This window comes from Emergencia sp. JLR.KK010, from assembly GCF_037018265.1.
GTDB classification, from domain to species: Bacteria; Bacillota; Clostridia; order Peptostreptococcales; family Anaerovoracaceae; genus Senimuribacter; species Senimuribacter intestinalis.
The window spans coordinates 1,549,979-2,472,724 of record NZ_CP143550.1 but is presented as its reverse complement, the minus strand read 5'-3'; the positions used below and the strand labels follow the sequence as shown (position 1 = coordinate 2,472,724).

At 43.8% G+C, this 922,746-nt stretch carries 854 protein-coding genes, 35 tRNA genes, 6 rRNA genes, 2 other RNA genes, 7 pseudogenes, 6 riboswitches and 1 other annotated feature (2 of these 911 only partly in view); of the genes and pseudogenes, 439 read left to right on the top strand and 465 right to left on the bottom strand.

Going from position 1 to position 922,746, the window contains the following annotated elements:
• The 3 genes from V1225_RS11915 to nadE all read left to right on the top strand — a co-directional run.
• Positions 1-383: the 3' portion of a hypothetical protein gene (locus V1225_RS11915; RefSeq protein ID WP_160200401.1), read on the top strand. Its footprint begins 64 nt before the window's first position; the window shows 383 of its 447 coding nt (coding positions 65-447); its start codon lies off the left edge, out of view; the stop codon is at positions 381-383.
• Between the two features lie 76 nt (positions 384-459).
• Entirely contained in the window at positions 460-996 is a 537-nt protein-coding gene (locus tag V1225_RS11910; protein ID WP_160200400.1) for an isochorismatase family cysteine hydrolase, read from the top strand.
• Positions 997-1,000: 4 nt separating this feature from the next.
• Positions 1,001-1,774 (top strand): NAD(+) synthase, encoded by a 774-nt coding sequence (nadE, locus tag V1225_RS11905; protein WP_251615922.1) that lies wholly within the window; start codon positions 1,001-1,003, stop codon positions 1,772-1,774.
• Positions 1,775-1,814: 40 nt separating this feature from the next.
• On the opposite strand, the gene V1225_RS11900 is transcribed toward nadE, so the two are convergent.
• A complete protein-coding gene (locus tag V1225_RS11900) occupies positions 1,815-2,963 on the bottom strand; it encodes a PucR family transcriptional regulator ligand-binding domain-containing protein (protein WP_338546561.1) in 1,149 nt (382 codons plus the stop codon).
• Between the two features lie 174 nt (positions 2,964-3,137).
• Here V1225_RS11900 and V1225_RS11895 point away from each other — a divergent pair, with 174 nt between their 5' ends.
• From V1225_RS11895 to V1225_RS11870, 6 genes are all read left to right on the top strand, one after another.
• Positions 3,138-4,418, top strand: a complete 1,281-nt coding sequence (locus V1225_RS11895) for a cytosine permease (RefSeq protein WP_161909120.1) — start codon at positions 3,138-3,140, stop codon at positions 4,416-4,418.
• Positions 4,419-4,449: 31 nt separating this feature from the next.
• Complete coding sequence (locus V1225_RS11890) at positions 4,450-5,547, top strand: DUF917 domain-containing protein (RefSeq protein ID WP_160200396.1); 1,098 nt, start codon at positions 4,450-4,452, stop codon at positions 5,545-5,547.
• A 12-nt stretch (positions 5,548-5,559) separates the two neighbouring features.
• Positions 5,560-6,303: an aspartate/glutamate racemase family protein gene (locus tag V1225_RS11885; protein ID WP_160200395.1), complete on the top strand. Its 744-nt coding sequence runs from the start codon at positions 5,560-5,562 to the stop codon at positions 6,301-6,303.
• A 63-nt stretch (positions 6,304-6,366) separates the two neighbouring features.
• Complete coding sequence (locus tag V1225_RS11880; protein WP_338546559.1) at positions 6,367-7,584, top strand: Sapep family Mn(2+)-dependent dipeptidase; 1,218 nt, start codon at positions 6,367-6,369, stop codon at positions 7,582-7,584.
• 166 nt (positions 7,585-7,750) lie between these two features.
• Positions 7,751-9,175, top strand: a complete 1,425-nt coding sequence (locus V1225_RS11875; RefSeq protein ID WP_160200393.1) for a UDP-N-acetylmuramoyl-L-alanyl-D-glutamate--2,6-diaminopimelate ligase — start codon at positions 7,751-7,753, stop codon at positions 9,173-9,175.
• Between the two features lie 108 nt (positions 9,176-9,283).
• Positions 9,284-10,330 carry a hypothetical protein gene (locus V1225_RS11870; protein WP_251615904.1) on the top strand — a complete coding sequence of 349 codons (1,047 nt, stop codon included), beginning with the start codon at positions 9,284-9,286 and terminating at the stop codon, positions 10,328-10,330.
• Between the two features lie 59 nt (positions 10,331-10,389).
• Here the strand turns inward: V1225_RS11870 and V1225_RS11865 are convergent, their stop codons facing one another.
• Positions 10,390-11,265, bottom strand: coding sequence for an Rpn family recombination-promoting nuclease/putative transposase (locus V1225_RS11865; protein ID WP_251615903.1), 876 nt, complete (start codon positions 11,263-11,265; stop codon positions 10,390-10,392).
• A gap of 233 nt (positions 11,266-11,498) precedes the next feature.
• On the opposite strand from V1225_RS11865, the gene V1225_RS11860 reads away from it, so the two are divergent.
• Positions 11,499-11,930 carry a DUF2383 domain-containing protein gene (locus tag V1225_RS11860; RefSeq protein WP_160200390.1) on the top strand — a complete coding sequence of 144 codons (432 nt, stop codon included), beginning with the start codon at positions 11,499-11,501 and terminating at the stop codon, positions 11,928-11,930.
• A gap of 4 nt (positions 11,931-11,934) precedes the next feature.
• Here the strand turns inward: V1225_RS11860 and deoD are convergent, their stop codons facing one another.
• Both deoD and rpsT read right to left on the bottom strand, forming a co-directional pair.
• A complete protein-coding gene (gene deoD / locus V1225_RS11855) occupies positions 11,935-12,639 on the bottom strand; it encodes a purine-nucleoside phosphorylase (protein ID WP_160200389.1) in 705 nt (234 codons plus the stop codon).
• A gap of 114 nt (positions 12,640-12,753) precedes the next feature.
• Positions 12,754-13,026 carry a 30S ribosomal protein S20 gene (rpsT, locus tag V1225_RS11850; RefSeq protein WP_160200388.1) on the bottom strand — a complete coding sequence of 91 codons (273 nt, stop codon included), beginning with the start codon at positions 13,024-13,026 and terminating at the stop codon, positions 12,754-12,756.
• A gap of 167 nt (positions 13,027-13,193) precedes the next feature.
• Here rpsT and gpr point away from each other — a divergent pair, with 167 nt between their 5' ends.
• The 10 genes from gpr (at position 13,194) to V1225_RS11800 (ending at position 23,231) form a co-directional block, all read left to right on the top strand.
• Positions 13,194-14,081 (top strand): GPR endopeptidase, encoded by an 888-nt coding sequence (gene gpr, locus V1225_RS11845; RefSeq protein WP_161909126.1) that lies wholly within the window; start codon positions 13,194-13,196, stop codon positions 14,079-14,081.
• 33 nt (positions 14,082-14,114) lie between these two features.
• Entirely contained in the window at positions 14,115-14,972 is an 858-nt protein-coding gene (gene spoIIP, locus V1225_RS11840) for a stage II sporulation protein P (protein ID WP_161909127.1), read from the top strand.
• A 2-nt stretch (positions 14,973-14,974) separates the two neighbouring features.
• Positions 14,975-15,133 carry a hypothetical protein gene (locus V1225_RS11835; protein ID WP_160200385.1) on the top strand — a complete coding sequence of 53 codons (159 nt, stop codon included), beginning with the start codon at positions 14,975-14,977 and terminating at the stop codon, positions 15,131-15,133.
• Between the two features lie 54 nt (positions 15,134-15,187).
• A complete protein-coding gene (gene lepA / locus V1225_RS11830; protein ID WP_160200384.1) occupies positions 15,188-16,996 on the top strand; it encodes a translation elongation factor 4 in 1,809 nt (602 codons plus the stop codon).
• Positions 16,980-18,104, top strand: a complete 1,125-nt coding sequence (hemW, locus tag V1225_RS11825; protein WP_338546555.1) for a radical SAM family heme chaperone HemW — start codon at positions 16,980-16,982, stop codon at positions 18,102-18,104. The genes lepA and hemW overlap by 17 nt, the downstream gene beginning before the upstream one ends.
• A 23-nt stretch (positions 18,105-18,127) precedes the next feature.
• Positions 18,128-19,618, top strand: a complete 1,491-nt coding sequence (gene glpK / locus V1225_RS11820) for a glycerol kinase GlpK (RefSeq protein ID WP_161909129.1) — start codon at positions 18,128-18,130, stop codon at positions 19,616-19,618.
• Positions 19,619-19,650: 32 nt separating this feature from the next.
• Positions 19,651-20,763 carry an acyltransferase family protein gene (locus V1225_RS11815; protein WP_338546554.1) on the top strand — a complete coding sequence of 371 codons (1,113 nt, stop codon included), beginning with the start codon at positions 19,651-19,653 and terminating at the stop codon, positions 20,761-20,763.
• Between the two features lie 9 nt (positions 20,764-20,772).
• Positions 20,773-21,153, top strand: coding sequence for a DUF4190 domain-containing protein (locus V1225_RS11810; RefSeq protein ID WP_160200380.1), 381 nt, complete (start codon positions 20,773-20,775; stop codon positions 21,151-21,153).
• Between the two features lie 85 nt (positions 21,154-21,238).
• Complete coding sequence (locus V1225_RS11805; RefSeq protein ID WP_160200379.1) at positions 21,239-22,204, top strand: cation transporter; 966 nt, start codon at positions 21,239-21,241, stop codon at positions 22,202-22,204.
• Between the two features lie 49 nt (positions 22,205-22,253).
• Positions 22,254-23,231 (top strand): alpha-hydroxy-acid oxidizing protein, encoded by a 978-nt coding sequence (locus V1225_RS11800; RefSeq protein ID WP_338546551.1) that lies wholly within the window; start codon positions 22,254-22,256, stop codon positions 23,229-23,231.
• A 58-nt stretch (positions 23,232-23,289) separates the two neighbouring features.
• Here the strand turns inward: V1225_RS11800 and V1225_RS11795 are convergent, their stop codons facing one another.
• The gene (locus tag V1225_RS11795) at positions 23,290-24,201 is read right to left on the bottom strand and encodes a D-2-hydroxyacid dehydrogenase (RefSeq protein ID WP_338546549.1); all 912 of its coding nucleotides are present in this window, start codon (positions 24,199-24,201) and stop codon (positions 23,290-23,292) included.
• Between the two features lie 126 nt (positions 24,202-24,327).
• Here V1225_RS11795 and V1225_RS11790 point away from each other — a divergent pair, with 126 nt between their 5' ends.
• From V1225_RS11790 to V1225_RS11750, 9 genes are all read left to right on the top strand, one after another.
• On the top strand, positions 24,328-24,876 hold the full coding sequence (locus tag V1225_RS11790; protein WP_160200376.1) for a manganese efflux pump MntP family protein: 549 nt from the start codon (positions 24,328-24,330) through the stop codon (positions 24,874-24,876).
• Between the two features lie 12 nt (positions 24,877-24,888).
• Complete coding sequence (rph, locus tag V1225_RS11785; protein ID WP_160200375.1) at positions 24,889-25,596, top strand: ribonuclease PH; 708 nt, start codon at positions 24,889-24,891, stop codon at positions 25,594-25,596.
• Positions 25,597-25,643: 47 nt separating this feature from the next.
• On the top strand, positions 25,644-26,246 hold the full coding sequence (locus tag V1225_RS11780; protein ID WP_161909136.1) for an XTP/dITP diphosphatase: 603 nt from the start codon (positions 25,644-25,646) through the stop codon (positions 26,244-26,246).
• A complete protein-coding gene (locus V1225_RS11775; RefSeq protein ID WP_160200373.1) occupies positions 26,247-27,074 on the top strand; it encodes a YihY/virulence factor BrkB family protein in 828 nt (275 codons plus the stop codon).
• Entirely contained in the window at positions 27,071-27,784 is a 714-nt protein-coding gene (locus tag V1225_RS11770) for a DUF1287 domain-containing protein (protein WP_160200372.1), read from the top strand. Before V1225_RS11775 ends, V1225_RS11770 begins: the two co-directional genes overlap by 4 nt.
• 17 nt (positions 27,785-27,801) lie before the next feature.
• On the top strand, positions 27,802-28,692 hold the full coding sequence (locus V1225_RS11765; protein ID WP_160200371.1) for a diacylglycerol kinase family protein: 891 nt from the start codon (positions 27,802-27,804) through the stop codon (positions 28,690-28,692).
• Between the two features lie 10 nt (positions 28,693-28,702).
• Positions 28,703-29,347: a phosphatase PAP2 family protein gene (locus V1225_RS11760; protein ID WP_338546547.1), complete on the top strand. Its 645-nt coding sequence runs from the start codon at positions 28,703-28,705 to the stop codon at positions 29,345-29,347.
• 170 nt (positions 29,348-29,517) lie between these two features.
• The gene (locus V1225_RS11755) at positions 29,518-30,702 is read left to right on the top strand and encodes a G5 domain-containing protein (RefSeq protein WP_160200369.1); all 1,185 of its coding nucleotides are present in this window, start codon (positions 29,518-29,520) and stop codon (positions 30,700-30,702) included.
• A gap of 26 nt (positions 30,703-30,728) precedes the next feature.
• The gene (locus tag V1225_RS11750) at positions 30,729-31,862 is read left to right on the top strand and encodes an NlpC/P60 family protein (protein ID WP_338546543.1); all 1,134 of its coding nucleotides are present in this window, start codon (positions 30,729-30,731) and stop codon (positions 31,860-31,862) included.
• Between the two features lie 154 nt (positions 31,863-32,016).
• Here V1225_RS11750 and V1225_RS11745 read toward each other — a convergent pair whose 3' ends face one another.
• Both V1225_RS11745 and V1225_RS11740 read right to left on the bottom strand, forming a co-directional pair.
• On the bottom strand, positions 32,017-32,460 hold the full coding sequence (locus tag V1225_RS11745; protein ID WP_338546541.1) for a hypothetical protein: 444 nt from the start codon (positions 32,458-32,460) through the stop codon (positions 32,017-32,019).
• Positions 32,461-32,464: 4 nt separating this feature from the next.
• Positions 32,465-32,662 carry a helix-turn-helix transcriptional regulator gene (locus tag V1225_RS11740; RefSeq protein ID WP_160200366.1) on the bottom strand — a complete coding sequence of 66 codons (198 nt, stop codon included), beginning with the start codon at positions 32,660-32,662 and terminating at the stop codon, positions 32,465-32,467.
• Between the two features lie 230 nt (positions 32,663-32,892).
• Between V1225_RS11740 and V1225_RS11735 the strand changes: the two genes are divergently transcribed.
• Positions 32,893-34,275: an ISNCY family transposase gene (locus V1225_RS11735; protein WP_338545996.1), complete on the top strand. Its 1,383-nt coding sequence runs from the start codon at positions 32,893-32,895 to the stop codon at positions 34,273-34,275.
• 365 nt (positions 34,276-34,640) lie between these two features.
• Here the strand turns inward: V1225_RS11735 and V1225_RS11730 are convergent, their stop codons facing one another.
• Positions 34,641-35,774, bottom strand: coding sequence for a 3-phosphoglycerate dehydrogenase (locus tag V1225_RS11730; protein ID WP_338546538.1), 1,134 nt, complete (start codon positions 35,772-35,774; stop codon positions 34,641-34,643).
• A gap of 174 nt (positions 35,775-35,948) precedes the next feature.
• On the opposite strand from V1225_RS11730, the gene serC reads away from it, so the two are divergent.
• The 5 genes from serC to uvrC all read left to right on the top strand — a co-directional run bounded on the left by serC (position 35,949) and on the right by uvrC (position 42,830).
• Positions 35,949-37,040: a 3-phosphoserine/phosphohydroxythreonine transaminase gene (gene serC, locus V1225_RS11725; RefSeq protein ID WP_251632194.1), complete on the top strand. Its 1,092-nt coding sequence runs from the start codon at positions 35,949-35,951 to the stop codon at positions 37,038-37,040.
• A 363-nt stretch (positions 37,041-37,403) separates the two neighbouring features.
• On the top strand, positions 37,404-38,618 hold the full coding sequence (locus V1225_RS11720) for a cofactor-independent phosphoglycerate mutase (RefSeq protein ID WP_161909143.1): 1,215 nt from the start codon (positions 37,404-37,406) through the stop codon (positions 38,616-38,618).
• Between the two features lie 137 nt (positions 38,619-38,755).
• Positions 38,756-39,658, top strand: a complete 903-nt coding sequence (locus V1225_RS11715) for a serine hydrolase (protein ID WP_160200362.1) — start codon at positions 38,756-38,758, stop codon at positions 39,656-39,658.
• A gap of 6 nt (positions 39,659-39,664) precedes the next feature.
• Positions 39,665-40,981, top strand: a complete 1,317-nt coding sequence (locus V1225_RS11710; RefSeq protein WP_338546535.1) for a D-alanyl-D-alanine carboxypeptidase family protein — start codon at positions 39,665-39,667, stop codon at positions 40,979-40,981.
• 1 nt (position 40,982) lies between these two features.
• Positions 40,983-42,830: an excinuclease ABC subunit UvrC gene (gene uvrC / locus V1225_RS11705; protein WP_275557855.1), complete on the top strand. Its 1,848-nt coding sequence runs from the start codon at positions 40,983-40,985 to the stop codon at positions 42,828-42,830.
• A gap of 57 nt (positions 42,831-42,887) precedes the next feature.
• Here uvrC and V1225_RS11700 read toward each other — a convergent pair whose 3' ends face one another.
• The gene (locus tag V1225_RS11700) at positions 42,888-44,270 is read right to left on the bottom strand and encodes an ISNCY family transposase (RefSeq protein WP_338546532.1); all 1,383 of its coding nucleotides are present in this window, start codon (positions 44,268-44,270) and stop codon (positions 42,888-42,890) included.
• 246 nt (positions 44,271-44,516) lie between these two features.
• On the opposite strand from V1225_RS11700, the gene V1225_RS11695 reads away from it, so the two are divergent.
• Positions 44,517-44,792: a DUF1292 domain-containing protein gene (locus V1225_RS11695; RefSeq protein WP_160202734.1), complete on the top strand. Its 276-nt coding sequence runs from the start codon at positions 44,517-44,519 to the stop codon at positions 44,790-44,792.
• 105 nt (positions 44,793-44,897) lie between these two features.
• Complete coding sequence (locus V1225_RS11690; protein ID WP_251632184.1) at positions 44,898-46,277, top strand: NAD(P)/FAD-dependent oxidoreductase; 1,380 nt, start codon at positions 44,898-44,900, stop codon at positions 46,275-46,277.
• 144 nt (positions 46,278-46,421) lie between these two features.
• Here V1225_RS11690 and V1225_RS11685 read toward each other — a convergent pair whose 3' ends face one another.
• On the bottom strand, positions 46,422-46,760 hold the full coding sequence (locus V1225_RS11685) for a hypothetical protein (RefSeq protein WP_160202736.1): 339 nt from the start codon (positions 46,758-46,760) through the stop codon (positions 46,422-46,424).
• Positions 46,761-46,806: 46 nt separating this feature from the next.
• Between V1225_RS11685 and V1225_RS11680 the strand changes: the two genes are divergently transcribed.
• Positions 46,807-46,889, top strand: a tRNA-Leu gene (locus tag V1225_RS11680).
• Between the two features lie 173 nt (positions 46,890-47,062).
• Here the strand turns inward: V1225_RS11680 and V1225_RS11675 are convergent.
• The 4 genes from V1225_RS11675 to V1225_RS11660 form a co-directional block, all read right to left on the bottom strand.
• Positions 47,063-48,703 (bottom strand): exosporium glycoprotein BclB-related protein, encoded by a 1,641-nt coding sequence (locus V1225_RS11675; protein WP_338546529.1) that lies wholly within the window; start codon positions 48,701-48,703, stop codon positions 47,063-47,065.
• A 143-nt stretch (positions 48,704-48,846) separates the two neighbouring features.
• Complete coding sequence (locus tag V1225_RS11670) at positions 48,847-49,920, bottom strand: glycosyltransferase (protein ID WP_338546528.1); 1,074 nt, start codon at positions 49,918-49,920, stop codon at positions 48,847-48,849.
• Between the two features lie 19 nt (positions 49,921-49,939).
• Positions 49,940-50,692, bottom strand: coding sequence for a hypothetical protein (locus V1225_RS11665; protein ID WP_338546526.1), 753 nt, complete (start codon positions 50,690-50,692; stop codon positions 49,940-49,942).
• Positions 50,693-50,893: 201 nt separating this feature from the next.
• Positions 50,894-51,796: a LysR family transcriptional regulator gene (locus tag V1225_RS11660; RefSeq protein WP_338546524.1), complete on the bottom strand. Its 903-nt coding sequence runs from the start codon at positions 51,794-51,796 to the stop codon at positions 50,894-50,896.
• 149 nt (positions 51,797-51,945) lie between these two features.
• On the opposite strand from V1225_RS11660, the gene V1225_RS11655 reads away from it, so the two are divergent.
• From V1225_RS11655 to V1225_RS11610, 10 genes are all read left to right on the top strand, one after another.
• Positions 51,946-52,197 (top strand): hypothetical protein, encoded by a 252-nt coding sequence (locus V1225_RS11655; protein ID WP_160202740.1) that lies wholly within the window; start codon positions 51,946-51,948, stop codon positions 52,195-52,197.
• Positions 52,187-53,332 carry an aldo/keto reductase gene (locus V1225_RS11650; protein ID WP_338546522.1) on the top strand — a complete coding sequence of 382 codons (1,146 nt, stop codon included), beginning with the start codon at positions 52,187-52,189 and terminating at the stop codon, positions 53,330-53,332. The genes V1225_RS11655 and V1225_RS11650 overlap by 11 nt, the downstream gene beginning before the upstream one ends.
• Positions 53,333-53,379: 47 nt before the next feature.
• Positions 53,380-53,790 (top strand): cupin domain-containing protein, encoded by a 411-nt coding sequence (locus tag V1225_RS11645; protein WP_338546520.1) that lies wholly within the window; start codon positions 53,380-53,382, stop codon positions 53,788-53,790.
• A gap of 10 nt (positions 53,791-53,800) precedes the next feature.
• Entirely contained in the window at positions 53,801-54,487 is a 687-nt protein-coding gene (locus V1225_RS11640; RefSeq protein WP_338546518.1) for a carboxymuconolactone decarboxylase family protein, read from the top strand.
• A 25-nt stretch (positions 54,488-54,512) separates the two neighbouring features.
• A complete protein-coding gene (locus V1225_RS11635; RefSeq protein ID WP_160202743.1) occupies positions 54,513-55,004 on the top strand; it encodes a flavodoxin in 492 nt (163 codons plus the stop codon).
• A gap of 137 nt (positions 55,005-55,141) precedes the next feature.
• Positions 55,142-55,636 (top strand): GNAT family N-acetyltransferase, encoded by a 495-nt coding sequence (locus V1225_RS11630; RefSeq protein WP_160202744.1) that lies wholly within the window; start codon positions 55,142-55,144, stop codon positions 55,634-55,636.
• Positions 55,637-55,675: 39 nt separating this feature from the next.
• Complete coding sequence (locus tag V1225_RS11625; RefSeq protein WP_160202745.1) at positions 55,676-56,368, top strand: GNAT family N-acetyltransferase; 693 nt, start codon at positions 55,676-55,678, stop codon at positions 56,366-56,368.
• A 104-nt stretch (positions 56,369-56,472) separates the two neighbouring features.
• Positions 56,473-56,913: a LytTR family DNA-binding domain-containing protein gene (locus V1225_RS11620; protein ID WP_160202746.1), complete on the top strand. Its 441-nt coding sequence runs from the start codon at positions 56,473-56,475 to the stop codon at positions 56,911-56,913.
• Between the two features lie 178 nt (positions 56,914-57,091).
• Positions 57,092-57,167, top strand: a tRNA-Pro gene (locus V1225_RS11615).
• 586 nt (positions 57,168-57,753) lie between these two features.
• Entirely contained in the window at positions 57,754-58,851 is a 1,098-nt protein-coding gene (locus V1225_RS11610) for a hypothetical protein (protein WP_160202748.1), read from the top strand.
• Between the two features lie 59 nt (positions 58,852-58,910).
• On the opposite strand, the gene deoC is transcribed toward V1225_RS11610, so the two are convergent.
• Positions 58,911-59,576 carry a deoxyribose-phosphate aldolase gene (gene deoC / locus V1225_RS11605; RefSeq protein ID WP_338546514.1) on the bottom strand — a complete coding sequence of 222 codons (666 nt, stop codon included), beginning with the start codon at positions 59,574-59,576 and terminating at the stop codon, positions 58,911-58,913.
• A 171-nt stretch (positions 59,577-59,747) separates the two neighbouring features.
• Here deoC and V1225_RS11600 point away from each other — a divergent pair, with 171 nt between their 5' ends.
• The 32 genes from V1225_RS11600 (at position 59,748) to V1225_RS11445 (ending at position 85,988) form a co-directional block, all read left to right on the top strand.
• The gene (locus V1225_RS11600) at positions 59,748-60,230 is read left to right on the top strand and encodes a hypothetical protein (protein WP_160202750.1); all 483 of its coding nucleotides are present in this window, start codon (positions 59,748-59,750) and stop codon (positions 60,228-60,230) included.
• Position 60,231: 1 nt separating this feature from the next.
• Positions 60,232-61,548 (top strand): Na+/H+ antiporter NhaC family protein, encoded by a 1,317-nt coding sequence (locus tag V1225_RS11595; RefSeq protein ID WP_251632180.1) that lies wholly within the window; start codon positions 60,232-60,234, stop codon positions 61,546-61,548.
• A gap of 32 nt (positions 61,549-61,580) precedes the next feature.
• Positions 61,581-62,294, top strand: coding sequence for a 4-hydroxy-tetrahydrodipicolinate reductase (gene dapB, locus V1225_RS11590; protein ID WP_251616796.1), 714 nt, complete (start codon positions 61,581-61,583; stop codon positions 62,292-62,294).
• 62 nt (positions 62,295-62,356) lie between these two features.
• Positions 62,357-62,974, top strand: a complete 618-nt coding sequence (locus tag V1225_RS11585; RefSeq protein ID WP_160202753.1) for a CYTH domain-containing protein — start codon at positions 62,357-62,359, stop codon at positions 62,972-62,974.
• A gap of 142 nt (positions 62,975-63,116) precedes the next feature.
• A complete protein-coding gene (gene tig / locus V1225_RS11580; RefSeq protein WP_160202754.1) occupies positions 63,117-64,427 on the top strand; it encodes a trigger factor in 1,311 nt (436 codons plus the stop codon).
• Between the two features lie 36 nt (positions 64,428-64,463).
• Positions 64,464-65,045, top strand: coding sequence for an ATP-dependent Clp endopeptidase proteolytic subunit ClpP (gene clpP, locus V1225_RS11575; protein ID WP_161909311.1), 582 nt, complete (start codon positions 64,464-64,466; stop codon positions 65,043-65,045).
• 20 nt (positions 65,046-65,065) lie between these two features.
• Entirely contained in the window at positions 65,066-66,346 is a 1,281-nt protein-coding gene (clpX, locus tag V1225_RS11570; protein WP_160202756.1) for an ATP-dependent Clp protease ATP-binding subunit ClpX, read from the top strand.
• 398 nt (positions 66,347-66,744) lie between these two features.
• Positions 66,745-69,069, top strand: a complete 2,325-nt coding sequence (gene lon, locus V1225_RS11565) for an endopeptidase La (protein ID WP_251617119.1) — start codon at positions 66,745-66,747, stop codon at positions 69,067-69,069.
• A gap of 12 nt (positions 69,070-69,081) precedes the next feature.
• Positions 69,082-69,690 (top strand): ribosome biogenesis GTP-binding protein YihA/YsxC, encoded by a 609-nt coding sequence (gene yihA / locus V1225_RS11560; RefSeq protein WP_160202758.1) that lies wholly within the window; start codon positions 69,082-69,084, stop codon positions 69,688-69,690.
• Positions 69,671-69,994, top strand: coding sequence for a DUF1232 domain-containing protein (locus V1225_RS11555; RefSeq protein ID WP_160202759.1), 324 nt, complete (start codon positions 69,671-69,673; stop codon positions 69,992-69,994). Before yihA ends, V1225_RS11555 begins: the two co-directional genes overlap by 20 nt.
• Before the next feature lie 3 nt (positions 69,995-69,997).
• The gene (hpt, locus tag V1225_RS11550; RefSeq protein ID WP_160202760.1) at positions 69,998-70,528 is read left to right on the top strand and encodes a hypoxanthine phosphoribosyltransferase; all 531 of its coding nucleotides are present in this window, start codon (positions 69,998-70,000) and stop codon (positions 70,526-70,528) included.
• A gap of 47 nt (positions 70,529-70,575) precedes the next feature.
• Complete coding sequence (locus V1225_RS11545) at positions 70,576-71,148, top strand: phosphate propanoyltransferase (RefSeq protein WP_251617115.1); 573 nt, start codon at positions 70,576-70,578, stop codon at positions 71,146-71,148.
• A 72-nt stretch (positions 71,149-71,220) separates the two neighbouring features.
• The gene (locus V1225_RS11540; RefSeq protein ID WP_160202762.1) at positions 71,221-71,886 is read left to right on the top strand and encodes a DUF1461 domain-containing protein; all 666 of its coding nucleotides are present in this window, start codon (positions 71,221-71,223) and stop codon (positions 71,884-71,886) included.
• A gap of 40 nt (positions 71,887-71,926) precedes the next feature.
• A complete protein-coding gene (locus V1225_RS11535; protein WP_160202763.1) occupies positions 71,927-72,469 on the top strand; it encodes a DJ-1 family glyoxalase III in 543 nt (180 codons plus the stop codon).
• 12 nt (positions 72,470-72,481) lie between these two features.
• Positions 72,482-73,258 carry a PHP domain-containing protein gene (locus V1225_RS11530; protein WP_160202764.1) on the top strand — a complete coding sequence of 259 codons (777 nt, stop codon included), beginning with the start codon at positions 72,482-72,484 and terminating at the stop codon, positions 73,256-73,258.
• 224 nt (positions 73,259-73,482) lie between these two features.
• Positions 73,483-74,034 (top strand): glycerol-3-phosphate responsive antiterminator, encoded by a 552-nt coding sequence (locus V1225_RS11525; RefSeq protein ID WP_161909316.1) that lies wholly within the window; start codon positions 73,483-73,485, stop codon positions 74,032-74,034.
• Positions 74,035-74,052: 18 nt separating this feature from the next.
• Positions 74,053-75,738 (top strand): MBL fold metallo-hydrolase, encoded by a 1,686-nt coding sequence (locus V1225_RS11520; RefSeq protein WP_338546506.1) that lies wholly within the window; start codon positions 74,053-74,055, stop codon positions 75,736-75,738.
• Between the two features lie 48 nt (positions 75,739-75,786).
• Positions 75,787-76,416 (top strand): uridine kinase, encoded by a 630-nt coding sequence (udk, locus tag V1225_RS11515; protein WP_160202767.1) that lies wholly within the window; start codon positions 75,787-75,789, stop codon positions 76,414-76,416.
• Positions 76,413-77,447, top strand: coding sequence for a hypothetical protein (locus V1225_RS11510; protein ID WP_338546504.1), 1,035 nt, complete (start codon positions 76,413-76,415; stop codon positions 77,445-77,447). The genes udk and V1225_RS11510 overlap by 4 nt, the downstream gene beginning before the upstream one ends.
• Before the next feature lie 21 nt (positions 77,448-77,468).
• The gene (locus V1225_RS11505) at positions 77,469-78,377 is read left to right on the top strand and encodes a DMT family transporter (RefSeq protein ID WP_160202769.1); all 909 of its coding nucleotides are present in this window, start codon (positions 77,469-77,471) and stop codon (positions 78,375-78,377) included.
• A gap of 148 nt (positions 78,378-78,525) precedes the next feature.
• Entirely contained in the window at positions 78,526-78,927 is a 402-nt protein-coding gene (locus V1225_RS11500) for a hypothetical protein (protein ID WP_251632328.1), read from the top strand.
• Between the two features lie 171 nt (positions 78,928-79,098).
• Positions 79,099-79,647, top strand: a complete 549-nt coding sequence (locus V1225_RS11495) for an SAF domain-containing protein (RefSeq protein WP_160202771.1) — start codon at positions 79,099-79,101, stop codon at positions 79,645-79,647.
• Positions 79,648-79,659: 12 nt separating this feature from the next.
• Complete coding sequence (locus V1225_RS11490) at positions 79,660-80,406, top strand: hypothetical protein (RefSeq protein ID WP_160202772.1); 747 nt, start codon at positions 79,660-79,662, stop codon at positions 80,404-80,406.
• Positions 80,385-81,836 (top strand): ATPase, T2SS/T4P/T4SS family, encoded by a 1,452-nt coding sequence (locus V1225_RS11485; protein WP_160202773.1) that lies wholly within the window; start codon positions 80,385-80,387, stop codon positions 81,834-81,836. Before V1225_RS11490 ends, V1225_RS11485 begins: the two co-directional genes overlap by 22 nt.
• A complete protein-coding gene (locus tag V1225_RS11480; RefSeq protein ID WP_160202774.1) occupies positions 81,829-82,773 on the top strand; it encodes a hypothetical protein in 945 nt (314 codons plus the stop codon). Before V1225_RS11485 ends, V1225_RS11480 begins: the two co-directional genes overlap by 8 nt.
• A 14-nt stretch (positions 82,774-82,787) precedes the next feature.
• Positions 82,788-83,381: a hypothetical protein gene (locus V1225_RS11475; protein ID WP_338546503.1), complete on the top strand. Its 594-nt coding sequence runs from the start codon at positions 82,788-82,790 to the stop codon at positions 83,379-83,381.
• 30 nt (positions 83,382-83,411) lie between these two features.
• Complete coding sequence (locus V1225_RS11470) at positions 83,412-83,570, top strand: hypothetical protein (protein WP_160202776.1); 159 nt, start codon at positions 83,412-83,414, stop codon at positions 83,568-83,570.
• A 2-nt stretch (positions 83,571-83,572) separates the two neighbouring features.
• Positions 83,573-83,722, top strand: coding sequence for a hypothetical protein (locus V1225_RS11465; RefSeq protein ID WP_201759595.1), 150 nt, complete (start codon positions 83,573-83,575; stop codon positions 83,720-83,722).
• Positions 83,719-84,120, top strand: coding sequence for a hypothetical protein (locus V1225_RS11460; protein WP_161909320.1), 402 nt, complete (start codon positions 83,719-83,721; stop codon positions 84,118-84,120). Before V1225_RS11465 ends, V1225_RS11460 begins: the two co-directional genes overlap by 4 nt.
• A complete protein-coding gene (locus tag V1225_RS11455; protein WP_338546502.1) occupies positions 84,117-84,473 on the top strand; it encodes a hypothetical protein in 357 nt (118 codons plus the stop codon). The genes V1225_RS11460 and V1225_RS11455 overlap by 4 nt, the downstream gene beginning before the upstream one ends.
• Positions 84,474-84,551: 78 nt before the next feature.
• Positions 84,552-85,046 (top strand): peptide deformylase, encoded by a 495-nt coding sequence (locus V1225_RS11450; protein WP_161909321.1) that lies wholly within the window; start codon positions 84,552-84,554, stop codon positions 85,044-85,046.
• A gap of 99 nt (positions 85,047-85,145) precedes the next feature.
• Positions 85,146-85,988 (top strand): DUF5688 family protein, encoded by an 843-nt coding sequence (locus V1225_RS11445; protein ID WP_160202780.1) that lies wholly within the window; start codon positions 85,146-85,148, stop codon positions 85,986-85,988.
• A 63-nt stretch (positions 85,989-86,051) separates the two neighbouring features.
• Here the strand turns inward: V1225_RS11445 and V1225_RS11440 are convergent, their stop codons facing one another.
• Positions 86,052-86,774 carry a NifB/NifX family molybdenum-iron cluster-binding protein gene (locus tag V1225_RS11440; RefSeq protein ID WP_160202794.1) on the bottom strand — a complete coding sequence of 241 codons (723 nt, stop codon included), beginning with the start codon at positions 86,772-86,774 and terminating at the stop codon, positions 86,052-86,054.
• 138 nt (positions 86,775-86,912) lie between these two features.
• Here V1225_RS11440 and V1225_RS11435 point away from each other — a divergent pair, with 138 nt between their 5' ends.
• The 5 genes from V1225_RS11435 to V1225_RS11415 all read left to right on the top strand — a co-directional run bounded on the left by V1225_RS11435 (position 86,913) and on the right by V1225_RS11415 (position 91,627).
• On the top strand, positions 86,913-87,917 hold the full coding sequence (locus V1225_RS11435) for a hypothetical protein (RefSeq protein WP_251617074.1): 1,005 nt from the start codon (positions 86,913-86,915) through the stop codon (positions 87,915-87,917).
• 318 nt (positions 87,918-88,235) lie between these two features.
• Positions 88,236-88,607, top strand: a complete 372-nt coding sequence (locus V1225_RS11430; protein WP_161909324.1) for a hypothetical protein — start codon at positions 88,236-88,238, stop codon at positions 88,605-88,607.
• Entirely contained in the window at positions 88,600-89,637 is a 1,038-nt protein-coding gene (locus tag V1225_RS11425; RefSeq protein ID WP_161909325.1) for a hypothetical protein, read from the top strand. Before V1225_RS11430 ends, V1225_RS11425 begins: the two co-directional genes overlap by 8 nt.
• Positions 89,638-89,948: 311 nt before the next feature.
• A complete protein-coding gene (locus tag V1225_RS11420) occupies positions 89,949-90,833 on the top strand; it encodes a LysR family transcriptional regulator (protein WP_161909326.1) in 885 nt (294 codons plus the stop codon).
• Positions 90,834-90,913: 80 nt separating this feature from the next.
• Complete coding sequence (locus V1225_RS11415) at positions 90,914-91,627, top strand: phenylalanine--tRNA ligase beta subunit-related protein (RefSeq protein ID WP_338546498.1); 714 nt, start codon at positions 90,914-90,916, stop codon at positions 91,625-91,627.
• A 63-nt stretch (positions 91,628-91,690) separates the two neighbouring features.
• On the opposite strand, the gene V1225_RS11410 is transcribed toward V1225_RS11415, so the two are convergent.
• On the bottom strand, positions 91,691-92,722 hold the full coding sequence (locus tag V1225_RS11410; protein ID WP_160202786.1) for a YeiH family protein: 1,032 nt from the start codon (positions 92,720-92,722) through the stop codon (positions 91,691-91,693).
• A 160-nt stretch (positions 92,723-92,882) separates the two neighbouring features.
• Between V1225_RS11410 and V1225_RS11405 the strand changes: the two genes are divergently transcribed.
• The 6 genes from V1225_RS11405 to V1225_RS11380 all read left to right on the top strand — a co-directional run bounded on the left by V1225_RS11405 (position 92,883) and on the right by V1225_RS11380 (position 99,467).
• Entirely contained in the window at positions 92,883-93,272 is a 390-nt protein-coding gene (locus V1225_RS11405; RefSeq protein WP_161909328.1) for a thioesterase family protein, read from the top strand.
• 701 nt (positions 93,273-93,973) lie between these two features.
• On the top strand, positions 93,974-94,477 hold the full coding sequence (locus tag V1225_RS11400; RefSeq protein ID WP_160202788.1) for a hypothetical protein: 504 nt from the start codon (positions 93,974-93,976) through the stop codon (positions 94,475-94,477).
• Between the two features lie 31 nt (positions 94,478-94,508).
• Complete coding sequence (locus V1225_RS11395; protein ID WP_338546497.1) at positions 94,509-95,021, top strand: hypothetical protein; 513 nt, start codon at positions 94,509-94,511, stop codon at positions 95,019-95,021.
• A 32-nt stretch (positions 95,022-95,053) separates the two neighbouring features.
• Positions 95,054-95,527 carry a hypothetical protein gene (locus tag V1225_RS11390; RefSeq protein WP_160202790.1) on the top strand — a complete coding sequence of 158 codons (474 nt, stop codon included), beginning with the start codon at positions 95,054-95,056 and terminating at the stop codon, positions 95,525-95,527.
• 55 nt (positions 95,528-95,582) lie between these two features.
• Complete coding sequence (locus V1225_RS11385; RefSeq protein WP_338546494.1) at positions 95,583-98,144, top strand: BspA family leucine-rich repeat surface protein; 2,562 nt, start codon at positions 95,583-95,585, stop codon at positions 98,142-98,144.
• Positions 98,145-98,777: 633 nt separating this feature from the next.
• On the top strand, positions 98,778-99,467 hold the full coding sequence (locus V1225_RS11380; protein ID WP_160203272.1) for a phosphoribosylaminoimidazolesuccinocarboxamide synthase: 690 nt from the start codon (positions 98,778-98,780) through the stop codon (positions 99,465-99,467).
• A 70-nt stretch (positions 99,468-99,537) separates the two neighbouring features.
• Here the strand turns inward: V1225_RS11380 and ychF are convergent, their stop codons facing one another.
• A complete protein-coding gene (gene ychF / locus V1225_RS11375) occupies positions 99,538-100,632 on the bottom strand; it encodes a redox-regulated ATPase YchF (protein ID WP_160203273.1) in 1,095 nt (364 codons plus the stop codon).
• A 3-nt stretch (positions 100,633-100,635) separates the two neighbouring features.
• Positions 100,636-101,382 carry a prolipoprotein diacylglyceryl transferase gene (gene lgt, locus V1225_RS11370; protein WP_160203274.1) on the bottom strand — a complete coding sequence of 249 codons (747 nt, stop codon included), beginning with the start codon at positions 101,380-101,382 and terminating at the stop codon, positions 100,636-100,638.
• Positions 101,383-101,497: 115 nt separating this feature from the next.
• Here lgt and sfsA point away from each other — a divergent pair, with 115 nt between their 5' ends.
• From sfsA to V1225_RS11325, 9 genes are all read left to right on the top strand, one after another.
• The gene (sfsA, locus tag V1225_RS11365; RefSeq protein ID WP_251617062.1) at positions 101,498-102,199 is read left to right on the top strand and encodes a DNA/RNA nuclease SfsA; all 702 of its coding nucleotides are present in this window, start codon (positions 101,498-101,500) and stop codon (positions 102,197-102,199) included.
• A 17-nt stretch (positions 102,200-102,216) separates the two neighbouring features.
• The gene (locus V1225_RS11360) at positions 102,217-103,449 is read left to right on the top strand and encodes an amidohydrolase family protein (RefSeq protein WP_160203276.1); all 1,233 of its coding nucleotides are present in this window, start codon (positions 102,217-102,219) and stop codon (positions 103,447-103,449) included.
• 439 nt (positions 103,450-103,888) lie between these two features.
• Positions 103,889-105,404, top strand: a 16S ribosomal RNA gene (locus tag V1225_RS11355).
• A 35-nt stretch (positions 105,405-105,439) separates the two neighbouring features.
• A tRNA-Ile gene (locus tag V1225_RS11350) sits at positions 105,440-105,516 on the top strand.
• Between the two features lie 311 nt (positions 105,517-105,827).
• Positions 105,828-108,718: ribosomal RNA gene (locus V1225_RS11345) — 23S ribosomal RNA — on the top strand.
• A 190-nt stretch (positions 108,719-108,908) separates the two neighbouring features.
• A 5S ribosomal RNA gene (gene rrf / locus V1225_RS11340) occupies positions 108,909-109,025 on the top strand.
• Between the two features lie 7 nt (positions 109,026-109,032).
• Positions 109,033-109,107: transfer RNA gene (locus V1225_RS11335), tRNA-Glu, on the top strand.
• Between the two features lie 47 nt (positions 109,108-109,154).
• Positions 109,155-109,229 (top strand) — tRNA-Gly (locus V1225_RS11330).
• A gap of 8 nt (positions 109,230-109,237) precedes the next feature.
• Positions 109,238-109,320, top strand: a tRNA-Leu gene (locus tag V1225_RS11325).
• A gap of 471 nt (positions 109,321-109,791) precedes the next feature.
• Here V1225_RS11325 and V1225_RS11320 read toward each other — a convergent pair.
• Positions 109,792-110,313, bottom strand: coding sequence for a hypothetical protein (locus tag V1225_RS11320; protein WP_251630513.1), 522 nt, complete (start codon positions 110,311-110,313; stop codon positions 109,792-109,794).
• A 261-nt stretch (positions 110,314-110,574) separates the two neighbouring features.
• Here V1225_RS11320 and V1225_RS11315 point away from each other — a divergent pair, with 261 nt between their 5' ends.
• Together V1225_RS11315 and V1225_RS11310 are read left to right on the top strand one after the other, a co-directional pair.
• Positions 110,575-111,360, top strand: a complete 786-nt coding sequence (locus V1225_RS11315; protein ID WP_338546492.1) for a hypothetical protein — start codon at positions 110,575-110,577, stop codon at positions 111,358-111,360.
• Positions 111,361-111,689: 329 nt separating this feature from the next.
• The gene (locus V1225_RS11310; protein WP_338546490.1) at positions 111,690-117,833 is read left to right on the top strand and encodes a SpaA isopeptide-forming pilin-related protein; all 6,144 of its coding nucleotides are present in this window, start codon (positions 111,690-111,692) and stop codon (positions 117,831-117,833) included.
• A 119-nt stretch (positions 117,834-117,952) separates the two neighbouring features.
• Here V1225_RS11310 and V1225_RS11305 read toward each other — a convergent pair whose 3' ends face one another.
• Positions 117,953-119,062 carry a hypothetical protein gene (locus V1225_RS11305; protein ID WP_338546489.1) on the bottom strand — a complete coding sequence of 370 codons (1,110 nt, stop codon included), beginning with the start codon at positions 119,060-119,062 and terminating at the stop codon, positions 117,953-117,955.
• 232 nt (positions 119,063-119,294) lie between these two features.
• On the opposite strand from V1225_RS11305, the gene V1225_RS11300 reads away from it, so the two are divergent.
• The 3 genes from V1225_RS11300 to V1225_RS11290 are packed head-to-tail and all read left to right on the top strand — an operon-like array spanning position 119,295 to position 121,724.
• Positions 119,295-119,768, top strand: a complete 474-nt coding sequence (locus V1225_RS11300; protein WP_161907978.1) for an HD domain-containing protein — start codon at positions 119,295-119,297, stop codon at positions 119,766-119,768.
• The gene (locus V1225_RS11295) at positions 119,758-120,258 is read left to right on the top strand and encodes a PH domain-containing protein (RefSeq protein ID WP_338546487.1); all 501 of its coding nucleotides are present in this window, start codon (positions 119,758-119,760) and stop codon (positions 120,256-120,258) included. Before V1225_RS11300 ends, V1225_RS11295 begins: the two co-directional genes overlap by 11 nt.
• Positions 120,258-121,724 carry a PH domain-containing protein gene (locus tag V1225_RS11290; protein WP_160203257.1) on the top strand — a complete coding sequence of 489 codons (1,467 nt, stop codon included), beginning with the start codon at positions 120,258-120,260 and terminating at the stop codon, positions 121,722-121,724. The genes V1225_RS11295 and V1225_RS11290 overlap by 1 nt, the downstream gene beginning before the upstream one ends.
• Here V1225_RS11290 and V1225_RS11285 read toward each other — a convergent pair.
• Positions 121,721-122,713: a ribonuclease H-like domain-containing protein gene (locus V1225_RS11285; RefSeq protein ID WP_251615835.1), complete on the bottom strand. Its 993-nt coding sequence runs from the start codon at positions 122,711-122,713 to the stop codon at positions 121,721-121,723. The genes V1225_RS11290 and V1225_RS11285 overlap by 4 nt on opposite strands.
• A 271-nt stretch (positions 122,714-122,984) precedes the next feature.
• Here V1225_RS11285 and V1225_RS11280 point away from each other — a divergent pair, with 271 nt between their 5' ends.
• Both V1225_RS11280 and V1225_RS11275 read left to right on the top strand, forming a co-directional pair.
• A complete protein-coding gene (locus V1225_RS11280) occupies positions 122,985-123,245 on the top strand; it encodes a stage V sporulation protein S (RefSeq protein WP_160203255.1) in 261 nt (86 codons plus the stop codon).
• Between the two features lie 118 nt (positions 123,246-123,363).
• The gene (locus tag V1225_RS11275; RefSeq protein ID WP_161907975.1) at positions 123,364-123,918 is read left to right on the top strand and encodes an NUDIX hydrolase; all 555 of its coding nucleotides are present in this window, start codon (positions 123,364-123,366) and stop codon (positions 123,916-123,918) included.
• On the opposite strand, the gene V1225_RS11270 is transcribed toward V1225_RS11275, so the two are convergent.
• Positions 123,872-124,402: a stage II sporulation protein M gene (locus V1225_RS11270; RefSeq protein ID WP_161907974.1), complete on the bottom strand. Its 531-nt coding sequence runs from the start codon at positions 124,400-124,402 to the stop codon at positions 123,872-123,874. The genes V1225_RS11275 and V1225_RS11270 overlap by 47 nt on opposite strands.
• 84 nt (positions 124,403-124,486) lie before the next feature.
• Here V1225_RS11270 and V1225_RS11265 point away from each other — a divergent pair, with 84 nt between their 5' ends.
• From V1225_RS11265 to V1225_RS11160, 22 genes are all read left to right on the top strand, one after another.
• Complete coding sequence (locus V1225_RS11265) at positions 124,487-125,377, top strand: tyrosine recombinase (protein ID WP_161907973.1); 891 nt, start codon at positions 124,487-124,489, stop codon at positions 125,375-125,377.
• An 83-nt stretch (positions 125,378-125,460) separates the two neighbouring features.
• Positions 125,461-126,252, top strand: a complete 792-nt coding sequence (locus tag V1225_RS11260) for a zinc ribbon domain-containing protein (RefSeq protein ID WP_161907972.1) — start codon at positions 125,461-125,463, stop codon at positions 126,250-126,252.
• 131 nt (positions 126,253-126,383) lie between these two features.
• On the top strand, positions 126,384-126,728 hold the full coding sequence (gene rplS / locus V1225_RS11255; protein ID WP_160201146.1) for a 50S ribosomal protein L19: 345 nt from the start codon (positions 126,384-126,386) through the stop codon (positions 126,726-126,728).
• Positions 126,729-126,847: 119 nt separating this feature from the next.
• A complete protein-coding gene (ylqF, locus tag V1225_RS11250; protein WP_160201145.1) occupies positions 126,848-127,684 on the top strand; it encodes a ribosome biogenesis GTPase YlqF in 837 nt (278 codons plus the stop codon).
• Positions 127,681-128,343, top strand: a complete 663-nt coding sequence (locus V1225_RS11245) for a ribonuclease HII (protein ID WP_161907891.1) — start codon at positions 127,681-127,683, stop codon at positions 128,341-128,343. The genes ylqF and V1225_RS11245 overlap by 4 nt, the downstream gene beginning before the upstream one ends.
• A gap of 24 nt (positions 128,344-128,367) precedes the next feature.
• Positions 128,368-130,044: a formate--tetrahydrofolate ligase gene (locus V1225_RS11240; protein WP_202620372.1), complete on the top strand. Its 1,677-nt coding sequence runs from the start codon at positions 128,368-128,370 to the stop codon at positions 130,042-130,044.
• A gap of 343 nt (positions 130,045-130,387) precedes the next feature.
• The gene (locus V1225_RS11235) at positions 130,388-131,497 is read left to right on the top strand and encodes an NAD/NADP-dependent octopine/nopaline dehydrogenase family protein (RefSeq protein WP_161907890.1); all 1,110 of its coding nucleotides are present in this window, start codon (positions 130,388-130,390) and stop codon (positions 131,495-131,497) included.
• A 138-nt stretch (positions 131,498-131,635) separates the two neighbouring features.
• Complete coding sequence (locus V1225_RS11230) at positions 131,636-133,039, top strand: TIGR00366 family protein (RefSeq protein WP_161907889.1); 1,404 nt, start codon at positions 131,636-131,638, stop codon at positions 133,037-133,039.
• A 27-nt stretch (positions 133,040-133,066) separates the two neighbouring features.
• Positions 133,067-134,083 carry an ornithine cyclodeaminase family protein gene (locus tag V1225_RS11225; RefSeq protein ID WP_161907888.1) on the top strand — a complete coding sequence of 339 codons (1,017 nt, stop codon included), beginning with the start codon at positions 133,067-133,069 and terminating at the stop codon, positions 134,081-134,083.
• A 115-nt stretch (positions 134,084-134,198) separates the two neighbouring features.
• Positions 134,199-135,641: a sigma 54-interacting transcriptional regulator gene (locus V1225_RS11220; RefSeq protein ID WP_160201140.1), complete on the top strand. Its 1,443-nt coding sequence runs from the start codon at positions 134,199-134,201 to the stop codon at positions 135,639-135,641.
• Positions 135,642-135,654: 13 nt separating this feature from the next.
• Positions 135,655-136,818, top strand: a complete 1,164-nt coding sequence (locus V1225_RS11215; RefSeq protein WP_338546481.1) for a pyridoxal phosphate-dependent aminotransferase — start codon at positions 135,655-135,657, stop codon at positions 136,816-136,818.
• 122 nt (positions 136,819-136,940) lie between these two features.
• Complete coding sequence (locus V1225_RS11210) at positions 136,941-137,507, top strand: DNA-3-methyladenine glycosylase I (RefSeq protein WP_160201138.1); 567 nt, start codon at positions 136,941-136,943, stop codon at positions 137,505-137,507.
• Positions 137,508-137,894: 387 nt separating this feature from the next.
• On the top strand, positions 137,895-138,527 hold the full coding sequence (locus V1225_RS11205) for a cyclodeaminase/cyclohydrolase family protein (protein ID WP_338546479.1): 633 nt from the start codon (positions 137,895-137,897) through the stop codon (positions 138,525-138,527).
• 9 nt (positions 138,528-138,536) lie between these two features.
• A complete protein-coding gene (locus V1225_RS11200; RefSeq protein WP_251615795.1) occupies positions 138,537-139,385 on the top strand; it encodes a bifunctional 5,10-methylenetetrahydrofolate dehydrogenase/5,10-methenyltetrahydrofolate cyclohydrolase in 849 nt (282 codons plus the stop codon).
• 24 nt (positions 139,386-139,409) lie between these two features.
• Entirely contained in the window at positions 139,410-140,828 is a 1,419-nt protein-coding gene (locus tag V1225_RS11195) for a sigma 54-interacting transcriptional regulator (protein WP_338546477.1), read from the top strand.
• 182 nt (positions 140,829-141,010) lie between these two features.
• Positions 141,011-141,979, top strand: a complete 969-nt coding sequence (locus V1225_RS11190) for a hypothetical protein (protein WP_338546476.1) — start codon at positions 141,011-141,013, stop codon at positions 141,977-141,979.
• 16 nt (positions 141,980-141,995) lie between these two features.
• Entirely contained in the window at positions 141,996-143,273 is a 1,278-nt protein-coding gene (locus V1225_RS11185; protein WP_338546475.1) for a hydroxymethylglutaryl-CoA reductase, degradative, read from the top strand.
• A 1-nt stretch (position 143,274) separates the two neighbouring features.
• The gene (locus V1225_RS11180) at positions 143,275-144,879 is read left to right on the top strand and encodes an amidohydrolase (protein WP_338546474.1); all 1,605 of its coding nucleotides are present in this window, start codon (positions 143,275-143,277) and stop codon (positions 144,877-144,879) included.
• Positions 144,880-144,960: 81 nt separating this feature from the next.
• Entirely contained in the window at positions 144,961-146,352 is a 1,392-nt protein-coding gene (locus V1225_RS11175) for an amino acid carrier protein (protein WP_338546473.1), read from the top strand.
• Positions 146,353-146,471: 119 nt separating this feature from the next.
• Complete coding sequence (locus V1225_RS11170) at positions 146,472-147,668, top strand: CoA transferase (protein WP_338546471.1); 1,197 nt, start codon at positions 146,472-146,474, stop codon at positions 147,666-147,668.
• Entirely contained in the window at positions 147,668-148,444 is a 777-nt protein-coding gene (locus V1225_RS11165; RefSeq protein WP_338546470.1) for an enoyl-CoA hydratase/isomerase family protein, read from the top strand. Before V1225_RS11170 ends, V1225_RS11165 begins: the two co-directional genes overlap by 1 nt.
• A 93-nt stretch (positions 148,445-148,537) precedes the next feature.
• On the top strand, positions 148,538-150,112 hold the full coding sequence (locus V1225_RS11160; RefSeq protein WP_338546469.1) for an amidohydrolase: 1,575 nt from the start codon (positions 148,538-148,540) through the stop codon (positions 150,110-150,112).
• A gap of 56 nt (positions 150,113-150,168) precedes the next feature.
• Here V1225_RS11160 and V1225_RS11155 read toward each other — a convergent pair whose 3' ends face one another.
• From V1225_RS11155 to V1225_RS11120, 8 genes are all read right to left on the bottom strand, one after another.
• Complete coding sequence (locus V1225_RS11155) at positions 150,169-151,317, bottom strand: DHHW family protein (RefSeq protein ID WP_160201127.1); 1,149 nt, start codon at positions 151,315-151,317, stop codon at positions 150,169-150,171.
• A 192-nt stretch (positions 151,318-151,509) separates the two neighbouring features.
• A complete protein-coding gene (locus V1225_RS11150) occupies positions 151,510-152,904 on the bottom strand; it encodes an MBOAT family protein (protein ID WP_161907876.1) in 1,395 nt (464 codons plus the stop codon).
• On the bottom strand, positions 152,891-153,352 hold the full coding sequence (locus tag V1225_RS11145; RefSeq protein ID WP_160201125.1) for a DUF4358 domain-containing protein: 462 nt from the start codon (positions 153,350-153,352) through the stop codon (positions 152,891-152,893). The genes V1225_RS11150 and V1225_RS11145 overlap by 14 nt, the downstream gene beginning before the upstream one ends.
• Positions 153,352-154,059, bottom strand: a complete 708-nt coding sequence (locus tag V1225_RS11140; RefSeq protein WP_160201124.1) for a GDSL-type esterase/lipase family protein — start codon at positions 154,057-154,059, stop codon at positions 153,352-153,354. The genes V1225_RS11145 and V1225_RS11140 overlap by 1 nt, the downstream gene beginning before the upstream one ends.
• 266 nt (positions 154,060-154,325) lie before the next feature.
• Positions 154,326-155,396, bottom strand: coding sequence for a 3-isopropylmalate dehydrogenase (gene leuB, locus V1225_RS11135; protein WP_338546467.1), 1,071 nt, complete (start codon positions 155,394-155,396; stop codon positions 154,326-154,328).
• A 15-nt stretch (positions 155,397-155,411) separates the two neighbouring features.
• A complete protein-coding gene (gene leuD, locus V1225_RS11130; RefSeq protein WP_160201122.1) occupies positions 155,412-155,900 on the bottom strand; it encodes a 3-isopropylmalate dehydratase small subunit in 489 nt (162 codons plus the stop codon).
• Entirely contained in the window at positions 155,900-157,180 is a 1,281-nt protein-coding gene (gene leuC, locus V1225_RS11125; protein WP_338546465.1) for a 3-isopropylmalate dehydratase large subunit, read from the bottom strand. Before leuC ends, leuD begins: the two co-directional genes overlap by 1 nt.
• 395 nt (positions 157,181-157,575) lie before the next feature.
• The gene (locus tag V1225_RS11120) at positions 157,576-159,285 is read right to left on the bottom strand and encodes a 2-isopropylmalate synthase (protein WP_161907873.1); all 1,710 of its coding nucleotides are present in this window, start codon (positions 159,283-159,285) and stop codon (positions 157,576-157,578) included.
• A gap of 511 nt (positions 159,286-159,796) precedes the next feature.
• Between V1225_RS11120 and ilvB the strand changes: the two genes are divergently transcribed.
• The 6 genes from ilvB (at position 159,797) to V1225_RS11090 (ending at position 167,325) form a co-directional block, all read left to right on the top strand.
• The gene (gene ilvB, locus V1225_RS11115) at positions 159,797-161,458 is read left to right on the top strand and encodes a biosynthetic-type acetolactate synthase large subunit (protein ID WP_160201119.1); all 1,662 of its coding nucleotides are present in this window, start codon (positions 159,797-159,799) and stop codon (positions 161,456-161,458) included.
• A gap of 12 nt (positions 161,459-161,470) precedes the next feature.
• A complete protein-coding gene (gene ilvN / locus V1225_RS11110; protein WP_160201118.1) occupies positions 161,471-161,977 on the top strand; it encodes an acetolactate synthase small subunit in 507 nt (168 codons plus the stop codon).
• A 21-nt stretch (positions 161,978-161,998) separates the two neighbouring features.
• Positions 161,999-162,994 (top strand): ketol-acid reductoisomerase, encoded by a 996-nt coding sequence (ilvC, locus tag V1225_RS11105; protein ID WP_161907872.1) that lies wholly within the window; start codon positions 161,999-162,001, stop codon positions 162,992-162,994.
• An 18-nt stretch (positions 162,995-163,012) separates the two neighbouring features.
• Entirely contained in the window at positions 163,013-164,683 is a 1,671-nt protein-coding gene (gene ilvD, locus V1225_RS11100) for a dihydroxy-acid dehydratase (protein WP_338546463.1), read from the top strand.
• 495 nt (positions 164,684-165,178) lie between these two features.
• Complete coding sequence (gene ilvA / locus V1225_RS11095) at positions 165,179-166,390, top strand: threonine ammonia-lyase (RefSeq protein WP_338546461.1); 1,212 nt, start codon at positions 165,179-165,181, stop codon at positions 166,388-166,390.
• 152 nt (positions 166,391-166,542) lie between these two features.
• Positions 166,543-167,325 carry a hypothetical protein gene (locus V1225_RS11090; protein WP_251630490.1) on the top strand — a complete coding sequence of 261 codons (783 nt, stop codon included), beginning with the start codon at positions 166,543-166,545 and terminating at the stop codon, positions 167,323-167,325.
• A gap of 324 nt (positions 167,326-167,649) precedes the next feature.
• On the opposite strand, the gene V1225_RS11085 is transcribed toward V1225_RS11090, so the two are convergent.
• A complete protein-coding gene (locus tag V1225_RS11085) occupies positions 167,650-169,383 on the bottom strand; it encodes an ABC transporter ATP-binding protein (RefSeq protein WP_338546460.1) in 1,734 nt (577 codons plus the stop codon).
• Positions 169,384-169,566: 183 nt separating this feature from the next.
• Between V1225_RS11085 and V1225_RS11080 the strand changes: the two genes are divergently transcribed.
• On the top strand, positions 169,567-169,725 hold the full coding sequence (locus V1225_RS11080) for a hypothetical protein (RefSeq protein WP_160201112.1): 159 nt from the start codon (positions 169,567-169,569) through the stop codon (positions 169,723-169,725).
• Between the two features lie 75 nt (positions 169,726-169,800).
• On the opposite strand, the gene V1225_RS11075 is transcribed toward V1225_RS11080, so the two are convergent.
• Complete coding sequence (locus tag V1225_RS11075; RefSeq protein WP_338546458.1) at positions 169,801-170,391, bottom strand: hypothetical protein; 591 nt, start codon at positions 170,389-170,391, stop codon at positions 169,801-169,803.
• A gap of 195 nt (positions 170,392-170,586) precedes the next feature.
• On the opposite strand from V1225_RS11075, the gene V1225_RS11070 reads away from it, so the two are divergent.
• The 15 genes from V1225_RS11070 (at position 170,587) to V1225_RS11000 (ending at position 186,640) form a co-directional block, all read left to right on the top strand.
• Positions 170,587-171,213, top strand: coding sequence for an aldo/keto reductase (locus tag V1225_RS11070; protein WP_251630488.1), 627 nt, complete (start codon positions 170,587-170,589; stop codon positions 171,211-171,213).
• Between the two features lie 168 nt (positions 171,214-171,381).
• Positions 171,382-172,083 (top strand): LytTR family DNA-binding domain-containing protein, encoded by a 702-nt coding sequence (locus tag V1225_RS11065; protein WP_338546456.1) that lies wholly within the window; start codon positions 171,382-171,384, stop codon positions 172,081-172,083.
• Complete coding sequence (locus V1225_RS11060; protein ID WP_338546455.1) at positions 172,080-173,381, top strand: GHKL domain-containing protein; 1,302 nt, start codon at positions 172,080-172,082, stop codon at positions 173,379-173,381. The genes V1225_RS11065 and V1225_RS11060 overlap by 4 nt, the downstream gene beginning before the upstream one ends.
• Before the next feature lie 125 nt (positions 173,382-173,506).
• Positions 173,507-174,175, top strand: a complete 669-nt coding sequence (locus V1225_RS11055) for a hypothetical protein (RefSeq protein ID WP_160201107.1) — start codon at positions 173,507-173,509, stop codon at positions 174,173-174,175.
• 44 nt (positions 174,176-174,219) lie between these two features.
• A complete protein-coding gene (locus tag V1225_RS11050; RefSeq protein WP_160201106.1) occupies positions 174,220-174,636 on the top strand; it encodes a hypothetical protein in 417 nt (138 codons plus the stop codon).
• Between the two features lie 906 nt (positions 174,637-175,542).
• Complete coding sequence (locus tag V1225_RS11045; protein WP_160201105.1) at positions 175,543-176,211, top strand: response regulator transcription factor; 669 nt, start codon at positions 175,543-175,545, stop codon at positions 176,209-176,211.
• A gap of 8 nt (positions 176,212-176,219) precedes the next feature.
• Entirely contained in the window at positions 176,220-177,065 is an 846-nt protein-coding gene (locus V1225_RS11040) for a HAMP domain-containing sensor histidine kinase (protein ID WP_161907860.1), read from the top strand.
• Positions 177,066-177,188: 123 nt separating this feature from the next.
• The gene (locus V1225_RS11035) at positions 177,189-177,869 is read left to right on the top strand and encodes an ABC transporter ATP-binding protein (protein ID WP_161907859.1); all 681 of its coding nucleotides are present in this window, start codon (positions 177,189-177,191) and stop codon (positions 177,867-177,869) included.
• Positions 177,859-180,411, top strand: a complete 2,553-nt coding sequence (locus V1225_RS11030; RefSeq protein ID WP_338546452.1) for an ABC transporter permease — start codon at positions 177,859-177,861, stop codon at positions 180,409-180,411. The genes V1225_RS11035 and V1225_RS11030 overlap by 11 nt, the downstream gene beginning before the upstream one ends.
• A gap of 78 nt (positions 180,412-180,489) precedes the next feature.
• Entirely contained in the window at positions 180,490-182,226 is a 1,737-nt protein-coding gene (locus V1225_RS11025) for a sigma 54-interacting transcriptional regulator (protein WP_338546450.1), read from the top strand.
• A gap of 146 nt (positions 182,227-182,372) precedes the next feature.
• Complete coding sequence (gene yfcC / locus V1225_RS11020) at positions 182,373-183,911, top strand: putative basic amino acid antiporter YfcC (protein WP_161907856.1); 1,539 nt, start codon at positions 182,373-182,375, stop codon at positions 183,909-183,911.
• A gap of 12 nt (positions 183,912-183,923) precedes the next feature.
• Positions 183,924-185,102: a beta-aspartyl-peptidase gene (gene iadA, locus V1225_RS11015; protein WP_330588261.1), complete on the top strand. Its 1,179-nt coding sequence runs from the start codon at positions 183,924-183,926 to the stop codon at positions 185,100-185,102.
• Between the two features lie 479 nt (positions 185,103-185,581).
• Complete coding sequence (locus tag V1225_RS11010; protein ID WP_160201099.1) at positions 185,582-185,812, top strand: response regulator; 231 nt, start codon at positions 185,582-185,584, stop codon at positions 185,810-185,812.
• The gene (locus V1225_RS11005; RefSeq protein ID WP_160201098.1) at positions 185,809-186,024 is read left to right on the top strand and encodes a hypothetical protein; all 216 of its coding nucleotides are present in this window, start codon (positions 185,809-185,811) and stop codon (positions 186,022-186,024) included. Before V1225_RS11010 ends, V1225_RS11005 begins: the two co-directional genes overlap by 4 nt.
• A gap of 373 nt (positions 186,025-186,397) precedes the next feature.
• Complete coding sequence (locus V1225_RS11000) at positions 186,398-186,640, top strand: hypothetical protein (protein WP_207708615.1); 243 nt, start codon at positions 186,398-186,400, stop codon at positions 186,638-186,640.
• A gap of 225 nt (positions 186,641-186,865) precedes the next feature.
• Here the strand turns inward: V1225_RS11000 and V1225_RS10995 are convergent, their stop codons facing one another.
• Positions 186,866-188,062, bottom strand: coding sequence for a DUF815 domain-containing protein (locus V1225_RS10995; RefSeq protein ID WP_161907854.1), 1,197 nt, complete (start codon positions 188,060-188,062; stop codon positions 186,866-186,868).
• Position 188,063: 1 nt separating this feature from the next.
• Positions 188,064-189,134 (bottom strand): branched-chain amino acid aminotransferase, encoded by a 1,071-nt coding sequence (locus tag V1225_RS10990; RefSeq protein WP_251615743.1) that lies wholly within the window; start codon positions 189,132-189,134, stop codon positions 188,064-188,066.
• Between the two features lie 246 nt (positions 189,135-189,380).
• Between V1225_RS10990 and V1225_RS10985 the strand changes: the two genes are divergently transcribed.
• From V1225_RS10985 to V1225_RS10845, 29 genes are all read left to right on the top strand, one after another.
• On the top strand, positions 189,381-190,181 hold the full coding sequence (locus V1225_RS10985) for a MerR family transcriptional regulator (RefSeq protein WP_160201094.1): 801 nt from the start codon (positions 189,381-189,383) through the stop codon (positions 190,179-190,181).
• Positions 190,145-190,525 carry a hypothetical protein gene (locus V1225_RS10980; protein ID WP_251630481.1) on the top strand — a complete coding sequence of 127 codons (381 nt, stop codon included), beginning with the start codon at positions 190,145-190,147 and terminating at the stop codon, positions 190,523-190,525. The genes V1225_RS10985 and V1225_RS10980 overlap by 37 nt, the downstream gene beginning before the upstream one ends.
• A 96-nt stretch (positions 190,526-190,621) precedes the next feature.
• On the top strand, positions 190,622-190,981 hold the full coding sequence (locus tag V1225_RS10975) for a YraN family protein (RefSeq protein WP_251615740.1): 360 nt from the start codon (positions 190,622-190,624) through the stop codon (positions 190,979-190,981).
• A gap of 24 nt (positions 190,982-191,005) precedes the next feature.
• Complete coding sequence (locus tag V1225_RS10970) at positions 191,006-192,532, top strand: YifB family Mg chelatase-like AAA ATPase (protein ID WP_161907851.1); 1,527 nt, start codon at positions 191,006-191,008, stop codon at positions 192,530-192,532.
• Positions 192,526-193,383 (top strand): DNA-processing protein DprA, encoded by an 858-nt coding sequence (dprA, locus tag V1225_RS10965; RefSeq protein WP_160201092.1) that lies wholly within the window; start codon positions 192,526-192,528, stop codon positions 193,381-193,383. Before V1225_RS10970 ends, dprA begins: the two co-directional genes overlap by 7 nt.
• A 55-nt stretch (positions 193,384-193,438) precedes the next feature.
• Complete coding sequence (gene topA, locus V1225_RS10960; protein ID WP_338546442.1) at positions 193,439-195,526, top strand: type I DNA topoisomerase; 2,088 nt, start codon at positions 193,439-193,441, stop codon at positions 195,524-195,526.
• A gap of 22 nt (positions 195,527-195,548) precedes the next feature.
• On the top strand, positions 195,549-196,088 hold the full coding sequence (hslV, locus tag V1225_RS10955; RefSeq protein ID WP_160201090.1) for an ATP-dependent protease subunit HslV: 540 nt from the start codon (positions 195,549-195,551) through the stop codon (positions 196,086-196,088).
• A 14-nt stretch (positions 196,089-196,102) separates the two neighbouring features.
• Positions 196,103-197,542 (top strand): ATP-dependent protease ATPase subunit HslU, encoded by a 1,440-nt coding sequence (hslU, locus tag V1225_RS10950; RefSeq protein WP_251615734.1) that lies wholly within the window; start codon positions 196,103-196,105, stop codon positions 197,540-197,542.
• A 60-nt stretch (positions 197,543-197,602) separates the two neighbouring features.
• Positions 197,603-198,382: a GTP-sensing pleiotropic transcriptional regulator CodY gene (gene codY / locus V1225_RS10945; protein ID WP_161907850.1), complete on the top strand. Its 780-nt coding sequence runs from the start codon at positions 197,603-197,605 to the stop codon at positions 198,380-198,382.
• Positions 198,383-198,455: 73 nt separating this feature from the next.
• Positions 198,456-199,118, top strand: coding sequence for a sporulation protein YunB (gene yunB / locus V1225_RS10940; protein WP_251615732.1), 663 nt, complete (start codon positions 198,456-198,458; stop codon positions 199,116-199,118).
• The gene (gene hflX / locus V1225_RS10935; protein WP_338546440.1) at positions 199,115-200,431 is read left to right on the top strand and encodes a GTPase HflX; all 1,317 of its coding nucleotides are present in this window, start codon (positions 199,115-199,117) and stop codon (positions 200,429-200,431) included. Before yunB ends, hflX begins: the two co-directional genes overlap by 4 nt.
• Complete coding sequence (locus V1225_RS10930) at positions 200,418-201,053, top strand: YigZ family protein (protein ID WP_251615726.1); 636 nt, start codon at positions 200,418-200,420, stop codon at positions 201,051-201,053. Before hflX ends, V1225_RS10930 begins: the two co-directional genes overlap by 14 nt.
• Before the next feature lie 176 nt (positions 201,054-201,229).
• Positions 201,230-201,305: transfer RNA gene (locus V1225_RS10925), tRNA-Val, on the top strand.
• A gap of 103 nt (positions 201,306-201,408) precedes the next feature.
• Positions 201,409-201,485, top strand: a tRNA-Asp gene (locus V1225_RS10920).
• Positions 201,486-201,505: 20 nt separating this feature from the next.
• Positions 201,506-201,580, top strand: a tRNA-Thr gene (locus tag V1225_RS10915).
• 66 nt (positions 201,581-201,646) lie between these two features.
• Positions 201,647-201,731 (top strand) — tRNA-Tyr (locus V1225_RS10910).
• A 17-nt stretch (positions 201,732-201,748) separates the two neighbouring features.
• Positions 201,749-201,823, top strand: a tRNA-Gly gene (locus V1225_RS10905).
• A gap of 4 nt (positions 201,824-201,827) precedes the next feature.
• A tRNA-Gly gene (locus tag V1225_RS10900) sits at positions 201,828-201,901 on the top strand.
• Positions 201,902-201,919: 18 nt separating this feature from the next.
• A tRNA-Arg gene (locus tag V1225_RS10895) sits at positions 201,920-201,996 on the top strand.
• 15 nt (positions 201,997-202,011) lie between these two features.
• Positions 202,012-202,086 (top strand) — tRNA-Gln (locus V1225_RS10890).
• 7 nt (positions 202,087-202,093) lie between these two features.
• Positions 202,094-202,169: transfer RNA gene (locus V1225_RS10885), tRNA-Lys, on the top strand.
• Between the two features lie 38 nt (positions 202,170-202,207).
• A tRNA-Ser gene (locus tag V1225_RS10880) sits at positions 202,208-202,296 on the top strand.
• Between the two features lie 44 nt (positions 202,297-202,340).
• Positions 202,341-202,432: transfer RNA gene (locus V1225_RS10875), tRNA-Ser, on the top strand.
• A 6-nt stretch (positions 202,433-202,438) separates the two neighbouring features.
• Positions 202,439-202,514, top strand: a tRNA-Trp gene (locus tag V1225_RS10870).
• Positions 202,515-202,537: 23 nt separating this feature from the next.
• Positions 202,538-202,614 (top strand) — tRNA-Pro (locus tag V1225_RS10865).
• A 13-nt stretch (positions 202,615-202,627) separates the two neighbouring features.
• Positions 202,628-202,704 (top strand) — tRNA-Ile (locus V1225_RS10860).
• Positions 202,705-202,728: 24 nt separating this feature from the next.
• Positions 202,729-202,804 (top strand) — tRNA-Phe (locus V1225_RS10855).
• Between the two features lie 173 nt (positions 202,805-202,977).
• Positions 202,978-203,562 (top strand): thymidine kinase, encoded by a 585-nt coding sequence (locus tag V1225_RS10850; RefSeq protein ID WP_160201085.1) that lies wholly within the window; start codon positions 202,978-202,980, stop codon positions 203,560-203,562.
• Positions 203,563-203,607: 45 nt separating this feature from the next.
• Positions 203,608-205,980 carry a cadherin-like beta sandwich domain-containing protein gene (locus tag V1225_RS10845; protein ID WP_161907848.1) on the top strand — a complete coding sequence of 791 codons (2,373 nt, stop codon included), beginning with the start codon at positions 203,608-203,610 and terminating at the stop codon, positions 205,978-205,980.
• A 66-nt stretch (positions 205,981-206,046) separates the two neighbouring features.
• Here the strand turns inward: V1225_RS10845 and V1225_RS10840 are convergent, their stop codons facing one another.
• The gene (locus V1225_RS10840; protein WP_338546437.1) at positions 206,047-206,928 is read right to left on the bottom strand and encodes a TIGR01212 family radical SAM protein; all 882 of its coding nucleotides are present in this window, start codon (positions 206,926-206,928) and stop codon (positions 206,047-206,049) included.
• A 167-nt stretch (positions 206,929-207,095) separates the two neighbouring features.
• On the opposite strand from V1225_RS10840, the gene V1225_RS10835 reads away from it, so the two are divergent.
• From V1225_RS10835 to rpe, 11 genes are read left to right on the top strand one after another with little or no spacing between them, the layout of a single operon-like run.
• Positions 207,096-207,749 (top strand): epoxyqueuosine reductase QueH, encoded by a 654-nt coding sequence (locus tag V1225_RS10835; RefSeq protein ID WP_160202409.1) that lies wholly within the window; start codon positions 207,096-207,098, stop codon positions 207,747-207,749.
• A gap of 37 nt (positions 207,750-207,786) precedes the next feature.
• A complete protein-coding gene (gene asnA / locus V1225_RS10830) occupies positions 207,787-208,797 on the top strand; it encodes an aspartate--ammonia ligase (protein WP_338546435.1) in 1,011 nt (336 codons plus the stop codon).
• A 1-nt stretch (position 208,798) separates the two neighbouring features.
• Positions 208,799-210,805: a primosomal protein N' gene (priA, locus tag V1225_RS10825; protein ID WP_338546433.1), complete on the top strand. Its 2,007-nt coding sequence runs from the start codon at positions 208,799-208,801 to the stop codon at positions 210,803-210,805.
• Positions 210,806-210,831: 26 nt separating this feature from the next.
• Entirely contained in the window at positions 210,832-211,314 is a 483-nt protein-coding gene (gene def, locus V1225_RS10820) for a peptide deformylase (RefSeq protein WP_160202406.1), read from the top strand.
• On the top strand, positions 211,314-212,246 hold the full coding sequence (gene fmt, locus V1225_RS10815) for a methionyl-tRNA formyltransferase (protein ID WP_338546431.1): 933 nt from the start codon (positions 211,314-211,316) through the stop codon (positions 212,244-212,246). Before def ends, fmt begins: the two co-directional genes overlap by 1 nt.
• 19 nt (positions 212,247-212,265) lie before the next feature.
• Complete coding sequence (locus V1225_RS10810; RefSeq protein ID WP_251615714.1) at positions 212,266-212,985, top strand: zinc metallopeptidase; 720 nt, start codon at positions 212,266-212,268, stop codon at positions 212,983-212,985.
• A gap of 1 nt (position 212,986) precedes the next feature.
• Positions 212,987-214,273 (top strand): 16S rRNA (cytosine(967)-C(5))-methyltransferase RsmB, encoded by a 1,287-nt coding sequence (gene rsmB / locus V1225_RS10805; protein ID WP_338546430.1) that lies wholly within the window; start codon positions 212,987-212,989, stop codon positions 214,271-214,273.
• A gap of 13 nt (positions 214,274-214,286) precedes the next feature.
• Positions 214,287-215,030: a Stp1/IreP family PP2C-type Ser/Thr phosphatase gene (locus V1225_RS10800; protein ID WP_160202402.1), complete on the top strand. Its 744-nt coding sequence runs from the start codon at positions 214,287-214,289 to the stop codon at positions 215,028-215,030.
• On the top strand, positions 215,027-216,835 hold the full coding sequence (gene pknB, locus V1225_RS10795; protein WP_160202401.1) for a Stk1 family PASTA domain-containing Ser/Thr kinase: 1,809 nt from the start codon (positions 215,027-215,029) through the stop codon (positions 216,833-216,835). Before V1225_RS10800 ends, pknB begins: the two co-directional genes overlap by 4 nt.
• A complete protein-coding gene (gene rsgA / locus V1225_RS10790; protein WP_251630470.1) occupies positions 216,810-217,703 on the top strand; it encodes a ribosome small subunit-dependent GTPase A in 894 nt (297 codons plus the stop codon). The genes pknB and rsgA overlap by 26 nt, the downstream gene beginning before the upstream one ends.
• Positions 217,704-217,741: 38 nt before the next feature.
• Positions 217,742-218,392: a ribulose-phosphate 3-epimerase gene (gene rpe / locus V1225_RS10785; RefSeq protein ID WP_160202400.1), complete on the top strand. Its 651-nt coding sequence runs from the start codon at positions 217,742-217,744 to the stop codon at positions 218,390-218,392.
• A gap of 123 nt (positions 218,393-218,515) precedes the next feature.
• On the opposite strand, the gene V1225_RS10780 is transcribed toward rpe, so the two are convergent.
• Positions 218,516-221,431 (bottom strand): transglycosylase domain-containing protein, encoded by a 2,916-nt coding sequence (locus tag V1225_RS10780; protein ID WP_338546426.1) that lies wholly within the window; start codon positions 221,429-221,431, stop codon positions 218,516-218,518.
• Between the two features lie 240 nt (positions 221,432-221,671).
• On the opposite strand from V1225_RS10780, the gene V1225_RS10775 reads away from it, so the two are divergent.
• The 8 genes from V1225_RS10775 (at position 221,672) to V1225_RS10740 (ending at position 231,191) form a co-directional block, all read left to right on the top strand.
• Positions 221,672-222,985 carry an IS30 family transposase gene (locus V1225_RS10775; RefSeq protein WP_338546425.1) on the top strand — a complete coding sequence of 438 codons (1,314 nt, stop codon included), beginning with the start codon at positions 221,672-221,674 and terminating at the stop codon, positions 222,983-222,985.
• A complete protein-coding gene (locus tag V1225_RS10770; RefSeq protein ID WP_251632575.1) occupies positions 222,982-223,308 on the top strand; it encodes a hypothetical protein in 327 nt (108 codons plus the stop codon). Before V1225_RS10775 ends, V1225_RS10770 begins: the two co-directional genes overlap by 4 nt.
• Positions 223,309-223,674: 366 nt before the next feature.
• Positions 223,675-225,891 (top strand): DNA internalization-related competence protein ComEC/Rec2, encoded by a 2,217-nt coding sequence (locus V1225_RS10765; protein WP_338546423.1) that lies wholly within the window; start codon positions 223,675-223,677, stop codon positions 225,889-225,891.
• Positions 225,873-226,919: a DNA polymerase III subunit delta gene (holA, locus tag V1225_RS10760; protein ID WP_338546421.1), complete on the top strand. Its 1,047-nt coding sequence runs from the start codon at positions 225,873-225,875 to the stop codon at positions 226,917-226,919. The genes V1225_RS10765 and holA overlap by 19 nt, the downstream gene beginning before the upstream one ends.
• Positions 226,920-226,940: 21 nt before the next feature.
• Positions 226,941-227,843 (top strand): DMT family transporter, encoded by a 903-nt coding sequence (locus V1225_RS10755; protein WP_338546419.1) that lies wholly within the window; start codon positions 226,941-226,943, stop codon positions 227,841-227,843.
• Entirely contained in the window at positions 227,827-229,092 is a 1,266-nt protein-coding gene (locus tag V1225_RS10750; RefSeq protein ID WP_338546417.1) for a sigma 54-interacting transcriptional regulator, read from the top strand. Before V1225_RS10755 ends, V1225_RS10750 begins: the two co-directional genes overlap by 17 nt.
• A 183-nt stretch (positions 229,093-229,275) precedes the next feature.
• Positions 229,276-229,986 (top strand): isochorismatase family cysteine hydrolase, encoded by a 711-nt coding sequence (locus V1225_RS10745; protein ID WP_338546415.1) that lies wholly within the window; start codon positions 229,276-229,278, stop codon positions 229,984-229,986.
• A gap of 17 nt (positions 229,987-230,003) precedes the next feature.
• A complete protein-coding gene (locus tag V1225_RS10740; RefSeq protein ID WP_338546414.1) occupies positions 230,004-231,191 on the top strand; it encodes a M20 family metallopeptidase in 1,188 nt (395 codons plus the stop codon).
• 107 nt (positions 231,192-231,298) lie between these two features.
• Here V1225_RS10740 and V1225_RS10735 read toward each other — a convergent pair whose 3' ends face one another.
• Positions 231,299-231,769 (bottom strand): hypothetical protein, encoded by a 471-nt coding sequence (locus V1225_RS10735; RefSeq protein ID WP_338546413.1) that lies wholly within the window; start codon positions 231,767-231,769, stop codon positions 231,299-231,301.
• Positions 231,770-232,096: 327 nt separating this feature from the next.
• Between V1225_RS10735 and nuoE the strand changes: the two genes are divergently transcribed.
• From nuoE to V1225_RS10720, 3 genes are read left to right on the top strand one after another with little or no spacing between them, the layout of a single operon-like run.
• The gene (nuoE, locus tag V1225_RS10730; RefSeq protein WP_160202391.1) at positions 232,097-232,609 is read left to right on the top strand and encodes an NADH-quinone oxidoreductase subunit NuoE; all 513 of its coding nucleotides are present in this window, start codon (positions 232,097-232,099) and stop codon (positions 232,607-232,609) included.
• 11 nt (positions 232,610-232,620) lie between these two features.
• On the top strand, positions 232,621-234,369 hold the full coding sequence (locus V1225_RS10725; protein WP_161909271.1) for an NADH-ubiquinone oxidoreductase-F iron-sulfur binding region domain-containing protein: 1,749 nt from the start codon (positions 232,621-232,623) through the stop codon (positions 234,367-234,369).
• Between the two features lie 15 nt (positions 234,370-234,384).
• Positions 234,385-237,900, top strand: a complete 3,516-nt coding sequence (locus V1225_RS10720; RefSeq protein ID WP_338546411.1) for an FAD-dependent oxidoreductase — start codon at positions 234,385-234,387, stop codon at positions 237,898-237,900.
• Positions 237,901-238,125: 225 nt separating this feature from the next.
• Here V1225_RS10720 and V1225_RS10715 read toward each other — a convergent pair whose 3' ends face one another.
• Positions 238,126-239,055 (bottom strand): Rpn family recombination-promoting nuclease/putative transposase, encoded by a 930-nt coding sequence (locus V1225_RS10715; RefSeq protein ID WP_338546410.1) that lies wholly within the window; start codon positions 239,053-239,055, stop codon positions 238,126-238,128.
• Between the two features lie 622 nt (positions 239,056-239,677).
• Between V1225_RS10715 and V1225_RS10710 the strand changes: the two genes are divergently transcribed.
• Both V1225_RS10710 and V1225_RS10705 read left to right on the top strand, forming a co-directional pair.
• Positions 239,678-241,531 (top strand): NAD(P)-binding protein, encoded by a 1,854-nt coding sequence (locus V1225_RS10710; RefSeq protein ID WP_160202387.1) that lies wholly within the window; start codon positions 239,678-239,680, stop codon positions 241,529-241,531.
• A complete protein-coding gene (locus tag V1225_RS10705; protein WP_251630459.1) occupies positions 241,525-243,258 on the top strand; it encodes an NADH-dependent [FeFe] hydrogenase, group A6 in 1,734 nt (577 codons plus the stop codon). Before V1225_RS10710 ends, V1225_RS10705 begins: the two co-directional genes overlap by 7 nt.
• 392 nt (positions 243,259-243,650) lie before the next feature.
• Here the strand turns inward: V1225_RS10705 and V1225_RS10700 are convergent, their stop codons facing one another.
• Positions 243,651-244,982 carry an MATE family efflux transporter gene (locus tag V1225_RS10700; protein ID WP_338546409.1) on the bottom strand — a complete coding sequence of 444 codons (1,332 nt, stop codon included), beginning with the start codon at positions 244,980-244,982 and terminating at the stop codon, positions 243,651-243,653.
• A 33-nt stretch (positions 244,983-245,015) separates the two neighbouring features.
• Positions 245,016-245,453, bottom strand: coding sequence for a winged helix-turn-helix transcriptional regulator (locus V1225_RS10695; RefSeq protein ID WP_161909276.1), 438 nt, complete (start codon positions 245,451-245,453; stop codon positions 245,016-245,018).
• A gap of 273 nt (positions 245,454-245,726) precedes the next feature.
• Between V1225_RS10695 and V1225_RS10690 the strand changes: the two genes are divergently transcribed.
• Complete coding sequence (locus V1225_RS10690) at positions 245,727-247,139, top strand: Sapep family Mn(2+)-dependent dipeptidase (RefSeq protein ID WP_251630458.1); 1,413 nt, start codon at positions 245,727-245,729, stop codon at positions 247,137-247,139.
• A gap of 61 nt (positions 247,140-247,200) precedes the next feature.
• Here V1225_RS10690 and V1225_RS10685 read toward each other — a convergent pair whose 3' ends face one another.
• Entirely contained in the window at positions 247,201-248,106 is a 906-nt protein-coding gene (locus V1225_RS10685; protein WP_251630457.1) for a LysR family transcriptional regulator, read from the bottom strand.
• A gap of 172 nt (positions 248,107-248,278) precedes the next feature.
• Between V1225_RS10685 and V1225_RS10680 the strand changes: the two genes are divergently transcribed.
• The 3 genes from V1225_RS10680 to V1225_RS10670 are packed head-to-tail and all read left to right on the top strand — an operon-like array spanning position 248,279 to position 252,004.
• Positions 248,279-249,424 carry an amidohydrolase family protein gene (locus V1225_RS10680; protein ID WP_251630456.1) on the top strand — a complete coding sequence of 382 codons (1,146 nt, stop codon included), beginning with the start codon at positions 248,279-248,281 and terminating at the stop codon, positions 249,422-249,424.
• Between the two features lie 2 nt (positions 249,425-249,426).
• On the top strand, positions 249,427-250,605 hold the full coding sequence (locus V1225_RS10675; protein ID WP_338546405.1) for an amidohydrolase family protein: 1,179 nt from the start codon (positions 249,427-249,429) through the stop codon (positions 250,603-250,605).
• On the top strand, positions 250,598-252,004 hold the full coding sequence (locus V1225_RS10670; RefSeq protein WP_251630454.1) for a hypothetical protein: 1,407 nt from the start codon (positions 250,598-250,600) through the stop codon (positions 252,002-252,004). The genes V1225_RS10675 and V1225_RS10670 overlap by 8 nt, the downstream gene beginning before the upstream one ends.
• A 45-nt stretch (positions 252,005-252,049) precedes the next feature.
• Here V1225_RS10670 and V1225_RS10665 read toward each other — a convergent pair whose 3' ends face one another.
• Positions 252,050-252,937, bottom strand: a complete 888-nt coding sequence (locus tag V1225_RS10665; protein WP_251630453.1) for a LysR family transcriptional regulator — start codon at positions 252,935-252,937, stop codon at positions 252,050-252,052.
• A 225-nt stretch (positions 252,938-253,162) separates the two neighbouring features.
• Here V1225_RS10665 and V1225_RS10660 point away from each other — a divergent pair, with 225 nt between their 5' ends.
• From V1225_RS10660 to V1225_RS10630, 7 genes are all read left to right on the top strand, one after another.
• On the top strand, positions 253,163-254,545 hold the full coding sequence (locus V1225_RS10660; protein ID WP_338545996.1) for an ISNCY family transposase: 1,383 nt from the start codon (positions 253,163-253,165) through the stop codon (positions 254,543-254,545).
• A gap of 210 nt (positions 254,546-254,755) precedes the next feature.
• On the top strand, positions 254,756-256,198 hold the full coding sequence (locus V1225_RS10655; protein WP_338546402.1) for a hypothetical protein: 1,443 nt from the start codon (positions 254,756-254,758) through the stop codon (positions 256,196-256,198).
• 19 nt (positions 256,199-256,217) lie between these two features.
• Positions 256,218-257,636: a glycoside-pentoside-hexuronide (GPH):cation symporter gene (locus V1225_RS10650; protein ID WP_160202380.1), complete on the top strand. Its 1,419-nt coding sequence runs from the start codon at positions 256,218-256,220 to the stop codon at positions 257,634-257,636.
• A 14-nt stretch (positions 257,637-257,650) separates the two neighbouring features.
• Positions 257,651-259,045: a hypothetical protein gene (locus V1225_RS10645; RefSeq protein ID WP_251614654.1), complete on the top strand. Its 1,395-nt coding sequence runs from the start codon at positions 257,651-257,653 to the stop codon at positions 259,043-259,045.
• Entirely contained in the window at positions 259,042-260,190 is a 1,149-nt protein-coding gene (locus tag V1225_RS10640) for a M20 family metallopeptidase (RefSeq protein ID WP_338546400.1), read from the top strand. Before V1225_RS10645 ends, V1225_RS10640 begins: the two co-directional genes overlap by 4 nt.
• A 17-nt stretch (positions 260,191-260,207) precedes the next feature.
• On the top strand, positions 260,208-261,380 hold the full coding sequence (locus V1225_RS10635) for an amidohydrolase family protein (protein ID WP_338546399.1): 1,173 nt from the start codon (positions 260,208-260,210) through the stop codon (positions 261,378-261,380).
• A gap of 119 nt (positions 261,381-261,499) precedes the next feature.
• Entirely contained in the window at positions 261,500-263,194 is a 1,695-nt protein-coding gene (locus V1225_RS10630) for an AAA family ATPase (RefSeq protein WP_160202376.1), read from the top strand.
• Between the two features lie 71 nt (positions 263,195-263,265).
• On the opposite strand, the gene V1225_RS10625 is transcribed toward V1225_RS10630, so the two are convergent.
• Complete coding sequence (locus V1225_RS10625; protein WP_160202375.1) at positions 263,266-264,150, bottom strand: LysR family transcriptional regulator; 885 nt, start codon at positions 264,148-264,150, stop codon at positions 263,266-263,268.
• Positions 264,151-264,297: 147 nt separating this feature from the next.
• On the opposite strand from V1225_RS10625, the gene V1225_RS10620 reads away from it, so the two are divergent.
• The 14 genes from V1225_RS10620 to V1225_RS10555 all read left to right on the top strand — a co-directional run bounded on the left by V1225_RS10620 (position 264,298) and on the right by V1225_RS10555 (position 281,807).
• The gene (locus V1225_RS10620) at positions 264,298-265,704 is read left to right on the top strand and encodes a hypothetical protein (protein ID WP_160202374.1); all 1,407 of its coding nucleotides are present in this window, start codon (positions 264,298-264,300) and stop codon (positions 265,702-265,704) included.
• Complete coding sequence (locus V1225_RS10615) at positions 265,704-267,320, top strand: M14 family metallopeptidase (protein ID WP_160202373.1); 1,617 nt, start codon at positions 265,704-265,706, stop codon at positions 267,318-267,320. Before V1225_RS10620 ends, V1225_RS10615 begins: the two co-directional genes overlap by 1 nt.
• A 27-nt stretch (positions 267,321-267,347) precedes the next feature.
• Entirely contained in the window at positions 267,348-267,761 is a 414-nt protein-coding gene (locus V1225_RS10610; protein WP_160202372.1) for a hypothetical protein, read from the top strand.
• 4 nt (positions 267,762-267,765) lie between these two features.
• Positions 267,766-269,694, top strand: a complete 1,929-nt coding sequence (locus V1225_RS10605; RefSeq protein WP_160202371.1) for an alpha/beta fold hydrolase — start codon at positions 267,766-267,768, stop codon at positions 269,692-269,694.
• Positions 269,695-269,794: 100 nt separating this feature from the next.
• Positions 269,795-271,210, top strand: coding sequence for a glycoside-pentoside-hexuronide (GPH):cation symporter (locus V1225_RS10600; RefSeq protein WP_161909292.1), 1,416 nt, complete (start codon positions 269,795-269,797; stop codon positions 271,208-271,210).
• Positions 271,211-271,223: 13 nt separating this feature from the next.
• Complete coding sequence (locus tag V1225_RS10595) at positions 271,224-272,612, top strand: hypothetical protein (protein ID WP_338546395.1); 1,389 nt, start codon at positions 271,224-271,226, stop codon at positions 272,610-272,612.
• Positions 272,613-272,621: 9 nt separating this feature from the next.
• Positions 272,622-274,088, top strand: a complete 1,467-nt coding sequence (locus V1225_RS10590; protein ID WP_161909294.1) for a hypothetical protein — start codon at positions 272,622-272,624, stop codon at positions 274,086-274,088.
• A gap of 52 nt (positions 274,089-274,140) precedes the next feature.
• Entirely contained in the window at positions 274,141-274,713 is a 573-nt protein-coding gene (locus V1225_RS10585; protein WP_161909295.1) for a GntR family transcriptional regulator, read from the top strand.
• A gap of 130 nt (positions 274,714-274,843) precedes the next feature.
• Positions 274,844-276,031, top strand: a complete 1,188-nt coding sequence (locus V1225_RS10580; protein ID WP_338546392.1) for an aminotransferase class V-fold PLP-dependent enzyme — start codon at positions 274,844-274,846, stop codon at positions 276,029-276,031.
• A gap of 19 nt (positions 276,032-276,050) precedes the next feature.
• Complete coding sequence (locus tag V1225_RS10575; protein ID WP_338546391.1) at positions 276,051-276,518, top strand: RidA family protein; 468 nt, start codon at positions 276,051-276,053, stop codon at positions 276,516-276,518.
• A gap of 69 nt (positions 276,519-276,587) precedes the next feature.
• Positions 276,588-277,937 carry an MATE family efflux transporter gene (locus V1225_RS10570; protein ID WP_338546390.1) on the top strand — a complete coding sequence of 450 codons (1,350 nt, stop codon included), beginning with the start codon at positions 276,588-276,590 and terminating at the stop codon, positions 277,935-277,937.
• Positions 277,938-278,431: 494 nt separating this feature from the next.
• The gene (locus V1225_RS10565) at positions 278,432-279,334 is read left to right on the top strand and encodes a LysR family transcriptional regulator (RefSeq protein WP_160202363.1); all 903 of its coding nucleotides are present in this window, start codon (positions 278,432-278,434) and stop codon (positions 279,332-279,334) included.
• A gap of 94 nt (positions 279,335-279,428) precedes the next feature.
• Positions 279,429-280,013, top strand: coding sequence for a LysE family transporter (locus tag V1225_RS10560; RefSeq protein WP_160202362.1), 585 nt, complete (start codon positions 279,429-279,431; stop codon positions 280,011-280,013).
• 102 nt (positions 280,014-280,115) lie between these two features.
• On the top strand, positions 280,116-281,807 hold the full coding sequence (locus tag V1225_RS10555) for an AAA family ATPase (RefSeq protein WP_338546387.1): 1,692 nt from the start codon (positions 280,116-280,118) through the stop codon (positions 281,805-281,807).
• Between the two features lie 165 nt (positions 281,808-281,972).
• Here V1225_RS10555 and V1225_RS10550 read toward each other — a convergent pair whose 3' ends face one another.
• The 3 genes from V1225_RS10550 to V1225_RS10540 all read right to left on the bottom strand — a co-directional run bounded on the left by V1225_RS10550 (position 281,973) and on the right by V1225_RS10540 (position 286,632).
• Positions 281,973-283,955, bottom strand: coding sequence for a S9 family peptidase (locus tag V1225_RS10550; protein WP_161909506.1), 1,983 nt, complete (start codon positions 283,953-283,955; stop codon positions 281,973-281,975).
• Entirely contained in the window at positions 283,942-285,990 is a 2,049-nt protein-coding gene (locus tag V1225_RS10545) for a Sapep family Mn(2+)-dependent dipeptidase (RefSeq protein ID WP_251614621.1), read from the bottom strand. Before V1225_RS10545 ends, V1225_RS10550 begins: the two co-directional genes overlap by 14 nt.
• A 69-nt stretch (positions 285,991-286,059) precedes the next feature.
• Complete coding sequence (locus V1225_RS10540) at positions 286,060-286,632, bottom strand: XRE family transcriptional regulator (protein WP_160202358.1); 573 nt, start codon at positions 286,630-286,632, stop codon at positions 286,060-286,062.
• 232 nt (positions 286,633-286,864) lie between these two features.
• On the opposite strand from V1225_RS10540, the gene V1225_RS10535 reads away from it, so the two are divergent.
• The 7 genes from V1225_RS10535 (at position 286,865) to V1225_RS10505 (ending at position 294,908) form a co-directional block, all read left to right on the top strand.
• Positions 286,865-288,151, top strand: a complete 1,287-nt coding sequence (locus tag V1225_RS10535; RefSeq protein WP_160202357.1) for a Xaa-Pro peptidase family protein — start codon at positions 286,865-286,867, stop codon at positions 288,149-288,151.
• Entirely contained in the window at positions 288,148-289,308 is a 1,161-nt protein-coding gene (locus V1225_RS10530) for an aminotransferase class V-fold PLP-dependent enzyme (RefSeq protein ID WP_160202356.1), read from the top strand. Before V1225_RS10535 ends, V1225_RS10530 begins: the two co-directional genes overlap by 4 nt.
• A gap of 52 nt (positions 289,309-289,360) precedes the next feature.
• Positions 289,361-290,749: a glycoside-pentoside-hexuronide (GPH):cation symporter gene (locus tag V1225_RS10525; protein ID WP_160202355.1), complete on the top strand. Its 1,389-nt coding sequence runs from the start codon at positions 289,361-289,363 to the stop codon at positions 290,747-290,749.
• Between the two features lie 24 nt (positions 290,750-290,773).
• Complete coding sequence (locus V1225_RS10520; RefSeq protein ID WP_160202354.1) at positions 290,774-291,229, top strand: RidA family protein; 456 nt, start codon at positions 290,774-290,776, stop codon at positions 291,227-291,229.
• A gap of 13 nt (positions 291,230-291,242) precedes the next feature.
• Entirely contained in the window at positions 291,243-292,844 is a 1,602-nt protein-coding gene (locus V1225_RS10515; RefSeq protein WP_160202353.1) for a PDZ domain-containing protein, read from the top strand.
• 69 nt (positions 292,845-292,913) lie between these two features.
• Positions 292,914-293,885 carry an ornithine cyclodeaminase family protein gene (locus V1225_RS10510; RefSeq protein WP_338546384.1) on the top strand — a complete coding sequence of 324 codons (972 nt, stop codon included), beginning with the start codon at positions 292,914-292,916 and terminating at the stop codon, positions 293,883-293,885.
• The gene (locus V1225_RS10505) at positions 293,886-294,908 is read left to right on the top strand and encodes a proline racemase family protein (RefSeq protein WP_338546382.1); all 1,023 of its coding nucleotides are present in this window, start codon (positions 293,886-293,888) and stop codon (positions 294,906-294,908) included.
• A gap of 68 nt (positions 294,909-294,976) precedes the next feature.
• Here the strand turns inward: V1225_RS10505 and recN are convergent, their stop codons facing one another.
• Complete coding sequence (gene recN, locus V1225_RS10500; RefSeq protein ID WP_338546380.1) at positions 294,977-296,605, bottom strand: DNA repair protein RecN; 1,629 nt, start codon at positions 296,603-296,605, stop codon at positions 294,977-294,979.
• Positions 296,602-297,069: an arginine repressor gene (locus V1225_RS10495; RefSeq protein ID WP_160201318.1), complete on the bottom strand. Its 468-nt coding sequence runs from the start codon at positions 297,067-297,069 to the stop codon at positions 296,602-296,604. Before V1225_RS10495 ends, recN begins: the two co-directional genes overlap by 4 nt.
• A 168-nt stretch (positions 297,070-297,237) precedes the next feature.
• Between V1225_RS10495 and ruvC the strand changes: the two genes are divergently transcribed.
• The 4 genes from ruvC to queA are packed head-to-tail and all read left to right on the top strand — an operon-like array spanning position 297,238 to position 300,514.
• Positions 297,238-297,741: a crossover junction endodeoxyribonuclease RuvC gene (gene ruvC, locus V1225_RS10490; protein WP_338546379.1), complete on the top strand. Its 504-nt coding sequence runs from the start codon at positions 297,238-297,240 to the stop codon at positions 297,739-297,741.
• A 9-nt stretch (positions 297,742-297,750) separates the two neighbouring features.
• Positions 297,751-298,347 (top strand): Holliday junction branch migration protein RuvA, encoded by a 597-nt coding sequence (gene ruvA / locus V1225_RS10485; RefSeq protein ID WP_160201320.1) that lies wholly within the window; start codon positions 297,751-297,753, stop codon positions 298,345-298,347.
• A 39-nt stretch (positions 298,348-298,386) separates the two neighbouring features.
• On the top strand, positions 298,387-299,454 hold the full coding sequence (gene ruvB, locus V1225_RS10480; RefSeq protein ID WP_338546378.1) for a Holliday junction branch migration DNA helicase RuvB: 1,068 nt from the start codon (positions 298,387-298,389) through the stop codon (positions 299,452-299,454).
• A gap of 16 nt (positions 299,455-299,470) precedes the next feature.
• Positions 299,471-300,514, top strand: coding sequence for a tRNA preQ1(34) S-adenosylmethionine ribosyltransferase-isomerase QueA (queA, locus tag V1225_RS10475; protein ID WP_338546376.1), 1,044 nt, complete (start codon positions 299,471-299,473; stop codon positions 300,512-300,514).
• Positions 300,515-300,581: 67 nt separating this feature from the next.
• Here queA and V1225_RS10470 read toward each other — a convergent pair whose 3' ends face one another.
• On the bottom strand, positions 300,582-301,094 hold the full coding sequence (locus V1225_RS10470; RefSeq protein WP_338546374.1) for a ferritin: 513 nt from the start codon (positions 301,092-301,094) through the stop codon (positions 300,582-300,584).
• A 141-nt stretch (positions 301,095-301,235) separates the two neighbouring features.
• On the opposite strand from V1225_RS10470, the gene tgt reads away from it, so the two are divergent.
• The 8 genes from tgt (at position 301,236) to V1225_RS10430 (ending at position 306,293) form a co-directional block, all read left to right on the top strand.
• The gene (gene tgt / locus V1225_RS10465) at positions 301,236-302,357 is read left to right on the top strand and encodes a tRNA guanosine(34) transglycosylase Tgt (protein ID WP_338546371.1); all 1,122 of its coding nucleotides are present in this window, start codon (positions 301,236-301,238) and stop codon (positions 302,355-302,357) included.
• Complete coding sequence (gene rlmD / locus V1225_RS10460; protein WP_338546370.1) at positions 302,344-303,513, top strand: 23S rRNA (uracil(1939)-C(5))-methyltransferase RlmD; 1,170 nt, start codon at positions 302,344-302,346, stop codon at positions 303,511-303,513. The genes tgt and rlmD overlap by 14 nt, the downstream gene beginning before the upstream one ends.
• A 13-nt stretch (positions 303,514-303,526) precedes the next feature.
• Positions 303,527-303,889, top strand: coding sequence for a RhuM family protein (gene rhuM / locus V1225_RS10455; RefSeq protein WP_338546368.1), 363 nt, complete (start codon positions 303,527-303,529; stop codon positions 303,887-303,889).
• A 42-nt stretch (positions 303,890-303,931) separates the two neighbouring features.
• A complete protein-coding gene (rhuM, locus tag V1225_RS10450) occupies positions 303,932-304,450 on the top strand; it encodes a RhuM family protein (RefSeq protein ID WP_338546367.1) in 519 nt (172 codons plus the stop codon).
• Positions 304,451-304,552: 102 nt separating this feature from the next.
• Positions 304,553-304,681, top strand: a complete 129-nt coding sequence (locus V1225_RS10445) for a hypothetical protein (protein WP_338546366.1) — start codon at positions 304,553-304,555, stop codon at positions 304,679-304,681.
• A 10-nt stretch (positions 304,682-304,691) separates the two neighbouring features.
• Complete coding sequence (locus V1225_RS10440; RefSeq protein ID WP_338546364.1) at positions 304,692-305,306, top strand: hypothetical protein; 615 nt, start codon at positions 304,692-304,694, stop codon at positions 305,304-305,306.
• Between the two features lie 85 nt (positions 305,307-305,391).
• Entirely contained in the window at positions 305,392-305,595 is a 204-nt protein-coding gene (locus V1225_RS10435; RefSeq protein ID WP_338546362.1) for a hypothetical protein, read from the top strand.
• Complete coding sequence (locus V1225_RS10430; RefSeq protein ID WP_338546360.1) at positions 305,595-306,293, top strand: hypothetical protein; 699 nt, start codon at positions 305,595-305,597, stop codon at positions 306,291-306,293. The genes V1225_RS10435 and V1225_RS10430 overlap by 1 nt, the downstream gene beginning before the upstream one ends.
• Before the next feature lie 89 nt (positions 306,294-306,382).
• Here V1225_RS10430 and V1225_RS10425 read toward each other — a convergent pair whose 3' ends face one another.
• From V1225_RS10425 to V1225_RS10410, 4 genes are all read right to left on the bottom strand, one after another.
• Positions 306,383-306,661: an integrase core domain-containing protein gene (locus V1225_RS10425; RefSeq protein ID WP_338546359.1), complete on the bottom strand. Its 279-nt coding sequence runs from the start codon at positions 306,659-306,661 to the stop codon at positions 306,383-306,385.
• Between the two features lie 136 nt (positions 306,662-306,797).
• On the bottom strand, positions 306,798-307,022 hold the full coding sequence (locus V1225_RS10420) for a hypothetical protein (RefSeq protein ID WP_338546358.1): 225 nt from the start codon (positions 307,020-307,022) through the stop codon (positions 306,798-306,800).
• A 383-nt stretch (positions 307,023-307,405) separates the two neighbouring features.
• Positions 307,406-307,738 (bottom strand): type II toxin-antitoxin system RelE/ParE family toxin, encoded by a 333-nt coding sequence (locus V1225_RS10415; RefSeq protein ID WP_338546357.1) that lies wholly within the window; start codon positions 307,736-307,738, stop codon positions 307,406-307,408.
• Positions 307,735-308,037: a type II toxin-antitoxin system RelB/DinJ family antitoxin gene (locus V1225_RS10410; protein ID WP_161908431.1), complete on the bottom strand. Its 303-nt coding sequence runs from the start codon at positions 308,035-308,037 to the stop codon at positions 307,735-307,737. Before V1225_RS10410 ends, V1225_RS10415 begins: the two co-directional genes overlap by 4 nt.
• A 352-nt stretch (positions 308,038-308,389) precedes the next feature.
• On the opposite strand from V1225_RS10410, the gene V1225_RS10405 reads away from it, so the two are divergent.
• The 8 genes and pseudogenes from V1225_RS10405 to V1225_RS10370 all read left to right on the top strand — a co-directional run bounded on the left by V1225_RS10405 (position 308,390) and on the right by V1225_RS10370 (position 314,229).
• Positions 308,390-308,941 carry a hypothetical protein gene (locus V1225_RS10405; RefSeq protein WP_338546356.1) on the top strand — a complete coding sequence of 184 codons (552 nt, stop codon included), beginning with the start codon at positions 308,390-308,392 and terminating at the stop codon, positions 308,939-308,941.
• A gap of 207 nt (positions 308,942-309,148) precedes the next feature.
• Positions 309,149-309,988 (top strand): annotated as a pseudogene (locus V1225_RS10400) (IS3 family transposase); the annotation flags it as partial.
• A gap of 275 nt (positions 309,989-310,263) precedes the next feature.
• Positions 310,264-310,932 carry a Crp/Fnr family transcriptional regulator gene (locus V1225_RS10395; protein ID WP_338546355.1) on the top strand — a complete coding sequence of 223 codons (669 nt, stop codon included), beginning with the start codon at positions 310,264-310,266 and terminating at the stop codon, positions 310,930-310,932.
• A gap of 92 nt (positions 310,933-311,024) precedes the next feature.
• Positions 311,025-311,231 (top strand): 4Fe-4S binding protein, encoded by a 207-nt coding sequence (locus V1225_RS10390; protein ID WP_160201330.1) that lies wholly within the window; start codon positions 311,025-311,027, stop codon positions 311,229-311,231.
• Positions 311,228-311,818, top strand: a complete 591-nt coding sequence (locus tag V1225_RS10385; RefSeq protein WP_338546354.1) for a 4Fe-4S binding protein — start codon at positions 311,228-311,230, stop codon at positions 311,816-311,818. Before V1225_RS10390 ends, V1225_RS10385 begins: the two co-directional genes overlap by 4 nt.
• Positions 311,819-312,011: 193 nt before the next feature.
• Positions 312,012-312,230 carry a DUF4854 domain-containing protein gene (locus V1225_RS10380; RefSeq protein WP_338548177.1) on the top strand — a complete coding sequence of 73 codons (219 nt, stop codon included), beginning with the start codon at positions 312,012-312,014 and terminating at the stop codon, positions 312,228-312,230.
• A 196-nt stretch (positions 312,231-312,426) separates the two neighbouring features.
• Entirely contained in the window at positions 312,427-313,602 is a 1,176-nt protein-coding gene (locus V1225_RS10375; protein ID WP_338546353.1) for an MBL fold metallo-hydrolase, read from the top strand.
• 21 nt (positions 313,603-313,623) lie between these two features.
• Entirely contained in the window at positions 313,624-314,229 is a 606-nt protein-coding gene (locus V1225_RS10370) for a class I SAM-dependent methyltransferase (protein ID WP_338546352.1), read from the top strand.
• A 71-nt stretch (positions 314,230-314,300) separates the two neighbouring features.
• Here the strand turns inward: V1225_RS10370 and V1225_RS10365 are convergent, their stop codons facing one another.
• Positions 314,301-315,434, bottom strand: a complete 1,134-nt coding sequence (locus tag V1225_RS10365; RefSeq protein WP_161908438.1) for a M20 family metallopeptidase — start codon at positions 315,432-315,434, stop codon at positions 314,301-314,303.
• Between the two features lie 92 nt (positions 315,435-315,526).
• Here V1225_RS10365 and V1225_RS10360 point away from each other — a divergent pair, with 92 nt between their 5' ends.
• The 5 genes from V1225_RS10360 to sstT all read left to right on the top strand — a co-directional run bounded on the left by V1225_RS10360 (position 315,527) and on the right by sstT (position 321,502).
• Complete coding sequence (locus tag V1225_RS10360) at positions 315,527-316,372, top strand: glycoside hydrolase family 25 protein (RefSeq protein WP_338546351.1); 846 nt, start codon at positions 315,527-315,529, stop codon at positions 316,370-316,372.
• 31 nt (positions 316,373-316,403) lie between these two features.
• The gene (locus V1225_RS10355; RefSeq protein ID WP_161908441.1) at positions 316,404-316,895 is read left to right on the top strand and encodes a DNA-deoxyinosine glycosylase; all 492 of its coding nucleotides are present in this window, start codon (positions 316,404-316,406) and stop codon (positions 316,893-316,895) included.
• Between the two features lie 86 nt (positions 316,896-316,981).
• On the top strand, positions 316,982-317,848 hold the full coding sequence (metF, locus tag V1225_RS10350; protein WP_160201338.1) for a methylenetetrahydrofolate reductase [NAD(P)H]: 867 nt from the start codon (positions 316,982-316,984) through the stop codon (positions 317,846-317,848).
• A 21-nt stretch (positions 317,849-317,869) separates the two neighbouring features.
• A complete protein-coding gene (locus V1225_RS10345; RefSeq protein WP_251614522.1) occupies positions 317,870-320,257 on the top strand; it encodes a homocysteine S-methyltransferase family protein in 2,388 nt (795 codons plus the stop codon).
• Between the two features lie 36 nt (positions 320,258-320,293).
• Complete coding sequence (sstT, locus tag V1225_RS10340; protein WP_251614520.1) at positions 320,294-321,502, top strand: serine/threonine transporter SstT; 1,209 nt, start codon at positions 320,294-320,296, stop codon at positions 321,500-321,502.
• Between the two features lie 83 nt (positions 321,503-321,585).
• On the opposite strand, the gene V1225_RS10335 is transcribed toward sstT, so the two are convergent.
• Positions 321,586-323,001, bottom strand: coding sequence for an aminoacyl-histidine dipeptidase (locus tag V1225_RS10335; RefSeq protein WP_161908444.1), 1,416 nt, complete (start codon positions 322,999-323,001; stop codon positions 321,586-321,588).
• A 165-nt stretch (positions 323,002-323,166) separates the two neighbouring features.
• Between V1225_RS10335 and V1225_RS10330 the strand changes: the two genes are divergently transcribed.
• The 4 genes from V1225_RS10330 to rpmB all read left to right on the top strand — a co-directional run bounded on the left by V1225_RS10330 (position 323,167) and on the right by rpmB (position 327,077).
• A complete protein-coding gene (locus V1225_RS10330; RefSeq protein ID WP_160201342.1) occupies positions 323,167-323,703 on the top strand; it encodes a GNAT family protein in 537 nt (178 codons plus the stop codon).
• A 179-nt stretch (positions 323,704-323,882) separates the two neighbouring features.
• Positions 323,883-326,228: an anaerobic ribonucleoside triphosphate reductase gene (locus V1225_RS10325; protein ID WP_160201343.1), complete on the top strand. Its 2,346-nt coding sequence runs from the start codon at positions 323,883-323,885 to the stop codon at positions 326,226-326,228.
• 6 nt (positions 326,229-326,234) lie between these two features.
• Entirely contained in the window at positions 326,235-326,759 is a 525-nt protein-coding gene (gene nrdG, locus V1225_RS10320) for an anaerobic ribonucleoside-triphosphate reductase activating protein (protein ID WP_160201344.1), read from the top strand.
• Positions 326,760-326,885: 126 nt separating this feature from the next.
• A complete protein-coding gene (gene rpmB, locus V1225_RS10315) occupies positions 326,886-327,077 on the top strand; it encodes a 50S ribosomal protein L28 (protein WP_160201345.1) in 192 nt (63 codons plus the stop codon).
• Between the two features lie 260 nt (positions 327,078-327,337).
• Here the strand turns inward: rpmB and V1225_RS10310 are convergent, their stop codons facing one another.
• Entirely contained in the window at positions 327,338-327,529 is a 192-nt protein-coding gene (locus V1225_RS10310) for a hypothetical protein (RefSeq protein ID WP_251614507.1), read from the bottom strand.
• A 175-nt stretch (positions 327,530-327,704) separates the two neighbouring features.
• Between V1225_RS10310 and V1225_RS10305 the strand changes: the two genes are divergently transcribed.
• The 8 genes from V1225_RS10305 (at position 327,705) to V1225_RS10270 (ending at position 333,143) form a co-directional block, all read left to right on the top strand.
• Positions 327,705-328,163 (top strand): GNAT family N-acetyltransferase, encoded by a 459-nt coding sequence (locus V1225_RS10305; protein WP_338546348.1) that lies wholly within the window; start codon positions 327,705-327,707, stop codon positions 328,161-328,163.
• Between the two features lie 121 nt (positions 328,164-328,284).
• Positions 328,285-328,479, top strand: a complete 195-nt coding sequence (locus tag V1225_RS10300; RefSeq protein ID WP_338546347.1) for a hypothetical protein — start codon at positions 328,285-328,287, stop codon at positions 328,477-328,479.
• A 112-nt stretch (positions 328,480-328,591) separates the two neighbouring features.
• Positions 328,592-329,008, top strand: coding sequence for a hypothetical protein (locus tag V1225_RS10295; protein WP_338546345.1), 417 nt, complete (start codon positions 328,592-328,594; stop codon positions 329,006-329,008).
• Complete coding sequence (recG, locus tag V1225_RS10290) at positions 328,995-331,037, top strand: ATP-dependent DNA helicase RecG (protein WP_338546343.1); 2,043 nt, start codon at positions 328,995-328,997, stop codon at positions 331,035-331,037. The genes V1225_RS10295 and recG overlap by 14 nt, the downstream gene beginning before the upstream one ends.
• Before the next feature lie 73 nt (positions 331,038-331,110).
• Positions 331,111-331,314 carry an alpha/beta-type small acid-soluble spore protein gene (locus V1225_RS10285; protein WP_160201351.1) on the top strand — a complete coding sequence of 68 codons (204 nt, stop codon included), beginning with the start codon at positions 331,111-331,113 and terminating at the stop codon, positions 331,312-331,314.
• Positions 331,315-331,496: 182 nt separating this feature from the next.
• Positions 331,497-332,084 (top strand): 16S rRNA (guanine(966)-N(2))-methyltransferase RsmD, encoded by a 588-nt coding sequence (gene rsmD, locus V1225_RS10280; protein ID WP_160201352.1) that lies wholly within the window; start codon positions 331,497-331,499, stop codon positions 332,082-332,084.
• Positions 332,084-332,569: a pantetheine-phosphate adenylyltransferase gene (gene coaD / locus V1225_RS10275; protein WP_160201353.1), complete on the top strand. Its 486-nt coding sequence runs from the start codon at positions 332,084-332,086 to the stop codon at positions 332,567-332,569. The genes rsmD and coaD overlap by 1 nt, the downstream gene beginning before the upstream one ends.
• Positions 332,570-332,582: 13 nt before the next feature.
• Positions 332,583-333,143: a hypothetical protein gene (locus V1225_RS10270; protein ID WP_338546342.1), complete on the top strand. Its 561-nt coding sequence runs from the start codon at positions 332,583-332,585 to the stop codon at positions 333,141-333,143.
• A 129-nt stretch (positions 333,144-333,272) separates the two neighbouring features.
• Here V1225_RS10270 and V1225_RS10265 read toward each other — a convergent pair whose 3' ends face one another.
• Positions 333,273-334,226: a DUF3137 domain-containing protein gene (locus V1225_RS10265; protein WP_338546340.1), complete on the bottom strand. Its 954-nt coding sequence runs from the start codon at positions 334,224-334,226 to the stop codon at positions 333,273-333,275.
• An 11-nt stretch (positions 334,227-334,237) separates the two neighbouring features.
• Positions 334,238-334,915, bottom strand: a complete 678-nt coding sequence (locus tag V1225_RS10260) for a LemA family protein (RefSeq protein ID WP_338546338.1) — start codon at positions 334,913-334,915, stop codon at positions 334,238-334,240.
• Positions 334,916-334,985: 70 nt separating this feature from the next.
• On the opposite strand from V1225_RS10260, the gene V1225_RS10255 reads away from it, so the two are divergent.
• The 4 genes from V1225_RS10255 to rpmF all read left to right on the top strand — a co-directional run bounded on the left by V1225_RS10255 (position 334,986) and on the right by rpmF (position 338,601).
• Positions 334,986-335,897, top strand: a complete 912-nt coding sequence (locus V1225_RS10255) for a hypothetical protein (RefSeq protein ID WP_160201357.1) — start codon at positions 334,986-334,988, stop codon at positions 335,895-335,897.
• A gap of 32 nt (positions 335,898-335,929) precedes the next feature.
• Complete coding sequence (locus V1225_RS10250) at positions 335,930-337,045, top strand: nucleotidyltransferase family protein (protein WP_161908453.1); 1,116 nt, start codon at positions 335,930-335,932, stop codon at positions 337,043-337,045.
• A gap of 78 nt (positions 337,046-337,123) precedes the next feature.
• Complete coding sequence (locus V1225_RS10245) at positions 337,124-338,329, top strand: acetate kinase (RefSeq protein ID WP_160201359.1); 1,206 nt, start codon at positions 337,124-337,126, stop codon at positions 338,327-338,329.
• A 92-nt stretch (positions 338,330-338,421) separates the two neighbouring features.
• Complete coding sequence (gene rpmF, locus V1225_RS10240; protein ID WP_160201360.1) at positions 338,422-338,601, top strand: 50S ribosomal protein L32; 180 nt, start codon at positions 338,422-338,424, stop codon at positions 338,599-338,601.
• Between the two features lie 117 nt (positions 338,602-338,718).
• Here rpmF and dapA read toward each other — a convergent pair whose 3' ends face one another.
• Positions 338,719-339,603, bottom strand: coding sequence for a 4-hydroxy-tetrahydrodipicolinate synthase (dapA, locus tag V1225_RS10235; protein WP_160201361.1), 885 nt, complete (start codon positions 339,601-339,603; stop codon positions 338,719-338,721).
• A 282-nt stretch (positions 339,604-339,885) separates the two neighbouring features.
• Between dapA and V1225_RS10230 the strand changes: the two genes are divergently transcribed.
• The 8 genes from V1225_RS10230 (at position 339,886) to recA (ending at position 349,449) form a co-directional block, all read left to right on the top strand.
• The gene (locus V1225_RS10230) at positions 339,886-340,212 is read left to right on the top strand and encodes a hypothetical protein (RefSeq protein WP_251614493.1); all 327 of its coding nucleotides are present in this window, start codon (positions 339,886-339,888) and stop codon (positions 340,210-340,212) included.
• Between the two features lie 170 nt (positions 340,213-340,382).
• On the top strand, positions 340,383-341,483 hold the full coding sequence (asd, locus tag V1225_RS10225; protein WP_160201363.1) for an aspartate-semialdehyde dehydrogenase: 1,101 nt from the start codon (positions 340,383-340,385) through the stop codon (positions 341,481-341,483).
• Positions 341,484-341,496: 13 nt separating this feature from the next.
• Positions 341,497-342,333 carry an undecaprenyl-diphosphate phosphatase gene (locus tag V1225_RS10220; RefSeq protein WP_161908457.1) on the top strand — a complete coding sequence of 279 codons (837 nt, stop codon included), beginning with the start codon at positions 341,497-341,499 and terminating at the stop codon, positions 342,331-342,333.
• Between the two features lie 55 nt (positions 342,334-342,388).
• Positions 342,389-345,031 carry a DNA translocase FtsK gene (locus V1225_RS10215; RefSeq protein WP_285813819.1) on the top strand — a complete coding sequence of 881 codons (2,643 nt, stop codon included), beginning with the start codon at positions 342,389-342,391 and terminating at the stop codon, positions 345,029-345,031.
• Positions 345,028-346,335: a 30S ribosomal protein S12 methylthiotransferase RimO gene (rimO, locus tag V1225_RS10210; protein ID WP_161908460.1), complete on the top strand. Its 1,308-nt coding sequence runs from the start codon at positions 345,028-345,030 to the stop codon at positions 346,333-346,335. The genes V1225_RS10215 and rimO overlap by 4 nt, the downstream gene beginning before the upstream one ends.
• 2 nt (positions 346,336-346,337) lie before the next feature.
• Positions 346,338-346,880 (top strand): CDP-diacylglycerol--glycerol-3-phosphate 3-phosphatidyltransferase, encoded by a 543-nt coding sequence (gene pgsA / locus V1225_RS10205; protein ID WP_160201367.1) that lies wholly within the window; start codon positions 346,338-346,340, stop codon positions 346,878-346,880.
• Between the two features lie 54 nt (positions 346,881-346,934).
• Positions 346,935-348,179 (top strand): competence/damage-inducible protein A, encoded by a 1,245-nt coding sequence (locus V1225_RS10200; RefSeq protein WP_161908461.1) that lies wholly within the window; start codon positions 346,935-346,937, stop codon positions 348,177-348,179.
• Positions 348,180-348,348: 169 nt separating this feature from the next.
• Positions 348,349-349,449, top strand: a complete 1,101-nt coding sequence (gene recA, locus V1225_RS10195; RefSeq protein WP_338546332.1) for a recombinase RecA — start codon at positions 348,349-348,351, stop codon at positions 349,447-349,449.
• Positions 349,450-349,526: 77 nt separating this feature from the next.
• Here recA and V1225_RS10190 read toward each other — a convergent pair whose 3' ends face one another.
• On the bottom strand, positions 349,527-349,955 hold the full coding sequence (locus V1225_RS10190) for a hypothetical protein (RefSeq protein WP_251614487.1): 429 nt from the start codon (positions 349,953-349,955) through the stop codon (positions 349,527-349,529).
• 384 nt (positions 349,956-350,339) lie between these two features.
• Here V1225_RS10190 and V1225_RS10185 point away from each other — a divergent pair, with 384 nt between their 5' ends.
• The 22 genes and pseudogenes from V1225_RS10185 to V1225_RS10080 all read left to right on the top strand — a co-directional run bounded on the left by V1225_RS10185 (position 350,340) and on the right by V1225_RS10080 (position 367,324).
• Positions 350,340-350,888, top strand: coding sequence for a nitroreductase family protein (locus V1225_RS10185; protein WP_251614485.1), 549 nt, complete (start codon positions 350,340-350,342; stop codon positions 350,886-350,888).
• Positions 350,889-351,059: 171 nt separating this feature from the next.
• Complete coding sequence (locus V1225_RS10180; RefSeq protein ID WP_251614483.1) at positions 351,060-352,073, top strand: SPFH domain-containing protein; 1,014 nt, start codon at positions 351,060-351,062, stop codon at positions 352,071-352,073.
• Between the two features lie 66 nt (positions 352,074-352,139).
• On the top strand, positions 352,140-352,400 hold the full coding sequence (locus tag V1225_RS10175) for a hypothetical protein (RefSeq protein WP_307726236.1): 261 nt from the start codon (positions 352,140-352,142) through the stop codon (positions 352,398-352,400).
• A gap of 173 nt (positions 352,401-352,573) precedes the next feature.
• Positions 352,574-352,876 (top strand): annotated as a pseudogene (gene rplU, locus V1225_RS10170) (50S ribosomal protein L21); the annotation flags it as partial.
• Between the two features lie 232 nt (positions 352,877-353,108).
• Entirely contained in the window at positions 353,109-353,369 is a 261-nt protein-coding gene (gene rpmA, locus V1225_RS10165; protein WP_148491958.1) for a 50S ribosomal protein L27, read from the top strand.
• A gap of 316 nt (positions 353,370-353,685) precedes the next feature.
• The gene (obgE, locus tag V1225_RS10160) at positions 353,686-354,978 is read left to right on the top strand and encodes a GTPase ObgE (protein WP_338546331.1); all 1,293 of its coding nucleotides are present in this window, start codon (positions 353,686-353,688) and stop codon (positions 354,976-354,978) included.
• Positions 354,979-355,029: 51 nt separating this feature from the next.
• Positions 355,030-355,536 carry a M23 family metallopeptidase gene (locus V1225_RS10155; protein ID WP_160201374.1) on the top strand — a complete coding sequence of 169 codons (507 nt, stop codon included), beginning with the start codon at positions 355,030-355,032 and terminating at the stop codon, positions 355,534-355,536.
• A 30-nt stretch (positions 355,537-355,566) separates the two neighbouring features.
• The gene (locus V1225_RS10150; protein ID WP_160201375.1) at positions 355,567-356,085 is read left to right on the top strand and encodes an HD domain-containing protein; all 519 of its coding nucleotides are present in this window, start codon (positions 355,567-355,569) and stop codon (positions 356,083-356,085) included.
• Positions 356,086-356,104: 19 nt separating this feature from the next.
• The gene (locus V1225_RS10145; protein ID WP_251614477.1) at positions 356,105-357,949 is read left to right on the top strand and encodes a TIGR03960 family B12-binding radical SAM protein; all 1,845 of its coding nucleotides are present in this window, start codon (positions 356,105-356,107) and stop codon (positions 357,947-357,949) included.
• The gene (locus V1225_RS10140) at positions 357,942-358,601 is read left to right on the top strand and encodes a TIGR03936 family radical SAM-associated protein (protein ID WP_338546328.1); all 660 of its coding nucleotides are present in this window, start codon (positions 357,942-357,944) and stop codon (positions 358,599-358,601) included. Before V1225_RS10145 ends, V1225_RS10140 begins: the two co-directional genes overlap by 8 nt.
• Before the next feature lie 81 nt (positions 358,602-358,682).
• Positions 358,683-359,375 carry a helix-hairpin-helix domain-containing protein gene (locus V1225_RS10135; RefSeq protein WP_160201378.1) on the top strand — a complete coding sequence of 231 codons (693 nt, stop codon included), beginning with the start codon at positions 358,683-358,685 and terminating at the stop codon, positions 359,373-359,375.
• A 43-nt stretch (positions 359,376-359,418) separates the two neighbouring features.
• A complete protein-coding gene (locus V1225_RS10130; RefSeq protein ID WP_161908474.1) occupies positions 359,419-359,919 on the top strand; it encodes a hypothetical protein in 501 nt (166 codons plus the stop codon).
• A gap of 4 nt (positions 359,920-359,923) precedes the next feature.
• Positions 359,924-360,952 carry a SpoIVB peptidase gene (gene spoIVB / locus V1225_RS10125; RefSeq protein ID WP_160201380.1) on the top strand — a complete coding sequence of 343 codons (1,029 nt, stop codon included), beginning with the start codon at positions 359,924-359,926 and terminating at the stop codon, positions 360,950-360,952.
• 173 nt (positions 360,953-361,125) lie between these two features.
• The gene (spo0A, locus tag V1225_RS10120; RefSeq protein WP_160201381.1) at positions 361,126-361,932 is read left to right on the top strand and encodes a sporulation transcription factor Spo0A; all 807 of its coding nucleotides are present in this window, start codon (positions 361,126-361,128) and stop codon (positions 361,930-361,932) included.
• Between the two features lie 59 nt (positions 361,933-361,991).
• Positions 361,992-362,171 carry a DUF896 domain-containing protein gene (locus tag V1225_RS10115; RefSeq protein WP_201759535.1) on the top strand — a complete coding sequence of 60 codons (180 nt, stop codon included), beginning with the start codon at positions 361,992-361,994 and terminating at the stop codon, positions 362,169-362,171.
• A 147-nt stretch (positions 362,172-362,318) separates the two neighbouring features.
• Positions 362,319-362,762 (top strand): hypothetical protein, encoded by a 444-nt coding sequence (locus tag V1225_RS10110; RefSeq protein WP_338546325.1) that lies wholly within the window; start codon positions 362,319-362,321, stop codon positions 362,760-362,762.
• Positions 362,763-362,836: 74 nt separating this feature from the next.
• Complete coding sequence (nifS, locus tag V1225_RS10105) at positions 362,837-364,006, top strand: cysteine desulfurase NifS (protein WP_338546323.1); 1,170 nt, start codon at positions 362,837-362,839, stop codon at positions 364,004-364,006.
• Positions 364,007-364,010: 4 nt separating this feature from the next.
• On the top strand, positions 364,011-364,457 hold the full coding sequence (nifU, locus tag V1225_RS10100; RefSeq protein WP_338546321.1) for a Fe-S cluster assembly scaffold protein NifU: 447 nt from the start codon (positions 364,011-364,013) through the stop codon (positions 364,455-364,457).
• The gene (gene mnmA, locus V1225_RS10095; RefSeq protein ID WP_338546320.1) at positions 364,435-365,514 is read left to right on the top strand and encodes a tRNA 2-thiouridine(34) synthase MnmA; all 1,080 of its coding nucleotides are present in this window, start codon (positions 364,435-364,437) and stop codon (positions 365,512-365,514) included. The genes nifU and mnmA overlap by 23 nt, the downstream gene beginning before the upstream one ends.
• Before the next feature lie 83 nt (positions 365,515-365,597).
• Complete coding sequence (locus V1225_RS10090; protein ID WP_160201386.1) at positions 365,598-365,786, top strand: hypothetical protein; 189 nt, start codon at positions 365,598-365,600, stop codon at positions 365,784-365,786.
• Between the two features lie 403 nt (positions 365,787-366,189).
• Positions 366,190-366,744, top strand: a complete 555-nt coding sequence (locus V1225_RS10085; protein ID WP_160201387.1) for a helix-turn-helix transcriptional regulator — start codon at positions 366,190-366,192, stop codon at positions 366,742-366,744.
• A gap of 94 nt (positions 366,745-366,838) precedes the next feature.
• A complete protein-coding gene (locus V1225_RS10080; RefSeq protein ID WP_338546318.1) occupies positions 366,839-367,324 on the top strand; it encodes a hypothetical protein in 486 nt (161 codons plus the stop codon).
• 70 nt (positions 367,325-367,394) lie between these two features.
• On the opposite strand, the gene V1225_RS10075 is transcribed toward V1225_RS10080, so the two are convergent.
• Positions 367,395-368,468: a hypothetical protein gene (locus tag V1225_RS10075; RefSeq protein ID WP_160201389.1), complete on the bottom strand. Its 1,074-nt coding sequence runs from the start codon at positions 368,466-368,468 to the stop codon at positions 367,395-367,397.
• 134 nt (positions 368,469-368,602) lie between these two features.
• Here V1225_RS10075 and V1225_RS10070 point away from each other — a divergent pair, with 134 nt between their 5' ends.
• From V1225_RS10070 to V1225_RS10025, 10 genes are all read left to right on the top strand, one after another.
• A complete protein-coding gene (locus V1225_RS10070; protein WP_160201390.1) occupies positions 368,603-368,845 on the top strand; it encodes a hypothetical protein in 243 nt (80 codons plus the stop codon).
• A 4-nt stretch (positions 368,846-368,849) separates the two neighbouring features.
• Entirely contained in the window at positions 368,850-370,100 is a 1,251-nt protein-coding gene (locus tag V1225_RS10065; RefSeq protein WP_160201391.1) for a pitrilysin family protein, read from the top strand.
• Positions 370,101-370,124: 24 nt separating this feature from the next.
• Positions 370,125-370,553, top strand: a complete 429-nt coding sequence (dut, locus tag V1225_RS10060) for a dUTP diphosphatase (RefSeq protein WP_160201392.1) — start codon at positions 370,125-370,127, stop codon at positions 370,551-370,553.
• Positions 370,554-370,555: 2 nt separating this feature from the next.
• Positions 370,556-371,563, top strand: coding sequence for a deoxyguanosinetriphosphate triphosphohydrolase (locus tag V1225_RS10055; protein WP_338546317.1), 1,008 nt, complete (start codon positions 370,556-370,558; stop codon positions 371,561-371,563).
• A gap of 98 nt (positions 371,564-371,661) precedes the next feature.
• Positions 371,662-373,413 (top strand): DNA primase, encoded by a 1,752-nt coding sequence (dnaG, locus tag V1225_RS10050; protein WP_160201396.1) that lies wholly within the window; start codon positions 371,662-371,664, stop codon positions 373,411-373,413.
• Between the two features lie 62 nt (positions 373,414-373,475).
• Complete coding sequence (gene rpoD / locus V1225_RS10045) at positions 373,476-374,615, top strand: RNA polymerase sigma factor RpoD (protein WP_161908532.1); 1,140 nt, start codon at positions 373,476-373,478, stop codon at positions 374,613-374,615.
• A 6-nt stretch (positions 374,616-374,621) separates the two neighbouring features.
• A complete protein-coding gene (locus tag V1225_RS10040) occupies positions 374,622-375,347 on the top strand; it encodes a class I SAM-dependent methyltransferase (RefSeq protein WP_160201397.1) in 726 nt (241 codons plus the stop codon).
• Entirely contained in the window at positions 375,340-376,122 is a 783-nt protein-coding gene (locus V1225_RS10035; RefSeq protein ID WP_160201398.1) for a Nif3-like dinuclear metal center hexameric protein, read from the top strand. Before V1225_RS10040 ends, V1225_RS10035 begins: the two co-directional genes overlap by 8 nt.
• Positions 376,123-376,274: 152 nt before the next feature.
• An RNA gene (gene rnpB, locus V1225_RS10030) (RNase P RNA component class A) lies at positions 376,275-376,620 on the top strand.
• A 67-nt stretch (positions 376,621-376,687) separates the two neighbouring features.
• On the top strand, positions 376,688-378,046 hold the full coding sequence (locus V1225_RS10025; RefSeq protein WP_161908484.1) for an MATE family efflux transporter: 1,359 nt from the start codon (positions 376,688-376,690) through the stop codon (positions 378,044-378,046).
• A gap of 1 nt (position 378,047) precedes the next feature.
• On the opposite strand, the gene V1225_RS10020 is transcribed toward V1225_RS10025, so the two are convergent.
• On the bottom strand, positions 378,048-378,608 hold the full coding sequence (locus tag V1225_RS10020) for a hypothetical protein (protein WP_338546314.1): 561 nt from the start codon (positions 378,606-378,608) through the stop codon (positions 378,048-378,050).
• A gap of 129 nt (positions 378,609-378,737) precedes the next feature.
• Here V1225_RS10020 and V1225_RS10015 point away from each other — a divergent pair, with 129 nt between their 5' ends.
• From V1225_RS10015 to V1225_RS09780, 48 genes are all read left to right on the top strand, one after another.
• On the top strand, positions 378,738-382,955 hold the full coding sequence (locus V1225_RS10015; RefSeq protein WP_338546312.1) for an acyl-CoA dehydratase activase-related protein: 4,218 nt from the start codon (positions 378,738-378,740) through the stop codon (positions 382,953-382,955).
• Between the two features lie 615 nt (positions 382,956-383,570).
• Positions 383,571-384,395 (top strand): hypothetical protein, encoded by an 825-nt coding sequence (locus V1225_RS10010; RefSeq protein ID WP_338546310.1) that lies wholly within the window; start codon positions 383,571-383,573, stop codon positions 384,393-384,395.
• A gap of 373 nt (positions 384,396-384,768) precedes the next feature.
• Positions 384,769-385,374: a superoxide dismutase gene (locus V1225_RS10005; RefSeq protein ID WP_338546308.1), complete on the top strand. Its 606-nt coding sequence runs from the start codon at positions 384,769-384,771 to the stop codon at positions 385,372-385,374.
• Between the two features lie 117 nt (positions 385,375-385,491).
• Entirely contained in the window at positions 385,492-386,220 is a 729-nt protein-coding gene (locus V1225_RS10000) for a YebC/PmpR family DNA-binding transcriptional regulator (RefSeq protein ID WP_160201402.1), read from the top strand.
• A gap of 480 nt (positions 386,221-386,700) precedes the next feature.
• The gene (locus V1225_RS09995; protein WP_251630384.1) at positions 386,701-388,365 is read left to right on the top strand and encodes a phospho-sugar mutase; all 1,665 of its coding nucleotides are present in this window, start codon (positions 386,701-386,703) and stop codon (positions 388,363-388,365) included.
• An 80-nt stretch (positions 388,366-388,445) separates the two neighbouring features.
• Complete coding sequence (alaS, locus tag V1225_RS09990; RefSeq protein WP_338546306.1) at positions 388,446-391,064, top strand: alanine--tRNA ligase; 2,619 nt, start codon at positions 388,446-388,448, stop codon at positions 391,062-391,064.
• Between the two features lie 49 nt (positions 391,065-391,113).
• The gene (locus V1225_RS09985; RefSeq protein ID WP_160201405.1) at positions 391,114-391,359 is read left to right on the top strand and encodes an IreB family regulatory phosphoprotein; all 246 of its coding nucleotides are present in this window, start codon (positions 391,114-391,116) and stop codon (positions 391,357-391,359) included.
• A 59-nt stretch (positions 391,360-391,418) separates the two neighbouring features.
• The gene (gene ruvX / locus V1225_RS09980) at positions 391,419-391,892 is read left to right on the top strand and encodes a Holliday junction resolvase RuvX (RefSeq protein ID WP_160201406.1); all 474 of its coding nucleotides are present in this window, start codon (positions 391,419-391,421) and stop codon (positions 391,890-391,892) included.
• A gap of 5 nt (positions 391,893-391,897) precedes the next feature.
• Positions 391,898-392,392 (top strand): 5-(carboxyamino)imidazole ribonucleotide mutase, encoded by a 495-nt coding sequence (gene purE, locus V1225_RS09975; protein ID WP_251630382.1) that lies wholly within the window; start codon positions 391,898-391,900, stop codon positions 392,390-392,392.
• A gap of 36 nt (positions 392,393-392,428) precedes the next feature.
• Positions 392,429-393,142 (top strand): phosphoribosylaminoimidazolesuccinocarboxamide synthase, encoded by a 714-nt coding sequence (gene purC / locus V1225_RS09970; RefSeq protein WP_160201458.1) that lies wholly within the window; start codon positions 392,429-392,431, stop codon positions 393,140-393,142.
• Between the two features lie 2 nt (positions 393,143-393,144).
• Positions 393,145-394,188, top strand: coding sequence for a phosphoribosylformylglycinamidine cyclo-ligase (gene purM, locus V1225_RS09965; RefSeq protein ID WP_338546305.1), 1,044 nt, complete (start codon positions 393,145-393,147; stop codon positions 394,186-394,188).
• A complete protein-coding gene (gene purN, locus V1225_RS09960; protein ID WP_251616467.1) occupies positions 394,182-394,766 on the top strand; it encodes a phosphoribosylglycinamide formyltransferase in 585 nt (194 codons plus the stop codon). The genes purM and purN overlap by 7 nt, the downstream gene beginning before the upstream one ends.
• A complete protein-coding gene (locus tag V1225_RS09955; protein WP_160201410.1) occupies positions 394,767-395,483 on the top strand; it encodes an IMP cyclohydrolase in 717 nt (238 codons plus the stop codon).
• A gap of 37 nt (positions 395,484-395,520) precedes the next feature.
• Complete coding sequence (locus V1225_RS09950; protein WP_338546304.1) at positions 395,521-396,705, top strand: phosphoribosylaminoimidazolecarboxamide formyltransferase; 1,185 nt, start codon at positions 395,521-395,523, stop codon at positions 396,703-396,705.
• Between the two features lie 338 nt (positions 396,706-397,043).
• Positions 397,044-398,312 (top strand): phosphoribosylamine--glycine ligase, encoded by a 1,269-nt coding sequence (purD, locus tag V1225_RS09945; RefSeq protein WP_251616452.1) that lies wholly within the window; start codon positions 397,044-397,046, stop codon positions 398,310-398,312.
• Positions 398,313-398,333: 21 nt separating this feature from the next.
• Positions 398,334-402,041 (top strand): phosphoribosylformylglycinamidine synthase, encoded by a 3,708-nt coding sequence (locus tag V1225_RS09940; RefSeq protein ID WP_338546302.1) that lies wholly within the window; start codon positions 398,334-398,336, stop codon positions 402,039-402,041.
• A gap of 92 nt (positions 402,042-402,133) precedes the next feature.
• Complete coding sequence (locus V1225_RS09935; RefSeq protein ID WP_161908497.1) at positions 402,134-402,580, top strand: acyl-CoA thioesterase; 447 nt, start codon at positions 402,134-402,136, stop codon at positions 402,578-402,580.
• A 74-nt stretch (positions 402,581-402,654) separates the two neighbouring features.
• On the top strand, positions 402,655-403,533 hold the full coding sequence (spoIIIAA, locus tag V1225_RS09930) for a stage III sporulation protein AA (protein ID WP_251630376.1): 879 nt from the start codon (positions 402,655-402,657) through the stop codon (positions 403,531-403,533).
• Entirely contained in the window at positions 403,526-404,041 is a 516-nt protein-coding gene (locus V1225_RS09925; protein ID WP_160201416.1) for a stage III sporulation protein AB, read from the top strand. Before spoIIIAA ends, V1225_RS09925 begins: the two co-directional genes overlap by 8 nt.
• A 25-nt stretch (positions 404,042-404,066) precedes the next feature.
• Positions 404,067-404,261 (top strand): stage III sporulation protein AC, encoded by a 195-nt coding sequence (spoIIIAC, locus tag V1225_RS09920; protein ID WP_160201417.1) that lies wholly within the window; start codon positions 404,067-404,069, stop codon positions 404,259-404,261.
• A gap of 2 nt (positions 404,262-404,263) precedes the next feature.
• A complete protein-coding gene (locus V1225_RS09915; protein ID WP_160201418.1) occupies positions 404,264-404,647 on the top strand; it encodes a SpoIIIAC/SpoIIIAD family protein in 384 nt (127 codons plus the stop codon).
• A gap of 3 nt (positions 404,648-404,650) precedes the next feature.
• On the top strand, positions 404,651-405,739 hold the full coding sequence (locus V1225_RS09910) for a stage III sporulation protein AE (protein ID WP_160201419.1): 1,089 nt from the start codon (positions 404,651-404,653) through the stop codon (positions 405,737-405,739).
• Positions 405,736-405,903 (top strand): stage III sporulation protein AF, encoded by a 168-nt coding sequence (locus tag V1225_RS09905; RefSeq protein WP_160201420.1) that lies wholly within the window; start codon positions 405,736-405,738, stop codon positions 405,901-405,903. The genes V1225_RS09910 and V1225_RS09905 overlap by 4 nt, the downstream gene beginning before the upstream one ends.
• A gap of 37 nt (positions 405,904-405,940) precedes the next feature.
• Positions 405,941-406,306, top strand: coding sequence for a hypothetical protein (locus V1225_RS09900; RefSeq protein ID WP_160201421.1), 366 nt, complete (start codon positions 405,941-405,943; stop codon positions 406,304-406,306).
• A gap of 5 nt (positions 406,307-406,311) precedes the next feature.
• Positions 406,312-406,944 carry a SpoIIIAH-like family protein gene (locus V1225_RS09895; protein WP_160201422.1) on the top strand — a complete coding sequence of 211 codons (633 nt, stop codon included), beginning with the start codon at positions 406,312-406,314 and terminating at the stop codon, positions 406,942-406,944.
• Between the two features lie 326 nt (positions 406,945-407,270).
• Positions 407,271-407,702, top strand: coding sequence for a hypothetical protein (locus tag V1225_RS09890; RefSeq protein ID WP_160201423.1), 432 nt, complete (start codon positions 407,271-407,273; stop codon positions 407,700-407,702).
• Positions 407,703-408,173: 471 nt separating this feature from the next.
• Positions 408,174-408,536 carry an Asp23/Gls24 family envelope stress response protein gene (locus tag V1225_RS09885; RefSeq protein ID WP_160201424.1) on the top strand — a complete coding sequence of 121 codons (363 nt, stop codon included), beginning with the start codon at positions 408,174-408,176 and terminating at the stop codon, positions 408,534-408,536.
• Positions 408,537-408,971, top strand: coding sequence for a transcription antitermination factor NusB (gene nusB / locus V1225_RS09880; protein WP_160201425.1), 435 nt, complete (start codon positions 408,537-408,539; stop codon positions 408,969-408,971).
• Complete coding sequence (locus V1225_RS09875; protein WP_251630374.1) at positions 408,964-409,929, top strand: hypothetical protein; 966 nt, start codon at positions 408,964-408,966, stop codon at positions 409,927-409,929. The genes nusB and V1225_RS09875 overlap by 8 nt, the downstream gene beginning before the upstream one ends.
• Entirely contained in the window at positions 409,920-411,065 is a 1,146-nt protein-coding gene (gene xseA / locus V1225_RS09870) for an exodeoxyribonuclease VII large subunit (RefSeq protein WP_161908502.1), read from the top strand. Before V1225_RS09875 ends, xseA begins: the two co-directional genes overlap by 10 nt.
• Complete coding sequence (gene xseB / locus V1225_RS09865; RefSeq protein WP_161908503.1) at positions 411,062-411,250, top strand: exodeoxyribonuclease VII small subunit; 189 nt, start codon at positions 411,062-411,064, stop codon at positions 411,248-411,250. Before xseA ends, xseB begins: the two co-directional genes overlap by 4 nt.
• A gap of 3 nt (positions 411,251-411,253) precedes the next feature.
• The gene (locus V1225_RS09860; RefSeq protein WP_243151181.1) at positions 411,254-412,150 is read left to right on the top strand and encodes a polyprenyl synthetase family protein; all 897 of its coding nucleotides are present in this window, start codon (positions 411,254-411,256) and stop codon (positions 412,148-412,150) included.
• 21 nt (positions 412,151-412,171) lie between these two features.
• Positions 412,172-414,016, top strand: a complete 1,845-nt coding sequence (gene dxs, locus V1225_RS09855) for a 1-deoxy-D-xylulose-5-phosphate synthase (RefSeq protein ID WP_161908504.1) — start codon at positions 412,172-412,174, stop codon at positions 414,014-414,016.
• Positions 414,000-414,797, top strand: a complete 798-nt coding sequence (locus V1225_RS09850; protein WP_251630514.1) for a TlyA family RNA methyltransferase — start codon at positions 414,000-414,002, stop codon at positions 414,795-414,797. The genes dxs and V1225_RS09850 overlap by 17 nt, the downstream gene beginning before the upstream one ends.
• A 39-nt stretch (positions 414,798-414,836) precedes the next feature.
• The gene (locus tag V1225_RS09845; RefSeq protein WP_160201431.1) at positions 414,837-416,027 is read left to right on the top strand and encodes a pyridoxal phosphate-dependent aminotransferase; all 1,191 of its coding nucleotides are present in this window, start codon (positions 414,837-414,839) and stop codon (positions 416,025-416,027) included.
• A gap of 352 nt (positions 416,028-416,379) precedes the next feature.
• Entirely contained in the window at positions 416,380-416,835 is a 456-nt protein-coding gene (locus V1225_RS09840; protein ID WP_161908506.1) for a GNAT family N-acetyltransferase, read from the top strand.
• A gap of 59 nt (positions 416,836-416,894) precedes the next feature.
• Positions 416,895-417,140, top strand: coding sequence for a DUF3791 domain-containing protein (locus tag V1225_RS09835; RefSeq protein WP_160201433.1), 246 nt, complete (start codon positions 416,895-416,897; stop codon positions 417,138-417,140).
• Complete coding sequence (locus tag V1225_RS09830) at positions 417,137-417,610, top strand: DUF3990 domain-containing protein (RefSeq protein ID WP_160201434.1); 474 nt, start codon at positions 417,137-417,139, stop codon at positions 417,608-417,610. Before V1225_RS09835 ends, V1225_RS09830 begins: the two co-directional genes overlap by 4 nt.
• Positions 417,607-417,837 carry a DUF3791 domain-containing protein gene (locus tag V1225_RS09825; RefSeq protein ID WP_160201435.1) on the top strand — a complete coding sequence of 77 codons (231 nt, stop codon included), beginning with the start codon at positions 417,607-417,609 and terminating at the stop codon, positions 417,835-417,837. Before V1225_RS09830 ends, V1225_RS09825 begins: the two co-directional genes overlap by 4 nt.
• 206 nt (positions 417,838-418,043) lie before the next feature.
• Positions 418,044-420,677: a DNA mismatch repair protein MutS gene (gene mutS / locus V1225_RS09820; protein ID WP_338546292.1), complete on the top strand. Its 2,634-nt coding sequence runs from the start codon at positions 418,044-418,046 to the stop codon at positions 420,675-420,677.
• Entirely contained in the window at positions 420,670-422,604 is a 1,935-nt protein-coding gene (gene mutL / locus V1225_RS09815) for a DNA mismatch repair endonuclease MutL (RefSeq protein ID WP_160201436.1), read from the top strand. Before mutS ends, mutL begins: the two co-directional genes overlap by 8 nt.
• Positions 422,605-422,609: 5 nt before the next feature.
• A complete protein-coding gene (miaA, locus tag V1225_RS09810; RefSeq protein ID WP_251630368.1) occupies positions 422,610-423,536 on the top strand; it encodes a tRNA (adenosine(37)-N6)-dimethylallyltransferase MiaA in 927 nt (308 codons plus the stop codon).
• Positions 423,518-424,645, top strand: coding sequence for a tyrosine-type recombinase/integrase (locus tag V1225_RS09805; protein ID WP_160201438.1), 1,128 nt, complete (start codon positions 423,518-423,520; stop codon positions 424,643-424,645). Before miaA ends, V1225_RS09805 begins: the two co-directional genes overlap by 19 nt.
• Entirely contained in the window at positions 424,642-425,532 is an 891-nt protein-coding gene (locus V1225_RS09800) for a DMT family transporter (protein WP_160201439.1), read from the top strand. Before V1225_RS09805 ends, V1225_RS09800 begins: the two co-directional genes overlap by 4 nt.
• An 84-nt stretch (positions 425,533-425,616) precedes the next feature.
• Complete coding sequence (locus V1225_RS09795) at positions 425,617-426,906, top strand: methionine gamma-lyase family protein (RefSeq protein ID WP_160201440.1); 1,290 nt, start codon at positions 425,617-425,619, stop codon at positions 426,904-426,906.
• An 18-nt stretch (positions 426,907-426,924) separates the two neighbouring features.
• Positions 426,925-427,698, top strand: coding sequence for a VTT domain-containing protein (locus V1225_RS09790; RefSeq protein WP_160201441.1), 774 nt, complete (start codon positions 426,925-426,927; stop codon positions 427,696-427,698).
• Between the two features lie 12 nt (positions 427,699-427,710).
• Positions 427,711-428,247 (top strand): flavodoxin family protein, encoded by a 537-nt coding sequence (locus tag V1225_RS09785; protein ID WP_160201442.1) that lies wholly within the window; start codon positions 427,711-427,713, stop codon positions 428,245-428,247.
• A gap of 154 nt (positions 428,248-428,401) precedes the next feature.
• Positions 428,402-428,704, top strand: a complete 303-nt coding sequence (locus tag V1225_RS09780; protein ID WP_251630365.1) for a LysM peptidoglycan-binding domain-containing protein — start codon at positions 428,402-428,404, stop codon at positions 428,702-428,704.
• Positions 428,705-429,201: 497 nt separating this feature from the next.
• On the opposite strand, the gene V1225_RS09775 is transcribed toward V1225_RS09780, so the two are convergent.
• The 31 genes from V1225_RS09775 to V1225_RS09625 all read right to left on the bottom strand — a co-directional run bounded on the left by V1225_RS09775 (position 429,202) and on the right by V1225_RS09625 (position 464,611).
• Positions 429,202-430,167 carry a M15 family metallopeptidase gene (locus V1225_RS09775; protein WP_338546290.1) on the bottom strand — a complete coding sequence of 322 codons (966 nt, stop codon included), beginning with the start codon at positions 430,165-430,167 and terminating at the stop codon, positions 429,202-429,204.
• Between the two features lie 122 nt (positions 430,168-430,289).
• Entirely contained in the window at positions 430,290-431,273 is a 984-nt protein-coding gene (locus V1225_RS09770) for a M14 family zinc carboxypeptidase (RefSeq protein WP_160201445.1), read from the bottom strand.
• Between the two features lie 33 nt (positions 431,274-431,306).
• Positions 431,307-432,038, bottom strand: coding sequence for an ABC transporter permease (locus V1225_RS09765; protein WP_202620401.1), 732 nt, complete (start codon positions 432,036-432,038; stop codon positions 431,307-431,309).
• Positions 432,038-432,871, bottom strand: coding sequence for an ABC transporter ATP-binding protein (locus tag V1225_RS09760; protein ID WP_160201446.1), 834 nt, complete (start codon positions 432,869-432,871; stop codon positions 432,038-432,040). The genes V1225_RS09765 and V1225_RS09760 overlap by 1 nt, the downstream gene beginning before the upstream one ends.
• Before the next feature lie 132 nt (positions 432,872-433,003).
• Complete coding sequence (locus tag V1225_RS09755) at positions 433,004-435,628, bottom strand: translation factor GTPase family protein (RefSeq protein ID WP_338546287.1); 2,625 nt, start codon at positions 435,626-435,628, stop codon at positions 433,004-433,006.
• Entirely contained in the window at positions 435,612-436,910 is a 1,299-nt protein-coding gene (locus V1225_RS09750) for a hemolysin family protein (RefSeq protein WP_251616396.1), read from the bottom strand. The genes V1225_RS09755 and V1225_RS09750 overlap by 17 nt, the downstream gene beginning before the upstream one ends.
• Before the next feature lie 28 nt (positions 436,911-436,938).
• The gene (locus V1225_RS09745) at positions 436,939-438,171 is read right to left on the bottom strand and encodes a U32 family peptidase (RefSeq protein ID WP_160201449.1); all 1,233 of its coding nucleotides are present in this window, start codon (positions 438,169-438,171) and stop codon (positions 436,939-436,941) included.
• Positions 438,164-438,829 carry an O-methyltransferase gene (locus V1225_RS09740; protein WP_160201450.1) on the bottom strand — a complete coding sequence of 222 codons (666 nt, stop codon included), beginning with the start codon at positions 438,827-438,829 and terminating at the stop codon, positions 438,164-438,166. The genes V1225_RS09745 and V1225_RS09740 overlap by 8 nt, the downstream gene beginning before the upstream one ends.
• Before the next feature lies 1 nt (position 438,830).
• Positions 438,831-439,877, bottom strand: a complete 1,047-nt coding sequence (gene mltG / locus V1225_RS09735; RefSeq protein WP_160201451.1) for an endolytic transglycosylase MltG — start codon at positions 439,875-439,877, stop codon at positions 438,831-438,833.
• Positions 439,878-439,967: 90 nt separating this feature from the next.
• Entirely contained in the window at positions 439,968-440,528 is a 561-nt protein-coding gene (efp, locus tag V1225_RS09730; RefSeq protein ID WP_160201462.1) for an elongation factor P, read from the bottom strand.
• Positions 440,529-440,597: 69 nt separating this feature from the next.
• Positions 440,598-440,936, bottom strand: a complete 339-nt coding sequence (locus V1225_RS09725; RefSeq protein ID WP_160201452.1) for a YlbF family regulator — start codon at positions 440,934-440,936, stop codon at positions 440,598-440,600.
• Positions 440,937-441,220: 284 nt separating this feature from the next.
• Positions 441,221-443,032: an RNase J family beta-CASP ribonuclease gene (locus V1225_RS09720; RefSeq protein ID WP_160202624.1), complete on the bottom strand. Its 1,812-nt coding sequence runs from the start codon at positions 443,030-443,032 to the stop codon at positions 441,221-441,223.
• 10 nt (positions 443,033-443,042) lie between these two features.
• Positions 443,043-445,514, bottom strand: a complete 2,472-nt coding sequence (gene leuS, locus V1225_RS09715; RefSeq protein WP_251632297.1) for a leucine--tRNA ligase — start codon at positions 445,512-445,514, stop codon at positions 443,043-443,045.
• A gap of 8 nt (positions 445,515-445,522) precedes the next feature.
• On the bottom strand, positions 445,523-445,867 hold the full coding sequence (rsfS, locus tag V1225_RS09710; RefSeq protein ID WP_160202626.1) for a ribosome silencing factor: 345 nt from the start codon (positions 445,865-445,867) through the stop codon (positions 445,523-445,525).
• Positions 445,857-446,441: a bis(5'-nucleosyl)-tetraphosphatase (symmetrical) YqeK gene (gene yqeK / locus V1225_RS09705; protein WP_160202627.1), complete on the bottom strand. Its 585-nt coding sequence runs from the start codon at positions 446,439-446,441 to the stop codon at positions 445,857-445,859. The genes rsfS and yqeK overlap by 11 nt, the downstream gene beginning before the upstream one ends.
• Positions 446,410-447,021, bottom strand: coding sequence for a nicotinate-nucleotide adenylyltransferase (gene nadD / locus V1225_RS09700; protein WP_160202628.1), 612 nt, complete (start codon positions 447,019-447,021; stop codon positions 446,410-446,412). Before nadD ends, yqeK begins: the two co-directional genes overlap by 32 nt.
• Before the next feature lie 2 nt (positions 447,022-447,023).
• Positions 447,024-448,787 carry an aspartate--tRNA ligase gene (aspS, locus tag V1225_RS09695; protein ID WP_160202629.1) on the bottom strand — a complete coding sequence of 588 codons (1,764 nt, stop codon included), beginning with the start codon at positions 448,785-448,787 and terminating at the stop codon, positions 447,024-447,026.
• A gap of 16 nt (positions 448,788-448,803) precedes the next feature.
• Positions 448,804-450,057 carry a histidine--tRNA ligase gene (gene hisS / locus V1225_RS09690; RefSeq protein WP_160202630.1) on the bottom strand — a complete coding sequence of 418 codons (1,254 nt, stop codon included), beginning with the start codon at positions 450,055-450,057 and terminating at the stop codon, positions 448,804-448,806.
• Positions 450,045-451,442, bottom strand: a complete 1,398-nt coding sequence (gene hemZ / locus V1225_RS09685) for a coproporphyrinogen dehydrogenase HemZ (protein ID WP_338546281.1) — start codon at positions 451,440-451,442, stop codon at positions 450,045-450,047. Before hemZ ends, hisS begins: the two co-directional genes overlap by 13 nt.
• Positions 451,432-452,052: an MBL fold metallo-hydrolase gene (locus V1225_RS09680; RefSeq protein WP_160202632.1), complete on the bottom strand. Its 621-nt coding sequence runs from the start codon at positions 452,050-452,052 to the stop codon at positions 451,432-451,434. Before V1225_RS09680 ends, hemZ begins: the two co-directional genes overlap by 11 nt.
• A gap of 111 nt (positions 452,053-452,163) precedes the next feature.
• Entirely contained in the window at positions 452,164-454,362 is a 2,199-nt protein-coding gene (locus V1225_RS09675) for a bifunctional (p)ppGpp synthetase/guanosine-3',5'-bis(diphosphate) 3'-pyrophosphohydrolase (RefSeq protein WP_160202633.1), read from the bottom strand.
• A gap of 48 nt (positions 454,363-454,410) precedes the next feature.
• The gene (gene secF / locus V1225_RS09670; RefSeq protein WP_251632292.1) at positions 454,411-456,660 is read right to left on the bottom strand and encodes a protein translocase subunit SecF; all 2,250 of its coding nucleotides are present in this window, start codon (positions 456,658-456,660) and stop codon (positions 454,411-454,413) included.
• Between the two features lie 299 nt (positions 456,661-456,959).
• Positions 456,960-457,355, bottom strand: coding sequence for a preprotein translocase subunit YajC (yajC, locus tag V1225_RS09665; RefSeq protein WP_160202634.1), 396 nt, complete (start codon positions 457,353-457,355; stop codon positions 456,960-456,962).
• 37 nt (positions 457,356-457,392) lie between these two features.
• Positions 457,393-457,479 (bottom strand) — tRNA-Leu (locus V1225_RS09660).
• 97 nt (positions 457,480-457,576) lie between these two features.
• Positions 457,577-457,658, bottom strand: a tRNA-Leu gene (locus V1225_RS09655).
• Between the two features lie 77 nt (positions 457,659-457,735).
• On the bottom strand, positions 457,736-459,373 hold the full coding sequence (locus V1225_RS09650) for an ABC transporter substrate-binding protein (protein WP_338546278.1): 1,638 nt from the start codon (positions 459,371-459,373) through the stop codon (positions 457,736-457,738).
• Positions 459,357-459,959, bottom strand: a complete 603-nt coding sequence (gene coaE / locus V1225_RS09645; RefSeq protein WP_160202636.1) for a dephospho-CoA kinase — start codon at positions 459,957-459,959, stop codon at positions 459,357-459,359. Before coaE ends, V1225_RS09650 begins: the two co-directional genes overlap by 17 nt.
• Positions 459,960-459,968: 9 nt before the next feature.
• Entirely contained in the window at positions 459,969-462,638 is a 2,670-nt protein-coding gene (gene polA / locus V1225_RS09640; protein ID WP_338546277.1) for a DNA polymerase I, read from the bottom strand.
• Positions 462,639-462,764: 126 nt separating this feature from the next.
• Positions 462,765-463,553, bottom strand: coding sequence for a formate/nitrite transporter family protein (locus tag V1225_RS09635; RefSeq protein WP_338546276.1), 789 nt, complete (start codon positions 463,551-463,553; stop codon positions 462,765-462,767).
• 196 nt (positions 463,554-463,749) lie between these two features.
• On the bottom strand, positions 463,750-464,076 hold the full coding sequence (locus V1225_RS09630) for a hypothetical protein (RefSeq protein WP_338546274.1): 327 nt from the start codon (positions 464,074-464,076) through the stop codon (positions 463,750-463,752).
• A 58-nt stretch (positions 464,077-464,134) separates the two neighbouring features.
• Positions 464,135-464,611: a hypothetical protein gene (locus tag V1225_RS09625; protein ID WP_338546272.1), complete on the bottom strand. Its 477-nt coding sequence runs from the start codon at positions 464,609-464,611 to the stop codon at positions 464,135-464,137.
• Positions 464,612-464,812: 201 nt separating this feature from the next.
• Here V1225_RS09625 and ssrS point away from each other — a divergent pair.
• A non-coding RNA gene (gene ssrS / locus V1225_RS09620) (6S RNA) lies at positions 464,813-464,991 on the top strand.
• Between the two features lie 12 nt (positions 464,992-465,003).
• On the opposite strand, the gene V1225_RS09615 is transcribed toward ssrS, so the two are convergent.
• The 8 genes from V1225_RS09615 to murI form a co-directional block, all read right to left on the bottom strand.
• Entirely contained in the window at positions 465,004-465,909 is a 906-nt protein-coding gene (locus V1225_RS09615; RefSeq protein ID WP_160202640.1) for an alpha/beta family hydrolase, read from the bottom strand.
• A 1-nt stretch (position 465,910) separates the two neighbouring features.
• Entirely contained in the window at positions 465,911-467,083 is a 1,173-nt protein-coding gene (locus tag V1225_RS09610) for a M20 family metallopeptidase (protein ID WP_338546270.1), read from the bottom strand.
• Between the two features lie 16 nt (positions 467,084-467,099).
• Positions 467,100-468,044 carry an MBL fold metallo-hydrolase gene (locus V1225_RS09605; protein WP_161908527.1) on the bottom strand — a complete coding sequence of 315 codons (945 nt, stop codon included), beginning with the start codon at positions 468,042-468,044 and terminating at the stop codon, positions 467,100-467,102.
• Positions 468,019-469,116, bottom strand: a complete 1,098-nt coding sequence (locus V1225_RS09600) for a hypothetical protein (protein ID WP_338546267.1) — start codon at positions 469,114-469,116, stop codon at positions 468,019-468,021. The genes V1225_RS09605 and V1225_RS09600 overlap by 26 nt, the downstream gene beginning before the upstream one ends.
• 3 nt (positions 469,117-469,119) lie before the next feature.
• On the bottom strand, positions 469,120-470,013 hold the full coding sequence (rarD, locus tag V1225_RS09595) for an EamA family transporter RarD (RefSeq protein WP_338546265.1): 894 nt from the start codon (positions 470,011-470,013) through the stop codon (positions 469,120-469,122).
• Between the two features lie 595 nt (positions 470,014-470,608).
• A complete protein-coding gene (locus tag V1225_RS09590; RefSeq protein ID WP_160202645.1) occupies positions 470,609-470,821 on the bottom strand; it encodes a hypothetical protein in 213 nt (70 codons plus the stop codon).
• A 310-nt stretch (positions 470,822-471,131) separates the two neighbouring features.
• Entirely contained in the window at positions 471,132-471,665 is a 534-nt protein-coding gene (locus V1225_RS09585; protein ID WP_338546263.1) for a hypothetical protein, read from the bottom strand.
• A 20-nt stretch (positions 471,666-471,685) separates the two neighbouring features.
• Positions 471,686-472,498 carry a glutamate racemase gene (gene murI, locus V1225_RS09580; protein ID WP_160202647.1) on the bottom strand — a complete coding sequence of 271 codons (813 nt, stop codon included), beginning with the start codon at positions 472,496-472,498 and terminating at the stop codon, positions 471,686-471,688.
• Between the two features lie 72 nt (positions 472,499-472,570).
• Between murI and pepF the strand changes: the two genes are divergently transcribed.
• Genes pepF through V1225_RS09565 form a run of 3 tightly spaced genes read left to right on the top strand, consistent with a single transcriptional unit; the run spans position 472,571 to position 476,256 of the window.
• Positions 472,571-474,370, top strand: a complete 1,800-nt coding sequence (gene pepF / locus V1225_RS09575; RefSeq protein WP_160202648.1) for an oligoendopeptidase F — start codon at positions 472,571-472,573, stop codon at positions 474,368-474,370.
• Between the two features lie 42 nt (positions 474,371-474,412).
• Positions 474,413-475,216 carry an NAD(+)/NADH kinase gene (locus V1225_RS09570; RefSeq protein WP_160202649.1) on the top strand — a complete coding sequence of 268 codons (804 nt, stop codon included), beginning with the start codon at positions 474,413-474,415 and terminating at the stop codon, positions 475,214-475,216.
• The gene (locus V1225_RS09565) at positions 475,213-476,256 is read left to right on the top strand and encodes an RluA family pseudouridine synthase (protein ID WP_160202650.1); all 1,044 of its coding nucleotides are present in this window, start codon (positions 475,213-475,215) and stop codon (positions 476,254-476,256) included. Before V1225_RS09570 ends, V1225_RS09565 begins: the two co-directional genes overlap by 4 nt.
• Before the next feature lie 6 nt (positions 476,257-476,262).
• On the opposite strand, the gene V1225_RS09560 is transcribed toward V1225_RS09565, so the two are convergent.
• The 6 genes from V1225_RS09560 to V1225_RS09535 all read right to left on the bottom strand — a co-directional run bounded on the left by V1225_RS09560 (position 476,263) and on the right by V1225_RS09535 (position 483,476).
• Positions 476,263-478,605, bottom strand: a complete 2,343-nt coding sequence (locus tag V1225_RS09560) for an ABC transporter permease (RefSeq protein WP_160202651.1) — start codon at positions 478,603-478,605, stop codon at positions 476,263-476,265.
• Positions 478,606-478,607: 2 nt separating this feature from the next.
• Complete coding sequence (locus V1225_RS09555; RefSeq protein ID WP_338546260.1) at positions 478,608-479,369, bottom strand: ABC transporter ATP-binding protein; 762 nt, start codon at positions 479,367-479,369, stop codon at positions 478,608-478,610.
• Between the two features lie 61 nt (positions 479,370-479,430).
• Positions 479,431-480,711: a HAMP domain-containing sensor histidine kinase gene (locus tag V1225_RS09550; protein WP_160202652.1), complete on the bottom strand. Its 1,281-nt coding sequence runs from the start codon at positions 480,709-480,711 to the stop codon at positions 479,431-479,433.
• Entirely contained in the window at positions 480,701-481,384 is a 684-nt protein-coding gene (locus V1225_RS09545) for a response regulator transcription factor (protein ID WP_160202653.1), read from the bottom strand. Before V1225_RS09545 ends, V1225_RS09550 begins: the two co-directional genes overlap by 11 nt.
• Positions 481,385-481,494: 110 nt before the next feature.
• Positions 481,495-482,607, bottom strand: a complete 1,113-nt coding sequence (locus V1225_RS09540) for an ATPase (protein WP_160202654.1) — start codon at positions 482,605-482,607, stop codon at positions 481,495-481,497.
• Positions 482,608-482,714: 107 nt separating this feature from the next.
• Positions 482,715-483,476, bottom strand: a complete 762-nt coding sequence (locus V1225_RS09535; protein ID WP_160202655.1) for a DUF975 family protein — start codon at positions 483,474-483,476, stop codon at positions 482,715-482,717.
• An 81-nt stretch (positions 483,477-483,557) separates the two neighbouring features.
• Here V1225_RS09535 and V1225_RS09530 point away from each other — a divergent pair, with 81 nt between their 5' ends.
• The 3 genes from V1225_RS09530 to V1225_RS09520 all read left to right on the top strand — a co-directional run bounded on the left by V1225_RS09530 (position 483,558) and on the right by V1225_RS09520 (position 485,867).
• Positions 483,558-484,175: a thiamine diphosphokinase gene (locus tag V1225_RS09530; protein ID WP_160202656.1), complete on the top strand. Its 618-nt coding sequence runs from the start codon at positions 483,558-483,560 to the stop codon at positions 484,173-484,175.
• A gap of 44 nt (positions 484,176-484,219) precedes the next feature.
• A riboswitch (TPP riboswitch) is annotated at positions 484,220-484,331 on the top strand.
• Between the two features lie 52 nt (positions 484,332-484,383).
• The gene (gene thiT, locus V1225_RS09525; protein ID WP_160202657.1) at positions 484,384-485,034 is read left to right on the top strand and encodes an energy-coupled thiamine transporter ThiT; all 651 of its coding nucleotides are present in this window, start codon (positions 484,384-484,386) and stop codon (positions 485,032-485,034) included.
• Positions 485,035-485,090: 56 nt separating this feature from the next.
• Positions 485,091-485,867 carry an enoyl-CoA hydratase-related protein gene (locus V1225_RS09520; protein WP_160202658.1) on the top strand — a complete coding sequence of 259 codons (777 nt, stop codon included), beginning with the start codon at positions 485,091-485,093 and terminating at the stop codon, positions 485,865-485,867.
• Positions 485,868-485,900: 33 nt separating this feature from the next.
• Here V1225_RS09520 and V1225_RS09515 read toward each other — a convergent pair whose 3' ends face one another.
• Genes V1225_RS09515 through V1225_RS09505 form a run of 3 tightly spaced genes read right to left on the bottom strand, consistent with a single transcriptional unit; the run spans position 485,901 to position 488,705 of the window.
• Complete coding sequence (locus V1225_RS09515; protein WP_160202659.1) at positions 485,901-486,938, bottom strand: lysylphosphatidylglycerol synthase transmembrane domain-containing protein; 1,038 nt, start codon at positions 486,936-486,938, stop codon at positions 485,901-485,903.
• A complete protein-coding gene (locus tag V1225_RS09510; RefSeq protein ID WP_160202660.1) occupies positions 486,928-487,668 on the bottom strand; it encodes a polysaccharide deacetylase family protein in 741 nt (246 codons plus the stop codon). Before V1225_RS09510 ends, V1225_RS09515 begins: the two co-directional genes overlap by 11 nt.
• Positions 487,665-488,705 (bottom strand): glycosyltransferase, encoded by a 1,041-nt coding sequence (locus V1225_RS09505; RefSeq protein ID WP_338546256.1) that lies wholly within the window; start codon positions 488,703-488,705, stop codon positions 487,665-487,667. The genes V1225_RS09510 and V1225_RS09505 overlap by 4 nt, the downstream gene beginning before the upstream one ends.
• Positions 488,706-488,899: 194 nt before the next feature.
• Here V1225_RS09505 and V1225_RS09500 point away from each other — a divergent pair, with 194 nt between their 5' ends.
• The 3 genes from V1225_RS09500 to V1225_RS09490 all read left to right on the top strand — a co-directional run bounded on the left by V1225_RS09500 (position 488,900) and on the right by V1225_RS09490 (position 491,460).
• Positions 488,900-489,616: an AzlC family ABC transporter permease gene (locus V1225_RS09500; RefSeq protein WP_160202661.1), complete on the top strand. Its 717-nt coding sequence runs from the start codon at positions 488,900-488,902 to the stop codon at positions 489,614-489,616.
• Positions 489,613-489,924 (top strand): AzlD domain-containing protein, encoded by a 312-nt coding sequence (locus V1225_RS09495; RefSeq protein WP_160202662.1) that lies wholly within the window; start codon positions 489,613-489,615, stop codon positions 489,922-489,924. Before V1225_RS09500 ends, V1225_RS09495 begins: the two co-directional genes overlap by 4 nt.
• A gap of 198 nt (positions 489,925-490,122) precedes the next feature.
• A complete protein-coding gene (locus tag V1225_RS09490; protein WP_338546076.1) occupies positions 490,123-491,460 on the top strand; it encodes an IS4 family transposase in 1,338 nt (445 codons plus the stop codon).
• A gap of 174 nt (positions 491,461-491,634) precedes the next feature.
• Here the strand turns inward: V1225_RS09490 and V1225_RS09485 are convergent, their stop codons facing one another.
• The 9 genes from V1225_RS09485 to trmL form a co-directional block, all read right to left on the bottom strand.
• The gene (locus tag V1225_RS09485) at positions 491,635-492,138 is read right to left on the bottom strand and encodes a GNAT family protein (RefSeq protein ID WP_160202663.1); all 504 of its coding nucleotides are present in this window, start codon (positions 492,136-492,138) and stop codon (positions 491,635-491,637) included.
• A gap of 11 nt (positions 492,139-492,149) precedes the next feature.
• On the bottom strand, positions 492,150-492,644 hold the full coding sequence (ybaK, locus tag V1225_RS09480; protein WP_160202664.1) for a Cys-tRNA(Pro) deacylase: 495 nt from the start codon (positions 492,642-492,644) through the stop codon (positions 492,150-492,152).
• 312 nt (positions 492,645-492,956) lie between these two features.
• Positions 492,957-494,972 (bottom strand): sodium-translocating pyrophosphatase, encoded by a 2,016-nt coding sequence (locus tag V1225_RS09475; protein WP_160202665.1) that lies wholly within the window; start codon positions 494,970-494,972, stop codon positions 492,957-492,959.
• A 104-nt stretch (positions 494,973-495,076) separates the two neighbouring features.
• Positions 495,077-495,310 (bottom strand): preprotein translocase subunit SecG, encoded by a 234-nt coding sequence (gene secG, locus V1225_RS09470; protein WP_160202666.1) that lies wholly within the window; start codon positions 495,308-495,310, stop codon positions 495,077-495,079.
• Between the two features lie 70 nt (positions 495,311-495,380).
• Positions 495,381-496,130 carry a triose-phosphate isomerase gene (gene tpiA / locus V1225_RS09465; protein WP_160202667.1) on the bottom strand — a complete coding sequence of 250 codons (750 nt, stop codon included), beginning with the start codon at positions 496,128-496,130 and terminating at the stop codon, positions 495,381-495,383.
• A 72-nt stretch (positions 496,131-496,202) separates the two neighbouring features.
• Complete coding sequence (locus V1225_RS09460; protein WP_160202668.1) at positions 496,203-497,387, bottom strand: phosphoglycerate kinase; 1,185 nt, start codon at positions 497,385-497,387, stop codon at positions 496,203-496,205.
• Positions 497,388-497,398: 11 nt separating this feature from the next.
• Complete coding sequence (gap, locus tag V1225_RS09455) at positions 497,399-498,418, bottom strand: type I glyceraldehyde-3-phosphate dehydrogenase (protein WP_160202669.1); 1,020 nt, start codon at positions 498,416-498,418, stop codon at positions 497,399-497,401.
• 179 nt (positions 498,419-498,597) lie between these two features.
• The gene (gene rpoN / locus V1225_RS09450; protein ID WP_160202670.1) at positions 498,598-499,959 is read right to left on the bottom strand and encodes an RNA polymerase factor sigma-54; all 1,362 of its coding nucleotides are present in this window, start codon (positions 499,957-499,959) and stop codon (positions 498,598-498,600) included.
• Between the two features lie 97 nt (positions 499,960-500,056).
• The gene (gene trmL, locus V1225_RS09445; RefSeq protein WP_161907509.1) at positions 500,057-500,530 is read right to left on the bottom strand and encodes a tRNA (uridine(34)/cytosine(34)/5-carboxymethylaminomethyluridine(34)-2'-O)-methyltransferase TrmL; all 474 of its coding nucleotides are present in this window, start codon (positions 500,528-500,530) and stop codon (positions 500,057-500,059) included.
• Between the two features lie 111 nt (positions 500,531-500,641).
• On the opposite strand from trmL, the gene V1225_RS09440 reads away from it, so the two are divergent.
• Positions 500,642-501,607, top strand: coding sequence for a homoserine dehydrogenase (locus V1225_RS09440; protein WP_160202672.1), 966 nt, complete (start codon positions 500,642-500,644; stop codon positions 501,605-501,607).
• 28 nt (positions 501,608-501,635) lie between these two features.
• Positions 501,636-502,130 carry an SEC-C metal-binding domain-containing protein gene (locus tag V1225_RS09435; RefSeq protein ID WP_338546249.1) on the top strand — a complete coding sequence of 165 codons (495 nt, stop codon included), beginning with the start codon at positions 501,636-501,638 and terminating at the stop codon, positions 502,128-502,130.
• Positions 502,131-502,817: 687 nt separating this feature from the next.
• Here the strand turns inward: V1225_RS09435 and V1225_RS09430 are convergent.
• From V1225_RS09430 to nth, 3 genes are all read right to left on the bottom strand, one after another.
• Complete coding sequence (locus tag V1225_RS09430) at positions 502,818-502,949, bottom strand: hypothetical protein (protein WP_279261703.1); 132 nt, start codon at positions 502,947-502,949, stop codon at positions 502,818-502,820.
• Between the two features lie 130 nt (positions 502,950-503,079).
• Positions 503,080-504,429, bottom strand: a complete 1,350-nt coding sequence (locus V1225_RS09425) for a hypothetical protein (protein WP_161907514.1) — start codon at positions 504,427-504,429, stop codon at positions 503,080-503,082.
• Positions 504,430-504,463: 34 nt separating this feature from the next.
• Positions 504,464-505,087: an endonuclease III gene (gene nth, locus V1225_RS09420; RefSeq protein WP_160202187.1), complete on the bottom strand. Its 624-nt coding sequence runs from the start codon at positions 505,085-505,087 to the stop codon at positions 504,464-504,466.
• A 137-nt stretch (positions 505,088-505,224) separates the two neighbouring features.
• Here nth and V1225_RS09415 point away from each other — a divergent pair, with 137 nt between their 5' ends.
• Positions 505,225-505,887: a GntR family transcriptional regulator gene (locus V1225_RS09415; protein WP_161907515.1), complete on the top strand. Its 663-nt coding sequence runs from the start codon at positions 505,225-505,227 to the stop codon at positions 505,885-505,887.
• Positions 505,888-505,953: 66 nt separating this feature from the next.
• Here V1225_RS09415 and clpB read toward each other — a convergent pair whose 3' ends face one another.
• Together clpB and V1225_RS09405 are read right to left on the bottom strand one after the other, a co-directional pair.
• A complete protein-coding gene (clpB, locus tag V1225_RS09410; protein ID WP_338546246.1) occupies positions 505,954-508,545 on the bottom strand; it encodes an ATP-dependent chaperone ClpB in 2,592 nt (863 codons plus the stop codon).
• A gap of 192 nt (positions 508,546-508,737) precedes the next feature.
• The gene (locus V1225_RS09405; RefSeq protein ID WP_243151064.1) at positions 508,738-509,454 is read right to left on the bottom strand and encodes a site-2 protease family protein; all 717 of its coding nucleotides are present in this window, start codon (positions 509,452-509,454) and stop codon (positions 508,738-508,740) included.
• 101 nt (positions 509,455-509,555) lie between these two features.
• On the opposite strand from V1225_RS09405, the gene V1225_RS09400 reads away from it, so the two are divergent.
• On the top strand, positions 509,556-509,915 hold the full coding sequence (locus V1225_RS09400) for a LysM peptidoglycan-binding domain-containing protein (RefSeq protein ID WP_338546245.1): 360 nt from the start codon (positions 509,556-509,558) through the stop codon (positions 509,913-509,915).
• A gap of 204 nt (positions 509,916-510,119) precedes the next feature.
• Positions 510,120-510,332, top strand: coding sequence for a hypothetical protein (locus tag V1225_RS09395; RefSeq protein ID WP_160202191.1), 213 nt, complete (start codon positions 510,120-510,122; stop codon positions 510,330-510,332).
• An 84-nt stretch (positions 510,333-510,416) separates the two neighbouring features.
• On the opposite strand, the gene V1225_RS09390 is transcribed toward V1225_RS09395, so the two are convergent.
• The 32 genes and pseudogenes from V1225_RS09390 to V1225_RS09235 form a co-directional block, all read right to left on the bottom strand.
• On the bottom strand, positions 510,417-510,680 hold the full coding sequence (locus V1225_RS09390; RefSeq protein WP_338546243.1) for a hypothetical protein: 264 nt from the start codon (positions 510,678-510,680) through the stop codon (positions 510,417-510,419).
• 16 nt (positions 510,681-510,696) lie between these two features.
• Entirely contained in the window at positions 510,697-511,455 is a 759-nt protein-coding gene (locus tag V1225_RS09385; protein WP_338546241.1) for a hypothetical protein, read from the bottom strand.
• The gene (locus tag V1225_RS09380) at positions 511,456-512,808 is read right to left on the bottom strand and encodes a MurT ligase domain-containing protein (protein WP_338546239.1); all 1,353 of its coding nucleotides are present in this window, start codon (positions 512,806-512,808) and stop codon (positions 511,456-511,458) included. It abuts the gene before it with no gap.
• A gap of 13 nt (positions 512,809-512,821) precedes the next feature.
• On the bottom strand, positions 512,822-514,285 hold the full coding sequence (gene cls, locus V1225_RS09375; RefSeq protein ID WP_251615533.1) for a cardiolipin synthase: 1,464 nt from the start codon (positions 514,283-514,285) through the stop codon (positions 512,822-512,824).
• A 419-nt stretch (positions 514,286-514,704) separates the two neighbouring features.
• Positions 514,705-515,058 carry an immunoglobulin-like domain-containing protein gene (locus tag V1225_RS09370; RefSeq protein WP_251631751.1) on the bottom strand — a complete coding sequence of 118 codons (354 nt, stop codon included), beginning with the start codon at positions 515,056-515,058 and terminating at the stop codon, positions 514,705-514,707.
• A gap of 361 nt (positions 515,059-515,419) precedes the next feature.
• Positions 515,420-517,180 (bottom strand): ABC transporter ATP-binding protein, encoded by a 1,761-nt coding sequence (locus V1225_RS09365; protein WP_251615537.1) that lies wholly within the window; start codon positions 517,178-517,180, stop codon positions 515,420-515,422.
• 4 nt (positions 517,181-517,184) lie between these two features.
• On the bottom strand, positions 517,185-517,964 hold the full coding sequence (locus tag V1225_RS09360) for a hypothetical protein (protein ID WP_251615539.1): 780 nt from the start codon (positions 517,962-517,964) through the stop codon (positions 517,185-517,187).
• An 11-nt stretch (positions 517,965-517,975) separates the two neighbouring features.
• Positions 517,976-518,572, bottom strand: a pseudogene (locus tag V1225_RS09355) (DUF1611 domain-containing protein); the annotation flags it as partial.
• 77 nt (positions 518,573-518,649) lie between these two features.
• Positions 518,650-519,321 (bottom strand): DUF4367 domain-containing protein, encoded by a 672-nt coding sequence (locus tag V1225_RS09350; protein ID WP_338546237.1) that lies wholly within the window; start codon positions 519,319-519,321, stop codon positions 518,650-518,652.
• A gap of 33 nt (positions 519,322-519,354) precedes the next feature.
• Positions 519,355-519,864, bottom strand: coding sequence for a sigma-70 family RNA polymerase sigma factor (locus tag V1225_RS09345; protein WP_251615542.1), 510 nt, complete (start codon positions 519,862-519,864; stop codon positions 519,355-519,357).
• Positions 519,865-520,231: 367 nt separating this feature from the next.
• On the bottom strand, positions 520,232-521,728 hold the full coding sequence (gene spoIVA, locus V1225_RS09340; protein WP_160202197.1) for a stage IV sporulation protein A: 1,497 nt from the start codon (positions 521,726-521,728) through the stop codon (positions 520,232-520,234).
• Between the two features lie 78 nt (positions 521,729-521,806).
• Positions 521,807-522,433 (bottom strand): precorrin-8X methylmutase, encoded by a 627-nt coding sequence (locus V1225_RS09335; RefSeq protein WP_338546236.1) that lies wholly within the window; start codon positions 522,431-522,433, stop codon positions 521,807-521,809.
• Positions 522,433-522,969 carry a cob(I)yrinic acid a,c-diamide adenosyltransferase gene (locus tag V1225_RS09330; protein ID WP_161907522.1) on the bottom strand — a complete coding sequence of 179 codons (537 nt, stop codon included), beginning with the start codon at positions 522,967-522,969 and terminating at the stop codon, positions 522,433-522,435. Before V1225_RS09330 ends, V1225_RS09335 begins: the two co-directional genes overlap by 1 nt.
• A gap of 13 nt (positions 522,970-522,982) precedes the next feature.
• Complete coding sequence (locus V1225_RS09325) at positions 522,983-524,428, bottom strand: cobyric acid synthase (RefSeq protein WP_338546234.1); 1,446 nt, start codon at positions 524,426-524,428, stop codon at positions 522,983-522,985.
• Positions 524,421-525,485 (bottom strand): threonine-phosphate decarboxylase, encoded by a 1,065-nt coding sequence (locus tag V1225_RS09320; RefSeq protein ID WP_338546233.1) that lies wholly within the window; start codon positions 525,483-525,485, stop codon positions 524,421-524,423. The genes V1225_RS09325 and V1225_RS09320 overlap by 8 nt, the downstream gene beginning before the upstream one ends.
• Positions 525,485-526,447 carry an adenosylcobinamide-phosphate synthase CbiB gene (gene cbiB, locus V1225_RS09315; RefSeq protein WP_161907524.1) on the bottom strand — a complete coding sequence of 321 codons (963 nt, stop codon included), beginning with the start codon at positions 526,445-526,447 and terminating at the stop codon, positions 525,485-525,487. The genes V1225_RS09320 and cbiB overlap by 1 nt, the downstream gene beginning before the upstream one ends.
• Entirely contained in the window at positions 526,423-527,796 is a 1,374-nt protein-coding gene (locus V1225_RS09310) for a cobyrinate a,c-diamide synthase (RefSeq protein ID WP_251631732.1), read from the bottom strand. Before V1225_RS09310 ends, cbiB begins: the two co-directional genes overlap by 25 nt.
• Positions 527,786-528,988: a precorrin-6y C5,15-methyltransferase (decarboxylating) subunit CbiE gene (cbiE, locus tag V1225_RS09305; RefSeq protein ID WP_338546232.1), complete on the bottom strand. Its 1,203-nt coding sequence runs from the start codon at positions 528,986-528,988 to the stop codon at positions 527,786-527,788. The genes V1225_RS09310 and cbiE overlap by 11 nt, the downstream gene beginning before the upstream one ends.
• A 9-nt stretch (positions 528,989-528,997) precedes the next feature.
• Complete coding sequence (gene hemL / locus V1225_RS09300; protein ID WP_338546231.1) at positions 528,998-530,260, bottom strand: glutamate-1-semialdehyde 2,1-aminomutase; 1,263 nt, start codon at positions 530,258-530,260, stop codon at positions 528,998-529,000.
• On the bottom strand, positions 530,260-531,240 hold the full coding sequence (gene hemB / locus V1225_RS09295; RefSeq protein WP_338546230.1) for a porphobilinogen synthase: 981 nt from the start codon (positions 531,238-531,240) through the stop codon (positions 530,260-530,262). The genes hemL and hemB overlap by 1 nt, the downstream gene beginning before the upstream one ends.
• Complete coding sequence (cobA, locus tag V1225_RS09290) at positions 531,233-532,708, bottom strand: uroporphyrinogen-III C-methyltransferase (RefSeq protein ID WP_338546229.1); 1,476 nt, start codon at positions 532,706-532,708, stop codon at positions 531,233-531,235. Before cobA ends, hemB begins: the two co-directional genes overlap by 8 nt.
• Positions 532,684-533,580 (bottom strand): hydroxymethylbilane synthase, encoded by an 897-nt coding sequence (hemC, locus tag V1225_RS09285; RefSeq protein ID WP_338546228.1) that lies wholly within the window; start codon positions 533,578-533,580, stop codon positions 532,684-532,686. Before hemC ends, cobA begins: the two co-directional genes overlap by 25 nt.
• Entirely contained in the window at positions 533,580-534,044 is a 465-nt protein-coding gene (locus V1225_RS09280) for a bifunctional precorrin-2 dehydrogenase/sirohydrochlorin ferrochelatase (protein WP_161907530.1), read from the bottom strand. Before V1225_RS09280 ends, hemC begins: the two co-directional genes overlap by 1 nt.
• The gene (cobK, locus tag V1225_RS09275) at positions 534,034-534,819 is read right to left on the bottom strand and encodes a precorrin-6A reductase (protein ID WP_338546227.1); all 786 of its coding nucleotides are present in this window, start codon (positions 534,817-534,819) and stop codon (positions 534,034-534,036) included. The genes V1225_RS09280 and cobK overlap by 11 nt, the downstream gene beginning before the upstream one ends.
• Complete coding sequence (gene cobJ, locus V1225_RS09270) at positions 534,800-535,531, bottom strand: precorrin-3B C(17)-methyltransferase (protein WP_251631723.1); 732 nt, start codon at positions 535,529-535,531, stop codon at positions 534,800-534,802. Before cobJ ends, cobK begins: the two co-directional genes overlap by 20 nt.
• Positions 535,532-536,536: a glutamyl-tRNA reductase gene (locus V1225_RS09265; protein WP_338546225.1), complete on the bottom strand. Its 1,005-nt coding sequence runs from the start codon at positions 536,534-536,536 to the stop codon at positions 535,532-535,534.
• On the bottom strand, positions 536,533-537,534 hold the full coding sequence (locus V1225_RS09260) for a cobalamin biosynthesis protein (RefSeq protein WP_161907534.1): 1,002 nt from the start codon (positions 537,532-537,534) through the stop codon (positions 536,533-536,535). The genes V1225_RS09265 and V1225_RS09260 overlap by 4 nt, the downstream gene beginning before the upstream one ends.
• Positions 537,534-538,283, bottom strand: a complete 750-nt coding sequence (gene cobM, locus V1225_RS09255; protein WP_251615581.1) for a precorrin-4 C(11)-methyltransferase — start codon at positions 538,281-538,283, stop codon at positions 537,534-537,536. Before cobM ends, V1225_RS09260 begins: the two co-directional genes overlap by 1 nt.
• Before the next feature lie 3 nt (positions 538,284-538,286).
• Positions 538,287-538,973 (bottom strand): precorrin-2 C(20)-methyltransferase, encoded by a 687-nt coding sequence (gene cobI, locus V1225_RS09250; RefSeq protein WP_251615584.1) that lies wholly within the window; start codon positions 538,971-538,973, stop codon positions 538,287-538,289.
• Entirely contained in the window at positions 538,970-540,142 is a 1,173-nt protein-coding gene (cbiD, locus tag V1225_RS09245; protein ID WP_161907537.1) for a cobalt-precorrin-5B (C(1))-methyltransferase CbiD, read from the bottom strand. Before cbiD ends, cobI begins: the two co-directional genes overlap by 4 nt.
• Before the next feature lie 187 nt (positions 540,143-540,329).
• Positions 540,330-540,519: riboswitch (cobalamin riboswitch) on the bottom strand.
• A 77-nt stretch (positions 540,520-540,596) separates the two neighbouring features.
• Positions 540,597-541,397 carry a sirohydrochlorin cobaltochelatase gene (locus V1225_RS09240; protein WP_160202215.1) on the bottom strand — a complete coding sequence of 267 codons (801 nt, stop codon included), beginning with the start codon at positions 541,395-541,397 and terminating at the stop codon, positions 540,597-540,599.
• Positions 541,398-541,410: 13 nt separating this feature from the next.
• Positions 541,411-542,442 carry a hypothetical protein gene (locus tag V1225_RS09235; RefSeq protein ID WP_161907538.1) on the bottom strand — a complete coding sequence of 344 codons (1,032 nt, stop codon included), beginning with the start codon at positions 542,440-542,442 and terminating at the stop codon, positions 541,411-541,413.
• 113 nt (positions 542,443-542,555) lie between these two features.
• Positions 542,556-542,736, bottom strand: a riboswitch (cobalamin riboswitch).
• A gap of 127 nt (positions 542,737-542,863) precedes the next feature.
• A riboswitch (cobalamin riboswitch) is annotated at positions 542,864-543,047 on the top strand.
• Between the two features lie 159 nt (positions 543,048-543,206).
• Between V1225_RS09235 and V1225_RS09230 the strand changes: the two genes are divergently transcribed.
• The 4 genes from V1225_RS09230 to V1225_RS09215 are packed head-to-tail and all read left to right on the top strand — an operon-like array spanning position 543,207 to position 545,922.
• Positions 543,207-543,956, top strand: a complete 750-nt coding sequence (locus V1225_RS09230) for an energy-coupling factor ABC transporter permease (protein ID WP_160202217.1) — start codon at positions 543,207-543,209, stop codon at positions 543,954-543,956.
• Position 543,957: 1 nt separating this feature from the next.
• The gene (locus V1225_RS09225) at positions 543,958-544,278 is read left to right on the top strand and encodes an energy-coupling factor ABC transporter substrate-binding protein (RefSeq protein WP_161907539.1); all 321 of its coding nucleotides are present in this window, start codon (positions 543,958-543,960) and stop codon (positions 544,276-544,278) included.
• A gap of 7 nt (positions 544,279-544,285) precedes the next feature.
• Positions 544,286-545,062: a cobalt ECF transporter T component CbiQ gene (gene cbiQ, locus V1225_RS09220; protein WP_251615590.1), complete on the top strand. Its 777-nt coding sequence runs from the start codon at positions 544,286-544,288 to the stop codon at positions 545,060-545,062.
• A gap of 17 nt (positions 545,063-545,079) precedes the next feature.
• Positions 545,080-545,922 carry an ATP-binding cassette domain-containing protein gene (locus V1225_RS09215; RefSeq protein WP_251631713.1) on the top strand — a complete coding sequence of 281 codons (843 nt, stop codon included), beginning with the start codon at positions 545,080-545,082 and terminating at the stop codon, positions 545,920-545,922.
• 38 nt (positions 545,923-545,960) lie between these two features.
• Here V1225_RS09215 and V1225_RS09210 read toward each other — a convergent pair whose 3' ends face one another.
• From V1225_RS09210 to plsX, 16 genes are all read right to left on the bottom strand, one after another.
• Positions 545,961-546,803: a KilA-N domain-containing protein gene (locus tag V1225_RS09210; RefSeq protein ID WP_251615593.1), complete on the bottom strand. Its 843-nt coding sequence runs from the start codon at positions 546,801-546,803 to the stop codon at positions 545,961-545,963.
• Between the two features lie 564 nt (positions 546,804-547,367).
• On the bottom strand, positions 547,368-547,934 hold the full coding sequence (locus tag V1225_RS09205) for an NUDIX hydrolase (RefSeq protein WP_160202221.1): 567 nt from the start codon (positions 547,932-547,934) through the stop codon (positions 547,368-547,370).
• Positions 547,931-549,247 (bottom strand): tRNA (N6-isopentenyl adenosine(37)-C2)-methylthiotransferase MiaB, encoded by a 1,317-nt coding sequence (gene miaB, locus V1225_RS09200; RefSeq protein ID WP_161907551.1) that lies wholly within the window; start codon positions 549,245-549,247, stop codon positions 547,931-547,933. Before miaB ends, V1225_RS09205 begins: the two co-directional genes overlap by 4 nt.
• A 26-nt stretch (positions 549,248-549,273) precedes the next feature.
• Positions 549,274-550,449 (bottom strand): M20 family metallopeptidase, encoded by a 1,176-nt coding sequence (locus tag V1225_RS09195; protein WP_338546220.1) that lies wholly within the window; start codon positions 550,447-550,449, stop codon positions 549,274-549,276.
• A gap of 56 nt (positions 550,450-550,505) precedes the next feature.
• A complete protein-coding gene (locus V1225_RS09190; RefSeq protein ID WP_338546218.1) occupies positions 550,506-551,492 on the bottom strand; it encodes a threonine/serine dehydratase in 987 nt (328 codons plus the stop codon).
• 181 nt (positions 551,493-551,673) lie between these two features.
• On the bottom strand, positions 551,674-552,795 hold the full coding sequence (locus V1225_RS09185) for a metallophosphoesterase (protein ID WP_338546217.1): 1,122 nt from the start codon (positions 552,793-552,795) through the stop codon (positions 551,674-551,676).
• Between the two features lie 9 nt (positions 552,796-552,804).
• Positions 552,805-553,008, bottom strand: coding sequence for a hypothetical protein (locus tag V1225_RS09180; RefSeq protein WP_338546216.1), 204 nt, complete (start codon positions 553,006-553,008; stop codon positions 552,805-552,807).
• A 9-nt stretch (positions 553,009-553,017) separates the two neighbouring features.
• Positions 553,018-553,785, bottom strand: a complete 768-nt coding sequence (locus V1225_RS09175; protein ID WP_338546215.1) for a GNAT family N-acetyltransferase — start codon at positions 553,783-553,785, stop codon at positions 553,018-553,020.
• Positions 553,786-553,808: 23 nt separating this feature from the next.
• Positions 553,809-554,618: an MBL fold metallo-hydrolase gene (locus tag V1225_RS09170; RefSeq protein WP_338546214.1), complete on the bottom strand. Its 810-nt coding sequence runs from the start codon at positions 554,616-554,618 to the stop codon at positions 553,809-553,811.
• Positions 554,619-554,676: 58 nt separating this feature from the next.
• Positions 554,677-555,678 (bottom strand): NAD(P)H-dependent glycerol-3-phosphate dehydrogenase, encoded by a 1,002-nt coding sequence (locus V1225_RS09165; RefSeq protein WP_251615623.1) that lies wholly within the window; start codon positions 555,676-555,678, stop codon positions 554,677-554,679.
• A 20-nt stretch (positions 555,679-555,698) separates the two neighbouring features.
• Complete coding sequence (gene plsY / locus V1225_RS09160) at positions 555,699-556,298, bottom strand: glycerol-3-phosphate 1-O-acyltransferase PlsY (RefSeq protein WP_160202232.1); 600 nt, start codon at positions 556,296-556,298, stop codon at positions 555,699-555,701.
• Entirely contained in the window at positions 556,298-557,623 is a 1,326-nt protein-coding gene (gene der / locus V1225_RS09155) for a ribosome biogenesis GTPase Der (RefSeq protein WP_161907559.1), read from the bottom strand. The genes plsY and der overlap by 1 nt, the downstream gene beginning before the upstream one ends.
• Positions 557,616-558,515, bottom strand: coding sequence for a signal recognition particle-docking protein FtsY (ftsY, locus tag V1225_RS09150; protein ID WP_338546211.1), 900 nt, complete (start codon positions 558,513-558,515; stop codon positions 557,616-557,618). The genes der and ftsY overlap by 8 nt, the downstream gene beginning before the upstream one ends.
• 45 nt (positions 558,516-558,560) lie before the next feature.
• Positions 558,561-562,109 (bottom strand): chromosome segregation protein SMC, encoded by a 3,549-nt coding sequence (gene smc / locus V1225_RS09145; protein WP_160202235.1) that lies wholly within the window; start codon positions 562,107-562,109, stop codon positions 558,561-558,563.
• Positions 562,110-562,173: 64 nt separating this feature from the next.
• The gene (rnc, locus tag V1225_RS09140; RefSeq protein WP_160202236.1) at positions 562,174-562,872 is read right to left on the bottom strand and encodes a ribonuclease III; all 699 of its coding nucleotides are present in this window, start codon (positions 562,870-562,872) and stop codon (positions 562,174-562,176) included.
• Complete coding sequence (gene plsX / locus V1225_RS09135; protein WP_160202237.1) at positions 562,865-563,878, bottom strand: phosphate acyltransferase PlsX; 1,014 nt, start codon at positions 563,876-563,878, stop codon at positions 562,865-562,867. The genes rnc and plsX overlap by 8 nt, the downstream gene beginning before the upstream one ends.
• A gap of 208 nt (positions 563,879-564,086) precedes the next feature.
• On the opposite strand from plsX, the gene V1225_RS09130 reads away from it, so the two are divergent.
• Positions 564,087-565,028 (top strand): DDE-type integrase/transposase/recombinase, encoded by a 942-nt coding sequence (locus V1225_RS09130; protein WP_251615363.1) that lies wholly within the window; start codon positions 564,087-564,089, stop codon positions 565,026-565,028.
• Between the two features lie 521 nt (positions 565,029-565,549).
• Here V1225_RS09130 and glyA read toward each other — a convergent pair.
• The 23 genes from glyA to V1225_RS09015 all read right to left on the bottom strand — a co-directional run bounded on the left by glyA (position 565,550) and on the right by V1225_RS09015 (position 584,484).
• Complete coding sequence (gene glyA, locus V1225_RS09125) at positions 565,550-566,785, bottom strand: serine hydroxymethyltransferase (protein WP_160202238.1); 1,236 nt, start codon at positions 566,783-566,785, stop codon at positions 565,550-565,552.
• A 109-nt stretch (positions 566,786-566,894) separates the two neighbouring features.
• Positions 566,895-567,521, bottom strand: coding sequence for a single-stranded DNA-binding protein (locus V1225_RS09120; RefSeq protein WP_160202239.1), 627 nt, complete (start codon positions 567,519-567,521; stop codon positions 566,895-566,897).
• Positions 567,522-567,582: 61 nt separating this feature from the next.
• Positions 567,583-568,194, bottom strand: coding sequence for a biosynthetic peptidoglycan transglycosylase (locus V1225_RS09115; RefSeq protein WP_160202240.1), 612 nt, complete (start codon positions 568,192-568,194; stop codon positions 567,583-567,585).
• Positions 568,195-568,298: 104 nt separating this feature from the next.
• Entirely contained in the window at positions 568,299-568,742 is a 444-nt protein-coding gene (locus V1225_RS09110) for a threonine/serine exporter family protein (RefSeq protein WP_160202241.1), read from the bottom strand.
• Positions 568,739-569,503 (bottom strand): threonine/serine exporter family protein, encoded by a 765-nt coding sequence (locus V1225_RS09105; protein WP_161907564.1) that lies wholly within the window; start codon positions 569,501-569,503, stop codon positions 568,739-568,741. Before V1225_RS09105 ends, V1225_RS09110 begins: the two co-directional genes overlap by 4 nt.
• The gene (locus tag V1225_RS09100) at positions 569,504-569,950 is read right to left on the bottom strand and encodes a GNAT family N-acetyltransferase (RefSeq protein WP_160202243.1); all 447 of its coding nucleotides are present in this window, start codon (positions 569,948-569,950) and stop codon (positions 569,504-569,506) included. It abuts the gene before it with no gap.
• Entirely contained in the window at positions 569,947-570,888 is a 942-nt protein-coding gene (locus V1225_RS09095; protein ID WP_251615637.1) for a YegS/Rv2252/BmrU family lipid kinase, read from the bottom strand. Before V1225_RS09095 ends, V1225_RS09100 begins: the two co-directional genes overlap by 4 nt.
• On the bottom strand, positions 570,863-572,161 hold the full coding sequence (locus tag V1225_RS09090; protein ID WP_338546205.1) for a folylpolyglutamate synthase/dihydrofolate synthase family protein: 1,299 nt from the start codon (positions 572,159-572,161) through the stop codon (positions 570,863-570,865). The genes V1225_RS09095 and V1225_RS09090 overlap by 26 nt, the downstream gene beginning before the upstream one ends.
• Before the next feature lies 1 nt (position 572,162).
• The gene (locus V1225_RS09085) at positions 572,163-574,904 is read right to left on the bottom strand and encodes a valine--tRNA ligase (RefSeq protein ID WP_161907566.1); all 2,742 of its coding nucleotides are present in this window, start codon (positions 574,902-574,904) and stop codon (positions 572,163-572,165) included.
• A gap of 585 nt (positions 574,905-575,489) precedes the next feature.
• Complete coding sequence (locus V1225_RS09080) at positions 575,490-575,999, bottom strand: helix-turn-helix transcriptional regulator (protein WP_160202247.1); 510 nt, start codon at positions 575,997-575,999, stop codon at positions 575,490-575,492.
• A 411-nt stretch (positions 576,000-576,410) separates the two neighbouring features.
• On the bottom strand, positions 576,411-577,178 hold the full coding sequence (gene folK, locus V1225_RS09075; RefSeq protein WP_338546203.1) for a 2-amino-4-hydroxy-6-hydroxymethyldihydropteridine diphosphokinase: 768 nt from the start codon (positions 577,176-577,178) through the stop codon (positions 576,411-576,413).
• A 48-nt stretch (positions 577,179-577,226) separates the two neighbouring features.
• On the bottom strand, positions 577,227-578,039 hold the full coding sequence (gene folP / locus V1225_RS09070) for a dihydropteroate synthase (RefSeq protein ID WP_161907568.1): 813 nt from the start codon (positions 578,037-578,039) through the stop codon (positions 577,227-577,229).
• Position 578,040: 1 nt separating this feature from the next.
• A complete protein-coding gene (locus V1225_RS09065; protein WP_251631679.1) occupies positions 578,041-578,532 on the bottom strand; it encodes an HD domain-containing protein in 492 nt (163 codons plus the stop codon).
• On the bottom strand, positions 578,532-579,131 hold the full coding sequence (gene folE, locus V1225_RS09060) for a GTP cyclohydrolase I FolE (protein WP_350339722.1): 600 nt from the start codon (positions 579,129-579,131) through the stop codon (positions 578,532-578,534). The genes V1225_RS09065 and folE overlap by 1 nt, the downstream gene beginning before the upstream one ends.
• A 119-nt stretch (positions 579,132-579,250) precedes the next feature.
• The gene (locus V1225_RS09055) at positions 579,251-579,760 is read right to left on the bottom strand and encodes a GNAT family N-acetyltransferase (protein WP_161907569.1); all 510 of its coding nucleotides are present in this window, start codon (positions 579,758-579,760) and stop codon (positions 579,251-579,253) included.
• Positions 579,761-579,847: 87 nt separating this feature from the next.
• Entirely contained in the window at positions 579,848-580,384 is a 537-nt protein-coding gene (locus V1225_RS09050) for a YgjV family protein (protein ID WP_160202251.1), read from the bottom strand.
• A 6-nt stretch (positions 580,385-580,390) separates the two neighbouring features.
• Entirely contained in the window at positions 580,391-581,149 is a 759-nt protein-coding gene (locus tag V1225_RS09045; protein WP_160202252.1) for a class I SAM-dependent methyltransferase, read from the bottom strand.
• Positions 581,150-581,226: 77 nt separating this feature from the next.
• Positions 581,227-581,469 carry a GNAT family N-acetyltransferase gene (locus tag V1225_RS09040; protein ID WP_338546201.1) on the bottom strand — a complete coding sequence of 81 codons (243 nt, stop codon included), beginning with the start codon at positions 581,467-581,469 and terminating at the stop codon, positions 581,227-581,229.
• Positions 581,470-581,487: 18 nt separating this feature from the next.
• On the bottom strand, positions 581,488-582,090 hold the full coding sequence (locus V1225_RS09035; protein WP_161907572.1) for an N-acetyltransferase: 603 nt from the start codon (positions 582,088-582,090) through the stop codon (positions 581,488-581,490).
• On the bottom strand, positions 582,074-582,556 hold the full coding sequence (locus tag V1225_RS09030) for an NUDIX domain-containing protein (protein ID WP_243151125.1): 483 nt from the start codon (positions 582,554-582,556) through the stop codon (positions 582,074-582,076). The genes V1225_RS09035 and V1225_RS09030 overlap by 17 nt, the downstream gene beginning before the upstream one ends.
• Positions 582,531-583,028, bottom strand: coding sequence for a hypothetical protein (locus V1225_RS09025; RefSeq protein ID WP_161907573.1), 498 nt, complete (start codon positions 583,026-583,028; stop codon positions 582,531-582,533). Before V1225_RS09025 ends, V1225_RS09030 begins: the two co-directional genes overlap by 26 nt.
• 24 nt (positions 583,029-583,052) lie before the next feature.
• Positions 583,053-583,892 carry an HAD family hydrolase gene (locus V1225_RS09020; protein ID WP_160202255.1) on the bottom strand — a complete coding sequence of 280 codons (840 nt, stop codon included), beginning with the start codon at positions 583,890-583,892 and terminating at the stop codon, positions 583,053-583,055.
• Positions 583,882-584,484 carry an MBL fold metallo-hydrolase gene (locus V1225_RS09015; protein ID WP_160202256.1) on the bottom strand — a complete coding sequence of 201 codons (603 nt, stop codon included), beginning with the start codon at positions 584,482-584,484 and terminating at the stop codon, positions 583,882-583,884. Before V1225_RS09015 ends, V1225_RS09020 begins: the two co-directional genes overlap by 11 nt.
• Before the next feature lie 534 nt (positions 584,485-585,018).
• On the opposite strand from V1225_RS09015, the gene trkA reads away from it, so the two are divergent.
• The 5 genes from trkA to V1225_RS08990 all read left to right on the top strand — a co-directional run bounded on the left by trkA (position 585,019) and on the right by V1225_RS08990 (position 590,394).
• Entirely contained in the window at positions 585,019-586,371 is a 1,353-nt protein-coding gene (trkA, locus tag V1225_RS09010) for a Trk system potassium transporter TrkA (RefSeq protein ID WP_243151069.1), read from the top strand.
• Positions 586,372-586,380: 9 nt separating this feature from the next.
• A complete protein-coding gene (locus V1225_RS09005) occupies positions 586,381-587,847 on the top strand; it encodes a TrkH family potassium uptake protein (protein WP_160202257.1) in 1,467 nt (488 codons plus the stop codon).
• 49 nt (positions 587,848-587,896) lie between these two features.
• The gene (locus tag V1225_RS09000) at positions 587,897-589,363 is read left to right on the top strand and encodes a potassium transporter TrkG (protein WP_160202258.1); all 1,467 of its coding nucleotides are present in this window, start codon (positions 587,897-587,899) and stop codon (positions 589,361-589,363) included.
• Positions 589,364-589,461: 98 nt separating this feature from the next.
• Positions 589,462-589,887, top strand: a complete 426-nt coding sequence (locus V1225_RS08995) for a CBS domain-containing protein (RefSeq protein ID WP_160202259.1) — start codon at positions 589,462-589,464, stop codon at positions 589,885-589,887.
• Between the two features lie 159 nt (positions 589,888-590,046).
• Positions 590,047-590,394, top strand: a complete 348-nt coding sequence (locus V1225_RS08990; RefSeq protein ID WP_160202260.1) for a PadR family transcriptional regulator — start codon at positions 590,047-590,049, stop codon at positions 590,392-590,394.
• Between the two features lie 326 nt (positions 590,395-590,720).
• On the opposite strand, the gene V1225_RS08985 is transcribed toward V1225_RS08990, so the two are convergent.
• From V1225_RS08985 to V1225_RS08920, 14 genes and pseudogenes are all read right to left on the bottom strand, one after another.
• Entirely contained in the window at positions 590,721-592,829 is a 2,109-nt protein-coding gene (locus V1225_RS08985; RefSeq protein WP_160202261.1) for a polyribonucleotide nucleotidyltransferase, read from the bottom strand.
• Between the two features lie 172 nt (positions 592,830-593,001).
• Positions 593,002-593,268 carry a 30S ribosomal protein S15 gene (gene rpsO / locus V1225_RS08980; RefSeq protein WP_160202262.1) on the bottom strand — a complete coding sequence of 89 codons (267 nt, stop codon included), beginning with the start codon at positions 593,266-593,268 and terminating at the stop codon, positions 593,002-593,004.
• 436 nt (positions 593,269-593,704) lie between these two features.
• A complete protein-coding gene (locus tag V1225_RS08975; protein ID WP_338546195.1) occupies positions 593,705-594,640 on the bottom strand; it encodes a bifunctional riboflavin kinase/FAD synthetase in 936 nt (311 codons plus the stop codon).
• A 5-nt stretch (positions 594,641-594,645) separates the two neighbouring features.
• Positions 594,646-595,605, bottom strand: coding sequence for a tRNA pseudouridine(55) synthase TruB (gene truB / locus V1225_RS08970; RefSeq protein WP_338546194.1), 960 nt, complete (start codon positions 595,603-595,605; stop codon positions 594,646-594,648).
• 3 nt (positions 595,606-595,608) lie between these two features.
• Positions 595,609-596,574, bottom strand: a complete 966-nt coding sequence (locus V1225_RS08965; RefSeq protein ID WP_338546192.1) for a bifunctional oligoribonuclease/PAP phosphatase NrnA — start codon at positions 596,572-596,574, stop codon at positions 595,609-595,611.
• On the bottom strand, positions 596,564-596,950 hold the full coding sequence (rbfA, locus tag V1225_RS08960) for a 30S ribosome-binding factor RbfA (protein ID WP_160202842.1): 387 nt from the start codon (positions 596,948-596,950) through the stop codon (positions 596,564-596,566). Before rbfA ends, V1225_RS08965 begins: the two co-directional genes overlap by 11 nt.
• 20 nt (positions 596,951-596,970) lie before the next feature.
• On the bottom strand, positions 596,971-598,893 hold the full coding sequence (infB, locus tag V1225_RS08955) for a translation initiation factor IF-2 (RefSeq protein WP_338548173.1): 1,923 nt from the start codon (positions 598,891-598,893) through the stop codon (positions 596,971-596,973).
• Positions 598,894-599,580: 687 nt separating this feature from the next.
• Positions 599,581-599,706: pseudogene (locus V1225_RS08950) on the bottom strand (translation initiation factor IF-2 N-terminal domain-containing protein); the annotation flags it as partial.
• 2 nt (positions 599,707-599,708) lie between these two features.
• Positions 599,709-600,035: a ribosomal L7Ae/L30e/S12e/Gadd45 family protein gene (locus V1225_RS08945; RefSeq protein ID WP_338546189.1), complete on the bottom strand. Its 327-nt coding sequence runs from the start codon at positions 600,033-600,035 to the stop codon at positions 599,709-599,711.
• Complete coding sequence (locus tag V1225_RS08940; RefSeq protein ID WP_243151099.1) at positions 600,028-600,309, bottom strand: YlxR family protein; 282 nt, start codon at positions 600,307-600,309, stop codon at positions 600,028-600,030. The genes V1225_RS08945 and V1225_RS08940 overlap by 8 nt, the downstream gene beginning before the upstream one ends.
• On the bottom strand, positions 600,299-601,420 hold the full coding sequence (gene nusA, locus V1225_RS08935) for a transcription termination factor NusA (RefSeq protein ID WP_161907581.1): 1,122 nt from the start codon (positions 601,418-601,420) through the stop codon (positions 600,299-600,301). The genes V1225_RS08940 and nusA overlap by 11 nt, the downstream gene beginning before the upstream one ends.
• Positions 601,421-601,435: 15 nt before the next feature.
• Positions 601,436-601,915: a ribosome maturation factor RimP gene (gene rimP / locus V1225_RS08930; RefSeq protein ID WP_160202846.1), complete on the bottom strand. Its 480-nt coding sequence runs from the start codon at positions 601,913-601,915 to the stop codon at positions 601,436-601,438.
• A gap of 235 nt (positions 601,916-602,150) precedes the next feature.
• The gene (locus V1225_RS08925; RefSeq protein WP_338546187.1) at positions 602,151-602,774 is read right to left on the bottom strand and encodes a flavodoxin family protein; all 624 of its coding nucleotides are present in this window, start codon (positions 602,772-602,774) and stop codon (positions 602,151-602,153) included.
• A 46-nt stretch (positions 602,775-602,820) separates the two neighbouring features.
• Positions 602,821-603,681 (bottom strand): LysR family transcriptional regulator, encoded by an 861-nt coding sequence (locus V1225_RS08920; protein ID WP_338546186.1) that lies wholly within the window; start codon positions 603,679-603,681, stop codon positions 602,821-602,823.
• Between the two features lie 135 nt (positions 603,682-603,816).
• On the opposite strand from V1225_RS08920, the gene V1225_RS08915 reads away from it, so the two are divergent.
• The gene (locus V1225_RS08915; RefSeq protein ID WP_338546184.1) at positions 603,817-605,007 is read left to right on the top strand and encodes a pyridoxal phosphate-dependent aminotransferase; all 1,191 of its coding nucleotides are present in this window, start codon (positions 603,817-603,819) and stop codon (positions 605,005-605,007) included.
• 336 nt (positions 605,008-605,343) lie between these two features.
• Here V1225_RS08915 and V1225_RS08910 read toward each other — a convergent pair whose 3' ends face one another.
• The 15 genes and pseudogenes from V1225_RS08910 to V1225_RS08840 all read right to left on the bottom strand — a co-directional run bounded on the left by V1225_RS08910 (position 605,344) and on the right by V1225_RS08840 (position 620,369).
• Positions 605,344-605,865 (bottom strand): nitroreductase, encoded by a 522-nt coding sequence (locus tag V1225_RS08910; protein ID WP_251631658.1) that lies wholly within the window; start codon positions 605,863-605,865, stop codon positions 605,344-605,346.
• 556 nt (positions 605,866-606,421) lie between these two features.
• Positions 606,422-607,699, bottom strand: a complete 1,278-nt coding sequence (locus V1225_RS08905; protein WP_338546181.1) for an amidohydrolase — start codon at positions 607,697-607,699, stop codon at positions 606,422-606,424.
• Entirely contained in the window at positions 607,696-609,177 is a 1,482-nt protein-coding gene (locus V1225_RS08900; RefSeq protein ID WP_338546180.1) for a PLP-dependent aminotransferase family protein, read from the bottom strand. Before V1225_RS08900 ends, V1225_RS08905 begins: the two co-directional genes overlap by 4 nt.
• 135 nt (positions 609,178-609,312) lie before the next feature.
• On the bottom strand, positions 609,313-610,569 hold the full coding sequence (locus tag V1225_RS08895; RefSeq protein ID WP_160202873.1) for an MFS transporter: 1,257 nt from the start codon (positions 610,567-610,569) through the stop codon (positions 609,313-609,315).
• A 336-nt stretch (positions 610,570-610,905) separates the two neighbouring features.
• Positions 610,906-612,024, bottom strand: a complete 1,119-nt coding sequence (locus V1225_RS08890) for a hypothetical protein (RefSeq protein ID WP_338546178.1) — start codon at positions 612,022-612,024, stop codon at positions 610,906-610,908.
• A gap of 12 nt (positions 612,025-612,036) precedes the next feature.
• A complete protein-coding gene (locus V1225_RS08885; protein ID WP_338548171.1) occupies positions 612,037-612,390 on the bottom strand; it encodes an AHH domain-containing protein in 354 nt (117 codons plus the stop codon).
• 168 nt (positions 612,391-612,558) lie between these two features.
• Positions 612,559-612,774, bottom strand: a pseudogene (locus V1225_RS08880) (RHS repeat-associated core domain-containing protein); the annotation flags it as partial.
• Between the two features lie 142 nt (positions 612,775-612,916).
• A complete protein-coding gene (locus V1225_RS08875) occupies positions 612,917-613,402 on the bottom strand; it encodes a hypothetical protein (RefSeq protein WP_338546176.1) in 486 nt (161 codons plus the stop codon).
• 96 nt (positions 613,403-613,498) lie between these two features.
• Positions 613,499-614,170 carry a hypothetical protein gene (locus tag V1225_RS08870; protein WP_338546174.1) on the bottom strand — a complete coding sequence of 224 codons (672 nt, stop codon included), beginning with the start codon at positions 614,168-614,170 and terminating at the stop codon, positions 613,499-613,501.
• A 202-nt stretch (positions 614,171-614,372) separates the two neighbouring features.
• Complete coding sequence (locus tag V1225_RS08865; RefSeq protein WP_338546172.1) at positions 614,373-614,690, bottom strand: hypothetical protein; 318 nt, start codon at positions 614,688-614,690, stop codon at positions 614,373-614,375.
• 358 nt (positions 614,691-615,048) lie between these two features.
• Entirely contained in the window at positions 615,049-616,734 is a 1,686-nt protein-coding gene (locus V1225_RS08860) for a recombinase family protein (RefSeq protein WP_338546170.1), read from the bottom strand.
• Positions 616,735-616,850: 116 nt separating this feature from the next.
• The gene (locus V1225_RS08855; protein WP_120480670.1) at positions 616,851-617,117 is read right to left on the bottom strand and encodes a DUF6870 family protein; all 267 of its coding nucleotides are present in this window, start codon (positions 617,115-617,117) and stop codon (positions 616,851-616,853) included.
• Positions 617,118-617,545: 428 nt separating this feature from the next.
• The gene (locus V1225_RS08850) at positions 617,546-617,968 is read right to left on the bottom strand and encodes a sigma factor-like helix-turn-helix DNA-binding protein (RefSeq protein ID WP_103238511.1); all 423 of its coding nucleotides are present in this window, start codon (positions 617,966-617,968) and stop codon (positions 617,546-617,548) included.
• 496 nt (positions 617,969-618,464) lie between these two features.
• Positions 618,465-619,310: a M23 family metallopeptidase gene (locus V1225_RS08845; protein ID WP_004055964.1), complete on the bottom strand. Its 846-nt coding sequence runs from the start codon at positions 619,308-619,310 to the stop codon at positions 618,465-618,467.
• Between the two features lie 3 nt (positions 619,311-619,313).
• Entirely contained in the window at positions 619,314-620,369 is a 1,056-nt protein-coding gene (locus V1225_RS08840; protein WP_004055962.1) for a helix-turn-helix transcriptional regulator, read from the bottom strand.
• Between the two features lie 179 nt (positions 620,370-620,548).
• On the opposite strand from V1225_RS08840, the gene V1225_RS08835 reads away from it, so the two are divergent.
• Complete coding sequence (locus V1225_RS08835) at positions 620,549-620,911, top strand: helix-turn-helix transcriptional regulator (RefSeq protein ID WP_023348513.1); 363 nt, start codon at positions 620,549-620,551, stop codon at positions 620,909-620,911.
• A gap of 186 nt (positions 620,912-621,097) precedes the next feature.
• Here the strand turns inward: V1225_RS08835 and V1225_RS08830 are convergent, their stop codons facing one another.
• Positions 621,098-622,444 carry a relaxase/mobilization nuclease domain-containing protein gene (locus tag V1225_RS08830; protein ID WP_338546162.1) on the bottom strand — a complete coding sequence of 449 codons (1,347 nt, stop codon included), beginning with the start codon at positions 622,442-622,444 and terminating at the stop codon, positions 621,098-621,100.
• Between the two features lie 158 nt (positions 622,445-622,602).
• Between V1225_RS08830 and V1225_RS08825 the strand changes: the two genes are divergently transcribed.
• Both V1225_RS08825 and V1225_RS08820 read left to right on the top strand, forming a co-directional pair.
• Positions 622,603-623,100, top strand: coding sequence for a hypothetical protein (locus V1225_RS08825; protein ID WP_285828426.1), 498 nt, complete (start codon positions 622,603-622,605; stop codon positions 623,098-623,100).
• Between the two features lie 104 nt (positions 623,101-623,204).
• Positions 623,205-624,122, top strand: coding sequence for a hypothetical protein (locus V1225_RS08820; RefSeq protein WP_338546160.1), 918 nt, complete (start codon positions 623,205-623,207; stop codon positions 624,120-624,122).
• A 144-nt stretch (positions 624,123-624,266) separates the two neighbouring features.
• On the opposite strand, the gene V1225_RS08815 is transcribed toward V1225_RS08820, so the two are convergent.
• The 49 genes from V1225_RS08815 to V1225_RS08575 form a co-directional block, all read right to left on the bottom strand.
• Complete coding sequence (locus V1225_RS08815; protein ID WP_285828424.1) at positions 624,267-624,602, bottom strand: hypothetical protein; 336 nt, start codon at positions 624,600-624,602, stop codon at positions 624,267-624,269.
• A gap of 145 nt (positions 624,603-624,747) precedes the next feature.
• Positions 624,748-625,056: a plasmid mobilization relaxosome protein MobC gene (locus V1225_RS08810; protein ID WP_338548170.1), complete on the bottom strand. Its 309-nt coding sequence runs from the start codon at positions 625,054-625,056 to the stop codon at positions 624,748-624,750.
• Between the two features lie 43 nt (positions 625,057-625,099).
• A complete protein-coding gene (locus V1225_RS08805) occupies positions 625,100-625,642 on the bottom strand; it encodes a hypothetical protein (protein ID WP_338546157.1) in 543 nt (180 codons plus the stop codon).
• Between the two features lie 124 nt (positions 625,643-625,766).
• Positions 625,767-626,123, bottom strand: a complete 357-nt coding sequence (locus tag V1225_RS08800; RefSeq protein ID WP_040438453.1) for a cysteine-rich VLP domain-containing protein — start codon at positions 626,121-626,123, stop codon at positions 625,767-625,769.
• A 171-nt stretch (positions 626,124-626,294) separates the two neighbouring features.
• Positions 626,295-626,957 carry a CD1107 family mobile element protein gene (locus V1225_RS08795; protein WP_338546155.1) on the bottom strand — a complete coding sequence of 221 codons (663 nt, stop codon included), beginning with the start codon at positions 626,955-626,957 and terminating at the stop codon, positions 626,295-626,297.
• Complete coding sequence (locus V1225_RS08790; protein ID WP_338546154.1) at positions 626,954-627,211, bottom strand: DUF4315 family protein; 258 nt, start codon at positions 627,209-627,211, stop codon at positions 626,954-626,956. The genes V1225_RS08795 and V1225_RS08790 overlap by 4 nt, the downstream gene beginning before the upstream one ends.
• Positions 627,212-627,225: 14 nt before the next feature.
• Entirely contained in the window at positions 627,226-628,932 is a 1,707-nt protein-coding gene (locus V1225_RS08785; RefSeq protein ID WP_338546152.1) for a C40 family peptidase, read from the bottom strand.
• Complete coding sequence (locus tag V1225_RS08780; RefSeq protein WP_350339721.1) at positions 628,913-631,255, bottom strand: VirB4-like conjugal transfer ATPase, CD1110 family; 2,343 nt, start codon at positions 631,253-631,255, stop codon at positions 628,913-628,915. Before V1225_RS08780 ends, V1225_RS08785 begins: the two co-directional genes overlap by 20 nt.
• Positions 631,224-631,598 (bottom strand): PrgI family protein, encoded by a 375-nt coding sequence (locus V1225_RS08775; protein ID WP_066535556.1) that lies wholly within the window; start codon positions 631,596-631,598, stop codon positions 631,224-631,226. Before V1225_RS08775 ends, V1225_RS08780 begins: the two co-directional genes overlap by 32 nt.
• A 2-nt stretch (positions 631,599-631,600) precedes the next feature.
• Positions 631,601-632,170, bottom strand: coding sequence for an MT-A70 family methyltransferase (locus V1225_RS08770; protein WP_338546150.1), 570 nt, complete (start codon positions 632,168-632,170; stop codon positions 631,601-631,603).
• Positions 632,167-632,961: a site-specific DNA-methyltransferase gene (locus V1225_RS08765; RefSeq protein ID WP_338546149.1), complete on the bottom strand. Its 795-nt coding sequence runs from the start codon at positions 632,959-632,961 to the stop codon at positions 632,167-632,169. The genes V1225_RS08770 and V1225_RS08765 overlap by 4 nt, the downstream gene beginning before the upstream one ends.
• Positions 632,951-633,724 (bottom strand): septation protein SpoVG family protein, encoded by a 774-nt coding sequence (locus tag V1225_RS08760; RefSeq protein ID WP_338546147.1) that lies wholly within the window; start codon positions 633,722-633,724, stop codon positions 632,951-632,953. Before V1225_RS08760 ends, V1225_RS08765 begins: the two co-directional genes overlap by 11 nt.
• A 53-nt stretch (positions 633,725-633,777) precedes the next feature.
• Entirely contained in the window at positions 633,778-634,644 is an 867-nt protein-coding gene (locus V1225_RS08755) for a VirB6/TrbL-like conjugal transfer protein, CD1112 family (protein WP_160254814.1), read from the bottom strand.
• A gap of 12 nt (positions 634,645-634,656) precedes the next feature.
• Positions 634,657-634,869 (bottom strand): Maff2 family mobile element protein, encoded by a 213-nt coding sequence (locus tag V1225_RS08750; RefSeq protein ID WP_016316823.1) that lies wholly within the window; start codon positions 634,867-634,869, stop codon positions 634,657-634,659.
• A gap of 92 nt (positions 634,870-634,961) precedes the next feature.
• Positions 634,962-636,803, bottom strand: coding sequence for a VirD4-like conjugal transfer protein, CD1115 family (locus tag V1225_RS08745; protein WP_338546144.1), 1,842 nt, complete (start codon positions 636,801-636,803; stop codon positions 634,962-634,964).
• Positions 636,790-637,269, bottom strand: coding sequence for a PcfB family protein (locus V1225_RS08740; protein ID WP_338546142.1), 480 nt, complete (start codon positions 637,267-637,269; stop codon positions 636,790-636,792). Before V1225_RS08740 ends, V1225_RS08745 begins: the two co-directional genes overlap by 14 nt.
• Positions 637,270-637,331: 62 nt before the next feature.
• Positions 637,332-638,033 carry an antirestriction protein ArdA gene (locus V1225_RS08735; RefSeq protein ID WP_338546140.1) on the bottom strand — a complete coding sequence of 234 codons (702 nt, stop codon included), beginning with the start codon at positions 638,031-638,033 and terminating at the stop codon, positions 637,332-637,334.
• 1 nt (position 638,034) lies between these two features.
• The gene (locus V1225_RS08730) at positions 638,035-638,376 is read right to left on the bottom strand and encodes a hypothetical protein (protein ID WP_016316827.1); all 342 of its coding nucleotides are present in this window, start codon (positions 638,374-638,376) and stop codon (positions 638,035-638,037) included.
• Positions 638,377-638,695: 319 nt separating this feature from the next.
• On the bottom strand, positions 638,696-640,204 hold the full coding sequence (locus V1225_RS08725; protein ID WP_338546134.1) for a ParB/RepB/Spo0J family partition protein: 1,509 nt from the start codon (positions 640,202-640,204) through the stop codon (positions 638,696-638,698).
• A 217-nt stretch (positions 640,205-640,421) separates the two neighbouring features.
• Positions 640,422-640,880 (bottom strand): hypothetical protein, encoded by a 459-nt coding sequence (locus V1225_RS08720; RefSeq protein ID WP_338546132.1) that lies wholly within the window; start codon positions 640,878-640,880, stop codon positions 640,422-640,424.
• A gap of 185 nt (positions 640,881-641,065) precedes the next feature.
• Positions 641,066-641,506, bottom strand: a complete 441-nt coding sequence (locus V1225_RS08715; protein WP_251631647.1) for a hypothetical protein — start codon at positions 641,504-641,506, stop codon at positions 641,066-641,068.
• A gap of 135 nt (positions 641,507-641,641) precedes the next feature.
• Complete coding sequence (locus V1225_RS08710) at positions 641,642-642,301, bottom strand: HEAT repeat domain-containing protein (protein ID WP_338546130.1); 660 nt, start codon at positions 642,299-642,301, stop codon at positions 641,642-641,644.
• A 159-nt stretch (positions 642,302-642,460) separates the two neighbouring features.
• Positions 642,461-643,561 (bottom strand): hypothetical protein, encoded by a 1,101-nt coding sequence (locus V1225_RS08705; protein ID WP_338546128.1) that lies wholly within the window; start codon positions 643,559-643,561, stop codon positions 642,461-642,463.
• A 118-nt stretch (positions 643,562-643,679) separates the two neighbouring features.
• Positions 643,680-644,165, bottom strand: a complete 486-nt coding sequence (locus V1225_RS08700) for a hypothetical protein (protein WP_338546127.1) — start codon at positions 644,163-644,165, stop codon at positions 643,680-643,682.
• An 89-nt stretch (positions 644,166-644,254) separates the two neighbouring features.
• Complete coding sequence (locus V1225_RS08695) at positions 644,255-644,785, bottom strand: hypothetical protein (RefSeq protein ID WP_251631533.1); 531 nt, start codon at positions 644,783-644,785, stop codon at positions 644,255-644,257.
• Between the two features lie 71 nt (positions 644,786-644,856).
• Complete coding sequence (locus V1225_RS08690; RefSeq protein ID WP_338546125.1) at positions 644,857-645,672, bottom strand: RHS repeat-associated core domain-containing protein; 816 nt, start codon at positions 645,670-645,672, stop codon at positions 644,857-644,859.
• 447 nt (positions 645,673-646,119) lie between these two features.
• The gene (locus V1225_RS08685) at positions 646,120-646,581 is read right to left on the bottom strand and encodes a hypothetical protein (RefSeq protein WP_338546123.1); all 462 of its coding nucleotides are present in this window, start codon (positions 646,579-646,581) and stop codon (positions 646,120-646,122) included.
• A 317-nt stretch (positions 646,582-646,898) separates the two neighbouring features.
• On the bottom strand, positions 646,899-647,315 hold the full coding sequence (locus V1225_RS08680) for a hypothetical protein (protein ID WP_251616522.1): 417 nt from the start codon (positions 647,313-647,315) through the stop codon (positions 646,899-646,901).
• Positions 647,316-647,631: 316 nt separating this feature from the next.
• Positions 647,632-648,441, bottom strand: coding sequence for a hypothetical protein (locus tag V1225_RS08675; protein WP_338546121.1), 810 nt, complete (start codon positions 648,439-648,441; stop codon positions 647,632-647,634).
• 8 nt (positions 648,442-648,449) lie between these two features.
• The gene (locus V1225_RS08670) at positions 648,450-648,749 is read right to left on the bottom strand and encodes a hypothetical protein (RefSeq protein WP_338546119.1); all 300 of its coding nucleotides are present in this window, start codon (positions 648,747-648,749) and stop codon (positions 648,450-648,452) included.
• Between the two features lie 396 nt (positions 648,750-649,145).
• Positions 649,146-649,397 (bottom strand): hypothetical protein, encoded by a 252-nt coding sequence (locus V1225_RS08665; protein WP_251631546.1) that lies wholly within the window; start codon positions 649,395-649,397, stop codon positions 649,146-649,148.
• Positions 649,398-649,448: 51 nt separating this feature from the next.
• Complete coding sequence (locus tag V1225_RS08660) at positions 649,449-650,666, bottom strand: hypothetical protein (RefSeq protein ID WP_338546116.1); 1,218 nt, start codon at positions 650,664-650,666, stop codon at positions 649,449-649,451.
• A 92-nt stretch (positions 650,667-650,758) separates the two neighbouring features.
• Positions 650,759-651,592 carry an RHS repeat-associated core domain-containing protein gene (locus V1225_RS08655; protein ID WP_338546114.1) on the bottom strand — a complete coding sequence of 278 codons (834 nt, stop codon included), beginning with the start codon at positions 651,590-651,592 and terminating at the stop codon, positions 650,759-650,761.
• A gap of 444 nt (positions 651,593-652,036) precedes the next feature.
• Positions 652,037-652,714, bottom strand: coding sequence for a hypothetical protein (locus V1225_RS08650; RefSeq protein ID WP_338546112.1), 678 nt, complete (start codon positions 652,712-652,714; stop codon positions 652,037-652,039).
• A gap of 173 nt (positions 652,715-652,887) precedes the next feature.
• On the bottom strand, positions 652,888-653,436 hold the full coding sequence (locus tag V1225_RS08645; RefSeq protein ID WP_338546111.1) for a hypothetical protein: 549 nt from the start codon (positions 653,434-653,436) through the stop codon (positions 652,888-652,890).
• Between the two features lie 66 nt (positions 653,437-653,502).
• On the bottom strand, positions 653,503-654,195 hold the full coding sequence (locus V1225_RS08640) for an RHS repeat-associated core domain-containing protein (protein ID WP_338546109.1): 693 nt from the start codon (positions 654,193-654,195) through the stop codon (positions 653,503-653,505).
• 35 nt (positions 654,196-654,230) lie between these two features.
• Positions 654,231-655,403 carry a hypothetical protein gene (locus tag V1225_RS08635; RefSeq protein ID WP_338546107.1) on the bottom strand — a complete coding sequence of 391 codons (1,173 nt, stop codon included), beginning with the start codon at positions 655,401-655,403 and terminating at the stop codon, positions 654,231-654,233.
• 131 nt (positions 655,404-655,534) lie between these two features.
• Positions 655,535-664,171 (bottom strand): DNRLRE domain-containing protein, encoded by an 8,637-nt coding sequence (locus V1225_RS08630; RefSeq protein ID WP_338546105.1) that lies wholly within the window; start codon positions 664,169-664,171, stop codon positions 655,535-655,537.
• Between the two features lie 147 nt (positions 664,172-664,318).
• Positions 664,319-668,152, bottom strand: a complete 3,834-nt coding sequence (locus V1225_RS08625) for a PolC-type DNA polymerase III (protein WP_338546103.1) — start codon at positions 668,150-668,152, stop codon at positions 664,319-664,321.
• Positions 668,153-669,205, bottom strand: coding sequence for a flavodoxin-dependent (E)-4-hydroxy-3-methylbut-2-enyl-diphosphate synthase (ispG, locus tag V1225_RS08620; protein WP_338546101.1), 1,053 nt, complete (start codon positions 669,203-669,205; stop codon positions 668,153-668,155).
• A complete protein-coding gene (gene rseP, locus V1225_RS08615) occupies positions 669,202-670,200 on the bottom strand; it encodes an RIP metalloprotease RseP (protein ID WP_338546100.1) in 999 nt (332 codons plus the stop codon). Before rseP ends, ispG begins: the two co-directional genes overlap by 4 nt.
• On the bottom strand, positions 670,200-671,330 hold the full coding sequence (locus V1225_RS08610; protein WP_338546099.1) for a 1-deoxy-D-xylulose-5-phosphate reductoisomerase: 1,131 nt from the start codon (positions 671,328-671,330) through the stop codon (positions 670,200-670,202). Before V1225_RS08610 ends, rseP begins: the two co-directional genes overlap by 1 nt.
• Before the next feature lie 44 nt (positions 671,331-671,374).
• Positions 671,375-672,163, bottom strand: coding sequence for a phosphatidate cytidylyltransferase (locus V1225_RS08605; RefSeq protein WP_161907594.1), 789 nt, complete (start codon positions 672,161-672,163; stop codon positions 671,375-671,377).
• 6 nt (positions 672,164-672,169) lie between these two features.
• Positions 672,170-672,898 (bottom strand): isoprenyl transferase, encoded by a 729-nt coding sequence (locus V1225_RS08600; protein WP_161907595.1) that lies wholly within the window; start codon positions 672,896-672,898, stop codon positions 672,170-672,172.
• 72 nt (positions 672,899-672,970) lie between these two features.
• A complete protein-coding gene (gene frr, locus V1225_RS08595) occupies positions 672,971-673,516 on the bottom strand; it encodes a ribosome recycling factor (protein ID WP_160200791.1) in 546 nt (181 codons plus the stop codon).
• Between the two features lie 10 nt (positions 673,517-673,526).
• Positions 673,527-674,231: a UMP kinase gene (gene pyrH / locus V1225_RS08590; RefSeq protein ID WP_161907596.1), complete on the bottom strand. Its 705-nt coding sequence runs from the start codon at positions 674,229-674,231 to the stop codon at positions 673,527-673,529.
• Between the two features lie 302 nt (positions 674,232-674,533).
• A complete protein-coding gene (locus tag V1225_RS08585; protein ID WP_160200789.1) occupies positions 674,534-674,797 on the bottom strand; it encodes a hypothetical protein in 264 nt (87 codons plus the stop codon).
• Positions 674,794-676,044 carry a DNA polymerase IV gene (locus tag V1225_RS08580; protein WP_160200788.1) on the bottom strand — a complete coding sequence of 417 codons (1,251 nt, stop codon included), beginning with the start codon at positions 676,042-676,044 and terminating at the stop codon, positions 674,794-674,796. Before V1225_RS08580 ends, V1225_RS08585 begins: the two co-directional genes overlap by 4 nt.
• Before the next feature lie 301 nt (positions 676,045-676,345).
• A complete protein-coding gene (locus V1225_RS08575; protein WP_251616555.1) occupies positions 676,346-676,801 on the bottom strand; it encodes a RidA family protein in 456 nt (151 codons plus the stop codon).
• A gap of 241 nt (positions 676,802-677,042) precedes the next feature.
• Between V1225_RS08575 and V1225_RS08570 the strand changes: the two genes are divergently transcribed.
• Positions 677,043-677,759, top strand: coding sequence for a helix-turn-helix transcriptional regulator (locus tag V1225_RS08570; RefSeq protein ID WP_160200786.1), 717 nt, complete (start codon positions 677,043-677,045; stop codon positions 677,757-677,759).
• A gap of 1 nt (position 677,760) precedes the next feature.
• Here V1225_RS08570 and V1225_RS08565 read toward each other — a convergent pair whose 3' ends face one another.
• From V1225_RS08565 to V1225_RS08550, 4 genes are all read right to left on the bottom strand, one after another.
• A complete protein-coding gene (locus V1225_RS08565) occupies positions 677,761-678,024 on the bottom strand; it encodes a hypothetical protein (RefSeq protein WP_160200785.1) in 264 nt (87 codons plus the stop codon).
• 82 nt (positions 678,025-678,106) lie between these two features.
• The gene (locus tag V1225_RS08560; RefSeq protein WP_251616557.1) at positions 678,107-679,486 is read right to left on the bottom strand and encodes a glycoside-pentoside-hexuronide (GPH):cation symporter; all 1,380 of its coding nucleotides are present in this window, start codon (positions 679,484-679,486) and stop codon (positions 678,107-678,109) included.
• Positions 679,487-679,541: 55 nt separating this feature from the next.
• Positions 679,542-680,738 (bottom strand): aminotransferase class I/II-fold pyridoxal phosphate-dependent enzyme, encoded by a 1,197-nt coding sequence (locus tag V1225_RS08555; RefSeq protein ID WP_338546094.1) that lies wholly within the window; start codon positions 680,736-680,738, stop codon positions 679,542-679,544.
• Positions 680,739-682,208 (bottom strand): hypothetical protein, encoded by a 1,470-nt coding sequence (locus V1225_RS08550; RefSeq protein WP_338546093.1) that lies wholly within the window; start codon positions 682,206-682,208, stop codon positions 680,739-680,741.
• 71 nt (positions 682,209-682,279) lie between these two features.
• Here V1225_RS08550 and V1225_RS08545 point away from each other — a divergent pair, with 71 nt between their 5' ends.
• On the top strand, positions 682,280-683,521 hold the full coding sequence (locus tag V1225_RS08545) for an amidohydrolase family protein (protein ID WP_338546091.1): 1,242 nt from the start codon (positions 682,280-682,282) through the stop codon (positions 683,519-683,521).
• 215 nt (positions 683,522-683,736) lie between these two features.
• Here V1225_RS08545 and V1225_RS08540 read toward each other — a convergent pair whose 3' ends face one another.
• The 8 genes from V1225_RS08540 to V1225_RS08505 all read right to left on the bottom strand — a co-directional run bounded on the left by V1225_RS08540 (position 683,737) and on the right by V1225_RS08505 (position 696,116).
• Positions 683,737-685,074, bottom strand: coding sequence for an IS4 family transposase (locus tag V1225_RS08540; RefSeq protein WP_338546076.1), 1,338 nt, complete (start codon positions 685,072-685,074; stop codon positions 683,737-683,739).
• 233 nt (positions 685,075-685,307) lie between these two features.
• Positions 685,308-685,628, bottom strand: coding sequence for a type II toxin-antitoxin system RelE/ParE family toxin (locus V1225_RS08535; protein WP_160200780.1), 321 nt, complete (start codon positions 685,626-685,628; stop codon positions 685,308-685,310).
• Positions 685,625-685,930, bottom strand: a complete 306-nt coding sequence (locus tag V1225_RS08530; protein ID WP_160200779.1) for a type II toxin-antitoxin system RelB/DinJ family antitoxin — start codon at positions 685,928-685,930, stop codon at positions 685,625-685,627. Before V1225_RS08530 ends, V1225_RS08535 begins: the two co-directional genes overlap by 4 nt.
• Before the next feature lie 115 nt (positions 685,931-686,045).
• A complete protein-coding gene (locus V1225_RS08525; RefSeq protein WP_338546089.1) occupies positions 686,046-688,022 on the bottom strand; it encodes a S9 family peptidase in 1,977 nt (658 codons plus the stop codon).
• Positions 688,015-690,060: a S9 family peptidase gene (locus V1225_RS08520; RefSeq protein WP_338546088.1), complete on the bottom strand. Its 2,046-nt coding sequence runs from the start codon at positions 690,058-690,060 to the stop codon at positions 688,015-688,017. Before V1225_RS08520 ends, V1225_RS08525 begins: the two co-directional genes overlap by 8 nt.
• A 165-nt stretch (positions 690,061-690,225) precedes the next feature.
• On the bottom strand, positions 690,226-691,569 hold the full coding sequence (locus V1225_RS08515; RefSeq protein ID WP_338546087.1) for an acetyl-CoA hydrolase/transferase C-terminal domain-containing protein: 1,344 nt from the start codon (positions 691,567-691,569) through the stop codon (positions 690,226-690,228).
• Positions 691,569-695,084, bottom strand: coding sequence for a pyruvate:ferredoxin (flavodoxin) oxidoreductase (gene nifJ / locus V1225_RS08510; protein ID WP_338546085.1), 3,516 nt, complete (start codon positions 695,082-695,084; stop codon positions 691,569-691,571). The genes V1225_RS08515 and nifJ overlap by 1 nt, the downstream gene beginning before the upstream one ends.
• Positions 695,085-695,192: 108 nt before the next feature.
• Positions 695,193-696,116 (bottom strand): LysR family transcriptional regulator, encoded by a 924-nt coding sequence (locus V1225_RS08505; protein WP_338546084.1) that lies wholly within the window; start codon positions 696,114-696,116, stop codon positions 695,193-695,195.
• Positions 696,117-696,285: 169 nt separating this feature from the next.
• Here V1225_RS08505 and V1225_RS08500 point away from each other — a divergent pair, with 169 nt between their 5' ends.
• Both V1225_RS08500 and V1225_RS08495 read left to right on the top strand, forming a co-directional pair.
• On the top strand, positions 696,286-696,495 hold the full coding sequence (locus V1225_RS08500; protein WP_160200774.1) for a hypothetical protein: 210 nt from the start codon (positions 696,286-696,288) through the stop codon (positions 696,493-696,495).
• A 51-nt stretch (positions 696,496-696,546) separates the two neighbouring features.
• On the top strand, positions 696,547-697,374 hold the full coding sequence (locus tag V1225_RS08495) for a metallophosphoesterase (protein ID WP_160200773.1): 828 nt from the start codon (positions 696,547-696,549) through the stop codon (positions 697,372-697,374).
• Between the two features lie 24 nt (positions 697,375-697,398).
• Here V1225_RS08495 and rnr read toward each other — a convergent pair whose 3' ends face one another.
• From rnr to V1225_RS08480, 3 genes are all read right to left on the bottom strand, one after another.
• Positions 697,399-699,357, bottom strand: a complete 1,959-nt coding sequence (rnr, locus tag V1225_RS08490) for a ribonuclease R (RefSeq protein WP_338546083.1) — start codon at positions 699,355-699,357, stop codon at positions 697,399-697,401.
• Between the two features lie 107 nt (positions 699,358-699,464).
• The gene (locus V1225_RS08485) at positions 699,465-699,770 is read right to left on the bottom strand and encodes a hypothetical protein (RefSeq protein ID WP_160200771.1); all 306 of its coding nucleotides are present in this window, start codon (positions 699,768-699,770) and stop codon (positions 699,465-699,467) included.
• Positions 699,771-699,858: 88 nt separating this feature from the next.
• Complete coding sequence (locus tag V1225_RS08480) at positions 699,859-700,872, bottom strand: suppressor of fused domain protein (protein ID WP_338546082.1); 1,014 nt, start codon at positions 700,870-700,872, stop codon at positions 699,859-699,861.
• Positions 700,873-701,078: 206 nt separating this feature from the next.
• Here V1225_RS08480 and V1225_RS08475 point away from each other — a divergent pair, with 206 nt between their 5' ends.
• Complete coding sequence (locus V1225_RS08475) at positions 701,079-701,918, top strand: MBL fold metallo-hydrolase (RefSeq protein ID WP_338546081.1); 840 nt, start codon at positions 701,079-701,081, stop codon at positions 701,916-701,918.
• A 55-nt stretch (positions 701,919-701,973) separates the two neighbouring features.
• Here V1225_RS08475 and V1225_RS08470 read toward each other — a convergent pair whose 3' ends face one another.
• From V1225_RS08470 to V1225_RS08455, 4 genes are all read right to left on the bottom strand, one after another.
• Positions 701,974-703,923 carry a bifunctional 4-hydroxy-3-methylbut-2-enyl diphosphate reductase/30S ribosomal protein S1 gene (locus V1225_RS08470; RefSeq protein WP_160200769.1) on the bottom strand — a complete coding sequence of 650 codons (1,950 nt, stop codon included), beginning with the start codon at positions 703,921-703,923 and terminating at the stop codon, positions 701,974-701,976.
• Complete coding sequence (locus V1225_RS08465) at positions 703,901-705,193, bottom strand: replication-associated recombination protein A (RefSeq protein WP_160200768.1); 1,293 nt, start codon at positions 705,191-705,193, stop codon at positions 703,901-703,903. Before V1225_RS08465 ends, V1225_RS08470 begins: the two co-directional genes overlap by 23 nt.
• Positions 705,194-705,242: 49 nt before the next feature.
• Entirely contained in the window at positions 705,243-705,752 is a 510-nt protein-coding gene (locus V1225_RS08460) for an SPOR domain-containing protein (protein WP_338546079.1), read from the bottom strand.
• Positions 705,753-705,975: 223 nt separating this feature from the next.
• Entirely contained in the window at positions 705,976-706,227 is a 252-nt protein-coding gene (locus tag V1225_RS08455; RefSeq protein ID WP_251616048.1) for a hypothetical protein, read from the bottom strand.
• A gap of 346 nt (positions 706,228-706,573) precedes the next feature.
• Between V1225_RS08455 and V1225_RS08450 the strand changes: the two genes are divergently transcribed.
• Entirely contained in the window at positions 706,574-707,911 is a 1,338-nt protein-coding gene (locus V1225_RS08450; protein WP_338546076.1) for an IS4 family transposase, read from the top strand.
• Positions 707,912-708,117: 206 nt separating this feature from the next.
• On the opposite strand, the gene V1225_RS08445 is transcribed toward V1225_RS08450, so the two are convergent.
• The 10 genes from V1225_RS08445 to V1225_RS08400 form a co-directional block, all read right to left on the bottom strand.
• A complete protein-coding gene (locus tag V1225_RS08445) occupies positions 708,118-708,648 on the bottom strand; it encodes a DUF6382 domain-containing protein (protein ID WP_160200766.1) in 531 nt (176 codons plus the stop codon).
• A gap of 1 nt (position 708,649) precedes the next feature.
• On the bottom strand, positions 708,650-709,411 hold the full coding sequence (locus V1225_RS08440) for a hypothetical protein (protein WP_251631593.1): 762 nt from the start codon (positions 709,409-709,411) through the stop codon (positions 708,650-708,652).
• Positions 709,389-710,609, bottom strand: a complete 1,221-nt coding sequence (locus V1225_RS08435) for a DUF5702 domain-containing protein (RefSeq protein WP_251631594.1) — start codon at positions 710,607-710,609, stop codon at positions 709,389-709,391. Before V1225_RS08435 ends, V1225_RS08440 begins: the two co-directional genes overlap by 23 nt.
• The gene (locus V1225_RS08430) at positions 710,596-710,925 is read right to left on the bottom strand and encodes a hypothetical protein (protein ID WP_161907619.1); all 330 of its coding nucleotides are present in this window, start codon (positions 710,923-710,925) and stop codon (positions 710,596-710,598) included. The genes V1225_RS08435 and V1225_RS08430 overlap by 14 nt, the downstream gene beginning before the upstream one ends.
• Complete coding sequence (locus V1225_RS08425; RefSeq protein ID WP_160200762.1) at positions 710,922-711,062, bottom strand: Flp1 family type IVb pilin; 141 nt, start codon at positions 711,060-711,062, stop codon at positions 710,922-710,924. The genes V1225_RS08430 and V1225_RS08425 overlap by 4 nt, the downstream gene beginning before the upstream one ends.
• A gap of 43 nt (positions 711,063-711,105) precedes the next feature.
• Positions 711,106-712,098, bottom strand: a complete 993-nt coding sequence (locus V1225_RS08420) for a type II secretion system F family protein (protein ID WP_251616052.1) — start codon at positions 712,096-712,098, stop codon at positions 711,106-711,108.
• Positions 712,088-712,834, bottom strand: coding sequence for a type II secretion system F family protein (locus V1225_RS08415; RefSeq protein ID WP_161907622.1), 747 nt, complete (start codon positions 712,832-712,834; stop codon positions 712,088-712,090). The genes V1225_RS08420 and V1225_RS08415 overlap by 11 nt, the downstream gene beginning before the upstream one ends.
• Positions 712,831-714,033, bottom strand: a complete 1,203-nt coding sequence (locus tag V1225_RS08410; protein WP_251616055.1) for an ATPase, T2SS/T4P/T4SS family — start codon at positions 714,031-714,033, stop codon at positions 712,831-712,833. The genes V1225_RS08415 and V1225_RS08410 overlap by 4 nt, the downstream gene beginning before the upstream one ends.
• Positions 713,981-715,030 carry a hypothetical protein gene (locus tag V1225_RS08405; protein ID WP_160200758.1) on the bottom strand — a complete coding sequence of 350 codons (1,050 nt, stop codon included), beginning with the start codon at positions 715,028-715,030 and terminating at the stop codon, positions 713,981-713,983. The genes V1225_RS08410 and V1225_RS08405 overlap by 53 nt, the downstream gene beginning before the upstream one ends.
• 71 nt (positions 715,031-715,101) lie before the next feature.
• A complete protein-coding gene (locus tag V1225_RS08400) occupies positions 715,102-715,782 on the bottom strand; it encodes an ATP-dependent Clp protease proteolytic subunit (protein WP_160200757.1) in 681 nt (226 codons plus the stop codon).
• 58 nt (positions 715,783-715,840) lie between these two features.
• Here V1225_RS08400 and V1225_RS08395 point away from each other — a divergent pair, with 58 nt between their 5' ends.
• The 9 genes from V1225_RS08395 (at position 715,841) to ribE (V1225_RS08355) (ending at position 723,978) form a co-directional block, all read left to right on the top strand.
• A complete protein-coding gene (locus V1225_RS08395) occupies positions 715,841-716,074 on the top strand; it encodes a YlmC/YmxH family sporulation protein (protein WP_160200756.1) in 234 nt (77 codons plus the stop codon).
• Positions 716,075-716,208: 134 nt separating this feature from the next.
• Positions 716,209-716,925 carry a phosphatase PAP2 family protein gene (locus tag V1225_RS08390; RefSeq protein WP_243150991.1) on the top strand — a complete coding sequence of 239 codons (717 nt, stop codon included), beginning with the start codon at positions 716,209-716,211 and terminating at the stop codon, positions 716,923-716,925.
• The gene (locus tag V1225_RS08385) at positions 716,915-717,964 is read left to right on the top strand and encodes a lysylphosphatidylglycerol synthase transmembrane domain-containing protein (protein ID WP_201759515.1); all 1,050 of its coding nucleotides are present in this window, start codon (positions 716,915-716,917) and stop codon (positions 717,962-717,964) included. The genes V1225_RS08390 and V1225_RS08385 overlap by 11 nt, the downstream gene beginning before the upstream one ends.
• Positions 717,948-718,595 (top strand): CDP-alcohol phosphatidyltransferase family protein, encoded by a 648-nt coding sequence (locus tag V1225_RS08380; RefSeq protein ID WP_338546069.1) that lies wholly within the window; start codon positions 717,948-717,950, stop codon positions 718,593-718,595. Before V1225_RS08385 ends, V1225_RS08380 begins: the two co-directional genes overlap by 17 nt.
• A gap of 13 nt (positions 718,596-718,608) precedes the next feature.
• Positions 718,609-719,490 carry a phosphatidylserine decarboxylase gene (locus V1225_RS08375; RefSeq protein ID WP_251616061.1) on the top strand — a complete coding sequence of 294 codons (882 nt, stop codon included), beginning with the start codon at positions 718,609-718,611 and terminating at the stop codon, positions 719,488-719,490.
• 364 nt (positions 719,491-719,854) lie between these two features.
• Positions 719,855-719,971: riboswitch (FMN riboswitch) on the top strand.
• A 436-nt stretch (positions 719,972-720,407) separates the two neighbouring features.
• Complete coding sequence (gene ribD / locus V1225_RS08370; RefSeq protein ID WP_251631597.1) at positions 720,408-721,526, top strand: bifunctional diaminohydroxyphosphoribosylaminopyrimidine deaminase/5-amino-6-(5-phosphoribosylamino)uracil reductase RibD; 1,119 nt, start codon at positions 720,408-720,410, stop codon at positions 721,524-721,526.
• Positions 721,508-722,173: a riboflavin synthase gene (gene ribE / locus V1225_RS08365; protein ID WP_160200752.1), complete on the top strand. Its 666-nt coding sequence runs from the start codon at positions 721,508-721,510 to the stop codon at positions 722,171-722,173. The genes ribD and ribE (V1225_RS08365) overlap by 19 nt, the downstream gene beginning before the upstream one ends.
• Before the next feature lie 25 nt (positions 722,174-722,198).
• Positions 722,199-723,407 (top strand): bifunctional 3,4-dihydroxy-2-butanone-4-phosphate synthase/GTP cyclohydrolase II, encoded by a 1,209-nt coding sequence (locus V1225_RS08360; RefSeq protein WP_160200751.1) that lies wholly within the window; start codon positions 722,199-722,201, stop codon positions 723,405-723,407.
• A gap of 103 nt (positions 723,408-723,510) precedes the next feature.
• Positions 723,511-723,978, top strand: a complete 468-nt coding sequence (gene ribE, locus V1225_RS08355) for a 6,7-dimethyl-8-ribityllumazine synthase (protein WP_338546063.1) — start codon at positions 723,511-723,513, stop codon at positions 723,976-723,978.
• Positions 723,979-724,119: 141 nt separating this feature from the next.
• On the opposite strand, the gene V1225_RS08350 is transcribed toward ribE (V1225_RS08355), so the two are convergent.
• Positions 724,120-726,078, bottom strand: a complete 1,959-nt coding sequence (locus V1225_RS08350; RefSeq protein ID WP_338546062.1) for a sigma 54-interacting transcriptional regulator — start codon at positions 726,076-726,078, stop codon at positions 724,120-724,122.
• A gap of 203 nt (positions 726,079-726,281) precedes the next feature.
• On the opposite strand from V1225_RS08350, the gene V1225_RS08345 reads away from it, so the two are divergent.
• Positions 726,282-727,739 (top strand): amino acid carrier protein, encoded by a 1,458-nt coding sequence (locus V1225_RS08345; protein ID WP_338546060.1) that lies wholly within the window; start codon positions 726,282-726,284, stop codon positions 727,737-727,739.
• 2 nt (positions 727,740-727,741) lie between these two features.
• Positions 727,742-729,340, top strand: a complete 1,599-nt coding sequence (locus V1225_RS08340) for an amidohydrolase (protein ID WP_338546059.1) — start codon at positions 727,742-727,744, stop codon at positions 729,338-729,340.
• Positions 729,341-729,412: 72 nt separating this feature from the next.
• Here the strand turns inward: V1225_RS08340 and V1225_RS08335 are convergent, their stop codons facing one another.
• From V1225_RS08335 to V1225_RS08295, 9 genes are all read right to left on the bottom strand, one after another.
• Positions 729,413-730,312 carry an EamA family transporter gene (locus V1225_RS08335; protein ID WP_338546058.1) on the bottom strand — a complete coding sequence of 300 codons (900 nt, stop codon included), beginning with the start codon at positions 730,310-730,312 and terminating at the stop codon, positions 729,413-729,415.
• Complete coding sequence (locus tag V1225_RS08330) at positions 730,303-731,712, bottom strand: hypothetical protein (RefSeq protein ID WP_160200745.1); 1,410 nt, start codon at positions 731,710-731,712, stop codon at positions 730,303-730,305. The genes V1225_RS08335 and V1225_RS08330 overlap by 10 nt, the downstream gene beginning before the upstream one ends.
• 2 nt (positions 731,713-731,714) lie before the next feature.
• The gene (locus V1225_RS08325; protein ID WP_160200744.1) at positions 731,715-732,893 is read right to left on the bottom strand and encodes an amidohydrolase family protein; all 1,179 of its coding nucleotides are present in this window, start codon (positions 732,891-732,893) and stop codon (positions 731,715-731,717) included.
• Complete coding sequence (locus tag V1225_RS08320) at positions 732,884-734,317, bottom strand: hypothetical protein (protein WP_160200743.1); 1,434 nt, start codon at positions 734,315-734,317, stop codon at positions 732,884-732,886. The genes V1225_RS08325 and V1225_RS08320 overlap by 10 nt, the downstream gene beginning before the upstream one ends.
• Positions 734,318-734,343: 26 nt before the next feature.
• Positions 734,344-735,732 carry a glycoside-pentoside-hexuronide (GPH):cation symporter gene (locus tag V1225_RS08315; RefSeq protein ID WP_160200742.1) on the bottom strand — a complete coding sequence of 463 codons (1,389 nt, stop codon included), beginning with the start codon at positions 735,730-735,732 and terminating at the stop codon, positions 734,344-734,346.
• A gap of 331 nt (positions 735,733-736,063) precedes the next feature.
• A complete protein-coding gene (locus tag V1225_RS08310; protein ID WP_160203208.1) occupies positions 736,064-736,630 on the bottom strand; it encodes a GntR family transcriptional regulator in 567 nt (188 codons plus the stop codon).
• A gap of 3 nt (positions 736,631-736,633) precedes the next feature.
• Entirely contained in the window at positions 736,634-738,370 is a 1,737-nt protein-coding gene (locus V1225_RS08305) for an AMP-binding protein (protein WP_338546053.1), read from the bottom strand.
• Positions 738,371-738,449: 79 nt separating this feature from the next.
• A complete protein-coding gene (locus V1225_RS08300; protein WP_338546052.1) occupies positions 738,450-739,112 on the bottom strand; it encodes a pentapeptide repeat-containing protein in 663 nt (220 codons plus the stop codon).
• Positions 739,060-739,356: a hypothetical protein gene (locus V1225_RS08295; RefSeq protein ID WP_338546051.1), complete on the bottom strand. Its 297-nt coding sequence runs from the start codon at positions 739,354-739,356 to the stop codon at positions 739,060-739,062. The genes V1225_RS08300 and V1225_RS08295 overlap by 53 nt, the downstream gene beginning before the upstream one ends.
• A 188-nt stretch (positions 739,357-739,544) precedes the next feature.
• Positions 739,545-739,802, top strand: a binding site (T-box leader).
• Positions 739,803-739,875: 73 nt separating this feature from the next.
• On the opposite strand from V1225_RS08295, the gene V1225_RS08290 reads away from it, so the two are divergent.
• From V1225_RS08290 to trpS, 3 genes are read left to right on the top strand one after another with little or no spacing between them, the layout of a single operon-like run.
• A complete protein-coding gene (locus V1225_RS08290; protein WP_338546050.1) occupies positions 739,876-740,004 on the top strand; it encodes a hypothetical protein in 129 nt (42 codons plus the stop codon).
• Positions 740,005-740,054: 50 nt separating this feature from the next.
• A complete protein-coding gene (locus V1225_RS08285) occupies positions 740,055-740,576 on the top strand; it encodes a hypothetical protein (RefSeq protein ID WP_338546048.1) in 522 nt (173 codons plus the stop codon).
• Between the two features lie 38 nt (positions 740,577-740,614).
• On the top strand, positions 740,615-741,595 hold the full coding sequence (gene trpS / locus V1225_RS08280; protein WP_338546046.1) for a tryptophan--tRNA ligase: 981 nt from the start codon (positions 740,615-740,617) through the stop codon (positions 741,593-741,595).
• A 128-nt stretch (positions 741,596-741,723) separates the two neighbouring features.
• Here trpS and V1225_RS08275 read toward each other — a convergent pair whose 3' ends face one another.
• The 25 genes and pseudogenes from V1225_RS08275 to V1225_RS08155 form a co-directional block, all read right to left on the bottom strand.
• Positions 741,724-742,521, bottom strand: coding sequence for an ABC-2 family transporter protein (locus V1225_RS08275; RefSeq protein WP_338546045.1), 798 nt, complete (start codon positions 742,519-742,521; stop codon positions 741,724-741,726).
• A gap of 5 nt (positions 742,522-742,526) precedes the next feature.
• Complete coding sequence (locus V1225_RS08270; RefSeq protein ID WP_251631612.1) at positions 742,527-743,330, bottom strand: ABC-2 family transporter protein; 804 nt, start codon at positions 743,328-743,330, stop codon at positions 742,527-742,529.
• 12 nt (positions 743,331-743,342) lie between these two features.
• On the bottom strand, positions 743,343-744,131 hold the full coding sequence (locus V1225_RS08265; protein ID WP_338546044.1) for an ATP-binding cassette domain-containing protein: 789 nt from the start codon (positions 744,129-744,131) through the stop codon (positions 743,343-743,345).
• A 283-nt stretch (positions 744,132-744,414) separates the two neighbouring features.
• Positions 744,415-744,490 (bottom strand) — tRNA-Arg (locus tag V1225_RS08260).
• Between the two features lie 136 nt (positions 744,491-744,626).
• Positions 744,627-745,502, bottom strand: a complete 876-nt coding sequence (locus tag V1225_RS08255) for a YitT family protein (RefSeq protein WP_251617002.1) — start codon at positions 745,500-745,502, stop codon at positions 744,627-744,629.
• Positions 745,471-746,826, bottom strand: a complete 1,356-nt coding sequence (locus tag V1225_RS08250) for a site-specific DNA-methyltransferase (RefSeq protein ID WP_338546042.1) — start codon at positions 746,824-746,826, stop codon at positions 745,471-745,473. Before V1225_RS08250 ends, V1225_RS08255 begins: the two co-directional genes overlap by 32 nt.
• On the bottom strand, positions 746,756-748,609 hold the full coding sequence (locus tag V1225_RS08245; protein ID WP_338546040.1) for a YgiQ family radical SAM protein: 1,854 nt from the start codon (positions 748,607-748,609) through the stop codon (positions 746,756-746,758). Before V1225_RS08245 ends, V1225_RS08250 begins: the two co-directional genes overlap by 71 nt.
• Positions 748,572-749,231 carry a CoA pyrophosphatase gene (locus V1225_RS08240; RefSeq protein WP_338546038.1) on the bottom strand — a complete coding sequence of 220 codons (660 nt, stop codon included), beginning with the start codon at positions 749,229-749,231 and terminating at the stop codon, positions 748,572-748,574. The genes V1225_RS08245 and V1225_RS08240 overlap by 38 nt, the downstream gene beginning before the upstream one ends.
• A 53-nt stretch (positions 749,232-749,284) precedes the next feature.
• On the bottom strand, positions 749,285-749,707 hold the full coding sequence (locus V1225_RS08235; protein ID WP_160203221.1) for a hypothetical protein: 423 nt from the start codon (positions 749,705-749,707) through the stop codon (positions 749,285-749,287).
• Between the two features lie 156 nt (positions 749,708-749,863).
• On the bottom strand, positions 749,864-751,426 hold the full coding sequence (locus V1225_RS08230; protein WP_251632238.1) for a hypothetical protein: 1,563 nt from the start codon (positions 751,424-751,426) through the stop codon (positions 749,864-749,866).
• A 34-nt stretch (positions 751,427-751,460) separates the two neighbouring features.
• Positions 751,461-752,831 carry a dipeptidase PepV gene (gene pepV / locus V1225_RS08225; RefSeq protein ID WP_251617022.1) on the bottom strand — a complete coding sequence of 457 codons (1,371 nt, stop codon included), beginning with the start codon at positions 752,829-752,831 and terminating at the stop codon, positions 751,461-751,463.
• A gap of 247 nt (positions 752,832-753,078) precedes the next feature.
• On the bottom strand, positions 753,079-754,101 hold the full coding sequence (rlmN, locus tag V1225_RS08220) for a 23S rRNA (adenine(2503)-C(2))-methyltransferase RlmN (RefSeq protein WP_160203224.1): 1,023 nt from the start codon (positions 754,099-754,101) through the stop codon (positions 753,079-753,081).
• A 988-nt stretch (positions 754,102-755,089) separates the two neighbouring features.
• The gene (locus V1225_RS08215) at positions 755,090-755,572 is read right to left on the bottom strand and encodes a hypothetical protein (protein WP_251617024.1); all 483 of its coding nucleotides are present in this window, start codon (positions 755,570-755,572) and stop codon (positions 755,090-755,092) included.
• A 26-nt stretch (positions 755,573-755,598) separates the two neighbouring features.
• On the bottom strand, positions 755,599-756,888 hold the full coding sequence (locus tag V1225_RS08210) for a hypothetical protein (protein WP_338546036.1): 1,290 nt from the start codon (positions 756,886-756,888) through the stop codon (positions 755,599-755,601).
• 414 nt (positions 756,889-757,302) lie between these two features.
• Positions 757,303-757,548, bottom strand: a complete 246-nt coding sequence (locus V1225_RS08205) for a hypothetical protein (protein ID WP_161880244.1) — start codon at positions 757,546-757,548, stop codon at positions 757,303-757,305.
• 223 nt (positions 757,549-757,771) lie between these two features.
• Positions 757,772-758,602 carry a hypothetical protein gene (locus V1225_RS08200; protein WP_338546034.1) on the bottom strand — a complete coding sequence of 277 codons (831 nt, stop codon included), beginning with the start codon at positions 758,600-758,602 and terminating at the stop codon, positions 757,772-757,774.
• A gap of 611 nt (positions 758,603-759,213) precedes the next feature.
• Positions 759,214-759,681, bottom strand: a complete 468-nt coding sequence (locus V1225_RS08195; protein WP_338546032.1) for a hypothetical protein — start codon at positions 759,679-759,681, stop codon at positions 759,214-759,216.
• Positions 759,682-759,782: 101 nt separating this feature from the next.
• On the bottom strand, positions 759,783-759,977 hold the full coding sequence (locus V1225_RS08190; protein ID WP_160203305.1) for a hypothetical protein: 195 nt from the start codon (positions 759,975-759,977) through the stop codon (positions 759,783-759,785).
• 14 nt (positions 759,978-759,991) lie between these two features.
• Positions 759,992-761,029, bottom strand: coding sequence for a hypothetical protein (locus V1225_RS08185; RefSeq protein WP_338546030.1), 1,038 nt, complete (start codon positions 761,027-761,029; stop codon positions 759,992-759,994).
• Positions 761,030-761,205: 176 nt separating this feature from the next.
• On the bottom strand, positions 761,206-762,000 hold the full coding sequence (locus tag V1225_RS08180) for a hypothetical protein (RefSeq protein ID WP_338546028.1): 795 nt from the start codon (positions 761,998-762,000) through the stop codon (positions 761,206-761,208).
• Between the two features lie 112 nt (positions 762,001-762,112).
• Positions 762,113-763,435 carry an ATP-binding protein gene (locus V1225_RS08175; RefSeq protein ID WP_338546026.1) on the bottom strand — a complete coding sequence of 441 codons (1,323 nt, stop codon included), beginning with the start codon at positions 763,433-763,435 and terminating at the stop codon, positions 762,113-762,115.
• Between the two features lie 11 nt (positions 763,436-763,446).
• Positions 763,447-764,181 carry a LytTR family DNA-binding domain-containing protein gene (locus tag V1225_RS08170; protein WP_160203088.1) on the bottom strand — a complete coding sequence of 245 codons (735 nt, stop codon included), beginning with the start codon at positions 764,179-764,181 and terminating at the stop codon, positions 763,447-763,449.
• A 538-nt stretch (positions 764,182-764,719) separates the two neighbouring features.
• Complete coding sequence (locus V1225_RS08165; RefSeq protein ID WP_338546024.1) at positions 764,720-764,914, bottom strand: hypothetical protein; 195 nt, start codon at positions 764,912-764,914, stop codon at positions 764,720-764,722.
• 377 nt (positions 764,915-765,291) lie between these two features.
• The gene (ileS, locus tag V1225_RS08160) at positions 765,292-768,411 is read right to left on the bottom strand and encodes an isoleucine--tRNA ligase (protein ID WP_338546022.1); all 3,120 of its coding nucleotides are present in this window, start codon (positions 768,409-768,411) and stop codon (positions 765,292-765,294) included.
• A 723-nt stretch (positions 768,412-769,134) separates the two neighbouring features.
• Positions 769,135-770,274, bottom strand: a pseudogene (locus tag V1225_RS08155) (MFS transporter).
• Positions 770,275-770,373: 99 nt separating this feature from the next.
• Here V1225_RS08155 and V1225_RS08150 point away from each other — a divergent pair.
• Together V1225_RS08150 and V1225_RS08145 are read left to right on the top strand one after the other, a co-directional pair.
• On the top strand, positions 770,374-771,036 hold the full coding sequence (locus tag V1225_RS08150; RefSeq protein WP_160203085.1) for a DUF421 domain-containing protein: 663 nt from the start codon (positions 770,374-770,376) through the stop codon (positions 771,034-771,036).
• A 1-nt stretch (position 771,037) separates the two neighbouring features.
• Complete coding sequence (locus V1225_RS08145; RefSeq protein WP_160203084.1) at positions 771,038-771,421, top strand: DUF4363 family protein; 384 nt, start codon at positions 771,038-771,040, stop codon at positions 771,419-771,421.
• A gap of 64 nt (positions 771,422-771,485) precedes the next feature.
• Here V1225_RS08145 and V1225_RS08140 read toward each other — a convergent pair whose 3' ends face one another.
• The 5 genes from V1225_RS08140 to V1225_RS08120 form a co-directional block, all read right to left on the bottom strand.
• Complete coding sequence (locus V1225_RS08140; protein WP_160203083.1) at positions 771,486-771,731, bottom strand: RNA-binding S4 domain-containing protein; 246 nt, start codon at positions 771,729-771,731, stop codon at positions 771,486-771,488.
• Positions 771,732-771,800: 69 nt separating this feature from the next.
• A complete protein-coding gene (locus V1225_RS08135) occupies positions 771,801-772,079 on the bottom strand; it encodes an HU family DNA-binding protein (protein WP_160203082.1) in 279 nt (92 codons plus the stop codon).
• 39 nt (positions 772,080-772,118) lie between these two features.
• Positions 772,119-772,928 (bottom strand): nucleoside triphosphate pyrophosphohydrolase, encoded by an 810-nt coding sequence (mazG, locus tag V1225_RS08130; protein WP_160203081.1) that lies wholly within the window; start codon positions 772,926-772,928, stop codon positions 772,119-772,121.
• A 2-nt stretch (positions 772,929-772,930) separates the two neighbouring features.
• Positions 772,931-774,532 (bottom strand): polysaccharide biosynthesis protein, encoded by a 1,602-nt coding sequence (locus V1225_RS08125; RefSeq protein ID WP_161907652.1) that lies wholly within the window; start codon positions 774,530-774,532, stop codon positions 772,931-772,933.
• A 15-nt stretch (positions 774,533-774,547) separates the two neighbouring features.
• The gene (locus tag V1225_RS08120; RefSeq protein WP_338546018.1) at positions 774,548-775,837 is read right to left on the bottom strand and encodes an amidohydrolase; all 1,290 of its coding nucleotides are present in this window, start codon (positions 775,835-775,837) and stop codon (positions 774,548-774,550) included.
• A gap of 165 nt (positions 775,838-776,002) precedes the next feature.
• On the opposite strand from V1225_RS08120, the gene V1225_RS08115 reads away from it, so the two are divergent.
• Both V1225_RS08115 and V1225_RS08110 read left to right on the top strand, forming a co-directional pair.
• On the top strand, positions 776,003-776,494 hold the full coding sequence (locus V1225_RS08115; RefSeq protein WP_160203078.1) for a stage V sporulation T C-terminal domain-containing protein: 492 nt from the start codon (positions 776,003-776,005) through the stop codon (positions 776,492-776,494).
• Positions 776,495-776,660: 166 nt separating this feature from the next.
• Positions 776,661-777,995 carry an MATE family efflux transporter gene (locus V1225_RS08110; protein ID WP_338546017.1) on the top strand — a complete coding sequence of 445 codons (1,335 nt, stop codon included), beginning with the start codon at positions 776,661-776,663 and terminating at the stop codon, positions 777,993-777,995.
• Here V1225_RS08110 and mfd read toward each other — a convergent pair.
• From mfd to murC, 5 genes are read right to left on the bottom strand one after another with little or no spacing between them, the layout of a single operon-like run.
• On the bottom strand, positions 777,934-781,374 hold the full coding sequence (gene mfd / locus V1225_RS08105; protein ID WP_338546015.1) for a transcription-repair coupling factor: 3,441 nt from the start codon (positions 781,372-781,374) through the stop codon (positions 777,934-777,936). The two genes, V1225_RS08110 and mfd, sit on opposite strands and share 62 nt — an antisense overlap.
• Entirely contained in the window at positions 781,367-781,957 is a 591-nt protein-coding gene (pth, locus tag V1225_RS08100) for an aminoacyl-tRNA hydrolase (protein ID WP_160203075.1), read from the bottom strand. Before pth ends, mfd begins: the two co-directional genes overlap by 8 nt.
• A 27-nt stretch (positions 781,958-781,984) precedes the next feature.
• Positions 781,985-782,935, bottom strand: a complete 951-nt coding sequence (locus V1225_RS08095; RefSeq protein ID WP_160203074.1) for a ribose-phosphate diphosphokinase — start codon at positions 782,933-782,935, stop codon at positions 781,985-781,987.
• 47 nt (positions 782,936-782,982) lie between these two features.
• Entirely contained in the window at positions 782,983-783,678 is a 696-nt protein-coding gene (locus tag V1225_RS08090) for a UDP-N-acetylglucosamine diphosphorylase (RefSeq protein ID WP_160203073.1), read from the bottom strand.
• An 11-nt stretch (positions 783,679-783,689) separates the two neighbouring features.
• A complete protein-coding gene (gene murC / locus V1225_RS08085) occupies positions 783,690-785,066 on the bottom strand; it encodes a UDP-N-acetylmuramate--L-alanine ligase (RefSeq protein ID WP_338546013.1) in 1,377 nt (458 codons plus the stop codon).
• A 431-nt stretch (positions 785,067-785,497) separates the two neighbouring features.
• Positions 785,498-785,600: riboswitch (glycine riboswitch) on the top strand.
• A gap of 94 nt (positions 785,601-785,694) precedes the next feature.
• Here murC and V1225_RS08080 point away from each other — a divergent pair.
• From V1225_RS08080 to V1225_RS08070, 3 genes are all read left to right on the top strand, one after another.
• Complete coding sequence (locus V1225_RS08080; RefSeq protein WP_251617274.1) at positions 785,695-787,107, top strand: sodium:alanine symporter family protein; 1,413 nt, start codon at positions 785,695-785,697, stop codon at positions 787,105-787,107.
• A 159-nt stretch (positions 787,108-787,266) separates the two neighbouring features.
• Complete coding sequence (gene spoVG / locus V1225_RS08075; RefSeq protein WP_160203070.1) at positions 787,267-787,542, top strand: septation regulator SpoVG; 276 nt, start codon at positions 787,267-787,269, stop codon at positions 787,540-787,542.
• Positions 787,543-787,717: 175 nt separating this feature from the next.
• Positions 787,718-788,905 carry a CapA family protein gene (locus tag V1225_RS08070; protein WP_338546010.1) on the top strand — a complete coding sequence of 396 codons (1,188 nt, stop codon included), beginning with the start codon at positions 787,718-787,720 and terminating at the stop codon, positions 788,903-788,905.
• A gap of 29 nt (positions 788,906-788,934) precedes the next feature.
• Here the strand turns inward: V1225_RS08070 and pyk are convergent, their stop codons facing one another.
• Both pyk and V1225_RS08060 read right to left on the bottom strand, forming a co-directional pair.
• Positions 788,935-790,377 carry a pyruvate kinase gene (pyk, locus tag V1225_RS08065; protein ID WP_338546008.1) on the bottom strand — a complete coding sequence of 481 codons (1,443 nt, stop codon included), beginning with the start codon at positions 790,375-790,377 and terminating at the stop codon, positions 788,935-788,937.
• Between the two features lie 2 nt (positions 790,378-790,379).
• Positions 790,380-790,781, bottom strand: coding sequence for a hypothetical protein (locus tag V1225_RS08060; protein ID WP_251617182.1), 402 nt, complete (start codon positions 790,779-790,781; stop codon positions 790,380-790,382).
• A gap of 149 nt (positions 790,782-790,930) precedes the next feature.
• Between V1225_RS08060 and V1225_RS08055 the strand changes: the two genes are divergently transcribed.
• On the top strand, positions 790,931-791,122 hold the full coding sequence (locus V1225_RS08055) for a (2Fe-2S)-binding protein (RefSeq protein ID WP_160203067.1): 192 nt from the start codon (positions 790,931-790,933) through the stop codon (positions 791,120-791,122).
• 22 nt (positions 791,123-791,144) lie between these two features.
• Here the strand turns inward: V1225_RS08055 and rbr are convergent, their stop codons facing one another.
• From rbr to V1225_RS08020, 7 genes are all read right to left on the bottom strand, one after another.
• Positions 791,145-791,762, bottom strand: a complete 618-nt coding sequence (rbr, locus tag V1225_RS08050; protein WP_160203066.1) for a rubrerythrin — start codon at positions 791,760-791,762, stop codon at positions 791,145-791,147.
• 67 nt (positions 791,763-791,829) lie between these two features.
• A complete protein-coding gene (locus V1225_RS08045; RefSeq protein ID WP_160203065.1) occupies positions 791,830-793,266 on the bottom strand; it encodes a basic amino acid/polyamine antiporter in 1,437 nt (478 codons plus the stop codon).
• A gap of 164 nt (positions 793,267-793,430) precedes the next feature.
• Positions 793,431-794,207 (bottom strand): arginine deiminase family protein, encoded by a 777-nt coding sequence (locus tag V1225_RS08040; RefSeq protein ID WP_160203064.1) that lies wholly within the window; start codon positions 794,205-794,207, stop codon positions 793,431-793,433.
• Between the two features lie 282 nt (positions 794,208-794,489).
• Positions 794,490-795,017 (bottom strand): methylated-DNA--[protein]-cysteine S-methyltransferase, encoded by a 528-nt coding sequence (locus V1225_RS08035; RefSeq protein ID WP_251632266.1) that lies wholly within the window; start codon positions 795,015-795,017, stop codon positions 794,490-794,492.
• Positions 795,018-795,089: 72 nt separating this feature from the next.
• Positions 795,090-798,824: an immunoglobulin-like domain-containing protein gene (locus V1225_RS08030; protein WP_338546004.1), complete on the bottom strand. Its 3,735-nt coding sequence runs from the start codon at positions 798,822-798,824 to the stop codon at positions 795,090-795,092.
• Between the two features lie 293 nt (positions 798,825-799,117).
• Positions 799,118-800,152: a glycoside hydrolase family 5 protein gene (locus V1225_RS08025; protein ID WP_338546002.1), complete on the bottom strand. Its 1,035-nt coding sequence runs from the start codon at positions 800,150-800,152 to the stop codon at positions 799,118-799,120.
• A gap of 57 nt (positions 800,153-800,209) precedes the next feature.
• Positions 800,210-800,461, bottom strand: coding sequence for a hypothetical protein (locus V1225_RS08020; protein ID WP_338546000.1), 252 nt, complete (start codon positions 800,459-800,461; stop codon positions 800,210-800,212).
• 137 nt (positions 800,462-800,598) lie between these two features.
• On the opposite strand from V1225_RS08020, the gene V1225_RS08015 reads away from it, so the two are divergent.
• Positions 800,599-800,907, top strand: a complete 309-nt coding sequence (locus V1225_RS08015; protein ID WP_160203060.1) for an MGMT family protein — start codon at positions 800,599-800,601, stop codon at positions 800,905-800,907.
• A gap of 83 nt (positions 800,908-800,990) precedes the next feature.
• Here V1225_RS08015 and V1225_RS08010 read toward each other — a convergent pair.
• The 8 genes from V1225_RS08010 to V1225_RS07975 form a co-directional block, all read right to left on the bottom strand.
• A tRNA-Met gene (locus tag V1225_RS08010) sits at positions 800,991-801,066 on the bottom strand.
• An 8-nt stretch (positions 801,067-801,074) separates the two neighbouring features.
• Positions 801,075-801,149 (bottom strand) — tRNA-Asn (locus V1225_RS08005).
• 13 nt (positions 801,150-801,162) lie between these two features.
• Positions 801,163-801,237 (bottom strand) — tRNA-Gly (locus V1225_RS08000).
• 47 nt (positions 801,238-801,284) lie between these two features.
• Positions 801,285-801,359 (bottom strand) — tRNA-Glu (locus tag V1225_RS07995).
• A gap of 7 nt (positions 801,360-801,366) precedes the next feature.
• A 5S ribosomal RNA gene (rrf, locus tag V1225_RS07990) occupies positions 801,367-801,483 on the bottom strand.
• 190 nt (positions 801,484-801,673) lie between these two features.
• Positions 801,674-804,564 (bottom strand): 23S ribosomal RNA (locus V1225_RS07985).
• 311 nt (positions 804,565-804,875) lie between these two features.
• Positions 804,876-804,952, bottom strand: a tRNA-Ile gene (locus tag V1225_RS07980).
• A gap of 35 nt (positions 804,953-804,987) precedes the next feature.
• Positions 804,988-806,503, bottom strand: a 16S ribosomal RNA gene (locus V1225_RS07975).
• Between the two features lie 575 nt (positions 806,504-807,078).
• Between V1225_RS07975 and V1225_RS07970 the strand changes: the two genes are divergently transcribed.
• On the top strand, positions 807,079-808,461 hold the full coding sequence (locus tag V1225_RS07970) for an ISNCY family transposase (RefSeq protein ID WP_338545996.1): 1,383 nt from the start codon (positions 807,079-807,081) through the stop codon (positions 808,459-808,461).
• Positions 808,462-808,553: 92 nt separating this feature from the next.
• Here the strand turns inward: V1225_RS07970 and V1225_RS07965 are convergent, their stop codons facing one another.
• The 20 genes and pseudogenes from V1225_RS07965 to V1225_RS07870 all read right to left on the bottom strand — a co-directional run bounded on the left by V1225_RS07965 (position 808,554) and on the right by V1225_RS07870 (position 824,792).
• Complete coding sequence (locus V1225_RS07965; RefSeq protein WP_338545993.1) at positions 808,554-810,326, bottom strand: ABC-F family ATP-binding cassette domain-containing protein; 1,773 nt, start codon at positions 810,324-810,326, stop codon at positions 808,554-808,556.
• Between the two features lie 26 nt (positions 810,327-810,352).
• Complete coding sequence (locus tag V1225_RS07960; RefSeq protein WP_161908194.1) at positions 810,353-812,605, bottom strand: U32 family peptidase; 2,253 nt, start codon at positions 812,603-812,605, stop codon at positions 810,353-810,355.
• Positions 812,606-812,884: 279 nt separating this feature from the next.
• Positions 812,885-813,097: pseudogene (locus tag V1225_RS07955) on the bottom strand (AbrB/MazE/SpoVT family DNA-binding domain-containing protein).
• 274 nt (positions 813,098-813,371) lie between these two features.
• The gene (locus V1225_RS07950) at positions 813,372-814,292 is read right to left on the bottom strand and encodes a carbon-nitrogen hydrolase family protein (RefSeq protein WP_160201173.1); all 921 of its coding nucleotides are present in this window, start codon (positions 814,290-814,292) and stop codon (positions 813,372-813,374) included.
• A gap of 145 nt (positions 814,293-814,437) precedes the next feature.
• Positions 814,438-815,391: a glutamine-hydrolyzing GMP synthase gene (gene guaA / locus V1225_RS07945; RefSeq protein ID WP_350339733.1), complete on the bottom strand. Its 954-nt coding sequence runs from the start codon at positions 815,389-815,391 to the stop codon at positions 814,438-814,440.
• 85 nt (positions 815,392-815,476) lie between these two features.
• Entirely contained in the window at positions 815,477-816,385 is a 909-nt protein-coding gene (locus V1225_RS07940; RefSeq protein WP_160201175.1) for a HAMP domain-containing sensor histidine kinase, read from the bottom strand.
• Positions 816,386-816,409: 24 nt separating this feature from the next.
• The gene (locus V1225_RS07935; RefSeq protein ID WP_161908195.1) at positions 816,410-817,237 is read right to left on the bottom strand and encodes an ABC transporter permease subunit; all 828 of its coding nucleotides are present in this window, start codon (positions 817,235-817,237) and stop codon (positions 816,410-816,412) included.
• On the bottom strand, positions 817,230-818,144 hold the full coding sequence (locus tag V1225_RS07930; RefSeq protein ID WP_161908196.1) for an ATP-binding cassette domain-containing protein: 915 nt from the start codon (positions 818,142-818,144) through the stop codon (positions 817,230-817,232). The genes V1225_RS07935 and V1225_RS07930 overlap by 8 nt, the downstream gene beginning before the upstream one ends.
• Before the next feature lie 101 nt (positions 818,145-818,245).
• Complete coding sequence (locus V1225_RS07925; protein WP_338545989.1) at positions 818,246-818,914, bottom strand: response regulator transcription factor; 669 nt, start codon at positions 818,912-818,914, stop codon at positions 818,246-818,248.
• A gap of 182 nt (positions 818,915-819,096) precedes the next feature.
• Complete coding sequence (locus V1225_RS07920; protein ID WP_251612502.1) at positions 819,097-819,789, bottom strand: zinc ribbon domain-containing protein; 693 nt, start codon at positions 819,787-819,789, stop codon at positions 819,097-819,099.
• 417 nt (positions 819,790-820,206) lie between these two features.
• Positions 820,207-820,281, bottom strand: a tRNA-Gln gene (locus V1225_RS07915).
• Between the two features lie 5 nt (positions 820,282-820,286).
• A tRNA-Cys gene (locus tag V1225_RS07910) sits at positions 820,287-820,361 on the bottom strand.
• Between the two features lie 18 nt (positions 820,362-820,379).
• Positions 820,380-820,455: transfer RNA gene (locus tag V1225_RS07905), tRNA-His, on the bottom strand.
• Positions 820,456-820,551: 96 nt separating this feature from the next.
• Positions 820,552-820,628 (bottom strand) — tRNA-Asp (locus V1225_RS07900).
• A 126-nt stretch (positions 820,629-820,754) separates the two neighbouring features.
• A tRNA-Val gene (locus tag V1225_RS07895) sits at positions 820,755-820,830 on the bottom strand.
• A gap of 4 nt (positions 820,831-820,834) precedes the next feature.
• Positions 820,835-820,911, bottom strand: a tRNA-Met gene (locus tag V1225_RS07890).
• A gap of 243 nt (positions 820,912-821,154) precedes the next feature.
• On the bottom strand, positions 821,155-821,808 hold the full coding sequence (locus V1225_RS07885) for a diphthine--ammonia ligase (protein ID WP_161908198.1): 654 nt from the start codon (positions 821,806-821,808) through the stop codon (positions 821,155-821,157).
• Between the two features lie 49 nt (positions 821,809-821,857).
• On the bottom strand, positions 821,858-822,766 hold the full coding sequence (gene trxB, locus V1225_RS07880; RefSeq protein WP_251612504.1) for a thioredoxin-disulfide reductase: 909 nt from the start codon (positions 822,764-822,766) through the stop codon (positions 821,858-821,860).
• Positions 822,766-823,605: an NAD(+) diphosphatase gene (gene nudC, locus V1225_RS07875; RefSeq protein WP_251630192.1), complete on the bottom strand. Its 840-nt coding sequence runs from the start codon at positions 823,603-823,605 to the stop codon at positions 822,766-822,768. The genes trxB and nudC overlap by 1 nt, the downstream gene beginning before the upstream one ends.
• 56 nt (positions 823,606-823,661) lie before the next feature.
• Entirely contained in the window at positions 823,662-824,792 is a 1,131-nt protein-coding gene (locus V1225_RS07870; RefSeq protein ID WP_251630193.1) for a helix-turn-helix transcriptional regulator, read from the bottom strand.
• Positions 824,793-825,357: 565 nt separating this feature from the next.
• Here V1225_RS07870 and V1225_RS07865 point away from each other — a divergent pair.
• The 3 genes from V1225_RS07865 (at position 825,358) to htpG (ending at position 830,329) form a co-directional block, all read left to right on the top strand.
• Positions 825,358-827,850, top strand: a complete 2,493-nt coding sequence (locus V1225_RS07865; protein WP_338545986.1) for a heavy metal translocating P-type ATPase — start codon at positions 825,358-825,360, stop codon at positions 827,848-827,850.
• A gap of 64 nt (positions 827,851-827,914) precedes the next feature.
• The gene (locus V1225_RS07860) at positions 827,915-828,223 is read left to right on the top strand and encodes a metalloregulator ArsR/SmtB family transcription factor (protein WP_160201184.1); all 309 of its coding nucleotides are present in this window, start codon (positions 827,915-827,917) and stop codon (positions 828,221-828,223) included.
• 174 nt (positions 828,224-828,397) lie between these two features.
• Entirely contained in the window at positions 828,398-830,329 is a 1,932-nt protein-coding gene (gene htpG / locus V1225_RS07855) for a molecular chaperone HtpG (RefSeq protein ID WP_160201185.1), read from the top strand.
• Between the two features lie 66 nt (positions 830,330-830,395).
• On the opposite strand, the gene V1225_RS07850 is transcribed toward htpG, so the two are convergent.
• Positions 830,396-831,223 carry a histidinol-phosphatase HisJ family protein gene (locus V1225_RS07850; RefSeq protein ID WP_160201186.1) on the bottom strand — a complete coding sequence of 276 codons (828 nt, stop codon included), beginning with the start codon at positions 831,221-831,223 and terminating at the stop codon, positions 830,396-830,398.
• Positions 831,223-832,710 carry a Na+/H+ antiporter NhaC gene (nhaC, locus tag V1225_RS07845; protein ID WP_160201187.1) on the bottom strand — a complete coding sequence of 496 codons (1,488 nt, stop codon included), beginning with the start codon at positions 832,708-832,710 and terminating at the stop codon, positions 831,223-831,225. The genes V1225_RS07850 and nhaC overlap by 1 nt, the downstream gene beginning before the upstream one ends.
• Positions 832,711-832,872: 162 nt before the next feature.
• Here nhaC and V1225_RS07840 point away from each other — a divergent pair, with 162 nt between their 5' ends.
• Positions 832,873-833,865, top strand: coding sequence for an inorganic phosphate transporter (locus tag V1225_RS07840; protein ID WP_251630196.1), 993 nt, complete (start codon positions 832,873-832,875; stop codon positions 833,863-833,865).
• Positions 833,866-833,889: 24 nt separating this feature from the next.
• Entirely contained in the window at positions 833,890-834,516 is a 627-nt protein-coding gene (locus V1225_RS07835) for a DUF47 family protein (protein ID WP_160201189.1), read from the top strand.
• Positions 834,517-834,530: 14 nt separating this feature from the next.
• Here the strand turns inward: V1225_RS07835 and V1225_RS07830 are convergent, their stop codons facing one another.
• The 16 genes from V1225_RS07830 to V1225_RS07755 all read right to left on the bottom strand — a co-directional run bounded on the left by V1225_RS07830 (position 834,531) and on the right by V1225_RS07755 (position 851,085).
• Positions 834,531-835,694: a PucR family transcriptional regulator gene (locus V1225_RS07830; RefSeq protein ID WP_160201190.1), complete on the bottom strand. Its 1,164-nt coding sequence runs from the start codon at positions 835,692-835,694 to the stop codon at positions 834,531-834,533.
• 103 nt (positions 835,695-835,797) lie between these two features.
• Positions 835,798-836,919: an aminotransferase gene (locus tag V1225_RS07825; RefSeq protein WP_160201191.1), complete on the bottom strand. Its 1,122-nt coding sequence runs from the start codon at positions 836,917-836,919 to the stop codon at positions 835,798-835,800.
• A gap of 20 nt (positions 836,920-836,939) precedes the next feature.
• Positions 836,940-837,956, bottom strand: coding sequence for an ornithine cyclodeaminase family protein (locus V1225_RS07820; RefSeq protein ID WP_160201192.1), 1,017 nt, complete (start codon positions 837,954-837,956; stop codon positions 836,940-836,942).
• A gap of 178 nt (positions 837,957-838,134) precedes the next feature.
• Positions 838,135-840,672: a response regulator gene (locus tag V1225_RS07815; RefSeq protein WP_338545979.1), complete on the bottom strand. Its 2,538-nt coding sequence runs from the start codon at positions 840,670-840,672 to the stop codon at positions 838,135-838,137.
• Positions 840,673-840,683: 11 nt separating this feature from the next.
• On the bottom strand, positions 840,684-841,034 hold the full coding sequence (locus tag V1225_RS07810) for an Hpt domain-containing protein (RefSeq protein WP_160201193.1): 351 nt from the start codon (positions 841,032-841,034) through the stop codon (positions 840,684-840,686).
• Positions 841,035-841,036: 2 nt separating this feature from the next.
• The gene (locus V1225_RS07805) at positions 841,037-843,127 is read right to left on the bottom strand and encodes a diguanylate cyclase (RefSeq protein ID WP_251630201.1); all 2,091 of its coding nucleotides are present in this window, start codon (positions 843,125-843,127) and stop codon (positions 841,037-841,039) included.
• Between the two features lie 105 nt (positions 843,128-843,232).
• Entirely contained in the window at positions 843,233-844,417 is a 1,185-nt protein-coding gene (locus V1225_RS07800) for a winged helix-turn-helix domain-containing protein (RefSeq protein ID WP_160201195.1), read from the bottom strand.
• 213 nt (positions 844,418-844,630) lie between these two features.
• Positions 844,631-845,029 carry a hypothetical protein gene (locus V1225_RS07795; protein ID WP_243151014.1) on the bottom strand — a complete coding sequence of 133 codons (399 nt, stop codon included), beginning with the start codon at positions 845,027-845,029 and terminating at the stop codon, positions 844,631-844,633.
• Positions 845,026-846,144: an AAA family ATPase gene (locus tag V1225_RS07790; protein ID WP_160201196.1), complete on the bottom strand. Its 1,119-nt coding sequence runs from the start codon at positions 846,142-846,144 to the stop codon at positions 845,026-845,028. Before V1225_RS07790 ends, V1225_RS07795 begins: the two co-directional genes overlap by 4 nt.
• Before the next feature lie 243 nt (positions 846,145-846,387).
• Positions 846,388-846,525, bottom strand: coding sequence for a hypothetical protein (locus tag V1225_RS07785; RefSeq protein WP_251630204.1), 138 nt, complete (start codon positions 846,523-846,525; stop codon positions 846,388-846,390).
• A 232-nt stretch (positions 846,526-846,757) separates the two neighbouring features.
• The gene (gene tsf, locus V1225_RS07780) at positions 846,758-847,687 is read right to left on the bottom strand and encodes a translation elongation factor Ts (protein WP_251630205.1); all 930 of its coding nucleotides are present in this window, start codon (positions 847,685-847,687) and stop codon (positions 846,758-846,760) included.
• Between the two features lie 38 nt (positions 847,688-847,725).
• Complete coding sequence (gene rpsB, locus V1225_RS07775; protein WP_160201235.1) at positions 847,726-848,478, bottom strand: 30S ribosomal protein S2; 753 nt, start codon at positions 848,476-848,478, stop codon at positions 847,726-847,728.
• 178 nt (positions 848,479-848,656) lie between these two features.
• Positions 848,657-848,998, bottom strand: a complete 342-nt coding sequence (locus V1225_RS07770; RefSeq protein WP_160201236.1) for a LytTR family DNA-binding domain-containing protein — start codon at positions 848,996-848,998, stop codon at positions 848,657-848,659.
• 288 nt (positions 848,999-849,286) lie between these two features.
• Positions 849,287-849,514 (bottom strand): DNA-directed RNA polymerase subunit omega, encoded by a 228-nt coding sequence (gene rpoZ, locus V1225_RS07765; protein WP_160201237.1) that lies wholly within the window; start codon positions 849,512-849,514, stop codon positions 849,287-849,289.
• Positions 849,514-850,134, bottom strand: a complete 621-nt coding sequence (gene gmk / locus V1225_RS07760) for a guanylate kinase (RefSeq protein ID WP_160201238.1) — start codon at positions 850,132-850,134, stop codon at positions 849,514-849,516. The genes rpoZ and gmk overlap by 1 nt, the downstream gene beginning before the upstream one ends.
• A 66-nt stretch (positions 850,135-850,200) precedes the next feature.
• Complete coding sequence (locus tag V1225_RS07755) at positions 850,201-851,085, bottom strand: YicC/YloC family endoribonuclease (RefSeq protein ID WP_161908210.1); 885 nt, start codon at positions 851,083-851,085, stop codon at positions 850,201-850,203.
• Between the two features lie 128 nt (positions 851,086-851,213).
• Between V1225_RS07755 and V1225_RS07750 the strand changes: the two genes are divergently transcribed.
• Positions 851,214-852,887 carry an NFACT RNA binding domain-containing protein gene (locus tag V1225_RS07750; protein ID WP_251630206.1) on the top strand — a complete coding sequence of 558 codons (1,674 nt, stop codon included), beginning with the start codon at positions 851,214-851,216 and terminating at the stop codon, positions 852,885-852,887.
• Between the two features lie 109 nt (positions 852,888-852,996).
• Here the strand turns inward: V1225_RS07750 and V1225_RS07745 are convergent, their stop codons facing one another.
• The 18 genes from V1225_RS07745 to V1225_RS07660 form a co-directional block, all read right to left on the bottom strand.
• A complete protein-coding gene (locus V1225_RS07745) occupies positions 852,997-854,976 on the bottom strand; it encodes a hydantoinase/oxoprolinase family protein (protein WP_161908212.1) in 1,980 nt (659 codons plus the stop codon).
• A gap of 31 nt (positions 854,977-855,007) precedes the next feature.
• On the bottom strand, positions 855,008-855,670 hold the full coding sequence (locus V1225_RS07740) for a GTP pyrophosphokinase family protein (RefSeq protein ID WP_160201242.1): 663 nt from the start codon (positions 855,668-855,670) through the stop codon (positions 855,008-855,010).
• Positions 855,671-855,680: 10 nt separating this feature from the next.
• On the bottom strand, positions 855,681-856,529 hold the full coding sequence (locus V1225_RS07735) for an alpha/beta fold hydrolase (protein ID WP_160201243.1): 849 nt from the start codon (positions 856,527-856,529) through the stop codon (positions 855,681-855,683).
• A 373-nt stretch (positions 856,530-856,902) separates the two neighbouring features.
• Positions 856,903-857,550, bottom strand: a complete 648-nt coding sequence (locus V1225_RS07730; protein WP_160201244.1) for a flavin reductase family protein — start codon at positions 857,548-857,550, stop codon at positions 856,903-856,905.
• Positions 857,551-857,553: 3 nt separating this feature from the next.
• Complete coding sequence (locus tag V1225_RS07725; protein ID WP_160201309.1) at positions 857,554-858,498, bottom strand: RluA family pseudouridine synthase; 945 nt, start codon at positions 858,496-858,498, stop codon at positions 857,554-857,556.
• 8 nt (positions 858,499-858,506) lie between these two features.
• Positions 858,507-858,962: a signal peptidase II gene (gene lspA, locus V1225_RS07720; protein ID WP_160201245.1), complete on the bottom strand. Its 456-nt coding sequence runs from the start codon at positions 858,960-858,962 to the stop codon at positions 858,507-858,509.
• A 45-nt stretch (positions 858,963-859,007) separates the two neighbouring features.
• Positions 859,008-859,739: a DivIVA domain-containing protein gene (locus V1225_RS07715; protein ID WP_161908213.1), complete on the bottom strand. Its 732-nt coding sequence runs from the start codon at positions 859,737-859,739 to the stop codon at positions 859,008-859,010.
• A gap of 21 nt (positions 859,740-859,760) precedes the next feature.
• Entirely contained in the window at positions 859,761-860,048 is a 288-nt protein-coding gene (locus V1225_RS07710) for a YggT family protein (RefSeq protein ID WP_160201247.1), read from the bottom strand.
• Positions 860,049-860,054: 6 nt separating this feature from the next.
• Positions 860,055-860,561 carry a cell division protein SepF gene (gene sepF / locus V1225_RS07705; protein ID WP_160201248.1) on the bottom strand — a complete coding sequence of 169 codons (507 nt, stop codon included), beginning with the start codon at positions 860,559-860,561 and terminating at the stop codon, positions 860,055-860,057.
• A gap of 31 nt (positions 860,562-860,592) precedes the next feature.
• Positions 860,593-861,297, bottom strand: coding sequence for a YggS family pyridoxal phosphate-dependent enzyme (locus tag V1225_RS07700; protein WP_251630208.1), 705 nt, complete (start codon positions 861,295-861,297; stop codon positions 860,593-860,595).
• 30 nt (positions 861,298-861,327) lie between these two features.
• Positions 861,328-862,311: an HlyD family efflux transporter periplasmic adaptor subunit gene (locus V1225_RS07695; protein WP_160201250.1), complete on the bottom strand. Its 984-nt coding sequence runs from the start codon at positions 862,309-862,311 to the stop codon at positions 861,328-861,330.
• A 14-nt stretch (positions 862,312-862,325) separates the two neighbouring features.
• Positions 862,326-863,069: a tRNA (guanosine(37)-N1)-methyltransferase TrmD gene (gene trmD / locus V1225_RS07690; protein WP_160201251.1), complete on the bottom strand. Its 744-nt coding sequence runs from the start codon at positions 863,067-863,069 to the stop codon at positions 862,326-862,328.
• Positions 863,069-863,566 (bottom strand): ribosome maturation factor RimM, encoded by a 498-nt coding sequence (gene rimM / locus V1225_RS07685; protein ID WP_338545971.1) that lies wholly within the window; start codon positions 863,564-863,566, stop codon positions 863,069-863,071. Before rimM ends, trmD begins: the two co-directional genes overlap by 1 nt.
• A 75-nt stretch (positions 863,567-863,641) precedes the next feature.
• Entirely contained in the window at positions 863,642-863,881 is a 240-nt protein-coding gene (locus V1225_RS07680; RefSeq protein WP_160201253.1) for a KH domain-containing protein, read from the bottom strand.
• Between the two features lie 17 nt (positions 863,882-863,898).
• Positions 863,899-864,141: a 30S ribosomal protein S16 gene (gene rpsP / locus V1225_RS07675; protein WP_160201254.1), complete on the bottom strand. Its 243-nt coding sequence runs from the start codon at positions 864,139-864,141 to the stop codon at positions 863,899-863,901.
• Positions 864,142-864,188: 47 nt separating this feature from the next.
• Entirely contained in the window at positions 864,189-865,529 is a 1,341-nt protein-coding gene (ffh, locus tag V1225_RS07670) for a signal recognition particle protein (protein WP_160201255.1), read from the bottom strand.
• Positions 865,530-865,532: 3 nt separating this feature from the next.
• Positions 865,533-865,892, bottom strand: a complete 360-nt coding sequence (gene ylxM, locus V1225_RS07665) for a YlxM family DNA-binding protein (RefSeq protein ID WP_338545969.1) — start codon at positions 865,890-865,892, stop codon at positions 865,533-865,535.
• Positions 865,893-866,046: 154 nt separating this feature from the next.
• A complete protein-coding gene (locus V1225_RS07660) occupies positions 866,047-866,856 on the bottom strand; it encodes a hypothetical protein (RefSeq protein ID WP_160201256.1) in 810 nt (269 codons plus the stop codon).
• Positions 866,857-867,310: 454 nt separating this feature from the next.
• Between V1225_RS07660 and V1225_RS07655 the strand changes: the two genes are divergently transcribed.
• The gene (locus V1225_RS07655; protein ID WP_251612561.1) at positions 867,311-868,513 is read left to right on the top strand and encodes an aminoacetone oxidase family FAD-binding enzyme; all 1,203 of its coding nucleotides are present in this window, start codon (positions 867,311-867,313) and stop codon (positions 868,511-868,513) included.
• Positions 868,514-868,529: 16 nt separating this feature from the next.
• Positions 868,530-870,995 carry a transglutaminase domain-containing protein gene (locus tag V1225_RS07650; RefSeq protein WP_251612564.1) on the top strand — a complete coding sequence of 822 codons (2,466 nt, stop codon included), beginning with the start codon at positions 868,530-868,532 and terminating at the stop codon, positions 870,993-870,995.
• Between the two features lie 42 nt (positions 870,996-871,037).
• Here V1225_RS07650 and V1225_RS07645 read toward each other — a convergent pair whose 3' ends face one another.
• The 10 genes from V1225_RS07645 to V1225_RS07600 all read right to left on the bottom strand — a co-directional run bounded on the left by V1225_RS07645 (position 871,038) and on the right by V1225_RS07600 (position 883,177).
• Positions 871,038-871,310 (bottom strand): DUF2007 domain-containing protein, encoded by a 273-nt coding sequence (locus V1225_RS07645; protein WP_251612566.1) that lies wholly within the window; start codon positions 871,308-871,310, stop codon positions 871,038-871,040.
• Positions 871,311-871,312: 2 nt separating this feature from the next.
• Entirely contained in the window at positions 871,313-873,058 is a 1,746-nt protein-coding gene (gene thrS / locus V1225_RS07640) for a threonine--tRNA ligase (protein ID WP_307726225.1), read from the bottom strand.
• Positions 873,059-873,085: 27 nt separating this feature from the next.
• A complete protein-coding gene (locus tag V1225_RS07635) occupies positions 873,086-874,408 on the bottom strand; it encodes an LCP family protein (RefSeq protein WP_251612568.1) in 1,323 nt (440 codons plus the stop codon).
• A gap of 16 nt (positions 874,409-874,424) precedes the next feature.
• Positions 874,425-875,201 carry an ABC transporter ATP-binding protein gene (locus tag V1225_RS07630; RefSeq protein WP_251612570.1) on the bottom strand — a complete coding sequence of 259 codons (777 nt, stop codon included), beginning with the start codon at positions 875,199-875,201 and terminating at the stop codon, positions 874,425-874,427.
• Positions 875,202-875,218: 17 nt separating this feature from the next.
• Entirely contained in the window at positions 875,219-876,025 is an 807-nt protein-coding gene (locus tag V1225_RS07625; RefSeq protein WP_251612573.1) for an ABC transporter permease, read from the bottom strand.
• 24 nt (positions 876,026-876,049) lie between these two features.
• The gene (locus tag V1225_RS07620) at positions 876,050-878,383 is read right to left on the bottom strand and encodes a sugar-transfer associated ATP-grasp domain-containing protein (RefSeq protein WP_251630212.1); all 2,334 of its coding nucleotides are present in this window, start codon (positions 878,381-878,383) and stop codon (positions 876,050-876,052) included.
• A gap of 3 nt (positions 878,384-878,386) precedes the next feature.
• The gene (locus V1225_RS07615) at positions 878,387-878,980 is read right to left on the bottom strand and encodes an NTP transferase domain-containing protein (RefSeq protein ID WP_251612583.1); all 594 of its coding nucleotides are present in this window, start codon (positions 878,978-878,980) and stop codon (positions 878,387-878,389) included.
• Positions 878,981-878,989: 9 nt separating this feature from the next.
• On the bottom strand, positions 878,990-880,042 hold the full coding sequence (locus V1225_RS07610) for a sugar-transfer associated ATP-grasp domain-containing protein (protein WP_251612587.1): 1,053 nt from the start codon (positions 880,040-880,042) through the stop codon (positions 878,990-878,992).
• Between the two features lie 32 nt (positions 880,043-880,074).
• Positions 880,075-881,220 (bottom strand): CDP-glycerol glycerophosphotransferase family protein, encoded by a 1,146-nt coding sequence (locus tag V1225_RS07605; RefSeq protein ID WP_251630213.1) that lies wholly within the window; start codon positions 881,218-881,220, stop codon positions 880,075-880,077.
• A 103-nt stretch (positions 881,221-881,323) separates the two neighbouring features.
• The gene (locus V1225_RS07600; RefSeq protein WP_251630214.1) at positions 881,324-883,177 is read right to left on the bottom strand and encodes an AAA family ATPase; all 1,854 of its coding nucleotides are present in this window, start codon (positions 883,175-883,177) and stop codon (positions 881,324-881,326) included.
• Positions 883,178-883,415: 238 nt separating this feature from the next.
• On the opposite strand from V1225_RS07600, the gene V1225_RS07595 reads away from it, so the two are divergent.
• The gene (locus tag V1225_RS07595) at positions 883,416-884,966 is read left to right on the top strand and encodes a hypothetical protein (RefSeq protein WP_338545960.1); all 1,551 of its coding nucleotides are present in this window, start codon (positions 883,416-883,418) and stop codon (positions 884,964-884,966) included.
• Positions 884,967-885,212: 246 nt separating this feature from the next.
• Here V1225_RS07595 and V1225_RS07590 read toward each other — a convergent pair whose 3' ends face one another.
• The 4 genes from V1225_RS07590 to V1225_RS07575 form a co-directional block, all read right to left on the bottom strand.
• Entirely contained in the window at positions 885,213-885,800 is a 588-nt protein-coding gene (locus V1225_RS07590; RefSeq protein WP_338545959.1) for a DUF5105 domain-containing protein, read from the bottom strand.
• A gap of 320 nt (positions 885,801-886,120) precedes the next feature.
• Entirely contained in the window at positions 886,121-886,699 is a 579-nt protein-coding gene (locus V1225_RS07585; protein ID WP_338545957.1) for an Ltp family lipoprotein, read from the bottom strand.
• 200 nt (positions 886,700-886,899) lie between these two features.
• Positions 886,900-887,883, bottom strand: coding sequence for an SPFH domain-containing protein (locus V1225_RS07580; protein ID WP_338545956.1), 984 nt, complete (start codon positions 887,881-887,883; stop codon positions 886,900-886,902).
• Positions 887,884-887,896: 13 nt separating this feature from the next.
• Positions 887,897-888,268 carry a TM2 domain-containing protein gene (locus tag V1225_RS07575; RefSeq protein WP_338545954.1) on the bottom strand — a complete coding sequence of 124 codons (372 nt, stop codon included), beginning with the start codon at positions 888,266-888,268 and terminating at the stop codon, positions 887,897-887,899.
• 136 nt (positions 888,269-888,404) lie between these two features.
• Between V1225_RS07575 and V1225_RS07570 the strand changes: the two genes are divergently transcribed.
• A complete protein-coding gene (locus tag V1225_RS07570; RefSeq protein WP_338545953.1) occupies positions 888,405-888,635 on the top strand; it encodes a helix-turn-helix transcriptional regulator in 231 nt (76 codons plus the stop codon).
• Between the two features lie 462 nt (positions 888,636-889,097).
• Here V1225_RS07570 and V1225_RS07565 read toward each other — a convergent pair whose 3' ends face one another.
• Positions 889,098-889,538, bottom strand: coding sequence for a hypothetical protein (locus V1225_RS07565; RefSeq protein ID WP_338545951.1), 441 nt, complete (start codon positions 889,536-889,538; stop codon positions 889,098-889,100).
• Positions 889,539-889,624: 86 nt separating this feature from the next.
• Between V1225_RS07565 and V1225_RS07560 the strand changes: the two genes are divergently transcribed.
• Complete coding sequence (locus tag V1225_RS07560; RefSeq protein WP_338545949.1) at positions 889,625-890,704, top strand: serine/threonine-protein kinase; 1,080 nt, start codon at positions 889,625-889,627, stop codon at positions 890,702-890,704.
• 2 nt (positions 890,705-890,706) lie between these two features.
• Here V1225_RS07560 and spoVAE read toward each other — a convergent pair whose 3' ends face one another.
• From spoVAE to spoVAC, 3 genes are read right to left on the bottom strand one after another with little or no spacing between them, the layout of a single operon-like run.
• Positions 890,707-891,060 carry a stage V sporulation protein AE gene (spoVAE, locus tag V1225_RS07555; RefSeq protein WP_160201267.1) on the bottom strand — a complete coding sequence of 118 codons (354 nt, stop codon included), beginning with the start codon at positions 891,058-891,060 and terminating at the stop codon, positions 890,707-890,709.
• A 36-nt stretch (positions 891,061-891,096) separates the two neighbouring features.
• A complete protein-coding gene (gene spoVAD, locus V1225_RS07550) occupies positions 891,097-892,179 on the bottom strand; it encodes a stage V sporulation protein AD (RefSeq protein WP_161908222.1) in 1,083 nt (360 codons plus the stop codon).
• A gap of 34 nt (positions 892,180-892,213) precedes the next feature.
• Entirely contained in the window at positions 892,214-892,690 is a 477-nt protein-coding gene (spoVAC, locus tag V1225_RS07545) for a stage V sporulation protein AC (protein WP_251630215.1), read from the bottom strand.
• Positions 892,691-892,771: 81 nt separating this feature from the next.
• Here spoVAC and V1225_RS07540 point away from each other — a divergent pair, with 81 nt between their 5' ends.
• Entirely contained in the window at positions 892,772-893,350 is a 579-nt protein-coding gene (locus V1225_RS07540) for a Maf family protein (protein ID WP_251630216.1), read from the top strand.
• Here V1225_RS07540 and V1225_RS07535 read toward each other — a convergent pair.
• From V1225_RS07535 to rny, 11 genes are all read right to left on the bottom strand, one after another.
• Positions 893,347-894,729, bottom strand: coding sequence for an MATE family efflux transporter (locus tag V1225_RS07535; RefSeq protein WP_251630217.1), 1,383 nt, complete (start codon positions 894,727-894,729; stop codon positions 893,347-893,349). The two genes, V1225_RS07540 and V1225_RS07535, sit on opposite strands and share 4 nt — an antisense overlap.
• Before the next feature lie 1,119 nt (positions 894,730-895,848).
• The gene (locus V1225_RS07530) at positions 895,849-897,132 is read right to left on the bottom strand and encodes an electron transfer flavoprotein subunit alpha (RefSeq protein WP_160201271.1); all 1,284 of its coding nucleotides are present in this window, start codon (positions 897,130-897,132) and stop codon (positions 895,849-895,851) included.
• An 18-nt stretch (positions 897,133-897,150) separates the two neighbouring features.
• Entirely contained in the window at positions 897,151-897,957 is an 807-nt protein-coding gene (locus V1225_RS07525) for an electron transfer flavoprotein subunit beta/FixA family protein (protein ID WP_160201272.1), read from the bottom strand.
• 20 nt (positions 897,958-897,977) lie between these two features.
• Positions 897,978-899,120, bottom strand: a complete 1,143-nt coding sequence (locus V1225_RS07520; RefSeq protein WP_160201273.1) for an acyl-CoA dehydrogenase — start codon at positions 899,118-899,120, stop codon at positions 897,978-897,980.
• A 211-nt stretch (positions 899,121-899,331) separates the two neighbouring features.
• Positions 899,332-900,066: a sigma-70 family RNA polymerase sigma factor gene (locus tag V1225_RS07515; protein ID WP_160201274.1), complete on the bottom strand. Its 735-nt coding sequence runs from the start codon at positions 900,064-900,066 to the stop codon at positions 899,332-899,334.
• Positions 900,056-900,496 (bottom strand): anti-sigma F factor, encoded by a 441-nt coding sequence (spoIIAB, locus tag V1225_RS07510; protein WP_160201275.1) that lies wholly within the window; start codon positions 900,494-900,496, stop codon positions 900,056-900,058. Before spoIIAB ends, V1225_RS07515 begins: the two co-directional genes overlap by 11 nt.
• A complete protein-coding gene (gene spoIIAA / locus V1225_RS07505; protein ID WP_338545945.1) occupies positions 900,486-900,815 on the bottom strand; it encodes an anti-sigma F factor antagonist in 330 nt (109 codons plus the stop codon). Before spoIIAA ends, spoIIAB begins: the two co-directional genes overlap by 11 nt.
• Positions 900,816-900,887: 72 nt before the next feature.
• The gene (gene thiI / locus V1225_RS07500; RefSeq protein WP_338545944.1) at positions 900,888-902,072 is read right to left on the bottom strand and encodes a tRNA uracil 4-sulfurtransferase ThiI; all 1,185 of its coding nucleotides are present in this window, start codon (positions 902,070-902,072) and stop codon (positions 900,888-900,890) included.
• A gap of 394 nt (positions 902,073-902,466) precedes the next feature.
• Positions 902,467-903,603, bottom strand: coding sequence for a cysteine desulfurase family protein (locus V1225_RS07495; RefSeq protein WP_251612623.1), 1,137 nt, complete (start codon positions 903,601-903,603; stop codon positions 902,467-902,469).
• 17 nt (positions 903,604-903,620) lie between these two features.
• Complete coding sequence (locus V1225_RS07490) at positions 903,621-904,970, bottom strand: MATE family efflux transporter (RefSeq protein ID WP_160201279.1); 1,350 nt, start codon at positions 904,968-904,970, stop codon at positions 903,621-903,623.
• Between the two features lie 130 nt (positions 904,971-905,100).
• A complete protein-coding gene (gene rny / locus V1225_RS07485) occupies positions 905,101-906,642 on the bottom strand; it encodes a ribonuclease Y (RefSeq protein ID WP_160201280.1) in 1,542 nt (513 codons plus the stop codon).
• 173 nt (positions 906,643-906,815) lie between these two features.
• On the opposite strand from rny, the gene V1225_RS07480 reads away from it, so the two are divergent.
• Positions 906,816-907,919: an FtsW/RodA/SpoVE family cell cycle protein gene (locus V1225_RS07480; protein ID WP_251630218.1), complete on the top strand. Its 1,104-nt coding sequence runs from the start codon at positions 906,816-906,818 to the stop codon at positions 907,917-907,919.
• A 176-nt stretch (positions 907,920-908,095) separates the two neighbouring features.
• Here the strand turns inward: V1225_RS07480 and V1225_RS07475 are convergent, their stop codons facing one another.
• From V1225_RS07475 to radC, 7 genes are all read right to left on the bottom strand, one after another.
• On the bottom strand, positions 908,096-909,121 hold the full coding sequence (locus V1225_RS07475) for a uroporphyrinogen decarboxylase family protein (protein WP_251630219.1): 1,026 nt from the start codon (positions 909,119-909,121) through the stop codon (positions 908,096-908,098).
• Between the two features lie 210 nt (positions 909,122-909,331).
• Positions 909,332-910,069, bottom strand: coding sequence for a septum site-determining protein MinD (minD, locus tag V1225_RS07470; protein WP_161908232.1), 738 nt, complete (start codon positions 910,067-910,069; stop codon positions 909,332-909,334).
• A gap of 23 nt (positions 910,070-910,092) precedes the next feature.
• Entirely contained in the window at positions 910,093-912,822 is a 2,730-nt protein-coding gene (locus tag V1225_RS07465) for a penicillin-binding transpeptidase domain-containing protein (RefSeq protein ID WP_160201284.1), read from the bottom strand.
• Positions 912,819-913,319, bottom strand: a complete 501-nt coding sequence (gene mreD / locus V1225_RS07460) for a rod shape-determining protein MreD (RefSeq protein ID WP_251612641.1) — start codon at positions 913,317-913,319, stop codon at positions 912,819-912,821. The genes V1225_RS07465 and mreD overlap by 4 nt, the downstream gene beginning before the upstream one ends.
• Positions 913,316-914,134 carry a rod shape-determining protein MreC gene (gene mreC, locus V1225_RS07455; protein WP_160201286.1) on the bottom strand — a complete coding sequence of 273 codons (819 nt, stop codon included), beginning with the start codon at positions 914,132-914,134 and terminating at the stop codon, positions 913,316-913,318. The genes mreD and mreC overlap by 4 nt, the downstream gene beginning before the upstream one ends.
• A 12-nt stretch (positions 914,135-914,146) precedes the next feature.
• The gene (locus V1225_RS07450; protein WP_160201287.1) at positions 914,147-915,190 is read right to left on the bottom strand and encodes a rod shape-determining protein; all 1,044 of its coding nucleotides are present in this window, start codon (positions 915,188-915,190) and stop codon (positions 914,147-914,149) included.
• Positions 915,191-915,218: 28 nt separating this feature from the next.
• Positions 915,219-915,899, bottom strand: a complete 681-nt coding sequence (gene radC / locus V1225_RS07445; protein ID WP_160201288.1) for a DNA repair protein RadC — start codon at positions 915,897-915,899, stop codon at positions 915,219-915,221.
• Between the two features lie 181 nt (positions 915,900-916,080).
• Here radC and V1225_RS07440 point away from each other — a divergent pair, with 181 nt between their 5' ends.
• Positions 916,081-916,245: a DUF1540 domain-containing protein gene (locus V1225_RS07440; RefSeq protein WP_160201289.1), complete on the top strand. Its 165-nt coding sequence runs from the start codon at positions 916,081-916,083 to the stop codon at positions 916,243-916,245.
• Between the two features lie 99 nt (positions 916,246-916,344).
• Positions 916,345-916,971 carry an RNA polymerase sporulation sigma factor SigK gene (gene sigK, locus V1225_RS07435; RefSeq protein WP_160201290.1) on the top strand — a complete coding sequence of 209 codons (627 nt, stop codon included), beginning with the start codon at positions 916,345-916,347 and terminating at the stop codon, positions 916,969-916,971.
• Here sigK and V1225_RS07430 read toward each other — a convergent pair.
• From V1225_RS07430 to tig (V1225_RS07400), 7 genes are all read right to left on the bottom strand, one after another.
• Entirely contained in the window at positions 916,965-918,551 is a 1,587-nt protein-coding gene (locus V1225_RS07430; protein WP_160201291.1) for a penicillin-binding transpeptidase domain-containing protein, read from the bottom strand. The two genes, sigK and V1225_RS07430, sit on opposite strands and share 7 nt — an antisense overlap.
• A gap of 74 nt (positions 918,552-918,625) precedes the next feature.
• Complete coding sequence (locus tag V1225_RS07425; protein WP_160201292.1) at positions 918,626-919,867, bottom strand: DUF1015 family protein; 1,242 nt, start codon at positions 919,865-919,867, stop codon at positions 918,626-918,628.
• Positions 919,867-920,520, bottom strand: a complete 654-nt coding sequence (gene cmk / locus V1225_RS07420; RefSeq protein WP_160201293.1) for a (d)CMP kinase — start codon at positions 920,518-920,520, stop codon at positions 919,867-919,869. Before cmk ends, V1225_RS07425 begins: the two co-directional genes overlap by 1 nt.
• Before the next feature lie 16 nt (positions 920,521-920,536).
• A complete protein-coding gene (gene nrdR, locus V1225_RS07415) occupies positions 920,537-920,992 on the bottom strand; it encodes a transcriptional regulator NrdR (protein ID WP_160201294.1) in 456 nt (151 codons plus the stop codon).
• Between the two features lie 178 nt (positions 920,993-921,170).
• On the bottom strand, positions 921,171-921,413 hold the full coding sequence (locus tag V1225_RS07410; protein ID WP_160201295.1) for a YlmC/YmxH family sporulation protein: 243 nt from the start codon (positions 921,411-921,413) through the stop codon (positions 921,171-921,173).
• Between the two features lie 137 nt (positions 921,414-921,550).
• Positions 921,551-921,988 (bottom strand): hypothetical protein, encoded by a 438-nt coding sequence (locus V1225_RS07405; RefSeq protein WP_338545933.1) that lies wholly within the window; start codon positions 921,986-921,988, stop codon positions 921,551-921,553.
• Between the two features lie 318 nt (positions 921,989-922,306).
• Positions 922,307-922,746 carry the 3' portion of a trigger factor gene (tig, locus tag V1225_RS07400; RefSeq protein WP_338545932.1) on the bottom strand. Its footprint extends 649 nt past the window's final position, so 440 of the gene's 1,089 nt are visible here — the last part of the coding sequence; its start codon lies off the right edge, out of view; it ends in the stop codon at positions 922,307-922,309.

Sequence of the window (922,746 nt, the reverse complement as noted above, 5' to 3'; positions counted from 1 at the left end):
TTTATATCGGGGAAAAAGGCGACAGTATTAAGGGGGAAAAACAAATTGCACAGCTGTTGGCAGAATATAAGCTGCAGATTACACCGCACGAATATGACTATTCGCTTTATGAGAACTATTTAAAAGAGAATTTTGATTTAGAAGAAATTAGTTTGGAAGAAATGATGGAGCAAAATCAAATTCATTTTGAAATCTTTCAATTTAATTATAGCAATTGCATCTTTTTTGCAGAGAGTAAGTTCGATCCGATCTTTTTTCGGATTGTAAAGAATCAAAAGAGCGCATGGCTGTACGACCAAGAGGGAGAGGAATACAGAACCGACTCCGTGAAGTTGCTGAACCTGATTAGTCTCATGCGGTGGAACGAAATCATTGCAGAATAAAGGCGGTATCGCATTGACCGCCTGGCTTTTTTGATGTAAACTGGAATGCAGAAAGAAAAAAGGAGAAATATAAATCATGGAAAAGAATAAAATTCTGCTGGTCATCGATATGCAGAAGGATTTCGTAACAGGAGCTTTGGCAAATCAAGAGGCACAGCAGATTATTGAAAATATAAAGAAAAAAATCGAAAGCTATAAAGAGCGCGGCTTGCCGGTATTTTTTACAAGGGATACCCATGGCGAGGACTACCTGAATACCCAGGAGGGCAGGCTGCTGCCGGTCCCGCACTGCATCAAGGGCAGCGATGGATGGCAGATTATTGATGAACTGGCGGATTACGTAGCCGAAGGAAACACGCTAGACAAACCGTCTTTCGGCTGTCTCGATTTACCAAAGTGGCTTTGCGATAAGCTGGCGGGAGCATCACCAGCGGAAATTGAACTTTGCGGCGTTTGCACAGATATCTGCGTGATTTCCAACGGAATGATTTTGAAGGCTGCTTATCCTGAGACGCCAATTACCGTGGAGGGTTCCTGCTGTGCTGGTGTAACGCCGGAGAGCCATAACAACGCCCTTGAAGCGATGAAAATGTGTCAGATTTTAGTGAGGTAGAAAGATGTATCAGTTTGATGTAGAAAAGGTAACGAGGGATGTGATTTCCTGGATTCAGGAATTTTTTGAAGTAAATGGCAAGGATTGCAAGGCAGTTGTTGCCATCAGCGGCGGAAAAGACAGTTCTGTGGTAGCTGCACTTTGCGTAGCCGCACTTGGAAAGGACAGAGTGTTCGGTGTGCTTCTGCCAAATGGCGAGCAGGCGGATATTGACGCGTCTAAGCTGCTGGTATCCCATCTTGGAATAGACCATACTATTATTAATATTAAAGCAGGATTTGACGGACTGCTCGGAGAAATTACAGATAAGCTACCTTGTGAGGTGACAAAGCAGACGAGGACCAACCTGCCGGCGAGACTTCGTATGGCGGCAACTTACGCTGTGGCGCAGTCCATGAACGGACGTGTTGCCAACACCTGCAATTTGTCGGAAGACTGGGTAGGCTATTCTACCAGATATGGCGATGCGGCAGGAGATTTCAGCCCGCTGTCCCATCTTACTGTGCAGGAAGTCAAAGCCATCGGCGCTTACCTAGGCCTTCCTGAAAAGCTGGTGCAAAAGACTCCAATCGACGGACTTTCAGGGCTTTCCGATGAAGAAAATCTGGGATTCACTTATGCGGCTCTTGACACTTATATCAGAACCGGTGTTTGTGAAGATGAGGAAGTCAAAGCAAAGATTGACTATAAGCGCAAAACGAACAAATTCAAGCTGGAACTGATGCCCTCCTTTGCTTATGACGGACCGGTGCTGGCAAAAGACGAGTCTCTGATGTAATCGTAGGGCAGCGCATGGCGTAAAAGCTATACAAAACGGCTCAGCGCTGCTTCATATAGTGGATTTTTGAGATGATAGAGATTGTCTCCAGAAAGTCCATATCACTTTTTCCATAAGGAATCAGCTCTTTTAGCTTACTGATACGATAGCGGATGGTATTTTCGTGTACGAACATTGCCTCCGCTGTTTTTTTGTAGTCCATTTCATATTCGGCAAAGATTCGCATGGTGTCAAAAAGACAGGTGTTGTTTTGTGCGTCAGACTTTTGAATCGGCAGCGCGATGTCATTGTAAAATTCTTCTAGCGCAGGGCTTCCCAAAAAATCCACAAGAATGCGGGCAACACCGAGTTCGCTGTAGTCAATTCGCCCTGCTGCATCAGGTTTGCCGGCAGTAATGCACAGCAGACTTTCTGAGATTGCTCTGCCCGCATCATCCAGTTTATGGGGATTGCTGACACCAATGCGTGCACCGGGAAAGGCAGTATGGATTTGGTCGGCAGTGTGCTGTATGGTTTTAGCGGCAGTATCGTTTCTGCTGTCCGGGTAGGAAAGTAGAAACAGGATTCCACCGCGAAATTCTGCAGCAAAATTTCTAAGGTCGCGAATGATGATAGAGATGAGATTGACAATATCGCTTGGCAGTACATCTGCTTCGGTCTGTGCGAATAGTGCCGTGATATTTTGCTGGAAGGAAGGGTTAAGTTCTCTCAGAAGATGGTGTTTTTCATCGGCGGAACTGTTGCGGCTTACAATGGTTTCCAGCTTTTCTTCCAGTGTATTTTTCTGCTCCATGGCAATTTTACATTCCACAATGCTTGCAATAACCAGAGAATAGGGGGTGCGGCAATTGAGAAAAATGACGGGAAGACCTGCAGCGTCGCAAAGGGCAATTGCATCTTTTGGCAGCGTATTCATATATTCGTCAAAGACAATGAGTGCAGCGCCTTTTTGTGAAATCAGATAGTCCAGCGTATGCATGATGTAAGAAGTATCGTCTTTCCCATAGTAAAAGAAGGTCAGATAGACATCGCCGGGAAAAAGCTGAATATCTGTATCAATCTCACTGATGGGATTGTCGTAGATATTGATATAGTGAATTTCATTCAGGAGCCCGCTTTTGCCTGCAACCAGACGGTAGCCGCTGAAGATATCCAGGTTCAGGATGTCTGAAACGGTGATTTTTTTCATTTTTTTCCTCTTTTCGACAGTGCTATTTGTATAAATTATAAATGAATCCTGGGAAAAAGCAATAACGAATTGTGAAATTTACAAAAATAAGCTTTCTTTCTTAGGCTTTTCGATAATGACAAGTTATCAGAAAATTGATATGATTGGTGCAATCAAAGAAAAGGAGTTTTTACTATGCTAGAAGAAAACAAAAAGTCAATGGAAGACTTTGCTCTAGAGAGAGTAAAGCCTGAAGACCGAAAAGGGTGGGTTTCACTGGCTGCTGTGCAGACAGGACTGTTTATCTGCGTTCCGAGCCTTCTGCTGGGTGCAATTCTGTCGGCATCTATGCCGCTGTGGCAAGCCCTTGCAGCGGGAATTATCGGGTATCTGCTTACGATTCTCATCTCTTTCTTTCTGGGGATGCAGGGAGCAGATTTGGGGATTCCCAGTGCGGTGATTACCTGCTCAACTTTTGGAACGAAGGGAGCCAGAATTTTAATCAGTTCGCTGCTGGCAATTTCCATGATTGGCTGGTTCGGCATCAACTGCAACGTATGTGGCGATGCATTTTCTAACCTGATGAAAATTGCAACCGGCTTAGAAATTCCAGTAACCATATCCTCTATCATCTGGGGTGTGATTATGCTTCTGAGTGCTGTGTTCGGTATGAATGCGCTGAAAAAGCTGGATTCCGTTTCCATTCCGCTGCTGGTTATCATCATGGTGCTGGGTACTGTGATGGCATTTAGAAAGTTTGGGTCTGGCGGGCTTTCTGTAGAGGTAGAACAGTCCATGACTATGATTCAGGGCATCGGTCTTTCCTTCAGCTTTACGGCAGTGGCTGCTGTCACTTGTTCTGATATTACCAGATTTCAGAAGAGCAGAAAGGAAACTATCAAATCCACTTTCTGGGGAATACTTCCAGCGGCTATTTTTACGCTGGTTTTGGGAATTCTCATGACAAAGGTAGCAAACGATTACGACATTTCGTCTGTACTGGCAACAGTGGGACTGCCGTTTCTGGGCATTATTGTGCTGATTCTGGCAACCTGGACCACGAATTCCCTCAATGCCTATTCTGCGGGACTGGATGTGGTGATGACCTTTAATCTGCCGGATAACAAGAGAAAGCTGGCGACCTTGGTGACCGGTCTTGTAGGCATCGTCCTGGCAGTGCTGGGCATTCTGGGACACATTGAATCGTTCCTGAGCCTGCTGTCCTATGTGTTCTCCGCCATGGGCGGCGTCATGATGGCGGACTACTGGATTGTCGGAAAAGGGAAACCGGAAAGCTGGCACAGAGTGGAAGGCTTCAACTGGACTGGTATTATTTCGACGGTAATCGCTATTGCCATTGCAGCTTTTGTGGTGAAAGTTGACTACTCTGGTTTGCTCTGGGGACTCATCGTTTACCTGATTGTTGAAAAATTCATTCCGTCAAAGTCGAGAGAGCTGGACGGAACAGTGGAATAATTTAGAAGAATTTTGATTGGAGGATAGAATTATGAGAAAGCTTGAAAAACAAGAAATTATTGATATTCTTTATGGTTGCACCATTGTAGGCACTGGCGGAGGTGGAGACTTAGAACTGGGACTTCGCACCATGGAGGAAGATTTTGAACAGGGTAAAGATTTGTACATAGCAAGTGTGGACGAAGTGCCAGATGACGCGTACATTGCAGTGCCGTATATGTGCGGCTCTCCTGCTTCGCTGGAAGGCGGCGGAGAGGAGTATGCCCACCTGCCGCTTCTGGACTATCCGGAATCGCTGCTGGCATTCCGCACCTTAGAGGATTACTTCGGTCAGAAGTTTTTTGGCGCGGTTTCTACAGAACTCGGTGGTGCAAACACTGCCTTTGCGCTTCACGCAGCCTGCCAGCTGGGTGTTCCTATTATCGACGCTGACCCGGCAGGGCGTTCTGTACCGGAGCTGCAGCACAGCACTTTCTTTGTGAAAGACATTCCTATGGCGCCGATTGCGTTGGCAACACAGTTTGGTGATGCTATGATTGTAAAAGATATTGTAGATGATATGCGTGCGGAGGATATTGTTAGAAGTGTGGCTGTTGCCAGCGGCAACAAAATCGGTGTGGCGGACCATGCTATTACCGGAAAACAGCTTCGCGGTGCAATCATCCCTGATGCCTTGTCTTACACGCTGAAGCTGGGGCAGGCCCTTCGAAAAGCAAAGGAAAATGGTGAAGATGTAGCCGAAAAAGTCTGCGAGGCAGGAAACGGCAAGGTACTGTTCCGTGGTATCGTAAAAGAATGGAAAGTAGAAGAAACTGGAGGCTTTATCTTTGGCGATACTGTACTGGAAGGTACTGGCGCATATGAAGGTCACGAGTATAAGTTCTGGTACAAGAACGAGCATCTAGTTTCCTATCTGGATGGTGAAGTGGACATTACAGTGCCAGATTTAATCTGTGTTGTGGACAAAGACGGCACACCGGTGACTAACCCTAATTACGAGAACGGCATGGAACTGACCGTATTCGTACTGCCGGCACCAGAAATTTGGAAAGCGGAAAGAGGTCTTGAAGTATTTGGTCCAAGAAGTTTCGGCTTTGACTTTGATTACGTGCCTTTTAATGAAAGATAAGAGGCGCAGGTGATGAAACTAAAATTTATCATCCCTGTGGTAGGAGATTTTTCTGCATACAGTGAAGAACTTGCCGCATATCTGAAACCTCATCTGACGGCGGAGACGGAACTGGAATTTTCCAGTCTGCAGTATGGGTTTGAAACGGTGGAGACAGAGCTTGCCGGCATGGTAAACGGCAGTCAGGTCGTCATGTCGGTGCGGGAAAATGCGGAGGATTTTGATGGCGTCTTTGTGGACTGTTTTGATGATCCGGGCGTGTATGCACTTCGAGAGATGGGGCTGATACCGGCTGTAGGACCTTATGAAGCAGCGGTAACTACTGCTCTTTCTTTGGGAGAGAGAATCGGCATCATTACTACTGATCAGGCAGGCATTTTAAATGAAGAGAAGAAGGCAAGAGCCTTTGGAGTCTCAGAGCGTATCACCTCTATTCGGGCGCTGGACTTGATGGTGGAAAATATCAAAGAGGAAAAGGAGAGAGTGCTTGCATCTTTGGCAGATCTCTGTGCTGATATGGTGCAGAAAGACAGAGTCAGTGTCATATGTCTTGGCTGTACGGCAATGTACTATATCTACGACGACTTGCTCCAGATTCTTTCTGAAAGACGGATTCGTGTCAATGTCATTGAGCCGGTATTGAACGGCTGTGTGACGCTGGAATCTATGGTGCGTATGGGATTTAACAACTTTGTACCGGGTGAAGTTGCTTTTGATTCGCTGCACTGGTCTCAGACTGAGGGTAGACGGAATTAAGGCTTTCGTGTATAATTGAGTGCATAGATGAATATTTTGCAAAATATCGGAGGATGATACAAAATGATTAAAAACTTACAGAAATTGCTTGCAATTCCCAGCGTAACCGGAACGCCAGAAGTTTTCGATGCGCTTGCCTGCGCACTAGATATTTGTAAGGAACTGGGATTTCGTACGAAGAATGTAGACGGAAAACTGGGCTATGCAGAAATCGGTGAAGGTGAGGAATTGATGGGTATTCTTTGCCACTTGGATGTGGTGCCGGCAGGAGAGGGCTGGACCTGCGAACCTTTTGCCGGAACGGTAAAGGAAGACCGCATTTATGGACGCGGAGTCATGGACGATAAAGGGCCTGCTATGGCAGCGATTTATGCTATGAAGGATGTGCTGGAATCGGGAAAAAAACTTAACAAGCGCGTTCGTATTATCTTTGGTGTGATGGAGGAATGCGGCGACTGGGAAGATATGGAGTATTACAAGTCCTGTGAGGAAATTCCATCCTTCGGATTCACACCAGACGCTGATTTTCCTGCGATTTATGGAGAAAAGGGCATTCTGATGGCAGTGCTTTCTATGGATGCAGCGAAAGCAGGATTTTTGGAGATTGCCGGCGGTGACGCGCCTAACATGGTGGCGGCATGGGCAAAGGGAAAGCTTTTGGACGGAAGTGTTTTTCAAGAGACAGGTAAAGCTGCTCATGGCAGTACGCCGGAGGATGGAGAAAATGCGATTACCAAACTGATGGAAAAGGCTGCTGCCAGAGATTGTCACTTTGCGAAGGTGTATATGGATAAAATCGGCTGGTGCCTGGACGGCTCTGGTTGTGGAATCGGTCTTTCTGATTCTGCCAGCGGTGGGCTTACCTTTAATGCCGGTAAGATTTCTATGGACGATGGAAAAGTGAAGCTGGCAGTGGATATTCGCTATCCGGTCACTTATGCAGAAGAAGATGTGGTGTCAAAACTGTGTGATAATTTTGCTGATGCGGAGATTGCGGTAGAAATTGAAGCGGCGATGAAACCAGTTTATATGGCTCAGGACGGATTCGTCATCAGTAAGCTGATGGAGGCATACCGAGAGGTAACCGGTGATGATACACCGCCGCAGCTGATCGGCGGAGGTACTTACGCAAGAGCCATGGATAATATCGTGGCGTTCGGTCCGGCATTTCCAGGCAGGGAACTGACAGAACACCAGGCAAATGAATGGATTTTTACAGAGGATCTGGAAAAAGCTAGAGAAATCTACCGGCTTGCCATCGAAAGACTGGCATGTGAATAAAAATACGACAGGCTGTCTGCAGAAAGAGAATTGCGTTCTTTCGTGCAGGCAGTTTGTTTTCATGGGTTTGCTGTGGAGAAACTGGAATATCCCGTTGTTATTTTTTCATAATGATGGTAAAATATAGACCATATGGGAACCATAAAATCCAGGAGGGTATGAAACTATGTTTTTATCAGAATTATTTTCGGGTCAACCCGATATTGAAATAAAAGGTCTTTGCATTGATTCCAGAAAAGCCGTAGCAGGGGATATGTTTTTCTGTTTAAAGGGACTGGAAGCGGACGGGCATCGCTTTGCAAAGATGGCATGTGAAAAGGGCGCAGTCTGCGTGGTTCACAGCGATGAGGTTGAAAAGCTCGCAGGGGTTACCTATGTGAAAGTCAGCGACACTAACAAAGAACTGAATCGCATTTGTGATTTGTTTTTTGGACAGCCAAGCTGTAAGATGACAGTCTTTGGTGTCACCGGAACCAACGGGAAGACCACTACAACCAGCATTATCAGTGATGTATATGAAAAGCCCTGCGGCTATATGGGAACGATTGCAGTTCGCTACGGTGATGTGAGCAGAATTCCTAGTCTGACGACGCCGGATGCACTGGAGATTCACGGGAATTTAAAGGAAATGGCGGATTATGGCATGGAAGCGGTCGCTATGGAAGTCAGCTCTCACGGTCTTGCTATGGGACGTACAGATGCAGTGGATTTTGATGTGGCTATTTTCACGAATCTGACTTACGATCATTTGGATTATCACAAGACCATGGAGCAGTATTTTGAGGCGAAGAAGCTGCTCTTTACGCAGATGAAAGAAAGCGGAGTGGCAGTGCTTAACGCAGATGAGGGGAGTTTTGAGGAGTTAGCAGCATGTACAGCTTGCAGATATGTGACCTACGGAATCGACAGAGATGCGGATTATAGGGCTGAAGATGTATGCCTTTATGTCAGCGGTTCGGAGTTCACGCTGGTACATGATGGAAAGCGGTATCCGGTAAAAACGAACCTTTCTGCCAAATATAATTTATATAATTTATTGGGCGCAATCGCTGGTATGCATCAGGCGGGTATGGCTATTGAGGATATGCTTCCAAAACTTTCGCACATTTCGCAGGTGGACGGCAGAATGGAAATTATTGATAAAGGGCAGGATTTTACGGTTATTGTAGATTATGCCCACACGCCGGACGGATTTGAAAAGGTCTTTCAGTATGCCAAAGAAATTGTCAAGGGCGGAAGAATTTTTTCCGTATTTGGCTGTGCCGGCAAGCGGGACAAGGTAAAGCGAAAGGTGCTGGGGCAAATTTCCGGCAAATATTGCGATACTGTCTATGTGACCGAAGAAGATCCGAGAGACGAAAGTGTCGCACAAATCAGCGAGATGATTTTGTCTGGCATGGAACACGAAAACGGTGTTGTGATAGAGGATCGCTATAAGGCTATTGAGGCAGCCATTACCGGTGCGAAGACCGGGGACTGCGTGCTGATTCTCGGCAAAGGGGACGAGACCTATATGTATCATAAAGATGGCAGAGTGCCTTGGATGGGTGATCACGAAGCAGCGAAAAAAGTGCTGAATGAGATGAAATAAGAAGAACGACAGGGTATATTGGAAAAAAGCAGCGGTGCAGATATTATATGATGGCTATTACAAAAAATACTAGAATCGTAAAGATATGATTCGGGAAGGAGCATTTTCTTGGAAAAGTTTAGAATCAAAAACAGATTGTGGATTTCTATTCTGCTTATTCTATCGATATGTATGATGTCAATTCATGTGTACGGCGGTGAGAAAAGAGAGTGGGCAAAAGTTAGTGACTGGACAGAAGTTATAGTAGCAGGAGACTCGGAAAGCGATCAAGTTAAGGTCGGAGCGGAGGGAAAGCTGCGCATTCAGTGTTGGGAAACAGAAGAATCTCCCGATTATGATGAAATGCAAACTGCACCATATCAATTAAAAGTTTCTTTAATTACCGGAGACCGCAATTACAATCAGACTTTTACAGTCAATACCTCTGAACGTGCAGACCGGGCTTATTACAAAGAATTTAATTTTACAGACTTGCCTGAGGGAACTTATGAGATCACAGTGATACCAGAGGCGGACGTATGTATTTGCTTTAGGTCGTATACCTATGAGACCGTATTTGTAGAACCAACTTATAAAGAATTATCCAGACTTGCAAAGTCGCTTGCGACAAAGAACATTGTTTATAAAAACATAGATGTCGGCGAACATGCCAGACTATATGGCAAAACTATTTCATCAGACGCAAAATTCAGTTATGAAACCATGTACATTTTGGGTGGTTCCTGTCAACCATATATAGATATAAAAAAGAAGGGAAAGACTGCAACCTTGAGACTTGCAGTAAGAGGGCGCGTTGCGCTTGTTTCTCCTATCGGCTATTATAATCTCAATCTGGAAAAGATTCGGTTTTATACAAGTAATCGAAGAGTTACCATGGAATTAGGAGATGAAACCGAATGGAGCAGGTACAACTACAAAAATGGAATGTATTCATCCTGTTCAGATTGGTGGGTGACACTGTCTAGCAATAGTAAAGACCGAGAAGAACAGTTGAACAAAATCATTAAGATTTTCGAACAAAAGAAGGTTCGCGTTCGTGTTTATGGTGATGATGGCGCGTCAGTTGTTTTGAAATTAACGGAATCCCAACGAAAAAATTGGCTTGGGGTATTTAAAAAATATAAAAAATTACTAAAAGAATATTGGTACGAGTAAGTAAGGAATATCAGTGATATATAAATCAAAAGAGTGCGAACGGTTTTCCGTTCGCACTTTCACTGTTTTAGATATTCTAATGCTTTTTCCTCTGTCAGATGGAAGAGGTTTATCAGTTTGGTGAAGATTCTATCGTCGGGTATGCCTTCCGTGCGATTATCCAAGATAAAGATTTTAATGCCTTGTTCGATGCCCTGCGCAAGTCCCTGCTCGGCGGCTTCCTTTGCAATTAAATTTCTGTATTCTTCCATCGTGAATTCATAAAACTTCATTTTCTCGATTTCCTCCCCATGTTTTTTTAAAAAGTCTACGATATGGCCTTCCTCAATACAACGCTGGACTGCTAATCTGATAGAATTTTCGAGAGATGCGCCACTGCTTAAATTGTTTTTTACATAAGTAACCAGCTTGCTGTAGCCCAGCAAGGTTTTGCTGCGATTTAAAATTTCGTTATCTTTATTGTATCGCAAATTGATGAGCTTGACTACTAAATTTAACGAGTTTTCGGGAGGCGCTTCGATAAAACTGTCAGCAAGGCTTAGGCTTTTGACGTTCCAAGGTTCATTTCCTGTATAGAATACATAAAAGACAGGCGTTGGCAGTTTGATTTGGGTGCTGCTGTAAAGCCTGTCTGTATCGATAAGTTTTGTATATGTATCTGTTGAATAACCCAGTAATCGCAATGGAATATTGGGATTGATCGTGCTTTGATGTTCTGCCATAACGATAATTCTGTCCTCGATAGTGAAGCTTAGATCGTTGTATTTTTCTAAGAATAGCACATTATTTAGTGTTGTAATTCTGATTTTTGTTTCAGGTCCATAGCTTGTTCCGCTCAGTGCATTGTAAAGTTCCAAAGCGGTTTCTTCATTGGAAAACAGTTTTGAGAAGACACTATCCTGGTAATTTCTGTTTGAATGAATCGTTTTATCCATATTTTTCCTCCTTGTGTGATTCTGTGGTGTTAAGTTTAAATTAGGTTTGAATTGACCTTATCAATCCGCACGCAAAAAGAGCAACCCAATTGGATTGCTCTCGTTAAAAAATTACTGAAATTTCCTTTTATACCTATAACTGTATTATAACTTGACTTCTCCCCAAATGCAAGTCTTTTTTGCATAAGTGTTGCTGAACGTGTGAATACTAAGTCAAAAAGGAGAATGAAATCATGAACGAAGATAGTATCAGACTTTTACGGGAAGTTAACGCGGGCTGCAAAAATGCAACCAATAGTTTTGATCAGGTTATTGAGTTTGTTAAAGAGCAGGATTTGAAAGACTTGATTGAAGAATACAGAAAGGAACATCAGCTTGTTGGAGATATTGCCCACCAGCTTTTGAACAACGATGGTGAAGATGAAAAGGACCCGCCGACAATGGCAAAAGCTATGATGTGGTTTACTACAGAAGTAAAGATGATGATGTCTGATGATGATAGCCGTGTTGCGGAGCTTTTGATTGACGGATGTCATATGGGGATGAAGTCCTTGGGAAAGTATTTACGTCAGTATGAAAATGCCGACCAGAAGGAACGTGCCCTGGCCGGCAGATTGATGAATATTGAAATGGAACTGTACAAAAAATTAATGGTCTTTCTTTAAAAGACTATTTGATTGCTGCTTCCAGCGCCAGCTTCATCATATCAGTAAACTGGTTTTGACGCTGCTCGACAGTAGCTTTATCACCGGTGATAAAGTGGTCGCTTACAGTCATCATAGCCAGTGCATTGCGGCTATGATATGCGGCGTTCATATAAAGAGCTGCGGCTTCCATTTCTACAGCTAGGACGTCCATAGACGACCATTCTTTCCACCATTTGGTTCCCAGCTCATAAAATACGTCACAGGATACGGTGTTTCCGGCTTTAAAGGAAATGCCGTTTTCTTTTCCAGCGTCCATGACTTTTGTTAAAAGTTCAAAGCTGGCGCTAGGGGAGTACTGCCCCGGTACATGAAATGCATGCTGATAATTGGAGTCAGTGGAGGCCGCCAGGCAAACCAAGATATCACCTACGGAAAGTTTTTCGTGGAAAGCGCCGGCAGTGCCGATTCTGATGATGTTTTCTACATTGTATTCTGTAAAGAGTTCCCAGGAATAAATTCCCATGGACGGCATGCCCATACCACTGCCCTGCACAGAGACGGGAACCCCTTTGTAGGTTCCGGTATAACCGTACATATTGCGGATCTCTGAGTATCTGACTGCGTTTTCCAAGAAGTTTTCTGCAATGAACTGGGCTCTCAGCGGGTCGCCCGGCATGAGAACGGTCTTTGCGATTTTGCCTTTTTCGGCGCCGATATGTAGTGACATAATAATCAGTCCTTTCTATTTTGGGTAAAAGTAAAACCGATGGGAGACACATCCATCGGTTTTGTTGCTCTCGCATGTGCATTTAACTTATGCACTGGTGGGGACGGGTGAGACTTATTTTGCTGCTTTTGCAGCGTTGAATCTTTTAGCTAATCTGGAAACTTTTCTGGAAGCAGCTTTCTTGTTAAGAGTACCTTTTGCTGCAGCCTGCATTAATTTCTTTTCAACTACTACAAATTTCTCTGCAGCAGCTTCCATGTTGCCTTCTTCTAAAGCAGCATCGAAATTCTTAAGAGCAGTCTTTACATGGTCCTTAACTCTTCTGTTTCTAGCCGTTTTCTTGTCGATTACTCTGATTCTTTTTTTTGCGGATTTAATGTTTGCCATAATTATTCACCCCACTATTTAAATTTTTAGCTTTGTTACGCTAAATTCGCACATTAAGTATAGCCTAAACAGTGGGAATTTGCAAGGCTTTTTTAGCAAGTTACATATTTACCGCCTTTGCGGGCATACTTTTTAAAGAAAAACTACACATCACGGAGGTGATTTTTTTGAAATACAGAACAGACCTTGCAGTGGAAGGCGTTGAAAATTTGGAACAGTCTGGTGTTCGTCCGGGAGAAAAGGACGGCATCGTGATGGACAAGGAAAAGATTGATGAAGACATCAAAGTAACGACCATTGACATAGTCAATCTAAAGGGTGAAGCCATGCTGGGAAAGCCTTGCGGCAGGTATGTCACCATGGAGGTCAAGGGGATTATCGATGAAAAAGAGGGGATTTCGGAAAGAGCGGCAAAGGCTCTTGCAAGGCAGCTCTCCAAGCTGGTGAAACATCGGTACGACCTAAAAGTACTGGTTGTAGGGCTTGGCAACGAGAAGGTTACACCGGACAGTCTGGGGCCGCATACCGTTTCTAAGATTAAGATAACCAGTCATCTTTTCAAAATTTTCGGCTGTGACGGCGATGAAGAAATGTCCAATGTCAGCGGATTGGCACCGGGGGTAACTGCAACCACTGGCATGGAGACGGCAGAACTTATCGAAAAGGCAGTAGAGATGACAAAGCCCGATGTAGTTATCGCCATCGATGCGCTGGCTGCAAGAAATATCGATAGAGTCAGTACTACCATTCAAATCAGCGATACAGGCATATCACCTGGTGCTGGTATGGGGAATGTGCGAAAGCAACTGAATGAAGCCTCCCTGGGTACAAAAGTCATCGCTATCGGTGTGCCTACGGTGATTGATTCAAAGACTGTTATTTTGGAGGCGTTAGAGGAGATGAAAATTCCAGAAGAAAAAGCATATCACTATATGGACAGCAGAGAATTTGACATGGTAGTCACTTCAACGGACATTGACCTTGTCATCAAATCTTTTTCGGACATCATTGCAAAAGCTGTTAATATTACCCTGCACCCCGGCATATACTCTTAGAGTACCTTAGATAAGCAAGGAGAGAGGAAGGCAATGAGACAAAAACAGACGATACTTTTTTTTGCACTGCTTTATGTGGTGTCAGTGGCAGGCTTTTTTTTCAAAATGACAGGAGAAGCGGTCAGTGGACAACAGCTGACGGCCATGTGTATCGAAAGCAGCTTGCCGTGTATGGAGCTCATTGCAGACAATGATACTGAACCCGGTGACGAAAACATCACAGCGGCAGTGCAGACCGAGACAGAGAAAAGCAAGGAAGATGAAAAAATAAAGCCCAAAAAGGTGAAGAAGAATAACGGCGCACCGAAGGTGCTTATTTATCATACCCATGCCACAGAAAGCTATCTTCCGGCTTCTTCCGGCAATTATCATACGACAAAAGAGGAAAACACGGTACGTGATGCGGGTGATGTGCTGACTGATGTGCTGGAAGAGCGGGGGATTGGTGTGGTTCATGACAAAACGCTTCACGACAATCCTTCGTATAACGAATCCTACTCCAGAAGTTTTGAAACTGTTAAGGCACTGCTAAAAAAATATCCATCCATAGAATGTATCATCGATTTGCACAGAGATGCAACGGCGGCAGAAGTCGCAGGTCCAGTACAGACTGTCGGCGGAAAAACCTGCGCCGTATATTCCTATGTGCTCAGCAACACGACGGAAACCTATGAGGAGAACAGCGCTTTTCTTGGGAAGCTGAATACTATTGCGGACAGCAAGTATGGCGGCTATACGGGAGAAATTCTGGAACGGCCTTACTGGTATAACCAGGAACTTTCTGGAAAATCCATCTTAATTGAAATGGGGAATAATCGAAACAATATTGAAGATGTCAGAAGATGTGCAGAGGTGTTCGGAGAAATTCTGGCAGATGCACTGGAGGAATGATTTTGAAAACTTTTAGAAATGCAGTGATTTTGTTCATGCTGTTTATGGTAGGCACCATGGCAGTAGTTCATGTGGACAGGCAGTGTGCCATGATGGAAAGAAATACTGATTCTTTTGCAGAAAGTCTTACAGAAAAACTAGAAAATTACATTGAAAAATAAGCCATCTTGCTATAAAATATATCTTGAAGAAGTACGTGCAAAGCGAGGAAATTTATGGATTATCAGAAATTTATCAGGAATTTTAGTATTATCGCTCATATTGACCACGGCAAATCGACCCTTGCCGATAGAATTATTGAGAATACCGGGCTGGTTGCCCATCGAGATATGAAAGAACAGTTTTTGGACAACATGGATTTGGAGCGGGAGCGCGGCATTACCATCAAGCTTCAGACCACTCGTCTTGTGTACAAGGCCAAGGACGGCAATGAGTATATTTTCAATCTCATCGATACGCCGGGTCATGTGGACTTTACATATGAGGTATCCCGAAGTTTGGCAGCCTGCGAAGGTGCGGTTCTTGTCGTTGACTCCACCCAGGGAGTAGAAGCGCAGACGATGGCGAATGTGTATCTGGCATTGGAAGAGGATCTTGAGATTCTGCCTTGCCTGAACAAGATCGACCTGGCAAGTTCCCGACCAGAGGAGACCAAGGAAGAAATCGAAGAGATGATCGGTATTGATGCATCAGAGGCGCCGCTTGTATCTGCAAAGGAAGGCGTCGGTATTACAGACCTTTTGGAGGCGGTAGTACAGACTGTGCCTGCGCCGACAGGCGATGTGAACGGCAAACTGAAAGCGCTGATTTTCGACTCTGTTTACGATAATTACAAAGGCGTAGTGATTTACACCCGTATCTTTGACGGTGCTGTTAAAGTGGGTGATACCATTCGTCTGATGAATACAAATAAGAAGTATGAGGTCACCGAGGTAGGCGTTATGGCGCCGGGTCATGTGCCGACTAAATCTCTGCGGGCAGGAGAGGTTGGCTACATCTGTGCCAGTATTAAGCAGGTTCGTGATGCAAGAGTAGGCGACACAATCACGCTGGATAAGGAACCGACAGAAGAACCCCTGCCGGGCTACAAGAAAGTGCAGTCTATGGTTTACTGCGGCATTTACCCTGCAGAGGGTGAAAAGTACGAGGGTGTCAAAGATGCACTTGAGAAGCTGCAGGTCAACGATGCGGCATTTCTCTTTGAACCGGAAACTTCTACAGCGCTGGGATTTGGATTCCGCTGTGGATTTCTGGGACTTTTACACATGGAAATTATCGTGGAGCGTCTGGAGCGGGAGTTTGGACTGGCGGTTATCACCACATCGCCGAGTGTAGTATATCGGGTTGTGCTGCAGGATGGCAGTGTGGAGATGATTCAGAATCCGACCAACCTGCCGGATCAGACAGAAATCAGCCATATCGAAGAGCCAATTGTAAAAGCGGACATCATGATTCCAAAAGAATACGTAGGCTCTATCATGGAGCTTTGTCAGGATCGACGCGGCAAAATGCTTCACATGGAATACATCACCGAAAACAGAGTACAGCTCCACTATGAGCTTCCCCTCAACGAGGTTATTTATGATTTCTTTGACGCGCTGAAATCGAAGACTCGCGGCTACGGCTCTTTAGACTACGAGTTTATCCGCTACGAGAAATCTCAGCTTGTCAAGTTGGACGTGCTGCTCAACAAAGATTTGGTGGACGCATTCTCCATGATTGTTCACGAGTCAAAGGCGTACAACAGGGGACGCTTTGTCTGTGAGAAGCTGAAGGAGATTATCCCTATGCACCAGTTCGAGGTGCCGATTCAGGCGGCGGTTGGGCAGAAGGTTATCGCTCGTGAGACGGTCAAGGCATATAGAAAAGACGTTATCGCCAAGTGCTACGGCGGCGACATTTCCCGGAAAAAGAAACTCCTTGAGAAGCAGAAAGAGGGAAAGAAAAGAATGCGTCAGTTCGGAAAGGTGGAAGTGCCACAGGAGGCTTTCACAGCGGTGCTGAAATATGACGACAACAAATAAAGAAAGACAGAAACTGGGAATCTACATTCACATTCCCTTTTGCCTGCAAAAGTGCCTGTACTGCGGATTTTATTCCAGCGGCGGCAGCAGTCTCGCTCAACAGGAGGCATATATAGAAGAACTTCTCGAAGACATCAAGGCCTATGGGGAGGTTTACGGACAGAAGTATCTTGTGGATACGGTTTTTTTCGGTGGAGGCACGCCTTCGATTCTGCCGGCTTCTCTAATCGGAAAAGTTATGGATCAGCTGCGCCAGTGTTTTTTCCTTGATAAAGAGGTGGAAATTACCATAGAGTCCAATCCGAAGACTTTGACCAAAGAGAAATTACTGGCTTACAGATCTTTTGGCATCAATCGGCTTTCTATAGGCATTCAGTCCTTTGATGATGGAATTTTAAAGAATCTAGGCAGGGCTCACGACAGCAGTGATGCGGTCTTAAGTTTTCAGATGGCAAGGCAGTGTGGCTTTGATAATATCAATCTGGATCTGATGTTTGCAGTGCCAGGGCATACTATGGAGATTTGGGAGAAGACACTTAAGCAGGCAGTCAATCTGCAGCCTGCGCATATTTCTTTTTACAGCCTGCAGATTGAAGAGGACACGCCTTATTATGAAATGTTTCAGCGAGGGGAAATTACAGAGATTTCCGATGAAGAGGATCGGCGCATGTATCATCGCGCTATAGAGGTGCTCAAAGAAGCTGGTTATGATCATTACGAGATTTCTAATACGGCAAAGGCGGGGAAACAGTGCAGACATAATCTGAAGTACTGGTCGCTTGCAGACTATCTGGGTATAGGCAGCGGCGCCAGTTCATATGTAGAGGGGGTTCGCTTTACTGAAGCACCTTTTCCGGAATTTCACAAGAACACAAGAGAAGACGATATGTGCGAGTTTGTCTTTACAGGTCTTCGCAAAACCTGCGGTATTGATCTTGCGGAATTTGAAAGACGATTCGCTGTAGCGTTTTGGGAAGTATATGCTGATAGAAGGACAGAACTTGCTGAATTTTTTCAAAGCGGCAGCCTTTTAGAAGAACATGGAAAGCTCAGGCTTTCGGAAGCAGGCATTGATATATCCAATCAGATTATGGCAGTATTTGTATAGCCAGAGATTATTAGGAGAATGAGATGGAAAAATACATATTAGCAATGGATCAGGGGACAACCAGCTCCCGGTGTATTATTTATGATAAGAAAGGAAACCAGATAAGCGCTGCACAGAAAGAGTTTCGTCAGATTTATCCGAAAGAGGGCTGGGTAGAGCACGATGCTGAAGAAATTTGGTCCAGCCAGATGACGGTTGCGCATGAAGCGATGCTGAAAGCGGGGCTCACTTATGAGAATATTGAAGCCATCGGTATTACCAACCAGAGAGAGACTACTGTGGTTTGGGACAAGCATACCGGTCAGCCTGTATATAATGCCATTGTGTGGCAGTGTAGGCGAACTGCCCAGTACTGCGATACCCTGATAGAAAGCGGGCTTTCCGATAAATTCAAGGAAAAGACAGGGCTCTTAATCGATGCCTATTTTAGCGGTACCAAACTGAAATGGATTTTGGAAAATGTGGCAGGCGCAAGACAAAAGGCGGAAGAGGGGAATCTGCTCTTTGGGACCATTGAAACCTGGCTTATCTGGAAGATGACTGGCGGCGCAGTACATATCACGGATTACTCCAATGCAGCCAGAACTATGATGTTCAATATCCATACGCTGAAGTGGGATGAGGAAATCCTGGAAATCTTGAATATTCCTAAGCAGATGCTGCCGGAACCAAGACCTTCAAGTCAAGTTTACGGACAGACGCTGGACACCATCTTTGGTGGCCCTGTAAAAATCGCCGGAGCCGCAGGAGACCAGCAAGCGGCGCTGTTTGGGCAGACCTGTTTTGAAGAGGGCGAAGCCAAGAGTACCTATGGAACCGGATGTTTTCTTTTGATGAATACCGGGCAGAAACCAATCTTTTCTAAAAGCGGGATGCTTACGACAATCGCTTGGGGACTGGATGGAAAGGTCACTTATGCGCTGGAAGGGTCGGTATTTGTCTGTGGTGCTGCCATTCAGTGGCTTAGAGATGAACTGGAAATTTTGGAAAAGTCCAGTGAGTCAGAAAAAATGGCGCTGTCTGTAAAAGACGCAGCAGGCGTATTTGTCGTACCTGCCTTTGTAGGGCTGGGTGCCCCTTACTGGGATCCTTACGCAAGAGGTTCAATTTTTGGACTTACTAGAGGAGCAAATAAGCATCATTTGGTGCGTGCCACGCTGGAATCTTTGGCATATCAGTGTTATGATCTGCTCTTTGCTATGGAACAGGACATGGGTCATGAGATGCGGGAACTTCGCGTGGACGGAGGCGCCTCTGCCAACAATTTCCTCATGCAGTTTCAGGCAGATATGCTGAGAAAGCAGGTGATAAGACCTAAGTGCATTGAGACGACCTCTCTGGGAGCGGCGTATCTTGCGGGTCTTGCAGTGGGATACTGGAAAAGTACGCAGGATGTTTTGGAAAACTGGCAGAGCGACAGGAAATTTGTACCTTCTATGGAGGAGAAGAAACAAAAAGAATTACTGCAGGGCTGGCACGAGGCGGTCAAACGCAGTCAGAACTGGGCTAAATAGATTGAAATAACAAATGAAGGAGAAATTTACCAATGGGAGAAGTAAAACAGAGAGATTATGTCTTTGATGCGCTCCGCGGTCTGTGTATGTGGTCTATTCCGATTTCACATTTTACCAGAATGGCGGGACATTTTAGTCAAGGCTCCTTAAGCGGAATTGTATACATAACCATCAACGTATTTGTCATGCAGGCTTTTATGTTTCTGTCAGGCTATTTTTCAAAGAAGCCAGACCGCAGCAGAGAAATCGCCTTTAAAGCTTTTCTGTGGCCGTACATTTTGAGCATTTTCTTTTTCTACGGCGTGCGGCTTTTGTTCTGGGGCAATGCAAATCTGTATTTTGATAGAGCGCCTTTTGCCATGTGGTTTATGGTGACGTTGTTTCTGTACAAAGTATTTCAGAAAAACTACATCAAAATTCCGTATTTCTTTGCCATGACCTTTGTGCTGTATCTCATAGCAGGCTGTCTGCCGTTTCTGACAGATTATCTGTCCCTCGGCAGAATTGTATCCTACTTCCCGTTCTTTTTCTTAGGATATTACTGCACACCGGAGCACATCGCAAAGATTAAGTGTCTGAAAAAATGGCAGTGTGCAGTGCTTGGCGTATTTTTAATCGGCGTATCGTGTCTTCTTGCATTCGGCATGCCGCAGGTACCGGTAGGCTGGTATCTGATGAAAGACCCGGGCTCCTTTACAGGCGTATGCTGGTGGCTGGATATTCTGATGAGAGCAGTGCTCTTTATCATCGGCGCACTTTGGATTATTCTGATGTTCAACATTCTGCCGAGCAAGGATACATATCTTGCTTATGTGGGCAGAAATACTATGCCAGTATATATTTTGCATTTGGTAGTGCGCCAGTGGATGAAGAAGCATGGCGGCATCAGTTTAGGGATTTTTCCAATGCCGGAAGCAAGCAGCCTTTTGTATTATGTGATGGTATTCGGCTTTGCCTCTTTGTGCGTGGTAGTTTTTGCCTCAAAACCGGTATCAAAGGGCTACGACTGGGTTGTTGATACGACTTACGCTATCTTTATGTGGGTGGTAAATCACATCATTCTGCCGCCGTTTGCGTTCCTAGAAAAGGGACTAAAATCCTGGGGTATCAGTACGGCAGAGTGGATTGAAAAACAGAAAAAGTAGGAGTAGAATATGGATAATTTTAGAGAAGAAAATAAATGTGAAGAAACGCAAGTGAAAGAGGAAAAAAGCGGCGGAGCAACTATCGTCGATTTTAACTATGAAAAATATGCGGAAGTAGAGCGAAAGGCGACACACACTGATGCGACAGCGGCGCTTGTTATGGGAATTCTTTCCATGGTAATGGCATTATTTGCTGCGGTGATTGCGGTTGTTCTAGGGGTAATCGGTATTGTTTTTGGAATCAAGGGAAGAAACGATGCGGAGCGCCAGGGTATGGCAACAGCGGGGCTGGTACTGTCAATCCTAGGCACGATTTTATCGGTTTTGCGGATTATCGCCACCATATTCTTTATTACGTTTTATGCGGTGGATTTGTTGAATTACTTTTAAAGTAAATTTCCATCTGCTTGGTCTAAAAGGAATTTTAGATCGTAAATTAGTAACATTATATTTATAAAATTTGAGGAGAACAAGATTGATTTATTTAGAGTATCTTGCAGCAGCAGTTATCGTTGTTGTTTTATCAATTAAAGCATCGGATTACATCGACCTTTTGGATAAGAATACGAAGCTTTCCGGCGCATTTTTGGGTGGGATTATGCTTTCGGCGGTGACATCGTTGCCGGAACTTTTCACCAGTATTTCAGCGACAGTTCTGCTGGAAAGACCCGGACTTTGCATGGGTAATATTTTGGGCAGCGACCTTTTTAATCTGGGTGCTCTGGCATTTTTTATCCTGCTGTTTTCAAAGAACTTTGCGAAAGGAAAGGTGTCAAAGAGTTATCGCCATGTGACGGTGGTCGTGCTTGTGATTTATATTCTGATTACCCTCAATTTTGCCGGGATTTTACAGTTCAGGATTCTTCATCTGTCCATCACGTCGGTTTTGATTGCACTGATTTACGGATTGGGAGCCAAGTACCTTGCGGTGGCTGACGATGTAACCTCTGATGAGGCTGTACTGGATTATCATTCGGAGTCCAGCACTTCGCTTTCGGTAAAACAAATCGGTGTGAGGTTCTTCTTCGCGGCAGTGGGAATCATAGCTTTTAGTATTATTCTGACCTATTTGACCGATGAAATTTCCGTCAAATTAAATTTGGGTCAGGGCCTTGCGGGGGCGATTTTCCTCGGTGTAGCCACATCACTACCAGAAGTGACTTCCACCATTGCCCTGTTTAAGATGAAGAACTTTAATATCGCTGTAGGAAATATCATTGGCAGCAATCTCTTCAACTTCATCATTTTAGTTGTGGCAGATGTGCTGTCCATGGGCAGCGGCGTTTACGCAACTTTTGATCACCAGATTGAAAACCTGCTGATTTTTGGAGGCACAGCAACAATCCTATTCTGGGTGATGCTGCGCTTTAAAAAAGCTACAATCCAGACTGTTTGTGCCCTGGGCATGGTAGCAAGCTATCTGGGATTCTTGCTGATATAAATTACAGATGTAAATTGTAGATATAAATTGTGGAAAGGAGAACGCACTTATGGAAGGACATTGTAAGCTGTGCCCGCAGTGTAACGGCAGGGCATGTAAGAACCAAATTCCCGGTCCTGGAGCAAAGGGAATCGGCGATACGGCAATTAGAAATTACGATAAGTGGAAGGAAATTCGTATCAACATGGATACGTTGACCGAAAAAAGAGAAGTCAGCACAGCCTTTTCTCTCTTTGGAAAAACTTTTGCTGCGCCATTTTTTGCAGGTCCTGTCGGGGCAGTGAATATGCACTACGGCGACAAGTACAACGACTTGGAGTATAACAACATTCTGGTTCCTGCCTGTAAGGAAAGCGGCATTGCTGCTTTTACAGGAGACGGTATGGACCCGGAGGTGATGAAGGCTGCCAGCATTGCTATTAAAGAAGCAGGCGGTCTGGGTGTGCCGACAGTAAAGCCTTGGAACAAAGCCATGATTGCAGAAAAGCTGGGGTTGGTGAAAGAATCTGGGGCCTTTGCGGTGGCTATGGATATTGACGCAGCAGGGCTTCCCTTTCTAAAAAATTTCCAGCCTCCCGCAGGGAGCAAGTCTGTGGAAGAGATGAGAGAAATTATAGAAGAGGCAGGAATTCCTTTTATCGTCAAGGGCATTATGACGGTGAAAGCGGCACGCAAGGCAAAGGAAGCAGGCGCTTCTGCTATCATCGTTTCCAATCACGGAGGAAGAGTACTGGATCAGTGCCCGGCTACGGCGGAAGTGCTGGAAGCAATCGCAGATGAAGTAGGCGGCTCCATGAAAGTGCTGGTAGATGGCGGAATCCGAGACGGTGTAGATGTGTTTAAGGCGCTGGCCCTTGGCGCAGATGCAGTGCTTTTGGCAAGACCCTTTGTCAATGCGGTTTATGGCGGAGAAGGACAAGCCGTAAAGGACTACGTTGCAAAGGTGCAGGCGGAACTTGCCGACACCATGGCGATGTGCGGGGCGTATGCCTTGGATGAGATTTGTAAGGATATGATTTGGAGATAAGATAGTAAAAAGCGCTGGCGTTATAAAGCTACCAGCGCTTTTAAAGTTTTCGATATAATTATACAATTCTGTTCAGTCTGCCGCCATCTAAGTAACTCTTCAGGTTGGCAGCGCAGATGTCGATGACTTTCTGTCTGGTCTCCTTTGGCATCCATGCGATGTGTGGGGTCAGAATACAGTTAGGCTGCCCAATGAGTGGGTGCGGCTCTTTCGGCGGTTCGCCGTCTATCACGTCTATGGCTGCCGCGGACAGTTTGCCAGAACGAAGTGCCGCCGCTAAATCTTCTTCGTTGATTAGTGCGCCGCGGGCGGTGTTAATCAGCACTGCGCCATCTTTCATTTTGGCAATCATTTTACTATTGACAAATCCTTTATTTTCAGCGGTCAAAGGACAGTGTAAAGTAACAAAATCAGATTTAAGAGCAGCCTCCTTGTCACGGCTGTAGACGTTGACAGTCATGCCAAAAGCTTCCGCAATGTGGGCAACCCGCTTTCCGATATTTCCGTAGCCGATGATACCAAGTGATTTGCCGTCTAAAAGAGTCAGCGGTTCTTTGATAAAGGTAAAATCGGGACTTTTGTACCACTGACCGGCTTGTATGGAACTGTCGTAGCTGCCGACTCTGTTGGTCAGCTCCAAAATCAGCGCAAAGGTATGCTGTGCAACGGCATCTGTAGAATACGCAGGTACATGACATACAGCTATGCCAAGTTCTTTTGCGGCTTTGATATCGACATTGTCGTAGCCCGTTGCGGTGACTCCGATAAATTTTAGCTTCGGACAGCTTTCCATAACTTCTCTGGTAATGAGACATTTGCTGACGAAGAAACCGTCGCAGTCGCTGATGCGATTTACAATTTCTTCCGGAAAACTTCTGTCATAAGTGCAAAAAGTACCCAGCGCTTCGATTGGTGCCCAGGATAAATCTCCTGGATTTATAGAATATGCGTCTAAAATTGTTAATTTCATCGTATTGAAAACTCCTTGTTACATATTATAATTACAGATAGCTGTAATTAGTATACCACATCAGGGCTTGCGGGAAAACCCATAAAATGGTATACTATAAGGTAAAATTGGAAATTTGGAGAGAGTATGGGACTGATTGAGATTACTTTGATTGGCGTAGGTCTTGCCATGGACGCAGTGGCAGTATCTATATCTAATGCCATGATTTTTAAACCCCTTAGAAAAACTGATTACATAGCCATGATTTTGGCATTTGGCATATTTCAGGGGATTATGCCGCTGCTTGGGTACTATGCGGGATCTGTCTTTGCCAGATGGATTACCAAATATAGCGGAATCGTGATTTTTCTCATCTTAGGCGCCATTGGCGGCAATATGGTGCGGGAAAGTTTTCGGAGCGAGCCGTCCAAAGTGTATGATGAAAAAAGACTGACTGCAGGAATTTTGTTTTTTCAGGCAGTGGCGACCAGCATTGACGCCTTTGCAGTAGGAGTAGGTTTTTGCGCAGCCAGTGTAGCAATTTTGCCAACGGTAAGCCTTATTGCATCTATTACGGGTGTGCTGGTCTTTGGAGCAATCTTAGTAGGGAAGAAATTTGGAAATATTTTTGAGAGTAAGGCGGGTCTTTTAGGCGGTGTGATTCTGGTAATCATCGGAATTAAGGGCTTATTATAAAGGAGAAAAAGTATGAGAACAGATAGAGCATTTGATGTGACAAGAGAAGTAAAAGTAACTGACCATTATCTGATGAGTCCACAGGGTTCAGTTTTGATAGAGATGGGAAATACCAAGGTGATTTGTACTGCCAGTGTCGAGGAATCGACGGCAAAACACCTTGTGGGAACAGGAAAAGGTTGGGTGACAGCGGAGTACGCCATGCTGCCTGGCTCGACCGGAACAAGAAAAAAGAGAGAAAAGGGAAAGGCGGACGGCAGATCTGTGGAGATTCAGCGTTTAATCGGAAGGTCTCTTCGCTCTGTTGTGGATATGGAAAAGCTGGGAGAGAGAACCATTTGGATTGACTGCGATGTCATTCAGGCAGACGGCGGCACCAGAACAGCGTCCATTACAGGAGGCTATATTGCAATGGTACAAGCTATGCAGTGGATGAAGGAGCAGGGGTTGATTGAGGAAATTCCTGTCAGCGCTGCAGTTTCTGCCATCAGCGTGGGTATTGTGGATGGTGAGTGTATTTTAGACCTTTGCTATGAGGAGGATTCTCATGCTCAGGTGGATATGAACGTGATTATGACCGACAAGGGCGAGTTCATCGAAGTGCAGGGAACCGGCGAAGATGCGCCATTTACGAAAGTGCAGCTTCTTGAACTTCTTGATTTGGCAACTAAGGGCTGTAGCCAGCTACACCAGATACAAAAAGAAATCTTAAACAGATAAGCTGCCAAGAAGCGAAACCTGCGTAAATTAAAAGAAAGGACAAAATCATGGAAACCATTATTGCTGCTTCCAGAAATCAGCACAAAATCACGGAAATTGAAGCAATTACTAAGAAATTTGGTATGAACATCGTTTCGAGAGATGAGGCGGGCATTCCCAAATTTGAAATTGAAGAGGATGGAGAGACCTTTGAGGAAAACTCCTTTAAAAAAGCAAATGAAATTATGAAAGTTTGCGGTAAAATTACCATTGCAGATGATTCAGGACTGATGGTGGATTATCTTGGCGGTGCACCGGGTGTCTATTCTGCTAGATTTGCAGGTGAGGATGGAAACGACACTAAGAATAATGAGAAACTGCTGATGCTTTTAGAGGGTGTTTCCTATAAGGAAAGAAGGGCGAAGTTTGTATCGGTTATTACGATGGTCTATCCAGATGGCACACAACTGGCAGCTCGCGGTGAGTGCGAAGGTCACATCATTGATGCGCCAGTAGGTGAAAACGGATTTGGCTATGATCCCCTCTTTGTTCCTGACGGATATCAGAGAACTTTTGCGCAGCTTTCAGCGGAGGAAAAAAATCAAATCAGTCACAGAGCGAAGGCGCTTAAGCAGCTTGAAAAGCTGCTTGAAGAAAGGGAGAATATATAGTTGTTAAAAAATAGATGGATCAAGATGATTCTTCTTGGAATCAAGCAGTTTAGCGATCCTTATTATCAGGGCTTTGCAGCACAGATGTCTTTTTATATTATGCTGTCTTTGGTGCCGACCATTATCGTTTTGTCGCAGCTTCTCGGTATTTTGGACATTTCACTGGATTTTCTGGATGAATGGATAGGAGAATACGTTGCGCCGGGTATGGGTGACACTTTGCGGGGGCTGCTAAATTATAAACCTGCGACTACAGCTAATATTGTGCTGGTGATTATGGCTCTGTGGGCATCTTCCAGGGCTCAGTTTTCCATGATGAGAATTACCAATTATACCTATTCAGACGGTAGAACAACTGGGAGTTTTTGGGGCGAGAGGTTTCGTGCAGTGAAAACTATGGCGCTGACGGTATTTACTCTTGCTTTTGTCGCCATTATTCTGGTATATGGGAAACTGATTTTACAGCTGTTCCTCGGAAAACTTGTTGAAGGAACCATAATTGATACCTTATGGACCTGGCTTAGATGGCCTCTTGCGTGGGTTCTGTACTTTCTGATGGTTTCGTATAATTATTACGTTCTGCCAAGCGAAAAACTGCCGTTTCGGGAGATCCTTCCAGGAAGTATTTTGGGCGCGGTGGGCATGCTGGTTGTAACCATCGTGTACTCCTATTATGCAGACTACACGGTTAACTACGATATTATTTATGGTTCCCTGGCGAGCATGGTAGCTTTGTTGTTTTGGTTTTACTTTTTATCTTGGGTGCTTTGTCTTGGAATTCTGTTTAATAAAGTATGGAAGGACACAAAAGGAGGAACGGCACAATGAGACAAAGAAAATATCAGATAAAAGCGAGATTCTATGTATTTCTGTCATTGTTTCTGGCGGTTGCTCTAGGCGTGACTGCTTATGTGCTGTTTTCGCAGGACGAAATAGATTTAGCGCCTTCTAAGGAGATAGAGCAGGGATTTATGATTACTATGGCGGCAAGGGCTTACATCAGCAATGAAGAACTGCGATATGAAGATACTTATTTTGCCGGCGGCTATCCGCCTGATGATATCGGTGTTTGTACGGATGTGGTCTGGAAGGCGTTTGAGGGTATTGATGTATCCATTAAAGATTTGGTTGACGCAGATACTTACTACTATCCAAAGGCTTATGTAGACGTTATATCTATCAGAGATACCAATATTGACTTTCGTTTGGTTCCGCAGCTGGAACGGTTCTTCGAACGAAACTCCAAAGTGCTGAGTACAGATGTGGATAATCTGATTGTTTGGCAGGCGGGGGATATTGTGACCTTTGAATCCAGTCATGTAGCGATTGTATCCCCGTTTCGAAATCTTTGGGGAAGAAGTTATGTGATTCAACATGGGAAGGATCCTGCGGCAGAGGAAGATCGTCTCTTTGCAGCAGACGGTATGAAGGTCTCAGGGCATTTTCGCTGGGACGAAAATGCAGTAAAGAAGATTTTATGGAATTGGCCGATTGAGGAACAGGAGGAAGCTAAGCTGTATATTGATATAGAAAGATAGAAAGGAACACGGGATTGATGAAAAAGGTATTAGTGATTTTGAATCCTTGCGCAGGAACAAAACAGGCAAACAAACATTTTGTAGAGATAATTGATATTTTTTGTAGGGCAGGTTTTGAGACGGTAGTAAAGACGACTGCGGCAAGAGGTGACGGCACGGAGATTGTAAAAGGACAAGCGGCTGATTTTGATTTAATCGTGTGCATTGGTGGCGATGGAACATTCAATGAGGTAATAGATGGGCTGCTGCTGTCGGGAGCAGACAAGCCTATTGGATATATTCCAGCTGGCAGCACCAATGATTTTGCAAACAGCCTTCACTTATCAAAAGATATTTTGCAGGCGGCAAGAGACATCGTGTCAGGCGAGGAACGAGCACTTGATATCGGCAGTTTTAATGGGAGATATTTCTCCTATGTTGCATCATTTGGTGCGTTTACCAAAGCTTCCTACGAAGCGCCGCAAAGTATCAAAAATGCTCTGGGACATTTAGCATATATTTTGGAAGGAATTAAGGATATTCCATCCATTAAGCCTCTCAGGTTGTGGCTGAAAATGGAGCAGGGCATCTATGGGGGTGATTATCTCTTTGGTGCAATTTGTAATTCCACTTCTGTGGGAGGTCTTTTAACTCTTGCAGATGATTTGGTGGATATGAATGATGGTCTGTTCGAGGTACTTCTCATTAAGGCGCCGTCTAACATTTTAGAACTAAATCAGATTTTGTTAGCACTGACTACACAGAATTACAGTTCGCCAATGCTGTCCTTTTTCAGCAGCGGTAAGCTGGAAATTACTGCGGACAAAGATATGCCTTGGACACTGGACGGGGAATATCAGGAAGGCTGTGAGACTATTGAGATTAAGAACATACAAGGCGCCATTCGGTTGATTGTGCCGAGGAGGTAAGAGGGTTGTTATGAAAAGAGGGTTTGTGATTAAGGAATACGGTCATGTGCTGCTAATTTTGTATGTGCCAGTTTATTTGGTTGGATTTTTTCTAATGGAGCAGTGTGTGCCGGAGACGGCGGACTATTGGGTGTCCTACTGCTTTCTAGATGATTTGATACCATTTAATGAATGGTTTATTATACCTTACTGCCTGTGGTATCCGCTTTTGTTTGTGACGGGATTTTGGCTTTTATTGCGTGATGTGCAGGGTTTTAAGCTGTACATGTATTGCATTATTATCGGCTTTACTGCAAGTATTATATTTTGTCTGATTTTTCCTAATGGACAGGATTTGCGGCCGGAGACTTTTCCTCGGGAAAATCTTCTGACGCAGGTAGTTCGGCTGATTTATGAAGCGGATACGAATACAAATGTGATGCCCAGCGTTCATGCAGAGGGTGCTATTTTTGCAGCTATGGGAATTTGTACCACAAAGTCGATTGAATCTATGTCGGTAAAGGTAACAGCAGTTGTGATTGCAGGACTGATTTGTATGGCTACCTGCTTTGTGAAACAGCACTCGATTTTAGATGTGTGTGCAGCAATCGTACTATGCGTGATTATTTATTCTATTTTGAGAATAAATATGAAATACAAAACTGTAAATTCTTAAGAAATATTAAGAAATATTAAATCGCCATAAACGTTGAAATTTAAACGTTTATGGCGATTTTTGTTTGTGAAAATTGTGTGAAAAAACCGTATAAAACTTGACTTTTTGATGCATATAAAGTAGGATAATAGCTGTGAGACAATTGAAAAACATGAAAAGGAAATAGTATTATGTCAAATCATTCTATGACGAGAGTCAATACTAAAATCAAAAGGGTGTTTAAAGCAACTGCCTCAGTTCTATTGATTATGTCCATGATGTTCACGGTTGTATTTGGTTTTACTGGTACGGCTCATGCGGCAGATCAGTTTGAAACCGAGTTATGGGCGGTCGTAATTGGAGATGAAGAAGTATTATATGTGGATTCTGAAGAATCTGCCAATCAGGTAATAGAGGGGTTATCGAATTATTACCTGTCCAAGGGCTCCAATGTACTGGAAGTACAGTTTGACCCTATCATTGAAATCAAGAAAATTACAGCCTACATTGATGAAGAGTTTTCGGCATTCAGTAGCAATGCCAGAACAATAGATGTGGAGGAAGCCATTGCTAAACTCAGCGAAGGTAAGGTGGAATATTACGTTTATAAGACAGAGGAAGGGGATACGCTGAAATCCATTGCAAAAGAAAAGGGAATTTCTGCGAAGAAGCTGGCGTCTTTGAACTTTGGTGAGTATGACACCGATGAGACTATCAAAGAGGGCACGTATATGGTACTGTATTCAGAGGTTCCATATGTAGAAGTAACGACGGTGGAAGAAATTATATCTACGAAGTCAATTGACTATAACACTGTTTATAAGAAGACAAGTTCTTTGACCAAGGGAACACAGAAGGTGAAGACCAAGGGCGTTAAAGGCAAGCAAGCAGTGACGGAAAAAATCACCAAGGTAAATGGCGAGGAAACAAATAGTGAGTTGATTTCTAAGCAAACTATCAAGAAACCAGTGGACAAGGTTGTACTGAAGGGTACGGGTTCTGTTACGGCAAAAGCTGGCAAGACTTTTGATTTTGTCGAAGGTTCTGAGGTTGTAGAATATGCGAAGCAGTTTGTTGGGAATCCTTATCGTTACGGTGGGACTAGCTTGACAAACGGAGCTGATTGTTCTGGATTTGTATATGCTGTGTATAAGCACTTTGGCATTGATTTGCCACGGACTGGGCAGTCTGGTGTTGGAAAAGCAGTTTCTTATAAAAACGCAAAGAAGGGTGATATCCTGATTTATTCCGGGCACGTTGCTATTTATGCAGGAAACGGCAAAGCAGTTCACGCAGTGAATGAAAGACTGGGAATCAGAGTTACCAGTGCAACTTACACAGGTCCGATTATTGGCGTGAGACGCATTCTTGACTAAGAGCAAGAGAAGGATTAAAGAGAGTCATGAGCTTAATAGAACGAATTAAATCAAAAAAATATTTGATTGCAGGGATAGTTATCCTTGCAATCACTGTTTCAGCCGCATTTTGCGCATCCACAATTAAAGCTAATGCCAGCGAAGATTACTGGGATGTAAAGATTGGCGAAAACACAGTTGCGGTGCTTACATCTGAATCAGCAGCAAAGCAGGTAATTCGTGCGGTGAAGAACCACTATGTGCAAGAGGGGGCTATTGTAAAAGCCATCGAATGCACACCGGAAATGACTGTAGAGATGAAGGCTTACAAGGTTTCAGAAAAACCAGCAGTATCTGACGTGGATGAGGCGGTAGACTATATTCTTTCCGGAACAAAAGAAAAACTGACGTATACTGTAAAGAGCGGCGACAGCCTCTGGAGTATTGCGCAGAACTATGACTTCACAGTGGAAGAGGTCATGGAAATGAACCAGGACAATGATTTTTCTACGATGTATCCGGGAGATGAGATTCGGCTCTATGAGATGAAGCCGATGGTAGACGTTCTCGTAACGCAGGAAATTACTTCGGAAAAAAAGATTAAGTTTAGAACTGTCAAAGAAACTTCTTCAGAAGTTTTAAAGAATACAACGGTTGTAAAGCAGGAAGGCACCTATGGTAAGAAAAAGGTTACCGAGCTTGTGACTTCCAAAAATGGCATTGTTACAGAGACCGAGGAAATCAACTCGGAAGTGATTAAAAAACCGAAAAAACGGATTGTTGTAAAGGGAACCGGTGTGCTTGCTGCACCGACTGGTGGTAAAACTTATCAGGGAAATGGTTCTGCAATTGCAAATTATGCGCTTCGCTTTGTGGGTACACCGTATGTGTACGGCGGCAGCAGTCTGACGCAAGGTGCAGATTGCTCAGGTTTTGTTCTTGCGGTCTATAAGCATTTTGGAATTACCATGGCGCATGATGCTGGTGCAATGAGAAACTACGGAAAGGAAGTTTCTCTCAGCGCGGCGATGCCGGGAGATTTGGTCTGCTATTACGGGCATGTAGCGATTTATATCGGCGGCGGGCAAGTTGTCCATGCGGTCAACGAAGGCATGGGTGTTGCGGTAACCGGCGTAAGCTATACAGGACCGGTTATCTGTGTGAGAAGAATTGTAGAATAAATTAAATACGCAAAAATGCAATATGAGGCAGATTCTTAGGAATCTGCCTCTCTACTTTTTTAAAGCCCATGACTGGAACGTTTTCCTGCATTCTGCTGATATGGATTTGTATCATACAACATAAGAAAGAGACTGAGTTCGACACAATAGGACATTACATCTTCTTTTCAAGGATTTTGTATGCAACGAGAAATATAATCAGTTCCACATACACGCCTGCAAGAATCAGCATGGATGGCAGGATATAGTTCAGTGCAGTGAGTACAAAGATGAGAACTGCAGAGAAAAGAACAGAACCAAAGGCAGCCCAGGACATGGCATAGCGGGTAATCTGCACATTTCTCTCGTCGTTTTGCTCTATTTCACGCTGTTTCCTCTTTTCGGCAGAGCCAAAGTGGCAGCGAAGGGTATTCAAGACACCGATGGCAAGAAAAGCACTGCCCATGCCGGTGAACATACCTGCCAGCATCTGCAGATGATGTACATCCTCTGGGGTAATATAGGAATACCAAATCCCAAAGGCGATAGCAACGACACCGGCAATGATTAAAATAAGATTGAACACGGGATTATCTTTCCCCAATATTTTACACAGCATAGTTTTATTCCTCCTCATAAATAAAGATATCTTCGATAGACAGCTTAAAGTATCTGGCGATTTTAAATGCAAGCAGTATAGAGGGATTATATTTCCCGTTTTCCAGTGAACTGATAGTTTGGCGAGAAACTTCCAATGCCTTTGCCAGTTCATCCTGCTTGATCCCCTTAGTCGTACGAATTTCTTCTAGACGATTTTTCATATAGTAACTCCTTTTGAATCCGTATGTAAAGCTAGCTTTACATAGAGTATACGATATTGAGAAGGATATGTCAAGTAAACTTTACAATTTTTCTCCGCCGTGTCTGCTCCAAAAGTGATAATGTCTTAAGAAAGCGCAAGAGAAAATGTCCCAAAAGGATTCCTAAAAAACACATATCATAGTAAACTATCTCTTCGGAGGTGGTTTTTATCAGAAAGGTTGAACTTAGAATGAAAGAACAGAAAAAGTACGAAGTGATTAAAAAGCTAAAAGAAACAAACGGAAACAAGAAAAGAGCTGCCGTCGAGCTAGGCTGTACCGTCCGCCACGTAAACCGAATGCTCAAAGGTTATGAGACGCAGGGAAAAGAATTCTTTTCCCACGGAAACAAAGGCAGAAGACCTGCATCTGCTCTCTCTGAGGAGTTAAAAGAGTCTATCCTGCTTCTCTACCAGAACAAATACTATGATTCGAACCTTACGCATTTCACAGAAAAATTGGCTGAGAATGAAGATATCCGGGTCTCAGAGGGAACCGTCAGAAATCTGCTTTACTCTCATGACATTCTCTCTCCCCTTGCATGGAAACGGACTCGCAGGAAACTCAAAGACAAGCTAAAAACCCAAAAGGATACTGCAACATCAAAGACAGAAAAAGAAAGCCTTCAGACTGCAATCGTTGACCTGGAAGATGCACATCCTACCAGAGCCAGATGTTCCTATGCCGGTGAGATGATTCAAATGGATGCGTCTGTACATCTTTGGTTTGGCGAAAACAAAAGCCATCTGCATGCCGCCATTGACGATGCCACGGGAACCCTTGTCGGCGCATATTTTGACAGCCAGGAAACCTTACATGGATACTACCAGGTCTTCCGCCAAATTCTTGAAAATTATGGCATTCCCTATATGTTCTACACTGACCGCAGAACCGTATTTGAATACAAAAAGAAAAATTCTCCAAATTTGGAGAATGATACATTTACGCAGTTTGCTTATGCATGCAAGCAATTCGGTGTCGATTTAAAAACAACCAGTATACCACAAGCCAAGGGCAGAGTTGAACGTCTTTTTAAAACCTTACAATCACGCCTGCCTGTCGAATTACGACTGGCAGGCGTGAAAAACCTGGAGCAGGCAAATGAATTCCTTCACTCCTACATAAAGAAATTCAACGCACAGTTCGCTCTACCCCTTAATCCTACCACGTCTGTATTTGAAACACAACCCTCAAAAGACAAAATCGACCTGTTTCTTTCCTTGCTCACACCCCGTATAGTGGATGCCGGTCATTCCATTCGGTTCAACAACCATCGGTACAAAATGTTGGATGAATCCGGCATGCATACAAACTACTACAAAGGAACGCAGGTGCTGGTAGCGCAGACCCTTAGCGGCAGGCTGTTTTGCAACGTAAACGGGCGAATTTACGCCTTGGAAGAGATTCCGTTGCATGAAGAAGTATCTCGGAATTTCAATACAGAAAAAGAACTTGCAGCAGCGAAGAAGCCAAAGAAGCAAAATATCCCGCCTATGCATCATCCTTGGCGCAAAGATAACTTTATGAAACATGTCTACGCTATGTATGGTAACGAAGCAACCTGGGCTGTTTAACTGCTCACGGTAACCCTTGCTTTTTGGTGCTAATATTGCACTTATTTTTGGACTTTTTCAATTACGGTTGACAGTAAACTTTACAATTTTTCTCCGCCGTGAAAAAAATCACTGTAATTCCTTCAAAATATTTAAGAAGGGCAGGTATGGATCTGCCTGGGGAAAGGTTTCAAAGATTGCTAAAAGACATTGGCAATGACAGCACTGACCAGAGAGATGTCATAGACGCGGCTTGGCATATCATCTTTGTTTCCAACTTGGATGATGCTGAATATTCTATTTTTCTTACTCAAAATAATCCTCCTTATAAAATAGCCCGGTCTGATGACCGGGCTGAAGTATATCTTCATAATGAATTTTGCGAATTAGATAACTCTGATTTTGATTACACCTTCAGCAGAAGGAACATTTGCAACAGCTTCGGCTACATTAGCCAGTACGTAGCCGTATGCGCCGCGAACATTGCCGGAAATTGCAGTAACTTTATAGTTTGCAAGTAAATCAGAGGCCAGCTTCAGCGGATTTTCAACGCCCTTGGTTGCAATGGCAACTCTGCAAGCACACGCTTTTGCACCTAAGTTTACAGCAGGGAAGTTTACTGAGTTTACAATATTTCCATTTTCGATATAATCCATGGTCTGTTCTACCGCCATGGTTGCACAGTTGTCTTCTGCTTCAGCAGTAGATGCGCCAAGGTGAGGCAGACAGATAATATTTTCCTTGTTCAGTACACCGTCTGTTGGGAAGTCGGTCACATATTTGCCGAGCTTTCCTGCTTCTAAAGCAGTCAGCAGGTTAGCTTCGTTTACTAGCTTATCTCTGGAGAAGTTGAGCAGGATTGCACCGTCCTTCATCAGTGCGAACAGTTCGCTGTTGAACATGCCTTTTGTAGAATCCATAGCAGGAACATGGATGGATATGTAATCACACAGAGGGAGTAGATCTTTGACATCTTCTTTAACTTCTATGCAGGAGCACAAATTGTGCGCTGCTTTCACGCTGAAATATGGGTCGTAGCCAATTACTTTCATGCCTAAATCAGCGGCGGCGTTAGCAACCAGCACGCCGATAGCGCCAAGACCTACAACTCCGAGAGTTTTTCCCTTTATTTCAGTTCCTGCAAACTGACTCTTTCCTTTTTCAACTGCTTTACCTACATTTTCGGTCAGGGTTCCCGCCCATGCGATGCCTGCAGGAATATTTCTGGCAGCAAGGAACAATCCGCCCAGCACCAGTTCTTTTACAGCGTTGGCATTAGCGCCTGGCGTGTTGAAGACAACGATACCTGCGTCAGCGCATTTATCAAGGGGAATGTTATTGACACCCGCACCTGCTCTTGCAATGGATAAAAGACTTTCAGGCAGCTGTATCTCGTGCATGTCCTGACTTCTTACCAGAATACCGTTTGCCTCAGAAATATCGTCAGAGACTGTATATTTATCAGAAAGGTGGGCAAGTCCCACGGGGGATATTTTATTTAAGGTTCCAATTTTGTACATGTAAAAGTACCTCCTAATGTATTTTCTAATTTAGAAAAATTATAACACCTTACCGCTTTACTTTCAAGGATTAAAGTGTTATAATAAGAAAATATTCGTTCTTATGTGGGCTAAGTGCAAATTTTGCTTTTGGCTGCGTAAGATAAATTCAAAAAACTAATGGAGGGCGACGAAATGACAAAACCAAATCGTGTATTTAACTTTTCCGCTGGTCCATCGATGTTACCACTTTCTGTCATCGAGGATGCAGCAGCTAACTTGGCTGATTATAAAGGTTGCGGCCAGTCAGTAATGGAAATGAGTCACCGTTCAAAAGAGTTTGGAAAGATCATCGAAGATGCAGAAGCTAACTTAAGAGAAATCATGAACATCCCTGATAACTACAAAGTTATGTTTTTACAAGGTGGAGGAACTCTTCAATTTGCAATGGTGCCATTAAACCTGCTTAGAGCCTCTAAAAAGGCTGACTACGTAGTAACAGGATCCTGGGCAAAGAAAGCTTACCAGGAAGCTTGTAAATATGGGGATATCCGCGTAATTGCAAGTTCAGAAGAAGATACTTATACATATATTCCGAAATTCTCAAAAGAAGATATCAGACCGGATGCAGATTATGTCTATGTCTGCTACAACAATACTATCTACGGAACGCACTTTAATGAGGTGCCTGATACAGGCGATATTCCGCTGGTAGCCGATATGTCCAGCTGTATTTTGAGCGAAGAAATTGATGTCAGCAAGTTTGGACTGATCTTTGCCGGCGCACAGAAGAACGTAGCGCCTGCAGGTGTAACTATCGTTATCATCAGAGAAGACCTGCTGGGATTTGCAGATGAGAAAGTACCGACTTATTTGGACTACAAGATTCATGCGGATAAGGATTCCATGTATAATACACCGCCATGCTTCCCGATTTATATTGCTGGTGAAGTATTCAAGCTAATCAAAGAGATGGGCGGAGTGCCGGCAATGCACGCGGCGGATGTTGCCAAAGCAGAGAAGCTTTATAACTATATCGACAGTAGCGCCTTGTTCAAAGGTCCTGTAGCGAAGGAAGACCGCTCCCTGATGAACGTGGTATTTGTAACAGGTGATGCAGAACTGGATAAGAAGTTTGTTGCGCAGGCCAAGGAAGAAGGCATGGTAAACCTGAACGGTCACAGAACTGTAGGCGGTATGAGAGCCAGCATTTATAATGCGATGCCGATGGAAGGCGTTGATAAGCTCATCGCATTTATGAAGAAGTTCGAAGAAGAAAACAAATAAAGTATGCAGAAGGAACTGTTTCAAAATTAGTTTTGCTTCTTTTGCACCATTTTCCTTAAAAATACCGAAAATGGTGCATTTTTTAGAATGTAAAACCGACATTCTGCATCATTTATGGTGAAATAGAGGCTTATGGTGCGGATTTTCTTGAATGGGCTTTAAAATGAACCATAATTCTGGATTGAAATGGAATATTATGGAGAATTCGATTCCGGATTTGATGTTTACAGTTTCCAGATGAAAGCGAATTAGCAGTAATTATAGGTTTTTGTGCACCATTGTTCTCGTTTTCGGGTAAAATGGTGCAAGTATCGTTTCTATTTTGAGACAGTCTTTTGCGTTAAAAATAAAAGGAGTAAATCGATGAAATATTTAATTTTGGTTCCCGATGGGGCAGGCGATGAAAATATTGAGCAACTGGGCGGAAAGACGCCGCTGGAAGTTGCCAATATGCCTTTTATCGACGGACTTGCGGCAAAGGGAGAAATCGGCATGGTAAGAACCGTGCCACCCGGTATTGCACCAGGTAGCGATGCCGCCAATCTTGCGGTAATGGGTTATGATCCTACGGTCTATTTGACCGGTCGCTCACCACTAGAAGCTGCCAGCATCGGTATTGAGATGTCTGATACTGATGTAGCATACAGAGCGAATATCATTACGCTTTCCGGCGAAGGCGCTTATGAGGATTTAATCATCAAAGATCACAGCTCGGGCGATATCACTACAGCAGAAGCAGATCAGTTGATTCAGGCGGTAAATGAGGCTTTTGCTGATGATGAAAAACTGTTTTATACCGGAACCAGCTATCGGCACTGTCTGATTGTACATAACGGTGAAACTGGCTTTGATCTGACACCTCCTCATGATGTGCTGGATCAGAAGGTAGGAGATTATCTGCCGAAAGGTGTAGGCAGCGAGTTTTTGACAGAGATGATGAGAAAAAGCTACGAGATATTAAAGGATCATCCAGTCAACAAGGCACGCATCGAAAAAGGACTGAACCCGGCTAACTCTTTGTGGATTTGGGGTCAGGGCAAGAAACCGCAGCTCTCTTCTTTCTACGATAAATATCAGATTACAGGGACTGCTATCAGCGCAGTAGATTTGATTAAAGGCATTGCAATCTGTGCAGGTCTTGACTCTGTTGATGTAGCGGGGGCGACTGGAACGCTCCACACTAACTTCGCTGGAAAGGCAGAAGCCGCTATCAGAGAATTTAGAGACGGCAAGGATTTTGTCTATGTCCATCTGGAAGGTCCTGATGAATGCGGACACCAGGGGGATATGGAAGGAAAAATTCAGTGTCTTTCCGACATCGATAGTAAAGTGCTGAAGCCGATTGTGGCGGCTCTTCGTGCTGATGGTGAGGATTTCAAAGTACTGGAGGTTCCTGACCATAGAACGCCTCTTGCAATCAGAACCCATTCATCTACGCCGGTGCCATACGTAATTTACGACAGCAGAAATGAAAAAACGGAAGACAGCAGTCGTCAGTTTAACGAAAAGGCAGGCATCGCAGCAGGTACTTATTTTGAAAACGGATTTGAGCTTGCGGATTATTTCTTTAAAAATTAAAAATTCTATCGAAGCAGTCAGCGGTGGGAAATTCCTGTCGCTGATTTTTTTATAGAGAAAGGCAAGTTCGCTATTCAAAAACGCATGGATTCATGTTAGAATAAATTTAGAGATAAAGATTTTAATAAGGTGGGTATATGATGGAGACTCAAAAAAATCACTTATGGAGAAATAAGGCACGAAAGGCGGCGGCGGTGCTGCTTTCTTTTTCTTTGCTTTTTACAGCGGTAGGTACAGGCAGTGCTGTTTACGCCGCGGAAAAACCGGAAAGACCCGAGATCAGCGCAAAGAGCGGCATTGTCATTGACGGAGAAACTGGCACTACTATTTATTCTAAAAATCCTCACATCAGACGGGACCCCTTGAGCACCACCAAACTTTTGACCTGTATGGTGGCACTGGAGCATTTATCGCCGAAGGATACGGTGACCGTAACAAAATGGGCGGCAAACACCGGCGGCTCGACAGCCTATTTAAAGGCCGGAGAAAAGGTAAAAGTCAAAGACTTGATTTATGCGGCTCTTTTGCCATCGGGCAATGATGCGGCTGTGGCACTGGCTCATGGTGTATCTGGATCTAAGGCTAAGTTTGCAGTGCTTATGAATCAGAAGGCAAAGGAACTGGGCTGTGTGGACAGTCACTTTTCAAACCCCCATGGATGGAAAGCAAAAGATCACTACGCTTCCGCATATGATATGGCAAAGATTGCAAAGGCTGCCATGGAGGTAGATTTAATTAGAACAGCATGCAGCACGGAAATGTATAAAATGTCGAAAACCAATAAACATAAAGCGAGATACATATCTACGACTAATTATTTGGTTGCGGGAAAGAAATACCCGAAGTCTGGAGTTTTTGCAGGAAAGACCGGCACCTGGGATGGCAAAAATGCGTCACTGGTTTCAGCCTGTCAGCGGAAAGGAAAACTGGTCTACGCAGTAGTGCTGAAAGATACTACTGGCGGAAGATACACATCGACCAATAGAATTTTGAATTACAGCTACAAAAAACTGACATGGCAGGCTGAGAAAGAGAATTGATAAACTATGAGTAATGCATTGAAGAAAACATTATCTATACTGATTGTCATGATACTGCTGTTTTTTGCAGAAGCGCATGCCTTTGGCGCACAGGTGGAAAAACCGGATGTGACGGCAGGAGGCGCTATTGTATATTGCCAGAATACAGGAGAAGTTGTTTATTCTAAGAATATGAACAAAAAAATTGCTCCGTATAGTGTAACCAAGTTGATGACGGTGCTCCTCGCAGTGCAGAATTTGCCTTTAGACAAAGAAGTAACTATTTCTCACACGGCGGCTTCCCAAAAAGAGGCTTCCATGAATTTAAAAGCAGGAGAGGTTTTAACCGTAAAGGATTTGATTTATGGCGCACTGCTGCCGTCTGGCAATGATGCTGCTTATGCTCTTGGCGAGGCAGTATCTGGAAATATGAAAGATTTTGTTAAGTTGATGAATAAGACGGCTGTAAACATCGGCTGCGAAAACACCCAGTTTAATAATCCAAATGGTATGAAACAAAAAGGTCATTACACTTCAGCCTACGACATGATGCTGATAACTAAGACCGCATTGTCTAACGATGTTATCAGAAAGGCGGCAGGAAGTACTTCCTACACTGTAAAAAAGACCAATAAGAGCAAGGAGCGAAACCTGAAGACGCATCTCAGTTTTTTAAAAGATAAGGATTCAGGCGTTTATGGTGGAAAGACAGGCTATTGGGATGCCAACAACTGCAGTATCGCTTTGGGCTACCAGAATGACGGACTGGAACTTTTTATTGTAGTGCTGGGAGATACGGCAGAAGAACGGACCAATGATGTAGAAAAACTGATTCGTTATGCCTGTGCTAAGGTAGAGGGTGTAAAGGTTATTGGCAAGGACAAAGAAAAAGGCAAGGTAAGAATCAAACACGGAGAAAAGACCAGTGTGGAGGCTTACACTGCAGAAACAGGTTATGCTTATTTGCCGAAAGAGGCGTCTAAGTCATTGGTTGCGACGCAGACTGTTATGCGCAGTGATATAGAAGCACCGGTTAAATCTGGAACTGTTGCAGGTAAGCTGGAAATCTATGTGGGTGATGAACTTGTTAATGAGGTCGACTTAATTATCAAAGAAGATATTGAAACTGGCTGGTTCACTTCTTATCTGGGTATTTCCAATTTGGCGGCAGTTTTAATCGGCATTTTTATCGTTGTGGCAGCTGTAGCTTATGTCTGGATTTCTGCGGCAAGAGCTAGGGCACGCCGTCGCAAGAGAAGACTGCGCCAGCAGAAGGTGATGGAAATCGCTTTAGAGGAAATGCGAAGAGAACAGGAACATAAGGAAAGAGATTGGCGGTTCTGACATGTTTGATATCAAAGAGAATTTAAAAAAGCTCCCGGATTGTCCGGGAGTTTATATGCATAAGGATAAACTGGGTCAGGTTATTTATGTTGGAAAGGCGATTTCTCTGAGAAATCGCGTCAGACAGTACTTTCAGAGTGCGGCAAAGACCAACCCCAAGGTACGGGCGCTGGTTTCTCATATTGCAGAATTTGAATACATTACCTGTAGTACGGAGATGGAAGCGCTGATTTTAGAGTGTAATTTAATCAAGAAGTATATGCCCAAATACAATGTGCTGTTGCGAGATGACAAGACCTATCCTTATATAAAGGTGACCACGACAGAGGATTTCCCCAGAGTTGTAAAGACGCGAATCATCGCAAAGGACGGCAATAAGTATTTTGGTCCCTACAGTGATGCAGGTGCAGTGAATCAGATCGTTGAGCTGCTCTCCAATATTTACTCGCTGAAAAGATGCAGCGCCAGAGAGTTTCCTGCAAGTCACAGACCTTGTTTGAATTTTCATATCAATCAGTGTCGTGGTGTCTGCGCAGGAAAGATCAGCCAAGCAGAATATAGGCAGCAGATTGACAAGGTGCTTGAGTTTCTCGGCGGAAAAGAAAAGCCGCTGCTTCGCAGTCTTTCGGAGAAAATGCAGGAGGCTTCGGAGAAATTGGAGTTTGAAGAAGCCGCCAAATATAGAGACTATATCTTGTCTATTGAGGCAATTTCCGAAACGCAGCGCGTTACCATGGTTCATGATAAGGACCTGGATGTGGTGCTGCCGGTCAAAGACCAGGAGAATTCTTTTATCGTACTGTTTACTGTCCGTGACGGTAAACTTTCTGGCAGAGAAAACTTTCAGATTCAAACTGGGGAAAACGATGCGAGAAGTGAAATGGTAATGGAATTTATCAAGCAGTATTACAGTCAGTGGGCTGTTGTGCCGCCGGAGATATTGGTAGAAGAGGAACCTGCTGACAAGGAACTTCTGGAAGAATTTTTGAGCAGGGATGGCAGAAAAGTACGGATTTTTGTGCCGCAGAAAGGGGAGAAGCGGGCACTTCTGAAAATGGCACAGAGCGATTGTATCGAAATGACTAAGACACTTTCACAGAAGGCAAAGCTCAACGAAGAAAAGCAGACGGCAGTACGGCAGCAGGTAGCAGATGTGATGCGGCAGGCAGGCTATATTCCGGAAGAAAAGAAGGCATATCGGATTGAGTCCTATGATATTTCCAACACTAACGGCGTGGATTCTGTCGGAGCAATGGTGGTCTTTGAAGGAACGAAACAGATTCGCAGGGATTACCGAAGGTTTAAGATAAAAACCATTGAAGGCCCTAATGATTACGGCAGTCTTCAGGAAATGATTTATAGAAGATTTAAGCGAGCGAAAGCAGGAGATCCGGCATTTGCAAAGCTTCCTGATGCAATTTTTATGGACGGCGGACAGGGACAGGTCACTGCAGCGAGAAAAGTACTCTTTGCGCTGGGGCTTGATATTCCGGTGGTGGGTATGGCAAAAGATGACAGCCACAGAACCAGAGCGATTGTTTTTGAAGACGGAAGAGAGATGGAACTTCGGGAAAGACCTATTCTGTTTAAATATGCAGGAACTATTCAGGAAGAGGTGCACCGTTTCGCGATTGACTATCACAGAAGTCTGAGAAATAAAAATGCGATTCGCTCTGTCCTCGATAATATCAGTGGTGTAGGGCCGACCAGGCGCAATGCGCTTTTGAATCATTTTGAGTCCATCGACAATATCAAAAAAGCCTCCTTGGAACAGCTTTCAGAGGTTCCCGGCATCACAGAAACAATCGCAAAGAACATAAAAGAATATTTTAGTGTCAACCGTAATTGAAAAAGTCCAAAAATAAGTGCAATATTAGCACCAAAAAGCAAGGGTTACCGTGAGCAGTTAAACAGCCCAGGTTGCTTCGTTACCATACATAGCGTAGACATGTTTCATAAAGTTATCTTTGCGCCAAGGATGATGCATAGGCGGGATATTTTGCTTCTTTGGCTTCTTCGCTGCTGCAAGTTCTTTTTCTGTATTGAAATTCCGAGATACTTCTTCATGCAACGGAATCTCTTCCAAGGCGTAAATTCGCCCGTTTACGTTGCAAAACAGCCTGCCGCTAAGGGTCTGCGCTACCAGCACCTGCGTTCCTTTGTAGTAGTTTGTATGCATGCCGGATTCATCCAACATTTTGTACCGATGGTTGTTGAACCGAATGGAATGACCGGCATCCACTATACGGGGTGTGAGCAAGGAAAGAAACAGGTCGATTTTGTCTTTTGAGGGTTGTGTTTCAAATACAGACGTGGTAGGATTAAGGGGTAGAGCGAACTGTGCGTTGAATTTCTTTATGTAGGAGTGAAGGAATTCATTTGCCTGCTCCAGGGTTTTCACGCCTACCAGTCGTAATTCGACAGGCAGGCGTGATTGTAAGGTTTTAAAAAGACGTTCAACTCTGCCCTTGGCTTGTGGTATACTGGTTGTTTTTAAATCGACACCGAATTGCTTGCATGCATAAGCAAACTGCGTAAATGTATCATTCTCCAAATTTGGAGAATTTTTCTTTTTGTATTCAAATACGGTTCTGCGGTCAGTGTAGAACATATAGGGAATGCCATAATTTTCAAGAATTTGGCGGAAGACCTGGTAGTATCCATGTAAGGTTTCCTGGCTGTCAAAATATGCGCCGACAAGGGTTCCCGTGGCATCGTCAATGGCGGCATGCAGATGGCTTTTGTTTTCGCCAAACCAAAGATGTACAGACGCATCCATTTGAATCATCTCACCGGCATAGGAACATCTGGCTCTGGTAGGATGTGCATCTTCCAGGTCAACGATTGCAGTCTGAAGGCTTTCTTTTTCTGTCTTTGATGTTGCAGTATCCTTTTGGGTTTTTAGCTTGTCTTTGAGTTTCCTGCGAGTCCGTTTCCATGCAAGGGGAGAGAGAATGTCATGAGAGTAAAGCAGATTTCTGACGGTTCCCTCTGAGACCCGGATATCTTCATTCTCAGCCAATTTTTCTGTGAAATGCGTAAGGTTCGAATCATAGTATTTGTTCTGGTAGAGAAGCAGGATAGACTCTTTTAACTCCTCAGAGAGAGCAGATGCAGGTCTTCTGCCTTTGTTTCCGTGGGAAAAGAATTCTTTTCCCTGCGTCTCATAACCTTTGAGCATTCGGTTTACGTGGCGGACGGTACAGCCTAGCTCGACGGCAGCTCTTTTCTTGTTTCCGTTTGTTTCTTTTAGCTTTTTAATCACTTCGTACTTTTTCTGTTCTTTCATTCTAAGTTCAACCTTTCTGATAAAAACCACCTCCGAAGAGATAGTTTACTATGATATGTGTTTTTTAGGAATCCTTTTGGGACATTTTCTCTTGCGCTTTCTTAAGACATTATCACTTTTGGAGCAGATCGCAAAGAACATAAAAGAATATTTTAGTTGATAAATTTCAGTAATAATGGTATATTATTAAGATAGTGAAGAAACAATTGGAAGCCGGTACAGATTCCGGCGAAATGGAGGATTAATATGGCAGAGAACAAGAACAACATGCAGGACGAGGCTGATATCATCACTTTAGAGTTTGAAGACGGCGTTGAACTGGAATGTGAAATTATGGGTATTTTCGATCATGCCGGTAAGGATTACATTGCACTGATTCCATTAGATGATTCAGATGATGTTTATCTTTATGGATATAATGAAGTTGGCGAAGACGAATTTGAGCTGGTTGATATTGAAGATGAAGAACTGTTTAACAGTGTTGTACAGGAATTCGATGCAATTATGGCAGAAGCTGAATAAAGTACTGCCGAACGAAGGCTTGTAATTCATAAGGACCGCTTCTATGAGGCGGTTCTATTTTTGCGTGTGCCTAAAGCAGGTACTGATAAAATAAGGAGAAGGACGATGAAAAAATATGATATCATCATCGCAGGTGCAGGAGCCAGCGGTGTTTTTATGAGCTATGAGCTGACAAAGCTTTCTCATAAGGCAAGTGTTTTAATGCTGGATAAGGGAGCGCCGCTTGAGAAGAGAGTCTGTCCGATTAAGACAGGCAAGACGAAAACCTGTGTGAAATGCAGTCCGTGCCATATTATGAACGGCTACGGCGGCGCAGGAACTTTATCTGATGGAAAGTACAATATCACGACCCAGTTTGGTGGTGACTTGCACAAATATGTCGGAATAGACGAAGCGCTGGAATTGATGGAGTATGTGGACAGCGTACTTTGTTCCATGGGCGGTTCTGAAGCTAAGCTTTATTCCACTGCCGATTCTGATTTGAAAACTCGCTGCCTGCAGAATAATCTTCATCTGTTGGAGGCAAAGGTACGCCATCTGGGAACGGACAGAAATATTGAAATTCTTGGCAGAATTTTTGACTATATTAAGGAGAGAATCGACACTCAGTTTTATACGACCATAGAGGATGTGGAGCGTGCGGAAGATGGCAGCTTTGTGGTGCATACCAATAAGGGCGATTTTATATGCGACAAGCTGGTACTTGCAACAGGGCGATCTGGGTCTAAGTGGATTTCCGGTGTTTGCGACAAACTGGGAATTGAGCAGAAAAAGAACCGGGTTGATATCGGCGTCCGTGTTGAACTTCCAGCTGAGGTATTTAAACATATTACCGATGCAGTTTATGAGGGCAAAATTGTCTATAAGACAGATCGCTACAATGATATGGTGCGAACTTTTTGCATGAACCCTTGTGGTGAGGTGGTATCAGAGAATACCAATGGTATTGTTACGGTCAATGGACACAGTTATGGAGACCCGTCTCTGCATACGGAAAACACCAACTTTGCGCTTTTGGTATCCAACACTTTCACTGAGCCCTTTGAGGACAGCAATGAATATGGTGAATCTATTGCTCGTCTTTCCAACATGTTGGGTGGTGGTGTGCTGCTGCAGAGATTCGGTGATTTAGTAAAGGGACGCCGCAGCAGTGCAAGGCGCATGGAAAAATGTTTTACCCGCCCGACCCTTGGAGCAACGCCGGGGGATTTGAGTTTGGTGATTCCAAAGCGACAACTTGATAGTATCATTGAAATGATTTACGCTTTGGACAAAATTGCACCAGGAACGGCTAATGAAGATACGTTGCTTTATGGTGTAGAAGTCAAATTTTACAATTCTAAGGTGCGAGTTGATGAAAATCTGGAAACCTGTGTACCGGGGCTTTATGCCTTGGGTGATGGTTCTGGTGTGACACACTCTCTGTCGCAGGCTTCTGCCAGCGGGGTACATGTGGCAAGAATTTTAGCAGAGCAATATCGGTAAAACGTAGAGCTGCCACAGACTTACGGAAGAGTGTTTGCACCAAGATTGCCCTCAGGGTGATGGTTCACATAGAGATGCTAAAATGAATTACAGAACTTTACCCTTAGCTGGTTCAAAAAAAGGAAAATCTAACAGAGATTACAGTTAAAAGAGCAGTGGAGAACGACTTCTTTGTACTAATTTATTTGTATGAGGAGAAAATATAGGATAAAATCGGGTTGCGGAAGCAATCCACTCCTTTTTTGCCTGATTTGTAGATATATTTTCCTTTTTTATGGCAAACAAAGGGTAAAGTTCTGTAATGATAAAAAAATTTAGTGAAGGTATCAAGCTGACTGATGTCTGGCTCAAAGTAATGGGATTTGCCAGGGCAGGTTTATTCAGCGAAAGGAAATCATTCTCAGTTACAGTCAATGTATCAGGAAAAATACGAAGAAACTCTAAAAAATTTAAAAATTTTACTTGCATTTTTTCTGTAGTCATGTATAATAGAATAGTCGGCAGGAACACAGCTGATAAAATTAAATATGCGGTCTTGGCGGAATTGGCAGACGCGCACGGTTCAGGTCCGTGTGGGAAACCGTGGGGGTTCGAATCCCTTAGACCGCACCAAAGAAATAGATAGGCTTAGCCTATCTATTTTGCTATATATGGAATGAAATTTAATTTGAAGTCATTCGACTATGCAATTTATGGGATTTGACAAAATGTAGAGCCAGTTTTCGGGCTGCATAAAGAAATAGCGAAGCAGCTGAAACTGCTTCGCTAAAGAGTTTATTTTAATCTTAATTAATGCTCAAGCCAGCACTTGCATATCCTACAACAGTATTAACCAGTGTTAGACCGCTTGCCGATGCTGAGAATACCAGCATCAGTCGGGTTCCAGCAGTTACTGGAATGTTGAGTCCTGTGAGAGAACCATTTAATAATGTTCCAATGGATATGATTCCAGTAAGTGATGGTGTTAAGTTGATTAAAGTTCCAGGAATCGGAGAGAACACATTATTAGGTGTTGTGGATTGATAGATTTGTGCATTTACGGCGACAGTGGAGCCCACCAGAGAGAGTGCTGCTGTTGTGCTGAAAAATGCACTGAATGAGGTAATTGTGCCAGCACGAGGAACCTGAAAAGCAAAGTTTGAAAGCGTTCCTGCAGCATTTGTAATATTAATGCTGGAACCTAGTACTGTAAGTCCTTGCGCACTGCTTCCGAAACCAACAAAGGCAGGAAGTCCGGCAAGCCCACCAGCTACTGTTGTTAAAGCAACTGGAAGTCCTGAAGCAAATGGGATAATGGCACCGGTACCAGCAGGGCCAGTAGCACCGTCTGCACCAGCAGGACCGGTAGGACCGGCAGGGCCAGTAACACCGTCAGCGCCGGCAGGACCGGTAGGACCAGCAGGGCCAGTAACACCGTCTGCACCAGCAGGACCGGTAGGACCAGCAGGGCCAGTAACGCCATCTGCACCAGCAGGACCGGTAGGGCCAGCGGGACCAGTAACGCCATCAGCGCCAGTCGGACCAGTTGGACCAGTAACGCCATCAGCGCCAGCAGGACCGGTAGGACCAGCAGGACCAGTAACGCCATCGGCACCAGCAGGACCGGTAGGACCGGCAGGGCCAGTAACACCGTCAGCGCCAGCAGGACCGGTAGGACCAGTAACACCATTAGCGCCAGTCGGACCAGTTGGACCAGTAACGCCATCGGCGCCAGCAGGACCGGTCGGTCCAGTTGCACCGTCAGCGCCAGCAGGGCCAGTAGGACCAGTTACACCGTTAGCGCCAGTTGGACCGATAGGTCCAGTTGGTCCGGTTGGTCCGTCATCTCCAGGGCAGCCCTTTGGACCTTGGGTTCCCATTGGACCAGTAACACCTTGAATACCTTGTGCACCAGTAACACCTTGCGGCCCCATTGGTCCAGTAGGACCAGTCGGTCCTGTGATGCCAGGAATGCCTCTTGGACCCTGCGGCCCTATATCGCCCTGTGGACCGATGGGACCAGTTGGGCCGGTATTTCCTACTGGACCTTGTGGTCCAATATCACCTTTCGGTCCTTCGCAGCCGGGATCACCTTTTGGTCCGACATCACCGCGAACTCCCTGAATCCCCTGGATACCCTGTGGCCCTGCGTATCCTCTTGGACCTTCAAGACCTCTTGGTCCGGTATTGCCAGTAGGTCCAACCGGTCCCGTGTTTCCCCTTGGTCCTCTCGCACCAGGTGCGCCAGGAATACCCTGTGGTCCCATCGGTCCCTGTTCTCCTCTGTCACCTTTTGGACCAGGGCAGCCAGGATCACCTTTTTCTCCTTGAGGACCTTGCGGTCCCTGATCACCTTTTGGACAATCCTGTTCATGATTACAGCAAGGAGAAAAATATGGGTTGTCGTACTGATTTGTATTATAATTATATGAATTATTTGAATTCATATCAAACATATCCTTTCTATATTATTAACAAAGGGTTTTCTTGAAAATCGAAAAACTTTTGACATATATATTATATGATATTTTTATATGTTGGTTACAATACGCAGCGCAAAGTTTTTCTCATTAATTATAGAAGGCACAGGTTATACGTTCAGGTCATCAAAATACTGTTTATTATAAAGGTATGCTTTTGAATGAGGCTTACAAATTCCAGCACGCTCATTATATTCTTTTGCTTTTTGTCTATCTCCTAATTTGTCATAGCACACGCATAACTGTAAAAAAGGAACGTAATCATAGCAATCAGGCAAAATAAAACCACCAGCATACTCATTTCGATTTGCCTGCAGTGCATTTTTATACCAATAGATAGCATTTTGGTAGTTTTTGCGCTCTAAGAAATGTTTCCCAATCTGGCAGCATAATTCAGCTCTTGGTAAATCGAAAGAGAGACTGCGAAATAGAGTCAGAAGAGCAGAGGTCTCTTGATTTAATTGGTAATAGCAGTCGGCACAGATAGAACATGCTTCTAATTTATTTTCAATCCATCCTTCCGATGATGACAGAAAACGTTCAAAAACTGAAATTGCTTCTTCATATTTTTGATGATAGTATAGTTCTCTTCCATAATAATATTGTTGCCTTGGATCCATAGGCCTTCCTGTGGACAGTTGTTTTTGGTATATTTTCAAGTTGCGATCAGGGTCTCCTGTACCGATCTTTCTGTGACAGACTGCAATGTCAGAATAAATTATCTTGCCATTTAGCGGAATTACTTCGTGAACGGCACCGACCCAACGGTGGTCTGGAGAGTTTTTTATCCAACGTTCTCTAAAATAGGAAAAAGAAGGATTGCCAGCTTCATCAAAGGCTGTATGATATTTCATCATTACGATATCGGTATCTAATGTTAGTGTCTGTTTGAGCTGTAGGAATTTTGGGGATTCTGTTTTTTCCAGAACATCGTCTGCATCTATCCACATGCAATAGTCCATAGATGCTTTGGAAAAAGCGTAGTTGCGGGCATCAGAAAAATCGTCTATCCAAGGATGGGTATAAATCTTCGATGTGTACTTAGATGCTATTTCTAATGTCTGGTCAGTTGAACCAGTATCTACAATAATTATTTCGTCTACAAGATTTGCGATATGATCAAGGCAGCGGGCAAGGTGTTTTTCCTCATTTTTAACAATCATACAAAGACTTATTGTGATCATATTTGGTCCTCCTATAGTTTTATTGTCTGTTGAGTTTTTGTATAATGATATTCATAGTCGTTCTGGCGGTATTGACAGAAGAAGACCATGTAAATTGCAAAGAAGTGTCATCATGAGTTTCAACGATAAAATATCTTGACAATTTTACCAATTCATTTCGTTTTTCAACATTGACGCATTCTGCATATAACGACTGATTAGAGTCATTAAAAAACGGCATCAATTCTATGGCGCCAGACGATTTTGCTGTTGTAGATAGATGATAATAAATTGTGTAATATCCTGGTTTTAAAATAATGGAACAGGAGTCATGGAGAGAAATATTCCCACTTGGATCCGGTATGTGGGTATTTAATGGAAGGAGAATCTCTTCTGGTAAAAGGGTTTCTGCATTAATGAATGATGCAAACACACTGTTTTGTGGATAGCCGGGAGGCCCTTGCGGCCCTTGTACTCCAGGATCGCCTTTTGGTCCCATCGGTCCGGTTGCACCTTGCGGTCCTTGCGGACCGGTAACGCCTTGTGGACCGGTTTTACCGCGCTCTCCCTGAGGACCGCAAGGGCCGGGCTCGCCTCTTTGACCCATTGGTCCAGGTTCGCAATAGTAAGGGGATGGCATGTTTGTATACTGAGAAGCATCGGGTTTAGATGTGTTTTCTTCGGGCTTAAAATCCAGCGAGTTTTGTAATATATTTTGACGATTTTCTTTGCTGGGACGACTTTTCATACAAAATAAGTCCTGCGAATGAAACCACAGATTATGGTTATCCAATTGAAACCACCTCGTTATTATTTTTTGTTGTATTATGATACATTATATGCAGTAAAACTGGTTTGGGGATACATTTAAGATATAAAAGATGAATCATACTGCGTAAAGATAAAAAGCTTGTCACTGCTTTGTCAAATTTATGGTAGTATATTTTGACAAAATGAAGACGAAAGTATAGATTGATAATGCAGTTAGCCTACGCTAATAAAGGGGCGGAGGCATTGCTGTAGAAAGATCGTCTTTCAAATACGCTAAAAATTTTTCCGAGGCTTTAGAAAATACCTGATATTTTTTCCAAATGAGATAAAGGTTTGCAGTCAGTTTTGGTGCAAGTGGTTTGAAACACAATGTGCTGTCGCCTGTGGTATTGATGAGACCATCAAGGGTGATGGCATAGCCGAGACCTTCCTCTACCATCAGAGCTGCGTTGTAGATGAGATTATAGCGAATAATGATGTTTAGTTGTTCAAAGTCTGAACCATACCAGTCGCTCAGATCTGATTTGAGCAGACTCTGTCTGGAACACAGAAGCGGCAAATCTTTTAAATCTGCAGGTTCTATATAATCCTTGTTTGCTAAAGGGGCATCACGCCGCATTAGAACACCCCAGACATCTTGATAAGGTAGCTGCAAACTGTCATATTTGCTGATATCCACAGGCTGAATGACAATACCAAAATCTAAAAGTCCCTTATCCAGTTTTTCCATGACATCATCGGCATTGACGCTGAACAATTGATAATGTATATGCGGCTGCTCATCGCCAAGGCGACAGGCAGCTTTTGCTAAGAGACGAATCGCCTGGGTCTCTCCTGCACCGATATGGACATTACCTGTAATCATATCTTCTACACTGTTAAACTCAGCTTGTGTCTTATCAGTCAAATCGATAATTTCCTGGGCTCGTTTACGCAGAAAACGACCTTCTTCCGTTAAGGTGATTTTTCGATTACCACGAATAAAGAGAGGACTTCCAAGTTCTTCTTCTAAATCCATTAGTTGTCGTGATAAGGTGGGCTGCGTCACATGAAGCTGCTGGGCGGCGGCTGTAATACTTTCTTCTCTGGCAACTGCCAGAAAATACCGTAACACTCTTAATTCCATTGAAGAACCTCCTTTTTCATGTTGAATCTATTATAAGCTGACATTTACTATACTGTCAACCATGCTTTTTGTCTATATGAGAGTATTCTTTATAAGTATTTGTTATTAGAAAGATGCGTAAGTATAATGGAAATGAAGGAGGCGAACAAATGAAAGAGCAGAGGGCATGTGATACAGGGCTGCTTCAAAATCTGGAAGATGCAGGATGTAGCAATGCGACCATCGAACAGGTTTTGGCATGCTGTGGAGAAAGAGAATACGACAGACGGCTGCAGATTTTATGCAGATACAGGTGCCAGCTTTTAGAGCAGGTTCATGAAGAGCAGAAGAAATTGGATTGCCTCGATTATCTCATTTACACCATAAAAAAACAGAAAAAGGAGAAGGAACATGATCTATAAAGATTTTCAGGACTTAAAATTGTCAGCTTTAGGCTTTGGCGCTATGCGGCTTCCGACCGTGGACGGAAAGGATGCTGAAATTGACAAACAGGCAGCATCTGCTATGGTCAGCGAGGCGATGAAAAAAGGAATCAACTATTACGATACAGCATGGGGCTATCACGAGGGAAACTCTGAACTGATTATGGGAGAAATTCTTTCAGAATATCCGAGAGACAGCTTCTACCTTGCGACAAAGTTTCCCGGCTACGACCTTTCTAACATGGATAAAGTCGAAGAGATTTTTGAGAAGCAGCTGGAAAAGTGCAGGGCTGACCATTTCGATTTTTATTTATTCCACAATGTGTGCGAGATGAATATTGACGCATATTTGGACGAAAGTCATGGCATCTTTGCATATTTGATGGAGCAGAAGAAAAATGGAAGAATTAAACATTTAGGATTTTCTGCTCACGGAGAAGCTCCTGTAATGAGACGATTTTTGGAAAAGTACGGCAAAGAGATGGAGTTTTGTCAGATTCAGCTGAACTATCTGGATTTGAAGTTCCAGGATGCGCAGGCAAAGCTGGAACTTTTGAAAGAATATGAAATTCCCGTATGGGTGATGGAACCTCTGCGCGGTGGTAGACTTGCAAACCTCACCGAAGAGGAAACTGCAAAATTAGCTGCACTTCGTCCTGACGAAACTGCGGTATCTTGGGCTTTCAGATTCCTGCAATCCATTCCGGAGGTTACGATGATCCTTTCCGGCATGTCAAACATGGAGCAGCTTCTTGCAAATATCGAAACTTTTGAGACTGAAAAGTCTTTGAATCAGAATGAGCAGAGAGTACTGCAGAAAATTGCAGATGAGATGGCGGCAAAGGTGGCGCTACCTTGCACTGAATGTCGTTACTGTACGACTCACTGTCCGCAGGGTCTTGATATTCCGTATCTGCTTTCTCTGTATAATGAGCATCGTTCAACCACTTTGGCAGGAGGTATGAGTTTCATCGCGCCGATGGCGCTTTCTGCTGTGGAAAAAGAAAAACAGCCGAGTGCATGTATCGGATGCGGAAGCTGCGAGGCTGTATGTCCGCAGCAGATTAAAATTTCCCAGGCAATGAAAGAATTCGTAGGTGCTTTGGGCATGTAAGAGCAGGCAGAAGATTGGGCTGAAAAGAATAGACGGAGGTTAAGAAAGTGGAAAGAAAAGAGTTATCCATATTTCCTATGGGAAATACAAATGATGGTTTTGCACAGTATTTTACGGGACAGAGCTATTTGAATATGCTGTCGTTGAAGCAGGTTGTCATCGGTAACGTGACCTTTGAGCCGGGTTGCCGCAACAACTGGCATATTCACCATGCCGATAAAGGAGGCGGACAGATTTTGCTGGTAACGGCAGGGCGCGGTTATTATCAGGCGTGGGGCGAAGAAGCAAGAGATCTTCATCCCGGCGATGTGGTGAATATTCCAAGGGGTGTAAAACATTGGCACGGTGCGGCAAAGGACAGCTGGTTTGCGCATCTTGCTATCGAGGTGCCTGCTGAAAACGGTAGCAATGAGTGGCTGGAACTGGTTTCCGATGAGGAGTATGGAAAACTGAAATAGGAGACGCATTATGAAGGAGTACGATAGCAGCTTTTATGAAATACAAAAAGCTTTTTTTGAAAATGAAATTGCAGAGTATGGTTTAGCGGATGGCAAACTCCGAGGCATGGTTGGGTTGGTTTGTTTGACAGCAATTCAGACCTTACAGGAGATTCCCGAAAAGGTGCAGGCGTGTATTGCTGCAGGAGTATCTGTGACAGAAATCAAAGAGGCGATGTATCAGGCAGCGCCGTACATCGGATATCCAAGAGTCAGTGCAGCCCTTGCAGTAGTCAATGAGACTCTTTGCGCGCTTGGTATAGAGCCGCAGGGGGAAGATATGTCTGAGACAACGGCAGATACACGATTTGAGAAAGGGCTGGCTGTGCAGATTAGTATTTTCGGCGATCAAATTCGTAGGATGAGAGAAAGTGCTCCTGCAGAAACAAAACATATACAGGACTGCCTGTCTGCTAACTGCTTTGGTGACTATTATACGCGGGGATATTTGGATTTAAAGGTTCGCGAGCTCCTTACTTTTACGGCAATTATTTCTATCGGTGGCTGCGATCCTCAGGCAAAAGCCCATGCCGCAGGAAATTTATCTGTGGGAAATACTAAGAAGCTTTTGATTGAGACGGTAACCACATGTCTGCCGTATATCGGCTATCCGAGAACCCTCAATGCTCTTACATGCATTGAAGAGGTATGTAAATAAAAGAAGATAAAAGGAGTAATTAATAATGAGTAAAACTTTAGTTGCGTATTTTTCTGCCAGTGGAGTGACTGCAGGCGTTGCAAAGAAGACTGCAGAAGCTTGCGGCGGTGATTTATATGAAATTAAGCCGGAAGTGCCGTACACCTCTGCAGATTTAAACTGGATGGATAAAAAATCCCGCAGTACCGTGGAAATGAACGACAAAGCTGCAAGACCTGCCATTGCGGACATGGTCAGCGGCATGGAAGGCTACGATACAGTGCTGATAGGCTTTCCAATTTGGTGGTATACAGCGCCAAGAATTATCGAAACATTTTTGGAAAGTTATGACTTTTCAGGAAAGCAGATTGCTGTATTTGCTACATCCGGCGGCAGTGGTCTGGGCGGAACTGAGGCTGATTTACAAGCTGTTTGCAAAGGCTCTGCAAAATGGCTGCCAGGCAGGCTTTTGCCGGGCAGAGTAAGAGAAGCAGAGGTCGCAGCGTGGCTTTCTGAGATCAATCTCGAAAAAAAGTAATTGAAAAAGAAATCCCTATCGATGCGGAAAGAGTGTGCAGATAGGGATTTTACATTGCTTCGCTGTGAATAGGTACGGTATCCTGCTTGAATCAGGAATCTGTTTATGATAAAATAAAAAAACAGAGGAGGGATTGTATGGAAGTACGCTACATCAAAGCAGACGATGACAGAGTGGCAATCAGTAAAGTATACGAGGAAAGCTGGAAGTATACCTATCGCGGCATAATCCCGCAGGACTATTTGGATTCGATTCCTACAGGAAAGTGGGCGCAAAATCTGGATTGTGAGGGATGGGAGACAATGGTTTTAATAGAATATGGAGAAATTATGGGAACCAGTAGCTTCTGTAAGTCTCGTTTTGAACAGTTTGCAGAGCAGGGAGAGATCATCTCAATCTATCTGTTGCCCGATTATATGGGAAAGGGTTATGGAAAGATTCTTTTAGAATCCGTTGTTATGGAGTTGAAGGCACAGGGATATGAAGAAGCATTTTTGTGGGTTCTTGAGGAAAATGTCAGTGCGAGGCGTTTTTATGAGAAGTTCGGTTTTCAGCAGACGGATGATGTTTTTGAGGATTGTATTGGCGGTAAAAACCTGCGCGAAATTCGATATCGATATAGACTGCAGTAACCTTAGTTTGTGGTAACAATATATAAGAGAGGTAAAACTATGAAGGATAAAGCGATTCAATATTTGGAAAAAAATAGATTGCTGCATATTGCCATGCTAGAATCCATTCGCAGGGGTACAGCTGAGTTTTTAGACGCCTCAGAGGATGGGGTGCTGCTTTTGGATCAAAGTAGTAATGTTCACATGCTGGCAGCCGCAAGTTTAGAAAAGGGGAAAGACCTGATAGACTGCATTACAGACTGCTATCAGCTTGTTTTGTGCCAGGAGGAACTGGTACCTTACGCTTCAGAGAAGTTTGGATTGTACACTTTTTTTCCATGCAAGAAGGTCGCGCGCTTTTCTAAGGAAAAAGTGGAACTTGAGACAGACCTGCGTATTGAGCGCGCAAACGCGGAATATATTGCGAAAATTAAAGAAGTTTATCATACCATTCCACCGGAAGAAGTAGACGAAATCAGCCGCCGCGGCAATTTATTCTGCGCCTTTGCAGGCGAGGACTTTGTAGGATTTTCGGGAAATCACCTGGATGGCAGTCTGGGCCTTTTGGATATTTTTCCGACATATCAGAGACGCGGCTATGGCGAGGCGCTGGAACGGTTTATGATCAACTACATGATTGACAAAGGCGACATCCCTTATGGAGAAATCGTCATCGGCAATGAAGCTTCTGAAGCATTGCAAAGAAAGCTAGGATTTGAAATTTCAAAGGAGACTATCACTTGGCTACTATAAAATGCCAATTGTAGGGGAAAAGCGACCACTTATCAAAAATCGGGAGAGCTTTGATAGAGAAAATGCTAAAATATACCGATTAGCAGAATAAGGAGGTTGCACAGGTGGAGATTAAAATAGAAATAGACGAAGTTTGCACCGAATCAGAAGTCACCATTAGAACCAGCTGTATGACGGAAGAAATTCACGAACTGATTCAAAGGTTGTCCAGTGCAAAGCAGAATCTGCTGGCGGGATTTTTGGACGACATGGTTTATTTGCTTGATCCGAAAGATATCGTTAGATTTTACGCACTGGAACAAAAGGTCTTCGCGCAGACTTTGGAGGGGGAATTTGTAATCAGGCTGAGACTTTATGAACTTGAGGGAAGGCTGGATCAGAAGTTGTTTCTGCGTATTTCCAATTCAGAAATTGTAAACCTAAAGCATATCGCAAAGCTGGATTTAAGCTTTAGCGGCACCATTTGCATGACGCTGACCAATGGAGAAAATGTTTTCGCGTCGAGGCGCAATGTAGCGCATATTAAACGAATTTTGGGTATTTAGATTCATGCCAGAAGATATCGAAAATGCAAAGAGGCTACTGCAAAATGAAATAATAGATTGCACCATTTAGGGCAAAAATGCTGATAATGGTGCAGACGTGAACGGGGAAATTTATGAGAATTATAAATTTCCCTCTTTTCTTTTTGAAAAACTATGTTATAATATTATATGTTGGCGACGGGGTATGGCGCAGTTGGTAGCGCGCTGTGTTCGGGACGCAGAGGCCGTCAGTTCGAGCCTGACTACTCCGACCAATGTAAACTGCCGAAGATATTGAGTAATCAGTATGGTCGGCAGTTTTTTTATGTCGGAAATGCGTTGTGCAAATCTATCATTCGCATATTTTTATCCTTGACTGCGGCATTGCAAACGCATGAAAGATTGCGTTAGCTGTCAAAAATCCACCATCTGAACTCACGCAGCAAGGTCAAAGTGTACCAGCTTTTGTTAGCGAAATCCCTGGCTGACCGGAATGCGGAAGCGTAGCGCCAACATCAAAGTTTTTTTCGAGATTCTTGCGTTTGCACGCAATATTTCGCAAAAATTGAAATACGGTTGGCGTTTTTTCAAAATGAAAAGAAGCAAACCGCCCGATTAACGCAAGAATCAAAAATTTTCTTGGCGGAGTTGGCATTTTCATGAGAGCGAACGCAAGAATTTAGATAAAAAATGTTGAAGTTGGCGCTCAACAGTATGTTGCAATAATAAGGATTTTGTCAATGTTATATTTTTCGTGTGTTTGCCGTGCAATGAACGGTGAAAGCTATTGCAGCGATGAAGAAATTATTATATAATACGACTAAACGAAGCAAGTTTTCCCAGAAGCAAAAGAGGTAAGTGATGGATAGAAATTTTGCATTATTAGGACTGAGAGAGGACGCTACGAAGGAGCAGGTAAAGGCGGCCTACGCGAAGCGGCTGACAAAATATAAAAGCGCTGATTATGAGGACGATCCGGAGTATGTCAGAAGAAAGATTGCGGAACTGAACGAAGCGTATGCCAGAGCATATCAAAGAGCCGGTGGAAGTCCAGGGGGCACTGATCTTTCGGAAAGAACGCTGACCAGAATGCGGGAGGCGGACGAAGATAAAGCGCGAAGAGACCGCAGAAAAGCAAAGGAACAGCAGTATGAGAAAAGACGGCAGGAGATGGAAGGGGAAGAATTTCATCCGCTGCAGAAGCTGAGACTGGAACGGGAAGAGGTAAACTCTAACAGTAGTGAAAAGCGAGAATTTAAGACGCCGGACTTATCTGCTTTCAAGACAAAGGCGGAGGAATTTCGAGATAGTATAAAAGAAAATCTAAAAGAAAACTTCGGAGAAGCAAATGCATCGCAGGAAGATGCGACGCAGCCGCCGTCTCTTGGAGATGCGGCTGCCAGGAGTCAGAATAGCAGCGGGCATGCTGAAGGTAACTTTGACGGCTCCGGACTGAAAGTAATCGCAGGTATCCTTTTAATCATCGCAGTTTCATTATTCAGTATGTGTGATGGAAGCGATACAAACTACTACGATGATAACTGGGATACGGTCTATTCGACATCAGATTACAGTGACGAAGACTGGGAAGTACAGAGTATTGCAGAAAGTGTACGCAGTGTTATCTTTTACGACTTGGAAATTACTGACGACCTCGTAGAGGTTGACGATGATGAGGAGAGACTGCAGAAAGCAGCAGATAAGTTTGCAGAGCGCTACACAGATTACAGTACGATAGCGGATTTGTGCAGGAATTTGTATGGGAGAGTCGACTCATTTTATGTAAGCGACAGCGATGACATATTTTCTCAGGTTGAGGCGGTACTAGAGTATTATCAGTTTCCGTCTGTGAACGAAGTAATCGGATATATCAACCCGTATACGGGAAAAAGTATTAAAAATAGAACCGGATATTTGTTATATTTAAACCGTTATTACAAAGAAGAACAGGAGTCGTAAGGCTCCTGTTTTTGTCTATACGCGGTCAATCCGTACGAAATCGGCGAAATCGTATGGGGTTATTTTGTTTCTAAGGCAGCCTCTTTCATAATAGAAACACTGGCACTTGCGCCGATTCTATCTGCGCCGGCAGCAATCATTTTTTGCACATCAGTATAGGTTCTGATACCGCCAGAGGCTTTGACACCCATGGAACTGCCAACGGTCTGCCGCATCAGACGAATGTGATGTTCGGTGGCACCACCGCTGCTGAAGCCGGTTGAAGTTTTCACAAAGGCTGCACCGGCAGCTTGCGCCAGATGGCAGGCTGTGATGATTTTTTCGTCGGTTAGAAGGCAGGTTTCTAAAATTACTTTTACGGCAGCCTCATATGCGGCAGCGGCAGAAACCACTGCGGCTATATCATCTCTGACGTAATCGTATTTTCCTGATTTTAGCATGCCTACATGGAGAACCATATCAATTTCCTTTGCACCAGCTTTGCAGGCTTCTTCCGTTTCAAAGACCTTAGAAGCAGTGGTGCAGGCGCCGAGCGGAAATCCTACGACAGCTGCGATTTTTACATCGCTGTCAGAAAGCTGGCTGGCAGCAAAGGAAACGTAAGAAGAGTTGACGCAGACGGAATAAAAGCCGTAGTCTTTTGCTTCACGGCAAAGGGTAGCAATCTGATCTTCAGTTGCATCCGGTTTTAGTTGTGTATGGTCAAAATATTGATTAAGTTTCATACAGGGAGCCTCCAAAATTTCGATTTTCTATGTCCTTATTTTACCACATTTTTTCTCTTACATTAAGACAAAAAAACTGGATATGATAACTTTTGTATTTTTCTTTGACATTGATGTCGATAGGGCATATAATAATGAGGAAATTGAAAATGAAAAGACAAGAGGGTTAGTATGGAAAAAGCAGTTAAAATAATTGGAATGATGAAATGGCTTGGCCTTCCGCTCGGATATATTATGCTCTTTGCGACCAGGGAAAGCTTTGGAGACATAGCGGGTATTTGCTTGGGGACCATTGCGGCAGTGTCTTTTTGGATACTCATGCAAAAGGAACAGTCCAGGATTATTGGGCAGACTATTGCGAGAGAAATCAAAGAGGCAATTTCCACAGCGGGAAATGTAGACAGTTTTATTGAGATTAAGAGAATGCGCGGCGGTATTATTGCGCGAGTTTATTTAATCAATGCGAAGGAAAGAGCGATGGCAATTCACAGCGCTATTGCAAGACGTATTGAGCAGTGTGATTTGAAGAAGTACCTATGGGTTATGCAAATGACAGATATGCCGGAGGCTGCTTCTCTTCGCGAAATGCAAAAGAAACTCAACGAACAGCTTATCGATGAACTGCTAAGAAGACGCAAAGGAGATAGAGACTAGGATGGATTTACTGATTGGCTTTATCGTATTTATTGGAGCGATGGTCTGGTGTATCATTATGGGGTACACCATGGTAATTGCTCTTTTTATTGGGCTGATTGCTTTTACGATTGTAGGAAAAAGGAAGGGCTTTGCTTTTAGCGAAATCGCTAAGATGGGAGCGGATGGTTTGAAGGATGCGCTGATAGTTATTGAGATTATGTTTATCATCGGCTTTATTACGGCGGTCTGGCGCTCAGCAGGAACTATTTCCTTTTTTGTTTATTATGGAATTAAGATGATTACGCCGGGGATTTTTTTGATTATCACCTTTGCATTGTGCTGTCTGCTTTCCTATGCTTTGGGCACATCTTTTGGCGTGGCAGGCACGGTTGGCGTCATTTTTATTGCTTTGGCAAGGGCGGGCGGTGTCGACGAGTTTTTGACTGCTGGAGCGGTGATGAGCGGTATTTACTTTGGGGACAGAGGTTCTCCTGTATCGTCCAGTGCAATTCTGGTGGCTACCATCACGGAAACGGAGTTGCTTGCTAATGTAAAGAGGATGGCAAAGACCGCATGGATGCCGCTGGTTCTAACTTTGGGGATTTATAGCGTGCTTTCCTTTACAAATCCGATTCAGACAGTGGATCAAAGCTTTTTACATAATCTGGAAAGTGAATTTAGCCTTTCCATATGGGCTGTAGTGCCGGCGCTTTGTATGTTGGTACTGCCACTTTTGAAGGTTCCAGTCATTTATGCTATGCTTGTCAGTATTGCAAGCGGCAGTGTGGTCAGTCTGTTTTGTGAGGATATGTCTTTGCAGACTCTTCTTCACACGTTGATTTTTGGATATACCGGCGAAGGCGGCCTTGGAAAAATATTAGATGGCGGTGGCATGCTTTCCATGATAGAGATTGTGTGTATCGTGTCGCTTTCCAGTACCTATTCGGGTATCTTTACGGGAACGGACATGCTGGGTGTGCTGCAGGAGAAAATTCTCTTCGTTGCAAAGAAAATTGGAAGATTTCCTACTATGGTGCTGATTTCTTATGGCTTTCTTGGGATTTTCTGCAATCAAACTATCGCATCGATGATGTGCTGCGATTTTTTGAAGAAACCATATGAGGCGCTTTCTGCAACAAAAGAAGAACTTGCCATCGACCTTGAAAATTCGGTGATTTTGCTGGCGGGGACTGTTCCATGGGCGATTGCCTGTACCGTACCTCTTGGATTTATGCAGGTGGGGATTGGAGCAATTACCTTTAGCTTTTATTTGTATCTGGTGCCGATTTGTTATGGAATCCAGAAAAAAGTATCAAATCCTTTCACAAAAGAATAAACTGGATATTATACGTGAAAGGAGATGAACCTATGAATCTTGCAATCGTAGGAACCGGTACTATGGGGCGTATTGTCAGAGATATGGCACTGCAGAATCCTGGTATCGATAAGGTGTATAATATTGAACCTGCATTGGGAGAGAGACTAGAGGATATTAAAGAACCAGATGTTGTCATTGATTTTAGTCACCCTGGTGCCTTAGACGGAATTTGCCGTTATATTGAAGAGCGAAAAGGTCGCGTTGGTGCAGTTTTTGCAACAACAGGCTATACAGAGGAAGAAGAGGAGAAAATTCGGCGTTTGGCAGAATCTGCGCCGATTATTAAAAGTTCCAACTTTTCTTATGGCATCAATTCTTTAAAAAAGATTGTAGGCTATGCGGTGCCGCTTTTGTCGGACTGTTCCGATATGGAGATCATCGAGAAACATCACAATCAGAAAGTGGATTCGCCCAGCGGCACGGCGCTTGCGCTAGCTAAGGTCTGCGATCCCTTGGGAGAACGGGAACGCAAATACGGTCGCTGCGGCGAGGAGAAGAGAAGAAACGAAATAGGTATTCACAGCGTTCGCGGCGGTACAATTTTTGGAGAACATACCGTTATTTTTGCTATGAAAGACGAAGTGATAGAGATTAAACATACTGCTTTTTCAAAAACGATTTTTGCCAAAGGTGCTATTGAAGCGGCACAGTGGCTGACAGGCAGAAAGCCGGGTCTGTATTTTATCGAAGAGGTATTCTATTGACTTTCGATGAGATTTGTGGTAGAACATAGGTTGTGACAAAATCCGTGAGATGAGAGGAAACTATGGAAATTGAACTGAAATATGCGGTAAAAGATGAGGAAGTCATTAAAAAAATTTTGCATGACCCTTATCTGGAAAGCATTAAAGATAAGGATACAGAAGAAGAACTTGAAATGCATGCAGTATATTTCGATACTGAAGATAGAAGGCTTTTCAGGGAAGGAATCGCTTTTCGCGTTAGAAAAGAAGGAAGCAAGCTGATTGCGACATTGAAATGGAACGGTTCCAGTGATGAAGGTATGCACAAGAGAGAAGAAATCAACGTGCCGGTAGATGATGAGTCTAAGCTGACTATACCGGATATTCAGATTTTCGATCAGAGCGAGATGTGTCAGGTGCTGGTAGATTTGGTTGGAAAGAGAACTCTGGTTCCATTGATGGATATATACTTTGTGCGCAGACAGGTGAGAATTGATACTGGAAGATCTATCAGCGAGCTTTCCATCGATGTAGGTAAGATTATTTGTGGAGAAAACACTGCACCGATTTCTGAAATGGAAATTGAGCTTTATTCCGGTGATGAAGAGGATATGATTGCTTTGGGACAAAGAATTTCTGCAAAATATGATCTTTTGGCGGAAGATAGAAGCAAATATAAGAGAGGATTAGACCTCATTTAAAGAAAAATGACTGTTTTTAGCAGTCATTTTTGTTAGAATCCTTTACTTTATGCGCCAAAAAGTGTATAATAATATGCATTCTATGTTCAGAATTGAATGTAGAGCTAATGAACTTGCTATAATTTTAGGAGGATATATATCAATGAAAACAACTTTTATTTCCAAAGAGAATAACCAGGTAAAGTTTACTATGGATTTTACTGCGGAAGAATTTGAGGCTGCAGTCGTTAAGGCTTATCAGGCATCTAAAAATCAGTTTATGATAGATGGTTTCAGAAAGGGCAAAGCGCCTAGAAGTATCATCGAGAAGCACTATGGCGAAGGCGTATTCTTTGAGGATGCAATTAACAACATGTTCCAGGAAAACTATCCAGAAGCGATCCGTGAGCTGCAGCTGGAAGTCATCGACAGTCCTGCTGCTGAATTTTCCGAAATCGGAAAAGGAAAGCCGCTCACTATCACTATTACTGTAGCAGTATATCCAGTAGTAGATGTAAAAGATTATCTGGGTGTAGAGGTAGAAGAAGTCATTCAGACTGTTGCAGCAGAAGATGTGGATAGAGAAATCGAAATGCTGCAGAAGAGAAACGCAAGAATGGTCGTAGCTGAAAGACCCGTTGAAGATGGTGACACTGTAATTTTAGATTACTCTGGCTTTGTAGGCGAAGAACAGTTTGAAGGCGGCACTGCAGAAAGACAGGAACTGAAGATTGGCTCCGGTATGTTTATTCCGGGATTTGAAGAACAGCTGGTTGGCGTTAACGCAGGAGAGGACAAGGATGTAACAGTAACGTTCCCTGAAGAGTATCACGCGCCTGATCTTGCAGGAAAAGAAGCAGTCTTCCACTGCCATATCCACGAAATCAAAGTGGAAGAACTTCCTGAGCTTGATGATGAATTCGCAAAAGATGTCAGTGAATATGACACTTTGGATGAATTAAAGAAAGCAACTGAGGAAAGACTACAGACAAACGCTGATGCAATGGCTCTGAACGCTGCAAAAGACGCTGTCATCGAAAAAGTTTACGAAGCAAACAAACCGGAAGTGCCGGCTGTTATGGTAGAGGACGAAATCGACAGAATGGCGCAGGAACTGGATCACCAGCTGAGATATCAGGGACTTTCTTTAGAACAGTATCTGCAGTTCTTACAGAAAGAGCCTAAGGATTTCAGAGAAGAATTGAGAGAAGACGCAGCTAAGAAGGTTGGAACCAGATTAGTTCTGATGTCTATCGTTGAAGCCGAAAAGGTAGAAGTTTCCGAAGAAGAAATGGAAACTGAACTGAAAGACATGGCTAACGCATACAATGTAGATGTAGCGCAGATCAGAGAGATGATCGGCACTGACAACCTGACCTTCTTCAAAAAGGACATCCAGTTGAAGAAAGTAATCGACATGCTGTATGACAAGGCAAAAGTAAACAAGGTTGAGAAGAAAGCTGAAGAAGCTTAAAATATAAACAAACAGAAATAAGGGGGACACAAAAGAATGGCTTTAGTACCATATGTAATTGAACAGACTGGTAGAGGAGAGCGCTCTTACGACATTTATTCAAGACTGTTAAAGGACAGAATTATTTTTCTGGCAGATGAGATTAACGACCAAATCGCCAGTCTGGTGGTAGCACAGCTGCTGTTCTTAGAAGCAGAGGACCCTGAGAAAGATATTTGTATTTACATTAATAGCCCCGGCGGTTCTGTAACCGCCGGCATGGCTATTTATGACACCATGCAGTATATTAAATGCGATGTTTCCACCATTTGTGTGGGTCTTGCAGCCAGCATGGGTGCATTCCTTCTGTCCTCAGGGAAAAAAGGTAAGAGATTTGCGCTTCCTAATGCGGAGGTGATGATTCATCAGCCGCTGGGCGGAGCAAAAGGGCAGGCTTCTGATATCAAGATTCATGCTGATTGGATTTTGAAGACAAGGGAGAAACTTAACAGAATTCTCAGCGAGAATACAGGTCAGGATTTAGCTATCATTGAAAGAGATACCGACAGAGACAACTTTATGAGTGCAGAGGACGCTGCCTCCTATGGATTGATTGATAAAGTAATTTCATCCAAATAAATAAGTAGAGGGGGATATTTATGTCAGAAATATTTGGCGAAAAAAAAGAAGCGAGATGTTCTTTTTGCGGAAAGCCGCAGAGCCAGGTCAGACGTCTTGTGGCAGGACCGGGTCTTTATATATGTGATGAATGCGTAGATATGTGTCTGGGCATTATAGAACAAGCTGAGCGTGAGGAACAGATGACGACGCCAGTCAAGCACGTGGGATATCAGCTGCCAAAACCAAAAGAAATCTTTGATACCCTGTCTGATTATGTCATTGGACAGGATTCTGCAAAGAAGACTCTGGCCGTAGCAGTATACAATCATTATAAGAGAATTAACAGAACTGACGATACAGATAGGGATGTTGACCTGCAGAAGAGCAATATCGTCATGATAGGACCGACAGGTTCTGGTAAGACACTGCTTGCCCAGACATTGGCAAAGCTACTAAATGTACCTTTTGCCATTGCTGATGCAACAGCATTGACGGAAGCTGGATATGTTGGTGAAGATGTAGAAAACATCCTGCTTCGCCTGTTGCAGGCGGCAGATTTTGATATAGAAAAGGCTCAAAAGGGCATTATTTATGTTGACGAAATTGATAAGATTGCCAGAAAATCAGACAATCCGTCTATTACTAGAGATGTCAGCGGCGAGGGCGTGCAGCAGGCGTTGTTGAAAATTCTGGAAGGTACTGTTGCTAATGTACCGCCTCAGGGTGGACGTAAGCATCCGCATCAGGAGTTTATTCAGTTTGATACCAGTAACGTACTTTTTATCTGTGGCGGCGCTTTTGACGGTCTCAGCAATATTATTCAGCGAAGAATGGGCGAGCGAGTCATTGGGTTTAATCAAACGACGACTTCTGTAAAAAAGGAAGACAGCAAGCTGCTTTCTGAAATTCAGCCAGAGGATCTTTTGAAATTCGGCTTGATTCCGGAGTTTATTGGAAGACTGCCTGTGCTGGTTGCTTTGCAGGAGTTGGACGAGGAAGCTCTCGTACGGATTATGCGTGAACCTAAGAACGCACTGATTAAGCAGTACAAGAAGCTATTTGAAATGGATCAGGTAGAACTGGAAATTGAAGATGCGGCTGTCAGTGCAATTGCCAGGAAAGCAATCGAGAGAAAAACTGGCGCAAGAGGTCTGCGCAGCATTTTTGAGAAAGCGATGAATGATATCATGTTTGAAATTCCTTCAAGAGATGATATCGTAAAGTGTATCATAACCAAGGAGACCATCGAAAACGGTCAGGCACCGACGCTGATTGTTGACGAAAATAAAGATGCGAATAGCGAGGCTGACGCCTCATAAAACAGGCGGCGACGGCCGCCTTTCGTATAGTGATACGACTAGCTCAGCCAATCATATTGACTCTTGGGAACTGGTCGTAGAGTGCCACGTGCTAAAGCACTGCACTCCTGACAGGGGACCTACTACAATTCGCTTCGCTGATTGAGTTAGGTCTCCCAAAGCATAAGGTTCGTTTAACCAATCACTTGCGTTCTAGGAACGAACCATTATACGACTAGCGTCTAGCCAATCGCATTTGCTCTTGGGAACTGGTCGTAGAGTGCCACGTGCTAAAGCACTGCACTCCTGACAGGGGACCTACTACAATTCGCTTCGCTTATTGAGTTAGGTCTCCCAAAGCATAAGGTTCGTTTAACCAATCACTTGCGTTCTAGGAACGAACCATTAGGAGGAAACAGATGATAGAAGAAAACAAAGTGATTTTCCCTTGTATTCCGCTTAGGGGTGTATCTATTTTTCCAAATACTGTAATTCATTTCGATGTGGGAAGGGAAAAGTCCATTCATGCACTAGAAAAGGCAATGGCGGATGATAAACTGCTCTTTGTATCAACACAGAAAGATGATAATGTCTTGATTCCTACATTTGACGATATTTATACCCTCGGTACGATTGTCAGAATCAAACAGATGCTGAAAATTCAGGGTGATGCTGTCAGAGTGCTGGTGGAAGGCGTCTGCAGAGCACAGCTGATACAGCCTCTTGAGGAAGAAGACTTCATGTCCTGTACGGTAAAGCAGATTGCAGAAGAACTTGATCTGCAGCAGATGTCGCCGGAAGATAAAGCGGCAATGAAAATACTGACGGAGGCATTTATTGAGTATGCAGCTTTGACCGGTCAGGTCAGTGATGATCTGGTTGATAAGGCGATTTCCAGTGAGAATCCTATCGTTGTAGCAGATAAAATTGCAAACGAACTTTTGATTCGCACAAGCCGTAAACAGAAAGTACTGGAGACCATGGATTTCTCAGAGAGAATCCGGGTGCTGACTACAATCATTGCTGAGGAAAATGAAATAGCAGTAATTGAAAAAGAACTTTCTAAGAAAGTAAAGGAAAATATCGACCACAATCAGAAAGAGTACTTCCTCAGAGAAAAGATGAAGGCGATTCAAGAAGAACTGGGCGTCAACGAGGACGCAGGTTTGGAAGCCGCAGACTGGCTGAAAGAACTGGAGGAGCTGCATCTGTCTGAAAAGGTTGAAGAAAAAATTAAAAAAGAAATTAACAAGTTTTCCAAGATGATGCCGTCTTCTGCGGAGGCAACGGTAATCAGAAACTATGTGGAGACTATTTTGGCGTTACCTTGGAATAAAGCATCTAAGGTAAATGTAAACTTGAAAAAGGCTGAAAAAATTCTCAATGAAGATCACTATGGGCTGAACAAGGTGAAAGAAAGAGTGCTGGAGTATCTGGCTGTTATTCATTTGTCCAAAGCAATAAAAGGACCGATCCTGTGCCTTGTGGGACCTCCGGGAGTAGGAAAAACTTCTATTGCAAGGTCCATTGCAAAGGCATCCGGCAGAGAATTTGTCAGAATGTCCCTGGGCGGTGTGCGCGATGAAGCTGAGATTAGAGGCCACAGAAGAACCTATATCGGTGCAATTCCGGGCAGAGTGATTTCCTGCCTGAAAGACGCAGGTACTAACAATCCGGTATTCCTTTTCGACGAAGTAGACAAAATCGGTGCTGATTTTAAAGGTGATCCGGCGTCTGCGCTGCTTGAAGTGCTGGATCCGGAACAGAACAACACTTTTACAGATCATTTCCTGGAAGTACCTTTTGATCTTTCTAAGGTTATGTTTATTACGACGGCAAATTCAACCGATACTATTCCAAGACCGCTTCTTGACAGAATGGAAATCGTAGAAGTACCTGGCTACACCGAGGAAGAAAAGGTAAAGATTGCTCAGAGATATCTGATTCCAAAGAAGGTGAAGGAACACGGACTGAAGAAGGATAACTTCAAGATTTCCGAGAAAGCAGTCCACGATTTGATTAATTATTACACCAGAGAGTCCGGTGTCAGAAATCTGGAACGGGAGGTTGCAAACCTCTGTCGAAAGGTTGCCCGTAAGATTGTCTCTGCAAAGGCAAAATCCTACAGCATTACGCCGTCCAATCTGGAAAAGTATCTGGGAAAACACAGATTCCACTTCGATATGGTAGAAGGTGAGAATCAGGTAGGTGTTACCACAGGACTTGCGTGGACTGCAGTAGGAGGCGATACCCTGCAGATTGAAACCACTGCAGTTGCCGGCAGCGGCAAGCTGGTTCTGACCGGTCAGTTGGGCGATGTGATGCAGGAATCCGCAAAGGCAGGTATCAGTTATATTCGCTCTGTTGCAGATGAGCTGGGCATTGAAGAAGATTTTTACAAGAAATACGATTTGCACGTCCATGTGCCGGAAGGAGCAGTGCCGAAGGACGGTCCGTCTGCAGGTGTAACTATGTGCACCGCAGTCATTTCCACTTTGACGGGCATACCAGTGAGAAGAGACGTTGCTATGACCGGTGAGGTGACCCTTCGCGGAAAAGTTCTTCCGGTTGGCGGTATTAGAGAAAAGGTGCTGGCGGCGCATAGAGCAGGCATTAAGAAAGTGCTGCTTCCAAAGGATAATGCACCGGACATTGATGAAATTCCAAATACCGTTCGCAGAAAGATGGAATTTGTACTAATCGATCATGTAAGCAGTGCGCTTTCTGAAGCACTGGTAAAATAAAGCAGGTAAATCATGAGAATTATTAAATCAGACTTGGATACTGTGGCGGTAAAGCCGAGCCAGTATCCGCCGGACAACATGCCGGAGATTGCCTTTGCAGGGCGATCTAACGTGGGAAAGTCTTCTCTTTTGAATCTGCTGACGAACAGGAAGAAGCTGGCGAGAGTCAGCGGGAGCCCGGGTAAAACGAGAACCATCAACTTTTACATTGTCAACGACGCATTCAGAATTGTGGATTTGCCGGGCTACGGCTATGCGAAGGTTTCCAAGAGCACAACCGAAAACTGGGGCGACATGATGGAAACCTATTTCAAAAACAGAGATGGACTGCGGAAGGTGGTGCAGCTTGTCGATATCAGACATAAACCAAGCGCTCAAGATGTGCAGATGTATGAATATTTGCGCCACTATGGGCTTGATGGCATTGTAGTTGCGACCAAGGCAGACAAGGTATCTAGAAACGAAATGCAGAAGAATATTGCTCTAATTCGTAAAACGCTGCAGCTGTCTAAAGAAGATAGGGTTATTGCAGTTTCGGCGCTGAAAAAGACAGGCTATGAAGAACTGCTTTGCGAAATAGAGAAGATTCTGGAGGAAGAAGATGCAGTTTATCACGATTAGAGTTTTGCTGCGAAGAATTGCGGCCATTACAAGCCTTCTGCGAGACAAAACTGTTCCGCTGAGAAAAAAGGCTCTGGTAATTTTCGGTATTGTATATTTGATCACACCGATTGATATTATTCCGGCAGTTCTGTTTCCTTTTGCTCTTTTAGACGATTTGATTCTGTGGATTTATATCCTTTGGACTCTAAAAGATGAACTGGATGCCTACTGGCTGGGAGAAAAAACTGAAGATTTATCTAAAAAATTTCGTGACAAAACAATCGTTGAGGGTGTAGAATTTGATGTAGAAGATAAGGAGTAAAACATGGCAGTAAAGGAAATCAAAGGAAAGATACTTTTTACCCAGGAAGACATTTGGAAAAGAGCAAAAGAATTGGGTGAGCAGATCACCTGTGATTATGCAGGTAAAGAGCTGATTCTGATTGGAACTTTACGCGGTGCAGTTCCGTGGATGGCAGATATTATGAAACATATCGATTTGGATCTTGAAATTGACTTTGTATCGGCATCCAGTTATGGAAGCGGAACCATCAGCAGCGGTGAAGTGAAAATTAAAAAAGATATTGAACTTGAGATTTCCGGAAAAGAAGTACTGATTATTGAAGATATTATCGACACTGGTAATACCCTGAAGGCGCTTAAAGACTATTTCTACATCAAAAAGCCAAACAGTGTAAAAATCTGCACGCTTTTGGACAAACCGTCCAGAAGAACTGCAGATGTTAAAGGGGACTATATTGGGTTTGAGGTGCCTGACCTGTTTATTGTAGGATACGGTCTGGACTTTGATCAAAAGTATCGAAATCTTCCATATATCAGTTATTTGGAAGAGTAACATAAATTGTTTATAATAATTTTTACATAAAAAGGAGATATATAAAAATGGGTTACAAAGTAAATATTGGTTTATCCAACAAACATGTACACTTAAGTCAGAAGGATTTAGACGTTCTCTTTGGAGAAGGACATCAGCTGACTCCTACCAAAGATTTGGTACAGCCGGGTCAGTTCGCTTCTGAAGAGAAGGTTGATATTGTAGGACCTAAGAAGACTTTAACAGGAATTAGAGTGCTGGGACCAGTTCGTCCAGAAACACAGGTCGAACTGGCATTGACTGATGCAAGAACCATCGGTATCAAGGCGCCGGTCAGAGAATCCGGTAAATTGGAAGGAACACCAGGATGTAAGCTGGTTGGACCTTGCGGTGAAGTTGAACTTGATCACGGTGTAATCGCAGCGCTCAGACACGTACACTTAAACGACGCGCAGGCAGAAGAAGCAGGCGTAAAGGACGGCGACTGGGTCAGCATCAAAATCGAAGGCGAAAGAGGTCTAATCTTTGATAACGTACTGGTTAGAGCTGGCGCAAAACACGAGAAAGAAGTTCATCTTGACACAGATGAAGGAAATGCAGCAGGCTGCGGACCTGATGCAGTGTGTGAAATCATTAAATAACACAATAAGAAGCAAAACAGGGATAGGCAAACAGGTGTCTATCCCCGCTTTTCATGTAGGCTAGGAGTCAAAATGCACAAATTTAATTATTTATGTTCCATGATTTTAGCGGTACTGCTACCGCTGATGATTGTGATTTTAACTTCAAATCTGGTACTTCGCGTATCGGAAATTTACGTATTTCATTTCAATGACAGTCAAGTTATTAGAGAAATTCCCTATAATGTGACGGAACGGGATATGGCGGCAGGCATATCTTCCTATTGGTCTTCTTTTAGCGGAGAATCTTTTCAGGTATATGAGGATAACGGCGTCTACCAGGATCCAATCTTTGATAAGACGGAGCAGAGGATTATGGGACGAGTAAAGACGGTTCTCAATATTGAGCTTGCCTTTGGACTGTTTTGTTTTGCGATTGCGTTAGCTGTGTATATCTATTTGTGGAAAAACGACTTTAGGGAGGCACTTAGAAACAGGTATCGAACGGGGGCCGTGCTCAGCGCACTACTGTTAATAGGACAGGGCGTATGCTGGTACAGCAAGGGATTTCGACTGTGGACTTACAATTTTCTGGTTGGAATTGAGCTGCCGAAAGAATCGACAACGCTGGTAACGATTTTGGGAGATCCCTTTTTTAAAACGTATGTAATTTTTGCGTCCATTTTTGGCGCAGCGATTTTGGCCCTTTTGACGTATATCAACTATCATTTGACAAAGCCGGAACGGATATTTTATTGACGGAAGATGGACTTTGAAAGGAAAGGCGGAAGAAAGAATTATGGTTTATGTATTTTTAGCAACCGGCTTTGAAGAAGTGGAAGCTCTGACTGCAGTAGATTTACTGCGTCGTGCGGATATTCAGGTAAAAACGGTTTCTATTATGGAAGATAAATTGGTTTACGGTTCTCATGGAATTGGCGTAGAAGCGGACATCCTTTTTAAGGAAGGACTGTACGACAGATGCGCGATGCTGATTTTGCCGGGCGGTATGCCGGGAACGATAAATCTGTGCAATCACGGGGAACTGAACGAGGAACTAAAGCTTTTTTATGAAGCGGGAAAGCCAATTGCGGCAATCTGTGCGGCGCCGATGGTGCTGGGACGAGCAGGTCTTCTTTCCGGACATGAAGCCACGATTTATGATGGTATGGAGGAAGAACTTGCCGGTGCTGTTGTGCGCAGCGACAGGGTCGTTGTTTCAAAAAATATCATTACCTCCAAGGGGCCCGGCACGGCGATGGATTTTGCTCTTTCGCTGGTTGCTTATCTGAAAGGTGCGGAAGCTGCGAGGGAAACTTCTGCGGAGCTTTTGTACAAGTAATAGAGGTGAGAGATGAACTATAAGGTTGATTATCATATGCATTCCTGGTTTTCGGACGGCACCATGAAGCCGACGGAGCTTGTGAAAATGTACAAGGGAAGAGATTACGATGTGATTGCCCTAACGGACCACGACGGCGTGGACGGCGTATATGAGGCGGTTATCGCAGGAGAAGCGCTGGAACTAAAGGTGATACCGGGCATTGAAATCGGCAGTAGCTATGATTTTGAAGGGCAGGAAATAGAACTGCACATCCTTGGCTATCATATTGATACGGAAAACGCGGCGCTGAAAGCATGTATCGAGAAGTTGAGGATATCCCGCAGGGATCGCAACGAAAGACTGCTTGCACACCTGCAGGGTTTAGGGTATGATCTTGTGTACGAGGATTTAATCGAGCGTCCCGGACAAGACTACATCGGCAAGCCTAATTTTGCCAGAGTCCTGAAACGGAAGGGCTGCGCGCCGGAAAACATGTGGGATTTGTTTGATGAAGTGCCGCGGGAGCGGATTAGCGCCTATGAGGCCATCGATATCATCAAAGAGGCTGGCGGCATGGCGGTTTTGGCGCATCCTCTGAAGACAAAGAAAATCGGCGATTCGAGCAGTGAAGTATTTTGGAAGAATCTGGACCTCATTGTGGCGGATTTGAAAAAGCATGGTTTAAAGGGTATGGAATGCTATCATCCTTCTGCTAGTCATGAGCAGGCGTTGAAGCTGGTAGTCATGGCAGGCCAATATCACCTGCATATTACCGAGGGCTCGGATTTTCATGGAGATGAGGAATAAAATTTATTATAAAGTGAAGACACTTTCGGGTTGAAAGTCCCGAGGTGTCTTTTTGTTTTAAATTCAGCTAAAATCTTATAGCTTTTGTACACAATTTCAAATTCCAAAAAAACTATTCAAAAACCGGGCGGAACGTATTATAATAGTAATAATTGGATATACAAGAATAGGGGGTCTCACCTTTCTTGCGTCTGACCATGAGAGAAGAGGAGAGAAATATGGTTATGGATTTCATGAAAAAGCCCATCGCTGCAGCGATTCGTACAGAGAAAGATTTCAGTAAGGCTCTGCGCTCAGATGTGGATATGGTGTTTTTACTTCATTCCAACATTATGACAGTAAATCAGTGTGTAAAGGAAATACATAGTGCAGGAAAAAAGGCATTTATCCATGTGGATTTTGCAGAAGGAATCGGAAAGGATAGAGCAGGACTTGAGTTTTTGGCAAAACAGGGGGTGGATGGCGTGCTGACCACCAGAACCAACATTGTCAAGTTGGCAAAAGAGTTCGACCTGATTACAGTACAGCGTTTCTTTATGGTAGATTCTCATTCGGTGGGAACATCGGTTGAATCCATCAAGATATCAAAACCTGATATCATAGAAATCATGCCGGGGATTATCACCAAGAAGATCCGGGAATTTTCGGAGAAGGTCGATATGCCCATCATTGCAGGAGGGATCGTTGAAACCATGGAAGAAGTCAGGGCTGCACTTGCGGCAGGCGCCACCGTCGTTTCTACTGGAGAGGCGCAGCTTTGGACTACGAAGGTATAGCTGAAAGCGAGGGAACATATGAAAATTAAATTTTGTGGAGCGTCTTCGGGCGTGACAGGATCTTGCCATTTGTTAACAACAGCAAATCATAAGGTACTGCTTGACTGCGGGCAGTTTCAAGGGGGAAAAGCACAGGAGGCGCTGAACTACGAGCCGTTTCCTTTTGATCCAAAAGAGATAGAGTGTGTCATTTTAAGCCATGCTCATATCGATCACTGCGGCAGGATTCCGCTTCTTGTTAAACGAGGATTTACAGGAAAAATCTACTGCACCGATGCGACAGCAGATCTTCTTGATGTCATGCTTAAGGACAGCGGTTTTATTCATGAAAAGGATGCGGAATGGAAAAGCAAGCGGGCAGCCCGTGCGGGAAAACCGCCGGTAGAGCCGCTTTATACCTATGATGATGCGTTGAAGGCCTTGGAGTATGTGGAGCCAATACTCTATGATCAGCAGATTAAGATTAACGATCATATGAAAATCGTCTTTAATGATGCCGGACATATTTTGGGCTCGGCAATTACAGAAATCTGGGTTTGCGAGGACGGTAAGGAATCTAAAATCGTCTTTTCTGGCGACCTTGGCATGGTGAACCGTCCTATTTTGAAGGATCCGACCATCATTAAAAAAGCGGATTACGTGATTATGGAAACGACCTACGGTAATAGAAATCACCCGGCAAACATCACCAGTATTAAAGAACTTCTCGATATTGTGCTGAAGACAACGAGAAGAGGTGGCACGGTAGTGATTCCATCCTTTGCAGTAGGCAGAACCCAGGAACTAGTTTACGAATTTAACAAGTTTTATGAAGAACATAGCGAATATAAAGATGAACTGGATCAGTTGATGGTCTATGTGGATAGTCCGATGGCGACCACAGCTACAGAGGTTTTCCGAAAGAACGCACAAGTGTTTGATGACGAAACCAGAGACTATATTTTGCGTGGGGATAATCCGCTGGATTTTAAGAACCTGAAATTTACAAGAAGTACGGCAGAGTCTCAGGCGCTGAACTTGGACCGAAATCCTAAAATTATTATTTCTGCCAGCGGCATGTGTGAGGCGGGCAGGATTCGTCATCACCTGAAGCATAATCTATGGGATGCAAGATCCAGCGTAATCTTTGTGGGTTATCAGGCAGAAGGCACGCTGGGAAAACTGCTGGTAGAAGGGGTTAAAGATGTAGTTCTCTTTGGCGAAGAGGTTCACGTTAATGCTGAGATTTATAACCTGGAAGGATTCTCCGGTCATGCCGATCAGAATGGTCTTTTCTCCTGGCTTGCAGGCTTTAGACAGAAGCCGAAACAGATATTTTTGGTACACGGTGAAGAAGATTCCAAGAAAGATTTTGGAAAACTGATTCACGATAAACTGGGTTATGAGCCTGTGGTGGTACTGGGAAATTCAGAATTTGAACTGGACATGAATACTGCACAGATACTCAACTATGAGCAGGCAGAGCAAGAAGCAGTGGAAGATGAGGAAATTCAGGCAGTCAGACGGAAAATTTCAGATATTCATAGTGGAATTGAAAGCATTTTATACAATACAGACCTGGCAATGGGAAGAAATATTTCCCAGGAAAAATTGGTAAAGATTAATAATATTGTCCAGGAACTTGCAAAGGCGACAATGGTGCTGGGTTCTGCTGTGACCGAAGAGGATCGCTCAAGAGAAGAACCTGTTGTAGATCCGAAATAAAGCATAGCAGAGAGCTTAGTTCATAGAAGAAAGGTTTGCAGAAAATAGATGAAGAATGTAATCGTAATAGGAATTGCAGGCGGTACCGGATCAGGAAAGAGCACGCTGATTCACAAGATTAAAGAACAGTTCAGTGATGAGATCACCATTCTCAGTCATGATTTTTACTATAAAGCCCATGATGATATGACCTATGAAGAGCGGTGCCAGCTGAATTACGACCATCCGGACGCATTTGATACAGATATGATGGTTGATCATGTGAAAATGCTGAAACAGTGGAAAAAAATTGAGAGACCAGTGTATGATTTTACTATTCATAACAGGGTAGCTGAAACTGTGCCGGTTACTCCTTCTAAAGTCGTCGTAGTGGAAGGCATTTTAATCTTTGAAAATCAGGCGCTTTTAGATCTTTGTGATATTAAAGTTTTCGTAGATACCGATGCAGATGTGCGGATCATCAGAAGGATTCTGCGCGATGTGAAGGAGCGGGGAAGAACACTGGATTCAGTGGTAGCTCAGTATCTGACGACAGTAAAGCTGATGCATGAGCAGTTTGTAGAGCCGAGTAAGAAAAAAGCGGATATTATTGTTCCAGAAGGAGGATTCAATGTGGTGGCGCTGGATATGCTCAATCACAGAATCCGGGCGTTATTGCAGGAGGAAGATAAAGTATGAACGATCTGAAGCTGGCTTTATTGGGCTTTGGAAATGCCGGACAGGCATTTGTAAAGATGCTTTCAGAGAAACTTCCGGAGATTCAAAGGATTTATGGCAGAAGTGTAAAGGTTACCGCCATTGCAACAGCCTCCAAGGGAACGATTATCGATGCAGGTGGTATTGATCTTTTACAGGTCTGTGCAGATATAGAGCATTTTGGAAAGTTTGCAGATGATACACTTGGACTTTGTCATAAGGATGCGCTGGCAGTTATTGAAGAAGCTGACTGTGATGTAGTGTGTGAGCTGACGCCGCTGGAGATTTTTACAGGACAGCCTGCTATCGATCATATCAAAATGGCTTTTGCGTGTGGTAAGCATGTGATTACGGCTAATAAAGGACCGGTTGCATGGGCTTTTGACGAGCTGAAATCGCTGGCAAAAGAGAAAGGTCTGTGCTTTTTCTATGAAACGACGGTAATGGATGGAACACCAGTATTTAATCTGGTGGAGCATACACTGAAATTCTGTCAGGTGACAGAGGTTTCCGGAATTCTAAACAGTACCACTAATTATATTTTGGAGGGACTGGCACAGGGAAAGCCTTACGATGATGTTATTGTTGCGGGCAAGAAAAAAGGATTTATTGAAGCAAATCCGGCTATGGATATCGAGGGATATGATGCAGCAGCAAAGATTACGGCGCTTTTAAATGTTCTGATGGATGCAGGGCTTACACCTTCGGAGGTAGATCGGACCGGAATTGAGAATATTACTGTTTCCGATATCAAAGAAGCGGCTTCACGGGGAAGGGTCATTAAACTTCTTTGCAGAGGCTGGCGGAAAGACGGCAGGGTGTATGCCAGCGTAAAACCGGTGGAGGTTGAGATGCAGGATATGCTTGCAACTATCGACAGTACTACTTCCGTGATATCGATTACAACAGATTTGATGGGTAAACTGTCTGTGATTGAGCATGCACCTGAAATCGAGCAGACTGCATACGGTATTTTCGGTGATGTGATAAGGGTATTGGATACAGAGAAATAAACAAAAAAGGATGCGATTGATTTGAAAGAAAAGATTACAGAAAAGAAATGGTTCCTGTATGCACTGGTGCCTGTTTGTGCGCTGATGTGGGGAATGTCTTATTTAGGTACATCGGTTACATTAAATCATCTGGAAGTGATGGAACTTTTGGCACTTCGCTGGACAGTATCAACTGTGGTATTTCTGGTTTTGATTGCACTTCGCATAGTGAAGGTGAAATTTAAAGGGAAAAATATTAAGCTGTTGATATTGGTTGGAATTTTACAGCCCTGTATTTATGCAACGTTTGAAACGCTGGGGGTAAAATATACCAGTACATCGGAATCTTCAATCTTCATTGCGACGATTCCATTGATGGTTCTCCTTATCAGTGCAATTGTCTTGCATCAGAAAACCAGTAAGAAAATTATTGGTGCTATTATTCTGGCTTTCGTCGGTGTGGTTGTTTGCGTATATTTTTCACCGGAGTTTTCTGTAGGTGGAAAAGGAATCGGTTACCTATTCCTTCTGGCAGCGATTATTTCTGGTGCGCTGTATTCTCTTAGCAGCAGCAAAGCTTCGGAAGAGTTCGACGCACTGGAGGTTACTTTTTCTATTTCTGTTATGGGCGCAATCTGTTTTAATGCAATTAGTTTTGCTATGGGCAATGGTGTACGCGGATATGCACTTTGCTTAAACGATATGACTGTCTTAGGTGGCGTATTGTTTCTTGGTATTTGCTGTTCTTGTCTGAGCTATTTGATTTTTAACTACGTCCTTGGAAAGCTGCCGGCAACAATCGGCACCAATTTAGTTGCTAATTCAGTCACTGCAGTAGGTGTGCTGTCGGGTTGTCTTTTTGCAGGCGATCCTTTTGGCTGGTATACTGTTGTGGGGGTAGCCCTGACCATTACAGGCGTGTGTCTTGCTTCTACAGGTAATCCGGATTAGAAAACAATTTATCAATTTTATAATGGTAAGACACTTTGTCAGTTTTTGATGCAGGGTGTCTTTTTCTTTGTCATTTTTGATGGAAATGTATTGACATAATCTGTAAATTATGGTAAAAAATAAGCAGAGGTTTCGGAAAGAGGTGATTATGTCAAGAGAATGGCAACAGACAAAGTATAAGGAGTATGTTATGCCTGATGCAGTGTATTATCAGAGCGTTTGGGCAGTCAGAGATTTGGAGAGAATGGAAAACAGATTGGCAGAGCTTGAACAGGAGGAAATAGCCGGAGGCAGAAGTATTGTCAGTGATAGAACAAGCAATTTTGTTTTATATCGGCCAACGGAGGAAAAAGCCGTAGAGAGGGCTGTGCTGCGAGAAAGGATTCGCGGCATTCATGCGGCGCTGAATATGGTGCCAGAGGAATATCGTTCGTTTATTCTGAGCAACCTGATTCTCAAAAATACCGGAAAGGCATTTCCGAACAAACTGTGGAGGTACTGGAAACAGAGGTTTCTGTATACGGTCGCAAAGAATTTATCTATGATGTAAGATGTTTTGGAAAAAAATTTAAAAAATGTTAAAAAAAGTATTGTAAGGGGAGAAAAAATGTGCTATTATGATATTACGGATAGATAGAGGTGAATGGAAATAGACCGAGGGCCGCCCATAGGGCGGTCCTTTTTCTATCCTTTTTTATTTTGAAAAGAAAGGAGGTTTCCTTTGGACAGAGGAAAACGAATCATCGGTATCGTGCTTATTGCGGTTAGCATAGCAGCGCTGGTTACCTGGGAAAAGTGGGGCAAAGCGCAGTTTCTTTACGATGAGGTGCTAGTGTGCAGTAAGAATGTGGCAAAAGGCACCATTTTGCGAGAGGATATGTTTCAGACTGTGAAGATGAAAGTATCAGAAAAAGATTTTATAACACCGGGGGAGAAGAATTCGCTGGTTGGAAAAGAGGCGGCAGCCTTTATTCATAAAGGTCTGCCCCTGTTTCAGGAATATTTTATTCAGGTAGAACTTGTGTCCGGCGCAAAAGAAGGAAAATACGTTTTGACAGTACCCGAAGAGTGGCTTTATGCATTACCTTCATCACTTCGACGAGGAGACGATGCGTATTTTTTTCTTGGCAGCGGACTTGTAACATCTGCACCGGTGCGCCTTGTCGATAAAGAGAATCACAGTGTAGAAATTGTAGTCACTGATAAACAGGCGCAGCAGCTGTCTAAAGCGGCAGAAAGCGGGGAAAAGATGATACTGGTATATCATTAGAAAGGAGGACAGATGAAAAAAATAATTGGATTTTTTGGCGGCGATAATCAGGTGGGAACGACCATGATTGCGCAGTCTTTTGCAGAAGTGCTGCAGCAGAGGGGAAACAAAGTGCTCTATCTGATGGGAAGCGGCAAGTTTGGCGAGGAATTTTTGCCGTTGAGCAGCAGGCATTCCATCGATGATTTAAAAGCTTCGATTCGAAGTGGAAAGGTGACTGCAGAGGATATGTATCAGAATTTGGAAGAGGTCAGAGGATTATGGGTACTGCCCGGCGTGAGAAACCAGCTCGCTGCCGGGTATTTTACTGAGAACACCTTCGAAGTACTCCTCTCTGAGATAGGAGATGATTTTGATTATACAGTTATCGATGGTGGCAGTGACGCAAATCTTGGTATTACCATTTCAGCTCTAAATACAGCGGACCACAGATTTTTTATGACAACCCAGCAGTCCAAATCTATTCGTAGACTGATTCTGCTGCAGAAGAATATCGTGCAGCCTCTCGGGAAGGGAGGAGATTTAGTAATCAATAAATATTTGAAAGATCCGGCGCTGCTTTTGAAAAACGATATTTTGTCGCTGTGTGAAATAGAGGAGGCTTTTACGGTGCCTTATGTGGAATACGGCTGGCAAGCAGAGATGGAAAATAAAAGCCTGCTGCGCTATGGAAAGTTTGCACGAGGAGTTGAAACTTTAGCGGATGTCTTTGAACCGGCAGGGAAGAAGGAGGGGATATGGAAAAAGCATTTTCTTTAGAAGCGTATTTGAGCAAAGTTTTGCACAAGGAGGAGTCGGATGAGATAGAGCCGCTAGCGCGATTTCGTCAAATTTGTTCCATTGTGGAGGCAGAATTTGACAAGGAATGGGACGAAACTGACGATATGGCAAAGAACAGAAAGCTGGAGAGGGAGAAACGGGCTATGATGGGATTTTCAGCAGAGACTGCTTTTTATAAGGAAAAAATTAAGGAGATTTTGAGAGAGAAAAAACTGACAGATAGCTGGTATCCGCCGTGGTATCCGGATTTGGCGGAAGGGATTTTTGCAGAAACTTATGGTCTTTCCGGTCTTGCGCCTTGGGCTTACGACATGGATGAAAAGTACAGGCAGTCTTCATCAGCAAAACTGATTGGAGATAGACTTTACTGCCTCATTGACGGAAAATCCCAGCTGCAGCCTCAAAGGATTCCCGGAAGGAGAAGAGAGCAGCTAAAAAGAACTCTGCTTTTAGCGACTCCTTATGAGAGACTGGAATACGGCTTTCATGAGGTGTACTTGAACAACGGAATCAGAATTACCATTTATTCCGGAGATAGAACCAAGGAGGGGCAGGATATTATGGTCTTTCGTAAATATATTCTGCCGGAGCTTTCCTTTGAACATTTAGCAAAGATTGGCACCATCCCCAAAGCAGCAATTTCACTGTTTTACAAGATGATAGAAATTGGATTTAATGTGCTGTTTTCCGGACAGGTCAGGTCGGGGAAGACTACTTTTATGCAGGTTTGGCAGAAGTATGAAGATCCGAATTTGGAGGGACTTGCTATCGCCACTGATCCGGAAACACCGTGGCATGAGATTATGCCGAAGGCGCCGATTATGCAGCTGGTTGCTGATGGAGAGCGCCTTTCTTCCATTACAAAATCACTTCTTCGTGGTGACAATGATTATATATTGCTGGAGGAAATGCGCGATGGGCCAGCCTTTTATTTGGCACTGGATATTACATCGACGGGAACGACCAGAAGTAAGGGAACCATTCACGATAACGACGCAGTCAATGTACCGTATAAAATGGCATCCAAGATTTGTCAAAGTTATGGCGGCGATATGAGAGAGGTGATTGCGCAGGTATACAAAAATTTTGACTATGTGTTGGAACTTTCTCAGGTGCCTGAGGACAAATCGAAGAAGGTGCTGAAGGGAATTTGGCAATATTCCTATGATGTGAAACAGGATAAAGTTGCTGCAAAAAAGCTGTGTAGCTACGATTTTTTTGAGAAAGTATGGCGTTGGAATCCAAATCCTTGTCTTGAGAAAGCAGAGAAATATCCACAGCTTGCAAAAGAAATCAAAGAGATGAACCTTTTGCTGGCGCAGCTGGCAGCGAATATGCCGATGGCAGAATCGGAGGCAGAAACGCTGTTTCCTGCTTATTACCAGACAGAAGGAGGCACCTGTGGATAAGATTTTGTATGTGCTGTTCTTAACAGGGATTTGTATTTGGCAGCTGCCAGCATTACATAGCCTGTACATGACTTTTCGCAGCAGAGTATATATTAGGAGAAATCTAAAGAAAGTTACAAGCGAAAATCTTTTTCTGAAAAGAAGCCCTTTGGGACAGCATCTTGCGCTGGTCATTGAAGGAGCGGAGACAGAAAAATTTTTCACAAGTTTAGAAAATTTCTATCTGATTAGCCTTATTCTTGGGGCAGGGAGCGGATTAGCTGCTTATCTTGCAACAGGTCCTTTTATGGCGCTGCTTTGTGGGATTTTTATGGGGCTGCTACCCTATACTATTCTCATGGCAAGGCTTTACGGGCGTCGGGTTTCCCGCTCAAAGGAAGGAGACGTACTTTTGCAGGAACTTCTCAACAACTACAAAATTCATGATTTTAATATCAAAGAAGCCATCGAAGTGACAGCGGCGGAGCTGGATAAAGCGCCAGAGTCCAGAAAGCTTTTGCTGCAGCTGGCAAAGGGATTGCAGAAGTCTGTCACTAAGGAGGAAGTGGATCAACATCTTACAGCTTTCCGCTATGGAATTGATACGGCATGGGGTAATGCCCTTTCTACCAATATCTTCTTCGCCTATCTATACGGTGTTCGAGTCGATAACGCATTGGAGGATTTGCTCGCCTCGATGATAAAAAGCCGTAAGGTAATCGAGCATGGAAAAAGGGAAAATAACGAGGCTAAGCTGATTTTGAAGTACTTAGCACCGGTTAGCTTTCTTTTGACCGTGGTGGGTGCGTGCAGGTATTTTGGCTTTACGCCGACAAAATTTATCCGGTATCAGTTTGGCACAGTGTTGGGACTGCAGTGGTTTTTAATTATGACCATGATGTATTTGGCTAGCCTGCTACTCAATGTATTTTTGTCTAGAGAGAAGATGGACATTTAGGAAAGGCGGTTACGATGAAGATAAAGACAACGCCTTTATTTAAGGCGCGAAGACTGGCAGCATATACAAGCAAGATGTTGCCGGAGCTAGAAACCAAGGGAAAACAGCAAATTTTAGCCAGGTGGCGACTGTTTCAGAGCCAGAAGATGGAGCGAGAGATTTATAGCAGCTGCATTGTACTGAAAAACCTGGCTATGGTGCATAAGGATCTTCCCATGTCTGCTGATTTTATTTTGGAACAATTAATGGAGTGCAGCGGAGCGCTTCAAAATACTTATGCGGATATTCTGTCGGCATATCGTCTTGGACAGGGGGAGGAAGCCTTTCGTATTCTTACTGAGCAGGTGCCGCTAAAAATTGCAGCAAACTTTGCTGCTGTTCTTTCTAAAATCGATAAAATCAATCCGGCGGAACTGATTGTGCATATGACCGCTTTTGAGGAAGCCCTGATGGGAGAGCGTATGACCAAAGGTATGAGCAAGGCAGAAAGAAAGAGTCTGGTTACCACCATGGCAGCGACTGCGACCATTTTTTCGATTTTGTTGAATTTTACTATTGTAGTTGTGTTTATGAATACGCTGCAGATGATCGACCAGATGTTTTATTGAGGAAGAGCAAGTTAGTCAGAAAGGAGAGAGATGAAAAATTTAATTATTATTATTGGAACAATTTTATTGGGTGTTATCATTGTCAACACTATGGTTTTAGGCGAAGGCGAAGTGTCTTTGAAGGAAGCAGCCCAAGGAGTGGTGGAGCAGGGTGTTGAAAGCATTGAGTCCATGGAAATCGGAGAATAGCAATGAAGGATTTACTGATTATTGTAGGAACTATGGTGCTGGGATTCTTCCTTTTTTCAATGATTGCAGGGGATAAGGACAGTTTGAAAAGCGCCGGCAGTGCGGTTATGGAAAGGAACATAGAATTGTATCAAGAGGAGTGCGGCGTGTGAAGAATTTAATAACATCGGTGGCGAGTATGCTGTTGCTTCTGGCAGTTCTCATGGAATTTACGCAAAGCCAGCTTCTCTATGTCAAGATGACTGCAGCAGATCAGGCAGCCGCCGCTTTTCGGGATATGGTGAAGGTGGACGGCTGCATTACTGATACCAGTGAAAGCTGGCTGCGTCAAGAGCTGGCAAAGGTTTTTCACTGCGCGCAGGAAGAAATTACACTTAGGGGGACAAGAACACCTGTAGGAAGAGGACAGCTGACTTCGTATCAGGTGGAGGTGAAAGTGAAACCTGTTATCATCATGGCAAAATTTTGGAATATTGACAGTGAAAGAAATTATTTTGAATATCGGCTTGATAGAACGGTAGTAAGCGAGCGTGAGGTCGATAGTCCATGAAAAATATGATGATAACCATGTCGATTTTACTCTTTGTTTTCACGATCCTCGGATATCAGCAGCAGTGTAACCACATTCTGAGAACCAAGGCATATTTAAGTGAAGTCTCAGCAGAGGCGGCTTTTGCGGGGCAATACGCTTTGAAGCAGGGCGCATCAAAGATTTCGGCGAAGTCTGCAGCGGTGAGTGTCATTGAGAAGAATCTGCGGCAGAAGTCTGAACAGGCAAAGTGGCATATCGAATGCAGTAAAACTGCAGCCGGAGAATGCAGGGTGATAGTTTTACTTCAGATTGAGGATTTGCGTGTCAGCGCGGTTAGAAGGAGTGCCAGCTCTGCAGGTGGGGCAGAGTAGGCAGATTGCATTTACAGATGCAGTATGGTAAAATATGTATCAAAGAAATCTGAAAATAATGTAAAAGAGGTGAAGAACATGATAAAAGATATTTTGCTTTTGGGTGATCCGCGGCTTTATGTGACCTGTACAGAGTATCGAAAAGAGAACTTGAAAGACATCGAAACTGTCGTTTCCGACTTGCATGACACGATGATGGAGTACAAGAGAACCCATGGAGCCGGACGTGCCATTGCGGCGCCGCAGATTGGCATACAGAAAAGACTTTTATATATGTATGTGGATAACCCACAGGTGTTCATCAATCCAGTATTGCATTTTCCTACAGAGGAAAAGATGACAGTTATGGACGACTGTATGTCATTTCCGGGTCTTTTAGTCAAAGTTGAACGGCATAAAGAGTGTATCATTTCATATTACGATATGAACTGGAAAAGACAGGAAATGCACTTGAAAGGAGATTTATCAGAACTGATTCAGCACGAGTTTGATCATCTCGACGGAGTTCTTGCAACGATGCGAGCCATAGATGAAAAATCCTTCTTTTATGGGAATATTAACAATTACAGATAAGGTATAGCAATATACAGCAATACACAGTTTATGAGACGAGTAACTGCCTTGAAATTCATTTGAATTCGGGCAGTTTTTTCGTGGAAAAGGAGAATAAAAATGAATTATATGCAATTTAAAGAAGAAGTTATCAAAAATATTAAAGGATATTTACCGGAAAAATACTGCGAATGGGAGCTTAAAACAGAGATGGTTTATAAAGTCAACGAGCCTTTGGAAGCACTGATGATTTTCCCAAGAGGAGAGAAAGGCGCATCGACCATGCTGTATCTGTACAGATTTTACAAATACTATCAAAGCGGACAGCCCTTTGACAGTGTTCTTAGAATGATTGCACTTGAATATCTTAACGGGCTTGCCCATGTAGATGAAATGAGCTCTTTTGTAGACGAAGGAGAAAAAAAGGAAAATATCATTTACGAGCTGATTAATACGGAGAAGAACGCGGAACTTTTGGCTCGTGTGCCTCACAGACACTTTTTAAACCTTTCTGTTATTTACAGGCTTATGGTGGATTTACCTGACGGTACTTTTAACAGCGCAGTTATTACGAATAATTTGGCGCAGAACATGCGGCTATGCGAAGAGGAACTATACAAAATAGCTTCAGAAAATACAAAATATCGAATGGAACTTCGGATTTCAGGTATTCCGGATATACTTTATATGCTGACCAATCATAAGAAGACCATGGGCGCTTCTGTGATTTTGTATCCAGGTGTTTTGGAAAGCATGGCGGAGGGATTTCAGTCAGATATTTATGTGCTACCTTCTTCTATTCACGAAGTGATGCTTGTTAGGGACATGGGACAGAAAGTCGATGACCTGAAAGAAACGGTTTTGAGGGTTAATGGAAGATTTGTGGACAGGGATGAATACTTGTCTGATTCGGTTTATATTTATCGTAGGGAGGAAGGAAAACTAGATATTGCAGAAGAATAAAGGACTGCTTTGGGGGTATTATGACGAAAGCAGTCCTTTTGTGTAAATTGTAATAAGTAAACCTTAGTGATGGCAGGAATTTCCGCCGCCGCAGGTGTGACCTTCGCCGTGATGGCTACACTGTACATTGGAATTATATACCAAAGTACCGTCGACCAGTGCCTGGACAGCTTCGTCAGCAGAGCCAGATACGCCGCCGTAAAGTCTGATTCCAGCTTGTGCCAGCGCATTTTGTGCGCCACCGCCGATGCCACCGCAAATCAGTACATCGACACCGAGATTTTTCAAAAATCCAGCCAGAGCGCCGTGACCGCTCCCAGCAGCATTTTCAATGGAAGAAGAGAGGATTTTGCCGTCTTCGACTTGATAAATTTTGAAGTTTTCGCAGTGACCGAAGTGCTGATAGATTTGCCCGTTTTCGTAAGTGATTGCAATTTTCATCGTGGTAGTCTCCTTTGTAATAGTTGCTGTTTTTTTGTTTTTATGACAGATATCATAGTTGCCTCCGCCGATGAGCAGTGGTTTTTCATGAATCAACGCATCTGCTAGCTTGTATCGTGCGGACTCGTAAATGTTAGTCACCGTAGGTCTTGATACCTGCATAGAAGCGGCGCACTCTTCCTGGGTCATACCCAGATAATCGATGAGTCTAATGGTTTCATATTCATCTACGGTCATGGTAACGCAGGAAAGTCTGCTGCAGCATTCTGGTTCATAGCCTGCCGGAATAAAGCCTTCGCTTGTCGGCATGGTGTTTACCATTCTGTTTTTTCTGGGTCTCGGCATGGAAGCTCCTTCTGTCATCATTATTAGCATATGTTATTTATAAAAGTATTATAACAGGGTTTTGAACATATGTCAATAAAATGCGAACCTGTTAGCAGTTGGTATTAGTTTAAATTCAAATGAAATAAGAGGGAATATATGAAAAGAAAAGTAATCAGTGTATTTTTTATTGGATTGTTGCTTTTGGGAAACAGCAGAGTTTCTTTTGGAGACACAGAAAAAATCATGTATGCCAAAGAACAGACCTGGCTATATAGTAGTGGGCATGAAACTGCAAGATATGCGGTAGTGCCCATTGGAAAAAACCAAAAAGTAGCCACAAAAGGTCTTGTAAAGGCGATTTTATCTGGCGGTAGAAAGGTCTACTATTATGAGGTGGAATGTTTGGGACAAATTCTTTATATTCCTCGATCTAAGGTGAGTTCCAGAAAACCAGCTAAACCTGTATCAATTCGATATCTTTTTAAAGAATTGAAAGTAGACGATAAAATAAAAATTCATGACAGACCAAGCATTTTAGGCAAAGTTTTAAAGACAAAGGACCGCAGCATTTATACTATCGGACAGGCTGGAAATTGGTATGTTGTTTATATTGAAGGAAAAATCGGTTATATTCGAAAAAATTCGGATTCCATCAAAAATGTCAGAAAACCTGATTATATTCCGATTAGGATTTCTGACAAAGAGTATCCTGATACAGCAGAGCGAACCAATATGAAAGAAAGAATTTATTTGCAGTATGCACAATTATCTCAGAAAATTCGCGAGAGATTGATGCAGCGAAATGTGGAAATTTACTGCAAGGAACATTTTATAGAGCCTTTTGAAGGAAACGGAAGTTTGGGATATACAGAAAGTCGACCTCACAAGGCTGTAATCTATTTGAAAGATGAAGGGATTGAGTTCAGCTTTATCCATGAAGTAGGACATGCTGTCACCAGGTATTTATTGAATGAAGATAAGGACTTGGATAAACTGCTGCTGGAGCAAAGGAAATTGAAGTTAGAGCCATATTATGCAAAGTCCATGTCAGAATGGGCGGCTGAAATTTTGCGAGTACTGGTGAAATCTCCAAAAGAATTGAAAGAAAAGGCCCCTAGATCCTATTTGTTTTTAATGCGACAGGTGCTGAACGTATATTAAATCCGTTGCATGTTGCCTAAGAAACGGGAGACACGAAAGCTATATATAATTTTAAATAATGAAAGGAAAAGAAAATGATGACTGCGCTTTGCGCACTTGTATTAACGATGGGGGCTACTTCAAGCAGTTTTGTGACGGAAGGAAGCGTGCAGAGTACATAAACTTAGCTAGAAAAAACTATACAAGCAGAGAAGGGAGGGTAAAGAGACAGCAGAGAAAGTTTAAACTAAAGGGAAAACTGGTATGGTCAGTGTGCCGCTTAGCAGGAAACATGTTGCAAGTTTGGCTGTAACTGTGGAGGCAGAGTAGGAGGATAGAGTGAGAATAAAAATCTTAAGAATGGATTGCTTCCTGTTTAGTATACTGTTGTTTATTTTAACGATGGCTGCCCCGGTTTGTGCAGTAGAAAAAAATATGCAGACAGAGACCGGAGGATATCTTAATCTTCCGGAAAGTAAAAGTGTTTATATACAGGATACGGTGGAAATTCAGCCGGAAGAGATTCCAAAGAATGAATCTGAAAAAGAAGAAAGCATGATTAACTCAGAACAAAGAACAAAGCAATTAGGTAGAATAATAATTCCAGAAACAGGAGACTTACAGTCCTTGGGAATTTACCTTTTGGTTTTGTTTGGGGCAGGTGATGTTTTCGTAACGATTTACAAAAGGAGAAAAGAGCAGGATGATTAAAGGTGCATTACAGAAAAATTTAGGTGTCAGAGTAGTTATCATAGTACTTACTATATGTGTTTTATTCTGTCTGCAGGCCAAGATAAGCTATGCAGGCACAGCAGAGAAGATGTATTTCAAGAAAGCAGGCTTTAGTAGTTATTACAAAGGTACCCAGTATAGCAATATCCTGGGTGTTTATGGAGAAGGTGAAGGTGTGGCAGTATATGGGAGAAGCAGGCACAAAGATAAAGATGGAAAGATACGCACCTATTATGAAACCCGCTTTTTTGGAGAAAAAACATATATTGACGGGAAATTTTTAACCAATATAAAGCCAGAACTGAGTTATACAAGCAGTACATATTTTAAAGAACTAATCTTTGATGATGGGGTGATGGTTTATGATAGCCCCTGTAGAAACAGTAGTGGCAGAGAATATCAAGAAAATGCCATTTGTACTATTGGGCAAACGAAGAACTGGTATAAAGTATTTGTGAATGGAAAGACAGGTTTTATTTCTAAGGCAGAGAAAGCTATTATTGATGTACGAGCTGTGGAATTTCCTTTGAAAATAAAGCAGCCTATGGAGAAAGAAAAAAATGTTAGAAATCGTGTGAGGTATCAATATGCAATGCTTCCGCAGAAAGTGAGGAAACATTGCAATCTGCGAAGGTTACAAATTACCATAACACAGAAATTACCAAATGATGCTTTTGAAGAAGCAGGTTATAGTGGGTATACAACTAGTCGACAAAAAAGACCAAGAATTTATTTGAAGGAAACAGAGAGACCTTATTTGTTGGAAGGCAGTTTTTTTCATGAGGTGGGACATGTCATGACGAGACTGCAGCCAGAGCTGTTAGATGGTACAGGTAAATCATTTTTCTCTTGTTTCTCAGAGAGAAGAAGACTGAATTTGGGAGAACACTATCAGACGCAGACAGAGTATGCAGCAGAACTCTTTGCGATTTATATGATGAAGCCGGACTGGCTGTCAATTGCCGCCCCGCGCAGCTATGCTTATATTGATTCTATTTGTAAAAAATAAAGGCAGAAATAATATTGAAGCCTAGACATACGAGGAGAGGATTAAAATATTTAAAAAGAAAAAACGAGACCAACTTCCCTATTTTGATCTCGCTTATGGGTAGACATCGTCGGCATAGTAAAACATGACAGAAGTGTTTGACTTGCTATGACGATTAAAGCACATAGAGAGCTTGGATTTTCTCTTGCACTTGTTCTTCGAGAATAGTATAATCGAAAATAGGGTAAATGTAAAACGAGAAATTGTTCACTGAATTTGAAGAAAAACTTATACCCCCCCTCTTTTGCTTGTGGGGAGAAAGGAGGACGAACATGCCGAATCCGAAATATGAAGCGGCTTTAGCTGTAGTAGAAATGGGCAGTTTGAAAAAGGCAGCTGAGAGTTTAGGCTACACACAAACCGGTGTCAGCTATCTGATTAATTCTTTGGAGGAAGAACTTGGTGTAGAGTTGTTTGTTCGCAATTATGGAGGTACAGTGCTTACTGCAGAAGGAAAACTGCTGCTACCATATATTCGCAGTGTATGCAATTGTGAAAACCTTCTGATGAACAAGGTCCATGAGATAAAGAATTTGAGTTCTGGGTTGCTGCGAATTGGGAGCTTCAGCAGTGTTCATACTAATTGGCTGCCTGCCATGGTAAAAGAGTATCAGAAGCACTATCCGGGAGTAGAGGTCGAGATGAAATGCTGTGACGATTATGATAGACTGGAGGAAATGATTTGCTCAGGTGAAGTAGATTGTGGCTTTGTAGTCCTTCCTGCAAAGAAAAAGATGAAAGTGACGGAATTTTATGAAGACCCGGTGGTTGCAGTCGTCGGAGAGAATCATCCTTTAGCAGATGAGCCTTGCTTTCCTGCCAGCAAGCTGGATCAGTATCCATATATTCAGTCTTTGGTAAGTTCGGAGCGAGAAGTAGATGACATCTTTGAACGTTATGGCAAGAAAGCAGATGTTGCATATCGAGTAGATAACGACTTTACTATGTTGTCTATGATTAGTAGCGGGTTTGGATTTGCGATTTTTCCAGAGCTGTTGCTTAGACACTTAAATTTTCCCATTTTGGCGAAGTCTTTTAATCCACCGGAAAGCCGTAAAATCGGATTTGCGATTAGGGCGGCAGGTCCAGCATCCAGTGCAATAAAAAGTTTTCAGGAAACTGCAGAAGCTTGGCTTGAGGAATGGATGGTGCAGTAAGTTCGCAACTGGGAGTCTTGACAGGTCGGTTCAGGTAAAATATACTTGAATCAACAGAATGAAAGGAAGGTTTACCAACGATGAAAAAGCTAATTTGTAAAGATGATTTCTGGGGATTATTTCCGGACTGTAAAATTGGAATTGTAATCTGTAAGGGCATTACCAACGAATATCATAATGATGAGGTAAAGTATGAGGAGCTGATTCGAGAAGGAGAACGGAAAGCTTTGACGTTTTTGACAGAACCTAACTTCACAGATAACAGAGTGATTAAAGTCTGGAGAGAAGCTTACATGAAGTTTAAGACCAAGAAGGGCGCAAGATGTGCCATCGAAGCTTTGATGAAACGTATTTCCAAGGAAAATCATCTCGGAACAATTAATCCGATTGTGGATATTTATAACAGTGTATCTCTGAGCCATGCGATACCTTGTGGCGGCGAGGACATAGACTGCTTGGAAGGAAATTTGCTGCTGACGAAAGCTGATGGCGATGAAATGTTTTATGTCATCGGTGGAGAAAATAATGAACCTCCGCTTCCAGAAGAACTGATCTACAAAGATGATGCTGGTGCTGTTTGCAGATGCTGGACCTGGAGAGAGGCTGAGCATACCATGCTGACAGAAAAGACAAAGAATGCGATGCTATGCTGCGAACTTATAGATTTAGAACGGTATGAAGAATTGATGGAAGTGTTGACTGACTTGAAACGAGAAGTAGAGTCAAGACTGGGAGGCGTATGTGAAATTATGATTTTAGATAGAGAGCATCCAGAGGCAATTCTGGAAGAATGAGTATTAAAAAAGCACGTCTTTGCAGATTGGCTGCATGTAGGCGTGCTTTTACTTTTTATATATTTACCAAATACCCATCATATGCTGTAAAATCAAGCTGACTCCGGTAATACTAACCCAGCAGCAAAGTCCCATAATCAGTGGTTTACCACCGGTTTTGATGAGCTTTACGATATCAGTATTCAGCCCGATTGCTGCCATGGCAAGGACAATAAAGAACTTAGAAAGTTCTTTGATTGGAGCAAAGAACTCTGCGGAGATACCCGCGGATATTGCAAGCGTAGTAATGATGGACGCGCCGATAAAATAAAGGATAAAGAACGGGAAGATGCTCTTGATGCTAACACTTTTTCCATCGGCAGATTGTCCCCTTTTCGTGCGCATAAAGGCAAGTACTAAAGTGATTGGGATGATTGCAAGAGTACGCGTCAGTTTTACGGTGACAGCTTTGTCGAGAGTAGCAGAACCGAGGCTCCACATGCTGTCCCAGGTTGCAGCACAGGCTGTAACTGAGGAGGTGTCATTGACTGCAGTTCCTGCAAAAATGCCAAAAGCTTCTCCTGAAGTAGTATCAAAGCCAATAGCATTTCCGAAAGTAGGGAAAATAATTGCAGCAAGGACATTAAAAAAGAATATGATGGAAATAGCCTGAGCAACCTCTTCGTCATCTGCTTCAATAACTGGAGCGGTTGCTGCAATGGCAGATCCGCCGCAGATTGAAGAGCCAACGCCGACTAAAGTAGAAATATTAGCTGGCGTTTTCATGATCTTGTGCAAAGTATAGGAGATAATTAACGAGGTTGCAATGGTGCATACGATAATTGGCAAAGACTGCTTGCCAGTTTCAACAATTACGTTAAGATTCAGCCCGAAGCCTAAAAGAATTACTGCCCACTGCAGAATTTTTTTAGAGGTGAACTTAATACCGGGTTCGAAGCTGCCTTTTTCTTTGAAGAAAAGTGTGACGACCATGCCGGCTAAAATAGCAATTACTGCACCGCCAATAATCGGGAATGCTTTGCCGGCAAACCAAGATGGGATAGCGAGTGCAATACACAGTAGTAAACCTTTTCCGTTCTTTGTATAGAAGTTCATATAAATCCTCCTTGTAGATGTCATTAGCTAAGCAATTATACCTTAAAAGCGAAAAAATGTAAATGAGAATCTTTGGTATATTGTTGCAGTCAGCAAGCAATTAAGATATACTAATAGAAATAAATAGGGACTTGTACCAAATAATAGGAGGATATTAAACATGCTGGAAAAGGGAATTAAAGGCTCGCAGGAAATAAAGGTAACTGCTGAAAATACAGCACTTACTATGGGAAGCGGCACGTTGGAGGTTTTTGCAACACCGTCTATGATTGCACTGATGGAAAAAACTGCATGGGAGAGTGTGGCACCATACCTCGGAGAAGACGAAGGCACTGTCGGAACCCTGCTTAACGTAGCACATCTTTCCGCAACACCACTTAATATGGTGGTTCGCTGCGAAAGCGAACTTGTGGAAATTGATGGACGTAAACTGGTATTTAAAGTGGCAGCTTATGATGAAGCGGGTTTGATTGGAGAAGGCACCCACGAGAGATTTATCATAAAAAATGAGAAATTCCAGACAAAAGCCAATAGCAAAAAGGCCAAATAAGAAACATGATTGTAGTAGTTACAGATGTTTCAGCTGTTATCATTGGAGAAAGCTTGAAAATCGAGCGGCGCTTTGATAGGATTGCCCAAAGAGTTGAAGCGCGTTTTGATGTCAGAAGTGATTCATTGTAGAAAGTATTTCGACAAGAGATATAAACTCTTGTCGAAATACTTTTTTTGTAAAAACCGGCCACGTGTTCGATGCGTGGCTGGTTTTTTAAAGGAAGGAAATAACGAGACAAGCGTTTACACCATCGGTGAAGTCAAGAATTTATATGAATACGCACTCTTGCCATCCTATATGTGAGACGGGCTTTTTAAACGAATGATAATGGTGGCTATATCACATCCACCATAGTAAAAGCAACAATCTATGTGAAAGAAACTTCGTCATATAATTTGGAGTATAAGTTGGCATTTATGGCCAGGACAAAGCATTAAGAAACTGGAATAGCTAATCAAAGAGAATGGGAGATTACAGCTCGGTTCGTACTATATGAGTAATGCGGATGAATGGCTTGCTGAGTGCATTAACATCCTCATTAAAGAACCAGAAAGACTAGAGAAAAAGGCGTCAACGACATATCTGTTTCTAATGGAAAACGTTTTTGGCAATACTGAAAGTCCATTACGTGTCGCTTAATCTGGCACGAAAAAATATATTTAACCATTAAAATTTAAAAAACGAAAGGAAAAACAAAAATGAAAAAGAAAATGATCACTGCGCTTTGCGCACTAACGTTAACTCTCGGAACCGCTGTTAACTGCTTTGCAGTCGAAACTAATCCGCAGACAACACAGGCTTACATCAATGTACCTGCTACAGCAATCGATTTTAGTGTAACTGAGGAAATCATCTTCACTGGTACTGCAGATTCCGCTGATTTAGTTGCAAATGACCTGGAAGTCATCAACAATAGCAAAATTGGTGTGCTGACAGCAAGCATTGAAGTAACTGGCGATAATGGATGGACTGTAGTTGCAGATTCCACTGACTTTACAAGATTGGGAGCTAATGCGAAAAAGATTAGCATTATGGTCGCTGGAGACCACGATATGTCCACTAGCGCATACACTGGTGCAGGAAATATTGACCCAACTGAAAAAGTTACAGTAGCTTTATCAGGCAAGACTGGTAGAGTAACTACTGCACAGGAAAAGACTAAGGTTGCTAACTTCGTTACAACCGTTTCTGTAGTGAAATAATCGTAAGTAAAAGCACAAGGAGGTACATGAAATGAAAAAGAGGATTTTATCTATTCTATGTGTGCTGCTTATGATGGTTAGCACTTCTGTCGCTGCCTTTGCTGATGAAAGCAATGTGGTAGCATATATGACTGTGCCGGCAACGGCAATCGATGTATCAGTGACAGAATCCATTGATATGACTGGCTCTGCAAATTCTGTTGATTTGATTGTTGATAAAGTAACTATCACCAATAACGGTACAGCTGGAGTTATTAACATTGACAAGGTTACTGCTACTGCTGCAACCGGATGGTCTTTTGTTGACGCAACTACCAACTTTAAGTTATTAAATGCAAATGCGAAGAAGTTGTCGCTGACTTCGACATTGGGCAGTTCCACCTGGGATATTATCAAGACCTGTCCGACCTTTGCAAAGGTTGAAAGTAGTGTTGCAGCTGGAGCATCAAAAAATATTACCTTTACAGGAAAAACCGGCGTTGTAACAACAGCTGTAAACCATGAACAGGCAGCTAGTATCGTGGTTACCTTAAGTCTGATATAATTCAGTATTACTTAGACAGATAGGAGGACGTAATGGAAACTAAAAATGAAAAAAACAAGAAGCAAAAAATACTGATTATCATTTTACTGATTGCAGTTGCTTTCATGGGAGCAGGACTGTTTTATGTCCTAAACTCGAACAGGCTTGAAACCAGCAAAACAGCTGTTATCGTGCATACTGATGAAAAACTAAGCGATACAAGCGGCGGGCAGGTGAGAATTCGCATCAATTCTGCGGTGCAGATTTATGAGGATACCATGCAGGATCTTGCTTTTGCAAATCTCAATGAAGGAAGGCAGCTACAATGTAGAATTAAAGTAGGGGATTCCTACGTATATGATTCCGGACTTGTTAAATCCGGAGATGCAATACAGGCGGATATTGTAGATACATCCACCCTTAAACAAGGGAAGAATCAAGCAATTGCTGAAATTTACAATTACGACATGGATAATGAGTTGATTGGTCAGACTAACACGATTATCGACCTTTATCTGAACGACTAATGAGCAGGACGTCCCCATTGAGACGTTCTTTTTTAAAGAAATGAGGGAGGAAGATGTGAAAAAGAGATCTAAGCGATGGTTGTCAATATTACTAATAATGGCTATGCTTTTGACTATGGCGGTCCCGGTTTTTGCAGAAGAACCGGATAGTTCTATTGAGCAAATTCCGATTGATGAAGTGCGAGAAGCTGATATAGAAGGTGTAGATGCTTCTAGTTTGGAGGATTCTGAGATTCAGAATTCTCAACAAGTTTCTATAGAGAAGCTGAAAAAGGCAGTTGCGAAAGTTGTGGTAGTTGATGGAACAAGGACTGTTTTATATGAAGATGGTACTCTCATTCTAAATGAACTTGATTCAGATCAAGAGAACAACGAAGCAAAGCATGGTGCGGCCAGCAAGGAATTTCCAGCTTGGGATGGGACAGAAAACGACTATGCCTTTGGAGATACCGGGGTTCCATGGTTTAATTCAAGATATAATATAAAACGTGTTGAAATAGGCAGTAAAATTTCGCCAACAGATACTTCAAAATGGTTCTTTAACTGCACCAATGCTTCTTCAGCAGAACTTTCAAATCTGGATATGTCAAACGTAACCTCTACTGACGGAATGTTCTATAGCTTTGGAAGTCAGACTTTGAGCGTAACAATTTCCGGGCTTGAAACTTGGGATATGTCAAATGTGAAAAACATGCATGGTACATTCCAGTGGGTAGGACAAAACGCTGGTAACATAGCCATTTTAGGAATGGAAGACTGGAATGTTTCAAATGTTACAGATATGTCAGAGATGTTTGATTCAATCGGATATCGTGCTGAATCTATTATGATTTCGGGTTTGGATGGATGGGATACAAGAAATGTTACAACGACACAGAAAATGTTCTATATGCTTGGATATGAAGCTGAAGCTGTTACGATTTCCGGTTTAGAAAACTTAAATCTTGAAAATGTTAAAACCGCAGTAAGTATGTTTGAAAGTTGCGCAAGTGCAGACAAATGCGAATTTGCTCTTGATGTATCAAAGTGGAATGTATCCAAAATCGAAAATATGAATAATATGTTTTCTTGTTTTAGAATGTCAGCAAGCAAAGTCACATTTTTAGGCTTTGATAAGTGGAAAATCAATAATCATGCAAATCTGTCCGGTATGTTTCAGATGATGGGAATGTCCGGAACTTCTCCAACTATCTCTGAATATAACATTGGTATTTTAACTGTTCCGGGTGGATGTATTGTCGATAGTATGTTTTATGCAGCGGATAATGTAAAAGGCACTCTAATAATTAATGGCATGCCTATTTCTGAATATGGAGGAGATATTAACCTTGCATGGGGTACAAATAGAACAGGAGGGGCCTTATATCTTGCACCGACTAACACAGCAACATTGACCTGGGCACAGGAAACTGTTGACAAGTATGGTCTTTCTGGCGACCAGACACAGGGCCATATATATTTAAACGACAATCAAGTTGTCGGTCGAACAGTTCTTTACGCAGATGGTACCTTAATCATCAATGAGCTTTTAAAAGACCAAGGTGCTAATGAAGCTACACATGGCGCAATAAAAAAGGAATATCCAGCATGGGATGGTGCAAAAAATGATTACAACATAAACGGCAATGGCGTACCATGGAGCTGGCTCGATGATATAACATCTGTAGAAGTTGGAAGCAAAATTTCGCCTGTAAACACTTCGCGCTGGTTTTTCGGAATGCATGCATCTTCAATTAATGTATCGCTTCTGGATATGTCTAATGTAATTGCTACAGTTGAAATGTTTGGAGAAACTACTGTAGAAGAAATTGCAGGATTGGGAAATTGGGATATGTCAAACGTAAAGGACGCACATAACATGTTTGGTTGGCTTTGCATGGGTGCAACAACCCCAATAGAACTGATCGGAATTGAAAACTGGAAGTTTTCGAGTGGAGCAAATTTAAAGGGAATGTTTATGAGCAGTGGCGCGGTGAAATTTCAAAGCATCATCATACCAGAGGGGTGTGACATCAGTGCCATGTTTGACAACGTGGAGGAAATTTATGGTGATGTTGTCATAAACGGAATCCAGACCTGCAATGAAACAGAATGGACTGGATTTGCCAGAAATACAAACCCGGAAAAGGGTGCACTCTATCTTGTGCCAGACGATATGGGATATAGCCAAGCGGAAGATATAGAGGGTAAGTATGGTATCAATGGTAGCGTTACGCAGGGTCATGTTTATCTACGTAAAATGCTTGATTTTACTGTGACGGAATCTATCGACATGACTGCTTCCATGGGTTCCACAGATTTGGACATCACTGACCTGAACGTAAATAATCTTGGATCAAAAACAATTACTGTCAGCAGCGTGCAGGTGGACGATGTGGTAAATGGGTGGATGCTTACGGCGAACACCACAGACTTTGCTGCACTTGCAAAGGACAGCAAGAAGTTTTCGTTTGCAATAGGCGAATTTGACTTGTCGAAAGGACCATATACTGCAGGTGGCAACATCTCGGCTGATAAGCAAAAGGTATTTAAGTTGACTGGTAAAACTGGCGTTGTCAGCACAGCAATTAAAAGGCAGCATATAGCAAATTTGATTGTAACCGTAGCTGCGGTGTAAGGAGGGGAGACGATGCCAAGAAGTAAGCTATTTCATCATATCGGAAGCCCTAATTCTTTCTACAAAATATTTAAAACTGTAACAGTGGATAATGGGAGTGAGTTTCAGAATTAGGAAGTGATTGAAAAGATACTTCATCGTGCGAGAAAACGGTGGAAACTATTTTATTTCCATCCATAGTTCATGGGAATGAAAATGCTAATCATTTAGTCCGTCGCCATATACCAAAAGGAACCAGCAAGGAGGTGATGAAAATACTTGGTTGTGTGGAAGGATCCACATAGCACTTGTAGTATTTTTTGAAGTTTATATTTCAGCAGTAGTATAAAGATATTAGAACCCTCTTTTTTGTCGTGCAAAGAAAACATGAGACATAAAGTAAATAAAGATATGTGCGTCGTGTAGAAAATAAAGAATACGATTTTATCGGAAATCGTGCACTATGTCATTCTATATTTTATCAAAAAATATTATTTGATAAAATGTCAAAATACACTTTGAAAAAAAAGCAGAAGACTGTAGGAAATAATTTTTTCTTGTCATTAGAGTCAGTTGGTTGTATAATATTTTTGTTATTTTTTACGGATATTACCGTGATTGGTACATGATAGAAACGCAATTGGAGGAAAACAAATGGAAAAGATTTATCAGGGAAAAACAAAAGACGTGTTTGCACTGGACAACGGAAATGTGCTCTTGAAGTTTAAGGATGACTGCACCGGAAAAGACGGTGTTTTTGACCCAGGCGAAAACAGCGTAGGTCTGACCATTGAAGGAATTGGCAGAGCTAATCTAAAGACTTCTATCAGATACTTTGAGCTGATTAATGCTGCAGGCATTAAGACTCACTATGTAAGTGCTGATGTTGAAAATGCAACGATGGAAGTTCTGCGCGCAACCCCTTTCGGACAGGGTCTTGAAGTTATTTGTAGACTGAGAGCAACTGGTAGCTTTATTCGCAGATATGGCAATTACATTGAAGACGGCGCGGTTTTCGAAAACGGATATGTTGAAACTACTTTCAAAGATGACGCAAAGGGTGACCCTCTGGTAACAAGCGAAGGTTTGGAAGTCCTTGGAGTAATGAACCGAGAAATGTTTGAACAGATGAAAGAGCAGACTTTGAAAATAACCAAAATCGTTGCTGATGACCTAGCAACTATGGGTCTGGAACTGTGGGACATCAAATTTGAATTTGGCTACAACAATGACGAAGTAATCCTCATTGACGAAATTGCTAGCGGCAACATGAGAGTTTACAAAGACGGGAAAATCGTTGACCCGATTGATTTGACAGATATTATTTTAAGTCACACAAAATAATAGAATAACAAAATCTTAAAGCCCTGCCGGAAAGGCAGGGCTTTTGCGTACATATATTGTTTGCTTGTCTTTATACATTGAACAGGAAGGTAATGATATCGCCGTCCTTGACAACATACTCTTTGCCTTCAGAGCGAAGGAGTCCTTTTTCCTTAGCTGTATTCATGTTGCCGCCGCATTCAATGAATTTGTCGTAGGCAATGGTTTCTGCACGGATAAAGCCGCGCTCAAAGTCGGTGTGGATTTTTCCAGCAGCTTGCGGCGCTTTGGTGCCTCTGCGAATAGTCCATGCACGGCATTCGTCTTCGCCGGCAGTTAGGAAAGAAATTAGATTCAGCAGACTGTAGGAGGCCTTAATCAGCTTATCAAGACCGGATTCGCAGATTCCAAGCTCTTCTAGGAACATGACTTTCTCATCTTCCTCAAGTTCAGAAATTTCCTGCTCAATTTCAGCGCAGATGACAACGACTTGTGCATCTTCGGTTGCAGCAAACTGACGAACTGATTCAACATATGTATTGTCAGCGCTGTCGGCAGCGTCATCTTCGGAGACATTAGCTACATAGATAATTGGTTTGTAGGAAAGCAGGTCCAAGGTTTTGATAAATTCGGCTTCCTCTTCGGTTAAATCCATGGCTCTTGCAGACTTACCCTCTGCTAGAAAATCATTGACTTTTTTTAGAATATCCAGCTCTTTTTGCAGAGACTTATCGCCTTTGAGATTTTTTGTAGTTCTGGTGATTCTTCTTTCCAGCACTTCCATATCGGAAAGAATTAGTTCTGTATTAATGGTTTCGATATCGGAAAGCGGATCAATTTTTCCGTCAACGTGGACGATATTGTCATTTTCAAAACATCTGACAACGTGTACGATGGCAGCCACTTCACGAATATGTCCAAGGAACTTGTTTCCAAGACCTTCTCCTTTGGAGGCACCTTTTACAAGACCTGCGATATCGCAAAATTCTATAGTCGTGTAAACGGTTTTTTTGGAATTGTAAATCTCGTGGAGTTTGGTGATTCTTTCATCAGGAACGGTTACCACGCCGACATTGGGCTCGATGGTGCAAAACGGATAGTTTGCAGCCTCTGCGCCGGCTTTGGTAATCGCATTAAACAGTGTACTTTTGCCTACATTGGGAAGACCAACGATTCCTAGTTTCATAATTTATATACTCCTTTTTTCTTTTTTCATTTGTATGACATATGCAGTCAGACAGATTACGAAGACACAGAAACTCAAGACCTGTGCTTGCTTTAACGGGCCAATCATAAGGCTATCGGTTCTTAGTTGTTCCACAAATCCCCGTTCCAGGGAATAAAGCATGCCGTATAAAAAGGCAATTTGTCCCGGAAAACTTCTGCGCTTATCCAGCCAAATTAAAAATGCAAATAGCACAAAGCACCAGATGGATTCGTAGAGGAAGGTGGGGTGCACATATTGACCGTCTACTGAAATTGCCCAAGGTAAATCAGTAGGACCGCCGTGGGCTTCCGAGTTAAAAAAGTTCCCCCATCTACCGATGGACTGGGCCAATGCAACGGCAGGAAATACTAAATCAGCCAGCTCAAGAAGGTTAATTTTGTAGTGATGTGCGACAAAATATCCCGTAATGATTCCAGCGATGATTCCACCGTGAATGGCAAGCCCGCCGCTTCGAATATCCAGAGTTTTTCCGATATCACCGGCATAGTTCTCCCAGCTGAAAATCACATAGTAGACCCTGGCGCCAATGATGGACATAGGAATAAGCCAAATAGCAAAGTCCAAGATGTGTTCACTTTCTATTCCATGTTTCGGCGCTCTCTTATAGCTGATTAGGATTGCCAGAAAAAAACCAAGACCTATGAGTAGACCGTACCATCTGACATCAAGTCCGAATAGCGAAAAAGCAATCGGATTAGGTGCTTGCATAAAATCTCTCCTTTATATAAATATAATTTTGTGTGCAGGATTTCTGAGTCGACAAAAGCGTCCTCTTGAAAACTGACCCTTTTATTATACTGAAAAATTTGCTAAAATACAATGTATGAAATACGAAAATATGTGTAAAGGTAATTTTATTGCAAGACCCAATCGGTTTATTGCCGAAGTTTCTCTTGGAGGAGAGACTGTGCGTGCCCATGTTAAAAATACGGGACGGTGCAGAGAACTCCTTGTTCCTGGAGCGACGGTTTACCTGGAAGACTTTGCAGGACGCATGGGGAGCCGTAAAATGCGATACTCTCTAATTGGTGTAGAAAAAGGAAATGTTTTAATCAACATGGATTCCCAGGCGCCTAATAAAGTTTGCGAAGAGGCATTAACGTCGGGAACTCTTAAGCTTCCGGAGATGAAAAATCTTCAAGTTGTAAAACGAGAAAAAACATTCGGAGATTCTCGCTTCGACTTTTATTTAGAAGGAGAAAATGGAAAAAAAGGCTGGCTTGAAATAAAAGGTGTAACTTTGGAGGAAAAAGGAATCGCCAGATTTCCTGATGCACCGACAGAACGCGGGATAAAACATATCTATGAGCTTTGCAAAGGAGTAGAGCAAGGATATTGCGGTTATGTGCTATTTGTCATACAGATGTCAGGTGTGAACGGCTTTGAACCCAACGACAGGACGCACCCGGAATTCGGGCAGGCCCTTCGATATGCAATGGAAAAGGGTGTGCATATCCTTGCCTATGACTGCGAAGTGAAAATGGATAGTCTGGCACTGAAGGATGAAATAAATGTAAATCTTTAAGTAGGGAGGTGAATTTTATGTTTTTATTAAAAAACTGCAGATTGATTCCTGAACTAACCGAAGGTTTTACAGGAAGAATGGCGGATATCATCGTTGATCATGAGAAAATTACCGACATTTGTGAGGCGGGAAGCGTGCAGGATTTTGAAGGAGAAATCATTGACGCTGCGGGCTGCACCGTATTGCCGGGATTTTTCGATCTCCACTGTCACGTGTATCTATTTGAACTGGGAAAAATTGCGGAGATGGATAGCAAAGAAGAGTCGTATACCTTTGTCGATTCCTATAATTTTGCCAGAGAATATTTGAGACAGGGATATACGACTTTGCGAGACGCAGGATGTGCATATAATGTTACGGTGAAGCTGATGAAACTCAGGGATGCAGGGCTTATCGACAATGTGCCGGATATTATATCTTCCGGCAGAGCTTTAACGCCGACCAATCCAAGTAATGATGAATACACACTTCTATATGAAGTGGCTGACGGACCGGCGGAGGTGATGAAAGCTGCAAGAAAACAGTTTGAAGCAGGCAACGACATTATCAAATACATGGTGACAGGCTGCTATCTTGACGAGAGCGGCATACCTGGCATTTCCATTGCCACAGAAGAGGAACTTCGTGCGGCGGTTCAAATCGCAAAGATGAGAGGTTCTTACGTGATGGGGCACGCACACGGGGCTGAGGGTATAAAGACAGCTATACGAGCGGGGCTTTACACCATCGAACACGGGAGCTTTATCGATGATGAGGCGATAGAGATGTTAAAAAATCGAGACGACTGCTTTCTAGTGCCGACCGGTAGTATTGGTCTTGCTTGCATGACCGAAGAAGGGCAGGCGGGTTTATCAGATAGTATTGCGGAAAAGGCGATTAAATATGAGAAGCAGGAAAAAGAATGCATTAACAAAGCCTATGCAGCTGGACTCAAGATGGGCTTTGGATCTGACATCGATTATGCTACTTTTAAGAATATGGCCGGACTGGAATTTATTGCGCGCAGAGAATGGTATGATTTTAAGCCGATGGATATTTTGTTGCAGGCAACGAAATACAGCGCAGAAATTGCTGGTCTTATCGAAGAGAAGGGGACTATTAAAGTTGGTAAGAACGCGGAGCTGGTTATCATCAACGGTAATCCGGATGAAGACATTGATGTAATGCGCAATTTACCGAGATATGTCATCTTCCGTGAAACTGTGATTGACAATACAATCGCTGAAGGATTCAGAAAAAAAGAACAATAGAAAAAAGGGAAAAAGGTACTTGACGGGAGGGGAAAAGGGTGATATATTAAGAAAGCTGTCTTGCAGGGGGAACCCCACAGGCAGACTTGCCACAGAAAACTCCCAGAAAAGGAGAAGAAAAAAGCTCGAAAAAACTTCAAAAAAGAGGTTGACATAAGAGCCAAAGAGTGGTAAGATAAATAAGCTGTCGCAAGGACAGCAGTCCGCTTGAAAGAGCAGACAGAACCTAGACAACTTCATAGTGTAGAAATTTAGTCAAAACAAAATTGAACAATCAGCAAATTGGTAAGACATTACTAGTTTGTGAGAGTTCACGACAATTTCTTAAAAGAAGAACAATAATTCTAAGAAGAATATATTGCAAGAGCGCAAAGCGTTCAGAATCCGAACAAGGATATCTTAAGAAAGATATTTAAGACATTAGTCTTTGATATACCATTTAATTAAGAGTTTGATCCTGGCTCAGGATGAACGCTGGCGGCGTGCCTAACACATGCAAGTCGAGCGAGAAGCTGATGACAGATACTTCGGTTGAAGGAGTCAGTGGAAAGCGGCGGACGGGTGAGTAACGCGTAGGCAACCTGCCCTTAGCACAGGGATAGCCATTGGAAACGATGATTAAAACCTGATAACACCATTTGGTTACATGAGCAGATGGTCAAAGATTTATCGGCAAAGGATGGGCCTGCGTCTGATTAGCTAGTTGGTAAGGTAACGGCTTACCAAGGCGACGATCAGTAGCCGACCTGAGAGGGTGAACGGCCACATTGGAACTGAGACACGGTCCAAACTCCTACGGGAGGCAGCAGTGGGGAATATTGCACAATGGGCGAAAGCCTGATGCAGCAACGCCGCGTGAAGGAAGAAGGCCTTCGGGTCGTAAACTTCTGTCCTTGGGGAAGAAGAACTGACGGTACCCAAGGAGGAAGCCCCGGCTAACTACGTGCCAGCAGCCGCGGTAATACGTAGGGGGCAAGCGTTATCCGGAATTATTGGGCGTAAAGAGTACGTAGGTGGCAACCTAAGCGCAGGGTTTAAGGCAATGGCTCAACCATTGTTCGCCCTGCGAACTGGGATGCTTGAGTGCAGGAGAGGAAAGCGGAATTCCTAGTGTAGCGGTGAAATGCGTAGATATTAGGAGGAACACCAGTGGCGAAGGCGGCTTTCTGGACTGTAACTGACACTGAGGTACGAAAGCGTGGGGAGCAAACAGGATTAGATACCCTGGTAGTCCACGCCGTAAACGATGAGCACTAGGTGTCGGGGTCGCAAGACTTCGGTGCCGTAGTTAACGCATTAAGTGCTCCGCCTGGGGAGTACGCACGCAAGTGTGAAACTCAAAGGAATTGACGGGGACCCGCACAAGCAGCGGAGCATGTGGTTTAATTCGAAGCAACGCGAAGAACCTTACCAGGACTTGACATCCCTCTGACAGACCCTTAATCGGGTTTTTCTACGGACAGAGGAGACAGGTGGTGCATGGTTGTCGTCAGCTCGTGTCGTGAGATGTTGGGTTAAGTCCCGCAACGAGCGCAACCCTTGCCATTAGTTGCCAGCAGTAAGATGGGCACTCTAGTGGGACTGCCGGGGACAACTCGGAGGAAGGTGGGGATGACGTCAAATCATCATGCCCCTTATGTTCTGGGCTACACACGTGCTACAATGGCCGGTACAGAAAGCAGCGAAGTCGTGAGGCGGAGCAAATCTCGAAAACCGGTCCCAGTTCGGACTGCAGGCTGCAACTCGCCTGCACGAAGCCGGAGTTGCTAGTAATCGCGGATCAGAATGCCGCGGTGAATGCGTTCCCGGGTCTTGTACACACCGCCCGTCACACCATGGAAGTTGGGGGTGCCCAAAGCCGGCAAGGAAATATGCTGTCTAAGGCAAAACCAATGACTGGGGTGAAGTCGTAACAAGGTAGCCGTATCGGAAGGTGCGGCTGGATCACCTCCTTTCTAAGGAGACGAGATTTTTACACTATGAACTGTATGGGCTTGTAGCTCAGGTGGTTAGAGCGCACGCCTGATAAGCGTGAGGTCGGAGGTTCGAGTCCTCCCAAGCCCACCAAGGTCGAAAGACCAAAGTACCTTGAAAACTGAATAACAAGAAACAAACACAGAAAAGAGAGAAATCGAGAAAATACACAAAGCATAGCGAAAGCAAGCGAAGGGTAAATTCTATGATTTCAACCGAGAAACCAGAAAAGATTCTTTAACAAAAATCCATGTGCAAGCGCTGTACATGGTACACAAAGAACCGCGAAGTTAGAATTCGGAGATGACGAGGCGCGCGAGTGAGCGAGGAAGGCGCATACATTGGTATGTAACTGAGGAGTGAGCGAGCAGCAACAAAGTCAGAACGGATTAAAACGAGCGAAAGGTCAAGTGAAGAAGAGCATAAGGCGGATGCCTTGGCACTGGGAGCCGACGAAGGACGTGACAAGCTGCGAAAAGCTGCGGGGAGGAGCAAATATCTGCTGATCCGCAGATATCCGAATGAGGGAACTCACCTGTGGTAATGCACAGGTATCCATAACTGAATCAATAGGTTATGAGAAGGAAACGCGGGGAACTGAAACATCTAAGTACCCGTAGGAAGAGAAAGAAACATCGATTTCCTAAGTAGCGGCGAGCGAAAGGGAAAGAGGCCAAACCGATAGCTTGCTATCGGGGTTGCGGACACTCAAGATGTATCCATTGTTGATAGTCGAATATGTTTGGAAAGGCAAACCGAAGAAGGTAAAAGTCCCGTAGACGAAATTGACAAGGAGCAGAGTGGATCCAGAGTAGGACCGGACACGTGAAACCCGGTCTGAAGCCGGGGGGCCCACCCCCCAAGCCTAAATACTACCCAGTGACCGATAGAGAATAGTACCGTGAGGGAAAGGTGAAAAGAACCCCGGGAGGGGAGTGAAAAAGAACCTGAAACCTTATGCTTACAAGCAGAGGGAGCGCAAGTGACCTCGTACTTTTTGTAGAACGGGCCAACGAGTTATGGTATGCAGCGAGGTTAAGGTGTAAAGCACTGGAGCCGAAGTGAAAGCGAGTCTTAATAGGGCGAGAAGTTGCATGCTGTAGACCCGAAACCGGGTGACCTATCCATGAGCAGGTTGAAGTAACTGTAAAAGGTTATGGAGGACCGAACCCATATCTGTTGAAAAAGGTTGGGATGACTTGTGGATAGCGGTGAAATTCCAATCGAACTCGGAGATAGCTGGTTCTCCTCGAAATAGCTTTAGGGCTAGCCTCACAGAAAGATACCCGGAGGTAGAGCACTGAATGTTCTAGGGGCCTTCACCGGTTACCGAAAACTATCAAACTCCGAATGCCGGAATATCATATGTGGGAGTCAGACTATGTGAGATAAGTTTCATAGTCGAAAGGGAAACAGCCCAGACCAACAGCTAAGGTCCCAAAATGTAAGTTAAGTGGAAAAGGATGTGGAGCTGCATAAACAGCTAGGATGTTGGCTTAGAAGCAGCCACTCATTTAAAGAGTGCGTAATAGCTCACTAGTCGAGTGGCTCTGCGCCGAAGATAAACGGGGCTAAAACTTACTACCGAAGCTTTGGATACAGAAATGTATGGTAGAGGAGCATCGTATACTGGGAAGAAGCAAATTCGTAAGGATTTGTGGACTGTATACGAGAGAGAATGTTGGCATGAGTAGCGCAAGGCAGGTGAGAATCCTGCCCGCCGAAAATCTAAGGATTCCTGAGGAAGGTTCGTCCGCTCAGGGTTAGTCGGGACCTAAGCCGAGGGCGAAAGCCGTAGGCGATGGATAACAGGCAGAGATTCCTGTACCACCGGAGGTCGTTTTAAGCGAAGTGGGGACACAGAAGGATAGACTGAGCACGCCGCTGGTAGAGCGTGTCCAAGCGTCGAGGTAGGCAATGTAGGCAAATCCGCATAGTCAATACTGAGGCGTTACGGGGTGGCAAGTAAGCCGGAAGCAGTCGATTTCACGCTGTCAAGAAAAGCCGCTAGCAAGACCCGAGGTGCCCGTACCGCAAACCGACACAGGTAGATGAGGAGAGAATCCTAAGGCGAGCGAGAGAACTATTGTTAAGGAACTCGGCAAAATGACCCCGTAACTTCGGGAGAAGGGGTGCCTGCTTCGGCAGGCCGCAGTGAAAAGGCCCAGGCAACTGTTTACCAAAAACACAGGTCTCTGCAAAAGCGAAAGCTGAAGTATAGGGGCTGACGCCTGCCCGGTGCTGGAAGGTTAAGGGGAAGTGTCATCCGTGAGGAGAAGCACAGAACTTAAGCCCCAGTAAACGGCGGCCGTAACTATAACGGTCCTAAGGTAGCGAAATTCCTTGTCGGGTAAGTTCCGACCCGCACGAAAGGCGTAATGATCTGGGCACTGTCTCAACAATAGACTCGGTGAAATTGTAGTACCGGTAAAGATGCCGGTTACCCGCAGCAGGACGGAAAGACCCCGTGGAGCTTTACTGTAGCTTGATATTGAGTTTCGGCGTTGCATGTACAGGATAGGTGGGAGACAAAGAGATCAGTACGCCAGTATTGGTGGAGTCACCGTTGGGATACCACCCTTGTAACGTTGGGATTCTAACCATGTATCGTAATCCGGTACTGGGACAGTGTCAGGTGGGCAGTTTGACTGGGGCGGTCGCCTCCTAAAGAGTAACGGAGGCGCCCAAAGGTTCCCTCAGCGCGGACGGAAATCGCGCGAAGAGTGCAAAGGCAGAAGGGAGCTTGACTGCAAGACAGACAAGTCGAGCAGGGACGAAAGTCGGGCTTAGTGATCCGGTGGTACCGAGTGGAAGGGCCATCGCTCAACGGATAAAAGCTACCCCGGGGATAACAGGCTGATACCCCCCAAGAGTTCACATCGACGGGGGTGTTTGGCACCTCGATGTCGGCTCGTCTCATCCTGGGGCTGAAGTAGGTCCCAAGGGTTGGGCTGTTCGCCCATTAAAGAGGTACGCGAGCTGGGTTCAGAACGTCGTGAGACAGTTCGGTCCCTATCCGCTGTGGGCGTTGGAGATTTGAGTGGAGCTGTCCTTAGTACGAGAGGACCGGGATGGACATACCTCTGGTGTACCAGTTGTCTTGCCAAAGGCATAGCTGGGTAGCTACGTATGGAAGGGATAAGCGCTGAAAGCATCTAAGTGCGAAGCCCCCCACAAGAAGAGATCTCCTCCTAAAAGGTAAGACCCGTGGGAGACTACCACGTAGATAGGCCTCAGGTGGAAGTGCAGTAATGCATGTAGCTGAGAGGTACTAATCGGTCGAGAACTTGACCAGTGGTTTTACGAAGAGTTTGTTGATTGTTATTCAGATTTGAGGGTATATACCTCAAGAGAAAAGAAGCTGCGAAGAATTTTTCAAGAGCTGACGCGGCGTGCGAAGGAGCGAAGAGGGCACGTACTAGTGTACGTAACTGATGAGCGAAAGAGCAGCAACAAAGTCAGGATTGAAAAAGGCAAGCAGGAAATCCGGTGACAATAGCGGGGAGGATACACCTGTACCCATCTCGAACACAGAAGTTAAGCTCTCAAGCGCCGATGATACTTGGTGGGAAGCTGCCTGGGAAAGTAGGTCGTTGCCGGTTTTAAAATGGCTCCATGGTCAAGCGGTCAAGACACCGCCCTTTCACGGCGGTAACCCGGGTTCGATTCCCGGTGGAGTCACCAAGGGAGAGTATGCCGCTATGTTAGCGGCATTTCACTTTCATCCATATGCGGAAGTGGCTCAGGGGTAGAGCATCGCCTTGCCAAGGCGAGGGTCGCGAGTTCGAATCTCGTCTTCCGCTCCAATATTTATGCGCGATTGGCGGAATTGGCAGACGCACTAGATTTAGGTTCTAGCGGGCGACCGTGGGGGTTCAAGTCCCTCATCGCGCACCAAAAAATTGTTGAAATCCCAACGTTTATGACGTTGGGATTTTCTTGTATGACGGATAAGTAGATTATTATTTGAATTGAACCACCCTATGCCGAGCGGCACGCAGGGTGGTGTGAAAGGGCTACAAGTTAGCCCCTATTCGATATAAGGCATTCAACCACATTACATTGAGAATTTGTCTTTCGCGCTAATTATGTCAGCGAAAAACAAAACTGAGGCTTATTAAAATTGCTTTGCTGATACATATTCGACTTTTTATAATATCAATAGAGGGGATTATCGAATTCTTTTCCATGCGTGATATGTGTTTGAAATTCTATACACTCTAATCTTTTCTTACATTTTAGATACAATGTCCCAGCGTCAATTTGATAAGTATAGCATACTTCCGTATAGTTGAGTTTGGTCTTTTTAATTGTATTTGAGATAAGGTAGAATAGATATCTCATGGTCACTTGCCTAAAGAAAACAACTTACCAGCAACGAGAACAAGGTGAGTATCCCTGACTTTTTGCTTTACTTAATGAAATCGCATGTTTACTATTCCACAAATAGCCGCACCATGAACGATGATACTTATCACCAGAGTCCGTGATATATACTGTTTGACTGTTAGTGTTTGACACCGATTTTTTTGGTGCAGGTTTCTTTACTTTGCCAGAACGCCATTTACTTAGATAACTGTTATCATAGTCGCTATATGATATCGCTCTGACTTTATAATAATAGCGGGTTCCTTTTTTTATGCTGTAATCTCTATACCAGCTTTCATCATTTGAATCGATATATTTGTATTTTCCATCTTTAGAGGTGGAGCGATAGATATCATATTCGTCAGCATGGGGAACGTAAGCCCAGTCAATTTTAATACTGTTTTTTCCAATATCAATATCTTCGATGACAGGACGTGCTAGGCGATACTCTGCGAATCCGGAAATTGTTGAGGAGAGCATCATGACAATTACTAAAGTTACAGATAGTATTTTTTTCTTCATTTATTCTTTCTCCTTATGTTAGTGTAAATAATAAATTCAATTTAATTATAACATACTATAAAAAAATTGGAATTATTTCACATTGATTAATGAGTAATTTTTGAGAAAATAACACTGTGAAATTTTGGTTTTTACAAAAAAGTATCAAAATCCTACAAAAAAGTGTCAAATTTCGACATAGGGGTTGAATATAACCGCAAACATCCATATAATAATCATATTTCTAGGATATTTATATGGATAAAGTTAGGAGAGGTATTTATGGACAAAAAGGAACATTTGCATCTGGTTGAAAAAGGTTATGTACCAGTGCAGAATTATGTCAACGAGAATCTGATGCAGAACTTGCAGGACAATTCTTCGGAAGAGAAAGAGGCGGCAGTGTGTGATTTTTTCTCGAGTCTTAGAACATACGAGAGTGCTTCACAGCGTTTTCACCAACCTGGCGGAGATGGATATTATATTGTACAGAAGTGTTTACAGAAGTATCTGGACTATAAGTTTATTAAAAAAAATAATCATTTTCGTTTTAATGACTTTTCTGATTATGATGAGGATGATAGAGCGGACAAAAATCTATACACTGAACAGGAGCGACAATTTCAGTATATTCCTGTTCAGCGAAAAAAGGAACCCATGATTGGAACACAGGCTGATATTTATTATCTGCTGTTTGAGGCAGAGCAAGAGTCTGTTGCTTCAAGACGGTGTAAGGATTATGTGAAGTCCAACAAACTTCATCTTACGGCGGTGCTGACTAGTTTGATTGAGAGAGTTGTAACGTCGATGGATAATGACGAACGTAAAAAAATCAGGACCTATGGAAATATTTTACGAACCACATATATGGAGATGGAATACGCAGAAATGGAGATGACGGACTTATATCAGATTTTACACTGCAGTAAAAAACAGTACTACACTGCGCGAAACCATGCAATCACATTGGTGTCTGAAACGCTTTTTGGAATTTTAGCAGGAGAAACAGGTTTGGCAGAATTATATATAAACCAAGACGAAATTATTATACCTTCTATTAAAAGGTGAAAAAGTAATTAATTTACAAAAAAGGAACTTGACAGGGAATCACATATGTGGTAGTATGATAACATAAAATAAATGTAATTAAATTGATTTTATTCCTTTTTATGGAAAACGCGTTTTGCTTTAATCGCAATTTTAGACTGTGAAGCTCAAACGGAATGAGGCTTTTGCTATCTGATGGAAGAGCTTTTGCAATAAATGGAACTTGTACTTAAAACTAAACACTACGCAGAGAAGGCATATCGGATGGTATGCCTTCTTTGTGGGACAATTCAACAGATGTCATGCGACATCTGTTTTTATATAGATAAAATTTTTGAGGAGGTTAAAAAATGTTAAAAAAAGCAAGAAATTATCAGGGAAGACGCGGGTTTGCAATCTTTCTGATTCTTGTTCTTTTGTTAAGCTGTGTTCCGAGAGAGAGTTTTGGAGCAGCAAATGGTTGGAAGGTGGGTGATAAAGCGTATTTTAAGAATGGATCGGAGCTAGTTAGTAGTGATGGTAAGCCATATTATAACTATCACACCAGCGGTCATAGATACGCCTATTGTATTGCGCCAATCAATGGAGGAAAGACTATAAGGGGGTATTGCCTAGAGCGAAATATGGACAATCCACATAACGGCAATACCCAGTATTATGCGAAGACCTGGAATACGGCACTGCGAATTAATAATTACAGTGAGGAGGTGCAGTTGGCGATAAAGACGGCTTTGCTCTATGGCAAGCAGCCACAGTCGACTAAGAAGGATTTAAGTGACTTGCTGGGCGAGTACAGTAGCCATGTGGGTGAATGCAATATGGACGATTGGTGGATTGCGACGCAGACAATTATTTGGGAATTTACAGACGGCTATCGGAAGAGTCTTGCAAGCATTCCTGAAAATCTTGGACAGACCAAAAATGGAAAAGTTGTCTTAGGGACAGTGAATCCAAGCGGTGGTGAGGGCTACGATTTCCACTACAGTGTTCTTCGCAGCAGACCCGCCAGACATATCTATTTTGCCATGCTTCGTGCGATGAAAAAGCATAGAGTAATTCCATCTTTTACGGCGAAGGAAAAGGAACGCGCAAAGACCATTTACATGGAGCGGTTGGAAACAAAAGATGGTGGTGTGGTATGGAAAGCGGTAAACTCAGCTTATCGAAAGAAGATGACTGCCGAAGAAAGAGCAGAGGCCAGAACAAAAAGTGATTATTATTTGCTTAAAGACAGCAATTTCTGCCAGCAGACGTTGAAAGTGGTAAAGACGAAAGACGGCGAAGATTCAATTCAGAAAGCATATCGTTTTACAGTGAAGAAAGGTGGGTATGCGCTTACCTATACAGAAAAATCATTGCCCGGCGTGGTGCTGCACGGAAAGAAGAACATTCCTGAATCGGTGACTGATGAACTTTTGGTTTGGCAGAATTCGCCCAGCAATCAGCCGCTACAGACCATTGCTATCGGCGGAGATGATCCAGTAGACTTTTATTTTAAGATGAAGGAAATAGAAGATGATGATGAGAAAGAAGAGGACGAGCTTCCTAACTTACCGGCTTTTACCTTTGATACTGAAAAGCAGGACTATAATCCGGGTTGGGACGAAGATGGCGATGGTATACACACCGGTATGGGAGATGCTGCACTGGATAGTGAGATTTCGCTGTATCTGGACGATGCGCTGATAGACAGCAGGCAGCTGACCGTTTTTGGTTCTACAGAAAATAATCCTTTTGTGTTTACACCTTGGGAGGACGTAAGCGAACTGGATTTTGAGGAAAAGAAGACTCGCAATGAGGATGGTGTTTTGCAGTATACGGACTATTACTGGCGCGGTGAGAAATCGGTCATGACGAGAGAAACTGGGATTCCTGTGGGTAGACATGGAGAAAATGCAACGGGCGGCAATGGCGCGCGTAGCCATGGCGTGATTACCTATTTTGCGCACCGGCGAGATTACGGGAAAATTGAGTATAGAATTACTTATGAGGGTGAAGACGGAAAAGGAGCAGTACTGACAGATTCTGCGGATATCGATTTGGAAAATCCACAACAAATGCGTGATGAAATAGGCAGTTTTGCTTATTCTAACGATGTCTACAGAGGTGATTTGCAGCTGGTAAAGACGAAAGATGACCTGGACCCTTTTACGGATAGAGGAAATGGTGATAATGGAAAAAAAGACTACAGCACCAGTTCAAAATGGACCATTCGATTGGAATCAGAGGGGGCTGAGAACTGTCCTTATGTTAGAGTACTTGATAAAGGCGTGACGCAGGATTCTTATCAGAAATATACCCATACCTATCAGGTAGCAAAAGACGGAAGTGGGGTACCTGCTGATTCAAGCCATCCTCTGACCTTGTCTAAGGACGGGCAGCTTTATGTAAAAGGGCTTCCTTACGGAACCTACGTGGTAGAAGAAATTGCAGCTGACAGTGAAGGCTATGTGCTGGAATCCTTTCGCATTATTATTTCGGAGGATGGGCAAGCTGAGTCAATCGCTGTAAATAATCAGGCGAAAAAGAATAAGATAAAGGTGGTAAAGACCAATCAATTGACCGGTAAAACAGTAAGATGGGACGCAGCACGGACAGCTTTTCAGATTCGATATCTGGGTAATCCTGATTTGTCGGATCCTACAATATCGCCAAACTATGGCAGATGGCTTCCAAATGGAATCGGTTATACTGATGAAAGTCAGAACTATACATTTTATGCCAATGAGAATGGAGAAATTGTACTTCCTTACGAACTGGAATATGGTATTTATGAGCTGCGGGAACTGGTTGTTCCTGAGGGATACTATGTGGGCGCTTTTGATGAAAAAGGAATTGGAACTGTAGCGGATATGGGAAAAGTTGAAATCATCGATCACAGAGGAATGTCAGTGAAGCCGCCTAAATCTTTTCTTGAAACGGTAAAAGTGGCCGATAAGGAGGGAGAGCCAGTCACCAATTTTTCTGGAGACAGTGAAACTACCTATAATTCCTATACTTTTTCTGTGCTGGAACAGTCGCCGCATGAAGACGGAAAGAATTACATCAAGTACTATGCTATTTTGGAGATTGCGAATAATCCAGTTATGGGAAAAATCAGCCTTACAAAAGAGGGAGAACGACTGACCGGCTGGAAAGAGAACGGCGGCCTTTGGCAGGCAGTCTTCGAGAAGGCAGCGCTGAAAGACGCAGTCTTTGAAATCTATGCGGCGGAAGATATCTTGCAGTCAGATGGTGTTGCGCCTGTAAAAGTGTACGACGCTGAAACGGGTCATGAGCTATCCTTTGAAAAGACTTATCGAGACCACGGAGAAGTTGATAATGCAAAGGAAAGGTGGAAGCTTGCGTTGAAGGAGGGCGGTAGTGTTTTGCGAGTCAGCGACAAAGGCACTTTACAGGATTTTGGACGCGCCAACAGGACAGTGACAGAATATCAGGTAAAAACAGCAGATGGAGCGAGCTTTACTGATAGTTTTACTGCACGTGATGAAAAGAAAAAGATGACCTATCGTTATCGAGTCGAGTATAAGATGAATTATGCCAAAGGCGGATTTTGCTATACCGATGTACACCTTTGGAAGGATTCGATTTCGGATGACTATCTGCCGGAAATTCCGATGACAGAGCCGGTATTGAAAAGCGGAAACCAGAGTGTCGGCATTGTGACAATGCATTATGAAGACGGTAATCGAGTGCGCGTCAATGCACTTGAGGGCGAAAAGGGTTTAGATGAAGAAGAAATTACCGGTATTTTTGGTGCATACGGCATAGATGATATCGCCGCAAAACCGGTAAATGCGTATGGCGGAGAGAGCAGTGACAAGAAGTTTGCAGCGGCAGTGGTGCTGCCGGCGGGCTGGAGTCAGGTTGACAGAGATGATGTTTACTTGGCAACCGATGGAAAAGAAAATTACCAAATTCTTGTAAAAGAAGGACTTTTGGAACGATGGATTCCTTGTGATAAGGAGGGGAGATTCTATAAATCCTTCACACAGGAGTACTCTTTTACGTTGGCGCAGCATTATCAAAGTGATAATGGGTTTACTTTAAATTGGGATGAAGAAATCGGTATGAAAACTTTTGCAAATCATCAGATGGAGACTGCTGTAACCGAGATTTTTTGCAGTGAGAAAAACAGTCCTAAAATTGTAACTTCAAAGGGCTGGAGCAGTAAGCGGCAGAAGGATAAAGTGGTACTTACAGCAGCACCCATAGAAATGGCACCGATATATTTTCTGAACTATGACGGAATCAGAACAGAGATGTTTCTTTCCGGAAAGCAGACTCATACAAAGATAACTTTAACAGAATCTCAGGTTTCACAGTTTGAAAGAGTATTACCAGAAATTTCCTATAAAGGGAAAGTGGTACCGTGGTATGAAGGGCTGCGGGATAATAAGCGTTTCTATGAATGTCTCTTTGATGAAAATACTTATGTTAGAGCTAAGAGACATGCGCCAGGGTCAGAAAACAAGAGCGGTTACTATACCATAGAGATGGTTTCAAATGCAGCAGTCGAAGAGGAATGCTTTCATATTACGTATCCCGATACGACTGAGGCCACAGCTTTAACAGGAGAGAATGGCAGTAGCGGGATTTTACGTTTTTCTTCCTGCGACGGCACAATGATTTATCCGGCGGGAAAGCCTGTGGAAGTGATTCGAAGCGGGGAGAATGGAATTGCACAATCGGGGCTGCTGCCGCTAGGAACTTACTGGGTTCGAGAAATTTCTACGACAGAAGGTTTTGTGAATCAGGGGCAGTGGACCCAAATGCAGGTAAATTATGAAAATCAGTATACGCCATTGGTTTGGGACACAGCAACTTATGAGAATGAGGCGGTAACTGTGCAAATTGATTTGGAAAAACTTTTTGAGACCAGCTATCAAAGCGGTACCTATCAAAAGGGAAGCGGCGCTGTTTTTGGTATTTATACAGCGGAACATATGGGTATTGCGCCTGATACCTTAGTCGGAAAGATGGTAGTGACGGACGGTCAAGCGTCGGCAGCGATAAAACTTCCTTTGGGCAAATATTATATTAAAGAAACCTCAGCGCCTGAAGGATATAAAGTAAATCATACCAAGTACTATTTTGACGTGGCAGATATTTTTTCGGCGGACCGATTTCATTTTGACTATCAGCAGATGGGTGTTTCAGGTACGGTTACCCAAAATGGAAAATTGGGAACAGTTATTGACTTTGATACTCTCTACCGCTATGAGTCGGCGGTGGTAAATATTGATGGTAAGGACTATAGACTCGATGAAGATGCAGAGAACGAAACTGTAAAAATCTCTGTACGGGGTGGCAGAACCAATACGCAGGTACATATAAAAAATGGAAAAACTGCGGTGCTCCGTTTGGAAAATGACGCAGTGATGCAGGTAAAAGCAGATGGACTTTGCTATAAGGTGAAACTGGAAGGCCCTATGCCTGTGTATCAGATAGGAGAGGCAAGTGAAAACTTCGACGTTAATGCTGATCAAGGTACGACAACCATTTCTTATATGCCGAAGGTAATTCGGAATAACTGGATTACAGAAGTGACCTGGCTTAGAGAAAATCAGGAGAATTTGCCAAAGCAGCTGGAAGTAACTTCACAGAAAGGAAGTTCCGGCATTTTAGTGACGACCGATGAATCGAAGGATAACGGCGCAGTTTTACTGATTGCACAGGGAAGACTGACAGGCACAATGGTTGATGGAAAACAAGTTGCTCAGGCGCAAGCCCTTACTTTAGAGAAAGAACAGTCGATTCTTTGGAATTTTGCAGACGGCATAACCTTCGCAGCAGAGATGGACCGATTGGGAAATCTTTATTTAAGTGCAAGCGGCGAAGGCAGCAGTGAGCTAAATGAAGAAACGGCTGTTTGCAGAATTACTGCAGACGGGAATGAAAAACTGCCAAAGACTGTTCAGGTAAAAAATGCAAAAGCAAAAACCTACGAACGAAATCACAGTGATACCAAGGTGTTGTCCATCGAGATTACTGGGGTAAAGAATGACCGGCTGCCGGAAAAACCGGAAAAGCCGCAGATTCCAGAAAAGCCGGAAGAACCGAAGTACGGAAGCCTAAGATTGACGAAAGTGGATAGTGAGACGGGAGATGTTCTTGCTGGAGCGGAATTTGCCATCTCAAATGAAGAGGGAGAAATTCTTTATAAAAAAACGACGGCAAGAGATGGTCTTCTAGTGATTGAACAGCTGAAGCCGGGGATTTATTACTATCGGGAAACAAAAGCACCTTCCGGATATCTCCTAGATGAGAGGGAATACGCATTCTGTATCACGGGGGATGGAGAGGCACTGCGTGTTACTGTGAAGAATACTATGAAAAAAAGAACCGATGTGGGTGTAGAATTTCCAGAAGATCCTGTACCAAAGGATGGGAAAAGTCCAAAGACTGGGGATACAAATCGGATTCTGCTTTACATGGCACTGATTCTGGCAGGTGTTAGTGCATTAGTTGTTAGCATTAGAAGATTGAAATAAGCATATTTTTTATTCTTTAATTCAAATTTCCTAAACAATAAAAATTTCCTTTACTTACTATATTTACAAAGCAAAAGAGCCTTTGGGATTCTTTCCCAAAGGCTCTTTTGTGCTGATTCTTACTTGATGGTTGCTGTGATATATTCGCTGTATAGTTTTTGTCCGCAGGATTTTTTGAAAGGTCTAATTCTGATGTACTTGCACTGCGTAGAGGCAGACTTTGCAGTAGAAATCTTGGCGGCAACAGTTTTGCCGGAAGAGACTGTCTTCTTTGCAACAATTTTGCTAAAGCTCTTGGTATCACTGATTTGAATCTCATAACCGGAATTGCGGCTGTCGCCTTTCCATTTCGCAGTGACTGATTTCTTATCAGAAGTGCGGGAGGCCGACAGATTGGTACAGGCGGCAGGAGTGACGCTTACCTTGACCTTATAGATGACAGAACAGTATTTACCGGATTCGGGAACCTTTATGGTGATGGTTGCCGTGCCGGGACCGGTAATTTTAGAAAGGCCTGTCTTTTTATCTACTTTGATGACTTTGTTGGCAGAAGACGAGTAGGAAGCCTGAAAGCCGGATTTTCCGGCGGCATAAAAGTCCGGGGAACTGAGCTTCTTTGTCAATGAGAAGTTGCCGGGAAAGCTAGGCGTCTCCATCTTGGAAAATCGAGGAAAGTAGGACGCAGTGGTTTTCGGTAGGCGATAATATACTAACTTTTCCATGACTTTGTAGCGGCTGGTGCCATAGAGGAATTTAATATAATCCTTTATCTCGTTTTTAAAGTATTTCTCTGTGAGATTGCGATAAGCGGGATTGTCATAAGACGGAATCAGGTCATAATAATAGACGCCGTCAATTGTGATGCGAATGACCTCCACGTTATACGCCTCAATGGAAAGTTTTTTGCCGCTTTTGTCATAGAAACCGTCAAAATACCAACCGGCATTTGGCTTTACGATGATTCCTCGGTCGATTAAAGCGCTGAATTTGTGCCTTACACTGCTGTCAATGCGGCAGCTGTCTCGGTAGGTGTCTTTGCCCTGATAAAAAAATTTTAGGTTATCATCGTAAGTCATGTAAAGACTTCCGCCTTTTGCTGGCTGCAGTGATACCTGGTAGTATACGCTGCTCGCTGCATTTGCATGCACTGTGGTAGATGCAAATACGGTGATACACATGGACATGCAGAGCAGGCATACTGCTGCTAGAGAAAATAGTTTGCTTTTCATAAATATACCTCCTGAAATTTTATTTGGGATATTTACGATAAAGGTGAATGGAGTTTCATTATACACAGAGAGTATGGGGAAAACAATGTAAAAAACTTTTTTATGGGAATCTGCAAAAATGGGAATGAACTAAAATTACACAGGTTACAGTTGCATTTTATTGTGATTTTCTGTAAAATAAAAAATGTTAAACTGAAGATATTTGACTAAGTATAAAGAAAGGGAAACCAGCATGAACAGATTATATCAACTGGAGCAAAAGCTTGATGCAGTGATTTGTGCTCAAGAAGGAAAGTTTTCTGAACGTGACGAGACGTTGGATTGGGAGCGTCTGCATATGGCTTCATCAGCGAGAATTGCGTGGATTCTTGCCTTAAAGCGGGGCGCGGACCCGGAACTTTCAGCTTGTGCGGCCTGTGTGCACGACTTTGGAAGAATTCTAACAGGAAAGCAGAGTGGACATGCAGAGGCAGGATACGAGCCAGTTAAAGCATTTTTAGAGGAAACCAGGCTGTTTTCGGCGGAAGAAATCGAGATCATTGCCTGTGCGGTAAAAAACCACAGCAGAAAGACAGAGACCGGAACCATAATCGAGGAAATCGTAAAGGACGCTGATGTTATCGATTGTTATCAGTATGGAATGCCTTTTGACAGACCGGAAAAGGAAGAGCGTTATTTGAAGTGGAGGAAGGAATATGGAATCTAGCATGGAATACAGCAAGGTAGATCCCAAGGCAATTAAGAGTTGGCGCATCGGCAGGGGAATTTTCTTTCTGATTGTTTTGGCGATGGCAGTTCCGGGCGAGATTGCGCTGGGATTTTTGGCATGGGAATCAATCTGGAAAGTACTCATTATGGCAGTGATAGGGTTTTTCGTCTGTTATCTGGCAGTTGGGCTGGTCGTTTTTCCTATCATTGAATACAAGCAGTGGGGATATAACGTTGAAGAGGACAAGGTGGTTATTCGCCATGGTATTTTCTTCATCAGAAAAACCATTATCCCCATCATCAGAATACAGAATATTACGGTCTCTCAAGGACCAATCAACAGAAAGCTGGGGCTTTTTGAGGTGGAGATGGCTCTGGCCAGCGGCAGCTTTTCCATTGAAGGTTTGGATAAGGAAACGGCTGATGCAATCAGCGAGAACCTGAAAGCAAAGCTGTACCGACGCATTTCTGAGAAAGGGGTTCTATAATGGAGTTTGGACCAAAGAGGGGACATCCGATTTTTATCGTTGAGAACTTTTTCAAAGACTTTTCTCTGCTTTTGATTGCTGTCGTAATTGGGCTGATTCAGGGTGACATGCGTGTGCTCTATGAAAATATCGGAGTGCTTGTGGTGGTACTTCTCGGACCGATTCAGAGAATTGTCCAGTATTTTACAACATATTATACAGTTGACAGTGAAAAATTAACTGTAAAAAGCGGACTTTTTAAGAAAAACCAGCTGGAACTTCCGCTATCCACCATAACTACTGTGGATTTTTCGCAGAATGTGCTTCATCAGGTTTTTGGCGTATACCGGCTCAATGTGGACAATGCTAGCAATATTTCCAACACGAATACGAAGGTGCGCATGACTTTTGCAAAGGAGGATGCCTTTGTTGTCAGGGATTTGCTGATTTCTGGCAGAAAAGGGCTCGATGGCTTTAATCTTGGTGAAGAAGGAGCAGCCCTTGCCGGCACCGAGGGAAAAAGAATTAAAGTATCTGCAGGTGATTTAATGCTGCTCGGGCTTTTGAAATCCAAAGGACTTTTTTTTCTGCAGATGTTTACTGTAGTAACTTCTGCATTGGCGTTGTTCAGCGTGTCGCTGAGCAATCTGTTGGCTGAATCCGTGGCTGACACGATTTACACCATGGGAATCGGTATGACGGCTGCGATACTGCTTCTTATCACTTTTGTAATTTCTTTCATCTGCGGCATGATTGGCAGCCTGATTCGTTATTATGGATTTGAAATTCTGGATAACGGAGAGGCGATAAAGATTCAGTATGGCCTTTTGACAAAGAAAAAATATACGATACAGAAAAATAGGATAAGCGGTTTTTTTTACGATCAGTCGTTCTTTATGCGGTTGCTCGGTGTGGGAAGCCTGAATCTTTTTGCAATCGGCTACGGCGTCGGTGATAATGAGAGTAGCGAGGAACCGATGGTGTTTCCCCTTCTGAAGGCAGATAAGGTGCGCCAAGCTATGGCAGAGATTCTGCCTCAGATGTTGGAGGAGTCTGTATATCACAAGCCGAAAAAGGGATCGCTGCACTACTTTTTCTATGGTCTGGGCTTTATATTGGCGCTAATTGCTGCAGGTGTATCTATCTACTGTACGATGTATGTGGACTACTGTCAGCAGGTCTGGATTTTAGGCGCGTTGATTTTGTTCTACAGTGTAACAGGAAGAGTACTTGAGTATAAAAATGCCGCCATCTATGGAAATTTCGAAAACATTTCTCTGAGTTATGGCGGATTTAGAAAGATAACTATTTTTGTAAAAGCAACCCATGTAGAAAGTGTTACGGCAAAAGCAAGCAGATGGAAAGAAAGAAAAGGTGTTGCCAGCGTGACAGTCAGCTATCTGGCACCTCTTGCTGCTGCCAACAAGGTGGCAAAGAATGTGCCCATAGAGGCTTTTGACGAGGTGAAGACAAAGCTGATTTATTAATCTTTTATGGACAAAGTTTCAAAAAAAGTCAGAAGGAATGCGTTGATTTCCATATAATTGATGGTGCCGCGATCTTCTGCAATGAGGTATCCGTCTACAACAGACGGGTACTTTTTAATTGGTTCCGTATTTCCTTCAAGAATCGCCTGTGCGTCGAAGAATAATGCGCCGGCTTCTGCAGTGCATGGAATGTTCAGCTCGAAATCGCCGCTATGGCTGTCCATGGTCAGGGAATAAGGTTTTTCAGCAGTGGGAAAGGCAATATAGTCCTTTGGGGTGCTGCGCTGCCAGCCGCAAACGCAAAGACTGCGTCCCTGAAAGGAAATTTTCTGTATCAGCACATTGCCTGCGAGAAAGCCCAGCTTGTACATAGCTCTGTGAAAGTCAGTCATTGCAATGACTGGGAGCAGTTTGTAAAGCTGAATCAAATCGTCGTGATTGTGGAGAAGGATGGTCTTTTCCAACGCAAAAGCATGGGTCTGCATGTACTGTTCGTAGAGTGCAACGCTTTCTCCGCCGGAGATTTCATCGTCTCTGCTGCCTGCCAGTCCCATGAAAATTTCTACAGTCTTTTGCTTCAGATTAGGCAGAGTCTGACGCAAATTGGAATGCCCCTGGATGACAAGGAACAAATCCAGGTTATAAACGGACGGCTGAAAGGAAAGTCCGTATTTTTTTGCGCGAGTTTCCATAAAGGGCATGTCAAAGTGCTTTCCGTTGTAGGTAATGATGTAGTCCACGGAATTCAGGATTTTCAGCGTTTTTTCAATGATTTCTTTCTCGTCGTCAGTTTCATTTGCGAAATACTGAATGACCTGACAGCTTTCGCCTTTGCGAAGAAGGATTCCTGTGAGAATGACCTTGCATTTTGTGGGGGACAGTCCAGTAGTCTCTATATCAAAGACCGCAAAGCTGCGCTCTCCGAAGTAGGTATCGAACAGCTTTGCTGTATATGGATTCAATGTTAGAGTATCTGTAATCATTTTCATGAAGTGCCTCTTTCAATTATACATGTGATAAAAACAAAATAGACCGCAGGGGTGCAGTCTACTTTGTTCAAAAGGGGTATTGGGATTAGAGATTAATGAGGTTATCAGGGGGATAACCACAATTGAATTATAACTGAGTTTGAAGAAAAATGCAAGCATAAATATAAAAAAAGTGAAAAAAGAAAGTTTTTTGTCGAACGAATTAGCCCCTTTTTGTGTATATTGACCAGTATAATAGAGAAAATGATAATTTTATTAGGAGGAAAACAATATGGAAATATTAAAGGTTTCAGCTAAGTCGAATCCAAATTCGGTAGCAGGGGCGTTAGCAGGTGTTTTAAGAGAGAAAGGTGGTGCAGAAGTGCAGGCAATTGGCGCAGGGGCGCTGAATCAAGCCATTAAAGCCACAGCCATAGCAAGAGGTTTTGTTGCACCAAGCGGAATTGATCTGGTTTGCGTGCCAGCATTTACTGATATTCAGATTGAAGGAGAGGAAAGAACGGCAATCAAGCTGATTGTAGAGCCGAGATAAGCGGCAGCATGCAGCCGTAAAACATAAAGGGAACTTGATTTTTTCAAGTTCCCTATTTTAATTCGGAAAAATAAATGGTATACTTAAATATATCAACAATTCGAAGGGGGGACACGCTATGATTTTTGAAGAAGAGACCATCAGCACAGAGCGAATTTACGAGGGTGCAATTCTAAATTTGCGAAGAGACAAGGTGACTGTTATGGAGGGGGAATCTTTTCGAGAGATAGTGGAGCACAGAGGCGGTGCAGTGATCGCCGCTGTAAAAGATGATGGCAATATGGTTATGGTAAAGCAGTTCAGAAAGCCGGCGGAGCGGGTTATGCTGGAAGTGCCTGCAGGTAAAATTGATGAAGGCGAGATGAACCCAGAAAAAACTGCTCTGCGGGAACTTCGGGAAGAGACTGGCTATAGAGCCTCGTCCATTCGCCTTCTGACCAGAATGTACCCTTCGGTTGGTTATTCCGAGGAAACTTTATATATCTATCTTTGCACAGGCCTTACGGCGGGAGAACCAGATTTTGACGAGAATGAGGCTATCGACATCGAGGAATATTCCATTGACACACTATACCGCATGGTGATGGAAGGAAAAATCGAGGACGGCAAGTCGCAGGTTGCCATTCTTATGGTGAAAGGACTCCTAGAAGAAGGACGGCTTCCAGTACGCTAGAGCAGATGAGACAGATGAGACAGCATAGAAACTGAAGCAGGAATCTGGGCATGCCGTGCTTTAAGGCAGATGGATTCTGATAGTTCTTTTTTACAAAGACAGCTGTTTCTATTGAAATAACTGTAAGTGCAACGTAGACAGGTATTTTAAACAGACCTCTGGGCAGCAGCACGCAGGAGGTCAGAACGAAAGCGTTTTTTGCAGAGGACGCAAGAAGATAGGCCGCAGAAAAGCCGAGGGAAAATGTTTTTCCAATGACAATGCAGGGTACCAGCGGCAAAAGAAACACACTGCAGGAAAAAAGCAGTGCAGCGCAGACGGTAATCATATCGTTTTTTAGATAATCCAGAATACCGGTACCTACCGAGGGCAGATCCTGGGTGAGAGAAGTTCCCTCTATGGGAATGACAATCTGGGTAAAAATCCCGGCAGAAAAACTGATTATCAGTATCATCAGCGGAATGATAAACATTTTCTTTTGCATAGACGAGCCTCCTTTATAATTCAATTTATGCTGCATGTGAAGAAGTATGATAAGAAAATGAGATAGAAAGATGGAGAAAGATATATGGAACTTTATGGCTTTATTATATACCTGAAAGAAGAAAAAAAGAGTTCTGACAATACCTGTGAGGCTTATATGCGCGATATCAAGGCCTTTGGGGAATTTTTACAGAGGAGAGGTATCGTAGCCCTTGAAAAAGCAGGAAGCAATGACGTGGCCGCTTACATGATGGAACTGAAGAATTCTGGAAAGTCCAAGGCGACCATCAATCGAAAGCTTTCTTCCATCAGAACGTACTATAAGTTCTTGATTAAAAAGGGGATGATGAAGGAAAATCCGACCGAGGACATTAAGTCGCCGAGAATAGAGCGCAGGGAACTTGATTATCTGACTATTGAGGAAGTGGAGACTTTGCTGCTCGCGCCGGACGAATCGATTAAAGGCATACGCGACCGGGCGATTTTGGAGGTGCTTTATGCGACTGGAATCAGAGTCAGCGAAATCATTGAGCTTAGGTTAAAGGATATTAACCTGCGCATGGGTTTTTTGACTTTAAACGGTGCACATGGCAGAGCCAGAATTGTACCTATGGGTTCGATGGCAAGAAGAGCGTTGGATCATTACATTTTGAGCAGTCGTCCGGCTCTGATGAAAGACGGTACGCCCGATGATCCGGAAAGCGTTCTCTTTGTCAACTATTTAGGTGAAGCTTTTTCCAGACAAGGGTTTTGGAAACTGATGAAACAGTACGGCAGGCAGGTAGGTCTTGAGGACAGGCTGACACCACATATTCTAAGAACTTCTTTTGCAGTACATATGGTGCAAAACGGTGCAGATCTGAAATCCCTGCAGGAACTGATGGGTCATGAGGATATCATGGCGACTAGAATTTATCTGTCGGTGACGAAGAATCGGATTAAAGATGTGTATGACAAAACCCACCCGAGGGCGTAAAAATCGAAGTGCTATATGGGCTTTATTAAATGAAAATGATATAATAAATAAATTCACAATATATTTAAGAAAGGATATTTGAAATGAAAGAGGAATTAGAAAAAGATACAATTACAGGAACAGATGCAGAAGTTTCAAGTGAAACTGAGCCAACCACTATGGAAGATAATGAGGCACAAAGTTTGGAGGAGCAAGTTCCAAATGAAGAAGAACCGCTAGATTTCGCAGGCGAAATAGAATTAGTACCTAATTCACAGTCATTTTGCGGAGGTTGCGGATATGAACTGCATGGCGAAAAGTTTTGCCCAAATTGCGGAAAGGCAGCAGGCGGCACGGTACTGCAGGAACCTAAAAAGGGGAATTCTAAAAAAATGATTATCGGCGGCATTATTGCGGTAGCAATAATAGCCTTAGTGATAGTGTTTATTACTGTCATTCAGCCGAATCAAAAGTATAATCAAGCAATTGATTTGGCGTCAGAGGAAAATTATGAGGAGGCTATAGATATTTTGACTGAGCTGGATGGATATAAGGATTCTGTTGAGAGGATAGAAAAATATGAACACTTAAAAGAATTGAAAGAATTAAAACTTCGCTTTAAAGCCGCAGATACAGCATGTATATCAGGAAAAGCTGTATTGTCTTCTGATGGGACAAGTATCAATGTAGATTCAAAAGATCAATATGATGTTGATGCCGCTGTAGATATTTTATCTATTATCACTGAACTTGAACTTCCAGATACATTATTTACGGAAATGTGTTCTACAACGGCGCTGATGGGGAGACAGACGAAAACTTATGGAGATATTGAGGTGAGCTGGTCATATCACCCGGATAATGGTCTTGATGTGTTTTTTAGAATTGTGGATTAATAATAGACAAAAATTGCTTGCAATTCCATGTCCCATATGGTATAATGCTCATGTTGTAATTACGGGCGGTCCTCTGTACGCAAGGAAAATGAGCGACAAGAACGTCTTGGAGGGAAGGAGGATACTATACAATGAATATTTTAGATTCAGTTGCACAGGATTACTTAAAGAAAGAAGTCCCTGCATTTAACGTGGGAGATACTGTAAAGGTTCACGTTAAAATTAAAGAAGGTAACAGAGAAAGAATCCAGATTTTCGAAGGTTTTGTACTGAAGAGACAGAACGGCGGAATTGCTGAGACTTTTACCGTTAGAAGAATTGCTTCCGGCGTTGGCGTTGAGAAGACATTCCCTGTACATTCACCATGGGTTGAAAAAATCGAAGTGATTAGAAAAGGTGATGTTAGAAGAGCCAGACTGCACTACATGCGTGGTAGAACCGGTAAAGCTGCTAAAATCAAGAGCAAAGAAAGATAAACTTTCTAAGGGAACCGTTAGGTTCCCTTTTTTTCTTTAGCAAATGAAAGTGTGGACGGGACGGCTAAGAAATGATATACTATTTGTATATGCGTAAATACACACAGATGAGGTAAAACATGATTGAAAATATAAACTGGTATCCCGGACATATGAAGAAGACCAGAGAACTGATTCAGGAAAATCTGAAGCTTGTGGATCTGGTTATAGAAGTCATTGATGCTAGGATTCCTATATCTAGCCGAAATCCCATTATCGATGAGTTGGTAAAGGACAAGAAGCGGATTATCGTTTTGAACAAGAGTGATCTTTCAGATCGAAGGGAGAACGACAAGTGGGCAGCGCATTTTGCGGCAGAGGGCAATTTGACCCTTGCTATGAACTGCATGAGCGGCGGCGGTGTAAACCAGCTTTTTAAAATGCTGGACAAGGAACAGGCGGCAAAGAACGCAGGGCAGATGCGAAACAAGCCTCTCCGCATGATGATTGTAGGTGTGCCTAACGTAGGCAAATCCTCTCTAATTAACAGAATGACAGGACGCAAAAGCGCTCAGACCGGTGACAGACCGGGGGTAACCCGAGGCAAACAGTGGCTTTCATTAAAAAATGGCATGCAGCTTTTGGATACGCCAGGAATTTTGTGGCCTAAGTTTGAGGATCCCAAGGCAGGTTTGAATCTGGCGTTTTGCGGCTCTATCAAAGATGAAATTTTGGATGTGGCAGACCTTGCACTGGAATTGATTACTGTGCTGCAGGACGCCTATCCGGACTTATTGGCAGAGCGTTATAAGTTGGATGCGGTGTGCGACATGCCTCTTGAAACCATGGAAGAAATCGCAAGAAAGCGGGGCTTTATCCTGCCTGGCAAGCGAATCGACTATGAGCGGTGCGCAAGGACCGTGTTAGATGAATTTAGAAGCGGAAAAATTGGAAATATTACATTGGAGCAAATATGAAAAAAGCAGAACGAGAAGCATATCTGAAAGCCAGGCTGGAGGAAATGCTGAGCTACGAGCGGCAGCTTTACGGGGAAGGTTACAGATATATTGCAGGCGTTGACGAAGTGGGAAGAGGGCCTCTTGCGGGACCTGTAGTTGCTGCAGCGGTGGTGTTGCCTGAAGACTTTGACGTCATTGGCGTAGACGACTCTAAAAAGCTATCAGAAAAAAAGCGGGAGCAGCTTTATGAGGTGATTTTGGAGAAGGCGCTGGCGGTGGGAATCGGCAGCAGAGACAATCAGGTTATAGATGAAATCAATATTTTGGAGGCAACCAAACTTGCTATGGCGCAGGCCATCGAAAATGCGGAGATCATGCTCAGAGAGCGCTTCGGTGCGGACATTGATTACGTGATCTTTGACGCTATGAAAATCGACGCTGTGGAAAAGCCCCAGATGTCCCTGATTAAAGGTGATGCAAAGAGTGTGTCTATTGCGGCGGCTTCGATTATAGCAAAAGTAACCCGTGACAGGCAGATGGCGGAATGGAGCAAGACATATCCGGATTATGCTTTTGAGAAAAACAAAGGCTACGGCACTAAAGCCCACTACGAAGGCCTTACCCGGTGCGGTATGACACCGATACACAGAAAAAGTTTTTTAAAGAATTTTATATAAAGCGTATGAAAAGGAGAAGGACCTATGGAAATCAAAAGTGATATTCAGATTGCACAGGAAGTGGAAATGGCAAATATAAAAGAGATTGCTAAATCCGCTGGAATTGATGAAAAGTATGTTGAGCAGTATGGAAACTACAAGGCAAAGATTGATTATAATCTTTTACAGGAAAAGCAGGATACGCCGGATGGTAAATTGATTTTAGTAACTGCAATTTCACCGACCCCGGCAGGAGAAGGTAAGACTACTACTTCTGTAGGTCTTGCCGATGCGCTGCACAAAAAAGGCGTTAACGTTATGGCAGCGTTGAGAGAACCATCTCTTGGACCTGTTTTCGGCGTAAAAGGCGGTGCTGCCGGCGGCGGCTATGCGCAGGTTGTACCGATGGAAGATATCAACCTTCACTTCACAGGCGATTTCCATGCAATCGGCGCAGCAAACAATCTGATCGCCGCTATGCTTGATAATCACATTCAGCAGGGTAATGCGCTGGGAATTGATCCTAGAAGAATTACCTGGAAGAGAGCTGTAGATATGAACGACAGACAGCTGCGCTATATCTTAGATGGTATGGGCGGCAAGGTCAACGGCGTGCCAAGAGAAGACGGCTTTGAAATCACTGTAGCCAGCGAGGTTATGGCGATCATGTGTCTGGCAAAGGATATCGACGACCTGAAAGAAAAACTGGCAAGCATTATCGTAGGCTACACCTATGATGACAAACCGGTTACCGTTAGAGATATCAAGGCACAGGGCGCTGCTGCAGCCCTTCTGAAGGATGCTCTGAAGCCAAACCTGGTACAGACGCTGGAAAAGACGCCGGCATTTGTACACTGCGGACCATTTGCAAATATTGCTCACGGCTGCAACTCCATTATGGCAACTAAGATGGCGCTGAAGCTTGCCGATTATGTCGTAACCGAAGCTGGTTTTGCGGCTGACCTGGGTGCAGAGAAGTTTGTAGATATCAAGTGCCGAAAGGCTGGATTAACTCCGTCTGCATGTGTTATCGTAGCAACCGTAAAGGCTCTAAAATACCACGGCGGCGTTGCAAAAGCAGACCTTGCTGCTGAAAATCTAAAAGCACTGGAAAAAGGTCTTCCAAACCTTTTACAGCATGTAGAAAACGTAACAAAGAACTTCGGTCTTCCAGCTGTAGTTGCTATCAACGAATTTCCGACAGATACTGCTGCTGAGCTGAAAATGGTAGAGGATAAGTGCAAAGAGCTGGGCGTAAACGTAGTGCTTTCTCAGGTATGGGCAAAGGGCGGTGAAGGCGGTCTGGCGCTGGCTGACGAAGTTTTGCGTCTGTGCGAACAGGAAAATCACTTCCAGTTTGTATATCCGCTGAATGTTTCCATTGCGGAAAAAATTGAAATGATTGCAAAGAAGATTTACAGAGCTGACGGCGTTATCTTTGAGGGCAACGCTAAGAAGCAGATGGCGCAGTTGGAATCACTGGGCTTTAATGATGTGCCTGTGTGTATGGCGAAAACTCAGTTCAGCTTCTCTGATAATCCGGCGCTCCTTGGCGCACCGAGAGGGTTCAACATTACAGTAACAGATTTGAAAATCGATGCGGGCGCAGGCTTTATCGTTGCAAAGACCGGCAATATTATGACGATGCCGGGATTGCCGAAAGTACCTGCAGCAGAAAGAATAGATGTAGATAACACAGGAAAGATTACAGGACTATTCTAAGATTGACATTGACAATCGATGCTGGAGATTGTATAATGCCCGACAGAAAACAAGAAGTTAAATTTATGGTATTTACCGTGAAGAAAAGCCAGGTCGTGTGGGTCCTGGTTTTTCTTTATGTTTTTAGAATGACTGCTGCTATTTTCCGTTGCGACCACCCAGCCATTTGCCTATGTAGCGACTAACCAAAATTCGATGCATAAGAAGAACCTTAACATAAGGCACAGCATTTCTCAATTTGAGAAATGCTGTTTTTGTATCCTTGCAATTGCAGTGTTTCTACGTTGGCATGATTTATGCGATTTATACAGGCAAGAAAAAGATACCAAAGGAGGTTAATTTTATGAAAAGAGTTACTGTATTTGGTGCAGGAAACGGTGGTGTTACTGCAGCTTATCACTTTGCAAGAGCAGGATATCAGGTTTGCATCTGCGATTTTTCGCAGTTTCCTACGCAGATAGAAAATATTGCAGAACGCGGAGGAATCAGTGCGGCAGGAGAGACACACGGCTGCTCTATGATCCTGGAAGGATTTGAGCCGATAGAGCTTGCCACCTGCGATATCAAGGAAGCGATGGAGTTCTGTCAGCTGTATGTGATTCTATGTCCGTCCTTTGCACAGGAGATTTTCTTTGCACAGATGATACCGCATTTAAAGGATGGCAGTATTATAGTGACTATGCCGGCAAATTACGCAAGTCTTGTATTTACTGAAATGCTGAAAAATGCGGGAAAAATTGACCTTGATGTACATTTTGCAGATACAATCAGCATTCCTTGGGCATGCAGACTGCTATCGCCGGGTGTAACTGGAATCATGGGAATTAAGAAGTTCCTGCCGCTGTCCATCTATCCGTCAGATGAAAGCGGCAAGGTAGAGGATGCGGTGAGAGATTTGCTACCGATTCCGGTGGAGATTCTGAATAATCCGCTGGTTGCAGGCCTTGAGAATATCAACTTTGGCGGACATCCACTGATGACAACCATTAACATAGGACTTTTGGAGAATTTTAACGGGGCGTTTAATTACTATAAGGACTGCTGCAGTCCGGCAACAGCAAGAGCGGCCGCTAAGATGGACTTAGAGCGGCTGGCGGTGGGCAGTGCTTTGGGCTTTTCACTACGGACGGAACTTGAGGCGATGAATGCGCTGTATGGTATGGAGGAAGAAAGCGTTTATGACTTTAACAGAAAATCTGTTTCACACGGAAAAATCAACGGTGCACCAGATAGCTCGAAAGCCAGATATATCAGTGAAGATGTGCCTTATGTGTTGGTGCCGTGCTATGAACTGGCAAAACTTTGCGGTGTTGATACGCCGATTATTCTTGCTTGCATAACGCTAGCATCGGCATATAATGAAGATAACTATTTTGAGAGCGGACGAACGCTTAAAAAGATGGGACTTGGTGGTCTGTCAGCGGAGGCAATCAAAGAGAAAATCTCAAAATGAGAACAAATAGCAGTCGAAGGTTCTCATTTTGAGAAGCTTCATTGCATTGAATCAAGAAATTGTTTAAATTTCAATGGAAATTAAGTTGGCACGTTTTATGCTTTATATAACAGCAGAAAAAATATAGGAGGAAATATCATGGAACCGAAATTAGAAGAAAAGAAGTTCAAACTGCGCTTTCCGGATACGGGAACTCTTTTGATTATTTTAGTGGTTTTATCTGCAATTTTAACGTATATCGTTCCCGCAGGACTCTTTGAGCGGCAGCTGGATGAGGCGACAGGAAGAACATTGGTAGTAGCGGGTACCTATGCCAGCGCAGAGTCCAATCCGACGACCTTTATGCAGCTTATCATGTCTATTTATAACGGTATGGTGGACGCTTCTGATATTGCCTGGTTTATCTTTGTCATAGGTGGCGCCTTTGGCATTGTAACCAAGTCGGGCGCTATTGCGGCAGGACTGAACAAATTGATTCGCAAATATGAAGGAAAGGAAAGTCTGCTGGTGATTATCATCATGAGCGCATTTTTCCTTGGCGGCATGTCCTATGGCATGGGCGAAGAGGTCATTCCACTGGTAGCAATTTTAGTGCCAATTGCAATTAAGATGGGATTTGACCCGATTGTAGGCGTATCTATGGCAATTGTGGGACTTTACAGCGGATATTCAGCAGGTGCGCTGAATCCCTTTAACACCGGCGTGGCACAGGGCATCTGCGACCTGCCGATGTTTTCCGGTATAGGACTTCGCATTGCGCTGGGCGTAGGTGCACTTCTCATTGCGATTCATCACACCATTCGCCACGGAAAGAAGTTCAAGGACAGCGGTCAGGTGGTGAACTTAAACGAACTGCCGGAAAACCTGCAGACTGTAGAGGAACGCGAATTTAACGGCAGAGACAAGGTGATTTTGCTGGTTCTGGTTCTGACTGTTGCGGTACTGGTATACGGCATTATCAAATTTGACTGGTACCTGGGCGAAATGGCTGCGCTGTTTTTCCTTATGGGAATCATCGTAGGACTGATTCACTTTAAGGGCAGCTTTAACGACACGATCAACGAGTTTATGATTGGCTGCAGAGATATTGCGACAGCGGTCATTCTGGTATGTCTTGGCAGAGCGATTTTGATTGTTTTGCAGGACGGAAATATTTTGGATACCATCGTCTATGCGACTTCTGTACCGCTTGCGAAACTTCCAAGCGTGGTAGCAGCATGGGGCATGTACTTGTCACAGGGGGTTGTCAACTTCCTGATTCCGTCGTCTTCGGGACAAGCGGTTGTGGTGATGCCGATTATGAGTTCACTAGCTGACGTGCTTGGTATTACTCGACAGACCGCAGTATTAGCATTTCAAAGCGGCGATGGATTCTGGAATATGATTACGCCGGTACATCCGATTCTGATGGCGTCACTGGGACTTGCAGGCGTATCTTTTAAGCAGTGGTTTAAGTTTGCATTCTCACTGGTAATGAAATGGTCCGCATGGGTTTGCATTATCCTTGCGGCAGCAGTTTTGACAAATTACGGTCCATTTTAAGGAACCTAAAAATAGGAGGAAATGAAAATGAATAATGTAAAGATGATCTCAAAGGCAGATGTACAGAAAGTGCTGGACATGAAAAAATCCATCGAACTTGTTGAAAAGGTATATGAAGCCCATGGACACAACGAAGTGAATATGCCGGCAAAAATTACGCTGGATACCGGCGAAAGCAACGACTGGCCGCCATATGGCGGCTCCTACAATGCAATGCCTGCATATATCGGACAAGACGTGGATATCTCCGGTATCAAATGGGTATGGGGATTCAATGATAATGCAAAGAAGGGTATTCCATACATCGGCGGCGTAATTATTTTAAACGAAGCCAGAACTGGTGAAATCCTTGCTATCATGGATGGCAGCTTTATTACGGACATCAGAACCGGCGCTTCTGCTGGCGTTGCTTCTAAGTATCTGGTTCGCAAAGATGCCAAGGTTGCCGGCATCATCGGCGCAGGTGTGCAGGGCAGAATGAATGCAAGAGCCATCGCAGAATCCTGTGAAAATCTGGAAGAAATCAAGATTTCTGACTTATACTGGGAAGCAGCGGTAAAATGTGCAGAAGAACTCAATCAGGAACTTGCGGTAAAGGTGACGCCGGTAAAGACCAATCAGGAATGCTGTGAAGGCTCTGACCTGATCATTACGGTAACCATCGCCAATGAGCCGCTGGTAATGGGTGCGTGGCTGAAAAAGGGCTGTACTGTGATGTCTCTGGGTTCCTTCCAGGAATTGGATGAAAACATTCCGCTTCACTGTGACAAGCTGATTGTCGACAGCTGGGCACAGAACGCCCACAGGGGTGAACTTTTGAAACTGGTTCATGACGGAAGAATCACAGAAGAAAACATCCATGCTGAAATGCCGGATATCGTAGTGGGGCGTAAGAGCGGAAGAGAAAACGATGATGAAATCATCTGTGCAAGTATTATCGGTATGGGTTCCACCGACATCGGCACAGCGGGACAGCTGTACAAAGATTATTTTGCAGAAGACGACAGCCTGCCGGTATTTGCTTTCAGAACCTATGATAAATAGACACAGAAAATGAAAGTATTGAAATAAGTGCAATCTTCTGTTAAAATGAAAATATACGTGAAGTAGAGGCTGCCACTGGCAGCCTTTGCGCTGTGATTCGTTCCCAGAGGTAATTATGAATTTAGGTAGTATCAGAGAATATGCACAGAAGACCACAGAAATTATCAGCACAGTAGCGGACATGCAGGTGTTGGTCTGTGATATGCAGTTTCAGATTATTGGGGACAGCAAAGACGGCATCACCAATCAGCGGGCGCTGAATAAGTTGACCGGTAATTCCATGCTGGTGGAGACCGTTCGCCTACGAAAAATGATGGTGATCGAAGACAGCAAGAAGGATTTTGCAGGATGCAAAAATTGTCCGGAGAAGAATGCGTGCGACGTTAACGCAATGATTTCCATTCCAATTATCGATGGAGAGGATATTTACGGCGCCATTGGTCTTTATGCCCATGGAAAAGAAGATGTAAAGAGACTGATGGAAAAGAACAAGGATTTTCTGGAGTTTATTCACAGAATGTCAGAACTTTTGGTGATGAAACTAAAAGAGACTTCTGAAACGAAGAAATTAAAAGAAACTGTCAAGCAGTTGAAAAATAACAGTTGCAATTTGCCTTTTGAAGACATTGTAGGAAGCAGTCCCGCGTTTCGGAAGGTAAAAGAAGAGGCGAGGCGTTTTGCACAGGGGAATTCAGGGATTCTGATCCAAGGAGAAAGTGGAACTGGCAAGGAGGTTTTTGCTAGAGCCATTCATACCGCCAGCAGAAATGCGGATGGTCCTTTTGTTGCCATTAACTGTGCGGCGCTACCGGAGAACTTAATCGAAAGCGAGCTGTTCGGCTATGAGGAGGGGGCATTTACCGGTGCGTTGAAGGGCGGAAAGCTGGGAAAGTTTGAGCTTGCCAATCACGGTACTTTGTTTCTCGATGAAATCGGTGAATTTCCAATCCATCTGCAGGCGAAACTTTTGCGAGCCCTTCAGGAGAAAAAAATTCAGCGAGTAGGCGGCAGCAAGGAGATAGAGGTGTCGGTACGGATTATCGCAGCCACCAATCAGGATTTAGAGGAGCTTTCGCGCAACGGACAGTTTCGGGAGGATTTGTATTATCGCCTCAGTGTCATCCCTATTACATTACCGCCGCTAAGACAGCGACGAAGTGATATTGGAGAATTGGCAGAGCATTTTCTCAGGATTTATGCAAAGGCGCTGCACAAAGATATTTTTGGCATAGACAAGGCGGCCATGGACAGGCTGTACGAGTATGCGTGGCCGGGCAACATCAGACAGCTGCAGAATGCCATCGAGTATGCAGTCAATATTTCTTCTGGTTCCTATATTACGGTTGAAGATTTGCCGCAAAGAATTTTGGGCAACGCCACGGAACCACCTTCTGAAAGCGGAATTTGTTTGAAACCGCTTAGAGATGTGGAAGATGAATATATTTTAGAGGCCATCAGAATTTATGGCGATACACTTTCAGGCAAGCTGAAAGCAGCGGAGGTGCTGGGCATCAGCAAAGCTACGTTGTATCGCAGATTAAAAGAACTTAATGTATAGAGAGGTAGAAAAAATGAAGCACAAGTTTATTGCAAAGCGGTACTGGAAAGACCAGAGTACCGCTATGGGACAGTCCGATGTAATGGCAAAGTCTTTCAATGACGTGATTAACCTGAGTTTGGGGGACCCGGATTTAATCACTCATGATATTATTATCGACAATGCCTTTGCAGATGCAAAAGCCGGACATACCAAGTACACGGACTTCAGAGGAGATCCGGAGCTTAGAACGGAAATCTGCAAGTACTACAAGGAAGAGTATCAGATGGATGTGGCTGATGAAGATGTTTTTGTCTGTGCATCTGCATGCCTGGGCATGTATCTGGCTCTGGAAGCCATCGTAGACGATGGAGATGAAGTTATTTTACAGGCGCCGTACTTTACCCCGTATCCACAGCAGGTGGAGCTGGCAAGAGGGATTCCTGTGGAACTGCCGACTTACGAAGAAGAAGATTTTCAGATTAACATTGAACGTCTGGAATCTCTGATTACAGAGCGTACAAAGGCGCTGGTCATCAACTCGCCGAGCAATCCGACCGGAAACTGCCTGACTGTAGAGACTATGGAAAAAATCGCAGAAATCGCTGTAAAGTATGATTTAATTGTAATTTCTGATGATATTTATACCTCGTTCAGTTACCAGAATCCGTTTGTGCCGTTTGCGACACTTCCGGGTATGAAAGAAAGAACGATTATTCTCAACTCCTTCTCCAAGAACTTCACCATGACAGGATGGAGAGTGGGCAACATCATTGCGCCGGATTACATCATCAAGGTGATTCAGCAGATTAACGAAAATGTGGTCTTTACTGCGCCGTCAGTATCTCAGCGTGCTGCAATCTATGCACTTCGCCACAGAGCGGAAATTCAGCCGCCGATGATTTCCGAATACAGGAAGAGAATGTTCTATGCAGCGGAGAGAATTAACCAGATTCCAAAGCTTTCTGTGATTTACCCGCCGAAGGGAAGTTTCTATCTGTTTATGAACATTAAGGAAAGTGGGCTGACCAGTGCTGAGGCGGCGGAACTGATCCTAAAGGAGGCACATGTGCTGATGCTGCAGGGTGATGCCTTTGGAGCCTGCGGAGAAGGCTATGTGCGTATCGCTTGCACTGTCAATGTGGATACCCTGAAAGAGGCTTTTGACCGAATTGAAAAGATCGAGGCGTTTCAGTAAAAAAAGTGTGCATGACGGAGCTAAAGCTCCTATGCACACAATAAGAAATTGTGAGAGACGAAAAGCGTGCGTATAGAAATGTGCACGCTTTTGCCGTTTTATGTTTGAAAAGGAGAAACGGAATGGAATGGAAAGATGGAAAAAAACGGTGCAGGTGGGTGAATCCCAAGAATGAAATCTATCTGCGTTATCATGACGAAGAATGGGGTGTGCCGGTGCATGACGATCATCAGCTTTTCGAAATGCTGATTTTGGAAAGCTTTCAGGCGGGTTTGTCCTGGGAGTGCGTGCTCAATAAGAGAGAAGCCTTTCGAGCTGCTTTTGATGGGTTTGATCTTGCCAAAGTCTGTGATTATGACGAGGAAAAAATGGCAGCACTTCGCGAAAATCCAGGCATCATCCGCAACAAATTGAAAATTCGAGCGGCAGTAAATAATGCGCGGATTTTTCGCGAAATCCAAAAGGAATACGGAAGTTTTTCCAACTATCTCTGGCATTGGACCTGCGAAACTGTTTTGCACGAAACAGATGTGGTAAGTTCTCCACTTTCCGATCAAATCTCAAAGGATTTGCAAAAACGAGGAATGAAGTTTGTCGGAACGGTGATTATTTATTCGTACTTGCAGGCGGTTGGCGTCATTGATTCTCATGAAGAAGGCTGTTTCAAAGCGCGCGGCACAAAAGAATAAAAGGCTGCGTGTTCTGGTAAATCAAAGAAAAGGTGAGAGTGAAAGAAAACATGGCAAACCCATGAAAGGAGTCTTCGACGATAGTACTGACAAAATTCTGGATTTTGAAAGATTTTGTCAGTAAATCGTGTCGAAATCACATCGTATGCCCCTGAAATTCTGACAAAACTGACAATTTTTTTCGATTCTGTCTGTTTTGTCAGGATTTTTACATAAAACACCGACAAGACTGACAAAAATCTGAGAAATTGTCAGTTTTGTCAGCAGTGTAAAAGGGTATCGCTTTTTCACGCGTTTGCCGCGCGAAAGAAAAGGGTGCGGCTTGCAAAAATAGCGGCACCCGTGCTATACTAATACCAGTTTAAAAAGAAAAGAGAGGTACAACCTATGCAATGGATTGATCAAAGCTTGAGAGCATTTACAGAAGTGCTGGCGAGCAAAGCGCCTGTGCCGGGCGGCGGCGGCGCGTCGGCGCTGGTGGGCGCACTGGGAACAGCACTGGGAAGTATGGTCGGATCGCTGACCGTAGGCAAGAAAAAGTATGCAGCCGTAGAGGAAGATATCAAAGGTCTGATGAAACAGGCGGAAGTTCTGCAGGCAGAGCTGCTTGCCCTTGTGGAAAAGGACGCGGAGGTTTTCGCGCCCCTTGCGGCGGCTTATGGCATGCCGAAAGAAACGAAGGAAGAAAAGGCGGAGAAGGCGCGAGTCATGGAGCTTGTGCTGAAGGATGCATGTAGCGTACCTCTGGAAATTATGGAAAAGTGTTGCAAGGTCATCGATCTGCACAGGGAATTTGCGGAAAAGGGCAGCGTTCTTGCAGTCAGTGATGCCGGTGTCGGCGTAATTTTTGCCAAAGCAGCCCTGCAGGGCGCGTCACTGAACGTCTTTATTAATACAGGCTCGATGCAGGACAGAGCATACGCCGAAACGCTCAATGAGAAAGCTGAGAAGATGCTGATGGAATATACAGTAGCCGCCGATGAGGTGTACGCGAAAGTGTACAGTCAGCTAAAGAAATAGGGGGACAAGATGGAAAAATTACTAAAAGGAAAGCCAGTGGCGGACGCCATTGACGAAGGGTTGATTGCAAAGATGCCCGTATTTTATGAGAAAGGCGTGGTGCCGACCCTTGCAATCGTTCGTGTGGGGGAAAACGGCAGCGATATCGCCTATGAAAACGGCGCTGTGAAAAAGGCAAAGAAGATCGGCGTACAGACAGAAAAATTCATCTGTGATGGGAAGATAGAGGAAGCGGATCTCATTGCGGTCATAGAATCCATCAATCAGAATCCGGAAATTCATGGTGTGCTGCTGCTGCAGCCTTTGCCAAGGCACATCGACAGCGAGAAGGTACGAAATGCCATCGCGTCGGAAAAGGATATGGACTGCGTTTCGGATGGCGCGCTGGGCAGATTTTTTACTGGGGACAGCGCTTTCGCGCCGTGCACAGCGGAAAGTTGCATTGAAATTTTGAAACATTACGATGTAGATTTACGCGGAAAGCGGGCGGTGGTCATCGGCAGGAGCATGGTCATCGGAAAGCCCGTCAGTCTGATGCTTCTGAAGGAAAACGCGACGGTAACCGTCTGCCACACAAAGACCAGACCGGAGGATTTACGGAATCTTTGCAAAGAGGCGGATGTGATTGTAGCAGCCGCCGGCGCTGCAGGGACTTTGACAGATGAGATGATTAGTCCAGGTCAGGTGATTGTGGATGTGGGCATCAACTTTAATGAGGAAGGAAAAATGATCGGCGATGTGTCGGTCTGTGAGGACGCCCAGGTGTGGCTGACCCCGGTACCGGGCGGTGTGGGCAGTGTGACAACCAGTCTTTTGATGAAACATGTCGTGGAAGCGGCAGAACAAAGCATGCTTTAGTTCTGCAGGAGGAACCTTTGTGCAATGAGTGGATTGATTGATAAACTGAACCAGATTATGCAAATCGACAATACCAAATATGATGGTGTACTGATTGTAAATAAACATGGCATTGTGGAGTACAGCACGTGGTTTGGCAGAATGTCTAATGCAGTCATTCCGGACTGGACCAGATCGATTGTCGGAGAGCATCTGACGAATTTTTATGAGGATCTGTCAGAGGAAAACAGTACCGTTTTCCAGACGCTGAGGACAGGAAAGATGTCCATCGATGAACCCCAGAAGCTGACCTGGAAAAATTATCAGATGGTACTGCGCGGCATCACGTATCCCATTGTGGAGAACGGGGTGATTTTGGGCGCGGCCAATGTTGCGCAGCTTCTTTATCTGCAGAATTTGAAGACCTCAGAATATCTGAAACAGAAGCTTTATGTCACAGATGATATTATCACGCAGAACAAGAAAATGCTGGAAATGAAAGCGATGATACTGGAGGCCAGCAACAGTGATTCGCCGGTGCTGATTTATGGCGAAACAGGAACAGGGAAAGAGCTGGTTGCGGAATCAATTCATGCAGAGGGAAAGCGGCGTACCGGAAATTTTATTACACAGAACTGTGCAGCAATTCCATCCCATCTTCTTGAAAGCATGTTTTTTGGTACAGAAAAGGGAGGCTTTACCGGTGCGGAATCCAGAGAGGGTCTTTTTGAAATGGCTAATGGAGGCACCCTCTTTCTGGATGAAATCAATTCGATGGATTTAGGGATGCAGGCGAAGCTTCTGAAGGCAATTGAAGAACAGAAAATACGCCGAATCGGCGGTAATCAGGATATTCATTTTGATGTACGTCTGATTTGCGCGACCAACGAACCCCTTGAAAAGCTGCTTTCCGAAAAGCGAATTCGGGAGGATTTGTACTATAGAATTTGTGTTTTACAGATCGAAATTCCACCGCTTCGAGAACGTGTCGACGACATTCTGCTTTTGACGGAACACTTCATTCGCTATTATAATGAACGCATGCAGCGAAATATCAAGGGGATCAGCCCTTTGACGGAGCAGGTCTTTGTAAAGTGGGACTGGCCCGGCAATGTGAGGGAACTTCGCAATATCATCGAAAGCGCATTTAATATAGAAAAGAAGGAATATATTAGCTTGGAAAGTGTGGACGCGCTGTTCCGAAGAACACAGCTTGTAAAGACGGTCAGCAGAGAAGAACGGAATGTATCACAGCGGGCAGATTTACTTTCTGAAGCAGCAGAGATAGAGCCGGGAATGCATGTTGATTTGGAACAGATGCTGGCAGCCTATGAGCGTCAGGTGATTCAGACTGTGATGGAGCAGGAAACCAAGTTAATTGATGTTGCCAGGAGGCTTTCCATCTCTCCGCAGAAGCTGCAGTACAGACTGAAGAAGCTGGGGATCACCAATAAAAAATTTTGAATAAATAAAAATATTTTTATAAATAAAGAATTTTTCATCGAAAAAAGTGCGGCTGCAATTTTAATCTAATACTGAAAACGCTTGAAATTCAGGCGTTTTTTTGTTGCCCTTTTTCAAATGAACGGATTGGCACGCCCTTTGCGATAGTATAGTGCAAAGACTGAAGGAGGGAGTGAAAGAATTTGAAAAGACCATTACCGGGCAAAGTGGACATCATCGACGTGACCCTGCGGGATGGATTTCAGCACGAGGAAATGTTCGTGCCCACAGAGGCGAAGCTCTGGATCGCAGAGCGGCTGATGGAAGCAGGATTTCGGCGCATTGAGGTCGGCACGTTCAGTCATATCAAATATGTACCCCAGTTTAAGGATATCCTGGAGGTATTGAAAGGACTTCCGAAAAGAGAGGACGTAGAGTACACCGTCCTTGTGCTCAACACGAAAGCCTGTGAGCGTGTAGCTGCAGCCCTTGAAGAAGGCGTTCAGATTGACCGCGTACTGTGCGGACAGCTAGCAACCAGCGAGGCGTATGCCCGCAAGAATATGAACAGAACCCATGAAGAACTTTTTAATGAAGCAGAAAAAAATATAAAATTTCTTCACAGTCTGGGCATCAAGAAGGTTTTCGGCAATATTGGAACGATTTTCGGATGTCCGATCCAGGGAGAAATACCAATCGAAAAGGCTTACGAATTTGTAGATCGGGCTTTTGACATTGGATTTGACGAGATTGAACATTCTGATCCTGACGGCATCGCAGATCCGGAAACCGTATACCGCTATTTTTCGCATGTCCTACAGAAGTATCCAGATGCATCGATGCATTCCTTCCATGTCCATGATATACGCGGCATGGGGATGGCATCTTACTGTGCAGCGATGGAGGCAGGTGTCAGAACCTTTGACTGCAGCCTGGGCGGCATTGGCGGACAAGTTGCGAATATTGTCGACAGCGTACCTGTCAAGGGGATCGGCGCATATTACTTTGATACGGAGAGAACCGGGCTGGTGGAAACCTGCGACTTTGTCTCCATGGTAAATGCCATGGGGATTGATACCGGAATCGATGAGAAAAAATGCGGCGTTATTACGCAGATGATGGAACGAATTTTAGGACGCACGCTGCATTCCTTTACAGCAGCAATCAAATAACAGAGGAGATGATAAGATGAAAACAAGTAGCTATTCCGGCTTTTTCAAGCTGGATACAGAGGCAAGAATGCGGGAGGTTGCCGAATTCGCGGGACTTTCTATCGCAGAACAGGAAGTTCTCAGAAGCGCGGATTCTTTGGACATGGACAAGGCGGATCACATGGTAGAAAATGTAATCGGCAGATTCGCGCTGCCGATGGGTGTTGCCATTAACTTTATCATAAACGGTAAAGACGTGGTAATTCCCATGGTGACAGAAGAACCGTCTGTCATTGCGGCATGCAGCAATGCGGCAAAGATGGCAAGAGCGGCAGGCGGCTTTACAGCAAGTACCTCCGGCAATATCATGATTGCGCAGATTCAGATGCTGCGCGTACCTGTGCCTTTTGCAGCAAAGAGTATGATTTTAGAGAAAAAAGAGGAAATTTTGCGAATCTGTAACGAAAAAGATCCAGTTTTGGTCAGCTTTGGCGGAGGCGCAAAAGATGTGGAGGTCAGAATCATAGATTCGGCGGAAGGTCCTATGGTGATTGTGCATCTTCTGGTGGATACCCTGGACGCCATGGGCGCAAATGCGGTAAACACCATGGCAGAAACAGTTTCTCCTTACATAGAGGAATTGACCGGCGGCATTGCGGAGCTGCGGATTTTGTCCAATCTGGCGGACAGGCGTGTGGTGCGGGCAAGAGCAACCTGGAAAAAGGAAGCAGTCGGCGGCGTCGAGGTGGTGGAAAAAATTCTCAGCGCTTATGCCTTTGCGGCGGCAGACCCTTATCGGGCAGCAACTCACAACAAAGGGATTATGAACGGAATTATTCCGGTGGTGCTGGCAACGGGAAATGATACCAGAGCCATTGAGTCCGGCGCCCATGCTTATGCGGCAAGAAACGGAAGATATACATCGCTGACCACATGGGAAAAGAATGCGGAGGGAGATTTAGTTGGCTGTATTGAAATGCCTATGGCGGTCGGACTTGTCGGCGGTGCTACCAAAATCCATCCGTCGGCACAAACAGCCGTGAAAATTTTAGATGTAAAAACTGCTGCAGAACTGGGACAGATCATCGCATCTGCCGGTCTTGCAAATAATCTGGCGGCGATGAAAGCGCTTGCGACAGAGGGCATCCAGCGGGGGCATATGTCTCTGCATGCGAGAAATTTGGCCAGCACTGTAGGTGCAAAGGGTGAAACGCTGGAGAAAATCGTGAAACAGATGGTGGCAGAGAAAAACGTACGCATGGAATATGCGGCAGAACTTTTCGAACAGTATAAAAAGCAAGGAGATGAAGGCTGAATTGAAACAGAAAGTATTTATCAATGGTAAGATATTCACCTCAAATCCAAAGAGGCCGTATGCGGACTGCTTTGCAGTAAAGGACGGAAGAATTACTTTTATTGGAGACAGCAGCGATTTGCCGGAATATGACTGTGAAATTGTGGATTTGAAAGGAAAGCGCGTCATTCCCGGCTTTGTGGATACCCATATGCATCCGGTCATTTTGGCAGACTGCGCGGCGAAGATATCCTGCCTGCCGCCGGTGGTTCACTCCATCAAAGAACTGCAGGAGGAAATTTGCCTCGCAGCGTTAAAGAAAGAACCAGGAGAATGGATTTGCGGCTGGGGCTATGATGAAGAAAAGTTTGCGGAACATCGCGCGCCAAACCGGTATGATCTGGACAAGGCGTCAGCGGATTATCCCATCGAACTGCTTCGTTCCTGCTCTCATATTCGGAGTGTCAACAGTAAAGCGCTGGAACTTGCAGGGATTACGAAGGATACCCCTGATCCGCCAGGCGGAGAAATTGAACGGGATGCGGAAGGCGTGCCGACGGGGATTCTCAAAGAAAATGCCCGCCATCTGGTCGGCGCGGTTTTGCCGGACAAATCCAGAGAGGCCATCGTGGACGGTCTTGTGGATCTGGGAAAGCTGCTGCTTTCTCAGGGGATTGTAGCGGTGACGGATATGGGAAACCTGGATGCAGTGGATTATTTCGATTATTATCAGGAAGCGGCAGAGAAAGGATTCCGGCAGGATGTAGGCATGTACTATATTTGGGATTTGATTCGTAAAAATCCTGATTTCCGGTGGGACGCTGAGAAAGCAGACAAATCCAGGCAGATTCACAGAAATGGAATTAAGCTGATTGCAGACGGCAGTATCGGCGGCAGAACGGCATGGATGGACAGACCCTATTTGGGTTCCTGTGACGAATGTGGCATTTCTGTGTGCAGCGACGAGGAAATCGAAAGCGCCATGAAATTTTGTCAGAAGCATCAGTGCCAGCTGGCTGTGCACACTATGGGAAAACGGGCAATCGACCGGATTGTGGATCTTGCGTATCAGACCGGATCGTGGCTTTGTGATATGCCGTCTGTTCGCATGGAACATATTACAGAACCGTCTCAGACTGCCATTGAAAAGGCGGCAGCAGGAAAAATTGCTTTTGCAACGCAGATGATTTTCCTGTATGCTGAAATTGAGAGTTATCGAAACAATTTGGGTATGGACTGGATTAAGGAGACCTATCCCATTTCTCATATGCTGGACTGTGGCGTGAAAGTGGCGCTGTCAACGGACGCGCCGGCAACCTCCTGGGCGCATCCGTCCGATCCGTTTCCGAATCTCAAGTGCGCGGTATCAAGAACGGCGTACGATGGAACGGACTGCGGTGAGAAAGGCAGCATCGATATAGAAACAGCCATCAGACTCTATACGAAAGAGGGCGCTGAGATTGCGGGGTTTTCTGATATCGGTCAGCTGGCAGAAGGCTTCCGGGCAAATTTTGCGGTATTGTCAGAGGATATTCTGCATGTACCGCCAGAACGTTTTCCTGAAATTCAGGTGATGCAAACCTATATGGACGGCGAATGTGTGTATGACAGGACAAAGGATCAATAAAGCACAGATCCGATTTTTATCCTTACAGAATATCTTTTCCAAATATATTGTAGTAGAAAGGAAAAAACGATGCAAGCTATTATGAATTTTTGTATTGCGTGCGCCAACTGGTTTTGGGGACTTCCCATTCTGATTTTAATCGTTGGCGGCGGATTATATATGAGCCTTCGATTAGGCTTTCCACAGATTACAAGGCTCCGCTACATCTGTTCCCAGACTTTTGGCAAGATGTTTGTGAAAGCAGAAGCCGGTAAAATATCTCCTTTTGCGGCAACATGCTCTGCGCTGGGATCTTCCATCGGCGCGTCCAATATCGTGGGCGTTCCGGTAGCCATTGCACTGGGCGGACCGGGGGCAATCTTCTGGATGTGGATTATCGCCATTGTCGGCTGCTGTACCAAATATGTTGAAATTGCTCTTTGTATGAAATACAGAACGAAAAACGAAAACGGCGAATGGGTCGGCGGTGCTTTCAGCTATGTCAAGGAACTGTTCGGTGGGAAAAAGGCAGGACGTGCTATTGCGATTTTCTGTGCGTTTTTTACCATGATTGCGGGAATTCCGTCGGTGGCTTCACAGACGCTGTCCGCCAGTGCACAGGTTGCGGTATTTGGCATTAATGGTACGGTATTCGGTATCATTGTTGCGGCGATTGTTGCGCTGATTGTCTTCGGCGGTATTAAGAGAATTGCCAGTGTTATGGAAAAGGCAGTGCCAATCATGGCAGCGATCTATTTGCTGGGCGTTATCATCATTTTAGTGTGCAACGCTGGTGAGATTCTTCCTTCCCTGGGCAGTATCTTTGTTTATGCGTTTACACCGCACGCCGCAGTTGGTGGCTTTGCCGGTTCTACCGTTGCGCTGGCGCTGCGCTGGGGTTCCGCAAGAGGTGTATATTCCAACGAAGCAGGCTTTGGTTCTGCACCGTCAGCCCATGCGGCAGCTGATGTTGACCATCCGATTCGGCAAGCGATGTGGGGTGTCTTTGAAGTAGGCGTAGATACGATTTTAGTCTGCACGGCAACGGCGCTTTCTGTATTGACAACCGGTGTATGGAAGCAGCCGGGTGTAGATGCCGGCGCGTTGGGGCAGGCGGCGTTCCATACAGTATTTGGCGCGGCAGGAGATTACTTTGTGGCAATCTGCGTACTGCTCTTTGTTATTACAACGATTACCGTAGTCATTTTCTACGATGAGAGACAGGCGGAGTTCCTGTTTAAAACGCCAAAGGCCGGCGTTGCATGGAGATTTATCGCCATTGCGACCATGATCATCGTAACCTTCGGTATGGAACTGACTGTAGTATACCAGCTTAACGATTTTGTCAATGCTTTGTTCATCATACCAAATATGATTGCGATTATCTGGCTTGTACCACAGGTTGTAAAACTGCAGGATGAATTCTTCCATACACCGGGTAAATATTATCTTGCTGATATGGAAGCAAAGAGAGCCAAGAAAGAAACGAAATAACGATTATAACACAAGTGAAATGAATTCTATAAAATAAAGACCTGTCTTGTTTTGGATCCATACCGGAAAGTCACTGAAAAGTCAGGCTTTCCGGTATGAGTTTATGGAGGAAAAAGAAAATGAAACCACTGGAAGGTGTAACGATACTGGATTTAACAAGAGTTGTTGCAGGACCTTATGCAACGATGATATTAGCCGATCTTGGCGCCAGAGTGATTAAGATTGAAAATCCCGGTGATCCGGACTATACACGGGATTTTGAGCCATATCTTGTAGATGGAGATAAGCGGCAGAGCGCTTTCTTCGCCCAGTATAACAGGAATAAAGAGGCAATCACGTTGAACTTGAAAGAGCCGCGGGCAAAGGATATTTTCCGGCAGATGGTTCAAAAAGCGGATATTGTTGTGGAAAATTATCGCGCCGGCGTAATGGATAAGCTGGGTGTTGGTTATGAAAATTTGAAAACGTACAATCCGAAGTTGGTTTATACAGCAATTTCGGGATTTGGACAGACGGGACCGTATTCGACATGGCCTGCATATGATAACAGCGGGCAGGCGCTCAGCGGGCTCTGGTCCATGAACGGTATGCCCGGTGAACCGACCAGAATCGGTACGATTATTGGAGATCTGGCGGCAACTTTTTTCGGCGCGATTGGAACTCTTTCTGCGTACATTCACGCGCAGAAAACGGGACAGGGGCAGCTGGTGGATGTGGCGCAGCTGGACGCCTCTCTGGCGCTGACAGAAAATGCCGTTTCCAATTATACGGTGGGAGGCCAGGTGCAGGTGCCTATTGGAAATGATCATCCCCTCTGCAGGCCTTATGGGAAATTCAGAGCAAAGGACGGCGAAGTCTTCTTCGGCGGCTATACAGATCGTTTTTGGAAGACGACCTGCGAGTTCTTTGGCGAACCGGAGCTTTTGCAGGATCCTGAAATTGATACCATGGCAAAGCGCTTTGACGAAGAAGTTTACAATAGGAGAATTTTGCCGAAAATCAATCAGTGGTTTTCTGCGTATACCTGTCAGGAGCTGCAGGACGCACTGGCGGAAAAATTGCCACTGACAGCCATTCATACGATAGATCAGGTGCTTTTAGATCCGCAGCTGAATCACAGGGACATGTTTATCGACTATGCTTACGGAAATGCTCACGGCAAGCTGTTCGGAACACCGGTTAAATTGAGTGAAACGCCGTGTGATACTTCGGGCCGCGCGCCGGAGATCGGAGAAGGCAACGCCCGAATTTATCAAGAGTTTTTGGGATATTCGGAAGAAGAAATCCGTGTGCTTTCAGAGGAAGGAGTTTTGTGATGACGCATATTTCTTATGAGGTGAAAGATGGGATTGCAGTGATTTGGTTTAACAGACCGGAAAAGCTGAATACCCTGACGCTGCAGATGTATCAGGACTTAGGAGAGGCTTTTGAAAAAGCGCAGAAGGATGACCATGTAGCAGTATGCATTTTGACAGGAACAGGAGAGAAGGCTTTCTGTGTCGGGGCGGATCTGACGGAATCCATTCCGTATTTGGGACAGGGACATTATATCGACGAGTGGGACGCAGCACATTTAAAGCACAGTGAGTTGTATAAACCGCTTATCTGTGCGGTCAACGGACTTTGCATGGGCGGCGGTTTTGAAATTATGCTGGCATCGGACATCAGGGTGGCATCCAGTCAGGCGGTATTTGCTCTGCCGGAAGTTTCGCTGGGAATCGTGCCTGCCGGCGGCACACTGGTAAGATTGGCAAGACAGATTCCCTATGTCAGAGCAATGGAACTGATTTTAAGCGGCGAGAGGATCGATGCGCAAAAGGCGTTAGACTATGGACTTTTAAATGCGGTGGTACCGCCTGAACAGGTGATGGAGAAAGCCATGGAGATGGCAAAGAAGCTCTGCGCCTGCAGTACAAGGGCAGTGCAGACGGCAAAGGAATCTGTGCTGAAGCTGAGAGAAATGCCGGCTGAACAGGCTTTTGAGACGGAGGCGCTGCTGGGGTATAAAGCCTTTACCAGTGAAGACGCAAAAGAAGGATTGGCAGCCTTCTATGAGAAACGGAAACCGGACTTTCCGTCGAAGAAGTGGTAAATAAATTGTGCTGATTTTGCTGGAATTTATTGTTTACAGTGGGAAAAGGAAGCTGATATAATAAATGTATTATCACAGAAGGAGATTGCATTTATGGATACCATTTTCTACAACGGAACAATTTATACGCAGGATCAGGCATATCCTGCATGCAGCGCTATAGCAGTGAAAAACGGCGTGATTGTAGCGCTGGGTAGTGACCAGGAGATGCTGGCGCTGGCAAGCAGCAGGACGGAGCGGATTGACCTTGCCGGAAGCTTCGTGGTGCCGGGATTTATCGACAGTCACCTGCATTTTATTTACGACGCCATGGTACGGCGAACTATCGATCTGTCAGAGACTAAGTCACTGTCAGAAGCGATGGAGCTTTGCCGCAGCAGGGTTTCTGAAATCAGCGAGAAGGGTGGATGGCTCCTGGCAGGAGGCTTCAACCAGGACGACTGGATAGAAAAAACCATGCCTACCAGGACGGATCTAGATGCGATTTCAGAAGAGGTGCCGGTGGTATTGCAGAGAGCTTGCCTGCATATTTCTGTTTGCAATACAAAAGCGCTGGCGCTTTCGGGACTTTTGGAAAGCTGTCCGGACGGTATCGTCAGAGAACAGATGCAAAACGCCATTTCTGAGGCGGAGCCGCTGCCGGATTTAGATGAACTGAAGGAACTGATTCAGGATGCGGCGCGCGCTGCCGCAAGAGCCGGTATTACGGAAGTGCATACCGATGATTTTACGGTGCTGCCGGGCACCTGCGGGAAACTGATTTTACAGGCGTATAGAGAACTTTCCGAAGCAGAAAAGCTGGATGTGCGGATTTATGAACAGTGCAATCTGGAAACCCTGCCGGAGCTGAAACAATTTCTTGCAGCAGGGCACAGAACCGGCGATGATTACGGTTTTTTCAGAATCGGACCGCTGAAGATTATTACAGACGGATCTCTCGGCGCCCATACGGCGGCTATGCTTGCGCCGTATTGCAACGCGCCGGAAACCTGTGGCGTGCTGAATTATACCGATGAGAAACTGCAGGAGATGATATCCTTGGCGCAGGAGTACGGAATGCAGATGGCGATTCATTGTATCGGCGACGGTGCGCTGGAACAGACGCTGAATGCGCTGCGCAGGGCGCATTATGAGAATCCAAAGGCGAATCTTCGCCACGGGATCGTCCATTGCCAGATTATGAGCGAAAAGCAGCAGGACTGGTTTCAGAAACTGAATCTGCTGGCATATATTCAGCCGATTTTTGTCCGCTATGATATGCATATCGTAGAAGACTGCGTAGGAGAGGAACTGGAGGCTACCAGCTATAACTGGCGAAGGTTTGCTGAGCTGGGCGTGCATCAGTGTGCAGGCTCCGACTGCCCGGTAGAAAAATTTGATATCCTGCCCAATCTGCAGTATGCGGTAACCCGTAAAGACCCGGTTTCCGGCAAGACCTGGTATCCCCAGTACGGGTTGACCTTAGAAGAAGCGCTGCAGGCGTTTACCTATGAAGGGGCGTATGCAGGATTCAGCGAAGGCGTGCGGGGTACGATTTCTGTCGGCAAATATGCGGATTTGACCGTGCTTGACAGAAATCTGTTTGAAATTCCCGCGGAGGAAATTTCCGAAGCAAAAGTTGTTCTAACTATGACAGGCGGGAAGGTAACTTATCGCGCTATATCATAAACAAAAAGAACGCCCTGTGGTTCATACATGCAGGGCGTTCTTTTTATTTATCGTATTTACGCTGTCAGCATCATTTCCAGCGAGTTGTCTGCAAAGAAGGTATTGGCATTGTAGAGGAATAGTACATCCGTGATGCCTTCTGATTTAATGATATCGTTGATATCATCAAAGAAATAGCGAGGATCGACGACGACGATTTCGCGGAAATTCTGTGCAAGGAACGGAATCATGCTGTTAGCGTAAGAATCCTTGACCAGCAGTAATTTTTTTTCGGAGGCAGTAGGGGTTTTGATGGTGTACATCGGATGGTTGCTGCCGCCGAATACGGTATAAGCGTCTTTGGTATCCAGATTGTCAAGCTGGTAAAACTCCGTTGTCTTCGTTTTGGTATCCGCATAGTAAATGACGGAATTATGGTAATCTTTGTCTTTATTTGGCAAGTAAATGGTTAGCGGGTCATTTTGACCGTTGGTGAAACCGCTTTTGGAAGCCAGGGTGCCGCGAAAATCGTTTTTTACGACATAGCGTTTATAGCTTACATTATCGGTCAGTTTCATAATGGAAACAGCTTCTTTATATGCGAGAAACGCACCGTCGGTGGTCCAGTGATGGTCGGTTCTATAGTAGAGCTGTGTATTTTGCTTTGCGTTTTTGGTTAAGATGGAACGCACATCAATAGGCTTGATGCCGCACTCTTCGACTCCTTTATAAAACTGATTAATGGATTGGTTTTGATCTGCAGTGATTACGGTTGCAGGCAATTTGTCGCACAGAATATTGGCGGCATTTGGCGCCAGCATAAAGTACATGTTCAGTTTTTTGTACTGGCGTTTGAACTGAGTCAGACTGGAGAGGGTGGATTTCATCCAGTGCTCTGAAGGTTCCGTGATAGATTCCATCAGGTAGTTATCTTTGCAGCGGTAGACGCCGCCTGATTCCAGCTTGCCGCAGGTCACGTCAGATGCTGTTTTGATTTTTATGAACGTATTTCTGGCAGGAAATTGGTCGTTGACATAGGATTCCAGTTTTTTTTCATAGCGACCTTCCACATAAGAAGAAAAGGTGAATGTCGGTTTATCCTGTAGTACTCTGTTTTCTTCTTCTGAAAAACTTTGATCACTGCTGAACAGATTGCAGAGGAAGACCCCCGCAAGAACAGCGATGAAACAAAGCCCTAATATTGTATCGGTTAATTTTTTGTTCATAATTGATAATCCTTTTTTTTGCAATTTATATTACCGTTTGGCAGTTTGCTCGTCCTCTTGGGACGGAACCATTATACGACTAAATCCTGCCAATCAAGCTTCGCCGTGGGCTTGCTTTCTTGGGGATTTAAAGCATAAGGTCCGTCAGACCAATCGAACTTCGCCATTGCTCGTCCTCTTGGGACGGAACCATTAGAACCTAAAATACAGAAACGGGTTATAGCTGCTGAATACTAGGTAAGCAGTGCACAGGGCAAGGAGTCCCAGTAATAGCAGGGTACTGAGCAGTCCATTTCGTTTGCGCAGGATTTCAAACTGCTTCATTGGTTCTGGGGTCGCAATGAGAATTCCAAGCAGCAGGAATACCCAGTTGGTGCGCAGCAGGTATAGCGTCATAGTATCTGCAAGGGGAACACCGCCTGCGCAGAAGAGCACTTGCAGATACTGCAGTGCGCCGGTTAAGGTTTCACTGCTGAAGAAGACCCAGCCGATGGCGACGATGAGCATCGTATAGATATGCTGGACAGAGGCGGGACATTTTTCTAAATGATTTCCCAGGAAATATTTCTCAAGAATCAGCAGGATGCCATAGTAAAGACCCCATGCAACGAAATTCCAGCTGGCGCCGTGCCAGAGTCCAGTCAATGACCATACAATCAGCAAGTTGAGAATATGCCGCTTTGTGGAAACACGATTGCCGCCCAGCGGGATATAGACATACTCTCTGAACCAGGTCGATAGGGACATATGCCATCTGCGCCAGAATTCGGTAACGGTTTTGGAAATATACGGGTAATTGAAGTTTTCTAAGAATTCAAATCCGAACATTTTGCCAAGACCGATTGCCATATCGGAATAGCCGCTGAAATCGAAGTAAATCTGCAGAGTATAACAGATGATGCCGATCCAATAGGTGAGTACAGAAACTTGCTGGTCGGGCAGTGCAGTCACAGCAGCGTGAATTGCCCCCAGATTATTGGCGAGAATGACTTTTTTGCCAAGTCCGATCAGAAAGCGGCGTGTACCTTCTCCAAATTTTTCCAATGTGAGGGTTCTTTCCTCGAGCTGTAGTGCGATGTCTTTGTATTTGACAATAGGACCTGCAATCAGCTGCGGGAAGAGGGCAAGATAGAGTGCAAAATGCAGCAGGTTTCGCTGTACGTGCACGTTGCCTCTGTATACATCGAAAATATAGGAAAGTGCCTGAAAGGTATAAAAAGAAATACCGATGGGCAGTGCTAGCGCTGTATATTTGATTTCAGTACCAAGCAGGTCGTTTATGGTGTCCATGAGGAAGCCGTAGTATTTAAAAAAGCACAGGATAAACAGATTGACGATAACTGTAAAAATCAGTGTGCTTTTTCCGGTTTTGTTATGAATCTGTTCACGCCTGATATCGATTGCCATAAGATAATTGAAGACAGCGCTGAACAGCATCAGGATCACATAAATCGGCTCTCCCCAGCTATAGAAGAAAATGCTGGCAATGAGCAGAACCGGATTTTTTAGTCTGCGGGGGACGATGGTGTAGATGAACAACGTCACCGGCAGAAAGTAAAATAAAAACAGGATACTACTGAACAGCATCGCAGAACACCTCCCCAAATTTTTCTGCATGTTGATCAGTGCAGTAAAATAAATAATTTCCTTTTGTGATAATCACGGCATCTGAAAGCAGCGCAACCTGCGCAGGACCGTATCCATCAAAGGTTGCGGTTTGCGATGCGATGCGTTTTTCGACGGCATCTTTGACCCCATCTAAATCAGATTTTTCATGGGCTTTTACAATCAGTACTTCATCGACGCTGAGCGCCTCTTTTCCTTTATAGTAGAGGTGAGAATCGTACTGTTCATAATCCAGACCAAAAAACTGCATCAGATTTCGGTTATCACACTTTGTCATGTGGGTCATATCGCATGCTGTGGTCAGTTGTGTTTCAATATCCTCCATGGGAATATCGTTTGCACCGGCGCTCTCATAGACACCGGCAAGAAATAAAATCAAAATTAGGACGAAAACTGCTTTTTTAATCATTATATGCCTGCCTTCAGAATCATATTGTTCATCCAGAGCGGGTAGTAATCGGCTGTGACATGGATACCGTCGCCGGCATAAAACTCAGGATGTTCTTCTATGATATAAGTATTGTCAATATAGGTTAATTTTAAATCCTTGCACATCTGTTTCAGAGCGTTGTTAAATTTCTTGTAATTGCCCAGGATTGGATTAGAGGCAATTGCGTTTTTGGTCGGCGGTGTAATCCCATTAACCAGAATGATTGTATTTGGAGAGATTTTTTTAAATTCCTGAATCAGAGTGGTATATTTCTCAATAAATGCATCCGCATTGCCGTTATAATTTCCCATGTCATTCATGCCGAAAGAGCAGAATGCAAATCCTGGATAAGTATTTGCGGCAGACGTGAATAGGTCGTCGCCGCTGATAATGGACGCGCCGATTTTACAGAAAACCTGCTCATTTCCTAGCCAGCCGTAGTCAGCAAGCCCCTCAGTGATAGAATCGCCGAGAATGGCGCTTGTGGAGAAGATTTTTCTATACTGGTCTTTGGAAAGTGTTTCCGTTACATCAAAAGTACCGTGGGCTTCTGTAATTTCCAGATTTTTAATCTGTGCCTCGATGGTCGTAACCTTGGAATAATCAAAGGTTGCAATGGTAGAGATATTTGTCCTGATTTTCTTTTCGCTGTATGCAGCGTTTTCGTTGCTTTTAAAATATTGCATAAAAAATAGGCTTACCAAAAGGAGTAAGACTATGATAAAAATCAAAAATTTTTTGCTATTTGTTTTCTTTTCTTTTGTCATGATGTGTAGTCCCCTTATTATTAGATGTATATATAATGATAGCAAAACCGGAGGGAAAATCAATAGGAATTTGTTGGATTTTTTCTTAATAATTCTTAAGCCTGGTGAAACGAAAAAAAAAGTCCCGCAGTGCGGGACTTGCACCAGGAGACTTTTTAGAAATAGATAGTTTCGAAAAGGGTGAACTAGAGCAGTTGCGCAATCAAATCCCCGGCTTCTTTTGTGCCGATAGAAGGACCGCCCGCCGCAATGTCCGGCGTTCTGTATCCTTTGGCTAAGAATTTTTTGACAGCGTTTTCAATGGTGTCTGATTCGGCAGTCAGTCCGAAGGTATAACGCAGCATCATGGCGGCAGAGAGAATCGTGGCAATCGGGTTTGCCAGATTCTGTCCTGCGATGTCAGGTGCAGAGCCGTGGACTGGTTCGTACATGCCGAAATTGCCTTCCGCCAGACTTGCCGACGGCAGCATACCGATGGAGCCGGTGATCTGGCTTGCCTCGTCGGAGAGAATATCGCCGAAGATGTTGCTGGTGACGATGACGTCAAACTGCTTCGGATTTCGCACGAGCTGCATAGCGGCATTGTCTACATAGAAATTTTCCAGTTCTACTTCCGGATATTCTTTTGCGACTTCACCTACAATCCGTCTCCAGAGGCGAGAGCTTTCTAGAACGTTGGCTTTGTCGACGCTGGTTACCTTTTTGTCCCGCTTCATCGCCATATCAAAAGCGACTTTCGCGATGCGGCGTACTTCTTCTTCTGCGTACTGTTCCACGTCGTAGGCGGCAGGACCCAGGTCAGTTTCTGCGATGGTACCTTTTTTGCCGAAGTAAATGCCGCCGGTCAACTCTCTAACTACAGCGATATCAAGACCGCCTGCTAAAAGTTCCGGTTTCAGCGGGGAAGCGTCAGCCAGTTCATCAAAGACCATGGCAGGGCGCAGGTTAGCGAAAAGTCCCAGGGCTTTGCGAAGTCCCAAAAGCGCCCGCTCCGGGCGTTCGTCACCCGGCAGGTGATCCCATTTAGGACCGCCTACAGCGCCCAGCAGGACGGCGTCAGATTTTTTGCAGATTTCAATGGTCTCCGGAGGCAGGCACTGACCCGCTTCGTCGATGGCGTTTCCGCCGGCAAGGACGTAAGTGTATTCAAAGGTGTGCCCGAACTTTTCTCCGATTTTATCTAATACTTTTATCGTCTCGGCGATGACTTCAGGTCCGATGCCGTCGCCTTTGACTACAGCAATTTTATAATTCATTGATCTTTCTCCTTGTTATTTGTTGGAATTGACATAATTAACCAGACCACCTGCGCCAATCATTTTCTGCAAAAATTCCGGGAATGGCTGTGACTGATACTCAGCGCCTTTGGTCCGGTTATAGATGACGCCGGTCTGAAAATCTACTTCCACGGCGTCGCCTTCCGCGATGTCTTTGGCGGCTTCTTCACATTCCAGAATTGGAAAGCCGATATTGATGGCGTTTCTATAGAAAATTCTTGCAAAACTCTCTGCGATTAAGCAGCTGACGCCCGCCGTTTTTAGTACCAGTGGGGCGTGCTCTCTGGAAGAACCGCAGCCGAAGTTTTTACCGGCGACCATGATGTCGCCAGGTTCCAGTCGTTCCACAAAGGTTGGATCGATGTCGACCATCGCGTGGGTTGCCAGTTCCTTTGCGTCAAAGGAATTTAAGTATCTTGCGGGAATGATGACGTCAGTGTCTACGTTATCACCATATTTCAAAACTTTGCCTTTTGCGTCCATTATTTTTCTCCTCCAATCTTTTCAGGATTTGCGATATAGCCTGCCAGAGCGCTGGCTGCAGCAACTTCTGGGGAAGCCAGGTAAATCAGGGATTCCACATCGCCCATACGACCCACAAAGTTTCTGTTGGATGTGGATACGCATTTTTCGCCTTTGCACATGACACCCATGTGACCGCCCATGCAGGCGCCGCAGCTAGGAGTGTTGAAGGCGCATCCTGCTTCTACGAAAATCTTGGCAAGACCTTCTTCCATACACTGCAGGAAGATTTTCTGAGTAGCAGGGATGACCATGACGCGGACTTCCGGGTGCACGGTTTTTCCTTTCAGAATTGCCGCCGCTTTTCGCATATCGCTCATGCGACCGTTGGTGCAGGAGCCGATGACAACCTGGTCAATCATGATTTTTTCACCGGCTTCGACTTCGTCGATGGTGTGGGCGTTGCCCGGCAGGTGCGGAAATGCTATGGTCGGTCTAATCTCAGCAAGGTCGATTTCGATGGTTTGTTCATAGATTGCGTCGTCATCTGCTGTGAAAATCTGGTAGTCTTTTCCCGGTGCGTGTTCTTCCATGTAAGCGATGGTCTGTTCGTCGACCGGGAAGATACCGTTTTTAGCGCCGGCTTCGATTGCCATGTTGCAGATGGTGAAACGATCGTCCATGGTTAAGTAGCAGGTGCCGTCGCCGACAAATTCCATGGATTGATATAGAGCGCCGTCTACGCCGATTTTTCCGATGATGTGTAGGATGATGTCTTTGCCTGTTACATAGCGGGATGGTTTATTTTTCAGTACGAATTTGATCGCGGTAGGCACTTTGAACCATGCCTGACCGGTCGCCATACCTCTTGCGATGTCGGTGGTGCCGACGCCGGTGCCGAATGCGCCTAGCGCGCCGTAGGTGCAGGTGTGAGAGTCAGCGCCAATAATACATTGACCGGCATAAACGATACCCTGTTCAGGCAGAATACCGTGTTCTACGCCGCATTTTCCCTGAACCATGTGGTGGGTGAGACCTTGTTCTCTGGAAAAGTCCTGAATATCTCTGGCGTTCTGTGCGGACTTGATATCTTTGTTCGGCGTGAAATGGTCTGGAACCAGTACGACTTTGTCCTTGTCGAAGACTTTATCCGCCATTTGCCGGAAGATCGGCAGCGCCATAGGACCGGTAATGTCGTTTGCCATTACCACGTCCAGATTACATTCGATCAGCTGACCGGCCGCGACAGTGTCGAGACCGGCATGGGCTGCTAAAATTTTCTGTGTCATTGTCATTCCCATTGTTCTGATTACCTCCTGTGGAATTGATGGGGTTGGGGTTTCGGATGTGAAGTGCAGGTTCTTGCTGCGTTGTGCAAAATGCCTTATATTTGCATGAAATGCACAACCTTTGAGCGCTTTGATTCGTTTGGGTTGTGCAGATAGCTCTGATTTTGCGGGATATGCACAACTTTTGAAACTTTGTAAGCCTTATAGTTGTGCAAAATGGCTTGTATTTGCATGAAATGCACAACTTTTGAGGGTTTTGATTCGTCTGGGTTGTGCAGATAGCTCTGATTTTGCGGGATATGCACAACTTTTGAAACTTTGTAAGCCTCATAGTTGTGCAAAATGGCTTGTATTTCGCAAATCTGCACAACTTCAAGAACTGTATCGTTAATTACATCGCTTGTTCATTACTTCACGAAATGAATTCGCTTGTTCATTCGGTTCAGTGCGCTGACCAGTGCATTGACGGAAGCGAGAATGATATCGGCATGGGTACCGACGCCCCAGTAGTAGTTGTCTTTTTCATCAGCGATGCAGACATAGGCAGCTGCTTTGGAATTGGAATCCGCGCTGATGGCATGTTCTGAATAGGTGATGAACTTATAGTCAAAGTGATATTCGGTCTTTCGAAGCGCATTGCTCACCGCGTCCAGACGACCGTTTCCTTCTGCTTCCAGATTGTAGCTTTGTCCGTCGATCACAGCACGCATTCTTACGCCGTACACTTCATTGTCATCCTTAGTAGAGGAGAAGTGGCTGAAGGATGCATCTGTAATGTCGATCGGCGAAAAGTCATTGATGTATTCTGCCTTGAACGCTTCAAAGATTTCTTCGGGTGAAAGTTCTTCGTGGCTTTTGTCGGAAATATCCTTCATCATGTAGCCGACTTCGCTCATCATATTCTTTGGAATTGCGTACCCGAAGTTATGTTCCAGAATATAGGCAACGCCGCCTTTGCCGGACTGGCTGTTGATTCTGATGACGTCGCCGTCGTAGGCTCTGCCTACATCATGGGGGTCAATTGGCAGATAAGGTACCGTCCATCTGTTTGGATCTGTTTCTTCTCTCCATTTCATGCCCTTGGAAATCGCATCCTGGTGAGAGCCGGAGAACGCCGCGAAGACCAGTTCGCCGCCGTAAGGCTGACGCGGATCAACGTGCATGCCGGTATATTCTTCGTACTTCTCTACAACTTCTGGCATATTGGAAAAGTCCAGACAAGGATCGATACCGTGGGTAAACATATTCATGGCAATGGTGATAATATCTACATTGCCGGTGCGTTCACCGTTTCCGAAGAGGGTACCCTCAATTCTGTCACCGCCTGCCAAAAGCCCCAGTTCAGCATCGGCAACGCCGGTGCCTCTGTCGTTGTGTGGGTGCAGGGAGATGAGAACGTTTTCTCTGTTATGTAAATGTTTGCTCATGTATTCAATCTGGTTCGCATAAACGTGCGGCATAGACATCTGCACAGTAGCTGGCAGGTTGATGATGACTTTATTATCCGCTGTCGGCTGCCAGATGTCGATGACTTCGTTGCAGATTCGTTCTGCGAACTCAATTTCCGTTCCTGTAAAACTTTCCGGAGAATACTCGAATTGGAATTTCGTCTCTGGGAATTTTGTCGCGTATTCATTCATCAGCACTGCACCATCTTTGGCAATTTGAATAATCTCTTCTTCGGAAGCCCGGAACACCTGCTGCCTTTGGGCAAAGGAAGTGGAGTTATATAAATGTACAATCGCTTTCTTTGCGCCGCGGAGGGCTTCAAAGGTTTTGTCGATGATGTGCTTTCTGGACTGAGTCAGCACCTGTACGGTCACGTCGTCGGGAATCAAATTCTTTTCAATCAGAGTACGGGTGAATTCATATTCAGTTTCGGACGCGGCAGGGAAGCCAATTTCGATTTCTTTAAAGCCGAGGGAAACCAAATACTGGAAAAAATCCAATTTTTCTTCCAGGCTCATGGGAACGACCAGCGCCTGGTTTCCATCGCGTAGGTCAACGCTGCACCACATCGGCGCTTTTTCGATGTGATCTTTTTTCGGCCATTCCATCTGAGAAATGTCCATCGGCGGCGTAAAGTAGCCGGGTCTGTACTTTTCAAAGTTTTTCATGTTGTAATACCTCCGTTTGTATATCAGTGTAGGAAAGTAGCTTAGCGGTTAGGGCATAAAAAATCGTCTCTTTTGACGATTGTTCCAAACCGCAAAAGAGACGAAAACTTGTTACATTGATGTAAGAACCTTGTTTCCGCGGTACCACTCTTTTTGACACGCTTTTTCTATATATAATGTAGAAAAGTGCGCGCCCACTCTTTGAACGCTGCTCGGGGGTGAGACACTATAAAAGGTTTACGGACTTTCACCAAACGCCGCTCTCTGCAAAACCAACATTATAGCTTATTCCCGTCTTGGCAGACGTAAATTTCAGCTATTTAATAATATAAAGGATAAAGTCATAATTGTCAACAGTAAAATTTGTGTTTTCACAAAATAATTGAAAATATTTTTTGTTGGATTACAACAAAAAATATTGAAAAAAAGTGTTGACATTTACATACTTGCGGCTATAATAATATAAGGGCGAAAGAATGCCCATAAGATTCTAAAGAAAAGGAGAGAGAGTATGAAATTGACAGGATCACAAGTGGTGATAGAAGTATTGCTCGATCATGGCGTTGATACTGTATTTGGATATCCAGGCGGCACTGCACTGAATATCTTTGATGAACTTTATAAGTATAGCGACAGGGTTAAGCATGTACTCACTGCCCACGAACAGGGTGCTTCCCATGCGGCTGATGGCTATGCCAGAGCCACAGGCAAAACTGGTGTAGTTTTTTCCACTAGCGGACCGGGGGCAACCAATCTGGTCACCGGCATAGCGACAGCATTTATGGACAGTATTCCAATGGTTGCCATTACAGCCAATGTTGCCGATTCCTTAATCGGAAGAGACGCATTCCAGGAAATCAGTATTACCGGTGTCACGCTTCCTATTACGAAGCACAATTTCTTCGTAAACAGGATAGAAGATCTTGAACCAGCACTTCGAGAAGCTTTCAAGATTGCAAACAGCGGGAGAAAGGGTCCTGTCCTCGTGGACATTACGAAGGACGTAACTGCTGCGAGCATTGAATATACAAATAAACCACCGCTTCAGCTGAAACCGGTGCCGCAGATGGACAAGGAAGACATTGATGCAATTGTTGCTATGGTTAATGAGGCAGAAAGACCGGTTGCATATATTGGCGGCGGTGTAGTTGCTTCAGGCGCAGAGAAGGAAGTAGTTGAATTTTTGGAGAAAGCAGATATTCCTGCGACATACACCTTGATGGCGGCTGGTGTAATCGGCTACGACCATGAGCTGAATCTTGGTCTTGTAGGTATGCACGGAACCGCAGCAGCAAACAGAGCAATCGACCAGGCTGATTTGGTTATTACACTGGGAGCAAGATTCTCTGACCGTGTAGCTTTGACACCAGAGAAATTCGGCCGCAGAGCAAAGATTGTACAGGTTGACATCGACCGCAGTGAAATCAACAAGAACGTTATGATTGATAAGTGCTGTGTCGGCGATGTAAAGGAATTTTTGATTCGCGCACTGCCTGAAGTAAAGGCACAGAAACATGAGTCCTGGCACCAGGAGGTTCTCACTTGGAGAAATACCGCAAAAGTGGTCAGATCCGGCGAATGCGAGCTGCACCCGAAAGATATTATCGATACTCTCTGCGATATGACCGATGAAAACACCATTTATGTAACTGACGTAGGTCAGCATCAGATGTGGTCAGCGCAGTATATCAGACATAATAAGGCGAAGAAGTTCCTAACAAGCGGCGGACTGGGCACCATGGGCTTTGGCTATGGCGCAGCAATCGGTGCAAAGCTGGCTTGTCCTAATGACAGAGTGATACATATTACAGGCGACGGTTCTTTCCATATGAACCTGAATGAGGCATGTACTGCAGTAAGTCAGAACTTGCCAATTATCACCATAATCATGAACAACAAGGTGCTGGGTATGGTTTACCAGTGGCAGACTCTATTCTATGATAAGCGTTATTCCAACACCACACCGGAAAGGAAGACCGACTTTGTAAAACTGGCAGAAGCCTTTGGCGCAAAGGGATTCCGTGCGGATTCTGTAGAAGAACTGAAGGCCGCAATGGAGCAGGCTCTGAAGGAAGAAGGCCCGGTTTGGATTGACTGCACCATTTCCAGAGAGGAAAGAGTGCTTCCGATGATTCCAAACGGTAAAACCGTTGAAGATATGATTATTGACTAGGGAGGGAACGCAATGCATAAACCATTAAAGAGAGAAATCGTCAGCGTTCTTGTCCTGAATCAGGCAAACGTATTGACGAAAGTTGTCAGCCTTTTCGGCAGAAGAGGATTTAATATTGATTCTTTGACAGTGTCTGCAACCAATGATCCGACCCTGTCCAGAATTACCATCGTATTCAGTGCGACTGAACAGTCTATGCAGCAGATTATCACCCAGACTGAAAAGCTGGAGGTAGTAAAAGAAATCTATATTTTAGATCAGGAATACAGCCTTTATAGAGAACTGCTGCTGCTGAAAGTTGAAGCAGCACCGGCACAGCGTGCTGGAATCAAGGAAATCGTAGATATTTACAGAGGCAAGATTGTAGATCTTTCCAGAGACAGTATGATTATCGAGTTGACCGGAACACCGGAGAAAATCGACGGGTTTATGAAGGTTATTGCTGAATACAATGTGCTGGAAGTCTGCAGAACTGGTATTACCGGCATTGAAGGCAATACCGCAAAAAAAGATAATTAATTTTAAAGGAGATAGATAAAAATGATTACGAAGTATTATGACCAGGATTGTAACTTAGGTTTGTTAGACGGCAAAACTGTTGCCATTATCGGATTCGGAAGCCAAGGCCATGCACATGCAATGAACCTTGCCGAAAGCGGTGTGAACGTAGTAGTAGGTTTGAGACCGGGTTCCGCTCATGCTGCAAAGGCTGAAGCTGCTGGAATCAAAGTTTTGGGCATCGAAGAAGCTGCAGAAGCAGGCGATATCGTTATGATGCTGACACCGGACGAATTGCAGGCAAAGATTTATAAGGAACAGGTTGAAAAGCACATGAAGGAAGGCAATGTACTCGCATTTGCTCACGGCTTTAATATTCATTTTAACCAGATTGTTCCTGCTAAGGACATCGATGTTATCATGATTGCGCCAAAAGGACCTGGACACACTGTAAGAAGTCAGTATGTAGAAGGCAAGGGCGTTCCTTCTCTGATTGCTGTTTATCAGGATGCTTCCGGCAAAGCGAAAGATTATGCGCTGGCTTATGCAAGCGGTATCGGTGCTGGCAGAGCAGGTATTTTGGAAACTACATTTAAAGAAGAAACTGAAACTGACCTCTTCGGTGAACAGGCAGTTCTGTGCGGCGGTGTAACTGAGCTGATGAAGGCTGGCTTTGACACTTTGGTAGAAGCAGGATATGAACCGGAAATGGCTTACTTTGAATGTATCCACGAAATGAAGCTGATCGTTGACCTGATTAACGAAGGTGGTTTCGATAAGATGAGATATTCCATCTCCAACACTGCTGAATACGGTGATTACAGAACCGGCAGAAGACTGATTACAGACGAAACCAGAAAAGAAATGAAAAACGTTCTCAGAGAAATTCAGGACGGTACTTTCGCAAGTGAATTTATTCAGGAATTCAACGCTGGTGGAAAAGCGAGATTCCTTGCAACCAGAAAGATGGAGGCTTCCCACCTGCTGTGCAAGGTTGGCGCTGAACTCCGTGCTATGATGAGCTGGTTAAAGAAATAAAGAAAGGTTACAGTTATTATGTCAAGAAGAAGTGATAACGTAACCAAAGGCGTAGAAAAGGCTCCGATGCGAAGCCTTTTTTATGCTATGGGTTACACGAAAGAAGAACTGGAACGTCCGCTGATCGGTGTGGTTTCTGCACACAGTGAGATAGTTCCCGGACATATGCATTTAGATAAAGTGACCGAAGCAGTAAAAGCTGGTGTCAGAATGGCAGGTGGCACACCGATTATGGTGCCTGCTATCGGTGTTTGTGATGGTATTGCTATGGGGCATATCGGTATGAAATATTCTCTGGCAAGCCGGGAACTGATTGCAGACAGCGTAGAAACTATGGCAAATGCGCATCAGTTTGATGGTCTGGTTTTGGTTCCGAACTGCGACAAAATCGTACCAGGCATGCTGATGGGCGCACTGCGTCTGAACATTCCAACTGTGGTTTGCTCCGGAGGTCCTATGATGAGCGGACTTGTAGGCGGTGTAGAGACATCTCTTTCCAAGATGTTTGAGGCAGTCGGCGCTCGCAAGGCGGATATCATCGATGATGAAGGGCTGCTGGAATTTGAACAGAATACCTGTCCGGGCTGCGGTTCCTGCTCCGGTATGTATACGGCAAACAGCATGAACTGTCTATGCGAAGCGCTGGGCATCGCACTGCCGGGCAACGGCACAGTTCCGGCTGTACACAGCGGCAGAATGATGATTGCAAAGCACGCAGGCATGGCAATCATGAACCTGGTTGAAAAAGATATTAAGGCCAGAGATATTGTAAACGAAAAGGCAATCAGAAACGCTCTTGCCTGCGATATGGCGCTGGGCTGTTCTTCAAACAGCGTATTGCACCTTTTGGCAATTGCTCACGAAGCAGGGGTAGAGCTGAATCTGGAGTTGTTCAACGAAATGAGTGCAAAGACACCGAATCTGTGTCATCTGGCGCCTGCTGGCGGCACACATATGCACGACCTGAACAACGCAGGCGGTGTGCAGGGGGTTCTTGCTGAACTTTCCAAAAAAGGCCTCATCGATACGACTCTTTTGACCGCAAACGGAAAAACTGTAGGCGAAAATATTGAAGGAAAGGGTTCGCTGGATTCGGGCGCAATGCGTCCTTCTGACAATCCGTACAGCGAAACAGGCGGACTTGCTATTCTTTGGGGCAACATCGCAAAGGACGGCTGTGTTGTTAAGAAAAGTGCAGTCGCACCGGAAATGCTGACCCACAGTGGTCCGGCAAGAGTTTTTGACTGTGAAGAAGACGCGATTGATGCAATTTACAACGGAAAGATTGTAGACGGCGACGTAGTCGTAATCCGCTATGAGGGTCCAAAGGGCGGTCCGGGCATGAGAGAAATGCTCAATCCGACCAGTGCCCTTGCAGGCATGAAGCTGGATAAAACCGTAGCACTGATTACAGACGGCAGATTCAGTGGTGCAAGCCGTGGCGCTTCTATCGGTCACGTTTGTCCGGAAGCTGCCAGCGGTGGCGAAATTGGACTGCTGCAGGAAGGTGATATCATCGAAATCGATATTCCAAACTCCAGTGTCAATGCAAAGGTTTCCGATGAAGAATTTGCAAAACGGCGTGAAACTTATGTGCCGCGCGAGCCGAACGTAAAGAGCGGCTGGCTTTACAGATATTCCAAGATGGTTGCACCGTCCAACAAGGGTGCAGTCATGCTGGAAGACTAACCTGATTGATAATAACGGGGTTGTTGCAGAAGCAATGACCCTGTTGTGATTGTCCGGGGCAACAAGGTTTCTGGACACCCATCCCAAAGTTTTACTTTATGGAAAGGTGGGATTGGTATCTGTGGTATGGAACACGGGAAGGCATGAACGCTTTTTTCTATTTTATATTGACAAATTTCGTTAATTTACGAGATTTTGTCAATAAACAGGCTGAATTCTTACCTAGGATGGCTTAAATATTGCCAATGTTGACAAAAAAACGAGAATCTGTCAATTTAGTCAATGTTTCACCGTAAAAACATTGACAGGATTGACACTTTTTTTGATTTCTGTCAATATTGGCAATAAAGTGGCTGCTTTACATATGAATTCGAGCAGAAATCACGATGACCATTTTTCACAGGCTTGCCGTGACGGAATACAGTTTTTCCTTGCAGTGCATACACACAAGGAGTATAATAATTCCTAGAGATTTTTTGGAAAGGAAAACAGAAGATGTTAACATTAGATAAATTTGAGCAGGCGACGGAGGTCGTAAAGAAAGTTGCGGTAGCGACTAATTTGCTTTACAGTGACTATTTCAGTGAACAGACCGGAAATAAAGTCTATTTGAAGCCGGAAAATATGCAGGTGACCGGTGCATACAAAATTCGAGGCGCGTATTATAAAATTAGTACATTAACAGACGAAGAACGTGCAAAGGGGTTGATTACAGCTTCTGCTGGCAATCATGCCCAGGGGGTTGCTTATGCGGCAAAGGCTTATGGCTGTAAAGCGGTTATCGTTATGCCGACTACTACGCCTTTGATGAAAGTGAACCGTACAAAGAGCTATGGTGCGGAAGTGGTTCTCTACGGTGATGTTTATGACGAGGCTGCAGCCCATGCAAAGCAGCTGGCGGAGGAGAAAGGATATACTTTTATTCATCCCTTTGATGATCCAGCAGTAGCAACAGGTCAAGGAACCATCGCTATGGAAATCATTAAAGAATTGCCTATAGTGGATTATATCCTGGTTCCTGTTGGCGGCGGCGGTCTTGCGACTGGCGTATCAACGCTGGCTAAAATGCTGAATCCAAAGATTAAAGTTATTGCCGTTGAACCGGCAGGTGCAAACTGCCTGCAGGCTTCGCTGAAAGCTGGTGAGCCAGTAACTCTGCCTACAATCAGTACAATTGCTGACGGTACAGCTGTGAAAACGCCGGGTGTCAGTATTTTTCCTTACCTTAAAGAAAACATCGATGATATCATTACAGTAGAGGACGATGAATTGGTGGTAGCTTTCCTAGATATGGTAGAAAATCACAAGATGGTTGTAGAAAACTCCGGACTTTTGACGGTGGCTGCACTGAAGCACCTGAAGGTAAAAGGAAAGAAAATTGTTTCCATTCTCAGCGGTGGCAATATGGACATTATAACCATGTCTTCGGTAGTACAGCACGGACTGATTCATAGAGAGCGAATCTTTTCCGTATCTACGCTTTTGCCGGACAAGCCAGGTGAGCTCGTTAATGTAGCAAGTATTATCGCCAAAGAGCAGGGCAATGTTATCAGACTGGATCATAATCAGTTTGTCAGCACCAATAGAAATGCGGCAGTGGAACTGAAAATTACCATTGAGGCATTTGGTTCTGACCATAAGAAAAACATCATTGAAGCGCTGGCTGCTGGCGGATATAATCCAAAAGTCATTAGCGTAATGATGTAAAAACGTGAAAAAGAAGGATTGCGCATTTGTTTCAAAAGCAAGTGCGCAGTTTTTTTATGAATAAAACTTGTAGGCAGATTGAAAATTACCATTGATTTCCCCATACAACAGCAGTATAGTGAAAATTATAACAGGAAGGAGATGGTAATATATTGTATAATAGTAAATTATATGCAGAAAAAGAACTAGAATATCAAAGGGAGCTCGCAAAGCGTTATCGGAAAGAGTTGAAGCGCTTACCGGAAGGAAAACTTTCGGTTAATACTGTAAAAGGAAAGCCTTACTATTTTCACCTGTCAAATGGAGAGCGGAAGTATTTGGGCAGTGGAGAAAATGAAGTAGTAAAAGATTTACAGAAACGATACTATTTAGAAGAAGCACTGAAGAGAATTGATTCAAATCAGAAGCTTCTTCAGAAAATAGGACAGGAGTACATATCGATAAACTTAGAAGAGATGATGACACAGTCACCGAAAGCTTATAGAGAAATGCCAATCGATTATTTTAATTTAAGCAAACAAAATTCTTCTAGCTGGGGTAGTAGTAAATATGAAAGAAGTCAGAAATACTCAGAACATTTGGTTCATCAGACTTTAAAAGGTGATTTTGTCAGATCAAAATCTGAAGCCATTATTTCAAATATTTTCTTTACAAAGAAAATCGAATATAGGTATGAAGAAGTCATAAAAATTAATGGAAAAATAATTGTTCCTGACTTTAGGATTTTAGTAAAAAGTGAAAATCGTATTAAGCTTCTTGAGCATTTTGGAATGATAGGAAACGCTGAATATATGGAAGATGTCATGTGGAAAGTTAAGTTTTACTTAGAGAACGGATTCAAGCCGTGGGAAGATATTATTTTTACTTTTGAAGATATATACGGGAATATTAATACGCAGCTCATAGACAAGATTATTGAAGAGTTTTGCAGGTAAAGAGATATGTAGAGATGATACACAACTTTTGTGAGTTTAATCAGAGAAGAGTTTTGTAGACAGTTAATAATACACTAAATTAGCACAACTTTTTAGCCCGGAAATAATCTTTACATAGTAAATTCGTGCAGCTGTTGTGTAAAATAGTGAGGTCTATTAACCTATGCACAACTCTTAAAGATGTAAGCGAAATAAAGTTGTGCATATTGGCTAAAAAAGAACAGTCTGCACAACATTGTTCATAGAAATAGAAAAAAGTTGTGTAAATGTTTGTATAAACAGATACATTTACACAACTTTCGATGATTGCAATAATGGGAAGAGCTATTCCCTAAACTGATACTGATAAAGTTCTGCATACATGCCGCCAGCAGCTACCAGCTCGTCGTGACTGCCGCGCTCAGTAATACCGTTAGCTGTGAGAACGATGATTTCATCTGCACTTTTTATGGTAGACAGGCGGTGGGCGACGATGACAGAGGTTCTGCCGCGGCCGAGTTCTTCCAGAGACTTTTGAATCAGCATTTCTGTAGCGTTATCCAGGGCGGAAGTCGCTTCATCAAGAATCAGAATCGGTGGATTTTTCAGGAATACGCGGGCGATGGAAATTCTCTGCTTTTGACCGCCGGATAGTTTGATGCCACGCTCGCCAACCTGGGTATCATAGCCATCTTCCATGGTTAGGATGTAGTCGTGAATGTTGGCTTTTTTTGCAGCTTCGATGATTTCTTCATCGGTGGCATCTAAGTTGCCGTAGGCGATATTTTCACGTATCGTACCGTTGAACAGGAAGACGTCTTGTGCAACCATACCGATATTTTTTCTAAGATCGTAACGGGAAATTTTTGTGATATCAATGCCGTCTATAGTGATTCGACCTGAATCTACATCGTAAAATCTTGGAATCAGATGGCACATGGTAGTTTTACCGCTGCCGGATGGACCAACCAGGGCAAGGGTGCGTCCTTTTTTGATATCCATGGTGAGATTTTTGATAACAGGCGGTGCTTCGCCTTCCTTGTCGCTGTTTTCGTAGCTAAAGGTAACGTTTTCGAAACAGATATTACCGTCCAGATGGTCAGGGTGAAGTAAATCTGTGCTGTCACTTTCTTCTTCATCAATCGCCATGATTTCACAAAACCTGCGGAAGCCCGTCATTCCTTCCTGTAGTTGTTCATAGAAAGAAACCAGTTTATTGACAGGATTCAGGAACATAGAAATGTAAAGCAGGAATGCGGCAAACTCGCCGGCATTGATTTTTCCATAGAAGAAAAAGAGTCCGCCTGAGGAAAGCACCACTAGATAAAGAAGGTCCATAAACAGTGTCATGCCAGAGTGGAAAATGCCCATAGCTTTGTAAGCGCCGGAACGGGAGCGTTTAAGATTTTCGTTGGCGACATTGAATTTCTGATTTTCATGTTCGTCTGCAGTGTAAGCTTTGGAAACACGGATGCCAGCGATGGCGGTTTCCACATTAGCGTTGATTTCTGCAGTTTTAACGCGGGTTTCGCTGAAAGCCTTATTCATCATGGTTCTGGTTTTAAAGGCGAAGAAAATCATAAATGGCAGCACTGCAAAGGTAATCAGTGTCAGCGGCAAACTAATCTGTGCCAGCATGATAAAAGCGCCGATTAAGATAATCAGCGATAGAAATAGGTTCTCCGGACCGTGGTGGGCAAGTTCAGATACCTCGAATAAGTCGTTAATCATCCGGCTCATGATGACGCCAGTTTTGTTTTCATCGAAGAATGAGAATGGAAGCTTTTGCAGGTGACGAAACAGTTCACGGCGCATATCTCCTTGAATTCTGACGCCGACGATATGACCCCAGTACTGAATGATGTAGTTGAGAAATGCTTTCAGCACGTAAATGCAGAGCAGAACAATCGCCCAAACGACGAAGAGGTGGATGTTCTGATTTGGCACATAGTCGTTGATAATATTCTTGGCGATGACTGGGTAAAACAGGTCGCAGCACGCCACGATAAAAGCACATACCATGTCCAATGTGAACAGACGTAAATGCGGTTTATAGTATTTTGCAAACTTTCTAATCATGTATTTCCTCCAAATGCTTCTGGTATATTAAAGTCACTGATAGTATGATACCACTATTTGTAATAATTTCGCAAGATTTTACTCACAAAATGCACACATAATTTTATCGTTTTCTACAAAGTCAGACTGTATAATGAAAATGCAAAAGGGAATTAGAATTAGAAATTTTATCAGGAGGAGAACATGGTAAACAAGAGAAAACATAAGAAACGACAGGATAGTAAGAGGGATAAGCCCCTGGAGGGGCGGGACAAAGAGGTTGCAGTTTTGCTGTGGCTGATGTCACATGGAAATGAGGATGTAGAGAAAAGGATCTTTGATGAATGGTCCTATACTGTATGAGTGAGATAAAGCAATACCTTCTAAGTAGACCAAAACCGCCGCGGGTGACCGCGGCGGTTTTGCAGTGGAAAAGTTTTAACTCTCGGCAGGATACAGCGTGATGCTTTCTACCCTGTCTGGATCAAAAAAGGTAAGTTTTAGAATTATGCGGCAGGGCAGGGTCTGATCGCCTGCGCTTAAATAAAACAGATTAGTGCCTTTTTTCAAAAATGTACCGCCACCGAGCCAGATTTCTCCGTAATTTTCCTCAGAAGACTGTGCTAGGCGCATGGTATAGATGGGTTTCAGCAGAACTTTATTTTCATCGCTATCGTTGACGTCGCAGCAGAGCATGACGCCCTCTTTTCCATAGGTATCATAGGTGTAGCGCAGGGCGATATCGGCATCTTCCTTTACTTTGACGGCAAGAAAAATCGGTTTATCTTCAGGCGCAATGCTGTCAGGTTTTGCCAGTGTATCGATTTCCACTGTGAGGCTTCCATCTTCGGAAAGAGAGAGTTTTTTGGATTCTTTTAGCTGGCTTTGCTGATGCAGGACATCGCTGTTCTTGGTGTTTTCTGAAGGCTTCTTATCGTCTGTGCTGCCGGGGGAAGCTTTGCTGCAGCCGGTGCAGGCAATCGCAAGTATTAGTATCAGTGCAGTTATGAATAACAGATTCTTTTTCATTTCAATTCACCTCGTATTTTTCTTGTTAAAAGAATCATAGCAGGAAAGACGGAAGAAAAACCAGAGGAACCTCTTAATTTTTTCTTAAGAACAATTCATGCCTTTTGGGCATGGAAGGTATACTTGATGCGTATTTGCTATTGCAGCCTGCAAGGGGTACAATGGGTAAGAGAATAAAGAAAGGTGAGATGACGGATGCAGTATCAGGATTTTTATGGAAAAAAGATTTCTACCCTTGGACTTGGGGGCCTCAGATTTCCGACGGTAGACGGCGATCCAAACAGGATTGATAGGGCGGCGGGACAGAAGGTGGTAGACGCGGCGATGCAGCAGGGCATCAATGTCTTTGACACTGCCTGGTCTTATCAGGACGGTGATTCAGAAAGGTTTCTGGGGGAGGCTCTTGCAAAATATCCGCGGGAAAGTTTTCTGCTGGGACTTTCGGGCGTACAGACCGTGTTTTCTGGCATGTCGGATGTATCTCAGGTCATCGAAAATGCAGCGCTGTTTGATGCGCCAAAGCCGTTGAGCGCCGCGGAGAGGAAGACATTACAAATGGCGGCGGGCGCCTTTCTCAAAACTATGGGTGTGCCGTGCTCCGGCTGCCGGTATTGCTGCGGCATCTGCCCAGCAGGACTTGAGATTCCGCTGCTGATCAAAGGATACAATGAGCAGAATATTACCGGTTCTACCTGGAAAATCGGCATGCTGTCAGAGACGAAAGGCGCTTCGGCGTGCCTTTCCTGCGGCGCGTGTCTTTCCCGGTGTCCGCAGAAAATCGACATTCCAGGTGTGATGAAAAAGCTTGCGGAACAACAATAAATCCGCGGCAGGTCCGTACACTGTGATGCAATATATGGATATTACGATAACAAGTTCCTTCAAGATGAGGGAGCTTGTTTGTTATATTTTGAAAATGATTGAATTACAATATCTAGCATGATAAAATATAATAAAACAGAAATAGCATGGATTGATTAGGAACAGGATATGAGGATTTTAATTTGTGAGGATGAAAGGGATTGCGCGCAGGCACTTGCAGCGCAGTGCATGGATTATTTAACACGCTCCGGGATAGAAGCGGAAATTCTGACGGAGTATACTGCAGAAACAATTATGCAGCATGATCCGGATATTCTACTTTTGGATATTGAAATGCCCGGTATTTCCGGGATTACAGCAAAGGATATGCTTTGCCAGACAGATGGAAAGCCTCTCATTATCTTTGTGTCCAGTCACACGGAAATGATGCCGCAGGCTTTTGGACGGAATGTGATTAGCTTTATTGCCAAGCCGGCGCGGCAGTTTGAAATAGAAGAATCTCTGGAAACTGCAATCCGATTGCTGCCCAGAGACATCAGGATAGAATTGGAAGACGGAAATACTGTCAGCAGCGCGGATATCGCCTATATTGCGGTAGATGGCGTTTACACCGATGTGTATCTGGTATCGGGTGAACATGTTTCTAATCAGCGAAAAAGCTTGTCTGCATGGGAGGAAACGCTGCAGGAGACTGACTTTCTCAGAGTCAGTGACCGGCATCTGATCAATTGCGCCTATATACAGGAAATAAACGGGGAGGGTGCTATTTTGGAGCACAGCTTGGGTGTGCTGCATATCAGCAGGCGCAGAAAAGCGGCGTGCAAAGAATCTTATCGAAACTATTGTAAAAGGATGGCGAAACTGATATGAATGTACTTTATACAGGGGTGTATTTCATTGATCTTTTGCGTTTGGCAGTTGTTCTGTGCGGCATATTTGGATTCTCTTTTTCCCTGCGCAGGGACGCTTTGTTATTGGGTGCGGTTCTGGTGCTGACAGGTGCAGTGGTAACCCTTTTGCTTTCAGATTCGTCAAATCGGATTTTTGTATCGCTGTTTGTGCAGATGATGTTTGCTGTCATTTGTTTTGCGGGAAAAAAGCGGGTACTGGCAGAGGTTACGTTTCTGCTGCATTTTGCTCTGATGACCGCAGAAGCGCTGGTGCAGAGCGTAATCGCAATGTTCTGGTACGCGGGGATGGTGCTGGAAAGCGAGCGGGAGGTTGCTCTTGATGCAATTTGCGGAATGACAACTTGCATCGTGATACTGGGTGTGACAGCGGCTATATCCAAATATACGAAGCCGGTACTGCAGCATTATCTGAAGCAGTTCGGCTGGAAACAAGTGCTCTATTATGCAGTGTGGATTTTTTCTTCAGGTGTTGTAATTGGGGTTGCCAGTGGAATAGCGATGGATAACGGTATGATTTATCGGTATAAAGTGGCGATGCAGCTTGCCGTGTGTGTGCTGGGCATCGGGATGCTTGCCTTTGGTGTATTGCTTAACGTGCTCTACGAGCAGAGGAAGAAGTTAAAAGAAGACGATCAATTTAAACAGAGGTGCATCGAACAGCAGGTGGCACAGTACGAGGAAATCACAGTAAAAAACAAGAAGTTGCTAAGCTTTCGACATGATCAGAAAGCCTACTTGCTGGCACTGCGGGCGTTGATCGACGAGGGAGATTTGACCCAGCTTCGCAGATATACAGAAGATTTAGAACAGAAAGCCAGAGATTTTGATTACATAGCCACTGGAAATCTGGTGGCAGACGCCATTGTGAATGCCCAGGCGGCATGGGCAGAAGAGGCGGCTGTAGACTTTTTTGTGGCGGGAAGATTTCCTGCACAGATGCGAATCAGTGACGCAGACCTTGCGATGCTCCTTTCCAATGGACTGAAAAATGCCTGTGAAGCGGCTGAAAGATGTGCAGAAAAACGAGAAGTATTTGTTTTGATCAAATCCTATAAAAAGATGTTGTTCCTGGAAATTAGAAATTCAGCCATGGAAGCGCCCAGGGTGCAGGACGGACAGCTTTTAACCAGTAAACAGGACAAGGAAAATCATGGAATTGGCACACAGAATATGCAGCAGGTAGTAGAAAAATATGACGGAACATTGACCTGGGAGTATGATGAAGAAGGACAGGTTACGACAAAAATAGAAATTTAAGGAAAGTAAACGACCACCTACATCAAAAAAGCAACCACCTGCAACATTTAAATTGGAACCTGCGCAGACCTATGATAGAGTGAACCTAGAAGGTGTTAGCAAATAGGTTTGCGGGAGGTGAGTGTATGCCAGAATATCTTGATTCCAATTGGTGGGAGTGGCTGAAAAGCTGCTGGGCGGAAAATAAAGAAGTTAGCGCAAGATTAGGAGAAAATCAAGATGGAAATTGTATTTTGATTGGAAAGGATAGAGTAATGAAGAAAAAATCATTATCAAAAAAATTATTTTTAGCAACTATAAGTTTAATTATATGCATGTTCATTTGTTCTTCTACTACATTCGCAAATGAAGTAGTTAGTGTTTCTGAAGAAATACCGGTCTATGGAAGCAATCGGGAAGCATTTGATAGCCAATATACTCCAAATATTTCAATTGATGTTGCAGGGATATTTCGTTCCGCAAGACTAGAGCCTGTGTTTATTAGATCAGGAGATACAACAAAGGTTGAAGTTTATGTGCAGTATACAGGTGATGATCCTGCAAATGCTGTGAAGATTACGAACTTTGAAATTTGGAATACAAATCTTTTGAATCGAAAACAGTTAGTACCGACATTTTCTCCAGGTACTAGAAACTTTATGGCAGCTAAAGAGGCTCATGTTCGATTGAAAGAAGTAAAGCTTGCAACATCAGTCAAAGCAGTTAGAGTAGATGTGGGAACTTATCAAGCATATATTATGGGTTATGGTTGGATTAGTGCAGGAGATCCTGTTGGACAGAAACCTATTAAATAAATATAAATAGATTTGTCGCATGAAAATAAGGGGTGAAGTGTAATTTGATTAAAAAATTATCAGATATAACGAGTTTTTTAAATAATAAATTTGATGTTACTATGATTGAACCGGAGAAATTAAGTGATTCAAGATTTAATATTATTATAAATAATATTATAAAATGTGAATTAAATAAAAATAAGTTTTTAAAATATGATGAACTTGATATATTGATTTTCGATATAATAAGAAATACAAAAAGTGAGAATTATTATAAGAAAGCGATTCTATCTGGAGCTTTAGAAAAAGAGGAACTTATAAGGATTATAATTGAAAAAAAAACTGGTTATATTGAATGCTCATCTCAAGAATTATATAAAGAATTGCGACTATTTCAAGGTGTATCTCAGTATGATATAGAAAATAATACTTCAGTATTTTGGGATTATTGCACACTACTTGAAAAGGAAAAAAAATGAATATGGCTTATTGTTCTACGTGGCATAATGATGTAACAACGCTTGTAGACACGCAGGCAGAAGGTACATGGAGAAGCAACTAAGATGACATGAAGGAAGACTGCGCTTGCAGTCTTTCTTTATCCTTTTGAAAGGAGAGAAAACAAATGAACCTATACTTAGATTCACTTAAAAGACAACGACTTCCTGCGGTTATTATGGGTTTGATATACGGGGGGTGTTGGTTGTCATGATGTTTATTACCGAATTGAGGAGTATAACTCCATATAATCCCTGCTTATATGAGGTGAACATGTGAACATGGCTTAATTTACTTTAATTCAGCAGATGCTGACATTATTAGTTTTTTTATGTGGAATAGGCGTCACTGTGTCGTTAATCGTATATTTCATTCGGAAACGTCGTAAATAAAAGGGTAGTCTAAACACGTGAAAATATTTGAATTTCTTTCGTGACGACAAATCTGACTGTATTGTAGCAAAAATGCTATCTTGCGGTCATCTTTAAAACGTGTGACAGGCCGAAAATGACCGCAAATCTCTTTTTCGAACAATTGCGGTTATAAATTCCCTTGTTCAAAGGGAATTCTCAAAAGTTTTTCCTCATCATTTTGGAAGAAACTATAATATAATGGAATTGAAGATATAAATTCACAGTATTGAAAGTCAGTGAGTTTATTTTTTTGACTGTATTCGTTCAAATTTAGCCTTTTACGGTCAGAAATGCCTCAACAGGATTTTCAAGTCTGACCGTATGACGGCGATTTATTGCCCAAACGGTCAGAGTATGAATTTCGGAACAAAAATCCAGCTTCGTGTCTTTGCTGTTTCATGCCCCAAGAAAAGTATTTCCCTTTTCGGATTTCTTTGCTACAATAGAAACGAATGGGTACGAAAGGAGTCAAGGATGAAGCGGATTGCCATTGTGGAGGATGACAGGCTGTTCAACGAGGCGTTGTATCAGACATTGAAAAAAGCAGATTATGCGGTAGACAGGGCGCATTCCTACGGGGAAGGAACGGCGCTGATTGACAAGCAGCCGGATTTATTCATTGTGGATGTGAATCTGCCTGCAGGCGATGGTTTTACACTTTGCAGGCGTATTCGAGAATCCGGGCAGACGCCGGTGATGTTTTTGACGGCAAGAGATGATGAAAGTGATATGATTCGGGCTTTTGATCTTGGCGCGGACGATTATCTTGTCAAACCGTTTCCCATGGCGGTGCTTTTGAAACATGTGGAGGCGATCCTGCGCAGGAGCAGCGGTCAGAATCAGCGATTTTCCTATCTGGAACTTGCAATGGACTTTGACAGAAAGTCGGTAACCTATCGGGGTGAAGCCATCAATTTGACTGCCAAGGAATATAAAGTGCTGGAGCTTCTTGTAAAAAACCGGGGCAGAGTCGTTACCAGAGAAATGATGCTGGAACAGGTCTGGGATGCGGACGGCGCTTTTGTAGAGGAAAATACCGTAAATGTGACGCTGAGCAGGCTGAGAAAGAAAATCGAACCCAATCTGGAGGAACCGATTTTCATCAGGAATGTGTTTGGAATGGGTTATACTTTTGGAAAGTAGGAAGTGCGATGCGAAATACAAAAAAAGCGCTGGAGGAACTATCCGAAGCGCTAGAAACCATAAATCACGGCAAGAGGCTGGAACTCGCGGATTGTATTTCAGATACGCTGCCGTCGAAGATTTCTCATCAGTTAGTCAGGCTTTCCGATCAGATCTGGGAGAGCAAGCAGCAAGTGTGCAGAGAACGAGATGGACTGAAGGAGCTGATCAGTGAAATTGCCCATCAGCTGCGCAATCCCCTTGCGAATATGGAAAGCTATCTGGAACTTCTTTCTTCGGAAAACCTTTCGGCGCAAGAGCAGGCGGCTTACTTTCAGGCTGTCATGGCCGCAGAGCAGAGAATTCGGTTTTTAACAGAGAGTTTTATAAAAATGGCGAGGCTGGAAAGCCGTGTCATACAAATCCGAAAAGAATCCTGCAGCTTGCACGAAACATTGCTTTCCTGCATTTTGCAGATACGTCAGCAGGCGCTGGAAAAGCACATTGATGTGCAGCTTTCCATGGAACCGCGTTTATCTGTGCCCCACGACGCGAACTGGCTGGGGGAAGCAGTGGTAAATCTTTTGGATAACAGTGTGAAATACACGCAGGATGGCGGAAGGATTCTGATCAAAGCAGAAAAGAATGCCATGTTTACGGAAATTTCCGTGGGGGATGACGGCATTGGCATAGAAGAAGGAGAAGAAAATTTGATTTTTCAGCGGTTTTATCGAGGAAAACGCGTGACGGTGGAGGAAGGATTTGGCATCGGACTTTATTTGGCGAGAGAAATCATCAGCCAGCATGACGGATTTATGAAAGTAAAAAGGCAGAAGCAGGGTCTGAAAGTATCGATTTTTCTGCCTGCACGATGATAAGACAGGAGAAAACTGTGCGGCAAAATACACAGGGTGTAATTTTGCAGGGACAGTTTTTCTTTTTGTAAGGAAATTGTAAATACTATTTGGTAGGATAAAGGCAGAAAGGAAGGTGTTTAGATGGAAGTTGTCAAAACAGAGAATCTGCAAAAAATTTACGTAGTACCGTCCGGCGCGGTGCGGGCGCTGGATGGAGTAAGTATTTCCATAGAGGAAGGGGAGTTTGCAGCAATCATCGGTTCGTCCGGCAGCGGAAAGACTACGCTGCTCAATATGCTGGGCGGTCTGGATCAGCCGACAGAGGGCAGCGTCACAATCAGAAACAGAAGTCTGGAACAGTTGACGCAGGAAGAACTCACCGTATTTCGCAGAAGAAATATCGGATTCGTGTTTCAGAACTATAATCTGCTGCCGATTTTGAGCGTGGAAGAAAATATTACATTGCCTTTAAAGCTGGACGGCGCAGGACTGGACGCAGCGTTCTTTGCGCAGGTAGTAGAAGTTCTCGGCATAGAAGATAAACTCTGCAATATGCCGGAAACCCTTTCAGGCGGACAGCAGCAGAGAGTGGCCATTGCAAGAGCGTTAATGACCAAACCTGCGGTCATTCTTGCGGACGAGCCTACGGGAAATCTGGATTCCAGAACCGGTCTGGAAGTCATCGGACTGCTGAAAGCAAGTGCCGCACGCTTTGGACAGACGATGGTGATTGTGACCCATAACGAGGAAATTGCGCAGATGGCAGATCGGATGATTCGAATCGAGGATGGAAAAGTAAGAGGAGGCAGTGATGCGGAATAATAATGGAGAAGTGCTGCGCCTTTTATCACGAAGACTGTATCGGGCAAATCTGAACCGAAACAGAGTGCTCACCTGCGCTGTTGCCTTTGTCGTCCTTCTGATCTTTTCTGTATTCAGCCTGTCCGCAGGAAAACTGGAGGCGGACTGCCTACTTTACGCGAGAATGATGGGAACGACTGCATCGACAACGCTGGAGCGCGCCACAGAAGAACAGATTGCGGTCATAGAAAACCTGGACTATATTAAAGCCGTAGGAAAAGAAGTCTATATCGGCGAAACGGAGGCGTTTACCTGTCTGGTTTTAGATGAAACGGCTTATGAAACCATGCAGGCGCCGGCTTACAGTGATATACACGGTGTGTATCCGAAAGAAGCAGATGAAGTGATGCTGCCAATGCGGGCGCTTTCTGATTTAGGGATTGCAAAGCCTCACCTCGGCATGGAAATTGATGTAACGATGCAGACGACAGGAGGACAAAGGCTGCAGCAGACCTTTCGGCTTTCCGGATATTATACAGAATATGTGGAAGCGGCAAAAGCGCCTCCCTATGGGTTCTTTTCAGAACGGTTTTTAGAAAAGGAACATTTGGCGTCGCAGCAGCATACCACGCTTTTAATCAAGCAGCAGGACAGTTTGGACGGAGAGACGGCAGAGGACAGATTGTATCAAGACGTGGAAATGACCGATGATACACAGCAGTTTTTCGGCGGAAATGCGTTGACCTACAGCGCAATCTATGAATTTGCCGGCGGTTTTGACGTTGCGGTGATTCTGGCCATCGTCATCTTTGCAGGCGCCTGGCTGCTTCTTTATAATATCATGAGCATTTCTATGGTGGAGCATGTGCGGCAGTATGGTCTTTTAAAGACGCTGGGGACGACCAAAGGACAACTGGCACGGATTGTATACAGACAAACAAGCTGGATTGTGTGCAAAGGCTGCCTGCTGGGAATGGCAGCCGGTATGGCAATGATGGTTTTTATCGTGCCAAAACTCCTCGAAAATCTGTATTTGCATGAGTTTGGCAGCGCGTCGGCTATGATTGCGTTTAAACCGTGGATTTTGGTATTTGCAGTGGAATTTGGCGTCTTTGTCACATTTGCGGCAACGTCCCTTGCCATGATGAAAGTCATAAGCATGCAGCCGATTGAGGCGGTAAAATTTGTAGGACTTTCTGCAAGGCGCAGAAAGAAACAGAAGCCAGGAAATCAGCGCTTCAGTCTGGCGCTTCTGGCATGCAGAAATTTATTTCGCTATAGAAAACGATTTGTGATTGCGGTCATTTCCCTGACTCTTTCTATGACAGTCTTTTTAAGTACGGTCGTGCTTTCAACAGGACTTGATCAGACAGCACAGATTGAATATGATAATCAGGATTTTAGTATTATGTGCGGAGCTTCTGCCATGACGGCGGAGGACTACACCGATGATGAGATCCATTTTGATTCTGATTTTGCGCAAGAATTACTCGACCTACCTGGTGTGACAGAGGCAGAGACGGTCGACGGCGGTTTTGGCAGGGTGAAGAGTAGTGAAACCGCTTTATCCATGCGTCTTGCCTCCTGGAAACTTGAACATGAGACATTTCTGCCCTTTGTGGTGCAGACGCTCCATGATGATGTGCTGGAAGAACTTGCGAGGTATGTAGAGGAAAAGGAACTGTCGGAGATGGTCGACATGGATGCAGTGCGCGCGGGGAAAGGCTTTATCGTATTGCATTACCATAATTTATCGCAGGCGATGGAAGAAAAAAGCAGGGAGGCGGTAGGACAGCCGGCGCAGCTTTTTAGCCTGGCGAAAGATCGGAAGACCCAGATGGAATGCAGCGGTTATCTGGACTTTACCGCAAAGGGATTTCCGAACATGATGACGACTTGGAATGGACCTAGCATCCTCTATTTTCTGGTCAGTGAAGAGGGGTTTGCGCGGATGGGACTTCCGGAACGGATTTTCAGGCTGGACTTTAACGTGGAACTGGCATCGGAACCTCTTGTAAAAGCCCAGGCGGATCGTATGGTTTCTGCTTATAACCGGGCGCAAAAGAAGCTGCACCCTGCAGATTTGCAGTATGAGCAGGGAATTTTAGAGATTACCGCCAAATCGGATTTGCTTACGGCAGCAAGGGACTATATCGGTTCCAGCAGAGTGATTATGGGTGGAATATGTCTGGTGCTTCTGTCCATGGGACTTCTGAACTATATCAATGTGACGCTGACAGGGCTTACGGCGCGGCGGAAAGAGTTTGCTGTCATGGAGAGTTTGGGGATGACGCGAAAGCAGCTTCGGAAAAGTATTGTGTTAGAAGGGATCTTTTATAGTCTGATTGTGACAGGTCTGACGCTGACAGCCGGCAGCGGCGTGCTCTATGGAATGCGGCAGCTGGTGAACCAGCGTATTGCGTATTTTACCTTTTCCTATCCGTGGGCAGCGCTTTTGTGCGGCGTGATGTTTCTCTTTGCTATTTGCATTGTGATTCCGCTGGTACTGCAGAAAAAAACGGTGCGGGACAGCGTTATAGAGCGGCTGCGGATGTATACGTAATCAAGAAATCATACATTGTATCAAGGTATCTTCTATGCTATACTGATTTGTAGTGTAAAGTACAGAAAGGAAGGCACCATGGATCGACAAAGTGATAGAACACGTGCGCTGCTGCTTGTGACCGGCAGTAGGTTTACCCAAAAGAGTTTAGCAAAGCAGCTTTCCGGCTTTCTGCCGGAAGATGTTGCCATCGTCCCGTATATGGTCGAGGAGAAAAATCCGCCGCTTGACGGCACTTATTTTACCGTGTTTTCCAGTGAAGAGGTTTATGAACAGTTTCTGCACCAAGGAGGGCAATCGTTGATCAGCAGCCACATTGTCGGCACGCGGACCGTTATCAACTCCAATATCGATCAGATTCTGACCCTGCCTCGCGATCAGAAGATTTTGTTAGTCACTGATTCCGAGATCAGCGCAGTTGACAGCATTAGTAATCTGCAGCGAATCGGATTCGATTTTCTGCAGCTGATTCCTTTTTATCCGGGCTGCGATGTGCCGAGAGGTGTGGGGATTGCTATCACGCCGGGAGACCCGGATCAGATTCCTGCAGGAATGAAGGCAGTTTACAATATCGGCACGCGGCTCTTTGATCCTTCTACCGTCGTTCGTATTATGGCGCATTACGGCGTGTTGGAAACCGAAATCTATGCCTATACGGACACATTTATTCAAAGTCTTTTGGATACGGCGGCACGTATTTCGGATGTTGCTTATGAGAACAGCAGGGTGACAAAAGCTGCAAGAATGCAGCTTGCTGGAAACGGTCATTTTGCCAAGTATCATTTTGATGATATCATCGGCGCCTCACCGAGAATCTTGCATGCAAAGAATCTTGCCAGAAAAATTTCAGCCTCAGATTTAACGGTGCTGTTGGAAGGGGAAAACGGTACGGGCAAAGAACTGTTTGCCAGCGCCATTCATAAGGCGTCGGGACGCAGCAAAGAGCCTTTTGTGGCGATTAACTTTTCGGCGCTGCCTGATACGCTGGTTGAGTCCGAATTGTTCGGTTATGAAGAAGGGGCTTTCACTGGTGCGAAAAAAGGCGGTAAGATTGGCTTGTTTCAGCAGGCAGATGGCGGTACGATTTTTCTGGATGAAATCGGAGACGCCTCGCCGGCGCTGCAGGCGAAACTGCTACGGGTCATTCAGGAACGTGAGATTATGCGGGTGGGCGGCAATAAAATCATCCCCATTGATGTGCGGATCATTGCAGCCACCAATCGCAATCTAAAGCAGATGATTGCGGAAAAGCGTTTTCGTCAGGATCTGTATTACCGTTTGAAGGAGGGGTATCTGCATCTTCCTGCTCTTGCGGATCGAAAAGAAGATATTCCGCTGTTGTTGGAAGACTGGCTAAAGACCCGCTTTGATGGAGCTAAGACCATTTCTCCGGAAGTGACAGCGCTTTTACTGGAACGTGATTGGCAGGGCAATATTCGTGAACTGCTCAATACGATGAAATATGCCTTTGCGGTATGCGATGGCGACACGATTTTGCCGAAAGATTTGCCGCCGGATGAAGAGTCGTCTCCACCGGCTGCGCAGGCAGAAGCATTTTCCGACTGTATCTGCACTAGCACACAGCGATGCATTTTGGTTGCGATTCGGGAAATCAGCGAAAATAACGGAATTCCGGGTCGGACAGGGATTTTTAAGCACTTGAAGGCGCAAGGAAAGTCCGTCAGTGAATATCGAATCAGGCAGGAACTGCAGCAGTTTCAATCAATGGACCTGGTGCAGTCTGCCACCGGACGATATGGTGTTTATTTGACAGAGAAAGGGTGGGATTTTTTAGTACGAAATCATCCAAAATAAGCCAAAATATTCCATACAACGACCAAAATTGTCCGCAACTTTCATAAAATCTACAAAAAATCCTCGAAAAATCGGGGATTTTCTTTTGGCATCAAATTTGCTTATATAATAGGAGTTAAGAAAAATTGAATTAGGAGGCAACACCAATGTCAAAAAAACAAAAAGGTGAAACGCTCAACTCCTTAAACAAAGGATTCCGCGTTCCCGACACTTACGTTATCATTTTCTTTGTCGTATGTCTGGCGGCACTGATGACTTATCTGATTCCACAGGGGATGTACCAGACCGAGGACATCACCTACATGGTAGATGGCAGTGAAAGCACGCGTACCGTTATCAAGGACGGTAGTTTCCAGTATGCACTTGATGAAAATGGAAATCCGCTGAAGGATGGAATTAGCTTATTTGAAGCTGGCGGCGGCGTAGGTCTGTTCAACTATCTGTTTGAAGGGCTGGTTAGTGGTGATAAAGGGGGCTCTGCCGTAGGCATTATTGCATTTATCCTGGTTATCGGTGGCGCATTTGGTATCGTGCTGAAAACCGGCGCTGTTGAATCCGGTATCATGAACATGATCAAGAAAACCAACGGAAAAGAAAAACTTTTGATTCCGGTACTCTTTGTCCTGTTTTCTTTGGGCGGCGCAGTATTCGGTATGGGTGAAGAAGCACTTCCGTTTGCAATGATTCTGATTCCGATGGTCATCGCAATGGGTTACGACGGCGTAACAGGTGTGCTGATTACTTATGTTGCGACCCAGATCGGCTTTGGTACATCCTGGATGAATCCATTCTCTGTTGCCATCGCACAGGGGATTGCAGGGGTACCGGTATTCTCCGGCGCAACATTCAGAATCGTTCTCTGGGTGGCATTTACCGGTGCAGGCGCTGTGATGACAATGATCTACGCGTCTAAAATTAAAAAGAATCCAACTTTATCTGTCGCTTATGAATCTGACGCATATTTTAGAGATGATTTTAAAGCCAATCAGGAAAACGGTTCGGTAGAAAAGTTCAATATCGGTCATATTCTGGTACTGCTGACGCTGGTAGCAGGCATGGTTTGGGTTGTATGGGGCGTTATGAAAAACGGCTATTACATTCCGGAAATTGCATCCCAATTCTTTATTATGGGTCTGGTTGCAGGTGTGATTGGCGTTGTATTCAAACTGAACGGTATGAAAGTAAACGATATTGCGGCAGCGTTTAAACAGGGTGCGTCTGACCTGGTAGGTGCAGCAATTATTGTAGGTATGGCACAGGGTATTATGTTGGTACTGGGCGGTTCAGATCCAACTGCGCCGACTGTACTGAATACCATTTTACATGGGATTTCGGACGCTTTTGTCGGCCTGTCTGGTACAGTTGCCGCTGTATTGATGTATATATTCCAGTCTGTGTTCAACTTCTTTGTGGTATCCGGCTCCGGTCAGGCGGCTTTGACTATGCCGATTATGGCGCCGCTTGCGGACCTGCTGGATGTAACGCGTCAGACTTCCGTTTTGGCATTCCAGCTAGGGGATGCACTGACTAACTTGATTGTACCAACTTCTGGTTGTCTGATGGGCGCCCTTGCAATCGCAAGATTGGACTGGTCCAAATGGATTAAGTTCATGTGGAAGTTCTTAGGTATACTGTTCCTGATGGCAGTAGCAACAATGATTATTGCAAGCGTAATGGGATTCTAAAAGTAAGGTACTATGATGAAATTAATTAAAGGCGTAAACTTATATACACCAGAGTATCTGGGTGTAAAAGACGTATTCCTCGCGGGAGGAAAAATCTGCAAAATTGCAGATAATATTGAATTGCCTACCGAATTAGAGGTGGAAGTCATAGACGGCACAGGACTTTTGCTGCTGCCGGGCTTTATCGATTCTCACGTTCATGTTCTTGGCGGCGGCGGTGAAGGCGGCTTTGCCAACAGAACGCCGGAGGCGACTTTGTCAGGGCTGACCAGATACGGTATTACTACGGTAGTGGGCTGCCTGGGCACTGATGGCATCGGCAGGGATATCAAGTCGCTGGTTGCAAAGATTAAAGGGTTGCGGGAGCAGGGAATCTCAGCCTATGCTTATACCGGCAGTTATCAGGTTCCTGTTCGCACCCTGACCGGCGGCATCATCGATGATATCATGATGATTGAAGAAATCATCGGAACAGGGGAAATTGCCATTTCTGATCATCGTTCTTCTCAGCCGACAGCAGACGAGTTTAAGCGGCTGTGTGCTGACACTCGCGTGGGCGGTATTTTGTCCGGAAAAGCGGGCATTATCAACATTCACCTTGGAGACAGCCCTCGGTGTATGGACTTAATCAATCAGGTTATCGCTGAAACAGAGATTCCTGCGACGCAATTTCTGCCGACCCATGTAAACCGCAACGCGGCGCTCTTTGAAGAAGCTGTAGAATATGCAAAACTGGGCGGTGCAGTGGACTTTACCGGAAATGAAGATATCGATTACTGGGAAACTATCTGCGATGAAGTGCGCGTCAGCAAAGGGATTAAGCGTTTGCTGGACGAAGGTGTCAGCAGTGATCTCTTTACCATTTCTTCTGACGGACAAGGCAGTCTGCCTATGTTCAGCGCTGATGGCGTATTTCAGGGAATGGGTATGGGACAGTCCAGCTGCTTGCTGAAAGAAGTCAGAGAATGTGTGGAAAAGGAAGGAATTCCTCTTGAAATTGCCATCAAGGCAATCACTTCCAATCCTGCGAAGGTGCTTTGCCTGCCGCAGAAAGGCCGCATCGAAGAAGGCATGGATGCTGATCTGTGTCTGATGACAAAGGATTTGGAAATCGACACGGTTATCGCTATGGGACAGGTTATGGTAAAGAAAGGCGAACCTATTGTAAAGGGCGCTTTTGAAGGACAATAAAATATTTACTTTAAAAAGGACTTCATCTAATATGGTGGAGTCCTTTTATATTGCAATCGGAAAATCACGACAAAGGCATGAGGATTATTCTTCTGTGTCACATTGACAAATTCAAGTCAAGTTGCGATATTTTGTCAATGAACAGTCTGAATTCTTGTCTAAGATGGCTTAAATATTGCCAATGTTGACAGAAAAACGAGAATCTGTCAATCCTGTCAATGTTTCATCGTAAAACCTTGACAGGATTGACACTTTTTTTGATTTTTGTCAATATTGGCAATAACGCAGCTAGTTTTCATAGAAATTCGGATAAAAATCCTATAAAACATTGACAAAAATAAAGAAATCATAGATATTTGTCAACTCTCCTTTTCTTTCATGGATTAGTCATGATAGGAAAACAAAGTTTGATTGACGAATAGTATATTATATGTTAAAGTATAAATAAAAAAGATACAGAATATAAAGGGGCAAAGGAATTGTTAGTTTTAATATGTGACAATGATAGAGATTATGCAATTCAGTTAGAGAAACTGTGCTGTAGCTTTTTTGAGAAACGGGATACTGCGGCTGAAGTTGTCTCTATAACAGAAGCTGAGAAAATCAGGTCATGGAATCCTGATATTCTGCTCCTTGACATTGAAATGCCCGGACTTGATGGTATTACTGTAAAAGAAAGTCTTTGCAGGCAGGAGGAAAAGTCAAAATGAAACAGATGAAATTTATATTACCTGCGGTTTCGATAGGATGCATATTCGTAGCATGCTTTATAACTCTGAATCCGATAATTATTTTGTCAGCAGCAGTTGGGCCAATTGCCTTCTTTCTAGGTTACAGCTACGATAAGCAGGAGAAAGTATTGGAGCAGCTACTGAAGGAACTTGAAAAAAGTGAAAGACCGCCCTCGGACGATAGCCTGTAGCAAAAGCTTATAGCTCTGCAGCAAGCCCTCACTTGATGGCGAATTAGGTAAAATACAATGTTGCTAAAATGGCTTGAATTCCTCGCACTAGAAAATCTGGAGGGGAAAGGCATTGTGTAAACTTTTGATGCGGTGTTTGTATTGAAGTATGCATTGCTGATTTTTTTTCGCACATTTTATAATATATGTCGCAATAAAAAGAAACAGATTTTCTGGTAGAGCATATTTTTCAAAATTTATCTTTTGGCTTTACTTTATAGTTATGATATGTTTTACAGTTTTGCCAATTGATTTTTCTGGTATCAACGATACCGTCGTAAACTTGAATTTCAGTTTAAAGCCAATTCTGTCTGCATTTTTCAGTAGAGCCGGATTGATTAATTTCGCCCCGGTACCTATTTTGGGATTAGCAGCCCAAATGAAGGTGTTTGATAAGTGGAGAAGTGCAGGCATTTTTTCAATAATTGTGTCGGTTCTTATAGAACTGGTGCAATACTTTGAGACGGTCAATGGATATTCTGATTTGGTTGTAGTAGATATTGTGTATATTATAACCAATACGATTGGCGGTTTGACAGGGGGCGATATTCAAATTTTATCAAAAAATCATATTTAATGAATCATTGATAAGATCGAAAGGATAGCTTATGAACATGACTCAAATCACTTTAATTCAACAAATATTTACGCTGGTCGTTTTTTTATGCGGCGTAGGCGCGGTAGTATCTCTGATTGTGTATTTAATCAGAAAACACCGCAATAAAAGATAATCGTCAAAAGTGAAATTTCATACTGCAAGAAATAAAGCCGCCATTTGGCGACTTTATTTCGTTGTCTTTCATTATTTCAGCCCAATCTTTGCAAGCTGTACAAACTGCTTTGCGGTTCTTGGGCTTCTGCCGTTTGAACGAATGGCGAAAGCTTCGGCTCTCTTAAAGAGTTCGGCTTCTTCCATCTCTAGTTCGTATTCATTAGCAAGACTTGCGACGATTTCCAGATACAGGTCTTTTTCCGGCTTGGAGAAAGTAATGGTCAGTCCAAAGCGAGCGGAAAGGCTCATGGTTTCCTGCAGGGTATCGTTTAAATGAAGTCCGGAGCCTTGTCTTGCCTCGATGGATTCCTTCACCAGATGTCTGCGGTTGCTGGTCGCATAAATAGCGATATTGGCAGAGCTGCCTGTCACGCCGCCTTCCAGGATGCCTTTGAGACAGGAAAAGGCATCGTCGCCCTCCACAAAGCTAAGGTCGTCGATATAGAAAATGAACTTCAGTGGGCTAGCTACTAGCTGCTCCATAAGGGCAGGGATTTCAGACAGCTGGGTTTTGTCAAATTCGATGAGACGAACGCCCATAGCAGCACATGCGTTGGCGCAGGCTTTAATCGTGGAGGATTTTCCAGTGCCGGCGTCTCCGTAAAGGAGTACGTTGCTGGCACCGCAGCCCTCTGCCAGGGCTTTGGTATTTTCCAGCACTTGATTCCGCTCTCTGCTGTAGCCGTAAAGCTGGTCGATAGTCTGAGAATCAGCGTGTTTTACAGGAACCAGCCTGCCGTCTTTGACTTTAAAGGAGCGATAGTTTGCGAAAATGCCGTAGCCCTTTGTGGAAAGACTTGTCAGCATTGCAGCATATTCCGATTCTAAATCTATCGGCTCTGTGACCCAAAGAGGCAGAAATCCGTCGTAGTCAATGACTTTCGCAACCTTTGAGGCTGGCAGGTCAGCCAACTTTTGCAAAGTCTTTAAATCAGCCTGCATACTTTCTGTCATAGCAGGGCATATATCTAGGCCAGAAAGCTTTGCCTGTAGATAAACATTTTCGTCGTTTCTTACGTAACGGCGCACAAAATCAGACAGGATGCCGCCTTCTTCGTAAAGGGCCTTTGAAAAGGCTCCGCAGGCAGAAATTTGCGTGTCCACAGAGCCTTCGCTGATGGCATATATTAGTTCTTGGAGTGCCGAAACCACTGGGGTATCGAGAATACTCCGAAAAACAGAGAGGGCATTTAGCTGTCTGTTTAAAAGCTGTAAATAATCTTTCATATTATTCAACTGCTACCGTCCAGTTCATGAAGTCTTCCAGCTTGCCGGTCTGGATGCCGTAGATGGTGTCGTACATTTCCTGAGCAACAGGGCCGATTTCGTTGTTGTTGATGACCATTTTTTCGCCCTTGTAAAGGAGTTCTCCAACTGGGGATACGATAGCTGCTGTACCGGAAGCGAACATTTCTTTCAGCTGACCTGCTCTGTAGGCTTCTTCCAACTCGTCGATGGAAATCTTTCGTTCAGAAACCTTGATACCTTTCTTCTTGCAGAGGGCGATGATGGAGTTTCTAGTGATGCCCGGCAGGATGGAGCCGTTGAGCTCGCTGGTTACCACTTCGTCGCCGATGACAAAGAAGGCGTTGGCAGCGCCAATTTCCTCGATGTATTTCTTTTCAATACCGTCCAGCCAGAGTATCTGTTCATAGCCTTTTTCGTGGGCGATTTCCTGTGCTTTCAGGCTGGCACCGTAGTTTCCACCGCACTTAGCTTCGCCAGTGCCGCCTTTGACCGCTCTGACGTAAACGTCTTCTACGTACATCTTGGTCGGTGCAAGTCCGTTTTCAAAGTAAGGACCTACAGGGCTCAGGATAATCATGAACTTGTAAGTTTCGGAACGTCTGACGCCCAGGAATGGTTCGTCTGCAAAGATGAATGGTCTGATGTAAAGGGCAGTGCCTTCACCCTGCGGAATCCAGTCCTGATCGACTTTGACCAAAGCCTTGATGGCTTCCACGAAGAGATCTTCGTCAATCTGCGGAATGCAGAGTCTGTCGTTGGTGCTGTTGGTTCTCTTTGCGTTCATATAAGGACGGAACAGCTGCACTCTGCCTTCCGGTGTTTTATAGGCTTTTAGTCCTTCAAACATTTCCTGTCCGTAGTGGAGCACGACAGCTGCCGGGTCCAGTTCAATCGGACCGTAAGGCACGATGCGGCCGTTGTTCCAGCCATCAGTAGGATTGTAATCCATGATAAACATGTGGTCTGTAAAAACTGTACCAAATCTGAGCCCTTTGGATTCAGGTTTTTTACCCGGATTCGGATTCTTGGTTACTGGAAAATCGTATTTCATTTTTCTATCCCTCTCTTTGTTTAGAATTCTTCAAAAATCTACCTCATATTTTACTCCTGAAGTTGTACGCTGTCAACAAGTTAGAGGCATGTTTGTTGTATTTCATAACAAATATTTTGCCGGCTTTCGAGGAGGAACTTTGGACTCAAAAATTCCTTGACTCTCCTCTTAGGGCATGGGGTATAGTATAGGTAGGTCGCCTTGTTGGTGGCTGTCTCGAGACATTTTTTTCTAGGAGGGATAGACGTGCTTACCATTGGACAGATGTCAAAAGCCTGCGGCGTCACGGTAAAAACACTGCACTATTACGACAAAATCGGTCTGCTTTCGGCGCAGGAAGTAGATAGGGACACAGGGTATCGTTATTACAGCGAGGAACAAATCGGCAGAATGCTTTTGATCGACCGTCTGAAACGGTACGGCTTTTCTCTTGCGAAAATTCAGGAGTTACTGCAGATTTCCTGCGAAAAGGAACTGCACAGACAGCTAAAGGGTCAGAGGCTGCGTCTGGTTCGTGAAGTAGAACGGCTTTCTGTCACCATTCACGAAATGGACAGCCATCTGGCGGAGTTTGAAAGGACTGGTGATTTGATGAGTTATCAAAATCAATATGAAGTAATATTAAAAGAGTCAGAGAGGATGGCGCTGATTTCAGTGCGGGAGACAATGCCGGTTTCGGCCTTCGGCGATCATTACGCCCGCCTTTTTCAACGGGTCATTGCAGAGGGCATTACCGCATCGGGATTGACCATGGCGATTTATCATGATGAAACCTTTGATCCGGCGTGCAATGATACGGAACTTGGGGTAATTGTGGCAGAGGAGGAGAAGGCGGACAAAGTGCTGCCAGTTATGCTCTGCGCTGCAACCGTGCATAAAGGTCCCTACGCGGCGCTGCCCGACGCCTACGGCAGAGTTTACAGCTGGCTGAAGGCTTCCGGCTATTCTCTTGACGGCGCGCCTTTTGAAATTTATCGAAAGACAGCTTTTGATAAGCTGCCGCCGGAGGAATGGGAAACAGAGATTTACTTTCCGGTAAAGAAATAAACCACATCGCTGCAGCCTGGCTTGCCATCCAGGCATCGACTCCGGGCATTGGAATCTTAAAATACATATTTTTGCGGAAAAGCCTCAAAATATGCACAGAGCCATGCATATTTTTTAAAAAAATCTTCAAAATATGCACATTCAAAGCTGCTGAAGGACAATTTTACTGTTCTTTCAGCGGCTTTTTTCGTTCTACAGGAGTAAATGTGCATATAAAAGGCATTTTTCCTAAAAATATGCACACGATTATGCATATTTTTGACATAATCTTTCCAAATATGCACAGCAGAGCGCAAGGGGGAACGCGCGAAGGGCAGGCAGAAAGTCCCTGCTTGCGATATTAATCCTTGACAAAAGAAGTTATATGTAGTAAATTATCAATATTAGAAGTAATTACCAATTATGTAAAAATAATTAAAAATCAAGAGGAGGAATGGCAAGTGGAAAGAGAAGGAAGTGAACAAATAAACATGAAGACAACTGAGCTCGGAAAAATCGGAGAAGATTTTGCTGCAAATCTGCTGGAATTACAGGGATACAGAATTTTGGAGCGGAACTTCCGCTGTAGAATGGGGGAAATTGACCTCATTGCGGAGAAGGACGGGGAGATTTCCTTTGTGGAGGTCAAGACAAGAAGGTCGGCGCGTTTTGGAATGCCTGCAGAAGCTGTGGGCGCGGAGAAACAACGCAGGATGCGAAGGACTGCAGAGTTTTACTTAAAGAGCCATCCGAAACAGCAGCAGACCGCAGATTTTCAGGTGATAGAGGTTTTCTGCAATCAAATTGACTATGCTTTTTAGCACGGAAAGTGAAAGGGGAATAAAATGTTATCAAAAATCAATTCAGCAGTAATAAACGGAGTGGCGGCAGTGCCGGTCATCATAGAAACGGATATCAGCAGAGGACTGCCCAATTTGTATATTGTAGGGCAGCCGGATGTATCGGTGAAAGAGGCGAGAGAGCGGATTCGTTCCGCCATTGTCAATTCCGATATGGAAAACCCTAATGGACGCATTACCATCAATTTGTCTCCGGCGGGAATCAGAAAACGGGGCAGCCATTTTGATTTGGCAATGGCAATGGGTATTTTGGCGGCGTCGGGGCAAGTTTTTACGCGTAATTTAGAAAAGTTTTGTTTCGTAGGAGAACTTTCGCTGGATGGTAGTCTGCAGAAAATCAGCGGCATTCTGCCTATGGCAATGGCAGCCAAGAAAGCGGGCTTCGAAAACATTATAGTGCCGAAGGTCAATGAAGAAGAAGCTATGCTGGTACAGGGAATTCAAATTTATGGTGCAGAAAATCTGGAAGATGTAGTAAATTTTTTTAATCTAAAGAAAGATTTAACAGGTAGGTGGGGTCATTTGCCGGAAAGCATCGCAGAAAGCCCCTATGAAGTGGATTTCTTTGAAGTAAAGGGGCAGGAAGCTGCAAAGAGAGCGCTGACGGTGGCGGTATCCGGCGGCCACGGCATTCTAATGACGGGAAGTCCCTCTACGGGAAAAACTATGCTGGCAGAGCGGATTCCTACCATTATGCCGAAGATGACACCGGACGAAATACTAGACACTACGATGATTTATTCTATTGCAGGGCTTCTTCATGAGGGGATGCCCTGCGTTTTGCAAAGACCTTTTAGGAGACCTTCTCATGGAACGACCGTGGCGGGAATGTTGGGAGGCGGCCATGATGTGCCGAAACCGGGAGAAATTACTCTGGCAAATAACGGAGTATTGTTTTTAGATGAGGCTGGAGAGTTTAACAGACATGCCATAGATGCGCTGCGTACGCCTCTGGAGAAGAAATGTATAGCGTTGACGAGAAGAGGTATTACGTATACTTATCCAGCAGAGTTTATGTTGGTTGCAGCGTCAAACCCTTGCAAATGTGGATATGCCGATGATCCTGTCCACCCCTGCACCTGTACGCCGGCAGAGATAAATCAGTATCGGAGCAAACTTTCCGGTCCAATACTGGAACGAATTGATATGCACCTGCTGCTGCAGCCAGTACCTTACAACCAGCTGAACCGTGAGACAGAAGAAAGTGTTCTTAGCTCCGAAATGATGAGGAGTCAGATTGAAAAAGCAAGAAAAATGCAGAGGGAGAGATACAGCGGCACTGGAATTTATCTGAATCAGCAGATGACAAATAAAATGGTAGAAAAATATTGTCCTCTGGGAAGTGCGGAACAGGCAATGATTGCACAGGCATACAGCAGTCTGACGCTGAATCCTCGAACTTTAATGCGGGTAAAGCGGGTGGCAAGAACCATTGCTGATTTGGAACAAAGTGAGGATATTCATGTTAGTCATTTAGCAGAAGCGCTGCAATATAGGGAGAGAAAATGGTAAAGGGAAAAATAACGAATACGGACAGTTTCTTTCCGAAAGAACTGAAAAATCATGAACCGGCAATGAAGACTTTGTACTATGCAGGAAATCTGCAATTACTGGAAGAAAGAGCCATTGCGGTAGTGGGCAGCAGAAACTGCACTCAGTACGGAAGGACAGTAGCAAAGTCCATCGGTGCTAAATGTGCAGAAAACGGAGTTATTTTAGTTAGTGGGCTGGCGAGAGGCATTGATACTGCTGCTCACAAAGGGGCTTTGGAGGCAGGTGGAAACACGATTGCTGTAGTTGGCGGGGGCACGGAGTACTATTATCCTTCCGAAAACAGAAAGCTGCAGCAGGAAATTGCAGAAAAGGGTCTGCTGCTGTCTATCCATGAGCATGGCTATCAGCCAAAGCCCTATGATTTTCCTGTGCGTAACCGCATAATCAGCAGCCTTTGTGAGCATGTAGTGGTTGTGGAAGCGGGAAATCAAAGCGGTGCACTGATTACAGCGGTAGATGCTGTGGAGAAAGGGCGCGGTGTGTATGCGGTACCGGGCAATATTACCAGCCATTTCAGTTTTGGCACCAATCAACTGATTCGTGATGGCGCAATGCCATTGATTTTTATTGATGATCTTTTTATTGATATGGGGCTTAAGCCCAATATAAACGAAACAATTGAGGCGAATCTTGGTGATGCGGAGAAAAAAGTCTTTGAAGTAATAAAAAATGATGGAGAAGTCACAATTGACCAAATTTATCACAAAACCAACATGAAACTTTCTGAAATTAGTGGTATAATCACTATTCTAGAGATGAAGGGTCTAATTTTTTCCTCTCTTGGAAAAGTTTTTGTTGCAAAATTCTGATATCCCTACTACAATGTAACATTGTAGTGTTAAAATCAAAATAGCAGGAGGAGAAATGGCAGCTACAAAGAAAAAGACAACGACAAAGACGGCTGCAAGGAAGACACTGGTAATTGTAGAGTCACCATCTAAGGCGAAGACCATAGGAAAATATCTTGGTTCCAATTACAAAGTGATTGCGTCGGTAGGTCATGTGAGAGATTTGCCAAAGAGCAAACTGGGGATAGACATCGAGAACGATTTCGAGCCGCAGTATATTGCTATCAGAGGCAAAGGGGATATTATCAAAGAGATGCGAAAAGAAGCCAAAAAGGCTTCCAAAATTTATCTGGCAACTGACCCGGACCGCGAAGGAGAAGCAATTTCCTGGCATCTTGCCAATTTACTGGGAATGGATTCTGATGCGGTTTGTAGAGTTGTATTCAATGAGATAACGAAAACTACCATTAAAGAAGCGATTAAACATCCGAGAAAGATTGATCTCAGTCTTGTGGATGCGCAGCAAGCGAGAAGAGTACTGGATCGTCTGGTAGGCTATCAGATCAGTCCGCTTCTGTGGAGAAAAATCAGAAAAGGACTGTCAGCAGGTCGCGTGCAGTCAGCAGCACTGAAAATTCTCTGCGATAGAGAAAAGGAAATCCAGAAGTTTGAGCCGAAAGAGTACTGGACTATTACAGCTGAATTTAAAAAAGGCAAGCTCTTTACTGCCAAGCTGTCTGAATATCAGAAGAAGAAAATCACCATCGAAAATAAAGCGGAAAATGATCGTATCATCGCTGAACTGAAAAAAGGTGATTATACCGTGACTGAGTTGACGCAGAAAGAGCGGACCAAAAAGCCTTATGCGCCCTTTACTACCAGCAGCATGCAGCAGGAAGCATCTACCAAGTTGAACTTCAATACAAGAAAGACTATGATGGTTGCACAGCAGCTTTATGAAGGTGTAGATGTAAAAGGTGTTGGCGGCGTAGGTTTGATTACGTATCTGCGTACAGATTCGGTGCGAATTTCTGAAGAGGCAAGAGGTGCTGCGGCTTCCTTTATCACAGAACATTATGGAAGTGAATACTTGGGGCGCAATGTATATACCAATAAGAAAAAGGATATTCAGGACGCCCATGAGGCAATCAGACCAAGTAACATCAGTCTGGTTCCGGAAGATATCAAAGACTCCTTAACAAATGATCAGTTCAAGCTGTATCGTTTGATTTGGTGTCGTTTTATGGCTAGTCAGATGACCGCTGCCAGATTCGATAATCTGCAGGTGGAAATTCAAAATGGTGATTATACCTTTAAGACTACCGGTTCCAAGCTGCTCTTTGACGGTTATCAGCGAATATATAAGAACAGTTTAGACGATGATAAGGACAGAATCCTTCCTGAACTGGAAAAGGGAGAAACTTTGACGAATACCGGCGTTTTGGGCGAACAGAACTTTACCCAGCCGCCGTCAAGATATACAGAAGCAAGCCTTGTTAAAGAACTGGAAGAGAAGAATATCGGACGCCCAAGTACCTATGCGCCTATCGTGGCGACTTTATCTGAACGAAAATATGTATCGAGAGAGAAGAAGTCACTGATTCCGACGGAACTAGGATTTTTGGTAACCGGTTTGATGGAAGAATATTTCAAAGAAATCGTCGACGTCAACTTTACGGCGGGAATGGAAGACCATCTGGACGATGTGGAAATGTCAAAGACAGAGTGGAAGAAAGTCATTCGCGATTTCTACGGACCTTTTGAAAAAGAGTTGAAAGTCGCTGACGAAGCCATCGAAAAGGTTGTCATAGAAGATCAGCCTACGGGAGAGAATTGTGAACTCTGCGGCAAACCTATGGTGCTGAAGATGGGAAGATTTGGAGAATTTGCCGCGTGCAGTGGGTATCCAGAATGTAAAAATACCAAGCCGATTGTAAAAACAATTGGTGTAAAATGTCCAAATTGTGGTAAGGATATTGTGGCAAGAAAAAGCAAACGCGGCAAGCTGTTCTACGGCTGCAGCGGTTACCCGGAATGCAGCCAGTCTTACTGGGACAAACCGGTGGATAAATCTTGTCCAAAATGCGGCGCACTTTTGGTAGAGAAAAAATCAAAAACAGGAAAATTTGCATGTTCTAACAGTGAGTGTGATTATAAAGAATAGAAGGAAAAGTGGAGGTAGAGAAATGGTACAGTTCCATGCAACAACGATTTGCGCAGTGAGAAGAGGACCAGACGATGTCGCAATTGGCGGTGACGGACAGGTAACTATGGGTGAAACTGCCATCATGAAAAATGGAGCAAAAAAAGTAAAGAAAATTTTTAAGAATACAGTTTTGACCGGATTTGCAGGCTCAGTTTCCGATGCCTTTGCACTGACAGAAAAATTTGAGAAAAAACTGGAAGAACACGGCGGTAACCTGAAACGTGCTGCAGTGGATTTAGCCCAAATGTGGCGAAGTGATAACGGTATGCGCAGCTTAGAAGCTTTGATGATTGTAGCAGATAAAGATGATTTGCTGGTGGTTTCAGGCAATGGAGAAGTTATCGTACCGGATCAGGATTTCATTGCAATAGGATCCGGCGGCAATTTTGCTTATTCCGCGGCTAATGCGCTGTTTAACCATACAGAAATGAGCGCAGAAGAAATTGTAAGAGAATCGCTGAAAATTGCCTCTTCTATTTGCGTGTACACCAATGATAATATTTCTGTGGAAAAGCTGTAAGGGGGGATTTTAACATGGCAGGGAAAATTCAAAGCATGACACCGAAAGAGATTGTCGGTGAATTGGACAAATATATTATCGGTCAAGATGAGGCGAAAAAGTCTGTAGCTATCGCCCTCAGAAATAGATACAGAAGAAGTTTGCTTTCTGACGAGCTGCGCGAAGAAATTACGCCGAAGAATATCTTGATGATGGGACCTACTGGTTGCGGTAAGACTGAAATTGCAAGACGTCTTGCCAAATTGATGGAAGCCCCTTTCGTAAAGGTCGAAGCGACTAAATTTACAGAGGTTGGATATGTAGGAAGAGATGTGGATTCCATGGTTCGTGATTTGGTGGAAGCATCTATTCGCATCACCAAGCAGTCCAGATTGAAAGAAAAATACGAGGTAGCAGAGGGAATTGCAGAAGAAAAAATTATCGAAGCGATGATCCCTGGCAGTAAGAAAAAAAGCGGACAACCAAAGGCAAGAAGCCCGTTTGACTTTATCATGAATAGCGGTGGCTATGCAAGTCAGAAGCAGCTTTATGAAGAAAGCAAGGCGAAGGAAGCAGAAGTGAAATCCGAGCCTACCGATGTGGAAATGGCAAGGGAACAAGTGAGACAGCAGCTTCGAGATGGACTGTTAGAAGAACAGTTTATCGAGATTGAAGTGCTGGATACCCCAAAAGGCAACCAGCTTGACATGAGTAATGAAGGCATGAGCATTGCTATCGGCAATATTTTCGGTGACATGATGCCTCAGAAGACAAAGACCAAGAGAGTCAGAGTCAAAGAGGCAAGAAAGATCTTAAGAGAACAGGAGGCACAGAATCTTTTGGATATGGATCAAGTGACCGATGAAGCCTTGGAAAATGCAGAGCAGAACGGCATTATCTTTATCGATGAAATTGATAAGATTGCATCTGGCTCCAGCTATCGCAGCGGTGCTGACGTGTCCAGAGAAGGGGTGCAGCGTGATATTCTGCCTATTGTAGAGGGCAGCGTGGTAAATACTAAGTATGGCCCTGTAAAAACCGACCATATTCTGTTCATCGGCGCTGGTGCATTCCATACTGCAAAACCCACTGATTTAATTCCAGAGTTGCAGGGGCGTTTTCCAATTAGGGTAGAACTGCAGAACTTAACAAAGGAATCCTTTATCCAGATTCTTACAGTTCCAGAGAATGCAATTCTGAAACAGCATAAGGCTTTATTAGAAACTGAAGGAATAAATGTGGAATTTTCTGAAAAAGCTATTGACGAAATCGCCGGAATGGCGTATCTTATGAATGAGCAGACTGAAAATATCGGAGCAAGAAGACTGCATACGATTCTGGAAAAACTGTTGGAGGACATATCTTTTAACATTCCGGATATGGATAAAGAAAAGATTGTCATTGACAGGGAGTATGTGCAGAATAAGTTTATGGATACCATTCACAAGGATGATGTTGACCGGTATATTCTATAATTCCGGTATTTTAGAGCTAATATTAGTTGAGTAATTGTTTAGAAGAAATTGAGGTAAATTATGAGTGAAAATTTGTTAAAAAGAGTAAGAAAGTTGAATAACGTACTTGCGGACAGTACAGCGGGCTATATATCTTTTGATGAGCTTTGCGGCGTCATGAGCGAATTGCTGGGGTCCAACATCTATATTTTAAACAGAAAAGGAAAACTTTTGGCTGCCAAATACGAAGATGGCGAGGAGGCTCCTTTGACATACGATGAAGAAATTGAGAAAGTCGTTCTGCCGCAGGTATATAATGACAGATTTTTAAAGGTGGAAGAAACCCGAACTAATTTGACCTATGACAGCATTAAGGAGTATTATGGTGATGAGTACACTATGGCAAGCAAATATCACACCATCGTGCCAATTGTGTTCAGCGGTCAGCGTATTGCAACACTGCTTCTTGCAAGACCGGAAAAGGCATATGATGATGAAGATATCGCCATCTGTGAATATGGTGCAACAGTTGTAGGCCTTGAGGTTTCCCGTGCTATCGCCCAGGAAGAGGAAGAAGACGTTAGAATGCGCGAAGCCGTAGAAATGGCACTGTCAACTCTTTCTTATTCTGAAATGGATGCAGTAGGAAAAATCTTTGCAGAATTGAAAGGTTCAGAAGGTCTGCTTGTTGCCAGCAAGATTGCAGATAAATCCGGAATCACCCGTTCTGTTATTGTAAATGCGCTGAGAAAGCTGGAAAGTGCCGGTGTTATCGAGTCCAGATCTCTGGGTATGAAAGGTACGAGAATAAAAATCACCAATGAGTTCCTTCGCGATGGTATTAAAGATTTCGAAGTTTAAACTTATAATTGTATAGTTTAGAGTAACCAAAACCTCCAAGCGGTCATATTATGACAGAAGCGGGAGGTTTTTTATGGGAAGACGGTCATCCGCGGCAGGCTGGTTTTGGAAAAAAACGGCCATAGGGCTGCTGATTTTTGCACTAGGGTGTTTAATACTGGCAGAAGGGTTAAAACGGCAGATTGGTCCAAATATTGACGCAATCAGCCATTTGAAAGCTAGGGGCATGGTGACGGAGCTGATTAACGAAACAATCAGGGAAAATTTTTCTGACGAAGATTATGCGGATAAGCTTTTCCTCATCAAAACCGGCGATGATGGAAAAATGCAGATGGTGCAGGCTAACACCAGTTTGATTAATAAGATGGTGTCTTCTTTTGCAGAAAGCCTGCAAAAGAAGTACGAGGCTATGGACCGGAAAATTGTGGAGATTTCTTACGGAACACTGCTGGGCAGCAAGGTTTTGTCACAGACCGGCTTTGGAGTTGAGGTGAAACTTTTACCTCTTGCGGTGACGAAATACGATTTTGAAACGGAGTTTGAAAGTCAGGGAATCAATCAGACTAAATACAAGATTTATATTGTGCTGGAAAGCAGCGTGCAGATTTTGCAGCCCTTTTCAAAGGAAAGCGTAAAAGTAATTAATAAAGTGTTGATTTCTGAGGCTGTTATCGTGGGCGATGTGCCTGACAGTTATGTAAATGTGCCAAAAGAAGATATTTTAGACGCAACATGATGACTTTTCAGTGCATTTTGTGTTATACTAAGAACATGCTTAGATTTAATGAAAATAATGAAATTATTACAGAAGAAACATATCGCACAATTTTAGTGGGACTGCAGCGAAAGGAAGATATTTCTTATTCCATGGAGGAACTTGCCGGACTTTCAGAAGCGGCAGGCGCAGAAGTTCTCGGCAAAGTCATTCAGGTACTGGAAAGACCCAATACTGCAACCATGATAGGAAAGGGCAAGGTAGAAGAGGTTGCAAAGCTGGCTGCTAACATGGAGGCAGACGTGGTGATTTTTAATGATGAACTGACTGGAATGCAGCTGCGCAATCTGGAAGACGCCATCGGCGTGCGTGTCATCGACAGAACGATTTTGATTTTGGATATTTTCGCAGCTCGCGCAGATTCTAAGGAAGGCAAGCTGCAGGTAGAACTGGCGCAGCTGAAATATAGAATGCCGAGACTGACCGGCTTTGGCAAATCTCTTTCCAGACAGGGCGGCGGAATCGGTACCAGAGGCCCCGGTGAAAAAAAGCTGGAGACTGACAGAAGACATATTGAGCGGCGCATGGAGGATATCAAAGACGAGCTTTCAGAGCTTCGCAGAACACGCACGGTACAGCGGGCAAGGCGAGAGAAAAACGGTGTGCCGGTGGTTGCGCTCGTAGGATACACTAACTCTGGAAAATCTGCACTGATGAACAGACTGCTTTCTATTACTGACAAAGAAGAAAAGAGCGTCACTGAAAAAAATATGCTTTTTGCGACTTTGGATGCCCAAAGCCGCAGTGTCAAAGTAGACAGCAGTCATCAGTTCATTCTGGTAGATACAGTTGGGTTTGTCAGCAAGCTGCCCCATAGTCTGATAGAAGCGTTTAAGGCAACTTTGGAGGAAGTTCTTTATGCGGATCTTTTGCTTCACGTGGTGGATAGCGCCTACGAAGAGCACAGTTTTCATATTGATGTGACGGACAAGGTTCTTGCTGAAATCGGTGCTGCCGCAAAGGACAAGATTATGGTCTACAACAAGATTGATTTGGTGCCAGAGCTTACGAATATAGCAAATTCTGACTCACAGGTCTTCGTATCTGCGAAAACAGGCAGCAATATTGAACTTCTCATCGAGTTGATCAAAGAGAGAATCTTTTCCGATGTTAAAGTCAGCTTGCTGATTCCGTACACGAGGGGAGATATTTCCTCCTATCTCTGCGAAAAGGCGCAGGTGAAATCCATGGAGTACGTAGAAAAAGGAACCTTGTTTGAGGTGGAAATCAGTCAGGAAGATTATCAGAGGTTAAGTGAATATGAAGTTATATAGTACGGTTCTTGGAATGGGCCAGGCAGAGCAGGTGATTGAAAAGTCCAGATTTATCACCTATGTAAAGCCTGTCGATACAAAGGAAGAAGCGGATGCTTTTGTTGGAGAAATCAGAAAGAAACATAAGGACGCGACCCACAATGTGCCTGCAATGGTTCTCGGCGACCATTTTCAGGTGCAGTGGGCAAGTGATGACGGAGAACCTCAGGGAACCAGCGGAGCGCCTATGGTGCAAATGCTGGTGCAGGAGGGAATTACCAACGTAGTGGTGGTCGTTACCAGATATTTCGGCGGTATTAAGCTGGGCACCGGTGGACTGGTGCGTGCTTACACCAGCAGCGCAAAGCAGGGGCTTGCTGCGGCAGGAATCTGCGATGTGCAGGAAATGCAGGTGACGGAATACAGGGTGGATTATGCTGTATTTAATAAAATACAAAATTCCCCCTTTACATATCCGGTAAAATTTGCTAATATAGTCTATGCTGACGCGGTTACCTTTGAACTGGTTACTAATCCGGAGGACACTGCGGCGGTTTCTGAAGTTATCACAGGTCTTTCCGGTGGGAGGGCTGAGAAGCTTTCTGAGAGCGTTCGATATGAGAAAGTAAGAAGAGAAAATTAATTTTAAAACTTACGAAAATCATGTTGACAGGTAAAAAGAAATGTGATAATATAATTTTCGGCTTATGAATCTGGTGATTCCACTAAGCTTAGAAAAAATTAAAAAAGTGCTTGACAAGTAACACAAGATATAGTATACTATGTAAACGTGCCAAGCAAACAAGCAACGGACACTGCGGGCGTTTAGCTCAGCTGGGAGAGCATCTGCCTTACAAGCAGAGGGTCATAGGTTCGAGCCCTATAACGCCCACCATTTTCCTACAGTGACCGAGATAGCGCAATGGCGGTGAGATGGAATACCGGCTGCGCAGTGAGTTCGCAGATTCGCGAACGAGGTGCAAAAGCACAAGCAATGCGGCCTGGTAGTTCAGTTGGTTAGAATGCCAGCCTGTCACGCTGGAGGTCGACGGTTCGAGCCCGTTCCAGGTCGCCAATTTTTTAACATAATAATGCGCTGGTGTGGCTCAACGGTAGAGCAGCTGATTTGTAATCAGCAGGTTGGGGGTTCGATTCCCTCCACCAGCTCCAATACAGATTAGGTTGGAGACTGACTCCAATTCATCAAATAACATGACTAAGTTTGGAAACTTTTGTCGAGGGATTCCCGAGTGGCCAAAGGGGGCGGACTGTAAATCCGTTAGCTGAGCTTTCGATGGTTCGAATCCATCTCCCTCGACCAATTTTTTTTTCAAGCATGCGGAAGTGGCTCAGGGGTAGAGCATCGCCTTGCCAAGGCGAGGGTCGCGAGTTCGAATCTCGTCTTCCGCTCCATCATGCGGATGTAGTTCAATGGTAGAACCTCAGCCTTCCAAGCTGATGGCGTGAGTTCGATTCTCATCATCCGCTCCATTTTTTCAAATTTAGTGTGGGCTCATAGCTCAGCTGGATAGAGCAACGGCCTTCTAAGCCGTGTGTCCGGGGTTCGAATCCCTGTGGGCTCACCATTTATTTGATGATTTTGGGGTATCGCCAAGTGGTAAGGCAACGGACTTTGACTCCGTCATTCGTAGGTTCGAGTCCTGCTACCCCAGCCAAGAATATGACCCATTAGCTCAGTCGGCAGAGCACTTGACTTTTAATCAAGGTGTCCGGAGTTCGAATCTCCGATGGGTCACCATCTAAATTAAATACAGATGTTGGTTGAATCCACAGCGAGGAGAGGTGTCCGAGTGGTTTAAGGAGCTGGTCTTGAAAACCAGTGATTCCGAAAGGGACCGTGGGTTCGAATCCCACCCTCTCCGCCATCATCTTAATTGAATAGTATATGATTGTGAGATTTATTTAGCCTGGAGAAGTACTCAAGAGGCTGAAGAGGACGGTTTGCTAAACCGTTAGGGTTCGATTAGGGCCGCATGGGTTCGAATCCCATCTTCTCCGCCATTTTGCAGGGGTATAGCTCAGCTGGTAGAGCAGTGGTCTCCAAAACCACGTGCCGTGGGTTCGATTCCTACTGCCCCTGCCAATAATGACACAATCTAAGCTTAACGGGGTGTAGCGCAGTTTGGTAGCGCAACTGGTTTGGGACCAGTGGGCCGCGGGTTCAAATCCTGCCACCCCGACCATTATCCAATATGTGGGCCATTAGCTCAGTTGGTCAGAGCATCCGGCTCATAACCGGCAGGTCCCGGGTTCAAGTCCCTGATGGCCCACCAGTTAAATAATTGAATATGTGGTATGCCCAGATAGCTCAGTAGGTAGAGCAGGGGACTGAAAATCCCCGTGTCCTTGGTTCGATTCCGAGTCTGGGCACCATTCATCCAACAGCCTTTCGCTGACGTAATGTCCGAAGGGTTGTTTTTTATTATCTAAATTTTCGTGTGATGTAATTTTCATGTTTCTGCCGTGATTTACCATCGACTTAATATTGATTTTATTCGTGTTTTCCTTTAAAATAATACATGGTAATTGTTAAAAGGGAGGACAACATGGCACAGCTATATTACAGATACAGTACAATGAACGCAGGCAAATCTATCGAACTGATTAAGGTGGCATATAATTACGAGGAACGAGGAAAACATGTGCTGACTTTGGTGCCTGCTATTGATGACAGATACGGAACTGGCGTTATTACCTCCAGAATTGGCGTGCAGCGGGACGCAATGATTGTAGGTGAGGATACAAATATTTTAGAGCTTTTCATGCGTGAAAATGAAAAACACAGGATTGATTGTGTTTGCATTGATGAATGTCAGTTTTTAAAGAAACATCATGTACAAGAACTTGTAGAAATTGTGGATAGTTTTGAAGTTCCAGTGCTTGCATACGGACTTAAGAACGACTTTAGAAACGAGCTCTTTGAGGGATCTTATTATATGCTGATTTATGCAGATAAGATTGAAGAAATCAAGACTATCTGCTGGTGTGGACGCAAAGCAACTATGGTTGCCAGAATTGTTGACGGCAAATTTGTCAAGCAAGGCAAACAGGTTATGATCGGGGGCAACGACATGTATGTATCCCTTTGCCGCAAGCATTACAATGATGGGCGAATCGGTCCAGAGAAATAGAAAAATATCAAAATAAGACATGAGAAGAAGATAGGAGAAATACCTATGAATTTTAAATTATATTTGATAAGGATAATTTTAATTATATTTTTTGTGGTCTCAGTGCTGGCTATAGCACCCCAAATGCAGGTTTTTGCTGCCAGTAGTACTGATGCGGAGTTTGAAGCACAGCTTACTTCAGAAGGCTTTCCTGAAAGCTACAAGACAAAGCTTAGAGCATTGCATCGGCTTCATCCGAACTGGACATTTAAGGCCAAACAGTTGAATTATACTTGGGCGGATGCACTGGATAAGCAATGCTCCAATGTAAATGCCAATCTGGTCTCTAACAATTTTCCTGCAGGTTACAAGGCAGTACAGAATGGTACATATAATTTTGACACCCATACCTATATCGGAAAAGATGGAGCCAGCTGGGTTGCAGCCTCCAGACAGGCTGTTGCATTTTACATGGATCCGAGAAACTGGCTGGATGAGAGTTCTATTTTCATGTTTGAGCCTAACCTTTATGATGCCTCTTATCAGACGGAAGATCTGGTAAAGAAGATTTTGTCTACCACTGCACTTCCATCTACAGCAGCGAAATATTATATTGAGGCAGCAGAACAAACTTATAACGGAAAGAAATACAGTATCAGTCCTGTATATTTAGCATCAAAAACAAGATTAGAACTGGGCAGCAGCGATTTTATGATAAACGGACATTCCTTTACCTATGGCGGCAAGAAGTATTCCGGGTTGTATAACGCTTATAATATTGGAGCAACTGACAGTGCCGACGGTACTGCAGCGCTGAAGGGATTAGTTTATGCAGCAGGCGGTTCGGATGGAAGCGGAACTACGTATCTTCGTCCGTGGAATACACTGAAGAAAGCAGTGACAGGCGGTGCGTTGTATATTGCAGGTACCTTTTTTGAGCGAAATCAATATACCTCGTATTACGAAAGATATAATGTGCTGAATGGGCTTTCTGGCATTGGAACATATCAGTATGCGACTTCGATTTTTGCAGCGGCAACGCAGTCTGCAATTATTCATGGGAATTACTATGATTATAAGGTTCTGACAGAAGCATTTTCTTTTGAAATTCCGGTTTTTAAAAGTATGCCGTCTTCGCCGGCAGCAAAACCGGGAAGTGGCAGTAACAACTGTTATTTAGATGACATTTCGGTATCTCTGGATGGGAAGAAGCTGAGTTTTATTTCAGATTTTAATCGCTTTACTACTGATTATACGGTGAAGCAGACCATCGGTGCTGTTGATAAGCTGACCATCAGCACTAAAAAGAATGATAGTGCTGCTACCGTTTCCGTCAGCGGAAATACTACATTAAACGAAGGTATTAACAAGATTACAGTAAAAGTTACAGCTCCTTCTGGTGCGGTGAGCAAAACTTATAATATTACAGTCGTTAAGGATTCCAGTGCTGTGCCGGATCCTAACGAAAAACTGATTGAAGGTGTAGAAAACACTACAATTAAAGCGTCTTCTGTTCTGGGAGAAGGCAATATACAGGTCAGCTGGACGAAGTCAGCTGGATATAAGATGGACTACTATGAGGTTTACAGAAGTACTACTTCAGGAAGCTATAGTACAACGCCATACTTTGTAACGACTAATGGCACGAAAACGACTTACAAAAATACCAAAAATCTAAAAGACGGCACCAGATATTATTATAGAGTGCGAGGAGTTCGTGTCATAGACGGAAAAACCTATTATTCCAAATGGTCAAATCAGGCGTACAGAACTTATCGAGCGCCAGAACTTTCAAATGAGAAGATTATAGAGGGGGTGCAGGCAACAGCTTTGAACGCAGCGGCTGTATCGGTGCCAGGCACGATTCAGCTTAGCTGGACTAAATCCGGCGCATATGCCATGGATTACTATCAGGTCTTCAGAAGAGGTGAAAACGAAGAATATGGAAGCGCGCCTCACGGTGTCACGGCGTCGGGGGATATCTTCACTTATGAGGATAAATCCAACATGACAGAAAATGCTACGTATTACTATAAAGTGCGAGGTGTTCGTAATGTCGACGGCATCGGCTACTATACTCCGTGGTCCAGCGAGGTGAGCTGCGTATACAAACCGGATTATTCTTCGAAGATTGCCGGTGTACAGGCAACGACGATTAAGGCGTCCTCTGTTTTGGGAGCGGGCTATATCCAAATTAATTGGAAAAAGTCTGCAGGCTATAAAGTGGATTATTTCGAGATTTATAGAAGCACAAAATCGGGAGAATATAGCAGTATACCGTTCTTTAAGACAACAGATGGTGTGAAAAACAGTTATAAAAATACGAAAAGTCTAAAGAAAGGCACTCGCTACTACTATAAAATTCGTGGCGTTCGCACTTTTGACGGAACAAAGTATTATACAAAATGGTCAAATCAGGCATATAGAACTTACAAGTAAACAAAAGGGGATATCTCAAAATTGATTTTGAGATATCCCCTTTTTCACATCGTAAATCGTTGAAATCTATAGCTTGCAGCCCTGAGTGCTGCCGCGTCTTGCAAGTTCCGCGTGAATACTATTTAAAATTGTACGCTTTTGATAGCTCCACGATGGACTGATGAGAATTTTGCGGGGCGCATCAGCGCTGAGCCTGTGAATGGTAATTTCCGGCGGAATGATTTCAATTAAATCGCACACCAGGTTGACATATTCTTCGATAGAGTCAAAGGAACAGTAATCTGGATGAGAAAGTGCCATGGCAGAGCCTTTTACTACGTTTAGCATGTGCAGTTTGATTCCCCAGATGCCGCTTTGACATACGTAGCGCACAGAACGTTCCATATCGTGTTGACTTTCGCCGGGAAGTCCCAAAATCAGGTGTACGACCGTTTTGATACCGCGAGCGTTTAGCTTGCTGATTGTTTCATCGTAGATCGATAAATCATAGCAGCGGTTGATGAGAACGGCTGTTTTTTCGTGAATGGTCTGCAGTCCCAGTTCTACCCAGAGAAAGTGATTTTCGTTGATTTCAGAAAGTAAATCCAGTACTTCCGTATCGATACAGTCAGGCCTTGTGGCGATGACGATACCGGAAATCAGCGGATGGTTCAGCGCTTCATAAAATTTCTCTCGCAAAACATCAACCGGAGCGTAGGTGTTAGTATGATTTTGAAAATATGCCAAATATTTGGCGTTCGGCCACTTGTTTGAAAGGAGGGCAATTTGCTCTTCAATCGTGGAGGCAAAGTCGCCGCTGCCGTCGGCAGAGCAGAAGATGCAGCCGCCGTTTCCTTTTGTGCCGTCTCTGTTTGGACAGGTGAAACCGCCGTCGATGGAGAGCTTGACGGTCTTTTCTCCAAAGTATGATTTTAGGTATTTACTAACCATATTAATTGATGGCTGCATAGCAGAGTCCTCGTTTCTTTTTGTACTGCTTCAATCTTAAGGGCTGGAAAAGAAAAAGTCAACTTTTTCCGGCGAATTTATTGTAAAACTGTGTAAAATCGGATATAATAAAGAGTCAATAGTTCATAAAATACCAGAGAAAAATCAGGAAGGAGCAAGCAGTAACTATGACAAAGAAAGAAACAGCTCCCTGGAGCTTGCAAAGAGGCATTTCTGACTGCTCTGACTGCATGTGCGGTCTTACAGGCGCAGGTGAAACTACCATGAAACCGCCGCTGCTTCTTCACAGCTGCTGCGGACCTTGCAGCACATCGGTCATTGAGCGGCTGGCACCTGATTATGATATCACCGTTTTTTTCTATAATCCGTGTATCACTGACGGAGAGGAATATGAGAAGCGGAAGATGAACCAAATCGCTTTTATTGAGAAATATAACCAGAATCTCGGCGGTACGCAGAAGATTCACTTTATGGAGGGAATATATGAGCCGGACGCGTATTATACGCGGGTATCCGGCTTCAGTAATGAACCGGAAGGCGGGGCGCGCTGCACGATTTGCTTCGATATGCGTCTTGAAAAGACGGCACAGACAGCGGCAGCCAAGGGATATGGCATTTTTGCCACAACCCTGACTGTAAGTCCTCATAAAAATTATCCGCTCATTTCAGAAATCGGAAAGAAATTTGCAGTGCAGTATGGCATAGAATTTTTGGACATCGACTTTAAGAAAAAGGCGGGATTTCATCGCAGCATTCAGCTATCTAAGGAATACGGTCTTTACAGACAGAACTACTGTGGCTGCGAGTATTCAAAACGATAATTCAATATTTTTGAGATATAATATGGAGGAAACAAAAATGGCACAATTAATCACACCGAAGGACTACTCACCGGTAATCAGTCCGCTGGAAACCCAGCGTGCAATCAAAAAAATTAAGGATTACTTTCAGCAGGAACTGGCTTACGGGTTAAACCTGCGAAGAGTATCCGCACCTCTCTTTGTTTTTCCGGAGACCGGACTGAACGACAACTTGAACGGTGTGGAGCGTAGAGTTTCATTCAGCCTGCTTGACCTTGAAGAAAAAGAAGTTGAAGTAGTGCAGTCTCTCGCAAAATGGAAGAGAATGGCTCTTGGAAAATATGGAATTAAGCCGGGACACGGCATTTATACAGATATGAATGCAATCAGAAGAGACGAAGAGCTTGACAACCTCCACTCTGTCTACGTAGATCAGTGGGACTGGGAAAAGGTAATCACCAAAGAGCAGAGAAACACGGAGTATCTCCACGAGACAGTGACAACCATTTACAACGCAATGAAGAATCTGGGGGATTATGTAAATCGTCTTTACAGAGATTTACAGACAGAGATTCCTAATGAGATTTATTTTATTACCAGCCAGGAACTTGCAGATATGTATCCAAATAAGACACCAAAGGAAAGAGAAGATTTAATCTGCAAAACTCACGGCGCAGTCTTTATTGAAAAAATCGGTGGAACCTTGACCTCAGGCGAAAAGCACGACGGAAGATCTCCGGACTATGACGACTGGGAACTGAATGGGGATATTATCTTATGGAACGATGTGCTGGACAGAGCCTTTGAGATATCCTCTATGGGCATCCGCGTAGATGCCGATGCTATGGATCGCCAGTTGAAGCTGGCAGGCGCTGATGACAGAAGAAGCCAGTCTTTCCATCAAGCCATTTTAAGCGATGAGCTGCCGTATTCCATTGGCGGCGGCATCGGACAGAGCAGGCTGTGCATGTACTTCCTGCGTAAAGCTCACATTGGTGAGGTGCAGGTTTCTGTATGGCCGGAGGATATGCTTTCCGAGTGCAAAAAAGATAATATTTTCTTACTATAAGATGAAATATATAAACGTAGTTATTAATCATAACAGCAGGCATACGGACACATACTATACATATGCAGCGCCCGATGATATTACAGTTGGGGACATCGTAGAGGTGTCCTTTAACAGAGGTAATAAGCCAAAGAACGCTTATGTCTTTGAAGAGGGAGTTACCCCCGATTGCGAGGTTTCCAAAATCAAAGCGATTACTGGAAAAAATCCGGATATCTCCCTGAATCCTGAGATGGTGAAAACTTGTATTTGGATGAAGAAGCGATACGGAATCAAATATTTGGACGCTGTTAAATGTTTTGTGCCAAACGGAAATCCTGCAAAAGAGGGCAAAGAAAAGGAACCCTACAAGGACGCAGAGGGCGAGAAACAGGACATCAGAAATCTGACAGAGGAGCAGCAGATAGCAGTAGATACCATCAGCTGCGCGGTCAGAGGAGGAAGACAGGAAAGTTTTCTCATTCACGGGGTCACCGGAAGTGGCAAGACGGAAGTTTATATGCAGGTCATCGCAGAGGTTCTTGCGGCGAGTAAAACAGCTATTATGCTCGTGCCTGAAATCGCGCTGACGAAGCAGATTATCGACCGTTTTATTGCCAGGTTTGGAAAGAAATCCATCGCAGTTTTACACAGCAAGCTGACAAAACGAGAGCGTTTTGATGAATGGCAGAGAATCAGGGCGGGAAAGGCGAACATCGTCATCGGCGCCAGATTGGGCGTCTTTGCTCCCCTTGAAAACATCGGCGTTATCATCATGGACGAGGAGCACGAAGCGACCTATAAGTCGGATATGACGCCGAAATACGATACAGTGGATATTGCTCTGAAGCGACTCATGTACTATCAGGGGGTATTGATTCTGGGCAGCGCAACGCCGTCGGTGGTTTCTTACCAGCGGGCGAAGGAAGGGATTTACCGGCTTATCACCCTAAAGCAGCGCTATAACAGCGCACCTCTTCCTACGGTAGAACTTGTAGATATGCGGGAAGAATTGAGAGAAGGCAATCGAACTGTTTTCAGCGACAGGCTTTATCGAAAGATGGAGGAAACCCTTGCAAAAGGACAGCAGATTATATTGTTTCTCAACCGCAGAGGCTATTCCACCTTTATTTCCTGCAGGGAGTGTGGTGAGGTAATGGAGTGTCCGGAGTGTGGTATTTCCTTAACTTATCATAAGAAAGAAAACGCAGGGGTTTGCCATTACTGCGGAAAAAAATTTTCTGTACCGGCAAGCTGTCCAAAATGCGGCAGCAAATATATCAAGTATTTTGGTTCAGGTACTGAAAAGGTGGAAGAATTCACAAGGGAGCTGTTTCCAGACAGAAAGGTGGAGCGGCTGGACCTTGATACCGCTAAAAATAGCAGAGAAATTAACCGGATTATCGGGAACTTCTCAAAGGGAAAGACGGAGATTCTTATCGGCACGCAGCTGGTCGCGAAAGGTCTGGACTTTAAAAATGTTGGACTTGTCGGTGTCGTTGCTGCCGACGTCAGTCTTCATATTCCCGATTACAGGTCGACGGAGAGAACTTTTCAGCTAGTGACTCAGGTTTCTGGAAGAGCTGGCAGAGGTGAAGAGGAAGGGCATGTAATCGTGCAGTCCTATACGCCAGACAATTTTGCGCTGACTACAGCAGCAAACCATGATTATGAGGGCTTCTTTCAGATGGAGGCTTCTATCAGGCAGATGATGGACTACCCGCCTTTCTCGGATTTGATTTTGGTAGAATTTACAAGTGAGAAGGAAGAATATGCCTTTGAGACGGCAGAAAGCTGCAGGAACTATCTGATTCGCTGTAAGCTTGAAGAGGAGAGCAGTATCTTTGAAGCCAAGCCGTCCTATCATTTTAAGGGGAAGGACAGTTTTCGCTATTTTATACTGATTAAATGTCCGAAAGGACTTAGAAACAAGTATATTTACTGCATTGACTGTTTCGGAGAAAATTTAAAGAAAAATAGGGATAGTTGTGCGATGACTATTGACGTCAATCCGTACAGCACCATTTAAGATAAAGCATAAAAGGAGAATGAGAGATGGCAATTAGAAATGTTGTGTTAGATGGAGATGAAATTCTTAGGAAGCACTGCCGCGAGGTTTCTGAAGTGACAGACCGCATTCGGCAGACTTTGGAGGATATGGTGGAAACCATGCACCAGCAGTCGGGCTGCGGACTTGCAGCACCGCAGGTTGGCATTATGCGCAGAATGTTTGTAGCGGAACCTGAGCAAGGCGGCAAGATTTACTATATGATTAATCCTGAAATTTTGGAGCAGGAAGGTTCTGTTTCCGGCGACGAAGGCTGCCTCAGCGTGCCGGGACTGATCGGTACTGTGGACAGACCTGAAAGAATCAAAATCAAGGCGCTGGATTTTAATGGAGAAGAGAAGATTTATGACTTTGAAGGCTGGGACGCTCGCGTGATGTGTCACGAAAACGACCATCTGGACGGTATTCTTTATACGGATAAAGCGGTAAACGTCAGAGAACCGGAATATGATGAAGAGGTAGAAGGTTAATGAAAGTAGTTTTCATGGGCACACCGGATTTTTCGGTTCCGGTGCTTGCGAAAATTTTGGAGGCAGGTCATCAGGTGGGCTGCGTGGTAACTCAGCCTGATAAAGCCAAAAACAGAGGAAAGAAGATCCAGTTTACGCCGGTGAAGGAACTGGCAGCAGAACATGGAATTAAGGTATTGCAGCCTGAAAAAATCAAGCAGGATACAGAAGTTTTACAAACCCTTAAAGACTATGCGCCGGATATCATCGTCGTAGTGGCATACGGACAGATTATTCAAAAAGAGATTCTGGATTTGCCTAAATACGGCTGTGTCAACGTTCATGCGTCTCTTTTGCCGAAGCTGCGCGGCGCGTCGCCTATACAGCATGCGATTTTGCAGGGTGAGGAGGAAACCGGTGTAACCATTATGCAGATGGATGTGGGGCTTGACACCGGAGATATGCTCAGCAAAGCAAGTCTTGTTATCGGAGATAGAAATTGTCAGCAGCTTCACGACGATTTGGCAGAACTCGGCGCAAAGCTTTTAGTGGAGACTTTGCCGCGCATTGAAGCGGGGAATATTTCCCCGGAAAAGCAGGATGACAGTCTCTCAAGCTATGCCGGCATGATTTCTAAACAGGATGGAAAAATTGACTTTCACAAGAGTCCTGTAGAAATTCAGCGGCAAATTCGCGCTTTTGATCCGTGGCCAGGAGCATTTTGCAATTATGGCGATGTGGTGATGAAGATTTGGAGCGCGGAGCCTGTGACAGAAAAAACATCAAAGGCGCCGGGTACCATTATCTGCGTTTCAGATAGCGGCGTTGATACGGCTTGCGGAGATGGGCAGGTGCTTCGCATTACAGAAATTCAAATGCCTGGAAAGAAACGGGTTTCTGTGAAGGATTATCTCAGAGGCAACAAAATAGAGATAGACAGCTTATTCGAATAAATTAAAGGGGGAAAAAGAAATGTTTCATTTTTATTATGGAGGATCCAGTCTCATTTTTCTGCTGCCAGCTATGTTGCTGGCGTTGTTTGCACAAGCAAAAGTAAAAAGTTCTTTTAGGAAATATTCTTCTGTGCGCAATCACAGAAATATGACTGGTGCAGAGGCAGCAAGAAGAGTGCTGGACAGCAATGGACTTAGAGATGTGGAGATTCGCCAGATTCCTGGCAATCTAACAGATAATTACGATCCAAGAAACAGAACACTGAGCTTGTCTCAGGATGTGTATGGTGTTTCTTCGGTTGCGGCAATCAGTGTAGCCTGTCACGAGGCAGGTCATGCTATTCAACATGCCAGAAGTTATGCGCCGCTGAAAATCAGAAATGCTATCGTGCCTGTAGTTAACCTTGCATCTAGCTTTACATGGATTTTAATTATTGTAGGGCTGGGACTTTTAGCAGGACAAAGCTATGAGATGTATGCCATGGGAAATACTATTTTTAATATCGGTGTACTGGCGTTTGTTGCGATAGTTATATTTCATCTGATTACGCTTCCGGTGGAGTTTGATGCCAGCCATAGAGCGATTGTGCAGATGGAGGAACTGGGGATTGTCACCATGGAAGAAAAAGCAGGCGCAAAGAAAGTGCTTAGTGCAGCAGCGCTCACCTATGTGGCAGCTCTTGCTGTAGCAGTTGCCAATCTTCTCAGAATCTTAGCAATCAGGGGAAGGCGTGATTGATATGGACTGCAATCGGAGAACAACCTATTCAGTGCTTTTTGAAATTGAAAAGAATCAGGCGTATTCCAATCTGGAGTTGAACAGACAGATTGGGCTGCAAAATCCAGATAATCCTGCCTTTGTACGGGAACTGGTATACGGCGTGTTGGAGAATCGGATATACCTTGACTATCTTCTTGCGCATCTGATTCCCAAGGGACTTTCCGGCATAAAAAAACAGGTTCTGACGCTGCTTCGCATGGGGCTTTATCAGCTGATTTTTATGGAATCAGTGCCGCCTTATGCAGCTATCGGGGAGACAGTAAAGCTTGCTAAGAAGCTGGCACCGGGCAGAGACGGTTTTATAAATGGTGTGCTTAGAGGTTATCAGAAAAAGGGCGCAGATATTAAACTGCCTGATTCGAAAGAGGACCTAATTTCCTACCTTTCCGTCAGATATTCTTATGCGCAGTGGATTGTGGAACTCCTGCTATCTCAGTATGGGATGCAGCGAGCAGAGCAGATTTTGAAAGCAGGAAACGATCGACCAAAACTTTCCATTCGGGTGAATATGATTAGGACAGACAGACAGTCTCTGGCAGAGCAGTTGACTGAAGAAGGCTTTGTTATAGAGGAAGCCACCTTGAGCGAGAGGGTGCTCTTTGTCAGCGGCAGCGGACTTTTGGAGACGAAGGCTTATGAACAGGGGCTTTTCTCTGTACAGGACGAGGCATCGGTTCTTGCAGCAGAGGCGGTGAATCCTTTGCCAGGACAGACAGTGCTTGATATTTGTGCAGCGCCGGGCGGCAAGAGTCTGGCGATGGCTGAAATGATGGGAAATAAAGGGGTAGTAAAAGCCTTTGATATATACGGACACAAACTCACATTAATATCGCAGCAGGCGCAGAGGCTTGGGCTTTCCAACATTATCACCGAAGAAAGTGACGGATGTGTACTGCGGGAAGATTTGAGGGATTCTTCGGATTGCGTTCTGGTAGATGGTCCATGTTCGGGTCTTGGAGTGATTCGGAGAAAACCTGAGATCAAATATAAAGAGCTTGCAGACGAGGGCAGAGAACTTTCTGAAAAGCAGTTTCGGATTCTTTTAACTGCCAGTTGTTATGTAAAAGAGGGAGGGATTTTGGTTTACAGTACCTGTACGGTGAATCGAATAGAGAATACAGAAGTTGTAGAACGCTTTCTCAAAGAAAGGTCAGGGTTTACACTGCTGTTTGAACGACAGTATCTGCCGGACACAGATGAAACGGACGGATTTTATATCTGTAAAATGAGAAAGCAAAAATGCTGAAAGGAGATTATATATGGAGGTAGGCTTTAAGACAGATAAAGGCCAGAGGCGCAGCAACAACGAAGACGCTTGTTTTGTCATGAAAAAGGACAGGGTGTTTATTGTCGCTGACGGAGTTGGGGGGAATAATTCCGGAGAGATTGCCAGCAGGACCTGTGTAAACGGCATTGCAAAATATGTCGAAACTCATTCGATGGAGGCACTTTCTACAGCGGAAGAAATTGGCGCATATTTTGAGGAATGTCTGAAGGATGTAAACTTTAAGATACTTGAGATGTCACAGCGTTTTGAGAAAAATAAAGGTATGGCAACTACAGTGGTCATCGCTTATGTAGCGGATAATCAGCTTTACATAGCTAATGTAGGCGACAGCAGGGCATATGTTCTCAGAGACGGAGAACTGAACCAGATTACTGAGGATCATACCTATGTGAATACACTTTTGAAAGCTGGGATTATTTCAGAAGAAGAGGCAGCAAACCACGAGAACAAAAATATGATAACAAGAGCCGTAGGCGCAGATTATACCATTGAGCCTGATTTTTTTCAGGTTTCCATTGAAGCGGGGGACATGATACTGATTTGCACAGACGGACTTTACGGAGAAGTTGAAAAGAGCGAATTAATTAGCCGGTTAACCGAGGAAGAATCCATGACCCACATCTGTAACGAACTGGTAGAAGCCGCCAACAGAAATGGTGGCAGCGACAATATTACGATGGTAGTCTTGAAAGTGACGGAGGATGATATCAGATGAGTAAATTACTTGCAGGAAGATATGAACTAATTGAGAAAATCGGAGAGGGCGGCATGGCGGTTGTTTATAAAGCCAGATGTCGACTCTTAAACAGATATGTAGCAATTAAAATTTTGAGACCGGAGTTTACCAAGGATATACAGTTTGTAGAGAGTTTTAAACGTGAGTCTCAGGCGGCAGCAGGGCTTCAGCATCCGAATATTGTAAGCGTATATGATGTCGGTAAGGAAGGCGATATAAACTTTATAGTCATGGAGCTTATCGACGGCAGACCGCTGAGCGATATTATCAAAGAAGAAGCCCCGATGAACTACAAGCGTGCCATTGAGATTACCAGACAGGTAGCTTCTGCGCTAGGGCTTGCTCATAGGAACAATATCATTCACAGAGATGTTAAGCCACATAATATCATGATTACCCGAGACGGCACTGCAAAGCTGGCTGATTTTGGTATTGCCAAAGCGGTGAGCAATTCCACTATTATGGCAAACGAGACGAATAGAGTCATCGGCTCAGTACACTATTTTTCACCGGAGCAGGCAAGAGGCGCTTATGTGGATGAACGGTCCGATATTTATTCGCTGGGTATCGTTCTTTATGAAATGCTCACAGGTCAGGTACCTTTTGACGGAGAAAATCCGGTACAGGTAGCGCTCATGCACATTAACGACGAGATTACGCCGCCGTCCCATCTGGTATCAGGCATTCCGCCGGCATTGGAAAAACTGGTGATGAAGGCAACTGACAAATTCCAGTCCAACCGATATAAGAGTACGGAGGAAATGATTGAAGAATTGGGAAACATCGATTTTGTGACAAAGATGGTAGGTGATTCTGTCTTTGTTGCTTCTGATGTAGAAGATTTTCAGGAGAAAAACCGGCAGAAGCATAACCAGGAGTTGGAGGATGAAATCTTTGAGGATATGAAGCCTCATAAAAAGAAAGAAAAGAAGATAAAAGCTACTCCAATAAAGGAAGATGATAGGTCTTCAAAGAAGTCTAAGAAACCAATTATTATTGCAGCTGTAGTAGTTGGAGCGATTGCCCTTGCAGCAGTAATACTCTTTGCAAGTGGTTTCTTCGGTGGTGGATTAAAAGCACCGGATTTAGAAGGAAAGACTCCTGATGAAGCTAAGGTAATTCTGGAAGAAATGGGTCTGAAGATGGAAGTCGACGAACAGACTATTAGCAGTGATGATATTGATGAAGGTAAGATTGCGGCACAGGATCCGAGAAAAGGCGAAAAGGTCAGCAAGGGCGATACCATCACTGTCATTCTCAGCAACGGCAAATCCAATGGACAGGTGCCGAGCGTTATCGGTATGAACTATAATACCAACAGGGATTTAGTGGAAAATATACTGGAAAGCGCGGGCTATGAACTTGGTGTGGTTCATGAGATGGAAAGCGATGCAAATGTTGGTGAAATTATCGATCAGGAGCCGGGTTCTGGTGCGGAATTAAAGAAAGGCTCAAAGATTGATATTACCATCAGCAAGGGTACTGACAAGATAGCGGTACCACCTCTGACTGGTCTTACTCTGGATGAAGCGAGAGAGACGTTGGAAGCTGCAGGGCTGCATATGGGTCAGCCTAAGTATGAAGAAAGTACTGTTTATGCTAAGAATATCGTCATCGGCTCTACGCCGGGAGAAGGAACCAAGGTGAAATTGGGTTCCACCGTTATTATAACAGTCAGCAAGGGTGAACCGGTTGTAACGCCGCCTGAGCCGCCTGTTGATGAGGGAAATGAAGGCGACGAACCTGGAGATAACAGTGATGATGACGGCGGAGAAGAAGAATAGGATGAAAGGGATTATCATGAAAGGAATCGGCGGTTTTTACTATGTAAAAACCGCTGATGGTGTATATCAGACAAAAGGGCGGGGGATTTTCAAAAAAGAAGGGATTACTTTGGCAGTTGGAGATAATGTGGAAATGGAGGTTCTTCCAGACGGTGATGGAATCATCAATGAGATTTTGCCCAGAAAGAATCAATTTATCAGGCCTCCTATTGCCAACGTGGACTGTTTTATAGTGGTCTTTGCGGCGACCAAACCTAAGCCGAACTTTCATGTCATTGACAAGTTTCTGATTATGGCGGAATATTGGGATACGGAGGTGATTCTTTGCGTCAACAAGTGTGATTTGGCAAAGGAAACAGCGCTGGAGGAAATACGGGATATTTACGGCAGTATATATCCTATGGTCTTTGTCAGCGGAAAAACCGGCGAAGGAATTGAGAAATTATCCGCACAGCTCTCTGGAAAGCGAGCAGCTTTTGCGGGACCTTCCGGTGTGGGAAAATCGACCATTACCAATCTTCTCATTCCTCACGCGAACATGGAAACCGGCACGGTCAGTCAGAAGACGCAGAGGGGAAAGCACACCACTAGACATGTGGAAATCTTTGAGACTGATAATGGCGGCCTGGTCTTTGACACGCCGGGCTTTACCTCCTTTGATATTTTAGAGGCTTCAGAAGAGAATTTGGCTTCATATTATCCAGAGTTTGCAGCACTTAGTTATGCCTGCCGATTTGATAACTGCAGGCATATCAAAGAGCCGAACTGTGCGGTTAGAGCGGCATTGGAAGAGGGAAAAGTCAGCAGGATTCGGTATGATTCCTACCTTGCAAATATGGAAGAAATAAAGAAAAAAAAGAAGTATTAAATTTGTAGCTGCACCTGCAGCAGAACGGAGAGAAAACGATGGGAAAACTTGCACCTTCAATTTTATCGGCAGATTTTGCCGAATTGGGCAAACAGGTAGAGGAAATCAGCAGGGCGGGCGCTGATTACGTCCACATAGATGTGATGGACGGTCATTTCGTGCCCAACATCAGCTTTGGTGCAGCTGTCATGAAAGCGCTGAACAAGCTGGACACAGCTCCTTATGATGTTCATTTGATGATTGAAAATCCTGACCAGTATGTAAGCGATTTTGTAACTGATAGGACTGAATACATAGTGGTTCATCAAGAAGCTTGCCCCCACCTGCATAGGAGCCTGCAGAACATCAAAGCTTACGGCGTAAAGGCAGGAGTTGCAATTAATCCAGCAACGCCGATTTCTACACTGGAATGTGTGCTGGAGGATGTAGATTTAATTCTGGTGATGTCTGTAAATCCGGGTTTTGGCGGACAGAAATTTATTCCGGTAGCTTTGGATAAAATCCGCCAGTTGGATACCTTGCGCAGGGAAGCCGGTTATCACTATACTATTGAAGTAGATGGAGGTATCACTCTCGACAATGTGGAAATGGTTAAAGCTGCTGGCTGCGATATCTTTGTGGCAGGTTCAGCAGTCTTTGGTGCAGAAAATCTGACGGAACGGGTAAAAGAATTTAAGGAAGTACTGTAGACACATTTTGGAGGGAGAAGTATAGGTAAATATAGCGAGGCTTTCGCAAACCATATAAAAAAACTTATAACAAAAGCGGCTATGGCCAGTTAGGTCAATTAGCCGCTTTTATCATACATGATTTTATGCTACGTCGTCTTCTTCGCCATCACCATCATCATTCTCATTATCAGAATCATCCGGTTTTGGTTTATCCGGATCATCGTCCTCTGGATCTTCTGGTTTTACGAACGGAACATAGTTTTCATCCGGATTGATTGGATATTTTTCAGGGTCAGCATTGTGTTTATGGCAGTAGAATCTTGGAATATCATCGTCATTGCCAAAGTCGAAATAGCCTTTCTTTTCGGTGTCCGGACAATCAGGTGTAGCCAGATAACCGGTTTCCTTACAGATAGCAACTTTCTTTTCTAAATCCTTGATACTGCCGACACCGCCTTGCGTACCTGCGATGTAATATTCTCCGCCGGAGGAGATGACATTGCTTGGCATGCTCTTGTAGGAGCCCTGTTTTGCGCCGTCAATCTGATTCATGATTTTACCCCAGAGTCTTGCTGCAGGTCCACTCATTTCTGTACCGTTGCAGTTCTGATCCACACCAATCCAAAGGGAAGCGGAGTAGGATGGAGTAAATCCATCAAACCAGATATCAACCTGATGGTCAGTTGTACCGGTTTTTCCGCCAACCTGTACGCCGGAAATTGCTGCGGGATAGCCGATGCCCTGTGATACAACGGATTTCAGCATATCTGTCATAATCCATGCAACACCGGAGTCTAAAACACGGTGGCTCTTTGTTTTTGTGCGGTCAACCAGAGTTTCATCTTGACTGTCTACAATTTTGGTAAATGCGGTTGTTTCGCGACGGGTTCCGTTGTTAGGGAATACTGTATAGGCGCTTGCCATATCCAGTGTAGTAACACCATTAGTCAGACCACCGAGGGCAAGACCGGCAGGATTCATGTCGTTAACACTGCCTTCTCGCTCTAAAGTCGTGATGCCGAATTTTTCTACCAGGTTTGCGGAATAATCTGCACCAACCTGAAGGAAGATCTTAACAGCACAGGTATTGATGGACTGTTGGAGGGCAGTACGCATGGTCATAGGCCCGGAATAGCCGGCACCGCCAGCATTTTGAGGCCAAACCTTGCCATTGATGGTAGTTTTCTCATCAATGACAATGGAAGCCGGTGTTAGATAGTAGCCCCAGAGCTTATCGCCTTGTTTATCAATTTTGAAATTGGTAAAATTATGTTTTTTTCCGTTTTTTGCTTCCTCAGCACTCTGCGCAATAGCAGCAGAGTATACTGCCAGCGGCTTGATGGAAGATCCAGGCTGTTCCGGGCTGATAGCTCTATTGTGCAGCCTTCTGCCGGCAGTTTTTCTGCCGCCAACCATGGCCTTGATATAACCGGTGGAATTTTCCACAATGGTCATGGCGGCCTGAGGCTGAACAACTTTCTGGTTCAGCGTATAGGAAGTAGACGGAATGGTTATGGTTCCGTCGTCGTTAAAGATGAAGAAGTTTGCGTAGTCCTCATCCTCAAAGAATTCTGCCGGAATCTGAATGTTACCCTTTTTGTTCATAATTTTATATTTCTGCGGAATATTGATAAAACCGCCGCTGATGGTATAAAGGGTTCCATTTTCGTATTTGTACATGTTTTTAAACTCAATACTATAATCGGTTTCTCCGTTTACGGTAGTTTCGTATACATTGAGACGCTTGCCGGTCTTGATGACCAGACCGCCGTCCTTTCGTTTTAAGAACTCGCCTTTTTGCAGAGTAAAGTTGCCTTCTGCGTCAAAGTAACTGTCATAGGAGTCCATATTTGGTGTATTGTAAGTATAAGAGGCAGGGAAGTTTGCATCGTTGTCAAACTCAGTTTCGATGACCTGCTGTGCTTGTGCGTCCAAAGTGGAATATATCCTCAGACCGCCGTTATATACTTTGTTCCAGGCTGTATCGTAGTCCCATTCCTTTTCTTCCATCAGGGCTTCTATGACCTGGTCAATGACATAGTCCTCAAAGTATGCAGACTTTTCTAAAATACTGTTATAAGTAGGATTCAGCATTTTCTTTAATTTAGTAGAAGAAGCCTTATCGTATTCTTTCTGTGTGATGTAGCCTTGCTCCAGCATGAGGGAAAGGCAGATGTCACGCCGATCTTTGCTGGCGTCATTGGCGATATAAGTACCTCTGGAAGTGCTCTTTAGGATGTTTTTGTCCTTAGCAGAAACATCTTGACTTCCCACAAAGAGCACCAACTGAGAATCAGCAGGGGACTGTGGAAGGGCAGCAAGGGCTGCACACTGCGCTAAAGTCAAGTCCTGTACATCTTTGGAAAAATATGACTGAGAAGCCGCCTGAACGCCGTAACTGCCGTATCCCAGATAAATGGTATTCAGATAGGCGGTGATAATTTCTTCTTTGGAAAGCTCTTTTTCCAGTATTATGGTGTAATAAGCTTCTTGAATCTTACGAGTCATGTCGTGGTCGAACTGCTTATCTTTCAGAAATAGATTTCTGGCAAGTTGCTGGGTGATGGTACTGGTTCCGCTGACCTGTCCGCCGCCGAAAATAGATTCCTTAATGGCACCCAATATACGAATAAAGTTAAATCCGTGATGATCCCAGAAAGTTTTGTCCTCCAGAGCGACAACTGCGTCAATTAAATCCTGCGGAAGATCTTTGTATTCTACATTGGTTCTGTTCTGTTCTGAAAATACAGTATCGATTTCGTTGCCTTCATCGTCATAGATAACTGTGCTCTCGGACAGAATAGAATAAATTTCACTGGTATCAATATCCGGTGCTGCTGAAATTGCGCGGCCGACGTAAATACCTACTGCAATACAGACCAGCAGGAAGATACAGAATAAGAACAGGATAAACCGTTTCCAGTTGAGCCTGTGCTTTTTTTTCTTTTTATTAGTAGTGGGAACAGCAGTATTGCTCTCAGAGTGCATAACTGCCTGCTCAGTGACCTGCTGCTTTGTTTGTCTTGATTTTGATCTTTTGTTTCTATCGCTACGCATAGATATTGCATTCCTTTCTTGCGAAAATAATACTCCTACTTAGTATACCATAATTCACCACGAAAGTTAAAGGATATTTCATATTTTCTCAAATTTATTATTTGCCAAAATAAATTCTGCGTATCACTGGAATTTCAAATGGCAAAGACTTACATAGAATTTACTCTGACAAACTGCTTTTCTCACATTTTTATGATATATTTACCTTAAGACATATCCCGGTCAATGGAGGTAACAATCATGACAAATCAAAAACATCTTACACTGTCTGACCGCATGGTCATCGAAACCCAGCTTTCCAATAGTACATCATTTAAAGCCATCGCATCCGCCCTTGACAAGGATCCTTCCACAATCTCAAAGGAAGTCCGTTCGCATCTGTCGGTTGAACGTATTGGCGGATTCCGCAAAAAGTACAATGCCTGCACCAAACGTAATGTCTGTCTTGTCGGCGGACTGTGTTTTCCCTGCAACGCAGGAAGAAATTACCGCTTCTGTAGGAGTTGCGGTATGTGCAGTCGTTTCTGTCCTGATTTTGAAGCTTACAGCTGCCCAAAACTGGACAAGCCACCCTACGTGTGTAATGGCTGTAAAACAAGACCCCACTGCACTTTAGAAAAACATTTTTACCGTGCCAAGCAAGCTGACAAAGAATACCGCAGCAAACTGACTGAATCCCGCAAAGGCTTTACCTTTTCCGAAGAAGAGCTGCAGCATTTCGACCGCATTGTCTCTCCGCTAATCCGTCAGGGACAATCCCTTCATCATATCTGTGTAACCAATACCGATTCCCTGATGATTAGCGAACGCTCCCTTTACCGAATCATTGATGCCGGACTGATTTCCGCAAAGAATCTTGACCTTCCAAGGAAAGTCCGTTTCAAATCGCGGAAAAAGAAAAAGACTTTCAAAGTCGACCGTAAATGCCGCGAAGGCAGAACCTTTGAGGATTTTAAAAAATTTATGGAAGAGCATCCAAACTATCCTGTTGTCCAAATGGATTCCGTTGAAGGAAAGAAAGGCGGCAAAGTCCTTCTAACCATTCATTTTGTCAAAGCAGAATTCATGCTGGCCTTTCTGCGTGACTACAATGATTCCAGATCCGTCACAGATGTCTTTAAAAAACTGTATGACCTTTTGGGATCAGAACGGTTTCGCCACCTCTTTCCGCTAATCCTTACCGATAACGGCAGTGAATTTTCCAATCCTCTAGCCATTGAAAAAGATCCTTCCGGTAAAAAGCGTACCGCAGTCTATTACTGCGATCCGCAGGCTTCATGGCAGAAAGGATCCATTGAGCGCAATCACGAGTTTATCCGCTATTTCCTGCCGAAAGGTACTTCTTTCGACCACCTTTGCCAAGAGGATATTTCACTCATGATGCATCATATTAATTCTTACTGCAGGGAAAGCCTAAGCAACAAATGCCCTCACGAAATGTTTGCATTCTTTTTCGGTGCCGAAACCCTTCACCTTCTCGGCTGCCGCAGAATTCCTTCCAAAGAAGTTACCCTGAAGTCTTCCATCTTTAGAAAAGGAGGTGCATCCCTGTGAAAAGACGAACCATTTACGATAAACAATCCATCGACTATCAGTTCAACCTTTGTGCACTCCATGAAATGGAAGATGTTGTTCCCATGACACGCAGCGAACGTTACATGCTTCGCAACTGGGTTCGCTCTGGTCATGAGATTGAATCCAATCCATGGGAGTATCTGGACAGCGACGGCTGGCAGTTAAATTATCTGCAAGCCTACCGTCTGGAATACGGCTATTCCGCCGGTCCATGGGACAGCTGGAAAGGACCAGACACCCAGCCTTTATGGTGCGAAGAACGCAAATGCTACGTAAAACACGATGAACTGCTAGAACTTTAATTTTTAATGGATTACCGGGATATATCGCTAGTTTCACAAGACCATCAGCCGGCAGAATTCACTCTGGCAAAAATAAAAATATGAATGCTGACGGCTTTTTGTTATGCCCGAATTTCCCTGCATTAACACTATTTTACCCTATTCTGGCATCAATTTCACTACTTTCCATAGCTTTTTACATCCTCCACTCTTGCGTACCTGACATTTACTTAGGCAAACTGGAATTCACCTTGGCAATTGACCATTTTCTCAAATTTATTATTCCTTTTTATACCAAATTTCACAGTAATTTCTTGATAATAACTTGAATATACCACAGTGACTGATTAAACTATAAATGGAACTTGTGCGTCTTGTGAGGAAACCATGAGACGAAAACTATTATCAATGACGACAGCTGTTATCTGCGGTATTGTTTGCATGCAGTTTTTCGAAAAGATTCAGCTGCCTGCGGCAATTGTCTGTACGGCGGTGTGTGCATTCATCTGTGTAAAGAGCGATAGGGCGCGAAAAAAATTTTATTTACTTCTGCTGGTATCTTTTCTGGCAGGGGGACTTTTGCTGTCTTTAGAAAAGATGGAAGCGGGCAGCAGTCTTTTTTCAAAAAGCTTGGAAAGCGCAGAGAACTTTTCAGCAGTGGTCACCGAGATTGATAAAATTAAAGATGACCAGTATCGCATTTACTGCCAAATCGGTAGGGAAAAGCTTTTGTGCCGCTATTATCAGAGGATAGAACATTACGAACAGCTTCTGGGCTGCACTGTTTCTTTTGCGGCCCAGACAGAAATTCCCCGCAGTGCTTCTAATCCGAGAACCTTTGATTATCAGCTTTACTTAAAATCCAAGGGCATTCATTACATCACCACGCTGGATTCCTTTCGCATTGTACAAAAGCCGGATAGTCTGTTGAGTAAGGGGAAAAGCATAATATTTATAAAGAGGGAACAGCTGATTAAAAATCTTTCTATGTCAAAGTCCGGGGCAGCCGTTCTCAGAGGTATTCTTTTTGGTGACACGAAGGAGCTGGATGAGGAAACCTATGAGGAATTCAGAAAAAATGCAACCGCTCATGTTCTTGCGGTCAGCGGTCTACATATCGGCATGCTATACAGTTTATATTGCGCCATAAATAAAAAGAGAAACAGCAGATTTCTGACAGCAGCTTTTATCATATTACTTCTTATCTACGGCACAGCTGCCATGTGGTCGATTTCGGTGAACAGAGCGATTTTTCTCATTTTGCTTTCCATGGGAGCAAAATTTCTGCATAGACGGTATGACCTTCTGACTGCTCTTTCAGCAGCAGCTTTTTTTTCTATTCTGAAAAATCCGTATGTGATCTTTGGAGCGGGTTTTCAAATGTCGTTTCTTGCAGTTCTTTCTATGGCATTTTTTGCACCGATACTTCAGCGGTATGTGAAAGAGAGTGCAGCGGCAGTCCTCAGCGTGCAGCTGGGGCTTTTGCCATATATGGCATATACTTTCAATGTTTGTTCTCTCGCAGGATTTTTCTGTAATATTCCGGTGGTCTTTCTGGCATCCGTCATTGTACCTCTTGGAACCGGAGCGTTCTTTGTCTATCTATTTTCTGGTATGGTGTTTCCTGGCTGTGGGCAGGTGCTGGAAGGACTGGTACAGATGATGATAAAAGTGAATCATTTTTTTGGTGCAGGTGGAAAATTGGCTTTCGATACAGTTTCGCCGCCGCTCTGGCTGCTGGTGCTGTTTTACGGGTGCAGCTTTTTACTTGCCTCAGAATTTTTTGCAGTCTATTTGCGGAGAAAAAATTGGAAACTTCTGGGTAAAACGGCAGGTCTAATAGGTATGGCGGTGGCAATGACTGCAGTGATAAGTGCAAGCCCTTTTGACAAGGCGCAAGTAGTCTTTGTTGATGTGGGACAGGGCGACTGCATTCACTTAAAAGACGCAGGCGGCAGGCAGGTGCTGTTGGATGGGGGAGGAAGCATTCGATACAATGTTGGCGAAAAGACGTTGAAACCTTATCTTCTAAAAAATGGGATTTCCTCTCTGGATATTGCGGCGGCAACCCATCTTCACACCGATCACTATCTGGGACTTTGCCAGCTGAAAGAGGTATATCCGGTTGCGCATATGCTGACCAAGGGCAGGGCTGGTCAGAAGATTCGTCTTGGTGACAAGGAATGGATTGAAATCCTTTGGCCTGATAAAAGCTCGTCTGTGGATGAAAGTGATGAAAATCTGAGCAGCCTGATTTTTAAAGTACATCTGGAAAATTTTACCGTACTGGTTACGGGAGATATTACCGAGGAAGGAGAGAGGATGCTCCTTGAAAAATATCAGGGGACAGATAAGCTTTCGGCGGACGTTTTGAAGGTAGCGCACCACGGCAGCGCCTATAGCAGCTGTGATGATTTTTTGACAGCAGTACGTCCCCGCATTGCCGTCATCGGTGTTGGGAAAAATAATTACGGACATCCAAGCCAGAAGGTCATTGAAAAATTAAGGAAATCTGATACAATGGTATATAGAACGGATTTAGATGGAGCCGTTGGAATTATAGATAAACGAGGTAAACTTTCAGTATGTACAAAAAAACCGTAAAACACAGTTTTAAGGTCTTCTCAGAGCACTTAAAGAATGAAACTTTTGAGAAGGTTCTTTTGATGTATGGCGTAGAACAGTATCTGGTAAAATGGGCAGTGGAGACGCTGGTTAAGAAATATGTCAATCCGGCGACGACGTCTATGGACTATGTACTTCTCGAGGGCGAGGAGACCTCCTGCAGCAGGATTATAGAAGCTGCTGAGACTTTTTCCATGTTTTCAGCACGCCGCATTGTCTGGGTCAGGAATTTTAAACCTTTGCTGAGCGACAGTGCCAGAGGTTTTTCAAAAGAGGAGATCAAAGAACTTGCAAATTATATTAAGGAAAGCAATGAACAGACTATTTTGATTTTTTCGGCAGAAGAGGTAAAGATGACTACGGTGCTCTCCGCGGCGCTGAAAAAGTCCGCGCAGTGCTATGATTTTGACAAAATAGACAAGGCGGAGTTTTCTTCCTTTGCAAAGAAGCGTTTTAAACAGGCTGGGGTTGAAATCGGTCCCGCAGCTCTTTCTGCGCTTGTTGAAGCTACAGGATATTTTAACAAAGAAAGTGATTACAGACTATTTCATTTTGCCAATGATATCCAGAAAGTCATCGCACACAGTGATGGGGTGAGGGTTTCGGAAGAGGACATCTTGCGCACGGTCAGTGGTGATTTGGAAACTTTCGTCTTCGATATGCTGGATGCGATTACTGCCAACAAAAAGGACAAAGCTTTTCAGATTTTATATAACATTTTATACAGCGGCAAGGACGCATTTTCTATCATTGGGGTCATTGTATCCCAGTTTGAACTGCTGCTTGCTGTTAAGGAACTGCGGGATGACGGGCTTGATGTTTCCGCTATGCACAAGAAACTGGGCGGCAGCGAATTTCGAATTAAGAAACTGATGCCTTATGCGGGCAAGTATACGCAGAAAAAACTGAAGGAAACGCTGTCAGCGATTTATGAAGTGGACAGGCAGATTAAAACGGGGCTTTTAGACAGTCAGATGGCGTTAGAACTATTTATTGCAGGTATTTAATTTCGAGGAGATTTTGCGGAAATGAACAAACAATTGCGGGCGGATATGATGCTGGTGCTGGTAACCCTTTGCTGGGGCGTATCTTATTATTTGATGGATGTTTCGCTGACAGATATGGGACCGTTTACGCTCAACGCATACCGGTTCTTGGGCGCCTTTGTTATCGGTGGGCTTTTGAGCTTGCGAAAACTGAAAGGTGTCAACAAACAGACGCTGAAATACAGTCTTTTAATTGGGTCGGTACTGGTCTTTGTTTATATTGGTGCAACTTTTGGCGTCAAATATACGACTCTTTCAAATTCGGGATTTCTCTGCGCTCTGACGGTGATTTTCGTACCGATTATAGAAATTCTGGTGCTTAGGAAAAAGCCGCAGAAAAAAATCATCTTTGCAGTGACCATGAGTCTTATCGGTATTATGATGCTGACTTTAAAGGACGATTTTTCTATCAATATGGCAAATCTGCGAGGTGATCTTCTTTGTATTTTAGGTGCGACGGCTTATGCCATCGATCTGATACTGACGGAGAAAGCGGTTTCACATGAAGAGGTTGACGCATTTCAGCTGGGCGTGTTTCAGCTGGGCGTAACCGGTGTTTATATGCTTGCTATGTCGTTTATCTTTGAACAGCCTCATTTGCCGACGACGCCGATGATCTGGGGCAGTGTAATCTTTCTCTCCATATTTTGCACCGGTGTTGCCTTTATCGTGCAAGCCATTGCACAGCAGTATACTACGGCTGCTCACGTGGGCATTATCTTCACCCTGGAACCGGTCTTTGCAGCGGTGGTGGCGTATTTCTTTGCAGGAGAGGTGCTGACTGTAAAATCCTATCTGGGCGCAGTGATTATGATGGCAGCACTTTTTGTAACGGAAATTGATTTTAGCGGAAAGAAGAGGGAGCACGATGAACCAAAGGCTTGAAGCATTGATTTTGCAAAGCCGCATAATTCTTGATGTGATGCAGAATGCAGTTTGTATTAAAGATACTAAGGGCAGAACTCTTTATACGAATCAGGCGTATGAAAAGATGATTCGGCGCAGCAGCACGGAGCTTGTGGCAGACGGTCAGGATATTTTTGAAAATAATGTCCCCATTGGAAAGGTCATTGTATATCATGATATATCCGATGTTAATCGGTTGAAGCGTGAACTTGATCGTGTGAATCAAAAGTTGCGCAAGGCGCAGACCAGATACACCTTTAAAGATATTATCGGTCAAAGTGCTTGCCTGCTTCATATCGTTGAAACAGCAAAGGTTGCCTCCATGACGCCAGCAACAATTATGCTTAGAGGGGAAAGCGGTACAGGTAAGGAAATTTTCGCCAATGCGATTCACAATAACAGTCCGAGAAGAAATGAAAAGTTCGTTAAAATTAATTGTTCCTCTTTACCGGAGGAGCTGCTTGAAAGTGAATTGTTCGGATACAAGGAAGGTGCATTTACAGGAGCCCTTAGAGGCGGACGCAAGGGGCTTTTTCAGGAGGCTGACAAGGGAACTCTCTTTCTGGATGAGGTTGGTGATGTTTCTCCCAGAATGCAGGTGAAACTGCTGCGGGCGCTGCAGGAAAAAGAAATCATGCCGGTAGGGGCAGTAGAACCGGTTAAAGTCGATGTGAGAATTATTTGCGCTACTAATAAGCCTCTGGAAAAGATGATAGAAGACGGAAGTTTTAGAGAGGATCTCTATTATCGGCTCAATGTATTTCCTTTGCATATTCCGCCCCTTCGGGAAAGGAAGGAGGATATTCCGTTTATCGTTGAATACCTGCTGCATCAGTATAATGAATTTTATGGAAGAGATGTTAAGTCGATATCGAGAGAAGCTGTGTCACTTTTGCAGCAGGAGGACTGGAACGGCAATGTCAGAGAACTAGAAAATGTTCTTTCAAGAGCGTTTATTAATCTTGATCCAAGTGCTTCATGTCTTGAGGCGCAAGGGATTGAACAAGCGCTTTTTGGGGAATACAGAGTCATGAAGAAAGTGGAAACGCCTGCTTGTGAAAAAGGCGCAGAGCTTCCCGTAAATTTGCATGAGGCTGTTGAAGAGACAGAGAAAAGGTGCATTTTGCAAGCGATACATGCTTACCATGGTGACAAAAATAAAGCAGCTGTAGCCTTAGGCCTTCCGATCAGAACGTTATATTATAAATGTAAAAAGTATGGAATTTGATTTTGCAATTTGTTGCAAAAACGCAATAATTTGCGGCAATTATTTGCAAAACGGAGCTTGGGTCAGGAAAAATATAGGCTTAAATATTGGAAAACCTGGTAGAAACAAGTTGGCACAGTCCTTGCTGTAATATATTGCAAAGAAACTTAACAACTTGCATGATATGCACAAGGAGGAAACGAGATGGATTATAACAAAGCTTTAAACGAATTTGCGGCGCAGTACTATGGACAGTTGTCAAGCGCAGTATATAACACACCTGTAGAAGTCAATCCTCAGGATACAGCGCTGGTTATTATTGATGCGCAAAAGTGTGTAACAAAGGAATATTTTGTAGAAGGCTATCGTGCCATGGGAATTGACACAGAACCTCTAATGTCGATTTTGGATCAGCTGGAAGAGAATACAAATAAGGCGCTTTCAAATATTGAGCGTATTCTTACAGCCTGCAGAGAAAAAGGGATTCGCCCGATTCATGTACGTATTCAATCTCTGCTTCCTGATGGTAAGGACACCGGTAGACTGCACGCATCTGCTGGCATGTATTATCCGCCAGGCGGCATGGCATCGGAGTTTTGCGAGGAAGCAAAACCTCTTGATGGAGAAATTGTTTTGAATAAAACCTGCTCCGGCATTTGTGTAGGAACACCGATTGACAGGGTAATGCGCAATTTGGGCATTAAAAAGGTAATCGTTGTGGGATTTTATACAGATCAGTGTGTCAGCACTTCTATTCGTGACCTGGCAGACCTTGGATACGAAGTGGACATGATCGAAGATGCGATGACTGCCATGAGTCAGGAACGTCATGACAGAGCGCTGCAGGGGATCAAATTTATTTATGCAAATTGCGAAACTGCGCAGCAGCTTTTGGATAGAATTCACAGTTTATAAGATACGGGGCAAGACGGATGAGGCATTTAAAAGAAATAGAAAAACTTGCAAAAGAAAATCATGAAAGGGTAGTTAAATGGAGACGGGATTTTCACCGCCATCCAGAACTTTCCTTTGAAGAGTTTGATACATCTGATTATATTGCGGAAGCACTTTCCGATATGGGATACCAAGTGCGCAGGAATATTGGTGGAACAGGCATTATTGCAGATTTGCAAGGCGCAGGGCAAGGCGCAGCAATTGCATTTCGTGCGGATATGGATGCACTTCCAATATTGGAGGAAACAGGACTTCCTTTTGAATCAGAGAAGGCAGGGCTGATGCATGGCTGCGGTCATGACGGACATATGGCTGTTCTTCTGGGTACAGCGCTATTGCTCTCTCAGATGAAGTCGGAGCTAAATGGCACCATCAGATTTATATTTCAGCCAGGCGAAGAAGCAAATGGCGGCGCCAAGTGCGTAATTAATGATGGCGGGCTTAAGCATCCGGATATAGAGGGAATCTTTGGACTTCATATGATGCCTGATCTACCTTGTGGAACCATCGGTATCAAACCGGGACATTTATCTGCAACAGATGATGAGTTTTTAATCAGAGTTCATGGCAAGAGTGCCCATTCATCGGAGCCCGAAATGGGCGTAAATGCAGTAGTTGTGGCTTCTCATGTAGTGACTGCGCTGGATTCGATATTGAGTAACAACGTGGGGCCTTTTCAGGTTGCAACCTTTTCTATCTGCCAAATACAGGGAGGGGAAGCGATTAATGTAATTCCTGATACTGTAGAAATGAAGGGCATGATACGCTGTGTGGAAAAAGGCGATAAGATGAAAATCCGTGCCCGTATGGAAGAACTTGTAGAACATACAGCGAGGGCTTTTGGCGGACAAGGTGAAGTTGAATTTATACCGGGATTCCCTTCGGTGAATAATGATGGAATGCTTACGAAACTGGTGATTGATGCGGCAGAACAGGTTTTAGAAAAGAAAGAACATGTTTATCACATTGAGAGACCGCATTTAGGTTCAGAGGATTTTGCCTATTATCAGGAAGAGGTGCCCGGCGTAATGTTTATGCTCGGCTGCGCACAGGAGGGCCAGGAAACGGGGTCTTTGCATAGTCCGATTTTGAATATCAATGAAGATGCGTTTCTCTATGGTGTAGAAATTTTCGCAGCAGTTGCGATGTCCATGTGCGGAAAATAATCATAGCTTTGCAGGAAAAGAAAAAAACCTACATTTTGTATTTTACAGAAACTGTTTAATATGAAGCGTAGGTTTTTTTATCTGAAATAGGCAGCCGCCTCGGCCTCTTATAAAGCAGGATTCACTCTTGCATTGACGATCAATATGACAGAGAGGAGCAAAGACAGCATTTCTAGTGGTATTAGCGTCATCGGCAGGATGCAGTGCGTTACATAAAAGTTCATCAGCAAAGCAGGTATAATGAGTGCCAAAATTGAAATTAGAAAGAGCAGCACCTTAATGCATAACCCGATTTTGCAGGCTTTGATATGAAAAGCATTGAATATCCACATGGTCAGGGTCAAATACGGTCTAAAAGCGCATATTTGAAGCAGTGTAGAATCGTAGATATTTGTACTTGGCTGTGCAACATACCAGTTCCACTCTGCGTATGAAATTCTGCGAAGCTGCGGTTCTGGCAGGACATACTCATTCCCATAAAAATACAGCACGCTGAAAAACAGAATTTGTACTAAAAGTATGCTGATTGTTGCAACAATGAACGAAGCAGAAAGTGTCTTGTGTTTTACTTTTTTCATAGAAAAATTATAACATATTTTTGAATAATATGAAAATTAATAGAAGTTATGATGCCATTACTAAAAATGATAATGTTTCATAAGATAGAGAAGATGGCTGAATGTACCCATGAATCAATCTATTAGCAGGACCTGCTGCTTGTTTGTGAAAATACAAACAATTTTCTGTTAATTAATAAATAAATTCTGAACCCATTGCATTCCACTCAAAAAAAAAGTATAATGAAAGCTATAGTTTCAAAATGGGGAAACCACCTTTGTGGACACATCATTTACCACGGAGGTATGCTTGTTTTAACAATTCATGGAAACAGGAGGAAACACAAAATGAGTGAAAAATGTTGTTGCTGCGGCGGAAGTCGAAGCGCGCAGTTTAAAGAACTGCAGCCGGTTTTAGACAAGTACGCCAAAGTTCCTGGCAGTCTGATTACAATTTTACAGAAGACCCAGGATATTTATGGATATCTTTCCATCGATGCAATTAATCACATTTCAGAGGCGACCGGCATTAAACCGGCAAAGATTTACGGCGTAGCTACATTCTACGCACAGTTCAGATTACAGCCGATTGGCAAGAATCTGATTATGCTGTGCCAAGGTACAGCTTGCCACGTAAACGGTTCTGAAATGATTGAAGAAGCAGTTTGCGAATATTTAGGCATTCAGGATGGAGAAACTACCGAAGACGGTATCTTCACTCTGAACAATGTAGCCTGTCTTGGCTGCTGCTCTTTAGCACCGGTCATGATGATTCAGAGCGCTGACGGAGATGAAACCTACGGAAATCTTACCAAGGATAAAGTAGTGCAGATTCTGGCTGAAATCAAAGAAAGAGCTTAGGAGGTGCGAGTGTGAAAGTAATTATTGGACAGGGCAGCTGCGGTATTGCCACAGGTGCAAAGAAAACCCAAGCTGAATTTGAAGCCCAGATTGCAAAGCAGGGCGTAAACGTAGATATCGATTTTACTGGCTGCGTTGGTACTTGTTATCTGGAACCGATTGTAGATGTTTATGATGATGCTGGTAAAATGACCAGATATGTCAAGGTACAGCCTGAGAAAGTCGAAAAGATTGTAGAAGAGCATTTAAAAGGTGGAAAGCCTGTTGAAGAATACGCTATTTCTGCTGAGGATGAACAGTTCCTCGAAAAACAGAAGAGAGTCGTTCTCAGACACTGTGGTCTCATCAATCCTGAAAAGATTGACGAATATCTGGCAGTGGGCGGCTACGAAGCAACAAAAAAGGTTGTTACTTCCATGACCCAGGATGAAGTTATTGAAGAAATCAAGGTTTCCGGTCTCAGAGGCAGAGGCGGCGCAGGATTCCCAACTTGGTTCAAGTGGAATGCGGCAAAAGGAAACCCTGGAAAGAACAAATACATCGTATGTAATGCTGACGAAGGTGATCCAGGTGCATTCATGGACAGATCTGTCCTGGAAGGCGACCCGCACGCACTGATTGAAGGTATGATTATCGGCGGTTTTGCTATGGGCGCTACCGAGGGTATTATCTACTGTCGTGCTGAGTATCCGCTGGCGATTAAGAGACTGGAAAACGCCATGGAACAGGCAAGAGAAAAGGGATTCCTGGGTAAGGATATCTTTGGATCTGGCTATGACTTTGACCTCAGAATCAAAGCTGGCGCCGGCGCATTTGTCTGTGGTGAAGAAACTGCGCTAATCGCCTCCCTGGAAGGTGAGAGAGGTATGCCTAGACTGAAGCCGCCTTTTCCTGCTGCAAAAGGTTACTGGCAGCAGCCAACCAATATCAACAATGTAGAAACCTTTGCCAACGTGCCATGGATTATCGCAAACGGCGGAGCAGCCTTTGGAGCAATGGGTACAGAGCAGTCCAAGGGTACCAAGGTATTCGCTCTTGCTGGTAAGATTAAGAAGGGCGGACTTGTAGAAGTTCCAATGGGTCTTCCTCTGAAAGACGTTATCTTTGGTATCGGCGGCGGTATCAAACAGGATAAGCAGTTTAAGGCTGTTCAGATGGGCGGACCTTCCGGCGGATGTATTCCGGCTGATTTGATTGACACTCCGGTTACATACGAAGACATCAACAAGACCGGCGCCATCGTAGGTTCCGGCGGTATGATCGTTATGGACGAAGACACCTGCATGGTAGACATGGCAAGATACTTCCTCGACTTTACAAAGAAAGAATCCTGCGGAAAATGTAATTACTGCAGAATCGGTACCAAGAGAATGCTGGAAATCTTAGAAAGAATCACTGTCGGCGAAGGTAAAGACGGAGATATTGAACTGCTGGAAGAACTGGCAGCTAAGATTAAAGACGGCGCAATGTGCGGTCTGGGTCAAACAGCGCCGAACCCAGTTCTGACTACCATCAAATATTTCAGAAACGAATATGAAGACCATATTTACAATAAAAAGTGTACCGCTAAAGCATGTAAGGAACTGATTTCTTTCGAAATCACTGACGCATGTAAGGGATGTACCCTCTGCTCAAAGAAGTGTCCTGTCGGCGCGATTAGCGGAGAAGTAAAGGGTCAGCATGTTATTGACCAGACTAAGTGTATCAAGTGCGGCAAGTGTGCAGAATCCTGTAAGTTTGGCGCTATTGAGAAAAAGTAGGGAGGAGGAATACACATGAATAAATTCAGAATGAATATTGATGGCAAAGAAGTATTTGGACTTCCTGGACAGACCATTTTAGAAGTGGCCAGAGATAATGATATTTTTATCCCTACTCTTTGCTATGATGAAAGAACTACCATTTACGGAGCTTGCGGACTTTGTGTTGTAGAAGTAGAAGGAAACCCTAAACTCTGCAAGGCTTGCGCAACTACAGTTGCTCCTGGCATGGTAGTAATGACAAATACAGACAGAGTCGTAGAGTCCAGAAAGACTAACCTGGAGCTTTTGATTTCCAACCATAACGGTGACTGCAAAGCGCCTTGTGCACAGGCATGTCCTGCAGGAACTGACTGTCAGGGGTATGTGGGTCTGATTGCAAACGGCGAATTTGAAGCTGCAAACGAGCTGATTAAGGATAGAATTCCGCTTCCTGCTTCCATCGGCCGTGTATGTCCGCACCCTTGTGAAGACGCTTGCAGAAGGGGTCTTGTAGATGAACCGATCAGCATTGCTGCCCTGAAGCGCTTTGCTGCTGATTACGACATGATGGAGGATGTTGTATTTGTTCCTGAAATCGAAGAAGAGACCGGCAAATCCGTAGCCATTATCGGCGGCGGCCCGATGGGTCTTTCCGCAGCATATTTCCTGAGACAGAAGGGGCACGAAGTAACTATCTTCGACGCAATGCCGAAGCTGGGTGGTATGCTTCGCTACGGTATTCCTGAATACAGACTGCCGAAGGAAGTACTAGATGCAGAAATTGAAATCATCGAATCCATGGGCGTTGAAATCGTACCGAACTGCAAAGTCGGTGAAGATTTATCCTTTGATACAATCAGAGAAGACTACGATGCAGTGCTTCTTGGTATCGGCGCATGGGTATCCACCGGCGTTGGCTGTCCGGGAGAAGACGCTGACGGCGTCATCGGCGGTATCGACTTCCTGAGAAAGGTTGTTAGAAATCAGCACATCGACTTCGGTGAAAAGGTTGCCATCGTCGGCGGCGGTAACACGGCAATGGACGCTTGCAGAACTGCTGTCAGACTGGGTGCGAAGGAAGTTTATAACATTTACAGAAGAACCAAGGACGAAATGCCTGCTGACAGAATTGAGATTGAAGAGGGTGAAGAGGAAGGCGTAATCTTTAAGAACCTGACCAACCCACTGGAAATCATCAAAGATGAAAAGGGTCATGTAAAACAGATGGTACTGCAGGTAATGGAACTGGGTGAGCCTGACGCTTCCGGCAGAAGAAAGCCGATTCCGGTAGAAGGAAAAACTGAGACCATCGATGTAGATACTGTTATCCTGGCAATCGGTCAGGCAGTAGATGCGAGCGCTTTCGATGTAGATAAGACTAGAAAGAATGCTATCGCATACGATCCTGACACCTTCATGACCAGCATTCCTGGCGTATTTGCAGGCGGTGACTGTGGTAACGATAAGATCTCCATTGCAGTAGAAGCTATTGCTGATGCTGGTAAAGCTGCAGTTGTTATCGACTCCTACTTGAACGGCGAAGCTGTAAGCTATGAAAAACCGTTCTTTGTAGAAAGAGATGATGTAACTGAAGAGACTTTTGAAGATAGGGAAAGACTGTGTAGAGAGAAAGCTGATCAGCTGACTGCTGCAGAAAGAAAAGATAACTTCTCAGAAGTAATCTTTGACGGATTGACTGAAGATCAAGCGCTGGCAGAGGCTTCCAGGTGTCTGGAATGCGGCTGTCACGACTACTTCGAATGTAAGCTGATCGACTACGCAAATGAATACGATGTAGAACCTGAAAGATTTGCAGGGGACAAGAACATGATTGAGTTTACCGATGACCATCCGTTCATCGTAAGAGATCCGAACAAGTGTATCCTTTGCGGACTTTGTGTAAGAGTCTGTGACGAGGTTATGGGCGTAGGCGCACTGGGTCTTGTACAGCGTGGTTTTGATACTGTTGTAAAACCGAACTTGGAAAAACCGCTGGCTGAATCCGGCTGCGAATCCTGCGGTCAGTGTGTCAGCGTTTGCCCGGTAGGCGCACTGCAGGAAAGACAGACTGTACAGAAGGAAGTTCCTCTCGATGCTGAAATTACAGAAACAACTTGTGCATTCTGCTCTGTCGGCTGTACTTTAGATTTAGAATCCTATGGCGATATGCTGATTAAGGCAAATCCTTCCAAGGAAGGTTATGTCAATGCCGGCATCTGCTGCGGAAAAGGCAAGTGGGGCTTTGATGTGGCTGTATTAGAAGATAAGGAAGTAGATCCGCTTGTAAAAGACGGCGATGACTTCCGCATGACTGATTATCATGAAGCTATCGTGATGGCAGCCAAGAAACTGGAAGCAGTAAAAGTTAGAAATGGAGCTGATTCTATCGCAGTTGCAATTTCTGACAGATACACCAACGAAGAAGCATACGCAATGAAGAAGTTTGCTCGCATTGCAGGCGCTAAGACTTTCTGTTTCAACACCAGAAAGAACGCGCTGACCGATGTACTGGGATTGGATGCTTCTCCGAACACCATAGACGAACTTCTGTCCACTGAGGTGATTTTAGTACCGGGCTTCATTAAGAAGAACAATCCGGTTATCTGGAACAAGATTAAACAGGCTGCAGAAGCAGGCGCTAAGGTAGTTGCAATCAACACACCGGAAGCGCAGACTTCCTACGCCTTTGCTGAAAAAGTCATCGACACAGACAACAGCACCGCATTCTTAAAGGGTTTGGCAAAAGCTTTGATTGACATGGGCAAGAAGAGCGATGCTGAAGGCTTTGACGCATTTGCAGCTTCCGTTGCAGACGCTGTAGTTTGCGATGAAATTAAGGCAGTTGCTGAAATGTACGCAAAAGCAAAGAAGGCTATGATTGTCTTCCAGCAGAACGTGCTGTCCTATGAAGCAGCAGCCCTGGTTGCTGAAATTGCGCAGCTGTCCGGTCACATCGGAAAACCTAGAGACGGTATCTTAGCAGTGAAGCCAAAGAATAACTCTCAGGGGCTTGTGGACATGGGCATTCGTGCAGGAGCCGAAGCTATGGAAGGCGTAAAAGGTCTTGTTATCTTCGGTGAAGATCCTGCAGTAGCTGGATTTGACCTGGCTGGACTGGAATTCCTGATGGTTTCCGATATTTACATGACTGAAACTGCAAAGAAAGCAGATGTATTTATTCCGGGAACTGGTGCAGCAAGCACTGACGGCACTTTCACCAATACTGAAAGAAGACTGCTGCCGGTTGAAGCTGCAATTGTGGAAGATGTTGACTTAAGCAACTGGGAAATTGCGGCAGAACTCGCAAATGTATTCGAAGAAGAATTTGGCTTCGAAGACGAATCAGATATTTCTCTGGAAATGGATGATACACTGCCGCTGTATAAGTATGCTGAAATCGGTGAAGTACTGGGCGGCGTACTGGCACCTGTAAATCCTGTGTTTATCCCTGCGGCTGATGCAAAGATGGTAGATGGATTGCCATCAACTGACGCCCTGATGAACATCATGAATGAAAGATTACCTGAAGTCGTATCCCCAACCGCGTAAGAGGTTGGCGGAACGTCTCATGCGAGGTGCGACCAAGAAAACAAGCGAAAGCGAAGTTTGATTGGAATCGCACTACTGCGGAAGCCGTGCCTGCAACGCGTTAACGAAAGTTAGATGCGGCGCCAGGCAGCGAAGGTTGTTTCGGCAACTTTTGAAAGAAAATAGTAAGATAAAAACACTGCTGTCCCAAAGAAGAACGCTGGGACAGCAGTGTTTTATTGTTCATTAGTTATTCAGTTCCTCAAATAGTTGCTCTTTATAGACAGGATCCTTTAGTGCCTTTCTAAGGTCTTCGATCCGATCTTGGTTCAGAAGGGATTCTATCAGTTTCTTCTCAGATTCGGCTTGCATTTTTTCAGCTTCAGCCTGTTTTTTCTCGACTTCAGCCTGCTGCCTTTTAGCTTCAACAACCTGCAGAGCCTTTTCAGATTCTTCCAGCATTTGCTTGCATTTTTCAAATGCGGTGGCGGTTCGTACCCATTCATCGTAAAGTGTCATTCTGCTCCGCACCTCCTTTTCGTTTTCCATGGTTTTCACTGCGCTTTGCAGGCGCAGCAGCCATGAATCTGACTTTGGCACAATATCTTCTTCCAGATACTGAAATAGATTTTTTAATTGGCAAGGAATATCGTCTTTGCTGCACTTACTGTTTAGAAATATTGTAACTTGACCGTCATCTAAATGCAAGTGATTTTTATCGTCAATCATTTGAAATGAGTAGATGGGCTCATCTTGCCCAAGCAAATCAAATAAACAGATAAAGATGACATATCCCGGTCTAAGCTCCCTATATTCCTGACCACGCGCAAGAGAATCGACCGCTGCAACAGCGTGATAGTAGCGACTGCGCTGAGGAAGTTCTTTGGTATCGGCAGCTTGACATTCCACATCAAACCAGGTGTCGTCATCTTCAAACAAGACGTCGAAACGAACTGATTTTGCGTATGGATTAATCATAATGGAATGCTCAGTGTGGAGAATCGTCTCCGCTGAAAAGATTTGAATTTCATCTTCGTAGTCGTGAAGATGAAGCCTGCAAACCCTTTTTTCCGGCAAGATGCGGGCGAGAAGACCTCGGAATAGCTCCTCATCTTTCATGACCGTGCTGAACATAACCGGATTACAAAGGGCGCTGGGTGTTTTTTTCTTTGTCATAATTGACCTCGTTACATAAAAAGAACGGCTGATAAAGCCGTTCTCATCAAAAAATATAAAATGTAGAAATAGAAAAAGGCAAGAGGGCAGATGCGAAAATCGCAGAAAGTCCAACTCGCCTTGTACCATAATATTATATCACAGATTCCCGGCTTTGTTCCAAAAAATATCTGACAAGTTAGGAGCGGCGGGTAGAAGCAACCTGCAGCGGGATAAAGAACAAAATATGTGGATAACTTCCTTGTTGACAAATTTTAAAAAACGTGAAATGATTGAAATCACTAATGTACAAGCTGTAAAGTTTTCCACATGAATAAGTTGAAAAAATTGTATACGATTTGGAAATAATTGTGCATAAGGTGGTTGGTGGTGTATTTTCTGCCAGATTTTTGGTGTGGAAAATTCCTTTAGCAAATGAAAGAAGAAAGGGGATTTTGTTCGGTTTTCGAAAAAAGATATTTCTGAATTTATGTTAGATTATAAAACTAAACTTGTGTTAAAAAATAAACTTTTCGAATATTTTTTGTATACTTTGACAAAAAATGAGCTGGATGCTATAATATAACATGTAATATTTTGGAGCATTTAGGTTTCAAAAGGAAATGAATGGAGGTTAGTTTGAATGGATAGACTTTACGTGAAGTCGAAGGACCGTGCCCAAAGAGCGGTAGAAGGGCTTTACAAAGATTTGGAGCGCAGAATTGCAGCAAGTCCGGCAGGGCAGTGCCCTGTGGATATGGCGGCAGCGTTTTTAAAGCTATGCCATGCACAGAGCTGCGGCAAATGCGTTCCATGCAGGACAGGACTTGGGCAGCTGCAGAATATGCTGGAAGATATTCTGTCCATGGACACGAATTTGGATTTGAGCATTTTAGACACGCTTGAGAGAACTGCAAAGGCCATCAAGGTGTCTGCGGATTGCGCCATTGGCTTTGAAGCAGCGTCTATGGTACTGCGCGGTTTGGAAGGCTTTAGAGAAGACTACGAGTCTCATATTCTCAACCACGCCTGTGCAGATAATGTAATCAATCATAGAGAATCCGTACCATGCAGAGGAGCCTGTCCGGCGGGTGTAGATGTTCCCGGCTATACAGCGCTTGTTCATGCGGGAAGATATGACGATGCGGTACGCCTTATCAGAAAAGATAATCCGTTCCCAACGGTATGCGCGCTGATTTGTGAACACCCTTGTGAGGACAAGTGCAGAAGAAATATCATTGATGCGCCGATTAATATCAGAGGCCTGAAGCGCTTTGCAGTGGACAACTGCTCCAAAAGCGTACCGGTTCCGGAGAAAATGGATCACACAGGAAAGAAGATTGCAGTAGTTGGCGGCGGTCCGTCAGGACTTTCCGCAGCATATTTTTTATCCATCATGGGTCACGATGTAACAGTATTTGAAAAAAGAGCCCAGCTTGGAGGTATGCTTCGTTACGGGATTCCAAGCTATCGCTTGCCGAGAGAAAGACTGCAGTGGGATATCGACGCCATCGCGTCCACTGGCGTAGAATTCCGCACAGACTCTGACGTGGAGTCCGAGGAAGCCATCAGGGAGATCAAAGAAAACTACGATGCTATGTATTTGTCCATCGGTTCCCACAACCATAAGAACCTGGGCATTCCGGGCGAATACGCAAAGGGCGTAGTGCCTGCTGTGGAGATGCTCCGAGGTATTGGCGATGATGCAATGCCGGACTTCAATGGAAAATCTGTTATCATTGTCGGCGGCGGAAATGTTGCCATGGATGTAGCCAGAACAGCCAAGAGGTTGGGTGCCAGTGAGGTATGCATCGTTTACAGAAGGAGACGGGACGACATGACGGCACTGCCTGATGAAATCGGCGGTGCAGTAGCTGAAGGCTGTCAGTTGATGGAATTAATGGCACCGTCTGAAATTATTGTAGATAAGAACGGCAATGTTAAGGGGCTTTATGTGCAGCCGCAGATTGCAGGTGAGGCAGATAAGTCCGGAAGACCAAGACCCGTGGCAGCGGATCTGCCAAGAGTAAAAATGCGGTGCGATATTGTTATTTCTGCCATCGGACAAGCTACAGACTTTACATTCTTTGAACAGTATGGGGTGCCGGTATTCAGAGGAAATATCAAAACAGAGAAATCCAGCGTTGTAGACAAAGTGCAGGGCATTTATGCTGGAGGAGATTGCGTAACTGGTCCGTCGACCGTAATCAATGCTGTAGCTGCTGGTAAGGTTGCAGCAGCCAATATTGACAATTACCTCGGATATAATCATGAGATTACAGTAGATATAGACATTCCTGTACCGCCAGTGCAGGATCAGAAGGCAAGAGGCAGAATTGAATTAAAAGAACGATATGCTTCAGAACGAGGTGGCGACTTTGGCGCAGTAGAACTTCCAATGACCAGAGAGGAATCTCTGGCAGAATCATCAAGATGTCTGCGCTGCGACGCCTGCGGATTTGGTTCATTTAGAGGAGGCAGAATAGAAAAATGGTAAAGTTAAAAATTGATGGGCAGCAAATTGCAGTACCTGCTGGTACTACAATTTTAGATGCTGCTGCAAGAGTAGGAATTAAAATTCCACATCTCTGTTATTTAAAAGATATCAATGAAATCGGCGCCTGCAGAGTCTGTCTGGTCGAGAAAGTCGGCATGGAAAAGCTGGTCACCGCTTGTAATACAGAAGTAGAAGAGGGTGTTGAGATTCTGACTAACAGCCCAAAGGTCAGAGAAGTTAGACGAATTAATGTAGAATTGATTCTTTCAGATCATGACTGTAAATGTGTCCAGTGCGTCAAGAGCGGAAACTGTACCTTGCAGAAGATTGCCAATGACCTTGGCATTATTGAACAGCCTTATAAAGATGTACATGAAAAGACAAGATGGGATTTTGAATTGCCGCTGATTCGTGAAGCATCCAAGTGTGTGAAATGTATGCGATGTGTACAGATTTGTGATAAAGTGCAGGGATTGAATGTCTGGGACATTAATGGTTCTGGCTATAGAGCTTCTGTGGGGGTATCCAATAATCGCAAGATAACAGAAGCGGATTGTGCTCTTTGCGGACAGTGCATTACCCATTGCCCGGTAGGTGCGCTTAGAGAAAGGGATGATTTGCGTCTTCTCAGAGACGCTCTTGCAGATCCTGAGAAAATCACCATGGTACAGATTGCGCCAGCGGTGAGAACTGCCTGGGGCGAGGGAATCGGTATTTCCAAGACAGAGGCGACCACCGGAAAAATGGTCAGCGCATTGCGCAGAATTGGATTTGATTATATCTTTGACACTACATACAGCGCGGACCTTACAATTATGGAAGAGGGCAGCGAATTTATCGAGAGATTTACCCACAAGGAGCAGTATAGCTGGCCGATGTTTACTTCTTGCTGTCCGGGGTGGGTTCGGTTTGTCAAAACCCAGTATCCGGAATATGTGAAGAATCTGTCTACGGCAAAATCACCGCAGCAGATGTTTGGGGCGATGGCAAAGACTTATATCGCCCAGAAGCTGGGCATTAATCCGGATAAAATTTTCTCCGTCTCCATCATGCCGTGTCTTTCCAAGAAATATGAAAAGGGCGTGCCGCAGGTAGATGATGCAGGTCATGGAAAAGATGTGGATTTAGTACTGACCACCAGAGAGATGGACAGACTGATTCGTGCTGATAATATCCAGGCTTATGACCTGAAAGAGGAAGAGTTTGACGAAATCTTTGGAGAAGGATCTGGAGCAGGGGTTATCTTCGGCGCTACAGGCGGCGTCATGGAAGCGGCTCTTCGAAGTGCATATTTCCTTATAACAGGTGAAAATCCGGAAGTCGACAGCTTTAAGAGCGTTCGCGGGATGGACGGCTGGAAGGAAGCCACCTTTGAAATCAAAGGCATGAAGGTAAAAGTGGCAGTTGCCAGCGGTCTAGGCAATACCGGTAAACTGATGGAGGCGATAAAGCGGGGAGAAGTTGATTATGACTTTGTTGAGATCATGGCATGTCCCGGTGGCTGTGTCGGTGGAGGCGGACAGCCGGTCAAAGATGGCTATGAGTTTGCAGAAGCCAGAGGAGAAATCCTCTATGGACTGGACAAATTCTCAAATCTCAGATTTTCTCATGAAAATTCAGCTGTGCAGCTTACCTATGAGGAGTTCCTGGGAGAGCCCAATTCCCATAGAGCACATCAGCTGCTGCATACCAATTTAGAAGATTGGGATTTAGAGATGAACAGATAATTAAAGTAGGCTGCCTTGATATTATTAGGGCAGCCTCGCTGTTTCTACACCATTTTGGGATAAAATTGCGATTATGGTGCACTTTGATTTTTGGCAATTGTAAAATCTGCACCATTTTTTCTTAAATCGATAGAAATGGTGCGGGAAAAAGATGCGATATTGCCGTGCAATTACAGATTCGTAAGATATTGGAAATATATCACATTTGTATGCGCACTTGAAATTCCATAATATACCAGTAAATTTCAAAAATGGAATTAGTAAAGAATCCCAACCTAGAAAAACTGCACCATGACATGGCCTTTTAGTCAAAATGGTGCAGTTTTTTATTCGGACTGATTTCAACTCCCACCATTGGTTAGTTTTTCAAAGAAAATGGTGCGGAAACAGATTTATAGATAATGATATTTTTTTCGATTGAGAACCAGGCAGGTGACAGTAACTGCCAGCGTTAATATTTCTGCGGTAATTCCGGAAAGCCAGATGCCTGTAAGTCCCAGAAGCAGTGGCAGAGTCAGGATGATGGATACCTGGAATACCAGCGTTCTAAGGAATGAAATCAGCGCAGAGAGCGGGCCATTGTTCAGCGCAGTAAAGAAGGAAGAACCGAAAATATTCATTCCGCAAATCAGGAATGACATGGCGCAGATACGGAATCCTTGGCAGGTCATTTCAAAGAGAGTCTTGTCGTAGCCGACAAAGATGGTAGCAAGCGGCACAGCTAGAAGCTCTGCCAGCCATACCAGTACAATGCCGCAGCAGATGATGGCGCGGGTGCTTTTTTTAAACAGATTTTTTAGTTCTGCATGATTTTCTGCGCCGTAATTATAGCTGACAATCGGTGCGCAGCCCATACTATAGCCCAGATAGATAGCAGCAAAGATGAAGTTGACGTACATGATTGTGCCGTAGGCAGCAACACCGTTTTCTCCTGCAAAACGCAGCAGCTGCAGATTGTAAAGTGCACCGACAAGGGAGGAGGAAAAACTGCTTAAAAGCTCAGAAGAACCGTTGGTGCAGGCTTTTAACAGTGCCTTTGGATAGAATTTAGTTCGAGTCAGTGCAAGCAGGCTGTTGTTCTTCCTTGCAAAGTAAACGATTGGGAAAATGCCTCCAAAGATTTCTCCGATGGCAGTAGCGATTGCCGCGCCTGCAATACCCCAGTGAAATACCGCAATGAACAGAAAGTCAAACAACATGTTGAGGACGCCGGAAATAATGGAGACGTAAAGTCCCAGCTTCTGTTTTTCAGCAGCGACAAAAAAGGTCTGAAAGGCGCACTGCAGCATAAAGCAGGGCAGTGAAATCAGCATAATGCGGCAATAAAGCACGCAGTATTCCAGCAGTTCACCTTCTGCGCCCAGCAGAATGGGTATGGGGCGGACAAAAATCTGTGCCACTAGGGAAATGGTGACGCCGCCGATGATTAAAGCGTAAATCAGCATGGAAAAATACTGATTGGCAAGATCCTGTTTCTTTTCTCCTAAGGTTTTCGCAACGATGGCGCTGCCGCCGGTACCCAGCATAAAACCAATGGCGCTGAGCGCTCCGAAAATTGGCATAATCAGGTTGACTGCAGCGAAAGCTGTTTTGCCCACAAAGTTGGACACGAAAAGACCATCGATAATCGAGTAAATGGATGTAAAAATCATCATGACGATAGATGGCAGGACAAAGAGAAAGAGTTTTTTATATGTGAAATGTTCTGATAGTTGTATTCGCATGTAGAATCCCTCCTTTTGCAATTTAGGTATATGTTATTTCAAGGATGCAACTTCCTGACGCAAGTTGCCAAGATACCTGCGCATGAGCTGCAGCAGTACCTCGCCGCTATCACCCAGCGCAGAAAACGCACGCATTTCCATACCCATGACAGGGAGAATTTTCTCTTCAACAATCTTATGCCCGCTGTCTGTCAGATAGATTTGCAAATTGCGGCCTTTGCCTTTTTCCAAATAAATATAGCCGTTTGATTCCAGTTTGCGGATGGAGGAATTGACGGTCTGCTTACTGAGATAGGAATTGTCGCAGATGTCTTTCTGCGTGCAGCCTTCTCCCAGACAGCACAAATCGTAGAGAATGCTGATTGCGCTGTTGCAGGAGCCAAGACGCATGGCGACTTCCCTGTAAATATCGCTTTCTTCCTTATATAGACGGTTGAACTCCAAAAATTCTGGACTTAAAACTGTTTTCATCAAAAAAACCTCCTGTATGAACTGTCGCTTGCCGTAAGCAGCGAAAACTGAGACAAGTCCGAAATCGGACTTTTGACAACAATATATAGTATAGTCCGAAGTCGGACTCGTGTCAAGAGGAATTTTACCGTGTATAATCGGGCAAGAAGACTACAAGATAGCAATTTGTATTATATAACAAAAAGAAAAGGCTTTTTACAAGAAATCCTATTGACAGCACTAAAAGCCATGATAGAATGATACTGTAAACACAAGAGAAAGAAGGTTAGGAAAATGGAACAGAGGATACTGGATACTATGCCGCAGGTAAAGGCTTATTTTGAAGCGCATCGTGCAGAGTTTCTGCAGGATTTAGCAGCGTTAATCGCTATAGATAGCCAAAGAACAGAGGCGAAAGAGGGTATGCCTTACGGGGAAGGTCCGGCGCAGGCGCTGGCAAAAACGCTGGAAATCGCCGCAGGCTATGGACTTTACACGGAAAACTGGGAGAATTATGTAGGCATTATTCAGCTGGACGACAGCAAAGAGCGGAAATTGGAAATCCTGGCGCACTTGGACGTCGTGCCGGAGGGTAAAGGCTGGACAGTAACAGAGCCTTTTGTGATGAAAGAAGTGGACGGAAAAGTATACGGCAGAGGAACCGCTGATGATAAGGGACCAGCGCTTGCTGCCATTTACGCACTTCGCGCGATCAAGGAACTGGGAATTTCTCTGCAGCAAGGGGTCCGGGTTGTAGTCGGCTGCGACGAAGAATGCGGCAGTTCTGATTTGGACTACTATTGGACAAAGACAAGCCCTGCGGAGATGACATTCTCACCAGATGCGGATTATCCTTTGATTAACTTGGAAAAAGGGCATTTCGGTGTGAAAATTAATGGAATTCTGCCAAAACAGACAGGCGTTGTAAAGATTCAATCGGTGCAGTGCGGCACTAAGAGCAACGTCATTCCGGCAGACGCGGAGGCTGTGATTTCTGGTGTTTGTGAAGAAGAGATGCGAAAGCTCCTTGCGCAGCTGGCGGAAGAAACCGGTGTAGAAACTGCGCTTGCATCTGAGGGCACACAGCTTCACGTTGCCTTAAAAGGCATTGCCGCCCATGCGGCAGATCCTGACGCGGGCAACAATGCGGCGACAGCAATGTTGCAGCTACTAGCGAAACTGCCGGAGGCAGATTTTTCAATGCTTAAGGCGCTGCACGAAATCTTTCCCCATGGCGATGGTCACGGCAGATCTGCAGGCATTTACGGACAGGATGAGGAATCCGGTGAAATCAGTGTGTCCTTTAATATTTTGAACATCGATGAAACGGGAAATCTCTTTGCAGAGGTGGACAGCCGGACGCCGATTTCCATGAGCGAACCTGATTTTGCGCCGCTGCCTGAGAAACTGAAGGCAGCCGGTTATACAGCAGAGACCAGTATTAGCGCGCCGCATTATGTATCGCCGGATACACCGCTTGTCAAGACACTTCTTGCACATTATGAAACATGGTTTGGCGAAAAGGGAGAATGTATCGCCATCGGCGGCGGTACTTATGTGCACGGTTTATCGGGCGGCGTTGCTTTTGGCTGCGCAAAGCTTAATGTGGATAACAAAATGCATGGACCGGATGAGTTTGCGGAAATTGATCAGCTACTGGTAAGCGGAATGCTGTTTGCGACCGCGATTTATGATTTGTGTAAATAAGGATGTAATGACTTAGTGCAAAAAACGGGAAATCTTTTCTGAGATTTTCCCGTTTTTTTCTTTAATATGTTTTCTTGTTTTCATAGTAATCTATTACAAATCGGTAGAATGGGTGAGCTTCAATCTTGGGACGATTTGCGCTGTAAACCAAATAAAAAGTCAGCTGATGGTTGTTTGCAGGAGCTTGAAAGGGCAGCGCACAGAGATGAGGATACTGGTTCAGAATAGGAGCACAACGGCTCTGAGGCGCAAGAGAGAAGTCTCCCGGTTTTGTAATCATGGACGGAAGGAAATTGCTATTGCAGACACTGGAGGAAATCTTCAGAGATGCCGGAAAAATTTCAATCTGGTCAGCCGAGTAGGTAATCAGATGACCGTCAGCAAGATCCTCTGCATGGATGATCTCTTTTTTTGAAAGAGGGTCCGTACGGCACAGCAGGATGGATAAGGAGTCAGAAAACAGCGGGGCGAAGCCTATTTGCTGTAAATTGTTTAACGCACCTGTAGTTGCATGAAGGAAATAAAAATCAATTTCTTCTGAAAGAAGTTTGCTGAACGCAACATCATTTACCATGGTGTCATTTATAAAATTGACTGTCCAGTGAGGATTTGAAGACATAAAAGCGGAGACTACCTGCGGCAGCTCTGAATAGATTGCCAGCGAAAGCAGGGCAATATTAATACTACCGCCCTCTTGGTGGGTCGAAGAAAAGCTTTCCATTTTGTGGAGAAATCCTTTCCATTGTGCAATTAGCACGCTGGCATTTTCTACAAAGTGGTGTCCGGCATCGGTTAGCTCTACACTGCGGTTGTTTCTCAGGAGGAGTACCATGCCTAGTTCTTTTTCGACTCTGGTAATTCTTTGGGATACGGCAGACTGGGTTAGGAATAGTTTTGCTGCCGCTTTAGTAATGCTCTTTTCTTCCGCCACTGACAAGACGCAGAGAATATCCTTCATATCAATCATTTCAGACAATCCTTTCTTATCATTAATCTATTTTACGATGCCATTATAAATGATAAATTTACAAAAGGCAAGGAAAGACGTAAACTTTACTTAGAATAACATGTTATTGAACACATCAGTCGTCGTCAGCAAGATTGATAGAGTCAAAACTTTGAAACGAAAGGAAGCTTAGATGGAAAAGAAATTAGCAATTCAGTGCGGTAGACTGCTGCAGCCAGACGGTACTTATAAGGATAGGCAGACCGTGATTGTAGAAAAGAATAAAATAAGAGAAGTGCGGGATGGTTTTATCGCCTTTGCAGACTGTCAGATTATAGACGCAAAGGATAAGTGGGTGACACCAGGGCTTATTGAATCCCACGGTCACCTGGCAACAGGGAATGACACCAATGAGATGACAACAAATCCAGTTAGACCATTTTTTTCTGTTAGAGAAGCAATCAGCCCAATAGATCCAGCCATCGCAAAGGTGCGCGGCGGCGGTTTTACTACATACTGCATTTTACCGGGTTCAGAAGCTTTAATCAATGGCACCGGTGTGACGATAAAATTAAAAGATGCGGCAGTCGTCGATGAGATAGAATTGGCAGAGTGCCAGCCACTGAAGCTGGCGCTGGGAGACAATCCTAAAATGTTTATGGGGAAAAAAGGTGTTTCACCAGCTAGCCGCATGGGAAACGCCGCAGTACTGCGGCAGGCATTTTACAGTGTAAAGGCGCAGCTTGACGCGGGAAATTTTGATTTTGAAAGCGCAGCAAACTGGCAGAACATTCCTGTAGCAGAGGCGCTGCAGGGAAAGAGACTGGTGAAAATTCATTGTCATGATCCACGGGATATCGTTACGGCCGTCAAAATTTCTGAGGAGTTTGGTCTCGATTATACGTTGGAGCATGTGACCGGCGGCAGATTAGTTGCAGAGTTTTTGGGGCAACATAATGTTCGCTGCTGCCTGGGACCGCTTTTGATGAATCCGCTGAAATATGAACTTGAAACAATTGATCCGGTCAATCCTGGTATGTTGGAGCGGGAAGGCGTAAAGTTTTCCCTAATTCAGGATGCGTCGTGGGATACAGATACTTTGATGCTGCCATCGCTTGCAGGGGTCTGTACCGCTTATGGACTGTCACAGGAGGCAGCGATGCGGGGGCTTACGATAGAGGCGGCAAGAAACCTGCATTTGGAACATAGAATCGGTGCAGTGGAAGTAGGAAAGGACGCAGACCTTGCGGTATTTAATGGAAATCCGCTTTTAAATACGACGAACTGTGAAATGACGATGATAGACGGAATAATTTACAATTATAAAAAGGAGGCGTAGCTATGAGCATGACAGTAATGAAAGCAAAGACAATCATTGTATCTCCTGACAGGGTTCTAACGCCGGGTATTATGATCATTGAAGATGGAAAAATAAAATCAATTGGTATGAGTACGAAATACCCTGAAACAGCAGAGGTAGTGGACGCAGGGGAATATGAGATTTATCCTGGATTTATCGATGCGTCCAGCCATCTTGGTATCAACAAAGAACCATTCAACTATATGGAAGATACTTGGGACGGCTGTGATTTAGGCGCAGCAATGCAGCCGCAGTTAACTACGGCAGATGGATTTGATCCGTTTTCACAGGCGATTGAAAGAGCCAGAGCGGTCGGTATTACGACAGCTTATGCTGCGGCTGGCCATGGCGTGATTATAGATGGACAGGGAATTGCGTTTAAGCTAAGGAAAAGTGAAACGGCAGATGAAATGTTTCTGCCAGGTACGCAGCAGCTGCATTTGTGTGTTGGTGATTACCCGCTGATGGGTTTTAAACAGAAAGGGCAGCCGCCAATGACCCGCATGGCGCTGATGGATATGCTCTACAGTGAACTTTGCCGTGTAAAGGATGTGGTGGAAAGCGGTGAAAAACCAGCTGATCCGAAAACCGTAGTATTGGCAAAGGCGTTGAAGCGAGAAATAAAGGTGAGGGTTTACGTCTTGGCAGCCCAGGATATTCCTCCTGCCGTAAAGCTTTGTGAGGAATTTGGACTGGACTATATTCTGGATGGCCTTTACGAAGCGTGGAAGCTTCCTGAATTCTGGACAGCACATGCCCAAACAGTGCTGCTGAACGGTGTGCCGTTTGGACCGATGCAGAACTCAATGGCGGCCAAATATGATATGTCCATGGAATGCTTTTCCGTACTAGAAGAGGCTGGGTGCGATATTGTGCTGACTGCGGATGGTGTGACAACAACAAGGATGCTGCCGTATATGGCGGGCTTTGCGATGGGTCATGGTTTATCCGAAAAACATGCGCTGGCATCCATCACTACTTTGCCTGCGGAACTGCTAGGCTTGTCAGAACATATCGGCACGTTAGAAGAAGGAAAGGATGCAGATTTCTCAATTTATACAGGAAATGCGCTGCTGTCCACCTCAAAGTGTGTTGCGACATATGTGGATGGAAAGCAGGTGTACGCGGATGCAGAATTTGGAGGGAGAAAACATGAATAAAATTCATCCATATACGACAGAAACTTTTCAGCCGCTTCACGCTGCTCAGAAATTAGAAGCACCATTGCGTGACGGCAGGATTGCATTTGAAGCGGTGACAGAGGATCACAGCTTTTATGATGAGGAAGGCAGAACAGAAGCTGTAATTTCAACAATTTCTTATCTCAGAACGGATGATGAAAACAGCCAGCGACCGGTTATGTTTTTGTGGAATGGGGGACCTGGCAGTGCGGTCTCCATGTTGCAGCTGGAATGCTTTGGCCCTTACTGTATTGCCAGAGACGAAGAAAAAAATCCAATCTATGGGCTGGAAATAGAAGCAGACACGATTTTGGACCTTTGTGACCTTGTATATATGGATCCGGTGGGAGTAGGATATTCCAGACTCTTTCGGGACGAAGCAGCGAAACATTACTTTTCGGTGGACGGGGATGCACGCAGTATTGCTTTTGCTATTGTCAGCTGGCTGAAAAAGCATCAAAGATGGAACAGCCCAGTATATTTATGCGGAGAGAGCTACGGCACAATCAGAGCCTGCAGGGTACTGGATGAATTGGGAAGAAATCCGTTCTATGGAAATCGGATGATGCTCGGAGTGCCGGTAGCCGGTGTCATTTTAATTGGTTCGGCGCTCTCTGTGGGAAAGTCGGGAAACGAATTGATTGACCCTGCCCTGGAACTCGTTACGGCGGCACTTCCATCTATGGCGGCAGTTAACTGGTATCATAATCATCAGGAAGACGAGGAAAGAAACGCTTTTGTGGAGGCAGCCTGGACATTTGGAAGAACACGGCTTTTGCCGGCGCTCTTTGCAGGAGATGACTGCAGTCTGGAGGAAATAAAGGAGCTTGCGGCGGAACTTGCCAAATATACAGGAATGGACGCTGCGTATTTTGAAAATAGCAGATTAAAACTGCGGACTCTGGATGATTTTATGACCCAGGTGGTTCGTCATAAAGAACGCCGTGTTGATTTATATGACGGGCGCGTGACGTCACCTCTTGCGGGAGTCTATAATATGGTTGGCGATGGAAATATACCTCTTTCGGTTATGAATGGTATTCTGACGCCGAAGCTAGGTGTGGATACGCAGCGAATATATTATACTGGTAATCTGAATGTATATCCTGACTGGAACTACACTGCGGAAAATGGAAAATCCCACATGGACTGTCTGCGAGAGGCAGCAGAACGGATGCCGGATATGAAAATTTTCATGGCAAGCGGGCTATACGATCTCTGCACATTAGCTGGAAATACCAGATATCAGTTTAGCCACAGCGGAATTGCTTATGGGAGGGTTGTGACAAAGGAATATCCCGGCGGACATGGCGTTTACTCCAGCAAAGAAGGAAAAGCCGCGTTTTTACAGGATGTGAGATCGATGATAAAGGAGTGATGAACGGACGGGAAAATCCTACTCGTGATTTTCCCGTTTTTTCATCTAGCGTTCTTGTTGCTGTTTGTAATAGTCTACTGTATACTGCAGGAAGGGATGGGTTTCGACAAGTGGCTTATTAGGATTGTATACCAGGTAAAGGGTGAGGATAGGGATTATTCCTTTTGATTTAAACGGAATCGCACGTAAATTTTCATATTGCCGCATAATTTTTTCGCATCGGCTTTTTGGTGTTAGGGTAAAGCTGCCCGGTTTTGTGATTAAAGATGGCAGAAAACTGTCTTCACATACTGTGAGGGTGATGCCCAGATCTTCTGGAAAAGATTCCATTAATTCAGTGTTCCAGGAAATGAGATGGTATCCGGCCAAGTCTTCTGCTTCGACAATCTCTTTGCTGGTAAGGGAATCTGCTTTATGGAGGAGAATGCATAAAGTATCTTCCTTTAGAGGAATCTGTGAGAGGGCATACTCCTCAGCCAGGTTTTCCATATTTGTAAAGATAAAGAAAAAATCAATTTTACCGCCCTGCACGCTTTTGAAACTATCATTATGGGTGGAGAGGTTTACTTTCCAGTTTGGATGCGCAGTCGTAAAACCGGCAATTAATTCCGGTAAATCGGAGTAGATGGATAGCGCGTGCATGCCGATCGTTAAAAACTGCGCTTTTTTCTCTGCGCGTTTTTTCATTTCGGCAAGAAAAGATTCCCATTCTTCTACCAAATGTGAACCCTGTTTTGCAAAGGCAATTCCATCTTCTGTCAGTTCCACACTGCGATTGGTTCTGTCAAAGAGGGTCACGCCCAGTTCTTTTTCTGTTCTGGCAATTTTCTGTGAAACGGCAGACTGCGTGATAAACATATTCGCCGCGGCATTGGTAATGCTCTTTTCCTTTGCAACCTCCAGCACACAGAGGATATCCTGTATATCAATCATAGAAGGGTCTCCTTTCTGCCATTAATTTATTTAATGAAATCATTATAAACGATAAATTTACAAATGGCAAGAAAAGTCGTAAAATTTATTTAAAATATCTGCTCCAAAAGTGATAATGTCTTAAGAAAGCGCAAGAGAAAATGTCCCAAAAGGATTCCTAAAAAACACATATCATAGTAAACTATCTCTTCGGAGGTGGTTTTTATCAGAAAGGTTGAACTTAGAATGAAAGAACAGAAAAAGTACGAAGTGATTAAAAAGCTAAAAGAAACAAACGGAAACAAGAAAAGAGCTGCCGTCGAGCTAGGCTGTACCGTCCGCCACGTAAACCGAATGCTCAAAGGTTATGAGACGCAGGGAAAAGAATTCTTTTCCCACGGAAACAAAGGCAGAAGACCTGCATCTGCTCTCTCTGAGGAGTTAAAAGAGTCTATCCTGCTTCTCTACCAGAACAAATACTATGATTCGAACCTTACGCATTTCACAGAAAAATTGGCTGAGAATGAAGATATCCGGGTCTCAGAGGGAACCGTCAGAAATCTGCTTTACTCTCATGACATTCTCTCTCCCCTTGCATGGAAACGGACTCGCAGGAAACTCAAAGACAAGCTAAAAACCCAAAAGGATACTGCAACATCAAAGACAGAAAAAGAAAGCCTTCAGACTGCAATCGTTGACCTGGAAGATGCACATCCTACCAGAGCCAGATGTTCCTATGCCGGTGAGATGATTCAAATGGATGCGTCTGTACATCTTTGGTTTGGCGAAAACAAAAGCCATCTGCATGCCGCCATTGACGATGCCACGGGAACCCTTGTCGGCGCATATTTTGACAGCCAGGAAACCTTACATGGATACTACCAGGTCTTCCGCCAAATTCTTGAAAATTATGGCATTCCCTATATGTTCTACACTGACCGCAGAACCGTATTTGAATACAAAAAGAAAAATTCTCCAAATTTGGAGAATGATACATTTACGCAGTTTGCTTATGCATGCAAGCAATTCGGTGTCGATTTAAAAACAACCAGTATACCACAAGCCAAGGGCAGAGTTGAACGTCTTTTTAAAACCTTACAATCACGCCTGCCTGTCGAATTACGACTGGCAGGCGTGAAAAACCTGGAGCAGGCAAATGAATTCCTTCACTCCTACATAAAGAAATTCAACGCACAGTTCGCTCTACCCCTTAATCCTACCACGTCTGTATTTGAAACACAACCCTCAAAAGACAAAATCGACCTGTTTCTTTCCTTGCTCACACCCCGTATAGTGGATGCCGGTCATTCCATTCGGTTCAACAACCATCGGTACAAAATGTTGGATGAATCCGGCATGCATACAAACTACTACAAAGGAACGCAGGTGCTGGTAGCGCAGACCCTTAGCGGCAGGCTGTTTTGCAACGTAAACGGGCGAATTTACGCCTTGGAAGAGATTCCGTTGCATGAAGAAGTATCTCGGAATTTCAATACAGAAAAAGAACTTGCAGCAGCGAAGAAGCCAAAGAAGCAAAATATCCCGCCTATGCATCATCCTTGGCGCAAAGATAACTTTATGAAACATGTCTACGCTATGTATGGTAACGAAGCAACCTGGGCTGTTTAACTGCTCACGGTAACCCTTGCTTTTTGGTGCTAATATTGCACTTATTTTTGGACTTTTTCAATTACGGTTGACAGAAAAGTCGTAAAATTTATTTAAAATAACATGTTATTGAACATATCACAAGAGTGTGCTATGGAAAACTGTGTGGACATAGCTGGCAAAATGCTGCACAGTAATGATTCGCTATTATACAAATTATGGAGGAAGAAAATGTTAAAGATGCAGCAAAAACCCTTTGAACCGGTATCTTTTGTAAGAAAAGGTATGGTGACAATAGAGGGAACAGAAATTCCATATCAGGTAATTTCAGAAGACAATGTGCTGACTGATGAAGAAGGCGCTCCAAAAGGTTCTGTGTTTACTTATTCCTATTTCAGAACAGACGTGACAGAGGAAGAAGCTAAGGTAAGGCCTGTATTGTTTGCCTTTAACGGCGGACCGGGATCTTCCGCCTTGTGGCTTCACTGGGGGCTTCTGTCGCCGAAAAAAATAGATTTTGAAAACCCGACAGATCCGCAGCAAAATGGTCCGTATACGCTGGTAAACAATGACAGATGTCTGTTAGATGTTTGCGATATCGTGGTGATGGATCCGGTTACCTGCGGCTACGGCGTCTTAATCGATCCGTCCGCTGCGCCGGAGTTCTTTGGCATCGACCAGGATGCGGCAGCGATGGCACTAGTCATTGAAAGATGGCTTACAAGGTATAACCGCATGAACGCGCCGAAATATATTATGGGCGAAAGCTATGGCACGCTGCGCGCGTCCGTTCTTGCTAATGCCCTGATGGGCGGGCCGACCTTTCCAAATCGGACTTGCACCGGCATTGCCGTAGATGGGATTATCCTTATGGGTACTGTTTTGACCGCAGATTCTTCTTTGAATCCAATGACGGAAGGCAGTATGGAAAACAGCGTTTTGAATCTGCCGACTTTGGCAGCAACACGGTATTATCACCAGCCTGTATCTGGCATCACGCTGGAAGCATTCATAGAAGAAAGCTATACTTTTGCGGCAGATACTTATCTGCGCGCTTTATATCTTGGAAATCGCCTGCCGGAAGCAGAGATGACAGCCTGTATCGAAAAATTATCCTATTTTACAGGCGTACCAAAAAGCTGGTTCCTTGCAAATGGAATCAGACTGACAGTCTCAGAATTTCCAAAGATATATGGGGAAACATCGCTGGGTAAAGTGGTCGGTCTTTACGATGGACGTTACACCATGGATTTATATCACGGGCTTCAGATTCCAGATCCGGTGGCAGACGACGGTGCCATGGGAAAATACACGGCATATTATGCAGGTATTATGAATGGTGAAGGCAGAGAACTTCTTGGCATTGATCTTGACAGGGCATATAAAGCCATCAACTTTGACACTAACATGAAATGGGATTACAAAGCTGTACGTTCACCATTTATTTCTTTGCAGGAAGCCCTCCGAAGAAATCCTAAGCTGCGAGTTTTAGTTGCCAACGGCATTTATGATCTATGTACACCGATGGGCAACGCTCGCTATAGCTTTGCACATATGGCGCAGGAGGAAGGACAGGTCATCATCAAGGATTATCCGTCCGGTCATATGGCGTATGTGGGCGATGTATCCTATGAGATGCTGACAAAGGATTTACATGAATTTATCGAGAAATAGAAAAAGAAAGGACATAAAAATGGAACAGAAGATATTGACAAAGATTGAACCTGTTAAGTTACCTTGGAAGGTGAAAATCCTTTATTGCATGGGCGAATTTTCAAAGACCACCACAGTTATCATGCTCATGGCGTTTGGTATGTACTTCTATACAGAGGTATGTGGTATCAACAGCGGTGTAGCATCGACTATCATCTTAGTGGCGAAGATTTGGGACATCATCAACGACCCGATGATGGGTGCGCTGGTCGACAGAACCAAATCCAAAGAAGGTAAATGTAGAATTTGGCTTAAGTATATGTCAGTGCCTGGTGGTATCATCTTTGCTCTGGCGTTCATGATGCCGGAACTGACTGCAACGGGTAAAATCGTATGGGTTGCTGTTACATATACACTGCAGGGAATGACTGCTACAGCACTGATGATTCCGCTAAACACTTTAATGGGAAGATTAACAAGCGACCCAGTAGAAAGAGCATCACTGAATCAGATTAAAGGTATCATCAATCTGATTCCAAATATAGTTGTTCCTGCTGCTACTATGCCGATGGTTCTGTATTTTGGCAAAGGAGGAGCAGACATGCAGAGAGGCTTCCTGATGGTAGGCATTATCTATGCCGTTGTATTTATTTTATCTAATCTGCTTGCATATATCGGAACGAGAGGTTATGAGCCGCTGGAGCATCTGGCAGAGGAAACAGGTGTACAAGAAGCAGTGAAACTTGAGCAGCCGTCAATGGGCAGTGTACTAAAGGCACTGGCAAAGAACACGCCGTGGCTTTTCTGCATCGGCTTATACCTGGTTGATATGCTGGCATCCTCAATTTCTTCTACTGTTATGACATGGTATTTCCAGTACAATATCGGAAACATTCCTTTGATGTCTCTGGTATCCACCATTTCCCTGGGTGCTTCACTAGTCGTATATATCTTCCTGGGCTTCTTTATCAAGAAGTTCGGAAATGCAGGAACTGCTGCTATCGGTTGTGTGCTTAGTATCATCGGATTCGCACTGAGATTTATTCTGCAGGACAGTTCCACTGCAATTCTGCTGGCAGGAAATATCATTGCAAACTTGGGAACTGGTCTGGTTGGCTGTACGATTCTTCTCTGCATCTTTGACGCAAAGGTCTACGGCGAGTGGAAGACTGGCGTGGACAACGAAGCGATTCTGATGAGCGGATTCTCTGTATCCTATAAAACTGGCCAGGCACTGGGAGGACCGATTGCAGGCTATCTGCTTCTGACCGTTCCTTATGTGGCACAGGCGCAAGCACAGGAGCAAAGTGTGCTGAACCTTTGGTTCTATGAGTCTACTTTGTTTCCGGCAATCGGTTTTGCCATCGCACTAGTATTTGCACTGCTTCTGATTAAATACGAAAAGAAAGTACCGCAGATGCAGGCAGAAATTGACGCGAGAAAAGTAGCAAATTTATAATGGGAGGCACTGAAATGCGTGATTTTGTACCATTTTACTGGGAACAGGAAAAGAAAACATCTACAGGAGATACCTACCTGGTGCGGCTTTCTGATTTTGTTTTGACTGACGACGGAGGGGAAGCTGAAGCTGCTATGTACAGCTACAGCTATATAGGTCTTCCTGAAAATAAAGAAAAGCCTGTGGTCTTTGCATATAACGGTGGTCCCGGCTCAGCCAGTGAATGGCTGCATATGGGGCTTCTGGGACCGAAGATTATGGAAATTCCCGGCTATCCCAAGGTAGAAAGACCAGCAAAGTATGATTTTACAGAGAATACATCATTTCTGCTGGACTGCTGCGATCTGGTGTTGATTGATCCGGTAGGGACTGGCTTCGCACCTCTTTTGAAAGAAGAGGCAGCGGAGAAGTATTATGAAACCCAGGGTGATGCCGTTTCCTTTGCAAAATTTATCGTAAACTGGCTAAAGATAAATCAGCGTAAGGATGCGCCGGTATATCTGCTTGGCGAAAGCTATGGAACCATTCGAAATGTGGTTCTGGCAGATGAACTGCCCGATGATGTAAATTTGCGGGGTATCATCAGCGTTGGAACTTCACTCAACGTAGGGGCAAAGGGTACCTTGCTGGTAGAGCCCAATGTGCGCAGACTTGGCGTTAATGCTGCTGTATGCCGCTATCACTTCCACCCGGAGCTGGATGAAGCGGATTTTATCAGAGACGCCATGGAATTTGCTTATGGAGATTACGCCCATGCACTTTTGATGGGAAATCGTCTTCCTGCAGATAAAAGAGAAAAAGTGCTGGAGAAGCTGGCATACTATTCTGGTCTTGACCGAGCGCTTCTTGATAAACAGAACCTTCGTTTCAGTGAGCAGGACTTTATGACAAAGCTCTGTCCAGGAGAATTTGTCAGTATGTATGACGCCAGAATGACCCTGCCTCTTGAACGCAATGGCTCTCTTGCCAATCTGGAAAATGCGGATATCGTTGAGGTGGATTTCAATCAGGAACCGTTTATCAGCTGCATTGGAAGTTCTATTGACGATTGTATAAAGAAATATTATGATGAAGAACTGGCAAGACCAGAGGAAAGAGACTATCAAAGTGATACCTTATCTATCGGTATGAGATGGGATTACCGCTCTTATCAGAAGGATACACTTAAGCTTCCAGTAGACTTGATGAAAGAAAATGAAAACCTGCGTATTCTCTTCGTCAACGGAAGATACGACCTTTCTTCCACCTTTGACTTCGTAACCTACTATCTGTCTCAGTATGACCTTCCGAAGGATAGAATCGCTCACGAGGTGCTGGAATCCGGCCATGCTTCCTATATCGGTGATGGCAATGCTGCAGCTCTGAGTCAGCTTGTTCGTGAATTTATTAAGGCGGAGGATGTGAAATGATCTTTGAAAAAAGAGCAGAAGAGCTGCATCAGCAAATGATAGATGACAGAAGGTATCTGCACAGCCATGCGGAATTCGGCATGGAGCTGCCGGAAACAGCAGCTTATGTAACAAAGAGACTAAAGGAGATGGGCTGTGCGCCTGTCTCCTTGGGTGGCGGCATCATCTGTGATATCGGAAGCGGTGACCATACGGTACTGCTTCGGGCGGATATGGATGCCTTGAAGGTCATAGAGGATAACGATTTGTCATTTCGCTCGCAGACAGAGATTTCTCACATGTGCGGTCATGATCTGCATACTGCCATGCTGCTTGGTGCGGCAAAGCTTTTGAAGGAATATGAGCCTAAGATAAAGGGCAGAGTCAGACTTATGTTTCAGCCGGGTGAGGAAGTGATGGCAGGTGCAAAATCTATGCTGGATGCAGGTGTTCTGGAGAATCCAGGCGTGGAAGCTGCGTTCAGTCTACATGTGTTCACTACACTTGAAAACGGTGTTCTTTCGTATAAAGTGGGAAATGCATTTTCTTCTATAGATATATTCAAGATTCGGATAGAAGGAAAGGGTGGTCACGGTTCTGCCCTTGAGTATACCGTCGATCCGATCAAGGCAGCAATGCTGATTTATCAGGGAATAGAAGGGGTTGTGGCGAGAGAAATCAGTATGTTTCACTCGGCAACCTGTTCCATCGGACATTTTGAAGCAGGAACGATGTACAATGTAATTCCTGAGAGCGCTCTGCTGGAAGGAACGCTGCGCTGCTTTGATGACGATGACAGGGAAAGGATTCTGGAACGGATACAGCATATTCTGGATGGTATTTCTCAGGCAACTGGGACGATTTGTACACTGAAAACTATGTCCACACCTTCTCTAAAGAATGACCCAGTACTTTGTGAGAGCATTGCGCCATATCTTTCTGAAATACAGGGCTTACAGGTAATGGAAACGACAGAACCGGCTAGCGGTTCCGAGGATTTTGCTTTTATCTCCGAAAAAGTACCGACGATGTATATGATTTTAGGTGTAGGAAATCAGAATGCTGCACCAAATCACAACGCGAAGGCAATCTTTGCTGAAGATAAGATGTATCTGGGAAGCGCAGCAATGGCGCTTGCAGCAGTAAAGTATCTGGAGAACTGTTAAATAAAGGAGATGAGATTATGATTTTAAATAACTGCAGATTGATTCCGCAGCTGTCGGGAGGCGTTGCCTCAGACTGCGGCAGTGTTTGTATAGAAGATGGAAAAATTGTTCGTGTGAGCGCAGCTTCTGTTTCTGATGCGGGAGAGGATGTCTTTGACTGCGGCGGCAAAACGTTGCTGCCGGGACTCATCGACTTGCATACACATATTACGCTTCTGGGCGGGGCTGGCGTTGATTGCGTCAACGATCCGATGAAGCTTTTGATTGCGGCAGTAGAGCAGGCGCAGAAATGCCTGCCTTATGGATATACAACCATTCGGGACTGCGGCAGCTTTGCAGGCGTTGCGATTTACGCGAGAGATATGATTCAAAAAGGCATTGCGCCGGGACCTCGTATTTTGGCGAACGGGGAAACGCTGACTTCCAGCATTATGTGGAAGCCGGGCGGAAGTGAAGCCGGCGTCAGACTCAGTGACGGTGCAGAGGAGTATCGCAGGCATGTACGCATGGAAGCGGCAATGGGAGCGGACTTTATTAAAATTTATGCCTCCGGTTCGGCCTATGACCCTTCCGGCGTTCCAAAGCACCCAATTATGACCAGAGATGAAATTCGCACGGCAGTGGAAACCGCTCACATGCATGGGCTTTATGTGGCGTCGCACTGTCATGCGGACAGTGCCATCAGAGACTGTATTGAATGCGGTGTGAAGACCATCGAGCACGCGACGTACATCAGTGATGAAACGATTGCGCTGCTGCAGAAGACGCAAGACTGCTATCTGGTACCGACCTTTGCTGCTATGTATGTGAGTCAGACAGAGCCTGCGGCTCGTGAATTCTGGCTAGCGCGGCTGACGCCGATGCTGGAAGCTTGTGCCAGACAGATTGAAAAGGCGTACAAAGCAGGCGAGAAAATGGGATTTGGTACAGACAGCGCGCCGGGCTCTCCTCAGTACGAGAAAGGCGTAGAGTTCCAGATGAGAAAAGATTACTGCCATATGGAAAACGTGGACATCTTGCTGCAGGCGACCAAGTATAATGCGGAAATCGCAGGGATTGACCATATGGTCGGCGAAATCCGAGAAGGTCTGATGGCAGATTTGATTCTGGTAGAAGAAAATCCAGCGGAGGATATCTCCGTGATGTATCATAGACCGGCATGCGTATGGCAGGCTGGAAAGCGGATATAGAATTGTTTACATCGTGCAGGACAAAGGAAACGCTTTGTCCTGTATTTCTTTTTTGTTCTGCTACTTGTGATTTTTCTGTTTTTCACGTATACTATAGGTACGAAGAAAGGAGACGGCTGATGGAGAAGAAGAAAATTCCAATCGGATATGAGGACTTTAAGATATTCAAAAAAGAACACCTGTATTTGGTCGATAAAACGTCGATGATACAAGAACTTCTAGATGCCGGGACGCAGACCACCCTGATCACAAGACCGCGCCGATTCGGAAAAACCCTGAATCTTTCCATGCTTCGCCGCTTCTTTGAAGATGAAAGAACGCCGGAAGGCAAGAAAATAGACAATCGCCATCTCTTTGACGGACTTGCCATCATGGAGATGGGAGAGAAGTATCTGGCCCATATGGGACAGTATCCAGTAATCAGCTTGTCACTGAAATCAGCCAAGCAGGCGACCTTTGCGATGGCACACGCCAGCCTGATTGATGACATCATCAAAGAATTTGAACGCCATGCTTATGTACTTTCTGGTGAGATGACTGAGAGAAACAGGGAGCAATTTACTGCTGTCATGCATGGCAAAGCAGAGGATATCGCTTATGCGAAAGCGTTGAAATTTCTCTCCGAGTGCCTGTACAAATACCACGGAAAAGAGGCCATTATCCTCATCGACGAATACGACGTACCGCTGGAGAATGTGTATTTCAGCGGCTTTTACGATGAAATGATTGGATTTATCCGTTCTCTCTTTGAGTCCGCCCTGAAGACCAATCCCTATCTGAAACTGGGTGTGATAACAGGGTGTCTTCGAATCAGCAAAGAAAGCATCTTCACGGGTCTGAACAATCTGGAGATTCATTCCATCATCAGTCCTAAATACAGCAGCTGTTTTGGCTTTACCGAAGCAGAAGTGAAGGCACTGCTGCAGTATTACAATCAGGAAGAGCGATACGAAGAAGCAAAGTCCTGGTACGATGGATATCTCTTTGGAAATACAGAAATCTATAATCCGTGGAGCATCCTAAGCTATGCGAGCAACGTAAGAGCAGGCGCGCAGATTGCGACCAGACCGTACTGGTCCAACACCTCAGGAAACGACATCGTAAAAACCATGATAGAAGACGCAGATGATACCACCCGGGAAGAACTGGAAACCCTGATGGATGGAGGCACCATCCAAAAGCCGGTTCACGAGGAAATCACCTATGGCGACATTCATGCGTCCAAAGACAGCCTGTGGAACTTTCTGTTCTTTACAGGGTATCTGAAGATGAAAAGCCAGCGAATTGAAAACAGGGATATCTATATTGAAATGGCGATACCAAACGAAGAAATTGCAGCCATTTATGAGCGCAGCATTAAAGAGTGGTTCAACCGCAAAGCAGAAGCACTGGACAAAAGTCCGTTGATTAATGCGTTGGAAGAGGGAGATTGCGAGGCGGCAGAGAACTTCATCAGCGAGCAGCTGATGGATACCATCAGTTACTTCGACTACGCGGAGAGCTATTATCACGGATTCCTCAGCGGGCTTCTGATAAACAACGGGCGCTATTCGGTGCATTCCAACAGGGAGAGCGGAAACGGCAGACCGGACATCGTGCTAAAAACGCAGGCAATCCGCAAGGGGAATGTCATCATTTTAGAACTGAAAGCTGCAGGCAGCATTGCGGAGATGGAAGACGCATGCAAAAAAGCCCTACAGCAGATCGAGAAGCAGCAGTATGCGCAGGGCTTTCTCGCAGAAGGGTACCCTAAGGTGAGCAAATACGCCATCGCATTTTATCGGAAAGAATGTATGGTGGAGAGAGAAAGCTAAAATTGCAAATTTCCTATTGCGATTAATCCAGGAGAAACCAAAAACGTCACTTCTAAGGAAGTGGCGTTTTTTCATTCCTGCTGGGTTTGATAATAGTTCAATACATAGCGGTAAAATGGGTGATTTTCTATGTTTTGCCTGTCAGTTCGGTAAAGCAGGGAAAGGCTAATCGGCATATCGTCTTCAAAGGCGACAGCTCGAAGGTGCGGGGATTGCGCAAGGATTCTTGTACAGACACTTTGCGGGAGGGGTATAAAAATGCCCGGTTTTGTAATCATGCTGGGAGAAGCACTGTCATGACAGACGCTATAGGTAATCTGTGCTGCCTTCTCAACATCGTGGGTATTGTGTGGGGCATTAATCAGCATGTGATACCCTGTGAGATCAGAGGAACGGACAGGTAGGCTTTTTTTTGTTAAAGGATCATCTTTATGGAGCAGAAGGCTCAGTGTGTCGTTTCGCAAGGGAACCGCTGTAATATATTTTGGTGTTTTAGGTGCATTGACAGAACCTCTGTCAAAACAAAAGTCCAATTTTCCGTTTAGTAAATTTTTATATTTGCTGTCTTCAAATTCCGGAAAGGTCGTTAACTGATAGTTTGGACACGCCATAGTAAAGCCTGCTAAAAGATCAGGAATTTCCGTAAAGTTGATTAGGGCTGGAAGTCCCACAGAACATTGATTTTTATCCATAGAGGAAAATTGCTCCATGGAAAGAAAAAAGTCCTCCCAAGAAGAATTCAGTGCAGAAGCTTTTGTGACAAAGAATACGCCGGCATCGGTCAGTTCGACAGAGCGGTTGGTTCTGATAAAGAGAGCAAGTCCCAGTTCCTTTTCAACTTTTGTTACCTTCTGTGATACGGCGGACTGAGTTAGAAACAGTTTATTTGCAGCTGCCGTAATACTTTTTTCTTCTGCGACTTTCAGTACGCAGAGGATATCCTGCATATCGATCATGTAACTTGCTTCCTTCCTTATCATTAATTTTTTTGTATTGTCATTATAATCGATAAATTTACAAAGTGCAAGAGAAGTCGTAAAATTTAATTAAATAAAACATTTTATTGAACATATCAGATTAGAAAGCGAGAAAGGATAAACAAAGTGAGAGAATATACCACTACAGCAAATCAGTTGATGCTGCAAGGAAAGCCGCTTACCTATCGTACCAGGTGCAAAGCATATGCTGTAAAAGACATCGATGGGCGGGAAATCGGCGACATGTTTTTCTATGAATATATGCGTACGGATGTTGTATGTTCGGAGAAGAGACCGGTTCTCTTTGCCTATAACGGCGGACCGGGGGCTTCCTGTTTTTGGCTACATATTGGATGCTTTGCGCCGAAGAGAGTGAAAATGGAATGGATTTTTAATGGAGAAGAGGAACCGAAGGAAACCCTTCTGGAAGAAAATCCGAATTGTCCCTTAGATATTTGCGATATTGTACTGATTGATCCGCTGGGAACTGGCTATGGATCCTTTGCAGGAGAGCAGGAAGTGAAGGCGTTTTGTTATCCGGAGGCTGATGCAGGCGTGATTGCAGACTTTATTGCTGACTGGCTGATTGAACACCAAAGAACGGATAGTCCTGTTTATCTGGCCGCAGAAAGTTATGGAACCATTCGTTCTGTATTGGTGGCAAGCGCGCTGACGGGAGGTCCACTCCTTCCGTCTGCAAAGGCAAAGGGCATCCGTGTTTCCGGCATGATTATGATGGGCTCTTCCATCATCGCCGAACCGACAAATAGTTTTTTCTCGGAAAAAGGACTGCCGTTTAGTGTGCAAATTCTACCGACTGCAGCGGCAGCAAATTGGTATCACAGCAAAGAGAAAAGCTGTACGCTGGAAGAACGCATGGATGAGACACAGCAATTTATTGAAAATACCTATCTGCGGGCCTTATATCTTGGAAGCAGGCTGCCAGAAGAAGAACAGACAGCGGCAGCAGAACAGCTGTCTGCGCTGACCGGCCTTTCTGCGGGGTGGCTGAAAGTCCATGGACTGCAGTTTGACAGTACATACTTTAGAAGCCAGCGGTTGTCTGAGCAGGGGATGATAATGAGTCTGTATGACGCAAGATTTGTGCGCAGGCAGGGTACAGAAATTGACCCGGCAGCAGACGATGCAGCGCTCGGTAAATTAGCGCCATATTTTCTGAAGGGTCTTCGAGCATATGGAAAAGAACTGGGCATAGAGGAGATGAAGCCATTTATTTATACAGATTTTCATCAGGCAATGAATTGGACGTTTCGTGCGGACAGTACGCCTTTTGCCCATCTGCAGGCGGCTTTGGACAGGGATAAAAACATGCGGGTGTTCTTTGCAAACGGGGTTTATGATTTCTGCTCTGAAGCAGGGCAGGCGGCTTACGCGGCGGCGAAGCTGCGCACTGACGAAGGTCAGGTATTGGTAAAGAATTATCCATCAGGACATATGCCGTATATTGGAACGGAAAGCGCGGCCCTGCTTGGGAAAGATTTGCGGGCATTTCTGCAGAAAGGAATCTACTGATGCTTTACAGAAAAGATCACTACTATACATATGAGGAAATAAAGATGCTACTGTCAGCGTGGCAGCAAGGCTATCCATCGCTTTTGAAAGTAAGTTCCATCGGCAAGACTTACGAGGGTAGAGAAATTTTTGCCGCAGAAATGACAGCCGGCGGAAATCCAGAAAGAAAACCGGGCATTCTGATCAACGGAAATTTGCACAGCAAAGAACTGATCGGATCAAATGCAGTGCTTTATGCCATGGAGTATTTTCTGTCCGGCTATGGAGAAGATTCATCTGTGACGAAGCTTTTAGAAGCGAAAACCCTGTATTTTATTCCAAGAATCAACGCAGACGGTGCAGAGATTTCGGTGGCAACGCCTTATACGCGCAGAGGTTCAAAGCGAATGTTTCACGAGGAAGAAGAGGGTGTTTATCCTGCTGATATCAACGGAGATGGAGAAATTGTGAAGATGCGGATTCCATCAGGCAGCGGTCAGTGGAAATGCGACGAAATAGACAGCAGACTGATGGTGCCGCGAACGGAAGATGATAAAGAAAGCGTCTTTTATGATCTTGTAACGGAGGGTCTGGTTTGCGGAGAAGTCACGAGACCGTTAAAAGACGCAAGAGATCCTTACGATTTAGATCCTAATAGAGAGTTTCCTTTTGACTGGAGCAAGGATACCATCGGATATACCCGCAGGGAATGCAGCGGTAAGTATCCGCTGTATGAATGCGAAGTACGGCATTTGGCGGATTTTATCTTTGCCCATGAAAATATCAATATGGTAGTCGATGAGCATTCCTGCGGCGGCGCCTATATTGCGCCGATGACATTCTGTCAGGAACACGGCGGTCCTGAAAAAGATGTAGAGATTTTTGTACGAGAAGGCGTGAAAGCGACAGAGCGAACCGGCTATGTTTCAAACGGTGCGTTTCCGCCGGGTCTTGTTGGTGTAGCAAAAGGCAGTTATACGACTTGGCTGTATTATGAGAGAGGCATTGCGGCATGGTGCAACGAGAACTGGAACAGCAGACAGCTTGTGGAACCGGTCGACGCCGACCATCCGCTCCCATATATGACGGCATTGACGCCGCCGGAGGATGCGTTGGCGCTGGAACGAAAGCTCCTTGCATGGGACGACACGCAGAAGGAATCTTATTTCTGCCCATGGACGGAATTTGAACACCCACAGCTGGGAAAGGTTGAAATCGGAGGATGGAAGGAAAAATGGATTATGGACAATCCACCGACTTTTTTGATGGAGCAGGAATGTGAAAAGGCGCTGCAGTTTATCCTGCAATGCATCGAAGCATCACCGCAGCTATCGATGGGAATACCAGCGGAAGTTTTGCATGAAGGAAAAAGATACATAGAAGTTCGGATAGAAAATACAGGGAAATATCCTGTCAGCGGAACTTATCAGGCGGAAAAATTGGGAATTTCTGCAGAAATTACAGCGGATATCTACTTTGAAGCGGACTGCTGTTCAGCGGAAAATTTACCTGAAAATTTGGCAGGAGGAGAAGTGGTCGTACTACGGTTTGCGGTACCGGAAACTGTATCAGGTCCGTATCGTATTGAACTTTGCAGCAGATGCAGTGGAACAGTCAGTGTATCAGGTCGGATATAGAGAAACAGCAATAAGTAGGTAGATAAAATGAGATATGATGAAAATATTTTAATTGCGGAAGAAAAAGAAACATGCGTTTTTTTTGAGAAGCTAGAGAATGATGATAGTGCAGTGTATGGAATTTTGATGAATCCATGGATAGGATCATTTTTCGATTATGGAGATAGCATTTATTTTGACGCAGAAAAGGATAAGGATTTCTGTTTGTTTCTGGAAAAATTGATAAAAGAAAGTGTTTTTCTGGATGAAATGGAGATTACCAAACCTCTCGTAATTTTGCAGGAAGAAGGGAAATCTCCGTTTAGTACAATCCATGGGGAAGTTTTATTTACAATAATAAAAGCAAAATGCCCTGATGTACGATGTTGCATGATTATGTACCCAAAAGAGAGAAAATTAATTGCGAAATTGAGAGCTGAAAAATGGTTCAAGGAGGGCTGAAACTATGCAGAAAAAATTACTGTCTGTAAACAATTTTAAGGATATGGTCTATATTACGGAGCCTTCTTCAAATGGCAGGGGAGATTATAGCTATAGCCAGCAATTTTGGTCTGAAAGGAGTAATTCTTATTTAGGAAAATGCAGATTCCAGGGAAGAGAGCAAGGCTTTTGGGCTGAAGAAGAAGGTTGCAACTTGAATTGCCCGCAAATTTCGCCTAATGGACAAATGGCTGCTTGTATTGCACAGATGCCAGATGGTAGCAAGGCGCTATGGATTTATGATTTACTGCAGCAAAAAAGAACAAATATTATCAATATCAATGATGTGGAAGAATTTGTTTGGTCTGCGGATAGTAGTTCTATATGCATGATTATCGTAGAAAAAGAGCCAGATAAAGATGGAATTCGTATGGTTGATTCTGTCGGATATAGATCGAATGAAGATAAAGGAATACGCCCGGAAAAAAGATATATTCTTATGATTGCTGATATTCAAAACGGAAAGTTAAAAAGCCTTCTATGTGAGAGAAAACCTTTAAAAAAGGTGATTTGGATGAAAACGGAGGATGCTGTAATTGTTTTTTCTGGTGAAACGCAAAGCTATTTGAAAGTAAATGTGCAAAGTAAGATTCGAACGGTTCTTTGCAGTGGATTAATTATGGCGTCCAAGTGGAGCCATGCTGTTCTGACGCAGAATGAAAAATATCTTTTTGTGCCTACTTCCAACTTTGATAATGGCAGTGGGCAATGCAGCAGACTGACCTGTGTAGAAACAGATGGAACAGGCATTGTTTCGGTTAAACACAGCGGACAGATACCAGAGGAATGGGTTCCTGCATATAGTGACGGAGATATTCTGGAAACAAAGAACGATTATATGGGTACAAGTTTAGAAAGCGAAGCGTTTTTCGCGGTCGGAGAGCGAGGCGGCGTAAGCGGCATTTATTGTGGAACTTATTATAATGGGGAAATTCTTTGGAAAAGGATATGCGAAGGCGGTGTTTTTACAGCGTTGACAGTGGTAGATAAGGATACATTGCTTACAGTTTGGAGTGATGCAGATATGCCGCCGGAACTTTATAAGGTTGGTATTTCCTGTGGAGAAATGAAAAAAGTCACTGACGCAAACGCTTGGACTGAGAAATATGCATTAGCATCCCAAACGCGCATTTGTGTTGAGGTTGGTACAGCAACGAAATTATATGGATATTATATGCTGCCACCGATGTGTCTAAGGAATCAGGTGCATGATAAGCTGCCAGTAGTGCTGACAGTACATGGAGGACCGGCATCAAGCTATTGCGGTGGATTTTTTATGGAACGCCAGCTTTTAGCAGCACAAGGGTATTGCGTAGTTTATGGAGATCCAAGAGGAAGTACAGGATATGGTGAGGATTTTGCGCGGGCAGATTATGCTTTTGATGGAACTGCAGCGAGTGATTTGATGGTACTGTTAGATTATGTCCTTGAAAAAATTGATATGCTAGATAAGAGCAGGCAGGCTGTAATTGGCGGAAGCTATGGAGGCTATATGACAGTTTGGCTGGCGGCTCATGAGAAACGATTTAAAACAGCCTGTGCGCTGCGCGGTTTATTTAGCTATCTTGATTTGACGTTACTTTCTGAAGGGGCAGGGCAGGTACCATTTGGAGCGGATACAAGTAGCGTGCTGGGAGAGTTTATTAGAGACTCTGTTTTTCTGGAGGGGAGAAAAATAACAATTCCTCTGCTTATTTGTCATGGGGAGAAGGATATGGTTTGCCCAGTAGAGGGTGCCTATAGGCTTTATGCAGCAGTACGGGACAATCAACCGCAAGTTCCGGTTGAGCTTAATATTTTCAAGGACTGCAAGCATGCGATTGATCCACAAAGCGCAGAAAATAGTATAAAGTTTTATGATGCAGTATTATCATGGTTAATAAAATACCTATGATTAATAAATGAGAGAGAAGCAGGGAAGGGAAGTGATATAAAGAGGGAGAAAGATGAAACCGATATTCGCTTTAAGAAAAAAGAAGTAAGGAGAAACTAAAATGGGAAAGAACACGACAACTTTACCAAATCAGAAGAAATTGCCGAAAAAACTGGTTTTACTGTATGGTGCATCAAGTTTTGGTGTGTCAAGTTTAACAATCATGAATGCGGCATTTTTGGTATTTTTTTACACACAGGTATTAGGTATAAAAATTGAAATTGCCAGCACAATCATACTGATTGCTAAAATATGGGACATCATCAATGACCCTATGATGGGTGGCATAATTGATATGACCAGGTCTAAAGAAGGAAAATGCCGTGTATGGCTAAAATATTTTACGGCACCTGCAGGCATTCTGTTTGCGTTAACTTTTATGTGCCCGAGCCTATCGGGAACCGGTCGGATTGTGTGGGCAGCGGTTATTTACATTTTGCAGGGAATGTTGAGTACTGCATTATTTATTCCTTCTAAAACATTATGTGGTCGAATCACGACAGATAAAACACAAAGGGCTTTATTACAACAGTCAGGCAGCGTGTATAGCGTATTGGCAAATTTGTTTGTTGGATCGGCAACAATGCCACTGGTTGGTATGATTGGCAAAGGGGATATGCAAAAGGGATTTATGTTTGTAGGGATCCTTTATGGAATTCTATTTATGATTTCATATTTCATTACCTTTTGGGTAACGAAGGGATATGAGCCAGTAGAAGAAGTGGAAGTATTAAGTGGAGAGAGACTAGGTGAAAGAATTCCGCTTTCGGTTAGTTTGAAGGCACTATTTTCAAACAAAATGTTCCTTATTCTTGTAGTAGGAATTTTTATGCTGTACTTTGCGAACTCACTTCCGAGTGCGACCAATGCGTATTATATACAATATAATTTGAATAACAATATGCTTGTATATTCTATCATATCGTTTTCTGGAATAGGAGGCGCTATGTTCGTTGCGATTACCCTGAGTTTTTTTGTAAAGCGATTGGGAAATAACGGAACTGCTATTTTGGGATGTGTTGCTGCTATTTTAGGATTGCTCATCAGATTTATTGCACACGACTGCAATATGACCATTCTTGCAATCGGAAATGTCGGATTAGGATTTGGTGAGGCATTGGCAGCTGGAACCATGGTTTTGAATATGTTTGATGCTGGAACATATGGTCAGTGGAAAGCTCCAAACAGCGCATGTAATGAAGCAATTTTGCTTTCTGGTCATTCTATGGCATATAAAATTGGAATGGCGCTTGGCGGTCCGTTGGGAGGATACATGCTTTTAATGGTGCCATTTGTAGAAGGAGCGGCAGTGCAGGAGGAAAGTGTTATAAATTTATTCTTCTATATGGAAACCATCATACCATGCCTGATGTTTATTATTCCGTTAGCAATCTTCTTATATTTGAGAAGATTTGAGAAACAAATTCCACTGATGAGGAAAGAAATCGCAGAACGCGAACAGAAGGAAAACGCATAAGGAGAATCAAGATATGTTTGCAGAAAAGAAATTTGTGACGGAACATACCTGTGAAGTAAAAGGACAGAAAATTTCGTATCGCGCAACAGTAGAAAATTTTTTCCTCTATGATAGAGAGGGAGAAAAAGAGGCGAGCATGTACACGTTTGCTTACGAGAGATGTGATATCGAGAGAAAGCCGCAGCGTCCCGTGCTGTTTGCCTATAATGGAGGACCCGGCGGCGCCAGCGCCATGATCAATTTTGCCGCGCTTGCGCCAGAGCGGGTTAAAGTCGGAGAGGCAACCTCGCTTTCTATGACGCCGCCTTATGAGGTAGAAGAAAATACGGAATGTATTTTGGATATCTGTGATATTGTTACAATCGATCCCATCGAAACTGGCTATTCCAGACTGCTGAAAGCAGAGGCAGGCGCGAAATACTTTAATACGGAAAGCGACTGCCGCTCTTTTGTAAAAATCATTGCAAAGTGGCTTGATGCACATGAGCGTTGGAACAGCCCGGTATATCTGATGGGAGAAAGCTATGGAACGATTCGAAATGCTATGCTGGCAGGCATGCTCAGCGTGGATTTAAAAGCAGGATGCAACTATGTCAATCTCAGTGGGATTATCATGCTGGGCAGCGCCTTTGATCATGGTCAAAAGGCTTATCCAATCGACACGCCGATTCTGAATTTTACGGCTGTAGCAGCGACTTACTGGTATCATCATCAAAGCATGCTGCCGGCACGGGATGTTTTTTTGAAAGAAGCGGATCGTTTCGCTTATGAGGAATATCTGCCGGCATTAGCATTAGGACGGCGACTTCGTGAGGAAAAAAGAACGCATATCAAGGAGCGGCTGACTTATTTCACCGGACTTGATGAGGAAACCCTGGAAGATTTGAATCTTCGCGTGGATACTTACAATTATCCTGCCTATGGTTTGCGGAAAGAAGGGAAGGTACTGGGTCGTTATGATGGTAGATTTACCATGGAAGCGCCGAAGGGCAGCTGGGATGATCTGGAGGAAGAAGATATGGCAAGCAGCGGACTGATGAGCGCTGTGCAGCAGTGCTTTAACAGCATCTGGAAGAAAAAACTGCATATCGATCTGGAAGATGCGTACAGACCGCTGTGCTTCGATATTTGTGCTGATTGGGATTTTTCTACAAGTACAGCACCGATTAAGAGTTTGGTACAGGCAATGAAACGGATTCCAAATATGAAACTGATGTTGGGCTGTGGTTACTACGACTTGCTGACTACGATGGGTTTTTCTCAATATACGCTGGATCAGTTCAACCTGCCGGCAGAAAGAGTGCGGATGGAATATTTTGAAACTGGGCATATGCCATATCTGGGCAGCAAAGAGTGTGATGCTTTTGGAAGAGCGGTCAGAGCATTTATCGAATGGAACTAGGAGAACGAAATGAGAAAATTTCAACCTTATATGACAGAGTCATTTGAACGGCTTAATGGGACGGCATCCCTTGAAATGTTACTGCGCCATGGGAAGATTCGTGCAGAAGCGGTGAGCGAGGATCACGTGTTTTATGATGAGAGCGGTGCGCCGGAGGCGATCATTTCGACGATTTCTTATCTCAGGATAGACGATGAGAATTCGCAGCGTCCGGTCATGTTTATCTGGAACGGCGGTCCGGGAAGCGCCACTTCTATGCTGCAGCTGGAATGTTTTGGACCTTACTGCATCAGCAAAGATGCGGAGGAAAAGCTTACCTATGGTCTTGCAATTGAGTCGGACACCATTTTGGATGTATGCGATCTTGTCTATGTAGACCCGGTGGGTGTGGGGTATTCCAGATTGCTCCAAGAAAAAGCGGCACCTGATTATTTTTCCGTTGATGGCGATGCGAGAAGCACTGCTTTTGCGATTGCATCTTGGCTGAAGAATCACAATCGCTGGAACAGTCCGCTTTATCTATGCGGAGAAAGTTATGGCACAATCAGGGCTTGCCGCGTGCTTTCTGAGCTGGGCAGGGATGTAATGTATGGGAACCGGATGATGCTGGGAATTCCTGTTGCAGGCGTGATTTTAATTGGCTCAGCCCTTTCTCTGGATGCGGGAAACGGACGCATTTTTGAACCCGCGTTGGAACTTTTGACTGCAGCGCTTCCGTCTATGGCAGCGACGCATTGGTATCACAATCGAAAGGGGCAGTGTGACCGAGAAGTCTTTTTGAAGAACGTGTGGGAGTTTGAGAAAAGAAAGCTAATTCCGGCGCTGTTTGAGGGGGATGATTGCCCGGCTGAAACGGTGCAGTCGCTTGCGAGAGAACTTGCAAACTATACGGGCATGGAGGCAGCTTATTTTGAAAAAACAAGACTGCACCTGCGGGATGTAGAAGACTTCATGACCCAAGTCGTTTCCCATAAGAAAAAACGGGTCGATTTATTTGACGGTCGCATGACATCACCTCTTGCCGGTACGTATAACGCAGCAGGAGATGACAATATGCCACTTTCTGTGATGAACGGACTGCTTGCAGCGCAGCTGGGGATAGAGACGGATAGAATTTACTACACCGGAAATCTGAATATAAATGCTGCCTGGGATTATACTGTAGAAGATGGGAAGTCTCATATGGACTGCCTCAAAAATGCCGCAGCGAGAATGCCGGAGATGAAAATTTTGGTTGCCAGCGGACTTTATGACTTGTGCACTCTGGTGGGAAATACCAGATATCAGTTTTCGCACAGCGGCATTGATCCGAGGCAGATGATACTAAAAGAGTATCCGGGCGGTCATGGCGTCTATTCCAGCAAAGAGGGCAAAACGACCTTTTTAAAAGACGTGAGAGCGTTGATCTGTAAACAGAAGGAAATTTTTTCTGAAAAAGATGCGCTGCCCCTTGACGAATCGAGAAAAAACCTGTAAAATAGTTATTGAACATATCAGTGAAAATGGAAATGATAATGGGAGTAATGATATGGCAGAAAAACTATCGGAGAAGGTTTATCACAGTATCAAGGCAGATATCGACAGCGGTGTCATCGACGGCAGATCCTTTCTAAGTGAGGCACAGCTGGCGAAGCAGTTTGGCGTTAGTAAAGCGCCGGTTAGAGATGCGCTGCATCTTCTTTGCAGCCAAGGATATCTCATTAGCTATCCAAGAAAAGGGTATATGCTGAATTTATATTCTTCTGATGAAATCAATCAGATACAGGTGATTCGCCGCCAGGTTGAGAAGCTATGTGTGAAACTTGCCATAGAAAATGCTTCTGATGAAGAAATCCTTTCTTTAAAGGCATTTACAGAGCAACAAATGGGCAGCAGTGATCCAAGCAAAACTAATAACACTATGTTCCATCTGCGGCTTGCAGAGATTACGGGAAATCAGTATTTGCCGGGTATTTTGCAGGATATGCTTTATAAGGCTTCTATGGCAGCAATAAAGAGCAGTTCGGACTTAGAAAAACATCAGCATATTGTAAATGCGCTTTTAGAACGGGACTTAGAAAAAGCAGAACTGTATCTGGAAGAGGATATCATGATGCTGTAATAACTTTAAAATCATAATTTATGCCTTGTAGCTTTTGCAGAAAATCTGCAGGGCATCTTCTAAAAGGTTATTGAACATATTAGAGAACCTTTTAATAGATATGTGAGTGCAAGGAGGACGATAAATAGAGATGTACGAAACTGATAATATGGATAAATTTGCAGAATTTCGCACCCACGTGCCGGTGCTTTCCCATACAGCATATCTGGATACCAGCTCCACAGGTCTTGTTCCGGACTTTGTACATGATGGAGTAGCAAGGTATCAGGAGGATCGCTATCTAAAGGGCGGCGATTCTGTTTGGAGGCTGCCCGGCAGCGAAGAGACTGGAACCATCGGCATGATGGACTGGGCAAAGACACAGATTGCACAGATGATTGGAGCAAAGAAGGAAAACATTGTCTTTGGCAATAATTCTTCTCATATTTATACTTTGTTTACCTCCGGCATGTATTTTGAACCGGGAGACAACGTAGTACTGGTGGAAAACAGCTGGATTGCAAATCGCTTTGCATGGCAGGTAAGAAAGCAGGACGGCCTTGAGGTGAGATATGCCAAGGCAAGAAACGGCGTGATTCTGCCGAAGGATTTGTTTGCACTGTGCGATGAAAAAACCAGAGCAATCTGTATCTCTTTAGTGGAAAGCTTTACTGGATTTCGCATGGATGCGGCAGCCATTGGCACCTACTGCAGAGAAAAGGGCATTTGGTTTGCAGTAGACGGCGTGCAGGCGCTGGGGGTCATGCCGGTGGATGTGAAGGCCATGAAAATTGACTTTCTCATCGGAAATGACTATAAATGGATGATGAACTACTGCGGCACAGGCTACGGTTATATCAGTCCGAAGCTTCTTAAAAGCTTGAAACAGTTTGGCGCCGGCTGGATGAGCGATGATGAGCGTTTTAATACCAGCAAGCAGGAACTTTCGCTTCGTGATGATGCAGGGCGCTTTGAACTAGGGTTTCCAACGGTTTCCGGCATTTATGGGCTGGGACTTTCTTCGGCAAGGTATTTGGAACTTTCCGCAGACGATATTGCAGAGTATGTGCTGGGGCTTGGAGATTATTTGAAGGAGCGCATAGATACTGCAAAGGGTGTGCGCCTTGCTTACGATTTCTCAAGAGAAAACAGATCGGGTATTCATGTGCTTTGCATTGATGAGGAAAACGGTGTGACAGGTGAAAAGCTTTTGGCTGCCGGTATCGGCGCCGGTGTAAAGCCCGGCAGCACCCAGGGCACGCAGGAAATGCGCGTTGCACTGCACTATTATAACAACAAAGAAGATATCAATCGTCTGATAGACGTGATAGGTAAATAATATGAAAGGCAGGATTAATATGATGGATGTAGAAAAGAAATTAGCGGAGCTGGGAATTGATTTATCAGCAGGACCGGAGCCGATGGCAAACTATGTAAGCGTACAGAAGGCCGGTGGTTTTTGGTTTTTTTCAGGTGCAGGTCCTTTTGAAAACGGAAAGCCGGTAGTCTTCGGCAGACTGGGTGAGAATCTGACAACGAAGGAAGGCTATGATGCAGCTAGACTTGCTGGTATCAATCTCCTCGCCGTATTGAAAAGAGAACTTGGCGGCGACTGGGATAAGCTGGAACAGATTGTCAAAGTGCAGGGTTTTGTAAACAGCACTACGGACTATTTTGAACAGCCGCTGGTAATCAATGGTGTATCCGATCTGTTCGGTGAAGTGCTGGGTGATCGCGGCAGACATGCCAGAACTGCGGTAGGCACCAACGTGCTGCCGTTCCGTATTCCGTTGGAAGTGGAAATGATTGTAAAAGTAAAAGAATAACCTATAATCATATAGACAGGCGGCTGAGTAATCTTGGCTGCTTGTTTTTCTGGAAAGGGGGGCGAAATTTTGAACGATGAGAAGAAAGGGCTGTCTCTCATGACAGAAGGAGTTATCTGGAAGAAACTCATCGGCTTTGCAGTTCCGGTATTTTGCTGTTCGGTATTTCAGCAGCTTTATTCTACCGTTGATGCGGTTATAGTGGGGCGTTTTGTAGGAACAGAGGGCCTTGCTGCTATCGGCGTGACAGGGCAGATTATCATGCTTGCAGTCAGTATTGGTCTGGGACTGATGATGGGCATCAGCACGGCAGTCAGCGAGTATTGCGGCGAGGGACGTTTTGATAAGGTGCGTCAGGTTATTGTGATTTCTATCTTTGTGGTAATTGCAACATGGATTCTGAAGCTGATTACAGGGCTTTTTCTGGCTGAGCCTATTTTGCGGGCTGTGAATACACCACCGGAGGTGCTCGCCAGTGCGGTGCTTTATCTGAAGATTGTCTTCGTAGGAGGGCTTTTTACTTATGCATACAGCATGTGCATTTTTATTATGCGAGCCTGTGGAGACGGCAGCAGACCTCTGTTTTTTCTGGCATTTTCCTGTATCTGTAATATTGTCCTCGACTTGCTCTTTGTCAAGGGGCTATCTATGGGTGTTGCAGGTGCCGCGATTGGCACAGTCATTGCGGAGAGTCTGGCGGTGCTGATGTGTCTTGTCTATATGAAGAAAAAGATGCCTATGCTTTGGGTCAGCCGGGAGGATTTTCACAATACGAAAAAATCAAGGGTGGCTTACGTGCTGAAGTTGTCTGTACCGACCAGTCTGCAGGTGAGTATTGTCAGCCTGGTGGCGATTTTTGTGCAGGCGGTTATCAACGAATATGGTGCGGTGGTGGTAGCAGGCTATGCAGCGGCACAAAAGATTGAGCAGATTGTCATCATGTTTGTCAATGCACTTTCCGGTGCTCTGAATACGTTCACGGCGCAGAACCGGGGTGCGGCACGCTTTGATCGGATTAAAGAAGGAAGACATATAACGGTGCTCATCAGTGTAGGCTTTATGGCAGTGATGACGGTGTTTGTGTTTTTTGCCGGAAAACCGCTGCTGGGCATTTTTGTAGATGATGCAAACAGTGCTGCCGTGGTGGAGGAAGGATACCTGTATCTTAAAATTACTTGTGGTTTTTACATCATTTTGGGTCTGTGGCAGACATATATGGCAGTGCTGCGGGGTATGGCGGATGTACTGATGCCGCTGGTGATCGGCGGGATTCAGATTTTAGCGAATCTGTCTGCAATCTGGGTTCTTGAACCGCTTTTCGGCAAAGGTGGAATTTGGCTTGCTGTGGGCGTCAGCTGGAGTTTATGCTTTTTGGCGGCGCTTGTGAGGATGCGGAAATATCGTTTAGAGAAAGGGTGAAGGTTTCTGTGCGGCTGCGGTTGTGTTTTTGCGGCTTCGATTGTGCAAAAGTGAGAAAACAGGGGCGGTTTGCACAACCAGCTGCGGATTGGAGCGCTAAAAGTTGTGCGAATTCTTTCTTTTTAGGGTGATATGCACAACCAGATAGGCGATGCGTATGCAGTAGTTGTGTAAAGTAGGTTAAATTGCAGAGTAATTGCACAACCAGAGAAATACAAATGTGATTAAAGTTGTGCAAATAGGCACGAAAAAGTGCATCTTGCAAAACATCTACTGCTAAAGTTGTGCAGATTTGCAAATCGGTAAGATGATTTGCACAACATATGCTTTAGGAATGAGAGCAAAGTTGTACATTGGATGTAGGAGGAAATACAAGCTGTAATTTAGGTGGCGGATTCCCGTGTGTTTTCTCCCCGCCCTTGTGCTTCTTTGAAAAAAGGAGTAAAATAATGGTGAAATCCTAGGGAACATGTTTAAATGGGAAAGGCACGCATATGACTTTACAAAAATTGAAATACTTGATTACGATTGCGGAAAAAGGTTCTATTACGGAGGCCGCAAAGGCTTTGTATATTTCGCAGCCCAGTCTTTCTCAAATGGTAAAAGAAATCGAAAAGGAATTGAATTTTACCATTTTTACTCGCTGCCGCACAGGTGCTACGTTGACAACGGAGGGTATGGAGTTTTTAGGTTACGCAAGGCAGGTTGTGCAGCAGATGGAGCTTCTAGAGGGAAGATATTTTGGCAGCGAGGCAGGAAAACAGCGCTTTTGTGTATCTTCACAGCATTACACCTTCGGAGCGAATGCTTTTGTTGAGTTGGTGAAACAGTTTGGACAGCAGCGGTATGAGTTTATTTTAAATGAAACACAGACGTACCAGGTAATTGCTGATGTTCGAAATCGGTTCAGTGACCTTGGGATTCTTTATCTAAGTGACAGCAACAGACAGGTGATGCATAAAACCCTGGAGGAAAACAATCTGAAGTTTTACGAATTATTTACCGCAAAACCTCACGTGTTTTTATGGAGAAAGCATCCTTTGGCAAAGAGAGAAAAACTTAGCTTGGAAGATTTGAAACCATATCCGAGACTCAGCTTTGTACAGGGTGTATATGAGTCTTCCAATTATGCGGAGGAGCTGTTCAGCAGCGAGGATGTGGAAAAGAGTATCAAGATTAGTGATCGGGCTGCAATTGTCAATTTCATGATAGGTTTAAACGGATATACCATTTCAAGTGGAATTTTTCCAAAGGATTTGCACGGAGATGAGATTCATTCGATTCCACTGGACGCAGAGGAAGCAATTCATATTGGCTATATTTTAAATAAGGACAGGGAGCTATCTGAACTGGGAAAAATCTATGTTGAAGCAATCAGACAGTATCAGTCTGAATAAACATAGGGACAGTTTATGGATTAGCATAATAATTAGATATTACCTATTGATAACTGTTTCGTGGTATGATGATACCACGAAAGGAGGCGTAATTATGCCAGGTTATGTAATAGGTAATTTTTTTATTTATGCAATGATTAACGCATTTACACCGGGACCGGGGAATGTGCTAGCGCTTAATACGGTGACAAACTATGGATGGAAAAGGGGAAAGCCTTTATTCTTCGGGATTTTTACAGGGTATTTTGTCGTTGAGATTTTGTGTGCAATTTTCGTGTTCGGTGTTAGCACAGTGCTGCCTTCTATGCTTGGGGTAATGAAATATATAGGTGCAGCTTATATTCTGTGGCTTGCAATCCATATGGCAATCAGTAAGCCTACAGAAAGCAGTGATGGTAAATCGGCATCCTTTATGAAAGGCTTTTTACTCCAGTTTGTAAATGTGAAAATTTATTTGTTTGGTATTACAGCGTTGACAGGCTATGTTACAAATTATAGTACTGAATTTGGAACTTTGATTCTTTTTGAGCTTATTATTGCAACGATAGGAACTATTGCAACATCAACTTGGGTTGGAGTAGGGCTGTTAATTCAGAGAGTTTATCAGCAGCATTACAGAGTGATTAATATCGTGCTGGCAGCGACTCTGATGGAATGTGTGTATAGTATGCTGAAGTAACCGAAAAATGTTTTGCGTTGAAAGCGAACGGGAAAATCTTACTTGTGATTTTCCCGTTTTTCACGTATACTATAGGTACGAAGGAAAAGAGGTGAGTCGAAGATGGATAAGAAGAGACTTCCCATTGGATTTGAGGATTTTAAGAAATTTAAAGAAGAAGACCTGTACTTAGTAGACAAAACCTTGCTGATAAAGGAATTACTTGATACAGGGGCACAGACAACGTTGCTCACAAGACCCCGTCGTTTTGGCAAAACCCTGAATCTTTCCATGCTTCGCCGTTTCTTTGAAGACGAGAGAACGCCGGAAGGTGAGAAGATAGACAATCGCCATCTCTTCGAAGGGCTTGCTATCATGGACACCGGAGAAAAGTATCTTGCCCATATGGGGCAGTACCCTGTGATTTCTTTATCGCTAAAATCAGCCAAACAAAGTGACTTTGCAATGGCGTACACTATGTTAAAACGAGAAATTGTTGCAGAGTTTTCCAGACATCAGTACGTACTTGCCGGTAAAATGAACGGAAACGCGCAGGAAAAATACGAGGCGATTTTGGAAGAAGGAGAAGAAGCTTCCCTATATGTAGACGCAATCCGATTTCTGTCTGAGTGCCTGTACAAATATCATGGGAAGGAAGCAATTATTCTCATTGACGAATATGACGTACCTTTAGAGTGTGCATATTTCGGTGGTTTTTACGATGCAATGATTGGCTTCATCCGCTCCCTCTTTGAGTCCGCCCTGAAAACCAATCCCTATCTGAAGTTTGGCGTAGTGACAGGATGCCTTAGAATCAGCAGGGAGAGTATCTTTACAGGACTGAATAATTTAGAAATTCATTCGATTATCAGCGAGAATTACAGCAGCTGTTTTGGCTTTACGGGTGAAGAAGTGCAGGAGATGCTTGCCTATTATGACCTTTCTGGCAGGTTTTGTGAGGCAAAGGACTGGTATGACGGCTATCTTTTCGGAAATACAGAAATTTACAATCCGTGGAGCATTTTAAACTATACAAAAAGCGTGCTGTCGGGGAATCAAATTTCAACAAAACCCTATTGGTCCAACACTTCCAGCAACGGAATTGTAAAGGAACTTGTAGAAGAAGCAGACGATATGACCCGCCAGGAGCTGGAGATTTTGATGGAAGGCGGCACCATAGAAAAGCCGGTTCATGAAGAAATTACCTATGGCGATATACACACATCGAAAGATAATCTGTGGAACTTTTTGTTCTTCACAGGATATCTAAAGATGAAAAGCCAGCGAATAGAGAAACGGAATATCTATATTGAAATGGCGATTCCCAACGAGGAGATTGCATCCATTTATGAACAAAGCATCAAAGAATGGTTTGACCAGAAGATAGCAAATGTGGATAGAAGCAGTCTCATCAAGGCTTTTGAAGAAGGGGACTGTGAGGCTGCGGAGAACTTCATCAGCCAGCAGCTGATGGACACTATCAGCTACTTCGATTATGCGGAGAGCTACTACCATGGATTTTTGACAGGGCTTTTGAAGAATGCAGGTCGGTATATGGTGCAGTCCAATCGTGAGAGTGGAACGGGCAGACCGGATTTGATTCTCTGTGAAAAGAAATTTATGGGAAAAGCTATTATTTTGGAGTTAAAAGTGGCAAAGACCTTTGCAGAGATGGAAGAGAAATGCGAAGAGGCATTGCAGCAGATAGAAGCGCAGGATTATGCTGCACCACTTTCAGCTGACGGATACAGACCGATATTAAAGTACGGAATTGCGCTGTACAAGAAGGGCTGCATGGTGAAGAAAGCAGAATAAAAAAATCGGCTCAATGTCAAATGTTGGAGTGGAGCACAAACAAAAATTATTAAAACAACCGAGGAGACAGAGCTAAATCTGTCTCTTTTCGTTTAGTATTGAGTTGTGGAAAGAATAAATGTTGAGGCGGTCACCCCAACATTTATTATAGAACCGTTTTGAACTTCAAAGGTATTTGCGAAACCAAGATACCATTTCATTATAGTAGCTTTGTAGCATGGCAGGATCCTCTGGCTGAGAATGTCCGGTATTCGGATATAAAACCAGCTTAGTCGGTAGATTAGGATGTGTGTCACGGATAGCCGTATATAGCTGCTTTGCAGCTTCCACAGGTGTTCTGCAGTCATCGGAACCGTGGAGTATCAGAAATGGACGGTCGATGTTTTCTGCGTAAGATACCACAGATTTTTTTAGATTTTCCATCATAAACTGTGGGAAAGAATCGAAGCCTGCGCTGCTTCCGGTTTCATCAGAGCTGGCATACATAATCTGATCGTTAGCAAGACTTCGCTGGGAAATATATGCTTTGAAGCGTTTAGAATGAGCAGCGATGTAGTTGGTCATATAGCCACCATAGCTACCGCCAGTAACGCCTAGGCGGTTTTCGTCAATCCAAGGAAATCTGCGAATAGCTTCATCTACAAATTGCAGGCAGTCATAATAAGGCTCTGTACGTCTGCCATCTCCCATATTCTGGTGCTTCCAGCCGTAGCCGCTGCTACCTCTTGGATTACAGCAAATGACGCCAAAACCTTCTGCAGCAAAGGCCTGGTGTTCTAAAGTCAGAGCATAGGTGTAAAATGGGTGAGGACCACCGTGGATATAGAGGATTACCGGATACTTTTTTCCTTCTTCCATATTGTGAGGCGGCAGAACCCAGCCGTGAACAGTACTGCAGCCATCTAAAGTAGGAACAGAAAAGTCCGTTGGCTGGCTGAGAGAAACATCCTGTAAAAACTCCTCTGCTGACTGAACGACCTTTTTAATGATACATCCTTCATCGATATCCACAAGGGCATAGGCTTCCGCTAACGTATCCTCACATACGCTGACCAGCACCTTTCCATCTTGAATTTTGCTGAGACCATGATAAGTGTGTTTTCCTCTGTTAATGGGCTGTGCATGACCGCCAGTGCTTTCGTCTAAAGGTAAGCGAAACAGCCCGCCTTGTCCTTGCCAGCCGCTGTGAAAGAGAACAAAGGTGCCGTCACTGCTTATTTGTAGTTTATCAAGTCCCATTCCGGAGCCTGCGTTATATGGAAATTGGACGCACTGGTAACAGTTTTCATCTGGGAAAAAGATCTGCTGACTGCTTGAACCGTCTGCTGCAATTTTGTACAGATAAGTCTCCGGAAATGTACCGGTGCTGATAGTCTTTGCATACTTCGCATCCATGACGCCTGCGATGATAAACTGTCCGTCAGGGGTGCAGACTGGGCGTAGTGGATTTGGATAGGAGACCATCCAAAGATTCCTGGTAAGCTGCAGGACTTCCCCGGTTAAGGTATCAATTTTCAAAAGGTCGTAGCCAAGATATTCTTCACTGTTTCTGAAACGGTTGCTAATACAGATGATTTGCTTGCTGTCGGGGAGCCAGTTATGATGGAGATAATCATAGCTGCCAGTGGTAATCTGCACAGGCTGCGTGCTGCCGTCAGATGGCACGATGAAAAGATGAGTGGCATTATCCGGTGTGCGAAAACCTAGACCGTCAAATTTATATCCGAGATTTTCAATCACAATAGGTGCATTACGATCAGGCACATCGCTAGAACTTTTGCTAATGCTTGAGGCAAAAAGGATTTTGCTCCCATCGGGGGACCATATAGGATCAGAGATCGGTGTATTTGAATGCACGATGGTAGTTAGCACAGCACTCTGCAGGTCATAAATTACAACACAGAATTGACCGCTCTGATACGACAGAAACAAAAGTTTGGTGCCGTCAGGGGAAAATACAGGGCGGCGTTCACCTGTACCACCGCCGGAAATAAGGCGCAGTTCTCCGTTAGAAAAGTCTTTCAGAATAATACCGTTTTCTGTAGAACTATAGGCAATTAAGTTCTTGGCGGCAAGATAATCTCCGCCAGTAAGTCTTTCAATAGTTTCGCAATCTTCAAATTTGGGAAGTCTTTTATGCTTTATCATGAGTTTCTCCTTTCAGATATTTTGTGAACCAGCTAATGAGTTCTTCACAGTATTTTTCTTTGCAGTTAGGATCTTCAGCAAGCTTATCATCGCCTGTCGGGAAAACAACCATGCGTATTTCCGACTGGGGCTGCCGCTCCTTGATAGAAGTAAAAAGCTGCTCTGCCTGTTCAAATCCGTAGATTTCATCGCGAAATCCGTGAAGCAGCAGAAGTGGCGTATGGATGTCGTCACAATGATAGACCACACTATCTTTTGTCAGATCGCCTAGATAATCCATCATGGAAAAATTGCCTGAGAGTACTTTTTGGGAAAGGGCAATACCTTTACAGGTTCCATAGGCTGTTGCCGGATTGGTAAGTCCGCTAATAATGGTACCTGCAGCAAAGCAGTTTTTTCTGGCAAGAAGGTGTCCGGCAATAAAGCCGCCGTAGCCGATACCGGAAACTGCAACAGGCAGTGCGGAGAGGGTATCATCTGCCAGAATATCTGTCAGCACTTTTTCTACTGTTTCCAGATTTTCAGCAGTTTCTCCATTCTTGTCTACAATAATAGGAATGATGGCAATTCCTGCCGCAGAAAGCTGCTGGAATAAAGGGCTGGCATCCTTAGAGTCTGCTTGCTGAAGCCATAGAACCGTTCCATAAACTTTGTCCTTCGGCAAAATAATGGTAGGTTTTCCGCAGAGTCGGATGATTGCCTGTGCGAAAATATTACAACTCATAAGGAGTGTTGAGATTTCCGCAAATTCATCTGCACCATGCATATGATTGTCAACGCCACCAAAGGCACAGCCAAAAGCGACAGCATTTTCAATTCCGTGGGCGTAAGTACCGCCGCCAATAGCAAGACACTGACCTCTGCGACCGCTGCAGTTTTCGTAGCAGTCGAGTAGGGTGTTGATAAACGGCGTATTGTCAGGAACTGCATGGGGAGCAACGAAGTCTTCTTCATAAGAAAAACCTGCAGCAGAAATGGCGTCGCTTGCAGCTTGTAGCTTTTCCCGGCTGCCGCAAACCGGAACTCTGCTGTCAAAGCTTGCAGAAAGAGCATAACCGTTATAATCCAGTACAGTCAGGCTCAGAGTCAGCTCTCCGGATACTTCATCCGCTAGATTAAGATTTAAGCCTTGACCATGATGCGCGCCGTGAGGAAAGAGCGCGCACAGCTTCTTGATTTCCTTACAGTCTGTACATTCTGAAAGAAGCTGCAGCAAAGCAGTAATCGGATTCACAGAAGCCTCAGGAGATGCGGCATGACCGGAGACACCATGGACAGTAAGTTTACAACCTTTGTCTGTCGGGGTAAGACTGTAGGTAATCTGATTGGAGGAGGCGGTCTGCACCAGCTTCGCTTCATCAATATTTTGAAGGACAGCCCAGGCTGAATCCGGAATAATATTGGTCGTATGGCCGCCGTGGACTTCCAGTATTTGTTGATGAACAAAGTGTCCTGTGATTTTGCCGTTTAATCTGCCTTTTTCCACGTTAATAACAGGGTAGACTGCGTCAGGAGAAAAACTCATAGCGGCAGGTCTGGTTTTACTGAAGTAGTGTAGAAGATCGCTGCTTCCGGACTCTTCATCCGTTCCAAGCACCAGGCGGACGCCGTTTCGCAGTGGAATTTGCAGATCCTTAATTGCTCGCAGTGCATAAAGTGCAGCCAGCGCAGGACCTTTGTCATCGGCAGTGCCTCTGCCGTAAATTTTTCCATCAGATACCTTCATGGTGTAAGGTTCCGTTACTTCCCAGCCTTCACCAGGTGCAACCACATCTAAATGTGCCAGAATGTCCAGAATGCGTCTGCCCGACTCAATTTGGACGATGCCAACGTAGTTTTCCCAGTTTTCTGTGTACAGGTTGTATTTTTCTGCGATAGAAAGACTTTGGGACAGGGCTTCTGCAGTATGTCTGCCATAGGGGCAGCCGTCTGATGGTTCTGCCTTAACGCTGGGAATCGCGACCAAGGTAGCTAGATCTTCTAAAAATTCGTCTTTGTGCGCTTCAAAATAAGCGGCTAGTTCTTTTTCATACATTACTAATACCTCTTTTCTTAAAAAAAGCGTGTAAGCAGAGTGCACACACGCAGAAATCAGACTATGAAATTATTTTTTTGCATGATATGGGTAATTCACCAGAATGAACTTTACATTACGGCTGGTTTCGTTATACCACATATGCTTCTTTGTGGATGGAAAATGGGCAGTATCCTCAGGATGTAGATCGTATCTGACATTATCAATTTCCAGTGTAAGGATTCCTTCCAGAACGTAGATAAATTCTTCGCCTTCGTGAGTAACAGGAAGCACCTTTTCCTCAGATTCGCCCGGAAGAAGAGTGTACATACGCGCGAGCATTTTCTTGTCATATCCAAAGGCGGAAAGATCGGTCTGAATCTGATTCTTGGCACTAATCTGCGGTGTATGACGGCTGTAACTTCTCAGAACATAATCATCCTTCGGCTGACTGGTTGCTAGAGATTCCATAATAATTTCCCGAGAATCGATGCTCAGTGCTTCAGCCAGCTCCAGAAGTGCGTCTACTGAGATGGTACTAATCCCACGTTCAAATTGAGAAAGAAAGCTGACGGAGAGTCCGCTTTTTTCACTGAGTTCTTTTAAAGTTAAATTTTGCTCAGTTCTGATTTTCTTTACATATTCACCTATGTTTGTAGACATAATGCTGATTGTCCTTTCATTGCTGTGTTTTATTTCTGTCTTCAGTATAGATGAATTTTCTATTTTTGTCAACTTGAATTATTTTAATATGAAATATATTGCGGGTAAATTTTGCGTATTTGCAAAAAATGTCGTAAAAATTATTTTATTGTGAAAATATAACTTGACAATTTCACGAAAGAGGAATATCTTATAAGAAAGAAAATACTTTTAACGCAGAAAGGATTTTAAAATGTATCAGAAAGAAGCTAGAAAGAGAAGAGAGAAAATTGCTGAAAAGCTAATAGACGGTCAGCTGCTGCTTTCTTTTGGTGGCAATGATGAGCTTGGAGTCGTTGGAATACCGCAAAGAGAGAAGACGGATAAGAATTTCTATTATTTGACAGGAATGAGCATTGCTGAAGGACTTTTGATGCTGGTAAAAGCACATGGTATGCTGCAGGAGTACCTTTTTGTAAAAAGAAGAACTGCAAATGAAGAATTTTATTTGGGACGAAGTCTTGATCCTACATACTACAGAGAAAAGACGGGAATCCAGGCAGTCATGTATATGGAGGATTTTGAAGATGTATTAGAATCGCTGGCTACCTGGACGAAGTTAGAGAAGGTCTATTTTTGCTCCAGCTTCGATGGATTTACCAAATATACCAGATATGAAAATATCTTGGCTGACAGAATTACCAGAGCATATCCGGGTGTTCAAATCGGAAGTTTAAGCAAGGAACTTGACTTTATGCGCCTGCGCAAAAGTTCACTGGAGGCTGCACAGATTCAGAAAGCCATCGATATTACAGAAGAGGCGCTGGCTGTGGCAGCAAAACAGTTAAAACCAGGAATCAGAGGTTATCAGATGCAGAGTATTCTCGAGCACGAAATTAAGATGCGGGGCGGCAGCGGAGATATCGTACAGGCCTTAATTGGAAAGGAAACCACTATCATGCATAATTTCTATGCCAATGAAGCTACTGCAAAGGATGGCGATTTATTTCTTGCGGATATTGCTACCTTCTATAACGATTATTGCTGTGATATTTCCAGAACCTATCCGGTAAACGGAACTTTTACTGATGAACAGGCTCATTGGTACAATGTGGTGCTCAAAACGCAGGAAATGACCATTGCCAGTATGAAACCTGGAAAAACCAGACAGGAGTGCGGACAGGAAGCTAATGCCTACTTCACAGAAGAGTTGCGTAAAGGTGGATATCTGAAGGATGGAGAAAGCATTGGAACTCTGCTCAGTGAATTTAGAATCAACTATGTAACCCCTGGAATGGTAAATCATGGAATTGGACTTTCCTGCCATGAAGAACGCGAAGATGAGGAGGGTAGGCTTGTTCCTGGTATGATTGTTGCCGTAGAGCCGGGCGTGTATTTTGGAGATAAGGATTTAGGCATCCGTATTGAGGATGATGTGCTGATTACAGAAACTGGCTGCGAAGTACTGAGCAGCAATATTCCGAAAACCATTGATGAAATTGAAGCAATGATGAAAAATAACACAATAGAAGAGTTATGATTGAAACGAGGTATTACAAGGAATATGACTATCTAAATAACATTACATATTTAGATGTGGCATCCATGGGGCTTCCGCCGAAGAGAACCCTGGATTATTGCAGGTCTTTTGCGGATGAATTTGCAAAAAGCTTTGGAAGAGTTAGCCTTGACGGAGTTTATGCACGTCAGAGGCTAAAGGTGCAGGCAGAGGTTGCAAGGCTGCTTCATACAGATTCGGATAATATCATGTTTACAGTGAATACGACACAGGGAACATCGCTGCTTGCGAAGTCGCTGGATTTGCAGCCGGAAGATGAAGTGATTTCAACAGCTATTGAATATCCAACTATTCTACTGGGATGGGGTCAGAGACAGGCAGAAGGTATTAGACTTAAGCTTATCAAAACGCAAAACGGAACGTTCTCGGCAGAAGATATCCTAAGCGAGATGACAGAGCGAACGAGAGTTGTGCATCTTTCTCTGGTACATAATCACACCGGATTCATGCCGGATATCGAAAGAATTGGAACAATTTGCAGGGAGAGAGAGATTATTTTTGCCGTAGATGCCATTCAGGCACTGGGCAGAGTACCGGTCGATGTTGAAAGAATGAACATCGACTATCTAAGCACAGCTGCATTTAAGGGTATGCTGGGGCTTCTCGGTACGGGTTTTGTATATTGCTGCCCGAAGTTGCAGCCAATGCTGAAGCCGGAGGTATACTCAGACTACAACATTATGTATGACGAAGAAACCATGACGAACATGATGCAGATACCGGTGCTTCCCTATAGACAAGGCTTAGAAGGCATACAGGGAGGATCGCTCTCCTCTTATGGCATTACAGCTATGGGAAAGAGCATAGAGCTGCTTCTTGAAATCGGTATTGATAGGATTTACACTCACTGTCTGAAGCTGGAGAACTTATTTCGCAAAGAACTTTCTCCGTTAGAAGATAAAATGAAAATCTTGGGGAGCAAAGACTGCAAACACTGGTCCGGTGTCATCTGCCTGAAATTTGATAAGAACAGAACGAAGCAGTTAAAGAACGCCTTTGCTGATAAAAAAATCTATGCACACATCAGAGAAGGGTATTTACGTATTTCTTTTCATTATTACAACAGCCAGGAACAAGCGCTTCTAGCAGCACAGACTTTGGCAGATGTACTGAAATAGTATTGTTATCAATTATTTCTAATTATAAATTTTATCTAAGAAAGGAAAAAAAATGAACACACAAGACACAAACCGTAAATTGCCTATGCGGGTAAAACTGGGCTATGCGGCAGCTTCGACAGCGCCGACAATTCAGATGTTAATTCAAATGTATTTTCTGGTATTCTTCTATGTCAGTGTACTGGGCTTGTCCGGCGGTGTAGCAGGGACAATCATCCTGATTGCAAGAGTTTGGGATTTTATCAACGATCCATTGATGGGCACGCTGATAGAAAAGTCGAACAAGCCGGGTGGAACCTGTTTGTGGTGGATGAAGCGGGCGATGATTCCAATCGCAATTTTTATGGTACTATGTTATTCTGCACCAAATCTATCCTATACCATGAAAGTAGTTTGGGCGGCAGCAACTTTTATTTGCCTTGGCATGTCACAGACCGCTTATTCTATTCCGATGAGTGCGCTGCAGCCGAAGCTGACAACAGACAGAGCGGAAAGAGTAAAGTTGGGTACATATTCAGGCGTTTTCGGTAACATTTTAAATGCAGTCGTGCCGGCGGTTACAATGCCCCTTGTTGCAGTGCTGTCCACTTCAAATCCGGCAACTGCTTTTACCAAACTGGCGGCAATCTATGCATGTGTATATCTGTTAATGGGATTGATTGGAATTATTGGCTGTAAAGGTTATGAAGATAATGACTATGATACGGAAAAAGGAGAAAGTGCACCTGCACCGACTGTAAAGGAGATGTTCTCTGCGCTGGTACAGAACAAGATATCCGGCATTGTATTTCTGATTCAGGTCGTTAAGATGCTGTTCTCATCTTTACAAGGTTCCATGTTGTTATACTTCTGTACTTATCACCTAGGAGATGGAAACATTATGTCTGTCACAACTTCTGTCGGCGTGTTTTTCACCATCGGTGCGACGCTCCTTTTAGTTCCGCTTCATAAGAAGCTTGGTAATGCGGGCACGGGTGCTTTGGGTGCTGCAATTGATGTTGCGGCAATGCTGTTCATGGTGATTATTCATGTTTCAAATCCAAAGATATACATTTGTGGTGCACTTATCGCTGTTGCAGGCGCTTCACTGGCTACCAATATTCTGACGCAGTGTCTGATGGATTCTCTAGATTATGGAGAGTGGAAAACGGGAAGAAAAAATACAGCTGTAGTAATGAGTGCATATGGGATTGGAACAAAGATTGGTTTAGCATTTGGCGGGTCCATTGCAGCCTATGTCATCGGTCTGATTGGGTTCGACCCTAATGCAGCTACACAGCCGGCAAATATTGTCAATATTTTCTTCCATATGACGATTACCTCAGAAGCGGTCATCTATGGAATTGCGTTGCTGCTGTTCCTGTATCTGATGAGAGTTGAGAAAAGGCTGCCAATGATGCGTGCAGAAATTGCAGCAAGAAAAGAAAAGCAGGTTCAGTAAGAGTTAGAAAGGAATTCTGGAGAAATGGAAATTGAAAGAAAGATAGAACAGGCAGGCATTAAGCTTCCGGAGACTTCTAAATCTGATATGATATTTGTTCCTGTGAGACAGGTTGGAAATTGTCTGTTTACATCAGGGCAGATTCCTTTTGCGAACGGTAAACCAGTTGCAACAGGAAAGGTAGGAGATGAGGTATCGCTTGAGGAGGCACAAGAAGCTGCCAGATGCTGTACCGTTAATATGCTTGGTGCGATGAAAGCTTATCTGGGAGATTTAGACAAAGTGAAGCGTATTGTAAAAATACAGGTGTATGTGAGCAGCAAGACAGGGTTTTCTGAGCAGCATATCGTCGCAAATGCAGCTTCACAGCTTTTGTATGACATCTTTGGAGAGCTTGGAAAGCATGTAAGAACTGCAGTGGGCGTAAATCAGCTTCCGATGGATGTTCCTGTGGAAGTAGAAGCCATTGTAGAAATCTAAAAGGAGTATGAATATGGAGAATTTATCAAAGGTTCATGTAAAAATAAAGCCATTCTTGTCAGAAAATGTTGTCACATCTGTGGAAACAACTGTTGTTATGGAATCAGCCTCCTATAAAAAGGGCGACATTTTCGATGTGCATCCGGTATTTTATGCCGGGTGCGCGATGACGGGATATGGAACAGAGGATTTTCAGCTACAGGATGATACAGGAAGCTTTGGATTTACCTGTGAAGATGGTATGGGTGATTTTGGTCCGCAGCGTTCATATTACTTTGATAGAGATGTTTCAGGCAGACTCGTAATAACATATCGTGCGAAAACTTTGGAAAAGAATCCAAAGAAAGCTGATCCTGGGTTCTCACTGTTTCAGACATATGGTGGATATACTGCATCAGGGCTTGCATTTTTGGTGCTGCCGATGAATGGAAAGTTTGAATTTTCTATAGAACACGATTTATCATCATTTTCTTCAAAGGCCGAGGCTGTCTGCAGCTATGGAAAAGGAAGTTTTTCAAAATGCTGTGAGGCAAAGGAACTGAAAGAAACCTTTTATATGGCAGGCAACCTGAAAGAGTTTCATAGGGAAGGAAGTAAGCTGCATATCATATGGCTTGCAGATGAAATTCGGATGATTGATGATTTTTGCAAAAGTATGGCGGAACTTTTCGATCATACAGAAAAAATGTTCCATGATGAGGATATTCCTTATTATATTTTCCTGTATCCTACGCCTAGAACTGTTGCAACCGGAACAGGACTGACCAGATGCTGCTCCTTTGGATTCGGTGATCAGTTAATCAATCAAATCGAAGAAGCCGAACCGATTATTGCGCATGAGTTAGTACATAATTGGCTGATTGTCAGCGCTGATAGAGAAGAAGAAATTTCTCTTTTCGCAGAGGGTACAGCAGAATTTTACAGCTGCTATATTCTTTTCTTGCTGGGAAAAATTGACTCAGATGGATATGTCGATATGATTAATGAAAAACTTCGTGCATATTATGTAAATCCATATAGCAAAGGGGATTTTGCCAGTGCATTCAGAAAATCATGGACCCATAGTTATGCACAGAGAGTGACATATGGCAGAGGTGTACTGGCATTGATTGAGCTAGATGCTTTGTTAAATCGTTGCACAGAAGGAAAAGTGAGAATGTATAATTTGATGGTTGAACTCCTGGACGGGGCAAAGGAAGGTATTCCGATGACTTGGAACAGATTTGTTGAGCTTGCGGATTTATACACTGCTGGAAAGGCTTCTTTGCGGCTTACGGAACTTATGGAGGAAGGTATTACTGCTCCGGCAGCGGACTTTTTCGGACCGGAATATACCATAGAGAAAGTTGCCGTGCCAGTCATGGATAATGGCTTTGATGATACGGTACGGTATTCTCAGGATCAAGTTGTAACAGGCGTAAAACCGGGATCTAATGCTGAAAAAGCAGGGCTAAAAAATGGAGATGTAATTCTAAAAGCGTCTTCTGAATGGGATGTCGTAGACGATGAAACCATGCATTTAGTCTATCAGGTGCGTCGTGGTGAGACGGAACTTACGATTGAATATTTACCAAGAGGCGAAAATGTACCGTGCTGGCAATATGTAAAATGTTAAACTGGAGGAGACTGCGTTACAGTCTCCTTTTAAATAATAGATAGTTAAAGTGTTTAGGAGGAAACAGAAATGAAAATCATCAATCAAAATGATATTGATAAAATCGTGGAGCCAAAGGAAATGGTAGAAGTCGTGGCGAAAGCCTTTGGTATCTATGGAAAAGGAGAATTTGCCATGCCGGAGAGGTATGGCTTTGAAGAAGGTGGCATGACGTTTTTGTACATGCCGTGCTTTACAGAGCATGCCTGCGGCACTAAAATGCTGGCGCTGGTACCGGAAAACAGGGAGCGCAGACTGCCGTCCATCGACGGTGTGGTGGTGTTAAACGACAGAACCACAGGACAGAGCAAGGCGCTGCTTGATGCAAAGAGAGTCACATCTTGGCGTACCGGCGCAACCGGCGCACTGGCAGCTAGAGAGCTGTCCAATGAAAATGCAGCATCCGTAGGGATTGTGGGCTGCGGTGTGCAGGGTTTTTCCCAGGGCGTGTGCATTTCAGCTGTGAGAAATATCAAAAAGATTTGCTTGTTTGACCCGTTCAAGCCGGAAGATGCACTGAAACAGTATGCCGAGGATTTACAGAAAGCAGCCATTGGCAATCCCGAAATGATCATCTGCAAAAGCGCAGAAGAATTGCTTTCCGGCTCTGATATCGTAGTTACGACAACCTTTGCGACAGAGCCGGTATTGCCTGAGGAGCCGGAGCTCTTAAAGGGAAAATGCTACATTGCAGTAGGTTCCTACAAACCATATATGAAAGAACTGCCGGACAGCCTCTTTGAAATTACCGAGGATGTGTATGTGGATTTGCCGTATGCCTGCGAAGAAAGCGGAGACTTATCGACAAGAATTGAAAAGGGACTTCTTGATGAGAAAAATGTAAAATGCTTACATAACGTGTTAGATGGAAACCAGCCAAAACCTGCATCAGATACGGTAGTCTTTAAAACCGTAGGCATGGCGCTGGTGGATCTTGCAGCCGCAGAATACATCTGTGAAACAGCAGAGAAGGAAAACATCGGAGTGGAGGTCGAATTCTAAATGAGGACACTGGAGTATCTGGATTTTCATGTAGCAGGAGAGCCCTTTCGACTTATCACAAGAGGCTTTCCTGAGATCATCGGCAGCACCATGGCAGAAAAGCGTCATTATGCCACAGCACATCTTGACAATCTCAGAAAGATAGCGCTCCTTGAGCCACGTGGACACGATGACATGTACGGCGGTTTCCTCACGCCTCCTGTCAATGAGGAGAGCGACCTGGGCGTCGTCTTTATCCATGGAACTGGCATGAGCACCATGTGCGGTCACGGCGCCATTGCCATGGCAAGAGCTGCTTGCGAACTAGGAATCGCGACCTTAAAAGAAGGGATGAATACGGTGACATTAGACGCACCTTCAGGCAGCGTGCAGCTTGCAGTACAGACAGAAGGAGGGAAAATCAGCGACATAGCGCTGAAAAACGACCTTTCCTTTGCATATGCCCTGGATGAATTGGTGCAGACACCGTCCTATGGAAAAGTCAACGTAGATGTAGGCTATGGCGGCGCCTTTATGGTCTTTGCAGACATCGGGCAGTTTGGAATCGAATTAGAAGCAGAAAACATTCAGGCGATGCTGGATATCGCCATGGAATGCGGACGCTGCGCCATCGATCAGCTTGCAATGGTACATCCAGAAAATCCGGCGCTGAACGCAAAGGAAAACGGCATCTGCATGATACTCTTTGCAGAAGATGGGGAGAGCGAAAGAGTAATCAGCACGAGAACCTTTACGGTATTTGGAAAGAGACAGTTTGACCGCTCACCTACAGGAACCGGAACTTCAGCGCTGGCAGCGGTACTTCATGGAAAAGGGAGACTGCATGAGGGGAAGAAACTTGAAAACCGGGGGATTTCCGGTATACCGTTTATTGTGACGATCGAAGAGACAGAAAGAGGGCAGGTGATACCGACCATTCACAGCAGGGCCTACCTAATGGGGAAGGGAAGCATTCTGCTGGAAGAGGATGATCCGCTGCAACAGGGATTTTCAATGAAAACAGGTAATGAGGTAGAAATATAATCATACAAAAATGCGGCAGTTTCAAAAATCTTGAGACTGCCGCGTTTTTTAAAATATGATTTAGATTCTTAGATTTTTTGTTTAGTCAGTTCCATCAACTCCACTGCGCTTTTTCTGGTGGTTTCGGTAATGTTTTCACCGCCCAAAAGTCTTGCAATTTCATCGATGGTCTCTGTATCGGAGAGCTTTTCGACAGTAGTAAAGGTGTTGCTGTCGGTTTCTTCTTTATAGATACGATAGTGCGTATCTCCGCTTGCAGCAATCTGCGGCAGGTGGGTGATACAGATAATTTGATGATTTTTTGCAATCTGGTGAAGCTTGCGTCCAACGATACTTGCAGTAATTCCACTGATACCGGCGTCGATTTCATCGAAAATCATAGTTGGAATATTGTCATAGGTGCCGGTAATATTTTTGATTGCCAGCATGATTCTTGAAATTTCACCACCGGATGCGATTTTTACCAGAGGCTTCAGCGGTTCGCCTTTGTTTGTAGAAATCAGGAATTCCACATCATCGTTTCCATCAGGACCGAAGGTTTCAGAACACTGGAAGTCGATGGAGAGCTTGGCGCTGCCGAAATTCAAATCGTGAAGTTCACTTTCGATAGCGTTTTCCAGTTCTTTTGCACTGGCTTTACGAACTTCGGTAAGCTGCGCAGCTTTTTCGGACAGGGCCTTGTATGCTGCATCTGTTTCGGCTTGAAGCTGCGCTTTTACGTCATCAAAATTCTCAATCTGTTTTAGTTCTTCAGAAATAGTGTCGTAATATGTTAAAATCTCCTCAATGGTGGAGCCGTATTTTTTCTTGAGACCGTCGATTTGGGAGATTCTTGTGATAGAATCATCCAGCTCCTCAGGGGAGAAAGTGACGTCATCACGAATTCTACGAAGTTCGGAAGAAAGGTCTTCCAGGCGATAATAGATGTCTGCGAACTCTTCTGTCAAAGTTTGAATTTCCTTGGAATATTCGCTGATACTCTGAAGTGCATGAAGTCCGGTACCCATAGAAGAGAGCACATCGCGGTCGCCATCGCTGAGAAGTCCGTAAGCGGTTTCAATGGCATCAAAGATTTTTTCACTGTTTTGCAGGATAGAAATTCTCTCTGATAGGCTTTCGTCTTCGCCAGGTGTTAGATGGGCATTTTCGATTTCACTCTGTTCAAAACGATAAAAATCCAGTTTTTTCAGGTTGTCCTGTTCTGCAGAAAGCAGCTTGGTCAGTCGTGATTTTGTGTCTTGATAGGAAGCGTAGGCGACCTGATAGGCTTCTTTTATTGGAGTGATTTGTTCACCATGGAAGCTGTCTACCAGCCTGATGTGGTTATCGGGGTTGAGCAGGGACTGATTGTCGTACTGACCGTGGATATCAGCAAGACGGCGGCAGATTTCGGAAAGTTCTCCCAAAGTGACCAGCTGTCCGTTGAGTTTGCATAGATTCTTACCGGCAGCAGATACTTCTCTGGTGATGACGATGTCTTCTCCGTATAGTTCGCCAGCAAGCTGTACAACGGCTTTTTGTGCACCATGACGGACAAAAGCAGAATCAGCCCTGCTTCCGAGAGCAAGGCTAATTGCTTCTATTACAATGGATTTACCGCTGCCGGTTTCTCCTGTAATGATATTCAGTCCTTCTTCAAAATCGATTTCTGTATTTTCTATAATTGCGAAATTTTGAATACTGATGTGATTGATCATTGTCCTTTAGACCTCATAATTAGCATATCGTTGAAAATAGAGAGAATCTCTTCCACGTGTTCTTCTTTGTCGATGACCATCAGCAGGGTATTGTCACCAGCTACAGAACCGACAACATGAGGAAGCCCGATGCAGTCAACCGCTTCACCAGCAGCAGGTCCGCAGCCGGATAACGTCTTAATGACAATTAAGTTCTGTGCTGAAGCAAAAGATGTGATAGTTTCTCTGAAAATTTTTACAAAGCGATCGGAAATAGGCGCATCCTGGCGTGCGCTGACGGCATATTTGTATTTGCCGCTGCCGGAAAGCACTTTAATCAGCTGAAGTTCCTTGATATCTCGAGATATCGTAGCCTGTGTTACTTCAAAACCTTCTTCCTTCAACATAGATGCCAGTTTATCCTGAGTTTCGATCTCGTTATTTGCAATGAGTTCCAAAATCTTGTTTTGTCTTGAATAACGCATAATAATCTCCTTTTTGTTCAGAATCCTATTCCTAATCGTATTATAACAGATTTTTTTCGGAAAAGAAAGTCGTATTATTTGAAGAAATTAAAGGGAATCCCGTAGACAAACGTATGTTCTTATGCTATAATAAATAAAATAGATTGATTCAACTGAGGAAATAAGGCTATGAGAATTTTAGGAATTGACCCTGGTTACGCGATTTTAGGCTGGGGTGTTTTAGATATGAAAGGCAATCATTTTTCTGTTGTGAATTACGGCGCGGTAACCACAGATGCTAAGATGGAAATGCCTCTGCGTCTGCAGCATTTATATACGCAACTATCTGCAATCATAGCAGAATACAAGCCAGAGGTAGCATCGATAGAAGAACTTTTTTTCAATAATAATGCTAAGACAGCTATTATGGTGGGACAAGCCAGAGGCGTTGCAGTCCTTGCCTGTGTTAATGGAGGTCTTGAGATTAATGAATACACGCCGCTGCAGATTAAGCAGGCTTTGGTAGGTTATGGAAGGGCAGACAAGAAACAAGTACAGGCTATGGTTAAGGCGATTTTGAACCTAAAGGAAGTACCGAAGCCCGACGATACGGCAGATGCGGTGGCTGCGGCAATTTGTCATGGTCATGCAGCCGGCAACAGAGTTAGAAATTTTAAATTGAGTGGGAGATAAGGAGAATCCATGATTAGATTTATAAAAGGTATATTTCATCCGGGACTGAACAGTTCAGTTATCATAGAGTCTGCCAGCGGTCTTGGTTTTGAGGTGAGCATTCCAGCAAACTCCGTATTATATAAGCATACAGAGGGAGAGCAGGTGAAGGTGTTTACTTCCATGATTGTGAAGGAAGATGATGTTAGTCTTTACGGCTTTTCCGATAAGGAGAGTCTGGAGCTTTTTGAACTTTTGATTACGGTAAACGGCGTGGGAGCAAAGGCAGGGATGGCGCTGATGAGTGCACTGCCGCCGTCGGAACTTAGGCGGGCTATTGCCTCTGGTGATGTCAAGGCGATTTCGTCTGCAAATGGTGTGGGCAAGAAGACTGCAGAACGCTTGATTCTGGAACTAAAGGATAAGGTTGGAACCTTTGAGGACGACGCAGCCATGGCTGCAGGAGATGTGTATGTGCCTGTTACTGACGAGAGAAGTGAGGCTATTGCTGCGCTGGTTGCACTGGGATACAGCAAGAATGAGGCGATGGAAGCGATCGGCAAGGTGAAAGAAAATGATCTGACCTGCGAGGATTATATCAAACATGCGCTGAAGTATTTGTTTTAACGGATAAAATTAAGATAGATAAGGATAGATTGAGGCTAGATGATGGAAGAGAGAATTACCCAGTCGGGTGCAATGGGATTTATGGAAGAGCGGCAGGAGACAACCCTGCGTCCGCAGCATTTAGATGATTTTATCGGACAGAGGACTGCAAAAGAAAACTTAAAGATTTTTATTGAAGCAGCGAAACTGAGGGGAGAACCTCTAGACCATGTGCTGTTTTATGGTCCTCCAGGCCTGGGAAAGACAACGCTGGCGGGGATTATTGCCAATGAACTGGAAGTGGATATCAAGATTACCTCGGGGCCGGCTATTGAAAGAGCTGGAGATCTTGCTGCCATTTTAACGAATCTCAACGAGAACGATGTTTTATTTATTGACGAAATTCATAGATTGAACCGATCAGTAGAAGAAGTGCTTTATTCCGCTATGGAGGACTATGCTCTTGATATCATTATCGGAAAGGGTCCGTCAGCTCGTTCTATCAGACTGGATATTGCAAAGTTTACGCTGATTGGAGCCACAACCAGAGCGGGGAGTTTATCGGCGCCGCTGCGCGACAGATTTGGTGTCATCAGTAAGTTTGAACTTTACACCAACGACGAGCTGGCAGAGATTATTAAGCGTTCTGCGGGGCTTCTCGGTGTCGATACAGACGAAGCTTCGTTGCTAGAGATGGCAAGGTGTTCCAGGGGCACGCCCCGTGTTGCTAACCGTTTACTGAAACGAATCAGGGACTTCTCACAGGTGCGGGGACAGGGCATGATTACTGAGGAAATCACCCAGATGGCGCTGCAGGCGCTGGGGGTTGATAAGTTAGGACTAGAGCGTCTGGACAGGGAAATTCTGTCGGCTATCATCGAACGTTTTAACGGTGGTCCTGTAGGCATTGACACTATTGCGGCATCCATTGGTGAGGAACGAGTCACCATAGAAGATGCTTACGAGCCTTATTTGATTCAGTCAGGACTTTTGTACCGTACCCAGAAAGGCAGAATGGTATCTCAGCTGGGATATAAACACATGGGACTGGAATATCCGGGCGAGACATCTGAGAATGCTGCGAAAGGTGCAGATGAAGGCGAAGAATCTCAAGAAACTTTATTTTAAATGGAGCAGTTAGACCATGAGAATAGATGACTTTGATTATACCTTGCCGCAGGAGTTGATTGCGCAGAGACCTTCTGAGCAGCGAGATATCTGCAGGCTTATGGTATTAAATAGAGAAAAAGGGTCGATAGACCATAAACATTTTTATGATATCCTGGATTATTTGCAGCCAGGGGATTGTCTGGTTATGAATAACTCCAAAGTGCTTCCAGCAAGGCTCTTTGGAGAGAAAGCGGGAACTGGAGCAAAGATTGAATTTTTGCTGATTAAGCGTCTTGACGGTGACCGCTGGGAGACTATGGTAAAGCCGGGGAAACGGCTGAAGCCTGGTGACCGCGTTTCTTTTGGAGAAAATTTCAGTGCCAACATTCTGGATTATGGCGAAGACGGCACCCGTATTGTGGAGTTTTTTTATGAGGGCATTTTTATGGAGCGGCTTGAAGCACTGGGGAAAATGCCGCTGCCTCCATACATCGAACGAGAAAGTACAGCAGAAGACAGGGATATGTATCAGACAGTTTACTGTAAGGAAGAGGGGTCTGTAGCTGCGCCGACTGCTGGTCTGCATTTTACAGAAGAATTGCTTAAAAAAGCCGAAGCAAAGGGTGTTAGGCTGGCTTATGTGACCCTTCATGTAGGAATCGGCACTTTCAGACCAGTGAAGTGTGAGAATGTAGAAGATCATCACATGCACTTTGAGGAATATGAAGTAGATGAAGAAACTGCACAGACGATTAACGATACCATTCTGGCAGGGGGGCGAATTGTTTCTGTAGGTACAACCTCTACTAGAACCTTGGAAAGTGCTGCTTATATGGATGAAGCCAGCGGGAAGTTTTTAGTGAGGGCTGGGGCAGGAAGTACGGGTATTTTTATTTATCCTGGCTACCAGTTCAAGGTTGTTGAGGCATTGATCACGAATTTTCATCTGCCGAAGTCCACGCTGCTTATGCTGATTTCAGCGATGTATAATCGAGATCAGATTTTAAAAGCATATGAACTTGCTGTAACTGAAAAGTACCGTTTTTTTAGCTACGGCGATGCGATGCTGATAGAATAAATAATAAGACAAAGAAACCGCTTGCAGTGCGCATAAGTCGCATTTAAAGTGCAAGCGGTTTTTATCTTTATAAAGTAAGGGACGGTGCGCTGTAAGTGCGTGCTGCCATTTCCTGATCTAAAAGATACAGGCTCTTAGGATCGTTGCCGAACAGTTCCATTTTCTTAATCATGTCGTTTGCGTTGGTTTCTTCTTCACCCTGTTCTTTAACAAACCAGTCAAGGAACTGCATGGTGCGGAAATCTTTATTTTCGTAAGCTGCATCGTAAATGGTGTGAATCAGCTCAGTCACGTATTTCTCGTGCTTAAGACCTGCTGACAGCGGATCCATGTTGGTTTTAAGTTCCGCATCTGGCTTTGCGATAGAGTCTAAAGTAACTTTCAAGTCGTTGTTCTGCATGTACTGCATAAACAGCATAGCGTGATCGCGTTCCTCCTGCGCCTGAATCATGTACCAGTTGGCGAAGCCGTTTAAGCCCTGATCGTTATAAAAGTTAGAGAATTCCAGATACAAATAGGCTGAATAAAGTTCCTTGTTAATCTGGTCGTTTAAAAGATGTGCTACGTTTTCTTTAATCATGATAATTAGCTCCCTTCAATTGCATTTATTCTGCAATTATCATATCACTAAAAAATAAAAAATTCAAGCTATGGAAAAAGAAGAAAGTAGTGTATAATAGTAAAGAATTACTGCAACGAAAAGAAAGGAATTATATCAAATATGAAACATGCAGTTACTTATGAATTATTAAAGTCTGACTCGAGAACTAAGGCTCGAAGAGGGATTGTACATACGCCTCATGGAGATATACAGACTCCTGTTTTTATGCCGGTTGGCACCCAGGCAACGGTTAAGGCAATGCGTCCGGAGCAGGTTGCGGAAATGGGCGCGAACATTATTTTATCCAATACGTACCATCTCTATTTGCGCCCGGGGCATGATATTGTCAAAGAAGCGGGGGGGCTGCACAAGTTTATGAACTGGGACCGAGCGATTCTTACTGACAGCGGCGGTTTTCAGGTGTTTTCTCTGGGCAAGCTTCGGAAAATTACCGAAGAGGGTGTGAAATTTCAGAGTCATATTGATGGATCCCGCCATATGCTGACACCGGAAAAGGCAGTAGAAATTCAGAATGCCCTTGGATCTGATATTATGATGGCGTTCGACGAGTGTGCGCCTTACCCTGCGGATAGAACTTACGTAAAGAATTCTCTGGAACGAACTACCAGGTGGCTGAAGCGTTGTAAAGATGCTCATAAGGATATTGAAAGACAGTCTTTGTTTGGTATTATGCAGGGCGGCATGTATAAGGATTTGAGAAAACAAAGTGCGGAAGAAATCGTTGCGCTGGATTTGCCGGGTTATGCCATCGGCGGACTTTCCGTGGGGGAACCGAAGGAACTGATGCTTGACATTTTGGATGACTGTGTAGATTATTTACCGAAGGAAAAGGCCCGTTATCTCATGGGAGTAGGAACGCCGGACTATCTCTTTGAAGGGGTAGAACGAGGGGTCGACATGTTTGACTGTGTGCTTCCAACCAGAATTGCCCGTCATGGGCTTTGTATGACCAGTCATGGCAGAGTCAACATCAAAAATGCAAAATACGAGCGTGACTTTTCGCCGCTGGATGCGGAATGTGATTGTTATACTTGCCGCAACTATTCCAAAGCGTATCTGCGTCATTTATTTAAGGCGGATGAGATGCTTTCTGCGATGCTGCTGTCTAATCACAATATCCACTTTCTCTTGAAGATGATGGAAAATATTCGAACTGCTATCGAGGAGGATAGATTCTTAGAATACAAGAAGGAGTTTTACGATAAATATGGAAGATTTTAAAATATGTGTACACGATGAATTTTGCGGAGGCTGTATTTATCAGGGGATTCCTTATGAGCAGCAGCTTACACAAAAAGAAGAAGAGGTCAGAGGCTTTTTTGCAGATCGAGGTATTAAGCCAGAGCAATTTGATGCCATTGAAGGTTGCCCGGCAGATCATAAATATCGTTATAGGAACAAGATGGAGTACACCTTTGGAGATTTTGTAAAAGATGGACCGACCTGCCTCGGTATGCACAAGAAAAAGAATTTCATGTCTATCATCACTGTGGATCAATGCCAGCTTGTGGATGAGGACTTTAACAAGATTCTGAAGTTCAATCTGGAATTTGCCCAAGCTCACAATTATAAGCATTATAACAAAAAATCCCACAAGGGTCTTTTGCGCAATCTGGTGATTCGTAAAGGCATTCGCACTGGAGAGCTTTTGATCAATTTGGTGACGAGCAGGGAAGCGGGCTTTGACGAGGAAGATTATGTAAAGGGGCTGCAAGGACTGTCGCTACAAAATCAGATTGTCGGCATTTTGCGCACCCTAAACGACAACATTGCTGACAAGGTGACCTGCGAGGAACTGAAAATTCTTTGGGGCAGAGATTACTATATGGAAGAAATTCTGGGTCTAAAGTTTAAGGTCAGCGCTTTTTCATTTTTCCAAACCAATGTAGAGGCGGTGGAACGGCTGTATAGCGAGGCGCTGGCTTTGATTGACGACTTTTCGGGAAAGAAAGCCTTTGACCTATACTGCGGCACCGGTACCATCAGCCAGGTGTTGGCGTTGAAAGCCAAAGAGGTCACCGGCGTGGAACTGGTGGAGGAAGCCGTGGAGGCTGCCAAAGTCAACGCAGAGCTCAATGGGCTTTCTAATTGTAAGTTTATTGCCGGCGATGTATTCAATGTGCTCAGCAGTATCGATGAAAAGCCGGAAGTCATCGTGGTTGATCCGCCAAGGGTGGGCATGAGCATGGATGCAGTAGAAAAAATCATCAGCTATGGCGTGCCGCAGATTGTCTATATCAGCTGTAACCCAAAGAGTCTGGCGCTGAACCTGCAGCAGTTTGTTTATAACGGGTATGTGGTGAAGTATGCGAAGCCCTTTGATAATTTCCCTTGGACGAAACATACGGAATGTATTGTGATGCTGGAGCGGAAATAATGAGGAAACATTTGTGAAAAAGAAAAAAGATGAAATAGCCATCCGTTCTAGCGCAGCGGAATACTTAACTTATGTTGCCTCTGTTGGCGACCAGCAGAACAGCATTGAGATGCGCTATGAGGATGAGAATATATGGCTAACACAAAAGATGATGGCCACATTGTATGATGTGGATGTTCGTACAATCAATGAGCACATTAAAAAGATATATTCCGATTCTGAACTTGAGGAAGATGCAACTATCCGGAATTTCCGGATAGTTCAAACCGAAGGTTCCCGTCAGGTTACTCGTGATACGAAGCATTACAATCTTCAAATGATTATTGCAGTAGGTTTTAAGGTCAATTCTGAGCGTGCAGTTCAGTTTCGTAAATAGGTAAATCAGATTGCAAAGGACTACACTATCAAAGGCTGGGTCATGGATGATGAACGTCTGAAATATGACCGAACTGCGAAAACAACCAAACAGTTCTTTGCAAAGGTGCAGAATAAAATGCATTATGCGGTGCATGGACATACAGCAGCAGAGTTAATTTACGAGCGTGCAGATGCAGATAAGCCACACATGGGATTAACTACATGGGCAGTAGCACCGGAAGGAAAGATTGTAAAAAGTGATGTGAGCATTGCGAAGAATTATTTAAGCGAGCAGGAAATGCGTTCACTGGAGCGTATTGTATCAGCTTATCTGGATTTAGCGGAGGACCGTGCAGAACGCCATATTCCGATGACAATGGAGGACTGGGCGAAGCGACTGGATTTATTCCTGATGGCAGATGATAGAGAAGTTTTGCAGGATACAGGCAAAATCACAGCAGAAATTGCCAGGGCAAAGGCTGAAACAGAATTTGAAAAATACCGTGTCATTCAGGACCGATTGTTTATGTCCGACTTCGATAAATACATGCTGGAATTAGAGAAAAACGCAAAGAAATGATGTGCTGACTCCGGGGCGAGATGATGGCGCTAAAGCGGAAACATTTCTACGATGCCCAATTCCCTGAAATACCTATTACGGGTTGAGATGGTGGTTATTTCAATGCTGCCTATTGAAGAAAGTGCGAGTAGAATTCTCGCTGAAGGATATGGATCTATCTGGGTTCCGGAGCGGAAACGCATCGTTACTAAAATTGAAGAACTGCTGCCGCTGTGTGAGCGGCTGAAATGAGGTGAAAATTATGCCTGAATGGTTAGAAAGTCTAATCGTTGCCATTGGTGGTGGCACTGTTGTTTTGATTGGAGTATTGACTATTTTCAAAGGACTACTTATAAAACTTTTTGAAACAGGAATTGAGTCTTCGCTTGAGAAGAATCTTGAAAAATTCAAAAACAAGTTAGAGCGTTCGACAAAAGCTTATGAAATACTATTAAATCGTGAAATGAGATTCTATGAAAAATTAGAGCCTATAATCGCTGAGCTCGTCCCTCTGGAACATGACTTGCTTTATTATCTAAAATATGATGAGCATGCAGACCGAGAAAGACAATGTGAGGCGTTTAGAGAGCATTTTAAAAGATATTGCGAATTAACAAAACATTTGAAGAACGAGAATCTAATTCATCAATCATATATTCCACAGGAAGTTTTTAATGCCTTTACATCTGTTGTTAAACAAATGCAAGACGATATGCCTTTGTGGTCTGATATGGCAAAATTTTTGTTTGCCGGTGAATATGGTGAAAGCAATTATGAAAAATGTAAGATAACGGTTGATACACTTTTGAGGCAACTTGCGTTTGCAGAAACCATGGTTCGCAAGAGATTGAAACACCTTAGTGGTGATGAAAAATAGTAAATATTTTTTGGAATAACATTGTTGTTAAATTATGAAAACTATTATTCTGTTGCGAAAAATTGAAATGAGGTGAAATGAGATTATGAATATCAAAATTGGAAACAACAATAAGATTAGCAGCAGCACTATTGCCAATACTGTGAACGGCAACATGGAATTTCCCAAGAAAAGTTGGTACGAAAAGCATCCTATAATCGGTGGCATAATTGTCTCTGTTATTGCGGGTGTCATCCTCATCTTTTCCTTCTGGGCTGATATTGTCAAGTTCATTGAGGGGGTGTTATGATGGCAAAAAGTAAAATCATTAAAGATCTTGCGAACGGTTCGGTTGATACGATCACAGCGTTAAAGAGAACCAAGGTACTTGTTTCTGATTTGGAGAATACCGAAATTTTGAGATGGCTTGACCATGAAATTTCTGGATACCCAGAAGATGCAACCGTCCCCTCGTACAGAAAAGTTCATGGGAGTTTAAAGGGTTCCTATTTTAAAGGCTCAATGGCAAACCACATGAATTGGAACAATGTATCAATCCCTTTGGGGAAAATGCCAGATGATATTAAGGAGCTTCTTTTAAGTGTTGAGTTTCATGAGAGTGTTGAAGCATTGAAGAAGTTAGATGAGAAAAGCCAAGCGGTAGGAACTGAAATTTCTAAGACCATCCCTGCCGATTGTTTCTCCACTATTGCACAATTCAATAACGACCCGTACATGATAATCACATCGGCAAGGGTTATTGTCAGTGAGCATATTGTTAGCAACATTTTCTCAATGATTGAAAACAAACTCCTGGATATGCTTATGATTTTGGAAAAGGAATTTGGATGTTTAGATGAACTAGATATTGATACCACAGCAAAATCCGTAGAAGAAATCGAGGCGATAAATAGGAGAATCCTCGTTTTGTGTTATAACGATAACAGCATTTCTGTTGGAGATGGGAACAAAATCAAGGATTCAACCATCGCATCAGAAATTAAATAAATGATTAAGCCAAAAGGCACAAAGCAAAAGTAAAATAAAGGTTTGTATGTTACACCGAAAAAGTTAAACAAGTTGTCCTTAGGAGAAATCTACTTTAGTAGACGCATAGGAAAGTTGTTGTACTTTCGGTTATGGACTTTTAGCTGGGCGGCAAAGTCTGCAAAGGAGTAGAACGTATGGGTTGCATAGAAGTATTCGTTGTCTTTTCTATGTGAGGGTTCTACCTTTCCATTATGTCTTGGGGTAAAAGGTTTAATCAGCTTATGCTCGATACCCAGCCCTTTGAGTTTCTTCTCGAATTGGCTAAGATTATCTGCTCTTTTGCTGACAAATCGTTTGGTGGAGTTCTCGGATTCTGAAAATCTCATCTGCTATTTCATCCAGATTCTCTTTGCTATTGGTCTTTTGAATGAGTTCTTGCTGCAAGGTCGTCAGTTTCTCGTTAATACTGTCTATGGCAGTTGCCTGAGAAGCGCAGATAACTGTGGCAATGTTGAGTTGCCGTTACGTTTGATAGTTGTTTTTATCACCAAGCATTTGATTGACGGCTTTGACGACGGCGTCCTCAAGAATCAGCTTGTTGATGGTTCGGGCGTGGCATTTCAGTCCAGTGGATTCTTCTGAACATCTCACCGCAGTCTCCGCAAATGATAATTTGTGAGAAGCGTTGTTACAGCTGTAGCTGTGTTTCTTCCCGTTGGTGCTGGTCTTAACAATTTGTCTGCGCACCAATTCTCCTTGAACTCACATAAAGATTTCTTTCGGAATAATAGCTTCATGATTGTCTTCTACATAGTATTGCTGAACAGAACCGTTATTCTTAGCTCCGATTTTGTTAAGAAAGTCTATGGTACAGGTTTTTTGAAGTAAGACATTACCGATGTGTTTTTCATTTCGGGAATCTTATTGATGGTGCTTGTATGTCATTTTTTTCCACCGGCACCGGTGAGAATACCATCTGTTTCAAGTCATGCATCTATTTATCCATGCTGTAAACTTCAATATTTATGGCAGATTTTTTTATAACTTCAGCTTGTTTCTGGTCAATGATAAAGTTTCTTGAAATTCTATTCAACATTTATTATGAATCAAAAAATTACTATTCTTTAAACTCATATTTTGTCTGACTGTGCAATAAATTCGATATCTCTTCCGCCATAGACAATACGGATAATTGTGACGCAAAGATGATCGGAATCAATGAGGTAAAAAACTATAAAGTTATCTATGGGTATTTTATGCATTTTCATGCTTTGCCAGGGTTCCCAGTCAACAATGGGAAATCTGGCGGGCATAAAATCAAGTGAACAGATTTGCTTTCGGATACGGTTCACTTGATTTTTTGCAGTATCTGGAACTAAAAGTTCAAATGCAATATAAGAATAAATATCTTTTAAGTCATCTGCTGCTTGTGGAGAGTAGATGACTTTGTACTGCTCGCTCATATACCAAACTCTTTCATCAGTTCGGCATCCACTTCATCAGCGGTAAGGCTGCCGGACTTTAAGGATTCGATGCCTTTCATAAGTTCAAGGTCGAGTTCCGCACGACTCATACCGTCAATAGAAGTTGGTTTTCTGGATGGTAACTGTAAATTCAAAGGCATTCCTCTTGTGAGAACAATTTGGCTGTAAAGCATTTGAATCGCGCTGGAAGGAGAAATTCCTAACTGCCGAAGAATATTTTCAGCGTTTTCTTTTAAATCAGTATCAATGCGGGCATAGACAGCTGTTGTGTTTGCCATAGTGATCACACTCCTTTGTCTATATTATATCAATGATTGCAGAAAAATACAAGTAAATGCAAGCAATACAAGCAATATTGCAAAGCATAAAGAGGATGAAAAGGAAAATAGCGACGATGCGAGTGAGTTGGAAATGCGCATTTGTCAGCACTATTATAACAAGAGAGGGTATTAATAGAATCTTTAACATCTGCTGCAATTGCAGCAGATAGACGAAAGGTGAATCTTGTGAAATTTTGAAGAATGTTATTGAAAGTATTCAATTTTGGAAATATAATAATGTTGTTGGTACAATACAAATATAAAAGCATAGATGATTGTATTCTTTGGTGTATAAGATGGAAAAGGGGATATGATTAAAAAATTACTATATGAATTTATCAGTATGGTTGAAGATGACCAGATTGAGATATATAATGAATCTAGTCTTCAGCATGAATTGGGGATTTTTTTAAGAAAACAGCTACAGGATTCTAGGGTGCAATTTGAACGCAATACAAAGTTCTTTGGGATAGCAGGAACTATTAAACATGAAATAGACATTGCAGTTTATAATGAAACAGAAAAATATGCGATTGAACTTAAATATCCGATGAATGGGCAATACCCGGAACAGATGTATTCCTTTATAAAGGATATTATCTTTATGGAACAACTGAAGGATAACGGATTTGATGCTACATACTCTCTTGTGATGGTAAACGATAAGAATTTCTATTCTGGGAGAAAAATAGATGGGATTTACGCATATTTTAGAGGTGCAGAAGTGCTGCAAGGCACAATCAAAAAGCCAACAGGCAAGAAATCTGAGTCCGTTACATTGAATAAGAAATATACTATTAAATGGGAAGGAAAGTCTGATTATTTGAAGTATTATATAGTAGACATTAACGAAGGAAAGTAGGCAGATATATTTGCAATAAAATAACAAATAAACGCGAGTAAACTTTGGGAATTGTTCAGGGTAAACGCGCGGAAGATTGTGAGAAATGTAACATTGACAAAAACTTTATTTTTTTGTATTTTTATCAACAAATATGCGTCAGGACAGTGATTTTTTCATCATTTTACCCTTTGATATTGACAGAGTTCTGATTATCAAGAACACAAAGATGCATTCAGCGTTAAGAAGATGGCTGAAGTACTACAGGTTTCAAAAAGCGGATACTATGATTGGCTGGGACGAGAAGCCTCAAACCGTGAACAAGAAAATCAGATGATTTATCATGATGTATTGGAACTATTTATTGCAAGTCGTATGTCAGCAGGAGCAAGACGTATTGCAAAGCAGTTAAGCCAGATGTATGGAAAAGCGATCAATCGAAAAAGAATCTCGCATATCATGCGAGAAAACGGATTAGTACCAAAAGGGAAAAAGAAGCATGTAGTTACAACCAATGCAAAAGATAGTGTGAATATTTTCCCCAATTTACTGAAACGAGACTTCACAGCAGAAGCAAAGAATCAGAAAATGGTCAGCGATACAACATACATTTATACAGAGGAAGGATGGCTTTACCTTGCTGCAATTATGGATCTTTATGGCCGTAAGATAGTAGGCATGGCAATCAGTGAGCGCAATGACAAAGAACTTGTGATAGAAGCATTAGAAGATGCAAAGAACCGAATCGGAAAGAAGCAGCTGGAGGGCTGTATTCTACATTCAGATCGTGGCAGCACCTATGCATCAAATGCATATATCGAAAAAATGAACGAATACAAAATGATTGGAAGCATGAGCAGAACAGGAAACTGTTGGGATAATGCGCCAATAGAGAGTTTTTGGGGACGTATGAAAGTGGAATGGCTGGATAGCTGCTACAAGACAAAAGAAGCCGCTATCAGCGATGTTTACGAGTATATTTGGGGATATTACAATCGGACAAGACTACATTCTACAAACGGATATGTCACACCAGAAATCTACTATTCCACGAAGGAAATTGCTTAATGCAATTACCCTATATTTGTGTTTGTGGACTATGTGTCCGAATTTTGGGAGCCATATTATTTTTGTCAATTTTGTCAACGCTGGAGAAGAATATGAATTTTCTATTGAAAGTGCTCGCTAATTTATTAACAAAAATACATAGACTCTAGAAATTTGTCAATGTCGTCATGCTGTTTGAAGATTTTCATGTGTTTACCCTGATGAATCCTAAAAAAAGAAGCATTGACAATGATTACCTGGGATAGTATGATAAAAAATTCTGGAGGTAAATGATTTTGAACGAGTTTGAAACAGCATATCAATCCTACTTTCCATTTTGGGAGGAGCTGACAGCAGCAGACCGCGCGCTTCTCTGCCAGCAGTCGTCCATTGTACGGTTTGAGAAAGCCCAGATGGTTCATGACAACAGCGGATGCACGGGGTTGTTTATCGTAAAAAGCGGGCGGCTCCGCTTATATATGCTCTCAGAGGAAGGAAAAGAGATTACGCTGTACAGGCTGCTTCCCGGGGAAATCTGCATGCTTTCAGCGTCCTGCGTGCTGGAAAGCATTACCTTTGACGTGTTTGTGGAGGCGGAGGAGCCCAGTGACTGCTATATGATTGCAGCATCCGCATTTGGTGAAATCAGCGCCAGGGTGCCGGCAGCAAAGATTTATGCACTGGAAACAGCAGTCGGCAGATTTTCAGACGTGATGTGGATTATGCAGCAGGTTGTCTTTATGAGTATGGATCAGCGTCTGGCGCTCTTTCTGCTGGAAGATGCAGGAATTAACGATCAAATGCTGATCACTATGACCCATGAACAGATTGCGCGGCATCTGGGCACGGCAAGAGAAGTGGTTTCAAGAATGCTGAAACGGTTTGCCGGGGATGGCGTTGTCGAAGTATCCAGGAAAGGGATACGGATTCTTGATATGAAAAAACTGCGGGACCTGGCGGGATGACAGGTTCCGTATTTTTTCGGTGACTTTGATCACGGAACGAAAGCAGAATTTTTGCTATCCTGGTGATAAGATAATAAGAGAGGGGAGTTTCCATGAAATCTAAGAAATATGCTGTGGTGGACAGCAGCAGGTGCGTCGCCTGCGGTACTTGTATGCTGGAGTGTCCTAAAGGCGCGATTTCCATTGTTAAAGGGTGTTATGCGTTCTGCGGCAGCGAAACCTGCGTTGGCTGCGGAAGATGTGCGAAGGTTTGTCCGACAGGCTGTATTACCGTGATCGAAAGAGGTGAGGTGCAATGAAAAAACCGTGGTACACATGGCTGTGGATTTGGTCCATCGTTTATTTTTCACTTGGATTTTTTAATATCTTGTTCGCGTGGCTGGGCATGATTGATTTTCTGCTGCCGCTAGGCTTTGCCATTTTTGGCGGTACCAAAGGGTTCTGCAACCGGTATTGCGGCAGGGGACAATTATATCAGAAATTAGGTGCAGGATGCCATTGTTCCCGCAACAGACCGACGCCCAATTGGATGTATTCTAAATGGTTTCGCTACGGATTTTTGACGTTTTTTATGACTATGTTTGGCAATATGCTGTTTCAGACCTATCTGGTGGCTGCCGGTGCAGGTTCGCTGAAAGAAACTATTAAACTTTTCTGGACGTTTCGGGTGCCGTGGGGCTGGACATATAGCCAGGGAACAGTTTCCGACTGGATTGCCCAGTACAGCTTTGGACTCTACAGCCTAATGCTGACCTCCCTTTTACTGGGACTGATCGTCATGGTACTTTATAAACCGAGAACTTGGTGTACCTTTTGCCCGATGGGTACGATGACACAGGGTATCTGTCAGCTGAAAAACAGAAACAAAGAAGAAAAGGCAACGTAATTCTAATTCTGGTACTGGCAGAATTTACAACAAGCGAATTGCCAGCTTTTAGCAAATCAATTAATCTTGAATCTTGTCGATGTTTGTAGTATAATAAAAATACTTTCGTTTGTTTCTTTGTGTGGTCAGGGATGGAGAAATGAAAGCAGAATACTTTGATATTAGTTAAAGGAGAAAGAAAAAAGAAAATACCATTATCTATTCTTTCAAGTATGATGAAACCTTTGATGAAGATGCTGTAGAACAGATGAAGTCTTACTTTGACGGTGCGATGGAGTCCATGGGCTCCGTATTCGAAAACATCGCAAAGAGCTGTCAGGAACAGACCGAAATTGACGGTATCACCGTACAGGTGCTTTACCTCAACGGCGATGACAGTGAAATTTACAACGAAACCTTTGAAGCAAAGTAAAGAACGGAACGAAGAGACTGCCTGTTACGGCAGTCTTTTTCTTATTATGTAGGAAATATCGATTTTTGATATTTCCGGAATATCAAGAAAGTCTACCTTTGAGTAGAATCGGCGTAGCCGACTTTCTTACCCTTTTTCTCGAAAAGAGACATAAGCCTTTACCTCTCCGCTTACAATGAAGCAGGGGGTGTGCATCTTGAACATAAAAATTTATCGGGGAACCCATCAGATTGGCGGCTGTATCGTGGGGGTTTCAACACGGCAGACGAGAATTTTAATCGATATGGGAAAACAACTTCCAGATACGAAGGGGAATATGCCGGCGGAAAATTTGTCCATCGACGATTCTTATGATGCAGTTGTTTTTACACATTATCACAACGACCATGTAGGTCTTTTAGAATACATTGCGAAGAATATTCCGCTCTATATCGGGCAGGCAGCAAAAGAAATACTTTTTTTAGAGAAAGAACAGGCGGAGAGCCCGCTGACAGACAGGATTAGTAAGATGCATACCTATCAGGAGGGGAAAACATTTACAATCGGAGATATACGAATCACGCCGATTTTGGCTGATCATTCTGCTTTTGACGCTTATATGCTGCTGATTGAGGCGGATGGAAAGAGCGTGCTGCACACGGGAGATTACAGGCTGCATGGTATCAAAGGTGCGCAGATGGAACAAAGGCTTGCAGCACTTTCTGAAACGGTGGATCTGATGATTACGGAGGGCACGAATTTGTCATATCAGAATCCTGTTACAACAGAAGAACGCAGATTGGGAGAAGCTGCAGGCGTACTGATGGAGCGGTTTGCCTATACTTTTGTCTTGTGCAGTCCAACCGATTTTGACAGGCTGGCGGTGTTTCACAAGGCGTCTCTTTCCAAAGGCGCATTTTTTTGCGACCCTTATCAGATGAAACTTCTCGAAACAGTACGGGAGTTTGATACAACGAACTCAAAGGAATACCAGTTTGAAAACAGCAAAGTGTATTTGGAGGCGTTGGCACAGCAGGTGCAGCAGGAAGGCGGTTTCTGCATGGCGGTGCGGGGCGAAAAATCCTTTGCGGAGGCGGTAAAACCGTATATAGAAAGGCACAATGAAAAATCACTGATGATTTATTCCATGTCGGAGGGATACTTGAAAAAACATAAGCAGACCTTGGAAAAGATGTTCGGTGGTTTTCGTTATGCGGTAAAACTACATACATCTGGTCATGCTTCAGAAGAAGCAATCTGGACTTGTGTCCGGCATGTGGCGCCGAAAAAAGTAATTCCCATTCATACAGAGCAGCCGGAAAAAATCAAGCTGGGCAGTATGCAAAACAGAGTGATTTTTCTTGCAGACGGGGAGGAATATGCTATACTGTAGAAAACAGCTTTTGGAGGAGTTATGAATGAAAATCTTTTGACACAAACTGTTTCTGTTGCTATGACAATCACTCGTTCCTATCTTCGGGAGGGGGATACTGCTATTGATGCTACTTGCGGCAATGGAAACGATACACTGACGCTGGCACAAGCGACAGGTATGGGCGGGAGAATTCTGGCCATAGACTTGCAGGAAGAAGCCATTCATGCAAGTCGGGAGCTTTTATCCGCAAACCAGATTGAGAATACAGAATTTATTTGCGGCAGTTTTGTGAATTTGGAAACGTACTGGCGTGCATGGAAGGAAAGAAATGAACAGAATGTGGCGGCTACGTTGGCACCTAAAGCGATAGTTTTTAACTTGGGCTATTTGCCTGGCGGCGATAAGAAAATGACCACCAAAACGGAAGATACATTGCTTGCGGTGCAGCAGGCGCTTTCCATCATTGCGCCAGGCGGAATCGTGACGCTGGTCCTGTACCCGGGACATGAAGAAGGGGCGAGAGAAAAAGACGCATTATTGAAATTTGCAGAGCAGTTATCTACGTCTCGTTTTCATACGGCACATGTAGACTTTCCCAACCAGAAGAAAAATCCGCCGGAAATTTTGTGGATTACAAAAAAGTAATGGTAGAAAATAGACAAGAAACAATGGCTGAACAGGAAACTTTGAGTGGAACTGAAAAGGTGCCGAGCGTATTAGCGCTCGGCACCTTTGATTAATGTATCAAACAGTTTGACGCCCTCAATGAGGACGGTGTCATCAAAATCATAGTTGTCGCTGTGGAGCGGAATGCCGCTGCCAGTTCCAAGGAAGAAGAAAATGCCTGGCATTTGCTGTTCAAAGAAAGAAAAGTCTTCTGCAATCATGACAGGTCTACGAAGTTCCACGTAGTTTAAATTCAGCAAAAGAGGTTTAGCCCGCTGGTACAAATCTTCTGTGTTGATTACAGCAGGGTGGCTTTTGCTGACATCCAGCTTGAATTTGATACCATAATGATGCTCCAACTCTTCGCCGAGATTTTTCATGGCATTAACCAATGTGTTCCACGTTTCCTCGGTGAAGGTTCGCATAGTACCGTCTAGTCGGCTGTAAGGGGAAATTGCATTACGAACAGTGCCGCTTTCCATTTTTCCAAACTTCAGAACGCAGCGTTCCTTTACGAAGAGAGACTTGAACATATAGATGTCGCTGATAAATTTGCAGGCGGCCTCCAGGGCATCTCGACCTTTTTCAGGTTCGCCGCAGTGGGCGCTGACGCCTTCAATTTCCACCTCTACGGAAGTGGACTTTGCCATCATAGGACCAGGGCGGGAAGCGATTTCGCCTTTGGAAAGCATAGGCCAAAGATGCAGACCGAAAATAGCTTTTATATTGTAATGGTCAAACAGATGAGTGCCGCAAATGCGAAGTGCGCCATCGATAGTTTCTTCAGCAGGCTGGAAGAGCAGCAGCGCATTGCAGGTCATTTTCCGACCTTCTTTGATGTAGCTGTCTAAAAGTTTTGCAAAACCCAGCATGATTGCCATGTGTCCATCATGACCGCACGCATGCATACAGCCCTCGTGAAGAGAAGTGTAAGGGGCACCGGTCTCTTCCTGAATCGGAAGCGCGTCCATGTCTGCGCGGAATGCAATGGTCTGTTCCTGTCCGAAATCAAAGTATGCAACAAGACCGGTCTTCACAATCTCATCTACTTGACAGGAAAGGGCAGACAAAATATTCTTTACATAAGCACTGGTTTTATAAACGTAGAACCCCAGCTCCGGAATCTGGTGAAGGTCTCTTCTGTATGTAATAATCTCTTGGGATAATTGGTCGAAATCTGTCATTGGTATACCTCCGTCCTATTTATAATAATGTAGAAGTGGGATATAGTCAAATGTTCTTTTACTAAATGGGAGAATTATGGTAAAATAGATTTATGAAAAAAAAGAAGAAAGTTGGAAAAAAATTAAAGAAAAATATGCCGACCCTTTCAAAGACCGCAAAACTTATCATAGCGGCAGCAGCGGTTTTTATGTTTGTGTGTACATTTTCCATATTTTATGTGGTTCTTGGAAGTTACGACGGACTTGGACTGCCAAGATCTATGCCGGAGCATGATTATCAACTGAGCGGTATCTCAAAAGAAAAGGGAAGACTTTCCTATGAAGACGACAACTTCAAAACGGTGGCGGGTATAGATGTTTCCTATTATCAGAAAAAAATCGATTGGAAAAAGGTTAAGGCGGATGGTATTGATTTTGCCATGATTAGATTGGGATACAGAGGCTATGAAGGCGGAGATTTGACGCTGGACAGCCGCTTTAAAGAAAATCTTTCCGGTGCGAAAAAGGCGGATATCCACGTGGGCGTATATTTCTTTTCGCAGGCGGTGACCGTAGAGGAAGCGGTAGAGGAAGCCAAGTATGTGATTCGCCACATCAGAGGAAGAGGCGTGACCTATCCGGTGGTCTTTGATATGGAGCCAATTTCCGGCGCCCATAGAATCGACGATTTAAGCGTGCTGGATAAAACTGAAATTGCCGACGCATTTTGCCGGATTATTGAGAGAAACGGCTATACGCCGATGATTTATGGGAATCCAACATGGCTTTTGGAAAATCTGGATTTGCGCTATCTGACCCGTTATGACATTTGGCTGGCTCACTACACCGATGAGACGGATTATGCCGGCAAATTCAAATTTTGGCAGTATACAGACAGCGGCAAAGTGAAAGGCATTAAAGGAAAAGTAGATTTGAACCTGATGTTTAAGGAAAAATAAATAGAGAAAATAGAAGAAAGGAACTGACTTTATGGCAGATTATGAACATGTGGTGCAGACTTTTGCACCAGTATACGATAAAGACTCCACGGTGCTGATTTTAGGCACGCTGCCCTCTGTAAAATCCAGAGAATCCTGCTTCTACTACGGACACCCACAGAACCGTTTTTGGAAAGTTCTTGCAGAAATTTTTGAGGAACCGGTTCCTCAGACAATTGATGAAAAGAAGGGACTGCTTCTTAGAAACAGAGTGGCGATTTGGGATGTGGTAGAGAGCTGCGATATCATCGGATCTTCTGACAGTTCTATCAAAAATGTGACAGCTGCTGATGTGGCAAGTCTATTACAAGAAACAGGAATAACGAAAGTTTATGCAAACGGTGGACTGGCAAAGAAGCTTTATGACAGGTTTCTCGCAGAAAAAACAGGTGTTGCAGCTGTGCAGCTTCCATCAACCAGTCCAGCCAATGCAAGATTTTCACTGACAGATTTAGTAAATGAATGGAAGCAGATTCAGTTTTAAAACCGATTCTGTTTTAAAAGTATTGAAAAATATAGTTTGTGGGTATACAATAAAGAGTAAAAATATACGAATAGGAAGGTAAAGATGTGAAATTAGCAGAATTATTTAATCAGGAAAAGACAATCTTCTCTTTTGAGGTTTTCCCTCCAAAGAGAAATAATCCAATAGAAACCATTTATCAGACCTTAGATGAACTGCAGGAAATTAAACCGGACTTCATCAGTGTTACATACGGTGCAAGCGGAAGCCTTGCGGATAATTCTACCTGCGAAATTGCCTCAGCAATTAAGCAGAAGTACGGTATTGAGTCGGCAGCACATCTGACCTGCGTAAACTCTACCAAAGAAGAGGTATCTGAAGTTCTCCGCAGATTGGCAGACAACGGCGTAGAAAACATTTTGGCGCTTCGCGGTGATTTAGTGCCGGATGTGCCGCCTAAAAAGGAATTTAAGCATGCCAGCGAATTAATTACCTTTATTAAGGAAACCAAGGATTATGATTTTGGCATTTCCGGCGCATGCTATCCGGAGGGACATTTGGACAGCAGAAATCAGGTAGAGGATATTCTTAATTTAAAGAAGAAAGTTGATGCTGGTGCGCAGCATTTGATTTCTCAACTGTTCTTTGACAATGAGGTGTTTTACGATTTTGTGGACAAGGCAAGAATCGCTGGGATTAATGTACCGATTGAAGCGGGAATTATGCCGGTCACCAATAAAAAGCAGATTGAAAGAATGGTATCTTTATGCGGTGCCAGCTTGCCGAGAAAATTCACTAAGATGATGTCCAGATATGAAAATAAGCCTGAGGCTATGAGAGATGCGGGCATTGCTTATGCTGTAAATCAGATTGTAGATTTGGTGTCTCAGGGTGTGGACGGCGTACATCTTTACACCATGAACAATCCGTACGTTGCAAAGCGAATTAGCGAAAGCGTAAAATCTTTGTTTTAACGAGAGAAGAGAGGCAAATCATTGAATAAATTACTACAGTTATTTGAAGGAAAAGAATTTATATTTTTAGATGGGGGAACCGGAACACTTCTGCAGCAGCAGGGGATTGAAATTGGCAAGGTGCCGGAGGTTTTGAATTTCACGCATCCTGAGCTGATTCAAAAGATTCAGCGTTCCTATATTGAGGCGGGATCTGACGTGATCTGTACCTGTACCTTTGGCATCAGCGAGCATAAAATTGCTGGCTGTGGCTATTCTGTGGAGGAACTGATGGCGGAGGCTGTCAAGAATGCGAAAGCAGCGGCAGCAGGAACTGGCGCAAAGGTTGCGCTGGATATCGGACCAATCGGCAGAATGCTGGAGCCTAACGGAAACCTGTCCTTTGAGGAAGCATACGATATGTTCAAGCGGCAGATTCTGGCAGGCGTCGGCACGGATTTAATTATCATAGAAACAATGACCGACCTTTACGAGGCAAAGGCCGCACTTCTTGCAGCGAAAGAAAACACGGACCTTCCTGTCATCTGTACTATGACTTTTGAAGCCAATCAGAGAACTTTTACGGGAACGGAAGTGCGGGCGATGGCAATGACTTTGGAGGGGCTTGGCGCGGATGCAATCGGTATGAACTGCTCCCTTGGACCGGATGAGTTTAGGCCGCTGATTGAGGAGCTTTCTAAGTGGACGACTCTTCCGATTGTTTCAAAGGCAAATGCGGGACTTCCTGATCCTGCAACTGGTGCCTATCACGTGTCAGCAGAGGAATTTGCTATATCTACTGCGGCGCTGATTCCGTACGGCGTAAAGCTGGTCGGCGGATGTTGCGGCACGACGCCGGAGTTTATCAAAGCTTTGAACACTGCTTTGGCGGATAGGAAATACTGCCTGCAGGATCCGGATATTCCACCGGCAGTCTGTACCCCGGAAAAGACTGTCATCATCAATCAGCCGAGAGTCATCGGAGAGAGAATCAATCCGACCGGCAAAAAGAAGCTGAAAGAAGCACTGAAAGCAGGGGATATGGACTATGTGCTGTCGCAGGCAGCTGACCAGATTCGTGATGGCGCAGAAATTCTTGATGTCAATGCTGGCGTACCTGGAATAGACGAGAAAAAGGTTATTGTAAACATTGTGAAAGCTCTGCAGGGTATCACTGATGCACCGCTGCAGATTGACTCAGGAAATCCTGCAGTCATTGAAGCGGCTTTAAGAGTCTATAGTGGCAAGGCGATTGTAAATTCTGTCAACGGCGAAGAAAAGTCCATGGCACAGATTCTTCCTCTTGTAAAGAAATATGGCGCTGCTGTAGTGGGATTGACTTTAGACGAGGATGGAATTCCAAAGACTTGTGAAAAGCGTATTGAAATTGCGCAGAGAATTTTGGACAGGGCTTTGGCGCTGGGTATTCCGAAAAGAGATATTTATATAGACTGTCTGACCCTGACCGTTTCTGCAGAGCAGGAAAACGCTGCAAATACGCTTACTGCAATCAGATATATCAAAGAAACCATGGGATTGAAAACTGTTCTGGGCGTTTCTAATATTTCCTTTGGACTGCCGAATCGTGCCCTGATTAACCATAACTTCCTGCAGATGGCGCTGACCGCTGGTCTTGACCTTCCAATTATGAATCCGGGTGCTCCGGATATGATGAGGGCTGTGGCGGTCCATAAGCTGATTATGAACGTGGACAAAGGCGCAAAGGACTATATCGCTAAGTATAGTGAAGAAATTGGAACGGCGGCACCAACTGCTGCACCTGCAGCAAAACAGTCCAAAGCCGCTGAAGAAGTCAGCGGAATCGAATATGCGATTAATAATGGTCTTGCAGCGAATTGTAAGCAGCTCATTTTGGAAGAACTGAGGACAAGAGAACCTATAGATATTATCAATAATACTTTGATTCCAATTTTGGACAGGGCAGGAAAGGATTTTGAAACAGGCAGAATCTTTATTCCGCAGCTCATGCTGTGCGCTTCGACTGCGCAGAGCGCTTTTGAGGTAATCAAAGAGCGAATTGTAAGCAGCGGAACACAGCAGATGTCCAAGGGAGCTATTGTTATTGCGACGGTGCAGGGCGATATTCATGATATCGGAAAAAATATTGTCAAGGTAATTTTGGAAAATTATGGTTATGATATTATCGATCTTGGTAAGGATGTAGATCCCAAGCTGATTGCAAAGACCGTAGCAGACAAAGGAATTAAGCTAGTTGGGCTGTCAGCACTGATGACCACGACACTTCCTTCCATGAAAGAAAGTATTCGCCTGATAAAGGAGACTACACCGGACTGTAAGATTATGGTTGGAGGCGCTGTTTTAACAAAAGATTACGCTTTGGAAATTGGCGCAGACTACTATGTAAAAGACGCAACTGATTCTGCCAATGTGGCGAAAGGCGTTTTTTAAATATAAAGGACATACATGTCGGATTAGGAGGAACAAATGAAAAGATTATTGCAGGGCTGGAATAAAATCAGCCTGGTACAGCAGATTATCATTGGGCTAGTAATCGGAATCATCCTGTCTCTCTCGCTTCCAAATCAGGTTTCCGGGATTGCCGTCTTAGGAGATTTGTTCGTTGGAGCACTAAAAGCCGTAGCGCCGATATTGGTATTCTTTCTGGTAATGGCAGCAATTTCTCAGCATAAGACAGGACAGAAGACGAATATGAAATCCATTATTGGACTGTATCTTGTGGGCACTTTTTTAGCTGGTACTGTGGCTGCTGTTGCAAGCTTTATTTTTAAAGTACAACTGGTACTGACTGACACTACCAGCGATGTAGCGCCTCCAGGCGGTATTTCAGAAGTGCTGAAGAATTTAGTTTTTAACATTGTCGCAAATCCGGTGGATGCATTGCTCAATGCCAACTATATTGGTATTTTAACTTGGTCTTTGCTCCTTGGCATTGCGCTGCGCGGGGCGAGCGGTTCAACTAAGGAAATGATTTCTAATGTGGCAGATGCTATCTCTCAGCTTGTCAGATGGATCATCAAGTTTGCGCCTCTAGGCGTGATGGGCTTAGTATTTAACGCGATTGCTACCAGTGGAATTAAGACGCTGCTCAGCTACGGTCAGTTGATTCTGTTGCTGGTTGGAACCATGTTTTTTGTGGCTCTGGTTGTCAACCCAATCATTGTGTACGTAATGACGGGAAAAAATCCGTATCCGCTGGTACTGAAGTGTCTGAAAGACAGCGGTATTACCGCTTTTTTCACAAGAAGTTCTGCTGCCAATATTCCGGTAAACATGAAGCTTTGCGAGGAGCTTAAGCTGGATAAAGACACTTATTCTATTTCTATTCCGCTGGGTGCAACTATTAATATGGGTGGTGCGGCGATTACTATCTCTATTCTGACCTTAGCTGCAACCCATACCTTGGGTGTAGAAGTGGATTTTGTTACAGCTTTGATTCTGTGCATTTTGTCTGCTGTCAGTGCGTGTGGTGCCTCCGGCGTTGCAGGCGGCTCGCTGCTTTTGATTCCACTGGCATGTTCGCTTTTTGGTATTCCAAATGAGTTGGCTATGCAGGTGGTAGGTGTTGGTTTCATCGTAGGTGTCATTCAGGATTCTTGCGAAACAGCTCTGAATTCGTCTACAGATGTGTTGTTTACTGCAGCCGCGGATATTGCAAGCAAAAGAAAAAAATAAGATAATCCCTCACATATATATAAAAGGCATGCTCGGCAGTGTATTCACTTTCGGCATGCCTTTTATATATGTTGTTTCTAATGTTACGATTCGCTCTCTTCTGTGTGTGGCTGATTCAGAAGGAAGGTGAGAATGGTACCTGTATATCGTTCCAGTTTGTCTTCGTTGAAAGATATATTAATGATATTGCAATTTTTGTTCTTTTCGTATACGTAAGAGGTGTTCGTAGAAGGAACACAGTCCTTAAATTCCATCTGTGCGTTAGCGTAATCCCGGAATGCCTTAATAATTGCTCGGGCAAAATCAGAATCAGCGTCTGACTGCCAGCCGTCTTGTGAAGAGACTTTCTTGTAGTTGGCATTGGCAAGCCCGCAGATAATCTGATACTGATTATCTATCTCAGATAGAACGGATTCAGACAGGCTGTTAGCTGTTGCTGAAATGGTGTACACGCCGTCTTTTTCTTTCATGGAGCCGATACTGGAGATAGAGATGAGATTATCATCTTCGTCTTTATAGTATACGCCGTCAATGAGGGTATACAAAAGACTGATGGTATCGTTAAGACTTTCTTCCGTCATGACGCGCTTTGGAAGGTCGACTTCTTCGTAAGTGTAAGTCGCTTCTGGGTAATCTTCCAGATAATCATCGTTAAAGTTTTCAATGGCAGTTTCCATTCTAGCTTCAAACTTGTCGGTATCATCCTCGTCAATGACGATAGTGGCAGAGACAGATTTTGGATAAGTGTTTGCGTTGCTGCCTCCGCTGACCTTGGAAAGTTCATAAATCAGGGCGTTGGTTTTAAAATATGCCAGAAGATTTCCAAGTTCCTTGATTGCATTTGGATAGGAGGAAATGCGGGAGCTTGGTATACCGCCCGGAAGACCGCCGATTTTAATGCGATAGGCTTTGTCATTGGAAGGCTCTGTATAGGAAACCTTAGTAGTAAAGCGGTAGGTGGATCTGCCACCGGTGTTAGTGGACCACATGTTTCTGTCACTGTAGTTGAGACAGAATACGCTAGTATTATCGGTAAAGTAATTTTTGCTTAAGGCCTTGATTCCGTCGTAGCTGTGACCGGAATCGTTAGTAAAAATAATACGAAGTTTTCCTGTATTTTCGTTATTTTTTGCAAGATATAATGCACATGCCATAGGGATGATGCAGTCCTCAAACTGCTTTGCATCATAGGAGCAGAGGATAACAGTAGGGTTTGCTTCTTTATATTCTTTACTTGATTTCACACTCATGATAACGTTCTGACTACTGTCTGTAGTGCAATTAATACCTTTTTGCTTTGCCCAGCTTAAAAGATAGTCGCGAATCGCTTCATCTGAAGTCAGCGTTGCTGCAGAGTCTTCTAAATCGGTCCGGTAAGCGACAATCTTTTCTTGAATTTTGACTGATAAATCTTCTTCTTCCTCAGCACAGCCACTGAGTGAAAAAAGAGATGTTCCAATCAAAGAGAGCAGCAGTATGAATGGTACCAGCTTCTTCATTAGTAAATCTCCTTTGTGTCATTGTATTTATTTATTTTTGTTTTTTTTTGAAATAATCATTTATTTTACATAAAAAATCATATATAATGATACCATAAATAAGGACAAATTAGTAGTTTTTTTGAAAAACTTCACACAATCTTAAGAATTAACGGGAGATAAAAGATGGAATCAAAGAGTTTAATCATTAGGGAAACGGTATTTGATGACTGCCAGTATTTTGCGGAGTGGGAGACGCTTCCGGAAGTGACGGAGTTTTTTACCATAGATGAAGGCAGGTCTTATGAAGAGATCGTTACGGAGTATGTCAAATATAATCTGGATCCCACGAAGATGCAGTTTACTATTACAGAAAAACCAGAGGATAAACCTATCGGAAAAATTTATCTTTCCAGAATTGACACGCATGATGACTCGCTGGATGTCACCAGAATTTATATTGCAGATCCGTCTAAACGCGGAAAGGGATATGGGGAAGAAGCACTTCGCCTGATTTTGGAGTATGCTTTTATCAACCTGCATATGGAAAGGGTCACTATTGACCACTTTGAAGCAAATAAGATTGCCGCTTCTTTGTACGAGAAAGTAGGATTTAAAAACGAGGGTCTCATGAGGAATGCCGGTAAGAAAAATGGAAAATATATCAATCTTCAGTTAAAGTCCATGCTGAGAGCAGAGTACTACGAGAAACTTCATAAATAAGTAGCAGGTTGAACTGATTGAAATGAGCACATCGAGAATGATGTGCTTTTTAACTGCTTTGTATTTTTTTTAATTATTGCTGTTTAGAGGTTGACCTTCCGTGGTAACAATAGTATAATCACTTTGGGAAAAATTGAAAAAAGTACTAGATATTGTGGATGTTAAGGAGAAATTGCGAAATGGAAAGCATCATGAAAATTGTCAAGAGAGACGGCAGAACAGTCAATTTTGATGTAGAGAAAATAACAGAAGCTATTTTTAAAGCGGCTCAGGTACTGGGTGGTAAGGACAGAGATATGGCAGCATATCTTGCCAGACAGGTGGAACTTTATCTTCTGGAAATCTGTCACAATGCAACGCCTACTGTAGAGCAGATTCAGGACGCTGTCGAAAAGGTTTTGATTGAAGCAGGGCATGCTAGAACAGCAAAGGAATATATTCTTTATAGAGCAGAACGTACCAGGGTTCGTGATATGAACACCAAACTGATGCGCGTTTATGAAGATTTGACTTTTAAAGAAGCAAAGGATAATGACGTAAAGCGTGAGAATGCTAATATCGACGGAAATACCGCGATGGGAACTATGCTCAAATACGGTTCCGAAGGTTCCAAGGAATTCTACAAGATGTACGTCATTGATCCGAAATACGTAAAGGCACACGAAAATGGTGATATTCATATTCACGATATGGATTTTTATACGCTTACTATGACATGCTGTCAGATTGACCTTGTAGAGCTGTTAAAGGACGGTTTTTCCACAGGTCACGGTCATCTGAGAGAGCCAAACAGCATTGAAAGCTATGCGGCTTTGGCATGTATCGCGATTCAGTCGGATCAGAATGACCAGCACGGCGGTCAGTCTGTGCCAAACTTTGACTATGGCATGGCACCAGGCGTTCGTAAATCTTTCATAAAGCTTTACTACAGAAATTTAGGAAAGCTCCTTGAGGGAATTTGTGATATAGAGGACGGGGCAGCCAAGACAAAGGCTATTACTGCAACTATCAAAGAAAAGTACGGCGTTGCCCCTTGCATGGCATGGGACAACAATTATCTGGAACTTGAGGCAGAATCTTTGAAAGAATATGCTTCTTCTGAGGAGATTGTAAAGCTGCAGAAGATGGCGAAGAAATTTACAGACAAAGAAATCAGAAGAAAAACCTATCAGGCGATGGAAGCATTGATTCATAACCTGAACACTATGCATTCCAGAGCAGGGGCACAGGTGCCGTTCAGTTCTTTGAACTACGGGACCGATACTTCTCCGGAGGGACGTCTTGTCATGGAGTGCATCATGAAGGCGACAGAAGCTGGTCTTGGCAACGGTGAAACTCCGATTTTCCCGATTCAGATTTTCAAGGTAAAAGAGGGCGTTAGCTATAATCCAGAAGATCCGAACTACGACCTGTTTAAATTGGCGTGCAGGGTATCTGCAAAGAGACTGTTTCCAAATTTTTCTTTCTTGGATGCTCCGTTTAACCTACAGTACTACAAAGAAGGACGGCCAGAGACTGAATGTGCATATATGGGTTGCAGAACTCGGGTTATCGGAAATGTGCATGACCCGTCCAGGGAAATCGTATACGGAAGAGGCAATCTTTCTTTCACCTCTATCAACTTGCCGAGACTTGCTATTAAGGCAAAGGGCGATATAGATATTTTCTTTGACGGTCTTGATCATATGATTGACACTGCCATCGGCCAGCTTAATGAAAGATACAAGATTCAGTGCCTGAAGAAAGTCAAGAACTTCCCATTCCTCATGGGACAGGGCGTTTGGATTGACTCCAAAGGCTTAAAGCCGGACGATACAGTGGAAGAAGTACTGAAACACGGCACTTTAACCATAGGCTTTATTGGTCTTGCAGAAGCGTTAAAAGCATTGCTCGGCGTACATCACGGAGAATCTGAGGAAGCTGAGAGGCTGGGGCTTGAAATTGTGGCATATATGAGAAAGCGTATGGATGAAGAAGCAAGAAAGACTGGTCTCAACTGGTCTCTGATTGCAACTCCTGCGGAGGGACTTTCCGGCAGATTTGTTAGAATTGATAAAGAAAAATACGGTGTGATTCCGGGTGTAACTGATAGAGATTATTATACCAATAGTTTCCATGTACCGGTTTACTATGATATTAATGCTTTCGATAAAATCAAAAAGGAAGCACCGTTCCATGCCCTGACCAACGGCGGTCATATTTCTTACATTGAACTGGATGGAGATCCGCTGAAAAATGTGGATGCCTTTGAAAAGGTTGTAAGATGTATGAAAGAAAGTGGTGTAGGCTATGGTTCTATCAACCATCCAGTAGATAGAGATCCTGTATGCGGCTATACGGGCATTATTGATAATGAATGCCCGGCATGCGGACGCAGAGAAGGGGATGGCAATCCTGATTTTGAAAGAATCAGAAGAATCACTGGATATCTGGTAGGAACCATGGATCACTGGAATGATGCAAAAACCTCCGAGGAAAAGGATCGTGTAAAACATGGAATCGGAGAAGGGTTTGAAAGAATCTAATAAGCTATGGAACATAACAATGAACAAACTCTGCGCATTGCAGGGGTCGTAAAAGAATCAATTGTTGACGGACCGGGTATCCGGTTCGTCGTTTTCAGTCAGGGCTGTCCACATCACTGTCCAGGCTGTCACAATGCAGTTACCCATGACTTTGAGGGCGGCTACGACTGCAGCATAGAGCGAATCTTAGCAGAAATCGATGCCAATCCTCTTTTGGACGGCGTGACTTTCAGTGGAGGAGAGCCTGTTTGTCAGCCGGAAGGATTTCTCATACTTGCCAGGGAAATTAAAAAGAGAAACCTTTCCATTATCATGTATTCCGGCTATACTTTTGAGGAGCTCCTTGAAATGGCAAAGGCACACTTGCCGCTTTCAGAACTCCTTGCTGCAGTGGACATCCTTATTGATGGAAAGTATGAGGAAAGCCTGCGAGACTTGACACTACTGTTTCGAGGCAGCAGAAATCAGCGGGTTATTGATCTTACAGCTTCATTATTTGCAGGCAGGGCAGTAATCTTGGAAAATTTCTAAGGTATTTGTGAAAAAATACTTGTAATTACTATAGAAACTGTGATATAATATCGCTTGTTCGATGTGAACAGATTTAAAATGAAGAAATGCAAGACATGCTTAACATATTATAAGGAGGTGCGGTAGATGTCAAGAAAATGCGAAATTTGCGGAAAAGGTCAGGTTTCTGGAAACGCTGTTTCCCATTCCAACAGACACACTAGAAGAAAGTGGAATGCAAACATTCAGACTGTAAGAATCAATGACAATGGTACAGTAAGAAGAGCCAATGTATGTACAAGATGCATCAGATCAAACAAGATTAACCGTGCCATCTAATGAGGCGATGAGAAACCCACTGAATTCAGTGGGTTTTTTGTTTATGACCTAACCCAATTTGCAATGCAAATTGATGGTAGGTCAACTGAAGAATTGCATTCCGGCTAAAGCCGGGCAATTCCTGTATGACACCTTCTAACGATTCACAGTGTGAATCGGGATAGGTGTTCAAACGCGAGGCTTCTCTGTAAAGACGAGCCGAAGGCGAAGGCTGAGCAGCAAGAAGCTACGGCGATACCTAACCCAATTTGCAACTTGTATCATTTTCTTAGAAGACTGATGCCGCAGATGACAAGTACCGCACCGAGGAGCAGAATCCAGGCTTTTGGCGGAAGAAAAAAGGCGAAGACCGTGATTACGCCAAATACAAGCAGAATAAATCCAATATCCCTGGCTTCTTTATAATGGCAGAAAGCCTTTCTTTTTTTATTGCAGTTATGATAATTTCCCATAAAATTCACCTGACTTTATTTTATGCGAAAGAGGGGAAACTGGTGACTGCTTTTTATGGATTTGTGGAGAAAGACAGCAGGAAACGTCAGTAAAAGTTGCATGACGATGGACCTTGTGTTATGCTTTAGCAAGGAGAAGTCGATATATCGGAAGTTGTGGAGAGGCGATTACAACATGGAAATCATAGCATATGAAATGAAATATGTAAAAGATGATATTGCAAAAAATAGTATCGAGTGTGTCCCGTATGACGAGAAGTATTTTCAACAATACATGAAGATATACAATGCTTGCTTTTATGAAATGCGAAAAGCACTTGATATTAAGCCATATAATTTCTTGAGTGACTATAAACAGATTAGTGAAAAAGATAAGGATATTTTTTTACTTGCAAGCGGAGATGAAATTATTGGTTCTGTCGCATGTTGTGGAAGCGAAATAGATGATTTGATAGTCAATAAGAAATTTCAAAATAGAGGATATGGAAAACAACTTTTATTGTGGGGGATGAACTATATTCGCCAAAGCAGCAATGAGCCTATTTCTCTACATGTTGCTAAATGGAATGAAAAAGCTTTAATGCTGTACGAAGAAGTTGGATTTGATATTATCAATATTGAGAGAGTACGGTAAATTCCAGCTTTTCAGGAAGGTACAGTTTGCAAACCATACCGGCGACAGAAAATACTTGCGGTAGTTTCTTTTGGAGGGTAAACTATACATAACATGCGAATTTGCAGGAAAGGAAAGTAACATGGGCATTATTAGAAATATTTTAGCTGCAAGAAAGCTGATCAAAGAAGCTGAAGCTGAAGCAAAGAAATACAAAGAAATGAAAGAGGAAGAGTTTTATGCTTTAGGCGATGATGAGTTCTATGAAGGTGTTACATTCCTATTCTATCGAGAGATTGGAAGATTGTGCAGAGCTGTTGCAACGTCAGCCTTTTGACGAATTTGATGACGCATACTATGCATTATATGAAAAAGAGCCATTATGTAACAAAATGGCAGAGTATATGAAAAAACAGGAAATAGGTAGAGAAATTTAAAGAGGTGCTCCATTGACTATATTAAAAGAAACAGAATTAGGTGATATTTCTATTTCTGATATCATGTTTGCTCAGGTGATATCGGAATGTTTTAAAAGTGAAATTTGTTCGGGTCGTGTTTTTCCTGCAACCAAAAAAGGACGACAGATTGGTAATGACCAGAAATACAGTATTAGCGAATTTGCGGGTCATATCGAGACTGGGAAAAGTTTTGACGGAGAAAGTGTGGATTTGGCGTTTTCTGTTATTGTTAAATTTGGAACCAGCATTCGCAGTCTGACCGATGCGCTGGGTGATGATATTGCAAATCAGCTTGAGAAGAAACTGGGGCAGAAGCCGAGACAGATTGTCATTCGTATTACTGGCGTAAAATCCAGACAAATTGCAAGAAGAAATTTAGAGGTAATTAAACGATATGCAGCTCACTGATAAAATAGATACTTTAAAAGGCATCGGTCCCAAAAAAGCGCAGAGCTTTGTCAAGGCAGGCATTCAAAACTTAGAAGATTTGCTATGCTTTTTTCCAAGAAAATACGAGGATAGAAGAGAAGTGATTCCGATGGAATCTTTGCAGACAGGCAAAGATGCGCTGGTCTGCGGCAAAATTCTTTCAAGACGCTATTCAGGAAATCCATACAAAAAAAATACGCCGTTGACCTTGCTGGTTGCCGATGAAACTGGCACTGTTGAAGTAGTCTTTTTTAATGGCAGATATATTGCGAATCTTTTCAATATCAATCAGGAATATACCTTTTACGGCAGGGTGACTGCTAATTATGACAGAATGCAGATGGTACACCCGGAATTCCACAAGAAAGGAGATCCTTCAGATGTTCGAGGGATTATTCCGGTCTATCCAATCATTTCCGGCATTTCTCAGAACGAAATCCGAAAACTGCAGAAGCAGATTTCGGCGCTTTACGAGAATATGACAGAATGGCTGCCAGAAGAAATTATTCAGGAAAACAGACTGGCAAGCGAAGCCTTTGCTCTGGAAAATATTCACTTTCCAAAGGATGCAAAACGTATGCTGCAAGGGAAGTTCAGACTGATTTTTGATGAACTTTTGACGCTGGAAACAGGTCTTTTCTATATTAAAAATGAAACTCGAAAGGACACCGGCGGTATCGTTATCGACGGCGGGAAGGCTGAGCCGTTTATCGAAAACCTGCCTTTTACGCTTACGGAGGGGCAGAAATCCGTTTGGGAAGATATGAAGAAAGATTTAGTTTCCGAGAAAGTAATGAACCGGCTGATACAGGGCGATGTAGGAAGCGGAAAAACCGTGGTGGCGGAGATGGCAATGTTTGCAGCAGCAAAATGCGGATTCCAAAGCGTTATGATGGCGCCGACGGAACTCCTTGCTAAGCAGCATTTACAGTCTCTGACGAAGGATTTTGCGCCTTACGGTATAGAAACAGGTCTTTTATGCAGTTCTATGAAAGCGGCAGAAAAGCGGTTGACGCTGGAAAAACTTTGCAGAGGAGAGATTCAGGTACTGGTTGGTACCCATGCGGTGATTCAGCCTGACGTAAAATTTAAAAATTTGGGCATGGTAATAACAGATGAGCAGCATAGATTTGGTGTTAATCAGAGAAGTTTACTGTCAAAAAAAGGGGAAAATCCTAATATTCTTGTCATGACAGCGACGCCGATTCCCAGAACGCTTGCGGTGATTCTTTATGGAGATTTGGACATTTCTCAGATTAGAACTATGCCGAAAGGACGAAAAGCCATCAAGACCACTCTGTTTCATGGCGATGAACGAGGCAGAGTCTACGGCTTTGTGAAAAAGCAGCTGGCAGCCGGCAAACAGGCTTATGTGGTGGCGCCTCTAATTGAAGAATCAGAGAAGGTGGACGCAAAATCTGCCGAGGAACTTCACACGGAACTTTCTGCCAAATTGAAGGGCTTTCAGGTGGCGCTTGTGCATGGCGCTATGAAACAGGAAGAAAAAGATTTCATTATGCAGGAATTTGCAAAGGGATATATTGATGTGCTGGTTTCTACAGTTGTTATCGAAGTCGGTATCAATGTGCCCAATGCTACGGTTATGGTCATCGAAAATGCAGAGCGTTTTGGACTTGCTCAGCTGCACCAGCTAAGGGGCAGAGTCGGCAGAGGTGACGATCAGTCTTATTGCTTCCTTATAAGCGGCTCTGACAGCGAAGTAGCAAAAGAGAGAAATCAGATTATGTGCAGCACGACTGACGGTTTTGAAATTGCAGAAGCGGATTTGCGGCTTAGAGGTCCGGGCGAGCTCTTTGGAACCAGACAACACGGACTTCCGGAAATGCACTTAAGCGACCTTGTGCGTCATGCAGATGTTTTGGAAAAAGCGAAAGACGCTGCGAAGAAAATCATTGACAGCGATCCGAATCTTGAGGCGGGCGAACTGCAAAAGCTGAAACAGCGCATACAGAAAATGTTCGGCGAGGACATAAAACTGGAACTGTAATTTATCCAAAAATTACAAGACATATAAATCTCCTGACGGGTTAAATTAATAACGTAAACAGGAGGTGAAAGATATGAATTTACAGCAGAAAACAAACAGTGCCAACGTAAAACCGGCATTAAACAACCTGAAAACTGAGGTTGCAAACGAACTGGGTCTGTCCAACTACGAACAGGCTGACAAGGGTAACATGACTGCAAGACAGAATGGTTATGTAGGTGGCTATATGACTAAGAAGCTTGTAGAAATGGCTGAACAGCAGTTAGCTGGAAAATAACGATTACGTTGTAACTCACACTGGAGAAGGGGCTATCTCAATTATTTTGAGATGGTCCTTTTTCGTTGCTTTTTCTTCTAATTGATAGAAACGTTTGCCCTGAGCGCGAAGTTGTGATATAATTTCATAGTTAACATGAAAAGTACCATTATGACTGATTGTAAAATCAGAAAGGATTACATATGAGAATTATCACCGGTGAATACAGGGGACGCAGACTTGAGTCGCCAATCGGCTACGATGTAAGGCCTACAACCGATAAAGTAAAAGAAGCGATTTTTAATCTTTTGATGAATGATATTTGGGACGCTGTGGTCGTGGATCTTTTTGCAGGAACAGGCAATCTGGGGCTTGAGGCGCTGTCTAGAGGTGCAAAGCGCTGCTATTTTTGCGACAATTCCAGAGAAAGCCTAAATTTGATAAAAGTAAATATTGCAAAGTGCACTGCCCAAGATAAATCCGTGGTTCTTGCTGGAGACTACAGCAAAGCCCTCGGCAGAATAAAAGAAAAGGTGCAGGTATTTTTAATCGATCCGCCTTACAAAGATGGTCTTTATGAAAAATGCCTGAATCAGATAGATGAACTTGATTTATTGGACGAAGAAGGTATAATAATAACAGAACACGGTGTTCATGACCCTGTGCCGCAGCAGGCAGGCAATCTAATAAAAGTAAAAGAAAAGAAATATGGCAAGATTATGGTAAGTATTTACAGACATGCCGCTTTTGTAGAAGCTGTGCAAGCCAATGACGGGGAGGAACAGGCATAATGACAAAGAAAGCTTTGTATACGGGTTCCTTTGACCCGATGACAAACGGACATCTGGATATCATTACAAGAGCATCCAAGATGTTTGATGAGCTGGTAGTGGGAGTGATTGTAAATCCTAATAAGAATCCGCTTTTTACAAGAGAAGAGCGAGTTGCTATGATTAAAGAGGTGACCGCACAACTTGATAATGTCCGGGTGGATTCATTTGAAGGGCTTCTGGCAGATTATGTCAATAAAAATCAGTTTGATGCAGTGGTTAGAGGTCTTAGAGCAACATCAGACTTCGAGTATGAGATTCAGATGGCGCAAATGAATGCCTGTCTTTTCGACAAAGGAATTGAATCGATATTTCTGATGACAAGTCCGAGGTATTCTTTTATCAGCTCCAGCATGATAAAAGAAGTAGTTTCGCTGAATGGATGTGTAGACGGATTGGTTCCGGAAATTATTTTGAAAAGGATAAAAGAAAAATACAGCAAGTAATTAGGAGGATCATATGACAGTATTAGAATTATTAGAAGAGATTGAAGATATCGTCGATACTGCCCCTGGTTTGCCGCTGACAGGCAAAATTATGGTAGACGCCAACGAGTTGTTGGAAATTGTGCGGGAAATCAGACTCAGTCTTCCTGATGATGTGCAGCAGGCTAAATGGGTAAAGGATGAGAAAGAAAGAATTCTCAGTGAAGCAAAATCCGAGTACGAAAAGGTAATCGTGGAAGCTAAGAAACAGGCAGATTATCTTGTAGAGCATGACGATATTACGCTTCGCGCTCAGAAGCTGGCAGAAGAAATCAGGATGCAGTCTGAGGAATACGCCAGGGTACTGAAAATGCGTACTTATGACTACGTAGATAAAATGCTTTACGATATGCAGGGCAGAATGGAAGATTTGAATCTGAAATATTTCGGCGAAATGTATGCAAATCTTGAGAAGACCTTTGAGGAAATCGGCGGTGTGCTGCAGAGCAACCGCGATGAAATAAAATCGATGGCTTATCGTACCCAGAAAGGAGAAGATGAGGTCATCCTGAGAAGCGAGCCGCAGGAGGCGTAAGCAATTAAAAGTGAGCTAAAAAAGACGAACCCAATCAAGTTAAACGGAAGGGGTTCGTTTTTTATTGTCTGAAAGAACAAGGTTTCCGGGCAACCACCTGAAGTTTTGCTTCGCGGAAGGGAGCTTTGTTTAGCTTTCGTTTTCGTTAGCTTCTGAAGGCTTTATGAGAATTTCCTTTGCTCTTTGCAGAATGGAAATATCTTCTAGAATCAGCTTGGTTTGTTCACTGACAGGTTTATCCACGTATGGATTAAACATGCTTCTTACTCTGCAGATTGCGATGAACATGTAGCCACCGCGAAAGGCAATCGCGATTTGTTCCCCGATGGCATCAGAAAAAGTGATAATTTTTTCCATAAGCTGCGGGGTCAGGATGTAGTAAGCGTTGTGCTCATCGGCAGCAAAAATTTGAAATTTCTTATTGAAAAGGGCATTGTCAGTTTCGATTTTGTGTTCCGCAGTCCAGCCTTTGATGTTGGAAAGAAATTCTTTCTGGAAAATTTGCAGATGACCGTCGCTTTCTTTTAAGCCGTACTGTTTGAAGCCCAACACCTGACCGCTGAAGATTTCTTCAATGCGGTTCTTTTTATTTCTGTGTACGATTCGTTTCGTGGTGACATCGCTGAACTTGAAGGGAATGCCTTCGTAATTACCCATGAGTAAATCTTCGCTCTCATAGTATTTTTTGTCGCCGCAGGCAACTACAGCCGCATTTCTGATTTCGTCCCAATCAAAGCCAGCTTTTTGCACATATCGAAGGTCGGAAAAGCCTGCTTGCGTCTTGATGAGAGGCAGCACATAACGGGTCTTAAAGGTCTCGTCAAAACGGTTGTAGGCGCTTCTTGCAAGAACTATCCAAAAGAGTCCCAGTGCGCCGCAGGAAAGGACGGCAGAGCCGAATACGGATTCTAAAATGCGAAGGATTGTGCTGTCCTCTTCGCCTTCTAAAAACATGTAAAAGCAGGGAAGGGAGCCGAGAAGCACAAGAAGCGCCAGTATGTAGGTCGCATAAGTTCTGACTTTTGCTTTGCGCCGAAGTTTCTCAAGTGCTTCTTCTGAAATATGATTTTCGTGATTTTCCATCGTTTCACTCCTCAGTTAAAATTTACTGTAAATTGTTTCTTGGATTCCTCTACTTCGTAGAAGGACGCTGGCTTCATGCCGTGGATTTTTCCAATCCATAGGGTAGGTATGACGGACAGTGCCTGATTGTATAGCGAAGCATTGGCATTATAAAGTCTTCTTGCAGCCTGCAGGTGCTCTTCCGCATCGAAAATGGATTTCTGAAAATGTTCCATGGAAATGCTGGAGTAAAGTACTGGATACTGCTCTGCAAGGGCATTGACGGAAGAACCGATACCGGAAAGATCCCTGTGAATACTAGACATCAGACCGATTTTCTTATTTAATAGATTTTGCTGCTTCATGTCCTTGCGAAGCGCCGCCATGCGGTTTGCATGACTGTCAATTTCTGTATTGATAGCGTCTAAGGCTTCTTCTGACAGATGTTCTTGTCTGTCCAGTTTTCTTTCTTCTAAGGCGGTACCTTGCCGCAAAGACGTGATATCTTTATAAAGTTCGCGCTCGTGGTTTAAATATTTTTTGACTGCTTCGATTTCTTCGTTCAAAAGATCGAAGCGTTTTTCCAGCGCCACGTCGATACCGGAGCTGCCTTCTTCAACCTTAACACGGAGCTTGCGCACCTTGTTAAAGCAGAGGATATAGCAGATGAAAAGCAGGACTATGACGCCTATGATGATATAAAGTTCCATTTTTACCCTCCTGAAAAAAGTTGATAAGATATTATATCATAAAAGGAAGCCGGCGAGAATACTCTCTACTATGGGTTTTAAATTTTTTGAGAAAAATAGAATTGTAATAGGAAGCGCAGTGCTGTGCTGTGTAATTATGGTTATGAATCCGGAGGTTACTGCGGCGGCGTCAAAGGAGGCAATTAATCTGTGGCTTAACTCCGTGGTTCCAATGCTGCTGCCGTTTTTTATTGCGGCAAATTTTTTGAAGCATACTGGCGTTGTAAATCGAATTTCACCCAGTGTTTATCCTTTTGTTATGGGCGTTTTATCTGGATATCCTATGGGCGCAAGGGTAGCAGGGGATTATTACAGAGAAGGTATGATTGACGACAGGCAGCTTTACAGAATTTTAAGCTACAGCATGATTACAGGTCCAGCCTTTCTTATCGGTGCTGTGGGAGTGGAGTTTCTCCATTCTCACGGGCTGGGCGTGCTCCTTGCGGTATGTCACTATGTCAGTGCTCTGATAAACAGTCTGTTTTATGGAGGGCTTACTGGAAAGGCGAGTACGCCAAGGCGGAAAGCATTTATTAGACAGGACACTTACTATAATATTCTGACCGACGCTATCATTGACAGCTTTCGGGCAATTGCTATTATCCTGGCTTATATTATCCTTTTTATGATTGGTACTGATTTGCTCCAGTTTTCCGGGGTACTGAGCTTTCTGCCGACTGCCGAGGCTGCAGCTTTAGTCAAGGGGTTTCTTGAAATGACGGTGGGCTGTAACAGTCTTGCCATGTGTCAGTGTGCACCGCTTGTCAAAACTACGCTGGCGGCTTTTGTGGTGACTTTTGGAGGACTTTCCGTCATGGGGCAGTCTATGAGCATGCTCCGCGGCTGCAATGTAACATTTCGCCAGTTGTTTGTGATGAAACTAAGTCATGGCGTGATTTGTGCAATCCTGACTTTTGCTTTGGGAAGTTTTGTGGTATACTAAAAGTATATTGAAAAGACTAAGAGGTAAACGTAATGAAAAGTTTAGGAATCATTGCAGAATTCAACCCATTTCACCAGGGACATCAGTATCTGATAGAAAAAGCCATGAAGGATACCGGTTCAGATATATGTGTAGCAGTCATGAGCGGAAATTTTGTGCAACGGGGCACACCGGCGGTTGCTGACAAGTGGAGCCGTGCAGAGAATGCTGTCAAAAATGGTGTTAATTTGGTTGTTGAACTTCCCACTGTCTTTGCAGGTAACAGCGCAGAATATTTTGCAGAAGGTGGCGTAGGGATTCTGGAGGGCTTTGGCTGTATTGACACTATTGCATTCGGCAGTGAAAGCGGAGATCTTTCAGCTCTGCTTGAGGCAGCAGAGCTTTTAAATACGCATCATGAGGAGATTCACGAGAAGATTCAGATGTTGACAAAACAGGGACATTCCTATCCTAAAGCGAGACAGCTTGCGGTGCAGGAGCTTTGTCCGGAGTTTGACGAGAATCTGATTAAGGAGCCCAATAATATTCTGGCAATCGAATATCTGAAGCAGATTAAGACGATGGAGCCATATACGCTGAAACGCAGAGGTTATGGATATCATCAGTCTGCCACCTTAATCAGAGAAGAAATGAGAGAGGAAAATCCTGAGAAATTTCAGCGAATTGACCGTTCCTACTGGGAACTTGTTGGCGCCAAGATTCTGCAAAGTGACAGCAAGCGCCTTGAGGAAATTTTTTCAGCAGGTGAAGGACTGGGCAACAAGCTGAAAAATGAGATTCGGTATGTATCTTCTACGGAGCAGCTCATCGAGCGAATTAAGTCCAAGGTCTATACCTACAGCCGCGTGTCTAGGCTATTGACGCAGATTCTGCTGGACATTGACGAACAGGCGGTGCTGGGCAGTGCCAAGTACATCAGAATTTTAGCGTTGGATGATATAGGTGCGAAGTTTCTCAAAGAGGTCAAAAAAAAGGAATGTGCAATTCTGCCGATTCTGACCAATATCAATAAAGAATTGAAAGACTGTCCGCAGATAGCAGATACGCTAGATAAGGACATTCTGGCTACGGACATGTATAACATTATCACAAAAAGCGATTTGTATGATTACTCGGATTATATTATGAAACCATATATCGAAATCTAAATTTTCCTTGATTTTGGAATGTTTTAGGTGTATAATTTTTGGAGCGATTATACAACAAGAGAAACACGGAGGATTGGAATGAAAGTATTAGTAATTAACTGTGGTAGTTCTTCATTAAAATACCAGGTATTAGACATGACAAACGAGTCTCTGCTGGCAAAGGGGCTGGTTGAGAGAATTGGCATGGATGGTTCTGTTATTACACATGAGAAAATCGGAATGGACAAGGTTAAGACCGAAGTCCCTATGAACGATCACAAAGACGCAATTAAGCAGGTTCTGGACGCAATTCAGAGCCCAGAATACGGTGTTATTGCATCTATGGATGAAATCGGTGCAGTAGGACACAGAGTTGTGCATGCAGGCGAAAAGTTTGCTGATTCTGTTATCATCGATGATGCTGTTATCGCAGCACTAGAAGAGTGTGTAGAATTAGCGCCGCTGCACAACACACCGAACTTATACGGCATTGCTGCATGCAAAGAGTTAATGCCAAATACACCGATGGTAGGTGTATTTGACACAGCATTCCATCAGACTATGCCGCCAGAAGCATATTTATATGCAATTCCTTATGAATACTATGAAAAGCATGGTATCAGAAGATATGGTTTCCACGGAACCTCTCACAAATACGTAGCACAGAGAGCAGCTTCTATGTTGAACGTAAATATCAACGACCTGAAGCTGATCACATGCCACCTGGGCAACGGCGCATCTGTATCTGCAATCAAACACGGCAGATGTATCGATACTTCTATGGGATTTACTCCACTGGAAGGTCTGGTAATGGGTACTCGCTGCGGAGACATTGACCCAGCTATCGTAACTTATATCAGACAGAAAGAAAACCTGCCGCAGGGTGTTACCAACGAAATCCTGAACAAGAAATCCGGTGTACTGGGTATTTCCGGTGTTTCCAGCGATTTCAGAGATTTGGAGGACGCAGTTGCAGAAGGAAACGAAAGAGCAGCATTAGCACTGAAAGTATTCGCTAGAAAAGTGAGATTCTACATCGGTGCTTACATTGCTGAAATGAACGGTGTAGATGCAATTGTATTTACTGCAGGCGTTGGTGAAAACGACGTGAATATGAGAGAATTAATCTGTACAGATTTAGGAAATCTGGGAATTAAACTTGACATCATCAAGAACAAGGTAAGAGGAAAAGAAACCATCGTTTCTACAGAAGACTCTAAAGTAAAACTCTTGTTGATTCCGACTAACGAAGAATTGATGATTGCAAGAGACACCTACAATCTTACAAAGAAATATGCAAAATAATGTTGACATCTAAAGCGTTTAAGTATATACTTTAGAAGTTGACGAAAATTATTTGTTTAGCATAGAACCAGAAGAACGAGGAGGTGTAGACAATGGCAGTTCCAAAGAGGAAAACATCTAAAGCTAGAAGAGACAAGAGAAGATCCCCGAACATGAAGAAAGCATTACCAGGACTTTCTATTTGTCCGCAGTGTCACGAGCCGAAACTTCCGCACAGAGTATGCCCGAATTGCAATTACTATGATGGCAAAGAAGTCGTAGCTGAAGCTTAAGATTCATAACGTGTTTAAAAGAGCAGTTTTTTGACTGCTCTTTTTTATTAAAAAGTTTCGAAGCTCTGAGAGATTTTATGCAAAGTGTGTAGGCGCTTTTTTAATGTACAGAGGATACTATTTTACCTTTAACCCATATTTTGCCATCTCGTCATAGAGTTGATAGAGGGTTTGGTTGGAAGGCTCGCACATTGGCAGCCGATACTCTTTTTCAATTTTGCCCATCATATGCAGTGCTGCTTTAACAGGAATTGGATTTACCTCTGCAAACAGAGCACGAATCAGAGGCACCATTTTCAGCTGCAACTTCGCAGCAGATTTATATCTTCCTTTCAGGAAATCTTCTGTCATTTGATGGTAGTCTTTTGGAATGATGTTTGCGACTGTGGAAATGCAGCCGATACCACCTATAGACATGATTGGAATGGTCTGGTCGTCGTTACCGGAATACAGGTCGAAGTTTTTTCCGCACAAAGCTGCAATTCGGCAGATTTGGGATATATCACCGCTGGCTTCTTTGATACCGACAATATTAGGGTGCTTGCTCAGTTCTTTTACGGTTTCCGGTTCGATATTGAGACCGGTACGGCTTTTTACAGAGTAGAGGATGATTGGAAGATCAGTGTAGTCGGCAATCATATTATAGTGGGAAATCAGACCTTTTTGGGTTGCTTTATTATAGTAAGGTGTTACGACTAAAAGTCCGTCTGCACCAGCGTACTGTATTTCTTTAGCTAAGTACATGGAATGGGATGTATCATTTGTACCTGCGCCGGCAATAACAGGAATGCGGCCACAGACTTTCTGTACTGTAAATTCAATGACGGAAAGTTTTTCAACAGCACTTAAGGTGGAGGCTTCACCAGTAGTGCCGCAGGAGATGATGGCGTCAGTACCTTCTTCTATATGCCATTCGATGAGGCGTTCTAAGGCATCGTAATCAATTCTGCCATCTTTAAAAGGCGTAACCAGGGCTACACCGGAACCTTTAAATATTGACATAGGAGTACTCCTTTCTTTTTTTCTTTATCATATTCTTTCAATCTGGAAAATGTTAATTAAAAAAATATTGTAAAAAAACTTGCAATTAAAAAATAGATATGCTAATGTAATAGCGAATTCAATAAGATGATGCTTCCTATACCCCCGGGTATAGGGTTATGAGCGTTGGACTTCATTCTGCTAGGGCCGCTTTATTGCGGAGGATGAAGTTCAGCGCTCTTTTTCTTAAGGCGTTATCGCAAATATGTTCCGGAATACCAAATAAATAAAGAGGTGAAAGACATGTATCATATCAAAGTGCTTAGTAAAGAGGATATCAGGCAGGTCATAGAAATACAGCCTGTGATTGACTGTATGGACGACTTAATTGCAGTTTCAGAGAAATCTATTGCGAGGGCTGTTGCTTTTATGGCAATGGAAGAAAAAATTGTTGCTGAAGCTGGAAGCTGTACTACTGTTGCTGCAGTTCAGAACTATAGGGAGAGAATCGGCGGTAAAAATGTAGCATTGATTATTTCCGGAGGAAATATCGATGGTCGTCTGCTTCTCGAACTAATGGAGCGGAAAAATGATTCTTCTGGTATTTGTTGCGTGAATCATTCTGCATAAAATGTATAATAGAATCAAAAACTGCCGATATCAAGAACCTGAATTGTATCGGCAGTTTTTGATTATACTTTTTCTGACTTTTCGTGTTGAAAACACAAGGAATAAATGGTAAAATAATATGATACAATTTGCTAAAGAAGAAAATTTTAAGATAGAAAGAGGTAGTACTTATGAGACAGCTAGAGAAGAAACTGAAAGTCGGCATTTTAGGCGGTACTGGAATGGTTGGGCAGAGATTTATTTCTCTTCTTGAGAATCATCCTTGGTTTGAGGTAACCACCATTGCTGCCAGCGCAAGAAGTGCAGGCAAAACATACGAAGAAGCAGTAGGAGCAAGATGGAAGATGACAACACCTATGCCGGATGCAGTAAAGAACATTAAGGTAATGGATGTCAGTGATGTGGAGGCTGTAGCTTCTGGCGTGGACTTTGTGTTCAGTGCAGTTGATATGTCTAAAGATGAGATTAAGGCAATTGAAGAAGCCTATGCAAAGACTGAAACACCGGTTGTTTCTAATAACAGCGCGCATAGATGGACACCGGATGTGCCGATGGTTGTACCGGAAATCAATATTGATCATTTTGATGTAATTAAATATCAGAAGGAAAGACTGGGCACTAAGAACGGTTTTATTGCAGTAAAGCCGAATTGTTCCATTCAGGGTTATGTGCCTGCACTTGCTGCATGGGCTGAATTTGAGCCTTATGAGGTAGTTGTTACCACTTATCAGGCAATTTCCGGCGCTGGAAAGACCTTTGCAGACTGGCCGGAGATGGTAGAAAATATCATTCCGTATATCGGAGGAGAAGAAGAAAAGAGTGAACAGGAACCTCTGCGTATTTTGGGGTATGTGGACGATACAGCCGGTGTGATTGCTAAGGCACAGGAGCCTGTTATCACTTGCCAGTGCGTCAGAGTGCCGGTGCTGGACGGTCATACGGCAGCTGTGTTTGTCAAATTCCGCAAGAAACCGACCAAAGAACAGCTCATCGAAAAGCTGCAGAATTTCAAGGGATTTCCGCAGGAATCAGACCTTCCAAATGCGCCGAAGCAGTTTATTCACTATATGGAAGAAGAAAACAGACCGCAGGTTAAGCTAGATGTGGACTGCGAGAAGGGATTTGGAGTATCAATCGGCAGACTCAGAGAAGATACAGTCTATGACTTTAAGTTTATCGGTCTTGCGCACAATACTGTCAGAGGCGCAGCAGGCGGCGCGGTTCTGTGTGCAGAAGCGTTAACTGAAAAAGGCTTTATCAAAAGCAAATAGGGGGTAAATGAGATTGGGATATTTTGAAGCAGTCGTATTAGGCTTATTGCAGGGGCTTGCAGAGTTTCTGCCAATCAGCAGTTCCGGACATCTTGCCTTGGCGCAGAGTCTGTTCGGTGTGGAAGCAGACAAAGTGTTGCTCTTTGCAGTTTTACTGCACCTGGGTACTCTGATTGCGGTCTTTGTCGTATATTGGAAAGATATTTGGGAACTAATCGTAGAACTTTGCGTAACTATTAAGGACTTGTGCACCGGCAAGGGACTTCGTCTCGAAGAAAGACCGGTTCGCAAACTCGGCGTAATGATTATTGTAGCAACCATTCCTACGGCGGTCATCGGACTTTTGTTCAACGACTTTTTCGAAGGGCTTTACTCCTCCATGGTAGCCGTAGGCATAGGTTTTTTGATTACCGGTGTGCTCATGTTCCTTGCGGAAAAAATGGGCTCTGCCAACCGTGACATCAGAAAGATGAACTGCAGAAATGCACTGTTTATCGGTGTACTGCAGGGCATTGCCATTTATCCCGGCATATCCCGTTCCGGATCTACGCTGGTAGGCGGTTTGACCACAGGACTGAAGAGAGAGTTTGCAGTAAAGTTTGCATTTCTTATCTCTATTCCGTCCATTTTGGGCTCTGTAGTGTTAGAAGCACCGAAGGCATTGGAAGGTGATTTGGACACAGCCCTTTTGGGACCGATTCTGGCGGGCATGCTGGTAGCAGCAGTTTCGGGCTATTTTGCCATTAAAACGATGATTCGTATCGTATCTAACAAAAAGTTGAGCTATTTCTCTTATTATGTGTGGATTTTAGGTCTATGCACAATCGGCTACGGACTTTTCTTCGCATAAATTCGAATTTGCGGCTCACATTGACAAATTAGACAAAACGCATGGGGGAAGAAACGTGGCGCAGGCTAAAAAAAAGAAAACAACAAAGAAAAAATCTGAAAGTCCGGCAAAGAGCAAAGCCAAGGCTGAAATAAGACAAATGCAGGAGAAGAGAAAGGCTGACCAGCGTGTTATCGACGTGATTTGGGGCGTAATCTTTATTGCAATCGGTATTTTTCTCTTTGCGGCGGAACAGTTTCATGCGGCAGGAAATCTGGGCAATTCCATAGGAGACGCATTAAAGGGAATTTTTGGTCTTGTGGGATTTATCGTGCCGTGGTATCTGGTGGCGCTGGGAATTATGCTCATTGTCAATAAGCTGACCCATATATCAGGGAAGTCATTTGCCCTGATATTTGTCATGCTTCTCATGCTGTGCATTCTTAACAGTGGTAGATTTATTGATAGTGAGATTTTGGCTTATGATTTAGGGAAGTTTTATGAGGACGGCGTCAGTCTCAAAGGCGGCGGCTTTTTTGGCATGGTTTTGGGGACTTTCCTGACCAAACTTGTCGGTAAGGTTGGACTTTTCATATTTTCTATCGTTGTCATTATTATTGGAATTCTCCTTGTTGCCAATACCCCGGTGTCCAGAGGAATTGAAAAGATTTCTGATAAAGCAGAAGAACGAAAGCTTTTGAAGGAAAAGGAGAAGGAGCAAGCCGCAGAGCAGACAGATCTCTTTGCGGAGAATGGACGTGATATCAATATTATTACGCCTTTTGACGACGCTGGATTACTGGGTAAAAATCCGGAAAAGAAAGAGAAAAAGAGTAAGAAAAACAATGTACTGAAATATATGACAGACAATAGTCTGTTTGGCAGGGACGAAAAAGAAGAATTGCCTAAGAAGGAAGAACCGGCGGTATTGAAGGAAACTCAGATTAGTTACGGTCTGGAAAGCAGCAGTACGCCTTCTGGATACGGACTGACTGGGGAAGTATCCTATAGCGGATACGGTCTTGACGGCAACGTTTTTCCGAAGGAAGAACCTGAAACGGGAATTTCCGAAAATAGCTTTGTCAAGGTTAGAGACGGAAAGAAATCCTATGGTCTTAGCGATATCAACGATGCGCCAAAGAAAAGCGCTCTCGAGGATGTCAGCGGCATTGCGGTGGTAGAAGAACCTGCAAAGCTTACGAAAAAAGAGGCAAGTTCCATTACACTGGATCCGTCGGAGATGTCTGCGGTACAAAAGCCTAAGGGCAAGTACAAAAAACCGTCTTCCGATTTGCTGAATAAGCCGAAGATTCAAAACAAAGGCAATATCAATATTGATTTGAAGATGAAAGCGGCAAAGCTGGAGGAAACACTGAAGAACTTTCATGTTGATGCAAGGGTTATTCAGGTGACTCAGGGACCTGCAGTAACCCGATATGAAATTCAGCCAAACGTAGGTGTAAAGGTTAACAGTATCGTAAGACTTGCTGACGACATTGCGCTGAACCTGGAGGCTAAGAGCATTCGTATTGAAGCGCCGATTCCGGGAAAAGCCGCAGTGGGAATAGAAGTGGAAAACGACAAAATCAATATGGTCACTTTGCGTGAGATTATTGACTCCAAGGAGTTCAAAGAAGCAAAATCTAAAATCACCTTTGCAGTGGGAAAGGACATTGCAGGAAAAGCCATTGTGGCAGACCTGAAGGGTATGCCGCATCTTTTGATTGCAGGTTCGACAGGTTCTGGTAAGAGTGTATGTATCAACAGCATTATCACTAGTATTTTATACAAGGCTGACCCTGACGAGGTGAAGCTGGTCTTAATTGACCCGAAGGTGGTAGAACTAGGCAACTACAATGGCATTCCGCACCTTTTGATTCCGGTGGTGACAGAGCCCGCAAAGGCTGCTGCAGCGCTGAACTGGGCTGTTGCTGAGATGACAGATAGGTATAAGAAGTTTGCGGAAAGCCAGGTTCGCGATTTAGAAAGCTATAACGAAACCATGCGGATGAACGGTGAGGAAGAGCAGGTAATGCCGCAGATTGTCATCATTATCGACGAGCTTGCCGATTTGATGATGGCTGCACCGTCTCAGGTGGAAGAATCCATCTGCCGTCTGGCTCAGATGGCAAGAGCTGCGGGCATGCACCTGATTGTAGCTACCCAAAGACCGTCTGTGGACATTATTACCGGTGTTATCAAGGCGAACATTCCCTCCAGAATTGCTTTTGCAGTATCCTCCCAGTTTGACTCAAGAACCATACTGGATATGGCTGGCGCCGAAAAGCTGGTTGGAAAGGGCGATATGCTCTTTAATCCGCTGGGCATGGGGAAACCGGTTAGAGTCCAGGGCACTTTTGTGTCTGACAGCGAGGTGCATGACGTCATTCAGCACGTAAAAGGACAAGTTGAAGACGTTGAATATGCTGGTGAGGTAATGAACACCATCGAAAAGGGAAATTTGCCGCAGGCAGGTGGAAAGGACGAGACGAGCGACGAGCTTTTACAGGAAGCAATCGAATGTGTCGTATCGGCAGGACAAGCTTCTGTATCCATGTTGCAGAGACGGTTCAGAATCGGCTATAATCGCGCTGCCAGAATTGTAGATATGATGGAAGCAAGAGGGATTGTAGGACCGCAGGACGGAAGCCGACCGAGGCAGGTGCTGCTGTCTGAAGACGAACTAAACGAAATGAAAAACGAAGTGGAGACTGAATGAGAATTTATATAGAAACCCTGGGCTGCCCTAAGAATTTCAATGATTCGCAGGTGGCAGCAGGCATATTGGAAAACGAGAATCATATTATTGTAAACGAACCGGAAGACGCAGATATCATCATGGTGAATACTTGTGGATTTATTAATGATGCTAAGACTGAGTCTATCGAAAAGATTTTGGAGATGGCGGAGTACAAGGCTGACGGCAAAAAACTGGTGGTTTCCGGCTGTCTGTCACAGCGCTATGCAGACGATCTTTACAAGGAAATGCCGGAGGTAGATTTGTTCGTCGGTGTCAACGAATACGAAAAATTGCCAGAACTTTTCTCGTCTCTTTCTACACGGGCTGTTGTTTGCAGCAACTGCGTTTCCGACGTACTGGAATCTCAGGCGCGAAAGCTTTCGGAGAATCCTTATACTGCGACCATAAAAATTGCAGAAGGGTGCAATAATATTTGTGCTTATTGCATTATCCCGAAAATTCGCGGCAAATATAGAAGTAAGAGAGAAGAGGACATTCTAAACGAAGCAGAGCAACTGGCTGCGGCTGGCTGCAAGGAACTGATTCTCATTGCACAGGATGTGACCTATTACGGCAAGGACCTTTACGGGGAGCTTCGTCTTGCCAAACTGTTGAAAAAGCTTTGCAAAATTGATGGAATTAAGTGGATTCGCCTCATGTACTGCTATGAGGACAGAATTACAGACGAGTTGATTAGGGTAATGGCAGAAGAAGAAAAAATCTGCAATTATTTAGATATTCCTATTCAGCATGGAAGCGACAGTGTTTTACGCGCCATGAACAGACGATCGACATCGGCATCTATCACAAACACCTTACAAAGACTCCGCACAGCAATTCCGGATATTCACATTAGAACGACGCTGATTGTAGGATTTCCGGGCGAAACCGAAGAAGATTATGAGACTCTAGTAGAGTTTATTGAAAAAGAAAAATTTGAGAGACTAGGAGTTTTTTCCTATTCGCAGGAGGAAAATACGCCGGCAGGCGAGATGGAAAATCAGGTTGATGAAGAAATCAAGGCAGAGCGCCTCGATGGAATCATGCGCAGGCAGATTGAGATTTCCCTGGAAAGCAACCAGGCTAAAGTCGGAAAGACGCTGGAAGTTTTGGTAGAAGAAATGGAGGAAGAAGGTAGTTTCATCGGCAGAACCCGCTATGATGCGCCGGAAATCGACAATGCAGTGATTTTTACATCTTCACAGAACCTTCTGCCGGGCGATATGGTAAAAGTTTTGATTCAAGATGCATTCGACTATGATTTAGTTGGAACGGAGGTTTAAGAATGAATTTACCGAACAAGTTGACTGTAGGCAGAATTGTTGCTGTGCCGTTTTTCATTGCAGCATACATGATGGGATATAATCTCGTTGCCTTTGTACTGTTCATTGTAGCGTCTTTTACAGACATGTTAGATGGTAAAATTGCGAGAAAGTATCAACTGGTTACTAATTTTGGGAAGATCATGGATCCGCTGGCAGATAAGATTCTTGTTTATTCTGCCTTTTGCCTGATGGTAGAGGACGGGACAGTGCCGGGATGGATGCTGATTGTCATTTTGGCGAGAGAATTTGCTATCGCAGGTATGAGAACGGTAGCCGCGTCTGAAGGAACGGTCATTGCTGCTGGCATGAGTGGTAAAATCAAAACTGTTCTGCAGATGATTGCAGTGCCGCTTTTGCTTCTGACTTCTGCTCTTGGGAGTATGCCGCAGATTCAGGAGTACTGCGGGCTTGCAGGAGAAATATTCCTGTGGGGTTCCCTGATTATGACGGTATATTCCGGGATAGAATATATTTGGAAGAATAAAAGCGTGTTCTCTATGTAAACCAGTGAGAGTTACGCATAATCAAGATTTTGCATGGAAGTGGAGGAGCATGCGATGAGGACTGCAATTTTAAGTGTCGGAACGGAGATTCTCTTTGGTCAGATTACCAACACTAATACTGTATATCTTTCCCAGCAGTTAAATCTGCTGGGTTTTGACGTTATGTATCATTACACGGTGGGTGATAATTCTGGACGCCTTTCTGAGATGATTGAAATGGCTTTTCGCGATTGTGACCTGGTAATCACCACGGGAGGTCTTGGGCCGACAGAAGATGATTTGACAAAAGAGACAGCCTGCAGGGTTTTGCACGATGAACTGGTGCTTCATGAGCCAAGTATGGAGAGGCTGGTTGCCAGAGCAAAGGCATACGGAAAGCCGATGACTCCTAATAATTATAAGCAGGCGATGATGCCTAGCAGGGCAGAGGTGTTCAGCAACGAAGTGGGCAGTGCGCCAGGACTAGCCCTTTGCGAGGATGAAAAAATGATTATCTGTATGCCGGGACCGCCGCGGGAGATGACATGGATGTGGGAAAACAGAGTGCGTCCATACCTGGAAAAGCTGCAGACCGGCGTGATTTACTACAGAACCCTGCGCATGTTCGGCATTGGCGAATCACTGTTGGAAACCAAGCTTTTGGACTTGATTGATGCGCAGACGGATCCGACCCTTGCCACCTACGCAAAGGAAGGCGAGTGCAGCGTGAGAATCGCTTCCAAGCGTGCGACCTGCGAGGAAGCCGTAAAAGCCGTGGAAAATATGATTGCACAGGTTTCTGAAAAGGTGGGCGAGTATATTTACAGCGTTGACGATGAGGAATTGGCAGATGTGGTTGCAAAGAAACTTCTTGAACGAAATATTTCCGTTTCAGCTTGTGAATCCTGTACCGGAGGGCTTTTTTCCGGGGCGCTGACTGATACGCCCGGGATTTCAAAGGTCTTTGACCGGGGACTTGTGACTTATACCTACGGCGCAAAGATGGACGAGCTGGGCGTGAAAGAAGAAACGTTAGCAGCGTATACGGCGGAAAGCAGTCAGGTAGCGAAAGAAATGGCTGAGGGTCTTGCAAAAAAAACTGGCAGCAGACTCTGTATCTCTGTAACCGGCATTGCAGGACCAGGTGGCGGAACCCCTGAAAAACCAGTGGGGCTGATTTATATCGGCTGCGTTTTTGATGGTCATACAGAGGTAAAAGAAGTCAGAATGCGCAATGTGAGCCGCAAATGGAACCGGCATTACGCTGTGCTCAGCATGTTTGACATGATAAATAAGACGATTGACCAGACATGGAATTAAATTCAATTGTTGACATATAATGTAAAATATGTTATAGTGAGTATGAACGGACAGAGACTTAAGGAACAAATAAAATTTGTAAAAAATTTTTATGCAAAAAAGCCTTGACCGAAAGCAAATAATAGGGTATTATAATTTAAGAACAAACGTTCTTTATTGGAGGTAAAGTATGGCTACAGCAAAAGAACAAAAAAATGCAAAGAACCCGAAGAGTGAGAAAGAACAGAGAGAAGCGGCATTGCAGGACGCAATGGATCAGATTCAGAAACAATTCGGTCAGGGCGCTATTATGAAGCTTGGCGACAATACCAAGATGAACATAGAGACCATTTCGACAGGATCCATCAGTTTGGATTTGGCAACCGGCGTAGGCGGTGTGCCGAAGGGAAGAATCGTAGAAATCTACGGACCAGAATCTTCCGGTAAGACAACATTGACGCTACATATCGTTGCAGAAGCACAGAAGAAGGGCGGCAAGGCGGCATTTATTGACGCAGAACATGCGCTGGATCCTGTCTATGCAAAGAATTTGGGCGTTAAGATTGATGAGCTTTTAGTATCTCAGCCGGATACAGGAGAACAGGCACTGGAGATTTGTGATATGCTAGCACGCAGTGGTGCGCTGGATGTTATCGTAATCGACTCCGTTGCAGCGCTAGTTCCTAAAGCCGAAATCGAAGGCGACATGGGAGATAATCACGTGGGTCTTCATGCCAGACTGATGTCTCAGGCACTTAGAAAGATTGCAGGTAATGTAAACCGTTCTCACACTTGTGTGGTTTTCATCAACCAGCTCCGTGAGAAAATCGGGGTCATGTATGGAAGTCCGGAAGTTACCACAGGCGGACGCGCTCTTAAATTCTATTCTTCCATGCGTTTTGACGTCAGAAGGGTGGAAACTATAAAAAGCGGCGACCAGATGCTTGGAAACAGAACTAAGGTCAAGATTGTTAAGAACAAGGTTGCTCCGCCGTTTAAACAGGCAGAATTCGATATCATGTATGGAGAAGGCATTTCTAAGGCCGGAGATGTTCTGGACAGTGCAGTAGAATTGAAAATCATTGACAAGGCAGGCTCCTGGTACAGCTATGCCGATGATAGAATCGGACAGGGGCGTGAGAATGTGAAGAAGTGGCTGCAGGAGAATCCAGACATGCTGGACAAAGTTCAGAATCAGCTTTTAGAAACACTGCAAGAACAGCAAGGGGAAGCAGCACCTGTATCTATGGATGGCATGATGGTTGATGAAGACGGTGTGGTAATCGAATAGTTTATTTACAGCAAGCGAAAGCTGTGCGGCATTTTTCCTTAAGAGAAAGACGCACAGCTTTTTGTGAATACTGTTTTTTATAATTCATTTTCATCATCATGTACTGGAGCATTAAAGTCGATATCTTGAATATCTATTTCATTATCAAAATAGTTGGTATCAGTGTCAACTGAAAAGTCATTATCAAAGAACCATTTATATGCGCGGTTACCTATAATTTTAGTTTCTGTAAAATCAAGACCTCCGCCGACAATAGCGCCAACGCCTGGAAGCATTTTTGTTAAATTAAAAATTCCTTTTGTTCCTGATTTTGTTATAAATCTAAATCCTACTTTTTGGTTTATTCTAGTTAAAACTCTACCGGGTATTTTTTTGATGAGTCCATTTGTTAATTTCATACCAAATTTTATGCCGGACTGCTTTAAAATATTATTAAGTGCAACGCCTGCAAGGCACGCATATACAAAAGTTTGTGTCTGGTCACTGTTCAATTCATAATCAGCCATATGGCTGTCATGGTAAAGTTTGAAAACCACCATTAGTACTTTTAAGCGATTTTTGCGAAAAAGGTACGAAAACCTGCAAATTATTTATATCCATTATATGAAAAATAAGGAATTTACTTCTGTATAATGAAAGGTTTGTACGAAAATGGAACCATAGAAAAGAAAAAAGAACGAAGACTTTCAATTCTATTTCGTTGTATTTGCTTAAAACCTTTTGGTTAGTATAAAGTGACTCTAATTTTTGATACCTTTTTTGCAGAAAAGCGGCATAGGTACGAAAATCCAATATTCGTAACCTTTCTAAGCAGGCTTTTCTCGTATTGACTTTACTATAAAAAATAGGTATACTAAAGTGACTTTAGGAAATTTGAGTAAGGAGAAACTATGGAAGCAATTACTTGTATAAAGGAAAGAAGAAGTATCAGAAAGTTTAAGCCAGAAGTTGTGGATCGCGAGGTTGTAAGAGAAATCGTAGAAGCTGCTTCTTTTGCGCCGTCTTGGAAAAATACACAGATTACAAGATATATTGTAGTTGAGGACGAGGCTGTAAAGGAAAAAATCGCTGATGAATGCGTATTAGGCTTTACTTACAATGCAAAGATTATCAAGAATACGCCGCAGCTTGTTGTTGCGACTTATATCAATGGGAGATCCGGCTTTGAGAAAGATGGTTCTTATACCACCGGAAAGGAAGACAGATGGCAGAATTTTGACACAGGTATCGCAGTGCAGACTTTCTGTCTGGCCGCCCATGATAAAGGAATCGGTACTGTAATTTTAGGTATCTTTGATGATGAAAAGGTTGCGGAAGCAATTAATCTGCCGGAGGGACAGACTGTTGCAGCATTAATTCCGATGGGATATCCGCTGGATGCGGAAGCACCGGCTGCTCCAAAGAGAAAAGAGGCAGACGAACTTGTCAGCTATCTGTAATAGAAAAGTTATAATATAGAAACAGACAACCACTGCACGGAAAGCCCTGTGCGGTGGTTTTGTTTTGCGGAAAAAATTTCTGGGTGCTATTGACATGGATGATTTTATGTGATATAAATATGATATCAAATTGATATCATAAAACCCAAAAGGGAGAAGAGGAGTAACGTTATGGAAAAAAAGACGAATTTTACACAGAAAGAGATTAAGCCAATCAACGGCATGGGTATGCTGATACTCATTACTTTGGGCATTTTGGCAGCCATTGCAATGATTGTAGTTGGCTGTATCAATCTTGGAGCAGTTGGAATTGCAATGATTATCGCAGGAGGACTGGGAACAATTATTCTTCCGATTTTATATGCGGGTCTTAGAGTAGTTGGGCCTAACGAGGCGCTGGTGTTGACTTTGTTTGGTAATTATCACGGTACGATTTTGAAGCAGGGTTTCTATTTTGTGAATCCGTTTTCTACTTATACCAATCCGACCTATACGAAAGAGATTGCTGCAGCAAAAGCAGAAGCCGAAACGCAGGCAAAGAACGGAAAGTTTTCGCTAGGTTCTATTAAAGTGAGTGCAAAGAAAACCGTTTCTTTGAAAGATAGCACCTTAAATAACGGGGTACAGAAGGTTAATGATGTGATGGGTAATCCGATTATCATTGGGGCAGTGGTAATTTGGAAAGTTGTAAATCCGACCAATGCAGTATTCAATGTAGAAGATTATGCCGAATTTTTGTCGATTCAGACCGATTCTACCATCAGAAATATTGCAAGAATGTATCCTTACGACAGCTTAAATACGGAAGATCATGAGCATGCTAACGAGAAAACGCTCAGAGGAAGTTCTCAGGAAATCGCAGATAACATGAAAGCGGAGCTGAACAATAAGGTGGCTTTTGCAGGACTTGAAATCGAGGAAGTTCGCATTACACATCTTTCCTATGCAGAAGAAATTGCGGCGGCAATGCTGAGAAGACAGCAGGCTGAGGCTGTGATTTCTGCAAGAGCGAAGATTGTTGACGGTGCAGTCAGCATGGTAAAGATGGCTATTGACAAATTAGGTGAGGAAGAAGTAGTATTTTTAGATGAGGAGAGAAAGGCAGCCATGGTATCCAATCTGATGGTAGTACTGTGCTCTGATAAGGATACGCAGCCTATTGTCAACAGCGGCAGTATCTACTAAGTTCAAATAGCAGGGGAAATGAATTTGAAACAGCAAGAGGATTAGAGAGATGAAAGGTCGGATGCAATGACGAGCGAAAAAGACATTTTAAAAAAGGAAAAAGAATTAGAAGCACGTCTGTCTAAGCTTCAGCAGATGGAACAGGAAATTAAGGCAAAAGAAAAGGCTGTGAAGCAGGCTGAAAAAGCCAAGAAACAGGTTATTTTGCGAATTGCGCCGTCTCTTTGGGAAGAAATCGCAAGGTGGGCGGAAGAGGATTTTCGCTCTATCAACGGGCAGATTGAGTTTATTTTGTCAAAAAGTGTGCAGGATAGGAAACACAAATAAGAGGATAAAAGCGGGCAGGAGTTTAAAAGTTTTCCGGCAAATAACATTTGACAATCCCTTTGGGATATGCTATGATAATTGAGTTAGACCGCTCGGAAAGGGTTTATTTTTCATACAAAGCGCATCTAGCGCTACCCGATAAGGCGAGACTGGATAGAGGAGGTAAGAACACAATGTACGCAGTAATTGAAACAGGCGGAAAGCAGTACAGAGTTCAGGAAGGCGATGTAGTAACCATCGAGAAGCTGAATGTAGAAGCTGGCGAGAAAATCGCATTTGACAAAGTACTGGTTTTAGCTGAAGAAGGAGACCTGAAGGTAGGTGCACCGTATGTAGAAGGTGCAGTTGTTTCTGGAGAAGTAGTAGAAAATGGCAAAGCTAAGAAAGTCATCATCTACAAATACAAGTCCAAGAAAGACTACAGAAAGAAACAGGGTCACAGACAGCCATACACTATGGTTAAGATTGAATCCTTAGGAGGCAAGAGCGCTCCGAAGGCAGCTCCTGCAGCACCAAAGGCAGAAGCAAAAGAAGAAGCTAAGGAAAAGAAAATTTCCGCTTCTATGAAGAAAGATGAATTAATTGCTTACGCAAAAGAACATGGTATTGAAGTCGATGAAAAGGCAACAAAAGCTGTTATCATCGAAACCATTGAAGCAGCGAAGTAATTTCCATTTTAGCCACAAATAGCAAGGAGGTGTCTGGACTATGGCAAGTAAAAAAGGAGTAGGTAGCTCTAAGAACGGTCGTGATTCCGAGTCGAAACGTTTAGGCGTTAAGAGAGGTGACGGTCAGTTCGTTAGCGCTGGCAGCATTTTGGTTAGACAGAGAGGTACTAAATTCCATCCTGGTAATAATGTAGGCATCGGCGGAGATGATACATTGTTTGCTAAGATTGAAGGTACTGTTAAGTTCGAAAGAAAAGACAAGACTAGAAAACAGGTTAGTGTTTATCCAAAAGAAGCTTAATTTTTAAGTAAGATTTAAGAATCGTGGAATTTGAACGATTTTAAGAACGGATAGGAGTAGTTAGGAAGAGAAAAAGTATGTCATTCATACAGTATTCCTACACTACTCCTATATTCTTTCTTACATCAAAAACTAAGAAACAGGGGATATTGCTAAAGTGGACAAAGATTTATTTTTTGTCAATTTTGTCAACGTTTTTCTAATAAAACTGTGACAGAATTGACAGATTCTCAGAAATTTGTCCAATTTAGCAATATATGATACACTAAGCAGACGAATTTTGAACGAAAGAGAAAACAGTAAAGGAGGCTTTGACATGTTTGTAGATAGAGCCAAAATATTCATAAAATCAGGGAAAGGTGGCAACGGATGCGTATCCTTTCGTAGAGAGCCCTTTGTACCGGAAGGCGGTCCTGACGGTGGAGACGGCGGCAAGGGCGGCGATGTAATCTTTCAGGCGGATAGAAACTTAAGAACGCTAATGGATTTTCGCTACAAGAGAAAATACGAGGCAGAAAATGGTCAGGACGGTATGAAGAAAAAGCGGTACGGAAAAAACGGCGAAAACCTGATTATTAAAGTGCCAATGGGTACTGTGATTATTGACGAGGAAACCGGTCTTGTGATGAAGGATTTGGTGGAAGACGGCGAAAATTTTGTAGCGGCAAAAGGCGGAAAAGGCGGAAAAGGAAACACCCATTTCAAGAATTCAGTACGTCAGGCGCCGAATTTTGCGGAAGCGGGCGGTTTTGCTAAGGAAAGAAGCGTTATTCTTGAAATGAAGATGATTGCTGATGTGGGTCTTGTAGGTTTTCCGAATGTTGGAAAATCAAGTCTTCTGGCGACGGCAACCAGTGCACAGCCGAAGATTGAAAACTATCATTTTACCACCATTGCACCGAACCTGGGTGTAGTAGAAATCTTTGACACCAGCTTTGTTATGGCGGATATTGCCGGCATTATTGAAGGTGCACATCAGGGACTGGGTTTGGGGCTGAAATTCCTAAAACACATTGAAAGAACCAAGGTTTTGATTCATGTGGTAGACGCGTCTGGCAGCGAAGGAAGAAATCCTATCGAGGACTTTGATAAAATCAACAACGAGCTGCTTAAGTACAGCGAAAAGGTAGCGAACAAGCCAATGCTGGTAGCAGCAAACAAGATGGATATGACCAGCGAAGACGGTCCTGCATACATTGAGTTTAAAGAGTATGTGGAGGAAAAGGGATACAGGGTATTCCCAATTTGTGCACCGATTAACGTGGGTGTTCATGAGCTCATGTCGGCAGCCCTGGAAGAACTGAAAAAAGCGGCACTTAATTCGCAGGACGAGGACGAATACGAATATTTTGACTTTGAAACCGATGATAAAGACCCGAACTTCAAAGAAATTTATGCTTCGAAAGAGGGTAATGTTTACGTGCTTACCGGAAAACAGCTTCAGAAAATTTTTGATTCCACAAACTTTAATGATATGGGTTCTCTTCGATATCTCTATAAATATATTGAAAAGAATGGTGCCATTGAAAAGCTTTTGGAAATGGGCCTGAGCGAAGGCGATACCATTCGGCTCTTCGACTATGAGTTTGAGTATTGGGACGAATACTAAAACGAGTTATATTCTTCACCTCTATATAATACTTTATATAGAGGTGATTTTATGAACAAGAAGAAACTCTACTGCCAGGTGACAGCTTGTCTTTTGATTTTGACGGCAGCTTCCTATGGCGGAGAAATAAAGAACGAGACGTTTGCTAAGTATTATGAAAAAGCAAAAGCTATGGTGATGTATCAGATGTCCATGGAAGATGTCAAAAGCGCTGCGGTATCGGTATCTACAGCACTTTCTGGTGCACCAGACAAAGTGGTTTCAGCCGTTGCGAAGATTAACGAGACGTCTAAATACGGCGTGCCCATTGACGAAAAATCTGACGAGCAGATAAAGCAGGTTCATGCAGTAGCAGGCGGCGTTGTGACCGCTTCAGGAAAGGATAAAGAGAAAGGGCTTTACGTGGAAATTCGTCACGAGGACGGAACCTCTATTTACGGCAATTTAGAAGAAATCAGCGTGGTAGAATCAGAGCGCGTTCAGAGAGGGGAAATTATTGGAAGCTATAATACGCAAAATGAAAAAGAATTTTATTATGAACTCTCGGAAAATCTGTGATATACTAATAGCTGAAAGGCTGGTATAATTATGACAAAACGAATTACAGAGAAAGAATGTGAGGCGCTGTATGCGAAATATAAAACGCCTCCCCATGTAATCAGACATTGTAAAGCTGTCAGCAGGGTGGCGCGAGAAATCGGAAAACAGATGAATCTTCACGGCGCCCAGCTTGATTTAGATTTAATAGAAGGGGCTGGACTTGCCCACGACGTGGCAAGAACCAGCGATAAGCATTGGGAAATTGGCGCAGATATTTTGGATGGCCTTGGCTATCATGCAGAGGCAAATATCGTTCGCGTCCATATGACTTACGATTTTCACGACTTTAAAGAAATTGACGAAACGGACTTAGTCTGCCTTGGCGACCGTCTTGTCAAAGAAGATCAGTATGTGGGTCTTGATGAGCGAATCGACTATATCCTGCATAAAGCGCCGGACGAACCGGCAGTGCACGACAGAATTTTAAAGAAAAAAGAACAGACCAGACAGCTGATGAAACAAATCGAGGCTTTGATTGGACAGACCATCGACAGCCTGTTTGAGTAAGTGAAAGGAACCGCAGAAAATGAACTTGACTGAAACTTTGAACCATCTGCTGAAACAGGTGGAAAAGCCTGCCAGATATATCGGCAACGAAATTAATATGATTCGAAAGAAGCCGGACAGCGTAAAGGCGCGCCTTGCCTTTGCATTTCCGGATTTATATGAAATCGGCATGTCCTATATGGGACTATCGATTCTTTACAATATTATAAATAAAGACGATGAACTGGCGTGCGAGCGAGTTTTTGCGCCAGCACCGGACATGGAAGCGCTCATGCGGGAGATGGACGTGCCTCTCTTTACGCTGGAGAACAAGACGCCAGTAAGAGAGATGGATTTTCTGGGCTTCACTCTGCAGTATGAGATGTCCTTTACAACCATTCTTAACATGCTGGAGCTTGGGAATATTCCGCTTTTAGCAGCGGAGCGCACCGAGGAAGATCCGCTTATTATTGCAGGCGGCCCTTGCGCGTATAACCCGGAACCGCTGGCTGATTTTGTAGATATTTTCTTAATTGGTGACGGTGAAAAAAGTTTGCCGCTACTTTTGAAAAAGTATGGCAGAGCAAAAGAATCGGGCATGGACAAAACATCGTTTTTAAAGGAAATTGCAGGAGATACAGGCGTTTATATTCCGTCTTTTTACAAAGCAATCTACAACGAAGACGGCACGGTGAACTCCTACGAGAAAAACTTTGAGGGCGCACCGGACAAGGTGCAGCGCTGTATTTTACCTGATATTGAAGATGTTGATTTTCCAACGAATCCGATGGTGCCGCTGATGGAAACGGTGCATGACAGAAGTGTAGTAGAAACCTTTCGGGGCTGTACCCGCGGCTGCAGATTTTGTCAGGCAGGCATGATTTACAGACCAGTGCGTGAGCGTTCCAAAGACAAGATTATGGACCTTGCTATGAAACAGCTAACAAACAGCGGACATGAGGAGCTTTCTCTTTTATCTTTGTCTACCAGTGATTATTCGGCTTTTGAACCTCTTGCCATCGAACTGATGAGAAAATGTAAGGAACAGAACGTTTCACTGTCTCTGCCTTCTCTGAGACTGGATAGCTTTTCTTTTCAGGTGCTCGAGGAGATTCAAGGGTATAAGAAGTCGGGATTGACCTTTGCGCCGGAAGCCGGTACGCAGAGACTTCGTGACGTCATCAACAAAGGTATTACCGAAGAAGATATTTACAGCGCTGTGGAGCAGGCTATTGAGCTGGGTTGGAAGCACATCAAGCTGTATTTTATGATTGGACTGCCGACGGAAACTGACGAAGATTTGGACGGCATCGCAGAGATTGCCAGAAAGGTCGTACAGCTTCACCGCGACTCAGGTAAGGGCGGTCGTTTTACAGTAACGGTCAGCGTTTCTAACTTTGTGCCAAAGGCGCATACTCCGTTCCAGTGGGCACCACAGAATACGACGGAAGAATTTACCCGCAAACATAATTATCTGAGCGGAAAGCTGAAAATCAAGGGCGTTACTTTTAACTATCACGATGACGCTGTCAGCACTTTTGAGGCGGGTTTTGCCAGAGGCGATAGAAAGCTAGGAAAATTACTCCTTGCTGCCCATAACGAAGGCTGCCGTCTGGATGGCTGGTCTGAACATTTCAGTTTAGAAAAATGGAACCGTGCGGTTGAAAAAAGCGGCACTGATATGGATTTTTATACCACGAGAGCCCGCCGGTTTGATGAAATCTTGCCATGGGATATCGTAGATGCTGCAGTTTCCAAGAAATTCCTGATTTCTGAGGCCGAAAAAGCTGAAAAGGAAACCACAACGAAGGACTGCAGATACGGCTGCGCAGGCTGTGGTATTAACAGCAGAGTAGAGTGCAAATGGGGAGGTATTTATGCGTAAATATGTGATTCAGTTTTCAAAAGAAGGCTACATAAAGTATACTTCGCATTTGGACATGCTGCGACTTTTTAAACGCACATTTAAAAAGTGCGGCATAGCTATGGCATACTCTCAGGGGTTTAACCCGCACCCGAAGATGGGCTTTGCACAGCCCCTTTCTTTAGGCTATACCAGTCGCTGCGAGCTTTTGGAGTTTGAGACGACGGTGAACTATGAACCACAGGAAATAGCTGAAATGCTGCGTAAGGTCATGCCGGAGGGTGTAGAAATTTTTTCCTGTGACTACGACCGCTCAAATGCAAAGTCTTTGGCTGCAGCAACAGAAGCAGCAGAATATCTGGTTCAGTTTCCCGTAGCTTGTGATAAAGCGAAGCACGAAAAACTTTTGACGTCATACTTAGCTCAGGAAAAAATCTTTGCTGAAAAAAGGCAGAAGAAAACTAAGAAAATGGTGACGGTGGATATTCGCTCTAAAATTCGCTCTATTGAGCTGGCAGATGGAGAAAATTTGGCGCTGTCTATGATTCTTGACTGCGGCAGCACATCCAATTTAAGTCCGGAACAAGTCATCTCTTCCTTTGTGGAATTTGCTAGGCTTGATGTGCCTCGCTATGAGATCGAGGTAGAACGGAAAGAGATTTTCTTTGGATGATTTGGAATAAAATAGAATAATTTCCTTGACTTTCCATTTTTCTTCGGGTATGATAGAAGAAAATAGGAAAGGGGAAGCAAGATGGAACAACTAAAACTTTACTTGCGAATATTTAAGGAACACAAAAAAATATTTCAGATAACGGCAATGATTGCGATTGTAATCATTGCTGTTTTAGTTTTTGGACAGTATGGGGAAAAGGACGAATTTTCCGAACAATTCACTGAAGATAACGGACTGACAGTAGAAGAGGACGGCGCATCAGGCGGTGAAATGGATAAAGGCGAAAATCAGGCAGAGTCTGCAGAAAGCGCAAAGATTTATGTAGATATCGGTGGTGAAGTCAGAAATCCGGGTGTTTATGCAGTAGTCGAGGGGACTCGACTCTTTGAAGTGATTAAAGTTGCAGGTGGTTTGACGGATGAGGCTTTTACTGAGCAGATTAATCAGGCAGAGGTGGTAGTTGACGGACAGAAGGTCGTTATTCCATCGTTTGAGGATAACAACGGCACTGCAGCTTTTGGGAGTAGCGGAAATATAGGCGGCACAGGAGAGCCAGCAGCCCTCGGAAAGGATAGTCAGGGACGAATCAACATCAACTTAGCAGACAGCAGTGTTTTGCAGGAAATTCCGGGTGTTGGCCCTGCTACGGCGGAGAAAATCATCGCTTACCGGGAAGAAAACGGTAAATTTTCTCAAATTGAAGACATAAAAATGGTCAGCGGCATTGGAAATAAGACATTTCAAAAGATGAAAGATAAAATTACTGTATAAGCTTTTCTTTCTCTGGCAATAATATCCGCTAAGAGGTGATGAAATGTTTAGCCAGAAAAAGAAAAACCATACATGGATTTATGCATGCGCTGTGCTTATCGTTGCGATTTTCGCTGTGGTGGTGCTCATTGCAGCGCTGACAGGAAAGGAAAGTGAAGAAGAAGCGCTGAAAGCGAACCTTGAAAGCAGAGTAGGTGAAGATGTCGCTAAAGCGGCAGATCCGGGAGATTCAGCGCCGACGTTAGATGATGAGAAGGATAACAATGATGACAATGATGATGTAGCAGGCGAGGGCGAAGATGAACCGCAGAATCATGAAAAAGATACACCAAGTCAGTTTTATCAGTCATATTATTTGATTAAATACGATAAAGATGTTATAAAGATTTTTTTCTCTGATGAGACGGGACACCTGATTGAACTGGAGGATACGACTATTGTATATGAAACTTTGTCGACTCAGGATCAGAACCGGTTCAAGGAAGGCATTAAGGTCGAAAACAGAGATGATTTGAATCGATTAATGATGGATTATGAGAGTTGATGGTATGTTAAATGAAAAATTGAAAAAGTGTATCTGGTTGTTTATCGGTATAACCGCTGTTGTTCTTTGCACGGGAGTTCTTTTTCCTCAGCAGCTTTCTGTACTGACAGGGGGGCATAGCGTGGTTAGCGAGCGAGTGCTGATTCCTGGTGGACAGTCTGTAGGGATTCAGATGGATGTAAAAGGGGCGCTCATTGTAGGTGTTGAGAAAAAGATAGGTCCCGAGGTTGGTGACATGATTGTTGCAGTGAACGGGCAGAAAGTGGATGGACCTGATGATGTTAACAGAGTTGTATCAGGAAGCGGAAAAGCTGTGCAACTGACGGTCATTAGAAATAATAAATCTATGGACTTCTCGGTAACTCCCTATTATGACAAGGCAAGCAGAGAATACAAGCTGGGACTTTGGATTAAAGAAAAAATTGCAGGCATTGGAACACTTAGCTTTTATGATCCAAAGACAGGCAGCTTTGCAGCGCTGGGTCACGGAATTTATGAAGCCGAGACTGGTATGCTGCTGGAAACCAGAACGGGAAGTCTTTTGCACACTAGGGTCAGTCAGATTAAGGCAGGAGAAAAAGGTGTGCCGGGGGAAATTGGCGGTGTAATCTATGATTTTCAAAATCCGCTTGGAGAAATTATGAAAAACACTGAGTTCGGTATCTATGGGAAAGGTGATGATCCCCAGGATTTTGACTTGGATCATCCCATGGTGATGGCGTATCAGGAAGAAATCGAAGAGGGTAAGGCGTACATTCTTACAACCATTGATGAAACGAAGGTAGAGCAGTTTGAAATTGAAATTACGAAGGTGAAAAACCAGAATAAAGCAGATAGTAAAGGTCTTGAATTTGAGGTGACTGATAAAAAATTATTGGAAACCTGTGGAGGAATTGTCCAGGGCATGAGCGGAAGTCCAATTATACAAAATAACCGAATAATCGGTGCGGTTACCCATGTTTTCGTAAATAACCCTAAGAAGGGTTACGGCATTTTCGTAGAATGGATGGTGGAACAGACCGAAAAATCATGAGACCTGTCGAATATCCGATAAAATCCCTACAAATTGCGGTAAAATTGATGCACACAAACGCAAAATATGTTGTAAAATTTTATAGGCAGGGCAACCTCACCAAAGAGACAGTGCGCAGGTCTTTTTGTGGAAAAGAAGAAAGAACGAGGCATATGCCCGGGAAGGATTACATTATGGGAAAAATTAAGTTAGGATTAGTAGATGATAACAAGGAATTTTGTGAAGCAATGCAAGACTACTTCGCACGCCAGATGGACATGGAAGTAATTTTTATTGCACATGACGGTCTTGGTGCCATTGAACAGATTCAAAAGGAAGAAGTAGATGTGCTGATTTTAGATTTGATTATGCCGCATCTGGATGGAATCGGTGTTTTGGAAACGCTGAATACTGTGGAACTGAAAAAATATCCGAGAGTCATTATGGTATCAGCCATTGGACAGGATATCATGATTCAAAGGGCTGTTTCTCTCGGTGCGGAATACTATTTGGTGAAACCTATTAACATGGATATTCTTTCAAAGCGCATCAGACAGGTTATGAATAAGGATACAGTGCTCAAACGCAACTTTGCAGGACAACAGAATCTAAAGAAATCGACGATTTATAAAGATATACTAAAAGAAAACGACTTAGAAATTGAAATTACTAATCTGATTCATGAAATCGGTGTGCCTGCGCACATCAAGGGCTATCAGTATCTCAGAGATGCGATTACCATCGTTGTGGAAGATATGGACATACTCAGTGCTGTGACGAAAGAACTTTATCCGACCATTGCAAAAATGAATGATACTACGCCTAGTAGAGTAGAGCGAGCTATCAGACATGCCATCGAAGTAGCGTGGAACCGTGGAAGAATTGAGACCATCGATGCCTTATTTGGTTACACCGTCAAGAATGACAAAGGCAAGCCAACCAATTCAGAGTTCATCGCAATCATTGCAGACAAGCTGAGACTAGAACGGAAAGTTGGCTAGAAAACTCCTTGCAGTCCCTCTTCATAAATGTTATGATAAAGGAACGGAGGAGACAGTTTATGATTACAGAAGCACAGATTCAGAGAATTAACGAGCTTGCGAGGAAATCAAAGACCGAGGCAGGATTGACAGAAGCAGAGAAAGAAGAACAGCAGCTTTTGCGCAAGCAGTACATCGAAGCCTTTAAGGCTAACCTGCGTTCCCAGCTCGATAATATCGAGTTTGTCGACGAAAAATAGCGGCAAAGGCAGCAGGCACGTAATTTTATACAGAAAAACAAAGAATGAGAGCAGGATTTTACAAATTTTGCTCTCTTTTTGTTGTAAGATACCTCTATAGATAGTACAAGCTTCAGTTCACTTTAGCTTAAACAACAGGGGGTATTTATGAAAAAGGTATACGTATTTCAAATCTGTGCGCTGCTTTTGATTTTTCTCACGGCGGGAGTCATTATAAAGCCGCAAAGCGATGAAAAAATCATGGAAAGCCAGATTCAGTCGAGGATTGAGATTTTGAACAAGTATTATGACGGCAGTTGGGATTACGACAGGACAGAGACGGCCCTTGAGAAAGTGGAGAAAGGGAGTCTGCTGAAGACAGATACGGCTCTGATGAAAGATTATGAGTTGACCGATATGGAGCAGGTGACAGAATATGATGTGAGTGTAATTTCTTCTCGCACAACAAGGTATAATATGGTAAAATGTACAGTGAAAATTGATTATACCATGTACGGTCAGCAGGGAAAGCGAAAGGAGTCTCACAAATACCTGTTTACAGGGGAAAAAGAAAAGAAAAAAATTCGCCTTTCCGGAATGCAAATAATTTAAAATTACCGTTTGAATCTGTAAATTTTTTGGTATAATATATTAGTAGAATCGAAAAAGTGAAAGGAGTAGCTTTTATGAGACAAGTTTATTTAGACTATTCAGCAACAACTCCGGTAAAAGAAGAAGTATTGCAAGAGATGATACCATATTTTACAGAGCAGTTTGGAAATCCTTCCAGCCTTTATACTATGGGGCTCACATCTAAGGAAGCTGTGGATAAGGCAAGAAGCCAGGTTGCTGCATTAATCGGAGCTGATTCAAAAGAGATATATTTTACTGGCTGTGGCAGTGAAGCTGACAACTGGGCAGTATTTGGCACAGTGGATAAGTTTAAAGAAAAGGGCAATCACATTATTACAACCAGAATTGAGCACCACGCAATGCTCCATTCCTGCGAGTTTTTAGAAAAGAACGGCTATAAGGTTACATACCTTGCGGTAGAGCCTGACGGTACTGTAAAGCCAGAGACCTTAGAGGCTGCTATTACCGACCAGACCATTTTAATCAGCATTATGATGGTAAACAACGAAGTGGGAACCATTGAGCCGATTAAAGAACTGGCGGCAATCGCAAAGAAGCATGGGATTTTGTTCCATACCGACGCAGTGCAGGCGCTTGCCAATGTGCCAATCGACGTAAAGGATTTGGGCGTGGATATGCTCAGCGTATCTGCGCATAAGATTTATGGTCCGAAGGGAATTGGCGCACTTTACATTCGCAAAGGGCTGCGCATTTCCAATTACATGCATGGCGGAGCTCAGGAAATGGGAAGACGTGCAGGAACCGAAAATTTGGCAGGGATTGTTGGCTTTGGAAAAGCGGCTGAACTTGCAAAAATCAATATGGAAGAACATATTGCGCACTGCAGCCAGCTTCGTGATTATCTCATAGACAGAATTACCAGGGAGATTCCTGATACCTTTGTCAACGGTACTATGGAGCATAGACACCCGGGTAATGCCAATATTACTTTCAAGTACATTGAAGGGGAGTCCATTTTACTTCTGCTGGACTATAAGGGAGTTTCCGTTTCCACCGGCTCAGCATGTTCCTCCAAGTCACTGGAGCCGTCTCACGTGCTGACTGCGCTGGGAGTTCCGGTAGAAATGGTGCACGGTACGGTGCGCTTTACAGTAGGAGACTTCACAACAAAAGAAGATATCGACTATGTCATAGAATCATTAAAAGAAATCGTAGAAAAATTGAGAGCGCTGTCTCCTGTAAACAGCGAGAAAGGTTGGTAATAGCATGGGCTTATATAACGATACAGTAATGGATCATTTCATGAACCCGAGAAATGTAGGGGAGCTTGAAAATCCTGATGGAACAGGCACTTACGGAAGTCCTGTCTGCGGCGATATGATGCAGATTCAAATCAAAGTAGAAAACGATGTAATCATAGACGCAAAGTTCAAAACTTTTGGCTGCGGCAGCGCTATCGCTTCTTCCAGTATGGCGACTTCCATGATTATTGGAAAAACCATCGACGAAGCCCTTGCGATCAGCAACAAGCAGATTATCGAGGAATTGGGCGGTCTTCCTGCCGTAAAGGTACACTGCTCTGTTCTTGCAGACCATGCCATTAAGTCAGCAATCTATGATTATGCTGAGAAAAATGGAAAAAACTACAAGGGTCTGGAAGGCTTTGACCCGAATGCAGATGAGGACGATCATGACCACATTATCGAAGAATAAAATAGTACTGGGTCTTTCCGGCGGCGTGGACAGCACGACCGCCGCTTTGCTGTTAAAGAATCAGGGCTTTGAGGTGATTGGATTTTATTTTGACGTGATGGGAGATAATGCAAACGGAAAGCGTGCGGCGGAAGAACTGGCTGAAAAGATGGAAATTCCTCTTCATATTATGGATGTATCTGAAGAATTCTCCAAATCAGTCATAGATAATTTTTGCAGTCAGTACGCCTGTGGCAGAACACCGAATCCCTGCGTTGTCTGCAATCCGGCAATCAAGTTTAAAAAGCTTCTTGAAATTGCAGATAGGGAGAACGCTTACTATATCGCGACTGGTCACTATGTCGGTGTTACTAAAGACGACACGTCAGGAATTTACTATATTCAAAAAGGCTCCAGTGAGAAAAAGGACCAGTCCTATATGCTTTACAGGCTGGGTCAGCAGGTGCTGTCGAGATTGATTTTGCCTCTCGCTGATATGAAGGATAAAGATACCGTTCGCAGGTTGGCAAGAGAAAATGATATGCCTAATGCCCAAGCAGCTGACAGCCAGGAAATTTGCTTTATTGACGAAGAAAAAGAAGACTATGTATCTTTTATGGAGGCGCGCGGTTTTGCTTGCTCAAAAGGGCATTTTGTGGATGCAGAAGGGAAGATTCTCGGTGAACATCAGGGAATCAATAGGTATACTGTTGGACAGCGAAAAGGTCTTGGCATCGCCCTGGGCAAACCGGTATTTGTTACAAAAATTGACAAAGAAAAGAATCAAGTAGTTTTGGGCGACAATGCCGATTTGTTTCATACAGAAGTTGTCTCCGCTGAAAACTTTTTTACAGAAACAGGCTGCGGGGAAATCCCTGAAAGTCTTTTGGAAAAACAAGGCATTACAGCTAAAATTCGCTATGCGGCAAAACCTGCTCCCGCTGTTTTACATAAAGCGTGTGACGGCAGAGTCGTGACCGTATTTGAACAGCCACAGAGAGCTGCGACACCGGGGCAGTCCATCGTCTTTTATGACGGCGACCGGGTCGTTGGCGGCGGATTTATTGAGCCGTATTAAATAACAGCAGAATCTGCTACACATATTCATTTTACATCCATGCCATACTAAGTTTATAAAACTAGGAAAAGGGGTGTAAAGAGATGAACAAATTTGTCAAAGACGCAGCAATGCTTGCTGCTGCCGGTGCTGCAGGATTTTGCGCATATAAGTGGATGTCTCCGTCTGACAAGGATAAGATTTCCAGGGACATGCGACGCACTGTGGAAGACATGGGTGATGTAAAAACAGACGTCAGCCGCATGGCAAGCACAATTAAAGACACATTTTAACGATGAAAGAAAGGAAGTCCCTAGATAAGTAGGTGGGAATTTCTAAAGAAACAGAAAGTGACGTGAGAGAAAGAGAGATTCTTGCGTCACTTTTTCTTTTTTTGCCTTATCTTTTCGCATGATTTCAGAGTATTTATTATTATCAAAATATCTATCATGACAATTATTTTAATTTAAATTAATATGAAGGCTCGGATCACTTTTCGAGTCAAGGTTAATTTGCTTGTAGCGGTTATTTCCATTTTTAGTTTTATGTAATTGATTTATGCGGAAAAGAATGATAAAATCTCTTTAACAATGAAATTTCAACAGATTTCAATAACTCTACGATTCGTCGATTGCATTTTGCAGAAATTGTACTATATTTAAATTAAACAGCATGAATGTGAGAAAGGAGGTTTAAATGGATGAAAAGAGATTCGGGAGGTTTATTGCAGAGAGAAGAAAAGCAAAAGGGTGGACACAGGTAATGCTTGCAAAGAAAATTTGTGTGACAGACAAAGCTGTCTCTAAATGGGAACGAGGCGCAGGATTTCCTGATATTAAAACGTTAGAACCTTTGGCATCTGCATTGGATATAAGTTTGAGTGAGCTGATGTATGGTGAAAAACTGGAGAAAATAACTTCCACACATAAACTAGACGAAGTTGTTTCTAATACTATTGATTTGGCTGTTTACCAAAGTGAGATTCACATGCGAAACATGCTAATTGGTATAGCAATTACAGCTTTTTTACTGGTGACACTTTTTTTATTAGATTTAGAAAATGGTGTGGGAACATTCTTCTTTATTTGCTTACCATTACTTATATCACTTCTCGGAATCGCAATCATCTGTATTGGTGTACAACGCAAAAAAAGAGATTGCAAATGGAAATGGCATTTTATATTAGGGGGAATACTGGCTTTATTTCCGATAGAATGCTATGCATTGATTTTAATAATTGTTGCATTATGATTCAAAACGAGCAGTCTTATGAAAAGGTATTATTAGTGATACACAAATGCAAAAAGCAGCAATTACAAAAGCTGTAGTAAGAGCTAGCCTAGCGATGGCAGCAGAAGATGCAAGAACGTTATTGGGTTATACTACTGCGAGTGCATGCCTAGAACACTCTTTGCAGGATAATCCTGTAGATGTATCAATCACATCGACAGACCCAATTTCTACTCAAGTTAAAAACTCTAGTGCTTGTAAGGAAATCATTAGTGAATTCAAGTCTTATGTGAAAGGTAAAAAACTGTCAGCACGAACGACTAGCGGAAGTACAGTTTTAAATAGTTCGCATGATTTAACTTTAGCTTTTAATAAGGTTAGCTATGTGGCGTCGGGTACGAAAAATAGTAAAGGTGTATGGACATTAAAAATCAAATTCAAGGACACTTATGACTTTGACTGTGATAAGTGGACAAATGTAAAAGGGTTCAGAGCGGCTACTATTAATGGATTAAATAGCTACGGGAAATATGCACAATCAATTGGAGCAGTAGTTCCATATAAAATTCAAATTGAAGTAAGAGCTACATTTTCTGAATAACGTGTAAAACATAATTGCAAAAACACACGCAGCTTTGAAAACTGCGTGTGTTTTGTACTTTAGGTCATTATTAATGTCTTGGCTGCGGTCTTCTTGGCGGTTCGCAAGGGTTGCAGTCACATGGCGGCGGACACGGCTCGCATGGTTCGCAGCACGGTTCACACGGTTCGCATGGGTCACAGCAGGCCGGCTTGCAATCGCATGGATCACAGCATGGATCACAAGACTCTGCCTGTGGCTGCGTGCTGCCTGCATTATTTCCTGAAATGGTTCCAGGGAACAGACTTGGGAAAGTTGTGCAGATGGCATTTTGCTGCAGAGGTGCATCGACGTAACCGGTGGTAAGAACGCAAAGCTGTACCGGTACGACAATTTTCTTTTCACAGGTTAGACAAATGGCAACGATAAGATTTCCGGAAATCTGTCCATTGCAGTCCACGTTCAGATCTCTGCCGCAGTTGTTGGTTGCAAGGCGTGCTTCACAGGCGGAATTGCAGAACTCCGTAAAGCGAGGCAGGAAAGCGGTGTCGATAGAAGATGGCATGCAAATTTCAAAGAAGTTGGTCAGTACCATAGGCTGGTTTTGTGAAGCAATGCATACTTCAGTGCAGACAGTGAAACAGGTTTCGTTGTTACAGCTGTCGCAAAGAAGTAAATCCAGCTCGATAATAATATTACCAGAAATAGCAACGCACTGCGTGCCGAATACCGGAGTGCCCATGCACTGCTCATCACAGTCAGAGCTTTCCGCATACATAATCCGCTCGGAATATGTACCATCTGCACCAACCACATTCAGGAAATTGCCCTGTCTGTCTTTTAGGAAAGTAGCGCCGGAAATGCCGGTATCTACATCCAGAGAAAGGTTTCTTGGGTCATCAACATTATCTGGGATAAAAACTCGCTTACACCTGATATCTATGACACGTTTAATTCTGTGTCCGGGTGGAAGACACGGCTGGAAAGTCTGCTCGTTAAAAGTTTTCATTCCCTGCAGATTGAATTTTACTGCGTCAAAAACCTGCTGCACGTAGATGGGAGCAGTGACAACGCTGCTCATATCGCCGTCGAACTCACACAAATTATTGGCATTACAACAATTCTGATAGAGGTCCGGTGTTACTCTTGTTCCAAAGCAACTCATAAAATTACCTCCTTGTAGGTTATATAATCTTTCTAGATAAGTATATGATTTGGTCGCGTTTTGTGTTACAATTAAAAAAATGATGGTGAAACGCACATAGCAATATATGCGCAAGGGGAAGAAAAGGAACATAAATGGATAACAATTTGGAAAAAGAGACACAGCCAAGGGATAGCAAAGAGCGGACAGAACAAAAAGAGGCAGGCAGATTTAAAGTTAATCTGGCGATTTATCTGGGCGTCTTTCTGGTATTTGCGTTAATTATATTAGTGACCGGTATTTTAGGTCAGGCCTTTGGCAAAACAGTAGAAAATATTGCCTTGATTGGCATTGCTATTATACTGGTACTATTACTAATTCAGTCGAAAAGGAGTTAATACGATGGTAATTACAAAAGAATTAAATTCTAAAGTCAGAGTAGTGATGGAACAGATTCCATATGTGCAGTCTGTTGCCATTGGAATTTGGGTAAAGGCAGGTGCAGTAGACGAAGAAGCAAAATATGCGGGTATTTCTCATTTTATCGAACATATGATGTTCAAAGGCACTGAGAACAGAACAGCGAAACAGATTGCTGCAGATATTGATAAAATCGGCGGTCAGATTAATGCGTTTACAGGCAAAGAAGCAACCTGCTATTATGTAAAAGCGATTTACAGCAATTATAAGCAGGCGGCTGACGTAATTGTCGATATGCTGTCTTCTTCGCTCTTTGACAAGGCGGAAATGGATAGAGAACGTCAAGTCATCTGCGAGGAAATCAAAATGACTCAGGATGCGCCCGATGATTTGGCTCATGATACCATCACTTCTATGGTGTTTAAAGGTTCCGCCCTGGGAAATTCAATTATCGGAACCCCGGCTTCGTTGGAGAATATTTCAAGAGATGTCATTAAAGATTATTTTAACAGTGAATACACGCGAGACCATATTGTAATTTCTGTAGCTGGAAATTTTGAACCGGATGATGTATGCGCTTACTTCGATGACAAATTGACTGGTTTGAAAGAATCTAAACCAGAAAAAGAAAGCACTGTTTCTGTTTATACACCAGCGTACAAAGTAATTACCAAGGACATCGAGCAGTCCCATATTTGTCTTGCCGTAAAAGGATTGCCATTGAATGACAGCAGATACTATGCGTTCTCTATCCTGAATAATATTCTGGGTGGCAGCATGAGCTCCAGGCTCTTTCAGAATATCAGAGAGCAGAAAGGCCTTGCTTATTCAGTTTACTCTATGGCAGGCTCTTTCAAAAACGATGGCTATTTTAATATTTATGCCGGTGTCAGCCATGACAAAATCAAAGAAGCCATTGGTGGAATCAGGGAGGAGCTTGCTGAGATTGCAGCTCATGGAGTGACAGAGGAGGAACTGGAATCTTCCAGAGAACAGCTGAAAGCTTCCTATATCTTTGGTCAGGAAAACGTGGCGGGTCACATGTTTAAAAATGGTAAGAATCTGCTTTTGGGGAATCCAATTCTAACTGGAGAAGAGGTCATAGCGGGGTTTAATGCGGTTACTATAGACGATATTGAGAGCGTGAAAAGCTTAATTTGTGACTTTGAAACCTATTCTGCAGCAGCAGTTACCAGAGACGAGGTAAATCTGAAAGGATTTATGGGCAGATAATTTGCGGCGAAAGGAATACTACAAATGAAAATAAAAATGATTTCAGAAAGCGGAAGGCTTCCGAGGTATGAGACAGCAGGCTCTGCAGGATTTGACATCGCTGCTCATTTGAAGGAGCCCATTACTCTGCAGCCAGGAGAAAGGAGCCTGATTCCAACGGGAATTTATATGGAAATTCCGCTTGGATATGAAGCGCAGGTTCGGGCAAGGAGCGGTCTTTCTATCAAGAATGGAATCGGTCTTGTCAATGGAATTGGTACCATCGACAGCGACTACAGGGGCGAAATAAAGGTACCGCTGATTAACTGGGGGCAGGAAGCCTTTACAGTAACAGACGGGCTTAGAATTGCCCAGGTTGTGATTTGTAAATATGAACAGGCGGAGCTTGTTCCGGCAGAAACACTTTCAGAAACTGAAAGGGGTGCCGGCGGCTTTGGACATACAGGAGTATAAAGATGTTACATCGTGAAGATTTAGAGAAAAAAGAAGAATTGCTGGCACCGGGAGCCAGTCGCTCTGGCAAATCTAAAGGACGGGATGTTTTTGAAGAGCCTTGCAAATTCCGGACGGAATTTCAGAGAGACAGAGATAGAATTATCCATTCCAAGTCTTTCCGCAGGCTAATGCACAAGACTCAGGTGTTTCTTTCGCCGGAGGGAGACCATTACAGAACTCGTTTGACTCACACTTTAGAGGTGTCTCAGGTTGCACGTACTATCGCAAGAAGCCTGGGGCTCAACGAGGACTTAACAGAAGCTATTGCTATGGGACATGATCTTGGTCATACTCCTTTTGGGCACAATGGAGAAATGGTTCTCAACGATGTGCATCCAGGTGGTTTTAGACACAATGAGCAAAGCCTTCGGGTGGTGGAAGTGCTGGAATCTACCCCAAGCAGAAAAGGCATGAATTTGACCTTTGAAGTGAAAGACGGCATACTAAATCACACAGGAAGTCTTCCAGCGGCGACCTTAGAAGGGCAGATTGTAAAGATCAGTGACAGGATTGCCTACATAAATCACGATATTGACGATGCCGTGCGAAGCGGAGTCATCACTTTGGAGGATTTGCCAAAGGATGCAATCGCCATGTTTGGAAAGGGTCACAGAGAAAGGATTGACTGCATGGTTTCCAACGTGGTGTCCTTTAGTGATGGTAGAGACAAGGTTTCCATGGACGAGGAACATGGTGCGCAGCTTAACCTGTTGCGTAATTTTATGTTTGAAAATGTTTACAGAAGCCAACGGGTTAAGAAAGAAGAAGATCTGGCAAAAGTAGAGGTTGTTATCAGTTCTCTTTACAATTATTTTCTGCAATATCCGGAAAAACTTCCGGAGGACCACGCACAGCTTCTTGACTGTGATGATATCCACGTTGTAGTAAAAGATTACGTGGCTGGCATGACCGACCGGTATGCACTAAATCTTTACGCTGATTTGTTCGTGCCGAGAGAGTGGAAATAGCTCCTAAAATTTGTCAAGAGTTTTTTAAAAAAAAATAAAGGAAAAGTCTGTTTTTTGTAGAATAGTACTAATAGGAAGACAAAATCGGGAGACAGACTATGAGTTTTTCAAGTTCTACCATAGAAAATTTGAAAAATCAAGTGAATATTGTAGATGTCGTAGGAAGAAGCGTGCCTCTGAAACGAGCAGGTTCCAACTATAAAGGTTGTTGTCCGTTTCACAATGAGAAGACGCCTTCTTTTGTTGTCTCCGAGCAGAAGCAGATTTTTACCTGCTTTGGCTGTGGGGCGACCGGTGATGTCATCGAATATGTAAAACGCTATTATAATCTGGATTTTTCTGAGGCGGTAGAGAAAATCGCTGCCGAAGAGGGCATTACCGTAGAGAGAAATGCTCGCAGTGACAATAGAGATATTTATTACAAGGTTAACAAACTGGCGGCCAATTTCTTTTATCGCTCCTTTACGGAAAAGGCAAATAAAGGCTACGCTTATATGAAGCGCAGGGAGATAGCACCTGCTATTTTGAAGAAGTTTGGTATCGGATATGCCGATGAGCAGTGGGATAGCTTGTATCAGTACCTGTTGTCACAGGGCGTCGATAAAAAGATTATGGTAGAGCTGGGGCTGGTATCAGAAAGCAAAGGAAAATACTACGATAAATTTAGAAATCGGGTCATTTTCCCAATCATTAATACCTCCGGCAAGGTCATCGGCTTTGGGGGAAGAGCTATTGATCCGGGTGATAATCCCAAATATTTGAATTCGCCTGAAAGCAGGATTTTTCAGAAGAAGAATAATCTTTATGGTCTGAATATTTCCAGACAGAGTGTAGGCAAAGAAAATTTTATTATTCTAGTTGAAGGATATATGGATGTGATTGCTCTGTATCAGAGCGGTGTAGAGAATGTGGCAGCTTCTCTTGGAACTGCGCTGACGGAGAATCAGGCAAAACTGATTAAGCGATATACCAAGGATGTGGTTCTTTCTTATGATGCTGATAATGCTGGACGGGCAGCTGCTCTTAGAGGTCTTGAAATTCTAAAGAAAGAAGACTGCAAGGTCAAGGTGCTTCATGTTACCGATGGAAAAGACCCAGACGAATATGTTAAGAAAAACGGAAAGACGGCGTTTCTAAAGCTGATAGATGGGGCACTGCCTTATGGAGACTACCGTTTGGAATCGGCTAAAGTGGGTTTTGATTTATCACAGGATGAAGACAAAATCGACTACATGAAGAAGGCTATTGATATTTTGCGCCAGATGAGTCCTGTTGAACAGGAAATTTACATAAAAAAACTGTCTAAAGACCTGAAAATTGCAGAAGGTGCGATTAGAATGGAACTTTTAGGAAATGATAATACACAAAAGACGCAGCAACGGTCTGCACCGGTTCGCGAACAGCGCTCACAACAGGAGGAAGTAGAGCATGTGGCACTGAAACCCATAGAGAAAACACTGTTGAAAGTTTTACTGACGGAAGAAAGATATATAGACAGGCTAGTAGACTATCCGGGAATTTTAGAAAGTGAATTTGCCCTGAAGATTTATCAGCTTCTTGCAGAAAGCTATGCACATCATCATTTCATTGATTTGAACCAGATTATGGACGGGCTTTCCGATGAAGGAGCTGCAGGGCTGCAAGAAGTTTTGAATCATGTAGTCGTCGGCAACGAGGAACAGGTATTTCACGACTGTATCAGAACGTGGAACCATGAGCGGTTGACCAGAGAAGAGCAGAAGCTTTTGACGCTTCTTTCCATGGCAGACGAAAATGATAATCAGGATAGAATTATGGAACTGACCGATCAGCTTATGAAAGTGCAACGAGAACTTAAAAACCAACAATAGGGAGATGTAGAATGAGCACAGAAACAAAAAAAGCAAACAATTTAAATGAAACCTTTGCAGGCATGAGCCCAGAACAAATTAAGAACGAACTCATCAGTCAGCTAGTCAAAAAAGCTAAGACAAAGAAAAATATTCTGACCTATACGGATATGGCGGATTATTTAGATTCTTTTGATTTGGACAAGAATGTGGTAGACGAAATCTATGAAGCGCTGCTTTCTAAGGACATTGAGATTGCCAGCGAAACAGAACCTGAAGATTTTCCTTCCATGATGGACAGGGATGATGATTTTGACGGCAATGAAGAAGATGACGGCATTGTTATGACCGAAACCGGTGAAATCGATATCGAAGCGACTTTGCCAAAAGGAATTGCTGTAGACGATCCTGTCAGAATGTATCTGAAGGAAATCGGAAAGGTACCTCTTCTCAGTGCCGATGAGGAAATCGAACTGGCTCAGAGAATGGAAAAAGGGGACGAGGAAGCAAAGAAAAAGCTTTGTGAAGCAAACCTTCGTCTTGTAGTCAGCATTGCAAAACGCTATGTGGGCAGAGGGATGCTGTTCCTGGATTTGATTCAGGAGGGAAATCTGGGACTGATTAAAGCTGTTGATAAGTTTGATTATCGCAAAGGGTACAAATTTTCCACTTATGCAACATGGTGGATTCGTCAGGCAATTACCAGATCCATCGCTGACCAGGCGAGAACCATTAGAATTCCGGTGCATATGGTAGAAACTATCAATAAGCTGATTCGCGTATCCAGACAGCTGCTGCAGACTTATGGAAGAGAGCCGAGCCCGGAAGAAATCGCAAAGGAAATGGGTATTTCTGTAGACAAGGTTAGAGAAATTCAGAAGATTGCACAGGAACCTGTATCGCTGGAAACTCCAATCGGTGAAGAAGAAGACAGTCATTTGGGAGATTTTATTCCAGATGATGATGTACCAGCACCGGCTGAAGCTGCGGCATTTTCCATGCTGAAAGAACAGCTTGTAGAAGTGCTGGACACTTTAACAGAGAGAGAACAGAAGGTGCTGAAACTGCGTTTCGGTCTTGAAGATGGACGTTCCAGGACCTTAGAGGAAGTCGGCAAGGAATTTGACGTAACAAGAGAAAGAATCAGACAGATTGAGGCAAAGGCGCTTAGAAAGCTGAGACACCCAAGCAGAAGTAAGAAATTAAAGGATTATCTGGAGTAACGAAAGATGAAATTAAGCGAGAGATTGCAATATATCGCTGACGAAATAAGAAAAGGAGAAACCATGGCGGACATTGGGTGCGACCATGGTTTCTTGCCACTGTATTTAATGGAAAAGCATAAATGTCCAAAAGTGATTATGACCGATGTCAGCGGCGGTTCTTTAAAAAAGGCAGAAACCAACTGTAAACTGGTGAAGCCTAAAGGCGACTACGAATTGCGCCTCGGCGACGGCATCGATGTTCTTTCCGATGGGGAAGTTGATGTGGTTGTCATGGCGGGCATGGGAGGTCTTCTCATTGCAGACATGCTTAAATGGAATCTAAAAAAAAGCCGGTCTATTAAAAGATATATTCTGCAGCCGAGAAATAACCCTGGCAGACTTAGACACTTTCTGGCATGCAATGGTTTTTCCATCGTAAAGGAAGGAATCGTCAGAGAGGGAAAGTTTCTCTGTGAGATTTTGACCGTTGAAAGCGGACCGATACCAGTTTTTACAGCGGAAAATCCGCAGCCTGTTTATAGTGCGGAATTTGAATATCCTGCTTCGCTTATTGCTTTTGGAGGCGTATTGACAGGGGAATATCTGCAGAAACACCTCGAAACTGAATATCAGATTCTGGGTAAAATCGAAGAGAACGCGAAAGATGTACAACAGCAGAGTAAAGAAACCAGAGATAGAATTGTGAGACTGGAAGCGTTAATTAAGGAATGGGAGGCAGCGAATGAATAAAGAAAGATTGACTGCCGTTATCGAGGAAATCTGTCCTTCTGAGTCAGCTGAAAGCTGGGATAACTGTGGTTTTCAGCTGGATATGGGGGCGGCAGAAATAGATACTGTGCTGGTATCTTTAGAGGTTACCGGTGCAGTAATTGATGAAGCCGCCGCTTGCGGCGCGCAGATGATTTTGACCCATCATCCGCTACTTTTTAGCGGAATCAAGAAAATTGAACAGACAGATGTGATTGGAAATTACTTGATTCGACTGATTCAGGCAGGCATTTCCGTCTATTCCTGTCACACTAGCTTTGATAAATTAAAAGACGGTAACAATGATTATTTTGGTCTTCTTTTAGAATTTCAGGGTGTACATCCCTTTGATGCAGATAACGGTTTCTGCCGCAAAGGACAGACGCCTTTTGATATGACTTTTGCGGAACTGATTCGCAAGGTTTCAGAGGAGCTTACGATGGAGGAGCGGTATTTTAGATGGGTCGGCGACTTAACCAGACAAATTAAAACCGTCGGCTGGTGTACTGGCGCCGGCAGTGAATTTATTTTAGATGCGAAGAAAGAAAGCTGCGACCTTTATATTACGGGCGATTTGAAATATCATGAGGCGCAGATGGCGAAGGAAGCCGGCATTTGTGTCCTTGACATTGGGCACTATGGAAGTGAAAAGATATTTACTGGGAATATGGCTGACATGCTGCGGGAAGCGACTTTTGGAACCGATTTAGAGGTTTTGGAATCGCAGCTGGATTTGAATCCGTTCGGCTGCATTTAATTCATACCTGTCAGCAGTTTCAGTCCCCTAATTATAATCGAATTCTAATTTTTAAACAAAAAGCCAGCCACGCATTCAACGCGTGGTTTTCCGTGGCTGTCCACAAAAAAGACTGGAATTTATAATTGATTTATGCTATAATTACATGGTTATGGGTAAACCAGACAATCGCGTGCAGCGATGCATGAGGAAAGTCCGGGCTCCATAGGGCGAGGATGCCGGATAACGTCCGGCGTAGGTAACTATAGGGAAAGTGCAACAGAAACATTCCGCCGAAACGGGTTATGCCGTGGTAAGGTTGAAATGGTGAGGTAAGAGCTCACCGGCGTCATGGAGACATGACGGCCGTGTAAACCCCATCCGGAGCAAGGTCAAATAGGGCGCAAAAGCGACGGCCCGTCGCTGCCCGGTAGGTAGACCGCAAGAGCGTGCAGTAATGTTACGCCTCAGATAGATGATTGTCTAATACAGAACCCGGCTTATAGGTTTGCCCATACTTTATTTCAGGAAATACGCAGTATTTCCGTTTTATTTTGTTTATATATGATAGGAGGGAGGAGATGTTATGACAAACGAAAAAGAAATTCAAGGCAACAAAATGGGTACGGAGCCAGTTGGAAAGCTACTCGCTTCCATGGCATGGCCAGCCATTCTTTCTATGACCATCAATGCTCTTTACAACGTAGTGGACAGCATGTTCGTAGCAATGGTCAGTCAGAAAGCGCTGACAGCCGTATCTCTTGTAATGCCAATTCAAATGCTGATGATTTCCATGGCTGTGGGTAGTTCTGTCGGCGTAAATTCTCTGATTTCCAGAAGACTGGGTGCTAAGCGATTTGATGAAGCCAATAAGGCAGCCTCAACCAGTATCAGAATTGGGCTTTTTAACTTTCTGATTTTTGCATTGGTAGGTATTTGTCTTGCCAGTCCGTTTATGCGTGCGTATACAGATGATACTATCATCTTTGAGGGTGGCGTTACATATCTTAGAATTATTACCATTTGCAGCCTCTTTAGCATGATTCAGATTCAGCTTGAGAAAGTGCTGCAGGCGACAGGCAATATGATAGCTCCGATGATTATCAGTTTGAGCGGTGCACTGACCAATTTGGTTTTGGATCCGATTTTGATTTTTGGACTTTTCGGTATGCCAAAACTTGGTATTGCCGGTGCAGCTATTGCAACAGTTACTGGTCAGGCAGTGGGTATGTGCGTTGCAATCTTCATGTTCTTTAGAAAAGAGCACGAGGTGAAAATCCAGTTGAAAGGCTTCAAAATCGACTGGGCTGTGGTAAAAGATATCTACGGCGTAGGCCTTCCATCTATCATCATGCAGGCAATCGGTTCTGTTATGCTGCTAGGCTACAATGCCATCTTAGCGACTTCAGCAACAGCCGTTGCGGTACTGGGCGTTTATTACAAGCTGCAGTCCTTTATCTTTATGCCGGTGTTCGGTCTCAATCAGGGCGCTATGCCGATTATGGGCTATAACTTTGGTGCAAGGGACAGACATCGTCTGATGGAGACTTACAAGAAAGCGCAGATTACTGCACTGGTAATTATGGCAATCGGTACTATTTTATTCCATTTATTCCCAGAGGTTTTCCTGAAAATGTTTAGTGCGGACGATGAGATGATGGAAATGGGTGTGCCGGCGCTGAGAATCATCAGTATCTGCTTTATTCCGGCAGCCTTTGGTATTATGTCATCGACGCTGTTTCAGGGAACCGGTCATGGGGTATATAGTTTAATAGGATCCCTTTTACGTCAGCTTGTCGGTATTTTGCCGCTGGCTTATATCATTTACCACACAGCAGGTGTGACGGCGTCTTGGGCGTCTTTTCCGCTGGCGGAGATTATCGGCGTCGTTTATGCGGCAATTATGCTTATCAGATTATACAAAAAAGAAATCAAGACCTTGTAATTTACCATTCAAGGTCTTGAAATTCTTCGTATTCCCGGTATTGGCGATATTCGGAATCTTCTTTGACAAGGTCGTAAATAAGCGGATCTCGCAGAAGATGTTTCCAACAGGTATAAGTTGCCTTGACAAAAGCAGGATTCAGCTCCATTTCTTCTGTGATTAGAGGACAGCTGTAGGGCAGGTCGCTGTCATTTCGTACCAGAGATAATACACCGTCTTCGTCAATATGAGGCGTTAAAGGAAAGGTTCTGCATTGCATGGGCCTTTTTTCTCTGGGACAGATTGGCGGCGTTTTGCATCGTACAAAGTAAACTTTGCCGCTCCAAGACTCCGGGAATTCATAATCCTCGGCGTATTCTGCACTCCATGTGAGCCAATCGTCTGTTCGGTCGTGGACTTTATCTTCGCCGGGAAGGAGATAAATACCGAGGTTTTCATCGTCATTACCACAGCTGCAGCAGATGGCACCGCAAAGAGTTCCGCAGTCATAAGGAACAGGAGAAACCCTGTCCAGCAATCGGTAGATTGCCTGATAAGTTCTTTTTTTGATTGTACTTTTCATAACAATTCATTCTAACATAGGAAATCAGGCGATACAACCAGAAATTAGTACTAAATTAAACCTTGAAAAAGGTCGAATTCTGGTGTTAAAATTATAAAATACTCAATTACACAAATAAGAGGTAAGATTATGAAGTTAGGAATTGACGTAGGCTCAACTACCGTCAAACTTGTTTTACTTGACGAAAAAAACGAAATTACATATACCCGTTATGAGAGGCATATGTCTAACGTTTTTGAAAAAGTAAAAGAACTCATAGAGGAAATGTATGCCCAGTTTGGTTCCATAGAAATCAGACCTGTTATTACAGGCTCTGGCGGTCTTTCCCTAGCAAATCTTCTGGGTGTTTCCTTTGAACAGGAGGTTATCGCCTGCAGTAAAGCGGTGGAGACTCTGATTCCTGATACAGATGTTGCTATAGAACTTGGTGGCGAAGACGCAAAGATTACATTTTACGGCGCTACTATTGAGCAGCGAATGAACGGAACCTGTGCAGGTGGCACGGGCGCGTTTATTGACCAGATGGCGGTGCTTTTGAATACTGATGCAGGGGGACTTAATGAGGCAGCAAAGAACGTAAAGATGATTTATCCTATTGCAGCTCGCTGCGGCGTTTTTGCAAAGACGGATATTCAGCCTCTGATTAATGAAGGTGCGGCAATAGAGGATTTAGCTGCTTCCATTTTTCAGGCTGTGGTTAACCAGACCATCAGCGGACTTGCTTGCGGACATACCATCAAAGGGAACGTAGCATTTCTAGGCGGACCGCTGTCCTTTTTGTCTGAGCTTCGTAAAAGATTCATTGAAACATTGGAATTAAAGCCGGAGGAAGTGATTTTTCCAGAGGATTCCAAGTATTTTGTCGCCATCGGTGCAGCTATGCTGGCAGAAACCAGAAAACAGATTTCATTGGGAGAAATTGCCGAGCTAATCAAAGGATCTGATTCAAGTCAGCTTTCTGAGACCAAACATATCGAACCGCTGTTTATTAATAAAGAAGCGTATAACGCATTTATAAACCGTCATAACCAGCACAAGATTCGCAGGAAAGATATCAAACGCGCTAAGGAAGAGACTTTTCTAGGCATTGACGCTGGTTCCACAACCACTAAGGCGACCCTGATTGACTCCGACAAAAATCTGTTATATTCCTTCTACAGAAGCAACGAAGGAAATCCGCTGGAAGCGGTTAAGACCATGCTCAAAGAGCTTTATTCGCTGCTGCCGCAGAATGCCTTTATTGCAAATACTTGCGTGACCGGTTACGGAGAAGGCTTGATTAAGACGGCTTTTAAGGCGGATTTGGGCGAAATTGAGACCATGGCTCATTATAAAGCGGCCGAGGAATTTTTGCCAGGCGTAGAATTCATTCTGGATATCGGCGGGCAGGATATGAAGTGCATGAAGATTAAAGATGGCGCTATTTACAATATCATGCTTAACGAGGCTTGTTCTTCCGGGTGCGGCTCTTTTCTCGAAACTTACGCAAAATCTGTAAATCTGGACACCAATGCATTTGCGGAGGAAGCGCTCTTTGCTGAAAATCCTGTAGACCTTGGTACCAGATGTACAGTGTTCATGAATTCCAAGGTAAAGCAGGCACAAAAAGAAGGGGCATCCATCGGCGACATTTCCGCGGGACTTTCTTATTCGGTTATCAAGAATGCGCTGTACAAAGTGATTAAGCTCAGGAACCCAGAAGAGGCTGGTGAGAAAATTGTAGTGCAGGGCGGCACCTTTATGAACAACGCTGTGCTGCGAAGTATCGAAAAGATCATTGGTAAGGAAGTTGTCAGACCGGATATTGCAGGACTGATGGGCGCATATGGCTGTGCGCTGATTGCTATGGAAAACCATCTTGAAGATACGGAATCCTCTCTGCTCAGCAAAGAAGCGCTGGAAGATTTTCAGGTGGAGCATACCAACGGCAGATGTAACGGCTGTGAAAACCGATGCATTTTGACCATTAATAAATTCAGCGACGGATCCAGATTTATTACAGGAAATCGCTGCGAAAAAGGGGCAGGAGGCGCGCAGCACGCGAACAAACTGCCGAATCTTTACGAATATAAACTGCAGAGACTCTTTGGATATAAGCCGATTTCTGATTTTGATGCAGTGCGCGGCACGGTGGGAATTCCAAGAGTACTGAATATGTACGAAAATTATCCGTTCTGGTTCACTTTCTTTACGGAATTGAAATTCAGAGTGGTTTTATCGCCGCTGTCGACAAAGTCCATCTACGAGAAGGGAATGGAAACTATTTCCTCTGACACGGCTTGTTATCCTGCCAAAATGGTTCACGGACATATTAAATGGCTTGTGGAAGAGGGTGTGAAGTGGATTTTCTATCCATGTTTAAACTATGAACGCAACGAAGATGAAACGGCACCAAATCACTATAACTGCCCAATTGTAGCGACTTATCCGGAAGTGATTGCAAACAATATGGACGATATCTTTTCAGAAAACATGGTGCGTTTTTCTCACCCGTTCCTGCCTTACGATAACGACCTGAAACTGGCAAATATGCTCTACAAAGAGTTTAAGGATTTTCATATCAAGAAAGAAGAAATCATGCGCGCAGTCAGCCGCGCCAGAAAGGAACAGGTTCGCTTTAAAAACGATGTGAGAAAACAAGGGGAATACTCACTGAAATTGGCGAGACAGAAGGGAAAGAAGGCTGTCGTTCTGTCGGGAAGACCATATCATCTGGATCCGGAAATCAATCACGGCATTGACAAACTGATTAATTCCTTCGACATGGTTGTCCTTTCGGAGGATTCCGTGGCGCACATGGGACAGTTGCCAAGACCGCTGCGCGTGCTGGATCAATGGGTTTATCATTCCAGACTTTACAAAGCGGCAAGCTTTGTAGGCACCTGCGATGATGTGGAGCTGATTCAACTCAATTCTTTCGGATGCGGTCTTGACGCAGTTACCACAGATCAGGTGGAAGAAATCTGCCGCGACAGCAATAAACTTTACACAGTTTTAAAGATAGACGAGGGCTCTAATCTCGGCGCAGCAAAAATTAGAATTCGTTCCCTGAAAGCGGCTATGGACGAGCGCGAAAAGAACGGTGTCAAGGCAAGCGGAAACTTTAAGGCTTATGAGCGAAAACTTTTTACGGCTGAGATGCGAGAAAACTACAATATTTTGGTGCCGCAGATGTCACCGATTCATTTTACTTATTTGGAAGAAGCAATGAAAGCCTGCGGCTACAATGCGGTACTTTTACCGCCGGTCGACAAGAATTCGGTAGAAGAGGGGTTAAAATATATCAACAACGATGCTTGCTATCCGACTATCGTGACTTTGGGACAGATTATTTCTGCACTAAAATCAGGAAAATATGATTTGGATAAGACGGCTGTATTCATGTCTCAGACGGGGGGTGGATGCCGCGCCAGCAACTATGTGGCGCTTCTGCGTAAAGCACTCAAAGATTTGGATATGGTACAGGTTCCGGTGGTATCTTTTAATGCTGTTGGACTAGAGAAAAATCCGGGCTTTAAGATTACTGCTAAGATGGGGCTTCGCCTAGCAGTTGGCTGTGTTTACGGAGATCTTGTTATGCGGATTTTGTACGCGACAAGACCATACGAGAAAGTGCCAGGTACCTGTCAGCAGATTTTGGATAAATGGCATGACAAAATTATACATAATGTGATTCACTTTAACAAAGGGGAATATGAGAGAAATCTCAAAGGTATTGTAGAAGATTTTGATAAAGTTGAAAGAACTGGTGAGAAAAAGCCGAAGGTGGGCGTAGTCGGTGAAATTTTGGTGAAATATCACCCTAACGCCAACAACGACATCGTAGGTATAATCGAATCGGAAGGTGGGGAGGCAGTGGTTCTCGACATGCTGGACTTCTTTCTTTACGGTATGCACAGCAAAAAATTCAACTTTGAAAATCTGTCAGGCTCTTATAAAGCGATGATGACAAATCAGCTTGGAATCAAGGTTGTGGAATGGCTTAGAAAACCGATGAGAAGCGCTCTTGCTGCGAGCGAGCATTTTACGGAGCCATCCTACATCGAGGAAACGGCGGAAGCAGCGTCAGCTATCAGTTCTATCGGTAATCAGTGCGGTGAAGGCTGGCTTTTGACTGGTGAAATGGTGGAACTGATTCACAGCGGTGTGGAAAACATCGTATGCCTGCAGCCATTTGCGTGCCTGCCGAATCATGTAACGGGAAAGGGCATGATGAAAGCACTCAGAAAGATGAATCCAAAGGCTAATATTGCTGCTATCGACTACGATCCGGGAGCCAGCGATGTAAACCAGCTGAACCGGATTAAGCTGATGATGGCGACGGCTCATAAGAATATGGAAAAGTAAATATAACGAGAGTAACAAGAGGTGTCTGCTAAGTGGTGATTCTGCTGGGCAGACACTTTAGCGTAAAAGCTTTATATAAGAGTTTTAAAAGAAAAGGACATAGAATCAAGATGAATCCCATATGCTTGATCCTATGTCTTTTTTTATTTAGAATTAATTTTTGGAAGGTACGTAGTTTTACTGCATCATTATTCAATGCAATTTTATATTTAATTAATATATGTGATTTATTTGTGATTTTTAGAATGAAAGTTTGACAATCAGAAAATAAACGGTTAAAGTATAAGGGAGAAATATTAGAAAAGCCTAAAATTAACAAAAATTTTAGGCGGCAGGATTAAAGTTAATTGGACTGCTTCGGGAACAGTAATAGACGGGATTCTTACACAATTAAAGGTAAGAAACATTCCGGTAGTTTATGTAGATCGTTTTAACAATCCTTCAGGGAGTGGAACGACCGATCATGATATTGTAGTATATGGTTATGACAGCAATAATAATCTAATTGCGCATTTTGGATGGGATGGAAAAACTCATATAAAATGTAGCAGTCCTGCAGCAGCAGCATTTATTGCCTCGGCTTGTGCAATTACATATTATTGAGGACTTTAGAAAATGGATAAATTAAATGCAAGACGCATTATCGCCATCGTATTATCACCTTTTATTATTTGGGGCGCACTACGGCTTGGCGAAAAAGGTTTGGAGTATCTGGGAAGACCCAGCGGATTATCAGAGCGTGAAGTCGTGGAATACAGTCCGTTTTTGATTGGAAAAAGTATAGAAATCCCTTTAGAGCATTTTCGAATTGGAGACTGTCCATCAGAGTATCATTTTGGTGCAGATGCAGGCATCGATGAAGTAATTGGGCTAATCAGGAAGCAGCCTCATGTGATAGATGTTGCCTCCTTAGGCAGCTGGAATGATGGCTCTAATCGATACCTGATTACAATGCAGTGCTTGGGTGGAGTGACTTATTTGGAACTCATCGATTTTCAGAAGTCTGTTGATATGGGGGAGTGGTATCATCCTTACCGCAGCAAGCATAGTTATGCCCTCTTTGATTGTTCTGTGACATTAGAGAAAGATGAAGAATATTATTACATTTTGTTTCCGCAAATTCGCAAGAATGAAAGCGAGGATGATTTGCTAAGTGGTGCGGATTTGAAAGTGGATACAGCTTGCTTGATACAAAAACCTGAAAATTCTTCTGAGCAGAGTTTGTTTGATTTTCTCTTGCAGTTCTATAAGGATTCCGCCCTTTATGAGGTTTCCTCATACACTGATGATGAAATCATTGTTAGTTTTAATGAGAATGCGCTGAAAAATAATCCGAGTACGATACCGGAACAAGATAGTACAATGGATTCTGTTTATAAAGGCGCTTTTAAAATATCTGTGGATGAGGTAGTGGAAAAAATTACCATAACATTATTATAAAGAGAATAGAAAGACGTTTTCGAAAAAACGGCTCTAATAACTTTTCAGGGATTTAACCTTTGTGTTAGGCATAAACTTAATGGAGATCTTAGATGGAAAAAAAGGTATAGAGCCAAGCGGTATATCATATGCTTGACTCTATATCTTTTCTTTGTATAAGGAAAGCCATCAGATAAGCAAGTGGTTTATTATTTGTAGAATTCTTTTTCTGAATCTGACAAAATGAAACCACCATTTAGTTTAGAGCGTTTTTGTTTTACCTTCATCAAATGGAAGGGCGTGTCTGTACCCTCTTAAGAAATTTAAAGAGCAGACACTTTTTTTAGTTTGAATTCATATGTTGAAAGGAAGACATTATCTTAGGAGGACAGAGATGGAAGAAAGTTTGAAACAGCACTATCCCTTTGTAAATCCGCCGCTACCTTACGCCTATGATGCACTGGAACCTTTTATTGATGAAGAAACCATGCGTCTGCATCACGACGCACATTTACAGACCTACGTAGATCATCTCAATATCATCATCAGACAGTATCCTGCGCTGCACAATTGGACTCTGGAACAGCTAATCAAATGGAATGACAATTTACCCGTAGAAATTCAGGACGGCGTGCGCAATAACGCGGGCGGCGTTTACAATCATATTCTGTATTTCAGTCGTCTAGCACCGCCGGAAACAGCAGTCTGGCCCAGCGGAGAGTTTCTTTTGCTGCTGGAAAGAAGGTTCGGTGGCTTTCAGCAGTTTAAAGAGGCGTTTAAGAAAGCTGCAATGTCGGTATTCGGTTCGGGTTATGCATTTCTTGTAGCGAATCGAGACGGTCTGCTTGAGATTGTCACCACTGCCAATCAGGATAATCCGTTGGAAATAGGCTATTATCCTATTCTTGTACTGGATGTTTGGGAACATGCTTACTATCTGAAGCATCATAATAAAAGGGATGGGTATATAGATGATTGGTTCAATCGTCTTAGCTTTTAACTCCTTGCGGCAGCAGCAATAGGGAGATAAATTTCAAAAATGCGTTGAAAATCCTTTTATAGTGTAGTATACTGTTTAAGTTGAAAATTTCTAAAGATAAAGATAGGAGGTGTCTCCATGGGAAGACACGGTACAATTGCCGGAAGAAAGGCGGCACAGGATTCTAAGCGAGCAGCTATGTTCACCAAATATGCTAAGGCTATTACAGTAGCAGCAAAAGACGGTGGAGATCCTGAATACAATGCAGGTCTTAGAGTGGCAATCGAAAAAGCAAAGGCAATCAGTATGCCTAATGATAATATTCAGAGAGCGATTAAAAAGGGTACAGGAGAACTGGGCGGCGCTTCTTACGAAGAACTTTCCTTTGAAGGTTACGGTCCCGGTGGTGTAGCAATCATTGTTGATTGTCTGACTGACAACACCAACCGTTCCACTTCCTTTGTTCGTTCCACATTTGATAAGCACGGTGGAAATTTAGGTACTCCAGGCTGTGTATCTTACATGTTCTCAAGAAAAGGCGTTCTTATTATCGAAAAAACAGACGGAATCGACGAAGACGCTCTGATGGAAGCAGCATTAGAAGCTGGTGCAGACGACATGGTAACAGAAGAAGACAGCTTTACTGTTTACACTGAACCATCTGCATACGCAGACGTATATCAGGCATTGGCAAGCGCAGGCTATGAATTTGTAGAATCTGACGTAGAATTTGTTCCATCTATGGAAAGCGCGCCGACCGAAGAGCACGATATCAAGAAGCTGAGAAAGCTTATCGACATCTTAGAAGATAACGATGACGTACAGAAGGTACATACCAACTGCGGTATTGATTTGTACGAAGAATAAACGAATAGAATGTAGAAAAACCCTCTTTGCATGTGCAGAGGGTTTTTCTTGTAGATGCCGTGTGTAGCATTTATTGCGTATGGCGATTCTTAACCTAAATTACGTTGTTTTTCAAAAAATGTATAAGAAATTTTATAAGAATAATGTGCGACTTGCATTATGCGTAAGATTAAAGGTAAACATTGAAAAAACATACGTAAAATGCAAGAATCTCTGTTGGATTCAGAGATAAAGAACGGTTATAGATCGCTTGAGAAGTGTGATATGGAATTCACTTATACACTTTTTTAGCATTTTCTAATTTTGGGTTAAGATTTCGAGATTTTCTTATACATTTTTTTGCCCTAAATTGATTTTAAGTTAAGTTACTGTGCTTTTAGGCGAAAACCTGGTAAATCTGCGAAAAACATCTTGCCCCCACATTGCATTCCGTTTAAAATATTACTATCACCAGATAGAGAGGAACGTGAAGTCAGCGTTATGAATAAAGAAGAAATCAGAACTTTTGCGATAGAGGAATATCATAGATGGCAGCAGGCGGCTGAGCACTTCGGCGATATAGAGCTTCTTTCGGAGCTTGCACAGCTTGCAGAAGAAGAGGAAGAAGTCATTGACTCCTTTTGTGCCAGCCTTCGTTTTGGAACTTCCGGCATTCGGGGCATACTGGGAGCAGGCACTAACCGTATGAATGAGTATGTGGTGCGAAGGGCTACCCAAGGGCTTTCCAATTATTTGAATAAAGTCACTGAACGCCCTAAAGTGGTCATCGCCTATGACACCAGAAGAAAATCCAGAATTTTTGCGGAGGAAACCGCAAAAGTTCTTAGAGGAAACGGCATAGAGGTGTGGCTTTTTTCGGAGCTTGCAACGGTGTCGTTGCTTTCCTATACCATTAAAGAACTGGGCTGCACTATGGGAATTATGATTACAGCCAGTCACAATCCGAAAATTTTCAATGGTTATAAGGTATATAACAGCAACGGTTATCAGATTGTGGGCAGCGTGCCCGAAGAGATTTTGAGAGAAATCGATAAACTGGATTATTTCGATGAAATTGCTTCGTCAGACGAAGGCATTCAGCTGGTGCCCAGAAGGGTATCAGAAAGCTTTATTGAAAAAATCATTTCCATGTGCCCAGCTGATATTGAAGAAATTAAGGAAAGTGATCTGAAACTTGTTTATACGCCGCTCAACGGCACAGGCAATGTTTACGTCAGGAAGGTACTGCAGGCCATCGGGCAGAAAGATACCGTCATTGTAGCGGCGCAGGAAATGCCTGATGAGAATTTTGCCACCTGTCCGGCGCCGAATCCGGAGAAAATTACCGCTTATTCGGAAGGCTTCAGAACCATGGATCAGGTTGGCGGAGATTTGATTGTAGCAACAGATCCTGATTGTGATCGAGTAGGTGTTTGCATCTACCATGATGGCATGAAGGTGCTGCTGACGGGAAATCAGCTGGGGGTTTTAATGCTAGATTATCTTTGCAGCGTAAAACCGCCAAAAGCAGGGCAGTTTATTGTCAAGAGCATTGTAACCACACCGCTTGCTGAGAAAATCGCAGAAAAACACGGACTGAAAGTAATCGATACTTTAACCGGTTTTAAGTATATTGGGGAAATCATTACAAAGCTGGAGCAGGAGGGGAGAACAGAGGATTACTATTTCGGTTTCGAAGAGAGCAACGGCTATCTGATGGATTCTTTTATCAGAGATAAAGACGGTATCAGCAGCGCTATGCTTTGTGCCTGTCTGGCCGCCTATTATAAAAAGCAAGGACTTGATCTTGTAGACAGACTCCATCAGATTTATGAGGAACATGGGCTCTGTATCGACAAGACCGTCAATTATTTCTTTGAGGGACCTTATGGGAAGCTTTCCATGGAACAGGTCATGGAGTATTTTCGCGCTGAGATAGGGGATACTATCGCAGGATACAAAATCAAAGAAAAGATAGATTTCCTTGGAGAAACAGGACTGCCAAAATCCAATGTGATCCGTTTCTGTTTAGAAAATGGAACCCAGTGTATCATCAGACCTTCTGGTACAGAAGCCAAGATAAAAGTTTACTATTTTGAGACCGGGCAGGCTGCTGAACTGGAAAAGTATATAAAAAACACCGTAGAAAGTTTCAAAGACCGCTAAATCAATGGACAAACGGGTTGTTTTATGATAAAATAATTGAATGTTCAAGGAAATATTAATTCATCAAGGAGTAAATATACATGGAAAAACTAGGTTTAAATCAAATCAGACAGATGTTCAGAGATTTTTATGTAAGCAAGGGTCACTATGCAGCAGGCAGTGCGTCACTGATTCCGAAGAACGATAAATCACTTTTAATTATCAACTCCGGTATGGCGCCGCTGAAGCCTTACTTTGCAGGAGTGGAAACACCTCCCTCCAAAAGAATGACCACTTGTCAGAAATGTATCAGAACTGGCGATATTGATAACGTAGGCATTACTTCCAGACATGGTACATTCTTTGAAATGCTGGGGAACTTTTCCTTCGGCGACTATTTCAAAGAAGAATCCCTGCATTGGGGCTGGGAGTTCATCACAGAACATTTAAAAATGCCGGTTGACAGAATCTGGGCAACCGTTTATCAGGATGATGACCAGGCTGTAGAGATTTGGAAGAAAATCGGTGTTCCGGAAGAAAGAATCGTCCGTCTTGGCAAGGAAGACAACTTCTGGGAAATCGGATTGGGACCATGTGGACCTTGCTCCGAGATTTATTTTGATAGAGGAGAGGAATACGGCTGCGGTAAGCCCGACTGCAAACCAGGCTGTGACTGCGACAGATATCTGGAATTCTGGAATCATGTATTTACACAGTTCTCCAAAGAAGAAGACGGCAGTTACAGCGATCTGGAACATCCGAATATCGATACCGGCATGGGGCTTGAGAGAATGGCATGTATTATGCAGGGTGTAGATTCCATCTTTGATGTAGATACGATCCGCCACATCTTAAACGGCGTTGTAGAAAAGTCCGGCGTCAAGTACGAGGACGGTGCTGCAAAGACTGACGTTTCCATTCGTATCATTACAGACCACCTCCGCTCCATGGTATTTATGATTGCTGACGGAATTATTCCTTCTAACGAAGGCAGAGGATATGTGCTGAGAAGACTCATCAGAAGAGCAGCAAGACATGGTAAGATTTTGGGAATCGAAGGCAAGTTCCTCGTGGAGCTTTCAAACAGAGTTATCGAAGTGTCCGGCGAGGCCTATCCGGAGCTTGTAGAAAAGAAAGACTATATCCAGAAGATTATTTCTGTAGAAGAAGAAAAATTTGCTTCTACCATTGACCAGGGAACCTCAATTATCCTGGAATACGTGGAAGAATTAAAGAAAGAAAATAAAACAGTTTTAGAAGGCGAGAAGGTATTTAAGCTTTACGACACTTTTGGATTCCCACTGGAACTGACTGAAGAAATTCTGGCGGAGGCTGGTTGCACAGCCGACGTAGATGGCTTTAACGTCAACATGAAGAAACAGAAAGAAATGGCAAGAGCCGGCAGAAAATCCACCGAGGAAGAAGCGTGGAAAGAAGCCGAAGCTGCTGTAAACGTGCCGGAAACAGTATTTACCGGCTACACAGAAACAGAAGATGAGGCAAAGGTTCTTGCAATCTATATAGACGGCAAAGAAGCCCAAACCGCCGAAACCTATCAGAATGCGGTGGTATATTTGGACAAAACACCGTTCTATGCTGAAGGTGGCGGACAGGCTTCCGATAACGGAATTATGTCAACCGATAAATGCTGCGCAAAAGTGACTGCTGTTGAAAAATCACAAGGCATTTTTGCACACAAAGTGCTCATCGAGGGCGGGAGCCTTTCCAAAGGAGATACTGTTTCCTGCGGTGTTAATGTGTTTAAGCGCAATGCAACGGCTAGAAACCACACTGCAACACATCTGCTGCAGAAAGCACTCAGAGAGGTAGTGGGCGCGCATGTAGAACAGGCAGGCTCCTCCGTCAACGAAAACACGCTGCGTTTTGACTTTACTCATTTTGAGGGAGTAACACCTGAACAGCTTGCGCAGGTTGAGCTGTTAGTCAACGAAAGGATTACCGAATTTCTGCCTGTGACAACTGCGGAAACTTCTATGAAAGAAGCGCAGGAGATGGGCGCAATGGCGCTGTTTGGCGAGAAATATGGCGATAAAGTCAGAGTGGTAAACTGCGGCGACTTTAGCATTGAGCTTTGCGGCGGCACACACGTTGCAAATACCGGACAGATCGGCGTGTTTAAGATCGTCAGCGAGGCAGGCGTAGCCTCTGGTGTTCGCAGAATCGAAGCCGTAACTGGTACAGGTGTTCTCTTAAAAGCTATGGAAGCCGAGGAAACCGTAAAACAGATTGCCGAGAACCTAAAGTCAAATCCAGCAGCTGTGGTACAGAAATCAGCTTCCATTGTAGAAGAACTGAAGGACACTAAGAAGGAGTTGGAAGACTTCAAGAAAGCTGCCATGGGCAGTGAAGTTGATGATATGGTAAAAGAAGCAAAAGATATCGGCGGTGTAAAACTGGTAACCAAAGAATTCAAAGATTATAACATCAACGATTTGAGAAATCTGTCTGACGATATCAAAGCGCAGCACAAGGGCATTGTTATGGTATTCGCCACAGTCAATGGTCCGAAAGTTACCTTCCTGGTATCCATTACCGACGACTTGCTTGCGAAAGGACTTCACGCCGGCAATATGATTAAACAGATTGCGGCAGCCTGCGGCGGAGGTGGCGGCGGTAAAGCCGACATGGCGCAGGCGGGAGCAAAAGATCCGACAAAAATTTCTGCTGCATTTAAGGTTGCAGAAGAACTTTTATCATAGTATACTATAAGTACGAGCCGTACTAGCCACATGAAGGAGGTCATAATTCATGGAAAGAAAGACAATTATGTTTGATGCAGCAAAGACTCAGCAGAGGACTACCAAGGAAGTACTGGAGACTGTTTATGCTGCTTTAGAAGAGAGAGGGTATAATGGAATCGACCAGATGGTTGGATACATTCTTTCTGGTGACCCATCCTACATTACAAGTCACAATAATGCGAGAACCATGATCAGCCGCATTGACAGAGATGACTTGGTAGAAGAGATTCTGAGAGACTACTTGAGAAAGTAATATAGAAGCATCGGCAGGATTATTTTCCCTGCCGATGTTCCTTTTGAGAGGTAAATCACATGAGAAAAATAGCCCTTGATGTGGGAGATAAGACAGTAGGTATTGCATTAAGCGACGCCCTTGGTATTACAGCGCAGGGTCTGATGACCTTGGAGAGGGTAGGCATTCGCAAGGACACCGGCAAAATTTTAGATTTAGTAAAAGAGTATGAGTGCGACACCATCGTCATCGGACTGCCGAAGAAGCTTGACGGTACCGACAGCATTCAGACAGAAAAAGTTTACGAGTTTCGTACCATGCTGGAGAATAAAATGCGCAGCACCGGAATGAAGAATATACAGGTCGTGTGGCAAGACGAAAGACTGACTACGGTCATGGCAGAAAAAGTCTTAATCGAGGCGGACGTTAGCCGCAGCAAGAGAAAAAAGGTCATTGATAAACAGGCTGCAGTGATTATTATGCAGAGTTATCTTGACCGTCTTGCAACAGAAAAGCGATTAGAAGAAAATGATAACAATTCTTTTGGAGGTTAAAATACATGAAAAAAATCGGAATCATCATGGGAAGCGACAGCGATCTTCCTGTAGTTGAGAAAGCAATGACGACTTTGGACGAATTTGATGTGCCTTACGAAGTTCACGTATATTCCGCCCATAGAACGCCGTCAGAAGTCAAAGAGTTTACGCAAAATGCCAGATCAAACGGATTTGGCGCAATTATTGCAGCAGCAGGAAAGGCAGCTCATCTGGCAGGCGCCATTGCAGCCAGCACAACCCTTCCTGTTATCGGAATTCCGGTAAAATCATCTACACTGGATGGACTGGATGCACTCCTGTCTACGGTACAGATGCCGGGGGGCATTCCAGTTGCCACAGTCGCCATCGACGGTGCGCAGAACGCGGCACTTCTTGCTATTCAAATGCTTGGCATAGAGGACAGTGAAATTGCGGCAAAGCTCGACATCCAGAGAAAAGAAGCAGCTGATAAGGTTCTTTCTAAAAATGCAGCAATTGAAGAAAAGTATAATAAATAATGAATTAAGTATAGAAAGAAGATGAATCAAATGACAATTGAAAAAAAAGAACAACTCTATGAAGGAAAAGCAAAAAAGGTATTTGCAACCAATGATGAAAATCTTTGCATTGTATCCTACAAAGACGATGCTACCGCTTTTAACGGACTAAAAAAAGGCACCATTACAGGAAAAGGTGCTATTAACAATAGAATGTCCAATTTCCTGATGAAAATGTTAGAGGAAAAAGGCATTCCGACCCACTTTGTAGAAGAATTAAGTGATAGAGAAACCGTTGTAAAGAAGGTTTCTATCGTACCCCTTGAAGTCATCGCAAGAAACATTGCAGCAGGCTCTCTTGCAAAAAGACTCGGCGTTGAAGAAGGCTATCCAATGAAACGCACAGTCTTAGAGTTCAGCTATAAGAACGACGATCTGGGCGATCCAATGGTAAACGACTATCACATTCTCGCTATGGAGTTTGCTACAGAGGAAGAACTTGAAACCATCAAGAAAATGGCCCTCGACATCAACGCTATTTTGAGAGAATATCTGGCAGCGGACGGAATCGATTTAATCGACTTCAAGCTGGAATTTGGTAAAACAGCAGATGGCTCCATCGTACTTGCCGATGAGATTTCACCGGATACTTGTAGATTCTGGGACAGCAAAACCCACGAAAAGCTGGATAAAGATAGATTTAGAAGAGATATGGGCGGCGTTGAAGACGCTTACCAGGAAGTATTTAAGAGAATTTTAGAGGAGAAATAAGAATGGGAAAAAGTTTCAGCGAAAGCTACAAAGAAGCCGGTGTTGATATTACTGCGGGTTACAAAGCAGTAGAACTGATGAAAGAGCATGTGGCGAAGACCATGGTATTTGGCAATGTACCCGATGATATTGGCGGTTTTGGCGGCCTCTTTGAACTGGACGTGAAAGGAATGGAGCGCCCGGTGCTGGTAAGCGGTACTGACGGTGTAGGTACCAAACTGAAGATGGCATTTTTGATGGACAAACACGACACAGTGGGCATTGACTGTGTTGCAATGTGTGTCAACGATATTCTTTGCGTTGGTGCAAAACCTCTGTTCTTCCTTGATTATATTGCAGTTGGAAAGAATTATCCGGAAAAGGTTGCGCAGATTGTAAGCGGCGTTGCAGAAGGCTGCATACAGTCGGAGGCAGCCCTTATCGGCGGTGAAACTGCTGAGATGCCGGGCTTTTATCCGGAAGACGAATACGATCTTGCCGGTTTTGCCGTAGGCGTTGTGGACAAGTCAAAGGTACTGAAAAAAGAAACCGTAGAAGAGGGCGATGTCATTATCGGACTTCCTTCCTCTGGCGTGCATTCTAATGGATTTTCTCTGGTAAGAAAAGTGCTGGATGTAGAGAATGAAGATATTAAGACTCCGGTTGCTGAACTTGGCAGCAAGTCCATCGGCGAGACCCTTCTGACACCGACCAAAATTTATGTAAAGCCAATGCTGAAGCTTTTTGATGAAGTGACCGTAAAGGCTGCTGCCCACATCACTGGCGGCGGATTCTACGAAAACATTCCAAGAAGTCTGCCGAAAGGTTATGGCGCCAAGATAAAAAAGGAAAATGTAAGAGTTCTGCCAATTTTCAAGCTCATCGCAGAAAAGGGCAGCATTCCTGAAAGAGATATGTTCAACACCTTTAATATGGGCGTGGGCATGACTGTTATCGTTTCTGCAAAGGACGCAGACAAAGCGCTGGAAGTGCTGCACGCTGCAGGTGAAGACGCATATATCCTCGGCGAGGTTGTAAAGAGTGAGGAAGGCGTAGAATTATGCTAAAGACAAAGATTGCTGTGCTGGTTTCTGGCGGCGGCACCAATCTGCAAGCTTTGATAGATGCTCAGAAAAGCGGCATTTTACACAGCGGTGAAATTGTGCTGGTCGCCAGCAACAAAGAAAACGCATATGCCCTAAAACGTGCACAGGAAAACGGGATTAAGGCGGTTTTTGCGATAGACGAGGAAGCGCTTCTCAAAATCATGGAAGCTGAAGGCATTGAACTGGTCATTCTTGCAGGATTTTTAAAGATCCTCAGCAGCGAATTTATTTCTGCTTATGAAAATAGAATCATCAATATTCATCCGTCATTGATTCCCTCGTTTTGCGGTAAAGGCGCTTATGGTCTGCATGTCCATGAAATGGCGCTTTCCTACGGTGTAAAACTTACAGGTGCTACGGTGCATTTTGTCAATGAAGTGCCTGACGGCGGTCAGATTATTGCCCAAAAAGCGGTTGAGATTCTGGAGGGTGATACGCCGGAGATTTTGCAAAGACGTGTTATGGAACAGGCGGAATGGGTGCTGCTTCCACAAGCAGCCGAAATGATTAGTGAAAAAATAGCGAAAGGAAAGAAATAGATGAACGTTTACGAAACTAAAACCATGAAAGCTGCTGTCAAAGGGAATTCCTATGTTGGCAGAGGCATCGTTCTCGGAAAGTCTAAAGATGGAAAAAAGGCTGTCAGCGCTTATTTCATCATGGGAAGAAGTGAAAACAGCAGAAACAGAATCTTCCTTGACGAAGGGGAAAATGTGATGATTAAACCCTTTGATGAATCTAAGGTGGAAGACCCGTCTCTGATTATTTATTATCCGATGCGTAAACATGAGAACAAGCTGATTGTAACTAATGGTGATCAGACCGACACGATTTACGAATTTTTAAAAGAGGGCAAATCCTTTGAGGAAGCACTGGATACCAGATGTTTTGAGCCGGACGGTCCAAACTGGACGCCGAGAATCAGTGGTATGTTTACATTTGGCGAAAAACTGACTTATAAGATGAGTATTTTAAAGAGCGCAGATGCTGAAGGCTCAGCTTGTAACCGCTATTATTTCAACTATGACGCTCTTTGCGGTTTGGGACATTTTATCCATACATATGTGCAGGACGGAAATCCGATTCCAACTTTCCAGGGAGAGCCTGAACGCGTTGAAATTCCAGATGATATCGACGCATTTACAAAGGAAATCTGGGATAACCTTGATGAAAATAATAAAATTTCCCTTTATGTAAGATATATTGATCTTGAAACTGGTGCAGCTGAAAACCGCATGATCAACAAAAACGCATAACCCTTTTAGAACAGATAGATAGAATGGAGCAATTGTAATGAAAGAATTTGAACTGAAATATGGATGTAATCCCAACCAGAAGCCTGCAAAGATTTACATGGCTGACGGAAGTGAACTGCCTCTTGAAATTTTAAACGGCAGACCGGGATATATCAATTTTTTAGATGCTTTTAACAGCTGGCAGCTTGTGAAGGAACTGAAGGAAGCCCTGGGTATGCCGGCAGCTACCTCTTTTAAACATGTCAGCCCTACATCTGCTGCTGTAGGCGTTCCGATGAGTGAAACGCTGAAAAAAGCCTGCTTTGTAGATGATATTGAAGGACTTGACGATTCACCTATTGCAACAGCCTATGCAAGAGCGAGGGGTACCGACAGAATGTCCTCCTTCGGCGACTGGGTTGCTTTAAGTGATACCTGCGATGCTGTGACTGCAACGATTTTAAAGAGAGAGGTTTCCGATGGAATTATTGCGCCGGACTATACCGATGAAGCGCTTGAAATTCTAAAAGGTAAGAAGAAGGGTGCTTACAATATCATCAAAATCGATTCTGACTATGTGCCTTTTAAGCAGGAAATTAAGCAGGTCTACGGTGTAACCTTTGAGCAGGGCAGAAACGATTACAAGATTACGCCGGAGCAGTTGACAAATATTGTTACTGAAAATAAGACTTTAACCGAGGAAGCAAAGCGCGACCTTATTATCGCACTGATTACGCTAAAATATACCCAGTCCAATTCCGTAGCCTATGCAAAAGATGGACAGGCAATCGGTGTTGGCGCAGGTCAGCAGTCCAGAATCCACTGCACCAGACTTGCAGGAAACAAAGCTGATTTCTGGCATCTAAGGCAGGCTGACAAGGTAATCAACCTGCCGTTCCGTGAAGATGTAGGCAGAGCTGTTCGTGACAACACCATTGACGTATATCTGGGAGATGAATACGAAGATGTGCTGGCAGATGGCGCTTGGGAAACCCTCTTCACTGAAAAGCCAGAACCATTTACAAAGAAAGAGCAGCGTGCTTATCTTGACACTGTTACAGGAGTAGCCCTCGGCAGTGACGCATTCTTCCCGTTCGGAGATAATATCGAGCGAGCAAAGAAGAGCGGCGTATCCTATATCGCAGAACCGGGCGGCAGCGTTCGTGACGATCAAGTTATCGAAACCTGCGACAAATACGGCATGGTTACCGTATTCACCGGCATGAGACTGTTTCATCACTAATGGTTCTGCCCCGCAAGTGTATGTGGATACATGCACGAGTGGCAAGGCAGACCTTATGCTGGCGTTCTCCGGCTTTAGCCGGCTAAGAACGCGTCGTATAATGGAGTTGCTCCAATTTACGGAGTAAATTGATGAGAACTCCTTATGCTTTAAATCCCCAAGAGAACGAGCAAATTGCGAAGTTCGATTGGAAGGATTTAGTCGTATAATGGAGTTGTCCTAATTTGTGAAACAAATTGATGAGAACTCCTTATGCTTTTGCGGCCCAAGAGCGAAGCGATTGGCAAGCCGCAAGTCGTATAATGGAGTTATACCCAGAAAGGACAAGGTATCAAATAATGAAAGTTATGGTTGTTGGCGGCGGCGGAAGAGAGCACGCCATCATCAAAAAAATAAAAAAGAGTCCAAAAGTATCCGAAATTTATGCGCTGCCGGGTAATGGCGGTATTGCGTCCGATGCGACGTGCGTAGATATCGGTGCTAAAGATCTTGAAAATATAGTAAAATTCGCAAAGGAAAATGCCATTGAATTTGCTGTGGTTGCGCCGGATGACCCGCTGGTTTTAGGTCTTGTAGACCTTTTAAAGGCAGAAGGCATTCCTTGCTTTGGACCTGATAAAAAAGCAGCTATCATCGAAGGCAGCAAGGCTTTTTCCAAGGATTTAATGAAGAAATATCAGATTCCAACCGCTGCTTATGAAACCTTTACAGAGATGGAAAATGCCCTTGCATATCTGAACACCTGCAAGATTCCAGTGGTTGTAAAGGCGGACGGTCTGGCGCTGGGCAAAGGCGTTATTATTGCTGAAACCTTGGAAACAGCAAAACAGGCAGTCAAAGACATGATGGAAGATAAAGTCTTCGGCGACAGCGGCAATAAGGTTGTCATTGAAGAATTTCTTACAGGTCCTGAAGTTTCTGTCCTTTCCTTCACAGACGGCAAAACACTGGTTCCTATGGTATCTTCCATGGACCACAAGAGAGCCTTAGACGGCGATAAAGGACTGAATACCGGCGGTATGGGAACCGTAGCGCCGAATCCTTATTATACCGAAGAAATCGCAGAGCGCTGCATGAAAGAAATTTTCCTGCCGACCATGGAAGCGATGAACAAAGAGGGAAGATCTTTCAGCGGCTGCCTTTATTTCGGTCTGATGATTACAGAAGATGGACCGAAGGTCATCGAATACAACTGCCGCTTTGGCGATCCTGAAACCCAAGTTGTGCTGCCGCTTCTCGATAGTGACCTATTTGAGATTATGGAACATGTTGCTGCAGGAACTTTGGCAGAGGCAAATGTCAACTTTGCAGACGATGCGGCATGCTGTGTGGTTATGGCGTCGGAAGGCTATCCTGTCAGCTATGAGAAAGGCTTTGAGATTAAAATCGACGATGTAGAGGATGTTTACATTGCCGGCGCAAAGCTGTCTGCGGATGGCAGACTACTTACAAACGGCGGACGTGTTCTGGGTGTTACCGAAAGAGGCGCAGACATTGCAGAAGCCATCGAAAAAGCATATAACTCCGTAAAAAGAGTTACCTTTGACAATGCGTTTTATAGAAACGATATCGGCGCAAAGGCGTTGGCTGCATTAAATGAAAAATAGTAAAACAAAGTAGGGAGAATTATGGTTTATAGAATATATGTTGAAAAGAAAAAAGCTTTCGCCCATGAAGCAGCGTCTTTAAAAAACGATATCGTAAAACTGCTGCAGATTCAGAATTTGCAGGATTTGCGGATTGTAAACCGCTATGACGTTGAAAACTTGGACAGAGAACTATTTGACTATGCTGTAAGCACTGTGTTTTCTGAGCCGCAGGTAGACGACACCTTTGAAACCTTGGATTTTGCAGGGGCGGATCATGTTTTCGCGGTAGAATTCCTGCCGGGACAGTTTGACCAGAGAGCAAATTCTGCTGCGGAATGTATCCAGATTATTTCAAAAGGCGAAAGACCGGCAGTCAGAACCGCTAAAGTGTACCTGCTGCAAGGTTCTTTGACCGAGGCAGAACTTGCTGAAATTAAGAAGTATGTCATCAACCCGGTGGAAGCGAGAGAAGCGACCTTGGAAAACTTTGACACCCTGAAAGTGGACTACGAAATTCCGACAGAAGTTGCGGTTTTAAACGGCTTCAATGAACTTGACGAAGCTGGACTTTTGGAATTTCTAAAAGACTACGGACTTGCCATGGATTTGGGCGATTTAAAATTCTGTCAGGAGTACTTTAAAAGTGAAGACAGAAATCCGACTATTACGGAAATCAGGGTAATCGATACTTACTGGTCCGATCACTGCAGACATACCACCTTCAACACAACGATTGACAGTGTCAAGTTTGAAGATCCTGCAGTGCAGGAAACCTATGAAGAATACATCAAAACCCGTGAGGAACTAGGCAGAACCAAGCCGATTAATCTGATGGATATCGGCACTATTGCCGCAAAATACCTGAAAAAGCACGGCTTACTGGATAAACTGGACGAATCTGAAGAAATCAACGCCTGCACCGTAAAGATCGATGTAGATGTCGACGGCGGAACAGAAAAGTGGCTGCTTTTATTTAAGAACGAAACTCACAACCATCCGACTGAGATCGAGCCTTTTGGCGGTGCTGCAACCTGTGTTGGCGGTGCCATCAGAGACCCGCTTTCAGGAAGAAGCTATGTATATTCTGCTATGCGTGTTACTGGTGCAGCTGACCCGTTAAAGCCAGTTTCTGAAACTATGGAAGGAAAACTTCCGCAGAGAAAGATCGTAACAACTGCTGCCAACGGATACAGTTCCTACGGCAACCAGATTGGGCTTGCTACAGGGCAGGTAGATGAACTTTATCACCCAGGCTACGTGGCTAAGAGAATGGAAATCGGTGCAGTAATTGCTGCAGCGCCTGCTGAAAACGTACGCAGAGAGAGACCTGTTGATACTGACAGAGTTATTCTCTTGGGCGGAAAAACCGGTCGTGACGGCTGTGGCGGCGCAACCGGCTCCTCCAAGTCCCATACAACTGAATCTTTGGAAAGCTGCGGCGCTGAGGTACAGAAGGGTAATGCACCGGAAGAAAGAAAGCTACAGAGACTCTTTAGAAATCCGGAGGCTTCCAAGCTGATTAAGCGCTGTAACGACTTTGGCGCAGGCGGCGTGTCTGTTGCTATCGGAGAACTGGCTGACGGTCTTGAAATCAACTTGAACGCAGTGCCGAAGAAATACGATGGTCTTGACGGAACTGAGCTTGCCATCAGTGAATCTCAGGAAAGAATGGCTGTTGTTGTTGCGGAAAGTGATGTAGAGCGTTTCTGTGAACTGGCTGTTTCTGAAAATCTGGAAGCCACGGTTGTAGCAGAGGTAAAGGAAAATCCATATTTAAAGATTTTCTGGAACGATAAGCCGATTGTAAATATTTCCAGAGCTTTTCTTGACACCAACGGTGCAGAAAAACACATTGATATTGAAATCCCAATGCACGAGAACTTTGAAAAAAAAGTCAGCGGTGACTTTGTGCAAACATATAAGGCTCTGGCAGGAGACTTAAACGTCTGCTCTAAAAGAGGCTTATCCGAGCGTTTTGACTCCACCATCGGCGCAGGCACTGTCTTAATGCCCTTTGGCGGTATTAGACAAAGAACGCCGAATCAGGCAATGGTAAACTTGATTTCTGTAGAAAAGGGACACACTGACACCTGCTCACTGATGTCCTGGGGCTATAACCCGTATATTGCAGAGGCAAGCCCTTATCACAGTGCGTATCTGGCAGTGGTGGAATCCGTATCCAAACTGATTGCTGCTGGCGCATCCTTTGAGGATGTATACCTTTCCTTCCAGGAATACTTTGAAAAGCCGATGAGAGATGCGATGCGGTGGGGCAAACCGATGGCTGCAGTTCTGGGCGCATTCAAAGCGCAGAAGGAGCTGGGCGTGGCGGCGATTGGCGGTAAAGACTCCATGAGCGGAACCTTTGAAAACATCGACGTTCCACCAACGCTAGTATCTTTTGCAGTTACTACAGGTAATGTTAAAACGATAATTTCTCCGGAGTTCAAACAGGTAGACAATAATATTATTATGTTTACTCCAGAAAAAGACAAAGAAGGTCTCCCAAAGGCTGAAAGTCTGAAAGAAATTTACGAAACGGTCCACAGACTTATCTCAGACGGTAAAATTGTCAGCGCTTACACACCAGGATTTGGTGGTGTTGCGGAAGCCATATTGAAAATGGCTATGGGTAATGATATCGGTTTTGCCTATGATTCTGTGGATATGGAAACCATCTTCGGCTATCAGTACGGCGGCTTTGTTGCCGAACTGGAAGGAGAAGTTGAAATCTCTGCAGACGGATTTTCTGTGATTACCCTTGGTAAAACGACAGCAGAAAAGACCATCACTTATGGCGCTGAATCTCTTGCGCTTACTGATCTTTGTAAGATTTATGAGGATAAGCTGGAGTCAATTTACACTTGCAACATTGAAACTGAAAGCAGCAAGCTTGAAACTTTCCGTTATGAGGCTACAGAAAGACCACATGCTAAGGTAAAGGTGGATGTGCCAAAGGTACTGATTCCGGTATTCCCGGGTACCAACTGCGAATATGACTCCGCAAAGGCATTCCGTGACGCCGGCGCAGAGGCTGAGATTTTCGTTGTAAACAACCTGACTGCTGCTTCTATTGGAAAATCCGTAGAAGACTTCGCTGCAAAAGTGCGTGAATCCCAGATTATCTTTATTCCAGGCGGTTTCTCCGGCGGTGATGAACCGGACGGTTCCGGAAAGTTTATCACTGCATTCTTTAGAAATCAGGAAGTAAAGGAGGCCGTGACCGATTTACTGGACAACAGAGATGGTTTAATGCTGGGTATCTGCAATGGATTCCAGGCGCTAATCAAACTGGGGCTTGTACCTTACGGCAAAATCATCGATACCGATGAAAACTGCCCGACACTGACTTTCAACGAAATCAGCCGCCACCAGTCTAAACTGGTCAGAACAAGAATTGCTTCCAATAAGTCTCCATGGCTTGCAAATACAACACCTGATCAGATTTATACCGTTCCGATTTCCCACGGTGAGGGAAGATTTATCGCTTCAGAAACGCTGATTCGTGACCTTGCTGAAAACGGTCAGATTATCACTCAGTATGTGGATCTTGAAGGAAACGTTACTTCGGATATTCAGTACAATCCAAATGGTTCCTACTTCGCTATCGAAGGTATCACTTCACCTGACGGCAGAGTACTGGGCAAGATGGGACACTCCGAAAGAACCGGCGCAAATCTCTACAAGAACGTGCCAGGTGACTTCGACATGGGTATGTTCCGCGCTGCTGTAGAATATTTTAAGTAAAATATGAATAGGTTAAATTAGAGTTAGAATTAGCCTCCGCCTGCCAAAAGCTTTCGGAGGCTGATTTTTATAAAGAAAGAGAGGTTTTATATATGGATACAAGGTATCAAGTTGTTATGAGCCAGGTTATGCTGCCACATCAAGCCAATGTAGCGGGTAATGTACACGGTGGTGAAATTATGAAATTTATGGATACAGCAGCAGGAGCCTGCGCTATGAAATATGCAAGAAGCAACTGCGTTACAGCTAGAGTGGACGAACTGATTTTCCACCTGCCGATTTTTGTCGGAGCACTAGTAACCTGCACTGCAACCATTGCATACGTAGGAAACACTTCTATGGACGTTTACGTGCGCGTAGATTCTGAAGACATGGAATCCGGAAATGGTCCAGAAAAGGCTCTGTGTGCTCATTTTACTATGGTTTCCATGAACAAAGCCGGAAGACCTCAGAAAGTGCCTGCATACATACCGGAAACGGAAGAAGAAAAAATACTTTGGGAAGAAGCCGCAGCGAAAGTGAAGGCTAGAAAAAGATAAAATCTCATACGCAAATTTTAATCATATTTGCCTGTCCTACTCATATAGTATTAGAGAAAGGACAGGTATTTTTTATGAATCATTTTGAGAAAGTTTTCCAGTGCTTTCCCATAGAAGTCCAGCGGCAGATTGGTGGGCTTGCACCGGAAATACAGGAGGAAATCAACGAGATTCGGGTGTACCGGGGAAAACCGGTACAGCTTTATGCAGGGAAGAATCAGTACTTGCTGAAAGGCTGCATCACCGGCGGACAAATTCACAGTCTCTTAAATAATCTGATGAAGTTTTCCTATTATGCTTACGAAGATGATATCGCAAAAGGCTTCATTACTATTGATGGCGGACATCGGGTGGGTCTTTGCGGCAAAGCAGTGATGGAAGGCGGAAAGGTGAGCCTGATTCGCGATATCAGTTCTCTCAACATTCGTTATTCCAGAGAAATCATAGGATGCAGCGACAAAATCATGCCTTACGTTTTTGACGAGGAGGGAAATCTTTGCAATCTGCTGATTGTCTCACCTCCAGGCTGTGGTAAGACTACACTGCTCCGGGATTTAGCAAGAAATATCAGTCTGCAGCGCATCAAGGTCGGTATTTGTGACGAGCGCTCTGAAATTGCTGGTATGTCCGGCGGCATCAGCGCTTATACTTTTGGAAATGCGGTGGATGTGCTGGATGGCTGTCCAAAGGCATCGGCTATGCAGATGATGGTTCGTGCCATGTCTCCTCAGCTTCTCATTACAGATGAAATCGGAACAAAGGCAGACGCAGACGCAATCAGAAGCTGCAGCGGAAGCGGTGTAAAGGTAATCTGTTCCATGCACGGAAGCTGCATGGAGGATTTGAAAAAAACAGGAGTTTGGGAAATTGTTGAAGGGAATTCTTTTGATTACATTATATTTCTCACAGATCAGCCAGTTATCGGAACAGTAAAGGAGATTTGCCATGGTTAAGATAATTGGACTATTTCTGGGCGTCATAGGCTGTGGTGCAATCGGACTGTTAAAAGCACGAGATATCAAAGATCGAAAACAGCTGCTTCTTGAATTCAAAAGCCTGCTTCTCCACATTTCCACAGAAATCAGCTATTTTAAGGAACCGCTTCCGCAGATTTTTGAGCGTCTGTCGGCGGAAAACGAAGGCGCATGTGGGCTCCTTCTGAGAAATTGCCTGACCAGCTATTTGACAAGCGGTAGAGACATGGGAGAACTTTGGAAAGATTCGGTGGATTTCGTATATGAAAGTCTTCCTGTTACTGAGCAGGATGTAGTACTCATGAAGAAATGCGCAGATTTTCTTGGACAAAGCGATTTCAAGAGGCAGCAGGAGCACTTTCTGCTTTTACACAGGCAGCTTGATGAGCAGATTGAGGAGGCGCAGAGGTGGATTGATTCTAAAGGGAAAATGTATGAAAGACTGGGTTTTTCGGCAGGTCTTGTAATCGCCATTGCACTGATATAGATATAAAACAAAGGGGGAAAAGACATTGGAAATCAGTATTATTTTCAAAATTGCAGGTATCGGCATTTGTATAGCGCTGGTGAATCAGATTCTGGTTAAGGCAGGAAAGGATGAAATGGCAATGATGACAACGCTTGCCGGTGTAATCATTGTGCTGGTAATTATCGTCAAAATGCTGGCAGAATTCTTTGAAACGATGAAAGTCTTTATGGAATTTTAGTGATGGAAATATTAAAAATTGCCATGCTTGCGCTTCTTGCAGTGGCACTGATTACACTGGTAAAGAGCTATAAGCCGGAGTTTGGGATTTACGTGGTCATCGCATGCAGTATTTTGATTCTCTATTTTATGATTGACAGCTTGAAATATGCTGTGGCGTATGTATCGGGGCTGTACGAGAAACTGGAATACGGAAAAGGATATTTTCCCATTATTATAAAGGTTCTCGTCATTGCTTACGTTACCGAATTCACTTCGCAGCTTTGCAAAGATGCGGGGGAGACATCGATCGGCGCAAAGGTAGAACTGGCGGGAAAGGTGATTATCTTTTGTGTTGCGATTCCGGTATTTGTGTCGATTATCAGTCTGGTGGAGGAACTGTTATAAACTATGGAATTTGATGAAATTTTAAAGGAACAGATGAAAAAAATCGTCGATGAGAAGCAGACTGACTCGCTTTCTGATTATGCCAGCGGTCTATCCGGGGGAATTTCTGATTACTTTACGCTGGATAAAATCGTAGACGCAACACTAAATGGGGAGAGCATTTTTAGTTCAGAGGATATGATTTCCAGTTTAAAGGCGCTGTTTCTCTATGAATTAAAGGCGGCACTGGTGGTGGGTGTGGAAATACTGACCGTCTGCATCGTCATCGGTCTTCTTAAAAATCTATCTGGCTCCTTTGGAAAAAAAGGTGTCACGGAGATTGCAAGTCTTGTCTGCAGCATCGTCATCATCGGTCTTGCTGTCAGCAATTTTCAGACCATCTACCAGATGACCATTGACGCGATTGCAACGATTACATACACGATGGAGCTTTTGCTCCCAGTGCTCATAACCATACTCATTTCCATGGGACAGGTGACGGGTGGAACAATTATGAGTCCGCTGATATTGACTGCGATTACGATTTTTGAATCGATTCTAAAGAACATCGTGCTGCCGGCACTGTTTCTATCGACGGTACTCAGTTTGCTCAATTGTTTAACAGAAAAAGATTACGTAAACCATTTATCTAAATTTCTGAGACAGGCGGCGCTCTTTGTGACCGGACTGGTGCTGACGCTAATGTCGGGAATTGTCGCTGTGCAGGGGCTTATTACACAGACTTCGGACAGCCTGATTATGGGAACGGCAAAGTATTCCTTGGATGCGTTTATTCCCATCGTCGGTGGGTTTACTGCAGACACTGTGGAGCTTTTTATCAAGTGCATGGGATCAATTAAAGGAATTGTAGGGATTTTTGGAATTCTCCTCATTGTATCCCTTATGCTGATTCCTATACTAAAAATCATGGCAATTTCTGTCATATATAAAGTGACGGCGCTGCTGATTGAACCGGTCGCCTCAAAGAAAATTGCCGCAGGGGTTTCAGACATTGGCACGTGTCTTGTTACCATGGGCGCTATCGTGTTCTTTGCATCACTTTTGTTTATCATTTTTATTACATCCATTATTCGTCTCGGAGGCAGCATATGAGCGTGATTACAGCATGGGTCAAAGACATTTTCATCGTAATTTTAGCGATTACCTTTCTGGAGATTTTGCTGCCAGAAAGTTCCATGGCAAAGTATCTGAAGTTTATTTTTTCTATCATCGTACTGGCGACAATTTTATCACCGCTGGCAAGTTTTTTGGAATAAATAGACAGATAAAAAATATTTTTTAAGAGAGGGTATTATGTTTGAGAAGCTAAAAATCACAAAAGATACCATAGTCAAGATCATTACGCTTTTGCTTATCGCCTCGGTATTTCTTTTGACTATGAGCGTTTTAACTGATGACAACGACAGCAGAAAGCAGGTGACCGATGACGATGGCGCCACAGAAACCATGCTGTGCAGCTTTTTATCGGAAATCAAAGGAGTGGGTGATGTCAATGTGATGATGGAGTACGATGAGAATCGTGCGGTAACCGGAGTAATCGTAACTGCCGAGGGTGCGAGTGACCCTGTAGTAAAAAATGATATTGTAAAAGGGGTAGCAACCTTATTTGATTTGCCGGTTTCCAGCGTAATGGTATTTGAAAAAAGTCAGGAGGATTGAGAAAGATGAAAAAGAAATTTAAACTAGATTTAAAAGGATTTTTTAATAAGAAAGAAAATGTGGCAGTTGCCGCTTTAGCCTTGGTATTTTGTGCAGGACTTGTTGTGACGGAAGTCAAAGCTAACAATATTCCACTTCACGACGGAGATGTTCTTGTGGACAGCCGCAACATTGCGCAGGTTGAGGAGGATTCGAATTCTGAAAGCAGTACTGATGGAGACAGTGAAAAGACTGAAAAAACTGCAGGGGATGACGTGAATGGTGAAGATGGCGAAGGAGATGCCGCTACAAAGGGCAATACCTTTGCGGAAAAAAGAGCAAAACTAGATCTTGAAAGAAATGAACTGATTGCAGGCTATGACAGCACCATCAAGAATTCCACTAACGACGCAGAGAAGAATAACGCTGTGGCAAACAAAGAAAAACTGACCAAATATATGGAACAGGAAGTTTCTATCGAAAGTCTGATCAGCAGCAAAAATCTGCCGGAATGCCTTGTTATCATCACAGAAAGCACCATCACCGTTACTGTCGATGAGCAGGAACTGACACAAAACACTGTAGCGAAAATCTGCAATATTGTCATGGCAGAAACAGGCAGAGGTGCCGATAAAATCATTATTCAGAGTAACTACTAAAGCATTTTCTAAATAATAGCAAATACTTATATAAATAATATAAATAAAATCAAAAAGCCACACCAAGACAATGTGGCTTTTTTACATAGCTGAATCCATAAGATGTGTTTGAGAGCGGAAGCAAAATCCTTTACAGATGGACCGAAACAAGGTATGATGAAAGTGGAAACCTGACTAGCGATGGGGCGTTTTATATAATACATCAGCGGATGTCCCAGAGATATCTGAAGAATATAATTTGCGCAGGATACTGTAAGACTTGGTGCAATCCTGCATTGCAATGAAACACATACTTTAGAGGTTTTGGAGAATTTGGATTTATAAAAATGGAAAAACTTAGACGTTACATTCGTATTGAAAAAGCAATTATATTGTGTATACTTACAGCGATTTTCTTGATTGATCTATGCTGCGTATTTTTCTATGGGATAGACGCCTTAAATATAGTTTTCTTTCTTATAGACATTGGAATGATTATTTTAAATTTCCATCCTGTAACGGGTAAGTTTTGCTGCTGGATTGAGATTCGTGGTGCTGAGATATATTTGCTGAATTTCAAAGGCGAAATACGCAGGTTTTCTGCTGGAGATATTATTAAAGTTGTATATGGATTTATGTTTTATAGACTATATTTTTGGAAAGACGGAAAACAAGTGATAATCCAATGTCATCCTAGAGTGAAAGTCAGTAAAAACGGAAAAAAACATAGAGGGATTTGGCTCGAGGATTTTCCGCAGGCAAAGTTTGAGGATAAGTAAGAAGCAAATCATTTGGGTAGGCAAAAAAGGATTTTAACCTGCCTTAAGATTTTCCTTCAAAAATGTATAAATCTATGGTCAATATCGTTGGTGTAACTTGCATAATCCGCAAGATATGTGAATTTGCATACGGTAATTTTACGTAAATGGAAAGTTTTATCACTAAAATGGGCTCAATTGACCCGATTATCACAACAAACTTATACATTTTTCTCAGATTCTTAGATTTTCGGTTAAGTTTTAAAGAATTTCTTATACATTTTTCTAATGTAATTCTTGTATAAGTTAACCCCTGCTATTTTCATCTAAAGCGCATGCAAACCAGGTGGTTTGTGCAATCTTAATTTCGCAAGTATGCCTGCGGTTTTCTTTCCCCGAAACATTGCGAAGGTCTCTGAATAATGATATAATGAATGCAGAGATTTATACCGGCGCTGCCGATGACAAATTTTGAATGAATAGAGGTTACGTATGCAGGAAGAAAATATTGGCACCGTTAAGATTTCTGACGATGTGATTACAGCTTGTGCGGCCAGCGCCGCTTTGCAGATTGAAGGCGTATGTCAGCTTGCCGGAGGTTTTACAGATAATCTTTCCATCAATATTTTGGGAAAAGAGCCGGAAGGCAAAGGGATTAAGCTGTCCCGCGACGAAGAAGGAATTTCTCTGGACGTTTACGTCATCGTAGCGTACAGAGTCAAGATACCTCAGCTTGCCTGGGATATTCAGAGCCATGTCAAGAGCGAGATTGAATCAGTCACAGGTCTGAAAGTAAAAGAAGTAAACATACATGTACAGGGCGTGAGCCTGCCCGGAGAGGAAGATAAGAACTAGATGACAAGAACAGAAGCCAGAGAATTTATGATGCAGGTTTTTTTTCAGATGGAAGCCTGTGGAGATTTTGATGTAAACAGTAGAACTGATTTCATGAGTCAGGAGAAGATCAGAGACCAGAAGGAATACTGTAATGAGCTACATTCGCTGCTCTGCAACAAAAAAGACGAAGTCGACGATTTACTTAGAAAGTACAGCACAAAATGGAAAATCGAGAGAATACCAAAGACAGACCTTGCGGTTTTGCGTCTTGCAGTATGCGAGATGCGCTATGGTAAAGTTCCTGCGGCAGTATCCATCAATGAGGCTGTAGACTTAGCGAAAAAATATGGAACCGATGATTCAGGAAAATATGTCAACGGCATTTTGGGAAGAATTGCAGAGGAACTGGCAGCAGAACCTGCTGCGGTGGCTTACGAGGAAGAACATGCGTAAGCTGTCTCTTGGCATTGACACCAGCAATTATAAAACTTCTGTAGCCCTGACAGACCAAAGCGGCGAAATTTTATCCAATCTGCAGCAGTATCTGACCGTAAAGAAAGGCGAGCGGGGGCTGAGGCAGTCGGCGGCGCTTTTTCAGCATGTGCAGAATCTGCCGCATCTCCTTGAAGAAACCTTTGAAACTTTAGCAAAGCTGCGCCGGGAAGAAGAAGCAGAAATTGCCTGCATCAGCGTGTCGGAAAAGCCAAGACCTGTAGATGGCTCCTATATGCCTTGCTTTTTGGCGGGGCTTTCTACAGCAAAATCCATCGCAGCGGCTCTTGGCGTGCCGTGTTATACCTTTTCCCATCAGGAAGGGCATATCGAAGCAGCGCGCTGGCGTTCGCCGCTTGCAGAGGCGAATCGCTTTATTTCTTTTCATTTTTCCGGCGGCACCACGGAGGCGCTGCTGGTGAGCGAAGATGGCATTTCCATCGTAGGTGGTTCAAAGGATTTAGCCTTTGGGCAAGTGCTGGACAGGGTAGGCGTTGCACTGGGCATGGAATTTCCGTGTGGTCAGTCTTTGGACGAAATAGCAGTGGCAGCACAGGCTGCCGACGGACAGGTTAAGGATAATTTCCTGCCTAAGATCAAATGTGAAGAAGGATATATCAATCTTTCGGGCATAGAGACAAGATGCCAGAGAAGTCTTACAGAAACAGCGCCAGAAATTCTGATTCCTATGTTGTTTCAAAGAATTTCTGAGGCGATTTGTGATATGAGTCTATATCTTGTAAACACCTATCAGACGGAAAGCATTCTCTTTGCTGGCGGTGTTTCAGCAAGCAGTCTGATACGAAAAAATTTAGAAACAAAGCTTTCAAAGATGCAGATTCACTTCGGTGAACCAGCGCTTTGTACCGACAATGCGGCAGGCATTGCGCTCCTTGGAGGAAAGAAACAATGGCTTTAAAACCGGTAACTGTTTCACAACTGAATGAATATATTTCCCGGGTAATCGGCACGGATCCGCTTCTTGGCGCTGTAGTAGTGAAAGGTGAAATTTCCAATTTGAAGTATCACGGCAGCGGACATGTGTACTTTTCCATTATAGACGCGACGAGCAAAATCAACTGTTTTTTACCACGGGATTACGCCATGAGCTTGCATTATCCACTGGAAGACGGCATGGAAGTGACCTTGACCGGCAGTGTCAGTGTCTTTAAAAAGAATGGCACTTATTCTCTCTACGTAAAAATCGTGGAGGTTTCAGGGGAGGGAAACCTTGCTATCGCCTTTGAAAAGATGAAAGAAAAGCTGAGCAAGGAAGGACTCTTTGACCAGTCCCACAAGAAACCTATACCAAAGTATCCGAACAAAATCGGCATTGTAACTTCTGCCACGGGAGCGGCGGTCAAGGATATTCTCAAAATCTTAAAAGGCCGCAATCACCTTGTCGATGTGATGATCTTTCCGGTGCTTGTGCAGGGAGAGGCGGCTTCTGCGGATATTGCCGCTATGCTTGACTATATCAATGAGAATTTTGATGATATCGATACACTGATTGTAGGAAGGGGCGGCGGCTCTGCCGATGACCTTTGGGCATTTAACGAGGAAAACGTGGCGAGAGCCATTTATCGCTCGGAAATTCCTATTATCTCTGCTGTGGGACACGAAATAGACTTCACCATAGCTGATCTTGTGGCGGATTTGCGGGCTGAGACTCCGACCGCAGCGGCGCAGCTTGTTGTACCCGATACGGAGCAAATGCGAAAGCAAATGGAAGATTTAAAGGAACATCTCTACATTCAGCTTTCCAACAAGCTGATGTATCACAGGCTGCTCATCGACAATCTGGCAAAGGAGATGAAAAACTGCTTAAATGGGCAGATTGCCAAGCTGGAGAATGAGCTTACACAGTCCAAACTGCTTCTTGAGGAGAACAATCCAACGCAGATTCTGGAAAATGGCTACAGCGTCCTTACAGATGAGGATGGTAAAGTCATTTCCGCAATCAGCCAGCTTTGCGAAAAGCAAGAATATAAAATTACCCTGCAGGACGGTTTCGCCAAATGCAGGATTACAGAAATAGGAGGAAACCAGCGATGAATCAGGGGAATTTTGAAAAGGCGTTGCGTGAACTGCAGACTATGGCAGAAAAAATCAAATCTCAAGAGACAAGCCTTGAAGAAGCCATTTCCTGTTATGAGGAAGGCATGAAGTATTACAAAACCTGCAGCGATATTTTGGAACAAGCGAAACAGAAAATCGAAACCTTTGAAGGAGAGGTGTAACCCATGATGCGAGAAAATTATGATGAATACAAAGAAATGATTAATGAATACCTATTGGATTTTATGCCGAGCATTGACACCAAGAGCAGCGTTCTCTATGACTCAATGAAGTATTCCTTGATGGCTGGCGGAAAGCGGATACGGTCTGTGCTGCTTTTAGCTGCCTGTGAGTTTGCAGGTGGAAACGCAAAAGACGCATTGCCTTATGCCTGCGCTATCGAGTACATTCACACCTATTCCTTAATTCATGACGATTTGCCGGCTATGGATAACGATGATTTACGCCGCGGCATTCCGACCAATCACAAGGTCTTTGGCGACGGCATTGCGGTACTTGCCGGGGACGGTCTTCTGACCACTGCTTTTGAAATTATGAGCAAGGACATGTTCTTGTTCTTTGATAATATGAAGGAGTTAAAAAAACGTATCAACGCATCCTACACCATCGTCAAGCACTCCGGCGTGCAGGGCATGGTCGCAGGGCAGGCTTCGGATATAGACTCCGAACACAAACAATGCTCCAACGAAATGCTGGAATACATTCACATCAATAAAACAGGAGCCCTGATTGTAGCAGCCATCAGAGCAGGACTTTACCTTGGCGGCGCTGACGAAGAGATGATGAAAGATTTGACCTGCTATGCGGAGAATCTGGGGCTTGCTTACCAGATTGCCGACGATATTTTAGACATCAAAGGCAATGTAGAAGAACTGGGCAAAAACACCGGAAAAGACGCAGAATGTGAAAAAATTACCTATGTTGCCTTAAACGGCATGGAGGCTTCAGAGCAGCGCCTCAAAGAATTGACCATAAACGCTGTGGAATCCATTGAAAAATATTACGACAATGCGGAGTTTTTCAGAGATTTGGTTTTGAGACTGGAAAACCGCACAAAATAAAGGATAAAACGGAGAATTTGAATGAGTAATGAACTGGAACAGTATCAGTTTCCGGACGACCTGAAAAAGATGGACAAGGATGAGCTGTCTCTTTTGAGTTATGCTATACGGGATTTTTTATTAGATAAGGTATCAAAGACAGGAGGCCATTTGGCCTCCAATCTTGGCGTAGTGGAACTAACGATTGCTTTGCACAAGGTCTTTGACAGCCCGAAGGACAAAATTATTTGGGATGTAGGGCACCAGTCCTACGTACACAAAATTTTAACCGGACGAGCTTCAGAATTCGACCATTTGCGCCAGATGGGCGGAATCAGCGGATTTCCAAAGACTAAGGAAAGTGTTCACGACGTGTATGAGACTGGACATTCCAGTACCTCAATTTCCGCTGCTGCGGGCATGGCTGCTGCGAGAGATCTAAAAGGCGAAGACCATGAAGTCATTGCAGTCATCGGTGATGGTTCTCTCACCGGCGGTATGGCATATGAAGCATTGAACAATGTAGGGGCTTCTAAGTCCAAAATGATTGTGGTGCTCAATGACAACGGCATGTCTATTTCAAGAAACATTGGCGGCGTATCGCAGCATCTGTCGAAGCTTCGGACCTCTAACAGTTATCTTCATGCAAAAAAAGCTATCAAGAAAGCACTGGGCAGCATTCCTGTCATCGGAAACGATATCAGTTCCAATTTGGCGCATGCAAAGGACAGGTTAAAATATGCGTTGCTGTCAGGGGGCGTCATCTTTGAAGAACTGGGATTTACCTATTTGGGACCGGTGGACGGACATAATCTGGAGGAACTTTTAGATGTGCTGCAGATCGCAAAGAATATTGACGGCCCAGTTTTCATCCATATTATAACAAAAAAAGGAAAAGGCTATCGGACGGCGGAAATTAATCCCAATAAATTTCACGGAATCGGACCTTTCAATCCGGAAACCGGCGCTGCTCTGCAGCAGGCAGAGCGAACCTACTCCAAAGTCTTTGGCAGTGCTTTAGTGGGGCTTGCTGAGGAAGACGAACGAATTGTTGCTATTTCTGCTGCCATGTGTGATGCTACAGGTCTCGGGGCTTTTGCAAAGCGGTATCCGACCAGATTTTTTGATGTAGGTATCGCAGAAGCTCATGGCGTAACTTTTGCAGCAGGTCTTGCAAAAGCCGGTATGAAGCCGGTGGTTGCCATCTATTCCTCTTTCTTGCAAAGAGGGTACGATCAGATTATTGAGGATGTCTGTCTGCAGAAACTGCCAGTAGTCTTTGCCATCGACAGGGCAGGGATTGTAGGCGCGGACGGAGAAACACACCATGGTGTTTTCGACCTTTCATATTTGAGATCGATTCCAAATATGACCGTGTTGACTCCAAGAGACGGTACTCAGCTTTGCACTATGCTGAGTTATGCACTCTCCCTTGGTACACCTGTAGCAATTCGCTATCCGAGAGGCGTCTGCGACTTTGATACTGCAAATCTGATGCCGTATGCCGGAGAAAACCGACGCAAGACAAAAGGTAAAGACGTTGATATCTGGGCAGTGGGGAAGATGACCACTGTTGCAGAGGAGGTCCGGGTGGTTCTTTTGGAGAAAGGAATTGAAGCAGGCATCATCGAAGTAGGCTGTGTAAAGCCGATGGATTTGTCTTGCCTTGAAAAAAATAAAACAATTGTAACCTTAGAAGATAATCTCCTTGCCGGAGGCTTTGGCGAAGGATTTCGGGCAGAGACAGGGTGCAGTGATGTACTCAGTTTTGGATGGCCTGCCCAGTTTATAGAACATGGTAGCTGTGACGATTTGTATCATAAGTACGGACTTGATACGGCGTCCATTGCAGAAAGGATTTGTGAACACCTTGAAAGAAAGGCTTGATATTTTATTAGTAAAAAAAGGATATTATCAGTCCCGCGAGCGGGCAAAAGCTGCCATCATGGCAGGGATTGTCTATGTCGATGGACAGCGCAGCGATAAAGCGGGAAATCAGGTAGATACGGAGGCAGAGATTTTCGTAAAAGAGAATCTCTGTCCTTATGTGAGCAGAGGCGGCTTGAAACTTGAAAAGTCTATGGGGCATTTTAATCTGCAACTTAATGGGGCAGTCTGCATGGACATCGGTGCCTCCACTGGCGGCTTTACCGACTGCATGCTGCAAAACGGTGCTTCCAAAGTTTATGCCATCGATGTGGGCTATGGACAGCTGGACTGGAAACTTCGAAATGACGAGAGAGTCGTCAATATGGAAAAATGTAACGTCCGCTATCTGGATACCGATTTGATTGCAGAACCTATCAATTTTATCAGTATTGATGTGTCATTTATTTCTCTGCGGTTGATTTTTCCTGTGGCGGCTGCTGTTCTTGCAGATGACGGGGAGATCGTCTGCCTCGTAAAGCCGCAGTTTGAAGCCGGAAGAGAGCAGGTTGGCAAAAAAGGTATTGTCAGAGATCGAAATGTTCACAGAGAAGTCATCGAAAATGTGATTTCTTATGGGGAGGCTAACGGTCTATATGCCCATGGTTTGACATTTTCTCCGGTTACCGGCGCAAAAGGTAATATAGAATATCTTTTACATCTTTCCAAATCAAGGGAAATGTGTTATAATGTATCATGTATACAAGAAGTGGTTGAAAACTCTCATGCAGAGTTAGAATAAGCACGTATATTTTTTAGGAAAACAAGGAGATCGAGAGAAATGAAATTATCAAACAAAGTGGAAGCAATGCAGTTTTCACCAATCAGAAAATTCAACCCGATTGCACAGAAAGCAAAGGACGCAGGTAAGAAAGTTTATCACCTGAACATCGGTCAGCCGGACGTAGAAACACCGGCATGCTTTATGGATGCAATCAGAGCTTATGAAAACAAAGTAATCGCTTATGCTGAATCCGGCGGTATTACTGAACTGCAGGACGCTGTATCTGATTACTTCAAAACTTACGGTATGGAAATCGGCAGAAACGATATGATTGTTACAACCGGTGGTTCTGAAGCACTGACCATGACTTTCCTGGCACTGCTCAATGAAGGTGACGAAGTTCTCATCGCAGAACCGTTCTATACCAACTACCATACATTTGCTACTTCTGCAGGCGGTAAGGTTGTTCCTATTACTACAAAAGCAGAGGAAGGCTATCATTATGCAAAGAGAGAGCAGATTGAACCGCTGATTACAGAAAAAACGAAGGCTATCTGCTGCATTAACCCAGGTAATCCAACCGGTACTGTACTTACTAAAGAAGAAATGCAGTTGATCGGCGATATCGCAAAGGAACACGACCTGTGGATTATCGCGGACGAAGTATACAGAGAATTTGCTTATGACGGAAGAGAAGCCGTTTCCTTCGGTCAGGTCAAGGACGTAGAAGACAGAGTTATCATCATTGACTCCGTTTCCAAGAGATTCTCCGCTTGCGGCGCAAGAATCGGTCTGCTGGTTTCCAAGAATCAGGAATTTATGCAGAGCGTGATGAAGATTGCACAGGGCAGACTTTGCGTATCCACCGTTGACCAGGTTGGCGCTGCTGCACTGTTTAAACTGCCAGCTTCTTACTACGATGAAGTAAAAGCTGAATACTGCGGAAGAAGAGACGTCGTATACGAAGAACTGATGAAGATTCCTGGCGTTGTTTGCAGAAAGCCTGGCGGCGCATTCTATATGACTGCAAAACTTCCTGTGGACAGTGTAGAAGACTTCCTGATGTTCCTTCTGACTGAGTTTGAAGATAACGGTGAAACTGTTATGTTTGCACCTGCTGAAGGTTTCTATGCAACACCAGGTCTTGGTAAAGATGAAATGCGTATCGCATACGTGCTGAATCAGGCAGATATGAGAAGAGGCGTAGAGCTGATCAGATTGGGAATCGAGGCTTATAACAAGAGATAAGCACTGCGAGAGTACCAAGCTGCAGAATCTGCATAAGCTGTGGAACATTGTAATCCGAGAAGTTTGTGCATCGACTCAGCGGCTGCCTTGACAAAATTGACAAAAAATCATGATTTAGTCAATTCTGTCAAAGAAATCGGGTTAAAACATTGCTAAAATTGACAGATTCTAAGATTCTTGTCAATTCTGTCAAAAACTTCGAGAAAATTGAGGGAAATTGAGGTGTTTTTACCTGATTTATTGACAAAAAACGAAAAATATTTTGATTTTGTCAATGTTGATAAAAAAGATAAGCAAGGGGCATGGATAATTCTGTGTCCCTTTTGTTTTAAATGGAAGGTAGTGTATATAAATGGAAATCAAAACAATTTGCGATAATCCACAGCTTTTAGTCGAAGCTGCCTCTTGGTTTTCGGACAAATGGGGCGTGCCTTTAGAAGCATACATGGAAAGTATGAAAGCATATATTGGTAATCCTGTCGGAATTCCGAAATGGTTTGTTATTTTAGATGAGAAAGAGAGTACTATTGCCGGCGCAGGTATCATCGAAAATGACTTTCATCAGAGAAAGGATTTAACTCCAAACCTGTGCGCGCTGTTTGTTGAACCGCCCTATCGAAAACAAGGTTTAGCGAAAAAGCTGATGGATTTTGCGAGAAAAGAAACCCAAGCAGCAGGTTTTGACAAACTATATCTCATCACAGATCATACTGAATTCTACGAGAAATGCGGCTGGGCGTTCTATGGAATCATCAAAGAAGACGATGGGGCCGAGATTCGTATGTACGAAACAAAAACCGGATTTTGACTTTTATTATAGCGTGTTTTTTGGTATAATTAAGTATTATAGGAAATGGAGATGAGGAAATGGCGTCTAGAGAAAAAGAACATGACATCAGCCAAGAGGAACTTGAATTTGCTGTATTTTGTGTTGAGAATCTGGAAAAGAAACTAAGTGTAGGCAGCCAGAGGATATTTAAGGCTTTTACGGAAGACAGCGATATTCTTTATAGTTACATTATCCCAAATTATCCGATTCTTCATACCCAGAGCAAAGAATATATTTTAGAAGACATTCTGTCGCTCCTGAACGAAAAAGGAATAAAAATATGATTTTATACCATGGTTCTAATACAGAAATTAAATACCCCGATATTCAGTTTTCTAGATTGAATGTAGATTTTGGAAAAGGGTTTTATACGACACCGATTCTGGCACAGGCTGAAAACTGGTGTCAAAAATTTAAGCGGCGTGACCAGCAGGCCATTCTCAACCAGTATCAGTTTTGTGAGTTAGAAAGTCATCAATTCAAGATATTGAGATTTGAAAGTTACTCTGAATCCTGGTTGGATTTTGTTTTGGCGTGCAGAAACGGTCAGGACAAGACCGACTATGATATGGTAATCGGCGGTGTTGCCAACGATAAAGTATTCAATACGATAGAGCTGTATTTCGATGGTTTAATCGACAAAACTGAAGCTCTGAAACGGCTGAAATTTGAGGATCCAAACCTGCAAATTTGTTTTAGAAGTCAAGATATGATAGAAAAATGCTTGAAATTTGAAAGGAGTGATTCGATATGAATGCAAATCCCATTTTGCTGCAGATGAAATACGCCCGTGTTATCAGCCGCTTTGCAGCACTTTCAAATATAACAAAGCGTGAAGCATTATCGTTTTTTTATCATTCAAAGACTTATGAGCTTCTAAGTGAAGGCGTTTCCGATATGCACTGCATGAGCGATCAGTATTTGGCAGAGGATTTATATTTTGAAAAACTAAATGGATATTCGGAGAAATTTTATGAGTAAGCTATCTTTTCAAACTTTCTGCTCATCGTAGAGATGATTGCAAAGGAATTTCAAATAACTGAGGAGCAGGCGCTGGAACGATTTTATAAGTCTAACACAGGTGCGCTGCTTGCCGACGACGAAACCGGACTGTATGGACAATCTCCTCTATACATTTTCGGACTATTTTTAGAAGAAATGAACTATAAAAAAGGAGTAATACTTTCATGGCAAAAAACAAGCTATCACCAATGATGCAGCAATATTTAGAAATTAAGGCAGAATATCAGGATTGTATTCTCTTTTTTAGATTGGGCGATTTTTATGAGATGTTCTTCGACGACGCCAAACTTGCGTCCAGAGAACTGGAGCTGACTTTAACCGGCAAAAACTGCGGGCAGGAGGAGCGAGCTCCTATGTGCGGCGTGCCGTTTCACTCTGCTGATACCTATATCGCTCGTCTTGTAGAAAAAGGATACAAAGTAGCCATCTGCGAACAGGTGGAAGATCCTGCTGCCGCTAAAGGTATTGTAAAACGTGAGGTTATACAGATTGTTACACCAGGCACGGTGACTTCACAGACCATGCTGAAGGAAAACGAAAATAACTATCTGGCTTCGGTATATTTGGACAAGAAGGGTATGTCCATTTCTTACTGTGATATTTCAACAGGTGAGCTTTATACAACAGAAGAACTTTCCGGACTAAATTTTGCACAGAATATGCTCAATGAGCTTGCCAAAATCGATGCAAAAGAAATCATGATAAACGAAGGTGCACAGTCCATCATAGACTGTGACGAAATCAAAGCTGTCACTGGCGCTTTTGTCTTTGCAAGGAATGAATCCTACTATGCGCAAAAAGCCGCTGAGGACGCAATTAAGGCTCAATTCAGCCAGGTTTCGCTGACAAGTTTAGGACTTTCGGGAAGAGACTTGTGCGTACTGTCTCTTGGGGCGCTGCTTTCATATCTGCTGGAAACCCAGAAGCAAAACCTTTCACAGCTGACTCAGTGCAGATTTTATGAAATAGGAAAACACATGTCTCTCGACAAGGCGACACTCAGAAACCTTGAAATTACAGAGACATTATACGATAAAAGAGTTCAGGGCTCGCTCCTGGGCGTTTTGGACAAGACGGCAACGGCTATGGGATGCCGTAAACTGAAACAGTGGCTGAGGGAACCTTTGAACAATGCCGCCGAAATCAATCTGCGCCTCGACGCAGTATCGGAACTTTCCGAGCAGCCAATTTTGGAAAATAACCTGCGCGAAGCGCTGAAACAGGTCTATGACTTTGAGCGGCTTGCCGGAAGAATCGCGTCGGGCAATGCCAACGGCAAGGACATGATTGCACTGAAAAGCTCGGTCTTTGTGCTGCCTGAAATTAAAGACAGCCTGCAGTACGTAGATTCAGCCTTGTTGCAGCAGCTTTCTGCTCAGATTTATGATTTAGAAGAAATCTATACCCTGATAGAAAGCGCCATCAGAGAAGATGCGCCATTTGCCATCAAAGAAGGGGGGCTGATTAAAGAAGGCTATTCCAAAGAACTTGACGATATCAAGTTTTCCATCAAAGACGGCAAACAGTGGATTGCAAATTTAGAAAATACTGAGAGAGAACGAACGGGCATTCGTACCTTAAAGGTCGGTTTTAATAAGGTTTTCGGTTATTATATTGACGTAACGAAAGCCAATGCTGCGCTGGTTCCCGAGGACTATATCCGCAAACAGACCCTTGTCAATAATGAGCGTTACATCACGCCGGAGCTGAAGGAAATGGAAAATCTGGTTCTCAATGCGGAGACGAAAATTAACCAGCTGGAATATGAACTTTTTACAGAAATCAGAAATAAAATTCAAGCCTTTATCAGAGAAATTCAGCAAACCTCCCAGGCTATTGCGCAGCTGGATGTCCTTTGCAGTTTTGCTAATGTCAGCAATAAGCTGGGCTATGTAAAGCCAATTATCGACGAAAGTTTTGAACTGCAGATCGAAAAAGGCAGACACCCGGTTATCGAACAGATGATTACAGACGGCATGTTTGTATCTAACGATACCTATTTGAACAACACAGACACCAGTATGCTGGTCATCACCGGACCTAATATGGCTGGTAAATCTACTTACATGCGGCAGACCGCACTCATTGTACTGATGGCGCAGGCGGGTTGTTTTGTCCCTTGTGAGTACGCCAGAATCGGTGTCGTAGATAGGATTTTCACTAGAATCGGAGCCTCTGATAATCTGGCACAGGGACAGTCTACATTCTTTGTAGAAATGAGCGAACTCGCCTATATTCTCAGCTGCTCCAAAGAGCGAAGCCTGATTATTCTCGATGAGATCGGCAGGGGAACAAGCACCTACGACGGACTTTCCATCGCTTGGGCTGCTGTGGATTACCTCTGCAATGAAGCCACCCATATTAGAACCCTATTTGCGACCCATTATCACGAGCTGACTGCACTGGAAGAGCAGATACCGGGGGTTTGCAATCTCAATGTGGATGTTTCAGAAGAAAATGGAAACATCGTATTTTTACACAAAATTGTGCGCGGCTCTGCCAGCAGAAGCTATGGCATTCATGTAGCAAAACTAGCAGGGGTACCAAGTCCGCTTCTTGAAAATGCCCAGAAAAAGCTGGAGCAATTGGAAGCAGGCAGCATAGAAATATCCCCATATACATATGTGCAAACCGCTGCAAAAGAGCCTGCGGCAGCTTCTGTTGAGGAACAAATTTCCTTTTTTACCCCAGGACCAAATCCTGTAGTAGACCGGATTCGCAAACTGAATCTGATGGAAATTACGCCTTCGCAAGCTATTGGTATTTTAGAAGAGTTAAAGGAAGCAATCGATGATTAAAGTTTTAGAAAAGAACATCGCTGATAAAATCGCTGCTGGAGAAGTCATCGAAAGACCAGTCTCCATTATTAAAGAACTTGTAGAAAATTCCCTTGATGCAGGCGCTGACTCAATCATAGTGGAGATAAAAAACGGTGGAAAAACCTATATTCGTGTCACTGATAACGGCTGCGGTATACCGCGGGAAGAGGCAGAAACAGCCTTTCTTCGCCATGCAACCAGCAAAATTTCTACAGCAAGAGATCTGGATGCTATCGAAACCTTAGGCTTTCGTGGTGAAGCCCTTGCCAGCATCGCCGCAGTAACCCATACGGAATTTATCACTAAGACAAAGGATGCCAAAATGGGCGTGAAACTATTGATCCACGGCAGCGAAGTCATTGCAAACAGTGGAACTGGCTGTCCTGACGGTACGACCATTATCGTAACAGATCTGTTTTATAATACTCCTGCCAGACGCAAATTCCTTAAATCTGATGGTGCAGAAAGCGGTCAGATTATCGACTTTATGTCCCAGATTGCGCTGGCTTACCCTGCGGTCAAATTTCGTTTCATCAATAACGGTAATATCATATTTTCTACAGTCGGAAAAGGTGATGTGCTGGCTGCTATTCTGGCGGTTTATAAAATCAGTGAATACAAGGATTTAGTTCCTGTTACTTATGAGAAAGACGGTAGTAAGGTCAGCGGCTACATATCAAGACCATCTCTGTCAAGAACCAATCGGAAAAATCAAATTTTCTTTGTCAACGGAAGGGTTGTTTCCAGCAAAGTCATCGAAAGAGGAGTCGCTGCCGGCTATAAAGAAAGACTTTTTGACGGCAGATATCCGGTTGCATTTTTGTTTATCAAGACAGATCCTGCAAAGCTGGATGTCAACATTCACCCAAACAAAAAGGAAGTCCGCTTTGACAAGGAGGAAGATATCACTGCTTTAGTGGCAGAGGGAATTGTGCAGGCGCTCGGAGCCAAGGCCGCTGTTACAGAGGTCAAAAACATCTTTAAATCGCCGATAAAGGAGAACGTGCGCCCTGTAGAAACTCAAGTTACAATTTCTGAACCTGAGCCGCCGCAAAAGTCAAAGGCAGAGCCTGAACAGAAACACGAGCAAAAATCTGAAAATAAATCCGAACCGCGGGTAGACATAAAACAGATATTATCCACCCGTCGAGAAACTTTAAAGGTTGCCGAAGAAAAAGTGTCCTATGATATGCCGCAGGTCTTCCATGAAGCGAACAAACCGTCAGACGAAGTAACCGATGCGTTTTCGGAACTTCCGCAGTCGAAAGCTGAAAATACAGAGCTTGAAAAGCCTGTGCTTTCCATTGATACACCTGCAATGCAGCCATTTGATTTTGAGGTTCTTACTTTAACCGGCGCCATATTTGGCACCTATATCACGGCTGTTGACGGCAATTACTTTTATCTGATTGACCAGCACGCAGCTCACGAACGTGTATTCTATGAAAAGCTTGTCGGTGAGTATTTGGAGGAAGAAAAGCTGCGCCAGCCTATTCTGACACCGATACTTCTAGAAGTACCTCTGGCTGTAAAGGAAAATGAATATGACTGGCTAGACTGCCTTTCTGATATGGGATTTGCTGTCCAGGAATTCGGGCAGAATTCCTATATTATCAAGGAAATTCCAACCTTTATGACTATTTCTGAAGCGGAAGATTTTGTGAAACACTTTATCGACAGCGTCGCTGATGGGACAAAGATTCAAAATACCGTTGTCATAAACAAACTGATTACAAAATCCTGTAAAGCGGCGGTAAAGGCTCACGACAACCTCTCCATGGAGGAGATGAAAGCACTTATCAAACTGCTTTCCGCATGTAAAAATCCGTTTTCATGCCCTCACGGTAGACCGACCTTTATCAGACTTTCAAAATACGAAATAGAGAAGATGTTTAAGAGAGTATAAATGTTATGAACCGGGAAATCATTGTAATCTGCGGACCTACCGCAGTGGGAAAAACAAAATATGCCATAGAGACTGCGCTGCATATGGATGGAGAAGTGGTTTCCTGCGACTCCATGCAGCTTTACAAATACATGGACATCGGCAGCGCTAAGCCTACGGCAGAGGAACGAAGACGTGTGAAACACTATCTGGTCGACGAAATTGAGCCGACGGAGGCTTTTTCAGCAGCAAGATATCAAAAGCTGGCGAAAGGCGCCATCGAGGAAATCTTTGCAAAAGGCAAAACGCCGGTTATTGCAGGCGGTACGGGTCTTTATCTGAGTGCGCTGCTTTACGATATGGATTTTAGCGCGCCGCCGGGTGATACGGCATTTCGCGACAGCCTTTACAAAGAAGCTGAAACCTACGGACCTGCCTGGCTTCACAAGAAATTGGAAGAAGCGGACCCTGAAGCCGCAAAACGGATACACCCCAACAACATCAAGAAAGTAGTCCGCGCCATCGAGGCGGCATCTTTGGGAGAAAAAGTAAAGGACTTTGCGTCAGATTTAAAGCTGACCTCTGATTACAGTGCCAGACTTATCGGGCTTGCCAGAGACAGACAGCAGCTTTATGATAGAATTAATCAGAGAGTTGACTTGCTCATGGAGCAGGGACTTTGTGATGAGGTAAAAGGGCTGATGGAAAGAGGTCTTACAGAAAGCGATATTTCCATGAAGGGCATCGGCTACAAAGAAATTATCGGCTATTTGGAGGGACGCTACGATTTAGCAGAGGCTGTCGATTTAGTCAAGAAAAATACCAGACACTACGCCAAGAGGCAGTTGACCTGGTTTAAACGATATAAGGATATGCAGTGGTTTAACATTTCAGAATATGACAGTGACGAAAGCTGTCTTGAGGAGATCTTTAAATGGCTGGAAAAGAAATAAAAATTCACAATAAAAGTGACAAACCGGATAATATCGTAAAAAAAGAAGCGCAGATTTTTCAAGAGTGCGAAGACATTGAGTCGGAACTTCCCAAGTTTTTACGCGGATTTTTCATCTATCTAAAAGGGAATGTGCTGCCTATGTCCAGACTTGCCTATCTGCACGATATTAAATTCTTCTGCAATTATCTGATTGCTGAAACGGATTTGACAAAGGCGGAGACGACCTCACAGATTACTTTAAAAGAATTTGCCGAAATAAAAGCCGCTGACATCAATATCTATCTGGATTACTGCAGAAAATATAAAGTAGAAACAGAAAAAAACATTTACGTCTATGAAAACAACAATAAGACACTGGCGAGGAAAAAATCTTCTGTCTCAGTAATGTTTAAGCAGCTGTACAGGGATCAGCTCCTCGAAAAGAATATTACCGACGGCTTTGACCCGATTCGCGTACCGAAGGCAGGAGAACGGGAGATTAAAGCGCTGCAGGATGATGAGGTCATGATTATGCTGGACGCTGTGACAAACGGCACAGGCCTAACCAAGCACGCCTATTCCTATTGGCAAAAAACAAAAAAGCGGGATAAGGCCATTTTGATGTTGTTCTTGACCTATGGTCTCAGACTTTCCGAGCTGCAGCAGCTGAATGTCTCGTCTTTTAACTTTTCCCGCGGCGAGTTTAAGATTTATAGAAAGCGCGGTAAGGAATCCATCATGCCTTTAAACCAGTCGGTAACAGCTGTATTGGAGGACTATCTGGCAAATGAAAGACCTGAGGAGGAAACTCTGCTAGAAGACCACCGCGACGCATTATTTCTTTCTCTGCAAGGCACTCGTATGACTGACAGACAGATTCGAGAGCTTGTAAAGAAATATACCGCAATTGCATTAAAGACTTCATCAAAAGCCGGTTACAGCCCTCATAAGCTGAGAGCGACGGCTGCGACCAGCTTAATCGGCAGGGGCAATTCGATTTACGATGTGGCAGCTCTTTTGGATCATGAACAGGTGACGACAACCCAGCTTTACGCACAGCACAAGCAAAATGTAAAACGTGATTTGGTAAGCGGCATGGAGTGGGAAAAGGAGAGGACCGAAAAGTGACAGATAAGAATACTTTAAAAGGCGCAGTTTTCCTTCTTGTGGCTGCTTTCATCTGGGGCTTTGCCATGGTTGCCCTAAAAGCAGGTACGGAAAATCTGCAGCCCTTTTCCTTTACCGGTTATCGCTGTCTCTTAGGCGGCATATCTCTGATTCCACTCTGGCTATTTGTGGACAAAAGAAAAAGTCCGGCGCAAAGGGAAGTGGAACGCAATCCGAAAACCCTTGTAATCGGCAGCATTGTGTGCGGCCTCAATCTGATGACTTTTACGATTGCACAGCAGCTGGGGCTTCCGTTTACAACTATTGGAAAAGCAGGTTTTATTACGGCGCTGTATATTATTTTAGTACCCCTTGCCGGTGTTTTTCTGGGGAGAAAAATAGAAAAGACAGTATGGATTGCAGTAGTGGTTGCAATGACAGGTTTTTATTTCATGTGCCTTTACGGCGGCAGTGCCGCTTTTAATCGCGGTGATATGATGATGTTGTTTGCAGCCGTGTTTTATACTGTTTACTTTTATATGGTGGATCACTTTGTGCAGCAATTAGATCCTGTCAAGTTTTCCTCTTGTCAGTTTATTGTGACTGGAATTGTATGTAGCGTAATATCTCTTCTTTTTGAAGATACAAGTCTTGCTGACGTGCAGGCGGCTATAGTTCCGCTTCTTTACGGTGGCATTTGCTCCTGCGGGCTGGGTTACACCTTTCAGGTCATCGGTCAGCGCTATATGGAGCCTGCAAAGGCGTCGCTGCTCCTTTCCAGCGAGACCGTCTTTACCATGATTGCGGGCATGATTTTCTTTCAGGAAAAGCTGGCTTTCAGAGAATATCTCGGTTGCGGACTGATTTTCTGCGCCATCATTCTTTCACAAATGCAACGAAAATCTTAAGGTTTTGTGAAGAATGATGCAGGGGGATTTACAAACCTGAAAAGAGGCTTATAATTTTAATTGTAATATAAATGGAGAATACAGATGAATTACACAGACAAACTACTTATCGAAAAATTTGGTATCAGCCCAAGGGTTCTTAATCTTGTAAACAGGGCAGAGGAGGAGATTGCTGACTCCTACCAGACCCTTGATGATATCATGGCATATAACCAGTATAAAGTACTGTCGGCGCTGCAAAATCACAGAATTGCGGATATGCACTTTGCTTGGAATACAGGATACGGCTACGATGATCCAGGAAGAGAGGCAGTTGAAAAGGTCTATGCAGAGATTTTTGGAACAGAAGCTGCTTTGGTTCGTCCGACCATCGTAAACGGTACTCACGCTCTAGCGATTACGCTAATGGGCATCCTTCGTCCCGGCGATGAGCTGATTTACTGCAGTGGTGGTCCTTACGACACCCTGGAAGAAGTCATCGGTATTCGCGGTGAAGGCATGGGTTCTCTCAAAGAATATGGCGTAACCTATAAACAGGTAGACTTGCTGCCGGACGGTTCCATTGATCTTGAGACCCTTGGTAAAACCATTTCAGATAAAACCAAAATGGTTTCCATTCAGCGAGCTACCGGATATAGTTGGCGTAATTCAATTACTGTAAACCAAATTGCAGAAGTTGCTGATTTTGTTCATGGCATCAATTCGGATATCGTCTGTATGGCGGACAACTGCTACGGCGAGTTCCTCGATGTGAAAGAGCCTACAAACGTTGGAATTGACGTGATAGCGGGTTCTCTTATCAAGAATCCGGGTGGCGGACTTGCCTTGACCGGCGGGTATGTCTGCGGACGCAGAGATTTGATTGACAAGATTTCTTACCGCATGACCTGTCCGGGAATCGGTGCAGAATGCGGTCTTACCTTCGGACAGACCCGCGCTATTTTGCAGGGACTGTTTATGGCACCAAAGGTTGTAAACGGGGCAGTGAAAGGTGCAATGCTCTGCGCAAAGGCTTATGAAATGCTGGGTTTTGAAATCAGGCCAGGCGTTTCCGACAGTCGCAGCGATATTATTCAGTCTGTGAAACTGGGTTCGCCAGAGGCTGTAGTTGCATTCTGCGAAGGAATTCAGGCGGCTGCACCTATTGACGCTCACGTAACACCTGTGCCTTGGGCTATGCCGGGTTATGAATCTGATGTGGTTATGGCCGCGGGCGCTTTTGTTCAGGGTTCTTCCATTGAGCTCAGCGCCGATGCGCCGATTCGTGAGCCATACATCGTGTATTTCCAAGGGGGACTTACCTACGAGCACTCAAAATTTGGCGTGATTAAGTCAATTCAGCAGCTTTACAAAAAAGGGTTATTAGATATTTAAAAGGGATTTGAGGAATTTATGGACAAAGAAACATGGAAAGAAAATGCGCATAAAACAAAAGATGATGTAAAGGAGAATATCAAAAAGGCGAAGAAAACTAAGCTGATCCTTTCTATTTTAAAGCTGGCGGTGCTTTCTGGCATTGTAATCGGCATCCCTTTATACATTATCTTTTGCCAGAGGGATTTTATCGAGCAGTTCCGTTCTTTTAACGATGTGCTTGCTTATTTGGAGAGATATAAATTTGAAAGTATCTTCATCTACATTGGTATTCAGGTGGTGCAAATCGTCATCAGCGTGATTCCAGGACAGGCATTTCAGTTTGCCGCCGGATATTTGTACGGATTTATCCCAGGGCTGATTTTTTCCATGATAGGTGCTTTTCTCGGCACACTGATTTCCTTCTATTTGGCGAGACTTCTGGGAAAGGACGCAGTACATCTGTTCTTTGGCGAAGAACGAATCAACCATTTTATAGACAGGCTGAACAGCAAAAGGGCATATATCATAGTCTTTCTTTTATACCTGATTCCGGGGCTGCCGAAAGATGTAGTCAGCTACGCTGCTGGTGTTTCCGAGATGAAATTTAAGGCATTTATGGCATTTTCTATGGCAGGAAGAGTCTTCGGCATGGGAGGAAGCCTTTTGATTGGCGCATTCTATTTTAAACAGCATTATATTGGAATGGCTGTAATCGGCGCCTTTGCTGTCATCGCATTTGTTCTCTGCGTCATTTACAGAGATAAAATCAATCAATATCTTGATAAATTTTATGATAAAGTTACTAAATAAATGGAGGTTTTAATGAAAATTGTAGTCTTAACTGGAAGCCCTCATGAAAATGGAACATCTTTTGTTCTTGCAGATTCATTTATAAAGGGCGCAGAAGAAGCCGGCCACAGCATTTATCGCTTTGACGCTGCACAGAAAGAAGTGAATGGCTGTATTGCCTGTAACGCCTGTGGACAAGGAGACGCAGTCTGTGTATTTGAGGATGATATGCAGGAGCTGATTCCGGCTCTGCTTTCTGCGGATATGGTGGTCTTCATATCGCCGGTATATTATTCCGGGTTTACCTCTCAGATAAAAGCTGTCATCGATCGCTTCTACAGTATCGATAAAATGCTCTGCGGTGCTCAAAAATCATCTGCACTGCTGGTTACTGCAGCAGACACAGATGTTCGCACGGCGAGAGGAATTCAGGCTGTTTACGAAGAGGCAATACACTATCTGAAGTGGGAGGATAAAGGGCAAATTTATGCTATAGCCTGTGCAGAGAAAGGGGATATCGAGCAGACCGACTATCCTGAAAAAGCTTATATTCTTGGAAAGTCCTTATAATTTCATAGGGAAAATCAAGCGTTCGCAGCCTGTTTTCAGAGCGAACGTTTTTTGTTATACCATTTTCGAACATTTGTTTATTTTTCTCTTGACAAAGAACATTTATTCTGATAATATATAGAAAACGAACAAATGTTTAGAGAGGTGAGAACACATGACCAAGAAATATAGAGTAGCTTCCAAATTCAGATTTACATTTTTTATGACAGTTTTAATTCTTTGTCTTGTTACTATTGCAGGAACATTACTGGGTTTCAATACAGCAAACAGTTCCTCCAAGGATTTATATAACGTAGTTGAGATTGAAGCCGGCGACACCATCTGGGATATCGCCACAGAATATGGACCGACCAGTTCAGACGCACGCCGAATCGTTGAGGATATCTGTGACATTAACGAAATCACCGCAGATGAACTAACAGCCGGCCAGAAAATCGTCGTCCCGGTATATCAATAAACTTGCTTTCATGAATTTAGACATATTTAGAAAAAACACCATTTTGAGCGAGTTTTTTCGTCGACCAAGATATCGATTACACACGATAAAATCGCTTAAAACGCAAATTAGAGCCTCAGAAATTTTATCCCATAAAGGAATGTCTGCTGCGCCAATTCCTCTTAAGTAGAAGACATTCCGAAACTCAGGACTATATGTGCCTTTACACATAAGTCCTGAGTTTTTTGTCTAAGAAAAAACATAAGTGATTACGTGAGTAGATGTAAACGCAACGCAGAAACTATGAAGGTTTATTTAGAATTAAGTTTTATGAAACAAGATAAGATGAAATAAAAAAATAAAATTATTGATGATTGGAGAACAGATTTTACTGATGTTGAGTTAATAACTTGAGGTGGATTTTGATATGGTTTTGGCAAAGTGTTCATAAACCTTCCATAACTATTCCCAAAATTATGATTTTAGGAATAGTTATTACACTTACGACCAATCACCTTTTATCTTATACCAGCTCCCAGATATTCTTCTAAGGTAATGCCTTGGGACTTGATTTCTCCTGCAGTTTTTTCACCGACATATCTTAAATGCCATGGTTCATAAGCATAGCCAGTAATATCTTCTGTATCTTTTTCGTAACGAATAATGAAACCGTACTTGTGACAGTTTTCAGCAAGCCATATTCCTTCAGGTGTGCTGCCAAAGCTTTCAAGAAGATCCCAACCGGAAGATTCACAGGATACGTCCAGTGCATAGCCGGTCTGATGTTCACTTCTTCCAGGCTTTGCGCTGAGTCTTAGAGCCAGTTCTTCCCCATCGACTTCACACCAATAAGCAAACAGATATTCCTGTAGTGCGTAATCTCTATACGCAGATACGATTTTGATATCAAAACCGGCTTTTTCTGCGTCATGATACAGTTTTTCATAGGCATCTCGAACAATTTTCTTTGCATCGATGGCTTTCACAGCAAATTCACTGACCGAAACCAGATTTGCCGGTACATAGGTCTCAGAAAGCCAGCAGGATTTATTTACCAGCATTAGCGGATTTTCTGGGTCTTTAGCAATTGAGGGTTCTGCTTTTACAGAAATAATCGAACTTTCGGTATCGCTGTATACCCTGTTTTCACCATCTAAATGATAACTCTTTACCTTGTAAAAATAAGTTTGTCCTACTTTTCTATCGGTATCAAGGTAGTTATAAAGGAACGTATTTTCGACTTTATCAGTTTCGTACAAACATTGAAATTCACTGTCTTTGCTGTCTGCACGAAAAACACCGTAACCGTCTACATTTTCTATGGTTTCAACAGGCTTCCACGAAATCAGCATTTTTCCTGATCCCGGAAAGCTTTGCACACTGACAGACGGCGCAGCGATTGTTGCCGCAGGTTCTGTATTTTTACAGCTGTACAGCATGAGAAGCGGCAGACAAATGAGTAAAAGTTTTGTAGTTCGTTTCATAGCTAAATCCTCCTAATTACTACCAAACCCTATTAGTTTACAATAAAAAAATTACGAAAAATAAATACACAAAAGACTGCCTCTACTTTCAAGTAAAAACAGTCTTTTCAAAGGTCTGCCTACTACCTGTACTGATACGCAGCTTTAGCAAAGCCCAATTTATTCTTTTTAAATATTGAGGAAAACTCTCTGTTTGGAACGGGTACGCCGCTGATTCCATTTTCGATACATACATAAGGAATTTTATACTCATGCATGATGTAATGCTCAAAATCCCCGTATGTCGCCTTAGTGTAGCTTTCATCAATGGTGCTGTAGCCGGTCATGACGCGAAACAGTTTTACAAAGCTCCAGCACCTTTTCTTATAGCTTTTGTTGTGATAGCCCCAGTAAATCACCCCTCCCATACTATGGTAGTTGATGACAGCCTGTACATTGGAGCAGTCTTCTAAAGCTGCTAAAATACTCTGGGTTTCATTCTCAGAAAAACGCTTTGGTCCCGGATAATACTGACTGGCATAAGTCTTTGTACTTGGATATGTACTGTACATCTTGTAATTTCTATTTAAATCAACCCCTCTTGCATTGGCCTGCCAGTTGGAATAAGCTCCGGTTCTCGGCATTTTCTTGATCTTTTTTCGAAGAGTTGCATTTCTGATAGCGTCAGGTCCAAGGGCACTGATTGCAATACCGTCAGGATTTGCCATAGGGACGATGATGATACTGACTGAATCAAAAAGTTCCTCGTAAGAAACGCCGCAATAAAGACCTGATTTGTAGTTTCTACAATAATACTCAATCATACCCATAACCAGCTGGCTGTTAATGTACTCCCTGCCGTGGATACCGGCGGTCACAAAAATCTGTTTCTCTGCTTTGGGATTCCCAAGAACGACACAGTACAAACTTCTGCGATCAGCCGTTTTACCCAGATAAGTTTTAGAGAGTCTGTCCGGATATTTATCGGTCAGCGCATTCAGATCCTCTATAAAATCACTGTAGGTATATTTGCTATCGCTGGTACTGACGATATCGCTGCTGGCGCTGAAAGTTTCTATAGGAAGTGCAAGAAAAATGCAAAGTATAATGATAAATCGTTTTGCCATGGCAAATAATCCTCACTACTCAAAATTGAACGATTAATCATCCAAGCCCTTTTTCTTATAAATCCTCTGAAACAGAATGACACCTGCGATGATCCATACAATACATACTCCAATTGCAACGAGGTTATCCGCTAGAACAAGGGACTCTCCTGCTGCAACAGACGGATACACTGTATAAAGTGACATCGTAGGAAACAGCTTAGCAATCTTTCCAATGAGTTCGCTAAACTGCCCGAAAATCGGCGGCATTAACATGAGCATCATCAAAGGAGAGCCCAGCGTTCCAGCTGACATTTGGTCTTTTGCCGCAATGCCTACCACTGCACCGAAACAGATAATCGCAAGGGAGGCTAGAATCATAATAAACAGATACCCGGCAAATCCCGCCATATCGGCGCCACAGACAAAAAATAGAATCACACCCTCTACAATAAGCAGCAGCAAACATACAAGAGCCTTGCTCAAGATAAATTCTGCGCCTGATACATTAGCCATCATCAGTGAACGCAGGGTATGCTTTTCCTTTTCTTCTGCAATCATCGTGGAAAGCGCGGTCAGCGGAATGATAGATAGCTCCATTACACTGCAAAGAAGCAGCACATAATCAGCCGGAAGTCCCGTAATATCTGATAATACATATGTATAAAGCAACGCAAAGACAGCCGGAAGCAGCAGTGTGATTAGAATGCTTCGATTGCCGAAACATCCTTTCATATCCTTTTTGAACAAAGTACGAAGTACATGCATCCTAATTCTCTTTCCCATTATGCTCTCCCCCCTTCTTCTGTCAGCGCTAAGAATACTTCTTTTAGGCTTGGTTCGATAGAATGAATCATCTTGATTTCACCAGCACCGGCAAGATATGCAGAAAGTTTATCCGCTTCCAGCGGTAAAAGCACTTCTTCCGAAGCTGTCGTAACTTTTACTTGTTTTTTAGCATATTTCAGTTTCAGATCATATGGACTTCCACACTCAATAATTTTCCCACAATTGAGAAATGCAATGCGGTCACAGAGTTCATTGGCCTCTTCCATGTTGTGCGTTGTCAAAAATACTGTTGTTCCCTGCTCTTTCATCTGTAAAACCAGACTGCGCACTTCTTCTGCTGTTGCAGGGTCAAGATTCGCTGTAGGTTCATCGAGAAAGAGTATCTCTGGATTATGCAGAATGGTTCTCGCAAAAATTAGCCGCTGACGCATACCCTTTGAAAGTTTTTCAACCGGCTTCTTTACTGCGTCTTCCATACCGATACGCTTTAATACGTCATCGATTTTCTCTCTGGAAACCTGATAAATATCTGCGAATAATTTCAGATTTTCATATACAGTCATCTTATCATAAAGACCACTGTTATCACTCATGATACCAATTCTATCTCGAATTTCAGAATCAAAAGGCGATGTGCCAAATAGCGAAATCTCTCCGCTGTCAGCAGAAAGCTGTCCGCTGAGAAGCTTGATTGTCGTTGTTTTTCCTGCCCCTGAAGGTCCAAGATAACCAAAAATCTCGCCTTTTTTGATTTCAAAGGATACGTCTGATAAGGCAGCAGTATCTTTAAATCGCTTCGATAAATGAGTTACTTTGATTGCCTGTTCCATCTCTTCCACCTCTTTTTGTTCTAAATTTTACATTTAATGTAAATACTCATACCATTTCATTTTACAACAAAAGAAACACCATTTCAAGACATTTATGATAAATGGTGTTTTTTTGCAAATAGATGGTAGTATTTAGAACTTATGCAGGAATTTCTGCCTGATTTCTTCATTGGTATCCATGATATGCATGCGAAGCTCTCTGGCTGACATGCGAAGGGCTCCCTGACCAAATATCATCATCTGCTCTAGTCCATCGGAGGTCGCAACTGTAATTCGCAGCTTTTTCACATGTTCCAGCACAAATTTTTCGATAAACTGGTCTGCAGTCTCGCCTTCTTTCGTGTAGATAATCTGCATATTATGAATAGTCTGGGTGGTGCCGGGATTACCTGGTTTCTTGTAACCATCAAAGACAACGATGATTCGATTCTCTTTGTAGCCCTGATAGTTGCCAAGGATTTCAATCAGTAAATCTCTGGCACTTGCAAGACTCAGTGCAGCCATATCCTTTAACTCTTCCCATGCAAATATCATGTTATATCCATCAATCAACAACACTTCCTCTGCAGAAGCGTTATTATAGGCGCTTTTAATCCGGGGACCGGAAAATCCGCTTTCTGCCGTAATGATTCTGGCACTTTTCTTAAAGCGACTTGTTTCTCTTTTACTTGTACCATAGGTCTGCTTAAATACTGCTTCCAGCTCTTCGTCGCTGTACTGGCGAGATTCACTGCCACCTCGTACAGACCCTTCATTTTTCTGTATTTTTTCAGGCTGCCAGGAAAGAGGCAGATGCATATACTGTTCAACTTCCTGCCAAGGGACACTAACACCAGAGCCGGATTTACAGAAGATAGAATCGCTGGGATTTTCCAGGTCCCGATCGGCTTCATATCCGACAGCTTGTGCGACCTCTTCTTCGTTATGGCATGGAAAATATCCTGCCAAGGTGCAGTAAAGTCTTCCCTGCCCTTTGCTATAGGAAGTAACATCCTTCTGATAGTCCTTCATAGTAAAAACTGGTGCTCTGCCGGTTAAAACGGTGTTTTTTCCAGCCGCAGACGACGGTTCACAGGTTCCGTGCATATTCTGAATATCATTCATGGCTCTTCCAACAAAATCTGTCGGCAGTTCCAGCCGGTAATCATAGTAAGGCTCCAAAAGTCTGCAGCCGGCTTTTCTGAGACCGTGACGAAGTGCTCTGTAGGTTGCCTGACGAAAATCACCACCTTCCGTGTGCTTCACATGGGCGCGACCTGTGGTTAACGTAATTTTCATATCAGTCAAAGGTGAATTTGTCAGAATGCCTGTATGAACTTTCTCCTTCAGATGTGTCATAACCAGTCGCTGCCAGTTTCTGTCCAGCGTGTCCTCACTGCAAGCTGTATCAACAACGATACCGCTGCCGGAAGGAAGCGGCGTGAGAAGCAAGTGAACCTCCGCATAGTGGCGAAGAGGCTCAAAATGACCTACACCTTCAACTGTATCTGCGACAGTTTCCTTGTATAAAACCGTATCTTCTCCAAATTCGATAGACTTTCCAAAGCGTTCAGAGACGAGACTCTTTAAGATTTCTCCTTGAATTTCTCCCATCATACGAATCCGCAGACAGCTGCTTTCTTCGCTCCAAGAGGTATGCAGCTCCGGCAGTTCCTCTGACAGCTGCAAAAATTTCTCATAAGCCTCATGAGGCTCCCAATCGGGCGGCAGCAGCACCTCATAGCTGAGCACAGTATCCAGATACGGCTCAATGCCGGCAGGTTCAAAGCCCAGTCCCTGTCCACAAAAAGTGTCAGCAAAACCTGTCACAGCACAGACCGTACCAGCAGACACTTGCTGCACTGCCTCATATTTTTTACCGTTATAAATTCGAATCTGATGAACCTTGCTTTCTCCAATCTGTTCCTTCACAGAAAGGCTACCGCCGGTTATCTTCATATGCGTTAGGCGATTGCCCTGTTCGTCTCTGCTGATTTTATAAATGATAGCACCAAAATCGCTTCCATAATTTGGACAGATCGTGTAATTTGCAAGACCTTCAAGAAGTGTATCTACGCCCTGCATTTTCAGTGCAGAGCCGTAATAGCATGGAAACAGCTTTCGCTCTTTGATTAACCCGGCGCATGATTCCGCTGGTATTCTTCCTGTTTCCAGATAGGCTTCCAGCAAAGCTTCATCACACAGCGCTGCCTTTTCATAGAAAGCCTCGCTGCCCGCCAGTACGCATTGCGCACTTAAACGAGCCTGAACCTCCTCCATAATTGCGGATAAATCCATCCCTTGCTGATCCATTTTATTGATAAAAATAAAAGTCGGTACGTGGTAGCGGGAAAGCAGTTCCCATAGGGTCAGCACCTGTCCGGTCACACCGTCAGGACCGCTGATTAAAAGAATAGCATAATCTAGAACCTGCAGGGTTCGTTCCATTTCTGCAGAAAAATCTACATGACCCGGTGTGTCCAGGAGTGTGACCTCCTTATCGCCCAGTGGAAAAATTGCCTGCTTAGAGAAAATAGTAATGCCGCGGTTTTTTTCCAGCACAAACGTATCGAGGAAAGAATCCCCATGGTCCACTCTTCCCATCTGTCTGGTAATGCCGTTTTGATAAAGGACGCCTTCAGACAAAGTTGTCTTTCCGGCGTCCACATGAGCGACAATGCCCATTGTAAGCTTATTGTCCGGGTACAACAAGGTTCCCGGGTACCCACCCGAAGCTTTGCTTTGCGGAAGGGTGGGTTTATTATTCTTCTGATTCATCTTCCGAAATTTCCTTTTCAGGCTCTTCAATGTGCAGCTTTACTTTTTCAATACGACGCTCCTTTACGGAGAGAATCGTAAAGATGTAGTTTTCAAAGACAACCTCCCTGTTTTCATCACCTTCTTCCGGAATTTCTCCCAGAATATCAATGATAAAGCCTCCGATGGTCTCGCTGTTTTCAGATTCCAGATTGATATTAATCTCTTCAGAAAGGTCACTGAGATAAACGTTTCCGTCTAAATAATAATTATTATCGTCTATCTTGTTGATGACGTGCCCCTGTTCATCATATTCGTCTTCGATGTCGCCTACGATTTCTTCGACGATGTCCTCCATGGTTACAATACCGCTGAAGCCGCCGTATTCGTCGATGAGAATGGCGATATGCTGCTTTTCAATCTGCAGTTCAAAAAACAGCGCGTCGATATTCTTTGTTTCAGGGACAAAATACGGTTTGCGCAAAATAGAGCGAATATCCACCTTGTCAAATCCCGTTTCTCTAGCTTTTATGAGATAGTCCTTGATGTGAAAAATACCGATAATGTTGTCTGTATCGTCTTCACATACCGGAATTCTGGAATAGCGTAGTTCCATCAGCTCATCTAAATACTCGTCGGTTGAATCGTTGATGTCGATAAGAAACACATCGGTACGAGGCGTCATGATCTCATAGGCAAGTTCGTCATCAAACTGGAAGATACTATTGATCATCTTCTTACCTTCTTCTTTGATTGCACCGCTCTGTTGCCCTGATTCTAAAATGGACATTACCTGCTCTTCGGAATATCCGCTGTATTCAATCTTCGTTTCCTGTCTGAACATCTTCAGAAAAACATCTGCAATAAAAGTCAATATTACAACAAATGGCTTTAATATGATGACAAAGAACTTCTGCAGTGCGGAAAGCTTCATAGCAATAGATTCACTGTGCTGCTGCGCCAGCTTACGAGTAAAATACTCACTAAAAGTGATGGTCGCTGTTACGTAAACCAGCGCAGAAAGAATTGGGTGCTGAGGCAGTGCCAGTGCAAAATATACGCCGATAACGATAAAAATGTAACTAAGCAGCCGGTTCGTAAACCGATAATCAGTCGGTAAAGCAAGCAAATTTCCAAGACGTATTGCTACTTCATTTTCTTCTGTTGCCATTTGTCTGATTTTGCTTCTGTTTACGCTGTTCATAGCGGTGTTCATCAAAACTGCAATGCCGTTACCAACCATTGCAAGCACCATAAAAGTGACTTTTAACGCAAGCGGCAGGCTACTGGGGTCAGGTGTCATGTTCAATCATCTCCTTATTACTTGGTAATTATTTTTTCTTTCTCAAAATATAGTGAGGTTTCACCGGATGGTCCATCTTCATTTTCAGAAGCTGCTGGGGGTGCGGCGCGCTTTCAAGGTTTTCACCAGTTTGCGCATCAAGCATTTCTGTGATATTCTGCGTAAAGAAATCAATATCAGGACCAAAAATTTCAATTTCCTCGCCGAGGGTCATCTTATTTCGCTGCTCTACCAAAGCAAAACCAGTTTCTTCATCGTATTCTTTTATAAGCCCTACAAAGCTGTACTCTCTGGTATATGCACTGGTCTGATAGTTCTGATCTTTATTTGTCGGCTGATGAAAATAAAATCCTGTCGTAAATTCTCTGTGACTTACCTTTTTCAGTTCACGCATCCAGTCTTCATCAAACTTGTAATGCTCAGGATCTGCAAAATACGCATCAATTGCTTTTCTATAAGCGTGAACTACTGTCGCCACGTAAAAGATACTTTTCATCCTGCCTTCGATTTTCGCAGACATAATGCCTGAGCCAACAATCTCCGGAATATGCTCTATCATACACAAATCCCTAGAATTGAGAATATAAGTGCCTCGTTCATCTTCTTCCACCGGATAATATTCGCCCGGTCTTTTTTCTTCTACTAAGGCATATTTCCAGCGACACGGATGAGCGCACATACCTCTGTTGGCATCGCGTTCAATCATAAAGTTGCTGAGAAGACATCTTCCTGAATAAGATATGCACATTGCCCCATGAACAAAAGCCTCTATTTCCATTTCTGGTGGGATATTCTCACGGATCTGTCTGATTTCCGGCAGTGTCAGTTCTCTGGCTAAAACCAGTCGTTTTACGCCTAATTTATGCCAGAATCCGGCCGTTCTGTAGTTAGTCATATTTGCCTGAGTGCTCAGGTGTATCTCAGCAGCAGGAATCACTTCCTGAATCAGATCTACAATGCCCGGGTCAGACACAATAAAAGCGTCAAGCCCCAAATCTTTAATCTGCTGCAGATAAGAAGTCAACGGCTCAATATCCTCGTTATGGGCAAAGATATTGATGGTAAGATAACAGCGTTTTCCCCTTTCATGGGCGAACGCAATGCCCTCTTTCATTTCTTCAATGGTCAGGTTGCCTGCTCCTGCTCGTAAACTGAACATTTCACCGCCGAAATACACAGCGTCTGCACCATAAATAATGGCTGTCTTTAATTTTTCCAAATCGCCTGCAGGCGCAAGCAGTTCAAACTGTTCTTTATTCATGTTCTCCTCTGTAAATTGTTACTGCAAGACCATCTCCTATGCTGAGAAGAGACGTCTGCAAGGTATTGTCACTGGTAATATAGGTGAGATATTCTCTCATTCGTCTAATGTTAGTTTTGTGTTTGTTCTGTGGGTCATAAGCATCAGAAGCCGTCATGGCTTTCTGCAGAATATTGTCAGAAACAATAACTGCCCCTTCTCTACATACAGAAAGCGCCGCATCTAAAAACCGCTTATAATGGCTCTTCGCAGCATCGATAAAGACAAAATCAAAGTCACAGCAGCCTTGATCCCGCAGTTTTTCTATCTGCTCCTGCCCGTCACCGAAGAGGCTGTGTATCTGCACAGTCTTTCCTGCGGCTGAAATATTGTGTCTGGCAGCATTCCAAGCAGCTTCATCCTTTTCGATGGTGTAAATTTCAGCCGCTGGACACATTTCGGCATAATATAGCGCTGAATAGCCGATTGCAGTTCCTATCTCCAAAATTTTTTTCGGTCTCGTGAGAGAAAGCAGCGTATTTAGATACATCTCTGTTTCCCGCAAAATGATAGGAACCCGGTCTCTTTCTCCTATTTCCCGAAGCAGTGCAAGCTCTTCGCTTACCGCTCTGTAAAAGCTAGTCAAATATTCTGTTACGATATCATTGGTGATGTTCATATCAGTACCACATGTTTTCCCTTACGACTTTATTATGCTCCTCTAAAGTCTTTGAATAAAGCACTTTTCCGTCCTCAGTTGCAAAGAAATAGAGATAGTCGGATTTTTCGTAGTTTAAAAGATCATCCATAGCAGGCGCAGACGGTGAGCAAACAGGTCCTACAGGGAGTCCTGCGTATTTATAGGTGTTGTATTTTGAATCAACCTCTAAATCTTCATAAGTTACGTCAACCCGCTTTTCCTGCAGGGCATAAAGAACCGTGATATCACTTTGCAGCGTCATATCCTTTGCAAGACGATTGACAAAAACTCCTGCAATAATTGGTCTGTCCTTTTCAAAAAGGGATTCGTTTTCAACAATAGAAGTCAGAGCTAAAAACTCATGAACCGTCATTCCCATTTCAGTAATAGCACCTTTTCTTGCTGTCAGTTCTTCCTCTGTCTTATCCAAAATCATCTCTGTTACCTGTTCGATGGACGGATTTTCATCGCTCACAAAGTAAGTTTCAGGATAGATATATCCTTCGAGCGGAAACATAATGCCGCTTTGCAGAATTTCGTCAGTAAGGAACCAGTATTTTTCGATGAGCTGGCGAAGATATTTCTTGCTGTTCCATTTTTTCAAAACTTCTTCAGCGGTAAAAGGAAGTCCTTCAGCCATCGCTTCTGCAGCCTGCGGCACGGTAGCGCCTTCAATAACTGTAAATGCATTCTTGGACAGGTAGGCAAAGTTTCCGGTATTAATAGCATCCATGATTTCCAGTAAGTTCATACTTTTATTAAAGATATAGGTGTTGGCCTGCAATGAATCATACCCTGCTATACGCACGTGAATTTTAGCGCAGGTCTTATTCTTGATTAGACCATTTTCATCCAGAATTTCTACGATTGCAGAAGCCCCGCTGCCCGATGGAATGCTGACAGTAACCGGCTCTGTATCTCCTGGCTTTGCTGCATTGAGACCATTCTGATAAAAAAGATATCCCGCGGCGGCAATAACGATAAGAACTACGGCGATTGCTATAATAATGATTTTGGATTTTTTCAATGTCCCTTACCTCTTTTCGTGCTTCCTGGTGTGATGAAAAAGAAAGGGACGAAAGCTTCGTCCCTTCATCTTTGAATTATGCTTTGCAAATTATTTTGCTCTTCCCAGATACTCTCCGCTTCTGGTATCAATCTGAATCTTTTCACCTTCTTCGATGAAGATTGGAACCTGAACGACTGCGCCTGTTTCTACTGTAGCAGCCTTTGTAACGTTTGTAGCAGTGTTGCCCTTTACACCTGGTTCGGTTTCGGTAACTACCAAATCAACAAAATTCGGTGCTTCTACGATGAACGGTTCGCCTTTATAGAATTTCAATGTTGCTTCATCGTTTTCTCTCATGTACTTGATTGCATCCTCTACCATATCGTAGGCAACAGGAACCTGCTCATAAGTTTCTCCGTCCATGAAGTAATACAGATCTCCATCATTGTACAGGTACTGCATCTTCTTGGTTTCGATAATTGCTTCTTCAAACTTATCGTCAGGATTGAACGCTTCTTCTCTGGTAGCACCAGTAATGATGTTCTTGTACTTGGTTCTTACAAACGCTGCGCCCTTGCCCGGCTTTACGTGCATGAAATCAAGAACTACATGAGGTTCTCCATTAATCTGAAATGTTCTGCCTTTTCTAAAATCACTTGCATAAATCATCGGTCTATTCTCACTTTCTTCAATATAAAACAATTTAATAAAATAAACTCTATTGGTATTATAACAGATTTACTGCATATTGCCAATACCCATTACTTCGCCCAAAATCTTATAGACATCATTCATCATCAGGGAAAAGCGCATCTCCGCCTGCATATACTGAGCTGCCATAGGATCTTTCATGATAATCTGATAGAGATCCTGCACAGACTGCATCATGCCTGACGCACTGTCATCGCCCATCATCTGCTTTGCCTGCACTTCAAATTGCTTAGCCTGAAAATCTTTAATCATCGAAGCAAGTTCCTCATTCTGATCAACTACTTTTTTCAGCTGATCGTACTGTTTAAACTCTTCGGACTCTCTGATTGCTTTGGCAAGTCCGTGAGCCTGATCATAAACGTTCATGTGTTACCTCCTTAATACTGCCGCTCGTTTTCTTGGGGCAGGACCATTATACGACTAGCGTCTACCCAATCGAATTTCGCTTAGCTCATTCTCTTGGGACGCAAAAGCATAAGGTCTGCCTTGCCAAGCAAACTTCGCTTCGCTCGTTTTCTTGGGGCAGGACCATTATACGACTAGCGTCTACCCAATCGAATCTCGCTTAGCTCATTCTCTTGGGACGCAAAAGCATAAGGTCTGCCTTGCCAAGCAAACTTCGCTTCGCTCGTTTTCTTGGGGCAGGACCATTATACATCCAGGAAAATCGGAAGGATGATTGGACTTCTCTTGGTTTTTCGGAAGATGAATTTCCGAAGGTCTTCTCTTACGTTGTTCTTAATGGCACTCCAGTCTTTGCTGCCATTTCCCGATAGAGTATCTTCCAGAGATTGTCTTGCCACAGCTCTGGCATCGTTGATTAGATCCTCGTTCTCTCTGACATAGACAAAGCCACGAGAAACAATATCTGGTCCTGAAATCACCTCTCCGCTAGCTCTGTCGATGGCTGCAACCACAATAATCAAACCGGATTCGGAGAGCAGTTTTCTGTCCCGAAGAACGATATTTCCAATATCACCCACACCCAGACCGTCAACCAATACATCTTCTGCGCTGACAACATTCTGGAACTTCGTTGCATTGCGCTTATCCACAGTGAGCTGATCTCCATTAGACAAGATAAAAATATTCTTCTTTTTCATGCCTATGGATTCAGACAGAGCTGCATGCTGCACTAAATGTCTGTGTTCACCGTGTACGGGCATGAAAAACTTTGGTTTGATCAGCGTATGAATCAGCTTCAGTTCTTCCTGACAGGCGTGACCGGAAACATGAATATCCGCTATATCGTTATAGATGACTTCTACTTCTTTTTCGTAAAGTCTGTTTACGACCGTTGATACGGTCTTTTCATTTCCCGGAACCGGCGTCGAAGACAGAATCACAGTATCGCCCTTTTTCAGCTTTACACTGCGATGCTCATCATTTGCCATCCTCGACAGCGCAGACATCGGTTCACCCTGACTTCCCGTAGTAATAATCACCAACTGGTTGTCAGGAATATTTCTGGTCTTATTCAGGTCTACGTAGGTGCCTGCAGGAAAATGCAGATAGCCAAGTTCACTTGCCAGATTTACTACATTGTCCATACTTCTGCCGGAAACAGCTACTTTTCTGCCGTATTTTGCAGCAAGTTCTACAATTTTCTGTACTCTATGGACGTTGGAAGAGAAAGTGGCAATAATAATTCGATTCTTTGCCTCTCTGAAAATACCATCCAGCGTCTGACCTACCACTCGTTCAGAGGCAGTGTAGCCTTTTCTGAGCACATTAGTACTGTCTGCAAGCATTAAATCTACGCCGCGTCTTCCGATTTCAGCAAACTTTGCTAAATCAATCGGTTCGCCATCAATCGGCGTGTAGTCAATTTTGAAATCTCCTGTATGAAACAGGGTCGCAGCCGGTGTCTGAATGTACAGACAGATGGCGTCCGCAATGGAATGAGTAGTTCTAATTGCCTCTACCTTAAATTCTCCTACTTTAAATTTTTCTCCAGCTTTTACAATATGAAATTTTGCTTTCAGTCCGTGTTCCTTCAGTTTATTTTCTATGAGTCCAAGGGTTAACCTGGTTCCATAGATCGGTACCTGAATCTGTTTTAAAAGATATGGGATTGCACCGATATGGTCTTCGTGACCGTGGGTAATTACCATACCTACAATTTTTTTCGCATTCTTTACCAGATAGCTAAAATCTGGAATGACGACGTCAATGCCGTACATTTCATCTTCTGGAAAAGACATGCCGCAGTCAATGAGTAATATCTGGTCTTTATATTCTAAAACCGTCAGGTTTTTACCTATTTCATTGAGACCTCCGATTGGAATAACTTTCAGGTTTTCTGCCTTTTTCGTCTGCTGCGCAGGCTTCACTGTCCTCATTACATTTTTTCTTGGTGAGGATTTTTTCGTAGACTTCTTTAGCGGCAAAACCTCTTTATTCTGCGGTCTCCGGACAGCCGCTTTTTTAGCTTGCGGCTTCTTACTGTTGTAATCTCTCATATACTCCCCTCTACTTTATAACAATATTTACAAGCTTATTAGGGACTGCAATGACTTTTACCACATTCTTGCCCTCTGTCAAAGCTTTTACTTTGTCATCAGAAAGCGCAGTTTTTTCCAGTTCTTCTCTTGTTAAATTATTTGCTACATTTAATTTCTCTTTTAATTTTCCGTTCACCTGAACTACAATTTCAACCATATCTTTCACCAGTGCAGCTTCATCGTATGCAGGCCAGCTAACCTCGGTCAAGGTCTTAGTGCCGTCCAGAGTCTGCCACATTTCTTCGCAAATGTGCGGTGTAAACGGTGAAAGGATGATAACCAGTGTATCGATTGCCTTCTTCATGAAGTCCTGGTTTGCGTCTTCCAATTCTTTATATCTGTACAGCGCATTGACAAGTTCCATAATAGAACTGATGGCTGTATTGAAGCTGAATCTTCCTCCTACATCGTCGGTTACTTTCTTGATAGTAGTATTGAGGACATAATTCAATTCCTTATCTGCGTCTGTTTTGATTTCGTATGCACCACCTGTGCCCTGATAATTCTGGGTGAAATCATAAACCAGACGATATACACGGTTTAGGAAACGGTAGCTTCCTTCTACCCCTGCATCGGACCAATCCAACTCTCTTTCCGGCGGTGCTGCAAAGAGAATGAATAATCTTGCAGTATCAGCGCCGTATTTGTTGATAATTTCTTCAGGGCTGACAACGTTACCCAGTGACTTACTCATCTTCTTGCCGTCCTTGTTTACCATGCCCTGTGTAAGCAGGTTCTTGAACGGTTCTTCGTGTTTGGTCAGTCCCAGGTCATAAAGTGCCATCTGGAAGAATCTTGCGTACATCAGATGTAAAATCGCATGTTCTACACCGCCGATGTACTGGTCAACATCCATCCAGTAGTCGACTTTGTCCTTGGCAAAAGCTATTTCCTGATTCTTCGGATCGCAGTATCTTAAGAAGTACCAGGAAGAATCCAAGAAAGTATCCATGGTATCCATCTCTCTTCTGGCTTCTTTTCCGCACTTCGGACAAGTACACTTGCCAAAGGTTTTGGAAGTGGTCAGTGGAGACTCGCCTTTTCCGGTAAATTCTACGTCAGTCGGAAGCAGCACCGGCAGGTTTTCTTCTTTTTCAGGAACCCAGCCGCACTCTTCGCAGTAAATCATCGGAATCGGAGTACCCCAGTATCTCTGTCTTGAAATCAGCCAGTCACGGAGCCTGTAGTTGACAGTTTTCTTACCGATACCTTCTTCGCTAAGCCATTCGATAACTGCACCGATAGCTTCTTGATTGTTCATACCATCAAACTTGCCGGAGTTAATCATAGTACCTTCTGCGGCAAAGGCCTCCTTCAAGTCATGAACATCAATTTCTGGATTGTCTGAATCTACAACCGGAATAATTTCTAAATCAAACTTCTTTGCAAAGTCGAAATCTCTCTGGTCGTGAGCAGGTACCGCCATGATGGCACCTGTTCCATAACCCATCAGCACATAGTCAGAAATAAAAATCGGAACTTTCTTTCCGTTGACCGGATTGACTGCGTATTTTCCGATGAATACACCAGTCTTCTCGTTGGTGGTGGAAGTTCTTTCGATGTCGTTCATATGCTGTACTTTGTCCAGATATGCAAGAACTGGCGCTTCGTATTCTGTACCCTTTACAAGGTCCATTACATATGGGTGTTCTGGCGCCATAACCATGTAAGTAACACCAAAGAGCGTATCAGCGCGAGTGGTAAATACTTTTAACAACTTATCAGTTTCATCAATTGTAAAATCGATTTCCGCACCGATGGACTTTCCGATCCAGTTTTTCTGCATGACCTTAACCTTGTTAGGCCAGCCTTCCAGCTTGTCAAGGTTGTTCAAAAGTCTGTCAGCATAGTCTGTAATTTTGAAGTACCACTGGGAAAGATTCTTCTTTCCAACCGGTGATTTACATCTTTCGCAGCAGCCATCCACAACCTGCTCATTGGCAAGTACAGTCTGGCAGCTCGGGCACCAGTTTACAGGATTTTCCTTCTTATAGGCAAGGCCCTTGTTGTAGAACTGAATAAAGATCCACTGCATCCACTTGTAATAATCCGGATTGCAGGTCTGCACCTCTCTGTCCCAGTCATAAGCAAGCCCCAGCTGGTCAAGCTGCGCTTCCATTTCGTGGATATTGTCCCAGGTCCATTTGCTCGGTTCCACGCCGTGTTTAATCGCTGCATTTTCAGCAGGAAGTCCAAAGGAGTCAAAGCCCATCGGGTGCAGCACGTTGAATCCCTGCATTGCCTTGCATCTTGCAATGACATCACCGATAGAATAGTTTCTCACATGTCCCATGTGCAGTTTTCCCGAAGGATAAGGGAACATTTCCAGCACATAGTACTTTTCCTTGCTCTCATCAATGTCAGTTTTGAAAGAATCATTCTCTTTCCAGTGCTTTTGCCATTTACTTTCAATTTCTTTAAAGTTGTATTTTTCGTTCATTGCTTTTATTAATCCTCCAAATCTAAAAAGCTGCAGTCGCCCCACACCTTTTCGATATTATATTTTTCTCGCATTTCTTTCGTAAAGATATTGACGATGATATCGCCAAAGTCCATCAAAACCCAGCCGGAGTTCTGCTTTCCTTCAATGTTCTTTACAAGAAGTCCTTCTTTTGCAAACTGATCTTCTACTTCATCAACCAGGCTATTTACCTGTCTTTCTGAATTACCGGTTGCAATCACCAGATAGTCTGCAAATGTTGCTTTTTCCATGATATCGATGACAGCAATATCAAGCGCTTTTTTGTCATCTAAGGTTTTCGCCGCAAGCAGCGCAAAACTTTTATTGTCCATTTTCCTTCTCCTTTATGGCATATTGTTTCTGTAAATAATCTCTGGCAGCAATAGTGTCTGTATCAAGGAAATTTCCCTGCTGCCGAACATATTCTATGGTTCTGCTCAGAGAAAGTAAACACGCCTTATCTAAATCTTCTTCTGCCGCCTGTCGGATCTCCTCTACACCCGGATAATTTCGATTGGGTTCAATGGCATCTGCAATATAGATTACTTTTTCCAGCGCGCTCATGGCAGGTCGTCCTGTCGTATGATAGCTGACCGCATTAATAATATCCGGATCTGTTATCTCAAAATCCCGTTCCATCACGATAGCGGCAATTTTTCCGTGGGCCAGATTGCCGTTGTTCAGATAGATTTCAGAAAGTCCCAGATGTTTTACATAGTAATTCAGTACATCGACGCTAACGCCCCGATACATATCGTGAAACAATGCCGCAACCTCTGCTTTTTCGGGATCTGCACCATATTTTTTTGCAAGATTCATTGCAGTAACTCTGACGCCTTCTGTGTGAAGTTTTCTCTTCTCTGAAAAATTTTTCTCAATATACGTCTTGATAGAGTCTGTGTTCATGAATATACCTTTCTATCGGAAAAGGTACCAACGATCTGATAGATTTTCCCGCTTTTATATTTTCTTTAATATCCGTGGAAGATACTTCCAAAATTTTGTTGTGCAAAACTTTAATCTTTGCGTCATAGCATCGGCGTACTTTCTCAACCATCTCAATAGTCTCACTTTCCTTATAGCCAGGTCTTACACCGACAACAAAAGGAAACTCCCGCAAAAGATCAGCCCCCTTATACCACGTTTCCAAACTGAGAAACGAGTCTGTACCCAGAATAAAGTGAAGGCGGTCTTTGGGGTACTGACATTTCAATGTCTGCAGCGTCTTATAAGTATAAGAAATCTCTTCGCTGAATGCCTCCACAGTGGATACAACAAAATTTTGATTCTGATGGGCAATTAGACTGACCATATTGACCCTGTCCTCCTCTGCAGCCATGTGACGTCCCAATTTAAAGGGCTGCACCTTTGCAGGCAGAAGAATAATCTGCGAAAGGCCACATTCGCGCATTGCAGCCTTTGCGATGGATAAATGCCCGTTATGGAATGGATCAAAGGATCCGCCTAATATTCCGATATCACTCATGATTACCTCAAGTTGATTCCTAGTTCAGTCAGCTGTTCTTCTTCTACAACGCCCGGCGCTTCGCAGACCATGCACTGTGCATTCTGGTTCTTCGGAAATGCAATGACTTCTCTGATGCTGTGCTCGCCAAGAAGAAGCATAACCAGTCTATCAAGACCGTAAGCAAGACCTCCGTGCGGCGGTGCGCCATATTTGAAAGCTTCTAGAAGAAAACCAAATTTTTCCTGGCATTCCTCCTCTGTCAGTCTCAATGCCTTAAACATCTTCGCCTGTAAATCCTTTTCGTGGATTCTGATGCTGCCGCCGCCTACTTCTACACCGTTCATTACGATGTCATAAGCGATCGCTTTAACCTTTTCCGGCGCTGTATCGAGAAGCGGAATGTCTTCTGTTCTCGGATGTGTAAACGGATGGTGCATTGCTTTCAGTTCACCTGTTTCGTCATCCTTTTCAAACATCGGAAAATCCGTTACCCACAGCAAATTGAACTGCTTGTCGTCTAAGAGTCCCAGAATGCCTGCAATATGTCTTCTCAGGAATCCCAAAGTGTCAAATACGACTTTTGCTCTGTCAGCGGCGATGAGAATCAGATCATTCACCTTTGCGTCAAAGACCTTTGCAATCTCAGCAAGCTGTTCCTGCGTAAAGAATTTATTTACGGAAGATTTATATTCGTTTTCTTCTACTCTCAGCCATACCAGACCCTTTGCACCGTAATGTTTAGCCTGCTCTGTAAGCTTGTCGATATCCTTTCTGCTGAACTTGTCGGAAGCGTTATCGATGCAGATACCTCTGACATCGCCGCCTGCGGCAAGCGCATCAGCAAAGACTTTAAACTCTGTACCGGCAACCACATCATTTAAAGACTTTAGTTCAAATCCAAATCTGGTGTCAGGTTTGTCGCTGCCGTAACGCTCCATAGCTTCATCGAAAGGGATTCTAGGAAACGGCACAGCGATTTCTACATCGAGCAGCTCCTTAAACACTCTCTTTAAAAAGCCTTCCTGCATAGCAATCACATCATCTTGATCTACAAAGGACATTTCCATGTCAATCTGCGTAAATTCAGGCTGTCTGTCTGCACGCAGGTCCTCATCTCTGAAGCACTTTGCAATCTGGATATAGCGGTCACAGCCGCTGACCATGAGAAGCTGCTTGAAAAGCTGCGGCGACTGGGGCAGCGCATAGAATCTGCCTTCGTTAACGCGGCTCGGAACCAGATAGTCTCTGGCACCTTCCGGTGTGGATTTGATTAGAATCGGTGTTTCGATTTCGGTAAATCCGTTTTCGTCAAAATAATCCCGGGTCAGCTTGGCAAGTTTATGTCTGAATCTAATGTTCTCTTGCATTTTCAGCTTGCGCAAATCCAAATATCTGTATTTTAAACGAAGGTTATCGTCTACATTGTCATCGTCTTTGATGTAAATTGGCGGCGTTTCTGATTCGTTATAAATCAGAAGTTCCTTTGCAAACACTTCGATTTCACCAGTCGGAATATTAGGGTTTTTCGAGCTTCGCTCCTTTACAATGCCTCTTACGCCGATGACATACTCACTACGCAATGATTCTGCTCTTTTAAAAACCTTCTCGGAAATCGTATCGTCGAAAGTAATCTGCACAATGCCGGTCTTATCTCTAAGGTCAGCAAAGATTAATCCACCCAGACTTCTCTGTTTTGCAACCCAACCGTTAAGCACGACTTCTTCATCTACATTTGCAATGCGTAAATCGCCGCAATAATGGGTTCTCTTTAATAATTCTGCCATGTATTTCTTATCTCTCCTATTTTGCTAATTCTTCTGTCAGATCTTCTAATTTTACTTCTCTCTGCTGGGAGGTTGCCATTTCCTTTACAGAAACAACGCCTTCAGCAAGTTCGTTATCGCCGATGACTACGGTGTACTGTGCGCCCAGTCTATCGGCATATTTAAACTGCCCCTTGATGTTTCTTGCAAGAGTATCCATCTCAGCTTTCACACCTTTGTTTCTAAGCTGGCGAAGAAGTTTGAGACCGAATGCCTTTGCATCCTCGCCCATGACAGCGATAAAGGCTTTTAGCGGCTCCGGCTGTGGAATTTCAACGCCATTTTCCTCCATCAGCATCAAAAGACGCTCAATACCCAGTCCAAAACCAACGCCAGGAATCGGAGGTCCGCCAATTTCTTCGATGAGGTGGTCGTACCTGCCCCCTCCGCATACGGTTCCTTGTGTTCCGTTACTATCTGTTACAAACTCAAAAGCTGTCTTGGTATAGTAATCCAGCCCTCTTACGATTCTCGGATCCACAATATATTCAATGCCCATAGCGTCCAGGTTCTTCTGTACATCAGTGAATGCCGTTTTGCAGTCATCGCAAAGGTAATCGATCATATCCGGTGCATCTTTTACTAATTCTTGACAGATTTCCGATTTACAATCCAAAATTCTCATCGGATTTCTCTCATATCTGTCTTTGCAGGTATTGCAAAGCTGGTCATAAACCGGCTCCAAGAATTTTTTCAGAGCCTCCCTATGTTTCTGTCTGCAGGAAGGACAACCCACACTGTTAATTTTCAGTTTGATGTCCTTAATTCCCATGTCGTGTAGGAAATCATAACCAAGGCAGATAACCTCTGCATCAGCCAGCATGTTGGTGGTTCCGAAAATTTCGATACCAAACTGATGAAATGCTCTAAGTCTTCCAGACTGCGGTTTTTCATAGCGGAAACACGGTGTAATATAATAGTATTTGGTCGGCTGCACTTCTGCATAGTGTTTGTGTTCAATAAAAGCTCTCGCCACCGGTGAAGTTCCTTCCGGTTTTAAAGTAATGCTTCTCTTTGCATAGTCATCGAAGGTGTACATTTCTTTCTGTACGATATCGGTTGTGTCTCCAACACCTCTTTTAAACAGCTCGGTGTGTTCAAATGCCGGCGTTCTGATTTCCTTGAAGCCGTATTTATCGCAGAATTCGGAGAATTTTTTCTCAACGTACTGCCACTTGTACACCTGTGCAGGCAACGTATCCTTCGTTCCTTTTGGTGCTATGATTGCCATTTTTCTACCTCCATAAATAAATTTTTCTCTTTTCTATCCAGCATTTCTTCAATACGCGCTATGTATTCCTGATAGTTGGTTACATTGGGCACACGTTCCAGACGGTTTTCCTCCGGGTAGTAAACCTTGGTGATTCCTCCCGCGCCAAGGGCAATAATCGTCTGATGTTCGTCCATAATACGCACATTATAAATGCAGTCTTTATCTTTTTTGCAGTATCCTGTATTTTCAAAAGCGCCAGCCATATGTTTCTGTCTGTACAGATAATACGGTATATAGCCTGCGTCCTTGAGGATTTGTCTGCTTTCAGAAAGCTGCGCAGAAACAAGATCAGCCTGTTTATAGTGGAAATCCTTGTCAATGTCCACAAGGCGGGACGCCCGCTTTACCGCAAGACAGTGCACCGTAATATTGTCAGGTGCAAGAGCGATAATCTCTTTCAGTGATCTAGCAAAATCTTCCTCAGATTCATCCGGAAGTCCTGCGATTAGATCTGCATTAATACTGTTAAATCTATGTTTCTTCGCCATTTCAAAGGCGCTGATGATATCTTCCGGTTTATGATTTCTTCCGATGCGTTCCAGCGTCTTTTCATGCATAGACTGCGGGTTGATGCTAATTCGATCTACCCCTGCCTCTTTCAGCACCATCAGCTTCTCCGCTGTAATAGTGTCTGGCCGTCCTGCTTCTACAGTCAATTCCCTAAGCGCCGTCAAATCGAAATTTTGTTTTATCGTCTGCAGCAAAATTCTAAGCTGCTCTGCGCTCAGCGTAGTCGGTGTGCCGCCGCCCACATAGATGGTTTCCGCCATTATGCCGCACTCCTGCATTCGTCTTCCTACATAGGCAATTTCCTTTAAAAGCGCCTCAAAATATCTGGCGATTTCACTGTCTGCTACCTGATTGGACGCAAAGGAACAATAGACACATCTGGTCGGACAGAATGGAATGCCGATATAAACGCCTGCAGACTTCGGTACAGCTTTACCGCATGTCCTCTGCTGATGGAAATACATCTCAATCAGCAGTTTCGCCTTTTCTTCTGTTAAATAATACTCGCTCATAAGGATTTGAAGCACAGCATTTTCACTGCCGACTTTTTCGTAGATTTCCCCAGTAAGCTTTACCGGTCTGATTCCAGTCAAAATCCCCCACTGGGGATATACTCCGGTCAGCGAAGATAGCTGATCGTAAATCTGTCTTTTAATCTGATTCTTATCAGAAAAATTTTCTTTATTAAAGACAAGAAACGTTTCTCCATCTTGCTGTACATAATCCTCTGAAACCAGAACATACTGGTCAGGACGAAGAAATATCTTGATCATTTCTTCTAATAAATATTTTTTTTCAAAATGAAAAATCTGAATCTTTATCTTATCTAACAAAAGGATTGTGCTCCTTTTCGTAACCAATCGTAGTTTCGCTCATATGACCCGGATATACCATGGTGTTGTCCGGCAGCACGAAAAGTCTTTCCTTGATAGAATTGATGATTTCTCCAAAATCTCCACCATAAAAATCAGTTCTGCCTATGGACTGGCGAAACAGCGTATCACCGCTGAATACTGCCCCATCTGTAATGATGGACATACCGCCTTTGGTGTGTCCCGGCGTATGGATAAAGGTAAGAGCAGTGTTTCCCACCGTTAGATTTTCTCGGTCCTTCACATAGATATCCGCATCAACGATGATCGGTTTTCCGCAGATTTCCAGAGAAACGTTCAGGTTAGAATCCATCAGCATTTCTCTCTCCGCTTCATATGCGACCACTTTTGCACTCGGAAAATCCTTTAAAAAGTCATCGACACCACCAATATGATCGGCATGACCATGGGTCAAAATGATGTATTCTACTTCAATATTCTCTTCCTTTGCTTTTTGGGTCAGCAGCGGGCTGTATCCACCCGGATCTACAATAAATCCCTTTTTGGTTTCATCAAAAGCCAAATAAGTGTTTACCTGAATCGGACAGGTAATAAATTTAAGAATGTTCATATATTCTTTCCTCTTTCTTATACGACTTGCACTTAGCCAATCGCTGCGCTCTTGGGGTGCAACAGCATAAGGACTTCTCATCAATTTACTTTGTAAATTGGAGCAAGTCCATTAACTCCTTGCTCTATAAACGTTAGTGACACTCTGGACATTTCTCAGAGTCCGCAATACTCTCTGCATTTGCTGCGTACTGGCAATGGACAGGGTCAGAGTGATATTGACTACGCCGTCTTTTCCGCTCTTTGCATTGACACCGGAAATGTTCACGTCCATATCTTCACAAGCTCTGGAAATATCCGAAAAAATTCCCTTTCTCTCGCCTGCCGCAATACAAATGTCCGCATTATAGGATTTTCCGACCTTCAGGTCTTCCCATTCTACTTCAATAAATCTTGCTTTCTCTCCTTCTGGAAGCGAAGTGATATTGGAGCAGTCCTTGCGGTGAACAGAAATGCCTCTGCCTTTTGTGATGAATCCGACAATATCATCCCCCGGAACAGGATTACAACACCGGGAAACTCGAATCATCAAATTATCCGCTCCCTTGACAATAATGCCGGGATTTTCTCGCTGGTGACGCTGCATTTTTTCCTTCTTAGCGTCATTTTCCAGCATTTTTTTCTGCTTTTCTTCTCTCTTCTGCTCAAGCTTCTTATCTTCATTAAAATAGCCGAACAGAAGATTTGCGTATTTACTTAAGATGGTACCGCCTTTACTGATCTGCATATAAGCTTCATCTTGAGTTGCGATATTCATCTCTTTGGTCGCTTTTGTCAGATAGCTTGTTTTACCCACAAGCTGTGGATCAAAGCCCTTCTTTCTAATATATTTATCCAGCGCGTCTTTTCCTCTTGAGACGTCATCCGGTTTACTTTCTTTCTTAAGCCACTGCCTGATTTTTGTTCTAGCAGTAGAACTCTTGGCAATTTTTAACCAATCTATACTTGGACCGCTTGAATTCGAAGAAGTGACAATTTCAACGATATCTCCGTTATTCAAGGTATGGTCGATGGTGACCATTTTTCCGTTTACTTTTGCGCCAACACATTTACAGCCAACTGCTGTATGAATTTTAAAGGCAAAGTCCAGCGGCGTAGAACCTGCCGGCAGGTCGATGACCTCTCCCTTTGGCGTAAATACAAAAACCTGACTGGAAAAAAGATCCATTTTAAGAGTTTCCATAAACTCCTTTGGATCGTTCAGTTCACTTTGCCATTCCAGCGTCTGTCTCACCCATGCCAGCTTCATTTCCTCATGATTTTGGTCGCCTTTCGTATTTCCCTCTTTGTACTTCCAATGAGCAGCAATACCATATTCCGCAACTCTGTGCATTTCGTAAGTTCTGATTTGAATTTCAAACGGTTCACCGTTATCGCCCAGTACCGTTGTATGAAGCGACTGATACATGTTCGGTTTCGGCATGGCAATATAATCTTTGAATCTACCCGGAATAGGTTTCCACATGGTGTGCACCTGACCTAAAACAGCGTAGCAATCCCTGACATTTTCTACAATAACGCGAACTGCAGTCAGGTCAAAGATTTCATCCAGCTGCTTGTGCTGCAGTACCATTTTTTTATATACGCTGTAAAGATGTTTGGAACGTCCAGAAATATCATAGTGCATGTTCATCTGGTCCAGTGCTTCTTTAATTTCCTCTATTACTGTATTGATAAATTGTTCTCTCTGCTCTTTTTTCTCAGTAACTTCAGACTCCAGCTTTCCTACTTCTTCCGGGTGAAGATAGGAAAGCGCCAAATCTTCCAGCTCAAATTTCACAGTATAAATACCGAGACGACTTGCTAGAGGCGCATAAATATCAAGAGTCTCTCTGGATTTTTCAATTTTTTTCTCAGGACGCATAAACTGCAGTGTCCGCATATTGTGCAAACGGTCTGCAAGCTTGATAATCAGTACGCGAATATCCTTGGACATGGCGAGAAACATCTTTCTGAGATTTTCCGCCTGCGCCTCTTCTTTACTGTCAAATTTTATGCTTCCCAGTTTAGTGACACCATCTACCAAGAGAGCAATCTCTTCACTGTAGTCACATACGAGCTGCTCTCTGGTATATTCTGTGTCTTCAACGACATCATGCAAAAGCCCACCGACGATGGTTTCCTCGTCCATACCAAGCTGTGCCAATAACTTGGCGACAGCAATAGGATGAATCAGATACGGCTCTCCGCTCTTACGAAGCTGACCATCGTGCAAGGTGCGAGCCGTATCAAAGGCTCGCCCTATTAAATCGGTGTCATAATTTTTATTGATACTGGTAATTTCTTCTAAAAATTTTGCTTTTGTTTCCATTAATGTCTATTCTGCTCCTGCAATCAGTTTAATCTAATTTTGGTTAATTTATTTCTTATTTTTCTTCTTTTCGCTTGCCTGTGCTGCAATCATATACTTGGATTTTTCTTCATTCTTGCTGAATTCATAGAACAGCGGGCTGCACAGGAAGATGGAGGAATAAGTACCTACCAAAACGCCGACCATAAGCGGAATTACAAATTCTCTGATAGACGTCGATACCATCAAAAACAGCGGTACCATGCAAATCAGAGTAGTCAGTGATGTCATGACTGATCTGTTCAAAGTCTGATTGATGCTGCGGTCAATTACCACCTGATTGTTGTCCTTCTTGTAAAGTTTCTTATTCTCTCTGATTCTGTCAAACACAACGATGGTATCGTTGATGGAGTAACCTACTACAGTCAGAATACCTGCGATAAACGGATTGTTAATAGTTACATTGAAGATTGCATAGAATGCAAGCACCATCAGAACATCGTGAGCAATGCCCGCGATAGAAGCAACACCATATTTCCAGGATCTGAATCGGAAAATAATATAAATCAGCATGCCGATTGCTGCAATCAGCACGGACTTCACTGCATTGGTCTTCAGTTCTTTTCCGACTGTTGGGCCAAACTCTTCAGAAGCCAGCACATCTTTATCGGTTACACCAAATTTGCTTTCTAAAGTCTTAATTACCTCGCCTCTTGCGTCGTTGTCAAGAGCATTGGTTGTCTTAATGATAATCTGCTCCTGATTGTCTCCGCTAAGCACAATGGATACGTCTTCCAGATTATATTCAGCAAGTGCGTCCTGTACTTCTTCAGTTGCAACTTTTTTGCCCATATCAAGCTGAATCATAGTACCGCCTGTGAAGTCAATACCATAGTTGAATCCTCTTGCTACAGAGAATATCAGACCTGCAATAATAATCACTGCGCTGATTCCATAGAAAATCTTTCTATTTTTAATAAAGTTGAATTCTTTCTTTAAGAGTTTCTTCTCTGTGCCGTCTTCGTTTACGCCAAAGAACTTGTTCTTTGCAAAGGCTTTGCTGTCAGCAACCAGACCGATGAGAAGCTGGGTTACTACAACGGCTGTAAAGATACTTACGATGATACCAATCATCAGAGTCAGTGCGAAGCCTTTTACTGCTGTAGAACCAATTTCATAAAGCACCACAGAAGCAATCAGAGTTGTAATCTGTGCGTCAAGGACTGTAGTAAGCGCATTCTTAAAGCCCTGAGAAACGGCTACTCTAATAGTCTTTCCTGCTGCAATCTCTTCTTTAATTCTTGCAAAGATGATGACATTTGCGTCAACTGCCATACCGATGGACAGAATAATACCTGCAATGCCAGGCAGAGTCAGCACGCTTCCAAGACCAGCCATAATCCAAAGTACAATCAGTACATAAAGCAGCAACGCGATGTCTGCAACCAGACCTAAGATATTGTACATAATCAGCATTAACAGGAATACCAGTCCAAGCCCTACAGCACCTGCCACAATACTCTTGTTCAGTGCATTAACACCGATAGTTGCAGTCTGTACAGAAGATGTTACTTCGTTTAAGGAAATAGGCAGTGCACCGCCTCGAATCAGTGCTGCCGTATTGGATGCATCCTCCTGCGTATAACCACCGTTACTTGTAATTTCGCAAGTTGTACTGGTGATAACCGTCTGTGCATTTGGAGAAGTTACAATCTCATCATCCAGCATGATGATAATAGCCTGTCCGCCGATTCCTAAATCAGAAAATTCCTGATTTGGTGTTATTTCGTTTGCGGAAGTTTTTCTGGTCGCTTCCTCAAACTTCTTAGAGCCTTCGTTTGTAAACTCCAAAACGATTTTATATCCGCCGTTCTCTGTATCAGTGTCGATGTTAGCATTCTTTACCTCATCGCCGCTGAGTACCTCCGTGCCGTCTGCAAGGAGGAAACGAAGCTGCGCAGTCTTACCAATCTGATCGATTGCCTGCTGTGCGTCTTCCACTCCAGGCATCTCTACTCTAAGTCTGTCGTTTCCTTCAATGGATACAGTCGCTTCGGAAATACCCATTGCGTTGACTCGATTATTCAGAACAGCTCTGGTCTGCTCCATCACCTGCGATAAATCACTGTCTGAAAGTCCCTGTATATCTTCTGCATCGGCTTCAAGAACAACATAGACACCGCCGTTGATATCCAGCCCAAACTTCATTGCGTCCTTAATGGAATTTATCGAACCAATCCCAAAGATGGAAATATACCATCCAATAAGAAGCGCAATGATGACTAAACTAGCTAAAATTTTTCTTAGTTTTGAATTCATTTTCTTCTTCTCACCTTCTATATAGTCAAAATTTGCCCATAATACCGGCATTTTATTTTACTCTTTATTGTACTACGTTTTCAGAACTTGGGCAAGGGGTAATTCTTAATTTATGCAGCAAACATCAAATCTTCAAAGGATAGCTGTTTTCCAAAATTCTGTATTCGTTTTCTAAAGACAAAACTTTTTACAGTTTAGAAAAACGAGTTGACGAAGTTGTCCTGCCCCACATATGCTAAAAGACTCCCTAACTGTAGGGAGTCTTAATCTAATCATACATATGAACTTATAGAGCCATCTTATTTCTCATCTTCAGGAATTTGCTCTTCTACATCAGCAGCTTTTCTCAGACGTTTAGGCTTAACCTTCTTTTCTTCTTCATCTTCTGCAACTGCAGACTTACCTGCACTCTTACTGGAGCTTACAACTGATGAAACAGACCATCTCATCATCTCAAACTTAACCTTATCAGCACCAACCTGAATTACGATGGAATCTTCTTTGGTCTTTACAATCTTGCCGCAGATACCACCAATTGTGATAATTTCATCTCCAACCTGCAGCGTGTTTCTCATCTGCTGTATGGTTTTCTCTTTCTTCTTCTGCGGTCTAATCAGTAAGAAATACATCGCACCGATAAAAACTACCAGGATTATTAACTGCATTGCAAATGCGTTGCCACCACCGTTACTCATATGTTCCTCCTACATATCTCCAATTCGGATTTTCTATTGGTGCCGGCGATGGGGGTCGAACCCATACGGTGTTGCCACCACGGGATTTTGAATCCCGCACGTCTGCCAATTCCATCACGCCGGCACATTGGTTATATTTTAGCATAACGACTGTTCATCGTCAATACTTCCTTGAAAGAAGAACTGCTGACTATCATCGCTGACAATCAGCAGTTCTCATATGGTGCGGCAAACTGGACTCGAACCAGCACGGTTTCCCACACGGCCCTCAACCGTGCGCGTCTGCCATTCCGCCACTGCCGCAGGATGCGGTTAAATCACAACCGCAAAAAAGATTATATACCATACAGCACAAAAAGTAAAGCATTTATTTTATCTTTTTATTTCTCCTCGTTCTCAGTCACCATGGTTCGTTCCCAGCTCCAGCTTTCACAGCCTCTGTAAATGTCAAAGAAAGTCGGCAGTTCCTCTCCGGTGAATCTAGGTACTGTAATAAACGCATAAGTCTTGTAGCACAGGCAGTAGTACGGCAGCTCATCAGCAAGAACTGGTTTCAGTTTCTCATAAATCCCTTTCTGCTTCTTTCTGCTTAGGCAGGTTTCCATCTGGTTGACATAGGACTGTACTGTGGTGTTTTTGTAGCCGATTGCATTCCCGCTGCTAAACAGTTGCCTCAAATCAAACTTCTTATCGAATTTATAGCCGCCCAGATACAGGTCAAACGCTCCTTCCTCGACCGCTGTTTTATAACTCTGCCAGCCGAGACTTTTTATCTTTACATCAATGCCGATTTCCCTTAGTGAGACGGCAATGCTTTCTGCGGTATCTTCACGATTTCCATCATTCGCATTGACTAAAATGGTCATGGAAACCTTTTTTCCTTCTCCATCTTCCAAAAGCCCATCTTCGTTGACATCACGGTAGCCTGCCGCAGCAAGTAAATCCGAAGCGCCCTTTAAATCCTGGGCATAGGTATCTCCCTTATTCTCAGTACCTAAAAAGCCCGGAAAATAGATTGAATCCGAAGAAATGCCACAGCCTCCGTAGTTGTCATGAATCAAACTTTCCACATCGATTGCTTTTGCGATAGCCTGTCTGACTTCTTTCTTGGCCAGCACTTTATTCTTAAAATTGAAACCCAAATACTCGAGTTCACTTGAACTAATCTTCTCCGTATTCAAATCCTTATCTTCAGCATCAGCATCAGCGTCCTGGTCTCTGCTCACATAGGCAGTTACCGCTTCCATCGTCATAAGACCCAAGGTTTTGGACTTGTCCGGCAGCACTTTAAAACGCAGTTTGTTTTCCGGCTTCTCACCAAAATAGTACTTGTTAGGATTTAAATTCAAACACTTCGTGTTGTCATAGCTGCTAATCGCATAGGGACCGCTTCCCACAACTCTATCGCTGTCTGCATCGTAATTCGTAGCGGAAATAATTGGAAATACCAAATTATCCAGCGCTGCATCGGCTGGGTCCTCAAAGTGGACAGTCATCGCATATGTATCAGAAATCTGTACCGAATCAATTTTAGAAACGTACTCATAATAAGGTCCGTCAGAACCAATACGCAAAATTGTGTTTATAGTTGCTCGTACGTCATTGGCAGTCAACGAAGAACCGTCACTGAATTTTACGTCTTTTCTAAACTCCAGTGACACGCTGCCAGCCTGCGCATTGGTATTATAGCTTTCCACCACCTGAGACTTTACACCCAGTTTGTCATCTAAATAAAACAGACTGCTGAATAACAGCTGGCTGATATAATACACATCACTGTCGCCAGATACCAGCGGATTTAAAGTTTCTACCCTGTCCATAGCAAGATAAATTTTGTCCATCGTTTCATAAGTGACCGTTTCCTGCTCTTCCTCCGAGGGACTGACATCGCCGCGCACGATGGCGATGGTGGACAATCCTCCTGCGAGAACTACCACAGCTATTATGATAATAATAATGTGTCTGTGAAGAAAATCAAATACTCTGTAATTCCTATTCCCTTTATTTTGTTTCAGCATATCTCTCTAACAATCGCTCTACCTGCTCATAGAGCGCTTCCTTTCCCTTTGAATTATCTATAATATCTGTAGAACGAGCAATTTTTTCGCTGCTGCTCATCTGATTTAGAATGCGTCGCTTCACTTCTTCAGAAGTAACGTCATCACGAGCCATCACTCTGCGTATCCTAATATCTATGCTTGCATCCACCAGCCAGACCGCATCACACAGTTTGTCCGCACCGGACTCAAAGAGCAGAGGTGCATCTATAAAAACAGGCGCTTCATAGCCTTCTTCCTGCAGTCCAGTAATCTTCTCCTCTATAATCTGTACCACCTTTTTAGTAGTCAATTCTTCCAAAACAAGCCTTTTTTTCTCGTCGGAAAACACTATAGCAGCAAGCTTTTTTCGGTCAAGGCAACCGTCTGTAAAAAGAATATCTTCTCCAAATGCTTCAGTAAGCGCCTGCAAAGTTTCGCTGCCTTTCTCTGTCATAGAGCGAGCAATTTTATCTGCGTCAATGACGGTAAATCCCTTGTCCAGCAAATAATCAGACACTGTGGATTTCCCCGCACCGATTCCACCTGTAAGACCTATTACTTTCATTGCGTTCCCCTACTTTAAATCGTACCAGGTATCGCCCTGATTCAAATCACTTTCCAGCTTTACCTTCAAATCCATAGCATGTTCCATGTTGCGAACCAGGAGTTCTTTCACCTGCTCCATTTCGTCCTTTGCAGTTTTGATAATCAATTCGTCATGAACCTGCAAAATCAGTTTGGAAGCCATATTGCGTTCCTTTAGTTCGCCGTAGACCTTAATCATAGCCAGCTTAATGATATCTGCTGCACTTCCCTGAATCGGACTGTTCATGGCAAGACGTTCTCCCAGCTGACGAGCCATAAAAGCCGAAGAATTAATCTCATGAATATAACGTTTGCGCCCCATCAGGGTCTCAGTATAACCTTTTTCTTTGCAGCTTTCAATCTGACCGTCCATATAAGCTTTTACAGCAAGATGCTTATCAAAGTAATCCCTGATATAGTTTTCTGCCTCTTTTCTGGAAATCCGCAGTTCCTCAGAAAGACCGAACCCACTCATACCGTAGATTACGCCAAAATTTACTGCCTTGGCACGGCTTCTGTCAAGAGGCGTTACTTCATCGTAGGTCAAGCCAAATACTCTGGCGGCTGTATTCCGATGAATATCATCTCCGTTGTTAAATGCAGCAATCAGGTTTTCATCACCCGAAAGATGCGCCAAAATTCGAAGTTCAATCTGAGAATAATCTGCACCGACTAGAGTATAGTTCTCACTTTCAGGCACAAAAGCCTTGCGAAGCTTTCTGCCCAGTTCCTGTCTAATTGGAATATTCTGCAGGTTTGGTTCTGTGCAGCTGATACGCCCTGTCGCCGTCACTGTCTGCTGAAAATGAGCTCGAATCTTGCCATCTGTGCCAATCAATGGTTTCAGTCCTTCTACATAGGTGCTGTTCAGCTTGGTAAGAGTCCGATATTCCAGCACCATATCCACAATGGGATGTAAATCTCTAATTTTTTCAAGCACATCAGCGCTGGTGCTGTAGCCTCGTTTGCTCTTTTTTCCTGCTGGCAATTCAAGCTTTTCAAACAGAATTTCCCCAAGCTGCACCGGCGATTTAATGTTAAATTTGGTACCTGCTAAGGCATAAATCTGATTTTCAATTTTTTCAATCTCACAGGTCAACTGCTTTCCAAAGGTTTCCAAAGTTTCTTTACTTACAGTAAAACCCTCCGCTTCCATAGCGGCAAGAACTTCCACAAGCGGCAGTTCTACTTTTTCATAAACCTGTATCAGACTTTCCTTTTCAAGCTGACTTTGCTGACTCTTTCTCAGTTGTTTAACAGAAAGACACCACTTAAAGCCATAATCTGCATAGCTTTCGTCGCTGTTTCCAAGAAGATCAATCTGTCCGCCCTGCTCCATAAAGGACTTCTCGTCTTCCATTTCATAATGAAGAATCTCAAAGACTAAAGTTTTTAAATCATAGTTGGACTTAGTCGGATCGATGACATATTGGGCAACAGCTGTGTCGAAAGCGGTCACTACATCGTAAAAACCATTCCACATCAAAACATAATAATCCCGGATTAAATCATGTCCTACAAAACGCAGCTTTTTTTTCTGCAGAAACTGTAAGAAGGCTGTCAGGAATCGGTCATCCGATAAGTTTACGTAATAATATTTCTTGTCGCATATAAACCCTGCGCCATAAATGATTGGTTTTTCCACGTGATTGTTGTCGCTAAAGATTTTTAGAATTGCTTCGCTTCCAGCTGTCACTTCATCAAGCAGCTGCATATCCGCTAGCGACTGTACGGTAATTCTAGTATAATCTGCCTCATCTTCGGTAAAATCGGAGGTGATATCAGCAGTCTCCTTGATATGCAGTTTTTTCAAAAAACTATTGAATTCCAGTTTTACATAGAGGTTAATCAGGGCAGTATAATCCGGCTCTTTTGTTTTCATGGATTCCAAATCAATCTCAATTGGCACGTATTTGTTAATAGTCGCAAGTCTTCTGCTCATAGCGGCAAGCTGTGCATGCTCTTCCACTTTTGCCCTAAGCTTTACATTTGCAATTTCCTCCGTATTTGCAAGTAAGTTTGCTATACTGCCAAACTGTGTCAGAAGCTTAATGCCGGTCTTCTCTCCAACACCCGGAATGCCCGGTATATTGTCAGACTGATCACCCATCAGACCTTTCAGGTCGATAAACTGCTCTGGTGTCAGCTGATAACGTTCGATCATCTTCTCTCTGTCATAAAGTTCAAATTCGGAAATCCCTTTTTTGGTAATTAAAACCTGCGTTACATCAGTTGCAAGCTGCAGCGCATCCTTATCGCCTGTGATAATCAGCGGAGCCAAACCTTCCTCTTCCCCGATTCTAGCAATAGTTCCAATAATATCATCCGCTTCAAAGCCGGGGGTTTCCAGATTGGTAATACCCATTGCGGTCAAAATATCTTTCATCAGAGGAAGTTCCATTGCAAGCTCTGGCGGCATTTTCTTTCGTCCTGCCTTATACTCACTATACTCCTGATGTCTGAAGGTCGGCGCTTTCATATCCCATGCCACGGCCATATAATCCGGAGCATAGTCACCCTGGATTTTCGTCAGCATATTGATAAACCCATAAATTCCTTGGGTATAAATTCCTTCTTTTGTAATCATCGGGCGCTGCATCGCATAATACGCCCTGTTTATTAAACTGTTTCCGTCAATAATGACAATTCTGTTTCCCATATGTCTTTCCTTTTCGTTTCTGTATTCCTTTTTAGTATAATGCAGAATGTGCTTTTTTACAAGCAAGGGTTTTGTGAAAGAAAAAACTCCGCAAATTCTAACGGAGTTTCCAAATTATGTAATAGTCTATTTTTTCTTCAGCGCTAAATAGTAAATACCCGCGACAAAGACGCTGCCCCCTAAAATATTTCCAAGTGTCACTGGAATCAGGTTATTTACAAAGAACCCGCTCCACGTAATACCTACCTGTGCGCCTCCTGCAAAAATCCCTGCCGGGATGAAGAACATATTGGCGACGCTGTGTTCAAACCCTGCTGTAACGAAAAGCCAGATTGGAAAGAACAGTGAAAAGATTTTACCTACAGTGGAATCAGCGCCGTTTCCCATCCAGACCGCAATACATACCAGAAAATTACATAAAATTCCTCTCACAAAGGCCTGTCCAAAAGGCAGTGCCATTTTTGAAGATGCGATAGAAATGGTCACATCTGTAAGCATGCCGTCACCTGTTCCGAGAAGTCCTGAATAAGCAACCATCCATGCCACCACCATAGAGCCAATCAGATTAGCAAGGTAAACAATCACCCAGTTTTTCAACATGGCGCCTACAGAAATCTTTCTGTCCAAAACAGCTGCCAGCATAAGGTTATTACCAGTAAAAAGCTCCGCCCCTGCAAAGACTACCATCATCAGTCCCGCCGGGAAAATTACACCAGAAATCATTTTTCCAAGTCCGTTGGTAAGCGGATCAGCCAAAAAACGATAAGCAGCCATATTTGCACCTGCACCTGCGATTGCAATAAAAAAACCTGCCATAAGACCTAAAAGTATCAGCTGTTTCACTGAATAGCCAGTCTTCTTTACGGCAGAATCAATCGTCGCTTCTAAAATTTGCTGTGGATTTTTCTGTGACATAAAACTTCCTTCTTTCATTATCTATAGACTTTATAATTATAGCAACTTTTACTCAATAGTCAATAACTTTACAGGTTCAAAAAAAGAAACAAAAAAGAAAAGTAGCGAGTTTCCTCTCTACTTTTCCATAGTATAAGAAAATATTTCTATGAGTTTAAAAACTAATATTCCCTTTTAATCCACTGCAGATGAATACCTATATATTTTTTTCTTTCTTTTCCTTACTTTCTGCTAATTTTGCTGCCTCTATACATCTAAGTCTTTCCTGCTTGGCTATATGACGCATATATTTAGGCTGAGGACCTTCTCCTGAGTAAACCTTTTCCCAAAATGACTTTTTAGAGTTCTTGGTTGTTGCTACCACTTTCTGTTCAGATGGTGCAGAAACGCCCATTAGCATCAGTTCCTTAAGAGATGGCTCCTCTTCTCCCCTTTGTTCTTCGCTATTTTTTGTTAAATAGTAACGAAGTACTGTTAAAGAAATTACAATTATCATCACTAAGAATATAAAAATACTCATCATAATCCCCCTTTTTTCCTATATTATCTACTTGTCATGCACAGGAAAGTTTTAAATGTTATTAGGCGCCCATTATACTTAGAATAGTCAAAAGTGGAGATCTCTCCCGTGAAACTTCACTTTGTTTAGGATAATCAGGATGATCAAACCATTCTGAATAACTATTGTCAATCTTTTTTCTCCATTGTCCCTTCCAAGTAGTATGATATTCATCATACAATTTGCGTTTATATGTTGAATTACCAACTCTTCTTTGATAAACAATATAATGTTTCTCCGAATAGCAAAAAGCTCGCTTTGTAGCATTCGTACTATTTTGACCTGCGGGGTAAACATACTCATTTGACCGTCTGTCTTTCTCTATCTCTACTTTTTCGGTATAATGCCTTCCCACCATTATATCATCGGCTTCCCCACTAAATACACTAAGTCCTTCAACAATTGTTTCCGAAGTGATACCATCCGAAGTAACTTCTTTGGTTTCTGCATAAATACTGTTACTTGTGCCAAGTACCAAAATTAACAATAATAATGGCATTACTCTTTTAATTGTTTTTTATTTTTCGCTCCTTTCTTTATATTCATAAAATTTGCAAATCATTTAATTATTTTAATCATATCGCATTTAATTCTGAATGTCAATCTAATTATAATAACTTCACAATGATAAGTTCAGAAAAAAGAACACCGCCTGGCAAAATTTTATAGTGCTATCGAAAGGAAAATGCGGTATAATAATAGTAGCCTAGAACTCGCGTTAAGGATTCATAATTGAACCTACACTTTCGCAACGGGAATCCGGGTCCAGGGAGCCAATGTCAAGCCTCCATAGAGTGGAAGACAAAAGCCCCGGCAGGATACCCACCTATCAATAGATAGGGCGTCAATTATATCCTGACGGAGCTTTCTGGGTTTTTTCTTTTTCTAAAATCACAGATTTTCCAGATAAAACTTCGTAATCTCATCAAAGAGCATATCCTTAATTTCTGATTTCTCAAAGCCCATTTCATAACCATGAGGACTTTTTACCGATGTGATTTCAATGGTTTTCACATCTTCATATGACCTGGCACATTCCAACGATACCTCTGGCAGCACCACATAATCCTCTGTATTATAGATAACTAAAACCGGCGCTTGAAATTTATATCCGGTTTCCGACGGCACGTAATCTTCAATAGAGCGAAAAAACTCCGGTGTCAGTATCACTTTCTGATGAGTCACGCTGCCTTTCTCCCTCGCTTCTCTTTTGAACTTCTCCCAGTTCTTTGCGCCGCCCATATAACGCTGAAAGGAGTCTCCGTTTCCTGCCGGCGCAACCAGCACCATTGCCTTGTAAGCATATCCGCCTGCATGTTCATTTCCACAGTACATCGCTGCTCTGCCACCCAGACTTCTTCCAAAGATACCAATTCTGTCCGGGTCGACGTTATAATGCGCTACCATATAATCGGTGCAGAGCACCTGATCTGCGACCATAGTGTCCACCGTATACTGATTCGTCTGCTCTGTCTCAGTATCCGCTTTTTCATAGTGACCAAAGTCCATACGAATCGTCGCAATACCATTTTCAGCAAGGTGCTGTGCCAGATACTTTCCACCGGCGCTGTTCATATTGCCATGAAAACCGTGGCTCAAAAATACCAGCGGCAGTTTCTCCTCCTCCCAGTTTTCCGGTATGACAATCTGCGCCTTAGTGTAAGTTTCTTCCTCATTTTTAATCATCACGTCAAGAGTACAAATGCCCTGATTCTTAGACTCACAGCCTGTCAAAGCCCATAGAGAGCCTGTTAAAAAAAGCATTAGAAGCAGGATTGTTACTTTCTGTTTCATCATCTTAGTTTCTATCGAAATCTTCCTTCATAGCCTTTATTTTTTCTTCATCACTGAATATCTTTGCAATCTGCAGTGCAATAATTTTTGCTCCATCACGGAGTGCCTGATGAGCCCTGTCTGTCTTCATAGCTTCAGCAAACCCTCTTGTGTGAATTGGCACATTAGGTTCAGTTACCTGCAGACAAGGATGGAATCCCGGACAAACATAGCTGACATTACCTGCATCGGAAGAACCAAATATTTTTTCACTGTCTCCATTCAGTTCAAGTCCAAGCTCCTGATAGATTTCTGCCAATGCTGCGATACCTGTTGAATTTGCTTTCATATTGTCATAAGTAGCAGCCGTTGGAGTTTTGCACCAAGCTGTCTGTGTGGCTATTGCTGCACCTTCCGCACATAAATCCACCTGGTCAATTAATTTCTGAAGATACTTTTTATCCAGCGCCCGAATATAAAACTCAGCAGATACCTTTTCCGGTACAATATTCGGGGCTTCTCCTCCATTTCTAATGATTCCATGAAACTGTGCATCCGGCTTTACATGCTGTCTCAACATATCTACAGCATGAAACATCAGCTGTGCCGCATTGAACGCATTTCTGCCCTCCCAGGGAGCCGCCGAAGCATGTGCCGCTGTGCCGTGGAATTCATACAGATAAGAGGCAAGACACTGCAGTTTCGGAGCCAGCAGATTCCCATTATATAGATGTACCATGATTGCCATATCATAGCCGTCAAAAGCGCCTCGCTCTGCCATTGCACATTTTGCACCGTCAGTCTCTTCAATTGGCGTTCCAATCACATGAATATCTGCATTCAGCTCATCCTGCAGATCTTTAGTTGCAAGTGCAGCCAAAACGCTGATTGAGCCACTTAAACAGTGCCCGCATGCATGGCCGATTTCTGGCAGTGCGTCATATTCTGTCAAAATTGCAATCTTATACTTATGATTGTTGGCGCCGTAGATCCCCTTAAATGCTGTAGGCAGCCCCGAAAATGGGTACTCTGTTTCATAGCCATGAGACCGCAAAAGTTCTACAATTTTGCGGGAAGTCTCATATTCCTCTCCGGAAACCTCTGGATGATCAGCAATATCATCGTTTAAATGTACAAGTTCTGCATCATACGCTTCTATTGCCTTGAAGATTCTTTCTTTTAGTTCGATGTAATTCATCTCGCTCTCCTTCCTTTCAGATTCCTCTGAACACTGTTAATATATGTTTGATTGTATATTTGGCGTTTTCAAAAAATGCCGACTTCGGCTGTTCTTTTCCTCTATCTTCACTCCAAAATTGTGCTTCAAATTTATCCATAATCTGTTCTTTTGAAAAACCCTGATCTGCCCAATAAAGGATAAAATCTCTCTCGCTCTCTGCAGAAGCAATATACATGGAAAAATAATCCTTTGCAAAGAAGTCCGGCGTGATACCATAGTGAGGTGAAATCACTTGTTTCGGTTCGTATTTTTCACACTTTTTCGCTGCTTCTATGGTATCCTCATAGCTTTTTAAAATAGCCGTATGCATGTTGTCCGGATTGATGAAAACGCCTGTGCTTTCAGAAGCGAACATCAAGCCTTGGGGTTCCAGCACATAGGTCAAGGAACAGTCTGTATGTCCCTTTGTTTCCAGTACGTAGAAATATTCGTCATCTCCGAGGTCGATTTTATCTCCTTCGCAAAGAATCCTATCAATGCGCAAAGGCTCAACCAGCACCGATTCTGTACCCGGCGCAAAGACATCTCTGGCAGCATTTCCAAGGCGAAGCATCGTCTTTTTTGCACCATCGCTTTCAAAGACCGACTTTGCCTTTGCTGCGCCGCAAACCGTTACCTCCATCCACCTTTTTATAATATAAGGGAGCGCACCGATATGGTCATAATGAGAATGAGACACCAGTACATAATCCACAGTTTCTCTGCCTCGTGCTAAAAGCGCCTCCTCAATATTCGTGATAAGCCCCTCGTGGCAGTATGCCATACCACAGTCATATAGAACTGTTTTTTGAGGCCCAAAAATCAGAAGGCTTTCACCGCCATGACCGGATGTCACACGTACAATATTTTCCGGATAATTAAATCTGTCATGACCGGGAAATTCCACAATCTGGTCACTCTTCTTTTTCAGTATCTCCATCACTTGAAATTCCCTTCTTTCTGTGATTTTCTATGTAAACCTTGATGAAATTTATGCAGATCATCAGGATAATTAAAAATCCAATATAGCCTTCTATTGGATAAAGGTACGCAACGATGGTTTTAAATCCGCTGAGACCGCAGCCAAAGCCAATAAACGCACCGCCAATGAGAATATATTTTTTTATAGGCGTCTCCTTAATCTTAGTTGAAAAGCCATAATATGTGCTGGTTGCTGCAGAATAAATTGCAAGAAACAACACTGCACCGAATGCAAGGTTAGCTGCCGGATGCAGTCTGGCAGAGTATGCCAGCATTGGCAAATCCATATTCTGCGTGAACGCCATATCCTTGCGAAGTGCCGTAATCAGAAGCACAGTCAAAAGCGCCAGCATGAAACCGCCAGCACCAGCTCCAAGAACGCTGCTCTTCTTATCTTTGGCGTTAACAGAAGAAGACGCCACAATTGGAATCATGCCTAGCATATTATATGAAATAAACAGAAATGCCGCCAAAAACCAGTTAGGCGCCATAGCACTGACCGGAAATCCACCCGTCGCGCCGCTCTGCTCTATATCTGATAAAATCACCGTAATGCACAGCACGATATCAATGGCAAAGAGCACCGGCGCAGTGTATTTGAAGATTTTAGATACTCTTTCAAAACTGCCCAGTACGGTAAATATTACCATGATGACGATAATGATACCACCCACTGCCTGATGAATGCCAAACTGCTGTGCAAGGAAAGAACCGCCGGCTGCCGACATGGACACGATAATAGTATATAAAATCGCCGCCATGAAATAACCTACAGCACCTGTCAGCTTCGGATTATCTGAAAACACGATAATACGCCCCATATCCGCAGTATCCAGCGAACGAGCGATGTATGCCACCATCATACCAATCCCCATAAACAGAATTCCTGCAATGGTTATTCCGATGTATCCCTTTGCACCAAACACACCGAAAAACTGCCAGCCTTCTCGCCCTGACGCAAAGCCTGCGCCCATGATGGTTCCTACATAAAGAGCAGCCACATTAAAAAGATTTAGCTTTTTATCTTCCATAATCTATTCCTCCGCTTTATTTTTGTTATCGCTGATTTCACCATAGGTAAAGAAAATCAGTCCAATCCAGATGATAGCAAACGCACTAAACTGAATTGTATCAAATGGCTCTTTGAAGAGGAAAATTCCTAAAATCAATGAAATGGATGGAGATATGTACTCGGTCAGCCCCACTGTAATCAGCGGCAGCTTACTTGCCGCAAAGGAAAACAGTGCCAGAGGAACTGCCGTTGCAATTCCTGCAAACATTAGCAGGATAAACTTGCCGCTTCCTGCTGTCAGCGCGCCGACTCCTGCATTCTCATAGTAGCAGACAAAGCCCAGCGCAACCGGTGCCAGAAAAATCGTCTCATAAAGGAGCGACTGCAGCGGAGCAGCGCTGACGCTCTTTTTAATTGCTGCATAAATCGCAAAGGAAAGGCCCAGACCTACTGCAATCAGAGGCACCTGCTTATATCCAATAATCATGACCAAAAGCCCGCAGACAGCAAAACATACCGATATTTTCTTCCAATTGTTAATCTTCTCTTTATAAATCACCACACCAAAAAGGCAAACCACCAGCGGTTCCAAAAAATATCCCATGCTGGTCTGAATGACCTGCCCTGCATTAACTGCCCAGATATAGATGCTCCAGTTAATCGTGATAATAATGCCCGCTATAATATAAGTCAACAAACTTTTTTTACTCTCAAACATGGGTTTAAACACATTCTTTGGCCCATACTGAAATGCACATGCAATAAAGCATACCACCGCCATCAGTACAATTCTGTAAAAAATAATCACCCCTGATGGAATAGGTTTCAGACTGTTCCAGTAAATGGGAAGAAGTCCCCAAACAATGGCGCAGCCGATAGCGCTGGTTAAGCCGATTCTATAGTTCCTCTTGTCCATAAATTCTCCTTGCATTCTTTCTATAATCTAACATAATATTTTATCATCGAATCGTTGAATTTTCAAGAGTTTGTTCTAATGCTACATATGGCGGAACATGAAAAGAAACTTCTATTTCAGAAACTGGTTATTTGACCGCACAGACCGTAAATTGGTATCATGCGGTCAGATTAGAAAATCCGGTTACAGCATTTCTGGCCGTAACCGGTTAGTTTTGAATCAATACGGTCAAAAAACTATCATTTGTCGGCTCTAAATGACGCAACGACATATTTATTATTCAAAATATTACAATATTTTCCAAATCTGCAGATAAGACTACCCTGAATTTCTCTCAACCAGATGAATTTTCTTTGTGCAAATCTGTTTATCATCCTTTTTATGACCGTAATTAGTCTAAATGACGGGTTTGCGGTCATTTTAGGCTTCACACATTTTTTACAAATGACCGCAAAGGCTGTTTTTGGCTGCTGTGCGGTCAAATTTGTCGTTTCTAAGAGAATTCTTAGGATTTCGCATGCTTGAACAGATTCGCTTCCTTATAGCCACACAAAAAATCCCCCATCTACCAAAGTATGGGGGATTTTGATTTTGTTTAGAACAGTCCTCCAAAGAGGCCTCCGCCTCGGTTGTTGTCATTTCCGCAAAACAGAAAATACAGCACAACCAGTAAAATAAGTATACCCAGACCACTTCCGCTGTCGTTATTGCAGCAGCAATTGTTCTGCGGTCTCACGCAGCAGCATTCCGGCGCCGGCTCACAGCACGGTTCACACGGTTCGCAGCAGTCATTTCTGAAGTCTCCCATAAAAAACCTCCCTTATGTTTTATTTCATCATATGCGGGAAGCTTTCTATTGGTTACTGAAAGATACTAACCCTCAGCATTAGTACTTTTCACCGATTTTTCCAGAAAAGGTACTAAAAATTCGGGGTTATTTTTTACTAACGAAAAGATTTCTGGCGATAAAAGTGAAATTCAGTCATGTTTTTTAGACTTTTACGCTTTCATTTACATATAAACATCCAAAATATAGAAATTATTTCCTCAATTTCTATATTTTGAATGAAACAAATGCAGTACTTTCGTACCTTTTCGGTAAAAATCTGCGATAGGTACTAATTCTCCTCAGCAAGATCAGCGTAAGTCATCATAAATTCCTCTATTTCATAGCTGAGCGCGTTTGAAAAATCATAGAGATACTCTTCTCCGTTGAGTTTTTCCAGTCTGGCGTCGGCAAGAGCATCCCGGACCGGAACAAAGGATGTTTCACCCGACGGCACTTTCCTTACCTCCACTTCACTTTCGGAGGAATACCAAAGTCTGAACCGATTAAACTCGTCTGCCAGATTCAGTTCTGCATTGTCCTCACCCTTGCGAACAGCCTCAGAAAGTCCTACCAACACACGCTTAATATTTTCAAGCAAGTTATACAGGTCAATCTGATCTCCCGGCACATTCTCCAAAGTTTCGTAAAAATAGCTTTCGCAGAGCTCTGCAAAGGTTTTCATATCCACATCAGTGATCAATTCATAGACTGCGTCGCTATCGATGAGACCCTCGTGTTCTACAAAATCAGCAAAATTCTCAAAGTACTCAAATTCGGCACCAGCCTCAATATCTAAAAGTGCAAATAATTCCTCTTTATCCATCGTATCCTACCTACTTTTCTTTAAATATCCAAATTCTTAAATCGAATGTTCAGTTCTTCTTTTTGCCTGCCCAGAATGTTCTGGATCATGTTGACAAAGTTTTCCGAAAGGTCGCTGGCATAAAATACATTCTCGCCTTCCCTTTCTGCAGCAAACATTTCTCTTTTTTCCAGCTCAATATGCACGGCTGTTGCCACTTCTTTGGAAGAACTGATTATGCGAAGTTCCGGATAAATCCGCTTCAGATTGTCACTAATCAGCGGATAGTGTGTACACCCCAGAACCAGACGGTTAATCTGATTCTCCCTGATAAAATCATCTAAATAATACTTGACGGTAAGGTCCATAATCTCATTGTCGATAATTCCCTCCTCAATTAGCGGCACAAAGGCAGGACAAGCCTTGGAATAAAGCTTAAGTCCCGGGTGCTTCTCATTGATCTTCTGCTCATAGGCATTGGACTTAACCGTCACTTTTGTTGCGATGATTCCAATGTGATCGTTCATATTGCACTTGTTTGCAATTACCTTTGCTGTCGGTGAAATGACGCCGATGACCGGAATATCAGGATAAGCCTTTCGCAAATCCTCAACACAGGTCGCACTCACCGTATTACAAGCAATCACAATCATCTTGACGCCCTGCTTAATCAAAAAATCTCCGATTTGCATAGTAAACTGCCTGATGGTGTCCGGCGACTTGGAGCCATAAGGCGTTCTTGCCGTATCACCAAAGAAGATAATCCTCTCTTTCGGCAGCTCGCGCATTATATGGGGAATACTGGTAAGTCCACCCAGTCCCGAATCAAAAAAACCGATTGGTCTGTTATCCATCTATACTATTCCTTTCAGTTTTGTGTTATACTACTCCTATCAGTCTTTTATTATACTACACTGGAGGTAGAAATGGGAAACAAAAAATTAAAAAACAGAAATGAAATTGATCCAAAGTATCAATGGAACATACAGGCGATGTACGCAAATGCTGCCGCATGGGAAAAGGATATCGAAGAAGTATTACAGCAAACAGCTGATTTTTCAAAGTTTCAGGGACATTTAACCGAAAGTCCCGACATGCTCCTTGATGCGTTTACAACAAAAGACGCTATCTGGCAGAAACTGGAGCGCGCTTATGTCTATGCCAGAATGAAATTGGATGAAGATAACCGTGTGTCCGCTCAGCAGGCCATGTACGACAAAGTCAGCGGTGTTATCGCAAAGGTTTCCGCTGCCATGAGTTTTATGACACCGGAACTTTTATCTGCTTCCGAAGATACTCTGCGCAGTTTTATCAAAGAACTGCCTGCTCTTTCACAGTACACCTTTGTTATTGAAGATCTGATCCGTGAAAAGAAGCATGTACTTTCTAAAGAAGAAGAGAATATCTTAGCACAACTTTCTGAAGTGACTGATGCGCCGGATACAATCTTCACCATGCTTAACAATGCAGATATCAGTTTTGGTACTATCAAAGATGAGGACGGAGAGGAAGTTTCCCTCACCCACGGCAACTTTATCAGCTTTATGGAAAGTCACGATAGAAATGTGAGAAAATCTGCGTTTACCCACGTTTATGAAGCTTATAAAGGTCTTGTAAATACCATTGCTTCCGCTTACAACTACAATGTAAAAACCGATGTCATCGGTGCAAACATTCGTCATTATGACTCTGCCAGAGCCGCTGCTCTTTCCGGCGGCAATATCCCGGAATCAGTTTACGATAATCTTATTACTGTCGTACATGAGTATTTACCCGTACTGCATCGCTATATCGACCTAAGAAAAAAGGTACTCGCAGTTGATGAACTAAAAATGTACGATATTTATGTACCTCTCGTTGAAATTCCAAAGCGGAAAGTTTCTTTCGAAGAGGCCATAAAAATCATGGAGGAAGGCTTGGCGCCTCTGGGAAATGCTTATATGAATCGCGTTCTTTCAGGTATTGATGCCGGCTGGATTGATGTTTACGAAAATGAAGGAAAAACCAGCGGCGCTTACAGTTTCGGATCTTATGACAGTTTTCCTTATATCCTTTTGAACTATTCAGATACCTTAAAAGATGTATTTACGCTGGTGCACGAAATGGGTCACTCCATGCACGCAAGCTACACAAGAGAAACTCAGCCTTTTACCTATGGCAGTCACTCTATCTTTACGGCAGAAGTTGCCTCCACAGTCAATGAATCCCTGCTGATGCAGCATCTTTTAAATAAAGAAACAGATCCGACCATGCGCAAATATCTTCTGAATCTGTATATCGAAGAATTTAGAACTACCCTGTTCCGTCAGACTATGTTTGCAGAATTTGAACATATGACACACAAATATGTAGAAGAAGGCGGCTCTCTAACTGCTGACTGGTTATGCGAAAACTACGAAAAGCTGAACAAGGATTACTTTGGTGCCAGCCTTTCAGAAGACGAATATATCAAATATGAATGGGCAAGAATCCCGCATTTTTATAGAAGTTTTTACGTATATCAGTATGCAACCGGATATTCCGCAGCGACCGCCATTGCAGGCAAAATCCTAAAGGAAGGCGAAACTGCAAGAGACGCCTACATTGAGTTCTTAAAGACCGGCGACAGCAATTATCCCGTAGAACTTCTCAAAATTGCTGGTGTTGATATGAGCAGTAAGGAGCCTGTAATTCTCGCCATGGAAACCTTTAAACAGCTGGTAGAAGAACTTGCAGCTCTCCTGTAAAACCTCTTGAAAAGCCATTTCAGATGTTATAGAATACTTGATATGAATAAAAAAATTTATATTTACGCCAACGACAGCGAAACATCAAAGAGAACGAAAAAGCAGTTAAAACAAAAGCTGGATAATTCCGGCTTTGTTTTACTGCCAAAATACACCGAAAAAGCGGACCTTCTGGTCTGCATCGGCGGAGACGGCACCTTCCTAGAAGCCATACATAAGTTTGACTTCCCTACTATGCCGATCATCGGCATCAATACCGGTCATCTAGGTTTTTTCCAGGAAATCATGCCCTCTATGCTGGATGATTTTATCTTCTACTATACACAAGGACGCTATTCCATTCAGCAGCTTTCTACTGTTAAAGTGCGCATCACTACAGATATCGGAACTGCTGAGCATGTGGGACTCAACGAGGTGCTCCTAAAGGGCAATTCCACCTACTCCATTCACTTAAATATTTCCATCGGCGGCAGCTTTATTGAGCGTTTTTCGGGAGACGGACTGCTGATTGCTACACCTGCCGGAAGCACCGCCTATAACTATTCTCTGGGCGGCAGCATTGTAGATCCGAGGCTGAAACTGCTTCAAGTTACACCAATTGCGCCGATGAATACCACCGCCTATCGTTCTTTTACTTCAAGCATTCTGCTGCCTTCGGATTTATCCCTGGGCGTTGTGCCAGACATGAATGAGGAAAAGAATAAGCTGTGCGTAGTTTATGACGGCACCACTGCCGAATACGAAAATATCAAAGAAATCGAAGTCAGCTTCTCTGACATTCACGTCAACCTGATGCGCTTTGAAAACTACGATTTCTGGACGAAAGTAAAGAGTAAATTCCTATGAGCAAGTTTCAATATACCATCACAAAAGAAGACGAAGGCATGACCATCAAAGCCCTTCTCAGAAGCAAATTCAGCTTCTCCTCCCGCCTTTTGAGCAAGCTAAAATTCCAGCATCTTGTCTTTCTCAACGGAAAAGAAGTGGCAGGCTGGATTTCTCCTAAAGAGGGCGATGTACTATCTATTAAACTGCCGGAGGAAAAAAGCGACTTTCCTGCTGAAGATATTCCCATTTATCCTGTCTATGAAGACGATGACCTGCTCGTCATCAACAAGCAGCCGGGCATTATCGTCCACCCCACCAAGGGACATCCTTATCACACCATCGCCAACGGTCTGATGAAATACATGGAGGATACCAATCAGTCCTTTAAAATCCGCTTCGTAAACCGGCTCGACATGGACACCACCGGTCTTTTAATCGTGGCAAAAAACTCCCATGCCCAGGACGATGTGGTAAAGCAGATGAAAGCTAATACTACTGAAAAACGCTACATCGCACTGGTCGCAGGTATTATTGCCGAAGATAGCTTTACCATCGACCTTCCTATCGGCAGACCAGACCCTGAGGATGTAAGGCGAAAAGTCATGGAGGAAGGCGGATACCCTTCCGTGACCCACGTAAAAGTCCTAGCCCGCTACGAAGGAAAAACCCTGGGCAGCGGACTTGCCGCCTACCAGGGCTATAAAGACAGCATTATGGAAGATGAAAAAGTCACAGAACCAGCATTTAAACCGGGTGATCTGATTACCGTAAATGGCGATTTAATTACAGTAACCGAGCTTCCTGCCGGATTTACGCTGGTAGAGCTGCTCCTTCAAACCGGCAGAACCCATCAGATTCGCGTACATATGTCCCATCTGGGTCACCCTCTCATCGGCGACCATCTCTACGGCGGCTACAACCCTTCCCTTTTAGATAGACAGGCACTGCACGCCTATATGCTGAGATTTTCTCACCCAGTGACAGGAGAGCCCCTTGAAATCAAAGCGCCGCTCCCTGCGGACATGGAAAAACTCATCGAAAAAATCAAAGAAGCCTGAGACCTTTTATTCACCGGATAAAAGGTCTTTTGGCGATATCCGTCTAATTCTTAGGGACAGAATACAGGTTACTGCGAAAACAAACAGAACCAGAAGTGCGCCGCAGACTGTAATAAATCCTATTGGCACTGTAAAGGTGCATTTTACTATCCCAATTCCCTGTAAGAACAAAGCTGTCAGCGGATTGATAATTAAAGCACTGATGATAAGCCCTACTGCTGCAGATAAAATCACAACAGGCATAAAGCTGAGCGCCGTCTGCAAGATCAGTTGCCATGTTGTAAATCCTAAGGCTTTCATAATACCATAATCTTTCTTTTTTCTATTGAGCATAATCCGAACTAGCAGGTACAATACGAATACCGTAATCAGAAAGCTCAATGCTAGAATTGCAATGACAATTATCTTCATCAACGAAACATAGACCTTCGAACCGCCTATAACAGCTGAAGCCACATTAATGGTGGTATTAACCTGCGTGCCGAAGGCTTCACTGATTTCTTCGTGAAACTCATCGATATCCACGCCTTCTGCCACATCAATATAAAAGCTAAGATTCTGTAAATCAGCCATTCTTTCATAGCCAGATCTCGTCAAAAGACAGTCCTTGCCCAAATTATTGGAAATCTGCGTCAGCCCGCAGATGAGATATACCGCCTCTTTACCACCGGCACTCAGCGTAATCTCATCACCTATTTCCAAATCTTTTTCCCCAGCATACTTGCCAGCAAGCGCCACCTCATTATCATACTTTGGAAATCTTCCGTCAAACACCACATTCTGATTATTTACATCGTTAAAATCGTCACAGCAGGTCATCATAAGAGCGACCCCGTCTTTATGGCGAACCTCCTCGCTGTGATAAAGATACACCTTCTCCACCTTCTCATCTTCTGCAAGACGCTGTAAAAAAGCATCTTCTGCGCTATGGTCGATGCTGATACAGGAATCCGCTGTTTCTCCTACGATTAGATTAATAAATGGCTCCATATTGACAATCATATTTTCTCGCATGAGTCCTGAGAATACGATAAACAAAGACAATACTAACACCGTAATTGCAGTCACAATATTTTGCTTTCGCTGTGACAGCCCTGCCTTCAGTCCGAGAGCAGCTGTTAGTGAAAAACGAGTCCTTTCCAGAGGAATGTAGCTCTTTGCAAAACTGTGAGTCCGTATCCCCTGACGCAGCGCTGTAATCGGCTCCAGCTTTTTTATGCGCCGCGCAGAGAGCCATACGACAAAGGATACGATGAGAGTCAACAGGCAAATCGTAATTACATATGGCATAGACAGAAAATGCATTTTATACGGTATGCCAGTCTGCGATATCATCATGTTGTTTATCATCGGAAAAATCCCGTAGGCAGCAGCTGCACCAAGACAAGATACAGGCAGCGCTACACCAGAAAACTGCAGGAGGAGCGATTCAACAAGCTGTCTGCTGGTATATCCCATGGCTTTCAGTGCACCCAGATTATGCATGTTTTCCTGTATATAATTGATTACATTAGAGGAGATCACTACCAGCGCAATCAGTGCAATAAAACAAGCCATAGCACTGACAATACTGGTACAAATCATCTGGGAAATATAGCGCGAAGATGTAACAAGCTCATAGGAATTGCTCACAATATAAAGGTCCGGGTATGCAGAAGATACTGCATTTTTCAAAACTGCCTCAAATTCCTGACTCTGCTCTTTATCCTTAATCCGAACAGACACCATCATAGTTTCTGCAGCGATTCCTTTATCCTTCAAAGCGTCATACCGGTCTTTGGTGAAGAGAACTGCCGTAATCACACAATTGTGAGAGCCTGCCATAACACTGTTGATAAATCCGCAGACAGGATAGTTTTCTACCGTATTTCCGATGGTGAAGTCTACGGTGCCGCCTGCTGTAATTCTGCCGTCCGTACCATAAAGCATGGGTAGATAGATCCCACTGCTACAATCTTCTTCCACAATTTCCACCTTTCCGATAGAACGGGACAGCGCGGTTTCCTTCTCTAAGATTAGCAGATTAGAATTAATCTCACCATCTCCATAGGGAAAAGAGCCTATCATCATATAGGCATCACTAAAGCTGTAATCTTCTGTCAGCACATTTGCAGTCAGTTCTTCTTCTATCGTCTTGCGAACCTCTGGGCTGCGGCTGCCAACTGCTAAGATGACATGCTCGGCATTAAGTTCTTCATGATATCTGTCAAAGTTTTCCTTATAATCCATAGAAAGCATGAGTCCCAAATTCAGCATAACAGAAGCAAGAAGCACAAGCGCAACGATAGCAGCAGTTTGCCCCTTTGCTCTGCGCAGATTGGCAGCTGCAATCAGAAAAAGTCTCTTCACGGCTACCACCCCATCTCTTCCAGAAATGCTGCAAGTTTTTCATGACGAGACTTATCGTCATGGACATAATGACCAAGATTGCACTCGCCCAAAATCATACCATCCTTTAAATAGAGGATTCGATTTCCTCTTCTGGCTGAACGCATATCGTGAGTCACCATCACAATGCTCTGTCCCTTTTCATGAAAGGATGTCAACAGATCTAGCACCGCAAGACCGGTCTTTGAATTTAGCGCCCCTGTAGGCTCGTCTGCAAAAAGGATCTCCGGCGTATTAATCAGCGCCCTGACAATTCCAACCCGCTGAGCCTCACCGCCTGAAAGCTGGGAAGGAAATTTATGCAGCATTTCCTCAGAAATGTCAACAAGCTTGCACAAACTTTTTGCTCTTTCAACCAGCTCCTGTTTCTTCTGCTTCACAAGAAGACCCGCAGAAAGAATATTATCCATCACCGTCATACCGTCAATAAGGTGAATCTGTTGAAACACAAAGCCGCAGTGTTTTCGTCTGAACACAGCAAGCTGATCCTGATTCAAATGAGAGATATCCTCATTACTAAAGGTAATTTTTCCAAGGGTCGGCGTATCCATGCCAGACAGCGCATATAGAAGCGTCGATTTACCTGCGCCGCTGGCACCCATAATTACAGTAAAATCTCCTTCGTAAAGGTTCAGGTCGATATTTTTAAGAACGTGCTGTAAAGTTCCTCCATTAGAAAAGGACTTGCTCAAATTCTCCGTCTCCAGCAGTATATTTTTCATCATAAAACCTCCATTTCAGCTTCTATTCTACCGCTGCAGCTGCTTAACAGTCTTTAGCAAATCCTTAAATAATCCTTAAATCTTCGCTTGCACTTAGCGCAATCTCCACGATGACCTTAAGGCCTTGTGCGCCGTTTGCTAACTTCAGACTTCCGCCCATTTCCTGCATAATATAATCCGCAATATAAAGGCCCAGTCCTGCGCCGGAATGCTCGCCCGCATTACTGCCCCGCTTAAACTTCTGCTTTAGCGTCTGCAGTTCCTCTTCCGCAACCCCGCCGCCACAGTCTTCTATGACGATGCGTAGATGCTTATGCTCAACTTCTGCAGAGGTTTCGATTTCAGTATCTGCGTATTTATATGCGTTGACAAAGATATTATCAAAAACCTGCTGCAGCCGCAGTAAATCCGCGTAAATCAAGCATTCTGGAATCTTTGGAACTTCGGTGCGGTGCAGATAATCAGCGCTAGCCAAAAGACCAAAAACCGCTCCGCTTTCTACATCTGCCGGCGTAACAGAAAGCTGCACAAGTTCTTCTAACGTAGCCGTCAAGAGATTATTTGTCAAAGCCGTAATCTGGTCAGCTTTTTCAACAATTCTTAGATAATTCTCTCTCGTTTTTTCATCAGCGGCAAGGGCGGCACCCACCTCTGCTGCAGCTTTGATACTAGCTACTGGTGTCTTGATATCGTGGGAAAGCTCAGCGACTAGTTCCTTTTTGCTGCGATTTGCCAAAGCCTCCGCTTCTCTTGCCTTTTTCAGCTCCACTCTCATCATATCAAAGGCTTCTGTAAAAGCACCAAAGATATTTCTTCTGTCCATTTCCAGCGGTATATCCAGGTTACCCTTCGCCACTTGCTTTGCAAAGTCACTCAGTTTCGCAAAAGGTTTTATCACCACTTTTGTAAGATAAGCAAAATACACAAGACAAATTAGAAGTTGCAGAAAAATCACGGCAGAAAGCGCCCAAATTAAGCGCCGCTGATTGCGCTGAAAAACTTCTGCAGATGTATTTTTGATAATCACCTTTCCCAAAACAACGCCGTCGATTTCCACGTCAAGTATAGTGTCACCGTGTACGATGGCTTTATGTATCGTATCGCTTTCTCCATGGGCTGTCCGAAACAGCACGTTACCTTCTGTATCAATGACTGTATAGTCCATCCCTTCAGCCTGCTGATGATGAGCCAAATCCGTCCAGTCCTCCTCCACAGACTGCAGTACACGATTGACTGCCACGCTATCCTTAGAAAAATCTTTGCTGGAGCCTGCCGCAAAGAAAAGAATACCCAATTCCGCTACAAAACAGATGATGAGAGAAATGACAAATGCTCTATTTTTCATTGATTTCCCCCACAAATTTGTAACCTTCACCCCAGACCGTCAAAATATATTTAGGATTTGCAGAATCTCTTTCAATTGCAGCTCTAATCTTTCTGATATGTACATTGAGGGTGCCGTCTCCTGTGAATTTGTCTTCCCAAACATTTTCAAAAATCTCTTGTTTAGACACTGTACCGCTGCTTTCCATCAAATAGACCAGAAGCTTAAATTCCATAGCAGTAAGCTTTACAGGCTCGCCGCCTGCAAAAACCTCACGGGCAGTAAAATCAACACGAAGATAACCGTCGTCGTAGCAAGTATTTTGCGCTCTGCCGTAACGCTTCAGCACCGCTTTCACCTTCGCCAGAAGTACGCCAAGAGAATAAGGCTTCTGTATATAGTCATCACCGCCGATGGAAAGTGCCGCAATTTTATCATCGTCGCTGCTTCTTGCAGAAATAAACAGGATCGGAATATCCGTCGTCTCCCGCAGCTCTTTACACAAAGAAAAACCGCTGCACTCACCAAGATTGATATCTAAAAGAAGCAAATCAATTGTATGTTCACTTAAAAATGCCAAACATTCAGCGCCGCTGTACACCGCTTCTGTTTTCACATCGAAGAGATTGAAGTACTCCGCCGTGCTGTCCGCCAACATTTTTTCATCGTCTACGATTAAGCAATTGTAATGCATGTCCTACCACCTTTTTCTCTATTGAATGCTCTTATTATAACCGCTTGGAAAAAGAATAGCAAGAAGGCACTTGCCTTTGGTCCCTCTGACCCTGGCAAGTGCCTTTTCATCTACTTCAAAATCTCTGCTACAGTGTCTTCCACCAGCTGATCGATTTTCTCAAAATCCATATTTCTAATATACATCTTCTCTACAAGATCGTGGGTCTCCTTGGCTCTTGCCAGCGCATCCATGGCCTCCTGAATCAAAGAAGCGTACAGTTTTGAGAGTTTCCCGATGATACCTGCGTTCTTTTCAGCGAAGTAAGTGCTCTGATAATCGCTGATATCCACCATAGTGATTTCTTTCAATGTGCCTTCTTCCCCGGTGATTTCCCAAGGCTCCAGATCGTGCCACTTGTTTGTGGTGATGAATGCAAGACCCAGCTCAGGCACCAGCAGATGTTCCAGTTTATAGGCAGGATCCATCGGACAGTAGAAGCTTTCCACGTCGAAGCCGCGGTACACAGCACCATCCTGCAACACGTTCATAAAGCTTGTATTGCTGTAGCCCTCCGGTACGTTAATCAGGTAGATTTTCTTGGACTGCTGCAGCAGGGTTTTCAGATAGGAAATACTGCCCTCCCATGTGAGACCCGTTGCAAAGAATTTTTTTACTGCACCAGACTTAAAAGAAATATCATATTTCTGATATTCCTGACCGATGATATCTGCAGCCAACTTGTAAATCTCAGAAACCTCAATTCCGTCATCGTAGATGGTTGCCATGCTATCGTAAATTTTCTTTGCTGCCGCCAGATAATTATAAGCGATTTTGTACCATCCGGAGCATTCTTCGTTATAGCGGATGATGTCCTCCTTGCAGTCTGCGATTTTCTTGTCGTTCCAGAATTCTCCGAAGTTAATGATGTAATCAACAGCTCCCGGCGTAATGGGATCTATAACATGAGGGCTGGTACCGTCCACAAAAGCGATTTTTCTATCTGGCAGAATGATTCCGTCCAGGGAATTATCGTCTGCAGAGCAATGCAGAAAATCTACACTTTCCCCCGCTTCCGAAAGTCTTTTGCCCACCTTCTTTAAAAAAGTAGATTTTCCTGTGCCGGGACCGCCTTTAATGCAAACGATACGGCTTGCCTCACGCTGTCCAAGAATGTATCCGTAGTAAGAGAAAAATCCCTCTGGCGTATTATTGCCAGGGAAATAGTGACGTATGATAGACAATGTAATTCCTCCAATCTATTTCTGATTCTCTATCATATGAAGGAACCCTTGTCACTTGTTCCAACTGAAAAAGCGCCTTCCTAAGAAAGCGCTCTTTATAATCATTATTAGAAGTAATAGCTATCTTCCGGCGAAGGCTCTGACTTTGCAACCAGATGACCACTGGCTAAATCGTAAAATACCACTCGTGTGACGTAAAGATATGTCAGCATAAAGAAAACTGGAATAGAATATACCAAATCAATAATTTCGCCAACTATGCCAGGAATTATTGGCATAAATGCGCTCGGAATTGCGGCCAGAATTGCCCAGCCGATAAAGGACAGCATCAGGCAGAAAAACTTGCCCTTGTTGCCATTCATCATACGTTTGCTCTCCTCGATACATTCCATAACACCCTTGTCTGGATGATCAGCAAGAACATAGAATGCCTGACTGTAACGAATTGCCGCAATAATTCCTGGAACTACCAAAAGCAACGCCCACAGGGCAATGAAGATATTCTGTACGACAAACAGACAAAAAGCCTTTGGAAAGTTCTCAAATCCATTGAAAATGCCTGCTGGATTGCTTTCCTTTCTGCGGAAAAATCCAATCATAAAACTGCAAAGTCCCAGCTCAAAGGCGCCGGTCAGCACTAGATTATACAGTCTGGCTACATAAGAAAGACTAATGGATTGTTCAAAAAACGTATTATAGTAATTGTAGGATGCAAAAGGCATTAGATAGCCTAAAAGAACCGGAATTGTCATTGTCATTACATAGTACAAAAACACACCGATTGCCACCTGAGGCCAGCAGCCTTTCAGAGAGCTGCGCGCAATAGCACGAATTTCAGAACTGGTTTCTCTTACAATAATATTGTACATATAAAAACTCCTTATTTTAAACTCGATAAAAATATTATATAATATCTGTAGAATAAATACAATTGAAATCGGAGAATTCCTATGGAAAAAACCTTAATTATTACTTCACACCTTGAACACGCAGATAGTCTGACCGTTGATTTTTCTGAGTTTAATAAGATTATCTGTGCCGACGGCGGTCTGCTTATTGCCCAAAAACTGGGGCTTTCTCCTGACTTTCTCATCGGCGACTACGATTCCATGAACGTACCTTCTGGCGATGTCATCAAGCTTCCCATGGAAAAGGATATGACCGATAGCGAAGCTGCCATTGATCTGGCAGTTTCCAAAGGTTATAAAGATATTACCCTCCTCGGCGGGCTTGGAGGCCGCTTTGACCATACCATGGGCAATATCGGCATGCTTGCAAAATTTTGCGGCACAACCATTCGTCTTAGCCTTATTGATGGACAAAATTACCTCTTTATGGTTGCGCCCGGCACTTACACGGTTCCAAAAAACGCCTATACCTATCTGGGTATTATCAGCTACGGAGACGATGCAAAAAATGTCACCCTCCGCGGTGTCAAATATCCACTAACGAATCACCACCTGACGAATAAAACCACTTTAGGTGTTAGCAATGAAATTATCTGTGATTCTGCTACAGTTTCTTTTACGGACGGCATGCTTCTCATTATTCTGTCCAAAGACCTGTAAAATTAACCATTGACAAAATGGAAAAATCGCACTATCCTTATTATTGTATTCGCTAGGGGAGCTTTTGCTGAGAATGACTGTCAGCCTTCGGGCGCAGCCAGACCCTCAACACCTGATGCAGTTAGTACTGCCGTAGGGAAGCATTGATTATATCACATATGCCAGGTTCAGTTCCCCTCCAATCATTTACAAGATGGAGGTATTTTTTATGTTCAAAAACATGCAGGGATTCTTTGAATCCACCATTGGTCACGTTATCATCATTGCCGTGATTGTCGTATTTTTTGCTTTGATTCTAATTCCGTCCAAGGAAGAACGGGAAAACAAATCACAAAAGCCTGATGCAAAGGCACTGACGATTTCTGCCCTGCTCGCTGCGCTGGCACTGGGGCTTGGACAGCTGAAACTCTTTGAAATGCCATTTGGCGGAACGGTTACGGTATTTTCCATGCTTCCCCTCGCCCTCTGCGGCTATTTTCTGGGGACCCGCCGAGGCGTCATCTGTGGCTTTGTCGTGGGACTTTTGAATCTGCTGTTCAGCCCTTACGTCATTCACCCCGTGCAGCTTCTTGTGGATTATCCCTTCGCTTTCGGCGCTCTGGGACTTGCCGGCGTATTTAAGGATAAGAAAAACGGTCTTGCAAAAGGCTACGTGCTGGGACTCTTCGTGCGTTATATCTGTGCAGCCCTCTCCGGCATTGTCTTCTTCGGCAGCTATGCACCTGAAGGATTTAACGCGGTTACTTGGTCTTTATGGTATAATTTCACCTATCTTGCCGCTGAAGGAATCCTGACATTGATAATTATTTCACTTTCTCCTGTGAAGAACGCTTTTGAAGGGTTGAAAAAGAGCTTATAAAGTGTTATATTATTAACAAGGACTATTTTTCTATATATGTAAGAAGGAGAAAAAACATGTACGAGAACATCAAATACGAAATAAAAGAAAATATTGCTTACGTTACCATTAACAGACCGAAAGCAATGAACGCGCTGAACATGGATGTACTTACTGAGCTTTATGACGCTTTCACCAAAATTGAAACAGATAAAGACGTTCTGGCAGTTATTTTAACTGGCGAAGGCAAAGCCTTTGTTGCAGGCGCTGATATTGCGCAGATGCACCAGCTCACTGCCTTGGAAGGTCGCCAGATGATGATTATGGGTCACAAAGTAATGAACCTGATTGAAAACATCGAAAAGCCTGTAATCGCTGCAGTCAACGGATTTGCTCTCGGCGGCGGCTGTGAACTCGCCATGGCATGTGACATCAGAATCGCTTCCGAAAAAGCAAAATTCGGTCAGCCGGAAGTTGGCCTTGGCATTATCCCAGGCTTTGGCGGCACACAGAGACTTGCTAGACTGGTCGGCAAAGGCATGGCAAAATACCTGATTATGACCGCTGAAATGATTCCTGCTTCTGAAGCGTATAGAATCGGTTTGGTTGAGAAAATCTCCGCACCTGAGGAATTAATTGCAGAAGCCGAAAAAGTTGCTAAAACCATCGCTTCTAAGGCTCCTATCGCTATCGCAACTGCTAAAACCGCTATCAACAACGGTTACGATATGGATATGAAATCCGCAAGCAAATTTGAAATCGAAACCTTCACCGCTGCCTTTGGCTCCGAAGACAAGACAGAAGGCATGGCTGCTTTCCTGGAAAAGAGAGCACCGGAATTTAAGAATAAATAAATTTCGCAAGAAGATAAAAAGTGCACCAATAGCCTAAATTTCAGGTCTAATGGTGCACTTTTTAACACCTACCAGCAAAATCATCGTGCAAATTCCGCTGACCGCAAGTGGCAGATAAAAACTCATGCTTCTTGAGAGCAACATAGCACCCGGCAGCAGCCCTCCTGTAAATAGAGTTTGAAACAGGATAGAAAATGCCCCTTCGCTGACTCCCATAGCGCCCGGCAGCGGCAGTGCAGATACAGAAGCAAAAAGCACCGCCTGCAAGAAAATCACAGTTACAGCCGAATATCCTGACAAGCCTAAGCTTAAATAAATCCAGTAAGGAATGCTGTACATAGCTATCATCTGTACAACTGTCGTTACCAGGGTCTTAACAAAAATGTTTTTATTCTGCTTTAAGAAAACCGCACTCCTTTGATATTCCTGCAGCGCGCTGGTCAGGGTTTCTTCCAGACGTGCTCCCCTTTCCTCACTGCATTTCTTTGCAAACTTTACAAATAAACTAACTATCTTTTCAGCCACCTGTCCACAAAAAATTGCACAGATTAGTACTATCATCGCAACCGCATTGAGGCCAACTCCAAAAAACAGCAATACCTTCATATCCCCCATGGACGCCGAAATTGTATCCTGCACAGCAAAAAAACCAAGTACAGCTAACACAATGGTTACAATCTGATAGCTGAGCAGTTCAAAGAGCAGCGCCAGCGTTCCATGGGACAGATTTACGCCGTCCCTGTGCATAAAATAAAGCTGCAGCGGCTGTCCACCGGAAGCAGACGGCGTCACAGAACTTCCAAAGAATCCGCAAACAGCATATTTGATGCCGCAAAGCACAGACCTGTTCTTTTCAAAAAGCTGCAGACAACGTCCAATGTTCAGTCCCTCTCCGAGAAGAAAAATCCCCATAGCACAGATCGCCAGCAATAGATACTTTATATCTGCCCCTGATACAGCTGACAAAATCTGTGACGGCTGTGTTTCCCGAAAGATACTGTAAAAAGTCAGCAATAATAGTATCAGAAATAAGCCGCCGTTTTTGCATAATTTTATAAAGCTAATTTTCATGTCTATACTTCTCATCTATGGTTTCAAATCTGTACCCTTCTTCCAGCCAAAGGGGAATGGTTTTCTTTAACGTCTCAATCATGCGAAGAGGTGCATCGTTTTGTACTGCTCCATCGCCTCTGCCGTCGTGGAGACAGATAGTACTCCCCGGCGATGCGTGCTTTAGCAGCCGGTACTGCATTTGTTCTTCATCAGAGTCTTCCTCCCAGTCACCGACCATCACGTCCCAAAGAACCTTTTGCAGACCGTGACTTTTAATCTGCTGCAAGGTAGACCAGTTGACGTGTCCCCAAGGCGGTCTGTAGTATTTTACGTCAATGCCCAAATCCTCCATGATTTCCAGGCTCTTCTTAAAATCCCAGCGGGTATAAGATGGTGTCTGTATCATTGCACTTTTATGCTCCAGAGAATGGATTCCCACAGTGTGCCCTTCCTGTGCCATTCGCAAGACGAGATCAGAATTATCCTCCGCAAATTTTCCTACTACAAAGAAAGTCGCTTTTATTTCATACTCTGCCAGTAAATCCAGTAATTTTCCTGTATACGCAGAATGCGGACCATCATCGAAAGTCAAATAAAGCACCTTTTCTCGTATTGCCAGGGACTGAATTGCATCTTCTGCGTTCTGCTTAAGCCTCTGTTGCACTTTTCCAAGCTGCGACGGTATATAGCTGTAGCCTGCTGCAATTCCCATTCCTAGCAATGTCGTTATTAATAATTTCTTTTTCATGCAATCAACCCTTTACTAAATCCTTTTCCTATTTCCTGCATATTTTTCTTCATTGTCTCCAGCAGTCTGTCATGTCTGAGCAGCTGTAAAATATCTTCTGCTTCATCGGCATAGGTGTCCCATAAAACCCTGCCAATGTTATGATCTTCAATATACTTAGCATTGCCAAACTCCTGTTCAAGAAATGGTTTTATAATATAAAGAGGTGTCTTTGTCGCAATTGCTTCAAAGGTCGTAATACCGCCTGCCTTCGTAATAATCAAATCCGCCCGCTGCATATAGCGGTTAACTTCTTGTGTATACCCAATGACTTCAATTGCTGGGAATTTTTTCTCAAGTTCCCGCTTCAGTTTCTCGTTTTTTCCTGTGATTACAGTTACTTTTATATCACGACACTTTGATAGCTTTTCCAGGAAATCCTCCGAAGACGGTATAAGCCCTAGGCCTCCACCCATGATGAGCACCTCTTTCTTGCCGGTATTCTGTTTTTCGTACTCCTGATAAAAACATTGTCTTACCGGGATGCCTGTGATTTCAATCTTCTCTTCGCTGACCCCTTTAGAAAGCAACGCATTTTTCGTCGATATATCCCCAACAAAGTACTTGTCTGTTTTCGGTGCAATCCACTCCTCATGCGCAGTAATGTCCGTGATATAGGTATAAAGCGGTATACTGCACTGTCTCATTTTCTTGTAAGAGGAAATATACTGGGAACATACAGGAAATGCTACCACGATAGCATCCGCATTATGTTCCTCTATGAGTCTGTCAATTTTTCTGGTAAAAGTCAGCTTCAGCGGCACCCCACTATTCTTTCCTGCTGCCTTATTCATCGCATTATAAAGTCCCGAGCAACGGCTTACCATAAAATTAAACCCCTGATAAATCGTTTTACTGAGTACAGGAAACATATAGTCGATAAAATCAATCGTCGTTACCTTTGCATCTCTGTTTTCTTGTAAAATCTGTTCTTTGATTGCTTCGGCAGCTTTAACATGCCCCATGCCGAATCGTCCTGTCAAAATTAGAATGTTCATATCCTCTACCTCTTTTGATTTATGATACTACCATAGTACAACATAAATCTTAACTGCCAATGAATAGGAAATTAAGATTCATTAATGTTTTTATTACGAAATTCTTACATTGGGAAAAAATTGGGTTTACTAAGTAAATCAGATAGATTACAATAGAACAAGACGAATTTTTACAATGAGGCGATAAAAAACGTATGAACAATAAAAAACAATATTTAAAAGGTTTAAAAGATGGTACCCCTATCGCACTTGGTTACTTTGCGGTAGGTTTTACACTGGGAATTGCGGCAAAATCAATGGGCATCAATGCTTTTCAGGCTGGTCTGATGTCTTTTCTGATGCACGCTTCTGCAGGTGAATTTGCAGTATTAACAGTCATTGCAGGTCAGTCAGGCTATATTGCCATGATTATCACGCAGCTGGTTATTAATATCCGATATTTTCTCATGTCCTGCAGCATGTCACAGAAGATTAATCCGAACACTTCCCTGCCCAAAAGGCTGCTGCTGTCCTATTTTGTAACAGACGAAATTTTCGGTATTTCTGCATCAATCAAGGGAGAACTGAATCCATATTATCCTCTAGGTGCTGCCACAGTTGCTTCTCCAGGCTGGGTACTTGGAACTATTCTCGGCGCTCTGGTCGGCAATATCCTGCCTGTCAGTCTTGCAAGCGCACTCAGCGTAGCGCTTTATGGTATGTTCCTGGCAGTGGTGATTCCAGCCTCAAAAAACGACAAAGCCATCGCATTGGTAGTTTTGGCTTCCATGGCAGGAAGCTGTGCTTTTACCTTTCTGCCGGTTCTATCAGAGATTTCTTCCGGCACCAGAATTATCATTCTCACCCTGGTGATTGCAGCAGCCGCGGCAATCATCAAGCCGGTCAACACTACTGAGGAGGTGCAGTCATGAACTTCGAACAGAATACATATATCTATCTTTTGGTTGCGGCTGCTACCATTTATGCAATCCGCGCCCTGCCGCTCACGCTGATCCAAAAAGAGATTACCAACACCTTTATCAGATCTTTCTTATACTATGTGCCGTATGTGACACTGGCTGTCATGGCGTTTCCAGCTATCATCACGGCAACCAGCAGCTTAATTTCAGGGATGGTCGCCTTTGCCGTTGCCGTTATCGTAGCGTGGTTTTCCGGCAATCTCTTCACGGTTGCTCTGGCATCCTGTGCAGCAGTGTATCTGGTGGAACTTTTCTTATAAAAAAGCCCCGGCATTTCCTATGCAATGGCATTAAGTTAAGAAAATCTCACATCACAGAAAATGTGGTGTGGGATTTTTTTGAGAATAAGTATTGACATATGAACAAAAAAATGCGGCCGCTTTAGCTGCTGAATATTTTAGAGGCAGCTAAAGCGGCCCTTGTAATTAGATAACATCTTTTTACAAGGAGGATACCGCATGAATAGGACTTCACTGGAACTAAAAAATTTGATTATGGACATTATTAATAAGCAGAAACAGGATTTAACAGGCCTTGTTTCTAACCCCAAAACAGATTTTTCCAGAAACAGAAAAATACCATATGAGAAAATGATTCTTTCGTTATTGACAATGGAGGGAGCATCTTTATCAAATGAACTTTTACGGCAGTTTGGCTATGGCTTAAATACAGCAACATCATCTGCTTTTGTCCAGCAGCGTAAGAAAATACTTCCTAAAGCATTTGCGTCGCTTTTCCACGATTTTACAGCAGCAACTTATAGTAATGATAATTATAAAGGATATAAACTCTTGGCTGTTGATGGTTCAGATATTCAAATCGCAACTAATCTAAACGATAAAGACTCACTTTTTCAAATAGCAGAAGGTGTAAAACCTTATAATCTGCTGCATTTGAATGCTTTATATAATCTGAAATCTCACACTTATGAGGATGCAGTCGTTTTCAAACGCAAAGAAGCCGGTGAAAACAAAGCGTTGACTGAAATGGTGGACAGATCCGCTCTGCAGGGAAATGTAATTGTGATTGCAGACAGAGGATATGAGGCATATAACAACATGGCTCATATCCAAGAAAAAGGATGGTTTTATCTAATACGGGTGAAAGATTTTAATCAATATTCATCCGGTATTCTGCATGGCTTGGAGCTGCCGGATACTGAGGAATTCGATGAGTATATCGATTTAAAATTAACTCGGAAACAGACTAATGAAATGAAAAAGCTTTTTGAGCAGAGAAATCACTATCGGAGAATCGCGCATAATAAACCATTTGACTATCTGCCTGTTAAGAGCAGAAAATCTGATCCTGCAGTACTTTATAATTTGCCATTTCGCATTGTACGCTTTCCAATATCAGAGGATTATTACGAAGTTGTAGTAACTAATCTGGATACTGATGAATTCCCTGCGGATACTCTGAAACAACTGTATGGCATGCGGTGGGGAATTGAAACTTCATTTAGAGATTTGAAATATACAGTAGGACTGCTTCATTTTCATTCAAAAAAGGTGGAATACATACTTCAAGAAATCTTTGCACGGTTAATCATGTATAACTTTTCAGAATTGATTACCTCGCACGTAGTCATTGAAAAGAAAGACAGAAAGTATGAATATAAAGTTAATTTTTCTGTCGCAGTACATATATGCCGTGAATTCCTGCTTAGTATAAATATCCCACCTAATATTGAATCACTTATTGCAAGATATATAACGCCCATTCGGCCTGGACGTTCAAGGCCTCGTGAAATGAAAGCCAAACAGGCAATAAGTTTCATGTATAGAATAGCATAGATTTTTGAAATATACATTATTTTTTTGACAAGGGAACGCTCTTGTCTATTTGTTGCGTTTTTAAATCTACAAAAAAACAATTTATCAGCTTGAATCAAAGGAAAAAAAGAGAAGTTAATATCGCGAACAATACTAACTTCTCTTTAAATCCCTTAACTTAATGCCATTGATTTCCTATGTGCCGGGGTTTTCCTTTGCCATCTGATATGCAAGTCTTGGCGATCCATCTTTCGAAGAAATGATTCCGCAGTAAGTAAAACCACACTTCTGAATCAAATGCTGCATAATTTTGTTGTCCTCGTGGGTATCAATACGAATATTGTCAATCAAGGTAAATCCGAAATCCACACACTGCTGCAACAGCCCTTTCACCGTGCCGTTTCCTGCGATTCTGTGAATGGTTCCGTAGGCTCTGTCGTTTAGCCACTGACCGCCGTCAATTCTGTCGTAGGTCGGATCAGCACCTATAATAAAAGCAAATACGCCACAGATACTGCCTCCATCTTCCATGACGTAAAGATTGCCCCTTTTCATATCTCCCTCCAAAAGTTCTTTTTCGGGGTAACCCCAAATCGCCCACTGGGTTGGATTTCCGTTTTCCGACATGAAATTTCTGGCATAGGCATAGATATCCAAAATCTCTATAAAATCCGTCTCAGCGGCTTTTCTGATATTCATAAGCAGCCTCCTTATTCTTCTCTCGTTAAATGGGTGAACTGTGCACCAACTAATTCTGCCAAATCAACCGGTGAAAGCTCTATCTGCAGTCCTACCTTACCGCCACTGACGCAAATCCTCTGATGATTCTTCGCCCTTTCGTCAATAGCAGTCGGAAATAATTTCTTCATACCGACCGGAGAGCAGCCACCTTTGATATAACCGGTAATTTTCGTAATATCTCTCGCATGAATCATTTCGATATTCTTTTCTCCAAAATGCTTCGCCGCCTTCTTTAGATCCAGTTCACATGCCACAGGAATCACACAGACGTAATTCTGTCTACTATGTCCTACGAGAACCAGAGTCTTAAATACCATATCAGGATTCTGTCCTACCTGCTCTGCCACTGAAACACCATCTAAAAAGCCCTCCGGCGCTTCATAAGTATGTAGCTGATAAGCAATCCCTTTCGCCGCCACCATGCGTACCGCATTGGTTTTTGGCTCTTTTTCTTTCTTTGCCATGTCTGTATCCTTTTTTAATGAAATCCATATTATTCTATCACAGGAACGACAAAGTGACAATAACTTTGAATATATCTTCCAGTTTTCATAAAAACTCTGTTGGGTTTTCAAAACTGCCAAAAATGGTTTCTTTTTGCGGACAAAATCGAGATTTTGAAAATCGTTTGAAGAAAAGATGAAAACTGGAAATAAAATACATTGCAACAAGTGCTGAAATTTACAGCTAACATTTTTTCATTTTAACACCGAAATTAAAACATCGCACTGCAGGTTTCCCGTGCAGTGCGATGCAGTTTTCATCAATGATACTGATTAGCCCAGTAATCCAGCGCCAAACATTGGTGCGAATACTACGGATACAATTGTCATCAGCTTAATCAAGATGTTGATGGAAGGACCGGAAGTATCTTTGAACGGGTCACCTACAGTGTCGCCTACAACAGCAGCCTTGTGAGGTTCGCTTCCCTTACCGCCGTAATTTCCTTCTTCGATATATTTCTTAGCGTTATCCCATGCGCCGCCTGCGTTGGACATCATGATTGCAAGAAGTACACCTGCAGACAGTGCACCGCCCAGCATACCTGCAAGAGCTTCAGCACCTAAAATAAATCCAACTGCTAAAGGCGCAATGATTGCCATCAGACCTGGCATAACCATTTCTTTCAGAGCAGCACCAGTGGAGATATCTACGCATCTAGCATAGTCAGGCTTGGAAGTGCCTTCCATGATGCCTTTGTCTTCTCTGAACTGTCTTCTAACTTCTTCAATCATCTGGTTAGCTGCTTTACCTACAGAGTTCATTGTCATAGCAGAGAACAGGAACGGCAGCATAGCACCCAGGAACAGACCAATAATTACGATTGGGTTCAGCAGGTTAATTCCTACTTCGGAAATGCCTGCTACTTCTGCATAGGATACAAACAGAGCCAGTGCAGTCAGAGCAGCAGAACCGATAGCAAAACCTTTACCGATTGCAGCGGTAGTGTTGCCTACAGCGTCTAATTTGTCGGTGATTTCTCTAACTTCGTGTGGAAGTTCAGACATTTCTGCGATACCGCCAGCGTTATCGGATACAGGACCGTAAGCGTCAACTGCTACAGTCATACCTGCTGTGGACAGCATACCTACAGCTGCCAGTGCGATACCATAAACACCTGCAAACATATATGCTACGAAAGTAGCTACACAAATCATGATAATTGGCCACAGAGTGGACATCATACCAACGCCCAGACCGCTGATAATAGTAGTAGCAGCACCTGTCTGAGACTGTTCAGCAATTTTCTTAACGGAACCGTAATCGCCGGAAGTGTAAACTTCTGTAATCTTACCAATTGCAATACCTGCAACCAGACCTGCAATAATTGCAAATGCATAAGTGAAATCACCCAGCATATACTTACTCATAACCAGAGAAGCAACGATTACAATGATACCACTGATGTAAGTACCCATGTTCAAGGCATTTGCAGGGTTGGAACCCTCGCTGCCTCTTACCATCAGAATTCCCAGTACAGAAGCAATGATACCTACTGCAGAAAGCAGCAGCGGGAACAGTGCAGCAGTTGTTTCAGAGAACATTGCAGTTTCTGGTGCATTGGCAACAGCAACGGAAGCCAAAGTAATAGCAGAAATAATAGAACCTACATAAGATTCGAACAGGTCGGAACCCATACCAGCAACATCACCTACGTTGTCGCCTACGTTATCAGCGATAACGGCAGGGTTACGCGGGTCATCTTCAGGGATACCTGCCTCTACCTTACCAACAAGGTCAGCACCTACGTCAGCAGCTTTGGTATAGATACCGCCGCCTACTCTTCCGAACAGCGCCATAGACGAAGCGCCCAGACCGAAGCCTGTGATACATTCTGTAACAGTTGCAAGATCCAGTACGCAGAACACTACGCCAAGACCGAAAAGTCCAAGACCGGATACGCAAAGACCCATAACAGCGCCAGATCTGAATGCAATCTTCAGCGCTTTTGGCATACCTGCTTCTTTGGCAGCCCATGCAGTTCTTACGTTACCTTTGGTTGCCACGTTCATACCGAAGAAACCTGCCAGTACAGACAGCAGCGCACCAATTAGGTACAGTCCTGCAGTAATCCAGCTTTGCAGGCCAAATCCGATGAGCAGGAACAGCACAGCAATTACGATAACCATGGTCTTGTATTCTCTCTTTAAGAAAGCCATAGCACCTTCTCTGATGTATCCTGCGATTTCCTTCATTCTGTCAGTACCTTCGTCAGATTTGCTGATCCAGGAGGACAAGCAGAAGGCTACCAACAGTCCGACCGCAGCCGCGATTGGTACAATCCAATTCATAATATAATACCTCCATTTTCTTGTCTGGTTTATAACGCGTTTAAAGAGGCACCGCATATGCACGCGCCTCTTATAAAACCAAACAAATATTTTAAATTAAATTATTAACTAAACATTGAAACAATAGCAAGTGAAAGCACGATAAATAACACAGCGCATACGACTGTAATCTTGCTTAAGATTGCTTCGTATCCTCTGCCCTTTTTCTTTCCGAAAAGCTGTTCTGCACCGCCTGCAATAGAACCGGATAAACCATCGCTGTTACCAGACTGCAGAAGAACACTTAAAATCAGAACGATACTTGCAATTGCCAGTAATGCCATAAGAGCGATCTTCATCTTATTCCCTCCTTTAAATTTAACCATTTAACTTTATCATAAGAACCACGAAAAATCAAGTGTTTTCCTGCTAAAAGTTGACAATCTCCATAAATTTAGACGAATCCAGACTAGCCCCGCCAACCAGCGCGCCGTCAATCTCGTCCATATCCATAATTTCCGTTGCATTTTCAGGCTTTACGCTGCCTCCGTACTGGATAATCACTTTATCACAGGTATCTACATCGTAAAGACCTTCGATAGACTTTCTGATCCATGCGCACATTTCTCCTGCCTGCTGGGGACTTGCGGTTCTGCCGGTACCGATTGCCCAGATTGGTTCATAGGCTACCACCACTTTAGCAGCATCCTCTGCAGAAATTTCTGCAAAAGCCTTTTCTATCTGCGCACATACAACTTCCTGTTCGATCCCAGCGTCTCTCTGTGCCAAATCCTCGCCAACGCATAAAATCGGCGTGATTTCACTATCGGTTAGGATTTTCTTCAGTTTCAAATTTACCGTCTCATCAGTTTCTCCAAAGTACTGACGTCTTTCCGAATGACCTACAATACAGTAATCTACACCAATTTCCTTGAGCATATTTAGTGAAACTTCTCCAGTAAATGCACCTTCTTCTTCAAAATGAACATTCTGAGCACCGACACCGATTCCGCTTCCAGAAAAAGCCTGTACCAATGCCGCAAGCTGCGTATATGGTGCACAAATTGCAGCTTTTACGTCAGTATCTCCATACATTGTTTTCAGTTCCTTTGCAAAAGCAAGCGCTTCTTCTGTGGTTTTATACATTTTCCAGTTTCCTGCAATTAGTGGAATTCTCATCTTTATTCCTTCCTATTCCTATAAAACATGCAGAGGAGACTTCTCCACTGCATGTAAGATTACAATAAATTATTATTTTTCTTCAATGACGGCAATGCCCGGAAGTACTTTTCCTTCCAAAAATTCCAACGATGCGCCGCCGCCTGTGGAAATGTGGCTCATCTTGTCCGCAAGTCCAAACTGCTCTGCTGCCGCTGCAGAATCTCCGCCGCCAATAATTGTCACAGCATCACTCTCTGCCAGAATCTCAGCAATTGCCTTAGTTCCCTTTTCAAAGGTCGGCATTTCAAAAACGCCGACAGGTCCGTTCCATACGATGGTCTTCGCTTCTCTCAGCACTTTACCATAAAGGCGAACCGTTGCTGGTCCGATATCAAGTCCCATCATGTCAGAAGGAATCCCATCCCTGTCTGTAATTTTTGTCTCTGTTTCATTGGCAAATTCCTTAGCGCAGACAACATCGACAGGAAGCAGCAGTTCTACACCTGCCGACTTAGCCTTTTCAATCAGCTCCGCTGCAAGATTTATATTCGCTTCATCTAAAATGGAAGTTCCGATCTCCAGTCCCATTGCTTTAAAGAAAGTATAGGACATACCGCCGCCAATAATCAGCGTATCGACTTTCTTCAGCAGATTTTCAATGACAGGAATTTTGTCTCCTACTTTGGCGCCACCCATGATGGCAACGAAAGGTCTGCTAGGATTTTCAAGCGCATCTCCAAGGAACTTGACCTCCTTTTCGATGAGGAATCCTGATACTGCAGGAAGATAGTCCGCAATACCTGCTGTAGAAGCATGCGCTCTGTGCGCTGTTCCAAAGGCTTCCTGAACAAAAATTTCTCCAAGATCAGCCAGTTCTTTGGCAAATTCTGCTCCATTGTCCGTCTCTTCTTTGCGGAAACGAACATTTTCAAGAAGCATAACTTCACCTTCTTCTAAGGAAGCCGCCATGTCTCTGATGGTGTCGCACACCACTTCAGGGCAGCTCTGAAACTTCACTTCGCAGTCCAGCAGTTCTGCTAATCTGTCTGCTACAGGTTTCAGTGTAAATTCCATCTTCGGCTCACCTTTCGGTCTTCCCAGATGGGACATGAGAATCACTTTAGCGCCCTGCTCTCTAAGATAAGTGATTGTCGGCAGTGCTGCTTTGATTCTGTTATCATCTGTGATGACACCGTCCTTCTGGGGAACGTTGAAATCACATCTTACAATTACTTTTTTTCCTTTGAGCGCAATGTCTCTAATGGTTTTTTTCATATTTAGCCTCTTTACTTTGCGTGATCTACCTCGTACATATGTTTAATCAGCTCTAAAGTTTTGCTGGAATATCCATACTCATTGTCATAGAACGCAATTAATTTGAAGAACTTGTCGTTGAGTTCGATACCCTCTCTCGCATCGAAGATAGAAGTATGCGGATCACCGACAAAATCTCCGGAAACAACTTCATCATCCACATACTCAATAACGCCGTGGAGATAAGTTTCTGACGCCTTCTTAACAGCTCTGCAAATCGCATCGTAGGATGCGGATTTTTTCAGTACTACATTCAGGTCGATTACAGAAACATCAGCAGTCGGCACTCTATAGGAAATACCTGTCATCTTACCTGCCAAAGACGGAATAACCAGCCCTACTGCTTTAGCAGCGCCTGTAGTGGATGGAATCACGTTTCCAAATACACTTCTGCCAGTTCTCCAGTCTTTCATGGAACGAGCATCTACTACTTTCTGTTTTGCTGTTGCAGAGTGAATTGTCGACATTAGTCCCTGTTCAATACCAAAGTTATCTTCCAGAACTTTGCAAAGCGGCGCTAAACAGTTGGTAGTACAGGATGCGTTGGAAACAACCTGCATATCGCTGGTATATTCATCTGTATTAACACCGTAAACAAATGTAGGCGTAGTCTTATCCTTTGCCGGTGCAGATATGATAACCTTCTTCGCGCCCGCCTTTACATGGTCAAGTGCCTTCTCTGTTGTAGTATAAGCACCTGTCGCTTCTACTATGTATTCTGCGCCGCATCTGTCCCAAGGAATGTTCTTCGCTTCTGATTCGCTGAATACAGGAACTTTCTTGCCATCAATGATGATACCTTCCTCATATTTATCTAAACTCTTAGGAAAACGACCAAATGTCGTATCATATTTCAACATATAAATCAGGTAATCGATGTCTGCATTACGAACGTTAATGCCTGCGATTTCAATTTCAGGCATGTCCATTGCAGCTCTGATCACCACTCTGCCGATTCTTCCGAATCCACTAATACCAACTTTAATTGCCATAATTTACCTCCATAACTCTCTTTATATCAAATTAAAGTATGTCAAATGCATTGGGGCAAGCGCCATTATACGACTAAATTCTACCAATCGAGCATCGTTTAACAATCTCGCTCTCTTGGGAATTTATAGCATAAGGCATTCCCTTCAATTTCTTTCAGAAATTGGGGGGGCAAGTGCCATTAGAACCTGCGCCGCTTGGAGGAAGACAGGATATTCATGCCCTCCCTATACTTTGCAACAGTTCTTCGGGATATATCAATTCCCTTATTTTTTAATATCTCAACCATATCCTGATCACTGTAAGGTTTCTGCGGATTCTCTCCTGCGATAATCTCTTTGATGATGGACTTTACGCTGTTGGATGAAACACCCGTGCCATCTTCGCCTGAAACCCCGCTGGAGAAAAAATACTTGAGTTCGAAAACGCCGCGAGGGCTCTGCATATATTTTCCATTGATGGATCTGCTGACAGTAGACTCGTGTACGCCAACATCCTCTGCAATCTGCTTCAGCGTCAGGGTTTTCAGCGATTTCTCTCCGTTATCGAAGAAATCCTGCTGATACTTAACAACAGCGCTGGCCACGTTATATATGGTCTGTTTCCGCTGCTCTATGCTCTTGATCAGCCATACCGCCGCATTGAACCGGTCGGTCAGGTATTTGTTCAGTTCCTCATCCTGCTTCGCTTCCGCCGATAATTTATTATAATAAGAACTCACCATCAATTTCGGCATGCTGGTATCGTTGTTCATCACCTGATACTCATCGTTTACTTTCTCGACAATGATGTCCGGCACCACATATCTGGTCGCTTCGCCAGAAGAAAAAACTCTGCCGGGTTTTGGTTCCATGGTCTTGATTAAATCAGCGATCTGCTGTACTTCCTGATTTTTAATGCCAATCGTCTTTGCAATGTAAGCAATCTTATTATCTGCCAATTCCTCCAGCATGTTCTCAATGATATATTCAATCTCATCGGTCAAAAGTCCCTTGGCAGCAAATTGGATGATCAGACACTCCCGCAAATTTCTCGCTGCTACACCGCAGGGATCGAAGGTCTGAATAAAATTCAGCACTTCTTCCACTGTATCAATATCCGCACCAACTGCCTTGGATATCTCTTCCACGGACATAGTTAAATAGCCATTGTCGTCAATGACTTCTATAATATATCGTCCGATTGTCGCCATCTGACCTGTCAGCCTGGAAAACTGCAGCTGACTCATCAAATAGTCGGTTAATGTATCTTCTTCATATACATATTGCTCATAAGTATAATCATCATCGTCATCAGGTCTGTACTCCCACTGACGAAAACTCTCTTCTTCGTAGTCCGCTTCTCTGATTTTTTCTCTGATGTCAACTTCCTGTGCATCGTAGGACTTCTCCGCTTCTAATACGGGATTCTCCAAAAGTTCGTTCTGCACATAATCTGAAAGCTCCTGGTTGTTAAACTGCAAAATCTGGATGGCCTGAATCAGCTCTGGTGTCATGGAGAGCTTCTGAGTCTGTTCAATTGTTAATTCGTAACCAAGTTTCATTTACCCATCTCCTATGCAAATAGTATACCACATTGAGCCAGTTCTTTTCAAGGGAATTACTGTTTTTCTATGCAGCAACTTTTTTGCACCAAAACTCCTACGCAAGTTCAGGAAATCCTAGCTGGCGAAGTGCTTCAAACAAAATAATGTTCGCTGAGTTGGAAAGATTGAAAGAACGCAATCTGGTGTCTTCACTCATAGGAATGCGCACTGCCGTGTCCTCGTGTTCTTTGATGAAATCTCTTGGAAGACCGGCAGTTTCTCTGCCGAACAAAATCATATCTTCATCTTTATATGTTACATTAGTATAAAGATGTCCGCCTTTCGTAGTCGCCAGATACATAGTATGATCCTTAGAATACTTTTCCATAAAATCATGTAAGCTTTCGTGAATTTCCAGCTTTACATAAGGCCAGTAATCAAGACCTGCTCTTCTCACCGCCTTATCGTCTATAGAAAACCCTAAAGGTTTCACTAAATGTAAAACCGTGCCTGTTGCAGCACAGCTTCTTGCAATATTTCCGGTATTAGGCGGAATCTCCGGTTCCACCAGTACAATGTGTAATGCCATAAAAAAACCTCCGTCCTTACATCATAAATCTTTTTTGCAGAAATATAAAGACAAAATTGCTTTTTTGTTATATAATTTTTAGCAATGGAAATTTTGTACAAGGAGGCTGTTATGAAAACAGTAAAAATCGGAATACTCGGTCTGGGTACCGTAGGTGGCGGCACTTACGAAATCCTGCAGACAAACAAGGCATTAATCGAAAAAAGAATCGACCGCACCATTGAGGTCGTAAAGGTCTTAGAAAAGAATATGGAACGTGTAAAGGCGCTTGGACTCGAAGAAAGCCAGGCTACACAGAATCCTGACGATATTTTAAAGAATCCTGACATTGATATTGTGGTAGAATCTCTGGGTGGTATCGAGCCGTCCACTACTTTCATGCTGACTGCCATGGAAAACGGCAAAGGCGTTGTTACGCCGAACAAAGCTGCTGTCGCAGCTAACTTTGACAAGCTGCACAAAGCTGCAAAAGAAAACGGCGTAGGTTTCAGATTTGAAGCCAGCGTCGGCGGTGGTATCCCTGCCCTGACTGCAATTACAGAAGCTCTTGCAGGCAACGAGTTTACAGAAGTCATGGGCATCTTAAACGGCACTACCAACTATATCATGACAAAAATGACCGACCTCGGTCTTGATTACAACGACGTACTCAAAGATGCCCAGGCAAAAGGCTTTGCAGAGGCTGACCCAACTGCTGATGTTGAAGGTATTGATGTAGCCAACAAGCTTTCTATCCTGATGGCTCTTGCGTTCGACAAATACGTACCGCCTGCCGAAATTCCTACCGTGGGTATCAGCAAAATCACTATGGACGATATCAACGCTGCCAAGGAAAAAGGCTGCAAAATCAAACTGATTGCCCACGCAAAGAAAACCGGCGATACACTCGAATACAGTGTAAAGCCTATGGAAATCGAAAACTCTCACCCGCTTGCCGGCGTATCCAACGAGTTTAACGCAATCTATGTAACCGGCAACGCCGTTGACGAAGTGATGTTTTATGGAAAAGGCGCAGGCGCCCTTCCAACAGGCAGCGCAATCGTAGGCGATATCTTAGCCATTGCAAAAGAACTGTAAGAAAACGTTTATAAAGGAGGAATCACCCATGAGCTTATATCAGGACTGGCAAGAGCTGATTGACAATCAGACAGAAGACACCTTTGAGGCCTTCTGGAAAGAATATGCAGAGACAGAAACCAAGTTATACTCTCATATTTTAGAAAACCATACAGAGCACCTTTCCGGCACCGTAGCTGAGCTGGTTGAAAAATTTGAATGCAACAAGACTATCTTTGTCGGATTTTTAGACGGTATCAATTCCAGCTTAAACAAGGAAATGGATTTAGAGTCTGTCACTGACGACACTGTCATCGACCTCGACATCGACTTTGAAAAACTCTTCTTCAACATGCTGAAAGCTGAAGCCGACTACTTGTTTAGCCTGCAGCAGTGGGACGGCGTGCTCACCGAAGAAAAAAGAATAGAAAGCGTAAAAGAGTTCAAGCGTTCAAAGACTGTTCGTGTCGAAAAGAAGCCGGGCAGAAACGACCCTTGTCCTTGCGGTAGTGGCAAGAAATACAAGAAATGCTGCGGTAAATAAGAACCCCACCCTCCCACGAAGCAAAGCTTCGGGTGGGTGCCCGGGAACCTTGTTGTCCTCTGACAATAACAACCCCACCCTCCCACGAAGCAAAGCTTCGGGCGGGTGCCCGGGAACCTTGTTGTCCTCTGACAATAACAACCCCACCCTTCCACGAAGCAAAGCTTCGGGTGGGTGCCCGGGAACCTTGTTGTCCTCTGACAATAACAACCCCACCCTTCCACGAAGCAAAGCTTCGGGCGGGTGCCCGGGAACCTTGTTGTCCTCTAACAATAACAACCCCACCCTTCCACGAAGCAAAGCTTCGGGTGGGTGCCCGGGAACCTTGTTGTCCTCTGACAATGACCTTACAAAGCGGGCGGTCTCATTGATTGAGACCGCCTGTTCTTTATTTCCACCATTTAAGTCAAATAGACGCCCCATGGGGCGTCATATTATTTTGTAACTAGTAATCATACGGTAGTTTTTGCTGCGTAGAATCCGGCGCGCCATAATCTCAAGATTTTTTTGGATATCCGGCGTTCACCCCATGAAAAACGCCATCTTCTAAGCGTTTTTTTGTATACATGGCGTCAGCCATCCGCCAAACGCCATATTGGGATTCATTTTCATAAAAAACTGGCGCGCACCTGCCGCCTAATACCCACTTTTTTGATATTTTACTGTAGGATGCTAAAGTTTTTCCGACTATCTGTCTGCATTTCTTTCTGCCGCCGCCATTTTTTCTAAAAAAGCTTTTCTACCTGGCACTTTCTCAAAGGTCCGCGCCATGTATACAGAAATCAAGTTCAAAATTGGCACGGGGTAAATCATCGGCATATCTTAATTCTCTTTCTGCCAGGTTTACTCCCGTACACGAATTTGCCTGACTAACTGCTTCAAGCCGGCGCTCTGGTCGAAAATCAAAACAAAAGCTGTCTCATTTTATTTTGAGACAGCTCCAATCATGTTAAATCAAAATCGGATCGCACGGCTGACTGCTCGTGCTGGTTACAGAATTTCTTGCAATGAGGAAGTAGTAGTACTGCTGCCCCGGTTTTCTCAGCGAATCAAAATATGTTGTCTCCTCTTTAATCGTTGCCTCAAGCCAATAAGGACCGTTTATCGTTCTGCTGCAGTAGAGCTCATAACAGTCTGCGCCTTTTACTTCATTCCATGACAACGTAACGGATCCATTCTCATCATCGTGAAGCACTCCGGAAAAACCAGTTGGCGGCTGCAGCTGTATATCTACATAAACAGCTTTGGAGTAAGCTGAATTCCCGCTACTGTTTCCAGCATAAACCGCCTTTACACGGTACCGGCAGATACCTTCGATATTGCTTACCCTTGCAGTATAGGTCAGATTTGTAGTAGTCTTTACCAGTTTTTCTCTGTCCGTTCCAATTTTACGATAGACTTTATAGCAATCTGCTTTAGCTACCTGTCCCCAAGACAGTGTAATCTTACTTTCCGCCTGATTGTTTTCTATGGTAACTACAGGTGTCGCCAGCTTCAGCGTGTTTGATACGATATTGCTGTATTGGCTGCCACTGGTTTTGACCGCTTTAATTTTGTAGTAAGCTTTTTGTCCCATGTCCACAGAACGATCAAGAAAAACCCTGTCCTCTGTCTTTCCAATGCGCTTATAAGTTCCGGTTTTATTGTAGCTTCGGTACACATCGTAGCGGGTTGTATTAGTGGTCTTCAGCCATGTCAACCGAATTCCGCCAGCTTCCATATCTCGCATTGAAGATACCGTTGGGGCTGCATAAGTTTTGTACTTAACTGGTTTTTTCACCATAGTCAGATAGCTATACTGTCCATACATCGAGAAAAAATCATCGATAGTGCCACTGTAATACTGCACCGTATTGGCTCTGTCATAATTATTGTCAGCCCAATAAATATAATCTTCCGTCACCTTTAAAAGCACCACGGAATGACCAGACCAACTGTCAAACTGTCTGGTATTGCAAAAACGAATATGCGTGCCCGCTTTAACACCAAGACATTTTTTTAGGAAATTCTTCTGGGTATTCTTTAGTCCTGTAAAATAGTTAACATCGTTTTGCGCTGCCAAAAGTCCGTTGATAGTCTCAGCAAACCCCCAGCATTCTCCACTCTTTGGAAAAGTGCTCAGGTGCTTGTACTTACTCATGGCATAGTCAATGGTGGAAGAGGCGGTCTCGTTTGCAGTACAATCCTGTCCTGCATACCCTGTACCTGAGTCAGCTACAGCTTCTTGCGGCTGCAATATAAATGACACACTCAGCATCATGGTACATGTCAAAAGTAAAGCCAAGGCTCTTTTTTTCATAGCTTGTCCTTTCTGTCCTGCTTTCGCAAACGCTTTATAAATGCTTCTCACAAAGTTCCTTTATGCTGCAGTTTTCGCAAGCAGGCTTTCTGGCGTCGCAGCAGTTTCTGCCGTGGAAAATCAGTGAATGGTGAGTTCTCGACCATCTATCTTCAGGGATTACTTCCATCAGCGCCATCTCTGTTTTCAACACGTCTTTTTCGCTGACAAAACCGATTCTGTTTGCCACTCTAAATACGTGAGTATCCACCGCAATACGCTGATGTCCAAATCCTACAGAAAGCACTACGTTAGCAGTTTTCCTGCCTACACCCGGCAGTTCCACCAATTTGTCGTAGTCCTCCGGCACCTTGCCGTCGTATTGATCTGCCAGCATTTTCGCCATCTTTACGATATTCTTTGACTTCGTCTTGTACATGCCGATTCGCCTGATATACTCGCTAACCTCCTCCGGGTCGGCATTTCCCAGTGCAAAAGCGTCCGGATAAGCTGCGAATAAATCCGGAGTCACCTGATTGACGCTTTTGTCTGTGGTTTGTGCGGACAAAGCCACCGCTACAATAAGCTGAAATACATTTTGATGATGCAGTGCGCACTCTGCGTCCGGATAAGTATCCTCCAAAATGTCTAAAATTTCTTTAATGTGTTCCTGTTTCATACCTAGCATTATACAAGAAAAAACAATCTTTGACAAGTCCGAGCAGACAGACCACCGCAAGCCACGCATCTATTTTGCTTGACAAATGCCCATTCCCCTCATATAATTGTATACGGTTAAAATCCAGGAGGAAAGAAATGTCTATTATTCAATACTTAGAAGACGGCAAAACAGGCAATCAGCCCCTATCCACCAATCTTTACACAGAGCTTCAGGAAGACGTTTTAACTGGCAAACTAAAGCCCGGTGAAAAATTAACAGAACAGAAAATCTGCAATGAGTATAAAGTCAGCAGGACACCTGTCAGAGAAGCATTGAGACAGCTTGAAATGGACGGTCTCATTGAAAATATTCCCAACAGAGGCGCCTTTGTCCTTGGGCTTTCCACACAAGATTTAGAAGATATGTTTACCCTTCGCAAAGATTATGAAATTCAAGCTGTGAGATGGGCTATTGAACGCATTACAGAAGAAGAAATGCAAGAACTTGAGGAGACCTTTGAATTCATGGAATTTTATACCATGAAAAACGATATTAACAAAATGATTAATATCAATACAGCATTCCATCAGATTATTTACATGGCAACGCATAACAGAATGCTGAAGCAAATACTGTCTTCCTATCAAACTTATTTGAAGCACTGCAGCCCATCCAACTACTACGCCCCTTCCTACCTGAACGATGTCCTTTTGGAACACCGCGCTATCTTCGAAGCATTTAAAGCCGGCGACATCGAAGGCGGCGCACTGGCGATGAAAGAACATATGGAAAATGGCAAAAAACGAAAATTCAAATAAATAATCAAAAACTATTACAGCCTCCAGCAAAGCTTATTGCGGGAGGCTGTTCTTGTATTCTCTATTTTATTTTACCTCAAAAATCAGTTGTTCTCCGTCAGAATTGATGACCACTGTATCCCCGTCTGTAATTTCACCCTGAATCAGCTTGGAAGCAAGGGCTGTTTCGATATTTTTCTGCAGATATCTTTTTACAGGTCTTGCACCATAGGCCGGATCGTAGGAATTTTTTGCAATGAACCTCTTACCCTCTTCCGTCAGGGAAAGAATAATTTCACGCTCAGAAAGGCGTCTCTCAAGTCCCTTTAAGGAAAGCTCGATAATACTTACAATCTGGTCTTCTGTCAGCGGACTGAAGACCACGATATCGTCGATTCTGTTGAGGAATTCCGGACGGAAGTAATTCTTCAGCTGGTTTTCTACATCTTCCTTGGTTTTCTCATCAATCGAGCCGTCAGGCTGGATGTTTTCAATCAGCTGACTGCTGCCGATGTTGGAGGTCATGATGATAATGGTATTTTTGAAATCTACTGTTCTTCCCTGATTATCGGTCAGTCTTCCATCATCCAGAAGCTGCAGCAGAATGTTGAATACATCCGGGTGCGCTTTTTCAATTTCATCGAAGAGAACCACGCTGTATGGCTTGCAGCGAACAGCTTCAGTCAGCTGACCGCCTTCATCGTAGCCCACATATCCCGGAGGCGCACCGACCAGTCTGGACACTGCGTGCTTTTCCATGTACTCGGACATGTCGATACGAATCATATTCTTCTCCGAATCAAAGAGAGACTCTGACAAAGCCTTGGCAAGCTCAGTTTTACCAACACCAGTAGGTCCAAGGAAAATAAAGGATCCGATTGGTCTGTTTTCGTCCTTTAAGCCTGCCCGTGCGCGAAGAATGGATTCTGATACAGAAACAACTCCTTCTTCCTGACCGATGACTCTGCGGTGCAAAATTTCCGGCAATTTGAGCAGCTTTTCCTTCTCCGACTCTACCAGCTTGGCGACAGGAATGCCAGTCCATGCAGAAACTACTTCTGCAATTTCTTCCTCGCCGACCTCTTCTTTCAGCAGGCGATTTTCCTCAGCCGTTTCAGCAGTCTGCTTATCAGTTTCAAGCTTTTTCAAAAGCTCCGGCAGCGTACCGTATTTCAGCTGCGCTAGTTTTTCAAGGTCGTAGTTTCTTTCCGCCTCTTCCATCTGGTGCTTTACTTCTTCTATCTGCTCCTTGGTACTCTTCACCTGGGTAATCGCTTTTTTCTCATTTTCCCACTGGGCACGCATCGTGGCATTTTCCTCGCGAAGCTGGGAAAGCTCTTTTTCAAGTGCGGAAAGCCTTGCCACCGATCCGCGGTCTGTCTCCTTGGAAAGAGCTTGCTTTTCGATTTCCAGCTGCATGATTTTTCTGGAAATCTCATCAAGTTCCGTTGGCAAGCTGTCGATTTCCGTTCTGATTTTGGAAGCTGCCTCATCCATCAAGTCAATGGCTTTATCTGGAAGAAAACGATCGGAAATATACCGGTCAGAAAGAGTTGCGCAGGCAATGAGAGCGCTGTCTGTAATGCGCACGCCGTGATGAATTTCAAAACGCTCCTTAAGACCACGGAGAATGGAAATGGTATCCTCCACTGTCGGCTGATCCACAAGAACCTTCTGAAAACGTCGCTCAAGTGCTGCGTCCTTTTCGATATACTTGCGATATTCATCAAGAGTCGTAGCGCCAATGCAGTGAAGTTCTCCTCTGGCAAGCTTTGGTTTCAGCAGGTTTCCTGCATCCATGGAGCCCTCTGTTCTTCCTGCACCTACAATATTGTGAATCTCATCAATGAACAGAATAATTCTACCATCGGACTTTTCGATTTCGTTGAGAACGGCTTTCAGACGTTCCTCAAACTCTCCTCTGAATTTGGCGCCGGCAATGAGGGCTCCCATATCAAGCGCAAAAATCGTCTTGTCTTTCAGTCCCTCCGGCACATCGCCGTTTAAAATTCTCTGTGCCAGCCCTTCTACTACGGCAGTCTTGCCTACCCCCGGCTCACCAATCAAGACCGGATTATTTTTAGTTCTTCTGGAAAGGATCTGAATTGCGTGTCTGATTTCGCTGTCACGCCCAATAACCGGGTCCAGTTTTCCCTCTCTTGCCATCTCCACGAGATCACGACCATACTTATTCAACACGTCATAGTTATCTTCAGGATTCTGGCTGGTAATACGCTGGTTTCCTCTCACTTTAGAAAGAGCCTCCAAAAATTTCTCCTTGGTAATCTGATACCTAGAAAACAGCTTAGCAGATGGTGTGCCTCGCTCAGCAAGGAGCGCCAGGTACAAGTGCTCAACACTGACATATTCATCTTTAAACTGCTCTGCTTCCTTCTCTGCAGAAATCAGAACCTGATTCAGCCTTCTAGAAGCGTAGATATTATCAGCATTTCCGGAAACTTTCGGCAGTTTCTCGATGGCTTCCTGAAGCTCAGCAATCATATAGGAAGGATTGACCTCCATGTACTGCAAAAGCTTCGGAATCAGACCGTCCTTCTGCATTAGCAGCGCTAAATGCAAATGCTCACCCTCCAGTACCTGATGACCCTCTGAAATTGCAATATTTTGGCAGTCCATAATGGCGGACTGTGCATTCTGTGTAAATTTTTCGATGTTCATATGCTTCACCCCCGCTTCAAACATCACTATATTTGTACTATTTTTAATCTCTGTCTCTATTTTATACCCACTTTTTCAAAAAGTAAAGAACTTTTTAGCACTCATCATCAACGAGTGCTAATAATCTTCAAACCAAAGAATGCCCGCATAGCCATCTAGCATACACGGGCAGCTCATAACTTCGCAAAATCTTTAAAAAATAATCAAATCCATCAGAAGCTGATATACAAAGTTGACGCAAGGCACCAGCACAACATCAGTTACGTTAAAGATAATCAGCGCCAGCAGAATAAGAAATCCTTTGTCGTAAACCTGATAATACCAGTTGTATTTCCGCAGGTCGAAAATCTCGGTCAAAATGCCGAACCCATCCAGCGGCGGCACCGGCAGCAGATTAAATACCATCAGCACCACATTGACCGATATGATGTAAAACAAAACGTCTAAAAGAACATCTCCGAAAGTGCCCATGAGCCAAGGTGGATTCATGATAAATAAGCCTTTCAGTACAAACGAAAAGACGATAGCAATGAAGAGATTCATCACGACTCCCGCAAAGGACACCAACATTTCGTCCCGCCTTCTGTGTTTATAATAGCGCGGATCAATTTCTACAGGAACACCCCATCCAAATCCCGCGATTAGCAGCGCAAAAAAACCAAAAGGATCAATATGTGCCGCGGGGTTTATGGTTAATCTTCCCTGCAGCTTCGGAGTTGGATCCCCTAGCTTATAAGATACAATCCCGTGTGCAAATTCGTGAAAAGATAAACCTATAATAATGCCAGGCAAAATCAAAAGTTTATCCATAATCCATTCTCCGGCATCTACGTATGGATTAGAAATAATTCTAAGTACAATCAGTGCAAAGAGTAGCACCAGCGCCGGTGAGCGTAAAAATCGTTTCAAATCTTTTTTCCTTTCCCAATATATTTTTAAATATTTTATCACATTTATGGGCAATTGAAAATACTATAATATAAACGGTCAAAAAAGAAAGGTGGTTTTTTATGAGTAATACACTTGTATGTATCGATGTCTATACTGTCTCAGCAGGTGATACCCTGTACACAATTGCAGAGAAATATGATCTGCCAGTCAGTCTTTTGATGAAGGTTAATCACATTACCAATCCATACAATCTGCAAATCGGAACCAGACTCTGTATTCCGGGAGATCCTTCCCAACTTCCAAAGCCGGAAGAACCGTCAAAGCCAAAAGTGATTACCCACGTGGTAGAAGCTGGAGACACTCTGTACTTAATTGCAAAAATGCATGGCGCAAAGCTGGATGATATTATGCAAGCCAATCCATCCATCGACCCATACAATCTGATGATTGGAACCGAGCTTTTCGTGCCCCTGCCGTAAATCTTTCAGTGTAGAAGTAGTACGCCTCTGTTGCATTAATGCCTTGTTAACGTGCATAAAATCGATATTTTTTTCAAATATATGCACACTGGCCACACTGCGCCCAACAAATATAGTTCGCAGAGAAGTATGCGTTGCGTACGTTGCCTTTTCTTCTCATTCATGGTAGAATAAAATCAGCTAACAAACTGGGAGGATACAATTATGGAAGGCACATGCAGACTAAAAAGGTTTTTACAGAAAGAACATACCCCTGCCGAGAAAGCTATGCTGGTTTCTGCCGCTGCGCTGATTGGCGCTGCTGCAGGCATCATTCTCTTTTCCGCAAGCGGCGGCATTAACATCGAAATCTCCATCGGCTCTCACAACGGCTGCCACAACACCGGCAACGGCTGTGACAATACCAGCACCAGATAATCGACAAATTAAAAACGCTTCGGCAAGCCATCTTGGGCACCTGCCAAAGCGTTTTTTCGTTTCACACTTTTTTTGCAAATAAAATTAAAGTTTTTTTAGTTCTTCTTCCAGTTCTACCAGTACTTCTTGTCTCGCATCAATCGCCGCAGTGAGATCTAGTGCAGCCTGCTCTGCGCCAGCCCCTGCTTTAATTAGGTCATAATAAATTCTGCCCAGCTGTGCAAAATCCACTTCTAGTTCTTTCTTTTCTCCATTAATCTTTGTTTTAATCTTCGTTACTTCAATTGCATCGTTTGCCTTATCACCGATAGCAGCAGCGGCATCGGTCAGCTTATCTAAAAAAGCCATATCGGTTCTCCTTTCACTATCTGCAGTTTGTTAATCTGCTTTCTTTTCCTTCAATATATCTCTTCTTTGCAGCAAAGGATTCCTGCTCCAAAGATACATCCAGTTCCTCATCGTTTAGCGCAAGTCCTGCTTTTTCGGCTGCCACAGTAATAATTTCCTCTGTAAGCCACGGATTGGTTACAAGCATAGGTCCCAGGGTGTTGGTGAAAATTGCATTTTCTAGCAGAAAACCTTCCTGTCTATCCTTTCCAGTGTTTCCATAGCCATAAATCAGCTGACCGAAGGCAGGCTGCACATCGCAGATAAAATCCGCCATCTGAATCTGGTTTCCCAGCACTTCCACTTCCTTGCTTCCATATTTACAGCGAAAGTACACATCGTCACCATATACCGCATCATTTTCCTTCGCAACTGCATCCAGAATCCCCAGTCCCTCAAAACTGCTGCCGTCGGCTCTCTGCACTTCTTTGCACCACAGCGCCATAGACGTTCCGGTTGCCAAAAGCACCTTGCCGCTTTCGATATAAGCCTTAAAAGCGTCAGCCTGCGGCCTCAGATATTCCAGTACTACTGGAAAAGACACGATTTCTCCCGGCGGGCAAAAGATGATATCATAATCCATCGGATTAAAATTCTCGGTATCAAAATCAATACGATCTATCGAAGTTTCCAGACCTTTCAGCTTTGCAATCCGCTGCAGCGCCAGAATATTTCCCCTCTCTCCGTGAAGATACAACGTATCCGGGAAAAGCCACGCAATTTTTAAGTCTTTCATTTAATTTCCCTCCTTATCGATGTACTTCTTCATGTGTTCAAAAGTATGCAGCCACGTAATCAGATAGATATTCTTCGTCTCCGCTTCCTCTATTTCCTTAAAGATGGTTTCAACTGCTTCTGTTTCCGCAATGGAAATCTTCGACCGATCTACACCCTCGTAAATCAATCTGTTGGCAGTATCAAAGCAGACAGCCTCAGAGAAGCAGAAGTACTTTTCAACGTCAGATTTTACCAGACCGGACAAATCGCAGTCGAAGGCATAGAAAGAGTTGGTGTAGTGAGGAATCAGGTCAATCAAAGGACACAGGCCCAAACATACCATCTTCTTTTCCTTGTCCGCAGCCATCACGTTGATGCAGGTCTGCAGCGTTTCAGGATTTTCCTGCTTGATACGCATATATTTGATGGTTTTATCCTTGTATTTCAAAATCTCAAATCTGCCGCCCACGTTTTTAAAAGAGCCGAAGGCTTTTGCGGCGTCAGCAGGCTCAATGCCGCCAAGTTCTTTCACTACGGCCAAAGCGCCAGCATAGTTGTAGCACATATACGGCGTGTCATAAGGCATATCGAAAGATACATCACCGAGTTTAAACGTTCTTGCGGCAAAATCCACATCGGTGATGGTGTAGTCCGCCCTTTCGTCAGAAGAAAGACCGCAGTTTTCGCAGTGGAATTTACCCACGCCGTCATTATTATAGTAGTCAAAAACAATTTTGTGTCTGCAGCGAGGACATGCCATAGTCGGAAAGCTTTCGTCCTTGGTAAAGGATTCGTTGTGACGGCCAACACCGTAGGTCACGATGTTTTCTGATTTATCTCCGAAGGAGCGGGTTCTCGGCTCCTCATTATTTAAGAAAAAGCGAATGCCGTCAGGCAGTCCGTCAAAGATTTTTCTGTAGATAAAGTCCGGGTCGCCGTTTCTCTGCACCTGGTCCTTCTGCAGATTGGTAATCATCACATTCTGCGCCGGCAGCTGCTTGTGAATCAGCGGCAGATAGCGCTCGTCTGTCTCAAAGATGATGAAGTCAGCCTTGATGCGGCCGGTCAGCGTGGAAGCCTTAGTCAGCGCAGTGGCAACGCCGTAAATCAGATTTGCGCCTTCCAGGTTGGCAACTACCTTTTTTCCGTTTGAGCGGAAAATATGGGTAATCAGATTGTTGGTGGTCGATTTGCCGTTGGTGCCGGTGATAAACAGAACCTTGGAATAATCGATTCCCTTAAAGTGTGCGACCATCTGTGGGTCAATCTTCATGGCTTTTTCGCCGGAGAAGTTGGAGCCGCGGCTCTTGTCCACAATGTTGATGATGATGTTGATGAGCTTTGCAAACCAAAGCGCGAGATAAAATTTCATTGGTATCCTCCCGTTATAATATATCTGACAGCAGTCTTGAAATGGCTTCTTTAAATTTGACTGCTGTAGGTCTGTTGTTGTAATCCTTTCGCGTCAGTTCGTGACCGTGTTCCATATCAGTCAGAAACTGCCTGTCCATCCTTTGGCCAAAGTCTTTATCGTAGATAAAGGCGTTGGACTCAAAGTTAAGCCGAAAGCTCCGCCTGTCGAAATTGGCAGATCCGACCGTCGAAACTTCGCCGTCCACCACCAGGGTTTTGGCGTGAAGAAAGCCGTTGTCGTAGATGAAAACTCTGGCGCCGGAGCGAATCAGTTCGCCGCAGTATGCGTAAGTGGCCCAGTATACAAACATGTGATCCGGCATGCACGGTATCATAATCCGCACATCTACGCCGGACTGCGCCGCCATTTTGAGAGACTCCAGCATGCTGGGGTCTGGAATAAAATATGGGGTCTGCAAATAGACCGACTTCTGCGCGTAGGTAATCATCTTCATCATAGAACGCTTAATCTCTTCTCTGACGGAATCGGGCCCGCTGGAAACAATCTGCACAGGACTTGTCCCCGCATCCCTGGGCGCGCCCAGATAGGCTTCGTCCAGCTCCAGCTGCTCTTTAGAAGCAAACCGCCAGTCCATGATAAAGCGGGCGTTGAGATCCTGCACGGCACCGCCCTGCAGTCTGATGTGCGTATCCCGCCAGTAACCGAACTTCCGCTTCTGCCCCAGATATTCCTTCGCGATATTAAACCCGCCGGTATAACCGATTTCGCTGTCAATGACAACGATTTTTCGGTGATTGCGGTAATTCATTTCAAAATAAAGATATTTCAGCTTGGGCTTAAAGAAATAAGCGGTCTTTCCGCCGGCCGCCAGAAACTCTGAAAGCCGCCAGTCATTGATAAACCTGCTTCCCAGAGCGTCCATCAAAAGCCTTACCTCTACCCCTTCTCTGGCTTTCTTTGTCAGCGCTTCCAGAAATCGCTTTCCTACCTTGTCGTCCTTGATGATGTAGTACATGACGTTGATGGATTTCGTCGCGCAGTTGATGTCGTGAAGCAGACTCTCAAACATCTCTTTGCCGTCCACCAAAAGTTCCACCTGATTGTTCTGGGTCAGAAAAGCGTTGCCGTAGACCTGATTCAGCTTAATCATATGTTTCCATCTGACTGCCGCCTCACCGGAAAAAGGAAAGGCTCCGCTGTCCATGGCTTCAATCTGCTCTTTCATTTCCTCGTTCATCGTCATCATTTCTCTCTCAGACAGCCTGGAAATCTTGTGTCTGGAAATATTCTGCGATAACATCATATAAAGGAAAATACCAAAAATCGGCAGTACAAACAAAACCAGAATCCAGGCAAGAGATGCCGCCGGATTCTTTCGCTCCAAAAAAATAATGGTCAGTGCTATGATCAGATTGATACTGTAAATAAAAGCGCTCCAGTTGCTGTCTGTAAACAAACTGATAAAATATGTCATCTCTAAATCCCCTAATACTATAATTTGTCCATTTTCATATTTTATCACAACACTGAAAGATTTTCCACATATAAATCAGCGGCAAGCCTATGAAATCTGTTTCCCTGCTTCGAGATTTGCTTGAAGTCTGCTCGAAGTCCGCTTCGGATCTACTCAGAAAGTGAATTTCGATTCTGGAAATCGGCTATCTAACCGTAAAAAGCTGATTTGAACAAATATGGTCAGATTGGCGTTTTCAAGCCGCTTGCTGATAATCGTTAATAAAAGAAATGCCTGCTGGCAGCGAGTCTCACTGCCAGCAGGCGCTTCTTTAAGAATATATATGGCTTTATCATTCGTATTTCTTCCTCATTTCTGTAACGACTTCGTCCCACGGTTTTACCATGCTCTATTATAAATATGCTTGTAATATTCCGCTATTAAATCCTAAATTCACACGCAAAAACTAAGTCTTCGCTTTTATGATATTCGGCATCCAGAGTTACATCACAGTCTTTTATAATTCTGTATGTTCCATGGGGTAATTTCCCATAATCTTTTTCCCAATTCACAGTAAAACTATATTCACCAGTTGGCACTTCATAAGCTACCATTACAAAATTCAAATACGGTTCTACATCGCTCCATTTTCCTAAGACTTTTTTCTGCAATGCGTAGAATTCCCCTGTACGCATCTGTAGGTCGGATTTGTTATTGATAATGAAAGTTCCCTTTTCTGCGGTAATAGCTTCTTTATCAGAAGCTGGATAAAATTCTAAATAACTGGCAATCACCGATTCCTCCGACAGTCTTTCTGACCAAATATCATTTAACGTGCTGCGATGATGCAGCGTAATTCCTAATATAGCAATAACTAATACGAATCCAGCTATTATTTTTATATATTTTCTCATCTTATTTTAGTATAAAGTTATGTTTAACCTTGATACAATATTTCCCTCCTCAATAAAAACTTTTCACATAAAGTAATATGCAAGATTTATACCATAAATAGAATTAATTTGAAATTTATATTGTATTAACTATTTTCAGCTACCCCAGACTTCATGACTTTCTATATCAAACTTTATCTATTTTAATTTAAAACATATATATGCCTGTTTAATCTTGTTTTAATCTATAGGTGTAAAATTTTTATTGATAAAATTTTGCCTGCATATCAAATAATTCGCGATACAACTTATTTGCCTGATACAGTTCATCATGGGTTCCATATTCTACAATCTTTCCATCAACAAAAACTGCAATCTTATCACAGAATTTACTGCTGGATAGACGATGTGAAATGAATATTGTCGTCTTACCCTTACTCATATCGTTAAAATGCTGATACATTTCGTATTCTGCTCTCGGGTCTAGTGCAGCCGTCGGTTCATCCAGAATCACTACAGGCGTATTCTTAAATAGTGCTCTTGCCAGAGCAATCTTCTGCCCTTCGCCACCCGATGGTTCGAATCCATCCTCTTCAAAATTTTTATAAATACTAGTGTAAATTCCTTTAGGAAGTTTCTCCAACTTGTCGCCAAAACCGCTGCGCTGCAGACAATCAATAATTTCTGTATCATCACACTCTTGATTGAAACAAACGTTTTCCTTTAATGTAAAGGAAAACAGCCTAAAATCCTGGAAGACTGCTGCCATCAAACTTTGATATGCATCATACTCAATTTCTTTTATATCGACCCCATTAAGCAGAATCCGTCCCTCTGTAGGCTCGTACAATCTAGTCAACAGTTTTACAAAAGTTGTTTTTCCTGCTCCATTTTCACCCACAACGGACAGCTTTTCTGCAGGAGAAATAGTAATATTTACATTTTTAAGCGCATAAGTACTTGCCCCTGGATATTTAAAAGATACGTTTTCAAACTGAATCGTATACCCCGCTGCATTGTCCTCAGGAAGTTGCTTTCCATGTCTCATTTTCTGCGGCATATTTACATACTTCTCCAGTTCCTCATAATACATGCCGAACTGCCTAATTCCAACAATGCTAGACATAACATCGTTCATCGCTGCTGAAAATTGTGCAACTGCCCCTAAATACATTGCAAATGAACCAATTTGAATATGGCGGCTTAATACATTAAAAATCAGATAAGCATAGGTAATTCCATCACGAATTAACGAAGTAAATGCGGTAAAATATTGAGATTTATTCATTACTCTTATTTGTTTTTTATAAAATGCGTCAGACTCACCTAAGTGCTTTGAAATCTTGCGAATTAGAAACTCCTTTAAATTATAAATTCGTTCTTCTTTTCCATACTCAAAATTCTCAATAGCATTTAAAAGATACAGACTTCTACGTTCTATCGGCGCTTTCTCCATATCCCATGAAACATATTTCTTTTGCACACGAGATTCTACCAAACTATTTAATAAAACCAGTATGACGAAAACGAATACAACTCCGACATTCAATGTGCTAAGTACAGCGATCAGTCCAGCAAAGACAAAAATTTTACCCACAATATTAAATGCGTAATCTAAAACCATACCAAACCCATCTCCATCCGCATATAAAATCTTATGGGCTTTTTCTTTTGTATCTAAGAATTCTGGATTTTCTAGAGATTCAAAATCGCAAGTGACTAGTTTTTCTGCCATCATACACTGAAAATCATTAAATACTTCACTTTTCGATGTAAACATAGCACCACGTAAAAAGGCAAGAAGAATTGTTCCCACAAAGTTAGTTAACACGAGAATCCCTACATATATGCCCAGATACTCTAGCCGTTGTAAATCAGTCAATTCATCAATAATATACTTGGGCATAATGACGCTAATCAGTGGCACTAATGCCGTTACCAACTGAAATGAAGCCGCATAAAAAATATACTTTTTATTAAATTTCCAAATTAGTTTCAATAAAAACCGAAAACTCTTAAACATACTTCTACTCCTCCCTGTCCTCAATCCAACATACTTCCATATGTGGACTGTTCTTTGAATACTTAATTTCTTTTATACAATTTGTTTTAGGCAGAAAAATAATCGTTTTACCTTTATGGATTTTGACTGCAATTTGTGAACATTCCACACTGGAATGTTGAAAAAAAAGATATTCTTTACTTCTCAAATACATAAACTTACTAAAAAAATTTGCAAAATCTTCAAAGCTATCCACTTTCATCAAAATAGACGTTGGAATACTTGTCTTTATATAATCTCGTTTAAAACCTGTTTCCACACAGATTTCAGATACAAATTTATTCGTCATTGCAAATAAATCTATAATATAAATACAAGAATGATGCATTATGTAATTCACTACATGCCCATTACCTGAAAGAGAAGAAATCCCAACTAATCCTACCTCCTCATACTTTCCTTCCAAAATGTAGTTTCCAAAACTAGCAACTGATGCACAACAGCCTTGATTTAATCGCACAGCATCATATCCAGTCCTATGCTTTTCCCATTGCAAACCATTATGCTGCTCATAAATATTATCATCTACTACTTCAAATCCTCCAATTTGAAGTAACTGTATTAATTCATAAAGATTCTTTATTTTCTCTCGCTTAATCTCTGGAGATTTATTTTTCAGTTTCTCTATATCTTCATTTGTAAGTCGGCTTTTTCCCAATGTATTAACAGGAATCCAATATACACCTGGATAAATCTTAGTATAAAAAGCAGCATTTTCTCTTAGATTAACTGTATCTTTTGTCATTATAGCAACTCCTATGATAAGAAATCAATACACTCCTGAACTAGTGATTCCATTTCAACCATTACACCTAATGTGTAAACCTTCTTCTTTGTTTCCTCAGCGACCTTTTCTTTATATGCTTTGATTTCAGCTTCATTAGCTAAAATTTTTTGTGTTAACATAATTTGCCAGTCATTAGGATACGTTAGAGGAGAAACAACAATCGATAAAACTGTACAGTCCACTAAACTCTCAATTGCGCAGATTGTACGTTTTATGTAATCAATATTATCGAATAAGTTGACACATAAAATGACTATATCTGGATTTGTTCCAAGTAAAAACTCCAATTGCGTTAAATGAGTTTGTTCTATATGATTATATAGCATAGGGACTGTTCCTGATTGGCTTCCTGTTAATATAAGGTCTTTACCTTTTTTATCAATATGAAACAAACTGCTATTAATTGATTCTATTAGGAATTTATCTGTAATATTAACGTTTGAATCATATCCAAAAGGGAATGAATCATCCATTCCAAAAAGTAAAGATGACGGTTCGGTACCAATCTGCCCAATATCATAGCCATAATTCGTAAATATTTTTCTTAAATATAATTGTAATGTAAACTTTCCTTGTGATTTTAATTGCCAATGTAAATTCCGGTCACAACCGGTAAACCAGGTTCCCTTAAGCGCTTTTTACCTTATCTTTCTCTATATTCCATTTTTTCAGCTATTTTTAGCAGTGTATCTTTATCATGCTTTCCTGTCATTTCAATACATAGCTGTCTATCTTCAGTTGACCAATAAATACTCAAAGAATCATATTCTTCAGTAACCATCAAGAATCCATTATGATAACCTATTTTAACTTCTTCAATAGAAGTATGTTCTGTATCTACAGTTATAGCCGCATCCATAGGAATTTCTCGAATACGGCACTCCTCCCTCGCATCTGAAGAAAACAACATGACTTTTTCAAATTCAGTTTTTTCTGCTGCCTGCAAAACAAAACCTTCTGGAATATAGGTCGGATACCAATAATCCTTCCATTCGCCAATTAAATCATTTTCATCCTTGGAAAGTAGTGTTGCAGCCCCCTCCTCTTCAATTGAGAGTATTTGATAAATTCTTGCCCTAAATGCATCAGATGTTTCCAATGTAATCGCAGAAAGTCCTACAAAGCAAATCATGACCATTGCTGCAACTTGCACAAAATGCCTTTTACGCTGTATTTTTTTCTTTTTTGCTTGTTTTTCATCAAATTCTCTAGCTAGATTTAAAATTTTTGGATCCGGCTCGATATCCATAATACTAATCGGTTCCCCATCTTTTTGAAAATACATATCCTCAGGTAAATTAAATTTCTCTCTCATACTGTTCCTCATTATCTTTATTATTTCAACGATTTAATCCAACATCCTTCTTAGCTTCATTAAAAGTCTCTGCTGACGCATTTTTACTGTGCTTTGTTTAAGTCCCATGGCATTTCCAGTTTCCTTTACACTAAGCTCCTGATCAAATCTTAAATCAAGCAGCTGCCTTTCTTCCACAGATAGACCGATCCTTATATTATATAATCTTTCCAGATTCTCTTTCAGAATAATCTCTTCTTCTGCCGACTTAGGAATGTCTGAAAGCTCTGCAACTTTTTCAAGACTCCTATTTCGCCTTACCTGAATTCTATACTGTTCACAGAACTCATTCTTTACCATGACTCTAATATAATTGTGAACCCATAAAATTTCATGCTCAAGATAGAATTCTGGTTGCTCTGCAACTTTAAGCCATATAATCGAAGAGAGTTCCTCAGCCGTATACCAGTCATTTGTATAATCTCTGATAAATAAGTATACCAACCGATGAGCTGATGCATATAATTCTTCAAACGATTCATACTTTTTCTTGCCATCTCCCATAACTAGATTCTCCTAAATAATCCTTTACTACGATTCATTTCAGATAAATACTTTCTATTATGAATAACACGCAAGATTCATACCATAAATAAAATTGATTTAAAATTCATATTATATGAACTATTTTTAAATACTGTAAGCCGCATAACTTACTATATCATATTTAACTAGTTTCACCTTTAACCAGATATATTCCTGTTTAATCTTATTTTGTCCTGTTATCCTAAATATAGCCTTTATCCCAATATACTCCCAATGCACGCTTCATCACCCTGTCCAGATTGTCGCTGCTCTTTTCACCGCAAGCTAATGATATTGCCGTCACATAAGAAAAAGAGGACTGCCCTGGCAGTCCTCCGCTCCACACTTATAAAATAATACAGATAAAATAGTCCTTCCCCTCGTTGCTGATCTTCTGTAGTGACCTCTGCACCTTGACCTGCAGGCTTTCCGGCATTGCGGTCAGCTTACCTTCCATCTGCTCTGCCACCAGCTCCTGCAGGGATTTTCCAAAGAGATTGGTATCCCAGATATCGCTGCTTTCAGCACCTTCAGCATTCTCCGCTACATCAAACTTTTCCATCAGATATTTTGCCAAATCCGCAGACTGCTGTTCCGTCCCCACAATAGGTGAAATCTCCGTGCTGATATCGGTTCTCACCATGTGCAGACAAGGTGCCGAAGCGACCAGTCGCACGCCATACTTGCTGCCCTGTTTAAAGACCTCCGGCTTTCCCAGATTCATTTGAGACAGTTTTGGATGAACAATTCCATATCCGGTGGATTTTACTTTTTCAAGAGCCTGCGCCATATCGTCGTAGGCGCGCTTTGCACCGGCGTATTCAGAAAGGAGCATAAACAGTTCTCTGTCGCTTCGTACCGGCTGACCGAGCAGTTCCTCCATAATCTGATAATAAAGTCCTTCCTGCAGCTTGACATCGATGTACACTCTGCCCGTAGCCATTTCGGAATGCTGAACAGACACTTCCTTCACATGGGCATTAGCAGAAAGCATTTGTACCGTCTGTTCCACACTGCTGATGGTATCTATGCCATCCATCCACTCACAGACAGTCCTAACAATCCCTGCCTTAATATAGTGGTTCTGAGAAAGCGCATCCATATATTCCGGCAAGTCAATAAAGATTTCACTGACTGGAAACTGTTTCAAAAGCTCATCAAAAATCTGCTCCGGCACACTTCTATCCATTACTGCACAATCAGCCGCAATCACCGGCGCTGCATATTTTTCCGAAAGTTCTTTTGCCAGGTTCTGACATGCATTAGATGCCGGTATCGCACTGTTCAGCACAATGACAAAAGGCTTTCCCAGCGCCTTCAGCTGAGAAACAGTCTTTTCTTCTGCACCCTCGTAAGCCTCCCTTGGAATTTCCCCAAAACTGCCGTCACAGGTTACCATAATGCCGACGGTGGAATGGTCGGTGATGACTTTCTCGGTTCCCCTCTCTGCCGCCTGTTCAAAAGGCATTTCCGCTTTATCCCACGGTGTCTTTACCATGCGGCTTTTTCCATCTTCCTGATGTCCAAGGACACCAGGTACCAGATATCCCACACAGTCTACCAGTCTGATTTCCATGGCTGCATGATTAATTTTTACTTTGACTGCCTCTTCCGGCACAAATTTCGGCTCCGTCGTCGTAATGGTTCTGCCGTCGCCGCTCTGGGGCAGCTGATCCACCACCCTGGTTCTGGCATATGTATTTTCAATACCCGGCACAACAAACAGTTCCATAAATCTTTTGATAAATGTGGATTTCCCCGTCCTGACAGGTCCTACCACGCCGGCATAAATCTCTCCGCCGGTTCTCTCCGCTATACTCTTATAAATATTTCCATCAGTCATACCTTCATCCTCTTTCTCACATAACTTATTCAGAATATATGAAAAAACCGCCATGGATATGACGGTTTTGTAAAAGTTTTAGTCTTCAATTTTGTACTGGATTGCATTGACAATGGCCGCAGCAATATTGCTTCCGCCCTTTCTGCCCCGTGCCACAATGGCAGGCACCCCAAGCTTGATAATCTGCTCCTTAGATTCTACTACATTGACAAATCCCACCGGTACGCCGATGACTGCCGCAGGTCTAAGCTTTCCTGCCTTTACTAAATCACAGATAGAAATCAGCGCAGTGGGCGCATTGCCGATTGCAAAAATAACCGGCCGATCAAGCTGCGCCGCTTTTTCCATGCTGACCAGAGAACGGGTTACACCTCTTGCCTTTGCTTCCTGCGCCACATCCTCGTCTCCGATAAAGCAAAGCACCTTCCCGCCGTATGCCTCGATGCGTTTCTTGTTAATGCCCGCCTGCGCCATCTTGGTATCCGTTACAATATATGCGCCGCTTCGGATGGCATCCTGCACGGTTTCAATAATACCATCTGTAAAGTACAGACTATCCGCATACTCAAAATCTGCAGAGGTATGAATGCAGCGCTTAATCACCGCCTCATAGCGAGAATCCAGCTTCTTGTCGCCGAGAATTTCTCCAATCATTTCAAAACTCTTTGCTTCTATTTGATCAGGTTTAATATTTTCGATTTTCATTATGCTTCAATACCTGCCCTTGCCGGAATTCCCTTGTCGTAAGGGTGCTTTACTTTGTCGATTCTGGAAACATAGTCAGCAAGTTCCTCAAGCTCTTCAGTTGGATATCTGCCGGTCATTACAACTTCCAGCTGCTCCGGACGATTCTTCAAAAAGTTCACAATCAGCTGATCGTCGAGAAGTCCTGCTTCAATGGAGCCAAGCACTTCGTCCAGCACCAGCATATCGTAGTGGTCGTTTTCCAGCATTTTTACCATATCTGCAAACTGCTCTGCATTAATCTGTCTGGTTTCTTCCTTTTCTTCTTCAGTCATCTGGAAGGAAAATTTTTTAATCGGTTTCGTTCCCAGTACCTCAATGCCCGGCAGACTCTTTAGAATCTTCAGCTCGCTGCTGTCTCCGGATTTCAGAAACTGCATAAACAGAACGTGGAGACCGTATCCGCAAGCTCTTACAGTAAGACCCACAGAACAGGTTGTCTTTCCCTTTCCTTCACCACAATAAATGTGTACTAAGCCTAAATCATTCTTTTTCATATTCTTCCTCCTGTTATCTAATCAAACTGTAAATCAAATCCATATCCAGTGCAGCGCGTAAATTGTCTGCAAGAATATCATACTGCACCTGCTTATACGCGTCAACATCAAATGCCTTTACATCAGTAAAATCCATGCCTTTTTCAGCCAGAAGAGCCTCTATGACAGCTTTTGCAATTTCCTCTTTGTCAAAAATGCCGTGAATATAGGTGCCGTAAACATTTCCATCGTTTATGATATTGCCACTGGCGCCCGAGGTACCCATGTGGATTTCATAGCCTTGATATGTTTTGCCTGACAGAGCAGCAAAAATGCCATCTACGTCAGATAGTACCCCTGTCGCATTGGTTCTGATTTTCTCATCCCCAAATTCAGTACTGTGAGGGAGCAGACCGATTCCGCTCATCTGACCTCCATGCTCCACACCCTTTGGATCTGACAGACTTTGGCCCAGCATTTGGAATCCTCCGCAGATGCCGAAAATCGGCTTTCCCTTGGCATGATGCTTCAAAACAGCAGCCTCAAGACCTGACTGACGCAGCCACAAAAGATCCGCCATGGTGTTCTTTGTGCCCGGCAGTATAATGAGATCAGGATTTCCCAGCTCATGAACCGACCCTGCGTACCTTACGCCCACCCCTTCAATATATTCAAAGGGATTAAAGTCGGTAAAATTGGATATTCTCGGCGTGCGAATGACAGCGATATCCACAAGCACCTCACCCTTACGGTTTGCAAAGCGGTCAGTCAGACTATCCTCATCGTCAAGATCCAGTTCCATATAAGGAACTACGCCTGCCACCGGCACGGAAATGATATCTTCCAGCATGCGAAGCCCTGGCTCCAGAATTATCACATCACCTCTGAATTTATTGATGATTACGCCTTTGACTCTTTCTTTTTCTTCCTCGTCAAAGAGCAGCATAGTACCTGCTAAGGAAGCAAAAACGCCGCCTCTGTCGATATCTCCAACAAGAAGCACCGGCGCATCCGCCATCTTTGCCATGCCCATGTTCACCAAATCTTCTTCTTTTAAGTTGATTTCCGCAGGGCTTCCCGCCCCCTCCATGACGATAACATCATAGTCCCTGGAAAGACTCTCAAAAGCCTGTCTGATATTTTCACGAAATCTTCCTTTTTCTCTGTAAAAGTCTTTTGCAGTCAGAGTGCCGTATACTTCCCCGTTGATGATGACCTGTGAGCCCTTGTCGCTGGTCGGCTTGAGCAGCACAGGGTTCATACGGCAGTCGGGTTCTATCTGACATGCCTCCGCCTGCATCACCTGCGCTCTGCCCATTTCCATGCCATCCTTGGTGATAAAGGAATTCAGCGCCATATTCTGCGCTTTAAAGGGAGCTACTTTATAGCCGTCCTGCTTTAAGATTCTGCAAATTCCCGCAGTTACCACACTCTTTCCGGCATTAGAGCAGGTTCCCAGTATCATAATTGTTTTAGCCATGGATAGGTTCCTCTCTTCCCTCTGTAATTTCTCCAAGACACTTTAAAAAATAAATATTTTCCTCTCTGGTTCTTACAGCGATTCGGTAATACTGCTCATCAAGAGAAATATAATTGCTGCAGCTTCTTACAATAATATCAAAGGCTTCCAGCGGTTTTCGGATATCCCTGGCACTTCTGAAAAAAATATAGTTCGCCTTTGTATTATACACTTTGTAGCCCAAATCTATCAATCCTTTTACAAGAAACTCCCGATTTTCTTTGATATATGTTTTCGTTTTCTCCACAAACCCCGTCAACTTAAGTGCCGCACAGCCTGCTTTTGCTGCTACAGTAGATACCGACCAGGGCTGCAGCGTCTCTCTGATGATTTCGGCCTGTACAGTATTTGCGCAGATGCAATATCCCAGTCTAAGTCCAGCCATAGCATATATCTTTGTAAATGCCTTTAAAATAATAACGTTTTCAAGGCGTTGCACATCAGCCATAACCGAATAGCGCTCTTCTTCGTCCAAAAACTCTGTAAAGCACTCGTCTATGACTAAAGTAACACCGCATCTTTCACATTTCTGCGCAATGGCAAGCACCAATTCCCGCTCTGTCGGTATGCCAGTCGGATTGTTAGGATTGCAAAGAAACATCATATCCAGACTCTCATCAATAGCCTTTAGCACATCTTCCTGCAGCCGAAATCCCTTCTCCTCTGCAAGAAAGTGATAGACTACAGTACTGCCGCAAGCCTTCAGCGCCTGTTCATACTCCGAAAAAGTTGGCGCCAGAACAAGTGACTTCTGCGGTCGCAAGCCTAAAGCGATGCGAAAGATGATGTCTGCCGCCCCATTACCGCAGCAGATACACTCTTTCGGCACACTGTGATACAAACTAAGCGCCTCAGTCAGCTCCCTGTTCTGCGGGTCAGGATAGCTTTCGTACCGGTCTATATGTTCTGCAATCGCCGTCTTCACTTCCTCCGGCATGCCAAGAGGATTGAGATTAGCTGAAAAGTCATAGACCTTGTGGTCGTATTTATAAATATTTCCGCCATGTATTTCTTTCATTATAGTAACTCCAAACAGGTTCTAATCCCAAGGAAGATGATGAGGCATAAAATCGCTGCACCATACATCAGCTTCACGGTGTTTTTGATGTCGGATGCTTCGATTGGTCTGTCATCATCGCCGATGGTCTTTTTCTTGTAAAGTTTTCCGAAGTAATATGCGTCACCGGCAAGCTGTACATGCAATGCACCAGCACAGACAGATTCCGGATGGGCGCTGTTGGGGCTGGCGTGATTTCTTCTGTCTCTTCTGTAAATCTTCAGTCCATTCTTTGCGTCAAAGCCGGTAAAAAATGCTGCCGCCACCATAGCAAAAGCAGTCAGTCTTGCCGGAATATAATTCCAAATATCATCGCTGATGGCAGACACTTTGCCAAAATTGATATACTTCTCGTTCTTATAGCCCACCATGGAGTCCAGCGTATTAACCGCCTTATAAAGCATACCAAGGGGCGCGCCGCCCACTGCCATAAACAGCATAGGCGCAATAACGCCGTCAGAGGTGTTCTCCGCCACTGTTTCCACCACAGCCTTGGTAATCTGCCTAAAATCAAGATCTTTCGTATCTCTTCCCACAATGTAGGACAGATATTTGCGCGCACCTGCAAGATCGCCCGCCTCAATATGGTGATAAACACGCATACTCTCGTCTTTGAGCGACTTAGCCGCAAAAATCTGATAGCAAAGCAAAGTTTCCACCGCATATTTCAGATAAACATGAACCATTGCAGCTGCCTGCAGCAGCCCCCAGCATAACCCGAAGGTCAGCACAGGAACACTTACTGCCAGCACTGCTCCTGCTGCGATTTCACCGCCTTTGTTCTTTGGAAACAAAGCACGAAGCAGCTTTTCTCCCTTCGTAATGAAAAAGCCAATCAGGCGAATGGGGTGCGGCAGCCACGGCGGATCGCCAAAAAGACAGTCCAGCAAAAAAGCAATTAAAATGATGATGACTGTTTCCATCTATATGCCTCACATTTCCTTACAAAATTCTCCCCAAAAGCAGGATTGCTCCACAGATGAATATGGGGATATCCAGCGAAAATCGTCTCACTGCTGCAGACAGCCTGCCAGTGTCTCTTTCCCTTTTCCGCAGTAAAACCTTCACCGTTCATATCACTGTCACTGTAGTGAAACTCATGGCAGGCAATGGTGTCCCCTTTTCTGCACATCAGGTTGTCATTGTTTGCAGTCAGCGTTTTATATCCAAAGCGAACCAGACTTTTCGTCATCACAGATTGACCGGAAAGAACGCCCGCCATGGGAAAGATTTTTCCGTCTTTTTCTATGGACTTTCCCAGATACATAAAGCCGCCGCATTCTGCGTAAACCGGCATGCCGCCGGCTGCTGCGCTTCTGACAGACTCAAGCATCGACTCATTAGAAGACAGCTCGCAAAGATACTCCTCTGGATAGCCGCCTCCTAAAATCACGCCGCTAATCCCGTCTGGAAGTTCTTTGTCCATAAGGGGTGAAAAAGGTATCAACTCCGCCCCCATTTTTTTAAGTAAAGTAAAATTGTCCTCGTAATAAAAACAAAAAGCTTTATCGCGGGCTACCCCAATGGAGACAGGCTTTTCCAATACCTGTGGTACGCAGATTTCCTCGCACTCTACTTCAGCCGCCGACTGTGCCAGCTCTAAAATTCCTTCCAAATCCAGCGTTTCGCCAGCCACCTTTCCCAGGGCTTCCATCTTTTCTTTCAGGTTTTCTATTTCTTCGGCAGTAACCAGTCCCAGATGTCTGCTGCCAATTTCCGCCTCAGGAAGCCTTGGAAGATATCCATAGCAGCGCAAATGAAGTTTTTCTTCAATCATCTCTTTATAAAAAGGATACATCGCTTTTGAGCAGTGGTTTAGAATCACCCCCGCTATCCGATTCTCTGCAAAATTGATATATCCAGAAAGCTCCGCCAAAAGGGACAGGCTCTTTCCTCTGACCCCTGTAATGAGAATCTCCGGCGTTTCTGTCACTCTTGCAATGTGGTTAGCCGAACAGGTGTCATCAGAAAACCCCAAACCGTCATACATGCCCATAACCCCTTCTATGACAGCAATATCCGAACCCTTTCCATTTTCGGAAAGCAGGTATTTCACCGTATTTTCACTGCACAGAAACAGATCCAGATTTCTGGATTTTGTTCCCAAAATCTCACTGTGAAACATAGGGTCGATATAATCGGGACCGCATTTAAAGCTGGCAGCTTTGATATTTCTGCTGCAAAGCGCCTGTAAAAGAGAGCAGGTCACAGTGGTTTTACCACAGCCGCTGCCACTTCCCACCAGCATAATTCGACTTACTTTAGTTTTCAAGTTTCCTTGCTCCTTTGATGATATATACCGGATTGTCTGCCTGCATAAGATGATAATTTCCCAGTTTTTTTGCGGTGGCAATGTTGGCGCAGACTACCTCAGTTGCCATCTGCAGCTCCTTAAACACCTCAGTTGCCTGAGAAATGGTTTCCAGCGTTACCGCAGTGACTGCAAAGACTGCCGTCGGATTTTTTGCAAGAACGACCTCCATAATCTCTCTGAGATTTCCTGTGCTGCCACCGATAAACACCTTGTCAGCAGGCGGAAAATCAGAAAGTCCATCGGGCGCCAGCGCATTCCTTATTACAATGTTTCCTGCACCGGTTGCCGCCATGTTCTGTTTTACCAGTTCTACCCCTTCAGAATTTTTTTCCACTGCGTAAACCGTAGATTCATAAGCTTTGTACGCCATTGCGCAGGTCACAGAACCAGTGCCTGCTCCAATATCGTAAACAATGTCGGTCGGCTCTATTTCCAAGGCTGACAGCACTAAGTTCCGCACAGCTTCCTTCGTCATAGGACTTTTTCCTCTGACAAAATCCTCATCTTTTAAGGTTTTATGTCGGTTTGCATAATTTTTATTCTCGACAACTAGAACTGACAGGTCGTCAAATTCCATCTCCGCAAAATCCGCTGGGTTTCCCGTCAATATTCTCTCTTCTTCAAGGGATAAATTTTCTCCGATATACATCGTAACATTGGAGAGTCCCGCCTTACGCAGCTGCTTTGCAATATCCTGTACCTTAAGCGTGCCTCCTGTCAGAGCAAACACCTTTTCATGATAGCAAACATATGGCACGATAGATTTGTTTCTTCCGTGAAGACTTACCGTCTTTACATCCTCATAGCCCAGTTTCAGTTTTGCCATAAAATAGGACAAACTGCCGATACCACTGATAAATTCCATCTCAATTTCAGGTCTTACATTTTTTGCTATGGTGGACGCAATGCTGTAAAATCCCGTATCGCCGGAAGCTGCAACACATATGGTCATAGATTCTTTCCTATGGGCGTTAATATAGGAAACCGTGTCCATAACCCCCATCACCTGCACCTTGTCAGTCAGCGCCGAAAGAGAATCATAAAGCCTGCCTGCTGTCAGCACCAAATCGGCAGAACGTACTGCTTGTATCATCTTGTCTGTATAAAGCTCCGCAGCACCCGGACCTGCTCCTGCAACAATTACTTTCATAAAACTTCCCTATTTCTTCAATGCCTTTTTATAAGACTCAATGGTGAAATCCAGTTCTTCTTTTGTAAAACAGCTGTTTATGAACATCGCCTCATACTGTGAGGGCGCCACGTAGATACCTGCCTCAAGAAGCTCTTTGAACACGTGGCCAAATCCCTGCGTGTCCGATTTGCAAGCGCTGTCATAATCTGTGACAGGCTCCTTTGTGTAAAACATGCAGACCAGTGAGCCTATGTGATTTACCGTAAAGCCACTGGCGCTGCGCAGACCATCTGCCAGATACTGTCCCATTTCATTGATTCGATCATAAATGGAAGGGTTAGCTAGCAGCTGCTGCAGTGTTTCAATGCCTGCAGCCATAGCGATAGGATTTCCCGATAAAGTTCCTGCCTGATACACACTGCCAAGAGGTGAAACGCATTCCATGATCTGCCTTCTGCCCCCATAGGCTCCCACCGGCATACCGCCGCCGATAATCTTTCCATAGGTCACTAAATCCGGCGTCACGCCGAAGTACGCAGCAGCTCCTCCAAAAGCAAGACGAAAACCCGTAATCACTTCATCAAAAATCAAAAGTGCACCGAATCGGTCGCATAAATTACGCAGCCCCTGTAAAAATCCAGGTTCTGCAGGTACAACGCCCATATTTGCAGCTGTCGGCTCCACAATGACGCAAGCAATATCGTCTCTGTTTTTTTCCATGAGAAGCTCTACACTGGCAAGGTCATTATACCGCGCAAGGAGTGTATCCGCTGCTGCACCGCAGGTTACACCTGCGCTATCCGGATCGCCAAAGGTCATGGCACCGGATCCCGCCTTTACCAGCATAGCATCGCTGTGTCCGTGATAGCAGCCTTCGAATTTGATAATCTTGCTCTTTTTCGTATAGCCTCTGGCAAGGCGCAGCGCACTCATGACTGCCTCAGTACCACTGTTTACCATACGAATCATTTCTACGTGAGGAATATTGTCGCAAATCAGTTCTGCCAGTTCCACCTCAAGTTCTGTGCATGCACCGAAGCTGAGGCCCTTGCCGACTCTCTGCTGTACAGCGGCAATCACCTTCGGATCTGCATGACCTAAAATCATCGGGCCCCAAGAGCCCACATAGTCAAGATACTCATTTCCTTCGATATCGTAAATTTTATTGCCGCAGGCTTTTTCAATAAATCGCGGTGTTAAACCTACGGACTTAAAGGCTCTTACCGGACTGTTGACACCGCCGGGCATCACCTTTTTTGCTCTGTCAAATAGCTGCTGTGAACTCTTCATTAGCCGATATCTCCTCTCTTTATCGCATCTGCAATTTCCATGGCATAATAGGTCATGATGATGTCTGCACCTGCACGGTACATGGAAACTGCCGTTTCACACATGATGCCGTACTCATCCACAAGCCCTGCTTTGCCAGCATTTTTTATCATAGCATATTCACCGCTGACGCTGTAGGTTGCAATTGGCAGATTGGTTTCATAAGAAAGCTCTCTGATTACATCCAGATAGGAAAGCGCCGGCTTTACCATGAGAATATCTGCCCCTTCTTGTTCATCAATGATTGCCTCTTTCATACCCTCCTTAATGTTATGAAAATCCATCTGATAGGTTTTTCTGTCGCCAAAGGACGGTGCGCTGCCTGCAGCTTCACGGAACGGACCGTAAAATTTTGAAGCGTATTTCACTGCATAGCTCATAATCGGCACGTTTTTAAAGCTATTTTCGTCAAGGCCTGCGCGAATCGTAGCAATTCTTCCGTCCATCATGTCAGAAGGTGCAACCATATCAGCGCCTGCCGCCGCATGAGAAACTGCCGTAGCCGCCAGATATTTCAAAGTTTCGTCATTGTCTACGTCATGTCCGCAAAGAATACCACAATGTCCATGGGAAGTATATTCACACATACACACGTCGGTAATCACATAAATCTGATCTCCGTATTCTTCCTTTATCGCGCGTACAGCCTGCTGAACCACGCCGTTTTCGGCATAAGCCTGACTGCCCTTCTCGTCTTTTTCCTTTGGAATACCAAACAGCAGCACCTTATTAACGCCGTGCTGCAAACATTGGTCGATGACTTCCTTTGCTCTATCCGGGCTGTAACGATACTGCCCTTCCATCGCGGAAATTTCAGCTTTTATATCAGTTCCTTCTTCAAAGAAAATAGGATAAATCAGGCTGTCAGTTGACACCCTGGTCTCCCGCACCATACCGCGAATCAGCGGATTTGCTCTAAGTCTTCTCGGTCTGTTAATCATTGTATTTACTCCTTACCTTTTCTACCATACTATCGATAGTAGCTATCTTTGAAACGACTGTATCAAAGCCAAATCTTGCGGCTTCTGCTGCAGTCTGTTTGCCAATACAAAGGGCTTTTACCCCTGCAAAATGCTCTCTGCTCTGTGTCTTCACAAAACCATCCACACAGGATTTACTTGTAAAAGTCACATAGTCCCAGTCTTCCAGATCTGTAATCTCCTCATGTTTTACATATGCAGTATCGTAAACCGGATAATCCAGGTAGTCTATTTTTCCTTCATCAAGAGCATCAGTCAAATCGGCTGTTCCAATCTTTGCGCGCAGCAGCAGCACTTTACTGTCTTTGTTCACAAATCCCGTTGCAACCATCTCTCGTCCCAAAGTTTCACCGTCATATATAGAAGGCAGAAAATCCGCTGTCAGACCAAATTCCTTCAGGGCTGCTGCTGTGGCGCTACCGATACATGCAAAGCGCTTATCGGAAACCGCCCGAACATCTTTCCCCTGCTCCAAAAGCCAGCTGAAGAAGGAGCGAACGCCCTCGGTGCTGGTAAATACGAGGGTATCATATCCTTCAAAATCAGGTGCCATAGGTCTGATAAAATCGGTCCTGATACAAGGATACAGCTTCGTTTCCGCCCCCAGATTCCGCAGCTTTTGTTCAAGCTTTGAAGCTTTACTTTTTGGCTGTGTCACCAGAATTCGCCTGCCCTTAAGTGGTCTTCCATCAAACCAGTCAAATCTGTCCGAGAGAGAGCAGACTCTGCCAACAGCAATGACTGCCGGAGATTTCACCCCATTACGCCTTACAGCTTCCTCTATATGTGCTAAATCTGAAATGAACTTTCTCTGCTTTGTATAGGTTCCGTTTTCGATTACAGCGCAAGGCATATCTTCTTCCATACCTGCAAGAAGCAAACCTTTTGCAATGCGGCCTACTGTCGACACACTCATCATAAAAATCAGTGTTCCTTTGAGCCGTACCAGCGCGTCAAAATCGATAGCAAGTTCGGCGCCTTCCTTTGCATGCCCTGTAATAATGTGCAGCGACGAGCAAAAATCTCTGTGCGTTACCGGAATGCCTGCATAGGCCGGCACAGAAATAGACGATGTGATGCCCGGTACTACCTCAAAGGGGATTCCGTTATCTGCCAATAGTTCCAGTTCTTCTCCCCCCCTGCCAAAGACAAATGGGTCGCCGCCTTTGAGCCGCACTACTTTTTGACCGGCCTGTGCCTCTTTCAGAAGGATTTTGTTGATTTCATGCTGGGGAACTGGATGATTGCCTACATTTTTACCTACGTCGATGCGTCTGCAGCAATCTGGAATCAGTTCCATAATGCTTTCACTGACTAACCGGTCGTAGACGATAACGTCCGCTTCCTCAATCAGCCGCACAGCCTTCACTGTAAGCAGTTCCTTATCTCCTGGACCTGCACCTACTAAATATACGATTCCTGTGCCCATGCGCTGCCTCCTTTCATCCTCAGAGCAAGCTTTCTTCCCAGACTCTCACCCTGATATTTGCTGCCCTTTATTTCATCTATGTATTGGTTCTCTTCTTCGTCTACATAATAGCCCTTTATAGTGATTTCATCACCGTTAATTACAGCATATGCTGCAACCGGTGAACTGCAGCCGCCGTCCAAAGTCCGGACAAAACTTCTTTCTGCCAATGCGACTAATCTCGCCTCTTCATCTGCGAAATCCTTAAGAAAAGGAACCTCATAACCCTTCCTTCCCTGTACTGCCAAAATTCCCTGACATGCAGCCGGCAGAATTTCCTCAGTGGAAAACAGCTTGCTGATTCGCGCTTCAAGGTTTAGCCTCTTCAGCCCAGCATAAGCTAAAATAATAGCGTCATACTGTCCTTCGTCCAGTTTTGCAAGGCGTGTCTGCACATTGCCTCTAATCGGTCTGATATCCGCTGTCTGATACAGCTTCTGCGCCTGCAGTTTCCTTCTCTTTGAGGAGCAGCCTATGATTGGATTTTGCGGCAGCCTTTCAAGACCTGCCCGCAGAACCAGCGCATCTCTTGGGTCCTCTCTTTCGGAAAACGCCAGAAGCGGCAAATCGCCATCCACCTCCATCGGCATATCCTTCAGACTATGCACTGTTAAATCAACTCTTTTCTCCATCAAAGCCTTATCCAGCTCCTTGACGAAAAGACCTTTCCCTCCAATTTGATCCAACGTTTTATCTAATATGATGTCGCCGGTGGTCTTCATAGTCACCAATCCGACATCAATGGTGCTGTCGAATTTTCTAATGGCATCTATCACCATCTCTGACTGAATCACAGCCAGCTTGCTTTCTCTGCTTCCTACGATTACTTTCATCAGTATGCCTTTCCTTTTATGATTTCTCTTACTTTTGCTGCAGCTCTTTTCGTAACGCTGTGAGAAAGTCCGCTACCGCAGATACCTGCAGTAACCTCATCTCCCGCTGCGACAGCCGGAAAATAAAATGTACACTCTGCCCTATTATCACAGACACTTACCAAAATGTTCCGTTTCTTTGCCGCATCTCCAATCTGCTTGTTTACCTGTCTGTTATCAGTACAGGCAAGCACCATATAGCAGTCATGCAAATATTCTTCATTATAAATGTCCGTAATCAAAGTCAGTCTGTCATTTGCCGTCAGATTTTTCAGCGCCTGGGAAGTCTCCGGCGCTATGACAGTAATTTCAAAATCAAATTCCAGCAGAGTTTTAACTCTTCTGGTTGCGATATTGCCGCCGCCAAATACAACTACCATCTTCCCCTCAGATGGTACAAAGACCGGAAAATATCTATTTTTCATAATAGTCCGCTGCCTTTCTTAACACCTCTTCAAAGGAATATCCTGCCTCCTCGCTGGGTCTTCCAATCACAATAATTCCGAAGCCTTCTTCCAGACACGACAATTTATCATCAAAGCCGCCTGGTTTTCCCGTATTCTTTGTCACAAGCCACCGGCAGCCGTACTGTTTCATAACCGCCAGATTCATTTCCTTTATAAAAGGACCCTGCATAGCGATAATATTTTTTGGAGCGATACCTGCTGCTATACAGCTTTCAACAGATGAAACCGATGGAAGCACTCTTGCAACTGCTCTTTCCTGGATACCTTTCATTTTACTATATTTCCACAGCTCTTTGGCACCGGTCGTCAGCAGCACCCGCTCATCAGTTCGATTTAAAAAATTCACAGCTTCTTCGATGGTAGCGACTTCTATGATACCCTCACCTGCGGTGTTTCCCTTTTCTCGCAGAAGCCTCAAATATGAAATCGACTGATTCTCACAGGCTCCTCGAATATTTTCTGTGACAATATTTGCGTAAGGGTGTGTCGCATCAATGACAAGACCGTAATCTCCGGCAGCCATCAGCTCTTCCATTTCTGAAAGGTTCAACCTTCCTTCAAGAACAGAAAGCCCCGGTATATCTGTCAGCATTTCACTTCCGTAATCCGTAGCAACACAGAAATCCGCACTGCTTTGCCATTTCCTCTCCGCAAAAGCCTTTGCCAGCTGATGACCCTCATAAGTTCCCGCAAAGACCAGTATTCTTTTTTTCTTACACGTCTTGATATCCACGAGGTGTTACCAGCTTTCCGTTGATGACTTTCGTCTGACTATTTCCTATAAAGACAGTGGTAAACATGTCTATTTCTTCATTATTTTTTAAATCAGCAAGAGTGCATACCACCCCTGTTTCGCCATCTCTTCCGATATTTTTTACATAACCGCAGGGCGTATCCCAGCCTTTGAAAGCGCTCATAATCTCTGCTGCTTTGTCGACATAATCGTGACGTTTCTTACTTTTCGGATTATAAAGACAGACCACAAAGTCAGCCTCCGCCGCAAGATGCAGTCTTTTTTCAATTTTTTCCCACGGAGTCAAAAGGTCTGACAGAGAAATAACTGCAAAGTCGTGAATCAGCGGTGCTCCTAAAACTGCTGCACCGCTGCAGGCTGCTGTAATACCCGGCACAGTAATAATTTCCACCTCAGGATGCTCTGCTGCAACCTCTGCCATAATTCCCGCCATTCCGTAAACGCCAGCATCTCCGCTGCAGACAAAAGCCACTGTTTTTCCCTTCAGAGCAGATTCCAGCGCCAGTTTGCAGCGATCCACCTCTTGCTTCATGGCAGTCGATTTAACTTCTTTTCCCTCTGTAAGCTCTCGTACCAAATCCACATACAGAGTGTAGCCTACGATAACATCGCTTTTCTCAATGGCTTCCTTCGCCTGCGGCGTCATATATTCCCTGTTACCTGGGCCGATGCCCACTACATATATTTTCATTTAGATATCCTCTTTCGACAGACGCTCCCTGAAGCTATACCATTTGTGGAAGTCGTCCATGTATTTTTCTATAATCAATTCAATTTCTTTCATTTGCTGTTCCATACGGGTGTCTCTCACATCTGTGCCCAAATTATCTATATCATAGTAACGCACATGCGCAAGTTCTTCCACCCTTGGGTCAATATCTCTGGGTACAGCCAAATCAATAAACACCTCCGGTACTCTGCTCAACCGGCTGATTTCCTCCATAGATACAGTGTAATGGGGACTTAAAGTTGCACTGACAACAGCGTCAACCGTCTCTATCGCATGATAACGTTCCCCATAGTTGACGGTTTTCACACCCTGCGGTATGATGTTTTCTCCATGCCTATACTGACGAAGGGTCATCGTCGCTTCTAAGCCCTCTTTTACCAGAATTTCCGCAACCAGACGTCCAATCATTCCATTTCCGATGACCAGCACCTTTTTCAGTGCCGGATTGGTACGAATCAGTTTGACCGCCCGAGAAGCAGTTGAATTGTCATCAACCTTGAAATCCACCAGAGTTTTTGCCTTTTTTCCCGCACTAACACCATTTCTGAAAATGACATTGAGCAGAGTATCTGTCACCCCCGCTTTTTGGGCAGCTTTCAGCGCATCATCTACCTGTGTCACAATCTGATCATCGCCCCAAATCTGAGATTCAGCACCCGCTGCCACTTTACACAGATGGATAATCGCATCATCGCCTGTCAGTGTCCGGTTCATATAGGCGTAAGTCCCATACTCAACCCCTATCATCCGGCAAAGCTCCTTAAAAGGGTTTAATACTGCTTCGTCCTTGAGAGACAGATATAGCTCTGTCCTGTTACATGTGGCAATGAGAACCGCCCCCAGTATCTCCTCTTTTTCCTTCAGCTTATCATAAAGCTCTGCAGTCTGCGTCTTTGTACAGGAGAATATCTCTCTTTCTCTAAGCCCCGCCATGTTATAATCAATATATGACATAATGATATTCAAAAATTACACTTCCAATCTCTCATAGCCAGGGCGCAGGTACAGCCGCTTCCACTGGTCTTTGATAATATTTTTGTTCCGTAATTGCTCGCCAGTACCGCGCTGCGCTCACAAACATTATCAGCACCCGTTACTGATTTGACCAGTGCTGATGGTACAAAGCACCCCTGCACTTCTTGCAGCTCCTCTGCCGTATAAGTAACCAAAGGAATCTCATATTTGTCGCAGAATGCCAGAATGCAGGTTTCATATTTCTTCAAATCTATAGAAGCCAGCTGTTCTACCGCTTCAATCGCAATGTGCTTATCTGCCAGCTGCTCCAAAATAAACCTTTCAAAAACCTCTGCACTGACACCTTTACGACATCCGACACCGATAGTAACAATGCGCGGCACCAAATTAATGGTATTTTGAAAAACATTCTGATTTCCGGCAAGGCTGACACAAATACCACTTTCCGTTTCATCGAGAGTCAGAGCCTGCGGCAATTTTCCCTCAAAGGGAAATGCGCTGGAAATCCCCACCTTTTCTCCTCGCAAAATCGCTGATGATATCAACTTGATTTTGCTGATATCCATAATATGACAGCCTGCATATTTACTCCATACATCTACTGCGAACTGTCCGTTGATATCGGTAGCCGTAGTCAGCACCAGCTCCGCTCCCGTCACCTTTGCAAACTCTGCCGCCGCTTCATTTGCGCCGCCCAGATGGCCGGAAAGCAGCGGTATGGAAAATCTGCCAAACTCGTCCATGACTACTACTGCCGGATCCTGATCCTTGGTTTTAATCAGCGGTGCAATCAGGCGAACGGCAATGCCTGCCGCGCAGATAAAGAGAAAAGTGTCTTTTTTCTCAAAGTTTGCTTTCAGATATTCTCTCGCGCTTTCTTTTCTTTTATCGAAAATCTCCGCACTGCACGTCTCTTGCAGCCTTTCTGCAATTTTCTCTGCCAGGCTTTGTCCTCTAGCCGTAAATGCCAGAATACTGATGTTTTTCATTATTTTGTCGCCTCTCTGAACAGATGAGTAAAAGACGGATCATAGAGCCTAGAACGCTCGTATTCGCTGCCTAAAAAACCGCCTACCATAATCAGCGCCATTTTATTGATACCATTTTCTTCTGCAGCTTTTGCGATGTCCTTCACCGTGGTGCGAACCACCTTTTCGTCCGGCCAGGTTGCCTTATAAACAATCGCCGCCGGGCTGTCCGGTGCGTACCCGCCTGCAATGAGTCGTTCAGAAAGCTCAGCCAACATGGTGGAGGTTAGAAATACTACCATGGTTGCTCCATGTTCAGCCAGTTTAGAAATTTCTTCTTTCTCAGGAACCGGGGTTCTTCCTGCCATTCTTGTCAAAATGACTGTCTGGCTTACATTAGGTAAAGTGTATTCTGCATTTAATGCTGCTGCAGCACCGATAAAGGAGCTGACGCCGGGTACAGAAACATATTCCATATTTTCCCGGTCTAAAATATCCATCTGCTCTCTAATCGCGCCGTAGATACAAGGATCTCCTGTGTGGAGCCGAACTACTTCCTTTCCCTTGTTTTCTTTCATCACCGCAATAACCTCTTCCAAAGTCATCTTGGCACTGTTATAAATCTTACAGTCTTTACCAGCATAATCTAAAAGTGCCGGATTCACAAGAGAACCTGCATAAATGATAACGTCTGCTTTCTTTAGAAGCTCCGCCCCTCTGACAGTAATTAAATCTGCAGCGCCCGGACCTGCTCCGATAAAATAAATCATAGTTTAACTCTCCTTTTGTCTGTCTTCCGACGGAATTATAATCAGCGAAAAGTAGCTGGACTGCTCTTTCAGTTCTTTTAGGTCCTGATATACCCTTTCATTTTCCATGGTGGCGCATTCTACCATCATAGCTTTCTTGTCAGCCAGCTGATCTTTAATCTTCATGATGGTTTTGCCTGACTTCATCAGCACTTTCGTGCCTTCCAGTTCTTCCGCCTGACTTCCTTTATAGGTCGCCGGAATGATGTGCAGCATTTCCTCACGTTCGCAAAGAGATATATTCAGACTGGCCGCCGCACCGCAGAAGGACGGAACGCCCGGCACCATTGCTGTCTGATAACCCCGCTGGGCGAGTTTTCTATGCACGTACATGACTGTGCTGTAAATTGCCGGATCTCCTAAGGTCAGAAACGCCACATCCTTTCCCTGCTCTAAAATTTCGGAAATGGCATCAGCAGACCTCTCGTGACAGCGATTAAGCTCTTCTTTATCTTTAATCATGGGCATATCGCATTCCAGGATTTCCTTGTCCAAGATGTAATCTCCCGCAATTTTCAGCGCCACGTTTTCTGCTGCTCCGCTTCTTGGCACTGCAATAACATGACAGTCTTTCATTACATTGATGGCTTTCATTGTAAGCAGCTGTGGATCTCCCGGTCCCAGTCCTACTGCATAAAATTTTCCACTCATATCTGTTTCATATCCTTTCGTATCATTTCAGCAAGCCGGTCTGCACCAGGGCTTTTCATAATATGGTTTCGATCTGTAGTAAACAATACCGTCTCAACTTTCACCTGTCCTTTCAGCCTGAAATGGAGATGGTACAGAACCTTTTCCAAAATCCTTGCTTTTACTTCCTCATAATAATTTTTTTCCTGAATCAGAGCAAACGCCTCATCGGTGGTAATACACTCTGCAATTGCTTTTACAGTATCGCAGTCAGCACCGCAAACGGCACTATGCATACCGATAATCTCCATTCTGCCATCAGCGTAAGAGGAATGGGTATTCATAATCCCTGCTGCCAGCTTGATCAGCTTGCCTGTATGGCCTACCAGAAGTATTTCCTCAAACCCCTTAAACTTAATGTAATCCAAAGCTTCTCCAATATAGTTAGAGATGGATACAGCCTTTGCGATATCCAGTCCCAGATACTCACGGCAAAATTCCCTGCCGTAATTTCCCGGGGCGATAAGAATCCGCTTCGGATTCTCCTGATACTGTTTGTCGATCACAGTCTTAATCGTATCGACAAGAGCCTTTTCACTCATAGGATCGACAATACCTGTCGTTCCCAGAATAGAAATCCCCCCAACAATCCCAAGTCTTGGGTTATATGTTTTTTTTGCAATCTCCGCACCGCAAGGCACAGAAATTTCTATATATATAGGTTCCTCCTCTTTTCCGTACTTCCTGCGTATCCTTTGCACATTTTCAAAGATCATCTGCCTCGGCACCGGGTTGATGGCAGGCTCTCCTACGCTGCACTGCAGGCCTTTTGCTGTAATAATGCCTATGCCGCAGCCGCCCAGCAAGGTAATACGATCTCGAGTTTCTGCTAAAGTTCCCGATGAAATCGGCTCCTTGCTGACACAGGCTGAAATTCCTGCGCCATGGGTTGCATCAGGGTCATCGCCTCCGTCTTTTATCACCGTGCAGCAAACCGTACCCTTATCTATATCTATTTCACTGACCTGCATGGTCGTTTTCTCTCCTGCAGGCAATATAACCTCCGCCTCAGAGACTTTCTCTCCAGAAAAAAGCATAGCCGCTGCCGCTGCAGCTGCAGCAGCAGCGCAACTTCCGGTTGTAAAACCGTATTTTAGTTTTTTTCCATTTTTGACGGTAAACTTCTCCATATTATCCTTTCTGCAGGCTTTTCCTGCAATGAATAATGTTGCAATAGAAAAACCCGAATCCACAGGATTCGGGTTCAAATTTATCTTGCATTAAGTAAAACTCTTCGCACTGTCTCCTTCTTTTCCGTTTTGGGAGTCCAGCCGCCGAAGAATTTACTATTATTACCCTAAAACTCATATCCTGTGACTTTCATGGTAAAATATTGGGATGTCTTCCGACTCTGACGTCAACGCTCTTATGCGCCTTCCCAGGAACGATTCCCAGTGACCGGCCATATGCCTTGCATAAAAACTCCGTCATTACGGCAGCAGGACTGTTCAGGACTCTCACCTGATTCCATATTACGATTTTATCAACCAATATTTTCAAGTTGTTTAACAGAATTATATTACAATCGTTTTCGGCTGTCAACTGCAATTTGCACCAGCTTGAAGCAGCCGTTTATCGGGATGCTTATTTAAGCTTTTCAAATGCCCTTGCTGTATGCTGCGCAAAAATTTCTCTGATTGCAGGAATCTGCCCCATGCCTCGCAGTACACACTGCACCGCATAGCCCTCTTTTTCCAGAATCGTTTTCCATGAATCTTCATCATCACTTGCCATATCGTTATTGGCATGATCGCCTGCAACAATCATTAAAGGCTGCAGCACAATTTTTTCATAACCGCCTTCCTTTAAGGCAGGAAGAATATCTTCCAGCGTTGGTACCGCTTCCACAGTTGCGATAAAATAGTTGTGGTGTCCCTGTTTTCTGAGCTCATCTTGCAAATCAAAGTATACCCTGTTTGCCTCAACACCTGTTCCATGTCCCATCAACACCACGGCCGTCTTTTCATCCGTATGCTCTTTTGTGTCTTCCACCATGGCAGCTGCAACTTTCTCAAAATCCTCTTTATCAGTTAAAAGAGGTTCTCCAAGTACTGCAGCTGCAAAAAGATCTCTATGTTTTTCCACATCGCGCAGAAGGTCGTGATACTCTGTTCCATTCATCAAATGTGTCGGCTGTATCACCAGCTTTCTGAATCCATCTGCTGCTGCATGCTGCAGTGACTCAGCTTCGTTGTCGATATGAAGTCCATCTCTTTTCTTTAGCTTATTAATAATCATCTGACTGGTAAAAGCACGCCGCACCGGATAATCTGAAAAAGCATCCGCAACTGCCTGCTCAATAGCATCTATTGTGACCTTTCTATTTTCGTTATAGCTGGTGCCAAAGCTGACTACCAGAATCGCGGTGTCTTGTTTCTGATTCATCTTTTTATTCCTCTTACTTTCCTTGATTACTATTTTTCTTTTTATTTTTCTCCTCGTAGTATTCCTTTGGCGTAACGCCAATCTGATAGAGAACGTTACCCCAGGAACCGCATTTTTCGTGCAAATCCTGCCGCAGCTGTCTTGGCACTTCCTTTTTCATAGGAATTTTTCCGTTTTTCAGATAGATATCTTTTACCATACCAAGGCGCTTTCTATCATCTTCATCCAGATTCAATACCTTATAATAGCAGCCATAGAGACTGTCAGAATGATGCCTTCGATTTTCTGTCATTCTATGGTCGATATAAATATCGTGAAAAGGCTCCATTCGGAGGACCGGTTCCAAATCAATCTGAAACAGCGCATTGCGCCAGGAGCCGCATCGCTCTATGAGCGCCTGCTTAACAGCCTGTTCAATTTCTCCATGAAGAGGACTTCGTCCTATTTCATGAGCAAAATTTCTAACTGCTTCCAGCATATTGATATATTCCAGTTCTAAATCAGGAATCTTATAGACTGCTCTTTTAAGAAAATCAGCATCCAGCTTTGCAGCTTTAATAACAGAAGTCCAGCCGCTGTAATATTTTTTGATTTCCCTGCAAACCTCAGGCAGATCTCTGGGATGCGGAATTTTCCCAAGCTCCAGTGCTTTTTCTCTGACCATGTCAAGAAGCTTTTCCTTATGCAATCGCTCTTTTTCCATCTGCTCCATAGTTTTTCCGCCTTTACCTGCTGACGCGGAAAGCCCTGCAGCACGAAGCGCATAAGGCCATTTACCAAACCTTTGTTTGATGTAGTCTTTCAATATCCAAAATACTTCTCCCTGCGTAGGGCCATACCCCAGTTCTGACGCTAAACGCCTTAGATAAGCGAGCAGTTCTTCATCAGAAAAGCTTTGGTAGACACATTTGCCGTCCGGACTTGCTAATGCATAATTTTTCCAGACAGCAGAAGTTTTGTCATTCTGCCCGTATTTCCTGTCTGGATTTCGACTGATCTTTTCAATCAGCAGCTTCTTCCTTAGCTCTAACTCTCTTTCTTCCACTTTGATTTCTCCTAAGCAAGTTTTAATATTAGAATAATAAAAATGCTGTAGCAAAATATGCTACAGCCCGTATTTTCTGTATCTGTCGTTTAGGAAACCTGATAACCGTCAGGCGCACTCCTAGTATTTCAAGCAGGTCTTCTGGCTCGGATATCTTCATCATGCACACCTTCCCAGACTATCTGTCCAGTGGTATTTCGGCATGACTCCTTCCTTACAGCGGCGGCAACCGCACAGGATTTGCACCTGTTTCCCTCTTTGCTGTTAAAACAGACAAGAAATACTTGTCATTCAGTTGTTATTTCAAAGCATCAACGCTTCTACGCTGACATTGTATCATATCAAATCGCATTTGTACAGAATCTTTTTTTGCCCCTATCCTCCGCTTGACAAAATACAACCTCCGGTAATATAATGAGGTTACAATTGAATGTATAAGGGTCCCTTTCAAGGGGTTTAAAAGAGAAGCAGGTGAAAGTCCTGCACGGTCGCGCCGCTGTAATGACGTAGCCCTATCTTAATTTATGTCACTGGGAAACTGGGAAGGCAAGATAAGGGTGCCAGATGTCTAAGTCAGAAGAACTACCCAAATACAGCCAATTTACATAGGTTACGAACGATGACCGGGTGTGAACACGAAACGGAAAGTATTTTTTGCATACTTTTCTATCGCTGCACCTGTCATAAATGACAGGATTTTTTATTGCGTAGAGATACAACATTTCGTGTTTTGTTCATTTGTTTATCAAGAAAGGAGATACTTTATGACAAAAAGGCAAAAATTATTTTTATCAATTGTAACAGTTTTTTCACTGGTCTTTGGTATGGTTCCCACGGCAAATGCCATGCACATTATGGAGGGCTACTTACCCGGAACCTACTGTCTGGTATGGGGAGCGATATGCGTTCCATTTCTTATCTGGGGTTTTTTCTCCATCAGAAATACCCTTACAGATAATAGAAAAATTATCACTGTACTTGCCATGGCAGGTGCATTTATCTTTGTAATTTCCTCGCTAAAAATTCCATCGGTTACAGGAAGCTGCTCTCACATGACAGGAACCGGTCTTGGCGCAATCCTTTTCGGTCCTGCAGCAGTCAGCATTTTGGGAATTATCGTACTTTTATTTCAGGCAATTCTGCTGGCTCACGGCGGTCTTACTACCCTTGGAGCGAACACTTTCTCCATGGCTATCGCAGGACCTTTTATCACCTATGGCGTGTACAAGCTATGCAAAAAGTTAAAGGTAAACAAAATGTTTTCTGTATTTCTGGCAGCTGCCTTAGGTGATTTGCTTACATACTGCATTACCAGTCTGCAGCTGGCTCTGGCTTATCCTTCAGAAGTAGGAGGTGTCGGTGCTTCTCTTGCGAAATTCATGGGTATTTTTGCTACGACGCAAGTACCTCTTGCTATCGTAGAAGGCATTTTGACTGTTATCATCGTCATCGGTTTAGAATCCTTTGCGAAACCTGAACTGAAATCAATCGGATTTATCAAGGAGGGCAAATAATATGGATAAGAAGAAATCTAAAAAGGGTCTTGTGGTTCTGCTTCTGATTCTGGCAATTCTCATCGCAGTCGTACCCTTCTTAATGCTCAAAGACGCTGAATTTGGCGGCTCTGATGACGCTGCTGGCGGCGCTATAGAAGAAATACAGGGCGGTGAATATGAACCTTGGTTTACACCGATTTTGGAAAGCTATCTGGGCGGTGAAATTCCCGGTGAAATCGAAAGTTTAATTTTCTGCGTACAGACCGGTATCGGAGTCGGCATTCTCGCCTTCTTTATGGGTCGGTTTTACGAAAGAAAAAAATGGATGAAGGATGAATAAATAAATTATGATTATTGTAGATAAGCTGTGCTATTTGTCAAAACTCAGATATGTAAACCCCATGGAAAAGTTCGCTTTTGCAATGCTGACTCTCATTTTTTGTATTGTCAGTCGTTCCATTGCTATGGGCGTCTTTGTCATTGGAGTCAACAGCTGGCTAACCATTGTTCGCGGCGGTATTTCCGCTGCCAGATACAGAAATTTGATGATGGTCCCCCTGGCCTTTCTCATACTGAGCACTACTGCCATTATCATCAACATCGGAAAACATCCCCTTGACGCCTTTGCAGTTCCTATTGGAAGCTGGTACGTCACTGGAAGTTTTGCAGGCATTTTGCACGGGGCACAGCTTATCACTACAGCACTAGCCGCCGTATCCTGTCTATACTTTTTATCTTTTAATACTACTATGACAGATATTCTAAGCGTCCTCAGAAAGCTTCATGTGCCAGCTCTTATGATAGAGCTCATGCTTCTGATTTACCGGTATATCTTTGTGCTGCTGGACGTAGCCTACTACATTTCCACTTCACAAAGCGCCCGCCTTGGACACAAGGATTTTAAAACATCAATAAAATCTTTTGCCTCTATGGTGCAGGCGCTGTTTATCAGATCTATGAAGCGTTCCAGAAATCTTTATGACGCTATGGAGTCCAGAGGATATGATGGTGAAATTAGAGTGCTGGAAGAAAGCCATCCCACTAGCAAAAGAAATATCTACTACATTGTACTTTATGAAACTGCCCTTTTGGCTTTTACTTTATGGTTTAAATTATGGAGATAGGAGCTTCCGCGAAAGACATGACGAAAGATATTATCATTAAAGCAGACAATTTATTTTTTTCCTACGACGACGAAAAAAGCTATTCCTTAAACGGACTCAGTCTGGAAATTGAGCGTGGCCGCAAGGTTGCCTTTATGGGTGCAAACGGCGCTGGAAAGTCTACTTTTTTCCTGTGCTTAAACGGCATTCACAAACCTTCAGAAGGTACACTCTACTTAGACGAAAAGCCTGTGGACTACAGCAAAAAAGGTCTTTTAGACCTTCGAAGCAAGGTAGGCATTGTCTTTCAGGACCCGGATAATCAGCTGTTTTCTGCCTCAGTGACACAGGAAATTTCTTTTGGCGCTCTTAACATGGGAATGAGCGAGCAGGATGCACGCAAAGAGGTCGCAAAAGTCATCGAAACTCTGGAAATTACAGATTTTCAGCATAAACCCACCCACTCTCTTTCCGGAGGTCAAAAGAAACAGGTTTCTATTGCCGATGTTTTAGTCATGCACCCGGAAATCATCATTTTAGATGAACCAGCTTCCTCTCTCGATCCTAAGCATACAATCATCGTCAACAAAATTGTGGATATGCTCGTAGAACAAGGTATTACAATTCTTATGTCCACCCATAACGTCGATTATGCTTTGGAATGGGCTGATGAAATCGTATTAATTGCAGAAGGTAAAACACTGATGCACGGCACTCCTGTCGAGGTTTTTTCAAACGACACTATCTTGCAGCAGACCAATTTAAAAAAGCCTGCAGCCATGGAGCTCTTTGAAAGCCTCGTAAAAAAAGGCATCCTGCCTGCGGATCTGCCGGTACCAAAATCCCTGAAGGTTCTTGAGGAATATATTAGTGCGGTTTAATTTTGCAACCCTGTTAAACTCTGGTTTGCAGGAAAACACTAGCGTTCTGCTACTTGCGGAAGATTATTCAAGCTTACAGCTTCCAACGTCTGCAGTTGTTGTATCGTCAGTTGACGAAGCAACTCCATTCTCTCTTTTTGATTTTTCCCTTGGGTAATCAGAATGGCATTATAACTCTCTAAATTTGCAAGCACCAAAAGCTGATTTAGTGTCGCACCATCTCTCATATTTCCTTTTACCATAGGATTTTCGACTTTCCACTGCTTCGCTGTTTTTCCAAATAAAACAACATTCAACATGTCAGCTTCATTTGCATATGTATAAGCAATCTGCGCAGGCGTTAATTCCGGTGGAATAAGATTTTCTTTAATTGCATTCGTATGTATCTTATAATTTAATTTGGAAATTTCTCTATTCAAATTCCAGTTCAAAGATAATCGACTATTCTCGTCCGTCTTCAATCTTCTGTAATCTTTCATTATATATAACTGAAATTCTGGCGAAATCCACGTTGCAAAGGACATTGCAATATCACTATGGGCATATGTTCCTCCATAACGTCCTGCTTTTGAAACAATTCCAATAGCTTCTGTAGCTTCTATCCATTTCTTTGGTGACATTGTAAATGCATTTGCTCCTGCCTGTTTTCTAAACCCCTCGAATTCGAGGGGTTTAAAATCCGGATTATGGAGTTTTTCCCATAATCCCAAAAATTCTATCACATCCCGATTTCTCATCCAATTTTGAATAACTGCTGTTGGGTCATCACTCTTATACCGAGCAATATCTGTTAATGAAATGAATTCATTTTCAAAATCCTGTGTGTAAATTCCAATATCTATTCCATTCGCATGAATCGTATCCTTGATTACTTTCCCCATTGTTCCTCCTGCTATTGTGTCATTATAATCTCACTAAAAAGAAACCCGCCTGCACATAACTATAATGTTAACTCTTTAGTAATTCATTATAGCTATTTTGTTCGTCTTTTGCAATGTAAAATCAACTCAATTATAGCTTTTTCTTTCTGTACGAATGTTGATTTTGTCACTTCACAATTTCTTCCGTACTCACCTGCAAAACAGTTTTTAGTTTGAGTCTTTACATCTTTATAGTCGCCTAATGCTAACAACGTTTGAAATTTCTTTATAGCCTTCTCATAACTGGAGATGAATTTTTTCCCCATCAATTTAGTAGCATTAGATTCCTGCAGAAATGCATATATAATAAAAAAACTCCTAAAATATGCATAATTTTTCGACCATACATGCATATTTTCAGGAGTTTTCTTCAAAATATGTACAACTCTCTATATATTCAGCTAAAATTTCCTATAAACGACATGAGTTTTCTTAAAAAAATGCATATATTCGAAGTTTATCGTCAAAATATGCACGATAATGTGCATATTTTAAGTATTTTTTCAAAATATATGCACACCGCACCTACGCCCTGCTAATAAGCTTTCCATATACCCGCTTTAGCATCCACGGTTCGCTGACGCGCTGCGCAAGCTGACTGACAGGAATCCACTGCACTCCGCTGTTTTCATCTGCTTTAACAGAAAGCGGCGCATTTTCATCTGCCTGCAGCAGGTAGGTCAAATTCAAATGAAGGTGTGACGGCACGTAATCGCCGCGTTTTTCATGACCGTCTACGGTGATAATTTCAAGAGAAAACGGTACACGCCGCAGCACCTTGAAATCCTGCACCCCAGTTTCTTCCTTTGCTTCACGGATTGCAACAGAAAGCAGATCGGCTTCACCGTCAGCGTGACCGCCAGTCCAGGCCCAAGAGTCATACAGATTGTGGTAGACCATAAGTACTTTATCGCCACCATCATTGACAATCCACGAGGAAGCTGTAAAATGTGCAGTCAGATTCTCCCGCACCAGACAATTGTCGTTTTCTTGTAAAAAACGAAGCATAACTTCCCTATCCCGCGCTTCCTGCTCACAGCCCGGCACAAAATCTGTAATGACAGAGCAAAGATTACTCAGCTTCGGATTCATAAAATTTCTCCTTCCAGGCTGAAGGTGTTGCTCTTTGTAATCTTTACATCTACCAGCTTTCCTGTCATGTCAGTCTCGTTACGGAAGTTCACCAGCTTAAATCCATCGGTTCTTCCTGCAAAAGTTTTACTTCCCGTTTTGCTCGGTCCTTCTACCAGCACCTGCTGCACAGTTCCCACATAGGCGGCGTTCTTTTCTGCGCTGATGCCGTTCATCAATTCTACCAGCCGATTAAACCGCTCATGCTTAACTTCCTCTGGAATCTGATCCTCATACTTTTCCGCCGGCGTGCCCTTCCTGATGGAATATAGGAAAGTAAAAGCGGAATCATAGCGTGCTTTGCTGACTAAATCCAGCGTTTCTGCAAAGTCCTCTTCTGTTTCTCCCGGAAATCCTACAATAATATCCGTTGACATAGTGATGCCAGGTACAGCAGTTTTCAGCTTCTCAACAAGAGCCAGATACTGCTCTTTATCGTAGTGACGGTTCATGGCTTTGAGAATCCGGCTGCTGCCTGACTGTACCGGCAGATGAATATTCTTGCAGAGCTTATCGCAGTCCACAAATGCCTGGATTAGCTTATCAGACAAATCTTTCGGATGTGAAGTCATAAAACGGATCCGCTCAAGCCCTTCTATTTCATTGAGCATATAGATTAACGCTGCAAAATCCACCCCATCTGCGCCTTTATAAGAATTGACATTCTGCCCTAAAAGCATGATTTCCTTAACACCATCGGCTACCAATTCCCGCACTTCACGGAGAATTTCTGAAGGTTTTCTGCTCCGCTCTCTGCCTCTGGTATACGGCACGATGCAGTAAGTGCAGAAATTGTTGCAGCCAAACATGATGTTGACCAGCGCCTTGCTTTCGTAAAGCCGCTTCGCTGGCAGTCCTTCTACGATCTCGCCGCCGTCTGGCCAGATTTCCACCTGCTTCTTTTTCTCGTTGAGCGCATTGTCAATCAGTTCTGGAAACTGATGAATGTTGTGGGTTCCAAAGATGATATCTACCCATGGATACCGGGCTTTAATGGTATCAATAACGTGCTGCTGCTGCATCATACAGCCGCAGACGCAGACCAGGAAATTGGGATCGTCCTTTTTTCTGTGTTTCAGCTGTCCCAATGTGCCAAAAAACCGTTTATCCGCATTATCCCGTACACTGCAGGTATTGATAATGGCAACGTCAGCGTCTTTTCGCTCCTTCACCGGCGTAAAGCCTTTTTCTAAAAGCATGCCTGCCATGACTTCAGAATCGTGCTCATTCATCTGACAGCCAAAAGTTGTAATGTGAAATGTCTTCTCTTTCATGAACCTGATTTTGTCTCTCTTTCTACTCAATTATTCTTCATACTTTCGTCAAACTCTGCTTTAATAACAGCTAAAAGCTCTGGATCACAGAGGATTTCCAATCCTGTCAGTGCCAAAGCCTCCGCTCCCAAACGAATCGCCCTGTCTCCTGCTTCCGTAACAGTCACATCAGCAAACTCATTGGTATGCAACTGCAAATCCGGACATCCTAGACCAATCCATGGATGAATCGCTGGTACAACCTGACTGACATCTCCCATATCCGTAGAACCTGTACTGTCAATGTGAGGCATCTGCCCGCCTCCAATAGCCATATAGTGCTTATCAAAGATATTCGCCAGCGTTCTGTTGGTAACCATATTTTTATTGCCCGGCTCATTGTTCCAGATTTTGTAGGTTGTGCCTACTGCCGCGCATGCAGCCTGCGCGCACCGTTCAAACAAATCGCGTATTTTTCGGATATCCTTCATAGAACTTGCTCTTACCAGATATTTGACAGACGCGTGAGCAGGAATCATACTGCACTTCTCACCGCCATCTACAAATACACCGTAAATATTGGTATTCTTCAAATACTGCTTCTCAAATCCAATCAAACTATAAAAATGAACTGCCGCATCCAGCGCATTGATGCCGTCTTCCGGCGCTGCGCCCGCATGGGAAGCTTTGCCGTAGAATTCAACCTGCCACGCGTCCAAAGCTGTTGTCTTTCCGCTGGACAGATTTACAGGATTCGGATGAACTGTCATTGCTACATCCACCTGATCAAAAACTCCGTTTTCCGCCATAGGCGCTTTTGTAACAAAACATTCCTCCGCCGGTGTGCCAAACAAAATTACCTTACCACCGGTTTCCTTCACCGCCTCCCGTAGCGCAAATGCTGCTCCCATTGGCGCTGTCGCTATGATATTATGACCGCAGCCATGACCCATAGACGGAAGGGCGTCATATTCACAGGTCAGTCCGATAGAAGGACCCGGTCTTCCGCTGTCATAGACAGCCTGAAAGCTATATGGTATGTCTAAAATATTCCGGCTTACATCAAAGCCGTGCGTCTCCATGGTTTTTGTCAGCAGCGCGCTTGCCTTTTCTTCTTCACCGCCAATCTCCGGATTTTCATACAGATAGGTTCTGATGGAAGTCAATTCCTCCATGTTCTGTTCAACAACCTCAATCATCTTTTCCTTTAATTTGATATCCACAGACCACACCTCTTCTCTCATCAGGATATCTTTATCATACCACAAATGACTACTTGTTACAATTTTTCTTTCAACAGCTCCACCATCAAATTACCATCAATATTACCGCCGCTCATAATCAGAGCAATATTTTTGCCGCCGATTCTTTCTGCCTCATCCATCACAGCGGCCACAGCAGCCGCGCTGGCGCCTTCTACGATATACTTTTCCTCTTTTATCATGTGTTTTACCGCCTTACGTATAGACCGTTCTTTTACCTGAATGAAATCATCTACATAGTCTTCCAGAATCTCATAAGCGAGTTTTCCAACGCCGCCAACCAATGCGTCGCAAATCGTATCGCCAGTTACCGGATATTCTTCGTAGAACACATGGTCGGAAAAGGATTTGATCATAGCCGGACAGGCCTCTGTCTGCACGCCGATGATACGAATCTCTGGCTTGATTGCCTTTGCCGCGACAGCTATGCCTGTGATCAGACCGCCGCCTCCGATAGGAACAACGATGGTATCGACAGACGAATTTTGTTTGAGAATTTCCACGGCAATTGTTCCTTGCCCTCCATAAATCTTAGGATCATCGTAATATGCGTCAATGTAGGTCAACCCATTTTCCTGAATATATGACATGCCCAAAGCATGAGCCTCATCATAGTTTCTCCCCATCAAAAGCGCATCGGCCCCATAAAACTGAATCTTGTCTATCTTCGCCTGGGGCGTAGTCTCAGGCACAATAACCTTTGCATTTTCGATACCCAAAAGCTTTGCGCCATAGCTGACAGAGGCGCCGTGATTCCCGGAAGAAATCGTTGCTACGCCTATCTTCCGTTCTTCTTCTGTCAGCGTTGTCATCTTGCTCAGCGCCCCTCTGATTTTGAAGCTCTTTACCGTTTGATTACATTCCAGCTTAAAATAATACTGCCTGCCAGTTTCTTTGCCAAGGTAAATAGACGGTTCTAAAGGCGTTAAATAAACGTAATCGCGAATCCGATCATACGCCTCAAAGACTTCGCGTGCTGAAAATGGCTGTTGTTTGTGATTCATTACTTGTACCTCCTGTTTCAAAAAAGAAAGCATCCCTGATCTGCCCCTCCACGAAAGTGGCCCTAACGGGACAAAACCGGCATGCTGTCATATCCTTACCCGGGGGTAAGAAAAGCGTTCATGTGATTAAATTAATATACATTATAGACAATGAAATGACTTGTGTCAATGGAAAAAACAGTTAATTTTTTCCTACTTTTTCTCCTTTGAGCCTAATCAACACATATTCGCACTTTCCTTCCGTCCGCACCGGATAGCCCCAGCCTGTAAAGCCAGAGGAGACGATTACTTTGCACGTTTCACCATCATATAATCCGTAGTTATAGCTGCCGCTTGCCTGCAGCAATAACCCGAGCGGCCAGATCTGCCCCGCATGGGTATGACCGGAAAGCATCAAATCCACGCCTGCAGAAGCACATTCCCCCACATCAACGGGTTGATGATCCGCTACTATGATATACTGTTCATGGCTTACACCCTGCAGAATCGCTTCCATCGAATTTCGTTCGCCGGGCAGCCCATAACCGGCGTCATCCCTGCCAACCAAAACCAACGTGTCGTCAATTTTCATAAAAGAATCTGCCAGCAGTATAATCTCATTTTCCGCCAAAACCTGTTCCAGGTCTTGTCTGCTGTAAGCCTTTTTCTCTGTATAATTCTGCAGATCGTGGTTTCCATAAACATAGTAAACGCCGTATTTAGTATCGACATTGCCGAAAATGCGAAATACATCCTCCATCTGTGCCCGGCTCGTACCCTCCTCGACGATATCACCGCCCAGTATGAGTACATCCGGTCTGCGCGCACTGAGCGCCGCCATCTCTTTTTCTAAAAGTTTTGTGTCCTGCACTGTACCGTAATGAGTATCCGTAACCAATGCAATTTCATAGGTTCCAATGCGTTTTTCCGACGTTATTTCATACACGGTTTCATGAATTCGGTCCATATTCACCGCACCGAAGCCAATCAAAAGAATCGCCATAGCCACGGGAAGCAGACAACATTTTCGCTGCAAATTTACAATCTTTTCATCACGCTCTTTCCACCTGCGCCATATGGACCGCAAAATCCAGAACAATAAATGCAATATTCCAGCGAACAGAAGCGTATAGAGGATAGCTAGCGCCAGTACGTGCATTGGATTTGTACAGATGCCTGCCGACACCAAAGTCAGCAGCCAGTGAAATGCTCGCACTTTACTTTTTTGCAGATCTAAATGCAAACAGGTAAAAATCTGCTGTAAATACCGATACGCGCAGAATCCTACCAATATAGTCACAAGTCCTAAAACGACGTAAAACATTTTCTCTCCTTATAAAAGATCATACAGCCTGTACATCGCAAGCAAATTCTGATACGTCAGCTTATTCCCCATGAGCTGCCGGTAAGTAGCAGACTTTTCTTTTCCATCGGCTTTCAGCGCTGCCATCTTTTCCTTCGTTTTGTCATATTCCTGCTGTACAAAGGTCAGCATTTTCTCAAAGGCCGCCAGCCGTTTTTCGTCCATCTGTTCCATTTGCTCCCTCTACTTTCTCACTTCATAAGCGATATAACTGTGATCGAACACGTAACCCAGCTGCTGCGCCAGCGCCAGAGACGCTTTGTTATGGGCGTCCCAGCTGGGATAGAGTCCCTGTTCCAAACATCTGCAGATCAGCGCCGCGCCGCATAGGCGAGCAAGCCCTTTTCTGCGCCAATCGGCTCTGGTGTCGATTTCAATTTCAATGCCGCCATTGTAGACGCTGTAAGAGGACGCGCCGCAAACCAGCTCCCCATGATGTAAAATTGCTGTTCCAACGCCTTTCTCACGGTATACTTCGTAATCCGCATACTGTGACACTAAATCCCGGCTCCACTCCATGGATTTTGCCCGATCAAAAATTATTTCATCGATCGGTGCAAGGGTAAAGCCTGCAGGCACCGCAGAAGCCAATTGGCGAAGCCTTGCCAGATCAAAGCTGGCGTCCTTTTGGGTGGCATAGCGGGTAAACTTCTTTGCCCGTTCTCCGAAAAAATCCTCAATTAAATCACCCAGCGCGTCGCTTGCCGGAACCATGATACAAAAGTTGTGACAGCCACCCTTTGCGAAGGATGTCAAAAAATCAAGAGAAGGCGCTCCCGCTAAAAAGCAGAAATCGCCCAGCACTGCAGCCGCCGATTTCGGATGCACTGCGTCATCTGTATAAATCTCGCCCATGATGCCCTGCAGGCAGGACCAAATCATAGTCTCATCCCAGCCTGCAAACAACTTCGCAAGGCTTCGATTTTTCGCGTTCCCATCAAAACGATACATCGTTACCTCCTATAAAACTTACCCTATTGGAGTTCCAGTCTCAATCCTACGCCGACTTCAACAACCGGCAATTCCGCCAGCATTGCCGCCTTTGCCGCAAGGGACACACAGTGACACGGATACAGTCGTTTTACGCCGCAGGATTTCAAATATTCAACCGCCTTATCCAGCTGCCTGCCCTTTTCAAAGAGATGAAAGCCTCCGATGATGCCGGCAATTCTGCTGTCACCGCAGACCTTCTTTGCATATTCTACGATGTTGCAAATTCCGCTGTGAGAGCAGCCGGTAATGATAAACAGTCCCTCTTCCCCGCGGTACGCCAGTGCTGTATCGTCCATGACATAGTCATCTTCCCAAAGGCCATCCTTCAGCCTGCGCCCGACAGGTTCTGATGCCTCAAAGTCATTGCCTCTAGGAATTTCACCAAGCCATACCAGCTTATCGATCAGATTAACAGGCTCACACGTTGTCGTAAGCTTCGTCCACAAAGCAGCATCCGCAAGAGAAAAAGGCGCACCAAAGCTTCCCGTTTCATCTTCCCGCGGCAGAAAGCAGTCTGGGTGTGCAATCAAAGAAACTGCCGACAAATCAGCCCTGTCTTTTAAAAACAACAACCCTCTGGTATGATCGTTGTGTCCATGGGAAAACACAATCTTCGTCAAGGAGGATAAATCTATACCCATCAGCTCCGCATTTTTTAGAAGCACATCTGAATAGCCGCAGTCGAAGAGAATCCGCTCGCCGCCCTCCTCAATATAAAAGGCTGCCGCTGGTTCTCCCAGATAATATTCGTCGATGTAAGTATTGTTATCTACCAGCACTTTCAGTTTCACTATACCGGCTCCTTTCATTATAAACACAGCCGGAAGATTTCTCTCCCAGCTGATTCCATCAGTCGATATGTTTTTCGTTCTTTCGATCTCTGCCCATCAAAAGCTCCACAGCGTCCTTTGCGGTGATTTTTTCGTTGATACAGTTGTAAATGCACTCGGTAATCGGCATTTCTACACCAACTTTCTGTGCCAGCTGATAAGCAGCTTCTGCCGTGAACATGCCTTCTACGACCATGCCGACTTTTTCAACTGCGTCACTGGGTTTCATGCCCTCACCGATCATAATGCCGCAGCGGCGATTTCTGGAATGCATGCTGGTACAAGTTACGATTAAATCACCGATACCGGTAAGACCTGAGAACGTTGCAATATCTGCGCCCAGTTTCGCGCCGAGACGGCACATTTCTGTAATGCCGCGGGTCATCAGCGCCGCTTTGGCATTATCCCCAAAACCAATGCCGTCAGAAATACCAGCGCCCAGCGCGATGATATTTTTCAGAGAGCCACCCAATTCCACACCACAGACGTCATCATTGGTGTACACTCTGAAACGCTCTGTCATGAAAATATCCTGAATGTACTCTGCCAGCACCATATCCTTAGAAGCCACCGCAACCGTCGTCGGCATCGCCCTGCCTACTTCCTCCGCATGAGATGGACCGGAAAGTACCACATATTTTACATCCGGTTTCAGAAGATACGCGATTTCGCTCATACGCATCAGTGTTCCCTGCTCAATTCCCTTTGCCACGTTGACAACAACCATGTCATCCTCAAGAAAAGGAATCGCTTTTTCAAAGGCACTTCTAAAATGCTGGGCTGGTGCGGAAAACAGTGCAATATCTGCGCCAGCAAGCGCTTCTTCTGTAGATTCTACAATCTGCAGATTATCACAGAATTTGATACCCGGCAGGTACCTGACATTTTCTCTGTACGCCTGCATCTCTTTTACATGGTCCATGTTGACATCACACATTTTAACCTGATGTCCCTTATTGCTCAGTGTAATTGCAAGAGCTGTTCCCCAGCTGCCTGCACCGATAACACCAATTGTTTTCATCTTAATTTCCTTCTTTCCGGCTACTTGTCAACTTTCTTCCCCAAGCTAAGCCTGCTTTCCTCACCTTTTACAATACGTTTAATATTTCCGCGATGTGCATAGATTAAAAGTACCGCCATGACAATACCGATATAGAAAAAGTCCGGCTCCATAAAATATGCAAACACGGGAAATGAAGCTGCTGCTGTGATAGACCCAAGGGATACCATACGGGTCAAAGCCACCACCACAGCCACCACTAAAAGCGCAAGAAGTGCCAGCTGCCAGTTGACGCCAAGAATTGCGCCAAAGGCAACGGCCACGCCCTTTCCGCCTTTAAATTTAAACACGATAGGCCAAATATGCCCCACAAATGCCGCCAGCGCGCAGAACATTGCTGCAGGCGGCGCAGCAAATGCAAATCCTATCTTAACGGCAATAAATCCTTTGCCGATATCTACAATCAGCGTAATCATCGCCGCTTTTTTTCCCAGTACGCGAAGAGCATTGGTCGTTCCCGCATTGCCGCTTCCCTCTTTTTTGATATCCTTACCGACCGCTCTGGCAAGAAGCGTTGCCGGGGAAATATTCCCAAGGAAATAGGCAATGACAATAACAATGACAAACTGTAAGGTTTCCACTACTGTTCCTTCTCTCCTTTTTCTCTGAACACAAACTTAATTGAGGTTCCTTCAAAACCAAAGCCTTCTCTGATTTTGTTTTCCAGATATCTGGCATAGGAGAAGTGCATTAAATCCCGTTTGTTAATCTGGAAGGAAAACAGCGGTGGCTTTACACCTACTTGGGTTACATAGTAAATTTTCAGCCTTTTTCCCTTATCCGATGGCGGCTGTTTCATCATGGTCGCATCGGTAACAAGACTGTTCAGCTGACCGGTCGGCACCCGCAGGGCTCTTTTTTCTGCTACATACTTTGCCATCTTGATGACGTCAAAAACCCGCTGCTTATCTTTGACAGAAATAAATACCATCGGCGCATAGGACATGAACTGAAGTTCTGCCTCAATTTCCCGTTTAAAGTCGCGCATCGTGTTGGTTTCTTTCTGAATCAGATCCCACTTATTTACGACAATAACTATGCCCTTGCCTGCCTCGTGAGCAACGCCTGCAATTTTCTTATCCTGCTCAGTCACGCCTTCCTCTGCATCAATCATCAGAAGACACACGTCGCAGCGCTCGATAGCTGCAACGGCGCGAATCACGCTGTAGCGCTCAATATCTTCGTTGACTTTGCTCTTTCTGCGAATACCAGCCGTATCGATTAAGGTATACTGATCGCCGCCCCACTCAAAAGGTGTGTCGATAGAGTCTCTGGTCGTTCCTGCAATTGGAGAAACGATAACTCTCTTTTCTCCAATCAGGCAGTTGATCAGAGAGGATTTTCCTACATTTGGCTTTCCAATGACAGCAACCTTAATGTCATCCTCCTCATCTTCATCAAGACCCTTTGGAAAGCTCTCCACAATTTCATCCAGCACATCGCCGAAGTTGAGCATATTGGCTGCGGAAATAGCGATAGGCTCGCCAATTCCCAGCTCATAAAAATCATAGAAATCATCGGGCAGATTTCTTGGATTATCAATTTTATTAACAAGAAGCATGACCTTTTTGCCGGTTCTTCTCAGCATCATCGCTACTTCGTTATCGGCATGGGTCAGACCTTCTTTTCCATCTACCATAAAAAGTATTACATCAGCCATATCCATAGCTGTCTGCGCCTGCTCTCGCATCTGAGAAAGAATCACATCTTCACTATCAGGCTCAATACCACCGGTATCAATTAATGCAAAGTGAATGCCGTTCCACTCTGCCTCCGCATAAATTCTATCTCTGGTTACGCCGGGGGTGTCCTCTACGATGGAAACTCGTCTGCCCACCACTCTGTTAAAAAAGGTGGATTTTCCAACGTTTGGTCTGCCCACTACGGCTACTATCGGTTTACTCACTAAAAATTCCTCCCGCAAATTCTAACGGATCAAACTCTTTCAGGTCTTCCATTCCCTCGCCTACACCGATATACTTAATCGGAAGGTCAAATTCATCCGCAATAGTGATGGCGATACCGCCCTTAGCTGTGCCATCCAGTTTCGTCAGCACAACACCGGTGATTTCTGCCACTTCGTTAAATTCCTGTGCCTGAGAAACAGCATTTTTACCTGTAGTTGCATCCAGCACCAGCAGAGTTTCTCTTGCTGCCTCAGGAAACTCTCTGGAAATGACCTTGTTCATCTTTTCCAGTTCGTTCATCAGATTTTTCTTGGTCTGCAGTCTCCCTGCAGTATCACAGATCAGCACATCCATGCCCTTAGCCTTTGCTGACTGAATAGCATCGAATATAACTGCCGAAGGGTCTGCCCTCTCCTGGTGGCGCACAGTGTTGACGCCGATTCTCTGTCCCCAGATTTCAAGCTGCTCTCCTGCTGCTGCTCTAAATGTGTCCGCCGCACCCAGCAGTACGGTCTTTCCTTCGCTTCTCAGCTTATGCCCAATCTTTGCAATGGACGTAGTCTTTCCGCCGCCGTTAATTCCAATCATCAGAATCACCAAAGGCGTATCTGCGCAAAGTTTGTTCCTCTCACCTTTGTCCATCAGCTGTGCAATGACCTTGGCAAGCGCTTCCTTGATATTCTCAGGCTTTGTGATGTAGTTTTCCTTGATATACGCTCTCAGGTTTTCCATGATTTTCATGGTAGTATCCATGCCGATGTCCGATGTAATTAATATTTCTTCCAGTTCATCCATCAGGTCTTCATCAATCTCTGGTCTCCCCATGATGGCATCGCCGATTCGCTCGGACAATTTACCAAAAAAACCTTTTTTCTCTTTAAATAATGCCATAAATTTATCCCTTTCCGGCTTTCACCGTATTTTACTTAATCCAAATTATAATGCAAAATCATCACCAAGACGCAGGCTGAGAACCTTGGAAATTCCCTGCTCCGGCATGGTTACACCATAGAGCACGTCTGCATGCTCCATAGTCGCCTTCTGATGGGTAACCAGTGCAAACTGAATGTTATCGAACCTGCGCAGGTATTTTGCAAATCTGTCGATGTTAGCATCGTCCAGCGCTGCTTCTACCTCGTCCAAAATGCAGAACGGCGTCGGCTTTGTTTTCAATACCGCAAACATCAGTGCAATGGCAGTCATAGTTTTTTCACCACCGCTCATTAAATTGATATTCTGCAGTTTCTTGCCAGGCGGCTGCGCAATAATATCAATTCCTGATTCAAGCGGATTGTTCTCATCTTCCATTCGAAGTTCTGCATGACCGCCGCCGAATAACTCGCGGAAAATGACTTCGAAGCGCTCCACAACCTGATCAAAATTCTCCTTGAACTTAGTCTTAATGGTGGTATCCATCTCTGTGATGATACCCCGCAGCTCGTCCATAGCGGTCAGGATATCCGCCCGCTGACTCGTTAGGAATTCATAGCGTTGACTTACCGTTTCGTATTCCTTGATGGCACCCACGTTGACCTCACCAAGCTCTCTGATTCTATTCCTGATGTCTCTGCTTTCCTTTACAGAAGTGCTCATGACAAAATCTGGATTTCGCAAATCTACTGCCTGTGCGTAGGAAATCTCAAAATCCTCCCAGAGTCTTTCTTTCAGCGTATCCAGCTGCGTTTCGTTCTTTGCAACCTTGATCTCCAGCTGATATTTCTGATCCTGACAGCTATTGAGTCTCTCGTTATATCCCTGCTGCTCCTTGGTTACACTGCTGAGCTTTTCAGCCAAAAGACTTCTCTGACTTCCAATCTCTTCGATATAGTTTTCTGTATTTTGCTTTTCTTCTGCAAGCCTTGCGATATCTTCCTCTGCGCCGTCTGTGCCAAAGAGCAGTCTGTTCTTCTCTTCTCCCAGCGCTGAAAGCTGTCTTTCTTTTGTTTCAATCTGAAAACGATAATCCTCTGCTGTCTCAGAAATTCTCGTAAGCAAGCTCTCTATATTGTTCTTCTTGCTTTCCCATTCTGTAGCGGCAATTCTGGTCTTTGTAATACCTTCGCTTGCTTCATCAATGACAGCCTTTTTGGTCTCGTAGGCAGCCATAGCTTCCTCAATCATGTGATTTAGAGTCTCAATTTGAGTTTCCGCCTGCCTCATTTCTTCGAGGAGAGTTTCTACTGTTGCCGCAGCGTCTTTACTGTCTTTCTCAATGGAAGAAAGCTCCTGCGCAAACCTTGCGCTGCTGTCTGTAATCTGGTTAAGCGCATCTTTCAGCGCAGTAATTCTGCCCGCAAAGGATACCTGTTTCAATTCTGTATCTCTCTGACGCTGACGTAATTCTGCAAGTTCACCGTCAAGAACCTCTGCTTTTTCTGCCGCTTTGCGGTTCTCCTCCGCAGCTTCTGAAAGTTCTGCTCTCAAGGCTTCGATTTCTCTCTCTAAAGTCGTAATTTCACTGCGCCGTTCAAGAAGATTAGCCGTTTTGTTCTTGAATTTACCGCCGGTGATAGCGCCGCTGACATTGATAATTTCTCCATCCAGCGTTACAAAACGAAGTCCGGTTCCTGAAATTTTGGAAAGTCTGATTGCGGCGTCCATATCCGCTGCAATTACAACTCTTCCCAGCAGATATTCAAATATATTTCTGTATTCATCTCTGCAGGTAATGCAGTCCGCTGCAAGACCTTTATAACCGGAATCGGCAGCAATCCGCTGATCAATCTTTGCCCTGCCTCCTTTTATAGAAGCAGCTGGAAGAAAAGTAAGACGTCCCGCTTTATTTTCTTTCAGTTTTGCAATGGCACGTTTTGCACTGGGATCATCATCACAGATAATGTTCTGCATCTGTCCTCCAAGTGCCGTCTCTATAGCAACTTCAAGTCCTGTTGGAACCTCCATCAGCTCGGCAACCACGCCGGAAATACCAGAAAGTCCGCTGCGCATGATATACTTTACCGCATAGTTATAGCCTTCATAATTGTTTTCCATCTCTTCAATGGTCTTTTTTCTGGCAACCTTCTGACTGCCGGAAAGCTTCAGTTCCTCAACTCTGGCACCGCTCATCTTTCTTCGGTGTTCCAGCTGTTTTCTTTCCTCCGTCAGTGCCGAAATCTTCGCCTTGATTTCGGCCAGCAACTGCTCATTCTGACGGCTTTCAGCCTCTGCCTTTGCAAGCATTCCATTGCTTTCTTCCTGGCTTTCTGCCGCACCATTTGCTTCCTCATTGAGCTGCTCTTTGCGCTTTTGCAAAGTCTCACGAATACTTTCGTAACTCTTTACCTCACTTTTTTTAGAAGCATTCAAATTATGCAGGCGAAACATTTCTTCTCTGCTGTTATCAATGGTATCAGTCAGCTCAGAAGCCTCACGTGTCAAAGCACTGTGTGCTGTCACCTGCTCCTGCAGCAGTGCTGCTGCCTCTTCATGATTCCGCGCAATCTCTTCTTTAGATTTTTCAAGCTGCGCCTTATTTTCTTCTTCGCGTGAAAGACGACCCGACAGTTCCTCAATTTCGCCTGTCAATCTGGCGCTGTCCTTTTCGATACCGGAAAGGCGCTCCTTGCTCAACTGACTTTCGCTGCTGCGGCGGTTCATTTCTTCCACGATATGTAACAGCTTGTCCCTGGCTTCGTTGCCCAGTTGTTCCAGATGTTCGTTCTTTTCTCTATCAGCTTCTGCTTCCTTGTCGATATTTTTCTTCTTCTCAGTGATTTCCGCAAGTTCTTCAGAAAGTCCTGCAATGTCTTTCTGATAAATATCATTCCTGGACAGAATATTATCTATATTCTTCAGTGTGATATTGATTTCTAAATCACGATAGCGCTCTTTCAGCTCCAGATATTCCTTTGCCTTAATACTGTCTTCCCGAAGCCCATCGATTCTTCCCTCAATTTCTGAAACGATATCGTTGACTCTATCAAGATTATTGCCGGTGGATTCCAACTTTCTCTCAGCTTCTGCCTTTTTGCTTTTGTACATGACAACACCGGCAGCTTCCTCGAAAATTTCTCGTCTGCTCTCCGGTTTGTTGCTGACAATATCTGCAATTTTACCCTGCCCAATGAGAGAATATCCGTCAACACCGATTCCGGTATCCATAATCAGCTCTCTGATATCTCTCAGCCTGCACTGATTATTGTTGATAAGATATTCACTTTCACCGGAGCGATACATTCTTCTGGTAATGGCTACCTCGTTATAGTCGATGTTCAAAATACCTGTCGAATTATCAATTACTAAAGTAACCTCAGCCATCCCACGTGATTTACGGCTGGCTGTTCCTGCAAAGATAACCTCTTCCATTTTTCCGCCGCGAAGCGCTTTCGGACTCTGTTCGCCGAGCACCCATCTGATGGCGTCGCTGATATTACTTTTTCCGCTTCCGTTGGGGCCTACGATACAAGTTACACCCTCGTGAAACTCTATAACTACCGGTTCAGCAAAGGATTTAAACCCATGCATTTCTAGCCTCTTAAAATACATACTGACCTTTCCTCTTTCTACTAAGTTATGTTTTTCTTTGTCTCATACTAATTTCATGCCTTTATCAGAACTGATTTTCTGACAACAGATGAAAGGTTTCTCTTGCGGCATTTTGCTCCGCTTCTTTCTTGCTTTTGCCTGACCCGCGCCCCAGCACCTTGCCATTGCAGGACAGATGGACATAGAAGGTTTTATCGTGATCTGGACCTTCCTCTCTGTCCAGGTGATAGGAAATGATAATCTTCTTTCCGCGTTTTTGCAGAACTTCCTGCACCTGCGTCTTATAATCGGTAAATATTCTGCCTGCAAGGGCATCCTCAATAGTCTTCGCAAACTCTCTTGAAACAAAGCGAAAGGCTTCTTCAAAACCGCCATCTAAATAAATAGCACCTACTACAGCTTCCACTGCATCAGCAAGAATGGATTCTCTGTGTCTGCCTCCAGAGTGTTCTTCGCCTTTTCCCATATTCAAATATGCACCAATGTCAAGGCGTCTTGCCACCTGCGCCAAAGACTTTTCGCAGACAATAAGAGCTCTGGTTTTAGTCAGTTTTCCTTCATCCACTTTTTCCAAAAGCTTATAAAGCTCCACACTAATAATTGCGTCAAAAAAAGCGTCACCTAAGAACTCCAGCCGCTCGTTGTTATTTTTAACCTCAGTTCCATGCTCTCTGCAGAAGGAACTGTGGGTCAGCGCCTTGTTCAAAAGTTCTTTATCTTTAAATATATATTGGATTTTCTTCTCAAAATCTCCGTTATTCACTGATTAGTATCTCCTCAATCTCCAAAACTGAATTCTGTATGGTATCTACCACATTTTCCTCCACATAAGGGATTGCCTTCATGATGGTCTGCTTTACGGCCAGAGCATCAGAAGAGCCATGCATTTTCAGAAGGGCTCCCTTTACGCCAAGAAGCGGCGCCCCACCATATTCTGCGTAGTTAAACTCTTTTTTAATTTCTGAAAGCTGATCTTTCAAAAGAACCGCACCAAGTTTGGACTTAGTCGTTGACAGAAATCTGCGCTTCATCTCGCGAAGTACCATCAAACCCATACCTTCTGTCAATTTAATGATTGCATTCCCCGTAAAACCATCTGTAACGATGATATCGCAAATGCCATCCTGCAGACTTCTTGCCTCAATGCTGCCGATAAAGTTCAGATTACTCTTTGAAAGCAGTTCATAGGCAGCCTTTGTCAAAGTAGTACCTTTGCCTTCTTCTGTTCCGTTATTGACAAGTCCTACAGTCGGGTTCTCTCTCTTCAAAACCTTTTCCATATAAATGCTGCCCATAGTGGCAAACTCTAAAAGATTGCCTGGCTTGCACTCTGCGTTAGCGCCGGTATCTACCAAAAGAGACGGCTGCATGCCGATGACTGGATAAACTGTTGCCAGGGTCGGTCTGTCGATTCCTTGAATTCTTCCCAGAATAAAAAGTCCTCCTGCCAGAAGTGCCCCGGTGCTTCCTGCCGAAAGGAACACATCCGCTTCTTTGTTCTTCACCATGTTAAGACCCTTGACAATAGAAGAATCCTTTTTAGTTCTAACCGCCTTGACAGGAGCTTCATCGTTGGTGATTTCTTCGCTTGCGTCAATGACCTCTATCTTTTCAGAAATGGTCCCGTATTTAGCAAGGCATGCTCTGATTTTATCCTCATGACCAATAATCGTAATCTTATCTTTAATCTCTTTTGCTGCTGCAACTGCACCTTCTACAATAACTTCCGGCGCGTGGTCGCCACCCATACCGTCCAATAAAATTCTCATTCTGTACCTCCTAGCTCGCTGTCGCGTGAGCATACATAATTTATTTTAACACAATTCCATGTTTTATGCAAGAAATGGAAGGATTCTATAATAAATGTTATGTGTAGGTTTACAATAGATGTGTTACAACTGAATAAAAAAATTGCGAGATCTCATTTTTGTGTTAAAGTTAAGTTACCACCCCAAACCATTACACAGGAGATCCCGCATGACAAGTATAACACAAGATATGAGATTTCGTCTATCCCTTTTAAATTACGCTGAAAAATATGGTGTTACCAAGGCTGCTATTAAATACAAGGTCAATCGTCAGTACATCTATCGTTGGCGTCGCCGTTTTGACGGCTCTATCCAGTCGCTTAGAGAACATTCTAGAAGACCTCATCATCATCCTAAACAGCATACTCCTGAGGAACTGAAGCTCATCAAAGACATGCGCCGTAGAAACCCTCATGCCGGACTTGTCGTACTTTGGGTAAAACTCTCTCAGCGTGGATATTCTCGCTCTATTACCGGTCTTTGGCGTGTTCTCAGAAGGCTTAAACTTACTCCAATCAAGCCTCCAAATCCAAAGTATATCCCAAAGCCTTATGAACAAATGGATTATCCAGGTCAAAGGGTTCAGGTGGATGTAAAGCATGTTCCTGCCGTCTGCTTAGTTGGTGAAGCTTCAGGTCAAAAATTCTATCAATACACTGCTATCGATGAATTTTCTAGATTTCGCTATGTGGAAGCATTTGACGAAATCTCCAGCTATTCTTCAACAGTATTTTTAGAACACATGCTGAAAGCTTTTCCTTTTGTTGTGGAATGTGTGCAGACAGACAATGGTCCAGAGTTCACTAAGCGATTTGTTAGCAAAAGAGCGAATGACCTTAGCCGGTTTGAGAAAAAGCTCAAAGAACTGGGTATTGCGCATAAGTTGATTAAACCTTTTACACCAAGACATAATGGAAAGGTAGAACGATCACATAGAAAAGATAACGAATATTTCTATGCAACCCACTCGTTCTACTCCTTTGCAGATTTTGCTGCTCAGCTAAAGGTTCATAACCGAAAGTACAACAACTTTCCTATGCGTCCATTAAAGTGGCTTTCTCCTAAAGATACTTTATTTAATTTTTTGCATGACGGTGTAACATATGTTTGACAAACCTTCATGGAAGGATTCTATAATAAATGTTAGGAAGCGACCTCAACATTTAACATAGAACCAAAAACTACGTTACCGTTGTGCAAAGGAAGCCATGTTTCGCTTATTAGCACAACCGACAACCATAAAAGTTGTGCATACTAATGCTATAAGTGATGTCTTGCACAACGTTTCAATTTTTTACCGTTTAACAGCAAAAAAGTTGTGCAATCATAGGTATTTCCCGCCTGTTTTACACAACTTTCTGTTTGTATTCCACGATAAATACAGATCTGTCTGTTGGAAGTTGTGCAGGATAGTCTTCAGAAAACTATTTTGCACAACCGACACCGCCAAGAGTTGTGCAAATCAATACTATAAAACTTTTCCCTGCACAACTTTTTAAAAAATATACCCCCTACCCCTATATTACTGTACAATCTGATTGATAAATTTCATATACAAAAGAGAACTGCTCTCATGCACAAATTCCCGTGCAAAAGCAGTCCTCTTTCTTTTAATTTAAAATATCTGCTGTTTTACAGCATTTCTTTAATTACTGCGTCAATCTTTCTGGCTACTTCTCTGAAATCCTCTTCCTTGTAGCCTCTTGTGGTCATCGGCGCTGTACCAATTCTAACACCACTGGTTTCCTTCGGAGAACGTTTCTCGCCTGGCACGCAATTTTTGTTCAGGGTAATGCCGACTTCATCTAATTTATCCTGCAAATCCTTACCGCTGAACGGGAATTCCAGTAAATCTAATAGAAATACATGATTATCAGTGCCGCCGGTTACAATCTTGTAACCCAGTTTCAGGAATTCATCAGCAAAGGCTTTGCAGTTAGCGACAACCTGCGCTGCATATTCCTTATATTCCGGTCGAAGAGCTTCTTCCGCGCACACTGCTTTTCCTGCGATTACGTGTTCCAACGGACCGCCCTGGGCATAAGGGAACACCGCGCTGTCTACCTTTTTTGCTAAATCCTGACGAGCAAAGATCAGACCGCCTCTTGGTCCTCTCAAAGTCTTATGGGTTGTGGTGGTTACGATATCCGCATGACCGAATGGAGATGGGTGCGCACCTCCTGCCACAAGACCTGCAATGTGTGCCATATCCACCATAAAGTAAGCCCCTGCTTCCTTTGCAATTTCGGCAAAAGCAGCAAAGTCGATGATTCTGGAATAAGCGGAAGCACCAGTCAGAATCAGCTGCGGCTTGTATTCCTGCGCCTTCTTTCTGACGTCTTCCATATCGATGAATCCATTCTCATCTACATCGTAAAATACCATGTTATAAAGCTTTCCACTGAAGTTGACACCGGATCCATGCGTCAAATGTCCACCGTTATCCAAGCTCAGGGACAAAATGGTATCTCCCGGCTGCAAAATTGCCTTATATGCTGCAAAGTTTGCCTGAGAGCCGCTGTGTGGCTGCACGTTTACGTGGTAATCGGTGTCAAATACCTTTCTCCACATATCGCAGCAGTATTCCTCAAGCTCGTCGACAAACTTGGTTCCGCCATAGTATCTGCTGGTGTTGCCGGAGGTTCTCACATAAGGATAGCCTTCTGCATACTTCCAGGAAAGACAGCTTCCGCAAGCAGCCAGTACCGCCTCAGAACAATAATTTTCTGAAGCAATCAGCTCAATGTTGTTCTTCTGTCTGTTATATTCCTTTTCAATCAGATTCCCCACAACTGGAGAGGATTTCTTAATAAATTCAAAATTCTCTACGTTATAGGTGCTGTTATCTGCGCCTTCTCTGTTAAACATGTGTACACTTCCTTTCGGTTTTTGAAAATACCGTATTATTGTATCACAACAAAGATGGACTATTCAACCTAATTCTGTTCAAATCCATGAAATTCACGAAAAGAACAGTTTACACTTCTTCCATCTGTAAAATAGACACTTCAAAGGCAGTTTTGACCATCACATCGCCGTCCTCACATTTTTTCTTATACTGCCTGCTTTGAATTCTTCCGTGAAGGGCAATCTTTGCCCCCACTTCAAGACTTGATGAGTACACCGCATTTCGACCCCATGCAATGCACGGTATGTAGTCGGATTTGTTGTAAAGCCGGTTGACCGCCAGCATAATATCGCAGATTTTGCGCCCCAAAGGCGATGTCCTCCCAAGAGGCGGTTTGCAGATATAACCTTCCAGATAAATCTGATTCAGAGGTTCAAAGCATTCCTCTGCCTCAGCTATATCTCTTGCAAAGACTACAATATTTAAGCGGTTGTGACCGTCTACATCTTCGTTATACGTGCGAATCTGCCCCTGTACCTCAATCCACATGCCGACTTCAATCTGCATGGTGTTCAAAATCCGTTCGGAAGCCATGACAATAATTTGGTCTTCGTATCCGCTGTTTCTGGCAATGCCCACCTCAAAAGTATAAAATGCTTCCCCATATGTTTTATGATTCAGCTTCAGCCCATCTATGATTTCACCCCGAATACATGCTATGTTTGTAGGGTTATTACTGTCCGTCGTATTTATCATATTTTCCCTCCCAGAAATTCACATTAGTACATTGTATTCTGAGACGCAGAAAGTATGCCAATTAGCTAGTTTCCCCTGCCAGTGCCACCGGATTATATAAATTAGGGCATTTTATCGTATAAACAAGACTGTCTGCCTGCGCCGAAGTCAACGTATCCGGCGTCTTGCCGAAGTAATAGCCGGCCGCTTCCTTAATTCCATAGCAGTTTTCCCCAAAATAAATACAGTTTAAATACATTTCCAGGATTTCATCTTTGGAATAATCCCACTCCAGGTGAAACGCTACAAAGACCTCCGCTACCTTTCTCTCCATAACCTTTTCAAAATCGAAATACATATTCTTTGCAAGCTGCTGCGTAATTGTGCTTCCACCTTCTACAAAGCTTCCCGCAATGATGTCATTTTTTACTGCTCTTGCAATAGCGAGAGGATCTATGCCAAAATGCCAGGAAAAGCGTTTATCCTCAGACTTTATAATCTCTTCCACAAAATAATCGGACATCTCTGACAGAGGTACATAATCGTCACGTTCTCTGATTTCAGAAACTTTCTCTTCCAGGGGTACTTTTTCCACCGCAGTTTTGTACAGCTGATAGCCCCTGTACACTGTTGGCGCTGCAGCAATGCTGCATGCAAGCGCCAGTACCAAACAAACCTTAAATAGCTTTCTCAAAAAAAACACCCCTTTCCCATTTGATACTTTCATTGTATCCCATGAGAAAAGGGTATTCCATAGATATTCGTTACAGATTGCTTACAGTTTTGTAAGGTCCTTTTCTAAGAATCCTTGCGCCAAGCTGCTGCAGCTTTATTCCAGTACTTGTTCATCACCGTCACAATTACAAACCCCAGCGAAATAGCAAGAGCAATTGTAATTGCTGCGGTTCCATTTTCAGCAAACATGGCTTTGTCTTCGCTGACAAGACCATACATGGTATAATACAGTCTACCTCCGGGAATCAGCGGCACTGCTGCAGCAGTCAGAAAAATCGTCGCAGGAGCGCGATTTACCCGCGCCATAACCTCTGCGTAAACTGCTACAAAGACAGATGCAATAAGATTTGCCTCAAAATTGCTGCCTAGCCATTCAAAACAGGCAAGGTAAATGCCCCATGTAACCAGCCCTCCGATACCTGCATACAACACCTGCCTGCCTTTTATTTTTAGCATAAGAGCAAATCCAATGGATCCCAGAAAAGCAACAATCAGCTGTACAATCATAAGACACCTCCAAGGAGTATAATAGTCAGGGCAAAGCCGCAGGCAATAGCTGCTGCTATTAAAAGAGAATTGCACAGGCGTAAAAGCCCCGAAGCGATATCCCCTGTCAGCATATCACGCACTGCGTTGGTCAATGCAATGCCCGGAATCAGCAGCATAATTCCGCCAATCATGAGCATTTCCACATGATCTCCAATGCCCAGCGCTACAAAAACATGCGCACAAATACCTGCAACCACCGATGCTACAAAGTGATATACAATCTGATTTTTTTCCTGCTTTGCGTAAAACAACTCAAAGAGCACCATAACAATCGCCATCAGCGATGACGCTAGTCCATCTTTGATACTGCCGCCAAAGAACACGGCAAAAGCTCCGGCTCCCAGCATGCAGCCGATAAAATGCAACCAAACAGACTGTTTAGGACGCGCCAAAACCTCATCAAATTTTTGTCGAAGTTCGCAAACGTCCGGCTTATTCGCACAGATATATCTGCTCAAATTATTGAGATAATCAAGACGATCGAAATTAGTATCATAGCGAATCAGTCTTCTGATATGGGTCAAAATTCTGCCGTCTGGTGCTTCCATAGTTACCTGAATGTTGGAGGTAATGATAAACACATTAATCCGCTCTGCGCCGTAGCTTTCGCACATGCGCAAAATGCTGTCCTCCACACGACTAACTTCTGCACCGCAGCAGACCATCTCTTCTCCAATATCTAAAATGCCCTGCAAAATTCTGTCATAATCGAAATCCATTTATGCAATCTCCAGTTTCATAACCTCTGGGTGGCAATTCTTCTGATACTGCGGACAGTACTTGCACTCGAAGAAATTAGGGGCTGTTTCCGGATCGATGGCAGTAAAGCCGTTAGCGCGGAAGAATCCTGGCGCTCTTGCTACCAGATAAAGACTATCCCCACCAAGCTCCTTCACCGTATCAATCACCTTCTGCAGCAGTATATTGCCCACTTTCAACTTGCGATAAGGCGCATCCACCGCAATGCCGTCGATGATATAGCGGCCTTCTCTCTTTGCGAGAACCACTGCACCTACCAGGTGTTCCTCTGCACCGTGGACAATTTCAAAGCATCTTACGATATCCGTATCCACTTCCTCATCACCATCAAATTCAAGCTCATTTTCAACAAAAAACTGAACCAATTTCTCATACGCATCTGTCTGTCTCAAAATCAAACGCATCATATCGTTTCCTCTCCCATATTGTCTTCCAAAGTAAAGATTTTTAGTCGATTGTGCAAAACGCTGAAAGTCAGCGGCAGTTTTTCACCGTGTTCACCGTCAATATCCGTCGGTAAATCGCTGGACGCTTCTATTTTCAGGCTGTTGGTCTGAAAATGCAGCACTCTTTTGCTGGACGGATGGTTTCCTTGTAAAATTTTCACGAAAACCCCTGGCATTTCCAAAAGTCCCATGTTCCTAAACAGAATGACGTCGAGAAGTCCGTCGTTAATCTCTGAATCCGGTGAGATTTTCTTAAAACCGCCTGCCGATTTTCCGTTCATCACCACCATAAAATACATCTTTTCGCGGTAAACTTTTTCCGGCGTCGTCAGAGTCACCTTAATTGGCTTCAAGTTAGGCACTTCGGACAGTCCCTTTAGATAATATGCCAAAATACCGATAGTATTCTTTAAGGTTGGGTCGGTCTTCTGGCTGACGTCCACAACCTGCCCCATGGCTGCCACGTTAATAAAGTGACGGTCGTTGACCTTTCCCACATCGGCATAGGTATAATTATCCCCAAGAGCGATGTCCACCATGCGCTCTATATCGCCGGGGATATTGAAGTAATACGCAAAGTCATTCGCCGTTCCTGCAGGAAAAATCGCCAGCGGTAGATAGATATCATTTCGTATCATAGCGTTAACACATACATTGATGGTGCCATCGCCTCCGGCAGCGATAATCTGCCTGTATTCATTCTGCGTGCCTTCTCTGCTGATTTCCGCCAAAAAATCAGCAATCACTGTACCGTGAGCCGCCCGCACCGGCACCACCAGATAACCTGCGTCCTGGCAGCGACCGATGATATAGTCCAGATTGTTCTTGAACATGCCGCTTCCGGAATTTGGATTATAAAACAAAATAATCTTGTTAAGTTTCTCTGACTCCTGTTTCATTGATAAGTCCTCTAATCTTTCCAATCAAATATAATGAACCTGTGAATAATATTACATCATACGCTTCGTATAACCCCTGCGCACAGCTGACCGCCTCTTCTGCCTTGCTAAAGCAGTGGACATGACCTCCCCTTTTCTGCATCTTTTCTGCCAGTTCTTCTGCCGGCAGTTTTCTCGGATTGTCCGGCTCTGTGGCTATAAAATCCTTAGTTATATCCATAAAGGAGTCTAGAACTTCCTCCACTTCCTTATCTGCTAAAATACCGGTCACCATGAGGATTTTTTTATCTTTAAAGTGGCGAAGGACGGTTTCTTTCAGCGCCTTTGCCCCACCCGGATTGTGAGCGCCATCTAAGATTACAAAAGGCTCTTTTTCCATGATTTCAAAGCGTCCGATTTGCTTTGCCCGCTTAAAGCCCTCTGCAATCTGTTCATCGGTAACTGTGAAATCTCCTCGTTTATTTAACAGAGCGATTGCAGTCAGTGCTGTCAACGCATTTTGCACCTGATGACGCCCAACCATAGAAATCGTAAACTCGTAGGTTTCCTTTAGGACTTCAGCACGAACGCGAGTACCTTCTACCGTTTCTTCCAGAATTTCAAACGGACTTTGCAGTGCGTCAAAAATCGGCGTATGCTTTTCGATGGCCTTGTGCTTCAGTACCCACATGGCTTCCTCATTTTCTACACCGGTAATAACCGGACAGCCTTCTTTGATAATTCCCGCCTTTTCTGCAGCAATCTCCTCGATGGTCTCGCCCAGCCTGTCTGTGTGGTCCAGTGAAATAGAGGTAATAATGCTGCAAAGCGGCCGCTTTACTACATTGGTGGAGTCGCCCCTACCGCCAAGTCCTACTTCCAGCACTACAAAATCCGTATTCTTTTCTTTGAAATAGAGAAAAGCAACGGCAGTAATCACTTCAAATTCTGTCGGTGATTCATGACCTTCTGCAACCATTTCTTCTGTCATTGCAAGGACGACGTCGCTGCACCGCTGCAAATCCGCATCGGAAATAAAGCTGCCGTCAAATTCGATTCGTTCGTTGAATACCTCCAGAAAAGGCGAAGTAAACAGCCCGCACCGGTAGCCGGCTGCCTGCAGAATCTCATAGAGATACCTGCAGACAGAGCCTTTGCCGTTGGTTCCTGCAACGTGAAGCACTTTTAAATCCTCGTGAGGATTGCCCAGCTTTTCAAGAAGCACATTCATTCGTTCCAGCCCCAGCACCCAGCCAAATTTCTGAAATTCACTGATTTTGCTGATTGCATCCATCTTATTTGTTCACTTTCTTTGCGACCATAGCGAGTCTCGCCTCTACCTTGGCCAGCATATCTTCATATTTTGCCTGTTTTTCTTTTTCCTCGTTGATCACCTTTTCAGGTGCCTTTGCAAGGAATCCCTGGTTAGAAAGCTTGCCGGAAACGCGCTTTACTTCACCTTCCAGCTTTTTCTTTTCCTTGGTCAGACGATCAAACTCAGCATTAAAATCTACAAGGTCATCCAGCGGAATAAAGATTTCGATTCCTGCGATGACGGCAGACATAACCTCTTCTGGCACTTCCGACTTGTCAGTTACAAATTTGATATCACTGATGTTGGCAAGGTCTTTGATATATCTCTCGCCGCCCTTGATAATTTCCATCTTTTCTCCCTGCGCCAAAATCACTGCACGCAGCTGCTTGCTCGGTTTTGCGTCAGCTTCAGCACGGATATTTCTGATTGCGCCGATCGCTTCCATAGCGATTTCCAGTTTTTCCTCTTCTGCTGCAAAGCGCCTTTCTTCTGCAAATTCCGGCCATTTCGCCTGAATCAGGAAGCAGTTCGGATTCTCCTCTCTTTCGCAGTCGGAGTGCGGCAGGAAGGACCAGATTTCTTCTGTGATAAACGGCATGAACGGGTGCAGCATTTCCAGCATGTTCTTCAAAACCATAACCAGAACGAATCTGACAACCTTCTTGTCTTCTTCATCGTCGCCCCAGAGTCTTTTCTTTACCAGCTCAATGTACCAGTCACAGTACTCGTTCCAGATCAGTTCGTAAACTCTCTGCCCTGCCAGCGCAAGGTCATATTTTTCCAGCGCCTTTGTCACATAGTCGGCAGCGTCGTTGACTCTGCTGATCATCCATTTATCTTCATCGCGCAGTGCGATATTCGCAAAGTTTGTAGTATCTCCGCAAGCCATGCCGCAGCAGTCTGCGCAGCATTTTGCCAATTCTTTAAAGTTGCCTTCTTCGTCCTTAAGGTTCATGATAACGAATCTGGAAGCGTTCCAAAGTTTGTTGGCAAAATTTCTAGCAGATTCTAGCTTGTCTGTTTTAAAACGCATATCGTTACCCGGCGTAATACCTGTGGTCAGCATAAAACGCAAAGCGTCTGCTCCGTACTGGTCGATGACTTCCAGCGGGTCGATGCCGTTTCCAAGGGACTTACTCATCTTGCGACCTTCTGCGTCACGAACCAGTCCGTGAATATATACGTGATGGAACGGAGATTCTCCCATAGCTTCACAGCCGGAAAATACCATTCTGATGACCCAGAAGAAAATAATATCGTAGCCTGTTACCAGCACATCAGTCGGATAGAAGTATTCCAGTTCCTTAGTCTTTTCCGGCCAACCCAGTGTGGAAAACGGCCACAGCGCAGATGAGAACCAGGTATCAAGAACGTCTTCGTCCTGCGCTAAATCAGCAGAACCGCACTTTGGACACTTGGTTGGATCTTCCTCCGCTACAATCAGTTCTCCGCATTCCTGACAGTACCATGCCGGAATTCTATGTCCCCACCACAGCTGCCGGGAAATACACCAGTCTCTGATTTCTTCCAGCCAGTGGAGATAAGTCTTTTCAAAACGTTCAGGCACGTGAGTCAGCGCGCCGCTCTTTGCAGCTTCAATAGCAGGCTTTGCCAGTTCTTCCATCTTGACAAACCACTGATCGGAAAGCATTGGCTCGATGACAGTGTGGCATCTGTAGCACTCGCCTACTGGAATAACCTTCTCCTCGGTCTTTACAAGGTAGCCCGCTTCTTCCAAGTCTTTTACCCATGCTTTGCGGCACTGGTACCTGTCCATGCCTTCGTACTTTCCTGCCATGGCGTTCATTGTTGCATCTTCGTTGATACAGCAAAGATTTTCTAGTCCTGCACGCTGCCCTACTTCAAAGTCGTTAGGGTCGTGGGCCGGCGTAATCTTAACTGCGCCGGTTCCTTTTTCCGGATCCGGGTAAGGGTCTGCAATGACAGGAATTTCTCTGCCAACAAGTGGCAGAATGACTTTCTTTCCTACCATATCCTTATATCTTTCATCGCTTGGGTGTACGGCAATGGCAACGTCGCCGAACATAGTCTCAGGTCTTGAGGTTGCAACGACCATTTCCTTGCCGCCTTCTTCTGCAGCAGGATAGCGGAAATACCAATACTGTCCATTCTTGTCCTCGTGCTCTACTTCGGCGTCGGAAAGAGATGTACCGCACTGCGGACACCAGTTAATCAGACGGTTTCCTCTGTAAATGAGTCCCTTGTTATATAAATGAACGAAGAAATGTCTGACTGCCTTGTTGCAGCCTTCATCCATGGTGAATCGTTCTCTGCTCCAGTCGCAGGAATCTCCCAGCTTACGGCATTGTCTTGTGATTCTGCCGCCGTATTCTTCCTTCCATGCCCAGGCACGCTTTAAAAATTCTTCTCTGCCCAGATCTTCCTTTTCTTTGCCTTCGTCATTTCTGATTTTTTCTACCACCTTTACTTCCGTTGCAATGCTGGCGTGGTCAGAGCCCGGCAGCCACAGCGCACTGTAACCCTGCATTCTCTTCCAGCGAGTCAGTACATCCTGCAAAGTCTGGTCCAGGGCGTGTCCCATGTGCAGCTGGCCTGTAATATTTGGCGGCGGCATGACAATGGTAAAAGGCTTCTTATCCTCTCTCACCTCAGCACGGAAAGCGCCGTTCTTCTCCCACATCTCGTAAATGCGGTCCTCAAAATCCTTCGGATTATAGGTCTTTGCTAAGTTTTTTTCCATTGGAATCTCCTTCTTTCTATAGTTTGTTTTTCGGGTGCGCCAAGCTCCAGCAGGCAATAAAAAAGTCCTCTGTGAGCATGCACTCACAAAGGACGAAATTATTCCGCGGTACCACCTTTGTTCCATCTGAAGTTAGTCCAGATGACTCTCATTTCCAAAACAGCTCCAAAGCAACCTTCGGCGGACACGTTTCTCTAAGGTCTCTCAGCCTATGAACCTTATTCTCTGTAGAGTGTTTTCTCGCTTACTCCTCTTCTTCAACACTGCATATATTTTTTGTTTGTCTCAAATAGTATACCTAAAAGAAGTAAGATTTGCAAGGGTTTATTTTGTTGGTTTTGGCTGCGTTTAGTTTGAAGTTCATTATTGACGATGGTGCATAAGCTATGGACGCCAACTTCACTGCTTATTTTATAAATCCTTGCGTTACCTCTCCGAAATATGCCAACTTTCAGCGGTTTCTATAAGATTATTGCGCCAAGCTACTGGATTTAGCAGATGTAAATCTGCTGCAGCGAACCACCGCCTGGAAGTATTGAATCTGCCTTAGCATTGTGTTTTCCTCCAAAGCACTGTATAGACTTTTTAGCCTTTCTTTCGAGTCAGAAAAATTCCAACGATTGCTCCTATTAAAATAATCGGTGCGATTCTAACAAACAGCCACTCAAGCGAGTGAAAGGCTACGCCTAATACCGCAGTTTCCGGATCGCTATAGTTCCAACCTAAGTAAGGACTGACGGAAACGATTAGAAAGGCAAAAATGATTATGATAACCGCAGACAATGTAATAAGCAGCCAGTGAATCAGCGTTCTTCTTGCATTCTTCCGCTTTGCCAGCTGCAGGTTTATAATTTCTAGTTTTTCAGAAATTACTTTTAGGTCATCGACCTTTGTCTCAGCAATGGTTTCTCCAAGCAAAGCGCTGACCGGCGTTTCAAAGACCTCTGATATGGCGATTAGCATATCCGAATCCGGTACTGACAATCCCTGTTCCCATTTAGAGATCGTTTGTCTCACCACATTCAGCTTAACTGCAAGTTCCTCTTGAGAAAGGCCTTTTGATTTTCTAATTGTCTTAATATTTTCGTTTAACATTTTTAGATTTCCTCCTTTTTCAATCGATAAGGCGATTGTATAAGGAACCCGTCCGTTGCTGCAAGCAACGCAAATTAACATTTGAAATTATTGTAGCACAGACGTTTCTCATTGCCACGGTTCCATCGCTTGCCTACCACGGCAAACGCATGAAAAGTATCATGAACCATCAATACTGACAAAATGATAGCAGCATGCAGGATTTTGTCAGCAAATCGTGAAGAACCCCATCTTAATACGCCTGAAATCCTGACAGAACTGACAAAATCAAAAATAATTGTCAGTTCTGTCAGGATTTTTGATAGAAACACAGACAAAACTGACAAAAATCTAAAAAGCAGTCAGCTTTGTCTGTTTCAGAAAATCACTAAATATGTGGCGTTTATATGTCCACACATTTTTTCATACAATTTATAATTCTTCCTTCAGCTCTTTGATGGTCTTTCCAAACACAGGATGCCGCACCCAGGGTGCAATCTGCGCCAGAGGTGTCAGCACAAAGTCTCGCTTATGCATTTCCACATGAGGAATCGTAAGCGCCTCGCTGTCCATTACCAAATCGTCGTAGAGCAAAATATCCAAATCCAGTGTTCTCGGTCCCCAGTGGATTTCCCGCTTTCTGTCAGCCGCAGCCTCTATCTCATGAAGAAGCGTAAGCAGTTCTGCAGGCGAAAGCAGGGTTTCCAGTTCCAAACAGCTGTTGAGAAAATCGTCCTGCTCTACACCGCCGTAAGGTTCGGTAACGATATAATCTGCAACCTTCTTGACACGGCAACCCTCTGACTGAGAGAGACGAGAAACTGCCATGTCCAAATAACCTTTCTTATCCCCCAGATTAGAACCCAGTGCAATATAGCAGCGATGCCAGAATCTGGTGATTTTAACCGATACATAGTCGAGAGGAAGCTTTACAGGAGCCCAAGGCTTTTTGATTTCCAGGGAAATCCCGCGTACCAGCGGAAATGCCTCAAGAACAGCCCATGCCAGCTGCTCTGCCGCAGCCTCTATAAGTTTATAGGTATGCTCCTGCAGGAATCCTACCATAAACTGTGATACTTCCCCATAATGAGTGGATTCTGTCAGGTCATCGCTTCTTCCTGCACTCTGCAAATCACTATAAAGCACAGCGGACACAACAAACTTTTGTCCCAGTGCAGTCTCCTCGGAAAAAAACGCCATGATTGGCAAAAAACTGCAGATTTTCTATATGAATTTCATCGTACTTTTTCATTTTCCTTCTCCCATAATCGCAAGGGTCATTTGAATCGCCCTGAAATTTTCTTTGATGTCATGGACACGAACAAAGGCTGCGCCCTTCATCACACCCATGACTGTCGTTGCTACCGTTCCTTCGACACGCTCCTCTACTGGTAGATTGAGCGCATTTCCAATCATAGATTTTCTCGAAGTAGCAAGTAATACCGGATATCCTAATGCACAAAGTTCCTCCAGGCGATTGACAACAATCAAATTATGTTCATATGTTTTTCCAAAGCCTACACCTGGGTCCAGCATAATCTGATCTTTTGAAATTCCTGCTACCTGTGCAATTTCCAATGTTTCTCGCATGTCTTCCAACATATCTGCCATAAAATCCTCGTACTCGGCTTTTTCCCGATTATGCATAAGACAGCAAGGAACATCATACGCAGCAATCAACTCCGCTATTTTCTTATCGTATTTCAGTCCCCAGATATCGTTGACCATATCTGCCCCCGCTTTAAGTGCCGCTTCTACCACCTGTGATTTATAGCTGTCAATAGACACAGGCACGTCAAAATTTTCCTTTACCATCTCAATACACGGTACCACCCGCCGGATTTCTTCTTCTATAGAAATCTGCACATGACCCGGCCTCGTGGACTCTCCACCAATATCGATTAAATCTGCTCCTTCATCAATCATCTGCGCCACATGTGCTTTCGCCCGTGTCAGGTCGTTCCACTTTCCTCCATCAGAAAAGGAATCCGGCGTGACGTTAAGGATTCCCATGATATAGCAGCTATTTACAAAGTCAAAATCTCTATTTCCAATTTTCATTTCAGTCTTTGATCTCCTTGTTTTTCTTATCTTCGCTCCAGTTACAGGTGCCCTGTTGTTTACAATAAAAACAATTTCGTGAACCTTTATCTGCACGATACAAAAGTCCCGCTAAATCAGGTCGTAATCTGGTATCCGGCTGTCTATGGTCACCAATCGCCTCAATAATTGCAGCGCATTCCCCTTCGCAAAAGCCGGTTTCACTCAAAATCGTACCTGCCAGTGCGCAGCTTGCCTCATCATGCGGTATGCCCTGCACATACTCCAGACCTCGTCCAATATCGTGAAGCAGTGCCGCCGCATAAATCAGTTCCTTGCTGACTCCGAGACTTTCTTCCAGATTTTCGATATATGCCAGCCTTGCTGTATCCAGCAAATGAGTCAAATCGTGCTTACAATATACACGAGTCTCTTCCATAGACTCAATTTGCGCCATCGCTCCCTGCCAAAGCGGGTGCCTGATGATTCGATTTACTCGCTTCATATGTTTCATCACTTGCCCATCACCTGAAAGAAACGATTCTGCAGCTTCTCATCCTGCTCAAACGCACCTCTGGTAACCACTGTTACAGTCTTTGCACCCGGTTTTTTAATACCGCGCATGGTCATACACATGTGCTCAGCTTCAATGAGCACCATAACTCCTTTGGGCTGCAATTCTTCCATAAAAGCGTCAGCAATCTGCGCTGCAAGCCGCTCCTGCAGCTGAAAGCGCTTTGCGAAAACCTCCACAGTTCTGGCAATCTTGGAAAGTCCTACAACCTCACCATTTGGAATATATGCTACAGCTACATTTCCATAAAAAGGAAGCATATGGTGTTCGCAGAAAGAATAGAAATGAATATCTTTCTCCAAAATCATGTCGCTGTTTTCCACATGAAATCGCTTGGCAAGATGCGTCTGTGCGCTGTCGGTATATCCGGCTGCAAGTTCCTCGTACATGCGTGCAATCCGCTCCGGCGTTTCCCTCAGTCCTTCCCTGTTTATATCTTCGCCGATTCCATCAAGAATCAGACGTACACCTTCTTTTATCTTTTCACTATCCATTACTGTATCATGTCCTTTCAAAAGTTCATTGCCCATAGATTTCATTATATGACATTTCCCCGCGAAGTACAAGGAAAAAGCAAGAAAAACACATATTCACACAATCATTATCTTATGTATGGCTTAGTGCCCTTTTCAACAGATTTTACCAGATAAATTGAGAATTATAACTTTAAGCTATATTGTAAAAGATTATAACGATGTCCGTCTTTGCCGTCTATTTCAGTTACTGTAGAAATCATCGAGAAACCAAATGACTCTGCCAAAAGATTAGATGCTCTGTTTTCCTCTCTTGTCGAATAAATAAATTCTTTTGCATCAAACTCCTTTTTGCAATATTGAATCAACCCCCGAAGAATCTGTTTTCCAAACCCTTTCCGTACATAATTGGGACCTAAACATATCCCTGCTTCTTGATAGGTGCAAGGACCAATCTTTTCTACGCCGGCAAAGCCAATCGCCTTACCACTTGCCCTTTCATAAACCAAATATGTATCATGCTCTTTTTGAAATGCAATAGTTTTTATCATCCGTATTTTGGCATCATCTTCGTTTGTAGTAATACTCCAAGACATGTATTTTGCACTTTCCGGTTGAGACCAAACATTGTAATACATTTCTTTCCAATCCGAAAACTTCGCCTTATCAAGAATAAGACTCTCTGTTTCAATCATTTTCAAATTCTCCTGCAAATCCCAATTTACCCACTTAAATTACACCTATTTTTACAGGTATCCGTCTACTGTTTTTTCATCTATAAATCACTTTTGAAACTCCGAATCCGGGTCGCCCATGGCTTTCCAGCCAAACCGCACCACAGATACGATAATTGAAGTTAAAGTGATGGCTTCATTTAGAACGCCGCCCCACGAGCCGGCATAGATATCGTAAATCAGCCAGCAAGGTGATGCACAGAACAAATTAGCCCCTCTTATCATCTTCGCATTATTGGTCCAATAGAAAATTGTACTAACCGATGACGCTAAAAATGTCAAAATGGTAACAGGACCTGCCCATGTAAAAATCAGAACCACTGCAAAGGCAGCACAAAATGCCCACGCAAGTTCTTTCCTCTGCACCCATTTCCATTCATTGTACTTTGTCAAAAGCGCATATCTCAGAATATTAAGCAACATGCTCAAACAGCCGCTGTACGCACCCAGCATGAAAAACTGAATGCAGAAAAGCAGCGAACCTAAAAGTTGAAATATGTACAGCGCCCTATTGGACTTGATTTGATAAGAAACGATAAAGGCAATTACGCCCAGAAATCCGATTCCCTGTATGAAGATATCCATATCTTTTCACCTCGCAACCACAATTGGCTGATAAAATCCAGTTTCTTCCGGCATTTTCCAGATAACTTCGCAAAATCCGCCGGCAAGGAGTAAATCTGTCAGTTCCTGTCTGCGCACTGCTCTGTATTCACAGGCAAACTTGCTGATTCGCGGTTCTCCCTCATCTTCGATGATATATTGGGTAAACTGATAATGGTCGCCATTCCAATCCCATGTCTGAAAAGAAACCCGCTGACCACCCTCGGTTTTGTGAATGTATGGCGGCGAATAAGTCGGTTTTTCCGCAAGAATGCTGTCATAGTCTCTAATGCTTGCGACAAAAATACCGCCGGATTTTGTACGGTCTGAAATGCTGTTTACCGCACTTGCCAGCGCCTCATGGGAAAGCATATGTGGAAGCGCATTGTCCATTGCGATGACGATATCAAACTGCCGATCAAAAGTTTTGGATAAAGCACAGAAATCCGCCTGAGTAAATACAATATCTACATGATTATCCGCAGCTCTCTTTTTCGCCTCTGCAAGCTCCCCCTCGCTGAGATCCGAAGCAGTTACTTTATAACCTTTTTGTGCGATACCTACAGCCTGCGTACCAATGCCGCATGCGCAGTCGAGAATCTCTGCATCAGTATCAAAGCCGTAACCTTTAAAAATCTTATCTAAAAGCGCCGCTTGTTCTTTGGTTGTTTCCTCCCAATTCTGAAACAGCTTATCGTATTGACTTGCCATCTGGTCGTAAAAATTCTGTGTAATAGCTATTTTCATAGACTTCCTTTCTGTGTTACCAATTTTTTTGCAAAATAATTTCCAGAGGCTCACCGGAAAGCAGCAAAGCCCCACAATCAATAATCCATTAACTGTGTGCCATAGCCTTTACCTCTGTAACCTTCCAGAAAAAACAACATATTCATAAAAGGAATGCTGTCCCAGAATAAATTGTACCGCAGCCAGCCAGCAAATGTGTTCGCCTGGAACATAACGAGAATTCTTCCTGATTCTATACAGTTTTTAAGTTCCTCTTCAGAAACTCCGTGTTCATACTGTTTCAGAACTTCAAAGTCATTCATATTTGCATATCGAATCATATCATCTTCTCCTTATTGCTATATGAAAGGAAAATTTTCTTCGTCATAAGCTTTTACACGCTTAGCATTCAGTTCATCATCGTAAATATCTGATTCATAGTATTTGCCGCCTTTAGCAGAAGAAAGATATCCAGGAATAAGTTCCATTCCCATAAATGCGGGATAATGATTTCCGTTTAAATCCGTTATACCCCACGTATACGCCTCCTTAAAACCAAACTGCGGATAGTACTCCGGTCTGCCAAAGAATAGAATTGCTCCGAAACCCATTTTCTTTGCTTTAGCAATCATCCCAGTAAGGAGTGCCTTTCCAACACCTTTCCTCTGTAGCTCTGGCAATACGCTAATTGGTCCAAAATTCAAAACAGGAATCGTTCTATCTTCCATTCTTACTTCTGCCTTGCTGCAAATGACATGTCCTGCGATGGTTTCATCTATTTCAGCAACTAAACTAAGACCTGGTATTCCATCTCTCCGTCTCAACTCATGCACCATCCAGTGCTCATATGGACAGCCAATCCCTCCATCCTCTATTCTGCCAGGATAGGAAAAAGCTTCTCTGGTGATTTCTTCAACCCTGCGATAGTCCTTTTCCTGTTCCTCTCTAATTGTAATATTCATCGACACTCTCCCCAAATCTCCTATGTACCTTAGCCACCAGTAATGGCTGAATGTCCGGATAAGTCCATGCCTCCGGCAACTCATCAAATAACTCAATCTTTTCCATCTCACTATTTAGCTTAGGATTAAATTCGCTTATTTCAGCATAATAAAGCATGCCGTATGTCTCATCACCGGTTTCATTCACCCTGTTCTTCCCAGTAACGGAATAAACGCATACCGAATTTATGATAAATTGCACAGCTCCCGTTTCTTCCATCAGTTCTCGCTTTGCTGTCTCCAATATTGTTTCACCTTTTTCCCTATGCCCACCGGGAACTTCATAAGTATTTCTCTCTTTATGTTTACAAAACACCCATTTCCCCTCAGACCTTGAAACAATTACTGCAAATTTTAATAATTTGTCATCAACACTATCATAAAAATTCACTTTTAACATATCATCTTTTTCTCTTGAAGTTATCATTATGTTCAATCTCCCTCTTATGCCCCAGATGTATACCAATATGTCCGATTCCCAGCGTGATGACCGCAACCAGCAGCAATATATTTTTCCCATATACCGCCAGCAGTCCAAATGCAAAAACCGGCAGGCTTGCGCCTGCTACGGGAATGCCGAAAAGACTGCTGTAAAAGTCCGCCATGGTTTTCTCGCTTTTGAAGTAGCGAATCCAAAATGCTTCATATAATACCAGAAGTAGAAAAGCTCCCGCCAAAATCAATGTCCTGCCGGACACCTGCCCTACATTAAAATCTGTAAATATCAGTGCCAAACAAGTTACTGCTACTTCTCCTACTCGCTCAAATGCCAACAGAATTTTATTTTCGCTGCCGACATAGTTCTCATAACCTACCGGTTTATTGCGGCTCCAAATCAAATTGGGCACCATCAGCATTGCCAAAAAGACAAGACCCACATAAGAAAATCCCAAATTCATCTCTTTTCCCTTAAATCATATAAATTATAGCACAAATTTCTCAATTGCCTTTGCTACACCATCCTCAGCGTTGCTTGCAGTCACGTAGTCTGCCATAGCTTTGGTCTCTTCCGTACCGTTAGCCATTGCCACTCCCAAAGCCGCCAGTTCCATCATTTCCCCGTCGTTGGGACTATCCCCCACAGCCATAAGCTCCTCAGGCAATACCCCAAGACGCTCCATGAGAAAAGTCAGCGCCGTGCCCTTGCTGGTATTTACGCCTCCCATTTCGATGTTATGAATAAAAGAAGTCGTCAGAGTCAGATTCGGTATCTGCGCCAGTTCTTCCCGCCATACGGCCTTTTCTTCCAAAAACTCAAAATTCAGGCTGATATTCTCAATTTCGCCCTTGTGTGCCATCATGTAATCTAAAATCTGCGGCACCGGATTTCGGGTATCTCTGATATAAGCTGCGTCACGGTAAGTAGAACCCTCTGCTATAATCTCCTCGTATTCATCCTTGTCAATATAAGCGTGTCCGTCGATAAAAGTTTCCACGGAAATGTGAGTTCTGCCCTTTTGGCGAATCAGTTCGACCACTGCAGTCACTGACTCAGGAGGAAGCAGGTTTTCGTAAATTCGCTCCATGGAGGCAAGTTCTGTAATGTGCGCGCCGTTGGAGGTCACCACGTATTCGAGACCATCTATAGAAAAAAGCTGCTTCGGCAGAGACTGAAAGGTTCTGCCGGTGGAAATAACGATATGCACGCCCTGCTCCATCGCTCTTTTAAACGCTGCTACCGTTCTTTCTGTAATCTTTCCATATGGGTCTAAGGTCGTACCGTCAAGATCCAGCGCGACCATTCTGATGTTCTTATCGTTCATGTCCGTCCCTCAATGCTAAAAATTCCGTGTTGTAAACTCTTACCTTTTTCATATTGCAGCCGCTGTCATGTCCGGGATAGATGGTAATGTCATTCTCCCATTTGTCAATAATCTCCTGTACAGAACGGCGCATATCCTCCTCACTGCCTCCCGCAAGATCGGTGCGTCCAAGGTCTGTATCGAAAATCGTATCTCCGGTAAAGCAGACTCTACTCTTCTGGCTCATCAGACAAATACTTCCCTTGGTGTGTCCCGGCGTGTGAATTACCCGTAAAGTTTCACCTTCAAGGTCGAGGGTCTCTCCATCTTTCAGATGACAATCCACGCTGCCCCGATAAACAAAAGCGTCATCCTCATGCATATAAATCGGGCAGTCCATCGCCTCTGCTACTGTTTCTGCAGCGCCGGTGTGGTCGTGATGCAGATGAGTCAGCAAAACGCCGGCAGGTTTCAAATCCTTTTCACGGATAAATCCAATAAATTTCTTCGGGCTGTAGCCCGGATCTATGATATAGCAGTAGCCGCCCTCCCTTTGGTAAATCACATATCCGTTGCTCAAAAGGGCTCCGCTTACAAAACATTTTATTTTCATATCCTCACTCCTTGAAATTCATTGTATCACAGGTCGCCTTTTGTTGGCAAGTTTTGCACGCGCCTTACTCACAGCAGATGCATGAAAGTTCTAACAAATAAGAGACATAGAGGAACATTGCCAAATTCTTGGTTTTTTTATGTTTTTGTCAATAAGTGCTGAGAAAACAAGGGATTTTCTTGTCATTTCAGGGCACTACTTTGGCAGAATTGACAACTTTCCGTTTTTTTTGTCAATTTAGTCAACATTTCAGCCCCAAAACATTGACAAAATTGACAGATTTCCGAATTTCGGTCAATCTTGTCAATGTTAATATAAATAATCGACCGTTTCACCCCAAGATGACCAGCATTCATTGACAAAAATACACAGATGAGCAAGATTTGTCAATATCGGAGGTTGTAAAAGGTTTTCATGTAGCCGTAAAATATATTTGCATCACCTACTTGCAAATTAGAAACATTTGAATTACAATAGGGGTTATGTATATAGGCAAATGCCAATATTTTGATGGAAATGAAGAGGAAATAAGTTATGATGAATGTAGCTATTGTCGGCGCCGGCAAACTGAGTTTTCGCGTTGCGGAAGCCCTGCTGGGCGGAGATTATGCCATTACAATTATAGATAAGAACAACGACGTATTGCAGAAACTTTCTCAGCAGCTTGACGTCATGACAATCAATGCAGATGCCAGAGATATTAGCGTACTGAAGAATCTTGATATCAAGGATTTCCAGTATCTTCTGGCTGCTACAGATAACGATGAAACCAATATGGTCATCGCTTCCTTTGCAAAAAAACTGGGCTGCAGGCGTGTTATTGCAAGGGTCAGAGACCCGGAGCATATGAACCAGTTTGGATTCATCAAGGAAACCATGGGTATCGATTCCATCGTCAACCCTGACCTTTCCATTACGCTGGAAATCTACAAATATCTTGCCGAAAAGTATACCTTGAGCAACGGTATTTTTACCAGCGGCAAAATCGCCCTTATTGAATTCCCAGCAAGAAAATTCAATAAGCTTGTAGGGCTTTCCATTCCACAGGTGCGCGAGGTCATGCCAAATATGCTCATCGCCGCAATTTCCAGAAACGGTAAAGTCATCATTCCGCACGGGGATGATGATATCAGAGAAAGAGACTATCTCTACGTCATCGGCGAAAAAGATCAAATTATCGAGTTGAATAAACGTGTTCACGAAAAAGGCAAGTACACCAATCTGCAGAAAGTTATGATTATCGGCGGTGGAAAGACCGGTTTTTATCTGGCAGAAAAGCTTTCAGAATTTGGGGTTGCTGTAAAACTGGTCGAAAAAAGCATGGAACGGTGCCGTTACCTTTCCACCCATTTGAACAATGTGATGGTGCTTCACAGCGACGGTACAGACATTCCTCTGCTGGAAGAAGAAAATATGAACGAAATGGATGCCTTTGTTACTGCCACAGGCTACGACGAAGAAAATCTGCTGCTGGCTCTAACCGCTAAGCAGCACGGTATTGAAGACGTTATTTCCAAAGTCAGCCACGAAAGCTACAAGGATTTAATTGAGCGTATGGGTGTCGACATGGTACTGAATCCGCTTGATATCACCGCCAGCAATATTTTACGCTTTATTCAGGGCTCCAAGAAAATCATTTCTTCTCTGCTGATTCAAGGACAGGCTGAAATCATGGAAATCGTCGCGCACTCTCATATGAACATGATTGACGTGCCCCTTCACAAGCTGGATCTTCCTGATGGTGTACTCATTGCCGCCATTCACAGAGGACAGAAAGTCATCATTCCTGACGGCAACACTGTAATTAAATGGAATGACAGAGTTATCATTTTAAGCCTGCTTTCCGAAATCGGTGATCTGGAAAAATTACTAAAAAATAAGAATTAGGAGATTCTCATGACTGTAAATTTTAACAGTGTGATTAGAATGATGGGAATGCTGCTGCTTGTCCTTGGCGTAGCCTTCCTGCCTGCCTTTGTCGTGGCGTTGATTTACCACGAAGGTACTGCAGCAAAGAGCTTTCTGACAACGATGTTTCCCTGCTTTCTTCTGGGATTCATTTTAATAAAAACATTCCGCCCTTCTCTAATCCGGCCTAAGGCCAGAGATGGGTTTCTTATTGTATCACTGTGCTGGCTGACCGCTTCTCTCATCGGTGCAGTACCCCTTTGGATCTCCGGCTCCGTTTCAGACTATATCGACGCATTCTTTGAAATCTGTTCCGGATTTTCTACTACAGGCTCTTCTATTTTGACCGACATTGAATCTCTGCCGAAGTCCATCCTTTTTTGGCGTTCCTTTACCCATTGGCTGGGCGGCATGGGGATTATCGTCTTTGCTATGGCGCTGCTTCCTTCTATCGGCGTAGGCGGTCAGCTCATTGCAAGCGCAGAAACGCCAGGTCCTTCTTTGGACAAAATCGCACCAAGATTTTCTGACACTGCAAAAAATCTATATCTGATTTATTTGCTGTTTACTGCTGTTGAAACGCTGCTTCTTCTCTTTGGAGGGCTAAGCTTTTTTGATGCGTTGGTACACACTTTCGGCACCGTAGGAACCGGCGGCTTTTCCTCCTATAACAGCAGTGTTGCTCAGTTCACAAGTCCTTACGTGCAATGGGTCATCATCATTTTCATGGTACTTTGCGGAATCAACTTTAATCTATACTTTATCATGATGAAGCACGGTATCAAGAGAGTTTTTCGGGATTCAGAACTTCGTATATATCTGCTGCTAATCGGTGTAGTTACTGCATTCATCGTGATAAACCTGCTGACATCCGGCACATACCAAAATGTAGGAGACTGCATTAGAGACTCTGCATTTCAGGTAACATCAATTATTACGACCACAGGATACGCCACTGCAGATTACGATATTTGGCCAACTTTCAGCAGAATGCTGATTTTCCTGCTCATGCTGACAGGCGCCTGCTCATCATCCACAGGCGGCGGCGTTAAAATCATTCGTATTCTCGTTTCACTGAAACTGATTCGCCGCGGTGTATCATTGAAGCTACATCCATCCAGAGTCATCACGGTGACACTGAATAAGCGGGAAATTCCAACAGATATGGCAACCGGTATTGCAAATTTTGTATTCTTCTACATCTTTGTTGTATTTACAGGTTCCCTGCTTATCTCTCTCAACGGATTTGATTTGATGACTACCATATCCTCTGTGCTGACCTGTGTTGGCAATGTTGGACCGGGATTTAATCTCATCGGACCTTCCATGAACTTCTCCATGTTCAACGATTTTTCCAAGATGATTCTATCCCTTCTCATGATTGCCGGAAGGCTGGAGTTATTCACTTTCTTTATGCTGCTGTCACCACATTACTGGAATTCAAACAAGGCATAAAGAAGAGTATAAAAGCGATAGATATTAACATATTATAAAGGATTTCATTATGACATACAATGTTCGAGTAATTTTAAAAACCCTTGCGGTAGTTCTTCTCTTTGAAGGAGTAGCAATGCTGCCTCCTATGGCATATGGCATCTATCTTGCCGAGTACAATGCTGCTTCGGCTCTGTTTTTCCCTGCCATTTGCTGTATCTTCGCCGGACTTTTTGTGTATCGTCATTTAAAATACTACACCCTGCAGATTAAATCCAGAGAAAGCTTTTTTGTTGCTTTCTTATGCTGGATTCTGGTCAGCATTGTCGGCACAGTCCCCTATTTCACCGCTAACTGCGGATACAGTCTGATTGACAGTCTCTTTGAGTCCATATCCGGCTGGACTACCACCGGCGCCTGGGTCATTGATGCTACTACCATGCCCCGCAGTTTGCTTCTTTGGAAAGGGATTTCCAACTGGCTTGGCGGCATGGGACTCCTGCTCCTAACCGTCTCCTTGTTCCCGGTTCTTGGTGTACAGGGACAAAAAATGGCCGCTGCAGAAGTTCCGGGTCCTGACTTTGAGAAAATGTCAGCTAGAATCAGCGACACCGCAAAGCTAACCTATCGAATTTATTTCGTGCTGACGCTCATCGAATTTCTCCTGTTGCTGCCAAGCGGACTTGATCCTTTTCATGCCCTTGTCAATACCATGTCTACTATCAGCACTGCAGGTCTTTTGAGCGCAGACAGTGCTTTAAATCTGACCAACGAGACTTATGTGAAAGTCATCTTCACCTTTTTTTCTCTTGCAGGCTCAGTAAACTTCATGATGTATTTTCTGTTGTATTGCAAAAAGTGGAAAATGGCATTCAATATGCTCGAAATAAAAACTTATCTGGCACTCCTTGCCGGAGGCGCACTTGTCATTTCCGTCGTTCTTTACGTAAATGGGCAGTACGAATCTTTCCTTGGAGCCTTTGGAGACGCATTCGCACAGGCAACTGCCTTTGGTGCAACCTCCGGGTATGAAATCGATAACATCAACCTGTGGCCTACTACCTGCAAAATGGTGCTTTTAATCCTCGTCCTTATCGGCGGCTGCGGAAATTCTACCAGCGGTTCCATCAAAGTTATGCGCTTTATCATATACTTTAAAATCATTCTGAGAGGCGTTTACAAGCGAATTCACCCGCGGGCAGTAAAACCTATCATGATTCAGGGAAAACCCGTCAGCGCAGCAACTGCTGCTTCTGTGACAGTATTTGTTCTGATGTACTTCGCTGTATTTATATTCTCATCTCTAGTACTGGCGCTGGAAAATCAAGATATGGAAACAACCTTTTCCACAGTTCTTGCTTGTATCACCAACAACGGCACTGCTTTCGGCGCTATTTCAGGAGGAAATTTCAGCATCTTTTCCGGTTTTGGAAAAATGTATGCCGCCGCTCTCATGCTGGCAGGCAGACTGGAGCTTTACGCAATCATCATTCTCTTCTCTCGTTCTTTCTGGAATTCGGACAGAGCAAGATCGTAAGCAAGAAAACAAAAAGAGTGGTTTTACGCCGCTCTTTTTCTTTCTATCTCATAAATCCTGTCTTTTTGCAAATCCTATGTAACAGGAGGATTCAAAACATGATTGTAAAAGAATTAATGTCTACCAATATTTACTTTGCAAAAATTGATGCTACAATTGCCGATGTTGCTGCCCTGATGAAACAATATGATATCGGTTTTGTACCAATCTGCGACAACAAAGGTTGTCTTTTAGGCGTTGTCACAGACAGAGATATAGTTTTACGCAGCAAATTCGCAAAAATAAGCGACTTTCAAAGCCTTCCCATATCTGAAGTCATGTCCAGCAATATTATCGCCGTGAACGCCGATATGAACGTCCACGATGCCGCTTGCATGTTTTCAGAGAAAAAAGTCCGCAGGCTTCCTGTCCTCGAAAGCGGAAAACTCACCGGTGTACTCACTCTTTCTGATTTAGCCAGAAAAAAACTCTTTCTTGCAGAAGTAGGCGATATCATGGGACATTTAGCAACCAGCAGAAAGTAATCGAAAAAACAATCAAAATTTCAGTATTCATTCAAGTTTTTTTGCGTTTTTTACGTTCTTTTAAAAAAATTCACATATTCTTCATTAAAAATTGCAAATATTCGTTGACTTATTTAACTAATTGTTTTATTCTTATTAGTAAGAAAGGATAGGTGCAGTATGACACAGAGAAACAAAAACAAGAGTAATTTTAAAAAAGGTTCAGTAGAAATGCTTCTCCTTCATCTTCTGAAGGAAGAGGGAGATTGTTACGGTTATCAGCTTTCCCAATTAATTAACCAGAGATCAGGTGGCGTTTTAGTAATCCCAGAAGGTTCTATGTACCCTACCTTGTACAAGCTGATTGACAACAAATACATTACAGATTATAAGAAAACCGTTGGCAAGAGAATGACCCGTGTTTATTATCACCTGGAGCCATCCGGTGAACAGCGTCTGGCTGAATTGATTGAAGACTATATCGAAGTAGCTTCCGCAATCGAAACCATCATGGGTATTAAGAAATAAACCTAATAAAAATATGCTCAACCCAAAAGGACCGGCAGTGTTGTCGGTCCTTTCTTTTCATGGTGTTTACAGTGTCTGCGCAGATTCCCCCAGTGGCTTGTACGTATAATCCACTTTTTTCCTTTAAATATGCACGCGCAATCGCCTATCAGTCCATTTCTTCACCGAAACTCCTCCTAAATGTGCATATTTTAAGCGTTATTTTAACTTTTACGTACGTTCGTGTACATATATCGAAAGCTTTTTTGATATTTATGCACTGCCTATGCGCAATCCTGTCAGATCCGCAAACAAGCCACCCATTACAGGGTGGCTTGTGATTTTTATTACAGTAATTCTTTTCTGGAAAGGTTAATTCTGTTCTGACTGTCAATTTCGGTAACCTTTACTTTTACCACATCGCCGATGTTTACAACATCTTCAACCTTTTCAACTCTTTCTTTTGCCATCTTAGAAATGTGCAGCAGCCCTTCCTTGCCAGGCAGGATTTCAAGGAATGCGCCGAAGTTCATGATTCTGGTAACTGTGCCCTCATAAATTTCGCCGACTTCTACTTCCTTAGTCAGAAGCTCGATACGATGACGTGCTTCGTTGGCGCCTTCCATATCGGCACTGTAAATGCTGACAAGTCCCGGATCATCCTCGGAAATATCGATCTTAACACCAGTTTCATCTACAATCTTATTGATGGTCTTTCCACCAGGTCCGATGACAATTCTAATCTTATCAGGATCAATACGCATCGTAATGCTTCTCGGTGCGTACTTGGACATTTCTTCTCTAGGTGCAGGAATTTCTTCTAACATCTGTTCCATGATGTACATTCTGCCTTCCTTTGCCTGCTGCAACGCCTTTTCCAGAATTTCTCTGGACAGGCCGTGCACCTTAATATCCATCTGAATTGCAGTAACGCCGACTTCTGTACCGGTTACTTTAAAGTCCATGTCGCCCAGAAAGTCTTCCATGCCCTGAATATCGGACAGGATAGCCATCTTGCTGGAACCGTCTTCCTCTACTCTTTCAATCAGACCCATAGCGATACCTGCAACTGGTCTCTTGATTGGAACACCTGCGTCCATCAGCGCCAGGCAAGAGCCGCAAGTGGAGCCCATGGAAGTGGAACCGTTGGAAGAAAGTACTTCAGATACCACACGGATTGCATAAGGAAATTCCTCTACAGAAGGAAGCACCGGAATCAGCGCTCTTTCTGCCAGTGCACCATGTCCGATTTCTCTTCTGCCCGGGCTTCTCATAGGTCTTGCTTCACCTACGGAATAGCCTGGGAAGTTATAGTGATGCATATATCTCTTTTCAGTCTGTTCAGTGATACCGTCAATAGTCTGAGATTCGCTTGCCGGTGCCAACGTGCATGCTGAAAGCACCTGAGTCTGACCTCTCTTAAAGAGTCCGCTGCCGTGTACTCTTGGAAGCATCTGGGTTTCGCACCAAATCGGTCTGATTTCGTCCAGCTTTCTGTTGTCCGGTCTGATACCTTCGTCCAGAATCATAGCGCGAACACATTCCTTGGTGATATTGTAAAGAACATTGGCAATATCCTTTTCATTTTCAGGATAAATTTCTGCAAAGTGCTCTTTCGTTTCTACTTCTACTGCATCCATGTTATCAAGTCTTTCCAGCTTGTCTACAGTCTTAATCGCAGTCTTCATCTTGTCTACAGCATAAGCTCTCACTGCTGCATCGATATCCTCAGGAACCTGATAAAGATTTACGTCCTGCTTATCTTTGCCGACCTCAGCAACGATCTCATCGATAAAGTCTACAATCTTCTTAATTTCTTCGTGTCCGTAGAGGATTGCGTCCAGCATTACGTTTTCCGGTACTTCATTAGCACCTGCTTCTACCATCATAATCGCTTCTTTAGTACCAGCAACAGTCAGATTCATTTCGGAAACTGCTCTCTGTTCCAAAGACGGATTGATGATGAACTGTCCGTCAATCATTCCTACCCTTACAGCACCAATCGGTCCTTCCCACGGAATATCAGAAGTGGACAGCGCAACAGAAGCACCAATCATTGCCATAATATCTGTTTCACAGTCGGGATCCACAGACATAACAGTTGCAACAACAACTACATCGTTATAATATCCCTTCGGGAACAACGGACGAAGCGGACGGTCCATCAGTCTGGAACACAGTGTCGCCTTCTCGCTCGGTCTTCCCTCTCTCTTGATAAAGCCGCCTGGAATCTTGCCAGCAGCATACATTCTTTCTTCATAGTCGCAGCTCAGTGGGAAAAAATCGATGTCAGGTCTTGGCTCTTTGGAAGCGCAGGCGGTTACATTGACTACGGATTCACCGTATCTTACCATAACCTGTCCGTTTGCCTGTTCGCAAACCTTGCCAATCTCTAACTGCAGAAGTCTCCCTCCTACTGCTGTTTTAAATGTTCTGTAATCTGTAAATCTTGCCATTTTAATAAACAACTCCTTCCTGTTTATTTTTTCTTACGCTTGGCTTACCTTCGATTGATAAAGATGTTCTGCCGCATGCAGTATTTCAATCCACGCACCCTTATCAATCGAAGGTAACATCTTATTTAAAAAAATGACGGGACCTTCGCCCCGTCAAAATTTCCACTATGGACTACTTTCTTAATCCTAAACGAGCAATCAGGCTTCTGTATCTTTCTACGTCAACATTCTTCAGATACTTCAGCAGATTTCTTCTCTGACCTACCATCTTCAGCAGACCTCTTCTGGAATGATGGTCCTTCTTGTGAACCTTCAGATGCTCGTTAAGATCATTGATTCTTGCAGTCAGAATTGCTACCTGTACTTCCGGAGAACCAGTGTCTCCTTCTTTGGTTGCATATTCTTTGATAATTGCCGTTTTCTGTTCTTTTGTAATCATTTTAAAATTCTCCTTTTCTTAATACGCTTTCACCGAGTTATCGTCGGAGATTCCGTAAAACCAAGTGAAAGTAATTTTCAACTAGATTAGTATATCATACCTACATTCTAATTGCAAGTGTTTAATTTTCATGTCCTTTTTGTCTCGATTCCAATCCGGTCCATGAACCATGTCAGATTATGAAATGTGCATAAAATCATCATTTCTATTCAAAATATGCACATCCTTCTCCTGATCTGTGCATATTTTTTGTAAAATCAACGAGTATATGCATATTCTTGAACTTAAACGACTACACTTCAAGGTAAAACCCACTTAAATCTACATATTTTGAACAATTTCTTCAATTCTATGCACGTGCTTGTGCATATTTTGTCAAATTTTTTCTAATATATGCATTTTACCCCGTCGCGCCGCCCTCGCTAGGACACGCCTTTTATTCCTTGTCATGCTTCTGATGAAACTGGCTCGCCTGCCTGCAATCCCTGACAATTTGCGCAGACAGTTCCTTTACACTGTCAAATTTGACCTCGTCTCTGGTCTTCTGTAAAAACTCTACCGTAATCTGTTTTCCATAAAGTTCTTTATCAAAATCAAAAATATGCGTCTCTACATTTTTGTTATAGTGTCCAATGGTCGGCTTATGACCTACATTAGTTACACTCGGATAGCGAACGCCATTGTAAGTGCAGTAGGTTACATAAACACCGTTAGGCGGCGTTACCATGGACGGGTCGATAACCAGATTGGAAGTGGGAAAGCCCAGCTGCTTTCCTAGTCTGTTTCCTACCACCACTTCACCGCCGATAGAATAGTGCCTGCCCATATAAGTTTTGCACTGCTCCACTTGGCCAGAAGCAATCAAGGTACGAATCAGCGAAGAGCTGACGATTTCACCTTTAATTTTATACGGTGGGATTTCCGTCACCTCGTATCCGTGCTGCGCGCCCATCTGTCGCAAAACCTCCGGATTTCCCTGCGCTTTGTAGCCAAAATGATAATTAAAGCCACAGAAAGCAGCTTTCATCTGAAACTTCTCAAGAAGGAGCTTCTCCACAAAATCTGCAGGGCTCATGGTCATAATGCTGCGAGTAAAAGGCACATTGAACAGATAGTCCACGCCTAAGTCTTGAATAATCTGCTCCTTTTCCCGCTTAACTAAAATGTTCTTCACCTTTTTTTCTTTGGGCAGCAAATCCTTCGGGTGATTAGAAAAAGTAAACACCGCCGACTTTAAATCCGACTCACCTGCTTTTTCCACCGCCTTTTTAATCAGTTCCTGATGCCCCAGATGAACACCGTCAAAATTCCCCAGCGCTACTGCCGCCGGTTCAATATTCTGTATTTCTTCTAAGGTTTCAAATATCTCCATTTTCATCACCTCGTATAAAAAATCTTGTCCGCTACCAGTTTCTTATAGGTCTCGTTATAAAATGCCACACCTATAAAAACTTCTTTTCCAGCAATCTCTGCAAAGACGTTATATGCTTTGCGAAACTCCGCGCGGATAGGCAGATAAAAATCCTGCTCTGCAAAAGTCGGCGCTTTTACAATCTGACATTCCTGCAAAGGAAGGTGCCAGCCGGCTGCAAAGCGCACGCCGGAAGTCTCATCGGTCACTACCTTGCCAAAGTGAACAAGAGGCTGCCACGAAGCGTAGAGCCTTTTTTCAATCTCCAAAGGGTTCATCTCTCGAAATACTTCCAAATCCAGCGCTTCTTCAACATGAAAGATACCGCTGGAAATTCGTTCAAGGGACGTCAATGTGCCGCAGCACCCCAGTTTTTCCCCTGCGTCCTGACAGATGGTTCTGATGTATGTACCCTTGGAGCACTGCACCGTGAAGGTTATGGTTTTTTCACCATCGGGAAAAATCTTCTCAAGTTCCAGATTATGAATATAGATTTTCCGTGTCTTTACGTCGACAGTTTTTCCTTCTCTTGCATACTCGTAAAGTCTTTTTCCATCAACCTTCAGCGCTGAATACATAGGCGGTTTCTGGTCGATAACACCGCAAAAATCCGCAAATACAGCTCTAACCTGCGCTTCCGTGCAGGTAACCGATCTTCGCTCAAGTACCTCTCCCCAGATATCCTGGGTATCAGTCAGTAGTCCCAGTTCCATGGTACACCGATAAGTTTTCAAATCCATATCCAGATACTCCATGATTCTGGTGCTCTTTCCAATGCAAACAGGAAGAACTCCGGTTGCCATCGGATCCAGCGTGCCGGTATGTCCGATTTTCTTAATACCCAAAGTTCTTCTGGCAACGCCTACGATATCGTGAGACGTCATATTCTGCGGTTTGTTGATATTCAGTATTCCTTCTGTAATCATGCTCTATCCTATACTCTTTATAATCTTTTCCTTCAAAAGGTCGAAGGCTTCGGAAAGTCCTAAGGTAAGCGTTGCGCCCGCTGCACGGATATGACCGCCGCCGCCAAGTTCAGAAGCAATGCGTGCCACATCTACACAGGATTTAGAGCGCAGACTGAGCTTAATTCTGCCGTCCTTTGTCTCCTTCAGGAATGCCGCCACTTCCACACCGGAAATGCTGCGCAGCCGCTGTACTACGCCTTCGGTCTCTTCCATAAGCGCACCGCTTTCTGAAAGCATATCCTGCGTCACATATGCGATGACACCGCGTCCGCCTGCTACGGTAGACATGGTGGCAAGCGCCATATTCTCGATGAGAAGTTTTTCTATGCGCATGTTCTCGTAAATCTCTACGCTGACTTTATTCCCATCAATACCAATGTCGTAAAGCTCTGCTGCGATGAGATGGCTCTCCTTGCTGGTATTGCTGTACTGAAAGTTTCCCGTGTCCGTGGTAATTGCCGCAAAAATGGCTTCGCCCATTTCTTTGTCGAGGGCAATGCCCAGAGTCTGCAAAAGTCTATAAATCAGTTCACCAGTCGCTGCAGCGTCTTTGTCTACGTAGTTGTAATCGCAATAAAATGTCGTCGTTTCGTGATGGTCAATGCACATGGACTTACTGCTCTTTTCAAAAGCCGCCTGTCTTCTTTCAAAGCGGGACGGATCGCCGCAGTCCACACAGACAGAAAGGTCGGGCGCTGTGATAACGTTCTGATCAAAGGTGCAGTATCCTTGGTCTAAAAACGCTAAATTGGCGGGAATGTCATCTTCAATGAGAACATGACATTCCTTTCCCATACTGCGCAGCCCCTTGCACAGCGCTGCCGCTGAGCCCAGAGCGTCTCCGTCCATATTGACATGAGGATAAATTAAAATTTGTCTTGCAGAAGAAAGGACTTCTGCCAATTCTTGAAAAGTATTATTCTTCATGTTCGATTCCCAGTTTTCCAATTACCTCTGAAATATGTCTGCCATACTCCATGGAGGTGTCCAGTTTAAAAATCAGCTCCGGAATGTGGCGCAGCTTAATCTGTCTGCCGATTTCTTTTTTTATAAGGCCTTTGGCGCTGCGAAGCCCCTCTAGTACAGCTTCCGCCTCCTGCTGCTTTGCCTCCTCATCTTTACTTCCGACAGAAAGCACAGTCACATAGCAGGTGGCATAGCTGCCGTCAGAAGTCATTTCCACTCCCGACAGGCTTACCATCGCTGACTGTAATCTAGGGTCTTTAATGTCTCTGAGCAGCATTTCGCTGACAATTTTGCGAATTTCTTCTCCTAGACGACCCTGTCTGTATCCTTTTCCCATAGGTTTTCCTTTCGTAATGGTTATTTACGTTCAATTTCAACCATGTGGAAGCACTCGATAATGTCACCTTCTTTGATGTCATTGTATGCTTCAATGCCGATACCGCATTCATAGCCGGAAGCAACTTCCTTAGCATCATCTTTGAATCTCTTCAGAGATGAAATCTTGCCTTCATGAATTACGATACCATCACGCACCAGTCGAACTTCTGCGTTTCTCACAGCTTTTCCTTCCAGTACGTATGCACCGCCGATGATACCTACACCTGGTACTTTGAACGTAGTTCTAATTTCTACTTTACCCAGAATTTCTTCTTTAAATTCAGGATCCAGCATACCCTTCATGGCATTTTCTACATCATCGATCACATCGTAAATGACTCTGTAGGTTCTGATCTGAATGTTTTCTCTATCTGCCATGGTCTGTACTGCTGTGCTCGGTCTTACATTGAAGCCGATGATGATAGCGCCGGCTGTACCTGCCAGCATAACATCGGATTCTGTTACAGTACCTACACCTGTATGAATAATGTTTACTTTTACATTTTCGTTATTGAGTTTTTCAAGGGAAGCAATCAGTGCGCCGACAGAGCCCTGTACGTCGCCCTTGATGATCAGGTTCAGTTCTTTAACTTCCCCTTCCTGGATCTGGCTGAACAGCTTTTCTAAGGTGGTGCTTGCGTTTCTTGCAAGAACTTCTTCTCTCAGCTTTTCTTTTCTGTTTTCAGCAATTTCTCTTGCTATCTTATCGTCTTTTACTGCGTTAAATTCATCACCTGCCTGCGGTACATCGGTCAGACCCAGGATTTCTACTGCTGTAGCAGGACCTGCTTTCTTGATGGTCTTACCTTTGTGGTCGGTCATAAGACGGATTCTGCCGGAGCAAGTTCCTGCAACGACGCTCTGTCCGCTCTGCAATGTTCCGTTAGTGACTAGAAGTGTAGCAACCGGACCTTTGGATTTGTCCAGTCTTGCTTCAATAACTGAACCCATGGCAAGTCTGTTCGGATTTGCACGAAGTTCCATCATCTCTGCCTGAAGCAGAATCATTTCCAGAAGGTTTACGATACCTTCGCCGCTCTTTGCAGACACTGGCACGCTGATGACATCGCCGCCCCAGTCTTCTACCAAAATACCGTACTCGGTCAAATCCTGCTTTACTCTATCAGGGTTTGCACCTGGTTTATCCATCTTGTTGATAGCAACGATAATCGGAACGCCTGCAGCCTTTGCATGGCTGATGGATTCAACAGTCTGCGGTTTTACACTGTCGTCTGCTGCAACAACCAGTACTGCGATATCGGTAACGTGCGCGCCTCTTGCTCTCATTGCAGTAAATGCTTCGTGACCCGGTGTATCTAAAAATACGATCTTCTGTCCGTTAATTCTTACTTCAGAAGCACCGATATGCTGGGTAATGCCGCCGGACTCGGAAGCAGTTACATTGGTCTTTCTGATTGCGTCAAGAAGCGATGTCTTACCGTGGTCAACGTGACCCATAACAGTGATAATCGGCGGTCTGTCCTTCAAATCTTCTTCACTGTCTTCAAAGAGTTCCAGTCCCTCTTCAACTGCTTCTTCCTCTACCTTGCCGATAGCTACGCTCAGACCCAGATCTTCTGCCAGCACCATTACAGTGTCTTCATCAATATTCTGGTTGATATTTGCCATGATACCCAGCTTCATCAAAGTCATGATGACTTTTGAAGTGGATACTTCTGCCTGTTCACAGAAGCCTGCAACAGTAATCGGCACATTGATCACAACGGTGCCTTCTGGCAGTACTTCTTCTTCAATTTCAGTTTCCACAACTTGTGGTTTAGGTTTATTGTGTTTCTTTCTTGTCTGTTTTTCCAACGATTTTCTTTCCAGTTTATCAAACTTATTCTTTTCTTTATCCTGCTTCTTCTTGGAATCGTCTCTTCTTCCCGGCTTGGTTTCAATTTTATCAAGCTGTGGACGATCCTTTCTTGCCCCGCCGTTTCCACTGCGATCGTTTCTATTATTGTTTCCACCGCGGTCATTTCTGTCATTTCTGCCGTTATTTCCACGAGGATTATCCTTGCGGTCATTGCGATCATTTCTGTCATTTCTGCCGTTACGATTTCCGTTGCCGCCGCGATCGTTTCTGTCAGCTCTCGCACCATCTTTGCGTTCCGGTTTCTTGCCGCCGCGGTCTTTTCTTTCTGCATTTCTATCAGCAGGTTTCTTCTCTGGCTTTACTGCCGGCGTTTTTTCAACTGGCTTTACTGCCGGCTTCTCAGCTACTGCAGGCTCCGCTGGTTTTACCGGTGCAGCTTCCGGTGCTTTTACAGGCGCCGCAGTTTTTGCCGGTTTTTCAACTGGTTTTGCTTCTCTCGGCAGCGGAGTGCCTACAGGCGGTTTCTGTCTGCTTCTATTTTCCAATTCTGCTTTATTTACTACCGGCTTTCCAACAGGCGGTTTATTCTTACTTGCCAAATACTCCGTATCTACTACCGGTTTTCCAACAGGCGGTTTCGGACGATTGGAAAAGCCTGGTCTTACTGCCGCTTTGACAGTGACTCTCGGTTCTTCCTGGACTGTAGTTCCCTTTTTCTTAGGCTCTGCCTTTACAATCTTAGTCTCTTTCTTTGTTCCCTTTATCTTGTCAACATCCGCATCAGATAACACGCTCATATGGCTTGTTACACTGATACCGAGCTGCGCTGCCTTCTCTTGGAGTTCTTTACTTGAAATGTTTAATTCTTTTGCCAGTTCATGTACTTTTTTCGTCATATTCACTCCTCCCTTTCTGATTGAATAAGGTCAATCTCCTTACAAATAATTTCCGCAAAATGACGGTCTGTAATACCGAAAATCCCCTTTCCGGTCTTTCCTGTCACCTGAGAAAGCTCATCGCTTCCTCCGAAAATTCTATAGTTAACATTATTTTTTTCGCATTTTCCCTGCATTTTTTTCACTGTGTTATCGGCTAAATCTTCAGTTAAAATCAAAAGCTGCACTCTTCGCTTCTCAATCATCATGATACAGGTGTTATACCCAGTCACAAGATTTCTGGACTTGGCGGCAAATCCTAAATGGCTGAAAACTTTTCCTCTATTCATTAGCCTGCCCGTTTACTTCTTTTAATTCCTCACAAACCCTGTCAATTTCGCTCTGGGCAATATTGGCAGAAAAGCTTCTCGAAAACGCCTTACGCTTCTGCGCCTTTTCAATACACACATTGTTGCGGCAGAGATATACGCCGCGCCCTTTAGCTCTTCCTGTCGTATCTAGCGACAAAATACCTTCGTAAAAGGCTACGCGGAGCAGTTCCTGCTTGGGTTTTGATTCCATGCAGCCGATACACTTTCTCATAGGAATCTTGTTACTCTTCAATCTCGAAAACCTCTTCTCCTTCTAATGCTTCTGCCGGCTCCTCATCGATTTCCACAATGTCATCTGCCGCCTCTTCATTATAGTACTGCGTGTGGCTCTTAATGTCGATTTTCCAGCCGCTGACTTTTGCAGCCAGCCTTACGTTCTGTCCTTCTTTACCAATTGCCAGAGAAAGCTGATAGTCCGGCACTACAACTGTTGCAGTCTTTTCAGCCTCATCTGCCAGCACAGATTCCACTTTTGCAGGTGAGAGCACGTTGCTGATCAGTACTTTCGGATCTTCACTCCAAGGAATGATGTCGATTTTCTCACCGCCCAGCTCGTCAACTACTGCCTGCACACGAATACCTCTGGTGCCAACACATGCACCAACCGGATCAACATTCGCGTCTTCGCTGTAAACTGCCAGCTTGGTTCTGGAGCCGGCTTCTCTTGCAATCCCCTTGATTTCAACAAAGCCATCCTGAATTTCAGGAACTTCCATCTCGAAGAGACGCTTTACAAGACCCGGATGAGATCTGGATAAAAACACCTGCGGTCCCTTCGTGGTCTTCTTCACGTCCATAATGTAGACTTTCAACCTTTCGTTGACCTCAAAACGTTCACCCGGTACCTGTTCGCCAGCAGAAAGGATGCCCTCCGCCTTTCCCATGTTGACAAACAGCGTTTCGCCGCTCTTTCTCTGCACAACACCGGTTACGATTTCACCCTGCTTGGTGATGAAGTCATCGAAAATCATACCTCTTTCGGCTTCTCTGATTCTCTGTACTACAACCTGCTTTGCAGTCTGTGCAGCAATTCTTCCGAAGTCTCTTGGCGTTACAGAAAACTCAATCGCGTCACCGATTTCGTATCTTGGATCGATTTCCTGTGCCTCCTCTAAAGACATCTCAATCATATCATCATAAACTTCTTCTACAATATCTTTTCTCATGAGTACTGCAATATCGCCGTCTTCCCTGTCGATATCCACTCTCACATTCTGCGATGTGCCATAGTTCTTCTTGTAAGCAGAAACCAGTGCGGACTCAATTGCTTCAATCAAAATGTCCTTGGAAATGTGTTTCTCCTTTTCAAGTTCATTTATCGCTTCGATAAATTCTCTGTTCATTTGTCTTTACCCTCCTTAGAAAACCACTGCCAGGTTGGTTTTTGCCACCTGATCCAGTGGGAACATCCATTTTTTATCATTTTCATCTTTTATTACAACATTGCCGTCTTCTAAGCCTTCCAAAATGCCTTCAAAAACTTTTTTCCCGTCAATGCCCTTATACAATTTTACTTCTACCAGTCTGCCGGTATACTTCTCGTAATGCCTTTCGGTAATCAGTTCCCGGTCCATGCCCGGCGAAGAAACTTCCAAATAATAATTCTGCTCAATAGGATCCAGTCTGTCCAGCTCGTCACTTAAAAATCTGCTGACCTTTTCGCAGTCGTCGGTACTCACGTATTCTTCCTCCTCTGCGGAGATTTTATCGATATAAACCCGCAGAAACCAGTCTCTGCCTTCCTTAGCAAACTCAACGTTATAAAGTTCCAGCTCAGATTCTTCCATGAATCCTGCTGCAATTTCCTCAATAATTTCTTTTATCTTTTTCTTTGCCATTTACTGCCTTTCGTCCTCTTGCAAAGACACTCTTTTACAGCACTTTGCCCTAAACAAAACTGAAAGAGTGGGTTTTGCCCACTCTTCTCGCTTTCCTCAATAAATTTCGTACATACATATATTAGCACAAATCTACGGCTATGTCAAATATTAGTTTTTTCAAATTTTCGGCGCATTGACATCAAACCTGCAATAACTCTGATACCGCTATAAAGCAGGCTGCGCCTTGTGTCCTCTATCTGATAAAATTAGTCGCAACCTTCGAATTAACCGGTGCTTCAATCCCGTTCTCTTTTCCTGCTTCAATACATTTTAAAAGCCAAGCCATGTTAGAAGCGATATTTCGCATAGTCTGCAGTCCCTCTAAATCCTGTGCGACTTCCTCCGGCGTGTTGCCGTGCACCATATTCCAGTAAGTAGAAGATACCACCGGCATCTGATTAATCATAAAATATTTGTTCAAATCATCTAGCGCTGCTGTAGTGCCCGCTCTTCTTGCAGATACTACTGCTGCTCCCGGTTTGTGTGTAAATGCACTGCCTCCAGCATAAAAAGCTCTGTCAAGCACAGAAAGAACTCTGCCGTTAGCATGCGCGTAGTATACCGGTGATCCAAACACAAATCCATCTGCTTCCGCTGCTTTTCCTATCAATTCATTAACTGGATCATCCTCAAAAACGCAAACACCGTTTCGGCTGCCACATGCACCGCAGCCGATACAGTCTCTAATCGGCTTTTTCCCCAGCTGCAGGATTTCACTGTCGATATGAAATTCTGCCAGCGTCTGTGCAATCTCTTTTAAGGCTGTAAAGGTACAGCCTGCCTCGTTAGGACTTCCATTTAACAGTAAAACTTTCATTCTTCTACCTCCCTTGTTGTGTCAGAGTAATCTATGTTCTTTGTCTTTAAAAATTCCACTTTTTCAGGAAAGACGCAAATTTCTTCACCGCTGCTGAAGCATTCTTTCCATTTTTGTAAATAACTCCAATATTACGGTAACACGGTAAATCCAGCGGTGCAATTTTAATCTGATCGCGGCATGTCTGCAATACCAAATCCGGCATAAGGCTAATGCCAAATCCCTTTGCAACCATGGATATCGCACTGTTATCGTCAACATAGGTGGTCTGTCTGTTGGGCTTGATATGATATCCTGCCAGCTGCTGCTCAACATCCAGGTCACTGGCACAGTAAGGGAACAGGAAATGTTCTGTTTCAATTCTATGCAGCGGAAAGAGTTCCCCATCCTTCCATGGATATTCCGGTGGAAGCACTGCAAAAAAATCATCTCTGGCAAGGGGTTCAAAGTCCTCTCTTTTCACCAGATTGGTAGTGATGCACATGTCGACTCTTCCTTCGTCAAACCACTGATACAGCCTATCGTCTCCCTCTTTAATCTCAAAAGAAATTTCCGGATTCTCCTTCTGAAAAGCGCGCATCACGTCCGGAAGCCAAGTTCTGATTACGCTGGCAACCGCCGCAATACGAATCATAGAGGCTTTCTGTTTTAGAATCAGGTCTACCTCTGTCTCAATCTTTCCGCTGGCCTTGACCAGTTCTTTGAAAAGTGGCATAAGGCGCTCGCCTTCTTCTGTAAGCCGCACACCAAACTTACCGCGGTGCAGCAGCACCACGCCCAGTTCACTTTCTAAAGAGTTCATCATATGGGTAAGCCCGGCCTGGGTATATCCCAGCTTAGTAGCCGCTGTCAGCAGACTACCGTTATCCACCGCATAAATCAGCACCTTGACCTTATTAATATCCATAATATCCGTCCTGTTCTATTAAAAATCGTTATATATATATAATAATAAAGAGAATTCCATAAGTCAATAGAATGCGGTAAAATATAGATATAAATATTCGTTTAATTTGAAAAGATTTATTAGGAGGATTTCATTATGTACAATAACACCATGTACGAGCTGGGAAGCCAGCCATCTCTGATTCGTGAACTTTTCGCTTACGGACTTGAACAGGCAAAGATTGTTGGATCAGAAAACGTATTTGACTATACTCTCGGTAACCCAAGCATTCCAGCTCCTGCAAAAGTACAGCAAGCAATTAAAGACATCCTTGATGATACCGATTCCATCAAAATCCACGGCTATTCCATGGCTGGCGGTTTTGATGAAACCAGAGAAGCAATCGCTGCAAACCTGAACAAGCGTTTCGGTACTGATATCAAAGCATCCAACCTGTTCGTAACCTGCGGTGCTGCCCCTGCACTGATTTCTGTAATTAAGGCACTGGCTACTGACGCAGATTCCGAAATTATGGCAGTTGCACCATTCTTCCCTGAATACCGTCCGTTTGTTGAAAAGAACGGTGCGCACCTGGTAGTTGTACCTGCTGACAGAGAACACTTCCAGATTGACATGACTAAGGTGGAAGAACTGATTTCCGTACATACACAGGCAATCATTATCAACTCCCCTAACAACCCATCCGGTGTTGTTTACACGAAGGAAACTCTGGAAGCACTGGCTGCTATTCTGACTAAGAAGAGCGAAGAATACGGACATCCAATCTACATCATCGCTGATGAACCTTACAGAGAACTGACCTACGGAGATGCAAAGGTTACTTTCATCCCGACAGTTTACAAAAACACTATCGTATGCTACTCCTGGTCCAAGAGTCTGTCTCTGCCGGGCGAACGTATCGGTTACGTATGCGTTCCTGATCAGTGCGATAACGCTTCCGAAGTATTCAACGCTGTTGCTGGCGCTGCTCGTGCAAACGGTCACGTTTGTGCACCTACCCTGCCGCAGATGGTAATCGCTCGCTGTGTAGACGAAATGCCTGACCTGAAAGCCTACGACGAAAACCGTACCCTGCTGTACGATGAACTGACTAAGATGGGTTATAAATGCGCAAAACCTGATGGCGCTTTCTACCTGTTCGTAGAAGTTCCAGATGGAGACGGAATGAAATACTGCCAGAAAGCAAAAGAAGACCACAATCTGCTGGTAGTTCCTGGCGAAGGCTTTGACTGCCCGGGATACATGAGATTATCCTACTGTGTATCCAACGAAATGATCAGAAGAAGCTTACCTGCATTCGCTAAGATGATGGAAGCTTACAAATAATCATCGAATCCAAATAAAATAAGATAGTAAAAACTGTGCGACACTTTCCTTTTAGGTAGTGCGCACAGTTTTTTGTGTAACGGTTTTTATATAGTGGCTTTGTCTTGAGTTTTATAGCACTTTTCTATGTATATTTTTTCCAGTTTTCCTCTTTATTCACTTCGGTTTTCAAAATCTCGATTTTGTCCGCAAAAAGAAACCCTTTTCGCCTGTTTTGAAAACCAATCGAAGTATTTTCGAAAACTTCCAAAATATTCCATCAGAAAAAGCTCAAAAAAATAGAAAACTCGGGCTGTGCAAACGCGCACAAAACCCGAAATTCCATTTCATACCATATTAGTCTATATAATATGCCCAGTTTTCTTTTCGCTCTGAAGCCTTTGGATATTCTCCGTCCACATAACCGAGAATGCAGTGACCTATGCCCTCATAATCTCCTTCAATTCCTAAAGATTTTAAAATTTCCAAGCCCTCCGAACGTTCAAATTCTTCCTTTGCTCTATGGATCCAGCAGCTTCCGATTCCAAGGGCATGTGCGGCCAGCATCAGATTTCCCATCACCAGACTGCCGTTGTAAACGTGAGTCGGAATCTTTTTATCTGCCAGTACAATTAAAACCACCGGCGCACCGTAAAACGGGTCGCTGTCCGAGCCCATAATTTCAGCGTTGAGCTTTGAAAGCTTATTGCGAAGCTCTTTATTTGTCACCGCAATAATAATCGGATCCTGATAATTCATTCCTGTCGCCGCAAAAGTTCCTGCTTCAATAATTTGATTTATGATTTCCTTTGAAACCATATCCGGTTTAAACTTGCGGATACTTCTTCTTTCTTTCATTGCTTCAATAATCTGATTCATAATAACTCTCCCTTCGCTATGCAGTAAAATCCTTTTTTTGAATAGAAATTAAGACGCCTCATCCATATATCTATCTGCAATAAACTCTGCCGATTCTATTTAAGAAACACCTTTTCATCATTGTATAAAAAAGCCATTTGCAAGTCAATCCTCTTATGCACCTGTCATTGCAAACTCATGAAAAATCCCCATTGAATTGATGTGTTAGCAGCGCTCATACACAAGCAGTGTTCGACAAATATTTCAATCCGCCAACATAAAAGTTATTTTTTGCAAATATTGCGCCTCGCCCTCCAAAAACGCCAACTTGACCGGTATTATTCGGGAAAGCGGCGGCAAATGCCAAGAAGAGAGTTTTTTTCGCAAAGATTGGCGTAGAGCGTTCAACCAGTACTAAACGCAAGAATATAAAATAAACGGTTTGAAGTTGGCGTTTTTCATGCTGCCAACGCAAAAAACAAAAAATAAAAGGGTATTGTTGGCGTATGCAATTCATCACAACGCAAAAGACTGCGCCGGAATTTCTCTAAAGCGCAGTCTCTGGTGTTTATAAATACTACATATTCAGTTCTTCCACTGCATGTACCAGCATTTCAATAGCTGCCGGAATAGAATCTTCATCTAAATCAAATTCTGCATTGTGCAGAGTCTGCGTGGTATCGCAGCCGATCCCTACATAAGTAGCAATTCCGCCGTTATCCTGTACTTTGTTAATCATAACAGAAGCGTCATCAGTACCTCCAACATTTCCTTCAAAGTGAATTTTTTCAAACCAAGGTACTTTCTTCGCAGCTCTTTCGATGACTTCCATCATAGCGTCACTGCTCTGCGCTGCCGGTATTTCGCCGAAGTCTACATAAGTATATTCCAAATCGTGTGCTTTTGCAGCGCCGTCCAGAATATCGAACACTCTCTTACGGGCATATGCAGCGATAGTTCTGGTCTGTCCTCTGTATTCGATGCTCATAAATGCGTTCGGTGCGATAGTATTTACTACGACGCCTGCGTTGAGCACCCCTACATTGACTCTGCAAAGTCCCTCTTCATGGGGTGCAATTGCATGGAGATTCAGTGCAGCAGTGCAGGCTGCCAAAAGGGCATTTTTTCCTTCCTGAGAAGCACCGCAAGGATGCGCTGCTTTTCCATGGAAAGTAACATCAATCTGATCGTCACTTAAGAAGTCCTTGCAGCCGCAGGCGATGGTATTGGATGGCAGCGGCCATCCCTCTGCAGTCAGCGCCATGTGTACAGAAATAAAGTTCATCGCATCGTCCAGATGGCCTTTGTCGACGATGGACTGTGCACCGTTGTAGCGTTCTTCTGCCGGCTGGAAAATGATACGCATTTTCCCTTTCAGCTGGTCTTTTCTCTTCATCAGTTCCCATGCAAGACCGATACCGATAGCTGTGTGTGCATCGTGACCGCAAGCGTGGACGCAGTCTTTGTTGCAGGAAATATACCCCTCATCAAATGGTCTGAAGCCTTCTTTCTGCGGTTCTTCATAAGGCAAACAGTCTATATCGAAACGAAATGCGGTCACAGGACCTTCTTTTCCGGTGTCCAGTTCTGCGATGACACCTGGATAGCCTTCCGTTCTTTCTACGTATTCCGGTTTTGCACCCTGCGCAACGGCTCTTTCCATTTCCGCCTTTTTCTCTTCATCAGAAAGCATTTCAAAGCCAACAGTATCGACATTGATTACATCGGTTCCCATCAGGCATTTGTAGCCTTCCTTCTCCAGAATTTCAGCAATTCTGGCACTGGTTCTGATTTCTCTCCAGCCGATTTCCGGATAATGATGGAATTCTCTTCTGTACTCAACAAATTGATTCATTCTTCTCTTCTCCTATCTTTTACTCTTTTGCATTCATCCAAGGCCTGCCCCAGCAGTGCAACGCCTCGCCTGATCTGCTCATCTGTCACATTAGAAAAACACAACCTAATATGCCCTTTCCTACTGTGACTGTTATCATAAAACACCCAGCCGGGTGTTATTAGAACACCTTTTTCTTCAGCAATTCTAAAAAGTTCTCTTTCATTTATACCGTTCTCCAAAGTGCACCACAAAAGCAGCCCGCCTTTAGGCTTCTTATAAGTAATACCTTTGGCACTAATCTTATCAAGCTCCTCACAAAGAAGATTAAGCCTGGCACTGTAAACCTGCTGTACACACCTGATATGCTTTTCAAACTCACCCGATTCGATATACTCGTTGAGAAAATATTGACCGATTCCTCCGATAGTAGTCTCGTCCACGCTAAGAGCATACCCCATCATATACATCAAGTCCGGCGGTCCCACTGCATAGCCGATTTTCATCATATACGGAAAGGTCAGCGTAAAAGTATCTACATAGATGACCATTTTATTTGCATCTAAGGCATAAAGACTTGGAATTTGATGATCGCTATAAACAAAATCTTTCTGATAATCTTCTTCAATAACCGGCACATTATAGGTATTTGCAAGGCGAAGCAATGTCTGGCGCTTGGCAAGAGACATGGTAATTCCTGTCGGATTGTGATAGTTTGGCTGCGTATAGATGAACTTCGGCTTCCGCTCTCTGAGAGCCTCCTCCAAAAGATCCATCTTCATGCCGTCCTCGTCCATAGGAATCGTGATAACTTCAATACCTCGATTATAAAAAATGCTGTAATTGTCCGGCACCATAGGCGCCTCTGCCACAATACAGTCGCCTTCTCGCAGATACATAATCATCAGATAAGTGATTGTTTGATTGCTCTCTGCAAAGATTTGGATATTTTTTGTAGTCACATAGATGTTCTGATTGGTCAAAAGCTTTCTGACGTTTTCTCGAAGTCTCTCTGTCTCCTGCAGAAACTCCTTCGTGCTGGCAACCTTACTGCTGTCAAAAATTCTGGAAACCACATGCTCCATCCCCTGCACAGGATTTAACCTTCTGTCCATAATCAAACCGCCAAAAGGGATCTGCTCATCGGGCTCAGACTTCCAGTAAATGTCGTTAAACCGCTTCTCAGCTTTGCGAAACTCGTAGCGAAAAGCTTTTTCTAAAGGAAAAAAACGCTTTCCAAACTCCTGGCTTTCCTGCAGAACCTTGACAAAGTAGCCCTTAGGTTTTTCCCTGGACACCACACACAGTTCCTTAGCAATAAGCACATCATATGCCTTGATGATAGTATTTCGATGGACGCCGATTTCTTCTGCCAAACGCCGCTCCGCAGGAAGTTTATAGCCTGATGGAAGTTCTTCCCATAAAATCTTCTTCTCGATTTCTCGTGCGATTTGCTTATAAATCGGTATGCTGCTGCCCTTATCGATCTTTAGCTTCACCCTATCACATCCTATTCTGCTAAAGCAATCCCTTTTTTTGTGTAAAAAGGCTTTTCATGCGGGTTTCTGCGCAAAAAGCCTTCTCCATTCGTCGTTTATATTATTTTAAACTTCTGCGCCGAATTATGCAAGAGGTTATGCGTTTTGGGCTCTCAGTTTTTTTACATATCTGTCCCAAACAGTTAGCATCAGGATACCAACAATCATAATAGCTACGATTGCAATGAACAGATAACGATAACCGCTTTCTCCGAAAGTATCCAGAATCTTACCGGAGCAGAACGGAACGATAACTTCCGGCAAATAGCCCAGTGTACATACTAAACCGATTGCAGTACCTGCAACTCTGATAGGCACACCACCTTCATCCATCATGGAGAATACCATGATGTAACCACCGTACATACCTGCATAAATCATGATACAAAGCACGATGAATAAAGTAGAACTCATATTGCCCATAACCACCATCAAAAGTGTACCCAGAGCCATCATAGAGAACGTAACATACATAACCTTGGATCTTCCCAGTTTGTCAGCAATAGCGCCACCGCCAAATGCAGCGATAGGTCTTACATACTGTGCAGCGATTGTAACAAATGCACCTGCTGTTGCCACCATTCCAAATCTGGAAGTTGCATACGGTGTAAAATAGTAGAATGCAATGTTCATTACATAAGTACAGCAGAGGATTGCAGACAGAATCCATACAGCTGGCATCTTGATAACTTCTTTTACCTGTGCAAGGCTGATTTTTTCTTTCTGTTCACCAACTTTTTCTGTTGTATCCGGTTTATTTTCTTTCATGATGAAGAACAGCAGTATGCCAAGTGCGATTGCAATTGCAGAATAATATACAATTACACCATTAAGTCCTGCGGCGTCGCCTGCTTTTTTGCTGAAATATCCAAAGATAGAAACAATCGCAATACCGTCAACTGCATATACCAGACCTCTTCCACCGTCCATAAATCCGTATGCTTTACTCTGTTCGTTTTCGTTGGAAATCTCACGAAGACTCTTCAGAAGGGATGGCCAGAATGCGAACAAGGAAGTGAATCCCCATAATGCGTAAATACCCAGCAGCATTACGTAGTTAGGATTCAGCAGGTGCAAAATTCCACCAAGTCCAGTCAAAATCAAAGATACTGACATCAGCTTCCTGGTGGAAACCATGTCGGCAACAACACCGCCGAATAAATAGGAAATCATTCCAAAAATACCAAACATGGAACCGAAAGTACCCATCTGCGTGTTGTTTAAATGATATGTTTCCAGATAGGCGTCATAGAAATATGATCTGAAATATGGCATACCATAAATCATAGCGCCTGCGATGGTGATAATCACCAGGTGAAACATATGCTTTTTAAGCTTACTTTCTCCGCTCATTTTTCTTTCTCCTTTTTAGAAAATTTTTAAAATAGTTATAATATCTTTTTTTATTATACGAAAAAAAGACTCAATATAAAGTACCAAAAAATTAAAAAAAGCATTTTGGACTAGTCCAAAATGCAAAAACACACCAAAAGGCTCCACCTTTTAGGTAGAGCCTTTTGGCTGCGATATTAATTAAGAAAGAACGTTCAAAAGAAATAATCTGTAACCCTATCTCCTTTTGACATTCTCAGTATAGCAAGAGAATGTGACGATTCTGTGAAAAAAAGTTATCGCTATTGTGTTGAAAAAATTAAGATTTATTAAGAGTTGTTCTATCTTTTTCTTTCTTCAACGGTAATTCTTCAATGCATCAAAAAACTCTTCTGCCTGTCCATTGGGATTTGCGTTTCTGGTTGCTTCCAATTCTATGTCCTCATATTCATATCCGTGGATAATAACCGCAATATCCTTGCCAAAGACCTTTTTAAAAAATCCATCTTCTTGTAATTTTCGTACTGCAGATGAAGTTAGTTCCAGAAGTTTCTTCCAGTCAGTCTCTCTTTCTTCCAAAAGATACATCAAATCTTTTTCTTCCTGATTCCAAAAGGCATAGTTCCATCTTTCCTCACCAACTTGATGTTCTTCTGTATTAAAACTGATAGCAAAATCCGTCACTTCATCTCCGCTATGATTTATAAATACCGAGATTGCGTAAATATTTTCATTTTTCCATGAAGTTACTGCGTTTTTCAAGGCTTTGGAAATATCTGTTTTACATAACGGTTTCTTCACAGTTTTCTGTTTTCCCGTAATTAAACCCTCTACTATCGGAGGAATATGCAATTCAGTTTTGCCATTAACAAAACACTTCAATCTATCGCTATTATAAATAAAGTCCAAGTAATGGATTTCCTCTCGACCAGTATCATTAAAAATCGAGACATCTTTGCGAATAACTGAAACGAGTTTATTTTCTTTGTAGCTATATGTCTCTAGCACCATGTCAAAACAATTAGAAAAAAAGATTGTTAAAAAAATATTTTCAATTATCCGATTTCCATCATACGTTGATATTATTATCCTGCGCACCTCGTTCTCTTCCATATATAAAGAAATTTCAGTGTCTTCGACTCGGTTAACCCATTCATATCTGAAAGTTTCGTTATCGAGATTTTTTTGTATCAGTACTAGCTTGTCATTATCGAAATAATAATAATAGTCCGGTCTCTTTTTCGTATCGCTAGCTAATAATTTCCCACGCCGCGCATTTGTGATTAAGATTTCCTCGACTAAACTTGGGCAGTAATATCCTCTTGTAACTAAAAGCCCTCCTCTCGAACACTGCATTTGGAAATCATTTTTATGTTTAATTGCATTTTTCACGCTGTTTAAATTGTTTTGTGTACAGACCTGGCAGATTATTTGTTCTGCCAGATCTAAATATTTTCTTATCTTCAAATTCTTCATAGTCCAGATTCCTTAAAATGGCGAGATTTGTTCTAATTGCCCAATGAAATTTCTTAGGTAACCATATGCCTTTTCAACATTTTTTCTTTTGTTACCTTTCTTCTGATAAGCAGTTTGCATCATAGAATTCACTATGCTAAAATAGTCATTTCGATGTAAGCGCTTATGGAGACCTTTTTTTATATAAATAAGGTTAATCCAGTTATCCAGACGTATCCCAACTTTCTTTATTATTTTACGCGCAGGCTTTGCTTTTGGATGACTTTGAGCAACGATATGATGCCATTCCTTAGTATCATATTTTCTCTTTGCTTTAGAAAAGCTTTTCCCAATTGCTTTTGATAGAGACTTCGCCTTTGACTTCACATACTCGGAGGCTCCGCTTAAAGTATTCTCAATACCTCTAATAGCTCTTCCCCACGCCTCCTGAAACTCTTTTGTAGTTGTAAGATAGGTTAGAGTAATGCCACCTATTACAATTGCCGCTCCTTTTGCAATCCACGGGATAAAGAATATTCCAAAATGCCCACTCGGATCGACATAATTCACCGGGTTATTCGCACAGTACGCATACAAATGCAAGGTATTCGGGTCATTCTCACTACCCCTGTACGTATCCTCCGTCAAAAACCTTTTATCCGCCGGGTCATAATACCTGGCATTCAGATAATAAAGCCCCGTGCTCGCATCATAAATCCCTCCGGTATAGCAGATCTCGTTATACAAATCCCCGTGGACAGTCGTCTCGCCAAAACCACTGTATTCATAAGAGTTTGCACAGTTTCCGCTACATTAAGCGAAAGAAGTTTAATTTTGATTAACTTCTTTCGCTTTAGTTGTACACATCAAAACAAATAGTATAGCTTTATCTATTTGTTTACTATAATTAAAACTACAGTCTTCTCTCGAATGTAGCATAGATTTCATTTAAAATCCATTTAATCTGGCGACAATCCTTTTTGCTAAAGTGAGGAACGTATATCACTTTTCCATATGTAAAAACGTCTAAATTATTTCCCCAAAAAACTTTGTCATATAAATCATGACAACCATTTAAATAAGGATTGCTACATTTAAATGAATTATTAATATCTATAGCCAAATTCCATAAATTCAAAAACATCTTGCAAAAAGATATTTTATCTTTATTATTGTACATCGTTTTCATTTCTATTATTGATGGAATATCGAGTATGTCAAATTCACTCTCCTCCAGATAAATACCCTGCTTAATACAGTGTAAATTCAATGCACTTTTATCTTTAAAAGATAAAACTCTTTCATCATGAATTAGGAATTTGTCTCCATTTTTATCCGTAGTCCAAATGCAGTAGTACATTCCTTTTTTGTAGATTACTCTCAATCCATAATATTCCATACTTACTTTACCCTTCTGTCCCCATTTCTTAATTTGATTATATTCAGTTCCAGGTCTTTTTCTATAGTTATTCTTTTCATGACGATTATAGCATAATTAATGGAATGATTGTATCTCATGTTCACACTCTATTTCACTAATATAAGAAAGCTCCTGCTCCTCAGTTTCACTGAAAATAATACATCGCAATGCATTAACACAGACAAAAATATCTTCTGCAGCAAAATATAAATAGGTCGATCCCATCTCTCTACATCCTACTAATGTCATATTTTTCAATAATCCAAAAGATTCTATATGCAAACATTTCCAGCAAAGCAGGTTTAAAATGCATCTTGTCTTAAGTCTCCATGTCATTTTTGCATATGTATCAGTAATCAAATCTCCATGTGATCCAATATATCCTACAATGTCACTTTTTTTGTTATTCTCATAAAGTTTATGAATAATATTTAAAATTTCTCTTTCTCCATGAAAATAAGTTTCCACAGGAATATCTCTGTCCAGCGCCCTTTGAAAAAAATTTTCTTCACCAGCTTCTACCTTTTTGTTTGCACTTTTCCCTTTTGTTTGCTGTGATGGTTTTGTGACTTTCGCCTTGCTTTTACTGGACTTCTTTGCCTTAACTTTGTAATACTTCACACCTTGGTAAAGAGTTACGCAAACTAAAGCGGTTATGACTAACTCAACACCTGTTGGACTAACTATGAATACGCCTACTGCTGCCGCTGCTGCTCTCGCAACCCTATATATTGAATTTTCTTCCAAACATAGCGACAGAGAAACTTCGGCAAATGAAAAGAGATATATTCTGTGTTTTGGAAAAAATATTGCAATATGCTGGTATGATCAAAAGATTGCAAATCTACATATAACAATTACATCACGCTCCTATGTCTCTCTACAATTGCTTTCATATTCTTTAATGATAATCATTCAATTTTATAGCACCCGATGTTTGCAATAATGATTATAGATTCAATTTATTGTTCTTTTCTTCCCGAATTAAATTCCCTTCATAATCAAATACTGCAATCACACTTTTTCTAATTGTGTTATGCTGCAATAGTCCTTGAACTACAATATAATTATCACAGTAGTTTATAATAGTTTCTGTTTCATAATATTTTAGCAGTTCTTTCATATAAATGCTATCGTTAAAATCCACAATTCTGGTTGAATCTTTATTTTTATTCAGATAATAAATTGCATTATTACTTCCACCAATAAGCAGACCGTTACGGCAAAAAATAGAACTTAATTCTACTTCCTGATTTACTATATTCATTTGATTATCTTCTTCAAGTGCCAATACTGTGCCATTTTCAAACAGCAAGAATACTGTTTTATTCTTTTTCCTATCTGACAGATGTAGCCATACTTTTCCTCGTCTACAGCTATTTCTCTACACAGTGTTACTTCGTCACTAATCTGAAATACTCTTAGAACACCTTTGCCTTCCTGGTCGCTGTCATAGCAATAAACTGTATCTTCCTCAATCCCGACAAATATTGCGAAATTGCTTGATAATCTAGTTTCTTTTCCGGTTTTATCTGAATAGTAAGCAGTCGGTATGTCCTTATCTGATAAGATTGCGTTTTATTAGGAAAACACACTGTCAAAAGGATTTTATGCTTTGGCGGGGGTCAGCCCGCCTCGGCGGTGTCAGTGGTGTTGATTTCAATATACTCGGCAATCCGGCGGAACTCGTCCGCAAACTTAAAGTGAACACTGATATTGCCGTTTTCGTAAACCTTGATATGGTCTACCAGTTCAATCAGGATTTCGCGGGTCAGCTTTTCGATGTTCTGATATTTTGCAAAAGCTACCAGCGCGGGATGCTGCTGGTCAACGCCGTTTGAGAGCTCTTTCCGTTCAGCCGTCAGCCGGGCCAGCAAATCCGAGAGCCCGGCGGCCTGCCGTTCATAATCGGCTTTCATTTCCCGGTATTCCTGCTGGGTGATTTCCCCGTCTTTCCAGTCTTGATACAGTGACTGCTTGTAGCGGGTGATTTTCGTCAATTCCTTTTCCTTTGCGGCAATCTGGTCGTTAAGGCGGTGGGATTGACTTTTTTTCAGCGGGGCCGCATTGATATGGGCTACTATTTCCGAGTAGGAAACGGCAGTGCTCACTTGATACTGGATGGCAAACAGAACAGCGGCCTCCAGACGGTTGTGTTTGATAGAGTGCATGGTGCAGGCTGTCCGGGAGCGTTTCTTGTAAGTGGAGCAGGAATAATAAACATTCTTCCCGCTCTGGCTCCGGGTCACGGCCTTGCCGCAGTCCGCGCACCTCAGAAAACCGCTGAATAAATGGAGCTCCCGCTTTTTAGGGGCCGTCCGGGTGTCACGTTTCAGAAGTTCCTGTACCCGTTCAAAGGTTTCGTGGGTGATGATGGCCTCGTGGGTATCGGGGACGCGTACCCATTCATCCTCCGGCACAGCCTCAATCTGGTGTACCTTGTAGCTTTTCACCCGGCGGCGGCCTTGTACTAAATCCCCGGTGTAAATAGGATTTCTGAGAATATCCGTTATAATCTTGTTCCCCCACATGGGAGCGTCCGATATAGCCGGGGAGTAGGGCAGGCCCTTTAGCTTTCGGTAAGCTGTGGGGCTGGGTATGCCGTGGTCGTTCAGGTACATCACAATTTGAAGTTTAGCCATACCTTGCAGGCACAGCTCGTAAATCTTCTTGACGATTTCAGCGGCCTCCGGGTCAACGATTAGCTGGTGTTTGTCCTTGGGGTCTTTTATGTAGCCGTAGGGAGCAAAAGAGCCGATGTACTGACCGTTGCGCCGCTTATAATCAAAAACCTGCCGGATTTTCTTTGAGGTCTGATAACAATACTGGTCATTCATCACGTTTGTTATCGGAACGATAATGCTGTTCACGCTATCCGGGTTTAGGTAGCTGTCCACGCCCTCGGCCAAGCTGATAAAGCGGACGCCCATCTGTACAAAAAGGTTATCAATCAGACTTCCGGCATCGCTATAATTCCGGGCGAAACGGGAAAGGTCTTTCACCACAACGCAGTTGATTTTCCCGCTCATTACATCCCCCAAGAGCCGCTGGAAACTTTCGCGCTCCGTATCGGTTCCCGTGTGGCCGTCATCAACGTACTCGGTGTAGCTTTCAAATTCTTCCGCATGGTTGAAGTGAAAATCATTGAGAATGTCGCGCTGGTTTTTCACGCTGTTGCTATCGTCAAGCCCCCGGTTGATTTTCTGTAAATCCTCTCGGGAAAGCCGGATGTAGCCGCCCATTTTCCAGAGTCGGGCCGTATAGGTAGGGGTCAAAGTCTGCTGATACCCTCTGTTTTTTGTTCGTGCCATTGTTCCTCCTTCCCTATCACATTACACTTATATTATACCTCTGCCCGGGGCAATCAACAAGGATGTCGATGCCTCGGGACATTTTGTCTCGAAGTAGGAACGGGCCGCAACAGCAGTTACAGCCCACTCTTTTGCCGGATAAGAAAGGCGGTCAGCGTCTCCTGCAGGGAGGGGCCGCCCTCGGCAAATTCGATTTTCACGCCCACGCCGCCCACGCTAAAGCAGTAGGGATTGACGGCCCGTTTTACGAACCGGGCCAGCCGCTCCTCCCGGGGGAGGGTGCGGTCAAAGGCCATACCGCTCACGTCAGCCAGCGCATCCGCGCTCACCGCGCCGATGTCCACGCTTTTCATTTGTTCCAGCTCTTGTGCGGTCAGTTTCACGGCAAAACCTCCTTTTGCGTTTTTGGTTGGTGGGGAAACGCTAAAAGGCAGCACTCCGAAAAGTGCCGCCCTTTAGCCTGTCCTCACCTTGGGACAATTTGTCTCGAACTTGTTTGAAATGGGGAGCGCCGGGCCCGTATGTTTGGCCCGTCAAAAGACAGCGAGTAGCGGCCCGGCGTTCCCTTGTTTTGTGCGGCGGCCCCAAGCGGCAAGCGGCCAGCTTGTCCCTCGCGGATCGTGGCCGTGGGGCTGGCAGGTTCCCCACTCGCGGCGGTGGTGTTGGTCGCTCGTCCTCCCGTGGGAGAAGTCACAGCGCACCCGCCGCCCGGCTCCCCGCGTTCACTCGGGGCCGCCCGCTATTCAGTTGTGGAGAAGAAAAAACTTCCTCTCATATACCACCAGAAAAATGGAGCAAATGGAGACGGCAATCACGGATTTTTTCTCAAATATTTTTTCATCTGTGCGATGCCGCTGAGAACGGAGCGCCGCACCGCGCTCTTATCCACGCCCTCGGCTTTGGCAATCTCCCGGTAGGTCATGCCGAGGATAAAGTGAGCGTCCACCCGGCGGCCCTGGATCTCCGGCAGGCTGTTCAGCGCGTTCCACAGGCGGCAGAACCGCTCCTTGAGCTCCAGAACCTCGTCCGGGGTGAGCTCGTGCAGGCAGGCGGAATACTCGATGCCGTCATCCGCGTCCAAGGAATAGTACGCTTTGTTGTAGCGGGCCCGCTCGGTATAGGCCGCCTCGGAGCGGACACTGGCCCGGAGCGCCTCGGCCACATCATCGGAAACCTCAATATATTCGTCCTGGGTGTACCAGTAGTAAAAGTCGCGCAAATTGATAATCGTCATGGTATGTACCTCCATATCGTTTTTTGTGGTCGGGTTGCGGGAAACGATATGGAGGGCGGCGGGGAGCGGCACCTGGGGGAGCCGCCCCGCACCTTGGGACTGTTTGTCCCAAAGTGGAGCCGACAAAAAACGACAACGCCCGCGCAGCGTTGTGCTGTGCGGGCGCATGAAATGACGCAGTTCTTTATGTACTTACAAATTTCGTGTTGCTGGCCAGAGCAACCCGGTGGAGGGGCTAAACTTTTTTTAACAAATTAAGTTGAGTGCAGATAAAAAAGGACATAATGATACCTCCTGGATACCGCCGTGTCCTTAAAAATGGGCGACTTTAACACACCCTCCGTTTTCCATTTTTTCAAAAGAAAGCGGCGGCCTTGAAATTTACTATTTCAAAACCGCCGTAAGGCTACTGTATTTTGTTTTGGCGCATGGATATTCAGCCGCCGAAACAACGGTTTTTTTTATTTCCGTTGGGCGGCTAATCTTAAATGTAAGGTTAGATTAAATCATCATTTTTAACATAATGACCATTTGTAATAAATCCTTGCGGTGTTTTCTTTCCGTCAACAATAATATGAGCAAAGAGGACTGGTAATCCTGCTGATATTGCAAAGCTCTTTCCATATTGAATTTGAAAATGAATATGCGGTTCACTTGTATTTCCGCTATTTCCGCATTTTGCAATTACTTGCCCCCTACTGACACTATCTCCTTTTTTCACACAGATACTTTCTGGAAGGAGATGTGCTATCATGCTATATTCATGCTTGCTGTGACGAATAATGATATGGTTTCCTCGCACATCCGATGCGGTACAATCGACCTGTCCCTCTGCGATAATAGGGGTATTTGGAAAGTGACTGACCGCAGAAATGACAACACCATCTGCCGGAGCCAAAACATTTTCTGCAAAGCAGAAGTAATTTTCTAATTGTTCTCTTTCTCCCGAAAAAGTGGTTTCTTCGTTGTTCATAATAAAAAAATCATAAGCATACCGCTGGGACGGAAGAAACCAAGAATGTGAAGTTTCTTTATCAACCCCTCCGTTTGCAATATACCACTCACCATCAAACGGGAGTGAATACTGTACTTGCGGTTTATATGAGTTTTTATCCGGGAGCTTAAAGCCATGTCTAAAATGTGCAATAAGTATTCCAACAAGCATCCATAAATTTTGACCGAGAAACATTAAATTTTGAATGTTGTTACGCATGGGAGAAAATACATTTGCAAAGCCACACAATCCGAACAAGAAGAATAGAGTTAGGTACTGGTTATCAAAAAAAACGCCTAAAAACCCAACCCAAAACAACCATTGTAATTTTGAAATAAATTTAAGCATAAACTACCTCTCCAAATATTCTCTGTATCTCCGCAAGAGCGATTGAAATTCGGAATTTTCTTTCAAAAACGATGTTTCATCGTGTAATTCAGATTTTAACTGCTCAATCATTGATGATAAAAGCTGCCGTGGCAGATTTTCCATGTTATCATCGGATAAATTCAAATGCTTGTATAAAATATTCGATGAAATATCCGTCTTTCCCTCCATAGAAGCAAGGAGTAAAGATAGTATTTTTGTGCAGTACTCCGCATCTTTTTTATTTATTGCACATTCAAGTTTAGCTGTATATGCGGTACATTCTAAAATGCCAAATTGCTTTGCCAACTGTTCTTGGATGCAAGCCAATTCCTCGGCATCGTCTCCCCGGTTTTCAGACAAAGAAACCTGGGTTAAAGCTATTAGTATGGATTGCATTTCAACTGCGATTTCCAACATTCGATGCTCTAATAAAACACACGCAGGTTCATATTCCTTTTTTTGTTGATGTAGATATGCCATCATTAACTTTGTATCAGCGGGATAATCATTTAGTAATGTGGCAGCTTTTTCATATTCTTCTTTTTCACAATGCAGATAGAACAAAAAAGAAATTGCTTCTTTTTTTATTTCAATATTTTCGCTATTGCGTATCCTAAAATACAGTTTAGCAAGTTCTTCACGATATTTACTTTGATGCTCCACTGACTGCAATCCTAAAGAGGGTTGTAAAAAAACACCCAACGAATAAATTAAATTTTCACAAGTTGGAAATGCCCTAACTTGATCTAAAGCGAATTGAAAACCATCTTCAAACCCATCTTCCTGAATGATGGATTGAACTTTCATAACAACATTTTTGATCTCCACTTCAGACATTTCCTCATTAAAGGACATGAGCGTATTCAAATCTGTCTTTAACAATCTGGCCAAGCCGGGGAGAAGTGTAATGTCTGGATAAGTTGTTCCGTTCTCCCATTTACTAACTGCGGGTATTGAAACACCCAAATACTCCGCAATATTTTCTTGCGTTAACCCCAAGTGCTTTCGCTTTTCTTTAATTATCTGACTAATTTTCATATTGTCCTCCATCTATTTATAAGATTATCATACCTGCGTGACAATAGACAATCGAGCTATTGTTTAATTATAACTCAGAAAAGTTAACTTGCAAGCAACACGAAATAAAATACTACTTTACATCAAATTTCATTACATTCTCATAATCTAACACGAAATGTAGAATGATATAGGGTGATATGAGAATGAACCAAAATGAAAGAAGGTTTGACTTTCACGGCCTCGGGCTGGCGCTCAAAAGAGCCAGAGAAGAAAAGGGTTGGACACAAGCCTATGTTGCGGAATTAGTAGACCGTGACTCCCGTACCATTATGAATATTGAGAACAAGGGCCAATATCCCAGCTTTGACCTTTTTGTTAAACTCATTACTATGTTTGACATTTCAGTTGACCAGTTTATTCATGCGGACGGAGGGGCGCAGACAAGTTCTTGCAGAAAACACATTGATGTGCTCCTAAATTCTATGAGTGAAAAAGAGCTTGTCGTGATAGAAGCCACAGCCGAGGGCATTAAGAAAGCCAGAGAAACGGAGGATGCGTAAGAAAGCGTGACCTTCGTTTTTTTGCGCCATGTAGCGGAAGCGCACGAAATGGCAAGCAATTCGGGTGTGGCCACACTCCGAAATTTTTGCTGGGCCGTGGGCCCGCAAAAATGCTTGTTGGGGAGCCTCCCCAAACCCGGCTCTTTGGGACAAAATGTCCCAAAGAGGTTGGCTGCGTCACCGCCGCTATCGCGTCTGTTCCTTATCGGTGCGCCCGTTCGTAAGGCCGAGCAGATGGTCGATGTTGGCCTTGACCGCCACGGCCTCCCGCATATCCCGCTGGGCTTGCCGATACTCGGCATAGAGGGCCTTTTTCTTATCCGCCAGCTCCCGCCGCTGTTTTTTCAGCGCGTCCATTTTGGGGAGCTTTTCACCGCCTAACAATTCATTCATAGCGGCCCGGGCCGCCCGGTAGGTGGCAAGCTCCGCCTCGTGCTCGGCCAGATACTTTTTCGAGTACCGGGCCGCCTTGTAGCCGTCAAACACGGGCCGGGCCTTGGCATAGTCCACCACGGCCCCCATCAGCCCGGAGACTTTGGAGAGGGCGGCCTCGGTGGTCTGGAGCTCCCCGGCCAGCGCGTGGGCCCGGTCAACCGCCGCCGTGGTCTTTGCCGCCAGCGCGTCATAGTCGGTGAGATTGTTCTCCTGCAGAAACTGGAGGGCGGCGGCCATCTGCTTTAGGTTGTAGACTTTCGCCCAGCGTTCATAAGCCGGGCCCTTGCCCTCGGCCATGCGCTGTTGAATGTCAATGATAAGCCCCACCTGCCGGATCGGGGGCGGCGCGTCCTTGGGGAGCTTCGGGAGGGGCCGCTCCCCGGCGATAACCGCCCGGATGTCCTCGGGGTCAAAGCCCGCGCCGAGGGTGGATGCCCGGAGCCGGGTGTACTTGTTCTGCCCTGGCGCGAGGAACGACACCACGCCGCCCCGCCCGCGCTTGACGGCAAAGCCGGACTCTTCCATCAGCCGGAGGCACGCGGCAAAGTCGGCGGGCTTTTTTTCAAGGGCCGCGATGATTGCCAGCCGCACCCGCTGCTGCGCGGAGGGCGGTTTTTCCCCTACCCACTGGCCATAGTGGAGGAAACGGCCCTTGCTGTGCTGTTTGGGATTTTGTATCACGGACAAATCATGCTCCAGACATACCCGGTCAGACAGCCGCCGGAGGGCAAAGCTGGAGCCGAGGAAATTATGGAATTTCCGGGAGCAGTCAAAGGCCGTGGAATTGAAATAGATGTGATTGTGAATGTGGCCCTTGTCGGTATGGGTGCAGACGAAAAACTGGTATTTGCCTTTCGTCCAGCGCATCGCCGTTTCAAAGCCCAGCTTGTTTGCCTCCTCCGCCGTCACCTCGCTGGGCGGGAACGCCTGCCGGATTTGGAAGAACAGCGCCCCGCGCTCCACGGGCCGGGCGGTGGCCGCCTGGTATTCGCTTTTCACCAGCAGAAACTCGGCGGCGGCTGTTGCCGGGTCGCAAAGGTGGGAGGACACGGCCCCCAGCTTTTGGGGGTTGAGCCCGTAGGCAAACCGCTCCTCCATCGTCTGGACGGCGCTCAGTCCCGCCGCCTGCTTGTAGGGCCGGATGTAGGTCGTGGCTATATTATCGCCCCCTTTCTAAATTCTAACAAAATGATAGTAGTCTTAATGGACTGAATGTGGTATTATTGCATTTATAAACAGTTGAAAGGAGCCAAAGTATGACTATCGACTTTCAAGCTATAAAGGACATTGTGCTTATTACGGTGCCTATTATAACGGCATATCTTACATATCGCTCCAACAAAAAGTCAAAGAAAGAATTGAATGATGAACTTGAAGTCCGACTTAGGGAGCAGGATAACGAGACTGCTAATGAAATCAAAAAGATGCAAAAGCAGATGGAAGTCCGTAACATGGAAAGCAGTTGGGACAGTAGCACCCCTACAACTCAAAAGTATCTGGAGGAAGTGGGCCATAAACGATGCGGGAATGTTATGAACCTGCAAAGTCTTATTCCCCCAGTCCGATGGGAAGTTGAACAAAGCTACGATTTAGGTGAGTTGAAAATGATTAGAGAAATGCTCCTAAAAATTGAACTTCCTTTTGATGAAGAACATCTTTTGCCGCATGAAATTCCACAGTTAATTCAATTCAAAAAGCTACTCTCTTTTCTGGAACAAAAGATTAGTGCCATTGAAAATCAGGAGAATGGATAATGCGGTACATTACTTTGGGACAAACTGTCCCAAAGTCCAAAAATTATTGTAAATAGCAGATATATTACAATCAGAAAATAGATTTAGCAAAGGAGTAATGTCAAATGAGAATGGGTGAGGGACGAGAAACATTTAATAGATTGCTTAATTGGGATAGAGGGCAAGCGCCTTCGGAACGATTGGCAGCCATTATTCTATCAAAAGAGGGCTTTAAGGGGGTTGACCCATCTCATCCGCTCGGAGGTAAAGATGGCCTAAAAGACATGGTATTGTCCTTTAATGGAAAAAGGTGGATTGGTGCAGTTTATTTTCCAAGAGGTCAACAATCATTTTCTGATATAAAGTCTAAATTCACCCATGATTTGTCTGGAATAGACGCAAACAATGCCAATGGGCTTGCTTTTGTTACCAATCAGGAAATACGCCTTTCTGAGCGTAAGATATTAACTGAGATTGCTCCTAAAATTGATGTTCAAATATACCATTTAGAAAGAATTGCATCGCTACTCAATACACCATCTTGCTACGGTATCAGAATGGAGTTCTTAGATATTGAGATGAGCAAGGAAGAACAACTTTCTTTTTTTGCCGATAATGAACAGCGATTATCAAGAATTGAAAGCACATTAGACCAGGTAGCTATCAGTTTGGCAGGATACAAAGTAATATCAGAGCCTGGTGCGCTCAAACCTCAAAGCGATATTGCCGATGATACCTTAGATAATGGTGACTATGAAATAGCTCCGCGTTCTATGGAAGAAGTGGCAGACGTTGCAGAGGAATTTGTCGAAAAAATCTGGTTTGATCGTCACCTGTCACTTCGATATAGGGTTGAACAAGGTATTGAGAATGTTGCCCCCCAAATATGGGCGGGAGCATTGAAGTCGGCGGAAAGAGTAATACGCAAATATGGAGAAGAAAATCTTGGCCCATACAGTGATTTTGAATGGGGGATGCTAAACGGTAAGCTATCCGCACTTAGATGGGTATTAGGCGAAGAATGGGATATGCTTGACACTTAAACAAAAACGGAGAGACGTCGTTATAATGCCTCTCCGCTTTCTATTTTGTTATGTGGGACTTCTCTTCACGATTGTTTTTCAATAAGTCCAAGCAAATCATAAATATCCCAGTACCATAATAGGTTTCCAATCTTCGGAAAATTATTACGCCCCAGTTATATCAATTTCAATAGCATTTCCCCATATATCAGTTGCCTGTATTAACAGTGTTCCGCCTATAAGTCTAAACTTCTGATATTCAAAAGAATATTTGCCATAAAATTCTCTTACAAACGCATTATTTCCTTCGACTACTACATATGAGTTACCCGAATCAATTATCGCAGATATGTAAAGTATGTCATTAAAACGTTCTTTCCCATTGGATGAAATAAGGACGTGCGCTTTATGCCTATAACCGTTACTTTCTCGAAAATTTATGTATCCCCTAATTGCGGCCTGTGAATCCGCCATATCATCTTTTCCTAATTTTTTATTCATATGTGCCCTCCTACATAGTTTCATTAACCACCGTAGTAGGAATTAAGTATAACATATTACCGTCAAATAATCTACTTCTACTTTGGGACAAAATGTCCCGAAGTACGAAAAGCCAGGGAGCGGCACAGCACCGCTCCCCAGCAAATCACAGCTCCACCAGCGCGGAAAGCTGTTTCAGCAAATCAGACAAAGGCCCCCACAAAGCGGAGTAGTCCCGTTGCAGGGCCGATATTTCCTCGGGGTAAATCCCCCCGTAGGTGTTGGCATGGATAGCCACTTGATTGAGATTGTTTGAGCACCGCCGCTGGAGGGACACCAGCTCCCGGACGGGCGCAAGGTCAATTTGGAGCACATAGCCGCAGAGGGCCATCCTCCGCATATACGCGCCCATGTTGCGGATGCCCGCCTGGGCCATGCGTTCCCGGATAAGCGCCTGCTCTTCCTCGGACACCATCACATGGAGATGGACGGGGCGGCGGCGCTTTTTTCCGGCCACGTTACCTATCGCCCCGGTCGGGCGCGTTCCGTTTGGGCGCGGCGGGGGCCTGCCGTTCCCCGGCCAGTTTCCCGGCCTCCCGCAGTTGGGCGGCAATCGGGGCCTTTTCCTGCCGGGCCTGCCTGCGTTCAGCGGCGGCCCGCTGGAGCTCCACCCCACGGGCACACTCGGCCAGCCGTTCCGGGGAAACAAATTCTTTCACCACATAGCACCCAAAATCCGGGTAAAACCATGTCAGCCGCTTTCCATCAGGGACGCGGCCCTCGTCCTCCCATTTCCCCACCACCTGGGCCTGGGCATCCATCAGCCGCCGCATATCCGGGTTATCACGGGATGGCTTGAGCTCGTAATTATAGAGCTCCTTTTCCGTGAGCGGCTGGGCATAGGCCAGCTCGCCCCATGCAAGCCGGGTATCATGCTCCACCCAAATCCGGCCCTCGTAGTTTTCAATCCGGATGGGCGGGTTTTCCTTGCCATTGGGGAACGTGCCGATGTCAACGGGCCGCTGGGTAGAATAATACTTGTATTCCTGCGCTTTTTCCAAAGTTACCTCCTCTCAGATGTTAGCTTTTAGGCCGGGAAACGGGGGCCGGACATAGAAACATACCGGGCCCCCATGAACCGCGCCCGGAAAGCCTTGATACAAGCGGGTTTTCAAGCGGCAAAAGCTAACAGTCCAGCCGCCTTTTCCGCATATAGCCGCGCTGGCGTTTCCGCCGCGCATTTTCGGCGCAGGCCGCCGAACAGAACGCCCTTTTCCCCTCCGGCGCAAAGAGCCGCCCGCAGACGGCGCAGGGCCGCAGGCCGGGGGCCGGGCCGTCAGTCAGCGCGGCCTCCAATGCGGGATTTAAGGGGAGCACCGCCTCCCGGAAGTAGCGGCAATAAGCCCCCGTCCAGCATTTCCCCAGCATATAGCACTCGCAGTCAAGGGGCAGACAGCCATATTCCCGGTCATAGTTGGCGCACCATTTCACTACAAGGGAGCGGATAGCGGCCTTTTCCTCACGGGTCAGCTCGCGCAAAATATCACCTCCCGCCCGGTTTTTTCAAAAGGCTCTGAAAGCAGGAGCCGCAGGGGATGCCGCGCCAGTAGGGACAGCCACAGCACCGGGAGCCCTCCCGGGGCTGTTCCGGGCGGGGAGCCCGGGGCCGGGGGCGGCGTTTCATTTCCCGTTCCAAAGGGTTCGATGTGAAATTCATTCTCCGTCCTCCTTTTCTTCTTCCTCATCCCACGGGGGGAGGTCGTCATACTCACCGCCGCCATAGTCCTCGCCGTATTCCCCGGCCTCTTCAAAATCCTCGCCGGGAGCGGCGGCCTGCTGTTTGGGGCGGTAAATCTTGAAGTACCACCCGGCCCCGCCGCCGAGGGCCAGCACCGCCAGCACCAGCAGGAGCGTCCCCGCCCCGCCGGATTTTTCCGGCTCCGGCTCGGTAGCAGGTTCGGGCTCCGGCTCCGGGAGCGGTTCGGGTACGGCCTCCGGGGAGGGCTCCGCAAGGGCCATCAAATCGGCCACGGTGACGGCGTTCAGGAAGTACACATTTTCCGTCTCCCGCTGGCGGTCAATCACCAGATAGAACACGGACTCGTCCGCCGCCATGATGGTGAAGAACTCCTTGCCGTCCCCGTCCGTGGCGTTATCCACCATCGTCCCCTGCCCGTCCGGGGTGAACGGGTTGGGCTCGGGTTCCGGCTCCGGGGTGGCCGGGGGCTCCACGGGGTCAAGCCCCTCCCACTCCGGGCCGCCCGTACCGTCCTCCCATTCCTCGCCGCCCCCGGCGTAGGCCGTGGTGGTGATGCCGCACAGCAAAAAAGCGGCGCACAGAGCCGCCGCCACTACACGATATTTTTTTCCTTTCATTCCGCGTCCTCCTTTTCCGGTCCGGCGGACTTCGGGACATTTCGTCCCAAAGTGTCCCCGGCCTTGATGCGCTGGAGCACCAGCGGGAGCTCCTCAAGGGAAATGCTCATGCCCCGCACGATGTCCACGATTTCCTCGTTCTCGGCCTCCTTGTGTTTCTGTTCCAGCTCTTTCAGCCGGGCCTGCTGGTCGCTGATTTTGGCCTTGACCTTTTCCATCTCGGCCATGATTTTTGCGCTCTTGCTTATCGCCATTGAAAACCTCCTTTTCATGGTAAACGCCCGTAGGCGTAGAAGTGGGCCTGCCAGTAACTGCTGTTTAAGTTGGCGTAGCTGATAGGGTCGCCACAGTGCAGCATCATCCCGTCCCCCACATAGATGCCACAGTGGGAGACTCCCGGGGTGTCATAGGTTCCCTTGAAAAATACCAAATCGCCGGGGCGGGGGGAGCTGGTTCTGGTGCAGATGTTGTAGAGCCCCTGGGCCCCCAGCCGCCCCACGTTCCAGCCGGAATGATTGACTACCCACGAAACAAAGCCGGAGCAGTCAAAGGACGTGGCCGGGGAGCTCCCACCCCATACATAGGGATAGCCGAGGTATTTCTCGGCCTCGGAGAGCATCGCCGCGAATGTTTCATCGTCCAGATATTCCCCCGGCACTTCGTAGCCCTCTGGCGGGTTGGTGTATTTCCCCACATAGGACGAGCCGGGAAAGAGGTCAGGGCGGTTCCCCAGCGTAGCCATGTAGAGGGAATACCGGGAAACCTTGTCCTCCCCCATGATGTACACCGGGAGATGGGAAAGGTTGAAGTTATCCAGCGTCACAGTGCAGATATAATAATCGTAATACACCCGGTAGCTGTCGGTGTGGGTGTTGCCCTCCTCGTCCGTCCATGTATCCGTTTCGATGTAGTACCGTCGCTCCTTTACCACGTTCTCTGTCAGCGTGTACTGGCGGTCAAAGAGCATCCGCAACGTAGGCTGGACATCCGCCAGCGTCCACTCGCCCTCATGCCATGCGCTCAATAAGGAAATCAGCACATAGGGGTCGTGCTCGATAGCGTCTAAATCAAAATGGTACTCGTCATAGTCGTGTGTGCTTTCGTAGGTATTGAGATAATTCTGGAGCTCCGCCTCCAGCGAACAATAAGCGGCCTCGGCCCCCAGCATATCCCCGTCCTCGGCGGGGTAGGTGGTGGCCCCCACCGCGCCTGCGGCGGCGTTCCCCAAAGAGACGAGGGAGGACGCGCAGGACTGGAGGGATAAAACGAGCACCACGCAGGCCAGCGCGATAAGCGCCCCCACGGGATGCCGTTTCACGAAAGCCACAGCCCGCTCCGCCAGCTTTTCCGTAGCGGCGGCAGTCTTTTCGGCGGCCTTTGCCCCTTGTTTAGCGGTCTGTTTCGCCGCCTGCCTCGCTTGTTTGGCGTACTGCTTTTTCAGCTTTTGCTTGTGCCAGTAGCGGGTGACAACATTCTTTGAAAGCTCCGGGTTTTCCTGGGCAGCCACCCGGAACTGGTAGTCGGCCCGGGCCTTGATGTACTGCGCCTCCGCCTTATGGACGGCCCGGGCCGGGTGCTCCCGGATGCGCTTTTTTGCGTACCGCGTCCCCTGCCGCAGAACGGCCTCGCCCACAAGCTCGGAGCGGTGGGCCCCCTCGGTTCCCACGTTCTCATGCTCCACCTCGTAGACCTTGCCATGCACAAAGCCGTGGACGTTCCACCCGGCGGCCCCCAGCGCCCGGCGCACCGGGCCCCTGGGTTTCGGGGGCTTTTTCCCGTCCAGCTTTTTCCGGGCCCGGTTCAGCTTGTCCTCCCGCCGCTCCATGCGGAGCTTGGACTTGCTGATTTTCTCTTGTTCGCTTTCCATGCGGAACTTTGATTTTTTGGTTTTGGGGCCCTTGGGGGACTTTGGGACATTTTGTCCCGAAGTGCCTTTGTCCCCGGCAGGCCCGGCGCTATTCGTTCCTCTGTTCATTGGCTATGTCCTCCGGGCGGGTGGTGAGCAGGTTATAAATCTCACCTTTGGGGAAACGGTCAACAAAGGGTATCGTCACATTCCCATAGAACAGCAGGCCCTCGCCGGAGTTGCTGTGGGTGATGTAGGAAAGCTGGTGCTCGCTGATACCGAGCTGTTTTGCGATGATGGCCCGGTCACTCTGGGCCTGGGAGAGCAGGACGAGAAAGTCGGTGTTATCCAGTATGTTCTCAATCTCCCGGCTGGCCAAAAGGTCTTTCACGTTCTGCGTGAGGGCCGAGGGCACACAGCCCTTTTTGCGGAGCATCTTCCACACCGCCACAAAGTAGCTGGCGGTCAGCGGGTCGCGGAGCAGGATGTGGAACTCGTCAAAGTAGCACCATGTCGCCGAGCCGTTCTGGTAGTTGGTGTTCACCGCCGAGGTGACAAACTCGTTGGTGACGTGCATCGCAATCTTGCGGAGGTTCTCCCCCAGCCCTTTCAGCACAATGCACACCACCCGGGAGCTCAAGTCCACGTTGGTCGGATGGTTGAACAGATTGAGGGAGCCCGTACAGTAGAGCTCCAGCGCAGTCGCCACACGCTTTGCCTCCGGCTCCGGCTGTTTGAGTAATTCCTCGTACAAGCTCTGGAGCAAAGGCATCTTTGCGCCCTCCAGCCCCAGCGCAAGCTCCCGGTACACCAGCCGCACACAGCGGTCAATCACGGTCTTTTCGATAGGTTGCAGGCCGTCCTTACCGCCTACCACCAGCTCACAGAGGGAAAGCAGAAAATCCGCTTTCATGGAAAGGGGGCTGTCCTCGTCATTCAAACCGATTTCAATATCCATCGGGTTGATGTGGTGGGGGCTGTCCGGGGCAATCTCAATGACCTGCCCGCCCAGCCGCCGCACCAGCGGGGAATATTCCCCCATTGGGTCAACGATAACGATGCGGTCTTGGGTCGCCAAAAATACGTTTATCAATTCCCGCTTGGCGGCAAAGCTCTTGCCGGAGCCCGTAGAGCCGAGGTACATCCCGTTTGCGGATTTCAGCTTTTTCCGGTCTGCCATGATGACGTTGTGGGAAAGGGCGTTCATGCCGTAGTAGAGGGCCTGCCCGCCCATACGGAGCTCCCTGGTCATAAAGGGAATGAAAATCGCCGTGGAGCTGGTTGTCATACCCCGCTGTATCTGCACGTCATTGTAGCCAAGGGCCAGCGAGGACATAAAGCCCTGTTCCTGCTGCCAGTCCAGTCGCTTTAGGGCGCAGTTGTATTTCTGCGCGATGCCGGAGACGGTGAACACGTCATTTTCCAGCCGCTGGCGGGTGGGGGCAAGGTTGATGACGGTGAACGTCAAAAGGAACATCCGCTCATTCCGTGACTGCAAATCCCCCAAAAGCTCCGCCGCGTCCTTGGAAAAGGTGATAAGGTCGGGGGGAAGTATGTCCATGTCGTACCCGGCGCGGACGGCTTTTTTCTGCTCCTCCACTTTCATCTTGTCAATGTCCGAGATTTTCCCCTTGATGGTCTTTATCGCCTTTAACTGGTCAACGGTCTGGATGTGCATGGTGACGGTGAGCTCCGCGTCCAGCTCTAAAATTTCCCGCAAAAGGCGGTCAGAGAGCTCGGACGCCAAAATCTGGAGATAGGACGCCGCGCCCCAAAAGCCGCCCACCCGGAAGAACCGGGAGCCCCGGAAGTCAAAGCCCCCGCTGGGGGTGATGAAGTCCTTTGTCCCCATCCCCGTTCTGGAAATATCCGCCCACGAAAAGCGGAACGGCTCCCGCCGCCCCGGGTGCATCTGCCCATGCAGGAGGGCCAGCCGCTCCCGCCCGTCCAGCGGGGACGAGGGAACGCCCAGCCGGTGGAGGTTCCCCATCACGTCCGCCTCCACCCGGTCAAGCCGGGGCCGGGCGGCGGCAATCCCCTCGGCGGGTACGCCAAAGGTGATATATTTGGAGCGTTCAATGCCGTTGTTGCTCCGGGCAATCTGGCGTTTGAGCATCCCCACGAACTCGCCCCGGATGCTGTCAAAATCGTCCGCCTGGGCGGGGATGTTCACATGGTAGCGGCTGGTGGAGTGGGAGCGGCGGTTGATAAAGGAGAGCTGGACGGGGAGCGCGCTGTCGAAGTAGTTGAGGAATGAGCTCCACCCGCTGAATATCGCGGACTGATCCTCGGTGGATGCCACGGAATAATTGATGTCCTCATATTCCACGGTCTTTGTGTAGAGCCCGCCGGGGATCTGGCACACGCCGTCCGGGTGCATCGCCACATAGGGGATGGACTGCTGGGCGGATAAGGCCGCCTTATTCTTTCTTTTGCTTTTTCGGTTTTCCATTCACTGCCTCCTTTCCCGCCTGCCCGGTAAAGGGCGCGTAGATGTTCCCGGTCTTGTACGGCCTCACGCCGGGCCGCAGGTACTTGGCCCGGATGATGTTCTTTACCACCTTTTCCAGCGGCAGGCCGTCTTTTTCGTACATCGCCAGCAAAAACGCCGGGAGCATGATGCCCAGCATCAGGAACAGCGCCGCCGTGTTTCCAAACGAGCTCCGGGCCAGCAGGTAGGAGGGGACTCCCACAAGGGCCGCGCCGCCGAAACACACAAGCTGGCGTTTTGTCAGGTTGAAAGCAATCTTTGTCTTGATTTTCGATAGGTCGTTAGGTACGTTCACATAGGGCATTTTCAAGCCTCCTTTCTTTGGGACAAAATGTCCCGAAGTCCCTCGGTGGGCTCCACCTCATTCCCCCACACGTCCCAGCCGGGGGCCGTCTGGCGGGCGAACAGCTCCACCCGGGGCACGTCCCCCATAAGGGCCACGATTTTCTCCCGGGCCTCGTCCGGCTTTTTGCTGTGGCCCTCGATAGGGGAGATAATGAACTGGTGGACGTTGGGGGCCTTTCGCCGGGGATGCCCACGGGTCGCCAGCAGGCACACCTCCGCGTTGGCCCGCGTCCAAAAGCCCAGCCCGTAAAACCAACTGTCCGCCTTTTTGTTCTTTTTCAGCCAGACAAAGCCCACGGACTTATACTGGAAGCCCCACGCCTTGATGAGCCGCAGGGCCTCCGGGAGCTGGGGGAACGTGGCCCACAGAAAAAGAACGCTGTCCGGGGCCGCCAAATCCGCCACGGGCAACGCGCATAATTCCTCAATCCCCATTGTGGGGTAGTGCCGCTCCGCCGCACCTTGCAGGCCCTTTTGGGCGTACCGCCAGGGCGGGTCGGCGTATATCACGGAATACTTACCGATAGTCACACCCCCTTTCCGCCAGCGGCCACAGCCGCTCGCGCCTGCTCGATGCGCTCCGTGGCCGGGCCGTAAAAGGCCGGGGCCGTCTCAAAGCAGATAAATTCCCGGCCCGTATTGACGGCGGCCACCGCAGTCGTGCCGGAGCCCGCGCAGATGTCCGCCACCACCTCGCCGGGGGCGGTGTAGGTCTTTATCAGATACTCACACAGCTCCACGGGCTTCTGCGTGGGGTGGACGGTATGGGCCACGGTCTGGAATGAAAGCAGGTTCCCCGGGAACCGCCGCCCGTCCTCCGAGCCGCTGCCGGAGCGGACGAACTTCCCATAGTTGGGGCTCTGGTCGCGGTGGGACGCGATTTTCTTATAGGGCTTGCCCTGCTCAAACTGCGGATTGTAGAGGGGGAGCTTTTGGTAAAACACTAAAATATTCTCCGTCTTTTTCAGCGGGGCGCGGCGGGCGTTGAGAAATCCCGTACAGCGGCTCTTATACCACACCCACTCATAGCGGAGCATGGAGAGGTTGGATGCGCCGAGGATTTTGTCATAGGGGCACTGGGCGAAGAACAGCACCGCCCCGGAGGGCTTGACCGCCCAGCGCACCGCCTCCCACAGCTCCGGGAGGGGCAAAGGCACATCCCAATAGTTGCGGGTCGTGCCGTAGGGCGGGTCGGTCAGAAGCATATCTACCGAGTGCTCCGGGAGGGAGCGCAGGCCCGCGATGCCGTCCATAAGGTAGAGCCCGGAGGGTTCCGGGTTAAGGTTCGGGACATTTTGTCCCAAAGCCGGGCTATCTGCCATCCCGTCCCTCCTTTCCCTTTGCCGGGGCGGAGCGGGCGGCATTTTTCTGCGCGGCCTCCTTTCCCGCCTTATCCATCTGCTCCCGGATGGGCGCGGGGCGTACCGCCTCAGCCCGGGCGATAAGTTTCTCAACCGCCGAATGGTACGCCTCCACCCCCGCCGCATTCAGCCGCTCCTGGGTGGCCCGGTCATTGATACGCACCGTGGCCCGGTAGCCCGTCCTGCTGGTGGGGTCGGGTTTTGAGGGCGCACCTAAGAAAATGCCGTTCTGCCCGTTCACCACCTTGAAATCGTCCACCACCACGCCGCCGAAGTTGACGCTGGCAAAACCAATCAGCTTGCCCTGGGGCTCAATGGGCCGCACCGACACCTCGATGGGGATGACAGTCTCCTGCAGAACAGCGTCCGTCCGCATCTTTACCGCTTCGTCAATGGTAACGCCCTTGACCTCGGCCAGCTCCGCGATGGGAGACTCGAACAGCCAGCGGCGCTCCTCGGCGGCAATCTGCTCCGGGGTAAGTAATACGTCGTTGCTCAAATCTTCTTCCTCCTTTCCGGGCCGGGGGATGACCGCCCCGCCCATATAGTCGTAGCCTGCCGCGTGTATCGCGGACAGGGTTTCCGCTGATACCGCCCCATGCAGTTGCAGGTCGGTTTCAGCCATGAACGCCAGCATATCCCGCTGGTCAAATTCCTCCGGGAGCTTTCCGCCCCATGCCCGGCGCATTTCACCCTCCGGGCCCAGCTTGTACCGTCTCGGCATATCCGGCCTCCTTTCCCGGACTTTGGGACAAAATGTCCCGAAGTGCCGCTAAATCAGTGGGCCCCGAAGATGCTCCGGGCGATTGTCCCGGTCTTGAACAGCATGAAGCAGAGGAGCACCGTATAGCCCACGGTTCCCCATATCGCGCCGATGGGGTCGCCCCCGGCGGCGATGCCCTGCACCAGCACCGCATAGATGCCGACACAGACTAAAATCAGCATCCCTTGAAAGCCCACGGCAAAAAGGGATTTTAAGTAGTTCTGGCCCATGCCGCCCACCTCCCGGTTGGAGAGGGTCGCCACGGGGATGGGCGCAAGGCTGGTCAGCAAATATATTTCTATCATTCTTCCGTACACCAGCACGAAAATGATGATGCCCAGCGCCTGCATGGTGAGCCCGATGACCGAGGACTGGAGCCACAGCCCTAAAAGCGGCCCCAAATCCATCCCCTCCAGCGTGGTCTGGAGGTTGCTTAACATATCCGGGGAAACCGCCGTGGAGCCCTGTATCAGCCCGGCAGAACGGGAAATCACGCTCTGCGACACGTCAAAGACGGCCATCACGATATTGAACGTGTTGGAAAGTATCAGCACCGCGCACGCGGTCTTGAACATCCATTTGTAGAGGTTCGCCACGTCAACCTCGTGCATATTGTTTTTTTCAAGAAGCATCTGGATGAGCTCATAGGTGGCTACAAAGGTCAGCACCAGCCCGGCGATGGGTAAAATCACCGTCTCGGAAAGCTGGCGGATGAGGGAGAAAACCCCGGCGTTCCATGCCGCCGGGGTCGTCCCTACCTGCACCGCAATCTCTCCGACCTGGGCATTGACGGTATCAAAGAGCCCCTCAAGGTTCCCCATGATGCCGCCAATCAGCAGCTCTTTCAGCCAGTCCGTGAGCCAGTCGGTGAGAAAGTCCATAAGCCGCCGCCCTTAAAACAGCCCCGACAGCAGGGGGATGAGTGTCGTGCCGATGACGATAATGCCGCCGCCCGCCATGAGCTGTTTCATGCCTTGACTTTTTGAGCCGGGGTTGTCCGAGCCATAGCCCTCCAGCAGATTAACAACGCCCCAAACGCCGAGGCCCGCGCCCAGCGCGATAACAAGGGTCTGCAAAGTGGTGATAGCGGATGCGAAAAATGCCATATAGTCCTCCATTTCTCCGGGATTTTCCCGGGCACAGGAAAAGCCGCCCGGTGTAGGCGGCAGGTGACACTTCGGGACAAAATGTCCCAAAGCTATACAAAAGCGTCCGGGTCGTCCAAATCGTCATAGTTGAGGATGTCCTCGTCCTCGCCTATGGGCGTTCCGTCCGGCACAGCCGCCTCGTATACGGTGTACTGCTCGTTGGGATTGAGCGTTTTCATGCGGCGGCAGATAAGCCGCTCCAGCGAAAAGGTGTTTTTCTTCTTGTCCGCCTCCGCCGTGTATCGGTAGTTGGGGTGCTGTTTCAAATCGTATTTCCGGGAGTAGAACGGCGGCAGGCCCCGCAGTTGCAGGATGCACCTGTCGCCGGGCATGGTGGCAAGTTCGGCGGGGGTCATAAGCTCCCGGCCCAGCCGCTGGGTGTTCTGGTTGTAGCTTTCGGACTGCCCTCGGGAGCGGCCCTCCGTCTGCATGGAGATGGTGGCCTTGCCCAGCCAGTTTTCCGATATTTCCTTGATGGTGCTGGCCTCCCGGCCCCCGAGGAACACCACGCTGTCCATGTTGCCTAAAATAGTTTCCGCGTTTTTATCGTAGATGGCCTTACATTGGGCCAACTGCTGGTAGAACAGCGTCAGGCTCACCTCCCGGGAGCGGATGACCGCCACCAGCTTTTCGAGGTTGGGCACTTGCCCGGTGTTGGCGGCCTCGTCCCACAGCACCCGCACATGATGGGGCAGGCGGCCCCCGTGTACGTTGTCCGCCCGTTCACAGAGAAGATTGAACATCTGCGAAAAGGCAAGGGCCACGATAAAGTTATAGGTGGTGTCGGTATCACTGATGATGAAGAACGCCGCCGTCCGTCTGTCACCCAGCTTGTCAAGCTCCATCTCGTCATAGCTCATAATCTCCCGGAGTTGCGGGATGTCAAATGGGGCCAGCCTTGCGCCACAGCTAATAAGTATGCTCCGCGCCGTCTTGCCGCTGGCCAGCTTGTACTTTTTGTACTGCTTGACCGCGAAACAGTCCGGCTTGCGCTTTTCCAGCCCGGCGAACATATAGTCCACCGCGTTCATAAAGTCGTCATCGTCCTCCTTGACCTCCATGCCGGAAATCATGTCTACAAGGGTATTCATGTTTTTATCCTCGTCCGGGCCCTCGAAGATGATATAGGCGATAAGGGCGCAGTATAGGAGCGTTTCTGATTTCGTCCAGAACGGGTCGCCCTCCTTGCCCTCGCCTTTGGTGTTGGCTATTAAGGTATTGACGAATTTCAAAATGTCGGCCTCGTTGCGGATATAGGCCAGCGGGTTGTAGTGCATGGAGCGGGAAAAATCAATGCTGTTAAAAACCTTGATTTTATATCCCTTTTTCCGTTGCAGGAAAAAGCCCGCCTGCTCCAGCACCCCGCCTTTTGGGTCTACCACCACATAGGAGGAATGGGCCTGGAGTAATTGCGGGGTAAGCCAGAACCGGGTCTTGCCGGAGCCGGAGGAACCGACAACACAGCAATTCAGGTTCCGGGCGTTGGCGGGGACGGCGGGCCGGGTGTTGGTGGTGAGAAACTCCGTCCCGGTCAGAATGATGTTGTTCTCAAACCTGGGGTCGGTGAACGGCTTGATGTCCTTTTCCGTTCCCCAGCGGGCCGAACCATACTCTTCATCCCGGCGATATTTTTGGGCTTTTTTGCTTTTCTGATAGATAATCAGCCGGATCGCCACAGCCCCCGCGATGCCAGTGAGCCAGTCAAAAGGATTGAGCCCCGGCGCGAAGTCGGCAAAGGCCGGGCCGAGGGCCGCCACCATCCCCACCAGCTTGTGGGCCAAATCCGCCCCCGCCGCCAGACGGTAGGCCGTCCCCACCTTTAGGCAGGCCCAGCCGATGAACAGATAGGGGAGGTTCGGCAAAAGGTACTTTTTCAGCTTATCTGTCCTCATGGGCGGCCTCCTTTACACGCTCTTTCTTGTGGGCGGGGTTATGCAGTATCTCGGCGGCGGCCCGTTTGAGCTGTTCCCGGATGGGTACGCGGTCAGTCTTTGCCTTGTCCAGCACCCGGCGGGAATACTCTCCGAAACAAGCGGTGATTGCGTCCGCCTGCCCGCTCTTGAAGAACAGCAGATACTTGTCCGGCCCGGTCTTGTAAAAGGCATAGTCAACATTCCACTTCCGGGCCACCCGGTCAAATTCCTTTGGGGCCCCGGTGAGCTCGATGCTGTTTGTGGCCGCGCCGTGGGCCATGAGCTTTTTCACGGACTGCCTGCCGTGGGGCGTCTGGTGGGCCCGGCGTTCCTTTTGTATCTTCCGGCCAGCCGCCCGGAGCGCATAGGCCAGCACCCGGGCCGTCAGCTTTCCCGTCCGCATGGATAACGCGATAGTGCGCCGGGAAACATCCTCGTCAATCAATCAAAACCGCCTCCTTTCATGGGGGATAGGCCCTCCGGCCTTTGGGACAAAATGTCTCGAAGTCACCGCTCCTCCCGGTTTGTTTCCGGGTGCTTGCGTTCAGCCGCCAGAGAGGAACGGTCAATCACTTCCTTGTAGGCAGCCATCTGCTCCCGGATGGAGAGCCGGGGGAGGGCAAAAACCTTGTGCTCCTTGGGAATATCCTCTATCCCGTGGTAGACTTCCTTAATATCGCCCGTCTGGACGATATAGCCGCCGGGGGCAAGGTGGCCGTCCTCGTTGATGGATATGTCCCGCCCGTATGCCTCATAGTCAAAGTAGTCTTTCAGCTCGGCGGGTATCGGCAAATCCTCTGCATAGCAGCGGCCCAAATCTTCCTCGCTTTCAATATCCGGGTAAAATTCAAAGCAGTCCAGATTTTCCGCAAGGTTGATGATGTCCGCCACGCTGGAGGTATGCGCCCCCATATGGAGTGCGGCCTCGAATTTTTCAATCTCGCTTTGGGGGAGCTCCGAGAGCAGGCAGGCCAGATGGTTCAGCTCGTCCAGATTTTCATACTCGCCCAGATAGTCATAGAGCCCCAGCACATCGCCGTCAAAGCTGGTGATGAAAAATTCCTCGTAGCGTATGCCGTCCACGCCGATATTCTTTAACAGCGCCTCCACCGCCTGGGGGCTGGTGGGGAATTTCAGCGTTTCCCCCACCAGCTCGCCCTCGTTGTATTTCCCCAGATTGGTGATGTACGCCTCGAACAGCGCGGCCACGTCAGCGGCGGCCCTGGCCCTTGACGGTCAGGATGCCCTCAAGGGTGGTGGCGGTGATGCCCAGCCGCTGGGCCACGGCGATGTCGTTCTTCATGGACTCGGTGACGGTATGCCCGCACACCACCAGCACCCGGGAGCGGCGGAGCAGGTCGCGGCCAATGTCGATGCTGCTCTTGTGCTCCTCGGGAACCGCGTCATTGAGGAAAAGGGGCAGGAACAAGGCCGGGCAGATAGGGGCAAAGCCCGCATCGTAGACCGCCCGGCAGTACTGCGCGGCCAGCTCCGCATTTTCCGTATCGCCGCCATACCAAGCGGCGGTGATGTAAGCAAGGGGTCGTTTCATAGTCGTTTACCTCCGATATTTTAATAGTTGTCGTTCAACCCAATCCCCCCGCCCTTTCCCATTCATGGGAAAGGGGGCGGCTCTGGAGGATATATCCCCCGCCGCGCCGGGAGGGGTGGCACAGCCGGGGCGGGCCGTCAAGGGCAAGCCGCCGCAAGCGGCGGGCGTTCCGCCCCTTGACCGCCCACTCCCGGCTGTGCTCAGTAGCAGGCGGCGACGGGGGATATACCACCAGAGCCCCTCTCTAAAAGAACGCTATGCAAGGCGCGGGGGAGGGGCGCGGGAAAAAGAAAAACCTCGGGACAAAATGTCTCAAGGCTTACTTTTCCCGGTCGGTCTTTTTCTCCGGGGCGGTGCGCTCCGGGGGCTGTTTCTCTTTCCATTCGGCCAGCAGGGACATAATCTGGTCTTTCATTTCCCGGGGCGTGGCGTCCTTGCCGAAATACTTGTTCAGTTCAGCGGCGGAAATAATCACTTTGTCTACCTCCTTTTTTTCACGGCTCAAAATGCCGTCTATCACATCGCCGTTCAGTTTCCCGTCCTTATCCAGCTTGCGGAGCTCCTGCGCCTGGGAGAGCGAGGGGGACGCCTGCTCGCCCTCAATGGAAACGGCGATAAACCTCTGGTTTTTGGGCTTGATGAACGAGATTTCCACGGCGGGGGTGAAAGACAGCTTTTTCTCGTTCACCATAGACTGGAGCTCCGGCACAAGCTCGGTCAGCCGGATATACCGCTGTACCTGCTTGTAATTCATGCCGTTTCGTTCCCCCACGATTTCCGTGGAGCGTTTTCCAACGTCCCCGGTGGCCACGCCCTCCATCTTCGTCCCTTGATGGCTGATGGCCTCAACCTGCATTTTTAAGGACTGCGCTTTCTCCATCGGCAAAATCTTTTCCCGGTGGCGCAGGTTGTCGTCCGTCATCGCAAGGACAGCCTCATCGTCCGTCATGTTGCGGACGATACACGGCATATTGGCGAACCCGGCCAGCTCACTGGCCCGCTGGCGGCGGTGGCCCGCGATGATTTCATAGCCCCCGCCCTCGCGGGGACGCACCAGCGCGGGCTGGTGTACGCCGTTGTCCTTGACGGATGCTACAAGCCCTTTCATTTCCGCATCGTCCCGCACACCGAAAGGATGGTCTTTGAACGGGAACAGCTCCGAAAGTTTGAGATAGACAATCTCTTCCTTTTCAGCGCGGGTCGCGTCACGGGGCTGGGGCGGCGGCTCCGGCGCAGGCTGGGGAGCGGCGGGGGCTTCTTCCCTGCCCTTTACCGTGGCGGCCTTGGCCCCCTTGCTTTGGGACATTTTGTCTCGAGGTGGGGACGGGGGCTTGTCCGTGGCCGCCTTATCAGCCTTGGCCGGGCGGCCACGGCGGGCCCCCGTCCCTCCCGGTTCGCCGGGCCCCGCCTTTTCTTCCTTGGGCTTGCGGCCCCGTCTGCCCTTGGGCTTATCCGGTTCGGGCGCTTTTTCCTTGGCGGCCTTGTCCTTTTTGGCGGGCCCCTTTTCCCCGGTGGCCTTTTCCTCCGGGGCCGGGGTGGGCGGCTGTTCCGGTTCGGGCGGCTCGTTCTTTTCCACCTCCGCACGTTCCGCCGCCCGCCGCTCCGCCATCAGCTTTTCAATCTGGTCAGCGGAGACACTCACCTCGCCGGGAGCACCAGCCGGGGCATCCTGGGCGGGTGGTTCGCCGCCAGTCTGCTCGGGGGCGTTCTCCGGGGCCGGGGGCTCCGGGGTGGGAGCGTCCTGGGCAGGAGCACCCGCCGGGCCGGCATCAAACAAGCTGGGCTGGGGATTTTCCTCCGGGCTCACGTTTAATTTTTCGTCTGCCATTCGTTACCTCCTTTTTTAATTTCGTGAATGTTGCACAAATCTTGCGCTAAAAATTTGTTACTATTTTTTCGCCTCCCTCCCGGCTATCCACGCAAAAAAGCCGCCCGTTTTTTCATGCCGGACGGCTTTCTGCGTAATGTGATAGCTCAAATAATATTTTTTTGTGGGTGTAGGCTCCGAAAAGCCTTGATATTACAGTGTTCCTATTAAAACTCATTCATATGTATGCAATACCATATTTGCTAACACAAAAATCGTAATAGGACTGTTCAAATATGACTTCATCTTTTCCACTTTGTAAATCTTTACGATGTAATGCTCCCATTGCACCACCGGTTTCTTCACGTTCTGAATAATAAACAGCACCCTTAGTTGCAAACGGATAGGTTAATGTTTTGAAGGGCTTCTTTGTGTCAGCAACAAAATATTTGTCACCTGTTTCAGCTGAATAAAGAAGTATTTTACCTCCGAAAATAAAGGGAAAATCTGTCCAATTATTCTTTTCACAAAGCAGTATATAATCACTATTGTACCGTTTGTTTATATGGCTTTCTTCAGAGTTTAATATTATATCATCTGTACACTTTATTTGTTTATATGTATACAACATCATATTTATTAAAGAAATTACAAATATGATTTCTATAGCAGTGATGAAAATTTTTTTATATCTCATGTATATCACCCGATTAAATGTATTAATTAGGATATAGCGGTGTTCGTTACTACATCCTAATCCAACCACTAAAACTTTCGCATGCCCTTTTGTCAACAACACCTTAATATTCTTTCACGTCTAGTAATCTTTAAATTTTATTTAACGGAAGATTGAGAGTTACTATAACTGACTCCCATCAACGACTATTCAATAATATCGACTCGTAGAGTTTCCTTTTCTCCTTCACCTAAGTCAATATAGTATACGCGGACTTTACTTCCGTTTTCAATTGGCTGCCCTTTTGGATAATAAAAATAATTATCACCGATATAAAAATCATTCACCTTAAAAGACTTAAAGTCTTCACATATACCTTCCAATATTTCATACTCCCCTGCATAGTAAGCTTTCGCATAAGGGTCTAATCCATTCTCTGCAATATCACAAATTCCCCAAGTTCCAATAGTAGCAACAACTAATGCACCGAAAACACCAACTACATCCCATATATTTAATTTTTGTCTTCTAAAGCTTGATATAGCCTGACTAATCAGTCCTATCGCAACAATAATGAACGCTATATCAAATAGCAATTCTATCGGGAAAGTGTGTCTCGGAATCTCATATACCGTTTGCACATGCATATTATCTTACACCTCTAATATCGTAACCAATACTTATCAATCAATGCCTACTCCGATTAGCATAATTCACCGGACTATACCCAGTGCACTCATCGTAGATTCCGCCAGTATAGCAGACGATATAGAATACAATATTCATATCTCAATCATAGATAAAAGCAATGCAGCTTGATGCCCATCTAGCTTATTAATAAAGGGAAAAATGGGTTCTATAAACTCTTTTGAATGTTCATCTATAACCTCATCAAGTAAATTCAATGCTGGTGAAATCAAACTATAATCACTAGTTTTAATTGCATTTATAAGAATATCCGCAATTTGTTTAAGTGCATTCTCATCTCCGCAAAGAAAACAAACTTTATATAGAGCAAGTTTTACAAGTAGATTACGCTCAGTTTGGAGTAATCGAATCACTGAGTTTAGGTACTCTGATTTTTTATCCTCATTTTCATACAAGTTCATATATACATCATAATGAGACTGAATTGCAAAAAATCTTATATAGCAATCACTTGAGTAACAAAGCATTTCCAATCGCTGTAATGAGGACAAGGTCTTTCCTATACTTAAGGAATCCGTAGCTTCTAATCTAACTAATTCGTCTCTATCAAACGACAAATGATATAGAATCATTTCACTCCTGCTATCATACTGCTGTCCTAGTAAAACTGCTGCCCTTCTTCTAATCTCCCGGTTTTTAGAAAAGGCTAATTTCTGCAAAGTTATTAACTCTGTCTCACTAAATTCTTGTATTAATTCTAATTTTTCTATTTGTTTTTTCGACTTGCTATACATCTTTATTTCTTAATTTTTTTCATAAACCTCGCTTTCCCTGTACATTTTTCGAAGCAAAATAAAAATCAAACTTATTATTAAATGCTCCTCTGCAAGGTTTATCTCTAAAGTTTTTATTGTTTTATAATCTTTATAAGGCTACAACAAATCCAAGTAGCTTTATTGATGCAATAACTTTTTCCTAATTAAATTTCCTCCATAATCAAATATATAAAGTGTTTTCATAGAATCATGATAAACTTCAATGGCAATATAGTCTTGGCTGTATTCTGCGTGACAGTAATTTCTTTCGGTTCCAAGTTGATTCGCAGTAATTAAAATCTCTGTTTTTCCTGTTTTTACATCAATTTGAACTACATTATCCGACATATCATTACAATACAGATATCCATTTTTATATGTTCCATTATCCCATAACCAATAACTGGCATCCTCTTTTTCATTATTCAAAAGTGTTATTATACGCTCTTTAGCTTCTTCAAGTTGATATTCGATGATTTTATACTGGTAACTCTCTCCAATTCCAATAACAATAATGCTATCCTCATCTTTTGGAATAATATACGCAGGATATACATTTTCTGAAAATTGATGTGTGCTTACTTGCCCTGTGGATAAATTTTTAATAACAAGGCTCCCAAGATTTTCATCAACAGCAAATAATCTTCCGTTTATTATTTTAAATGATTCAAATGAATGTTCATCACCTTGTAGAAGTTTCTTCTGTACTCCGGATGCTATATCCTTTTCCCAAATCACATCATAAAATTGTTTCCCATTTTTTTCGTCATAAATTTCTTCAATGTAATATATAGCAGTCTCCTTTATCGCTATACATGAAGTTGGATCTATTGTAATCTTTTTCTTGCTCCCATCTAAGGCTATCATCACAGCGTCTGACGGTTGTCCACCCATTCCCCTTCCCGCAAAAACTAAAATATTTTCGCCGTTAAAACACATCTCTGTTCCAAATTCCTGAAAGATTCCTTTCTGATGCCATAAAAGATACTTCTTATCTTCTTTTATATCATACAAATACAATTTGCTTCCACAAATAAACGGAATTGACCAAACACTATTTCCTGAAGAAAATATCAAATAATTCTCCTGTGAGTGATTTCCATAATTTCCAACTTCATTTTTTTGATTAATGGTAATCTCTTTGGGTACATATTCGAATATAAGTTGTAATACTCCACTCACTAATATGAATATGCCAATCACATAAGTAACCTTTTTTATAATCTTTGTATAACACATGCCTCAATTCTCCACTTTTGTCATCCTCTCTCTTCAATGTAAGAGGGATGACATCAAGCTTATATATTATTTTCGTATATACTGCTTTCTGAGATTCATTTTAATTCACGTGGTTTTTCTAAGACTCACAAGATATAATATGTTTCACTTTCTGTGCTTCCTTCTCCTTTAAAACTACCCCGCTTATTTTATCTCTCATTACAAAACAACGGCTATTCTCTCTAGTAAGGTACAAAGTTTCTTTTTGCTTCTTGTAAATAACACGTAAAGCAACACCTGCACAACTCATCTTTCCGTCTTTTCCTTTATTAACCTTGTACGGAAACTTCCGAAATATCTGGCTCACCGTCTTTCTCTCCTCTTTTGAAAGTTCTCTAAGAAGCCTCAAACGTTTTCCAGTCTCATCGGTTTCCCACAACTCAATTTGCATTACATTTTTGTGAATCATTTTCTCCTTAATCCATGGCAGTATCATGCACCCTAAGCCTATCGCCATTGGCATTAGAAGTCTTGTACTAGGATACCACTTGCAATATAGCAACAAGTTCACGGAGAAAATAATCGTACCGACAAAACTTATATAAACCTTTTCTTTAATATCCATTTTACGCCTCATTGCTGCTATCCAAAATCTTTGTAGTTCTGCTGCGAAAATATGTTTAACTATAATAATATTTCTATTTTTTAAAAGCATTATACTTTCAACATAGACATATTATATTCATTTCGATTATCAAATTCGTTAGCCGCTATTTGATAATTGAGTCCCCAACTTTTAAATAACGCTCGTTCTTTTTCAGATTCTCCATAAATGCAACAAATGTCTTCATGTGTCTGCGTAAATAAAAGACAATTTTTATTTTCATCAAATAAACATAAATCCTCTGGTAAGTTTGGATACAACCATTGACTTAAAGCGCCATATTCTATTGCTTTAAGTCTGAACTCTTTCGTTATTTGAAAAACATAAATGTCCAAAACATGGCTGTACTTTGAATTGAATACTTTCTTATCTACATAGTTTTTTATTAATTTTGGATAAACCGCCTCTATTAGTGAGTTACAGTTCTTGCGATACATATTATAGTCTTTATTTAATTTTATACTATTGCAAAAACCTTTCTGCCTGAAATTAGGCAATATAAACATTCCATAAGTACTTTTTTTTAAAATATAATTTAGGAATTCACTATTACTTGTTGAATTAATCTGAATTGATAACATATTTCTCCTTTTAAGATGAGTTATACAAAATAATATCATTTTGTATAACTCATCGCTAATTTAATATTATCTTACCATATATGCGCTTTATTTTTTCTATTCTGTACATGATAATGATAAAAGTATCCCGCTACTCCTGCCATATTTTTATCAATCTCTGGACCTATAATACCTGTAAAACTTCCAGCTAATGATTTGGCAAAATGTTTATTTATAGCAAAAACATTATTTTGTCTCCGAATCCTAGATTTAGCTTGAGCAAAACTGATTCCTCTTCCAATTGTGATATATTTAAAACCATTAATACTATTCATATATCCCTCAAAATATTTTTGCTTTTTCCTCTTTACTTTATCTTCTATCTTAGATTGTGCCTTTGCAATCTTTGTATAAATTTCTACACTAGATTGTACTTTTAGAACATATGGCTTTGTTCCGCTCCATACTTTTTGTACTCCTTTACGAATTTGGTTACCTACTGAAGATAATCCATTTCCTATCATGGTACAAAAATTTCTCCAAGAATTTTGAAATTCTGGAGTAGACATAAACTCTGTTGCTGCAATCAAAGCCGCAGTCAATGCAGCTATTGCACCAGTTGAAAGAGCAAAATGCCCACTCGGATCGACATAGTTCACCGGGTTATTCGCACAATACGCATACAAATGCAGCGTGTTCGGGTCATTCTCACTACCCCTGTACGTATCCTCCGTCAAGAACCTTTTATCTGCCGGATTGTAATACCTTGCATTGAGATAGTAAAGCCCTGTAGTCTCATCGTAGATACCACCTGTATAGCAGATCTCGTTATACAAATCCCCGTGGACAGTCGTCTCGCCAAAATCACTGTATTCATAAGAGTTTGCACAGTTTCCGCTGCTGTCCAAAATACTAGTCGTGCTGGCACGGATATCCTTGTTGTAGAAGTAATAATCCTTACCAGTTTCAGCATCCCGCTCAGCAGCAATGATATTTCCGGCATCACCAAAAGGTTCAGAGTATTTCTGTTTGTATAGCCACTTGTGTGCACTATGCTTCCCATCTGATAATCATAGGCGGTGTATAAGGATACTCCTACTGCCTCCACAAACTTACTGGTGCGCTGTCCTAACCCGTTATACCCGTTGTCCTGGCGGAAAGTATAAGCGCCATTTTCCATGCAGGTTATCATGCACAGTCTGTTATCTGCATCATAGGTGAATTTCTTTTCTGTACTGCCGTTTTTAAGACGGTATTTTTATTTTTGACAACATGACTTTCAGATTGAATTTTGCTAAAAGTAGAGACAAACTATTTAGGTCGTCTGTCTCTACCTTCTCCTTACATTAACCGCACTATTCTGTTGCTACCTCCAGTTTTACGACTTCTTCCACATCATCTACACATACATAAGTGACTCTTATATATCCTTCCTCCGGTACAGGATTATTTATGAAACGTACAACCGAGAATTCTTTACCATTAACAGTAAATCTAACATTTCCTCCTTTGGGTTCAACTCGTTCAGTAATTTCCCCTTCTACAACTTCATAATCTCCACTGTAATATGCATTAGCATATCGTTGCGGCATTCCACCTCCTTTTCCTTCTACAATCAGTGTAATAAGCAAAAAAACGCATATCAGGAAATCTCCTAACAATTTTGCCGAGTCTTTTGAGGTTACAACATCCTTCTCTCTAAATTCTTTGAATCGATTAATCGAATAAATCACCATCGCAATAAGGAATCCTAAAACCACCACTATAAACGTTGGAAATGGATGTTTTGATATTTCATATACCGTTTCGAATGTCATAGCAGTTATCTCCTTCCTTAAAATCTGCGTTTTGTTGACGCATGCATTCGCCTGTTTTCTACAGGCACCTTTTTGTTTTTCATGCCACGCGACTGAATTATATAATGCACAAGCTTAATAATAGCCACCATATTCTAGAAAGCTTCATCCCATCCTGCAAACTCGAAATAAGCTTATCTACAAGCGCAAGCGCCACTAAATATATAAAGTAGATTTCTTTTTCGTTTATAAAATAATTAGAGCCAAAAATCATCTATGTTGTCAAATTTGCTCATAACATTTCCTCTGCCAGTCTTCTAAATCATCTTTTATTATCTTTAATTTTCATCTTCTTTAAATTTAATGCTCTCTATTTTTTCGCATTCTCGCATAAGGTCATAATCTGTCATTTCTTCAGGTGTGGACCAATCAAACAGTATCACAAAACCATCTACACAAGTACTTGTCTCATTCTTCCAAAAATTATACGAACTTGAGTTTGGATCAAATTCAAAAATAGTTACTTTTCCATACTCTGAGTTAAAAGTTTTTCCTGCCTTTGCTCCTGCTCCTTCACCATCTTCGTCCCACGGAATTTCTATTTCTTTACCGTCTGTATAGCCAAGATATTCTGCAATTCCATCAATGCTTTTTTCTATCAACGGCTCTTCAGGCTCTATTCCGCACATGAAAAAAGAAACACATGAGACTATAAGCAGGAATGCCAAAATAACCTTTTTGATTACATTTTTCACAGCTGATCTCCTCTATGCAATTAAACATTAACACCTACTGGGATGATATTTAATCAAATCGTCCCAGTAGGCATGATTCTTACACTATAGCTTCCAATTAATTCCTTTTTCGTACTAATCACTTCCACCATTCTTAGTTTCATTTTTGCCTCTGTTATGAAAAACTAGTAGCTCCAACTTTTTGGAAAGAAATCTTCTCGTCATCTTTTATCATTTTACAGCAAATAATGAATTAGATTACTTAAATAATAACTGTAAGCACTTATCACGATTACATATTTCTATTGCATCTGCTTCCCATTTATCAAACTAATAACTACTCTACTAATGACCGAACTTCGTGCTCACACTTTATCTCTCTTATATAAGAAAGTGCCTGTTCTTCTGTTTTGCTGAAAATAACACACCGTAAAGCATCAATACAAACAAAAATATCTTCTTCTGTAAAATATAAAAATGTTGCACCCATTTCTCGACACCCGACTAATACCATTTTATGGAGCAATCCAAAATAACCTATATATAAACATTTCCAACTAAGCAAGTTTAAAATAAATCTTGTTTCAAATCCCCATGTTTTTTTTGCATATGTGTCAGTAACCAAGTTTCCATGTGCACCTATACAGCCCACAATATCATCGTTTTTATTGTTTTCATAAAGCTTATGAACAATATTTATAATTTCTTTTTCTCCATGAAGATAGGTTCTCATAGGAATATTTCCGTCTAGTGCCCTCTGAAAAAAGTTTTCTTCTCCACCTTCTAATACCCCACAGCAGATAATCGAATACGGATATTCATTCAATAACTCAAAATATTTATCCGCATCACAGGATTTGATTGTATCTACAAACATTTTATTCATTTCTCTTTTTCCTTTTAAAACGTGTGGTTTATATAAATAACATTCATATTTCCTTTTTATGCAGTTTTCCATTTTTTCTATATTTTCATCTGTGAGGATTTGGCGAATCAGTTGATTCGCAGTAATTAAAATCTCTATTTTTCCTGTTTTTGCATCAATTTGAACCACATTATCCGACATATCATTACAATACAGATATCCATTTTTATATGTTCCATTATCCCATAACCAATAACTGGCATCCTCTTTTTCATTATTCAAAAGTGTTATTATACGCTCTTTAGCTTCTTCAAGTTGATATTCGATGATTTTATACTGGTAACTCTCTCCAATTCCAATAACAATAATGCTATCCTCATCTTTGGAATAATATACGCAGGATATACATTTTCTGAAAATTGATGTGTGCTTACTTGCCCTGTGGATAAATTTTTAACAACAAGGCTCCCAAGATTTTCATCAACAGCAAATAATCTTCCGTTTATTATTTTAAATGATTCAAATGAATGTTCATCACCTTGTAGAAGTTTCTTCTGTACTCCGGATGCTATATCCTTTTCCCAAATCACATCATAAAATTGTTTCCCATTTTTTTCGTCATAAATTTCTTCAATGTAATATATAGCAGTCTCGTATAATCCAATTATCCTTCATAGAATGATTGGATTCACTTTTTCCTTTCTTTTTATTTTGGTTATATCAAGGAACCCATTTGTTCCTGTATAATACTTAAAGCACTGTGGATTTGTATCTATCGCATTACAGCTTTGACTGGTAGAAGGAGACTCAGACCACAGCTTTTCGTCTATTACTGTTAATCAGTTAGTTAACGCTTGACGTTTCATGTTTCGAGAATACACAGTCGAATTCCCTGTGGATAAACAGCGGTGCTAAATACTATCGCAAGGAGTTTTTTGCCATGTACTATGTCGGAATTAATGTTTCCAAGTACAAACACGACTGCTTCATTCTCCTTTAGTGCTATACATGAAGTTTGAATCAATTGTTATCTTTTTCTTGCTCCCATCTAAGGCGATCATCACAGTGTCTGACGGTTGTCCGCCCATTCCCCTTCCAGCAAAAACTAAAACATTTTCGCCATTGAAACACATCTCTGTTCCAAATTCTTGTAAGATTCCTTTTTGATTCCATAAAAGGTACTTTTCATCTTCTTTTATGTCGTATAAATATAATTTGCTTCCACAAATAAATGGCATTGACCAAATACTATTTCCTATTTTTCTCCCAATCAAAGTAATCCAAAATCATCATATAGAATCGATTATCTCATTTATATTATTCATTAATAAATTGCACGTATTTAATTCGTTATGACATAGTATAACATCAAGTTTTTTTACGTCTTTATTTTTCATAAGGTGCACTAATCCTAAAAGATCCGAAAATTGTATTTCTATATGTTCAAGCGTTTCTTTCCATTCTGATTCTGAAAGAAGTCCTGTTTCATAATCCTCATTGATATCAATGATATTCTCTGAATACATTTTCTCAATTATTTCTATCGCTTCTATATAACGCTTCATTTTTATATTCGTATAAATAGAAATATCCGCAATATCTTCTTCAGTAAAGCCATGCCATTTTGCTAATTTCTTTCGCACGCTATCTAACGATATAATATCCGTGACCTGTAGAAGCTCTGGAAAAATATACTTTGCAAACAAATCAAAACTCATCTTTTTTCCGGTTTCTTCAGCAAATACACGAACATTAAAACTTGGAAATATGACCATTTCTGGATCCACTTTCATGCATAAAGGAAGTACATCATAGTAAATATTTCCACCATCTTCACCATCCACAAAAACTATTATAAATAATTCCTCATTAATGATACGATAAAAGTAGTTCTTATTATATTGAAAATCTTGCGCTGTTAATAAATCTAAGATACTATTCTTTATCTTCTCCTTTTGTTCTTCCGCAGTACGCAGCAAGCTATATTTCAGGGCTATGCGTTCCTCAATTTGCGTTTTATCTTCAAATCTTGGAATATCACTTAGCATTGAAATTTCACGTTCGATGGAAATTCCTAACAAATGTATCTGTTTATATTCTGTTGTAGTCTCATCATAAATACAGCATAGCCCTTCGTGAAATACTGTTTTTAGAAAACATGCACCATTTTCTTTGATAAAGCATGGATCTTCTGGATAACCAAAAATTCCAAAACTCATTCCAGGAATATCCTGTAGAATATATGTTTTTGTTTTATCGTTAATTCTATATACAAGAATTTTGTTTATCTCCTCAAATTCCGAATTAAAGTAGACCGTATCCAAATAAGTCACTACTAGTGCACTTTTCATTTTTTCAAAAAAAGGTTGCGCTAAATAGGAAGTATTTTGTTGTCCACAGTTTATATCTGAAAGAGAAATTCTAAATGAAAGATAAGCAGTGTTTTCACATAAATATCTTAGTAATTTCTGATTCCATATTGCCTCATTAAAGTTTAAAAGTAGCAAGGCTAACACCCTCTCTTTTTTATTTTACTAGTAATAATTGTTAAATGCACCGGGTATAAATTACTAAGCTATACCCGGTATGATATCACTAATTATACACCAAAGAACCAAATATGTGCTTGATTTCTTCGGTTCCAAACATGATAATGATAATAATATCCTATAGTAGATGCTTTACCTTTATCAATTTCCGGTCCAACTACTCCTGAAAATCGTTTTGCGACATTAAATGCATGCGGTTTATCTACCGCAAAAATATTGTTTTGCGCTTTTACTCTACAAATTGCTTGGTTTAGTGTCAACGCCTTTCCAATTGCAACATAAGAATATTTTCCACTCTTTTTTAAAGATGCCGCAAAGTATTTACTGCCATGTTTTTTATTCCTTACCTTTTCCCTAATTTTAGACTGTGCATTTGCAACCGTAGTATATGCTTGTACACTTGTCTGCACTTTTTGCACATAAGATTTTGTACCATTCCATACTTTCTGTGCCCCTTTTCGCAGCTGGTTACCTATTGAAGATAAGCCATTATCAATTGTTGTACAAAAATCTCTCCATGATTGCTGGAATTCAGGTGTTGACATATATGCCGTTGCTGCAATCAAAGCCGCAGTCAATGCAGCTATTGCACCAGTTGAAAGAGCAAAATGCCCACTCGGATCGACATAATTCACCGGATTATTCGCACAGTACGCATACAAATGCAAGGTATTCGGGTCATTCTCACTACCCCTGTACGTATCCTCGGTCAAGAACCTTTTGTCCGCCGGATCATAATACCTGGCATTCAGGTAATAAAGCCCGGTGCTCGCATCATAAATCCCTCCGGTATAGCAGATTTCGTTATACAAATCCCCGTGAACAGTCGTCTCACCAAAATCACTGTATTCATAAGAGTTTGCACAGTTTCCGCTGCTGTCCAAAATACTAGTCGTGCTGGCACGGATATCCTTGTTGTAGAAGTAATAATCCTTACCAGTTTCAGCATCCCGCTCAGCAGCAATGATATTTCCGGCATCACCTAGAAGATTCAGAGACTTCTTCCCTGCACTGCCGTCGGTAAAGACTACACTGCCGCATCCATAAGCGTAGTGCGTCTCTTCGGAACCCTTGCCCTGTACCTGCTCATACTTGGCAATACGCTGACCTGCTAAATCTGATTACCGTTGGCATCATAAATGTAAGCAGTGTCGTCACTTGCAACCAAATGATTTCTAAGATTGCAGCTATAAGTACTATTTGCCGTAGCAATAAACGGTTCGTAAAAACATAAATCAAAGCAATAATCCCATGAATGAAGATTATAATACTTTTGGAGTTGATTCTCTTTGTCATATTTTGTCCTTTCGTTTGTTATAATATCAAATCTACATCCCGCCTGTACTCATTTTCTTTAATTTATATTTCAAGTATGCTAGATGAGATTCTATTCTCTCCTTCCTTTCACGAACAAATTTATAAGTCAACATCAGCAATCCAATAAATATTATGCCCAACGCAATCCCAATTAAATAGTGATGAGTAAACACACTTACATATATCCCAATTATAATAATTACCATAGCAGGAATCATATACAAGCATGACTCTCTTATCCCTTGTTTCTCAGCTTTAATAAATTCATTTTCATCTAGGATATAATTGACTACAGCCGGTTGCTCTGATACAATTTTGCCAATATCAATGCCGCCTTTGTTTAAGGACTCATCAGTCACATATTGCATATCTACAGAAGATCGAGACTCTTCTAAAACATCTAGGTTAATCTTTATGCACGGTGATTTTCTTATAAAAAGCGATGCTTCCGAAAAATCATCATAAGAAATACAAAAATAGATGTAGTTCAAAATGACAATCAATATTTTTTCAATAATTGTAGCTATGATATTTGACTTGCTTTCTTTAAAAACAAGAACCACATGTTTTTCTTGAATATCAATTTGACAAGTTTCCTCTGCCTTTAATTCCAATTCTATGTTTTCTGTTTCTGTAGTTATGTTTACATCGACATCATAACTTACTTTTGAATTAATTCTTAGTTTCATTTTTGCCTCTGTTATGAAAAACTAGTAGCTCCAACTTTTTGGAAAGAAATCTCCTCGTCATCTTTTATCGTTTTACAGCAAATAATAAATTAGATTTCCTAAATAATAACTATAATCACTTATCACGATTACATATTTCTATTGCATCTGCTTCCCATTTATCAAACTAATAACTACTCTACTAATGACCGAACTTCGTGCTCACACTTTACATCCCTTATATAGTTCATTGCCTGTTCCTCTGTTTCGCTGAAAATGATGCATCGTAATGCGTCAATACAAACAAAAATATCTTCTTCTGTAAAATATAAAAATGTTGATCCCATTTCCCGACATCCAACTAATACCATCTTTTTCAGTAATTCAAAGGACTCAATACGCAGGCATTTCCAACTAAGCAAGTTTAAAATACATCTGGTTTTTAATCCCCACGTTTTTTTCACATATGTCCCCGTGAGCAAAATTCCATGAGTGCCTATATACCCTACAATATCTCTTGTTTTGTTATTTTCATAAAGCTTATGAATTAATCTAAGAATATCTCTTTCACCACGAAAAAACGCTTCCATAGGAATATTTCCGTCTAGTGCCCTCTGAAAAAAGTTTTCTTCTCCGCCTTCTAATACCCCACAGCAGATAATCGAATACGGATATTCATTCAATAACTCAAAATATTTATCCGCATCACAGGATTTGATTGTATCTACAAACATTTTATTCATTTCTTTTTTTCCTTTTATAACGTGTGGTTTATACAAATAGTGATTCGTATAAACCACACTAATCATTTAGTACCTCAGAATGGTTCCATCCTTAGCTAATGTTGCTATTCGCTTTTTCGCTCCTTGCATTAATTTCCAAAAAGATCCTCCATGTCCAACCATTTTAGAAGCATTTACAGCTCTATCTTTTACTATCCTCCAACCATCAGGACCTTTAAATCCCTGTCCATTTGGTAGTTTAGTATTAAACTTGCTCAAGTCCACTTTTCCATTTCCGTCAAGCAATTTATTAGAAATTCCTTTTCTTACAGCTTCTACCTTTTTGTTTGCACTTTTCCCTTTTGTTTGCTGTGATGTCTTTGTACCTTTTGCCTTGCTTTTGCTCGACTTCTTCGCTTTAACTTTATAATATTTTACACCTTGGTAAACAGTTACACAAATTAAAGCTGTTATAACTAGTACAACGCCTGTAGGACTAACCACAAAAGCACCTACTGCTGCAGCTCCTTGTACAACTCTATAAGTACCCGTCGCTACCCACAATGCTTCGGCATAATGTCCACTCGGATCAACGTAATTCACCGGGTTATTCGCACAGTACGCATACAGATGCAAGGTGTTCGGGTCATTCTCACTACCCCTGTACGTATCCTCCGTCAAGAACCTTTTATCCGCCGGGTCATAATACCTGGCATTCAGGTAATAAAGCCCGGTACTCGCATCATAAATCCCTCCGGTATAGCAAATTTCGTTATACAAATCTCCATGAGCAGAAATTATTTCAATAGCAATGATTACGGAATTATTCCAAGAACTTTCATTTCCTTAAAAAATGCATCTGCCTGTCCATTGGGATTTGCAGTTTTTGTAGCTTTTATTTCTGCTGGTTCGTACTCATATCCATGAATAATGACCGCAATATCTCTTCCAAATGTTTCCTTTAAAAAGTTTTCCTTTTGCAGCTGTTTTATTGACGCAGCGCATAAATCTAAAAGCTTTTTCCACTTTACATTTCGATGTTCAAGTAAATAATCAAGTGTAATTCCATCCTGCTCCCAGAAGGCGTAGTTCCAGCGTTCTTCTCCAATTTGTCCTTCCTCATGATTAAAGCTTATCTCAAATTCTGTAATCGTATTGTCATCATGATCGATAAACAGAGATATTACATAGATGTTTTCTCCTTGCCAACTACTAATAATCTTTCGAAGTTCTTTTAGAAGTTCTTCCTTGGAAAGAGGGCTTTTGCCCGGCAATTCAGGTATAACTTCGTCAGTTATGAGTGATTTTACAATGGGTGGAATACGGCAAGGATATGCATCTTTTCCATCGACAGATAACATACAATCATTCAACATATTCCTCTCATCATAATTAAATTTCAGAGTATATTTAGTCTCAAATAGCTTATTACCAAGTACTGAAATGTCATTCATTTCAGCGTAAACTAATTTCCCTATCTGGTCATATTCATAAAACTCTAAGGTCAAGTCAAAACTATCTGCACTGAAGTAAGAAGATAGAAAACTATTACTGATTATTTTACCATTTCTATATTTTGACACGACCATACCGGAAAATTCATCAAGGTCTGTCAAAATAGAATATTCAACATCTCCTTCTCTATCTATCCATTCAAATCTTTGAAATTCCACTTCGTCGCAACAATGCTTCTGTACTAACTTTATTTCTCCTTGATGGAAATAGTAACAATAATCAGGTCTGCTTCTTTTTGTAACTTTTTTTAGTAAGTTTCCTCTTGAAATATTCGTTGTCACTATTTCCTCAATTAAACTTGGGTTATAGTATCCACGTACCATACAGAGACCGCCGCGCGAATATTCTTTCTCAAAACTGTCTTTGTTTGCCAAATCTTGCTTCATTTTTTTCACGCTATTATTTGTATAGTATATCATAATATTTTCATCTATATATCTTTTATATTTAATTATAGTGTTTTTATTCTTCATCACTTAATCTCCCATTGTAGGCTGAATCTAATTATACTAATTTAAGCAAGGATATGAATATCAACTTTTAATAAAGAAAACATTCATGATATCAAATATCCATAACTCGCATATCTTATGATATTTTTTTCTTAAAATGGTGCGATTTCATCTAACTGCCTAATATAAGTTCTCAAGGTTTTTAAAGCAAGTTCTACTTTTTGCTTATTTTTTCTCTTAGAATTCCTTTTATCATAGGCTGACTTCATCATGGAATTTACCATTTCATAATATGTTTTTCTGTGTAGTCGTCTATGAAGACCTTTTTTAATTCTAATTAAGTTATCAGAATTGCTCACCTTTTTTCCAACTTTGCTAAAAATCTTTCTAGCAGGTTTTGCTCTCGTAGCAGTTTGTGCAACAATATGATGTACTTCTGTTCCTCCATATCGTTTCTTTGATTTAGAGAAGCTTGTACCAATATCTTTAGATAACTGTTTCGCCTTTGACTTCACATACTCGGAGGCTCCGCTTAAAGTATTCTCAATACCTCTAATAGCTCTTCCCCACGCCTCCTGAAACTCTTTTGTAGTTGTAAGATAGGTTAGAGTAATGCCACCTATTACAATTGCCGCTCCCTTTGCAATCCACGGGATAAAAAATATTGCAACATGCCCACTCGGATCAACATAATTCACCGGGTTATTCGCACAGTACGCATACAGATGCAAGGTGTTCGGGTCATTCTCACTACCCCTGTACGTATCCTCCGTCAGGAACCTCTTATCCGCCGGGCTGTAATATCTGGCATTGAGATAATAAAGACCTGTCGTCTCATCGTAAATACCGCCCGTATAACAGATCTCGTTATACAAATCCCCGTGGACAGTCGTCTCGCCAAAATCACTGTATTCATAAGAGTTTGCACAGTTTCCGCTGCTGTCCAAAATACTAGTCGTGCTGGCACGGATATCCTTGTTGTAGAAGTAATAATCCTTACCAGTTTCAGCATCCCGCTCAGCAGCAATGATATTTCCAGCATCGTCTAACAGATTCAAAGACTTCTTCCCTGCACTGCCGTCAGTAAAGACTACACTGCCGCATCCATAAGCATAGTGCGTCTCTTCGGAACCCTTGCCCTGTACCTGCTCATACTTGGCAATACGCTGCCCCTGCCCGTTATACAGATTCTCCTGCCGGAAAACTTCCGCGCCATTTTCTGTATAGGTTACCGTATCTAGCCTGTTATCTGCATCATAGATAAAATCTCGAACAGTATCCCCGCTGACCTGCCGAATCTGATTACCGTTGGCATCATAAATATAAGCAGTATCGTCACTTGCAATCAGCTGATTCAAGCTGTTGTACGTATTCGTCGTCTCCACCTTGCCAGTTCTGAAATCCTTCACCGTCAAGCAGTTTCCAACTTCATCATAGGTGTATTGCTTGCCGGCGCCCAATATCATTCTGCCTAAATTATCATACTGATAATACCGGGACTCGCTTACCTGATTTTCCGTTTCTTGAGGATAGAAATTTTTCCTTACCTCTTCTATAATCTGGTCATCATAATCATAGGTATACGTATATTTCTCAACCTCACCGTCCCGCTCACTGTCAGTTACTGTGATAGATGTATTTCGATCCAGCTTATCATACCCATAAGTCTTCAATGCATAGCCGGTGCCACCGAGAGCCTCTCTGTTGTCCTTAATCGTTTCAATCTGCCCACGGACGTTGTGTGTGTATTCACGAAGCACTGCGCGGCCTGTGCTCGTAACCGCCGTAATCTCAGAGAGTCTGCCGTAATCATCATAGGCATATTCCAGTGCCTCTACCTGACTGTCAAATCCGGACGGATAGCTTACCCGTACAAGGCGGTCATCATTGTCATAAGCATAAGTAATCCTCCTTGCTTCAAGCTGTCCTTCACTTGGCTGTGCACCCTCACAAGAAACCTCCGCCTCGCTGATCAGGTTTCCACTTTCATCATACCTTGTTTCCGTCCATCTGTAAAGGGTTTTGCTTCCGCTCTCAAAAGCATAATCCTTCATCTCTGATACGTTACCGCCAGTATCATAAGAAAACTCTGTCCGCAGTGTCTGCGCACCTGCTGCATCAAAATAATTGATTGCAATTTCCCTGTCCAGACTGTCATACTCGTAAGTCCTGTAGTTTCCTGCAGCATCCGTCTCTTTGGAAAGGGTTCCATCCTCAGCATATCCATAGGTCTTCGTAATTTCTCCATCAGCGGCATTTCCGATGGTGGATTCGCTGATAACCTGCCCGGAAAGATTTGTAACAGTTCTGCTCTTCGTACCGTTTGCCATGGTAATCGTAACCGAAGAGGCTTCATTTCCCTCCGTTGGGTCTGCATAACTGACTGAGGTTTTCACGGCAGATACGTTCGCATCTTGTACGAACTCCGTCAGTCTGCCCTCTATGTCATAAGCCATCGTGTCTGAATTAAAAAAGGAACTATGGTCGACTCTTACTGCCTGATCCTGATCGTTATAAAACGTCTTACTTTGAATTGAGAATTCTCCAGGTCTGCATCCCTTCGCTTCTCTGTCGTAGTCTGCATCACGAATGGTTCGTATCTGATTGCCTCTGGCATCATAGAGATACGCAGTGATGGCAGTATCCGCCATGGTCTGCCCTTCCCCTAAAGTGACCTGACTCAGGCAATTTCCTGACTTATCGTAGGTGTAGTAGGTGGAAATACCTTGGCTATCCTGACGAAGGACATTACCACTTCCGTCTGTAAAAGTTTTGCTCACCTGACTTCCAGAAACTGTAGTCGTAATCTTAGCATAAACTTTCTCTGTATCCCCAAGGGCTGCGTTTTTATCAATGGAGCCATAATGGATAGACGTAGACTCACTTCTCTGCTTGCCTCCAGTGGTTGTCACAGTGTTTGCAACGCGATTCATATTGTCATAGGTATAGCTTACGCTCTCTGTCTGTGACTTTCCATTCTCTGTTGTAGTAGTCGTCTGGCTGCTTACCGCATCGTTTGCTGTATAGCTGGTTACAACCGTGGTGATACGGCTGCCTTCCTGCTCTGTAGCCCTTGTCACTCTGCCAAAACTGTCATAGGTATAAAAGCCCATAGACTTCAATACGCCGCAAACAGTAACGGTGCTTTCCAGCTCTCTGCCCATCAGGTCATATTTCGTAACGGTCACTGTAACGGTATCGCCTACGGTTTCCGTAGTAGTCTCCGTCTTATTACCCGCACTGTCATAGGTGTATGAATAAGTCACAGTACTGGTCACAACGCCGTTGATACTTTCTGTCTCAGATTCGATTTCTCCATAAAGGAAATCATCAATATCTCCGTCTTCTTCTGTATAGTAGTCATAGTCTGTACGGACTCCTGTAATATTGTCAAACTGTGAAGTCAGATTTCCAAAGATGTCATAGAGATAGGTGAAATCGCCTGTGACAGTACTGCCTCGCCTTGTGATTTCACGACTTGGAAAATCTTCATCAAATTCTCCAGTATTGTCGTATTCATACTCAACCAGTTCCTCCCACTGACTGATTTCTGTGGCTTCTTCTGTCACATTTAAGGTATCATCGTATTCTGTAGTCGTCACATAAGTATCAATCTGCTCTGTTACAAGACCTGTTTCTTCACCAATTACCTCATAAGTAACCTGCTCTGTGGTCTTTGCCAGCATTTCATCGCGATAGGAATATGCCGTGACGAGACCATTTCCGTCGACTACCTCCAGACAGTTTCCCGATGCCACGTCAAAGGCAGCTGTTTCTTCGCTCAATGTAAAGCCATCTTTTTTCACGGCAGTTACAGTCTGTTCCATGCCTTCTGCGCCTTTACTGCGAGTAAACAAAAGACTTTCTCCGTCTGGATAGACTGCTTCCTTTACGCTGCCATCTCTGTCTGCCTCTATCTGATAGACATTTCCTGCAGCATCTGTCATGATTTTTAAGTTTCCATTTCCGTCATACCCATAGGTAAAGCTTGCGCCGATTTCTCCGCCTGTTCCCAGCTTTGTCGCCTTGGAAAGACGACCATCTGCATAAGTATATGCCATACCGCTTCCGTCAGGCATGATGACTTTCTTGACTGTTGCAGGGTCAGTACCTGCCTTATCGTTATATACAAAAGTCATTTCCAGATTATTGCTTGTCATGACGCTTTTGACAAGCCCTGTATAAAGATCATAGGTAAAGAGAAGGAAATTTCCATTCGGCTCTTCCATATATACAAGCTGCCCGGATGCACTAAAATAGTAGCTGAGATTCTCCTTAGTTTCTACAAGGTAAGCTGCTTCTATCGTCTTTTCTACTTTGCCATCCTGTGACCCAGTACTCTTATCCGGAAGCTTTATGGTAATCTTTCCTTCCTCGCCGGAAAACTTGCGAAGTGTCAGGTATTTTCCCATGGATGAAATATACTCGCCGCTTGCGTTAGGCTCCTTTGTAAAGAAGAATAACGTGCCGGAACTATCCTTCATCACAAGCCTTTGCCCTGTCTCCAGTTTATCGCTGTAATCTGTCGAAAGAAGCTCAATATCATAATTATGGTTCCAGCCGATACCAAAAGCTGATTTTGAAGATGCCATACTGTTGTAGGTGCGCGTAAGTTCCACAGGAAGCTGTTCATTCGGCAAGGTCAAGTCGGTCTGCTCATAGAAGAAGTTCCCCTGACTCTTTTCGATAGCGCCGCTGCCAGAAGGCATCTGAAAATCTGCATAGTTCCAATATTCTTTATATCCAAGGCGTTTGATGAACTCATTCTCATCAACCACAGTACTTTCTGCTTCGTCAGAAAAAGCACTATAGCTGATGACCGCTCCCTTATTATCTCTTTTAACAGCACGAACCCGGTAGTAAAATCTGGTCTCGTAGTCTGCGTTAGGCTCAACAAAGCAGCCTGCATTTACTTCCGCCAAAGGCTCCTGCAGCAAAGGATCAAAGCCCTTTTCTGTACTGCGATAAATTTCGTAGCTGATATCCTCCGGCAATCTTTCCGGAATCTTCCACTTCAGATAAGTCTTATAATTGATCTTATCCTTGGCAGAAAGACCTTTTGGACGGTAGTTTTCCATTCCGTCTATGACAAAGGTTTCCGTCTCCAGCCTGTCAAGGGTAAGCATAACTTCTGATGGCATGCCGTTTTCTTTGACCGCCTTGATGGTCAGACTTTCGCTTGTAAGAGAGCCGTCTGACAGAGATAGAATCTCCACAGTTTCCCCTGCTTTAATCTCTACAAAATCCCCCGTCGTCTTTGCATAGTAAGTACAGTCTTCCTCAGATTCCCTTAAGGTAAAGCTGACCATATTTTCCATGGTAACAAGCCCTTCGCCCTTTTCATTAAAGGAAATCTTCTCCGCCCGTGCATTTTCTATGAGTGTGCTGCTATAAGCTGCGCCGCCGAAAAGTCCATGGGTTACAGCAGCGACGCAGTATGGTCTTCCTTCCTCATATTTTCCCTTACCGTCTTCTGTTTTTAGACTACTGGTCTGGCTGTTTTCTTCTGCTTTCTGATTCTCAATGTACCAGTCGGCGCTAGAAAGAGTAAAGCTTCTGAAAAAGCCTGCAGTCAGCTGCATATATGCTGCATCTGTGCCAAATATGATCTGCGGGCTGTCATAGTTTTGATCGTCCGGTCTTTCGATACGAAAAGCCGGATCTACAATTGTTGGCGCTGGACAATTCTCGTCCTTATATATATCACAGGTTACAGTTTTCACGTTACCTGCAATGTCCATTACTTCCAGTTTGATGGTATACCAGCCGGCTGCATAGTTTTCGTTATACAGACCTATGTCGCCGAAAAGCGCATCTTCCTTTTCTGTATCACCAGAAAGCACCTCTCTGTAGCTTTCATCTGCCGCTGATTTTTCTTTGATATATATTTTCCAGCCGGAAAATTCTTCATCTGCAGCGCTGCCTCTGATGATACCCTGATCTGCCTCTGCAATCTCTGCTGTAGGAAGAGTCTTATCCACTCTGATATTGATGGTTCTCTCTTCGCCCGGCAGACCGTCCTGATCAATTGCCCGCACGCTGAGTATATATGTACCTTCTTTATCCGGAAGCACTGCGGTAAAAGTGCCGGAAAGTGTCGTAATGCCGGTAATATCGGTCCAGTCCGCATCTTTTTCTTCTACTTTGTACTGCAGACCGGTAATCGCTTTGACAGAAGATGGCATGTTAAACTGCACCATCGTTTCTCCGCCCTTTGAGGTGGCAGCAGTAAGCTGCGGCTTTGCAATGCGGTTAGCTATCGTAATTTCTTTAGTGATGGTCTTTCTGTTTCCTGCCGCATCGGTTAGGTTCATCTTCAGCACATAGGTACCGTTTGCTGTTTTTCTTGTATCAAAGGCTTTAGAATTTGCACCGGAGGTAGAGCCTGAAGCGTTGTCATAGATATCGCAGACTTTTTCACCAGCTGCGCCATTCTCTCCCTTTTGATGCAGGCTCATGATATTGCTGACAACCGGGCTTCCGGTATCCAGGTCTGGAGTTCCGGTAATGTACGAAATACCGGAAAGCTCATTTGTCTCTGTAATTTCACCTTGATTTTTTGCTGAAATGCGTCCTGTCGGCGGCTCATTGTCAAACCAGTAAGGAATCTCGCTGATGCATGCATTACCTGCCTCGTCGGTAACCTTTACATAAATAGCATATCTTCCCTGTATCACAAGGCTTTCTTCGATGTAGAAGGTTGCTATGTACCCGCCTCCCGACTTGGAAAGATACAGACTTTCAGGCGTCTTGTATCGCTCTGGTACAGGATTGGTGCCCGGCCAGTCAAGGACATAGGTGATGTTTTCTTCTTTAAATTCTGTGGTAATATCGTCTTTGATTCCTGTCAGCTGCACCATCGGCTGCGGGTTGGTCCTCCATCCGGAAATGCTTGGTGATACACTTTCTACAATGTACGCGGATTCGACCGTTGGAGCCTCTTCATCCTGTATGCCGTTAATCTGTACAGGCCCTCGTGTATGGATTGTGCTCGATCCATTGTAGTAGTCCATTCTAAACTCAAGACGGTATGTACCGCTTTCAATGTCATCAGGAATCGGTATATCCATCGTAAATTTTCTGCCGGACTGGCTTGTTTCAATGGTTTCAAAGGCACCTGCCGGATTGACCGCCTGTCCTGTTTCTGTATTGACAAGACGATACTGGATACTTGTAATAGCGCCCGATAGAGGAGTTTGGTATATGATATTTATTTTCTCTCCTGCTTCATAGGCATCATTTAATAAGTTCCAAGTATCCATAACGCCGTCACCATCTCCAAAATACGTAACGGAAAGTTTTGGACGATAGGTGGTACTTGTGTATCTGCTGCCGTAAAATTCCGCATATGCAGTGCTGCTTTCCTGCGCATTTCGTAACATAATACCGTAATTGCTCGAACCAGTAGAAATATTTCTCGCAAAGAGGGTCAGATTAAAACGTCCCGCTCTTTTATCTACACCAGATGTTGTCATACTGGAGGTTCTGGTTGCGCCCACGGTCGGCTGTTTATTCCATGTGATGGTCTTTTTGTCCCAACTGCTGGTAACCTTATATGCTTCAATCGTTCTGCCGCTGTAACTGTCTGCATTTTCATATACGGAAAGTTCTGCGCTGTCTACAAGGGTGCCATTGATGACACTTTTCAGACTGAGAAAGTTGATGTAGGTTCTGTAAGTGCCGCCGGAGCCTTTGCCTACAGGCATACTCTGTCTTGCTGTGGTATAGTAATTAGTGGAGGCACTGCCGCTGTAAACATAAGCATCCCACAAACTTTCCCCGCTACTGGTATTCGCCCAGGTGTTAGTCGGGTCGATGGTAACCGGATACTCACGTTCTTTTGCTTTCAAATATTTCTTGTCGATGGTTAGAGTCAGGATATATGTATCCGTTTCGTCCTCTTTTTCCTCGATGGTATATGCTAAATCCTCGCTGTAGGCTTCGCCTGTCGCATCGTTCATGTTTGGAGGCAGTATCTGGTTAACCAGTTCCTTGCTCTTCTTATCATAAAAACCAATGCTTCCATCAGCTTCTGATACTTCTGCCACAAGTCCCGGCGCGCTGATTTCAAACTGCAGTTCGTTTTTTGCTGGTCTTTTGGTCAGCACGATATTTTCTTTAATGCCGGTGTTTAGGGAGATATATTCTACGTAGGCAAGGGCTGTCTCGTCTTTGTAGGTGGCTTTGACGTTCTTTTTCTTCACCTTACCGTAGGCATCTTCAGTCTTTTCTTTTTCTTTCTTTACTTTTACCTTTTTTCCGAAAAAATCTTTATATGTTTTTTCGGTCGGTGCGATGGTAATCTGGTAGTCGTCTTTTTCCAGCAGAACCGGCGTCTCTTCCGACAACGCTTCAGGTATGTACTGATAGGAATCTCCTGCAGTATTTCTATATAGGTAGCCGCTTCTGTCCTGCTTCTCTTCGCTCTGCGCTAGGAAAGCACTGTCAAGCTCTATATATGCAGGGGCATAGTCTGTCAACTCTCCATTTTCATCTTTGAATCGCACATTTTCTGTGAAGAAGATACTGTACCGCTTCTTTCCTCCCAGGTCAAAGGTGGTGTAGTCTTCTCCGCTTTCTGAAAGGATTGCTTCGTCTTCTGTCACGTCTTCTGGATTCAGATAGGTGATTGCTTCGCTGCCTGTGTTTGCGCTTGTGCCAGCTCTTTCCTTCTGCTGATCGCTGTCATCTGCGAAGGCTGCTGCCGGAATAGCGCTTACAACGAGGCAAACACTTAGTAGGATGGCAATGGTTTTCTGAATTGGGTTACATGTTTTTCTTTGATTCATTGCTTTCTCTTCCTTTCTTTTTCGATATCTATATAAGCAAAAAGCCACATTGTCTAGGTGTGGCTTTCTGGTTATATTTGTATTATATATATTTATGGTTTTGTTTGCAAGTGTTTTTTTGCTTTTCTGAAAATTCTTTAGTAATTCTTAAAACAGTGACAACTGATCTGTTTCCGGCAGTCCTTCAAACACGCCATGAGTACGCAGCGCTTCCACCGCCGTTTTGTTCAGTTTAGAACGATTCACCGCTTCCTCAATGGTGTCAAACGGCTTTTCGGCATAGGCATCAGCAAAAGCTTTCGCCGCAGTATCCCCCACGCCTTCCAGCGCCACAAAGGGCAGCAGCACCTTTCCTTCGTCGGACCAGAACTTCAATGCATGGGATTTTCCAAGGCGTGCAGGCGCAAACTCGTAGCCTCTGGAATACATCTCATAGGCAACTTCCAGCACCAGAACATCCGCCTGCTCTTTGGCAGTAGCGTTGTTTCCCATGGCTTCAATCATCTCAATTCTGTCTAAAATAGCCTGTGGCCCTTTCATGATAGTATCTGCGTCAAAGTTTGCCACCGTACTGGTAAAGTGGGTCGCATAGAATTCCACCGGATAGTAAACCTTGTACCACGCCATACGGAAGGACATCATAACATAGGCTACCGCATGGGCACGCGGAAACATGTACTGGATTTTAATACAGGAATCGATATACCAGTCCGGCACACCATGCTCCTTCATCACCGCCAGCTGTTCTTCTTTCAGAGGTCTGTTTTTACGAACGTCCTCCATAATCTGGAAGGAGGTCTTATTCTCTATACCTTTCAGAATCAGATAGTTCATGATGTCGTCACGAGTAGAGATAACTTCTCGCATGGTTGCCGTGCCGCTTCTGATATAATCCTGTGCGTTGTTGAGCCATACATCCGTACCGTGGGAGAATCCAGAAATACGCACCAGATCTGCAAACTTATCCGGCTTAGTGTCATCCAGCATCTGCCGTACAAAGGCAGTACCAAATTCCGGAATCGCATAGGATCCATGGGTGTATTTGTAGTCCGGATTCTTGATGTTAAGCGCCTCGATGCCGTTAAAAATGGATAAAACCTTTCTATCTGTAAGGTCTGCTTTCATCGGGTCAATTCCGGTCATATCCTGCAGCTGACGAATCATGGATGGAATATTATGCCCCAGAATATCCAGCTTCAGCAGGTTCTCGTCAATCTTATGATAATCAAAATGCGTAGTAATGATGTCACTCTTCACATCGTTTGCCGGATGCTGCACCGGACAGAACTCGTAAATTTCGTGGTCGTCCGGCACGATAATAATACCGCCCGGATGCTGACCAGTGGTTCGCTTTACACCAGTACAGCCCTGAGTCAGCCTGTCCGCCTCGAATTTATTAATCTGTCGATGAAATTGATCGGCAAATTTCATCACATAGCCGTAGGCAGTTTTTTCTGCAACAGTACCTACAGTGCCTGCCTTAAACACGTTCTTCTCACCAAAGATTTCACCTACGTATTTATGTGCTGTCGCCTGATATTCCCCTGCAAAATTAAGGTCGATATCCGGCTCTTTGTCGCCGTTAAATCCAAGGAAAGTTGCAAATGGAATTGTATAGCCGTCCCTGTTCATCGGTGTGCCGCATTCCGGGCAGTCCATTTCCGGCATATCGATACCGCAATCATAAAGCTGCATATCGCCCCAAATCAATTTCTTACAGTTCGGGCAGATATAGTGAGGATCCAGAGGATTTACCTCAGTGATTCCCGCCATAGTCGCCGCAAAGGAAGACCCTACGGAACCTCGAGATCCGACCAAATAGCCATCCTCCATGGACTTGTGCACCAGCATCTGCGCCGATACATACATGACCGCATAACCGTTATCAATAATAGATGAAAGTTCTTTTTCCAAACGTTCAGCAATGATTGTATCCATATTCTCGCCGTAAATGCTGTGTGCCTTCTGCATGCAGGTTTCCCGCAAAGTTTCTTCCGCACCGGCAATCTTCGGAGGGAATTTTCCCTTTGGTACCGGCAGAATGCTGCCGTCAATCATGTCTGCGATGAGATTGGTATTTTCGATGACGACTTTGTATGCCGTCTCTTCCCCAAGATAACGGAATTCTTCCATCATCTCATCGGTGGTTCTCATGTAAAGACCCTGCCCGTTTTCAGCATCCTTAAAGCCCATGCCGGCAAGGAGTATATTTCTGTAGATGGCGGACTCCGGTTCATCGTAGTGAGCGTCGGTGGTTGCAACTACCGGCTTTCCCATCTTTTCTCCCAAAGCCACAATCTGCCTGTTATGTTCACGCAGCTCTTCCTGACCGGAAACCATTCCCTGTTCAATCATAAACTGATTGTTAATGAGCGGCTGAATTTCCAGATAATCGTAAAAGCTTGCAATTTCTTCAATTTCTTCCTGACTCTTACCGCCTGCTATAGCACGGTACACCTCCCCGGCTTCGCAGGCAGAACCGATGATAAGTCCTTCTCTGTGCTCTGCGATAACTGATTTAGGAAGTCTGGGTCTTTTATAAAAATATTCCAGATGAGAATAAGAGACCAACTTGTAAATATTTTTCAGGCCCTCCTGGGTTTTCGCAAGCAGAATGATATGGTTAGTCGGATTCTTTTTATAATCAATAGAACCGTCCTCGTTATGGCAGTCTCTGTCGTCAAAGACGTACCCCTCCATACCGTAAATGATCTTAATGTTGACCGGATTTTCTTTATCTCCTGCCAGCTTCTTTGCAGTCTTTGCGGCATCTGGAAAGCTCTGCACTACACCGTGGTCTGTAATTGCCACAGCCGGCTGTCCCCATGCAGCAGCAGTTTTAACGAGATTTGCTACTTCATTTAATCCGTCCATAGCGCTCATCTTAGTATGCGCATGAAGTTCCACTCGCTTTCCGCCTTCGTAAGTATCCTTTCGTTTTTTCACCTTACCCTTATTGATATCCTTAATCATTACAGTCAGGCAGTTATCGTAGCGATCCCATTCAGTCTCACCGCGGACTTTAATAAAGTCTCCGCTTTTCAAAAGGCTGTCGATCTCTTCCCACTTATTATTAGAGCAGAAAGTCTTCAGACAAACAGAAGTCTTCTTATCAGTGATTAACAGCGTTACCAGTTTCTTCTCATTTCTGATTGGTCTAGCGTCTTTTTTGAAAAGGATTCCTTCTAAAATAACTGTACCCGTATCTGCCTCCAGTCCGGACATAGGAATTGCTTCACCAAAAATATCTTTTCCCATAATCCGGTTTCCTTCTGCCGGTGTTTCCTTCTCGCGGCGTTTAAAACCGCCGTTCTGACCGCCAAAGCCACTATTGCCTCCGCCATTTCCATTATTACCGCCAAAGCCACCACCTGCCGCAGGCTTTGCGCTCTCACTTTTATGCATCTGCGCTGCTTTTTTTGCTTCTTCAAGGGACGCTTTAATGTCAGATTCCTCCGATTCGATCCAACTTTCTGCAGCCTTCATGTAACTGTCTTCATCGTTGACAAAGGTCACATCTTTGTGAATTCCAAAGTGTTCAGCAAGAAGCTGCTTAAACTGGTAAGCAACCTTTTCATTGAGCTGCTCGGTTGCCAGTCTGCCCAGCGCATAGATCTGCAGTTTTTCTCCTTCACAGATAAACTTGCTGCTTTCGATAGATTTGGTAATCGCCGCATATTTCCCGTTGATAATTTCTATCATATGAGGAATGAACAGCGGAATAATTTCCTCCTCAGAAAGAATCACATTCTCGTAATTATACTTGAATTTAACATCTTTCAGCGCTTCAATCTCATGCAGAATCACGCCTTTAAGCTTCGCCATGGAAAGGCAGGGCATAATAAAATTGAGCCGGAGGCTAATGGTTAAAACTCCGGTCTCACTTTCGATGACTGCTTCTGTAATTTCGTATGTATACTGGCTTTTGTCATGTCCCGAAAGGACATCCCAATCTATGTTCTGTTCAATTAATGCTCTCATTTATACACTCGCTTTTTTCTTTATCATGTCAATTAATGCATCTACAATGTCGCATTCATTTACGGTTTTAATAACCTGTCCTTTTGCAAAAATGACACCTTTTCCATCGCCGCCGCACGCCCCGAAATCCGCCTCTCTGGCTTCACCCGGACCGTTGACGACGCAGCCCATGACAGCAACCTTCAGTGGGCGCAAAACAGCAATTTCACTAAGGCGTTCTTCTACCTGCGCTGCAAGGCTCTGCAAATCGACTCTGGTTCTGCCGCAGGTCGGACAGGAAATCAGATCAATCTGCGGCGTTCTGATGCCAATGCTTTCCAATATTTCCCGGGCATAAACTACCTCTTCTACAGGATCTGCTGTCAAAGAAACCCGCATCGTATCACCGATACCAGCAAGCAGCAGCGCACCGATCCCCACTGCCGATTTTACCTTGCCGCGCTTCAGAGTGCCTGCCTCGGTAATGCCAATATGAATGGGATGCTCGGTTTTCTCAAAGACTAGTTTATGCGCTTCGTAGTTCATCCGAACATCAGATGATTTTAAGGAAAGCACTAAATTGTCATATCCCATATCTTCAATGAGCGCAGCATTTCTGAGGACGCTTTCGCACAGACCTTCTGCCGTAACGCCGCCGTTTTTCTCCAAAATATCTTTTTCAAGGGAACCGGAATTAACACCGATTCTGATCGGCACGTTCCGCTCTTTTGCTACTGTTACGACCGCCCGAACTCTTTCGGTACTTCCGATATTTCCGGGATTAATTCTGATCTTGTCAGCGCCGTTTTTTATTGCTGCAACAGCAAGGCGGTAGTCAAAGTGAATGTCTGCAACCAGAGGCACGGACACCTGTTTTTTAACCCGTCCAAAGACCTCTGCCGCTTCCATATCGGGCACAGCGATTCTGACGATTTCACAGCCTGCAGCTGTCAATCTGTCAATCTGCGCAAGCAATCCCCTTTCATCTCTAGAATCCACATTGGTCATGGATTGAATGGAAATCGGTGCTCCGCCGCCAATTTTTATATTTCCGCAATAAACGCTTTTTCTCATGATATAAATAACCTCGTAATGTCATTCCACGTAACGAATATCATAAAACCGAAGAGCAGGATCATCCCTGCGCCGTGAATTTTTCCCTCTAAATTGTCGCTAATCATCTTTCCAGTAATCTTTCGAATGATGACGAAGATAATTCTTCCGCCGTCCAGCGCTGGAAGCGGCAGCATGTTCATCAGTGCTAAGTTCAGGCTGATCAAAGCTACTAAATACCCGAAATAAATCATGCCGTAATTCTTTGTCTCACTAACAAGGGAAACAATACCCACTGGACCTGACAGTTCGTCTGTAGAAACTTCACCGGAAACCAGCTGTGCCAGCGCCGAGAACATCCCCTTTGTCATACTCCAGGTTCCCTTTGCACCGTTTGATACCGCAGTCAACGCATTATGACTCACCTTGGAAGTAACGCCAATGATATACCTGCCATCTTCCGTTTTCTCCGGTGTCATCTCAAAAGTCTTTTCTTCTCCATTCCGCTCCACCGTGATGGAAAGCCTGTCTTCACCGCTGCCGATTGCTGCAGCAATGTCATTCCATTTTTCAATAGGCGTACCGTTTACCGATAAAACCTTGTCTTCGGAAAGAAGACCTGCTTCATAGGCAGGCGTACCTGTTTGAACTTCATCGATAGTAGTAGTTGCTGTTCCAATATATCCCATCACAAGAGTCATTGCCAGAATTGCAATAAGCACATTCATAGCAGCGCCTGCAAGGAGTACCGAAATCTTTGCCCAGACCGGCTTGTTGTTAAACGCTCTGCTGCTTTCAGATTCCTCATTCTCACCTTCCATCGCGCAGTATCCGCCGATAGGAATCAGTCTGATAGAATAAAGAGTCTCACCCTTTTGCCGCTGAAAAATCGCAGGTCCCATACCAAATGCAAACTCGTTGACTTTTACACCTACTGCTTTCGCCACAGTAAAATGCCCCAGCTCGTGTGGGAAAATCAACATAACAAACAATATCACTGCATAAATCACTGTCATCACAAAACCTCTTTACGAATTTCTTTATCAATATTTATAATCTCATTTAACCCTAAATTATATGTAGGCGTGTGATCATCTAGTATTTTTTGTATGTTTTTTTCGATGTCCAAAAAAGCAATCTGTCCTTTCAGGAACCTGTCCACCATAACCTCGTTGGCAGCATTGAGTACTACTGGATAGCTGCCGCCTGCTTTTGAGGCTTCATAAGCCAGATTAATACAGCCAAACACTTCTGTATCTGGCTCTTCAAAGGAAAGGTTTGCGCCTTCTTCGAAAAAGTTAATGCGTTTACCCGCATCGGGAATCCTCTGCGGATATCCCAGCGCCACGCTGATAGGAATCCTCATATCGGCAGAGCCCATCTGGGCAATGACAGAACCATCTTCAAACTCTACCGCCGAATGCATAATGCTCTGGGGATGAACCAGAATCTGAATATCAGAAAGCGGCACATCAAAGAGCCATTTTGCCTCGATGACCTCAAGACCTTTGTTCATCATGGTTGCAGAATCTATGGTAATCTTTTTCCCCATACTCCACTTGGGATGATGAAGCGCCTGCGCTAGTGTAACATCTGCCAATTGCTGACAGCTAAAGCCGCGAAAAGGTCCGCCTGAGGCAGTCAGCAGAATCTTTCTGATTTTCTTTCCCTGGTTGCCCTGTAAACACTGAAAAATCGCGCTGTGTTCGCTGTCTACAGGAAGCATTCTGGCGCCTTTTTCCTGTACTGCTTTCATTATCAGTTCGCCGCCTGCAACCAGAGTTTCTTTATTGGCAAGGGCAATATCCTTGCCTGATTGAATAGCGTGATAAGTAGGTACCAGACCGCGAATCCCCACCAGAGAATTTAGGAGAATCTGACTGTCGTCCTCCGCTGCAGCCAGCAATCCCTTTTCTCCCCAAAGAAAGTCCACCTTTGGATAGGCTTTCGCCAAACGGCATGCATCTTGTTCCAGTTCAGTCACCGCCTGTTTTGGAGAAAACTTTTGAATCTGCTGTTCAAGAAGCTCTGTATTCTGACCGCAGGCTAGTGTTTCTATTTGAAATTGTTCCCGGTTCCTTCCGATGACATCCAGCGCCTGCGTGCCGATAGAACCGGTACTTCCCAAAATTGTAACTTTTTTCATCTATACTATAACTCCCCAAAAAGGTTAGAAACCTTGCATTTCATTTAGCCTAAAAGGATAAATTGAATGTAGTAATAAACTACCGGTGCGGTAAACAGCACGCTGTCAAAGCGATCCATAATACCACCGTGTCCCGGAATTAGATTCCCATAATCCTTGATCCCCATTTTTCTCTTATATGCTGAGGCGGTCAAATCACCGCACTGTGACAGTACGGCTCCGATCAAACCGATTACAAGACAGTGAAGCCAGATTCTCGGTATAACAAAATAGCCGAATAGACCGCAGCAAATTACACTGCCCAAGGTTCCTCCGATTGCACCCTCGATGGTTTTTTTCGGACTCAGCACCGGACAGAGTTTATGCTTGCCAAAGAGATATCCGCTGAAATAGGCGAAGATATCCGTACAAAAAGCTGATAAAAGCACCAGCCAAATCAAAATAGAATATTCGCCGCTTCTGTCTACCAATACCACATGATAAGAGAAAAATACTACGTAGATGATCCCAAGCATAGTTGCCATTCCATCTTCAATTTTCCTCTGATCGATCTTAAAGATATAAATGGAGCTTGCCATAATGCACGCTGCCAGCCAGCCGGTCAAGTACATTTGCGGCTCGGGTGTCAGTCCATGAATCAGATACAGCACCACCATCGCACAGTAAGCAATTTTTTCTGAGGGATGAATATCCATGGCTTTAAAACCGTTAAAAAACTCTCTGACACCAATCAAGCCCACCAGAATACATGCGGCAGCAAGCCAATAGCCCCCCAAATATACTACAGCTAAAAGTGGCACCATACAGAGCCCTGAAATCACTCTTGTCTTCATAAATACTTACTTCCTTCCTCCGAATCTCCTATCGCGATTCTGGTATGCTTCGATAAGCCTCTCGTATTCTGCTGGCGAAAAATCCGGCCAGAATACATCGGTAAAGGCAAATTCGCTGTAGGCGCTTTGCCACAGCATGAAATTGGAAAGCCTCTCTTCTCCGCTAGTCCTTATAATCAAATCCGGATCAGGGATATTGCCGTTTTCGTCACCGGTATAAAGATATCTGCTGATTAGTTCCTCTGTAATTTCTGTTTCTTCGTCTAAAGCGCCTTTGCGTATGTCCTCATAAATACGTCTTACCGCTCTGACAATTTCTGCCCTGCTTCCATAGTTGAGGGCTATATTAAACTGAAGACCTGTATTGTTTGCCGTCGTCTCCAGTGATTTTTCAAGTCTTTCTACTGCAATTTTCGGAATAACACTGTAGTCTCCCAAAACCTTGACTTTCACATTATTTTCGTGAAGTTCGGAAAGTTCACTGTCCACGTATTTAACTAGAAGTTTGAAAATACCACCCACTTCTTCTTTAGAGCGCTTCCAGTTTTCTGTGGAAAAAGCATAAACCGTCAAATATTTTACTCCCAGTACAGAAGATGCTTTGACAATTTCTTTCATTGCCAGCATGCCTGCGTTGTGTCCTGCCAAACGAGGCAGCCCTTTCTTCTTTGCCCATCTGCCGTTTCCATCCATAATGATAGCAACGTGAGCCGGAATTCTGTTCTGATCTATCATGTTTCCCTCATAACTTGGGGGCTATCTCAATGTATGAAACAGCCCCGCATTTTATAAAATCTCTTTCATATTTTAGATCTCTAAAATTTCTTTGTCCTTTGCTGCCACAACCTCATCGATGTCTTTTACAGCCTTTTCGATGGTCTTCTGCACAATGTCCAGTTCTTTCTTCAGATCGTCCTCTGTCAGTTCTCCGTCTTTTTGCTGTTTCTTCAGGCTGTCGTTAGCTTCTCTTCTCAGATTTCTAACTGCAACTTTAGCATCTTCTCCCATTTTCTTGGTAGTCTTAGTCAGTTCTTTTCTTCTTTCTTCTGTCAGCTGCGGAATGGTCAGTCTGATACATTTTCCATCGTTAGACGGCGTAATACCGATTTCTGCCATATTGATTGCCTTTTCAATGTCACCGATGGACTTTGGATCAAAAGGTGCAATCATCAGGGTTCTTGGATCCGGTACAGAGATATTGGAAAGATTCTTAAGCGGTGTCGGGCTTCCGTAATAATCCACTGATACCTTATCTAATAATGCAGGGTTTGCTCTGCCTGCTCTGACTGTGTTCAAATCCTCTTTTAGAACTGCAATACTCTTTGCAATTCTTTCTTCTAAACTTTTACTCATTTGGTTCCTCCTATTTGATAATCGTGCCGATTTTTTCGCCATAAACTGCGCGCAGGACATTTCCCTCTTCAGAAATGCCGAACACATGAATGGCAATGTGATTGTCTTTGCACAAAGTTGCGGCTGTCAAATCCATGACTTTCAGGTCCTTCTCCAAAACTTCCATGTGGGTCAGTTCATCGTATTTAACCGCATCCGGATTGGTGTTCGGATCGTCCGAATACACTGCGTCCACATTCTTTGCCAGTAAAATTACATCCGCATCTATTTCCACAGCTCGAAGAGCTGCGGCTGTATCGGTGGAAAAGAACGGGTTTCCTGTTCCTGCACCGAAAATAACAATATCCTTGTGTTCCAGCTGACTGATTGCTTTTCTTCTGGCATATGGTTCAGCAATCTCTCTCATCTCAATTGCAGTCTGCACCTTAGCCTTGACGCCTACTGCAAGAAGTGCATCCTGCAGTGCTAAAGAGTTCATTACCGTCGCCAGCATACCCATATAATCTGCTGTTGCACGATCCATATCTTTGCTGGTTCTTCCTCTCCAGAAATTGCCTCCGCCCACAACGATGGCAACTTCCACGCCGAGATCATGGATTTCCTTGACTTGTCTTGCGACTTTCTGCGTCATCGCCTCATTGATTCCGAATTTGTCACTGCCGGCAAGCGCTTCTCCACTAATCTTCAGAAGAACACGTTTATATTTTGGTTCCATTCTATGCTCCTTTGATTTGTTTGCTCTGTGAGGTTATTCTAACATGACGACTCCTCTAAAAATAGAATCGCAAGTCATGCTTCAATGTTCTCTCAAGCGCCAAAATCTTCGATTTTGTTTGCGCTGTGAGGTTATTATAGCATGACGACTCCTTTAAGAATAAAATCGTTAGTCATGCTTCAATGATTCCTTCCTTGCGGCAACGCCGCTTTGAGATTATGGAATCATTATAACATATCTTTCCCTAAGGGTGAACAGATTTTTCGCTTTTATTGCCGACTTTTCCCATTAAATTTCTGTCGTCATACTTTATAGAGTTCCCACCTGCATTGTTCAATAATATATTTCAGCTGATAAATTTTTTCGATTCCGCAGATTTCTGACTGACAGGTGTAAATAAAAGCATGAATCCCTGCCAGCCTGCTTTCCTCCACACACTGAATCCGATCCACAGACACTGCGATTCGCTCGCCGGAATCCTCATAATACTTGAATTTGTATGGAACCGGCTTCTTATGGCCTGCAAAGACTGCAACTACGTCTATAGGTTTTGCCACGATCTTCATAGCTTATATCCTCCCATCATCACATAATTTCCATCATTGACGCCGCCTTCCAAAGGCTTCATATCCGTATTGACAAAAGTCCCTCGATAAATGGCTGTTTGCCCAAATCGATCTCTAATCTGATCCACCACTGTATTTAAGTTTTCATCTTCTACAATTCGCTGCAAATCATAGATAGACAGCTGGTACTCATCTTTGCGAACAAAAGCAGACAAATGAATACCTATCTGGCGAATAGGCTCTCCTTTCCAGCACGCAGAAAACAGCTGACACAAGTAATCGTAAATGCCAGTGGTGTCGTCCAGAAAAAAAGACAGCTGCATCTGATGGCTATAACGAATAAACCCATTAGTCTTAACGCTGATCCCGATCAGCGACGCCTTGCACCGATGCCTTCGCAGCCTGCTTGTTACTCTGTCGGTCAGTGCCAGAATATAGTGCTGCGCCTCCTCTTTATCCGTCACATCATAGGGCAGTGTCATGCTGTTGCTGAGACCTTTCTGCAAAACCTGATCATTGGGCACTACTCTATCATGATCAATTCCATTGGCGTATTCCCAGATCAGCTGTCCATGGCTTTTCAAAAGGCTGCGCAAAAGTGCCTTATCGCTATGTGCCAGGTCCCCTATCGTATTGATATTAATCTTTCTGAGTTTCCGCACGGATGCTCTGCCCACCATAAACAGTTCACCTACAGGAAGAGGCCATAACTTCTCTTCAATTTCTTTGCGATTTAAAAGCGTGTGCACCTTGTCTGGCTTCTCTAATTCCCCTGCCATCTTCGCCAGTAATTTATTAGTACCCACTCCGACATTGACGGTGAATCCCAATTCTTTTCGAATCCGATCCCTTATGCTAAAAGCGGTCTCTATCGCTTGTGCACAATTCCGATTGCCCCTGTCCAGTTCCACAAAGCACTCATCTACGCTGAAACGCTGTATCACTGGTGAATATTCCTGCAAAATACTGTACATGGCCTCACTGCACGCCAGATAAAGGTCATAGTCCGGAGGAAATACCTGCAGATTCGGACATTTGCGGAACGCCTCAAAAAGGCTCTCGCCAGTTTTAATCTGGTATTTTTTCGCTGCCATAGACTTCGCTAAAATAATGCCGTGACGATCTTTCGGGTCTCCTGCGATGACAGAAGGAATCTGTCTGATATCCTGTCCGTATCCCTGCTCCAAAAGTTTCACAGCGCTCCAGCTGAGATATGCTGAATTGGCATCCACATGTAAAATCGTCATCCCCTACACCTCCTAAGAGAACGTATGTTCTTTTCGTAGTTTCACTATATCACGTTCCTTGACTCCATGCAACAGGAAACTTTTCCCAAAATCTGCTTTCATGAGACCCTGCCTACTCCCGCATTTTACGCAAACAAAAGCAGAATGCGCGCTAACGGTTATTTGCCGTCAAACCAACATCCTGCCTTATAAATTTGCCATTTCTAGTATTGCAGAAATCCTTTGCCGCCTCTGTACCTCAGTTCACATTCAGCAATTCTCCCCCCCCAGTCTGCAATTCCTCAAAATCATGGTTTGCTCTTTAAACTTCTACAATCGCCTCAATTTCTACCGGTGCATCCATAGGAAGCTGATTGGTTCCCACAGCAGTTCGTGCGTGTCTTCCCTTTTCACCAAAAACATCATAAAGAAGCTGCGAAGCAGCGTTTGCTACAAGATGCTGCTGCATAAAGCCTGTCTTGCTATTGACAAACACCTGGATTTTCGTAATGTTTTTTACCTTATCCAAATCTCCCAAATAGTCCTTCAGCGCTGCCATTAAATTGATAATGCATCTTCTCGCTGCCTCCTCAGCCTGTTCCATAGAAACAGTATCTCCTACCTTGCCGCTTACTAAAAGCTTTCCATCAACAAAAGGTACCTGTCCTGCAACAAATAGAGCATTTCCCAGTTGTTTTACTGGAATGTACATTGCACCTGGAGGAGACGCTAAGGGTAATTCTATTCCGAGTTCTTCAATTCTTTTTTCTGTAATCATTAAAATCACCTCATCTTTCATCATTGTCTTTACTAATTTGATTATACTCCGCAGGAGTTTGTTTGTCAATATTCAGTTGACAAACAGTCAATTAATTTCATGTCATCCTCTGCTGCATACGTCATCGATAGGATTCCCCTATCGGTTTTGCTTACAATATGTCTTGCTGATTGCCACAAACCGTGGTAGAATAATACTGGTTTTGTCAAAGACAAGTTAGCTTTAGGGAGGATTATCGCCAATGAGTCAAAACAAAGAAAATAAACAGACCAAAGAACAAATTTTAGATTTTATGACCCGTACCGCAGAAGGCCTTGCACAGATGTTTGGTCACTCCTGCGAAACACTGATTCACGACATGAGTATACCGGGTCACCCTATTATCGCTATTTATAACGGTCATGTCAGCGGAAGATCTGTAGGCTCTACTGCCGATATTTTCGGTGATGATATCATGGCAGAAGGACACCTGCAGACAGTAGGAACACGCACTGCTCAAGCAGAAGATACAGATACTGCGCCTTATCATTTTAAGCCGGAAACTGATATCATCAACTCCCTCGCGATTACCAAAAATGGGAGATATATCAAGTCTACGACTTTTAACTATGTGGGGGAAGACTATCACTATGCACTGGGAATTAATTTTGACTACACGTCTTTAGGCAGCGCTATGTCCACCTTGGAAGGTCTCGTTGCCATCGGCAGCGATCTCAATGATGCCATCAAAGACTCCAGCAACAATCAACTGGAAGAAATCTTCAAAGACTGCCTGTCCATCGTTGGAAAAACGCCGCAGGCTATGAAAAAAAATGACCGTCTGCAGCTCATTGCCCTTTTAATACAGCGCAATGCCTTCAGCTTTCAGAAGTCAATTACATACGTTGCAGAGCAGCTGAACGTATCCCGTTATACAATCTATAAATACTGTCACGAAGTGGAGGAATCGCTTAAATAATTCACTTAACACATTCACTAACTGACAATTCCCTTAAAAACCGCAAAAGATACTCATACGCCTCCCTGCCGCGAACAACAATCTCAACACCTCTGGCAGAATTAAAAACCAGAATCGAAAGTCCGCTTCCAATAGCGGTCTTTTTTATAATTTCAGCCGCTTCCATCGCGCTTATTCCTGTAACCGCTGCCTGAGCCTGTCCTGCACATTCCTCTATAGCAATCAGCTGTGGAGCAGCCTCCTGCCACCGTATTGCATCATTCATCTTTTCCAAACCTCCTATCCGAAAAATAAAAGCGACATTGCTGCCGCTTTTATTCATACTATAATCTCATTTTATGTACACATTACTGTGCTGCTTTTCTAGCCTCAATCTCTTTTTTCAGTTCCGGCAGCTTCTTTTCAATTTTGTAAATATACAGCAGAAGCAGCCCCATGACTACATATACTGCAAGCTGTGCAGTGAACTGCAGATGGAAAAAGGCGCTAAGCACATTTGCCGGCTGGGTTGCAGCAGTTGGATCAAAGCCGACTGCATCCAGTACAAATCCGGCAACCGTAGTACCAAATGCCAATCCAATTTTTGTTCCAATACCATATGCGCTCATAATGACGCTGGTATTCTTGTGCCCTGTCTTCCATTCGCCATAGTCAACACAGTCCATAATACACTGCGGTACCACTGCGCTTACCATTACAGGCCCGAGAGACTGCACGGTGGTGATGACTACATAAAAAGTGACGCTAGGCACACCTGTAATAACTGCTGCAAGCAAGCTGAGAGCTGCCAGCGTACATCCAATTAAACCTGTACCTGCATTTCCGAATCGCTTATACAGCGGCACCAGAAGCAGAACCGGTACTAGTCCGACAATCGTGCTCGGTACAGAAGCATAGGACATGGCGTTAACATCTCCCAAATTGTAAGTACAGTAGTAGACCATGACAGCACCTCCAATGGAGGAAATCAGCATTTTCACCACCTGCATTGTCAGAACCGCCAAAGCAGGTCTGTTTTCTACCAGTGCTTTTATCATCTGTCCCGCACTCGGCGCAGCTGATTTGACGTTGCCCTCCTCTTCATAGTCTTCATACTCATAGCCCTTTACTGTGCAAGTGCCGACATAACCAATAATTGCATACACAACCGCATAAATTGCAGCAAGTTTTGCAAAGGCTGTCGCTTCGCCGTAGCCTGCCAGCCAGCCGACAAGTGGCATTGTTACTGCCGGTACAACAGCGTTAAGGATGGTATTATACACGTTGTCATAGACATTCAGCTTTGCACGTTCTGCACCATTAGATGTCAGTTTTGGTCTGAGGGAATCCTTAGAAATACTAAAAACTGTCTGAGACATTCCCAAGCCTATAAAGGATACCGCAGCCCATACGACCTTCATAGTATAAGATAAATCCGGCGCTGAATAGCAGAGCACCATGAAAATTCCTACCGGAACCAGCGCACAACGCATGAAGAAAATGCACTTATTCGGTCTCCTGCTCTTTTCTACAATAATTCCCACCATAGGGTCATTGATAAAGTCCCAAATACGGGCAATCATGATAATAAGTCCGGCTGCTGTTCCACTGATACCGAGAAAGTTTGTGAAAAACATCAGCAGAAAGTACATCTGGAGCAGCATCTGCAATGTTGCTGACACGTTGAGAAGCGGATACCCCATCAGTACTCTCATAGGCAATTTACGGTCGTTGTTGTTTGTTGACATTTTGCCAATCTCCTTTCAATTCTATGTCTATATTATACCATTTTACGACAAATTGTCAATCATTTTTAAAACATTTTGTCAATTCATTGCAAGCTTCTGACACTCTTTCTAAGGCTTCCTCAATCTGCATTCTCGAACTGGATAGATTCATTCTTGTCATCCTCTCACAGCCCTCTCCGTAAACTTCTCCTGTTTCCACCTCAAAAAGGGCCTCTCTCTCAAAGAAATCGTGGAGCTCTTTTCCTGAAATACCAAGAAACGACCAGTCAATCCAGCAGACGGTTGTTCCCTCCACAGGAAATACGTATGCCTGCGGCAGATGCTCTCGTAAAAATTCTTTTACCCAAACACCGTTTTTGTAAATATAATCTCTTACAGCCGTAAACCAGGCCTTTCCTTCCGGACAGTAGGCGCCCAAAACGGAAGCATATTCAAAAGGTCCCAGACTTCCGTAATGATCCGCATATTTCTGCTCTTCGTAACGTGCACGAAGCTTTGCATCAGGAATAATCGCATGAGCATGATTGACGCCGGTGAAGTTAAAAGCCTTTCCCAGTGATGTGACAGTAATCGCATACGCCTGTCCTTCTTCAATGGAAGCATAAGGCTTAGCCTGATGTCCTTTAAAGGTCATCTCACCAAAAATCTCATCACAGATAACCGGCATCTGATACTTTGCTGACAGTGACGCTACTTTCCGAAGGTCCTCTAGTGACCAGACCTTGCCTATAGGATTATGTGCATTACAAAGCACCAAAAGCTTATTTTCGGGTGCCTGCATTTTAGATTCTAAATCCTTAAAATCCATCTGATACTGCCCATCTACAATTTTCAGCGGATTATGTACCGTTTTCCGTTTCATTCGGGTCGCCGCCTGCTCATAGCGATAATAGACCGGCGTCTGTACAATAATCCCGTCGCCTTCTTTCGTTGTCATGCGGATAGCCGTGGCAACTGAAAAAATCGTTCCCAGCACAGGCACAATCCATTCATCCGCAATTTCCCAGCTGCGCATCTCTTTATGCCACCACTTTACCGCATCCAGATACTGCTGTGTTGGAATCGTAAAGCCATAAATGCCTCGCTCCGCCGTTGCTTTTACTGCCTCCCTAATGCTGGGCGCTGTCGAAAAATCCATTTCGGCTGCCGAAAAGCTGGTAACACCCTGCTTACGCAGCGCCTCCGGTCTAAAGCGTGCTTTCAAATTTTCCGTTCCCTCATAGGCTCCTGCTCTATCAAAATCGTACATCATTTAATCCTCTTTCTTGCGCCAAATCAGTGCCCCCTCAATAGCGCCTTTCTTTATATCCTCATAGCGTCCTTTTTCAAAAGAAAATCTGCCGTCAAACCACTGATCATCAGCAGCGATTACTTCAGTTCCTGCCATCACCCTTCTAAAGTGTTCAACTGCCTCTTCACCCAGTTCTTCTCCAATCAAAGCTTCCCAGTCTGAAACAGTTACCTTCTCTCCTGCTCTTCTTCGTTCCACAATTAGTAAGACCAAATCGTCTAAACTTCTCTTGCCGCCGGATTTCTTTCTGAGCAGATAATCCGTCTCCGCCAGATAGATAAAACCTCTCCCATAAGGAACACGCTGAATCCCGCTATCTTCCCACGCTTTCTCGTAAGCCTCTTCACAGGTCATTGACTGATGTGGGTTATTGTAATAATTGGTACACTTTTCCGTAATCCAGCCTGCCGCCTGCTCATAGCCTGCAATTCCACGGCGAAGAGGAATCATTACACTGTAAAACTCTGCGGTACCCTCACTATACCACGGTCCCTTCCCTGCCGGTTCGTCAAGAGCCGGCCAATTATGCACAATTTCATGGGCAAGGGTGTTAAGAGCCTCTTCCATAATCAGCGGCATTGTATCACTGTAACCAAACACGAATCCGCCGTCAAAAGCGGTTCCTCCATTAGAAATAGAAAACGGCTCTTTGCGGAAAAATACACTGTACGCTAAGTCTTCATCGCCGAAAAACTCGCACATTGCAGAAAGAAGTGTTGGCAGCTGCCTAGTAACTTTTTCCTGATCCGGTAAATTTTCATCCAGCCAGTAGATATTCCGCTTTCCGCTTTCATCACTGACTCTTTTGATTTTCCCTGTCAAATACAGTGAGAAAGTATAGTCCTGCGGCGTTCCGATATAATCAAGATTTCCGCAGCCTTTTATCGCTGCAGCATCAGCATCCTCCGGCATTTTCGATTTATCCCAGATAAAATGAATGTGGTACTTTCCTTCCTCCACTGCTGCAAGAGATGTTACACCGGGAATCAATGCGCCATTTTTCTCCTGAATCGTATCAAAATATGGATGACATCTGTCCACGCCAGTCAAATCTCTAGGCAGAAAACGGTAAGAAAACCGCACATTACCTGCAGTTTCCCTTTTCACACGCCATACTCGCTTGTCAAAACCGGTAACATCCTTTTCCACGGTTTCGCTAAGAGAAAGCGCTCCCTCATCGTCAAAGGCACAAAGACCTTCCTCTGTAAACTGTGCCCCTGGCACCCCTGCGACCATCTTCCATAAATCCGCCAGTTTATCGCCTGCAGAAAACTGCGGACTTTCCAAGGTCATCTCAACATCCGCATACTGAAAATCATATTCTTCACTCATATACGGTCTAAGCGTTATCCATAGCTGTTTTATAGTGTCCATCATGTCCTCCATCAAATTGTTTCTTGTATCATCTTTATTATATAGAATAAATTTCATTTCGTCAACTCTATATTGACAAAATGTTTATTTATTGCTATGATGAAGTCATATAAAGAAGGGAGATTATTATGATTTCATACATTTTAAAAGGCCGCCTTATCGACGGTATATCCGATACCCCTATAGAAAACGGACTCGTTGCCGTTGAAGGAAGCCGCATCGTCTATGCCGGTGCGGAAACCGATTTTGATGCTGCAGCTTTTGATACAGATAACAGCACAACTTTGCTTGATGCCGGAACTGGAACCATCCTGCCCGGCTTTATCGACTGTCATGCTCACCTTTTCGGCGATGAAAACGCCGGAAACTTTGCAGATGGCAAAATCTTTGGCGATCAATTGCTGGGCGCCGCTTATCAATGCGGTCTGCTTCTGGATGCCGGTTTTACTTCTCTGCGGGATATGTCCGAAAATGGTCTGTATCTTTCCCGTGCGGTGGAACGCGGCATTCTTCGCGGTCCTAAAATCATGCCCGGCGGAAAAATCCTGGGAATTACTTCCGGTCACGTGGATATGAATCCATCCTTATCAAAAGAAGAATTGAATCGCCTGGATCATACCTCCAGACTCGTCGATGGTCCGTGGGACTGTGTACAGGGAGTCAGAGAACAATTCCGCGCCGGGGCAAAATTCATTAAAATCTGCGCTACTGGAGGCGTTTCTTCTCCTACAGACCGTCTGGATGACGTTCAGTTTTCCCCGGAAGAACTAAAGGCAATTGCTGACGAAGCAAAACGCCATCACAGCTATGTCTGTGCCCACTGCACCGGATATGAAGGCACTTATCAAGCGCTGCTTTCCGGTATCACCTGCATAGAACACGGCGTGTACTTAACGCAGCGTGAAATTGATTTGATGAAAGAAATGGATGCCACTTTAGTCACCACCCTCGCTGTGTCTTTGGGTGTTGCCAATATTCCCGGTCTTCCTGAATGGATGGAGAAAAAGGTCAAAACCTGTGCAGCTGCAAATGTCAAAACTATTGAAATGGCACGCAAAGCTGGAATTCGTATTGCACTGGGAACTGATTTTTCCAACAGTCCAAACAGCCCTTATCTGGAGAACGGTAAAGAATTCGCTGCCATGTGCAGAGCTGGCATGACACCGATGGAAGCCATCAAAGCAGGTACATCAAATGCCGCACATCTCCTTTGCGAAGATGCCAACACCGGTTGTCTAACGCCTGGAAAACTGGCTGATATCGTCATCGTAGATGGCAATCCTCTTTCCGATATCAGCTGTCTGACTCATGCCGACCACGTAAAAATGGTTATGGTAGATGGAGAAATGAAAAGAGAAAATCTACAGTAGATTTTCTCTTTTCTTAAGACATAAAAAAGCCCCATCATTTCAGCACCAATGGCATTAAGTTAAGGGATTTAAAGAGAAGTTAGTATTGTTCGCGATATTAACTTCTCTTTTTTTCCTTTGATTCAAGCTGATAAATTGTTTTTTTGTAGATTTAAAAACGCAACAAATAGACAAGAGCGTTCCCTTGTCAAAAAAATAATGTATATTTCAAAAATCTATGCTATTCTATACATGAAACTTATTGCCTGTTTGGCTTTCATTTCACGAGGCCTTGAACGTCCAGGCCGAATGGGCGTTATATATCTTGCAATAAGTGATTCAATATTAGGTGGGATATTTATACTAAGCAGGAATTCACGGCATATATGTACTGCGACAGAAAAATTAACTTTATATTCATACTTTCTGTCTTTCTTTTCAATGACTACGTGCGAGGTAATCAATTCTGAAAAGTTATACATGATTAACCGTGCAAAGATTTCTTGAAGTATGTATTCCACCTTTTTTGAATGAAAATGAAGCAGTCCTACTGTATATTTCAAATCTCTAAATGAAGTTTCAATTCCCCACCGCATGCCATACAGTTGTTTCAGAGTATCCGCAGGGAATTCATCAGTATCCAGATTAGTTACTACAACTTCGTAATAATCCTCTGATATTGGAAAGCGTACAATGCGAAATGGCAAATTATAAAGTACTGCAGGATCAGATTTTCTGCTCTTAACAGGCAGATAGTCAAATGGTTTATTATGCGCGATTCTCCGATAGTGATTTCTCTGCTCAAAAAGCTTTTTCATTTCATTAGTCTGTTTCCGAGTTAATTTTAAATCGATATACTCATCGAATTCCTCAGTATCCGGCAGCTCCAAGCCATGCAGAATACCGGATGAATATTGATTAAAATCTTTCACCCGTATTAGATAAAACCATCCTTTTTCTTGGATATGAGCCATGTTGTTATATGCCTCATATCCTCTGTCTGCAATCACAATTACATTTCCCTGCAGAGCGGATCTGTCCACCATTTCAGTCAACGCTTTGTTTTCACCGGCTTCTTTGCGTTTGAAAACGACTGCATCCTCATAAGTGTGAGATTTCAGATTATATAAAGCATTCAAATGCAGCAGATTATAAGGTTTTACACCTTCTGCTATTTGAAAAAGAGAGTCTTTATCGTTTAGATTAGTTGCGATTTGAATATCTGAACCATCAACAGCCAAGAGTTTATATCCTTTATAATTATCATTACTATAAGTTGCTGCTGTAAAATCGTGGAAAAGCGACGCAAATGCTTTAGGAAGTATTTTCTTACGCTGCTGGACAAAAGCAGATGATGTTGCTGTATTTAAGCCATAGCCAAACTGCCGTAAAAGTTCATTTGATAAAGATGCTCCCTCCATTGTCAATAACGAAAGAATCATTTTCTCATATGGTATTTTTCTGTTTCTGGAAAAATCTGTTTTGGGGTTAGAAACAAGGCCTGTTAAATCCTGTTTCTGCTTATTAATAATGTCCATAATCAAATTTTTTAGTTCCAGTGAAGTCCTATTCATGCGGTATCCTCCTTGTAAAAAGATGTTATCTAATTACAAGGGCCGCTTTAGCTGCCTCTAAAATATTCAGCAGCTAAAGCGGCCGCATTTTTTTGTTCATATGTCAATACTTATTCTCAAAAAAATCCCACACCACATTTTCTGTGATGTGAGATTTTCTTAACTTAATGCCATTGATTTCAGCACGATGGGGCTTTAAAATCACATGTGGTTATTTATTATTGTATTTTCTATCAATCCTGACTAAAAAGAAGGGCCAGATAATCAGTTCTGCTATCTAATACTCTGATGACTTCAATCTGTTCTATCGCAGCATTCACTTCATAAAAAACAATCTGTTTATCTATAATAAAAAAACGTATCTCTGTTTCTATTTCGTCAAACCTTTCTTTTAGCAGCATTCCCATCATTGGCTGTTTTTTTAACAAAGATATCCCTTGAAGAATTCGCGTCCGAAACTTTCTTGCTGCATTCTCATTGCCAAGTTCATGTTCCATATATCCTGCGGTGGATTCAATGTCAAAAATTGCTGACGGTCTGTATTTCACGTTCATGGCATTTCTACTCCAAGTCGCTTATATACATCTGCTTCGCTCACTAATTCTCCGGATTCTTTTCCCTCATCAAGTGCCTGCATCAGTTTTTCCATTGCTTTTGATTTAATGTACTCTGCATTGTCTCCGGAAACCTGAAATGGAAATCCACCGGCATTCAGTGTCTGCTGTAAAAAAATATTGATTGCCTGAGTCAAAGTGATACCACTTTTGGCATAAATGGATTCCACCTCATTTTTTACCTCCGGATTGATTCGGAAATGATAGGTAGCAGTTTTCGGTGCTGAAAGTGCATTCTTCATGGTTACTATACCTCCTTAAGTGTTTCACCAATATTATATCCTCTCCTTACCAAAAAATCAATATACGTGATACATTGTGCTGCATTAAAATCAAATTACAAGGAATAAAGCAACTTTACAGATACTTCTCAAACCACTGCAGCATCTCATCGTAGTAATGCTGTTGCTGCTTAGGATGAGACGGCTGCTCATGCGCTACGTGCGGATAAAGCACCATCTTTACAGGAAGATCCGGGTGCAAATCCTTCACCGCCACAAAGAGCTGGTGAGCGCCTTCTACCGGTGTACGCAAATCATCAGTTCCATGGAGAATCAAAAGCGGCCTGTCAATACGCTCCGCATAGGCAACGGGAGATTCTTTCAGCTGGTTAACCATAAACTCTTCGAAGCTGTCATAATCCTTGCTGCACCCTTGCATGTCACTGCTGGCGTAGCTAATCATATGATTTGAAATACTCCGCTGTGTAACATAGGCTTTAAACCGCTTACTATGAGTTGCCATATAATTTACCATATAGCCTCCATAGCTTCCTCCTGTCACACCGATTCTTTCCGGATCAATCCAAGAAAACCTCTTGCAGGCTTCGTCCACAATCTGAAGACAATCCTCATAAGCCCTGTTGTCATAAGCCTTTTTAATATCTCCGTGATTCATGCCATAGCTTGAGCTTCCTCTCGGGTTGCAGTAAATCACCGCATAGCCTGCTCCTGCGAAGCACTGGTGCTCAATAGTAAAGCCGTAGGTATAAAACGGATGCGGTCCGCCATGTACATACAGAATCGCCGGATACTTTTTAGAAGCATCCAGATTTTGAGGCGGCATGACCCACCCATGTACACGACTGTCTCCATCCAGTGTATCCACAAAGAACTCCTCCGGCTGACTGTAGTTCACTGCATCAAGTAGCTCCTGGGCAGACTGAATACCGGTCTCAGTACATACGCCGGTTGCCAGTTCCAAAATCTGATATCTCTCCGGTACCGTCTCCTCACAAACCGCAATCAGAGCCTTGCCGTTCTGAATGCTTGAAATACCATGGACGACCTTCTTCCCGCTTTGTATTACGCGGGCTGCACCGCCATCAACCGGTACACCGTAAAGCCGGCACTGACCTTGCCAGCCTGCGTGGAAAAACGCTTCCTTTCCATCTTCACTGACCTGCAGCTTGTCAAAACCCCAACCGCAGAAAGCATTATACGGAAACTGTACGCACTGCAAGCAATCCTCGGAAGGTTCGAAAATACACTGATATCCGCTTCCATCTGTTGCGATTTTATAAAGGTACACATCCGGATAGGTTATTTCGTCTGATAGTTGTATATCATTTGGCATTTCCAAACAGCCTGCGATAATATATTTTCCGTCAGGTGTTGCCACCGGTCTAACCGGATTCGGGTAGGAAACCAGCCATAAATCCTGCGTTAAACGACTGATTTTGCCAACCTGTGCCGGTTCTTTTGCTTCAATCCGAAGAAGATCCATGCCCAGAAGCTGTTCTTTATCACGAAATCTACTGCTTCCACAAATTACAAAGCTTCCATCTGCCGACCAGTTATGGTGCATATAGTCAAAATCCCCGTCTGTAAGCTGTGTGGTCTTTCCCGTCTCAATCTCTGTCATGTAAAGATGCATATGACTATCCGGGGTATAAAATCCAATACCGTCAAATTTATACCCAAAATCCTCTATTACAATTGCCTCATCCTCATATTTGCGCTGCGGGCTGCTGCCTGCCGATGGAGAAGCAAACAAAATTCTGCTGCCGTCCGGTGACCAGATTGGCTCCATGACAGGCGTTTTCATAGAAGTAACCCGTCTAACTGCCTCAGTTTCTAAATCACAGATATGAATTTGACGTCCTGCTTTTGTAGAAGAAATAAACAGCAGCAATTTTCCATCGGGACTAAAAGCAGGGCTCCCCTCACCGCCTCCTCCGGCTGTAATCGTTTTTTCGGTCCCATCTGCCAGGTTTCTCAGTTTGACAGCTCCTTCTACCGCATATGCGATCAAGCTTTTTGATTCTAAATAATCCGCTCCGGTAAATCTCTGAAGCTCCAGACAATCTGCAAATTTAGAAGTTCTTTTACTCATGTTTCCCACCTCCGCACAAATATGTGGTAAACCAGTCTGTCATCTCCGAAAGATGCCTAATCTGATTATATAGTTTTCCAATTCTGTCTACGCCGTGATTTTCTGTCGGGAACATAACAAGACGCACCGGAATTCCAGGATTTCTATCCTTCATCGCAATAAAAAGCTGTTCTGCCTGCTCAAAGCTGCAGCGGTAATCTTTATAGCCGTGCAAAATCAGAAGCGGCACTTTCATGTTGTCGATATAGGTAATCGCATTCCCTCTTGCTCTATCCAAAAGCTCATCCAGCATTTTCATGCCTTCCCAGTTCGGTCTTGCTGAAATGAATCCCATATCACCTGTTCCGTAAGAAGTTGACGGATTAATCAGTGAACGCTGCGTTACTGCTGCTGCAAAATGGTTTGTTCTGCCAATAAATTTATTTGTCATATATCCGCCATAGCTGCCTCCGGTTACACCGATTCGCTTTTCATCGATGAAGCCCTTTTCGCAGGCTGCCTGCACCACAGCAATCAAGTCGTCCATGGCTTCCTTCGCCCAAGCGATTCCGCCTGCACAAAAAGCTCTGCCATAGCCGACGCTGCCCCTTGGATTTGCAAAAATTACCGCCATGCCGGCAGCTGCCAGAGCGTGAAACTCATGCCAGTATTCTGCTGTAAAGGTACATTCCGGACCGCCGTGAATATAAAGCACCGCCGGATATTTCTGTCCCTTTTCCTGATTTTCCGGGTGCATCACCCAGCCTTGCAAATCAGCCTTTCCGTCAAAGGATTTCACAGAAAGTTCCTCTGTCTTTGGCAGTTCATAATCAGAAAGCCAAGGATTCGCATCAGTTAGCCTGTGTGCCTCCTTAGTGCCTGCCAATTTGACATAAGCTTCTGCCGGTCCTTCAAAATTTGCCATTAAATATACCAGACTTCCCTCCTTTGCTATCGCAAATTCGTGAATGCAGGTTTCTCCCGCTAAAATCAGTTCTACAGGTTCTTCAATCCTGTGTAAGTTCTTTCTGTACAAGCTTTCTCTTCCGCAGAAAGTTGACAAAAAGTACAGATAATCATCCTTCGCACAGTCAAAATAACTGCTGCTCTCTCCATATACTGAACGTCCCACAGGAAATCCATTGAGTCCATGGCAAAGCTGATCTTCTTCCTCCCCGATTACGGCTCTTGTTTTATTGTCTTTCAGACTGTATGCATAAGGCAGTATGATGGTACTTCCATCTTCCAGCATCGGACAGACAGCGAACACAATTTCTTTGCCATCTTCTGAAAAAGCCGGACAAGTATCCGCATAAACTCCGATGTCATTTGTCAGCTGCTTTGGCTTCCCTCCCTGAATATCACAAAGGAATAGCTCCGCTTGCCGTCCCTTTGCACCTGTATGGGGATATCCATAGAAAGCGGCTGTACTGCCATCAGGTGAAATCTGTGGATACACATATTCCAATCCATCTACGGTCAAAAGTTCCTGCGCTCCGCTCTCAATATCCAGAACTGCAATCTTCGGCAGCTGACCTTTTCGCATGCCATACCATTCATCCATTTTGTAGGTCAAATCGGTGATTTCGTAAGGACTGTATTCCACTTCTTCTTTCCACGCAGTCTTCTCTTCATCTGACATGATGACAAACATGGACGCATCGTCAACCTCCTGCTGCCATAAATCAATTTCTAAAACAGCCTTTTTCCCATTTCTCGACAAGCTGTAACGATTGACTCCATGTCTTGCAGATGTCAGCATTTCACAACTTTGTGTTAAAATATTATACTGATATAACTGTCTCTCGCCGCTTGCATCAGACAAATAAAGCAGCGTATCGTCGTCTAAAAACTGCGGCTGACTGCAGCTGCCTGCAAGCTGTAAAACCTGCGGAGCGCTGTCTTTCAAATCCGTCAGGTGGATTTGCCCGGAAAACAGCCCAGTTTCTTCATCCCCTTTATAATTGACCCAGGCAGCCAGGCTCCCCTGTGGATTTACTGCAATCCCTGATAGATAACGGATATATTTCATATCATCAGGTTGAAATTGTTTCTTCATAAAAATTCTCCTTGCATAGCGTCAATTCACTTTACTTATTGACACAATAATAGCATATTTTAAACATTTTGTCAATATAATTCCACCTTATTGTCACCTTTCCCAGGAAAATATCTAAAAATAGGGCTGTCCATTTCTGGCACAGCCCACTAGGAGGTAATTTATTTATTTTAACTTATTGCTTCTTCTCCAGATACCCATTTTCTCCGCCTGAGAAATCAGGTCTTGCCGAAAATCCGGATGCGCTACGGAAATCACTTTTTCTGCCCTTTCCCAAAGACTTGCGCCTGCCAGGTTAACCATTCCCTGTTCTGTCACCAGATAGTAAGCGTGACTGCGCGGGTCTGTCACTACATCGCCTGCGCCAAGAGATGGCACAATACGGGATTCCAACAGCCCTGTCTCCTTATTCACATAGGTCGACGCCATACAGAGAAATGCCTTTCCGCCCTTTGACAGGAATGCCCCATACTGAAAATCCAACTGACCGCCGGTTCCGCTGATTTGACGAAAACCTGCCGTCTCAGCGCAGGTCTGTCCGAACAAATCCGTCGTAAGGCAGTTATTGATAGAGACCATATTATCCTGCTGTCCTATCACCTGAGGTAAATTGGTATAATCCACCGGATAGCTGGCAAGCCCCGGATTTTCAGCTGCCCACTGATACAGTTCTTTACTTCCCAGACAAAAGCTCCATACACCTTTACCCCGGTTCAAATTCTTACATCGGTTAGTCAGTTTTCCGCTCTTATAAAGATCCAGATATGCGTCGCACAGCATTTCCGTGTGCATGCCCAAATTCTTTACATCGGACTGCGCAATCAGTTTGCCCACCGCATTTGGCGTTCCGCCGATTCCCAGCTGCAGCACTGCGCCGTCACCGATTTCCTCACAAATATACGCTGCGATAGCGCTGTCCGTTTCTGTAGGCGCTGCTGCTTTCAGAACAGGAAACGGCTCGTGCTCGCCTTCTATAATATAATCCACCTGAGAAATATGGATACATTCCTTTTCGCCGCCGTAAACCCGCGGCAGACGCTCGTTGACTTCAACTACCACCGTCTTTGCCTTTTCCAAAATCGCATAAGCCGCTGAGTTCGTCAGTGAAAAGTTAAAGTACCCGTGTCTGTCCATCTGCGAAACCGTGATACACGCCACATCGACCTTCAGAAAATCTCTGTAATATTTGGGCTGACTGCTGTAGTTCATTGGAATATAACTGCACAGTCCCTGATCCGCATATTTTCGTTCCAGCCCGGAAAGATGCCAGCTGTGATAATGAAAGGTACTGCTGCAAGGATCTGCTTCCAGTGTTGCCAACGGTTTCAGCAGCATGGCGCCGCGAATCTTTACATTCTGCAGTTCCTCCTTTCGCTCTGCCAGGGCTTCATCAAAGAGATATGGAATCTGAGAAATCATTCCATAGTCTATCCAGTCCCCGCTCTCCACCAAAAGAGCTGCGCTCTGCGCGCTGACTTTCTTTCTGCTGTACTCTGTCTGTAATAGCATTATTTATCCTCCCCGGCAAGTCTGACAAGCTCCTTATAGCGTGCTTTGGCGTCCTTCTCCGCCTGTGCAAAGAGACGCTCTGCGTTTTCAGGAAAAGCTTTATGTAAGGAGGCATAACGATTTTCCCCTTCCAAAAATTCTTGGTAGTTCAAGGAAGGTTCTTTGGAGTCCAGACAGAACTTGCCGGTTTCTTTGTGCGGATTGTATCTGTACAGGAACCAGTAGCCTGCATCTACCGCACGCTTCATTTCTTCCTGGGCTTTGTCCATACCTATTTTCAAGCCGTGATTAATGCACGGCGCATAGGCAATAACAATGGACGGACCGCAAAAGTGTTCCGCTTCGTCGATGGCTTTCATCAGTTGGTTCGGATCTGCGCCCATAGCTACGCTGGCAACATAGCAGTTGCCCTGAGACATCATCATCCGTCCTAAATCCTTCTTAGCAGATTTTTTGCCTGCACTCTGAAACTGGGCTACAGCGCCAAGAGGCGTCGCTTTGCTGCTCTGTCCGCCGGTATTGGAATAAACTTCCGTATCCACCACAAAGACATTGATATCTTCGCCCTGGGCGATCACATGATCCAGTCCGCCAAATCCTATATCGTAAGCCCAACCGTCGCCGCCGTACATCCAGACAGTTTTTCTCGCCAGCTGATCTTTCGCACCGATAATCTGTTCTTTTAAAACTCTGCTGCGGCCTGTCAGCTCTGCCGCCTCAAGGGCTCCCAGCAGTTCTTTCGCTGCATCCATAGAAGCGTCCACATCGTCAAAGGTATCAAGCCATGTCTGAATCGGCGCATCCAATGTGTTTTCCAGTTCCATGAGTTCGCTAATCCACATGCGCACCTTGTTTCTCTGCTGCTTCATAGACAGCAGCATGCCCAGCGCAAATTCCGCATTATTTTCAAAGAGTGAATTACTCCATGCAGGACCTCTCCCTTCCGCATTTACCGTATATGGAACCGATGGCATTGCGGCGCCCCACGCCTGGGTACAACCTGTGCCGTTTGCCCAGTACATTCTGTCTCCGTAAAGCTGCGTCAAAAGCTTCGCATAAGGGGTTTCGCCGCAGCCCGCGCAGGCCCCGGAAAACTCGCACAGTGGCTGTTTAAACTGGCTTCCCTTGACGGTATTTTTTGCAAAACAATCCTTCTCCTTTATAGTAAGTCCGTATTCCCACTGCGGTGTTACAGCCATGTCAGCAGGCGCAGAACACATCTTCAAAGCCTCCCCTTTCTTCGGGCAGACGGAAACACAGCTTCCGCAGCCAGTGCAGTCCATATCGCTGATCTGCATGGAAAAATACATAGGCGCTTCGCCCTTTACACCCTTTGCTAAAGCAATCGCAAAGCCTTCCGGCGCAGCCTTTTTTTCATTTTCATCTAAAAGATATGGTCTGATAACACCGTGAGGGCATACGTAAGAGCAGCGGTTGCACTGGATACAGCTTGCGGCGTCCCAGAGAGGAATCTTTGCTGCAATACCGCGCTTTTCGTAAGCGGTCGTTCCCATAGGCATGGTGCCGTCCTCGTAGCCTTCGAAAGTAGATACCGGCAATGTGTCGCCCTTCTGCCCGTTGATTGGCATCAGAATTTCTCTGATAAATGACGGCAGCTTGGTCGCATCAACGGGAGTTTTCTCTGTACCGGCATTATCACTCAACTTTACAGCCTGTACGCACTGCATACCTGCATTGATGGCCTGCAGATTCTTCTGCACCACTGCTTCGCCCTTCTTCGCAAAGGATTTCCTTGCAGCTTCTTTCATCTGGTTCAGCGCCGCTTCCTCCGGCAAAATCTCCGCCAGCTTAAAGAATGCCGCCTGCAAAACCATGCTGATTCTGCTGCCAAGACCCAAACTTTCTGCAATACCGTTTGCGTCTATGATGTACACCCTTGCGCCCTTGTTCAGCAGAGTTTTCTTAACTTCCTTTGGTAGATTTTTATCGGTTTCCTCTACACTCCAACGTGTATTGAGAAGGAAAATGCCCCCCTCTTTCAACTCTGTCACGATGTCATACTTATCTAGAAAAGACTGATTGTGGCAGGCGATGAAATCCGCTGATTTCACCAGATAAGTGGACAGAATCGGCTCGTTTCCAAAGCGAAGATGGCTCTTGGTGATCCCGAAGGATTTTTTCGTATCATATTCAAAATACCCTTGGGCATACATCGGTGTATTTTGTCCGATAATTTTAATGGAATTCTTATTTGCACCTACCGTTCCATCACTGCCCAGCCCCCAGAATTTACACGCTTTCGTGCCTTTGTCTGCAATCTGAAAACTCTCGTCAACCGGAATGGAAAGTCCGGTCACGTCGTCCTCTATGCCCACAGTGAACTCTTTCGCAGGGCAATCTTTCACAAGATGGTCGAAGACCGCTTTTATCTGCGCCGGTGTTGTATCCTTAGAAGAAAGGCCGTAACGTCCGCCGCAAAGATACGGTTTCTGCTCTTCATTGGCAAAAGCACCGCAAACAGTTAAATACAGAGGTTCGCCCATAGCGCCCATTTCCTTGCAGCGGTCCAGCACAGCAATTTTTTTCACCGTCTTTGGCAGCGCCCTCAGAAAATATTCTACGGAAAACGGATTGAACAGATGAACCTGCAAATATCCGACTTTTTCACCGCAAAGATTCAGGGCTTCTACAGTTTCTCTCGCTGCGCCGCTGACGGAGCCCATAGCTATGATGACACGCTCTGCGTCCTTGGCGCCGTAATAGTTAAACAGATGATAGTCCTCTCCTGTGATTTTGTTGATTTCTGCCATATATTCCTCTACAATAGCAGGAACATTGTCATAGGCCTTGTTGTTGGCTTCACGGAACTGAAAGTATACGTCCGGATTTTGCACTGTGCAGCGCAGGGTCGGATGATCAGGGTTGAGGGCTTCTTTCCGGAACTGCGCCAGCGCTTTCCTGTCCAGCAGCCGGTCAAATTCTTCATAGGAAATTGCTCTGATTTTCTGGATTTCGTGGGAAGTTCTGAAGCCGTCAAAGAAGTGCATAAACGGCACTCTGCTTTTAATCGCTGCCAGATGGGCGATTCCCGCGAGATCCATGGTTTCCTGCACACTGCCCGATGACAGCTGGGCAAAACCTGTCTGTCTGCAGTTCATCACATCACTGTGGTCGCCAAAGATAGACATGGCGTGAGTCCCCACAGTACGTGAAGCGACGTGAAGCACGCCCGGCTGTCTGGTGCCGCTGATTCTGTGCAATGCCGGAATCATCAGCATTAACCCTTGGGAAGATGTAAAAGTCGTTGCAAGGGAACCTGCTTCCAGCGCCCCATGTACTGCGCCCGCTGCACCTGCTTCCGACTGCATTTCCACCAGGGTTACCGACTGCCCGAATAAATTCTTTTTTCCAAGGGCTGACCACTGGTCGGTCTTTTCCGCCATCGGTGAAGAGGGTGTAATCGGGTAAATGGCTGCAATTTCCGAAAAAGCGTAAGCCGCATAAGCTGCCGCCTCATTTCCGTCTGCTACCATGATGTACTGTTGTTTATCCATAGAAAAAATCCTCCTTAGAAGTATTGATTTCACACTTTTCTTCTATGGAGGATTTTACCATCATTCGAATTATTCATAAAACGGTAAAAAGTCATATTAAAAATTCTATTATAGAATATTTTGTTTTTTGTCTTCTTCATCGCAAAAGGTCTGCACATAGGCAAAGAGCTCCGTTTCAAAGGCTGCTGCCGCAGCAGTTTGTTTCTCCCCTTCGCTTTCCTTTTTCAAAAAGAACAATTCCCATGTATCGTCGCAATCCTGCAGCTGATAAATCTGCAGACTGACATTGCGGCCAATAGAGTCTGCCATAGAGGGCGTACAAACAGCCCAGTAATCGGTTCCATCCAGAAACGGCACAATTCCCTGCACCGTGTTCAGTTCCAGTCTGCTTTCACTTTTACCGGAAAACCAGCTTTGCCGCCAGTGCTTCATACTGCGGAAATTACCACCGGTAAAACGGATTTCTTTCGCCGGATCCAGCTCCTCAGGTGAAATAGACATAATCTCACCTTCCTTTGGATTTTCGCAGTAGCGGATAATACAAAGCTTCTGCCTGCTGATACACTGCCGCTGTATTCCCGCCCGCTCCGACTCATAGGCTACAATTCCATAATCCAGCGTGCGGTTTTCGAGCATTTGATAAATCTGATCGGAATTGTAAATACTTGCCACGACGCGAATATCTGCATGGTCTTCCAAAAACTCCTTCAAAAAAGGCGCAATAAATCCGTAATAGGAGCTTTCACTGATTCCCAGCATAATGGTAGAAAGAGAAGAATTTTTCAGACTCTCCGTCTCCTCAAAGAGATTTTTCCACCGCTCAGCCACGGAAATAAACTGCTCCCCCTGTCTGGTCAGCAAAATCTCACGACGCCCCTTGGTTCTTCGAATCAGCGTGCAATTCAGTTCTTCCTCCAAGGCGGCAAGCCGCTTGCTCACAGTGGACTGAGAAAGATACAGCCGCTGGGCAGTCTTTGTGATATTTCTCGTACGTACTAAATCAAGAAATATTTCTATGGTTCTGTAGTTCATAGTCTGTCTTTCCAATCTAAATTTTCATTTCATGCGCTGTGGCTTTTCCAGTTCATTATACACCAGAAAGGCAATTTAGTTCAATCGACAAATCTGATTGTGCAGTAATAAAAAACACCTTGCCATGTCATTCTTTCATGATATAATAGATTTAACAGGAGGTGAACATATGCCGCTATTTATATTAGGACTGGTCTTTGCGGTCGGTTTATTTATCTACTATATGGTTTCTACCAGCGGAAGTGGTCAGGACAATACGCCCAGCAAAGATCCCTACGAAAAAACGTCTCAAGCCTCTGACTTAAAAAAAGAAGGTAATGTCATTTTTCTTCCAACCGATATTGAAAAAGCCAAAAAAGAACATCGAAGGAAGCAATAAATATCGAAAAAATAAACCTCTGCCCGCATATACTGCTGCAGAGGTGTTTTTATGTCTAATTACAATCGTATCGAAAAATCTTTTTCAAAAGCACTGTGTCTTTCTTACAATGTGCTTCCAAAGCTTGTCATCATGAGCGACTGCCACCGCGGCACAGGAACCTGGGCTGATAACTTTCTCAGAAACAGACCCATCTATACTGCTGCGTTAAAACACTACTATCAAGAGAATTTCACCTACATAGAACTTGGCGATGGTGATGAACTGTGGGAAAACCGCCGATTTGCCGACGTCTATAATACCCATCAGGAAATCTATCAGATTCTGCAAAAATTCCACGATGAGAGCCGTCTCTTCATGGTCTTTGGCAATCACGACCGAGTCAAAGAAAACGGCGCTTATCTGTGGCGGGGCCTTTCCGGTGCTATCCCTTTTTATGAATCCATCATCGTGGAAAGCCCCGGTATGCCTCCTCTTTGCATGTTTCACGGATATCAGGGCGATCATATGAACGACGAACTTTGGAAAATTACTCGCTGGCTGGTGCGCTACCTGTGGCGTCCTTTAGAGCTTCGCGGTGTTAAAGACCCTACCAGTGCTGCAAAAAACTACACCAAAGTGCGTAAAATCGAAGAGAATTTCATCAACTACAGCTGCAGAAAGAAGTGCATTCTCATTGCAGGTCACACCCACAAACCTGCTCTAATGAAAACCGACTGCGGCATGTATTTTAACTGCGGAAGCTGTGTTCACCCTTCCGCTATCACCGCCATAGAAATTCAGAACCACACTGCAAGTCTGGTCAAATGGTCTGTCTGCGCAAACCCTGATATGGTGCTTTACGTCTGTCGGGAAACATTAAAAGAAGTGCACCTTTAATGCTGTGCACTTCTTACTTGGTTATTAAACTATCAGAAAATCAATCTGTCTTTCTTCCGGGTTTGCCGCCAGCACCTCTATGGTAACCCGGTCTCCCAGGGCATAAATATTGTGACTGAGTCTGCCGATAACCCGATATTTTCCCGGCTCGTAATCGTAATAATCATCACGCAGACTGTCAAGGCGCACCATACCCTCCACTGTATTAGGCAACTGCACATAAATGCCAAAATTAGTCACGCCGCTAATGACTCCTTCAAAGCTTTCTCCGATGTACTGCTGCATATACTGCGCTTTTTTCATCTTTGCAACTTCTCGCTCCAGACTCTGCGCTTTTCGCTCAGTCAGTGACGCAATTTCTGCCGCAGCCTGCGCGTCAGCCTTATATTTTTTCAGCTTCTGCTCATCTGCCCTGCCGCAAATAGAGTCTTTAATAATTCGGTGAATACAAAGATCTGGATATCTTCGAATCGGTGAAGTAAAATGACAGTAATACGGAAAGGACAATCCAAAATGTCCCTGACAGTCGGTGCTGTAAAATGCCTTTTTCATAGAACGCAGCATGACAGTGCTGACGATATTTTCGTAAGGCATGCCCTCCACTTTCTGTAGAATATCATTGAGAGCCTTCGGATGAATGTTGTCCGGATTTCCCGGCAGATTAATTCCAAAGCCAGCAAGGAAAGCTTTCAGCTCTACGATTTTGTCTGTGTCCGGTTTTTCGTGAACACGATAGACGAAAGGATATTCCATCCAATAAAAATGCTCCGCTACAGTCTGATTGGCCGCCAGCATAAACTCCTCAATGAGTCTGTTGGCAGTGCGCCTCTCGGAAATCCCGATGGCCACCGGCACTTCCTCTTCATCCAGTTCTATTTCCGCCTCATCAAAATCAAAATCTAAGCTGCCCTTTTCCTTTCTCTTCTTTCTGAGAATTTCTGCAAGGCTTCCCATAGCAAGAAGGTCGTCGTAAATATCCTCATATTTTTTAATTAACGCCTCATCTTCATGCTCCAAAATATCCGAAACATCATCGTAGACCATTCTCGCCTTGGAACAAATAATGCTTTCAAATATCTCATAGTGCACTACGCTGCCGCTCTCATCAATTTCCATCTGACAGGTCAGGGTCAGCCTATCTTCACCCTGATTCAGACTGCAGATTCCATTGGAAAGCACCTTAGGCAGCATGGGAACTACTCTGCTTAAAAGGTACACACTGTTGCCCCGTTTTAATGCCTCCCGATCAAGATGACCGTCCGCCGCCACGTAGTGACTGACATCAGCGATATGGACGCCTAAAAGATAATTGCCGCCGTCAGTGATCTCTATAGAAACACCATCGTCCAAATCCTTTGCCGACGCACCGTCTATGGTAATAATCGTTTTATCCCGCAGATCCCGTCTTCTTCTAATTTCCTCTGCAGTAATCTCCTCCCTGGACTTTGCCTTTGCCTCTGCATTGACCCTGCTTGGAAAAGTCTCATAGAGACCGCTTGCTCGAATCAGCGCTTTGATTTCGCCGCCTGTCTCTCCAAAGCGTGAAATAATCTCAGTGATTTTTCCTTCTGCACTGACATTTTTCTCAGGATACTTAGTAATCTTTGCAACTACCTTATCTCCATTCTGTGCACCTCGAAAATCCGATTTCTTTACAAAAACATCATCATTATTTCTCTTATCATCAGAAACCACGAATCCAAATCGCTTATTCTTTTGAAAAGTTCCTACAACTTCTGTATTGCCTCTCTCTAAAATTTTGTCTACAATGCCTTCTCTGCTTCTGGTTCTAAACTGTTCCGGCAGCAAATCAACAGAAACAGTATCGCCGTGCATGGCGCCGTACATATTGCTTCTGCCAACAAAAATATCTCCGCCCTCTTCCTGACGGACAAATCCAAATCCCGATTTTGTTTTTTCCAGTACACCGGTCAGTTTCTCAGTCCCCGGTGTATAAAACTGTTTCTTTCTTCTTTTTCTCATGGTTCTATTGTATATGAAAACTCTTCTCATTACCAGAACAAATTCAAAACGCAGGGAATTTCCCTGCGCTTTGCCCTTCACCTTTTCAGGCGAAATTCCTTTGGTTATTACTCGGCTGTCTTTGCATCGTTGTCACCGCTGCCGTCCCTGCCGTCTGTTCTTGCTTTATCGCCGCCGTCAGGATCTAAAGCGTCTTCAACATCATCTACCGCATCGGATGCGCCATCTTTCATATCATCGCCTAAATCCTCAACGTCATCTTTAACGTCATCGGCACCGTCCTTGACATCCTGTTCCATATTGTTAGTCGGGTTGTCAGAAACGTTGTCATTATTGTCGTCACTTCCGCAGCTGGTAAAGACTAGAACAGTCACCAGTAATAAAGCCATTAGAAAAAATCTGGTCTTTTTCATGTTGAAACTCCTTTCTTTTTTCTAAGGTTATTATCTGATGTTCTTCAAAAAATATGAAAGGTATTATTCGGAAACTATTTCAGTTCAATCAGCTAAGCAGTTTTTCCGGTGAAAACTTCTGTCGTTTCGGATCTACAACTAAAACTCTGCCATCCAGTTGTTTTAAAAGATCGTCAGCGCCGTGCTGCATTTTGAAATCCATTTCTTCCCTGTAAAGTGGAATAATCTGGTAAAAATTAACTTCCTCTCCCTCTGTCAGAGGACAAATGTACTCCTCTTCATCGAAGATAACCGGTGTAATCAGCATACTGCCACAGAGCTGCGTGCTTTCATCAAAGCCTTCTCCATTATCGATGGTATGCCCCCATCCCAGCCAGGCATCTTCCTGTATCGGCAGTCTGGCAAGAACTTTGAGCAGTCTGATTGGCCAGTACCATTCTTCCTTCTCGCTCTCAAGATCCCAGTAAGGTGGAAGACAAATGACAAGCTCCGCCCTCTGCAGCTTATACTCGGAAAGATCCTCCGGCACATTCATGCGATGCGCTCCCATTCCCATGGTCACCAGTGTATAAAAATTACGTTCCTCTGTAGGTGGAATCACACAGATATCCACGTGAATATCCGGTGAAACCAGCTCATGAAACACGCTTTCAAATTCCCCAAAGGTTTCTTCTATGTACGTTTCTATAATTTCCTCTTCTTCACTGCTGTATACTTCCGGATTCAGTTCCTCATCAAAGAATCCGTTGCGCCTTAAAATCTGCTCCTTGCACTCCGTAATGAAAAAATCCACATCCTCATCAGAAGGATCCAGATGCAGAGATTCTTCAAAGCACATCAGTGCATCTTCGTATCTGCCGCTGAAAAAATATGCATAACCCAGTCTGTAATGCCAGAGCGGATCGTCCTTTCCCATATCGTAAACCATCTGCAAAAGATCGGCAGCCTTATCGTAGTCGCCTTCCTCGCCGCGGTTATTATAGGCTCGCGCCAGATAGCAAATTGTATCGTAATCGTGTTCAGCGCCTTCACTTTCCAGTATCTTTATAATCTCTTCATGGTTGTCTTCCTCATGAAGTCTGTTTAAAAGTTCCTTTTCCATCTGTCAAATCCTCCATACGTTCTTCCGTTGAGAAAGGCGCCTTACGCCCTTTTCAACAGAAGCAAAAAAAGCCGGTTGTTTATATTATACTAAATTATAGCCGGATATACAATCTTTTCAACACAGGGAAAATCTTGAAGTTTTATCCGATATAGAAAATATATGTGCAATGTGATAAAATAGTTTTAAGAAAAGGAGGCTGCTTCATGGATTCATATTTTTCTGTCAGTCACATTTCGACCGGCATTTATCATATTTACGAAAACAGCAATGTTTGCTGCACCCTTATCACGGGCACCAACGCTGCGCTGCTCATCGACACAGGCTATGGCTTTGAAGATCTGCCTGCCTTTCTGCGTACAATCACCGATCTGCCCCTTATCCTCCTCAACACCCACGGACATCTGGATCACACCGGCGGCAATTTTCGCTTCTCTGAAACCGCATTGATTCATCCTGCCGAACTTTCTGTCTACGATCTATATCAGCATGACAAAGTCAGCATGCTTGCATTTTTGGAAAAACGCTATTCCGCAGGCAAAATAAAATATCCGTTTCCTAAAAATTTCAATCGCGAATTTTATCTGACCTATAAGCAGGTTCCATTCAGCTGCGCTGCAGATGGGCACATTTTTGATCTGGGTAGCCGCACCTTAGAAACCTTTCTGCTGCCTGGACATTCCCTCGGCTCACTTTCCGTCTTCGACCACGAAAGCGGCACGCTGATGGCAGGCGATACGATAGATAAAAGTCTTTGGATGATGTTTGACCATAGTGCACCGCCAGAGGAACTTTCTGGTCGTCTGCAGCTTCTGAAAGACAAATTTCCTATCCGCAGAATCCTCGCCTCCCATGCCAAAACGCCTTATCCGCCAGAGATGCTGGACGCAGTGATTTTTGCCATCAGCCACCGCAATCCCGAAAAGGATTCCATCTTCGTTCATCCTCGCCACGGCTACAAAGCGCTGCACCACAAAGAACCAGTAACCGGTATTTCCGGTGTCAACGAAATTCATCTAGTGTATCCTTTTCCAAAAGAAAAATGAGGGGTTCCAAAAGCTTTTAAAGCTTCGGGAATCCCTCACAAATAAACCTGCTCGATTATTCCTCTTCAGAAATAGTTTCTTCAGCATCTAAAGTTTCCTTGATGCTCAGGCTGATTCTCTTTCTTTCTTTATCAATTTCCAGAATCTTTGCGTTAACATCCTGACCGATAGAAAGTTCGTCAGCAATGTTAGTCACTCTCTTGTGCGCAACTTCAGAAATATGTACCAGTCCATCAAGACCCGGCTCTAATTCGATGAATGCACCGTATTCCTTAATCTGTACAACTTTTCCAGAAACAACCTGTCCAATCTGATAGGTCTCGTCAATTACGGACCATGGTTCAGGAACAGTCTGCTTCAAACCTAAGGAAATCTTTCCTTTTTCTTCGTTCATAGCCAGAATCTTTACCTTAACAGTATCGCCAATCTGCAGAACTTCCTGCGGATGTTTCAGCTTGCCCCAGGAAATTTCGGAGATGTGAAGCAATCCGTCGATTCCGCCCAGATCGATGAATGCACCGTAATCGGTAAATCTCATCACAGTACCTTCTACGATATCATCAACGTGCAATCCTTCCCAGATTGCAGCAATCTTCTGTTGTTTCTCTTCTGTAAGAACTATCTTGCGGGAGAATACAACTCTGCCTCTCTTCTGGTCAACTCTGCTTACTCTTACATCCATAGTCTGTCCAATAAATTCATCTGCGTTTTCTACAAACTTATCGGAAAGCTGGGAAAGCGGAATGAATCCGGTAACTTCCTTGTAAGCAGCGATTACACCGCCGTTAACCTGTCTTACGACTTTTACAGAAATAATTGATTTATTTTCAAGAGCTTCGTTAATCTCATTCCAGTGCTCATTTATCTCAAGCTTTTTCTTTGAAAGTAAGATTCCACCGTCGCCGTCATCAGTTTTGACAACCTTAGCCTGGATTTCATCGCCTTCTTTAAATAAATCTGTCAGCTTCTGTCCTTCCTCTAATGTTACTTCTTCCACAGGAAGAATTCCGTCCTTTTTACATCCCATGTTTACGATAACTTCTTTTTCAGTTACCTGATGTACTTTACCGTCAACGATTTCGCCAGTGCGTGGTAGTCTTAAAGACGCGTCGATTTCATCCATGAAATCTTCCATTGAAATTTTTTCGTTAGTGATCATTTCACTCATGTTAGCAATAACCTCCTTAATTACGCATTCAGGTGTTGATGCGCCTGCTGCAACTCCTATTCTATTACATTTTCGCAATTGTTTCAATGGTAAATCTCGAATATTTTCAATAAAAAAGGAATTTTTGCACTTTTTTTTGGAAATTTCGTATAACTTTCCCGTATTGGAGCTATTTTTGCCTCCAATGATAACCATAGCGTCGACTTTTTCTGCCAAATTTTTACAGGATTCTTGTCGTTCTTTTGTCGCATTACAGATAGTATTGTAAATTTCTGTAAGAATATGTTTCTCTTCAAAGACCGCAACGATATCGTCCAGCAGTTTTTTTTGAATGGTGGTCTGGCAGACAAGAAAAACTTTTTCACATGTCACTGCCTCAGCTTCCTCCCTGCTTCCCACGATAATTCCCTGCCCTGCGCACCAGCCGTTAATTCCGATGACTTCCGGGTGATGTTTATCGCCAACGATGACGATATTTTTTCCCTCCTGCCATGCACCGTGAACCAGCTGATGAATTTTTTCCACAAAAGGGCAAGTGGCATTGACAACAGTCAGTTTTCTCCTTTTGGATTCATCAAAAAATGCCTTGGTCTCGCCGTGGGAGCGAACGATGACAATATCGCCCGGTTCCGCTTCTTCTGGGCTTTCTATGATGCCTACACCTCTCGCCTTTAAATCGTCTGTCACAAAACGATTATGAATCAAAGGTCCGCAGGTATAAATCTGTCTTTTTTTCTCTAATTTCTCATTGAGATGAATCTGTTCTTCTGTTTTTTCAATGGCTTGCCGCACGCCAAAACAAAAGCCGGAGTGTTCAGCCCTTATGATTTCTGCCATATTTTTCTTCCAGTCCTTCTAAAAATTTCTTAAAAGAGGCTTCCGATCCGTTCGCTGTCGGTCTGTAGTATTTAACCCCTTCCTCATACAAATTATCCGGCAGGTACTGCTGCTGCACGTATCCTCCAAAATTGTGAGGGTAAAGATAATCCTTCCCAATTTCCTTATCCTTTGCCCCCTGATAATGACTGTCCTGCAAATGAAGGGGTACATCGTCAATATTTCTGCTTCTGATATCTGCTATAGCCTCAAAATACGCCATGCTGGCAGCATTCGATTTCGGTGCTGAGGCAAGCATAATCACTGCTTGCGCCAGATTGATAGCCGCTTCCGGATAGCCCACCATCAGCGCCGCCTGCATGCAGGAAGTGACGATGGATATCGCCGAAGGATACGCCATGCCGATATCTTCACTGGCGATGACAAGCAACCGCCTTCCGATCATCTGAATATCTGCACCACCGTCAACCAATCTTGCAAAATAGTGAATTGCCGCATCCGGATCGCTGCCCCTGATGGACTTTTGCAGCGCTGAAAGCAGATTGTACCGGTCATCCCCTTTACTGTAAAAGCCAATCTTTCTCTGCATGGCTTCCGCCACCATTTCCTTGGTGATTTTCTTGGACAAATCCAGATTGTCCACAATAAAGCCCAATGTATCCAAAGAAACTCTGCCGTCTCCTCCTGCTAAGTCCGCCAGAATATCCAGGGCTTCTTCGTCATACTGGATATGCAGATTTCCAAAGCCTTTTTCCGTATCAGTCAGCGCCCGCAGCAGCATTTTCTTAATTTGCGGCGCCTCAAGACGCTTAAACTCATAGACATTGCGTACCCTGCTGAGCACTGCATTGTTGATAGCAAAATATGGATTCTCCGTAGTGCTGCCAATAAATTTAAGCACACCGTCTTCCAGCGCTTTCAAAAGAGAGTCCTGCTGCAGTTTATTCCACCTGTGAAACTCGTCGATATACACGTAAGTTGTCCGTTTCTCCAGTCCAAAAAAACGCAGTCTTGCACCTTCAATCAGTTCTTTCAGTTCCTTAGTTCCTGTGGTCGACGCATTGATTTCTGTAAAGCTGCTGTCCATTTCATTTGCGATGATTCTAGCCAGTGTAGTCTTACCCGTTCCCGACGGTCCATGGAAAATCGCCGAATCAAAAGTCTTATTTTTTATTGCATTGTAAAGAAGTGAGCCCGGATATAGAAAGTGTTCTTGTCCTACAAAATCCTGCAATTTGTCCGGTCTCATTCGGGTCGATAATGGTATCATAGTATTCCTTTCAAGTGGTTGGATTGGCTGTTTGCTCTTATCAAATTCATCATGACAGCTGGGTAATAAAAATCCCCTTCGCATAGGACGATTCAGTATCCTTCAAAAGAGCCAGCGCCTCTTTCTTTGTCCCCCTCTCAGAGCTGATGACCTTAAACTGACCGTCCGATTCCATAATCTCCGTATCGATGTCTTCAGTTTTCAATTTTCCTGCTAGTTCCTCGGCACCCGATTTACTGCTGAAAACACCATACTGCAATGTGTATTCGCCCTCTGCGTCAGCTTTTTCTGCATCATTTTTGTCTTTCTGGTCTTCACCTTCATCGCTGCTCTCTTCGCTGCCATCTTTCTCATCGTCGCTGTGAAAGACATCTAGCAGATTGGACGGAAAATCCAGTTTCAAAACCTCCGTATCATAGCCTAAAAGCGGTGCAATAATAAACCTTGCCGTCATATATCCGCAAACAACTGCCACTAACATTATACCAACAATTCCTAAAAGATTCACCCCTGAATTTTTTCTTTGACGATGGTATCTTCTGATTTTTCTCTTATTCACTTTTTCCTGCCTCCTCGTGGATATGATTATTACATCATATGCGGCAAAGGAAAAAGTAGACATCTCCTTTTTGAAGAAATCAATCAGATGCGCAAAGAAAATTTAATACTGTATGTTCCTATATTTAATTCCAGATTTTTCATATTATAGAGAACCAAAGACAGCGCCAACACGCAAGCCAATCCAGCAGCAAGAGGCCCCGCGTATAGAACTCCATTAAGACCTAATTAAAGCTGAAAATCGGCGTACAGCCATGCGCCAGCCCGACAGTAAAAGCAACTATAATACTATTAAGTTTTATTACAACCCCGGATACTGCCAACGGAATATCTTCTCCATAAACAGAAAGCGCACCGTAATGCGTTAATGTATTATTCATCACAATATTAACAAGCATCATAACAATCTGATTGATAAAATGAGAAACACCAAGCTTTGCAATGTCTTGCATGTACTTTGCGCTTAATCCCAGCATATTGCGTCTGATCCTAAAACTTTTTCTTGGAAAAAACAATAATCTCTAAAAACTCCAATTGGTTTTTCCTAAAGTGGTACATGTACCATATTTTTTTTGGTACATTGACACTGCTGAAAAGTACGTTCTTCTGCGGCTGTATAACGAAAAAGCCTGTCTGGTGCAATGCCCAATGGCATTAAGTTAAGAAAATCTCACATCACAGAAAATGTGGTGTGGGATTTTTTTGAGAATAAGTATTGACATATGAACAAAAAAATGCGGCCGCTTTAGCTGCTGAATATTTTAGAGGCAGCTAAAGCGGCCCTTGTAATTAGATAACATCTTTTTACAAGGAGGATACCGCATGAATAGGACTTCACTGGAACTAAAAAATTTGATTATGGACATTATTAATAAGCAGAAACAGGATTTAACAGGCCTTGTTTCTAACCCCAAAACAGATTTTTCCAGAAACAGAAAAATACCATATGAGAAAATGATTCTTTCGTTATTGACAATGGAGGGAGCATCTTTATCAAATGAACTTTTACGGCAGTTTGGCTATGGCTTAAATACAGCAACATCATCTGCTTTTGTCCAGCAGCGTAAGAAAATACTTCCTAAAGCATTTGCGTCGCTTTTCCACGATTTTACAGCAGCAACTTATAGTAATGATAATTATAAAGGATATAAACTCTTGGCTGTTGATGGTTCAGATATTCAAATCGCAACTAATCTAAACGATAAAGACTCTCTTTTTCAAATAGCAGAAGGTGTAAAACCTTATAATCTGCTGCATTTGAATGCTTTATATAATCTGAAATCTCACACTTATGAGGATGCAGTCGTTTTCAAACGCAAAGAAGCCGGTGAAAACAAAGCGTTGACTGAAATGGTGGACAGATCCGCTCTGCAGGGAAATGTAATTGTGATTGCAGACAGAGGATATGAGGCATATAACAACATGGCTCATATCCAAGAAAAAGGATGGTTTTATCTAATACGGGTGAAAGATTTTAATCAATATTCATCCGGTATTCTGCATGGCTTGGAGCTGCCGGATACTGAGGAATTCGATGAGTATATCGATTTAAAATTAACTCGGAAACAGACTAATGAAATGAAAAAGCTTTTTGAGCAGAGAAATCACTATCGGAGAATCGCGCATAATAAACCATTTGACTATCTGCCTGTTAAGAGCAGAAAATCTGATCCTGCAGTACTTTATAATTTGCCATTTCGCATTGTACGCTTTCCAATATCAGAGGATTATTACGAAGTTGTAGTAACTAATCTGGATACTGATGAATTCCCTGCGGATACTCTGAAACAACTGTATGGCATGCGGTGGGGAATTGAAACTTCATTTAGAGATTTGAAATATACAGTAGGACTGCTTCATTTTCATTCAAAAAAGGTGGAATACATACTTCAAGAAATCTTTGCACGGTTAATCATGTATAACTTTTCAGAATTGATTACCTCGCACGTAGTCATTGAAAAGAAAGACAGAAAGTATGAATATAAAGTTAATTTTTCTGTCGCAGTACATATATGCCGTGAATTCCTGCTTAGTATAAATATCCCACCTAATATTGAATCACTTATTGCAAGATATATAACGCCCATTCGGCCTGGACGTTCAAGGCCTCGTGAAATGAAAGCCAAACAGGCAATAAGTTTCATGTATAGAATAGCATAGATTTTTGAAATATACATTATTTTTTTGACAAGGGAACGCTCTTGTCTATTTGTTGCGTTTTTAAATCTACAAAAAAACAATTTATCAGCTTGAATCAAAGGAAAAAAAGAGAAGTTAATATCGCGAACAATACTAACTTCTCTTTAAATCCCTTAACTTAATGCCATTGGGTGCAATGCCAGACAGGCTTTTACTGTGCTGTGGTCCTACTGTATGCCGCACAGATATACTTCTCTGCGCAAATTTTCCAGATGATGCAGCTGCGCTTTGTAACCGTACTCGTCGGATGCCAGAAACTCTGCCGCGCTGTCGATATAACCTTCCCCAGAGGGGGCACCTTTTTCTCGAAGCATCCTCATAAGAGCCGCCAGCTTCTTTGAAAAATCCGTACCTGCGCCGACTTCTTTTCGGTAAATCATCTTGATTCGGTCGAACCCTTTGTCCACAAAGATACAGTCCACATTTACCGCAAAATTCTCGGAAAAAATACCATGTTTTTCGCACTGATAGACACCGTGAAGGAGACTGATTGCCACAGAAAAGATTTCCTCAGTAGACAGCTCTAAAACAGAGCTGAGCGGTCTAAAGCCTTCGGTTTTATACATGCAGGTCAAAGTGCCGTCCTCTTCCACAAAGCCAGCTGGCAGAAAGAGGTCACAAAGACCTAAGGATAAAAGCTCCACGATGTAATCTGGAATTTCCTCTTTGGCATATTGCGCTGTCAAATAGCTATTCATTTTACTTACCTCCACATTTAGAACAAGGTGTGTACCCCTGCTGCACTGCCTTTCCTTTCTCAATTTCCACGTAGTACCGCGATACAATCCTGCAATCCGCCAGATGATATACTCTGCCATTTTCCGTAAAACAGAATACCGGGCTGCCGATTTGGGCAAAACTGGCATTACATAATGAACATGGCGTATACCCTTTTTTTGTATCCTGCGACAGATACACCATCTTGCAGTTTGCTTTGATGTAGGTGCAGTGCTTTCCGTGGTATTTCATGCCCCACTCGGGAAAAATATATACGATTATGTCATCATTTTCGGTACCTGCATCCGGCGGCTTTTTGTGCAGTTTTCCGGTAAAGGCTCTCGCCGTAAGACTGCAGTCAAAACGAATCGAGTCAAAAACTCCTGCCGGACTGTTCTCTGAAAAAGTGGCACGCAAATCAAGGTGCAGCAAATCCTCTATACCGGCTTCTTTGTACAAATATCTGTAAAATACTACCTGACAGGAATCCATTCTGAGATTTTCCTCGCTGCTTCTGCTTTTTATCAGAATCGGCAGCGCGGCGGGATTTTTGCGAAAAATGGTCTTTACAGATTCCATGCGCATTTCATCTGCTGCAGAAAATACCAGATTTTCACAAGACGCAAAGATCGGCACCAGGGACATCAGTGCTACTGTCGCTGCAATAAAAATTGGCATGACGATGGCTGCTTCCACGATGTAACTGCCTCGGCGTAAATTCCTACTTCTTTTCCTCTCTCTCATAAGACCTCTCTGTTTCATAATCCTTTCCATTGACTGTCATCACAAAGGATAGTCCTGCGTTGTACTCCCGAAGGAGAAATCCTTCGTAATAAAACCGTCTCATATTTATCTGAATCAAGTCCATCACCCGAAGCATTCTTACCTGTGAATCCATGGTGTAGGTAAATAATCGCAGGTAGTCTGCATAGGTCTCGCCCACATCTGAGCCAGTATCGATATAACCCTCTGACTGATTTTCAATAACAGACTTAATGTCTACTGCGAAGGTCTGCTCCGACTTTACTACCGGCACTCTCTTCCCATGGATTAGCAGCTGATAATCGTTATAACTTTCCGCAAGCGCCCAAGCTGAAAGCAAGGCTTTTTGTGTCACCAACGCCGCCGGACCCGGCGTCAAAATCTCCGCTGCCAAAAGAGCCTCATTGCTCTTTACAGGGTCTTTGAGCAGATAGGCAAGATTCATCATCTCTCGAAGCGCCACAATTCTTCTCTTTAATGTGCTTTTGTTTGCACTGTCACTCTTCTTTCCGCAGATGATGTATTCGATTTCCCCGGAAAAATAGGTCTCCCCTAGCTCTTTGTCGTCAGAAGCATCTTTAAAATAGGCGAAAATATACTGATTAATCCACCAGTTTTTTCCGGTCTTTTCCAGCGCCGTTCCGATAGATGAAGCCCCTTCTAAAAGATTTTTCACCGCTGAAAGTGAGTATCCTTTTTTGGATCCTTCTGAAGGTAAATCATCAAAGATGACTGACGCAGCCGCAGGTCCCGTATAACCGAGAACCGGTGTAATCGTTTTCTCAGGCTTTTGAAACTTCTCCGTAAAAGCCAGCTTTCCCGCCGCTTCAAGCTGCTTCTCCATCACACCTGTATTGATTAGACAGTAGTCGTACAAACTGCAGTTTTTGATCTGATAGTCTATGTATTTTTTTCGGTCAAAAGAATCCTTTGCATAGAAAGTAAGTTTCTCCTTTATCTCCGCTGGATAGCCATAAAACCCAAAAATTTGGTATCTCTTCTGCAGGTTCAAATCGTACTCCGCCAGCACTGAATCCGCCCAAAGGCTGCAAAGCGCCTTGGTACTTCCTGCTACCGCTTTCTCCTTGGATACCCCCGTAAAGGTAAAGATCATCATGACCAGAGATACAAAAAACACACAGATGAAAACTGTAACTGAGCCTCTTTTATTGCTGAACATCAATACCTGCCGCCTCCCCCAATCTGATGATCTGCGAAGGATATACTGCGTAAATCCTGCCAAAAATATCATTTTCCATCACAATACTGCTCACGCCTCTCAGCTGTTTCGATACTGAGTCCCTATCCTCCAGCTTTTTATATACAGCACGGCTTTCAGCAGCTTCTTCTTGCAATCTCTCGTGAAGATTCAGCTGGCAGTCGAGGCAGGCATAGTAGTAAACAATCAGCAAAATGAGACTGCAAATCACCAGAATCAGCAGCGGAATCACTATGGTAGCCTCTACCATATCACTGCCCCGCCTGCTTCTCATCATCCGTTGAGTCCTTTAAAGGTATTATTGACAAAGGTGGTAATCTCCGTCTTAAAAATTAGTCCCAGCGCCACAGCAAGCGCAATTAAAATCGCCACCTGTACCAGTTCCATTCCTTTTTTGTTTTTTAATACTCTCATTATATGTACACTCCTTCCTTCATTTTCTTTCTTTTTAACTTTATTACATCTGCAGCATTGCAGGCGCTGCTGTAATCAGAATCAGCACTAGCAACAGAATCGCCAGAGGAAATGCCATTTTGGTTTCCGCTGCTCTGCCGCGCTCCTCTGCCAGCTTTTTTCTCTGCTCCCAGAGCAAATCTCGCTCGCTTTCCAGCTTGTCCGACAGGTCCACACCCTTAAACTGATTGTCTGTAATGATGTTAATCATACGTGAGAACTCTCTGACTTGCAGCTTCTTTCCAAACTGTCCCATGACAGTAACTAAACTGCTTCCCGTTTCTAAAGATGCAGCCTTAATTCGGCAAATTAGATCTCCCATCGGACTTTCCCGCTGTCCTGCCGCATACCCGTCTGCAATCCTTGCAAACGCATCATTAAAAATCAACCCGCTGTTTAAAAGCAGTAAAAGCTGATTATTAAAACCAGGCAATTCCCTTCGAATACCGTCGGTTATACGCTTTTGCGCAGCCTTTTCCTTCTCCTTCTGATTTCGGTAAAGAGCAAATAATGCCAGCGGAAAGAGCAGCAGACTGAGCAGAAATTGAGGACTTCGGTTTTTCGACCAGATGATTCTCGTTCCATCGTCAAGTTTTGCAGGCAGCGCAATGAGTTCTCCCTCTTCCTCTTCCAGTTTTTCTGAAAGCGCCTGAAGCTCCGATTTTAGACCCTCCTCCTTAGATGTTTTCTTCTGCGTCGCCTTTGCAGCAGGCTTTTCATCCGTAAAAGATAAAAGCACCTCAATCCTTGTACGCACACCGTCCTTTTCTCCTTCGATGACAACAGGCACAGACTGTCCGCTCTGTCTGTCAGAAATGCGGAGCGCCGTCAGCTGACCGTTTTTCCCAGTCACATAATATCCTGCTTGTCTTACTTCGATAATCACCTGAAAAGTCAGAAGAAAAACGACTGCTGAAAATAACAGTACCACAAGCTTTCTATTTTCTATGCAAAAGACAGCAATAGGCAGTTTCTCTATCTTTTCTCTATACTTCAATGGCTGTAATCCTTTCTATCATCACGTAAGCTAACACCGTCGCAAGAAGCGCCAGACTCATCAAAATTTTGCCCGCCAAGGACTCATACATCACTGCCAGATAATCGGGCGAAGTCAGCTGCAGAAACAATACGATAAAAATCGGCATTGCTGTAATCAGTCGGCCTTCCAGCTTTTTCTGAGATATCATAGTTTTAATCTCTGTTTCTATAGCAATTTTGTCACCGATAACAGCAGCCGCCCTGTTGACTGCAAGAACCAGATTCCCGCCCGTCTCTCTGACCGCACGAAAAACCTGCGTAAAGTCCTCGATATCCGAAATTCCGCTGCGAGAAGCAAAGTCCTCCCAGACAGAAATATCTGTTGCCCCAGTTTCCTTCATCTTTCTCAGCATATAGAGCAGCTCACAAACAATCAGAGCCTGTTCTCCATAAATTTCCGAAAGATTAGAAACTGCTTCTTCAATCGCCTCTTCCATGTGTCTGCCCGCAGCAAAGGAAGATGACAAACTGAACAGCAAATCCCGAAACTGCCCTAAAAGCTGTTTCTTTCTGCGCGCCGCCTGATACCCGCAGTAAACAGACAGCAATTTGGGATAGAAAAAAGGAAATAAAATGCCCCACAGTAAGGTTCCATAAAATATATAACCGCAGAAAATCCATGCGAATGCAAAGCCTAAGGCTACTGCCACTTTTTCCCTTGAGGTTGCCTGATAAATTTTGTAGTCGTAAATCATAAAGTCCTGCCTCTAAGACGCAGCTTGGACTGACTGACAAGAGGATTTCCAGTAGCACTAAGCTGCCTTTTATCGCTTAGTAAAAAGAGTGGGTTTAAAACATATTTGCCATGCTCAAAATCCACCAGTTCCTGCACCTCAAGCACCCTCCTGTCGCCGCCTGGAAGCCTTCCCAAGTGAATCATAATGTCTATGCCTTCCACAATCTGCGCTCTGATAGCATCTATGGGAATCTGCACACCCATCAAATACATGGATTCAAGCCTTCGCAGCATGCCGGAAACCGAATTGCCGTGACCTGTAGCCAGACAGCCGTCATGCCCTGTGTTCATGGCATTCATCATGTCCGCCACTTCCTTGCCTCTGACTTCTCCTACGATAATCCGATCGGGTCTCATTCGCAGACTGGTCTTAATCAGCATGTCCATAGAAATCATACCCTGACCTAAAGCATTGGCATTGCGGCATTCCATCTGCACCAGATTCGCGATGTGATTCATGGCTAGTTCCGTGGAATCCTCAATGACGATGACCCGCTCCTGTACCGGAATAAAATCGGACAAGGCGTTGAGAAATGTTGTCTTTCCTGAAGAAGTTCCCCCGCTGACGAAGATGTTATAGCCGCAGGCAACCAGTGTTTTCAGATATTCCGCGCATTCTGCAGTCAAAGTGCCGCTTTTTACCATCTGTTCCATGGTAATTCTCTCTCTGGCAAATTTTCTGATGGTGAGAACAGGGCCTCCTGCCGCGACATTTTTATAGACTGCATTGACTCTGCTGCCGCCGGGCAACCTCGCGTCCAAAATCGGGTGCATTTCATTGATTTCCCGATGCACACCCGCCGCAATATTTCTGATGATTTCCTCCAGCTCCTCCGTAGAATCAAAATGCTCATCGGTACAAACCATATCTCCGCCGGTTTCCAAAAAGAATCGATCCTTTCCATTAATCATAATCTCATTGATTGACGCATCTTCTATGTACTCTTCCAAAATCCCCAGCTTGCTTCTGGTCCTCGCATAAAGGGTTCTGATGACAGCGTGAAGTTCTGAAAGTTCTATTTCCTCTGCGTCAGCAAAGACCACATCTTCTATGATTTCCATAGCCTGCTGCCTGCTTAAATTCTCTTCTGCCGCGAGAATTTTCTCACGCACCCTGGCAGTCTTCTCCTCCAGGTACATAGCTCTTTCCCTCTCCATGACCTCCTCCTTCCATAATTTCCCGAGCAAGAATACCGATTTCCATGCCGTAATTCTTCTCAAGACGCAAATCAGTATCCCTCTGAGCCGCGATATAAAGGGTCTGAGGCTCTTGTTCGCAAACCATATCATCTGCAAAATTCTCCACCCGTAAAAGCCTGCCCTGATCAATTCGCTTAAATATTTCCCGGGCAATCCTCTGCCTATATTTCCCAGGACGAACTCGCTGACTATCGCACAGCATAACGGTACAGTCGGCATAGCCCAGCATCTTCCGATTCTCTCGGCTCAGGTGATTGCCCATATCCACGATGAGAAAATCATATTTCCCAAGCTGATCAATCTTGTTCAGAAAGCGGCGCATGAGAAACGGCTTCATTTCGCTGAAGTAGGAATTAATCACGCCCGTGTTTACAAAATCCAACTCTTCCCTTTCTGTAATAAATGCGCTGATAGGAAACTCTTTCTCCTGATCCAGATAATAAAGCAGCTTCATCAAACTCTCCTCCCCATCCTCAGACAAATATTTTCTGGAATCGTCGATGGGGCAGAGATTTAGGTACAAAGATCTGCTGCCATAAATTCTGTGCAGCATACAGGCTGTAGCAATGGCTGACGATGTGGTGCCGCAGCCGCCGCTTTCTCCGAGAAATACCAGCAGTCTGCAGTTGCTGTCACCTTTGGTTTCAACAACTTTACCTGTTACCTTAAAGTAAATAAAAAGAAGACTGTTCATCAAATTCTGACTTTCCATATAGCGATATAGCCGGTAAGGCGGCTCACCCGTATACTGTACAGCCGCCATATCGCGGACAAGTTCAATGACCCGTTTATCACCTGAAGGCTTCTCCGTCAGAATCAAATCACAAAAGTCACCTTCGGCTATACTGCCTAAAAGATAAAAGCGCATGCAGCTGTCCTCTCTGGCAAGGACAATGGAAAGAGCCTGCGCAAAGGCATGATCCTCCAAAGCAATACCCACTTTTATAATTTCCATACACTCCCTCCTTTCGGTAGGGATATAGTATCATTTTTGTAAATAACTGTCAACCATTTTTTCCTATAATTTTACTTATTTGCTAATTCTTTCAGTTTTTTCAGTGCGCAGCTGAGCCCGCCGATTTCGTCAATCAGCCCCATTTTTACAGCGTCAGAGCCGAATAGTACCGTGCCCACATCGTTGGACATATTTCCTGTCTGATTCATCTTTTCTTCTACATCTGCCTTTGATGCATGAGAATGTTTGACAATAAAATCTACCACTCGTTCCTGCGTCTTTCGCATATACTCAAATGTTGCGTCCGCTGTAATCAGTGTGCCGCTGGTTCTAATGGGGTGCATGGTCATAGTCGCAGTCTCAGCTACAAAGGAATAATCCGCAGAAACGGCAAGAGGAATACCGATGCTGTGACCACCTCCGATGACTAATGTCACAGTTGGCTTTGATAAAGACGCAATCAGCTCCGCAAGGGCAAGCCCTGCTTCCACATCGCCTCCGACAGTATTTAAAATCAGCAGAAGCCCCTTAATATCTGGATTTTCCTCCACTACCACAAGCTGCGGAATCAGATGTTCATACTTGGTAGTCTTGTTATCGCTTGGCAGCGTGGTATGCCCTTCAATGCTGCCGATAATATTGATATACTGATAGTCTGACTGGAAATTTGTTCCTGTCGTTAAAATACCCAGCTCCTTAATCAAATCGCTGGTTTCTTTTTTTTCTTCCTGTTTTTCTTTTTCTTCACTCATATTTTTCACCCTTTCGTCGTAAAATTTAAATATATTATCTGCAAAGGATGTGTAATTTATGCTATTAAGTGAAATCGGAGATAAAGAGGTCATCGACCTTTCCAAAGGCAGCCGTCACGGCTCTTTCTGGGATGCAGAAATTCTCTTTGACGAGCAGACAGGAAAAATCAGAGCGCTGCTTGTGCCCAACTTTGTGTCTAAAAGCCGCTTCACCGCAGGACATGACACCATGCAGCTTCCCTGGGAGTCCATCGTGAAAATCGGCGAGGATATGATTATCTTCCGGTCGTAAATCAGTTTCGACAGAACTTGAAAAATTTTGATAAAATCTTAAGATTTTCTTAGCTTTTCCCGTTTTTCTTGAAAATAAGACTTTAGTAGGATATACTATAATAGATGAACTTTGTTAGGGAACGGGAAAAAGAGATGAAGAAGAAATTTCAAAATTGGTACGGGACGCATATGGACAAGTGGATTCCTGCCTATGCGTTTTTTTCATTGATAGGCTGCTTTGTATGGAACTGTCTCGTCTACTCTATTACACAGCATCTGGGCTCAAATCTTTACCATTATGACTTTACGACGGGCTTTGACCGCAGCGTGCCCTTTTGTCCTGCTTGGGTATCAATCTATGTACTCAGCTTTCCTTTCTGGGTCATCAGCTACGCTTTGACAGCGAGGGAAAACAGCAAGGAATTTTGGTATCGCTTTGTCTTTGCCGATATGCTTGCAAGAGTCGTCTGCGGTGTGTTCTTTCTGCTGATTCCGACTACTAATGTAAGGCCAGAAATTACTGGTGACGGATTCTGGGACAACGCCATGGCATTCATCTATGCAATGGATATGCCCTACGACCTGTTTCCGTCTATCCACTGTTTGGCAAGCCTGATGTGCTATCTGGGAATCCGAAAATGCAGTACGCTTCCAAAGACTTATCGATATGGAACTTTGGTATTTGCAATTCTGGTTTTCATCTCCACCCAGTTTACCAAGCAGCACTATATCGTCGATGTCATCGGCGGCATCACCGTTGCTCTTGGCTGTTTTACGCTGAGCATGCACTGCAATGCTTACAAACTGCCCGAGCGGCTCTTTGCAAAAATACATATGAAAGTATTTGGAGACTACTGCAATGAGTCATAAGAAAAAAATTATTTTTAACTGCATATTTCTGCTGGTTTGTTTTGCCCTTACCATGTACTACGTCTTTCACGGTCAGGACTTTTCCAAGATCATGTCCTATGTGAAAGATGCCCACAGCCTTTACTGGCTCCTCGGAGTAGTGCTGGTCATCGGCTTTATTCTCGGCGAATCAGTGATTATATTTTATCTGATGAGAAGTCTTGGGAAGCAACCAAAGCTGAATCACTGTTTTCTCTACTCTTTTGTAGGATTCTTCTTCAGTCTGGTTACACCATCTGCCACTGGCGGACAGCCTGCTCAGGTTTTGTTCATGAAAAAGGACAAACTGCCTGTGCACCTGTCGACTCTGGTGCTTTTACTTGTCACCATTACCTACAAGCTGGTTTTGGTCATTATCGGAATTGCAGTTCTGATTTTAAGACCCTCTTTCGTCATGACCTGCCTTGATCCAATTATGCACTGGGTTTGGCTTGGGATTTTCCTAAACGTCCTGTGTGTAGGCGGCATGCTATGCCTGGTATTTTCACCCGGTCTTGCAAAACGCATTGTTATGGCGTGCTTCTTTCTTCTAAAAAGGTTTACCAGCTCAAAAAAAGTCCACAGCTTTGAATCAAAGCTTTCCGGCAGTATGGACAAATACAGCGCTGCTGCTAGCTATTTTGAACATCACAAGAGGATTCTGTTCAACGTTTTGGCATTGACATTCCTGCAGAGAATTTTTTTATTCTTTATCACATGGCTAGTGCTTTGTTCCTTTGATATCACAGGGATTAATGCCCTTGAGGCCGTTACCCTGCAGGCGATGATTTCCGTTGCAGTCGACATGCTTCCGCTGCCTGGTGGTATGGGAATCAGCGAGCACTTGTTTCAGGCGGTGTTCTTGCCGATTTGCGGCAGTGTGCTGACCATTCCTGTCATGATTGTCAGCCGCGGAATCAGCTTTTACACACAGCTTTTCATCAGTGCGGTCTTTACTGTTATTGCATATTTTGTTGTATTTAGAGAGGGAAAAGAGAAAAAAAATGATCGGATTTTATAACTACACAGTAATACTTACTTATATGAGTCTTTTATCAGCTATGATCGGCATGACTTTTGCCACCACAGGGCACTTCAAAATGGCAGTCTTTTGCCTCGCCCTTTCTGGCTTTTTCGATATGTTTGACGGAAAGGTTGCCAGACGCAAATTGGACAGAACCGATGACGAAAAACTCTTCGGCATTCAGCTGGATTCCCTTTGTGATGTCGTTGCCTTTGGCGCCCTGCCGGGACTTCTGTGCTATTGTCTGGGGGTTCGCGGCAGTCTGGGCATGCTTGCAATCGGCTTTTACTGTATCTGCGGCGTCATCAGGCTGGCATTTTTCAACGTAATCGAAACCAACAATTTCTTTTCAGAAGAAGAACACGAAAAGGTTTATCATGGACTTCCGATTACTTCTATTGCAGTGATTCTGCCGCTAATTTTTCTGCTTCGCTTTGTGGTAACCACCCGAGCTTTTGTCTTGATTCTCATCGTCATGCTCTTTGGCACAGGTACTCTGTTCATCGCTGACTTTAAAATGAAAAAGCCTAGCAATAAGGTTCTCGCTCTGCTGGTTCTCATTGTGGCAGCTGCCATCGCTGTAACCTTTGCTTATTCAAAACCCCTGCTGCCTGCGGCGCTGGTGTAACGAGGTAGAAATTATGGACTGCAAAGACAGAAAAGGAAATATCATCTACACCGACGATGGTCAGGACAAACTTCTAGAAAAACTTTACAGTAGCGCCTGCGGGCGCTTCCTTTTGCGTTTTTTGATACCCCCCCAAATTTCAAAATTTGGAGGTTTTTTCCTGTCCCGCAAAATCTCTCGTATTGCAATCGAGCCATTTATTCGTAAAAATCAAATCGACATGACTCAGTACGAATCTCGTAAATTTTGTTCCTATAACGATTTTTTCACCAGAAAAATTAAACCAGAATGCCGTCCTATTGACCTAACGGAAACGCATCTTATCGCACCTTGTGACAGCAGACTTACCGTTTATCCCATCACATCAGACAGCCGGTTTACAATTAAGAATACAGAATATACGATGAAAAGTCTGCTCCGCGATGAAGATGCTGCCAAAACATATGAAGGAGGTCAACTGCTGCTTTTTCGCCTTACGGTTAAAGATTATCACCGGTACTGCTACCCAGACAGCGGAATTCTGAGCAAAATCCATAAAATTCCCGGTGTCTTTCACACAGTCAACCCCATCGCAAACGACTATTTTCCCATTTACAAAGAAAACACACGCTCCTACTGCTATCTGGAAAGTGCGGTCTTTGGCACCATGCTGATGATGGAGGTCGGCGCTTTGATGGTTGGAAAAATCTGCAACTACGAAGAAAACTGTACAGTCGTGCGCGGCACGGAAAAAGGACGCTTTGAATTCGGCGGTTCTACTATTATCCTTTGCCTTCCAGCAGGAAGCGCCATCATCGACCCGGATATTTTAGCCAATACATCAGCAGGATTTGAAACTCGGGTCAAGTATGGCGAAAAAATTGGTATACACCAAACAGAGAATGCTTTAACTTAAAACGATTCATTCTTGAAAAAAGTGTATAAAAAAATTTTTGAATCTTAACCGAGAATCAGAAAACATATAAAAAATGTATAAAAATCTTGGAAAATATTCTTAATGTTCATCACGATGCGAACTTATAATTATTTCTTGAAGAAAAAACTTGCATTATATGCAAATTTTCTTTAAGATTTATCCATCATCTTGCAAGAAATACAAGAAGTATGAAATCGCTAACTATAAACTTTATACATCTTTTTTTAAAAATCGCAGTTTAGGTTAAGTTTCTCACACTATAGTAACTTCTACAGCAAAATTTCCTATAGTTCTTGACAAAACTATCTGACAGGTATAAAATGACCATATTGAAAAGTTCATATTGAATCTTCAGGGCAGGGTGTAATTCCCGACCGGCGGTATAGTCCGCGAGCGCTTCCCGCGCTGATCCGGTGTGATTCCGGAACCGACAGTACAGTCTGGATGGAAGAAGATATTTCTTGTTTCGTTTTATGATGCTCTGGAATTTTTAGTTCCAGAGTTTTTTATAGGCGAAGCATATTTTGCAAACTAAAGTCCTGAATCCATGTCGATTCAGGACTTTTTATTTAGAAAGAAACATAGCAACCGCATGAAACTTTGTTTTCGTACTTTTCGACGATTTTTTACGAAAAGGTACTAAAAATCAACAGTTATTCGATGCTAACCCAGAGGCTTTCACGGCTGTCAATCAAAATTTTACATCAGTTTTGGTTCATCACGCCTTTATTTGCGCACAAATTTTCCATTATATGAGATTTTATTCTTTAATTTCCATATAATAGGCTGCACAGATTAAAAGTTTTAGTACCTTTTTTGAAAAAAACCGAAATAAGTACTAACAGCTAGTCTCCATGCTCTTTCATGCATTTGCTTTGTGGAAAGGAATACCTCCTATGGACAAAAAATATATGAGGCTTGCCATCAATCTTGCGAAAAAGGGCGCCGGTTATACCGCCCCTAACCCGCTGGTCGGCGCAGTTATCGTAAAGAATGACAAGATTATCGGACAGGGTTTTCACGAAAAGTACGGACAGCTTCATGCTGAGCGCAACGCTCTTGCAGACTGCAGAAGTCGTGGAAATGACCCAAAAGGCGCGTCTATCTACGTGACCCTGACGCCCTGCTGTCACTACGGCAAAACGCCGCCTTGCACGGAGGCAATCATTGAAAGCGGTATTTCCCATGTCATCATCGGTTCCCGCGATCCCAATCCGCAGGTTTTAGACAAAAGTATCGAGCTCCTGAAAGCTGCCGGAATCAAAGTCACAACCGATTTCCTTCGCGAAGAATGCGACCAGCTGAATCCAATCTTTTTCCACTATATCACCTGTCACACTCCTTATGTGACGCTGAAATATGCCATGACTATGGACGGGAAAATTGCTACCTTCGCCGGTCATTCCCAGTGGATTACAGGCGAGACTGCCCGTGCAAAGGTTCATCAGGACAGACATCTGTACACAGCGATTATGGTCGGTATTGGTACAGTTCTTGCTGACGATCCACTCTTGACCAGCAGACTGGCTGATGGCAGCGGAAAAAATCCGATTCGCATTATCTGTGACAGCAATCTTCGCACACCTCTTACGTCAAAAATTGTAACTACTGCTTCCGAAGTGGAAACAATGATTGCTACGGCAGAAAATGATCCTACGTACCACGCACCTTATCTGGAAAAAGGTTGTAAAATTCTAGTGGTTCCAAAGGATGCTTCCGGCTCTATCGACCTGAAAATCTTGATGGTGCTTCTGGGCACCATGAAAATAGATAGTATTCTTTTGGAAGGAGGCGCTGCTCTGAACTGGTCGGCGCTGCATGCCGGCATTGTCAACAGACTGCAGGCATATATCGCCCCGAAGATTTTCGGAGGAAAAAATGCCCTCTCCCCTGTTGCCGGAGACGGCGCCGAATTTCCTTCGGAAGCTGTTAAACTGACTAATTCGAAGATTACCGCCATCGGCGAAGATTTACTCATAGAAAGCGAGGTTTTGCCATGTTTACAGGAATTGTAGAAGAGTGCGGCACCGTAACAGCTGTTCAGAAAAATGCCGCTTCGGCGGTTTTACACATCGGCTGCAAAAAAATCCTGTCTGACATTCATCTGGGTGACAGCATTGCAGTAAACGGCGTCTGCCTAACTGTCACAAGCTTTAACGGAAGCAGCTTTTCCGCTGATGTCATGCACGAAACTCTGAACCGGTCCTCTCTAGGGGCTTTATCCGCAGGTAGCCGGGTCAATCTGGAGCGTGCTATGGCAGCGGGCGGCAGATTCGGCGGACATATCGTCAGCGGACATATCGACGGCACGGGCACGATTACCCAGATTCAAAAGGACGACAATGCAGTCTGGTACACCATCAACTGCGGTGATCAACTGCTAAAATATATCATAGAAAAAGGCTCCATCGCCATCGACGGAATCAGCCTGACAGTAGCGCGGCTTGAGCACCGAAGCTTTTCTGTCTCCATCATTCCCCACACCTTATCTGAAACCATACTGGCAGATAAAAAGTCGGGGGATATCGTCAATCTGGAAAACGACTGTATCGGAAAATACGTGGAGCGGCTGCTCTCCCTTGAAGATCCCAACGCTGCTCCTGCGAAAAAAGAAAGTAACATCACCGCCGCGTTTCTTGCAGAACACGGATTCAATTATTAGAAACAAAAAAGAAAGGAAAATCACCATGAAAGAATTTGAGTTCAGTACAGTAGAAGAAGCCTTGGAAGATTTGCGCCAGGGTAAAATCATTCTCTGCACCGATGATCCGGACAGAGAAAACGAAGGCGATTTCATCTGCGCCGCAGAGTTTGCCACGACTGAAAACGTCAACTTTATGGCGGTTCATGGCAAAGGTCTTATCTGCATGCCGATGAGCGAAGAAATCTGCAGGAAACTCCAGCTTCCCCAGATGGTTGACAACAACACTGACAACCACTGCACCGCCTTTACCGTTTCCATCGATCATGTAGACACCACGACCGGCATTTCCGCTGAGGAACGTGGACTGACCGCCAGAAAATGCGTCTCAGGTGACGCAAAACCAGAGGATTTCCGTCGTCCCGGTCACATGTTTCCGCTGCTTGCAAAGCCGCAGGGCGTTTTGGAGCGGAACGGCCATACAGAAGCAACCGTAGACCTGATGCGCCTTGCTGGGCTTTCCGAATGCGGTCTGTGCTGCGAAATCATGCGGGAAGACGGCACTATGATGCGCACCCCGCAGTTGAAAGAACTTGCTGCCAAATATGACTTAAAATTCATCAGCATCAAAGCTATCCAGGAATACAGAAAAAAACACGAAAACCTGGTAGAATGCGTCGCTGTTACCAAACTGCCAACCAAATACGGCAACTTTATGGCACACGGCTATATCAATAAACTCAACGGCGAGCATCATATCGCATTGGTCAAAGGAGATATCGGAGACGGAGAAAATCTTTTGTGCCGTGTACACTCTGAATGTCTGACCGGCGACGCCTTCGGTTCGGCTAAGTGCGACTGCGGCGAGCAGCTTGCCGCTGCCCTGACCCAGATTGAGGCAGAAGGCAGAGGCATTCTCCTCTACATGCGGCAGGAAGGCAGAGGCATCGGCTTAATCAATAAACTGAAAGCTTATGAACTACAGGATCAGGGTATGGATACCCTGGAAGCCAACCTTGCCCTGGGTTTTGCGGGCGATCTTCGCGAATACTATATCGGCGCGCAGATTCTAAAAGATCTGGGCGCGAAAACCCTGCGGCTTTTAACCAACAACCCACAGAAGGTTTACGAACTGTCCGAGTTCGGCATGGACATCACAGAGCGCGTGCCGATTCAGATGCCTGCCACCGCCCACGACCTGTTCTATCTGAAAACCAAACAGGAAAGAATGGGACACATTCTGGATTATAAATAAACCATACGTCAAATCTTTCCCGGAGAGCTGCACTGCTCTTACTGTATAACGCTCCGGAAATGATATTGACAAAAATCTAATCTTAAGATAGGAGAAATAAAACATGAAAATTTATGAAGGAAAATTAGTATCAAAAGAAATCAAAGTTGGCATCGTATGCGCCAGATTTAACGAATTTATCGTATCAAAGCTGCTTGGCGGCGCCCTGGACGGTCTAAAACGTCACGACGTTAAAGAAGAAAACATTGAAATTGCATGGTGCCCAGGCGCTTTTGAAATTCCTCTCATTGCACAGAAAATGGCAAAGTCTGGAAAATATGACGCTGTCATCTGTCTAGGCGCAGTCATCCGCGGTACAACTTCCCACTATGATTATGTCTGCGCCGAAGTTTCCAAAGGCATTGCTGCGGTTTCTCTTGCGGCTGACATTCCGGTGATGTTCGGCATTCTGACGACAGACAACATCGAGCAGGCTATCGAAAGAGCCGGCACAAAAGCTGGAAACAAAGGCTATGACTGTGCAGTTGGCGCAATCGAGATGGTAAATCTGATTGGGGAGATTGAGAAATAATTCGCGTTCCCAAAAAGCAAAATATTAAAATTGTATAAGCGAAAAGTACTGACCAGCATATCTTTCGAAGAACTAAAAACTATAAAATGAATTTTTCAGCCCAAGGAACCTGTCGGCAAAGCAAGCCCCTTGGGTTGTTCTTCAAATCACCCTGCATCCTCTTCTTCCCTTTCCGATTTCAATCAGGCCCTCCGATTCCAATGTATGCAGCAATTTTCGCGCCTTATCATCGCTAAGTCTGATTCCCCTCTTTGATAGCTCCCACAAAATCGCAGTGCGCCCAATGCCGGAATCAGCGTCCGTATGTCTGCTTATAATATCCAGCACTAGCTCCCTAATACCTGTCGGCTTTGGCTCAGTACCAATTACTTCCCGCTGCGGCAACACGGCAGCGCCGATTCCCTTCGGCAACTCTCCAAGAAGCAGATAGTAGTCTGCTGCATTTTTTAACTCACGCACATTACCCGGCCATGAGTACTGCGCAAGTGCAGTCTTCTCCTCGGCAGTCAGCCTCTCGTAAGATTCGCCGAGAAAAGTCTCCATCAGCTTTGGAATTTCTTCCGACCGTTGGCGAAGAGGCGGCAGTTCAACAGGAATATTGCTGAGCCTATAATATAAATCCTCTCGAAACTCTTTTTGAGCAATGGCTTCCCGCAGATCCTTGTTGGTGGCAGCCAAAATCCGAATATCTACATCGATGACCTTATCACTGCCAAGACGCATAATCTGCTTTTCCTGCAGCACACGCAGAAGTCTTGCCTGCAGATTTAAAGACATATCTCCGATTTCGTCCAGGAAAATAGTACCCTTGCTGGCCTGCTCAAAGAGACCGGTCTTTCCGTTGACTGACGCACCGGTAAAAGCGCCCTTTTCGTAGCCGAACAGTTCACTTTCCAGAAGTGACTCCGGCAGCGCCGCACAGTTAATCGCCACAAACGGCTGACTGTTTCTCCAGGAGTAATTATGAATAGACTGTGCAATCATTTCCTTTCCGGTGCCGCTTTCTCCGCTGATTAAAACTGTATAATCCGAAAGCGCAGCTTTCTTTGCAAGCTCGATGGATTTACGCATGGCAGAACTTTCACAGCATATATCGTCAAAGGTGTATTTCGCTACCAATCCGCTCTTTACAAGCTGCTTATTCAGTGCGTTTTCCATGTTCTTAATGTCCTTGACATCATTAAACAGCAGCGAATATCCAATCACCTGATCCACAATTTTTACATCAATCTTGGTGACAATATAATTGCCTCCGTAAAATTTTACCAATCGATTGTCAAATTCTTCATGACGTATCATCTCCACCATATCATCATCAAAAAAGGAGGAAACACTGACGCCCTCTCTATCGTCAATACCAAGCAGCGTCTGTGCTTTATCATTGACATATACAGTGCGAAGCTCCTTATCCAAAATCAAAACAGCATTTTGCGCATCCCTAATCGTTCGCTTAAGCATTTCTGTCTTGAGATGCTCCGTTACATAGCGCTCATTGATGCCCTTGTTGTTTTCAGCTACCAGCTGGGTGTACTTCAAAAGATTTCTCGTCACACTTTCGTTATGCAGTCCCAGCTTATTGATAATCGTAATAAAAGTGTTCACATCGATATATCTGTTCTGGATGTTAATCACTTTTTTAATAAACGATGGCACTTTTTCATCCGGTGTAATGGCAATGGTGATTTCACGATACTGCGCCTCATTTTCCCCTTCTAAATAGGGAATCAGATGTAAATGATTGAGTCCCATCTCATACAGGTTATTGGTAACCTGCAGCGTGCTTTCTCTCGAATCGTTGACCACAAGCACATTGGTTCCTTCCGGAATACTGAAAACCTCAGGCAAAAACTGCCGCTGAATGGTTCTTCCCATAACAATGACCTTGTCCAGCGAAGAAGTATAATCCTTCATTGCGTAAACTCGGTCTTCATATAAAACAACAAACAAATCTGCATCTATCAGCGCCTCATGGTTCAGTTCTTCGAGAAAACAAATTCTGCCCTCAACATATTCTCCCAGCACGTACTTTAAATTCCGTAAAAGCAAATCACATACTGCAAAATTTTCTCTGTTATTAAATACCAAACATACGTTCTTCATCAATCTTCCCCTTTCCTTGCTCATTTTCCTTTATCGGATAATTATAAGATAATAATCCCATTTTTGCAATAAAATTTCCTATTTCTTTCCTGACTTTTACTTAATTTCTCTTTTTTCTGTACTGGCACGCTTTTTGCTATATAATTAATAGCGCGCAACTAAAATTTTACAAATCTAAAAAACAAGAAAGAAAGGTAGAAACTATGTTTGCACTCTTTGAACAGTTTACAAATTTCCTCTACGGACTGCCGCTTCTGATCGTAATACTGGTCACCGGCATTTACTTAACCCTTCGCACCGGATTTTTTCAGCTCCGTCACTTCGGACATATTATAGGCAGTCTCTTCAACAAAGAGCGCCGCAGCGGCGGAGCCGATGATAAGAAAAAACTAACTCCTTTCCAGGCCATTTCCATCGCTATCGGCGGTACAGTCGGCGTCAGCAATATGAGCGGTGTCGCTACTGCCATTGCAACAGGAGGTCCAGGCGCCCTCTTCTGGCTATGGGTTGCCGCTCTTTTAGGCATGATTATCAAAATGGCAGAAGTTACACTGGCTGTTTATTACAGAGAATCCACTCCCGGCGGCGAATTCCGCGGCGGTCCTACTTATTACATGCAGAAAGGTCTGGGTCAGGAAAAAGGATATAAATTCTGGAAAGTCTTTGCTGTTATTTTCGGCGGCTGTATCTTTATGACATGGTTCATCACATTACAGAACTACACCGTATCTGAAGCTGTCGGCAACACCTTTGGACTGCCTCTCATCGTACCTGCGATTCTTTACGTAATCGGAATTTACATCGTCATCATCGGTGGTATCAAAAAGGTCGGCGTTGTTGCATCCTATCTGACACCGATTATGTGCACTTTTTACATCATCGCAGCTATCGCTATCCTGATTATCAACGCTAACCAGTTGCCTCACACCTTCGCTATGATCTTTAAAGGTGCATTCTCCACACAGGCTGCTTCCGGCGCTTTCCTTGGCGCAACAGTGGCTTACGCTATGCGACTTGGCTTTGCTCGCAGCGTATACAGCAACGAAGCCGGTTGGGGTACTTCGCCAATGGTACACGCTACTGCAAACACAGATCACCCTGTAAAACAGGGACTGATGGGCGCCTTTGAAGTATTCATGGACACCATCGTCGTATGTTCCCTGACAGGACTTGTTATTATTGTAACTGGTTACTGGGACAGCGGTCTGCAGGGAGCGACCCTGACACTGACAGCTTTCGAATCCGTCATCGGCTCCTTCGCAAGAATTATGATCGCTATCAGTATCTTCCTGTTCGGCATGACCACTTCCACGGGCTGGTTCACCTACTATCAGGTTATTTTAGACCATGCTCTGAAAGGAAAAGATAAAGTGAAGAAAATTGCTTCCAAAGTATTCCTCATCGGAACACCGCTGTGGGGTCTTATCGTAACTGTACTGACTGTATACGGAAACGGCACCCCTGCACAGCTTTGGGTCATTGCAGACTTTACTACTGTATTCCCAACCTTCTTTAACGTTGTAACCCTGTTCCTGCTCAGCGGCACTTTCATCAAGCTGTTAAAGGACTACCGTGCACGTTACCTGGGTGAAGGCAAAATCGACCCGGATATGCACCTGTTCTTTGAGGATAAAGAAAAAGCACAGAAAAAGGACGCATAACAATGGATACATTATTTTACAACGGAATTGTGAGCACATTGGATGGGCAGGATACCATGGCAGAAGCCGTTGGAATTACTGATGGGAGAATTACCTTTGTCGGCTCCGATGAGGAAGCAGCTGCGCTTTCCTGTAAAGAGCGCATCGATCTGAAAGGGAAAATGCTGCTGCCTGGTTTTGTTGACAGTCACCTACATATGCTCCACTATGCTTTTGTAGAAAACTCCATCAAACTCTTTGACTGCCGCAGTGTGCAGGACGTTTTGGACGCTGCAGCTAAAAGACTTGAAATCAGAAAGGAAAAACCGCTGTCATGGCTCTTTGGCCGCGGCTGGAACGAGGAACTTTTCGACGTGCCCAAGTATCCAGACAAAAAGGACCTGGACGCACTGGCAGATGACATTCCTATTATCATGGTTCGCGTCTGCGGACACACTGCAGTATGTAACTCCTGCGGGCTGGAAAGGCTGAAGGAGATCAAAGAATACCCGGAAATCTGCCGTGACGTAGATGAAGTTCACGGCATTCTGAAGGAAAATGCTGTTCAGTTCTTCTATTCTGTATTGGATGCTCCCAGTCAGGAAGAGATCGAAGATTACATCAAATTCGGTATCAGCAAACTAAACGAGGCAGGTGTCACCGCTATTCAGTCTGATGACCTTGCTTCCCTTCCGGGTAAAAACTGGCGCAGAATTATGTCTGCTTTCAAAGCCCTGGACAATCGCAAGGAAATGAATCTTCGTATCTATGAACAATGCCTCTTTGAGAGATTTGTGGATTTAAAGGATTTTCTAAAGGAAGGCTATCGAACTGGTCAGCAAGGCGACTTCTTCACAATCGGTCCGGTCAAGCTACTGCAGGACGGTTCCCTGGGCGCAAGAACCGCTGCACTGTCACAGCCCTACGAGGGTGAACCGGATAACACCGGACTGATTATCTACAAGCAAGAAGAGCTCAACGAAATCATTGCCTGCTGCGACAAATATCACATGCAGATTGCTGTACACTGCATCGGAGACAGGGCTATGGATATGGTGATCAAAGCCATTACTGCCTCTCCTTATCGAAAGGATAATCCGAAAGACAGGCACGGCATTGTCCATGCGCAGATTACCAGTCAAAAGGTGCTGGACGATATGAAGGAAAATCATATCATTGCATACATTCAGCCGGTATTTCTCGATCTGGATATGGATATTGTAGAATCCCGAATCGGCAGCCACCGTATGGATAAAGTCTACGCTTGGAAATCCATGCTGGACATGGGCATTCCCGTGTCCGGCGGCTCCGACGCACCGGTTGTAAGCTTTGATGTACTGGAAAACATCTACTTTGCTGTCACAAGAAAAAACATTCACGGACAGCCGGAGGAAGGCTGGATTCCTGAGGAGGCCATGTCTGTTCACGAAGCGGTTCGTCTCTTCACCAAAGACGCAGCCTACTCTTCCTACTCCGAGGAAATAAACGGCACCATCGAGGTCGGTAAATACGCCGATTTAGTCGTTCTGAACCAAAATATATACGATATCCCGCCTGAAAAAATCAAAGATGCTCAGGTCGAGATGACAGTATTAAACGGAAAAGTAATCTATCAAAAATAATTGCATACTGTCTTACGCAAAAGGACGTCCCAAATCATCAGGACGTCCTTTGCTATTTTCTTTATTTTTACTTCACATCACATACAGCGCCAAAGCCGCCGTCATAATCAAAATAGCCGCTATCTTTTTCCGTAGCATAGCTTCCTTTAAGAACACCGCCGACAACACCGCAGATAAAATGATACTCATACGAAAAATCGTTGTTACCACATTGACATCAGCAAAAATCAAGGCTTTATAGAAAAAGATATATCCGCCGCCAAGCAAAATAGTGCCTAATACGATTTTTACCAGGTCCCCTGCCGCCAAGGACCATGCCTTTTGCCGGTGCCTGCTCCTTGGTTTTTCCTCTTTCTGCTTCGCCAGATACAAAATCCACATCATAATCATTACGATAAAATACCGTATCCCACTGGCAAAATTGCTGTCTACCGGTGAGCTGTCCATCTTCGTCAAGATATGAGAAACCGATATACATGCAGCAGACAAAACCTCATACACAATCCATTTTCGACTGGCACAGTTTTTCTCCTGCGATGATTTATTTTCCTCGTCTCTTTCAATCATCAGCACAGTCCCCGCTGCCATCAACACTGCGCCTGCCAGCATAGCGCCTGAGATATGTTCCCGCAGTATCACCGCACTTAGAACCATCGTCATAACAATGGACAGATTTTGCAGTGCCAGCACCACGCTGACCGGACCGTCTTTCAGCCCCAGATAATAGAAAACCCAAGATATGCCCAGAAAAAAACCGGAAGCCGTCAAAAGAGGCCAGCTTTCCACCAGCCCCCATTGATTGAAGCTGCCAAACAGGATTGCCGCTGCTGCAAACATGCAAAAGATGATGGTATTACTCAGGCCGTTGACCCAGTAAACATCCGCCTTTCCCATGCCTGCCTTTGTCGCAACCACAGAACTTCCGCCAAGGATTGCGGACATCCCTGCCAAAATCAAACCGATTATCTGCATGCCCACTGGATAAACTTATGCAGATCTTCGCCCAGCTTAGCCGCTGTCACTTCACCTAAGTACGGCATATGACCTGATTCATAGGCTTCAAACTGAATCCGGTCTTTGGGCAAATCATGTGATGCAACCAAATACTCCGTATAGCCCAAAGTCGTTACCATGTCATAGTATCCGGTTCCAAACATAACTTTCATCTTCGGATTTTTGCGCATAGCGCTTTCAAGACACTTAACCGGCGGTTTCATGGTATGAAAATCCCAGCTTTCGCTGACGTCCATGGTTAAATTATCGTACAGATCGTCATTTTCTATGGTCAGTTCCTTTTTCATCATACTGTTAAAACAGTGGACAAAAGCAGGCATCGCCATTGCGCTGATTGCATCGTCACCGAACATATCATAAGTAGAAATATCCTCCAATGCGTCCATTTTGAACCTGCCGTCATAACGACTGAGACGGTATCCCTCTTTCGCCATACCGATTAAAGGATAATTCTTTGTTTCTACCCGCAAATTCAGTTTCAAAAGGGTTTCCGCATCCAGCCCTGTGAAATACTCCAGTCTTTCCAAAATATGGTTTTTCTCCCCTTCTTCAAGACGGCTGCCAAGGGCCAGCGCCGGCAGATATTCCCGATATGCAAATTCCGAAGCTTCCTTTGTAAAGTCTTCCAAGGACGGCTTTCCATCCTGATGGTGCAGCCAGTAGCTTGCCGCAATGGAGCTAAAATTCAGTACTGCTGTATCTACAGGAAACGGTGTTTGTCCGTGATCCAGCGCCGTTCCCAGCATAACCACACCGCTTAAATGGAGCGTATTGCAGCTGCTAAGGCCTGTTCCCTCGTTATAGAAAATCTTATCTGCAACCAGTGCATTTCTAATGGTTCCGTAGCTTTCACCCATGACAAACAGCGGAGCGTTCCATCTGTCGTGACTGCTCAGCCATTTGTTCATAAGCTGCACAATTTCAATGGCGTCTCCGTCAGACGAATAGTATTTATGCTTTGCCTCGTTTTTCATCAGGCGGCTATAACCACAGCCCACTGGATCGATGAGCACAATATCACAAATATCCAAAATCGTATCAGGGTTATCTTCCATTTCAAAAGGCGGCATAAAATCCATGGAAACTGCGTCGCCAAACTTTATTCTTTTTGGACCAAGAGCGCCCAGATGAATCACAGCGCTGGAAGAACCCGGCCCGCCGTTATAGGCAAAGAGCACCGGTCTTCCTGCCTCGCTGCAGTCGGTACGCTCATAAGCTATGGTATATGCTGTCGCCTCAGCCTCACCGCAATCATCGAAAAAGGTCCATTCCTCAGTTGCTGCTTTATAAGCGACTTCTTCATCCCGCAAGATGCAGCTTTTCTCTGTCAAATAGGATTTTGTTTTCTCGATTTTCATTTCTATCTCACCCTTTCACCAGCCAGGAATACTGCTTCCGGCTTATGATACATGACAGAAATATCCTGTTCCGGTTTTCCGCTCACCAGAATCAAATCAGCAGCTAAACCTTCCTTAATTTCGCCAGTTTCTTTTTCAATGCCAAGAATTTCAGCATTGTACTTAGTCGCCTGCAGCAAAATATCCAAATCTTTCATGCCGCAAAGTTCCTTTCTGAAACGGAATTCGATGCCCTCCTCGTACTGATCCATGCCTACAGTACTGTCTGTCGCAAAGCCCAGTTTCAGTCCTGCTTCATAGGCAGATTTAATTCTGCCCGCTGTCAGTTTCAGCATATTTGCCAGCTTTTCTAAAAGAAATTCCATTTCAGGCGGTGTCTGCGCCGGATTCTGGTACATTGCAGAAAGGGTCGGTACCAAATAGCAATTCTTCTTTCCCATCAGAATTTCGATGGTTTCATCGCTGATGAATGACGCATGTTCCACGGTTCTTACCCCGCTTTCAATACTGAGACGGATTGCGCCGTCGCCATGAGCATGAGACGCTACATAAGCGCTCTTTAAATCTGCTGCCTCAATAATCGCCTCTATTTCTCTTTTGGTAATAATCGGCTGTACCGGAATGCCCTGCTTGTGGAAAGCGGAGCCTGACGCCATAATTTTTACAAAATCGGCGTGTTCAGCTAACTCCTTTCTCACCAGCTTCATCAGCTCGTCAGGACCATCGCCCCACTTATACATATCATAGATAATATCCGCTTCTTCAATTTCTGTCGTTGAAATGATATGTCCGCTGGAAATGACTCTAGGTCCTGTCATCAAGCCAGACGCAAAAGCATCACGAACATAATTTGCAACACGCAGCGGTGTGCCGCAGTCTCTCAACGTTGTAAATCCGTAATCCAGATACCGCTTGCTGACCTCTGCGGTTTTCATGAACAACTTCATCGGATTTCTCATCATATCCGCCGTGAAGTAACGAATTCCAATTAAATGGGTATGGGTATCCATCAGCCCCGGCAGCAAAGTTTTGCCGCCGCAGTCGATGACTTCACCCTCATAGTTTTCCTTTGGCCTGTCATAGACTGCTGAAATTTTCCCATTTTCTATTTCAACTGCGCCGCATTCACTCTCCACACCGCCAGACAAAGCACCTACTAATCTGCAACGATTCAATAACATGATTCCATCTCCTCCTTTTCAATAAAATCTCTGATATCTTGAGATAATTTTTCTCCGCTTTCTTCGCCTACGTAAGACATATGCCCCGATGGATACTCTCTCAGAATCACCTGCCCTTTCTCAGCATCCAGATGTCCCGCCGCATAGCGCGCCTGCCCGATGGTAGTTACCAAATCATATACGCCGTTGGTCAGCAGTACCCGAAGGCTCGGATTTCTGCGCAGCGCCGCCCGCAGATATTCCAGCGGTGTCTTTATTCCGTCAAACTTCCACATACCATTTACATTGAAATTGATGATGTGGTATGGCATATCAATGTCAATTCCCAGTTCTTCTGCCAGTTTCAGGAATCCACCACGGAAAGCAGGTGTATAGCGTCCCATAGCGCCGTCATCTGCAACAGGGTCTGCCATACCGATTTGACCGCTTGCATGCATGACAAATCTGCCGTCATACATGCCGATTTCCTGGCCCTCATCGCCGAGGAGCTCCTTGCTGAACTCGCTAAGACTGATGCGGTCATTCTTTTTCTTTAAATAAGATGGAGAAAGTCCTGTAAAATAGGTCAGTTTCTCGATGAAAGACTTCGTCTCTGCTTCGGTCATTCTGTTTCCACGGTATAATCCAGCGAGAAGTTCCTTTCCTGCAAAGGCGTCCGCCTCCGCTATAAATGCGTGTAAATCAGGTTTCTCTTCCCGATTAAAATACCAGTTACACGCCGCCATAGTCGGCAGATCCAGCACCATCTTCTCAACACCGTATTCGTCCCACCAGTTTGGCTGCGGATTCACATTGAGTCCCGTTCCCATCATGATAATGCCATCGATGGTAATGCCCTTTGATACAGCGCCTGTACAAATCGGTCCGCCCATAAGAATTGACGGAATCACACAAGCACGCATCGTTCCGTAGCTTTCACCCATGAGATATTTTGGACTGGCCCAACGATTTTCTTTTCTAATCCAATCTTCGATGAATCTCGCAAAAATTTCACCATCTTTTTCGTAGGAATAAGCCTCCGCCTGCCTTGTTTCCTCTATAATCTGGCTCCAGCCTGTTCCCATCGGATCGATGATAACAACGTCGCAAAGATCCAAAAAGCAATTAGGATTTTCTTCAAGTTCAAATGGCGGTACTGTCTGCGGCGCGGTAGGATTTTCAAGTCTAATGCGCTTCGGCGCCAAAAGTCCTGTATGCAGCCACAGAGCCGAAGAACCCGGTCCTCCATTAAAGGCAAATATCACCGGTCTGTCCTGAGAAGATTCAACATCTGTCCGCACATAAGAATATGTAAACATCGTGCCAAGCAATGCTCCGTCTTCTCCGTAAACAGGATAATCGCCGCAGCAGGTTTTATAAGAAATCTCAATTCCACCTGCAGCCGCTTTGCCTTCTGATTCAAATTTTCTCAAAATAGCTTCCATTTCAAATACTCCTTTTCAGATGCCGTTTATCTTGCTTCTGCAGCAGCTTCGCGTTCTTTGATTTCTTTCTGCATTTGCGGAATCTGCTTTTCAATCTTCGCAATATACAGGAACAGCAGTGCGATTACAGCAAAGGCGATTGCCGGTATGGTAATATTTTCAGCAAAGAACAGCTGTAATACAGAGTTTTCCTGCATTTCCGCGCCCGCAACGTAAGGCACTAAAGTGAGCAGTGCTGCTGCAACAACGCCGCCGATCGCCTGTCCGAACTTCTGCGCAAAAGTAAACACTGACATAATGCTGGCCTGATTATCAACGCCTGTTTTCCATTTTCCGTAAATCATAGAGTCTAAGATACACTGGAAAATCATATTTCCAAAGAGTCCAAGACCGATACCCTCTACGCCCCAGCAGAAGAACAGCAGCGGTGTAAATGCGTCTCTTGTAATAAATCTCAGCGCATAGTTTGCGATTGCTAAAATGCATCCGAAAAAGCAGGTTTTCGCATTGCCGATTTTAGAAGAAAGCCATCTCATAAACAGAATCGGAAGAACTGCTGTCACTGTACCAATCATGGAATATGCTGACATCAGACCGGTATTCTGAATATTGTACTGTAAGTAATACACCAAAGTGCTTCCCATGACGGAGGCATAAAGCAGATATCCAATATACGACAAGCTGACAATCAGACAGTACTTATTGTGAATCAGCGCAGATAACATCTGACCGATTGTAACATCGTCTTTCTTTTCCGGTTCCAGCTCGATTTCTTCTTCATAGGTTCTCTCATAGCCTTTGGTTCCAAAGTATGCGACTAAGTGGCACAGCGCATAAGCAACGGCATAGATCGCTGCAACAAGGGCAAAGCCTTTTTCCAAATCCATACCGCCCAGCTTCGTTACCATAGGCAGAGAAATAGCCGGAATAATCAGGTTTGCAGCCAGTGTGCCGACAGCCTTGTACTGTCCCAGGCTAACACGTTCTTCTCTGTTGTCGGTAAGACGAGCAAGAAGCGTATTCAGAGGAACACTGGTAATGGTTGTTGCCATACCCTGGAAAATGTAGGTTACAGCAACCCAAATAATCTTGCTGCTGCCGGAAAGTTCCGGAACAAAATAGCTGAGGAAAAGACATACACCTGCAGGAACGGAGAAATATTTCAGCCAGAATCTGCACTTGCCTTCTTTTGACTTGGTTCTGTCTACCATAACGCCCATCATCGGGTCATTGATTGCGTCCCAAATTCTTGCAATACCCATGATAATAGCGGCTACACCCGGATCAATTTGAATGATATCCGTATAAAAGTACAATAAAAAATACGTGTTAAAAATAATAAGGCAATTCTTACCAAAATCTGCTATTGCAAAACATGATTTAGTCGAAATCGGTAGTTTGTTTCTATCTTTCATGACAAGCTCCTTATAGATTGGTTTAGTGATAACGAATCATTGCTTTAACTGAATCAGAACTAACATTTTCTGTAACATGTTCAGTTTGAGAAAAAGAAAACTCCGCCAATGGATCGGCCGTCTCCCAGTGTCCTGAGCACTCTTTTCCTTGTCGATATTTTGCTGAACATGTCAGCAAAATATCGATAAGCTAATGATATCACAAGCGTCGTTAATTGTCAACAAAATTGTATCGATATAAAAACAACCTTTAATTTCCACTAACACAAACGCAAAGACGAGCGCTTCTGCGCTCGTCTTTTATTCCTACTGTCCTTAGATTAAAATTTCCTCAAATCGCTATGATATCTTTCTCGATTTCTCGCTGGGCTTTTTCTAAATCCCGTGCCAGCATTGCATTGATAATTTCTCGATGAATATTGTAATCCTCTTTCTGTAGTGCAAGGAGTCTTTCATTTTGGGAATATGCCACTTTAAAAACTAAATCCCGCACCATATCCTCAAGCTGCCGGTTTCCTCCGATTGCCGCAAGACCGATATGAAATTTGCTGTTGCTCTTGTTCGGTCCTTCCAAATAGACCTCAAGTCCTTGTATTTCCTCGTCTCTGGCGTTTTCTACAGCAGTCTGCACACTGAACTTTTCCAGATGTCTGCGCAGAGCCTGAATCTGATTCACTTCTTCATCAGTGAAATAGTTTACCATATAGCCTCTGCCCGGATAACTGATTACAAATCCTTTGCTGCATAAAATCTGCAGAGCGTCCCGGACCGGCGCTTTACTGACACCGTACGATGCGGCAATTTCTCCAACGTTGAGAAAAGTACGATAATCAAATCTGCCGAAGATTAAATCTTCTTCCAGCTGCTCATAAATCTGTTTTGCTTTTGTATCTGCCATAAATTATAATCCAAGTTCTTTCATTTCTTCTTCAATCTGCTTAAGTTCTTCGTTTCTCTTGGTTTTCTGTGTTGTAGTCTTGACGGTTGGTTTGTCAGATAGGAAGTACTTCTTCACCATCTTGTACGCTGGCATAGTGGCATTGATTTCAGCCATATCCAGATCAAGCTGCGCCTGCAAGTCATCCAGACTCATGCCCTTTTCATCAAGATAGGATTTATCGTAAACGACTTTTGCCCAGAGCACCACATCGCTTGCCTTGTTTCTGGTAAAGACCATGCTTTCTTCCACATAAGGCAGTACATTGATCAGATTCTCAATCTCCTCCGGATAGACATTCTTGCCATTTTTCATGACGATAACATTCTTCTTGCGTCCGCAGATGAACAGGTATCCCTCCTCGTCAAAATATGCAAGGTCACCAGTGTGGAGCCAGCCATCTACAATCATCTCATCAGTAGCTTCCTGATTATCGTAATAGCCCAGCATAACATTGTCGCCGCGAACGACGAGTTCTCCAATGCCCTCTTCGTTGACATCGATAATCTTTCCTTCTACGTTAGGCATCAGTTTACCGCAGGAACCCGGTTTCAGATAGCGATAAGTCTCACTGGAAATGGTCGGCGATGTCTCCGTCAACCCATAGCCCTGTACTGTAAGAATGCCGAAGTCATTAAGTCCCTTAGCAACTACCGGATCCAAAGCCGCTGCGCCATTGATAATAAAGCGCATTCTTCCGCCCATCTGATCGATGATATCTTTAAACAGCTTCCGTCGCACATTGATTCCTACTTTTTCAGTCAAATCACAAATCTTCAGTGCCGCCTGCACCTTGCCGCTCTTGCCCTGTTTCTCTATGCCCTTCATAATCTTCTTGTACATATTTTCAAGAAGCAGCGGCACACTCATAATAACAGATACGCCGTATTCCTTCATGTTTGCGCTTACATATTTCAGTCCTTCGCAGAAACAGTTCTTCATGCCTTGGGACAGGAAAGTCAAAAGCCCACTCATACCGTAACAGTGATGCAAAGGCAGAATCATCATATTCACATCGTCAGGGAAAAACAGTTCTTCGCAGTTCATACCATAGTTACAGCTCATGAAATTTCGATGAGAAAGCATTACCGCTTTGGACTGCTCCGTCGTCCCCGATGTAAAAAGCAGATAATTCATTGCATCCGGATCAATTTCGGCTTCCAGATATCTAAAGTCGCCGCCTTCTACCAGCGCACGACCTTTGTCCAGAAGATCCATCAGCAGCACACCTGTCTCTGACTGAAAATCCATGGCTACGATCATGGAAAGACCTGTAGATTTCTCCGCAAAGATTTCCTCAATCATCTTCGCACTTTTCTTATCATAAAAAATCGCTTCCGCCTTACTTCGATTGAGGCAGCTTACGATTTCTTCTTTTTGTAGGGCTTTATCAAGGGGCACTGTAATACCCACGCCGCAGCTCACTGCAAAGTATGCAAGGCACCAACTGTAGCTGTTCTCACCGATAACTGCAATGCGCTTATCTTTATAGCCACATTCAATCAGTGCTGTGCCCAGATGTCCCATGGTCTCAAAGAGCTTTGCATAGGTGGTGTTGATATAGTTGACTTCTTTAGTTTCTTTGTTCTTGATTTTCGTCACAAACGCCACTTTATCCGCATACTTTTCTGCAGATGTTCTAAGCAAATCGCGCAGATCGCGAAACTCATGAAATTTCTTTTCTAGTTTATAATCTTTCATATTTTTTCCTTCTGTATAATAGCAAGTTCTTCTATATAGTAGAATAGCACGTTCCAGAGTCGGTGTCAAACGCTTCGCGCTACTCTTTTATGACAATTCCCAGCATCTTCGCCAGCTCCGCAGCCTGAAAAAGGCTGACCTTTGCGCCTTTCAGCTCACCATTTTCGCTAGATACCCTGATTCCCTCCAAAATACATGTAGTGAAATCAACGTCCTTTAGTTTCGTTTTAAAAAATTCCGTTCCAATGCATTGATTCTTATCCATCTGTAGTTTTTTTAATTTACAGTTTGCAAAAAATGCATCGGTCAAATCACATGTAGCAATGGTGCACTGCTCCAGCTTTGTCTCTGTAAAATTCGCCATCGCCATAGCGCAGTCTGTAAAAAAGGTGCTGCTGATGCTGCACTGACTGAAGTCCGTGCCCACAAGCTGGCAATTATCAAACTCAGTGCTGTTAAACCAGCTTCCCGTAAAGCTGCATCCCGGCAGCTGGCAATTTTTGAACAGAGCAGTTTTAAAGTCTGCCCCCTTAAAGCGACATCGAATCAGCGTACAATTTTCAAAAATTACGGTATCGAAATTCAGTCCGCTAAAATCCTCTTCTTCAATATGCTCGCCACTGAACCGAACCTGCTCTATGTCCTGCTCCTCCTGCCTGCACCTCCATGCGCAAGAATAGAGATCGCTGTCAGCACTGGGCAGCTGAAGCAAATAGATATTTGATGATTTTTTCTGTGTCATTGGTAAACTCCTTTGCGTTCATTATACCACGATGATTCCGCTGAAAATAGAATCGGAAGTCATGATCCAATGAACGCTTCCTTGCGGCAACGCCGGTTTCATTCTTTGCGTTCATTATACCATGACGTTTCCTTTGAAAGTAGAATCGGAAGTCATGATTCAATGAACGCTTCCTTGCGGCAACGCCGGTTTCATTCTTTGCGTTCATTATACCACAATTCCCCTCCCCTGTCTTCCTTATCATACCGCCTTCCTGCCAAAGAACACATATCAAATAAGCGTAGCGAGCCGGCACGGTAGCTATGGTACGCTATATTTGTGTAATTTTTTATGGCACGATGCTGCTGAATACGGCTGCCGAGAAAAAAGGAGAAATTCCCTTGACGAGACTTCATCTTTGTGTTAGTATTTTCTATAACAAATTTTATAAAAAATAAACCGTTGACCGAGAGTAGTAGCAGGCAGAAGCTGTCTACAGAGAGCTGCAAGTGGTGAGATTGCAGTGATAAGCATGTCGTGTGAATGGACTTGGGAGGGCAACCTGAATCGCCGTTATCACTTAGGCGTAGTATGGAAGACGGGTTCGACCGTTATATCGAAGGACATATGATAGTATGTTCAGAGTGCGCCTATCCGTGAGGATAAGCGAATTAGGGTGGTATCGCAGAAGCTGCAGCTTTTGTCCCTATCGGGGCGAAAGCTTTTTTGTTTGTCCAAAGTCTTTCTCCCCTTCCAAAACACGAAGAAAGATGAGGTACAAAACATGAAAATGAATGACACACAGTTTAATTTGATGAAACAGCAGCTCCGCCGCGTAACCACTTTTTCCGGCAATCTCTATCAGAAAAAATATAAGGGCATCGACATTGACATTATGACATTTATGGACTGACCGAAATTTACGGTCCGGGAATCGGCATCAACTGCAACAGAGAAACTCCTATGCACTACTGGGACGATTATCTCTACATCGAAATCATTGATCCACAGACTGGCAAGAACGTACCTGACGGCGAAACCGGTGAAATTGTTATCACTACCCTTCGCAAAGAAGGCGCACCGCTGATTCGCTACAGAACCCACGACCTTTCAAGAATTGTACCGGAAACCTGCAGCTGCGGCTTGAAATTTCCGAGAATTGACCGTATAATAGGAAGAAGTGATGATATGGTAAAAGTCAAGGGTGTCAATATTTATCCCGGTCAGGTAGAAGATATCCTGCGGGACATCCATGGCGTCAGCAGCGAATACCAGATTTCCATCGACCACATAAACGGCAAAGATGTCCTCACCCTCTCTGTTGAAACGGAAGAAGGAATTGACACTGCCGCCGCTGAAAGCTCCATTGGTTCTGCCTTTAAGACAAAGGTCGGACTGGCGATCGAGCCAAAGGCCGTTGCTGTAGGCAGCCTGCCGCGCAGCGAAAAAAAGACGAAGAGAATTTTTGACTACAGAAATAACTAATATTCAATACACATGAATAAAACGGAGGTTTACAAAACATGAAAAGAGTATTTTCCGGCGTTCAGCCGACCGGTAACATCCACCTTGGCAACTATCTTGGCGCTCTCCGCCAGTTTGTAGAACTGCAGGACGACCACGAGTGCCTCTACTGTATCGTTGATCTGCATGCCATCACGGTGCCACAGGATCCGAAAGTGCTGAAAGAACACATTCTAGACGTCGCCGCCCTGTATCTTGCAGTCGGCGTAGATCCAAAGAAGTCCATCGTCTTTGTCCAATCTGACGTTTCCGCTCATGCAGAACTATCTTGGGTACTCACCTGTAACTCCTACACCGGTGAACTTTCCAGAATGACACAGTTCAAGTCAAAGAGTCATAATAAAGAATCTGCGCCGACGGGACTTTTCACATATCCACTTCTGATGGCGGCTGATATTCTGCTCTACGATGTAGACGTAGTGCCTGTTGGAAACGACCAGAAGCAGCATATCGAACTGACCCGCGATATTGCAGTCAGAGTGAATAATACCAGAAAAAAGACCTTTGTTGTACCAGAAGGACGTTACCTGAAAGAAGGCGCTCGCATTATGGCGTTGGACGATCCGACCCAAAAGATGAGCAAATCCGCAGAAAACATTCACAGCAGAATTTCCCTGCTGGATGATCCTGCCAAAATAAAAAAATCTATTATGAAAGCTACCACTGACTCAGAAGGAGTAGTGCGCTTTGATCCGGAAACAAAGCCTGGCATCAGCAATCTGATGAACATCTATTCTGTTCTCTCCGGAAAATCCCTGGACGAAATTGAAGCAGCTTATGCGGGCAAAGGCTATGGCGACTTCAAAAAAGATCTGGTTGTGGTCGTTACAGAAGCGCTGGCACCAATTAAGACCAGATATGAGAAAATCCGTCACTCCGACGAGCTGATTGAAATTTTAAAAGATGGAGCCGAAAGAGCAAGAGCCATCGCAAATCCTGTTATGCAGAGAGTCAAAGATAACTTCGGTCTGGGACTATAAAATGATTTATATAAGAGGCTGCCTATATTCACAAACGTTATACAGCTACAGAAGCGAAAATGTCTACCCTGCATAACGTGAACAAGCTGTGCTGGCAGCCTCTTTTTTCTTACTCTATCACAAATCTCTCACGATCCGCTGGACTGATAGCTTCGCACACCAAACCGCCATAAAAGCCACGCCGGTGCCATAAACCAGCATGCCAGAAGCGGCACAAATACAAAGAATCTCGATGTTTCCTGTCCAATCAAATAGAGAAACGGATAATACTGCACCAGCGCATAGGGAATCACAAAAGTCGTAATCTGCAGTATCTTTTTTCCGTAAACACCCATGGGATATTTCCCGTATTCTCTGGCACCGTCAGTAAAGATATTCATAAACTCCAGTCCTTCCAAGGTAAAAAAGCTGAATGCCGCATAGATCAGAAACATGGCTGAAAATACCACAATACCACCTACAAGCATATTGATAATAGTAAGAACCTTTGTAATATCCCACGAAACGCCACCAGCTGAAATCCCATATACGAACATCACTACTGCCTGCAGCATCCTTCCCATACGCGTCAGTTCAAATTCACTTCCAAGTACCTGCAAAACTTCACTTTGCGGTCTAACCAGAACACGATCAAACTCCCCCGTTCGTACCATATCTGGAAACATATCAAAGCCTCTGGCGACCATTTCTGCCAAAGAAAACTCAAGCAGCAAAATAGAAAAGCACAAAAGCACCTGACTGTATGTAAAGCCTTCCACCGCTGAAAATCTTTTAAACATAAAAAGGATTCCCAAAAAAACGTTAAAGGACACCAAGAACTGCCCCACAGCTGTAAGGAGAAATGATGCCTTGTATTGCATGGCAGAGCGCACGCTGATGGACACATAATGCCCGTAAAGCCTGACTGCTTTTTTTATTTTCTTCATCGTTATCACCCTCCCTGCACCACGGCACTTTTTTCTGCCTTTCTGCACAAAATCTTTCCCATCAAGGTAATTACAACCAGCCAAAAGATCTGAAGACTGATAGCCTGTACCAGTTCAGTGCCATTAAGGCTTCCGCTGTAAATCCTCAGAGGAACGTTTTGCATAGCTGCAAAAGGTAGCATCTCCAGCACCTTCGCCAACTTCTCTGGAAAAAATGGAATAGGAATAATTGCACCGGCAAGAAAATCTATGGCAGAAGTAAAAACCATGCGAACATCTCGAGGCGATATGGTAAAAAAAGCAAGAACATAAATCAGCATACATACCGATACGGTCACTGCAAGTCCTAATACCATCGCTGCCAGAAACAACATAAAATACGGCAAACTGGCTGGCATGCACAGCCCGTAAGGCGCAGGCACAAATACCGCAATCAGCAAAATAGGAAAACACCGCAAAACTGCCCGCGACAGCCGATTTGCAACGCTTCTTGCAAACCACATATTATAGATGTCAACAGGTCTTGCCAATTCATAGGCAAGATTTCCCTTTCTGATTGCCTCAAAGATTTCCCCTTCTAACATCCAGACCGCAAAAAAAGCGAGAAACGCCTGCTGCAGCCACACATAGGAAATCGTCGCAGAGAGTGACATGGGAAAAGCTGCAGCGTCTGCCTCGTAAAAAGCGCTGAAAATCATAACTTCCATGAGTCCCCAAAAGAACTGGGTACAGACGCCTGCCAGGGCTGCTGCACGGTACTGCATACCCATGACAAAGCGCAGTCTGAAAAAAGATAAATACTTTTTCATCTTATCACCGCCTTAAATATCATAGGCGTGATACAGCTGTGCAATGGTTTCGTCAATGTTAGCATTCCCTTTTTGGATATCTGCTAGGATTCCATCCATTAGGATTTTCCCCTTGCCGATGAGAATAATCCTTCCTGCTAAGGCCTCGATGTCCTGCATATCGTGGGTTGTCAAAATCACTGTCGTGCCATGCTCTTTATTCTGCCGTTTTATAAAATCTCTGACCTCCAGTTTTGACACAGCGTCAAGTCCGATAGTCGGTTCATCCAGAAACAATATACGAGGTCTGTGCAGAAGGGAGGCTGCAATCTCACAACGCATCCGCTGCCCCAAAGAAAGCTGCCTTACCGGAGATCGCAAAAGCTGCGACAGATCTAAAAGTTCCGTCAGTTCTTCAAGACTCTGTTTGTATGTTGCGGCAGGAATGTCATAAATATCTTTCAGCAGAGAAAAAGAATCGATAACCGGCACATCCCACCAGAGCTGTGAACGCTGTCCAAAAACAACGCCAATTTCGCGCACATGATCAATCCGATTCCGATACGGTACTCTACCGTCAACCAAAACCTTTCCACTGTCCGGCGTCAAAATACCACTGAGAATCTTAATGGTAGAACTTTTTCCTGCTCCATTTGGACCGATATATCCGACCATCTCCCCATCTGCTATAGTAAAATTGACATCATCCAGGGCATGCACTGTTTCATATTCTCTGCGAAAAAGCGCCTTGCAGGCTTCCTTCAAACCTGCGTTTCTTCGGGCAATCCGGTAGGTCTTGCTCACATGTTCCATGGTAATCATCGCACACTCCTTCCTGCTTCAATACAAAAACGTAGGATTATGATTATACCAAGGATAGTGATATCTGTCAATTAAAACTATTCTCGTAAATATCAAGGAACACTGTCACAAATCTTGCCTGCGCCTTTTCTTCTTCTGTTCCAGAAGTCACCTGCCAGCCACAGGCTTTATATAGCTGATAAGTGAAGCTTGTTAGCGGTGGCAACGAAAATTCATCACGAATTTTTGCAATACCTGCAAGTACTGTACAGATAAAAAAATAGACAGCTTTCGCTGTCCATTTTGGTGCGCCAGACAGGAATCGAACCTGCGGCCTTCACATTCGGAGTGTGCTACTCTATCCCCTGAGCTACTGGCGCATAGTATAAATAGTATACCATATATTTCTATAAAAATCAAAACTAAATTTATTCAATGCAGATAACACTGTCTATTTTATGTTTATCAGCTATGAAAAATAATAACACGTTCATTCGTTTCTCGTGGACTTCTTTCCTAGTCCTTATTAATCTCTGTAAAGCCTTTTCCGCTGCCCCAAACAGTGTCCACATGAAGCACTGTTACAAACGCAGCCGGATCCACCGATGCCAAAAAACGTTTCAAAATCATGCTTTCCCGCGGTGAACATAAAACCACCAGTTCTTTTTTGGACTGACCGGTAAATTCTCCCACCGCAGTTCTGCTGGACACGCCCCGGTTCAAATCCCGCATCACAAAAGCAATCGTCTCATCCGGCTTTGTAGTAAGAATATTCACCTGTACAATTTTTGTTTCAAAGCCGTACATGATAAAGTCCACCATCTTGGAGGCAATGAACTGAGTTACCAGTGCATAAAGCGCAATATTGCGTCCAAAAATAAAAGCAGAAATTATAATAATTGCAGCGTCCAGTGCTAGAAGGATTTTACTTAAATCCACTTGCGGCATCAGTTTTTTCTTCAAAATTGTAGCGATGGATTCTGTACCGCAAAAAGCATAGCCTCGCCAAAAGACAATACCATTGCAGACGCCGGAAAATACGCCGCAAAAAATCGCCGCTAAAATCACATCTTTTTCTTCCAACAATTGAAAATCAAAAAGCTCCATGACAAACATCACAGCAGGATACAAAATAGTTACTGCAAGAACCTTCTTTGCCTCCTGAAGACCCAAGGTCACCAGCACTACAATCAGAATCAGAAATGCGCCCGCATAGTACGCCAGCGAAAAATTGATGTCTACATAATTTTGCAGAATCCGCACAAGACCTGTCAGACCTCCGCTGGTCAGTCCATTTGGAATCATCACAGCTGTTGTTGCAAAAGCGCCGACTGCACATGCAATCAGGAGAAATATAAAATTAATCAGTTTTTCTTTTACTGTTTCCTTCATATAAAAACCTCTCGAAAGTAGTATTGCCCAAAATATCTACGACTTTAACACTAATATGACTTCCCAGTGCGGTAATTTGTTCGCAGGTCGTCTCCAAACGCCCCTTTTCTCTGACAAAAACTGCCTGGGGTCTGTGCACGCCGTCATCTGGATTATAAGCAAAGTCCACGCTCCAACTGTCAACCATTTGCAGCGAATCCTCTGCCAATATCTTTTCAAGATTTGCCCGCGCCTTGTCTTCTACGACACCACTTAGCTTCCGTTCCTTTAATGAAATCAAACTGATGCACTGCCGCACCTTATCATCGGGAAGAAACTCCCTCTTCAAATTTAGCTGTACAGCCATATTTGATCCTTTAGCGGAAGCATTTCCTGCAAGACGGTAAACCTGAAAAGACGCCTCTTGCTCTATAAGACGATGGATCGTACTTTCGCACGCTAAAGATCCCAGATCACAACCGATAAAACGTCTGCCCATCTTTTCTGCCACTGACGGAAGTGTCCCGCTGCCGCAGAAAAAATCCGCACACAAATCACCTTTACGAGTGCAGCTTTCAATCATTCGCTGAATCAGCTGTTCCGGTTTTTGGGTCGCATAACCAGTCCTCTCTTTGGACGTCCTTCCTACCATGTCAATGTTCCAGACGTCTTTCATGTTGACCATAGTATACCACCCTAGATCATCTTCATACTCTCTGACACCTTTAAAACGATATGGTTTGTAGCCTCTGTTATAAGACTTTTCCTGCAATGGATAAAATTGATATCTACGGCTCTTTGCATAAACTAAAATCGTATCGTGCTTCCTAGAAAAATGCTTTTTACTGGTGCCTCCCGACTTGTAGTTCCAAATAATCTCATTGACAAAATTCTTTTCGCCGAAGATCTCATCCATAAGAATCTTGGCATAATGCACTACATGCCAATCAAGATGCAGCCACAAAAGCCCTGTATCTGCCAGAAGATCCCGCATCAAATAAAGTCTTGCCGTCAACATTTTCAAATAAGCAGAAATCCCCTGCTCCCACTTGTCATCGTAAGCATGGTACTTGATGTTTTCACCACCCGCTTTTATCACAGCATCATAATTTGACTTGGAATAAAAGGGAGGATCGATATAGATCATCTGCACTTTACCTGCCATCTCCTTCTGCAGAAGAAGGGATTTCATCACAGTCATATTATCCCCGCAGCAGATAAGACTTTCCATATCACTATGACTTCCGCAAACCTCCTCAGTCAAAACAAGCGGCTTATCTTCTGCCTTTTGATACGCCTTTTCGCCTTCTGCTATGATCTTTGTGAACTCTTTGATCAGACTCATATTTTCTGCCTCTGCCTCCCAAAAGCACACCGACCAGATCTTCCCGTCCGGCTTTTTTCAGTGCTTTCATTACTATGCCTCTATTCTCCGGTTTATGATAATGAATCAGCGCCCGCTGCATTTTCTTCTCTTCTAAATCCTTTGCAATGTAGACAGGCTCCATCGTAAAAGGATCCATCTCTGTATAATACATGCAGGTTGCCAAAGTCGCAGGCGTTGGATAAAAATCCTGCACCTGATCCGGTACAAACCCGTATTCCTTTAAAAACAGCGCCAGTTCCACCGCATCATCAAGGGTACTTCCTGGATGAGAACTGATCAAATAAGGAATCAGATACTGCTTTAGACCAAGCTGCTGATTGATTCTCCGGTACTTGTCCGCAAAAGCGATAAAAACCTCTTTTGCCGGTTTTCTCATATGGTAAAGCACTCTTTCTGTGATATGCTCCGGCGCTACCTTCAGCGTGCCGCTGACATGATATTTGCACAACTCCCGCAAGAAAGCATCGTCCTTATCTGCCATCACATAGTCATAGCGGATTCCTGAACGGATGAAGACTTTCTTAACGCCAGGAATTTGGCGAATTTCTCGCAGCACCTCCAGATACTCTTTATGATCTACTTCCATATTTTTGCAAGGTCTCGGATACAAGCAGTCCTTGTCCTTGCATACGCCATATTCCAGCTGCTTCTTGCACGCCGGATATCGGAAATTGGCCGTGGGCCCACCCACATCGTGAATATATCCCTTAAAGTCTGGCTTTTGCGTCAGTGCCCTTGCTTCCGCTACAAGGGATTCCTTACTCCTGCTTCTTACCTGTCTGCCCTGATGATACGTAAGCGCACAGAAACTGCAGCCGCCAAAGCATCCTCTTGCCGAAACCAGACTGAACTTAATCTCGGAAAAAGCGGGAATCCCGCCTGCCGCTTCATAGATAGGATGAATTTCATTTTCGTAAGGCAGTTCGTATACATCGTCGAGTTCCTGTCTGCTAAGAGGCGGTTGCGGTTTGTTCTGTATCACATACAGAGAATCCGCATACTTCTCGACAAGTCGCTTTCCATTGATATCATCGTTGTTTCTGTAAGCCATGGCAAAGCTCCTGCAGTAAGCTTCCTTTGATCCCGTGATTTCCTCATAGGAAGGAAGTACCGCCGTATCCTCATCCTGCTCAAAGGATTTCGCCTTATAACAGGTGCCCTCGATCCATGTAATATCTTTGACATCAATCCCTGCTTCCAGCGCTTCTGCAATCTCAACTACGGCACGCTCGCCCATGCCGTAAATCAAAAGATCTGCCTTTGCATCCAGCAAGATAGATCTGCGAACTTTGTCGCTCCAATAATCGTAATGTCCCAGGCGGCGCAGACTGGCTTCGATGCCACCGATGATGACCGGCACATCTTTGTAGGCCTCTCTTGCCCTATTGCTGTAAACGATCACAGCCCGGTCAGGTCTGTTGCCGCTAATACCGCCCGGCGAATACTCATCGACTTTCCGTTTTCGCTTAAAGACAGAATAATTGTTCACCATAGAATCTACAACACCGCCGTTGATTAAAAATCCCAGACGAGGTCTTCCGAAACGCCTAAAGTCCTCAGCGCTTTTATAATCCGGCTGAGGCAAAATCGCCACCTTATACCCATGACTTTCTAAAAGACGACCGATGATTGCAGTTCCAAACGAATGATGATCCACATAAGCATCTCCGCTGATCAGAACAAAGTCTACCTGGCTCCAGCCTCTATCCTCTATCTCTTTTTTCGTAACTGGTAAAAACATACTCCGTCCTCACTGTTTCAATAATATCTCCTGTAATTCTGGCAGTCAACCCCCAGATCACTTTGCCGTCAATATCATAGATTGGAATATCCCAGCGCCCTACACGCCATGAGTAATCTCTGTCTATGCCTATCTGCTCATAAGGAAAATCCTCGTCGATGGCAGTATAAACCTTCTCGGAAAAAACCTTAGGCTGAATGCGTTCAAGGTCCGATACGCGAACCAAAAAAATTTCATCCACCTCATCCTTCTGCAGTTTTGCACATAGATAATCTGCATACTGCACAACGCCTAAATAAGTATACAGCGTGTAGTTGGCATAACCGTAAAGTATGTTTCCCGGTCCAATAAGCGTGACCTTGTCCTTGGGAATGCCGATTTCCTCAAAGGTTTCCCGAAGCGCACAGTCCTTTGGATCTTCTCCATCTTCCACGTGCCCGCCGGGGAAACAAATCTCACCAGGCTGTGATGCCATGTTCTTTGCTCGCACCTCGTAAAGGATGTAAAGCTGTCCATCTTTTTCTACAAAAGGAACCAGCACTGAGAAATATCGATGACCGCCAATAGCGGCAGGCTTTCTTCCTTCAAAAGTTTTCTTGATGTCAGTCAATGTCAACTGCATTTCATACCCCCATGAAAAAAATAAGGGCGGATAACCGCCCTTTCTTTGAGAAATTAGTTAAGAATCTCGTATTCTGAGAAGTCTACGCCGATCATCTCTTCCTTTTCGGCACTGAGGCTCACTACAAAGTTCATGCCGTAATTCTTGGAAATGTTCTTCAGTCTGGTTAAGAACTCAGGAATATCTCCCAGGGAGAAGTCTGCATGCTTCAGAATGCTATCGATGAAAATAGTCTCGATATCGTGGTCAGAGCTGATGATTCCATAGATGAAACCTATGTACTCGTCACAGTTAGTAATATGCTCATATTCTTCCATGCATACAACTCTGATTCTATATTTCAAATCGTACATTAATCTTGAATTCTTATTGATAAAGATAATGCTTCCGTTGCTGTTCTCAATCTGTTCGTTAGCAAGATCAATCATCTGCTTCGTCTTGCCTGTTCCTTTATGTCCAATTAATAATTTAACCATTATTATTGTCCTCCCGTTCTTTTGTTATTAGTGTTATTATACACTACCAGCGCAGTACATTCAATGTTTTTTTTAACGAAAAACACGTCAAAATACAGGAAAAAACAGAGCCTGCACCAGAGGAAGTTCTCATGGACAGACTCCATTTGTAATTGATTATACCAGTCCGATGTAAGGCGCAGCAGAAATAATAATCGCTGCTGCAATCAGAAGCGGCCCGGAAATTTTCAGCTGCTGTTTCAGGAATACGTTGTATGGAACACCAGCCATTTCGATAATACCCATATTAGTTGCTTCAGGATACCAACTGCATACAAAGTTTACACCGCAGGTAAATGCAGACATCAGGATAACCTGACCACCGGTAGAACCCGCCGCTGTGCCTGCAAACAGCGCAAATGCCAACGCACCAAAGATTGGCATAGTGATGCCGGAAACACCGCTTGTAGACTGCAGGAACAGTGCAATGCAAACATATACCAGCACTGCCGCGATAGCAAATGCCCAAAGAGGCACGCCGGACAGGACGCTCTGAATCCAGTGAATAAAAGTAATACTCATGCCGGATTCTTTGGAACCCATGAAAATGGAAATACCTCTTGCTGCAGAAAGTACCAGAACAACGCCCATAAGATCCTTGCAGCCCTCAATAAAAGTGCTTACCCAGTCGTGAAGATTCATTCTATTAATCAATCCAATAGCTACAGCACCAAGAAGCCATGCTACAGAAAATTCATCAAAGTACCACCAGCCGAATGGTGTAAAGTTATCTGTGCCTACCAAATTACCCAGGAAAGTTCCACTCAACTTAGTCTGTAAAATATTCACATATTCAAACATAGTTTGATTTCCCACAGGAATGGAGTCCCAAGGAACATATCCGAGCACACAAGCTAAAATTACAATGCCAAATGCAACTAAAGATGCTTTCTGACGTCCTGTCATAACCGTTTCTTCTGAAGCCTGCGCATCGCTGCTTTCAGAAGTAATTTGGGTATTCACACCTTCAATTCCTGAAAGAGCTGATTTGTTCGGGTCTTTCTTTACCATACTTGCATAGCGGGTAACAGAGAAGATACCGATTGCCAGCAGTACAACCAGAAGCACCAGACGAAGCAGGATACCAGAGCCTAAAGATAGCTCATCATTGCCGATTGCCGCAACTGCAGCACCGACCGCATATGGATTTACAACGTCAGCCATATTACCGCAGACAGCACCAATCAGAATAACCTGAATACCAGTCAAAGCATCATAGCCAGCTCTAATAAACAATGGAATAATTACAATTGCAAATGCCGGAAGTTCTTCCCAGGAACCATATATAGTTCCCATCAGTGCAAATACAATCATCAGAATTGCAATCAGGGTATTTCCCTTAAACTTTCTAATCAGTACGCCGATACCTGCATCCATAGCGCCGCTCTTATTGAGCACAGCCAGTAAACCGCCGGACACCAGAATTGCCATTGCCACATCAGCAGCATTGGCAAAGCCTTTAATTGGAGCCAGGAAGAAGTCCCAGAAACCAACAGGGTCAGTTCCTGCATTTTCTATGATATTACCTTCATCGTCAAAGGCTGCATTATAGATAATCTCGCTGTTTCCCGCCTCATCACTCACTACAACAGAGGTAGGCACAAACCAGGTTAAAATGCCTACAATAAACAAAAACATCATGACGATGATAAGTGCAGGCGGCATTTTGAATTTTTTCATGATAATACCTCGCTTCTTAAATTTTTCATATTATTTATTTTGCAAGCTGGTAAATTGCCTCTACCATAATCTGCAGCCAGATTTCCAAATGCTTCAATTCGAGACATTCGTTCGCCTGGTGCATGGTATTAATCTGGTCAGGCAATAAGCAGCCAAACGCAACACAATTGTCGATGGTTCTAGAATACGTCGCACCACCGGAATACATCGGCTGACTTTCTCTGTCGCCGGTTACTGTTCGGTAAGCTTCCATCAGGGTAGAAACCAGTTTAGAGTCTTTCGGCACATATAGAGAATTTTCTTTCGATGCGACTGCAAAAGTATAACCGGTTCCCTGCAGCTTTTCCTGTACTTTTTCTTCGATTTTCTGTACCGGCGTTCTGACAGGGATTCTACTGTCACACCAGAACGTCAGCATACCATCTTTTACGAACACCTTTCCGATGTTCAAAGTCAGTCTGCCGCCGTCTTCGTCTTCTTCTGCAATCCCCATCTTTTCACCGAACAGACAGGTACCGAAGTGCTGCTGATAGAATGTGACGACCTCTTTCAGTTCACCGCTAATCGGCATTCTGGAAAGCAGTTCCATCAGGTAGCTGACTGCATTGACCCCTTCCTCCAGATGGGCAGCATGTGCGCCAACGCCTTTTGCAGTCAGTTTTAATTCGCCGTTTTCCATTTCATACGCAAACATTGCCGGATTCTCACTTTCTGCAATGGCTGCTTTCAGTGCGTCTTCCAGTGCTGCAGGCAGCACGATTTCCGCAGAAGAAGGCACAGAATTAAATGCGCCGCCGCCTTGGATGCGAAGATGCTCTGTTACCGGTCTGGTCAGCGTATACTGCAGCATGCCCATTTCCGCATAGGTCAGCGGAAATTCCGCGTCAGGGGAAAATGCTACAGTCGGCAGTTCCGGTTTTACCTGATGCAGATAATAATCCATGCATGCCCAGTTGGTTTCTTCGTTGGTGCCCAAAATCACGCGAATTCTCCGTTTCAGCGGAATCCCCGCGTCTTTGAGAAGCTGCATCGCATACAGGCAGGTCACCAGCGGACCTTTGTCATCCAGCGTCCCCCTGCCAAAAATTTTACCGTCTGCAATTTCACCACCCCACGGGTCAAAATCCCAGCCGTCACCGGCAGGCACTACGTCTACATGTCCCAGAATTCCAACCATTTCTTCGCCTTCACCCATTTCGATATGACCGACATAGTTATCAAAGTTCTCCGTGCGGAATCCCATCTTTTCGCCTAATTCCAATGCTGCCTGCAATGCCCTGGCAGGACCCTCGCCAAAAGGCATACCCGGTTTTGCTTCTCCCTCTACGCTGTTAATCTGACATAAAGCAGAAATATCCTTTGCTAAAGGCTCCATAACAGATTGCATTTCTTTCGTTAAATCCATAGTCTAATCTCCTCTTTGATTGATGATGATATGATGTTAGTAATAATATACCACAAGGGTTCATACACTAAAGTCGAATTTTGGAAGTTCGTTTGGAATTTTTTGGGCAAATCGTAAAATATCAGAGTATTTCCAATCACGCCCGATTTTTTTCGTTTAAAAAATCTCTGTCACACAGAAGTTTTCGCCTTCTGCGCTGTCTTCCCGCATCATGTAGACGATCTCTGCGTCTGTCGAATCCCTGTTTCTATTGCTGCTTTCCAAGGCGCAGCTGACCACACGCCGCGTCAATATCAGCCCCCAGTTCTCTGCGCACCGTCGCCGCAATTCCCCTGTGTTCCAAAATTTCCTGAAACTCCGCAGCGCGTTTTCTGCTGACGGTATCAAATCCGGCGCCTTCCACCCGGTTCAGTGGAATCAGATTTACATGGCAAAGCATGCCGTGAAGCAGTCTGCAAAGTCTTTCCGCATCTTCATCTCTGTCATTGACCCCATTGACCAGCGTATACTCAAAGGTAATGCGTCTGCCGGTCTTTTCTGTATAAGCCTTGCTGGCAGCCAGCAGCATCTCCAACGGATAACGGTGATTAATCGGCATCATAGAACCTCGAATCGCATCGGTAGTGCCGTGCAGAGAAATCGCCAAATTTACCTGGGGAAAATCTGCTGCAAACTGTTCCATGACTGGCACCAATCCACAGGTGGACACCGTGATATTGCGCATGCCGATGTTCAGTCCATTCTGGTCATTGACAATGCGCAGGAATGCCGCTACGTTTTCGTAATTATCGAAAGGCTCCCCTGTACCCATCACTACAATATGACCAATTTTTTCTCCGGTATCCCGTTCCGCTTCTAAAAGCTGCGATACCATTTCTCCCGGCGTTAAATTTCTGGAAAGACCGTTTCTCGTGGATGCGCAGAACTTGCATCCCATCCTGCAGCCAGCCTGGGAGGATACACAGATAGAGTTTCCATATTTATACTGCATAAATACGCTTTCAATGGTATTGCCATCAGGCAGCTGAAACAAATATTTCCGAGTGCCATCCTTTTTTGACTTCTGTATCTCTAGTGGCTGCACCGTGCCGATGCTGCAATGCTGTGCCAAAAGTTCTCGCAGGATTTTGGGTATATTTTTCATGGCGTCAAAATCAGAAATGCCTTTGTAAATCCACTGGAAAATCTGTTTTGCCCGAAATTTCGGCTGTCCCAGACGCAGCATCAGTGCTTCCATCTCATGCAATTCTAAACTCCGCAGATCTACCATCCCGTACCTCCTGTCTGTGTCTTGCCTTTTTTGTAATACTCATATCTTATCCCGTTGCTCCTTTTCTGTCAATAGAAAAATACGGATTGTGCGGCGGTTTGTCAGTCCGTTTTGACACGCCTTTTGCCTCCGAAAGAGAAAAGACAGACTACAGGCAAACTGCATTCTGTCCTTTCCCAGTGCAATATGTAATTAATGATGACTTCTAATCCACTCCCTTTTATTATAGTATAAATGATTATCCTATAAAAAACAAGTGATTTTTATAACTTAAATGTTTTATTTAAAATCCAATTTCACTTTTTTCCTGCTTTACACCCGTAAATGCTGCACCCAAGAAACAGCTGATGTCCGTCCAAAGACAAAGCCTACTCCACCAGCCTTGCTCCCTAATTTTGCTGCATCAGTCAGACAGGAATACCCTGTCCCACTGACAAAGGATGCGACTCCAATTATATTATAATTAGGTTTCTCGTAAACCCCAATTCAAATGAGATGAAAGAACGCAGCGGTACTTACAATTAAAAGCGGTGTCCCCACAATAAACCAAAAGTAATCAATATACTTTCCAAAACTACTGCTCCAACTCTTGTTCTTATACCTATAAATCATGCTACTTAAAAGCATACACTGAGTTATTATACATAGTAATAATGTAATATTTATTTTTTCCATATCATTATCCTTTTATTTAATACATCTCAGTTTTATTGTCTGTCCTTTATATTGTCTTCCTTCAACCCATCTACCGCCTTGATGCTTGTAATATGCCCACACTTCATAAGTTACTGTAACCTGTGTATATTTATATCCCATTACATCTGCAATTGTAGCAAATCCTGATACTATCCAAGATACATTACCTAAAACAGGTATAAATTCACTTCCTAATTTTTTTACTATATTCCGAGCCAAAATAAATTTTGGCTCGGAACAAAATTTTAACCTTTATACTTAATCCTACGTCAAATCCTTTATGACGGAAATTTTATGAAAATGGCACACAGTGAATTTCCATCTGACTGCGAAGTTCTGCGACTCGTTCTTCAACCTGCTTTTTTGTCAAAGTAATTTCATATTCCGGCTCTTTCAAATAGCAAGCATTGACAATATCGCTATACAACTCCGGAATTGCAAAATACACATCCATTAAAGGGTCGTCGCCCTCTTCTTCACCATACGTTATGTCATAAGGCAAATTCTTATCCTGCCAATGGGCATAATGATTTCGCGCCCATACCTTCATACTTGACATGAGAGCGGTATAACTACTTTGTAAGTCAGAAAAAGTGGTTGATTTCTCATCGAAAACCCCTAATGCGGACTCACAGAAAGTAGCAAAGCACTCTTCAGATGCACTCGCCTGGAAATTATATTCCGAACGCTCATTATCCACATGTTTTTCATATACTGCAATCGAAATTATCAATATTACTAAAAATATGCTAATGAAAGTTTTGCTCTTTTCCACGAATAGCTCCTTTGCCTTTCAGTTCTTTAGTTCAAATTCAAATTATGCGAAATTGTCGCAGTACCGGTTTTCAAGTTAATCATTCTTCCATTGTTCGCAAACATTCTGTATGTAAGAACTGATGACACCGAAACATTTGCAGTTTTTTCTTCATTGTCCTGCTGATAAGAAACTTTAAACACAACGCCATGCTTTGCGTCCGTCTCTGCATCAGAAGATTTTGTTGCCGCCGGTAAATCTATGTCACCTGCATTTAAGTCTGAAACACCGACATCAAATGTCGCATTTACCCCACTCTCCGTAATTGTATCACCTGCCCCTATTGGAATCATATCAATTACAGTAGCAACTGCCGCAAGAAGACCACTGGTTTGTCCTCCTATAACCGAAGTAAACACTTTAAAAATGGACGTTAAATTCCCATTACCAATCGAAGGTTTTGTTCCATTAACCTTCATTAAGTTCACCGCATCTCCATTAAACTTTACCTTTATGCGGTACGGTTTCGCTAAGGCAATATATGGATCATAGTCAATATTTTTAGCATTGTAAGATCTGGAGAATACCCGAATTAACTCAATTCCATTCATCCCTGACCCAAAATTCTTGGGGTCACATTTACTTACATTCATGACCAGCATCTGCTTATCTCTGGCTACGCCACCGAGAGAAGAATTTGACTTATTCGTCACATGCTGGTATGAGGATGTACTAGCCGCCATTGCAAAATCCCCATTACTTTCGGCACTTTCCTCAGATCCCTCACTCGCTTCCTTTTCTGCTGTCGTCAGTTCCTGTTTAAAAAGCGCAAGCTGCTCTTTAAATGTATCACCATAAAGCATCACAGACTGATTATCCTCATTGTTCAAGTCAAGCAAAGTAAAACTGATAATTGTCTTGCTAAAGGTTGCCATAGCAGTAATGTCGACGATTCCATCGAAACTGTCATTTATCTTCACCTCGAATGCACCGGTATAAAACTTTTTATTTTTCACATACCTGATGTCCGATTCCTTTTCGCTAAAAGAAAAAGAATAAGAAGTTCCAAACATTTTTGCAACTGCATCACCTGAAATCAGAACTTTATCATTAGACTCACGAATGTTTGTCACATTCATCACAATATTATTATTCTGCTTTGTATAAGTGTCATCTCCTATTTTTTTGTAATACTTGATAATTTCTTTGTCTTCTTTTGAGGTGGATATATCCAGCTTGATTGTCGTTTTCTTGCTCACAGATGAATTTGCAAACGAAACTAAACATGTTATTAATACTAAAAGAATTGAAAGAAATAATACAAATAACTTCTTCATAATCGTTCTCCTTTCATCTTGACTTTCCCTCCTTCCCTTAAATTCAGCGTAACATTTCCACCGATAAAATACAAAAACTTTCGGAAAACTGGTCATTTTTTCGGATAAGTGGTCATTTTTTACATAAAAGATAATCTATTATATCCTTTAATTGATTGTGATGAACTTCCACTCGTTATTATTGTTTCCAAATTTTAGAAAACCATATGATAGGGCAAAGTCCCAATGTAAGATACATATTTCGTTTTTTCAATTGTCGCAAATTAGTTCCCATGCTACTTGAAGTTTTCTGTATCATCTATAAATAAAATTGATTCGGCATCTCTGTACTAATAAAACACCATATTAACCAAGCCTATCGGAAGCATCTGAAAAGTTTCAAATATTTTTATCCTTGTGCTTAGGCAAATACGTTTAATCGACGTGTTTTTCCATGTTAATTTTAATTAAATAAATTAACGCTATAGCACCAATCAGAGGAAGTACAATTGCGTGAAATATTGTTAAAACTGCAACAATCACGCGTGTTAATGTATTATGAAAAATCAAATTAAAAAAGACTCCTAGCAACCACACCGCACCGTATACCAATACAATCTTTATTGCAAACATCAGTGCACTGTAATCCCATCGGTTCATAAAAAACTTTTTCAGCCCCATAACTTTTGCCTCCTCGCTTCTTTTCATTGCTATACAGCTTTTACTTATTTCTCACCATTATCTATATCAAATCCATCATGCATTTATATATATATAATTTACATAATTTTATATTATATTATCAGATATGAACTATACCATGATGCGATTAAAATTACTCTTGCGGTAAACCTCGGTGTGCTGTGATTACATTGATTATAAAACCATTTTTAAATTCATAACTTTAGCTCCAGGTTCCATTCCAAGACTGTACAACCTTTACTTGTTTCCCTGCTTTGTCTATATCAGAAAACTTAACATAGCTGTGAATATCCAAAGTTTTTTCTACCAAGCTTACATCAGCTTTCGGTGCCCATCGACAGGTAAATTTACAACTAATATGCGTTGACTCTCCCTTGCTATGTGCAACTTTCTGGTGTTTCCTTATGCTTCCATAGCTAGCGGTGCCAATATTGATGACCATTCCTGACTTAATATCCGCATACGAATCTCTATAGTCAACGCCTGAAGAGCTTAGCGTGTATTGATGTACCAGAATATAAACCCAATTTATAAGTCCTGTTGTAAACTCAAATCTTGTGGTAAATCTACGATTGCCATAGTCTTTCCAATAAGTATCCGCCCCTGGCGTGTTTGCCAAAGGTTGAATACCTGGCAGAAGTTCATCTGGAACATCGAAAGTCTTAACTACAACGCTGCACCCATCTCCTAAGTCAATTCTTTCTTCATCGTTAGCAGACATTTCCAATTCCTTTAACTTTTTTCCAAACATTTCGAGTTTATCTTCAATAAACTCATTTAGAATACTTGGTTTTATTTCTTGCAAAATTACTTCCTTTTCACTAACAGACATTGTAGAGTCAATCTCTACTTCGTTTAACTTCTCTTTCAATAACTCCATGGAATCAATTTTATAAGATTCCTCTGTTTCCTCTAACGTCCTTCCCTGACTTTCCTTTTCTGTTGAAGCAGCAAACATACTTGTACTCATTCCCAGTACCATAGCCATAGCCATAGCCAGCACTAAGCTCAGGATTTTCTTTGTTTTCTTCATTTTAAACTCGTCTTTCTTCTTGACTTATCCTGCTTTATGTCTCATAATGAAGATAGGGTTTTTCTTAATATATGTTTTGTGCTTGCATTCACGACGTATTTTTGAAAAGCTCTTTTTTCATATTTCATAAAGTTTAAGTCTTTAGTAATATTTTTGTTCCCCTGTTTATCCCAATCCTCTTACGAATGAAACATCGGACCGCCCTCCTTTCGTTAGAGTAATCTATTTTAAGCTAATGCTTAAAACCCCTTTATTGTTTACGATATTTTTGTCAGATTCCACGACTGTCCGACTTTAATTTGCTTTGCAGTTTTATTCATTACTGCATAGCTTGGCATTGTGTTCAACTTGTAGTTTACTACTTTCAGATTTCTTTCCATTCCTTCTGATTTCAAATACCGTATTCATGTTCCATTTCATAAATAATACTTTTGTTATAAGGGGCTGATGTCTCAGCCCTTTTCACATACATTCCCTGTCATGAATAGAATCAGCCTGCAAAGATAGGAACCTGCATTATCTTGACTAAATAACGCACATTATTGCAGTGAATCCAACATAGAAAACATTTCCATAAATATAAATAATAATATATTTATCATATATATTTTTTAAAATAATTGATATTGCGTAATCTTTTCTAATATAATATTAGTATCTCTCCATTCCATTTCATAAGATTCATCATAATGAATCCAGAGAAACGTTTTATAAGAGTAACTTAAAGTTCCAATCTTCTTTCCACCTTCATATACAAAAAGCCTCTCTTCTTCTTTCTCTGCTTGAAAGAACTTTCTTTCTCCCGCACAATAAATCCATGGTTTTGAAATGTCTACACCAGTTTCCTGCATGCTCTGGCTACTTTCAGACACTGCAACCCCTCCAGTAATAGAGACCACGAAATTTGCCGGATGAATGATTTCTGCCTCTTCTTCATTTTCTACCAGATAGGAACCATGAAGCGGATCGTCTGTTTCATACTGCGGAGTTTGAGATACGAAATAGATTATTACTGCCACAGCAATGATAACTGCAAATATCAAAACTGTAATTCTGATGTCTTTTCTGTTTCTGTTCATGACAATTCTGCCTCCACTTTTTATGCCACCTTGATTGGTTCTCCACTAAGACCCACATATCTAACAGCTTTTGATTTCTTGAATATTTTTTTACCGCCTGTCTAACAGCATATGGATTTCAAAAATCCCAGTACAGTAATTACAAACAGAGGAATACCGATAAAAACGCCTAAATAATCCACATACTTTTGCAACGGTTCTTCCCAATATTTTCTTTTAAAACCACGCCAGGCACCCCGTACTAGCCAAAATTGTCCACCTAGGCAAAGCAGTAATGTAATACTGATATCCGACATTATCTCTCTCCTGATTATTTAATTAAAGTTAAAAGAAGTGAAGCATTTTTATATTGTCTTCCTTCTACCCATCTGCCACCTTGATGTTTGTAATATGCCCATAACTCATAATCCAAAATTACACTTGTATGAGAATAGCCTCTCAAACTATTCAGTGTCGCATATCCTTCAAGCGTCCAAGATGCTAAATTAAGGATCGGTACAAATTTACTTCCTAATTTTGCAGCTATCGCTTTTTTCACCTTTTCCTTTGCCGCATCAGTCAGACAGGAATACCCGGTTCCACTCACAAAGGATGCTGCTCCAATCACATTATGATCAATTGTACAGTACTCTCTGTAATCTCCAATTTTATGATTCTCAGGTCTTGACGATGTTGTCGTCACAGTTACAGGATACACTGTATTATCAGTTATATCAACAACCTGTACCAATGTGTTTGCTACCACCTCATAGTGCGTATTGATTTTCTTCTCATTCGCATCCTCAGCATATGCTGGCTCTATTATGGCAACAATTTCCCCATCTTCATTTAAAATATACACCCATCCTTTCTGAAACTGTTCTTCCTCTTTTAATCCAGCTTCAGCATTAATTATCTGATCGTAGTAAACCTCCGATTTTATCATCTTATAACCAGATGGCAGCTCATAATTAAATGAATACCTATCGGGAGCCATTTTATCTTTAAGCGTAACATCTGTTTGCATGCTTGTCAAAAGCACACCCTTTTCTTCACGCTGTAGTGTCTTGAGTTTCAATGTCGCATGTCGTTCTCCTCTATATGTCATCACCCCTCCCGCTTTTGCAACGCCTTGTTTCAAACCAAGTTCTTCCGGCAGGTGTACAGAAATGCTCTCACCTTCAAGTGAGGAGTCCATTACAACAGCGATTTTTGGATTTTCCGGCAAAGTGAAATCAGCCAACGTGTCTGGGTTTAAACTTGTTTTTGTCGATTGATTAACATCTGCTTCGCCTGCAAATGCTGGTAAAATTGTTGTTGCCATTAATGTAACACTTAACAAACAGCTTAAAAAAGTTCTTTTCCTCATTTTAAACCTCGTCTTTCCTCTTGACTTTTTCTGCTTTATGTCTCACAATGAAGATAGAGTTTTTCTTAATATATGTTTTGTGGGTCCAATCACGTCATATTTTTGAAAAGCTCTTTCTTTATGTATAAGAAATATCACCTTTTCGATATTTTCATAAAGCCTAAGCCCTTTCATGTTTACGATATTTTCGTCAGATTCCAGGACTGTCTGACTTTAATTTGTTTTGCTGTTTTGTTGATTGCCACATAGCCAACAGTTGTATTTAGTTTGTAGCTGACGGTTCTTGCGATTTTTCCCTCAGTGTATTTGAAATCATAGGTACAATACATATTCACATCGGATACACCAGGCGTCCGTGCTGTTCGGTCGGTAATATCTGGAACAGATTTACCGCAACTTCCATTTGATGTACTCCAATTCACATCCGCAACTCCACTGCGTTCTTCTATTCCGTCAGCCGATAAAGTATAGTGGTTCTCTAAGCTCATGCTTGCTGTAACATTAGCAATAGACACGCTTGCCCTGGCTGTAAAATAGCGGTTTCCGTAATCCTTCCACTGATCACTGCTGCCAGAGGTTGCCATAGGAGAAATTTGTGGAACTCTTACTACCTGACCTTCCTTGCTATCGCTTAACTCCACAGTAAGCATACAACCATCACCCAGATTATACGATTCCACAGCATAGGCGCTGCCGTCAGGAAGCTGTTTCATCGCCAGATCTGTTCCCTGTGAATTTAACAAATCCACTGCCTCATCCATTTTCTCTGCCATAAAAGCATTTACTACATCTTCTGCAGTTTTCTCTATGACCTCCTTCTGTTCTGCCTTGGTCAAATTCTGATTCAGAGCAGCCTTCAACTGGGTCACATTTTGAATTTTGACCTGCTGTGTCTCTGCGCAGACACCTGCCACCATCAAACTCAGTACCAAAGATAGAGTCAGTAAAACACTAAACAATTTTCTTTTCATTTCCTTCTTCAACCCTTTCTTTATCATTTATAATTTACTATCTTTACCATAGCACACAGTTGACACGTTTACAATCATAAAGAAATAAGCGGTCGAAAAAAGAAATAAACGGTCAATTGCTTCCTGTTTTTTCCATGTTATGATATCTTAATTGCACATGTGTTACCAAAATTTTGCTTTCCTTTTCGTATTCCCACCATACCTTTCCTCCATTACGCGCTACTGTTTCCTGCATATTTTTCGTGCCAAAGCCATGATTCTCCTGATCTTTTTTGGTAGTTTGAATATGTCCGCCAATAATCACAGGTTCAGTCTCAGTCGGATTCCAAATAGTGATAAAAAGAAATCCGCCTTGGTTTCCAATCTTGCATTTAATTTCCTTTTCCCCTGTACATTTACATACTGCCTCATAGGCATTGTCTAAACCATTCGATAAAATTACACACAAATCTGTCATTGCAACCGACAAATCCTCCGGAAAAAAACCGCTAAAGTGCAGTCGAATCCCCGACTCCCTGCATTTTCCATAGTAGCGATTTGCGACAGCGTCACAAATCATATTTCCAGTATGAAGATAATCCAGCCGTTCCTTTGCCTGATAAATTTGATGAAGGTATTCTCCCAGTTTTTCCATCTGCCCTTTGTCACATAAATCTGTCATCGTATCCAAATGCTTATAAAGGTCATGCCTAAACCTGCGCAGTTCCTCGTTAGCGCTACCCAGAAGGCGGTACTGTTCTACCTGTTCTTCAATGCAGCGTTCTTTCAAAATCACTTCGCGTTTTAACATTTTCCTCTGGTAAAATGCATATATGATTGCAATCATAAAACCTATGGTAATCATCGCAGTAATTGCGTCTTTTGCTTTGTTCGCCCCCTGATATAACATTGCTGCATCCGTATCCCCCGCGCCTAAATAAGCCCATTCCCATGGAAAAATACTTAAAATTAGTGAAAACGATATGTATATCAGCACATTTACACTCATAACCACCCCATTAATTTCAGCTCTTTTCTGCGCTAAGATTCTAATAAGCACGCAAAATATTACAGTAGTAGCCACCTGTGCAAAGATTGTATACCAGTCAGAGTTTGCATAAAAAGCATCACTTTTAAATACCACCAGCATGATGCCGTCCGCAAAACTAATAATCGGCATGGAAAGTTGCCAATAAGCAATTCCCAGACCCAAAAGATGGGTCTTCTTTCCTTTCAGAAAAATCATCGGTAAAATGCAAATGCTGTGTCCGAAAAGCCACAGCACATTATATGACAGCGCATCAAAATAAAACACCTGCGCAGCAAAGGATGCTATGATAACGCTGGCTCCTATAACGACAGAGCTGCGAGTTTTCCGAAACTCGCAGCCTAATATAAATCGAAACAGTAAAAATGTATTCAATAAATCCAATGGTAAAATGATAGCTCTGGTCATGGTAAACTCCCTTAGATATATTTCTGCGTTCTCATGCAATAAGCGGTATACTTTTCTAAGCACTCTTTTCTTCTGCGGCGGCTGATAAGCAGCACCTTATCACTAGGCTTGCCGCCCGACTTTTCCGGTACGTTCTTCAGGAGAATTCTGTCATCGTAAAAACTGCTGATATGCTTGCAGTTGACAATCTGTCCTCTGCTGATGCAGATAAATCCAAGCGGCTCCAGCTTCGCTGCAAGCGCCCCAACCTTCTGCTTGCCAATATTCTTGACTCTTCCATCTCTTAGGTGTGCGTCAGCATAGCCCGTATCAGCTTCAATCCAAACGATTTCGTCCAAACAACCGCTGCTGCCGTCCGGATAAGTAAAAGACTTGTTCGCAAAAATCAAATTAACGCCCGTATCCAAAAACCCTGCCAAATCATCGTACTGCGGTGGTTTAGATACAAAACCGATTACATTGACATTAAACGCTCTGAGGACATTGTCCATATGACTGGTCGCAAAAATAATCAGTGGTCCCGCACCTCGTCTGGCTAATTGGTTCTTGATATCAATACCGTTTATGGCGCCCATCTCTATATCAAGAATCAGAATATCCGCATCCAGTGGCTCTGCGAGAACATCCTGCGGATGGGTGGTCGTTTCAAGTTCCGCCTCGATATCATTCTCCCGCAAATAGCGTTCGCATAATTTTTTTAATTCCTGAATATCACTAATCTGGTCATCACAAATGATAATTTTCATAGGTAACCCCCAAAGACATTACATATTACAATATCATTTTACCATAAAAGCAAATATCAGAAAAGTATCTTTTCGCTTTTATTATACAATATGACAAATCCCCCTACAACCAAAAAGAAATAAGCGGTCAAAAAAAGAAATAAGCGGTCAAAATATAGTCTCCGTTACCTCATAATTTGTTTCTTCATCAACACTAATTCAAATGAGATGAAAAAACACAGCAATACTTACAAGTAACATCGGTGTCCCCACAATAAACCAAAAATAATCAACATACTTTCCGAACCTACTGCCCCAGCTCTTTGTTTTATACCTATAAATCATGCTGCTCAAAAGCATACACTGAGTAATCATACATAGTAATAATGTAAAATTTATTTTCTCCATCTGATTTCTTTTTTCTCTTCTCAAATTTTATATTTAATGCTGTAAAAAGCTAAACGCTCTGCCCTTTACAATTATGTTGCTTGCCTTCTACCCATCTTCACTATATCCGGTACAAATTAATTTAACAAGACATGTTACCTCGTGTTAACCGTTATATAAATATAGACTTCAAAAATCCCAGCATCGTAATTATAAAAAGAGGGATACCGATAAAAACGCCCAAATAATCCACATACTTTTGCAACGGTTCTTCCCAATATTTTCTATTATAACCACGCCAGGCACTCCGTACTAGCCAAAATTGTCCACCTAGGCAAAGCAGTAATGTAATACTGATATCCGACATTATGTCTCTCCTGATTATTTTATTAAAGTTAAAAGAAGTGAAGATTTAAAAATACTTTTGGAAATTGTCTTCAAAATTCATTTTTCTTTGGATAGTGGAAGATATCAGATGTCGAACCTCTGATATCTCCCGATGCAATATGATTAAGAGTCTAATCCCTCCCCCTTGACTAAAGCCTACCATTTTCGCTGTCAAAATACAATAACTTTCGGAAAACTGGTCATTTTTTCGGATAAGTGGTCATTTTTTACATAAAATTACAGTAATATATGTAAATTTTATTTAAATTTTTCATTTATAAGGCTTTCTTTACGAAAAAAACTATGAAAAAGGACTTTACATGAAATCCATGCAAAGTCCTTTTATCTCACATTTGGTTATACTCTTTCCACTCCGATACCGGTCTTATGTCCATTGAGGTCATAGGTTTCCAGTCCGGAAGCCTCTTCAATGGAAGTTGCCAGAGTTTCCTTCTTGATATAGTCGCCGAAAGTATCTACTGCAGCTTTCACATCTGCGTCTGCTTCCACGAAAATCTTGATGTTATCCATCATCTCGTAGTCGTTTGCTTTACGCATCTGCTGTACCTTGGAAACCAGCTCTCTTGCAAGACCTTCCGCAGCAAGCTCAGGTGTCACGGTCGTGTCAAGAATGGTGAACACGTTGTTTTCCATAGCTACCGCAAAACCTTCTTTAGCATTGATGCGGACATCTACGAAGTCCTTCTTTATTTCAACTTCTTCACCGTCTAAGTTCAGCGTCATAGCGCCTGCTTCCAGACGAGCTACCACATCAGCAGCGTTTTCCTTTGCAAGAGCCGCGCCAAAGGCTTTGATATTCTTACCTAGAACCGGTCCTGCCACCTTGAAGTTCGGCTTTAAGGAGAAGTTCATATACTGGTCAAGCTCCTCTGCAAAGACAACTTCCTTGACATTGAGTTCTTCCATAATCAGCGGCGTCAAGTCCTCGATTACCGCCTGATACTTACCATCTACCAGAATTTCAGAAAGCGGCTGTCTTACCTTGATTCTTTCCTTTTCTCTGGTTCCTCTGCCCAGAGTAACTAAGGTTCTGACAAGATCCATTCTCTCCTCTACCTTTTTGTCGATGAGGCTTTCGTCTGCCTTCGGGAAGTATGCCACATGAACAGTTTCCTCACCGGTCAGATTGGTATAGATTTCGTCAGACAGGAACGGCGCAATCGGTGCAATTAGCTTAGCTGTGCCTACCAGCACTTCGTAAGTAGTCGCATATACGCTCTTCTTGTCTTCAGTCATTTCCTCCGCATAGAATCTTCTTCTTGCGCGTCTGATGTACCAGTTGGACAAGTCCTCAGCAACAAAGTCTGTAATTGCACGAACAGTCTTCATATGGTCATAGCTGTCCATATATTCTGTTACATCTTTTACCAGCTGATTATATTTGGAAAGAATCCATCTGTCCAGTTCAGGTCTCTTGTCATAATCTACTGTCAATGCCGCAGCATCCACATCGTCCTGATTGGAATACAGTACGAAGAAGTTATATACGTTCTTCAAAGTGCCAAAGAACTTGCTCACGACATCGATGAGTCCATCCTCGTCAAACTTGGTCGGTGTCCACGCCGGTGATACAGAAAGCAGATACCATCTGGTCGCATCTGCACCGTATTTGTCGAAGAGCTCAAACGGAGAAACGGTGTTTCCTCTGGACTTACTCATCTTCTTTCCTTCTTTATCCAAAATCAGGTCGTTTACCAGTACATTTCTATACGGCGCCCTGCCCATGATAAAGGTGGAAATTGCCATCAGGGAATAGAACCAGCCTCTGGTCTGGTCGATTCCCTCACAGATAAAGTCTGCCGGGAATAGCTTTTCCTCAAATATTTCTTTGTTTTCAAACGGATAGTGCCACTGTGCAAACGGCATAGCGCCGGAATCGAACCAGCAGTCCATAACCTCCGGAACTCTGCTCATCGGCTTGCCGCAGTGCGGGCACGTGATGTGCACGTCATCCACATACGGTCTGTGCAGCTCGATAGACGTATCGATATCCTCGATAGCTTTTTCTACCAGTTCTTCGCGGCTTCCGATACATTCCAAATGACCGCATTCACATCTCCAAATCGGAATCGGTGTTCCCCAGTATCTGGAACGGGAAATTGCCCAGTCCTTTACATCTGCCAGCCAGTTGCCAAAACGCTTCTCGCCGACAAATTCAGGGAACCAGTTTACAGTGTTGTTATTGGCAACAAGCTGATCCTTCAGCTTGCTCATTTCGATATACCAGCTCGGTTTTGCATAGTAAACAAGCGGTGTACCACAGCGCCAGCAGTGCGGATAGTTGTGCGCCAGCTTTTCCTTGGAGAAAATTTTGTTCTCTCCTGCCAGATACTTGATGATATCCACATCAAGACCTTCTTCCATAACAAAGCGTCCCGCCCATGGCGTTTCTGTATAGCAGCCTCGCTCATCTACAGGCTGCAGCATCGGCAGATTGTATTTGCGTCCGCACTGATAGTCGTCTTCACCGAATGCCGGTGCAGTATGAACGATACCAGTACCGTCTTCTACGGAAACGTAATCCATGCAGGTTACGAAGAATGCTTTCTTGCCGCCTTCCGGCTTTACAAAAGGCATCAGCTGTTCGTATTCGATGTATTCCAGGTCAGCGCCCTTCATTTCTTCCAAAGTTTCGTATTTGCCTTCGCCCAGCACTTTGTTCGCAAGCGCCTTCGCAACATAGAAGATATTGCCCTCTTCATCGCCCTCTGTCATCTTTGCTTTGATGTAGTCGATGCCAGGACCTACGGTCAGAACAGTATTGGAAGCCAGTGTCCAAGGGGTTGTGGTCCATGCCAGAAAATATTCGTTTTCGGCATCTTTACGCTTGAACTTGCAGACCAGCGTGTTGACCTTGACTTCCTTATAGCCTTGGGCTACTTCGTGGGAAGCAAGACCGGTTCCGCATCTCGGGCAGTACGGCAGAATCTTGTGACCTTCGTAAATCAGTCCTGCCTTGAAAAACTCTTTCAGAATCCACCAGCCGGATTCGATATAGTTATTGTCTAAAGTGATATACGGATTGTCTAAATCTACCAGATAACCCATTCTCTCTGTCATCTCTCTCCACATGTCTGTGTAAGTGAAAACAGATTCTTTACACTTCTGGTTAAATTCCTTGATACCATATTTTTCGATGTCCTGTTTGCCGCTCATGCCCAGCTGCTTTTCGACTTCGATTTCTACCGGCAGACCGTGGGTATCCCAGCCTGCTTTTCTGTTGACCTGATAGCCTTGCATAGTCTTATAACGGCAGATAGAATCCTTCAAAGTTCTTGCCATCACATGGTGAATGCCCGGCTTTCCATTTGCAGTCGGAGGACCTTCAAAGAATACGAACTTCTCGCCGTCTTCTCTGGCGCTGACACACTTGTGCAGCAGATCTTCTTTCTTCCATTTCTCGACCTGTTCGTTCTGTACCTGTGCTACAGGCTTATCCGATAATTTCTTGAACATGTATCTCTACTTCCTTTCTGTTTTTTCAAGTTCGGGGTATTCTACAATAAAAAAATCCCCAACCGAAAATATGATTTCCGATTAGGGACGATTCAATTCTAAACCGCGGTACCACCCTAATTGCTAAACCTCGGACGCTTGCATAAATCCATATGCGCCTTAAGGCTGCCTCTCATTAGTGCGCAGGCTCCGGAGTGATATTCGCAAAATCGCAGCTTCACCGATCATCTCTCAGCAAACGATGACCTCTCTGTAAGGGTATTACGCCGGGCTACTGGTTCCTTCAACGCCTGATATAAAGTTTTACTTACGTACCCAAATATTTTAGCATTGTTTCGGCTTGTTTGCAAGCAAAATCTTTGTTAACATTTCGTATTTCACTTTACAGAAAAAAGCAAAATTTGATTAAAAAAATGTAAAGTTCAATCTTTTGATATTACTACAAACTAAATTTTCTTATCTTTAAGCAGAAATTTGCGCAAAAACTAACAGTATGCATGTACATATTTTTAAGATTCTACAAAAAATCCTCTATTTTTTCTTAGATACTAATCCAGGTTGCATTTATCACCCAACAGCACCTGCTGGTTTTCCTTTTTTTGATGTAATAAAGGGTAAAGTTCTGTAATGCAAAAATTCATTTCGACATTCAATCTGAAGTCGCACATATATAACAGCAAAAATCCCATTTTACATCTCCGCCCTTTGCCGAATTGCTATATCTCACTTCTTTCTATGCAGCCCGAATGCAATATAAAGCACAACACCTATCACATTCATGCCACTAAACAGTGCATACACGCCAGTCGCGCCAAAGAAGTCCATTGCTACCCCTCCAAAGAAATTGCACAAAATCGTACCGCCATTGGAACTGACTGCATAAAAGGCTGCTACTGTCAGCGCAATGAGGCGAAAAGACACTGTCTCCGATAGATACTTAACGTATTCAGTCAGCAGGATCCCATTGACCATGCCTTGCAAGAAAAAAGTAGCCAGCAGAAATATATCGGAAGGTCCCAGTGCATAAAGCCCAAAACGCACTGCAGACAGCACCATAGCAAAGGCTATGGTTTTCTCTCTTGAAAATTTTGCGCAAAGCTTTGGCGCCAGCGCCATAAACGGCGCCTCACTTCCTACCATGAGAAGAAAAGCAGTTCCTACGCCTGCTACGCTGCCGCCGCCTTCTGTAAAAAGAAAGCTAAAATAAGTATTGTTTGCCACATTAGTGCCCATGACGAAAATGCCACAAAGAATCAGCTGCAGCGCCCGCTTTTCCTTCAGAAGTTCCTTATAACGGATTCTTTTTCCATTACAGGCAGCGCTTGCAGCAGCGTCCTCATCACGCTGCACAGTCATAATGGTAAATGCCGCCAGTCCAAAAGCGACCGCATTGAGATAAAAAATATTTTCAAGGCCCTATGTTCCTCCGATTTTACCCCCTGCAAAAACTGCTGCTGCGTACCCAGCAGCGCCACATAGCCGAATCGCCGAAAAATGCACCTGATCCTCTTCCAATACCAGCGCATCACACAGTCCCATGACCGGTCCCTGGAAAAAATATTCCAGACCATAGGTCGCAATAAAAATCAGAAATATCGTCACAAAAGAATTACAGACAGCCATTGCACCCGCTAAAAGGCATATCAGCGCAATTACTTTTCTTCCATCGCGGCTGTTGGCATATCGATTGCCCCAAAAAGTGGACGCAAAAACAGCAATTGCTGTTGCCATGGAAGTCACCGTGCCGATTTGCGTTCCGCTAAATCCAATGCTTGCCATATATTGCCCGATTAGTGGATTGATAACCCCCATAGCAGCATAGCCGAATGTATAAAATAATTTAAATTTTGTCGTCTTGTTCAAACTATTTCTTCCTTTTTTTTTAAATTTATAGTATTAAGTAGTATAGCAAATCACGCCTCGGTACACAATAGCAATATCAATTATTTGGAGGTGTATTTTTTGATTATCGTTTGTATTCGAACCTTTATTTTATACTTAGTCGTGCTTTTCACCCTGCGAGTCATGGGAAAATCCGAACTTTCAAAGATGTCGACCTTTCAGATGGTAGTTCTGTTTATGATCGCTGAACTTGCCTCTATTCCTATCGACGAGCCGTCATCTTCTCTGATCAACGGCGCTATGGCAATCTTTACACTGCTTTTCCTGCAGGTACTGCTTTCTTATATTTCTATCAAAAACGAAAAATTTAAGAATTTCATCAACGGCAGACCCAGTGTCATTATTGACAAAGGCATGATTAATGTAAAAGAGATGCAAAGGCTTCGCATTACCGTCAACGATCTGTTTGAACAGCTCCGTCTGGGCAACTGCCCTTCTATTTCAGACGTAGAATATGCCGTTATGGAATCTAACGGAGAACTTTCTATTATCGCAAAGACAGATCAGGAAAAACTACCGCTGGTACTGATTAGCGACGGCATACTTTATGAAGAAAACATGGCAAAGACTGATACCGATTACAATACCCTGCTCTGCATGCTTCAGGCAAAAGGTATTACCGATATTAGCGAAGTCTTTGTCGCCTTCTATGATGGAAAGAGCATGTTTCATGTTTATCCTATGCCGCAACACAAACAAAATTTTTCTGGCGAGGTGTACTAAAATGAGAGCACTAATCACTTCAATTATCTCTCTGGCGCTTTTAATCGGCTGCTGGGGAATCTTCTACCACTACTCCGATGAAAATCTGAATGGAATCATCACTGAATGCGAAGATGTAGTTATGGCAGCTATCCAAAACGAAAACTGGGATGAAGCCTATGATACCTTTAAAGAACAATACAAAATATGGCATGAATACCAGAACAAAGCGCTGTATTTTCTCGACACACAGCCCATCAACACCGCCGACGAAGAGTTTGCCAAAACGTTAATGTATATCAAGGCAAAAGATGTATCAAACAGCAGCGGCGAACTTCTGGCATTGACAGAGCAGCTTCGTGTACTTCACGAAAACGAAGGGCTTCATCTACGCAATATTCTATAATAAAATAGATGCACTGGAAAAGACAGGGCTTTTACAGCATACCCACCGCTGTTTCACCCTGTCTTTAGTCTTCTATGATTTCATACATATCCGCAGCATCCTCTTTGCGGCAGGATTCTGTCAGCTTCAGCACTTTTGCTGTAAGAGAGCTGTTGCCGAAAGAAATGTGAATCACATCTCCCTCCTTTACCTCTGCACCAGCTTTCACAACTTTGCCGTTCACGGATACACGTTCCTGATCGCAAGCGTCTTTTGCCACAGTTCTGCGCTTAATCAAGCGAGAGTTCTTTAAAAATTTATCGATTCTCATGAGTTTCCCTCCTATCCCAGTTTAAAAAGAAAAAAGGACAACGCAGGGTTGTCCTCTGTAAATGCTCTATTATTTGTTTACTGCGTCTTTCAGAGCCTTACCTGCTTTAAATACAGGAGCCTTGGAAGCAGCAATTTCGATTACTTCTTCCGGTTTTCTAGGATTTCTTCCCTGTCTAGCTTTTCTTTCTCTAGTCTCAAAAGTACCGAATCCGATTAACTGTACTTTATCTCCCTTAACCATTGCCTCTTCTACGCTTGCGAGGAATGCGTTAATAGCAACTTCTGCATCCTTCTTGGTAAAATTTGTCTTTTCTGCTACTGCAGCAACGAGTTCAGCCTTATTCATTCTAAAAATCCTCCTTAAAATTATAGATAAGCATTGAACTTACTCTTTCTTTGCCTCTTGCCAAAGTCTGTCCATTTCTTCTAGGCTCAGATCTGCTAAATCCAATCCTCTCTTCCGTGCAATCCTCTCCATACAGTCAAAGCGCTTGATAAACTTAACGGTAGCCTGATTCAGAGATTCCTCGGGATCGATATTTAAAAATCTGGAAGTATTGACCATCGAAAACAGCAAGTCCCCATATTCTTCAGCGATATGCGCATCATCGCGCTCTCTGTAAGCTTGTACCAATTCTGCAAGCTCTTCCTGAATTTTATCAAAGGGACCTTCTGCATCGGGCCAATCAAACCCAACTTTGGCAGCCTTGCACTGAACCTTGGAACTTCTAATCAAAGCAGGTAATGCCTTAGGCACTCTTACCAGCCGATCGGTATATCTAAGTTCCTCATGCTCTCGGCTCTTCATATTCTCCCATTTTTCAAGGGCTTTGTCAATAGTTTTTGCATCATCTTCTAAAAAAATGTGCGGATGTCTGCGAATCATCTTCTCACATTCCTCATTAATGACATCTTTCAAATCAAAATGTCCTTCGTTTTCTGATAAATTGCTATGAAAAACTACCTGCAGAAGTACGTCTCCCAGTTCTTCCCTTAGATTCTCCGTGTCCTTTTCTAAAATGGCATCTACGGCTTCATAAGCCTCTTCCAGCATACATTTGGTCAGCGTTTCGTGGGTCTGTTCCCTATCCCATGGACATTCTTTTCGCAAAATCTTTACGATTTCTACAAGACGCAAAAGTGCGTCCGCCTCATTATCTTTTGTCAAATACAGTGCTTCATACTCTTTTTTCATAATTATTTTACAAACCTCTTTAAAATTTTTACAAGTTTGGTTCCGCCTGGCATTGTTTCCACTTCATCCAGAGTAATAGCTTTCAGGGTAAAGATTAAAATGACATACACCACGACGCCTACCATAATGGCAAACAGCGTCGCAATGCTATTTCCAAGAAATCCTGCTGCAAGGCGATATGCGGCAAAAGCACATACCCCCATAAGCATAGCAGCAAGACACGGGCGGATATAGGTCAGATTGTAGTTAAATTTAACGCCTGTATACTGCTTTACTGATCTGTTATTGAGGACCAACGCTACCACATAGGCAAACATGGTGCCCACAGCAGCGCCTTTGATATTGATATCATGAATCCCGACCAGAATAAAGGTCAGAATGACTTTTCCTACACAGCCTATAGCAAGATGAATCACTGGCAGCATCTGCTTTCCGATAGACTGCAGCACGCCGACAGAAGTCTGCGTAATCGCTAGGAAAATAACACTGATTGCCATAATCATCAGGGTCGGTACTGCAGCGATTGCACTGGCTTTTTGATCGGAATACAGCAAAATCATAATTGGCTCTGCTAGTGCAAAAATACCAAATGCGCAAGGAAACGCCATAATCATGGTCGTCCTGTACCCCAGCTGAATATTTTCCTGCACGCCCTGTCTGTTATGAACCTTGAACGCTGCTGCAATAGCAGGAACCAAGCTGACTGCTACAGCTTGCGTAAAGACCTGCGGAAATGCAATCAACGAATTACAAAAACCACTTAAAAGCCCATAAAGAGTCTTTGCTTCTTCGTAAGACCATCCTGTCGCCTGCAGTCTAGTCATAATAATGCCTGTGTCAATCAAAGTCATGATTGGCATGATCTCACTGCCGATTATAATTGGAATTGCAATTCCGACGATTTTACGCAGAATAACGCCAGTTTCCTCCACCTGTTTATTATTCAAGTCGATTTTTCGGTGAATGACCCTGCGATTCAGCATGTAGATAACAACGATAATGCCAAGACCTGCGATAGAGCCTGCCGATGCTCCAAAAGAAGCGCCTGCCGCTGCTTCTTTCAGCCCTGTATCCAAAAGCTTATAGGCAAGAGCCAGACCCACGATAACACGAATGAGCTGCTCCGTTATTTCAGAGATGGCAGTAGGATTCATATTCTGCCGCCCTTGAAAATATCCACGGAATGCCGAAAACATCGGCACAAAGAGCAGCGCTGGAGAAATGGCTTTTACCGCCAGCGCAGCATCTGGATTTCCAAGGGCTTTAGTGATTGCTTCTCCTCCGAAAAAGCATGCTGCAAAAGAGACGATACCGATTCCAAACAGTAAAGATGTGGCAACCTTAAATACCTTATGGGCATTTCTGTATTCCCCTACAGCAATTCGCTCCGATACCATACGTGAAATTGCCACCGGAATGCCCGCCGTAGACAACACTAAAAGCGCACCGTAAATGGTATATGCAAATCCGTAGTAGGACATGCCGTCAGCACCGATCCAATTGGTCAGAGGAATTCTAAACACTGCTCCCAGCAATTTGATGACAACACCTGCAATACCAAGCACTGCTGCGCCTTTGATAAACTTATTTCCCTTGTTTGACATAATCCCTTTCGCTTTCTATAGTTGTTTTAAAATTGCTGCTGTGGCAGCTTCTGTTTCAAAGATTGTCTTTTCTATATCGATGGTAGTATATTCTCCGTCTTTATAGAGTACTTTTCCATCTGCCATCGTCATGACGATATCACCATCGGTGGCTGAATATACGATGTTATTCAGCATATTATGCACCGGGTGCATGTTAGCCACATCTGTGCGAAGCACCAGCAAATCCGCCTTGTTTCCTTCTTTTATGGCTCCACAGTCATATCTTCCCTGTGCCTGTGCGCCATTTATAGTCGCTGCTTCAAGCGCTTGCTTTGGTGTTATTACAGTCGGATTCTGCTCTCTTACCTTTGCCAAAATTGCAAAAGTCTTCATCTCCTCAAAGAAACTTAGGTTATTGTTGCTTGCCACGCTGTCTGTTCCCAAAGCCACAGGGATTTCCCGCTTCAGCATTTCAGTCACGTTGCAGATTCCGCTGGCAAGTTTCAGATTGCTGACTGGGTTTGACGCGACAGTCACGCCTTTCTCTTTTAGAATATTGAAGTCTTCTCCTTCACACCACACGCAGTGTGCTGCAATTGCCGGCACATCAAATATGCCGCATTGGTTGAAATACTGTGCCGGACTCATGCCGCCGTGACGCGCCTTGCACTCTTCATGCTCTGACTTTGTTTCCGACAGATGTACATGCATTCGCACATCCATTTCCTTAGCCAAATCTGCTACACATCTTACTGTTTCTTCGTTGCTTGTATATTCTGCGTGAATGCTGGCGTCTATAATGATTCTGCCATTTTCTATACCGTTAAACTGTGTGATTGCGTCTCTGGCTTCTGTCATGGACGGAAGCTTTGTAATATCCATACCCATAGGATTTGCCACTGCCCGGGAAATATTCGCTTTTGCGCCGCTATCTGCCACAGCTTTTACCATATCCGGTATAAAATAATACATATCAGAAGAAGATATAATACCATAACGCAAAGATTCTGCCATGCAAAGGAGCGTGCCCCAATACACCGCATTGCTGTTTAGTCTGTCCTCAAAAGGAAAAATCCGCGTGTTGAGCCAATCCATCAGCGCCAGATTTTCACCATAGCCCCTCATGAGAGCCATAGGAGAATGGGCATGCGCATTATAAAAGCCCGGAATCAGCAGCCGGTTCTTTCCGCTATAGATTTCTCCAAAATCTTCCATCGGTGTATCTTTGCCAATATAAATAATTCTGTCATCCTTCGTACCGACATACATATCGTGTTCAATCTCAAAATTTTGATTCAAGATTGTAATTTCTTTAAAAAGCATATTCTTTCCTCCATCAGGTTATACCGGTATTGTAACATGATTCCCTTTTTATGCCAATGGGTTTGAACGGATAAATTATGAAGATTTTATAAATTGCCCGGTATATTTTTCATAGCAAAGCAAAGACTAGAGATACAATATTTGTAATAAAGGAGAATAAGTTACATGAAAGCAACCGGAATTGTAAGACGAATCGACGACCTGGGAAGAGTGGTCGTTCCTAAGGAAATCAGAAGAATCCTCAGAATCAGAGAAGGCGACCCTTTAGAAATATATACTGGTGAAAGCGGTGAAATTATTCTAAAGAAATATTCCCCAATTGGTGATATGAGCCAAATCGCAGCAGAATTTGCTGAAACCGCCTCTTCTATTTTAGGCAGCACCGTAGCCGTTTCCGACACAGACAGCTTTGTTGCCGCTGCAGGCAAGCAGAAGCGTCAATTTGCAAATGACAAAATCGATGCAGAACTGGACCACATCATTCAGTCCAAAGATAGATTCCAAAGCGGACGAAAACTCATTGTTCCTATCGTCTCGCAAGGTGATGCCATCGGCTCCATTACAGTCCTTGCGCCGGAGGATAAAGACCTTGGCGAAGCAGAACTGAAAGCTGCTGAAATCGGCGCTGAGTTCATTGCGAAAAGATTATATGACTAATAGTAAAGAGTGTGCATATCTAGCTGCACACTCTTTATTGTATCAGGAAAAACAAGCTGCCAGTGAACGGAGATTTACTGTTTCAAAATATGTCCCTGCCTTGACAAACACCTTTCCCGTTTGATAGACTGAAAGCACGATATTATTCTAAAGGAGAATCGACAACATGCGCAAACATGCCGTTTTTTTCTATTATGTAGTCCCCTCTGTGCTAGCTTTTGCCTTATCAGGGGTTTACGCCATTGTTGACGGCTTTTTTATTGGAAACAGCATAGGAGATGCGGGGCTTGCCGCCATCAACTTTGCGTGGCCAGTTACATCCCTGCTGCAAGCTCTTGGCACCGGTATCGGCATGGGCGGTGCAGTACAGTACTCCCTTCATCTGGGAAGTGAACAAGACAGACAAAATAGTCCAAATAGCTACTTCCATGTAACAATCCTGCTGCTTTTTGTATCTTCCTTCGCTTCCGCGGCTCTCTTCATCTTCGCCTCAAAACCTCTGCTGATTCTCTTTGGTGCGGAAGGCGAGGTCTTAAACATGGGCACAGCATACCTGAAAGTCATTGTCCTTGGAGCCGCTTTCCAAATCTTCGGCACTGGCTTTGTTCCCCTAATCAGAAATCTAGGCGGCTCTCTCTTTGCCATGACTGCCATGATTTGCGGCTTTTTAACCAATATAGTCCTTGACTGGCTTTTCGTCTGGCAACTGGAATGGTCGCTTGTTGGTGCTGCTGCTGCCACAATGACTGGACAAGGTGTTACCATGCTGCTGGCTCTGTTCTACCTAGTCAAGAACAAAATCGGCTTTTCACTGCCGCCATTAAAAATACTGAAAAAACAAGCTGCCGCCATCGTAGGCGTTGCCCTGACTCCCTTTGGTCTAACTTTTTCACCTAACATCATCCTGATTCTCATGAACAAATTCGCCATGATTTACGGCGGAGAAATGGCAGTGGCATGTTATGCTGCAGTTTCTTATATCACTATGATTATCCTGCTTCTGCTGCAAGGCGTCGGCGACGGCTGCCAGCCTCTTATCAGCAGATATTATGGTGAACAAAAGCACGACTACGTAAAAAGTACCAGACAAATGGCTTACGGAACTGCACTGGTTCTTGCTGCCATCTGCATGGTACTGTTGTTTCTTGTTCGCGGAAGTGCCGCTTCTTTGTTCGGCGCTTCTGCAGCAGTGCGTGCGGAAGTTGCCGCAACGCTGCCCTATTTTCTGGCAGGCTTTATCCCGCTGGCATTTGTCAAAGTTACTACATCGGCATTTTACGCCACTGAGCAAAACCGATTCGCCTATATGCTGGTCTATGCAGAGCCAATCTTTTTGCTAATACTGCTCTTGATTCTGCCCAGGCTTTGGAATCTTTCCGGCATCTGGATTGCAGCCCTCTGCTCGCAGCTACTAACTTTCGCAGTATCTTTTTACTGCATTAAGCTTTCACCCCGGCAGGCTTTACACTCTTCTGTTCCTGCAAAATCTGCAAAAGCTTAACCGTATCCTTCAGCTTTTCTGTCGGTTTTACAGTAAGTCTGATGTAAGGCTCTACTCCGCCGTGCACAAATGTTCTCATACCGAAGGCTTCACTCACATTCATCAGGGCATAGCCGTTTAGAGGATTCTTTTCGCCGAATGCCACGATAACCTTACCCTGCTGCTCGTAGATTCGGGAGACAGCCAAATTCTCCGCCATGCTGCGGATCCTGGAAATGCGAATCAGATTCAAAGTTTCCCGCGGTACATCGCCAAAGCGGTCCATCATTTCATCGATAATTTCATCTTCGTCACTTTCATTTCTGACAGTGGCAATTTTTTTATACATCTGCAATTTCAGAGTTTCATTCTCAATATACCAAGTCGGAATATTGGCAGTAACCGCAAGCTCCACGGAAATTTCTTCCTGGTTGTCGTTTACTACCTCTCCCTGCAAAGCGCGGATTGCATCGTCTACCAGCTTGCAGTAAAGCTCATAGCCAATGTTCATCATATGACCGCTCTGCTCGCTGCCAAGAAGATTTCCTGCGCCGCGAATTTCAAGATCACGCATAGCTACTTTAAAGCCTGCGCCAAATTCCGTAAATTCCTTGATAGCTTTCAGCCTTTTTTCCGCAATCTCCGTCAAAACTTTGTCCTTTTGATACATCAGATAAGCATATGCCATGCGGTTGGATCTGCCTACGCGTCCTCGCAGCTGATAAAGCTGAGAAAGTCCGTATTTGTCCGCGTCTATGATAATCATGGTGTTAGCGTTGGAAATGTCGATTCCCGACTCAATAATAGTCGTCGCCACCATAACATTGTGTTCGCCGTTGATAAAGCTCAGCATAACATCCTCTAAGGCATGTTCATTCATCTGACCATGACCTACGCAGACTCTTGCCTCCGGCACCAGGCTTCTGATATTGTCCGCTAGTTTGTTAATGCCCCGCACCCTGTTGTACACCACAAAGACCTGCCCGCCTCGATCAAGTTCCCTCGTGATGATTTCACGAATCATGAAATCTTCCTGCTCAAGCACATAAGTCTGTACCGGGTATCGCTCTTCCGGCGGCTCCTCAATGACACTCATGTCTTTAATGCCCGTCAGCGACATGTTGAGCGTCCTTGGAATCGGCGTTGCAGAAAGAGTCAAAACATCAATGTTCTGCTTTATCTGCTTGATTTTCTCTTTATGTGCCACTCCGAAACGCTGCTCTTCATCAACGACCAAAAGCCCTAAATCCTTAAACTTCACATCACTGGAAAGAAGTCTGTGGGTGCCAATAACAAGGTCCACCTGCCCCCTTCCAAGGGCGTCAATAATCTGCTCCTGCTGCTTTTCCGAGCGGAAGCGAGATAACATCTCTACTTTGAGTGGAAACTGTTCAAAACGCTCTTTTAGCGTGTAATAATGCTGATTTGCCAAAATGGTGGTAGGCACCAGTACTGCCGCCTGCTTGCCATCTGCAATGCACTTAAACAAAGCTCTTGCTGCAACCTCTGTCTTTCCAAAGCCTACATCACCGCAGAGAAGTCTATCCATGGCCTGCGGCCGCTCCATATCCTCTTTGATTTCCTCGATGGAACGAAGCTGGTCGTCCGTTTCCGTATATGGAAATGCCTCCTCAAACTCCTTCTGCCAAACTGTATCCTCACAGAAAGCATGACCTTTCTGCATTTTCCGCTGCGCGTAAAGCTTTAGAAGCTCCTGTGCCATTTCAGCGATGGCGGCTTTTGCCTTTGCCTTCGTTGCCTTCCACTCGCCGCCGGACAGCTTATTTATCTTAGGCGACGCACCATCAGAGCCAATGTATTTCTGAATCATATCCATCTGCTCAACAGGCACGTAAAGCATGTCGTTTCCGGCATATTTGATCTTCAGGTAGTCCTTTTGCTCTCCCTGCACAGTCAGTTGCTCAAGACCCAGGAATTTACCGATTCCGTGATTTTCGTGAACCACAAAATCACCGCTCCTCATGTCTGCAAAGGACTTAATCTGTTCCGATTTAGTCTTTTTCTTTTTTCGCTTCTTTCGCTGCAGATTTTGACCGGAGAAGATATCATTTTCACTGATATAACAAATCTTTTCCTCCGGAAAATCCATTCCGGCGCTGAGAGTTCCCTCAGCAAAGATGATTTTTTCGTCGAGTCCGATTCGCTGCGCAAATTCCCGCAGGTTGCCTATTCTCTCTTTGGAGGATGCTGCAATGACGATTTTATACTGCTTCTTCGCATAATTCTTTAGCTCTGCTTCCAAAAGCTCCATTCTGCCGCCGAACTCCACCATCTGCCTGCTCTGCACACTGTGAACAGCCGTAAAGTGCTCCACACCCTTGATTGCCTTAGCGAATGGGGTCAACACATAAACACTTTCTTTTTGGTAAATTTTATAAAAGTCTTCCCTGCCGGAAAGCAGTTCCATGTCCTTTGGAATCACCTGCCCCCGCTCGAGGAAAATTTTAAAATCATCTTTCGTTTCCGTGCTTCTGGCATCCAAATATTCACAAATTCTGTCGGGATCATCTATGATAATCGTGCCGCCTTCCATATAGTCCCAAAGGTATTCCGTTTCTTCGTAGAAATAGTGAAGATAGTTTTCCAGAAGCTGCAGATTAGACACATTGGTAATATATTCACAAAGCTCATCTCTGCGCTTTTCCAGGTGGGTCGCCGCCTCTTCAAAGTCATCTCCCTTTTTCAAAAGCCGCTTTGCCTGCGCCGTATATTCCCTATGCAAAAGCTTTGCTGCCTCTTCAAAAATCCCTTTATCCGCCAGCATATGCTCAGCCGGATAGATTTCCACAAACTGGAGATTTTCTACAGAGCGCTGAGTCTCAATATCAAAATTACGAATGGAGTCCACTTCCGTATCAAATAGCTCAATTCTGTACGGCAGTTCGCTGTCCGGCGTAAAGATATCTAAAATACCGCCTCTTAAGGAAAACTGCCCTTTTGTATCCACCAGTTCCATACGTTCATAGCCCAGCTTCACCAGAGATTCTTTTACCTTGCCCAAATCAAGATCGTCACCCAAAGAAATCTTCATGGAAGAAGATTCAAAATTTTTGTGAGGTGTGATCTTTTTTACGGCAGCAGAAACAGGCGCTATGACAATGCAATCTTCCTTTGTCCTAAGCGCCTTTAAAATCTTGAGTCGTTCTATCAGTTGGTCGTGATTCTTGGCCTCGTAGCGCAAGAATACCTGATCTTCCGCAGGCAGCACCAAAATTTCCCTTTCCGAAAAAAAAGAAAGGTCTGATGCCAGCCTCCCTGCACGGGCGCTGCTGGCTGTGACAATCAGACTCTGTCCTTCTTCTTTCAGTATATGGGAAATAACAGGTGCACATCTGCTTTCAGAGATTCCTGAAATATTAATGATTCCCTTATTATTCATGTTCTTCCTTCTTCGGTCTTGCCTTTTTTGTGTTATACCGGTTCATAGCAATATCTACATCCTCCTCTAAGATGCATTCAATTGCACTGACCGCCTTGGTTACCGTCTCTTCCAGCACTGGCACTTCTTCCTTTGAAAATCCTCCAATTACAAAATCCACAAGGTCTCCCTTTTTCTGGCTTCCGATTCCGATTCTGATTCTCGGAAAGCGGTCAGACTGCAGCTGATAGACGACTGATTTCATTCCATTGTGAGTACCCGCACTTCCGAATTTTCGAATGCGCAGGGCTCCCAATTCGATATCAATATCATCGTAAATCACAATGAGTTTCTCGGGATCCAACTTATAAAAGTGCATGACCTGGCGAATGGACTCCCCACTTAGATTCATATAGGTCTGTGGCTTTACCAGAAGGACCTTCTGGCCGGCGATTCTTCCTTCGCCGACCAGCGCCTTAAATTTCAGTTTATCTACTTTTATGTCATGTTTTATTGCCAGCTGGTCTACGGTAATAAACCCCATATTATGTCTGGTGTTTTCGTATTTTTTTCCGGGATTTCCCAGTCCTGCTATCACATACATAACAAATTATATTCCTTTACATGAAAATTAGTCGAATAATTTACTTACAGAACCATTGGTGAAAATTCTCGTCATGGCTTCTGCAAAAAGAGGTGCAACGGACAAGAAAGTCATCTTGTCCAGTTTCTTTTCTTCCGGCATTGGAATGGTATTTAAGAGAACCAGCTCTTCAATGACGGACTGTTCCAGTCTCTCAACAGCAGGTCCTGATAATACCGGGTGCGTTGCACAAGCATAAACTGCCTTTGCTCCCAGTTCCTTGATTGCATTTGCTGCATTGGAGATGGTACCTGCAGTGTCAATCATGTCATCAAGAATAATGCAGTTCTTGCCGTCAATATTACCGATAATGTTCATAATCTCACTCTTGTTCGGCTCCGGTCTTCTCTTATCTACAATAGCAATCGGGCAATTTAAGTACTGCGCCATGTTTCTTGCGCGAGTTACGCTGCCGTGATCTGGCGATACAACACAGACATCTTCCAGTGCTTTATCTTTAAAATATCTTGCCAGAATCGGCATTCCAACCAGATGATCAACTGGGATGTCGAAATATCCCTGAATCTGATTTGCATGTAAGTCCATAGAAACCACTCTGTCAGCACCTGCTGCAACCAGAAGATTTGCCACAAGCTTTGCTGTAATTGGATCTCTTGCCTTAGCTTTTCTGTCCTGTCTTGCGTATCCATAATACGGAATTACCGCATTAATTCTTCCGGCAGAAGCTCTCTTCATGGCATCAATCATGATGAGCAGCTCCATCAGATTATCGTTTACCGGGTCACAAGTTGACTGCACGATGTAAACATCGATTCCTCTGACTGATTCCCAAAGATTGACAGAAATCTCGCCATCACTGAATTTTGTTACTGTAGCTTTACCCAGCGGCTTACCCATAATAGATGCGATTTCTTCTGCCAGCTTCGTGTGTGAATTTCCGGAAAACACTTTAAAATCCGAAAAAACGCCGTTTTTCATGTTTTGTACCTCTTTCTTTCTTCGATTGTTGCCAATCATGTTACTTATTATTTCTTTTTGTATAATCCCTTTTCCCGTGCCCAGCCTTCGATGTTCCGCTGTCTTTGCCTTGCAATTGCAAGAGAATCTTTCGGAACATCTTCTGTAATAGTGCTTCCGGCAGCAATGTATGCGCCGTCTTCCACAGAAACCGGCGATACCAGATTGGTATTGCAGCCAATAAATGCTCCGTCCCCAATGTTTGAGCGATGCTTGTTTGTTCCGTCATAGTTGACAAATACCACACCGCAACCTATATTCACATCTCTTCCGACGTCTGAATCCCCTATGTAAGTCAGATGAGATGCTTTTGAACCGTCTCCAAGAGACGAATTCTTGACCTCCACAAAATCTCCGACCTTGCAGTTTTCACCAATGGTGCAGCCCGGTCTGAGATAGGCAAAAGGTCCCACTTTGGTACCTTTTCCCACTTTACTCTCCATAATCACTGAACTCTGCACGGACGCACCGTCAGAGATGACAGAATCCTTAATTCTCGTATTCTGATAAATGGTGCAGCCCTCTCCGATAAAAGTCTGCCCTTCCAAAGTCACGCAAGGACCAATCAAGGTGCCGGCACCGATGGTAACCGTTTCGTCGATATACGCAGTGTTGATATCGACGAACTCCACCCCATTTTCCAGATGGCGAATAGCAACCTGCTTGCGCAGGGCTTCCTTTTCTTTATAATCTAAATATGTCATCTTACTCCTCTTTACCTCTCCATAATTAAATCGCCAACCTTGTAAATATCTCCTGCTCCCATGGTGATAACTAAATCTCCAGCTTCTGCATTCTTCTTTACATAGTTTGCAATTTCTTCAAAGCTGCTCATATAATAAACCTTTTTGTCAGGATGTTCTTTCTTAATTTCTCCAGCAAGTTCCTCAGATGAAATCTTATAGATATCCTTTTCTCTCGCCGCATAAATATCTGCAAGCAACAAAACATCCGCCTCTTCGAAGGAGGCAGCAAAATCATTGAACAAAGCTAATGTTCTCGTATATGTGTGAGGCTGAAATAAGCACCACAGCTTATTGTGCGGGATATTATGAGCCGCAGCCAAAGTTGCCTTAATTTCCGTCGGATGGTGCGCATAATCGTCTACCAGTTTAACACCATTTTCTGTGGTGCCAACAATATCAAAGCGCCTTTGAGTTCCCTTAAATGCGCCCAAGGTTTCTATAATGATTTTTGAATCCACCCCCAACTGATGGCAGCAGGCAAAAGCCCCCACCGCATTGAGAATATTGTGTTCACCCGGTACTCTCAGCTTCACTGTACCTAAATTTTCGCCCTGATAATTTACATTAAAAACAGGCATGCCTTCACTGTCAAAAGACACGTCTGCAATATGATAGGTGCAGCTTTCGTTATAACCATAGGTGATGGCACCAGGGATGTCCTTGATAATTTTGCTGACAAAAGGATTTGCATCATATGCAATTATTTTTCCATCTTCCGGCACTGCCTTAGCAAATCGGTCAAAGGAATTTACGATATGGTCGATATCCTTAAAGTAATCCAAATGATCCGAGTCGATATTCAAAATGACTTCGATTTTAGGACGAAGTTCCAAAAAACTATCTCTATATTCACACGCTTCTGTTACAAAGTACTGACTCGCTCCAACCTTTACATTTCCGCCAATCTCAGCCAGATTGCCACCAACTAAGATGGTCGGATCCAGCTTGGCACTGTTTAAAATTAAAGAAACCATAGAAGTGGTTGTAGTCTTGCCGTGGGTCCCGCTAATCGCGATACTGTTTGCAAAATCATCCATTAAAGTCCCCAAAACCTCTGCTCTGCCTGCCAGCGGAATATTCTTTTCTCTAGCTCTGACAATCTCCGGATTCTCTTCCGCTATGGCTGCAGAATACACAATCAGGTCTGCATTTTCTACATTCGATTCTCTATGGCCTATATAAATTTCTGCACCTTTTCTTTTTAAATTCTCGGTTAAATCTGACGCCTTCATATCTGAGCCAGAAACATGATAGCCTCTCGCCAGTAAAATCTCTGCAATGGCAGAAAGTCCTACACCTCCAATTCCAATACAGTGTATATTTTTATAATCACTCAGCTGAATCATTGCCTATTCCTCCAAATTTAATCTATATTTACTCTATTCTCATAGTTTGACTCTTGTTTCCAAAATTATGTGAATGACCTTACGAAGCGCCGTAAAAATTATTCTGGAATCATTATATCGCGACTATTCCGCTTTCCCTCTTGAATCGAAAGGAGCGATTCAATGATTCCTACCTTGTGAAGCGCCGTAAAAATTATTCTGGAATCATTATAACATATTCCGCTCAAAAATGTTTACCATTTGACAAAAAAGTTGAAGAATATAGCTGTAAACTTTTTCGAGATTATTTCTTTCTAAAACTTATTACTACAATAAAGGCGCGAAAGTATCCTTGTACAAAAAATTCCTTGCCAAACTTAAATTTGTATGATAGACTCTAGTACGTTAGTTTACATGTCGACTGGCAAAGATATTCTGCCGGTCTGAAAGAAAACTATCTCTCTGGAGAGAACCGAAAGGTCGCCGAAGGTTTAAGCGGGCAGGTCTAAGCAGCCTATCCGTGATATCTCAGGCAAAGAGGACAGAGCCAATAGTTCAATCTAAATAGCTTATGTCATCCCTCCAGAGCCGAATTTGCTAAATTCGGCTTTTGTTTTGCTTTAGATTATCAAAAAGAGGAGATGAAACAATGAATTTCACAGAATTAATCAAGAGCATAGACGATTTCGTCTGGGGCATTCCCCTCATCGTGCTCATCATGGGTACCGGTATTCTTTTGACTTGCCGTGTTAAGCTTTTGCAAATCAGAAAACTGGGAAAGGCCTTAAAGTTTATGGTCAGCAATGAAGAAGGTGGTGAAGGTGAAGTTACCAGCTTCGGCGCATTTTGCACTGCTATGGCAGCCACCATCGGTACAGGAAACATCGTAGGTGTTGCCACTGCCGTTGTTGCAGGCGGTCCCGGCGCTCTGTTCTGGATGATTGTTGCAGCTTTCTTCGGTATGGCAACTAAGTATTCCGAAGGTGTGCTCGCTATCAAGTACAGAACCATCGACGCAGAGGGACATGCCCTGGGTGGTCCTTTCTACTACATCGAAAAAGGTATGGGCACAAGCTGGAAGTGGCTTGCAAAGCTGTTTGCGATTTTCGGAATCGGCGCAGGACTTCTCGGAATCGGTACGATTACACAAGTAAACGGGATTGCCTCCGCTGTAAAGAACTTTGCGGATCCTAACGGTCAGCATACCATAACGCTTTTGGGAGCGGAATACTCTATTGCAGTAGTTGCAACAGCTATCATCGTTGCAGTTGCAACAGCATTAGTTGTAATTGGAGGTATCCAGCGTATTTCCAGCGTTACCACCATTATCGTCCCATTTATGGCAATCACTTACGTTGTCGTATGTCTTGCTATTATTCTTTATAATATTAAAGCGTTCCCTGCCGCCATCGTCACTATCGTACAGTCCGCATTCGGCTTAAAAGCTGTCGCAGGCGGCGCTCTTGGAGCTATGATGGTAGCCGTTCAAAAAGGTGTTGCAAGAGGAATTTTTTCTAATGAGGCAGGCCTTGGCAGCGCACCAATTGCAGCTGCAGCAGCACAGACAAAGACCAGTGTAAGACAGGGATTGATTTCTATGACAGGTACTTTCATTGATACTATCATCATCTGTACCATGACAGGAACTACCCTGATTATTACAGGAGCAACTGAGCAGGGCCTTGAAGGTGCAGAATGTACTGCGTATGCTTTCGGCAAAGGGCTCCCTTGGAGTCAGAGCACAGGTGCGTTCATTCTAATGATGTGTCTCTCATTCTTTGCATTCACAACAATTCTTGGCTGGGACTATTATTCAGAAAGATGTCTGGAATACCTGGCAGGCAAGAAAAAAAGTATTCTTATGACTTACAAATGGCTGTACATTTTTGCAGTGCTAATTGGACCATTCCTGACCGTTGAAGCAGTATGGACCATCGCTGATATTTTCAACGGACTAATGGCAATTCCGAACCTGATTGCACTGGTTGCCCTTAGCGGCGTTGTTGCTAGAGAAACCAAAGACTTCTTTGAAAAAGAGGCACACCTTAAGCTAGGAGCCTAGGACCTCTACGCAAAATTGAATATCGACTTTTAATCAAATCATCCTAAAACAACCTGAAAGAATCAGATATTTTAGTTATTAAATATTGCCACACACTGGAAAATGTTATATAATAATAGTGCCTTTATGGGCACCATACGGCAAGAAAGGTGGTCAATTATGAACATAACTGATGTAAGAATCCGTAAGATTAACGACGAAGGAAAAATGAAAGCCGTGGTCTCTATCACATTTGATGACGAATTCGTAGTACATGACATCAAGATTATTGAAGGACAGAACGGACTATTCATTGCCATGCCTAGCAGAAAGATGGGAGAAGGTGACTTCAGAGACATCGCGCATCCGCTACTTTCCGAGACTAGATCCAAAATTAAAGACGCGATTTTTACTGAGTACGAAAAACTTTTAACGGAAAAAGAATCCGAAGAATGACCGACAAGAACTAACTAGTTATATTATTAGCTGCTTCAAAAGAAGCAGCTTTTTCCTTGTATTTTTCATATTTTTAGTTTCCTATCTTTTTACAATTTACATAAATTAACATCAATATAGTCCTCAATTTATGTTATAATGAATCATATTGAACTAAACGTTGAAAGGAACTATCATGCGAACTCTACTTGAACACTGGAAAACCATCCTACTTATTTTTACAGCAGTCGTCCTTCTATGCCTTTTTGTGTATCACTTCATTGGACAGCAAACCAGATTTAGTATAAAAGGTTCAACCTACCAGACCAGTGACAGCACAAGCAGTGTAACCATTCTCTTTGGCGGAGATATAATGTGCCAGCGCAGACAACAGCAGGCAGCGTTCCTTCCTAATGGGACAGGCTATGACTTCAACTACGCCTTTGATTACGTGAAAGACATCATCCAGAGCGCGGATTTTTCTATTGCCAACTTAGAAACCAATATCTCCCCCTCCCATCCTCTCAGCATTGACCAACGAAAAAAATATGAAAAACCTTATCTCAATGCCCCTGCTTCATTTCTCACTGCAGTCAAAAATGCAGGCTTTAATGTGTTAGTCAGTGCAAATAATCATAATTCGGACACCGGCGTTGATGGACTATTAGAAACGATTTCTAATATCGATGCCGCCGGTTTTACAAGAACTGGTATTTACAAAAATGCTACCGAAAAACGCTATATTATCCTTGAAAAAAACAACATCAAAGTTGGACTGGCATCCTATGTCACCTATCTAAATCCATCAAAACAGGATTTCTCAAAGAAAGAACGCGCCATCCATCTGAACGAATACTCACAAAGTAAGGTAAAAAAGGATATCAAAAAAATGAAGAAAGAAGGTGCTGAGTATATACTGATTTATTTCCACAGCGGTATTGAATTCACAAATTCCTCTTCACCTAAGCAGCAGCGAATTGCAAAAGAAATTGCAAACGCCGGCGCCGATTATATTCTGTGCTCCCATTCTCACACTGTACAGGAATACGATATTATAACCGGTTCCAAAGGTAAACAAGTACCTGTTATCTATGGCATGGGCAACTTTATTTCCCATATGACCAAGCGAATTGAAGTATCCTACGGTATCATGATGTCCCTAACACTTACCAAAGAAAACGGTCAGGTTCGCCTTTCCAACGAAGGGTATTATCCACTGCGGGTTTTTACAAACAACGAAGATACTGGCAGAAAATATCAACTGATACCATGTACTGATTCAGGTATAGCGGCAATTTCCGATGAAGCTATGGTTCGCAGACTAAAAAGTGGACGAAAAAGAATAAAAAAATACGTCGGAAGCAACATAAAAATGCTAAGGTGACCTTTCACAAGGTCACCTTTTTCAACTATTTAAGCCTCTACAACTCGAATAATATTAGTATTTCCTGGCACATCCACAGGTAAACCTGCGGTAATTACAATCTTATCTCCCTGTTTCAAAAGTTCGGCACTGACAGCCTTACGCACACAATGCGAAAAAAGCTCCTCAATCTCATACCGATAGTTTGCCATAATCGGACATACGCCCCAGACCAGCGCCAACTGGTGGAAGGTTTTCTCGTAAGGAGTGGCGCCAATAATTCTGATAGTCGGACGAAATTTAGACATCCTCTTTGCTGTATATCCAGTCTTGGTAATCGCCATAATTGCACCAGCTTTGATATCTTTTGCCAAAGTACAGGCGGCATGTCCCACTGCATTCGTCACATCCTCTGCATCCATCTCATGCCATACTGTATCTCTTCCCGGTACAGTGGGCTGATCTGCTTCTGCCTGCTGCGCAATTTTTGCCATCGTTGCCACAGCTTCCACCGGATACCGTCCCGCCGCTGTCTCCCCAGAAAGCATGACCGCTGTTGTTCCATCAAATACTGCATTAGCAACGTCGGTAATCTCTGCTCTCGTCGGAATCGGGCTTGTAATCATAGATTCCAACATTTGGGTTGCAGTAATTACAATTTTGCCTGACTGGACACAACGTCTGATAAAACGCTTCTGAATGCCCGGCAGCTTTTCGTAAGCTACCTCCACACCCATATCTCCTCTGGCAACCATAATGCCATCAGCCAACTGCAGAATTTCCTCAAAATTTTCAATCCCCTGTGTGCTCTCTATCTTTGCAATCAGCTTAATTTCTTTGCCTCCATTTTCGTCCAGCAGACTCCTGACTGCACGCACATCGCCAGCGGAACGTACAAAAGATGCCGCAATATAATCCACATCATTGGCGATACCAAACAAAATATCAGCTTTATCCTGCTCGCTGAGATACTGCATATTCAAATTGACGTTGGGCAGGTTAATTCCCTTATGGTTGCTGATTTTCCCGCCGTGTACAACAATTCCCTTTACATCGGTATCTGTAATTTCAGTTACTTTAATTACAATTTTTCCATCATTAATGAGTACCAGATTTCCACAAGACAGTTCTTTGGGGAAATCCTGATATGTTACAGCCGCCATGTCCTTGGTTCCCATCACGTCTTGCGTCGTTAAGATAAAGGACTGTCCGTCATCCAGTATTTCCTCCCCTTTTTCAAAATCTCTGAGACGTATTTCCGGTCCTTTTGTATCAAGCAGCACTGCTGCCGGATAGCCCAGCTCATCTCGCACGCTACGGAAGTTCTCTATCGTTTTCTTATGTTCCTCATGAGTGCCATGAGAAAAGTTGATTCTGGCCACGTTCATGCCTGCCTCAAGCATATCCCGCAAAGTTTCCCGGTCTCTGGATGCCGGTCCAATGGTACAAACAATCTTCGTCTTTCTCATATGTAATTCGCCTTTCTCTATCATTTCTATACCTTCTTCTGAAATTCTGTATTACAGCTGTGGCATTTTATCTTTATTGTACCTTTACCTCTCGGTGCACGCATTTTTTGTCCGCAGCCCGGGCACTTAAAATAAGCATAATACCGCCATTCATACTGTTTCTGACGAAAAGATTTCCCCTTTGTTAATCTGAACTTCTGTGTCAGATACCAGGTATTCTCCCTCTCTCGCTTATAGAGATTCCTTGAAAAAATTCTGTAATAGGCATAGATAAAAATCATTAATCCTAAATAGTAAAACAGATTCTCTAAGGTGAACATAGAGACTATCAAAAAAGTCATCGCAACAAGCAAAAGAAAACGTCCATACTGGTCAACCCCTCTGCGTCCCTGCATAAACTGATATATTCTGTAACGAAAACCATTCATCTTCTTACCGCCTCCAACTGTCACCTTTTATATCATACTACCATATTACACTTTATTTGTATATTCTTTATCTCAACTCTGTGAAGAAGTTGTGATTTTATTTCATTTTGTGGTATCATATATTCGACAAGAAAAATCAGGAGGTCAAAATGGACAAGAAATCCAGAGATTACGAAGTATGTCTCTGCTACCGCACCACTCGCGGTGAAGTAGAAGATATCATTAGAGAAAAAAATATTACTAATTTAAAAGACTTATGCGAAATCGCAAAAGTCGGTGACAAATGCGGCGGCTGCCGTGAAGATCTGCAGATGATCCTTGATGAAGTGCTGGCGGAATAATCCGCCAGCTTTTTAAATCCGCTTAATTGCCGCAAGGACAGTTTTCTGCTGTATACGGAGCAAGTTCAAGGCGAATGAAATATCCCTGATTATGCTGACACACCGGACAACTCTGCGGCGCCTCTGTCCCCTCCAGAATATGACCGCAGTTGAGACACATCCACTTGCAGGAAACGTCAGATACAAACAGCTTACCAGCTTCCATCAAATCAGCCAGCTGTCCGATTCTATCGCCGTGAACTTTTTCAATCTTTGCAATCTGATTGAAGGAATTAGCAATCTGTGGAAAACCTTCCTCCATTGCTTTTTGACCAAAAGCAGGATACACATCCTCCCACTCCTCATATTCGTTATGCTGAGCATATCTGAGCAACTGTACTACAGAGTCCGCAATATCCACAGGATAACCTCCTTCGATATGAATGGTCTCTCCCGCCATTTCTTTCAGATGATTATAAAACACTTTGGCATGCTCTTTTTCCTGATCTGCCGTAAAGGTAAATACCGCCTCAACGACATGTAACCCTGCAGTTTTCGCCTGTGATGCTGCAAACGTGTACCGATTTCTCGCCTGACTTTCTCCTGCAAAGGCTCGCATTAAATTGTTCTTTGTCTCGCTCATGTTAAAATTAACTGACATTTTATTCTCCTCCTGTATCTTGATACAGGTAGTTTTTTGCAAAAGCTCCATTTTTTATTCCAAAATATTAAAATATCTCAAGACTTCCGTTCACTGCCATAACAATTGCTGCAACCAGCGCAATCATCAGCAAAATGCAAATTACTAAATCCGTCGTTGTTTGAAAATAAGTTTTACCCTGTTTCTTTCTATTGTAAAGATACATCAAAGTCCCTGGCGCATAGAGTATAACTGCCGCTAAAATGTAATTCAAACCGCTTGCATAAAGCAGCCATGCACCGTAGATAGATCCAATAATAGCGATAACCCATGCACTAAATACGCTGCCGCCACTCGTGATACCCTCTCCCTGAAATACCAGTTTTAAATAATAAAATGCAGAGAATACATAAGGTACCATAATAGCACTAGTCGACAATGCATAAACTGCCTGATAGGTGCTGGCACTAAAATAGATCACTATAATAAAGCCCTGCACAATGAGAGCTGACGTAATAACAGACCATGTTGGCGCATGAAAGCGGTTGACCTTGGCAAGCCCTGCCGGGAAAGACCCCTGTGCCGCAGGCCCATAGGCACTGTCCACACATAAAATCGTATAAGAAAACATGGCGCCGCCCAGAGAAATAATCACTGCAATATTAACAAGCGCTGCACCCCAGGGACCAACTACCGCCTCCAGAAGTCCTGCCATGGGCGGATTAGACAGTGCTGCCAATTCCTCCTGCGGCATAACCCCCATGCTGAGAACCGAAATCACAAAGTATAGTACAAATAAAGACAAGAAGGAAATTACCGTAGCAGTACCCGCCACCTTTGTATTTTTTCCTCGACCTGAAAGCACGACAGCCCCTTCAATACCGATAAAAATCCAAACTGTAGTATATACTGTCGACTTCACCTGTTCCATCAGGGAAAGTCCACCATCAATGCCAGAAAAGTTTTCTAAAAATATTTCCAGTCGGAACGCTCTAGCAAAAAGAATAGCAACAATCACTGCAATAATAGGCACTGCCTTTGCAATTACGACAATAGCATTGATGGTCACTGCCTCGTTGACCCCGCGCAGCACCAGGAATGATAGCCCCCAGATGATGATCGAAGCTGTCAAAAGTGAAATAAAATTGCTCCCAGAGCCGAAAACCGGAAAAAAGTTACCTAAAGATGCAAAGAGCAACGTGATAAAAGACAGCTGGGCAAGTAGTGCACTCATCCAATACCCCCAGGCTGAATTAAATCCAACGTATTCCCCAAAGCCCTCCTTTGCGTAACTATAAATACCGCTGGTCAGCTCCGGCTTCACCACAGAAAGCCTAAAAAAACATAAGGTAAGTCCCAGCATCCCAATTCCGCAGATAGCCCAGCCAATTAAGGTTGCCATCGTATACGCGCCACCTGCCGCAAAATCACCGGATAAACTAAACACACCGCTGGCAAGGGTTGTACCCACTGCAAACAGGGTCAGTTTCCCAACACCTAGTCCTTGTTTATTTTCCTGATTCATAACTTCTTACTCCTTTCAAAAAAGAAATTGACGAAAAAAGCTCGCTCGCTGTAAAGTGCGGAGCGCTTGGGGGCGCCCCGCCCCGCACTGTCTTGCTGATTCGTCTTTTATTTCGTCAATACTTGATTTTATAGTGAATCATATTCTGCTGTTGCCACTCTGTCTTAGAATCTTAAGGACAGGCAGGAAAGTCCGCCGTCAATCTTTCTAAACTCGGATGTGTCAACAAGTAAAGTCTTATAACCCATATCCTGTACTGCTTTAAGCACTGCTGGATATCCTTCTGGCACGATAACGGTATCATTGACCCAGATACAGTTCGCAGCATAGGCTTCTTCTTCCGGAATCACATACTTGTTGTATTTCTCGAATTCCGGCTTTGTGATAAATTCACCAGATACCAGCATATTATTGTTTTCCAGATAATTAACACCTGTTTTCAAGTGCAGTACCTCTTCTAGTTTTACTTCAGAACAGGTCATACCATATTTCTCCAGAATTTCTGTCAGTTGTCTGATGCCTTCCTCGTTAGTTCTTGCGGATCTGCCCACATAGAAATGGTCTCCTACCATCATTACGTCGCCGCCTTCCAACGTACCCGGCTCCTTGATATATTCAATCTGATCTTCAGAAAAGAATTTCTTTACCGCGTCAATAATCTCAAATTTTTCTCCATTTCTGGATTCTGCACCCGGGTTTGTGATGATAGCACATTTTCTAGTAATCAGCGCAGGGTCTTCCACAAAACAGGAATCTGGATATCTCTCATCTGCTTCTAGTACCGTAACGTCTACATCACACTGCTTCAGTGCTTCAATATAAGAATCGTGTTGCTTCAATGCCAGCTCATAATCAGGAATGCCTGGGTAATCTCCGCCGGAAATACCGTCTTTAATTGCACTGCAAGGTCTTCTGACGATAACGTGATTAAACTTTTTCATAGCGATTTCTCCTCTCAAACTCACAAAATATTGTTCATTCTTTCTTTTGATATATTATATACTATATTTTTATATTCTGTCAATCGATTTTATCGAATTTTATATAAAATATTTTATATATAAAATATTAATCCAATTTTATCCAGAAATGTTTTCCTGTTATTAGTCTTGCCACTTTTTGCTGAATTGATACAAAATACAGTTTCATCAGCAAATGACCATACAAAAAGGCCGCCCGCAACGCACAATTTGGCATCACATAAGCAGCCCTTACGCTGTATTCTATTTTTTAGGTTTGAAAAATCCAGTCATATCCGTGTGCTCCAGTTCCAACAGTTGTATTTTGGTATCGATACCTCCGGCGTAACCGGTCAGGCTTCCATTGCTCCCTACAACTCTGTGGCATGGTATCACAATAGAAATGGGATTATGACCTACCGCACCACCTGCCGCCTGCGCAGATGTAAAGGACTTTCCTTCCATCTTTGCAGCTTTCTTTGCAATTTCTGCATAGGTGATTGTCTTCCCGTAGGGAATTTCCCGTAAAATATTCCATACTCTCTGCTGAAACGGGCTGCCACAAAGCTTAATTGGAAGCTCACGAATATCCGGATTTTCTCCCGCAAAATAAGCAGAAAGCCACACCTTCACCTGCTGAAATATCTCAAGCTCATCTCTGCATTCTGCATCCTGTGCCAGTCCCTTTGCATAATACTTCTGATTTTCAATCCACAGTCCCGTTAGATTCTCGCCATCAGAAGAAAGCAGCAGGTTTCCAACCGGCGAATCAAAATAGGTTTTATATTGCATAAATGCGCTCCTTTTTTAATCTGCCCTAAAGACACCAAAAGGAGGGTTTCCCCTCCCAGTGGTTATTTTCTTTTAGGATTTCTTTCTTCTAATTCCATATACTGTGCCGCAAAGTCCAAGGACTGCTGCGCCAAGCACTACAAGCCATGTCAGCATATTTGCTATATCGCCTGTTCTTGGAATCCACCAAGGCAGTTCATCTGTATCTGCCGGTTCATTCTCGTTCAAAATATCCTTGATTTCACTTGGGTCTTTGATATTCTTATCTGGTTTCCCGTCTCCATCTGTATCGATATTGGTATCTGGCTTGCCATCTCCGTCCGTATCTACATTCAGATCCGGAATACCATCGCCATCGGTGTCGATATTGATATCCGGTTTACCGTCTCCATTGGTATCTACATTTACATCTGGTTTGCCATCTCCGTTAGTGTCGATATCTAAATCTGGTTTACCATCTCCATCTGTGTCCTTGTTGATGTCTGGTTTACCGTCTCCATCTGTATCGATGTCCACATCCGGTTTGCCATCTCCATCTGTATCCTTGTTGATGTCTGGCTTGCCATCTCCATTGGTATCTACATTTACATCCGGTTTGCCGTCTCCATTGGTGTCGATGTCCACATCCGGTTTGCCATCTCCATCTGTATCCTTGTTGATATCTGGTTTACCGTCTCCATCTGTATCGATGTCCACATCCGGTTTGCCATCTCCATCTGTATCCTTGTTAATGTCTGGTTTGCCATCTCCATTGGTATCTACATTCACATCCGGTTTGCCGTCTCCGTTGGTGTCGATATCTAAATCTGGTTTGCCATCTCCATCTGTATCCTTGTTGATATCTGGTTTACCGTCTCCATCTGTGTCGATGTCTACATCCGGTTTACCGTCCCCATCGGTGTCGATGTTGGTGTCCGGCTTATCATCTCCGTCGGTGTCAATGTTGATGTCTGGAAATCCATCGTCATCAGTATCGATATTGATGTCTGGAATCCCGTCATCGTTGGTATCTTTATTAAGATCTGGATCCAGAATCATCGGCTTTGCAATATTGTAAGCAATGTCAATAGTGGACTTATTGCCGCTTGCATCTGTTACTGTTACACTTACCGTATACTTACCTGGTTCTGAAAGATCGATGCCCCCATTGGCTTTAATCTCATCTGTGATATCGTTTCCATCCTTGTCAAGAATTCTAATATCATCCTCACTTGCCTCAATTAATACATCCTCACCCTTTTCATTTTTCACATAAAGAGGAACACCCTTTTTAGTCGTGAAAACGTACCGGTCATTAATTAAGTCCTTCAATTGGGAAATAGAGACTTTTTCATCCTTCTTTACTTTTGTATTGATTCTGTCTTTAAAAAATCCATGCATTGGCCAGCTTTCCGGATCTCCGCTCTCCTGGTCAATTCGTTCCCACTTATCCACTACCAGCTTATTTCCTTCAATTGGCTGATCAGGATCTATTTTGTCAGGATCTACGTTACTGATAGTCGGTACTGGTGGATTGATAAACGGGAAAGTATTAACAATCGTATCAATCGAAGGTGCCGGCTCTGGATCCTTCTGATCTGGATCCTTAATAATATTCCAAGGAACCAGTGTCGCATCTACTGTGCTGTCCAGATAATTGGTTCCACCGGAATATACTGCGGTTACCTTAAATTCTCCAGAATCCAGTTCTGGTACACGAATATTTCCTGCACCACCAATTTCATAACCATCAAATATCGTAAGAACTTTATCCTGTTCGGATTTATCTTTCCATTCCTTCAAATCAATTTCAGCGCCAACCTTAACGCCGTTGATATAAAACTGCAGTTTTCCATCTGGAAGTTCATAATTAGGAGACTTATCATCACCAGGCTGTACACTATCTGCAACCTGAATATTAGTGATAACCAGCTTACCGTCTCTCTCTTCTACCTTAATCGCATACTGCGCATCTACTTTAGATGGAATCTTATTAATTACTGCCCAGCCGGTTGCACGATGACCCCAATAACTTTCCTTAAATCCTTCAGCATTGGCATACTGCTTGGAGATTAGGGTGAATTTATAAATTCCCGCATCGGAAGGCATCTTATTGCCACCGCCAGTAGAATGTTCTTCCTCAATTGGCTTTCCATCAATCTTATCATAACGCTGTACGATAATTTCAACAGCATCATTATTATTCAAAATCCTTCCATCTGGTGCTGTAATTGAGTTTTCTTTCAAATCATAACTTTCAAATGCGGTTCCGTCATAATCCTTAGTCAAATCTTTAACATATGTATCCGGCAGTTTAAAATCAATATAGCGCTTTAGAACTGATGTACCGCCGCCGTCAGCTCCCTCAATATACAATGGATTCAACTGATAAGTTACACCATCATAAGTATATTTGCAAGTAACAGATACATTCTTGCCTTTTGCTGCCTCTGGCACCCACAAATACAGTTTTCCTTGGTCAAATCTGGATGGCGCACCATATTCATACTCTGAACCTGCAATGGTTACATACCAATCGGAGATATCTGCTCCCATAATCTTGTCGCCTTCTGCTCCTGCCAGGTCAATAGTAACCATGAAGACTGCACCGTCATTCTTGTCATGCGCTACACCTGCACCCCATTTACTCATAAATTTAGCAGTGCTGGCACTTCTTACAGAACCACCTTCAATATATACTTCACCACTTGAACCATTAAAGTCATACTGTCCACTTCCAGAGCTTGGAAGCAACGTACCGCCTGTTACACGGATGGTACAGCCTGCAGCAGTAGTACCGCAAGCGCCTCCAAAGGCCCCTCCATGTTCATAGCCTCTGGAAGTGATATATCCGCCATTAATAGTGATATTGCCACATGTTTTTGCCATAGTGTTGGTGGATGCACCCTGCTGTTTAGCTGTGCTGCCACTGCCCCAGCCTGCGCCAATACCTGCTCCATGATAGGAACCGTAAGCGTGCACCTCAGCGTTATTGAAAGTCATGTTGCCGCCGCCGCCAGATCCTCCGCCTGCGCCGATACCTGTACCACAACTGCTGCTGCCGCTGTTGCTCGCACTATTTGATGTTGTATTTAATCCTCCAAACGAATACGCTTCAATATATCCACTGTCAAAGACCATCGTACCTGCAGTTTCTGCAGGACCAGCACCGATTGCCGATGAATCCGGACCGCCATAAGCCTTCAAGATTGATGTTTTATCACCCTTTATAGTCAAGTAAGAACCTTCACCACAGTGAATCGCCGCAGCCACTCCATTGGAGCGTAGTGTACTGGTTTTTCCTGATGCCAGTGTAATATTACAAGTTGTGCCTTTGCCCCACACATTAATCGGTGAATCATTGGACGCTGTTGTAATAGATACACCATCCAACGTGAGATTTGCCGTAGCACCTTCAGCAATTCTGATATTTGCTGCCGTCGTTGTTCCGGAAATCGTCAACGGTGTATCAGTTAAAACCGTCACAATATTCCCTTCAACCTTAAAGTCTGTGTCCTTTACACCACCAGAAACCGTCATTCCCTGTACAGTTACAGGTGCTGGTGCGGGTGTTTCTTCATCTCCATCTGCTGCGGCTTTCATTTTATCAGAATTTTCATCATCCCTGTTACGTCCAGCGTTCAAAAACTCGTCTAAATTCATGCCCAGCATTACGCTGCTATCTTCTAAACTACCCATTACTTTTGGCAGTTCTTCTGTACCTGCTGAATGATCCGGTACACCTTCTACTGTATCGGAATCATTAACAGTTTCTCCGGACACCGCATTTCCTGTTGTATCAGCACTTTCATCATCAGCAAAAGCCAACGAAGCGCCCCCCCCAATTTCCGAAAGCTAATAATCCTCCTCCGAATGAGGAAAACAGGAAAAAGAAACAAAGTATCCAGACTAGTCCTTTTTTGCTTGATTCCTTCATTTTGTATTCCCTCTTTTCACAATTAGTTCACAAAACAAACATTACTATAACGAATTTCAAGATTATTCTATTCCTTTTTTCATTTCTTGTCAATAGAATTTTGGTTAGATTTTATGAAATTTTTTTCGAATTGTCGTCCAAACCCTTTATTTTTAGCCATTTGGAATTATCCAACCATTTTTTATTATATCTGATCCATGTACCATTTTCCACTAGCCGAAAAATCTGCCCTGGTCCAACCTTTTGTTTTCTTACAACTGGTTTTTATCAACGCTGAGGACTCATTTTTATTGGACAAATTCCATGCTACATAACTGATATCATGTCGATTCAATGCTGTAATCCACTTTTTTCCCTGTGTCTTGTTCAATGCCCCGGTTCCAGAAGCATCACAGATGCTAAACTCGCTCACAAAAATCGGCAGTCCCTTTTTTACTGCTTTTTCCATCTTATCCCGCAAATCCTGTTTATGTGTACCTGCATAAAAGTGTAGACTATATAATAGATTTTCATATTTCAGCGGACTTGCCGCCGCTTTATCTACATCCTGACTCCAGTGTGGTGTGCCTACGATAATAATTGCGTCAGGATTATTTTTACGAATTACAGGAATTATCTGTTTGGCATATTTCTTAATTTGTGACCAAGTAACGCCGCCATTTGGTTCATTGCAAATCTCATAAATTATATTTTCCTGATCCTTGTACTTTTTAGAAACTTTTCCAAAAAAATCCTTTGCTCTGCTCACATACCGATTAGGGTTTCCATCGCTCAAAATATGCCAATCTACAATTACATACATGCCTAAATCCGTTGCTGCATCAATGCCAGTATATACTCTTTTCCGCTGCTTTGTGCGGTTCTCTGTGCCACTGTTACAATATCCATTGTACTCAGTAGTGTACATGGCAAGGCGAATCGTATCCACACCCCACTGGTCTCGCAGATTTTTAAATGCTGACTTATTCACATATTCTGGAAACCATGCAATGCCGTGAGTACTGACACCGTGAAGCTGACAACTGCTTCCATCCTTTGCCAACAGCTTGCTACCCTCTACTTTCAACGCTCCATACTTCTCAAAAGGCGTCTTCGTACGTTGCGCCATTTGCAGAGGTTCTGCCGCTTCATTATCATTGTCCGCAAAACACACTCCCGAAAAAATAATACCGAAAAGTAGGATTACCGCAAGTACCCTAACTATCCCTCGTCTTTTCATATTTTATTTCATCCTCCCAAATTTCATTTCTTTTCCATCTTTGTCATTTTCCGATAATCATATCGCTTTTGATTTCCAGACTGCCGTATGCGCAAGACTTTGCTCAATTGCCCCATCAAATGCGTTCATATTGGTCGGCGTATTTCTCTGACAAAGTTCCCGCAGCGCGTCTGTCTTTTCATCTTTGTTTATAAGCTCTATAGCACTGCCAAAGACAACTGTCGATTCATATTCCGCCGTAAACTCATACTCCTCTCTTCTTGGTTTGCATGCGTATGATAGGCATACCCTAGGATTTTCTCTTAGCAATTCAATCTTTTTTCCAGCCCTCGCACAATCATAAATTATCATACCGATTACAATAATGTCAACTGGCTGTTATCTATTTTATACTTTTACTGTCACCGAATTTCGTATATACTATCATTATTAAAGGAGAAATTATTATGGATACTTTTTTTACATCAGTCTACAACATCGTCGCACAAATCCCCTGCAGTAAAGTCGCCTCATATGGACAAATCGCTCGTATGTTAGATTCACCTCGTTCTGCCAGAATTGTCGGCTACGCTATGAGGAACTGCCCCGATACACTTCCATGGCACCGAGTCGTAAAAGGTGATGGCTCTATTTCAAATGGTGTTCTGAAAGATTTATGCAGAGATTTGCTTCTAGATGAAGGGGTAAGTTTTTTACCAGATGGACGCATAGACATGCAGCTTTGTCAATGGAACCCAGATTTTGATCTAAAATAGCTATTTTTTATAAATCCCCTTATATAAGACACTCCTACATATAAGTACAAAAAAACTGCCCGATGGACAGTTTTTTGTACTTTTGGTTGCGGGGACAGGACTTGAACCTGCGACCTCCGGGTTATGAGCCCGACGAGCTACCAACTGCTCTACCCCGCGATGTAAAATGGCTCCGAGAGTGGGGCTCGAACCCACAGCCTACCGGTTAACAGCCGGTTGCTCCACCATTGAGCTATCTCGGAATAATACTTTATCTGGAGCGGAAGACGAGATTCGAACTCGCGACCCTCGCCTTGGCAAGGCGATGCTCTACCCCTGAGCCACTTCCGCATATGGATGAAAGTGAAATGCCGCTAACATAGCGGCATACTCTCCCTTGGTGACTCCACCGGGAATCGAACCCGGGTTACCGCCGTGAAAGGGCGGTGTCTTGACCGCTTGACCATGGAGCCATTTTAAAACCGGCAACGACCTACTTTCCCAGGCAGCTTCCCACCAAGTATCATCGGCGCTTGAGAGCTTAACTTCTGTGTTCGAGATGGGTACAGGTGTATCCTCCCCGCTATTGTCACCGGATTTCCTGCTTGCCTTTTTCAATCCTGACTTTGTTGCTGCTCTTTCGCTCATCAGTTACGTACACTAGTACGTGCCCTCTTCGCTCCTTCGCACGCCGCGTCAGCTCTTGAAAAATTCTTCGCAGCTTCTTTTCTCTTGAGGTATATACCCTCAAATCTGAATAACAATCAACAAACTCTTCGTAAAACCACTGGTCAAGTTCTCGACCGATTAGTACCTCTCAGCTACATGCATTACTGCACTTCCACCTGAGGCCTATCTACGTGGTAGTCTCCCACGGGTCTTACCTTTTAGGAGGAGATCTCTTCTTGTGGGGGGCTTCGCACTTAGATGCTTTCAGCGCTTATCCCTTCCATACGTAGCTACCCAGCTATGCCTTTGGCAAGACAACTGGTACACCAGAGGTATGTCCATCCCGGTCCTCTCGTACTAAGGACAGCTCCACTCAAATCTCCAACGCCCACAGCGGATAGGGACCGAACTGTCTCACGACGTTCTGAACCCAGCTCGCGTACCTCTTTAATGGGCGAACAGCCCAACCCTTGGGACCTACTTCAGCCCCAGGATGAGACGAGCCGACATCGAGGTGCCAAACACCCCCGTCGATGTGAACTCTTGGGGGGTATCAGCCTGTTATCCCCGGGGTAGCTTTTATCCGTTGAGCGATGGCCCTTCCACTCGGTACCACCGGATCACTAAGCCCGACTTTCGTCCCTGCTCGACTTGTCTGTCTTGCAGTCAAGCTCCCTTCTGCCTTTGCACTCTTCGCGCGATTTCCGTCCGCGCTGAGGGAACCTTTGGGCGCCTCCGTTACTCTTTAGGAGGCGACCGCCCCAGTCAAACTGCCCACCTGACACTGTCCCAGTACCGGATTACGATACATGGTTAGAATCCCAACGTTACAAGGGTGGTATCCCAACGGTGACTCCACCAATACTGGCGTACTGATCTCTTTGTCTCCCACCTATCCTGTACATGCAACGCCGAAACTCAATATCAAGCTACAGTAAAGCTCCACGGGGTCTTTCCGTCCTGCTGCGGGTAACCGGCATCTTTACCGGTACTACAATTTCACCGAGTCTATTGTTGAGACAGTGCCCAGATCATTACGCCTTTCGTGCGGGTCGGAACTTACCCGACAAGGAATTTCGCTACCTTAGGACCGTTATAGTTACGGCCGCCGTTTACTGGGGCTTAAGTTCTGTGCTTCTCCTCACGGATGACACTTCCCCTTAACCTTCCAGCACCGGGCAGGCGTCAGCCCCTATACTTCAGCTTTCGCTTTTGCAGAGACCTGTGTTTTTGGTAAACAGTTGCCTGGGCCTTTTCACTGCGGCCTGCCGAAGCAGGCACCCCTTCTCCCGAAGTTACGGGGTCATTTTGCCGAGTTCCTTAACAATAGTTCTCTCGCTCGCCTTAGGATTCTCTCCTCATCTACCTGTGTCGGTTTGCGGTACGGGCACCTCGGGTCTTGCTAGCGGCTTTTCTTGACAGCGTGAAATCGACTGCTTCCGGCTTACTTGCCACCCCGTAACGCCTCAGTATTGACTATGCGGATTTGCCTACATTGCCTACCTCGACGCTTGGACACGCTCTACCAGCGGCGTGCTCAGTCTATCCTTCTGTGTCCCCACTTCGCTTAAAACGACCTCCGGTGGTACAGGAATCTCTACCTGTTATCCATCGCCTACGGCTTTCGCCCTCGGCTTAGGTCCCGACTAACCCTGAGCGGACGAACCTTCCTCAGGAATCCTTAGATTTTCGGCGGGCAGGATTCTCACCTGCCTTGCGCTACTCATGCCAACATTCTCTCTCGTATACAGTCCACAAATCCTTACGAATTTGCTTCTTCCCAGTATACGATGCTCCTCTACCATACATTTCTGTATCCAAAGCTTCGGTAGTAAGTTTTAGCCCCGTTTATCTTCGGCGCAGAGCCACTCGACTAGTGAGCTATTACGCACTCTTTAAATGAGTGGCTGCTTCTAAGCCAACATCCTAGCTGTTTATGCAGCTCCACATCCTTTTCCACTTAACTTACATTTTGGGACCTTAGCTGTTGGTCTGGGCTGTTTCCCTTTCGACTATGAAACTTATCTCACATAGTCTGACTCCCACATATGATATTCCGGCATTCGGAGTTTGATAGTTTTCGGTAACCGGTGAAGGCCCCTAGAACATTCAGTGCTCTACCTCCGGGTATCTTTCTGTGAGGCTAGCCCTAAAGCTATTTCGAGGAGAACCAGCTATCTCCGAGTTCGATTGGAATTTCACCGCTATCCACAAGTCATCCCAACCTTTTTCAACAGATATGGGTTCGGTCCTCCATAACCTTTTACAGTTACTTCAACCTGCTCATGGATAGGTCACCCGGTTTCGGGTCTACAGCATGCAACTTCTCGCCCTATTAAGACTCGCTTTCACTTCGGCTCCAGTGCTTTACACCTTAACCTCGCTGCATACCATAACTCGTTGGCCCGTTCTACAAAAAGTACGAGGTCACTTGCGCTCCCTCTGCTTGTAAGCATAAGGTTTCAGGTTCTTTTTCACTCCCCTCCCGGGGTTCTTTTCACCTTTCCCTCACGGTACTATTCTCTATCGGTCACTGGGTAGTATTTAGGCTTGGGGGGTGGGCCCCCCGGCTTCAGACCGGGTTTCACGTGTCCGGTCCTACTCTGGATCCACTCTGCTCCTTGTCAATTTCGTCTACGGGACTTTTACCTTCTTCGGTTTGCCTTTCCAAACATATTCGACTATCAACAATGGATACATCTTGAGTGTCCGCAACCCCGATAGCAAGCTATCGGTTTGGCCTCTTTCCCTTTCGCTCGCCGCTACTTAGGAAATCGATGTTTCTTTCTCTTCCTACGGGTACTTAGATGTTTCAGTTCCCCGCGTTTCCTTCTCATAACCTATTGATTCAGTTATGGATACCTGTGCATTACCACAGGTGAGTTCCCTCATTCGGATATCTGCGGATCAGCAGATATTTGCTCCTCCCCGCAGCTTTTCGCAGCTTGTCACGTCCTTCGTCGGCTCCCAGTGCCAAGGCATCCGCCTTATGCTCTTCTTCACTTGACCTTTCGCTCGTTTTAATCCGTTCTGACTTTGTTGCTGCTCGCTCACTCCTCAGTTACATACCAATGTATGCGCCTTCCTCGCTCACTCGCGCGCCTCGTCATCTCCGAATTCTAACTTCGCGGTTCTTTGTGTACCATGTACAGCGCTTGCACATGGATTTTTGTTAAAGAATCTTTTCTGGTTTCTCGGTTGAAATCATAGAATTTACCCTTCGCTTGCTTTCGCTATGCTTTGTGTATTTTCTCGATTTCTCTCTTTTCTGTGTTTGTTTCTTGTTATTCAGTTTTCAAGGTACTTTGGTCTTTCGACCTTGGTGGGCTTGGGAGGACTCGAACCTCCGACCTCACGCTTATCAGGCGTGCGCTCTAACCACCTGAGCTACAAGCCCATACAGTTCATAGTGTAAAAATCTCGTCTCCTTAGAAAGGAGGTGATCCAGCCGCACCTTCCGATACGGCTACCTTGTTACGACTTCACCCCAGTCATTGGTTTTGCCTTAGACAGCATATTTCCTTGCCGGCTTTGGGCACCCCCAACTTCCATGGTGTGACGGGCGGTGTGTACAAGACCCGGGAACGCATTCACCGCGGCATTCTGATCCGCGATTACTAGCAACTCCGGCTTCGTGCAGGCGAGTTGCAGCCTGCAGTCCGAACTGGGACCGGTTTTCGAGATTTGCTCCGCCTCACGACTTCGCTGCTTTCTGTACCGGCCATTGTAGCACGTGTGTAGCCCAGAACATAAGGGGCATGATGATTTGACGTCATCCCCACCTTCCTCCGAGTTGTCCCCGGCAGTCCCACTAGAGTGCCCATCTTACTGCTGGCAACTAATGGCAAGGGTTGCGCTCGTTGCGGGACTTAACCCAACATCTCACGACACGAGCTGACGACAACCATGCACCACCTGTCTCCTCTGTCCGTAGAAAAACCCGATTAAGGGTCTGTCAGAGGGATGTCAAGTCCTGGTAAGGTTCTTCGCGTTGCTTCGAATTAAACCACATGCTCCGCTGCTTGTGCGGGTCCCCGTCAATTCCTTTGAGTTTCACACTTGCGTGCGTACTCCCCAGGCGGAGCACTTAATGCGTTAACTACGGCACCGAAGTCTTGCGACCCCGACACCTAGTGCTCATCGTTTACGGCGTGGACTACCAGGGTATCTAATCCTGTTTGCTCCCCACGCTTTCGTACCTCAGTGTCAGTTACAGTCCAGAAAGCCGCCTTCGCCACTGGTGTTCCTCCTAATATCTACGCATTTCACCGCTACACTAGGAATTCCGCTTTCCTCTCCTGCACTCAAGCATCCCAGTTCGCAGGGCGAACAATGGTTGAGCCATTGCCTTAAACCCTGCGCTTAGGTTGCCACCTACGTACTCTTTACGCCCAATAATTCCGGATAACGCTTGCCCCCTACGTATTACCGCGGCTGCTGGCACGTAGTTAGCCGGGGCTTCCTCCTTGGGTACCGTCAGTTCTTCTTCCCCAAGGACAGAAGTTTACGACCCGAAGGCCTTCTTCCTTCACGCGGCGTTGCTGCATCAGGCTTTCGCCCATTGTGCAATATTCCCCACTGCTGCCTCCCGTAGGAGTTTGGACCGTGTCTCAGTTCCAATGTGGCCGTTCACCCTCTCAGGTCGGCTACTGATCGTCGCCTTGGTAAGCCGTTACCTTACCAACTAGCTAATCAGACGCAGGCCCATCCTTTGCCGATAAATCTTTGACCATCTGCTCATGTAACCAAATGGTGTTATCAGGTTTTAATCATCGTTTCCAATGGCTATCCCTGTGCAAAGGGCAGGTTGCCTACGCGTTACTCACCCGTCCGCCGCTTTCCACTGACTCCTTCAACCGAAGTATCTGTCATCAGCTTCTCGCTCGACTTGCATGTGTTAGGCACGCCGCCAGCGTTCATCCTGAGCCAGGATCAAACTCTTAATTAAATGGTATATCAAAGACTAATGTCTTAAATATCTTTCTTAAGATATCCTTGTTCGGATTCTGAACGCTTTGCGCTCTTGCAATATATTCTTCTTAGAATTATTGTTCTTCTTTTAAGAAATTGTCGCGAACTCTCACAAACTAGTAATCTCTTACCAATTTGCTGATTGTTCAAATTTGTTTTGACTAAATTTCTACACTATGAAGTTGTCTAGGTTCTGTCTGCTCTTTCAAGCGGACTGCTGTCCTTGCGACAGCTTATTTATCTTACCACTCTTTGGCTCTTATGTCAACCTCTTTTTTGAAGTTTTTTCGAGCTTTTTTCTTCTCCTTTTCTGGGAGTTTTCTGTGGCAAGTCTGCCTGTGGGGTTCCCCCTGCAAGACAGCTTTCTTAATATATCACCCTTTTCCCCTTCCGTCAAGTACCTTTTTCTCTTTTTTCTATTGTTTCTGCTCCAAAAGTGATAATGTCTTAAGAAAGCGCAAGAGAAAATGTCCCAAAAGGATTCCTAAAAAACACATATCATAGTAAACTATCTCTTCGGAGGTGGTTTTTATCAGAAAGGTTGAACTTAGAATGAAAGAACAGAAAAAGTACGAAGTGATTAAAAAGCTAAAAGAAACAAACGGAAACAAGAAAAGAGCTGCCGTCGAGCTAGGCTGTACCGTCCGCCACGTAAACCGAATGCTCAAAGGTTATGAGACGCAGGGAAAAGAATTCTTTTCCCACGGAAACAAAGGCAGAAGACCTGCATCTGCTCTCTCTGAGGAGTTAAAAGAGTCTATCCTGCTTCTCTACCAGAACAAATACTATGATTCGAACCTTACGCATTTCACAGAAAAATTGGCTGAGAATGAAGATATCCGGGTCTCAGAGGGAACCGTCAGAAATCTGCTTTACTCTCATGACATTCTCTCTCCCCTTGCATGGAAACGGACTCGCAGGAAACTCAAAGACAAGCTAAAAACCCAAAAGGATACTGCAACATCAAAGACAGAAAAAGAAAGCCTTCAGACTGCAATCGTTGACCTGGAAGATGCACATCCTACCAGAGCCAGATGTTCCTATGCCGGTGAGATGATTCAAATGGATGCGTCTGTACATCTTTGGTTTGGCGAAAACAAAAGCCATCTGCATGCCGCCATTGACGATGCCACGGGAACCCTTGTCGGCGCATATTTTGACAGCCAGGAAACCTTACATGGATACTACCAGGTCTTCCGCCAAATTCTTGAAAATTATGGCATTCCCTATATGTTCTACACTGACCGCAGAACCGTATTTGAATACAAAAAGAAAAATTCTCCAAATTTGGAGAATGATACATTTACGCAGTTTGCTTATGCATGCAAGCAATTCGGTGTCGATTTAAAAACAACCAGTATACCACAAGCCAAGGGCAGAGTTGAACGTCTTTTTAAAACCTTACAATCACGCCTGCCTGTCGAATTACGACTGGCAGGCGTGAAAAACCTGGAGCAGGCAAATGAATTCCTTCACTCCTACATAAAGAAATTCAACGCACAGTTCGCTCTACCCCTTAATCCTACCACGTCTGTATTTGAAACACAACCCTCAAAAGACAAAATCGACCTGTTTCTTTCCTTGCTCACACCCCGTATAGTGGATGCCGGTCATTCCATTCGGTTCAACAACCATCGGTACAAAATGTTGGATGAATCCGGCATGCATACAAACTACTACAAAGGAACGCAGGTGCTGGTAGCGCAGACCCTTAGCGGCAGGCTGTTTTGCAACGTAAACGGGCGAATTTACGCCTTGGAAGAGATTCCGTTGCATGAAGAAGTATCTCGGAATTTCAATACAGAAAAAGAACTTGCAGCAGCGAAGAAGCCAAAGAAGCAAAATATCCCGCCTATGCATCATCCTTGGCGCAAAGATAACTTTATGAAACATGTCTACGCTATGTATGGTAACGAAGCAACCTGGGCTGTTTAACTGCTCACGGTAACCCTTGCTTTTTGGTGCTAATATTGCACTTATTTTTGGACTTTTTCAATTACGGTTGACAGTACCTTTTTCTCTTTTTTCTATTGTTCTTTTTTTCTGAATCCTTCAGCGCTCACTTCTTCCAATTCTCCGCACAGTTTCTCCACTGCGGCAAAGTCGTCACGCTTAAAGGCTGCAGCGATGGTTGCTTCCAGCTCCTGCTTCCGTTTATCTGTTTCCAGGTAATTTCGGTCAAAATACTTATCATACACCATTTTACGAAAATTCTTCGTTCGCATGCGTCTGACAGTATTATCTTCTACTAAAAGCACATAATCCGCACATCCTGCTGCTAAATAAAAGTCATGACTGACCATGAGCACCGCTCCTCTGTATTCGGAAATCGCTTTTTCCAAGGCCATCTGCGCGTAAATATCCAGATGACTGGTCGGTTCGTCGAGAATTAAAAGCTCTGCGTTTGAATTTGTGATGAGGGCAATCTGAAGCAAATTCTGTTCACCTCCAGAAAGCTGCCCTACTCTTTGATCCAGCAGCGCTTCTTCCAGGCAAAACTTTGCAAGGTATCCACGCGCCCTTTCCTTTGTCTCAAAGCCATAATTCTGCAGAACCTGATATACAGTCTTGCTTTCATCGTGTAATACGCCTTGTAGCTGTGACAGATACGCATACTTTGTGTTCTCGTCTATATAAATGGAAGGATTATCATTTTCCAAAATGTCACGGATTAAAGTAGTCTTACCTGTGCCGTTTGCGCCAACAATCGTCACCTTTTCCCCTGCAAACAGTTGAAAATTCACATTCTGCAGCAAGTCTTCATCAAACGCTGCCTCATAATCTGCAACGTGAAGTACAGTTTTCTTTGTTTCAGTTCCAGACTCAGCAGCCGAAACCTCCGGCAGCACGATTTCCGGCTCACGAATTTCAATAAAGGGAGCCTTAATCTGCCTTGTGCGCAGACGATCAAGCTGAGACTGTTTTGCATTGACAGACCTTCCGATGACCGGATTCACCATATCCGTTGCTCTTTTGCGAAGGATTTGAACCATCTGTTCTGTACGTTCAATTTCCTCCTGCTCCGCTGCATTTTGCATCCTCAGTTTCAACTTTTCTCTAAAAATAGAACAGCGGTATTCCGTGTAATTGCCGTCAAATTCCTGCAAATCTGCATTCTCCAAATGCAGGATTTTGTTAAAGCAGTGATTGAGCAGATATCTGCTGTGAGTCACCACCAGCAAAGTTCCTTTATACTCGTTGATTAACTGACAGAGACTGCTCAGGTTGGCAAAATCCAAGAATGCATCGGGTTCATCCAAAATCAGCAAATCCGGTGCAAGAAGCATTTCTCTCATAATCTGCAGAACCTTGTATTCACCACCGCTAATCTTAGACAGCTTTGTTTCTGCGAGACCACTCATATGTGCGATGTACAGCTGTTTGCGGATATTGCTTTCATAATTGTCCCCGTCCATGGCTTCATTTATGTCAAGAAGCTGCTGATATTTTTCCAGTGCCGCCTCCATATCCTCCGCTGTCGCCATTTCTTCGCAAATCTGAGCGATGTCTTTCTGGATTTTTAAAAATCTTTCACTGAGATATTCAAAAACAGTACAATCCTGTAATTTATCTTTTGCATTGAACTGGCTAGCATATCCAATTCTGTAATCTTCTGATCTGTATATTTTTCCGTCGTAAAGATATTCGTCAGGTTGTATCAGCATATCGACTAACGTTGATTTGCCGCTTCCGTTGCTTCCGATTAAAGCGCAGTGCTGCCCTGTTTCTAAAGAAAACGAAATGTCGTGATATAAATCTTTTGCAGGAAAACCGTAAGATAGTTTTTCTACTCGAATCATTCTTTTTATCCTCGTTTCTACTATTGCTAGATAATTTCTTTATTAAAGTGTCCCCTGGTATCTGTTTCCTGATTGAAAAGAGGTTTGTTAGCTGTAGCATTTGCGCTGTTCAGCTTTTGCTGCGCTGCTTTAACTACTTTGACTACCTCGTCTTTTGATTCAATGGTGAAGTTCAGTCTAAAAGCCTCAATACCTCTAATGGACGGTATTTCATCTAGAAGATTCAGTATCTTGCCGTTCAAAATCGTGGTTGTGCAGTCACCATGGGAAAGAATCGGAAAGGTACCGTATTCATCTTTCATCTCGTAGGTCTTTGCTCTGCAGTTACCACACTGATTCATTTTTTTCATAGGACAATACTTTGTGAACATCAACGGTGCACGTCCGTATACCACCATTTCCAAAGCTGGATAGCCATCATTTTTTGCATAGTATGCGTCAATTAGATCACCAATCTGCTTTTTGTTCAACTCATAGGACAAAGTTACTCGCTTTGCGCCCAGTCGAAAAAGCTCGTAGCAGCTATCTGCATTTACTACATTTAGAGAATAGTCGGTGACAAATGGATTGCGGTCTCTGTAATAATAGATTCCGCCGTATCCGCCGATCAAAAGTTCCCCTTCTTTTTCTTCATAAGTAATTTGATTTCTTCGAATAACATTGTCAAAATAGATTTCCTTTATGCCGCACTTTACGCAGGCGTCATACTGCGCTTTTGTCGTAACGGAAACAGTAAGATACGGATTCTTCTGTGCGAAAGAGATTTTCTTTTTCGCCTCGGGAATTTTCGTACGTCGTGCTTTGCCTGTAATCTTTGCGTCGTATAAGGCCTGGACGATTGTGCGTCTGGCGCTGTTGAGCATTTTCACCGGAATAAAAGCGTTGTACTCTTCAAATTCCACATCACCAAGGGAAAAGACTGTGTCTTTCAGTTTAGAAAGCTGTTTCACAACTTGCTCTCTAGTGGTCGGATTATTCATCGCCTCTTCCAAAATTTCTCCGCTTTCATACAAGTAGCTGCATCCCAGCCCTTCTGCGTCAATGACCAGATTTGCACCGGGATAAGCGTAAACTTTCATATGTAGCGGAAATCGTCTGAATTCGTCTTGTAAACCGTTTCCCAGCTCATTATAAAACAGGTAGTCTTTCGTCTTATAGATTACGTCTCCTATGGATAGCTTTTCTTTTATTTTGATATAGCAAACATCTTCAGCTTTGTTAATCAGCATTCCCTCTCTGTCGTACAGTTTTACAACGGACAGATTAACGTCTTCGCCTCCAGCATCGATTCTGATGATATCGTTCTGATTTAATACCTTATCCAGGGTGATTTCATACATGCCTTTGTAAAATCCTGTAATTCTGCCAATCTCGTAACCGAAGTTGTTCGGTCTTTGAATATTGGACAAGTCTTTCGGGTCCTCGTGAAACAGATACCCTTTTGTAAAGGTTCTATTGAAAGTTTTTTTCAAATCTTCCTTGTCACTTACTGTCACCTTGCCATCCAGTGCGGCTCTGTATTTTGAAACGACGTTTGCCACATAGGCAGGCTCTTTCATACGCCCCTCGATTTTCAGAGAGTCGATTTCCTTAAGTTCCTCTATATAGTCGATGGTATTTAAGTCCTTGGTCGATAACAGGTAGTTTTTTCCAAAAGACTCGCCTGTGGTCCTGTCAATTAGTTCATAAGGTTTGCGGCAGGATCCAACACATCTGCCCCGATTTCCACTCCGATATCCGATGAGACCGGACATAAGACAATTTCCTGAGTAAGATACACACAGAGCGCCGTGGACAAAGATTTCCAGAGGTATCTTCGCAGTCCGTTTGATTTCTTTCACCTTTTCAATTTCGACTTCTCGCGACAGAACAACTCTTTTAGCACCCAATTCTTTGAAAAGTAAAGTGCCTTCAAGGTCATCAATGCCCATCTGGGTCGAGCAGTGTACTTCCATATCCTCAAAATGGTTGACAGCATAGTCAAAAACCGCTAAATCCTGCACGATGACACCATCTACGCCAATCTCATTCAGCAGCTGAAGCTGCTTCTTCATGTCGTCAATCTCATCTTCAAATACAATCGTATTCATGGTTACATATATTTTTACATTTCTGAGATGCGCATAAGCAACCGCTTCTTTTAATAATTCCGTATCAAAGTTGGACGAATAAGCGCGGGCGCCGAATTTCCGCATCCCCAAATAGACTGCGTCGCAGCCGTTTGCAATCGCAGCCTTTAACGCTTCCATGTTTCCCGCCGGAGCTAATAGTTCAGTCATTGGTTCCTCCCGTCTGGTTTAGTAGTTATCGCCTCCGCCATGCATTATACGGCATCGCCTGCCAAAATGCAAGAAAAATAGCACTTTCAGCTGTCTTTTCAGCTTCAAATACTCTGTCGTTTTCTTTTAGATATCACACGGTTCAAAATGCAAATTTACAGCACTCAAATTCGTTGAACGAATAAAACCTGACCGCATCTCCATGTTTCACCAGTTCTGTTGCAACTGGCAGCATGGGATTGGGTTTACCATGTGCAGGGATACAAAAGGCTATTTTCTTCAATCACCGCCCTTTTCTCCATATGCTATACCGAACAATTCGGCAAATGCTCCTTTCGGAGGTATCGCAATCCCACACTCAATATCGCAAAGCAGGAGGAGCGTATCTCCCGGCTTAATCCCCAAAATATCACGAGCCTGTTTCGGTATTACAATCTGTTCCTTTTCACCGGCACTGGCTGTTCATACATATTTTCCTTCAGGTGCTTTCATTTTCTTCTATCTCATAAGTATAATTTATATAACTAGACATACTTCTTTTTTCCCAAAATGACAATAGAACCACGAAAACGTCTATTTTATATGGGGCTGTATTTTCTGTGCACTCACGGAAAAAAATTCGCAGGTTTATTAATATTTCACCTGTTATTTTGGGTCGCTCATTTTCTTAGTGTCAAAATAGAATTACAAAAGGCGGAAAATACAACCGCATTCCCCGCCTTTTTCCAAGACATTTATTAATAGAAAGCTTCTGATAAACCAGAAGTTATTGCTCATTGACAAGCAGCTTCAGTACATCCGGCCTTGCGTAGTGGCCCACCGCGTCATGCTCCATCTTGCACGCAGCAGGCAAATCCATATCAAGCTCCGCGTAGATAATCGTTTCCTCATTCCAAACAGGCTCTGTCACATAATGCCCATAGGGATCAATGATACAGCTGCCCCCACTGCAGACCATTTCCGGCAGCTGAAGAACCGCTTTGTTCTCATTGAGGTCAGAAGGATAGGAGGAACGTCTAACAATCATATCCGCATTGATAAAGTAGCATTTGCCCTCAATCGCGATATGTTGAATCGTAGCCTGCCACTCCGGATTGTCGTTCGTATTCGGCGAAATATAGATGGTGATTCCTTTTTGATAAAGTGCTACCCTGGCAAGAGGCATATAGCTCTCCCAGCAAATCAGGCTGCCAATCGGCCCCCACGACGTTTCTGTCACCGGAAAATAATCCTTGTTTGCGTCACCCCAGACAGTCCGTTCTGATCCGGTCGGTTTCAACTTGCGATGCACCTTATAGGTCCCATCCGGCTCGAAAATGACATTGCTGTTATAAAGCGTCCCGTTGACCGCATCCCGCTCAGAAAAGCCAAGACTAATATAGGCACCTGTCTTCTTCGCTCTGTCGGCAAGTTCTCTGAATTCCTCAGCCCCGGCAACAACAGAAGCATCATAATACCGTTTCCAATCCTTTCGGCCTTCCTCAGTTCGCTTGCCCATGCTAAAACCAAAGTTCATTCCAATCGGGTAGCCGGGAATGAAAAGCTCAGGAAAAACGATTAGGTCTGGATTTTGGGATGCCGCTTCGTCGATATATCGAAGTGTCTTTTCCAGAGATGCTTTTTTATCAAACAAAACAGGCTCTGCCTGTACCAATGCAATTTTGCAGATTTTTTTGATGTCTTTCACAGTGATTCTCTCCTTCAAATACCGATTTGTTTCTTTCATTATAACAGCAAACACTCCCGTCGACAAGCATAAATCAGGCCGGCGCTCCAAGGAGCGCCAGCCTGTTGTTTCCTTTCATTTCAAGGAATGTAGGATTTTTTATAATTTATTCCCACTCAATGGTGCCGCATGGCTTCGGTGTCAAATCATAGCACACTCGGTTTACCCCTTCAACCTCAGCCAAGATTCTATCGGTAATCTTGTGAAGCACCGACCAGTCGATGTCTTCAATCGTTGCAGTCATCGCGTCCACAGTGTTGACCGCACGAATAATGACTGGATATTCGTAGCTTCTTGCGCCATCCTTTACGCCTACAGATTTAAAATCAGGCACCGCGGTAAAATACTGCCATACCTTGCCCTCAAGCCCATTTTTCGCAAACTCTTCACGAACGATTGCGTCAGACTCGCGAACCGCTTCAAGACGTTCTCTTGTAATCGCGCCAAGACAGCGAACGCCAAGTCCAGGACCAGGAAACGGCTGACGAAACACCATGTTGTCAGGCAGTCCCAGCGCTTTTCCTACCACTCTGACCTCGTCCTTAAAGAGAAGCTTCACCGGTTCAACCAGTTCAAACTGCAGGTCTTCCGGAAGACCGCCAACATTGTGGTGCGCCTTAACTCCATCACTTTCTAAAATATCCGGATAAATTGTACCCTGTGCCAGGAATTCAATGCCGGACTGCTTGCGAGCCTCCTCTTCGAATACTCTGATAAACTCCGCGCCGATAATCTTACGCTTTCTCTCAGGTTCATCCACACCGGCAAGCTTGTCCAGAAAACGATCCACAGCATCTACGTAAATCAAATTCGCGTTCATCTGGTTTCTGAACACCTCTACTACCTGCTCTGGCTCGCCTTTGCGCAGAAGACCGTGATTTACGTGCACGCAGACCAATTGGCTTCCGATTGCCTTAATCAAAAGCGCCGCTACGACAGAGGAGTCTACCCCGCCGGAAAGCGCCAGCAGTACCTTCTTATCCCCAACCTGTTTTCTCACTTCTTCCACCTGTTCGGAAATGAAAGCCTCTGCCAATGCGGCAGTTGTGATTCTTTCCATCGACTCAGGACGTACAATTTTTTCCATATTTTTTCCTCCATATATTGTTAAAGAAAATAGCGTACAATATTTTTCATACCAAATATTATAGCCTACCGTCTTCTCCCATGCAAGGAAATTTTAGAATAATAAGCAGCTTATCACACACATATTCGGCCTCTATAGTACAATCCATTTTTTCCGTTAAAAGCTTTGCAATAGAAAGTCCCAGACCGCTGCTGTTTCTGCCTGTCTCCACTGTATAGAACCGATCAAAAAGTCGCTCCACATCCAGTGATGTTAAATCCCTTGCTGTATTAGCAAAAATGATTACACCACCTGCACTCATGGTTACCTCAAAATCTCCATCACTATATTTCAGTGCATTGCTGATGACATTACCGAAAATTCGATTCACCGCCGCTTTATCCAGATATCGTTCAACCGGCTCTGTGCATATATTGATTTTCGGCATAATACCTCTTTGCTGCATAGCGCCGTAATAGGAAAGTAGGCTTTCCTCCAGCACCCTACGCAAGTCCAGCGTTTCCTCCGACAGTTCTTTCACCGAAGCAACTACCGAATAGCGAAAGAGTTCTTCCGTCAGTTGCTTCATCACTTCCACCCTGCTGGTAATCTGTGTCAGATAGCGTTCCGCCACCTCGTCTTTTTCTATATCCTCTAAAAGTTCCAGGTAACCGCAGATTGCCGTAAGCGGTGTTCTAAGATCATGAGAAATATTCGTGACTGCCTCCTTTAGCTCCGTATCCCCTTGCAAAAAATGCATACGTTGTTTGCGCAGCCTGCGCAGTTGGTCGTTGATTGCCGCCGCCAACTTTCGCATTGCGGGATCTTGATGTGACAGATGAATCAACGTGTTTGTATCCATTTCAAGACGCAGCGCGAATTCCCGCTGAATCTCCTCTGCCGCTCTTCTAACTCCATAAAGCTTATAGCCAAGCACTACCACAGTGCAGCCTAAAACACCGATTATTCCCCATAAGAAAAATACCATAAAACACGTCCTTTATCTTAGCCTCTATTTCAGTTCTTTTTTTCTGAACAGCGCAATACCCAAAGCCGTGACCGCAACCGATATAACCGCCGAGTAGCCAGCCAGCAGCCATGGTTTATCATTTTCCATCGTGGATACCTGTATCTGCTGTCCGCCCGGCGTCGCATCCAATAAAAATGTATAGACATCCCGCGTAGTCCCGGAAATATATCTCGGGTTCGGTTCCGGCTCAGCATTTTGCAGCGTTCCCGTTTCATCCATGTAATAGCCTCCGTAAACCTCCGGTTCATCAAGCAACCCCTTTATATAAGAACCGGCAAAAAGCAGCAGCAGCGCCAAAAGAATGCAGGCTACCGCAGAGGCTGCTTTGTTGTGGCACAAAAGCACAACCAGCGTAAAAATTGCGGAAAAGCAGACGCTTAACATCAGAGCGCAGCCGGCAAAAATCACCATCGCCCAAACTGCCTCGCCAAAGCCGCCCAAAAGCACCGCGCCCAATCCAAGGTAGCAGACCATATGAATCAGGCAGAAAAACATCGAGGTAAGACTGCATACCACAAACGTCGACAGATAGATCTCCCACCGCTGGTGTCCTGCAATAATCTTATTTCGAAGCGTTCCGTCAGCGTATTCCGTTCCTGTAAAAATTGCACAAAATACGGCAATCACTATTCCAACAAGCGCCACGTACTGAAAAGCCCCGCTTTCCAGGGTAGCGTCCATTCCACTGTCCCGGACCTGTTTCTTCATAAAAGCGAAAAAAAATCCCAACATTGCCATAAAAGCCGCAATGCCCCAGAAGATTTTTGATTTTTTTAATCTCATCAAATTTGCCAAAATTAAATTATTCATGACTTGCACCTCCCACCAGACTGACAAAGTAGCTTTCCAGACTTTCGTCCCGTTCTTCCATTGAAATGATTTGACAATTTTCCTTTGCCAATTCCATCGCAAGTTCTGAAACGTTGACCTTCGCATAGATATCAGCCTGTTTTTCTGAGAAAATGTGATACTCGATTCCCATGCGGTCCAGGACTACTGCAAGACGTTTCGTATCTGAAACCTCCGTGCGCACACATTTGCGGCAAACCTCCTCAAGCTCCTTCGCACTGATTTCTTTCATCATTCTGCCGCCGTCAATGAACCCATAATGGGTCGCCAGCTTGGAAAGTTCATCTAAAATATGGCTGGAAATCAGTACCGTAATCTGATGCTCCCGATTCAGCTTCAAAATTAATTCCCGCATTTCAATAATCCCCTGCGGATCCAATCCGTTAATCGGCTCGTCTAGCAGCAGAAAATCAGGATTTCCTACAAGGGCAATGGCAATCCCCAGTCTCTGGCGCATACCAAGAGAAAAATGTTTCGCCTTCTTTCTTTCGGTATGCCCAAGTCCTACCAACGCCAAAATTTCCGCAATACCGTCAAAAGACGGCAGTCCCAGCATCCTGCACTGCATTTTTAGATTATCGACAGCCGTAAGCTCGCCATAAATAGATGGCGTTTCTACCACAGCACCCATCCTGCTGCGGCTTGCTGCAATTGATTTCTCGCAGTTTTTTCTCCCATAGAGGACAAAGCTTCCCGCAGATGGCTCCTGCAAACCACAAATTAGCCGAATCAGTGTCGTTTTTCCCGCGCCGTTTCTTCCTACAAACCCATAAATAGAGCCCTTCGGCACATGCATAGAAAGTCCGTCCAGCGCCTTAAACTGCTTGTAGCTTTTGGACAGACCCTCCGTCGTTAAAACGTATTCCATATATGATATACCTCCTTCTCTTCACGCCTATCAGTTTACAAGCAGACGGTAAAGAAAGCGGTAAAGAAAAATGTAAAGATTTCGTAAAGCTTTTACAAGGTTTATTCTGTCAGCTTAAATCCAATTCCCCATACGGCTTCAATATAATCTCTGCCGGAAGTCTCACGCAGCTTCTTGCGAAGATTGCTGACATGGATTTTCAGCGAAGCCTCTGTGCAGTCCGGCGTATCGAAACTGATGCGCTCCAAAATGGCTGACTTTGAAATCGCGCCGCCTGCCTGCTGCATCAGCAGCTTCAAAATCGCAAACTCTGTCTTCGTAAGTTTTACCTCCTGATTGGCTGCGGTCACCAGCCGGCGCTGTTCGTCCAGTCTTAAATCCCCAAAAGAAAGAATCTCCGAAGGCGTTACCGCAGTCCTGAGGTGCACCGCGATGCGCGCCAAAAGCTCTTTCACTGCAAATGGCTTGCTCACATAATCTACAGCGCCGCTCATCAGCAGATTGACTTTATCCTCTACATCTACTTTCGCGCTGATTACGATGACCGGTATCCCGGAAGTATGTTTCAGGACTTCCTCGCCGCAAAGACCCGGTAACATTAAATCCAGCAGGATTAAATCCGGTCTTTTCTGCGCAAGCAAATAGAGAGCCTCTGTGCCCGAATAAGCTCTGCACACGCTGTAACCTTCCTTTTCGAGCACCTCACAGAGCATGTCTCCGATTGGCACATCATCATCTATGATTGCAATAGTCTTTGCGATATTTTTCATGAAATCCCCCTCTGTTTTCATAACTGCGTTCATTATACCATGACGATTCCTTGCAGCAACGCTGGTATAATCGTCTGCGTTCATTATACATCAAAATGGGTGGTTTGTGAAACCAATAAAAAACGGTCAGGCTGCAAATACACAAGCCCGACCGCTGCTGCTATCCTCTCAGATTGTTCAATTTATTCCGGTGAAATAGTCAAAAATATGATATCATCACCAAAGTAAAGTAATTCAAATGTGATACCATCAGAATCCTTCCACTGCACGCCCAACGTTGTAGTTTCTGGTTCACCTAGCTTCTTGGTCATACGTTCCTGCAAAGTGTCAAATAATTCTCCTTCAGGAATATCAGAATCATTCGTTCTCTGTATTACCTCAGTGATTGTCCGAAGAGAATTATCCGTTCCTAATGCATAAGACAAATTAATTTCCAGGTCATCTTTCTCCAGACCCAAAAATGTTCCGTCCAGCGATTCATGTGTACTGATGTCCTGCGTATCATTCCAGTTAGGTTTCCCTGCGTCAGCATCTTTTTCCAAAATTTGCTCATAGCTTTCTCCGAAGTTAATACCATATGGCATTTTGCCTAAATATCCTTGAGCAGAAGTCATTTTCAAAATTAAGAAAACAACTAGAATCACAACTACAACTCCTGCTGCAATCAGCCATTTAAATCTCTTCGCTTTGTTTGCAGCAACTGCATCCATGGGGATCTCTCCTTGAGCAAGTTCTGCCTCTTCCAGATTATTTGCTGTCTCCGCTCCTATCACTTTCTCTTCCTTAGCAGGCTCAATATGTACAAGTTTTGCTCCGCATGATGCACAAAACAAAGCATCATCATCTGCCTTAGTTCCACATTTACTGCAATACATCTTCTACCTCCTAATATAAATATCGGTATTGAGTTTTTTCTTATATTATATCATAGCATATATTCATATGTCTATATTTTGAAGTTATTTAACTCATAACGACTGCACATATGGATCATTTTCTCTATAACCACCCACTACCCCGTAAACAGTGATATCTTCGCCACCGGTAAAACGTTCACGTCCCTGTGGATAACGATAGTCAATCCGCAGAAGTCTGTCATCAATGGAACCATTACTTATATCTTCAAAATACCTATATATCTATTCTTATAAGAAAATTTACTAAATATATATATCAATCCTCTATAAATTTATTATATTTATACTGAGCAAATTCACCTTAGCAAAATGAACTGCCTATTATTGCTAATAAAAAAATGCTCAAGTCGCCCGACTCAAGCATTTTCAATAGATTGGCTAGGGTAGCAGGATTCGAACCTGCGCATGATGGAATCAGAATCCATTGCCTTACCGCTTGGCGATACCCCAACATTTGGAGGCGACACCCAGATTTGAACTGGGGAATAAAGGTTTTGCAGACCTCTGCCTTACCACTTGGCTATGTCGCCATAATCATAAAAATGATATGGGGTGGATAGTGGGATTCGAACCCACGTATACAGGAGCCACAACCCTGTGTCTTAACCACTTGACGATACCCACCATATAGTATATACTACTCTGCTGAAATTATGCAATTCACCGTCAATTTATGCTCAGCTTTTGCATCATCCACAGCAAAATATACTTTAAAAAAATTGGCGACCTGGAACGGGCTCGAACCGTCGACCTCCAGCGTGACAGGCTGGCATTCTAACCAACTGAACTACCAGGCCGCATTACCGGTTCATTTACCGTACTGCCACTACAAATACAGTAAACGACCTCCGTAAGCCACTTGCTTGCTAGCTGAGGAACTATCACTTACACAGCTCGCATACAAGCGTCAGTGATTTGAAAAATGGTGGGCGTTATAGGGCTCGAACCTATGACCCTCTGCTTGTAAGGCAGATGCTCTCCCAGCTGAGCTAAACGCCCAAAGTGGTAGCGGCGAGTGGAGTCGAACCACCGACCTTCCGGGTATGAACCGGACGCTCTAGCCAACTAAGCTACACCGCCACATAGTTTCTTCAAATCACTGCAAGAAATATATTATCAAACCTAGCTGAGAATGTCAAGAACTTTTTTAGTATTTTATGCTTTTAATATGTCGCAACTTAACATTCTGCCGGCAGGTATCTTTCCTGCACTGCCTATCTTTCCATTCAATGAACAGCTTGAATAGATTACCATTTTCTTGGAGGTTTGTCAATAGGAATTTTAAAATTCCTCAGAAGTTTTTCTTAAACTTTCGCACACGATCTATTCCACCATAAGCTTTGCATATCCATGGTCAAAAACCGTTTTTCCAAACTCATAATCAAAAGTCTGTTTAAACAGTGGACCATCTGTAACCAGCGTATGATATTCTCCATTCTCTCCACAGACATCAACACCTTCTGCTGCAAGACGTGTAAGCAGTTCCAAAGATAATGCTTTCCCCAGATACTCTGCACCCATATATTTTGTATTTACTGTAGTGATTCTTGCAGTAAATCCCGCTTTCAAAAGTTCCTTCACCGCTTCTTTGCGATCCATCTGCCAGAGAGGAAAATATCCTGTAAGACCTGCTGCCTCACATCGATCCTTGTCCCACTTAAGATGTGCTTCTAAATCGATATCGCCAAAGACACAGTACTCAGCGCCCCTGCCTTTCCACTCACGCAGTTTCTCCTCGAACCTTTCCTCGTAATCTGTTCCGTCCGTCATAATTAAATCGATTGGAATTTCCAGCGCCGCAGAAAGTCTATCGAGCACATCCCGTCCCACTCCGTGAAACCAAGCTTTCTCTGCGTTTGTATTATAAGTAATTAAAAGTCCCAGCGGCTCCATATCGGCTTCTATCGCTTTATAAAGTGCTAAACTGCTATCTTTGCCTGTACTAAATGATGCTACAAATTTTTTCTTCTCTGTCATGCTTTCTCCTCTTACTATTCATATCACTCTACCGCAGACAAATTTTCCTTTACAACCCATTCACATGCGCTGCAGCTGCAAGTGCTGCTACGGCTCCATCGGCAGTAGCTGTAGCCAGCTGGCGAACAGACTTGGTTCTGCAGTCTCCGCAGGCAAAAACGCCGGGTGTCTTTGTAAGACAGTCTTCACCAGCGATGATATAGCCTTTCTCATCCAGGTCTACTACCTTTGAAAACGCCTGATTTGCAGGCATCTGTCCGATAGCGACGAATACGCCTGACACCTGCAGCGTTGTAACTTCCTCTGTTTTCACATTACGGATCTTAAGACCATTCACCAGCGCTTCTCCCAAAATTGCTTCAGGAACGCTATCCAGATAAAACTCTACATTATCCTTAGTGAGCAGTCTTTTTACGACAGTCTGCTCTCCGCGAAAAGTGCCTCTTCTGTGAATCAGATAGACTTCTTCTGCCAGATCAGAAAGAAGCTCCGCATCTTCCAGGGCTGTATTTCCGCCGCCGATGACCGCCACTTTTTTTCCTCTGAAAAAAGCGCCATCACAAGTTGCACAGTAGGAAACGCCGCTTCCCACAAATCTTTCTTCTTCTGGAAGACCCAGCGGGCGATTTTTCGCCCCAGCAGCGAGAATAACCGTTTTCGCCTCGTAGCTGCCGTTATTTGTCACAACGAGCTTTATATTCTCACAAGTTTCAACAGAAACCACTTCTTCATAGATAATCTCAGCGCCCTGCTCTGTCGCCTGTTCATAGAAACTTGTCGCCAGTTCAAACCCCGAAATTTTCTTGATCCCCGGGTAATTTTCTACCTCCGGCGTGTTTAATATCTGCCCTCCAAATCCTTTTGCATCAATCAGAAGAGTTTTCTTTCCGGCACGTTGTCCGTAAATAGCGGCAGTAAGCCCCGCAGGTCCCGCTCCAATAATTATAATGTCATACATCACTCTACTTTTCCCTCCTTGAAAATACGCATCATTTCTCTCGTCAGACTGATGCCATCGTCTTTAACATCCATCTCATCTCGGCTGACCCATTCCGCAACAGAAAGTTCTTCAGAATCCATGGTAATCTCATCGTTTCCATCCACATGGCAGAAAAATCCCAAAAGCAAATTACAGTCCGTTCCCCATGGCTGACTCTTATAATAGGTAATATCTTTTACCTTAAGCCCAGCTTCTTCCATGACTTCACGACTCACCGTTTCTTCCGCTGTTTCGCCGATCTCTGTAAAGCCTGCAATCAATGCATATTTCTTGTACGCTCTGCCATTGTATTTTGTAAGAAGTATCTTATCACCATTGATTACCCCTACGATAACTGCTGGCGCAATTCTCGGATACACTGTATTTCCACAGCAAACACAGCGCATCATCCGCTCTTTATCATCGGGCTTCAGACGCTTTCCGCATCTCCCGCAAAATCTGCTGTTTCTGTACCATTGATATAAATGATGTGCAGTAGATGCCGCAAAGGCCAGTTCCTTATGTTCCAAATCCCGCAAATTCCTTGTGGATTCCCAGAAATATCCATCATTCAAAAGTTGTTGAATTACAGATTCCCCGTCGCTTTTCATTAAAAAGTAACCATCTTCTTCAATTCTGAAAAGGTACTGCAGATCAGCCCCTTCGAAAAAAACAGCACTAGGCACTGCCAGCCTGCCGTTGCTACCTTTCCTTACTAAAATTCTATCCTCGTCAAAGACAAAGACCCGATCTTCCGCCTCTGCCTCTTTCTTTTCAAACTCGTTGTACAACTTCCGTTCTCCTAATTCCTGAATCATTTGTCACACCTCTGACTAAAATAGTATTTACTTTCAACTCTATTTTATCACGAAATTCAAGGAAAGAAAGGAAAAGTTTTATAACAGATCTCATAGCCATCGCCTCTATCTCCAATGAGAAAAAGCTGCTGCCGTACACCCTCTTTTATCTGCGGTCCTAAAGCCTTGAGCGATTCAGTATATTTAAATTCCGAAACAACTTCATATACTCGATAATCATACAAGGAGAGATATGTAATTTCTTTTTGAATCGCTTCCACCTCAGAATGAGAAAACAGTATATCATCAGAAAGATTTTCTATAGACAAAATTTTAATACTTTCCACATGCGCCGATTTATAACCTGCCTCATTCCCTTTGATCATATCACAAAATTCATCTATAATCAGTTCCTGTGGTTTTTCTACCACCTCTGTGTTCAGCGTAACAGATCTGTCCCCAAAATCAAACTCTTTCTTTCCTCTATAAATATAGTTTTCTTCTTCTGCATAATTCCTCACCAGATTTTCTAGATAAGTAAACCAAATCTGTTCATAGCTATAATAACACGCACTTTTTTCGTCATAATATCCGTTCTGATAAAAAATCCCAATCCCCTTTATTTCTATGTAATATTCCTGATAAAGCTGCCTCGCATCAAGCCGCTCTATGCCTTCAATATTCTGCAGCAACGTCTTAATTCTCTTCTGTGCTATTTCCTCAGTCCCGCTTTCCGTAGCAAGCGTATACACCGTGCCATCGGAAAGCACTCCCTGTATCTCACGAATTACAAAATCTCCTTCAGCAAAATTTACTGGCTGTTTACTCTGCCAGTAAAAAATTACTGAAAAAAGAATTATAATCATCAGAACACCTACAGTCATCCACGCTGCGACTGTTCTCTTTCTCTGTTTTTTTAAATAACTTCTAATCCCTTTAAGCATCCTCTCTCCGACTTCTGGTTCGCAAAAACATCTTTGCGTGCTCAGTTCCCCTGCAAAGAGCTCATTTACCGAAATCGAAAGAGTATCACATAAAGAATGCAATATTGATACATCGGGAAAACTCTTTGCTCTCTCCCACTTAGAAACTGCCCGATCTGTTACCCCTAAAAGTTCTGCCAGCTGCAGCTGGGTCAAATGCTTTTCCTTCCTCCGCTGCGCAATAAATGCGCCGATTTTCTCATAATCTAAAGTCCTGGTGTCCATCCTCTTCCTCCTTTTTTATATTTTACCACAGACATATCTAAAGCCGCAACCAACTGATAGTTGAGTAACATGGCAAGGGCATGAAGAAAAAATTATCCACCTGAAAATTGTCTTACCCGTGCAATGATTTTAACTTAAAACAGGTATTTCTTGAAAAAGTGTATAAAGTGGATGTGCGATTCTTAACCGAAAATTATAAAATGCTGAAAAAATGTATAAAACCATCTGAAAAAACATACTTACCGGTTATTCTTACAGATATTATCCCTGCTGCCTTGTTGATACTTTGCATTTTGCGTAAGTTTATTTGAAGCTTTACTCAGTATCTTGCATAAAACGCAAAAGTAAAGATTTCTGCCAAAAATCTTTTATACATCATTTAATAAAAATCGCAATTTAGGTTAAAGTTTTCCTTTTTCCAGTTTTTCTTTGACGTTTTACACTGCTTCTATGGTGTACTTATTTAAAATTTGCCTTTTCCTCTTGACAACAGCCACAATATATGATTAAATAAACATATGAACATTCATTCATGTTAATTGAATGATAAAGAGGAGGTTTTATAATGAAAGCAATTCACAAAAGAAATTCTTTACAGCCATTACTTCACCATCACGATGAACACTGTGGCTGCGGTCATGCGCATCACGACCATCACGAAGCCGGTGTACACTGTGACGGCGGTCATAGCCATGAGCATCACCATGAACACCAAGAAGAAATCTGCGATTGCGGTTGTGGCCACGATCACCATGAGCATGAGCACTGCTGTGAGGAAGATGACAGCGGCGGTGATGGAGATGAGGAACACTCGCACCATCATCATGAACACTGCGACTGCGATTGCGAGCACGACCACCACGAACACGATGAGCACCACGAGCATGAGCATCACCACGTTGACGCTGCTGTTCTTGCTAAGGCAGACAAAAAAATCTATCTACTGGAAAATCTTGGCTGCGCCCACTGTGCTTCCAAGATGGAAGACAAAATCAATCAGCTGCCGACTATAAAAGACGCAACCATTACCTACGCGACAAAACAGCTTCGCATTGCTGCTGATGACTGTGATGCACTGCTGCCAGAAATCCGCAGAATCTGCAGTTCTATTGAATCTCAGGTAAAAGTCGTAGATCCTGCTACAATGCAGGCAAAACAGCCATCCAGCGTTGCAGATACAAAAGAAGCCAGCAGCAATTCCAAAAAGAAAAAGATTTCAGAAGACAAACTGGAACTCGGCACGATTCTGGCAGGCGCCCTCCTCTTTGCAGGCGGTGTCATTACCCACCATATGGGGCTGGATCCCCGCATTATGATTGCACTGTCTGTCATATCCTACCTGATTCTGGGAGGAAAAATCATCTTAGAAGCCCTGAGAAACATTACAAAAGGACAGATCTTTGATGAAAACTTCCTGATGAGCATTGCTACCATCGGTGCCTTTATCATCGCTGAATACTTAGAAGCGGTAGGCGTTATGCTCTTTTACCGCATCGGCGAATACTTCGAACATAAAGCTGTCGAGAAAAGCCGCGTACAGATCATGGATGCTATCGATATGCGTCCCGAAGTGGTTAATTTAGTAAAAGGAACATCCGTAGCAATAATCCCCGCAGAACAAGCTGCAGTCGGAGACATCCTGCTTATCCGTCCTGGAGACAGAATCCCTCTGGACGGCATGATCATAGATGGAGAAAGCCGTATTGATACCTCTCCAATCACAGGAGAACCTGTTCCTGTTAGCGCAAAACCAGGCACCGCTGTAACCAGCGGCTGCCTCAATACTTCCGGTCAACTGCAAATCAGAGTAGAAAAACCCCTTTCCGAATCTATGGTTTCCAAAATTTTAGATTCTGTCGAAAACGCTGCTGCAAGTAAACCGAAATTAGACCGCTTTATTACCAGATTCTCCAGAGTCTATACGCCTTGCGTCGTTATCGCTGCACTTCTTCTTGCTGTGGTACCTTCTCTGGCAACAGGAAATTGGAACTACTGGGTTTATACTGCCCTTACCTTCCTTGTTATGAGCTGCCCTTGTGCGCTAGTACTCAGTGTACCCCTTGCCTTTTTCTCCGGCATCGGTGCAGGCTCAAAGAAAGGCATCCTGTTTAAAGGAGGACTTTCCATAGAAGCCCTGGGTAAGCTGAAGGCCGTTGTCATGGACAAAACTGGCACGATTACAGAAGGAAATTTCCTCCTGCAGAAAATCATCTCCGCCGGAACTTATGGCGAGGACGAACTGCTTGCAATCTGTGCAAGTTGTGAGCAGCACTCTACTCATCCGATCGCAACCAGCATCGTCAGCGCTGCCACTGGTAAAGGACTCACCCTTTCGGTTCCAGAAAAGCGGAATGAAATCGCAGGACACGGTATCGTCGCCCAAATGAAAGAAGGGCTTGTCCTCTGCGGCAATCAAAAACTAATGGAAAAATATCAAATTGCTATGCCGACACTTTCTGAGGCTGCAAGCGGCGCCGAAGTCTTTGTCGCCATCGACGGAAAATTTGCAGGGCGCCTCATCATCGCAGATACTATAAAAGCTGATGCAAAAGACGCCATCAGCCGTCTTAAGGCAATGGGACTTCACACCGTCATGCTGACAGGTGATGCAAAAAACAGCGCTGAAGCTGTTGCAGCTCAAGTAGGCATCGATCAGGTATATGCAAAACTGCTTCCGCAGGATAAATTGACCATGCTGACAAAAGTGAGAGAAGAAAAAGGCAGCGTTATGTTTGTCGGAGACGGTATCAACGATGCACCTGTTCTCGCCGGAGCTGATGTAGGTGCTGCTATGGGAAGCGGCGCCGATGCAGCAATTGAAGCTGCCGATGCAGTATTTATGCAAACAGAGGTAAACTCTATTCCAAGCGCCATTTCTATTGCACGAGCAACAAACGCAATCGCAAAGCAAAACATCATCTTTGCCCTTGTAATCAAAGCAGCTGTCATGATTCTAGGCGTTATCGGCTTTGCCAACATGTGGCTTGCTGTATTTGCCGACACAGGCGTGGCTATGCTGTGCGTACTGAACTCAATCAGAGCACTATACAAAAAATAATGTTATCGGGAGGAAACGCTTCAGGCTGCTTTCCTCCCATCCATAAAAATACGGAGGAAGAAACATGGACTTTGAAAAAACAGATCACCCTATCGAGGAAGAAACCCTTTACAGCTTAGCAGAGCTATTTAAGGTCTTTGGCGATCCTACCAGAGTCCGGATTTTGTATATCTTATCCTCTCAGGAACTCTGCGTACAGGAAATTGCAGATACGTTGTCAATGACCCAGAGCGCAATTTCTCATCAGCTGCGCGTTCTCAAGCAGACTGCCCTGGTAAAATTCCGCCGAGAAGGAAAAACCATCTACTATTCACTGGCTGACGATCATGTCGCTACCATCATGGCACAGGGGCTTGAACATGTTTTGGAATAATTTATTGATTCTCAGTAAAGAGCTGCAAAACGGCCACTACATTTTCATTTTTGACTTCTTTTCGAATCCCTCTTGACTTTTTTGCCAGAAGTGGTACATTATATTATATGAGTTTTAGCACTCATTATTATCGAGTGCTAACAACACGGAGTAGAAGACTATGGAGGAGAGACAATGGCTAAGAAACAATTCAAAGCAGAGTCCAAGAAACTCTTGGATTTAATGATTAACTCAATCTATACCCATAAAGAGATTTTTTTAAGAGAACTTATCAGCAATGCCAGTGACGCACTGGATAAGCTGTATTACCAGAGTCTGCAGTCCGGTGATACCGGCATTAAGCGTTCCGACTTTCACATTGACATCACAGCCGATAAGGAAAATCGTACCCTTTCCATCAGCGATAACGGCATCGGTATGAGCGCTGCTGAAATGGAAGCAAACCTTGGTACCATCGCAAAGAGCGGCAGCCTTGCCTTTAAGGAAGAACATGCTGAAGAAAAGAAATCTGAAGATACAAACCCGATTGACATCATCGGACAATTCGGCGTTGGCTTTTATTCCGCATTTATGGTGGCTGACGAAGTTACTGTCACATCTAAAGCCTACGGCAGCGAGGAAGCTAACGTCTGGAAATCCCAGGGTGCAGATGGTTACACCATCAAACCAGCGGAAAAAACAAGCCCAGGTACCGAAATCGTACTTCATATCAAAGAGGATACCGAAGGCGAAAACTATACCACATTCCTGGAAGAGTATACCATTCGCAATTTAATCAAAAAATACTCCGACTACATTCGCTACCCGATTCAGATGATGGTCGAAAAGCGCCGTCCAAAGGAAGATGCTGAAACCAAAGAAGGCGAAATGCCGGAAATGGAAAGCTACATGGAGCTGGATACGCTAAACACCATGGAACCAATCTGGAAGCGCGCCAAAAGCCAAGTTAAAGCCGAAGATTACAACGAATATTACAAGAGTAAATTCGGCGATTACCAGGATCCTTGTCGTGTCATCAGAACCAGTGTAGAAGGCGTTTCCAGCTACACTGCCCTTCTGTTTATTCCGGGACACACACCATACGACTACTATACTAAGGACTACGAAAAAGGTCTGCAGCTTTACTCCAGCAGCGTGATGATTATGGATAAATGCAAAGAACTGCTGCCAGATTATTTCAACTTTGTAAAGGGGCTCGTAGATTCTCAGGATTTAACACTGAATATTTCCCGGGAAACATTGCAGCACGACAGACAGCTTCGCAACATTGCAAAGAACCTGGAAAAGAAAATCAAAAAAGAACTGGCAGACTTTATGAAAAACGACCGCGAAGGCTACGAGCAGTTCTTCAATCACTTTGGCAGACAGTTAAAATACGGCATTTACGACGACTTTGGAATGCACAAAGATGTACTTTCCGACTTAGTCCTTTTCTACTCGTCCATGGAAAAGAAAATGATTTCCCTAGACGAATATCTTGCCAAAATGGGAGAAGCGCAGAACGCAATCTACTATGCATCAGGTGAATCTGTAGAAAAAATCGACATGCTGCCGCAGACTGAATTTATCAAGGATAAAGGCTATGAAATCCTTTACCTGACCGATGAAATCGATGAATTTGTTCTGCAGATGATGGGAACTTACAAGGAAAAACCGTTTAAGTCCGTTTCCGCAGAAGACCTTTCTTTTGAGGAATCAGAAGCCCAGCAGGAAGAAATGAAAAAAGCAGAAGAAGAAAGCAAAGACCTTCTCGCATTCCTGACAGAAACCCTGGCAGGCAAGGTCACCGAAGTAAAGCTGTCCCCTCGCCTGAAAAACTCCGCAGTATGCCTGACTACTAAAGGCGGACTTTCACTGGAAATGGAAAAGGTGCTCAACGCTATGCCGACAGACCAGAATGTAAAGGCAGAGCGCATTTTAGAAATCAATCCAAACCATCCGGTAATGGAAACGCTGAAAGAAACCTATGCAAAAGGAGACGACGGCAAAGATCTCGTCGCAACTTATGCAAACCTGCTCTACAGCCAGGCAGTCCTGATCTCCGGTCTCACTGTAGAAGACCCGATGAAACTAGGTGAAGACATCTGTAAGCTGATAACAAAATAACCGATTTTCCTTTTAACTGCAAAAGAACCCGCATATGACCTACATATCCGGGTTCTTTATTACTTTTTAAATTTTATAGAACGAAGGTTTATGCTGGCGGAACACCGCATAGTAATCAATGCCGCAAGCCTTCACCATCTCTGCGACTTCACAAAAGCCCTCGCCTAAGCGGGAAGATACATGAGAGTCAGAACCAAAGGTGATAATTTCACCGCCCAGTTCTGCATACCGCTTTATAATATCACGGTGTGGATTGGTCATGTTCTTTGCAACAAACTTAGAAGTGTTGCACTCAATGCCCCGCCCTGTTTCGATGAGTTCTTTCAAAATCGCATCTAGAATATCTGCATATTTAGCATAAGTGAACTGTTCCAGTGCACCGGGACCGTAGCGCAGTACAAAATCCATGTGGCCTGCTACATCAAATACCTGAAAACGTTTGATATTTTCCAGTTCCTCCTCAAAATATTGAGAGACTGCAAGCTGGATATCTACGCCTTCATAATGCCTCTTATCCTCAGCGTCCATCTTGTGAAACGTATGGGTTGAACCGATGATGAAATCAAACGGAAAGGAATTTGCAAGTTCTGTCAATCTTTCACAAAGATGAGGCTGCATGCCAAGCTCAATACCTGTAAGTACTTCAATTCTGTCCCCATAACGCTCCTTTACACTGGCTAAATCTGCAACATATGCAGAAATTGCCGCATCATCGCCTCTGTCGTCGATGAGAAACGTAAAATAGTCCGGGGGAAATCTCGGTGCATCAAAGTCCTGATGGTCAGTAATGCAGATAGACTCCATGCCCAGTTCAATGGCGCGCTCTACCTGCTCTGCCACCGGTGTTGTAGAATCACTGGACCATCTTGTATGTACATGCATATCCGCAATCATTATGCTTCAGCTCCTTCACTTTCTTTCAGTTCAGCATCTGCTTCCAGAGGTTTCATGCAAATACCGGTCATAGCGTATACCAGTGCGATTACCCATACTGCATAGCTCATGAAGCAATACGGAAGATATGCGCTGATTGGAACGCCCAGCACTGACGGATAGTAAACGCCGGAGCCAGACCACGGGATAAACCCTGCCATACCAGTACCGAAATCTTCCATAGTTCTGGAAAGGTTCAGTGTAGAAAGACCCATTTCCTTATACTTTTCGTTATACATCTCACCAGTCAGAATCAGTGCTAGCGAAGAGCTTCCGCCGATCGCAACCAAAATAATTACAGAAACCGCAGTTGCCAGAATTAGCGTGAATCTGGTCTTTACAGATTGCAACAGTTTACCAAGCAGTACTTCGATTGCGCCAATCTGTTCCATAATACCTGCAAAATAGAAGCAAATATAGATTAGAATGAAAGATTTCAGCATGGAGGAAAGTCCGCCTCGATTCAGAAGCGTCATAGCGTCTTCCCCTGCCTCTGCAGCTATAAATCCAGGTCTTGCGCCTTCCACCATTTCCAGATTAAATCCGCTGTAAAGGGCAGTTACACCGTCTGCCAGTTCAAATCCCTGATAGAACATACCGATGAGCAGCGCTACAACCGCAGAAATCATCATCACTACCGTAGACGGCTTTTTAGTAACCGCGCCGTATACTACGATTACCAGAGGCAGCAGCACCAGAATATTCCACTTAAATACGGAATCCAGCGTAGAAAGAAGCTGCAGCGTGTTTTCCGGAAGTCCTGTACCTGTGGTGGAAGCACTGATACCCATCACCAGATATACTGCCACACCGATGACCGCAGCCGGAATAACCGTTTTAGACATGTGCTTAATATGATCGAAAATATCGTTCTTCGTGGACAGCGCTGCTAAAATGGTAGTATCAGACAGCGGAGAAAGCTTGTCCCCGAAGATGGCGCCAGTGTAGCACGCACCTGCTACCGCTGCAATGTTTACGTTCGGCATTGCTGTTGCGATTCCCATCATAGTAATACCTGCTGTTGCAGCAGATCCCCATGAAGTACCTGTACAGGTGGAGAAGATCGCACACAATGCAAATGCGGAAACTAAAATCCACTTTTCACTGACAAGCTGTACGCCGTAATAAATAAACATTGGAATGGTTCCGGAGTACATCCAGGAGCCCAGCAGAAACCCTACTGCAATGAGAACCGACATTGCCGGTGCAGCAGATTTAATTTTCTCTGCGGTATATTTTTCCATCTCTTCCCAGCTATAGCCGCAGCGCCAGCCGATGAATACCACCCAGCACAGGGAAATGCCAATCAGCGCTGGCGCAGACAGGTCTGCAAGGGAACCGAAGAAAAAGATTACAAGCAGCACGATGACTGCTGAGAGCGCTTCCACAATGTTCGGTTTTCTCTTTACGCGAACCGGACGCTCTTTGGTCTTAGCCTTATCTTTCATAAATAAGTTCCTCCTTTAAAAATTTATATAGTATTATTGCACTGTGTAAATTATAGCAATATTTCTACAAAAAAACTTCCGAAAATTCTAGGATTCTCCAAACTTTTCTCTTCCTTCTTGCATATATAATGAAGTTGACAATACTGAAACGGAGCGTATTTTATGTTTTATTTTATGATTGCCATTGGACTTATTTTCGCCTATATCAACGGTATGCACGATGGCGGCACCATCGTTGCCACCACCATTTCCTCTCGGCTTATTCCGCCTGCGAAAGCCGTTTTTATCGCCGGGCTTGCAAACCTTTTAGGGGCTCTAGTACTGGGTACAGCAGTGGCCTACACCATATCAGAAAACATTATTGATATCACGCCAGTTCTTGCCGGAAGTTCTGACCAGTGCTACACCTTTGTGGCTGCTTCCTTTGCAGGAAGCATGGTCTGGAATATCCTGACCTGGATCATCAAACTTCCCTCAAGCGCCTCTCACTCTATGATTGGCTCCATGATTGGCAGCGGTATTGCCGCTTATGGCGCAGGATACATACTTTGGAACTCTATCTTTGTAAAAGTCATTCTCGCTATGCTCATATCCCCTCTGCTGGGATTTATCTTCGGCTATTTGTTCCTGAAATTGCAGAACACCCTTTTAAAAAACGCTACCATCGTATGGCAGCCCAGGATTCGTATTCTGCATAAACTGAGCAGTTTTTTCCTAGCGTTCAGCTATGGCAGCAATGATGCCCAAAAGGTCATGGGACTTATCGCCATCGGCCTTGCCGGATATTTTTCCGCAGGAATTGAGATCCCATTCTGGCTCATCGTAAGCTGTAGTGCCGCTCTTGCCATCGGTACTATCACCGGCGGATATAATATGATTAAAACTGTGGGCATGGAAATTTGTAAAATCGATATTCACAATTCCTTTGCCTCCCAGATTGCTACCATCAGCGTAATGACCCTTGCTAACCTGACCGGACTTCCCATCAGCGCCACCCAGGTCATCACCTCCTCGGTCATGGGAGTCGGCAGCGGCAATACGCCTAAATCCGTCAACTGGACTGTTACAAAAAAAATTCTCCTCGCGTGGCTGATTACCATTCCCGCCTCGGCAGCAACCGGCGGTCTGGTCTTCCTGCTGCTTCACCTGATTTAACTGGTAGAAAGGAACTCGAATATCATGAAAAGAAAACCAAATTTTTTCAAGAAAAACGAAAGACCCGATTTTCACTCCATGTTGCTCAAACAGTGTGAATATACATCCAAAAGTATTTCCCTGCTCTTAAACTTTATGAATCAGCCAGACGACCAACTGGCAGATTCTATCGAGCAATGCGAAAAAAAAGCCGATAAGGTCAGAAGAAGCCTCATCGACTATGTAGAAAACTCTTTCATCACACCCCTTGATCGTCACGATCTATTTGCCGTGTCCCGCTCTATCGACGACATGACAGATAAAGTCAAGGATTTAAAGGATTTTCTGGTATTTTTCAGCTATACCCCCTTTGAAAAGCACGTAGAAATGGCACGCTGCATTGCAAGTTCCATTCTCGCCATCACATCAGCCATGGAAAGCTGGAACGATAACTGTGATGTTTTCTGGGAAAATCTAGTCAAGGCAAAGAAGAACGAAAACCAAGTTAAGAGACTTTACTGGGAAATCATCGCAGAACTTGACAAACAGACGCTTCCCTTAAAGGAAATCATTATTATGCGTGAATTTTCTAAAGACCTTAACTGCCTCGCCAACAAGATTGGTCGTGCCGCAGACAGTATCAGTGATTTGAAAATCAAGTCCATCAAATAACATACAAACTGCATTTACAGAACACCACTTTCGTGGAGCAGATGAATCCGAAGCGCTGCGGACAATTCTCCATAAAATTCAGCTTCAGTCTTTTCCTCCGCAGCCAAAAGTTCTTTCACCTTAGAGAGTCTGTAGCGAATGGTGTTTTGATGACAGTTCATAGAAAGGGCGGTAGCGTTGATATCGCCCTTTTGAAATACCCATTCCTGACAGGTAGAAAGGTATTCCTCTCTGCCCAAAAGCGGTTTTAAGAAGCCTTCCGAAAAAGTTCGCATGGCTTGCGTATTTGCTAGAGGCACCAGATAGGAAAATGCGCCGATTTTCTCATAGTTTGCATATTCTCTACCTTCTGCCATGCTGGCGGCAAAGGTATGAAAACTCTCTCGAAGACACAAGTCCAACGCCTCGTGAGGCGGGTGAATGTCGCTTCTGCTAAAGTATACAGCCCCTTCAAAGGATAAATTGTCGCACACTTCCTTTAGAATCACTTCAAAACCTTCAAGGTTTTCAGAGGCGGCAGTCAGAATCACAAAAACACCGCCATCATAACGGCACAACAGACTTTTTTTCTTAAGGGCCTTGTTCATATAAAAGTTTCTGAAAATGCGCGTAGTCTTAAGCCTCTCTCCCTTTGCCCTAGGTCGCACGTAAACGGCCTGCGCATGCTCTTTAAAAAACAGTGAAAGGTTCTTGCAAATACGGCTTACCTCATCCCCTGGCATGTCGCCTTCTATCATTCGTTTAATCATCTGTTCGTCTAAAATCTGCGTGTCATCTCGCTGCACCGCTTCCATGATTTCGTAGACAATATTTTCAAAATACCGCTCCAGCCCAAAAACAAAGATCGGGTAGTTCTTTTCCCTGGAAAAATCCAGTACCTCCTGAGGCAATGTATCAAAGATGACACTCTTAAAGGCAAAAGCAGAAGTTCCCATTTCGTACAGCGCCTTAACCGCCTCCAGAATTCTGCTGCTGTCCGACTGTGCGAACAAAAGAGAGGAAATGACAAAGCTGTCCCTCTCAAAAGGCGCCTCATTCTGATAGTCCACACCCTCAGCAAACTCATAGTCCATAATGCCAACAGAGCAGACCACCCGGTCAAGCCCCCTCTCTCCGGAAAGAAGCCTAAGTCCCTGCAAACTTTGCAAATGCAGCAGATCTTTTACTTTTAATGCCATCTTTTCTCTCCTTTCTGCTAAAAACAAAACGATGGGCACAATGAATCACCCATCGTTTTACGAAGTTTTATGCTTACATGATTAAAGCAGCCCGCCCGCCATTTTACAGTTCTCTAAGAAACTCTGTGAATTTATCCAGTCCTTCACGCAGGGTTTTGGAATCGTATGCGTAGCCGATTCTGACTGCTCCTTCCATTTCAAAACACTCGCCCGGTGTAAAAAGCACACCCTTTTCAAAAAGGAGCTTTTTGCACAGTTCCTGTGATGGTATGTCCTTATTATAATACACTAAAGCTGTGGTTCCTGCAACAGGTCTGAGATATTTTACTTCTGGGGTTTCATTCACCCACTGGTCTAAAATCGCTCTATTTTTATTTAATATGCCTCTGTTTCTTGCAAAGATTGCCTCCTTATGAGCAAGGGCCAGTGAAGACAGCGCATCATCTACCACGCCGCAGCTGATGGTATCGTAGTCGCGTCTTTCGTGGCACAAATGCAGTGCAGCTTCGTCCTTAGTAACAATCCAGCCCATTCTAACGCCTGCCATGGAAAATACCTTGGACATGCTGCCTACAGAAATACCCTTGTCGTAAAGATCTACGATGGAGTGCATATATCTTTCATCCTCAGCAATACCTCTGTATACTTCATCGCAGAGAACATAAGCGTCCACGCTCTTTGCAATTTCAATGATTTCCTGCATAATATCTACCGGAATCCATGAACCGGTCGGGTTATTCGGATTATTGATGGTAATCATCTTGGTTTTTTCATCAACTAAGGACCGAAGCACATCAAGATTTGGAAGATAATCATCCTCTAGGGTCAGCTGCAAAATTCTTACATCTGCACCGATGGACTCCGGAATGGAGTAATGCTGCTGGTAAGTCGGCATAACGGAAACCATGTTGTCATCACGACCAATCAACGTAGTAATCACCTGATTATTTGCACCGATTGCACCGTGAGTTGGAATTACGTGCTGCGGCTTTACGTCTTTATAAAGGCTCGCAATGCCGGCAAGAAGCTGCGGAGATCCAAAGATATGACTGTAGGAAAGGCGCAGGTCTGCAAGGCTTCTCATATAGCTATCCACATCCTCCCCTGCCAGTTCTAACAGTTCTTTAATAGTAATAGAATCTACGCAGGTTTCTGCCAGGTTATATACCGCCTGCTCTTCATACTCATTCATCCAGCGTTCTACTTTAAAAGTTTTAATATCCATGTTTTTCCTCCAATTCTTTATTACAGATTTACGGTTTCACCAAGACCCTGCTCCAAAGCCTTTGAAAGCGCCAACTTTGCAGTAAGCAAATCTAACAGTGCCGTGCCAGTTGCATCAAATACGGTAATCTGCTCATCACTTTCTCTGCCGCAGGTCTTTCCTGTGAGAATTTCTCCGATTTCCCCTGCGATATCTTCTGCCTTTAGGATGCCCTTCTTGATTGGAATCTCGATTTCACCTACATTGATGCACTGCGGTGTATCATCGGTAAATACCCTTGCGCCGTCAAAGATTTCTGCGTCGATTTCCTCCTTTCCACTCATGTCAGCGCCAATACAGCTGAAATGAGTGCCCGGTTTTACCCACTCCTTGCGGATAATCGGCTCTTTGGACGGTGTCACCGTAATGATGATATCGCTGTCCCTTGTGGCAGCCGGTAAATCTGTCACCGCCTCAAAGACTGCCCTACAGTCCTTCATTTCAAAAGTTTCAGTTAGAACTTCCGGCATAGACGCTGCAAAACGCTCCGCATTTTCCTGGCTCAGAGCATCGTAAACATAGACCTTCTCGATATCAGGAAGCTGTGTCAAAGTCGCAGCCACCTGAAAAGTTGCCACATGACCCGCGCCTACTACCATCAAACTTTTAGAATCTTTTCTTGCAAGGAGCTTTGCACCGATTGCGCCTGCCGCGCCAGTTCTGATTCCTGTAATGTGACTGCCGTCTAAAATTCCCTGCGGAACGCCAGTCTTTGCATCCATAACCAGAACGGTTCCAATCAGCGCTGGAAGATCCTTCTTTGTGTTTTCGCCAAACCAGGATACCACTTTTAGACCGAAAATATCGCTGCCTTTCAGCCAGCCGGACTTGATATCCATGTCTGCTACGCCCGGTTCAAATTCATGAAACACCAGAGGAAATACCGCAGTCTCTCCCATAGCTTTTAGACGGTATACTTCCTCTACCGTGCTGATAACATCGGAAAGCTTCAGAACTTTTTCTGTGACTTCCCTGCTCAATACTCGTAATGTAAACATCTCTCATTTCCTTTCCAAAACTACGCTTCTTGTCTAAAATCTATTTAAAGTATATCAACTTTGAAAAAGCAAATGTTTTGTAAAATTCCAGAACTCCCGCCGCTTTTTTTGAAAATTATACAAGAGCCCCCTTTGAGAAGGCAGTTCACTGCTTTCTCAAAGGGGGGCTTTCTATTATCTATTGAATGTATTTAACAAGAAGTTTCATCACTTCATCGATGTCGATTGGCTTTGCTGTATGAGCATTCATACCGCAGTCCAAACTATGCTGGATATCTTCTGCAAACGCATCAGCTGACATAGCAATAATCGGAAGATTATTATCCTCACGTTCAAGCGCACGCACAGCAGTGGTCGCCTCATATCCATTCATTACCGGCATCCGAATATCCATCAGAATTGCATCATAGTAGTAAAGCGGTGACTGACTCATTTTATCAACACAGATCTGTCCATTTTCTGCCCACTCTACTTCAAATCCAACTTCCGTCAAAATATCATTGGCAATCTCATAGTTCAGTTCATTATCCTCTGTCAGCAAAATTCTTTTCCCTGAAAAGTCATAACTTGCTTCCTTTTCTTCGTCTGCCGCTTCTCCCTGAAGATAACGTTTCAGCCCATAATAAAGGGTAGATTTAAAGAGCGGTTTCGCAATAAAGCCGGTAATGCCTGCTTCCAGCGCCTGACGTTCTATATCACTCCAGTCATAGGCAGAAATTAAAAATACCGGAATTTTATGTTCTACTCTTCTGCTGATTTCGCGCATAGTATGCACACCATCCATACCTGGCATTTTCCAGTCAAGGAGAACCACCTGATAGTCCTTGCCTTCTTTATGTTTTGCCTCAATCATTTCCAGTGCTGCTTCACCGCTAAGGGCATATTCTGCTTTAACTCCCAGTTCTTCCAAGGCTGCGACCGCACTAAAACAAAGATTTTCGTTGTCGTCAACCACCAGCACTCTATCAACCGACAGTGTCATCTCCTCTTCTTCTATGGTCGCCTTCTTTAAATCAACAGTAATGCGGAATTCGCTTCCTTTTCCCAGTTCACTTTCTATTTCTATGGTGCCGCCCATGGCATCAAGGATATGTTTAGTAATTGCCATTCCCAGACCGCTGCCTACAGTCTTCTCTACCGCCATAGATTTTTCTCTGGTAAAGGAGTCAAATATCTTGTCCATAAATTCCGGACTCATGCCGATTCCGGTATCCTTAATACGGAACTGATTTCTGACATATTCTTCGCCTAAAGGAGAATTTTCCTGCACTAAATATACATTGATAGTACCGTCTTCCGGTGTGAACTTATGAGCATTTGAAAGCAAATTCAAAAGCACCTGATTCAGACGCACGCTATCACACATAACATTCTCAGAAACAATCTTCTGAATAAAAATATCAAAATGCTGATTCTTCGACTTAAACTGTGGCTGCATAATCTGTACGATATCTTTCATTGCTTCCCGCAGAGAAAGCTGGTCCATAGAAAGGTTCATCTTTCCACTTTCTATCTTAGACATGTCGAGAACATCGTTAATCAGTCCAAGCAGGTGTTTGCTGGACAATTTAATTTTCTGCAGGCAATCATCTACTCTGCTGCTGTCTCCCTCATTCTTAATTGCAATCTCCGTCATGCCGACAATGGCGTTCATCGGTGTTCTGATATCATGGCTCATGCTAGAAAGAAACTCGCTCTTAGCTGCATTAGCATGCACAGCTTCTCTCTTTGCCTCCTCCAGTTCCCGCATTTGTGTCTTCATCATTCTGTAATAAAGCAGGAAAATCAGAAGCAGCATAATCAGGATGGTGCCACCAGCTGTCAGCATAGCAACAGCACGCACTTCGTCCAACTCATAGACAATCTTGTCCAAATCCCCAAACGGCATAATACTGATTAAGTACCATTCCGAATCGGACAGCTCCGTCATATAGAGATGTCTTCTCTCTCCATTAATAGAAATGACAGTGGAGTATTTTATATTTTTCGCAATCGCTTCCTCTAATTCCGCTGCATAACTTTCCTTGGTTTTTCCATTATAGGTTTCTAAGGTTGCCATCATTCGGTCAAAAAAGTTGTCTCTAAAAGCATCGCCGCCACGAATAACAAAATCCCCATCGCTGTTAATGATATGGGAATATGCAGTCGTATCCTGCTCATTTAAAAACAGATTCTGGCTGATATACTCCATAGAAATGCCTGCAACGATGACATCACTTTTCTTTCCGCCACCCATATCATATTTGACAGGTACAGAAAGCATCAGCATGCTCTGTTCATCCGCCGTATATGCACGTGAAATCTGTTTACCATCCCCTCGCAAAAGCTGCAGAAATTCCGCCTCGTCGAAAGGCTGTATTTCCTCTCCGAAAATTCGATAGAAATCTCCTTCTTGGGTGTAAAGGGCTAAATATTGAAAATCCCGCACACGAACACCTGTCTGCAATTCTGCAATCAGTGCCTCACCGAAATCATATTTCTCCGGTGGTGTCCTTTGAATCAGTCCTTCTATCTGAGAAATTCGCAGCTCAACTACCGTATCAAATTTCTGCTGAATCTGACGGTTCATCTCTGCCATATAGATTTCACCGATTTTACTGATGGAGGATTCGCTCTTATCCTTCATAAACATAGTAACCCCGGCGAGAACAGCAGTACTCAAAACCGCTGCGACTATAATGCTGATTAATAAATATCTGCTAAAATTTTTCTTCACATTCTTTCTCCTTATTTCAGCAATCCTTGAATTGCCTGAATAGTAACGGCATAATCTTCTTTCAGGCAATCTATATATGCCTCCAGACCATCGGTGTCTTTCGCCCTCAACTTTTCTGTCAAAGCGTCTGCCGATACATGAAGTTTATCAAAACCTAAATTCTGACAAACACCTTTAATGGTGTGTGAAGCCCGGAAGGCTTCGTCATAATTGCCTGCTGCTAAAGAGTCGCACAGCAGCTGATAGCTGCCATCATCTAAAAATTTCAGCGCAAACTTTTCAATTCTCTCATCTTTGCGCAGGCGAGAAAGTACGCCTTCGTAGTCGCCGCCCATCATTTCATAACATTCTTTTACTGTCATTTTTACTCCCTCACTTTCTCTTCTTCCTCTTTGTTCTGCGAAGTCGCAAGCAACGTGTCCTTCATGGTTTCATCATAAAAATAGTAACGTCCTTTTCCACCTTTCTTTGCAGTATATAAAGCGCAGTCCGCACAGTGGTAAAGCTGCGTATAATCTGTTCCCACATCGTCGGATTTTGCAATGCCCATACTGATTGAAACAGAAAATTCATTAAACATGCTGTTGATTGCCGTAAAGATACGTTCAACAACCATCTCTAAACTGGTTCTGTATTCCAGGAACAACATAAATTCATCTCCGCCAATACGTGCTGCAATATCAGAACTTCTAATACTCTGCGTTAACTTATCTGCCACATACTTCAGCACCGAGTCACCAAAAATGTGCCCATACTGGTCGTTAGCTGACTTAAAATCATCTATATCAAACATAATGAAAGCAAAGGAATGATCCGGGTTTTTCTGCATGCGCTCCACCATCATTTCCGTGGCAGCAGCTCTGTTATAAAGACCAGTTAATCCATCTCTTGACGACATTTGCTTCAGAATGGATAGCTCGACATATTCTTCATGAATGTCAGTAATCTTTCCATAGAACTTTACAAAGGAACCTACACCTTCGCTGCCTTCACTGCTCCAAATGGTCTGTGCAACGACCCGTTTCCATCTTGCCTCGCCTGCCTGCGTCATTTCAAAATCCAACTGAACAATTGGATTCTCCGGTGACGTCTGCTCCAGACATTCAATAAGCTTCTGTATGTTTTCTTTCCCGAAACAATTACCTAAGCTCTCATCCTCCATAGGATTTAGGATATTTTCAGAAATTCCCAGCACTTTAGCACCCCACGCTGATACTGTAAGCAAAGGGGGCGCTGCTATATATTCAAACTGAATTTCCTTGGACATCTCCGCATAAAATTCATTCTTTTTCCGTTCATATTCCAAAAGACGCATAGCTTTGTCCACTGCAGAAAGTTCCTCACGGTCGGCAATGCTGTCGGAAATATGATAAAACTCCTTGTCTAAGCTGGAGCCCAGTGTCTCATTATCCATGACCTTGCGCACTTCCTCTTCGTTGTCTCTAAGGCACTCCATAATCAACGGATTAAATGCGCCGCACTCCCCATGCAAAATCATATCTATGGCTTTTTCGTGAGAAAAGGCTTTTTTGTAAACGCGCTCACTAGTCAGCGCATCGTAGACGTCCGCCAAAGCCACAACCTGCGCCGCAATAGGAATTTCCTCACCAACCAGACCGTTAGGATAGCCTCTTCCATCGTATCGCTCATGGTGTGACTGACAAATGTCAATCGCAACCTTAACCAGCTCCTCATCTTTGTAAAAAGGAATGGCCTCAAGCATAGATGCGCCCAGCTGAGAGTGAGTCTTCATAATGGCAAACTCTTCATCGGTTAGCTTGCCCGGTTTATTTAAAACTTGATCGGGAATGCCAATCTTTCCGATATCGTGCAGGGCCGAAGTGACGGAAATCAGCGAAATCTGCGCCGGGGTCAGGTTATATTGATCCGTCTTCCTCGCCAGACTTCTAAGCAGCAGTTCTGTCAACGCCTGTACATGAATGACGTGCATGCCGCTTTCGCCGTTTCTAAATTCAACAATATGGCTTAAGATGGAAACTAATAGTCCGCTTCGCTTCTCAGTCTCATAAATTTGGTCTGCAACCATAGTCGCCAGCTTCTTCTGCTTGGCATAAAGCATGATGGTGTTATTCACTCGCCGGTAAACCACAGAAGAGTCAAAGGGACGCGAAATAAAATCCGTTACCCCAAGTTCATAGGCCCTTGCGATATAATCGGTGGAATTCTCTGCGGAAATCATCACCACAGGAATATCTTTAATCCAGCGATTCTGATTCATCACCTCCAGCACACCGAACCCGTCCATGCCCGGCATAACGATATCTAAAAGTACCAAAGAAATTTCCATATTTCTTTTCTGGAGAATCATAATGCCTTCCTCACCATCTTCTGCCTCCAGAATTTCAAATTCTTCCTCTAAAATATCACTTAAAATCAGACGATTCATCTCTGAATCATCTACGATTAAAATCTTTTGTTTTTCTTTGCCTGCCATATCTAAATTTCCTCTATAATTCAAGCTTTAGTCTCACTTTAAGTATACTAAAAAAAGGACTTTTTTGAAAGTCCTTTTTTAGTATATGTGGATATTTTTATCTACTTAATCATTAATGTCTTCCACGCTGTAATTCAGACGATACTGGCGGGAAGAATAGGATTTATAAAAGAGCTGGGAAATACGCTGCACAATGATATAGGTATCATCCGGTTTAGCGCACTGCACCAAAAGCACGAACTGATCATCTGCCACTCTTGCACAAATATCAGACGAACGGATAGAATCTAAAATCATAGCCTTCAGTTTGTTTAAAATGGTGCTTTTCTTATCAATTTCTGCAGCACCCGTCACATTAAACAAAATGAGATAATAATTCTTGTTTTCACGCTTAGCAACCTTGGAAGTCAACTCATACACGTGCTTAAACATATCGTAGGTGCAGTAAAATCCACCTCTGTCTGCCTGCTTATCCCGATTGTCATTGAGTTCTTTTTTTACTTCTGATATCTTAAGAATTTTTGACTTGTTCTCTTCCTCAATCAGTTCATAAAGTTCTTTAAACTTTGGTGACAAGCCCGTTCCCAGTTCTTTGTAAAAGGCTTCATTAATCTCGTCGTAATATTGAATCGCCTTGTGATATTCCTGGGTCTTAATCAGTCCCTGTATGTAAAAGTAATGCAAACCCTCATAGAAAGGTTCTCGCAAAATTGCCTGATAATCAATCTTAATCATTCGCTCATATTCGCCCTGATTAATCAGATATTTGCAGATTCTTCCTACAATATTGGCAAAGCTTGCTCTGTACCATTCTGCAAGCTGCATAATCCAAAAATGCTGAGAAGACGTCATATAGAGGTGTCCGGTATAAAGATCCATAACTTTCATGGCTGACTTGTACTCTTTCTCTGTCAGTTCCACTTTTCCTTCCAGTTTTTGAGAAATCTCAGTGAGTAAATCCGTATCCAGAACAAATCTAATCTGATTTGTAATTCTGTATCCGCCTTTGCTGGAAACAATCCAGTCAGTATCATCTCCAAATAATTCCTTCAAGGATGCTCGCAGGCTGTGGATAGTGAACTTCAGCGCACTCTTTGGATTCTTACTCTCACTCCAAAGTGCGTCATAAAGGTCCTCATTAGAAACAATTTTTTCATGATTGAGCAGCAGATACTGCAAAAGATTCAGCGGCTGCTTGTTTAAATGCTGCGTCATATTATACTTCGTGCCTTGATAGCTAATGACGAATCCACCAAACATGCGAACACACACAAAGTCATTTTTGGACATACCTATACCTCCGATTTCCGCCACATAAATGTACCTCTATTATATAGGTAATTCCCAGTCTATGTCAATAAGATTTGCCGTCATTTTAGAAGGTCTGCCAAATATCCCTCGTCTTTTTTGTGCGTTCCTTTTATTCTCTTATACTCTTTTATGGAATCAACCAGTCATTCTGCACGATTTCCAAAATATTCCTGGTAAAATGCACTGCTGTTGTCATACTTTCTTCTGCCGCAGCGGATATATTTCTTTGCAATTCTTTGCCTTAACCGATGACTTCACCTTTTCAAATTCTGCAGTCATTTTTTCTGCAATGATAAGAAGCATTTCCAGCTCAGGTTTCGTGCAGTATTTCTCTACACTGATGATTTTATCTTTATAATCTTTGGGGATTCTCAGCTTGTCGCCAAATCCGTCACCGATACGAAAAACCTTCACCTCGCCTTGATAGAGATTTAATGCCGTTTTTACTGCACTGTTTTTCTCAATCTGTCTCGCATGATAAGGGGTTACATTCAAAAGGTCATCTTCAGAATACTTCAAACAGTTATTTTTCAAAAGAATCCTCATGATTTCCAGTTCGTTAGAGCCTTCGCACATCATAAGAATTTTCATGCCATCAGCTCCTTCTTCATCTTCATCAGTGTCTCGTAATCTACTGCTGTATTAAATGCATTACAATAAAACTGTTTACTCTTTAAAAGCTCGGATCTGACATTGTACTCGCTATACATGTTATACAATTCCACCTTATCTGACGCCTTGGAAATCCATATATTATCCTGCCTGTTAAATAAATCCAGCACTTCACAATAGTGGGTGGTAAAAATTAAAGAGGCATTTTTTCTGTTTACATTTTTATCTTTATATAAACTAATCATATTTTCGACCAGCGTCTTATGAAAGTGATTTTCTATTTCATCAATCAAAAGGTCAAATCCATTTTTGAGAGAAGCTACCATCAAAATGTATAAAAAAATTCCTTTGGTCGTTCCGCTGGAAAGAAAATGCAAAAGTTCGTTATCCGATACAACTTCTTCACTGCTGCCGTAAGCTAATCTGTAATTATGCGCATCTACACGTTCTATTTTTTTAATATTTTCGTCGAAAATCCTTATAATGGTAAGAAATACCGATTCTTCTATCTCGTAAGCTTTCATTGCCTTAAAAAGAAGCTGATATGTGTCTGTGCCGCTTCCGAAACTATCAAAATAAAAAGCCTGCGTTCTTTTCTTCTCCAAAGCAAAGAACAGAATAGAGGTATCCTCCGGCAATGCACCCAAATCCTTTAACTCTGTGAAATCTTCCAAATCAAAAATACCGTTTACCTTGGATTTATAATACGGTTTCTGATACAAATGCTGACTTACAAAGTTCGCTTTGTTTCCAAGAGAGCTGTCGCCTTTCAATTCCGTTGTATAGCGATAGATAGAATTCTCATGAAAAAAAATGATTTCAAGCTGAATTCCGTCGTAATGATAGTATTTTTCCTCAAGTCTAAAATTGCCGAGTATAGAATAGCAGCAATCCAAAAGCTCTATTGCACTCGTTTTTCCAGAGGCATTTTTTCCTACAAATGCCATCGTATTGAACACATACAAATCTTCCGCTATCTTTTGAAGCTCGTACTCTTTGTCTTCAGCAGTCTTCTTAGATTTTGCCGTAAAGTCTATCGTAAAATCATCTTTACAATTCTTGAATCCATTCGCTTTTACTCTCAATAATTTCATGTATATCACCTCTGTTTATAGTATACACCAAAAAATGATTTTAAACAACATTTTTGTTTAAAATCATTTTTTGATTTTGTATGAAAGCCTACCCTGTATCATTTCCTACTCTGCGATATAATCGCTCCTTTTTATCTCTATACTTTTAATACCGTTGACAAATTTCATCTGTATCATCAGTTCAAGCAGTTTGATTCCTGTTTTCAAAGGTTCAATGACCTGCACACAACTTCCGACCTCTTTTTAAGCAAGCTGCACAGCATCTGCCGCCCGGTTCATACCGGTGCAGCCTAAAATAACGGTGGTAATCCTGTCTTTTTCAAACTCTTTGCAGCAGCTGACAAGCCACTGGATTAAATCATTTTCCCGAAGCTCCAGCACCGTCAAATCTACCGGTTTTACTAAAGCGATATGCGCAGCGCCGTGGCTCTTTGCTCTTCACTAAATCATGGTAGCAGGCCTTCCTCACTTTATCTTTATTCGCCCTGACAAATAAATCCGCTGTTTTTTTGTAACCGTTACAATCAAAACCACTAAAAAACCCTTGAAAGCGCTCAGCCGGTGAGTCTTTCAAGGGTTTTCATTCTTACTTATTTGCCAGTTGCTGTTTTGATTAGTTCTTAGCAGCTGCTGCAGCCTGCTGTGCAGCTACTTCTGCAGCGAAGTCTTCTTCTTTCTTTTCGATACCTTCGCCTACTTCGTAACGAACCATTTCTACAACCTTCATGGATTTGCCGAGCTTCTTAGCTTCTTCTTCCACATACTGTGCAACTGTCAGGTCGCTGTTCTTAACGAACTTCTGGTCTACAAGGCATACTTCCTTTAAGATAGCCTTAATTTTGCCAGGGATGATTCTGTCAAGCAGTTCTTCCTTCTTGCCTTCGTTGAGAAGCTGCTGCTTCGCAATTTCTGTTTCGGAAGCAAGCCAATCAGCATCAACCTGCGTTTCGTCTACAAACTTAGGGTTCATGGAAGCAACCTGCATAGCTACGTCCTTACCTACAGTCTCGATTTCAGAAGCAGCTGCTTCAGTCTCAATACCTACAATAACGCCGATTTTGCCGCCGCCGTGAATATATCCAGTGTAAACAACGCCATCAGTAGCCAGCTTTTCAAATCTTCTGATGTTCATATTTTCACCAATCTTGGAAATCTTGTTGGTCAGAGCGTCTTTTACAGTACCCTCATCGCCATAAGTCATTTCCATGAAGCAATCCATGCACTTTGCATCGTCAGCCAGTGCCATCTTGGACAGATTATCTACGAATTCTACGAATTCAGGGTTCTTTGCAACAAAGTCTGTTTCAGAGTTTACTTCGATAACAGCAGCACTCTTGTGGTCATCGGAAAATGCGATTTTAACAAGACCTTCTGCAGCGATTCTTCCAGCTTTCTTAGCTGCCTTGGATAAACCCTTTTCTCTCAGAACTTCTACAGCTTTATCGATGTCGCCATCGGTTTCAACAAGTGCCTTCTTGCAGTCCATCATGCCGGCACCAGTCATTTCTCTTAATTCTTTTACTAATTGTGCAGTTACAGCCATTTTTTGACCTCCAAATCTTATATCAATAGCGATGTGAATTATTCAGCGTCTGCTGCTAAAGCAGCCTCAACTTCTACTGCTGCTTCCTCTGTGCCTTCGTCAAAGCTTTCGCCCTGATTAGCTTCAATTACAGCGTCAGCCATTCTGCCAGCGATAAGTTTTACTGCTCTGATTGCATCATCGTTAGCAGGGATAATATAGTCAACATCGTCCGGGTCACAGTTTGTATCTACGATACCTACTACAGGAATACCCAGAATTCTAGCTTCCTTTACTGCGATTCTTTCTTTCTTAGGGTCAACGATGAACAGTGCTCCAGGCATACCCTTCATGTCTTTGATACCGCCTAAGAACTTCTCTAATTTATCACGTTCAGCTCTCAGCTTGATAACTTCTTTCTTGGATAACTTTTCAAAAGTTCCGTCTTCTTCCATTCTGTCAATGTCAAAGAGTCTTTTGATTCTTCCACTGATAGTCTTGTAGTTGGTCAGCATACCGCCCAGCCATCTTTCGCTTACGTAGTACTGTCCGCATCTCTTCGCTTCGTCGATAATAGCGTTCTGTGCCTGTTTCTTAGTTCCTACGAACAGGATTGGTTTGCCGGTTGCCGCAACTTCCTTCATGAAGTCATAAGCTTCCTCAATCTTCTTTACAGTCTTCTGTAAGTCGATGATGTAAATTCCGTTTCTTTCTGTGAAGATGTAAGGAGCCATCTTAGGGTTCCATCTTCTGGTCTGGTGTCCAAAATGTACACCAGCTTCAAGTAATTGTTTCATTGAAATTACTGCCATGATTCTTTTCCTCCTGGTTTTACCTTCCACTCGGTCTATCGTGCATAAAACCGCTTTCGCGGCACCGCTTCTACAAAACAACCGGGTGTGTTAAATTAATTCATTTTGGCTAAAGATAAACAAGCCGACCATTATTATACGTCATTTAGATTGAAATTGCAAGCTTTTTTAAAAACTATTATGCCAAATTTACGCTATTTTTCAGAAAAAGTTTGTATTTCTGTCTCAGTTTAATAAAATTTGTCCTACCCAAGCAAAAAACATACCCGTTATCAAAATGGATTTCCGGCTCTCTCATCGACACAATGCGTTCCAGATTCACATAACACCCCTTCAGACAAGGGCAAAACCGTCCGTCAAGAGCCGCCTCCAGTTTGCTCATCTTTTCATAATATCGGTACTCCCGGCAGGAAGTTACCACATGAAGCTTTCTTCCCTCCTGCTCCACAAGGACGATGTCACCTACGAAAACCCTTGCCACTTCCGCACCGCTTATTATGAGAATGGATTGTTCTTCCATTATCGTTCCTCCTAGTCGTATTATTCTCAGTATTATACTTTTCATTATATAATAAACACAAATAGGAGCCTATGGCAATTTCTCCTCTTTTTCCGACTATTTTCGACAGGTTATGACAAAATATGGCAAATCGCCCTAAAACAAAATTATGATTTTGCAACTTATAGAACTAAGAGAAATCAAAAAGAAAAACATATTTTTTGTCATTCAGCCAGAGAATATCGGTATAGCACGATAAAACAGCCCTTTGCAAATGCAAAGGGCTGTTTTTACAGTCTCAGCTGGATCTTATAATTCTTCGATTTCTTCAAACTCCGCTAAATGTGCTTCTCTCTTATAAGTGATTAAATCTTCTGCAATTTCGTGAGCTGCGATAGATACAGGCTTATTAATCTCGCATTCTGTTAAAATCGGTTTTCCGTCAATGATATCTCTAGCTCTCTTAGCAGCCATGTTTACGATGGTGTATCTGCTGTCTGCCTTCTTTCTAATCGCGTTAATTGATGGGTATAGCATTATACTTCCTCCTTATATTTTTCAATCAGCTTGTAAACATTCTGAGACACTCTGGAGTGTTCGGCAACTACGATAGCCTTAACTCTGCTTACTGCCTCTTCCAGTTCGCCGTTGACCACACAGTAATCATATTTATCTATGTAGGAAACTTCCTTCAGTGTCTGCGAAAGCCTCAAGTTAATCGCATCTTCCGTTTCTGAACCTCTGCCAGTAATTCTCTTTCTGAGTTCTGCCATAGAAGGCGGCAAAATAAAGATAAAAATCCCGTCAGGATATGCAGTCTTTACATTCAGCGCACCCTGAATATCAATTTCCAGTACAACATCGATGCCCTGCTGAAGTTTTTCTATCACTTTGGCTTTCGGCGTGCCGTAATAATTGCCGTAGACTTCTGCATGTTCCAGAAATCCTCCAGCCTCTATCTCCTTGCAGAACGCTTCTTTCGTTGTAAAGTAGTAACTAACACCCTCTTCCTCTCCGGGACGAGGGTTTCTGGTCGTCATCGATACGGATACTTCTACCTTGGTATCTTCTACCAGTCTCTTACAAATCGTTCCCTTGCCGGCGCCAGAAGGTCCGGATATAATAAATAGTTTTCCTGCGTGTTCGGCTCTGTCCATTTTTATCTCCTCGAAGCGTTGTATGAGTAAACATTATATCACTTTTTGCCTTCTCATTCAAGGAAATTATTCGATATTCTGCACTTGCTCACGAATCTTTTCAATTTCAGCTTTCACCTGCAGCATTAAATTAGTCACTGCGATATCATTGGCTTTAGAGCCGATCGTATTCGCCTCCCGGTTCATCTCCTGCACCAGAAAATCCAGTTTTTTCCCATCAGGCTGGCTGCTCTTTTCAATGATTTCTTTCATCTGATCCATATGACTATTGAGTCTGGTCAGTTCCTCTGCAATGCTGCATTTGTCCGCAAAGATGGCTGCTTCCACAAGGATTCTGTCCTCCGGCACAGTCACGCTGTTTCCAATCAGTTCCTTGATTCTCTCGCGAAGTTTCTCAGTATAAGCCTTTGGAACCTCTGCTGCCCGTTCTTCAATTCTATCTACCAGATCTTTGATGATGCCTCCGCGCATAACCAGATCAGCCGCCAGCTTTTCTCCCTCTACGCTGCGCATGGCTTCCAGATTGGAGGCCGCTTCCCTAACGGGGGTGAGAATACATCTGGTCATTTCTTCCTCATCATCCACATCGGGAATAGCCTTTAGCACATCGGGAAGCCCTGCCACGTACTGCAATGTAATCTCACCTGGAAGTTCAAAGCTTGCCTGCAGTGCTTTCAGATTGTCCAAATACTGCTGTGCAAGCATGGTATTCAGCTTAATATTGACATCATTTTCCGTCAAATTCTCTACCATGATGGAAACATCCACCTTGCCTCGTTTAATCTTTTCCTTCACAGTGTTTTTCACTTTATCTTCTACAAAAGAATATCTCCTTGGCATTCTCACCGAAATATCACAATATCTGTGATTGACAGACTTAATCTCTACAATGATGCTCCGTTTTCCGTCATTATATTCACCTCTGCCAAATCCTGTCATACTTTTTATCATCTAACTGTTTCCTCTCTTTCTTACATCAATGATAATAAATTTATTTTATCATATTTTCCTTTCGTTGACAAACGATTCTACATCGGGGTACAATAGAGAAAGTATCGCAAAAAGAAAGGAGTCATATTATGGCTTTTGACGGCATTATCACCTGCGCTATGGTAAAAGAGCTGCAGGACACCATTATGCTTGGAAAAATCGAAAAAGTTTATCAACCGGAAAGTGATGAACTGGTATTTCATATACACACAAAGCAGGGTAACAAAAAACTTTACGCCAGCATAAACAGCGCCCACAGCTGCCTGCATTTTATTGAGGAAAATCCGATCAATCCGCCAGCGCCACTGGCATTCTGCATGCTGCTCCGAAAACACCTTGTGGGCGGTCGTATCGTAGAGATTTCTCAAAAAGACGCAGAACGTATCATAGAGATTTCCCTGGAAACCTTAAATGAACTGGGCTTCACTGTCTCTAAGAAGCTCATCTTTGAAATCATGGGAAAACACAGTAACATCATCTTGGTGGACATGACTACTGGCAGAATCATCGACAGTATCAAACGAATTTCCATCGATGTTAACCGGGTGCGCCAGGTTCTGCCCGGCAAGGAATACGTCTACCCGCCGGCCCAAGACAAAATTTCCTTCAAAGAAATCTCAGATGAAGCGCTTTTAGAAATGGCTGCAAATCCAAAAGAAATTCTCTCAAAAGTTGGCGGTATCTCCCCTGCTGTAGCTAGCGAACTTTCTATCAATGACGACCGCGTCAGCTGGCTTTCCGCTCAGCGTTCTTCTATTGCAAGTGGCACTTTTATACCCCATATTTACGCTGATGAAAAAGGAGTGCCGCAGGAATTTCACATCGCTTCACTTTCTCAGTACGAAGAAAGTACGCAGCGCATTGATTTTGAGACCCTGAGCCAATGTCTCAGCTATTATTTTGATCACAAGCAGTCATCTAACCGGGCAAGGCAAAAATCTCACGATCTAGTAAAATCTGTCTCCAGTCTTCTCGATAAACTCTACTTAAAAAAGCAGCGTCTTTCCGAAGATCTTTTGAAGGCGGAAAACTCTGAAAATCTGAGGCTTTACGGAGAGCTTCTCACCGCAAATATGCACCTTGCAAAACCGGGCGATGCTGCAGTGGAGGTCATGAACTACTATGACGGAAGCACAGTGAAAATTCCCCTTGACCCTCGGCATAGCCCGTCAAAAAATGCGCAGCAGTATTTTAAACGTTATGGAAAATCTAAAACAGCCATTAAGGAAAAACAGGTGCAGCTTTGCGAAACCGATGCAGACATCCAGTATCTGGAATCAGTTCTGACTTACCTGAACAATACAGATAGTGTAGAAGAAATAGAAGCACTCCGCGGAGAACTTTCCGAAACAGGCTATATCAAAAAACGTAAAAGCGCTTTTAAAGAGAAAAAATACAAACCTCAGCCCCACCGCTATACCCTTTGCGATGGATCTCAGGTTTTAGTGGGACGCAACAACAAAGAAAACGATATTTTAACACTAAAGACTGCTTCTAAGACGGACTTATGGCTGCATACCAAAGATATCCCTGGCTCTCATGTTATCGTTCAGACAGGCGGTGCTGCACTTTCTGAGGAAGCGCTCTTTGAAGCAGCTGCTATCGCAGCCTATCACAGCAAGGGACGCACCTCAGAAAATGTTCCTGTAGATTATGTACAAGTTAAACATGTAAAAAAGCCTTCCGGCGCCAAACCGGGCATGGTAATCTTTACTAACAATCGCACCCTCTGGGTCAACCCGAAGCTGCCTGAATCAAAATAAAAATCCGTATTCAGTAATAAGCATAAGGGGGGGGCGCAAGCTGCCTCAAATATCACAATAGAAAGCCCCTTTTCCTTCGGAAAAGGGGCTTTTTTCAAACAAACAACAATTATTTGGTCACAGCTTTTGCCGTCACCAGGGTCTCAAGAAACAGTTTTCGCGATTCTCCAGTCAGCTGATAGTAATCCTCTGAAACTTCTGTCTCAACCCGCGTCACTTTTGCTGCACCTTGCTCCAGCGCTTTCTCGCGTGCCCGCTCCTCAGCAACTTTCTTCGCCGCTGAAAGTGCTTCGTCGTATTCTTCAAAGGTCATCGTTTTACTGCCGCCAGTGACTCGATAAACGCCCAGTGCCGGCTGAATGTGCACAGTATATTCAGCGACTACACGGCCAACTGCTGCGCCGATAGCATTAGCAACTTTAGCATATTCCGGCACATCCGCCGAAACACCAAAGAGCGCTGCTACCTCCGGTAAGAAAATTCTAGTCGGTGCACCAATTCCAATAAAGTCTATCTGAGATTTAAAATCCGGTCGCATGAACTTTGCACCACTCTGTCTCTGTTTAAAGATATAGGCCGCCAACTTTTCAACGGCTGCCTCATCTTCGGCAGAAAGCTTGCCGTCTGTCTCATATTTCATAAAAATACCGGTAAGGCTGCTGTAAAGTCTTGCTTTCGCCAAGTCATAAATTTCCCTGCAAACTGTATCAAAATCTTTTTTCGTTGCTTTGCAGAGATATATCACACCCTGTTTTGCCGCTTCCACATCGTAAGCATCATAATCGCCGCAAATATGCATAACGTCAGTCGGTGTTACACCGCACCTGATGATTACGCCTTCATCCTCAAGACGCTTGCTTCTAAACACATAGGGGCTCACCCCTACTGCTTCTGCTGCTTCACTGAACATCAAAGGCTGTACTGCCAGCGCTTCAATCAGCTTCTGCTCGTTAGCGGTATACTTTTCCATATTCTTAGGCCGATTTACCAGCATAAAAAACTGATTGGCAGGATAGCTGTAGGTAGCAAAACCAGCATTAAGCTCCGTCAGCTTTTCCCGAACCCTTGGAAACTGGGCTGCTGCCATGGAAAGAGGTACAATACGTCGTTTCTCCAGATAAAGGCTGTTGTCTTCGTATTCCACCGCACTATCGCCACCCAACGCAAAGGTATCAATGGTGACCCCTTTAACCATAGTCTTCCAAGGTCCGATAGAAATACCTGCATCACTTGTCACTGGCACTCGATTTTTTAAAAGGGCAACATCACTGGTAGTCCCGCCCATGTCCACAATCAAGGCATCTTTTTTGTCAGAAAGCTCCATAGCCCCGATAATGCTGGCAGCAGGACCGCAGAGCAAAGTTTCTACCGGCCTTCCCATAGCATAGTCTCTGCTCATAATATTGCCGTCACTTTTGACGACCTGAATCGGCAGTGACAGCCCCAGCTCCGCCAGAGATTGGTCAATGGAGTCAAAGAAATTCTCCATAACAGGAATCAATCTGGCATTGAGCAGTGCTGTCGCTGCTCGCTTCTGTACGTTCAGTTCCTGATAAAGATTGTATCCACGCACACAAGGAACAGAAAGCACTTCACCAATAATCGCTTCTGCCTCCTTTTCAAACTGGCCGTCATTGTATTTGGCGTTCATCTGCACAATTGCGACACTGTCAAACTCACGAAAGGTTTCTTTGACAGTCTCTCGAAAAGTCTCCCAGTCCGGAAGAGGCGTTCCTTTATCAACAGTGGCAGCATCTCCTTCTAAAAAGCAAATTTCTGAAACCGGCGGAAGCCCATAGGTTCCCTGCATCCTCGCAATCATCTGTGGTTTTACACCGATCAGCACCAGTTTAGCACGACCGCCCTTGCCTTCGACACAGGCATTTGTTGCAAGAGTCGTAGATAGAGACAGATACTCCGCCTGTTTAACGAGATTTTCATCCAGACCTCTCAGCGCTTTCAAAATGCCCTCTTTTAAATCTCCTTTCGTCGTCAGCGTCTTGCTGAAAGACAATACCTGATTTCCGTCGGTATTCAAAACTACTGCATCGGTACAGGTACCGCCGGTATCAATGCCAATTCCAATCATGCTATACTCCTTTACTTTTCGGAAACAAAATTTATACTCTGGCTTTCTCACGAATACTGAGCATTCTCTCATCAGTTTGGGAAATCGTATCCGCACACTGTTTCAGTTCCTCAATAATTTCATCTTGATTCGGAATATCCTGCTTGTACTTAATCCTGTGTTCCAAGGTAGCCCAAAAGTCCATCGCTACTGTCCGAATCTGTATTTCAACCCGCATAGGTCTTTTTTCGTTGGAGAAAAAAACAGGCACTTCCACAATCATATGGTAGCTTCGGTAGCCGTTTGGCTTTGGATTCTTGATATAGTCCTTAATCTGAATGACCTTTAAATCATCCTGCGCCTTCAGCATGTCCGCCACATTATAGATATCGTCGAGAAAGGAGCAAATCACTCTGATTCCTGCAACATCATTTAAGTTTTCTTCAATGGATTGCAGCGATACCGGAAATCCCTGTCTCTGCAGCTTTTCTAAAATACTGAATGTCTTTTTTCGTCTTGCAGTAATGGATGAAATCGGGCTCTGCTGTGCCAGCGAAAGCTCATCGTTTAGAATCTGCAGCTTTGTCCTAACCTCTCTAATCGCAGAATCATAACGCATCATCAAAATATCATACTCCTGCAGCACTTTCTTCGGATCGCCGTCATGAGCTGCAAGCAATTCATCCATCAATACCTTTGTGTTTTCTTCATTCATGTCTTTACCCCTATTCTACAATAAACTGTCCTATCTTTTCTATTACTGCCTCTCCTGTATCCTCTTTTCCTCCGTTGTGAATTTCGTGACAATACCCCGTCCACTCCACATAAGTAAAGTTTTCTCGCTGAGAAAGTCTCGCAGCAAGCCTTCTGCTTCCCTCCACGTCGCAGATTTTATCTGCGTCACCGTGCATCAAAAGAAAAGGTTTATCCGCTGCTCCTCCATTATCTGGGTGACTCCCCTTATAAATGGCAGTACCAATATCAAAACCGTCCACAGCACAACGCAGAGAAATTCTGGAATGTACCAACGGATCCTTCTTAAAAGGTTTTACATAGTCTGGATTCCCAAGATCCTTCTCATCGATATTCTGACTGATAGTCGCTTTCGGCGCTATCTTTGCGGCAGTACGAATCAACGGAAGCAGTGGTCCGGGCACAGACATCACCAGCTTAATCCACGGCGCAGAAATAATATATTTCGCGGGAATGTAATTTTTGCTTCCGCGCATCATATAGTCAAGACCGATATTTCCTCCCATACTGTGTCCATAAAGCGTGATAGGAAGCCCTGGATAAAGTGTCTTCGCCCGCATAATCAACGCATCCACATCGGCAAGTACTTCTCTTCTCGGCGCAGTATCACCACGCACACCACTTGAAATACCATGACCTCGTAAATCCATAGACACGATAGCTATCCCCTTTTCTGCTAAAATCCGTGCCATTCTCTTATAACGACCTGCATGCTCTCCGATTCCGTGAATCAGGCAAAGCACATGAGACGGATTCTCACAGGAAAAATGATATCCTGTCACCGCCTTATCTCTCTCTGGAAATGCAAAATTTTCGTACATGATTTACGCTCCTTTACAAAAAAGTATCAAAATCCTACAAAAAAGTGTCAAAATCCGACATCCCCCTTGTTTTTTTGAAAAAAATCGTCTACAGTAGCTTTGTAAGCTGCACTTTGCCTCGTGCTTTAGAAGGAGGCGTTAGCATGATACAAAAATACTGTTCCCTCTGCGGAAACATCTATCACAACACAACATTTAAAGGCGGATATGTGTGTGAAGATTGTGTTAAATACATCAAATGTAACCAAAAACTTTAGATTAGCTGACGTACAAGTTCCACTCTTACCGCAAAATATCGCAGTTTGATTTCAAACACGAACGAAAGGCACATCTGGCTGGGCGCAAGCTTACAAGGCTGACTGCCGCAAGGCACTCAGCCTTTCTTCCTCTTTTTCCCATACCTGTATCCGGCCTTCTTTTTAGTCTCCATTCTTTCTCTGTTAATCCGCTTTCGGGTCTTCGCTTTCATAATTGAATAGCCAAACTTACCCAAAGGCTCCTTTTTCAGACCAAAGTATTCACCGTGACTATAGCACAGAAGTCCTGCCCGCTCCAGACACAGCTTTCCCTTTTCATCGAAAAGCGCTTCCTCTGCATGAACACCTACAATCTCTGCAATGAACATATCGTGAGTCGGATATTCCTTTACCTCCACCACTTTACATTCCAGATTCACAGGCGACTGCTCTATCATCGGACAAGACACATGGTCCGCCGCTGTCAAAGAAATTTCCATCTCCAAAGCCTTGTTCACATCGCGCCCCGATTTGACACCGCAAAAGTCTGTCGTCTTCGCAAGTTCCTCTGTCGTTAAGTTTATGACAAATTCGCCAGATTCAGAAATCAAATGGTGGGAATATCTGGACTTCCGCACTGACACATAAGTCATTGGCGGATCCGAATTAATAATCCCTGTCCATGCGATGGTTATAATGTTTGTCGCAAGACTGTCACCGCAAGTTACTAATACCGCCGGTACTGGATTTAGCATAGTTCCGGGCTTCATTGAAATTTTTGCCATTTTCTATTCCTTTCTCAATTTGGCGAGTAACTCTTCAAAGTACCTGGGAAGAGAACTTTCAAACTCCATATACTCTCCCGTCCTGGGATGCACAAATCCTAACACCTTAGCATGAAGCACCTGTCCACTGCAATCAGGTGGAAGCTTGACTGCACTTTTCCTCGGTCCGTATACCATATCCCCTGCCAAGGGATGCTTAATATGCGCCATATGAACCCTTATCTGATGAGTTCGTCCCGTTTCTAGTCTGGCCTCAATTAGCGTGAAATTTCCAAAACGTTCCAGTACCTTGTAGTGCGTAATTGCCCTCTTTCCGTGGTCCAAATCGGTCACCGCCTGTCTGAGACGATTTGCCGGGTCTCTGCCGATAGGAGCCTCCACTGTCCCCTCATCTTCTTTTATGTTATGATACACCAGTGCCTGATAGGCTCTGGTGATAGTATGGTCTGCTAACTGCTTTGACAGGGACTCGTGAGCAGCATCATTTTTGGCAATCATCAAAAGTCCGCTGGTGTCCTTATCTATCCTGTGCACGATACCCGGTCTTACAACCCCATTAATTGATGATAGCCTGTCCCCACAGTGAAACATAATTCCGTTAACCAAAGTTCCCGTATAATTGCCTACAGCCGGATGAACTACCATGCCCTTTGGCTTATTGACAACTAGAACATCTTCATCTTCATAAACTATGTCCAGAGGAATATCCTCAGCGCAAATGTCCAGTTTTGTCGGCTCCGGTATAGCAATTTTAATTCTATCGCCAAACTTTACTTTATATTTTTTTGAAATGCAGATTTCTCCGTTTACCGAGATATTGCCTTTCTCAAAAAGCTTCTGAATAAAACTCCTCGACATTCCCGAAAGTACCTGCGCACACGCAGAATCAATTCGACTGCCCTGCAGCTTTTCTTCTATATCAAACTCGTATTGGATTTTTTCTTCCATCTTCTTTCTCACGACTTCCTGCTCTTTAATTTGTCTCCAGCCAGCACATATAATACCAATACGCCGCACCCCACTGTCACACCAATATCCGCAATATTGAACACCGGCGGGAAAATAGAGAAATCCAGCATATCCGTCACATAGCCCAAAGCTATGCGGTCAATCAAATTGCCGATGCCTCCTGCCAGAATCATGCTCCACGCAAGGTATAAACTGAAATGTTCTCCTTTTTTTCTATGAAGAATCACAATGGCTGCGATTACTACCAATAGCGGAATCAAGATTAAAATCACTTTTTGACCGCTGAACATGCTAAAAGCAGCACCTCGGTTCTGAATATACGTCAATCTAAAAAAATCCCCAACAACACTGACAGACTCTCCCAGATACATTCGGGTACGTACCAGCAGCTTGCAAAGCTGATCTGCTATAACAAGCAAGCAGGCTAATATATAATATCTCATGACAAATTACGGGGCAACACATGTGCCCCGCCTCCTAATTCTTACTTATTTGATGACTCTGGTTTTAAACATGTCACTGTTTACCTGGGTCGTTTCTTCATTTCGCCTGCTCTGCAGGTCTTCCATCAGCATCTCTTCTAAAGATTTCTCACCGCCGATTACCATGGTATCTCTGGAATCCATCTTGGAACGCACCTGTGTTTTCTGCAAAGGTGTCATTGCTGGTTCCGGATTACTCTGCATTGGTGACTGCGCTGGTCTTGCCGGTGCTTTCGGGGCAATTGTCTCCTCCATTGAAGCAGGCATAAACTCTCTTTCAAGCTCCGCAAAAAGTTCTTCGCTGGAGCCTTCAATCTGGCTAAGCTGATCTTCAAGAAGCTTTCTGTAGCGTTCTCTGAATGTACTTAGTCTGTATTTAAGTTTCTCACCCTCTTCAGTCAGCTTGGACACAGAGTCTCGTGCTTCTCTCTGAATGGTCTCAGCATCCAGCTGCGCATTTCTGATGATAATCTCTGCTCTCTTTTCTGCGCTCTCAGAGATATCGTTCATCAGTTTTTTAGCAGACTCCAAAGTATTCAGGACAGATGTCTCTGAACGTTTATACTGACTTAAATCTGCTTCTAAGCTCTTGATGGTCTTCTGCTGCCGTGCGTTTTCGTCCATCAGCTGCTGCAAGTCAAGGATAATCATATCCAGAAATTCATCGACTTCCTCTGCATTATATCCTCTCATTGATTTAGAAAATTCTTTTGTTTCGATTTCCTGTGGAGTAATCATATCTCTACCTCCCGATTTTTCTTAAAGAACGATTAATACCAGTTTCACTAGAAGATTTGCTACAATCTCGATGAGAAAGAACGCTAGAAGCACAGAAAAATCCAGCATGCCTGTGTTGATATTCAGCTTATAAAGAAGCTGTCTGCAAGGATTTACAATAGGCTCCGTCAGCTTAGTTAAAAACTGATAAATCTTTCCTACGGCTGAATAAGGATTTGTTGCAAACCAACTCAGCAGTGCTCTTACGACAAGAGCCATAGTTAAAATCTGTGCAAACCAGTAAATTGCTCTTATTAAAACAATAGCCAAATTTATTTACCTCCAGGGACTCTTTTCTTCCGCACCAAACTCAAAGGCGGTTCTATCATCAGAAGCGGCGGAAATACCTACGTTTTCTGGAGCAAAGATAAAAATATTGTTTGCTACTTTCTGCACATTTCCGTTAAGGGCATAAGTTGCACCACTCATAAAATCGAAAATCTTTCTTGCAACTTCTGTCTCTAATTTCTCTAAATTGATAATAATAGGTCTTCTGCCTTTCAGGCTGTCCACAAGTTTCGGACATTCTTCAAAAGCTTTTGGTTCGATGAGAACCAGTTTAAATGCGCTGGTACCTGTTACAGAGAAGCGCTTTTCGCTTGGTTTGGATTGAGAAACGCTCGACTTCTTCTCTGGCAGCACTGTTGTCTCACTTACAAAGGAACGTCTTGGCTCCTTTGCAAGCTTTTCTTTCGCTGCATTAACTTCTTCTTCTGTAATCATTTCATCGTCATCTAATTCTTCGATTCCGATTACCTTCTTGATTGAATCTGCAAAACCCATATTGTTTTCCTCCTAAATTATATTTGTTTTATTATTTTTCTTCACTTCGATAGTCACGATACCCGAAAATGGCAGTCCCGACTCTGATTAAATTCGAACCCTCTTCTATGGCTACTTCAAAGTCATTGGTCATGCCCATAGACAAATACTGGAAGTCAATTCTCCCTTCCTGGCTACCTGCGTACTTATCATAAATTTGCTTTACTTCTGAAAAGTATGCCCTTGCATCATTTGGATCCTCTTCATAAGGGGCAATACACATCAGGCCCCTAATTCTGATATTCGGGCACTGATTAGCAATGTCTAGAATCAACTGATCCGTTTCTTCGGTAGTGATGCCAAATTTGGATTCTTCTTCGGCAGAGTTGACCTGTACTAGAATATCCATAGTCAAATTGTGCTGCGCTGCCCGCTTGTCAATTTCTCTGGCAAGCTTTAGTGAATCCACGGAATGAATCATGGACACCTTATCAATAATATATTTTACTTTATTTGTCTGTAAATGTCCAATCAAATGCCAGCGAACAGGTTTTACTTTTTCATATTTGTCCATGATTTCCTGAACTTTATTCTCACCGATATCTGTAATACCTGCATCGATAGCCTCATTGATTTCGTCTGCTCCATGCAGCTTGGTAACTGCCACCAGCAGCACATTACTTCCACTTCTGCCGGATTTTTCGGCCGCAGCTGTCTTCAGCTCCTGAATATACTCGATATTTGACTTGATCGACATATTTTAAGCACCTGCCTTTGTTTAAGTTTTTTAATTTTTTGGCTCTTTCAGCACTTCATCGTAGATTTCTACAGTATCGTACCGTTTGCCTGTTTCTGCGTCGTCAAAGAATGTGTCAGCTACCAGTGAGCGAACACCGTCAGTCGCATACACTTTTATTGGCACAAAGTCAGAGCCGCTGGTCTTCTTTTTAACAAAAACCCCCAGCTGTCCATTTTCCTTGGTGATGCTGCTGTTTTCGACAAGAAGCCCTCTCTCCTCATAAGTAACCAGTGTCACCGGACATGCACGCATCTGCATGTATTTTTCGTAGTAATTGCTGCATGCCAATATAACTCTGGTATGTTCGCCATCTACATCTGCTGTTACGCTGTGCACCTCTGCGTCTACAGTTCCATCTTCAAATTCGACTATGACATCTTGTCCGGTTTTGTAACGTGCCCCATGGTCTTTAGGTACGAAAGTCACGATATACCACTTAGTTCTATCAACAACTTTAAAAACCGGCTCTCCTCTTACAACTGTATCTCTTTGCAAGTTCTGCACGCTGTCCTGACTCAACTTGCTGTAGTAGCTATATCCGCCGTTTTTCATATTGTTCGGGCGAATACGTCTTTCGTAGCCATCGGCGTAATAGCTGATAACGCCGCCCTTTGTAGCCGCATAATCACTGGTGAGAATTGCATCGTCTCCCAGCCTGTCCACAATCTGCGAAAACTTATCATCAATTTCACCATCCGCCCCTCCGGTTATTTCCATCACTGTAGTGCCTTTGCGCACCAAGGTGCCGTTATCAATATACCGATTGGCGGTACCTGTTGTCCCTGCGGTATAAACCTGTTCGTTGCGAACCAGATATCCGGTCACCTCATCGGCGACCTTAAGCTCGCCGTATTCAACGATATAAGAAGACACCAGCGCCCCTGTTACTGATGGTACAATGTAGATAATCACATACAGCAAAATCAGCGCCAGCATAAATAATACAATTGGACTTTTTCTAATCTTTTTCATAAAAATATTTTACATCATTTCAGTATTTTTTCCAATACCTTTCGTTCATCTTTTGTCAAATCTTCACGGTTTCTCACAAATTTTTCAAATAAATCGGGACGAACTTCCTTTGTCAGCCGGAGCGCCTCTTCAAATCTCCACAAATCGATTAATTTGTGATTGCCGCTGAGTAAAATTTCCGGCACCTCCATGCCTCGATAGTCTCTCGGTTTGGTATACTGGGGATACTCTAAAAGCCCGCTGTAAATAGATTCTTCTGTTGCGGATCCTTCCCGTGGTAAAACACCCGGTACCAGTCTGGCGACAGAATCCATCAGCACCATAGCTGCCAGTTCCCCACCAGTCAGTACATAATCACCGATAGAAACCTCCTCCATCTGCCAGTAATCCAGCACCCGCTGGTCGACTCCCTCGTAATGACCGCAAAGGATGGTAATTTCTTTTTCAGCTGCAAGTTCTTCAATTTTTGTCTGATCCAGCACCTTGCCGCGAGGCGACATGTAGAGCAGCTTCTTTTTGTCTCTATCTTTATCTGCGTCGATATGTTCTAATGCGCCAAAGATGGGGTCTGCCAGCATCAGAAGCCCTGGACCTCCGCCGAAGGTATAATCATCTGCTTTCTTATGCTTATCCTGACTGAAATCACGGATATTGATGAACCGAAATTCCAAAATACCCTTTTCGCAGGCTCTTCCAAGTATGCTTCCCGTTACAGCAGAAAACATTTCAGGAAACAGCGTCAATACATTGATTTTCATTACGGAATCATCCCCTCTATCAGATGTACAGAAATAACGCCCTCTTTCAGATTCACTTCCTTGATGAACTCGCTGACCGCTGGAATCATAATCTGACCGCCGCCGGCAAGCTCCACCACGTAGACATCCTGACTAGAAGGCTGCAGAACGTCCTTCAGCTTTCCCAGCTGCTTCCCACTGTCCGCATCCTCTACTGCAAGGCCTATCAAATCTCTTATATAAAAGGTATTCTCCGGCAGCTCTAACAGGTCATCTTCTGTGATATAAACGTCCTTTGTCTTCAGCGATTCGGCTGCGTTTCTGTCGTTTATACCAGAAAGCTTCAAAATCACCATGTGCTGCTGATACCTGACTTTTTCAACTTCATATTCTTTATCATCGACGATAATTCGTGTCAATTCCTCGTAGCGCTCTTTGTAACCGGAGTAATTATAGACTTTAACTTCTCCGCGAAGCGCTACCGCATTAACGACACGTCCGATTTTAATTTTTTCCATTTTTCTCCTAATACTATTTCAGGCACATGAAAATACCTGACAGGTAAATCCATGTGCCCGATTTTGTCAGCAATATTATTCGTCTTCTGAAACGATTTCTACTACTACTTTCTTGTTCTGCTTTGTGGCGGCAGCCTTGACAACAGTGCGGAGCGCCTTGGCAATTCTTCCCTGTTTGCCAATAATTTTCCCCATATCATCAGCTGCAACCTGAAGCTGCAAAACACTGCCCTGATCGTCCTTTGTTTCTGTCACTACAACAGAATCCGGATGTTCAACCAGCGATTTTGCAATTGATTCAACTAATTTAGTCACGTCGTCTCACCGCTTTCTTATTCAATGATGCCAGACTTCTTAAACAGGCCTTTTACAACATCTGTAGGCTGCGCACCGTTGGATAACCAAGTCTTTGCTTTTTCATCATCGATTTTGATTGTAGGTGGCTCTGTCAGAGGATTGTAGTAACCGATTTCTTCGATAAATTTACCGTCTCTAGCTCTGCGAGAGTCAGCAACAACCACTCTATAGAAAGGTTTCTTGTGTGCACCCATTCTCTTTAATCTGATTTTTACCATTTTCTGTTCCTCCTTTTATGATAATTCTTTTGCTTTTATGTCAGAGTTTAAAATAAACCTCTAAATAACTTATTTTTCTTCATGGCTTTCGGGTTTGAAAGCTGTTTTACCATCTTCTTCATTTCTTCGTAACGCTTAATCAGGTTGTTAATCTTGCTAACCGGCTGTCCGCAGCCTGCTGCAATTCTCTTTCTCCTGCTGGCGTTTAAAATATTTGGATTCTGTCTTTCCTCAATCGTCATAGACTGTATGATGGCTTCCATCTGACGGAATTCCTTCTCACTTTCTTCAAGGTCCACGCCTTTCATCTGAGCTGCACTTACACCCGGCATCATCTCCAAGATTTTGCCAATGCCGCCCATATTTTTAACCTGCCCCATCTGATCCAGAAAATCCTCTAAGGTAAACTGATTTTTCTTCAGTCTCTCTTCCAGTTTCTCAGCTTTTTCCTGGTCAAAAGCCTGCTCTGCTTTCTCAATAAGTGAAAGCATATCACCCATACCCAGAATTCGGCTCGCCATTCGTTCCGGATGGAACGGCTCCAGCGCGTCGAATTTTTCGCCCACGCCCATGAACTTAATCGGCTTGCCGGTTACTTTCTTTGCAGAAAGGGCTGCACCACCGCGAGAATCGCCATCCATCTTGGTCATGACAATTCCATCTACACCCAGCTTTTCGTTAAAACCTTCAGCTACGTTAACTGCATCCTGACCGGTCAGCGCATCTACTACCAGTAAAATCTCATGAGGTTTCACTTCGCCTTTGATGTCCACAAGCTCATCCATCAGCGCCTGGTCAATCTGCAGACGACCTGCGGTATCGACAATGAGGACATCGAAACCTTTTTTTTCGGCCTCTTTCTTTGCTGCCAGCGCAATCTTTGCAGGTTCCTTACTGTCACGCATGGTGAATACCGGCGTATTCACTGATTTTCCTACAACCTCCAGCTGGTCGATTGCGGCCGGTCTGTAAATGTCACATGCACACATCATCGGTTTTTTACCATGCTGTTTCAGATAGTTTGCCAGTTTTCCGCAGGTGGTAGTTTTACCCGTACCTTGCAGACCAACCATCATGATGGTAGTAAAACCCGATGGCGAATAGGTCAGCTTGCTGCCGGTTCCTCCCATCAGTTCCACAAGTTCCTGATTGACTATCTTAATAATCTGCTGCGCCGGCGTAAGACTTTCCAGCACTTCGGTGCCCAGACACTTTTCTTTTACATCGTTTACGAAGCCTTTTACAACCTTGAAGTTGACATCTGCCTCCAGCAGCGCCAGCTTCACTTCCCGCATTGCATCGTTTATATCAGCTTCTGTCAGGACTCCCTTGCCCTTCAGCTTCTTAAACGCATTCTGTAATTTATCCGATAAACTCTCAAATGCCATTTCTTAAGCATCCTCCAAACTGTTAATAACAGACTTAATCTCTTCTAATTTTTCAACCAAATCCGTCTGCTTCCGATACTTCACTGTCAAGTCACAAATCATCTGGTCAATACGGACGATTACCTCGCTGGATCTCATAAATTTGCTAACCAGTCCCAGCTTATCCTCGTACTCTCTGAGGGATTTCTCCGCTGTCTTCAAGGAGTCGTAAACGGCAGCTCTCGATATGCCAAACTCCTCTGCAATCTCTGCTAATGAGAAATTTTCTTCATGATAAAGGCGCATTACATCCTGTTTGCGCTTTGTAAGAAGCTGTCCATAAAAATCATATAAAAGACTAGCTTCTGTAATCTTATCTATCATTCCTTCCCCTCTTTTTGAGATGAAAATCCAGTCAAATGTCAAGGCTGATTCCTTAACACCGTATTACTTTACCATATCAGGCACCGGGTGTCAAGGGTTTTTCCTTGACATTAAATTTTATTTTTTGCCCCTAGACATCTACATGCTGCAGTCTCTACGCCGCTGCGCCGAACCACAAGTCCAGCGTTCTTTCAATCATCAGAGAATCAATGTGATTCTCCGCATCGTCAAAGGTCAAAATCAGGTTTACACCTGGAACTATACCATCTCTAATATAGTCTGCAATACGAAAAAGCGCCTGTTTTAGATACTCCATATCTGTAATCAGTCCAAGGTGTTCCCAGTAGATGATTCTTCCTGTTCTCGGGTCTATAACTTTAAAGTCTGGTGCTTTCTTATACCCATTAATATATGTAACTTCTTCATAGCGATACTGCAGGCCTCGTGCTGCTACTGCATTGGCAATAATAACCTCTGATTTAGAGCGCACTTTATCGCCTTTTTTTGTAGAATTCAAAAGGTTCTCCGACCTGCTTGTTGACTTTACGTAAAACTCACTTCCCCATCTATCCAAGTTAAATACCCCCGCTGTATCAAAGCAAGACTGTGGCAAACTTTGATATGCCTTCGGAAACTGTTTCTGCAAAACATTGGGGTCAATGGACTGATAACCATTTAAAAACTTTTCCATCAAGGAAATATTAGACTCCATCGCCTGAATCGCTTTACGCAGGTAATACTTCTTCTGTAAAAGCTGCACCTGTGGATTTGTTTCCTTTCCCAAGTACACACTTCTCTTTTTTCCGCGGAAGTTAGTAACCTTCGTATAATACTTTACTCCGTTTCTCTCACTGGCATATAAAGAGCCTTTCGGCAATTTTTTCAACTGCTCTTTATACCGTTTCAATGTATTTTTTTGTAAATTCAAATCTCGCTTCACACATTCCTGACTATTAAACAGCACATTACAACACCTCTCTTTCAAAGAAAAAAATATTTTGCAGAACTCCTCCCTTTATTTTAGAAAAAAATGCAAAACAATTTCTTTAACTTCTTAAAATTCCTTTCTCAAATGATAAATACTGCTCCTGAGCTTTGACCACTTCTACTTTTTGCCAAGAAAGGACGAAGTTCTCGTCTTCTTAAAAGAAAAATCCCGATATAAATCAGTTATTAGTCAATTTAACATATCGATTTTCCTTTTTTTGATTCTTATTTTACTTTTTTCTGTAAAACGATTTTTAATTTCGAAAATGTATGCAACTCTATTCTCATTATACAGAATTCTGGCGCATTCTTCAACCATTTTTTTACATATTTTACATATTTTTTATCATCATCACATTCCGCTTGTTGACGCATACCCCAAACTACGTTATAATTTCTGTTAGACTAGAAGAGAAAGGATACTTCCCTTCATGATTTACGATTGTATTATTGTCGGAGCTGGCGCATCAGGCCTGTTCTGCAGTGCCGCTTTTCCCACTGAAATAAACGGCCTGATTTTAGAAAAGACAAAAAAGCCCGGCACCAAACTATTGATGAGCGGCGCTGGTCAGTGCAATATTACCCATAGCGGCTCCATCAAAAACTTTATTTCCATGTACGGAAAAAACGGCAGCAAAATCAGAAGCTGCCTTTATAAATACAATAACCTGCATCTGCAGGATTTTTTGTGTAAAAACGATGTGCCCACCTGGGAACGGGAAGATGGAAAAATCTTTCCAAAATCTATGAGAGCAAAAGACATTCGCGATATGCTGCTTCGCAAAGGCCGTGAAAACGGATTTTCTATCCTGTACAATTCATCGGTTACTTCTATTGTACAGCATAACAGTTTATGGCAGGTCTGCACAAATGCAGATTCTTACCTGTGTAAAAATCTGGTAATTGCTGCCGGTGGTTGCTCTTTCCCTCAAACCGGCTCTGATGGATCCATATTTAAAGTGTTGACAGAAAACCAAAAAGAAGATCAGCCGCGTCTTGATTTAGCACCCTTGCGCCCTGCTCTGACACCGGTCAATGTCGCTTCCTATCCCTACAGCAATTTATCTGGAATTTCCTTTAAAAATGCTGGTCTCTCCATCTGGCGAAATGGAAAGCTCTGTACGCGTGGAAACGGACCGCTGCTTTTCACTCATGAAAATTTTTCCGGTCCTTTAATTTTAAATTTTTCCAAAGTTATCACAAAAAACGACAAAATTGTGTTAAACTATTTATATCCAAGTGAAAAAACTGAGATTCTGGATAAAATAAATTATGTAATGCAAAACCGCAACAAACAGCTTATTAATTTGCTTGCAAATGAACTAAAGCTGCCAAAAAGTTTTTTGAAAGAGGTCATCGCTGTGACCTGTGAGAAACCCAAAGCCATTGCAGAAAAGCTTACTGCAGACACTTTTACAGTCACCTCGCCGGGAGGTTACCAAAAAGCCATGGTTACAGCAGGTGGCATTGCCCTTTCAGAAATAAACTGTAAAACCATGGAATGTAGCCGTTATCCAGGTCTTTTTATCATAGGAGAAGTCCTTGATATCGACGGTGCAACAGGAGGCTACAACTTACAATTCGCTTATTCCTCCGCCTGCGCCGCTTCTTGCGAGATTTTAAATAAAATTTAGCCAAAAGGAGAACAAAATGCCAACAGTAAAAAATCGACGTTTCAAATCCATTTATATAATACTTATCATTTCCCTTGTGCTGTCCTGTATCCCTGGCAGCGCTTTTGCGGTTATGAAAGAAGTAGGTAGTCCTTCTTCTGTTACTACCTTCAATTCCAGTGAGGCGATGACAAACGACTACTGCAAAGCAACAGTCAAAGGAAAAACTATGACCATTCAGCTGCGAACAATGATTCCGACCTACGAGTTCCGCCTTGCACTCTACGGTGTAGTTCCTAAGACGGGCTACACTGATTTGGACATCTATATTCCTGCTGAATATATCGAACATACTTCCTCCGGCAATGCCGTATACGGCTTCAAATACACCCTAAACTTTGAGAATAAAGACATTGCAGACGGGCAGTATTTCCTTTATATTTCCAGAATTGAAACGCCGCAGGATACCTATGAAACCGCTCCAAACAGCGGTGGACTCTACAAAAATTTGGTCTTCAAACTTACAAAAGATACGCCAAAAATTCTGAAATACAATGATGTCATCACAGAAAATAAACGTGTTCGCGCCATCGGTGAAGACTACGATCCTGCCTGGTATCTGGATGAATATCTGGAAGACATTCGCTTTACCCTTAAAATTCCAGAAACTACTATTTATAAAGACATGACTCCAAGTAAGGTCGACTTCATGCATAGAATGAGCAACCAGATTACTGCAGGCGCATACAATGATTACGACAAACTTCTGAAAATTTATGAATATGTGGCACGAGAATTCTACTATGATTCGGTAGCGTTCTCTACTCATTCTTATCAGTACGCAAATCCATACGATAATTTATACAATCACGTTTACAAAATTCCAAGCGAAAACAGCGACAGCCTCGGACGAGTAGCGACAACCTGTCAGGGATATTCTGCGATTTTTCTTTCTTTAGCAAGAGCGCAGGGGATTCCCACCAGATTTGTCTACGGACACCGAGCAACCTCACCAATTAATAATTGGCAAACTGAAGCAAATATAGGGGTCAAAGACCATTGGTGGGTAGAAAGTTATGTAAACGGCAGATGGATTTTTATTGATCCGACTATTGGCACCAACAACAAGTACAACAAAACCACAGGTGTATGGCAATACTTTGGTCTGAACAACTACACTTACTTCGATCCTAGCAATGAACAAATTGCAGTGTCTCACATCTACCATAATATCTATCCCGATAAAAGATTCGGTTATATGATTAGCGACGAGACAGAGATGGACAAACTGACTGCATTCCTTAATGCCGCCTCAGATGGCAAAAAAAATGGCACTATCATGAACTCTGCATATACACCGTCTGATACCACCACCTGGGGAGACGGCACCAAATCTCATTTTATGACCGATGGTTACGGTAAAACTACACAGATTCAGTGGAGTAACAAAGGTTTTACCGGAGAAATAGACCTTTCGGGATTTAAGAAACTGAAGCTTCTCTCCATGCACGATAACAAACTGGAGAGTGCCGATCTGAGCAACTGCACCAGTCTGGAAAACGTATACCTTTACGGAAATAAACTGACTTCAGTCAATCTTGAAAATGTAAAGAATCTGCAGCTTGCCAGCATCACCACAAACAATGCGCTGAAAGATGCCACCATTTATGCCAATGGAAGAAATGTATACATCCACGCGGCCAGCAACGGCGCATTCCAGATACGCTATGACAACACACAAAGCAAAAAACTAGAGGTCAGATACAAACCGAATATTGGCTACAAGGTAAACGGACTTTACAACGGCAGCGGTAAAAAAGTCTCTTCTTCCCAGACCAAATATCTGATGAACCCCGGCTCTCGCACCTACGAGCTAAAATTTGCTCTCGATCCGAACAGCTACCGCTATCAACTTTATACTGGCAGAAACAGCAGCACGATTAGACCTTACACAATGGCTGCCCAAAAACGCTTGACAGCACTAGGGTATTACAACGGTGAAATCGACGGTATCTTCGATGATGAATTGGCAGAGATTACGAAAGTTTTCCAACATGTTAATGCAGTCTCTTCTGTAAATGGAACCATTGACCGTGCGACCTGGAGTATTCTCTTCAGTACGAAAGCAATCAAAAAACCATCCGATGAAGATATCACTAAAATTATCGATATCCACAATCAAAGTGTAAGTGGTGATATCACCTCTGATAAAGAAAAAGTCGTTCTGACGTGGGAGCTTGATAGTCCGCAGATTACCATGCCGACAGGCTATCAAGTATGGAAATCAACAAAGAAAACCAGCGGCTTTAGGAAAATCGGTTCTACAAAGAACTTCAAGTTCACCAACAAAGCTGGTCTAAAGGCAAATACGACCTACTATTACAAGGTTAGAGGCTACAAAACCATCAATGGTAAGATCTACTACACCAAATGGACTCAGCTGAAAGTAACGACGCCGAAAGCGCCCAAAAAAACAGAATCAAAAAAATCCGAAGATAATTAACTTAAAAGAGCCGGGCACACGCCCGGCTCTTTTATTAAAGATTCAATGAAACTCTTCGCAGTCATCTAAATCGATTGGAACTATAATATTCGCAGCATCTTCAAGGTGTTCTTCGGCTACGTAAAGGTCAATACCACGTGCACTGTTAATACCCATGACAATCTCCACGTAGTTTCCACCGCCTTCATACCTGCGAATGCAAACTATCTCTTCACTGCGAAGCTTGGACTCCAGAAGGTCTGCTTCCAGATTATCCTCAGCGGTGCAAAGATATACGCCGCCTCTCCATGTATCGCTTATATCTTTTTTATACATGATTAAATCGCCTTCGTTTTAATTTCTTCTACCAGCTTTGCAACAAATTCATCAGCGGCCATCTCGCCCAGATCACCCACCTTGGTGGAGCGAACAGATAAGCTGCCAGCTTCTGCTTCTCTCTCGCCAATGACGCAGATATAGGAAACTCTCTCGTTTCTGGCTTCTCTCAGCTTATAGCCAATTTTTTCGTTTCTGAGATCGAGTTCTACACGCAGACCCGCTTCCTCACACTTTGCGGCGATTTCTTTTGCATAATCAGAAAAGGCTTCTGCTACTGTCAAAAGTTTTACCTGCACTGGCGCAAGCCACAGCGGGAATTTTCCAGCAAAGTGTTCAGTTAAAATACCGATGAAACGCTCGATAGAGCCAAAGATGACTCTGTGGATCATAATCGGTCTGTGTTTTTCATTGTCGGAACCTACGTAAGTCAGGTCGAATCTCTGCGGCAGCTGCATATCTAACTGAATAGTACCGCACTGCCAGGTTCTTCCAATTGAATCTTCCAGATGGAAATCCAACTTCGGACCATAAAATGCACCGTCTCCTTCATTGACTACGTATGGCACGCCAACCTCTGCAATCGCCTCACGAAGCGCATCTTCCGCAGTCGCCCATTCCTCATCGGTTCCCATAGAATCCTCGGGACGAGTAGATAATTCTACGTGATATTTGAAACCGAACATACTGTAAATATCATCAATAAACTTTGCAACGCCTACGATTTCATCCTTTACCTGTTCTGGCAGCATGAAAATGTGGGAATCGTCCTGTGTAAAGGTACGTACGCGCATCAATCCGTGCAGCGCACCGGAAAGTTCGTGTCTGTGCACCTGACCCAGTTCTCCCATTCTAATCGGGAAATCTCTGTAGGACCACATTTTTCTCTTATAGCAAAGCAAGGAACCCGGACAGTTCATCGGCTTAATCGCATAATCCTGCTCATCAATCTTAGTAAAGTACATATTATCTTTATAGTGATCCCAGTGACCGGAAGTTCTCCACAGCTGTTCATTTAAGATCAGCGGTGTCTTGATTTCTACATAGCCTCTCTTGCGATGTTCTGCACGCCAGAAATTTTCCAGCTCGTTTCTGATGATCATGCCCTTTGGCATGAAGAACGGAAATCCCGGACCTTCCTCAAAGAGGGCGAATAAATCCATCTCTTTTCCAATTTTTCTATGGTCTCTCTTCTTTGCCTCTTCCAGTCTGTTGATGTATTCGTCCAGTTCTTCCTGCGTCGGGAAACAAGTTCCGTAAATTCTCTGCAGCATTTTGTTGTGCTCATCACCTCGCCAGTAGGCACCTGCCACGCTCATCAGCTTCACAGCTTTGATCTGACCGGTGGACTCCATATGTGGTCCTGCACAAAGGTCGACAAAGTCGCCCTGCTGATAGAAGGAGATTACCTCATCTTCCGGTAAATCCTGAATCAGTTCTACCTTGTAGTCCTCATCTCTATCTGCCATATACTTAATAGCTTCTTCTCTAGGAAGCTCAAATCTTTCCAGCTTGTAGTTAGCCTGAATGACTTTTTTCATCTCTTTTTGGATTTTTAAAAGATCTTGATCATTGAGTTTATGTTCCATGTCAAAGTCATAGTAAAATCCATTGTCAATAGCAGGTCCAATTGCCAGCTTTGCATCAGGCCATAGTTTTTTCACTGCCTGTGCCATGATGTGAGATGTCGTATGTCTATACCGAAGCTTGATCTCTTCGTCTTCAAAATTAATTTTCTCTTTTGCCATTTCTCTATCCTTCTTTCTATATATCATTTATGATTGTGAACTGTCTGTACCCGGATCCGGCATCGGCGTCGGCGTCGGCTCTGGTTCTGGCGTTGGCTCAGGATCCGGTGTCGGTTCCGGCTCTGGCGTTGGCTCAGGATCCGGTGTCGGTTCCGGCTCTGGATCTGGTTTCGGTTTCTGTGACGGCTTTGGATTCGGCGTTGTCGCAGGTTCTGGATCCGGTTCCTGTGAAGCACCGCCTGTATCAATCGGTTTCTGGTTGGTTACAGATGAACTGATATTGCTGATAATTGTAGCACTGATATTCTCTACTGTATCTGACGGTACATAATCCTGCTGATTGAACATCTCCTGATGCAGCTTTGTGGTATTTTCCGCCAGATTATCCGGGAAAACATAGGATATACCGTTCAGCAATCCGCCCGTCACATTATATGGCCATCCCGCACCACTTTTGATGTTAAAGTTTGCAAGACGCATAGCAAGTCCCAACATATCGTTGTTGGAAAGATTGGTCTGCACCTGCGGCAGCATCATATCCAAAAGATCGTCAAGCTTGCCGATATTCATTGTCTTTAATTTCTCAAAGACTTTGGTCAGAACAATTCTCATGCGTTCTGTACGCTTATAGTCATCACCCACACCTTTACGTATTCTTCCGTAAGAAACAGCCTGCACCCCTTCAATGGTCTGCTCACCAGCGCTTTCTACCAGTTTATAGGTCTTCTGACCAATATTATTAGCAGTCTGTACCGTGTATTTATTGAGCTGCTGAATTTCCTCTTCCTGCACATCTACGGTAATGCCTCCCACAGCATTTACAAGGTCGGATACAGCCTTAAAGTTCACGACAACAAACTTGCTGATATTCATATCCATAGCCTGATTCAGAGACTGAATCATCATAGCAGGTCCGCCAATTCTGTTGGCGTCTGTAATTTTTCCGTAAGTATCTGTATTGCCAAACTTCAGGTAAGTATCACGATATACACTCATCAGTTTAACTTCACCAGTTTCTTCCTTTATGCTGAGAATCATAATCGCATCCGCGCCAGAGCCTTGAATATCTTCCATATCCCGGCTGTCGACTCCCAACAGCAGAATGTTGATGTAGCCATCCACATCTACGCAGGACAATTCTTTCTCATCAAGTTTTACGCGGTCAATTTTGTCCAGCTTTGAGACGACATAGCCTGCTACACATGATACAGTAACAAGTATCACGATTAATGCGATAAAAATCGCTTTCTGCCAGCCCTTTAGCCTTCCAAACCATCTTCCGAACTTTTTGAAAATATTTCCTTCGTATTTGTTGTTATGCGAAAATATTTCATTTTTGCGTCTTGCCATGTTCCATCACTCCTTTTCAACCTAATACCTTTTTACTCTCTTTCGCCAAACGTGCTTCTCTTGCTTTCTGCAGATAATCCTCATAAAAGGCGATAGCTTCATCAATTTCACCATCAAAAGTGATTTTCCCCTTTCGCAGGACAATCCCTCTTTTGCAGAAATTCTTCGCAACGTTGGTGGAGTGGGTTACAAATAGAAATGTTGCACCGCTTTCAACAATTTCATTGATTTTTTGATTGCACTTCTGTCTAAAGTCCTTATCTCCTACACTAAGCGCCTCATCTACAATGAGAATTTCGGGCTTAATGTTGGCATTTATCGCAAACCCCAGCCTGGCTTTCATACCGCTGGAGTAAGTACGGACAGGCTGGTCGATATAATCTTCCAAATCTGCAAACTCAACGATTTCAGGTTCCAGCGCCTTGATTTCTTCCTGTGGAATGCCCAAAAGCTGACCTCGAAAGTAAATGTTTTCTCTTCCGGTGAATTCTGGGTCAAAACCCGCTGTCAATTCGAGCAGCGCACTGACCCTGCCGCTAACCTTAATTGTACCTTTGGTCGGATAAGTCACCCCGGTAATCATTTTGAGCAAGGTAGACTTTCCAGCGCCATTTCGCCCAAACAGCGCCACAGATTCTCCCTTTTCTATAGTAAAAGTTACATCGTCAGTCGCTTTTTTCAGCGTGGGCTTGATTCTCTTATTAAAGACGGCGCGAAACCGCTGTTTATCATTTTTATATAACTTATATACTTTCGATACGTTTTTAAACGAAATAGCCGTTTTGTTTTCCATATAAACTTCCTTTTCTTCTAGAGCACGTCCGGAATGTCCTTACGCAGCCTTCTGTATGCCCAAACTGCCAAAATGCACATCACCAGATACACAATGCCAAAATTAATCAGCTCCTGTGGATTTTCCCAGAACCACTGCTTGTAGATAAAGCAGTTTCTGTAACCGTTTGCAACCAGCGTAATCGGGTTAAACAGCAGGATATTCTTAATCCAGGTCTGGTCAATGCTGTTGGCATCATAGAGAATACCCGACAGCCAAAACAGCGCTGTCGTCAGTGCTTTCACCAGATTGAGAAAATCTCTGCTCATGGCACCGAGCACACCCGAAAAGAGCCCCCAGGCAGTAAAAAACAGGAACATCATCAGCATATAAAACGGCAGCTGTAGAGTGTAAATATCCGGCAGATAGCCAAATCCCGCAAAGATGGCAAAGACGATTACCATCAGCGCCAAATGCACCACAAAGAAGGACATACTTACAAAGGTCGGGATGGTGCAAATCGGATACTTAATTTTCGTAATCAAATATTTGTAGCGCCGCATCGAAGATGCCCCGCCGCTAATCATATCCCGCATATAAAACCACGGAATCATGCCCGCAATCAGCCATAGAAAAAAGGGATATCCTTCCACAGGATTTCCGTGTCTCAGCCCAATGGAAAAAGCAAACCAGAAAACAAAGATGGTGATGGCAGGTCTGATAATCGCCCATGCCCAGCCCAATGCTGCGCCTTTATAGGTTTTTATAATGTCCGACTTCGCCAGCTTGAAAATTTGCTTTCTGTAGTCGATATGTTCTTTTAAAATTTTCTTTACTGTTTTCACGTAGAATCCTCTCTATGGCACTGCTTATCTCTTTGGAAGTTTCACAAGCTTATGTCCCCTAGATACATCATAGCCATATTTCTTCTTTTTTTGCTCCAGCTTGTACAGCAGATAGTCTATGGTCTGCGGCGTGTATTTTTCGATAGCCGGATAGTCAGGGAAACGGTTAATTTCCGGGAACTTCAAACCGTCTTCAGTAAGCGCCAGGTCAAAACCAAACCATTCCAGCTGCGGGATATTACGTGCCACATTCAAAACATCAGCCTTTACCTTTTCCCAGTTTGGCAGATAGCCTTCAATGCGCACACCTGTATCTGGATGATTCAGACACGGCTTGATTTCATTGGCCTCAATAATCTTTGCATCATAGAACCTTCCGGTTTCAATGTCAATTTTAGCAAACATGCCGCCAGCACCCATATTGTCTACAGCGCCAGTACGCTTGGAGCCAAAACGCATGTACGCATTACCGATCACAGGATTCTTGCCGTCTTTTTTAAAGACAATCATACGAATAGTATTTACCGCGCCGTCATAGATGCGCTTAATCTCATGGTGCATATTGATATATTCTGTAACCAGATACTGATTCTTTACATCTTCTAAAATATTGAGCACGTCCTGTGCCGAAGCCTCTTCATGGTTCAGAAAATACTTTCCGTCCTCATAAGAGAACTTATAGAATCCGTCTCCGTGAGAGCCCTCATCCGGCTTTAGCGCAAGCGCGCCTTTCAGTTCTACCAGCTTGAAAATATCCTCATATGTATTTCCAAAGCCTTCCGGACAGTCCATCATCGGAATCACTTTATTGTTTCCGTTTTTCAGACTGATGTGATAGTAATACTCAGGGAAACAACTGTTATACTCGGAGCAGATATACTTGACCGTAATCTTGTCCTCCATCCAGTGTCTGTATTTATTGTTGATGTGGCGCAGCCACTTATATTCAAAATCAGCGATATAGTTTAGATGATTTTCTTCTGTGATACCATACTGGTGCAGGCGATAAGACAGAAAACCGTGCTTTGCTGCCCAAATCTTTTCCTTCAAAGTGGTATCCTTGTTAGTCAAAAAATCCTTCTTCAGATCCTGAAACCATCTGATAGACAGGTAAGGTTTCAGACCGTCCGGGAAGAACATCTTCGCATATCTTGCTCTCACTTTCAGCTTAATCTTCTTGCAGGCTCTTCTAAGACGAATGCCTTTTCTGCTGTAAGCAGCTCTCTTCTGTTGCGCTTTATATTTCAAATAGTCGGAAGTTTTCTTGCTGAACGGCACGATGCGCGGATAAGGTGGGTGATTAATCATCTTCATAATCTTAAATCCGCCTTCGCAAATTGCAATTTCCAGTCCGAAAAACTCCAGTTGTGGTACAAATCTGCAAATGCTGTCTACAGTCTCTGCGATATCTGTCCAGAAAGGGATTTCTTTCGCTATATCACAGTCATTATTTGGGTTTTTTGTTCTCGGTGTTTTCTTTCCAGCCCTGATGCTGACCGCATCACTGACTTTACCAGTAATAGAATTTACATATGCATAAATCTTATCAAATTCCTCGCTCAGTTCCTCAGGCGCTTCGTCTTCTTCGTTTAAGTCGTCACTTTCGCTTAGCTTATCAGGAAGCGGATTTTTCATCAGTTCCAAACGCTCATAGGAAATATAGGAATCACCGATGACCGGATTATCACCCTGATCATTAAAGATAACCAGATTCAGTCTGGCGCCGGTAAAAGCCGGACTTGCCTCAACATCTTCGGTAATTACGATAACAGCATTGTAAGAGGAAAGCTTGCGAATCATTCTTTCCTCAGAACATGCCTCCTCATCAAAATAGTAGGTCCCATTTTCGTAAGACAGTCTGCTGCTCTTGCTGCCTTTTGAAAGACGCGCCCGCAGCGCCCCTTTTTCTCTAATCATAGCGAGCACATCGTCAAAGGTGTTTCCCGCTTCAAAGTCATAAAGAGGAATAATTTCTGTCTCTGTATATCGCTTATAGATCTGATAATAGCACTTCGGCATAACATCCCGATACGGTTTAAAAATCGCATTGATGGTCACCTTATCGGTAATCCACTTGCTGTATCCGCCGTTTAATGGACGCAGAAAAGCATACTCCTTAGCAGAAATCGTATCTCTATAATTATCTTCGTTGAGCCCAAGGCCTTCTACCTGTTCCGGCATAAAACCTCGCTTAATTGCCCATCTGCTCTGTGCAAAGGAGTATTCTGATTTCTTAAAATAGCTTCTATATACACCTCGTACCCATCTTCTGGCTTCCTTTCCGGTAAAGCCTCTGGAAGTCGGTCCCAGCGCCAGCGCATTTACCACTGATTTCTTCACACCTTTTACAAAGCCCATGTACTACTTTTCCTCCTGTTTTTGTTCCAAATCCTCCGGCGAATTAAAATCCCTCGTATCATCGCACAGATAGATATATTTTTTTGTAATTGTCTTTTCGCCGAAGGGCAGTCCCAAGAAGGACTGATACACCTGCCAGCCAATACATTTGTCAATTTTACCTGCAAGAAACAGCTCTCGGACCCTGTTCACATGCTTTGAGAATACTTGCGCATCTGCAACTTTTACTGCAACGATGGAACGCTCATTACCAAAAAAGAGCAAATCCTCCGCTACCGTATCCACAATGGTCTTGATAGAAACTTCCGAGTAATACGTATCTCCGTACAGAAAACATATGTTGTCTTCTATCAGTTCCGTTGTGAAACGGTCAATCTCCAAAACGTTATGCTTTGGTTCGTAGCGGCGAGCACCGGCTACTTCATATCTGGAATCGTGTGAGGTAATAATCACCTCACAGGACGGATCATTTTCTCTTAAAAGCCGAACAGTTCTCGCAAGAAGCGTCTCACCATTCACCTCAATAAAATGCTTGGGAATATCCCGGTAATTATTCCATCTGGTTCCCTTACCGTCAGCCATGATAATATATTTCATGCAGTTCTCCTACTTTTTAATCGCTTTGTGATAGCGGTAAAAATCTCCAAGTTCATCGTTTCTCTGTCCGCCCCAAAGCTGGATAATATTCACCCCTGATGAAGTATTTGCCTCAATAATACAAATCTCCCCATCCTCTGTAATCAGTATGTCCCAGGCAATAAAATGCATGTACGGCATCTTATTAGCAAGGGCCAGCATTTCTTCTTTAATTCTATCCCAACCCGGAATCTGCACACCCTCAATCGGTGCTTTGGAATCCGGGTGTACCTTGTACACATTTTTGTTGTGCAGACACCTAGCCTCTGTTAAAATCCCCGTATCAAGATCAATCTTGGCTACAAGACCTCCTCTGCTTCCATTGTCCACCGGAATGGTTGCCGATGTGCCAATTCGCTGCACTGCAAAAAACACCTTGAACTGATGGGTATGAATATCCCGCAATGTAATAAAGCGAATGGTATTGACAGTCTTATCATAAATATCATCGGAATACTGATGCTGCTTCATGGATTCACAGATGAACCAGTCATCCCTGCCCTTCAGGAACTTCACAAATTCCTCTTCGGTATATTCCTGCTTGTCTACAAAAATCTTTCCGTCTTCGTAAATCAAGATGTTAACACCATTGCCTTTGCCGGCGCCATAGGGTTTGATGAACAGCTTTCCCTTTTCTTTTAGTAGATCTATCGCCGTCTCATATTCCATATGTTCACTGTCAAAGCTTGTAAGAAAGCCCTTATTCTTTATCATGTAGCTTTCCGGTACCCGGACATACTGCTTGAGAATCTCTGCCGCAGCAATTTTATTGTTTAAAAGAAAGTCAAAGGGCTCGTTGATATACCGTGAGCGGTACCAATCAAATTCGGACAGATACTCTCCTTTGTCATTATGGTCAAAATCATAGAGAATCCACTGATCCGCCAAAAATCCTCCGCAGACGTTAGCTCTGATTTTCTTGAAAAAAGAGCATTTAAAGTGATTCTTTACAAAAAGAATCCTTCTAAAGTATAGAATAAATAATTTCAGTCTTTTGATCCATTTTTTTGCCAGTTTAAACATGCTGTTTTATCTCTTCCTATTCTAATTCTAATCTATTGTAATTGCGCAAGCACAAGTTGCGTAAGCTTTGCCGTCGATGTGCCCAGCTCCCGCGGCAGATATTTTTCTCTGTAATCTGCCAGCGCTTTTTCGTTGTAAGCACCGCCCTGCAAGTCCTCAATCAAAGCTTTCGCGTCTTTGAACGCGCAGCCAGGCATAGATTCAAAAGGACTAACGTTGATACCGTTCTTCTCTGTATATTCTTCGTAATCGTACAGATAATAGTACGTTTTTTTATTTAAAATTGCACCTTCTACAGCAATTGCCGAGTAGTCGGTAATCAGATAGTCGCATGCCGCAAGCAACTCTACCGACTTAAACTCCGGACACAGCAGCACGCCTTCGTAATCACAGATAATTTCCTGATTAGGATGCCCTTTAATTACTAGAATATATCTGTCGAAGTCAATCACATCAAGAAGTGGCTCCCACTTCAAGTCAATGCCTCTGCGAAAGGTCGGCGCATACAGGATTACCTGCTTTTCTTTCATCTGCGGATAAGCAGCCAACACTTTCTCTCTGTTTGCCTGCGCAGTTTCCAAAAGATAGTCAATCCTCGGAAGGCCGATATTGACCAGCTTATTCTCAGTGGTGTTGAAAGAAGCGCAGTAATATGGATTCCACGCACTGCCGCCGGCAATAATATAGTCGTAATTTTCGTGCATGTTAAGGAGCCGTGCCAGTTTCTCGCCTCTGCCGGACTCTTTTCCAAGAGTCTGATAACCAGACTTCTTTATCTTTCCCAAAGCATGCCACATCTGAATCACTGTCAAGGATTTCTTATGATGTAAAATGGACACCGCCGGCCAGTACGCATCTAACACACAGACTTTACTTGTAGCCAGATGATACATACTGCGCAGAGTATCGATACCAAATCCAACAATTCCGCTCTTGCTGTCGTCCAAACGATTACAAATGCTTACAATTTTAACGGAGGCATCCGCGGCAAGCAAACTGTCTTTTAACATGGAAAAATCCAGGCTCAGCTCATCCGACTGCCTGCTCAAAAACAGCACCTTATGCTTTTGGGTCGGAAAGACTTTGAGCAAACAATATAAAATGCCCAGACAGCACTTTCCAAATTTTATTATTAAAGTCATCATTTCACCTACTAATATTCCGTAATAGTTTACCACATTTGACCACCTTTGTAAATAATCGCAGATGGATTTCACAAGTTCCACACATGAAATAAATGAAGAGGGTCTATCATTTGCCCTCTTCATCTCATAAAACATTTCATTCTACTGCAATCTCTACATTCTTGCCGCTGAACGCCACACCGTATTTAAAGATTTCATGTACGCCTTTCGCCTTTAATTCCGTCTCATAACCTTTCTCATTGATCTGCTGCAAAGCCGCGCCGGCCAGTTCTTTTAATTTTTCCTGACTGCATGCTTTTTCTGCTTTCAGTTCAATGAGAACACCCGGCAAATGATCATACTCCGGCATCAGCTGTATGTCATATCTGCCATCGCCTGACTCGCGGTTTGATGTCACATAGGCCCCTCCGAGAAGGGCGCACACACCCAGCATCAAACCATGATAAAAGCTCTCTCCTGCCGTATCGTAATAGCTGACCGACTGCATCAGCAGTTTCTCCATCATCGCTTTAAACCGCGCTCCATCACCTTTTATAAGCGATGACTGAATTGCAATGGATGTGGACTGCGGAATGATATTACCAAAGCGCAAAAGAATTTCTTTGTGATAAGCATAGGCGATTTCCTTGTTGGGAAGTGCCACTTCACATACATACTCACCGCCAAAAGACAAGCTCTTTTTGGTCACCTTCAGATATCCCGTCACCAGAAGGAAGCTGAAAATCGACGACGGATTATTTCGTATCTGTGGATAAATCACATTGGTATCGATACGAGTTTCAATGGAATTCCCGTTCATCAGCGATGTCAGCAAATCATATAAATCCTGATCCACCTCAGTGAGAACCTCTCCTATAATCTCGTTGCTGCCTGTCTCTACCCAGTAGGCCTCCGCCAAACAATCGTTGCTAAAATAATTGATAACCGACCATGGATTAAAAATTTCAGCATTGCCGAAAATATATCCGTCATACCACGCGCATATTTCATCAAATCTGTCTTCCACCTCGTAGTATTCTAACATAGCCTCTATCTCCTCAAAGGTAAATCCGAAATAATCGCTGAATCTGTTGTCAAGAACTGAATTGATTCTCAAATTATTCATATCGCTGAAGATGCTTTCCTTTGCTACGCGGAGAATTCCGGTTAAAAATCCATAGGACAGATGTACATTGTCCTTTAATACGCTGGAAAACATATTGCGCATAAATAGAATCACTTCATCGTAGTATCCTCTCATATGTCCCTGCTGAATCGGCGTGTCATACTCATCTATAATCAGAATAGGCGCAACGCCATAGTGTTCATGGAGCATTTTAGAAAGTCTGTAAAGTGCCGTATCCAGCATTTCTCGATCCGCGTTTCCCTCTACCATCTGCTGATAGTATGTTTTATCTGTAATCCGTGTACTGTCCGCAAGTTCCTTATGCCTTCTGTATTCGCTGGTTATCAGCATCTCAAGGTAAACAAGTGTATTCTCCCATGAAGTTCTCTTCACATCTTTAAAGGTAAGAAAAATAACCGGATACTTTCCCTGATAGCTGCGATATGCCTCACCGCATGCCCAGATTTTTTTATCCTGAAAATATACCGAAGTGTCTTCTTCCGTCTTCTCGAAAAAGGTTCGGAGCATATTCATATTGAGCGTCTTTCCGAAGCGGCGCGGTCTAGTAAAAAGCGAAACCACTGACTTCGTATCGATGAGTTCTTTTATCATCAATGTCTTATCCACATAGTAATACTCACTGCACGCCCGCCTGTAGTCAGAGACTCCAATGGGCAGGGGCAGCTTCTTCTCATCTATACACTTTTTGTAAGTGCCGGATTTTACTCTGCTGTCCTCCGGTTTCTGTGCGTCTGCCGGAATGAGCCATGAGCGTCCCTGTTTCTTCGCTCCGGCAATTTTGCCCTCTTTGCAAAGTCCGGTTACCCGTCTCTCCGTTAAATTCCACAGCTTCGCTGCATCTCTTACAAGCATCGTACCTGACATGAAAACACTCCTTTCAGAACTTTATAATACTATTATATCCATAGTACGGAAATTTAGCAAGAAAAAATCGGAAATATGTCATGAATCACTTGATATATTTCCGAATCATTTCTTTCTCCAAATTTTTCATGGTATCACATCTTCTATTTATCCAAATATCTATTTTTCATAAACTTTTCACAAAACTATGTTATCATAAAATTGGAAATGGACTCTTATAGGATTAAAGGAGGTATTTATGAAAAAACTTATCACGCTGATGCTTGCGGTTTCTCTGCTTTTCTCTCTGATGATGCCGCAGACCGCTTTTGCCGGCGAAAGCACTAAAACAAATAGCAGTTATCCCTTTGATTTACACGTTTTACCTAGTTCTATAGAGATGGAAAGCGAAACATCCATACGAATTTTTTGGTATCAGGATGTGCCTTATCAGGCGCTGCAGATTTCATGGAGAAAGGCAGATGATGCTTCTAATCAGACGCAGTCTGTGCGAATCGACTCTCCGACTTCAGAAGAATTAAAAAAACAAGATGGAAAAAGTTCCTATGTCATAGAAGAACTTTCTCCAAATACCGCCTATATTTTCACCATGCAGGGCATCCTCACCGGTGCGGACGGACAGGAAATTTTTACAAAGCCGTGGAACATCGAAGGCTCGACTTATGTTCAAACCCCGCAGTACGTGACTTGTTGGAATAGTAAAAACCGCATTCATACTTTCTGGGACTGTCGGGAAAGAAATGCCGTTTTAAAGCTTTATCGTTCCGATACGCTTAATGGTTCTTACGAGTTGGTTCATACCTTTGACGCAAAGGATAAGCTGGATGAAGGAGCTGATGGTCCTTTCAGACAGTATTGCAGGTTTTCCCTTAACGATCCTTATGACCATTATTTTGACTCAGAAGCTGCTAATAAAACATTTTACTATAAAGCACAAGCTGAAATCACAAAGGATGGCAAGACTTACAGCAGCGCCATGAGTGAACCAGTTGCGCAAAAGACAAAAAATTCCATCGGACAGTACACAGTAAAACGCCTCAAAAGCAATTCCACCAAACAACTTAAACTTAAGCTTACCAGCGATACGGCTAACTACAATACTTATTTAAAGAAATTCGAGTCTTTGGAATACAAGCGTGACAAAAGAGCCGTAAAAAAAGTAGAATACAGCAGAGATGGAAAAAAATATTACGCATTAAAAAATAAAAAAGTACTGCTCAAACCCGGAGAAAGTCTCTATTTACGAATCACAACGAAAAAACCTTATCCTGTCAAAAATTATATCAAACATGGGCATATAAGTTTAAACGTTAAATACAATACGGAAACAAGCAGAACATTACATCTTTCCAGTCGAAGCGGATATTTAGACAGCAGAGTAGAAGAGAAGAAGATATCCGTTCTCACAAAATTCTCACCAAATGACGCAGACCCTACTGCTTTTAATTCTGCGTGCAAGGTCCGCAGCTTTTTCTCCGACGCAAGAATGAAAGGCAGCGTACAGAAAGACGGCGCTTTCCTCATCAGCTGGATGCCAACCAATAAAACTGAAAGCTATGCGGTCCGCTTTGGCACTACAAAATCATCCGTGATGTACGATGGCGCAGATCCACTGATTATTCCAAAAAATCAGGTTCAGACTGCTTTCAAGAATCTCGATAAAAACAAGACCTACTATTTCAGCGTCATTCCTTGCCAAAATGCTGACGGCACCGAAGCTTATGACGGCGATCATTTCTATCTGAAATGGAACGGAAAAAAATTCACTGAACTTTTGCAGAGCAACTAAATGTTAATGTTAAAAGCGGGAAAGTTAACAGTTTTCTGTTAGCTTTCCCGCTTTCTGTTACATATAACAAAGTAGAAAAAATAGACAGATTTACTCAGAGCAAACCATCAAAATTCGTTGTAAAAAGAAGCCTAAGGAAGTATGGTTGAGCGAATTGTAAAAATAGCGATACGACTAAGCAACTCAGTCGTACCGCTATTTTTGTTCAGTATTTAATCTCTAAACTTCATATTCCATCCAACGTCTCTATTCCGTATCTGAGAACCAGTTATCCATATCGCTTACGACTTCCATCAAGCCGCCTGTTACAGCATTCAAAAATTCCTCATTGTCATCTAAATCTTCCACTTCCCAGCCATCATCACCATGAGTAAGATTTACAGTGACGGTTTTTTCAAATGTTTTTTTGGAACTCATTTCATCAATCGCTGTTGTAAAAGCTTCCAATGCTTTTTCTTCCAGTTCTTCATCGCTGGCTCCACCAAGGGCGAGTCCAAAAGCCTGTGAAATATAGTTACCCATAGCAGTTTTGAACATATCACCAATTTCACAAGTCTTGATGGTTACATCAACAGTTGCTTTATCGCCGTCGATAACTTCATTATCAACGGTATATTCAAACCCCATAGTTAAATCAACAATCTTTTTCTCAACATCTTCTCCTAAGCCGATGTCATCAGAATCATCATCTCCGTATAAAAGGCTTTCCGCATTTGTTTTGTACGATTCTATTTTCTCTTTTACTACATCAGTTGGCGATTTCTCGCTACTACAGCCCGTCATCATCACCGTCAGCAAGGAAATAGCAAGAATCACGCTTACAAATTTTCTCATATTCTTGTACCTCTTTCTTAATCTTCCATAATCGACATTTTCTTTCCTGAAAAATTGACGTAAGATTGATATTTCACATTAAGTATAATAAATAACTTCTCTTACTTTAAATCTTCTATATTAGTATTACATATAATTTGCCCAGCGTCAACCTCGGAACATTCTACTATACAAAGTTTTTCCCACTGTTCCTCTGTGCCTTCATATTTTTCTACTTCAGAATCCACACGATAGTTTAGGGGACCAAAAGGACCATCTCCCTAATGGATAACTATTTTTCGTTGCAACAGTCCATTTCTTAATTCATATTATTTTTTCAATTAATCATCTAAATGGTCAATCGCATATTGTGCCTGTTTTTCAGTAAATTTCTCACCATACTCAGAAATCAGTTGATCGTAAATCGCATCTTTTGACATACTCATCGTATCCTGATACTCTTTTGCCTTAGCAAGAGCATTTGCTTTCCAATCAGCTTTTAAATGTTCCATTGCATATTCTGCAGCGTCCTCAGAAAACTGCTCGCCATATTCGGAAATGAGCTGATCATAAATTGCTTGTTTAGACATATGCATTATTTCAGAGTAAGATTCAGCCTTTGCAAGAGCGTTTTGGAATTCTTTAGAGACTTCAGGTTCCTTTTCTTCCTCTTCCTGAATAGGCTCTTCAGACACTTTTTCTTCCACAGCCTGGTTAGAATTGTTCTGAGTGCTGTCGGTAGAATCATCACTTCCTGCCATGCCACCGATTCCAATTAGCAGCACAATAATCAAAACAATAAACCAAGGTCTCTTATAAACTGGCTGCTTATTTTTCCCTCCGCATACCGGACACACTTTCGCCGCTGCTGATATATCTGCTCCGCAGTGGCTGCATTTCTTCATTTTTTCTTTGCTCATTTCTTTCTCGTATAATCCAATTATCCTTCATAGAATGATTGGATTCACTTTTTCCTTTCTTTTTATTTTGGTTATATCAAGGAACCCATTTGTTCCTGTATAATACTTAAAGCACTGTGGATTTGTATCTATTGTATTACAGCTTTGACTGGTAGAAGGAGACTCAGACCACAGCTTTTCGTCTCCTTTTCATCATATAGCTAGTTTTTTAAAATCTGCTTCTTCTCTGCCTCAAACTCTTCCTGCGTTAAAATGCCTTCGTCGAGCAAAGCTTTCAGTTCACGCAGCATATCAGCTTTTCCAGATTTATTTTGACTCGAATCCGGCAAAGTGCCCTGCACTGTATTCATTACCTGGTTTCCCAACGCAATACCTGCTCCAAGCCCGGCGAGTCCGCCTTCTTGCTTGGACGCATCTCTAATGGCACGCGCCGTCTGATACTGAGTAAATGTATGCATATCTTTCTGCGCCATACCAATTCCTGACTGCTCATCAATCATTTTTTCTACTTCATCCGGAAGAGAAATGCTTTCTATGATGATATTACTGAATTGAATTCCCAAACTCCCCGTTCTTTCATTCAGTTTTTCCTGAATCACAGATGCAAGCGACCTATATTCCACTGCTAAATCAAGAGCTGACATAGCCGTTTCTCCAATTGCAACAGAAAATGCTTCTGTCACCATAGATGACAAATAGCCCACAATATCATAAGTTTTTGTCATTCCCATAGTGCCAAATATTTCCCGCATAAATTTACTGACATCTGTAATTCTAAAAGCAAATTTACCGAATGAGCGGATACGAACTATATTAAAGTCATTATCACGTTTCATAATCGGTGTTTTCGTCGCCCATTTGTTATCAATAAATTGTCTGGTGCTCACAAAATATAAATCTGCAACCACCGGTGAGGTAAATAAATACGGAAAACCTTCTAAAGTCGACAGCACAGGCAGATTACCTGTATTAAGCGTATATGTGCCCGGGGATAAAATATCAGCCAGCTGTCCACCCTTCAGAAAGACTGCGCTTTGTCCTTCTCTCACAATAACTTTTGAACCCTGTTTTAATTCATTATTCCCGCTTTTTCTTTGAAACTTTATAACGACAAGCTTATTGCTTTCATCTACATATTCAATTACATCTAGAAATTGATCTTTTACAACATCAAATAGTCCCATTTGATTTCCCTCTTCACTGTAATTTAAATCCGTATTTATCTCTGAATGAGCCAAGAAGAATCTTTACAAAATCATAAAGCCAGCCCAAACCAAAAATGCCGCAAGTAAACAGATAAAGAAGTCCCATCTTGATATCTCCAACATAAAATCTATGAGCACCGAATCCTCCTAGAAAAACACAAAGAAGCAGTGCAATCCATCTATCCTTATCACTGCATGTGCGGTAAGTTTGATTAATTACCACATTCTGCACCACCGGCGTTGGCGAAACATTTACACCCACTGATTGTGTCAGCGTCGGTTCTTCTTTTTCTTTCGTATATCCGCAATAACTGCATGTATCTGACTCCATCGGAGCTCCGCATAACGGACAATTTCCATTCATAACTCTAATATCTCCTATCAAAATTTTTTATATTGTGCAACTTCTTACACGATACTTCTTACAGGTTATAAAACCATTTTAATGCAGCTACACTATACATGTCAACATTTTTTTATCACCCGGAAAGGCGGTTCCTATGGATTACGAATTCGGAACAATTCAGATTAAAGTAGCGGAATTGATAAAAGAACGAAATCTCAGTAAAAACAAATTGAGTCACAGAGCCGATATGCAGCGCACGCAGCTGAACAAGTACTGCAACAACCAAATTACCAGACTTGACATCGATGTGCTTGCCCGCTTATGTACAGCCCTGGACTGCAAAATTGAAGATTTACTGGAATTCGTTCCCCCTACTAAAAAATAGCGCACCACTTCCTTCTGCCATACCCCTTTACCTGTAGTTTACAGAAAAGCGCCCTGGGAAGGTTGTGCTGCCAGCACGAAAAAAACAGCTCTGCTTTGAGCTGTTCTTCGGGTATAGCAAACACATGAAGATTTTCTTCTATCAACGTTGCCAAATTTTGTTAGCTTGCGTATTTTGTCAACAAACAGTCTGAGTGGCAGGGTTAATATGTTCCGAAACATTGCTAACGTGACAAAAAATCGAGAATCTGATAATTTTGTCAACGCTTTAATTTAGAAATGTTGACTGGATTGGCACTTTTTTGTTTTTTGTCACCTTTGTCAAAAAAACAATTGATTTTCATGTACTTTTGAGTAGAGATTGAGTAAAAATGTTGACAAAAATAAAAGAATCACAGACATTTGTCAACTTCGACCTATTTTCATGCGTTTGCCGTGGTTTTTAGGGCTGTTTTATTAATAGTTAAATTTTCAGCGGCTCTACACCGCACTGATCCAGCAGCAGGTTCACTTCCGTCACACTGCGGATTCCTTTGTTAATTGCCACAGCAATCCGCACGTCCCGTTCATCTTTAGGATACAGCGGCGCGGCTTTTGCAATCTCAAGACCCCGCTGCGTCTGACTGTAGTTCAGCCCTGCGCCGATACAAAGAGCAATCACCTTATCCCTGCCGGGATTTTTCTTGTCACCATTTAAAATGTTATACACATAGTTGCGACTGATTCCGCTGGCGGCAACTACTTCTGACGTAGTCAGACCCTTTACTCCAATCATCCAGTTCAGGTATTCATAAAAATATGTAAACTCCCGTTCCTTATAGGCATCGATGAATTGATCCGCCTCGCTGCAGTCTTTCACTTGTTCTAATATCTTCGATAAGCCTCTCGTCGTCTTCTCACTCATAAACTTTTACTCCCGAAAATGCTATATGATATTCTTTTCAAATATGTTACAATACAATTAGATTAAATGCAAGCAGGAGAAATAGCATGACCCCAGAAAACCAACTGACACTTTCCTTTTACAAGGAAATTGCCGTAATCAGCAAAAACCACGATGTACATCTTGTCCAGCATGTTGAATCCGGAGAAATCTACATCAAAAAGCATGCGTCAATAGAATGCTTTCCCGTTTACGATACGCTTCAAAAATCTGCATTTCCATCGGTTCCCGAAATCATTGAGCTGATTCCCGATGCCGATTCCCTGACGATTATCGAGGAATACATCCACGGAAAAAGTCTGGAACAAATTTTAGAGAAGCGTCTGTTTTCTGAAGAGGAAACCGCACATATCATCATCGACTTGTGTAAAATTTTAAAGCCCTTTCACGACCATTTTCCTAAAATCATTCATCGTGATATTAAACCTTCCAATCTTATTTTGGAAAAACACGGTCATCTGTATTTAATTGATTTTGACGCAGCAAAGACATACAATCCCAACAAAACAAAGGACACCGTACTGATGGGTACGGTGGATTATGCTGCTCCGGAACAATACGGCTTTCTGCAGTCCGACCAAAGAACGGATATCTACTCCATCGGCATTTTAATGAACAAAATGCTGACCGGAAGTCTCCCTTCCGAAACTCTGGCTGCCGGCCGTCTTGGAAAAATCATCCAGACTTGCACCGCATTAAATCCTGACGATCGCTACGCAAGCTGCGATCAGCTGGCGCAGGCATTAAAAAACAGCATCGTGCCGCCTGCTGCGGCTGTTCCTGTAAATACCTCAAATGCCGCAGTTGAACCGGCTCCCAAGAAAAAAACACCCCTGCAGCATTCTCTCGTCTTTCTCACAGGTGTATTCTTTACCTATGTCAGCATGACCACAGAATTTACCCAAGAGAATAATCAGCCTTTTACAGGATATTCCCTCTGGGTAAATCGAATCGGTTCTGCCATCGCCCTGCTGCTGTGCCTCATATACTACACCAATTATTTCAATTTGCGGAACCGATATCCTTGGAAAAAGAAATCCTCCGGCATACGTGAAGCCGGTCGCCTGCTCCTGGGAGGACTCCTTTGTTTTCTGATTCCGGTCGTTTTCGTCCTCTTCCTTGAATAACTTTACTTCGGCGACTTCGGATTAAACAGCACCGCTACGATATATCCGAAGGCAATCGCCACCGCAATTCCTGCGGAAGTCGCCTTTACTGCACCGGTGACAGCACCCAGAAATCCATCCTTTGCGCCTTCCATGGCGCCCTTTGCAAGTGCATAGCCAAATCCCGGCAACGGTGTTGTTGCGCCCTGGCTGGCAAGCTGCACAAGGGGTTCGTACAGATGAACTGCCTCAAGCAGTACACCTGCCACTACAAAGATGACTAAAATTCTCGGCGTAGTCAACTTTGTAGTATCCATGAGAATCTGTCCGATGACACAAATCGCGCCGCCGATTAAAAACGTATATATATAATCCATAATCTCATCCTCTCTAATCCTGCAAATCTTAGATCTTTAACATGTCGCCAAAGATACCGCGTGAGCAATCCCCGGAATGCTTTCGCCCTGAAAAGGACTGATGGTGGAAAGCATCGCTCCCGTTGAAATCAGCAGCACCCTGGAAAGCTCCCCGCAGCGCATTCTTCGCAAAATGTTTCCGCTGAAAACCGAAGCCGAGCAGCCGCAGCCGCTTCCGCCGCCATGGACATCCTGCTCTTCCCGATAGAAAAGCATCGTGCCGCAATCATCATACCGCTGATTCACAGCTGCCGGGTCAAGACCCGCGTCTTTCAGTAAATCCGCCGCGATATCCTTTCCGATATATCCCAAATCGCCAGTCAAAACTAAATCATAATAATCCAGCTTCCTGCCTGTATCTTCCAGATGATTGAGAATCGTGTCTACCGCAGCCGGCGCCATGGCGCTTCCCATCTGATTGGCGTCCTTTACCCCTGCATCGATAATTTTACCAATGGTACCGCAGTCAACCTTTATGTTTTTCAGAGAAACCGGCTCCGCAGCTTTCTTCCCGTCCAAAGCGCCGACTTGCGACAGGTCCGCCATCTTTTCGGATACCACCATTGCCCCTGCTGCAGTAGCAGTCCACTGCGCTGAAGGTGGTCTCTGATTGCCGTGCTCTACTGGCATACGAAACTGCCGCTCCGCCGTGCAAAAGTGACTGGACGCACCCACGATAATATTATGGGCAAAACCGCCGTCGGTGAGCATTGCTCCAAGAAGCAGAGACTCCGTCATCGTTGAACAGGCGCCGTAAAGTCCTAAAAACGGCAAATGTAAATCCCTTGCCATAAAAGATGAAGACATCAGCTGATTGAGAAGATCGCCGCTGAGTACCAGATCGATATCCTTTTTCTCTTTTCCCGATTTTTGCAGAGCCGCAAGCATTGCCTCTTTCAGCATCTTGCTTTCCGCCTTTTCCCAGGTCTTTTCGCCAAACATATCATCTTCTAAAATCATATCAAATGAATCGCGCAAAGGTCCTTCACCCTCTTTTTTTCCGACCACTGCCGCCGAACCTATGATATAAGGACAGGTATCAAATGTCACCGTCTGCTTTCCAATTTTCTTTTCTGCCATTTCTGCCTCCTCACAACCGTTTTTCAAACAATCTTTAAAACAATCCTATCATCCAGTAAATTACCCCGACCACTGTCGCCGCCGTAATCCCGCTTACCAGCACAGGTCCTGCTACACTGAAAAGTTTTGCGCCGACGCCCAGTACAAGTCCTTCTTTTTTATACTCGATTGCCGGTGCGACCATAGAATTGGCAAAACCACTAATGGGTACAATAACGCCTGCGCCAGCAAACTTTGCGATACTGTCAAAGATGCCAAAGCCCGTTAAAAGCTGCGCCAGCGCCACAATTCCGATGGTCACATAGGTGCCTGCATCTTTTTCCGAAAGCCCCTTGCTTACTAGCAGATTGCTGATATAAAAACCTGCTGTGCAAACCAGTCCGCCGACAATAAATGCCCGCATACAATTGGCAAAATAAGTTGGTTTCGGTGTGAACTGCTTAGAATATTTTTCATATGCTTTCGCTACATCTTTCTTTTGTACTTCTTTTTTCTCTGTGTTCTGTACCATTTCGGTCACCTCCCATAAATCTTTCATTAGTATTTGGCAAAATCCAAATTTTATGCCATAATATTATGCGGAGGTAAAACCATGAAAAAAACAATTATTTTAGCTTCATCATCGCCAAGAAGAATCGAAATGATGCACAAACACGGCTATGATCCTATCATCATGCCTGCTGACATAGACGAAACACTGCCGGAAAACATTTCTGCTAAAGATGCAGTCATGTTTCTAGCGCTCAAAAAAGCCCTTTACGTAGAGCAAAAAGCTGCGCCAGGCAGTATCATCATCGCCGCAGACACGGTGGTTTATAAGGATGGAATTTTAGGAAAACCGGAAAACAGAAGCGATGCTGCCCGCATGCTCAGAAAAATAAAAAACACCAGCCATCAGGTCGCAACAGGCGTTGCGATTCTAATAGCCAGTGAATCTACTAGAAACGTATTTTATGATATAACGGAAGTCTTTTGCAAGGATTTTAACGACGATGAGCTTTCCGCCTATCTTGATACTGATGAGCCTTATGATAAAGCTGGAGCCTATGCCATTCAGGGAATCTTTGCAAAACACATCGATCACTGGAACGGCTCATTTGACACCGTAGTCGGATTTCCCTGGGAATTGATTGAGCTAAAGCTTAAAGAACTCCTTACTAGCGAAAATTAGTCGTTCTCTTGCGGGATATCCGCCACAATATTAATCCATTTACGATTTTTGAATCTTGGCAGTGATACAATTACTCTTCCAACATCGCCAATGGCAACAATGAGCATTGCAATAGGTAGGCTAACCTTCAGCACCAAAACCGAGAAAAACGCGAGAGGCACCTGCACCAGCAAGTTACAGATAATCTCAACTTTCATGCAGAACAAGGTATCTCCTCCAGCTCGCAAAGTTCCCACGATAAAAATATACCCTAGCATCTTCGGTGTCAGAGTAATTGCCATCGCAATCAGCGAATGCACCAACAAATCGTTGGTTTCACCATTGAAGTGATAAATGCCTGTCACCGGCCTTGCAACGAGTATCATCAAAATCGTCATAAAAACGTTAAGTATCATAACTACTTTAACGGCACGCTTTCCATTTTGGAAGGCCTCTTCTTTATTACCCTGCCCCAAAGTTTCTCCGATCAGCATTGCCGTTGCATTACCGACGCCAAAATATGCTGACTGGAGCAGTTCACAGATTACATTGGCAACCTGCGCCACAGCAAGAGCTGCTGTCCCCAGTTTTCCGTAAGCGGCAAAAATCAGCGTTACGGAAGCCGCCCAGCTACACTCTGTAAAAACTACCGGAACAGCGGTTTTCATAACACGCATAAAATGAGATTTTTCAAAATTGAGCAGTGTTTTTAAGTTTGTCTTAAACGGATGAGATTTTCTCGTATAGACAAAGGTGACCAGCGCTGTAAACTCAAAAATTCTTGCAATTAAAGTCGCTACAGCAGCGCCCTTTACACCGAGTTCCGGAAATCCGCAGACTCCGAAAATCAAAACGTAATTCAGTACCGCATTGATGCACAAGGCAACTGCATTGATTATTGTCGGCACTTTTAAATCCTGAATCGCTCTGGAATTATAGGATATGGCAGATGACATACCCGAAAATACATACGAAAAGCAAGCGATTCTAAGATAATCCACGCCAAGTTTAATCACCATTTCATCCTCGGAAAACATCTGTATCACATTTGGTGCAAAAACAAATGCTGCTACACTCACTACGAGTGCAAAAATGAAACCTACCGCATAGTCAATCCCCAGCATCCGCCGTACACCGGCAATATCCTTAGCTCCCCAGTACTGCGCAGTGTAAACTGCCGCTCCGCTGTAAAGACCAAAAAGCGTAACTGTATATACAAAATAAACCTGATTAGCAGCACCTACAGCAGCCAGTTCCTGTTCCCCTAGCATTCCAATCATCAGCGTGTCGATTAAGTTAAGACCCAAGCTGATTAAGTTTTGAAATACCACCGGAATCCCGATTATGAGCATTTTTCGATAAAATCGTTTCTGCGCTGTCCGTACCGTCAATTCTGTCATAACCCTTCCTCCTCTATGAAAATTGCCCTCTACTTGCAAGGGGCTATACCTCTGCCAGCTTAGGGCAATCATCATTATATCACATTACAATTGAAAATCCAATCCATTGGGAGAAAGTTTTTGTAGGAGCCCTTAATCCTATAATAATCCTGGTGACCCCATGAAAAGAGAAGGCAAAGTGAAAAGTCATAAAATGTTTCGATATGTTTTAGTGCAAACCTAGCCAACGGTAGATGCCAACTTCACGTCTTTATTTTGAATTCTTGCGCTGTTTGAGGATTATTGTGCAATTCCCCACTTCCACACCTACATTATGCACAACTTCTTCTATAAGGAGTTGTGCATAACCTAATAAACAACATTCCTTTGCACAACTACTAAGGGATAAACGCGCTGCACTCTACCTATCACTGATTATCGTTGTGCAATACTGCCCAAACAATTCAACCTTGCACAACATTTTAAACGTAAATGTGATAGTTATTTCATCTATAATCCCACTACTCCAAAGAAGTTGTGCAAATTCTTAAATCCAAATCTCATCCACATAACTTTCCATAAGTCAAGTTGTGCAAACACGAAGTAAGTCCATGTAGCTGCACAACCATAAAACCACAAAAGTACCATGCAGAATAATGGTTTAAACATTTACACTATCGACTCGACTTCTCAGAAATCTACCAGCAAATTGCATTCAAAAAGAGGACGCATTTGCGTCCTCTTTTATTGACTTTTTTATAATTTCCGAGCATAGCCGAGGAAATTATATGATTTCTACCTTGCGGCAAAGCCGCTTGCGAGCAAAGCTCGCATATTAATCAGAGAAATCTACGGTCGGTTTCTTCCAATCAATGTTCGCTGGTCGCTCCATCTCTTGGGAAACCTTCGTAAAAGACCTGCCTGCGATTTATCTTCACAATAGAAAACGCCAGGAATTAACCTGGCGTTATTCCTATTACTCGATAAATCGGGCTAGGGGTTGCGCCGTCGGTTCATGCTGCGCAGATCTTCGCCTTCGGCTCGACTTCGCAGTGAACCTTCGCGGGGGACCTACCAGCAAATTGCATAAAAAGAGGACGCATTTGCGTCCTCTTTTTATGCAATTTGGGTTAGGTCTCCCTATTTCGTAGTTGCGTCGTACAGCGCTTCTGCGTTTTCCCATTCAGCAATGATTTCTGGGATTACTTTGTACAGGTCGCCTACGATTGCGTAGTCAGCAACTTCCATGATCGGAGCGTCTGGATCCTTGTTGATTGCTACGATACAGCCGGAAGTCTGCATACCAGCAAGGTGCTGGATAGCGCCGGAGATACCACAAGCAAAGTAAATTTCAGGTTTAACTGTAGTACCAGTCTGACCTACCTGGTGGGAGTGGTCAATCCAGCCAGCATCTACAGCAGCACGGGAAGAGCCAACAACACCGCCAACTTTGTCAGCGAACTGCTTCATCAGTTCAAAACCAGAAGCATCACCCAGACCACGTCCGCCGGAGCAGATAATCTTAGCATCAGTCAGAGATACCATTTCCTTCATGGATTTAACGATATCTTTGATTTCGATTCTGACATCTTCCTTGCTAATTTCTGGTTTAACGTTTACGATTTCACCAGTAGCACCAGCCTGTCTTTCCTGCTTCTGCATTACGCCAGGTCTTACTGTGGACATCTGCGGTCTAGTCTTAGGGCAGATGATGGTAGCCATCAGGTTACCGCCGAATGCCGGACGAGTCTGCTTGATTCCAGTGGATGGATCGTTAGGGTCCAGTGTGGAAGTATCTAATGTAGTGTTAGCTTTTGCAAATTCGATGTACTTGGAAACTTTAACGTCCAGGTGTGTACAGTCAGCGGTCAGACCAGTGTTGCATCTTGCAGCAATACGAGGTGCAAAGTCACGACCAATGTGAGTAGCGCCGTACAGAACGATTTCCGGTTTGTATTCATCGATTAACTGCTTCATAACCTTAGTGTAACCGTCAGTTGTGAAGTTTTCAAGAAGTGGGTCCTGAACCATATATACTTTTTCAGCGCCGTATTCGAAACATTCCTGTGCCAGGTGGTCGATGTTGTTACCAATCAGTACAGCACAGATCTGTGTATCTTCGCTGATGTCTTTTGCTAATTTCTTACCTTCGCCCAGTAATTCCAGTGCCACGTTCTGAATTTTGCCCTGTCTCTGTTCAGCAAATACCCAGATGTGCTTGTAAGCGGAAAGGTCAACCTTTTCAGCTTCAGGAGCAGCTTCAATCGCGTCGAAGTTACATTTAGCGATACAAGCGTTACAGTTTGTGCACTTTCCTTCGTCTACAACAGCAATTCTGTCAACGATCTTCAGAGCGTCAAACGGACAAGCTTTTGCGCAAAGGGAACATCCTTTACATTTATCATTAATGATTTTAATAGCCATTATTATTCCTCCTTCAGATTAGATGATGTGCTTACCCTTCAGCTGGATCAGCAGGTTCTTTGCCTGTTCGTTTTCGGAATCTCCGTTAACGATCTGGCCAGGAGCCTTCGGAGCCGGTGTGAAGGATCTGAATACGTTAGTAGGGGAAGCTTCCAGACCAACTTTAGTCAGGTCAACTTCGATGTCCTTTGCATTCCAAACTTTGATATCTTTCTCTGCGAAGATACCAGCCATGTTCATGTATCTTGGCTCGTTCAGTTCTTTGATCGCTGTCAGCATGCAAGGAGTCTTAATGCCGATCAGTTCATAACCATCTTCCATCTGTCTCTTTACTGTGATGTCTTTCATGTTGTCAGCGATTTCAAATTCTTCAACATATGTAACCTGCGGCAGGTCTAATTTTTCGGCAATCTGAGGACCTACCTGTGCGGTATCTCCGTCGATAGCCTGACGACCAGCAAAAATCAGGTCAGCAGGACCGTTTTCTTTTTCCCATTTTTTGATTGCAGCTTCCAGCGTGTTGGAAGTAGCCCATGTATCGGAACCGCCAACTGCTCTGTCGGAAACCAGAATACCTTCGTCAGCACCCTTTGCAATACATTCAAACAGAAGGTCAGAAGCCTGAGGAGGTCCCATGGATACTACGGTGATTGTTACATCGTCATATTTATCCTTAATCTTTAATGCTTCTTCTAAAGCGTTAGCATCGTCGTGGTTTAAGATGCTTGGAACGCCGTCTCTGATAAGAGTACCAGTTTTAGGGTTAATTTTGATAACATTAGTATCTGGTACCTGCTTTGCGCATACGATAATCTTAAATGCCATTTCTATTTCCTCCTACTATCTTATTTCTTGAAAGTGTTCGCAGCGATTACCATTCTCTGAACTTCAGAAGTTCCTTCGTAGATTTCAGTAATCTTCGCGTCTCTCATCATTCTTTCTACCGGATAATCCTTGGTGTATCCGTATCCGCCGTGGTACTGTACACACTTAGTAGTTACTTCCATGGCAGTTTCAGCAGCGAACAACTTAGCCATTGCAGCAGCTTCTCCGTATGCCATGTGCTTATCCTTCATGTCAGCAGCTCTGTAGATTAACAGTCTTGCAGCTTCAATCTTAGTCTTCAAATCAGCCATAGCAAACTGCAGTGCCTGCATCTGAGACAGCTTCTTGCCGAACTGCTTTCTTGCGTTCATGTATTCAACTGTAACGTCGAATGCGCCCTGTGCGATACCCAGAGCCTGGGAAGCGATACCGATACGACCGCCGTCCAGTGTGGACATTGCAACTTTGAATCCTTCGCCAACCTGACCCAGCAGTCTGTCTTCAGGAATTACGCAGTTCTGGAAAATAAGTTCAGTAGTGGAAGATGCGCAGATACCCATCTTGTCTTCAGTCTTACCGATGGAGAAACCTTCGTCGCCTTTTTCAACGATGAATGCAGAAATACCGTGGTTTCCTTTTTTCTTGTCGGTCATAGCCATTACAACGAAAACGTCAGCATATCCACCATTGGTGATGAATACTTTCGCACCGTTTAAAATCCATTTACCATCAACCAGTTCAGCTCTAGTCTGCTGTCCGGATGCGTCTGTACCTGCGTTAGGTTCTGTCAGACCGAAAGCGCCTAACTTCTTGCCGGATAACAGGTCTGGCAGGTATTTTCTCTTCTGTTCTTCGTTACCCCAGTTAAAAATCGGCCAGCAGCACAGAGAAGTATGTGCAGAACAGATAACGCCTGTGGATGCACAAACTCTGGATAATTCTTCTACAGTGATTGCATAGGAGATGTGGTCTCCGCCTGCTCCACCGTACTCAGTTGGGAATGGAACGCCCAGCATGCCGTACTTTGCCATTTTTTCTACAGTTTCCACTGGGAATCTGTGTTCCTGGTCAATTTCTGCAGCTAATGGTTCAACTTCGTTAGTGGCGAATTCTCTTACCATTTTTCTTACGAATTCTTGTTCCTTCGTTAGTTGAAAGTTCATGTAAATGCCTCCTTAAATTATAATAACGGTCCTTCCCTTTCGGAAGGAGTATTTAACCGTATCAGACTATGCTGTTTTTGTTTGTTATAAAAATAACAGCATACATATATAGTAAACCACTTTTCAGCGATTTTTGCAAGCGTTTTTCGCATTTATTGCGACAAATTGTCGAAAGAAAAAGGTGAGTTATTTTCGACTCACTTGCAAATTTTTACTCTGCCATTTTTTGTCTTATCTCTGTCAGGGCTCTCTTTTCAATTCTTGAAACCTGCACCTGTGAAATCCCCATAATTCTTGCAATTTCCTGCTGCGTCATATCCTTATAATACCGCAGTACGAGCACCTGTCGTTCACGCATGGGCAGATGTTCGATTTCTTTCTTAATCATAATGCTATCCAAGTTGTTTTCCGGCGAACTCTGTCTGTAATATGTGTTATATTCTTCCTCTACTGGCTGACTGTCCAGGCTGACCACATTAGAAAGTGCTGTTGCAGCCTCCATAACTTCTAAGACCCGTTCTGTGGAAACCCCCATAAATTCAGCAATCTGGCTCAGTTTCGGCTGTTTTCCGTCTTTACCACAAAGAGTTTCCTGTGCTTTTTTTAGCGCATAGATTTCCGACTTCAAGCTCCGACTTGCCTTAATTCTCCCATTGTCCCGAAAAAAACGTTTCAATTCCCCCATGATGATTGGAACAGCGTAGGTAGAAAACATCACGTTAAACTCCGGCTGAAATTTATTGACTGCCTTTAAAAGCCCAATATACCCGATTTGAATCAGATCCTCTGCTTCGTACTCAGAGGTCGTAAACTTCAGCGCCATCTTTTTTACAAGCCCTGTATTTTGCTCGCACAGCAAACTCAAAGCTTCTTCGTCACCATTCTGCGCTTTTTTAATCAGTTCATATGTATCGGCTTTTGGAATCGGCACGTATTTATATGCCATGGTAAACGTCCAGATACTTAATCAAAGTCACCGCTGTTCCCTTGCCCGGCTCTGACTCTACAAAAACTTTGTCCGTAAAACTTTCCATCACGGTAAAGCCCATACCACTCATTTCCTTTTCTTCCTCTGTAGAAAACATCGGTTCCATAGCTTTTTTTACATCGGGTATTCCTTTACCAAAATCAGCAATTTTAATAAAAATTTTATCTCGGTCGATAGTCTTAAATTCCATGACAATCTTTCCCTCGCCCTTTCGCTGATATCCGTGAATCACTGCATTGCTTACGGCTTCAGATACTGCAGTTTTAATCTCTGTCAGCTCTTCTACGGTAGGATCAAGCTGCGCCGCATAGGAAGCTGCAATCGCTCTGGCAAAACCCTGATTTTGCGGCATTGCCTCAAACTCTATCGTTACAAAATTACTCTCCATCTTCTTCCTCCTCTTCCTTATATTCCATCAATGTAAAAATTCCCGACATGTCGAGAATTTGCTTTACCAGCTTGTTTGCACTGCAAATGGTTACAGTCCCTCCATTTTTTTTCAGTTTTTTATATCGCCCCAGCACCACGCCGATTCCGGAACTGTCCATAAAAGTTACACCTTTAAAGTCAAAAACCAGATGCTTTACTTCGTACAGTTCCAGCTCTTTATCTATATCTTCTCTAATTTTATCACAGACATGGTGGTCAATTTCTCCGCAAAGTTCTGCCACCAGCATACTGTCTTTTAAATGAAACATTGTATCCATATAAAAACCCCCTTTCCTCTATTATAATTCTGACTTAGCGTCTTGTCTTTAAGAGAAAAAGGGGGAATCTTACTAATTTTGTCGAATCTGTACAACTTCGGCTGATGCCACTGCCGCCTCAACCAATGCGTCTACATCCAGATGACTTTCCGATTCCAAAATACGTTCCAGTTTTGGTTTTGTTGTCGGATGCTTAGGCAGGAATACGGTACAGCAGTCTTCATATGGCTGAATGGATGTTTCAAAGGTGCCAATTTCTTCGGCTTTATCCATGATATCAACTTTGTCCATGGCTATGAGCGGTCTCATCACTGGCATCTTCACGCAGGCATCGGTCACCACCAGCGCCTCTGCAGTCTGGCTTGCCACCTGCCCCAGATTTTCACCAGTAATCAGCATCATGGCGCGATTCTTTTCGGCAATCTTTTCAGCAATGCGCATCATAAAGCGACGCACCAAAATAGTGGTTTCTTCTTCCGGACAGTTCTGTACAATCTGCTCCTGAATCGGTAGCAGATTAATCACATGCATTTTAAAATTTCCGCAGTAGGATGCCACAATGCGCGCCAGATCTTCTACTTTTTCCTGGGCACGCTGGCTGGTGTACGGATAGGAATGGAAATGCACCGCCTCGATGACCATGCCTCGCTTTGCCATCATCCACGCCGCTACCGGGCTGTCAATTCCGCCGGAAAGCAGCACCATGCCTTTGCCGTTAGTGCCAAGAGGAAGCCCTCCAAAGCCAGCGATTTTCTGCTGATAAATATAAGATTTATCATGACGTACATCGACAAAAAGATGAACGTCCGGATTGTGCACATCTACTTTTAGCACCTTGCAGCCGATCAGCACCTTTGCACCGATGATTCTGCCGATATCCGGCGACTTGACCGGGAAATTTTTATCTGCACGTTTAGCCTCTACTTTAAAGGTCTTGACGCCTTTGGTCTCAATCAGTTCCATCATGTATTTGACAGCCTCTTCACCGATTGCATCAAGATTGCTCGGTGCCTCCACAGCCGGGCTGATAGATGCCACACCGAAAACCTTTGAAATCTGTTTGATCAGTTGTTCCTTGTCGTATTTTTTATCTGCTCTGACGAAGATTAGACCTTCATGTCGTCTCACATCTACCGCATCAAATTCCTTTAGATTTTTTCGAATCCGATCTACCAGCATTCGCTCAAAATACGGCTTATTCATACCTTTTAAAGCCACTTCACCGCAACGGACAATAAAAATATTCTGTTCGTTCATTTTCTTTCCCTTCTACTATCTCATAATTCATTACGCTGTTGTGCAGATTAATTGCTTCTCCATCGATTTGCACAACTCTGGAGCCTGTTATATACGCAGGGTTGTGCAGACATCATTTGATTACCATGTCTTGCACAACTTAGTTGTGTAGATTAGCTGCGTCCTGCTTCAGTTTGCACAACCCACCTAATTTCTGTCTTCACAAGGTTGTGCACACACACTTCAAATTTCCTATTTTGCACAACCTTGTTGTGCAGATTGACCTATTTCGCGCTGATTTACACAGCTTTCATTCTAGTGTATCCGCAAAGTTGTGCAAATACCTTTCGAATAGTCCTTTTGGCACAACCTTCCATTAAAACTGCAAACTTTACTAATTCTTCGCAGCAAACTATTATCTAAAACTGCCCAGTCGCCTAAAGCGGCTCACAGCGTTTTTCACTTTATCAATTACGTAGTCCATTTCTTCTATGGTGTTAAATTCATTGAAACTGAAACGAATCGCACCTTCGATTTCTTTATCCGTAAGACCCATGGCAGCAAGCACATGACTGCGCCCTTTTTTATTGGAAGAACAGGCTGACCCTGTGGATACATAGATATCGTCCTGCTCCAGCGTGTGCAGCAAAACTTCGCCCCGGGTTCCCAAAAATGAAACGTTGAGCACACTTACTGCACCATCGTCCGGGCTGTTAATTTTGATATCAGGCACCTGATCTAAAAGCCCTGCAAGCAGGTGTTCTCTGGCTTTTCCCATAGTTCTAACACGTTCAGCAAATGTTTTCTGAGAAATCTCCACGGCCTCGCCAAATCCCAGTATGGCGGGCACATTTTCTGTTCCTGAACGCATATGCCTTTCCTGTCCGCCGCCTACAACAAAAGCCGGCAATCGAATCCCTTTCCGCACATAAAGCGCGCCAATCCCCTTTGGGCCATGAATTTTGTGTCCGCTGACAGAAATCAAATCAGCGCCAGTATGTTCCAGAGAAATTTTCCCATAGGCCTGCACTGCGTCTGTGTGCAGCAACGCGTTTTCCTTTATCTTTGCGATTTCCTCTATGGGCATAATCGTTCCTGTTTCATTGTTGACTGCCATAATCGAAATCAGAATCGTGTCCTCGTTGATGGCAGCATGCAGTTCTTCCATATTCAAACGGCACTTATCGTCCACGCCGATGTATTCCACCTGAAAGCCCTCTGCTTCAAGCGCCTTACAGCTTTCCATCACGGCAGGATGTTCCACCTTAGTTGTAATGATTTTTTTGCCTGTCCGTTTTCTTGCGCGGGCAACACCAAAAAGTGCGGTGTTATCACTTTCTGTTCCTCCCGATGTAAAAAATACTTCGTCTTCCTTTGCCCCCAGTGAATCCGCTACCGTTTTGCGGCTTTGTCGCATCTGCTTTTCTGCCGCAAGTCCCAGTTTATGCAGGGAAGACGGATTCCCATAGTTTTCTTCCATGGAAGTTTTCATCACTTCCGTCACCCGTTCATACTGACGAGTGGTCGCACTGTTATCCAAATAAACAAACATTCTTTTCTCCTATATGCTCAAATGATTGTATTAATCCATTTTTTTCCAAGATATCGCTTGTATTCGACAATTGCCTTTACCAGATTTCCGCCGGATGCTACCAGAATGCAGAGATGCAGCGGCAGTTTAAATACCAGTACGCTGATATACGCCAACGCCACCTCAATGCCTAAATTGCAGACAAGCTCTACCACCATACAGAAAAAGGTATCTCCTCCGGCGCGCAAAATACCGGACTGTACCGCATAGGACGCCATTCTTGGTATCAAAGTAAATGCAAAGACTCCCAAAGAAAGCATTAACATCTGTGTTGTCTCTGCGTCAAAATCGTAAATTACAGCAATCGGTCTTCGCAGCAGCAAAATCAGCACGCACATGATTGCGTTAAGTCCCCACTGGATTACCATATATTTCTTAGAATTTTCATAGGCTTCTTCCCCTTTCCCTTGCCCAAGCGTTGCACCTATTAGCGCTGCATTTGCATTACCCACACCAAAAGATGCACACTGACAAAGATTGCAGAGAACCTGACTGACCTGAATGACCGCCAACGCCTGCGCACTAATTTTGCCGTATGCCGCAAAGGTCAAGCTGACCCCAAGAGACCAGCCTCCTTCACTGATGACTACTGGCAGTGCCGTCTTCATCACCGACTTTACAAAATCCATGGTAAAGCTGGTAAAGTCCTTAATTCGCCCATGAAACGGGTGATTCTTATCCACACACAGATATGTAATTAACGCAGTCAGCTCAAAAACTCTCGCAATCAGTGTAGCAAGAGCTGCCCCCTTTACTCCCATGGCACTAAAACCACCGTGACCGTAAATCATCATATAGTTGAGCACAGTATTGGTCAAAATACTGCACACATTAATGATAGTCGGAACCTTTAGTGACTGAACCGATCTGGAGTTAAACGCAATAGCATAGCTGACGCCTACCGTCAAATAGGTCAATGCCGTAATTCTGATGTACTGGGTGCCAAGAGCAATTACCTGCGGATCATCTGCGAAAAAAGAGATAACCTCAGGTGCTGCGACAACCACTGCAATCACCGTAGGAATACCCATTACCAAACAAAGAATTACATCCATGCCGACAATCCCTCGAATACTCTTAAAGTCCCTAACGCCGAAATACTGCGCCAGTGGCACTGCCGCCCCGCTAAACAGCCCAAATAGAATCATAGAATAAATTCCAAAGACCTGATTCGCAGAACCTACCGCCGCAAGCGGTAACGGCCCCAGTTTTCCAATCATAATATTGTCCACTAAATTCAAGCTTACGGAAATAATTTGCTGCAGCACAATTGGCATTGCCAGCAGCAAAAGTCGTTTATAGTAATTGGGTTCCGTTTGTTTTATCATTTATTTTTTGTCCTTCTTTCCTCGCAAAAGTATAACTATGCATGCCATCCTATGAGAAAATTATCACCTATGCATAAAACCTTCTCATGAAAGAACTCCCCATCGGAAATGGGGAGTTATACTTGCGATATTACTTAGCGTAGTCGATTGCTCTTGTTTCTCTAACCACATTGACTTTAATCTGCCCTGGATATTCCAGTTCAGATTCAATCTTCTTGGAAACTTCCCTGGCCAGCAAGACAATATCATCATCGTTCATTTCTTCCGGTTTTGCAATAATACGGATTTCTCTGCCCGCCTGAATTGCAAAAGACTTGTCTACACCAGGCGTAGTATTCGCGATTTCTTCCAGCTTTTCAAGACGTTTGATATATGCGTCTAAGGTTTCTCTTCTCGCACCAGGTCTTGCTGCAGAAAGCGCATCAGCAGCAGCAATCAATACTGCTTCCATACTCTTAGGTTCATAATCCCCGTGATGAGCAGCCATGCCGTTGATTACCGCCTCAGACTCCTTATATTTCTTTAAAATCTGAATGCCGATATCGACATGGGTGCCTTCATACTCGTGGTCAAGAGATTTGCCTATGTCGTGAAGCAATCCTGCACGCTTGGCCAGCTTTGGATCAAGACCAAGCTCTCCTGCCATGAGCCCCGCCAAATGTGCAACTTCCACAGAATGTTTTAACACATTCTGCCCATAAGAAGTTCTGTATTTCAGTCTTCCCAGAAGCTTCACAAGTTCTCCATGGAGGTTGTGAATTCCAACTTCAAAGGTTGCCTGTTCACCTTCTTCTTTGATGATTGAATTGACTTCTCTCTCAGCTTTGTCCACCATTTCTTCAATTCTGGCAGGATGAATTCGACCATCGACGATGAGCTTTTCCAGTGCGATTCTTGCAATCTCACGTCTTACTGGATCAAATCCGGAAATGATAACTGCCTCCGGTGTATCGTCAATAATCAAATCTACACCGGTCAGTGTTTCGATCGCTCTGATGTTTCTTCCTTCACGACCGATAATTCTGCCCTTCATTTCATCGTTTGGCAGAGAAACTACAGAAACTGTACTTTCTGCAACATGGTCTGCCGCACATCTTTGAATTGCTCCAGTAATGATTTCTTTGGCTTTCTTGTCCGCGTCTTCCTTTGCCTTAGACTCGATATCCTTAATCATCAAAGAAGCGTCATGTCTGACATCCTTCTCAATTTCGTCCAAAAGCAAAGCTTTCGCTTCTTCAGCAGTCAGACCGGAAATCTTTTCTAATTCCTCAATCTGTCTTGCTACAAAACCTTCTAACTCTTGTTTCTTTTCTAAGATTTCTTTCTCGTGTTTAGTAATGCTTTCTTCTCTTTTTTCGATGTTTTCCAGTTTTCTGTCAACTGACTCTTCTTTCTGAATCAACCTTCTTTCAGAGCGCTGTATCTCAGCTCTTCTCTCTTTTGCCTCTCGCTCAATGTCTGTTCGCATGCGATGAGCTTCTTCTTTTGCTTCTAATGTAATCTCTTTCTTAATCGTTTCGGATTTATTCTCAGCGTCCAGAATCAAATTTCTTGCTTTCTGTTCTGCACTGCCGATGGCCTTTTCCCCGATATTTTTTCTCAGGATATAGCCTACTAATATTCCGAGCGCAAGTACTGCTACACAGATAATAATCCATATAATTGGAGACATTAAAGCACCTCCTTCTTTTTTTAATTTTTCTTCAAGTCTCTTCTAAAGTCGTCTTATATTTTCAAGGTTTTCAATAAAAAATTTCGCATTACGTAATTAAATCTTGATATATTCGCACAACATATATTATAATGTTGTAATCGGCATAATGTCAAGAACAAGAGGGGAAAACTATGAACTATTTTTCAAATTTAATTAAAAATATCGATAAAGTCATCATCGGAGTTGTTGTTCTGCTTGCCGGACTCAGCATTTTGATGATTGGAAGCACCCAAATCAGCAGTGGATTTATATCCCGAGAAGTGGTGGTACAGTGCATTGCCTACTTCATTGGATTTATAGGTGTTGTCATAATTTTAAACTTTAACTATAATATGTTCGCTGGGATGGAAAAGTATCTCTACATGCTGTCGCTGCTACTTCTTCTCTCAGTATACATACCGGGACTTGGTATGGAGCAGTTCGGCGCTCGTTCCTGGATTAACCTGGGGGTAACTACCATCCAGCCGTCAGAATTTGTTAAGCTTTTATTTATTCTTATTATGGCAGGCTATCTCAACGAGCACAAAGATGACTTATATAACTTCAAAGGTCTTCTGAAGGCTGGCATTGTGGCTGCGCCTATTATCATTATCGTGCTGAAAGAGGATTTAGGAAGCGCCTTAGTATTCTCTTTCACCTGGGTAGCCATGATTTTCTTTGCAGGTATCAATCTGAAAGTCTTCGGAAAGTTTTTTGCTCTGGTTCTTGCGGCCGTTCCTGTTGCCTATGTCTTTATGGCAGACTATCAGAAAGAGCGTATCGAAGCCTTTCTTCACCCGGATAATCTGAATCTGTCCGGCAACTGGCAGGTATGGCAGTCCAAAGTTGCTATCGGTTCTGGTGGTGTCTTCGGAAAAGGTCTTTTCAATGGTACGCAGAAAGAACTGGATTTTATCCCAGTACAGACCTCTGACTTTATCTTCTCTGTAATCGGCGAAGAACTGGGACTGATTGGAGGACTTGCTGTTATCGGATTATTTACAATTTTAATGGTTCGCATGGCAGGTATTGTCAGAGACGCTTTAGACTTTTACGGCGCCCTGGTGGTTGCCGGTGTCATCGGCATGTTTGCATTCCAAATCTTTGAAAACATCGCCATGACCATGGGGCTTATGCCAGTAACCGGTATTACCCTGCCGCTGCTCAGCGCAGGTGGTTCATCCATCATGAGTAATATGTTCGCCATCGGTCTGGTATTAGATGTGGGTATGCGCAGTAAGGGGATTAATTTTTAATCAAGCGTGAACAACTAAAGCAAAATTGATTCAGTTGCACTCTTTGATTATATCGTCTTTCTCTATGATTAACTATGACCGACAGTAAAAGAGACACCCTTAAGTTGGCAAAGCTAGGGTGTCTCTTCTGTTAGTAATGTGAAGGTATATAAAATTTGACCTGATTGCAAAATTTTTTAAAGTCCTTTTTCCATATAGAACTCGTCGATTGCCTCATAGAATGCGTCAATACATTCCCAACTTGCATTTGGTCCGATATCACAGCCTGAGGAAATTACAAAGTTAGGATACTTATGACAACTCTCCATTACAGCTTTCGTGTTTTCTTTCATTGATTCTGCCGTACCGAAACAGAACTGGTTTGCCGGATCAATGTTGCCCATTACCAGCTTGTCAGCGGGCAGCAGCGGGCAAATATCTGCCATATTGATAACATTGCCAAAATGATAGCCCTCTGCATTAATATCAATCAGCTGGTCGGCAATCTTCGTAACATTGCCGCCGCAATTATGGAAGATTACTACAAATTCTTCATCCTGTACAGCCTCTACAATCTGCTTGCAGTAAGGTGTTACAAATTTCTTGCTTAGCTTTGGTGAAAGCAGTCCCATCATCGGTTCAGCCATAACAAATCCACCTGCATTGGTCTGTTCCTTATAAGCAAGCGCATATTTAGTAATGAATTCCGTGCACTTCTCCATTACGATGGTCACCATTTCAGGCTCTTTCATACACGCCATCATCATCTCAGTCATACCAATCAATCTTCCAGCCATAGTATATGGACCAGCAATGCCCGCAAGAACAGGTCTGTCAGTAATCATCTCAGCAGCCTTCTTTGTTGCATCAATAAACAGCTGTGTACGGCCTGCTCCAATTTCAGGCACTTTCATATTTTCGGCGTCAGCTTTTGTCTTAATCAGTTCACCCAGAGTTGCCGGAACATCATTTTCTGGTACTCTGACCTCAGCACCACAAGCTTCTGCCTCTACTGTCAAATCCATCATGCTAGTTGCTACTAAAGACGGGGTTCTTTCTGCCAGGAATTTCATTCCATCTGCCTGAATCTGCGCATCTGTAACAAGCTGTTTCACTGTTGCGCCTGTCAGCTGTACGGATGGAAAGGTAAGTACTGGTGCACCTTGCTTTCTAGGATTGGCAATTACACTTTCCTTCCATTCTTTCATATTTCTTTTTGCCATTCTCTTTCCCTCCTACTATTCTACATAATCGAGCTTCATTTGTAAAGACTATATCTTTTATAAGACTATATCTACTACAAGAACAATTCTATCATAAGTGCCGCTCTTGTTCTAAGAAATTTTACAGAAATAATGGTAAATTCAATTCTTCTATAAAAAAAGTGCGCAGGTACCCAAACGCACCTGTGCACTTTGTCATGCTATTTTTACTCATACAAGTTCTGACTGTTGCTTTTCAATTCTCTCTACGATATGTTCAAAATTTTCCTCAATATAGGTATCTTCCTTTAATACAATCGGAATCCCCAAATTCATAGAAATTTGAATATTTTCATCAAACTGGATGAGACCCGCAAAAGGAGGCTGCAGCATGGAGGTAATCTCTCGCAGCCGCGGCATATATCCAGCGCTCATCATTTCTGCAACTACCTTATTAAGAATAACAAAACGCTCTTTTATTCCCAGCTTCAGAAGCTGACGATCCACTGCATCTGCATCTCGAAGAGCCGAATACTCTGGTGTAGTCACGATAATAGCTGTATCCGCACCTGCAGAGGACAGAACCAGACCATCGTCAATACCAGAAGGCGCATCAATAATCACATAATCATAGGTATTTTTTAACTTTTCGCAAAGCACCTTCATATGAAGCGGTGTCAGCGTGCCATCATCTCTGGTCGGTGATGCAGCCATCAGATATAAATCATCAAACCTCTTATCTCGAATCAAAGCCTGTTTGATGCGGCAGACTCCTGTCAGAACATCGTAAACATCATACACTACGTTGTTCTCCAGGCCAAAATATAGGTCAAGATTTCGGAGTCCTAAATCCAGATCCAGAATCACCACTTTTGCCCCTCCCTTTGCCAGTGTCGCGCCAAAGTTAACGGCAAACATAGATTTTCCGGTTCCGCCCTTTCCTGATGCAATTAAAAATGCTTTGCCCATTTCGTCCTCCAATTAAATCTAAACTACTGTACTCTATTTTTTCCGTCCATATCGGTTTTATTTACTTTTACTTTATTATCAGCCTCATCCAGCCCCAGATAAGCCTCTAAGATATCCTTGGCTACCGGCGCTGCATTGGAAGAATAACCGCCGTCGATAATCATGACAGCCACCGCAATTTTCGGATTATCAGCAGGCGCCATAGCGATTGTCCAAGCCACATAATCATGAGTCTGCTTATAGGAATTAATCATCGACTGAGTAATCTTGTAACCGCTTGCTTCAATCAGCGCATCATCTACCGTGTCCTCTTCTGATGGATAGCGTTCAGAATCCTTTTCCATCATCTCTTCCATGGTCTTTTTAACCTTAGACCAGGAAATGTCAGTGCCTGCCGCAGAGTTAAACTGTCCCAAATGATTTTTTACATAATTAACTTCACTCTTCGGCTGAATCAGCGTCTGGTTCTCAGCTGTACCGGTTTTTCCAGCAACTGCTACAGGAAAATTCCCAAAGAAGCCGGAAAGCGTACCACTGGTGCATACACGACGCATACCCTTGATTACTTCGTCTACTGTGCCGTCTTTCAGTTTCAAATCTACCGCTTTATCTTTAACATTAAGCCCTTCGCCTTCTACGCCATAAACCAGACTCGCCTGATTTCTGACACCATCGTTTCCAAGCGTTGCTACATAGTTTGCCATTGCAAGAGGCGTATAGGCATTATATCCCTGCCCGATTGAGAAGTTGAACTGGTCGCCTACACCCCACTGCGCCTGAATATAGTAGTCAAACTTGACACGGGAGGCTACCGTTTCAATTTGACTCTCTTTTACATCAGTATGCGCTTTCAAAAGCTCAATCAAATCTCCATACTCCGGATTGTCCTCTGTCCAGTCCGCAATAGTGCTCAGGTTCTCCACCAGCTTGTCGTAGTCGTTCACCACCGACTTCGGGAAGAAAGTATTTCTGTTATTGTACAGATAATCTCTGATTCCCACTTTCGTGTTGTCTATTTTCATCTGAGACGTCGGCGTTTCTGCTACAACCTCGTCAATTTCAATACCGGTCTTGACACCCAGACCGAATTTCTTTGCAGTATCCATCAAATCTTCCACGGTCATGGTATAGCCTAAAGAAGCACCTGAATCCCAGTCCTTACCGGTAGCAATATTATAAAAATAGGTGTTGCAGGAGTTTCCAATACCCCATTCCAAATTCTGGCTGCCATGTCTGCCTCCGTAATCATTCCATGCGGAGCAACCCCATTCTCTATCACCATATTCAATCATACCGTCATCGTAAATGCTTCGGTTAGGATCCAGTCCTGCTTCCAGAGCTGCCACCGCCGTAATAGGTTTAAAGGTAGATCCGGGCTGAATCGCTGCCTTCGTTGCATTGTTATATAGCGGGGCAGGAGAAAACGGATCTCTCGGATTTTCCTGCTGCACTGAATCCCAGGCTCTATCAGAAATGCCATTAGCAAAAATATTCGGATTGTAGGTCGGATAACTTGCCATAGCAAGAACATCACCTGTCTCTGCATCGATTGCAACTGCCGCACCGCTCTTTCCCGCAGCCGCCTTGGCAAGAGATTTTTCTGCAGCCTTTTGCAGGCGCAAATCGATAGTCAAATATACATCAGAACCTTTTTTCGGCTCGCTGGTGCTGATAGTCTCCACGTATTCACCCGCACTGTTTACACGAATCTGGGTCGTGCCAGGTGTGCCGTGAAGCTTTTCTTCCAGCGCCGCTTCTATACCGTCTTTTCCAACAAGATCACTGGAACTGTACCCACGCTCATCTACATAGTACGCTGTCTCACTTTCGGAAATCGCACCTAAATAACCAAGAATATGACACGCCGTATTTTTGTTAGGATAAACGCGCTCGCTTTCTGATGCAACTTCCACGCCGGGAATGCCAGATTCTTCAATATGTGCAATGGTTTTAGTACTGATATCCGACGCAACTTTAATCGGCAAATATCGAGTAAAACCATTGGTCGCAACTTCGTTTCGAATAATAAAAATCTTCCGTGCCTCCTTATCTGAAAGCTCCGGATCAATATCGTACTTCTTGCGAAGCGCTGCAAAGCATTCCTCTGCAGTCATCTTGCCGTTAAATTCATCTTCATAGGAACTGAATTTTCCAAAGAAAAGTTCCAAGGACTGGTCATAGGTATAGACCATCTTATCCTCGTTGATTGGAATATTCAGGTTGTATTTTTCTTCCAGCATCGCCATAGAAGCAAATCTCGCCTCCTGGCTGTCATCCAGATTGTATCTGCTGCAAAGTCTGCTGAACGCCTCTGCCGCAGTCAGATTTGTATCAAAGCCCTGCTTTGACAGCCATTTTTTAATCTGCTGTTTATAAGTGTAATAAAATTTTCCGCTGCTGTTGATTTTAATCGGAAAGTTGTCCGTATACTTATCGCCGTTTTTAATCAGCGTGTTTATCAGTTCCAATGCAGAACTGTTAATTTCTTCTGTAGACAAAGCGCTGACATTAAAATTCACGGTAAATACCTGCTTATTGATAGCGAGCGCTTCGCCGTTTCTGTCGTAAATATTCCCCCGTGGCGCAGAAGTACTGATGGTCTTCGTATTCTGGTCTGAAGCCTTGGAAGTCCACTGTTCATGCTGCAAAATTGTTACCATGAACAAGCGAAAAGACAAAATCACCATCAGAACAATGAGTACCACTACAATCTGCTGATACCTTGCATGCGCCTGTTTTAACCCTTTATTCATTTAAAATACCTATCTCTTCTGTGTTTTTTTACCCTTTTAATGAGAGGCAAATACAGTACTGCTGCAACCAGACAGTTAAATAAAAGCTGCCAAGGCACGGTTTTCATCGCATAGCCGTAGCTGTACGGACTTCCCAGTACAAAATAAATGCCCCAGTACACTGATGTATACAGCCAAGTAGAAAACAGCATTGTAATCAGTGCATTAAAAAAATTTTCTATATTTACAAACTCTCGCAGCACTAAAACTGCAATGCCCGTCACGACCAGTGCGGTAACGCCCGGTCCTATATAAATGCCGAATACTATGTCGTGGAGCAGCCCGAAAACAAATCCGCAGAGAATGCCCGGAAGAGTCTCATCGTACAAAAACGTCAGCACTACCGTCAGACATAGAAGCAGATTCACATTGTTCCCAAAGGCAGGAATCAAATCCTGCAGAAAAGGTTTCAGGAAAAATGCCGCTATATATAGAAGGAATCCCTGCCGATACTTCATAGAATCACCGCAACTTTCTGCAAAGATTTAAAGTCAACAGAGGACTTGATGTCCACCTTCTGCAGCTGTTCATCGCTATCGTATCTTACCTTGGTAATTCTGCCAATTTCAATGCCGGCAGGAAACAGTCCCATACCGCTTGTTACCAGACGGTCGCCTTCTTCCACCTTGGCATTGCTGTCCAGCATAAAACCGCTGAGTGTTCCGTCAGAAGAACCCTCCACCACACCAATCAGCTTCAGATTGCCTGAAACTTTAAAGGTAATGCGGCTGGATTCATCGATCATGGATATTACCTTCGCCCAGCCTTTACCCGCTGAATGCACCTTGCCTACAAGTCCTTCACCGCAGATAACAATACTATCCGGCGAAACCCCGCTTTCAGTTCCCACATTGATGGTAAAAATATTCATCCAGTTGGCACCATCCATGGATACTACATCTGCCGACACGATATCTCCGCTTCCGCTGATGCCCTTGAAATTCAAAACTTTAGACAAAGTCTTCAACTCTTTGAGCTCATTGGCAGAAAGGGTCAGCCCCGTTACCTGCTCTTTTAGCTTTTGATTTTCTTCCTTCAGCGCTTCATTTTCCTTCTGAAGCTGCTGATAGGAGAAAATTCCGGAAACGTTGTCGGAAATCCCCCCTGCTACAGCCGTAACAGGCCGCTCAATGGCTGTATAAATACGATTGAATACTCCCGTTACGATATTGCCACTTCCTCCGGCAGCCACAGAGCCTGCCAGAAACAGCAGACTAAGCAGAATCACTGCCAAAAGAAAACTGATTAACTTGTGATTTTTAATCCACTTCATACCCTATCTATCCTATCTTCTATTAATGCTAGTCGCATAGATTTTCAGTTTTTCGATATTGTTCAGACTCATGCCTGTACCCATCGCCACTGCTTCAAAGGCATTTTCGGCTATATTCGCCTTCACGCCAGTTCTCTTTTCAATCATTTGATCCAAATTGTGAATCATACCGCCGCCTCCGGAAAGAAGCATGCCGTTCGCCGCAATATCTGCCGCAATTTCAGGCGGAGCCTTCTCAATAGTAGCTTTTACACCATCGACAATAATATCCACAGATTCCTGCAGCGCCATCATAATATCTCTGTTGCTTACCTCCAGAATCTTTGGAAGACCGGAGATGATATCTCTGCCGCTGGCATTAACAGTGGTAATAATCTCATCACCGTTTTCATCAAGATCAAGACATGCTGCTCCCACCTGAATCTTCAGGTACTCAGCCGTCTTTTCACCAATCAGCAGTGCATGTCTTTTTCTCATGTACTGAATGATTGCGTCGTTAAACTTATCTCCCGCATGGCGAATAGAGGAACTTGCTACTATGCCGCCTAGCGCAATAATGGCGATATCCGTCGTACCGCCGCCAATATCAGCAATCATACAAGCAGTAGAACTGTCCACATCAAGACCTGCTCCAATTGCAGCTGCCATCGGTTCTTCTAAAATATATACTTCGGAAGCGCCCATATTTCTGACAGTCTCTTCTACCGCTCTCTTCTCTACCTCAGTGACACCGCTCGGCACACCGACTACCACACGGAAATTCTTTACCTTATTGGTTGCCGCAGCCTTTTCAATGAAAGCTTTTAGCATATCTGCAGTTCTGTCAAAATCAGAAATAACGCCGTCTTCAAGGGGTCTGATAACACTGATGTTAGCTGGCGCCTTGCCAATCATGTCCTTTGCCTGTGAGCCTACCGCAAGGGTAACGCCCCTTCTGTTATCCATCGCAATGACGGATGGTTCGTTAAGCACAATTCCCTTGTCCTTGATGTAAATCAAGGTGTTGGCAGTTCCTAAGTCGATTCCCATATCTTTTGCCGAAAATAAGTTAAACATTCTGTTACCTCCAAAAATTCTATCACGTTTACTCCATCAATCCCATTGCTCCCATACTTGCATACCTGCCATCACCAATAATGACATGATCAAGAACCCGAATTCCAAGAAGCTTTCCTGCTTCTGTCAGTCGCTTCGTAGTTTCAATATCTTCGCCGCTGGGTGTCGGATCCCCGCTGGGATGATTGTGGATAAAGATTACAGCAGCAGCGCTCTTTCTAATTGCCAGCTGGAAAACTTCTCTCGGGTGGATGATGGTGCTTGACAATTCACCCACAGACACGGAATCAACAGCAATGATTTCGCTTTTTGTGTTGACCAGTACAGATTTGAAATGTTCCTTTTTCCGATATCTAAGTTCTTCCATAAAAAGCTTAGCAACATCCTCAGAACCTGTAATAGTACTGCGCTCTTTTGGCATACTTGCCGCAATACGCTTACCAAGTTCTATGGCTCCCAAGATACTGCACGCTTTGGAAGGTCCGATACCATCAATCTGCAGAAGATCTTCCAGCGTACATCCACCTAAATCACAGATGCCGCCGGGAAATGCTGAAAGCACATCTTCTCCCAGACCAATTGCTGACTTGTTTTTGGTGCCTGTATGAAGAATCAGCGCAATCAGCTCCGCACTGGACAGCTTGTCTATGCCGATACTGCAGGCTTTTTCTACAGGTCTTTCATTCTCGGGCAATAATTTTATTTGCATATCATATCCTCTCTATGCTGATAAAATCTGCCGTAACAATTTCCATTCCATTTTAAATTAATCGCAAAATATCATTATGAATTATATCATTATTTGTCAGTCCTTACAAGCAAAAGCCCTTATATTTTTGTGAAAGGCGGGCAAAATATTTACTGAGATAACGTGATGAGGAGGTTTTATTATGAGTCATTGTTGTAATCAGAAAATCAACTGCACTGTAACGCAGTGCAAGCACATCGCAGGTGATGGCACCCACTGCTCTCTGGAAGCAATCACCGTCGGCACTCACGAGGCAAATCCGACCCAGTGCCAGTGCACAGACTGCATGTCCTTCCAGGTAAAATAAGCGCGGCGTCTAAATTTAGAACCATGCCTATTTCAAGGTAGTCATGCACTTTGCCCTCTCTTTTCGCATATAGTTTTATTCGAAGAGGGGGTTACATATATGAGCAGTTCCTTTCCACTGCCACTTTCAGAAAATGAAGAGAAAATGTACGTTGAAATGATGGAAGCTGGCGACCCCTTGGCGAAAGACGTTTTAATCGAAAGAAATCTTCGTCTGGTCGCCCATATTGCCAGAAAATATACAGGCGCCAATACCCCTTTAGAAGATTTAATTTCCATTGGATCTATTGGGCTGATAAAAGCAATCAATACCTACACCAGCAAAAAGGCCGCAAGACTTGCCACCTATGCGGCAAGATGTATCGAAAATGAAATTCTGATGAACATCCGGGCATCAAAGAAAAACAAACAGGAAGTCTCCATCAGTCTTCCCATCGGCACGGATAAAGACGGAAACGAAATCAGTCTCAATGACATCTTAGGCACAGATCCCGATGAAATTGTTGACAATCTAAATCTGAAATTTCAAATCAAGGAACTTTACGAAATCATAGAAAAAGTGCTGACACCCAGAGAAAAGGAAATCATCTGTCTTCGCTACGGACTTTCGGGAAGAGAGGCAAAAACTCAGAGGGAAATCGCATCTTCTATGAATATCAGCCGTTCCTATGTTTCCAGAATCGAAAAGCGTGCGCTGGAAAAGCTGCGAGACGGATTTCATCAGTAGAGAAAATTTACAATCTCTTCAAAGACAGGAAGTGCTGAACGGCTTCCTGTCTTTCCATTTTCAGCAATTATAGTCACTGTATATTCAGGGTTCTCCGCAGGAAAATATCCTGTAAACCAGCCATGCACTGTATAACTTTCATCTGACCCCGCCTCGGCAGAACCGGTTTTTCCTGCAGATTTCCTATGCAGACTTGCACTGGAAGCCGTTCCCTTTTCACAGACCGCCTCCATCATGTGGGCAATCTCCTTGGCAGTCACTTCAGTCATTACTCTAGTTCCCTCCGGTGACTGTCCTTCCATACTCATAACAAGAGTTGCCTGATAATCCACTCCGCCAGAGGCGATAATATTGGTCATTTTTGCGATTTGCACCGGTGTAACCAAGAGACTTCCCTGACCAATGGCAAAATTTGATAGCCCTCTATCCCTTCTCTCGCTTTCCTCCGGAAAAGTTCCAGACTCTTCATCAGGAAAGCCGGAAATGACAGTCTTTCCAAGACCCATCCGCTGTGCCATCTCAACAATGGTCTCGGATCCAGTCTTTTCTGCTAAATGGGCAAAAAAGCCGTTGCAGGACAGCGCAAAAGCTTCTTCAAAATCCACTTCCCCATGTCCGCTCGGATGATCATCGCAAATCAGTGTTACACCGTTAACTTCTGTCTTTCCAGTACAATTATATGTTTCCGTCAAATCAGCTGCACCGCTTTCAAGAGCAGCGGCAGCCACTACAATTTTAAACACTGAACCTGGCGGATATACTCCCTGCACCGCTTTGTTGACAAGCTCTCCCTGTCCGGAGTTAAGGTAATTCTCCACCTGATTGGGATTAAACCCCGGCGTACTGGCCATTGCCAAAATCTGTCCTGATCCCGGTTTCATCACCACTACCGCACCAGAAATTTCTTTTTCTTTCAAAATTTCTTCAATTTTCTTTTGCAGACTGCTGTCAACAGTTGTTACCACTGCTGCCGGATCAATCACAGTGCAGTCCTGGCTCTGACTTACTCCAATTCCAGGAACCGGTGCCCCTATGCCATTGCCTACCATCAGAAGCTTTGCAGAAGAAGCAGAGAGACGATATTGGAACATTTTTTCAAGACCAGCTGCACCGGTTCTATCCTCCCCACTGAGATAGCCGATTAAGTGAGCAGCAGTCTGCGTATCTTCGTACCTGCTTCCAAGGCAGAATCCATAAGCGCCATAGCGGGTAAGCAGCGTTTCATTCACCTCTTCATCGTACACGGCAGTCTTATATACCGTATAACCCTCCCCTTTGGAGCCTGCCACTTCTGCCTGCACCTTCCTCATCAAAAGAGTAAATCCCGCGTCGCACCTTTCTTCCGCCACGAGATAATAATAACTGCATCCGCTGTCTGTAAGGGGAAGCATATTCCTGTCATAAATGGTGCCGCGATTATTGACAGACTGCACCTTTATAATCTGCTGCCCCAAAGCGCCTGCCGCCAGTTCCTGCCCGCACAAAATCTGAATATAATACAGCCTGCCAATCAGCGCTAGAAATAAAGCCAATCCTACAATCCCAATGATTCTAATCCGCTTTCCATACCGCTTCACCATGTCGCTTCCTCCCATAAAAAAGACTTTGCAGATAGTTTTTCCGCAAAGTCTCTCGTTATACATTTTCAAGTGTTTTAAATGCGATGCATGAACAGACCGCTCCCAAGCTTCGGCTCAAACCAAGTGGATTTCGGAGGCATAATTTGACCACAATCAGCAATATGCATCAGCTCTGCCATAGTCACCGGATATACAGCAAATGCCAGCTTCATATCACTGTCCGCACGGCGTTTCAGTTCCTCAAGTCCTCTGATTCCTCCGATAAAGTCAATTCGCTTGTCTGTACGCGGATCAGAAATTCCAAGGATTGGTCCAAGGAGATGATTCTGCAAAATAGAAACATCCAGCGCACCAATTACATCGTCCGGCACCAGCTCATCTTTCGCCCGCAGTTCATACCACGTGCCACTCAAATACATAGAAAACTCGTGAATATGCTGCGGTCTATAGCTCTCCGCACCCTTTTCTATAATCACAAAACCTGCTTCTTCAATTTTCTGAAGAAGTTCTTTCTCTGTATAACCGTTTAAGTCTTTTACGACTCTATTATAGTCAAAGATTTTCAGCTGACTGTCCGGAAAAATCACCGCCATGAAGTAATTGAATTCCTCTTCACCAGTATAATTAGGACAATCCTGCCGCCGCTTCATTCCAACCTTGTAAGCAGATGCACTTCTATGGTGTCCGTCAGCGATGTAAAGGGCAGGTACCTCTTCAAAGGCTTCGCAAAGTTTTGCTATCACAACTTCTTCCTCAACAACCCAAAGTGCATGTCCAATACCTTCTGCCGTTGTCAAATCGTACACCGGTTCATGGCTTTTCGTATAACCATCGATTACAGCATCAATGTCGCTGCTGTCCCTATAAGTCAAAAATATCGGTTCCGTATTGGCGCTGCAGACATCAAAGTGATTAATTCTGTCCTGCTCTTTCTCAACTCTGGTCAGTTCATGCTTCTTGATATCGTTATTTGCATAGGCGTCAATACTGCAGCATCCTACGATTCCGGTCTGAAATCTGCCATCCATCTGTTGTCTGTAGATATAAAGGGCAGGCTTTTCTTCCTCTAGCAGCACTCCGCTCTTTAGAAATGCCTGGATATTATCTCTGCCTTTTTCGTAAACACTTCTGCTATAGGGATCAATTTCCCCGGGCAAATCAATTTCGGCTCTGCTGATATGAAGAAAACTATCCGGATTTCCCTTTGCCATTTCTGCCGCTTCTTCTCTGTTCATTACATCATAAGGAAGTGCAATGACGCGTTCTGCTTTTTCTTTTGCAGGTCTGACAGCCCGAAAAGGTCTGACAATCGACATTATTTGTTCATCTCCTTGCTGATAAAATCTATTACTTCTTCAATTTTCATCTCTGTGGTGTCCAGTTCCAATGCGTCATCCGCTTTTCTAAGAGGATTTATTTCTCTGGTAGAATCATTATGGTCTCTCTGCTTGATATCTGCAAGAACCTTCTCATAAGTCACCTCTTCGCCCTTTGCAATCAGCTCCTTAAATCGTCTGTTTGCACGCTCTTCTGCTGTCGCCGTAATATAAAACTTATACTCCGCATCTGGAAATACCACTGTACCGATATCTCTGCCATCCATAATAACGCTTTTTTTCTCACCCATCTTCTGCTGCTGTTCTGTAAGCTTAGCTCTGACAATGCCAAGGGCAGAGCAATCAGAAGCCTGCTTGGAAATTTCCTCTGTTCTAATTCTGTCGTTGATATTTTCCCCATCCAAATAGATGTTTCCACTGGAGAAGTCAATTTCGGTTTCTTTTAACATTTCGGTAATCGCAGGAATATCATCCATAGCGATACCCTTTTGCAGCATTTTATATCCCACAGCTCTGTACATTGCGCCTGTGTCAATATAGTCTATGCAAAGTTTCTTTGCAATGGCTTTGGCGATGGTGCTCTTTCCTGCACCGCTAGGTCCATCCACCGCAATTCTAATGATTTCTTTCATGTATTTCTCCTGTTTTTTACTTGTTTCCAATGAGTTTCTCAATTTCTTTGATGAATGTATTCACATCGGTGAACTGACGGTATACTGACGCAAATCTGACATAAGCAACCTCGTCCAGTTTTTTCAGCTGCTCCATAATCAGTTCTCCGATAAAAGTGCTTTCGACTTCCTTCTCCATCAAATTGTTCAGCCCCCGCTCAATTTCGTTGACGATTCGTTCAATATCCGCCATAGAAACCGGGCGTTTCTCGCATGCCTTAACAATGCCGTTCATCACTTTATTGCGATCAAAAGACTCCCTGCGTCCGTCCTTTTTAATGATCATGATGATAGATTCTTCTACTTTTTCGTAAGTTGTAAAGCGCTTGCCGCACTTTTCGCAGCCTCTTCTCCGTCTAATTGCATGTCCTTCCTCTGTCGGTCTGGAATCGATTACCTTCGTATCCGGATTCTCACAGTATGGGCATTTCATCTGGCATTCCTCCTTGATCTTTCTCTGGAAACAGTTTACTTTTCCATTTTACTACATATTGTAGTTTTTGCAAAGAAAATTCTTCAGAAGACTGCACCTATATTTAGTAATTTTCCATTTTAGAAAACATCCGCCGGTGACTATCACCCTGCACAGCTTTCCCTTAGTTTTGTCCAACTCAATACCCCTCTAAATCTACCAGCACTACATCGTCTCCAATCGTTCTAATCCTGTCCCATTTTATGACAAAATCATCCTCCCTGTTTCCAAAAAATCGAAATAACCCCCGCTCTGCCGGTATAATCACACCATCAATCGTTCCCTTCTCCAGATTTACTTCTATATCATAGATAAAGCCAAGGCTCCTGCCATCCCGCATATTGATGACTTCCTTATTCTTCAGTTTGTCCGTACTTAACATATTTTTCCCCCTTTGATCTGACCATAGTCGTATAATTCACTATATGCAAAAGTTTTCCGAATATGCAAAACGATCCCCTTCAGGGACCGCTTTGTTTTGCCTTTTAACCTTTTAATTTCAGTCAATATTATATATGGTTAATCATTGCCAATTATTCCAAGCATATAGCATTGGCAAAAATTAAATTGAATCATTGCTGCAATGGATAAATACAATTTGAAGGACTCTTTCATAAACACCATGAAAACAATTGTAATAGCGCAGCATATCACATTTGCAATAATCATTTTCACTTTCTTTTTCATTACAATTTCTTTTATGCTTTTAAAAACAATGAAGTAAACTGCAATAATCACAAAGACATTAATTCTACTAATTCCTTCGATTAAGTTTCTCAGCCCCGTGATATTCTTCTGATTCTCATACTGCTGTAGCAGTTCACCCCATTCATTTATCGAAAAACCTTTCGATAAAAAAGACGGTCCGCTAACAATGTCATGGTGAAAAATCAATACATATATCAGCACAGCTGCCACAAACATAGTCCAGATGTAATACACTTTTTTGTAACTCACAAGACTTTACCTCTTTCGATTCTATTTTCCCTTAATCATTAAACGGATTATGTTTCGGAAACGATTCTGCTTTAAAACCCGATTTATAAGCATATGGTCCTGCTGTAGGATTGTTAACTTTTCTGACTTTTCTATATGATAGCATATTTGCTCAAATTCGTCAATTTATGATTTGTTTTATAATATATAATATTAAAATCATTTTATTTATAAATTTTTAGCAAAATACATTTTACATATAGAAAAAAGAACCACCTCATGAACGGCTATTTTCCATTCATACAGGCGGTTCCCTCAAAATTCACAAATAATATTCAGTTATTTCTTACTGACCTCTTTGCCATACTCGATGACTTTATCCATGACTTTATTTAAAAGGAGGGAAGTACGGACGTTGTTTTCTTCGCCCCACTCCTCTATGGTCATGTTATATGCACTCTTAAATGCATCTTCGTCCATATTAGCAGATTTCAGCAGGCTCTGCAGATACTCCGCATACTCATCGTCGCTGACTTCCAGTCCCTCAGTCTTAGCAATGCTGTAAAGCACCATCTCTTCTTTGACGATAGATTCCGCATAAGTCTCAATAGTCTTGTTTAAATCTTTCTCTTCATAACCGATGGTTTCTAAATAATCTTCCCATTCCATGTTATAGTCGCTTGCGACTTTCTTGAGATTTTCCTTTTCTTTCTCAATCCTCTCAGCCTTTTCATCAGGGTACTGTTTTACTTCGGAAGCTTCCACAATCTGCTGCCACA

Bases quoted from the DNA above. Each gene is read 5' to 3' on its own strand.
- V1225_RS11910 (WP_160200400.1), top strand. From the start codon at position 460: ATGGAAAAGAATAAAATTCTGCTGGTCATCGATATGCAGAAGGATTTC.
- nadE (WP_251615922.1), top strand. From the start codon at position 1,001: ATGTATCAGTTTGATGTAGAAAAGGTAACGAGGGATGTGATTTCCTGG.
- V1225_RS11900 (WP_338546561.1), bottom strand. From the start codon at position 2,963: ATGAAAAAAATCACCGTTTCAGACATCCTGAACCTGGATATCTTCAGC.
- V1225_RS11895 (WP_161909120.1), top strand. From the start codon at position 3,138: ATGCTAGAAGAAAACAAAAAGTCAATGGAAGACTTTGCTCTAGAGAGA.
- V1225_RS11890 (WP_160200396.1), top strand. From the start codon at position 4,450: ATGAGAAAGCTTGAAAAACAAGAAATTATTGATATTCTTTATGGTTGC.
- V1225_RS11885 (WP_160200395.1), top strand. From the start codon at position 5,560: ATGAAACTAAAATTTATCATCCCTGTGGTAGGAGATTTTTCTGCATAC.
- V1225_RS11880 (WP_338546559.1), top strand. From the start codon at position 6,367: ATGATTAAAAACTTACAGAAATTGCTTGCAATTCCCAGCGTAACCGGA.
- V1225_RS11875 (WP_160200393.1), top strand. From the start codon at position 7,751: ATGTTTTTATCAGAATTATTTTCGGGTCAACCCGATATTGAAATAAAA.
- V1225_RS11865 (WP_251615903.1), bottom strand. From the start codon at position 11,265: ATGGATAAAACGATTCATTCAAACAGAAATTACCAGGATAGTGTCTTC.
- V1225_RS11860 (WP_160200390.1), top strand. From the start codon at position 11,499: ATGAACGAAGATAGTATCAGACTTTTACGGGAAGTTAACGCGGGCTGC.
- deoD (WP_160200389.1), bottom strand. From the start codon at position 12,639: ATGTCACTACATATCGGCGCCGAAAAAGGCAAAATCGCAAAGACCGTT.
- rpsT (WP_160200388.1), bottom strand. From the start codon at position 13,026: ATGGCAAACATTAAATCCGCAAAAAAAAGAATCAGAGTAATCGACAAG.
- spoIIP (WP_161909127.1), top strand. From the start codon at position 14,115: ATGAGACAAAAACAGACGATACTTTTTTTTGCACTGCTTTATGTGGTG.
- lepA (WP_160200384.1), top strand. From the start codon at position 15,188: ATGGATTATCAGAAATTTATCAGGAATTTTAGTATTATCGCTCATATT.
- hemW (WP_338546555.1), top strand. From the start codon at position 16,980: ATGACGACAACAAATAAAGAAAGACAGAAACTGGGAATCTACATTCAC.
- glpK (WP_161909129.1), top strand. From the start codon at position 18,128: ATGGAAAAATACATATTAGCAATGGATCAGGGGACAACCAGCTCCCGG.
- V1225_RS11815 (WP_338546554.1), top strand. From the start codon at position 19,651: ATGGGAGAAGTAAAACAGAGAGATTATGTCTTTGATGCGCTCCGCGGT.
- V1225_RS11810 (WP_160200380.1), top strand. From the start codon at position 20,773: ATGGATAATTTTAGAGAAGAAAATAAATGTGAAGAAACGCAAGTGAAA.
- V1225_RS11800 (WP_338546551.1), top strand. From the start codon at position 22,254: ATGGAAGGACATTGTAAGCTGTGCCCGCAGTGTAACGGCAGGGCATGT.
- V1225_RS11795 (WP_338546549.1), bottom strand. From the start codon at position 24,201: ATGAAATTAACAATTTTAGACGCATATTCTATAAATCCAGGAGATTTA.
- V1225_RS11790 (WP_160200376.1), top strand. From the start codon at position 24,328: ATGGGACTGATTGAGATTACTTTGATTGGCGTAGGTCTTGCCATGGAC.
- rph (WP_160200375.1), top strand. From the start codon at position 24,889: ATGAGAACAGATAGAGCATTTGATGTGACAAGAGAAGTAAAAGTAACT.
- V1225_RS11780 (WP_161909136.1), top strand. From the start codon at position 25,644: ATGGAAACCATTATTGCTGCTTCCAGAAATCAGCACAAAATCACGGAA.
- V1225_RS11770 (WP_160200372.1), top strand. From the start codon at position 27,071: ATGAGACAAAGAAAATATCAGATAAAAGCGAGATTCTATGTATTTCTG.
- V1225_RS11765 (WP_160200371.1), top strand. From the start codon at position 27,802: ATGAAAAAGGTATTAGTGATTTTGAATCCTTGCGCAGGAACAAAACAG.
- V1225_RS11760 (WP_338546547.1), top strand. From the start codon at position 28,703: ATGAAAAGAGGGTTTGTGATTAAGGAATACGGTCATGTGCTGCTAATT.
- V1225_RS11755 (WP_160200369.1), top strand. From the start codon at position 29,518: ATGTCAAATCATTCTATGACGAGAGTCAATACTAAAATCAAAAGGGTG.
- V1225_RS11750 (WP_338546543.1), top strand. From the start codon at position 30,729: ATGAGCTTAATAGAACGAATTAAATCAAAAAAATATTTGATTGCAGGG.
- V1225_RS11745 (WP_338546541.1), bottom strand. From the start codon at position 32,460: ATGCTGTGTAAAATATTGGGGAAAGATAATCCCGTGTTCAATCTTATT.
- V1225_RS11740 (WP_160200366.1), bottom strand. From the start codon at position 32,662: ATGAAAAATCGTCTAGAAGAAATTCGTACGACTAAGGGGATCAAGCAG.
- V1225_RS11735 (WP_338545996.1), top strand. From the start codon at position 32,893: ATGAAAGAACAGAAAAAGTACGAAGTGATTAAAAAGCTAAAAGAAACA.
- V1225_RS11730 (WP_338546538.1), bottom strand. From the start codon at position 35,774: ATGTACAAAATTGGAACCTTAAATAAAATATCCCCCGTGGGACTTGCC.
- serC (WP_251632194.1), top strand. From the start codon at position 35,949: ATGACAAAACCAAATCGTGTATTTAACTTTTCCGCTGGTCCATCGATG.
- V1225_RS11720 (WP_161909143.1), top strand. From the start codon at position 37,404: ATGAAATATTTAATTTTGGTTCCCGATGGGGCAGGCGATGAAAATATT.
- V1225_RS11715 (WP_160200362.1), top strand. From the start codon at position 38,756: ATGATGGAGACTCAAAAAAATCACTTATGGAGAAATAAGGCACGAAAG.
- V1225_RS11710 (WP_338546535.1), top strand. From the start codon at position 39,665: ATGAGTAATGCATTGAAGAAAACATTATCTATACTGATTGTCATGATA.
- uvrC (WP_275557855.1), top strand. From the start codon at position 40,983: ATGTTTGATATCAAAGAGAATTTAAAAAAGCTCCCGGATTGTCCGGGA.
- V1225_RS11700 (WP_338546532.1), bottom strand. From the start codon at position 44,270: ATGAAAGAACAGAAAAAGTACGAAGTGATTAAAAAGCTAAAAGAAACA.
- V1225_RS11695 (WP_160202734.1), top strand. From the start codon at position 44,517: ATGGCAGAGAACAAGAACAACATGCAGGACGAGGCTGATATCATCACT.
- V1225_RS11690 (WP_251632184.1), top strand. From the start codon at position 44,898: ATGAAAAAATATGATATCATCATCGCAGGTGCAGGAGCCAGCGGTGTT.
- V1225_RS11685 (WP_160202736.1), bottom strand. From the start codon at position 46,760: ATGACTACAGAAAAAATGCAAGTAAAATTTTTAAATTTTTTAGAGTTT.
- V1225_RS11675 (WP_338546529.1), bottom strand. From the start codon at position 48,703: ATGAATTCAAATAATTCATATAATTATAATACAAATCAGTACGACAAC.
- V1225_RS11670 (WP_338546528.1), bottom strand. From the start codon at position 49,920: ATGATCACAATAAGTCTTTGTATGATTGTTAAAAATGAGGAAAAACAC.
- V1225_RS11660 (WP_338546524.1), bottom strand. From the start codon at position 51,796: ATGGAATTAAGAGTGTTACGGTATTTTCTGGCAGTTGCCAGAGAAGAA.
- V1225_RS11655 (WP_160202740.1), top strand. From the start codon at position 51,946: ATGAAAGAGCAGAGGGCATGTGATACAGGGCTGCTTCAAAATCTGGAA.
- V1225_RS11650 (WP_338546522.1), top strand. From the start codon at position 52,187: ATGATCTATAAAGATTTTCAGGACTTAAAATTGTCAGCTTTAGGCTTT.
- V1225_RS11640 (WP_338546518.1), top strand. From the start codon at position 53,801: ATGAAGGAGTACGATAGCAGCTTTTATGAAATACAAAAAGCTTTTTTT.
- V1225_RS11635 (WP_160202743.1), top strand. From the start codon at position 54,513: ATGAGTAAAACTTTAGTTGCGTATTTTTCTGCCAGTGGAGTGACTGCA.
- V1225_RS11630 (WP_160202744.1), top strand. From the start codon at position 55,142: ATGGAAGTACGCTACATCAAAGCAGACGATGACAGAGTGGCAATCAGT.
- V1225_RS11625 (WP_160202745.1), top strand. From the start codon at position 55,676: ATGAAGGATAAAGCGATTCAATATTTGGAAAAAAATAGATTGCTGCAT.
- V1225_RS11610 (WP_160202748.1), top strand. From the start codon at position 57,754: ATGGATAGAAATTTTGCATTATTAGGACTGAGAGAGGACGCTACGAAG.
- deoC (WP_338546514.1), bottom strand. From the start codon at position 59,576: ATGAAACTTAATCAATATTTTGACCATACACAACTAAAACCGGATGCA.
- V1225_RS11600 (WP_160202750.1), top strand. From the start codon at position 59,748: ATGGAAAAAGCAGTTAAAATAATTGGAATGATGAAATGGCTTGGCCTT.
- V1225_RS11595 (WP_251632180.1), top strand. From the start codon at position 60,232: ATGGATTTACTGATTGGCTTTATCGTATTTATTGGAGCGATGGTCTGG.
- dapB (WP_251616796.1), top strand. From the start codon at position 61,581: ATGAATCTTGCAATCGTAGGAACCGGTACTATGGGGCGTATTGTCAGA.
- V1225_RS11585 (WP_160202753.1), top strand. From the start codon at position 62,357: ATGGAAATTGAACTGAAATATGCGGTAAAAGATGAGGAAGTCATTAAA.
- tig (WP_160202754.1), top strand. From the start codon at position 63,117: ATGAAAACAACTTTTATTTCCAAAGAGAATAACCAGGTAAAGTTTACT.
- clpP (WP_161909311.1), top strand. From the start codon at position 64,464: ATGGCTTTAGTACCATATGTAATTGAACAGACTGGTAGAGGAGAGCGC.
- clpX (WP_160202756.1), top strand. From the start codon at position 65,066: ATGTCAGAAATATTTGGCGAAAAAAAAGAAGCGAGATGTTCTTTTTGC.
- lon (WP_251617119.1), top strand. From the start codon at position 66,745: ATGATAGAAGAAAACAAAGTGATTTTCCCTTGTATTCCGCTTAGGGGT.
- yihA (WP_160202758.1), top strand. From the start codon at position 69,082: ATGAGAATTATTAAATCAGACTTGGATACTGTGGCGGTAAAGCCGAGC.
- V1225_RS11555 (WP_160202759.1), top strand. From the start codon at position 69,671: ATGCAGTTTATCACGATTAGAGTTTTGCTGCGAAGAATTGCGGCCATT.
- hpt (WP_160202760.1), top strand. From the start codon at position 69,998: ATGGCAGTAAAGGAAATCAAAGGAAAGATACTTTTTACCCAGGAAGAC.
- V1225_RS11545 (WP_251617115.1), top strand. From the start codon at position 70,576: ATGGGTTACAAAGTAAATATTGGTTTATCCAACAAACATGTACACTTA.
- V1225_RS11540 (WP_160202762.1), top strand. From the start codon at position 71,221: ATGCACAAATTTAATTATTTATGTTCCATGATTTTAGCGGTACTGCTA.
- V1225_RS11535 (WP_160202763.1), top strand. From the start codon at position 71,927: ATGGTTTATGTATTTTTAGCAACCGGCTTTGAAGAAGTGGAAGCTCTG.
- V1225_RS11530 (WP_160202764.1), top strand. From the start codon at position 72,482: ATGAACTATAAGGTTGATTATCATATGCATTCCTGGTTTTCGGACGGC.
- V1225_RS11525 (WP_161909316.1), top strand. From the start codon at position 73,483: ATGGATTTCATGAAAAAGCCCATCGCTGCAGCGATTCGTACAGAGAAA.
- V1225_RS11520 (WP_338546506.1), top strand. From the start codon at position 74,053: ATGAAAATTAAATTTTGTGGAGCGTCTTCGGGCGTGACAGGATCTTGC.
- udk (WP_160202767.1), top strand. From the start codon at position 75,787: ATGAAGAATGTAATCGTAATAGGAATTGCAGGCGGTACCGGATCAGGA.
- V1225_RS11510 (WP_338546504.1), top strand. From the start codon at position 76,413: ATGAACGATCTGAAGCTGGCTTTATTGGGCTTTGGAAATGCCGGACAG.
- V1225_RS11500 (WP_251632328.1), top strand. From the start codon at position 78,526: ATGTCAAGAGAATGGCAACAGACAAAGTATAAGGAGTATGTTATGCCT.
- V1225_RS11490 (WP_160202772.1), top strand. From the start codon at position 79,660: ATGAAAAAAATAATTGGATTTTTTGGCGGCGATAATCAGGTGGGAACG.
- V1225_RS11485 (WP_160202773.1), top strand. From the start codon at position 80,385: ATGGAAAAAGCATTTTCTTTAGAAGCGTATTTGAGCAAAGTTTTGCAC.
- V1225_RS11475 (WP_338546503.1), top strand. From the start codon at position 82,788: ATGAAGATAAAGACAACGCCTTTATTTAAGGCGCGAAGACTGGCAGCA.
- V1225_RS11470 (WP_160202776.1), top strand. From the start codon at position 83,412: ATGAAAAATTTAATTATTATTATTGGAACAATTTTATTGGGTGTTATC.
- V1225_RS11465 (WP_201759595.1), top strand. From the start codon at position 83,573: ATGAAGGATTTACTGATTATTGTAGGAACTATGGTGCTGGGATTCTTC.
- V1225_RS11455 (WP_338546502.1), top strand. From the start codon at position 84,117: ATGAAAAATATGATGATAACCATGTCGATTTTACTCTTTGTTTTCACG.
- V1225_RS11450 (WP_161909321.1), top strand. From the start codon at position 84,552: ATGATAAAAGATATTTTGCTTTTGGGTGATCCGCGGCTTTATGTGACC.
- V1225_RS11445 (WP_160202780.1), top strand. From the start codon at position 85,146: ATGAATTATATGCAATTTAAAGAAGAAGTTATCAAAAATATTAAAGGA.
- V1225_RS11440 (WP_160202794.1), bottom strand. From the start codon at position 86,774: ATGCCGAGACCCAGAAAAAACAGAATGGTAAACACCATGCCGACAAGC.
- V1225_RS11435 (WP_251617074.1), top strand. From the start codon at position 86,913: ATGAAAAGAAAAGTAATCAGTGTATTTTTTATTGGATTGTTGCTTTTG.
- V1225_RS11425 (WP_161909325.1), top strand. From the start codon at position 88,600: ATGATTAAAGGTGCATTACAGAAAAATTTAGGTGTCAGAGTAGTTATC.
- V1225_RS11420 (WP_161909326.1), top strand. From the start codon at position 89,949: ATGCCGAATCCGAAATATGAAGCGGCTTTAGCTGTAGTAGAAATGGGC.
- V1225_RS11415 (WP_338546498.1), top strand. From the start codon at position 90,914: ATGAAAAAGCTAATTTGTAAAGATGATTTCTGGGGATTATTTCCGGAC.
- V1225_RS11410 (WP_160202786.1), bottom strand. From the start codon at position 92,722: ATGAACTTCTATACAAAGAACGGAAAAGGTTTACTACTGTGTATTGCA.
- V1225_RS11405 (WP_161909328.1), top strand. From the start codon at position 92,883: ATGCTGGAAAAGGGAATTAAAGGCTCGCAGGAAATAAAGGTAACTGCT.
- V1225_RS11400 (WP_160202788.1), top strand. From the start codon at position 93,974: ATGAAAAAGAAAATGATCACTGCGCTTTGCGCACTAACGTTAACTCTC.
- V1225_RS11395 (WP_338546497.1), top strand. From the start codon at position 94,509: ATGAAAAAGAGGATTTTATCTATTCTATGTGTGCTGCTTATGATGGTT.
- V1225_RS11390 (WP_160202790.1), top strand. From the start codon at position 95,054: ATGGAAACTAAAAATGAAAAAAACAAGAAGCAAAAAATACTGATTATC.
- V1225_RS11380 (WP_160203272.1), top strand. From the start codon at position 98,778: ATGGAAAAGATTTATCAGGGAAAAACAAAAGACGTGTTTGCACTGGAC.
- ychF (WP_160203273.1), bottom strand. From the start codon at position 100,632: ATGAAACTAGGAATCGTTGGTCTTCCCAATGTAGGCAAAAGTACACTG.
- lgt (WP_160203274.1), bottom strand. From the start codon at position 101,382: ATGCAAGCACCTAATCCGATTGCTTTTTCGCTATTCGGACTTGATGTC.
- sfsA (WP_251617062.1), top strand. From the start codon at position 101,498: ATGAAATACGAAAATATGTGTAAAGGTAATTTTATTGCAAGACCCAAT.
- V1225_RS11360 (WP_160203276.1), top strand. From the start codon at position 102,217: ATGTTTTTATTAAAAAACTGCAGATTGATTCCTGAACTAACCGAAGGT.
- V1225_RS11320 (WP_251630513.1), bottom strand. From the start codon at position 110,313: ATGAAGAAAAAAATACTATCTGTAACTTTAGTAATTGTCATGATGCTC.
- V1225_RS11315 (WP_338546492.1), top strand. From the start codon at position 110,575: ATGGACAAAAAGGAACATTTGCATCTGGTTGAAAAAGGTTATGTACCA.
- V1225_RS11310 (WP_338546490.1), top strand. From the start codon at position 111,690: ATGTTAAAAAAAGCAAGAAATTATCAGGGAAGACGCGGGTTTGCAATC.
- V1225_RS11305 (WP_338546489.1), bottom strand. From the start codon at position 119,062: ATGAAAAGCAAACTATTTTCTCTAGCAGCAGTATGCCTGCTCTGCATG.
- V1225_RS11300 (WP_161907978.1), top strand. From the start codon at position 119,295: ATGAACAGATTATATCAACTGGAGCAAAAGCTTGATGCAGTGATTTGT.
- V1225_RS11295 (WP_338546487.1), top strand. From the start codon at position 119,758: ATGGAATCTAGCATGGAATACAGCAAGGTAGATCCCAAGGCAATTAAG.
- V1225_RS11290 (WP_160203257.1), top strand. From the start codon at position 120,258: ATGGAGTTTGGACCAAAGAGGGGACATCCGATTTTTATCGTTGAGAAC.
- V1225_RS11285 (WP_251615835.1), bottom strand. From the start codon at position 122,713: ATGAAAATGATTACAGATACTCTAACATTGAATCCATATACAGCAAAG.
- V1225_RS11280 (WP_160203255.1), top strand. From the start codon at position 122,985: ATGGAAATATTAAAGGTTTCAGCTAAGTCGAATCCAAATTCGGTAGCA.
- V1225_RS11275 (WP_161907975.1), top strand. From the start codon at position 123,364: ATGATTTTTGAAGAAGAGACCATCAGCACAGAGCGAATTTACGAGGGT.
- V1225_RS11270 (WP_161907974.1), bottom strand. From the start codon at position 124,402: ATGCAAAAGAAAATGTTTATCATTCCGCTGATGATACTGATAATCAGT.
- V1225_RS11265 (WP_161907973.1), top strand. From the start codon at position 124,487: ATGGAACTTTATGGCTTTATTATATACCTGAAAGAAGAAAAAAAGAGT.
- V1225_RS11260 (WP_161907972.1), top strand. From the start codon at position 125,461: ATGAAAGAGGAATTAGAAAAAGATACAATTACAGGAACAGATGCAGAA.
- rplS (WP_160201146.1), top strand. From the start codon at position 126,384: ATGAATATTTTAGATTCAGTTGCACAGGATTACTTAAAGAAAGAAGTC.
- ylqF (WP_160201145.1), top strand. From the start codon at position 126,848: ATGATTGAAAATATAAACTGGTATCCCGGACATATGAAGAAGACCAGA.
- V1225_RS11245 (WP_161907891.1), top strand. From the start codon at position 127,681: ATGAAAAAAGCAGAACGAGAAGCATATCTGAAAGCCAGGCTGGAGGAA.
- V1225_RS11240 (WP_202620372.1), top strand. From the start codon at position 128,368: ATGGAAATCAAAAGTGATATTCAGATTGCACAGGAAGTGGAAATGGCA.
- V1225_RS11235 (WP_161907890.1), top strand. From the start codon at position 130,388: ATGAAAAGAGTTACTGTATTTGGTGCAGGAAACGGTGGTGTTACTGCA.
- V1225_RS11230 (WP_161907889.1), top strand. From the start codon at position 131,636: ATGGAACCGAAATTAGAAGAAAAGAAGTTCAAACTGCGCTTTCCGGAT.
- V1225_RS11225 (WP_161907888.1), top strand. From the start codon at position 133,067: ATGAATAATGTAAAGATGATCTCAAAGGCAGATGTACAGAAAGTGCTG.
- V1225_RS11220 (WP_160201140.1), top strand. From the start codon at position 134,199: ATGAATTTAGGTAGTATCAGAGAATATGCACAGAAGACCACAGAAATT.
- V1225_RS11215 (WP_338546481.1), top strand. From the start codon at position 135,655: ATGAAGCACAAGTTTATTGCAAAGCGGTACTGGAAAGACCAGAGTACC.
- V1225_RS11210 (WP_160201138.1), top strand. From the start codon at position 136,941: ATGGAATGGAAAGATGGAAAAAAACGGTGCAGGTGGGTGAATCCCAAG.
- V1225_RS11205 (WP_338546479.1), top strand. From the start codon at position 137,895: ATGCAATGGATTGATCAAAGCTTGAGAGCATTTACAGAAGTGCTGGCG.
- V1225_RS11200 (WP_251615795.1), top strand. From the start codon at position 138,537: ATGGAAAAATTACTAAAAGGAAAGCCAGTGGCGGACGCCATTGACGAA.
- V1225_RS11195 (WP_338546477.1), top strand. From the start codon at position 139,410: ATGAGTGGATTGATTGATAAACTGAACCAGATTATGCAAATCGACAAT.
- V1225_RS11185 (WP_338546475.1), top strand. From the start codon at position 141,996: ATGAAAACAAGTAGCTATTCCGGCTTTTTCAAGCTGGATACAGAGGCA.
- V1225_RS11175 (WP_338546473.1), top strand. From the start codon at position 144,961: ATGAATTTTTGTATTGCGTGCGCCAACTGGTTTTGGGGACTTCCCATT.
- V1225_RS11170 (WP_338546471.1), top strand. From the start codon at position 146,472: ATGAAACCACTGGAAGGTGTAACGATACTGGATTTAACAAGAGTTGTT.
- V1225_RS11165 (WP_338546470.1), top strand. From the start codon at position 147,668: ATGACGCATATTTCTTATGAGGTGAAAGATGGGATTGCAGTGATTTGG.
- V1225_RS11160 (WP_338546469.1), top strand. From the start codon at position 148,538: ATGGATACCATTTTCTACAACGGAACAATTTATACGCAGGATCAGGCA.
- V1225_RS11155 (WP_160201127.1), bottom strand. From the start codon at position 151,317: ATGAACAAAAAATTAACCGATACAATATTAGGGCTTTGTTTCATCGCT.
- V1225_RS11150 (WP_161907876.1), bottom strand. From the start codon at position 152,904: ATGCTGTTCAGTAGTATCCTGTTTTTATTTTACTTTCTGCCGGTGACG.
- V1225_RS11145 (WP_160201125.1), bottom strand. From the start codon at position 153,352: ATGATTAAAAAAGCAGTTTTCGTCCTAATTTTGATTTTATTTCTTGCC.
- V1225_RS11140 (WP_160201124.1), bottom strand. From the start codon at position 154,059: ATGCAATATTTTAAAAGCAACGAAAACGCTGCATACAGCGAAAAGAAA.
- leuB (WP_338546467.1), bottom strand. From the start codon at position 155,396: ATGAATTATAAAATTGCTGTAGTCAAAGGCGACGGCATCGGACCTGAA.
- leuD (WP_160201122.1), bottom strand. From the start codon at position 155,900: ATGGACGCAAAAGGCAAAGTTTTGAAATATGGTGATAACGTAGACACT.
- leuC (WP_338546465.1), bottom strand. From the start codon at position 157,180: ATGGGAATGACAATGACACAGAAAATTTTAGCAGCCCATGCCGGTCTC.
- V1225_RS11120 (WP_161907873.1), bottom strand. From the start codon at position 159,285: ATGAAAAACTTTGAAAAGTACAGACCCGGCTACTTTACGCCGCCGATG.
- ilvB (WP_160201119.1), top strand. From the start codon at position 159,797: ATGAAATTGACAGGATCACAAGTGGTGATAGAAGTATTGCTCGATCAT.
- ilvN (WP_160201118.1), top strand. From the start codon at position 161,471: ATGCATAAACCATTAAAGAGAGAAATCGTCAGCGTTCTTGTCCTGAAT.
- ilvC (WP_161907872.1), top strand. From the start codon at position 161,999: ATGATTACGAAGTATTATGACCAGGATTGTAACTTAGGTTTGTTAGAC.
- ilvD (WP_338546463.1), top strand. From the start codon at position 163,013: ATGTCAAGAAGAAGTGATAACGTAACCAAAGGCGTAGAAAAGGCTCCG.
- ilvA (WP_338546461.1), top strand. From the start codon at position 165,179: ATGTTAACATTAGATAAATTTGAGCAGGCGACGGAGGTCGTAAAGAAA.
- V1225_RS11085 (WP_338546460.1), bottom strand. From the start codon at position 169,383: ATGATTAGAAAGTTTGCAAAATACTATAAACCGCATTTACGTCTGTTC.
- V1225_RS11080 (WP_160201112.1), top strand. From the start codon at position 169,567: ATGGTAAACAAGAGAAAACATAAGAAACGACAGGATAGTAAGAGGGAT.
- V1225_RS11075 (WP_338546458.1), bottom strand. From the start codon at position 170,391: ATGAAAAAGAATCTGTTATTCATAACTGCACTGATACTAATACTTGCG.
- V1225_RS11070 (WP_251630488.1), top strand. From the start codon at position 170,587: ATGCAGTATCAGGATTTTTATGGAAAAAAGATTTCTACCCTTGGACTT.
- V1225_RS11065 (WP_338546456.1), top strand. From the start codon at position 171,382: ATGAGGATTTTAATTTGTGAGGATGAAAGGGATTGCGCGCAGGCACTT.
- V1225_RS11060 (WP_338546455.1), top strand. From the start codon at position 172,080: ATGAATGTACTTTATACAGGGGTGTATTTCATTGATCTTTTGCGTTTG.
- V1225_RS11055 (WP_160201107.1), top strand. From the start codon at position 173,507: ATGCCAGAATATCTTGATTCCAATTGGTGGGAGTGGCTGAAAAGCTGC.
- V1225_RS11045 (WP_160201105.1), top strand. From the start codon at position 175,543: ATGAAGCGGATTGCCATTGTGGAGGATGACAGGCTGTTCAACGAGGCG.
- V1225_RS11040 (WP_161907860.1), top strand. From the start codon at position 176,220: ATGCGAAATACAAAAAAAGCGCTGGAGGAACTATCCGAAGCGCTAGAA.
- V1225_RS11035 (WP_161907859.1), top strand. From the start codon at position 177,189: ATGGAAGTTGTCAAAACAGAGAATCTGCAAAAAATTTACGTAGTACCG.
- V1225_RS11030 (WP_338546452.1), top strand. From the start codon at position 177,859: ATGCGGAATAATAATGGAGAAGTGCTGCGCCTTTTATCACGAAGACTG.
- V1225_RS11025 (WP_338546450.1), top strand. From the start codon at position 180,490: ATGGATCGACAAAGTGATAGAACACGTGCGCTGCTGCTTGTGACCGGC.
- yfcC (WP_161907856.1), top strand. From the start codon at position 182,373: ATGTCAAAAAAACAAAAAGGTGAAACGCTCAACTCCTTAAACAAAGGA.
- iadA (WP_330588261.1), top strand. From the start codon at position 183,924: ATGATGAAATTAATTAAAGGCGTAAACTTATATACACCAGAGTATCTG.
- V1225_RS11005 (WP_160201098.1), top strand. From the start codon at position 185,809: ATGAAACAGATGAAATTTATATTACCTGCGGTTTCGATAGGATGCATA.
- V1225_RS10995 (WP_161907854.1), bottom strand. From the start codon at position 188,062: ATGAAAGATTATTTACAGCTTTTAAACAGACAGCTAAATGCCCTCTCT.
- V1225_RS10990 (WP_251615743.1), bottom strand. From the start codon at position 189,134: ATGAAATACGATTTTCCAGTAACCAAGAATCCGAATCCGGGTAAAAAA.
- V1225_RS10980 (WP_251630481.1), top strand. From the start codon at position 190,145: ATGGGAAACAGAGATTTACTTTCCGGTAAAGAAATAAACCACATCGCT.
- V1225_RS10970 (WP_161907851.1), top strand. From the start codon at position 191,006: ATGTTATCAAAAATCAATTCAGCAGTAATAAACGGAGTGGCGGCAGTG.
- dprA (WP_160201092.1), top strand. From the start codon at position 192,526: ATGGTAAAGGGAAAAATAACGAATACGGACAGTTTCTTTCCGAAAGAA.
- topA (WP_338546442.1), top strand. From the start codon at position 193,439: ATGGCAGCTACAAAGAAAAAGACAACGACAAAGACGGCTGCAAGGAAG.
- hslV (WP_160201090.1), top strand. From the start codon at position 195,549: ATGGTACAGTTCCATGCAACAACGATTTGCGCAGTGAGAAGAGGACCA.
- hslU (WP_251615734.1), top strand. From the start codon at position 196,103: ATGGCAGGGAAAATTCAAAGCATGACACCGAAAGAGATTGTCGGTGAA.
- codY (WP_161907850.1), top strand. From the start codon at position 197,603: ATGAGTGAAAATTTGTTAAAAAGAGTAAGAAAGTTGAATAACGTACTT.
- yunB (WP_251615732.1), top strand. From the start codon at position 198,456: ATGGGAAGACGGTCATCCGCGGCAGGCTGGTTTTGGAAAAAAACGGCC.
- hflX (WP_338546440.1), top strand. From the start codon at position 199,115: ATGATGACTTTTCAGTGCATTTTGTGTTATACTAAGAACATGCTTAGA.
- V1225_RS10930 (WP_251615726.1), top strand. From the start codon at position 200,418: ATGAAGTTATATAGTACGGTTCTTGGAATGGGCCAGGCAGAGCAGGTG.
- V1225_RS10850 (WP_160201085.1), top strand. From the start codon at position 202,978: ATGGCACAGCTATATTACAGATACAGTACAATGAACGCAGGCAAATCT.
- V1225_RS10845 (WP_161907848.1), top strand. From the start codon at position 203,608: ATGAATTTTAAATTATATTTGATAAGGATAATTTTAATTATATTTTTT.
- V1225_RS10840 (WP_338546437.1), bottom strand. From the start codon at position 206,928: ATGCAGCCATCAATTAATATGGTTAGTAAATACCTAAAATCATACTTT.
- V1225_RS10835 (WP_160202409.1), top strand. From the start codon at position 207,096: ATGACAAAGAAAGAAACAGCTCCCTGGAGCTTGCAAAGAGGCATTTCT.
- asnA (WP_338546435.1), top strand. From the start codon at position 207,787: ATGGCACAATTAATCACACCGAAGGACTACTCACCGGTAATCAGTCCG.
- priA (WP_338546433.1), top strand. From the start codon at position 208,799: ATGAAATATATAAACGTAGTTATTAATCATAACAGCAGGCATACGGAC.
- def (WP_160202406.1), top strand. From the start codon at position 210,832: ATGGCAATTAGAAATGTTGTGTTAGATGGAGATGAAATTCTTAGGAAG.
- fmt (WP_338546431.1), top strand. From the start codon at position 211,314: ATGAAAGTAGTTTTCATGGGCACACCGGATTTTTCGGTTCCGGTGCTT.
- V1225_RS10810 (WP_251615714.1), top strand. From the start codon at position 212,266: ATGTTTCATTTTTATTATGGAGGATCCAGTCTCATTTTTCTGCTGCCA.
- rsmB (WP_338546430.1), top strand. From the start codon at position 212,987: ATGGACTGCAATCGGAGAACAACCTATTCAGTGCTTTTTGAAATTGAA.
- V1225_RS10800 (WP_160202402.1), top strand. From the start codon at position 214,287: ATGGAGGTAGGCTTTAAGACAGATAAAGGCCAGAGGCGCAGCAACAAC.
- pknB (WP_160202401.1), top strand. From the start codon at position 215,027: ATGAGTAAATTACTTGCAGGAAGATATGAACTAATTGAGAAAATCGGA.
- rsgA (WP_251630470.1), top strand. From the start codon at position 216,810: ATGATGACGGCGGAGAAGAAGAATAGGATGAAAGGGATTATCATGAAA.
- rpe (WP_160202400.1), top strand. From the start codon at position 217,742: ATGGGAAAACTTGCACCTTCAATTTTATCGGCAGATTTTGCCGAATTG.
- V1225_RS10780 (WP_338546426.1), bottom strand. From the start codon at position 221,431: ATGCGTAGCGATAGAAACAAAAGATCAAAATCAAGACAAACAAAGCAG.
- V1225_RS10775 (WP_338546425.1), top strand. From the start codon at position 221,672: ATGACAAATCAAAAACATCTTACACTGTCTGACCGCATGGTCATCGAA.
- V1225_RS10765 (WP_338546423.1), top strand. From the start codon at position 223,675: ATGAGACGAAAACTATTATCAATGACGACAGCTGTTATCTGCGGTATT.
- holA (WP_338546421.1), top strand. From the start codon at position 225,873: ATGTACAAAAAAACCGTAAAACACAGTTTTAAGGTCTTCTCAGAGCAC.
- V1225_RS10755 (WP_338546419.1), top strand. From the start codon at position 226,941: ATGAACAAACAATTGCGGGCGGATATGATGCTGGTGCTGGTAACCCTT.
- V1225_RS10750 (WP_338546417.1), top strand. From the start codon at position 227,827: ATGAACCAAAGGCTTGAAGCATTGATTTTGCAAAGCCGCATAATTCTT.
- V1225_RS10745 (WP_338546415.1), top strand. From the start codon at position 229,276: ATGGATTATAACAAAGCTTTAAACGAATTTGCGGCGCAGTACTATGGA.
- V1225_RS10740 (WP_338546414.1), top strand. From the start codon at position 230,004: ATGAGGCATTTAAAAGAAATAGAAAAACTTGCAAAAGAAAATCATGAA.
- V1225_RS10735 (WP_338546413.1), bottom strand. From the start codon at position 231,769: ATGAAAAAAGTAAAACACAAGACACTTTCTGCTTCGTTCATTGTTGCA.
- nuoE (WP_160202391.1), top strand. From the start codon at position 232,097: ATGAGTGAAAAATGTTGTTGCTGCGGCGGAAGTCGAAGCGCGCAGTTT.
- V1225_RS10720 (WP_338546411.1), top strand. From the start codon at position 234,385: ATGAATAAATTCAGAATGAATATTGATGGCAAAGAAGTATTTGGACTT.
- V1225_RS10715 (WP_338546410.1), bottom strand. From the start codon at position 239,055: ATGACAAAGAAAAAAACACCCAGCGCCCTTTGTAATCCGGTTATGTTC.
- V1225_RS10710 (WP_160202387.1), top strand. From the start codon at position 239,678: ATGGATAGACTTTACGTGAAGTCGAAGGACCGTGCCCAAAGAGCGGTA.
- V1225_RS10705 (WP_251630459.1), top strand. From the start codon at position 241,525: ATGGTAAAGTTAAAAATTGATGGGCAGCAAATTGCAGTACCTGCTGGT.
- V1225_RS10700 (WP_338546409.1), bottom strand. From the start codon at position 244,982: ATGCGAATACAACTATCAGAACATTTCACATATAAAAAACTCTTTCTC.
- V1225_RS10695 (WP_161909276.1), bottom strand. From the start codon at position 245,453: ATGAAAACAGTTTTAAGTCCAGAATTTTTGGAGTTCAACCGTCTATAT.
- V1225_RS10690 (WP_251630458.1), top strand. From the start codon at position 245,727: ATGGAACAGAGGATACTGGATACTATGCCGCAGGTAAAGGCTTATTTT.
- V1225_RS10685 (WP_251630457.1), bottom strand. From the start codon at position 248,106: ATGATTGATATGAAGGATATTCTCTGCGTCTTGTCAGTGGCGGAAGAA.
- V1225_RS10680 (WP_251630456.1), top strand. From the start codon at position 248,279: ATGGAAAAGAAATTAGCAATTCAGTGCGGTAGACTGCTGCAGCCAGAC.
- V1225_RS10675 (WP_338546405.1), top strand. From the start codon at position 249,427: ATGAGCATGACAGTAATGAAAGCAAAGACAATCATTGTATCTCCTGAC.
- V1225_RS10670 (WP_251630454.1), top strand. From the start codon at position 250,598: ATGAATAAAATTCATCCATATACGACAGAAACTTTTCAGCCGCTTCAC.
- V1225_RS10665 (WP_251630453.1), bottom strand. From the start codon at position 252,937: ATGATTGATATACAGGATATCCTCTGTGTGCTGGAGGTTGCAAAGGAA.
- V1225_RS10660 (WP_338545996.1), top strand. From the start codon at position 253,163: ATGAAAGAACAGAAAAAGTACGAAGTGATTAAAAAGCTAAAAGAAACA.
- V1225_RS10655 (WP_338546402.1), top strand. From the start codon at position 254,756: ATGTTAAAGATGCAGCAAAAACCCTTTGAACCGGTATCTTTTGTAAGA.
- V1225_RS10650 (WP_160202380.1), top strand. From the start codon at position 256,218: ATGGAACAGAAGATATTGACAAAGATTGAACCTGTTAAGTTACCTTGG.
- V1225_RS10645 (WP_251614654.1), top strand. From the start codon at position 257,651: ATGCGTGATTTTGTACCATTTTACTGGGAACAGGAAAAGAAAACATCT.
- V1225_RS10640 (WP_338546400.1), top strand. From the start codon at position 259,042: ATGATCTTTGAAAAAAGAGCAGAAGAGCTGCATCAGCAAATGATAGAT.
- V1225_RS10635 (WP_338546399.1), top strand. From the start codon at position 260,208: ATGATTTTAAATAACTGCAGATTGATTCCGCAGCTGTCGGGAGGCGTT.
- V1225_RS10630 (WP_160202376.1), top strand. From the start codon at position 261,500: ATGGAGAAGAAGAAAATTCCAATCGGATATGAGGACTTTAAGATATTC.
- V1225_RS10625 (WP_160202375.1), bottom strand. From the start codon at position 264,150: ATGATCGATATGCAGGATATCCTCTGCGTACTGAAAGTCGCAGAAGAA.
- V1225_RS10615 (WP_160202373.1), top strand. From the start codon at position 265,704: ATGCTTTACAGAAAAGATCACTACTATACATATGAGGAAATAAAGATG.
- V1225_RS10610 (WP_160202372.1), top strand. From the start codon at position 267,348: ATGAGATATGATGAAAATATTTTAATTGCGGAAGAAAAAGAAACATGC.
- V1225_RS10605 (WP_160202371.1), top strand. From the start codon at position 267,766: ATGCAGAAAAAATTACTGTCTGTAAACAATTTTAAGGATATGGTCTAT.
- V1225_RS10600 (WP_161909292.1), top strand. From the start codon at position 269,795: ATGGGAAAGAACACGACAACTTTACCAAATCAGAAGAAATTGCCGAAA.
- V1225_RS10595 (WP_338546395.1), top strand. From the start codon at position 271,224: ATGTTTGCAGAAAAGAAATTTGTGACGGAACATACCTGTGAAGTAAAA.
- V1225_RS10590 (WP_161909294.1), top strand. From the start codon at position 272,622: ATGAGAAAATTTCAACCTTATATGACAGAGTCATTTGAACGGCTTAAT.
- V1225_RS10585 (WP_161909295.1), top strand. From the start codon at position 274,141: ATGGCAGAAAAACTATCGGAGAAGGTTTATCACAGTATCAAGGCAGAT.
- V1225_RS10580 (WP_338546392.1), top strand. From the start codon at position 274,844: ATGTACGAAACTGATAATATGGATAAATTTGCAGAATTTCGCACCCAC.
- V1225_RS10575 (WP_338546391.1), top strand. From the start codon at position 276,051: ATGATGGATGTAGAAAAGAAATTAGCGGAGCTGGGAATTGATTTATCA.
- V1225_RS10565 (WP_160202363.1), top strand. From the start codon at position 278,432: ATGACTTTACAAAAATTGAAATACTTGATTACGATTGCGGAAAAAGGT.
- V1225_RS10560 (WP_160202362.1), top strand. From the start codon at position 279,429: ATGCCAGGTTATGTAATAGGTAATTTTTTTATTTATGCAATGATTAAC.
- V1225_RS10555 (WP_338546387.1), top strand. From the start codon at position 280,116: ATGGATAAGAAGAGACTTCCCATTGGATTTGAGGATTTTAAGAAATTT.
- V1225_RS10550 (WP_161909506.1), bottom strand. From the start codon at position 283,955: ATGATAAAGCATAAAAGACTTCCCAAATTTGAAGATTGCGAAACTATT.
- V1225_RS10545 (WP_251614621.1), bottom strand. From the start codon at position 285,990: ATGTATGAAAAAGAACTAGCCGCTTATTTTGAAGCGCACAAAGACGAA.
- V1225_RS10540 (WP_160202358.1), bottom strand. From the start codon at position 286,632: ATGTCTACAAACATAGGTGAATATGTAAAGAAAATCAGAACTGAGCAA.
- V1225_RS10535 (WP_160202357.1), top strand. From the start codon at position 286,865: ATGTATCAGAAAGAAGCTAGAAAGAGAAGAGAGAAAATTGCTGAAAAG.
- V1225_RS10530 (WP_160202356.1), top strand. From the start codon at position 288,148: ATGATTGAAACGAGGTATTACAAGGAATATGACTATCTAAATAACATT.
- V1225_RS10525 (WP_160202355.1), top strand. From the start codon at position 289,361: ATGAACACACAAGACACAAACCGTAAATTGCCTATGCGGGTAAAACTG.
- V1225_RS10520 (WP_160202354.1), top strand. From the start codon at position 290,774: ATGGAAATTGAAAGAAAGATAGAACAGGCAGGCATTAAGCTTCCGGAG.
- V1225_RS10515 (WP_160202353.1), top strand. From the start codon at position 291,243: ATGGAGAATTTATCAAAGGTTCATGTAAAAATAAAGCCATTCTTGTCA.
- V1225_RS10510 (WP_338546384.1), top strand. From the start codon at position 292,914: ATGAAAATCATCAATCAAAATGATATTGATAAAATCGTGGAGCCAAAG.
- V1225_RS10505 (WP_338546382.1), top strand. From the start codon at position 293,886: ATGAGGACACTGGAGTATCTGGATTTTCATGTAGCAGGAGAGCCCTTT.
- recN (WP_338546380.1), bottom strand. From the start codon at position 296,605: ATGATCAATCACATCAGTATTCAAAATTTCGCAATTATAGAAAATACA.
- V1225_RS10495 (WP_160201318.1), bottom strand. From the start codon at position 297,069: ATGCGTTATTCAAGACAAAACAAGATTTTGGAACTCATTGCAAATAAC.
- ruvC (WP_338546379.1), top strand. From the start codon at position 297,238: ATGAGAATTTTAGGAATTGACCCTGGTTACGCGATTTTAGGCTGGGGT.
- ruvA (WP_160201320.1), top strand. From the start codon at position 297,751: ATGATTAGATTTATAAAAGGTATATTTCATCCGGGACTGAACAGTTCA.
- ruvB (WP_338546378.1), top strand. From the start codon at position 298,387: ATGATGGAAGAGAGAATTACCCAGTCGGGTGCAATGGGATTTATGGAA.
- queA (WP_338546376.1), top strand. From the start codon at position 299,471: ATGAGAATAGATGACTTTGATTATACCTTGCCGCAGGAGTTGATTGCG.
- V1225_RS10470 (WP_338546374.1), bottom strand. From the start codon at position 301,094: ATGATTAAAGAAAACGTAGCACATCTTTTAAACGACCAGATTAACAAG.
- tgt (WP_338546371.1), top strand. From the start codon at position 301,236: ATGAAACATGCAGTTACTTATGAATTATTAAAGTCTGACTCGAGAACT.
- rlmD (WP_338546370.1), top strand. From the start codon at position 302,344: ATGGAAGATTTTAAAATATGTGTACACGATGAATTTTGCGGAGGCTGT.
- rhuM (WP_338546367.1), top strand. From the start codon at position 303,932: ATGGATGATGAACGTCTGAAATATGACCGAACTGCGAAAACAACCAAA.
- V1225_RS10445 (WP_338546366.1), top strand. From the start codon at position 304,553: ATGCTGCCTATTGAAGAAAGTGCGAGTAGAATTCTCGCTGAAGGATAT.
- V1225_RS10440 (WP_338546364.1), top strand. From the start codon at position 304,692: ATGCCTGAATGGTTAGAAAGTCTAATCGTTGCCATTGGTGGTGGCACT.
- V1225_RS10435 (WP_338546362.1), top strand. From the start codon at position 305,392: ATGAATATCAAAATTGGAAACAACAATAAGATTAGCAGCAGCACTATT.
- V1225_RS10430 (WP_338546360.1), top strand. From the start codon at position 305,595: ATGGCAAAAAGTAAAATCATTAAAGATCTTGCGAACGGTTCGGTTGAT.
- V1225_RS10425 (WP_338546359.1), bottom strand. From the start codon at position 306,661: ATGAGATTTTCAGAATCCGAGAACTCCACCAAACGATTTGTCAGCAAA.
- V1225_RS10415 (WP_338546357.1), bottom strand. From the start codon at position 307,738: ATGAGCGAGCAGTACAAAGTCATCTACTCTCCACAAGCAGCAGATGAC.
- V1225_RS10410 (WP_161908431.1), bottom strand. From the start codon at position 308,037: ATGGCAAACACAACAGCTGTCTATGCCCGCATTGATACTGATTTAAAA.
- V1225_RS10405 (WP_338546356.1), top strand. From the start codon at position 308,390: ATGATTAAAAAATTACTATATGAATTTATCAGTATGGTTGAAGATGAC.
- V1225_RS10390 (WP_160201330.1), top strand. From the start codon at position 311,025: ATGAAATCTAAGAAATATGCTGTGGTGGACAGCAGCAGGTGCGTCGCC.
- V1225_RS10385 (WP_338546354.1), top strand. From the start codon at position 311,228: ATGAAAAAACCGTGGTACACATGGCTGTGGATTTGGTCCATCGTTTAT.
- V1225_RS10370 (WP_338546352.1), top strand. From the start codon at position 313,624: ATGAATGAAAATCTTTTGACACAAACTGTTTCTGTTGCTATGACAATC.
- V1225_RS10365 (WP_161908438.1), bottom strand. From the start codon at position 315,434: ATGACAGATTTCGACCAATTATCCCAAGAGATTATTACATACAGAAGA.
- V1225_RS10360 (WP_338546351.1), top strand. From the start codon at position 315,527: ATGAAAAAAAAGAAGAAAGTTGGAAAAAAATTAAAGAAAAATATGCCG.
- V1225_RS10355 (WP_161908441.1), top strand. From the start codon at position 316,404: ATGGCAGATTATGAACATGTGGTGCAGACTTTTGCACCAGTATACGAT.
- sstT (WP_251614520.1), top strand. From the start codon at position 320,294: ATGAAAAGATTATTGCAGGGCTGGAATAAAATCAGCCTGGTACAGCAG.
- V1225_RS10335 (WP_161908444.1), bottom strand. From the start codon at position 323,001: ATGAAGAAGCTGGTACCATTCATACTGCTGCTCTCTTTGATTGGAACA.
- V1225_RS10330 (WP_160201342.1), top strand. From the start codon at position 323,167: ATGGAATCAAAGAGTTTAATCATTAGGGAAACGGTATTTGATGACTGC.
- V1225_RS10325 (WP_160201343.1), top strand. From the start codon at position 323,883: ATGGAAAGCATCATGAAAATTGTCAAGAGAGACGGCAGAACAGTCAAT.
- nrdG (WP_160201344.1), top strand. From the start codon at position 326,235: ATGGAACATAACAATGAACAAACTCTGCGCATTGCAGGGGTCGTAAAA.
- rpmB (WP_160201345.1), top strand. From the start codon at position 326,886: ATGTCAAGAAAATGCGAAATTTGCGGAAAAGGTCAGGTTTCTGGAAAC.
- V1225_RS10310 (WP_251614507.1), bottom strand. From the start codon at position 327,529: ATGGGAAATTATCATAACTGCAATAAAAAAAGAAAGGCTTTCTGCCAT.
- V1225_RS10305 (WP_338546348.1), top strand. From the start codon at position 327,705: ATGGAAATCATAGCATATGAAATGAAATATGTAAAAGATGATATTGCA.
- V1225_RS10300 (WP_338546347.1), top strand. From the start codon at position 328,285: ATGGGCATTATTAGAAATATTTTAGCTGCAAGAAAGCTGATCAAAGAA.
- recG (WP_338546343.1), top strand. From the start codon at position 328,995: ATGCAGCTCACTGATAAAATAGATACTTTAAAAGGCATCGGTCCCAAA.
- V1225_RS10285 (WP_160201351.1), top strand. From the start codon at position 331,111: ATGAATTTACAGCAGAAAACAAACAGTGCCAACGTAAAACCGGCATTA.
- rsmD (WP_160201352.1), top strand. From the start codon at position 331,497: ATGAGAATTATCACCGGTGAATACAGGGGACGCAGACTTGAGTCGCCA.
- coaD (WP_160201353.1), top strand. From the start codon at position 332,084: ATGACAAAGAAAGCTTTGTATACGGGTTCCTTTGACCCGATGACAAAC.
- V1225_RS10270 (WP_338546342.1), top strand. From the start codon at position 332,583: ATGACAGTATTAGAATTATTAGAAGAGATTGAAGATATCGTCGATACT.
- V1225_RS10265 (WP_338546340.1), bottom strand. From the start codon at position 334,226: ATGGAAAATCACGAAAATCATATTTCAGAAGAAGCACTTGAGAAACTT.
- V1225_RS10260 (WP_338546338.1), bottom strand. From the start codon at position 334,915: ATGGAACTTTATATCATCATAGGCGTCATAGTCCTGCTTTTCATCTGC.
- V1225_RS10255 (WP_160201357.1), top strand. From the start codon at position 334,986: ATGGGTTTTAAATTTTTTGAGAAAAATAGAATTGTAATAGGAAGCGCA.
- V1225_RS10250 (WP_161908453.1), top strand. From the start codon at position 335,930: ATGAAAAGTTTAGGAATCATTGCAGAATTCAACCCATTTCACCAGGGA.
- V1225_RS10245 (WP_160201359.1), top strand. From the start codon at position 337,124: ATGAAAGTATTAGTAATTAACTGTGGTAGTTCTTCATTAAAATACCAG.
- rpmF (WP_160201360.1), top strand. From the start codon at position 338,422: ATGGCAGTTCCAAAGAGGAAAACATCTAAAGCTAGAAGAGACAAGAGA.
- dapA (WP_160201361.1), bottom strand. From the start codon at position 339,603: ATGTCAATATTTAAAGGTTCCGGTGTAGCCCTGGTTACGCCTTTTAAA.
- V1225_RS10230 (WP_251614493.1), top strand. From the start codon at position 339,886: ATGTATCATATCAAAGTGCTTAGTAAAGAGGATATCAGGCAGGTCATA.
- asd (WP_160201363.1), top strand. From the start codon at position 340,383: ATGAGACAGCTAGAGAAGAAACTGAAAGTCGGCATTTTAGGCGGTACT.
- rimO (WP_161908460.1), top strand. From the start codon at position 345,028: ATGAGAATTTATATAGAAACCCTGGGCTGCCCTAAGAATTTCAATGAT.
- pgsA (WP_160201367.1), top strand. From the start codon at position 346,338: ATGAATTTACCGAACAAGTTGACTGTAGGCAGAATTGTTGCTGTGCCG.
- V1225_RS10200 (WP_161908461.1), top strand. From the start codon at position 346,935: ATGAGGACTGCAATTTTAAGTGTCGGAACGGAGATTCTCTTTGGTCAG.
- recA (WP_338546332.1), top strand. From the start codon at position 348,349: ATGGCTACAGCAAAAGAACAAAAAAATGCAAAGAACCCGAAGAGTGAG.
- V1225_RS10190 (WP_251614487.1), bottom strand. From the start codon at position 349,955: ATGGCTGATTATGAATTGAACAGTGACCAGACACAAACTTTTGTATAT.
- V1225_RS10185 (WP_251614485.1), top strand. From the start codon at position 350,340: ATGGAAGCAATTACTTGTATAAAGGAAAGAAGAAGTATCAGAAAGTTT.
- V1225_RS10180 (WP_251614483.1), top strand. From the start codon at position 351,060: ATGGAAAAAAAGACGAATTTTACACAGAAAGAGATTAAGCCAATCAAC.
- V1225_RS10175 (WP_307726236.1), top strand. From the start codon at position 352,140: ATGACGAGCGAAAAAGACATTTTAAAAAAGGAAAAAGAATTAGAAGCA.
- rpmA (WP_148491958.1), top strand. From the start codon at position 353,109: ATGGCAAGTAAAAAAGGAGTAGGTAGCTCTAAGAACGGTCGTGATTCC.
- obgE (WP_338546331.1), top strand. From the start codon at position 353,686: ATGTTTGTAGATAGAGCCAAAATATTCATAAAATCAGGGAAAGGTGGC.
- V1225_RS10155 (WP_160201374.1), top strand. From the start codon at position 355,030: ATGAACAAGAAGAAACTCTACTGCCAGGTGACAGCTTGTCTTTTGATT.
- V1225_RS10150 (WP_160201375.1), top strand. From the start codon at position 355,567: ATGACAAAACGAATTACAGAGAAAGAATGTGAGGCGCTGTATGCGAAA.
- V1225_RS10145 (WP_251614477.1), top strand. From the start codon at position 356,105: ATGAACTTGACTGAAACTTTGAACCATCTGCTGAAACAGGTGGAAAAG.
- V1225_RS10140 (WP_338546328.1), top strand. From the start codon at position 357,942: ATGCGTAAATATGTGATTCAGTTTTCAAAAGAAGGCTACATAAAGTAT.
- V1225_RS10135 (WP_160201378.1), top strand. From the start codon at position 358,683: ATGGAACAACTAAAACTTTACTTGCGAATATTTAAGGAACACAAAAAA.
- V1225_RS10130 (WP_161908474.1), top strand. From the start codon at position 359,419: ATGTTTAGCCAGAAAAAGAAAAACCATACATGGATTTATGCATGCGCT.
- spoIVB (WP_160201380.1), top strand. From the start codon at position 359,924: ATGTTAAATGAAAAATTGAAAAAGTGTATCTGGTTGTTTATCGGTATA.
- spo0A (WP_160201381.1), top strand. From the start codon at position 361,126: ATGGGAAAAATTAAGTTAGGATTAGTAGATGATAACAAGGAATTTTGT.
- V1225_RS10115 (WP_201759535.1), top strand. From the start codon at position 361,992: ATGATTACAGAAGCACAGATTCAGAGAATTAACGAGCTTGCGAGGAAA.
- V1225_RS10110 (WP_338546325.1), top strand. From the start codon at position 362,319: ATGAAAAAGGTATACGTATTTCAAATCTGTGCGCTGCTTTTGATTTTT.
- nifS (WP_338546323.1), top strand. From the start codon at position 362,837: ATGAGACAAGTTTATTTAGACTATTCAGCAACAACTCCGGTAAAAGAA.
- nifU (WP_338546321.1), top strand. From the start codon at position 364,011: ATGGGCTTATATAACGATACAGTAATGGATCATTTCATGAACCCGAGA.
- mnmA (WP_338546320.1), top strand. From the start codon at position 364,435: ATGACCACATTATCGAAGAATAAAATAGTACTGGGTCTTTCCGGCGGC.
- V1225_RS10090 (WP_160201386.1), top strand. From the start codon at position 365,598: ATGAACAAATTTGTCAAAGACGCAGCAATGCTTGCTGCTGCCGGTGCT.
- V1225_RS10085 (WP_160201387.1), top strand. From the start codon at position 366,190: ATGGATGAAAAGAGATTCGGGAGGTTTATTGCAGAGAGAAGAAAAGCA.
- V1225_RS10080 (WP_338546318.1), top strand. From the start codon at position 366,839: ATGGCAGCAGAAGATGCAAGAACGTTATTGGGTTATACTACTGCGAGT.
- V1225_RS10075 (WP_160201389.1), bottom strand. From the start codon at position 368,468: ATGAGTTGCTTTGGAACAAGAGTAACACCGGACCTCTATCAGAATTGT.
- V1225_RS10070 (WP_160201390.1), top strand. From the start codon at position 368,603: ATGGATAACAATTTGGAAAAAGAGACACAGCCAAGGGATAGCAAAGAG.
- V1225_RS10065 (WP_160201391.1), top strand. From the start codon at position 368,850: ATGGTAATTACAAAAGAATTAAATTCTAAAGTCAGAGTAGTGATGGAA.
- dut (WP_160201392.1), top strand. From the start codon at position 370,125: ATGAAAATAAAAATGATTTCAGAAAGCGGAAGGCTTCCGAGGTATGAG.
- V1225_RS10055 (WP_338546317.1), top strand. From the start codon at position 370,556: ATGTTACATCGTGAAGATTTAGAGAAAAAAGAAGAATTGCTGGCACCG.
- dnaG (WP_160201396.1), top strand. From the start codon at position 371,662: ATGAGTTTTTCAAGTTCTACCATAGAAAATTTGAAAAATCAAGTGAAT.
- rpoD (WP_161908532.1), top strand. From the start codon at position 373,476: ATGAGCCCAGAACAAATTAAGAACGAACTCATCAGTCAGCTAGTCAAA.
- V1225_RS10040 (WP_160201397.1), top strand. From the start codon at position 374,622: ATGAAATTAAGCGAGAGATTGCAATATATCGCTGACGAAATAAGAAAA.
- V1225_RS10035 (WP_160201398.1), top strand. From the start codon at position 375,340: ATGAATAAAGAAAGATTGACTGCCGTTATCGAGGAAATCTGTCCTTCT.
- V1225_RS10025 (WP_161908484.1), top strand. From the start codon at position 376,688: ATGACAAACGAAAAAGAAATTCAAGGCAACAAAATGGGTACGGAGCCA.
- V1225_RS10020 (WP_338546314.1), bottom strand. From the start codon at position 378,608: ATGAAAAGTACAATCAAAAAAAGAACTTATCAGGCAATCTACCGATTG.
- V1225_RS10015 (WP_338546312.1), top strand. From the start codon at position 378,738: ATGAAGTTAGGAATTGACGTAGGCTCAACTACCGTCAAACTTGTTTTA.
- V1225_RS10010 (WP_338546310.1), top strand. From the start codon at position 383,571: ATGGATAAATTAAATGCAAGACGCATTATCGCCATCGTATTATCACCT.
- V1225_RS10005 (WP_338546308.1), top strand. From the start codon at position 384,769: ATGGAAGAAAGTTTGAAACAGCACTATCCCTTTGTAAATCCGCCGCTA.
- V1225_RS10000 (WP_160201402.1), top strand. From the start codon at position 385,492: ATGGGAAGACACGGTACAATTGCCGGAAGAAAGGCGGCACAGGATTCT.
- V1225_RS09995 (WP_251630384.1), top strand. From the start codon at position 386,701: ATGAATAAAGAAGAAATCAGAACTTTTGCGATAGAGGAATATCATAGA.
- alaS (WP_338546306.1), top strand. From the start codon at position 388,446: ATGGAAAAACTAGGTTTAAATCAAATCAGACAGATGTTCAGAGATTTT.
- V1225_RS09985 (WP_160201405.1), top strand. From the start codon at position 391,114: ATGGAAAGAAAGACAATTATGTTTGATGCAGCAAAGACTCAGCAGAGG.
- ruvX (WP_160201406.1), top strand. From the start codon at position 391,419: ATGAGAAAAATAGCCCTTGATGTGGGAGATAAGACAGTAGGTATTGCA.
- purE (WP_251630382.1), top strand. From the start codon at position 391,898: ATGAAAAAAATCGGAATCATCATGGGAAGCGACAGCGATCTTCCTGTA.
- purM (WP_338546305.1), top strand. From the start codon at position 393,145: ATGGGAAAAAGTTTCAGCGAAAGCTACAAAGAAGCCGGTGTTGATATT.
- purN (WP_251616467.1), top strand. From the start codon at position 394,182: ATGCTAAAGACAAAGATTGCTGTGCTGGTTTCTGGCGGCGGCACCAAT.
- V1225_RS09955 (WP_160201410.1), top strand. From the start codon at position 394,767: ATGAACGTTTACGAAACTAAAACCATGAAAGCTGCTGTCAAAGGGAAT.
- V1225_RS09950 (WP_338546304.1), top strand. From the start codon at position 395,521: ATGAAAGAATTTGAACTGAAATATGGATGTAATCCCAACCAGAAGCCT.
- purD (WP_251616452.1), top strand. From the start codon at position 397,044: ATGAAAGTTATGGTTGTTGGCGGCGGCGGAAGAGAGCACGCCATCATC.
- V1225_RS09940 (WP_338546302.1), top strand. From the start codon at position 398,334: ATGGTTTATAGAATATATGTTGAAAAGAAAAAAGCTTTCGCCCATGAA.
- V1225_RS09935 (WP_161908497.1), top strand. From the start codon at position 402,134: ATGGATACAAGGTATCAAGTTGTTATGAGCCAGGTTATGCTGCCACAT.
- spoIIIAA (WP_251630376.1), top strand. From the start codon at position 402,655: ATGAATCATTTTGAGAAAGTTTTCCAGTGCTTTCCCATAGAAGTCCAG.
- V1225_RS09925 (WP_160201416.1), top strand. From the start codon at position 403,526: ATGGTTAAGATAATTGGACTATTTCTGGGCGTCATAGGCTGTGGTGCA.
- V1225_RS09915 (WP_160201418.1), top strand. From the start codon at position 404,264: ATGGAAATATTAAAAATTGCCATGCTTGCGCTTCTTGCAGTGGCACTG.
- V1225_RS09910 (WP_160201419.1), top strand. From the start codon at position 404,651: ATGGAATTTGATGAAATTTTAAAGGAACAGATGAAAAAAATCGTCGAT.
- V1225_RS09905 (WP_160201420.1), top strand. From the start codon at position 405,736: ATGAGCGTGATTACAGCATGGGTCAAAGACATTTTCATCGTAATTTTA.
- V1225_RS09900 (WP_160201421.1), top strand. From the start codon at position 405,941: ATGTTTGAGAAGCTAAAAATCACAAAAGATACCATAGTCAAGATCATT.
- V1225_RS09895 (WP_160201422.1), top strand. From the start codon at position 406,312: ATGAAAAAGAAATTTAAACTAGATTTAAAAGGATTTTTTAATAAGAAA.
- V1225_RS09890 (WP_160201423.1), top strand. From the start codon at position 407,271: ATGGAAAAACTTAGACGTTACATTCGTATTGAAAAAGCAATTATATTG.
- V1225_RS09885 (WP_160201424.1), top strand. From the start codon at position 408,174: ATGCAGGAAGAAAATATTGGCACCGTTAAGATTTCTGACGATGTGATT.
- nusB (WP_160201425.1), top strand. From the start codon at position 408,537: ATGACAAGAACAGAAGCCAGAGAATTTATGATGCAGGTTTTTTTTCAG.
- V1225_RS09875 (WP_251630374.1), top strand. From the start codon at position 408,964: ATGCGTAAGCTGTCTCTTGGCATTGACACCAGCAATTATAAAACTTCT.
- xseA (WP_161908502.1), top strand. From the start codon at position 409,920: ATGGCTTTAAAACCGGTAACTGTTTCACAACTGAATGAATATATTTCC.
- xseB (WP_161908503.1), top strand. From the start codon at position 411,062: ATGAATCAGGGGAATTTTGAAAAGGCGTTGCGTGAACTGCAGACTATG.
- V1225_RS09860 (WP_243151181.1), top strand. From the start codon at position 411,254: ATGATGCGAGAAAATTATGATGAATACAAAGAAATGATTAATGAATAC.
- dxs (WP_161908504.1), top strand. From the start codon at position 412,172: ATGAGTAATGAACTGGAACAGTATCAGTTTCCGGACGACCTGAAAAAG.
- V1225_RS09845 (WP_160201431.1), top strand. From the start codon at position 414,837: ATGAAATTATCAAACAAAGTGGAAGCAATGCAGTTTTCACCAATCAGA.
- V1225_RS09840 (WP_161908506.1), top strand. From the start codon at position 416,380: ATGGAAATCAAAACAATTTGCGATAATCCACAGCTTTTAGTCGAAGCT.
- V1225_RS09835 (WP_160201433.1), top strand. From the start codon at position 416,895: ATGGCGTCTAGAGAAAAAGAACATGACATCAGCCAAGAGGAACTTGAA.
- V1225_RS09830 (WP_160201434.1), top strand. From the start codon at position 417,137: ATGATTTTATACCATGGTTCTAATACAGAAATTAAATACCCCGATATT.
- V1225_RS09825 (WP_160201435.1), top strand. From the start codon at position 417,607: ATGAATGCAAATCCCATTTTGCTGCAGATGAAATACGCCCGTGTTATC.
- mutS (WP_338546292.1), top strand. From the start codon at position 418,044: ATGGCAAAAAACAAGCTATCACCAATGATGCAGCAATATTTAGAAATT.
- mutL (WP_160201436.1), top strand. From the start codon at position 420,670: ATGATTAAAGTTTTAGAAAAGAACATCGCTGATAAAATCGCTGCTGGA.
- miaA (WP_251630368.1), top strand. From the start codon at position 422,610: ATGAACCGGGAAATCATTGTAATCTGCGGACCTACCGCAGTGGGAAAA.
- V1225_RS09805 (WP_160201438.1), top strand. From the start codon at position 423,518: ATGGCTGGAAAAGAAATAAAAATTCACAATAAAAGTGACAAACCGGAT.
- V1225_RS09795 (WP_160201440.1), top strand. From the start codon at position 425,617: ATGAATTACACAGACAAACTACTTATCGAAAAATTTGGTATCAGCCCA.
- V1225_RS09790 (WP_160201441.1), top strand. From the start codon at position 426,925: ATGGACAAAGAAACATGGAAAGAAAATGCGCATAAAACAAAAGATGAT.
- V1225_RS09785 (WP_160201442.1), top strand. From the start codon at position 427,711: ATGAAAATTGTAGTCTTAACTGGAAGCCCTCATGAAAATGGAACATCT.
- V1225_RS09780 (WP_251630365.1), top strand. From the start codon at position 428,402: ATGACCAAGAAATATAGAGTAGCTTCCAAATTCAGATTTACATTTTTT.
- V1225_RS09775 (WP_338546290.1), bottom strand. From the start codon at position 430,167: ATGAAACGAACTACAAAACTTTTACTCATTTGTCTGCCGCTTCTCATG.
- V1225_RS09770 (WP_160201445.1), bottom strand. From the start codon at position 431,273: ATGGCAAAACGATTTATCATTATACTTTGCATTTTTCTTGCACTTCCT.
- V1225_RS09765 (WP_202620401.1), bottom strand. From the start codon at position 432,038: ATGGGAAAGAGAATTAGGATGCATGTACTTCGTACTTTGTTCAAAAAG.
- V1225_RS09760 (WP_160201446.1), bottom strand. From the start codon at position 432,871: ATGGAACAGGCAATCAAAGTAACTCATTTATCGAAGCGATTTAAAGAT.
- V1225_RS09755 (WP_338546287.1), bottom strand. From the start codon at position 435,628: ATGAATCAGAAGAATAATAAACCCACCCTTCCGCAAAGCAAAGCTTCG.
- V1225_RS09750 (WP_251616396.1), bottom strand. From the start codon at position 436,910: ATGACACCTGACCCCAGTAGCCTGCCGCTTGCGTTAAAAGTCACTTTT.
- V1225_RS09745 (WP_160201449.1), bottom strand. From the start codon at position 438,171: ATGAATAAAGAACAGTTTGAACTGCTTGCGCCTGCAGGCGATTTGGAA.
- V1225_RS09740 (WP_160201450.1), bottom strand. From the start codon at position 438,829: ATGAACATCACCAATGATATCGTAACAGAATATTTGACTAGCTTTTAC.
- efp (WP_160201462.1), bottom strand. From the start codon at position 440,528: ATGATTTATGCAAGTGATTTTAGAAAAGGCAGAACATTTCAGATTAAT.
- V1225_RS09725 (WP_160201452.1), bottom strand. From the start codon at position 440,936: ATGAACGTTTATGATCAGGCTCACGGACTTGCCAAAGCAATCAGAGAG.
- V1225_RS09720 (WP_160202624.1), bottom strand. From the start codon at position 443,032: ATGAGAGATTACAACAGTAAGAAGCCGCAAGCTAAAAAAGCGGCTGTC.
- leuS (WP_251632297.1), bottom strand. From the start codon at position 445,514: ATGAACGAAAAATACAACTTTAAAGAAATTGAAAGTAAATGGCAAAAG.
- rsfS (WP_160202626.1), bottom strand. From the start codon at position 445,867: ATGGACAATAAAAGTTTTGCGCTGCTTGCGGCGAAAACCTTAGATGAC.
- yqeK (WP_160202627.1), bottom strand. From the start codon at position 446,441: ATGAACACAGACTCTATCAAGACGTATATTGAGAAAAATTTTTCAGAG.
- nadD (WP_160202628.1), bottom strand. From the start codon at position 447,021: ATGAGTGATATCGGAATATTAGGCGGATCCTTTGATCCATTCCATAAC.
- aspS (WP_160202629.1), bottom strand. From the start codon at position 448,787: ATGGCAGAATTATTAAAGAGAACCCATTATTGCGGCGATTTACGCATT.
- hisS (WP_160202630.1), bottom strand. From the start codon at position 450,057: ATGGCAATCATAGCACCAAAAGGAACGAAGGATACGTTGCCTGCACAG.
- V1225_RS09680 (WP_160202632.1), bottom strand. From the start codon at position 452,052: ATGAACATTCTTAAATTTATTACCTGTCCGATTCAGGTAAACACTTAT.
- V1225_RS09675 (WP_160202633.1), bottom strand. From the start codon at position 454,362: ATGGAAACAAAAGCAAAATTTTTAGAAGAAATTACCAGTATCAATAAA.
- secF (WP_251632292.1), bottom strand. From the start codon at position 456,660: ATGAATTCAAAACTAAGAAAAATTTTAGCTAGTTTAGTCATCATTGCG.
- yajC (WP_160202634.1), bottom strand. From the start codon at position 457,355: ATGAGTAACGGTGGTGGCAACGCATTTGCAATGCAGTTAATAATCCTG.
- V1225_RS09650 (WP_338546278.1), bottom strand. From the start codon at position 459,373: ATGCTGAAACAAAATAAAGGGAATAGGAATTACAGAGTATTTGATTTT.
- coaE (WP_160202636.1), bottom strand. From the start codon at position 459,959: ATGAAAGTAATAGGTCTTACAGGTGGAATCGGTGCGGGGAAATCCACA.
- polA (WP_338546277.1), bottom strand. From the start codon at position 462,638: ATGGGAAACAGAATTGTCATTATTGACGGAAACAGTTTAATAAACAGG.
- V1225_RS09635 (WP_338546276.1), bottom strand. From the start codon at position 463,553: ATGTCACAGAAAAATCCACAGCAAATTTTAGAAGCGACGATTGATTCT.
- V1225_RS09630 (WP_338546274.1), bottom strand. From the start codon at position 464,076: ATGATGAGTATTTTTATATTCTTAGTGATGATAATTGTAATTTCTTTA.
- V1225_RS09625 (WP_338546272.1), bottom strand. From the start codon at position 464,611: ATGCCATTATTATTGTTAATTTTGGTACTTGGCACAAGTAACAGTATT.
- V1225_RS09615 (WP_160202640.1), bottom strand. From the start codon at position 465,909: ATGATGAAACAGAAAGTAACAATCCTGCTTCTAATGCTTTTTTTAACA.
- V1225_RS09610 (WP_338546270.1), bottom strand. From the start codon at position 467,083: ATGAATTACATCGAACTAAAAGAAAGAATCTTCAAGGCAATAGAAGCG.
- V1225_RS09605 (WP_161908527.1), bottom strand. From the start codon at position 468,044: ATGGAGATACTGAAAAAGAAGAGTGACCAGATTGTGGAATTTCCCGGT.
- V1225_RS09600 (WP_338546267.1), bottom strand. From the start codon at position 469,116: ATGGAAGATAAAAAGCTAAATCTTTTTAATGTGGCTGCTCTTTATGTA.
- rarD (WP_338546265.1), bottom strand. From the start codon at position 470,013: ATGGACAAGAGGAACTATAGAATCGGCTTAACCAGCGCTATCGGCTGC.
- V1225_RS09590 (WP_160202645.1), bottom strand. From the start codon at position 470,821: ATGGGAGACTTCAGAAATGACTGCTGCGAACCGTGTGAACCGTGCTGT.
- V1225_RS09585 (WP_338546263.1), bottom strand. From the start codon at position 471,665: ATGGATAAAGAGGAATTATTTGCACTTTTAGATATTGAGGCTGGTGCC.
- murI (WP_160202647.1), bottom strand. From the start codon at position 472,498: ATGGATAACAGACCAATCGGTTTTTTTGATTCGGGACTGGGTGGACTT.
- pepF (WP_160202648.1), top strand. From the start codon at position 472,571: ATGGGAAACAAAAAATTAAAAAACAGAAATGAAATTGATCCAAAGTAT.
- V1225_RS09570 (WP_160202649.1), top strand. From the start codon at position 474,413: ATGAATAAAAAAATTTATATTTACGCCAACGACAGCGAAACATCAAAG.
- V1225_RS09565 (WP_160202650.1), top strand. From the start codon at position 475,213: ATGAGCAAGTTTCAATATACCATCACAAAAGAAGACGAAGGCATGACC.
- V1225_RS09555 (WP_338546260.1), bottom strand. From the start codon at position 479,369: ATGATGAAAAATATACTGCTGGAGACGGAGAATTTGAGCAAGTCCTTT.
- V1225_RS09550 (WP_160202652.1), bottom strand. From the start codon at position 480,711: ATGAAAAATAGAGCATTTGTCATTTCTCTCATCATCTGTTTTGTAGCG.
- V1225_RS09545 (WP_160202653.1), bottom strand. From the start codon at position 481,384: ATGCATTACAATTGCTTAATCGTAGACGATGAAAAAATGTTGGCGGAC.
- V1225_RS09535 (WP_160202655.1), bottom strand. From the start codon at position 483,476: ATGTACAATATTATTGTAAGAGAAACCAGTTCTGAAATTCGTGCTATT.
- V1225_RS09530 (WP_160202656.1), top strand. From the start codon at position 483,558: ATGGAAAAAACCTTAATTATTACTTCACACCTTGAACACGCAGATAGT.
- thiT (WP_160202657.1), top strand. From the start codon at position 484,384: ATGTTCAAAAACATGCAGGGATTCTTTGAATCCACCATTGGTCACGTT.
- V1225_RS09520 (WP_160202658.1), top strand. From the start codon at position 485,091: ATGTACGAGAACATCAAATACGAAATAAAAGAAAATATTGCTTACGTT.
- V1225_RS09515 (WP_160202659.1), bottom strand. From the start codon at position 486,938: ATGAAAATTAGCTTTATAAAATTATGCAAAAACGGCGGCTTATTTCTG.
- V1225_RS09510 (WP_160202660.1), bottom strand. From the start codon at position 487,668: ATGAAAAAGAAATTATTAATAACGACATTGCTAGGAATGGGAATTGCA.
- V1225_RS09505 (WP_338546256.1), bottom strand. From the start codon at position 488,705: ATGAACATTCTAATTTTGACAGGACGATTCGGCATGGGGCATGTTAAA.
- V1225_RS09500 (WP_160202661.1), top strand. From the start codon at position 488,900: ATGAACAATAAAAAACAATATTTAAAAGGTTTAAAAGATGGTACCCCT.
- V1225_RS09495 (WP_160202662.1), top strand. From the start codon at position 489,613: ATGAACTTCGAACAGAATACATATATCTATCTTTTGGTTGCGGCTGCT.
- V1225_RS09490 (WP_338546076.1), top strand. From the start codon at position 490,123: ATGAATAGGACTTCACTGGAACTAAAAAATTTGATTATGGACATTATT.
- V1225_RS09485 (WP_160202663.1), bottom strand. From the start codon at position 492,138: ATGAATATCAGAAAAGCCGCTGAGACGGATTTTATAGAGATTTTGGAT.
- ybaK (WP_160202664.1), bottom strand. From the start codon at position 492,644: ATGGCAAAGAAAGAAAAAGAGCCAAAAACCAATGCGGTACGCATGGTG.
- V1225_RS09475 (WP_160202665.1), bottom strand. From the start codon at position 494,972: ATGAATTGGATTGTACCAATCGCGGCTGCGGTCGGACTGTTGGTAGCC.
- secG (WP_160202666.1), bottom strand. From the start codon at position 495,310: ATGAAGATCGCTCTTATGGCATTACTGGCAATTGCAAGTATCGTTCTG.
- tpiA (WP_160202667.1), bottom strand. From the start codon at position 496,130: ATGAGAATTCCACTAATTGCAGGAAACTGGAAAATGTATAAAACCACA.
- V1225_RS09460 (WP_160202668.1), bottom strand. From the start codon at position 497,387: ATGAAAAAAACCATTAGAGACATTGCGCTCAAAGGAAAAAAAGTAATT.
- gap (WP_160202669.1), bottom strand. From the start codon at position 498,418: ATGGCAATTAAAGTTGGTATTAGTGGATTCGGAAGAATCGGCAGAGTG.
- rpoN (WP_160202670.1), bottom strand. From the start codon at position 499,959: ATGAAACTTGGTTACGAATTAACAATTGAACAGACTCAGAAGCTCTCC.
- trmL (WP_161907509.1), bottom strand. From the start codon at position 500,530: ATGGCATTACACATTGTACTGGTGGAACCGGAGATTCCGCCTAATACC.
- V1225_RS09440 (WP_160202672.1), top strand. From the start codon at position 500,642: ATGAAAACAGTAAAAATCGGAATACTCGGTCTGGGTACCGTAGGTGGC.
- V1225_RS09435 (WP_338546249.1), top strand. From the start codon at position 501,636: ATGAGCTTATATCAGGACTGGCAAGAGCTGATTGACAATCAGACAGAA.
- V1225_RS09430 (WP_279261703.1), bottom strand. From the start codon at position 502,949: ATGCCGATGATTTACCCCGTGCCAATTTTGAACTTGATTTCTGTATAC.
- V1225_RS09425 (WP_161907514.1), bottom strand. From the start codon at position 504,429: ATGAAAAAAAGAGCCTTGGCTTTACTTTTGACATGTACCATGATGCTG.
- nth (WP_160202187.1), bottom strand. From the start codon at position 505,087: ATGAAACAGGAACACATTAAAGAAATTTTAGACATTTTGGAGGATACT.
- V1225_RS09415 (WP_161907515.1), top strand. From the start codon at position 505,225: ATGTCTATTATTCAATACTTAGAAGACGGCAAAACAGGCAATCAGCCC.
- clpB (WP_338546246.1), bottom strand. From the start codon at position 508,545: ATGAACATCGAAAAATTTACACAGAATGCACAGTCCGCCATTATGGAC.
- V1225_RS09400 (WP_338546245.1), top strand. From the start codon at position 509,556: ATGAGTAATACACTTGTATGTATCGATGTCTATACTGTCTCAGCAGGT.
- V1225_RS09395 (WP_160202191.1), top strand. From the start codon at position 510,120: ATGGAAGGCACATGCAGACTAAAAAGGTTTTTACAGAAAGAACATACC.
- V1225_RS09390 (WP_338546243.1), bottom strand. From the start codon at position 510,680: ATGGCTTTTTTAGATAAGCTGACCGATGCCGCTGCTGCTATCGGTGAT.
- V1225_RS09385 (WP_338546241.1), bottom strand. From the start codon at position 511,455: ATGAAAGACTTAAAAATTGCGTGGCTTTTCCCGGATACGTTGTATCTT.
- V1225_RS09380 (WP_338546239.1), bottom strand. From the start codon at position 512,808: ATGAAATTTTATCTCGCGCTTTGGTTTGCAAAGCTCATCAACATCATC.
- cls (WP_251615533.1), bottom strand. From the start codon at position 514,285: ATGACATATTTTATCAGTTTGTTTACAGACAGCAACTGGAGCGCTTTT.
- V1225_RS09365 (WP_251615537.1), bottom strand. From the start codon at position 517,180: ATGTTTAAGAGTTTTCGGTTTTTATTGAAACTAATTTGGAAATTTAAT.
- V1225_RS09360 (WP_251615539.1), bottom strand. From the start codon at position 517,964: ATGACAAAAGATACAGTTAATCTAAGAGAAAATGCTGCTTTTTATACT.
- V1225_RS09350 (WP_338546237.1), bottom strand. From the start codon at position 519,321: ATGAGAGAGAAATTTAATTTACCTGAGGATATGTATTTTCAAAAAGAT.
- V1225_RS09345 (WP_251615542.1), bottom strand. From the start codon at position 519,864: ATGGGAGATGGCAAGAAAAAGTATGAATCGTTTGAAGAATTATATGCA.
- spoIVA (WP_160202197.1), bottom strand. From the start codon at position 521,728: ATGACTGATGGAAATATTTATAAGAGTATAGCGGAGAGAACCGGCGGA.
- V1225_RS09335 (WP_338546236.1), bottom strand. From the start codon at position 522,433: ATGAAAATCGAAAATATTAAACCTGATCAAATAGAAGCAAAGAGTTTT.
- V1225_RS09330 (WP_161907522.1), bottom strand. From the start codon at position 522,969: ATGAAAAAGAATGATTTAGGCTTAGTACACATTTATTGTGGTGAAGGA.
- V1225_RS09325 (WP_338546234.1), bottom strand. From the start codon at position 524,428: ATGGCTAAAACAATTATGATACTGGGAACCTGCTCTAATGCCGGAAAG.
- V1225_RS09320 (WP_338546233.1), bottom strand. From the start codon at position 525,485: ATGAAAGAAATACATGGCGGAAATATTTATAAATACGACCACAAGGTC.
- cbiB (WP_161907524.1), bottom strand. From the start codon at position 526,447: ATGGAAACAGTCATCATCATTTTAATTGCTTTTTTGCTGGACTGTCTT.
- cbiE (WP_338546232.1), bottom strand. From the start codon at position 528,988: ATGAAAGTAATTGTTGCAGGAGCAGGTCCGGGTGCTGCGGAGCTTTAT.
- hemL (WP_338546231.1), bottom strand. From the start codon at position 530,260: ATGAAGAGTTCACAGCAGCTATTTGACAGAGCAAAAAAGGTGATGCCC.
- hemB (WP_338546230.1), bottom strand. From the start codon at position 531,240: ATGATTAACAGACCGAGAAGACTTAGAGCAAATCCGCTGATTCGCGGT.
- cobA (WP_338546229.1), bottom strand. From the start codon at position 532,708: ATGGGCACAGGAATCGTATATTTAGTAGGTGCAGGTCCAGGAGATAAG.
- hemC (WP_338546228.1), bottom strand. From the start codon at position 533,580: ATGAAAGTAATCGTAGGAAGCAGAGAAAGCAAGCTGGCTGTGATTCAG.
- V1225_RS09280 (WP_161907530.1), bottom strand. From the start codon at position 534,044: ATGAAAAATAGATATTTTCCGGTCTTTGTACCATCTGAGGGGAAGATG.
- cobJ (WP_251631723.1), bottom strand. From the start codon at position 535,531: ATGAAAATATATGTAGTGGGCATCGGCCCAGGTAACAGGGAATATATG.
- V1225_RS09260 (WP_161907534.1), bottom strand. From the start codon at position 537,534: ATGAAAAACATCAGTATTCTGGCATTTACGGCTAGAGGACAAAGCCTG.
- cobM (WP_251615581.1), bottom strand. From the start codon at position 538,283: ATGATTTATTTTATCGGAGCAGGTCCGGGCGCTGCAGATTTAATTACT.
- cobI (WP_251615584.1), bottom strand. From the start codon at position 538,973: ATGAGTGGAAAATTTTATGCAGTAGGACTGGGACCGGGAGATCCACAG.
- cbiD (WP_161907537.1), bottom strand. From the start codon at position 540,142: ATGGAGAAGTTTACCGTCAAAAATGGAAAAAAACTAAAATACGGTTTT.
- V1225_RS09240 (WP_160202215.1), bottom strand. From the start codon at position 541,397: ATGAATCAGAAACAAGACACCGCGATTCTGGTAGTCAGCTTTGGCACC.
- V1225_RS09230 (WP_160202217.1), top strand. From the start codon at position 543,207: ATGACAAAAAGGCAAAAATTATTTTTATCAATTGTAACAGTTTTTTCA.
- V1225_RS09225 (WP_161907539.1), top strand. From the start codon at position 543,958: ATGGATAAGAAGAAATCTAAAAAGGGTCTTGTGGTTCTGCTTCTGATT.
- cbiQ (WP_251615590.1), top strand. From the start codon at position 544,286: ATGATTATTGTAGATAAGCTGTGCTATTTGTCAAAACTCAGATATGTA.
- V1225_RS09215 (WP_251631713.1), top strand. From the start codon at position 545,080: ATGACGAAAGATATTATCATTAAAGCAGACAATTTATTTTTTTCCTAC.
- V1225_RS09210 (WP_251615593.1), bottom strand. From the start codon at position 546,803: ATGGGGAAAGTAATCAAGGATACGATTCATGCGAATGGAATAGATATT.
- V1225_RS09205 (WP_160202221.1), bottom strand. From the start codon at position 547,934: ATGAATCCGAAGCTGAGTAATCTTTGCTCTGTCATTACAGATTTTGTG.
- miaB (WP_161907551.1), bottom strand. From the start codon at position 549,247: ATGAAAGAGAAGACATTTCACATTACAACTTTTGGCTGTCAGATGAAT.
- V1225_RS09190 (WP_338546218.1), bottom strand. From the start codon at position 551,492: ATGAATCACAAACAACAGCCATTTTCAGCACGCGAAGTCTTTGAGGCG.
- V1225_RS09185 (WP_338546217.1), bottom strand. From the start codon at position 552,795: ATGTTTTACGTCGTTTTAGGACTTGTGACTATATTGGTAGGATTCTGC.
- V1225_RS09180 (WP_338546216.1), bottom strand. From the start codon at position 553,008: ATGGAACAGATGGACGAAAAACGGCTGGCGGCCTTTGAGAAAATGCTG.
- V1225_RS09175 (WP_338546215.1), bottom strand. From the start codon at position 553,785: ATGTATCGTTTTGATGGGAACGCGAAAAATCGAAGCCTTGCGAAGTTG.
- V1225_RS09165 (WP_251615623.1), bottom strand. From the start codon at position 555,678: ATGAAAACAATTGGTGTTATCGGTGCAGGCAGCTGGGGAACAGCTCTT.
- ftsY (WP_338546211.1), bottom strand. From the start codon at position 558,515: ATGGCATTATTTAAAGAGAAAAAAGGTTTTTTTGGTAAATTGTCCGAG.
- smc (WP_160202235.1), bottom strand. From the start codon at position 562,109: ATGTATTTTAAGAGGCTAGAAATGCATGGGTTTAAATCCTTTGCTGAA.
- plsX (WP_160202237.1), bottom strand. From the start codon at position 563,878: ATGAGAATTTTATTGGACGGTATGGGTGGCGACCACGCGCCGGAAGTT.
- V1225_RS09130 (WP_251615363.1), top strand. From the start codon at position 564,087: ATGACAAGTATAACACAAGATATGAGATTTCGTCTATCCCTTTTAAAT.
- glyA (WP_160202238.1), bottom strand. From the start codon at position 566,785: ATGTTTAACAGAGAAGGCGCAGATAACAGCACCTATAACGTAGAGAAT.
- V1225_RS09120 (WP_160202239.1), bottom strand. From the start codon at position 567,521: ATGATAAATACGACGGACAGTAATAACCCTACAAACATAGCATGTATT.
- V1225_RS09110 (WP_160202241.1), bottom strand. From the start codon at position 568,742: ATGATTGTACAGCTGATTGTTGCTTTTCTGGGATCCATTGGATTTGCT.
- V1225_RS09105 (WP_161907564.1), bottom strand. From the start codon at position 569,503: ATGGATTTCGATTATGACAGAATTTTGCAGGGCATTTTAGATATTGGA.
- V1225_RS09100 (WP_160202243.1), bottom strand. From the start codon at position 569,950: ATGATGCGTTTGATTTTGAGACAGACAGATGCGTATGAGAAATTGGTT.
- V1225_RS09095 (WP_251615637.1), bottom strand. From the start codon at position 570,888: ATGAAACAGGAGTCAGAGAAACTTAACAAGATTATTTTGTTTTATAAT.
- V1225_RS09090 (WP_338546205.1), bottom strand. From the start codon at position 572,161: ATGGATGCAATCAGCAAAATCAGTGAATTTCAGAAATTTGGCTGGGTG.
- V1225_RS09085 (WP_161907566.1), bottom strand. From the start codon at position 574,904: ATGGAAAAAAACTTAGCAAAGACCTATAATCCGAAGGATTTTGAGGAC.
- V1225_RS09080 (WP_160202247.1), bottom strand. From the start codon at position 575,999: ATGTTAAACGAAAATATTAAGACAATTAGAAAATCAAAAGGCCTTTCT.
- folK (WP_338546203.1), bottom strand. From the start codon at position 577,178: ATGGCGTTTTTTTCCGAGGAGACTGCACTGGGACAAAAGTTTGTTGTG.
- folP (WP_161907568.1), bottom strand. From the start codon at position 578,039: ATGAAAATTGGAAATAGAGATTTTGACTTTGTAAATAGCTGCTATATC.
- V1225_RS09065 (WP_251631679.1), bottom strand. From the start codon at position 578,532: ATGAAACATATGAAGCGAGTAAATCGAATCATCAGGCACCCGCTTTGG.
- folE (WP_350339722.1), bottom strand. From the start codon at position 579,131: ATGAAATCTATGGGCAATGAACTTTTGAAAGGACATGATACAGTAATG.
- V1225_RS09055 (WP_161907569.1), bottom strand. From the start codon at position 579,760: ATGATTGAAACAGAGAGTCTTATTCTTGATAAGGCGAAGTTTTCGGAT.
- V1225_RS09050 (WP_160202251.1), bottom strand. From the start codon at position 580,384: ATGGATATCTTCATACAGGGAATCGGATTTCTGGGCGTAATTGCCTTT.
- V1225_RS09045 (WP_160202252.1), bottom strand. From the start codon at position 581,149: ATGAAAATAGCTATTACACAGAATTTTTACGACCAGATGGCAAGTCAA.
- V1225_RS09040 (WP_338546201.1), bottom strand. From the start codon at position 581,469: ATGATTCGATATGCAAATATGAATGACTTTGAAGTTCTGAAACAGTAT.
- V1225_RS09035 (WP_161907572.1), bottom strand. From the start codon at position 582,090: ATGAATATTACAATTAGAGAGGAACAGGAAAAGGACTATCGCAGGGTT.
- V1225_RS09030 (WP_243151125.1), bottom strand. From the start codon at position 582,556: ATGATAACTTCAAGAGAAAAAGATGATATGTTAAAAGTGAATTTTTAT.
- V1225_RS09025 (WP_161907573.1), bottom strand. From the start codon at position 583,028: ATGAATTTGGGATTTTCTTATGTGGGTCTTGTCTTTTTGGCAATGCTG.
- V1225_RS09020 (WP_160202255.1), bottom strand. From the start codon at position 583,892: ATGAACGATAAGAACATCAGAATGGTCGCGCTGGATCTTGACGGTACG.
- V1225_RS09015 (WP_160202256.1), bottom strand. From the start codon at position 584,484: ATGAAAATAAAATGTTTTGTAAGCGGAGCCCTTTTGAGCAACGGATAT.
- trkA (WP_243151069.1), top strand. From the start codon at position 585,019: ATGATGAATGTAGCTATTGTCGGCGCCGGCAAACTGAGTTTTCGCGTT.
- V1225_RS09005 (WP_160202257.1), top strand. From the start codon at position 586,381: ATGACTGTAAATTTTAACAGTGTGATTAGAATGATGGGAATGCTGCTG.
- V1225_RS09000 (WP_160202258.1), top strand. From the start codon at position 587,897: ATGACATACAATGTTCGAGTAATTTTAAAAACCCTTGCGGTAGTTCTT.
- V1225_RS08995 (WP_160202259.1), top strand. From the start codon at position 589,462: ATGATTGTAAAAGAATTAATGTCTACCAATATTTACTTTGCAAAAATT.
- V1225_RS08990 (WP_160202260.1), top strand. From the start codon at position 590,047: ATGACACAGAGAAACAAAAACAAGAGTAATTTTAAAAAAGGTTCAGTA.
- V1225_RS08985 (WP_160202261.1), bottom strand. From the start codon at position 592,829: ATGGCAAGATTTACAGATTACAGAACATTTAAAACAGCAGTAGGAGGG.
- rpsO (WP_160202262.1), bottom strand. From the start codon at position 593,268: ATGATTACAAAAGAACAGAAAACGGCAATTATCAAAGAATATGCAACC.
- V1225_RS08975 (WP_338546195.1), bottom strand. From the start codon at position 594,640: ATGGAGATATTTGAAACCTTAGAAGAAATACAGAATATTGAACCGGCG.
- truB (WP_338546194.1), bottom strand. From the start codon at position 595,605: ATGATTACAGAAGGAATACTGAATATCAACAAACCGCAGAATATGACG.
- V1225_RS08965 (WP_338546192.1), bottom strand. From the start codon at position 596,574: ATGAAGAATAATACTTTTCAAGAATTGGCAGAAGTCCTTTCTTCTGCA.
- rbfA (WP_160202842.1), bottom strand. From the start codon at position 596,950: ATGGGAAAAGGATACAGACAGGGTCGTCTAGGAGAAGAAATTCGCAAA.
- V1225_RS08945 (WP_338546189.1), bottom strand. From the start codon at position 600,035: ATGAATAGAGGAAAAGTTTTCAGCCATTTAGGATTTGCCGCCAAGTCC.
- nusA (WP_161907581.1), bottom strand. From the start codon at position 601,420: ATGAACAGAGAATTTATCGAAGCGATAAATGAACTTGAAAAGGAGAAA.
- rimP (WP_160202846.1), bottom strand. From the start codon at position 601,915: ATGGCAAAGAAAAAGATAAAAGAAATTATTGAGGAAATTGCAGCAGGA.
- V1225_RS08925 (WP_338546187.1), bottom strand. From the start codon at position 602,774: ATGAAAGTTTTACTGTTAAATGGAAGTCCTAACGAGGCAGGCTGTACC.
- V1225_RS08920 (WP_338546186.1), bottom strand. From the start codon at position 603,681: ATGGATATTAATAAGGTCAAGGTGCTGATTTATGCGGTGGATAACGGT.
- V1225_RS08915 (WP_338546184.1), top strand. From the start codon at position 603,817: ATGTACAATAACACCATGTACGAGCTGGGAAGCCAGCCATCTCTGATT.
- V1225_RS08910 (WP_251631658.1), bottom strand. From the start codon at position 605,865: ATGAATCAGATTATTGAAGCAATGAAAGAAAGAAGAAGTATCCGCAAG.
- V1225_RS08905 (WP_338546181.1), bottom strand. From the start codon at position 607,699: ATGAATCAATTTGTTGAGTACAGAAGAGAATTCCATCATTATCCGGAA.
- V1225_RS08895 (WP_160202873.1), bottom strand. From the start codon at position 610,569: ATGAGCGGAGAAAGTAAGCTTAAAAAGCATATGTTTCACCTGGTGATT.
- V1225_RS08890 (WP_338546178.1), bottom strand. From the start codon at position 612,024: ATGAAGAATTTGAAGATAAGAAAATATTTAGATCTGGCAGAACAAATA.
- V1225_RS08875 (WP_338546176.1), bottom strand. From the start codon at position 613,402: ATGGAATATTATGGATTGAGAGTAATCTACAAAAAAGGAATGTACTAC.
- V1225_RS08865 (WP_338546172.1), bottom strand. From the start codon at position 614,690: ATGAATATAGTAAATCAGGAAGTAGAATTAAGTTCTATTTTTTGCCGT.
- V1225_RS08860 (WP_338546170.1), bottom strand. From the start codon at position 616,734: ATGGCACGAACAAAAAACAGAGGGTATCAGCAGACTTTGACCCCTACC.
- V1225_RS08850 (WP_103238511.1), bottom strand. From the start codon at position 617,968: ATGACGATTATCAATTTGCGCGACTTTTACTACTGGTACACCCAGGAC.
- V1225_RS08845 (WP_004055964.1), bottom strand. From the start codon at position 619,310: ATGCTTAAATTTATTTCAAAATTACAATGGTTGTTTTGGGTTGGGTTT.
- V1225_RS08840 (WP_004055962.1), bottom strand. From the start codon at position 620,369: ATGAAAATTAGTCAGATAATTAAAGAAAAGCGAAAGCACTTGGGGTTA.
- V1225_RS08835 (WP_023348513.1), top strand. From the start codon at position 620,549: ATGAGAATGAACCAAAATGAAAGAAGGTTTGACTTTCACGGCCTCGGG.
- V1225_RS08830 (WP_338546162.1), bottom strand. From the start codon at position 622,444: ATGGAGGAGCGGTTTGCCTACGGGCTCAACCCCCAAAAGCTGGGGGCC.
- V1225_RS08825 (WP_285828426.1), top strand. From the start codon at position 622,603: ATGACTATCGACTTTCAAGCTATAAAGGACATTGTGCTTATTACGGTG.
- V1225_RS08820 (WP_338546160.1), top strand. From the start codon at position 623,205: ATGAGAATGGGTGAGGGACGAGAAACATTTAATAGATTGCTTAATTGG.
- V1225_RS08815 (WP_285828424.1), bottom strand. From the start codon at position 624,602: ATGAATAAAAAATTAGGAAAAGATGATATGGCGGATTCACAGGCCGCA.
- V1225_RS08810 (WP_338548170.1), bottom strand. From the start codon at position 625,056: ATGGTGTCCGAGGAAGAGCAGGCGCTTATCCGGGAACGCATGGCCCAG.
- V1225_RS08795 (WP_338546155.1), bottom strand. From the start codon at position 626,957: ATGAAAGGAAAAAAATATCGTGTAGTGGCGGCGGCTCTGTGCGCCGCT.
- V1225_RS08790 (WP_338546154.1), bottom strand. From the start codon at position 627,211: ATGGCGATAAGCAAGAGCGCAAAAATCATGGCCGAGATGGAAAAGGTC.
- V1225_RS08785 (WP_338546152.1), bottom strand. From the start codon at position 628,932: ATGAACAGAGGAACGAATAGCGCCGGGCCTGCCGGGGACAAAGGCACT.
- V1225_RS08780 (WP_350339721.1), bottom strand. From the start codon at position 631,255: ATGGAAAACCGAAAAAGCAAAAGAAAGAATAAGGCGGCCTTATCCGCC.
- V1225_RS08775 (WP_066535556.1), bottom strand. From the start codon at position 631,598: ATGCCCTATGTGAACGTACCTAACGACCTATCGAAAATCAAGACAAAG.
- V1225_RS08765 (WP_338546149.1), bottom strand. From the start codon at position 632,961: ATGGCAGATAGCCCGGCTTTGGGACAAAATGTCCCGAACCTTAACCCG.
- V1225_RS08760 (WP_338546147.1), bottom strand. From the start codon at position 633,724: ATGCCGAGACGGTACAAGCTGGGCCCGGAGGGTGAAATGCGCCGGGCA.
- V1225_RS08755 (WP_160254814.1), bottom strand. From the start codon at position 634,644: ATGGACTTTCTCACCGACTGGCTCACGGACTGGCTGAAAGAGCTGCTG.
- V1225_RS08750 (WP_016316823.1), bottom strand. From the start codon at position 634,869: ATGGCATTTTTCGCATCCGCTATCACCACTTTGCAGACCCTTGTTATC.
- V1225_RS08745 (WP_338546144.1), bottom strand. From the start codon at position 636,803: ATGAGGACAGATAAGCTGAAAAAGTACCTTTTGCCGAACCTCCCCTAT.
- V1225_RS08730 (WP_016316827.1), bottom strand. From the start codon at position 638,376: ATGAAACGACCCCTTGCTTACATCACCGCCGCTTGGTATGGCGGCGAT.
- V1225_RS08725 (WP_338546134.1), bottom strand. From the start codon at position 640,204: ATGGCAGACGAAAAATTAAACGTGAGCCCGGAGGAAAATCCCCAGCCC.
- V1225_RS08720 (WP_338546132.1), bottom strand. From the start codon at position 640,880: ATGAGATATAAAAAAATTTTCATCACTGCTATAGAAATCATATTTGTA.
- V1225_RS08715 (WP_251631647.1), bottom strand. From the start codon at position 641,506: ATGCATGTGCAAACGGTATATGAGATTCCGAGACACACTTTCCCGATA.
- V1225_RS08710 (WP_338546130.1), bottom strand. From the start codon at position 642,301: ATGTATAGCAAGTCGAAAAAACAAATAGAAAAATTAGAATTAATACAA.
- V1225_RS08705 (WP_338546128.1), bottom strand. From the start codon at position 643,561: ATGTGTTATACAAAGATTATAAAAAAGGTTACTTATGTGATTGGCATA.
- V1225_RS08700 (WP_338546127.1), bottom strand. From the start codon at position 644,165: ATGGATATTAAAGAAAAGGTTTATATAAGTTTTGTCGGTACGATTATT.
- V1225_RS08695 (WP_251631533.1), bottom strand. From the start codon at position 644,785: ATGTTATCAATTCAGATTAATTCAACAAGTAATAGTGAATTCCTAAAT.
- V1225_RS08685 (WP_338546123.1), bottom strand. From the start codon at position 646,581: ATGACATTCGAAACGGTATATGAAATATCAAAACATCCATTTCCAACG.
- V1225_RS08665 (WP_251631546.1), bottom strand. From the start codon at position 649,397: ATGCCATTTATTTGTGGAAGCAAATTATATTTATACGACATAAAAGAA.
- V1225_RS08650 (WP_338546112.1), bottom strand. From the start codon at position 652,714: ATGAAACTAAGAATTAATTCAAAAGTAAGTTATGATGTCGATGTAAAC.
- V1225_RS08645 (WP_338546111.1), bottom strand. From the start codon at position 653,436: ATGAATAAAATGTTTGTAGATACAATCAAATCCTGTGATGCGGATAAA.
- V1225_RS08635 (WP_338546107.1), bottom strand. From the start codon at position 655,403: ATGAAGAATAAAAACACTATAATTAAATATAAAAGATATATAGATGAA.
- V1225_RS08630 (WP_338546105.1), bottom strand. From the start codon at position 664,171: ATGAATCAAAGAAAAACATGTAACCCAATTCAGAAAACCATTGCCATC.
- V1225_RS08625 (WP_338546103.1), bottom strand. From the start codon at position 668,152: ATGAGAGCATTAATTGAACAGAACATAGATTGGGATGTCCTTTCGGGA.
- ispG (WP_338546101.1), bottom strand. From the start codon at position 669,205: ATGAGAAAAAGCGTTTATTGCGGAAATATAAAAATTGGCGGCGGAGCA.
- rseP (WP_338546100.1), bottom strand. From the start codon at position 670,200: ATGACAGTGATTTATGCAGTGATATTGTTTGTTATGTTGATTTTCCCA.
- V1225_RS08610 (WP_338546099.1), bottom strand. From the start codon at position 671,330: ATGAAAAAAGTTACAATTTTGGGAAGTACCGGTTCTATCGGCACGCAG.
- V1225_RS08605 (WP_161907594.1), bottom strand. From the start codon at position 672,163: ATGAAGACAAGAGTGATTTCAGGGCTCTGTATGGTGCCACTTTTAGCT.
- V1225_RS08600 (WP_161907595.1), bottom strand. From the start codon at position 672,898: ATGATAGATCAGAACAGAATTCCGGCTCACGTTGCTATCATTATGGAT.
- frr (WP_160200791.1), bottom strand. From the start codon at position 673,516: ATGAGTAAAAGTTTAGAAGAAAGAATTGCAAAGAGTATTGCAGTTCTA.
- pyrH (WP_161907596.1), bottom strand. From the start codon at position 674,231: ATGGAACCAAAATATAAACGTGTTCTTCTGAAGATTAGTGGAGAAGCG.
- V1225_RS08585 (WP_160200789.1), bottom strand. From the start codon at position 674,797: ATGAAGATCGTGGCAAAACCTATAGACGTAGTTGCAGTCTTTGCAGGC.
- V1225_RS08580 (WP_160200788.1), bottom strand. From the start codon at position 676,044: ATGACGATTTTACATGTGGATGCCAATTCAGCATATCTCAGCTGGAGC.
- V1225_RS08575 (WP_251616555.1), bottom strand. From the start codon at position 676,801: ATGATTACAGAAAAAAGAATTGAAGAACTCGGAATAGAATTACCCTTA.
- V1225_RS08570 (WP_160200786.1), top strand. From the start codon at position 677,043: ATGAGTCAAAACAAAGAAAATAAACAGACCAAAGAACAAATTTTAGAT.
- V1225_RS08565 (WP_160200785.1), bottom strand. From the start codon at position 678,024: ATGAATGATGCAATACGGTGGCAGGAGGCTGCTCCACAGCTGATTGCT.
- V1225_RS08560 (WP_251616557.1), bottom strand. From the start codon at position 679,486: ATGTCAACAAACAACAACGACCGTAAATTGCCTATGAGAGTACTGATG.
- V1225_RS08555 (WP_338546094.1), bottom strand. From the start codon at position 680,738: ATGATGTACGATTTTGATAGAGCAGGAGCCTATGAGGGAACGGAAAAT.
- V1225_RS08550 (WP_338546093.1), bottom strand. From the start codon at position 682,208: ATGAAATTTATTCTATATAATAAAGATGATACAAGAAACAATTTGATG.
- V1225_RS08545 (WP_338546091.1), top strand. From the start codon at position 682,280: ATGATTTCATACATTTTAAAAGGCCGCCTTATCGACGGTATATCCGAT.
- V1225_RS08540 (WP_338546076.1), bottom strand. From the start codon at position 685,074: ATGAATAGGACTTCACTGGAACTAAAAAATTTGATTATGGACATTATT.
- V1225_RS08535 (WP_160200780.1), bottom strand. From the start codon at position 685,628: ATGAACGTGAAATACAGACCGTCAGCAATTTTTGACATTGAATCCACC.
- V1225_RS08530 (WP_160200779.1), bottom strand. From the start codon at position 685,930: ATGAAGAATGCACTTTCAGCACCGAAAACTGCTACCTATCATTTCCGA.
- V1225_RS08525 (WP_338546089.1), bottom strand. From the start codon at position 688,022: ATGAGTAAAAGAACTTCTAAATTTGCAGATTGTCTGGAGCTTCAGAGA.
- V1225_RS08520 (WP_338546088.1), bottom strand. From the start codon at position 690,060: ATGAAGAAACAATTTCAACCTGATGATATGAAATATATCCGTTATCTA.
- V1225_RS08515 (WP_338546087.1), bottom strand. From the start codon at position 691,569: ATGCTATTACAGACAGAGTACAGCAGAAAGAAAGTCAGCGCGCAGAGC.
- nifJ (WP_338546085.1), bottom strand. From the start codon at position 695,084: ATGGATAAACAACAGTACATCATGGTAGCAGACGGAAATGAGGCGGCA.
- V1225_RS08505 (WP_338546084.1), bottom strand. From the start codon at position 696,116: ATGAACTACAGAACCATAGAAATATTTCTTGATTTAGTACGTACGAGA.
- V1225_RS08500 (WP_160200774.1), top strand. From the start codon at position 696,286: ATGCCGCTATTTATATTAGGACTGGTCTTTGCGGTCGGTTTATTTATC.
- V1225_RS08495 (WP_160200773.1), top strand. From the start codon at position 696,547: ATGTCTAATTACAATCGTATCGAAAAATCTTTTTCAAAAGCACTGTGT.
- rnr (WP_338546083.1), bottom strand. From the start codon at position 699,357: ATGAGAAAAAGAAGAAAGAAACAGTTTTATACACCGGGGACTGAGAAA.
- V1225_RS08485 (WP_160200771.1), bottom strand. From the start codon at position 699,770: ATGAAAAAGACCAGATTTTTTCTAATGGCTTTATTACTGGTGACTGTT.
- V1225_RS08480 (WP_338546082.1), bottom strand. From the start codon at position 700,872: ATGGAAAAGGAACTTTTAAACAGACTTCATGAGGAAGACAACCATGAA.
- V1225_RS08475 (WP_338546081.1), top strand. From the start codon at position 701,079: ATGGATTCATATTTTTCTGTCAGTCACATTTCGACCGGCATTTATCAT.
- V1225_RS08470 (WP_160200769.1), bottom strand. From the start codon at position 703,923: ATGGCAGAAATCATAAGGGCTGAACACTCCGGCTTTTGTTTTGGCGTG.
- V1225_RS08465 (WP_160200768.1), bottom strand. From the start codon at position 705,193: ATGATACCATTATCGACCCGAATGAGACCGGACAAATTGCAGGATTTT.
- V1225_RS08455 (WP_251616048.1), bottom strand. From the start codon at position 706,227: ATGCTGGGATTAAGCGCAAAGTACATGCAAGACATTGCAAAGCTTGGT.
- V1225_RS08450 (WP_338546076.1), top strand. From the start codon at position 706,574: ATGAATAGGACTTCACTGGAACTAAAAAATTTGATTATGGACATTATT.
- V1225_RS08445 (WP_160200766.1), bottom strand. From the start codon at position 708,648: ATGAATAGCTATTTGACAGCGCAATATGCCAAAGAGGAAATTCCAGAT.
- V1225_RS08440 (WP_251631593.1), bottom strand. From the start codon at position 709,411: ATGAGAGAGAGGAAAAGAAGTAGGAATTTACGCCGAGGCAGTTACATC.
- V1225_RS08435 (WP_251631594.1), bottom strand. From the start codon at position 710,609: ATGTTCAGCAATAAAAGAGGCTCAGTTACAGTTTTCATCTGTGTGTTT.
- V1225_RS08430 (WP_161907619.1), bottom strand. From the start codon at position 710,925: ATGATGAGAAGCAGGCGGGGCAGTGATATGGTAGAGGCTACCATAGTG.
- V1225_RS08425 (WP_160200762.1), bottom strand. From the start codon at position 711,062: ATGAGAGTATTAAAAAACAAAAAAGGAATGGAACTGGTACAGGTGGCG.
- V1225_RS08415 (WP_161907622.1), bottom strand. From the start codon at position 712,834: ATGATTTACGACTACAAAATTTATCAGGCAACCTCAAGGGAAAAAGTG.
- V1225_RS08410 (WP_251616055.1), bottom strand. From the start codon at position 714,033: ATGGAGAGGGAAAGAGCTATGTACCTGGAGGAGAAGACTGCCAGGGTG.
- V1225_RS08405 (WP_160200758.1), bottom strand. From the start codon at position 715,030: ATGGAAATTATAAAAGTGGGTATTGCTTTGGAGGATCATGCCTTTGCG.
- V1225_RS08400 (WP_160200757.1), bottom strand. From the start codon at position 715,782: ATGAGTGAAGAAAAAGAAAAACAGGAAGAAAAAAAAGAAACCAGCGAT.
- V1225_RS08395 (WP_160200756.1), top strand. From the start codon at position 715,841: ATGCTATTAAGTGAAATCGGAGATAAAGAGGTCATCGACCTTTCCAAA.
- V1225_RS08390 (WP_243150991.1), top strand. From the start codon at position 716,209: ATGAAGAAGAAATTTCAAAATTGGTACGGGACGCATATGGACAAGTGG.
- V1225_RS08385 (WP_201759515.1), top strand. From the start codon at position 716,915: ATGAGTCATAAGAAAAAAATTATTTTTAACTGCATATTTCTGCTGGTT.
- V1225_RS08380 (WP_338546069.1), top strand. From the start codon at position 717,948: ATGATCGGATTTTATAACTACACAGTAATACTTACTTATATGAGTCTT.
- V1225_RS08375 (WP_251616061.1), top strand. From the start codon at position 718,609: ATGGACTGCAAAGACAGAAAAGGAAATATCATCTACACCGACGATGGT.
- ribD (WP_251631597.1), top strand. From the start codon at position 720,408: ATGGACAAAAAATATATGAGGCTTGCCATCAATCTTGCGAAAAAGGGC.
- ribE (WP_160200752.1), top strand. From the start codon at position 721,508: ATGTTTACAGGAATTGTAGAAGAGTGCGGCACCGTAACAGCTGTTCAG.
- V1225_RS08360 (WP_160200751.1), top strand. From the start codon at position 722,199: ATGAAAGAATTTGAGTTCAGTACAGTAGAAGAAGCCTTGGAAGATTTG.
- ribE (WP_338546063.1), top strand. From the start codon at position 723,511: ATGAAAATTTATGAAGGAAAATTAGTATCAAAAGAAATCAAAGTTGGC.
- V1225_RS08350 (WP_338546062.1), bottom strand. From the start codon at position 726,078: ATGAAGAACGTATGTTTGGTATTTAATAACAGAGAAAATTTTGCAGTA.
- V1225_RS08345 (WP_338546060.1), top strand. From the start codon at position 726,282: ATGTTTGCACTCTTTGAACAGTTTACAAATTTCCTCTACGGACTGCCG.
- V1225_RS08340 (WP_338546059.1), top strand. From the start codon at position 727,742: ATGGATACATTATTTTACAACGGAATTGTGAGCACATTGGATGGGCAG.
- V1225_RS08335 (WP_338546058.1), bottom strand. From the start codon at position 730,312: ATGCAGATAATCGGTTTGATTTTGGCAGGGATGTCCGCAATCCTTGGC.
- V1225_RS08330 (WP_160200745.1), bottom strand. From the start codon at position 731,712: ATGAAAATCGAGAAAACAAAATCCTATTTGACAGAGAAAAGCTGCATC.
- V1225_RS08325 (WP_160200744.1), bottom strand. From the start codon at position 732,893: ATGTTATTGAATCGTTGCAGATTAGTAGGTGCTTTGTCTGGCGGTGTG.
- V1225_RS08320 (WP_160200743.1), bottom strand. From the start codon at position 734,317: ATGGAAGCTATTTTGAGAAAATTTGAATCAGAAGGCAAAGCGGCTGCA.
- V1225_RS08315 (WP_160200742.1), bottom strand. From the start codon at position 735,732: ATGAAAGATAGAAACAAACTACCGATTTCGACTAAATCATGTTTTGCA.
- V1225_RS08310 (WP_160203208.1), bottom strand. From the start codon at position 736,630: ATGGCAGATACAAAAGCAAAACAGATTTATGAGCAGCTGGAAGAAGAT.
- V1225_RS08305 (WP_338546053.1), bottom strand. From the start codon at position 738,370: ATGAAAGATTATAAACTAGAAAAGAAATTTCATGAGTTTCGCGATCTG.
- V1225_RS08300 (WP_338546052.1), bottom strand. From the start codon at position 739,112: ATGACACAGAAAAAATCATCAAATATCTATTTGCTTCAGCTGCCCAGT.
- V1225_RS08295 (WP_338546051.1), bottom strand. From the start codon at position 739,356: ATGATAAGGAAGACAGGGGAGGGGAATTGTGGTATAATGAACGCAAAG.
- V1225_RS08290 (WP_338546050.1), top strand. From the start codon at position 739,876: ATGAAAATGAATGACACACAGTTTAATTTGATGAAACAGCAGCTCCGC.
- V1225_RS08285 (WP_338546048.1), top strand. From the start codon at position 740,055: ATGCACTACTGGGACGATTATCTCTACATCGAAATCATTGATCCACAG.
- trpS (WP_338546046.1), top strand. From the start codon at position 740,615: ATGAAAAGAGTATTTTCCGGCGTTCAGCCGACCGGTAACATCCACCTT.
- V1225_RS08275 (WP_338546045.1), bottom strand. From the start codon at position 742,521: ATGAAGAAAATAAAAAAAGCAGTCAGGCTTTACGGGCATTATGTGTCC.
- V1225_RS08270 (WP_251631612.1), bottom strand. From the start codon at position 743,330: ATGAAAAAGTATTTATCTTTTTTCAGACTGCGCTTTGTCATGGGTATG.
- V1225_RS08265 (WP_338546044.1), bottom strand. From the start codon at position 744,131: ATGATTACCATGGAACATGTGAGCAAGACCTACCGGATTGCCCGAAGA.
- V1225_RS08255 (WP_251617002.1), bottom strand. From the start codon at position 745,502: ATGAAGGAAACAGTAAAAGAAAAACTGATTAATTTTATATTTCTCCTG.
- V1225_RS08250 (WP_338546042.1), bottom strand. From the start codon at position 746,826: ATGAGTCTGATCAAAGAGTTCACAAAGATCATAGCAGAAGGCGAAAAG.
- V1225_RS08245 (WP_338546040.1), bottom strand. From the start codon at position 748,609: ATGTTTTTACCAGTTACGAAAAAAGAGATAGAGGATAGAGGCTGGAGC.
- V1225_RS08240 (WP_338546038.1), bottom strand. From the start codon at position 749,231: ATGCAGTTGACATTGACTGACATCAAGAAAACTTTTGAAGGAAGAAAG.
- V1225_RS08235 (WP_160203221.1), bottom strand. From the start codon at position 749,707: ATGGTTAAATTATTAATTGGACATAAAGGAACAGGCAAGACGAAGCAG.
- V1225_RS08230 (WP_251632238.1), bottom strand. From the start codon at position 751,426: ATGAAAAAATTCAAAATGCCGCCTGCACTTATCATCGTCATGATGTTT.
- pepV (WP_251617022.1), bottom strand. From the start codon at position 752,831: ATGGATTTAACGAAAGAAATGCAATCTGTTATGGAGCCTTTAGCAAAG.
- rlmN (WP_160203224.1), bottom strand. From the start codon at position 754,101: ATGGTAGATCTGCGGAGTTTAGAATTGCATGAGATGGAAGCACTGATG.
- V1225_RS08210 (WP_338546036.1), bottom strand. From the start codon at position 756,888: ATGAAGAAGTTATTTGTATTATTTCTTTCAATTCTTTTAGTATTAATA.
- V1225_RS08205 (WP_161880244.1), bottom strand. From the start codon at position 757,548: ATGGGGCTGAAAAAGTTTTTTATGAACCGATGGGATTACAGTGCACTG.
- V1225_RS08200 (WP_338546034.1), bottom strand. From the start codon at position 758,602: ATGAAGAAAACAAAGAAAATCCTGAGCTTAGTGCTGGCTATGGCTATG.
- V1225_RS08195 (WP_338546032.1), bottom strand. From the start codon at position 759,681: ATGAACAGAAACAGAAAAGACATCAGAATTACAGTTTTGATATTTGCA.
- V1225_RS08190 (WP_160203305.1), bottom strand. From the start codon at position 759,977: ATGTCGGATATCAGTATTACATTACTGCTTTGCCTAGGTGGACAATTT.
- V1225_RS08185 (WP_338546030.1), bottom strand. From the start codon at position 761,029: ATGAGGAAAAGAACTTTTTTAAGCTGTTTGTTAAGTGTTACATTAATG.
- V1225_RS08180 (WP_338546028.1), bottom strand. From the start codon at position 762,000: ATGAAAAGAAAATTGTTTAGTGTTTTACTGACTCTATCTTTGGTACTG.
- V1225_RS08175 (WP_338546026.1), bottom strand. From the start codon at position 763,435: ATGACCAGAGCTATCATTTTACCATTGGATTTATTGAATACATTTTTA.
- V1225_RS08170 (WP_160203088.1), bottom strand. From the start codon at position 764,181: ATGAAAATTATCATTTGTGATGACCAGATTAGTGATATTCAGGAATTA.
- V1225_RS08165 (WP_338546024.1), bottom strand. From the start codon at position 764,914: ATGTCGGATATCAGTATTACATTACTGCTTTGCCTAGGTGGACAATTT.
- ileS (WP_338546022.1), bottom strand. From the start codon at position 768,411: ATGTTCAAGAAATTATCGGATAAGCCTGTAGCACAGGTACAGAACGAA.
- V1225_RS08145 (WP_160203084.1), top strand. From the start codon at position 771,038: ATGAGAGCACTAATCACTTCAATTATCTCTCTGGCGCTTTTAATCGGC.
- V1225_RS08140 (WP_160203083.1), bottom strand. From the start codon at position 771,731: ATGAGAATCGATAAATTTTTAAAGAACTCTCGCTTGATTAAGCGCAGA.
- V1225_RS08135 (WP_160203082.1), bottom strand. From the start codon at position 772,079: ATGAATAAGGCTGAACTCGTTGCTGCAGTAGCAGAAAAGACAAATTTT.
- mazG (WP_160203081.1), bottom strand. From the start codon at position 772,928: ATGAAAAAAGAGTATGAAGCACTGTATTTGACAAAAGATAATGAGGCG.
- V1225_RS08125 (WP_161907652.1), bottom strand. From the start codon at position 774,532: ATGTCAAACAAGGGAAATAAGTTTATCAAAGGCGCAGCAGTGCTTGGT.
- V1225_RS08120 (WP_338546018.1), bottom strand. From the start codon at position 775,837: ATGCTTTTTAAAGAAATTACAATCTTGAATCAAAATTTTGAGATTGAA.
- V1225_RS08115 (WP_160203078.1), top strand. From the start codon at position 776,003: ATGAAAGCAACCGGAATTGTAAGACGAATCGACGACCTGGGAAGAGTG.
- V1225_RS08110 (WP_338546017.1), top strand. From the start codon at position 776,661: ATGCGCAAACATGCCGTTTTTTTCTATTATGTAGTCCCCTCTGTGCTA.
- mfd (WP_338546015.1), bottom strand. From the start codon at position 781,374: ATGAATAATAAGGGAATCATTAATATTTCAGGAATCTCTGAAAGCAGA.
- pth (WP_160203075.1), bottom strand. From the start codon at position 781,957: ATGTATGTGATAGCAGGACTGGGAAATCCCGGAAAAAAATACGAAAAC.
- V1225_RS08095 (WP_160203074.1), bottom strand. From the start codon at position 782,935: ATGAAAAACGGCGTTTTTTCGGATTTTAAAGTGTTTTCCGGAAATTCA.
- V1225_RS08090 (WP_160203073.1), bottom strand. From the start codon at position 783,678: ATGACATATTTAGATTATAAAGAAAAGGAAGCCCTGCGCAAGCAGGTT.
- murC (WP_338546013.1), bottom strand. From the start codon at position 785,066: ATGATTCAGCTGAGTGATTATAAAAATATACACTGTATTGGAATTGGA.
- V1225_RS08080 (WP_251617274.1), top strand. From the start codon at position 785,695: ATGAATTTCACAGAATTAATCAAGAGCATAGACGATTTCGTCTGGGGC.
- spoVG (WP_160203070.1), top strand. From the start codon at position 787,267: ATGAACATAACTGATGTAAGAATCCGTAAGATTAACGACGAAGGAAAA.
- V1225_RS08070 (WP_338546010.1), top strand. From the start codon at position 787,718: ATGCGAACTCTACTTGAACACTGGAAAACCATCCTACTTATTTTTACA.
- pyk (WP_338546008.1), bottom strand. From the start codon at position 790,377: ATGATAGAGAAAGGCGAATTACATATGAGAAAGACGAAGATTGTTTGT.
- V1225_RS08060 (WP_251617182.1), bottom strand. From the start codon at position 790,781: ATGAATGGTTTTCGTTACAGAATATATCAGTTTATGCAGGGACGCAGA.
- V1225_RS08055 (WP_160203067.1), top strand. From the start codon at position 790,931: ATGGACAAGAAATCCAGAGATTACGAAGTATGTCTCTGCTACCGCACC.
- rbr (WP_160203066.1), bottom strand. From the start codon at position 791,762: ATGTCAGTTAATTTTAACATGAGCGAGACAAAGAACAATTTAATGCGA.
- V1225_RS08045 (WP_160203065.1), bottom strand. From the start codon at position 793,266: ATGAATCAGGAAAATAAACAAGGACTAGGTGTTGGGAAACTGACCCTG.
- V1225_RS08040 (WP_160203064.1), bottom strand. From the start codon at position 794,207: ATGAAAAAGTTTAATCACGTTATCGTCAGAAGACCTTGCAGTGCAATT.
- V1225_RS08035 (WP_251632266.1), bottom strand. From the start codon at position 795,017: ATGCAATATAAAACCTATTTTGATTCGCCGGTTGGAAACCTGCTGCTT.
- V1225_RS08025 (WP_338546002.1), bottom strand. From the start codon at position 800,152: ATGAAAAGACGAGGGATAGTTAGGGTACTTGCGGTAATCCTACTTTTC.
- V1225_RS08015 (WP_160203060.1), top strand. From the start codon at position 800,599: ATGGATACTTTTTTTACATCAGTCTACAACATCGTCGCACAAATCCCC.
- V1225_RS07970 (WP_338545996.1), top strand. From the start codon at position 807,079: ATGAAAGAACAGAAAAAGTACGAAGTGATTAAAAAGCTAAAAGAAACA.
- V1225_RS07965 (WP_338545993.1), bottom strand. From the start codon at position 810,326: ATGATTCGAGTAGAAAAACTATCTTACGGTTTTCCTGCAAAAGATTTA.
- V1225_RS07960 (WP_161908194.1), bottom strand. From the start codon at position 812,605: ATGACTGAACTATTAGCTCCGGCGGGAAACATGGAAGCGTTAAAGGCT.
- guaA (WP_350339733.1), bottom strand. From the start codon at position 815,391: ATGGAAAGAATCACAACTGCCGCATTGGCAGAGGCTTTCATTTCCGAA.
- V1225_RS07940 (WP_160201175.1), bottom strand. From the start codon at position 816,385: ATGGTATTTTTCTTATGGGGAATAATCGGTGTTTTAGGCTGCACTGTG.
- V1225_RS07935 (WP_161908195.1), bottom strand. From the start codon at position 817,237: ATGAATAATTTAATTTTGGCAAATTTGATGAGATTAAAAAAATCAAAA.
- V1225_RS07930 (WP_161908196.1), bottom strand. From the start codon at position 818,144: ATGGAATACGTTTTAACGACGGAGGGTCTGTCCAAAAGCTACAAGCAG.
- V1225_RS07925 (WP_338545989.1), bottom strand. From the start codon at position 818,914: ATGAAAAATATCGCAAAGACTATTGCAATCATAGATGATGATGTGCCA.
- V1225_RS07920 (WP_251612502.1), bottom strand. From the start codon at position 819,789: ATGTATTGCAGTAAATGTGGAACTAAGGCAGATGATGATGCTTTGTTT.
- V1225_RS07885 (WP_161908198.1), bottom strand. From the start codon at position 821,808: ATGACAGAGAAGAAAAAATTTGTAGCATCATTTAGTACAGGCAAAGAT.
- trxB (WP_251612504.1), bottom strand. From the start codon at position 822,766: ATGTATGACATTATAATTATTGGAGCGGGACCTGCGGGGCTTACTGCC.
- nudC (WP_251630192.1), bottom strand. From the start codon at position 823,605: ATGATTCAGGAATTAGGAGAACGGAAGTTGTACAACGAGTTTGAAAAG.
- V1225_RS07870 (WP_251630193.1), bottom strand. From the start codon at position 824,792: ATGGACACCAGGACTTTAGATTATGAGAAAATCGGCGCATTTATTGCG.
- V1225_RS07865 (WP_338545986.1), top strand. From the start codon at position 825,358: ATGAAAGCAATTCACAAAAGAAATTCTTTACAGCCATTACTTCACCAT.
- V1225_RS07860 (WP_160201184.1), top strand. From the start codon at position 827,915: ATGGACTTTGAAAAAACAGATCACCCTATCGAGGAAGAAACCCTTTAC.
- htpG (WP_160201185.1), top strand. From the start codon at position 828,398: ATGGCTAAGAAACAATTCAAAGCAGAGTCCAAGAAACTCTTGGATTTA.
- V1225_RS07850 (WP_160201186.1), bottom strand. From the start codon at position 831,223: ATGATTGCGGATATGCATGTACATACAAGATGGTCCAGTGATTCTACA.
- nhaC (WP_160201187.1), bottom strand. From the start codon at position 832,710: ATGAAAGATAAGGCTAAGACCAAAGAGCGTCCGGTTCGCGTAAAGAGA.
- V1225_RS07840 (WP_251630196.1), top strand. From the start codon at position 832,873: ATGTTTTATTTTATGATTGCCATTGGACTTATTTTCGCCTATATCAAC.
- V1225_RS07835 (WP_160201189.1), top strand. From the start codon at position 833,890: ATGAAAAGAAAACCAAATTTTTTCAAGAAAAACGAAAGACCCGATTTT.
- V1225_RS07830 (WP_160201190.1), bottom strand. From the start codon at position 835,694: ATGGCATTAAAAGTAAAAGATCTGCTGCATTTGCAAAGTTTGCAGGGA.
- V1225_RS07825 (WP_160201191.1), bottom strand. From the start codon at position 836,919: ATGGATATTAAAACTTTTAAAGTAGAACGCTGGATGAATGAGTATGAA.
- V1225_RS07820 (WP_160201192.1), bottom strand. From the start codon at position 837,956: ATGTTTACATTACGAGTATTGAGCAGGGAAGTCACAGAAAAAGTTCTG.
- V1225_RS07810 (WP_160201193.1), bottom strand. From the start codon at position 841,034: ATGACAGTAAAAGAATGTTATGAAATGATGGGCGGCGACTACGAAGGC.
- V1225_RS07805 (WP_251630201.1), bottom strand. From the start codon at position 843,127: ATGGCAGGCAAAGAAAAACAAAAGATTTTAATCGTAGATGATTCAGAG.
- V1225_RS07800 (WP_160201195.1), bottom strand. From the start codon at position 844,417: ATGTCCAAAAATGACTTTGTGTGTGTTCGCATGTTTGGTGGATTCGTC.
- V1225_RS07795 (WP_243151014.1), bottom strand. From the start codon at position 845,029: ATGAAAATTCTTATGATGTGCGAAGGCTCTAACGAACTGGAAATCATG.
- V1225_RS07790 (WP_160201196.1), bottom strand. From the start codon at position 846,144: ATGAAATTATTGAGAGTAAAAGCGAATGGATTCAAGAATTGTAAAGAT.
- tsf (WP_251630205.1), bottom strand. From the start codon at position 847,687: ATGGCTGTAACTGCACAATTAGTAAAAGAATTAAGAGAAATGACTGGT.
- rpsB (WP_160201235.1), bottom strand. From the start codon at position 848,478: ATGGCAGTAATTTCAATGAAACAATTACTTGAAGCTGGTGTACATTTT.
- V1225_RS07770 (WP_160201236.1), bottom strand. From the start codon at position 848,998: ATGGAAGAACAATCCATTCTCATAATAAGCGGTGCGGAAGTGGCAAGG.
- rpoZ (WP_160201237.1), bottom strand. From the start codon at position 849,514: ATGCTATACCCATCAATTAACGCGATTAGAAAGAAGGCAGACAGCAGA.
- gmk (WP_160201238.1), bottom strand. From the start codon at position 850,134: ATGGACAGAGCCGAACACGCAGGAAAACTATTTATTATATCCGGACCT.
- V1225_RS07755 (WP_161908210.1), bottom strand. From the start codon at position 851,085: ATGATAAAAAGTATGACAGGATTTGGCAGAGGTGAATATAATGACGGA.
- V1225_RS07750 (WP_251630206.1), top strand. From the start codon at position 851,214: ATGGCTTTTGACGGCATTATCACCTGCGCTATGGTAAAAGAGCTGCAG.
- V1225_RS07745 (WP_161908212.1), bottom strand. From the start codon at position 854,976: ATGATTGGAATTGGCATTGATACCGGCGGTACCTGTACCGATGCAGTA.
- V1225_RS07740 (WP_160201242.1), bottom strand. From the start codon at position 855,670: ATGAATGAAGAAAACACAAAGGTATTGATGGATGAATTGCTTGCAGCT.
- V1225_RS07735 (WP_160201243.1), bottom strand. From the start codon at position 856,529: ATGTACGAAAATTTTGCATTTCCAGAGAGAGATAAGGCGGTGACAGGA.
- V1225_RS07730 (WP_160201244.1), bottom strand. From the start codon at position 857,550: ATGGCAAAAATTTCAATGAAGCCCGGAACTATGCTAAATCCAGTACCG.
- V1225_RS07725 (WP_160201309.1), bottom strand. From the start codon at position 858,498: ATGGAAGAAAAAATCCAATACGAGTTTGATATAGAAGAAAAGCTGCAG.
- lspA (WP_160201245.1), bottom strand. From the start codon at position 858,962: ATGAGATATTATATATTAGCCTGCTTGCTTGTTATAGCAGATCAGCTT.
- V1225_RS07715 (WP_161908213.1), bottom strand. From the start codon at position 859,739: ATGATTACTCCACAGGAAATCGAAACAAAAGAATTTTCTAAATCAATG.
- sepF (WP_160201248.1), bottom strand. From the start codon at position 860,561: ATGGGTTTTGCAGATTCAATCAAGAAGGTAATCGGAATCGAAGAATTA.
- V1225_RS07700 (WP_251630208.1), bottom strand. From the start codon at position 861,297: ATGTCGATCAAGTCAAATATCGAGTATATTCAGGAGCTGAAGACAGCT.
- V1225_RS07695 (WP_160201250.1), bottom strand. From the start codon at position 862,311: ATGAAAAAGATTAGAAAAAGTCCAATTGTATTATTTATGCTGGCGCTG.
- trmD (WP_160201251.1), bottom strand. From the start codon at position 863,069: ATGAAAATCAATGTATTGACGCTGTTTCCTGAAATGTTTTCTGCTGTA.
- rimM (WP_338545971.1), bottom strand. From the start codon at position 863,566: ATGGAAAAAATTAAAATCGGACGTGTCGTTAATGCGGTAGCGCTTCGC.
- rpsP (WP_160201254.1), bottom strand. From the start codon at position 864,141: ATGGTAAAAATCAGATTAAAGAGAATGGGTGCACACAAGAAACCTTTC.
- ffh (WP_160201255.1), bottom strand. From the start codon at position 865,529: ATGGCATTTGAGAGTTTATCGGATAAATTACAGAATGCGTTTAAGAAG.
- ylxM (WP_338545969.1), bottom strand. From the start codon at position 865,892: ATGATAGATAAGATTACAGAAGCTAGTCTTTTATATGATTTTTATGGA.
- V1225_RS07655 (WP_251612561.1), top strand. From the start codon at position 867,311: ATGATTTACGATTGTATTATTGTCGGAGCTGGCGCATCAGGCCTGTTC.
- V1225_RS07650 (WP_251612564.1), top strand. From the start codon at position 868,530: ATGCCAACAGTAAAAAATCGACGTTTCAAATCCATTTATATAATACTT.
- V1225_RS07645 (WP_251612566.1), bottom strand. From the start codon at position 871,310: ATGTATAAAAAAGATATAAGCGATACATGGAGAGGCGGCGTATATCTT.
- thrS (WP_307726225.1), bottom strand. From the start codon at position 873,058: ATGGCAAAAGAGAAAATTAATTTTGAAGACGAAGAGATCAAGCTTCGG.
- V1225_RS07635 (WP_251612568.1), bottom strand. From the start codon at position 874,408: ATGGCAAGACGCAAAAATGAAATATTTTCGCATAACAACAAATACGAA.
- V1225_RS07630 (WP_251612570.1), bottom strand. From the start codon at position 875,201: ATGGAAAACAAAACGGCTATTTCGTTTAAAAACGTATCGAAAGTATAT.
- V1225_RS07620 (WP_251630212.1), bottom strand. From the start codon at position 878,383: ATGGGCTTTGTAAAAGGTGTGAAGAAATCAGTGGTAAATGCGCTGGCG.
- V1225_RS07615 (WP_251612583.1), bottom strand. From the start codon at position 878,980: ATGAAATATATTATCATGGCTGACGGTAAGGGAACCAGATGGAATAAT.
- V1225_RS07610 (WP_251612587.1), bottom strand. From the start codon at position 880,042: ATGTTTAAACTGGCAAAAAAATGGATCAAAAGACTGAAATTATTTATT.
- V1225_RS07600 (WP_251630214.1), bottom strand. From the start codon at position 883,177: ATGTCAGGTACGATGCTTGTAAGAGATGCAGCGAAGCTGTGGAATTTA.
- V1225_RS07595 (WP_338545960.1), top strand. From the start codon at position 883,416: ATGAAAAAACTTATCACGCTGATGCTTGCGGTTTCTCTGCTTTTCTCT.
- V1225_RS07590 (WP_338545959.1), bottom strand. From the start codon at position 885,800: ATGAGAAAATTTGTAAGCGTGATTCTTGCTATTTCCTTGCTGACGGTG.
- V1225_RS07585 (WP_338545957.1), bottom strand. From the start codon at position 886,699: ATGAGCAAAGAAAAAATGAAGAAATGCAGCCACTGCGGAGCAGATATA.
- V1225_RS07580 (WP_338545956.1), bottom strand. From the start codon at position 887,883: ATGGGACTATTTGATGTTGTAAAAGATCAATTTCTAGATGTAATTGAA.
- V1225_RS07575 (WP_338545954.1), bottom strand. From the start codon at position 888,268: ATGAATGGAAATTGTCCGTTATGCGGAGCTCCGATGGAGTCAGATACA.
- V1225_RS07570 (WP_338545953.1), top strand. From the start codon at position 888,405: ATGGATTACGAATTCGGAACAATTCAGATTAAAGTAGCGGAATTGATA.
- V1225_RS07565 (WP_338545951.1), bottom strand. From the start codon at position 889,538: ATGAGTGAGAAGACGACGAGAGGCTTATCGAAGATATTAGAACAAGTG.
- V1225_RS07560 (WP_338545949.1), top strand. From the start codon at position 889,625: ATGACCCCAGAAAACCAACTGACACTTTCCTTTTACAAGGAAATTGCC.
- spoVAE (WP_160201267.1), bottom strand. From the start codon at position 891,060: ATGGATTATATATATACGTTTTTAATCGGCGGCGCGATTTGTGTCATC.
- spoVAD (WP_161908222.1), bottom strand. From the start codon at position 892,179: ATGGCAGAAAAGAAAATTGGAAAGCAGACGGTGACATTTGATACCTGT.
- spoVAC (WP_251630215.1), bottom strand. From the start codon at position 892,690: ATGGTACAGAACACAGAGAAAAAAGAAGTACAAAAGAAAGATGTAGCG.
- V1225_RS07540 (WP_251630216.1), top strand. From the start codon at position 892,772: ATGAAAAAAACAATTATTTTAGCTTCATCATCGCCAAGAAGAATCGAA.
- V1225_RS07535 (WP_251630217.1), bottom strand. From the start codon at position 894,729: ATGACAGAATTGACGGTACGGACAGCGCAGAAACGATTTTATCGAAAA.
- V1225_RS07530 (WP_160201271.1), bottom strand. From the start codon at position 897,132: ATGGCTATTAAAATCATTAATGATAAATGTAAAGGATGTTCCCTTTGC.
- V1225_RS07525 (WP_160201272.1), bottom strand. From the start codon at position 897,957: ATGGCATTTAAGATTATCGTATGCGCAAAGCAGGTACCAGATACTAAT.
- V1225_RS07520 (WP_160201273.1), bottom strand. From the start codon at position 899,120: ATGAACTTTCAACTAACGAAGGAACAAGAATTCGTAAGAAAAATGGTA.
- V1225_RS07515 (WP_160201274.1), bottom strand. From the start codon at position 900,066: ATGGCATATAAATACGTGCCGATTCCAAAAGCCGATACATATGAACTG.
- spoIIAB (WP_160201275.1), bottom strand. From the start codon at position 900,496: ATGGAGAGTAATTTTGTAACGATAGAGTTTGAGGCAATGCCGCAAAAT.
- spoIIAA (WP_338545945.1), bottom strand. From the start codon at position 900,815: ATGGATACAATGTTTCATTTAAAAGACAGTATGCTGGTGGCAGAACTT.
- thiI (WP_338545944.1), bottom strand. From the start codon at position 902,072: ATGAACGAACAGAATATTTTTATTGTCCGTTGCGGTGAAGTGGCTTTA.
- V1225_RS07495 (WP_251612623.1), bottom strand. From the start codon at position 903,603: ATGTTTGTTTATTTGGATAACAGTGCGACCACTCGTCAGTATGAACGG.
- V1225_RS07490 (WP_160201279.1), bottom strand. From the start codon at position 904,970: ATGATAAAACAAACGGAACCCAATTACTATAAACGACTTTTGCTGCTG.
- rny (WP_160201280.1), bottom strand. From the start codon at position 906,642: ATGTCTCCAATTATATGGATTATTATCTGTGTAGCAGTACTTGCGCTC.
- V1225_RS07480 (WP_251630218.1), top strand. From the start codon at position 906,816: ATGAACTATTTTTCAAATTTAATTAAAAATATCGATAAAGTCATCATC.
- V1225_RS07475 (WP_251630219.1), bottom strand. From the start codon at position 909,121: ATGGCAAAAAGAAATATGAAAGAATGGAAGGAAAGTGTAATTGCCAAT.
- minD (WP_161908232.1), bottom strand. From the start codon at position 910,069: ATGGGCAAAGCATTTTTAATTGCATCAGGAAAGGGCGGAACCGGAAAA.
- V1225_RS07465 (WP_160201284.1), bottom strand. From the start codon at position 912,822: ATGAATAAAGGGTTAAAACAGGCGCATGCAAGGTATCAGCAGATTGTA.
- mreD (WP_251612641.1), bottom strand. From the start codon at position 913,319: ATGAAGTATCGGCAGGGATTCCTTCTATATATAGCGGCATTTTTCCTG.
- mreC (WP_160201286.1), bottom strand. From the start codon at position 914,134: ATGAAGTGGATTAAAAATCACAAGTTAATCAGTTTTCTTTTGGCAGTG.
- V1225_RS07450 (WP_160201287.1), bottom strand. From the start codon at position 915,190: ATGTTTAACTTATTTTCGGCAAAAGATATGGGAATCGACTTAGGAACT.
- radC (WP_160201288.1), bottom strand. From the start codon at position 915,899: ATGCAAATAAAATTATTGCCCGAGAATGAAAGACCTGTAGAAAAAGCC.
- V1225_RS07440 (WP_160201289.1), top strand. From the start codon at position 916,081: ATGAGTCATTGTTGTAATCAGAAAATCAACTGCACTGTAACGCAGTGC.
- sigK (WP_160201290.1), top strand. From the start codon at position 916,345: ATGAGCAGTTCCTTTCCACTGCCACTTTCAGAAAATGAAGAGAAAATG.
- V1225_RS07430 (WP_160201291.1), bottom strand. From the start codon at position 918,551: ATGGTGAAGCGGTATGGAAAGCGGATTAGAATCATTGGGATTGTAGGA.
- V1225_RS07425 (WP_160201292.1), bottom strand. From the start codon at position 919,867: ATGTCGATTGTCAGACCTTTTCGGGCTGTCAGACCTGCAAAAGAAAAA.
- cmk (WP_160201293.1), bottom strand. From the start codon at position 920,520: ATGAAAGAAATCATTAGAATTGCGGTGGATGGACCTAGCGGTGCAGGA.
- nrdR (WP_160201294.1), bottom strand. From the start codon at position 920,992: ATGAAATGCCCATACTGTGAGAATCCGGATACGAAGGTAATCGATTCC.
- V1225_RS07410 (WP_160201295.1), bottom strand. From the start codon at position 921,413: ATGTTAAGTACGGACAAACTGAAGAATAAGGAAGTCATCAATATGCGG.